Consider the following 922746-nt stretch of genomic DNA (forward strand, 5'->3'; position numbering starts at 1 on the left):
ATAGAAATCCATCAATGTTTCGTCCATTAAATCCTGTGTGAGTCCTATGTATATCATCGTATCTTTTGGATTGGAGTGATTAAGAATTTGTTGAAGTAAAGCGATATCCTTAAATTTTTGATAATGCAAATAGCCAAATGTTTTTCGGAGTGTATGTGTGCCAACATCCGGAATATCAGCCATTTCTGCTGCTTTGTTTAAAACCCTATATGCTTGTACCCTAGTGATTGGACCATTTCCTTTTCGGCTAGGAAATAAATAGTTTTCACTTTTTAGGTTCATCTTCCGAACATACTTCCGGACTTCTTTCCGAAGTTGAGGATTGACAAGGAACCGTTTAATTTTCTCTGTCTTTTGCTCTACAATGACGATATGCGTTCCCTCTAGGATATCTTTTACACGTAACTGTAAAAGATCACCGATTCGAAGTCCAATGTTAATCCCGATAGAGAACATCATATAATCGCGGTAGCTGCAATATTTTAATAGAGATTTTTTCATCTTATCTATGTGATCCAGTCGGCGTATCGGCTGGACATTTTTGATTCTTTGAGAGGTTGCTTGCATGAGTAACTCATTCCCCTTTCCTCTTCTTTCATTGTACGTGAATTGACGAAAAAAAGGCAAGTTTTTTAAATTATAATGCTCTCAAAAACCTTGATTTGACGCGATTTCGAATGTATCAATACAGGTCCTTTGTTACATTCGGAATATTCTTATATTAATAGTAGATAAAGAGTTTAATTCTCCCAATCCCCTTAAATGTATTTTAATAGCGTTTAGAAAGACTTTATAACAATCGCGATGAAATACCCTAACGATTAAAAATGGACACCTTAAAATCAATTTATGGGACCTGTTTTTTATCTTTTATTGTTTTTTTTTATGAAAAATGTAGAAGTTCAAACACTGGTATTTTTTTCAGGATTATAATTTACAATAATACCCTTTCTCTTCACTGTGACATTATACAACTTTCCCCATTTATTTTATTTACGATAATAACATTATGTAAACTATATATTTTTAATATTTATTCTATTACATTTGATAAAGAGCCTTACATATCTCTTCATCAAATGTAAGTTTTATCCAAGTCTCTCAGCGGATATAAAAACTTGCACCGTCAATCATCTCAATTTCCGGGAAAGCTCTTAGTTGATCCATCAATTGGAAAAGTGCACCATCTTTTTGCTTCGCTTCAATCATACAATCTAACTGTGGTAAACTTCCTTTTATTTGTTGTAAAAACTCTATAAACATATCCGGATCAACGTAATCAGCGTGTGCTCTAAATTCTTTTTCGGATCTTGGGCTAGAAATATGCATCTTCGGAGATAGTTTGGAGTAATCCCAAGTTTGGAGTATTCGATTCCAATGATCAATCCATTTTTCAGATGCCGAATGGTGCGCAAGGTAATGGTGGTAATCAAAAACCATGGGAATTCCTAGTTTTTCACACAAGTAGAGAGTTTCCGATAAAGTAAATGTAGTATCATCGTTTTCAAGAATCACCATTTTTTGAATCGACTCAGGTATAAACCCCCAATTATGTATAAACTGCTCTAGCGCCTGTTCATGTTCACCATAACCACCACCGACATGGAGAACACAACGATGCTCAGGGTCCAATCCCATTTTTTTTAATAAAGTATAATGAATTCTTAATGTTTTTAGAGAAGTCTTCAGTATATCGATATTCGAACTATTTAAAATGACGAAATGATCTGGATGAAAATCAATTCTTATAGCTGGCTGATTAGTAAGATAGGTTTTAATTTTTTCAAGTTCTTCTGAAATTGGTTCTAGGTAGTCCCATTCTGGAATTTCTGGGTGATTGACAAGGGGAATAAGTTTAGATGAAAGCCTAAAAAATTGGATATCATGAGCTGCGTTATGGATTAGTAATCGCCAGCAATTATTAAGATTAGAAACTGAAATGCGTTCAAGTTTTCTTATGGCTGCCTCCCTATCCTTAATTTTCGAAAACTGGGAAAAAGTCATGGTTTGGGATGGTGAGCAGTTTGGCACATGAGTACTCATGGCCACATAACCAAGGCGGATTAAAGTCAAATGGATAACCCCCTTATATTTTTAGTTGTTTTTGTCATTATTCCCTTATTTATTTTTAATATGAATAATAAAAAAGAGCCTCATAATTTGAACTGCCCCCCAATTGTTAGACAACATCTAACAATTGGGGGGAGCAGTTTTTTTTGACTAAATATACGATAGACGTAAAAATCACATGCAGCTTTAGAGTACTTGGAAGGGAAAAAAACTATAAATTTATTGCCTTTGTTACCAAAATGCTGGATAAGATAAAGCGTTTGACCTCTTGGAATCGAAAGATTCACCCATTCTTCATTCAGATTAGGGCTGGCATTACCAGATGAAACAATATTCGCATGATTTAAAAATACTAACTTTACACAAAGCATGTCCCACAAAAGAAATTGTATCGATAATGCGGTGATTGAAAACTTCTTTGCCCTATTAAAATTAGAGTTACTCTATCTTCAAGAATTTGAAAGCATGGTGCATTTCAAACAAGAACTAGAAGAAGAATATATCCATTACTACAGTCTCAAACGAATCAAGGTAAAATTAAAAGGCATGAGCCGGGTAGATTACCGGGTTCATGCCTTCAAGGCTGACCTATTAAATAAAGTGTCTACCTTTTTGGGTTCACTTCATTTCAGGCTCTTTTTCATTTATTTACTCGCTTGTAACTATTTAATTTGGAAATTCATGAACTTAAACCTCAGGGGTAGGTGTTGGTTTTGCATATCCACTCTTATATTTTTCATCCACTTTAGTACGGATATCTTTAATTGACATTCCATCCCTTAAATCTAAAATGGATTGAGCTGCTATTTCTAGGCAAACTCCACATCTAGTACCATGATCGTCCCAAACCACTTCACCATTTTTTTTATTTTCATGGATAAAACAATCGTAATTGTTTTTATGGTTAGCTTCTTCGCCACAACCACAGTAACATGGTATATTTTCTAATAGTTCCTGATTTTGAGCAACCGCTAAATAGATGGTTTTCATTTCTTCTGGTTTTCCAGATAGAAATTCAGGTGCTATTTCCTTACTGCTAGTCTCTTCTTGTAGATCTCCTGAAACAGTATGGGCTGAATGGCCTTCATGACTAGTTTCTTTATCCACAACATTTTTTTCTTCATTCGAACAACCGGAAAGTAGTAAAGATGAACAGATACCAATTATGGCCATTAATTTAAAATTCATTTGTACACTCCTTGAATATTATAGTTACTCCCATTTTATGGGGTGGAATGTATTTCTACAAGTTATTTCACAAAAAGTACATTATTAAATGATGTCTTCACGAAAAGATATTTTTAAATTATTCAAGTAATGTAAGAAAGGCATTCATTAAAGGACCCTTCCATATTAATTTATTCTCATTTGTTTCTTCTTTGGTAGTGTCAGTGGAATGGTTATGAGCGAATTTCCGGCTAAAATCCAAAACCAGCTAGAGTTACTTATCCCAAATGACTCAGAGCCATTTTGCTTCCCAATCGATAGTTAAAATTTCAGTGACTTGTACATCCTGACAAGCCTCTACACAACGGATCACAAACCGTACAGTACAGTTCATGGTTATACAGTATCTTGTACATTGCGATAACCTATGCTTCTTTGACATCAGGTGCAACTGTATCAATTACATCCCCATCTTTGATTTCGGTAGAACACGATCTCATAAGCTCTCCATTAACATTCACGAGACATGACATGTATCACATGTTTCAATCGGGTCTAAGTTTGGATGGTAACAAACATTCGGAACTTCAATCGAACTATCTGTTAGCATATGTAAAATTGTTTGATTACCGTTCAGGATGGCCTCAGCCTCATTAATAATTATATGAACTTTCTCTGGCAAAATAATCTCTCCTCACTAAAAAAACGAGAAAATTTATTCTACCCTGGCAAATTTCCCTTAAACTTAATTAATGATGGGAGATTATATTTCAACATTATTAGCTATTTCACTATTCCATTTATTAGTAAATATTTCGATGAAAAGCTAAAAAAACAAATTCGAAGTGAGTGATAACCTATCATTCACTTCGAATCACTATTTTACAAATTACTTCTCAACACATATGAACTTAAAGGGGAAACGGTTATATGACTCCCCTGAATCCTTTCAATTTCTTCAAGACCCGCCCGCTGACCATTCGCTAAAACAGACCAATCTCCATGAAGTGGGAGTGTAATATTTACAGCTTCCCAGTTTGCATTATGAATAACAACAATCGTTGAATGTTCTGTCATTAGAGAAAATGCAATCACATTCGCAGGAGCTTCAAGGAATATTAACTGCTGCTCGATGTCTTCAGCTGTTCTTAACCTGAAAGCGGAAATATTGTTTCGAAGCGAAATTAGCCCTTTTAAATATTCTACTTCATAATCAAACTCCGCTCTTCTTTTCCAATCCAATCGGTTAACCCAGTCAGATGATTGATAGCTATTTTCATCTCCATCCTTTGTTCGCATAAATTCTTGTCCAGCATGGATCATTGGAATTCCCTGTGACAGTAATACCACTGAGGAACCAAGCTTGTGCATCTGCTTACGTTCTTGCTCTGTCGCATCTGGATTGGTAATTACGAGCTTATCCCATAATGTATAATTATCATGGGCTTCGACATAGTTGATGACCTGGGCTGGATTTTGATAGGTTGCTATATGATCATCGTATTTCAATCCACCAGCTATCCCTTTTTTAATGATATCTTCCATCCCTGGTTTGCCATTGATAAAGCCTTTATCATGTTCATTCATCACAAAGCCTTTTAACCCATCCCGGATAGCGTCATTAAAATGTGCTATACCAGGCATTTTATAAGCATTCTTTTGATTGGCTTTCTGATCCTGAGACAATGGGGTATTCATATCCCACCCTTCTCCTAAAACAATAATAGTCGGATCAATTTCAGCAACAGCTTTTTTCACTTCATTCATCGTTTCCACATCATGAATCCCCATTAAATCAAAACGGAAGCCGTCGAGGTTAAACTCTTTCGCCCAATAGATTACAGATTCAACGATAAATTTACGCATCATTTTATGTTCGGACGCTGTGTCGTTTCCTACACCGGTACCATTGGATAGTGTGCCGTCCTCGTTAAAGCGAAAAAAATAGTTGGGTACAAGTTTGTTAAAGCTAGAATCATCCACCGAATATACGTGATTGTAAACTACATCCATAATTACACGTAATCCATTATCATGTAACACTTGGATCATCTGCTTTACCTCACGAATTCTGAGCTTTGGTTGAAAAGGGTCAGTCGAATAAGAACCTTCTGGTGCATTATAATTCTTTGGGTCGTATCCCCAATTATATTGTGGTTCATTTAATTTCAGTTCATTGACAGTAGCAAAATCAAAAATGGGGATAAATTGAACATGAGTCACACCCAAATCCTTAATATGATCGAGACCAGTTTTAACTCCTTCAGGACCTTTGGTACCCATTTCGGTTACTCCTAAAAATTTCCCTTTATTTTGAATTCCACTTTCAGGATGAATCGATAAATCCCTGATATGAATTTCATAGATAATTGCATCCTCTGGGCTATTCAGCGCAGGTTTATCATTTGTCCACTTTTCTGGGTTGGTGTCTGCTAAATCTATTACAACACCTCTATTCCCATTTACAGTCACTGCCCGGACATAGGGATCCACAGCTTCATTCCATACATCGCCCACTTTCACTTTATATGTATAAATCAACCCATCCTGATCACCGGATATTTCAACAGTCCACGTTCCCTTCTCCGAACGCTGCATATCAATTTCTATTCCATCTGTATCATCCCAACGTTTATAAGTAACGAGCTTAGCTTCAGATGAAGTGGGAGCCCATAACCGGAAGGAAGTTTTATCTTTTAAATAGGAATTTCCTAAGTCTTTTCCTTCATAGTAATAAAGATTATCCAGTTCTTCAGGATTTTGAGTATTTGCAATGGGTAGAACATCCGACTTATTATCGAGATCTTTATCATTAGGTGTTTGATTGGTATTTTCCTCTTCAAAATAAGAAAGTGAATCTTTAATAGGTCATTCCTCCAATGAAATTCCTATTTCAAAACAGGAATTTATTTCATATATTTTTATTATTTCCTTTTTATGAAGGGTTGCTATCAAAAATCAGTGTGATATTTTCAATATGATTCCAACGCCCTAGGGTCTCAGGGATATATGTTAATAAACTTGATGTATTCATTTATCAATAATAAGTATTATCACCCGAAATAAGTTCAGGAATAATTGAGAATCTCGATGTCCATTTTTTATAGTTTAGTTTATCTAAGTTGTTCCAAAAATCATAAACCTGTACTACTTTTACATAAAATTCTACTTCTGTGTAGAATATACCTCTCTTTGTCTTTTAAATAGTCATATTGAAATTCTATACCTTAAAAAGTGATAAAAAAAATGCCTCCATAACAGTTTTACGGTCTTGGAGGCATTTCTAGTACTCTTTATGGTGTTTTGATTATTTTAACCTGATTATCTTCAACAACTGCCATGAAGTTTTTCACTTTAGGCTGATCAAAGATATAGTCAGTAATGCCATCTTCTAGCTGTTCCTGAAGAACACGGCGGAGCGGTCTTGCCCCGAATGATGGATGATAACCTAACTCGATCAGTTTTTGTTTTGTTTCATCTGTTACGACCAATGATATGTCTTGAGAAGTAAGTGTTTTGTCAAGATCCTGAATCATAATATCAACAATTTGCAAAAGGTCTTCCTTCTTCAGTGCTGAGAATTCAATGATGCTGTCAAATCGGTTCAGGAATTCCGGTTTGAAGAAACTGCCTAATGATTGTAAGATAGAAGCTTCATCTACGGCTGTACTTGTACCGAATCCCATTACTTTTTGTTTTTCCCCGACTCCAGCATTAGATGTCATGATAATGACGGTATCTTTAAAGGTAACGGTACGTCCCTGGCTATCAGTTAACCGGCCATCTTCTAGAATTTGTAAGAACATGTGCATCACATCTGGATGTGCTTTTTCAATCTCATCCAATAAGATAATACTGTAGGGCTTACGACGAACTTTTTCAGTTAATTGGCCTGCTTCCTCATGTCCTACGTATCCAGGAGGAGAACCAATTAATTTGGAAACACTATGTTTCTCCATGAATTCACTCATATCAAGGCGAATCATGGCTTCTTTATCACCAAATAATTCCAAAGCAAGGGTTTTCGCTAATTCAGTTTTCCCAACTCCTGTCGGACCAACGAATAGGAAAGAACCAGTGGGACGGTTTTTGGACTTCAAACCGGCACGACTCCTTCGGACGGCCTTCGCAACCTTTCTGACTGCTTCTTCCTGCCCAATTACTTTTTTCATAAGCTCATCTTGAAGATGAAGCATTCTTTCCTGCTCATCTTCTTGCAGCTTGCCTACAGGGATTCCAGTTTTTTGTTCGATAATCTTTTGGATATCTTCGACAGTGACGTTTGGTTTAACTGAATTTACTCCAGCTTGCAATGATTTTTCCAGTTTTTCTTCTTCATCCCGAAGTACAGCTGCTTTTTCATAGTCTTCTTCATTTAGGGCCTGCTCTTTTTCCTTATAGATATTTGCAAGACGTTCTTTCATAGCCTCTTCCTGTCCATCTTCAATGGTCAAGTTTAATTTAGAACCTGCCTCGTCCATTAAGTCGATTGCTTTGTCAGGTAGAAAACGGTCTTGAATGTAGCGGTTTGAAAGTTCAACAGCTGCTCTAAGCGCTTCCTCGCTATATGTGACCCCATGATACGCTTCATAACTGTCTTTTAAACCTTGCAAAATAATCAATGCTTCATCTGTTGTAGGCTCATTAACCTGAACGGGTTGAAAGCGGCGTTCAAGTGCTCCGTCTTTTTCAATTTTCCGATATTCAGACAAAGTGGTCGCTCCCACCAGCTGAAGTTCACCTCGTGCAAGTGCGGGTTTTAAGATATTCCCAGCATCCATCGATCCTTCGGCTGAACCAGCACCGACAATTTGGTGAATTTCATCAATGAATAAAATGACATTCTTTCTTTCCTGCAATTCACTGATTAATTGCTTCATTCGTTCTTCGAATTGTCCCCGGATTCCAGTGTTTGTAACAAGTGAAGCGATATCAAGCATATACACCAGCTTATTACGCAATTTAACAGGAACTGCACCTTCAACAATGGCTAGAGCAAGTCCTTCAGCAATCGCTGTTTTACCTACGCCAGGTTCACCTATTAATACTGGATTATTTTTATTACGTCTATTTAGAACTTCAATCACTCTTTTTATTTCTTCATTCCTGCCGATAACCGGATCAATTAGGCCTGCTTTAGCAGCATCTGTCAGATTCTGCCCGTACTCTTCTAATAATCCTCTTCCGCCGCTTTGTTGAGCAGGTTCCGGTTGAGGGATTTTACTATTATTAAAGGGATTGAATAAATTGTGGGATCCATTAAATTGGAAGTTCCCTAAATCTTTTCCTCCCATAGCTGCACCAAGTTTATTTCTCTCTTCTTTATAACAAGTGGAGCACAGCATAACATCATGCTCCTGACCATTCATATTTAGATGTACTTGAATATTAGCTTGGTTTACATGGCATTTTTCACAAAGCATGTAGTACTCCTCCTTAAAGTTTGTTGTTTTTATGAATCAACTTTGACCTTCTTTGACTTTCTGACTTTATTATACATTGACCTTCTTTGACTTTCAATAATTTTGACTGGAAATTCTTTTGGATTGTTTTCTCAAATTTTTTCTATTGATAACAGCCATATCGGTAATCCATAATAGCCCTATTTCTATAGAAATAGGGCTTCATCCAAATTATCTGTATTTCATCTTCAGAAATTGGTTGCAATTTCCTTATAAAGATAATGATAAATATATCGGAGAACAAGTATATTAGTTAATAGTGAAAATAAAAAGTTCAAACAACATTATTTTGATTTTGATTTTGATTTTGATGTAAAACATCAAGATTTATCATCCATTGAGATTATCTTGAGTTTTTGCATCAGAACCGATTTTCTTATAATTTTTTCGCCATTAATCATACTTTTGTTCTCATACTGTATTTATGATTAAAAACCAATACTCTTCAAATAAGCGAAACTCTGGCTAACATCTCGTAGACTACTATCACAATTTCTAGGATCACGCTCTTGCTCTACAGTAATGTACCCATGATAATCGATTTCTTTCAGTAACCTGTTAATGGATTTATAGTCAATGATGCCTTGTCCGATAGGGCACATAACTCCTTTGCCACATGCATCAAAAAAGCGGATACACTCAGTCATTACTTGTTGATATTTATATAGATTAATATCTTTAAAATGTATATAATCCAGTCTATTTGTACAGTCCCTAAGCCACTGTACGGGGTCCATTTTTGAATAATATAGATGTCCTGTGTCAAGGCAAAGTCCTGCAATTTCATGTGGAATATCCTGCATAAGTTTCTTTATTTCATCTTCAAATTCGATATAGCCACCAGCATGAGGATGGACTACCGATCGTACTCCATATTTTGTCCATGCATGCTCTGCCAATATCCGGATATGAGTCATCATATTGTTCCATCCCTCTGGAGATAAGCGTTTTGCATCATCTGGGTGACCAGCTGTGTAATCCCTTTCATCATGTCCCCAATCAATTAGTACAAGATAAGGTGTTGGAAATTGCTGTCCTTCTTCCTGTATCGAAGGAGGAAGTTTGATAATTAGAGAACAAATCTCATCAACTTGGCGCACTAAGTGTTCCAAATTCGATTCTGCTACCAAATTATCAAAAATTGTTCCTGCAATAACTGTGAGATTATTTTTGGAAAGTTCTACTTGTACTCGTTCAATATCCATTGGAATATAACCGTAAGGACCTAACTCTATACCTTTATAACCAGCTTGTGACGCTTCTTGTAATACTCTCTCCCATGATGGAAGGTTTGGGTTTTTTGGATCATCCACTCCCCAGCAACAAGGTGCGCCTGCAATTTTTATACTCAAGTCAAACGCCTCCAATTAAGAATTTTTCCCAATTTTTAATTAAGTAAATAATAAAACATTTATACTCATTTATAGCCAAACCTCAAACTTTGTTATATAGATAAGAAGACCCAGCTAATAAAAGCACAACACATCCGAAAGGAGATGTCTTCTCAAAATTTAGTAGCTTTTATACATAAATTATTTGGTGTTACATAACTATTATGGCTTTATATCTCTACTAAATATTAAACTAGCACTCTCGTTTTTTTCATCGAATCAAATTCTTAGGTGTTTTGTTAATAAATGAAATTCCTAAATAATACATGTATTGTTTCTATATATATTGTATACGCTTACAAAAATCGAGAGTGGTTTACATTTCAATACTGTTATTTAATCACTCTCATCATTATGTCTTTCTGATCATCTTGATTATCATAGGTACGGAAGTAATGTTCCAGCTCCTCAAGTGTGCGCCCTTTGGTTTCCGGTATATATTTCTTCACAAATATGATTCCCCCTATTCCAAGAGCTACAAAGATAAAGAAGGTTGTGGACAAACCAATCGTTCCAAGTAATACTGGGAAAGCCAAACCAATAACTGAGTTCGTGATCCATAGAAAAAACACACTTAAACCCATACCGAGGCCTCTTAACCTTGTTGGAAATATCTCCGCGAGTATTAACCATGTTACTGGCCCAATAAACCCTTGCATGAAAGCGAGAAATACGACTGTCAAAGCAAGTACAACAAATGGAAGTGCTGCTGAATCTTTAAGCGTAAATGAGAATATCGCAATGAACAGAAGTGTCGTTGTAGTTCCGCTCAAACCAATTAGTAACATTGGTCGACGGCCAACCTTGCCGAGGAGCCAGATGCCGAAGAAAACGGCTAAAACTGAAATTGCGCCATTAGCGATGTTCCCGATTAGGGCGACCTCCGTTTGAAAGCCAGCATCTTTGAGGATTTCAGTACCATAGTACATAATCGAATTAATTCCCGTAATTTGTTGCACGACGGCAATACCAATCCCAATAAATAAGATACGGCGGACCCATGGCACAGATAAATCCTTAAAGGTTGCTTTCTTAATATCTGACTCTTCGGCGAAAGCGGCCTCAATTTCGCTGAGTTCCAATTTAGCCTGCTTCTTCTCACGTATCTGTTGAAGAACACGTAAAGCTTCTGCACTTTTCCCTTTTGATACAAGCCAACGAGGGCTCTCCGGTACTTTAAGCATGCCAAAGAATAAGAAAATCGCTGGAAGTGCCGCGATAACCAACATGTATCGCCAGACATGCGAGCTGTCACTCATTGTGTTACCAAGTATGGCGTTGAAGATGAAGGCTAATAATTGGCCAGTAACGATCATCAATTCGTTCTGACTAACCATTCGACCTCTTCTTTCCGCAGATGACATTTCTGCTAAATAGGTTGGAACCGTTACTGACGCACCACCAACAGCAAGCCCTAGAAGGAAACGAAAGGTAACCATAACCGTAATATTTGGAGCAAGAGTACATCCAAGTGCAGCAATAAAGAACAAAACTGCGAGATAAAGAATGGTTTTACGACGACCACCATAATCTGATAGTCGGCCGCCGAATAACGCCCCGATAGCTGCCCCAAAAAGAAGTGAACTCGCAACGAGACCTTGAGTGAATGGGTTGAGATTTAGCTGGTCAGCTTCAGACATATAAGGCAAGGCACCGTTGATGACACCAGTGTCATATCCGAAGAGAAGCCCACCTAATGTGGAGACTACGATAATGGTACGCAAAAACGACTTTTGGTTTACCTGTTTATTCATGTCAATTTCTCCTCAATTCCTTTTAAGAATAGATAAGTAATTTCCCATTTATATATCATTCTTGTCGATATGATAAAAACCCATCACATGATCTTTTAGCTATGGATATGCCACTCTTATCCACATTTCCATCAAATCAGACTGTATCGTAGGTAAGATCATATCGTTAATAAAATAATATGAGACTGAAAATACTGCCATCTGGATAATTTTTGGCTTTTCAATTGGAATACGGTCCTTTATCTCTAGATTGATAGCATCAATTTATTCTAGTCTTTAAGAGTGATTGCGGAACCGTATTCCGCTTTCTTATAAAGTCTGAAACGTTTTTACGACTTAAAATATTCATAATCTGAACGATCATTAAGTCCATCTAATTATTCAAAATTTACCCAAACTGCTCCCTTATCTGCAGACCGCACACAATTTTCAATCCAGCGAACGCCTTCCAGTCCCGCGTCAATATCCGGATATATAAGATTCTTTATAGTTTCCTCGTCACCCTGGTTTTTAGCATCGATAGCGATAGCAAACTTAAGATAAATATTTGCCCAAGAGTCAGATAATCCTTCTACATGTAATGCTCCTAATCGTTCATCAGCATTACAACTATCATCTAAATACGGCATTGCACGAATCAAAGTTTGGATAGGCTCTCCCTGAATTTCATAGGTTAGTTCACCAGGTTTGCTATCCCACCATTCTAAACTGGCCTTAGAGCCTACAATACGAATTCTATGACCATCCATACATCCTGCGTTGATGGAAGATGTCCACATAGTTCCTACAGCTCCATTTTCATAGTGCATAAGTACATGGGCATTGTCTTCCAGCGGAGCACGACTTCCAACAAAGCTCTGACGGTCGCATAACAATTCTTTAATTTTCATATGCGGCATAATTAACTGGGACATATAATAAGTATGAGTGGAAAGATCTCCTAATACAAAACTAGGTCCTGCAATCTTAGGATCAACACGCCATTTTTGTGCAGCACTTGTTTTTTCTTCCTCAGTTGCACTAAAACCGTGGGTATACTGCAAATCTACCACACGTATCTCACCAATTTTACCTTGTTCAATCATTGCACGCATTTGTAGTAACATCTGATTACCAGAGAAACCATAAGTCACGCCAACAATCTTTCCTTTCTCCTCTGCAAGACTCTTAATCTCTCGAACTTCATCAGAGGTAAAAAACAATGGTTTTTCACAAATAACATGCAATTCAGCCTCAAGGGCTGTCTTACAGATTTCATAATGAGTACCATTAGGAGTTGCAATAGATACAACCTCAATACCGTCCTCCCTCTTAGCCTCCTCCACAAACATAGTTTTATAGTCGTTATAGCAACGATCCTCAGAAACACCAATATTGATACCAAAATCCTTTCCTCTGCCGGGATCTATATCAAATGCACCTGCGACTAACTGAAAGGCTGTATTGTCTCTTAGTGCACCGATACGGTGTTTATATCCAACTTGACTAAGCTGACCACCACCCACCATTGACCAGCGTAGTGCTCTTGAAATTTTCTTCTCTCCATTTATCATTGTACAATTCCTCACTTTCAAATAATTTTCTTAAGTTATGTTGTTTACGGACTTTTACTTTTACTAGAAAAGAATGCTTAATAATAAGACGATAATTGTCATTCTCTACAAAAGAAAAAATATAATTATTCAGCCATCCCACATTAACTAAAGTTCTAAGTTAGAACAAAGTCATCAATACCAGCATAATTTATATATTTTAAGTCAAAGAATAGACTACCCTAGCAGAAGCTTTCTCTATACTAAAAGCTAAGGGTTTGTTTTAAAGCATCAATTGAGGTTCTAACTCCTGCTTCTACAGACATAGTAAGATCTTCCATTTCCAGAGAAACTTCTTCATCATATCCCATCATCTTAATCACAGAGAAAAATTCTTTCCACCACTGTAAATCTTGTCCACAGCCTACTGCTACGTAATTCCAAGCTCTATTAGCTACATCAGTAACTTCTTTTGTTTCCATCACACCGTTAATACCTGATAAATGTCTCTCAAGCCGAACATCTTTACCATGAACATGGTGAATAGCTCCTCCTAATTCTCTAGCTGACAAAATTGGATCTGCTCCCATCCATATTAGGTGGCTTGGGTCTAAATTTAGGCCTACAATAGGTCCAACTGCATTACGTAATTTAAATAACGTTTCAGGATTATATACTAATTGGGAGCTGAAATTTTCAAGGGCAATTTTTTCAACATCGCAAGATTCAGCTTTTTCAACTAATTTTCTCCAATAGGGAATTGCTACTTCGTTCCATTGATAGTCTAAAATATCTTTTAGAACTGGAGGCCAACTCACAGTATATGTAATCCAGTTAGGAATCTTGTCTTCAGGACTTCCTGCTGGTAGTCCACTCATCATGATCACTTTTTTTACCCCTAATAATTTTGCTAATTCAAATGTTTTATCTGTAACTTCTCGATGCTCTTTACCTAGTTCCCCTGGGTCTAAAGGATTTCCAGAACAATTTAAAGCACACAGTTTAATATTACGTTTTTCTAACTTATTTAAAAATTCACTTCTTTTAAAATCACTTTCTAATAACTCATCTAATCTCAAATGAGGTGCTGAAGACCATCCTCCAGTGGTCATTTCGATCGTATCAATTCCCATTTCAGCAATAACATCCAACATTTTCTCAATAGGTAAGTGTCCTAAACTATCTGTTACATAAGATAATTTCATGATTGTAGCCTCCTAATAATCCATTTAAAAATAAGTCAGTTAGAATTGTAAAAATAGGACAAAATTAAAAACATCGTTATTCCCTTAAGACTTCTTTTTTTATTGAAAGACTTGTTTCTCAGTGATTAGTTGATTTGTAATTTTAGCCCTTTGTTTTCATCTAAGCCTCCATTTATTGAATACTCTTCATTTGTAAGCGTTTTTATTTTATTGAAAATTCAATAATTAATAACACTTACAATTGTTATTGTAGAACAATGCATCATAATCGTCTTTATATTGTGAGGACTAAATTTTGTCTTATGAAGACATCTTTCTAAGTATCAGTGAATTTTATTTAAAACAAGAAACCCTCTACTTTCAATGCATAGCATGAAGTAAAGGGCAATTGACTAATCTGTATATGTAGTTGTTTTTAATTTTGTGTAGAGAGCTCGGAAACGTCCAGGTGAACAACGTAACGCAGAAGTAAAAACGCGAGTAAAGTAGTGAACAGTTGTAAAACCAGTTTCTTCAGCAATATCTTTGATAGATAAATCAGTTGTTTTGAGTAATATGGCTGCTTTCTGTATTCTCTCGTTTTGAACATAGTCTGAATAACTCACGCCTAATTCCGAACTAAATAATCGTGATAATTGCCGACTGGATATGTGCAAATGAGTAGCTACATTAGTAAGTTTTAAGGGAGTAGATAGATTGTCTTTTATATATAATTTCGCTTGAGTATGGATTATCGAAGACTTTTTATGAACGATCTTGTGATTATTGGGATGTGAGTAAGGAACAAAAGTTTGCAGTAACGAAAGGATAAGGGAGTACGCTAAGTTTGTTAGTATTCCTTCAAAAGAAGTATGTTCAGTCTTTGTCGCTTGGATAAGCAGAGATTTCCAAATTAACGGAGCAATTGTATCTTCTTTTACATCAATAACCACTTCAGAACATTTTTTAGCTTCCTCTATTATCTGCTTCCAATCTTCGCTTGATTCTGATTCTATTAATTCAAACCCAACATATAGAAGAAATAGTCCACTTTCACTTTTTATTTGATGGTGAACGTCTGGCCTGGAAAAAAACATTGTGTTTTCTTTTATCGAATAGGTACAATCTTCATCTATATAGATTCCTCTCCCCTCAACCACATAACACACTTCAAAAAAAGAATGTTTATGCGTTAGGTTATCATAATGTTTAGGCATGACGCCCCAGTAATGAACAAAAAACGCCGCCCCATTTTGTACAATGCGATGAACATGTTCATTCAAAGAGATTTTTCCTGATATCAATATATTTGACAAAAAAACCCTCCTTCTCATAAAGATACAAAACTTTTTTCAATAATAATTAATCAAACTATAATTCAAACATAAAAGTTTGTCTATAAAGAGAAAAGTCATGATTCTGTTCTAGTACGAAGTCATTGACTTTTTAGATTTTGATCATGCTCAACCTTTGGCCTTTACCCTATAAATTTTACAAAGCTTCGCTGCTAATTTCCCCGTAATATTTCCCCCTCTAGTTAGTAGAGAATTTGGGGATGATTTTTTTGCAAATAAGCTCTGTTAAATAATTATGTTGATATTTCATCAAATGAAAAAGGACCATTTTTCGGTCCTTTCGTTTGTTACCATCTTCAAAATCCTGCACCATCATAAGCCTTTCTATCTATGTTTGACAATCACCCAAAAGTATACAGCTAAATATAATATCGTGAAAAATAAGATTAAGATAAGGAGTGATTGTCTTTGTATCGTCAACCATTTTCATCCTATGAACAATGTATGGATTGGTGCGAATCCCATGGAGGATATGGTTATGAATGTGCCGATATATGTCAGCAGCATGCAGGGCCAAGCCCTACTGGTACAATACTTACTCAATGCCAACACACGCACCTATGGCACCTTATGGCTTAAGCCATAAGGTGATGATGTTCAACAAACCAAAAACAAAAGGTCCGCAATAATTAAAGGTCATGACGTTACACGCTTAAAGGATAGGATTGGTGTTTTTAGTGACGATACCAAACAAGAGGAAAAAATCTATGAATCCATTACTATTAAATGAAAAGCTCGATATTACACTGAACGAAAATGAAAAATGGCATCTTTCATTTAAACGTCCAAAACAAACAGAGCTTTACATGATGAAGAAATTCATTAACCGTTACAGAAACGCTCATTACAAAAACCCAGACGAATCACAAACTGAATGCTTTTTGCTGATGAATGACATGCTTGTAGAAAATGGATACAAACCGAAAAAACATGTTTCAACAGTAACAAAATTGTGGGATTTACCATTTGAATCCTATGAATGGCCATATTACGATGAAATGAATTACGGTTGAGGACATTTATGTCTTCGACCTTTTTTTATTTGGATGAAATAAAGACTGCCAGCATAAAAATAGTAAATTAGTATTAAAGCATCAGAATATTTAGTATATTAGGAGGATAAAACATGAAACCAGAAATATTATCAATTGCTATCGAAACATTAGGAGATTTGTTTTTCCGTAAGAATACAAGCACCGATTTCCTAGCCATGAGGACAATGGAGTATTACATCAGCGATTTGGATTTGCTTAGTGATACAACAACTGTAGCTGTGACAATTGAACAACAAGGAGCTTACGCTCTGGTTCCCAAACTACGATTATTCGATAACAAGAGCGCTGATGAAATTGAAGTTACTCTAAGTGGATTGGGATATATGAATGCTGAAATTATTGCGAGTAACATAGCATTTGAAGAGTGGAAAAAAAGGAGGTGAGCATGTGACAAAGTCACGAATCATTTTAACAATTCCAATTTTGCTATATGGAATTTTCATATTTGTTGTCATTCAAAACGATAAGAATATTCCACTTTATTTGCACCTTCTATTGGCAATTTACTTGATGTTGTTTGTACATTATGAAGAAAAAGGCGGAGCTTGAGGAACTACGTATCAAGTACCGCCTGTACGAATATTAGTCATTGGAAAGTAGGAGAAGCCATGGAAAAGCCAAATAGTTTACAAAAAATATATAACCCTAACCGACCGAAGAATAATGAACTTTTTCGAGCGATACAACAGTATCTTCAAATGAAACATCCAGACAAACGAATGACAGCCACAATATATTGTGGCTGTCATTCGTTTGTCTGGAGAGCTGCGTAATGTTGAAAGTCGGATTTTATATAGTTGAAATCCTAAGGTCATTTGAAATGACCTTAGAAAATTACATATGCTACCAATGAAAAATTTTCTAATATTAGCTGGCTACATTTTCACCGTCATGACCATGATATTCGGTTATGGAGTAATGTACTTGAGCGGTGCTTTCTTGGACACAACCCCGCATACGAATCCTAAATCAACTATAAGTTGACCATGGCGCTTCAAAAGTTTGGGAAGGTATGCCAAAAGATGAATATCAAAAAATTAAAATTGCGGAGGAACAAAAATATAACTATGAATGGTATAAACCAATTATAGATGAATATGAATATTAAAAGGACCCCCGCTTAATAAGCGAAGTCCTTTTTTTAAGCATGTAAAACCGTTCCATTTGGTGAAACGAAGTAAATTGAAGGAAGTGATAATATGAGTGCTCAAGATGAATTTAAAAATTTGGATGTTGGCAAATTAAGTAAGCAGGACATACAAATGGCCACTGTTTTAACTTTAGTAAATTTATTGAAAAAAAGGGTATTCTTACAGGTGAAGAGTATACCGAAAAACTCAGAAATATAGTGAACGAAATGAAAATTGAAAAGGATAATGAATAAATGAAAACAGACATCCTTTCGGGGATGTTTTTTTATTTGTTCACTAAACCGCCCTGGTTGATGTGCTTCACTAGATAATGAAAATTGCGTGTAATCGCCGTCTAAGACCCATTCGTCAACAACTTGCATGTGAAGGAATCGGGCGTCCCACAACGGGGCGTCTTTTTTTGTTTTCATTATTGAACTATTAGTTATACCTTAGTGAGTTTCTATTCGTTTTCATAGGAAAGTTCCGTTAATGAATTTCTGTGGCTAGCGAGGATTTTTTCAATCCCTCGGTTTTCTTCATCTCTTGATAGTCGCAAATAAATAGCCACATGCTTTATGTTTTCGTTTGTAATCATTGGTACAACAACACTCCTCGGATTTCATGTGTCAATTATACCTCAGTTGTCCCCGGTTACTTAACTCGTACATTGAGAGAAATCTGAGGATGGATATACGCCAGTTCCCGATTGATGACGGACTGTATCTGCTAAATGTATGTACTTTAAATAATCTCCGTACTTAACAATTTGCGTAAGTGATTCCTCCTCTTTATATGGTGAATATATCAAGGAATAACTTAGAGCTGCCCCACCGTTTTTTACATTTATTTATCCTTTTGAGATATCTTACTTACAATTCTACCTTACTTTTATCACTAATTTACAGGTTGACGGTTATATTTTATATTCTAACGAGGTATATGTTGAAATTAGTAATAAGCATAAATGTTAATATCTTTTCTCTGCAACAAGATTTTTCAAGCTAGGAATAGTAACGGCTATAGAAAATTAATTAGAAATAAATTGAATTCCATTCTTTTAGGAACACTACTATTAAAAACAGGAGGATAATATATATGACACCTCGAAATGTACCGGCAAACAAAGATAATGAAGAGAATGAAAATAAGGTCTCACCATTAGTTAAGGAAAATGAAATAGTTCAACTCAACCGATTGTTAGGTGCCGTCATGAAGTATTTATCCGATGATGAACAAGAAGAAATCGACATTGAATATCTACTAGAAAACACGGAAGGATTACGAGACTGGTGGAATAAATATAGGGAGCTTGATCGAAAAAGGATTGAAGAAGAAATAAAAAAATCTCTAGGTGATCTATCCTTAGAAGAACTTGAAACAATCCGTGAACAAATACGAAATAAAGAAAACTAAGAAAAATCTTTCTGCATATGGATTTCCCCAATTCTGATGCGATTCTTAGTAAAACGCAAAATTCACATTAGCTTATATACTTAGGACCCTTTAGTTTCATCAGACAGTTGAATCGCCCCTAATTTGGGGCAGTATTAATGTTCTTTTATACAAGACTCTAAATTGTGGATTTTTCAGAGGAAGTCTTCATGTTTTTTTATATTTTATAAATCCAATTAATTTTTTTCAAAACACTTTAACTTCTACCATCTTTCATTGATGGTTTCTTCCGAAGATCTAATTGATCAATCACGGAATCTGTTCATACATTCAATGGATTAATTATAGTCTTAGTTGTCAAATGTTCAAACTGCTCTGCTGCCTCAACCATTGATAGTTGGGTCACTGCAAGTATTCTATTTTCATCTTTAATCAAATCGTTTAAGTATTTGTAAATTTCCTGATTATATTTCTCCCTTAATCCATAGCATAAAATCCATTTATTCTTATATAGAATACATAGAAAAAGCCCCGCAATTCGATATTGAATTGATACATTTTGTAGACCCGGCATTGATGCATCGAGTGACATCAGATGATAAATTTAAGGATACATATGCGCAAAAAAGGGTTAAAGAACAAATTGAATGGATTGCCGAATGTAAAGTGGGTGCCATACTATTCTCAAATAGACTTATAGATAATGAAACGAAATCAGTTTAAAAAGATAAAAAAAGACACTAACGCGATAGTTAGTGCTTTTTCTTCAACTTAGACAGTGTATTTTTCTGATTTTACGATACGTTCCGCAATGGATCTTTTTCGTGCTGTTTTATTTATTGGTGAATGTTCGAAAAGGTTTGATAGAATGGCTCTCTGCCTTTCCAAATCTTCTCCAGATTCCATGGTAGTTAATGCTTCTAGAGCCGATGCATGAATTTGTTCAAAAGCTTCATGTACAAATACCTGTGTCATTTCAATCGCATTTAATACTTTGTTTTCTCCGTTTTTGGAAATTGTTTTTTCTGTCCTACCTACTATGCCTTCCATTGCGAAAATTTGAATCAACATATCGGCTAAGTTCGTCATTATTTCCTGCTCTTTTTCAAGTTCCTCTCCATACTTTCCGATTGCCATACCGCCTATAAATAAAAACATTTTTTTAGCTATAGACACTAAATACGATTCTTTAGCTAATGTATTAGTAAACGAACTTTGTGGGATAAAGGTTGCTGCCTCCTTTCTAAATTCTTCCATTCGTTGCACTAATGGAGATGCTTCCTTAGCTGATTTTTTGAATAATGTACTTGGAATGAGCAAACGGTTGATTTCATTCGTCCCTTCAAAAATACGATTGACGCGTGAGTCACGGTACATCCGTTCAATTTTGTATTCCTGGATAAATCCGTATCCTCCATGAATTTGTACACCTTCATCTACAACAAAGTCGAGCACTTCTGAACCAAACACCTTAACTATGGAGCATTCGATGGCATATTCAGCTATGGCCTTTTCTGACTGGCTCGCGATTTCTGGAGAAGAATGATCTATATCCCGCATGGAATCGTCAAACATTCCTGCAATTCTGTATACCATTGTTTCTAGTACATAAATCAGGATATTGATTTCAGCAAGTTTTTTTCCTATCAGTGGATATTTAGCAATTGTAGTGCCAAATTGGGTACGAGCATTCGCATAAGTAGCACTTAATTCAAGCGCTTCTTTTGCATTTCCAAGACAATTGGTGGGAAGCTTATGACGGCCTAAATTCAATATATTAAAGGCAATCAAATGGCCTTTACCGACTTTTCCTAACAAATTCTCGACTGGTATATGCACGTTATCAAAATAAAGCGGGCAGGTGGAAGATGCTTTAAGTCCCATTTTCTTCTCTTCAGGACCAACCGTAAATCCTGGAGTATCTCTTTCCACGATAAACGCACTAAAATGTTTTCCATCTACTTTTGCATAAACGATATAAATATCCGCAAAACCTCCGTTTGTAATAAATACTTTGGATCCATTCAATATGTATTGTTTGCTGTCCCTGCTAAGAACTGCTGTAGTTTTCGCCCCAAGTGCATCAGAACCAGCGGATGGCTCCGTAAGACAGTAAGCACCTACTTTAGTTCCTGTTACGATATCAGGTAAATACTTCTGTCTTTGTTCGAGTGTTCCGAAGTAGACGATTGGAAGAGAACCAATTCCAGTCTGTGTGCCAATCGATAATAGAAATGATGAAGTTTTTGATAATGCTTCTGAAATAAAGGTACTAGAAACCTTATCAAGTTCCAAACCGCCGAATTGCTCGGGAACATCCACCCCCAGTAGACCGATTTCCCCCGCTTTCCCAAGTAATGTTTTAGTAAGCTCATAGTCTAACTTTTCTAGTTTTTCTTCATTAGGAATAATTTCGTTTATGACAAAGTCACGAGTCATCTTAACAAACAATTTCTGTTCTTCTGTTATATCTTCTGGAGTAACGCATGTATCACTTTTTAGGTCTTCCACAATAAAACTGCCGCCGTATATTCCTTTTGTTTTTTGCATTAATATTGCTCCTTCCAAATAAATTAAATTTCAAGAATTATCCATCATTTTTTTATTCCTTTAGGGTTCTTCGTAAAATCTTGCCTACACTGGTTTTCGGAAGCGTTTCACGTATATCCACAACTTTTGGCACTTTGTAGGGCGATAAATATTTTTGGCAATGGATGGTCAATTCATCTTTCGTCAAATATTTGCCTTCCTTCAGCACGATAACCGCTTTAACCGTTTCTCCACGGTAATCATCCTTAATCCCAACTACAACCGCTTCTAAAATCGACGGGTGTTCATAAAGAACTTCCTCCACTTCCCGAGGATAAACATTGTATCCGCTCGCTATTATCAAATCCTTTTTCCGATCTACAATGTAATAAAATCCATCACCGTCCTTCTTGGCTATATCTCCTGTATATAACCAGCCATCCTTTAACGAAGCTTCCGTTTCCTTTGGCATATTCCAATATCCTTTCATAATTTGCGGCCCCCTTATTACCAGCTCTCCTACTACGCCTATGTCGGCTTCATATAATCCTGTAGCAAGGTCAAGGATTTTTGCCTCTGTATATGGTAAAGGTATACCCACGGATCCGTTTTTCCGCTTTATGTAAGAAGGGGTACACAAAACCCCTGGGGCTGCCTCCGATAACCCATATGACTCGGAAATTTCCGCTCCTGTCCTTCGCTCGAATTCATCCATCACTTCACCCGGTAATGGTGATGATCCACTATGGCAAAGTTTAATTGAATTGAGCCCAAACTTTTCAGCCTCCGGATGATTATTAAGGGCTGTATACATAGTAGGAACCCCTGCAAAACGAGTAGGTTTTTCCCATTTAATTGTGTTTAACACCTCTTCTAAATGAAATTTTGGAAGAAGGATTAAACAAGAACCTTGTAATATTCCTAGATTCATGCAAATGGTCATTCCGTACACATGAAATAAGGGAATAACAGTTAGGACCTTTTCCACGCCCGGTATCATTGTCTCCTTCAAGATCATGTTATGCCTTTCAATATTCGCAACTAGATTACGATGAGTAAGCATGACCCCCTTTGAACGGCCTGTCGTGCCACCGGTATATTGGATTACAGCAAGATCTTCTTTCGGATTTAACATAACCGGTTCAAATAGACTGCTTCCTGCTTTAATAATAGATTCATAGCTATGTTTGACTAAATCGCTTGAGGCTGATGGTTTAATGCTAACAGAAATGATATTCTTTATAGTAGTCTCAGCTTGAATTGTCTTAATGATAGGAGTAAGGGAATCCAAGGCGATGATTGTTTCTGCAGCACAATCAGAAACAATATATTGAATCTCCCTTTTCGTAAACATCGGGTTGATTTGAACAACTACTCCCCCAATGGCTAATATCCCAAAATAGGCAACGACATATTGCGGGCAATTGGAAAGAATCAAAGCAATTCTTTCCCCTTTCTTGATGCCCGCTTTCTGTAGGCCAGCAGCAAAAGCATCGACCTGATTTTTCAATTGAGTATAAGTCCATATTTCTCCCTTATAAGATATGGCTTCATTTTTCGACCATTTAGAAACCGATTGTTCAAGCATTTCATATAAAGTAATGTTTGAAATCTCCTCATTTTCTCTCATTATTTCCCCTCCATTTAGTTATTTACATCGAAAAGGTAGCGCTTTCAAATCATGTGAATCAGAAATTATAGCACTCTCTCTTTTCTTTATTACTTAATATGCAATTTCCATACCAGCATCGAAAGTATTATCAAAACTACTAATGGTTTAATACCATGTTCATTTTTGACTATCCACTTTTGACAAGATGATCAATATTGACCATCATCTATCGCTATGCAATAATTTCTATAAAAAGGATGAGGAGGGAATTTTATTTATAAAACTCGGTATTTCGAAACCCAGAATGTTAATGATTTGCTCTCACTGTTATCAAACGTATTAAATACTTCATCTGATGGTCTTTTCGTATGTAATATAGAAGGTTATCCGATTCTCTATAATGAAGCCTTATTAGAAATGACCAATTTGTCTCATTCATTTATAAATTCCTATGTTATTTACGATGCTGTAGAAATGATGGCGGTTCCAAAAACTAGCGCTGCGATTGTCCTTGAAACGAAACAAGCTTGTACGACAATTATTGAATATGAACACGGGAAAAAGTGTATCGTCACAGCCACTCCTTATTTAGATGCAGATAATGAAATATTGTTCGTTGTTTCCAACCTACGGGATATAACAGAAATGAACCGGCTGCAAAAAGAACTGGAAGAAACACAACAAATCAAAGACATGTATCAAAAGAACTTAGAGCGGTTGCGGAATGAAATAGACAATCAACAGCATATTATTTATCAGAGTAAGAACATGATGCAGGTGATGTCGCTTGCAGAAAGGTTTGCTGAGAATGACTTACCGATATTACTGTTAGGAGAATCTGGAGTCGGGAAAGATGTCCTGGCTAATTTCATTCACGAGCAAAGTAAACGAAAAGGTCCATTAATTAAAATTAACTGCGGAGCGATACCTGATCATCTTTTGGAATCAGAATTATTCGGGTATGAGAAAGGTGCTTTCACTGGTGCCAGTCAGGCGAAGAAAGGATTATTTGAAGCTGCACAGGATGGTACCATCTTTTTGGATGAAGTAGGTGATCTCCCCTATTCGCTTCAAGTTAAACTATTAAATGTGGTACAGGATTATAAAATAAGGAGATTGGGTGGAACAGAAATGAAAGAAGTGAATGTCCGTATCATTACTGCCACAAATGCGGATATCGAAGGACTAGTCAAAAAGAAAGCATTCATTTTGGATTTATACTATAGACTGAATGTATTATCTATTCATATACCACCATTAAGGGAAAGAAAAGAGGATATTCCAAGTTTTGTATTTTACTATCTGAGACAATTCTAACAAAAATACCACATAAAAAAGAAAGTGGACAATCAAGTATTACAGCAATTTATGGCATATGGCTGGCCTGGTAATATTCGTGAATTGAAAAACTTGATGGAGCGGCTATATCATTTGAGTGAAGGTACAACGATTACAACTGATTATCTACCTGAAAATTTGCTTAGACACAGATCTCGTTTAGAAAAAAGTGAAGAATGGAGTGAACTCGACCAGCACCGCACATTAAAGGAAGCTGTTACTTCATTTGAACAGGCTTATATTTCACGTGCATTAAGTCGTTCAACTTCATTACAAGAATGTGCAAGTCAATTGGGAATCAGTATATCCTCCCTAGTCCGAAAAAAAGAAGTATTAAATAGTAAAAGCTGCTATATTTTTTTATGGCTAACATAGTGTTTATATAGCGATAATGTTATATTTAGATGAAAATTATTATATTTGGAGAGTGTTTATTATTCTTTATTTAATCGCGATTCTTTTCCCGCCTTTAGCAGTCTTATTAGCAGGCAAACCAATTCAGGCCGTGCTTAATTTGATTCTTACCCTATTTTTCTATGTACCGGGTTTGATTCATGCAATCTTGGTCGTTCATGATAAGAAAGCCGATAAAAGAATGAAGCAGCAGGCCGCCATTATTGCCCAGTCGAAAAGAAATGACTAAGTGTAAAAATAATCATTTTATGACCAACAACCCGAATAACGACGCTTTTTAAAGGCGTATTTATTCGGGTTGATCTGTCTCTAAAATTCACCAGTTGCCAATTTCCTTAAACAAGTTCAGCTATTTGGATCTGTGTGTTCTTCTTTGACCCTTATGATAGCATGCGTCACAAATTTGAAACCGTAAGCTATCCGGCAACTTTTTTCCACATCGCTTGCATTTTTTCTGATAATTAATCATTTCATCTTTTAACTGATCATGAACACCATCACTGATCTCTTCACGGACACGTTCCCAATAAATGGCTTCAGTTCTTCTTCCCATTCGGTATAGAAATAAAAGATGTAGACCTATGGCTTTATAGGAAAGTTCCAATTCCTCTAGATTCCTTGTCTTGATGATTGGATCTGGTAGATTGCTGCTCTCGGCAATGGCTTCGACCGTCTCTAGCCACTGCCGGATAAGTCTAGGTTCTTTAGCTGAAAAGGGTAGATGTAGGAATCCATATAAATCCATTAACGAAAAACGTGCTTCGATTTCAGTATCTCGAATCAACTCGTAAAGCTCGCGTTCTTCTGTGAGGGATGCCTTTTTAGTTCCGTTTGGGGGCTCGAATTTCTCCCACAATTCAAAAAATGTTCCTAGATGCCGATAATACTTCTGAAAACGTTCAAATACTGCAGAAGTAGGAGCTATAGTAAAAGTTTGAACGGGCTCATCTACCTGTTCAAGCAGTTTATTCATTATTTTTATCTCTGCTGTAAAAGCAACCTTTCCGGTGTCGTAAATACCTTTTCTCCCTGCCCGTCCTGCGATTTGTTTAACTTCTTGTGATGTCAGTCTTCTTCTGCGTGTCCCGTCGAATTTTTCATTCTCAAGAAAGACAATGCGACGGATTGGCAAGTTCAATCCCATTCCTATTGCATCTGTGGCAACAACAACAGATGTTTCGCCACGATTAAAAAGCTCAATTTGTCGTTTTCTATTCTCAGGGGGCATGCTCCCATATATCATGCTGACACTATGCCCACTCCCTTGGAGACGGGAGGCAGTTTCTAGAACCTGCCTTCTTGAAAAACAAATAAGCGCATCCCCTTTTTTGGTGTACTTCAATCCAAACTCTCTTGGTTCTATCTCCAAGGGAATGTCCCGTGTGTATTCATGCAGTTCCAAATTTGCTCCATTTAATAAGTTGAGAAGCATCATTTTTATATTCCTGCTCCCAATAATGTGTACTTCGTTAGCATTTGCTTGCGTGATTGCTCGAAACCAAGAAAAGCCACGATCTTTATCTGCAATCATTTGGGCTTCGTCAATGACGATTACCTCATGGTAGTCTTTTTCATGAAACATTTCGACTGTACAAGAGAAATGTTTAGCACCCTCCACTGACTTTTCTTCTTCACCGGTCTTTAATGAGCAAGGCACCCCTTCTGCATTTAGCTTGTCAAAGACTTCTAGTGCTAGAAGTCTTAGCGGGGCAAGATATAAACCACTTTCGGCTGCCTTCATTTTTTTGAGTGCCTGATGTGTCTTCCCAGTATTGGTCTCACCGATATGCAAAACATACCTAACCCTTTTTCCTAATGAAGGAGTATAGGCCTTTCCAAAAATATCTTCAATAATCCTTTCCTCTTCTGCTTGCCTTCTGGCTTGCTCCGCTAATGCTTCAGCTTTTCTTCTTTCCCTGTTCTCCTCATCTTCTTCAAATATTTTCTGGTGCAATGATTCATTAAAAGGAGTCTTCGCAAGTTTCAGTAAATCAGAAAGGTATTCTTCTTGAAGTTCATCAAAACAAGCCTGTGACAAATCAGCCAATTCATCTCGAAGCATTCCTTGAAGGGCTCCCGAAGTCAATTTTTCCCCATATGCTTCCAAAAAATCATGGTGCAGTGTTACAGGTAAATGGTTAATGAACTTTTTGGGGGCGAATCCTAAAATAAACTCTGAAATTAACCTTTCATACCTATAAAAATAATTTTCATATTCGTAATGATTCTTCCCCCAATCAAACAAGGAGTGTATATCACCTGTTAGTTCTTCAAAAAAATCAGTCACCATTAAGTATTCTGTTGATTCAAACAAACCTGCTTCCACCAATTGTTCTTCTAGCATATATGGGGTAACATATTGAAATTTCGGTTTATTTTGCAGATCAGCTACTAATATTTCAGCGATATAATACCTAACATGCAAATATAAAAGAAACGAACTCTCCTCAAAAAAAGTATTAGCTTCGTCTTGAAGCCTTTGACGTACTTTCCACCGCTCATTAGCCAGCCGTTGTTCTTCTTGTCGTTTAAAGAAGTTTTCCCTTGCTTTTTTATATCTCTTTTCCCATTCTTCCTGATTTTCAGAGAAGGTTTTTTTAATCCAGGTTAAAACATCAAAAGGACGATAGCTCTTTAATTCATTGCGGAACAAGCTGTTGATTAGCTTGTGATCTGACCCTTCAGTAACAAAGCCCCTTTCGTTTAAAAATCCCCTTTTTTCTTTTCTAGGCACATCGTTTGAAGCCTTACTCAACCAGACATTAATCCATATCTGCTCTATATAAGACATCCTGTCAGATATGTACGTCGAATAAGAAGGTAATGTCTCTTGATTCTCTAAATAAAAATCCATATCCTGGATGATTTTTTGTTTTGTATTCTCTATTGCAATTGGGTATATATTTTCTAATTTTCCCATAATGATCCCCTTTTGAATTTCCTGTATGTAAGTTGACTCTTTTTCTTATTTATCCTCTCCAAAACAATTTTATAAATTATCTCCACGCATGTTTTATCTGCAAAATTCATAAGGACTTAGTCGTTCGTTAAAGAAACTTACAAACGCAACCTTGCAGATAATATGATAAATCATACCAGGTGTGTTAGGTAAATGGTACTCTTACCATTTCATGTACAGTATAATACATGATAGTTAGATTAGTTACTTATTATAATGGACTTTCATCGAGAAGTGATACAAATCACGTCTTATTGATTTTGCAGAGGAAACGTATGAATGACAATATATTGACTAATGCTTATGTAAAAGGTATATAAGGAAGATTTTAAATGAGGGTAAGGAATTTAATGATTTTTCAATTTATCCGAAATATAATAAGGGTCATGAGTATACTGACAAAACATACTGAACTTAGAAATATAGAGAGTGTTACTTACATAATCGATAACATTATGTGTCCTTATAAATGAATTCAAACTGTCACGGCAATCAATATATTGCTCTTGAGTCTTTCTAGTTGTTTATGAAAAAATCCAGAAAAGCTAAAAAGACTATAGAAAAAGGGGAGCCTGAAAATGATTCAGCATGATATCAATTACTATAAAAATTTCGACTCTATCGCTAAGGAGGTATTAGCATTATTAGCACATACGATAGAGGTCAATACATTCTTCCTTTCTATTCGTACTCCCTTACAAAGTTTTATGATCAAATCTTTTAACCGAAATGCAGAGTTAATATTTGAAGGAGACACCCTTCCTTATAATATGGTTTTTTGCAAATTAGTTGTTGAAAATGATTTGGAACCGCTTGTTATCCCCAACTTAAAGCAACATCCATTGACAAGTGATCATCCTATAACGAAGGTTATTGGAAACGGATGTTTTATGGGCTATCCCCTTACAAATGGGGAGAATATCTTCGGGACACTTTGTGCTTTTGACATTAAACCTTTTGATTTCAAAGAGTATGATGTGATACTCATTAAGTCTTTGGCAACTTTAATCAGTCAATCAATCGTTCTTGAAAATGGGATTATCAGGGACTCATTGACAGGTCTCTATAATCGGAACTTCATTTATAATTATTTCAATTATAATAAGGATAAAATGCACAATGAAATGGCTATACTTTATATTGATTTGGATCATTTTAAATATTTCAATGATTCTTTTGGTCATGATGTTGGAGACTCTGTTATTAAAAGGACGGCTGAATGTCTATTGCAATTTGTACCCGAGGATAGTTATGTGGCACGAATCGGCGGGGATGAATTTATCGTTTTGTTACCTACATCTCAGTGTGAGGATCTCTTAATAAGCACCCAACAAAAGGCTGAATTCATTTTAAAACAATTATCCACCATGCCCATTCACATTAATGGAAATGTTTATTTTGTCTCCGCAAGCATCGGGATAAGTTTTTATCCTGACAACGGTACCGAAATGGAGTCACTATTGAAAAAAGCGGATTGGACAATGTATAAGGCTAAAGAGTCTGGACGAAAGAATATCCGATACTATCAAGAATGATTCCTGCACTTCTAAATAAATACAAAAACCAGTGTTTATTATACACTGGTTTTCCATTATCGTAAAAAGAGCCAACGTTTCGCTTTCAACCTTTGCAGAAGCTTCAGCAAATCAGCATTTTCTTTTTGTATCCGTTTTTCAGATGGTGAAGCGGAGGGGGTCGGGATGTTCACTCTCTCGGGTTTTTTGTTCATATACTGAAAGACCCTTCCTATTCTTTAGTTTTGAATAGTATATGCATATTTCCTCTAAATATCATAAGGGCAGAGGAATTTTCCTCTGCCCTTATTCTTATAGTACGTCTCTTAATCGGCTGAATCGTGCAGTTTTTTCTTTTTGATTCAGGATAATGCGTTCATTCTGTTTCATCACCTTTTTAGTATGAGGGCTTAAGCCTACATCGGGAATCTTGACCTGCGGTTTGATTACAGCAACTGAAATCTCGCTGCCTGCTTTATCATAAATGCTCATTCATCCTTCACCACCTTGCTTTTGTTTTATGACCATATCAAACATCATGATCAATAATGCTATTAATAAACAATCCACTTCTGAAACGAAGCTTTCTGATTTAACATTTAGGATATAGGGTTCCATTAAAATACTTACAGGCTGCAATGCCATTTTTTCTTCATCGTTATAATACGTATCTTCTCTTTCCAATGTAGCACGGATGATACTGCCATTCAAGTTCGGATGCCCATTTAGCACCAATTGCTTGTCCTGTTCCGTTTTAAAAGGGAGAATCTTCACGTTCATTCCCTCTTTAGCGGCATAGGCCTGAAGCAGAATACTCAAGTAAGCTAGGTATTCCTTATTCGTTTGATAATACTCCGGAATTCCCTCTTTTTTCAAAAGGTGAAACATATTTTTTACCTTTTCGCGGTTGTCCGTTAAAAGTTTGTCACTTTCCGCAACAGCTCTTGTGGCATAGGAAAGTTCATTATCGCCGATTTTGGATATATACATACTCAAAAACACAAACATATCCACCAGAACAAACACAATCGCCATAATCAAAAAGTTCTTCCACTCAATGAATATACTTTTCGGATAGAAACTCCAATAAATCAATGCTCCCAAAATAAAAATGACATACCAAGTTTTCCTAATCGCTTCAATCTGCCTACTTACCTTATCTTTAAATTTCCAGGAAAGAACAACATATGCTAATAAAGCTATAAATACAATCCACACAAAGACTCTGAAAAACATTAACACATCGTTTTATCACCCTGCCCCTCATACAGCTGTTACCTTTCTCATCTCTCTCTCTATATATTATTCAGTATATATACATCTTTTCCCTGCATAGGGAGTGTGAAACTTATGTGCCGGTGGAGAGTCTTTCCCTATATAAATAAGACACTAACATATCTCGGTACGATTGACGGTGTGTTAGTCCTGTAATGACAAGTAAAGTAATAACCTCACCATTGTGAGGAAGGAATCCATCCCTCCGGCAGCCATTGAAACTACTAGAAACTACTCGATGTTACTTCAAACGGATACTGGTCTGTATTTTGGATGTACTTATCTGCCATTAACGCATAGAGAAATTCCCATTCCTCCTGATGCAGAACCTGTGATTCCAGCAAGGATAGTAGTAGTTACCTAACCATTTATTAGAGGACGTGTGAAAATACTTGAAATACCATCACGAACGGCTTTTAACTCAGGTAGCGATGTGATTTACTGCACCGAATACTTACATTTAATCTGATCTTAAATTCCGTCTTACCATTTCAATTATTTTCAGAAAATTCATATTTTTATGGTGAAGAACATAGCAAGATAGTATTCATACTGAATTGTTTGTCTCTTTCAATCACGCCGATTACGATATAGCCACTAGCCTTCCATACTGCTTCTCCCAACCTTTCAGTTGTTTTACTTGGAACAGGAACTGAATTTTCCCAATAACAAAGCCAGTTTTTTTCCTTCAGGAGAGCAATTCCCTACTGTTACTCCAAGGCTGAATCCCCTCGGGTAGCTGGGATCAGGAAAAACGACAATGTTAGCCCCTTTTTTCCTGATTCTGGGGTTAATGAAACAGCCTTTCCTGTACTTGCTTCTCGATTCATAATAACAGAAACAGCTTGGACGACAGCTACTTACAAATACGCTTACTATTTATTTTTTTACAGGGTGTCTTTCTAAGAGCTTTTTAAAGCACTGTCCTAGGCATCCTCGATAAAATGGACCGATTCTATTTGGAATCATTGATGAATAATGTAATCACTTTCAAAATCTAATTTAAACTAGAGTTGGTTGGATCCATGGAATATAAATGCATTCACTAATTTACCTACATCCGACTCCCAAGATCGAGCAACGCCCCCGCTACCTTGAATGATGCCGCCCTTGCATTTTGCCAAAAAGCTACTAGGGTGTATTCCTTAAATTAATAATAGATTATTGATATTATTCCATACTTTAGTGTTACCTTCTTGTTACCAGTCTCCAGAACTTCTTTCCCTTACTAGCTGGATGATCGTAATCAGTTGGCTGCTCTTTTAGCTTTTAAGTGATTGAATCTAAAATGAAACCTTTCCGTTTAATGTCCCGTAGTTCCTTACAAATCAATTCTTCTCTATGTCACCCTGTTATTTTTTATATGCCTCCCTCCCATGATTCCATATCCGATCACATTAGCAACATAAATTCATCATAGCTTGATTAAAGATAGTTATATAGTTTCAAAGTTTTCTCATTTTCTAATACATCTCAATCCTATTATTATTTTCAAAAAAACTTTGCACCTCGATTCGAATTGTAATCATGTGTTTTAGAATTAGAACGCACCTAAACGGCCCTTGACCTGGCATTATTCTTGCATGTATTACCAATGAAAAAATTAAAGGAGTGATTTTCTTGTTTAATTTTAACCCTTCTGAAGAACAACAAATCATGATTGAAAAAGCAACTGCATTTATGAACGAGTTCGTTTACCCAAATGAAAAATATATGGTTCCACATCGCGGCCTGCCGGATGATATTTTAAAACCATTACAGGAACGAGTGAAAGAGCTTGGATTATGGGCCGGTCATTTACCAAAAGAAGTTAATGGAATGGGGATGGGCTTCGTTTCCCTCGGTTTACTGTCTGAAGTAATTGGTAGAAGTCCAATTGGTCCATACATTTTCGGCTCTATGGCACCTGATGCTGGAAATGGGGAAATTCTATGGAAGGCAGCCACCCCGAAGCAGAAAGAGAAGTACTTGGTGCCTCTTGCCAACGGTGATATCCGCTCCTGTTTTGCGATGACAGAACCAGAAGTTTCCGGATCGGACCCTACGACACTTCAGGCCCGAGCTGAACTGGAGGGCGATGAATGGGTCATTAATGCCCATAAATGGTTTACAACAGGCGCTATAGGTGCATCGTTTTCCATTGTAATGGCGATGACAGATCCGGAAGCTCCACGTCATCAAAGATTCAGCTTGTTTCTCGTCGATTCTGATAATCCTGGTTTTGAAATCGTTCGTGAAGTACCTATTATCGGCGATCATTATACTGGTGGCCATTGTGAAGTGCGGTATACGAACTGCCGCATTCCTAAAGAAAACCTTCTTGGACAGCGTGGTGAAGGGTTTAGGCTTGCCCAACTAAGGCTTGGACCAGGAAGAATCACCCATGCAATGCGCTGGATTGGCGTTTCGAAACGAAGCTTCGATTTAATGCTTGACTACGCTTCTCGACGTGTGACACGTGGAAAAACACTAACCGAGTTCCAATCGATCCAAAACTTCATTGCTGATTCATCTGCTGATATTGAAGCTGCTCGTCTAATGACGCTCCATGCTGCCTGGAAATTGGACAATGGTGATCAAGCTCGTAAGGAAATCTCAAGAATCAAATATTTTGGAGCAAAAGTGCTGCATGATGTCATCGACCGAGCCATTCAAGTGCATGGCGCTCTCGGAATTACAGGGGATACGCCACTTGAAGGCTTTTACCGTGAAGCACGGACTGCCAGAATCTATGACGGTCCGGATGAAGTCCATCGCAGCGTAGTAGCCAAGCTGGAACTCAAGGAGTTCATGGGGGGGGAATCCAATGTCCAAAAACCAGTCCAAAACACAAGCCAGTCAAATTGATTGGAACGTAATCGAAAACTACATCCGCTCACATATTCCTTTTTTACCGAATGATTCACTGCAGGCTAAAGCTTTCTCTGCAGGTTACTCGAATATTACGTACCAAATCAATATCGGAAAGTGGGAGGGTGTTTTCCGTCGTCAACCATTCGGAGACCTCCCGCCAAATGCACATGACATGAAGCGAGAGTTTACGATTTTGGGCAAGCTTAATCCCGTTTTTCCTTTGGCACCAAAACCGTTTTTATATTGTGATGACCCAGCCATTACGGATAAGCAATTTTATATAATGGAAAAGAAGGTAGGGCTTGTCCTTGATGATTCCCTTCCCCCTGAGTTGGATGGAAATCAAGCATATGCTAAGGCAGTCTCGGAAACGGTTGTCGATACACTTACACGTTTACACAGCATTGATTATCAAGCAGCCGGGCTCAATATGATCGGCAAACCGAATGGATATCTCGAACGTCAAGTCAAAGGCTGGATTAAACGCTACGAACGGTCGAAAACAGATGAATTAGACGGGGTAGGTGAAACCGAGCAGTGGCTGCTCGGCAAGCTTCCCTCCTCGTCACTTTCCAGTATTGTGCATAATGACTTCAAATTGAATAATATGATGTTCTCCTACAATAGCCCTGAAGCCGTGGCTGTTTTTGACTGGGAAATGAGCACAATCGGTGATCCATTAACGGATCTCGCCATCAGCTTGGCTTATTGGACCGAGCCAGGTGAAACCGAAACAGGACTCACCTCCGTTACTAGCAAGCCAGGATTCCTAACACGTAGGGAATTTGCCAACCTTTATGCATTAAAAAGTGGCAACAGTCTCAGTGATATTGACTATTATCTAACCTTTGCCTTCTATAAGATAGCCGTTGTCCTTCAGCAGCTTTATTATCGTTGGAAAAATGGGGATAGTCAGGACAGCCGGTTTGAACATTTACACATTGGAATCAAAAATTTAATGCATCAAGCAAATCGAGCAAAAAACCGTGAATTGTTATAAGTAACAATTGGAAGTGTCTACCCACACCTTGGGTTAAAAATTTAGATAAATGTTTAAAAGTACAAATTCCCACTTAACAGCGACTGGCGGATGTCAGTAAGCTGGATTAGTCTTCTACCTCAACGATTAGCATATGCCCTCGAGCCGATGGTGTCTGGTGCTAGACACCAAGACATTTCATATTATTTACATTTCCATAAAATACAAAAACAGCCCAAGACCAAGACAGAAAAACTTCACGATCATTTCTGTTCCAGATGGTTGTGGAGTTTTTCTTCTATGGGTGGTTTCATAGTATTCAGAGATCTGTTTCCGAATAAATGGATTCAAGTGATATCTTGACCAATTTCCCATGAATTCTGTTGAAGAAATTCCCTTGATCTTCATGTTCGATTCCTTCTGCGATATGACGAAAAGCAATCTAGAAAAATAATATTGCCAACAACATGGTAAAACAGTAAAGGTGAAATCTGTTGGACTTCACCTTTACTGTTCTTCTATAATAATCCGAAAAGAAAAACCATTGACTAGACTAATATTGTGTTTCTATAATCCATACTATTCCCCATCTAAATAATCAATGGCAAGTGCAATAAAATAACGGATAGATTCTATGAACTTATCAATTTCTACATATTCATCCGGCTGGTGAGCAAGTCGTGGGTTTCCGGGACCAATTATAATAGTTGGAATTCGTAAATGCGGCCAATACACTGAAGCGTCAGTATAATAATTAACACCTGAGGGCCTTAGGTCTAAATTAAGGTGATTCTTCCCTGTTTGAACAGCAAGTTTTACAAAGTCATCAAATTCATTTGTGGACACGGAATCCATTCGGTTAATAACCTTTATTTGATATGTTGACTGTAACTTCTCTGAAATCTCTTTGATCATATTCTCAATATCATGTAAAATGCTGTCATTATCCTGTCCAGGGACAGTTCGTATATCTAGAGTCAAATTACACTGATCAGGCACAACATTTGTTTTTACTCCACCTTCAATTGTTCCAATATTAATCGTTGGGTAGCCTAATAGTGGATGTGGAGAGTATTCAAATCCATAGGTATGGAGACGATTCATTAATTCGTTCATCGCTGTAATGGCATTTATCCCTTGGTCAGGCATTGATCCATGGGCCGTTTTTCCGTAGGTGATAATTTCCAGCCACAGACATCCTTTATGAGATGTATACAGTTCGTTTTCACTAGGTTCCGATACAACTAACGCAGTAGCTTTATCTATTTGTCCCTTTTCTACGACTTTTTTTGCACCGTATCCATCAACCTCTTCTCCTGCAGTGCCGACAAACTGCAACTTCCCATTTAATTGAACACCAGCCCGTTCGATACATTCTAAAGCGAGGACCATTGCAGCTACACCGCTTTTCATATCGGTTGCCCCTCGACCAAATACTTTATTATCTATTAATTTTCCGGAAAACGGGTCGTGTTCCCATTCTACTTTACCCGTAGGGACCGTATCAAAATGCCCACTATACACTAAATATCTATCATCTGATTTCACATTCGGGTATGTTACAAATAGATTTGCACGATCGTTACCGAGATCATCCAATTCGACTTGAAGGTTTGATGATTTTAAATAAGATTGAATAACCTCAGCAACCCTTTTTTCATTTCCTTGTGGATTCACGCTGTTCACTTGAATAAGTGATTGTAGAAATCGAACAGATCTTGATTCATCAATAAGTTCAAAAATAGAATGTAAATCAGTCATCCAATCCCACCTTTTTTAGAATGATGCTTCTTTAGGTTTTTTAGCTTGAAATTTTATTCACAAATACCAAAAATCAACTTGTCTCCATGTATATTGGGAGACAAGTGAATAATTGGAACTAGGTTTCTATCACTAATTTTTATTGGATATACTCAATGATTTGAACGATCACATAACCAACTATTTAATATGCCTGCAAGTTTCCCGGTTAATGCCAAGGAAGCATGGCCGGCTTCCACAAGTTGATGGGTTTTATCTTCACTTGAAACCAAATCCATCAATGGAAGGCTTTGTCCTTGAGGTATAAGGTTATCATTTTTTGAGATAACAACTAATAGGTTTGACTTAATTTTACCCAAATCGACTTTATTACCACGAATAGTGAACTCGCCCTTAACGAGTTTATTTTCTTTCATGAGGTCATTACTTATTTGTCGGAAAGCTTCTCCAGTTAAAGGTACATGGCCTTTTGTCCATTGGTTCATACGCCGCCACTTTTCCACAAAACGCTTATCATTAGCACGGGTCAAAAGTGTAACATAAGGACTGTAGTAGATTGGAGAAGTTATGGACCTAAACATTGCTTCAATATAGACAGGAGGAATTAATCCGTAAACATCAATGAAGCGGTCTATATTAAAAGCACCTTCTTTTAGTCCCTCCGCCCATTTCTCAGGCATGGCAGGCACACTATAATCAATTGGTACTGCCGCACATACCAGGTTCTTAATTGGCTCATCCGCAATTGCGGCATACATGGCTGCAAGTGTCCCTCCCAGGCAATACCCGACTACAGACACTTCATCTGCACCCGAATGCCTTAATGCTCGCCCTACACCTTTTTTAATATAGTCAACAACATAATCACCCAAAGTAATGTCTTTATCTTCGTATCCCGCAATCCCCCAGTCTAATAAATACACATCATAGCCACTGTTTACAAGGCCTCCTATTACACTGGTACCAGGTGCAAAATCTAGGATAGTAGGGCGGTTGATTAGCGAGTAAACAATAAAGACAGGAACATCATATTTTTTTTCAACGGTAGGATAATGCCATAAAGTCGCCTTATTTTTTTTCCAAATAGCATGTCTTGGAGTGTGACCTTCACTTAGTTCAGGTCCACTGATGGCATTTGAAAATTCGTTCCAACGCGTCATCTCTTTTTCAAAATCGAAAGAGGGAATTGTATTATTATTTAGAGTTTCAGTAGCCAAATTTATTCCTCCTTATTATCATTTAGATGTAACAGCTAGGTTTTGTTCTTGTTTTGCTTTTGTATCAATGTTTTTGCCCATTAGCTCTTTAAGAATCAGAATCTCCTCTTTTAAGCTATGGATTTCTGCCAATTCACTTTTCACTTCTTGGAGATTTGATTTCAACTGTTTTACCTCTTCTAACTCTTTTTTGGATATCGTTTGCTCTTTTTTTAGCTGTTTTACTAGCTTAATAATGTCACGGGAAACTTCAGTAATGCTTTCCATTTCCTTATTGGAGGAATCAACAGAATCTTGTAATTTCCATAACTGTTCTTCCAGCGAGTCCAATTTTTCTTCCGTTTGGATAGCTAATTTCGCTACGTTAGACAAATCTGCTTTAGTAGGTACGTTCCATTGATTGGCGAAAAACTCCTGGTTCTTTTTAAAAAACTCCAGATAACGTGCTTGGGTATCCGAAGTTAATCTTGAATAGCTTACAAATTCCGGATTATTTGACGATCCTTTGATGAAATCATTTGCTTGTTTTTCCCATTGGTCACTAAATTTTTTAAACATATCATAAGGATCAAATGTTTTTTGATCTACCATTTTCTGAAGAACCCCCTGTATTTTGATTTGATTTAATTGATTCGTTTAATCCCTCCATATATGTATGAAAAGGAAAAAACACATTTTTCATTTGGTTATTCATTATTTTCAAGAAATCACGTTGTTTATTCTGGATAATGGAAGCAGTTTGTTTCATATTGTCCACATACAGATTGCGGTTATTTTGTCTAAATTCAACATGCTCTTTCAATACGGACATAAAGTTGTCAACATGTTCGCCATTTAGCAGATTAGCCCCTGATGTTAACTTTGTTGTATTGTTTTGAACATCATCTAATTGTTTGTTAATTTCCTCATAGGACTTTACTGGGAAAAAATATTGCAGGACAGTCGTTGCGTTGAGAAGTTCCTCTCTAGAGATTTTTTCCCAATGATGCAGCTCTTTAGAAAATTGTTCACTGAGTTCTTTACTATTTTTATGATTCCTTTTAACATTTTCTGCAAATTGGAGAGCAGATTGAAGTAGTACTTCCTCACGAAATTCTGTCCTTTCAACCCAAGCATCTAATTGTTCAAACGCTTGATTCCATAAAAGGTCTAAACTTGAACTTGAAGTGTTTTTTTCGATTTGGTGTATTTTTGCCATTATATTTTCCCTCCACGCTTTACGATCGAAGTCATTATTTATAGGGCTTCGTCAAAAATTCATATATACTTCCCTTACCCACAAATAATCAAAGATAATAAAAATTACTAAGCAACCTTAAATAACCTTCTCTTGGTTTACCGTTGGAATAACTGAATCCGATACCGGCTTTTCTTTAAGTATGATTGCACAAACAACAGACAAGGCCGCTACTGAGGCAAAAAATATAAAAACGTTACCAAAGTCTTGTGAACCATCCGCCCCTACAGTCACTAAATAACCCGCGACAAGAGGAGACACAAACGCACCCAGTTGACCAATACCATTAGATAACCCAGTAGCACTTCCGACTATTTCCTTTGGATAGCGTTTAGGCAAAAAAGCATAAATTGAGCCGAAGTTTAAGTTAACAAAGAAACCGACAAGCAAGAGCAGAGTGAGCAACAGGGTAGGTTTCCCACTGTCTATCGCACCAAGCATCCACAATACAGGAATACTACCTATCCCTCCAATTAAAGCAACAGGTTTCATACGACCAAGAACTTTATCCATCAGCCATCCCCCTAATAACATAGCGAAGAAAGCAATGATATAAGGGGCAGAACCAAAGAAGCCCATTTCCTTAATATTCATCCCATGCTGCGTAACCAAAAAACTAGTTAACCAGGTAGTAGTTCCCCAATAAACGGCCAATTGACAAAAAAGAAGCAAAGTATAGACATAAAAATGAAAGTCTTTTAAGAAAAGCCCGTAGGTTTTTCTTTTCTCTTCCTTCGACATCTTTTCAATTGGAGAATCGTCTTGTCCATCAATATCCTGTTCCTTACTTATTCTCCCTTTAGCAATCATTTCTTTTGGGGTATTCGATACAAAAAACCACAGTAAAAAAATTGCAACCGCACCCGGAATAGCAAGAACATAGAATACCGGTCTCCAATCCCCCCCAAAAAAGTAGAAAGAGATACTAGTGACTATAACTGGCACAATTGCGGGAGCAACTGCCCATGAAGTTGCGAAAAAAGAAGTGGCTCTTCCTTTTTCATTTTGAGGAAACCAGTTGTTTATTGCCCGAATCGCTGGGGCAAAATGATGTCCTTCTCCAAATCCTAAGCCAATACGTAATAATAAAAACTGGGTGAAGTTTTTGACAGCTCCTGTTAAGGCTGTAATGACAGTGAATACCAATATTGCAATGTACATAACCTTTTTAGGACCAATTTTATCAGCAAGATAACCAGCGCTTATTTGAGCAGCAGCATAAGCAAAGAAAAACACGGATGCAAGTTGTCCTACTTCGACTGGGGTTAAGTTTAAATCTTCCTGAATAAATGGAAGGAAGGTTAAGACTGCCATCCTATCAAAATAATTAATAATATAGACCAGCCAAAGAACGACAAGAACGACATAACGGTAGTTCCATGCTTTTTTCACAATTTTATTCAATATGATCGCTTCCTCTACATAGATTATGGTAAATCAATCCGCAATAAATAATTAGAGATGCTTTACTACTAAATAGTGTGAAATTTTAATTAAGCAGAAGATTCTTCAACTCGGCCTTTAAAACTTTGCCTGCCGAATTACGAGGAAATTCTTCTACGAATTGAATTTCTGTTGGGACCTTATATTTGGCTAAATATTCGGAAACAAAATCTTTTATTTCTTGCTTTTCAATGGTTTCATCAGCCTTGGGTATGATAAAGGTTTTTACGACTTCGCCCCAGAGAGGATCTGGAATTCCTACTACAGCGGCTTCTAATACTTTTGGATGATTATATAAAACATTTTCTACTTCAATCGAGAATATTTTTTCCCCACCACGGTTTATCATGTCTTTTTTACGGTCCATAATATATACAAAACCATCCTGGTCTATTTTTGCTAAATCTCCTGAGCGCCAGAACCCATCAATGAATGATGCTTGGTTCGCTACCTCATTGTCCCAATAGCCCTCAACCACCATTGGTCCCTTCATTAATAATTCTCCAACTTCTTCAGGTAAACATGGTTCACCCTTATCATTAACCACTTTTAATACTCCAACAGGAACCGGCAATCCAACCGAAACAATCTTGTTTTGATTATAGGATTGTGGCATTATTGTTGCTGGTGAAGTACTCTCGGTTGCGCCGTAAGCATTATGCAGATAGGCATTCGGAAAATGCCTTTTTAAATTATTAATAGTTTCGGAAGACATAGGTGCACCACCAAAGGCAATACAATTTACATTTGGATACCTATAATTTAGAAAATCTTGGTGAGACATCATCATGACATAGATGGTTGGGACGTTAAATAAAAAGGAAACATTTTCTTCAGCTGTTAAACGAATATATTCTTCCGTCCTATATCTACTCATGATAACGGATGTCCCACCTATTCTAACCATGTGCAATAACTGGCCAATCAAGCCGGTGACGTGAAAGAGAGGAACAGCGATCAATGTCCGTGTTTCTTGATTTAATTTTAGTACCTGTTCATAATTCATTGAGCTGTGAATGGCTCCTAAATGACTACCAATGGCTCCTTTTGGAAGTCCCGTTGTACCTGAAGTATACATAATGAATAACTCATCATCTTCCGAGACATTTATGTTTACAACTGAAGATTTTTGTTCTAGGACTTCAAAAGGAAGATAGTCTTTTCGCCTTGGTGTTCCATTTCCAATCAAGAAATAATTTTGAACATTTATGATTGAATCTTCATCCCTCAAGTTTTCTACTTTAGGTAAAAATTCATCATCCGTAATCAAAATTTTGGTGCCGGAATGTTCTACCATATAAGAAAGTTCTTTTTCTTTTAATCTCGTATTTAATGGCACAACTATGGCGCCAATTTTCGCACAAGCAAACACTAGTAAAGAGAACTCGATACTATTCCCCAATAAAAGGGCCACACGGTCTCCCTTCCCAACAAGCAAAGAGTTTTGTAAATTACCGGCAATATTTTCCACTTTATCGAGCATCTCTTGATATGTGAGTCGAATTCCATTCATGACCAGTGCTTCTTTTTCGGGATATTGTTCAACCGTTTCTTTCAACATAGACATGATATTTTTTGGTCGTTTTCCGAAAACCTTCATTTTACGATTAAAATGCATTTCTTCCACGATGTTCATTTTCATACCTCCTTAACTAGCTATTTATCTTGCAGTCCAGCCCCCATCGACATTCAATATTTGGCCCGTAACATACGCAGATGTATCAGAAGCCAAGAAAACCACTGGCCCTACCAAGTCTGAAATTTCTCCAATTCGTTTGATCATTGCGGAATCTATTATCTTTTGAAGCCTTTCAGGGTCAGAGAGCCAGTCACCAGTCATCGGAGTTTTTATATATCCTGGTCCAATTGCATTAACGGTAATATTATATGCAGCTAATTCTTCCGCCCATACTTTTGTCATTTGGTTAATGCCACCTTTACTTGCAGCATAAGATGTTTGGAATGGCATTCCAACCGTTCCTAAAATAGATGAGATATTGATTATTTTTCCATAGCTTTGTTTGATCATTTGTTTTGCACAAGTTTGACCAACTAGAAAGATTCCTTTTAAATTAACTTCTAAAACTGTATCCCAGTCGCTTTCTTCTATGTCAATTAACGGCTTACGAATATTGAGTCCCGCATTGTTCACTAAAATATCAAGTGAACCAAATCTATCGACAATTTGGCTAACCAAATCTTCCACTTGACACTTCTTAGTAACATCGCAAGAAATGTAGTGTGCATCAATATTTTCTTCCCTTAACTGTAAAACCGCTCGTTCTCCTTCCTCAGTTCCTCGGCTGGAAATGACAACTGTTGCATCATGATGGCCTAAAGCCTGAGCCATTCCAAATCCAATACCTTTACTACCTCCTGTTACTAGTGCAATCTTTCCTGCTAGATTAAATGTAGGCAAATTCATACTCTTTTTCCCCTTCCCCTTTTTGAATGACTGTTCTTTTGTTTCAGCAAAAGAATAATCAAACCGCCCTTTATATATTTTTTTAGACTTACACAAATAATTAGTTAATGCAATTGCCGTGCCAACTTTTATAATTGGATGAAAAAATTAATTCATGGCACCTTTTTTACCCGAAATATGTTTATATAGCAATGAATCGGGGTAGTAAAACTTTATTTATTACAAAAAAAGCCAACGAATATACGTTGACCATAATGGATTATATAAATTTCCCTTGATTACTTTCTTCATCATTTACCGTGTTTACAAACCTAATCTCTTCATTTTCTTTACAAGTGCCGATTGACTGATGCCTAATTCTTTAGCCGTGCTACGTGTTGTTTTATATTCTTGAATTTTCTCTTTTATTATCTTTCGTTCAACATTTTCAATGATTTCTTTTAATGTACTCTTTACATTTTGTTTAAGTTCTAATCCTTGTAACATACTTGGTGGCAAATCCTCCAAGCCTATTTGTTCCAGATCGGCCGTTACAACTAATCTCTCAATCAAGTTTTCCAACTCCCTAATATTACCAGGCCATGGATATTCCTCGAAGAAACGAATGATTTCCGGATGAAAACGCTTATTTAATCGGTTCTTTTTGTTCATTTTATTTAAAAAATAGAAGGCTAGCGGTACGATATCTGCTTTCCTTTCTCGTAATGCTGGTATTTTAATGGGAACAATATTTAATCGATAGTAAAGATCCTTTCTAAACTCGCCATTTTCGACCATTTCCTCCAAATTCCTATGTGTCGCTGAAACGACCCTTACATCTATTTTGAAGCTACTTCTCCCGCCGACACGAGTGATTTCAAATTCTTGTAAAACCCTTAATAATTTAACTTGAAGATCAATTGGCATGTCTCCAATCTCATCTAAAAAAATCGTACCCCCATTTGCTTGTTCAAATAAACCAGGTTTTCCACGACTGTCCGCACCTGTAAATGCGCCCTTTTCATATCCAAAAAGTTCAGATTCAAGAAGGTGCTTTGGTATGGCTGCACAATTCACTTTAATTAAAGGTTGGTTTGCGCGTTCACTTTCTTGGTGTAGGTATTTAACGATGACTTCTTTCCCGACGCCAGACTCACCTAAGATGAGTAAAGTTGAATCAACTTTTGCCAGTTTTTTAGCAAGAAGAAAAACCTTTATAATCTCTTGGCTTTGAGCTACGGATCCGTCAAGGTTCATATGCAGCATTTCCTTTTTTTTAAGTTCCTCGATTTCATTTAAATATTTTTGGGTTAAATTTATGGAATTTTGCAGTTCGGTCTTCATATGGTTTAAATCCGTTATATCCCTTACGTTCGTTACAACGTAAGCAATTTCCCCATTCTTGTCATATACAGGATTTCCAGTAACTAATAGTTCCTTTCCTCTTACAGTCTGAATAATCGTTTTTGGCGCTTTTCCATCTAAAACTTTCATTGTAACGGATTCAGAAACTAGGCCCTCTTTCACCACTGTTTTCATATTTTTACCAAGAAGTTCCTGGCTTTTCACACCAGTAACTCTTGAGTATGCATGATTTACCATCATTCCATTACCATTTTTGTCGGCAACGTATATCCCATCGTAACTTGACTGAAATATGGAAGCTAAGATGTTTTGGATGTCTGTATTGTCAACACTTTCTATCTTGGTGTCCTGAGATATGATGAAGTCACCAATTGTATACATATTTTGCATTTCATTCGCCCCTAAAAAGTGTTTTGTAAGAATAACAGGTAAAGCGTTTTTAAATAAACTTTTTGTTTTAGATAAATAGAATGATGAATTTTCGAATCAAAAAACATAGGTGATTCAAAATGTACTCAATTACATTTATTTATTTAATTCTCCAAATTGTTGGAAATACCTTTCTCTTTTTTCAGAATTTTCACTATACTCTACATAGTTAACGAATTCTTTACAAAACTTCTAATTAGTTGGATGAATTTGAAAATGGCCAAAAAAATAACCCGTACAAGCACTAATGGAAAGTACCTGTTCATGGTTATTTCTCAATGAGATTTTTCATTTTTAATAATTAACGGTCTCGAGCTTACAATCTACTACTTATTTACCCCTGAACCTACCATAACTTTAAAACCGTCTTCCACACGACGTAATAATCTAAGCTGTGCTGTTCTAGCAAGATTAATGTATTCGTTTGAATTAGCTGTACGTTCTTTTCTATGTGTTTGTAAGTTCTCTACATAGGCTTTATTGTTTTCAACAGCCCTCTTTTCAAATCGCTCCATTATATCAAAGGATGATTTTAATGGAGTTAACATAATGTTTTCGAATCGATTCACGACTTCCTGTCCTTCATTAATGAAAGAACGATGTCCCTCTGACAAAACTTCCTCTGCTTTATTACTTTGGAATGAGTTCATAACATCCGCATTTACTTTTTTATTTCCTTCGTAAAAGGATGTGAGTGATTTACGAAGTTCAGCATTGAACTTTGACGTTTCCTCAAGTGTCCTAATGTATACTTCCTCTTGATTTTCAAGGACTTTGCGGGACCGCTCAATAGCACCTTCATACTGATTCCAAACTGTATTAACGATTGATTCAGAAATATAGGCCTTTTCAATTTGTTCATTCTTCTTTTGACTCATTTTTGTTCCTCCCCTTATTCTTGCTAGATTTCTCTATTGAATCCCTCATCTGAAATGAAGGCATATAGAGCTCTAAAAAACTTGAATACATACGGAAAAATTGATCCAACATGGATTGGTAGTTCTCCAAATGGGTTGCATGGGTTCTTAAATAAGCAACACCAGCGTCTGTGATCGAATATTTCCTTTTAGCGGGACCACTGCCTGTGGTATCCCATTCAGAACTCACTAAATTATCTTGTTCCAGTTTTCGCAATAGCCGATATAAGTTCCCTTGATCAAGGGTTTGGAACCCAAAGTTTTGCAGCTTTTGGATAAGCTCGTAGCCATGTAAGGAAAATCCGCTGAGAAGTAACAAAATAAATGGCATAATAAAATTTTTCGAAGGGGCTAATGATTGTTCTTTGTTGTCTTTTGCCATCCAATTTCACCTCGATAATTAATCTATATATGTATTTTACACCTATAAGTAATTACAAGTCAAGCGAGCACATATATATATAGTGTAATTGACTGAAAAATTAATAAAGTAAATCCATTAAGGGGCAAGAATTTAATTTTACAGAAAAAGGAATACATCACTAAATCTCGAATTAGTCAAGTACGGACCAAACTATTTGAGAACGGTGGTGACTCCCAACACGTGTTAGACAAAGAAATGGCATCCAGAACTTATACGACTTAGAACCGAGAACGTTTGTCACGATTAAGATTTTGTCTTGCGTTATAATTCAAAATAGCCATGGTTGGGTGCTCCTAAGAATTGAACTATGCTGATGGTATATGTACGAGTGGAGTGAATGGCGAGCTCATCCACTATTGTACGAAAATTTTATTACTAGCAGCTTGACGTTACATTAAAAGAGAGCATGCGGACATCGATGCAATTACCATGTTTCATTCTTCGTATTTATGGCAATTAAATCAAAACAAGTTAAGGGGGTTTTGATTGTGAAAAAGACAGCTGTCAGTAAAAACGAAATGCCTTATTTACGTGTTGGTTATGGCGAATCTTTAATTCTCATTCATGGACTTGGTGAAATAAAGGAGGGTTGGGGGAAACAGTTTGAATTAGCAGATCAGTATGACCTGATTGTTCCTGATTTAAGAGGACATGGTGATAATCTAAGAATGGACGGAATAACGATTAAAAATTTTGCAAAGGATATTTTGTCCTTACTTGATGAATTAAAAATAGAAAGCGCTCATATTTGTGGAATGTCAATGGGGGGTATTGTAGTACAGGAAATTTATCGGCAAGCACCAGAAAGATGCCTATCCTTAATTTTAGTCAGTACGTTTTATCATGCCCCAGCACAGTTTAGAACAATCTTTTTCCCTGTTCGAAAGGCAAGGGCACTCTTATTGTCTTCCGAGGAGCAAAAATTAATGGCTGCCAAAACTTGTTTATACTCTTGGAAACAGGAGAACATGGAAGCATTCTTCAAGTTTTATAAACCAAACAAAGAAGCTTACGTTAAATCTATGGAGGCATGCCTAGAAATCGATAATCGCTCTTTATTGCCGAAAATTAAAGTTCCTACACTTGTTATTGGCTGTCAATATGATTCAATAACCCCAGTTTGGATACAGATTCTTATGCACGAACAAATCCCTAACTCTGATTTAGTTATTTTCCAAAAATCAGGACATATTGCAAAACTTGAAGTTACGGAAAAATTCAATCACACATTGCGTCACTTTTTAAATGAAAACGGACTGACTGAAAAAGCTGGATAACTTGTCGAAGGAGTACTTTCTTCCCTTTTATCTACCCATTGGAATCAAAGAATATTATTAATTCTAGATCAACACCAATAATTCAGTCTCAGAAACGAAGAAATGATTCCTTTTTCAATGGAAGCATTTCTTCTTTATTTTATTGAACATTGATCACTACATTGATTGTTAATGCTTAGATTTTATTTTCCCACCCAATCCGTTCCTTTGAAACAGTTACAGAAGGAGCACGGAAGTTATTTTACATAATCAAAAACTCATTCGAATTGAGTGAGTTTTTTGCATGATTAGAAATTAAATAGCTGAATATGTGCAAAGGATATCATTCTTTTCACGGCTTTGAGGGGAAATCAAATTATTTGAACAACATCGGGGGACAAAATCATCGGTTCATTAAGAGACAAGTCCTACTTTAACGTTAATTCGTTGACATTTTTGCCTTTATTAAACTTATTAAAATAACCCTAATCATCACTTCATGATTTTAGGGTTATTTCAGCATATCTTTAGGTAAATTGAATGAATTTATAATTCACATCCATTTAGAACAGTGGTGACTCCCAACACGTAATATAAGACAAAGAAGCTTTAGGGTATTCAGGAGTCCTACGCTTTAAGACTGGATATTATTTTGCCTTACATTTCAAAATAGTTATTTTAGATTTGAACTATGCTGGAAGATATATTCTTTGTTCGAGAGGATTGTCGAGCGCCTCCCTACTATCAAAGACTTGATAAAAAGATTAAAACATGACCTTAACTTTCGCTGCGAATGTAACAATCACGTTTCTGATATACATCCTCCGTTACTTCCTATTCCCGTTTAGTCAAGAAATCTCAGAAATAATATGCTGGAAAAAGTGCAGGACTCCATTCCTCTTCATGCTATGAAAAGGGTTTAGTTCTTTTAGATGCCACACATTTTGAGCAAGAGACGACCGTACAACTGCACAACATAAAACTCTTACCGGAAAGAAGGCAAAAGATTATAGAAACAATTATTAAACACTCAATTACAAGTGATTAACCATCCGTAATTATGGAAACTCTATTAAAACAAGTTAAGGAGGTTTTGAATGTGAAAACGATAGCTGTTAGTGAAGACGAAATGCCCTATTTGCGTACTGGCAATGGCGAACCTTTAGTTCTCATTCATGGACTTGGTGAAATAAAGGAAGGATGGGAAAAACAGTTTGAATTAGCAGATCAGTATGACCTGATTGTTCCTGATTTAAGAGGTCATGGCAATAATCCAAGAATGGACGGAATAACGATTAAAAATTTCGCGAAGGATATTTTGTCCTTACTTGATGAATTAAAAATAGAAAGCGCACACATTTGTGGAATGTCAATGGGGGGTATTGTAGTACAGGAAATTTATCGGCAAGCATCAGAGAGATGCCTATCTTTAATTCTAGTCAGTACGTTTTATCATGCTCCAGTTCAATTAAGAACATTGTTTTTCCCTGTTCGAAAGGCACGAGCACTCTTGTTGTCTTCCGAGGAGCAAAAATTAATGGCTGCCAAAACTTGTTTATACTCTTGGAAACAGGAGAATATGGATGAGTTCTACAAGTTTTACAAACCAAACAAAGAAGGTTATGTAAAATCTATGGAAGCATGCCTTGAGGTCGATAATCGCTCTTTGTTGCCAGAAATAAAGGTTCCTACACTTGTTATTGGTTGTCAATATGATTCAATAATCCCAGTTTGGATACAGATCCTTATGCACGAGCTAATCCCTAATTCTAAATTAGTTATTCTTAAGAAATCAGGGCATATTGCAAAGCTTGAAGTAACAGAAAAATTCAATCATACATTGCGTCACTTTTTAAATGAAAACGGACTGACTGAAAAAGCTGGATAAATGGGAAGGAGTTCATCCTTCCCTCTACATTCTTTAATTGTTTCCTTTGGAACTGACAAGTTTGTCACTTTACAAAGAGCAACTTTACCTCTTTTAGTTCATCCTTTAAATTATTGATTTCATTATTCATCATTTCCATACGACTTTCTTTAAGTACAAGACTCATCTCATTCAATACTTCTTTCAAGGAAGTGAAGTTACCTTTTTCATTCCATTTTTTTGATATGTTGTATGTTATGTCATCTAAATGATCTAGTTTAGTTTCATTCATAATATAATGCTTAGCAACATTAACTATCTCTTCTTTACTCATGTAATTCATGAAGTCCAACCAATATTTAATAATGGCTCTTTGGTCCTGGACTTGGTTTAGGTGTGACCCTACTAACTCTTCTACCAGCAATACGAATCGTTCGCAATTTGCCGTCTGTTTAATATGTTTATTCCACTCTTCTTCAAGATTTTTATATTCAATATATGTCTCATTTTCCATACCTGGCATTCTATTCTCCTAATCTACTAACCCCTATGGTGTCCAGATTAAGCGTAATGTAGTATAGGATTTTAGTCAATTAGCAATTTTTGAAATATTTGGTACGATCACATAATAGAATCATATATAATGATTAAAATATTAATTACAGAAAAGAGGTATTTTCATGCCATTCGTAAATCATGACAATGAAAGCCTTTACTATGAGGTTCACGGACAAGGTGATCCTTTATTGTTGATTATGGGGCTCGGCTATAACTCTTTATCCTGGCATAGAACGTTGCCCACTTTAGCTAAGCGCTTTAAAGTAATCGTTTTTGATAATCGTGGTGTTGGTAAGAGCAGTAAGCCTGAACAGCCATATTCTATTGAAATGATGGCTGAGGATGCAAGAGCGGTCCTTGATGCTGTTTCGGTTGACTCAGCACATGTATATGGGATTTCAATGGGTGGAATGATTGCCCAAAGGCTGGCAATCACTTATCCGGAACGTGTTCGTTCTCTTGTTCTAGGTTGTACCACTGCGGGTGGTACTACTCATATTCAACCTGCTCCAGAAATATCTACTTTAATGGTATCTCGAGCCTCCCTTACAGGTTCTCCAAGGGATAATGCCTGGTTAGCGGCACCAATAGTTTATAGTCAAGCTTTTATTGAGAAGCACCCTGAATTAATTCAGGAAGATATCCAAAAGCGAATAGAAATCATTACTCCGCCAAGCGCATATCTGTCTCAACTACAAGCTTGTCTAACTCATGATACATCCAATGAACTTGATAAAATAAACATACCAACATTGATTATACACGGTGATGCAGATAATTTGGTTCCATATGAAAACGGTAAAATGTTAGCTGAACGTATTCAGGGTTCTCAGTTTCACACCGTATCCTGTGCAGGCCACATTTACATAACAGAAGCAGCTGAGGAAGCAAATGACAAAGTTATACAGTTTCTAGCTCATCAATAAAGTCAGCAAAAAGTATCTGTGGGGCGATTGCAACTGCTACAATACTTCCAGATCAAGTATAGGAAATTAGCGGATATCGCAATAAAATTACCTGGCTCACCAAAAGGTCAGTAAGAAGGCGATTATAAACCAATCCATCTAATGGGCTCTCTTGTTGAGCAAGCGCTTTTACTTTTCTACGATGCTGTCATCCTTAGATTTAAAGAGAAAAAGAAATTGGATCCAATAAAATGTATGGACGACATGCCAATCAATGATGAAATAAAAAGTAAGATGTAAAAAACAGCAAGGAATTCTTCTGAATTCCTTGCTGTTTTTTGAATTAAGATAGTTGATTGAAGTTTATTTTAATGGAATTATTTTATTTTAAAACCTAACCCAAACATTTTATATATGGGCTAAAATCAAACATATCCTTCACTCCTTCTGATTATTAATTATATTCAGTTTAGTAATATACAATAAACATGCCAGTTAAGGAATAAGATGTAAGGCTTTTTAGAACATCACAGTAAATAACCTTCCAAATTCTGTGTTATGATAAGTAAACGAAAATATTGATTAAATTTAGGAGGAAAGTATATATGCTGAAAATTATAAAGTTTTTAACTTTCTTTTTTATTTCAGGTACACTTTTTTGTACCTTTATCCTCCTTTAGGGAGACGAGCGACTAAAGAAAAAATAAAAAGTTTCAGCACGAAGGAGAATTTTGTTGATGGGAAGTTCATCAACCAGATTCCTGCAAGTCAGGCGATGAGCCTCAAACATACAGGTTCGATACTACGGGATTATATAAAAGGAAATCCCAATAGGCGGCCCGACAATCCTATTCTGATTGAAACTAAAGAACATATGATAGGTGATTTCAATAAAATCACCTGGTTTGGACATTCTGCCTTCATGTTGGAGATGGATGGAAAAACCTTATTAGTGGATCCAATGTTTGGTAAGGCCCCCACTCCCTTTCCACTGTTTGGAAATAAGCGGTTTAGCAGGGACTTGCCTATAGATTTGGAAAGACTTCCTCCAATCGATGCGGTTCTCCTATCACATGACCACTATGATCATTTAGATTATTACTCTATAAAGAAGTTAAAAGATAAGGTCGGTCAGTTCATTGTTCCACTGGGGGTTGGGGGCCATCTTGAAAGATGGGGCGTTAAAAAAGAAAAGATTCAGGAGCATAATTGGTGGGATGAAGTTAATTACAACGGCCTGCATTTGGTTTGCACGCCTGCGAGACATTTTTCCGGAAGAAGTTTACGCGATGGCAATACAACTCTGTGGTGCTCCTGGGTAATTAACGGAAAACAAGACAAGATATTTTTTAGCGGGGACAGTGGGTATGGTACACATTTTAAAGAAATTGGAGAAAAATTCGGTCCATTTGATCTTACATTAATGGAATGTGGCCAATATGATGAGCGCTGGTCCACCATCCATATGAAGCCTGAAGAAACAGTTCAAGCAAACATCGATGTGCAAGGAAAACTAATGATTCCGATTCATTGGGCAGGGTTCACATTGTCATTTCATGACTGGACAGACCCAATTGAAAGGGTAACTAATGCGGCCAAAGAACATTCCGTTCAGGTTTCTACACCGCAAATAGGCGAACCAGTATTTATTGGAGTAAAAGAGTTCCCTCAAACAATATGGTGGAAATAAAATCAGTCTATCCTAATTTGGGATAGACTGATTTTATTTATTTAACTGTGTTCTTTCTTACTTATAATAAAGATTCATTTTTATAGTATGATCTTTCTTTCCCCCAAAATAATTTGTTCCGATTACACCTAAAATGATAAGGACCGACCCGATTATATCGTAGGTTGTAATCTTTTCATTTAGAATAAGTGCTCCTGCCACTATCGTGACAACGGTAGAAAGGTTTGCAAAGACACTCATTTGTGACGCCTTGATTTTTGATAAAATGCTGTTGGATAGCAACGAAGTGACCAATGAGGCCAATATTCCTAAATACAAAATGGAACTGATGAATTCCATGCTCAACCATGGTGAAAAGAATTCCTGCATTGTTCCTTGGTTGATGTGGGAACTGATAGCGGTAATGTTAAAAATGACGAATCCTATTCCCATCATAAAAAAGGACATTTCACCTGGGGTATAATCTTTGGCTAGTGAACGGGTCATTGTCGTATAACATGCGGTAGCAATACAGGATAGAAGGATTAACACCATTCCGAGCATGTCGGAAAAATTGATTGAGCTCCCTTTCAATACAAAAATAAAAATGACACCCACTACCGATAAGACAATCGAAAGCTTCTGATATAAAGACGTTTTTTCCTTTAAGAAATATCCCGCTATCATCACCGTTATAATCGGGGTAACGGCTGATAAGATTCCAGCATCGGTGGATTGTGAGTATTTAAGTCCGAAGGCTTGAAAGGCAAAGAAAAGAGTTGGAAATACTAATGACAGCGGAACCAGTTTTTTTGCTGACTCCCACGTGTAATTTACTTTGATGACTTTAAAAGCAACTAATAATGATATGATGGCGAAGGAAACGCTGAATCGGAACGCCAATGTATCAAGTGGATTTGATTCAGCAATTGCCATTTTCGTGAATAAGAATGATAGGCCGACAATACTGGCATGAAATATGGCCAACATATATGCAAAAGATTGGGATTTCATAGATGCAGCTCCTCAACTAGACTACTATATATCCATTTTAGGTATAGTACCCCTTGAATCTGAATTGCAACCCAAGTTTAAAGGTAAAAGATACAGGTCCCACGATCCTCCCCTTAAATATTGCAGGTTATATTAAGCTTCAGTAATCTTATTATTCTTAGGAAGGACAAAAATTGTTACGATTAGCGAAGTTTTTACTCTTGGTTATATATCTTTTGGTTTTTATTATATTTGGATGGTTTTAGTATTATATGAATGACTAAAACTAAGATTCCTAAAAAGGCAATAAGAAAAAGCAAATCCGTAGGTAAAGGATTTGCTTCTTCTGTTCTGCTTAAAATATAACTTGAAACAATACCTAAGTACTTAACATTAAATCTCCTTTTAAGTTTAGTATGTAAATTAAATTGGAACTAACTTCATGAAGTTAGTTCCAATTTCGATGTGTGTAATACAATCTGATTTCTTCAAAGCAAATCAGTATATTTAATTTATTTTAGTGTGATACAAATTAAAACCCTTTTAGGGTGAATGGTCGGTTGAAAATATGGTCTGCGGATATTGATAATAAAAGGTATTCAGCAAAAAAAGTTTACTTGGTAACATACCTCTTGTAGTGATACCTTTAATTATATTGAAAAGCTTCGATTTGTCGGAAATACGATTGAATATCTCAAAGAAACCCAATAATGAATTTCCTAGTCTAGATGTAGCATGACTTCATTTTCTTAAATAAAGCTAGAATAGATGGAGATTCTGTAGCTAACTTTCAGTTATTATCACTATTTATTCACAAAATAATAGAAACGACCATTAAGACATTACTAAATAATGATTATTTTCCATTTTCACTTATGATAAAATTTCAAGGAGAAAGTGAGGTTAACATATGTGACCACTATTATATTTCTTTTGGCCGGTCTAGCTGAGATTGGTGGGGGTTATCTTATTTGGCTTTGGTTAAGAGATGGAAAATCCATTTATTTAGGATTTATTGGAGGGATCGTTTTAGTTTTATATGGCATCATTGCAACATTCCAAACGTTTCCAACTTTCGGGCGTGTATATGCTGCATATGGCGGTGTTTTTATTGTGTTATCGGTATTATGGGGATGGGGCATCGATAAGAAAACACCTGATTTATATGATTGGATTGGGGCTGCAATCTGTTTAATTGGGGTGTCTGTCATCATTTGGGCGCCGAGACATTAGAAGTAAAGGGCTTTAAAGCCCTTTACTTACTCAAAGCAGCCGATTGATTAAATATTTTTCGATCGTAAGCGTACGCAATATAAAATCTCATGTCCTCTCGGGATCATTATTTAGTTGTCTTCAGATAACCTTGGAATGAATGTTTTACTAAACCAATTTCTTTTCCTTACTACTAACGGCCATATTGCTGGATTTTTCCTGTATAAACCAAATCGCAACTGCCGCGATAATGCATGGAATGGCAAATGCTAAGAAATTAACCTGCAATGACAATTTCATATCAAGCAAGACCCCGCAGAAAGTAGGAGCGATAATTCCACCTATTCTTCCTACACCTAATGCCCAGCCTACTCCAGTTGAACGGATTTCGTTAGGATAAAACTGTGATACATAAGCGTTCGTTACGATTTGTGTACCAGTTGTAGTTCCTCCCGCAATGGCAATCAACACATAGAGCATGATCATGCTTGGTTTAAAGCTCAGCATCGTAAGTGTTGCAAACCCTATGACTAAGAAGGAAACCAGAACCGCTTTAGATCCAAATCGATCAGCAAGCTTTCCTCCGACAATTGCCCCAAATACGGCGCCGAGGTTAAGTGTCACTAAGAATGTTAAGCTGGATCCTAATTCATATCCTGCCCCTTCCATAATTTTTGGAAGCCATGTACTCAATCCGTACATCACAAACAGGCACATGAAAAAGGCGACCCAGAACATGATTGTACTAACTGCCCGACCATTTTTGAATAATTGTTTCACCGGGAAACCAGTAGAATCATTTTTACTTTTCTCATAAAGAACATAATGATCATTAGCAGTGTATTTCCCGTTTACATCCACTTGATTCAGTATGTCCGCCAATTGGCTTTTTTGGTTTTTTAATATAAAATAATTCAATGATTCTGGTAACATTTTATAGAGAATCGGCATAAAGATCAGTGGAAGAGCACCAAGCCATACCACTGCGCGCCATCCAAAGTTCGGAATCAGATACATCGCACCTAATGATGCAACAACACCACCTAATGCATGTCCACTGAACATAATAGCAACCAGTGTGCTACGAATTTTTTTCGGAGCATATTCAGTAATAATTGCTATTAGATTAGGCATGACTCCCCCCAATCCTAAACCTGCAACAAAACGTTGTATTCCAAAAGAAGTTGGCGTGTCTGCAAACCCTGAAGTAAAAGTAAATATAGAAAAAATGACTGTACAAATTAAGATGACTTTCTTTCTTCCAAATTTATCAGCTATTGGTCCAAAGACTAACGCGCCTATCATCATTCCAAACAAAGCATAGCTGCTAAATAATCCTGCTTCTACAGCAGTGATTTTCCACTCAGTCATCAAAGATGGTAGGATTGTTCCAAGCATGAACATATCATATCCATCACAGATAATGATAAAGATACAACATAATAAAATCTGTAAATGAAAGCGGTTAAATTTTTGTTCATCAATCATTTCAGATACACGGATTGTGCGCATTTCCTTCGCCTCTTTCTTCTTTTCCTTTATTGACGAAAGTCTAAAGGAACATTCTAAGTTTTTTGAAACCAGCTAACCACCAAATTAAAAAATAAAAATAAAGACTTAAATTACACTTATATAGAACTAAGTTCACTATACATTAACTTAACTTTTAGAATATTGTCAATTATCAAAGTTCATTAAGGTTCATAGAATAGGAAAAACTTTTTATGAAAAAAGGCAAAAAAAAGCCCTCTAGTCAAAAGAGGACTTTTTTGAAAATAAAGAATTTAGGCATCTAATGCTTCTTTTCTCTTTCTTTTTTAGATTCTGTTATAAGATCATAACCAAGATAAAGGATAATGACTGCGCCTAACAATTTAATATATAACGGAATATCCGCTACAAAGAAATATATCATTGAGAATAATGTTCCTATTATAGATAACCAAAAAATTAAATGTTTTAGAATTTTTTTCAAAGTAATGACTCCCTCTCAAAAGATGAGATTAATTATTCTAGTTCGCTCCACTTCAAGGAGGAATTTTAATTATCCGTTCTTTCATTTTAACATTTATCCTTTAAATAATGGAGTAAATCATATTGCGAAATATGAACAATTAAGCAACTTTTCATAGAAATTTTATTATTGCTCTAAAACTTATACCACATTATTTATGAGATCATTTATTTTTACAACCTATCATTGACAAATATACATTTTCCACTCCCCTAAAAATAATTACTTTGTCATTTAAGGAATTTATAGATAATGGGGTTTACAATATAGTTTGCATCAGTCATCTATTGAATGTCATTTTTGTAATGATTACACTCTATCCAGACAGCGCCCTTCGTTATTTAGAACATTGTGTCCTTTGAGCAGATCTGCGACGAAACTAATTATAAGAATAAGAAAGAAATTTAATCAGGAGCAACTATACAATCTCTCCTAACATAAAATTAACATGAAAATGGCAGCGTGGATATCTCCTACGCTGCCATTTTCATGTTAATTCTTACAGTATATTCATTTTATTGGAGTCTACCTTTATTTCTTCACTTTGTTTTGGTTGATTATTTTTATAATAAGCCATCTTAACTGGAACAAAGGATAAAGCAATCGCGGCAATAAGACCAGGAATAGCAAAAGCAATAAAATTCAATTGAATTGGTAGCGAGATTGATAATAGGAATCCACCAAGGATGGGTCCGAGCATACCACCAATCCTTCCTATTCCAGATGCAACCCCAAGTGCAGTCGATCTAATATTTGGTGGATAGTACTGGGAAACATAGGCTTGTACAAGATTTTGGGCGCCAATCGTACAGGCCCCTGCAATCGCTACTAATGTGTAAATCATGAAGGAACTTCCACCCATTCCTAACAGTGTCAAACTAATTGCACCTAGCGCATACAACGGTACAAGCATTTTTTTAGAACCATATCTATCACAAAGCTTAGCTATTATAAGAGTACCTACGATAGCTCCACCTTGAAGAACGATTAAGAAACCTAGACTTGAATTCAAAGCATACCCCGCTTCAATCATTAGCTTTGGTAGCCATGTATTCAATCCATATACCATTAGTAGACACATGAAAAAGGCAACCCAGAACATCAAAGTACTTAGAGCGCGGGAATTTTTAAACAATCCGACAATCGGCAGTTTCTCATCTGATTTTTTCACTTCTACAATTTCGTCATGTATGGTGAAATTGCTATCAGGACTGACTTTGGATAATACTCTGATTAATTCCTCTTTTCTGTTAATTCTAATGAGATGTGTGGAGGTTTCTGGTAAATGCTTCATCATGATTGGTAGAAATAGTAAAGGTATGCCGGCAAACCAGAATATGGACTCCCAGCCTAATGAAGGCATAAGTAGGATACCTAGTATCGGGGCAAGCATCCCCCCGAATGAATAGCCGCATAATACAATCGAAACGACCATGCTTCTCATTGTTTTCGGGGCGTAATCCGTCAATAAAGCGATGACGTTCGGCATAATGCCTCCCAGTCCTAACCCCGCTAAAAATCGAAAAGTAGAAAATATAGTAGGTGTACTCGCAAATCCACATAGCAATGTAAATAAACTAAATAAAATCAATGAAATGGCAATGACGTTTTTTCTTCCAATCCGATCCGCTAATGTCCCAAAAAAGATGGCGCCGAACATCATACCGAATAGACCATAGCTTCCCATTGCTCCCGCTTCCACTGAAGTTAGATTCCACTCCTCTGTTAACACTGGTACAACCGTTCCATAAACGACAAGGTCGTACCCATCAAAAAGGATGATAATGAAACACCATGCCAACAAACCCAAATGAAAGCGGTTAAATTTACTGTTACTAATTACCTCTGTCGTGTTAATACTAGCCATAAAAATTTCCCCTCTCTAGGTGACTACCAATAATCCACATGATAGCGCTTACGGAATTGCTAATTAAAAAAGATAACTTTTCACTAACTTTATACAAATAGTGAACCGAGTTATCTTATTATTATTATAATAGGCAATTATCTGATATTTCAATAAAAATTTTCACAAATTAGTCATAAACATCAAAACACCACAGCATAAGCCATCTTGAAATATAATGAATTCATGAGTGTAATGGAGAATTAAGATGATTTCGATTGAAATCGTTTCCAAGTTACCTGTATTAAAAAATTTTTTTCACACTATAATACAACAACAATTTATTATAGTTATGTTATTCAGTAGCTCAACTGGATGAAAAAACAGAAAAAAACCAGTCCCTGATCGGAACTGGTTTCTAATTTTAAAGATAGAGCCGCCATTGCCGTATTCACGTAAGAAAGTTTTAAACCACCACTCCTCAAAGTGGGTGTTTGCAGAAACAATCCTGTTGTCCAAGTCAGTGACGAGGCATAACATTCCTGTTTCGATGTAAAACTCCCTATTACAGCTTAAAGGTTAAAACTTAATTATCATTACGAACAACGCAGCTTGTATAGTTATAATACATAAATTCATTCTCTCTTGCAAGACTAATAATTCCCAAGTAACAAAAAAATTTTTGTATTTCGTAATTAGTTATTGATTGCAATGAGACTCTAATAGTGGGTTCTGTAATCCTTCCATAAAAGACTATCTATGTAAAGACATTAATATTTTCAAAAAAGTATAATATGTTATGTAACAAACATTATAATGAAGAAAGATCTATAGAATTTCATGTGATTTATAAGATATAGGAGGTAGAATCTAAAGGTTTTTAAAGTACTATTTATCCCTTTATATATATAGACTCTTACAATTAATAGTAATTTACATTTGCAAATGCTCGTCAGGGGTCTATAATATTATATATCAGATTTGATAGGAGTGACTAGCTATGCTTTCAAACATTGGTTTTCCTGGTTTAATTCTAATCTTTCTTTTAGCATTAATTGTCTTTGGGCCGAAAAAACTTCCTCAAATCGGACGCGCTGTAGGTACATCGCTTCGAGAGTTTAAGGATGCAACGAAGGGAATAACAGATGAAATTCAAGAGGAATTTAAAGAAGACGTTCAAGCTGCGAAAAAAGAATCGGTAAAATAAAAAAACAATGAAAAAGACGCCTGCACGCAGCAGGCGTCTTTGATGCGTTTGAGGCGGGAACCGTCAGGCCACATCCCGACGTTTAGCTTAAAAAGCATGTTCTTCGACTTACACAAATTAGCTCATCGCTTTATTAATATAACATTTATCCTTTATTATTTCAAGAGAATTATTTAAACTCTTTAAAGAAATTTCATTGTTGTAAGTTGTTAGTGTAAAACCGTTTCTTTTTGTAATTGGTTATAAATTAATAAAAAACCATGTAATTTTATCCTACTAACCCGGGTTGATGTTTTATAATTAAATATTCTACCGAGGAAACTTGTCAAATATAAAATTTAATATCTATATTCTTTTCTGGCAAAAAACAAGCATTAGCCTTCTTGTAAAGATACTACACTCCTTTTTGCACCATCTTTTAGACGACCTCTCTCCTATTTACTTTTAAAATCCAACATATTGTTTATTACTGATTAACTTCAACTCCATTTAAAATAGCTTAATCATTGTTGATCAAGCTTCAATATATACTTGCCTCTTTTATTTCAACCATAACACTGCATATTAGTCTTAAACTACTTTGACTAAATCCACCTTTAATTTAGAGTTAAACAAAAAAACACTCCGTTGAGTGTTTTTTAAAATTATTATTTTTCTTGCTGATTAAGGTTGGAATGTTTTCGAGAATAAACAAAGTAAATCACGATACCGATAGCCATCCAAATTAAGAAGCGTATCCATGTATGGCTACCTAGTTGTAACATAAGGAATACACAAAAAACGATGGCTAAACCTGGCACAAGCGGTACAGCCGGACAATAGAAAGCGCGTTTCATATCTGGTCTTGTTTTACGTAAAACGATTACCGCTACGGAAATCATCGTAAACGCTGTTAACGTTCCGATATTAACCAATTCGGCCAATTCACCAAGCGGTATAAAGGCTCCTAGTAAGGCGGCAATTATACCAAACATCCATGATGCCGCATAAGGAGTATTATATTTCTTATGAAGTTTTGATAAAGATTTAGGCATCAATCCATCACGTGACATCGCAAACATGATACGAGTTTGTCCATATAACATAACCAAGATGACCGTTGTCATTCCAATAAAGGCTCCAAGGTCAATAATTCCTGCAATCCAATTCTGGCCTGCGCTTTGTAGTACTAAAGAAATCGGGTGATCCAGTGCCGTTGCGAACTGTGCATACGGTACCACACCTGTCATAATTAAACTAACAATCATATAAAGTACAACACAAATAATCAATGAACCGATAATTCCTCGTGGTAAATTCTTTCCTGGATCTCTTGTTTCCTCAGCAGCAGATGCTACTGCATCAAAGCCGATAAATGCAAAGAACATTAAAGCGGCTGTAGAAAATACTCCACTGATTCCGAATGGCATGAATGGCTGCCAGTTTTCAGGTTTCACATAGTAAATAGAAGAGACGATAAACAGCAAAACAACGATCACTTTAATAACAACCATAATGTTGTTGATCCTTGTAGTTTGTTTCGTACCTCTAGAAATCAATAAAGTAATAGCCATAACTATTAAAAAGGCTGGCAAGTTCATGTAAGTTGTAACACCCTCAATTGAACCAGGTGCTGCCGTGAGTTTCTCCGGGAAGTTAATCCCGAATCCACCTAAAAACGATTGGAAATAACCAGACCAGCCGGCCGATACGGCACTAACTGCCAATAAGTATTCAAGGATTAAATCCCACCCTATAATCCAGGCAGCAAATTCACCTAGTGTTGCATACGCATAAGTGTAAGTTGAACCAGATACCGGCACGGATGATGCAAATTCAGCATATGAAAGTGCTGCGAATAAACAAGCAAGGCCGGCAATGACGAACGATAACGAAAGCGCCGGACCAGCATTAACTGCTCCAGTTCCCGTTAATACAAAAATACCAGTTCCAATTATTGCTCCAATTCCAAGCATCGTTAAATCCCAAGCACCTAGTTCCCTTTTCAACCCCTTACTGTGGGAACCAGCGTTTTTCAATAAGTCCTCAATAGACTTCTTTCTAAAAATACTCATGTTTTCTCCTCCATAAATTTAAAAAACTATTCAGAAAATAACAAATAAATGAATTCACTTACTTTTTTTATTAGAGAATTTTCGACAAAATCCAACAATTCCTGAATTATCTGACTTTCAAATTATACGTATTAAACCCTTATACGTCAATGGTTTTATTATAGTAGAATTTCTATTTTGAAAATTCGCTGAATATCTCTAGTGATTTTTCGACATAATTCTCAATCGAATGTTTAGGCGCATTTACATATAGAACGTTAAAATAAATATCAAAATTTTATAATCTTACTTTAATGGATTTGACAAATCCTAGCTGGGATACCTACTTACCCTTTTAGATCTTCATTTGATTCTATTTCCCAATATATCCGAATTTTAGATAGAGACTCCAATATATGTTCCCTACTCTTATTATTATGGAATAATACACCATAATTATTCTAGCCATTCAAGAACTAATGGTTTGACGAAATTGATGTACATCTCTATACTTATTAAGTCTTAAAAAGTACGGGAAATATGCTTAATTGGAGATGGTGACTTTCATGGATTTTACGATTACCTATCTGTCTTTTTATTTAATACAGGTTGAAGGAAAAGGCGATCAAGCTGATAAACGATTTAAACATTTTCAAACACTCGATACCCAGGAATACGAAGAAAGTCCTTTAAAGGATTTTTTGGATGGGGAATTGATGAAAATCTCCAAACGAAAAGTAGACCGTCATCCAAAAACTGAACAAATACCCACAAAAATCGGTTCTTTTATTGTTGAAGAAGGCCATGCACTTGATTCCAACCCTAATTACAATGTATTTAACCGTGTCCGCTTTGCCGGTACAAAAGAAGTCTTCCAGCAGGAAAATGAACAATTCGCTCAGTCTTATATAGATACAAGTGCAGTACGTGGCGGAGTCTTCCTAGTCGCATCTGCTAAATTAACGAAATATCTAGATGAACCGTTCGTCTTCTTATTAAAATGTGATTTCGAGCCGAAGGTTGCTTCCATTTCAGATGAACGAACACTAATTCGACACGTTGAAATGGCAATCACCACTAAAAATATGAAATCCATCCAATACCCCTATATGCCCGAAGAAGGAATGGTCGAAGAAGCCGAACTGAAAATCCACCAGGCTTCACATGCTCGGTATTTTGAGGACTTTTTGAAATTCGTTGAATATGGCGAATCGATGCCGGAAATCATGAAAAACCAAGTCATCCACATGGTTCATGAACATGTATCCGCCCAATTCGAAGAAAACAGTGACGAACTGCAGAAATTCGAACAGGACCTGGAAATCTGGGAAACAAGCGATAAACGGGAAATCCAAGAACGTCTTGAAACCCACCAAGTCGTCGAAGCCACAGCCCAGATTGTCGAACATACACCTGAAGCTGAATTACGAATGAAGCTTGGGAGTACATCTATCAAAGGACTTCTAGCCGATTTTGGGGAAAGCATTCATTTAGGGAAGATTAATGGGAAGTATGTATTGATGATAGAAGCCGATTCAATTCAGTTCGATAAAGGCGTTTCGCCGATTGAATTTCATAGACCTGATGATTTGCAAATTTTAGTAGAAAAAATCCTAAATAAAAATTGATGAAAACCCGAGTCACAAGAAAATTTGATGATTTGTGACTCGGAACGTGACTCTAGAGTCACACTATACCTGTGTTGTATCCCGATTATGGCGGTCTTTGTGACTGCCTATTTTTTATTTTTCTTCGATTAAATAATGTTATCTTGTTTGTCTTAGGCCACCACCCAGCACTATGTTTGTATTCAACTCGACTTACTCCAGCTAAACCAACAGCAATCAACGCAATAATAAATTTGACCATATAAAGTTTTGTATATTTAGCGACAATTCCGTTCCACATCCAAACAGCCTCTAACATCATGTTTTTTCGATCCTTTTTTTGTCCCTGTTATCCCTTCATCTGCGTATATGTGGTACAAATCATAGCCTTTTTCCGAACAATATTTTGTGTATAGTACTCACTCTGAGATTGAAACGATAGCTTTTGTTCTTCTTTATCTGTCGATATGCTTGTTTAAATAGCGACTTTCACTAAATCACTCCTACAAATTTGCCTTAAATTTTCAAATTGTACGAAACAGGCATATATTTGTAAACAGTAAATATAGTCAACCCATCACAAGTAAATAGGATATTCAGACAAACAACCACAAAACAATGATTAATTACCCATTAGTTAATATAACACAGGTAAAAAGACCTTATATATCTGATAATTATATAGCTATTTTTATTCATTTTTCAGGATGCGTGTTATAAAAATTGTAAACAAATCCATATTTTTCTTAATTATGTTACCCTGTTCAAGGGCGAGTGATGATAATAGCAGAAAAAATGTTCGGGGGAAATGAAAAAGTTTATATCTTTATTATTAACACTAGTAATGAGTTTAACAGTAGCTATTCCTTTTGGTTCAGCTCAAACTTAAAACGACATCAATGAGGAAGAAAACGGTTATGTTTTTGATGAAAGTTTCACTCAAGATCAAATTGATAAAATAATAGCAAACGTAGAAAGTGAAGAGTTGCAGGAACAGGCCGAAGAAGGGAATCTTTCACAGCCATATATAGACGATAGTGGAACATTTATTAAATTTGATGATGTAAAGGCTCTAGAAGATGGATTGCCGTTGGAACTTGTGCAGAAGACTAAAAGAAGATTATGATAAAGCTAATGCGTATTTAGCAAAACAACAACCCAAATTCTCTATTCAAGCAAAAGCAAACTGTGGGGGAACAAACAAATTTGTAGGTAATATTGTAGCTGGTACAGTATACGTTGATTCTTGTAAAACAAACAAAATTATTGCCATTATTGCTGGAGGAGGCGGAGCAAGCTCTCTTGTTGCATTACTTCCAGGTGGAGCAGCAATAGCTGTTGTTGCAGTTGCAATATACACTATTGGTGGAGCGGTTATTTCTTACAATGCTGCAGATGGCAATGGAATCAAAATCAAGATTTTAAAAAATCCAATCACAGGCAAGGTTTATCCATACTGGGTAAAACCACAAAATAATGAAAATGGTGATTAAAAGTGAAGGTATTAAAATATCTGTTAGTGTTGTTGGCCGTAGTATGCATCACAATGAGTGCTTACACATACTTCAACCCGAATCAAATATCAACTCAGTCTTTATTTTTTATCACACCAGTTATTTTGTTGATATTATTAATGATGTTGGTACTCCAAAGACCAAAAAGTATATAAAACTGCAAAAAGTAATTATCACTCTCCTAGACTTTCTAGGGATTTAATGGTCTTTTTAAAGTCTCTATTAAAGTTCATCATAAAAAAAGCGGTAATACTTGGTCCAGTATTACCGCAAAATGTATAAACAGATAGCTTTTAAAACTAATTTAATCTTGTTACTTGCTTACCTTTACGGTTTTACTCTTACTCTTGTTGCCTGATTTGTCTTGAGCGTAAACCTTTAAGGTTGAACCCTTCTTTTGTGCCTTAATTTTCACCTTAAAGTTTCCTCGACTATCCACGATTCCTTGCCCAATCTTCTTACTTCCATTGTAAATATAAATAGATGCTCCTTTTTCACCTTTACCAGTTACTGTTACTGTCTTACTTGTAATTTTATTAACTGTTGGTACGGATGGAGCTGTTTTGTCTATTACCTTAACTTTTTTACTTCCACTTTTATTACCTGAAGGATCTTTAGCATAAACAACGATGGTTGTACCTGCTTTTTGTTTTGCAATCTTAATCGTATATTGACCATTTTTTGCAGTTGTTTCTCCAATTTTCTTGCTTCCTACCGTCGCATATACCTTTGCATTTGATTCAGCTTTACCAATAATAACAGTAGCATTATCATATACATTATTAACTGTTGGTATCGATGGAGCTGTCTTGTCTATTACCTTAACTGTTTTACTTCCACTCTTATTACCTGAAGTATCTTTAGCATAAACAACGATGGTTGTACCTGCTTTTTGTTTTGCAATCTTAATCGTATATTGACCATTTTTTGCAATTGTTTCTCCAATTTTCTTGCTTCCTACCGTCGCATATACCTTTGCATCTGATTCAGCTTTACCAGTAATAACAGTAGCATTATCATATACAGTATTGACTGTTGGTATGGATGGTGCTGTTACATCTTTTATCACCACAGTACAGCTTGCAGTCTTAATTCCATCCTCAGTGGTTACTGTTATGGTAGCTGTACCTTCTTTTTTTGCGATTATTTTACCTGTGTCATCAATAGTTGCGATATCTGAATGATTACTTTTCCATTTAACCCTTTGATTTGTTGCATTAGAAGGCAAAACACTAGCAGTCAAATTAAATTCTTCTCCAATTTTTAATTCAAGATTCGTTTTGGAAAGAGTAACTCCTGTAACTTTAACTGGTTTTGTCTCTATTCTTAAAAGTGACCCACCGATAACGCCATAAAGCTCATTATTAACCCAGTAATTGTTCAAACCTATTGTATATAGTTTTATTGGTTGACTTCCGTCATTCTTGATAATATAGTAGCCATTACTAAACCTAGCTATGACATCACCATTAGCATTTAGAGATACTATTGATACATCAGATCCTAAATAAGTGATTTGATTAGAAATACCATCTTTCCAAATAAAAATTTGCTTTGTTCCATTTATATAATTGGTATACGCCACATAGCCATTGTTAATGGTATAATCTCTTCCAGGTGAGAAATCATTTGATGATGTAGCAATCGTCTCATCTTTTCCATCAACATTCAAAATTAAGAAATGTGTATTCTCATTATATCGATGTCTTTCATATACAGTTAAGCTTCCATCCGACACTGGATATACATTAAAATAACTTCCATCAGAAGATAGCCTACTTGTATTTCCATTGGAATATTTATAAATATTGTAATTAAATATTGTATCCCCTGACCCATTCCATCCAGAACCTGACCAATAAATCACATCACCATTAGATGTTACATTATTCATCCAATTTCCTGCTTCGTTAGATACAAGTGTGATATTATCACTCTCTAGATTCTTTAAATATAATTCGACTCCAGAAGCAATACCAGGTGTTGAAAAAGGTTTTAAATCACCAGTCCAAATTGCGTAATGACCATTAACCTTTAAAGAACTATTTGAGTTTAATCTCCCTAAATAAGTAAGAGTACCATTTTTATATTCATATAAACTATTGGAGATATAGTATGGATCAACATTTTGTACAACAAGCATCACACCTAAAGGAGTTAAAAAACCATAATCCACTTATCGAATGAGAAAAAACTAATGTTTCGTTTGTTGTGTGTAAATCTTTTATTCTTATATCATTATTTGTTCGATATAATATTTTATTATCCTTATAATCTAATATTTCCCCATCAATTCGATCTTTTGGGCTTAAGAGTGGGCTATTATCAACATAAATTTCCCTAGTTGTAGTAAATGTGCCCCCAGATTCATTTGAAACTACAAAATAAATATAGATTTCTTTTCCATTATATTTACTAATATCAACAGTCTCATCGATTCTATTTACTCTCTCCAGCAATTTCGTCCCATAACCTTCATCATTAGAAGAGACATATACCCCTATTGTAGAGGTTTCACCAGCTAAATCAGAAGCCTCTGCAGTGATCCGTAATTTTCCATTTGCAAAATCAAAAGATTTAGGAGAAATAATATTTAAACCTGGTGGCTGCGTATACTTAAATGTCGTTTGTTTCGCTACAGCATTCCCATAAACATCATAGACAGTGACTTCAAGTGTTTTTATTCCTCTTGATAAACCATTCAAATTTAATGTACCAACCCATCCTGAAAGATGTTCACCATAAGCATTGTTATCATATGTTAGAAGGATTTCCTTCCCCTCAACCTTTGCCTTAACTTCACTTACTTGATAGGTGGAGTTGGGTTTAGAAATAATAACTTTTAATTCATCATTTTTCGTAGAATTTGACGTAGGGGAAATAATGCTAAAAGAAATATTTGGCTTTGTACTTTCTGCCTTAACCACTGGATTTATACTGAATCCTGATATGATGCAAATAAAAACAATTATTACCCATTTAAGCAACCACTTCAAAATTTCGCCCCCTTCTATAATATCAGTTAAATTTTACCATAATAATAGGAGGACTGTATTACATTTTCTAAATACTGAAATTATTCATATTAATATTTGAATATTTATCCTTTTATGACTTAATTTGAACGTTGTACCCTCTTTTATTCCGCTCAAAATCATTTCTAATGTGTCTGCTGCTTTATTCTGACCGCCTAAACCATATTTAGTTAAAAGTATTTCATCTATCACAAATCAAAATTACATTCCAGATGCTTCCTTTTTTGTAATTGACATCAAAACTTTACTTTTTTTACCCCAATTTAATGTTGAGTTTGAAATTTCTATAATATAATTAAACTAATAAAAATAACTCATCATATGGAGGGTACAATCATGGACACAAAGGAAAGACAAGCATTAGAGTTATTGTTATCTCCAGAATTAATCAATAAGCTTGAAAGCTTATCGGCTAAAACAGACATGTCTATCCCTGAATTATTAGAAATATCTGTAGCTTCCCTTATAGAGAAGATGAGCAATACTACCGAACTAAATGTTGGGCTTAATAATAAAGAAATGATATTAAGAAATAAAATCATCATTAATCAGAATAAAGACGTATTAAATATATAAACACAAAAAAGCACTCGACCATTTAAGGTAAAGTGCTTTTACTTTTTACAAAATTTAAACCCAATAATGAATTGATCCAAAAGATCGCCCACTTATCATTATTCTATCAATACCAGGTGGAGTGATTTTGGCTTGATAAGTGTTACTACCTAGAATTTTATAGTCAATTAATCCTTTATCTTGTAGATACTCATACACTAGATGCTCTTGTTTTTCATCATCGTTTTCATAAAGATCCGTATATTTGATACCTGCTACTCTTCCGCCACTTTTTTCGTTATGATCATATAACTCTTAAAGTTCTCTATGTGCTTTCTTTCCATCTACAGTCATTTATACCTTCTTACTCTACCTTTATAATGGATCTATTTCCTCTTGCTTGTGGGTTCATTATTTTCACACTCCTAGGAAACACTTTATTTAATTTTTATATAAATTACACAATTTATATATTTGTACAAATTGTTCCTTCGTACACTGAACGAGGATTTTGTGCTCCTCGCCTTCTTCGTCGATCAAATAAATGTACGCAGTCGAGTTGTCTTTTTTCATTGCTCTGACAGCAACTTCAGCGATTGTACCGACTGAACCCACAAGTGCCGTACTAAGTATAGTACTACCATAACCTTTACCGACGTTTCGATCTCCACTTTGTTCCCACTCAATCTGTGAAAGTGTGAAGTGCTTATGTCCATATGCCGTTGTGACCTTGACTTCGCCTGACTTCCTCCCCTTTATTACAGACATTCTATTAACTAGCCCTTTGCCTTCGACATTATCAGTTAATACGTGACCGCCCTTCAATACGCTGACCCGAGGTCTAAAAACCTGTTTCCAGAATCCCATAATAGTACCGTCCCTTTTCCTTATATTATCTTATATGTTATATGTACGCATCCGCCTACAAATGGGTTCATCTTTCTTCGCAGTTGCCTATTTTTGTACCCAAAAACCTTAGCCTTCGAGGAAAGAATGATTCCGTAATCTGGCCGAAGTTCATCACAAGTGCTCCGATAATAAGTATTCATCTGCACTACTAAGAAAATGACTATTGTAACAATAAAAGAAAATAAAGGAATTAAAGGATGCATCCAGGATTGCTTCGTCTAAAACTTCCGTATAATTTTCGGGAGTTAACGCCAAATTTACACTTGCGAATCGTCGTCGCCAATGATGATTACGCGATTTACTACTGCAAGACCGCTATCAACCGCGGTCAGCGCTATGTTTAAGTCGTCCATGTCGAGGTCTATTTCGTCCTCACTAACGAAAATCTGCAGGTTAGGTAGAAAGATGCCAACACTTCGTCAGAGTGAAGATTACTCGCTTATAATCAATATCCATTTGCTCAATGGTGTTTACTTCTTATTGATGATTTAATAAAGAAAAACCTTTCGTAAATAGGGTTAATAGTGATATTTTATTGTAAAACAAATATAAAAAAAGCCTGAGCATTGTGCCCAGACTCTTGTCCTGAAATTATTTTTGGTATGTTGGTTTTTTAATTGCTATCAAAACCCAAAAAACCATGATTATTGGAATAAAAAATAAATTCAAATTAATTCTTCTATCAACGATAATTGAAAAAATATCGTTAATAATTAAACTAACTAAGCTTAATAAAATGCATATAAGCAAAGAATGTATCAATAATTTCAGCATTATCACTCTCGAAAAGTCAGCTATGTCAAACATTGTGTTTCCCCCTTAGTTTCAGATATTTTACCAGTATCCTAGTGTTTTACACGTTTTTTAACTTTAGGTTTCTTTTACCCCATTTGTGGCAAGCTGCATAAGCTCCTAATTTATACATGTCTTGAACAATTAAAGTAGCACCAGTCACTCCGACAACGGTTCCAAATGCAATTTTTAAAGTTTTTTCCAATGCTGAAGGCGGTGCAGCATGTCTACCTGTAGCTGACGCTGTTAGTTCGTCTATTTGAATAACATCGTCTTGTTTAAGTATTTCCTTATCTAATAATCTTGTTTCACTTTCAATTTCATTTAATTCATCTGAAGAAATTTCAATAAGTGCCTATTGGAGATTATTAATTTCTGTATTCGATACACCATATTCCTTAGCATAATCTACGTTTAACTTAGTTTCATCATTTTCTTTAACAATACCATTTTGTATAACTTCTAATACTGAAAGCATTTTATCCTTTTCAATAGTAGTAGTTAACGTGTCAGCATATGCCGATTGCATTGCTCTATTGTCACTTATTCAGCCCACTTCAATGCATACTCTAACTTCATGTACCTACCTTTAATGCCGAGAAGTTTTTTGTCCAGAATTACAACATAATCTTTTTTCTTCATTATCTCATTTAAAATCATAGCTCCTTATAAACTTCTTTCATTCATATTGTTTCCACTCCATAAATAGCCTTTAAATAAATCCTTAACGAGAAAGATCCAACATTTTTCAGTTGTTTAACTTTATCAAGTGCTTCTGTTAATAAAGGATCAACTGAAATTTCCTAACAAAAAAAGCAGCTATTAAGCTGCTTATCTTTTAATCAAGGTTTATTCGATGTCACATATGTACCAGCTATGAAATCATGGATTGCTCTATGATCTTTTCTTAAACCAACCATAAACGCGCTAACAATAAATCCTATTCCTAATGTGATTCCATAAACTATTCCAGCAACTAAACATCTTAAAAGCATAGTACCTATACCTAATTTTTTACCGTCAACCCTTACTATACGTATACCCATCATTCTTTTGCCTACTGTATATCCATACCAAAATATTGGTACGAACATTGTGTAAAGAAAGACGACAAAGGTTGAAATACTATCATCTTCCCATTGACCAGTGATCAAACCAAAAATTACCGCCAATGGAATGCCTATAATAATGCCATCTAGAACTTCTGCTAAAAATCGTTTCCAAAACCCTACTGAATTGCTCATATATGTTCCTCCTGTTGAATTAGTTACAATTAACTATTTTACCATATTTCAGGTAATTTAACGAGCTTTTAAAGAATTAAATATGGTTAAAATCGCTCTTTTTTTACCAAACATCCGCTTAAGCTTAATAGATTATTTTATCTTTTCTTGAATATATTTTTGAATTAGTATACCCGTACCATATACGACTGAAATCATGCCAAAGTAAAAGAATATTTTAGAAAACCTTGCTTTACTAGTAAACTCTATGTATGAAAAAGTTGTATAAATAAAACCAATAGCAACTATTATTGATAAAATCAAATGCCCTTCACAGGCCTCATCATAGTTTCCTTCCAATACATTAACCCTAACCAACAAACCATGTTTCCTACCCGATTGTTAAATAACAGATAGTAAATTTTATTTTAAACATCTTATAACATTGTTTCTATAAATATTCCAAAATATCTTTATAAGCGATGTATTTGTTTCTTGTATTGGATGAACGCAGCTTTGAATTAGAATTGTATTTATAAAAACCTTATCCATTTAAACGGTATTCTCTCCCTCCTTATAGAAGCCAATACGATTCAGTTCGTTAAAGGGGTTTAAAAAAAACAGGATGATTTGTGACTCGGAAACGTGACTCTAGAGCCACATTAATGTGGTATTATCCATTTTAATTAACATGTGCGAATACCTTGAATGCAATATAGAAGACGTAATTGAATTAGTTCAAACAGAAGAAAACCACCAGTAATTGGACTGGTGGTTTCAAGATTTTATTAAGTGAAATTTTTGTTTTTAATAATGATCTATTTGCGCACCCAGATTATCTAGGTCTTGTGAAATATTTAGAATGATTAAATATCTCCATTCATTTTTAAGTTTACCTAAGTCTACAACTTGATGAACCTCTACTACATCATTTTCATACTCTTTACTAGTCTCGCAAATTTCATATAAACTTTCTACTAATTCAGCATTATCCCAATTCCTTACATCTAACTGTACGAATGTTTGACTTTTCTTTATACTCATTTTCTTCTCTCCAAGTTTTTGAAGTATAACGGATATTGAGTACTCCTACTTGATTTAGTTTTATTAGAATGTCCATTTTCTTTAATGATTCATCTGTAACAACAGATGTAATATTACCGTGAATTTAATGTTTTACAACCTTAGTAGTTGCCTTTGAACTAACATTTCCTGCTTTATCCGTTGCAGTTATTGAAAGGGTAGTTCCCTTTTTCTGTGCTTTTATCTTAACAGAGTAGCTCCCCTTAGACGTTGCTTTCGCTGAACCAAGGGATTTACTACCTACCTTTACGGTCACAGTCGATGATGCTTCAGCTTTCCCTTTTACAACTTTATCATTATCATCTACCTTACTTACCGTAGGCTTACTTGGTGGAACAACATCTAACACTGTGACAGAAGCACTTGAACTCACATTCCCTGAACTATCTTTTGCTGTGACCGTTAATTTAGTTCCCGCTTTTTGCACGGCTATTTTAATAGAGTATGTTCCTTTAGTTGTTGCCTTTGCAGAGCCTAATGCTTTACTTCCATTTTTAACAGTAACCGTAGAATTAGCTTCTGCTTTCCCTGTTACTACTTTGTCATTATTATCTACCTTACTTACGGTAGGTTTACTTGGTGGAACAACGTCTAGAACAGTTACAGCAACACTTGAACTTACATTCCCTGAACTATCTTTAGCTATGATGGTCAATTTAGTTCCCGCTTTTTGCACGGCTATTTTAATAGAGAATGTTCCTTTAGATGTTGCTTTTGCAGAGCCTAACACTTTACTTCCACTTTTAACAGTAACCGTAGAATTAGCTTCTGCTTTCCCTGTTATAACTTTGTCATTATTGTCAACCTTATTAACACTTGGCTTAGATGGCTTAACATTATCTACAAATCCAGTTGAGATAGCATATAAATCCTCTTCTGTATTATTGTCAATGTAGTCATTATCAGTGTCTATAACACCCACATAATATGTGCCAGCTTTAGCTTGATACGCTTGTACTTCAACATCATCCTCATATTCACTACCCAAATATTCCAAATTGCTACTCTCAACAAAATCTTTTTGTACGGCAGTAAATAGAAGATCAATGGAGTATGAGTTAGTTTCTCCTCCTACTAATAAAATTCCACTCTGAGGTACTTTTACTTTATAAAAATCAACATCGTACAAAGGAAGTAGTTGACCGATTGTCGGTTTTTCATATGATGATATATTTGCTGAATTAAAGTCGTCATTATATTCACTTTCAATCAAGTAATCTTCATCAGAATTGCCACTACTCATCCTACCCATTTTATTGAAACTATTTACTGAGTATGATTGTGAACCTTTTAATGCTTGTTCAATTTGGTTAAATGTTTTAGGATCAATAGCACCTTTTTGGAGAGGTTTTTCTACTTGACTTTCTATAGCTTTCCTAGCCAACTCGTTCTTGTTTCCTTCAGCCTTAACAATACCCACGGAAACTGTGGAAGCTAATAACCCTACAGCAACCAATGACAAAATACCTTTATTACGCACATTTTCTCCCCTGAATTCGTTATAATGAACAATTTACTATATTTATCCTAATACATATGTACCTGAATTACCATAAGTTTCTATATATTTTTTTCATAAAAATACATTTCAAATGAGAGTCATTAATCTCTCGACTTTGCTCATTAAGCCACTTCAGCAGTTTTCTATACAAATAGATTGTAGTATGGTTATTCACAATTCTTTGAGCAGCTGTTTTAATGGTCCTTCATTCAAAAGAACCTTTATATGATGAATCCTTCCCTTTGAACTTTACGTATTTGCTACCGTCCCTTACATCTGTGTAAAATTGAGGAAGTTGTTGAGTTTATTGAAACAAAAGAAAACCATCAATCCTAACCGACTGGTGGTTTTTTTGATTAATTCATTTTATGTAAACAAAAAGCTATGTTTTGAAAAAATGCAGCTATTGAAAAATAATAAATCACTTCTCCTAATTATCCTTTTAAGGTAAAATTAACCAATATAAGGAGGTTCATTCATTATGGGTGAATTATTATCATTAGCATTAGATTTTTTATTCGTTGCATCAATGTCATTACATAATAGTACAAAACATACGGATAAACACCTTGATATGTTAAAAGAATACGATTGGTTTACTACTTTGTATTACAACCCCAAATATACTAGGCTTTTTAATCAAAACAAACAAATTCGTGGCTATATAGGACAACGCTTGTCAATTAATAGGATGATTAAGAAAAAGAAAGCAAGTGAAATACTTATTATTACAAGCAAAAAAACAAATCGTGTGATTGTGTATTCATATCTCTTTTCACCAACATTTCTTATGACTTTGACTGTGTTCCTGAGCAACAATTTATCCAAACACAGTCTAGTAATATTATTGTCACTAGCTTTTTTTATTATCTTTTATCTCTGATTTTGTAGTATTAATTTTTTCCTCTATTTTGCTTTAAGTTTAAATTCACATTTATTAACTTTTCTATGAGTAACATGTAAAATTATGAATATAACAAAGTGGTATTTCCATTTAAATTTCTTTACTCTTTAACTTCAACCTCTACAATATCTTCAAATTTTATTTTTATAATATATCCCTTTTCTTTCTCCAACTCTAAATGAATCAAATTAGTTATTGGGTCTAATCTATGTAATAATCCTGTATACTCCCAATCGAAGCCGTCTTCCCAAACAGTAAACTTTACGGGTGAACTAAACTCCATAGCATTGTGTATTTTGTTTTCAAACTCCTCTATTTGGTATTCATCTAATATTGGTTTTACTTGCCGATAATAATCTTTATTTAAATCTTTTAGTAATTTAACGTGCTCAGGCAAAAACATAGCTGATTTCCATTTAATATTTCCGCGATCTTTAAGTGACATAGGAACAACTCCATTCATTCTATAAGTTATATTATAGAACATTTGTTCCGATTTATGATAAAAAAGATACATCCAATGATTGGATGCTTTAACGTTGTTACTAAATTTTTATCCAACCTCTCGCTCCCTTCAACCCTTTGTACGCTTTCATTAATTGGGAGTTATCCTCTAGATAGTCTTCTCCCTTTTCAATTATCATAGCGTGGAATATATCATAATTCCCAGTAAGATATACTTCAGCACCATCAATATACCCTTCGACTTGTAAGAATTCAACAGCATCATTAAGCGCATTAGGTTCAATCCCTAAATCCACATGTTTAAAGGCGTAATTTCCGTTGTCTAATTCCTTTAAAATAGCCAAACGTGGTGTCCATGCTTTGAATAGTTTGGTAACAGGGTACCAATAAACAAAGCTGATAATCCAAGTTCGAATATCTTTTGTCTCCCCATTTCGAAATTAATAAGCCGACCTTTTGGACGACTTTGGATTTGTTTCTTAGTTATTTTTCAAGATACCCACAGTTTCTTCCTATTAAAAGGACTACTAGGGAATTCATTATCAATGATTGTAACTAATATATTTGACAAGGTTCATGTAATCCTACCTATTTAATCACAGATAAAAAATAAAATCTAACTGTGTAACTAAACAATTTTATATATTTTCCCTATTCTTAGGTTTTTCTGTAGTACTATCTGTAAATCGATAAGGCATAGTAACAGTCAACATTAAAACTTTTAGATTTCACCGTTTTCAAGCCTACTAAAATACTCAATTTTACTTATTAGCCCTTTTCCATTACAAGTAAGACAGTCAGTATATATATCATAGGCACCTGTTCCGTCACAGACATGACATTGAAAGTGTGTGTCAGGTATTTCTTTTTGTTTGATTGAAAAAAAATTTACAATAGTTTCTGAAAATTTCATCTCAATAAACTCCTTTTTCACAATCATACAACTAAAAATCAGGAAATTACCTAGGATTCCAAAAATTTACGAAATTCACGTATATTCATTACAAAATTTACATAGATTCCAAAAAACTTTCGATTTTATTAATTAAAAATGAGTGGTAATTTACATAATTTCGTTAACATGAAGTTTCTTTAAGATGCGTAACAACAAAGTGCCAACATTTATGGTTGACTCAACGTATCTTGCTTAACATTTTAGTTTTTTTATGTAAAAACCGACTTCCTGTGCTAGGGATATCTCTTTTCTCACCTAGATAAAATACTAACGATTATCATTTATATTTTTCATTTTCTAAAATAATCACTTTTTCCTCACTTGAGAATTTCCCTATTTGTTTGGTGTTTTCAACCAACCGAAAAATATTATCACAGCATTGTTTGGCACCTATAATTAATAATGGTACACCAATAAAATCAATTTTTAATTGTCTTGATAAAAAACCCCCAATTGACATCACAAGCGGCACAGTTGGTGATGTATTAGAGAATATTATTTTTTCATGAAATTGATGTTTGTTTTGCAGTATTAAGCTTAAGTTTTTTAATGCTGGAACAACAATTTTGGATGATCGCCGTCCTAGAGTATATACCGAGTCTCCATTTTCATCTATCCCATGAAAAATAATTTTCCCTGAATCATCTTTTGTTAATTTATTGAAGTAATTAACATTTAATATTTCTTCTTTAGTTAGTTTTCGTTCTGATTGGATAATTTCTTTTAAATGATAGGCAGCTGCTAGAGCCGTGGTATGTGTCCCACCATAGTCATTATAGATATAAATCATGATATCATCCTTTATATTTTTATCTATGGCTATTATGGTCATTATGGTCATTTATTCTAGTTCCAATTCAGGGGATTATCTTTTAGCTAGTATTACACAGTTGATTCCTTCTGTTCATCGAATCATTTTAAACTTAACTTATAACATGATCAGTTACTGTACCAGTACTACCTATAGGTAACCCTTTGTTTTAACCATTCGGGATGTAGTGATCCCCATGGAATAAAGTGCAGTTTTTCCTTGAGAAAAACTTGTTCAAAGAACGCTTGGTCTATATTCTTCAAGTAAAATCAGTTCCCGAATTTGTAGTAGATACTATAAATACATCCCAATTAACGACACCTTTTACTCCTCTTTTACTTCCTTATATTTTTTAACTTTTAAGATAAAATTAAACATAATTAACATGTTATGATATTATCTGCAAATAATAATGATAAGAATATAAAAAGGGGATTATAAAATGAAAATAGTTTTTAAAAAACTTTTATAACACTTTTGGGATGCCTCATACTCTTAAATATGTCCGGTATTACTACTAGCGCTGCCAACACAGTCCCAACAAAAACGACTACTATAGACCGGGTATTTGAATATTTAGGCCTGAAATATGAAAATGCTATACAAAACTTTGATTATGGTGATAAAAATGAAGTTTTTATTACTCAGAGAGTTAAATCGGCTACAGTGCTTTCACGCTGCATTATAAAAGGTGAAAAATGTGAAGTAGAAGATTATGTAATACTTGGAGACTATGGACACGGAGAGTCTTTAGAAGTGATAAAAGAGAATGGAAAAACTTTATTATGGGTAGGGAATACCGTAAATAGTGGTGATAGCAATAAATGGTCTACTGATATATCACTTATTGAGTATAAAGTTAACCTTGCAAAACCAACGGGCGCAGAAATAGTAAATGTAAAAACGATAACAAATCTAGAAGAAGTCACATCAAAAATAAGTGGTAGTGCCTATAGAAGTGCTGTTGCAATAGCAGATGGAAAAGATCGTATTTGTTTTAGAATTCAAATTGGAACTTCAGCATCTAATACCTACTACGCCGTATATAAACTAAGTGACGTAACAAAGGCATTAAAGGCTTCATCAGATAATAAAATGTCCATAAAAGATCTAAGCTCATTGCAGTTGACAAATTTCACAGGACTCACAAGACCCAATAATTCCTTTCAAGGATTTGATATCACTGGAATAGGTTCTGGTAACAAATTCCTTTATCTGTATGGCGGTGCAGCAGGTGATACACCTACACTCTATAAATATTCTTATACTAACGGTGGTAATGCCGAGCATATCAACACCATAAAAATAACAGGAAGTTATGTTGGCAATCTTGAAGCAGAAGGAATTAAAGTTGAAAATAATCCAAATAATTCAAGTGTAGAGACTGTATTTTTAAGTTTAAATCCCGGATTAGATTCTTCTGGAAACCAAAAACCGATTCGATTATATACTCTGTTTGAATAGATAGAGAAAAAAAGCCCCTCTCGATTTAGAGATGGGCTTCTAACGTGGTGTGATTCTGGGAGCTATACAATAATTCACCCATAAAATTATTGCATATTCATGCACACAATTTTATGTCATGCAAACAACTTAGCAAATGTATTTTCACCAGCGATACCATCTGCTGGTAATCCGTTAGCTTTTTGAAATACTTTTACCGCTGATTTTGTGCCATTTCCAAATATACCATCTACCCCATTTGGATTGTACCCTTCAGAATAAAGTACAGCTTGTAAGATATATGTGATATTCCCATTCGCCCCTTCTCTAATAGTGGGTGAAGCTGCCTTTGTATTAGGACCCCATTTCCCATCGACCTTAAGCTTTGCTCTATATTGTTTATTTAGCTCCCTTTGGAACCCCTTTATCAGCGCCGTCTTAGTGTTAGGTCCATAAAAACCATCCACAACGATTCTTGTATTATACCTACTGTTTAATGTTTTTTGGATTTGTTTTACAATCTGATTACCAGTAGGCACTTTTGATACCAAATTGGGTTTTTTGCCTGCTTGTAATTGTGAATAGGATAATCCACCCGTCATCTCCAAATGAGGATAGTCTTTAAACGAAGCCCAATCTCCACCCCATTTAAAACCCAAATCTTTACCAATAGCAGCTACACGTTTCCACTTTGAATCAACTGTCCATATTGCATTCTTCCCATCATCACTTACTATGATATAATCAATGGCTAGTCCATAGTTGTGATAAGATTGACCTGGCTGAGCATTTGTCACTTTTGGTTTCGATAGATCACTATAATTTTTCCCTTTATAACTATATCCTAGGCGACCTTGACCATATAACTTTGCTTGCTCCTCCATAGAACGGTAGCCCGCACTGATTTGAACAAAAATACCTTCTTTATAGGCGCGTTTAATCATTTCTAATGCTGATTCTTTCACCACTGGATGTATACCACTGCCCATATTCTTTTCGGATCTGGTTAATAACGTTTGTAATTTTGCCGTCATTTTATTCACCTCATATTATTTTTATGTTATTTAATCACAAATGCTTGTACACCTAACTGCTCTTTGCATAAAAAAAAGCCCCCCCTTATTAAGAGGCGACTCGTATTTTGTTACTTATTATTTTTTAAATACCGTACAGTTTGTTCCCACTGTTTATTAAAAGGTAGTATATATCATAAAAAAAGAAGTTATTAACCTAGCCCAAATGTGAAAGCCAAGTTGTTGCAATCAGTTCACAAAAACATATAATAATTTTGCCATCCAATCCTTTCCATCATATAATAGAAGTAATACAGCTGAAGGAGGAATACAATTGAGCGGAGATAGAGATCCAATAGATGTAACTCTGGCTTCTCATTTAAACATGCGACTCACTCGTTTAGCCGAAGAAAGGAATATCCAACTGGAAAGGTTGTTGGATAAGTCTGTCGAATTATTACTTGAATATATGGAAGATAACGAATTAATTAATGACCATGTTAAGTTAAACAATGTTGAAGCAATCAATAAAAATAAAGAGATTATCTTACAAAGCAGACAAATTTTAAAGAAAGAATAGTTCCATGTAAAAAACACTTAGCCAGTAAGGTTTAGTGCTGTTTCTATTATTACACACATCACTTTTATCAAATTTTCACTTTCCATGACATTAAGTCATAATATGACTATTTGGAGCCTGGTAGTTAAAGACTAATCAATATGTTTATTACTTATATTTTAAAAATATCCCCACAGTTCCTCCATACATCCAGCATATAACTCCTGTTCAATCCTTTTCTTGCCCTATATATCATATTATTCCCATTTAGATTTTTAGCATATAAAAGGGCAGTCTCTAGGACTGCCCCCAAAAAATATTACTATTAAACGGTATACACGCACTATCATCAGGCTTCTTATTACGTATTTGCTTCTAGACTGTAAAAAACCTTCTAAAACGGTTGCTTCTTACTTTTAAGTGATTAATAAAAACGATGCCTGTTCTTACATTTACAACGCTTTTTAGGAACCCAAACTGTACTTGGATCATTATTCTCAAAGCATTTTTCTATAAAACAATTCATCCTAACACCCTCCTTAATATTGTATATGCATAGACAAAAAGAAGGTGTGGACAAGTACAGAAAAGCACTCATAAATAATTTGGTTTTAAAGACTTATTGAAACATTCAACCCTTTTTCTTGGTTTTAACTGACTTTCGAATTCTTCTGCATCGTGTTTAGGATTTTTCTTGAACTTGACTTCTATTTCTGAGATTCTTTGGACATGGTATTACATACCCGTACCCTTAACACAATCACTCTTGACTGCAAACTTCTGTACAATATCCTTAATCTTCGTATTATCAAAAGTGACATTCTTGTAGCTGTTTCCATACGCAGTAGCTAATTCCTCGACCCTAATACAAAGAGGCAATTTCACTTTGCCGCTCTCCCTGCCAAAGGCTTGGACCTTCTGAACCAGCTTTTGCGCAAATTCCTTACTGTAAGGGATGAACTTTGTACCACTTGCTACTTTATCAGCGACCTTCGCAGCATCTGCCACACCGCCAATTACAAGGGCTATCATCAGCCCGTTCTGGCGCTGTTCTTCGGTTAGATGGTTTCCAAACATGTCTATACCTGTGACCGCTTCGCCTAGTCCGTTGGCTGCGGTGAGCACGTACAGGCCGTATTCGGTTTTCTGGAGGAGGCTACAGCCTTTTGTCGTTTTATAGACAGCGAGTGCATGATTCCCCGCGTTGAGTCCTTTGGCCGTTTTGTAGATGGCGCTGCCGCCTTTGATGGCCCGGCCCCAGCCGACTACAGGGATAAATCCAGCGGCGGCCATAGCTCCGGCGGCGATTCGTTCGGCTTAGGACAACTTGCGGCCCGTTACTGGTTCGACTCCGGTTGATGCCCTGATTGAATGATAATATCCCGTGAATTCCCATGTAAAGGTATTTATCGTATCCCAGGCCTTTTCATACCATGGGCGGTTTTCGAGTTCTTCCCATTTCGCGTTCGATTTCCTTGGCTTCCGCTTGTTGCTTTTTGAAGGTCTGATAGTCTTTCATCTGACCGGCGACTTCATCCTTCACTTGATAGACGTCACTATTCTTAAAGGCCGATTGGTTAAAAGTCATCGGCGAAACGTTGCCATCCTGTTTCGTGGCATCAAGCAAGGCACGGAAAAGGCCAACAGCCACGTTTTCCTGCCCGACGGAGACATCATATTCCTCCACCAATTGCCGGTCGACATTTTCGACCTTTGTCATGGTGTCATCCAGTCTTTGTCCGGCCAGCGTGATTTTTTCATTAAAGTCTTTTTGGTCGAACATATGAAGAGGAAGGATATCGTCAATGCTGTTCAGGAACCTTTGAAGATCACTCGCTTGTTCATCGACAAGCGACTTCGCTTGATTAATGCCATTCGAAACTTCGCCATCTAAAAAGGGAACCTCGACCACCGTATCTCCGGAAAGGTCCGCTTCTTCCAGACTGGCAGGAATACCTTCCAAAAAACTGATCTGGGTAGTGAATAATTCGATCCAGGCGTCCGCCACATCGATTTGTGCTTCATAGAAGCTTTTGATGGCCGCGGACCCGGCGCCTTGAAACTCGTGATCCAGGCTGACGATACCCTGAAATTCCTTTTTTAGGGCAACGACTTCCTTCTTTAGTTCTTCATATTGCTTGGCACGCGACTTGGTTGCGGCCGTCAATGTCTTGGCTTCATATATTTTCATCGCGGCTGATACCCATTTGAAGACGAATGGGTGATGGCATCGTCCTGTTCTTTCAATAGATCAATGTTCGCCTGGGTATCTTCCACATTTTTTTGAACGATTTTGATATATCGCTCAAATACTTTTTCGAGGTTTGCTTCACGGTCGATCCACTTTGAGGTAAATTCAAGCTTATTTTTCCCAAGCTCGTCGGCCGGCAGATTTCCAAGCGTTACTGTACCAAGAGCAGTCTTTACCTGATTAACTTGCTTTGTTACTGCAGGATGATTCAGTTTGATTGTCGCCATTAAATCAACCGCCTTTTTAAATCTGATATTTTACTTTCCAGTTGCCCAAGTGCCTCCTCACCTTTGTCTAAAAGGTGATCGGCTTCTTGGGCTATATTTCCAGCTATATTCATAAGAGTTTTCTCGGCATTTAGCTTTGTAATCATCGCTTCAATTTTCCATTGATAGTCGTCATAGTCGTCATGGATGATGCTATACATCAAATTATAAGCATCACCACGGGCTTCCTGGAAATCACCTGAGCGGCTTCCTGTCCAACTACTACCCATCTCCGGATTTTTAATATTTCTAATCTCGTTAAGACACATACTTTGTTCTTTTATAATACCGTCTTTCGCATTCACTAAACGTTCAATTTTTTCGTCTAAACTAGCTATTTTACTGGAGATAGCAGAGTGCATGTTACTCAATATGTCTGCATATACCATAAAGACTCACCTCAAAAATAGTATATTTCTATTATAACTGTCATTTTTTTCATATTTTCTATTATAAGGATTAAAGTCTGAGAGTTAAATAGGGAATAATATGCTATTTTGTCTGTAAACAGAGAAAATTGACATAATTATAATTAAGTACAACAAATTCTTTATACCCTGTTTTTTACCAAAATTAAACAACAAAAAAACACTTCATCTACTAAGGAATGGAAAGATGGACCCTCTACTGAAACACAAAATTATCTTAGAATATGATGTCTTAAATTTATTATCAGACATATTGAAAAGCTAGGTAAACTATGAACAAACAAGGAGATATTCATTCAAATAGAACTCATGGTTTCCTAAATTCAGTTAAATTCACCAGAATCATATCTGTTTATCAAATTTTCACGAACAAATTCTCTGCAAGTAGAAGATAAATGTGATCTTTGAGGGTGAATCAAATCTCCAAAAGGCATATTCTGGACAAATTTGATTTCACCTTCAAATTCCCTTTCAGCATCAGCATCAAAACCTACTATTTTCACAAAGTAAGTTTTGTGACCAGTTTTCATAAAATCAATTATTGTTAACATGTGATTATCTTCTTTTTGCATACTTTTTCCTCCACCAGATAAATCAAATAGCCTTTACGTATTGTTAAAAATCTAACTTATAATAATAATCCAATATACCTGTTGTTACTAGAACATAATTAGGCTCGTAATCACTAATTTAGCTCTTTGTTATTTTAAACAACTTATAAATAAAAAAGCCAATCAATACAATCAAGGCTAAAATTGTTACTTTCATTTTCTACTTGATCTTTATCTTTTCTATGTATCGAATGTTGTATAGCCACCGGCTAGACTTCATATATTAACTATACCTTTATTTAGCTGCCATTGCATCCTTGCTTAAGTTTTACGGATAAGGTCTTCTTCTTTTCCGAATTACTCCATTTTCATTCATACCATGCATTTAATTCTTCTTTAAATGTTTCCTAGTTTTGCCCTAAAAAAGATCAACCATTGTGCTGAGCTAAAAATAACTGAAAAACAAAAAACACACTCGATATTAATGAGTGTCTTAGCTTAATCGTTAAACTATTGCATTCATTTCAACTATCCTTCCTTCTCAATCAGACTAGCTATATTTTCTATGACATCTATGTAAAATGATGCAGAATAAACCTAATAACTTATCCCTTCTATATAAAATTATAACCTCGCTATAATTTAGGGATTGGAGGTGTTATTCATGAAAGAATTCATCCAGATATTAGCGGAAATCGTAAACAACATTCATGATTTTATACTATTATTTGTAAGCGACACTCTAAATTCAAATGCAACGGACAAAGATCTACATTTTTGGATAATGGGGATTATAGGAATTATTATATTTTTGTTTGTGTTATTTTTATCTAATTTAATATCCCGGATGCGTTTTGGGATTACCATTCTTTCTTTCCTATATACCTTTACTGTCATGGTTGTCTTAGTATTTGCAATTGAAATACAACAAGCTCTAACTAGTAGAGGAAATATGGAATTTCAAGATGCTGCAGTAGGCCTCTGGGGCTTCATCGTATTTTTCTTAGTTTTTGCTGCAATTTCCTCACTGTATTTATTGATAAAAAAATTCTTCAAACAATCAAAAAAAAGGTAACAAGAGATCACCTTGCTCTTAACATTACTTACGCTAGTTTATCGGAATTTAGCTTTGGAGTTATATAAGAGGTTATAATGAGAACTTTCTCTGTAGCATATCTTAGAATGGAAAAAGGGAGTAGTTACAGAGAAGCTGGCATTATGTGGAGTAATAGATTTTACAATCTTAGAATTTCAGATTTACTTTGATTCATTTTCATTAAATAAATCAATGCTAAACAGATTGAAAGAATCGTCGTCATTTAAACTTTCCTGATTATGTCCAGATATTTCAGAGCTATTTTCCTTACGACGGCGGTTTACTTCTCTTAATTCCGCTTCTAGAAATTCTGCTTGACCGTGTGAAAGCTTAATCGTTATTTCATTATTATTCTCATCTGCCGCTTTCAAAAGAACATAACTGTCAGCTGCATTGCGTAAAGTAACATTGCTAAGTGTTAAGTTCATGTTTTCGAGTTCATATCTTGCCTTCATATCGTAAAAAGAACCTCCATCGGAAAACCATTTAAAATTATATATATTAAATATACTCTACTTCAAGATATCTAAATATACAAATACTTTGTTTACTATTTTCCGATGCAAAAAAAGGTCTTGGACCTGTATATGGAGAATCCCTTTGTATTAACGAGTCTTTCTATAAATGGAGTTATAGTCTACAACTAAAAAAATCACCGCATACCTCTCAAAGTGTGCGATGATTTTTTTGTTCATATTATTCTCCCTTTAGCATTCTCTGTGCCACTTAGGCCAGTTGGCTGGCATAAGATTTGATATCCATCATGGTTGTTGAAATCTCTTCTGTGACGGCTGACTGGTTTTCAGTTTCTGCGTTAATAGAAATAATAGTAGAACTAGAAAGACTGTAAGGGTTTTGTTCCAGAGGAATCGTCATCACCTCAAGTTTTAATACTCCTATATTAAAACAAAAAAGACTGTAGGAAAAAGTGTTTATTTCTAATTGTTAAAACAAAGTTGATTGGAACGGAAGGTGCGAGACTCCTGCGGGAAAAGCGTGTCCAAGGGAGACCCCACAGGCGCAAAGGCGCCGAGGAGGCTCCCTGACCGCCCGCGGAAAGCGAGTTCCCTACGTTCCAATCAACGTTCGAATTTTTACAACCCCTCAAAAAAACTGTAGACAAACTCGATTTTCATCGAGTTTGTCTACAGTCTGAATGGAACCTTTCACTTTAGGAAAGGTTCCATTTTTTACTGCTGGGTTTGGCCCAAAATGGGAATATTTGAAAATCTCATGATTGGTTTGCTTCCCCATAACCATAGTATTCTACTGCATCTTCTAGTAATATGGGCTCTAATAATAGAATCGTAATCCTGCATTTTCAACAGTGATTGGCGTTTATCATTCAATTACATGCTGAAGTCCTATCTTAACTAAGCTTCTCCATTATTCCTTCATTTCCACCAAGTATCGTACACGTTAATGGCTTCATTCCGTTTATGTTCGGTTTTTGTATACCAGCCTTCGATGATTTCGGCCGCTTCCGTTCTTATCTCCTTACCTTCAAGGTAATCATCGATTTCATCATAACTCACTCCTAAAGCCACTTCATCAGGAATCAGAGGTTTGTCATCTTCTAGATCTGCAGTTGGAATTTTCGTATATAGACGCTCAGGTGCTCCGACGAATTTCAGAATTTCTTTTCCTTGCCTTTTATTCAAACGATATAACGGGATGATATCCGCTGCCCCGTCACCATGTTTTGTAAAGAAACCGGTGATTGCTTCCGCTGCATGGTCTGTACCAAGCACGACACCTTTATATAGTCCGGCTAAATCGTATTGCACCTTCATCCGCTCACGTGCTTTGACATTTCCTCTTAAGAAATGGGATAGTTTTTCACCCGTAGCGTCTTCCACAGCCTTTACCGATGCATCCACTGCTTCCTTAATATTAACTGTTACCGTTTGACTTGGCTTAATGAATTTCAAAGCCAATTGTCTGTCATCTTCATCAGCCTGTACACCGTATGGAAGGCTCACAGCAACAAATTTATATTCTTTGCTGTTCGTTTCATGATTCAATTCATTGACAGCAGTTTGTGCAATATAGCCGCCTAGCGTTGAATCTTGACCTCCAGAAATACCCAGTACAAAGCTTTTTAGAAAAGCGTTTTTCTTCATATAATCTTTTAGAAGATCGACACTTTTTCTGAATTCAGCTTCAGGATTAATCTTTGGTTGGACAAGTAATTTTTTTACGATTTCATTTTGTAATGGACGCATTGGCATAGCCCCTCTTTCCTTATAAAATAGACTCGTTATTTCGTAAACATTCTCTCAACATTGGCTTTTACTTCATCTATATTTCTCATTTTATTATCCCAACAGTCCTGGCTTAAGTCGACCGGATATTCTTCAGGATTGAGTGCACGTAAGTACTCTGGCCATAATACTTGAAGATTTTTTTCCGTAAAGGTCTTGATTTCATCAATGGATGGTAATTCATAGATTAAACTTCCGTCCATAAAAATATCCTCATGCAGGTCCACCGCATCGAAATCAGTGACAAATTTACTTAGGAAAGTATGGACAGGATGGAACATTTTTAATTTTTCCTGTTCCTGAGGCTTTTCATATTCCATAGCCAAGTAGTCGCCTTCTGCATGGTGGTTGACTTTATTAATGATTCTGTATACTCGTTTTAGGCCAGGTGTCGTTACCTTTTCAGGGTTAGAAGAAATTTTGATGGTATCTCTCATATTCCCATTTTCGTCCTCAATTGAAACCATCTTATAAACGGCACCTAATGCAGGCTGGTCATAAGCCGTAATTAATTTGGTCCCGATTCCCCAAATATCGATTCTTGCTCCTTGTTGCTTCAGGTTGATAATCGTATATTCATCCAAATCATTTGAAGCGACAATCTTCGCATCATGGAAACCTGCAGCATCTAGCATACGGCGTGCTTCTTTTGAAAGATAAGCCAAATCGCCGCTATCAAGACGGACGCCAATGAAATTAATTTTATCGCCCAGTTCTTTGGCGACACGGATTGCATTCGGGATGCCGGAACGTAGCGTATCATAAGTATCCACCAAAAATACACAATCTTTATGAGAGCTTGCATATTTATGAAATGCCGTATATTCGTCTTTATAGGCCTGAATCATGGAATGAGCATGTGTCCCTGAAACCGGAATACCGAACAGCTTACCTGCACGGACATTGCTTGTAGAGTCAAAGCCTGCAATGTAGGCAGCGCGTGCTCCCCATATTGCGGCATCCATTTCTTGTGCTCGTCTTGAGCCGAATTCAAGTGCAGATTCATCGCCAATTACTTGTTTGATACGCGAAGCCTTTGTCGCAACGAGTGTGTGATAGTTCACAATGTTCAACAGCGCTGTTTCTATGAGTTGCGCTTCACCAAGAGGTGCCTCTACACGTAAAATCGGTTCGTTGCCAAAAACAAGCTCGCCCTCTTTCATGCAACGAATCGTTCCAGTAAAACGGACGTTCTGCAAATAATCCAAAAATTCATCATCGTAATGTAATTCCGATTTTAAATAGTTGATATCACTTTCTGAAAAGCAAAAGTTCTGTAGGTAATGAACAATTTTCTCTAGTCCTGCAAAAATTGCATATCCGCTGTTAAATGGAAGCTTTCTGAAAAAAACCTCGAATACGGCCTTTCGGTTATGTGTTTTGTCTTGCCAATAAGTTTGAGCCATATTGATTTGGTAAAGATCTGTGTGTAGTGCGTAACTGTCGTCGTTGTACTTTTTTTCCATGGATAGTTCCTCCCAAAAGAGAAGCGGCCGCCTCTCTTCTATTCTGTTGCGTGAATAGATATTAAAGAATGGTTGCTCCAAGTGATCCTTTAAAATGTGTAAGTGCCCATTCGTGACCCGCACTATTGAATGAGGCCACTGCATTTTCGTAAACAAAGATATTATAGCCTAAATTGTAAGCTTCAATTGCAGTATGTAATATGCAGATATCGGTACAAACACCGACTAAATATACGTCGGTAATGCCCCGTTCCCTAAGTCTGATATCAAGGTCCGTTCCTGCAAAAGCCGAATAACGTGTTTTATCTATATAATAAACATTCTTTAGATTTTTATTTGTTTCATATTCCTCTTTTAACGTACCATAAAGGTCTCTACCCATTGTACCGCTAATATTATGTAGTGGAAACAATTTCGTTTCAGGATGTAAGCGGTTTCCTTCTTCATGAAGATCAATCGCAAATACCGTGTATTCCCCTTGCTTGATAAATTCCTTAGTTATACCGACCAGTGTATCTTCGATTTCCTGTCCAGGCTTTCCACATGTCAATGCACCGCAGTCTGCCACGAAGTCATATGTATAATCAATATTGATTAAAGCCTTTTTACCCATTTCACTCATTCCTCCTAATAATAAATAGAGTCCATGACAATCTCTGCATTAAATCGGTAAAGTTGTGAAGGCCGAAATGAATTACGTTTAGTTTTCTTCTGTAAGCCCTTTTCATCCAATACTTTCTCCAAGAACGGGAGCTTTGGGGCTTTTGCAAAAAAAAGTGAATCTGCACTGATTTTCGCATCATCCCTAACTGTTAGTAAAACACGTTGGAGTTCTGAAAGTGTAAATTCTTCTGGTAAAAACTTTTGAGCTATCGTTGTTTGCACCATTTCTTTTTTCATTAAATTTATCGCTTCATTAATAATTGTATAATGATCAAAAGCAAGTTCTAATTTTAAAGCTTCCTGTATCGTGAACAATTCCACCTCAGCTGCATCGTCATTCGCTTTTCTTTGATGAAGAAATTCTTCCTGAACAATTGCATAAAAAGCATTAGAGATAATCCACCCTCTCTGATCACGTCCCGGATGGTCATATACACCAAAATGCTTCACATGAAATCCTGTCACACCTGTTTCTTCTTTTAATTCTCGTTTGGCTGCCTCATAGGCTGTCTCGCCAGCATTCACAAAGCCACCGGGTAAAGCCCATTTATCACCTTCAACATTCGGGCTTCCTTCCCTATCTTTTGTAGCACGTTTGATTAATAATAGCTTTAATAACATTTCAGGCGGGGCTTTCTCGGCCGTCTTCTTGGTGGTAATCGTAAAGATCGCAATATCTGCTGTGTATCCATCTGGAGTAATATATTTCTTTTTTTCCTGCTGAACCATGGCAACTCTCACTTTCTTTTACTAAGACTGAAAACGTAGTAATTAGTAAATCATTAATTACTAATTATAGTACTCTTCCTTGATTAATATTGCAACACTTAACTTAGTAAAATTTTCATATTATTAGAAAAATCATTCATCATATTCTTCCGTACTGCAAAATAAACAGCCCGGTCAACATGACCGGGCTGTTTATTATATTTATTATACGGGATATACTCCGTGTTTACGCTCAGTAAATGTCATTTGCTTGCTACTATATGCTTCAAACCGAGCGCTCAATTCATCACGCAGGTCATTTGGCTGGATAATAGCATCAACAATCATCTCTGAGGCTAAGCGGTAAATATCAATATCTTCATTATACTCATTTCGCTTCTGCTCAATGAAAGCAGGTCGTTCTACTGCATCCATTGCACTGATTTTGTTAGCATAGACTGCGTTAACCGCTGCTTCCGCACCCATAACAGCAATCAAAGCAGTTGGTAAGGCGAGAACGCAATCCGGTTCAAAAGCAGGACCTGCCATCGCGTATAATCCGGCACCATAAGCCTTACGAACAACGACAGAAATTTTGGGAACCGTGGCTTCGCTCATTGCAGATATCATTTTCGCACCATGGCGAATAATGCCTGCCTGTTCGACCTTAGTTCCAATCATAAATCCTGGAATATCCGCTAGGAACAAAAGTGGGATATGGAAAGCGTCACATAAATTGATGAACTTGGCGGCCTTATCAGCAGAATCATGGAACAGAACCCCCCCTTTGACACGCGGCTGGTTGGCTATAATTCCAATCGTATGGCCATTTAACCTTGCAAGACCAGTAATCAATTCAGGGGCAAATAATTTTTTGATTTCGCAAAATGAATTACGGTCTATAATCCTGTCGATGAGGTCATACATATTAAATGCAGCATTTTGATTTTTTGGAATCAGCTCTTCCAGCGTTTTTTCAAATTCAGCAGGTAGCTCAGGTTTGGTAGCTTTCGGCTTTTGTTGATAATTTCCTGGAAAATAGCTTAAGTATCGGCGAGCAAAGGCAATGGATTCTTCTTCTGATTTAACGAGTACATCACCACATCCTGAAACGGAACAATGCATTTTCGCTCCACCCATTTCCTCTTCGGTCACTTTTTCGCCAATGACCATTTCGGCCATCCTCGGTGAACCTAAATACATGGATGCATTTCCATCAACCATAACAACAATATCGCAAAAAGCAGGGATATATGCCCCACCTGCTGCGGAAGGACCGAACAATAGACAGATTTGAGGCACTTTTCCAGATAGCTTCACTTGGTTGTAAAAGATCCGGCCTGCCCCACGGCGTCCAGGAAACATTTCGACTTGATCCGTTATGCGGGCACCAGCTGAATCAACTAAATATAGTAGTGGCAATTGTAACTTATCAGCGGTTTCCTGAATGCGGATGATTTTCTCGACAGTCCTCGCTCCCCAAGAACCTGCTTTTACAGTCGAATCATTGGCCATGACACAGACCCTCTGTCCGTTGATTTTGCCGATGCCTGTAACGACACCATCTGCAGGCAGCCCATCACTCGCACAATTTGCGAAGAAGGCGTCCTCGATTTCAACTCCTTCGTCAAATAGAAGCTGTAGCCGATCACGTACGAAAAGCTTCCCTTTTTCAGCATTTTTTTGATGATATTTTTCTAAGCCGCCTTTTTTTATCGTTTCTACCGTTTCTGTAAGTTTATCCGTCGTTACCATCTATGTTCCTCCTTCAATTGAAATCAATTACCCGTAAATACCGGTTTGCGTTTTTCCTTGAATGCTGACAGCCCCTCCAGTCGGTCACGGGTTTGCAGTGTTGTCTGATAGCAGTCCTTCTCGATTTGCAATCCAGTTTTCAAGTCTGTATCTGCCCCTTGATTCATGGCAGCTTTTGCCGCTCTTAGTGCTAAAGGGGCATTGACAGCAATTTCTCCAGCCAGTTTTTTCGCTTCCTCTAGTAGATGTTGAGGCGGGTACATATGGCTGATGATTTGCATGGCATGTGCCGTTTTAGCGTCCAGTCTCCTTGCCGTATAAATCAGTTCTTTCGCTGTCGCCATTCCGACAATCCGCGGCAACCGCTGAGTACCTCCACCGCCTGGAATTATTCCAAGCGCAGTTTCAGTCAGTCCCATCTTTGCCGTTTCAGATGCTATGCGAATGTCACAGGCAAGAGCCAGCTCAAGTCCTCCGCCAAAAGCGGAGCCATTAATTGCAGCAATGACTGGAACTGGAAGATTTTCAACCGCTGTAATCGTGTCACCAATTAGCTTTAATGTCTCCCTGACTTTCTCGTCATTCATCCCTGCTCGTTCCTTTAGATCTGCACCAGCACAAAATGCCTTTTCTCCAGCTCCTGTTATTATGACTGTCCGCAGATTAGACTGTAATTTCAATTCATTTAGTCCTTCGTATAAGCAATGAAGTAGTTCTGTGGATAACGCATTGGCAGCATCCGGCCGATTTAAGGTCACAATGGCAATTCCCTGTTCCTCATGACTAATCTCTACTATCGATGTCATAGTTTCACCTCATGTTTTTTTATTGCGCGTTATAGACAGCCATCTGATGGCTAGGCAATGGTTTTTCCAAGAAGCTTTGCATCATAGACGCTGCACCTATAAGTTTCCCTTGATCGATTCCCGTGTGAATCCCCATATTATGTAGCATATGAATCAGGTCATCCGTAGCTACATTCCCGCTCGCACCTGGTGCATATGGGCATCCCCCTAAACCACCGAGCGCGGAGTCGAAAGTTTTAATCCCATAATCTAGTGATTTGAGGACATTAGCGAGAGCCATGCCTCTTGTATCATGAAAATGGAGAGCAATTCGGTCTATATCGTATCTTTTTACAGCCTGTTCAAGGAATAAGGCTACCTGTCTAGGAGATGCGACACCGATGGTATCTCCTAATGATAGCTCGTTGATTCCGTATTCAAACAGCTGATCACAAACCTTGAAAACCTGTTCGATTGAAACCTCGCCTTCATAAGGACACCCGAATACAGTTGAAACATAGCCTCGAACTGATTTCCTGCTTCTTGCTGCTGAATCGATAACTTCCTTTAATACAGGAAAGGTATCTGAAATCGTTTTATTTATATTCTTTAGATTATGGGTCTCACTTGATGACATGAAAACTGAAATTTCATCAATATCCGCTTCTAGGGCCGACTCCAATCCTCTTTGATTCGGAACAAGAGCCGCATAGGTGATATCTGGATTCCTATTGATACCCTTGGCTACCTCCACAGCATCACTCAATTGAGGAATCCATTTTGGATGTACAAAAGAAGTGGCTTCAATATAGGAAAGACCAGTATCAGAAAGCTGATTGATCCAGTCTATTTTTCTTTGCGTCGGTATAATGACCTTTTCATTTTGAAGCCCATCACGCGGACCCACTTCTTTAATGGTTACTTTTTCAGGCCAATTCATTTTACCCCTCCGTCTCTTTATTCAATGACGGCCAAAACGTCGCCCTCATTTACGAAATCCCCTTCATTAACTTTAAGTTCCTTAACAGTACCCGCTTCCTCAGCAGCAATGGGGATTTCCATTTTCATGGATTCTAAGATTATGATATCCTGTCCATCGGTAACACTTTGACCTTCACCCGCTACGATTTTCCATACGCTTCCTGCCATACTTGCTTTTAATTCTGCCATATCATATTCCTCCAAATAATTTTAGTTTTTAGTAACGGATCGGTTTTCCCTCCCGATCCCCGACAAACAGTTTATACAGTAATTTTTTTAATATATTTATCAATAAAGTCCGTTGTTGTATCGCCTTTAGAAAAAGCTTCATGGACGATTATTTCCTTAAGTAGAGGAAGGTTCGTTTTAATTCCATCTATTTTATAGGTGTTCAATGCTTCTCTTAATCTATCGATGGCTTCATTCCTCGAACCACCGCTTACTACCAATTTGGCGATCATAGGATCGTAAAAATGTGAAACGACCGATGTGTTCTGAACGGCCAGTTCATGACGAATTCCTTCACCTTCAGGAAGTTTCAAACCGCTAATTTTCCCCGGTGCAGGATAAAAGGTTTTGGGATCTTCCGCATAAATGCGCACTTCAATAGAATGCCCCTCCCTTTTCACCTCTTCTTGTGTAAAGTCGAGTTTGTTGCCTGAAGCAATTTTAATTTGCTGTTCAACAAGATCAAGTCCTGTGATTTCCTCAGTGACCGGATGCTCGACCTGAAGGCGTGTATTCATTTCTAGAAAATAGAAGTTTTTATCGGCATCAACTAAGAATTCAAGGGTACCCGCATTACAATACCCGATAGCCTTCACCGCTTTTACAGCGGCTATCCCCATCTGCTTTCTTGTTTCTTCATCAAGAAATGAAGAAGGGGCTTCTTCTACGACCTTCTGGTGGCGCCTTTGAATGGAACATTCTCGTTCCCATAAGTAAACAGCATTTCCAAATCCATCTGCTAATACTTGAATTTCGATATGACGGGGTTTTTCAATCAATTTTTCAATGAACATGTCTCCATTACCGAAAAATAATTGAGCACGTTTTTGATTCCCTTCGAATGCTTTTAACAGTTCATCGGCATTTGCAACTGCCTGCATACCGATACCACCGCCGCCGGCTGACGCTTTCAGCATAACTGGATACCCTATCTTTTCGGCAACTGCCGCTGCTTCAGCGCTATCAATTAATGGCCGTGAGAATCCTGGCACTAATGGAAGCCCTGCTTGCTCCATCTTTTTTCGCGCTTCAACTTTATTGCCCATCTGCTGGATAACTTCAGGTTTGGGTCCAATGAAAATCAATCCAGCATCTTCACATGAGCGAGCGAAATCTGCATTTTCACTTAGAAATCCGTATCCTGGATGGATGGCATCTACACCGGTTTCTTTAGCTATTTCTAAAATCTTCTTGACGTTTAAATAGCTTTCCTGAACTCTGGACCCTCCCAATAAATAGGCCTCATCCGCATATTCTACAAATGGTGCTTCCGAATCTGCCTCGGAATAGACAGCGACCGTACTAATTCCCAAATTCTTGCACGTACGGATTACACGTGATGCAATTTCTCCTCTGTTTGCGATAAGAATTTTTCGAATCATTCGATATCCCCCTTATTTGGTACGTTCCGTTAATAGTTCAAGAGTTTGCTCCCGAAGCTTATACTTTTGAATTTTCCCAGATGCAGTCATTGGATATCCATCAGTAAATTGAATGTATCGAGGAATTTTGTGAAAAGATATTTTCCCTTTGCAATACTCTCTCAATTCTTCCTCCGTCAAGGTTTCTCCTGCTTTCAAAATGACCCATGCCGCTACCTCTTCCCCATACTTCTGATCGGGAACACCAAGGATTTGGACATCGACTATAGCAGGATGCTGATAGAGAAATTCTTCTATCTCGCGCGGGTATATATTTTCCCCACCGCGTATAATCATATCTTTCAGTCGGCCAGTAATCTTGCAATAACCGTTTTCGTCCATCACCGCTAAATCTCCTGTGTGGAGCCAGCCCTCCGAATCAATCGCTTGCTCCGTCGCTTCCGGATTATTATAATACCCCTTCATGACATGGTATCCTCTTGAACAGAGTTCTCCTTGTCTGCCCCGCTTGACTTCTTCTCCGCTATTAGGATCAATGATCTTCACTTCCACATTCGGAAGAGCCTTTCCCACTGAGGATACACGAAGTTCAATTGGATCATCGGTACGGGTCATCGTAATTCCTGGGGACGATTCCGTTTGGCCATAGGTAATCGTGATTTCAGAGATTCCCATCTTATCCACTACGTTTTTCATAACTTCTATCGGACAAGTGGAGCCAGCCATTATTCCAGTCCGTAATGAACGTAAATCATACTGATCGAAGTCATCGAGATTCAATTCAGCAATGAACATAGTCGGCACCCCGTGAAGCCCCGTACATTTTTCAGCTTCCACTGTCTGAAGCACAGTACGTGGATTGAATTCTACGATTGGCACCATTGTGGCTCCAACAGTAACAGAGGCCATTGTACCAAGGGAACAGCCGAAACAATGAAACAGTGGGACGGGGATACAAAGCCGATCATTCTTTGTAAGCTTCATACAAGCTGCAATATTTAGCCCATTGTTGACTAAATTCGAATGTGTCAGCATGACCCCTTTTGGAAATCCAGTCGTCCCTGAAGTGTATTGCATATTAATGACATCCTCAGGAGCAAGGTCCTTCATTCGGATGTCCAGCATCTCCTCCGAAACCGATTCGCTTCCGCTTATGACGTCTTCCCACGAAAACGTACCAGGATAACGCGTTTCACCTAAGATAATGATATTCTTTAATTTTGGTAGTTTTTCAGATTGTAACTTTCCTGGTTTAGCCGTTTTCAATTCAGGAACTATCTCATAAAGCGTATCTATATAAGAATGATCCTTAAATTGTTCCATCAGGATTATCGTCGTTGCATCCGATTGATGAAGCAGATATTCGAGTTCACTTGTGCGGTAATTTGTATTGACCGTAACCAGCACACCGCCCATTTTTGCAGTTGAAAATTGGGAAATCAGCCATTCCGGTTTATTAGACGCCCATATGGCGATATGTTCCCCTTTTTCAATCTCAAGTGACATGAAACCGCGGGCCGCCTTCCGGCAAACTTTTTCAAATTCACTGTACGTATAACGAAGACCTAGTTCGTGATAAACTACCGCTTCATTATTACCGTATTCTTCAGCTGTCTTTTCAAGCAGTTTTCCGATAGTAACATCTAGCAAATCAGACATCAAACTCCTCCCAATAAGTAAAAGTAAGTATGTACGCTTCTTGCTGTATAGAAAAAATCTGCCTTTCACCAAAATGAACAGAAGCATTTTGGTTCATTTGCGTTCTAAAAAGATTAACAGCCCAATTGTCTGGCGATTACGATTCTTTGAATTTCTGATGTCCCTTCCCCAATTTCTAGTAATTTAGCATCTCTTAAATAGCGTTCCACCTCATATTCCCGCATATATCCAGACCCGCCATGGATTTGAATGGCTTGATTGCTCGTTCGGAACGCAGTCTCACTTGCAAAAAGCTTAGCGAACGCCGCTTCTTTCGCAAAAGGTTTTTTATTGTCTTTTAACCACGCTGCCTTATATACCATATTTCTTGCTAATTCAATCTCCATCGCCATATCAGCAAGTTTGAATTGGATTGCTTGAAAATTTGAAATAGATTTACCGAATTGAACTCGCTCTTTTGAAAAAGCTAAAGCCTTATCAAAGGCTGCTTGCGCAATACCGACCGCCAACGCGGCAATTGAAATCCTTCCACCGTCTAAAGTGAATAAAAACTGTTTGAATCCTTTTTCTGAATCCCCCAATAAGTTCTTCTTTGGCACTCGAACATTATCAAGAATGATTTCACATGTATTTGAAGCTCGAACTCCCATTTTTTCATAATTACTATTAATTGTTATTCCCGGTGTATCCGTTGGGACGATGAATGCAGAGATGATGTTCTTGCCTCGACTGTCTTTTCCCGATACAGCCGTTACGGTGACAGTTCTGGAATAACTTGCATTAGTTATCCATGTTTTCTCGCCATTTATCACATATTCATCACCTTCTAATACTGCGGTCGTTCTTGTACCGCCCGCATCAGAGCCCGCATTCGGCTCGGTCAACCCGAAAGCTGCCAATGTTTCACCGGTCGTGATTGGAATAAGGTATTTTTGTTTCTGTTCCTCGGTACCGAAATAATAAATCGGGCTTGCTCCAAGTGAAACAGCTGCTGCATAGCTTAAACCAGTGCCTCCACAGGCCTTGCCAATCTCCTCAACAGCAATAGCATAGGAAATCGTGTCTCCGCCTGAACCACCATACTCTTCAGGGAATGGAATCCCCAGTAGCCCCAGCTTCCCCATTTTTTTGAATACATCCTCTGCAAACATGGACTTTGCATCCAGTTCTATCGCAATTGGTTTTATTTCTTTTTCAGCGAAATCTCTTACCATATCCTTAATCATCTGCTGTTCTTTTGTAAGTGAGAAATCCATTTCTTTATTCCCCTTTCTAATGAGACCGACTAGTTGGTCTGTGAAATGCAAGCGTTTTTATTGTTAATCCACAACCATCTGATTTTTTAGTAAATATGGCTGGGTTATTGCGTCTTTTTTTTGTTTATCTGTTAATAATGCCTGTAATATTAAATCGACGTAAATTTCTCCAATTTCCTCGATTGTTTTTCCCCCGTCCCTTTTGTACCATTTATAGGACCAGTTCACCATGCCTAAAATAGACATTCCGGTGATTTCAACCGGCAGTTCGCTGCGGAATTCACCCTTGTCTATTCCTTCTTGAATTACGGAAAATATGATTTCTTTATACATTTGACGCTTCTTTTTGATTGCTTCTACATAAGGTGGTTTTAAGTATATGCTTTCTTGATAGAAAACTGAGATGTGTGGTTTATAGAGGTCAAAAACTTTAACAAATGATTGAATAATCTTTTGCATTTTTTCTGTTGGGTGGGTACTTGCTGAAATGGCTTCCTGTGCTTTCGTTAAAACATATGAAATAAAGTAATCATGAATGACAAATAAGAGTTCGTCTTTAGAAGAAAAATGGTGATAAAAACCACCTTTGCTTGTTCCGCATTCCTTTACAATTTCGTTAACGGAGACGCCATGAAAACCATGCTGTTCAAAGAGTGTCAGCGATGTTTCGATTATTTTTTCTTTTAACTCCGTAAGACAGCACCTCCTGTTGTATCCGCTTACATTTTATCCAGTAATATTAAGATAAATAGTATGATTATACATAAACTGGATTTATTTAGATTTTACCAAATATTTTATATTTGTCAATTTTTAATTACAAACTAAAAACAGCTCTCATACTTAAGAGCTGTCTCCTATTTTATTCAAGCCAATAATGCCTTGGTGATACATAGCAAACATGATTTTTGAATTCTGGATAAGTTGAGTGGAATTAACTCCTTTGGTGTTTCAAGATCCCACTCCGCCTCAAGCCTTGTGCCTGACTACTCTTTCTTCTTTACCTTGATTGGTTTAACCCGGGCCTTTACAAGTTTCCACCCATCGTTGTAGGTCCATACTGATTTAATTTCCATCAACGGATCACGCTCGTCGGCCCCTTTCACATATTGAACCCCCACAAGGCCCTTTCCTTTTCCAAAAACGGTCTTGAGGTTCAATGACGAGTAGGGATCAACCAAAAGCTCGGTCGGTTCATTCAACTTTCCATCTTGATAAATACCTAATTCTTCATAATCTTGTTTTCTTGAACTGACATCTATCACCACAGGCTTTTGCCCTTCAATAATGATTTCAGCTTTGTAGCCGTCAAGAAATTGAGCCATTACAGGAACAGATGGCGGAACCTCTAATTCCTGAACTTTACCATCTTTGAACGTGAAGGCATAACTATTTAGCAAGCGATCAGTACCTTCAATCAAAACCGTGACTAAAACATCCTGAACCCCATCTTTATTCAAGTCAGCAAGTTTGAGTTCGGGATTATACCCTGCTTTTAGAAGTACGCTAATTGTACGGCGGTTGCTTTCAACATTCAGCTCTATTTTTTTAAGAAACTTGCTTCCTTTCTCATACGGCAATCCTTGAACCTGGATGATATCTATTTTTTGGTCACCTGTGACATCTCTTTTTGTCGAAATATAGGTCCCATCAACTTGAAAATTTTTATCATGTGCTTCAACTGCTTGATAACTTAAAAAGAGTGAGACGACTAAAACCGCATATTTTAGCAAATCTAACTTTTTCATAGTGATAACCTCGCTTTTAGAAGATATACTAATTCGTCATTTGTCGCCGTTTGAATTTTCGACGTTGATCTTTCATAAAGATGGACCAGAAATAATAGAAACCTGGAACTAAAATCGCAAAGCCTACAATATATGTGGCAAACACTGCCCGGAATGACGTCGGGTCGGTAAAACCTGAGAGGATTGTTACATTCGGATAAATGATATATGGCAAATGAGCAATCCCATAAACATAGCTGCCGACCAAATACTGAATGATAATCGCTATGACAGCGAGTCGTGGCATTCCTTTAACCTCCCGTTTAGAAAAATAAGGAAGATATAGAGCCACTCCGCTAATGATAAAAAAGACTAACGAAACGAGTAATAATGAAGAGTTTTTCATCATTCCCTCGTAGAGCCAATTCGCTTCACTTTTTAATGTAATCATTACCATTATAGCCATGACTAACATAAGCGGCCCCGTTATCATCGCGTCCCGCCGGTATATTTTGTATGCTTTCATTTCATCAGCCTGTTTTGAGTAATCAGATAGAAGTAACGATGATAAAAACAGCGTGCTCAAAATTCCGAACCCCATAAAGGCATACTCATTTGGACTTGTGAAAAGTTTGAAAAGATTCAGTTCTTCATTTCCTCGCATTCCTTCAACAAACCCAAGATGGGTGATCGGCAATACACTGATTAATAGCCCGGGAATGATTAATCCTGTTAACCCTGATATATACGTTAATGCTTTTTCATACTTGTCTACACTATGCGAGAAAACTAAGAACGCACTTCTAATACATAGAAGTACTAAAATTAAACTTGCGGGAACAATTAATGCTACCCCAATGGTAAAAACTGCCCCCGGAAACAAACTATAGATGGCAATGACAAGGCCAACTACGAAGGTATTAGTCACTTCCCATGTAGGAGATAAATAGCTGTTTGCTATCTTTGTAGCATTCGTTTCTTCCTTTTTAATGTAAGTCATTGCCCAGAAACCAGCTCCAAAGTCCATCGAGGCCATAATTGCATAAAGAAAAATAAAACCCCACACTAGCGTTATTGCAAGAAGTGCATCACTCATTGGCTTTCCCTCCTTTTATGAATTAGAATCGAACAGCCTCTCATCTTTCTGTTCGGCTATATATATATCATCCATCACAGAATGACGTTTGAAATAATACAAAAGTGTAAACACGACGGATACGCATAAAATGATATATACAATAATGAACATCGTGAATAAAAACCCTAGATTTTCATATGAAGTTACTGAATCCGCAGTGGAAAGCATCCTGTATATCGTCCACGGCTGTCTGCCTGTACAAGCAAAAATCCAACCGCATTCTATCGAAATCACCGATAACGGGCCTGCAGCAACAAACAGCCATAGAACCCATCTGGGATAAGTATCCTTCTTCAACCACTTATTCCAGACTAAAGCGAACAAGGCTAAAGCGATTAAGCCTGAACCAATAATGACCATAGCATTGAATAAGATATGGACATAAAGCGGTGGCCAATACTCTTCTGGAAAATCGTTCAAACCGGTAACGACTGTATCAAAACTATTGCCTGATAAGAAGCTTAATAGCCATGGAAATTCAATCCCATACTTCACTTCCTGAGCTTCCCTGTCGGTATAGCCGAATAAAGTAAGTCCTGCATGGTCCTTTGTTTCAAACAAGCCTTCTGCGGCCGCCAATTTTTCCGGCTGTTCCCTATATAAATGCTGGGTCGTCGCGTGACCGTTAAGTGCCGTCAAAAAAGAGAAGACCAATCCTAATACAATGCTGAGCTTTAATGCTTTTTGGTGAAAATTAAATTCAGTAGTACCAAATTTATTCTTCAACATCTTATAGGCTGCAACTGCTGCTACGACAAAAGCACCTGTCGTATAAGCTGTCAGTGCAGTATGTCCTGCTGTTACTAAGAAACTTGGGTTAAAAAAAGCCGCCCAAGGATCAACATCGACAATTTCCCCATTTTCAAACCGAAACCCAGCCGGTGTCCCCTCAAAAGCATGTACATTAGAAATCAAGACAGCTGATGCCATTGCTCCAAAAGCAACAAAGAATAAACTCACGACACGAGCCCATGGCTTGATTTTTTCAGCAGCATACACGTAGATGGACATGAACAACGCTTCAATCATAAATGCATAAATCTCAATCTGGAACGGAAGCGCCATAACTCGCCCAATCACTTCCATGAATCCAGGCCATAAAAGTGACAGTTGTACACCCGCAATCGTACCAGTCGGAATCCCAACCCCAAGCAACACCCCTAATGTTTTAGTCCATCGTTTCGCCATGACAACATACTGTAAATCTTTTGTCCTTTGATACATCAATTCTGCCGCCAACATCATCATCGGCAACCCGACGCCAATCGTTGCAAATATGATATGTACAGCCATATTCGTCCCGAACATCGCACGGGCCATTTGTATATGATCCATACTGTCTTCCTTTCTAACCTTTGTCTCCTGATAGTATCTCCGCATAAAAGGAAAATATTTAATAAAATTCCACATACTATGTTTTCTGAGTTTTTGTCGGAATTTAGTAGCCTGTTTACCGTCTTTTGAGTATTAGAATATATTTATTCTGTCGAGGTTATTCTTGGGATATATTATTTCCAGTTGATCGCTTCTTAACCTAGCTTAGATTGCATGTACGAACGGCGATTTTATTATAGCTGTGCAAATAATAAATATTTCCTTCTCAATAAAAATACACACATACCCTACAATATAGTAGTCTATGTGTGTATTTGCGGTTGGCATTGACATTTTTAGGAGGAATTTTCACAAACATCAGATTAAAAGCACGGGTACTAGCCTATATATATGTATTTTAAATGTCAGGATCCTAAATACCCTTTGAACCTTCTTATCAATCAATTCCTGTGAATAATAAATCATCCTGTAACTGAATTAACATTTTTTCATTCCTTACATTTTTATTTATTGTCTTTGCACCTCGTAGGTTATAAGTTTAATCTTCTATATGAAAGTTAAGGATAATCTACATTTAAAAACGTAGCCACATCTTTGCTTTTTTGTTTTCTCTGTTTCCGCATACTTGCTCGATCTAATGCCGTTTCATGTAATTTTTTTTCTTCTTCTGTCTCCGGAATAACTTGTGGAACACGTGTTGGACGTTTATGTTCATCAAGTGCAACAAATGTTAATAGAGCAGTCGCTGCAATTCTACGTACACTGCTTTTTAAATCTTCAGCAATAATTTTCACAAATACCTCCATTGAAGATGTACCTGTCCATGCCACATAAGATATAAAACATACTGAATCTGTTGTACGAATGGGATGTAAAAAGTCAACTGAATCTGTTGAAGCAGTTACACATTCTCTTCGGCTATGACGTGCTGCAGAAATCGATGCTACTTGATCTACGTCACTCATTAACCTGCCGCCAAATAATGTATTATGATTGTTCACATCATTTGGGAATATACGACTTGTTCTTATCACCCTTGATTCTCTGCAATATTTTGCTTCTATAAACCCGTCCTCCTAAACATGGGACCTAAAATCACCTATGTAAACTTTTAGTATATGGTTATATTATGATACAATTTTGAGCTTTTTATCCTTTAAACACTATCGGCCTACGTAGCCTAGTGTTCCGAGAATGCGCAGCTTACTTTTTAATATCATTCACCAATTTACTTTATAGGTGTGGCTAGTTTTGAAGTGCTAGCCAGCCCGCTACCCACCTTTCATAATAATCATCTGGAGACTGCAGCAGATTCGCTTGAACAGCTGCTTGTCCGATAATGACACCACCAACTACATCATCCTGCATAACCATTAGAGATTTTAGATTTTCCAGCTTTTGATCCAATTTAATATGCAAGGTTTTGCTTCTCATGGTGAACTCCTTTGGTTAATCGAGTTAAAACTAGTTTCCTCTTTTTCCAGTTTTATATACGAAAGCGTGCAATCATTTAGACCCTAGTTTTAAGGCGTTTACAATAACATCAATTTTCAAGACAACATTCCCCTTCTTCCTTTGAAGGATGCCCATGATACCAAATGTCAGATTGTATTTTAGTTATTGTTTTCTTAAGAAAAAATCTCTTAAAATGAACAACGATAAAAGACACATTCTTAACTCTTAATTTTGAATCGATATATCTTACACAGTTTTCTATCATGCTGAAAATCAATCTTGACTACACCTCAAAACATTCACCCATCCTTTCGTCGATTAATAATCCTTCTTTAGAATAAAATGATTTCCGAATGACACACTTTACGCATAGGGCCTAGTGGCTCTATTCGGCTTTGTGGCAAGTAATGTACCATTTACGAAACAAGTTACAATTATATTCTAATAAGGTTAATATGGGATGTAATTGGAATAATAGGATAATAAGCTTAAGTTTAGAGGTGGAAATGTTGTTTAACCGCAGAAATTCCCAAAAAAACTTAAATCAAAAAGACGATTTTAATAAGGTTTCCGATATACGAAGCCTATTTAATTCCCTTTCGTCATCAAATGATTTTATAAACCATCAAGGCAACTTAAAAGGAATTGGCTATTGGGTATCTTTTTATCGCTCTTTAATTGACGGGCAAGAACTACATGAGAGCGTACTATCTGTAATACCAACTTTAGAAACGATTAGTTTGGAACAAATTAAAGAAAATATCCCCATAGAGAATACTCTAATCACTAGCACTAGGAAGGTAATTGAAGAAAGGATAATGAGAGGCGAAATTGCCATTCGTTTAGATACCAACCTCGATGAGTGTTTGTTGATAAATATTGCCTCCAAACAAGGAAGACAAATTGGTAAACCCGAGCTTGAATTTGGAATCATTAGTCCTCAAGAAGCTTTTGTCGAAGATATTGATATCAATCTGAATCTAGTGAGAAAAAGACTGCCTATCCCAGAGTTACAAGTAAATGAATTAACTGTAGGATCCTTATCTAAAACAAAAGTAGCTGTTATATATATAGAAGGAATTGTTGAACAGGAAAATGTCGATACCGTTATACAACGAATCAATGAAATAGAGTTCGATGACATTTTGGATGGATCCAATCTAGCGCAAATGCTTTATGATGATTCAAATACTCTATTCCCACTTTTCTTACATACGGAAAGACCCGATCGGATTGCAAGTGCTTTGTCTGAAGGTAAGGTAGCCATGGTGATAGATAGGTCTTCTTCTGCACTAATTGCTCCAACCATTTTATTGGAGTATTTTATTACCATGGAAGATTATAATATGCCCTGGGTTCCAGCTTCCGCTTTCCGATTATTAAGAATATTCGCGGTCATTTTTTCTATATTCGCTACACCTCTTTATGTAGCCGTGCTGACCTTTCATTATGAACTGATTCCTAAAGACCTTTTGGAGACGATTGTTGCTTCAAGGAATTTGATACCTTTCCCTCCTTTAATTGAAGCTTTATTCTTAGAGATTTCAATTGAACTGTTAAGGGAAGCCGCTGCCAGGTTACCAACAAAGGTAGGTCAGACATTAGGTATCGTCGGCGGTATTGTTATCGGTCAGGCTGCTGTTGTGGCTGGACTTACCAGTAATATTTTATTAATCATTGTCGCCTTATCGGCACTAGCATCATTTGTAACGCCAATTTATAAAATGGGAAATGCTATTCGATTACTTAGATTCCCCTTTCTACTAGGGGCACAAATCTGGGGTTTGCTTGGGATAACCCTTGCTTCCGTGTTTTTAATGACACATCTTATTAAGTTGACTTCAATGGGACATCCTTACCTAGAACCAATATACCCGTTTCGCATTAAAGATTGGAAAGACAGCTTTGTTCGGCTTCCTTTTAATTTTTTCCAGTCACGACCTGTAAATTTACGAACAGAGAATGTGACAAGACAACCACAAAAGCAAAAAACATCAAAAAAAAGAAAGAATGATTTTAATGAGTGATAAAAAATGAGGGTGCTGTATGAACCAAGCTGGTGTAAATGATAAATATAAAGTATCACCATTCTATGTGTTTTTTTTAGTACATTCCATGCAAACAGGCATAGGTGTGTTGAGTTTCCAAAGAGTTTTAGCGAAGTCGGCGGGGACGGACGGCTGGATCTCCATAATTCTAGCAGGGCTAATTGTTCATATTATGATTTGGATCATCTATAAAATATTCAGTATCGTTCCAGGGGATATCATTTCCGCCAATACACAGGCATTAGGGAAATGGCTTGGGAATTTTTTCAGTCTGTTATTCATCATTTACTTTTTGATTCTTGGGATGACAGTAATAATTAGCTATATAAATGTCGTACATGTTTGGATGTTTGAAGAAGTACCTTCCTGGGCATTTGCTCTAGTGTTTCTAATTCTGATTTATTACATAAATTCTGGGGGGTTCCGAACTGTTACCGGCGTTACCTTTTTAAGCGTATTGTTGACATACTGGCTTCTATTTGACCTCATCTATGCTATGAAATATGCTGAATTTACGAATTTGCTTCCTATTTTTGACCACAGCATTTTAGATATACTTAAAGGAGTAAAAGATAATTCATTAACCATGATTGGATTTGAAATGATTCTGATGTTTTATCCGTTTATCAAAGATGCTAAAACTTCACAAAAATATGCCCATGGAGGTGCCTTAACAACTACGTTACTGACCGTGTTCATTTATTTAGTTTCACTGGTCTTTTATTCACAAAAACAGTTAGTCCTGACTATTTGGCCGACACTGACAATGACTAGCGTTGTCGAGTTGCCCTTTATTCAACGTTTCGAATATATTGAGATCTCTTGGTGGGCCTTAGTTATCATACCCAATATGACCATTTCATTATGGGCTGCCAGCAGGGGATTTAAACGCTTATTTAATGTTCAGCAAAAGTATCCATTATGGGGTATGAGTATTATTATTCTGCTTATCAATATTTTTGTTTTTGATATGGATTCCCTTTATATTTTGAATAAAATTATCAATCCATATGGCCTGTACTTCATTTGTTTATACTTGCCTCTTCTTTTGTTAATCATCTATACAAAGAAATTGAGGAAACGTTTATGAGAAAAGTACTTCCTGTTATCCTAATCTATTCACTTCTTTGCAGCTGTGCACAACAGAAAGTAGTCGACGAAGTGAATATGGCCCAGGCTATTGGCTACGATTTAACAAAGGATGATATGATCGAAGGAATGTTCGTCATCCCCATCTTTCAACAAGAAAAGATGGGGAAATATCAAATCTTAAGTGGAAAATCAACGACAACGAGTGATGTTCAAGCTATTGTATCAAAAAAGGCAAATAAGCCGGTGCTCCTTGGACAGACACGAATCGTTTTTTTTAGTGAGAAAATCGTTCAACAAATTGGAATGACAGAGCTAACCGATTATATCTACCGTGAACCCCAACTTGGGAACAGGGTTATTTTGGCAATTGTCGAAGGAAAGGTTAAAGATGTCATTTATACAAAATCTCCTAATAGCAATGTGAATATTGGCATTTTTTTAGCCGATTTAATTACTCAACAAAAAGAATCTGGTAACGGACCGGATACTAATCTCCATATTTTTTTAAAGGACGCTCTAGCAGATGGCGGAGATGCGTTTCTTCCGTTATTAAAAAAACGTAATAACGATATTATGGTTTCTGGAGTAGCATTGATACACGAAAATAAAATAGTGAGTAAAGTGAAAACCCAAAATATGTTTGTATTTAAGACTTTAGTTCAATCCCATAAACGAGGAATTTATAAATTCAGTTTAAAAGATAAGAAAAAAAGCGAAATTGTGGTAGAGAGTATCCGAAGTGGTTCAAGTTATAATGTTTCAAACTCAGGGAGTGACCCCTCGATCACGATTAAAATCAAAATTGAAGGTCAAGTAAAGGAATCCATGAGAAGTGAAAACCTAACAAATAGAAAAATGATTAAAAAAATTGAAATGGCAATGAAACAGGATTTAACTAGGGAAGCTAACAAACTTATTAATGATTTTCAGAAAAAAAACATTGATCCGATTGGCTTAAAGGAGAAATATCATGCCAAAAATAAAAGAATGACATATGAAGAATGGAAAAAGATTTATCCTAATATGACGATAAAAGTAGAAACTGAAGTTCACATTCTTCAAACTGGCGTTTCGGAATAAGGTCAATTAATAGATGAAGTAAATGGCATCTAATTACAACCTCTTTATTCCTTCAAAGGAGTTGATAAAGGTAATACTTTTATGACCCGATAGGGCTAAATTAATATTTCACAAAAGGTAAAAGAACAGAGTGAAAATTTCACTCTGTTCTAAAAATAGAGATATCACCCTCTGAAAAATGAGGATCTTCATGGAACGAAAAAACCATAGTTCAAATTGACTTTTTTACTTACCCCTTTATTTCTAAAGACGAGCTTACAGTAAAGTCAGCCTCTGTATTGCGTTTCACTTGATCAAGTGTAACGCCGTTCTGCAATTCGATCAATTCCATACCTGCTTCTGAAAATTGAAAAACAGCCAAGTCAGTAATCAGGCAATGGATGACATTCTCTCCCGTCAATGGCAGTGTACAGCTCTTTTTCACTTTTGATTCCCCATGCTTGTTCACATGATCCATAATGACAACGATTCGTTTTGCCCCTTGGACGAGGTCCATCGCCCCACCCATTCCTTTTACCATCTTCCCAGGGATCATCCAGTTAGCTAAATCCCCTTTTTCGGAAACTTCCATTCCACCTAAAATGGCAAGATCGATATGTCCGCCGCGAATCATCGCGAACGACTCAGCACTATCAAAAAAGGAAGCCCCGGCTTTTGCCGTTACTGTTTCCTTTCCTGCATTAATCAGATCCGGATCCACTTCATCTTTATTTGGATAAGGCCCAATTCCAAGTAAGCCATTTTCTGATTGAAGCATGACATTGAGGTCACCAGGAATCATGTTAGCAATCAAGGTCGGCATGCCGATTCCTAAATTCACACACATACCATCTTGGATTTCTTTTACGGCCCGTTCTAATATTTGTTGTCTTGACATTCGAAAACTCCCCCTTTTTATACGTTAGTGGTTGTAAGTTTTTCAATTCGTTTTTGATAATGGTTTCCTACAAAGATTTTTTGTACATAAACCCCAGGAGTATGAATTTCATCTGGATCAAGCTCTCCAATATTAACAAGCTCCTCCACTTCGGCAATCGTGATTTTCCCCGCGGTGGCTACAACTGGGTTAAAGTTTCTTGCCGTTTTTCTATAAATGAGATTACCAAACGGATCTGACTTCCATGCTTTGATAAAGGCGAAGTCCCCGACTAGCCCTTTTTCCATAATGTATGTGCGACCATCAAATTCCTTATGTTCTTTACCTTCAGCCACTTCTGTCCCAACTCCAGTAGCTGTATAAAAAGCAGGAATACCTGCTCCACCCGCTCTTAGACGCTCAGCAAGCGTCCCCTGAGGAACTAGCTCAACCTCCAGTTCTCCATTTAAAAATTGTTGCTCAAACAGTTTATTTTCACCTACATAAGAAGCAATCATTTTTTTGATTTGCCTATTCTCCAACAATAGTCCGAGACCTGCATCATCGACTCCACAATTATTGCTGATAACAGTCAAATCTTTTACTCCTTTATCACGCAATGCATGAATTAGATTTTCTGGAATTCCACTTAATCCAAAACCGCCAACAACAATCGTTGCTCCATCCTCAATTTGTTGAATGGCACTATCCAAAGAAGACAATAATTTTCCCATTTTCTCCATCTCCATTTCTTAGTTTATTCTTTTAAATAAACAGTGATGCTGAAAAAGCAAGGATGAACACTGTAACCGTTTTCAAGATCGTAATAACAAATATGTCTTTATACGATTGCCGATGTGTCAATCCTGTAATCGCAAGTAATGTAATAACGGCACCGTTATGTGGAAGCGTATCCATCCCTCCGGATGCCATGGAAGCAATACGATGAAGCATTTCCGGGCTGAACCCAACAGTTTGTGCCACCTGCAAGTAATGACTTCCCATTACCTCTAATGCAATGGAAAGTCCACCAGAAGCAGATCCGGTAATTCCTGATAGCACATTGACAGCGACTGCTTCCGAAACGAGTGGATTGCTGCTTGCGTTGAACACCCAATTTTGAATCACAGAGAAACCCGGAAGCGTTTTCACAACATTTCCAAAACCAACCTCAGAAGCGGTATTGAAGATTGCTAGCAAAGATCCCATTGCAGCAGCTGTTAAACCACTTGCCAGTTTGACCTTTATGCGCCCAACATTCAGAAGCATCGCTGCTAGGATCCCGATTGTCAGTGCAACAATTAAAGACCAAGAAGAAGTTACGGAGCTTACATCAGCGATATTGAAGGTTTCCTTTAACATCGTGCCATCATACCAGTTCTTTACGGAAATAGCACTGCGACTGAAAGCGAAGTTGAACGCAACTACAAGCACAAGTGGTACGATGGACAGCCAAAAGTTAGGCAGGTTTTGCTGTTCGCCACTTTCGGGTTCATTAGTATGTCCTTCCCCGTAACCTTCACCTTTTGCTAACGCTTGTTTACGACGATGTTCTAACCAGATCATTCCACCTGTGAATACCATGATTGCGCCAATGATTCCGATTAATGGTGCCGCATACGTATCTGTTCCAAAATAATTCGTTGGAATGATGTTTTGAATCTGCGGTGTTCCAGGAAGCGCATCCATCGTATAAGTGAAAGCACCCAGTGCTATGGTTCCTGGCAATAACCGCTTTGGAATATCCGCCTCTTTATAAATCGCTGCAGCAAATGGATAAACTGCAAAGGCTACAACAAACAGTGAAACCCCACCATATGTCAGCGCTGAACAGGCTAGGACTACAGCAAGAATGGCCCGCTTTGAACCTAGTGATTTAACGATGGTCTTGGCAATAGATGCTGCTGCACCACTCATCTCCATTACTTTCCCAAATATAGCACCTAATAGAAATATTGGGAAGAATGATTTTACATAATTTGCTGCATATGTCATATATGTCTCTGTATAGCTCGGTAACAAATGACCACCAGATAAAATGACCGCCAATAATGTAACAAGCGGTGCTATAATAATGACCGGATAACCTCTATAAGCTAAAAAGATTAAAAGTCCAAGAGCCACAACAATGGCTAAAATTTGAATCACCAATACAATTCCCCCTTTTCTCTTCTCCCTATGCCCCCAAATTCACATTTTCAATCGGATTTTACAATTCGAGCCTGCCTTCCCCAAGTCAAGCTGAATGATTATACTACTACTTCCCCCAATTGATAATGCTTTCAACAAACTATGAAACTTTAAAATTGCTCCCTATCCATTTTCCCAATCGTAGCCCTTTGTAAAATGACAGATGGACCATTCAGTAAAATACATATGCAATATTCGTGCCAACATAATTAAAATTTAAAATCACTCATCTATTAAAGCATTTCAAATCATTTTCCTTCCCCTTTTTATTAACTGTAGAAGCTAAAATCCTCTAAAACTGTTCAGGTTTCTTTACACTCTATTTATAACCTCAAAAAAAGTGTAAGCCTTTTCATACACTTTTCAAATTACCTCTCGTTTAATGAACGGATTTCTTAACACATTCATAAAAAATCCAAACAAAGAAAACTCGCCGACTTACACAAGTGTCGTAGGTTCCTAATAAAGACCACTACGAAACATCTATATTAATCCTCTAAAAGAGGTTGTTCAAAAGTATAAAAAAGTACCCGTTGCAAATGCACAGGGTACTTTTCTACAATCATAATTCATAAACCATACTTATTCATCTTCTCATAAAGTGTCGTCCGACTCACTCCGAGCCGCTTTGCCGTTTCGGATTTATTACCTGAAGTCATTTCCAGACAAGAAAATATTGTAGCACGTTCGGTTTCTTCCATTACTTCGGCTAAAGTGCGGATTGGGGCTAGTTCTTTGTGACCCGTTATTTCTTCAGGAAGATGCTTGGAATCTATCATTTCCTCTTCATCAACAATATTCAACGCGCGTTCAATGATATTTTCCAGCTCACGAATATTACCCGGCCACTTATAGAAACGAAGTAGCCGTAAAGCTTGATCACTCATACCCTGTACACGCTTTTTCATAAGGTTTTGGTATTTTTCAACAAAATAATTCACCAGAATTTCAACGTCCTCTAATCGCTTCCTTAAGGACGGAACGTGAATTTGCATGACCTTTAACCGATAATACAAATCAAGCCTGAACTCACCTTTTGAAACCATTTCTTCTAGATTGCGGTTCGTTGCCGCGATTACCCGTACATCAATCTGAACACTGCCCGTAGAACCGACCCGTTCAATTTCTTTTTCTTGTAAAACACGAAGTAATTTCACCTGCATATGCAGTGGTAGCTCACCGATTTCATCAAGAAAAATTGTCCCGCCATCAGCTGCTTCGAACTTACCTGCCTTCCCGCCTTTTTTTGCACCGGTGAAAGAACCCTCTTCATAGCCAAAGAGCTCTGACTCTAGCAATTCTGCTGGGATAGCTGCACAGTTCACTTTAACGAATACACCCATGGCTCGTCTGCTTTCATTATGAATGGAATGGGCAAACAGCTCCTTACCTGTTCCGCTTTCACCCAGTATCAACACATTTGAGTCACTTTTAGCTGCAATTCTGGCTTGTACTTTTACTTCCATAAGAGCAGGACTTTTCCCCATAATATGATCAAACGTATAGGATGCTTTATTTCTCTCGCGAAAATCACCTTTATACTTTTTTAGCTCTATTTCCAATAAGTTTACCCGTTTGGAAAGAGCCGTAAATTGCCCGACATTTTTAAATAATATTTTCCCGACCGCCCCTACGATTTTACCTTGTTTCAGAATCGGGGAACGGGTCGCAATAATGTAATTATCTTTAATTTTTTGTAATTCAGCGACTTCCTGTTTGCCAGTTTTGGCTACTAAATGCATACGGGTATTTTCGATGATTTCCGTTACATGCTTCCCAATTGAGCTTTCCTGATCGACCCCAAGAAAATCAGCATATGCATGGCTCAACATTTGTACATACCCTTCCGTATCGACCATAACCAAACCATCATAGGCAAATTCAATAATATCTTTAAAAAGGATTTCTTCATGATTATCAATATTAAGAAAATCATTTTTATTGTTCGTAAATAACAGGAAATAAAATTGATACTCCTCATCAGCCACTTGAACAATCTCTTTTCTAACAATCACATTATTACCGTTCAAATAAATAGGCGTATTTACAGCTGACAATAGATTTTTTTAATAATCAACGTTGTTTGCTGATCAAATTGATCCTCTGAAAACCCCTCAGATAATACGCGATTGTATAGGACGATTTCTTTTTCGTTTTTCGTTACCAAAATCCCAAAAGGTAATTCTTCCAATATCGCTTTTACTAATTCTAATTGAACCGTTTTATTATCATTGGCCATACCTATTCTCCTTAATCCATCTGATGTTTACCCATTATATCATAGGAAAATAAGACCAAGTCACCTTTACCGTTCAACAATCAGCGCTGTACCCTGCCCGCCACCAATACATAAAGTAGCAAGGCCCGTTTTTGCACCTCTACGCTTCATTTCATACAATAATGTAACTAAAATCCGCGCACCAGAAGCACCTACAGGATGGCCAAGTGCTATCGCACCGCCATTAACATTCACTTTTTCTGGATCCAGTTCAAGGTCCTTCAGCACAGCGAGTGACTGTGCCGCAAAGGCTTCATTCACTTCCATTAAATCAATTTCATCAATTTTCAATCCCGCTTTTGCTAAAGCTTTTTTTGTCGCAGGTACTGGACCGTATCCCATGATTTTTGGATCAAGCGCAGCGTTAGCATATGACTTGATAGATGCTAAAATTTCCAGTCCCAGCTCGTCAGCTTTTTCTTTAGACATCAATACCAGCATCGCACCGCCATCATTGATTCCAGACGCATTTCCGGCCGTAACCGTTCCATTTTCCTTAAAAGCAGGTCGAAGTTTCGTTAGCTGGTCTATCGTTAGCCCATGGCGTGGATGTTCATCTTGGTCAACTAAGACCGTTTTTCCTCTGCGTTTATATTCAACAGGGACGATTTCATCTACAAATCGACCTTCAATTTGGGCCTTTTCAGCTTTCAACTGACTATGTAAAGCAAATTCATCCTGCTTTACACGACTGATTTCCCACTGTGCCGCAATATTCTCGGCGGTTACACCCATATGATACTGATTAAAAACATCCGTTAAGGCATCATAAGTCATTGAATCCACGACCTCGGCATTCCCCATCTTCTGTCCAAAACGGTAATTCGGAAGTAAATACGGGGCATTGCTCATGCTTTCAATACCCCCAGCAAGAATCACATCGGCATCACCAAGTGCTATGAATTGGGCCCCCATAATTACCGTACGGAGCCCCGACCCGCAAAGCTTATTGATGGCCATAGCTGGTGTTGTTTCCGGGACCCCTGCATGAATCGCAACCTGACGTGCCACATTTTGCCCTAACCCGGCCGATAGAATATTCCCAACCAATACCTCATCGATCATGTCAGCCGAAATATTGGCCCGCTTAATTGCTTCTTTAGCTGCTACCACTCCCAGTTCAACCGCTGAAACATTGGCAAGACTACCTCCAAGCGTACCAACTGGTGTTCTTGCTGCTCCTACAATCACTACTTCTCTCATAATACTTCCTCCTTCTCCATTTTTAATTTTCCTAGTTTAATAAAATTACGGTCCCTCTCATTGATTTTCTGAGAAACGGTAGATTCCTCATAAGTGAAAATCCCTTCACCTGACTTCGCCCCAAGCTTCCCCTTTTCCACTAAATCCCGAATAATGATCGGGGCTTGCTTACTTTGGTCCAACTCTGGTGCAACATTATCAAAAACGCGCTGCCATGTATCAAGTCCCCCAAAATCAGCAATCTCGATTGGCCCAGTAAACGCCCAGCGAAATCCAGGTCCCGCTGTAATGGCTGTATCAATATCCTCAGCAGTGGCTACGCCCTCTTTTAAGAGATAAAAGGCTTCCCGCATCAAGGCAGTCTGCAGACGATTGGCAATGAATCCTGCTATTTCTTTTTTTAAAAGAATCGGAGACTTGCCTATTTTACGAATTAAATCAAGTGTAGCCTCGACGACTTCCGGCTTTGTTACATTATGCTGAACAATTTCAACTAAAGGAACCAGATGCCCAGGATTAAAAAAATGCGCGATTATCATCCGGTCCGCAAACGAAGCAGTCTCCATCAATCGAGAAATCGGGAAGGTGGATGTATTTGAAGCAATAATTGCATCCTCTTTCACTATTTGCTCCAATTGTTGATAAAGGTCCAACTTCAATTCAATGACTTCCGGAATAGCCTCAATTATAAAGTCAGCATCCTTGACGGCCTCCTTCAAGTCAACCTTATATGTAATATTAGATAAAGCACCCTGCTTTTCCTGTTCAGTCATAGCACCTTCTTCAATGAGCAGGGATAGATTCTCAGATATTCGATCTTGAGCTTTCGATAGAAACTCTTCTTTAATATCGTTGATAGTGACGAAATACCCGCTAACTGCGAATGACTGAGCGATTCCACTCCCCATTACACCTGAACCGATAATTGCTATATTTTTGATCATCTCGTTTCTCCTTTCTTATCCATGATATTTCCTATATTTTACTCAACTTATATACATGCAATATCCATGCCAACACTAAGAGAAAATAAAAATCTTTTGTTATTTTAAAAATTATGATAGACTCTAAATCAATAACCATCCCCCCATATTTTTATTACCTTCCCTTGATATTTTAAATTTGCTTTCATATGAATATTCCCTATATATCAAACTAAACTTTTTGACAGATTTAGACCGTTACATTTTTTTTGGAGGAATGTAATATGGTTAAAGATAAAGTGGCGATCATTACGGGGTCTGCTAGAGGAATCGGTTTTGAAATTGGAAAGATCTTTGCTGAAAATGGAGCAAAGGTCGTTCTTTCAGACCTTAATCAAATTACAGTTGAAGATGCAGCTCTAGATTTAAGAAACAAAGGCTTGGAAGTCACCGGCTTTAAAGCAGACGTAACAAATGAAGAAGATATTATTCAACTAATCAAACAGACCAAAAGGAAATATGGCCGAATTGATATTTTCATTAATAACGCTGGACTTCAGCATGTTGCTCCGATTGAAGAGTTCCCAACTGAAAAATTCGAACAGATGATCAAAATTATGCTAACCGCTCCATTCATAGCAATTAAAAACGTTTTGCCCATTATGAAAGAACAAGGATTCGGCAGAATCATTAATATCTCTTCCATTAATGGACTGATTGGATTTGCTAATAAAGCAGCGTACAATAGTGCAAAACACGGTGTAATTGGATTGACGAAAGTCGCCGCCCTTGAAAGCGCATCTTCGGGAATAACAGTAAACGCCCTTTGCCCAGGATACGTGGACACACCTCTCGTACGCGGCCAACTGGAAGATCTAGCAAGAACAAGACAAGTGCCACTAGAAAGCGTTTTGGAAGAAGTTATCTATCCGCTCGTCCCACAAAACCGCTTACTCGACGTAAGCGAAATCGCCGACTATGCCATTTTCCTAGCAAGTGACAAAGCCCGAGGCATCACCGGCCAGGCTGTTGTGTTGGATGGTGGTTATACAGCTCAATAAAAAGAAAAGAGCTCCTACCAGAGGATTATAACCCGGATAAAGGACACTTAATAAAGCGCCCTTTATCTGGGTTTTCTTTATCCTACGAAGGAAACAAATAATAAATAAGGTGTTATTTTTTATTGACATTAAAAATGGTAGGTCATATCCAAACAAAAAAAGAAAGAAAAAAAGAGTTAGTAGCCATTAACCACTCACTCCGCAGATTTCAATTTCATAGGTACAAAATAAATTCATACTATTTAATCTTAAAGTTATAATTGAGAGTGCCTAAAAATTTAAGAAATTCTCAAATTCTTTTCAAATTTAAATTGGAATAATTTCTAAAAAAACGTCTTAAAAACCTCTTGGTGCTGACTACATTCATTGCAGATATATTCTATTTCTAATGCATCTTCTCTTACTGTATGAACTGTCTCTTTTTTACAAGTTTCACAAAATCTTTCTTCGCGTATTTCTTCCATTACTAATCACTCTCCATGTTCATATTGTCTTTTTTTACATTATTTTGTGTAGCTATTATATTTTGTGAATAATTAAAGGAAAAATACCATTTTTTCCTGAAGGACCTCCATAATGAAAAAGAAGAAAAGAATTCAGAGACAAAAAAACAACATTATGATGCGATTTCTAGAAACAAGAAGGCTCTGGGTGCCCATATATACGTATCGGCATTTGGTTATAGTAACTTATACCAGAAGCTTTGAATGACTTCAAATGAGTTTTAATATACAATTAATATACATGTATATTAATTGTATATTCGAAGGGAGCACCATGGAAGCAAACCATTATCAGTATATTAAAGAGCAAATTGAATATTATTCATCTAAACCTTTAAGGGAAGCAATATTTTACGTTGTTAAGAATGCAATTATAGAAGGGGTATTTTTACCTGGGGATCGTTTAACGGAAGATGATATCGCCCAACAGTTTAACTATAGCCGTACACCGGTTCGTGAAGCATTGAGAAAATTGGAACAGGAAAACATTCAAGGGTATGGTCAAAAATTACTACCTTACCATTACCCTTGAAAATCACTTTTAAGACTACAATTTAATGCACTACTAGCAAATCATGCGAATAAGGAAGTACTATGCATTGGCTGAACTTTGGCTTTAGGATCAATATAGGCTTTAGCATTATTGACTGCAGTAGGACCTTCACCAAATCCTGTTGTAATTAATTTAACCTTTCCTTCATACGTACAAATATCCCCGGCAGCGTATATGCCTGAAATATTTGTTTCTTGCTTGGAATTAACTATAATTGAATTTTTCTCAAGTTTTAGACCCCATTCTTTAATTGGGCCAAGAGAGGAAATAAAACCATAGTTAACAATTAGGTCATCTATATCAACTAGTTCTTTTTGTTGAGTCTTAGTGTGTTCTAAGACAATTTTAGTGATTTGATCTGCTCCTACCAGCTCTGAAGGAACATATGGTGTTTTGACTTCAACAGACGAATTCATCAATTGGTTTACACTATGTTCATGAGCACGAAATTTATCTCTTCGATGTATCAATGTTACTTTTTCAGCGATAGGCTCAAGCATAAGTGCCCAATCAAGAGCCGAATCTCCACCGCCTAGAATCGCTACTTTTTTTCCTTTGAATCGAGTCATGTCATTCACAAAATAATGTAAATTCTTGTTTTCAAACTGAGTTGCATCTTCTAGTTCTAATTTACGAGGCTGAAAAGCTCCATTCCCTGCAGTAATAATAACTGATTTAGAAATATGAGTATCTAGGTTTGTAGTGATTTTAAATGTCCCATCTTCTTGCTTTTCAATCAGTTTAACCGCTTCGTCAAGACAAATCGTCGGTTCGAATACCTTCATTTGTTCTTTTAAATTCTCTACCAATTCTTGAGCCCGTACTTTTGGAAATCCAGCTATATCATAAATGAATTTTTCAGGGTAAAGAGCGGTGAGTTGTCCTCCCAATTGTGGAAGACTCTCTATGATTTTCACCTTTGCTTGCCTCATTCCACCATAGAAAGCTGTAAATAAACCTACTGGACCGCCACCAATAATTGTAATATCATCAATCTTCTTTTCTTCTATCATCAGTAATCACCTCGAGTTATACCCTATTAGAATCAATCGTTCTTCTTTCTGGTCATGGATCTATAAATCTTGAAGGGCGGACTTGCCATATTTCTAGTGATATTTCTCATTACCTGATAAGTGATAACAAAATACAAGGAGTCAAAAATGTTAAATATCCGGCTTATGCTTTTCAATGTAGCAATAATAAATAATGTCAAACTAGCGACTTTATTTTCCTTACTAAAAAATAACATGATTCTAAGGAATCATATAAACCTGGTACTAGTTGAGACCATTTTAAGATATCTCCAGTTTAAAAGGATTGCCATCAAAAGAAGCTTGGGCTATTTTTATAGATTCGGTTGGACATCCTTCTAAAGCATCTAGCACATTCTCCTCTAATTCATCAGGGATGACCGCTGTTCCTTCATTATTATCTAATGTAACAAATGCAATACCTTCTTCATCGTAATCATAAATTTCAGGAGCTGTAGCTCCACATGCTCCACAAGCAATACAAGTTTCTTTATCAACAATCGTATAATTAGCCATTTCCCCTCGTTTTCTCTCCTTTCTAAGTTCCAGTTTCTACCCAAGGCTCATACAAATCTGGTTGTAGAAATCTGGCTATTTCCTATGCTTTTTCTATTTACTCATTCTTGTTCAGATTTTCTATGTTTCCAAATTAATGCTTCACTAAGTATTGATAATTACTCATTATGTAAGTCCTAAGTGTTCAGACACTTTAATATGAACACATATTTTAGCTGGTAATTGAATGACATTCGTTTACGTATCAAAACGTTCTAGCAATTCAATAATCACTTTATATGTCGATGTCGTGTCCATATATGCATATCGTCCTTTTCCGTTATAAAAGTTACCTGTCTGAATGACCGGATAACCCATTTTTTCCAACATCTTCATTTTCTCATCCATATCTTTTACGACAAACGAGATATGGTGAACTCCTTCCCCATACGTTTCAAGATGATGCTTCCAAGTACTCGGAGAATCGCCCGGCTCAATCAATTCAATTTGAATTAATGGCGTATTGAAAAATATATATCTTGATTTTCCTTCGGTAGGCTTTCCTTTGTAAATCACATTTGTTACCTCAGAGGAACCAGAGTGAATGATCGACGGTTTTTCCATATCTAGTAATCTACAGTAGGCATCCGCAGCCGCATCAAGGTCTTTAACGACAATTGCAAGCTGTTCTACTTTGTTAGTCCCTAAAAGCGGCTGAACGCTATCATCTTCCGGTTTTTCCCACACTGTTTGCCTCGGTTCTGCACTCTCAAGCAGTTCAACTAACGTTTTATGATCATCTAGTGTATCTACATACACGTACCGGCCGTCACTCGAGGTAAATTCACCTGTTTGCAATACTGGATATCCACTTTTCTCCATCACAGGAAGCCTCTTTTGGATAGAGTCAACATCAAAAGCAATATGATGAATTCCTTCACCTACTGTATCCAAAAACTCACGCATTGTTCCTGGATTTTTATCCGGTTCTATGAGTTCGAATTGGACGGTTGGTGTATTAAGAAAAGCCAGTTTAGATTTTGAATCTGTTGGTTCACCTTTAAAAATCACCTTCGAAACAGTACTGTCACCAGTTAGAAATGGTTCAACCTTCTTAATGCCTAACAATTTTGTAAAAGCTACATTAGCAGATTCAATATCTTTTACAACAAATGCAAGCTGATTAATATTTCTATTGCCTAATAGTGATTCAGTCATGTTTATAAACCTTCTTTCTAAAGTCTATTTATTCTAAACATTCATTCAGCCAAGTCCCCTCACTGACAATCCACCATCACTAGAAATGACTTCACCGGTAATCGCGCGCGCTTCGTCAGAAGCTAACAGTACATACGCAGCAACGTGATCTTCTGGCAACTGGGCAAGTTGAAGTGGGTTTCTTTTTTTAATGCTGCTTGCTTTTGTATCATTATCCACGACTTTAACAAATGGGCGCAGAGGTGGAATGACCGATAATGCTGTCAGTGTGCCACCAGGCGCTACAGCATTTACCCGAATATTTGGAGCGAGTTCGAACGCAAGTTGGCGCATTAATCCGATTTGAGCGTGCTTGCTTGCTGTGTACCAAACGCCACCTCCATCAGGATAGAAACTTGCACCAGATACAGTAAAAATAATATTGCCATTAGATTTCTGCAGTTCTTCAAGTGCTGCTTTCGCACCGAAGAAAGAGCCTTTAACGTTAATATTGAGCAGGAAATCATATGCTTCGGAAAGTGCATCGGGAGTTACGTCGGCAAATTTAGCAAATCCATCGAAGACTCCTGCATTAGCGACGAGAACATCTAACTTCCCAAATTGCTTAACAGTGGCCTGTACAGCCTTCTCATTGTCTTCGTATTTACTTACATCTCCTTGGTTAATGAGAATTTCTTCACCAAATTCCTCTTTCATTTTCTTTAGCGTTTCTATAGAGCGGCCGATAATGCTGACTTTTGCCCCTTCTTGTATAAAACGTCGAGTGACAGCTTCTCCTATACCCGAATTACCACCAGTAATCAACACTACTTTATCTTTTAAGGCCATTGCCATTGTAACCAACCTCCTTGTTATCTTTTTTACGATACTTACTGTTATACGAAGATAGCGAGGTTCCTTGTATTTATTGTTGTTTGATCAACAATGAATATCCGTTTGGAAAGTTTCCATTTACCATCTTCGAATATGAATTCATCATTTCGTTCCCCCGAAATCAAATCGTGTTGAATATCAGTGCTACGGCTTCGATAGATAAGTAGATAGCTCTTAACGACCGCCTTTTCACCTTCAACAAAGTCTTTAACACGCACGTTGCTGACAAAACGCCGCGTTCTGGAAGGAGGAATTTCTGCCCATGCATAATCCGTTTTCAAACGATCTACGCGGAGCTTAAGTAATTCAATATCATCATTAAATGTAAACATTTTAGTTGAATAATCCGGACGTTCAACTCCTTCCTTATTGACACGTACAGGCATTTGATAACACAAACTCGAATGCATTAGATCGAACCATTCATCAAATTCAATATCATCAAGTAATTGTGCTTCATCATACAACCACTGTTCAAATTCACATTTAACAAGCATTTCTTCCACTTTCATTTTTCTTCCCCCTCCCGCTTATCATTTCGTCATTAATTCCAACCAGTATTTATAAAAATTCCGTTGACTTGCTTCTGTAAATTTATCATCGTAAGCAACACCTGGTCCGATAAAATCAACAGGTTCGCGATGAAGACCCATTGTATAATTATAAGTTAAATTCTTTAGAAAAGGCATCGGACCCTGGGCGGCTTCAGTAATGTCCGTAAATACTTCCGTGTCATCTTGCTCAAAAATGCCAGATGGGCTAAACGTCAAGATAAACGAATCTCTTGAACGATCTTTCCAATCTTGAGAGGCGTTTTTTTCAACGAGCATCCAAGCGATTACTTCCATCTTATTGTGACCAATTGGCCGCCACATTCTAATTGAAGTGTTAGAGATAAACTGGTCTTTAATTTTTGTATGAGAAATTAAAAATGATAAGTTCGGGAAAACGTTTCCAATCATATTTTTTAAGTTTGATAATACTTCATATTGTTCTTCTGACAAATTACTTTTAAATTCATTTTTCAATTCTTCCGGGAAAGCAAAATCAGGGTTAGGTGTTCCTAAGTTTAGTCCATGTCCGTTTTCCGTATGAATTTGAAAACCACGCTTTGAATACGTTGCATTGGGTACCATGCCTAGTTTTGCAATTGAACCATGTGTGACCATCGTATGATAGGAATCACCAACAAAGTTATCAGAACCTACTTTCCAGTTAGAACTAACAACAAATCGTTGAGGGACCCCGATTACTTCCATTTCTGCCCGTCCTACAAGGATATCTAAATACCATTTAATATCACCTAGAAACTCTTCAAGCGGCTCTACATCTTCATTCCATGTTCCAAATAAAAGACCTTTATAGGATTCAAGCTTCACTTGGTGAAGCCCCATTTGTGAACGATCAAGCGTCCCGCCATAAATATCTTTTTGAAGTGGCACACCCACAAGCTCTCCTGTGTTTTTAAAGTTAAATCCATGATATGGACACGTAAATAAAGTCTTGTTACCTTTGTCAGCCCGACAAAGTTTCATTCCACGATGGGTACACATATTATAAAAAGCACGAATTTCCCCTTCATTATCACGTGTAATAATGAGCGAATATCCTGCGAGATCACGTGTCATGTAGTCTCCTTTGTTCGGGACTTCAGATTCATGACCGACAAAGACCCATGTTTTCAAAAATACTTTTTCATGTTCTATATCGTAAACCGTTTGATTGCCTAGGAGGTAAGCAGGTATTACTCCTTCCTCTGGTTTGACCGTTTCGTTCAAATAGCTAACAACTTGCTGTTTCGACATTTCTTCTATGGATTTATCAGTTTTAAGCATACTTGTAGTCTCCCCTCTATGAACATGACATGACTTAAATCAATTATTACCCAATTTGAACACTCTTCTCTTTGTTTTGCAGAGTAGCCAATACACTTAACGCAGCTAAGTAACTCGTTTTCGGATTGTTTGGCATTGGATCATTTTCTACTTCAAGTTTAAGTTTTCCGAATGAACCTGACGCTTCAATAAGATGAATATTTTTCAATACATATGGATCGGCAATGATTTTCACTTTCGTCTTTTCAGGCCCGAGACCAGCCAAAGACAATACAATAGCAACATTAATATTTCTCGGAAACTGCTTAATTGCTTCTGCAGCAGAACCTTCGAATAATACCGTTTCTTCATCTAATGAAGAACCTGAAGGCAACGCGCTAGGCGGTTTTCTCGTTGTAATACTCACGGATTCAAGTCCATCAACTGCTTTTGCCGATTTAAGTACATCGAGACCTCCGATTGCACCTGACGGGAGGAAAATATTAACGTTATTTTTTTGGCAGAGGCGTTTAATATTGTCTTCATAAGCAGCATCGGCCATTACACCTATGCTGCTTAATAAAAGATTTTTTCCGCTTTTTATCACTTTCAATGCGTACTCTTCAGCAGCTTCAATTGTCGCTGCTTCTATGACTAAATCCACATCTGAATTAAGGAGAGAGTCAACATCACTATACGACTGTGTCCCAAATTCTTCAACTAGTTGAGCTGCTATTTCTTCACGGCGTGCATAAATCGAAACGATTTTCCCTCCTGGAAGAAGTCCGTCTTTATTTATTGCCTGAAGCAGAAATTTCCCGATATTACCGCATCCAATTAGCCCTAGTTTCATGTAATTTCATCCTTCCTCAATCAGCAAACCCATATGAGTCTGCAAAGAATTCAAGTCCACAATGTCTCGTTTCGCGGGAAACACCACTTTCTTTTAAACCAGGAAAATCGAGGGCCAATTCGTTGAAAACGGTATGGTTATTATGGAAAACCGCTCCTGCTTCGAGACGATCGGCCATCGCTATAGCTAATTCTTCATTCACAGTCCAAACAGACGCACGCAAACCAAATTCACTATCATTCGCTAACCTTACCGCTTCATCAACATCAGAGAAAGGCAAAATAGGGATGACTGGTCCAAATTGCTCGACCCGGACCACTTCGCTTTGCTGATCGACTCCTGTAATAATAGAAGGAAGCATATAATAACCTTGATCCCATGTTTCTGGATTAAGTTGTATCCCAGTAGTGACAACTTTTCCACCAGACTTAGCCGTACGTTCGATCAACTCATTCACAAAGTCAAACTGTGCTTTATTATTCAATGGCCCCATTGTTACATCAGGCTGAATGCCATCACCAACCACGACTCGGCCAAACTCTTTGGTTAATTTTTTCACAACTTCGTCAAAGCGTGATTCATGGACATACACTCGTTTAACAGCAGAGCATACTTGGCCTGCAGCTCGTAAAATACCCATTCTCAAACGTTTGATTGCTGCTTCATCCATGTTGGCATCTTCCAAAATAATAGCAGGATCATTACCTCCAAGTTCCATATAAACTTTTTGTAGATTTCCTGCTGATTTCTTCATAATTTCTTTTCCAGTTTCTGTACTGCCGACAAAAGCAACGGTACGCACACGAGAATCAGAGCAAAGTGTGTCTCCGATTGCTTTTCCTGAACCAGACACAATATTAATGACTCCTGGCGGAAAATGTTCAGCTACCACTTTTAAACAAGTCATTATCGTTAACGGACAATTTGTAGCAGGTTTCACAACAACAGTATTGCCTGCTAAAATCGCTGGTATGACTCGTTTAAATGTCAAAATCATCGGAGAGTTCCACGGTGTGATGATTGCCGTGACACCTCTCGCTCTTCTTCTGACTTGTACATTTTGATTTCCTGGGAGCACTTCTGGTTGCCACCAGTTAAGTACCTCTGTTGCACAACCCTTCATGACCTCAACACAACGTAGTAAATCCTTTTTAGCTTCAACAAGCGTTTTTCCATTTTCTCGAACAAAAACTGTGACATTTTCCTCAATTTTTTTTGCCAGTTCCTCTGCCGCTGTATTCATCCGGGTAGCCCGGTCCTTTACATCAGAGCGAGACCAGGTTTCATAAGCCTTCACTGCCACTTCTATCGTTTCATTTACGATTACTTCAGAACAAATTGCCACTTGGCCGACTACTTCTGACGTGTTTGCGGGATTGATTACATCAACTGTTTCTGTTATTTCTTTCCATTCTCCATTAACAAGGTATTTACCTGAAACAACCGGATATGTCGAAATCATTCTCAATCCTCCATTAAAGTTTTTTTGGTTTAAATGCTTCGGCTGCTCCTGGAGGTCCACCAAACGGCTTTGCCATTGGTCCCACAGCTTCCATATCAACAACGATCATTGAAGGCTTACGTCTTTCTTTTGCTTTTTTCAGTTCGCTTACAAATTCATCCCCAGAACCAATCCGTACAGCATCAAAGTGCATGGACTCAGCAAGTTTCACAAAATCTGGACTCAATAAATCAACTGCTACCTGGCGCCCATAGGCAGCTTCTTGAATATTGCGGAGAACACCGTAGCCTGAGTCATCAAATAATACAATGATAACAGGTAAATTTTCTTCAGCTGCAGTAACCATTTCCCCGACATTAACCATAAAACCACCATCTCCAGCCATCAGCACAACTGTTTTATCTTGACAGCCCATTTGGGCGCCAATAGCTGTTGGAAGGCCTTGACCAATTCCGCCACCAGATGCATGAATTGAGGTTCTCGGTTCATAAATTTCAAATAAACGGCTGCCCCAAACGTTTGCCTGAACAGTAACATCTCGAACAATAATGGTATCGTTCGGCAAATTTTCTCTCATGCCATCTACAAATTGCTCATACGGTCCAAGCGTTGCACGCAGTTGTGCGCGCACTTCATTTCTAAGTGAACGGACTTCACTTACATAAGAAGGATCTGCATAAACTGACTTTTCTTCAAGCTTTTGAATGAGGGCCGCTAACATATCTTTCGCATCGCCAACCAAACCTATTGTCGACTTATAGTTACGGTTAATTGCCTGCAAATCTGCATCGATTGCAATATGCTCTTCAGGTACTGGTACTTTCCAGTTGGACGTTTCATTCCCTCTAAAACGAACACCTACGCTGATTAACAAATCCGCATTTTGCAAAAACTCTTTTGTGGACTCATAAGCCGCGAAATGTCCTATGCATTGCTCGTGGTTTTCGGGAATCGAACCTTTTCCTGATTGGCTTGTTATAACTGCTGCACCAAGAAGTTCCGCCAATTTTTGCAGCTCTTGCGAAGCATTAGCACTTATGACACCACCTCCGGCCCAAATCACTGGACGGCGCGCTTCAACCATTTTTTCCACGGCTTGTTCAGGAATAAATGCCGTTGATTGTTTTTCAGATGTTGCAACTTGTATTCCATCGAGAGAAATATCCTCAATAATTGCCGATTGATAGTCAATTGGAATTTCCAATGTAACTGGTCCAGTTGGCGCAGTTAACGCTTCTTGAATCGCCTTTCTTACAACCGCAGCTGATTGTGCCGGATTTCTAAGCCTTACTGCATTTTTACAAGCACCGCTCATCATCGAGAGCTGGTCTTTACATTCATGTATGTATCCTCTACCTGTTCCAAGATATGTTGAAGCGACTTCGCCGGTAAGATGAAGAAGGGGAACACCAGCGGCCCAAGCTTCTACTAATGAACCTGCTGCATTTCCTGCTCCTGTACCTGTACTAGTAATTACTACACCTAGTTTTCCAGTCGCACGTGCATAACCATCGGCCATATTGACTGCACCGCTCTCTCCACGTGAACAGATGAGTTTAATGCTTCCTTCTCTAAGAATCGCATCATAGATAGGCATATTATGAATACTGACAATCCCGAAAGCAGCTTCTACGCCAGCTTGCACTAGCTCTTTTACGATGGAATCAGCGGTCGTAAACTCTATTTCTTCTTGTTTTTTCATATTGTTATCCTACCTTTTTTAAGTAATATTATTAAAGCGCTTTACCGATTGCTCCTGCAGTTTCAATCGTCGATCCAGCTACATAACTAGCTTTATCTGAAGCAAGAAATACAATAACACTAGCGACTTCTTCCGCCTCACCTACACGGCCAAGTGGAATATTCCGTTTTTTCGCAAGATCTCCATAATATTCTTCCGGATCCATATCAGGTGCATTTTTCAATCTTCTGCGCTCCCATTGATCAGTCCGTATCAATCCGAGGCTAACTGAGTTCACCAAAATATTGTCAAAGGCTAGTTCCTGAGATAGCGTTTTGCTTAAATTTAAAAGACCCGCCCGTGCTGCTGCCGTCGCTACCATGTGACGCTCAGGTTCTTTTGCAAGCGTTGCATTAATATTGATAATCCGCCCGCCACCCCGTTTAACTAGATGTGGATGCGCAGCACGAACGGCATATATGATAGCAAAAAACTTTAATTGAATTTGTTCATGCCACTGTTCATCTGTAATATCAAAAAAGTAACCCATCACGCTTTGCCCAGCTGCATTCACCAATATATCGATCCCGCCAAACTTTTCTGCAGTACCATTAATAAATGAATCCACATCCGATTTAGAAGTAACATCACAAGTTGATGCCAAAATATTTTCTTTGTCCCCAAATGACAGCAAGTGACTTTGGGCATTTTCCATACGATCTTTGCTTCTTCCGCAGATAGCTACTTTTGCACCTTCACCTAGAAACATTTCTGCTGTTTTTAATCCAACACCAGACGTGCCTCCCATAATAACAGCAACTTTCCCTTTCAAGCCTAAATCCATCTCGTCACTCCTTTTATAACAGGTTTTTCTTACACGATATAGGGCTAAAAAAGAACAAGATGTTACATCTCAAGTGAATCTATAACGTCCTGCCCGATGACAATGGGAGGTAAAGAATTCCGCGAATTATATCTTTTTCCACTCATCTTTGACCTCATTTCCCTCCAATTAACGAAACATCAACTTTAGAATCTACCCAGCCTAGATCCGGTTCCCCCCCCATTGCTTTACGGGCTTCAGGCTTCGGGGGTCCTGCAATACCCCATTGATCCATTAAGTGAGGTACTCGTTTCCAAACACGTGCTCTCCACTCAGATTCATCTTCAATCGTTTCGAGATAGCATGTATACTCCATAACAAAACCGCCTATATCCTGGAAATAACAGAAGATATTGTCTCCTGGCCCATGACGTCCAGGTCCCCAAAGTTCTGACAGTCCTGCTTTTCGAACGTTACTTATACCACGCATTAGTTCATCGACAGAATCAACCTCATAAGCAATATGATTGACTGAAGCATGTTCATCTTGGTTGAATGCTATGGAGTGGTGTTTCCGGTTGCACCTTAAGAAAGACATTTGGTGCTCGCTCCAATCAGTAACTTTAAAACCAAGTACATTTGTATAAAACTCTACAATCATATCTAAGTTTTTTGTATTCATGACGACATGATTCAATTTCACAGGATCTACATTTTTCTTGTTCCAAATTGACGTTTGAACTTCCACCCATGCTGAAAGCTCAATAACACGGTTTTCAGGATCAATAAATCGAAGTCCATAACCAGCACCAGCTTCATCCAAATACCCGGGTTGTTCGATAATACGCACGCCTTTTGATTGTAATATTTCAGCTGCACGATCCACTGCGTTTTTATCGACCATTCCAAATGAGATGTGGTGCAAACCACGCTTTTCTCCTTTGTAAAGGCTTAAAATATGATGTTCTGGGCCAGCCCCGCGAAAATATACTGTATTCTCTTCTTCTGGAACATCCACTCTATCCAAGCCCCAAACCTTCTCATAAAACTTTGCCTGTTCTTCAAAGTTCGGAGTGATCAAACTAATATGCCGTAAATGAGTAATTCCAAGCATCTTTTTATGCCTCCCATTATATAGATTGCTTTTTTGATAGATTGTCTTGCTCACCTTTAACAATCTAATCGAAAGGGGCGCCTCATTATTTTTCATAATGTAGGTGCCCCTCTTCTTTTAATTGATCAGTCTTTAATGATGGCTTCTCTTTCCTTGGACCGTTGTTTTCGTAATTCTTCAAGCTCGCTACCTTCTGGATATGTTGGCAAATTAGGCTTCACCGCTCCAAGCATAACAAGCATGCGCGCCTCTTCTTTCCCATCATTTCTAATTCCCCGATACACTCCCGGAGGGCTACTTATGCAGTCTCTTGCACTCAATTTAATCTCATGTACTTCGCTGTAGCTGTCTTCTTGAATCAACGCTGTAACTTCTCCCTCAAGAATGAAAAATACTTCTTCTACATCATCGTGGAGATGTAACGGCCCGACACATCCCGGAGGAAGCACCATTGTACTTAGTGTAAAATGTTCCCCTGCAATTACATTTGTATCATTATTCGCTGTGGCACCTCGTCCAATATATCTCATTTGAGCACGTCTATAAGCTGGATCAATTTCCTCTTGGAACTTTAAGACGTTCCAATCGAGTGTACGGTCTTCCAAGCGTGCAACATATTTTTTTTCAAATTCTTTCACCGAAAAAGTTTCATTTGTCATTTTAAAAATCCTCCCTTATTTGTTGTTTCTAAATCTCATATTGTTTCATAAGCAAAACATTGTTTTATCTATGAATTAATTCTAAAATGAAAGCCCTTCATTGTCAAGATAAGTTTTTAGAATATTTGAAACTTTGTTTATAATCAAAACAACCCTTTTTATGAACATATGTTCAAGCGCCTTATTCAACAGGGGGCTGGAACTATAACATTCATAAATTTTTTTAAAACGACAAAAAAGTGCGGATACCCATAAAGACTGGGTACCCACACTTTTGAAAAAGGTTATTCATTTTTCAGATTAAAAATCCAGCTTTTTAGACGTCCTTATGATGAAACATATTTCCTCCACTGTATCCCATATGAGAGGATAGCTGTTGAGAAACTTCCAGTAATTTCGGCAAGGCTATTTTATCGATAAAATCTTCCTGATAAGCAGATTCTGTTGCCACCACATTCAAAGCAGCCAATACTTTTCCAGTCCGGTCAAATATCGGCGCTGCTACAGAACGGATACCAGGGTGAAACTCCCCGCTTGTCATCGAATATCCTTTTTGCCGAATAGTTTCCAACTGCTTCTGGAATTCCCCCGGCGCTGTAAGGGTTTTGTCTGTATAAGGAGTGAGGTTAGTGATTTGGAACATTTGCATTAACATTTCTTTTGGCTGATAGGCCAGCAGTAATTTCCCATTGGCTAATGCGTGTGCTGGTAGTCGCAAACCAATGTTCACATTGACAGCTGATACACCTCTGATTGGGGCACTACCTACATATACCACTTCCTGACCATCCAAGATGGACAAATGACAAGATGCTCCGATTTCATCACGCAGCGTCTCCATATAAGGTTGGACAATTTCCTGGAATTTCAAGCTGTTTAAATAACTAAAACCCAATTCAAGCACTTTTGGCGTTAAATTATAACGTTTTGTATGTTCATCCTGAGACAGGTACCCAATATTTTGTAGTGTAAATAATAAACGATATGGCACCGTTCTGCTTACTCCCAGTTGTTTCGCTATTTCTGAAAGCGATAAACTCGGCTGTGATTCATTAAAAAGCTTAATGATTTCCAATCCTCTTACTAATGAATTGGCACTATACTTCTCTTTCTCTTCGCTTGCCATTCAAGTATTCCTCCCGTTGTAAATTCATTACATTTCGGCGTCGCAAAAAACTATGCAGAGGAGATACCTTCAACTATTTTAATCTTTTCTACACTGAAATAAAAAAAGATAGAGACAATTTAGAAATCTATCTTCATGCAACCATTCATCGATTAAGAAAAAGTAGAAAAATGTAATTCCCGACTTCAACATAGCTTTATCACAGATCACCTGAAATTTAGAAAAGGACATGCAGTAAAATGTCCACCGTTCTCTGCAGTTTTCCTAGAAAATTTTCTTGTTTTATTTATTTCCTTTTTTGTTTTTGTAAGCATTTATTTCTGACCTACCGGTTGTTTCTGTAAAAACTCAGTGACATATTTATTGAACACTCCAGGATCTTCTTGATAGCATAAATGACCTGTATTCGGAACGATGGCAAACTCTGATTTCGGAATCAATTCATGAAAAACCTTTGATTCACTTACCGGTGTGACCTGATCCAGCTCTCCACACATAACAAGTGTCGGAATAGATATAGAAGAAAGTATCTCCATTTGGTTTAAATTTGATAAAGAGTAGGAAACAGACCGGTATCCAGGCGGTCGCACTTGCGACATAATTCGTTCTGCTTCTTTCACTACCTCAACTGGTGCATTTGGCGACACTAACGCTTTCACCCTTTTTTTCGCAATTTCACTAGGCTTTAACGTATCGATAGAGTGTAATCTACTCTGAAGCTTTCTTTTATTTTCTTCCGGACTTACTCCGGCTGCTCCACGTGTCGCATCTGATATAATCAGCGCCTCTACCATTTCTGGAAAACGGTTCGTAAAATCGATTGCAATTGCCGATCCCATTGAATGCCCGAGTAGGTAAACTGAGTGCAGCCCCAGACTCTCCAGGAATTCTTTCAATACATCTGCAAACTGGGAAAATTCTTGAAATTCTTCTTTTGGATCGGAACTTTCACCATACCCAGGTGCGTCCCAAGCAATTACTCTAAATTCTTCCTTCATCTGACTGAGTTGATGTCCCCAAGATTGAGAATTATTTCCCAATCCATGTAGAATAACAAGCGCTTTTCCTTCACCAGATTCCCGATAATGAATCGAGTATTCTTCTAATTGACAAATTGGCATCCTTTTTAACCTCACAATCTTTTCACTTTCACTAATAAATAGATTTTAATGTATATTTTTAATTAAAACATATTTCCGTATATAAAACTAATTGGGGGGTCCAATTTTATTGTCGTAAATGAGGGAAGAACTTCTTATTCCCAAAGTTACAGTTAACTACACAAACTTTACTAAAAATATAAATTTAATACACTGAAGGTAAAATATTGATTTAGTGTATCTAGTAACATTTTCTACTATTTATCTAATCATTTCCAGTAATAAATATTTCATATACAAAACATTATTAATATATAAATTATAGATTTTTCTTAATTTAAATTCAATATGAATAAATCAGAATCTTTCGATTTAAGTTTGAGTAACCTTTTTGGACGCAAAAAAGTCATATACACATTTCTAATTAGTCTCTGTTGTATCACCCAAAGAAATGGACAATACTAGTTTTTTTGTTTGGCAGTATTAATATCAGGGCAAGTAACTTCTTCCATTCAGGATGTTAATTCTTATGTACCTCGATAAATCCCTTAAAATCTTTCTCAGTGATTTCCCTTAAATTGTTATGGTCTTTTTAAGATTTCATCTTTCTTCCTTAACAGAAAGTTTCCCTCTGCATGTTGACTAAGAAAGCACTCTTCCCCTACATCAATAGATGTTTTCTTACCTATATTCTCACGGTTCAAGAATTGCAATCCTTTCAAGTACAAATTAGAAAGACTTATTGTGCCCATGGAAATAAACCGTTTACAAATCACGTGACTTTTTACTTTTTCAAATAAAAAACATCTTTATAAAAATGTTAAAATCACAAAAGTTTATTTATTCAAAAAATATAAAATTATTAAAATATTAAATTGACAATCAATTCTATTTATTTTATCGTTAAGAAAGTAAAACTTTGTTTTCCTAGCAAAACATCACCAGTGCATATTTATCGGTCAGTATTGTGAAGAAAGGCGGGATACAGCTCATTAACGAGAAAATCAAAACTAGTACATATACAAAATTACTTTGATTAGGGCAACCGTAATTCACTTATACTCGATGGTAAGTGTTTTAAGCATGCTTAAAAATCGACAAGGAGATGGTATTATGTTAAATGGGCAAAAAAGATGGTTATATATTGCCGTTCCAATTTTTTTCTTTTGGTTTTTCGGACAAATTGATAAGGTTGGCATTTCCATCATTCAAACAGATCCAGAATTCTTGAATGCACTCGGTATGACAGGCGATGACAAAAATGCAAAGATCGGTCTTCTTTCTTTTGTATTCACCATTGCTTATGGAGTTTCAAATCTTTTTTGGGGCTTCATCATTGACAAATTAGGTGCCCGAAAAACAGCCATCGCCGGTTTATTCGTATGGACACTTACCATGATTGTGTCAGGCCTCGCTAATTCATATGAAATGTTTTTAGTAAGCCGCGTTATTCTTGGTTTTGGCGAAGGGATGATGATTCCTGTATCAGGTAAATTCATTTCTAGCTGGTTTAACAAACGCGAATTAGGACGTGCACAGGCATCATGGCTTACTGGAAACTATTTAGGACCGGCGATTGGAGCCATTGTATTGGTGCTTGTTATTTCCTCTCTCCACTGGCAAGCTGCTTTCTTTATGCTTGCGTCCTTCAACTTTTTTATTAATATCCCGATGTTTATATTTATGACAAGAAATACACCAGAAGAGCACCCGCGAATTAGTAAAGAAGAACTGGCTTTCATCCGTCAATCCGATGATGAAGAAAAGGAAGGAAACTCCTCTGTGAATAAGAGTTTCACTCAGGATTATCGTTTCTGGATTGTCTGGTTTGGCATGCTTGTATGTTCTTTTCTTTTCTTTGGAATTAGTATTTGGCTCCCTACCTATCTTATCGAAGCTAAAGGATTCGAAAAAGAAGGGATGTCAAGCATTACTTCCCTCTCCTGGTTATTTGCTTTAGGATTTGTCCTAGCCTGCGGTTTTCTGGCCGACAAGACGAGGCGTCCAAGTTTGATGGCCTCGATTTTATTTTCAATGACTGCTGTCTTTTTGACAGTAGCAGTTTTCATCCCAAATCCAATTATAGCGGGGATTTGTATGGGACTGGCAATGGGATGCCAAGGCGGTGTGTTCCATCTAAGTAATATGCTCATGGTAAAATACTCAACACCCGAAACAGCAGGCCGGGCAGCTGGTCTGATAGGATTTACAAATATTATGGGTGGCTTTTCAAGCTATATCATGGGTTGGCTTCGTGACTTATCAGGCGGGGACTTCAGTACATCAATTGCGATGCTGATTTTTGCAGCTATTTTAGGTTTAGGTGCTTATATATTCTCAATCAAGAAGGAAGCAGCTGAACTTCATTTAACACCCTTGTCTGCACAAAAAATTCAATTATAAAAAGAGGTCGGAGGCTCCTAGTCTCCGACCTCTTTCATAGATTTTCTAAACCCTGATATATCAAGGATATTATTATCTTGAGCAGGAATATGTGCAATTGCCAATATCCCTATTCTGTTATTTCATGAAGCTGCCCTAGTACTTTGAGTTTTCATACTCTTGTACCTTAGCAGCTTTCATTGTTAGGTTGATAGTACGCTTTAGAAAAGCAAATCAAATTTTTGCACTTCTCTTCAAAGTACAATCCCAGAGTTTGAACCGACATTGCATCTAAACCGCTTGCCAGGCTGCAGTTGGATGATGTTAATATGGCCCAAGAAAAGGAAAAAAAACTCGTTAATATAAGCCGTTTGCTTTCTCTACTTCACCTCGAAAAAGAAAAAAGTAATCGAAATCATCATCTTTTAATAAAGACTGCTTACCCCTACTTAGAGTAACTCTATATCTTCTTAATCCATAATTTTATGGGGAATATTTTTGTATAAAAATGTCGATAGTTAAAATATTCAAAAAATGACAATTCCTTAATTACCCATGTTATATTGTTAATGAAAAAATACTAATCAAGAAATGTAAGGTGAGTGTGTGACAATTGAAGTTTTAATACTCCATTATATTCAGGAAAAACGTCAAAAGCCTAGCCATGCAAATGAATTATTAGATTATATTCAGCAAGAATATGTGAGCGGTAAGTTGTCAATTTTGCAATATAGAAGTCTCTGTCAGGATTTATACTTTCGAGGGGCAAAACAAACTAACTCTGTATGAACCTTTCCACTAAATCAATAATTGAACTAAAGGTTACTTCCACTTCTAATGCTAAGACTTCCAGTCGAGAAACGTTTTCAGTTATTTATAATGCCCTTAACTTATAACATGGATGAATCGAATTCGCAAAGTAGCAATACAAGATCCGAAACTTTCATCAAAAAACCTCCGTGATATGTCCTTGAACTAGACGTTTCACGGAGGTTAGAGGTTAAGTTTTAATAGGCTTTAAATAAATATATCTAATATTAAAACCAGACCAAATGCTACAAAAGAAAGTATGGTTTCCATAACTGTCCATGTTTTGAACGTTTCTTTTACGGTTAATCCAAGATATTCTTTTACTAACCAGAAACCTGCGTCATTAACATGAGAAAACATAAGTGATCCAGCCCCTGTGGCAATAACAAGTAATTCTAAGTTAACACCCGTCATATTGGCAACAACTGGAGAAACAATTCCGGCTGCAGTTGTCAAAGCGACTGTTGCAGATCCAGTGGCAATCCGAATTAATCCCGCCACCAAGAACGCTAAGACAATTGGTGATAATGATATTACTTCAGACATGGAAGCAATTGCAGTCCCTACTCCACTATCAATTAAAATTTGTTTGAATCCGCCACCCGCACCGATAATAAGTATTATGGAGGCTAATGGCAATAAACATTCTTCTGTTAGTTTTTTAATTAACGATTTGTCCATCCCTTGTCGGTATCCTAAGAAATAGTAAGCTGCAAAACAAGAAATTAGTAAGGCTATGACCGGGCTCCCGATAAACAATAAGAATTTTTCAAAGTAACCCGGTAGTGGTAAATAAGGTGCCACTACTGTTAATACCATTAATAATACAGGTAAAAGGATGATAAAGAACGAAACTCCAGTCCCAGGTAAACCACTTGACTTTGTTTCTACTCGGATTAATTCCGGTTCTCCCACAGGAATAACCCGTTTATGAATCCATTTTGCGAATAAAGGACCAGCAATTATAGCTGTTGGGAATGCGATGATTAATGAGTAAAGTAATACGTGTCCCATGTTTGCATTATAAATGCCTATAGCCGTCATGGCTCCCGGATGCGGGGGTACCAAACCATGGACAATCGATAAACCAGCTAATACTGGAATACCAATTAATAAGATGTTCACTTTGGTTGATTTACGAATGGAAATGACTAAAGGTAGCAATATTACTAAACCAACTTCAAAAAATACCGGAATACCGATAATGAACCCAGAGAGAAGCATAGCCCATGGGAGATTCTTCACACCGAATTTATTAATGAAGAAGTCTGCTACCTGCATACCAGCTCCTGAGTCCGACATCATCTTTCCTAAGATGGTACCCAATGCCAAGATACCAATAAGATGACCGAGGACAGCACCGACACCCGTTTCATAAGCACCTACAATCTTGTCCATAGGCAACCCTGAAAAAACTGCTAAAAATAAACTGGCTACAGTTAAGCTTATGAATGCATGCCATTTCCACCATGATACTCCCAAAATAACAATTACGATTGCTATCAGCGTGATTCCTAATAAATATAGATCCATATATTCTCCCCATCCCTAAGAAATCGCTTACAATCAAACCAATACAATAAACAGAATTATTGTATCGGCTCGTTATAGGTCACAATATAGTTCTGTTTAGCCGTATTGTAATACCCTTCACTATATTCCATTACATTACCTTCTCCATCACTAGAAATCCGGATCCTCTTTAGTACTGCTCTGTCTTTTTCCATTTTCAGTGTTTCACAAATGTGATTAGGAGGAATAGCAACGGCAAACTCGTCTCTAAATGTTTCAAGTTTAATGTTTTGATCTTCCAAAAAACCATACAATGAATTTATCTGAATTTCTTTTAAATCTTCTTCGTTTATGTCCAATAAAATATAATGTGTAAAGTAAATATATGGTTCATTGTCCAATAAGTATATTCGCTCAATCTGAATGCAATTTTCTCCAAATAAAGGATAGAGGTCTGACTCTGAAGATAATTCAATCTTTCTTACGCTTAGCACTTTTTTTATAATGTAGTGACCTTCCTCAACTAATAACTCTGTGAAGCGTTTTCCTTTGGAAAGCCTCACAATCGAAGCATTCGCGATTACCTTTGTTCCTTTACCGCTTTTCTTTTCAACATAGCCTTCTTGAACAAGTTCTTTAATTGCGTTGCGTATAGTAATTTTACTCACATTAAATTCTTCTTCTAATTGAGGCTCGGAGGGAATGTTTGTGTTGATAGCATAAACACCATGTAAAATACGATCCTTCAATATTTCTTTTATTTGTAAATACAATGGTCCTTTTTTTCTATTCACATTCATTCCTTATCTCCTACCCTTATCTCTTTATATCTTCCATTTCCCCTGCCATAGCTGACAGTATCTCATTTTCCGTTGACATTGGGGTATCCCCGACAATCGTGCATGCCAACATTCCTGCTGCTGCTGCAAACCGGACAGTTTTCTCAGGTGAAAAGCCTGCCAATTGGCCATGTAAGATCCCGCTGGTATAAGCATCACCTGCACCAATTCTATCATATACAGAAAAAGAGTTGTTTTCAGAAAAGTAAAACGTTTGATCTTTATACATGTACCCGCGTAAAGAATGGGTATTGTCACTATTAATCGAACGATGAGTGCCAGCTATCGAGTGAATATTGAAGGTTTTAGCAACTTTAGGAATTAGCTCTCTAAGCTGTTCTTCTCTTAAGGTACTCACTGCCTCCATCCCTAAAACATAAATGGCATCTTTTTCATTCATCATGACAATATCAGACAACGCAAGCATTTCTTCATAATGAGATTTTGCTTTATTGTAACCACCCTCCCATAAGGAGGGGCGGTAATTACAATCGAAACAAACTATTCCGCCTTTTTCTTTTACTTTTTTAGCAAGCACTTTCATACTTTCACGCACATTATCCGCCATTGCAAGGGTAATCCCACAAAAGTGGATGATATCTGTATTTTCTGCAATCACTTCAATATCATAATCAGACAATGACGCTGTATTAAAGCTGCTTTCCAGACGATTGGAGTAAGTGACACGGCTCGTTCGTTGTCCAAAGCCATTTTCCAAAAAGTACATTCCCAAGTATTTGCCGCCTCTAGTAATGAAATTCCGGCTAATTCCTAAGCGTTGCAAGGAAGAAATCGCTGCATCTCCTAGAGGATTATCAGGTAGTTTTGTAACAAGGTATCCATCATGCCCAAGCTTTGTCATCGCAGAAGCAACGTTAACTCCTGTGCCTGAAAAAGAGTATTGTAAGGTGTTAGCCTGTGTCAGTAATTCATATCCTGGCACCTGCAAACGCATCATTACTTCTCCGAAAGCTACAATCTGTTTACGCATGTCTATCAACCAATTTTTTTGTTATGGCTAATAATTTCCGTACATCCTCCTCATTTGTTTTTCCAGTCTCTTTATTAATAATAGAAGAATAGATATGAGGAATAACTTTAGGCACTTTTGCTTCTAATGCGATTTCTAATATAGTCTCAAAATTATTTAAATCAATACCACCAGTTGGTTCTAAAGCAAACCCTTCTTCACCACAAGCTTTTGCAACCGCACGATACTCTTCTTCATGCTTTAGCCCTTTCATCGGGAAGTATTTCAATGCATTTCCTCCCATATCACGGACTAAGGCAATCGCAGCTTTGATAGGTACAATCGCAAGATCACTAGCTTCAGCACTTACAGGGCCGGTAGAGATATTAACGTAGCCTACTTTACCTGTTGGGGAAACCAGGGAATTTATCCAACTATCTTTCTCTCCTAAATTGGCCCTTGTCGCAGCTACGGCAGGGAAGACTTGATTAATATGACTACCAGGGTAGTATTTAGCAATTTCAGCAACGACGGCTGCCTGCTTATTATCTCCAGCACCTAATCCAATCGAAACAGCTTCATCAATAGCAGCCCCGTATTCCTTCATCGCTGTAACACTAGCCTCTACAGTAGGATAATCTTTCGAAAGTACCCCAACTAATACATGCCCTTCGGCAGCTTCAAAAACTTCTACTGCATTTTCTACACTATTAGCGAGAACATTTAAAGCTACACGATTATTTAGAAAACGTTTGTTTATGTTAGTCATTCTTTGTTTCCTCCTAAGATGGCTTTTAATTGAGCTTCAATGACGAATATATCATCACCTTGCAATGGTCGTGGATCAATATCGAAAAAGCCCTGGCGAACTCCGTAATCACGGGTATAAATAGCAATAACTCCATTTCTCAGCTTATCATTAACTTCCTTCGCAGTTGTATCCGTAATCACAGGATTAATATGAATGCGTGCTCTATAGATTGCTCGTCCAGCTTCATCCTGTACAATCACTACTTTTACACCGTCAATTGATTCAAGTGATGTGAGAACTTGTAAACTAGCTTTTTCTTTTTCACTATTGTCTGTTTTGATAAAATACTCATCCAATGCCTGAAGCAATCCAAATGTTGTTTCCTTACCGACCTTCATACTCCGTCCGATACAGTGTAATTGAACCTTTAACCATTCGATATACTTTTTCTTCCCAGCAACGATACCTGATGTCGGACCCTCAATCGCTTTAGATCCGCTATAAATGGTTAAATCCGAAACCTTTACATATTTTCCCAAATCTTCTTCCGCCGCAGCATCAACGATTAGTGGTACGTTATTCGCTTTGGCCACTTCCCAGGCTTCTTCAACTGAAATCATATTTTTTTGAACAGCATGATGTGATTTTACGAATAAAATGGCCGCTGTATTTTCATTAATGGCATCCGCAATATGCTCTGCCTTCCCTTCATTTGCATACCCTACTTCAACCAATTTTCCTCCACCCAGGTAAATCATGGTTTCTACCGGCGCCCCATACTGAACGTTATGGCCTTTCAGCATTATGACTTCATTCTTTTGAATAGGTTCTTGATGAAGTCTTTCGCTTTTCCTTCTGTTTCCTTCCGTTACAATAGCGGCTACTGAAAGGGCAATTCCGCTTGATGCTGAGTTTACGACAACCGCTGCTTCAGATTGAAGCAATTGCGCAATATGTTGTCCTGCCTTATCAACCAAATCTGAGATTTCAACGTAATTTTGACCGCCAGTTTTCATGGCATCCATTACGGTATCTGTAGGGGCAGAAACACCTAATATGCTCATTCTTCCGCTTGCATTAATAACTCTTTTCAAACCATATTTAGCATTCAATGAATTCTCCATTTATAACCACTCCTTTTACATCAACTCTTTGTTCTGCTACTCGCTTTTCGCCCTCGGAATCCAGTAAAGGGGTCGATTCATTCTCAATTGAGAATAATGTGAGGTTTGCGATATCTCCCACAGAAATCCTTCCCAGCTCTGGTTTCTTTAACCACACTGCTGCATTAATAGTAACCGCATCAATTACCTCTTTTAGCGGATATCCCAAATACAAAAATTTAGAAAGAACATTTGCCATACTAAAAACAGGGCCATTCAATCGATTTCTCCGGTATATATCCGTACTAATTGTATTGAAGTGGATACCACACTTTTTCGCAGTTTCTGCTGTTGGGAAAGAAAAACTTGCAGTTCCGTGACCAACATCTAAATGAACACCCCGTTCAATAGCCTGACTGAACTCAGGTAGAGGCTTTCCTTTATCATCAAATAAATTATTAGCTTTCCCATTTAAGTAATGTGTAATAATGTCTTTTTCCTCAAGTAATTCAAGGACCTCTTTTATATCAGGTGGTCCTGAACCGATATGGACCATAAGAGGTAAATCAGTATCTTCAGAAAATTTTCTAGCAATTTTTAATGGTTCAACACCATTTGTACCAACCACACTTTTACTAATTCTTGCTTTAAGACCTATGATAAAGTCTCTATTTTCGGCAATGGCCTTTTTTAATTTTTCTTCGTTTAGCCAAGATATATCTGATAACTCATCGATTCGCTTCAATCCGATTCGTGAAATATTTAGGAAGGCGAATACATTCGTTTTGGAATTTTTACAACTACTAACCAAGTCTGGTAAGCGGTCTGCTCCAGTACTGCCAGCATCTATAATCGTTGTTACACCTGTTTTATAACCAATCTCGTCAACATCGTCTCCATACGGATCGAATTCGGGAAAGGCATGTACATGCATATCAATCCAGCCGCTGGAAACAAATACTTTGTGTTTGTAGTCCATTACTTTTTCGCCGATTCCAGTTCCGGGCGGAACAATTTCTACAATTTTTCTATTTTCCAATATGATATCTGCAGCATTTCCCTCTACCATTTCTACATTTTGTAGTACGAACCTACCTGTCATTTCACTCATCCTTTTCGGTACGCCCTAAAGATTGTTAAATAGCGATTTTGTATACGTTTACAACTCTTATAAGTAGTTATTTATTTCACTTAACAAAAATAGATTATCACATTTTTCTGGATTAATCAATATAACGTTATAATGTTTAGTTTTATATTTTTTCGGAGGCATTTTCAAGTTCTAATTATGCGTAAGTTGCTGCCTGATAATACTTGAAAAAAATTTTTTCTCTTAAACATAGGTCCCTAGCTATAAGTGGACATTATTAATAATAATTAGGTATAAAGAATAACGAAGGTTTGACAGGGCTTTTTAATGCAGAAGGAAGTTAAATCCCATAAACAGTGAAAACCACATATTTGTTTAAACTGATGGAGCTAAATACAAATTTGTGGTTTAAGCCATTGTTGGACTCCTTAACTTAACCCATTTACTTTGCTGACGTTTTTTCAATTCCTGCCTTATGAAAAACTGAATTTCCCCAACGCAAGAAAAAAATTTCAATGTACCAATTCTATTTATTTCATGGAATGTGAATGAAGTTTCTAAAATGTTAGATTAGGGTGTCTTAACAGGTCTTAAAAGCACTAAAAAAGGATCTTCAATTAGAAGATCCTTTCAGTTTGTAGACAAAAGGGGTCCAGAATGTTTTAATTCTGGACCCCTTTTGAAATTCCCTTTGAATTTTGATCAAGATTAAGAGATTGGGCCTCTACGAGCCCACTTTATTAAGCCATTATTGGACCTTGCCATGTCCAATTGGCAATCTTCTTTAAATTCATGGCAGCGAATGTAAGCATCGCCTGCATCGACAATTTTTTAAGTCCCCTTAAAGTAGTCCAACGCATACCATGCTTTTCTTTTGCATCTGCGAATACACGCTCTATTGTTTCTTTGCGTTTCGCATATATAGGTTTTACATCCTTGTGGTGACGCAGATGATCTGCTTCTTCCATATAATTTTGCCAGATATGGCGTGTCACCACTTTTTGATGGTCTTTGCTTACTGTACACTGTGATAAAAATGAGCATGTCGCACAAGTGTGTTTGGGTGATTTGTACTCGCGATAGCCCTCTTTATTTGTTGTTGAGTACTTTAAAATCTCGCCCGATGGGCAGAGATAACAATTAAAATGTTCATCGTAAACATAGTCATGCTTGCGAAAGAACCCTTCTTTTGTTCGTGGACGTGTATAGGGTAAAGCTGGTGTGATTTCTTTCCCAAAAAGGTAGCTTGTAATGGCTGGTGTTTTGTAAGCTGCATCTGCGGCAACAGCTTCAGGTTTTCCAACTTTCTCAATCACTTGTTCAACAAGAGGCTCTAAGATATGACTATCATGCGTATTTCCTGGTGTTACAATCGTCCCCAGCACAAAACCGTTGCGGTCTGCAGCCGCATGAAATGAATAGGCAAACTGTTTTGTTCGTTCATTTTTTACATAGTAGCCACTCTCAGGGTCAGTTGAACTTTCTTTAATTTCTTTGGTTTCTTCTTTATCAAATTTATCCGGTGGAAAAGGCTTCTTTCCATTGTTTTCACGATCTTGATTTATTTCTTCTTGAAGGCGTCCTTGATATGCTCGTGTTTCCTTACGAACGATTTTCTTTTCGAATTTTCGCTTATTCGCACTGGCTTTCACATGTCATGATAAAGTACCTCACTTCTCAACGTTCGGGAAAAATTATGAGCGTCGCTTTAAAGATACAGACCTGTTTGAACAGATTTTTTATCGTATCTTAATGACAGCCTCAGAAAGAAAGTTAATTAGTGCAGAGCACGTATTCGTTGATTCAAAAACCGTAACCTAAAAACCAACGGTAAGCCATATTCGTTTCAACTTCTTCAATCGTTTTACGCATCGAACGAATACCGAAGGTATATTGAATGAATGTCAATTTAACTAAAATAACTGGATCAATACTTGGGCGGCCTATCTCTGAATACATCTCTTTCACCAAGTCATAAATGAAAGTGAAGTCAATGGCCCCCTCAATTTTATGAACCAAATGGTTCGCTGGCACCAGTTGATCCAAAGTAATCATTTCAAGTTGATCTCGCTGAATAGAATTATGTTTCGAAAGCATCGTCATCACCTCAAGTTTTAATACTCCTATATTAAAACAAAAAAGACTGTAGGAAAAAGTGTTTATTTCTAATTGTTAAAACAAAGTTGATTGGAACGGAAGGTGCGAGACTCCTGCGGGAAAAGCGTGTCCAAGGGAGACCCCACAGGCGCAAAGGCGCCGAGGAGGCTCCCTGACCGCCCGCGGAAAGCGAGTGCCTGGAGTGGAAATCAACGTTCGAATTTTTACAACCCCTCAAAAAAACTGTAGACAAACTCGATTTTCATCGAGTTTGTCTACAGTCTGAAAGGATCTTCAATTAGAAGATCCTTTTAGAACCGCCATATTGCATACAATAATCTTAGTATTTAGAAACAGTTAATAATAACCGTTTATCTGAAAAACAAGTGAGAAAGCCTTTAATTTACCTTCTTCGATCCTTTCCAATGTATTTCTCTCAAACGATATTTTTGCAGTTTTCCAGTTGCTGTTTTTGGTAAAGATTCCACAAATTCTACTAATCTAGGTGCTTTAAAATGAGCCATTTGAGACCGGCAGTAATTAATAACTTCTTCTTCAGTCACATTCGCATTGGAATGCAGCACAATGATTGCCTTAGGAGTTTCTCCCCATTTCTCATCTGGAACGGCAATAACAGCCACTTCTAATACATCTGGATGTTTATACAACACCCCTTCAACCTCTGTAGAAGAAATATTTTCTCCTCCGGAAATGATTAAATCCTTAGCCCTGTCCTGTATTTCAATATATCCATCAGGATAGGTTACTGCCAAATCCCCAGTATAAAACCATCCACCTCTAATTGCTTCGGCAGTCTTTTCCGGATCCTTATAATATCCATCCATCACAACATTGCCGCGGGTAATGATTTCTCCTAATTCCTTCCCATCCCAAGCGACTTCTTCTCCATCTTGATTAACAACTTTTGTTTCCCCGTTAAAAACCAATTCTATTCCTTGTCTTGCCTTAATTGTTGCTTGTTCGTCAAGCGATTTAGATTCAAATTCATCCTTCCACTCGTTATAAAGAATGAAAGGTGAAGTTTCTGTTAATCCATACACATGGATCATATTTAAACCAAGAATATCTTGTGCTTTATGAATAAGAGCCGCAGCTGGAGGAGCACCAGCTGTCGCCATACGTGGACGCATCTTGATATTAGTTTCTTTTGCTTTCGGATCATTCACAAGCATATTGACGACAGTAGGTGCTCCACATAACAATGTAATATTTTGATTTTCAAATAAGTCCAGAATAAGAGGAGGATCAACTTTTCTTAAACATACATGAGTACCACCAGCAGCCGTAACCGCCCAAACACCCCCACCCATTTGCGTGAAACATTGGTAAGGTATGAAGATACACATCATCATGTTTTACTCCAAGATGATACATGAAATTTGCAGCGTTAATATAATTTCCACGATGAGTTAACATAACCCCTTTTGGTTTTGAAGTCGTTCCACTCGTATAATTTAAAGTCAGAAGCTGATTTTCATCGATTACAACCTCTGGCTGTGCTTCAAAATCAAAATCTTTAGCTTGTTGAATAAAGTTCTCATAATCTATACCATTTAAAGATGTTTTATGCCCTGTAACAGATACCATAATGATTTTATCCAAGGCAAGTTTATGAACGATCTTCTCAATCGGAGCAATAAATTCTTCATCGACGACTAACATTTTTGAATCACTGTGACTGATAATATACTCCAGGTCCTCAGCTGAGAGACGGTAATTCAAAGGCACCATTACCGCACCCATTTGACAAATACCATAGAAGCATTCCAACATATAATGAGTGTTTGGCAACATCACTGCAACATGGTCACCTTCTTCTATACCCGCTTTATTTAAAGCCATAGAAAGTTGATCTACTCGCTGCCCAAATTCCTTATATGTAAACTCCTTCTCTTCATCAATGACAGCCACTTTATTCGGATAATATTTCACCGCCCTACGCTTCCAGTCCATTGGGGTTAATGGGGAAAACATCATAAACAACTCCTTTTTTTAACATTTATTTGCCTGAATATTTGTAAAATTCAGTATACTTACCTCTACTAGTTTCGTCAATGTTCTAATTAAGAAATGTCACCCGACAAAACAAAAAAATTATTTCCATAAATAGTTAGCCACTCACTTCAAATCAGTAAGCATTTAAAGAGAATCTTATACTAGTCTTTTCTATTTGAAAGCTTACTAACAAAACGATTTATAAGGGATTATTTTCTCTATTGCTACAATAGGCTTAATAGTAAAAAAATTCTTAGAGGTAACAGATTATGAGTCTGCAAGGAGAAGTTTCAGTTGTTACTAGAAGCAGATGAGAGGTGAAGAAAGTCTAGAGGGTTTTTGTTTTAATTGTTTTTCTACTCGGTGTAAACAATGGATTGATCACCGATTATCCGCTGACATCTCATAGAATAGTTAAAGCAGTGAGATTATTGCGAAATTCACTGCTTTTATAGTGGTTTTTCTTGTACAAAGCTTAAGATGATGATGACATCAAGTTGACTAAGCTTGCATAATATTGTTCAGTTGAGGCTACTAAAAAACCATTCAACTTTCCTCTGACTTTTTTCTATAGGTTGTTCTCTATACGTGACGATACATGTTCGGTTAGTTTTCCCACGATTTGTTTAAGTCGTTGGGTTTCTTCTTCATTTAATACACTATAAAAATCTTGAAAAATATTTGCGAAGCACTTATTGATAGAATGATAGGTTTCTCTACCATTTACGGTGGATTTAATATAAACGACACGTCGATCATCCTCACTGTGAACTCTTTCAATTAGATTCTTCCGTTCAAGCCGGTCAATTAACGCTGTCCCTGCTGCAGGCTTAATTTTCAAATGATTTGAAACATTTTTAACAGCTATGGATTCCTTTAAGACAATTAATTGTAATGCGTGATATTGCACGGAAGTTAAATCGTATTTAACTAATAACGGCTCAATTAATTCCTGTGAGAGACTACTAAGCTCTTTAATCGCAGTATGTAAATTATATAATTCACTCGAATACATATTAGACAATCCTTTCTTATTGACAACTATCTATCTAAAACTATAACATAATTAACGTGTCAAAAAATTAACCATGCGAATTAAATTGGTTATTGATATTTAAAAGAGAAAGAGAGGCTGTTTATGTCAGCAGAACAACGTAAAAAGATAATTATCCTTATGATCAATATGTTTATTGCAATAGGAAGCTTCGGTATTATTATTCCAATCTTACCTGCATACCTGGCTTCCATTAATCAAGGTGGAACTGCTGCTGGGCTAATGATTGCCATTTTCGCAGGTGCCCAACTTATCTTTTCGCCAATTGCCGGAAAATGGACTGATCAATTTGGTCGTAGAAAAATGATTATATATGGATTAATTGGTTTGACAATTTCCATGTTTATTTTTTATGCTGTTAATTCCATTTGGCTACTGTATGCTTCTCGGGTTGTCGGAGGGGTTGGGGCTGCTTTGCTGGTACCAGCAATATTTGCTTATGTTGCTGATATCACCACTTTCGATCAACGGGCTAAAGGCAATAGTTTAGTATCTGCTGCCATGTCCCTAGGGATTGTTGTTGGCCCAGGAATTGGTGGATTTTTAGCTGATTTTGGCTTAAAATTTCCATTTTTGATTTCTGCGCTAGTATCACTCCTCGCAGTAATATTTTCTATTTTTGTTTTAAAGGAAAGCGAAACGAAACAAGCTTCACAAGCTATGGACATGGCAAATAACGAATCGATGGTTCGCAAAATTGCCTTGTCTGTGAAAATGCCCTATTTCATTCCTCTTATCATTACACTTGTGATGAGCTTTGGATTAATGGCATATGAATCTGTTATCGGCCTTTATCTTGACAATCAATTTAATTCAACACCTAAGGACATCGCAACAATGGTTACAGCTACTGGTATCGTCAGCGTAATCGTTCAACTCTTTGTTGTCGACCGGATTGTTCGTCGTTTTGGGGAGGTAAGTGTGCTAATTATCTTTATTAGCGTCGCAGCCATAGGATTCCTTCTTTCACTTTTTGCTTCAAGTTACCTAATTTTCTTTGGAATCTCTCTCATCATCTTCCTTTCTACCTCCATCCTTCGACCAGTCTTAAACACACTGATTTCTAAGATGGCGGGGAATGAGCAGGGATTTGCGATGGGTATGAATAATGCATATATGAGCATTGGAAATGTGCTTGGACCCACTCTTGCCGGAATGATGTATGATGTTCAAATTACCTATCCTTTCATTTTAGGACTCTTACTCTTGATCCTAACTTTAATGATTACAATGGCTTGGCAAAAGAAATCCCTACATGCGAAGGCATTATCGTAGAGCTACGATAAAAGATAATGTATATATTTTTAACAATACCCCGAATAGTAGCAACTATTCGGGGTATTGTTAAATTTATGTATTATTGAAAATAAGGGAAGCTCCTCACCTTTGAAGTCTCTCTTTATTATTCAAAAATATTTCATTTTAAGTTAGATGTTTTAGCGCTTCTCTCTTGCTAAGAGGTTTTAATTGATGATTTAAAACAAATGATTTCACGCTCTCGGGGTTAGTTTTTGCATATTCACGTAACACCCAACCAATTGCCTTTTGAACAAAGAATTCATCGCTATTTGCTCGTCTTATTATGTAACGGAATAGACGTTCTTCATCCGTTCCGCCTTTGTATTGTAGTTGATATAATATCGCTGATCTTTGCAACCAAATATTCTCATCTTCAATCCACAAATCGGAGTATTGAGGAATAAGTTTAGGATAAGTTGAAAACATATAGCCCATGATATGAGGAGAAAGTACATCTACTGTATCCCACCATGACTTACTTACAATCAAATTGACTAACCAAGGCATATCCTCAGGGCAGAGGTTCTTTTTTTCCTTTTCAAGAATATCAAGGGCTGCTTTTTGGTATTCCCTTTCTGGGAGGTCCCAAAGCATAAGAATGATATCTTTACGATTACTTTCCGTTGGCAATCCGTGTTCCTTCAGAAACTGTTTAGTTAATGTTCGACGAATAGGGGATCGAATCCCCAAAAATTCAAATTGGTTCCTCAAATATTTTTTAGACCATTCTGCATATTCCACATCAGTGTGTTTTGAATATACATTAACCAGTTCTTGAATATAAGAATTCATAAATACCTCCATAATTTAATACACTTTGAAAAATGTTCCCCAAAATTGATTTCCCTTCATGTAACTTTATCTTGATATGTAAGGACCACTAGGAAATTAAAACCCTTGGAACTAACACTTACCTAAAGTTCCTGCTTTATCGACAGCAGTAAAAAGCAACCTGTTTATTCCTTTTGGAAAAACAAGGCTGCCTATTATTTTCATCTTCTGATTTCATTTTGATGCAAAAAGAGAAAAAAGAATTCAATGGGACAACAAAGTATTTCAATTAACATATATAGCTTTTTTCCCTTGACTGCTTTCCAACGCTGCATCAATGATCTTAATGACGGATAGCCCCTCTTCCGATGTGACAGGAGCCTTTTTCCCCTCAAATATACTTTCTGCAATTTCTTTATAATATGTTAAATAAGATCCATGTAAAGTTTGTATTGTTTCATGTTTCTCTTTTTCTCCATCAATCGTAACCAACTGACCATAGAATTGAGGATTATCTGCACCCCAAGAGTTATCTATAGGCTTTTTCCCCTCACTTAGCGCAGCCTCTTGTCCATCAAGCCCATATTTAATAAAAGTTCCTTTACTTCCATGTACCTGAAACCGCGGTCCATTAATCGGAACGATTGACCCTGAATGCAATATCACTCGCAGCTTTTCGTACCCTAAAATAACATGAAAATAATCATCCGTTTCTGCATTCTCTCTTTGCGCAAAAACATCTGCCCATACGAATTGTGGCCAACCAAATAAATGTAAGGCTTGATCAATTAGATGTGAGCCCAAATCATATAGCATGCCAGCTCCTGGACCCTGCTTTTCTCTCCACCTATCTCTAACCACTGGTCTGAAGCGATCATAATGGACCTGATATGTATTGATTTCTCCAAGTACACCATCATTCATAAGTTTTTTAATTGTCAAAAAATCATTATCCCATCTTCTGTTATGATAGATACTTAAAAGAAGCTCCTTTTCCTCAGCAATCTGTATGAGCTCCTCTGCCTCCCATGTTTCTACTACCATCGGCTTTTCCAAGATAACATGTTTTCCAGCAAGTAAACTTTGTTTAGCCATTTCATAATGCAAACCGCTTGGTGTCGTAATAACTACTAAATCAATCGCTGCATCTTCTAAAACTTCTTCTAAGCTACTTACTACTGCCACGTGCTTCAAATCCTGCTGCACTTTTTCCTTTTTAGAGCTTACTACTTTCGCTATTTCAAACTGCTCTAAAACACTTAGCAAAGGCGCGTGAAATGTAGCACCTGAAAGGCCGTATCCAACTATACCCACTTTAATTTTTCTCATTTTGCTTCCTCTCACTTTCTTGATCTTCTGAAACAATTAAAGGATAATCATCCACATACGTTCACTCTACTTATTCGGATAGGTTTCTCTCAAAAATTTTACAGATTGGTTAATTAACTCTTTTAAAACATTAAGATCAATATCTGCTACTTTATTTATGTAAACACAACTTTTTCCGGAAGTATGTCTTCCAAAGCCCTTTAATAATTCCTCTCGTTTTGTGTCACCCGTAGCAAAATATAAACTGATTTTTGCTTTTCGAGGTGAAAAACCTACAAGAGGAGCATCACCTTCATGACCAGATTCATATTTATAATGATATGTACCGAATCCAATTATACTCGGTCCCCACATCTTTGCTATAAAACCTGTCGTTTCAGTAAAAATATCTAATAATTGATATGCATCCTCACGCTTTTTGGGGCTGTCGACATTTTCAATAAACTCGATAACACTGCTGTCAGTTTCTTTGGTTTTTGGTTGGTACATTAGAATCTCTCCTATACTAAGGGATTTAATATATATTTTTCAAAGATAACATATGCTTAAAACTCAGATCATTTGATAAGCACAATTGCATTTGTTTTAGCAGGTATATTTATGGTTTCACCAGGCTTACGGGTGCGGTATAACGACGTGGAGGTTATATCTGGTGAAGTTATTGGCAATTGAAGCCATCTTTAGCCGAAAATTACGCAAGAGTATGAGTAAAGAATTCTTTCAAATGATTTTATGTGAGATTATATTATTTAATCTCTTAATTTATTCTCCGAACGTCATCCAATACCCTCCAAACAAATATCCTTAATATATTATAGAACATTGATTTGTTTTATTCTAATTTCTACCCAGTGTTCATTAAAAAAGCCAAAATAAATGTTTTTTGATCAAAGTGTACTCAGGCTTGATAATTCGTTACTAAAACGCTTTCTATAATAATCTAAAACGATCAGGTATGGAACGGGATCTCATTCCTGATCGTTGAGTATAATCCTTGTCTATTAATCTCGCAAGTAAACTAGTTGTTCTTGCAGTTCTAGATGAAAGATGAAGGATTACTCGAACAACTAATAATGGGAGCTCTATTGTCTACGAATCTTTTCAATTTCATCCGCTACGAATTGTACCTGCGTACCCACAACGACTTGAATGCTATGTGGACCAACGATATTGATTCCCGCGACTCCTGTGAATTTAATTTTATTTTGATCAACTGCTCCCATATTCTTCACTTCTACTCTCAAACGGGTTATACAGTTGTCAACAAACATTACGTTAGCGTCTCCACCTAAGCCTTCATAAATCGCAGCAGCCATCCCAAAGAATTTACTTCCTGTTGACTCAGCATGGTTGCTTGCATTTGCCTCTACTCCTCCACCATTAAGTTCTTCATCTGTATCATCCTCCCTCCCTGGAGTCATTAAGTTAAACTTTGCGATCAAGAAGCGGAATAAGATATAGTAAATGACAGCGAAAGCTAACCCTTGTAGAAGGAGCATATAAGGTTCATTTGCCAATGGCAATCTTGAACTTAAAACAAAGTCAACAAAGCCTGCACTAAAACCAAAACCTGCTGTCCATTGAAAAGATGCAGCAATGGCTAACGAAATACCTGTTAATAAAGCATGAACAACAAAAAGAGCGGGTGCTACAAACATGAAGGCAAATTCAAGAGGTTCTGTAACTCCTGTAAAAAATGAAGCAAATCCTGCAGCGAGCATTAATGACGCCACTTGTTTTTTCTTTTTAGATTTTGCTGAATGGTACATAGCAAGTGCCGCGGCAGGCAATCCGAACATCATGACAGGGAAGAATCCGGCTTGATACATGCCTGTAGTTCCTTTTGTTCCAGTTCCTGCCCAGAAATTACCGATATCGTTAAGCCCAATTACATCAAACCAGAACACGGAGTTTAATGCATGATGTAAACCCGTTGGTATCAATAACCGATTGAAGAATCCATAAAGTCCTGCACCTGCAGCACCTAATCCACTTATCGCTTCACCGAAATTAACTAACCAAGAGTAGATGAGCGGCCATACAAAAAATAATATAAGGGAAACGAGTAACATAATAACCGCAGTCAGTATGGGGACCAGCCTTTTACCACTAAAGAAAGCGAGGGCATCCGGCAGCTCGACCTTACTAAACCGATTATACATAGCAGCAGCTATAAGGCCCGAGAGAATTCCGACAAATTGATTTTCTATTTTCTCAAATGCTGGATTTACACTTTCTACATCAATACCTTGCAGCATAGCTACTGATTCTGTGGCAAGCAATGTCGTTACGACTAGATAGGCTACCAGCCCACTCAAAGCGGCTGAACCATCTTTTCCTTTCGACATCCCCAATGCAACCCCGACAGCAAACAAGATAGACATATTGCCAATGATGGAAGAACCAGCTTTAATTAAGAAAGCCGCTATCGGACTTCCCTCTCCCCATCCTGCTGGATCTATCCAATAACCAATCCCCATTAAAATGGCAGCTGCCGGCAATACGGCTACTGGCAACATCAATGAACGGCCAATTTTTTGAAGATATTTTTTCATCCCACTTTCCCCCTGACAGTTATTAATTTAGGATAACCCTATACACCTATTAGACAGCGGTTTCTTCTTTTTTAGAACTTCTTTTCTTTTATAAACTGTCTATTTCTAGGGAATTCTTAACGTTATACCCCTTTAATTAAAAAAAAGAAAAGCCCTTACAGACTTTTCTAAGTTCCTCCGGTTATTTATAAAGTAAATACTGTGCGCGAACCTTTTTAAAAGCATCTTGCTCTGGCTGATATTCTTTCATAATTTCATTCACAGATGAGCCTTCTTTAATCATTGCTCTCACCCAGTCATTACCTATTAATAGACTGAAATTATTGGCTGCGAGAAATTCGAAATCATCTGGATAAAGATCATGAATGGTCTTGATAATGTGCAGTCCAGTTGGTACAGCCCTAAATTCATCACGATCAGTTACATAGATTTCAACTCCATGGCTAAGTTTACCTGCATACTTTGAAAACGAAGGTGTAAAAGAGGCAGCCCTAAATTTCACACCGGGCAAACGTAGTCCATTTAATTTCCCCGCAAGTTCATCGCTGTTGATATAGGGTGCACCGATTAATTCGAATGGCTTAGTCGTCCCTCTGCCTTCCGAGACATTTGTTCCCTCAATTAGCCCTGTAGCTGGATATACAAATGTAGTGGACACTGTTGGCATATTTGGCGATGGCAAGACAAATGGAAGCCCAGTTTCGTCATAATCCATCGAGCGCTTCCAGCCTTTCATTTTAATGACCTTTAAATCTGCACCAATTTTAAACTCTTTATTAAACAATGTAGCGAGTTCGCCGACTGTCATCCCATGTTTAAGCGGAATCGGATACAAACCAACAAATGATGAGAATTCCGGTTCAAGTACTGGTCCATCTACTGATATCCCCCCTTGCGGATTCGGCCTGTCTAACACGATAAACGGGATGTTATTTTCTTTCGCGGCTTCCATTGCATAGGCCATCGTATAAATATAGGTGTAATAACGCGTTCCGACATCTTGGATATCAAAGACAAGAGCCTCTACACCTTCTAACATTTCAGGCGTTGGCTTTTTCGTTTTACCATACAAGCTATAAACGGGCAATCCTGTTTTTTCATCTATATAAAATTCAACGCTTGCCCCTGCCTGCGCATCTCCACGAACCCCATGTTCGGGTCCATATAACGCAGTTAATTCAATATCCGGATCGTCATACAGCAGATCAACGATGCTCGTTAATTTGGAATCGATTCCTGTTGGATTTGTAATCAACCCCACCTTTTTTCCTTTTAGTACATCCTTCTCATCTTTTAAAAGAACTTCAATACCAGGCATGACCTTTTGTTTTTTCTTTTCCTTATCGGCAGTAACACTTTTAGAGGAAACTATACTAAAGGCCAACAGACAAATGGTGAATATAATAAGAATTCTTTTCATTGTGTTTCCCCTCTACTTTTTAATAGGCTTGCCAGATTTAATATCTAATCCATACCCAAATTTATAAAGGCTTTCGGATGGTTTTGTCACGGATGGAATACCCACTGGCAACGTCCCCCTCGGTTTTGATTCTCCAAAGATCGTCGCGATGCCTGCCGGTATATTTGGCTGCCTATACCGCCCATTTGAATATCCTTTAAATCCGTATACAACCATCACGGCTTTTGCTTCTTCAAAATTGGCAACATCATAAGGGTTTCTTACACTCATTAACACAAACCCTTTATCTTTTTTCTGTGCATATTTCATGGCCGCTCTTGGAAAGGCTGTTGCCCACTTGCTTGAATCTTGAATACTGTCATCAATCACTCCATCATTTACGGCCGGATCGTTTTTTACAATATAGGACCCAGTAATGACATAGTCGGCTTCATCAATGAGTCTTGCCACTTCAATAGTGAATGACTTTTCTGAAAAACTCATACCTGTAACTTGGACTTTCTTTATCCTCTTTTGATCAACTAATTCATTGATGCTCCTTGACATAGATTCAATCTGATCGGCAAAAGGAGCAAGAACTAAAATATTTTCATTTTTCTTAGGTTTGAAGGGCAATGTTTTATCTTCATTTTTCAAAAGAGTGATTGCATCTTCCGCAATTTTCCTTTCTTTTTTCAAAGAATTTTTATTACCGACCACTTGAAGAGCCCTTAATATTTTTTTATCAATTGGGGTGTCGGCAGCGACTTTTCCCAGCTTTAGAATCCCTCTTTTCACTTTTAGCTCAAGTATTCTTGTTACAGAACGATTGACTTGATCAAGCGGAATTTCAGTACTTTCCACGGCTTCCTTCACTGCATCGAATACAGAGGTTATATTCTTTTCCATTTGAAGCGAGTTTACTTGTGCAGGCATCAATGCAATATCAACACCCGATTTCAAGGCCAAAACAACAGCATCTTCTTGTCCAAAATTGTCCGCAATGGCTTGCATATTCAATGCATCTGTAACCACTACGCCATCAAATCCCATTTCTTCACGTAAAAGACCAGTAATGACCTTCTGTGACAGTGTTGCCGGGACCATAATTTCTTGTCCGTCTTTTTTACTGATATAAGTAGTATCATCGAATGCAGGAAATTGAACATGTGCTGTCATTATCATATCTACTCCAGCATCGATTGCCTTTTGGAAAGGAACTAACTCGATAGAACGTAAGCGCTCTTTATTATGCGAGACAAGGGGAAGACCATAATGACTATCAACCGCCGTATCTCCATGACCAGGGAAATGCTTAGTCGTTGCTATCATATTCTGACTTTGCAATCCTTTTATGGTTTGAATCCCAAGTTTTGATACAAGATCTGGATCAGAACTGAAGGAACGGACGCCAATAACTGGATTTCCAGGGTTATTATTGACATCACAGCCGGTCCAAAATTTACATTTATACCAAGAGAGGACAATTCCTTGCCGATGATTTCTCCAGACTGATAGGCGTAATTCTTATTTCTAGTTGCACCCAACGACATATTTCCCGGAAGATTCGTTCCTGTTTGAAGGCGAGTTACGATTCCTCCTTCTGATCAATAGTTATAAATAGTGGAAGATCCCTGCTCGCATTCTGTAAACCATCTGTCAGCCGTACCGTTTGCTCGGTATCTACAACATTTTCAGCAAACAAGATCACTCCGCCTAAATGATATTTTTCAATGATGCTTGCAACTTCTGAGTTCATTTCTATAAAACCTGTTGCTTTTCTTTCTCCTTGTTCTTGCCAATTACAAAAATCTGGCATGAGCATTTGACCGACTTTCTCCTCAATGGACATATTTTCTACGGTTGTCTGAACATCCGGCACTGGTTTTTCTTCCGCAAACTCCCTTGCTGATGTAATTCCACCAAGAGTGGATAAAGCCAAGGAAAAAGCTAACCCAGCAGGTGCCCATATCTTTTTATTCATTTTGGCATCCTCCTTTTTACTTTTTAATCTCAAAAGGCTTTCTTAGCAGTAGTAGGTAAAAAGGTTCCCAAGAAGCTTTAATCAATATCTGTCTAAAGAAGTTAGTGAATCCTCATCCATCTTCAATGCTTCTTAAGTGTGTGATGATGTGTACTAAATGTTGTTAGCCGTATGATCGTTTTTTACAAATTTCCACACTCTTATGACAATAAAGGCAGCACCTTGAAATCCAGTAGCCACCTTTATCAATTTCTCATTCACTTTTTTATTTTCCAAGGAAAATCCAGCTCTTTTTCTGGGATCTTAGCTTTCTTAATGACAGAAAATCCTCTTGTTGTATCGTTAGTTGCTAATTAACACTTCGTGGGCCAGGGCTTTTAGTTCGTGAGTGTAATAGAGTGTAAGAACTGAACTGAAGTGAGTGAAATGATCACCTATTTTCTGTGTATTTCTAAATCTATATATATAATTCTTCACATTGTAGGTTTACGGATTGACCAGATTCTAGAAGTGCTAACAAAGGAAGATCTTCCTCTATAACTAGCCCTATCACATTGACTCGATGATTTGCTTCTAAATCTCGCCTGCAAATTTGGACCTCTCCCCGATATCGCCCATATGCATCATTGTCCATCGTAATGGAACCAAGGCAGCGTTCGACAGTATTTTGCGGCTTAATCTGTGTTGTGACACGGGTATGTTGTAGCCGATACACATCCCTTGAAACATCTGGCCGCAAATCGTAAATACCGCTTTGCAAAACGGAAGACTTCACGCGAATAGACAGAATATTCCGATCATTGAAGGCGGATAGGTTCTCAATCAAATCGTTTTCCACACCTTGATCTCCAATATATACTCCATTCACATGCTGAAACAGTTCAACTCCGGCAGCAAAAGGATTCATAAACCTGTGTTTTTCAAGCGTCGGAAGGCCATCATGAAGGGGTCCTCGCTTACTTCCTGAACCCGGGATAAAAGCAACAATAGGTATTCCATACTTCTTGAACATTCTATTTTGATTTTGAAAGAATTCTTCCTCGAGACCCGTTTCACGCCTTGGATAGAAGTTATGCCAGGCTATGAGTCTATCAGGTTTTATTCCGCTCCCAAGTGCGGCCATTAGTTCATCTTCCTTTAACGTACTTGCGTTTAGCGAAAGAGAAAATACCTCAGATAAAGATCTTATCGTTTCATAGTCAAACCCATCATCCAAACGAATTCCCTTAACCCCTAATGACGATAACTCCTCAAAATTGCTAATTCCCAAATGATTAAGCGTGTTTAATGAGACATCTGCATGGATTTCCATTTCATATGACTCTACAAGCTTTAATAGATCAACCATTCTTTGTACGTGATCACCTTTTTCTTCAGGAATATGAAGCGAGGTAAATGCTCGCTTCACACCTAAGTTTGCTGCATGAATGATTTGTGTTTCTGCATCTGGGTCTTGTAGATAAAAAGAGATTCCAATCACTTGAATTCAACCGCCATTTCATCTTTAAATCCAAATAAGTACGTAAAAATAAATCCTGCTGCGTAGGAAATGAATAACCCTGCCAAGAAAAGCACAATTTGGTTTGGATGAACTAAAAAGGTAAGTGGTAATCCAGACACACCGATTGCAGTGGTCGCAATTCCGAAGTGAGCTTGAAATGCGCCTCCTACCCCTGCCCCTAGACATGCGGTTAAGAAAGGACGACCGAGTGGTAATGTCACTCCAAATATAAGAGGTTCGCCGATACCAAGCATTCCTGATGGAAGACCTCCACCTATCGCTCGCTTTAGGCTTGCTTTCTTCGTTTTGAAATAGATGGCAAATGCCGCACCTACTTGGCCAGCTCCACCCATTGCCAAAATGGGAAGCAGAGGATCGTCTCCAATCGCGTTGATCAATTCAAGATGAACAGGTGTTAAACCTTGATGCAGACCAGTTATGACTAGCGGTAGGAATGTTGCTCCAAGCACAAATCCAGCTACAACTCCACCGAAATCTAATATATTTAATAAACCTGTTGTAATCGTATCCGATAAAAATCCTCCTACCGGCATAAATACAATGTAAGTGACTATCCCTGTAATAAGTAAAGAGATGGTTGGAGTCAACATTATATCCAGTGATTGAGGAATGAATTTCCTTACCTGCTTTTCTACCAATGCTATAAAAATCGCAGCAAAAAGGACTCCAATTAACCCTCCACGTCCTGGGAGCAAGTTTTCACCAAACAATGAAATGTCGCCTACTGCCGGGTTGATAACCAAGATACCAGCCAGTGCACCAAGTGCAGGTGATCCCCCGTATTCCTTTGCCGCATTAGTCCCAACTAAAATCCCAAGGTAAGCAAATAATCCAGATCCGATAACAGTTAATATAATGGCTAATTGTGAATCACCCGCAAGCCAGCCCGCTTGAACGACCGCTTTTGTAATCCCTGTAATCAGGCCTGAAGCTACTAATGCAGGAATTAACGGGATAAAGATACTCGCAATTCTACGTAAAAATAGTTTAAAAGGTTTTGCATTTTTCCTATCAATCTCTGATTTGTTCTTGGTAGCAGTTTCTTTTAAATTAAAATCTTCAGATGATGCGAGAAACTTTTCAAATTCAGCGTACACCTTGTTCACTACTCCTGGACCCAGAACGATTTGAATCGTTTCTTCTTCGATGACACCAAGAACGCCTTCCGTTTTTTTAATTTCATCCATGTTTACTTTTGAACGATCGATTGGTGATACCCGCAGCCTGGTCATACAATGTGCAGATCCTACAACATTTGATGCCCCACCTAACTTTTCTAATAATTCTCGTGCTAAATCGGCGTACTTATCCCCCTTGCCCATTCAAAAGCCCCCTTTGTCAAAATCTCCAAATGAATGTTCATTTATAACGATCTGTCATCGATTGGATGGCTGCCCGTGTGTTATCAATATATTGGACAGTCTCTTCGTACTGTTCTGACGCCATTCCTAAAAATAAAATATCAATCATATATAACTGTGCCAATCGGGAAGATGTTGCAGCACTTCTAAACGGAGCTTCATTTGAAAAGGATGTATACAGCGAAGCGTCACACAAAGAAGATACCGTTGTTTGACCAAAATGAGTCAGGCCGATCGTTTTGACTCCTCGATCTTTAGCAAGTTTTAATATATTGACAACTTCAGGTGTTTCTCCTGAGAATGAAATAGCAAAAACGATATCATTTTCATCCGCATTGGCAATCAGAGTTGCAACTAAATGCATGTCAGTAAAGGCAGTTGCCCCTTTGTTGATTCGAAGCAGTTTTTGCTGAGCGTCTGCGGCAACAATATTCGAAGCCCCCACTCCACAAAAGTGAACTGTTTTAGCGTTCAGCAGCAATTTAATTGCATTTTTGAGATTATCGTGATCGATAATTTCAGAAGTGTCACGAATAATCTGAATCGTATTACTGGTTGTTTTTTCAACAATCCTATACAGTGATTCTGAAGGCTCAATATCTCGGTAACCCTGTTCAACAGACTTCATTAAATCCCCAGCAATCCGCATTTTCAAATCTTGAAATCCTTTCAAACCGAGAGATTTGCACAACCTTATCACAGCAGCCCCGCTTGTATGAGCAGAAGTCCTCAACTCCTGTACAGTGCTATTCACTACCTCATGAGGATTCTGTAGGATATATTCTGCTAGTTTTTGTTCTGATTGTGGAAGCTTACTTAGCATCGTCTGTATAATGGATAATCCTCCAGTAACCATTGCTTTCTCTCCTTAATCCACGCGCATCGAGATGGCTTTTCTGACATCTCCATCCGCTTTTTCTAGTAACTCCGTTGATTGATCATAAGTTGTTGAAGTCTTTATCATTACAATCGCTGGTTTAACCTGATTATTCGCCTTTTCGAGCATTTTCATTGCAATATCATATTCAACATTCGTAACAGTTTGTATAATGCTTATTGCACGATCCTTTAGTTTTTGATTGCTTACATTTACATCTACCATCAGATTTTCATACACTTTTCCCATTCTAATCATGGTAGCTGTTGAGATCATATTAAGTACCATTTTATGTGCAGTTGCCGCTTTCATTCTCGTAGACCCTGTTAAAACTTCGGGTCCGACCTCAACTTCAATTCCAATATTAGCGACTTCCGTGATGATGGAGTTTTTATTGCACGATAAAGCCACCGTTTTTGCTCCTACCTTTCTTGCATAATGTAAAGCTCCTTTCACATAAGGAGTACGACCGCTTGCTGCAATGCCGATAACCGTATCATTAGCTGTAAGATCCACGTTTGTTAAATCTCTTTTCCCAAATTCTTCTTTATCCTCTGCTCCTTCAATTGCTCGAACAAATGACTTTTCCCCTCCAGCCATTATTCCCAGCACCTTATCCGGTGATGTGCTGAAAGTCGGTGGACATTCCACTGCATCAAGAACACCAAGTCTACCGCTCGTTCCAGCCCCAATGTAGATGAGTCTTCCTCCTTTCATTAACGATTCATAAGCAAATTCAACCGCCGTTTTAATATCTAATAAAACCTCCTGTACGGCTACTGCCACTTTTAAATCTTCGTTGTTAATAGCAGTAATAATTTCCAGTGTATTTACACTGTCGATGTTCATGGTCCCTTCATTGCGTAATTCAGTCGTTAATGAACGCAGTCGTTCTTCCATAGACAAATAGATCCTCCTATTATCAATTACTTAAATATAATTTCAATTTATAATCAATTATCTTGAAATTATATTTTATATTATATTAAATGGCAGCGCTTTCATTACTAAATAACAAGATTTTTTTGTAAGTTTAGTATCATTTTACTTTTTAATACCTGATTTCAGAAAATCATTCTATTATTTCAAAAGAACGCTTACCACGTCATATTATGGAGTATGTAATACCACAGCCATCAGATGGATTCTTAGAGGATAAACCTGATAGCATAATATCTACTCTTATGAATACTTCGGAATTTTCTTATATTGTAGACGGTGTTATTAGATTATCATCTGCATTTCTTTTAAAAAAAGAATAAAATCATTTACCTTTTCAAATAATAATTAGACAAATAATAAGGGAGGGATTTTTGTGGATGTTAATCGTGTAAAACAGATTCTTTCTTCACCATCTGACATTGAGGTGAGATATAATGGCACTTCAGTTTGGATTGATAATATAAATGAAGATGGAAGAACAGCTACTGTACATCTAAGAGGGCCATTAGAGGAAAGGTCAGAAGTCGGTATTGAAGAGCTTAAAGAAATATAAAGAGTAATAAAACATTATCCACCCATAACATCCCGAGAGAACAAAACAGGAATAGTTGCAGCCATACTTAATGAATTAGTATGGCTGCTTATTAGTGAAATCGAGATGAACATGCTTTGAACTGCCTGTGAATTTCATTTCATATTGGGTTCATTGTTGCTGAGAAGGCTTGTAGTTAAATTGAATTGTTGAGGTAAGTTAGGTAACTGTATTAGTGGTTTCTCTGAAGAATTTGGTCGAAATGTATTTGGTCCTTCACTATTCATTAATATATACACAATTATTAAATTAAAAAAAGCCACTCTCTTTATGAGGAAGGCTTTGTTAATGATAATTGAATTATCGTTACATTTTTTCAACTTTAATCAGACTTTCTACTATCCAATTTAGTGTCCGTTTATCTTTTTCCTCTTCTGTCAGACTTCTTGGGAGTTCTATCCATTGATCTTTTTCAGGGACTAAATGAATCTGCCCCCTTAATGAATTTGGCACTTCCCTGTCCAATAAACGTATCTCTATATCATTATTAATAGTTACATATATATGACCAGTATATTCGATTTCTTCAATTTTCATGTTAAAGTGACCTCGGGTATTAGGACGGCACCATATATGATTTCCTTTAAGTTTTCTCAAAGAGTATTCAAAACCAAAAAGTTGTTCTTCCGATATATAATAATCTTTGATGTAATACAAATTTTCATTATGTTTTTTGTCATTCACATCATACACATCATACGTAAAATGTATATTTGAATCTTTTCTTATCTTAGGATTTTGGTCGGTCCAATTGTTATTTACCATTATTGGTCGTACAAAAGATTCTAGCCTTTCTTTTACTAAATATTCAATATTGCTATGATCAAGCTTACATCCAAAGGTAAATAAAAAATAGTCTTTCAATTACTTCTAGCCCCATTTCAGCAATGAATTATTATTTAATCTAATATTCCCCCTATAATCAGACAAATCATCTTATGTATGGTAATGACAATTTATTGAATTTTCAGATTGATTTTTAAATACATGAAATCTAAAGTAAGGATTCCATTATCACCTAATAATTCAAAAATATGCTCTCCTTGTTTGATACCATTATAGGTGCTGTACTACCTAATGGTCCTACACGTCTAGAATATCCATACTTACCATATCTTTTTTTCCCATAATATCTAGAGTAGACCTTACTTTCTTATAAAAATCTTTTTCAATCGTTACTTAGGAAAGTAAGGATCCGTCATCTACTCTTTTACCAGAGTTGGAAATAACTACACGAAGCTCACATTTTGCTATTGTCGCCTTTATTATTGTTTTTCTATCGTTCAGGCCTTTACTAGAATATTATCATTTCTAGAAAGTACCTGACAGTATGAATCTTACCCTAGTAATGGATACATTGTGGAAGAAACAAAAAAAGAAACGTGTACTGGAATCCTTCATTTGAAGGATTCCAGTACACGTCCAAGAAATACAACAATCTTCTCTATCAGTACATACTGGTAGAATTCTGCCGCACACTAGCTACTTTTTTTATGACTGTTTACTTGATTATCAGGGATATTTTTCGTGACACCAGCACTGGCTTTGTTCACCTTAACGAATGGGAACTACTTTTCCATCTTCAACCGCTCCAACGACAATTGTAGATGCGAATCCTCCATTCTCATCAATTGTTGGGATATCGTAGATTTTCTGTTCAGCAGAAATATTAGTCAGCCCGTCCTGCATATGTTCGCGAATCGCCTTGACGTCATCCACGCTTCCTGCTGATTTCATCGCTTCTACAAAAGCATACATCGCGATGTAATTCAAACCGACTTCGGAGCTTGGATCTTCCTTATAATTTTTTTGATATTTCTCAATAAAAGCTGGCACTGCTTCTTCATCGGAGTTAATCAGAGGTAGGACACCGATTGAGCCTTCCAATGTTTCATATGATCCTGCAATCGGCTTCATTTGATCCAGCTTCGCCTGATCCATAATAATAAAACCGCCTTTAAACCCTAACTCCCGAGCTTGCTTCGCTACTTTTGCCGTCGGTTCAGACGCACCTCCGATAAACAGCACATCAGGATCCTTTTTCAATGCATTTGTAACAATCGTAAAGAAATCTGTTTCTTTAGCAAAATCAATCGAGGAATTATAAACGACTTTACCACCTTGCTTTTTCCAATGAGGGAGAACCGCTTCTGTCCAGTCTTTTCCGTATTGAGAAGAGGTTGGCAAAGCTGCAATTTTTTTGCCGAAATGTTCCATGGCATACGTTGTAAACGGTTCGATATATCCTTCATAATTCGGTGGAATTCGTACGGTTAATGAATTTCCGCTTTCGGTAACTGAAGGCTCACTCGTATAGGCGCCAATGATAAATTTCTCTTGTTCATTAAAAACCTGCAGCGCCAGGACACCGCCGCTATGCGGCGTAAATATAATCGGTGTATCATATTCCTGAATTAAGCGTTTAGCATTCGAACCTGTTTCATTCGGTAAGTATTTATCATCCAAAGAAACGAGATTAAGCGTGTATTTTTCTCCATCTACTTCAAACCCTCCGTCATCATTGATTTCATTGACGGCCATTTCCACACCATTTAACGTTCGTTTCCCATACAATGCTGCAGCCCCGCTTAACGGACCGCTAAAACCGATGTTAACGACATTTCCTCCTTTACCTTTTTTACCACTACTTGATGCGGGGCTGTCTCCCTTGTTACAGCCAACCAATGCAGTTACTACTACCAGCATGAATACAAATAACACTTTCAGTTGTTTCATATAAATAAATCCCCCATTCTTTTTTTCATGCTCCAATATACGCTTTCCGTACTTCACCATTAGCCAATAAATCATCTGCTGTTCCTTGAACGACAATTTCCCCATTTTCAAAAACATAACCTTTATCTGCAATGCTGAGGGCAGCATTCGCATTCTGTTCTGCAAGTAGAACGGTGATTCCTTCCCGGTTTATTTCTTCGATAACCTTAAACATCTGTTCCACAATCAAAGGTGCGAGTCCAACCGAAGGCTCATCAAGCATCAGCAGCTTTGGCTTAGACATTAATGCCCTACCTATGGCAAGCATCTGCTGTTGCCCACCGCTCAGACTTCCTGCATCATTATGATTCTTTTCTTTTAAAATCGGGAATAAATTATATACCTTTTCCAAAGAATGCTTGATTTCCGCCTTTTTCTTTCGATGCACATATGCCCCCATCCTCAAATTTTCCTGGACAGTCATTTGCGGAAACAGTTTACGTCCTTCGGCACACTGAACAATTCCAGCTTGAACATTCTTATCCGGGGCCCGACCGCCTATAGGACTATTTTGAAAATAAATTTCTCCTTGAGACAGCTTACTGATACCACTAATGGAACGAAAAGTCGTACTTTTACCCGCTCCATTCGCCCCCAATAAAACGACAATCTCCCCTTTGGCAACTTCGATATTCACATGTTTGATTGCAGTAAAACTTCCATAACTGACTGCAACATTAGATAACTTTAGCACTAGCACTACCTCCCAAATAGGCTTTAATAACCGCTTCATTACTTCGGATTTCCTTAGGTGTACCCTCGGCAATTTTTTCTCCGTAATTCAAAACCATGATGTGGTCAGCCAAGTTCATAATCATATGCATTTTGTGCTCGATTAAACATATCGTAAGACCGGATTGATTTAACTTCTTGATCAGAACTGTCAGTCCTTCCGTTTCATCCGGGTTGATTCCTGCAGCAGGTTCATCAAGAAAGATAATTTCCGGGTCCGTTGCAAGAGCAAGGGCGATGGCTGTCCGTTTCTTTTCCTCCTGCGAAACACTAGCGACTATTTTGTCAGCCACATCCGTTAATCCAACAATCTCCAGCACCTCCATAGCCTTATCCCGACATGCCGCTTCCTCTCGTTTTAAGCGTTTTGTTCTTAGAATGGCGTCTACCAAATTCGATTTGGTGCGTAGTCTATGCCCAACAATGACATTATCCAATACGGTCGATTTATCAAAAAGACTGGTTGTTTGGAAGGTCCTTGAAATTCCTAGCGCTGCTATTTCATTAGCTGGAAGCTTGGTGATATCAATTCCTTTAAAAATGACGGTTCCAGAGCTTGGACGATGAAAGCCGCTAATCAAGTTGAAAAAAGTGGATTTCCCCGCCCCATTCGGTCCGATAATAGCATTGATTTTTCCTTTTTTAATCAAAAAATCCACATTATTGACTGCTGCTAAGCCGCCAAACCGCTTTGTCAAATTCTTAGTTTCAATAATCATTTTCATCCCTCCCCCACTTTAATAGAAACATCGTTTCTCAAAACAGGCGGCTTCTTATCTTTTCGTTTGATTTTCCAATCAAAGATGGCACCTGCGATTCCACGTGGATAAAAAATGATGATTAATGTAAGCAAAGGTCCGAAGATCAACATTCGGTACTCTTGAAGAAATTGCAGATTTTGCGAAAGTATTACGAGCAGTAACGTTCCCACCAACGGTCCCGAAAGTGTCCCAATTCCACCAACTAAGAGATACATCAATAGGTCGAACATAATGGAGGTGGAGCCGATATCAGGTCCAATAAACCGAATGAATGAAGCATACAGGGCTCCAGCCAAACCTGCGAAAAATGTAGAAAGGACAAAGGCCGTCAGTTTATTCTTCATCGTGGATATACCAATCGTTTGAGCAAGGTCCTCACTATTCCTGATGGCCATATACGTTCTACCTGTTAACGAATGGATAATCCGATACATGACTATGATCACCGCAAGCAGAAACACAAGGACAAGATAATATTGTGAAGTTGCCGTATCGAATGTTATTGGACCGATATTACCTGGAGCAGGGATGCCAATCAATCCTCTAACTCCCTCCGTCAGCCCCTCCCATTTATCAATGACCAGATATATGATATAGCCTACACATAATGTGTATATGGCGAAAAAGTGTTCCTTTGTCCTCAATGCTATTAATCCGATTACAAATCCAATCGCACATGTGATCAAACAGGCCCCCACAAGAGCCAGCCAAAAATTCATTCCAGATTTTACTGTCAGCAGCCCAAGTGAGTATGCACCAATTGCAAAAAATCCAGCATGAGCAAGCGAGAGATAACCAGTATAGCCTGATAACAAATTGATTCCGTAAACAGCAATTGTCCAAATGAATGAGAGTGTTAACATATGAAGATAATAGTCGTTTTGACCGATAATAGGGAATAAAAAAGCTAAGATGATAAGAGCAATAATTCCATTTCGTTTCGTCAAAATCTTCATGCTACCTCTCCCCCTTAGCAAAAAGTCCCGTTGGTTTCACTGTTAGAATTACAACTAAAAGAACGAATGCAATGATGTCTTTATAATCATTTGAAATATAAGTTGCGCCCAGGCTCTCGCTGAAACCAAGGATATAACCGCCGACAATCGCCCCTGGAATACTTCCCATGCCTCCCAGAATGATAATGACGAATGCCTTCAAGATGACGAGATGTCCCATGCCGGGGAAAACGAGGTTAATCGGTGAAGCAAGAGATGAGGCAATGGCGGCTAAGCCACCAGATATCATGAAGGTCAGCATAGCGACTTTGTTGATGTTAATCCCTACAAGTGAAGCTCCTTCACGACTTTGGGACATCGCAATTATCGTTGAACCGGTATACGTTTTCTTGAGGAAAAGATAAAGCAAAATCATCACCACGATAGCCGAAACGATAATCAACAAGCGCTGCAGTGTAAACGTCAACCCCATGATGTTGACGACTTGATCGTAAGGAGAATTCATTGTATGGAAATCGGCGCCCCAGACAAATTGCGCAAAGGCTTCAAGAAAAAGAAGAATCCCGATTGCCGCAATTTTATCGTGCAATGGCGGTGCCTCCCTTAACAAGCGGAACACGAAACGTTCCAATAGAACACCCATCAAACCAACAACGATTACGGATACAAACATAGCAAACCAATAATTAACGCCATATAACGTCATCATTGATAATGTGATGTACCCTCCCAACATATAGAGAGCTCCGTGGGCAAAGTTCGGGATATGCAAAATTCCATATACAAGCGTCAATCCCAGGGCAACTAAACTATAAACGCTTCCAATTGTCAAACCATTAAAAAGCTGCTGGATTAAAATATCCATTTACTTCCTCCTTCTTAATTATTGAATTTTTATCATGCTATTTGGTTATTCCTGCTTCACAATCAAAGGCATGCCTAGAAAACCAGCCATTCAAAAAAGTGAGAGGCATCTATACATTAATCAAACTGACGATTTTTGATTCTGTTAACGGCAACGGAATTCTAATACTGTTTACCCTACGCTCGCCCGATAATGGATTGCGACAAGCAGTTGAAGAAGCCTCCGATAAACCGTAGCCTTCAATGATTTTTATTTTTGTTAGCTTTTCAAACTGATGTAACATCGTAGGAGACAAATGGGCTGAATCACATAAACAGAGCTATAATGTATGCAAAGCATTATGAGTATCACCGAGTTCTTTGATTAAAGAGTTTTACATTTGTGGTAAGCCAGGAAAAATGGTCACTTTGCAAGTCTCGCTCAACTCGATTACCCGTTTAGCCTAAAACACGGGCACGATGACATTCGCTGCACCAAGCATAACAGCCAAGTTCATCGTGATAGTCATCATATACACATGATAAAGCGGAGAAGCCGTCATGATTACTTCCTCACCGAACTGAATCCTCGATTGAAGAAAACTTTGGTTCTGAATCACATTGGCAACTAAATTAAAATGGGTTAGTTCCACACCCATTCTCTGTCCGGAAGTCCCGCCTATATACTAATCACAGCCATATCTACTTTTGGACTTATAGTCGCTTCCCCTACCTCTTTCGGAGGGGCATGGATAAGGTCATCAAGATATTCAAAAGGCAATGTGAGTCTTATTTCTTTATTATCACCACCTACATATATACGAGGTCTTGAAGTAGCTGATAAAACGCCCAACTTGTTAGCGCTTTCATTTCCAGTGACTAAGTATTGCAATTGTACGTCTTCTTGAATCTCTCACATTTCTCTAACCATACATAACGGGTTGATTAGTATAATGATCATTCCTAGTTTAATAGCAGCATAATAGGCGATTAGATAATCGGGTTGATTACCTAGCAAGAAACCAATTTTATTACACTTTTTTGCCCCAGCCTTATAACAAGCAGTTGCAAGACCATCCACATTTCGCATAAGTAATCATTTGTTCTTCATAATAAATGGGCGCCCGGTCCCCAAAACCTCTTTACGGAAAGCATTCTGTATAGTCTGATTTTAGGGATATTCGTAGATTTCATCGTCTGAATATAACCGCTTTCCCATGGTCGATCACCTGGATCAATCAACTATCTCACCTCACACTTTCTACATGGAAATTCCGTAGATTAATTCCTTATTAATATGCAAGTGCTGTGCCATAGTTAAACACAGTTACTGTGGCTATTTCAAAGTCCCAGAAAATTCATTATTGAATCATATAAATGAAAAAAAGGGGTTCTATATAGGATAGTCATCATTCACTTTTGACTGAAAAAATCATTTCTGAATTAAGTTAGTTTCGTGAATGAAGACCTAAAATATTTGTTATTCAACGGGTAGCGATAAATAGTAAGAGGGGATTTCCGATAAACGGAAATCCCCTCTTACTTACCTATCCTTTTCACTGACCTTTAATTGATATTTTTTAAGTTTCCTCACAATTGTCGCCTGACTCGAATCTAGGGCTTCTGCGATTTCATATGTAGTTTGGTAGGTTTGCGCCGCTTTCGTCAATATTTCCTTTTCCGCTCTTTCTACCGCTTCTTTTAAAGTAAGTGTGCCTTTAAGGTTGGAATGATTCTGATTTACCTGCTGATATTCTTCCGGAAGATCGCTAAGTGAAAGTAATTGATTATTTGTTAGGACGACGAGCCTTTCCACTATATTATTCAACTCACGGACATTTCCTGGCCAATCATATTGAAAAAAATATTCTTTCAATCTCGAATCTATTTCTTTCGAGAATTTATATTGTTCGTTGGCTTTTGTTAAAAATAAATCCGTCAATGCTAGAATGTCTTCTCTTCTCTCCCTTAAAGGGGGAATCGTAATTGGTATGACATTCAGCCTGTAATAAAGATCTTCACGGAATTCACCTACTTTAACCATTTCCAATAAGTTGCGGTTCGTGGCTGCGATTATTCGAACATCAATTTTTTTGGGCTTCGTTCCTCCGATTCTTTGAATCTCCCTTTCCTGAAGTGCCCTAAGTAGCTTTACCTGCAATTGTAGAGGAAGCTCCCCCACTTCATCCAAAAATAAAATCCCACTCTCAGCCACTTCAAACATCCCTGGTTTCCCTTTTTGATTAGCTCCGGTAAACGCGCCGCCTTCATATCCAAAGAGTTCGGATTCCAATAAATCCGCCGGAATTGCCCCGCAGTTTATCTTTACGAAGTCTCCTTTTTTAGATCGGATGCTCCGGTTGTAAATATTACGGGCCAGTACATCTTTTCCAACGCCCGTTTCTCCTAAGATCAGTACTGTCGCATCAATATCCGAGATTCTTTCGGCAATCTCATAAATCATTTTCATCTTATCACTGACAAAAACAACCCCATCCTGACTTGTTATCTTTCGAAGTTTTTCAATTTCCTGCTTATATTGATTATTCAATTCATTAACTTTCGTCAATTCATGCATCAGTTCATTTAAATCTGACAAATCACGTATGTTCGTAACGACTTGCTCAATTTCACCTTCTTCATTAAAAACGGGACTTCCTGTAATTAATGTTTCTTTTCCAGCAAAATTATCCTGTACGACTGAAACCGTTCGTCGCAGCTTCACTACCTTATGTGTCACCGAAGTATTCAAAATACCTCGTTTTATTAATTGGTCCACCGATTTGCCGATATAATACTCTTTCGGAATGCCAGTAATCCGTTCAATCGCTGAATTTGTGTAAAGTGTAATGCCATTTTGATCGGTGATATAAATCCCATCATAGGAATTTTCAATAATGGCATCTAGAGCGCGATTCAGTTTTTCCGTTTCATGGGCATCAACCAATAAATTATCCAAAAATTGTGTTTCACTGCCTACATAAAGAATATCGCCATTATCCAATTGTGTCAGAAATATAAATAAATACCGTTTGTCATGCAGGCGTGCAGCTGCCAATCTATTATTATCGAGAAATTGCCACTCTTCAAATTGTTCGGTAAGTAGTTTCTTCCCATTCTGTCCTATCCGATCATTTAGGTAACTGCTCCAATCCCTAATCCGGTATTCAGAATCAACGACTAGAGCAGGAAAGATCCACTCTTTGAGCAAATTAATTTGAGAATCCTGTTTTACATGATTCATTAATAATATTCACCGCCGCAAAAAGAATTCTTTTTTAGTACAATTCTGGATAGATTTCGAATCTCCTTTAATATTGTCGAATTTTAATCCTAAAAAAAGTAGTGATGAAATAAATTTCACCACTACTTTCCTTTAGTAGGTCCTAAAAATAACCTCACCACTGATCGCTTCCTTACCTGATTGGTTGATTGCTGCTACATTGAAATAATACTTATCTTCCTTTTTCTCTTTTAAATCTGCTTGAAGGGTTATAACATCATTCAAGAAAACCATACCTTTGAAACGAATCTTGTATTCTTCAATGTACCCAATTTCATATAGATTACTGAAAATCTTTGCCAGGTTTCCCATCGTCCACATTCCGTGTGCAATAATCCCAGGCAAACCAGCATTTATTGCTTCTTCATCAATCGTATGAATGGGATTAAAATCACCTGATGCCCCTGCATACTTAATGAGATCCAAACGTGTTACAGGTCCAAGCTCTATCGAATGCAACGAGTCGCCAATATGCAGTTCAGTTAATGTAGTCACTTGCTCATCACCATCCTTTTTATCGTTTCATTGATAATGACAAGTTGTTCAGCGGTAAAAACAATTTCTCCATTTGCATCTGTCCCGTAATTTTTCAAGGCTAGGAATCCCATTTCCCCTTGCTTCCCTTTTTTCTCATAGTAGTCCCTCACTTCTGTATAACAGGTAATTTCTTCTCCAACCCTCAGCGGACGGTTATAATGATATTTCTGTTCACCGTGTATCAATCCTTTATTTGGGAGGTCTAAGCCTTCAATCGTTCCAAAATCAAAAACTCTTGGAAAAGTTGGGGGCGCAATATTCGTACCATACCTCGATTGCCTACCTTTTTCTTCATCGATGAAAATCGGATGCGGGTCACCAATCGCTAACGCAAATTTTTTAACGGCTCCCCGTTCAACCAGATTTTTAACCGGTTTAGATTGTTTTCCAATACTTTCATTGAACATATCATCCCGCCTTTACTCTTAATTTTTTGGACCACCCGCAACATATAGAACTTGCCCACTAACGAAAGATGATGCTTCATCAGCGAAAAATGCAACAGCATTAGCGATGTCACTTGGCATACCGCTTCTAGCAACTGGAATACTGTTTGCCCTATCCTGGATAAATTGTTCAAAACTCACTCCCATTCGCCGTGCTGTTTCTTTCGTCATTTCGGTTTCAATAAAACCAGGTGCTACCGAATTAGCCGTTATTCCATATTTACCAAGTTCAATTGCAAGTGTTTTTGTTAACCCCTGCAACCCCGCTTTTGCCGCTGCATAATTAGCCTGACCGCGGTTACCTAGTGCCGAGGTGGAAGATATATTAATAATTCTCCCATATTTGTTTTCAACCATATACTTCTGAGCCGCACGAACCGCATTGAAGGTACCTTTTAAATGCACGTCCATTACTGTCTGCCAATCTGAATCGGTCATTTTAAATAGTAAATTATCTCGAATGACACCTGCATTATTCACGAGAATATCTAGCGAACCGAACGTATCAGCTATTTCTTTTACTGAAGCTTCTACCTCTTCTGAATCCACCACATTGGCGACCCTTGTAAAAATGGTATAGCCTTGATCCCTTAGTTCATTTCCTGTTGAGGTCAAAACTTCCTCATTTATATCTATGATAGCAACCTTTGCTCCTTCACTTGCAAATAGTTCTACGATTGCCCGTCCAATTCCCCTGCTTCCACCAGTAACTAAAGCGGTTTTCCCTGAAAATCTTCCTGTCATAATCTTTTCCTCCTAATCTATTATAAAAATTGTCCTAATTTAACATGTCCTTTAATTAAATTCCGTGAAATAATCATGCGCTGTATTTCATCGGTCCCATCATATATTCTCCAAAGTCTTGCCTCACGGTACCAGCGCTCAATTGGAAGTTCCTTCGTATAACCCATGCCCCCATGTATTTGCAACACGCGATCAACGACACGATTCCCCATATTTGCTCCATAGAGTTTAGCCATAGAAGCTAGATGACGATTGTCTTCTCCATGATCTAGTGTGTAGGCGGCATTTAACACAAGCCACCTTGCAGCTTCTATTTCAACAGCCGAGTCAGCAATCTGCCATTGAATAGCCTGGCGCTCAGCGATTGGTTTACCGAATGTGACGCGTTCTTTTGCATAATCTATAGCCATTTGCAGCAATCTTTCTGAAGAACCGACAGCACGTGCCCCCACGATCCATCTTGCAAAACCAATCCATTCAAGGCCAAGTTTATAACCGCCATGCACTTCTCCTAAAATATTTTCCTCAGGTACCCGAACATTATCGAAAACTAAACCAGCCGGTCCCCATTCTCCCATCGTGTTGATATACTCAGATTTCCAGCCCATGCTCCGATCTACGATGAAACAGGTGACCCCTTCTGTGCCAGTTTCTTGATGAAGTTCTTTATCGGTAACAGCAATGACCATGACGAAATCGGCATCATTTCCACCTGTAATGAATGTTTTTTCTCCATTCAGCACCCACTCATTGCCATCTTTTATCGCAGTCATTTTAATATTTCGAGTATCGGACCCAGCTCCCGGCTCCGTCATCGCAAAACAGGATTTTTTCTCCCCATTAATCGTAGGAATCAGATACTTCTTTTTCTGTTCTTCGTTTCCATAATAAAGAATATTGTCCGCAGAACCGCCAAAGCTGAAAGGTACAAACGTTTTTGATACTTCCATCAAGACTATTGCCATCATCATCTGCCCTAAGTCGGCCCCGCCAAACTCCACCGGCGTATTAATGCCCCAGAACCCCGCTTTTTTTGCTTTTTCCTGTAATTCTATTAATTTCCCTTCAGGTAAACTAGGTTTTCCTGCTATTTCGTTGCGAAGTACTTCATTTTCCAAAGGAATTAATTCATTTTCCACGAACTTGCGTATTGTTTTTTGTACCATTTTTTGTTCATCTGATAAACGTAAATCCATTATAACCCCTCCATTTTCTCATTAAACTATTTTTGATAATTTTTCTTTAATTGTCCTGTAATGATATTTTTCTGGATTTCGGACGTTCCTTCATAAATTCTAGTAATTCGTGCATCCCGATAGAAACGTTCGACTGGATAATCCTTCATGTATCCCATCCCTCCATGAATTTGAACTGCTCTATCGGCGACCCTGTTATATACTTCCGAACCATACAGCTTCAGCATTGCCGCTTCTTTAATAATTTTCTCTTTTTGATCGACCATCCATGCAACCCGGTATGTGAATGAGCGGAGCGCTTCTATTTCCATCGCCATTTCGGCAATCATATGAGATACGGCTTGATGATCGATAATAGGAACATCGAATTGTTCACGTTCAGTAGCATAATGGATTGATAAATCAAGCAGGTATTGGCAGGACCCCAAATTTCGTGCGGCAAGTCCCGCCCGGCCATTTGCAAGGATTTTTAATGCATTGACATATCCTTTCCCAACTTCCCCTAGTACATTTTCCACCGGAACCTCACAATCTTCAAAAACCAGTTCGGCAGAATGTGAGCCCCGAAGTCCCATTTTCCTTTCAATGCTACCAATTTGAAAACCTGGGAACCCCTTCTCTACAATGAATGACGTGATTCCTTTTGCTCCTTTTCCCTTATCCGTTACCGCCATAACAGTAAAAACATCGGCCACATCTGCATTCGTTATATAATGCTTAGTCCCATTAAGAATATACTTATCCCCTCTTTTGACAGCAGTCATTTTTAGATTCGTCGCATGAGATCCGGCAGCAGGCTCAGTTAAAGCGAATGCGCCAATTTTATTTCCGCTTGCCATATCTGGCAGGTACTTTTGCTTTTGCATTTCATTGCCCATTTCTACGATTCCGACCGTCCCTATGCCAGTATGGGCACCAATCAGAGTGGTATATCCATTATGTGTTTTACCGATTTCTTCATATAAGGCACATTTCCCTACCATCCCAATGCCTAGCCCGCCGTACTGTTCTGGGATACTGAGTCCAAATAGCCCGATTTCCTTCGATAATTTGATGATGGATTCTGGAATATGATCATCTTCCTCTATTTGCATTGAATATGGTTCGATTTCTTCTTCAATAAACTGCCGTATATTTTCTTTTAAAAGTAGGATGTCTTCATCTAAGCGAAAGTCCATTTGCATTCCCCTTTTTACCTACGAATTATTTGTTAGCGTTTTCATTCATTACCGGATAAGCAGATTTATATTTTTCTTGAAGCTTTCGTTTTAAAATTTTACCGACCGCAGTTTTGGGAAGTTCACTTTGAAAGGTGATGACTTCCGGTACTTTAAAGGCTGCGAGCTGTTTTCGGCAGTATTCATTCAGTTCCTTTTCAGTTATCCATTCATTTGGCTTAATTACAACGGCTGCATGAACGGTTTCACCACGATATTGATCGGGAACACCGAATACCGCTGCTTCAAGTACCTTTGGATGGCTGTAAAAAACCTCTTCAATTTCAATAGGATAAATATTAAATCCGCCTGCGATAATCATTTCTTTCTTTCGTCCAACGATGTAAAAGAAACCATCTTCATCCATCTTTGCGATGTCACCGGTATATAGCCATCCGTTTTGAATCGCCTGCAACGTTTCTTCTGGCATGCCCCAATACCCTTTCATCACCTGAGGTCCCTTAATGACCAATTCGCCAGGTATATCAACCAAAAGGGACGGCTCACCTGTGATACTGTCAATAATGGCGGCATCTGTATTTGGGATAGGTATCCCAATACTTCCGGGTTTTTGCAGGCCTCTAACTGGATTTCGATGCGTCACTGGTGAAGCCTCAGACAAACCATATCCTTCAGCAATCATTGATCCGCTTACTTCGTTAAAACGTGACAATACATTTAGAGGCAATGGCGACGAACCCGAAGTGCATGTTTTCAAAGAATGCAAATCAAAAGGATGGGACTTGTAATATTGTAATAAAGCAATATACATCGTCGGCACAGCTGGGAAAATAGTCGGTTTGAGCTTATTAATAATATCAACTATCTCAGCCACCTCAAACCTAGGTACTATAATTAAATTACCTCCATTATAAAACGTCAGATTCATAGCAGAGGTCATACCATATACATGAAATAGAGGAGAAACGGCAAGTACCCTTTCCTTCGCCTTTTGAGTATTGATTTGTGAAGTAGCCGCGCTTTGCAAGGTGTTAGCCACGATGTTTCGATGTGTTAGCATCGCACCTTTTGAACGCCCCGTCGTTCCTCCTGTATATTGGAGGACAGCAACATTTTCATCAGGTTCAATTGGTACAGTAAAATCTTCCTCTATTATTTTCATAAGCCTTTTTGTCAGCTCACACCTGCCATTTTCCATAGACACGCTTATTGTCTTTTCAACACGTGTTTCTGGTAATATGGCTTCTACCGTGGGATAAAGTTTATCGAGCACAATGATGTGTCTTGCACCTGAGTCTTTTAGGACATGTATCAATTCGTTCGCCTTATACATTGGATTGATTTGAACAACGATCGCACCATTCAAAAGTGTTCCAAAAAAACTAATCGGATATTGAGGACAATTGGGCAGCATAAGAGCCACACGATCTCCCTTTTTAACCCCATCATCAGCAAGTATCCGGGCACATCTTTTCACTAACTGCCCAAACTCAGAATATGTATACGTTTGATCCATAAACGTAATCGCTGTTTTATCCGGATACAGTCCAACTGATTGGTAAAATAATTCTGTTAGAGATATTTCAGGTATATCAATTTCCATTGGATTTCCGGACGGGATATGCTTGTTCCAAGGTCTATCCATTAGTCCTCCCCTTTCTTCATTCAAAAAATAAAGAAGTCATGCTAATAATATGCAAGGAGTGTGCCAAAAATAAATCGTACTGGTGCATAGATTCTATCAGCATTAGAATTCATAATTGAATTATTTGTTGTTTGGATAAGATTATTAGCTTGCTAGTACAAGGATTTAAAATTGACTCAATAATTCATTTTTGATTTAAGAATATAGCCCGAAAAAATAATAATTGTAGTAGTTGCAAATAATGGGATATTATCAGGAGATTATTTGGTCGATGAACATGATACATAACCGGCACCCTACCGTTTATTTGTTTTGTTTGTTTTTCATCATAATAAACTAAATAAAAGGGATGCTGATTATTGTCAGCATCCCTTTTTATAAAAAAATTGTTTACGACTCTAAAGCAGATTCATCCTCTAAAGATATCTTCCACAATTCTTTCGCTTTTCCACTTACAGTTTCATCAAAAACAAAAGATCCATTCGTGTAACGATCATGATTTTTTAATGAAGCAGCATGGATTGTTTCAATTATGCCCTTTTCAGAAAGAATGAAAAGACTGTCGGTTTTATTGACAGTTTCAAATCCAATGACCCGATGTGGATTCGATTTCAATTCTCTCAAGACCACGACCCCGCGTTTTGCACGGCCAGTTTTTTCAAACTCGGTTAATTTCATTTTCTTGATGGCTCCGCGCTGGGTAACAATCAGAATTGATTCTTTACTATCCTTAGCTAAAACCTTGCCGCCAATAACATAGTCATCTTCTTTTAAATTAATCCCCTTAACTCCTGCTGCACGGACTCCAACGACACTTACTTCTTCTTCATCAAACCATAAACCGTAGCCATTATGAGTGACTAGGAAAAGCTCGGCCTGACCATCTGTATGATGGACATCAACCAATTCATCATCGCCCTTTAAATTGACACCAACTAGCGGTTTCGAATGCCGCTGTGCTTTATAGGAAGCTAGTTCAGTCTTTTTCACCATACCGTTTTTCGTGACGAACACTAAGAATTGCGGCAGGGTAAAGTCTTTGATTGGAATCGCTTTTATGATTTGTTCTTCTCGATCAATAGGAATGATGTTCGCGATATGCTGGCCGGTTTCCTTCCAGCGAATATCAGGAAGCTGATGAACTGGACAATAAAGGTAATTACCTTTGGAAGTAAACAGCAACAGAACGTCTGTTGTATTCATTTCCAGCCGCTGGAGCATTCGATCGGAATCTTTCATTCCAAAATCAAGCCCGCCTGATGCTGAATACGATCGTAAGGACGTCCGTTTGACATATCCTTCTTTCGTCACTGTCACCATCACGTCTTCACTCGCGATTAAGACTTCAAGATTGATTTTGATTTCTTCAATCTCTTTCTCAATTTTAGAGCGGCGTCCGTCATCAAACCCTTTTTTAATGAATCGTAATTCTTTTTTTATTACTTGAAGAAGTACCCTTTCACTGCCTAGGATTTTGGTCAATTCCTCAATTTTGCTGTTCAACTCCGCTGCCTCTTCTTCAAGAGCCGTAATATCTGTGTTTGTTAAGCGGTATAATTGTAAGGATACAATAGCTTCTGCTTGGGCTTCTGTAAAAGAAAATTTAGCGATAAGGTTATCTTTAGCATTACGTTTGTCTTTAGACGCACGGATGACAGCAATAACTTCATCTAAAATTGACAGTGCTTTCATTAAACCATCGACAATATGTGCCCGGTCATGTGCTTTTTGCAATTCATAACGAGAACGGTTTACAATTACTTCTTTACGATGATTGATATACGCATCGAGCATTTTTGGAAGGCTCATTAACGTTGGTCGTTTTTTATAAATCGCGACCATATTAAAATTGTATGCAATTTGAAGATCTGAATTTTTGTATAAATAATGCAGGACACCATTTGCATCTGCTTCTTTTTTCAGTTCAATTACAATACGTAAACCTGTACGATCAGTTTCATCACGTACTTCTGCAATGCCTTCTACTTTCCGATCAAGACGGAATTCATCCATTTTCTTAACAAGGTTCGCTTTATTGACTTCATAAGGGATTTCAGTGATGACGATTTGCTGTTTACCACCACGGATTGTTTCCACTTCAGCCAAGCCACGAATTATGATTTTCCCTTTACCTGTTTCATAGGCTTTACGGATACCTTCAATTCCTTGAATGATACCACCTGTAGGGAAATCCGGACCTTTAATGACCGTCATTAATTCTGCTACTGTTGCTTCTGGATTATCAATTCGCATTATAGCAGCATCAATGACCTCACCTAATTGATGCGGAGGGATTTCCGTTGCATAGCCTGCAGAAATTCCTGTCGAGCCGTTAACAAGTAAATTAGGGAACATCGCAGGTAATACGATAGGTTCTTCTGAGGTATCATCAAAATTCGGGACAAAATCAACAGTTCGTTTTTCAATATCACGTAACATCTCAGATGCAATTGATGAAAGCCTTGCTTCTGTATATCGCATTGCAGCAGGCGGATCTCCATCAATACTACCGTTGTTTCCGTGCATTTGGACCATGACTTTACGCAACTTCCAGTCCTGGCTCATCCGTACCATCGCCTCGTAAACCGAAGAATCTCCATGAGGGTGATAATTACCAATTACATTTCCGACTGTTTTTGCAGATTTTCTAAATCCTTTTTCCTGTGTATTTCCTTCTACATACATCGCATATAATATCCTGCGCTGTACCGGTTTTAACCCATCCCGTGCATCTGGAAGTGCTCGATCCTGAATAATATATTTACTATAACGCCCGAAACGGTCTCCAATAACCTCTTCAAGCGGCAAATCACGAAACGTTTCCTCAAATACCATCGTTATTGACCTCCTCTTCAATCGACATATTTTCATTATCTAAAATATTCGATTCTTCTTCGAGACCAAAAGCGACATTGGTTTCAATCCATTTACGGCGTGGTTCCACTTTGTCTCCCATTAACGTTGTCACACGTCTTTCTGCACGCGCACCGTCATCGATTTTCACGCGTATTAATGTTCTGGTTTCCGGGTTCATTGTCGTATCCCATAATTGATCGGCATTCATCTCACCCAGCCCTTTATAGCGCTGAATCATATAGCCTTTCCCCACCTTGTTTATCGCTCCCTGAAGTTCATCATCACTCCATGCATATTCAATGACTTCTTTCTTCCCGGTCCCTTTACTCACTTTATATAACGGCGGCAAGGCTATGAACACCTTACCTGCCTCAATTAACGGCTTCATATAGCGGTAAAAGAATGTTAGCAGCAGCACTTGGATATGGGCGCCATCCGTATCGGCATCAGTCATGATAATCACTTTATCATAATTAGTGTCCGAGGTATTAAACTCGGCCCCGACGCCTGCACCGATAGCATGGATAATCGTATTGATTTCTTCGTTTTTAAAAATATCCGCTAGTTTCGCCTTTTCTGTATTGATAACTTTACCCCGTAATGGCAGTACCGCTTGAAAACGGCGATCGCGGCCTTGTTTTGCGGATCCTCCTGCAGAGTCCCCTTCCACAAGATACAATTCATTCCGCTCAGGATTTTTAGATTGAGCTGGTGTCAATTTACCAGAAAGGATGGCATCCGACTTTTTCCGTTTCTTCCCACTTCTTGCATCTTCACGCGCTTTACGAGCAGCTTCACGTGCCTGGAATGCTTTAATTGATTTTTTCACCAACAGTGCACTAGTAGTCGGATCTTCTTCAAAAAAGTAAGCCAAGTGCTCCGACACGATTGAATCAACAGCCGAACGGGCTTCGCTTGTTCCAAGCTTGCTCTTGGTTTGTCCTTCAAATTGCAACAGTTCTTCAGGGATACGCACAGAAATAATTGAAGATAAGCCTTCTCGTATATCGGTACCTTCGAGGTTTTTATCTTTTTCCTTAAGCAGCCCCATTTTTCTAGCATAATCATTAAATGCCCGTGTCATAGCCGTTTTTGCGCCAATCTCATGGGTGCCGCCGTCTTTTGTACGAACATTATTTACAAAGCTTAGAATATTTTCTGAATACCCATCATTAAATTGAAAAGCCAGGTCGACTTCTATCCCATTCTGTTCTCCTTCTAAGCTAATAACACTATGAAGGGTTTCCTTTTCTTCATTTAAGTAGGCTACAAAGGCTTCAATTCCGTTTTCATAATGAAAAGTCTCATGCAGGTCATTACGTTCATCCGTCAATTCTATTTTCATGCCTTTTAAAAGAAAGGCTGATTCGCGTAGACGTTCAGAGAGGATATCATAATTAAAAGTCGTAACCGAAAAAATTTTCGGATCTGGCTTGAAATGGATTTTCGTCCCAACTTGGTTGGTCTTTCCAATTTTCTCTAGGGTCGTTTCCGGTTTTCCTCCCTTGAAAAACCGTTGTTCATAAACAAAGCCATCCCTTTTAATCGTCACGACAAGCCATTCAGACAATGCGTTAACGACAGAGGCACCCACACCATGAAGGCCACCGCTCGTTTTATATCCGCCTTGTCCAAATTTACCGCCTGCATGAAGAATCGTCAAAATGACTTCAGGTGTTGGTTTCCCCAATTTATGCATTCCAGTGGGCATCCCACGCCCTTTATCTGTCACACTTATACTGTTATCTTTATGTATTTTCACACTAATCTGGTCTCCATATCCAGCCAAAGCCTCATCTACGGAGTTATCTACAATCTCGTACACTAAATGATGAAGTCCACGTGCATCAGTACTGCCGATATACATACCGGGACGTTTTCTGACCGCTTCAAGTCCTTCCAGTACCTGAATTGCATCATCATTGTACTCGATTGTTTTTACTTTCTTTGCCACAGAAATTCCCCTTTCCTTACTAAACACAATTTCCGGGCCAAATCATACTGCAATGAAATGACTCTCTAGCTCTTACAAAATAATTCATACGTTGATAATCATACAAAAAGTATAATACTTTCACGAACAAAGAACAAGTGTTCTATTTTTTTAGTCCCTTTTATTAGCGTTAGCACCATCCGTTAGAACTTGTTAGTTTTGTAAACGTATCTTAGCTACCGTTCTAATTGTAGCGGTAATTTTTCATTTGGCAAATATACTTTTACTATTTCGCTTAAATTATTCTTTAAAATGATCGATATGCCCCCACGTTCTCCAAATCCAGTCATAGCTAGGCATTATTGGATTTCTTCGGATGAAACTTTCGATACCTTTAATTAAAGAGCGGAAAATCCGCTCTTTCCAATTTACTTCGTAAGGGCGTGTTCAACTTTTATACATCGATCCATGATGACAGTATAACCTTTTTCTTTTAGATAATCATAAGCTTCTTCATTTTCAACCCCAAGCTGCGCCCAAAAAATATCAGCATCGATTTCTGCGAATTCTTTTGCAATCCCCGGGAGGAATTCAGAACGGCGAAAAACATTGACGATATCAACATGTCCTTCAATATCTTTAAGTGCTTTTACGGCCTTAACGCCCAGCACTTCAGATACAGCTGGATTTACCGGGATGATTTCATATCCGCTATCCTGCATTGCTTTTGATACCATATAAGAAGTACGCTCGGGGTTATTTGATAATCCCACAACAGCAATGCGCTTCGATTTTTTTAACATCTGACCCATTTCTTCTCTGCTTGGATTTTCTATCATTTTTATCAATCCCCTTTATAATAAAATGTATTCTTACGCATAAAGTATTCCTCAACATGGATATTTTACAGAGAAAAGCTGACTATTACCATTATTAAGAAAAACAATTATACAAGAAATAACTTGCTTCGAAAAGGTAAGTCTCTCTTAACTTCCTTTATTTTCATACAGACTACCACGGATTGCATCAATTTATACACTATAGGTAACCCGCATATCTTATATTTACGAAAAAACGAATTCATAAACCTCTCCACCCTATATGAACATAAACGTATATCAAATGATGTATGTTCATCAAGGAAAAATCTTTTTTTAGAGGATTTTTTTTTGGACAGCCATACCATTTTGTCACGAAAATGTTACAATAAGAGGAGCTTATCAGGTATTTAAAGGCTGTTTTAGCTGTTCCTCCACGTCCAATATCGATAAAAGGAACATTCAGCCTGTTAACCGAGATAAAATAAGAAGATTTTTCTTTAAAGAAAGGGTCATAGAATGCTTACATTTATCACTTTACTGTCTGCCTACTTGATTGGTTCGATTCCATCCGGTCTAATAATCGGAAAAACCTTTTACAAAATCGATATTCGGGAGCATGGCAGTAAAAATCTAGGCGGGACAAATACCTTCCGGACACTTGGTGTCAAGGCAGGGCTAACCGTAACTATCATGGATATACTTAAAGGGACTCTAGCAACTTTTCTTCCGTTAATGCTAGGCGTGGAAATGAATCTATTGCTAGCCGGAGTTTTTGCAGTAATCGGTCATATGTTCCCTATTTTTGCAAACTTTAGGGGTGGGAAAGCAGTCGCAACATCGGCTGGTGTTATCCTTGCATATGAACCATTATTTTTTCTTATTGTCCTTATCATATTCTTTATATCCTTATACATATCCAAATATGTTTCACTATCTTCCATGATTGCTTGTCTACTAGCTCTCATTTACAGCTTAGTGTTTCATACCGATGATTGGGCTCTTATTATTGTAATTGGCATTTTAACGATTTTCATTTTTTACCGCCACCGTGCGAACATCAAACGAATAATCGATAAAACTGAACCAAAAGTAAAATGGTTGTAAGAGGAGGCCATTGGCTTTTTTAAACAAAAATAAAAGCCCGTCTTTACGGGCTTATTTCTATTCTAAAATTAATTGGCCATATGCTTCAGAATCCTGGCATGTCCTAACACCTTTTCCGAATAATTCCCAATTTTCTAAATCATTATGTTTTTAACAAACTTCATTGTTAATATTAAATATGTTCAGCAGTATTACGTTTCACCTTTTAATCTCCTACCTACTAGCGGAAGCAAAAGACTGACTGATTGATTCATGCAAATTGCCCTCATAAGGATTGAATAATTGAAGCATTGAGGCTACACTAGAACTAACCAAAAATCGTCTTTAGGAGAAGAGCCATGAAACCATTACAAATATCAACTGAAACTGCATTAAAGTTATCCGAATCTCTCAACATGCCATTAGAGCAAATCATGCATATGCCCACGCCCATCTTGCTGAAAAAGCTGGCTGAGGCTGAAGCCAAAGAAAAAACAAAATAGCTGCAGACATTGCAGCTATTTTTGTGTGCGATCATAGATAGGTGAAACAACCTTACCGATTACATCTTGAAAGGCGTTCCACTCTTCCCATTGAACTTGAAATTGAGCAACACCCAATTTCGTCGCATAATAGTATTTTCTTTTAGGACCTTCTAAAGAATCTCGCCAATAACTTATTAGATACTCTTTGCCTTCTAGCCTTTTTAAAGCGGGGTATAGCATACCTTCTTTATAATGCAAATAGCCATCACTTAACTGTTTAAGCTGTTCAATCATTTCATACCCATACATATCCTTTTGAGCTAATAGTGAAAGCAGCACCATCTCCGTACTCCCTTTTAGCAGCTCTGTTTTCCGCAAATCAGCTACCCCCTCTAAATTAGATGATCTATCACTATATCTTCACATTGTATAGTTTCCGAAATATTCTATTGGAACTATAAAAAGCTTGCTTAACTCACTATAATACCAATATTCCAAATATTCATCTGCCAATTTATGTTATATAGCTAAGGACATAATAAATACTTCCGTTGAATTCAAAAAAAAACCGCTCAAAGGCGGATTTTAGTTGGAGAAATACTTTTTTTCATGTTAGGCAATGGCTTCTTTTTAACGGAGAGTAAAAGATTGTTTTCATATGTACAAGCAAATTCGTATGGAGGGTCATCCAGTAAAATATCGCTTAGATAATACTTTATGTTGGGCACAACTTCATCTGCCTCCATAACCCATTGATATGGCTTCCAGGCAAGTTCTCCTTCATCGCAAGCTAGAAGTCCACCCCCGGTATCTTCGGCTCGGTATACATACATTCCTCCCGTTTGATTCCATGTCACAATCCCACGAAAGGTCAGTCCTTTTACCTTCAAACCAGTTTCTTCAATAATTTCTCGTTCCATCGACTCATCGATTGTTTCACCTGGTTCAATTTTCCCGCCTACACCATTCCATTTATGTTTATTTGGCTCTTTTTTGCGAAAAAGCATTAAGACTTCATTTTTGCCAGATTTTTTTCGAGTAATAAAACAAATATTGTATATAATCTCCATAGCGATTTCCTTTCTATAGCGCACAATATTCGCATCTGCTATATAATTACTTTATACTTAAATAGCGAACCTCTGGGAAGGAGAATTTGAATGAAACTAACAATTTCCGAACAAGCTGCTAAGTGGTATAGCGATGAGTTAGAGCTTCAGGAAGGCTCTCATTTGCGCTTTTATGTAAGATATGGAGGACATAGTTCCGTTCAAAGCGGCTTTTCATTAGGTATCATGATAGAAGAACCTGAAGCTGTGGCAGCGGCAACTACATTGAATAAGATTACTTTCTATGTGGAAGAAAAAGATATCTGGTACTTCGATGGTCACGATTTACTTATCACCTTTAATGAAAAACTAACTGAGCCAGAATTTCATTACGAAAAAAGTGCTTGATACATGCAGCAGCGGTGTAGACTGCTGTTGCAAAATTCCCTATTCAATTGACCAGCCTTTCATTAATATCCTCGGCTTTAAGAATTTCCTTTTGCCTAGCCCCCAATAGATCAAAATGAGAATAGCCATCCTTCCGGTGATGAATCCATTCTTTTTTCAGTCCGTATTTTTTGCCCCACTCTGCTAATCGTTCTAAATCATTGCACCCAACTTTTGTCACGGTCTTACAACCAGGAAAGCGATCATCGAGCCAATAATGAGTCAGAAATGCAATTTGTCCCTGATCAATTTGCTGCTTCCAGGCTACTACGTCTACCCGTTTTATCCCAAACGCCATCCTTAATTCACCTCAAATTATGTAATTACATTAGTTAATCCTGTTTTTTATTTTGCTCATAGGCCTCATGCCAATCAGGGAACATACGTTTAATAGATATAGGTCGGAAGTTGTCCTTTTTAACGCAAACATGTGAAGACTGGCCGGTTGCAGACACTTCATTTTCCCCGTTAATGATTTCATATCCATAAATGACACGCAGACCATCATATTTTTCAATCCAAGTTTTTACCTTTACTTTATCACCATAGCGGACAGGTATTTTATATGAAGCCTGGATATCCATAACAGGAGAGAGGATACCAACCGCCTCCATATCAGCATAATAAAACCCTAAATCATTGATTAATTTCGTTCTGCCAAGTTCCATCCATACAAAATAATTAGCATGGTACACTACACCCATTTGATCTGTCTCTGCATATCGAACCTCAATTTCATTTTCAGCAATCAACATCATATTTCCCCACTTTCATTTCTATTGCAATATACATTTTACCATAACTTCCGGCTAACTTTCATGTAAGCGAATCTCCTACTCTCCATTCTTTATCCATTCATCTAAAAACGAAAAATCATAAAAGAAGGGGGAGAAAGAACCTTCTTTCTCCCCCTTTCTATTTATTCTAATTGATTATCGGTTTTATAACCTCTTTCACGAGCTTGTTGTTCATCTTCTACTTCTGACATCATGCCAGCAATACTCTCTTTCCTTCGGTCGTTTTTGGCCCTTATCGCCTCTTTATCCGCTGATGAAGAGAGTGACATTGTTTCATTTGCAGCCTTTATGTTCTCTTCTGTATTCTGAATTGCATCCTGAAGTTTTTCAACATTATCCAATCTGTTGTCTTGATTGTGTTTAAATGAGCCCATTTTCTATCGCCTCAAATCATGTTATTTTTTTGTAAATAGTTTACATAATATTATTACAAGTATTTAATTAAAAGCAGTTTATTCGCCTTTTGTTTGAATAACCTGAGCATGCTTACCAGATTTGTCCTGCATTTGCTTTCCGTTATTTCCTCCTGCCGCTCTCGGCTGTGTACCAAGATGGCTTGGTCTGAAGTGTTTAGAATCTTTTTTAGGATTACCCATTTTTAATCGCCTCCTTACCTTATCATTGTTAAAAAAGCTGAAATTCATGAGTGCCAGTTTTTGAAAAGGCACTATATTTTTTAAACTAAACCGAAAAAGAGCCAGCACTTTGAAGAAAACTTCAATGTACTGGCTCTTTTTTTTTCGAAAGAAAGCCCTTGCAAAGGTTATTCAGCCTTTTGCATATGTTTTTTCTCAAGTCGTTCCTCAAGTCTTTCCATTTGTTTAACGTCCATCAACAATTCTTTTTTATTTTCTTTAATCAATTCTTCAAACGTCCGTTTTCTTTTTTTCATGTTTTTCACCTACTTGTTCATAATATAATGTTCAGCATTACCCAATTAACGTAAAATTATGACTATATGGTGCGAATTCTTTCAATTGTCATAATTATCAGTTATTTATATTTATAAACACCCCTTTATATCACCCTCTATACTTTAACCCATTTTTCATAGGCAGTAACCTTATTTTTAATATTTTTTTGATTTTTCAATTAATTTATGACAAATTTGTTACATATAAGCTAAATCAATAACCACTATATAAAAAAATACGGAACCCCATAAGGATTCCGTCAATTGATGCTATTGATGTTTCGTTCCATATCTTTAAGCTGCATCGCTGAAATAACTTTATTTCTGATAATACCCTTACTGTCGATAAAGTACGTCGTCGGAATACTAAGAATTTTATAACGCTCATTTACCGGGTTTTTTGCACTCTGACTGTCTAAAGGAATGGTAAAAGTGATACCATTATCCTCAACAAATGCTCGTACATCATTTTCCGGATCAATGTTGACAGCTAGAATGACGACATCTTCTCCTGCCTGTTGCGAATATTTCTGCATATCTGGCATTTCCTTTTTACAAGGCGGGCACCACGTAGCCCAGAAGTTCAGCATTACTTTTTTCCCTTTATAGTCCGACAAATTAACCTGCTTGCCATCGAGCGTCTTTAGGGAGAAATCTGGTGCCGCTGCACCAATTTTAAGTCCGCCCAGGGAATCATTTTCAGCATTTTTATCAGGTTTATTATCCATCGCTTGCACGATTGCTATCGTAAACAGTGACAGTAAGACCACCGAGGCAATAATTTTTTTAAGCATACTCGTCCCCCTAGTCCCATTACAATATAATATTTGTTCAATTCCAGAAATAGAACAACTTACTTCCATTTCCACTAACCTCTTCCATCTTATCAATAAATGCATATTCAGAAAAGCGTTATTAATAAAAATCACTATATATTATTCCAGTATTTCATAATCTTGACACAAAAAAAGCGGCAAACCTAGCATGTAGGTTTGCCGCTTCTCAAAAGCTTAAATTAGCCTTTTAATTTATTACGTAATACCATTTGAAGGATACCACCGTGACGGTAGTAGTCGATTTCGATTTCAGAGTCGAAACGAACAAGTACATCAAATTCTTTTACGTTTCCAGCTTCATCAGTAGCTGTAACTGTTACGATATCACGTGGTTTAACTGTTTCGTCGATTTTAACAGCAATCGCTTCTTTACCAGTTAATCCTAGTGTTTCAGCGTTTTCGCCTTCTTTGAATTGAAGAGGAAGAACACCCATTAACGCAAGGTTAGAACGGTGAATACGTTCGAAGCTTTCAGCGATAACTGTTTTGATGCCAAGAAGGTTAGTACCTTTTGCAGCCCAGTCACGAGAGCTTCCCATACCGTAGTCTTTACCAGCAATAACTGCAAGACCTGTTCCATCAGCTTTGTATTTCATACAAGCATCATAGATAGCCATTACATCGCCTGTTGGCCAGTAAGTAGTGTAACCACCTTCTGTACCTGGAGCAACTTGGTTACGGATACGAATGTTAGCGAAAGTTCCACGCATCATTGCTTCATGGTTACCACGACGAGAACCGTAAGAGTTAAAGTCACGTGGTTTCACACCGTTTTCACGAAGGTAGATACCAGCTGGTGTATCTTTACCGATAGCACCTGCAGGAGAAATGTGGTCAGTTGTTACTGAGTCACCGAATTTACCTACTACGCGCAAGCCAGAAAGTGGGTTAACTGAACCTGGTTCTGGTGATAATCCTTCAAAGAATGGAGGATTTTGAATGTATGTTGATTTAGAATCGAAAGCGTAAATTGCTTCGTTGCTTGTTTGGATTTCATTCCAACGTTTGTTATCGTTGAATACTGTTTCGTATTCTTTACGGAATAATTCCGGTGTAACTGTTGCTTTAACAGCAGCGTTAACCTCTTCTTGTGATGGCCAGATATCAGCAAGATACACATCGTTGCCGTCTTTATCTTTACCAAGTGAATCATTGTTAAGATCGAAGTCCACAGTACCTGCAAGTGCATATGCCACAACCAAAGTTGGAGAAGCAAGGTAGTTTGCTTTCACTAGTGGATGAATACGACCTTCGAAGTTACGGTTACCAGAAAGTACTGAAGTTACTAGAAGATCTGCTTCAGCAACTGCTGCTTCGATTTCGTCCGCTAATGGACCTGAGTTACCGATACATGTTGTACATCCGTAACCAACTACGTTGAATCCTAATTGATCAAGGTATGGTTGAAGACCTGCATCACGAAGGTAACCAGTAACAACTTTAGAACCTGGTGCTAATGATGTTTTTACATAATCCGGAACAGTCAAGCCTTTTTCAACTGCTTTTTTAGCAATAAGACCTGCTCCAAGCATTACGTATGGGTTAGAAGTATTTGTACAGCTTGTGATTGCAGCAATTGCGATCGCGCCTGTTTTCATTACCGTTTCTTTACCATCGGCAAATTTAACAGTTACTTCTTTATCTAATTCAGAATTGTCCATGCCGAAACCTTGGTTACCCATAGGTGCATTGATAGCATCATGGAAAGATTGTTTCATTTGAGAAAGTGGAATCAAATCTTGTGGGCGTTTAGGGCCTGAAAGGTTTGGTTCAATTGCTGAAAGGTCGATTTCCACAACATCATTGTAAGCTGGATCTTCGTTTTCAGGAGAGTAGAACAATCCATTTTCTTTGCAGTAAGATTCAACAACTTTAATTTGTTTTTCATCACGGCCTGTTAAGCGCATGTAATCGATGGCTTCTGCATCAACTGGGAAGAAACCAACTGTAGCACCGTATTCAGGAGCCATGTTAGCAATTGTTGCACGGTCAGCAAGTGGAAGGTATCCTACTCCAGGGCCGTAGAACTCAACAAATTTACCAACTACGCCGTGTGCACGAAGAACTTGAGTTACTTTCAATGCAAGGTCAGTAGCTGTTGTTCCTTTAGGAAGTTGACCAGTTAGTTTCACACCAACTACTTTTGGTACTGGGAAGTATGAAGGCTGTCCAAGCATACCTGCTTCTGCTTCGATACCGCCGACACCCCAACCAAGAACACCAATACCGTTGATCATTGTAGTATGTGAATCTGTACCGAATACAGAGTCAGGGAATACTTCAAAGTCGCCGTTTGGAGTTTCAACCGCATGTACTACGTTCGCAAGGTACTCAAGGTTAACTTGGTGAACGATACCAGTTGCTGGTGGAACCGCACGGTAGTTGTTGAATGATTTTTGAGCCCAGCTTAGGAACTGGTAACGCTCTGCATTACGTTCGAATTCAAGATCCATATTGGCATCAAGAGAATCAATTGTACCTGCTTTATCAACTTGTACAGAGTGGTCAATTACAAGGTCAACTGGAATTTCCGGGTTGATTTTATCAGGATCTCCACCAAGTGCAGCGAATGCATTACGTAGAGAAGCTAAATCTACAACAACTGGAACACCAGTGAAATCTTGTAGGATAACACGTGAAGGCTTGAACGGAACATCTATATCTTGTTGCTCGCTTGTTCCCCATTTAGCAAGGTTCGCAACGTGTTCTTTTGTGATTACTCTTCCGTCTACTTGGCGAAGTACTGCTTCAAGTAGGACTTTAATGGAATATGGAAGGCGTGATACTTGGCCGTCCCCTGCTTTTTCAATAGCGTCTAGGCTGTAGTAGTTGTAGCGTTCCCCTTCAATTTCAAAGGATTTACGCGCTTGGTATACGTCATTTTTCGTCATGAATATTACCCCCTATTAAACTGTCAGAACTTATTCTGCACATAAAAGTAAAACCTGGTTCACTGAAACCATGTCTACTATAAATATAAGTAAAAAAGTTAGTTTGTCGAATTTTCTCTCTGTTCTCCCACCCTAACTCTTCCTTCGACTTAATACTAATATAGAATTGAGTATAAGTAAATAACAAGAAAGTTATTGTTTTTGATAAGTTTGACTTATAGAAAAATCTCCTTTATTTATTAAAGTGCTTTTGGGAAGCCTTACTTGCATGTTGTTTTTCTAAAATGTTCTAATTATATACCTGATAAATTATTCCAATAAAACATATTAGTAATGCATACATAATCATTCACCATTATCACACTCTATGAGTGGAGGTGTCGAAATGGCAAAACAAAAGGCTAATCATGTAATACCCGGAATGAACGCTGCAAAAGCACAGGGTAATGGAGCGGGTTACCATGATGAATTAGGAAATGAACCACCGTTAACCGAGATCCAAAGGCAAAATAATAAAAAACGAAAGAAAAACCAATAATTTCCTTATTCTAGCATTAAATAGTAAAGGCTTTTTGAAAATGCAGATGAACTGCATTCTTCAAAAAGCCTATTCTATTCTAAAAACAGGGAAAAAGCGCTTCTACTAGTGCCTTCAGGTATAGAAATCAATAATCGTCTGAATTGACTTCATTTACAATTGCCTGAATATCCTGTTCAAATTGTTTTAATTGTTCTCGCTGATGCTCAGAAGCGGTGACTAAAGCTGATTGTATTTGCTGAAAGGCCTCATTTACTTCCTGCTTCACATGTTTCAATTCTGTTCCGTAATTCGGCGCCGTTTTTTCAATGGCTGAGTACATATCAGTTACTTGTTGATGGCTTTGCTGAGCTTCTTGAAAAGTCCTCCGCTTATCTTGTTTATCCTGCATTAGATTCATCTCCTTAATTAGTATCCATCCATAGCATGTACGAGGTATACAAATATATGTATATGAATAATTTTTCACCGATTGATTATCTTAAGGTGTAGGAGGGATCGCACATGAACAAAAATGATGGTAAAGATATTCGAAAAAATGCACCTAAAGGTAATAACCCAGGTCAACCTGCCCCGCTAAGCGGTTCTCATAAGGTAAAAAATAGACAGCATTCCCGTCAGAAACATAATAGCAGTCACGATATGTAAACGGTTCTGCTTATATATTCGTTCCATAACAAAAGCGGTGCCGCCTTAAAGGGTCGACATCGCTTTTGTTTACATACTTTTTCTAATTCACAGAATGACCAAATGCTGGATTCAAAATAGTCCGGACTAATCTTTTAATATTTTTTGGGTACGCATTAATTACCCAGATATATCTCTGCACTTGAGTATAAGGCTATAATCTTGGGGGATTTCGTTATCCATTTAGGACTTTTTCCAAATGTTTTACTGTTGGTGTCAAGTGTCAAGTTAGCGAAGAAATATGCTTCACGAAGGCGACGTGATGGTGCACTGTCTTTTAAATAACCGGCACTCCCGTTATGCATCATACTTGATTGAACGGCTTTAATTGTTAAGTATTCCGCTTTAAGGCGGATATTAGCACTTGGGTAACACCCAGACCGAGAGGAATTTGGTAAGCTATGAATGCCGGACGAATCTGCTCCACAAATGTATCAGCATCTCCAGATAACACCCAGAATACGATTATTTTCGTTGACACCTGCTATTAATCCGAACCAATGATTATACCAAGGTTTGAAACAGACGCCAGAACACCTTTAAGAATATAGCCGCCTTCTGTAGGTTCTGCGCTTAAGTTCAGCTTTTCAAGCCCTGCTTAATATTTCAACAAGTTAGACTGTCCTGTTGCACCTAACAGTTCCCATTCTCAAAAGATGACACCAATTTACTTTTTATCACTTCATTATTAGTTACAGATATACGTAACTGCAGCAAGGTGGCACCAGATACAAAAAGCTGTAGTCATGCATACTTTAGCTGTTTCCTCTTCTACATGCATCTCATCTAATAAGATTTCCTTTTGCGTCTTATTAATAGAAGAAAGTAAACCAGCTTTCCCTAGCTTTTTTATATAAGAAAGGTACACGGCAAGTGTATAGAGGATTAGTCAGCAGTGATATGAGAGGTTTTAAATAAGTAGGACTAGCATAGGTTGAAAACTAGGAGAAAAAGGATATCTGCTAAATTCGTTTTGTTATGCAGAAACTCTTTTATTTCTTTGGTTCAATGAACCTGAAAAAGGCACACTGATGTCAGACAAAGACGTAGGCTTTTCACGCTTAACAAGGTTTCCATCCCCTACTTGACCACCTAAGCAATAATATCGGAGGTAAATATATGCTAGTTTTATGGGTGATTGATAGCTTGAAATAAACGGATAGCACATCTTTGCCTAACACTCTTTCAGTGTGAATTTTCATTTTACTGACTGCAATAATTTAGCCTAAATAGCGATGATACAACGATTTTGCTTCTGCGATTTCTTTTGTTCCATGAATCAGGGCCCGACCATCTTTAAAAACAACTAATCGATGAGGCCCGATTGTGAATGAAAGTAAATATGGATTTCGAACGATTTTACCACCTTGAGCAAGCAGATTTTTTTCAAGTTGCACTAAATCTCTTTCAAACTTCATTGCTGGGCGAATCTGGACAGACTCCCTCCCGCATAAAACCGCTGTTTTTGTTTGATTTAGATAAGAAAGGTGTGGGTAGGTTCGCTTTGACCCACATGACAAACAGCTGTCTTTTTTTAATTTCTTTACATTTATGGCTGTATGCTCATTTTTCCAAAGGTCAAATGAAACGATTTTATTTCTAAGGGAATCATAATCTTCCACAAGAATTTTTAATGCTTCAGTCAGTTGATAAGCAACAACCGTTTGAACGGCGGGACTAATAATTCCAGCCGTATCACAGGTTAATCCACCAATTGGAACCGTTTCCAGCAAACAATTCAAACATGGAGTTACTTCTGGGACAATTGTGTAACTTATTCCATAGCTCCCCACACACGCTCCGTAAATCCATGGAATTTTGAATTTTTGTGATATATCATTAATCAGCATCCTTGTATCAAAATTATCGGTGGCGTCCAATATTAAATCGACTCTGTCAACGAGTCGCTCCAGTTCCTCCACTGACACATCCAACACATGTGATTTTACAATTACATCTGAATTTAGCGCTTTCAATCGATTCTCCGCCGCCACTGCTTTTGGCATTCTTTTTTCAGCATCTTCCTCACAATAAAGTTGCTGTCTTTGAAGATTACTCCACTCCACATAATCTCTGTCAACAATGGTCAGTTTTCCAATTCCTGCTCGCACAAGTCCTTCAGCACTTCCCGTACCGAGAGCCCCTGCTCCAATCACCAAAACGTGTTTCTTAGAAATTTTCTGTTGCCCTTCGACTCCAATTGGTGAAAAGAGTTCTTGGCGTGAATAACGTTCATTCATCCAATGCTCATTCCTTCAACTGGACTGCTTGCTATAGCGTACTCATTTTTTTCAATTCTCCCTGCTTCATACCCTAAGCGCCCTGATTCAATAGCAAGCTTCATTGCTTTCGCCATTTTGATTGGATCTTTGGCACCCGATACAGCTGTATTAAGCAATACACCATCTGCCCCTAATTCCATGGCAATCGTTGCATCCGATGGTGTTCCAATTCCAGCATCAACAATTACCGGAACATTGGACTGTTCAATAATAAATCGTAAGTTTAGTCGGTTTATAATACCTTGGCCTGATCCAATTGGAGAAGCTCCAGGCATAATCGCATGACATCCTACTTCTTCTAAACGTTTAGCAAGTAACACATCATCAGAAGTATATGGTAACACTATAAAACCTAGCTTTACTAATTCCTCTGCTGCCTTTAGTGTTTCAATCGGATCAGGCAATAGTGTTTTTTGACAACCAATCACTTCTACCTTTATCATGTCACAAAGCCCAGACGCCTTGGCAAGCTGAGCTATTCGGACAGCTTCTTTGGCCGTTTTAGCTCCTGCTGTATTGGGAAGAAGTGTATATTTTTTCAAATCAAGCTTTTCTAAAAAATTTGGTTGGCTAGCTTCAAAAATATTCATTCTCCGAACTGCAAATGTTAATATTTCAGTCTCTGAAATCTCCACTGCTTGCTTCTGAACATCGAAACTTGAATATTTCCCAGTACCTAATAGTAATCTTGAAGAAAATTCATAAGAACCAATTTTTAACATATCATCCGCCTCCTACAAAATGTACAATCTCAACTTTGTCTCCATTTGACAAACGCGTTTCATTCTGATATTCTTTTTCTAAAATTTCATCATTTAATTCCACAATCACGACTTTCTGATGTAAGCTAAAATGCTGCAATAACTCCGCAACAGTTGACTCATTAGCAGGAATTTGTATTTTTTCTCCATTAATAATTAATTCCAATTCATTCACCTCTATTATGAAAAAATTGTATTTATCGAACGATCCACTCGAAAAGCAGACCATTCAGAATTTGCCTTTCTTTCAACTATATCTGCTATAAGTACACCCGTAATAGGAGATAGTAGAATTCCATTCCTAAAGTGACCCGTTGCAATAAAAAGTCCATTGTATGCTGGATGTTCTCCAAAGTAAGGTAGGCCATCTCCTGTTTGAGGACGTATTCCAGCCCATGCTTTTTCCCACTCCGTTTCTTTAAGTGCTGGAAGCAGATGTGTTGCCTTTTCTATTAATGTTGAAATTCCTTCGATACTTACCTTTTGGTCAAAAGTGTGAGCTTTAACCGTCGCACCAACAATGATTCTCCCGCCAACTTTAGGTACAAGATAGCACCCATGTGAAAAAATCGTTTTTTCAAGCAATGGACGATTAGTCAAAACTGAAAAGCACTCGCCTTTTACGGGATATGTATCAAGCTTTACCCCGGCCTTTTCTAGAAGAAAATTGCTCCATGCTCCACTTGCTACTATTACATTTTCACTAAAAAATTCTCCTATATTAGTGACCACACCTCTTACACACGCGTTTTCAATAATCAAATCAGAAACATGTACATATTCCTTTATATCAGCGCCTAGAGCAGCAGCAGATTTAGTAAAAGCGAGCGACAACCTAGAGGCCGAAACTTGTCCATCCTTTGGAATATACATACCACCTCTAATCTCATCAGAAAGAAGAGGCTCCTTTTTTCTTATTTCAGCAGTTGTAAACCATTCCGCCTCAAGCCCGGCTTTTTGCTGGATTTTGATCATGTTCTTCAAATCTGATTCTTGTTCACTAGTAAGTGCTACCTTAAACATTCCTTTGTTAACTAATTCAATATCAATCCCGCTTATGTCTTTTAATTCTTCCGACAGCTCGGGAAACATCCCCCTGCTTTGTCTTGCTAATGTAAAAAGCGGGTTATCAGATTCTAACTCGGATTGCGCTCCTAACATCCCGGCAGCTGCACTAGATGCTTTACTAGCAAGTCTATCTTTCTCTAATAAAAGGACTTTTTTACCTCGTTTAGCTAATTGATAAGCAATAGACCCTCCAATTACACCACCACCTACAATGATCGCATCATATATGGAATTCATCTTATATCTCCTTTCCTAAAGACCTTGCATACTCTTTTGCAGATTGTATTGGATTTTCCGCTTCTAGAACACCTGACATAACCGCGATCCCTTGTGCACCTGAATTTAGTACAAGTTGACTATTAGATGGTGTTATTCCACCTATTGCAATAATAGGTAGTTTGATATTCATCGTGATTTTTTGAAGCTCCTCTACTCCCTTAGGAGCGAGACCTCGTTTTGAGTTTGTTTCGAAAATATGGCCATAAATCGCGTAATTGGCTCCATTATGGAAAGCAGCCTTTGCTTCATCAAAGGAATGAATAGAGCTCCCAACCCTGATTTCTGGAAATGCTTGCTTTACGACTCTGACATCTAAACTATGAAAAGCCAATTGCACACCAAAAACCTTCATAGCCCAAGCTACATCCACTCGGTCATTAATAATGATTTTAGACAACGGAATCTTTTTTTCATGTAATAAGGTCACAGCTTTATAGAGTTGTGACGCACTCATCTGCTTTTCTCTAAGATAAAAGAAATCAACATAATCCTGAATGTTTGAAGCAATCTCAACAAACTTTTCAATTGGCTGTTTCCCAGTAGAAATAATATGCAATTCTTGTGCATTCATACTAAGAACTCCTTAACGATAATAATCAATTCTTCTTTAATCAAATTGATAAATACGGAAATTGGACAGATAGATAAAACCCTGCCAACAACAAGATGACAAAATACAGAATGAACCCATGGTCATTTTTAGAAAACCCAAATTCATAATAGTATGTTCGATTCCTGGTATCTGAAAATCGTTTGGCCTCCATCGCAACCGCAATCCGGTGAGCCCGTCTAATACTTCCGGATAACAACGGAATGGAGTAGGCTTTCATTTTAAAATATACGGATCTTATTCCTTTTTTCCTTTCGACGCCACGTACCCTCATCGCATTCCGTATCGTTTGAAATTCCTCCAACATGATAGGAATAAGCCTTAACGCCGCCATGAAACTATAAGCATATTTAGGTTTAAGCTTAACTTGCTGCATTAAGGAATAAAACAGGTTGACAGGTCTCGTCGTTAACGAAAAAGTTAATCCAAGTACCGCAAAAAGCAAGGCTCGAAAGCCAACCAATAATCCCCTCATGAAACTCTCTTCCGTAATCGAAATGAGTCCCCACTTAAACCAAAGTGTTTCCCCTTGTCCGAATAATATAATTGCAGAAGAAGTAGATAAAAAAATGAAACAAAAAGGAATTGATAGGAGTAAAATACGTTTTATCGGATGACCGGAAAAACACAAAAATAAAAGTAAAACACCCATGGTAACGTTAATCATATAATTTAGGTCTTTAATAAATAACGCCACCATACATAACACAATTAATACAAAAAGCTTAAGGCTTGGATTAATCTTATGGAGCCATGTTTCTGCACTCGAAACATTCACTTACACGACACCCCTTCTATAGTGATAAAACTTCGGTCTCTAAAAACGCTAGTTGCTTGCTAATCTTTTCATCACTAATTACTTTCCCATCCTTAACCGTCCAGATCCTAGTTGCAAAGTTTTTTGAAATATGATCATCATGGGTTACCATAATCACTGTAATACCCCGCTTTCGATATTCCTCGAACCATTCCAGTAAGGCAAAGGTATTTTTCGAATCTTGGCCAAAGGTAGGCTCATCTAAAAGAATGATCTTTTTTTCTTTCACTATTGAAGCCGCTACACTTAATCGCCGCTTTTGACCCATCGATAATTGAAAAGGATGTTTATCGCGATGGGCCGTAAGGTGGAACACTTCAAGCAGTGCATGAACTCTCTCTTCTATTTCTTGAGGAGGCTTTTTGTCAATTCGTAATGAATAAGCGATTTCTTCATATACAGAATTCGCAACGAATTGAAACTCAGGATTTTGAAAGACAAACGTCATGTAATCTGTTAGATTTTTCACCTTTTTAATCGAGGTTCCCATCAAATCATAATAACCATTCGTTTTAATGAACTGCATCAGTGCATGCAAAAGCGTACTCTTGCCCGCTCCATTTTCTCCGCTGATGACAATCCATTCCCCTGAGTGGATCTGCAGCTCTTCAACCATAATTTTTTCTTCCTTTTTTCGGAAACCTCTAAAACCTTGCATTTGCATAATGGGACCGCCATCATTAACTTCCGTTTGTTCACGAATGGGTGCATGGTCATGAATATACTCATCCCAAACACCAGGGAACCAGATTCCATGTTCTTTCATTTTGTTTTTGTATAATGAAAGAATGTTGTCTTTGGGACCATCAGCAATGATTTGACCGTTATCGTTAAAAAGCACTATTCGTTCGATAAATTCTAAAACATGGTCAATTTTATGTTCAACGATAATAACGGTCTTGTCTTTGCCAATTTCCTTTAAAACATCCCAAATTTCTTTTGTTCCAACCGGATCAAGCATAGCGGTTGGTTCATCTAAAAATATCACTTCAGGTTCAAGTGCCAATACTGACGCAATCGCTAAACGCTGTTTCATCCCGCCTGATAATGTATCAATACTTGTATGGATATCATCTAAGTGTAATCCTACCTGCCGGATATGATTGTGAATCCTTTCATTCATTTGCTGCTTAGGAACGGAAAGGTTTTCAAGGACGAAGGCAATTTCTTCATCTGCAAATGGCATACAAAACTGACTATCTGGGTCTTGAAAAACATATCCCCATGAAGAAGGGCTCTCCAGTTCTTTCGCTTTCATCGGGACTTCAATGGAATGTGGGATCAGCCCACTTAACACTTGCAAAAGTGTAGACTTTCCACATCCGGACGGTCCCAACAATAGAACTTTTTCACCTTTATCAAACGAGACGGATAAGTCCTTGAATATCAAGGACTCATCACCGGGAAACTTCAATCTTAACTTTTCAACAAGAGCTATTCGTTCCATACTTATCAACCTCTACTTTTGATCCAGTGCAGCATAATCCTTACTTGATACTGGACGAACTAGATTAGTTACTCCTGTTGCTTCTAATACTTTTACTAGATAGTAAGCAAATACACCAGCAAAGAAAATTGACCCGATAAATCTTGCAATCATAAATAATAGTAAATTCCAAAGAGAGAGGGCACCAATTTCTCCGTATGCAAAATCCATGAGGACCGATCCTACACATGAAGCTATCGCCGCTAATACAGCAACCGACATATTAAACTTTTTATACCTGAACGCCATAAACACCAGTTCCGCGAATACTCCTTGTACAACTCCATATAAGAGTACGGTTAATCCCCACGGTGAACCTAAAAAGAATTCACCGGACGCTGCCGCGATTTCTGCCAACAGAGCCACACCCGGTTTCCTCATAACTAAAAAGGCAACGGGCCCTGCTATAAACCACATTCCATAAATTAATTGATCTACATGTAACCCTAATGGTTTAACGGAATAATATATCGAACCCCAAAGGATATAAACTATTCCAAATGCGACGGCAATCACGATTGTGACTAAAATATCCGTTAATTTCAACCCTTTTCTCATTGTCAATCTCCTTTATACTTCTAATGTTTCCTTATGCACTGGCCAAGTTTCTAAGCGATAAGCCATTTCCCAAAATGAGTATTCATATTGACTGCTAAGGATAAAATGCTCTTTCATTCTTTCTTTGTCTTCTTCCGTTACTTTTTCAGCGATCTCATCAAGTCTCGCGATTTGTTCTTCTACCAACGTACGGAACCATTCTCCTCCGTATGCCGCAATCCACTCTTGATAAATTGGCTCATCAGGTATACACCCTTGCAGTTTTTCACCTATTTCATAGTACAGCCAGTAACACGGTAAGATGGCCGCAATCACATCCCCTAAATGGCCAGAATACGCGGCACGATACATATGGGATGTGTAGGCATAGGCAGTAGGAGCAGGCTTAAAGTTTTTCCTTTCTTCTTCTGTAATACCTAATCTCTCAGAAAAATTTTCATGAAGCTTTAATTCAGCTTCATATGTTCCTTGTGCATGGCTTGCTAGTCGACTAGTTGTATGTAAATCTGTTGCTTTGACTGCACCTAAAGCTTGAACTCTAGCAAAGTGAGATAAATAATATGCATCTTGCATGACATAAAAACGAAAACACTCTACTGGCAATGTGCCATCTCCAATTCCTCTAACAAACGGGTGATTGAAGCTTGCTTCCCAAATATGATCTACTTCTTTACGAATGACCTCTGAAAATTTCATTTTCTATACCTCCAAATTTGTATTTTATTAAGCAATGAAACTGGATAAATAATGATTGGTTACCTATAATCACCTCTTTTGAGCAAATAAAAAACCACTTCCTTTACCGACGTAAAGAAAGTGGTTGTACTTGAAATAATACATAAACGTATTGTTTCATGACCCCACTTCCCTACGCTGGTGTAAACCAGATCAGGTTCTAAGGGTCTTAAAGTTATACTTTAATCTCAGCTTCTGCGGTAAAATTGACTTTTACCTGTAAAGCACCCCTAGTGGTACAAATTGTATATTTAGTTCATTTGCCTTTATATTAACACGTTCAATCTAATTGTCAAACTTATTAAATAAAGTTTTTTTTAGTAATGTATAAAATCCAACGATATGTTAAATAAAAAATCGCCTAACATACTCTTTGGAAATCGAACTTAATCACATAAAAAATATTCTCTATTAACCTTAAGCAAAGTTTATTTTACTATTAATCCTGCTTTCCTAATTATCGTTGGTACTGTTTATGAAGCTGAGCCGCTATGATATTCTTTTGGATTTCGGATGTACCTTCATAAATTCTCGTAATACGTGCATCACGATAAAAACGTTCAATGGGAAATTCAGAAATGTAACCAATCCCTCCATGAATTTGGAGAGCCTTATCAGCTACACGATTATACGTTTCTGAACCAAGTAACTTGACCATAGCCGCATTTTTAATGACGTTCTTTTTTTGATCAACCATCCATGCAACGCGATAGGTCATGGATCGAAGGGCTTCTGTATCTAATGCCATATCTGCCAAGTAATGTTGAATAATTTGTTGTTCGAAGATTGGTTTGTCGAACTGAATTCTCATATGAGCAAAATCAATCGACATCTCAAGTAATTTTTCACACGACCCTAGGTTTCGTGCTGCCATTCCTGCACGTCCATTCGCCAAGATTTTCAGGGCATTCATATACCCTTGCCCCTCTTCACCCAATACATTCTCAACTGGAACTTCACAATCCTCAAAGAAAATTTCAGAAGAATGTGAACCATGAAGGCCCATTTTCCGTTCGATTTTTCCTAGTTGAAATCCTGGGGAGTCTTTTTCGACGATAAAAGATGTGATTCCTTTTGCACCCTTAGAAGGATCTGTAACAGCCATTACTGTAAACACATCTGCGATTGGAGCATTAGTAATGTAATGTTTGCTTCCATTCAGGATATACTTTTCGCCCTTTTTAACCGCTGTTGTTTTCAGATTTGAGGCATGTGAACCTGCGCTTGGTTCAGTTAAAGCAAAAGCGCCAATTCTGTCACCTGATGCCATGTCAGGTAAATATCTGCGTTTTTGTTCTTCATTTCCCATCTCTACAATTCCAACGCCGCCAATTCCCGTATGTCCGCCTATTACTGTTGTATAACCGTTATGTGTTCTTCCCAACTCCTCTAGAATGGCGCATTTCCCAACCATATCAATGCCTAACCCACCATATTCTACAGGAATACTAAGGCCAAACAGTCCCATTTCTTTCGATTTCCCCATAATGATTTCTGGGATTTCATTGCTTTCTTCAATTAACATGGCATGTGGTTCTACTTCGTTATCAATAAATTCTCGGATTCCTTGTTTTAAAATTTTGATATCGTCTGAAAATTCAAAATTCACGGTATTTTCTCCCCCTTCTATTGGTATTAGGTTTAATTCCTTAACCCGATTTCTTTTACATATAGGAGGATACTATTCTCCTAAGCTTCGAAATAATACAAATGGCTATCAAATCAAACAAAATCAACCTATTTGACCCACTGGGTGATTAAAAATCCTAAGAAATATTTTCAGGCTATAGTTTTCCTTTTTGTGATTACCATTTAATCAGTTTCATAAAGTCAAACCATGGTTAAGCCGCCATTGACGGAAAGAGTTTGCCCAGTTACATATCCTGCTTCTTCCGAAACAAAATAGGCCACAGCACCGGCAATATCTTCTGGTTGAGCTAAACGACGGAACGGAATCGCTTTCTCCAAAGCTCCAGCTATTCCTTCATTGTAAGAACCAATTTCTTGAAATAAAGGCGTGTCGGCTGGACCTGGCGCAATACAATTGATGTTAAGCTTATGACGTGCCATTTCTCTTGCTATTGTTTTCGTGAACGCAATGACCCCACCCTTAGCAGCCGAATAGACGGCCTCACCGCTAGATCCGATTCTTGCTGCATCCGACGCAATATTGACTACCTTTCCGTAACCGTTTTCAATCATAAGCGGTAAAATTTCCTTACAAGTATGAACTTGACCCAGTAAATTAATATCGATAATCCTTTTCCAAGTGCTTGGATCACTTTTTAGGAAAGGTTCTACTTTGTCCCATCCTGCATTATTAACCAATACATCAATCTTTTGATAAAGGCTCACTGATTCTTCAACTGCTTTTTTCACACTCTCTAAACTCGTTACATCACAATAGACGGCCTTAGCTTCATAACCCGCTTGCTCAATTAAAGAAACAGTTTCTTCTGCGTTTTTACTATTGATATCGGCCACAACAATGTTCATATTTCGAGAGGCTAATGTTTTAGCAATCTCTCTACCAATTCCGCTTCCTGCTCCAGTGATAAATGCTACTCGGTTATTCATCATAAATCCCTCCATTTTTATCATGAAATTGCTATTGGTTACATTAACTGGTCCTATATTTTGTCTTGTATCTTTTCGTTTATCATTTCCCGAAGACGGAACTTCTGGATTTTCCCGCTAGGAGTACGCGGAAAATCATCCATGATTTCAAGTTGTTCTGGCCAATATTGTTTGGCCAAACCTTTTTCATATAGAAATTTCTTTAATGATTCCATTGTAATCGGGCTCTTCCCTGGTCTTACGCTGATACATGCACATGCTTTTTCCTGAAGCCTAACATCTGGTACAGCAATGACCTGCACGCTTGAAATATCCGGGTGTTCATATAATACGTTTTCTACGTAAGCGACTGGTATATTTTCACCTCCACGAATGATAATGTCTTTGTTTCTTCCAGAAATCCTGATATATCCTTCTTCATCCATAATTGCTCGATCACCGGTAATGAACCATCCGTCCTTATGTTCTGCAATGGTGTCATCAATCCTCTTCAAATACCCGACAAATAGGGCAGGACCCCTAGCAAGTAAATCACCTTCTTCATTTGGAGCGCAGATCTTTCCTTCAAAATTCACTACTTTCAACTCCATTTCCGGAAATGGAACCCCATCGGTATTTGTCAGTTTTTCTGCTGAATCTTCAAGTCTCGTCAAGGTCACTAGGCCATCTTCTGTTTGTCCCCATCCTGACAATATTTTGAACCGTACTTTTTCCGCCGCATCTTTCACCAACTGCCTTGGAATCGGGGCGCCTAAAGCTACAAAGACTCGGAATGAGTTAAGATTGTACGTTTCTATTCCCTCCATTTGAATCATATCTTGCAGAAAGGGAGTCGCACCCGCTGTAAACGTTATCTTCTCCTTCTCAATCCATTCAATAAATTCATTCGGATTCCAAATGTCTTGATAAACACCTGTACCCCCAAAATGAGTTGGTAGCCTCACCCCATAACCAAATCCAGTTTGATGAGCAAATGTTGACGCCATGAATAGGACGTCATCGGATGTTAAATGTAAATGGTCAATCCAGTAATTCGTTGATACACAAAGAGTATTATGTGTATGCATGACTCCCTTTGGACTCCCCGTCGTTCCCGATGTAAAGATAATTTCGGTAACATCATTTGGGTCATGTATGATTTCATCCAAAATGGATGCATCCATCCGCTCTTCCCAAGGTTCCTCAAGCAAAGAAGAGAAAGATTTCATCCCATTCGGCACTTCGTTCCCTATCACATAAATATGTTCTAATGAAGGCCATTTATGGCTTAGCCTCTCAATCATGGCAGGATAATAAAAACCTCGGAAACTATCTGGAACAACGATCATTTTAGACTCTGCCATTTCGACCATATAGCCAATTTCCCGATCACGATAAATCGGAATTAAGGGATTGCTTATGGCGCCTATCCTTGTAACCGCATAATGAAGGATAATGAACTCATTCCAATTAGGCAGTTGAAAAGAGATAACATCTCCTTTTCCCAATCCTATATTCAAAAGGCCTAAAGCGATTCGATCAACCAACTTACCGAGTTCCTTGTAAGTAAAACGGCTTTTTTTATCAATAATCGCTATTTTATCTGGATCCTTCTCTATCGCATCATTTAAATAATCTAAAATCGTTCGATTTGGCCAAATACATTGATATTTTTCCACATATTCTTGACTCAAAATCGTATCCAATTTCACTAGTTTCCATCCCCCCTCATTACCTTCTGAACTTTTTAAAATCTACTGGCCGCTTTTCTAGGAAAGCATTCTTTCCTTCTTCCGATTCTTGCGTGTTGTAAAACATCGCTAGACTGCCCATCGATAGCTGAGAAATCCCTTGGATGTTTGCACTATCAGCATTAAAGGAGTATTTAAGCATTTTAAGCGCTGTCGGGCTCTTCTCGAGAATCTTTTCCGCCCATTCTTCTGCTGCTTGTTGCAGCTGTTCTGCGGGAACGATTTTGTTCACAAGTCCCATTTCTTTTGCTTCTTGTGCAGTGTATTGTTCACACAAATACCAGATTTCCCTTGCTTTCTTTTCACCGACAATTCGGGCTAGATAAGCAGAACCAAATCCGGCATCATAACTTCCTACCTTAGGCCCACTCTGGCCGAATTTTGCCGTTTCAGATGCAATCGTTAAATCACAAACGACATGAAGGACATGCCCACCTCCAATAGCAAATCCATTAACCGCTGCAATAACAGGCTTTGGGATATTGCGGATTGTTTGGTGTAGATTTTCAATTTCCAACCCCATCCCTCCCCCTAAACCTCCAGAATAATCATATCCACCTTCTTCTCCTTTTTCTTTTTGATCTCCACCGACACAAAATGCCTTCTCTCCAGCTCCTGTCAAGATTACCGCGCCAATACGGTTATCGTCCCAAGCATCACGGAAGGTCCAAATTAATTCTTGAACTGTTCTTGCACGAAAAGCATTGTAGACTTTAGGCCGATTCATTGTAATCTTTGCAATCCCATTGGTTTTTTCATATAAAACATCTGTTAATTCCATCGTATTAATCCCTCCATTGTCATAATAGTTTCAGAATAATTTTCCCTTGAATCACGTCAATACGAAGTTCATTCCTCAATCGAACTTTTATTGTGATCCAATTTCGCTGTACATTCACATCAATAATCTCTATCTCTGCTGTAATCGTGTTGTCGATTTGAACTGGATGTATGAACACTAATTCCTTTTGTATAATGACACATGGTCCACCTGGCAACTCTTTACTGATTGCCTCTGTTAGGAGACCTTCGCTTAAAATTCCTGGGACCAGTGAGCGACCTAAATCTTTACTGAAAAATTCCGGGTCATAGACATCATTGAAATCCTGCGTTAACAAACTCCAGCGCTTCACATCATCCTCTGTAAAGGTTCTTTGCACTCTTGCAATTTGACCGATAAAATAGCAATCTACCTTTTCCATACACTACAATCCTCTAGTTTAATATGATCTGAATTCTTTTCCAATAATGTCTTTTGCAATGACCATCATATTGGCTTGAGCAGTTCCATCACCAATTTCTAAACCAATGACGTCACGTAAACGTTGCTCTAGCGGCATTTCCTTCGTATAAGCATAGTGGCCGTTCAACAGTAAACATTCATGAATGGCATCTACACTATATTTTGGACCTAACCATTTTACTGAAGCTGATTCTTTACTATGGTTCAACCCTTGATCACGAAGCCAAAGTCCTCGATAGGCTTGCCACTTCACAAGCTCTAACTGAGTATAGTGAGTCACTATTGGGAATGAAACTCCTTGATACGTTGCCAACGGCTTGTTAAAAGAATGTCTAACTTTCACATGTTCGATGGTCTCATCAATACTTTGTGAGGCAGCCCCAACACATTGCAATCCAATTAAGAGCCGGCTTAGATCAAACCCATTCATCACCTGGGAAAAGCCTTTATTCTGAAGACCGATCATATACTCTTCTGGAACTTCTACATCGTTTAAATAGATAGAACCTCTGCTAATTGGAATATTACCCATGTCTTTGTAACCTTTGCATTCAACTCCTGGAAGATTGGCAGGAACTATAAAAGCGCTAATTCCCCGATTTCCTAATTCAGGTTCTGTTTTTGCAAATATAACAAAGGCATCTCCACATGTAGCTACGCTAATTCCTGACTTTTCTCCATTAAGAACATATACATTCCCTTTATGTACTGCTGTTGTTTTAATCCCGCCTGCATCCGTCCCTGCCGATGGTTCTGTAATAGCGATGCCGACAATTTTTTCCCCGCTCGCAATTTTGGGAAGCCATTCTTTTTTCAATTCCTCTCTAGCGTGATTATTGATAATTTCACCTATTAACGCATTCAACATCACAGCATAGGTTAGATTGAAATCACCTCGTCCTATCTCCTCCGCAGCAATCCCCGTTGTCACACAGTCGGCACCGCTACCGCCATACTCAACTGGAATCCGCAGGCCATTTACGCCTAACTCCCCAAGCTTTTTCCACAAGTGTCTTGGAGTAATCTCTTCTCGATCCCACTTTGTATAGTGAGGAAGCAGTTCCTCCTTCGCAAATTCTTTCAACATTTTACGAAAATAATCTTGTTCTTCTGTAAAGGAAAAATTCAACATATTATTACCTCCTTTGTTATGTTTAACGAAGTTACAAAACAATCTATTCACGGGCTATCTTATGATCTAAGTTAAGTAACTTCATCCTTTGTCAATCTATTATTGCAAGTTGTGTGCCAACTTATTTTTGCTGCATATCAGGCTTCATTTAATATCGTTTTCGCATTTTTAATTTTTTTCGCAATCTTGCAAATCAAATATGCGAAATCAAAAAAAGAACACACTTCTAAAGTGTGTTCAAAGGCTAACTTGATTTATATTTCACTTATCAACTTTATAGTAACGTTATTTCAGCTTGTACTTCGCAATTTTTCTATATAAGCTCGCAATATGAATTTTCAGCTTTTGAGCGGCTAAAGAACGATCTCCATCCGACTCTGTTAACGCACGCTGAATAGCAGATATCTCAGCTTTCCCGACCACCTCATCCAAGCTAATTGAGTAAGAAATTCCCAGTTCCTCTACCTCATCATGCAAAGTTAAATTAGGTGTAAAATATAAAGAGTCCAATGTTAAAGTCCGTCCCTCTACGATATTCATACCTCGTTCGATAATTGCTTTAAATTCACGAACGTTTCCGGGCCAGCTATAATTTGAAAGCCATTCTTGGAGTTTAGGCTCAATTTCTCTAACGTTACACCCTAATTTTTTATTAAAATAATCGATAAAATAATAAGCTAACGGAAGAATATCTTCCGGCCGTTCCCTTAATGAAGGAATTTTCAATTCAAAAACATAAAGACGGTAATATAAATCTTGCCGGAATTTTCCTTCTTGAATAAGGGTTTTTAGATCTCTGTTCGTCGCCGCAATAATACGGATATCGACATTCTTACTCCCTGTTCCACCGAGTCTTTCTACTTCCCTTTCCTGTAAGACACGTAAGAGCTTGCCCTGAGCCTGATAAGGCAGTTCAGAAATCTCGTCTAAAAAAAGGGTACCATTTTGAGCTAATTCTATTTTCCCAGGTTTACCTTCTTTTTTCGCACCGCTAAATGCCCCAGCTTCATAACCAAAGATCTCCGATTCAAATAATTCATCTGGTATTGCAGCACAATTGACCGGAACAAACGGGTGTGATTTTCTTGTACTCAAACCATGAATCGCTTGAGCAAACAGTTCCTTACCTGTTCCAGTTTCTCCGGTAAGCAGCACTGTTGAACTACTGGTAGCAATTCTAGCTGCCAGCTCTTTTATCCGTTCAATCGCTTGGCTTTTTCCAACAATCTCTTCAAAGCCATATCGACTTTGACTTCCAGTTTTTTTCTTAGCTTTATGCCTATCCAAGGAATTGGCATAATATACTAAATCAGCGTATTCAAGCTCTTCTTGTCGGATGATTACATTATAAATGGTAATGCTTTTTTTTCGAATAGTTCTAATAAAACAAGAGTGTCCTGAGATCACACCGGGAAACACATGTTTTTTATCAGGATTTTTTAAAGAATTATTCGTAGAAGTGTGAATGACCTTCGCAATGGACTCCCCTATCAAATCAGTCGGTATTATAGTGAAATGCTCATAAAAATCAGCACTGGCGCCTATAACTTTTCCGTTTTCATCGACTTCAATTGATCCCCAATTTCTTTTAACGTTTTTAACGTTTTCCATTCACATCACCTAACATCTTGATTAGTTAAAACTAATATCACAACTTGTCCTTTAATAACTTCAATTCCTGCTTGATTATAGCAAGTCACCTTTTGTGTCACCCAATCTCTATTTAAATTAATGTCAATAACCTCCAGCTCAGCCGAAATCATATCTCCTATATGTACAGGATGGTAAAACACTAATTCCTTTTGTAGTAAAATACAGGCACTGCCAGGGAGTTTTTCACTTATTACTTGAGTAATAAGCCCTTCTGTTAACAAACCAGGAACAATCGGCTTGCTGTAATTGCTTCTCCACTCCTCTTTATTCACTTGATAAATCGGGCTATAATCTTTTGTTAATTCACTGCATAACCTTACATCTGATTCATTAAAAGTACGCTGAAGACTAGCAATCTGTCCGATAAACAAATCTGTGATTGTTAAGCTCATAACTTCCCTTCTCTCTATTTTGAATATTCTAACTATTTTGCATATAATACTAACTATACATAATATTCAATGCAAATGAAAGGTGTAGCGTGGACAATTACAACACATCAAATATGGAAAGTAACCTTTTAAAAAATAAGAGTGCTCATAAGAAAAGCAGCATCACTTGTTTTTGTGATGCCACCTAATACTCCTTCAAAAGAATGATTTTTGCTCAATCTAACGGATTTTCTCCAAATGCTTCCCATAGCAAAGGAAACTTTTGACGTAACCCCTCTTCATCATCCTCATTCCAATCAAATTCTATTTCTGGTTCGGTATAATCATCTTTCGCCAATTGATGGTATAATTTATCATACCTATCATCATCCAGCCCCGTTTTCTCTTCGTAGGCCATACATGCTGCAGAAAGCAATTCTTCCAGCTGGGGTATTTCTTCTTGCTCTTTCAATAATATAAAATAGGGAAGCAGTGTTTCAGGATTTTGTATAGCCGCTTCATAAGGGTCTTTTCCAAGATATAAAACCCATGCTCTGAAATAGTCAAAGCAATCATCTGAACACCCACCCATGACAATATAGGCAGCTGCCCATAAATTGGATGTGTGCAACTTGTAATAGTATTGTTTAAAAATCGATTCAAACATAATTATATCTTTCACAGGTTTTCTTGACAATTGAGCGACTAACCACTCGACCTGTTCATCAGCATCGTTTCCCTTTTCCTTGCATCTATCCAGTAATCCCCAAAACAAATCTTCTGTCATCGAACTATCTTTTACAACCTGATCTGACAATTGGGTCACCACATACCCTTTTTTAATTTTGGATTGAATCAGTTTCTCTCCTTCGTTTTTACAGATTTCTTCTGATTCAAACTCCTTTGATTTCACCGAACCTATAGTACCTACTTTCCCATATGTCACGGTAAATGTGTTTCCTGCAATATGAATTTTCCAGAACTTATGTGATGTGGCGTCTTTAAAAATGAGTAGTGTTTCCACTAATAAACAGCTCCTAGATTAATATCTTATATCTCAATCTATTAAATTTTTGATAGCAGAGTAACGATTTATCTATATGTACACCTGAGATCTAATAAATATTCTACTCGTTACACTTAATACCAGTATTAATGACAATCCCAATTGTATAAAACGTTAGAGAAATCAAGTTTCTTTAAATCCTCTACCTTGATGAAGAAGTTAGCTACGCCGCAATCTCCCCACATAATCTCATTATCATCGTCTGTATCAATTTGTAGTAATAAGACGTTATAATGCTTATAAGATCTATCTTCCCTTGGATCAGATTGCGTAAAAAAAGCATATCCACCAATCTTATGACCCTCATTAGATAGGTTTTCTTCATACAATTCCAAGAGAGTAATTTCATCTCCATTTTCATCTTCTCCTATTATTTCCTCAAAATCTAATTCACCATAGAATTCATCAAAAGCTCGATCAGAGGTAGAAACGGCTTCAAAATTTACCGAGAAAGATAGACTAACCTCATCTCCAATTGGAAAATGCTCATCTTCAAAAGTGGCCATATATGAGAAATCAGTTGTCACCTCGCCTTCCTTCAAGATATCTTCATGATAGATGACCCGGAAATTCTTTTGGTTGGTTTGATTATTAAAATCAAGCCCCATAACATCATCGTCACCAGAAAGGAAAATTTGCAACATACCTTTTTGTGGCATATCATTTAGTACACGTGGTAAATCTTCAAAATTGATTTGCGCTAATAGTTTCATATAGTTCCCTTTTCCATCGATTGGGTGTTCAAAATTTTTAGGTAAATAAGGATAGCCTGCAAACTTGCTTGCAAACAAAGTCGGCTTGTTCGTTGATGTCGAGATTTTTATAGTCGGTTGCATAGTTGATTCAATGTCTTTCCTGAATTTCTCTAATTCTTTAGGTAAAGACAAATGTGGCCTCATAGTCATCAGATATCTCCTTTTTATAAGCTTTTTATTATTATACAAGGCATAAACATCAAATACTACCAGAAAAGTAAATGATAACCATAATGCTTCTTTTTCCAAACTGTTTTGTTTTTTAAAGCATCAAGAAAATATAATGTTAATTTAAATCATAATTGTCCTATGTGTGTATGACTCCAATGTAAATGAAGAGGTGAGGAAAGTTTCAATTTGGCGTTCCATTCGAAAGTTCTTTCAGTTTTTTGTAGATAAACCTATTAAAAAAGGTGCAGTTTTGTATGATCGATACGAGGTCATAAGTGTTATAGGAACTGGAAGTTACGGCATTGTTTATCTCTGCAACGATTTGAAAACAAATGAGAATAGAGTAGTCAAACAGCTTCGTCCAAGTAAACGCCGTATCAAAAAAGAGATTAAGCTGTTTGAAAATGAAATCTCTATTCTGCGTTTGTTAAACCACAAAAGTATGCCTAAGTTATATGATGAATTTTCAAATAACGGATATTTTTATTATGTAATGAATTACATTGAAGGGGACAATTTGGAAGACCAAATTTTCTTAAATCATAAAACCTTTAAAGAGAAAGAGTCTCTACTTTTACTTGCTCACCTCGCTAGAATTAGTAGCTTATCTTCACAAAAATGGTATGTACCATCAAGATTTACGAATTCCAAATATTTTACTAAAAGACAAAGAGCCTTTTTTAATCGACTTTGGTCTGTCGAAACAGATTGTCTCGGTTGACCCATTTTGTTCATCATCAATAGAATTAGAAATGAAACAGCAGGACTATTATGATTTAGGAGACATACTTTTATATTTACTTTATACGACTTACTCTTCCAACAATAAAAAAGTTCTTCCTTGGACAGAAGAACTTTCTTTAGAAAAAGAAACCGTACATTTACTAAAAAGGTTATTAAGAATTCAAGAACCTTATTCAGATATCAGTGAACTTTCAGCAGATCTTCATGCTGCACTTATATCTAAAGAAAAATAAATTAATTCATGGAGGGGTATTAACTGCTACTCCTCCCTCCTTTTCGTTTATAGCGGTTACTACCACTCATTGGAGACCGTTTATACCCCCTGCTGCTGCTGCTGCTGCTACTGCTACTGCTGCCTCGGCGATAATGGCTATGTCTTCCCTCGCTGCTGCCTTCGGAAAGCTGCTTAATTTTCTTCATTATTTTTTTAAACATATTTTTCACCTCTTTTCTTCTTTTCTAGCGCTTACTGTTTTATTGTTATAGCCTAACATATACTAGAGATAAACCTTACTAATAAGTACTTATTAAAAATCTTCGTTTGTTAAATCTGTTTAACTTCAATAGCTACCTTTTTCAGCGCAATATAACTAAATGTTAGTACGGCCTAAATTAAACGCAAATAAAAGAATAAACTTTTAAAATGAAACTTATTTAAATAAAAAAACTCTGGAGACTTTTCTCATCTCCAGAGTTTTTTTCACTACATGTTTATTTTATTTTACAGCTTCTTTTAATTCCTTACCTGCTTTAAAAGCGGGTACTTTGCTAGCTGCAATTTGTATTTCTTCACCTGTTTGTGGGTTTCTTCCTGTACGAGCTGCACGGTCGCGCACTTCAAATGTTCCAAATCCTACTAATTGGATTTTTTCCTCTTTAGCAAGCGTAGTTGTGATTGTTTCAAACAATGCATCCACTACTTTTTTAGCGTCGTCTTTTGTTAGTTCAGCTTGTGCTGCCACACTACTCACTAGTTCTGTTTTGTTCATATCAAACACCTCATCCTTTTAATTCTATAAATTATGTAGAGAAGCCAACATAACATATCTTGTATATGTCTGTCACTTAATATGACTAAATAAAAGAAAGTTTAACCCTGTAATTAATGGTGAATGTGATTTTCACGAAAGTAAATAATATAAAAACGAAAGAATATTAGTTCATTTGAATCCTTACGATATACAATAAAGCGCAATTCTTTCCATGATACATGGAAAGAATTGCGCTTTATTTTAGATAATAATTCACGATAGCTTGATGGATAAGGTGAGACTACTATTCAACTTTCCATGGTTTCAAACTGCAGCCATTCATAAATAGTATCCATATCTATATTTTCTTCCAAATGTGAAGCTAAGAGGTTATAAGCTTCTTCTCTTCGCTCTAAGTCACTTTGAACATTTTCCTTCACTTCATCTAATCCTTTTGACCTTCGAATTTGATTAACTAGCATTCTTGTAAACAAGCGATTATGGAATATCCCATGAAGATAGGTTCCAATGACTTTGTTGTCTGCAGAAATAGCCCCATCCTCTCTTCCATCCTTCAATAAAAGAAATGGCCTTACTAGTGCAGAGTCCAATGATGTTCTCCCTAAATGGATCTCAAATCCGGTCAGATTCATTTCTCCTTCCATGATCCCTGAAGAAAGAACACCTTCCATTTGGACCGTTTTCTTTTCTGCATTAAAAACGGTTTGTACTGGAAGAAGAGAAAGTCCTATTGCATTTTCTCCGCAGCCCTCGACAGCATCAGGATCGAAAAGATTCGTACCAAGCATTTGAAATCCACCACATATCCCAAATATTAATGTCCCTTTTTCACGCAAATCTTGGATAGCCCTATCCAGTCCTGCTCTTCTCAGCCACTCTAGATCTTCCATCGTGTTTTTTGTACCTGGCAAGATAAGCAGGTCAGGATTCCCTAATTCGTGCACACTGCCTACAAGTCTGACGCCTACACCCGGTTCATCAAAGAAAGGATCCACATCTGTAAAATTGGAGATACGAGGCAATCTTAAAACGGCGACATCGATTGGAAATTCCGCCTTTTTAGGTTTTTTAAACCGCAAGGAAGATAGTGCTAATGAATCTTCCGCTTCAATATTCACGTCTATATAAGGAAGTACACCGAGGACTGGAATCCCTGTTTCTTTTTCCACCCATTCAATGCCGTCATCCAATAACTCACGCATCCCACGAAATTTATTGATGATAATCCCCTTTACACATTCGCGTTCATCCTTATCCAATAAGGCAAGTGTTCCAATAATTGACGCAAAAACTCCACCGCGATCAATGTCAGCTACCAAAATGACCGAGGCATCTGCAAGTTTGGCCATACGCATATTTGCAATATCTCGGTCCTTCAGGTTGATTTCAGCTGGACTTCCTGCTCCTTCAAGAACGATAATGTCATATTCGTCCTGAAGTTTTTCCACCGATTTACGAACGATGGGCATGGCCTCTTGGACAAATTGATATCGATAGCTTTTTGCATCCATATCAAGAAAATGTTTTCCATGCACAATGACTTCTGAAACCATATCCTGCTTCGGTTTTAATAGAATCGGATTCATATCAGTGGTTGCTGTAATACGTGCAGCCTCGGCTTGTACTCCTTGAGCACGGCCGATTTCACCGCCATCCAACGTTACATACGAATTTAAAGCCATATTTTGCGATTTGAATGGTACGACTCGTAATCCTTTATTGGAAAAAACCCGGCACAGTGCCGTACAAATCAAACTTTTCCCTACATCAGAGGACGTCCCTTGTATCATAATGGATCTTGCCTTCATTCGACTCACCCCTTAAAACTCTAATCCTTTGACAGCGCCGATTCCCTCTTCATAGTAATGCTTAGTCGCATCAATATTAGAGACTAAATCCGCCAAATCCATCAGTTCCCGTTTGGCATCTCTGCCAGTAACGACTAGATGCATATGAGCGGGTCGATTACGAATCACATCGATTACTTCTGCTAGTGGCAAGACATCTTCAATCGGGAACTTAGAGATGGCTAACGCATTGTTTAACTCATCCAGAACCAGTAAATCGATGGTTGAATCACAAAGGGCCTGTTTTGCTTTTTCCCAAGCAATCGTTAGTGCCTCCCGATGCTCTTGTGGTGTTTTGGTCCATGTAAAACCAATCCCGAGTTGTTCCATTTCAACCCCTAATTTCTTTAAAGCCAATGCCTCTCCATATGTACGCTCTGGAGATTTTATAAATTGGAGAAATTTAACGTTCATGCCTCTCCCAATCGCCCGTAAAGTAACACCAAGCGAGGCAGTCGTTTTCCCTTTCCCATTTCCGGTATATATAAGAAACAATCCTCTGCGAGCCATCTTATTCGCCTACCTTCATAGCCAAACTGTTTTTTCTATGTATGAAGTTCTTTTAGTAGCAGGAACAGGTTGACCCTTTTTAGGATAGCCTATAAAAATAGTACCGATTACTTTTTTGTTTTCCGGCGAACCGATAAATTCGTGCAGTCGTTCATCTCTGACAAGGCCTACTCCTCTAGTGCGCCATACATAGCCAAGACCTAGTTCTTTTGCTGCAAGCCACATCGAATGGACAGCACAACAAGAGGCAAACACATTGTCCTCGGTTGATTCCGGATCGTCAGGCAAAATATCAGAGGTTACGACAATGATAAGCGGTGTGGTTTTTACAACTTCTAGTGAACTATCAATCAATTTCGGCTTGGTCGGGAAACGCTCATGTAAATATTTTTCTGCCAACTGTTCGTAGCGCTGCTTCGCGTCTCCTTTTATTACATAAAACCCCCAAGGTTCACGTAGTCGGTCATTAGGGGCATATGTAGCTGCTTCTAATAACTGCCTGATTTTTTCATCTTCTACTTCTTGCTCTTCATAGTTCCGAATAGCTCTGCGGTCTTTCAATTCTTGAATGATAGACATTTAGACTCGTTCCCTTCACTCGTAGACTCTGATTCAATCACTTTTTCAAACCATTGGATTTTTTCTCTTAATTGAACGACTTCACCTACCAGAAAGATTGCCGGATTTTGAATTTCCTCTTTCAAAGCAAGCATAGAAATCGTGTTCAAGGTTCCAGTTATCGTCCTTTGTTTATCTGTAGTACCCCATTCAATGACAGCCACTGGTGTTTCTTCGTCCCTACCATGCTCTATCAATTGTTCGCAGATAAATGGCATATTACCAATTCCCATGTAAAAGGCGATGGTATCAATTCCTTGAGCCAATGCCTGCCAATTCAGGTTGTCTTGACCCTTGTAATCACGTCCATGGCCGGTCACAATCGCAAAACTCGACGCATGTTCACGATGGGTAACCGGTATACCGGCATAAGCTGGAGCTGCAATGCCCGCAGTTACTCCTGGGATTATTTCATATTCTATCCCATTAGCCGCCAGGACCTCAGCTTCCTCTCCTCCCCGACCAAAGACAAACGGATCTCCTCCCTTTAGGCGGGTAACATTTTTCCCCTGCAAGGCCTTTTCTACCAAAAGTGAATGAATTTCTTCTTGAATGAGATGATGTCTCCCGGGTGATTTCCCGCAATATACAAGCTCCGCATTTTCTTTTGCATAGGTTAATAGTTTTGGATTGACGAGCCTGTCATAAGCTATGACATCAGCCTTTTGAATACATTCCATTCCATATACCGTAATTAGTTTCGGATCTCCGGGACCCGCACCGACCAGATGTACCTTTCCCGGTTTCATGCTCTTGCCTCCTCTTATTTATCAAAAAAACAACTTTTCATTGTTGATATGTTTCGTGTCCCATCAGTTTTTTTTGTTTTAAGCATGCACCTATCCAATTCTCAACAAGTTTAGGATTGGAAGCAAAATGAAAATGGGTATAACCAGCAACCAGATTACCTATTATGCACCCTTCTTTCTTTGAACCAAATCTTCCTTTCGCCTCGTAGGCATGCGGAAGCACATCATCTGACTCAAATGTGGAATAGTGGAATTCATGACCTTTTGCCTGCTCACAATCTTTTATTAAAAAATTGCTTTCGGTTCCAGTTATTTCACGATATCCCAGTGCCGCAAGCTTTTTCTGCATTTTGATCCTACCTGGAATCAATCCTGCCATCGGATACATTTCTCTAGAAGTTGTTTCAATAGATTTGCTCAAAAACATGAATCCACCACATTCTGCTAGAGTTGGCAAACCCTTTTCAATGGCATTTCTGATGGATTTTATAGCAATTTCATTGCGAGAAAGTTCATCTGCAAATTCTTCTGGAAAACCGCCTCCAAGGTATAAGCCATCCGCATCCACCGGAACTTCATCCCCTTTTAATGGAGAAAAATACTTGATGTTCGCTCCTTTTGCTTCAAGCAACTCAAGGTTTTCCTGATAATAAAAATTAAAGGCCGCATCTTTTGCAACGGCTATGCACACGTCTTTCTTGCTACTAGACTGAAAGATTCCTGAATTCCCACTGGAAATGGTGCTGGTCTTAGCCAAGAGATACAGCTGTTCGATATCAATCGTTTCCATAACTAAATGAGCGAGTTTATCGAAAAATGGTTCAAGTTCACCTCGTTCAATGGCAGGAATTAAGCCTAAATGACGGCTAGGAATATCAATATCTAACTCTCGCTTCATATACCCCATCACTGGAACATCGCATTCCTGCTCGATGGCTGCTTTGACAATTTTGTAATGCCCCTCACTTCCCACTTGATTGGCAATTACTCCAATAATGTTCGGACCCGTAGAAAAAGCTTGAAACCCTTTAACAATCGCCGCTGCGCTACGCGCCATACTCGCACAGTTGACAATTAACAAGACAGGACTTTCAGTAATCATGCTGATTTCAGCTGTTGACCCCGTATTCGATAAAGGATTTTTTCCATCGAAAAAGCCCATGACTCCTTCGATAATCGAGATATCCGCTCCAACGCTTGCTTTGTTAAGTATTTCTCGGACGATATCGTGCTCAAACATCCAGCTGTCAAGATTTCGTGAAGTTCGCCCTGTAACGGCTGTATGATAGGTTGGATCAATATAGTCAGGACCACATTTAAAACCCTGAACGGTATACCCTTTCTTCTGGAGGGCTGCCATAATTCCGATGGTCAATGTCGTTTTTCCGACCCCGCTTCCGGTGCCAGCAATAACTAATCTTCTATCGCTCATAAATATCCCCCCTTCCTTATAAAGGAATAATCCCTACAGAAATAGTGACATTTCCCGATTTTTTCTTAACCAGCTCCAGTTGTTCCGCTCCTGTAAAAATTCTAACAGCTGGCTCACTCACACCATAAGCACCTGTGTATTTATATACTGTGTCTGACGGAGCTTCAATTTTAGCCTGATTAAGTTCTTCCGGTTCAAAATACACAAATTCCCAACCGTGTTTTTGAACGACTTCGAGCAAACCAATTTCATCTTTCTTTATTGAAATTGTACATATTGCTTTAACACTTTTTATTGAAAATGATAATTCCGCTAATGTTTCCACAATTACCTGCTCAATTTCAACGGCTGATGTTCCTCGATTACAGCCGATTCCAAGAACAATGACTTTTGGACGAAATACAATACCATTGTCCAGGATCTTATTTTCAGTCTGCCTAAGCTCCCGATGAGTAACTACTAAGGCTGCTTGAGGCTTTGCTTTAAGGGCGTCATCAATTGACGGATAAACGATTATTTGTTCAGGTAATACTGTTTCATACGTCCACCAGTTCCGTTCACCCGACTCCTGAACGATTGCAACATGCTCTTCATTTACAACGGACGCACTGACTGGCGTTAATTTTTCCGCAGAATCCCAAACCCAGCCAAAGCGCTGGCCAAATAAATCGACAGGAATTGTTTTTTGTACATCTGATGCAGTTGTAATAATTGCATTTGCATCAAGCGCTGCTGCAACTTCCTTGGTAAGTTCATTTGCTCCTCCAAGGTGTCCTGACAAAACACTGATAACATTCTCCCCTTTGTCATCAATGACAACAACTCCTGGGTCCGTTTTTTTATCCTTCAAAATTGGAGCTATCATCCGGACGACGGCACCGAGTGAAATAATTAAAATGATTCCTTTATATTCCTTGAATAAAGCGGGTAACAGCATACGGACACTTCCCGAAAAAAGCTGGATTTGTCTGTGCTCTTCATCCCCTTTTTCAAACTTGCTCATGTAATATAGATCAGAATTTGAAAAAACAGTGTGTAATTTTCTTGCTAGTTCTACACCATGCTTTGTAATCGCTACGATTGCATAAGTATGAGACTGTTTTATGGGGGCTAGTTCCTCTTCTTTTAATTCAATGATCATGGCTTGACACCTTTTCGGAAACCGTGGGTAAAGCTCGCATCATATAGTTTGGAACGGTATTCATCTTTATCATGGATATTAGGGTCTAACGCCCATCCAGCCAAAATCATTGCATGCTTGCGGATTCCATTTTTACGCATATCATCATCTAAATTCACTAAGGTAGTACGAACAATTTTTTGGTCCGGCCATGTTGCCCGTTGAATGACTGCAACAGGCGTATCATCTTTCCACCCCGCTGTTTGGAGTTCTTTGACGATTTTTTTTGTTAAGGTTGCGCTTAAGAAAAGGGCAATCGTACAATGATGACTCGCTAAATCTCGTAATTTTTCGAATTCTGGAACCGGTGTCCGTCCTTCAGCTCTCGTTAAAATAAGTGTCTGAGTTAAATCGGGAATCGTCAGCTCGGCGCCAATTGCTGCTGCTGAAGCAAATACTGAACTAACACCAGGAATCACCTCATAGCCAATATCCTCTTTCTTCAATAGAACAATTTGTTCCATGATTGCACCGTACATAGCAGGATCTCCTGTGTGAATACGGGCTACCATTTTTCCTGCTTTAACACGATCAACCATAACATCAACAATTTCTTCCAAATGCATTCCAGCCGTTTTCAGCACCTCGGCATCAGGTTTTGCCTTTGCAATCAATTCTTCATTTACTAATGAATCCGTATATAAAATAACGTCTGCTGTTTGGAGAATATTCAATCCTTTTACCGTAATCAAATCCGGATCTCCTGGACCAGCACCTACAATATATATTTTCACTTTCTCACCACCATCAAAGTTAAGTATTCTAGTTCAAGTCCTTCCAATTCACTTAAGTTCCAAATTACTTCTTCATCGGAAGTGACTTTGGTTACAACTGAAGCCTTTTCAAGCAAATCTAAATCTTTTAATACAGTTATCATTAAATCGATTACTTTTGCGACTTTAATGAACACTACAGCATCATGATCTTCAATCGCCTTCTTCATCGCTTCATAATCATCTCTTGCAGGAACAATCGCGACATGATCATCGCCATCTGCCAAAGCAATGCCCAATCTTGAAGCTGACCCGTTAAACGAAGAAATGCCTGGTACCGTCTTAATCTCAACTTCAGGATGCAATTCCTGCATCAATTTCATCATATGTATGAACGTACTATATAAAAGCGGATCTCCTTCTGTAACGAAAGCAACATCCTTACCTTCATATAACTTTTGCCAAACCTTCTCAACTGTTTCGTTCCATTCCCGATCCAAAATCGTTTGATCCTTCGTCATCGGAAAAACAAGTCCGAGCATTTCCTTCTCCTCAGGCCGAATGTATACTTCTACGATACGATGGGCGTAGCTTTTGCTACCTTTTCTTTTTTTCGGATACGCAATAACTGGCGATTCCTGAATGACTCGAAACGCTTTTACTGTAATAAGCTCCGGATCTCCAGGACCGACGCCAAGACCATATAATGTACCAAGATTACTCATTCATGTCTTCCTTTCGTTGTGCAGTAATGATATAAACCGGATTCAGCGGAACAAATCTGTTCATTCCTAAAATAGGCTTGCTTCGTGAAATTTGAGCGTGCATGATGGAGGTTTGAAAACCTGCTTCTGCAAATGCCTCGTTCGCACGGTAAAGATTTTCTATCGTAGCTGCATTAAGGACAATCCTTCCGCCTTTTTTCAACCGATTGCAGCAAGTATTGATGAGGTCTACCATCTCTCCGCCTGTCCCACCGATAAAAACGGCATCCGGATCAGGAAACGTTTCTAAGCCTTGCGGTGCTTTTCCATGAATCGCCGTTAAATCGGTACGAAACTTACGTTGGTTTTGTAAACAATTTTCTAAATCCGGCTCATTTTTTTCAATCGCAAAAACTTGACCTTCAGGTGAGAGCTTCGCAGCTTCAATCCCCATTGAGCCCGTACACGTCCCAACATCCCAGACTATGCTGCTTTTCTTAAGTTTTAACGCATGAAGGCTTAATACTCGAATTTCCTTTTTGGTAATGAGACCTTTATCTGGCTTCCGCTGCGAAAATTCTTCATCTTCAATGCCTAAAGACCAGCTCGGTCCTTCAGATATCTTTTTCAAAATGACGACATTTAACGGAGAGAATTTCCGCTCTATCATTTCTTCAAGTTCATACCAGCCTGAATGTTCATTTTCTCCTTGAAGATTCTCCGCCACAAATGCCCGATATTCTGTCATACCAAATGATAGAAGATATTTAGCAAGTTGATTAGGACTATTTTCAACGTCAGTAAGCAATGCAACTTTTGCTTTCCCATCGATCCGTTGGGCCAACCCTTTCATACTTCGACCATGAACACTAACAAGGAAAGCATCTTGCCAGCTTTCACCCATTTTGGCAAAAGCGAGTTGAATTGAACTAAAATATGGGTATACTTCTATATTCATCTTGCTGGAAAGATAGCCGCCAATTCCGTAAAATAGCGGATCACCAGAAGCTAAAACGACCGTCGGACGAGTCTCTTCCTGTAGTCGTTCTACAACTGCTTTCATGCCGCCCTTTATGACAATTTTCTTTCCTTGATAATTCGGGAAGAAGGACAAGACCCTCTCACCGCCGATAAGCACTTCACTTTCTTCAATCCATTGTGCATATTGAGGCAGTAAGCTTTCTTGACCGTTATCTCCTATCCCGATTAATTTAATCGATTGAGTCAATTCCAACAGCCCTTCCTAGTAATTGTCCTTTCAACGAATAAATCGCTGTTTCCATTTCAATGCCGCCCTTCACTTGCTTTAATCCTGAGTGACAGCAGGCTTCACAAAGTTTATTGAAGAATTCTTTGTTATCAATCTCGGCCATCATATCACCGACTTGCGATGCGGTGTTTGCGTTCTTAATTTCAAAAACAAGGTTATCATCTGCTCCGACACTTTGGGCAATTTCAGATAAAAAGCCGAAGTCGACTGGTGCACTTTTTGAATGCACCATCATCACACCTTGTGCAACTTTCGAAAATTTCCCCATCATACCGACAAGAGATACCTTTTTAATTCCCTGTCTTTTGCATTGCTTTAGCGAGAACCCTACAAAGTCACCCATTTCAATAAAGGCTTCTTCAGGTAACCCCTGAAGAAGACCCATTGCATACTTTTCGCTTCGACCACCTGTCGTTAAGACAAGATGATCACAGCCACCAGCTTTAGCAACACTAATCGCCTGAACAATACTTGCCATATACGCGGAACTGGAAAAAGGAACGACGGTGCCCCTTGTTCCCAAAATGGAAATGCCACCGACAATCCCTAACCGGCCGTTTAATGTTTTCTTCGCAATTTCTTCACCTGCTGGTACGGATATAACGACTTTCACACCTCTATTAACCTTAAATTCTTCTAATGTTTGTTGCACGGTTGTTAAAATCATTTTGCGCGGCACAGGATTAATTGCCGCTTCTCCGACAGGAACAGGAAGACCAGCTTTGGTCACGCGACCAACACCAATCCCTCCATCCAAGATGATGCCAGGTGTATCTACCCAGCTGACAGTAGAAATTATATGTGCCAGATGAGTGGCATCTGGATCATCGCCAGCATCTTTAATTGTTTCTGCACTAACTGAATTTTCCGTTATATCATATTTCTCAATTGTAAAAGTAGCATCTCTACCTATAGGCAAAGAAATCGTTGCCTCCTCAAGTGCATCACCAGTGATCAATGCGATCAATGCCGCTTTAGTTACTGCTGTTGAACAGGCTCCGGTCGTATACCCATGCCGCATTTGGGAGGGATCTTTCTTGACTTTCTTTTCCATGATTTAACCTAATCAGCTAAAAGGGAAATCGCATTCAATGCCGCAACCGTGACAGTACTTCCGCCTTTTCGGCCAACATTTGTAATGAATGGCACTTCGGTAATTTTTGCTAGTTCTTCTTTTGATTCCGCGGCAGAAACAAATCCAACAGGCATACCAATAATTAAGTCGGGTTTAGCAATCCCTTCTTTAATAAGACGAATGAGTTCTAATAATGCTGTTGGTGCGTTACCAATGGCATATATCCCGCCTTCATTTTCCTTTACGGCTTTTTGCATCGAAATGATGGCTCTTGTCGTTTTCAATCGTTTTGCTTCAACCATTACATCTGGGTCTGAAATATAGCAATGCACGTCCCCGCCATGTTTTTGAAAACGTTTTTTCCCCGTTCCACTTTCTATCATTTGAACATCGGCAATAACATGTCTTCCTTTGCGGATTGCTTCCACACCAGCTTGAATGGCATTTGGATGGATAATGACACTTCTTCCTAATTCAAAGTCTGCTGATGCATGAATTACACGGCGAACTATCTTCCACTCATCTTCTGAAAAATCATGATTACCCATTTCTTCAGCAATAATTGAAAAACTATAATCATATATTTTATCTGGATCAACCGTTAGGGGTTTAAAATCTGTTTTAAAATCCATCGTACATTCCTCCTATTTTTCGTTTAGTTGTTTTTTCAAATCGGCAATGACCAGATTAAAACTGGAATGAACATTTTTATAATCAACATCAGGACGAGAAATCATAATCGTCTCAATTCCACATTCCAATGCTGCTTCCAATTTCTCATCAACAGATCCAACCTTGCCACTTTCTTTTGTAATCATTAACGTGACACCATATTGATTGTATAGCGCTTTGTTCAATTCTTTTGAAAATGGACCTTGAACAGCGACTATATTTTTTTGCTCAATGCCTAACTGAGCACATTTTTCCATATTATCAATGCGCGGAAGCATTCTCGCTATCACTCTTGTATTCTCCAGACCTACTAACTCTTTAGCAAAAATCGCTAAGGTTTTACTTCCAGTCGTTAGCATAATAACTCCCCGCTTTGTAGCAGCAAGCTTGGCGGCTTCAGCATAATCACGAACCATAATCAATTTCTCATTCTGGAATCGTTGACTTTCACGTTCATAACGAATATAAGGAACATTTGCTTCCTTTGCTGCCTGAAGAGCGTTTTTCGATGCTTCTTCTGCAAATGGGTGACTTGCATCAACTACCGCATGAAATTCTTTTTCGATGATTAAAGATGCCATATCTGTTGCAGTTAATCGTCCAATTTGAGTTGCTATCTTCGCATCTTGCAAACTTTTTGCTGCCGACTCGGTTACTACCGTTGCCAAAACTTGGAATCCAACCCGTTGGATTTCAATCGCTAATTCCCTTGCATCGCTTGTACCCGCTAAGAACAAAATCATTTTGTCGTCCCCACCACTTGCTCATCATGGTCATGGTGGTCATGTCCATGGTCTGTTTCATGACCGTGATCGTGGTCATGGTGGTCATGCCCATGGTCGTGATCGTGGTCATGATGATGATGGTGATGGTGGGCATGGCCATGTTCCTCCACATGTTTACGATAGTTTTCTAGATCACGGGTACCACTTGATCTTCCTTCGCTAGCTTCGATTACACGTTCTTTCAGTATGGTTTGTAATGTTGGATGATAACCAAAGTATTTCGCCAAAACAAATTCATGCTCTGGATATTGGTCTTGATAGCCTGTTAGCATATTCTCCATTCTCTCCATTAACACACCTGTGAAGAGGAAATATGGAAGCATCACTATTTTTTTGGCACCTAACCGAATACAGCGATCAATGCCTTCATCAACAAACGGATCCGTAACACCCATGAAGGCATTTTCGACCCACTTCACATTTAATTTTTCCCACAATAATCGTGAAATTTTATAAATATCACTATTTGCATCAGCATCACTTCCACCTCGACCTATCAGCAATATTGCTGTCTCCGGATGTTCCAAAGATGTATCGAATCCAACTTCCTCAAGGCGATCTGTCAGAATCGTTAATACTTCCTGGTGAACCCCAATCGTTTGTCCATATGTGAATGTAACCGCTGGATACTTATTCCTTCCATCCTCTATTTCAGCTGGAATATGTAATTTTGAATGTCCTGCATGCAACAAAATAATCGGAATGACGATAACTTCAGTGGCTCCTCTTTTTATGCAATTGTCAATGCCTTGGGATATACTTGGCGTGGCAAATTCCAAGAAGCATGTTTCAATTATTAAAGAGTCGTCCATTGTTGGAATCATATTTTTAATAAAATGAATAACTTCTTCGTTTCCAGAAGCTAGTCTGCTTCCATGTCCTACGAATAATACTGCTTTCATTTGTTATCCCCCTCTTGATTAGTCTTCACAAGGCGCAGGCTCTATTTTTATTTTGGGAGCAATGTCTTGATATAAATAGCCCTGTATCTTTTTCGCCCGTTTGAAATATTTAAATAGTCGTTCATTAGGATGAGCATTTTGTTTATATTCGTTGACAATGTTTGTAATTAATTCAACTAGTTGATCCGGTTCAATTCCTTCTGCAACTGGTTGACCAGGATGAGCCGTTCTTCCAACAGGTTTCGCTCCAAGGAATAAATCAAATTTCCCTTTTCGGAAAACGATCCCTATATCATCCATCACTGCACTATAACAAGCCATTCCACACCCATTAAAACCAATGTTCAGTTCCTTAGGCATATCAATCCCACCAAGTACCCTCTGTATTTCATCCGCGTAAGGAATGGATTCCACTTTTTCACCATCACAGAAATCACAGGCTTTTAAAGTCAATACATCCCCAATTGGCGATAATAAAAAGTTTGCTGATTGCAATTTTCCAGTAATAACTTCTGGATCTGTTGTAGGAATCTTTAAAACGATTTTATGATTTGGCGTGTATTCCATCGTTCCCTTTTCTCCAACAACTTCTGCAAGTGTCATCATTTGTTTCGGAGTAAATTGCTTGTTCGCCACACCTGGGCTAACTGCAAGCTCGAATACCGACTCAATTTTTTGCTGAACAATCGGCGTAATTGATTGCTGAACTGTTTGACCCTTAACTCTTGTGAGTGCTTCCATTGCCACTTCAAAAGAAGTGCTCTTTTTTTCTGGTGCTTTTGTAAGCAATCCAACTCCGCCAGTCGACTCGGTGTACGCTTCCTGCATAGAACCTGTTTCTTGATCTAATGCCCAAGGTTCTGCTTCTTTTTGCAAGCGTTGATGCGGCTTCAATGGTTGCTTTTCCGAATTCAATGTATACTTTCTTTGATATCCACGTGGCGTGATGATTTTGTCATCATATAAAAAGGTAGATGAATTTCCAATAATGACGGTTGTTAGCATCCCTATATCGTGATTTAACATGTCTTTCAAATTGGTTATCACAATATCCTGACGATCGCGATAAGCACTTTTTACCAATCCGACAGGTGTTTCGGGCGAGCGGTAACGCAGTAAAATGTTCTGTGTTTCAACAATTTGCCTAGTCCGTCTACCGCTTCGAGGATTATAAAGTGCAATGACAAAGTCAGCCATTGCTGCAGCCTCCACTCTTTTGGCAATCAGATCCCAAGGCGTTAAGTGGTCACTGAGGCTGATGGTACAGGAATCATGCATGACAGGTGCACCAAGTAAAGACGCACATGAATTGATGGCAGAAATACCAGGAACGATTTCAATGGCTACTCCCGTTTCTTCTTTCCAGCCTTTTTCAATCAATACTTCATAAACCAGCCCTGCCATTCCGTATACCCCTGCATCACCACTCGAAATTACAGCCACTTTCTTTCCCAACTCCGCCTGTTTCACTGCTTCTTGTGCACGTGATACTTCTTCAGTCATACCTGTACTTATAATCGTTTGATCTGTAAGAAGGCCCTGTATGAGTTCCACATATGTTTTGTAACCAATGATGAAGTCACTTTCTTGAAGGGCTTCTACAGCACGTTTGGTAATATGTTCAAAATTCCCTGGTCCAAAGCCAACGACAAATAATTTACCGTTTGTACTCATTTAGACATCTCCTTTTACAACTTGTCTTTTGAAATTCCTGTTTGAGCTGGAAAATCTGGATTAGGAGTCATTTCTCCATTAGTAAATTGGTAAATCATCTGTGGAATGAACTTCTCATCATCGAGATTACGGACAATCTCTCGTCCAAAATCAGGTGAATCCACTCGATACCATGTCCCTTGAGGATAAGCAATCACAACGCAGGCATCCTTACACCTTCCGTTACAGCGAGTTCTAGTAGTATGAATTTTTTGATTCAGACCTTGTGAAGTAATTTCATCACGAATTGCTTGCGTTATTTCTTCGCCACCTTTTTTCATGCAACTGCTGCCGTTACAAATCAAAAGATGCGAATTTGTGCCTTTTAAGTTCCAAGTTGTCATCTTCTTCCTCCTAAATCTGAGAAAAGGCAAAATAAAAAACCTTAACTGTTAGAGTTAAGGTTTAAAAAAAACTATATGAAAAGGGAGCCTCCAGCAAGCAAAGTGAAACTCTCAAAATCTCCATAGTCCTTCTACCTTTCCCTCCGAAAAGTATCACACAATTTTAAAAGCAGGTTTCCTGGCTTACGCTTCAATTTACTTTTGTCCCTTCCCAGCTCTAGGCCAGTGGTTATCGACAATTTCATCAGCGTTACAGTAGCGGGGGCTGCATCGGATTCTCACCGATTTCCCTATTATCCCTTGCGTGTTCATACAAGAGCACTTTTAAATTGAAATATTTGGTTTTATAATAATATATTTCTAGTTAACTTTATCTATCATATAACAACTTTTTTAAAATTCAATAGTTTATTCCGACTGTTTTGAAAAGTTTAATGGTGAAAATCCAGCTTCATGCCTATCCTCACTGCGATTTTATCCTTCTCAAAAAAATATGAATAGAGTGTAGATGGAATCATTGCTTTATGGTACAATAAACGAGAATTTTCAAAAAATTACATAAGTTTTATGGTGCTAGATTCCTCGGAATTTAGCTTAATAGGGAAGTCGGTGTAAATCCGGCGCGGTCCCGCCACTGTAAAGGGAAGTCCTAATACGTAATGAATAATCCACTGTCAAACGCGATGGGAAGGATGTATGAGGATGATGATCCAGAGCCAGGAGACCTGCCATGAAGCGTGAAACTGTTTACAACCTACGAGGATGGGTGTGCGGATCAGGCAGCTAAGCTAATATTTGTATTATGCTGCAAACTTACTGTTCATTACGCACTTCTTTCTTTTTGAGAGAAGTGCTTTTTATGTTGCCCGCCACTTCTCTTCTCAGCTTTAATCATTAAAAATAAAAGCGTTGAAAGGAGAAAAAATGAAAAAAGCCAATTGGAAAATACTTTATTTTGTCATTTTACTACTTTTCGTACCAAAGAAAGCAATGGCCATGCATATTATGGAGGGCTTCTTACCGATCGAATGGGCGATATTCTGGTGGGCTGTGACACTTCCATTTTTAATCTTGGGTTACCGTTCTATTAGGTCTAAAGTGAAGGAAAACCCAGAAACAAAAATGATGCTGGGTCTGTCCGGCGCATTCGTTTTTATTTTATCAGCCCTAAAAATCCCTTCCGTTACAGGAAGCTCTTCACACCCTACCGGCGTCGGTTTAGGTTCAATCTTGTTTGGGCCACTGGCCATGAGTGTCGTCGGTTCTATTGTTCTGTTATTTCAAGCTGTATTACTAGCTCATGGAGGACTAACTACGCTAGGAGCCAATGCCTTTTCCATGGCTGTTTGCGGGCCGTTCATTGCTTATTTTGTATTCAAAGGCGCTACTAAATTAGGTTGGTCCTTCTCTCTTGCTGTTTTCTTAGCAGCAGCTTTCGGAGATTTGGGCACCTATGTGATAACTTCTGTACAACTTGCTTTAGCTTTCCCATCGGAGGTAGGTGGATTCATGGCCTCATTCACTAAATTTTCAGGAATCTTTGCCCTTACCCAAATACCTTTAGCAATCAGTGAAGGTTTATTGACAGTCGTTGTCATGAATTTCTTGAAGAAATACAATCTAGGCGAATTGAAATTACTGCGAGTGTTATCTAAGGAGGCTCGTTAGCATGAAAAAAAGTTTATTGTTGCTTTTTCTAGTCGTCATACTTGCTATAATTCCGTTAATCACCCAACAAGGAACAGAATTTGGTGGAGCTGATGGAGTGGCGGAAGAAGCCATCACTAAAATCCAACCAGAATATAAGCCTTGGTTCAACAGTATCTGGGAGCCGCCAGGTGCAGAAACCGAAAGCTTATTGTTTGCTCTCCAAGCCGCGATTGGCGCCGGATTCATAGGATACTTCATCGGCGTTATGCGACAAAAAAATAAACAGTCCGTCCAAGAAAAGGACGAACAGGCAAAACATGTTACTCATAGATAAATACGCCTATTTCAACCGGCTAAAGCATGTACATCCTTTAGAGAAAATGATTTTTGCCCTCTCCCTTTTGTTGTTTTCTTTAGCAGTGAGGGATACGACCGTCTCACTCATCACCTTTACCGTGATGAGTGCTTTTATCATTTTCGGGGCAAAAATTCCAATCTCTTATTATCTAAAATTACTCTTATTACCTGGATTTTTTGTACTATCAGGTACAATTACCATCCTTTTTTCATTCGCAAGTAAATTTACTTCGATACCAAATGTATGGTGGTCCTGGAATTTCGGCAGCTGGCAAATATTTATCAGCGAAGACAGTATAAAAACGGTAATTGGTCTAATCGTTGTTGTATTAAGCAGTATCAGCTGTTTATATTTCCTAACCTTAACTACTCCCATCACAGTTATACTATATGTATTGCGTAAGCTGAAACTGCCTTCATTGCTGATTGATTTAATCGAATTAACTTATCGCTTCATCTTTATTTTTTTAGATACAGCTATGGCCATTCATCAATCACAGTCATCACGGCTTGGATATAGTTCAGTGAGGAAGGGAATTCGATCTCTCGGGTTACTCATATCTTCCCTGTTTTTAGGAGTGTTTCAGCGCTCTGAACAATTAACGATGGCAATGAACGCAAGAGGGTATCAAGAGAATATTTCATTTATCGATGACTCTTACACTTATTCCTCTCGTAATTGGCTGATTACCATTGTAACTCTAGTAAGCTTATTCTTTATTTATAGATATATATAAATTGGGGGCAGTTCGATAATGGAAGAACATATTTTTAATATAGATGGCCTCACCCATCAATTCGCAGATGGGACGTTCGCATTAAAAGATCTTTCTCTTACTATTCAACAAGGTAAAAAAATTGCTTTATTAGGCAATAACGGTGCCGGTAAGTCAACTTTATTCCAACATTTAAACGGTCTATTAAAGCCAACAACAGGATCCATCAAATTTAAGGGAAAGAAATTAAAATATGACAGAAAAACATTATTACTATTACGAAAACAGATTGGAATCGTTTTTCAAGACCCGGATTCACAACTTTTTTCCGCTAATGTTCAACAGGATATATCGTTTGGACCGATGAACTTAGGTTGGGAAAGAGATGTCGTGCGGGAGAAAGTTGAATGGGCGATGGCCCAAACAGAAGTAACAGAATTGAAAGATAAGCCCACCCATTTTTTGAGCTTAGGACAAAAGAAGCGTGTTGCCATAGCTGGTGTGTTAGCCATGGAACCCGAAGTCTGGATTCTAGATGAGCCTACGGCGGGATTGGATTCTTATTTTTCCAAACAGATTATGGCTCTTTTGGATAACATCCATCTCCCTGATAAAACAATCATTTTATCAACCCATGATGTTAACTTAGCCTATCAATGGGCTGACGAAATCATTGTCATGAACGATGGAAAGGTCATATATCAAGGAGATCCTGTCACTATTTTTCATCATGAAGACCTTTTGTATCAAGCACATTTAGAAAAACCATGGATATTTGAAATGTTTCAATCACTTATTCAATCAAAGATATTCACAGAAAAAGACACTGCCCCTAGAACGAAAGAAGAATTACTTCAAAAAATGGAGATTGAAAAGGTTAATTAAGAAGCAACCCTTAGCCTGTTTCATTAGGTCAACAAACTAGGGGATAAAATGGAGATATTCTTCACTATCCAGGTAATATACCTGGATAGTTTTAACCTCAGAGAAATACAAGTAGCTGCAAAGTATCACTCTTGAAAGCTCATGCAATGCCCTGGTATTTCTCCCTAATTATTTTATTGGCTTTCTTCTTCAGCCTCTTCCCCTTTTATCTCTATATTCTTTCCGTCTACATCATCAACTACAGATTGCATTTCACCTTCCGTATAGGTATCCGAAACTTGCTCGTGGGTTTTAGCAAGCCCAGAGGACAATGTATCCTTTCGTTTATAATCACTGACGTCATAAATTCTTCCAGCTATATCTAAAGAATCCTTTTTTGATTCCTTGCTATCCATAGAATTCACTCCTTATTTCGAATTATTTTTATCTTGCCTATTTTATTAAAACATGGAAACTTGGTTTCATTTGTCATCTCATATAGATTGACAACATGAAGTAATAACAATGGTATTTTGCGTAAAAAATAATCCAATATTCAATAAAGATAAAAAAATGATTTATCACTGATTTAACAACCAGAGGGTTCAATCTTATTTGAATGGGAAACATGGAGGTATTACAGTATCCATATATTCCTATCCATTTTTATGAACTCCGTTTAATGTTATTTTTTCAAAAAAGCGCCCAATTGAAGTTGAAGAATGAGGTTAATTTCATCCTCCTTTTTTATTTGAAATTTTCCTTGTTTCTGATCCATTAGCTTATAAGCACTATTACTTTTCCCTTAGGTCCAATAGAAAAAGCGATTACTTGGAATAGGAACCACCTTCATTCTCTGTCAACAATCTTTGCAAAGTCGTCAAGGCTAGTTGAATATTTGATATAGATTCGAGGTAAAAGATAGAGTTCGTCTTTAATGCCCTTCTCAGAAAATGGTTCAGGAGTTGTCGTAAGTCCAAACAAATAATATTTCTTCGTTTCTGCTACGACTTTGTCATTGAAATTCCCGTATGGATACGCAAGTGCATAAACTGGTTTGCCCGTTATTTTTTGAATTTTATCTTTGGACCCTTTCATTTCATATTCATAATTTTTAATTTTCGTCAAGTCAGGATGTGTAGCAGTATGAGACTGAATTGAGATCATACCCGAATCAGCCATCGTTTTCAAATCCGATTTCGATAATCGGTTTGAGCGACCAATAAAGTCAGATATAACAAACATGGTACCAGATGGTTTAAAACGTTCGTTTTTCAATTTTTGAAAGATAGCAAATGCATTCAGGTTGTTTTTGTATCCGTCATCAAAGGTAATGAAAATGGGTTTGTTTACTTTATTAATGTCTTGCCATCGATCAAAAGTTAATAATGTGTAGCCATGGTCTCGTAAATAAATCATTTGTTTCTCGAAATTCTTTGGGGTTACATATAACTCCATAGAACCGTGTCCATTAAACTCGTCAATCGAATGATAAATTAAAATAGGTACTTTTCGTTGAGCAATAACTTGTGATGGAAAAATTAAGATAAGAAGACATAGGAAAAACATTGCTATCTTTTTCATAAAACTCCTCGCTTTGTATCCTTTTTATATCTTTTCAATTTATTGTTCCTCAAAAGCATAGTTCTATTATGATTTCTCTCATATTTCATTCTATCTTCCATTTTGATCAATGGTGACTTTGATATTCCCAAATGAAAAGTAATTCCCTAAAACACTAAGGAATCGGCTTTTTTATAAGTCCTCCTTCACCAATAACCCTGTTTGCTTAATAAGAATTTCTGTTATTCTTCATCATCAATTTCTTCTTCAGAGTTTAGAAAGAAGATATGCAACTTCTAGATGAACTTTTCCTTCCACCACTCACCTCCCCCTTTAGTATGCAAGAACAAAAGGTTGCCGCAGCAACCTCCCTTATTAAAGTAAAGCACCCCTTAGTTGAACAAAACTTTTCGTTTAATTATCAAATAACTCAAAATTAGTAAACGGAATGAACGTTTGTCAATTTTAAAATCGTTATTTTTTTACAGACAAATATATTTATTTTGCTTCACTGTTTTTCTGTTTTTCCTTTAGATAAAAACCATCCACCTAATGCAATAAGCAGCATTACTGACCAAAAGATTGTATTCCAAATAGGTCCTTCAACAAACTCGTGAGGAATAATGTGCAAGGCTGGATGCGCAAGAGTATGCATTAATAACTTAACCCCAACCCAACCAACGAGTAACATTGCTGCAGTTTCAAGACTAGGGCGTTCTGTCAATATCTTAACGAAGTAACCTGCTGCAAACCTAATAACAATTAAACCAGCAATTGCTCCTAATAAAATTACTATAAATTGTGCGCCATCCATCCCCCCAATTTCCCCCATTGGTGTATCTGGCAGGGCAATGACAAGAGCTACCGCTGCTAAAATAGAATCAACAGCGAAGGCGATATCAGCTAATGCAATTTGCACAATAGTCATACGATAGCTTTTCCCTTTTTTCTCTTTTTCTCCGTGGTCCTTTTTTAGTAAATGTTTTAATGAGATAAAAATTAAATAAGCAGCCCCAATTGCTTGAACTTGCCAAACGTGGAAAAGGTACGAAATAATAAAGATTGCACCAATCCTAAATATAAAAGCTAATAGCAACCCAATATTAATCGCTTTTTTTTGCAGTTCTTCTGGTAAATGTTTTGACATAATAGCTAAAACTAAAGCATTATCTGCAGATAATAAACCTTCTAAAAAAATCAAAATAATTAATACCCAGCCATACTCTAATAATAAAGAAAGTTCCATATTATCCCCCTATAAATTATCACTTCATAAGCCAGTATAAGTATGCTACATGAGTTTAATAACGTTTTGTATTATCGGTATTATATTTCACCCAGCCCATATTAAAGAAAGTTTGCCTTTTTCTTATTCCAATATTGTCTCAACGTATCCACTTCCTTATTCAACTCTTCTGCCCCGATAGTGGAATAAGAAAGGACATATGCTTTTTATATGCTGATATCCTCCCACCTATAAACGAATAATTTAAGTTATCATCTGCAATGTTAGTTATCATGCTATCCACTATTTTAGCTCCCATTGCCTCATAGAAGTGGCAAGAACTATTTTTCTCTAACCCTTTAACACTAGCCGAATTGAAGTCTAAACTCTTAAATTCAGGAAGGAGTTTTTTTAATAATTTTTTTCTATCTCTAAACCTTGAAGTTCGTTTAAAATATATATAGAAGTTACGTCCTATGTCAAAATTCAGTTTGACAGGTTAATTCTTATTTCACTAAAGAAGTATTGAGTTGAAGAAGGCGATTTAATTAAAATAACGAAAATGATGTATTAGAGGTGATTAAATTTAACAAAGTTTTTGTCTTAGATGGTGAAAATTTTTCGGACTTTAATGGACTCTGTAACGAGTTTTCGAATGTAGTTCTCTCTGGAAAATACAAGTGGAATGGAAGTCTCGATGCATTTAATGATATTTTATTTGGTGGTTTCGGTGATATAGAAGTTGAAGAAGAATATACAATTTTTTGGAGAAATTCTGTCAAATCTAAAATCGATTTGGGGTACGGAGAAACAATAACCATACTGAATGAGATGTTGAAAAATTGCCATCCAAGTAATGAAGAAAAAGTAATTAAAGAAATAAGGGATGCAAAAATGAACATTGGTTCAACTATATTTAATTGGGTAGAAGAAATTATCCTTGATAGTAAAAATATAACGTTGATTTTGGAGTAATCCTTAATCAAGTAAAGGGTAGCGTTAGTTGAATTAATAAGGGAACTTAATATGTATCAAGAGTTCCCTTTCTTAATGTATACATATCAACATTTAGATTTAACATCGCCTATACAAAAAAAGCTTATAGACTTGTCCCTAAAAAAAGGGACTTTGTCTACAAGCTGAAATGCCTTAATTTATCTTTAACTTTCGATTGCTCTTACTCTCATCCACATTATCGGATGGATCACCCCAACATTCCACATTCTTCAAACCTTTAATATTGTTTACATGGAAAACTGGGTTTTTTCCACTCTTCTTTTGTTTTTGATAATCGGCTAGTGCAGCAAATGCAATTTTTCCAAGTAAGGCTATGGCGATTAAGTTGATAATGGCCATTAACCCCATCAGCAAGTCAGCTAGACCCCATACAAACTTGAGTGAAGCAAGCGAACCGAAAATCACCATCCCTACGACTGCGATACGATATAAGTTTAGCCAAACTTTATTTTCATTAATAAAGCCAATGTTCGACTCTCCATAATAGTAGTTACCAACTATGGAACTAAAGGCGAATAACAGTACGATAATGGCAAGGAAAATGCCAGCCCAAGATCCTAATGCCGTACCAAGTGCATTTTGGGTAAGGACTATACCATCTGTTTCCTTCGATGTATACAGGCCTGAGAACAAAATGATGAAGGCGGTCGAACTACAAATGACAAGCGTATCCACAAATACACCAAGAGACTGAATGAGCCCTTGTTTTACGGGATGACTGACATCTGCTGTCGCACCTGCATTAGGGGCACTACCCATCCCGGCTTCATTAGAAAATAGACCTCTCTTGATTCCTTGCATCATGGCAGCGCCTAGTGCTCCGCCAGCAACTTCCCTTAATCCATCAAAAGCACTTTCAAAGATTAAAACAAAAACACCAGGTAACTCGGTAATATTCATGATAATGATAATCAATGCTACTATCACATATGCTCCTGCCATAATCGGTACGATGACTTCAGATACTTTTGCAATCATTTTAATGCCTCCAAAAATGATGACAGCCGTAACAAGAGCAAGGATGATTGCCGTAACCCACTTATCGATCCCAAACGATTCATTGAACGCACTTGTGATCGTGTTGGCTTGTACAGAGTTGAAAGCAAGCCCAAATGTAAGCGAAATCAATACAGCGAACGTGATACCCATCCAACGGGCATTCAATGCTTTTTCCATATAATAAGCAGGGCCACCTCGGAATGTATCGCCATCCTTGACCTTATAAATTTGTGCAAGTGTACTTTCAATGAAGGCAGAGGCAGACCCGATAAGTGCTATTAACCACATCCAGAAAACGGCTCCTGGACCACCCATTGTGATGGCTATGGCAACACCTGCAAGGTTACCTGTTCCAACCCGTGAAGCAGTACTGATGCAAAAAGCCTGAAACGATGTCACACCTTTTTTATCCGCTGTGGCACCTTCTCCCAAAAGCCTGAACATTTCCCCTACCATTCTGAATTGGACAAACTTCGTACGAACGGAAAAATAAAGACCCAATCCAATCAGCATAATAATCAGTATTTTTGACCACAGTAAATCATTTGTTCCACTAATAAAACTTCCTAACATCTCCATTAAAAACAAACCACCTCTAATTATTAACTTATATATGATAGCAATTGACAACCATTGTTTATTTCCCCATTCTCTCGGTAAGATAAACGATAGAAGTCCATAGTAAAAAAGGGAGATTCAAGAATGAATCCCCAATACAATAATCTATTATATCCTACCATTCAATTTATTTCATTCATAAATTTGAGGAATGAATCGGGAAACTCCCATCGAGAATAAGAATGATATAATATTCTGTATCATTTCTAAATATAAATAATTATTCTCCCACGCTTTCTGATATTTTCAATTGAACCCTTATAAGATCAAAATTGTAAAGTGTTCCATGAATAAAAGCTAAATATATATTTATTAAAATGGACGCATATAAAAAAACACCCTAGATCTAAAGATTCAGGGTGTTTTTCTGTTTAATTCACTTTTTCAAGAAGTATATTTCTTCTCTTCGCTCCCTGAAAATCGCGGAAAACCAATCAAAATGGCTATGACTCCACAAATCCCAATTAATACTGGGTAAAAAGAATAGGGTAAAATACTTACAGGTGAAATTTGTGCTACCCCCGCCGCAACAAGCAGTTGTGCCCCGTATGGAATTAACCCTTGAATACAACAAGCAAAAACGTCAAGCAAACTCGCCGATTTACGGGGATCGATGCCATACTTTTCCGCAATATTTTTGGCTAGCGGACCGGCAATGATAATAGAAATCGTGTTATTTGCCGTAGATAGATTTGTCAAACCGACTAGACCGGCAATGCTGAATTCAGCACCTTTTCTTGATTTGCTATTACGGGTCACGACGTGGAGAAGATAATCGATGCCGCCGTTATGTTTGATGACTGACACCATACCAGCAATTAAAATGGCAAGAAAAGAGATCTCATACATTCCCGCCATTCCATCCCCCATTTTTTGAATGACGCCCATCAGTTGATAACTACCATCCGCTAACCCGATAATTCCGGCAAACACAATACCGATGGAGAGGACAAGGAACACATTGACTCCAGCTAATGCAGTGATCAAAACGCAAATATAAGGTAGAATCTTCACCCAATTATAGGAATGTTGAGAGATAGCTGCTTGTTCACCCATTGTTAAAAAGCCAAGGATGACACATGTGATGATGGCCGCAGGTAAAACAATGAAAAAATTCACTTTAAACTTATCCTTCATTTTCGTTCCCTGCGTTCGAACAGCTGCAATTGTCGTATCTGAAATGAAAGATAGGTTGTCACCAAACATCGCACCACCGATAACGGCGGCCATTGAAAGGGCAAGCGAAATATCGGTTTGTTCACTAATTCCTACACCTATAGGTGCTAGCGCTACGATTGTTCCCATGCTTGTCCCCATAGATAGAGAAATAAAACAAGCGATAATGAAAATACCTACCATTAATAGATTTTGCGGAAAAACCGATAACGCAAGATTCACCGTTGATTCTACCGCACCCATTCCATTCGCCACTTCTGAAAAAGCACCGGCCAAAAGGAAAATGATAACCATTAACATAATATTGGAGTCCCCGGCACCTTTACAAAAGATTTCAACTTTTTGATTGAAAGACTCTTTTCGATTCATTGCCAATGCAGCCGCTGATGCAATCGCAATCGCCACAATCACCGGAAATGAATAAAAATCTCTTGTAATAACCCCGGAACCTATAAATAAAATTAAAAAAACGACAAATGGGACTAAAGCCCAAGGATTCCCTTTATTGTTTGTACTCATGATGAACACCTCTTTTTATTTTTCCCATGACAAATATGTCATAGCCCTTATTCATTGAACTAATTCGGTAAAAAATTCTAGTAAGATCCAACATTTCTTTCATATTATTGTAAGCATGACTCCAAAAGCATAATAGCCAATACGAAGCTAAAGCTAAACCATCGAACGTGAAAAAAGACCTCTTCTATTAAACAATAAGAAGAGGTCTTTTAATCTATAAAAAACACCCTCCTCATCTTTCAGACGTATTCGCCTGCTGGATTTGGCACAGCACTCCTATTAAGTCTGCTGCCGAGACATCTTCGGGCCAGTCCCTCCGTCTCTCTTGATAAGAAGATCCAAATTACGTAATGATATTATCAAATGTTCCGATGTCTACGAGTAAAGAATCAGGCAGGTTAACAAGTGCACTGCATTGTTCGATTGCTAAGTTGTCTTTTTGCAGTCCTAGCTTTTCATCCATTCACTCTAGGAAAGTAACATCGATACCCGCATCGAAAAGCAAATATAAGAGTACAGTATTTTATGTATTTCCGCAAGGTGTAGCCTAAAGTATTTTATAAAGAGGTTTTTTTCAAATGAGTAAAGAGGAACTTATGAATGAAGATAAAGTACTTCACCTTTAATTGAAAAGAGAAAAACAAAAAGAGGTCCTAGGACCTCTCAGCAAATTTGGTGTATTAACTTAGGTGAATTATTTTTAGGTGAGTTCACATCATTCGATACCTCAAAAGCTTCCATCTGTTCAGTATCAAATGATTTTAAGTATTGCTGTAGATATGCAGTATCATTAATTGAAGGATCCAGCCAAGTCTTTTCATCTTCAGGTTTAAGTAAAACTGGCATGCGATCATGAATACTAGTCATTAGCTCATTCGGAGTAGTTGTAATAACTGAGCAGGAATATATCGTGATACCTTCAGGTGATTTCCATGATTCCCAGAGACCAGCCATTCCAAATGGGGCATTACTCTTAAGTTTTATTCGCATGGGTATTTTACGTTCTGGTGTCTTCTTCCACTCATAAAAAGAGTCGGCAAGTATCAAACACCGTTTCTTCTTATACGAATTCTTAAAACTTGTTTTCTCAGCAATGGTCTCCGCTCGGGCATTAATCATCTTGTAGCCCATTTTCTCATCTTTTGCCCAGTAAGGTATGAGTCCCCAACGAAGATATCCAAGTCGATTCATAGATCCGTCATTAATAACGGATAAGACAGAGTGAGAAGGTGCTATGTTGTAGCTGAATTGGTACTCGGCATTAAATGGCGCTTGAATATCAAACCTGTCAATTATTTCTTCAATGTCTGTGAAAAGGGTGAAACGCCCGCACATAATATCGCCTACTGTTTTAAGATTTATTATGATTGTAACAAATGGAGAGTTCAGTAACAAATTAGCGTTCTAAAATCCTAATGTCAGTAAAAGGTTGATTAAATAATTCGCTAGTAATCAATAGTGTGCCAAGGACTTCTCTTTCATCTTCAGCTTTAATAATTTCTGACAGAATTACTGTGCTGCCATTCTTAACTGTAACATTATATTCATTCAAAGTTTCACCCCCTGATATGACTTGATAATTGTTATTATAAACCAAAAACACACTTATAAAAACTAAAGAGCACCGTCATCAATTAACTAAACGCAAGGAGAAAAGCATTGAAAACATACGTTCAATTATGCAATTTTTTTAATCTAGTGATCAAGTGAAGAGTTAATTTCATCTCGTAGGATCACTAGTTATTTACACGAAATTCCCAAGCAGGTTTTCATAGGTAATTCGTTTTTTGACTACTTCATATAGGCTACACTGAAGCCCATAATTTCATTGATTATTACTGAAAAGAATGATTTTTTATTTCAACACAAGTATGGATTACCATGCGTTTGTTTTAATTACTTATATGTATAGAGTGATCGCTATTAATCTATCGCTCTGGATCAGCTTCAAAAATTCACCCTTTTCTTATTAACTCTTAATTTCATTTGAAAATTAAATGTAAAAAATATAATCCTCCGGTAAGACTCTTTTTAAGAACTTCTTTGTTCTTTCTTCTTTTGGTTTCACAAAAATATCTTTAGGTGATCCTTCTTCTACTACGACACCAGCATCCATAAATATTACTCTGTTTGCTACATCCTTTGCAAAAGACATTTCATGCGTGACCACTAACATGGTTGTTCCTTCTTTTGCTATTTGCTTCATTACTGTTAAAACTTCACCGACAAGTTCAGGATCAAGTGCAGAAGTTGGTTCGTCAAATAGAATAATGTCAGGATTTAAAGCTACTGCTCTCGCAATGCCAACCCTTTGTTGCTGACCACCTGATAGTTCAATAGGGTAAGCATTGTATTTTTCTGACAGACCTACTTTATCTAATGCTTTTTTACCAATCTCATTTGCTTCGGCTTTCGCAATCTTCCTTCCAATAACAAGACCTTCTGTCACATTTTCTAATGCCGTTTTATTATTAAACAGATTATAATTTTGAAATACAAAAGCGATCTTTTGCCTAATTCCATGAATCGCCTTTTTTGATGCTGTTTTAAGATTTACATCAATATCCCCAAAAATTGCATGTCCTTGATCTGCTTTTTCAAGAAAGTTAATGCATCGAAGTAATGTTGTCTTTCCTGAACCGCTTGGGCCCAGAATTACTACCACGTCACCCTTTTCTATTTTTAAATCTACACCTTTTAAAATCTCATTTTCTCCAAATGATTTATGGATATTTGTAATTTCTAACATCATGTCCACCTCCTGCTTCATTTCAAATACCTACTGCTCTATACCTACTTAAACGTTTTTCATACAGCTTAAATAAATACTCTACTAAACTACATAAAATCAGGTATACAAGAAAGATATCAATATAAGCCTCAACATAATTGTAGCCTACATTGGCAGCTACCTTGGCTCTTAGAGTAATTTCTTGCAATGACAATGCATATCCGAGAGATGTTGCTTTAATTAGATTGACTGTTGCTGTACAAATATTTGGTAATGCTACAACTAATGTCTGTGGAATAATAATTCTTCTAAATGCTTGGGCATTTGTTAATCCGACTGAATAAGCAGCTTCTAGTTGTCCCTTACTCACTGTGCTTATTGCTGAACGAAACACTTCTATTAGAATAGCTGTCGTATTCAATGAAAAAACAATGAATGCGTACCAAATCGGATTTACATCGTATACATTCATTTCGATGTTATACTTATCAAATATCGAAGCTAGCAATAAGGGTACACTGCTATAAATAATAAAAATTTGAATTATGACAGGAGTTCCTCTTACAAAGGAAACATATATCTGTGCTACACGATTTAAAACTGGAATTTGATTTATTCTTGTTAAAGCAAGCAAAAATCCTAACGGAAGCGCAACAAGTAAAGCTACAATTGTAATGAATAACGCCGTGGGCACCCCTGATAATGCTACAAAAAAGGTTTCCACTAAAAATTTATAATCCAATCCTTCTGACACTCTGTCACCCCCTATGTAGTTGTTATCACTTGTTTTCCTTTACTAAATACCTTCTCTAATTTTAAGAATAGTTGTTCAATAGCAATTGATAATATCCAGTAAATAACAGCTAAAGCAAGATAAATTTCTAATGCATGAGTATTATAATTCCCAGCGATTATAAGCTCTGCTTTCCCCATGATATCTATCAATCCGATTGTATATGCTAGGGCTCCTTCTTTCATCAACTCAAGTAAGCTGTTACCGAAGTTTGGTAAAGCAACTACAAAAGCTTGCGGTAAAATAATTCTCCAGTACGCTTGTGTATTACTTAATCCTACACTTACTGCAGCTTCAAATTGCCCTCTATCTATAGATTCATACGATGTTCTGATAACCTCAGACATGGCAGCTGCAAATTGAAGCGAAAAGGTAATAACAACAAATACCGCTTTGTCAATGTCGTTTAGGTTTACGCCAAAATTATCTGCAATTGCTGGAATCCCATAATAAGTTAGAAATAGGAGAACAATAGATGGTGTACATCTTAATATTGTTGTATACCCATAGGCAATTTTCTTAGCAATTTTACTATTTCCTATTTTCATGGCTGCTAAGATGAAACCTAAGATTGTCCCGAATAGGACCGAAAGACCAGCAACCATTAATGTTACTTTTAGAAAAGGAATTAACATTGGTACTGATTCAACTATGTAATTTACATCAAAGTATTTCTCCATGTTTCACATCCATCTTCTTTTTCCTATTTAAAAGGTTCAATATTCAAAACGTAATCATTCTTCAATATTAGAGGTATATATACAAAAACTTGCCACTCCTTTACTTTTTTGGTTTGAATTGAGGTTACCCACTCAACAACCTAAAATAAGAAAGTGACAAGTATAGCCTCAGTGATTGACTTTTTTAGGCTCTGGTAGATTAGAGTGTTGTTATCTTTTTACAGTTTCCAATACCTCAAACAAATCTCTTCCGTAAAATTCTGTACTTAACTGATTTGTCTTCTTTTCTTCTTTTAACTTTTTGATTGCTTCATCATAAGCGTCTGCAAATTCTTGTTCTTTTTTGTTAAACAATGGCCAAGTTTTGATTACGGCGAATTCATTGTAAACGAGATCATTTTTTAAATTATGATATGGACCATCTTCTGCTACTTGCTTCTTAAAAGCTCCCTCAATTGCTATTCCACCGTCTACACGGCCTTCGTTAACCCATTGAACTACATCAACTGTGAATGCATCTCCGGCTTTTAATTTTACTTTATTGTCCTTATTGGCCTGGTTATATTCATCAACAATTGTATATTGCGCGTTGTTTGCAGCAATTGGTGCTAAAGAAAAACCAGCTGAAGCAAAGTCTTTTAGATTTTTTATCTTTTCATTTTCTTTCTTTAACACAAGTCCTGCACTGCTTAACCCAAGGAATTCTTTAGGAAAGATAAACTTCTCTGTCCTTTCCTGTGTCCAGAAAGCATTTTTAACCCCTGCTTGATATTTACCTTGTTCAATGCCTACTAATAAGTCATCACTTGATGTCCCAATATATTCAAATTCGTATTCTGGAAGTAATTCATCAACCAATTTCATAACTTCTACATCGTAACCAGTTGGATTTCCCTTCTCATCTAACCAAGACATTGGTTTTGACGCTTGGTCATATGCTATTTTTACCTTTTTTACTTCTGTATCGCTACTACCTTCATTTGTATTTGCTTCTTTTCCGGACGATGTACTTGAACCGCATCCTGTTAAAAGGGTTACTAATGCTAAACCGGTGGCTACCACATTGAAAAACTTTTTATTTTTCATAAAAAATCTCCTTCTTTTGTTTATTTGTATAATGCTTATTACATACCTTTAACTATCCTCATATAGTAGATCCACTATGCTGCCCTTTAATACCAACTATTTTGGTAGGTTAAGTATGGTAACTGATAATTTAAATATTAGATTGATAATATTTTAAAGTCAATGTATTTTTTGGAAATCTCTAACTTATAATTTACTGGATATAAATTCCTTGACAACTTAAACCGTCACAATTATCATTTAAACCAATAAGAATAATAGGGATTATTTTGTTAAATTAATAGGTAAACCTTTAAAATAGCAGGAGGGCAAAACGTGATTAACTTATTTATTAAAACAGAGAGTCAAAAAACGTGGTTACAAAAGTTACATGAACTAGAATCAAAATTCAAAAATAATTCTGCTCAAATTGATGAATTAGCAACCTTCCCAACAGAACACATTCAAGATTTAATTAATATGGGATATACAAGTTCAACTCTTCCCAAAGCCTATGGTGGCGGAGGTTTAAAAATATATGACATGATACTCCTTCAAGAAACATTGGCTAGTTTTGATGCAACAACAGCACTTTCCATTGGCTGGAACCTTGGAGTGATAGGCGAACTTTTTGAAAAAAAGAGTTGGACAGATAAGAACATAAACTTTTTTGCTAATGAAGTTCTAAATGGTGCCTTAGTGAATCGTTCAGTTAGTGAAGCACAAACAGGAAGTCCAACCCGGGGAGGCCGTCCTGGAACAAAAGCTGTCAAAAAAGAGAATTCTTGGGTTATTTCAGGACGTAAAACTTTTACAACCATGTCCCCAGTATTAACTTATTTTCTAGTATCTGCATGGATTGAAGAAAAGCAAAAGGTTGGATTTTTTCTCCTACATAAAGATTTAGTAGGACTAACCATAGATGAAACATGGGACGTAATTTCAATGAGGGGAACTGGAAGCCATGATCTGGTTCTTAAAGAGGTAGAAGTAGATGATTCAAAACTTGTCGAACTTCCTGAAATACCAAGTGGCATCCAATTGAATGCATGGATTCTTCATATACCAGCTTGTTACCTTGGTATTGCGCAAGCTGCAAGAGATTACGCTATACAATTTGCTAATAATTATTCGCCAAATAGTCTAAATGGACCTATTAGCCAGCTAGCAAATGTCCAACAACTTCTAGGAGAAATTGATTTGGAATTATTGAAAGCAAGGCATTTCTTATATAGCGTTGCAGAGGCTTATGATGATGAATCACGAAGAGCTCATATCACCAATGAGCTTGGAGCTGCTAAGCATATTGTTACAAACGCAGCAATTACAATTGTCGATAAAGCTATGCGAATAGTCGGTGCAAAAAGCCTTCAACGAAGCAATCCTCTTCAAAGGTACTATAGAGATGTAAGAGCCGGTTTACACAATCCTCCAATGGATGATGTAACAATAAAAAAATTAGCATTATCTGCTATTGAACAGGAGAAATCTAATTTTAGTTATCCTGCACCATCAAAATAATTTTTGGGGTAAAAGAGCCTGTCCCCTTCATAAATAATAGTGTAGCTAAATCAGGTTCTTTAAATTGAATTTCAAACCGGATTAAGCTTAATTCGTCGTATAGTTAATCTTACTTATATTGAATGAGAGGGATTTTATGATCAAGCTACTTCAACCTTCACTTGCGTTATTTCTAGGTCTGCTTTCGCTCGTCGCGGGCTTTATTTTGATTGGGTGCACACTTCCCAAGTGACATCCTTGGCGGCTTTTTCACAGTTGGGTTTTGGCTTTAAAATAATTCCCCTTATGCACATAGCACAAGGGGAATTATTATCATTCAGTTAGGTTTATGACTATCATCACTTTCAAATTCTTCGTTCTCTAAGAGTATTTTCCAACGATAATAGACCTAAAACTTAGAGTAAAAAATTAATTGGTGATAGTACCATCATCATCAGGATCTTCCACATCAATTTTGTCTTTTTCTAACAGTACTACTTTATCTTTTTCGTCCCATTCTACTTTGTATCCCAATGATTTCGCGACTTTTATAATTGGTAAATACGATTTATTATCTGGTTTATATGTTTTTAAATCCGCTGTGCCAATTACACCTAAACCAAGTAGCAATTTATCTGACTGAATATAAGGTTTTCCATTAATGATTTTCATTTGATTGGCTGTATAGGGATATACGGCTCCATTCACTTTCAAGGTAAACGGTCCCTTCTTCTCTTCTCTTATTTCTTTTGGCTTTTTCGATTTATAGGATATCCTATCTACCCCAAGGACTGTACCTTGTCTCGTATTATCGGCTCCTCCATACATTTTCCCATGTTCATAATCAAAAATAACAGCCTGCACATTTCCAATATGCTGCGGTTGTTCTTCATATACATGCCCTTTTGCCATTAACTCCAATCTTGTATTTTGTTCAATTCCTGGTTCCCATCTCACAGTCGGATAACTAGCGGAATAAATACGAGGCATTAAAATGGCTTCTTGAATCGACATATGATGATCAATCACATTCATAATTGTTTCAGACACAGATGAGATAATCGTTGCTCCCCCCGGAGAACCAATGGCCATAAATGGCTGACCGTCTTTTAATACAAAGGTTGGAGACATACTGCTTCTCGGTCTTTTTCCTGGCTCTACCTGGTTAACGCCACCCGGAGTCGCATCAAAATCTGTCATTTCATTATTAAGCATAAATCCATAATCAGGCACCATAATACCTGATCCAAATACTTGTTCAATCGTTGTCGTATAAGAAACCATATTTCCCCACTTATCCATGACAGAGAAGTGAGTCGTTTGTCCAATTGGGGTCTTCTCTTCTTTTACTTTCACCCTAGAAGCAGGTTCTTTGCCTTCATATTTCCATGGATCGCCTTCTTTTACATCAGCGGTTGATCTATTTGCCTTAATAAGTTTTCTTCTTTCTTTTATATAGTCGTCATCTAAAAGTCCTTTTTTAGGTACATCATAGAAATCTTCATCTGCCATATACGCTGCCCGATCAGCAAAAGCCAAATGCGTTGCTTCAGTTAGATAATGAAGATATTCTGGTGAGTTTGCTCCCATCTTTTGTACATCGTAACCTTCCATTAATTTCAGGATTTGTTGGACAGTCAAACTGCCAGAACTTGGTGAAGCTGCCCCTGCCAATTCGAATCCTCTATATTCCGATCTAATCGGTTCTCTTTCTTTCACCACATAATTCTCTAAATCCTCTGTTGTCATTGTTCCTTCGCGTTTTTGCACTTCTTTGGTAAGTGCTTTACCAATTTGGCCACTATAAAATACTTCCGATCCTTGTTTTTTAATTAATTTAAGCGTCTTTGCCAGATCTGGTTGAACGAGGGTATCTCCCTCTTTCAAGGGTTGGTCGTTAGGAACAAACACATTTGCTGCCGCTTGATTATTTTGAAGTTTTTTTACATTTTCATCGATGTATTGAGCAGTGATCCAATTGACTTTAACCCCTTTTTCAGCTTGTTTAATTGCCGGATCTATTACTTGAGATATATCCAACGTTCCATATTTCTCAAGAGCTGTTTCGACACCCTTTAACGTTCCTGGAACTCCTACTGCTTTTCCAGTAGTGTGACGCTTACTAAAAGGGATTGGTTTCCCTTTTCCATCTAAAAAAAGTTCAGGCGTTACATTTTGCGGGGCCATTTCACGACTATCAATCATCGTAATTTTATTTTCCTTTTTACTATAAATCATAATGAAACCACCGCCACCAATTCCAGACATCATTGGTTCCACTACGTTTAACGACAATTGAATGGCAGCTGCAGCATCGACCGCGTTTCCTCCCTGTTTTAATATTTTTATACCAGCCTCAGCAGCTAACGGATGAGCAACGGATACTATTCCTTTTGTTGCCCCCTTTTTCATTGACTTATCTACCCCAGGCACACTTGCAAAAGCCGGTGTAATCATACAAAAGAAACTGAAAGTAACTAAAATAAAACTTTTTATAAATTTCATAAATTAGTCTCCTTTCAAAATGATTATTGTTTCTAAAACAAATGCGATAACTAATGAAACTTTTACTGATCTTCACAAATTCACAAAGGGCTGTTACAGGATTCGACTACAATTCACTATTACCAGACGGAATGTGCGTGATGCACTCTATTCTATATAAAAGCAGTTTGAACTGACTGAAGCACATTCTTTTATTCTCTCTTTTGTCAAAATATGAATTGGAAACTTTACCTCATTAAACCACCCCCTTAAAATCAAAAATTAAAATTTGATTTAGATTTCTTATGCTATAAAAAAAACCATTACCTGCTTTTCTTCAACTCTAGTATTTATTGATACCATTCGATGTCCTTACGATTATAGTCACAAAGAGTACAAACACATACCTTACACCCTCTGCTGCCCATATAATATCGTTGCAGGTATGATTTCTACATATTTTGTTTATGTTCCAATATATTAGAACTGTTATCCTTGTCTCGATTCCTCAAATATTGTAAACCAAGTAATATTACAAACGTAGTTAATCCAATAATGTCCGAAATTGTTTCAGGATAGATTAATAGCAACCCAACCACGATAGCAAGGATTCTTTCTAACCAGTGCATCCCCCTCACCCAGTAACCAATTACACCGGCTCCAATTGCGATCATACCCGTCATTGCTGTAAGAACAACCCATGCAACTTCCATCCAAGTTGTATCAATCATAAGCATTTGCGGAGAAAGTACAAAAATGTATGGAATAATAAATGCGGCTATTGCCAGTTTTGATGACTCTATCCCAGTTTTTATCGGTTCTCCACCAGAAACTCCTGCAGCTGCAAAAGCTGCCAATGCAACTGGTGGTGTTATGTCTGCAATTATGCCAAAGTAGAAAACGAATAAATGTGCCGATAAATCCGGTACACCTAGTAAAATTATTGCAGGCGCCGCAATTGTGGATGTGATTACATAGTTTGCAGTTGTCGGTGATCCCATTCCCAAAACAAGTGCTGCTACCATCGTTAGCATAAGTGTTGGTATTAAATATCCACCAGACAAATCGATTAAACCATTTGCCAGCTTTAGCCCTAATCCCGTTTTCGTCACAATTCCTACAATAATACCAGCTGATGCAGTGGCAGCTGCTACTGCAAGTGCTGTACGAGCTCCATCAACTAATGCATAAATAATATCAATGAATTTCATACGTACATCTTTGTTAATAAAGCCCACTATGACAGAAATGACAATTGAGTACAGTGCAGCATGTGTAACCGTTATATTTGACATGAGTAATAAAACAATGGCGATTATCGGAATTAATAAATAAATCTTACCAAATACTTCTTTCTTACTAGGCATTTCTTCTTTGGTTAACCCACGCAATCCAAGTCTCTTCGCTTCAAAGTGTGTCATTATCCAAATTCCTGAAAAGTAAAGTATGGCTGGAATGGAAGCTGCTTTAGCTATATCCCAATACGTAATCCCGTTACCAATAAACTCAACCATTAAAAATGCAGCAGCCCCCATTATTGGCGGCATTAATTGACCACCTGTTGAAGCAGCTGCCTCTACTGCACCAGCAAATTCCTTTTTATATCCAAGGTTTTTCATCATCGGAATCGTGAATGCTCCTGAAGTAACAACATTAGCTACAGAGCTTCCGCTTATCGTTCCTTGAAGAGCACTTGAAAAAATTGCAACCTTTGCAGGCCCTCCTATTCTTCTACCAGCAATCGCTGTTGAAAGATCATTAAAATATTGACCAACCCCTGTTCGAATAAGGAAAGAACCAAACAATAAAAACAGGAAGATAAATGTAGATGAAATCGCTAATGGCGTGCCTAATATCCCCTCCGTAGAGAAAAACATCGTTTGTACCATACGCTCAAAGGTTAAACCACGATGTGATAAGAACCCAGGCATATATTGTCCAAAAAGTCCATAGAGAACAAATACTATGGCAATAACCATAATGGGAAGACCTACTGCACGCCTAGTAGCCTCAAGTACAAGTAGAATCGCTACTAAACCAACTGCAAAATCCAAAGTGCCTAAACGACCAACATTCATAACGAGATCCTCGAAAAATAATGGCCAATAAGCGCCTACTCCAATACTAAGAACAGCTAAAATAATATCGTACCAGGCAATTTGGAACTTTCCCTTTTGACGTTTCTTGCGGTTTGCGGGGAATAGTAAAAAAATTAAAGAAAGTGCAAAACCTAAATGTATCGTCCTTTGAATTTGTGCTGTAAAAACACCAAAAACAGCCGTATATAATTGAAATAATGAAAAGGCTAAGAGACCGATAAAAGCAATGTAACCCAAAATACCTGTTAATTTCCTTGTTCCCGCTTCAGGATCGTATTTTTCTAATAGTTCCTGTTGTTCTTCTTCCGTTAAATACTTCGCTATTTCGTTATCATCAGCCATTTATATTCACTCCATTCAATTGTTCCCAAAATGAAATTTTTTTTGGAGAAATTCTGATCCATGTGCCTGGCTTAATAAAACTTGAAAATGTGTATGTACACCCCTTATAAATTAACCGATGATTTGCTCTAACTTTCCCTATTCTTAAATCAATATATGCAAATTGGCGATTCATATTTTTTATATAATAAGTGCCGTCTTTCTCTTCAAATACTTCCTCACCTTCTGCATTAGAAGGCATACCAACTGCAAAATCTTTATATGCAAGCTCGGTTAGTTTCATTTTCTTGTCGGATAAGTGATAAGTTTCGAGTACTTCTGATAAGTGAATAGAGTGTGTATACTTTATTTGAACGGTTTTTTCTTTTTTCAACGGTAAATATGCTAGTAATTCCTCTTGATCCTGGTAAGAAAAAGCAATGACTTGTTTATATGGAAAGAAGAATAGAAAAGCGCTAAACAATAGTAGAGGTATACAATAAATCGTAAATTTCTTCACTCTCATAGATACCCCTTTCAAAATTAGGAATCTATTTTCCAGAAAACAAAAGTCGATAGAACACATATAGCGTACTACCGACCATTATAGTGTTTACTGAGTTACACCTTTTTCTTTAAAGTATTTAGCTGCACCAGGATGAAGCTCCATATCCCCTAATCCTTCAAGTGCCGTTTCAGGTGTAATGAACTTACCTTTTGCATGTGTGATTTTGTCTGTATTTTCATAAATAGCTCTTGTCATTTCGTATACTAATTCTTCATCAAGATCCTTTGATACAACTAACATTGCTTTAACAGCCACCGTTTTAATGTCAGATTTTATTTTATAAGTGCCACTAGGAATGGTATCCTCTGCATAGTATGGATATTTGTCAACCAATGCTTGAACTTTGTCGTCTTCCATTGGAATAATGACAATATCATTTTGTACAGATAACGCTTCAACCGCACCAGTTGGTGTGCCTGCAGTTATAAATGCTGCGTCAATATTACCTGCCTGGATTCCGTCAGTTGACTCATCAAAAGATAGATTTTGTGCTTTAATATCTTTGTCTGATAATCCATGAATTTCTAGAATTTGCATGGCATTAATGTATGCTCCTGATCCAGGTGCGCCCACTGATACTTTTTTTCCTTTTAGATCGCTAACTGATTTAATTCCACTTTTAGCTGTCGTTACAAGTTGTACCGTTTCCGGATATAAAGAGCTGATTGCTTGGATATTATCAATTGGTTTTCCTTCAAACATTTCTTTTCCTTCAATTGCATATGCTCCGATATCTGTTTGCGAGAAAGCAATTTCAGCTTCTCCCACTCTCAAGGTTTCCATGTTTTCAGCTGAAGCACCGGATGTTTGGGGTGTTATATTCGCCTTTGTGTTATCAGAAATGATATTTCCAATTTGTCCACCAAGTGGATAATATGTACCGCCAGTTCCGCCAGTCAATAGACTTAAGTTTTGGCTTCCACCGCCGGAGACACCTTCTTTACTGCCACTACATGCTGTCATGATTCCGATAAGCATCAAGATACTAACTAATAGAAAGCCACTGTATAATTTTTTCATTAAAATCCTCCTTTTGCATTTTTATCACCATTTAATAGATGATATTGTTAATATTCTACCGACCACCTTGATTTCCCTGCATTTTCCAGTTAGACCTTAGCACTGAAAAATCTCTAGGAATAAATTATTATTTCTTACAAAATCAGTAAAATACAAGGCGTAAATGGGTCAAAATACTGCAAATAAATAAGAAAATTCAATCATTTGTGAGTGGAAATCCCTAATTATACAGCTCCACCCTTTATTAAAGGATAATATTGACTCTTCTATATTAGAAATATATTATTGTTATAAACTTATAAGTGTTCATTATAAAAATTACCTTTTTGGCAGTGATTCTTGAAATCCAACTGAAGTGAGTGATCATATGAATTTTCTATCTCTACGCTATTTTATAGAGATTTCTAACCATCTTAGTTTCAGTGAGGCATCCAAAACCCTGCATATTTCCCAACCCGGGCTAAGTCAACAAATCTCTTCCCTTGAAAAACAACTAGGTTTTAAACTTTTAAATCGAACAACAAGAAAAATCACATTAACAGAGGAGGGAGAGTACATCTATAAAAAACTCGCTCCTTCCTTCGATGATATTGAGAAAACGATCAATTACATAGTTGAAAACAAGATTATCCCCAAACCTAAAATAGAAATCGCTACCGTACCCTCTGCAGCTAGCATTTATATCCCAAAGCTATTAAAAAAGTTTCTTGGGGAATATCCTGATGTTGAATTTTATCTACATGAAACAACATCATCAAGGGCTGTCAAACTAGTTAATCAACAAAATTATCACATCGGGTTTATCCGAACACCCATTCACAATAACATAATTGCCCATGAAGGATTGAACATGATTGAATTCAAAAGATTTCCATTACAATTAGTGGTTTCAACTGTTCATCCACTAGCTCAAAAGGATTCTATACACTTATACGAAGCAAAGGATGAATCTTTCATTCATTATGATGCGGTTCAAGCACACTCCCTTCAATTTCTATTGGAAAAGGCTTGTTTAACTGCTGGATTTTCTCCGAAAGAATTATGTAAAGGATCGGAATTATTAACTATAGCTAATTTGGTCTCTAATAACCTAGGCGTTGCTCTCATGCCCAAAGATATGATTGGTTTGTTAGGGACAAGTAACGTTAAAGCTTTAGACATCGATAACACTGAATTAACTAGTTCCATTTCAGCGATATGGAAAAACAACGATGATACGTCATTATTAACTAATCAAATTTTGCATACTCTACAAAACGATCCAACGTTTTACGATAGATAAGAGTTTTTTATTTTGATCCAGAATAAACATTAGGTTATTTTTAAAAAAGAGGCCCTACCAAAAGTAAAACCTTTGGTAGAGCCTCTTTTACATAAATTTATATTGATTATTCAATTTCAATTATAATCCAAATAATTTTCCCGCTTTGAACAAATACGTTTCTTGATAATTCCCCCTTTCTTTAAGTACTCCCTTCTATAACCAATATTTATAAGTATATAAAAATTTACTATTTTTATTATTTATCTTACCATGTTAGCATTTTTTTATACGATATTTGAAAGGATGAGAGATTATTGACTAAACAACATTCAAAATTTTCAGTATTCGGACTCGGCCCTATTGGTATAGAAATTCTCCGCAGTGCATACCAAACTAATCCACACTCGATTATTGGTGTTATAGATATTGATCCTGAAAAGATTGGAAATGATATTGGGTTATTAATCAATGAAAAACAAACAGGACTAAATGTAGTATCCAGTATACAAGAAGTAAAAACGAACACAGATCATCCTGTCGCCCTTCATGCAACCGGTTCTAACTTACAACAAGTATGGCCACAAATCAAAGAACTTCTAGATCATGGTTTTTCAGTCGTTTCTACCTGCGAACAGCTTTCTTTCCCCTGGGACCGTTACCCTGAACTTGCCAAGGAAATAGATGATTACGCTAAGGCTATAAGGCTTAGTGTCATTGGGACTGGCATTAATCCAGGATTCATCATGGATACATTGGTCATCTGTTTTTCAACAGTATTAACAACGGTCAATAAAATAATTGTCAACCGTAGGGTAGATGTTTCAAAACGACGCATTCCCTTACAAAAAAAAGTCGGTATCGGTATGCCCAAAGAAGAATTTGAATCCTTAGCTGAACAGAATAAAGTTGGGCATGTTGGGCTTGAAGAATCTGTCAGATTAATCGCTTATGGTCTCAATTGGAACCTTGCAAGTGTAAAAAATACAATTGAACCGACGATTGCTGGAGAAAATATTACCGTTCCACTTACTTCCTTAAAACCAGGAGATGTAAATGGCCTTCATCAAGTATCCAAGGGCAAGACCTCAAATGGAAGGGAAATATGCTTGGATTTGACTATGTCTGTTGGAATTAATCAAGAAGATGAAATTATTATTGAAGGAAACGAAACGCAAAGATTGATCATTCCAAATGGTATTTTTGGAGATACTGCGACCGCTGCAATGGTTATCAATACCGCTAAGCAGATCGATGCCATTCGCAAACCAGGGTTACTTACCATGGCTGACATTGGAGTACCAAGGAATATATATCAATCCGAATTTGCACGTATTTAAATGCAGAAACAGCATCACTGGGGCGAAGTGTAACCTGCTCTAGTGGCTTAAAAAAAATAGACAACACAGAATATGTTCATTTCTTCAATAGTTTATTATATTTCCTTGACGTGTACGAGAATTCTAGATTTGAAAATAGGATGATTCCCGTACACGTTTCGTTTCTTATTCGATGAATACTCCTAATTATTACCAATTATGATTTAGTTCATTTTTTTTGTTCCCTTACAAAAGTAAATATTATTTTAACAGTCTACGTGGACAGATTAAATTATAAAATAAAGTATTGTTTTATTTTTGAGGCATACGCCGTATAAAAAAATCAGCTTCTTCACAAGCAGATATTTATTCAACAAAAATGTTATAGAAGACGGTATCAAAACTATCATAAGTGACTATGATTCTGAAAAAGGTTGGAGAGCTCAATTTATATGCTTAGATGTTTTAACAACTCAATGAGGATAAAAACTGTTAGTAAAATGATAACAAAAACCCCAAAAACCACCTAATCGTAAATGATTAGAGTGGTTACACAAATTATTCCCTTAGTTGAGATGAAGCCTTCACTACCTTCAAGGAACCAAGTGGTAAAAGGTTCTCCTAAGAAATATCAAAGAAAGGTCTGCTCATGATTGTTTCCGTTCGGGAATGGCTTTCCATAGTCCTATCCCTCAACTTTTAGAAATTCCAAGTAAATCTTATGGAAACAAAAATCAGATAGTATAGTACTGAATTGAATTGGGGGACATACAAAGTTTATTAATCTGCTACCTCTTTTTCGGTTTTAGTTTACGAAGTTTGAGAACCTAGTTTCAATGAAATTCGTCTGGCGGCATTCGTTACTTTTTCAATTAATTCCGGCAAGCGATCTTCTTGAAATCTTGCATCAATTCCAGCTACGCTTATACCTGCTACAATTTGATTTTTACCGTTAAGTATTGGTGCACTTACGGATTTTGTATAATCCTCTAATTCAGAGGAAGTAATCGTATAACCTTTCATTCTTGCATCTTCCAAAGCATGACGGAGTATTTTTTTATCTGTTATCGTTCCAATAGCAATTGGTTTTAATTCTATATTTTCGAGATATGCTTCACACTCTTCTTCAGACAAATAGGCGAGTATTATTCGAGAGTCACCTGCGTACAGTGGTGAACGCCTTCCGATTGAAGTATATAAACGAACAGGATGCAACGTATCTACCTTTTCAATATACATGGCTTCGTTAGTATCTCTCACAATTAGATTCACAGCTTCTTCAACATCATCTCGAAGTTCTTTCATAATGGGGTATGCAATTTTTCTTATATCTAAACGCTCCCCTACGAGTTGTCCAAACTGCAAGAATACTAGCCCAAGTGAATAATAACCATCATCATCTCTTGTTAAAAACCCCATTTCTTCTAATGATCCAATCATACGGTGCAGAGAGGTTTTTGGGAGGCCAGAAAGTTCCATCATTTCATTAAAAGTGAGCCTGGAATGATTTATGAAAAGGTTAAGAATCTGCATTGACTTTATAACGGTTTTATTTTGTGATTGCATACATGGCTCCTTTCATGATTTTAGTATTTTTATTAGTGCAGAAGATAGAAATTGGTGTTCACCTATACTATCAATTTATTATAAAACAAAGCACAAAAGTTGTAATTGAATAAGACTGTTTTCGCATAGATTGTTATTTTGCATAAATGCTCTGAGCACATATTCATATTAGCTTCGTAGCGGTTTTCTTCATAACTTTCAACTTTTGTTTGCTTGTAAATTGGAAGCTTTCGCCATGGGTTATAAGCTTAATAGACCCCTTAGAGGATCTTTAATGGGAATATTATCTTAATGCGTAAAGCTATCAGGAATTCCTTGGGAGCTAAATTTACCTGATCGTTACAAAAAAAATTTCTTTACAAAGGTATTTCCAAAAATACTTTTGTCCCTTTCTCCTCAACAGAATGAAGGGAAAGGTTTCCACCGGCAGCTTTGGCTCTCTCTTCCATACTGAATATGCCTACTCCACGGGTAACCTTTTCTAAATCAAATCCCTTTCCTTTATCCTCTATAACCACACGAATTTCGTCATCTATTTCCCGAATCGTCACTGTTGCTTCTTCGGTTTGAGCATATTTACGAATATTCGTTAATGCTTCTTGGATTACACGGTAAATGGTAATTTCTTTGTTTGTATTCAGACGGCAATTTAAATAGCAGTCAAAATGGATCTTGATATGGTGATGCTCTGAAAACCGGACCAAATAAGAGCGAATGGCTGGGAACAAACCAAGATCATCAAGTACTGATGGCCGCAGTTCCCATGATAGGTGTCGGAGTTCTTCGATAATTTCAGTTGCTTCATCTCGCATCTGATCTAAAAGAGGATGACTCATTTCTGTCTGCAGCCTGTTAATCGTGATGAGATGGCTGTATAAGTTTTGTCCGATACCATCGTGAAGCTCTCGAGAAAGGCGTTTCCTTTCATCTTCCTGAACATCAATGATTTTTCCCGTCATTTTCTGAATCTCTTCTTCCGCAATCTTCCTCTTGGTCACTTCATAGCGAATCGCTAAATACTGGTATGGTTTATTGTGCTCATCAAGAAACGGAACTATAGTCGTATCTACCCAATAATAGGTTCCACCCTTGGTCTTATTTTTAATCTCACCTTTCCATACTTTCCCCGATGAAATTGTTCTCCAAAGATCATTGAAAAATTCTCTAGAATGAAATCCCGAGTTAATAATTCGATGATTCTGTCCAATCAGCTCTTCCTTTGAAAACTCCGAAATCCGGAAAAATTGATCATTAACAAATTTGATGGTCCCTCTTTGATCGGTTATAGCTACAATTGATGAAGCATCCAAAGCAAATTGAAAATCGACAAGTTTATTTACGGACTTTTTCAGTTCCTCTACAACTCGTTTATATTCGGTAATTTCCTTCCGAATTGCCAGGTATTTATAAGGGCTCCCTATTTCATTTAAGAAAGGGACAATTGTGGTATCTACCCAATAATAGGTTCCATCCTTTGCTCTGTTCTTAATTTCGCCCCTCCATACACTTCCTGTCGAGATTGTTATCCAAAGATTTTGCATAAATTCCTTTGAATGATAACCTGAATTGATAATTCGATGATCCTTCCCTATAAGTTCTGCTGCTGAATATTGGGATACAGCACAAAATTTCTTGTTTATGGATTGTATCTTGCCTTTTTCATCTGTAAAAGCGACAATCGTTGATTCATCGAGTGCGTACATTAAATCAACCAGCTCATTTATGGGATAGGTTTGCTGTTGATTAAGTCGTGATTGGTCTTTCACTTTATGGAACACGACTAAGTAATAGACCTCTTTTTCAAGCGAAAAGGCATTTACCCTGAAAAAAAGTGAAAAAGTATGTCCATCCCTGTGGATTCCGAACTGGTGGATTATTTCCCCTTCCCCACTGGCCTGAAGATTTGCTCCTGGCATAAGATTCAAAAGCTTTTCTCCTATTAATTCATGATTTAAATAACCAAAATTTTCATATACCTGTTGATTCGCAAATGAGATGACGCCTGATTCATTAACGAGAATTGTCGCTTCGCTGGACCCAAAAGAATTCTCTTTTTCCATTTCCAAATGATTATTCCAGTCCATACATAGTCCTCCTGTTGCCGTTAAATTGAGCTGTTTAATTCCTTTTCCAATCTTTTCGCTGCATCAAGGATCGTATGCTGGTCACTTTCAGAAATAGGCTGTTTTGTTCTATTACCTACTAATAATACACCTTTGAGAACACCTTTAAATTGAATTGGAACTGCGAAAGCGTAGCTGAGATTTTCCGCGAGCATGATAGGATATTCTAGTGCTTTGCCCAGAATATTATTAGGAAAATCTTCAATTCCCATCGGTCTGCCTGTTGATATTACCTTACCTGCTATCCCTTTTCCATATCGAACTGTTATTCTTTTGTATTTATCATTTCTGTTCCCGGCGGCATAATGCCAGCTTACGTCTGGACCGATGCTGTTTTGTAAAGCCAGTCCAACAAAATCACAGTTCAATTCTTCTAATACTTGTTCACACGCTTGTTTAAATGGTTGATCTTTTCTCGATTTATTGCACACGTTAAATTCCATACCCTAATAACCCCTTTTTTAAAGCAAATGCAACAAGTTCAGGTCTTGTTTTCATCTGAAGCTTCTCCATCAGGTTTCCTTTATGGGTTTCAACCGTTTTCACACTTATAACAAGCTGTCCGGCAATTTCTTTATTGGAAAATCCTTTCGCAATCAAGGTCAGGACCTCTTTTTCACGGTCCGAAAGCAGATTGAAAGTATCAGAGGTCCCCTGCTTCACACTGCCTATGTATACTTCCATTAACCTTTTAGTTGCAGATGGATGAAGGTAAGCATTTCCGGTCGAAACAGAGCGAATAGCTACCAATAATTCTTCATGTGGTGCAGTTTTTAAAATACAGCCTGAAGCACCCGCTTGAATAGCTCTGAACAAATATTCTTCATCATCATGCATAGTAAGTATTAATATGGCTACTTCAGGCATTAGTTTTTTCAGTTCTGAAGTTGCTGATAAGCCATCTTTCCCATGAGGCATGCTTAAATCCATGACTACCACATTTGGCTGGAGCTCTAGTGCTTGCTGTATTCCTTCGTTCCCCTCGGAAGCTTCCCCTATCACTTCCATATCAGAATGATTATTTAATAGCATCTTTAAGCCCATTCTTACAACGGCGTGATCATCGCAAAGCAAAATTTTTATCAAAGCTGTTCCCCCTTAGCTTTGTTCGTATATGTATTGTTATAAATGAATTTGAAACAACAACGGGGATTGCTCAATTAGCAAACCCCCTGTTTAGTCCATTTTAATATAATGGAAGAGAAATCTCTATAGAAGTCCCTTTATCTATTTTTGAAAATATGGTACATTCTCCGCCAATCAAATGCATTCTTTCACTCATGGCTGCAAGCCCGCTCGACTTATTCATAGCCGTTTCCACCTCAAACCCTTTTCCTGAATCTTTAATCATAATCAATAACCTACTTTTTTTCCATTTGAATATTATACTTGCCTTCATCGTATCAGCATACCTTGCTATATTCACTAATGCTTCCTGGCAGACTCTGAAAAGTGTAATGCTATCTCTATCAGAGATTTGCGATTCAACACCCAGATTCTCTACCTCAACTTCAATGCCATATGTTGAAGTGTATAATTTTATATAGCTTTTCATAGCAGAAATTAGCCCCAGAGTTGTAAGGGTAGGAGGATGCAATTCTACAGCCAAGAGCCTGATTTCTTGAATTGTCTTTTCCAATAGCTGGCTCATATCACCTGCATAGCTTTTCATGGCAGGCTGTTCGATTGCCTTTTCAATGAGCTGCATACCTGTAAAAAGACTGTAGAGGGACTGTCCCACGCCTTCATGAAGCTCCATTGCAATTCGTTTAATCTCTTCTTCATGAGTTTGAATAATATAAGAACTGATGTTTTTTTTGAGTGGCTGAGTATTCATTCCCACCCTCCTTAATCGTTTGTCGCAAATTATCGGGCAGGCCGACTAATACGAGACGTCCTCCCAAAAGTTACGCTTTCGGTCGAGCGATGTAAAAGCTGATGAAGAGTTTCTGTCCTTAGGGAAAGTTTGCACTAGTACTTCTTGTACGTCGAAAACTCCGCTTCAAAACTGGGATTCAATGATTTACTGCACATTGATTTTTTATGATTTTTTCATTTTATGACTTGAAATGTCACTAAACATCCCGGCATATTGAACAACATCCCCAGCATTATTCTTTATTGCACTAATTGTCAGCCATTGTAGATATTGTTGTCCATCCTTACGGCTATTCAAGATTTCACCTTGCCAGAAACCATTTTTTTCAATAGATTTCCATAAATCCTTATAAACAGTTTGAGGCTGTTTACCTGACTTAAGTATACTAGGATTTTTTCCAATTACTTCATTTTCCTGATAGCCCGTAATACTTGTAAAAGCAGGGTTTACTGAAATGATTTTACCACTGGTATCGGTGATCAAAATGCCTTCTATTGTATGGTCAATAACTTCTTTGGCAAGCTCCATTTTACCTTGGAAATACATCCAGACGACTAAAATCAAACTTGCAAGAGCAACTTCTGACAATGCCATGAACCCGATTGCATAATGGCCTGTGATATTGAATAACAAGGATAGAATTAACGGCGGGAAAAATCCTCCCAAACCGCCCATTGCGGACACAATTCCATTCACAATACCAGCCTGTTTTTGGAAATACATGGGCACTAGCTTAAAAATAACACCATTTCCCATTCCAGCACATAGAGCAATACTTAAACAGCCAAATGTGTACCAGCTAATTGAAGGAGCAAAGGATAGGATCATTGCTGAAATCGTATAAACTCCAAAAACAAACATGAGCAGAATAAGAGAATGGAAGCGGTCGGCAAGCCACCCGCCAATTGGTCTCATAAGAGTAGCAAGGACAATAAAGCCTGCTGTCCTTATACCGGCATCAACTTTATCTAATCCAAAGTTCGCTACAAGAAAGTTTGGCAGGTAAATAGTAAATGCAACAAAAGAACCGAATGTTATAAAGTAAAATAAGCTTAGCAGCCATAGTTTTTCATTTTTGTAGACACCCTTAATTTGTTCTAAAAGCGGTGTTTTAACTCTCAGTTCCCTTTTATCTCCTAATAGGAAGTTACCTGCAATAAAGACTGCCAAAATTACAAGGTAAAGCTGCACGGTTGTAGACCAGCCAAACTTCGTAGCTACAACAGGGGCTGCAAACGCTGATATAGCCGTTCCAAGGTTTCCTGCACCGTAAATTCCGTTTATAAAGCCATGGCGTTCCTTAGGATAATACTTTGGTAAAGAGGTTACTCCTACAGAGAATACGGCTCCCCCAATACCAAGAAAAAGCCCTCCAATCAACAAATCAGCAAGAGAGTCCGCGATACTGATATAATAAACAGGGAATAACAGCAATATAAAGCTAATCAGGAAAATTTTCCTAGCCCCGAACTGATTGGCGTAAAAGCCAAGGGGAATGCGAAGAATAGATCCTAAAATAACAGGAACAGCTGTTACCAGTGCAAGCTGACCATCCTGTATAGCGATATCTTCTTTAATAAAAGGCAGCAGGGAAGAAATTAATACCCACACCATAAATCCTACAACGAGATTTAAGGTTTGTAATGGAAGCTGAATTTTTCTAAACATCCTGACCACTCTCTCTTCTAATTATATATTGTAAACCCGAATTTTCATCAAAAGCTGACCACTCATTTTCATTTTTAGTCACATTGGATATCAATGGGACAGCGAAAAAGTTAATGTCGTCAAAATAAATACGCAGATGTGTTTTGTCAGGACAAAGCTCCACCTTAACAATCGTTATAGAAACGAAAGGAGCTTTATCCTGGCCATGATCATCGAAGATGGCTACTCTTGCTTTTTCCGATACTAATGGTTGTATATCTTCTACATTAATTTGTTCCACAGGTATTGCACCCTCTCTTTGCCATGTAAACATTCATCTGATAACCCTGCAAATATTTCCAGAATGTATCTTTTGCATAATTCTCGATAAATTCCATTGTTTCCTCTTCAGACTCCCATCTGCTCATTCCCTTTACTTCGGCAACTACAATATCAACCCCATCTATTGACTTTTCATCTAAATACCAGTTAAGACGGACATCTTTAAAAAGGTCTGAAAGGAGCTTATCGATTTCAGTAGCAAAATTTCCAGATGCTTCTTTTATAAAACAAAAATCAAGGTATGTTTCACTGTTCATTTGATTCACGCCTTTTCATTTTTCGTTTTTTTATAAGTAAATAACGCTAAGGGAAACACCACAATGTTTAATCCCCCAAATATTAATACATTTACATAATTTTCATAATAATATTGGTGAACCATAAATTGGGTAAATACAATATTCATCATAAAGAAGGCACAAAGCAGCGCGACACCAATAAACTTAAGCCTCATAACGCTTCACCCTTACTGCGTATACCGCGCCATTTTCAACTTTCACCTGAATCTCAGGCAGCGGCCTTCTTGGCGGACCGGCAGTTGGAGCACCTGTTTCAACATCAAATTTTCCATGATGACAAGGACAAATCATCTCTCCTTCTTCCTTCACCCAGAAAACCGGACAGCGAAGATGTGTGCATGCATTTTGGTAAGCTACGTATTTCTTTTCTGACAATCTGATCAAAAGAGCATCATCATGATCACCTGGAAATTTAAACTCTAATGCGTCACCAATTGCAAGTTTGCTTACATCTGTGATTTTTTTGTGAGGATACTCCTTTTCCCCAAGCCCCAGCAATTCTTTAGCCGCTACCGCCCCCCAAGGAAGGGAGGAAATTGCGAATACGCCAGCAGCCCCCACTAATGTTTTCATGAACCCACGTCTGTCAAGCTTTCTTTCATTATTCAGTTCAATATTATGAGTGTAATTATCTTCATTAAAGGGAATTTTATTATTTTTATCTGACGGCACCTTAATCCCTCCTAAAATAGCTTTGTTATCCCCTGTAAAATACCAGGCAAATTTACTTTAACGTTCGTTTCACCTTCAAGATACGGTATGCTAGTCACCCATTTTCCATTATCTAGATTAAATTGTTTTTTCTTATTTTCAATTTCTTCATCTGTTAGCCATTGAAGTGTATTAGACGGGCAAACACTTGCACACATTGGCGGGATACTGTCTTTTGTCCGGTCGATACATAAATCGCATTTGTACATTAAGTTTTGTTCAGTATCAAATTTTGGTATTCCGTATGGACAAGCAATCGTACAGTTTTGGCAGCCGATACATTTTTCAACGAGAGCTGATAATACGGCCCCTGTTTCATGGATTTGGATTGCCTGGGCTGGACAGCTTCTTGCACAGGCTGGATTCACACAATGAAGGCACATAAGAGGCATGGTTTGCCGATTAACCATAGGGTTTACATCGTAAACGTAGTTTCTGTTCCGCTCTTCATGCCCTCCGCATTGTGTACATGCTGCAAGGCATGAACGGCATCCTATACAGTTTTCAAGTTCTAAGTACAGCCTCTTTTCCATTTATTGCACCTTCTTTATTTCTACTTTTTCCAATTGAGCAGCACATGCCTTATATTCCGGCATACGGGAAATCGGATCCAGTGCTGCAATGGTTAATAGATTGATAGATTGCTCGTGACCAAAGTGGTACGGAACAAATACAGTATCTTTACGAATTGCTTCTGTAATTTTCACTTTATAGATTGCCTCACCTCTTCGGGTAAATAGGCGGATTCTTTCTTCATGTTCCATATTGTATATTTTTGCTGTTTCCGGATGTACTTCGACGTATGGCTCCGGACACATATCACGCAGGAACTGGATTCTTCTCGTCTGGTTCCCTGATAAGTAGTGGTAAACGACACGTCCAGTTGTTAAACGAAGCGGATATTTTTCATCTGGCTCTTCAGCAGGGGGGCGGTAAGGAAGCGCACAAATTTTCGCTTTGCCGTCTGCGTGATAGAATTTTTTATCCAGGAACATATGCGGCGTTCCCTTATCATTTTCATCCTTGCAAGGCCAAAATACACCGTCCTGTTTGTCGATTTTATCCCATGTAGCTCCATAATAATCGGCATATCCGCCTTTACTAGCCAGTCTGAATTCATCAGCTATATCTTTTGCTGTTTTCAAATTTGAAAAATATTTTCCTCTTCCGAGACGTTCTGCAAGCTCTACTTGTATTTGCCAATCGGGCTTAGATTCACCGATTGGTTCTTGTGCCTTATTTATCTTAATAATTCTTCCTTCCAGGTTTGTAACTGTCCCTTCATCTTCTGACCACGTTACAGACGGCAGGATCACATCCGCAAACTCTGCTGATTCAGAAAGATAGAAATCCGAACACAACATAAAATCCAGGTTTTTCATCGCGCTTCTGACGAAATTTAAATTCGGCGCGGATACTGCAGGATTAGAACATAGCAGATACAATCCGCGGATCGTTTTTTGTTCCATTAGTTCAAACATTTCATAAGCAGAAACACCCGGCTGAGGCATTTCTTCCGGAGTGATTTTCCATACTTTACAAACTTCTTCTACATGTTTAGGATTTGTAATTTTTCGATATCCTGGCAATAAATCCGCTTTCTGACCATGCTCTCGTCCACCCTGTCCGTTTCCTTGACCTGTGAATGTTGCTACACCAGACTTCGGACGGCCAATCTTACCCGTTACAAGCGCCATGTTTGTATATCCAGATACATTGTCAACACCCTTATGCTGCTGTTCAATTCCACGGGCAAACATGACAACTGCATTCGGTGCTTTTCCATAAATCTCTGCTGCGCGAATGATTTTTTCCGGTGCCACACCTGTAAGCTCACTCGTATATTCCGGTGTAAATTCTTTTACAAGCTCTTTTGTTTCTTCAAATCCGTTTGTATGATTATTAATAAACTCTTTGTCAGCATAACCCTTTTGAATTAATAAATTTAAGATTCCATTAGCAAGGGCAAGATCCGTTCCCGGTTTCAGGTCAAGGTGCACATCTGCTCTTCTCGCAATTGGCGTTTCGCGGGGATCCACCACGATAATGTATCCGCCTCTTTCTTGAACGTTCCAGACTCGGAACATAGAAGTTGGATGACATTCTGCTGTATTACTTCCTGCAATAAATAAGCAATCCGTTTCATGAATATCTGTCCAGGGTAATGTTGAACCTCTATCTACGCCGAAAGAACGAAGGAATCCCCCGGCCGCACTAGACATACAGAAACGGCCATTATAGTCAATGTAGCGCGTTCCAAGAGCCACACGTGCAAATTTCCCTGTTAAATAGCATTTTTCATTTGTCATTGATACGCCGCTGAAAACGGATAATGAATCTTTTCCATATTTATTTTGAAGCTCACTGAACTTTTTCACGATTAAATCATATGCTTCATTCCAACTTGCTTCACGAAAGCCTTCCTTTGTTCCCTTTAATGATGCATCATCACGAATAAGCGGTTTTAAAATACGATCATCATGGTTCGTCTGCTGGTAAGCTGTAACCCCTTTTGGACACATTTTTCCAACCGTTACAGGCCAGTCATAACGTGGTTCAACCCCAATGATTTTATTTGTCGCTCTATTTACCCTTAAATTCATTCCGCACTGCATTCCACAATATGCACAATGCGTTTTGACCAATGTTTCATTCGGGTGTATCACATTCTCTACTTCTTTAAAAAACTTATCCCTTTGCATTCTGGTCTCCCTCCTTAACTTTTAGCTCATGGATAGGGAAACCGGAAAATTGAGCAATCCGGTATTTTCTTCGGCAAGGTAGGCACATTTCAGCGAGATGATGGCCTTCCTTCGTTTGAAATTCGATATCGTTCACGCCGAGAACCTCTACGACATCTTTTGATTGTTCTGTTGAAACAAACTCATCACCACACACTTTGCATCCTTTCATGGATTGTTCCGCATAATGCTCTCTGTAGTTTCTTGCAAATACACTCATTGGGCGGAATGGTATGTGAGCAAGTTTTCCGAACGGAAGATAAATCAATGTAATAATGACTGACCACTGGTGAATCAGGGACATAGCTGGCTGACCTGCACCGTGCAAAGAGATGTTCATAAACGTTAGTGACAAGCCTGTAATGCTAACTAATAACAGCATATATAATGGAAGAAAGTCATACATGAATTTTTGTTCTGCTCTTGCCTGCATATTTTTCAAACGGCGGTATAGAGCCATGCATACTCCGGCGATAACCATCACAGCTGTAATGTTCAGAGCGTTATATGATAAGTTCGCAATGATCCCATTAGCTGGTACTGTTATTACCCGGATCCCCATTGCGATAATGTTGTAGTAGCCATTGTCGTCCATGGTGAAGTACATCCATCCAAATACTAGAGGAAATGTCACGACGCAGGAAAGAATACATCCCCATCCGATTAGAATGTGCTGAGTCCATCGGTAAATTCCCCTATTCCAGATGAAATTGTATGTTGCTAAATGTTCAACTGATGTTTTAGGCGTTGATTTTCTAAATAGAAGTTTGATGCCTTTTTTTATAAAAATCTTTGTTGGCGGCCTTTCTCCCCATGCGATATACCTGTAAAAGAACCCCCCAATAAAAATAATCGTCCCCACCATATAGCCATAAAGGTTTAAATCTACGTGTGTAAACATTCTTGTGCCAAAAAACGATAAGGTTACAAGTCCGCAAACTGCTAGAAACATAGACTTAGCAAAATGTGATGCAAATGCATTATCAATTGATTTTCCTGTTTTTTGATTTGCTGCGACTTTTGCCTGCATTACTATTCCTCCTCATTCAAACAATTACCATACCCTTATTGTAAGAGGTGCCCCGATTTTTCCAAATCGGGGAACTTCCCTATCCTAAGGGGAAAATTCCCCTATCTTTGAAAATAAAAAAACAGCTCTGATGTGCAGAACTGCCTGTACTTTATTTCAAACCTCCTATTTTCCAGTTTTTTATAATTTATATTATATAGGAGGAAATACAGATGGAATTTTTTCTTGATGTTAGGCTGTTTTCGGAGAATAAACAAAAAAAAGAAAGTGCCCTTTTAATAAGAGTACTCTCTTCCTTTTTGCTACTTCTTGATGTGAAATAACTATATAATATGCTGTTTTTTTAGAGCTAATGAAATTGAAACCTTTAATTCATTTAATTGTTGTTCTTTTTGAAGGAAAAGCTGCTCAGCTTCTTTTAAGGATACTCGTGAAAATTGAATAGCTTCCCCTGGTTTGACCTGAGCAATTAATGGTAAATCTGCAGTTATCACTTGAGCTATCTTAGGATACCCTCCCGTTGTTTGGCTATCCGCAAGAAGAATGATAGGGTTTCCATCAGGAGGAACTTGAACAGACCCGTTAATTACTGCTTCAGACAATAGCTCACGTTTTTCTTGTAACTCCAGCAAAGGGCCTGATATTCTATAGCCCATACGATCAGATTGGTTTGAAACTTTAAACAAATTCTCTGTAAAACTAACTTTACTAGAGGCCGTAAAATAATCGTACTGGCTTCCATCTATGAAACGAATAACTGGCATGCGACTTGGCATAAACTCCTTTTCATTGACAAACCACTTTGGAGCGGTAAACGCTTCCTTAAACTTCCGGTTATCTAGAATAGTAGAAGTTTCATTAAAATCCACAACATCATCTACTTTTAATGCTCTTCCATTATAGCCGCCAATTTCCCCTCTTAAATATGTACTTTTACTATTCATAACTGTAGAAATAGCGTATCCTCCCGCTACAGACAAATAAGCCCTACAACCTGATTTACATCCAGCGAATCGAAGAATCGTGCCTTTTTTTACATAAACAGGCTTCCACATTGGAACAGCTTGACTGTCAATAGTAGGTGATAAATTTCCACCTGTTATCGCGATCAAGCAATTTTTTTCTATTTTAAGAGTCGGACCCATTAACGTAATTTCCAGGGCCGCTTCACCTTCTTTATTGCCAACTAACATATTGGCAATTCGTAGGGAATATGCATCCATTGCCCCGCTTACAATCACTCCATGTTGCTGAAATCCTTTTCTTCCAAGATCCTGAATACTAGTTAATAATCCCGGCTTGATTACACGCAGGCTCACTGTAACCCCTCCTTTAGAATAATTTCTTTATACTCTTGATTAGAAATTGGATGGAATTTCACAATGTCTCCTGCTTGTAATAAACTTGGAGGATTTACATTTGGTAAAAATAGTTTGGTTGGCGTTTGTCCAATTAATTGCCACCCTCCAGGTGTTGATATAGGATATACACCCGTTTGCATACCTGCAATTCCAACTGCCCCTGTTGGTATGGTCATTCTTGGAGAAGATCGTCTAGGCGTTGAAATTTTTTCTGATAGTCCACCGAGAAATGGAAAACCTGGTGCAAATCCAATCATATAGGCTAGGTACTCACCGTTTGAATGAATATGGATGACTTCATCAGTAGATAAATTATTATAACGAGCTACATATTCCAAATCCGGGCCATATTCATCCCCATAACATACAGGAATAGAAACTGTTCGATGTGTCAGCTTTTTATCTTCTTTTAACCACTGTAGTTTCCTTTCCAGGATAGAACGAACCACTTCATATGGAGAAATTAATTCATCGTTATTGCTTTGTTTTTGTTTCTTATAGATAACTAGAGGATCATAAAAAACTGTCAAATTTGTAAAAGCCGGCACACATTCTATATATCCAACAAAAGGTTCATCTTCAAGCAAATCCATAAACATTTTAATTTTTTTGTGAATGTCGTATTTAATTTCATTCCCAAATGTAATCACGATTGCAGAATCGCCTAAGGGAGACAGTACGCATGTAGTATTATTCAAAAGCTTTTCCGGCATAGAACTCATCTCTTTCTGTTAGTTATAAAACGCCTAATTTTTCATCACGAATATCCGTTATAAACATATGTCCTGGTGCATGCGTAATCATAATCGCCGGTTTTGTTTCCATTGCGATAGATTGAGGCGTTACTCCACAAGCCCAGAAGACTGGCACTTCTCCTTCACGAATCGTTACTGCATCACCAAAATCAGGCTGCTGTATGTTAGAAACACCAATCGCCCCCGGATCTCCAATATGGATTGGACCACCATGAACAGCAGGAAAACGCGATGTAACTTGAGCCGCTCGCACCACATCTTGCTGAGGAATCGGACGCATGCTTGCTACCATTTTCCCGTGAAATATCCCTGCTTCAATACATGAAATATTCGTTTTATACATCGGTACATTACAGTCCTCTTCAATATGACGAATGGAAATATCATTGTTTAAAAGGGCATGTTCAAATGTAAAGCTGCAACCGATTAAAAATCCAACCATATCATCTTCCCAATAATCTGAAATATCCGTTACTTCTTCCACTAATTCACCATATTTATATATACGATATTTTGGAATATCTGTACGTATATCACCAGACTGAGCAGCAAATTTAGGAATAGGAGAACCAATTTCTGTTACGTCTAGAAGTGGACAAGACTTAGGATTACGCTGACAAAATAATAAAAAATCAAAAGCATGCTCTTTTTTTAAGATGGCTAAGTTTGCTTGTGCATAGCCGTTTGCCATTCCAGCAGTCGGTTTAATCAATTCATTGTTGCGGATCATTGCGCGCAATTCAGCCGGGGTTGCTTGCGAAAGATTAATCATATTATACATCTCCTATAAGTAACTAGCAGTTTTTCACAAACTGCTAGTCGTAATAATTAGATTGAATCTATAGTTATTAAAATAGTGATGGTAGTTGAGAAATTAATGTATATCCACCCATTAACGCCATAACAATTACCACAAATACACCTGATATCGTTAACCATAAAGGATGTTTATAATCACCCACAATATTCTTCTTATATGCCGCAATTAAAAGTGTACCAAGTGCAATTGGTAAAATCAGACCATTAATTGCCCCCACTACAAGTAGTACTTTAACTGGTTGGCCAATTAACAAAAAGCAAATTGTTGAAACGACTATAAAGGCAATAATAATCCAGTTCGCCTTTTTATTTATTTTTTCACTGAATGTTCTGATAAACGAAACAGAAGTATATGCAGCACCAACTACTGATGTGATTGCTGCAGCCCACATAACAACACCAAAGATTTTATAACCAACATTTCCAGCAGCAAGTTGAAAAACGGATGCTGCAGGGTTTTCAGAATCAATTTGCAAGCCTTTAGATACAACACCTAGAACTGCTAAAAATAAAGCAATTCGCATAACTGTTGTTATTAAAATACCCATTACTGAACTCTTTGTGACTTCTGGAAGTGCTCCGACACCTTTCACGCCTGCATCCAATAGACGATGCCCACCAGCAAATGTAATATACCCACCTACAGATCCTCCAACTAAAGTAACAATTGCGATAATATCAATCTTATCGGGTACAAATGTCCTTACTACTGCTTCACCAACTGGAGGGGATGTTGTCCAAGCAACGTACACCATCAAACAGATCATGAACACGCCGGCAATTTGTGTAAAACGGTCCATCGCTTTACCTGCTTCTTTTACAACAAAAATTAATATTGCAATGACGGCACTAATTGCCGCCCCAACAGTTGGGGAAATTCCAGTCATCGCATTTAGACCAAGTCCAGCTCCTGCGATGTTCCCTATATTAAATGCTAGCCCCCCCATAACTATGAGTGCCGCTAGAACATAACCTAGTCCTGGAAGAACCATGTTTGCAATCTCTTGTCCTCGTTTTTCAGATACAGCAATAATGCGCCATACATTTGTTTGTGCAAAAATATCAAGAATAACTGAAATAAGAATAACAAACCCAAAACTTGCTGCAAGACTTTGGGTATATACAGTTGTCTGCATTAAAAAACCTGGTCCTATGGCTGATGTTGCCATAAGAAATGCTGCACCTAGCAATAATGTCCGGTTAGTTTTTGGCTTAGAATGATTTTTTTTCTGGTCAGTTGTTGTATTTTTGATTGGCTCCAATGGAATCTACCCCCTAGATATGATTTTATATAGAAATAGACTTAACTGTAATTTCAGATATTTCTAAGGATTTTTTTACATGACGAGCAAAGGTTAAAGCATGTTCTCCGTCCCCATGAATACAAATTGTATCTGCCTTTAAAGTCACATCAGTTCCTTGCTGTGACAAAACCTTTCCTTCTTTAACCATTCGAATAACTTGTGCAACAGCATCATCATCATTTTCTATCAATGCATACTTTTCCATTCGAGAAGTCAATGAACCATCCTGCTGATAAGTTCGATCCGCGAACACTTCACTAGCAGTTTGTAATCCAATGGTCTGTCCAGCACTTATTAGTTCACTTCCCGACAAGCCAAATAAAATGAGCTCAGGATTAATTTTGTATACAGCTTCAGCAATGGCAAGAGACAACTCTTTATTCTTTGCCGCCATATTGTACAAAGCACCATGTGGTTTAACATGTTGCATACTCCCGCCTTCTGATTGCAAGAAGCCATTTAATGCACCAATTTGATATACAACAATATCATAAGCTTCCTGTGGAGAAATATTAATATTGCGTCGGCCAAAACCTATTAAATCTTGTAATCCAGGGTGGGCACCAATTTTGACATCTTTCTCTAAAGCAAGTTGAACCGTTTTTCTCATCACGGTCGGATCACCAGCATGAAAGCCACAAGCAACATTGACAGATGTTACATAATCCAAAATCTCTTCATCATTCCCAATTCGATATGTGCCAAAACTCTCTCCTAAATCACAATTCAAATCAACTGTATTCATTGAACACTCCTCCTATTTACAGAAATTTCGAAAATTAAAACTTATAAATATGTAGAAAATCTGTATTTCACTTTCATTCAATTTCAAAAATCCCGAAATTCGGAATTAGTGTTTCATATTTCGGAATATTCTTATTCTAGCATGTTTTTTTTATTTCGACAATATAATTTGTTAGCTAACCTAACATATGTTTTTGTATTTTTAATTAACCTTGAATATATTGATATATTCTTCAATTGATACAGAAGATTATTCTATATAGATTAAAGTAAAAAAATAATCTATAAGTGTAATAACAATTAAACAGCAAAAACAAATGCTAAGGCATTTTCCAATAAAAAAAGCCGTTTTTTCCTAAGATAAGGAATCAACGACTTGGATTTTCATTCTATATGTAGGTTCATGTTAAACTTGCGACTTTGTATTTTCATCCCGATAGCAAAATATTTTTTTCAAGTCTTCTCATTTTTAATTAAATCGATTTATAGAAAATACTGAGATATCATTCTCACTCTTACCTGAAATAATTAGGTCACTTAAAATCTCTCCAATAACACTACTGAATTTAAACCCGTGCCCAGAGAAACCTGCTGCAATAGCAATGTGTGGATAATTAGGATGGGTATCCACTATAAAGTTCTCATCAGGGGTCATTGTATAGATGCAGTTTTTCCCATATTTTATTTTTTGACCGGTAGGCATAAATTGTTGTAGGAACTGTACCAAATCTCCCTCATCTTCATCCAATTCACCAAACCCTGCTATAGAATCATCAGGATTAATGTAATTTCCCCCATCATGTCTCCCTAATTTTAAACCACTGTCATTTATACTTGGAAAGCCATAGTATGTACCTACAGATGTATCAAAAGTGAAGGCCGGAAAGTTTTTGTAATTATATAATTCATTTGCTTCAAACCATGCAAATGTTTTTCTGATAGGGGCTAGAGGAACATTTAAGTCTAACATCGCTAAAAGTTTTGGTGACCATGCTCCCGCTGCAACAACTAATGCTTCTGCGTAGAAAGTCTGTTCATCAGTTTTAATCGTGACCCCATTTCTATGAACACATATGTTCCTTACTTGGCTATTCACAATGATGTTAGCACCATGTGACTCGGCAAGTTGTTGATACGCTCGAATACACTCTTCACTTTTTAACACACCCGAAGTCGATTCAAAGCAACCAATATAATCTTCTGGTAGTGAAATACCTGGCCATCTTTTATGGATTTGATTTGAATCTAGGATTTCTAAAGGTAAATTAAATTTATTTGAACTTGCGATTACTTGCTTAATAAATGTGGATTTTTGACTGCCTGCATTCAGTACACCTGTTGGAAGAAATAACTGTTTATCCGTAAGTTTTTCTAAGTCATTCCATAATTTTTGAGATTTAAGTGCCAAAGAAACATACTCTTCCCCTTCACCATAAGCATGTCTTATAATTCTTGTTTCTCCATGATGACTGCCCTTATTATGAGGAGGAACAAAAGAGTCTAATAATAATACCTTTTGTCCATTTTTAGATAGGAAATATCCTGCAGACATTCCCATAGATCCAGCTCCTATTACAATTACATCATAATGCATTTTTTCTTTACTCCTCCTATATTAGGTGATTAAGCATTTTAGATAGTATAGTTGGGAAAAAACTATGCTTTCTGCTATAAGCGTGATGATAATAAATTCCTAACTTGATGAAAGATAAAAAAGGAAGCCGCTTTACTTAGATTGGTTAGAGTAAAACAGCTTCCACTATAGTTTTAGAACTCAATTTCACCAACCGCCATTTCGACTAGTTTGACTATTTCTCCTTCGTGAATTTGCTCATAAACGGTTTCGATATCAGGATAAAAAAATCGATCTTCTTTTACCATTGGGACTTGGTCGCGTATTAAATGGTACACACTTTCCGTAATCGGCGACGGTTTCAAGGGGTGATGAAAATCCATTGCTTGCGTGGCCGTCATAAGCTCAATGGCTAAAATATATTCAAGTTTCTTTGAAATCTGATATGCTTTCTTCGAAGCATAATAGGCAAAACTTATCAGGTCTTCTTGGTTAGCGCATGTTGGGACATTATCTACGGTTGCAGGATGTGAAAGAACTCTAATCTCATTCAATAGTCCCGCAGCTGTATATTGTGGAATCATGTAGCCGCTATTTAACCCTGGATTAACTACTAAGAAATTAGGAAGTTCACTAAGGTGATGGTTTACTAGACGATCAATTCTTCGTTCGGTAATTTTCGCTAAATTCGCTAAGGCAATGCACATCGTATCCGCGTAGATTCCTACGTAGGAACCATCAAAATTTCCACCCATGAGTGCAATTCCATCTTCCTCTTCCGGAAATATAATTGGATTGTCACTTGCAGAGTTCATCTCATTCTCAATAGTAACCGCAGCGTCCTTCAATACTCTCTTTATGGCACCATGAACTTGTGGAATACATCGTATGCTAAGCGCATCTTGTAATCTATGTTCCTTGTATGTATCAATGATTTGGCTGCCCTCAAGTATTCTTGTTACATTTCTGGCTGTCTTAGCCTGTTCCTCATGTTTCTTTACGGTGTGGGAACGAGGATCAAATGCTTTAATTGTACCTTTTAGCACTTCTAAGGACATAGCCCCTGTAATGTCGGCAGTTTTCGCTGCTTGCATGCTATTGTATAAGGCCAAGATAGCCATCGCAGTGACAGAAGTAGTTCCACTTGTAAGTGCCAATCCTTCTTTAGCACCCAACGTAACAGGTGCTAATCCAGCTTTCTCTAACGCTTCTATTCCAGGGATGAGCTCATCTTTATACCATGCCTTCCCCTCTCCAATCACTACTAAGGCCATGTGAGCTTCAGGAGAAAGATATCCCACTGACCCATCACCTGGAACAAACGGAATAATATCGTGATTTAAAAGTGAAGCAATTAGATTTAATACTTTTAATCTGACTCCTGAAAAACCTTGACCTAAATTCACAAGAATCATCAATTGAATGGCTCTCACTACTTCTCTTTCTAGAGGCGGTCCAACAGAAACTGCATGAGAACGAATAATATTTCGTTGAAGAGTTTCTGCATCTTCAGAAGAAATTATCTCTGTCATATTACTGCCAAATCCTGTTGTTACACCATAAATCAATCGATTTTCATCTAAAAACTTGTCTATTAGGCTACGGGATTTATCCACCCTATCACAATATGTTTGAGTAAAGGAAACGATCGCCCCATATCTAGCAACCGCAATCACTTCTTGGATTGAGATAGCACCATCCCCAAGTACAACCTCTTTAATATCTTTAGGGCGTATACAATTTATTGTTGTCATGATTCAAAACTCCTCTCCTTTCGAAAATATATTCAAGATTAAACAAGGAGACGATAGTAACGCTTTTTCTCAATTATTTACTAGAAAATAATCTTATGTTATTTTCTTATTTTCTGTAAAGAGAATATTAGTTCCCTTCGGAGAGTTACCCGCTTCAAGCAAAGGGTCACTTGCTTCATGTAAGGAAAGATTCTTCGTTTCAGGTGCCCAGGCAATCGATACAATCAAACCGATTAGCAGAACTACAGCCATACCAATCATTGAAGTACCCAATCCAAATGAATTTAGACTAATAGGCAGCAGAAATGTTCCAATTGCAGAACCAATCCGACTAATAGCTGTTACCATACCTATTCCAGATCCACGAATCTCAGTTGGAAAAAGCTCTGCTGGGTATACTAATGTAAGGTTTGATGCTGCTGACATGAAAAAAGTAAAGATCAAGAAGGCTATCAACATTAAGAACTGAGAACCATTGTGTAAGAAGCTGAGTGAAAACAATGAAACAGTAAGGATTGTAAAAGCCCCGATGGTAAATCCTCTACGTGAAAATTTCGCAAGCAACCAAAGACCAACAATTGCCCCAACAAGCAAGAATAGATTTAACATTGTATCGGCAAAAAAGTTTTGTTCAAAACCCATTGTACTTAGTATGGACGGTAGAAAGGTGTAGATTGCAAAGTACGGAATAACAAGAGTTAATTTGAATATTCCACCAAAAGCCAAACGCTTACGAAGCTTTTTACTGAAAAGCCCACGAAATCCTAGAGTCTTTTGATTTTCAGCACTAGTAGTCGTTTCTCCCATTTCAACGTTCGATCCAAGGTGTTTCTTTACAATCTGGCGAGCTTCTTCGACACGCCCCATGCTGACAAGCCATCTTGGTGATTCAGGCGTTCCTATCCGTAAGATTAAAACCACAATAGCGGGAATAGCAGCACTAACAAGCATCCAACGCCATGAGTCTGAACCAACCTGTCCCAAGTAATGACCCACAAAGTTTGATGCTACATATCCAAGCGTCCATACTACGTTTATAGACGCGAGGAGCGAGGAGCGATACTTTTTTTGTGAAAACTCGGCGAGTAAAGTCGTACCGACAGCGTAATCTCCTCCAAGTCCAAAACCAATTAGTAACCGTAAAATCAAAAGCTCTTCTGGACTACTAACAAAAAATTGTAAAATAGTAGCAATCGTGATAAGTAAAAAGTTTACGAGAAAGATTTTCTGTCTGCCTATACGATCAGAAAGCCTTCCAAGTACCAAAGCTCCCGCAAAAAGACCGACTAATGCAGAACTTCCGATCAATCCCGTCCACATTGCATTTAGCTCCAATTGAGGACCAAGTACTGTCAGAGCCATCGCGATGATTCCAAGTGAATAACCATCACAGAAGCTTGATCCAAAAGTAAGGCCAGCAATACGAAAATGAAACTTTTTAAATGGTGCATCGTCAATCGTGAATTTTTGTTCGCTCAAAGAATCCCCTCCATTTTTAGATTTTTCAGATATATCAACTTAAAAAAATACTTTACAATGAAATATCAGTTAGGACATATTCCAACAAAATCACTAAATTTTCCGGCCTCCGCAACAACTAATTCAAAATGAATAATCTATATACAAAATGCCAACTCCAGCATGCTGTACTATACATTCATTATTTCACCATTTGTTATCGCTTTGATATATTTTTACCTCCTAGCTATGAACCTAATTTTATTATGAAAATCTCACAAAAATATTATAAATTAATGATTATCTTATTATTTATATTATAATATTATATTTCTATTGTATTTTTATTAAAAAACACAAAACATTTATAAATATAAACACTTATAACGAAAATTTCGCTAGTATTATCTCTTTTGTGCCAAACTAATGTAACTCAAGTATTATAGATTTCATCATTTTGCAAATACTTTCAACTATCCTCAATTTTCTATAAAAGAGTCTTCTACCAAATCACCTATGGAACCGAAACTATCATGATTAAGCTAAACAATAATCATTGAAATAAATGACTTCACTAAGGATTTTACACCCTTGTATTCTCTCGAATTTTGCCCGTGCTTCCTTTTCAGTGTCATACTCAAACATTTTTATACTGTTCTTCGCATGCACAGTGATTATCCACATAAAAATTCCCTCCCCTTAGAAGATTTTATTTTAAACCCCTTATTTTCCTATTTAAATAGAGATTTTCACATTTTATACCCAGCCACGGAAAGACGAAGCTTCAGCCGACTTTTTAATTCCAACCATATAGGCGGCTAAACGCATATCCACTTTATAAACCTGTGCGTTTTGATATATATTTTCAAAAGAATCAATCATTACTTTACGCAGTTTTTCAACAACCTCTTCCTCTGACCAATAATACCCTTGATTATTTTGAACCCATTCGAAGTAAGAAACAGTTACCCCACCGGCACTTGCCAATATATCCGGAACAAGGAGGACTCCTCTTTCATCCAATATTTTGGTTGCTTCGAGGGTTGTTGGCCCATTTGCTGCCTCCACCACAATCGATGCCTTAATACGATGGGCATTTTGTGCTGTAATCTGGTTTGAAATAGCTGCCGGTACAAGAATGTCACATTCTTTTTCAAGTAATTCTTGATTCGTAATAACATTGGTAAATAAGTTCGTTACTGTTCCAAAACTATCACGTCGATCAATCAAATAATCAATATCAAGTCCTTTTGGATCATAAAGAGCACCATTTGCATCAGAAATGCCGATCACCATAGCTCCTGCATTATGCATAAATTTTGCCAGAAAGCTCCCTGCATTCCCAAAGCCTTGAATAATGATGCGTGCACCATGTAAGTCAATGCCTTTTTTCTTTCCCGCTTCTTCAATGCAAATAGTTACGCCACGTGCAGTAGCCGTTTCACGACCTTGTGACCCTCCTAATACAATCGGTTTTCCTGTTATAAATCCAGGAGAATCGAATTCTCGAAGGCGGCTGTACTCATCCATCATCCACGCCATTATTTGAGAATTCGTATACATATCAGGTGCTGGTATATCTTTTGTAGGGCCAACAATTTGGCTAATAGCACGAACATATCCACGACTTAATCTCTCAAGTTCTCCAAACGACATTACCCTTGGGTCGCAAATAATACCACCTTTTCCCCCGCCGTAAGGAAGATCAGTAATGCCGCACTTTAAACTCATCCAAATGGATAATGCTTTTACCTCATTTTCATTTACTTCTGGATGGAAGCGAACGCCTCCTTTCGTAGGTCCTACAGCATCATTATGTTGAGAACGGTAGCCGGTGAAAACTTTAACAGAACCATCGTCCATTTTGACAGGTATACGAACTGTCAGCATTCGAAGAGGCTCTTTTAATAATTCAAATAATTCGTTTGAGTAACCTAGTTTATTCAGCGCCTCTTTGATGACCGTTTGTGTTGAAAGAAATAAATCGAGTGATTCATTTTCCTTTTTCTGTTCCTCGGATAAGCTCTCCGAAGTCTTTATAATTGACATGATATCCACCCCATTATTAGTAATTAAATTTATCCCTCGTTGTCTTTTCTATTGCAGTGGAGGATTAAACCTATTTAGAAAAACAATTTTGAGACGCATCATACAAATAGAACATTTGCTTTATGTCTCGTACTAATCCATGAAGCGGAAATCAAGAGAAAGGATGTGTATAGGATTGTCAAAAAAGAAACCATCCAATGCAACATCCACTTATCTTGGATTAAGAAGCTAATCCAACCTCTCTTATATCAATATTTATTGTTTCTCTTTTAGCATCATCTTACAAAAAAGGAGCAATCGCCGTAACCATTGCTCCTTTTAAGCTGTAAGTTCTTATTTATTGGTCTTAATCTCTTCTTTCTAATTTACTTTCTTTGTTGAAACCCTATTTCCTAGAAAGACTATGTTTTTAACTGACCATATCATTGGTTGATTTAGACGAGTTACTTTGTTTACCTGGTTTCACAAAAACCATGGCTATCATTCCTATTGTTACTGCAATGGATGCTGCAATAAACATTGCATTATATCCATGTTTTGCTACAAGACTTCCTGTTAGGGTCGGTGCAATAATAGTAGCTAGATTCGCAATAAAATGAGTTACTCCCCCAAAAGTTCCTGCTTTATTTGGCTCTGTATCAAGAACAACAATCCAATAGATAGAATTTGGTAAATAATTAAAGGCATTGCCTATACACATTAATGCAAGTACTGCCGCTGCACTCTCAACAGTTGGGATCAACATAAAACAAACAGCTGTACAAAATAAGGAAACTACTGTGAACCAAGATCTAGCAATACGTAAATTCCCTGTTTTTCTACGTAATATATCCGAGATTTTACCACCTAATAATCCAGTGATAATAGCTCCTACCCAGGGAATCATACCAATATATGAAAGAGATGAAAGTGAATAATTAAATTCATCTTGCAGATATTTGGGAGTCCATGTAAGTAATAAAATATTTACATATAAAAAGGCAAAATATCCAATGGCATTCATTACTAACGTAGGGTTTTTAAAAAAATGGTACCACGGTACATTTATTTGTTCGTCTAATTTCGTTTCGCCTTTAATTAATATATCTGCTCTTCGAATTTCTTCTAGTTCGGTTTTCGAGACTCTTGGATGATCTTCAGGTAGGTTTGTAAATACTTTGTTCCAAATTACTACCCAAATAAAACCTAATAAACCGAGAATAACAAATGTTACTTTCCAGTTAGTGAATGTTAGAAGACCTACTACGATGGGTGCAGTAATTAATGCTCCAATTGGCGTCCCAACTAATCCAAGTGCTACAGCAAACCCTTTTTCTTTAGGAGATACCCAGTTTGCCATAGTTCGGTTCATTGTTGATAAGGTAGGTCCTTCAGCGAACCCAAATAAAACACGAAACACCGCAAATCCTGCCAATGCAGAACCTCCAAATAATGCTGCACCTATATGACCTGCGAATATTGTCCCAATTTCAAAAAAAGACCATGTAGTTCCAGCAATGATCCACATAAATTTAGGACCTTTCTTATCTGCTAAAGCACCACCAAATAGCGCTCCGAATATATAACCATATCCAAAATATCCTAAGATTGCTCCCCAACTTACTGGATCTAAATTGAACTCCTTGATGATTTCAGCTTGGGCATATGAAAGTGCACCTCTATCAATATAATTTATGATTGTAATAAGAATAATCATAATAATAATAAAATAACGATATTTATTTCTCAACATGTAGTTCCCCCTTGATGTGTGATAGAGAGCAGCAATACTTACTGATTTTAAACATAGAAACAGTAATCATAAGACCCTTTATCTAGTCTGTATTATGCAACCTGTAATAAATTGCAGCCATGCATACCCTGACTTTGACTGTTTCGGCACCCTTATAGGCTTTGCTCGGATCAAGACAGACGAAATCAATTTGCATGACAATCGGGTGCTGGCCAATATCTAGTAAAATATCAATCAACTCATTAGCTGGCATTCCACCATGGGTAGAAGCATGTACACCCAGCGCAGCTAAAATATCAAGTATATCTCCTGCATTGACAATTCGGAATTCTGTTAGATCCACTTTTTCATCCAAGTTGTAGGCAACAAAGCCTTTTCATATCCGCCGAAATTCCAGCGGATATAAAGAGGCTCCTGATACACTGATTGAGGACCGTGAAATGGGTGCTCCATAAAGGATAAGGTAAGGCGTATCTTCTTCTGGTACATTCCAAGATCATCAGGCTTTTGAAGCCATTCTTTCTCTATATTATTTCACCACTTGTACGCCTTTTTTCCATACGGACTTAACGTGGTTAACTCCAAATAAATATTGCAATTCCTGATAGTTTTCTACATTCCATAAAACAACATCTGCTTGTTTTCCGACTTCCAGCGATCCTACCTTTTCCTGCCTATTGATCGCACAGGCAGCATTGTATGTCGCCGCCGTTAATGCTTCTGCTGGGGTGAGCCGCATCGAGATGCATGCTAGATTCATAACCAGGGGCATAGAAGTCGTCGGTGAGGACCCTGGATTGCAATCCGTCGAAATGGCCACCGCTACACCTTCATCTATCATCCGTCTTCCTGCAGCCGCCTCTTCACGTAAATACAGAGCTGTTGCTGGAAGGAGGCAGGCAATCGTTCCTGATTTGGCCATATCTTGAATGCCCTCTTCTGAAGCTTTCAATAAATGCTCGGCTGAAATAGCTCCTATTTTCGCAGCTAATTCTGCGCCACCATAAGACTCAATTTCATCAGCATGAATTTTAGGAATCAAACCGTAATTTTTTCCCGCCTCTAGAATCCGCTCCGATTGTTCAGGTGTAAAGACGCCTTTTTCACAAAATACATCATTAAACTCTGCCAGCTTTTCTTTTGCTACAATGGGAAGCATTTCATTAATCAAATGATCGACAAAGTCATCTTCACGACCTTTAAACTCCTTCGGCACCGCATGTGCTCCCATAAAAGTTGGAACAAGATCAATAGGGTGCTTTTCCTGAAGCTTTTTCATCACACGCAACTGTTTCAACTCGGTTTCCAGATTCATACCATAACCGCTTTTCCCTTCCACCGTTGTCACACCATGAGCGAGAAACGAATCAAGTCGACGTATGGTTTGTTCCATCAATTCTTCTTCACTTGCTTCCCTTGTCATACGGGTGGTTGCATGGATACCGCCACCCGCATTCATAATGTCCATATATGTTGCACCTTCAAGACGCATTTCAAATTCACTTGCTCGACTCCCGCCATATACAACATGCGTATGGGGATCCACTAGACCCGGTGTTACAAGGTGGCCAGACGCATCGAAAACTTCAGCTTCATGCAATCTATCTGCATAAAGCTCCTCTATTTCTTTAGTCGTACCGACAGCTTGGATCAAGCCATTTTCCATCCACAAGCTGCCATCTTCGATCAATCCAAGGTCAGACATAGCCTCTTTTGAACGAGGACCTTTTTTTTCTGATGCAAGAGTAGCGAGATGTGTGGCATTTTTTATCCAAATTGGTTTTGTCATGACTTATCTTTTCCTTTATCAAGCATTGGGATATTAATGCCCTTTTCACGAGCAGTTTTCTCTGCCAATTCATACCCTGCATCCACATGTCGCACTACACCCATACCCGGGTCTGTTGTCAATACACGTTCAATGCGAGCCCCTGCTTCTTTTGTACCGTCAGCCACAATAACCACACCTGCATGAAGAGAGTAACCCATTCCTACTCCACCGCCGTGATGTACGGATACCCAGGTAGCTCCACCGACTGCGTTCACCATGGCATTTAAAATTGGCCAGTCAGCTACCACATCTGATCCGTCTTTCATAGCTTCAGTTTCACGATTTGGCGAAGCAACAGAGCCTGAATCCAGATGATCACGCCCAATTACTATTGGTGCCTTTAATTCTCCGCTCGCGACCATATCATTTAGAATTTTCCCGAAACGGGCACGCTCGCCATACCCAAGCCAGCAAATCCTAGAAGGGAGGCCTTGGAATTGAATTTTTTCCTGAGCCATTTTAATCCAATTGCATAAATGTTCATTATCTGCAAATTCACGTAAAATCGCCTGATCTGTTTTATATATGTCTTCAGGATCTCCAGACAGTGCTACCCAACGGAAAGGACCTTTTCCTTCACAGAATTGTGGGCGGATATAAGCTGGAACAAATCCAGGGAAGTCAAATGCATTTTCCACCCCTTCATCTTTCGCCACTTGTCTAATGTTATTACCATAGTCAAACGTCACTGCACCTTTTTCCATCATTTCAAGCATTGCTCTTACATGTTTGGCCATAGAAGCTTTAGAGCGTTTTACATACTCTTCTGGATTCGATTTGCGCAATTCAGCTGCTGCTTCAAATGACATACTTGAAGGTGTATAACCGTTTAGTGGGTCGTGTGCAGATGTTTGATCGGTTAACACGTCCGGGATAAAGTTACTAGCAATCATTTCAGGAAGAATGTCAGAAGCATTCCCAATCAGACCAATGGATAAAGCTTTTCCTGCTTGTTTTGCTTCTATAGCTAAACGGATAGCCTCTTCTAATGAATCCGTTTTCACATCCGTGTAACGAGTTTCAATTCTCCGGTCAATTCTTGTTTCATCTACATCAATTCCGATACAGACACCGCCGTTCATTGTTACGGCTAGCGGCTGTGCCCCACCCATACCGCCAAGACCCGCAGTTACTGTGATAGTGCCTCTTAAAGTATTATTGAAATGCTGCTTCGCTAGCTCCGCGAATGTTTCGTAAGTTCCTTGTACAATTCCTTGAGAACCGATATATATCCAGCTGCCAGCTGTCATTTGTCCATACATCATCAACCCTTTTTTATCGAGTTCATGGAATGTTTCCCAATTTGCATAAGCCGGGACAATGTTCGAATTTGCAATAAGTACACGTGGTGCATCGGTATGAGTTTTAAAAATAGCCACCGGTTTTCCAGATTGAACAAGTAAAGTTTCATTGTCTTCCAGTTCTTTCAGTGATTTGACAATTGCATCAAAGCACTCCCAGTTACGAGCAGCTTTTCCAATTCCACCGTATACCACAAGATCTTCTGGGCGTTCAGCTACTTCTGGATCTAAATTATTCATCAACATTCGAAGAACGGCCTCTTGTTGCCACCCTTTTGTATTCAAATCTGTACCTTCATATCGTATAACCTTGTTTTTTGTATTAGCATTCATTTTTTACAGCCTCCTTGATGTGTTATATTTTCATTTTAAACTAAAAATTCAAATAATTTATTATAATTTGATGATATTTTTATGAATTGTTTTCATATTTTTTTATTTGTTTTATATTTTTATAAATAATTTCATTTTTTCATTTGTAGTCCAATAAAAAAACGATTCAGTATTAGCTGAATCGCCTTTTTTCATAATCCAGACCGATAAGCAGATGGTGTACACGCTTCAAGCAGTTTGAATTTTGCATTAAAATATGTTTGATGTGAATAACCCGTTAATTGTGCAATTTCTTCCAATGATAAATCCGATTCCTTTAATAGACGTTTAGCCTCTCTAATTCGAACTTGATGCAGGGTATTGCGAAAAGACTGACCGGATTCGGCTGCAAAACGACGGCTTAGAGTGCTTTTATTAATACGAAGCGCATCAGCGCATGTTGATAAACTCCATTGGGCATCCCAATAGTTAGACTCAATTAACTCCCTTGCTTTTTCCACAAGTGTGCGCGCCCCATTTTGTAATTGCTCATGGTCCTGAAGAAGCAAACGGGTGGTAAACATAAGCAGCTCTTTAACAATTTGATAAATAACTGGTTTATGTACTATTTGCTGAAAAACTTCATGATAGATTGCTTCTAAAGAAGAGTTTTGGAGGTTGTATGATTTCATATGCCTCCTGATTTGTGCAAGAACACTTGTAAGGCGAATGCGAACTATTTCAGGGTCAGGGTATGGTTGCTGAAAAGTCAGAAATTCATGCTCGACCCAATTCCTAATCGCTTTCGTATCTCGTCTTTCAAGCATTTCAATCCATTGCCGTTGTTCCAGAGGAGTGAGAAATGGATCCATCTCTTGAGAGGACATTTGTTGACTTTCTGCTAAAATAATATCATAACCTTCGAAGAAAATTCGCCTCGTCAATTCACGAGTTTGCTGGTATGTAATTTTTAACGAATCATCTGAAGTTGCTACTTTGATTATTATGGCAAGAGGCTCATCCATACGTTCTTTCCAGTGAGCAAGAAACGCTTGATACTCTTCCTTATATACATCGACTTCCTTAGTTTCCTGGACGCATAAAATAAAATCCGATAACGCAAATATTTGATTATTGCCGGTAAAAGAATAACGTTGTAATTCATCATAAACTAAAGGAAGCGTGTTATGTTGAGGTGTCAAAAATGCGACCATCGTTAACCTACTGTTATGTCTCCGCTCTGTCAAAAAGAAATCAGGGTAACCGATGGCCAACGTATTCTCTACTTCCATTGTGTTATTTGAGAGATAACCTTGACCGTTTCTCAATTGATAACGTAATTGTTGAATATGTTTTACTAAGTCTACAGAAGAAAAAGGACGGAATAAAACATCTTCCGCACGAAAACGAAGCGCTCGATATGCAGTTTGAAAGATTCGCTCAGATGAAACCCCTAACCATCGAATACCTCGTTGCTTTAACTTAACACCCAACATCTCACTTTCACTCGTCCATAAATCCATATCCAAAATGACGAATTCTGGTTGTTGATTTTGCATACCCACTTCAAATTCCTCAATTGTTTTCCACAGAATTAATCGAACTCCAGTAAGATGAGACTCCACTATCCACCGGATTCCTTGAGCTTCTATCTCATCTTTTGCCACCAAATGGATTACCACATTATTCCCTCATCTCTTCTTGCATTTACTTTCATCAAGGAAACGTACCTATACATTAAAGTCGCCTTTAAAAGAAAATGAATAATACAATTATTTTCTAAGAAGCTTTCACCTTTCCTTCAATTCTATTCCACACAGAATGTTAAGAACAAGTCTTGTTGAGCAGCTTCATCCATTCGGATTTATTAAAAGTTTTTACAGAAGGAACTAACATTAAGAGCAACCACTGAAGATAACTGCTATCTTACAAAGACTTACCATTAATCTAAATACGAGTCATTGTTCGTTCATGAGTTTCTTATTCTTAGTATATTAACTGTCTTTCCAAGTTTTCAATTCACGCTTTCTAAAAAATGGGTGGGGCAGTAAAAGAGCTTGTTCTTTCTTTACGATACAACTATATTAAAAAATAAAAAGAAACACCAGAGAAAAATCTTACACTTTTCAATGGTGTTTCTTTTTATATCCCTTTTAAGGCACACAATTTAATTTTCATTTAAATCAGTTATAATTGATTAATATTGACTTCAACTTCTTTTACGATGTTTTCATCTGAAGCACTTGTCAATTTTAATGATAATAGGGTGATGACTCCTATTACAAGTAATCCAGATAAGATAAACATACCTTGAGTAAAAGCAACAGTTCCGAGAATCATCGGTCCTACAAAACCGCCTAAAGCCGCAAATGAATTGACTAGGGCTATTCCAACTGGTGCAGTGGATTCAGTGAAGAAAAAGGTCATATATGCAAAGAAACATCCACTGAAACCGTATAACCCGAAAGATGTAATCGTTAACATAAGCACCATCTTAAAGACACTATCAGAAAAGCCGCACCCAATAAAACCGATAACTGCTATCATGAGACAAACGAGCAAGTGTGATTTATGTGCATTGGTCCGATCTGAATTCCAGCCTACAAACATAACGGCAGGTATCCCGACTAACGATGGAATCATCGCTAACCATCCAATTTCTAAATTGGTTGTTGCATTTTCCGATAAAGATTTTATGATGGTTGGCATCCAGAATGACAATCCATAGATAGATGTGTACCCTGCGAAATAGAAAAGTGCCAACTTCCATATTTTCGAATCTTTCAGCATATCAAGCTTTGTGACTTTATTTATTTTCGAGCTTAGTTTTCTTTCCGCACTCAATTCCCCTTCTAACCAATCACTTTCTTCCTTAGATAACCATTTAGCGTTAGTCGGTCTATTAGTTAAATAGAAAACAACAACAATTCCAATAATAATGGCCGGAATGCCCTCAAGGATGAACATCCATCTCCAGCCTGCCATACCAAACCAGGAAATATTGTCAAGAATCCACGTCGACACAGGCGCACCAATCAATCCGCCTATCGGTAAGGCTAAAAGCAAAACCGCTGTTGCCCGTCCTCTTTCGCGGGCCCTGAACCAATAAGTTAAATACAAAATTATACCAGGAAAAAAACCCGCTTCGGCGACACCTAATAAAAAACGGAGAATGTATAAATGCATCGTTGTTTGTGCAAAACCTGTTAATATTACCACGAGTCCCCACGAAATCATTATACGGGCAATCCACATCCGAGCTCCCACTTTATGCATGATCATGTTGCTTGGAACTTCAAAAAAGAAATAGCCTATGAAGAAAATACCAGAAAGCAATCCAAAAACTTCAGCGGATAAGGCTAATTCAGCATTCATTTGTAAAGCAGCATAGCCTAAATTGACCCTGTCCAAGTAAGCAATGATATAAAGGATCAAGATAAATGGAAGAATCCGTTTCATCGTTTTACTGATCGTTCTTTTCTCTATTTCACCACTGGAATGATTCATGATTATTTCCTCCCTTTTCATGCTACTATTTCCCAAAAAATAATCCGTTTACTGCACATCTCTTTTCGTGCTTCCCGACTCTCTGGTTCATTCCTAGGACTATCAATTTATCCTGATACCACCTCCCTCCATTTACATATACTGAATCCAACAATATTATAAATACAATCCATATACTCAGGGCTAAAGAGGAATAAGCCTTTCTAGATGATAGTAACTGATTGTATAGGAATCTTCAGAAAAATCTAACGAACCTTTTCACCAAATTCTTCTACTTTGAAAAACCTCCTATTTAAACTGAATGAACCTCCCCCATACTTATCTTGAATTTTGTAAACGCCTTCTAAATGTGCAAAATGCAATTAAGAAAGCGTTGTGATTATTCATGATCTACGTTAGATTAAATAGACCAACAATCCTTTAACTAGACTGTAGTCTGATATTAAACTATATAGGAATATTCTGTCAATTTACATTTGGAGGTTTTTTATGATTGAACCCAGAAAGAAACAGCTTAGGGGAGAAAAGACTCGTGAAAAAATTTTAAAAATATCTTTAAAGCTATTTAGCGAAAAAGGTTATGATAAAGTTACCGTTGACGAAATCGTGAAAAAAAGCGGCACATCAAAAGGGTCATTTTATCAACACTTTTCAGCGAAATCGGACATCTTTTTAGTGAGATTCACAGAAGTCGATGATTACTATCGCGAAGTCTTCCGTTCGTTCCCAGTCGATATGGACCCTACCGAGAAATTGTTTATTTTCATACGCAAATTGATGCGTTTTCTGGAAGAAGAAATGGGCAAAGATTTAATGAAAGTGATTTACAGTTCCGCTTTAGATTCAAAAGAACATACTTACTTTTTAAATTCAAATCGCTCACTCGTCCAAATTATTCGTTCATTAATTGAAGAGGCGAAAGAACAAAACGACATTGGCACTGACCAATCAGTTAACGAAATTTCACAACTTATCACCCAAAGCCTGATGGGAATCATCTATCATTGGGGATTAAACAACTCAGAACAAAGCTTGGAATCACTATCCATACCGCTAACCGAAACAATCATTAATGGGCTGAAAAGAACAAATACATAAATCAAAAGATTCATTTTCAAAAAATCTGACATTTAATTCAATATTAACCCCAATCTCATTGAATGGTCAGGGTAACTCCATTAATCTATAAAGTTCATACATTTTCATTATTTCACTTGAGTGTCAGACATTTTAAACGAGGAGTCGAAAGCCAGATATTATGAAACGATTTTTCTTTATCATCCTATATGCAATCTTATTTGGATTATCACTGCAGGCTTTTAATTTCAAGCTTGACCACCCTATTGCAGAAGATATCAGCCGGCTGATGCCCGTTAAAATGAAAGCGATAAAGGCAGAAGATAGTGAAGAAGCAATCAAAAAGGTCATTTTAGAAGCCGGAAAAAACGATGATCATATTTCCATTGCCGGAATGCAACATAGCCAAGGAGGACAGACATTATATCCAAATGGTATTCTGCTAGATATGAAACAATATGATAAAATACTTGATTTGGATGTAAAAGAAAAACGCATCACGGTCCAAAGCGGAGCAACCTGGGCTGTTCTCCAGGAATATATCAACCCATATGGACTTGCACTGAAGGTCAGTCAATCTCAAAATATTTTTACCATAGGCGGTTCTTTGAGCGTTAATGTCCACGGCCGCGATATTCGGCATCATGCCTTGATAGAAACTGTGGAGTCTTTTAGATTGCTAAACGCAAAAGGACAAATCCTAACAGTGAGCCGCAAAGAAAATTCGGAGCTCTTCTATTCGGTTATTGGCGGGTATGGTTTGTTTGGTGTAATACTCGACGTGACACTCCAACTTACCGATGACGAACTTTATAAAATTAAAACTAAATCACTCCATTATAATGAATATACGTCGTACTTTAAAAGAGATGTTCTTCAAAACGATGATGTTAAAATGCATCTGGCAAGAATATCGGTTGCTCCTGACTCCTATTTGGATGAAATGTATGTAACGGATTATTATAGGGCAACTGACCAAACACAGCTATCTAACTACAATACTCTCAAACGGGAAACGATCATCGCCGTGCCTAAATTCTTTCTTGGCCTCTCCCGTTATAATGACTGGGGTAAAAAAAGGTTTTGGGAAACTCAAGAAACCTACACGGCCAATATTGATGGTAACTTGATTTCCAGAAATAATGTGATGCGGTCTGACTCTGCTTTTATGGATTACAGCCACCCCTCCAAAACTGAAGTTCTTCAAGAATATTTCGTTCCGATTGATCAATTTGCTGATTATATCGATGATTTAAGAAAAACCTTATCTGATGAAAAAGAGTTTAATTTATTAAATATTACCATTCGTTATGTGGAACATAATGATGAATCACTCATGTCCTATGCCAAGGATGATATGTTCGCTCTTGTAATGCTCATCAATCAAGGTACAGATAACGAAAGTAAGGAAAATACGGGAAGGGTCATCCGTAACATGATTAATGTGACGCTTGACCATAACGGCAGCTACTATTTGCCCTATTATGGGTATCCAACAAAAACACAATTATTTGAAGCGTATCCGCGTACCGATGAATTCTTTCGATTAAAGAAGAAATATGATCCTGATAATCGCTTCATGAATCTTTTCTATAAGGAGTATCATCCATGAATTATAAACGTTTTGTTTTTTACCAAGGCACTGTTGGAATGGCTGCCAGCATGATTTTCCCTTTTTATATTTTACTAATTAAAAATGTAGGCACCAGTTATTCGCAATTCGGATGGGCATATGGAATATTCTCACTGACTGCAGCACTTAGCTATCCTTTAATCGGAAAATTCACTGACAAAGCCGGTGACAAAGCATTTCTCCTTTTCTATTCATGGGGAATGGCACTAATCCTTCTTGCCTTTCCTCTCGCATATGAAATTTGGCATGTCTATCTCCTGCAGATCATAATGGGGCTCCTTGGAGCTGTACAAAAAAACACTGAAAAAACGGTACTTGCAAGATATGTTACGAAGACAACAGCGGGTGAGGAAATTGGAAACTACCATGTCTGGACATCCATAGGTGCTGCAGCTGCGGTGATTGCAACCGGATATTTAGTCGACTTTTTAACGATTGGCAGCATCTTTTACCTTGCATCCTTAATGTTTGCCTGGAGTGGATTTATTATAATGAAGATGGAGAAAAACACTTCACTATATAATGTAGAATAAATAAAAAATATAAGGATTTATTACTGGTTAGCGCTAATAAATCAGTTACCCCTTTTAGTAGAAGAAGCATCTGCATTAACCTCAGCAGATGCTTCTTCTACTATATAAATCATTTGCGGATCAAAAAACAAAAAATGATCTTACAAAGATATATTAAACCTCGCTCCCCTTTTCTCAATTTGGTTTCGTTAAATATACGAATTCTAAAATTACTTTGTTTATAAGTATAAAGATAACGGACCAGAGCTCAAATAATATAAAAAGCTACTTTCTTATCAACATGGTTATTATTTTTTCGTCTGATAAAACTAATGACATCATAATAACACCCATTCCAATCAACTGTTGAATAGACAACGCTTCATGTAAAAAGAAAAAGCCTAAAATCATTCCTATGACTGGCACAATATAATTACTAAATGACGTAAATAACGCGCCTTCTTGCCGAATCAGCCTATTAAATAATGCATAAACAACACCAGCGTGGAAAATGCCTAAAATGACTAAGTAAATAGATTGAGATCTTTCTAAATCCAATTCGAAAGATTGCTCAAACACAAGGGACATTGGGATGAGCATTGCACTGGCAATCAGTAATACATTTCTCATATGAATAACGGAAGATCCCTCGTTTAATTTCTCCAGGATAATCAATGATAATCCAAAACTCATAGCTGCTAATATCAATAGGATATTACCCTGAATGCTGTTGAAAAGATCTTGAAAACCGTGTGTTGGCCAGGAAAGAACGACAATACCGGCAAATCCGAATAGGATACTTGTAATCTCCGGCATTGTGCTTTTTCTTTTGAAAAATGCTATTAAAAAGAGGATAGTAAAAACAGGAACCATTCCAATCAACATCGCTGCGACACTGCTAGGCACCGTTTTCTGGCCTTGTGCAATGAATGCAAATGGCAGTACAACCTCGAAAACCGCAATGATTATATACCATTTATAATAACTCTTATTTACTCTTCGCTCTTCTTTCGATAAAAAAAAGCCAATGAAGAGTAAACAGATACCACCTATACATGCTTTGATGGCTGACAAAGTAATAACCCCAACATCATCTATAACTAATGCAATAAAGAAGAATTGAGATCCCCATATACAGCTAATCAAGAGTAATAAAACATATTTATTCATTCACTTCACTCCCCTTTTTCATCAATGGATCGGCAATAGTCTTATTAATATGCTTTGACCGATTACTACCAAGATAGTTCGTGCCAATTACACCAACAAGAATAATCATCGCACCTACAACGTGATAATAGTAAATGGATTCATGTAAGAAAATCACCCCAGCTATGATCGTAATCAATGTTGCTAAATTACTAAAAACGCTCATTTTAGAGGCAGGTAATATAGATAATGCATAGTTTGATAAAAACCCAGTAAGCAGTGACGATAATGCACCAAGATATACGATTGAAATGAGAAATGAACTACTTGCTAAGGGTAAAAAAAAGCTACTAATTGATTGGTTAATTATATGGTTGATGATGGCCATGCTATTAAAAGCAACAAAACCAAAGAACGTCATCACATAAGTTAACGTAAATAGTGAATATTGCTTTGTTAATGTCCTTGCTACCACATTATAGAAAGCTGCAGCAATTGAGGATAATAAGATCAGTATCGTTCCTTTCAAACTATGAGCCTCAAGTTGCAAGTCGTTCATGACAAAGATAAAGATAACCCCCATCACAGATAAATAAAGAAAAAATTTTTGACCTTTACCAGCATATTCTTTCAAAAATAATGAAGCTGATAATAACGTAAAAATTGGTATGGTCGCTTGGATAATACCCGCTTCTGAAGATGAAGTATAAACGAGACCAAACACTTGAAATGTAAAGAATAAAATTGGATAAAGGAACACCAACGGAAGAATTTTCAAAGTATCCTTTGCACTCATCTTCACTGAAGTCCTCCTATACAACAGCTTTAAAATTATAGCGATCAAAAAAGCCATCGTAAATCGATGTGCTAAAGTATCTAGCGGACTCGCTTCTATTAATGATATTTTTGTAAAGATAAATGAAAATCCAATAATAATGGCATATACTATCGCCGCAAAATAGGCTTTTTTTTGTTCTGACATATGCGTAAATCCTCCTTTTCATCACCCGGCCGGTTGTTAGTATCGTATTAAAAGTTCCACTACGATACAATACAAATAAGAAGCATCTGTAACGGTACAGTTTATAGGAGGTATACATGCTAAAATACGTAGCTTTGTTTAATGAATTTGAATCTCTCATCCAGAATGGACAGCTCAAAGCGGGCTTTAAACTCCCATCTATTCGTCAATTAAGCGATAAACATCAATGTAGTAAAAGTACAGTCTTGAAAGCCCTGCAAGAATTGGAAAAGAGGCATTTAATCTACTCGGTTCCTAAAAGTGGATATTATGTCGTGCAAAAAGAATTTGATGCTAAAAGTGAACCAACTTCGGAAATCGATTTTGTTACCTCCGCTCCTGCTTGGCATCAATTTCCGTATCATGACTTTCAACATTGTATCAACAAAGCCATCGATACCTATCAGCAAGAATTGTTTATCTATGGCACTCCAAAAGGACTACCCTCTTTAATTAAAGTGATACAAAAACAATTAGAGCAATATCAGGTATTCGCAAAAGAAGAACAGATTTTCATTACTTCTGGCGTGCAACAAGCACTTTCCTTATTAACGTTCATCCCCTTTCCAAATGAACGTACTCATATACTTGTGGAACAGCCCAGCTATCATCTATTTGTGGAACAATTGAAAGCGTACAAGATTTCCGTGCTAGGAATTCAAAGAACAGCAGAAGGTATTGATTTAGGGGAATTAGAGAGGATTTTTAGAAGTCAGGATATTAAATTTTTTTATACGATGCCTCGTTTTCATAATCCGTTAGGGACTTCTTACTCTAAAAAGGACAGAGAAGAGATACTAAAACTTGCTGTAAAGTATGGTGTTTATATTGTAGAAGATGATTATTTAGCAGATTTTGAAGAAAATTTGAAGGTAGACCCTATTTTTTCCGAGGATACTCATCACATGGTCATTTATTTAAAAAGTTTTTCTAAAATAATGTTTCCAGGATTACGCATAGGTGTCGCCGTATTGCCTAAATCATTAGTAGACAGCTTCCAACTTTATAAAAGAACAGCCGATATTGATAGTTCAATGATTTCACAAGCAGCCTTGGAAATCTACATAAAAAGCGGCATGTTTGAACGTCATAGAAACAAAGTACGTCTGTCCTATTTAATGCGTGCAAACTTGCTATATGATGCTCTAGAAAAGCACTCTACCCTAGGCTTTTATCGCCCAGCATCCATATGTATGAATTCTCATATCGTGCTACCTCATCGTTTAAATAGTGCTCACCTCATAAAAAACTTACAGAATCAACAAGTACTTGTAGAGACGATAGGTCAAAATTATATAGACGGCTTTCACCAAGAAAAAATATTAAAATTAAATGTGTCCAATACAAATATACAAAAGCTAGACCAAGGAATAGCTCTCATTTTTAAAGAATTGAATAACAAACAGAACTATTACCTATAAACTAACTTAAAATGCAGCTTTACATTTTGAAATATCATTTCAGGATAACATTTACATTTGTGATTCTGAAAAAGCATGTGCAAAATGAGTACAAAGAAAGAGCCAATTTAGTATTGGCTCTCAACAAAGTTTTCCTCCTAGTCCACTTTATTTGTAAAATTTAATACGGTCTTCAAGTGGTTGGAATTCTTTTTCTCCCGCTGGAGCAGTTGGATTACCAAATGGCATTTGCGCAATCAGTTTCCAATTATTTGGTATACTCCATTCTTTTTTCACTTCATCATCAATTAGTGGATTATAATGCTGCAAAGTTGCTCCTAATCCTTCTGCTTCCAGTGCTGTCCAAACAACCAGTTGATGCATACCTGAGGTGTGTTGTGACCAGATTGGGAAGTTATCAGCATATGTTGCAAATTGTTCTTGAAGCGATTTCACAACAGATTCATCTTCCAAGAATAATATTGTTCCGTATCCAGATTTAAAGGAATCCATTTTTTGTTGAGTACCTGTAAAATCTCCCCCTCCAACCGCTTTTCTTAACGTTTCAGTAGTAATATCCCATAATTTATTATGTGCTTCACCAGTTAACACAACAAGACGGGAAGATTGAGAATTAAATGCCGATGGGGTATGTTTTACAGCAAATTCAACAATCTCTTTAATCTTTTCATCTGATACTTTTACCTCATTATTTATTCCATAAATAGAACGTCTTTCTTTAATAGCTGTATAAAAATCTTTAGTCATAACTCATTTCCTCCTGAACTATTTTTAAAATGTATCTTGAATCATTCTTTTCATATTATTTCTACCTGTTTTAGTATTAGGAACAAACCAGCATATAATTCGTTTAAAGATGTAATTCACATCAATTATTCTTTAATGAATTCCTTTGTACTTCTTACTGTATCAATTGGACGAACTAATTTTTCAATTTGTTCACGTTTTGGTTCTAAGAATGGCGGTAAAGATAATTTTTCTCCTAGCGCTTCGTATGGCTCATCTCCCATAAAGCCAGGGCCATCTGTTGCAAATTCGAATAAAATTTGCGGTGCCACTCTTACGTAAAGTGACTCAAAAAAGTGACGGTCTACATAACCAGACGTTTGAAATTGGAAGCTTTCTATTCTTGTAATCCATTCTTCTAAAACAGAACGGTCTTCAACACGGAATGCAGTATGGTGAACAGTACCAAAACCTTGCCGTGCTTGAGGAAGAATTGCATTATGCTCTACAATTACTTGAGCACCATTCCCACCTTCTCCAACTTCAAATAAATGAAATGATCCTTCTTTCCCTATTTCTTTAAATAATAAAACTTTTTCCAACATTTCTTTAAAATAATCAAAGTTGGCAATCCGTATAAAAATGGGGCCTAATCCTGTAATAGCATATTCTAAAGGAATAGGTCCTTTTTGCCATGGTATCCCCGCAGCAACGCCTTCATTGTTTTCATCTGAAATCAATTGATATTGCTGGTCATCAAAATCAACAAATGAAATGATTTTTTTACCAAATTGTTCTTGAATTCCGGTATTTTTAACCTCTAGACGATCAAAACGTTTAACCCAATACTCTAATGCTTTATCATTTGGTACACGGAAAGATGTTTTTGAAATTTCATTAGTGCCATGTACTCCTTTTGGAATACCAGGGAAGTCGAAGAAAGTCATATCTGTACCTGGACCACCAACATCATCTGCAAAAAATAGGTGATATGTTTGAATATCATCTTGGTTTACCGTTTTTTTGACTAAACGCATTCCTAAAATATAAGTGAAAAATTCATAATTCTTTTCTGCACTACTTGTAATGGCTGTTACGTGGTGGATTCCTTTTAATTCATTCATTTATATTCCTCCTACTAAAATCGACAATTTGGCTTATTGGGTACTGCTGCTTTTTGCTGATTCACTCATTCGTAATCGGTTACTACATTTTTCCTTTAAGGTCGATTGTCTATTCAAGTGATATTGTGTTTAGAGTTTTATCTTTAGTCAATTATCTCGAATTAATATATCTTCATTTAAAGATAATTTATCATGGATAACATTCTATGTCAACAAATATGGATTATGATTACAATTATGCAACCTTTGTTAATATGACCTTACTTGAACTCAATCTTTTTACTCGCTGTTACTCATCATAATAAAATCCATTTATTAATAGTTCTCTATCTATTGGCAAAGAAAAACCCGAATAGAAGACTTTTTTAGTGTCGCTGCCATTAGGGGGTCACGAACTTCTTAGATATATAACTTTTCGCTAATATGTAATGCAGCTACTAAAAGTTATTTCTTCCTAATCAATTTTATTTATAAAATTTAACACGATCTTCAAGTGGTTGAAATTCTTTTTCTCCCACTGGAGCTGTTGGATTACCAAATGGCATTTGAGCAATTAGTTTCCAGTTACTTGGGATGTTCCATTCATTTTTCACTTCATCATCAATTAGTGGATTATAATGCTGTAATGTTGCTCCTAATCCTTCTGTTTCCTATGCTGTCCACACAACTAATTGATGCATACCTGAAGCTTGTTGTGACCAAATTGGGAAATTATCAGCATATAAAGCGAATTGTTCTTGAAGAGATTTCACAACCGCCTTATCAATAATACTGTTCCATAACCGGATTTAAAGGAATCCATTTTTTCTTGAGTACCTGTAAAATCTCCTTCTCCAACTGCTTTTCTCAACGTTTCAGTCGTGATGTCCCATAATTTATCATGTGCTTCGCCTGTTAACACAACAAGGCGTGCTGATTGAGAATTGAAAGCTGATGGAGTGTATTTTACTGCAAATTCAACAATGTCCTTTATTTTGTCATCTGAAACTTGTACTTCTTTATTGATTCCATAATAAGAACGTCTTTCTTTAATAGCCGTGTAAAAATCTTTTGTCTTAACGTTTATTCCTCCAGAATTCTTTATAATTACCTCGAATAAATATATCTCTATTTCAAAGTAATTTTAAACATAAAAAAAATAATGTCAAACATTTCATACTGATCTAATTGTATTGCTGATAGGAAAAGGCTGTCGTTTCTTCTGAGAAGTCCTTAGTAATGCCTGCTTATCCGAGGCTGGGCTATAAATGATGAGTGATTGTATATGGGATAAATTGAGAAGTTGCTTAATTTGAATTAATAGGTGGCTAGTTTCATGAAGGTTCAGTTTTTGGGGAACAGGTAATTGGAGATGTCGCTAGTATCGGAAAAATCCGCTTCCAATTACCTTATACTTCACTTGTTTAGAAATACATCATATATTCCCCAATTCATTTGAACTTACATGTTTGCTAAAAAAGCTTAAAAAATGTCAGTAGCATTGGGCGATAAGTTTTGGATATGTTTTAGGTATGTAATAACACTCTTTTCATTTTCATAAGGATATTCATAATTCAAATGTTTTCCAACATACATCGCTGTACTATCAAAAAGATCACACATTGAAAATAATGCTCTCCAAACACCATCATAACTTCCATCTGCATAAGTGGAAAGAAGCTTCTGCCAACTCTTTTCAGTCAAAAAACACTCCAAATATTTGCCGTGTTTACCAACGCTTACTGAAAAGTTCGTTTCAATACCTACCTGCCATTCTAGCATTTGAATGAGCATTAATCTGACATTGTTAAGATGCTCTTGTGCATATAGAATTTCCTTTCTCCATAAACCCTTTGCTACATAAGTTGATACCCACCAAAATTCATTGCAACAATCATCAAAGAATTCGGTAGAAGGTTTTTTAATCCAATAATCTACATCGGTCGGATTAGGAATTGAAGGAAGGCAATTATCCTTGTCCATTAAAATAATCGTAAGTTTATCCTCTTTGCAATAAACATCTTTTTCATCGAAAGGAACTAATAATAGGTCAATACGGTTTCCGTCTGTAAACTGCATTAAATAAGAGAAACGCCCTCCTAATTCTGGTGGAAATAATGACATTTCTTCAGGTTTTTGCATAATGATTCGTTCACCAAAAACATCAATCCATTTATGGTCTCGTATGAAAGATTCCATTTCGGTCACAATATAAACGATATCATAATCCTGAAACACATCTTTTGGAACTTTCGTATTCGTTCGTGAACCATTCATTCCCACAGCACGGACTCGATCATCTTTTTCTGCAATTTTTAATATTAATTCAATCATGTCAGCTTCAGTCCGCATACATTTACCTCCAGTTAATTAAACACGCCTTATGTGTAAGGTATATTTTTCTCAATAAATGGAGGCACCTTCCTGAAAAGCAGTTTCAATAATTTCTTTTATTCTAGCTAAAAATTTACCGCATACTAAACCATCAAGTACCCGATGGTCAATCGACAAACATAAATTCACCATATTCCTTACCGCGATCATATCATCAATGATTACTGGACGTTTGACGATAGACTCAACTTGAAGGATGGCTGCCTGTGGATGGTTAATAATTCCCATCGACTGAATAGATCCGAATGCCCCCGTGTTATTAACCGTAAATGTCCCATTCTGCATATCTTCTGGTTTCAACTTTCCTGTTCGCGCTTTTTGAGCGAGTTCATGAACCTCCCTGGCTAGTCCCTTAATTGATTTTTCGTCCGCATGTTTAATCACTGGAACAAAAAGAGCATTACTCGCAGCTACAGCAATTGATATATTAATATCCTTTTTTTGAATGATTTTATCACCAGCCCACATAGAGTTCATCTCCGGAAATTCGGTTAGAGCTTGTGATACTGCTTTGATGAAAAATGCAAAGTATGTTAAATTATAGCCTTCTTTTTGCTTGAATTCAGCTTTTAATGAATCGCGATTCTTAACAAGGTTTGTTGCATCGACTTCGACCATCATCCAAGCGTGCGGGACTTCATGTTTACTTTTCACCATATTGGCTGCAATTGTTTTTCTGATTCCTGTAATAGGAATCTCTATATCGCCAACTGAATGGACTGATGTCTCAATGGAAGAAAACGATTTTTCAACAGGATCTTGTTTTGAAGCAATAACTGTTGGTGCCAACTCCTGATTTTCTTCAATTTTATTCACTCCTTTTTCAAGAAGTTTCACTAAATCTTTCCGGGTGATTCTTCCGTCTCTTCCCGATCCTTTGACTTTAGTTAAATCAATGCCATTTTCCTGTGAAATTTTTAATACGGCTGGTGAATATCTTGTTTTAAGGTGATTAGTGCTAGTTGTTGTTTCAATCGTTTTCAGGCTTTCGACTAATTGTTGGTCACTGTCTTCCTTCTTTTCACTGACATTTTCCACTTCTATCGCACAAATCACTTCGCCAACTACCATTGTCTCATTTTCTTTTGCAAAAATTTCTATAATCTTTCCGGTAAAAGACGAAGGGATTTCCGCTGTGACTTTATCAGTCATCACTTCCGCAATTGAATCATATTTATTCACATGGTCTCCAGGCCTAACGAGCCACTTGCTGATTGTTCCTTCCGTAACACTTTCCCCTAGCTGAGGCATTTTCATTTGTTGTATTTTCAATTTTCATACCCTCCCTGCCGATAATTTAATAGGCTGCAAGATCCCGTAGAGCTTTTTCTACTTTTTCAGGATTCACCATAAAGGATTTTTCCAATGGTGGAGAATATGGCATGGCTGGAACATCCGGACCGGCGAGTCTCATTATCGGTGCATCCAGATCAAAAAGACAGTTTTCTGCAATAATGGCTGACACTTCACTAATAATGCTTCCTTCTTTATTATCTTCTGTAATTAATAGAACTTTTCCAGTTTTGCATGCTGCTTCAATAATGGCTTCTTGATCTAATGGATAAACGGTTCGTAAATCAAGAATATAAACAGATATCCCATCACTGGCCAATTTTTCAGCTGCCTGAAGCGCAAAATGAACACAAAGGCCGTAAGTAATCACGGTAACGTCCTCACCGTAACGCTTCACATCTGCTTTGCCAATAGGTAATACATAATCATCAGTTGGTACTTCTTCTTTAATTAGGCGATAAGCACGTTTATGTTCAAAGAAAAGAACTGGGTCTTCATCACGAATAGCTGCTTTTAATAACCCTTTCACGTCATATGGCGTGGATGGCATGACAATTTTCAGCCCTGGTTGATTGGCAAAAATGGCTTCTACGGATTGTGAATGATATAACGCCCCATGGACTCCGCCGCCGTATGGAGCTCTAATGACTATTGGACATTGCCAGTCATTATTAGAGCGATAACGTATTTTGGCAGCCTCTGAAATAATTTGGTTGATTGCAGGCATGATAAAATCAGCAAATTGCATTTCTGCAATCGGCCTCATTCCATACATAGCCGCACCAATGCCAACCCCAGCTATAGCCGATTCAGCAAGCGGAGTATCAATAACCCGTTGTTCTCCGAATTGTTCATATAAACCAGTTGTTGCTTTAAAAACCCCGCCTTTTTTCCCTACATCCTCACCTAGTACAAATACACGCGGATCGCGTTCCATTTCTTCGCGTATAGCCATTATCACTGCATCTATATAAGAAATTACAGCCATCTTCTTTCCTCCTTACTTATCTGCATAAACGTATTTCGAGAGCGTTTCTTCATTTGCATATGGAGCTTTTTCTGCATAATCAGTCGCTTCGTTCACAACGTCCATTATCTCGTCATTAATTTGTTTCTCAAGTTGATCATCTAGGACCCCTGTTGCTTTTAAATAGGCACCAAATGTAATAATCGAATCTATTTTTTTTGCTTCTGCCACTTCATCAGGTGAGCGATACATACTGTCATCATCATCGCTTGAGTGGGGTGTTAACCTATATGAAACAGTTTCTATTAAACTTGGCCCATCGCCTCGTCTGCCTCTTTCGGCGGCTTCTTTTACCACCTGGTATACTTCAATCGGATCATTTCCGTCAACCGTTACACCTGGCATTCCATAACCAATGGCCCGATCCGATACTTTTTTACACGCTAACTGTTTTTCAATTGGAACGGAAATGGCATATTGATTATTCTCGCACATCAAGATAACCGGGAGTTTATGAACGCCAGCAAAATTTGCTCCTTCATGGAAGTCACCTTGATTAGATGAACCTTCTCCAAAAGTAACAAATGAAACGATATCTTTCCCTTCCATTTTTGCAGCTAGTGCAATTCCAACCGCATGTGGTACTTGAGTTGTAACAGGCGATGAACCCGTCACGATGCGATTCTTTTTTTGCCCGAAATGGCCAGGCATTTGACGCCCCCCTGAATTCGGATCTTCTGCTTTTGCAAAACTGGATAACATTAGATCTTTAGCGGTCATCCCAAACGCAAGCACTACTCCAAGATCTCGATAATAGGGAAGTACATAATCCTTTTCACGATTTAATGCAAACGCAGCCCCTACTTGAGCGGCTTCTTGTCCTTGACAAGAAACAACAAATGGAATTTTCCCTGATCGGTTTAATAACCACATCCGCTCATCTATACGTCTTGCTAATAACATCACTTTATACATCTCAAGCACTTTTTCATCACTGAGACCTGCCTGTAGATGACGGTTTTCAACCATACGTCATCATCCCTCCTAATAATTAGTACATTTTTCTTTTAAAACCGAATGTTAGTCTTCATACTCGCACCCTTAAATACAAAACGGAACGCTGTAACCTGAAACACAATACTTTCTCTTTAACTGATTTTGCCAAAATTAAATTTGGTTATGTATCCACCAGGGATGAAAAGTTCCTATTATGTAATACATGCTTTCTATTTAACACCATTCTCATTTACGTTATCATCTAGTGTTATTACCTGGTACTAACTTTAGTAATATTATCCTAACACTTTCTATCTCACATTTTCAACTAATTCCACTTTGGTAATCAGATTATTTTCTTGTCTTTTGAATTAAGAGCAAATCAAACAATCCACAAGGCATCGTTAAGAGCACTGCTTTATCACTATTCTTCCTTCCACTCTCATAACGCTTTCTAGGGTAGCAAACGGATTTTAGTCAAAAGAGAACTCTATATACTATAAAAAAATCACTCTACGCAGTTTAATATTGTAAAACAGTAAAGCACCCAAGCTCTATCAAATTCGAAGATTTCCTTATTAATTAATCAATTTTTTTAGTTTGTATTCCAGAACTCAATTATTGAATTAGTTGTCCATATACCTAACCGAATAATCGAGCCGCATAGATAAACCCCTTACCTCCTTTGTTGAATAAGTTTAGTACTTGACTGAAGTTTAAAACTTGTTTTTTAGGTTAGCACTAAGGGCAAGATACACACTGAAATGAGGCAATTGTTTTTTGCTTGACTAAGCGGAAAAATAGATGTAAATTTAAATAATTCATAAAATGAACTGTTCGTTATGGAACAGTTCAAAATAGGAAGAATGGTGAAGTTGAGTGGAGAGTGAAAATCAAGAATTAATGCGTTCAGTACAACTATTACGTTCATTTTCGAACGTGCAGAAAAATATCATGCGATTCGTTCAAAAAACAGCAGTAGAAAATGGATTAACAGTTCCCCAATATTCTATTTTGATGGCCATTATTCTTCACGAGGATATGACTCAAAAAAACGTTGGGGAGAAAACATTTCTTCCAAAAAGCACACTGAGCCAAGCGGTCGATGGTCTCGTTCGAGCTGGCATGCTCCATCGTGAGCATGTGGAGGGCAACCGGCGTGAAATCCAGTTGTCCATCACCGAAAAGGGAAGAAATTTGTTAAAAACGATTCATATGCATGAAGGCAGTATTCACCAAATCTTTCAAACGGTCATTGAATTACTTACTGAAGAACAGTTTGAAGAGTTACTTGAAACGCATCTTCAAATTACAAACTATTTGGAAGCACAAGCAACAGAACAAGGAGAGTGTACAAAATGATAAAAATACTGAAAAATTTATCCGTTTATAAGTGGATTATTTTAGCAGTTTTCGGTCTAGTCTTTGTTCAATCAATGTCGGACCTCTTTTTGCCTACACTAATGGCCGATATTATTGACAAAGGTGTCGTTCCTGGAGACACCTCCTACATTTGGAAAATTGGTGGTTTGATGTTGTTAGTTTCAGCTCTTGGCGCTTGTGCTTCCATTATCGCAAGCTACTATTCGTCAAAAGCAGCAATGGGAATGGGACGCGATGTCCGCCTGAAAGTCTTTAATCATGTTGAAAAATTTTCGTTACAAGAATTTGACGAAGTCGGTACCGCGTCACTAATTACACGGACGACCAATGATATAACACAAGTCCAGCAAGTGGTTATTATGATGCTTCGTATGGTTATCAGTGCACCTATTATGCTAGTCGGCGGAGTGATTATGGCCGTTTCGAAGGATGCCAAATTATCCCTTGTTATTGTCGTCGCAATGCCTGTGTTGATTGGTTCGATCCTGCTTATTCTATATAAAGGTGTGCCTCTTTTTCAAACGGTGCAAAAACGATTAGACCGGTTGAACCTTGTATTACGAGAAAATTTAACTGGGATTCGCGTCATTCGTGCCTTTAATCGTGAAACCCAAGAGAAGGAACGCCTTAAGAAAGCTAATAAAGAATTGACAGATGTCTCGATTAAAGTAAATAAAGTTATGGCCTTTATGATGCCTATAATGATGCTTGTCATGAACTTGACGGTTGTTGGTATCATTTGGTTTGGTGGAGTTCGAATTGATAACGGCGGTATGCAAATTGGGGACTTAATGGCCTTTATCCAATATGTGATGCAAATTATGTTCGCACTTGTTATGGCATCCATGATGTTCGTTATGGTTCCTCGTGCGGCTGTGTCGGCAACTCGGATAAACGAAGTCCTTGACATGAAACCTTCATTCCTAGATGAGGGAACAGATAAGGCAGATCGTGAACACGGTACACTTGAATTTGAACATGTATCGTTCAGTTACCCAGGAGCAGAAGAACCTGCATTATCGGATATTAGTTTTTCTGCAAGACCTGGTGAGATCACCGCAATCATCGGTGGAACAGGTTCAGGAAAATCAACGCTCGTCAATTTGATCCCTCGCTTTTATGATATTTCAAGTGGATCTATTCGCGTTAATGGTGTTGATATTCGTATGGCATCACAAGATGAAATCCGTTCAAAAATTGGCTTTGTGCCACAAAAAGCCATCCTCTTTACGGGTACTATTGCTGACAACATTCGCTTTGGAAAACAAACAGCCACACAGGAGGAAATTGAGCATGCGGCTCGTATTGCGCAAGCAGAAGATTTTATAAGCAAAATGAAAGACGGCTATAATGCAGAAATCGAACAAGGCGGCTCAAACCTATCAGGTGGACAAAAACAACGACTCTCGATTGCAAGAGCACTCATTCGAAAACCAGATATTTATATATTCGATGATAGCTTTTCTGCACTTGATTTCAAGACAGATGCCAACCTTCGTGCAGCCCTGAAAGATGAAACAAAAAATGCGACGGTATTACTTGTTGCACAGCGTGTTAGTACGGTTGTAGACGCTGACCGAATCATCGTGTTAGATGAAGGACACATTGTAGGCATGGGTACACACCAAGAGTTGCTTAGTACAAACGACGTATACCGTGAAATCGCCTTATCACAGCTCTCAGAGGAGGAAATTGCATGAGTAATCAAAAAAAACCTCAAAGCGGCGGGCAAATGGGGCATGGCCCTGGTGGCGGTAACATGATGATGATGGGTCAAAAAGCAAAAGATTTTAAAGGAACACTAAGACGTCTCTTGGCTTATTTAAAACCCCGACGCAACAAATTGATTGCCGTGTTCTTCGCTGCAATCATGAGTACAATTTTTATGATTGTAGGGCCAAAAATCATGGGAACGGCGATTACAGAATTATTCGAAGGAGCTTACGGGAAATTCCAAGGAATACCAGGAGCAACTATTAACTTTGATAAAATTGGACAGATTCTTCTACTACTTGCTGGACTGTATGCCTTAAGCAGTCTTTTCAACTATGTACAACAATACATTATGTCTAGTGTTGCACAAGATACAGTATATGATCTTCGAGAAGATGTTAATAGAAAGCTTGAGAAACTTCCTCTCAAATATTTTGAAGGACGTCCTAACGGAGAAACACTAAGCCGAATGACAAATGACATTGATACAATCGGGAGCACCCTTCAACAAAGCTTAACGCAGTTCATCACATCAATTGTTACAATTTTGGGGATTATCATTATGATGCTTTCGATAAGCCCGTTATTGACATTAATCTCGATTGTCAGCTTACCTTTGTCAATATTTGCAATCCGGCCCATTTTAAAAAGATCCCAAAAACATTTTGCCGATCAACAGCGCACACTCGGACAATTAAATGGGCACATTGAAGAAATGTATACTGGCCATCAAGTCGTTAAAGCATTCGGACATGAAAAAAAGGCAAGCGCCCAGTTTGTTTTGGTTAATGAAGAATTGTATAAAGCGGGAAGTAAAGCACAGTTTATATCTGGTATCATCATGCCTATGATGTTCTTTATCGGAAATTTGAGTTATGTCCTTATCAGCGTTGTCGGCGGGATATTGGTAACGCAACGTTCGATCTCAATTGGTGATATTCAAGCATTTATCACATATTCAAAGCAGTTCACCCAGCCGATCACACAAACAGCTAACATTGCAAACATTATTCAGTCGACGGTTGCTGCAGCTGAGCGTGTCTTTGAGCTACTCGATGAAGAAGAGGAAATGAAAGAAAAAACGACAGCTAGTATAATGAGAGCAAATGGCGATGTAACTTTTGAACATGTAGATTTTGGATACGGTGAAGACTTGTTAATTAAAGATATGAACATTGATGTCTTGTCTGGACAGACGGTCGCAATTGTTGGACCGACTGGTGCTGGAAAAACGACAATGATAAATCTCTTGATGAGATTTTATGAACTCAATGGCGGAAAGATTAAGATTGATGGTCTAGATACACGGAATATGTCTCGGAATGACCTTCGAAAGAACTTTGGGATGGTGCTTCAAGACACCTGGCTCTTTAATGGTACGATTAAAGACAATATCGCTTATGGAAAAAATGGAGCAACAGATGAAGAAATTTTCGCAGCTGCTCGTACGGCACATGCCGATCATTTCATTCGGACACTACCAGATGGTTATGAGACAGTCTTAAACGAAGAAGCCTCGAACATCTCACAAGGTCAAAAGCAGCTTTTGACAATCGCACGAGCTGTCCTTGCAGATCCACCAATCATGATATTGGATGAAGCGACGTCGAGTGTGGACACTAGGACCGAAGTCTTTATCCAAAAGGCGATGAAGCGACTGATGGAAGGACGTACTAGCTTTGTAATTGCCCATCGTCTCTCAACGATTAAGGATGCAGATTTGATTCTTGTTATGGATCAAGGAAAGGTGATTGAGCAAGGAACACATTCAGAACTTTTAGAGGTAAATGGTTTCTATGCAGATCTTTACAATAGTCAGTTTACTGAAAATGTAGCTGGATAATAAGAAAGAGGCTCAATTTCAAATCGAAATTCGAGCCTCTTTCTATTAAATTCATATCCACAACTATATAAAATTTTGAACAACTCCATCAATCCTTACAACACAAAGATTATCCAAATTAATTTCTAGAACGGGTTATGGGTGTTAGAGGTTTTTACTTTATTCACTTTACATTTAAGAAGTACAGATGCAAATTAGCTTATGTTGCCTCAACTAATTCCCCGTTTAGTCATCTATGAAGCAGGGATAATATATAAGCCTATATCAATACCCCCTTTTATTTCCTTTTTTTACGAATTCCCAATCTACCTCAATATTTTTTCTGACCTTTTGAAGAAGATGAAATATTGTTTCTGTTTCTTCCAAAGAAAATCCAGATAATGCAACCTTGTCGGTATACTCTCCTTCTTTCTTTAAAAAGGGATAAACATTTTCGCCCTTATCAGTTGGATATAACTTTTTAATTTTTTTGTTGTTATCATCATTTTTCTTTTCAATAAAACCTTGAATCTCCAGTTTTTTAATTGCACGAGCTGCTGTCGTGCGGTCAACCTTTATCATTTCTGCTACCTTTTCTTGAATGATTCCAGGATTTTCACATATTCGAACAAGATACAAATACTGCCCTTTTGTAAGGTCAAATTCTTTAAATTCTATATTACTTATAGAGTCCAATGCTCTTGCTATCATTCCAATTTCACGAAGTATTTCCATCATTAAAAAAACCCCTAACTTTTTTGTTGTATTTACAACAAAAATAATTTCATTTATACTAATAAAAGGTCATAAAGTTATTATGACTTGTATAATTAAATAAATCTAGAAAAGGGAGGAAGATCATTGGATTCAAAGAGAATAACAGTAGATAGCGATTTAAAAAATGCTTTTCATATCAGAAAAGAAGTATTTGTTGAGGAACAAGGTTTCTCATTAGAAGATGAATTTGATGAATTTGATACACTTAATGGACTATCAGAACATATTTTAGTCTATTATAATGAAAAACCTGTCGGAACTGGAAGGTTAAGAGTTGTTGATGGTTTAGGTAAATTGGAGAGAATTTGTATCTTAGAGCCTTACCGTAAATTTGGTCTTGGAAAAATAATTATTAAAACATTAGAAGAAATCGCAAAAGAAAAGGAAATATCCCAGGTTAAATTACATGGGCAAACACAAGCAGAGGGTTTTTATAAAAAACTCGGCTATCAAACTTCATCAAATGTTTTTATGGAAGATGGTAGTCCACATATTTTAATGATAAAAGAATTAGCTAATGAATAAATGTGTTAAATGTGAGTAACACGAAATTTATCCTCTATGTGTTAGGAATCATACTATTAGCCCTTGGTTGTTCTTTAACCATACAATCAGACCTTGGAACATCACCATTTGATGCCCTTTTGGTCGGCCTTTCTATACAAGTCGGACTAACGGTTGGAAGCTGGGAATTTATAATAGCATTTATCATGATATTTTGTAATTCACTTTTAAAAAGACAAAGACCAGAATTTTTTGGTTTACTAACAGCTTTTATAACAGGTCTTGGAATTGATATATGGCTTTTTTTATTACATAACTTGGTTCAGCCAGAACAAATACTCATTAAACTTGTTTGTTTAGGGGTTGGATTAGTTGTTATAGGACTAGGAACAGCTATCTACTTACATGCAAATTTTGCTCCAATTCCTGTAGACCGTTTGATGTTCATCATTCAAGATTTAACTGGAATGAATATACTGTTTTCAAAAACATTAATTTATCTTGTTTTCTTAGTAATGGCAATCATATTCAATGGACCAATTGGTATCGGAACTCTATTAACCGTTTGTTTAGGAGGGCCAATTCTCAATTATTTCATCCCATTAATTGGTAGTTTATTAAATAACCCTAATCCAACAGCAAATAGAGATAAAGATAAAAACCATTCGATATAGAATGGTTTTTATTTGCAAAGAATTATCCTTTAGTTTGCACAATAATCTTTAGTCCACAAATCTGGCATGAACAAAGATCAAAATGCACTCTTGAACTCCCTCAGTTTAATAATGAAAAAGCTGCCTTAAAGACAACCTAAAACCGCAGAAAAAATAAGTAAATCAGTGATATTCATTCGCCTTAACCTTATACTCACCATCTGTTTTGGTGCTCAAGCAAAATACTATTGAATCCGAAAGTATAGAGTATGTATAACCTTGAATTTATCCACCTAAACCCCATTTTACGTAATGACGCGAGGTTTAGAAACATGAAAAGACCGTTAAGCTTTCTTGAAGAAGTGTTTGCAGCCTTTTTGTCTCTTGTTTTACTGAGATAAAAATCAATCGTGTTTCCTTTGGAATCCACTGCACGATACAGATACATTCATTGACCTTTTACTTGATATACGTTTCATCGACTCTCCAGGAGTCATTTATGGCAGCTGCTTAAGAATATCAATAAAGTAATATAAAATTATAATGATAGTTGAATGCTAATCCTCAAGAAAAACTAAAATAGCTTTAATTAACAGAAGTTGATTCTCAAACTATTTATTTTGAGTATAAAAACTTTTTAATTGCCAATATTCTGTTCTATGTAAACAAAAGGTATTTCGCATAGGAAGTTAGCTTATACAATAATCTTCAACTATAGCGCCCCGATTGTTGAATTACAGTCCAATCTACGATATGGTCCTTCTAATAAAAAGCAAACCCTATCGCTTAGACAGGGTTTACTTTTTACTTTCATTCGTTAATTGCCATCAACCACTTCTTTTAAAAGTTCATAAGAACGTTTTTGTTTGTCAGGATTATAAATATAAGATACAGCCATGATTTCGTCCACGTTATACTTCTCTTGAAAACTCGTTAACTGTTCTCGTATCGAAAGTTTACTTCCTAACAAAGTCACACTGGACATCGATGTAGCCATTTCTTTCTCTGGCTGACTCCAAATGTGATCCATGTTTTCAATTGGAGGACTTAACAGCGTTCGTGAGCCTCGCACAACATTCAAGAAAAATTGCTGCATCGTTGTCGATTCAAATTTGGCCTCTTCATCACTTTCTGCTGCAATCACATTAAGACATACTATCATATATGGAGAGTCCAGATATTCTGATGGCTGGAATTGATTACGATAAATTGCAATGGCTTCATCCATATACCTTGGTGCAAAGTGGGAAGCAAATACATACGGCAAACCTAATTTAGCTGCTAAAACCGCTGAATCCGTTGATGAACCGAGGATATAAATCGGAACTTTCGTGCCAACACCTGGATAAGCTTTTATATAACCTTGAAGCTCTTCGGGCCCAAAATAAGCAAGCAAATCCTTTACATCTTTTGGAAATGTGTAGACTGAATCATTTTGAGAACGTCTCAATGCACTTGCGGTCATCATATCTGTACCAGGAGCCCGGCCAAGACCCAAGTCCAATCGATTAGGATAGATAGTTGCCATAGTTCCAAATTGTTCGGCTACTACCAAAGGAGAATGGTTAGGTAGCATAATTCCGCCAGACCCAACTCGTATGTGTTCTGTATGTTCCAAGATATGTTTAATTAAAATCGAAGTAGCTGAGCTCACTAGTGTTGGCGTATTATGATGCTCTGCAACCCAATATCGTTTATAACCCATTTTCTCAGTGGCTTGCGCCAAATCAACCATTGCATCAATGGCTTCTTTTGCCCCCTGCCCTTTGCGAATAGGGGCCAAATTTAAGACCGATACAGGTATTTGTATATTTGACATTTAAAATTTGTCCTTTCTTGATGAAGTTTCAATTCTATACTAACAATTAAAACCCTAGAAACAAACTTAAATGCTTGGGTGGAAAATCAAATGTATAATAAGCACCTCAGGTTGGTCAATCAAGCCCTTTATAGGAATAACTTGACTGGCGTTTTTATCTGTTCAAAACCATCAGAATCTACATTAACGATTAGAGAACCAAAAATACCCTAAGCCTCTCTACTTTCTTAGAAAGGCTTAGGGTATTTTATCCAGTCGGTAATACTTATTAGTACATTTACAAAATTAGTTGTTCTTTCGGGACATTTTCATAGCAAATGAATACATATCTGATCGGAATAAACCTTTATAATATTCTACTAAATTACCATCAGAATCAAAAATCATTCGTTCTGTAATTAGCAAGCACATAGCTTCTGTTATACCTAAATGTTCAGCATCTTCTTTTGTTGGAAAGCCGCATGTTATAATTTGTTCTGCTTCACAAAAGTTAATATTTAGATCACCTTCGAGTGCATCATACAAAACAGTAGTACTTAAATCAAATTTCGTTAATTTTTGTCCAAGTTCTAAAGAATAGTAATGCAATTCAATTGCGATTGGTAAATCCCCCTGTAACCGTAGCCTCTTAATATGGTATGATTCATCCTCAAACCCATTTGCATCGGCTATATTTTCAGGAGTCAATACACGACCATGATTTAGTAATTTAATCCCCATATTTTTAGTCGTCTCAGTAAAACTAATCATCTTAAGCCATTCTTGAACTGGTTTAAGAGATACAAAGGTCCCTTTACCATGCCTTTTTTCTAATATCCCATCACGAACTAAAATAGATACAGCTTCTCTTACAGTGCTTCTACTAACAGAATACATATCCATGAGTTCTCTTTCACTTGGGATCTTGTCCTTATAATAACCTTGTAAAATTTGGTCTTCTAATATTATTTTTAATTGAACATGTAATGGGATTGGATTGTTAAAGTCTAGCTCCATAAAATTTCCTCCAAACAGAAAAAGACATTGTGATGTTCGTATCAGTGATTATATTGTAAACCAAATTGTAATAATATTCAAATAAATCGGTATCAATTGATTCGACTAGTTTAGAAATAAATGTGAGATGTTCCCTGTCTTGTTTTCTATTAAACTCTCACTTTCGAACAATCAGAAAAGTTTTGTACAGTGATTGCTCTCTAAACGGTTCCAATGATTATTAAAAAAATAATTTACTATGTTCATAATCTTCGCATGAATTAAACGAGTATCCATGGATATAGAAAACCCTGAATAGTGACAACTATTCAGGATACAGTTCAAAGTGGGAGATGTTTACGTTTAAAAAATACCCTTACATCTGGATTATGTTATCTGTATTAAATAATTCCTTAGTGATTTTATAGACAACACTGGAAGGCTCCACCAAAAAATATAAGATCCTCTACCTTTAGACTATAAAATACGAGATTATAGAAAGAAGCAACGAGGTAATGGTCATTGCCAAAAGTGGACGCATGGCTTTTGTACGAAGCGCCTGCAAGCTGACATTTAGTCCGAGACCAATCATGGCCATTGTCAAAATAAATGTAGTAGTTTTAGAAATACCCTCCATTACGATTGGAGAAACTGAGATATATGTTCCAAACACATAACTTCCAATTAAACTCATAATTATAAAACCAACGAGGAACCATGGAAAATCTATTTTTGCATCTTGACCCGTTTTTTCCGATGAACGTTTTTTCATCCAATACATAAAAATGAAGCATAATGGGATGAGTAAAAAGACACGACCTAATTTTGCCAATAGCGCAATAGCTAGCGCATCTTCACCTGCTGGGGCTCCTGCCAATGCAACATGAGCTATTTCATGAAGACTGATTCCAGACCATATACCATAATCCAACGCTGATATTGGAAGGATAGGACGTATTAGGGTATAAATTATGGAAAAAAGTGTCCCCATTAAAGCGATTATCCCTACACCTATGGCCGTATCTTCTTCTTTTGCTTTTACGATAGGAGAAATTGCTGCGATTGCTGCTGCACCGCACACACCCGTTCCTACCGCGAGAAGTAGCGAAATTGAAGGGTCAGCTTTTAACCACTTTGCAATCAGAACCATTACGATTATTGCAAAAGCTACGGTTCCTATGTCACGAACCAATAATGGAAAACCCTGATTAAAAATCACATCAATATTTAATTTCAAACCATATAAAATAATTGCAAAACGGAGAAGTTTTTTAGCGGAAAATTCAATGCCCTTACGGAATTTTTCTGGATAGCCTGCGATTTGGCGATAAATGACCGCAATAATAATTGAGCAAGCAAGCGGTCCAATTCGATCAAATCCTGTAATTTTAGACAGCCCCAAACCTAAAAGTGCGATAAAAAATGTAAAAGCAATACCACCAATCCACAATAGTAAGCTTGATTTCTTTTCTTGTAGAGGTAATTTTGAATTTTGTTGTCCCTCACTTGTTTCCTCTAGGGGCTTATATTTTTCTAATTGCATTCATTCCTTCCCCCTTTCCAGATAAATTAAGACCACTTGTAACCCGGTTTGCTTTAAAAATCATGTATCATCGCTACATTTCTATTGTTTGAAAAAGATCAGTTTCTTCTATAATATAGGGAGGATTTCCTTTAATAAAGTACTCGTATTCTGTTAAAAAAGGTAAAGTAGGTTTTTGATTATCCCATAATTCAGGAACGGCTAAAGTTTGGGAACTATGAGACCTTAAAGCCCGAATCTTTTTTTGCAGAGTTTCTGAGATATTTACTTTAGTCACACTTTTCAGCATGCTCTCTTTTATCCATTTTTCATAATATGTATGCCAAAGGACAAAGTACAGGCTCTGAGCCTTAAAGGCAGAGAAAACAGAATCTGGATAAAAATCTGAATCACCTGATTTTGAAAATGCTAATGTCGCTGCACGACCAATTGCACAATGGTCTGGATGTCCCCCATATTTCTCATTAAACGTTACTATTACTTGAGGTTTAATTTCTCGAATCACTTTTACAATTCGCTCTACTAATAAATCTATATCTTCAAACTCAATTGTTTTATCCCTTAAATTTAAATACCGCATGGTCGTTAATCCCTAATTCTTCGCATGCGTTTTTTAACTCTAGTTCTCGTAATTTCGGCAATGATTCTCTCGTTGTAAGAATGGGATTGCCCATACGCCTGCCCATCTCACCTTTTGTTGCACAAAGTAAGGTTACCTGTACACCAAGTTTAGAAATTTTGGCGATCGTTCCTCCACAAAGAAATGACTCATCATCAGGATGCGCAAGTATTACCAATAACTTTTTTTGAGATACCATAATACCTCCGCTTTTGTATTAGTCTATCAGCGTTTATATAAAAAAAACGGACATGGATGTCAAAACAGTTAGACATATCATGCCCATCTTTAATCGTGACCAATAAAGTTATCTGAAGCTTTTATCTACATTAAGGGTTAACACAATTCATACAAAACAGATTTAACAGTTTCTATGACAAAGTGTAAATCTTCAACAGTTGAGGATAAAGGCGGTGCAATAATTAATACATTCCCGTATCCAGGAACTGTATCTCCGTTTCTGCCAATAATCAGGCCTTTTTTCTTACAAGCCCCAATTACCTTTCCCATTAGCTCTTCAGATACAGGTGTTTTTGATTTTTTATCTTCTACTAGTTCAATTCCATATAAAAATCCAATTCCACGCACTTCTCCAACTTTTTCTAGAGCAGTCAATTCAAAGAGTTCACTTAGTGTTGATTCACTGAGTTCAGATACTCGTTGAACAATATTTTCATTTTCGATAATTTCAATGTTCTTGAGGGCAACTGCGCAAGATGCAGGGTGACCTCCGTAGGTTGACACATGTCTAAAATGATTTAAATTTCCGTTCTCTTTAAATTTTTCATAAATCCTAGAGTTCACAGCTGTTGCTCCTAGTGGAAGATAACCGCTGGTCAATCCCTTTGCCATTGTTACAATATCAGGTTGAACCCCATCAGAGTGCATAAATCCAAACATTTTTCCTGTTCTGCCAAAACCTGAAACCACTTCATCCACAATTAAAAGAACATCATGCATCTTACAAATTTCCGAAACTTTTGTTAAGTACTCTTTTGAAGGGATAAGGACCCCGCCGCCTGATATGAATGGTTCAAGTATAACGCCAGCTACAGTCTCTGATCCTTCAAAGTTAATAACCTGATCAAGATATTCTGCTGCAAGGAGGTCAGAGTTCTCTGCGTTTTCTCCAAATGGGCTTCGATAACTATATGGTGGTGGCACATGCAGAAAACCCGGAACCGCTGGGTCATATTTCACTCTCCGATTCGCCTGAGCTGTTGCACTTAAAGCACCGAAAGTATTACCATGATAGGCTCGATACCTAGAGATGAATTTGTATTTCCCCGGGTTTCCATTTTGAGAATGATATTGACGAGCAATTTTAAAAGCGGTCTCATTCGCTTCAGATCCACTGTTAGTGAAAAAAGTTGTATATGAACCTTTTAAATGTTCACTTATTTTAGAAGATAGTTCAATAGCTGGCTTATGGCTTAAAGTTAATGGGAAGTAAGATAAATTCACCATTTGCTCATACGCTGCTTGAGCAATTTCTTTTCGTCCATGTCCTAAATTCAAGCACCATAATCCAGAAACCCCATCTAAATATTTATCCCCTTTTGTATCGGTAAACCATGAGCCGCTTCCTTCCGTTGCAATCATGGGACTTTCCTTTTCGTTATAACGATGCATCGCATGCCATAAATGATCTTTATCCATTTGAACAAGGCCTTTCGTTTCAGTTTCTAATTTCAATATTAAAACCCCCTTTTTATTTATTGAAATGAATTTTAGTTAAGTTACCTATACCGATCCAACTCAAAATAGAAAACAAGAGTATGAAAATATTGATGTTACGTAGTAAATAGACGCGATAACTCAAAATACATCCATTAAGTATCGCGTCCGTTATAACATTCTTTTTTAGAAATTATTTATCCCAGTTTTTATGATCTAAATGAGCGTACTTTTCTAATAATCTAGTTGGCATTTTTAAAGCGTCTTTTCTAAATGGAGGCGCTAATTGGGTTCCATCCACCTGAATATCAATGACGGTTGGTTTGTTTGATTTTATTGCCGCTTCTATGACAGGTCCTAATTCTTCAGGTTTTTCCACTCTAATTCCAACTGCCCCCATCGAACGAGCAACTTCTGCAAAATCTGGATTTTGGATATCTGCCCCAACAAAACGATTATTATAAAAATCGACTTGGTTCTTTTTCTCTGCACACCATGCATTATTATTAAAGACGCACGCGATGACTGGAATGTTTTCTTCAACTGCTGTACTTACTTCATGTAAGCTCATTCCCCATGCTCCATCTCCAACGATTGCTAAAACAGGTGTATTCGGCTCAGCTAATTTGGCACCAAGTGCAGATGGATAAGCAAAACCGGTGTTTCCGAATGTTAGGGCAGCGATGTGTCTACGGCTCTGGTTAAATTTCAAGTAAGCGTTTGCAGTTGATGATACATTACCAATATCTGTTGAAACAATAGCATTCTCAGGTAACACTTTTGTTAATTCTAAGAGGGCGCGACGCGGGTTAATTGGTGTCCCATCTATCATCGCAAGTTCTACTAGTTCTTCTTCCCATTTTTGTTTTTCATTTGTTACTTCTACCATCCGCGCTTTTTCTTGTTTTAGGCTAGGTTTAATTTCCTTTAACCGTTTCATAATTTCTCGACTAGCTTCACGAGCATCACCGATAATACCAACTTCAACTGGGTGGGTTCTAGCGATTTGCCTTGGATTAATATCTATTTGAATTATTTTTGCCTCTTTAGGGAAATATTCAATGTCATAACATGGTAATGTACCAAATACGGATAATCTTGTACCAACCGCTAAAATAACATCTGCTTTCTTTAGTGTATTCATAGCAGCTTTTGATCCCATATATCCTATTGGGCCAACAGCTAACGGATGATCTGCAGGAAATGCATCATTATGCATATAGGATACAGCTACCGGAGCTGTCAAGTGTTCTGCTATATTTTTAATTTCCTCAATACCATCTGAATCAACTGTCCCTCTACCTGAAATAATAACTGGATACTCAGCCTCAGCTAAAATTTCAGCTGCTCTATCCAAGGATTCAGATGACCCGCATCCTCGTGAATCTACGCGATATTGATGTGGTTGAAGAATTTGATCCTCCACTTCACCATAGAAATAATCACGAGGGATATCAAATAATACAGGTCCTCTTTCAGCATAAGCAATTCGAAATGCTGTCCGTAGACAATCAGCGACTCGACCTGGGTGGGTCACTCTCACCGTTTCTTTTGTGATGGCCTTGAAAATGGAAACCTGATCACATTCCTGAAAACCATCCCATCCAACAGTTGGTGTACCTGCTGAAGGAGATATTACTACCATAGGAGTATGAGCTTGATTGGCCGCTGCTACAGAGGTTACCATATTGGTCATTCCAGGTCCGTTTTGACCGATAACAACCCCAGCAACACCTGAGACACGACAATAAGCATCTTCCATATGAGCAGCACTTTGTTCATGTCGAACTCCAATAAATCGAATGCCTGCTGTTGGCAATAAATCAAGCATATCCATAAAAGCAGAACCTAGAATTCCCGATATATGTTTGACTCCCTCTGCCACTAATGTCTCAACAATAGCTTCACTTGGTGTCATTTTTACTTTCGTTCCTCTTAACATTTTTGTTTCGACCATTGCACATTCTCCTTAACTTTAATGTATTTCTGATAATGACGTTGCAACGTCCGTACCAGTTATAAGATGTATAATACTACCATTCTATTGAACAGTCAATGAATAAATTGAATATTTTGAATTTATTTAAAATTAATATCCTTGCACATACAGATAAGAGTGGTAATATCACATTTTTTTATTAATATATCTGTTTTAGCTCCCGATAAAAGTTTCTTTTTTTCTGTCAATCTGTAATTAATTCTATCAATTATTTCTAATAAATTTCCTATTTCATCAATAACGAAGTCGGCACCTGCATTTAGAAAACGATTTTCAGCATTCTTCATTCGCTTTTTGAGCTCATACGGATCCATTTCGTTGATTTCTTGTTCAGAAAGGCCTATTTCGCTGCCGCCTTTTAATACACCAACAGTCCACATTCCAGCATGAATCCCCTCTTTGATGTCACTGATTGTATCACCAACCTTTACAATCTTACTTAGTGGATATACTTGTAGGTTAATAGCTGTTTGAAAACACATCCAAGGAGCAGGACGTCCTGTAGGCACTTCTGAAGACGCGACAATAGAGTCTGGTTGATAGCCCCACTTTTTTGCCTCTCCTGATACAACATCTATCATTTCACGAGTATAGCCAGTTGTTGAACCGATTTTTATTCCTCGTTGTCTTAAACCGCTAACGAGTTCAATTAAACCAGGTACAGGCTTGGCGTAATTTTGGAGAACCTTGAATAACAAATCCTCAAAGTCCCTATATAGAGCATTTACATCTTTTTCATTTGGTTCTTTCCCAAATGCTGTAACCCATAAATTCGAGATCCTAGTCATTTTCAGGAGTTCCCTTATGTGGTCAATTTTTAATAAGCCCATTGGTTTTCTTGCTTCCTCATGGGTAATATCAATCCCCCTTATACTAAATACTTCTACAAACACTTGGACCGGTGCAAAACAACCATAATCAACCGTTGTGCCAGCCCAATCAAATATAACTGCCTGAACCTTCCCATTCAGTTCATTTGTACTTTCCAAGCTGTTTCCCCCTCCCAATTTATTGATCCCTCACAAAAAGGGGCTTATTCTAAAAAAGCACGTAAAGTCCTCTTAAGACTTTGCGGTAATTGTGGACTGACAATGAAGGAATGTCTCATTTATTAAAGAGTAAAACAATATGATTTACCTGAAACTGAATTCTATTAAGTACTTTTTATAGATAAATATTAAGGAACTCATATAGTCTAGCTAAAAAATGCAGATAATTGAAGAATGTTCATCTGAGGAAATCCATAGAAGCAAACGTAGCAATAAATATTCTGATTTTAATTGGTTAAGTTGAATCGAACTAGCTTCGTAATTGTCATATTACCAATGTCTATTGATCGCGTAGAAGTTTAGATTAATTATATTTAGAATTTCTCAGAATTAGGGGGCCTAGGAACAATATTTAATTCATTCTCCATATACTTCGCTTTTTTTCGTCGAAATAAAAAGAAAGAACCTATAACTATAAAACTGAATAGCATCGTAAAAATAAACTGTGGACGCTGTGAATCTATAAATGCCATTAATATTAAAACGGAAATCATAGAAATGATGGTTGCATAAGTTAAATACGGAAATAACCACATTTTAATCTTGAAAATCTCAGGATTCTCTTTTTCCATTCTTTTCCTCAAACGGAGATGAGAAATCGCAATGGCTAGATAGACAAGAATTCCAATTCCACCAGAAGAATTTACTAAAAAGAAAAATATTTTGTCAGGAGAAATATAACTAAAAATTGTGCTAATAAAGGCAAACAGTGTACTTGCAATTACCGCCAAAACTGGGACCCCATTCTTGCTCACTTTTGAAAACAATTTTGGGGCATCACCCTTTTGTGCAAGAGAAAATAACATCCGAGAGCTCGTATAAAGTCCTGAATTCAAACAGGACAGCAAAGCGGTTAGAACTACGATATTCATAATTAAAGCAGCTGAAGGAATTCCCATCATTTCAAGAACAGCAACAAAAGGACTTTTAAGCAAGGATGCTGAATTCCAAGGTAAAAGTGTCACTAGTATAGCTATTGAGCCGATATAAAAAATAAGTATTCGCCATACCACGCTATTTAACGCACTTCTTACAGACTTTACTGGATCACTAGTCTCTCCAGCTGCAATGGCTGGAATCTCAACTCCAACGAAAGCGTGAAAAACAATCGCTACACCAACAAGAACTGAACTAATCCCGTTAGGAATAAAACCACCAAAGTTCAAAAGATTAGAAGCGCCAGGTGGCTTTATCGTTGGTATTAAACCCAGAATCACCGCTACTCCTAGACATAAGAATAGAATAATACTGACTATTTTAATAATAGAAAACCAATATTCAAATTCGCCAAATGATTTAACAGAAAATATATTTGTTAGTTTTAATAGAATTATTAATGAGAGACTTATTAACCATACTGGAACTGAAGGAAGCCACTCATGTATTATCGCTGCCCCTGCTGTTGCTTCTAGTGCAATTACAATAACCCAAAAAAACCAATATAACCAACCTGTAGTAAAACCGGCCCACTCACCAATCCCTTCTCTTGCATAAACAGCAAAAGATCCTGTATTAGGGTTTACTGTAGCCATTTCTCCGAGCATTCTCATGACTAAAACAACGATTAAGCCTGCTAATACGTATGATAAAATCGCTCCGGGGCCTGTTTGACCAATAATAATACCGCTTCCTACGAATAAACCAGCTCCTATTACACCACTCAAAGATATCATTGTTAAATGTCTTTGTTTAAGACCAGGTTTCAATTCTTCTTGTTGATGTTTCATAACCTCCACCAACTTTCAGTAATTTGGGGAACCACCTATTGATAACGCTTACATCCACTTAAAAAGCCAGGCTACTCTAACACAACTACATAAACTACCTTTCCCTTACATACTCACAAAATAGTGAAAAAAATCATACATAACCATAAAACGGTGCAGATTTACCAATAAATAGACATTTCCGAAACAAACACTAGCGTTATTCTTATGTGTGTAGACACATAAGAATAGGTCTTTTCAGCTTATTGCTTAATATTATTCACGCAACCAAAGAGACGAAGCTCTAGATTTTCTGTTATCCTATTTCCTCCTCCATATAGTTTATTATGACAATCGAAACGGAACTAACATCACTACGTCATGATGTTAGTACCACTTTCTATGTGTATAATACACTCTGACTTTTTTAAAGTCAATTTAAAAATCAGAATATTTGGACAACCGTTCAAGAATCATTATAAGAACATAATTTTAATGTTTACAAAACACCAGACTGACTCCTGATCTCGTAATTCTATTTTTCCGTTTTAGCTGTTTTGTCCAATTGCCCTTCGGTATCTATCAATACTGCCTTCTGATTTCTATTAAGCATTTTCTTTAAAAGTGACGAAAAGATCAGCGTAAACGCAACACCCTTAATGATCGAAGTATAACCATAAACTAGCAGACCCAATAATAGTACGATAAGATTAATTATCCTGATTGTCGCTGCTATATCTATTTTTTTATTTTTGTGATGTAAAATTAAAGCTATAACATCAAACCCCACAGTGGATGCATTTGCTGTTATACATAAATAGTATCCTAGTGCTATCAAAATCGAAGAAATGATAATTACTACAATGATGTTTACATCAATGCTTATATTAAGTGAATAAAATAAGTTAAAAAAAGCATATAACTAAGGGAACTTACTATTGATTTGAAAAAGTATTCTTTCCCTAGAAAAACTAAACATATAATTAATAATAGTCCTGTAACAAAATTAGCAAGCATGGCTATGTTATAGCCAGATAAGGCATTTAATAGTAACGCGGAACTCGTCACACCACCATTAATAATTTCATTTGGTACGATCAAATAAGCATAGGCAAAGGTCATTGAAATATTTCCCACAATAATTTTAATTAAGTCCTTCATTAATTTTGTCACCTTCCTATTACAATTTAAGAAAAAGTCTAAAGATTAGATAGTTAAAGCTTTCTCCTCCTTCGATATAAATATTTATACTTGAACTATATGAACAACATTCATTTGTAAGTTCAAATATTCAAGATTCGTTCAAGTTACATTTAGTCTTTACCGCCACTGCTTTTTGATAAAAGTAGAATGAATTCCTTGCTAGAAGCTCTCTTCCCTCCTTATCACCGTAATATTCATGCAATCTGACAATAATTGTATTAAGCCTCCTATTAAGTTAAAAAGAATCTTATTTAGAAATAGTCCTACTCTCAGAATCCATTATCAAAATAAAATGGGAGACAAAGTAAAAAACCGCGGAATTATCAAGTGGCAGTCAGCAACATTTCTTCCAGAACTATCAGATATGTTCGAGAAAGCATAAGAGTATATTCTTGCAAACCAAACCTATTCTGAGTGAATACTCAAATGAAGAATATTATTGCTAAAATTAAGAATCTTATCTTTTGTATGAAAATTGGATTCCGAGACGTTTCATTCTCCTTATCAGATTTGCATGGTCAATGTCGAGCTTAATGGCAGCTTTTCTAAGGCTTTGTGAAGATTGAAGGGCATTTAAGATCATCTGAGATTCAAATTGAGCCATGGCTTCCTTTAGATTAAGATTATTTGTGGATAATAGATTATTATCTGACGTTTCATCGCGGAAACTTTCTTGGGGAATTTCTAATTTCCAATTATCTCTTATATGTTCTGGCAAGTCTCTAGGGGTTATGAATGGTACTGATGTTGATACTACTAAAAACTCTATAATATTTTTTAATTCACGAACATTACCAGGCCATTGATAGCTTTCCATAATCTTTAAAGATTCAGGCATGATTTGTTTTTTTAATCCGTACTGCTCACAAAGCATTGTAAGGTAAACGTCTATAAGAGGTAAAATGTCGGATTTCCGCTTGTATAACGGTGGAATATTCAAATGAATCACATTAATTCGGTACCACAAGTCTTCTCTGAATTGTTTTTTATTAACAAGATCCCTGAGGTCTTTATTGGTAGAACAAACTAACCGAAACGTAAGAGGAATTAGCTTCGAATCACCTATTCGAGTAATTGCTTGATCTTGAAGAACACGAAGCAATTTAGCTTGCATCAACAATGGTAGTTCACCAATTTCATCTAAGAGTATGGTGCCTGTATTAGCTTTTTCAAAAAGACCAGCCTTCCCTCCTTTTTTGGCCCCTGTAAAGGCTCCTTCAGCATATCCAAATAATTCAGACTCAAATAATTCAGCTGGAATCGCAGCACAATTGACTTTAATAAAGGGGGCATCTTTTTGAGGACTATACTGATGAATATAATTTGCTAACACTTCTTTTCCTGTTCCGGAATCTCCCGTGATGAGTACAGATGTAGGGAAAGCAGCAACCTTTATTACCTTTTCCATTAAAATTTGCATTTCTTGACTTCTAAAAACGATTTGTGAAGTATTAATTCTTTGTTTTGCTTCAATTTCTTTATCAGGTTCAATTATTTTCGCCATTATCCACTCTCCTTTTGTAGTCATTTTATTACCAGGTCGGTGACAATTCAACATCATTATTATATAAGTTGATATATAATATCTAAATATTTCGTGCATTCAAACTTCGGCATAATTCTTGCATCAGTAAATCAATAGTACTGAATCCTAAACTTTTTGAGGCTTGATAAAAAATGAGAAGACATTCATAAAAAAACTAAGAAAAAATTACAAACTCCTTAAACAAAAAAGAAAAAATGACACCTAGAGATTAAATAGAGGTCACTTTCTCAAATGGGTGTTCTTTATAACGATATGTTCGTTTTTTATAGAGATATGCACTCCCTATTTCCAACTGTATGAAATAAGTTTACCTCAGTCAGGCATGTACAAAATACAGCTCACATGAAAGATGCTTACACACTCAAGCGGTAAGTTTTAAGAGATGTCAATTTTGCTAATTGGGATACTAGTCATAAAGCGTTATATATAAGAAGTCAACCCTTTTGGTTGTCCTTCCCCTTCTTAGAATGATAAGAATTATATTGGTATATTGTATTTTTTCTATATTTTCACAATTGGAATCAATTATATGATTATATTTATGTTAGGGAGGGAAAAAGATGGGAAAAACACTATATCAAGACCAAACATTAGTCTTAATTCAAACATGCCAGATTCATGATGAGGTATTAAGTGAACATGGCTTTTACATGATTAAGGTATTGGAAAAACGTATGAATATGAGTGAACAGTAAAAAAAACCGAAATCTATATATATTGAAAAAGTGAGATGATTGGGAGTGGATTAATGGTAGGAAAGAATGTTTTTATTCAAGGATTTGTGCCAAACCACAATCATAGATCCGTTTACTATACATCTGTTGATGCTGGCCATGTTCATCAGTGTTTAGATGTAACTTCTCCTCCTGTTATGAGTAAAGATGATATCCATGTGCATTACACGGAAGGATATGTTGTCTATGAAGATGGCCATACTCACTATTACCAGGCATACTCCGGCCCTGCTTATCCTGTAGGAAATGGAATGCATGTTCATTATTATGATTTTTATACACCAGAAGCCAATGGACATCGCCATCGGGTGGGTGAAGAGCGTTGACCAGCCAGCTCCAGGAAACAAGTAAAGTAATTCAACTGTTCCAAACACCTTTATTTTTTTATTAAGGCTTCTCTGTAATTAATTATCTCTCCCTGGCTTGTAGTAATAAGGATCGCTTTTATGTTCCTTAATTTCATTATTATCTATAAATAACTTTCCATCTTCTAAAAAAGTTGCTAATGTAATATTCTCTATTTTTTCACCCATTTTTTCGAGCTCGTTAATTAGCCAACTTTGGTTTAATTGTAGATATTTTAAATTATGGTAAACAATTTGGCTGTCCAGTATGAGTGGGATAGGAAGATATTCTTTCTTGACACTTAAATTTATATCATTAGGTTGAACTGGTCGGTATTCTGACTTGGGAATAACACTAATACTTCCTGTTTCCTCCATCACTGCAATGGCAATGTTTTGAGTATCGGTATACCCTTTTACTCTTAAATGTGCCAATAATTCATTTATTGGCATACGTACCTTTTTCAACCCCTTTATATCAATATCCCCGTTTTGAATTAATACCGTTGGACTTTCATATAAGACCCATCTTAATTTATTATGTAAGGATATACGTATAAAAATTTTATATAAAATTACTGTAATTCCAGCATAGGTAATAGCCTTTCCCAAATTATTATCCTCTACTGGGGAACTGATGATATTGGTAAGGACAAGGATATACAATAAATCGAAAGTGTGCATTTGAGCTACTGCTTTTTTTCCACTCAACCTTAAAAATAAATATCCTACAACAAAAATCAAGAATGTACGGTAAAATGTTTCCAATTTTGCATCACCTCTTATAAAAATTCTCAACTTCTATCAAACGTACTAACTGAATAAAAGATATCTTTAGTATTAGAAATTTAATTCGTATCTAAACCGGAAATTTTGGATTTGCAAAAGTCAAGAAAATCATTTTAGAAAAACAAGACTTAAATGCTCAATATGTTCAATTAATCTTCTTGAAAAAAGATATAGGTAGCTCCTCATTTCAGTATTACCATGGCATAGGTAGCTTCATATAATATTTCTCTATTTTTACTGAGACACCTTCTTCAACAAAACTGCCCATTTAGCTCCATAAGAAAAAGAGCTGCCGAAGCAACTCCCTTATTGAAGTAAAGCACCCGTTATTTGAAGAAAATTTTCAAGAATCTCTTTGTTTCGTACTGTTTCGGTCAATTGTCTTAATTTTTTTAATGAAATAATAATGTTTGTAGAGGGCGAGCACTACCAACAGGATTTTCACTAAAAGGATGTCCACAAAAAATACAGAAATTATGATGAAGAAATCGGCAACTAAATTGATTCTGATTTTCTCTTTTCGAGTCATACCTTTTTTTTGCAGGAATGCTTCAACGTATTTTTCATATAATGAGGTGCTTTTGAACCAGTTTTCAATCGACTTGGAACTTTTCGCAAAGCAAAAAGCAGCGAATAAGTAAAACGGACCGCCCGGCAGAACAGGTAACACAGTCCCTGCAACACCAATCACAAGTGATATGAATCCAAGAAGCAAAAATAGGATGCTTTTTACTTTTTTAATTGTAATCACCTTTTTATTTATATTCTATTCCCTTATAACGTAAAAGGGAAGTCCAATTGATTCAACATCACTGATTAGTATCTTACCATTTTCTTATTGACTCCCTCAGTTTAATACGATTTTCTCACAAATACTCGCTTAATCGCAGGATTTCATCACCCTTGAATTTAAGTTCACGGTTAAATGGAGTGATTTCAGGACATGAAGATTTCGTGAAGGCATAGTGAAATAAAGGAGTTGCACAAGACTCCACATTTCACCATATAATGTACATTCTCCACGCCGCCCCTGGAGGCTTTCCCTCCCATGTCTCAACGGGTCAATTGCACTATCATTCCTTGACAGAAATTCAACAACGATTAGGACATACAGATATTCAAACAACGATGAACATCTATGCTAATACGACTGACAACATGAAAGAAAAGGCCTCCCAGCAGTTCAGTAAACTGATGGAAGACCTTCACTTTAAAGATATTTACATGTTAGGCAATGATTACATCATGCTGCCCATTCATTAACTATCATGGTCGTATGAACGGTTAAACCTAATGACTAAAACCCGTTTTGGATGTATCGGAAACGGGTTTTACAACAACAATCAAAGGCATTATAAGGCCCTTCAATGATTTAGTTGCAATAATAATGCCAAATTCCTTTCTCCATTTCCTTATTAATTTCCCCTTGTAATTCAAGATAATCTAGATAACCAATAATTTCAGACATAATATTGAAAAACTGCTTTTCATACTTTTCTTTATATCGTAATTGGGCAATTCCACTTGCGGTTGAAATTCCGGATTTAATAATGCTTATGTATTTGTTGGCTTTTTCATCAATCTCTTTTATTCTTTCTTTTAATAAATCAGCAGGATTTTCTATGATCATACCGTGACCTGAAAAAACGAGTTCAACATTCAATGACGAACATTTCTCTAATGACTGCTTTTGTTGGACCAAAGATTTTGTGCGGATTCCATCATAATCTGGTTCAATGAAGGCATTGCTTGGAATATTTTCAATTAATAAATCTCCAGCAAATAGCCACTTACACTCTTTTCCGAAAAGGAAACCTGGTCTGGAGCGTGCCCTGGGATTTCCAAAATATCAAAGCCAAAAAGTTGGTTATTGGTAATTTCTTGGATTTCGCAATGGATTTTTTTATCCTCACCTAGAATAATAGGATTGCGTAAATTAACTACTTGTTTATCCCCGATTTCCCCACATCCCATCTCCTTGTATAGTTTTCTGAAAAACTCTATTCTCATTTTCGTATATTCTTTATCTCTTTTCAGTACAAGTATGGCATAAGGATGAGCGTATACAGGAATGGAATGCGTAGATACAATTCGGTTGACTAAACCAATATGGTCCAGATGATGGTGTGTTAGTAGAATCCTCGTGATATCAGTAAGTGTGAAATCATGATTCTTTAAAGTCTTTTGTAAGGAATTCCAGCAATCATCTGTGTTCAATCCGGTATCAATTAACGTTAAGGAATTCCCATGTTTCACTAAGAAAAAGTTATAACTTTTCAGTTTATTGGAAGCAGGGACAATGATGGGAAATACCTCCATATTATTTTGTTTAAACAACACATTCCCCCCTAATCTGTTATGAAATTAGAATAAGAACAAGATTAGTCCACATCTTTCAAAGATGAGGCGGACTAATTTGTTCTTTAATTAGATACTAGATGTGACTTCTTGCTCTGGAGTTGATGGTACTTCTTTTGAGTCAACTTTAGCTGGTGCTGTTTCTTTGAAGAATAATGAGAATAATAATGCCAGCACACCCGCACCAGTAGCTACCAATAATGGTGTATGAATACCATACATGTCTGCTAAAGCTCCATTCATCATTGGATTTAAGAATCCACCGAAGAATTCACCAATACCGATTGTTAATCCTACTGCAAGACCTGAGTACTGTAATGGAACGGACTCAACAGGAATAACTGACATCGACATACCAATTACACCTGAACCTGCAGCACCGATGAATAAAAGAACCATCATTAATGGAACTGAATCGACGAATACTACTGTCAATGGTACGAGAATTAACAACAAACCAGATACTAAAGAAGCCGATTTACGACCAGTACGCTCTGAAAGCATTGGGATTAAGAAACCGAAAAGTGCATAACCGACACCGAATGCAGCCATTACGAAACTCATTGTCGTATCTGATAAACCTTTTGCTTGGACTAAATATGTTGGTCCGAAAATTTGGAATGCCATAAGTACTGTCATCACTAAGCTGAAAACAATAATGGATAACCAAATATTACGGAGCTTAAGAATATCTTTAACTTTAATTTTTTCAGTCGATTTTGTAGCATGCATAGTATGGTATTTCGCTGGATCTGGATTTTTAACTGCTTTTAAGATGACTAAGCTTAAAATAATCCCTGGAATAATCGTTAAATAGAACGCTATATGCCAGTCAAAATTAGTTGCTAACGCAACGATTGCTACAGGCGCTAAAATGCTACCGAATAATGCGTTACTTGTGTTCATTGTGAAACCTAAGTTAAATCCGCGACGACGCTCCGAAGATTCCATTGCTAAAATCGAATGTGTTTGCGGAATCAGTGGACCTTCTACAATACCCATTAATAGACGTAGTACGAATAACATAGCGAATGATTGTGCTAAACCATGTAATAATGAAATAACTGAGAATGCGAATACTAAAATTGCTAACATTGCTCTCTTATTATTCACTTTATCTGAAATAAATCCACCTAATGGACCAGCAACTGACCAAGTTAACGCAAGAGCTGCTCCAAGCAAGCCTAATTGCGTGTAGTTTAGTCCTAAATCTACAGAGATCATTGGGAATAAGTAGTTAATCGCTAAACGGTCAAAGAATACGAATCCAATTAGAAAGAAAAAGATTACGGTCAATTTGTTCTCATAAGTCCAAAACTTTGGTTTTCCCATTATTAAAACACCCTTCCTTAAAATCACGTATTGTTATAGCTAATAAAATAAATCATAAAATACGGTGATACCGAGTTGATTAGTAAAAATTACAATCATCTGGATTTCAAGGCCTAATGAGGCTGCCTAACCTTCTGTAAAGAAAGCGATGGATATTGATTGCCCATTAATAATCCAGGAAATAGGAAATAATCAATGATGGGTGTTTCTTCAAAAACAAAGTTCGAAATATTACGAATATATTTCACGAGCCATGACCTAGCTTCGTATATCATCCAGTTCCTATCAGTATTTTCAATTTTATTTATAGGTATCATAGTCAAATAGAGTTTATAAAGATAACCATAGTTTTCATTGGGTGTTCGATCACTTGTAAGTGCTTTCAAAAATATTGTAGTTATAGAAATCAATTTATCTATCTATTTTACGTAGTATCAGTATAGATTTACAAAAAGTTCTATTATGGGGTCAATCCAATTAATATCTCTGAAAGATGGTGACTTGAACTATTTCAAATTCAATTGGTATAAATATGTACGGATTTGTGGCGGCAATGGAAGTTTACAATTCACCTTCTACGATATTGTAAAAGGAAAGCGACTATAAGTTAGTAGCATCAGACTGTCAAGAAAACCTCGACAGTCTATTTATTTATCAAAATACTTTAACACCTTAGATCTCTTTATTTAAAAAATCACCTGTACGTTTGTAAACGTCTTTATATTCATCAAGATGCGTGAATTTACCTAAGAAACCGTGAGTTGCACCTTCGTATCTTTTTGTTTCAACATGTACACCAGATTTTTTAAAATTCTCAGCAAATAGTTCCCCTTCATCTCGCATTGGATCATATTCTGCTGTGATGACAAGTGCTGTTGGAAGATTTTCTAAATTTTCTTCTCGGATTGGTGAAACAAGCGGATTATCAGTATCTACATTTCCTAATAAATAGAAGGAATTATGTTCAGCTAATTGATCACTTTCTACAAAATAGCCCTTTCCATTTTCCACTAATGATGGGTAACGAAATTCACTGAAGTCAAGGTCTAGTGATGGATAATACAATACTTGCTTCGTAATGATAAATTCCTGTTTGTCACGGGCCATTAGAGAAACGGCAGCAACTAGGTTTCCACCAGAACTATCCCCTGCAACTGCGAGGTTCTTCCCATCCCATTTTAATTCATCCTTATGTTCTGTTGCCCATTTTGTGACGTTATAGCAACCTTCCCCATGAACATTTTACATATTGAATACAAGTAATCTCTTATTGGCGTTGCATGATTCTTATATTTAAAACCGACCGACCTTTCTAGTTTAAATTAAGTTCAATTATGCTGTTTAAGAGATACCTTTAATGATTTGAGTTAAGCCCTCACTAATTGGTGTAGCTGACCGTCCAAGAAGTTTTTCGAAATCATTGCTTTCTACTTCAAGGGTGCCTTCTCGAACGCCTTTTTGGATATCAATGAGCATAGGAATAAGGAAATCAGGTAAGCCAACACTTTTCATAATATCAGCATAAGTAGCATCATCAACCTGTTGAACAGGTACTTCTTTACCCAATACATTACCAACTGCAGATGCAAGTTCTTCCTGAGTCAATAACTTGCCAGAAAGCTCATAGATTGTATTTTCGTGTCCGTTACCAGATAGTACTGATGCCGCAGCTTCTGCATAATCTTGTTGTAGTGCCCATCCTACTTTGCCATTTCCTGCTGATGTCACCCAAGGAGCTCCTGCTTGAACACCTTGAATACTTGAAATTTCATTCTCCAAATACCAGTTGTTGCGTAAGAAGGAGTATGGAATGCCTGTTTTCAGAATGGATTCTTCTGTTGCCTGATGCGTTGGAGCAAGAAAATTTTTACTTTCCTTTGCATTGGCCAAGCTAGTATAAGCAATAAATTTAACTCCAGCACGCTCTGCCGCAACTACTGCATTTGAATGCTGACGTATCCTTGTTTCATTGTCTCCATCCGCAGAAATAATTAACAAGCGATCAATTCCTGCAAAAGCTGTATCCAATGTTTCTGGACGATCAAAATCTCCTTGACGTACGTCTACTCCGCGAGTTCTTAATTCTTCAGCTTTCTCTGGATTTCGCACACTTACAGCCAGTTGATTAGCTGGTACAGTTTTCAATAAGGTTTCTACAACTTTCGTTCCCAACTTTCCTGTTGCTCCTGTTACTAATATTTTCATTTGGTATTCCTCCAATAATTTTTTATATTCAAATTAAACATCCATTAACCTGTATCTATATCTAATACATGTATTTATAATAGATACATGTAGTTGTCTTGTCAACCAATTTATAAACCTTTTATATTTTCTTCAAATTTTAAGGTATAATACGTTGTAATCAAATTAAATACATGATTAATCTGTGTAATAAACTTTGCGATGAAGTAAAAGGTAGGTGAATGATATGTCCATCAGCAGCCGATTTACCGTTGGTGTTCATATATTAGCTCTTATTGAATTAAATAAAGAGGGAATAAGCTCATCGGAGTTCTTAGCGGGGAGCGTAAACACGAACCCAACCTTGATAAGAAAAATTATGGGTATGTTAAAAAAGGCAGGGTTAATTGAAGTACAACCTGGTATTGCAGGGGCAAAACTAGCCAAGGAACCTTCTTATATAACATTACTTAACGTTTATAAGGCGGTCGATGTTGTGCAGGAAAAAGAATTGTTTAGTGTGCATGAAAATCCGCACCCTGATTGCCTTGTGGGCAGGAACATTCAAGATTCGATCACTCCTGTGTTGTCAGCAGCTCAATTTGCTATGGAAAAGGTACTGGGAAATGTAACCATTGAAGATATTGCTAAGGATATTGTTGAAAAAGAAAAACTTAAAATACAATAATAAATTAATAAAAGACATTCTTGAAAACAGAATGTCTTTTTTTCGTAGTCCAAATCCCTTCTTTAACCTGCCCTGCACCGTTTGTTGCATAACAAAAGGAGCTACTGATTCGCTTGGTAATGAAGTAAAGCACCTGTTAGCATTCCTGTAGATCGTTAAATATCAGGTTTGAAAAAAATAGAGCCCCTCAGTAAGATACGAGTATAGAGTCCAATCTAACTCTAAGTCTTAAGGAGGAAGCCCTACTATGAATTTTAAAATGCAAAACAAACAAAATCAACTAATTGAAAGAATTACGGATCAACATCTAGTTGTTGGTGTGGATATCGCCCAACACGTACACGTGGCCCGTGCTGTAGCATTGTGATCGGGAAACCTTTGTCTTTTGAAAATAACGAAGAGGGTTATACTAGATTACTAAACTGGATCAAGGAACTAAAACACATGAAAAACCTTGACACCACGATAGTCGGAATGGAACCTACCGGTCATCTTTCAAAGTGGCTAGTCAAACAAAACATGGATGTCGTTACGGTCAATCCTCACCATGTCAAAAGAAACAAAGAAAATCGTGATAATACGCAATCCAAAAGTGATAAAAAAGATGCCCTTGTCATCGCTGATATGGTGAAGAATGGCTATTATGCCTTCGTTCGTTCCACTTCAGAATCATTTGAAAAACTTCGTGTCCTTATGGCTAACCGAGATGTGATCGTTAAGCGTCTTGTTAGCTCCATCAACCAAATTAATCGCTGGGTGGATGTTGTCTTTCCCGAGCTCCGGCAAGTGTTTAAAGACGTATCATGTAAAGGGGCAATCGCAACCCTACGCCTCTTTCCTACCCCAGCTGAATTAAGTTCCTTACAGCCTCAAGATATCGTAACCGGGTGGAAATCATGTATGAAGCGACATTCCGGGCATAAAAAAGCCCGTTCCCTGCTTACATTGGCCAAGCGTTCAATTGGTACGAAACAAGCCCTTGATGCATATAAACTTCACTTGGAACAGTTATTAGAGGAATATGATCTCGCTTCATCCCAACTCGAAAGAGTGACGCAAGAAGTCACAAACGTCTTGGAACAGATTCCATTCGTTAAGCAAATACTTGCCATTAAAGGAATCAGCGAAATTTCACTGGCGGGCATCTTAGGAGAAGCTGGAGATCTGAGTGGGTTCGCTCACGGGAATGCGCTCCTTCGTCATGCAGGATTGCATCTCGCTGAGGCAAGCTCTGGGAAGTGGAAAGGCCAAATTGTTCTTTCCAAACGTGGAAGATCACGCCTGCGGCGTTACCTCTTCCTTGCGACCATGAGTCTGGTGATGAATAACCCTGAGTTTAAAGCCTTACACTCGAACAATGTTAAGGTGAAGAAGATTAAGAAAATGAAATCCATCATGAAACTATGTGGAAAACTCGCCCGTGTCCTAGTAGGGATTACTCGTAATGGCTCTGCCTATAAACCGGAAATGGTCTTCCCTCTTGAACAACTAGCTGCGTAAATTTACATTCACATTGTTATTTTACGAAAGTTGGCTTATTCGTAGGATTTCAAAGAAAGCACGAAGTACTGGATGTAATGAACAAAAGGGCAATGACCCGTTCCGTTAGCAAAACCAGCCTCCACCCCTTGGATAGGCATGACGAAGGAATGAAAGGGCATATGATTATGACCCGTTGAGACATGGGAGGGAAAGCCTCCAGGGGCAAATGCGCGCAGTATATGTAATAATATGGGATTTTCGACAGATCCCCTATTTCACTCTGCCCTCATCTTATCAAAACGGTCCTATCTCTTTCGTTCATCTAAAGCAACCTATACCATGTGGTTTGAAATCCTGCGAATAAGCGAGTATTCGTGAGCATTATCTATTAAACTGAGGGAGTTCATTAAGAAAGCTTTATAATTACGGCATCTGTTGTCGCAAACAATAATCTCCCATACAATATGAGTTTTTATACTCGTTATCGAAATGGACAAGCATCTAGCCGCTGCACAAACTTGACCTTAATATCATATAATTTTTTCGTTGCGAGTCACCCCTTGAGCTTCTCTTGAAAGATTATTTTTCGATATAAGCCCTGCTGCCGCAAAGATACCTAAAACTGCACAGACAATTATATACACGAAAGCGGATGCATATAACCCATTAAAAACTTCAATTAAATATCCCATAACCATTGGTGCAAGAAATGCCCCAATCATCCCGCCAAGATTAATCATCCCAAATGTAGACCCAATAACGTTCTTTGAGAAAATTTTATGTGGAAGTCCAAATATGATAGCCACAACTGGTCCATGAAAAAACATACATATAGCTTGATACGTAATAACTAGCGAAACAGACGGTGCGTTGAATAACAAATAAAGAGATACAATCATGATGATAAAGCTTACAATTGCTAGATATTTTTCTTTTCCAATTAATAAAGACTTAATAAGTTGTCCACCAATAATAACACCGATAGCTCCAGCAAGTGCCGGAATTGACGTAAGCATCCCCATAGACATCAAATCAAGACCTCTCACATCTACAAGATAAGGAGGCATCCATGAAATGAGTCCCCATACGACAGTACTTACTCCAAACCACATAATGGCCAACTGCCAGCTTGTCCGGTTCTTTAAAACATCTTTAAACGAAGCTTTTTGAACCATTTCTTCATCAACTGTTTCAACCTGCATATTTTTCGGATTTAAATAATACCAAAGTAAAGCTGCAACGAAAACACCCAATATACCTATGGCAAGAAAGAGGTTTTGCCAACCAATCCACACAAGTAACGGCGTAGCAATTAAAGGAGCAATCACTCCACCAAGTGAATTGGAAGACATCATGATTGTCTGGGCACTAGTTCGCTCTGCTTTAGGAAAGACATCAGCTATTGCTTTGGAGCTTGCTGCAGGATATCCTCCTTCTCCGAGGCCGAACATAAAACGAATCATAATCATAGACATAAGGGACCAGGCCATTCCTGTCAAAACCGTAAATATTGACCAAAACAAAATAGCAATAGCAATTACTTTTCTGGATCCAAATTTATCGGCAAGCCAGCCGCCAGGCAATTGCATTAAAGCATAGCCAGCAAAAAAACTGCTCAGCACAACACCCATAACAGACGGGCTAAGATTAAAATCTTTTGCAATTTCCACAATCCCAACATTCATTGCCATCCTGTCAAGATAAGATAAACACCATCCTAAAAATAGCAGTGCAAGAATCATATGCCTCTTTTTATTATTAATTTGGTTGTTTTGCACAGTGCTGTCCTCCTCCTAAATTTACATATTAACTAAAATCAAACAGAATAATTTTTTCTTAAGTATGTTAATGTGAGCTGTTTAAGTAATCGAAAACGAGTGAAATAAACATTTTTCCAGCTAGAGTAATAGACTGCTCATCAACATCAAATTTCGGGTGATGATGAGAATAGACAGCTTGAATAGCAGGATTCATCCCTCCTACATTAAAAAATGCACCCGGCTTCTCTTTTACATAGTAGGAAAAATCCTCCATCGCCATCTGTAAAGAGGACTCCGAAACATTTTCTTTTCCTACAATCTTTTCACCAATGCGTTTAATGCGAAGTGCTTCTTCCGAATTGTTACACACAGAAGGATAGCCGTATTCATACGTTACTACACACTCGGCACCTGCTCCGCTACAAGTAGCCTCTGCTACTCTTCTAATATACTTTTCACTAAGCTCCCGTGCTTCCTCTGAAAAGGTGCGAACTGTTCCCGATAAAATCACTTGATCAGGAATAATATTATATCTGCTTGCACCATCAAACGAACAGATGGTTATAACGGCAGGATCTGTCGTATTAATACGACTCGCGATTATCTGCTGGACATTCGTGACAATTTGGCTCCCAATGAGGACTGGGTCAACCGCGAGATGCGGTGAAGATCCATGTCCACCTTTTCCTTTTATAACAATTTCAAACTTATCTCCAGCTGCCATCATGTATTCTTCTTTAAAAAGAATCTGACCTACAGGGAGGTTCGACAAAACATGAGCACCGTAGACTACATCTACATTATTAAGACACCCATCCTCAATCATTGCTTTTGCACCGCCAGGAAGAACCTCTTCGGCAAACTGGTGAATAAACATCACATTGCCTTGAAGATGCTCCTTCACTTTGCTTAGCGCATATGCCGCTCCAAGTAGTGAAGCCGTATGAATATCATGCCCGCACGCATGCATGACACCTGGTATTTTTGATTTATAGGGAACAGTCTTTTCATCCTGAATCGGTAATGCATCAAAATCAGCACGGAGCGCAACCGTTTTTCCAGGTTTTGCTCCTTTTAACAAAGCAGTAACTCCTCGTCCCCCCACTCCAGTTTTTACTTCAAGGCCCAAATCTCTTAAATAATTTGCAATGATTGTCGGAGTTCTTTCTTCTTCAAATGACAATTCCGGATACATGTGTAAGTCTCGTCTAATATTAACGAGATCTTCAAATTTATTTTCTAATTCCTTGTAGGCTGTTTTTTCCACTACAGCTTCTCCTCCTTTAAATAGAAAACGCTTTCAAAAGTAAGTTTTTTCACTTTTCATTATTTATTAAATATTATATAATTTCAAACATATCCGTCAATGTGTAATTAAACAATGACAGTACATATCAATTGTTGATATCAACAACGGAGGTAGAAAATATGGAAAGAAAAGAAGCACTTCTTCAACAATTAAGTATTGAAAATCAAAAAGCACAGTATCACGTAATGAATTTAATGGAAAGCTTTCGGGCAATGAACTCGACTCTCGAATTGGATGAAGTACTAAAAAAAATCATGCATTTTGCATTAAATATAGTCGAGACAGCAGAGGCCGGATATATACAAATGTATGATGAGCCTTCGAATAAACTGATTATAAAGACATATGTTGGATTTAATGAGAACATTAGCTTCTTTAAAGTAAATATAGGTGAGTCTATTACAGGGAAAGTTTTCAGAGACAGCTGTATAAGGCTAATTACCACAAGGAAAGAGATTTATGATAGTATGGGCGATTTAAGCAAAGAGAATTTTGACTTTATTGATAAGGCACACCACAATAACCAAAATATTCAGTCTATTTTGTCCGTCCCCGTTTCATTTGGAACAAAACGGATTGGCGTTATGACATTTCATTGCTTTGATATAGAAGATGGTCTCAACGAAACAGATCTCCTTCTCTTACAAAGCTTCGCTTCCCAAGCAGCTATTGCACTTCATAATGCCCAACTTCACACAGAAGTACAGAAAAGCCTAGATGAAGTCACCCATTTATCTCAAAGGCTAAAAGAAACCAATGCGCTGTTAGAAAAGCGAACAGAAATTCACAATCACCTCACTGAGTTATCAGTTCAGAACAAAGGGCTGAAAGCTATTATCATAGAAATGAATAAACTGATGGAAAAGAAACTAGTCTATGCGGATTATTTGGAAGGAAAGTGCTACCCGCAGCAACGTGCACCCTTTACAGAAAATCTCGTTGATTTATTTCGTCTTTCTATTAATAAAACGGAGCCAGCCTATGTATCAATCAATGAAACACCCCAGCCTGTATACTATATTTATCCAATTAGATCTGGATCTGTTTTTTTAGGGTGTTTAATTATTGAAGGAAACACTACCCTATCAGCACTCGATTGCATAATCGTTGAACAAGGAGCCCCTATTCTTTCTCTTGAAATTATGAAACTTAGATCACAGACTGAAATCATGTATAAGAAAACCTATGAAACATATCAACAGTTTCTGAAAATAAAAAATCCTCAGCAGGCTGAGATTGCTGCAAAGGAATTAGGAATTCATAATCATTATTTTCTCCAAACAGCTTTAATTGAATTAGATGGAAACGTCGATCTGCGTTCTCTTGAAAACGATGCACTGCTTCTTCTAACACATCTGAAAGAGAAAATCACTTTAGAAAATAGCCTTCTTTTTAGCTACAATAACAAAATTACCTTTTTTTCTTCTGCCCGAGATGCTGTCGGCGAAACATATATTACAAAAATAATCGAAAGCAGCATAAAATGGTGGAACGAACGGTTTACAGTAGTAGCCAGGGCAGGAATCAGCACAGGACATTACTATCCTGGCCAAGCCGAAGAAAATCATTTAAAAGCAGAGAAAGCCCTTCTTCACTTGAAAAAACAAAAGAAAAAAGGCATTCTTCATTACAGGGATATTGGAATCAGCCGCCTTTTTTTACATCATCCTCCTGAAGAAATCAATTCATTTCTGCGTGAGACGTTTTCCCTATTATGGACAGGTCAGGAGAAAATGGACGAACTTCTGCATACACTTTTCACGTATATACAGAATAATCGTTCCATGACGTCTACTTCTAAAGAACTTCATATCCATGCAAATACTCTCTATCACCGCATTAAAAAAATTGAGGATATTCTTGATATGGACTTTAGCGATCATGAGGATTACCTAACAGTACATCTGGCGGTCTATCTTTATAAAACCTTTTTTGGTTCATTAACAAAGTCGATTTAAGCCTTAAAATCAAATTCGATTACAAGAACTTCCACCTGAACCTTGATAATCATGGCAATAGTCTCAGGTAGCTGAAACACTGTCGCATCTAAAATACGAATAAGATTGAAAGCAGAAATCATGTGTGGTGAGAGCGATTGGGTGGAACAGAGTTTTTGTGTTAGAAGGGAAGTAAAGACTTCTCCAAGGAATGCGACAGCTGCTGGATTAAAGTGTTGATTGAGTCCTTCTTGGCTGAGCCAAACACAAAGGACGATGAGTTCATCTGCTTTATACTTACTAGATCGCTGCACACTTGTTTGGCGATTTCTTGTAGAACCATTGAAGACAGAAAGCGTTGTAATTCTTGTGAGAATAGATGTAATTCTTCAGAAAGCGAGAGGCCCATGAAAAAACGTCATCCTTTTCGAGTATTTTACTGAAAGAATAACGTTTTTTCATTTTGAGGGAAATTCATTTCGTTAGCTTGATGGGCATGTGGCAGTACCCCTTAAAAGAACAAAGAGCGCAATCCCTATTACAGGAAAGCGCCCTATTGCTGAATATTATTTAGAGTAATTATTTTTCAGTTGCTATATTCCCCATTGCAATAGAAATTCTATTCCAAATGTTAATTTGATTAATTATCAGAACAAGGTCAACATACTGTTTCTCGTTATATTGTTCACGCACTCGTTGATAAAGCTCATCTGGAACACGTTTTGTCGGGATTAATGTCACGTGCTCTGCCAATCCTAAAGCTACTTTTTCTGCTTCTGTATAGAATTCACACTCTTGCCAAGCACTAACACAGTATATTCTTTGTTCTGTTTCACCCATTTTTCGTGCATCTGCTGTATGCATATTCAAACAATATGCACAGCCGTTAATTTGAGAAACACGAATTTTAATAAGCTCACGAAGTTTTCGTTCGATTGCCGTCGTTTTCGTGTATTTTCCATATCCATCATAATTTTCATACCATCAGGTGCAATTTCATAGTAAGAAACTCTTTGGCTCATAAAGCAAGACTCCTTTGATTTAGTATAAGACTATAATATCCTTACAAGAATATCCATACCATTTTTATAAAGGAGTTGCTCCGCAATCTGACCCGATTGTTGAATAACATAACTCGTGTTTTTATACAACATGATTGTAAATGTAATAACTTTATATGTAATTAAACATCTTTATTATCACTCTACAAATAAAAAACCTTGATTTTTTTACACTAAGCAGAATAATCAAGGTTTTTACTTCCAAAAAATATCTTAGCCAATAAAATTCGTGTTTCTTTATTTTTTTGTATATCGTAGATATGGAAAAAAAAGTAAGGCTATGACCCATTTTTACACGTATCTCGGCTGAACCCCTATATATCTACCTATCATTCCTTCTTGAACTCCCTCAGTTTAATACGATTTTCTCACAAATACTCGCTTAATCGCAGGATTTCATCACCCTTGAACTTAAGTTCACGGTTATATGCTATCGGGGCAGATTAGTTCATTAAGAATTACCATTCTTGTATTAAAAAATTGGCTTCGATTTGGTAGAGAGCCATTTTTTCTACTATGTCTTGAATATTATTTGGTTAACCCTGGTCTGAAAAATAAAAAGTCTATCCGAAAGTGGATAGACAATGCAGCCCATTTAAAACTATAATACACTTTTTAAAAAGTCAACATTAGCTGTCGTCTGGCCCAGTATTAGCACGCATTCATCAGCTTCTCTTTTTAGAATTTCTCTTCTGTTAAGAATTGTTGATTTAATATAGTTTAATTCTGCTTCACCTTTAGTTAATTTTTTCTCTATGTCACTTTTCAAAGCATACATCTCTTTTTCTAACGAGTACAAATCTGATTTTGGAATACCTTTCTTTGGATCGAACGAAAACCGTTTCTCAATATTTTTTCTCCATTCTACTACAATATTTGTTAATGATGGCCCGAACCCAGGAACCCTTAAAATTGCTTGCTTTGAAACATCTCTTGCTGTTTCAATTCCATATGATTGAAGTACTAATTTTCTACTAGGTCCAATACTATCTATATTGCTTGATTGAATATAAAATCTATCAAGATATTCATTAAGCTGGCGATTTCTCTGATCTTTTTCAAGTTTCTTTAGTTTCATAGCACGTACATTAGGAATTTCAACATATTTTAACTTGTAATCATTCAACTCAGCCATCTTGGAAAAAAACTTATCTGACGAAGTTTCTTTTTTCCAACGTTCTATAAGGGTATTCCATTTATGGTTTAAATTTTCATATCCTTTATAAATTTCATCATACTGTTTAGTTTTTGTTTTCCTTGAACCGATCACAATAGAAGCAATAACTCCACCTAATGGATAAATACCCATCACACCATAAAAAGTTAATAATAATGAAAATATTCCTAGTATTAGTGCTCCAGATAATCTTATGGTTTTTTTTTGTTTTAAATTTTTCCCTATTTTAATTATTTCTTCATCTGGCTCTGGTGAAAATGAATTTAAATCAGGCAAATCTTGTTCATTAGGTGGATTTATGCTACTGATTCTTTTCCAGATTAAATCTAGTTGAAACACACTGTCCTTACCTAATTTTGATTTTATAATTGCCGAAAATAAAATTAGTCCCGTTCTGCTTTCATATTAACACCAAGGGCAATTTTTATGAGTTCTGTTATAGATATGTGCTTGGTTTAATGAACAAGTGATCAATTCTTTGTTTAGCTTTTCTAGTGCAATAATCCATTCAGTTGCCTTTGGCCGATTATCGTTTAAAGAACCTTTTTGTGAGAAAGCCTTCTCAAAAAGCACTGCTAATTCCTTTGAATAAAAGTCCAGCGAAAAGGTAGCAGGTGGTTGCTGCATTTCTCTTTGTTTTGCATTTTTTCCGTATGCAAAACGGTACTGTTCTATTGCTTTTTCAATGGGCATATCACCTGAACCTAAATATCGTCCTGCAAAAGGATGTCTTCCCATAAACAAAAGCTGAAAGATTATAATTGCTAATCCAAAGTTATCATGATTTGCTGTACGTACAATATTGGAAAAAGATTTAGATTGCAATTCTGGAGGTTGATGAGTTGAAACTCCAACTCCACACAAGAGTAAATTTCCTTTACTACTGATTTGAAAACTATCACAGTCGATTAGTTTTACTGTACCATCATTAGAAACTAATATATTACCATGATTAACATCACCAATTACTTGTCCACTATCATGAACTACAGCAAAGGAACGAGCAATATTTGCTGCAGTGTGAATTAGAAAGCGTAAACTTACATTATCAAATTCACTTAACCGATTCTTAGGATTATATAGCTTATGAATTTCTTTACCGTTTGCAGTCGGCATTAACATACCTATGACTTTACCACTTGCATCTTTTACTGTATCAATTGGCCAAGATGTATATTTTAAAAGCCTCTCATTTTTTATTATACTCATTATTGCTATCTTTTTTGAACGTTCATCGTCATTCTTGTATTTCCCTGTCATGTAACAGGAAACGCTGATTGCTCTCTTAAAAGCCTTTTTCGATAAACAATATTAGACAGCTGTACACTAACTTCATAAAGAACAAGCAAAGGGACAATAACCAAAATGTCCGAAATTAAATCCGGGGGCGTAATCAGGATTGATACAATAACCAGGGCAAAATAAGAAATCTTACGTGACTTTTTCAGCCTTGTAGGATTTAATATTCCTAATCTTGTTAGGAACATGACCACAAGCGGCATTTCAAATAAAATACCGAATGGTAAAATCAAGTTAATCATAAACCGAAAATATTTTTCCGCAGTAAACATCATCTCGAACTGCCCAGCGGAAAGTGAAGTCAGAAACCCTAAAACAATAGGAAATAACACAAAATATCCAAAAGAGATTCCTATGATAAATAAGATGAATAACCCAGGGATAAAACGAAATGTAACCTTCCTCTCCTCGGGTTTCAATGCAGGTGCTACAAAGCGCCATACCTGAAATGCAGCTAGCGGAATAGTTGCAGCTATTGCACATACAGCAGCGATAATCATATAGACCCACAGGATCTCACTTGGACCGAGAACTGCAAGTTTTCCTTCTAAATCCTTAATAAGCAGTTCATAAATATCCTGTACGAATATGAAACTCAATATGAAGAAAGCAACAAAACCTATCAGAGTTTTTATAATTCTGCTTCGGAGTTCCTCCATATGCTCAATAACGTGCAAATCCTTGCTTTCCATATTTATTTGCTCCTCCTTTTTTGGTCACTTTGCGTACAAACCAATAGCCCCCCGAGTGGTGGCAAGTATTTCAATAATATAGCTTGAAGAAAAAAACGCGGAAATACTATTTAAGCTCCGTCTAGACTGAATTTCTTTTGAACTTATTGGCAGCAACTATTACAATATTGACATACAAAGAAGCAGACGAGTCTCCCCGCCCGCTATCTCATCATTCCTATTTATCCCTCTTTTTTAACAGCTGTCACTTCAGACTTACTCTCTTTTTCTTCCTCTTTATCTGAATCAGATACTAATCCTTTGGTTGCACCTTTGAATTCTGATAAAGTGCGTCCAAAAGCCCGACCGATTTCCGGCAACTTGGAGGGTCCAAAAATGATTAGAGCAATAACGAGCACGATGACCAACCCAGGAATTCCGATATTTGAAAGCATTCTCAGACCCACTCCTTTTTAGATACTTTTCCATTTTATATATATTAACTATTATTAACCTTCAAGTATCACTCTGGATAACTATTAATTAGTGACTTTCCCCCGCTTGTTCATCCTTTGTTTTTCATGTGCACGATTATGGGCGCGTGTACGATCTTCTTCGACTTCATTAGTTTTTTGGACACCTTCAGCAACTATGGCTGATGATACTTTTCTGAGTCCAGCTTGATCCTTATCAAAAACAAAGGATGCTCTTGTTGAAATATCTGCCCCAGGTTCTGTTACGAATGGAACCACACGGTAATCCGCCCTCCATTGCTCTGGTGTTACCTTGCATCGGACGTACCCACGGTAATCATTGAAGAATTTAATATGTGGATTTTGGCTTAATATTTTGTCAGTATCTGCTCGTTTGTCTGCCCCGTTTCCACCAGATGTGATGGATGTACCGACAAATTCCACACCGAAAGTCTTTGAGTTTGGATCAATGAAATCAGTTTTTAAATTGGAAGCCCAGCTAGCATGTACATCACCGGTCAATACGACCAGATTTTCAATGTTTTTGCTTTTTACTACATCTATCAAACGGTCGCGTGCAGCCGGATAACCATCCCAAGAATCCATACTATATTTTGGAGCAGTAGGTGTTCCATAATTCCGCTGTGCAAAGAATATCTGCTGAGGAAGCACATTCCACTTTGTTTTTGAATTCGAAAGATTCTCAGTTAGCCACTGCTCCTGCTCTGGTCCGAGTAATGAACGCTTCGGATCAAGAGACTCTGGCGTTTGCGGTGAGCTACCATCGCCGTTTGCCTGATCATCACGGTATTGCCGTGAATCAAGTACAAAGAAAGAAGCCAGGTCACCATATGAGAAATTCCGGTATAAACGCATATCAGCCCCCTTTGGCAATGACGATTTACGAAGTGGCATATGCTCGTAGTAAGCCTGATAAGCAGCTGCCCTGCGTTTGATAAATGCCTCCACTGATTGTCCCTTTTCCGGAATTACATTTGCATAGTTGTTTTCAACTTCATGGTCATCCCATGTCACGACCCATGGGAATGCAGCATGCGCTGCTTTTAAATGTATATCAGAACGGTATTGAGCGTATCTGTTTCGATAGTCCTCAAGAGTAATAATCTCCGGACTGTTATGTACACGGACATTACCCGTAGATGAAACATATTCATTTGGACCGTACTCATATATGTAATCTCCAAGGTGAAAGACAAGATCAAGATCTTCTTTTGCCAAATGTTTATAAGCTGTATAATAGCCATGTTCAAATTGTTGGCATGAAACAAAAGCGAATGTCAGACTAGAAACACTGGAACCTAATAACGGAAGTGTTTTCGTTTTCCCTGTCTGGCTTACTTCCCCTCCACTTTTAAAACGGTAAAAATAAACCTTGTCAGGTTTTAATCCGCTTACTTCCACATGGACAGAGTGACCCAGTTCTGGCCTGGCTATTTCCTTGCCATTCTTTACAATTTTTCTAAAATGCTCATCCTTTGCAATTTCCCATTTAACTGAAACAGCTTCATGAGGCATTCCCCCGCCATTCAACGGATCTGGAGCCAACCTTGTCCATAAAACAACACTATCTGAGAGTGGATCACCAGATGATACACCAAGAGTAAATGGATAATCGCTGAATTTTGGGGCAGCATTTACCTCAATCCCTCCCATTGATTGCGCAAGGGCAAGACCCAATGAAAGTCCGGCAAGCTTACTCGCTCCCTGGATAAAATTCCGGCGGTCCATATTTTTGCCTAAGCTTTCTTCGCTCCAATTCTTAATCAATTCATCCATAGCTTTTTCATTCTTCATTGATCTTTCCCCTCCTATATAATTCTTTGAATCTGGTTTTAGTATAGGGGGACTTTTTAAAAGACATATTAAGGAATGTAAATCACTAATTTTTTAATCAGGTATTTAGATACGGGACTTTGGAACCCCATAAACAAAAAAACAATATGACTTAACCATTCATTAATCAATCCCCATAATATTCTAGATAAGTTGACAGTCTTTTTTCCTAATTTTCTTTATAAATCCTTTATTTAATCCTTACAAATAAGTTTCAGTTCGATTAGGTTGCATCTATTAATACTTCATATTATGTGATAATCGTATCTCAAAAACCGAAGGATACTGTCGTCTTTGAAGTTTCATTCCCCTCGATCTGCAAATCATTTTCGCACCCCAAACGACAAAATCTGAGCTTTCTGCTTTTCTTTATTTCGCTTAATGACATTAACTTAAGTCCATGTCCAGAATTGCAGGCTCACATATCATTTTTAGGTCAAATGTACGTGACTTTATTTTCCCCTTCCAGATAAGTGTAGAAGAAAACGTTTCCTGAAAGAGTCTATCAACATATCAAAATCGCAATTAAACTGGATCCAATACAATTCACTCTAAACATGAATCATAAATTTTTTAATAATAATCAAACCAATATCCTCCTCTATACGTTTATTTATAGTAAAGGGAGCAAAATTACAGCTCGATTAAAAAATTTCGAAGGAAGGTGGTTAAGAATCTGCTGCAAATTGACATATATTTAATTCTCCTGCTTATCAATCTGGCTTAAGGCTTAAAGGATCGTATTTTAACATTTATCAAGAAAATAATTTCACGGGGTGAAGAAATGTTGAAAAAAATGAAGTTTATAAGTGTATGGATTATAGCCTTACTAACTGTGGTTATTCTACCAAATGTAATTGGTGCTTCTTCTACTAAAAGTAAAATTCCAGTGTCAGAGACAGGCTTTGGCACCCACATCACCAACAATTCCCTTGCCGTAAGTCCGGATGAGCAAATAGCAGTTGTCTCAGATAGCCGTGAACAATCCGTCCTAGTCTATGATCTTACAAAAGGCAAGCTGCGCAAAAAGATCGACGGCTTTGGTTCACCGAGAAACATCGTGTTTATTGATGGCGGCTCCGAGTTTGTCGTCTCAGACAGCACGCTCGGTACGCTTCGTTTTTACAGCACAAAAAACTTCACCTTGAAAGATGAAGTCGTCGTTGGTCCAGGTGCATTCGGGACTGCTGTCAGCCCTGATGGAAAGATATTGTATGTGAACAATCAAGCACACAATTCTGTCACTGTCGTGGATTTGGAAAAACGAAAACCTATGGCCGTCATTACCGGTTTCGCCCAACCAAGACAAGGCATAAAAGTCTCTCCAGATGGAAAATACATCTTTGTCACGAACTTTCAAGGAGATAAAGTATCCATCGTTGATGCCCCAACACAGAGAATCATTCGTGAAATATCAGGTTTCTCTATGATTCGCGGAATTTCGATCACTGCTGATGGAGGTACATTGTATGCCGCGAACAGCGGACGCAACAGCATTTCCGCAGTTGATACACTTGACGGCAATATAAAGAGTGAAATCAAAGTGGGTCGTGAGCCATATGGTGCTTCTCTTTCGCCTGATAACAAGCTCCTTTTTGCAAGTAATAAAGCTGACAATACGATTGACGTAATCAATGTCGCTGATCACCGCGTAGTTAAAACAATTGACGGTTTCAATGAACCAAGACAAGCAATTGTCTTTAGCCACGACGGGGACCGGGCTTATGTATTAAATCGGGATCTCTCTATTGCACGTGTGAATGTTAAGACCTTCTCCATCATGGATATAATTCAGGATGAGTCAAAAAAGTACAAGCTTAAAAGGCTAAGATCAGACAAAGTAGGGACATATTTAGCAGACCAAGAAGGAATGACCCTTTATTATTTCACAAAAGATGATTCTGGCGTCAGTAATTGCAAAGGTCAATGTAGTGAAATTTGGCCGCCTTTCCATGCAGATAACATTATCTCCGCTAAAGGATTCAACAAAAAAGAATTTAAACCTATCATAAGAGATGACGGACAAAAGCAAACAACTTATAAAGGGCATCCACTTTATTACTTTGTGAAAGATAAGCAGGCCGGTGATATAAATGGACAAGGCGTCAATAATGTCTGGTTTGTTTTAGGCAAAAAGGTTTTTGAGGAATAATTACGTTTAGTTTTGTATAAAAAGTTAGAAATCTCTCATAAAACCGTTCATATTTGAGCAGATGAAAAATAAAAGAAAAATAGTTTTTGTTACACAAAATTGATCCTAAAGTATAATAAATTTCACTTTTTTATTCTAGAATTTGCTTAGCGCATGTTTTCCGCAAAAAACTGCAGACCCCTTATATAAAGACTGAAAAAAAGCTGAACAGTTTATTGCTGAACGTTTTTAATGAAGTACCGTTATACCAAACCGAATAAGCTGTTGTTTTTGAATAAAGATTGTTAATAGTGATTTCCTATTATTGAATAAAATCCCAAAAAATTCAAGCCACCTTCTAATGATAGGTGGCTTTTGTTTTATTCGAATAAGGTACTGGTTTATAATCTTCATAAAATTTTAACTTGATGGTGATAGATTCTGCCGACAAAACACAGATATTATACGCTATCGCGTTTTTCACTTTAGACCCCATTAAAGAATAAATCGGCACTTATATTACTGATAAAAACAACGGAGAACGGAATCCTATATAGATATACCAGTATAAGAGATGGAATGGCTTTACGCCGGAGCTTAAACACTTGATTTTTCAAATATTCCGATACTAACCTAATTTCCCACATCACAAACCTATAATTAACGCATCACAATATTCCCGGATATGGAGGTAGCACAGAAGACAATAACTTTTTAGAAACAGGATGTTTTAATCGTTCAATTTTTTCCAAATCATCTAACCATTCAACAACCTCACCATTGTACATTACCGCTAGACGGTCTGCGATGTAATTGACTGCCTGTAAATCATGGGAAATAAAGAGATATGAAAGTTGAAACTCTTCTTTTAATTGTGCCAAAAGATTTAATATTTGTACTTGAACAAGAACATCTAAAGCACTTACAGCCTCATCAAGAATAATTAACTTTGGCTTTAAGGCAATCGCTCTTGCGATATTGATTCTTTGTAGCTGTCCTCCACTGAACTGATATGGGTATTTACGAATAACTTCCGGGCATAACCCAACGATCTCCAAAAGCTCCTGTACTTTCTTTTTCTCTTGAACAGACGTAAGCCTTTCGTAATTTCTTAACGGCTCAGCAATGATCTCCCCTACCGTTAGTCTTGGGTTAACAGCGCTATAACAATCTTGAAAGACAACTTGCAGATTTCGCCGTAACTCCTTTAATTCTTTTGCTTTTAAACAATAAAGACTCTTCCCCTGGAACCATACCTCTCCCTGATCCGGCTTTTCCAGTCCCAGAATAATTTTGCCCAGGGTACTCTTTCCAGATCCACTTTCTCCAACGAGGCCTAAACATACTCCTTCTTCCATAGTTAGAGAGATGCTCTTAATGGCTTCAACTGATTTACGCTTCCCAAAAACAGGGTTCCCCAACAAGTATGTTTTCTTTATTCCTTTCAACTCAAGCAAGCTCACTCTTCATCCACCTAACTCATTATCTTGATTTTACACATCGTACTATATGGTCTTTTTCATACTCTTTAAATTCAAGATTATAACTAGAACATGTATAATCTGCGTCCTCACATCGTTCTAAAAAAGGGCATGTTTTTTCACTATTTATTAAATTGGGGCGCGAAACGCTGGCACATTTTTCAATCTTTATCTTTCTTCTTGTTAATCCAAGTCTGGATTCTAACAAGACTTTGGTATACGGGTGCATTGGGCGATTTAACAACTTCAACACTGGTGCTTTCTCAACGATATAGCCGCCATACATTACAGCTACTTCGTCAGCTAACTGAGCAATCACCCCTAGATCATGTGATACTAATAAAATGCATGTATTGTATTCTTTCCTTAACTTATCCAACTGTTTCAAAACCTGGAGTTGGTTTGTCGAATCAAGTGCAGTCGTCGGCTCATCAGCAATGATGATAGATGGACTTAAAGACATGGTAATCGCAATCATAACCCGTTGCAGCATCCCGCCGCTTAGCTGAAACGGATATTGCTTCAAGACATTCTCTGGATTAGGCAGGTCCGTTTTTTCTAAATACTCCACAGCCATTTTCCGCGCTTGCTGCTTCGTTATGGGCAAATGAGTTCTAAGTGTTTCAATAAAATGCCGCCCTATCGTCCTCACAGGATTAAAGGCGATCATAGGGTTTTGCATAATCATAGCGATCTCACTCCCCCGTACTTTCCTTAAGTCTTCTGTGGAAACATTTAAAAGATCAATATTTTTAAACTTGATACTCCCTTGTACCACCTTTGCCTTTTCAGGTAAAAGATTTAACAAAGACATGCATGTCATCGTTTTCCCTGATCCACTTTCTCCGACAAGGCCCAACACTTTCCCAGCCTCCAGCTTAAAACTGACATCATGGACAGTTTGAGTCACTCCATACGGTGTCGTTACAATAACATTCAATTTGTCTACAGTTAGAATGGGGTCTTGTCCCATCTTCCATCCTCCCTTCTATTCCTTTTTTAGGTCTAGAGCATCCCTCAAAGCTTCGCCAAACAAGTTAAAAGCAATCACAACGATGAAGATCATCATCCCAGGGTACAGCATCAATGAAGGGGTTTCTCTAAAAAATGGCTTACTATCATTGATCATCATTCCCCACTCTGCATCTGGAGGCTGTATGCCAAGACCTAGAAAAGAGAGACCAGAAATTGCCAAAATAACTCCTCCGATGTCCATAAAGATTAATACAACAACTTGAGAGATGATGGCAGGTAAGATATGTTTGATGATAATGCTACTCCTTGGTGTCCCGCATATTTTGGCTGCTAAGACAAAGTTTTGCTCCTTTACACTAAGTACCATACCTCGAATGACGCGTGCATAAAAAACCCATTGGACAAGCACCATCGCCAAAATCAGATTGTCAAGACTCGGTCCTAAAATTCCGACTAAAGCAAGGGACAGAAGAAAGCTTGGGAATGCCATGAGTATGTCACACATTCTCATGAAGAGATAATCAACCTTCCCCCCTATAAAGCCTGCATAAATACCAAGTGGGATACTAATAATCATCATTAATCCCATGACAAGGAAAGCTGTTCCCAACGAGGTTCGTGTTCCATAGATTAATCGGGACAAAATACATCTCCCTAAATGATCAGTCCCCAATGGAAACTGAGAGGAGGGCCCTTGCAGCTTCTGAACGATATCAATCAAGTTCGGATCATTAGGAGCCAAAAAAGGAGCAAAAAGAGCCAATACTGTCAGGAAGGAAATAATCATGATGCTGATCATCATGAGCTTATGTGTCATCAGCTTTCGTTTCACGTTTTGCACCACTCTTATTTCTCTCCCTCCCAGCGTATACGAGGATCCAGGAAAGAATATGTAAGATCCACAAGAAGATTACAGACCACAAAGATCACGCCCATAAATAATACACACCCCTGAATCATCGGATAATCTTGATTTAATATAGATGTGACAAATAACTGTCCCATGCCGGGCCAAGCAAAAATTGTTTCAACAATAACCGCTCCGCTTAGCATGTTACCGAAGCTCATGCCAAGTCCAGTTACCACAGGTAGTAAGGACTTTTTTAAGACATGCCTGATAACGATTAGTCTTTGACGCAACCCTCTCGCTCTAGCATAAACAACAAATGGCTCATTCAAATTTCCCAGCATGCTAGCCCGAAGCAATCGCATATACGTACCTATATACGCAAAAGCCAATGTCAAGGAAGGAAGCACTAGATGAGCCAAAGTCCCCCTTCCCAATACAGGAAATAAATCTAACTTTACTGATAAAAAATAGATCAAGAGAAAGCCAAGCCAAAAGGTTGGCATAGAGACACTTACAAAGGCTAGTATTCTGCTAAACTGATCAACAAATTTCCCCTTGTAAATAGCAGAAATCATTCCTAAGGGTAAACTAATAAAAACAATAAAGATAAGCGAAGCAATTGTTAATTGAACTGTTGGGAAGAAATGTACCACAATTTCTTCCCATACAGAGTTATTGGACACATAAGACATCCCTAAATCCAATTGCAACACTTTTCCCAGCCACTCAAAATACTGGACATATAAAGGCTTGTTTAATCCAAGCTCAACTCGAAGGGCTGCCACTGTCTCATCCGTAGGAGGTATATGTGACGCCCTTAAGTAAGCTACTGCCGGATCTCCAGGAATTAAGTGAAGCAAGATAAAAGTGATGAGCGAAATTCCTAATAAAATTGGAATTAAACTTGTGAGACGTTTAAAAATAAACCAACTCATGTAGCACTCCTTAAGTTGTTTTTAAGTATCCCCACTTCAATTAACGTCAATTGAAGTTAAAGGGACCTCAGCTTCTTGAGGTAAAAAATCTACTCCACTAATGTTTTTTTGATACACTGCTATATTAGACTGATAAGATATCGGTAAATAAATTGCTTGTTCGTGCAATGTCGTTAATATTTCTGAATACAGTATTTTTCTCTCTTCTTCGTCTGTAGTTAATAATACTTTCTTAATTTTCTGGTCTATTTCTTTTTTTACTGGCAACCCTAATTGAGCGTTATAATCTGGACCACCATTTTCCGTATTTGTCGTCATAGAAGCTAAATAGGAATGTGGATCAAATGGTACAGCCCAAGTAGATGTAAATAATAAATCAAATTGACCTTGAAATGCATTTGTCCAAAAAGTATTAGTTTCTTGACTAGTCAACTTAACATCTATTCCTAGCTTTCTAAAATCACCTTGGGTAAATTCTGCGATTGACTTTTGGATGTTGTCTGTACTATTAAACAGTAATTCCAATTGCAATTCTTTTCCGTCTTTTTCTCTAAATGGTTTCCCCTTCACTTGTTTCCATCCGGCTTCATCCAATAACTGTTTTGCTTTTTCTGCATCATATTCATATGGCTTTATATTAATTTTCGTGTATGGCAAAGTAGGTGGAAACAAAGTATCAGCCTTTTTTTCCATACCATAAAAGATCTTATCAATAACAGCCTGTTTATTAAAAGCATGTTGGAGAGCTAACCGAACTTTAAGGTCTTTAGTCGCTTCTCTGTTTGAATTAAGAAGAAGCGTTCTTGTAGCTGTAGGTTCTGACAATTTGGTTTCATATTGCCCTGAATTCTTCAAAAATTGGAATGAATCTTGGCTTATGACTCCGTTTCCAAAAATAAAGTCGAGTTCTTTTTTCTCAAAAGCTAATACTCTTGACTCACCGTCAGTAATGACTTTAACAACCACCTTATCTACTTTAGGTTTAGTACCCCAATACTGTTCATTCCTTTTAAAAACTGCAAACTCATTTTTCTTATATTCGCTCAATACCCACGGTCCTGTGCCAATCGGAGACTTGAGTCCGTCCTTAAATGTGTTTTGACTGTCCGGAAAAGCAGCTTCTCCTACAAATCTCAACGGTCTGATGTAAGTTAGTTCTTGAAGAGTTGGATAATACGCGTTGTTCAAAATAAGTTTAAATGTATATTCATCTATTATTTCAGTACCTTTGATTTGGTTAATTAATTCCACCCATTCATGTTGTTTGCGATTATCTAAAATGGTATCAAAGTTTTTCTTAACGATTGCAGCATTAAAGAGGGAACCATCGGAAAATTTAACATCTTTCCTCAGATGGAATATATATTCTTTTCCATCTTTCGATATATCCCAGCTCTCTGCAAGCCAAGGCTGAATTTCTCCGCCTTCACCGTAATAAACTAGGGATTCATATACCATAGCCTGGGAAAAAAACTCATTCGGAAAATATGTGTGTGGATTTAAGTCACCTATATCCCCAGGCCATGAAAAAGTAACAACTTTTTGTTTATCTTTATTTGATGTATTTTCTTGATCTATTGTTGTGTTGCTGCAACCAGTAACAAAAATTGTGAAAATTACTAGTAGTCCAACAAAAGAATGGAATAAACTAGACCGTAGTAAAAACATGTTTTCTCACCTTCAATTATGGAATTTTATCTATTTGAAAAATCACGAAATATAAAAAAGCATTTCCAACCAGATTTAACGGTCAGAAATGCTTATAATTTAAGAACAAATTCGTCTTCTAGCACTCTAACACCTCCCTATCTCCCGTAGGTTTAACAGCATTTTTAGAACGGGCAGGTTTTCTGACTTAGGTTCATCATCTCCATGCGTCTTCCCGGATATTATCCAGTGACTTTCTTGCATAGGACTCACCATTACAGCGGCGGGACCGTGCCGGATTTTGCACCGGCTTCCCTTTTAAATATTCGCTTTTAAACGAATATACCCATTCCAATACTATATGAAATTTTCCCTCATCTTCATAGTAAATAATAGAGCTTGTCTATCCTAAAATTATTTTGTCGAAACCATTTGTTACTTCTTAACACTTTATTAGTTTCATCTCTAAGTAATTTTTGATAAACCCAGCTACTAATCCTATCCATCTAGCAATAAACGAAATACAGTTAGTAAAAAGGAGAATAAACAGGTTCTCTTTAAAATTCAACAAATATTAAATTCTCCTAAATTATACAGTTTTACGAATACAACTCTCTCAAAATGGAGATATTCACTATATGAAAATAAAATCAAAAAAAGTTTACCTAATACAAATTATATTCTTTATTGCAAATTTATGCTATATCAAATTAAAGTCCTGATGTTTTTTAACGGCTCGTTATGTATGGAAGTAATAATTTTATATGAATAGTTATCTGTAATTACATATATCGAATGATAGTGAGGAAGATTTGTATTGCTCCCGCCAGAATTTGTTTACTTTTAATAAGTAAATACTTACTATAATATTTAAAATCATCCTAATTTATGTAATAATAAATATACTACAATAAAGGAAAGGTTTTGAGGGGATTTTCGTTGGAAAGTATGGAACTGCTACATAATAAAATAGAGACAATGAGGAAAGAATTAATAAATACAGCCTTGAAACATGGATTCACCTCACCAAAAACATTACATTTGAGCCAAGAACTTGATAAACTCTTGAATATACTTTTGCATGAACAGGAGTCGCTAACTCCAATAGGCCTTCAATAAGATGTAAGGGTGCTTCTCCACTAAGTAAGTATGCTGTGTCTTGTAAGTCAAATTAGTGGAAAACAAGCAACTATAAATATCAACAGAACTATTTAACAGAGACTAAAAAAAGCATTGATACGAGTACCAATGCTTCTCCAAAATATTAATTTTATCTTTAAAGCTTTACCCTTTGCAGTCGAAGTGCATTTATTACAACGGATACAGAACTAAATGCCATGGCAGCACCTGCTAACCAAGGGGCAAGTAGCCCAATAGCCGCAATCGGTATTCCTATTACGTTATAGGCAAAGGCCCAGAACAGGTTTTGTTTAATATTTCGCATGGTTTTTCTACTCATGTGAATAGCATCTGCAATGCTGTTTAAATCCCCACGAATTAAAGTAATATCCGCAGCTTCCATGGCCACGTCTGTCCCCGTCCCGATAGCCATACCAATATCAGCTAGGGCAAGTGCTGGTGCATCATTGATTCCATCTCCAACCATAGCCACTTTCTTTCCAGCTGCTTGAAGTTTTTTCACTTCTTCCGCTTTCCCTTCAGGAAGTACTTCCGCAATGACCTGGTCAATGCCAACTTTGTTTCCTATGGCATGAGCAGTCCTTTGATTATCACCCGTTATCATGATGACCTGAATATCCATCTCTTTTAACCTTTTTATGGCTGTTTGAGAAGTGTCTTTTATGGTATCCGCCACAGCAATAAGACCTGCATATTCACCATCAATGCTAGCCAGCATCGCGGTTTTACCTTGCCCTTCAAGGTCTTCCATGGCCGGTAGTGCATTTGTAATATCCACGTTATTTTGCTTCATTAATTTCCGTGTTCCCACCAGTAACACTTTTTGATCCACTACAGCTTTTACCCCGTAACCTGGAATAGCTTCGAACTCCTGAACCAATCCAAGTGATATTTTTCTTTCTTGAATTCCTTGAACAATTGATTGTGCAAGTGGGTGTTCAGATTGTTTTTCAGCGGCCCCGATAAGAGATAAAAAGTGTTGTTCACCCATTCCATTTTCGATGAGGACATCGGTTAACACTGGTGTACCATTAGTAACAGTTCCCGTTTTGTCTAAAATAACCGTATCAATATGGTGAGTAGTTTCCAGGTGTTCTCCGCCTTTAAATAAAATACCGAACTCTGCGGCACGCCCTGACCCGGCCATGATTGATGTTGGGGTAGCCAAACCTAAAGCACACGGGCAAGCTATTACAAGTACCGCAATCATCGCTTCAAAAGCTGGTGTAAATTCACCAGGATTAACCCAGATCATCCATACGAGAAAAGTTAAAAGGGCGATTCCGACAACAATGGGTACGAAAACACCAGAAATTTGGTCAGCGAGCCTTTGAATTGGAGCTTTAGACCCTTGAGCGTCTTCTACCACCTTGATGATTTGCGAAAGAGCGGTATCTCTTCCGATTTTTGTGGCCTTCATTTTGAGAAAACCATTTTTATTCAGGGTTGAACCAATCACGGTATCTCCCATGCTTTTATCTACTGGTATGCTTTCTCCTGTTAACATGGATTCATCGACGGCAGAGTTCCCTTCGACTACCTCTCCATCCACCGGGATTTTTTCACCTGGCTTCACCAAAACTGTATCTCCAACAATGACTTCTTCTAGAGGTATTTCGCGCTCTTCACCATTCCTCAGCACCAACGCTGTTTTGGCCTGAAGGCCCATCAATTTTTTAATGGCTTCTGATGAACGTCCTTTTGCTTTTGCTTCAAAGAGCTTCCCTAAAAGAATGAGGGTGATAAGGATGGCACTAGTTTCAAAATATAGTTGTGCAGTATGGTGGTGGACTCCAATGGCGATGATCGATTGATAGACACTATAAAAATAGGCAGCGGACGTTCCCATTGCAACTAAAACATCCATATTCGCACTTTTGTTTTTCAAAGCTTTATATGCCCCTACATAGAATTGCTTACCAATGATGAATTGCACAGGCGTTGCGAACGCCATTTGCACCCATGGGTTCATGAGGAAATCCGGCATATAAATAAACGAAGTAAAACTAAAATGACTTACCATCGCCCATAACAACGGGAATGACAAAATTACGGCCAAAATAAATTTTCTCTTTTGTTTTTGAATTTCTTTCTGGCGAAAATCCACCGATTCCTTGTTATCATCCTTGATGATCGCCCCGTAGCCCAACTTTTCAACTCGTTGAATAATATCAATTGGGGAAGCTTCAGAAGGATCATATTCAACGGTCGCGTTTTCAAGTGCCAGGTTTACATTGGCCTTGGATACTCCATCCATCTTATTTAGCCCTTTTTCAATTCGTGTTGCACAGGCCGCGCAGGTCATTCCCGTAATGGTAAACTCTTTTTTCTCTTTTACCACATCATAGCCAAGATCTTGAATTTTCTTTTCAAAGTCCTGGGTGCTTAACTTTTCTGCATCATAAGTAATGACTGATTTTTCAAGGGCCAAATTAACAGTGGCCTCTTCAACACCTTCCATCCTATTTAACCCTTTTTCAATTCGTGTTGCACAAGCCGCGCAGGTCATTCCTGAAATTTGCATACTTGTTTCTTTTATATGGTTGCTCACTTTATCCCCGCCCCTTTATACCACCATGGGGTATAATATATTGTAAAAAAGAAGTGCTTTAAAAGCACCCTTATTCCTTATTCAACATCGTAGCCTTGATCATCAATGGTTTCTTTTATTTTTTCAAGTGATACTTTTTCATTATCAAACGCAACATCTACTTTTCCTGCGTCTAAATGTACTTTTACACTTTCTACACCCGAAAGCTTTCCTACATTCCCTTCAACTGCATTCACACAATGACCACATGACATTCCAGTTACCTTCAATGTTACGTTTTCCACCCTAATCACTTCTCCTTTATTTTTTCATTAATTTTTGTATCGTTACTAGCACTTCGTCAATGACCTCGGTATCCCCATCATTCAGTCGGTCTACCACACAATTTCTTAAATGACCTTCTAATAAAATCTTTGCCACACTATTCATGGCACTTTGTGTCGCAGCTATCTGGGTAATAACATCATCACAATAAGTATCTTTTTCGATAAGACCCTTAATACCTCGAATTTGACCTTCGATACGATTTAAGCGGGTCGTTAAATTCTTTTTCACTACTTCAGAGTGATGACTTTTTCGGCCGTGGGAAGAGGTAATACAGCATTCGTCATTTTCATCTTCAATGAACGAATCTTGCTCATTTATTTTTTTATCCATCTCTCACCCCTCCTTAAAATCATAATACCATACCCCCCTATCCTATGTAAAGAGAGAAGCTTATGTGTCAATATTTCTTTATTCTTTGCTTTTGAAGGATATCTATTCCTTAGAAATCTGTTTAACAAAACCACACACAAAATACCCCATGTGAAGCTAAACAAAGGGTTGAACCAACTGAGTCTTCTAGCGATGCAAATAAAAACACTCATCTCCGGAGAAATGAGTGTTTTTAGGTCCTACCACACTAGGCTGGAATAATCCTGATTAAGTTCAACGGGTTTCTATTTTTCACCTGCAAGTTCGTTGTCTGTTCTAAAATTGTAGTTAACACACCGAAATTAATAGATATATTTGTTTTCAAATAAAGAGTGGTCTTACTACGTACCTTTTAGTTGATTACACGAAAAAGTCATATGTTTTTTAATGATTACCAAACAAATAATCCTACAATCATAGCACTTAACAAGGAAACAGCCATCCCGCTAAGCAACAGCTTCCAAACATTCCGACCGATAATGTTCGATTTCTCATCATTAAGGATGGAATTGAATGTTCCATAAATCATGCCTACTGTACTGAAGTTGGCAAATGACGTCAGATAAGTGACAGCAACAGCTACTGTATGCGGGGGTAGTGTACTGATTTTATCCTTTAAATCGAGCAAGGCAACGAACTCATTCGTGGCAAGCTTGATTCCCATCAATTGAGCGACATACATGGCATCATGTCCAGTTAATCCAAGCAGGAATGCAAATGGACTAAAAATCACAGAGAAGATTTTTTGAATGGTCAGGCCATCCACAAAGAAACCAAATATCCCATTCAAGCTTGCTGTTAACGCCACATAACCGATAACCATTGCCATGATGACGAAAACCATCTTGGCTCCCACTAGCATGCTGTTAGAAATGGTGGAAAAGAAATCTTTACGTTCCTCTTTAGTAGGAACATAAACGACATCTTCTTCTTTACTGACACTGACTGGGTTGAGCATGTTTGCAATCAGCAAGGCATTTAAACAGTTTAAAGGAATGGCGACAAATACATATGTTGCAGGTACCATGGATAAATATGCTCCAATAATGGAACCACTGATACTACTCATACTCATGATTCCAAATGTCAATAAACGCTGATCTTTAATCGCAGCGAGTTGAATCCGGAGAACGGCAAGTGCCTCTGTATTTCCAAGAAACATCATCTGGATGGAAAAGAAGCTTTCAAGTTTTGGCAATCTAGACACTTTTGAAATGAGCCATCCTACTTTATCGATAATCCATGTGAGTATACCGAAATACGATAAAATATCAAAAAACGTTATAATAAAAATAATTGGCATTAAGGCACTGAAAAAGAAATCAACTTGCTCATTTGCCATAACAGACGGAAATACAAAAGAAATCCCTTCATTTGCACATGAAATCAACCAAGTAAAGAAAGATGCAATTTGATTAATGACCCATGCCCCTATTTTAGTCGATAACATAAACCAAGTAATAAGTAACTCTAACACTAACAAGCTAAGAATGGCTTTCCAATTAACATTTCTTTTATTAGGTGAACAAAGGTAAACGATGCCCATCACAACTAAAACACCTAGTATATTCAACAAAAAATACATGCTATCATCCCCTTTGATTTATCTTTTCCAATTTTATTAATATAAAAGCATTATTTAATATAAAAAGCCCTTATTTTTCACACTTTCAGCCACAGGACAGAAAGAATGAAAAATAAGAGCTTTTAAAAACAAAGTATCTTGAGTCAAATAAGAACCTTTTATAAGCAGCAATATCAAACTTACTTAGGGAACGAGTGACTAAATACCTGTTAGGCCTCTTTTATTTCATACTTCCCTGTAGTCCGGCATTTTTATGGCAGCCAGGTAGAAACTATCAGACCATTTACACTGATATTATACAAGGATATTAATTTAACGCGTTTTATAGGAATGAGTAACATTGTAAATTAATTTATTTATAAATACAATACACTTTCTAATAATCCGAATTATTATATTAATATATTTTTTCAGATTATTAACGAAGGAAATTTATTGTTCCACCATCAATTCATCTCCTTTACATTAATGTCTATTACTTATTCTACTCAATAATATTAGTTGTTAATTACTTATAAGGAGCAAAGTCAGCAACAATCAGCTGAAAGTAAATATTACAAATAAAAGGCTAAAACCCTTGATACATCAAGGATTTCAGCCTTTCCAATAAGTAGTCCTGTAGTGGAATTGAATAAATAGAGTTCATTAAAGTAAGTCTAGACTTCATAAAAAGCTACCATTTTTATTATAGCTTTTCTATACATACTCAACGTTATAATCCTCCCGATTCATAGATTGTTGAAATGGCTCTGCGTGACTGATCCTAATGTTTACAGAACTTTGCAAAATCATGCTTTGGTATAAAAAATACCACTTTGACCATTCCAGCGGTAAAAAGTTGCTTCTCTCGTATACCTGTTAACCTTCCTTTTAAACCTGGATACATTCCGTAAATATTCCTACTTTATCTATATTCTCTTACTCAATCGACTTCTAGACTATTATTCCAGAAATAAAAAATTGACTTCCCTGTATAACAAAACTAATATGGATAAGTCAGCTTTATGGAAGGTGGTTTATGATGAACTATCAGGCACTTTTGCAAATGAATACCATTTTTATTAGCATCCTAATTGAATCCCTTCCCTTCATCCTATTGGGAGTCCTTATATCTGGAATAATCCAAATGTTTGTGTCTGAAGAGATGATTGCAAAGATTATACCGAAAAACCCAGTCTTGTCTGTCTTATACGCAATAGGTGCAGGAGTCTTATTTCTTGCATGCGAGTGTGGAATTGTCCCGATTACCCGCCGCTTAATTGCTAAAGGTGTTCCTCTTTCAGCGGCCATTGCCTTTATGCTTTCTGCACCTATTCTTAATCCAATTGTTCTGTTTTCCACTTATATTGCGTTTGGGAATAGTTGGAGTATGGTTTTCTATCGTGGCGGAATTGCATTTTTGGTCGTCATTATTATTGCATTCATCCTATCCTTTCAATTTAAAACTAATCAACTGAAACATGATCATATAGGACATACACATCACCATTCTCATACATTTAAAGACAAAGTAAAAGGAATGTTTAGACACTCGATTGAAGAGTTCTTTTCTGTAGGAAAATATTTAATTATTGGCGCACTTCTGGCAGCTGCCATTCAAACCTTTTTGAAAACATCCCTATTGCTTGAAATTGGTCAAGGAAATCTATCTGGGAATGTAGTAATGATGGCTTTGTCTTATGTCATGTCCTTGTGTTCTCAAGCAGACGCCTTTGTTGCAAGTTCTTTTAGAAGTACCTTTTCGACCTCTTCTCTAGTTGCTTTTCTTGTATTTGGGGCCATGTTCGATATCAAAAATACGATAATGCTTTTAGGTACGTTTAAAACAAAATTTGTTTTATGCTTGATGGCCTATATTTTTATTTCCGTACTTGGCTTAACTTTATTGTTTATTTCTTAAAGAGGGTGTTATATATGGTTCGTTTATTTATATTACTTGGACTTACTTTTTTATTTATGCATTTACACGCCTCAGGGAATATATCGAAATATATTAATATGGAGTACTCTTATGTTTCACAGATTGCTATCTATATACTTGCTATTTTTACGTTAATGGGCTCTTACCTTTATTTAAAAGAAGGAGATCAAGAAGAGTGTGAAGAGTGTCATCGAGGACATGATCACTCTCATGAAAACAAGGTATGGAAAAAAATCCTTACTTACTCGCTATTTTTGATTCCCATTTTCACCGGCCTTTTTCTGCCTGTTGCCACAATGGATTCAAATATCGTAGAAAAAAAAGGATTTCATTTCCCAGTATACGATGACACAGATGAATATAGTCAGCATCAATTTCTGCAGCCTGATACGAGTCTTTATTATGGTAAGGATGACTATTTAACTTTAATGGACCAGTCGCTCCAAAACTTAGTCGAACATAATAGTCTTCATTTAACCGACGAAAACTACCTTACCGATTTAGAAGCCATCTATTACTCTCCTGGAAAGTTCACCGGTAAACAAATTACGTTAACCGGATTTTCCTACAATTCAGAGAATGTAGCCAAAAACCAAGTATTTCTGTTTCGTTTCGGTATCATTCACTGTGTCGCAGATTCTGGGGCATTCGGTATGTTAATCGAATTTCCGGAAGGGATGAATCATAAAAATGATGAGTGGTATTCCGTGACAGGAGAATTAGAAACCATTTATTATCAGCCATTTAAGAAGACCATTCCGATACTCAAAGTATCATCATATAATAAAACCGTTGAACCTAAGGATCCATATGTATATAGACAATATTAGGAGCTTAGCCATTAAAAGGTAAGGATACGATATCCTTACCTTTCTTTGTGGTGAAAACCTATAAAGATACAACAGATTACTCAAATCTTCGCTTTGTAATTTAATATCTCTATCCCTGTGTTTTCCCTTTAGATTTAAATAGCCTTTAAAGAGGATAAAATGAGCTTTCTTTAATCCCGGAGATTTCTTTCGTTCTTATCCAATGCTTTAGTCACTTTTTGAACGAAGTTGTACTTATCAACAATGGTCTATGCTTTAGGAAAAGTTATCCAAAATCTATTTAGTACAAGACAAAAAAGAGCAATCTTAGCAATCTTACGATTACTCTCTCTTTTGTTTATGAGTTTTTATATTCTATTTGCAAACTGAGTTTGTATATAAACCTATTCATTTCATAAAAAGATTGGCTCTCATTACCTCTAATATACGTCTGCTTTGTAAATAATCTTGTTCCCGTTCTTGTTCAACCTTTATACGTTGCTCCAGTTTTTGAGCATATTGTGCATAACCGATCCCATGAGCCCGAAACATAGCTTTTTCCATTGCCAACGTGTACGTTAAATCGAGAAAATTAATGAAGAATCAATCCTTTCTATATTTAATATCGTACACATCCTATCATTGAATGAGAAAACATGCAAAGCTGCTCTGGACCTATATTTACTGATAATCGGGCTTCTAAACGATTGGTCTTCATTCAGTGCATGTAAACGCCATATCCCTCCATCTCCCTTTATTTCCCTTTTACGCAACATATATTTTTACATTCTTTTCTTCATCTTTTAATATAAGTGACTTAACAAAATCTTAAAAGTATGGTCTTCAAAGTGATGATCAAAAATGTATATTTCCTCTATATTTGATATGGATACCGGTTTAAAAAGCTCATTAAGTAAAACGTTCTAACATTATAATACGAACCAACCCTTAGCCTACAAAAGAGAGAAACTGCATCATAAATTGATCAAGATATATTTTAACTGCTTAATAAATGTAAAGAAGGATATGTATAACAATCTTATCACTTTAAATTGACTGAATTTTCATGTTTGTACTAATAGTTAGTGAATGAACAAGAAAAAGAATATATACTTGAAGACAGAGAACTTGTCGAAACCGCTAAAGTTAGAGTGTTCCATATCAGGTTGGATGAACTTGTGGGGAAATCTAGGAGCATTTGTATCACCGTTATTATATGGTTGGTTAGCAGAAAACTTTGGGTGGAATATCACATTAGGAGTAACTATAATCCCTGTGTTTATTGCAGCTATCTTATGGTTGTTTGTGAAACCAGATACTTCATTACTAAACTAAATACAATTAAGAGGAGTGACCAATGTGAATTATCTAGTATTTCAAATGGATTTAGTAGTTGGAAATCCTGAAGTGAATAGGAAAATCATTGAACGCTGGTTAGAAGCTAACTACAGTGATGATTTGGATGTTGTAGTACTTCCTGAAATGTGGTCTACGGGTTATGCGTTAGAAGAATTGAAAGAAATCTGCAAAGAGGATGGTAATCAATCAATTGAATTTTTACAATCACTGGCTAAGAAGTTTAATGTAAACTTGGTGGGTGGCTCGATTGCCGTACTAGAAGGTAAAGATATCTTTAATCGTGCAGTTATTGTAAATCGAATGGGTGAGATTGTTCATACATATGACAAGATGCACCTTGTTCCGATGTTAGATGAACCCAAGTTTTTAACAGGCGGTCATAATCAAGTGGAAGTATTTGAACTTGAAGGGGTGAAAATGGGGATTATTATTTGTTACGATTTACGATTCCCTGAAATTATTCGTGACTTAGCATTACAAGGTATTCAAGTATTACATATCGTAGCAGAATGGCCACTCGCAAGGGAGACACATTGGAATACTTTACTTCGTGCACGCGCAATTGAGAACCAAATGTATGTTGTTGCATCAAATGTAACGGGAACAAAGTTAGGAGTGGAATTCGCAGGTTGCTCACAAATTGTAGATCCATGGGGAGACATTGTTCAAAAATTAGATCAAGAAGTTGGTGAATTAAAAGCAACTTTAAATTTAGAGAAAGTACCGCAAATAAGAAAAGAAGTCCCTATATTCGATTCCAGAGTACCAGAGAAGTATAGAAAGTTATAAAGTAGGAGCTACTTCAGAGTTCAATCTTTGAAGTAGCTTTTTAGGTTTAATAATAGTTCTAAACCACTTGTAACACCTAGAGTTTTATATTCATGGTAGTTCAATAAGCAAAAAATTTACATAAAAAAAACCCTTAGTTACTCTCAGAGGGTTGGTTTGTATCTCTTTTTATTTGAGTTTCTAACCCAATATACATGAAATTAGGATCATATACTTACCTTTTCTCTATCTGTAAGGTTACCTAAACTCCCTTAAAGCCTTTTTTATATTTTCTAATTTCTGGTGATTTAGTTTCAGCATTCCATGCCCTTCTTGAGTCTTTGATTTGCCCAGCGAAACTGTATTATTTAAGAGTTCATTAAATTCTTCTACCTCTGTTAATTTACGGCCAAGTTTTGTTTCAAATTTATTTATCAAAAGCGCAACAGCCCCTGACACATGTGGTACAGCCATGGATGTACCTGATAAGACGGCAAATTGGTTACCAGGAAAGGTTGATACAATTTTCTCCCCTGGGGCCACTAAATCCACTTCACCATTAGAATTACTAAATCTAGATATACGTTCACGCAGGTTAACTGAGCCTACTGCCACAACTTCCTGGTATGCAGCTGGATAACTGTACTCGTTTGTTTCGGCAATACCATCGCCTTCATTACCCGCGGCACACACGACCATTATATTAGATTGAACGGCGTTTATAATCGACGAATGTAAGGCCGGGTCATCATCCGGTCCCCCTAATGACATAGAGATAACCCGTACTTTTTCACCTTTAGGGCCTGTCCAATTGATAGCGTAATTAATAGCTGAAGTAATGCTTTCTGTTGTTCCTTCTCCTGATCCATTTAAAACCTTAAGTACCAGCAACTTCGCTTTAGGTGCTGCACCTACAACTCCAAAACCATTTTCTGCTGCTGCAATGGTTCCGCTGACATGAGTCCCATGTCCGTTATTATCGGCAAAGTTGAAAGGATCACCATAATAATCTTCCGTGAAATTATATCCTCCAATAATTTGACCAATTAAATCAGGGTGATCTGGTTGGCATCCTGAATCGATTACGGCTACTACTATGTTCTCACCCTTAAACCCTTCTCTCCAAATAGAGCGTGCACGAATCATTTTAATACCTCTTGGAACTTCCGAAGTGATTTCTGTTATTCCTTCTACTTGGAAGGGTACTAACTGAACATTTGGCAATTCTAGCCTCTCCCTTCATATTAACCCTAAAACGGGCGGAAGCATCGCCTTTTTTTGTCATGACAAATAAGGGAAACCACACTTAAAACCCGTTTGGGAAAGCTGAATCCAATAACATTGATTTCAGCCTTTCTTTATCCTATGAATGAAGACAAGCTTTTGCTATAAACCTTAGTCTAATTTGATATTTTAGTTTAGTTAATCAAAAACCTATTAGTGAGATGAGGTAGATATATCACCGCTTACAATTACTTAATAAGAATCGGAAAGAAAAAAAAGCTGCCTCCTCGGCAGCTTTTGGTGTTCCATTATAATAACCAACATAGATTTATCTTTATCATGCATTTAAAAATATGGACAAGGTAAAGGTGGAATAATTGATGACTAAACAAACTCTTTTTTAAGAACTATGCTTTTTAAAGCCTTATGATTTACAAAGGTATTTGGATTTGCCAAAGGAATAATAAACTTAGCATCTCTGGATCCCTCTGCCCAAAAAGCTTATGAAACAAGTTGGTATAAATAATTCTGTTGCTATTTTTCGTAAATTTGCTAATAGGTACGTAGGCACGTATTCACTTATTTCTCTTGTTTGTCTTCCCAAGGTTCAAATGAAAATGGAATTCCAACCATTTTAGCAGTCAATTCATCATAGGAAACTAAATCTTTTTTTGACAACTCTTTTAAAGAGCGTTTCCCCATCGCTCTTAAAGCGATTTTCATTTCTTCTATACTTGCTGTAAAGAATTTCTCTGCTGCTTTTACTCCATCTTCTATCTTAAATTGATCCTTGAATTTACCTTGATTCCAAACAACTTGTGTAGGTGGTTCAAAGGGAAGAGCCTTCAATGCTTGATTATGGGAGACAGCAAATAATATAGCAGATCCTACATAAACAGCATCAGCACCGAGGGCAAGTACTTTTAAAAAGTGCCCAGGTACTAATAGCCCTCCTGAGACAATTAAACTAGTTTGTCCCTTCATTTTTCTCTTTTCTAAATGATTAACAGCCCGGACAACTGCATGCAATGTCGGTATTCCCATGTCATCGGATAAAATCGGTGGTGCACCATGTGTGGCTGCTTGGCCGCCGTCAATCGTTATGAAATCAACACCAAGTTCAATTAAATGATCTATATCTTCTTCAATTTTCCCCCCTGCCCCCATTTTTACACCAATGGGAACACCACCAGTTATACTCCGAAGTTCGTTAACAAGTTTTTTAATATCTTTCAATGTTTGATTTTCAAAAAAATGTTCAAAAATGACTCCATCCTCATTTTCTTTAAGCCCCATCACTTCACGAGCCCGACCTGTTAAATTTTTGGGTGAAATTTTCCCACCCATCCCAAATAAGGCTCCTTGTCCGAACTTAATTTCAATCATGTCGGCACGCTTAATAAGATCTTCTTCCTTTGACCATTCTGTTTTTGAAAATTGTAAAATATATTTTCCTGCTTTATCTAATTCTTCAGGTATTACTCCGCCTTCTCCGGAATTAATCGCGGTTCCTACATTTTTTGCTGCTTCCGCCAAAGAAAGCCTCGTTTGTTCACTAAGTGCGATACCATAGGCCATCCCTGTTATCATAAGAGGAATTTTTATTTTCATTGGTTTTTTTGCTTTTGGTCCAATGGTTACCTTGACATCAACGTCTTCTTCACCATCAATAGGAAACGGTGTCGTTTGTGCAGGGATAAAGGTAATTGGATCCAAATGTGGCCATTTTTTTGAAGAGCCAAGCGGGCGATGCAGTACGTCGCCTGTTTCTGCACGCAAGCTATTTTCAAGCATATTTTGAACGCCCATATGCCTTAGGCCTGGCATCAACTCCATAATATTTTCTTGATAGCTGTCGGTTAAAATGATTTTTCCCATCTTCTTAACTATACGTTTCATAATCCAACGCCAACCAACTAGCATTAATAAAAATAGGACAAATATTATTGCAATCATAACAAAAGATAAATAGGATAGAATGTTCGACATATTCACTACTCCACAATCAAATTAATTAAACGGTTCAATATTGTTGTTATTTCCGAAAAAAGGTAAATTGTGTTATAAAGATATCACTCACCGCTTTATAGGGGTAAGTCACGAGCAATTGAAAAATACCTGTAGTTTTAAAAGCTACACCAAATGATTTTCTGAATTTTTTGTCCCCTAAGCTAAGTTAATATAAAGATAAAGGAGATACTTTTCATGAACTTACTAGATGATAACGCTCACCGTCCGTGGCCAATACCTTCAAAAAAATGGATTATGCGACAACCTTGGAGAAATCTCTTGTTTTCCCATTGGCCTATTCCAGCTGAAACACTGAGACCACATATTCCTCCACATTTAGAAATTAACACCTTTGATGGATATGCCTGGTTGGGAGTTATTCTTTTCGTTATGGAGGGAATTTATCCTCGTGGATTGTCATCTGTATCACTAACCCCTAAATTTTCAGAAATCAATGTAAGAACATATGTTCAATGTGATGGTAAACCCGGTATCTTTTTCATGTCTCTTGACGTCGAGGACTGGGCCTCCTATACAATAGCCAAGAAATGGTTTCGTTTGCCCTATTATTCTGCACAAATTTCTTTTGAAAAAAAAGGACAAACCTTTCATTGTCAAAGTATTCGTAAAGGAAAAAAAAATACTCCAATTAGATTTAATGTAAAATACACTCCTTTACCAGAAGTTTTTTTTCCTAAAAAAGGAACTTTAGACCATTGGCTCACAGAGCGATATTGCTTGTATAGTACGGATAATGGAGGCAATATCTATTGCGGAGAAATACACCATTGTCCTTGGCCGTTACAAACAGTAGAGGCAGAGATATGTAGGAATACACTTTTTACTCCCTTTAATTTTGACCTTACTGAAGTCAAACCGATTTTTCATTTCTCTAAAGGTGTTGATACACTTATATGGAATATTAAGAAAACACGGTTCTAGTGTAAAAAGATTTCTTAGTACTATTTATATCTTTCGAATTCGGGGATTAAGAAACTTCAATTAACTTCAATACTCAAGATCCCCTCACATCTAATATTTACGTACCTAGTGAATCACTTTCAGGTAATCCTGTTTCTTAATGAGTACAATGCGGATAATTAATTATTTTTCAAAAAAATTTTGGTTATATCAGACGACAATATCATTGTTGAGTATCCCTTAATGGTCGTTTCGATACTACCTTATAAACCACTTATAAAATAACCCTTAGCGTGTAAGTAATTTAGAAACTCTCCGCAATTTACATAAAAATAATTAAATATTATCTTGCATTACAAGGCATTCATCTTCATAATAATTATATACCTTGTATTGCAAGACATGGAAAGAGGTGACATTCATTTGACCACTACACAGATGATGAAAGGGATATTGGACGGGTGTTTATTGGCAATCATCAAAGATAAAGAAGTATATGGATATGAGTTAGCTGAAAAATTAGAGGGATATGGATTTAATTCATTTAGTGAGGGAACCATTTACCCTTTATTGATGCGTATGCAAAAAGAAGAACTGGTAACATCTACATTAAAAAAATCAACTGCTGGGCCTAAAAGAAAATATTATTCCCTGACCCGAAAAGGAGAACAGGAATTAATAAACTTTATGGAACGATGGGAATATTTGAAGGGCAATGTCAATCGGGTTTTAAACCATGAAGCAAAAAATGATTAGTTTAAATAATCCAAAAAGGGGATGAAGAGTTGAAAAGTACTGCTGTAAATCTATCTTCTAAAAGCAAATCTTTCTTAGAGGATCTTCGAGTTTATTTATTTTCCAGTGGAAAGAATTCAGATGGAATTGAAAGTATTGTGGAAGAATTAGAGGTTCATCTTATGGAAGCAGAGAAAAAAGGGAAGTCAATCGACAACATTATTGGCCAATCACCTAAAGAATACATGGATCAGATATCAAACGAGATGACTACTGATTACCGATCTTGGTTTAAATATATCGTCATTATCATTTTTGGTGCTTTTTCTTTCACAATTATCAATGATTTAATCAAAGGAAACCTTTCCTATTCACTATTGGAATTAATCGGTCATGTATGTATTGCTGCGATTTTCATATTGGGCATCTTTAGTGCGTTTAAGTATGTTTCTGCAAATAATATTTCTAGAGGAATAGAATTTGCAATTTATTATGTACTTGGGATGCTTCCGCTTGGTCTGTATATTGGCTTGTTTTTCTTTAATAGAAATATTGAAACACCTGTGATTCAATTTGGGACTACGTGGACGAATATTACAGCAATTATTACTTTTGTTTTTCTTATTGCAATCTCGTGGTGGGCTAGATCATGGGTCGTCATTATTATTTTAGCACTTTTAACATTACCGGATTATTTGCTAAGTCAATTTGCACTTCATGGTGACTCCCAATTAATAGTAGGTACACTTATTAGTTTTGGAGGCATTGCTGTTTATCTTTTTATTACTAGTAAAATAAGCAAATTTGATTAACAGCAGGTTCAATATTTATATATCTGCTTTGATTTTGGAGTGAAAAATGGCGTATCAATGTACGGTTTCATCGCCTACTTACTCAAGTTTTTTTTGCCCCCTTATTAAAATCATGACAATGTTCACATTTAATTTTGTTTATATGTATAAATAGGATCCAAAAAAAACAGCATTATAACAATTGCAATAAAATCAAAAAAGGTATGAGGTGATTGCCCTCATACCTTTTTCAGACTATAAATTAAAATTGTCTATTTATTTATGCGTCATCCGGTTGAGCACTAGTGTCATCTGAAAACAACTTAATTACTGTTGAATACCTTCTTTAGAGGCAAAAGCACCTCTATATCGTGCAGCAGGGTGACGCTCGCTGAGACGATTTACTCCAAAAAGCTTATGACGAAGTGTAGCTGGTTCACCGTTCTCAGCACGAGCTAAACCACGCTGGCGAAGAACAGGCATTACTTGATCGATAAACTCTTCATAAGACCCTGGAATGGTTGCATTTATTACATTGATTCCATCGACGCCTGCATTGCTCCACAGCTCAAGCTGGTCAGCAATTGTTTCAGGAGTTCCTACGATACGTGTCGTTCTACTACGCATTTGGGCAATGTCTTTAACATTAGGCGTACGTCCTGGTGTGCTTTGCTTTAACCATTCGAATGTGCTTCTTATTCCCTCAGTTTCGATATTTTCAAGCGGTGTATCAAGCCCAACGTTTCCTAGGTCAACCCCCATACCCCCTCCCATATGAGCGATCATCATATCGAAATCAACCTTATTATCTAGTTCAAATTCTTTACGCCGAGCATCTTCTTCGGTCTCCCCAACGACGAAAGACAACCCTTGATAAAAGTGAATATCATTGCCATCCCGACCATTTTGAATAGCTAGACGTCGAGTATCATTGATTAGCTTACGAGCATTTTCAGGATCAGGGGCTACAATAAAGACAGCCTCAGCATTTCGAGCAGCAAAGTCTCGGCCGGCAGGCGATGATCCTGCTTGAAACAACACTGGCGTACGCTGTGGTGATGGTGAAACAAGATGCGGACCTTCGACTTTATAGCGCTCACCAACATGGTTTATTTTATGAACCTTTGCTGGAGCTGCATGAATTCCACTCTCTCGATCTTGTAATAGCGCTCCCTCATCCCATGAACCTTCCCAAAGTTTATACAATACATCTACATATTCATCTGCCCACTTGTATCGCTCATCATGTGGGACAAGTTCATCGTAACCAAAGTTTCGAAAAGCATTTTCCAACGAACTAGTAACCATATTCCAAGCAATACGCCCCTTAGAGATATGATCGAGCGTTGAAACTCGGCGAGCAAAATTAAAGGGAGGTTCCTGCAGTGGAGCTGCAGTAAAAGCTAATCCTAGATGTTTTGTATTCACTGCAAGAGCGGACATTAATACTATTGGGTCATTACTGGGTATTTGCAAACCGGTTTCAACATGAAAATTCCAACCGCCACGGTGGTCACCGTACAAACCGATTACGTCTGCGAAAAAAATGGCATCAAAACCACCCTCCTCAAGCCTCTTAGCCAAAGATACCCAAAGATCTACATCGTTAAAGTTCAACTGATGACCTTCTTCATCACGCCACATTCCGTGAGTGATGTGAGATGCTGTATTCATAACAAAAGCAGAAAATGATAGGGGTTTAGTCATGTTAATTCGTCTCCATTCTATGAAATAAATTCATTTTTATATTTTCAAAACGCCCTTTTTATTTGAAATCTATAATTCTGAGACTTTTTCTCTTTTGTAATCCACTACTATCTAATTATTCAAATTATTTATTCGTTTTTTACAATTTCATTTTTCACAAGCCATAAAAACACGTGTTTGGTTTGCATCAATACAATCTCTCTAGTCATTAATTCGGAATAATGCTTTCTACATAACTACGAACCTTCTTTTCTGTCAGTTCTCCAGAAATGGTTTGAGTAATCTCACCATCTTCATTAATTAAATATGTAACGGGGAGATTATTAACCTTATATTGCTCAATAGCTTCCCCAGTCCGATCAAGTAAAATGGAAAAACTCAATTTTTTTTCTAAGACAAATGGACTGACTATGATTCTAGGTTCTTGCGCATTTACAGCTAGAATTTCAGTTCCCTTATCTTCATATTCTTGATAGACGTTATTCAAATAAGGCATCTCCTTTTCACAAGGTGGACAATAGGTTGCCCAAAAATTAAGTATCACACCTTTTCCACGATAATCCGAAAGTTTTACTTCATTACCCTTTAAATCTTGCAAAGTAAAATCAGGAGCAAGATTACTTTGATCTATAGTTACTGCTTCTTTTTTAATAATTAAATTCGTGTAAATTGTATAACCAAGTCCTAACACTAAAATCGCAGTCACTAAACTTTTTATTAAGAAGTTCACTGGCTTTTTTCCTTTACTCATTAGAATGACCTGGCCCCTCTCAATTACTTACCTGGAAAGATAGCTCCGGCATTTCATGCAAAGTTTTATAGCTAACATGTGCAATCACTTTTTTCTGTCCTTGATCAAAAAACTTTGTTTCTAACAAATACTTTCCATCTCCCTTATTTTTAGGAAAGACTGATCCAATTGATATTCCATTTTCAATAATTTCAAATTGAACCTCAGCCTCTTTGCTAACATTTTCGGTCCCATATTTCACTTCTGCAGTAAAAGCGACAGCTTCATTGATCTTAATTTTTTTAGGATTACTTTCCAATAATACCTTCAACGATTTCGGTTGCTCTAATTGTTGTTTATTACCTGAATCGGAACATCCTATTAACAAAAAAATTGATAGTATAAATATTATCGATTTCACAAAATAGCTCCTTCATCAAAAGTAAATTCTCTTCTATAATCTATTAAAATTAAAATTGCAGAGAGAACCTCATCATCATTCTTTTAACTAAACTTCTTAGTCTTCTTCGTTTCCTCTTCGTATTTTTTCTTTTCTCTTAATTGGCCTCATTTTTCAAGTTTGTCCAAAAAAGAATACGTTTTTTGATTTTTTCAAAAGTAAACATAACCAATAAGATAACGATACTATTAAAAATTAATCCAGCTAAAACATAATCATATTGAGTAAAATCAGTGTAGAACTGGATAAAGTAGCCCATCCCCGATTTAGCTCCAAACATTTCTGCGGTCATTAAAATTAGAAAAGATAAATTAAGTGCTGTTCCTGTACCACTTAATATAAATGGCGAACTTGCTGGAATGATTACTTTTAAAATCAAATCTTTCTGCTGTAACCCGATTGTTTTTGCATTATCCCAAAAATGATTATCAACCAATAACACACCTTGAATCGTGCCTAGAAAAATAGGCCAAAAAGCTGCAAGGAATAGAATGAAAATAGACGCTAATTCAAATGTTGGTAACAAAGCAATAGCATATGGAATAAATAATGTTAAAGGCAGTGGACTAAAAGCATTAAAAAATGGTGTTAAGATTTTCCTTGATTTTGGATGAAGACCAAAGAACAGTCCCCCGCCAATTCCTAGTATTAGAGCTAGCACAAAACTTGGGACTAATAATTTCATAGAACTTACAAATCCTTGAAATAGTTCAATTAATGCTTTAAAGAATGCCATAACAACTATTTCTGGAGATGGGAAGATAATTGGGCTTAACCATCCCGTGAAATTTGTTATATAAAACCATAAGGCGAGTAAAGCAATTGTAATTATCGTTGTATATATATAGATAGAAAAAAACTTTTTCATCATATTCTCCTTATCATTTGAAGTCTAAGTTTTGCTCATTATATCTTTGTAATACTTGTTTATAATATTCATCATTTGGATTCCCTTTAATCAGCTCATCTAATGCTTCTTCATACATAGAAAGATCGAAGTGATTTTCTAGATTAATAGTTTCTACGTCTGAAATATACCCAATATCTTGCATTTTTTTCCACGTGTTAATAACTTCCCTTTTGTTTGGGTCTGCAGAATTGATTAAATGTTTCTCATTAACTATTTCGTTCACTCTTTCTTCAGGTAATTGTTTAAAAGTAGGTTTCGAGGCTTCTAAATTTTTCTTTGGATTTTCTAATTTTACACGTTCTGCCCTTATTAGCCCTTTCATGAATTTCTTATAAGCAACTGCCTTATCACCAGTTATATTGCCTCTTACGGTAACTCGGCAGCAAAGATCATTTGGACTTAGATCATTACTCCAAAAAATAGGGGTTAATCCTAATGCCTCTGTTTTTGTCATATGCCCTGTATTGGAAAGTCCAACATCTACTTTTCCAGAATTAACAGCTTCAAGTACATCTGCCACACTTTTTACTTCTACAAATTCAACATCTTTATGAATATCAATTCCAGCATCATCTAGCGCTGACTTAAAGACAACATCAAGTGTTCCTAAACGAATAGTCGCAATTTTCTTTCCCTTGAAATCTTCTAATGTTTTATATTTACTTGCATTTTCTTTTTTTGTGACAACCGGCTGTCCACCTTCCATATGACCTCCAACAAATTTAAAATCTGCACCTTGAGCAATATAGTTTAAAGGTGTTGCTGTACCAAATGTTAATGCAATATCTATTTTGTCAGCTTGTAAAGCGTCCAATCCCCCACTAGTAAAGGAAACCATTTCTACCTCTAAATTTTCATCCTCAAAAAACCCTTCAGCTCTAGCAATATCTGCTAGAGGAGCTCCATATAATTGACCATATCCAACCTTTAATTTATATGTTTTCTCTTGCGTAGTTGCTTTTTCTTCATTACCATTGCAAGCTACTAACGTTAAAGCAAAGAACATCACAATACCGAATAACCACTTTCGCTTTCTCACGCAACCATCCTCCTAATCATTTTTAATATTATTTATATTCCTTCTCCTGCTGAACGGATTTCATGACCTTGTTCTAATTTTTCAAAGATTCCTTTGTTCATAATGTCTAAAATATAATTTCTTAATTCAATAAACTCTAAACTCTCTATTAACTTTTTACGATTTCTTGGCTTAGGAAAAGGTACATTAATAGTCTCAACAAGACTTCCAGGTGGTCCAGGTGAAAATATCACAATTCGATCCGCTAAAATAATAGCCTCTTCAGCATCATGTGTAACAAATGCGATAGTACGCTGCTGTTCATAATTTACTTGGAGAATCAGATCTTGTAGCTGAATTCTTGTTACTGGATCTAAGGCACCAAAAGGCTCATCCATGAACATTAAATCTGATCCTAAAGATAGCGCCCTCGCAATTGCTGCACGCTGCCTCATCCCACCTGACATTTCTCCTGGATATTTTTTAAACGCATGACCTAACTGGACTAATAGAAGATAACTTTGGGCTAAGTGCTCCAATTCCTGTTTTGTTTTTGATTTTTTTAATTTCTGCTTTAAAGCAAGAATTATATTTTCTTCTGCCGTTAGCCAAGGGAACAAAGAATAATCCTGAAATACAACTGCACTATCTGGTAAGGATTTTGCTATTGAATGTCCGTTGACAAGTATTTCACCCTTCTTTGGTTGAGCTAACCCTGTTAATAAGCGAAGAAGAGTACTTTTTCCAGAACCACTAGGACCCATAAATACGACAAATTCCCCTTCTTTAATCGTTAGATCTATATTTTTTAGAATTTCTACACCGTCATAATCAAAAGCAATTGACTTAGCTTCAATTTTATTTCGTACATTGACTATTTCTTCTTTCACTGTATAAACTCGATCAAGGACTTTTGCCATTATCGCTCCTCCAATTCTTTAGATAATTATTACAAATCAAATGTTGTTCATCTGGCCATTAATAAATGGTTTTATGTTGGTATAAAGCATTCATCCGCCAAACTATTTGCATATTTGGGGAAGAAAATAAACAAAAACCAGAGACGAATTCCGTATTTAGAAACTGTCTCTGGTTATCCAGTAAACAAAATATTAAATTCCAAATTTAGTAGTTGTTAAAAACATCAAGAAATAAATCTATCCATATAGCAGATTTTTCTACTATTAGAATACATATTCTTTCTACCTAATTTTTTAATTTATTTTCCATCCCCCCACAGCTCAAGTGGTAAATTAACTAACTCCCTACCTATTTGTTCGCGGGCCAAATTATTTGAAGGAGCCATCGGGATTCCGCCTCTAGCATCGCGGTAAATTCGTTCAAAAACCCCCTCGATGTAACCAAAACCACCTGCTACGTCCATTGCAACCCGAGCTGCAGAATCTGCTAATTCTGTGGATTGAACTTTAAGTTCTGTTACCTCAGTATTAAGTTGAGTTAAAGGTTGGTTGGTCTCAAGTAACTCATCATAATGTCTAGCTAAATCAAGTTGCCAAGCTCTTAGTCCTGTAATTTGAATTTTAATCTCAGCCAATTTTTGACGAATTACTTGATATTCTGCTAGGCTTTTGTTGAAACCTTTATGAATCGTTTTTGTGACATGTGCTACCGCGGCATCTAGAGCACCTTGCGCCACACCAAGCCATACTGCGCTTAAACCGAGGACAGTACCGGTGCCATTCAATATATCTCCGCTAGCAGCGTTCAATAAATCACGATGGCTTACTTTCACATTTTTAAACGTAAGTGGTCCACTATGATTTCCGCGTACACCTAATGCTTTCCAAGGTTTTGCTCTTATCCCTTCATCATGACCATTCACAATAAAAAAACTATGATCACTCGGGTCGTCACTATTTGCGGTACGGGTTTGAACGACATAAAAGTCCGCTTGTCCTCCACTTGTAGTAAATGACTTCTCAGCATTTAGAATAAAATCTTCACCGTCTCGTTCTGCCTGACTTAAGTTATACCAAACATGCCCCCCAGTAGCTTTTTCACTTACTGAAAAAGTACCGATAGCACCTTCACGAATAGGCAATAACCACCGATCTTTTTGATTATCATTACCAAAAATATTAATTACTTGAGCTGCACCAACATGCATCGCATATACAAGACCTGTAGACGCATCTACCCTGCCAATTTCTTCTGCCACAACGGACAAACCTACATAACCTAGGTTTAAGCCCCCCCATCTCTCAGGAATCGTTACCGAAGTCCAGCCTTCTTTTGCTAGGGCCTGTAAATTCCCTCGTGGAAACATGCCTTCTCTATCAATCATATCTGCATTTGGTTTAATTACTTTTTCAACAATCGGTCTAATCTTTTCTCTAATTTCCTGGATGTACGCTCTTGAATTTATATTTTTTTCTAATCTTGCATTGCTCATTTTTATATCCTCCAACTTTTTGTTTATAGATAGAAAACTCACAATTATAGACTTATCTATATCAAACTCTATATGATAATGAATACAAGGAGAAAACTTTTAGTAGATCGCTTAATGTCCATAGCAACCCATCTACTTAAAAGTAAATTTGCTTCAGCGGAAGCTTAGTACCGTTCACAACGTAATTACCTATAGCACGTGCTTTGTAGACAGTTGGATTATGAGAAGCTATGGTACGGATATTACGCCAGTGACGATCGAGATTCGCTGACTTTCTCGTTGCAGATGCTCCTCCCACTTCAAAAAGTAACGTAGAAGCTTGCAATGCAAGATCGTCCACAATAACCTTAGCCTGAGCCGCCCGAAGTGAAGCATCATGACTTAAATCATAGTCAATCACGCCGTCGACCGCTGAATTCACAGCAATGTCCAGTGCATCTACAGCAGCGAGAACAATCGCTTCGGACGCGAACGCACTACTTGAGAGCTGTCCAACAACCTGTTGTAGTTGCGGGTCTGCAGATGCAGTGTCTGCAGCAGCAAAACTAAATGTTCGAGTTCGTTTATGAACCAAAGCTGATGCGTCTGCCACTACATTACGCAATATGCCTGAAATAACCGCATGGAGATAAAGCTGTAAATATGAATTGAATGGCGTCCTGTCATCACGGATTACAGTCACTTCACCTTTATTGACGAAAACATTGTTTAAATGTGTCGTGCCACTCCCAGTCAATCTTTGTCCGATTCCATCCCAATCGTCTTTTATTATGACACCTTCACGATCAGTTGGGATGATCACGGATACAGGTATTCCATCTAAGGTAGATGCCGTAACAAATACCCAGTCAGCATACATGGTACCTGTACTAAAGTACTTCGTGCCGTTCAATCGGTAACCCTCACCTTCAGGGGACAAAGTTGTTTCAAAGGCCAAATGCCCCACATTTTTCGATGAAAGCTCAGTAAAAGCATTGCCAATGATTGCTCCATCTGCTATTCTTTGTAACCACGTATCACGTTGTTCACTTGCAGGATTTCGAAGTAATTCATCCACATTGGAAAAATGAGAACGAAGGCTATGCGCGATATCTGGATCGGCTTCAGCTAATCGAATGATGACATGGAAAAGTTCACGAATACTAGCACCGCCACCCCCTAGTTCAACCGGTAAACGAAGAGCACCAAGTCGGGTTCGTCGGATTAAATCGATTGCATAATAAGGGCGTGCTTCGCTACCAGAACTCCGACGGTTCTCAGCATCTATTGCAATATCTGTAATCAATTGATCTAATTCAGCAGAGCCAACTTTTACTGGTTCAGTAAAAGTTAGTGAAGTTAAACGATCTTTGTTAACACCTAAATTTAATTGTTTTTGATTAGACATTTTTTAAATAACTCCTTTAATTATATTTTAAATACAATTATTCACATCATATTAGTCGTATTTATTTATAAAAAAATAATTAAATAGTATTAAGCTTGCTCATATTACTGTGTAGTTCCTTTCATGACAAAAGCATCAATAACATGCAGTAGGATGACGTTTATCATTTTGTTTAATCAAATACTTTTTATGTAGTAAATCATTTTGAGCTCTCTTGAAGACCAACTTTTCTATATTGGTTCCCTACGTGGTTTTCTGGTAAACGAGCTTTTTTTCCAAATAGCTTTTCTCTGAAAGTCCCTTCTTCATATTCCATTTTCACTAATCCTCTTCGTTGAAGTTCTGGTATGACAAGTTCAACAAAATCTTTAAAAGTTCCTGGTGTTATCGCATATGCAAGATTAAATCCATCGATATCCGTATCCTCAATCCATTCTTCTAGCGTATCAGCAATTTGCTTTGGTGTTCCGATTGCCACGGGACCCATTCCACCTATACCAGCAAAATTCGCCAACTCACGTACTGTCCATTTTTTATTAGTACTTGCTTTTGTCAAACTTTCGAGCATTGATTTAATTGCATTTGTTTCAATATATTCAATTTCTTGCTCAGGATCATATTCAGAGAAATCAACTCCTGACCACCCACTTAGTAAGGAAAGGGCTCCTTCATAACTTATATATTTCGATAACTCTTCATATTTTGCCCATGCCTCTTCTTCTGTTCGTCCCACAATTGGTGTAAGTAATGCGAAAACTTTCACACTTTTTGGATCTCTTCCTTGCAAATTAGCTTGTGCTCTAACATCTTTAACATATAAAGAAATCGCTTCTTTTCCAGGACCAGAAATAAATGTACATTCTGCATGTTTGCCTGCAAATTGTCGGCCTCTTGCAGATCCACCAGCTTGATACAAAACAGGAGTTCTTTGTGGTGAAGGCTCACACAAATGAATGCCTGGCACATCGAAATATTTACCATGATGGTTGATTTCGTGAACTTTTGTTGGATTGGTATAGATTCGCTTCTCTTTATCTTTCACAACTGCATCGTCTTCCCAGCTACCCTCCCACAATTTATAGCAAACTTCTAAATATTCATCGGCTATATTGTATCTTTCCGCATGTTGAAATTTATTACCGATGTCGATATTTTTCGTTCCACTTTCTAAATAGGAAGTAACAATATTCCAAGCAATTCGCCCGTTAGTTAGATGATCCAATGTAGACATTCTTCTTGCAAACGTATATGGGTGTTCAAACGTTGTCGAGCATGTGATTCCAAATCCTAAATGTTTAGTTTCATTAGCCATTGCTGAAACGAGCAGAATTGGATCATTTACCGGAACTTGTGTTGCTTCACGAACTGTAGTTTTTTTATCTCTACCATACACATCATAAATCCCTATTACATCCGCAATAAACAAACCATCGAACCGTCCTTTCTCCAATGTTTGCGCTAACTCCACCCAATATTCAATCTCATTATAGCGATGTGATTGGTCTTCAGGATGTACCCACAAACCTGGTGATTGATGGCCAACACAATTCATATCAAATGCATTTAATAAGATTCTTTTTTTGTTCATTTTTTTGTCTCCTTTTCTCTTACTTTTTGAAAACTGATAATACAATAAATATTTGATAGTAAAAGGTTTAAAAAAACAAAAAACCAGAGACATCTTCTACAAAATCAGAAATTGTCTCCGGTTGACCGGCAAACCATATATTAACTATTCCTATGTTATTACTATGTTTTATATTAGCGGGCATACTTCACGTTGTCAATACACCTTATGCACTTTTCTTCAACTTTTTGCTGCACATATAAAAGGTAATTTCCCCTAAAATCCAACAATATAAAATTAACAACTATAGACATAACTCCGGACAACCATTGAGCAACATGTAAAGGATACATATCAAATAGAACAACAACAAGTACAAGTCCTAATGAACATCCAATCATATATTCTAATAGTAAAATTAGCGAACAAGCTAAATCATTGGTACAGTACTACCATCAAAGAAAATCCGACTTTCCATCGAAAGGACTAATAAAATCTCATTCATTTGGATTGTTCTCTTTATCTTTTGATACAGTTCTTTATTTTTTTTGCCTTTGTTACCCGACAGCTTCATTTAATATTTTTTATTAGTCCAATGTATCGAACCCGTATCACAATGAGGATGACTATCTAATTGAATTCTTTTGTATTCATTTTCTAACTCTTTTAAAGATAAGTTCAACAGTTGTTCCTTATTCTTATATACATTAAAGACAATCAGTTTATTAATTAATTTTCGCCTTATTTCTTCCATATCTTCGCAAATTTTATACCCCATATGACCTTCTCCTTTTCATCGTTTGTAGAATTGTAAAGGATTTAAAAAACCTTCTTCAAGAATGAGAGGTCCGCATTAAACTAGATTGTGGTAGCACGGAATTCTAAAAAAATCTTTGCTAGAAGTTTCAAAGGCCCTTTTCCTTCACCTCTCTGAATAAGTTTTACAAAGTAAATTCATGTAAACAAACAACTCCTAAGAAAAAATACTCCACTAAATTAATTGAAATTCAAAAGGTAGATATCCCATAATCTTTAAAACTAACTAAAATTAGATGATCTTACCCTGGGTTATTATCGGAATACGTTTAATGCTTCAAACGCTCATCTTTTTTTATCACTAATTTTATTATATTCTTCCTGTAAATCAGATAAAGTCATTTCAAATAAATGAGTGTTATTTTTCTTATAAACCCCTTCTTCAATTAACTTGTTTATCAGGAAAACCTTTTTATTATTTAGAGCATTACGTAATAATTTTCCCAAGATGTAGCCTCCTTTTATAATCAAATCATTTCGTTGAATAGTGGTATGTAGCAAAGAATTATATTGTTAATTTTAGTTGTAAAACGCGTTTTCTTCCTGTTCCACCTCCTTCCATACCGTTGATTTCTATAGCCAAAAGAGGCCCTCTGTCCAAGATACACTTCATCTTGAATAGAGAGCCTCTAGTAATCTAGTCAGCACATTTTATTAGTTTGAATATTTAAGTTTATACTAAATTATATTAAACACATATGTCAAGTATGAATTAAATTATATACTCGACTGAACTTATTAATAAATGACTCCGAGACCCCTCCCCTAAGCAAAACGTGTTTCACGGATACTTTTCAGAGTTATGTAATTTTATCAGGGACATCAGGGGAAAATCTGGCCTTCATAACATAAAACAGTGTCATTTGCTCTGATTTGATAATCCGCAAAAACAATCTTATACTCTTGCCACATATTTGAACACCACCCATAAAGTGCTTTTATACGAAAACACTCAGTAGTGGAGTAAGAGAAGAATTTTTTTTATTTAAAGACCTGTTATAACATACTGTTGATTTTTCACAAAGAAAAAAGGACCATATTAATAAGGTCCCTTGGTAAAACATCTTGATTTAAGCTTGAAGAGCTTTCTGTAATGATTTTTTCATTGCTTCTACAAAGTTCTGACGTGTTTCAACAGATAATTCTAACAAGGAAAGATAGGGATTTAAATCCTCTAATTCAACTAATAAAAGTTCACCTTGTTCATTCCGACAAGCATCAACTCGTTGAATCCCCCAATCAAGATTATTCCATTCAATAAATCGGTTAGCAAAAGTTAAATCTTCTTCAGTAGGCACATAATCTTTTAATTCCCATCTTTGCTCTTTATCTGGTGCATAAAGAGCATACTGAAATTCTTTATCGATAAAATAAAATGAAACCTCATACTCAAAGTTGATAAATGGTTGTACCAATGTGTTTTTTGATTCTGAATCAACTTTATCTCTCAATTCATCTTTCGTGACAAATTCCATACCGATAGAATCTGCACCATCTTTCGGCTTTACAATATACGTTTTTACATTAGGGAGTTTATCTAAAGAATCAAGAGTATCGATAGTTGGAATAACAGGAAATTTAGCATTCGTTAATTCAATTAAATATTCCTTCCCGTTCATATCAGCCTTTCCGTTAAATGAATTGTATGTTTTCAAATAACCAGAAACTACTCTATTTCGGAATGCTTGATACTTATCCTTAAAATTCGCTACTGGACCAGCATTTCGAAATACAATTAAGTCAAAATCTTTTTCAAACGTTTCGGTATCTTCAGGATGACAAATGACCACCTGAAAATCTTCTCTAAGCTTCGAAGTAAGGAACAAATCCTCCTCATAATAATTTCTTCCTTTTGCTTCATAGTATAAATCTGTTACGAATAATAGTGTCTTCATTACCCCTTCACCTCTTTACATTTATTTTCATTGATTTAAAAAGGATTAAAAAACAAAAAATCCCGTCTCATTAAGAGACGAGATTTTAACTCGCGGTACCACTCTTGTTTAATAAAATGCTTCGAAAGCACTTTACTACCCTTACAAACGTACAATCATACGTTGTTCCTTGTAACGGAGGAAACCGATAAAGCTTACTAATACATTCGGCTTTACTTCTCAGAGATGATTTTCGGTTATTATCTGGACACTGGCTTCCAGCAAAACACCAGCTCTCTTTGGAACAGAAACTATAACGTACTCTTTCTCTTCATAGAATTTTAAAAATTAGATTATTTCGAATTATTTTATATTAACCAGCAATTAAAATCAATGGTTATTTGATGAAATTAATTTTCTGCCCCTTTAGCTCGATAAGAAAGGGATCATCAGCAGCGACTTATTAAACTCTTGCACCCGTTTGTTTAAAAAAGAAAGCTGATTTAAGTACTGGCTTTATCCATCCTTATAATACTGATGAATAATAGAAAAGAAACATATCCTTTCTATGGTGGTGATGGAGTTAAGAACCTAGTTTCTTCATTAATATTTACTAACTTGTTTTGCATTCTCCTATTAACAATTGAGTGCTTTAGTTAAATACGGTGCTGATTTTTTCTACTTATTCGACTCTCATCTGAATGATGAGCCATCAACAGCAGCTTTGCATTTAATAAAGAAAGAATTTAGCTGGTAAAAAATAAATATAGTTTTCCTATTAAGTCTCCTTATTTATTCTATGTATAATATCGAATGCTTCTCCACATTAACTCCATATAACACGGTTATAATGATACAAGAGGTGATACCATGAGGAACTATCATATTCTTGTAGTAGAGGATGATCATGAGATTCAGGAATTAATTAAACAATTTTTAATGACACAACACTATACTGTTGAGGTTGCATCAGATGGATTAGAGGGAATGAAACAATATAATAAGCAATCCTTTGATTTAATTCTTTTGGATGTGATGATGCCAAACCTTAACGGATTTGAAGTTGCCAAAATGATTCGAAACCAGTCAAATGTACCAATTATTATGCTAACCGCTTTAGAAGAAGAACAAGATCAAATGAAAGGTTTTGATCTTGGAATCGATGATTATATAACTAAACCTTTTTCTTTTCATGTTTTGATTAGACGAGTCGAAGCAGTACTGAGGAGAAGCTATGATCAAAGTACAGCTAATCATTTAGTTTTTAAAGAAATGCATGTTGATTGTGATGCATATAAAGTATATGTAAATAAGGTTGAAATACCTTTAACAACAAAAGAATTTGAGATGCTGCAACTACTCCTTCAAAATGAGAAAAAAGTACTCACAAGAGAAAGCATCGTAGAAAAAGTTTGGGGATACGAGTACTACGGAGAAACACGAATTATCGATACACATATTAAAAACATACGAAAAAAATTAGAAATACCCTACATTAAAACAGTAAAGGGAATTGGTTACAAAATCGATGAATAAGATATTAAAAATCATGAAGATGAAGAAGATTACCTATAAACTCTTTTTGATTACATCCCTTATTTTGTTAGCCTTTGCAGTCCTGATCTATTTAACTTTATACTTCTTTCTCCCTACATTTTATGAGCAGTATAAAACAGACCAGCTTCAAACAGGAATAGAAGAAATAATTGATAAATCTAAGGATCTTTCTTTTCAAAATGCAATACCACTTTTTGATGAATACGCTCAAAAAAATAATGCAATCATCTACCTTCAAAATAATGAAGGAGCAATAATTTATTCTCCTTTTTTATCTTTTATTCAAGGTAGTGCTCAAGCATTACCAGGTGTAAAATTCGATAATACAAAGCCATTAAGAAATTCAAATAACCTTTCCAATTCATTTGATGTTGCCATGCCAATCCAATTCCAAGATGGTAACTTAACGCTCGTAGTATCCGCAACATTTCAACCTATTAATGAAGCTTCACAGGTCTTGGTACGTTTCCTTCCTTATATCAGTATCATTGTAGTTGTTATTGGTGTCGGAAGTGCTTATTTATATTCGAGGTTTATTACAAGACCACTCATTTATATTAATAGAGGGGCACAAAAGATGGCGAACTTGGATTTTTCCGAAAAAATTGAGGTTCGTTCCAATGATGAATTAGAGGAATTATCCAATAGTTTAAATGATATGTCACTTAATTTACAACAAACTATGCTTGATTTACAGAAAGCGAATCAGCAATTACAAAGCGACATTGAAAAAGAAAGAGAAATAGAAAAAAAACGCAGGGAATTTTTTTCAATTGTAGCTCATGAATTAAAGACTCCTCTCACTGTTATGAAAGGACACTTAGAAGGAATGATGTATAATATCGGTCCCTATAAAGACCGGGACACATATTTACAAAAAAACTTTCAAACCGTTCAGGATATGGAACAACTTGTTCGTGAGATTCTAGGTATATCCAAATTGGAACAACATACCTTTAAACTAAAATTAGAAGAAGTAAATCTCGAGGAATTAATTAATATAATCACAAAAAATCTCGGTTTTTTTGCTTCTCAAAAAAGACATTCAAATAATAAAACAGATTGGTTCTCACCTTTCTGTTTTTACAGATCGTGCTCTTTTAGAAAAAGCCTGTAAAAACATTATTCATAATGGGATTATGTATTCACCGCATGGCGAGAAAGTATATATAAAGCTAACTCAGGATTCAAAACAACACCACATCCAATTTCAAGTCATCAATACGGGTGTAAAAATTAAAGAAGAGGATATACAACATATTTTCAAACCATTTTATCGAATTGAAAAATCAAGAAATCGAAATACTGGGGGAGTGGCTTAGGGTTATATATTGTAAAGCAAATTTTTGAAGCCCTTTTTATCACGTATTCTATGAATAATACTGAACAGGGTGTACAATTTTTAGTTACCATTCCATTATCCATAAAGTAAACAAAAAAGAGTCTGAATCCCATTTCTATAGGATGAAATGAGATTCAGACTTTTATTTAATTTCTATGAATTTACATAATCATAAACACTTATAACTAAATATGAGTGATGTTATGTCTAGTTGAATTAAATTTCCAAATTGTTCATATACTCGAAAAGAAACAAAGTAAATGATTAAATAACCGAAGTACATAGCAAAAAAGATTCTATATTTTAAAATATAGAATCTTTAAGCATGTATTTTTTTACTCATACTCATTCATTGGAGACTGCATTATTTTTACCTTCTGAATATTTCCTAATGCTCTTCTTTCATTTTTGCCTATCTTCTGAACCTTAATAGGGCTTTGCTTCCCCCTTTGTAGAGCCTTCCTCAGACCCTCCTTGATTAGGAGGGGACACGTCTCCCTGATTTGGGGACATGTCTCCCTGATTTGGTCCCATTTCATCTTGATTGGAAGGGAAAAACACCTCTGGATTATCCTGAAATAAATCTTGATAACTATCTTTTTCTTTTTCATTCAATTCTGGATTATCCCCTAAATTCATCAAGTTTGTAAACGAACCAATTAAAAGACCTATTGTTATTAAACCAATGGATGTTGCAATTTTAATCCATACTTTCATCCACATCTTCTCATTCCTTTTTCATGTAGTTGAACATGTTCTCTAATTAAATTTATATTACTTAGTTATATTTCTTTTTTTATCTAACAGTGTTACCGAAACGAGTTGTAACTTCTACTATTTATTTGCCTTACAACTCTTTGATTACTAAATTTCTTTTTTCGAGATACACCGCTTTATCAGATTGTTTAGCCACCTCTTGTGAATGAGTGACGACAATGATACATTTATTTTCTTTATGAGCAAGTTCTTTAAATAACTCGATAATTTCCATGGAAGTTTCTTGATCTAAATTCCCAGTTGGTTCATCAGCAATTAATAAATCTACATTACAAGATAATGCACGAGCAATCGCTACACGCTGTTGCTGACCACCGCTAAGCTGTAATACCTTTCTTTTTGCTTCTCCTTCTGTCAGCCCTACCTTTTCTAATAACTCAAGTGCTTTTGCTTTTTTGTCTTTCACATCGACTCCTGTAATCTCCATCGCAGTGACTACATTTTGAAGAGCAGTCATATACGTAATGAGATTATATGATTGAAAGATAATCGAGACATGTTGGTTTCGATAGGAATCCAAACCTATCTTCCTTATATCTGTTCCTTTATATACTACATTCCCTCTACTTGGGATATCTAATCCACTTGCTAAACTAAGGGTCGTTGTTTTTCCTGATCCCGATGGTCCTAAAATGGTATAAAAGTGTCCGGCTTGAAACGCAAAGTTTACATTATCTAATATAGTGATTTTTTTATTATTGCTTTGATAATGGTAATTCAGATCTTTAAACTGTAAAATAGTGTCCATGTGTATATCCCTCCTTTTAATCTTTTAATAAAATTTCTTTTGGTTTCAATCGAAGAATCGATAATGCTGGAATAATGGTTGATACGATTGCGATTAATAGACCTAATCCACCTACTTTCAGCACATCTTGGGATGTTACACTTACATCAATATTATCAATAGGATCCACTTCTTGACCTTGGTCATCATTCATCCCAAACATAATTGTTTGTTCCCTAGGATTATTTTCTTGCTCTTCAGCGGTAATTTCTTTCTGCAATAAACTGTCTCCCATTTTTTGAGACACTGTCCCACCTGTAAATATAGAGAGGCTAAATGCTAGAACTGCTATACATAATACTTCTACTAAGAGTTGGCCAATTAATTTCCCTTTTTTCTCGCCAATCGACAGTAAGATTCCTAACTCCTTCCGTCGTTCTTTTATGGTCAACATAATGATAAGACCTAAGATAATGGATCCTGTAATTGAAACCAGGTAGATAATCCATTTTGAAGTGGATGCCATGTTCTCAATAGGGCCTATCATTTTTTTATATAAGGCATCATGAGCATCTAGTTTAAAAAGGTCAAAATCAATGTCTGTTTTCTTTCCCTTTGCTTTAAAAGCATCGATATGATTCGGGTCAGTTAAGTAATAAATTGCTTTATCAATTGGCGTGCCCTTCATATCCTTGTTTCCTGAAAATTCTTTTAACGATTCGTACGAAACATATATTTTGTTAGATGGATGAAACAACGGTGGTGCTGTTTCCATTTGGCTAGTTATGTTGGATGTCTCATAAATCCCTATTATTTCTAACTTTATTGTCGATTTCCCATCGTCTTTTTTGATTTTTACCTTATCACCAACTTTAAGTTTGTTATGTTCAGCTAACTGTTTTTCAACCAAGGCTACTTTCTTATCTTTGTCTTCTGCTGTTATTTCACGACCCTTAATGATTTCCTCCGTTCCTTCTGTAAATTCTTTCAATAAATCAGAGCTTCTCACGCCGGTAATTGATAGATTTGGCATTTCTCTATCAGGGTTGCCTCCACCAGCTATGGAACCACTCATCACGTCTTCATTTCCTTCAATATTAATGGGAATATAACCATCTGCTAAACCCTGAGTTTCTTTTAGATAGTTGAAATTTTTCACATAGGGTGATTTAGCTAACTTATCTGCTTCCTCTGAAGAAATTTCTGGAAATTGTACTGGCTCATTAGGATTTTCTTCTCTCTGTTTTTCAATATATTTTGGAAGCTTTTCTTGATTTAATCCTAGCGTTACGTCAACTCCCAATTTTTTTCTAGCGAGATCACTCGCTGTGTCTGTGACATTTTGCATGGCGAATCCTGCTAATACTAAATTAGTAACAACTAAAAAAACAGCAAATAAGATAAGGGATTTTCCCTTTCTTGCTCGTACACTTAAAAGTGCGCGTTTGATAAAATTCATTTTTATTACCTCCTTGATATCTCTAATGTACAGGACTAATCTAGAGTCTATATGGAGATATAGAGGAGTTTATATGGAGAAGTGTGGTGTTTTTACCAAACGATAAAAAAGGTTGTTTAGTTACGAAAAAGAACCGACCATTTCCGTGTTCATAAAACAAACTAATTAATAAATAAAATAAAAAAGCCAATTTTATTAACGTACAGGAGATTGGCTTTTTTGATGGAGGGGCTTAAAGACTTATTGATCTAAATCTAAAGCCACAAACAATAATTCGATAATACCACTAAAAACAAAAAGTAACTTAATGGAATAAAGAAGAAAGGCTTAACCAAAGTACCATCCGGAGGAATGGAGAGATAACGGGTATTAAAAGTATACTTTTTGCTAATAACGTCGGTTTGTATTCTATTCCATAGAGGTAAAGGTATAAAGTCCCCGAGTAATTTCATTGATATTGTTTACTTTCTCTATAAAGTGAAAAGTTCTCCTAACTTGCCATTGTAAATAAGATCTTTACTTTGTTAACCAAGCTAATTACGATACTCAGCCTGTCCGTTTGCCTTCAGTTTTCCGTCACCATGGCACACTTTGATAAAAGCTAACCACCATGTCAGACTTACATGAAAAAGCCAAGGTCAGCGACTATACAAATCGCTGACCTTGGCTTTAATAACTACTATTTAATGTTGTATCTATTCTCTAACTTATTTTAATGCGTAAACTTATCAGTATAAAGTCAAAAAAAGAAAACCATTTTCGAACCTAAATAAAGAGATTGTTTTACTACTTAGTATCCTCTTTTATTACCACTTGGGTCTCCAACGACATTCTGCCCATATCACTTTGGCTTCGCCATACCACATAATTATCCGTTTTTTTATGAAAAAAGTGATGAAGTTAGGCAGAATCTCTGCTAGCTTTCAGCGCTTTTGATTCACTCTTAATAAGCTCTCAAAAAGTGAGTGATTTCATACTAAAAAATCGCAACTATTTTATCAAGTATTCCAGTACTATCAAGAAATACTATGATAATTACTAAAGGAATAATGAACCTCATTATAAAAAACCATATATTAAATGCAGAAGCCCCTAAACGAGAATGCTGTAATAGTTCCTCTCTCAAAGTGCTTTTCTTAATCTTAAGTGGTACGAAAATAGAGATTAAAAACACTCCTAGTGGCATTAATATATTACTAACTAAATAATCAGCTGAATCAAATAAATTTTTCGAGAAGATTAACATATCAGCAAAAACGCTATAGGATAATGCAGAGGGAATTCCTACTGCAAAAATTAAAACACCAATAATAAATGCATATTTTGTTCGCTTCTCCACTTTTCCTTTAATTAGTGATGCGACAATTATTTCTAACATAGAAAAAGCCGAAGTTAATGTGGCAAATAAAAATAATGCTAAAAAACCTAATAAGAAAACTTCTCCAAAAACAATTTGATTAAACACAGCAGGCAGTACAACAAACAACAAACCAGGTCCTTCAGCTGGTTCTAAACCTAGTGAAAATACAGCTGGGAAGATTGCTAATCCTGCTAATAAAGCAATGAATAAATTCATTGTAACGATTGAAATGGCTGGTTGAATTAAGCTTTCTTTTTTTGAAAGATATGAACTATAAGTAACCATTACTGATACGCCGACACTTAAGGAGAAAAACGCTTGACCCATCGCATACAGAATACTTTGAGATGTAATACTCGAGAAATCAGGTGCTAGAAAGAACTTCACACCTTCCATAGCGTTATCGAGTGTTAGTGAGCGAATGATTAGAACAAAAAATAGTAAAAATAAAGCGGGCATCAAAATTTTATTTACTTTTTCAATGCCATTTTGAATCCCCTTTGCTACAACTAAAACGGTAATCGCCAAAAATGCAAATTGAGCTACAATCACCAAGATAGGATTTCCAATCGTCTCGTTAAAGACAGATCCATAATCTGCGCCCTCACTAATTATTCCACCAAATAAACCTTTTGCAAAATAAATAACAATCCAACCACCAATTACACTATAAAAAGACAATAAAAGAAAACAGGTAAATACCCCTAACCTACCAATCCAATGCCAATTACTATTAGGAGCTAAACTGCGATAAGCACTAACTGCTTCCTTTTGTGTACTTCTACCAATAACAAACTCTGCTAATAACAATGGAAAACCTATAAACAAAGAAAATAAAATAAACAGAAGGAAGAATGCGCCTCCTCCGCTTATTCCAGTTACATAAGGAAGCTTCCATATTGCGCCTACTCCTATAGCTGATCCTGCTGCTGATAAAATAAAACCAATCTTCGATGACCATTGCTCTGATGTTTGAATGCTAATCAATCCAATCTATTTTTATTACGTCCTCTACAAAACAAAGTAAAGAACAAAAAAAGCCACGTCTCTATCGTTAACGATAGGGACGTGGCTGTTCACGCGGTACCACCCTAATTGGAAACAATACATGTTTCCCACTTGTTAAAATAACGGTTTAATCCGTTTTATACTACTTTCTCAATGTTGTAGTATAAAAAAGCTCCAAGAATGAAATTCACCTAAGTCTTTGTATCAGTTTGCACCAACCACTGATTCTCTATTAACAGGGAGACCGGCTTAATAATGTTCTTTTCTTCGCTCATTAAATATTTTGAATAATAAACGAAATTATAGTATGATAACATCCGATGGTCAAGCCCTTTTTTCAGAATTTAATATTATTTAACCCCAATTACTCCTCTCAACTCTTTATATACACCACATTACGAGACATTTCCAAAATTCAAATTTATTTTAAAGGTGTACAAACTGTGTACTATGTAGCACTAGTATTTGCTTGAAATTCTCTTTTCCTGGCGTTAACTTTAAAGAAAAAAGAGCAACAGATTGAAGAAGAACAAGTCACATTATTAGAAATAAACCGCTTGATTTTTGGGCAAATAGAAAGAGCATGTTCAATTAAATGATTCTTTTATAAAAAGTTTAAATATTTTCTACCTGTGTCGCTCAAAAATCGCACTTTTGCGATGACCCTTTGACCATTCTATTTTTATTTTTGCTCTGTATAAATTAATCGCTCCTAAAGCTACAGCGATTCCAACAAGATATAATGCTAGCTGATAACTATTCAATATATTTACGACTAAACCGAATAACGAAGGTGCTATAACAATAAATAATTGATTTAATGTCAAAGCTGAACTCACCGTTAAGCCTATATAACGGGGATCCGATTGCTCTGTGACACAAGCAATAAAAATTGAATACCAACCAATTGCTAAAAACCCTAATAGTAAACAGAATAGCAGCATCAATATTTTTATTTCTACATGAATGATTAGTGGCAACATCAATGTAAGAATTACTGTAAAAACCATCACAATAAGCAATAATCTTTCTCTATTATGCTCAAAGAATTGATCACTCATCCATGCGATGACTACCCGCCCAATCATTCCACCTATTAAAACAAGGCTTAAATATTTCCCTGCCTCTGTTAGGGAATAGCTACCTTCTTGATGAACATAACTCATAAAATGTGCAATGATAATCATTTGTAATGACATCATTACAACACCTACAATGTACATCGGATATAATTCTTTATTATTTTTGATAAGATTCATTTTCTCCTTAAAGGACACCGATTTCGATTCTGGAGGACTAGTATTTTCTGGCTCATGATAAAATAATAAAAAGAGTAGACCTCCTATAATTGCTACAACTCCTTGTACAACATGCGCGACTGACAAATTGAAATGATAAAATGTATAGGTTAACATTACAGAGGCTAAAGCCCCTCCTATTGGTATACCGGTCTGTCTTATTCCTAAAGCTAGACCTCTATGTTTGTTGGGAAACCATTTTACGATAGCAGTACTACCACCAGTTTGAGCACTGCCGTACCATATCCCAACCAATAATAATAAAAGCAGCAATACAATATAATTATTAACAAAAACGAGTGTTAATGCTGAGAGCCCTAATAAAATTGTCCCCCATCCAATAATTTGTTTTTCCCCTTTTTTATCCATTAAGTAACCAAACACTAACATTGAAAACATCGGACCAATATTTACAGCTGAAACAATAAAGCCTGTTTGCAATGGTGTTAAGTTCCATTCAATTTGATAGAATGTAGCGATAGGTCCCATGCCATATGTCACAAATGTTGCTGCAGTTTGTGATAGTGTAGCCACTAATACGATTAACCATTTATAATATGTATTCATTAATGCCCCTCCAATATCTTGCTATTACATATGTATTCAATCAGTAAAATTCGGCTATGGATATTTATTATAGAGTGAATAGTCTCGTAATCTATTATTAGCTTGTAGCATCATCTCGACTCCTTATTTATTAAGCTAACTAGAGTTTACTCTCCTTACTGAGAAGCGTAAAATGGAGGAAAATGATAGGATCCATAAATTTTTTTTATAGGGTGTGTGACAAACAAAATGAACATCGAAGAAATTGCATTAAAAATTGAAATATTAAATCGACAAAATTTAAGTAAATCCGCAGAAATCACAAACTATACTCAATCCGCACTTACTGCTAAAGTGAAAAAAATGGAGTCAGAAATTGGAAAACCCGTTTTTAAACGAACACCCCAAGGATTGAAGATTACTAGCGTAGGTACTCAGTATCAAAACTATCTTCAACTTATTACTCAAGAATATGAAGAATTTTTACAATCCATTGGTGCCTATCAGCTTAACTCTAAAGTGAACTTTGGCACATCACATACAACCTTAAAAATCTACGGAGCCCCCCTCGCCAATATGTTGAATACGAAAGACATTCAATTGGATGTAGACTTCGCAGTAGATTCTAGTAATGCCATAAATCAAAAAGTACACAATTCCGAATTGGATTGTGCACTAATTAGCGAACCTATTAAAAAATACCCCGATTTAGCATACGATATTGTTGCCACTGAAACATTTGAGATTATTTCAAGTAATGATCATATAATCAATTTCGATCAGAAAACACCAATTACATTGCTCGTTTTGAGTAAAGGTTGTATGTATACAAGAGCTGTAGTTGATTGGCTTATGGATAATCAACTACAATATAAATTAAAGGAAATAAAATCTATTAGTAGTATTCAAGATTTTTTACAAATCAGTAATACCATTGCTGTATTAAATACTAAGCTTATTGACTTATACAACTATACAAACATTCACTATTACAATTTAAATTTTGACAATGTCCTTAATACCGTTTTCATTTATAAGAAGAACGAAAGTAAGCAGAACAATATTTTACAATTAAAAAATGTACTTGAGGCGATTTGTTAATTTTCTATTAATAATAGAATGTAAAAATTTTAATAGGAATATCGCATAAAAAAATCCAGTTTGAACAAAGAGTTTTCAAACTGGATAGGATGCAATGGAATTCATTCTCTGCTGACTTCCATTGATCATATACTTGATTAAATTCTTCCATAACAGTGAATAATCGACCAATTAAAGTGCAGATTAAATTTCCTATTTTGTTACTGCTCCTGCTTCAACTAGTAATTCTACAAGATGTAGAGCCCTTATACTTTCCTCTAGACCTTCCCTTTTTATACCCAATTTCATTTGTAACAAGCAACCGGGATTTGTCGTTACGATAATAGAGGCTTTAGTATCCTTTGCTTTTTCCATCTTCAAATCTAAAATATCCATGGATACTTCGTAATTAACTAAATTGTAAATTCCTGCTGATCTATTTTATTCTTCACCTGAATCACCATATCAGGGAGGAACTTACCAAAAGAAGCATTGTAACTATAACTATGTCTATCAGATATACTCGTAAAAATTTGGTTAGAAGGAATGATTTCCTTTACTTCATTCAATTTTAAGTCCATTTTAACTGACTCCATCGATTAACCAATATTTGTAGATACAATTTTCTCTTCTAAATATTCTTTTTTTCCTAACTTTTAATCGTTTTACTATTTCTACAAATTTGTTGGTAATTCGGCGGCAACTTCATGATGAACATAGAATAGATTCCTACAGACGCAGGTTTGTAAAACATTATTGACGCCTACTCACTTGCAAAATCCAAATAATTCTTCCCATTTTTGTCCTCTACTATTGAGTCTTAAGCTTTCGTAACTCAAATTTCATCCCTTTCCTTGTAATAATCACGTTTCCAAAGTTCAATATATTCCATCGCATTATGAACATTTTCATTCTTATCTTCTTCCGTTAGCTCCCTAACCACTTTAGCAGGAATTCCTATAGCTAGTGCTCCTTCTGGAATAATCCTGCCTGGGGGTACAACTGCTCCAGCTCCTACTTGTGCTCCCTTTCTAACGGTAGCCCCATCTAGAACTTTCGCTCCAATGCCGATCAAAGCCCCATCCTCAATTTTACAGGCATGTAGGATAGCTCCGTGTCCAACAGTTACCATTTTCCCTATATGTAAAGGGAAATCGGGTGTAACATGACAGATACAACCATCTTGTATATTGCTTCCTTCCCCTATTTCAATGAAATTTTTATCATCTCCCCTTAACACGGCTTGTGGCCAGACGCTCACATCTTTTGCAATCCTAACATCTCCAATAATTTGCGCTGACTCATGTATAAAGGTTTCAGAATTAATGGATGGAACTCTTCCTCTTAAACGATGAATCACCAACACCATCCCCCTATCACTCTCGTAATTAATATTAGGTGTTATATATTTAACTCTTTATAAGATTGATCAGATTTTTCTAATCCTAATTCTTTTAAAATTTCCTCTGTATGCTGCCCTAGCAAAGGAGCTGCATTTCTTATTTGACCAGGATTTTTTGATAATTTGATAGGAATACCTAACGCCTTAATTTTTCCAGCAATAGGGTGTTCTAACTCTTCAACCATTCGCCTGGAAATGGTATGTGAATCAGTTAATGATTCTGGATAAGAATTAATTGGGCCGGCAGGTATCCCTACCTCTTCAAACTTCTCCAGCCAATAACTTCTTGGGCGTTTACTTGTTTTTTCTTCAATTAATTGTATGAAAACCTTTAAATGCTTGATCCGTGAAGGATCATCGACAAATCTTTCGTCATTTAGAAATTCGGGTCTTCCTATGATATGACAAAATACAGGCCAATGATGTGGCGTATCTGCTCCTACAGTGAAATAGCCATCACTCGCTTGAAAGGCTTGATAAGGTGCCGACAATCGGTGTCCGCTCCCAGTAGGCTCTGGTGTTTCACCATTAACCCAATATTGCGTGCTTTCCCAAACAGATAAAGCAAGGCCGGTATCAAATAAAGAAGCATCTATAAATTGACCTTCATTTGATTGAACACGTGCATACAAAGCAGATAATATTCCATAGGCAGCGAACAGTGCAACACCCAAATCTGTGATAGGCAACCCACACTTTACTGGGTTTCCGCCTCTTTCTCCGGTCACACTCATGATTCCCGTCATTCCCTGCGCAATTAAGTCATAGCCCCCGCGAGATGAATAAGGTCCATATTGACCAAAACCGGAAATAGAGCAATAAACTAAACGAGGATTAATCTTGTTTAGGGTGTCATAGTCAACACCCAATCGCTTAACTACACCGGGACGATAATTCTCAACTAGTACGTCTGCTGTTTCAATCAATTTATAAAATATTTTCTTGTCTTCATCATCTTTCAAATTCAGCGTCATGCTGCGCTTATTTCGATTAATTGCCATAAAAGCAGCACTTTCTCCATCGATGTGAGGTGGCCACCTTCTAGTATTCTCACCAGTGGGTGGTTCAATTTTTATTACATCAGCTCCCATATCGGCTAGTAACATACTGCAATAAGGACCTGCCATTACCTGACTGAGATCTACGATACGGATACCATTCAAAGCACTCATCAAATCAATCCCTTCTATCATTTACTAAATATTTATTAATCTATCAACACAGTATCCTCCATCAAACTCATAAATAAAGTTCATTGTTACGAAGAATAGTTACACCGTCTATTTCCACCATAGCGTCTTTAACAACCATATCGTAATGACCTTTTGCCTTAATTACCCCACCAATATAAGCATTTGTACCTAAAGCAACGTGAATGGTGCCAAACACCCCTTCGTCACTTAACATACTATTTTCTAACTCACATTCCGGGTTCATACCAATTCCAAATTCACCTGCATAATAGATGTTCCCATCTTCATCATTTCGTTCAATTAATATTTTTCTAAACAAATCTGCCTCCTTTCCCCCTGTAATGGAAACAGCCTTCCCAGCCTTAAACTCAACAACCACAGGAGTATCTATAAGACCAACTCCTGGTATACTTCCATCTACTACTAGGACCCCTTCTGCAGATCCTTCAACAGGTGCTATACTGGATTCAATGCAGTGCACAGCAGATATATCCTTGGTATTTGCAAAACCTGTTAATGCTCGCCCTTCCCTTCCTTTAATGGATAGTCGTAAATCCGTTCCTTGAGTAGTCGTTACCCTAACTACATCACCCTTGGTTAATAAATTTGCTACTTGTTCCACTTGGGGTCTAAGTGAAATAAAATCAGCTTGTAAGCCTTTACTCAACAAAATGTTTTCATGGGATTCTGGCAAGACTAAAACTCTAGCACCAGCCGCTTGTGCCTCATGACGAGCATTCGTGTGTGCGATGTTATAAGTAGTTGGAGCAATCACAACATCTACTTCTTTCATAGCTGCGGCAACTGGATCGGGTAGAGCATCACCATGCCCCTTTCTTGGTGGCATGGACATCGTAATCGGTTCAGCACCTAAAGAGCAGGTTACATCTGCCAATGTTTTAGCAATACTTTCTGTTTGAAAATCAGTTAAGATCAACACTTTCTCGCCTTCTACAACTCCTGCCAAAACTTTTATCAACGCATAGGCTCCTGGATACATCATAACTTCATTCATAACTTGTGAATCCTCCTCTTGGTCTATAAATCTCTTTATCATCTTCCTTGGAAAATTGGTATTTGTTTATTAAAAAAAGATTCAATGGCATGTTTATGATCTTGCGTATCCTGGCAAGTAATAAAAGCATCTAACTCAAATGCCATGGCTTCTTGCCAATTTACATCCATTGTTTTTTGAATTGTTTCTTTAGCATTCCTGACTGCAATTGGTGCACGTGAGGCAATCATTTTTGCCCAATCTAAAGCTTCATTCATTAATGTATTATGAGGAACAACTTTGCTAGCCAAACCACGTTGAAATGCTTCATTAGCTAATACGGTTCTCCCAGTTAATATGACTTCCTTTGCGTAAGCTTCTCCCATCAACCTTACAAGTCGGGTAGGTCCGACAACTAATCCTACTTTAACTCCTGCTGCACACAGCTTTGCTCGATCGGACATAATTCGAATATCACATGCTAGGATCAGTTCAAATCCCCCACCAAAAGCATATCCATTAACAGCAGCAATCACTGGTTGTGGCATTTCATTAACAACATCATAAATGCGGCAATCTTCTTCGAGAAAGTAGCGTACAGTCTCAGGGGTCAATTCACCTTCTTCATTTAAATCAGCTCCTGCACAGAATGCCCGGTCACCGTCTCCTGTCAAAATAATGACTCGAACATCAGTACGGGACTTTAGATTTTCCATATACGGCACAAATTCTTCACGAAATTCCTTCGTCAAAATATTCATTGGTGGGTTATTTATCGTTATGGTGCAAATCTGGTTTTCAATATTGGGCTTTATCCAATTCATTCGTCCCCTCACCTTTCTAAATTTGCTGATCCACTTCTACCGGCACCTCACTTCGATTAGAGGAATCTTCTAATCGACCGTCAATCCCTTTGCTTCTCTGGAATTTATCCCAAAAAATCACAGCAATTGGACAAAGAATGGAAGTAGTAATAGTAGAAATAGAAATTTGAATTGTAGCTAGATTAGCTATTTGTTGAAATCTTTGTGCCTCGTCTAATGACATAAGTCCTGCTCCTGCAGCAACAGAAGCAGCAGCTGCTATGGCTGCTGGTGTTCCCACTGCATTCCCTGCGGTTGATGCCTCGGCAACGGGACCAATTGTACTTTTCTCACCAAATATACGATAAACGAGGACTCCTGTTAGAGCAGTAAAAATGACGGTTACAAAACCCAAGACAAGACCGCCCCAAACAGCTTCAGCATTAAAGAAACTCATAAAGTTCATTCCTGCTCCTAGACAAAAAGCAAAAAAGGGAACAAGTAACGTTTCACCTGGCTTTAGAAATTCTCTAATGTCCTCATCCAAGTTTCCTAATAACATCCCTAAAGCAATTGGCAACAATACCGCGATGAATGCGATAGCAGGGAAGTTAATTCCTACTATTCCCAATGCCATCATGGTAAAGAATGGACCATCATTTAAGGTCAAAACAGAAATTGCTCCTACATCTGAACGGTTACCATATTGTCCGGTGAGAACGGCATACATTCCTTCATTTCCATTTGTCATTGCAGCAATAATGGCAAGAGTGGATAAGCCAAGCAACCCGTTCATAGGATCAAAAAAGTAACCGAATAGAAGTCCAATTGTTATTCCAGTCAAACACTTACTAGAAGTTAAAAGAATTCCTTTTTTTAAGGCTTTTCCACCCACTCGTAAATTCATCTGACTACCTGCACAGAACAAGAATAAGCCGATAAGTGTCAATGTCCCGTTTTTAAAGAGAGCTTCCGAAAACCCTCCAATTCTCATAAACTCATAAATGCCTTCTTCGACAGGTGTTACTCCTAATGATTTAAGAAACTCCATAACAAGTGGAATATGAAGCTGATCAATCGTATTAAAGAGTGCCCCCAACATGAGTGGAATCACCATAAGCCCCCCCGGTACTTTTTCAATCCTCTGCTTGATCCTCATAACATCACTCCCAAATGGAATTTTCGTAGAAAACGCTTACAATTTCCGAAAGATTATTTCTGTTATGGAAATCGAAAATACATTAGTTTTTTCATAAATCACCCTCACCTTTCATTTTCTCTTTCAACTATTACTAATGCAATTACTGTACCAAGTTGTTAGGAATATCAAAAAAATTAAACAAACCCTTATTCTAGACGAATTTAGCTTTACTTTTCAGAGAATAGTCAGTAGCAGGACCCTTTTCTTTTCGCAAAATGCAAATTAAAAAAGGAGGTTAGCCCTAATAAATCTTAAAAAGGACTAACCTACTACCGATTTCTTCATTAATCGCAAAATGCAAACTACATTTGCATTTTGCGATTAATTTCAAACTTATTGATTTTCCGATATAGAGTCGCAACGTTTATTCCTAAATCCTTCGCAGCCTTCTTCTTTCCATTCAATGTATCACCATGTTTTTTTAAAGATTCGATAATCATTTTTTCTTCCATATCTGCTAAGGTTAACCCTTGGTCTAAAACACTTTGATTAGTTTTGACCCTAACTCTAGTGGGTAAATTTTCTAATGTAATCCAAAAAGATTTTGCCATATTGATAGCGTATTCCACTGTATTTTGTAGCTCTCTAATATTTCCTGGCCAATTATAAGAACATAGACATGCTTCAGCTTCTGGAGTAAAGCCCCTTACTTGCTTTCCTGTAATATTCACATAGTGATTAACAAAATGGTGAAGAAGGACGGCTACATCTCCCACTCGTTCTCTTAATGGAGGAATGTGAAGAGGAATAACATTTAATCGATAAAATAAATCCTCTCTAAACTCTCTATCCTTTACCATTTGCTCTAAGTTTTTATTGGTTGCTGCCAGCACCCTCACATCAATATCTAGAGAAGAATTAGAACCTATCCTTTCAATCCTTCTTTCTTCTAAAACCCGTAAAATTTTAACTTGTAGGTGAAGAGGCATATCACCGATTTCATCCAGAAAAATAGTTCCGCCATTGGCCATCTCAAACTTTCCAGGCTTCCCTTTTTTCCTCGCCCCAGTAAATGCTCCTTCGTTATATCCAAATAATTCACTCTCTAGTAGATGTTCTGGAATTGCAGCACAATTAATCGCCCTAAAGGGTTTGTTTACCCTTTGACTTTCTTGATGCACGGCCCTTGCGAAAAGTTCTTTACCCGTCCCACTTTCCCCCAAAAATATCATGGTGGAGTCAGAGGTTGCTATTTGTTTAGCTATATCTTTCACTTGTAGAATGGCTTTACTTTTCCCTACGATAATGTCAAAGGTTGAATCATCTACCTCTGACGTAATCGAATATGCTAATTTTTGTACATCCTTTAAGTCCTTAAATGAAATAGCAACTCCTATAATACGATCATCATGAACAAGTGGAATAATACTACCGATCACCTGAATCTTTTTATTATGTATTTGAAGTGAAAATTCAATGTCTGAATATCCTTTCGCTGTTGATAAAACTTTCGAAATAGGTAAATCAGGAATGATATCGGATACATTAAGAGTTAGGATTTCATTTCTTTTCATCTGCAGTGTCTTTTCTGCAGAACGATTTAGCTCTAAGATATACCCGTTTTGATCTACTGCGATAATTCCTTCATACATCGATTGTATAGCCACTTGAAGCATTTGAAACATGTGTAAATATTTTCCCAACAACGATTTTGCATTTATTTTACTGCTTATTAAGTCAGCCATTTTCCCAAGGTAATTCGATAAAACAAGGTGCCTTTCTTTAAATTCTGCCTTCTGTTCTTCAGAAAATGCGGTTAAGCTAATCACCCCTACGTTTTTCCCTTCATGTTTCAGAGGAAAGGACACATCTGCTTTTTCAGGGCAGTTTCCATGGAGAATGCAACTTTGACAAACATCATGAAAACCTGGTTCAAAGTTATAAACATGCTTTCCTGTTTTTATCACTTCTTTTATAATATGTCCTCGAACCGGCTCACCCACAACAGCATGATGACCACCTCCTGTAGCAGCAACCACCACTTTATTCTGATCATAAACAATAACTTCCAAATCCAATACAGACTTAATTGCTTCTGCTACCAAATTCACTTCTTCTTGCACTTCAAAAAGGATCGATTTCCCCATCTTCCTCCCCCTATATAGTAAGGCATAGATCCTTAATATTTTTCGTTATATATAATTCTTCTTGTTAAAAGGAATACCTTCTTTTTATAAAATGAGTTTATCAAAAGAAGGTACTATATTGTGCTTTCGAACTCTTATATAAATGGGTGTGAAATGGCCAATTCTCGTTCTTCTGCTATTGCCAATAAAAAATTATAGTGTTCATAATAAACCGTTTCACATTTTTGCTTCAGGAATACGTTAGGACAAAGTAATCTCTTATGCTCTTTTATAAAAAGAGGTCTGGTTCTACAATGTTAAATCATAATCGGATATGTGTAGCAAAAATAACTGAAAGACGAAAAACGATATCTGCATCTATTTGCACTAAGGACTTTTTGAATCGTATTAACTGGATAGGTACGGCCAGATGGTATTATTGCTCGTAGTTGGAAGATTCCCGGCCATTGTTTAGGGTTTATTACATTCTTCTATTTGAAAGGCCATTCAGGGGATGCAAAGAGAATTAATTAATTGCCGAACTAAAGAAGTAAAAAGAAGCTTATAACGAATATTCAGATTGGTTTAATTGCAACGATTCCGCATATCGCTACTTCTAATGCGATGGATTACTAGTTACCTATCACTTATCGTATGGGCAGAAGACGTTTGCATGCAATTCTTTTGCAAGCATATCGTCATCCCTTGAAGTTGTTTAATCAGAAATTTAATTTACTTAGACATGAACTGTGAATGATTAACCGAGACACCTAAATGATATCAAAGTTGTTATTTATAAAACCCGATAAAAAACTGTTTGTCTTGTAAATATTTGAAATAAGTTATTTTACCTGTTTTTTTAGGAGGAAGAATTTGAAGAATGTATTACCGCCTTACTATTGTCAGGTCTGGATGCCTGCAACAGTGCCGAAAAGTGGAAGAAGTTGAATGAGGGCCCTTCAGATTGCCTGTAGTGAAAAATGCCTCCTGAATAATCTAGCCTTTTAAAAAAACAAAAAAATATGAAGAATTACATTTTATATGAATTCTCCACTTTAAAATCAAGCATTCATTCATATCATTCTATTTTACAGCAGGAACTATTTGAGGATTTTCAGTAGTATAATTTTCCTTACCCGAATTTAATGTCATAAAAGCGATAAAGCAAACAACCCCGAAATGAAACCAATAACCAAACAGCTCCTTTAAATGATCCGCCAAAAGCGTCTATAACAAAACCAAGAGTTAAAGGAGCAATAAAGCCAGCTACCTGCATCCCTAGATTGACCAACCCCTACCGCAGAACCCCCTATTGCTTCTGGTAAGCATTTTAGTGGCAAGCTAAAAATAATAGTAGATAATGCCGCTGAAAATATAGGTATAATGGATTGATAATGGAAGGAAAATTAGAATGACGCACTCTTCAAATAATTATAGATGTTGATATTTATAACATTAAGCTCAATTGTTAACGCCTTTTAAAGATGCAATTAAAAGTTAAGAAGTCCTTACCGTTTCTTGACCATATACTGGCTTTCCATCAATAAAAGTAGCCAGAACTGAAATGTCCTTAATTTCTTCCGGATGAATGGCTGTAGGATCAGCCTCGAGAATGGCAAAGTCTGCATGTTTTCCAATTTCGATGCTTCCTGAACACGCTTCATCAAAATTTAGTTTTGCTCCATAAATAGTCATGGACTTTAATGCAGTTTCGACATCAATACGCTGCTCTTGGCCTAAAACATGGCCCTCTCTCGTTATTCGGTTTACTGCTACCCACACAGAAAACAGCGGTGAGATTGGAGTAATTGGACAATCAGAATGCAGGGTAAACAGTAAATTATGAGCTACAGCCTCAGCTAAAGGGCTAATACGCCTTCCCCGCTCTGGCCCCAAGAAAATTTGTTTATGCCTGTCTCCCCAAAAATATACATGATTGATGAAAAAGGATCCTGCTACATCAAGTTCTTTCATCTTCACCACATCTTCAGCGGTGGCGCTTTGGACATGTTCGATTCGATGGCGGTGATCTGCACGTGGGCTCTTGGATAAAGCATATTCGTATGCCTCTAATATCGATCCGATGGCACGATCCCCGTTTCCATGGGTTGTGATTCTAAATCCTCGACTGTGCAGGTCTGAAACTTCTTCGTTAAATGCTTCTTGCGGATGGATGAGTTCTCCATAAACATCTGGATTTTGATAATACGGTTCCCGCAATGCTCCTGTTAAGCCTTGAATGGAGCCATCCTGGAACATTTTGGCGCTATCTAATTTAGCCCGACCTCCAGATCTTTCTTGGAACTCTTTGTCCAGTTGAGCAGGAGAATATCCTCCGAAAGCTTGTCCTTCACGAAGCTGCTGGTGCATAATCATTAATTGTGTACGCATCGGATTAATCCCTTGCTCAGCCGCTTTAAGATGAATCTCTAAATCTTGCAAATCACTAGTGAAGCCTACAGCTGCATCTGTATTCGTTGTAATCCCTTGAGCTAAATAACCTTTTGAAGCCTACCCTAGCATGTCAATCTGTTGTTTTACTGTCATTTGAGGAATCTGTTTATTAATCGGTATCATAGCTGCTGGTTCATAGATTACGCCATTCAGTCTCCCTTTCTCATCCCGCCCGTAATGGCCGCCTTGAGGGTCAGAAACATCATCTGTTAAACCAGATAATTGTAAAGCGAGTGAATTAACTGCGGATATGTGTCCTGAGGTGTGTGTGATGATAACAGGTTTATTTGGCGAAACCTTATCTAAGTCTTCCCGTGTTATATGGCGCTTTTCATACAGAAGCGTATCATCATATCCATATCCCTTGACCCATTCCCTATTGGGAGTTTCTTTTGCTTTTGCACCAATTACCTCCAATATATCTTTTATGGAATGATTAGGCGGTGTGCCGCAATTCACCTGTCTCATTATTTGGCCATACGCCAAAATGTGATTATGTGTATCAATAAATCCTGGTATTAAAGTAGATCCCTTTAAATCAACAACATTTGTACTTGCTGTCACTTCGACGGCACTTTTAGGAGGCTCGCACTCCCTCCAAATACCAACAATTTTGCCATTTGCTACAGCCACAGACCCTGCACGACGATTCTGATTATCTAAAGTCAGTACATTGGCATTTTTAAATAAAAGATCGATTTTAATCATAAAAAATCCCTCTATTCTTTTAATTTAAATATTTCATCATTCCGTTTAGATTCTTTTGCAATGACACTATGGTCTGCAGTTACATAAGCAGTTGCTCTGGCGGGTAGAATTTTTTTCAAGGGAAAATAGTGGTCTTGAACTACCCACCACTTTTCGACCTTACGGCCTGATTGAAGTGGGGGATTCCTAAGAACATTAGCCTATCGGCCAATTTTTAATTAGGCTACTCCCGTAGTTCCTACGGTTAGAAGCCTTATGGCTTCATTCATTAGATTGAGTCCTGCGTTAATATCTCGATCGTGGTGAGTAGAACAAAAAGGACAATCCCATTCACGAAGATTCAGATGTTTAACGTCTTTATTTTGGTAACCGCAGCTAGAACACAATTGGCTAGAAGCAAACGTTTTAGATACGGTCACGATTTGTTTACCATACCATTTTGCTTTGTATTCCAACATTTTTTTGAATTGGTACCAAGATACTTCACTAATAGCTTTAGCTAGTTTGTGATTTTTCATCATATTCGACACTTGCAAGTCTTCCATTCCAATAGCATCGTGGTTTTTGATGATTTCGGTAGAAACTTTATGTAAGTAATCCATTCGGGCATTTGAAATTTTTTCGTGTAGGATAGCCACTTTTCGTTTTTGTTTTTGATAGTTTTTGGCTTCAGCCAATGGTTTATTTTGATTCAAGGCTATTTCTTGTCGCCTTGAAAGAATCCGTTGTGCTTTGGCCAATTTCTTTTCGACCGTCCGGAAGAATTTTGGGTTTTGATAGACCGTACCATCTGAAAGAATAGCAAAGTTCTTCAAACCAACATCTACACCACACGAACGATTCGTTTTAGGAAGTACTTGTACATGGGTTTCGGCTAAAACGGAAATGAAATATTTACCCGAAGGGTTCCGCCTGATTGTGGCATTGATGATTCGCCCTTCGACTTCGCGGCTTTTAGCAAAACGAACTAGACCGAGTTTTGGCAATTTGATTTTGTTTTCAACAATTCCAATATTCCCATTCGTATGTTTAGTCGTATAGGACTGGATAGGATTCTTTTTCGATTTGAAGCGTGGTGACTTGTTTTGCTTTTTATAATATCGCCTATAGGAATCTGCTGAATTTTCCACCGATTTCTGTAAGGCAATACTGTCTACTTCTTTCAGGAAAGAATACTCTTTCTTTAAAGCTGGAAGTTCTTTGATTGTTGCGTATTTATTCAGAAAAGAACCTTTCCATTCATTAGAGGGTAATTGGCCGTTCTGCTTCATTTCTTCACAAATATACCAGTAGGCATCTTTCTCCTTTTGTTTGCCTAAAAAGAAGTTATAGACAAAACGGGAGCAGCCGATCGTTTTATTGATTAGAACTAGTTGTTCTTTAGTTGGATAGATTCGAAATTTATAAGCTTTGTTTACGACCATTGGTTTCACCCCCTTATAGTTATTATCAACCACAGAACGTATGTTTGCCAAAAGATTACTTTGGCTTATCCCAACCGCCATTCATCTCCCCCTTACCGTTGGGTTCTCGCCCTTCACACGCTTGAAGAGGGAGTCTTCTGGCGGGAAATGATAAAACACATCCTTTCTTAAATGAATTGAGAAGTTTTAGACTACCATACATGCGCATTCATTCTTACTAGCATCTTTACCGTCCATCAACATCACGTCGTCCGAACCAGCAAAAAGAACATATTTAAATTAAATCATTTATATTCATAATTTTCAATATTTTCAAAATATATTTTTCGTTTAATTAATTGAACTAAATTCATGATACTTAAGGTTTTGCAAAAAGGAAGAACATGAAAAAAATACACATTAGTCTGTCAACTGGTCCATAGGCCAATTAACGAAAAAACGCCCGGAATCTAGACGTGATGCTAATCTGCCTACTGCGAACATATCTACTAAAAAACCCCACATATTCTCATAGACTCTGCTCAGCTTTCAATAAGTTAATATAAAAATTTTATTCGCGAATAGCTTTTCAATTAATAATAACAATGTGAGCAGATCATTAATCAACTGCAATCGCCCGATGCATGCAACATGAAAAAAGACTCAAATCCTTGTAAGGATTTAAGCCTTTGATAGTTAATGACCTGTGAGGGATTTAAACCCCCAACCTCACCCCTATCAATTTTCCGAACTATCTTTTAAACAGTATTTTTGCAAGAATAGAATACATTAATTCCAATAATTCAAGTACACAATGTTTTTTATGCAAATAGATTCTCTTAATTCCATTGTTTCTAGAAATTCTGTGCAATTTTTTATCATTGAATAATAATTGAGATGAGGGTATGTTTTTTTTGCGAAACACTCCACATATCCAGAGGGTATGTTACAACACACGGAATATCGGTTATGGTTTACAACATCAATCCAGGCGCATTTTGCATAGGCGGTGCATTTATATTTGGTCTAAAAATCAACCTTTACCAAGTACAACCCAGCTGCCTCCGCCATACGACCCGTTTGGATTCTTTCTTTTGACTCTAAAATACTTGGTATATTTTCAGCATCTATTTCACCCAACCCAACTTCTATCAACGTTCCGACAATCTTTCTAACCATATTATAAAGAAATCCATCCCCTCGCACTGTAATTTGGATGAAGCCGGCATTTTCTTCTATATCAATAGAATATATTTCACGAACCATGGATTTTTTCTTAGACTTTGCATTTGAAAAAGCAGTGAAATCATGTTCACCTATAAAATATTGACATGCTCTTTTCATTCTTGTGATATTTAGCTTTTTCTCAACATGCATACTGTACTTTCGCATGAAAGGATTTGTATATTGCTCATTCCAGATCTTATATAAATAGGTTTTATCCTTAGCATTATAACGGGCATGAAAACGTTCAGGTACTAGCATAACCTCTACAATGCTGATATCTTGGGGTAAATATCTATTCAAATAATTCATAATTTCAAATTCAGTCAGATTTTCACCAATCTTAAAATTGGCGATTTGAGCAAGAGCATGTACACCGGCATCTGTTCTGCTGCATCCGATGATTTCAATTTTTTCCCCTACCATTTCCGTTAATACATTTTCTATTTTTCCTTGAATCGTATCATCACTATTACCGAGTCGTTGCCAGCCCTTATAGCGCCCGCCATCATATTGAATTGTCAATTTATAATTGTTCATTTCTTCCTCCTAATTTTATTACTTCACAGTCATCTAAACAGAAAATTTTTGATAAAATACAAGTCCCCATACAACTCCTGCTGTATGAGGGAACATATCAGTTTTTCTTAAAAACACAACAAATTGTTAAGGTGTTATTGGTCTTTGTATTATATTGTAATGTGTTTTTGTACAACCAAAAAATATGTCTCCCAAGTTCCCCGATTCCCACCGTTCGAATTAAAATAAAGATTTCCGACTGAACCTCTATTTTGCTCCTTTTTTATTTCAAAAGACTTTTTTTGAGAGAGGAGAGAAAGAAAAGATAGGAATGGCAAGGGATTGACATAAAAAAAATCCCAAAATCGGAAATGTCTATTTTCACGAAATTAGAGTTAGAATCGGAAACGGTTATTATTGGGTTATACTTTTAAAACTAACTTTGACACACACTCCACATGTGCGAAGTGTATGTGGTGATACATGGAGTGTTTCTTTTTATAAAGCTGTATCCCTTTAATTCCCTATAAATCGGGTTGAACTGACCTTCGTTACTACTTTCACTAGTCTAGAGTGAATGTAATAACAGGATAAAATGCTCCACATTTCCAGGTTTCTTTTGGAAGCACCTTACAAGGACTTTAATAAATGATTTATGAAGATCAAACATATAATCTATGCCATTCCATAATAAATCCTAGCACTCAAAGTGAAAAGTACTTCTGCATAGTGTACCAAAGAGGCTGACGTCATGCAACGAACGAGACATTCAAATATTGTTAGATACCTCTCGAGCCGAATAAATTATCAAAGTGAGTGGCCCTCTTTGTCTATCAACAGAATGTGCATTAAAAAACTATTTTTTGTTTGTTATTCATAAAAGCTATAGAAGCTGGAGAACTTGATGAACGTCTACAAGAAATTGAAAAACATATAATGCTAAAATAGTTGTACTTCAGCTTCTAATCTAACATTTAATGTTTCTTCTTTTTTACGAGACCTTTCTGAATGGTTTATTCGTGAATCACTCAATCCCAAAACACCTGATTTTTTATAAGCAGTACGCCTTCTATAGGCTGCTTTTTTAACCCTGTCAACATCAATGATTTCAATATCAAATCCATACTCCTCAAAAATAAGATGTGGTAGCTTTCCTTTTTCACTTTCAGCGATAAATATTCTTATAAACTCATCTGTATATGTAATTGACTTTGAACTAACAGATTTAACATAAGGGTTATTCGATAAAATATTTATTTCTTTTTCAGTAAAGTGTTTTTCATTTGAAATTCCCCAATTCGATTTTTAACTCTTAATACAAAATAGTACCCTATAGAGTAGTCCTTTTTTCAAAGTGTATACTCTATAGGGTACTTTTTACAATACTGAAATCATTTAATCGCTGCTTAATTAGCAGGTTGTCTTTTATTAAACTGTCCGAAATTTAGGGCGTGGTTCATCATCTAAAGGGTACTATCATATAGCAGAACAACAGGTATAGAAAATAGAGAAAAATAATTAATAATTAGGAAAAAAGGAATCAGTTTGATCCACAGCTGAAAGACCAAAAGAAGAAACCAAAATATGTTTCACTCCTATATCTGTCCAGCTCTTTTCTTTAAACGTCCTGCAAGTGGTACTACAATTATACCGGCTATTACGACCTGCATAACGTTTCCGGGGATGGAGCCGATTGGCTGTATCCAGTTACCGTAAAGGATAACTTCGGCAAAATAGTAGCCCACGATTTTTATAATCAGTGCAACGGCAACTGCCAGTGTGTATACAAGTTCTCTTTTGCCGGGTACCTTTTCGGAGATGAGTCCGGCTAAAAAGCCCATTGCACCTACGATGATGAATGTAAACGGTGCCCATGCTGCCCAAGGAGAGATAAGATCGGAGAAGCACATTCCGATGGCGCCTGCTATGGCTCCTGTTTTTTTGCCGTAAACGAATGCTGCTATAAAAAGAGGAACGTTACCCAGATGGATTAGGCCTCCGTTACCCATTATTGGTAGCTTTATGCTGATAAACATTGTGGCTACAAGGGTAAGTGCGATGAAAAGTGCATTGATGACTAAGGCTCTTGTTTTAGTTATTTCTGTCGGTAAGTATGTTGAATTCATATGATAACCTCTTTCTTTTTTTTAAATATTATCATACTCCTAAACAGATTTGTTGAGTTAATTTAAATATACATCTAGTAAGAAAACAGTTTTGCAGACCCATACTATTTAACACACCCTTACATGGAGGTTTTTAAGTCAGAAAAGTAGGTAAAGTATGGTGTATTAAAATTTAGGGATAAAATGGAGAGGTCAAAAAAAAAGAAAAAGCCCCAACCCTTGAAAAGGATTTGAACTCTGTTTTGAAGATGACCTGTGAGGAACTTGAACCCACGACCCCTTTTAAAAGTCAAGGCTACTATGTAGAAGTAACTAGCCCCTCTGGTGATTTTGGTGGAGATTTAATATTTAAAAAAAGAAAAGAGAAATCTGTGGTACAAGCCAAGCGATATGGGGAAAACAAGAAGGTTGGTATAGATGCGATAAACGAAGTGGTAGGAGCTGCCGGATACTACAATGCAACTAAAAAGATTGTAATTACCAATCGTTATTATACCGTTGCTGCAAAGATACCTGGTAAAAGGAATGGGGTTACTTTACTTGATAGGGATGACCTAGTAAGGATGCTTAATCAATACAACGATGCACAAATTAGATTTTCAAAGCAGAAAGAACCTATTGATATATAAATTAATTTTTTTATTAATGCTGATTGAAAAGAAGTGTTACTTAAATATTAGCTATGAAACGTCTTTTATTTATGCATTAAAACTATTTTTTAAATAACCTTTTAATAAAGTATCTGAATTGATGGCTTTGGTGTGAAGGAGAGGCGGACAAGAAATGCCCTTAATATTATGGAAAGAATTCCATTGTAATATGAAAAAAATTGTAACAACCAAACTTTTGGCGCTTCAATCGATTATGGATTATTTAAGGTGCCAAGAGCAGGATTCTCATACTCTTGACTTGCCCAGGTCTCACTTTACCAAGCACTCTACTACGAGTACACCTTATTCTGCCTAGCTTTCGCTATGAGGACGGTCAACTTCTGGGGAAGTGTATTCCCTTTTAACGGGAGACACTACGAGAGTAAATCGTAGCCAGGGCAGACGGGTTACCCAACGAAAAGCTTTTTCATCATATTACAACAGCATATTTGCCTTTCAAACATACTGAGGAGCGCTTCGCCACATCTATAATTGGGATTAAAATAGTTAAGATGGATTGTTTTATCCATGTTTATCATTTTAAAGTATTTTCATTAAATCCTTTTTCATAGAAGTATCTTATATAACTACCGAAAGAAAATATAATCGTTTTGGCGGTTCGTACATATCCCAATTAAATTTATATGAGTTATTAAAAATAAGTTCAATATCCTTTCCAATCTTGGTATATGCTGTCTTTTACATTCTAGCAGGTTTCACAGCATAGCCTTTGTATGATGGAAAGTCTTCTCCAGCAGTAGAATCTATAACTCCACTAAATAATAACCTCCATCTAGTATTTCTGTGATAGGTGCACTCTATCTTAATTATTAAAAAATGTATTACTTGAAAGTTAATATTCTAGAAAAATATTCCTAAAAGGAAAAGAAAAGGATTATCGAATACGATATAATAAGAATATTAGCAAGATGATAAATCAAGAAGGAGCTCAGATAGACATAGTGTCACTGGGGTCATCTGTTTTCCCATTTACTCTAGGAGGTACATTTTGAAAGAATCTAAATCGAATAAAGGATGGTTAAGTTTGGGGGCAATCGGGTTATTTTTCCTGGGAAAAATGAAATGGTTGTTTGCGCTATTGAAAATAGCAAAAGTAGGTTCTCTGATTTCTATTTTCGTTTCTTTAGGAGCTTATGCCTTGGTTTACGGTTGGAAATTTGCCGTAGCCCTAGTCTATCTAATTTACATCCATGAAATGGGGCATTTACTTGCTGCTAAGAGAAAAGGCATCAAAACATCCAATGCCATTTTCATCCCTTTTGTCGGAGCGTTAATTGCCCTTAAAGAAGAACCCAAGAATGCTAACCAAGAAGCTTATCTTGCCTTCGGAGGTCCTTTATTAGGTACATTAGCATTTATACCAGCCATCCCCCTATTTATGATGACGGAAAATCCATTTTGGCTTTTAGTTATTACACTTGGAGCCATGATTAACCTATTTAATCTAATGCCTGTACATCCTCTTGATGGAGGACGTATAGTGGGAGTCATCTCCACAAAGCTTTGGGTATTAGGGATTATCGGGATGGTTGTATATTTGTTTCTCCATCCAAATCCATTTTTAATTCTTTTCTTATTATTGGGTATTTCTAAGTGGTGGAAAGAATTCCGAAGTGAGATAACTAGAAATCAAAGAGATAGTGTTATTGAATTCAATCAATTTGGTTTAGAGCAGCTAGAGGAATATGCAGGTGCGACAGAAGAAGAAAAAATTCGCCTGTTTAATATTTGGAATGTGGAATTAAATCAACTAAGTCAGAAGCTAAACAAAACGAAGACTTGGCATATCCCACTCCTAGAAGATAATAAGCTAAAAGAAAGACAACTGAACGAGTTAAAAGAAAATATATATAACTCATTAGTTGATGCTGCTAATTCGAATGAATACCAGTACGGACCGACCGATTTTGAAAATATAGGCACGTATGAACGAATAGTAGCAACGTTCTTTAAAGAAGTGCAAGAACAAACTGAAATTAGGGATAAAGAGAAATCCTATTACTCATCGAGTCTCAAAACAAAAGTCATCTGGTTCTCATTATATATTGGGCTTGCCATTTTCTTAATGATAACAAGCTTATATGCAGGTGATTTAATGGAACAATATAAAAATTTATTACCGTAATACATTATGAAAAAGGGACCTCATTTATGAAGGTCCCTTCAGACTGTAGACAAACTCGATGAAAATCGAGTTTGTCTACAGTTTTTTTGAGGGGTTGTAAAAATTCGACGTGATTTCCACTCCAGGCACTCGCTTTCCGCGGGCGGTCAGGGAGCCTCCTCGGCGCCTTTGCGCCTGTGGGGTCTCCCTTGGACACGCATTTCCCGCAGGAGTCTCGCACCTTCCGTTCCAATCAACTTTGTTTTAACAATTAGATATAACCACTTTTGCCTACAGTCCTTTTTGTTTTAATATAGAAGTATTAAAACTTGAGGTGATGACGATGCTTTCGAAACATAATTCTATTCAGCGAGATCAACTTGAAATGATTACTTTGGATCAACTGGTGCCAGCGAACCATTTGGTTCGTAAAATTGAGGGAGCCATTGACTTCACTTTCATTTATGACTTGGTGAAAGATATGTATTCAGAGATAGGGCGCCCAAGTATTGATCCAGTTATTTTAGTTAAATTGACATTCATTCAATATACCTTCGGTATTCGTTCGATGCGTAAAACGATTGAAGAAGTTGAAACGAATATGGCTTACCGTTGGTTTTTAGGTTACGGTTTCCATGATAAAGTACCTCACTTCTCAACGTTCGGGAAAAATTATGAGCGTCGCTTTAAAGATACAGACCTGTTTGAACGGATTTTTTATCGTATCTTAATGACAGCTTCAGAAAGAAAGTTAATAAGTGCAGAGCACGTATTCGTTGATTCAACACATGTGAAAGCCAGTGCGAATAAGCGGAAATTCGAAAAGAAAATCGTTCGTAAGGAAACACGAGCATATCAAGGACGCCTTCAAGAAGAAATAAATCAAGATCGTGAAAACAATGGAAAGAAGCCTTTTCCACCGGATAAATTTGATAAAGAAGAAACCAAAGAAATTAAAGAAAGTACAACTGATCCTGAGAGTGGCTACTATGTAAAAGATGAACGAACAAAACAGTTTGCCTATTCATTTCATGCGGCTGCGGACCGCAACGGTTTTGTGCTGGGGACGATTGTAACACCGGGAAATACGCATGATAGTCATATCTTAGAGCCTCTTGTTGAACAAGTGATTGAGAAAGTTGGAAAACCTGAAGTTGTTGCCGCAGATGCAGCTTACAAAACACCAGCCATTACAAGCTACCTTTTTGGGAAAGAAATCACACCAGCTTTACCCTATACACGTCCACGAACAAAAGAAGGGTTCTTTCGCAAGCATGACTATGTTTACGATGAACATTTTGATTGTTATCTCTGCCCATCGGGCGAGATTTTAAAGTACTCAACAACAAATAAAGAGGGCTATCGCGAGTACAAATCACCCAAACACACTTGTGCGACATGCTCATTTTTATCACAGTGTACAGTAAGCAAAGACCATCAAAAAGTGGTGACACGCCATATCTGGCAAAATTATATGGAAGAAGCAGATCATCTGCGTCATCACAAGGATGTAAAACCTATATATGCGAAACGTAAAGAAACAATAGAGCGTGTATTCGCAGATGCAAAAGAAAAGCATGGTATGCGTTGGACTACTTTAAGGGGACTTAAAAAATTGTCGATGCAGGCGATGCTTACTTTCGCTGCCATGAATTTAAAGAAGATAGCCAATTGGACATGGCAAGGTCCAAGAATGGCTTAATAAAGTGGGCTCGTAGAGGCCCAATCTCTTAATCTTGAGCAAAATTCAAAGGGAATTTCAAAAGGGGTCCGGAATTAAAACATTCCGAACCCCTTTTGTCTACAAACTGAAGGGACCTCATTTATGAAGGTCCCTTCAGACTGTAGACAAACTCGATGAAAATCGAGTTTGTCTACAGTTTTTTTGAGGGGTTGTAAAAATTCGACGTTGATTTCCACTCCAGGCACTCGCTTTCCGCGGGCGGTCAGGGAGCCTCCTCGGCGCCTTTGCGCCTGTGGGGTCTCCCTTGGACACGCATTTCCCGCAGGAGTCTCGCACCTTCCGTTCCAATCAACTTTGTTTTAACAATTAGATATAACCACTTTTGCCTACAGTCCTTTTTGTTTTAATATAGAAGTATTAAAACTTGAGGTGATGACGATGCTTTCGAAACATAATTCTATTCAGCGAGATCAACTTGAAATGATTACTTTGGATCAACTGGTGCCAGCGAACCATTTGGTTCGTAAAATTGAGGGAGCCATTGACTTCACTTTCATTTATGACTTGGTGAAAGATATGTATTCAGAGATAGGGCGCCCAAGTATTGATCCAGTTATTTTAGTTAAATTGACATTCATTCAATATACCTTCGGTATTCGTTCGATGCGTAAAACGATTGAAGAAGTTGAAACGAATATGGCTTACCGTTGGTTTTTAGGTTACGGTTTCCATGATAAAGTACCTCACTTCTCAACGTTCGGGAAAAATTATGAGCGTCGCTTTAAAGATACAGACCTGTTTGAACGGATTTTTTATCGTATCTTAATGACAGCTTCAGAAAGAAAGTTAATAAGTGCAGAGCACGTATTCGTTGATTCAACACATGTGAAAGCCAGTGCGAATAAGCGGAAATTCGAAAAGAAAATCGTTCGTAAGGAAACACGAGCATATCAAGGACGCCTTCAAGAAGAAATAAATCAAGATCGTGAAAACAATGGAAAGAAGCCTTTTCCACCGGATAAATTTGATAAAGAAGAAACCAAAGAAATTAAAGAAAGTACAACTGATCCTGAGAGTGGCTACTATGTAAAAGATGAACGAACAAAACAGTTTGCCTATTCATTTCATGCGGCTGCGGACCGCAACGGTTTTGTGCTGGGGACGATTGTAACACCGGGAAATACGCATGATAGTCATATCTTAGAGCCTCTTGTTGAACAAGTGATTGAGAAAGTTGGAAAACCTGAAGCTGTTGCCGCAGATGCAGCTTACAAAACACCAGCCATTACAAGCTACCTTTTTGGGAAAGAAATCACACCAGCTTTACCCTATACACGTCCACGAACAAAAGAAGGGTTCTTTCGCAAGCATGACTATGTTTACGATGAACATTTTGATTGTTATCTCTGCCCATCGGGCGAGATTTTAAAGTACTCAACAACAAATAAAGAGGGCTATCGCGAGTACAAATCACCCAAACACACTTGTGCGACATGCTCATTTTTATCACAGTGTACAGTAAGCAAAGACCATCAAAAAGTGGTGACACGCCATATCTGGCAAAATTATATGGAAGAAGCAGATCATCTGCGTCATCACAAGGATGTAAAACCTATATATGCGAAACGTAAAGAAACAATAGAGCGTGTATTCGCAGATGCAAAAGAAAAGCATGGTATGCGTTGGACTACTTTAAGGGGACTTAAAAAATTGTCGATGCAGGCGATGCTTACTTTCGCTGCCATGAATTTAAAGAAGATAGCCAATTGGACATGGCAAGGTCCAAGAATGGCTTAATAAAGTGGGCTCGTAGAGGCCCAATCTCTTAATCTTGAGCAAAATTCAAAGGGAATTTCAAAAGGGGTCCGGAATTAAAACATTCCGAACCCCTTTTGTCTACAAACTGAAGGGACCTCATTTATGAAGGTCCCTTTTGTTTGTCCAATTTATCATTGTTTAGGCTCATTAATCAAAATAATTCATCCAGTAGCTTATCACTTCTTTTTTTTGTGTATAATAATCATCCTTGCCATCAAGGTAGAATGCCTCGCCGCACTGTTTTTTTGTTATTTGAATAGTGCTGTATTTAATTTCTGTACCACTTTCTCCTGTAAAACTGCCATTTCCTACAACATGTGTACATTGTTCGTTAATAGAAGTTCTATCCCCGTTTTCGTTTATGTAATAATATTTATTGTTCACAGTACCGTAGTTCATATCTTTTGTTGAAGTAAAATAAACACCATATGGATGGATTTTGGTACCTTCCAACGCCTTTAAATATTCTAATTTCACTCGAATAACTGAATACTCATCTTCTTTTTCTAACATTGGTTTTTTCGGAACATCATAAAAAACTATAATAGAACCCTCGAAACCACTAGGAATAAGGTACAATTCATTTGTTTCTTTTTCTAGGTGCGAACAACCTCCAATCAATAACAAGGACATAATTATAGAAAAATATCTTATCATAGAAATTAACTCTCTTTCTAACAGACTTTTAGACATTTTTTCTTCACTTAATTATATAGTTCTTTTTAACATTATTAAACAAATCCGCCCCAATACTGCAATAAGAAAAAGCTGCCTCAGCAACCTACTTTCTTAAAGTAAAGCACCCGCTAGTTAAACAAAGTTACTTAGTGAGAGCTGTTTAACAGCACACGATTATTACTATAGAGAAACCACGCTTTTTGATTTTATTGAACATACCATTCGGAGAAAAGCCAAAAAGATGGTCTTATTTTTAACCTCCATCGTTAGCTGAATAAGCAAAAAGCTTTACCTACAGTTCCTTGAAAAATTAATTATTACAAATAATTGACCTGTAATACGTTTTACTCCTTCTCTATCCGCCACCAATTAAGTAAATAATACAAAATGAACTATGTCTTTATAAACAAAAAAAGACCCAAATCCCTGTTATATCAAGGATTTAAGCCTTTGTTAGTTGATGACCTGTGAGGGATTCGAACCCACGCCCCCTTCCCTGTCAAGGTAAGGGTCCAATATCCCCAAAAATCTTATGACAAAATCCCCATCCAAATTTTCACAGCCGTTGCCAAAATTAATAAAGCTAGGATGACTTGAAGTATTTTTGTATTCACTTTTTTACCAGCCATCGCTCCTAGTGGAGACGCTATTAAGCTTGCTATAACCATGATCAAGGCAGGATAGAAGTCAACTTGCCCTGTTGAGATTTTCCCTACCGTTGCGCCAATCGATGAAATGAATGTAATCGCTAAGGAAGAGGCGATTGTTACCCTAGTTGGGATTTTCAAGACAACTAGCATAATAGGAACTAATAAGAATCCACCGGCTGCACCGACAATCCCTGAACCCAAACCGACAATTAAGGCTAAAATTGCTGCAAGCCATTTGTTAAAGGTTACTTGATCCAAAGGAACGCCATCTATTCCTTTTTTAGGAATAAACATCATGACAGCTGCTATTAGAGCAAGTAGGCCATATACGATATTTATCCCGTCTTCAGACATGGATTGCGACCCAAAACTCCCAATGACACTACCTATTAGTACACTAACACCCATATAGATGATGAGCGTCTTATTTAAATAGCCACCTTTACGATAAGCCCAGACACCACCTATGGATGCAAATAATACTTGTACTGCACTTATTCCTGAGACTTCATGAGCACTAAAAGCCGCTAAACCGAAAAGTGGTGGTATATACAAAAGCATTGGGTATTTAATGATGGATCCGCCTATACCTAGCATTCCTGAAATGTATGAACCTATAAATCCTATCAAAAAGATGGTTATGATAAAAGTAATATCCATTTTTATTGCCTCCTTGAAAAGAAGGGAACCAATAGGGTTCCCTTATCATTATCAGCCTTTTCTAATCCAAAATTTTAGAACTTCATTTTCTTCTGCAGTTTCTACTAGCTCATGGCCACCAGATTTTGACCAAGCAGCTAAATCTGCTTTAGCGCCTTTATCTGTCACATGTATTTCTAACACTTGACCAGATTGTAAATCATTCATAGCCTTCTTTGTTCTAACGATCGGCATCGGACAAGCAAGTCCCTTAGCATCTAACATTTTATCTGAATTCATCATACATCTCTCCTGTTTTCGTAGTATTTATAATCTTTTCTTAAGTTTATCGAACCGCACAACGATTTGGTCCAATTTCCATTTCGCGCTGTTTTTCCTCATCAGGGGTGATTTTCCCCATATTCGTTTCACGGATTTCTTGATATGCGTTTGGCTGTGGAGGTAAGTTTCCTGTAACCAACTCTCTGAATTCTGTTTCGTCAGCAATGTTCAAACCATGATTTTCTGTAAATAACTCTCCTAATTTCTTTGCAACACTGCCGTCTTCATTTAATTCTTCAATGATCATAAAATGAGATGGCAGTACGATTAACTCGTCTGACAATTCTCTATAGCGAGTATAAAGTGTTTCTCTCAAGTCTCCTACCCAATCCTCAGCTAATCCGGCTAAGTCCGGTCTACCAATGGAATCGATGAATAGAATATCTCCTGAAAGCAAGTATTTTTCATCGACTACAAATGAAGTGGAACCAATCGTGTGGCCCGGGGAGTATAGAGCATGAATATTGATAGCTGTGTGACCGATCGTAACCACCTTACCGCCTTCTAATGGCTGATATTCAAAAGTTACTTCTGTTGCATCTTTTGGTGGTAGCCAGTAAGTTGCATTTGCACTTTCTGCTATTTTTCTTCCACCTGAAATATGGTCAGCATGTAAGTGCGTATCAAATACATGAGTGATCTTCGCTCCAATACTATCGGCAAAATCAACGTAGATATCAGTCATTCTTGTGGAATCAATAACGGCTGCTTCACCATTAGAAATGATCATGTAAGATAAACAACCTTTACCGAGACGTACAAATTGGTAGATTTCTCCGCCATTATTCAAATCCCCAATTTTCACTGGTTCTAAGTGTTCACTCCATGCTTTCATTCCGCCCTTCAAATAAGAAACATCCAGCCCTGCTTCAGATAGCATTTCAGCAACCATAATAGATGAGCCTTCTTTTGCACAGACAACTAAAATTTCTTTATTTGCTGGAATTTTATCGATGATTTCTTCAACGCCATCCAGTAAATCAAAGTAAGGAATATTAAGGAATTCAAAGTTCTCTCCTTCAATTTTCCAATCGTTAAAATCACTTTCATTTCGAACATCCAAAATAAATAATTCAGCTTTATTGATTACTTTCTTTGAAACCTCTTTGGCTGTCATTTCATTTAACGCCATAAAATATACCCCCTATAGTATTTAGCGTTTCAAAATTTTTTACCTGACTTAAAAGGTTAAAGTTACATCCGCATCTTTCGCGAATTCTAAAAATGTAACAGCTCCACCGACTTCGATGCCGTCAATGAAGGCTTCTTTTTCCAAGCCCATAACGTCCATGGTCATTTGACATCCAATAAACTTGACGTCCATTTCTTGTGCCATAGAAAGTAACTCAGGAATAGAAGGTGCATTAGCCCTCGCAAATCCTTCTGCAAAATGTTCCTTACCTTCTGGCATCGGTAGTTGCTGATTCGCTACTTTATGGATTAAATTTAAGCCTTCGAATGTAAAGAAAATAGCTACTTCTTGATCCGTTGCTGCTGCTGCTGTTGCAATGTTAAATACTTTATATGCGTCACACCGTTACTAGCTATTATCGCTACTTTTTTAGACATGATATGCCCCTCCATTTTTAGGATTATATGTTATTCATTCACTGATTTTTGTGTAGGACCATTCCATTGGCTCATGCCCGGTTCAACATTAACCACTTGTTTAAATCCTGCAGCTGTTAGTTTTTGTGCAGCCAGGTCACTTCGGCTACCGGTTCGGCATATGACAAAAATCTCAGACTCTTTATCCAGTTCACTAAAACGTTCTTCTAATTCACCCATTGGAAGGGATTTAGCAGCTGGAATATGATTAAACGCATATTCTGCCGATTCACGTACATCAAGTACTATCGTGTTTTGATTTTCTTCTATTTTTTGTAGAAGTTCTTCATTTGAAATGACTTTTTCATGCTTTTTTACTTCATGCTCTTCACCACTTGCTTTCCGAAGATAATGTTTAAGAACGGTTCCTTCTTCAACTGTACCCAAATATTGATGACCTGTACTTTCTGCCCAAGCTTTCATATCTGCAGTTGACCCTTTATCCGTCGCTTGAACTTCTAGCACTTCTCCTGCTTCCAGGCCGTTCATTACTTTTTTCGTTCTTACTATCGGCATTGGACATGCTAATCCTTTTGCATCTAATACGGAATTTGTTTCAATCATGTTTTTTTCCTCCTTATTTGCTAATACAGATGGGGGTATTTAAGAATTTAAAAATTATTCTATTGGACCGTTCCATTCAAGCATACCGCCTGTCATATTTAGCACTTTATATCCATGATCTTCAAGTAACTTTGCTGCCATTGAACTTCTGCCTCCTGAACGGCAAACCATGATATATTCTTTTGATTTATCCAAATCTTGCATTCGAAATTCCACGAGGCCCAATGGGATATGCGTAGCATTGGGTATTTTCCCAGCCTTTACTTCATCTACTTCCCGAACATCTATAATATTAATTGTCGAGTTTCCTTTTAATAATGCATTCACTTCATTTGGTGAGATTTCTTTCATGATTGAAATACCTCCTTTTAATTGTGCCAAGCACTCATGCCGCCTTTTACGTTGGTAACTTCTTTAAATCCAAGTTTTTTTAATGACTTACTTGCTTTACTGCTTCTCATCCCACTTTGGCAGATGACAAAGACTTCTTCATCTTTTGAAAGTTCTTGTGCTCTTTTATGAAGTTCGAATAAGGGAATATTCTTAAACTCCTTAATATGATTGCCCCTATACTCATTAGGTGTACGGACATCAATAAATTGCTTACTTCCTTTGTTACTTAATTGAGCTTTTAACTCACTCGTATTAATATTCTTAATTCCCTTTGCCGGGACAAAGCGCTGAAATAAAAACCAAGCAATTGCCCCTATTATTATGACATTAAATGCTGTTCCCATTTTAATATCCTCCCCTCCTTACCATGAAATTTACCCTATTTCACATTTTATTACTTAAATGAATAAGTTTACATTACCATCTTCTGCGTCTGCTAGATAAGCTGCCACACCCGCGTATTCTATTCCATCTAATAATTCCTCTTGTTGCAAGCCCAATAAATCCATTGTCATCGTACAAGCTATTAATTTGACCTCTTGTTCTTGAGCCAACTCAATTAAATGAGGCAGTGACATGGCGTTATGTTTTTTCATTACATGTTTAATCATTTTAGGGCCCATTCCAGCAAAGTTCATGTTGGATAACCCCATCTTATCAGAACCTCGAGGCATCATTTTTGCAAACATTTTTTCAAAGAAGCCTTTTTTTAATGTCGATGGCTCATCTTTTCGTAAAGCATTTAATCCCCAGAAAGTATGGAAGATGGTTACTTCATGATCATAAGCCGCTGCACCATTTGCGATAATATAGGCCGCCATGGCCTTATCATAATCACCACTAAATAAAATGATCGTTGTTTTTTTCTTTTCAGTCAATTTGTTTTTCCCCCTTGATTCCTAATTACCCGTATGGGTATATTTTTCATTAAAAAAATATTCTTTTAAATGGATACTTTATTAGTTTAGTTTCAAATACTTTAAAATACCCAGTAGGGTATATGTTATGGTAAAAAGTTTATTTCGTCAACCCTCTTCTTTTGAAATGTTATAAAAGGAACTGGATACACCAGGTTTTTTTGAGAGATCCCTGAATACAGAAGGATAGGCTCCTTAACCACATCCTCCTGTATGTTTTAAACCATACATATAGGTAAACTATCTTGATTAGATTAACAGACACCTCTTATTTAAACGGACCATGATTGATTTGTGTTAATCCTTCATTCACTTCGAATATTTTCCCGTTAACTGTCTCAATACCAAATCCTTTTAATCGAGCAGTGTGCATAGTTAAGTATTTTTGAGCTGATTCTTTTGACTCAAACAGATAAATACCACCAGCCTCCTTTGCCTCGCTATCTTCAGTCCAAATTTTCCAAATCACCCCTTCTTCATCATTGATGCTTTTTGCTAATTCAGTAAATTGTTCAACCATGTCATTACCAAATGGTCCATCCATTTTAAAATCCACTTGTAAAATATAAGCCATTTTTAACACTCCTTTTTAAATAACTAATAAATTCGTTTTGTTTAGATTTTGTGTTAATCGAGGTACAACGACACTACCTTGTACATTTTCCAGAATATCACCTAAATTTACCGTTGATGACAGCTTACTTTACTTCTTTTATCTGCTTTTTATCAATAAATTAACAGCTTCTTTTACAAGATGTTCAGTGCCTTCACCTTTCTCTATGTTTTCCCGAACACATTGTTCTAGATTTGCACTTACAATAACGCCCATAGTCCTATCAATTGCATTTCGTGCAGCAGACAACTGTGTGACGATATCTCTACAGTCTTTTCCCTGCTCCATCATTCCTAGAACTCCTTTAATTTGTCCTTCAATTCGCTTTAACCGATTGATGACGCTTTTATCGTATTCCATATTCTACCCACCCATCTATTTACAAACACAATCACTTATCTCATAACTGGTTACCTTAATTCCTTTTCCAATTAAGAAGCGCAGCCCCAAGTTCACTTCTATTTTATCGGAAGCAATTACATGAATGTTTTCATGTGGGATTTCTTTATTAAAACGTTTCAAATATGCATAAGGGATATTCAAAGCATCTCTATTGATATCATCCTGTTTTTGATTATAAGCCCTTATATCTAATAAAATAGCGCTATGATGTTTACTATTATTCTTTTCGCAAGGAACGTTTTTAACAGGAACATAACGTTTATACAAACTAGGGACCAAAATCACGACAGTTAATAGAAGCAAATAAAAAATCAAATCCACCACCTGTGTTTCAATTTATAACCTCATATTATACCTATGGGGGTATGTTGTCAAGCTAGTTAAACTTACTTCTAAAATGATTGTCTGCGATGTCGATATATCAGTTCCTAAATATTTTTCTATATTTGTGAGTTATATGGGAGAAATTTATACTGGAAACGAATAATATTAGTCCCTACTGAACCTTCCCCTTATACTTTCTTCTATCATTTTTTTCTCATTCTTTTTTGAACCTCCTGATACTCATAATTACTCCCCCTCGAGACAACTTATCAAACGGTTAGAAACTTATTCTTGTCCCAAAATTTTATTCGCACATGGGCAACTGTTTTATCAGGATATGTAAATTTCTGAAGAATCTACAAAAATGATAACATCCCTTAATGCATGTGGACCTCTACTTAAAAACGTTTATTCAAAGCCATACTATTTTTTTTTGACGAGTTTTTCTCCTATTTACAAAGGAATCTAAGCAGGAAACCACTTGAGACGTTAGCGATTGATGCCATATACCTATTGAAACTCGAGATCAAGCTCCCTAAAAGAAAAAAGAATCTGAACTAAAACGCTAACCTAATAAATCTCATTTATATTAGATTATAACAGTCAGGTTATACTAGAATGGTGGTGCTCAGTGATGTTCACTCCCCGAATGAGCATTATTTTAATTTACCTCAATTTTCAACTCTGTTGAGGTATAATCCTCGGAGTGGTTAAGCATGGAAGACCTTTCTTTATAAAGATTTTAATCATTTGGGGTTTTAATTCACAAAGAAAACACATATTTCTAAATGAATAAAGCCGATGATTCCTACCTAGGAATCATCGGCTTTTTACAATTAACCTGAAACTAATAAAAAGGAGAAATTTAATAGAACTATCCCCCCTCTCCTTCTTTGATACTGGATCGCTTACGCTTAGTAAATCATTTATGCAAGGCTTCCCCATCGTTTTATCTTCATTTAACTAAAAAGGGCCTCCTTCCTGGGTTTTTAATTCGCATACAAGCGATATTGGTCACTTAATGTATCTCCATTACCGTAAATATAGGCTTTTGAGCCGGATGTATAGGAAGAATCGTCGTACTTCCATTTGATTCTGAGACCCATGTTCCCGCCTGCTCCATATGTGTTCTCGCCATTCTTTTTAATATATTGTGAAAAACTTGCCCATGTCTTGGGGCCAACAACACCATCCACTTGGAGATGGTTTTCTTTTTGATATTTCTTTACACCCGCTTCGGTTTTCGGCCCAAAAACCCCATCAACGTCAACCACTGCTGAATCAGTATAAAAACCCATTACATTGAGGATATACTGCATATTTCTTACTTCCACCCCAAGAGTGTCCTTCCGCAAAATCGAGTTTTTATCCCAGCTTTGCGGGTGGTGAAATCCTCCAGCAGATGCTGAAGCGGTGGAAAATGATATACCCAGGGCTATTGATAATACTACCAAACCAGTAAGTAATTTCTTCATAGCTCCATCTCCCTCTTTTTTGTTTATTCAATCCACCTTACTAATTCCCCTTAGATTTTATATTCCCCTTCCGACAAATGTCCTGTTTATTTTGAAATTGCTATACAAAAATAGTCACCAGAAGGACCACAGAATAGGATAAGTTGTACGTACAATAGAGACAACCCTTAAAGCTTTAAAAGAAGATCCTAGCTATAAATCATATCCCACTTTGGGATTCCTTTACTATCCGTTCACGACTCATTTTCCTTAGTTTAACGTACACCGTTCATTTACAGGAGAAGTTGAAAAAAATGGAGGTAATTCACACAAGTATGGAGAATATGTGAATAATAGTCGTAATGGAGTGTGAAATATGAAAATAAAAGAGCTATTAGATGAACTATCCGTAACTGGAAATACAATAGCAAAAATCGCACAGGACAAGGTTGGCATTGGAGAGAAACGATTAAAGAATGCGTTACACAATGCAGGATATGAATACAGGAACAAAAATCCGAAAGGCTGGTTTTATGCAAAAGAAGGGAAAGAACCCCTTTATCAGTCAGTGTTTGAGTTCATTGAATCAAAAAATAGTTTTCCTAATGTTAAACAAAGTTCCCCCGACCTGAATGATACTTTACCAAGAAGTTCACAACCTATTACACTCGATGTGAAGAGTGTAAGAAATGAAGGTGAAAAATATATTCACACCGTTTTCACACCTGAAGAAGTTACGATATTAAAGGAACTGATAAAGGCATATGTTCTTGATGATCAGCAAGATAGTCAAAGAGATGATCTTTATCAAAGGGTAGTCACTTTAGAAAAAGGCAACAAAGTAAGAAAAACGATTGTCATAAACGAAGAAGTTGGGACTTTGCTTGATAGGTTCGCAGATCAACAGAAGTTTAATAAATCCGACATAATAGAACTTGCCATATTAGATTTAATTAACAAATACAAATAACTACTTAACAATATCTATTTTATAGCTCCTAGCAAGCCATATACAGCCCTATCATGTAACTGCTTAAATATGCTTTTCTTTGTGTGTTTACTATTTAGAGTTCAGATCATAAATGGCGGCTTTCCTTCCTCATCATTGTTAATGTATTCGTTAATTGTTTGATTTTCTATCTCTCTAGTAGTCAAAGGTTTCAGACAGACTGACTTGAAGAATATCAAGCAAATTCAATTTTATGTGAACTTCTCAGAGTTGATTTTTTCTAATTCTCGAAGTTAACTACCAAATATTAGCTAATTGCACTTACCCTAGCATGTCCATATTTCTTGGCGTATCCCACTTTTACACTTTATTTATGACCCTAATTTATGACACCACACAATACCTTACCATTACTACACTATCAAAACGGGTGGCCTATACTTTTATGTTTTGGGTAAGGTTAGTTCAAAAAAAGAGACTGACTATAAAATGCCAGTCTAATGTGACGTCAGGTGCTTCCTCACGTCTTATTTATATTATGCAAATGTTTGGACAAGCGTTACTCTATCTATTTATTTATGACTAGTTCATTTTTGTTCTTGGTCAAAAACCTCATCCATTATGCTTATATAGTATGTGGAGATAACAACAAAGCATTTCTTCTATACGTTTATCACTTGGTAGATAGATATTGACAAGGTTTTGTTAAATGATATTTAAATAATTCATTAAATAGCAAAGTCCCTCTACTATGTTTACTAAGTCACCAATACTGATATATTATGTTCATTTTTACATAATCAATGGGAATTCACAGAAAAAAACTACTTTATGTTGAAGAAAGTAGATAAAGGGGGATGGTCTAATGAATAAAAATAGACTATTTAAACATCTTTGAATGCTTCTTTCAATAGAGATTCCTAAAGATACTAAAATAAGATTGAAGAATTGGTTAAAGAATTAGAAAAGTGAAGGAAAAATCACTTTAAGAGGATGTATTCAAAGAGAATGCTCGGTTTATTTACATGGAATGATTAAGTATGCACCCGAATAATCGGGTGTTTTTTTATTAAGGAAATCGGACTTCTTTTAACCGCCACCTGTTTCATAAAGAACTTAAAAGTAACAGATTTATTGTCATCCAACAGCATGGAAATCCAAATTCTGATTAACTTTCACTTAGTTCTTTTCTTTTCCCTATTCAACATTTATGTTAGGAAATTAAACACTACTACACTACTCATCATTTGCCTTTGATAAATTTTCTGAAATTATCGTAATCAGTCTTAATGTAATGAAATACCTTTGCGTTGCCGTCATGATCTGGATGAGTTATTTTTAATAACCCTTTATATTCTGCTATCACGTCTTTATTACTCGCCATTTTTGCAAGTCCTAATTTTTCACTATAATCATTTGATTGATTATTGGAGTCGAAATTGTAATTGTCTCTTTTGTTTTCTTTTACTTTTATCAATTCATTACGTAATTCAATATTTTCTTTTAATAAATCCTTTGTTTCAATTTGTAATTTACTTTTCTCATTCTTTAGTATTACAACTTCCTTTTTAAACTTATCTCTTTGCTGGATTAATATTTTTTTTGCAGACTCATGAAGTTCTTCAATTCCTTTTATATGCTTATCTTGTGCTTGTATTTTTAATTTTAATCTGTGAATGATCTCGTCCTTATTTTGATCAATACGATCATTTATTGACACCTTTGAGACTGTATCATTAATTATGTATCCAGTTTCCCTATTCCCGTTTCCCTCGTATTTAATCTTACCTTCACGCATCCAACGTCTAACAGTTTGAATACTAATACTTTCTGTTATTCCTGCATCTTTTAACAGGTCAAATGCTTGATCTGTATCATCAATTATGTATCCAGTTTTTCTATTCTTGTTTCCCCCCTCGTATTTAATTTTACCTTCACGCATCCAACGTCTAACAGTTTGAATGCTAATACTTTCTGTTACTCCTGCATCCTTTAACAGGTCAAATGCTTGATCTGTGTTCACGATGTTCCCCCTTTCACTCTTATTACGCATGTAATGTTATTTATTGAGCGATATTAGACTATTAGAAAAAATGAGTCGTTTTTTGTACCTCGCCGCAACGAAGAAAAAGATATTTTCTAAACAATCAATTATATGATTGAGTTAATTCAATACTTGTATTTTCACGTTTTTAACGCCCCAATTTAAAGCATCCTGCTCATTAGGAATAAAGATATCTACTCTATTTCCTTTTATAGCACTGCCGGTATCCTCTGCCGTTGCGTAGCCATAGCCTTCCACATACACTTTTGATCCAAGTGGGATGACAGATGGGTCAACAGCTACTACTTTTGCATCCGGATTTGCTTTTAAGTCGATTCCAGTAGCTGTAGTGCCGCTACAACCTTGACAATCAGCAGTATATGCAGTTGCTCTTACAGTAATCTCTTTTTCTATGCCTGATTGATTCGTAAATTCACTGTTAGATACTGTTTTTTCTTTTTCTGCTTTTTCAGCTGGTGCTGCTGGCTTTGCTTGCTCAGCTGGTTTCGTTTGCTCAGCTGGTACTGCTGGTTTCGCTTGCTCAATTGGCGCTGCTGGCTGTTCAGGCTTAACGCTCGCTGCCTCATCTTTGTACGTCCCAGGTTTAATAACTAGTTCCTGCTTTGGATGGATTGTATCTGAATTTAAACCGTTCCAAGATTTAAGGTCATTTACTGATACATGATATTTGCCTGCAATTTCCCATAACGTGTCCCCGGACTTGACCTTATAATGCTTTTCTTGAGAAATATGTAATGTTTCTCCTGAATAAATCGTATCTGAAGACAAATGGTTCCAATCCTTAATATCTTCTATTGATACTTTATATGTTTGAGATATCCCCCATAATGTGTCTCCATCTTTCACATTGACATCTTCTGCTTGTACCGGAATAGTGAATGCACCAGATATTGCAGCCGCTGCCGTTAACGATAAGATTGATTTTTTCATATGTTGTTACCTCCTTGTAAGCTAGTAAGTTAGCTAATTTTTTCAATAATAGCATAGTTATTTGCTATACAAAGAACAAACAGATAAAGAATAGATGACAGATATCACAGAAGGATAACGAAAAGGTATCAAATTTTAAAATAACACTAGAATAATTAATCCTATATGTCCGTCGTATCAAATCACGACACGACTGGGCGGAGTTTGGTTGTTTTACTGGTCCGCACCATCCAGATAGACTATCTTCCAGAAAGAAAGTACTTCAAGAAATTGCAAACATTTGTCCAACCCCATTATTGCTTCATATGTAATTTCAAACTGCCCTTATCCAGAAAGCAGATAAAAAAAAGAAGATGATTCAGTTCATCTTCTTTTCTCTATATATTAATCGCTACCGGTCACGAATAAATCTTCTTTAAAATAGGCGAGGACCATGCCAGTTTCCACTTGTTCCCCCTCTAGTACCTCCAATGATTCTATCTCACCGCTGACACCAATATGGATGATTTCCTCACGTCCATCTGCCGTCTTAATATGGAACAATGGTTCCCATTCGTAGAATCCGGAATTTTTGGTTATTAAAACTTTTTCAACTTTACCATGACAAGGACTAAGAATCACATCAACGTACATATATATCACTCCTTCCTTCAATATTGTTCAAAATGAAATTGGGATTGTAAGACTGACTTGAGAAAGTATTGAAATTCAGAAATATCTTCTTGTTCAATGCCAAGCTTCGGAGCCCAGTACTGATCTAAATGAATATCATCAGCACACAGTAGGATCATTCTCCCGCTTTGAAGGGAGGTGACCATTGCTTTACCTAAAAACTGAGCCGAGTAAGCAATAGTCACATCATATCTATAATTTTTTGACAATAAGCAATAATGATGAATAGCCTGGTTTTCTTTATTTTCAGAAATAATATCAAAATTCAACTGATTGCCTCCTTTCTTGTAAAGCCCTAATTAGTTTAGAACCTGACCCACCCTCGGAGCCGGGATGCTTCTGCTATTTTACGAATCCCTTCTATATAAGCAGCAATTTTCATGTTCACGGAAAATTTTTGAGAAGTATGATAGACATTCAAAAAGCTGGCTGTTATCTTTTCTTTTAAACGTGTATCTACAAGTTCTTCTGTCCAGTAATATCCTTGATTGTTTTGGCACCATTCAAAATATGAAACAATCACTCCTCCTGAATTCGCCAAAATATCCGGGACTAGTAATATACCTTTTTCATCGAGAATTTTGATTGTTTCCTTTGTTGTCGGTCCATTTGCTGCTTCAATTAGGATTTCACATTGCAGTCGTTCGACATTATCTTTATTTATCACTCCGCTAATAGCTGCGGGAATTAGCACATCACACTCTTTTTCCAATAATTCTTGATTGGATAATGAATCTTTAAATAAGTTCGTAACGACTCCATACGAATCCCTGTTTTCCAAAAGGTAAGGAATGTCTAAGCCGTTTGGGTCATATAATCCGCCAAGCTCATCCGAAATCCCGACAACCTTAGCTCCCAATTCATGCAAATACATTGCCAAATAACTTCCAACATTCCCGAATCCCTGAATAATTACTCGCATACCCTGAATAGGCATTTTCTTTAAATCACTTACCATTTGAAGAGTATATAATACTCCCTTGGAAGTAGCAGTTTCTCTACCCTTCGATCCTCCTAATGACAATGGCTTACCCGTAATAAAGCCGGGTGAATCAAACTCCCTGATATGATCATATTCATCTAGCATCCAGGCCATTATTTGAGAATTTGTATACATATCCGGTGCAGGAATGTCCTTTGTCGGCCCAACTATTTGACTGACTGCCCTGACATACCCTCTGCTTAATCGTTCTAGCTCAGACAAACTCATCTGTCTGGGATCACAGACAATGCCACCCTTTGCTCCTCCATATGGAAGATCTGTTATTCCGCATTTCAAACTCATCCAACCCGCCAAAGCCTTAACTTCTTCAGGAGTGACATCCGGATGAAACCGAATCCCTCCTTTCGTTGGACCGGTTGCATCATTATGTTGAGCCCGGTACCCTTGAAACATCCTTGTCTCACCGTTATCCATTTGGATAGGAATACAGACTTCTAAAAAGCGCATTGGTGTTTTTAAAAAATCAAAAACCTGATCTGGGTAGTCCAAAACATCAATTGCTTCTTTTAAGATATCCTGGAATTCTTGCAGAGAATTATCCTTTTCGCGTTTTTTAATCCCCTCAGTTTTAACTGCCATTTTAGCACCTCATTTTTTATTCTTATAAATGTATAAAGCAATTTCCGTGCCAGCTTTACCAATGTTGCTGGTTGGTAGTATATCGCCACTTTCCTACATGGATTCACGCTTCATTCATCCAGACCATATGTATACATTCATAAGCAATTCAAATTTGCATAATGTTAAAATATGATGATGAAATAAACAAATAGAAAAAAACGCATCCTTTTTAAAATGCGTTTTTCCTTTCAAACTCTATAACTGAATTTCTTCAACTTGATATTGAGGTGGAGCTGTTCGGAATGCCTTCGTGATAAATAATAGATAACAAAAACCAATTATAAACCAGCCTAACCCCATTATTAGTGAGCTAGTCTCAAGATTAATCCAGAGAATAGCAATTGAAATAGCTCCGATTAAAGGCATAATTAAATAATTGATACATCCTTTAATAGTTCGATGCTTCTTCTCTCTGAAGACAAAATGGCTGATTACTGACAGATTTACAAAAGTAAATGCCATTAATGCACCAAAGTTAATCAGTGATGCGGCAGTCACTAAATCAAAAAACAAAGCCGACAAAGAAATGACTCCAACTATGACAACATTAATAGCTGGTGTTTTCCACTTAGGGTGGATAAATCCAAACCATTTTTCCGGAAACACTTTATCCCGGCCCATAACATATAAAAGACGTGAGACACTGGCGTGTGAAGCTAGTCCTGATGCTAGCGTATTGACGAAAGTTGCACAAAGAAAAATGGATTGGAACAGCTTCCCACCTACATAAAGGGCGATTTCCGGTAAAGCAGCATCTGGTTCCTTAAAACGGGACATGTCCGGGAAAAAGAGCTGAATAAAGAATGAAGAGGTGATGAAAATAATTCCACCCCAAAGGGCTGTTAAAAAGATCGCTTTCGGAATCGTTTTTTTCGGATCTGGTGTTTCTTCTGAAAGTGTTGTTACTGCATCAAACCCCAAAAAGGAAAAACAAAGAATGGTTGCTCCAGTTATTATAGCCGAATAGTCCATTCCTCCATTTATGAAAGGCTGAATTGTAACCACTTCGCCTGTACCTTCTCCATTATGCAAGCCTTTGACAACAAGAATGATGAACACCACCATGATGGCAATCTGAATTAAAACAAAAAGGGTATTAAAGTTAGCAAGTACGTTAACACTCCGGAGATTGAGAATGGTGACAATCCCTACAAACAATACTACCCATATCCATGTTGGAACTTCTGGAAATAATGCTGTGAGATAGATTTTGGTCAACAATGCATTTACCATAGGCAAAAATAGATAATCTAACAACGAAGACCAACCTACCAGGAATCCTAAATGTCGGTTAATTGCCTTTTGCGTATAAGTATAGGCAGAACCAGCTGTCGGGAAAACTTTTACAAGTTTCCCATAGCTTGCGGCTGTAAAAAGCATACCCACCAATGCAACGATATACGCTGTTGGGACGTGCCCCCCCGTAATTCCAGATACAATACCAAATGTATCAAATACGACCATGGGCGTCATATAAGCTAACCCCATCATAACAATTTGCCATAATTTTAGAGTTCTTTTCAGTTTAGCACCATTTTCCACCTATCATTCCTCCTTGTAATCGCTTTCATTTATTAGGATTAACACATCTTTAATAGATTTAAAGACCTCCCCATTTTTCAAATTTTCAAATATTCTAAATGCAAATTCTGTGCCAAATGGTTACCTGTTTCCTTAAATACATGAATTTCGCAATAATAAGCTTTTAAATTATGCAATATTAGACAGCGTATTGGATTTTATTCACGAGAATGAAGTAGTACATCGCCTTCCGATAAGCGATTCAATTTTTCATAGATTATGCGCTCCTTCATAACTCCTGCAAATAATATCTAGTTAGAACATATAGATATCACTTAATAGCGACTTGGCATGATATTTGCATTGTTTCTCTACTATGAAAGAAATAAGAAAATGGAGGAATACAAAAATGAAATATCCGTTATCTCCTGACGTAAAACCAGAGTTTTGTACGACCGGATCATTCATGCGCTTACCTGCTTCAAGAGAAAATGCCAAATTGGCAGTATTAGGTATACCTTTTGATACAGCTGCTTCATTCAGGGTAGGAGCACGGTTTGCCCCACAGGCAATCCGCCAGGCATCTATGACCTTGTTTCCTTACCATCCGATACACAAGGTGTACCCATTTGACGATTGTAATGCCATTGATATTGGGGATATTTCAGTGATTCCCCATAATATACACCGAAGCTATGAGTTAATTGAAAGTGCAATGACAGACTTAATGAAAGAAGGAATCATTCCAATAGGTATTGGCGGGGATCATTCTGTAACATTGGCAAACCTGCGAGCTGCCGCAAAAGTACATGGACCTGTTGCAATGCTCCATTTTGATTCACATACTGATACCTGGGATACCTATTATGAAGAGAAATATTGGCATGGTTCCCCTTTTATCCGTGCATATGAGGAAGGTTTGCTCCAAACGGATAAAGTTTTCCAAATTGGAATTAGAGGGACGCTCAATCATCCAGGAGATATAGATTCCAGCACGGATCTAGGATACAACGTGATAACTACGCCTGAACTGAAGGAAAGAGGAATCGAGGATGTATTGAAAGAAGTCAAGAAGACCATTGGGGATACACCATGTTTCTTGAGCTTTGATATAGATTTTGTGGATCCATCCTGTGCCCCTGGTACAGGCACCCTAGAGGTCGGCGGTCTAAACAGCTTTGAAACCCTAGAGATGATTCGTTCTCTGCAGGGATTTAACTTTATTGGATTCGACCTAGTGGAAGTCCTCCCCCCCTATGATCCAACACAAATCACATCACTATTGGCAGCCACTATCATTCATGACTTTGCTAGTTTAGTAGCCTTAAAGATAAAAGAAGAAGAACTAGAAAAATCAACCCAAAATCATTCATAATATTGTTATTAGAATCTTGTGAGATTAACATAAAGAAGCAGGAACCTTAACTATGTTCCGCTTCTTTTTTATCAGCTAGCGATAAGGCCCTCATTTTCAAAACGAACCAATTCGTGAGCGAGTGTAGGTTAAGTGGGTGATGCATCTCTAGATTGATAAAGATTCAACTGAAATAGAAGCATTTTTAACTAACAAAAATTTTGGACAGGTTTATATGTCAGAAAATCAATCTGCATCTATTTATGGAAGGCGAAGCAATAAAAATTAAAAAAGATAGGAGAAATTAATATGAAAATACCAGTGGAAAATATTGTAGAGTTAACTGTAGAACATCAATTCTTACAGGCATATCCGATAATAAATCAGTTACATACTGATTTGACTTTAGAGGAATATCTAGAATTATTAAATGATATGCGTAAGGATGGTCAACAGTTATTTGCTTTATATCATGATACAAGCATCGTAGCTTTAGCAGGTATTAGCTGGCATGAAGATTTGTATAATGAACGCTATGTATTTGTACAAGATTTGGTTACTGATGTAAATCATCGCCCTAGTGGCCTTGGATATAGGCTGCTCAGTTATATACATAATTGGGCAAAAGAACAGGGTGCTGAATATATTTCATTAGAATCTTGATTTCAACGACTTGATACCCATCAATATATCAAAAAAATTCGGCTATACTATATTGTGTTTTCCGTTTCAAGTACAATTTTCAGGAAGGGCTAGTACCTATTAGGTGTAGCCTTTTTTCATACCTAAAATTCCCTCATATCCTACCTATGATATTTTGAAGTTTTGAATAAGGGTTAGCTTTTAATGAATTTTTATAGTTTTTATAAAAATGAAGTTTACTTAAACACTTTGATTTTGATGAAAAGTTGATTTATCAATGTTTTTCATGAATTTCTTATCAAACTTAGTTTCACTTTATAACAAAAATTACATGTAGATGTAATGGAAAAGAGCCTTAGTTGAAGTATCGCCATAGTATTAATAAAAATTCCATTTACACTAAATAATTATTCTCCCGACTACTTTTTTGACGAGTTTCTTCTTTAATTAAATAGTACTAATTTTAAACTACTTTCGTATTGCTTCATTAAAGGTCGTCTTTTTAACGTCTAACTCCCTAAGATTCCCAAAAATAGAGTAACCGTTTAGGTTACCCTTTCTAAGCTTAATTGCTATTATCTTTATCGGGTCACTCAAAGGAGACCCTTTTTATGGCTGTGTTTCCGGCTCCTAGACTAAAATGTCAAGATAGTAAACATAGTTACCGATTGCTACATCAAAGAGTTCAAATTCTGACATGCTTAAATAAGATTGGCCAAGAATTATCACCCTTTATTTCTTCTTTCCGCTAGGAATATCTGAAAGTAAAATTTCCCCTTCCTCGCTTACCCAATGATGATCTATTATATCACCACTAAATTCCTTCCCTTGCTCAGAATCAATATAATAGTGTTCTGCTTTGCGAAAAGAGCTTCTGGAAATTCCCTCATATTGCTTTTATAAGAGCCCACACTAATAGCTAATTTATGATAATACAGCTCTCCGACGTTTGGCAGCACTGGAGTTAGAAAGGTAGTAGCAGTAAAAATGCATATTTACTATGAAAAGCACACAATTAGAATTATTTTTAAAGATTTAAAGATCATCTAAATCATCTTCATCTATTCTTGGAAGTTCTGGTTCGATACCTTGGAAAATCATTTTCAATTCATTTTCTAATGAATCTAAGTGTTCTGTCATGATTTTCTCTGCATATTCAACATCTTGATCTTTAATTGCTTTAAAGATTGAAAAATGTTGGGCATAAATTGCCTTATCCATTCCACTGTATTGCCCTAATTTTTCTCTTGTGATAGATAAGACCTCTATAAATAAATCGGATGCCGCTTCCATCATTATTGAGAGAACCTTATTTTGACTGGATTTTACTATATAAGAATGAAATTTATGATCTGCAGCTACACTCTTCTGAAAATCATTTTCAATGAATGCCTGTTTCATTTCTTCTAATATTACAGATATGATCGCCAGGTCATTACTTGTTCTCCGGATTGATGCTAATTTTATTGCTTGAACCTCAATGATTTTCCTAGTTTCTAACAAATCAAATATAGTGACACTATCCAAAGCCATTGTATAGGATAGGGTATGATATATTCCTTTCAACTCAGGTTCCTTAATAAAGGTACCACCAGCCTTCACTTCAACCATTCCAAGCATTTCTAATGACTTTAAAGCTTCTCTTATTACTGTCCGGCTAACCTTTAACTGTGTAGACAATTCGCGTTCAGATAGCAATCTATCTCCTGGTGATAACCCACCTTCAAGAATTAAGTGTCTAATTTCCTCCATTATTTTTACGTACGACTTTACTGAAGACTCTTTACTTAGTTTAATTTTCAGTACCCCCTTTTACTCTCTTAATAAAATATATTTCTATAGTTTTTAGCTCATAAGCTAATTCAACTTTTGGTCAGACCAGGTAGTTATTCCCAATTATTATACGGGACTTCTAGTGGTATTTCAAAGTATTTTATATTATTCAAACTATTTCTAGATTTTTTTATGAAATAACTTTTATATTATCTTTGCCTGTTTTCCTTGATCATTTTAATCCTCTGATCAAGTACTCCTGCAGTTAAAAAAACACCAAAAGCACAAATAAGCCTCCAAAGATTTGCTCATTCGTTATTTCCCCTTCCAATAAAAAAGCAGGAAATTGCAGAAAGGGGGGAATTAAATTCAAAAGAAACTACTGACTCTTTTAGTCCGATTTCCCGAACTGATACATTCTGCCTTAGAAATTTCTAGCCCTCCAACAAACGCGAAGGGGCAAAAATGTCCATAGAATAACGGCTATTACCATTAGTAGGGCACCTTTATTATATTTAGTATAAAAAACCCAGACAAGTTTCCCTGTATCAATATAACTAATACTCCTATTATTGAGATGACCAACCCCAAAACTATTGAGATAACTTCTCTTTATGTTAGGATGTGATACTTGTGAGGAATATTAGAGTATGAATCTACCTAATACTGGCCAACTATTTTCGGTCAGGTAATTTTATTTCTGGAACCTATATCTTTTCGTAGATGTCACCAATCTGGACCACTTTCGCACGTTGGTTATTAACATTGGTTTTATTAATAATAATTGCGTTTACCAAAAAGCCTAAGTGGGAGGGTTATAACGTACCCCTTTTAACAGAACTTGAGCATACCACGGTAACGAATGCTGCTTTAGTTAGTCCTTTACAACCAGGATTACCCTTCTTTTAGGGAGTATCTTTCCCAATCAAATTTTTTATATAAAAAGAAGTCATACTAAACTTATAAAATAGCTTTGTATGGCTACTATGTTAAGAAGACTCCTAATTTTTTTGCATAATGATAAAGTGTTATCTATCTTTATAAAAAAAAGAGAAAGCAGACTTCTTTTATAGTCTGCCAATGTAACTTCATTTTTCATTTTTTACTTTCAAAAATTTTTTTTAAGTTACGTTTTCTTTTAATAGTTTGATACATCCTCTTTTTCATCCATTTTGCTCGCTTTATCTTGGCTCGCTTCTTCTAAGCTAAGGTTCTTTGTTTCAGGTGCCATAAAGACGGATACTAGTAATCCGATAACGTTCAATCCTGCTGCTATTAGCATCGTGGGTCCAACTCCAAATGTTGCTAAAGCAATTGGTAAACCGAATGTTCCAACTGAGGCACCGATTCTAGTTACTGTTGTAGCAAATCCAACTGCAGTCCCTCTAATTTCTGTCGGGAATAGTTCATTTGGATAAGCCCATTCAAGAATAGCAGGAGCTCCTGCGAAAAATGCATACATAAAGAACAAACTAACGATGATCCAACTGCTTGCTTCAGGTGCTAACCCCAGACCTAGCAGGGCGATTGTGGTAAAAAAGAATCCCCCGATACAGAGAGATCTCCGTCCAATGCGATCAATAAAGAACATAGAGACCGTACATCCAATTAAAAACATGAATGAAATTAATGCCGATCCAATATGGGACAAATCCCCTTTATTTAAATTAAAGGTTTCTAACAAAGTTGGTGCAAATGTATAAATCGCAAACATCGGGATTAATTGAAAATTCCAGAATAACATGACAAAAATCGTACGTTTTCGATAGGCGGGCGAAAAGAGTTTCATAAGACTTGGTTTTTGAACTGGTCCTGAAGGAATATCTTCTAGTGTCGTGGACTCCCCATAGATATTTTTCATGATTCGTAATGCCTTTTCTTTCTGTCCTTTGCTTAAAAGCCATCTTGGTGATTCAGGAGTATTTAAACGCATTAATATAACAATTATTGTAGGTATAGCACTTGATCCTAACATCCATTTCCAAGCATCTGGTCCTAAGTTTAATAAAAAGTAGCCTGCAAAGTAAGCGACAGTTGCACCCAAATACCAAGATATAGTAAGGAATCCGATCATTTTTCCTCGATATTTTTTAGGTGCAAATTCAGTTAACAACGATGTGGCAATTGGATAATCAGCCCCTATGGCTATACCTAACAACACTCGGATAATAAATAGCTGTTCGACATTTGTTGCAAATATTTGAAGTATGGATAGAACAAGAAATGCTATTAGATCCAAACGATACATACTTTCTCGGCCAACCCTATCCGTTAGATAACCGAATATTATTCCACCAATAAATATTCCAATTAAAGCAGAAGAACCCAGTAGCCCGTTCCATAAACCGTTGATTTCAAATGATTGATTTAATGGGATTAAAGCCATTGCAACGATGCTAAGTATATAACCATCAAGAAAAGGACCACCTGCTGTAAATATTGTTAATTTCATGTGAAATTTCGTTAATGGTGAATCATCAACAATATTACGCGCTTTGGTTGACATTACTATTTCCCCCTTTGATTAAAAGGTTTCTTTTTTTCTTCATAATAATTTGCGCTTCATTTCTTTTTTGTTCCCATTTTTCAAAAATCTGTCTGGATGAAAGGTGGGTAAAATGAATTTTGCAAATAGTCCGAAAATTATAATACTCTCAATAGCTTGTATGATTAAGAAATACATTATGAAGAACTAAGAAGGAAAAGTAATGCTTTACTGGATTAAGGATTTTCGTTATTAAATTGACAAACAAAATCGCATTTTTAACGAAAATCCATAAAATATCACGAATTAATGGTAAAATACTAAACTGAGCCCCCACAAATAATTATTACTAATGATATTGAACCGAAGCAAGCGATTTTCAGGACATCAAATTAAATACGTTGTCTGCCGGTAAATCATTTTTACTAATGTCGTAAAACGTAATAGAACCACGTTGTATTAAATATTTTATTTTTACAAAGTATGTTCAACCTTATTCGAGTATACTTCCATACCTCTTAACGCTAATTCTTTAAAGAATGCAGCGGTTTCAATACATTTTTCCGGAGGATATACACCTTTTCGTTTAACTTGGCCCTTTGCAAGCATTTGAGCCACAATGGATGGAGGTACAGATGTTTTCAATGCTCCAGCAGGAATATTCCATTTCTTTTCACTCCCAACATAAACCTCAACTACAACTTTCTCTTTCCGACCATTTTTTTCACCTGTTACGTCAACACGAGTTACACTATACTGATCTTTATCCACTTTTGGTTGTATAAGTTGATTAGCAACAGTTAGTAACGCTTGCCTTGGAGATACCTCAACCCCACCCATATTAATAGGTTCCTTACTACCAAATCCAAGCTGAACTAAAAACTCCACTTTCTCATGGAACTCCTTTGGAAGAGCAATGCTGAAGGTAGTATTTTTACAACCCTGGTCTTTAAATGAATCATAGAGTGTAACGGGCTCAGGATGAATTGTATATACAGGATTTGCAAGGCCAATCGGTTCCTTAAATTCAACAGGTCTAGAAATAAGTGGATCAATTTTCGTTATTTCACCATCTTTTACAATCACTGGATTCAAAGTATATTCGTCGATAATAGTATCTAGCATATATGGTGTAACTAACGGAGAAGAATATTCTGTAAAATCCTTCATGGCAATTGTAATATCAATATCAGATACTGTATCTAACTGTTCTACCCCTGCTAATGCCATCATATTTGAAATTCCAGGACCACTTCCCATTCCAAGGACGGCTGTGATCCCGTTTGCCTCAAATTCTTCTGTCAATTCTAGTTGTTCTGCAGTTTCTTTTGGCCAAGCACCAAGGTCTACATAATTGACTCCCGCCTTTAATGCTGCCCTGGTTACATTTGGACATAGAAAAGCTGGACCGCTATTGATAATAACATCAAAGTCTTTAATGACATTGGCAGTTTCTTCTTCTTTAAGAACATTAATCTGCTTGGCTGTTAATCGTGGATCTCCGATTTGCTTAGCTCTTTCTTCTGCTTTTTCTATTAAAATGTCAGCAACCATAACCTCTGTAACTTCATCATTTTCTAACAAATCATAAATTGTCCCTAATGCTTGGATTCCCGCTCCACCAATAACTATAATTTTCATCTTAATTCCCCTCTCTTAATAAATTAAATAACAACATTTTGATTGATTCCCTTAAAAAATTGAACTAGATTATTTATTGCTATAATAAAAATTTCTTTTGAAGCCTCGGGTGTATTGAATGCAATATGCGGACTAAGAACTACATTTGATATTGATAGCAGCGGGTTATTTTTCAAAATAGGCTCTTCATCAAAAACATCAATACCAGCGCCTGCAATTCGTGATGAAGAAAGAAATTTAACTAATGAAATTGTATCGATTAATTCTGCTCTTGATGTGTTAATTAGATATGACTCTCGTTTCATCAGTGAAAGTTCCCTTTCGCCTAATAGTTTCCTCGTTTGTTCAGTTAACGGCAGATGAAGTGAAACAAAATCTGATTGTTCTAGAAGCTTTTCTAAGCTAGTAAATGTTACACCTAATTTTAGGGCTCTTTCTTTATTTGGGTTAAAAGTCCAACAAATGACATTCATGCCAAGTACCTTACATAGTTCAGCCATTCTCTGCCCTATTCCACCCAATCCAATCAAACCGATTGTTTTTCCCTTTATCTCCATGATCATCTTGGACTGATCCCAAATCCCACTTGTTACATTTTTGTGGTTCTGGTTAATATTTTTTGCTAGCGAAAACATTAATCCTAATGCATGTTCTGCAACTGAATTATCTGCATATCCAGGGGTATTTGTAACTGTAATACCTCGAGACGCTGCAAATTTCAAATCAATGAAATTAGATGCACCAATCCCGGTAAATGAAATGATTTTCAATTTAGGGCATTTAGCAATAACCTCATTCGGTATTAACCATCCCAGAAGTATCCCATCGGCATCCTTTACCCTGTTAACAAACTCTTCTTGAGTTTCTGGTCTTCCTTCATAAACACGAATTTCGGCAAACTGTTGTAATGGATCGAGAAGTTCATCCGTTAGTAATTTTTTAAATTGCGGATCTGCATCTGGATATACTATTAACACCTTTATCACCCCCTTACCAACTTCTCTACTAATTTGAGAAACTTTTATTAACAGATATGAGTGAAATGACAGTCTTTAAGTACTATGTTTTCAGGCTTTCTTTTTAGATATAGTACAATATCCTTTTCTTCTTTTTTTACATCGTAGGTTAGAAGGGAAACCTGATTAGGTGAAAAAAAGGACTTTCCCGTTTTCAAATCAAATTCCCATCCATGTAATGGACATTTAATTATTTCATTTTCTAACCCATATTTATATTCCTGAGGATTAGAGGTCACCATTGTACCCGTTACTGGTCCGTAAACCATGGATATCCCTTGGTGTGGGCATTCATTTCGAAAAGCGTATATTTTTTCATCTACATTTATGATTGCTATTTCTAACTGGTCTACTTTAATTAGTTTTCTTTCTCCAGGTTTTAGTTGATCAGAAGGAAATAAAACAACACGATTTTGACTTTGTGTATTTTCTACTTCCAAGAATAATTTACCTCCCTTAAAAAAAATTAAAACCTAAATGTTTCCAAAGCATTTTCATAGTATATTTTGCGTTTTAAATCATCTGGGAACCGAAGAAAAACTCTTTTGAGATTGTCTCCATCCCAATGAGGATAATCACTGCAAAATAATAGCATGTCCTCTGCATTTACCATTTGAATCATTTCTAGAAGATGATTTGGCTTAAATGGTTCCTCAATTGGTTGTGTGCCTAAACGAATATTTCTTCTGATGTATTCACTTGGAGGTATTTTCAACCAAGGAACTTCCTGCCTTAGCCCCTTCCAGTTTTTATCTAACCTCCACATTAAATGAGGTAACCAGCTAACACCGTATTCAATAAAAGCAAACTTCAATTTTGGAAACTTCTCGAAAACTCCTTCAAAAACTAAGCTCGGGATCTGCCTCATTGCAATGATTGGCAAAGTAGAATGCCATTCGATGTATGTTGATGCAGGACCAATCGCCTGATCAGGAGAGTATTCTGCCGTATTCTCTGCATCAGGATGAACTACAATAGGAAGTCCGTACTCCTCAGCAATTTCATAAATGGGCCAAAAATGACGCTTACCAAACGGGATGTTAACTACGCGCAAGTTAATTCCGACTATTCCAGGTTTACGACCAATTCTTTCTATTTCTTTAACACTTTGTTGTGGGTCTAAAGGGATTACTTCCATAGTCATTTTGAATCTTTTGTCACTTTTTATCCAACGATCGTAAAGCCAGTCATTCGTTGCTCTTGTGTATTCTGCTGCAAGGTTAACATTATGATAAGCTCCCATAGTTCCATGACCAATATTTAGAATACCGTGTGTCGTGTTATAACGATCAAATAAATCCTCTGTTAAAAATTTAGGGTCCGACCCAGGTATACCTCCACAAGGAGGTATCGCATCAGTCCGAAGTACATGTCCCGGATTTCCATACCTGCCCTTTGGAAATTCAAACCCACCATTATTTTGATTTTTTAACATATCATTCTTAAATTTACCAATATTAAGTTGTTTCTGATATGCTTCATCGAGATATAGAACTAATTCATCAAGTGAAGACAAAAATGGGTGAACATCACAATCAATTAAACTAAAAGAACTCTTTACATCAAAATTGGTACTTTGGTTCTCCTTTGATAATACATCCAATCGTTTCCACCCTCTTCATTGTTAAAGTTATCATATCTTTAATATATCAACTCCTCTCAAGGTGAAAATTCAAAATGAAACCGTTTACATTAATCCATAATTTACACTGCTAAGTTGGTCTGACCATGGAATACCGTAATTATAAACCAGAAAATTACATTAGTCAAAATATTTTAAATATTTTATTAACTAATTTAATTAACATAAAATTTTCCTATGGACTACCCTTTAGTTATTAATATGGGAAAGAATATTTGATACTAAAACGAGAAGTAGCTGGGGCTGCATTGTGAAGATAGGTATTTTTCAAGGAAGGAGAAATCATCTAAAACATGGAGGGAAATTTAACAAGCCAAGAGGGCAATCGAATAGAAGGCATATTAATACAAATGAAACCAATTTGTAACGCAGGCATCCTTTATTACTCTTTTAGAAGGGTGAAAACAGAGCTTTATAATACCTTCAATTTATCTCCATATTTTATAACCAAAACTCATTATTACGAAGTAATGTTTTAAAACAAGGTAATATTTAAATAGGAAACGTTTTATATCCAAATGGTTCCTATTTTCATTGCTATAAATTCCAAATTTTCTTTAAAACTAATAGGTACTAACACTTTATCCCCATATACCTTACTACCTTATGATGTGATAAGCACGGATCTAAACTTAACCCTATTGTTTTATGCATAGCGAGATTTACTCCTAAAAACTTTTAAAAGTCTTCACGTAACCGCATAACTCTTCCTCCTTTTTTATTTTTTATACAAAACAATCTTAATTATTCGTTATTTTAACTATTGAATCAATTCATAGGGACGCGACATAAAACTTTAGAATTTCAGAGTCCATTTTCAAAAATGATTATGACACTAACTGTGTTTGTGTTTGACGTTGTAGTTCTAAATTAATTCGATTAACACCGTTGTTGATTTAAACCCTCCTGATTTGAGAGAACGGTTAACAGGTGTTTAGATTAAATTGGAAAAAATATTGAGTGCAAAAATCTGCTGTGACTCTACATCCATTTTATTTCGCTGCTTTACAACAACATCGTGAGCTTATCTGTGATTGAAGATGAAGTTGATACAGTACATTTTTTGTATAAAAAAAAGTGGAAAGGAGAAGGTAATATTGAAAGTAAAAAGCCAATAGAGAGGACGATAAAAATGAATCAAAAGTGGTTAAGACTATTATCAGTTGTTTTTCTTTCTGCCATGATGTTAATGGGTTGTAATACTACAAATAAGGATAATAATCCAGCTCCTCCTAATAAAGAAGAACCAGTTGAAGATCCTAAGGATGCAACTGACCCAGATAATATCGATGATAATGACGGGGGCACTAATACAGAAGATCCGATTGAAGACCCTAAAGATGCAACTGACCCAGATAATATCGATGATAATGATGGGGGCACTAATACAGAAGATCCGATTGAAGACCCTAAAGATGCAACTGACCCAGATAATAAAGATGAATAATAATTTAAATAAGTAAACAGCAATAAGTATTAATACCGTTTGTTTTCAAAAATGTAAAAACGCTGACCATAGTCAGCGTTTTTCAGTTTGACGTTTATTTAAATTTGTAGAAATAGCCTAAAGAGACATTGATATTCACCTTACTATGTTTGCGCTTCAGTAATTTCTTATACGGCTTGTTTAAAGCATTCTTCATATTGTAGCTGATTCCCAGCAAATTGTTTAATGGGTATTAATAAGTTCCGAGCATTTTGCTAACAATAAAAACATAATAGAGGATAAATTTTTGTTCTCAAACTTCTTTACATGTTAAAAATTAACCTTTGTTCAGCAAAAATCATTCCATCGCAGTCGTTAATTTCCCAAAGATTCGCCCCTTAAATAAGCTGTCTGTGTATACCCTGAAAATTGGGCATGGCAGCAACTTTCTGCAATGCATGGACATATGAAGTAACTTTTGCTTCTTCTCATCCACATTTTACAAAAAGGGCATTAAGATTTAATAGTTGTGATTATAAATGAGGATATAATGATTGTTTGATTCTTATTCTGCCAAAAACGCTCACTTTGTTGACCCCATGTCAGGCAAAAAGCAATGATGAACTTCTAGGGCGGGCAATTTCAATGCTATTAAAAAACACCTTACAATTTTCGTACAATAAATGTATCTCCAAGTAATTCCCAATTCTGAGGGAAAGGATAACCAAGTACCCAATAACTGAGACCCCTTGCCCTGTAACTCTTCACCAGGTCGAATTTGGCTTTAGCACTGCGTGCGTCCTCAAACCAAACTTCATGTGTGCGTCCCTGACTGTCTTTGTATCTATAATAAGGTGATTGGGCTGTCTCGTCATATTTTATTTCTACATTATATTGGGTGGCACGCCTGATGGCTTCCTGCATGTCGAAAGTCTCTGCTTCTTGACCCTCTATATGAGGAACAAGCCAGTCACGTGCATAAATTTGAAAGCCTATAAAGATTTTGTTTGTTGGAATCACTGTAACTGCATAGTCTAGAACCCGCTTGATTTGATTAATGGGAGAGATAGCCTGTGGCGGTCCCTTTCGGTAACCCCATTCATATGTCATCAGCACAACGAAATCGAGCAGCCGTCCGTGAACTGGATAATCATGTGCTTCAACTAATAATCCCTTTTGATTGGCACTAGTTTTTGGGGCAAGGGAGGAGGACACAAAGTAGCCTTCAGGACGCAATCGATCCACTGCTCTTTGGAGGAACCGATTGTAGACATCACGGTCCTCTGATGCTACACTTTCAAAGTCGATATTCAATCCACGGTAACCTTTATTTTTCATCGTATTTATAACATTGGTCAATAATTTTTCCACTAAACTTAAATCAGAAAGTATCGTATGTGCAAGCTTTGTTCCCGCTTCAGTCGCGGAAAAATTCGTTATGCACATCATGGGTACAACTCCAGTTGACTGCGCCGCTTGTATGGTCGGGTTGTCATCAATGACTTCTAAACTCCCATCTTGCCTCATTCTATAACCAAACGGACTTACGTATGTCAAATCGTAGGCTACTTCACGTACCTGCACCGCACCACTTTGCCCATAAACGTTTGTAAAACCATTCACATCAATCGTGGGTTTCGGTTTCTGGGGAATCTTTAATATCTGTCCGGGATAAATACTAAAAGGGTCTGTAATTCGATTAGTCTGCATAATGGATTGAACTGTTGTTCCATAACGTCTTGCTATGTCATAAAGGGTATCTCGTTCCCTTACTGTATGAAAAATGACCGGAATGGTAAGTCTTTGTCCTGGATAGATATTAGAAGGATTTGTGATGCGATTCGTTTGCATGATTTCCTGTAAGGTTGTTCCAAACTGAGTCACGATTTTTTCGAGAGTATCCCCTGGTTGAACTCTGTACTGAAGATAAGGTTCAGGAATCAAAAGTGCTAGGCCAATCACTAACTTTTCGGGATTTTCAAGGCCATTGATCCTAACTATTCGGTTGGTGCTGACACCATATTGCTGGGAAATCTTCCACAAGGAATCCCCCTTATTCACCACATGGATTTTCAAATGCACTGCCCCGCTTTCCTTCATATATTTCATTCATTTTATTCCTTGTAAAGACCTTATATGCTTCATGGTGGTTTCGTTATTCCATAATGCTCAGTTTTTTCGCTCTTCTAGCTTATAATTATTACAACAAATTTCTGGTTATTTAAAGTACATCCAAGAAACCGTGCTACATTTTTTATCCCAGATCATTGCTCCTACAATTCAGTCATTTTAACCATCATTGTATATCTTTTACGAAATGGAGAACATTAACTTTGAAGGGCGAAACGTTCAGGGCTCCCAACACTTCATCTCCCTGACTCTCGTCCTTCATGTTTTTTCTACATTCTATTGTTGGGTTATATGAGGTATCCAATGGTTTCCATCAATTAAAAATACAAAAAAGCCCTTTTTTCATCTACTAAGGGCTTTTTTTGTTCATAAAAGTGTACTTTTTCGAATGAGGTAAAAGTACATTTTCCAAATTTTATGAGCTAACGGTATCTATTACATTTATTACAAAAAGCAAACCGCATGTAAGGTTCAATAGCTATAGCTAGTGTTACTCATCCAAATGGTTACACTACACTATATTTTTCATTGACATTTATAGGTTGATAGTCTTTTATCCTTAACCTTTTATCTGCATAGGCAAGATTTTTCAAACATTCTATTCGAACTTTTTCGTCACATACAAAGTCGTATAAAATTTCATTTTCTAATCTTGAATATATTAATGAGATTTCATCTTCTTTAGTCCATTTTCCCATTCGACTAATTTCTAAGTGTCTTAGCATTTCTTGTTCAAAGTATTCTACCGTACCGAACAAAACAGTCATTATAATTACTCCCCCTTCCTTATCCATGATTCTCCTTTTTTTCTTTCTTAACTTTGTTTTTTTTATCATCTTTTCCCTTATTTTTTTTCTTATCTTTGTTTTTTTTATCATCTTTTCCCTTATTTTTTTTCTTATCTTTGTTTTCTTTATTTTTGTTTTTTATTTCTTTTAAATGTTTTTTATTTTCATGGCTTTTGTTCTCTTCAATTTTTGGTGCTTTGATTCCACTTTGGTTTTCATTATCTTGTTTTCTCTTTTCTTCTTTAGCCTTTACTTTCTTTTCTAATTGTTTTATATAGTTGCCTCCAAGTAATGATAGGTCAAACCCTTTAGTAGGGACCTCATTGCCAGATTTCAATAAAATCTCTTTAAAAATAACAGTAGCAGTTCCACTACTGGACGATGAGAGATAATGGGTTTGATCTGTTTTGTCGTATCCTAACCAAATGGCTCCTACAACTTGCGGAGTATACCCTACAAACCAATGATCCTTCGCTCCATTTTGCGTAGAAAATGGCAGTTGTGTAGTTCCTGTTTTACCGGCAATTTCTCTACCTTCAATCTGAGCCTTTACCCCTGTTCCTTCGTTTACAACACCTTTCAGCATAAAAGTGATTTTTTGGGCAACAGATGGTTCTGTTACTCGACTTTCTTTTTTATTCCACTTTCCGAGTGTTTCGCCACTGGCGTTCTCGATGCGTTGAATAGCATGTGCTTCTACCATAATTCCATCGTTAGGGAAAGCGGAAAAGGCTTGTGCCATTTGCAATGGAGAAGTTCCTTTGTTCATACCCCCTAAAGCTAGACCGGGAATATAGTCTTTTTGTTCCAATGTGACTCCAAAACGTTCCACTGCCTTGCCCCCGTACTCTAGTCCTATCTTTTGCAACAACCAGACAGCTGGTACATTATAGGAATGAACTACAGCATCATACATAGAAACGCTACCGCGAAATTGTTTGTCATAATTCTGAGGTTGATATCCATCAATATTAAGGGGGCTATCTTGTAACATATCAAAGATGTCATAGCCTTGTTCCAACGCAGGGGTGTATACTGACAATGGTTTCATTATTGACCCTGGTTGTCTTTTTAATTGTGTTGCACGATTATACTGGCGGAAGCTGTGCTCTCCTCTTCCTCCAATAAGAGCATTGATTCCTCCTGTCGAAGGGTTAATTAAGATTGCCCCACTTTGAATCAATCGATCTGGCTGACTTTTTGGAAACATATTTTCACTTTTATATACCTCTTCAACAGCATTCTGCATCCTAGGATTTAATTCTGTATAAATCCGGAGACCACCTGAAAGCACTTCGTTTTGTGTGAGATGATACTTATTAATTGCCTCATCAATAATGTTATCTACATAATGAGGATATTTCCCTTTATAGTCTTCTGTTTTCTTTCCTTCTAACACTATCAATTGTTGCATGGCTTTCTCTAAATCACTTTCGCTAATATAGCCTTCATTCTTCATAAGTGACAATACAATATTTCTACGCTGAATTGCCTTGTCGTAATTTTTAAATGGCGACAGGATAGAAGGTGCCTTAATAAGTCCTGCTAGCATTGCGGACTCACTTAATGTTAATTTGTTTACGTCTTTTCCAAAGTATACTTGAGCAGCCCGCTGAATTCCCCAAGCACCTTCCCCAAAATAGATTTGATTTAAATATCGTTCCATAATCTTATCTTTAGAGTATGTCCGTTCAATTTTTTTAGTAAAAATGAGCTCTTTGAACTTTCTTGTATATGTACGTTCCTGGGTAAGAAATACATTTTTAGCTAACTGTTGTGTTATTGTACTTCCCCCCGCTACAATTCCCCCACTAAATAGATTCTTAACCATAGCTCTAGCAATACCTACGTAATTAATACCATGGTGATCGTAAAAACGCTGATCCTCAGTTGAAATGACTGCATTTATCAAATCGCTAGGAATTTGTTTAATACTAACTCCCTCAATATTTGAAGTCGAAATCTTACTTGCAACGCTTCCCGCTTGGTCGTAGATAATTGTCGGTTGTGGTACAGGATTCTCTAATTTACTTACATCAGTGGTCCAAATAAACATATTAAGAATAAGTAAAACGCATATAGTAAATGTTGTAACTATGGCCATTATCTTTAATAGAAGCTTTTTGGAATACCTCTGATTCCATATCTTTCTTAATGCAAATTTTCGTTGTTGTCTCTTATCCATTCTCCCCATGCTATGTAACCGCCCTTAAATAAAATCAATATAAAAGAATAATATAATCGTTCAGGAAAATGGAGTTAAACCCTATCCAAAAGTTAAAAATATAAGTAATAACATTTTAATCAAACGTACATAACGTATAAAAGCAGCCTTAAATATATCCTTACCTTTGTCGTTATTCAGATTTATAAACATAATGTTTTCAATCGTTTTTAGCAACTCTAGTAAAAGGTCTTCTGATTTTTCATCCAAACATTTTGTTACTTTCTCTCATTTCACATCAGTATCGAGGGTAAACAAACACTGAATTCTATCAATAAATGAATCACTTCTTTCTTTTCCTATATCAAATTATTTCAGAATATTTACAAAGACCGTTATTGATAGTCATAATACATTTATTTTTGTATTTTATATAAACCAAATTAAAAACATTATTGCATATACTATTTTCAGATTTCCATACTTAATAAACTTCGAAAGATTTTACTTTTTTATAGGTGTAAAGACATTATATTTTTTTAAATTGTATTTGAGACAATATACAACAGGGGAATTATACATTTTTTCACAGAACATTCTTTGTGTACTATTCCATCTATTAAAGAGAACTTATACAATCAAATAGAACTTAATCTTAACGTTATTATCAAGGTTATGTATTAAGTCAACTCTTAGAATATTTAGTTATGATAAGAGTTTTAGGATGAAAAACATTGACATAAATCCAGTACAACCCATTTTTTAAGATGGTCTGTACTGATTTAAAAGTGTACTTTTACGACCGGGTAAATAACTTCTATCTTGAACAACCCTTATCGAATAATTTCGCACATGCATTTCCTGTGCTCTAATCTGTTTTAAAAGGGTATACCCAAAATAACATTTGGTACATCTACTATTGTCTGTTAAACAAAATATGACTTAGAAAAAGCCGATTTCCTTTAAGGAGTCGACTTTTAACATTTCTTCAACAAAACTTATTGAGCAAAAAACAATGGATCTGTCCACGTCGTAGATCTGCTCGATAAGTAATATACTGTTCACTATTTTTCTTGCATGTTTGATTCTTTCAATTGTGGACTCTACAAATGGCTGCCTAAAATTAAAGATAAAAAAACCCGAATTGGTTTCTATAGGCCTGATTCGAGTTTTTTTTATTTTCACTATATACTTTTAGTTTTAGTTAAAACCTCAAGAGATTTATTTAAGAGAAAGTCTTTGCTTATCGTTCCTATGCTAATAAGTCAACATCATTTGATTGCGCTATTTGATTATTCTTTTTAATAGAAAGTGCTGCGATTATTGAAATTCCAGAACATACAATTAAGAACCAAAACGCTCCGTTAAAAGAACCTGTAAGGCTGATGATAAAGCCCATGACGAGTGGTGATATAAAACCAGCCGCCTGTGCCCCCATATTAATTACACCCATTGCAGAACCGATAACCTTTTTGGACATGATTTTATGCGGCAAAGCAAAAGCAACTGTAAAGGCAAAGCTCTTAAAGATCATACAAAGATTCAAATATACCATTGCTGCCACAATGGAGGTCGAGGTAAACATCAAGTATAGGAATATTCCAGACATCAGCATGCCAAATGCCGCATAATACTTTTCCAAATTATTAAAAAAGCGGTCAAGCAGCCATCCACTAAAAAGCATAGCAACTCCTGTAGAGAGACCCGGGAGTGCTGCATAAAAACCCATGGACAAAAGATCCATTCCCCTAGCTTCCATTAGATAGGATGGAATCCAGGAGGAAAGTCCCCAGTTGACTATTCCGGCAGCAAACCACATGACAGTTATTTTCCACAATCCAGAATTCGCCAACAATTCCTTCAAAGGAACACTATTCTCTTTTAATGTTTTGTTAGAGGCAGTACTTTCTTTTGGTTTAAAATACACCCAGAAAGCAATTGTTAACAAAATTCCTAGCAATCCGATTACATAAAACATGTTTCTCCAGCCCATAAATAAAATCATCGGTGCAGCTACTAACGGAGCAAGCGCCATCCCAAAGTAATTGGATGACATTAAGTAAGCAGAAGCCTTTGGCCTTTCATCCCGGGGATAATAATCCGCAATACCTTTTTGCGAAGCGGAAGGATATCCTCCTTGACCAAGCCCGAAGAGAAATCGTATGACAAGTAACGAGATTAGAGACCAGGCAAAACCAGTAAATACGGTAAAAACCGACCACACAATGATGGACCATATTAACACTTTTCTTGAACCCAGTTTATCTGTCAGCCATCCTCCTGGTATTTGCATGATTGCATAGGATAAGAAGAAGCTACTCAAGATTGCCCCTACTGCAGCAGCATCCAAATTAAATTCTTCTTTAATAGATACAACAGCTACACTCATGACCATCCGATCCAAATAATCAACCAGATAACCAACGAACAGCAAAAATAGTATAAAGTGCTTGTTTTGGGACCTTCCAATGTAACGATTCATCTTATTCCTCCCTTTTCTTTTAATCTTTCATTTTTCAACAGACTAATTAATAGTGAAGTATTTATAAAAAATTACATTTTTCCAACTAAATCTATTTTTGAATGTCGGACTGCTCTAATTACATGCCCATCTCGTGCACCTGTGTATCTCCCATGATGAACGGTTAATTTTCCGTTTATATAAACCATAAGTATGCCTTCAGGCTCTAATAGCGGATCATCAAATGTAGCCCGATCTTTAATTTTTTCGGGATCAAATATAACAATATCTGCCTGATATCCCATTTTTATTAATCCCCTATCCTTCAATCTCATGAGCTGCGCAGGTGCACCTGTCATTCGACGAATTGCTTGTTCAAACGTCAAAGCTCCATCTTCTCTTACGTACTTGCCTAATACTCTCGGAAATGTCCCATATAATCGAGGATGCGGCTTGCCACCAAAAATTCCATCTGATCCTACCATTTGCAGTGGATGACACATACCCAACAGAACATCATCCGCAAAGCCCCAATGAATAACCATGGCTACATTTCCTTTTTCCTCAATCAGAATATCAAATGCGGCATCTTCAGGGGACTGCTGCCTGATTTCTGCAATTTCAATCATATTCTTACCTTCAAAGCATTTATTCGAAGCCGTTTGAACGGATGTAATAATGATATTTTTCCAACCACAATTTAAAACCCAGTTTTCGTACTCTGTGTTAGTTTTAAATTCATTGGATATTCTTTTTCGGACTTCAGGAATACCCAATCGAATCAGCGTCTCTTCCGTTCCTCCTGAGTGCATCCAAGGTGGAAGAATGGCATGAAAAACGGTTGAAGCAGCTGAATATGGATATTGATCAAAGGTAATTTCAATTCCTTCCTGTCTTGCGGCGTCCATCTTGTCTAGTGCTTTCTTAAATTTATCCCGATTTCCCTGGCCTATTATCTTAAAATGGGAAATATGAAGTCTTACATCGGATTGTCTGGAGACATCTATGACTTCATCCAAAGCTGACAAAGAATGAATGCTTTCATTGCGAATATGGACAACGAAACAGCCGTCATATTTGGCGGTACCCTTACATATTTCAATTAATTCTTCCTTATTCGAGAAAATATTTGGGGGATATACCAATCCGGAGGACAACCCTACTGCTCCCATACGCATTCCTTCCTCGACTAACGAACGCATTTTTTTCAATTCTTGTTTAGTAGCGGTTCTATTCTCAAATCCCATGACCAAGGAACGGACAGCTCCATGAGGTACCAGGTAAGCAGCGTTGCCTACCATTTTTGACTTTTCGAGAAATGAAAAATATTCATCAATGCTATTCCATGGCCATTCCCCTATATCGCCATTTAGTCCGCTTAATTGCTTTTGCCATAACGGCTTTGTTTCTTCTGATACAGGAGCGACAGAAATACCATCCTGTCCAAATAATTCTGTAGTCACACCTTGAAGTGCCTTTATTTTATGAACTTCAGGAACGGTGCATAGTAAATCAGAATGGACATGAGGATCAATAAATCCTGGTGAAACCGCCAATCCTTTAGCATCGATAGTTTGTACAGCTTGTTCTCTGCCTAAATTTCCTATAAAAGCAATTTTCCCATCCTTGATTCCAATATCCGTTTTCGTCCATGGGTTTCCTGTTCCATCATAAACTCTTCCATTTTTTATTATCACGTCTAGCATTTTGCCACATCCTTTATAAGTTTAGTTAGACTAATAGATGATTTCTTATAGAATCAAAAGGGTATATAGGTCTGCTTATATTCTTGTAGTCAAAGGTTGATAACTTGACACTGCTTAACCCAGGCGAGTCAACCGTTATAATTTCTTTAGCAATAGGCATGAAGGCTGCTCGGAAATGGTGAGCTGATTTCAAACCAACAATACTTGATTTTTCAACATCTATTCCATGAAGGAGGAATATTTGTTCATCAAATGTCTGTGAATTTACAGAACATACGATGATATCCACTTTTCCGACCGATAATCTTGCACTTCTCCCCAAGTTTACTTTGCTTCCATTCCACATCGGTGAGGATTGAATAAACTTGCCATCAGACAGACTTTTTACATAGGCTAATATTTTTAGAGGTTTCCCGTGTAATGTATCTGTTTTACCTCCTAATTCCACTTGAATCAGGGAACCCACACCTTCTTTATGGGCTATTTCCGCTACTCCTGGATCAAAAATAAATCCAAAGCAACTATTTGGAATGTTTGCTTCAATCATTTCCTTCAATAAAAAGGTGCCATCACCTGGTGTACCTGCACCAGGGTTATCGGAAGCTTCGTTAATGACGATGGGCATTTCATTCCGAGTGGAAGCATATGAAATTGCTTTCTTTGGTGAAAGCAAGATAGGAAAAAATTCATCTTTTTTCTCAAAAATTCTAGCAGCTATATCATCTGAAATTTTCTGTGCTAAAGAGGGTTCATTATTTGTAATGGTAATAACCGAAACACCTGCATGAGGAATATCTGAATATGGAAAGCCGTGAAATACAGTACAATCAAGCACCTCAGGATGACTTTCCCATTCTTGGCACCAGTCATTGATTTCATTAATTGGAGAATAGTAAGAAGTTGTAGTAGGAATAAGTAATGGTAATTTAGTTAAAGCCATTTCTGGGTTGACTTTCCCTTGAATAATACAAGCTGTTACATCAATCGCTTCAATCCCCCTTTCATAGGAATCCGTATGAGGGTAATCTATATTGCCGAGTAGTGCATCTGCTTCTTTAACCATGGTTTCGGTAATATTACCATGCAAATCCAATGCAGCTACGATAGGGATTTCGGAACCCACAACGCTTCTTAATTCCGATAAAATCTCACCTTCAATATCGTCAATTCCTTCAGCTACTCCGGCTCCATGAAGAAACAGACAAATCCCATCAAGTTTGCCAGAATTCATTATGCTAGATATTAATAGATTTTTTGCAATTTGAAATGCTTCCTGTGTTATCGTTCCTGAAGGATTGGCCATGGCTGCGAAGGTCGGCACAATTTCAATCCCAAGCTCTTCTCCCCGGTCAATCATCCCACCCCAATAATCTAGGACACCAGTATGCCTTTCGAGAAGTTCCTTTCCTTGGGTCCATTCCCATATTTTAAATAAGTCGACAGTCGTTCTTACTCGAGAAAACGTATTCGTTTCATGGGCCAACTGACCGATTGCTATCCTCATAAAATAACCCCTTTCTTAAATAGTAAAAAAAACTCTATCTAACAGACTCCATAAAAAATTGAAATTCATAAAGCTGTCGCGGTCTACCGCGGTGTATAGGCTGTTCCTCACCAACAATGACAGCTAAATTAGTATTTTCAAGTGTATTAAGAATTCTCCTTGCGCTCCTAATGGTCAAACCTAGACCGTTAGCAAGATCATTTGCCGTGATGCATTTACTGCCGAAGCACTCACAAAAGGAAAGTAATTTATTGATGGTTGCAATACTGAGTCCAGCTTTTTTTGCTAAGTTCATTAGATGTGGGTCATCACTCCGTAAGGAATATTTCAATCTTCCATCTTTTCCAACAGGCCCATAAACTGTTTCATCCATGTCAACCACAAAGCAACTGGGTTTATTCACTTTTGCCTTCGTAAGTGCTTTACGAGCACTCACTTCTGCTTCGTTTGCAGTATGTCCAAATCCAATTCCGATGGTGGTCTCTATATCAATTTTCATGGCTATCTCATCTAATAACGGAGCTTTTTTATATTTTTGGGTCGTTCTCTCAATTGCACCGCGAGTGGTTATAAATCGCACCTCATCCCGTTCTGACCAATCAAAAATAGCTTGAGCTTCTTCACAAAAATCTATAAGAAGATTTTGTAGTACAGCCTTTTTACGCTGTTCTCCATACTCTGATAATGGCTTATGTAAAGACGAAAGCAAATTATTAAAATGCAGTATTCCAATCGCAATTTGGGTATCGCTTTGGAGCAAGGCCTTCCCTTCTAAAAGAACATTATTCAGGCTGGTTCGAATAGCAGACTTAGTAGGGAGAACCCTGAATACTAGCACCCCTAGCCCTTTTAACGATTCATATACGGATTTAACACAAGTAATGGCTACTTGAGTTTGATTGTTACTCCACAGTTCATAATGAAATTGAACCATTTCCTCAGCTTTTTGATCGGTATTCAGAAAAATCTTTTCTGGATATATCTCTAAATCCTCTAGACACTCTTTTACTTCTCTATTCGGCAATGTATCTATACTAATCCTCAATGGTGCTTTGATTGGGTTAAACTCAGTTTCAGTAATAATTTTAAAAAGAGTACGATACAAAGATGTTCCTGTTGATGGAATAAAAACCATTGGCTTAGTAATGTTTTGGTTTTTAGCTATCTGATAAGGGATAGTGCCTGCAAATAATAAAACATCCGCTTCGTCGGCTCTTTTTTTTATCACATCTAATGTTTCCTGTTCATGATTGTAAGGAGCAGGTAACATGGTAATAGCGGAGTATGATTGGCCGATAGTGACTACTAGTTCTACTAAATCCATAGGGCCGATAACTAATACTTTTGTATTCATTCATCCTCCTGCTTTTTTCAAAATATACTGAATAGTTAGATAGTTAATGTTACTTATAACATTAACTATCTAACTATTAAAAGTAAATGTCTGTTAATGGACCGAAATACGATTTTTTTGAGCAATCAGTTATTTATTTGGTCTTTCTCTATTCGTTCCACTAGAGGATACATATTTTTGTACATTCAGTTCATTAATAGACCTGGGCCCTTATTGATAAATTATCCATATCATACGTTAATCGTGTGATATTGGAGAAAACATTTCTATTTGCCACATCAATGACTGTAACAACCCTATTTCCTCAATCACCACTAACCGGGGATATAGAAGATCCATCGTATATTTTTGGCTATGTTAAAGGAAAGGGTTGATTTATAGGTTCAAATGTAGGTGCTATTTAAAATAATGATAAATGGAATTACTGAAGAGACAAAAGGGAACAAGAATTTTTATAAAGAACACCTCAATGATGAATTTATAATATTATTCCCAATAAAAATAACTTGGAAAAGTATCTCCAAGCTCATTTGTTTTACTGTCTGATTTTTTACTAGGCCACTCGCTAGTCCGATAGAAATCTTATTCAGAATAAAGCCAAGGGATCGGTGGGGGTACCAGCTTCAGGTAAAAGATAAACAAAAGTGAAAAAGAAACAAATTAAAAGACCGAAAATAATAATGAATAAAGAAAGGAATGGCTTAATCTTTTTAATAATCCCATACATACCACATAGGATACTTATAACACCTATAAATAGTTCAAATAGTGCTACTGGATACACAGAATAATGCTCCATAATAATTACTCTAAAGGAATTAAAGATTGTTATTGATAGAACAAATATTATTTGTAAAGCTAGACCCCAATAAGGAATTTTCATTTTCTTCCTCCTAAAATTACATATCTCATATTCACTTTAACATAGATACCCAAAGGGCCCTTTAAACACTTCACAATTCAAATAAATGCATGGGAAACGACCATCCATATCAATCAACGAGTTTATATTTTATCTTTTTTTATATCAACCTTAACCTTTAACTATGCCATATTTTTTCTAAATGAAAAAAGATTTGCCTACAGTTGTTATGTAGGCCGGTGGTGATATAACCTTATAGGGATAGCGTAGCTGCAACTGCATCCACCTTAATACACATCAGATATTAAGGCTTATAATTTCTTTCAGGACCCTTGTTAAATTTAACTGCCCGGTTTGTTGCATACAAAAAAGGTTGCCTCAGCAACCCTCTCAAATAAAGGTAAAGCACTTGTTCGATTAGTCCTATTTTAACTTCGAACTATGACATGAACCTTTATATTATTTACGCGACTTTTTTATTGGGCCATATTTTTGACTTCCATCACAGGCTATCAAGCAAACATCACTCTCATTTGCGGACAGTGCTAGCCGTCCGAACTGCTCTGAAGGTCGGGCTTGGTTCCGATGACGACGGTGGCGTCCAGTTCGTCGAATCTGGCCACTTTCGGTACCAGCCCGTTGCGAGTGAAAATCTCGACGGTCTTCGGCGCCTGTCGCTCGCTAGTCTCGACCAGCAGGTGGCCACCCGGTGCCAGCCAGATTGGGGCCGCGTTCGCCACCCGTCGCTGGACGTCAAGCCCGTCCGCTCCCCCGTCGAGCGCCACCCGTGCCTCGTGTATGCGGGCCTCCGGGGGGAGCAGTCCGATCACCTCGGTGGGTACGTAGGGTGCGTTGGCGACCAAAACGTCGACGCGCCCCCTAAGTGTGGAGGGCAACGACTCGTAGAGGTCACCTTCGTACACGTAACCACCTGCGACAGTGACGTTGCGGCGGGCGCACCGCACCGCCGCCGGGTCGATGTCGGTGGCGTACAACTCGATTCGTTCCAGTGCAGCGGCCACCGCGGCGCCCACCGCGCCCGATCCACAGCACAGGTCAACCACGATGGCTCCTGGTCGGGCGATGTCGGCGGCCTGTCGGACGAGAAATTTTGTGCGTTGACGGGGTACGAAAACTCCAGGGTCCACCGCTATTCGCAGTCCGCAGAACTCCGCCCAGCCAATGACGTGTTCGAGGGGCAAACCGGCGGCTCGGCTGTCAACCATGGCGGCAAGGTCGGCTGGAGTCCGTTCCGCGGAGAGGAGCAACCGGGCCTCATCTTCGGCGAAAACACAACCGGCGGCCCGAAGCCTGCTGACTATGTTTGTACAAGTGATATCTCCATGAAAGCCACCATAATTCACAAATGATCCTGCCTCGGCATGGAGTGTTACTTCATCAACATTTTTTGAAGTTGCAGACTCAGTTGTTAACTTACTTCCATCAACACAATTGACTCTCCCAAAGCTCAAAGTAGCTTTCCTTAAGTCCATAAATCCCCCTCATTCCCATCCTCGTAACTATCCGGTTAGCACAATAAGAAGCAGGCATTGTTATGTTATAACCCCTTTTCTTAAACTTAAGCAATCGTTTCGATTAACTAAAAAAGGCGTACCACTATCGTAGTAACACCTTCCTTTTTGAGCCTTCAAAGTTATATATTCGTCAAAGGGAAAAAAAATCCCTTTTTCCACTAAACCGCCCCGTTAATTGCATAAAAATAGGTTGCCTCAGCCACTCTCTCAGTGAAGTAAAGCACCCATTAGTACATTACTTTTTTTAGTAAAAAACTCATATTCCCCCCATTTTTTCTAGTGTAATCAATTGTATATTGTTCCAATTCTAGCAATATATTAATATTTTTATGATCACTCGAAATATTGATAAGTAATGGTAATGAAAAAAAGCTTTGGCTTCTTCAACTAACCCAATTCAATTTGACCATTAATACTTTTGAGCATTGCAATACTAACTATGCCTCATTTCTTCAGTTTCAATAAGTCGGTGACTCCCTTGGGAATTAAACATCTTTTTGGTCTTACGAGAACCTTATCAACCGATTAAGATTGGCCTTGCATGATTAAATGACTCTTCAAGAGTCTAGTGGCTATTCCTCCATGTTGATTTACATCCATTGACCTTTTACTTTGATATACTTTTCATCCACTCTCCAGGAGTCATTTGTTGTATTAAGATGACGCTGTATTCCTTCACCTAATGTCAATCAATATTGATGACCCAACGCATAAATCGTTGTATGAGCCATCGATAAGCCACGTTCTTCCCCTCATCTCCACTACATTAAGAAAGCTCAAGTTGCACCGCAGGTACCATCTCATTGTTAACAAAGTATATGAGTCAAACTTATTCAAAATTAATACTTCATGATGAAAATCATCTTGAACATTAATAGTCATTAGATTTTGCACCAGGATTGAACTGTCCCTACTTTATTTTTGAGACAATTAATCCAACTACAATAATCGAAAATCCCAATAAAGTTTTCCAAGTAGGCACTTCCTTTAAAAATATGTACCCCATTATCAATGCGATTAAAATTTCTATCCCCTTAGAAGTAACTAAGACATATGTCAGGTTATGTATAGCTTTAAATCCAAACTTTACTCCATAACCTATCAGCATATTAGCAGTTAAAAATAAAGGTAAGACACGAAGATGGAACTTGAGTGTTTCCCAAAAAGCTGAATCAATGTGTTTACTTTGATAAGAAAAAATCAGGTTTATCAGAAATAATCCTAAGAACAAGCACGCTAAACTGTAAATATAATTCATGCACACACTCTCTTTACTAAACTTCTTGTTTTTAGCATTAGTTTATCCTAAAAGGTTTTTCTTATACCATAAATTTTGCATAAGGTAAAAAAAATGGTTCTGTCACAAAAATGAATAATAACTATTGTGAAGATATCTTTTATTTGTAATTAAAAACTTTATTACAAATTAGCCGTATTTCTGTCCGTAAAATAGTAAAAGCAACTAGTATCACTCATACAAGTTGCTTTTTCTAAAGAGACCTCTTATCAAAAAACATTGTGAAAAGATTTAAGACAGCAATCACAACCGCAATACACCATGAGAGGATCTTTTTATTTAGGCTCATTTAAACATTAATTTTGATAGTTAAACAAAAGAAAAAGGAAATTAATTTAGTCCTTTGTATGTCTTCTTGACCTAAACCAGCTAATAGGAAATACTTTTTTTGCAATCAGATTTTCAGAGATTATTTTTTTTTGAAAACTTTTTCAAAAAAATCAGCTCCTAGGTGAAAACAATTGATATCTCTTGCTTCGTATTGAAAACGCTTTTATAGGGATTTAATATATAGCTATAGGGAAGAGATACCCCTTATTAATAGAGAATCAAAATATAGAGAACATTATAGGCTCGTTAAATGAGGGAGGAATTTTTATGAAGAAAGCTTTTGAGAAAGCGCAGCAGTTCGGTAAATCTTTTATGCTCCCGATTGCCGTTTTGCCAGCGGCCGGTTTATTGCTGGGAATTGGCGGTGCTCTTTCTAATCCAAATACAGTTGAGGCCTATCCTTTTTTAGACTTTGCCTGGCTGCAGGCCATTTTCACGATCATGAGTTCTGCAGGAAGCATCGTATTCGGTAACTTGCCGGTCATTTTTGCCGTAGGTGTTGCAGTAGGATTGGCACGTTCGGATAAAGGGACCGCTGCACTGGCAGCCATGATTGGCTATTTCGTCATGAACAGTTCCATAAATGCACTGCTTCAAATAAACGGGGAACTTGCCAAAGAGAATTTGGCAGGTGCCGGACAGGGAATGGCGGTCGGAATCCAAACACTGGAGACTGGTGTGTTTGGCGGTATCGTAGTAGGTATCGTTGCCGCACTTTTGCACAATAAATATAATAAAATTCAGCTTCCGCAAGTGTTAGGATTTTTCGGTGGTTCCCGTTTCATTCCCATCATCGTTTCCTTCGCGTCCATCTTGGTTGGAGCCATGCTTTTTATCGTATGGCCTTATTTCCAACTTTTCATAAACCAATTAGGTGCGCTGGTAACGAGCACAGGTACGATTGGGACTTTCTTTTACGGATTCATATTACGGATGCTCGGGCCGTTAGGGTTGCACCATATTTTCTACCTTCCCTTCTGGCAAACAGCTTTAGGCGGAACGATGGAGATTAAAGGGCAGATTGTCAGCGGGACCCAGAATATCTTCTTTGCGCAATTGGCCGACCCAACTACCGTCAAGTACTATGAGGGTGTTTCCCGGTTCATGTCCGGAAGGTTCATCACGATGATGTTTGGTTTACCCGGCGCGGCATTGGCCATTTATCATTGCGCTAAACCTAAAAATAAGAAAGTCGTGGCCGGCTTGCTTCTTTCAGCTGCCTTAACATCATTCTTAACAGGCATCACCGAACCGCTTGAATTCAGTTTCTTATTTGTCGCCCCGATCCTTTATGTTTTTCATGCCTTGTTTGACGGACTTGCCTTCATGATGGCAGATATATTCAATATAACGATCGGTCAAACCTTTTCTGGAGGATTTATTGATTTTACTTTATTCGGGATACTCCAGGGCATCAGTAAAACAAACTGGATTTATGTACTTCTAGTCGGCATTCCGTGGTTTTTCCTATACTACTTCACTTTTAAATTCTTGATCAGGAAGAAAAATTTGAAAGTGGTCGGCCGTGAAGATGATGAACAGGTCGCAGTTACACAAGTAACGGCATCAGAGAGAACCCAGACCATCGTTAATGGATTAGGCGGACAGGAAAATATCGATATAGTCGATTGCTGCGCAACCCGTCTACGTGTCACTGTAAAGGATGAATTATTGGTAAAAGATGACTTAATTATGCAAACTGGTTCAAAAGGTATCGTGAAAAAAGGAAATGGTATTCAAATAGTATACGGTCCCCAAGTAACGATCATCAAAAATGAAGTGGAAGAATACTTGGGTCATTAAGAACATAGATAACGATAAGGACGTGTTAAACATGCAACAGGTGCTGGATAAAATTCACAAAGGCTTAATTGTATCATGTCAAGCATTGGAGAATGAGCCGCTGCACAGCTCTTTTATTATGGGACGCATGGCCATTGCTGCCAAAGAAGGCGGTGCAACGTGCATTCGCGCAAACTCTGTAGCTGACATAATGGAAATCAAGAAAAATGTGGACCTTCCAGTCATAGGGATCATTAAACAGGTGTATGGACAAAACGATGTCTATATTACTCCCACCATGGTCGAAATTGATGCTTTAATGGAAACTAAAGCGGAAATCATTGCGACGGATGCTACTGCTCGGTTAAGACCGAACGGTAAAACGTTAGAGCAGTTTTATTGTGATATAAGAGCAAAATATCCAGATGTTCTTTTAATGGCTGATGTATCGACCATAGATGAGGCTGTATACGCTGACCATTTAGGATTTGATATTGTAGCACCTACACTCTACGGCTATACAAATGAAACAATGGGACAGAAAATTTATCAGGATGACTACGCTGTGCTCAAAGAGATAATAAAAGCAGTGAAAAATGCAAAAGTTATTGCAGAGGGAAATGTCATAACACCAGAAATTGCTCGTTCTATATTAGATATGAATGTCCATGCAGTGGTAGTAGGTGGCGCTATTACCAGGCCACAGCAAATCACAAAAAGATTTGTAGATGCTATGCAAAAATAGAAACTTTGTAGATGTGCACCGAACATTACAAAAGAATGAAAAAGACTCAGACTATCAGCAGTTTGGGTCTTTTTCTCGATTAATTTTGTTGTAGCTGCAACTTTATTTAAAACTATCGGTTATAGACGTTCTTAATGGTTACATTAAACTATACTAAAGAAAGCATACATTTAAGAAATTCAACCTGAAATGGGTGGTCACATGGAATATCTAGCAGAAAATCTCATATATGGAATCGAGTGCAGTATGAGCAAATTCACAAAAACAGAAGAAGAATTAGCCAAATATATTCTTCAACGCCCTGATGAAGTTAGCCAGTTAACAATAAGTCAAATTGCTAAAAATCTTCACATTTCGCCAGCAACCATTACGCGTTTTTGCCAGAAACTAGCTTTTTCAGGATTTAATGAGTTTAGACATGAGTTAAAAAGGTTCGTTGATCTGCAAAATACACCGATAAGCATGAAAAACATTAAGCAGGTAGATTATTTCGCTAAACTGTACCAAGATCACTTAGGAATCATTGACAACACCTTTCGTATAGCTACTTATGACGATATCCAGAAGGCGGTATCTTTCCTTACTCAGGCAGATAAGATACATGTCTATGGAATAGGAAGTTCGGGTATAGCCGCCCAGGAGTTTAAATCCAAGTTTTTCCGAATTGGTTTACATGTTGAGGCTATTACGGATACTCACCAGGCAATGATGGATGCGGCTTTAAGTAACCAGAATAGTGTTGTCATTGGCATTTCCATTTCCGGAGCAACAAAAGAAGTCATTCGTGCTGTTAAAATTGCAAAGAAACAAGGCTCACTCATATTAGTTTTTACAGGTGATAAAAATTCTGAGCTTTCTCAGCTAGGTGACTTATCATTATTAGTAACCAGTAAAAGTAGCATGCATATGGGACAGAATATTTCTCCCTTACTTCCGCTCTTATTACTTTTTGATTTAATATATACAGAGTTAGTAGCAAAAGATTATAAAAACAGGATAAATATTAGAGAAAAGACTTTACAGGTATTAGCTGATACTGACTAGTTTTCTTGGAACGTTTACGTCCTAATTTATATTAGACATTTGATTGCTCTATAATACTAAGAAACATACTTTCAAAAGGCCGCCAATTGGCGGCCTTCTTATGGCGCTAACGCACCTGTTCGTTGAATTAGATATATTTATTTTTTAAAAAAGTTTTAAATTATATTATCTTCGTAAATAGATATTTTCAGCTTTATGATCTGGTCCTTTTTTTAAAACTAGATTGGCCCTTCCTTTTGTCGGTAGTATATTTTCATGTAAATTTTTCAAATTAATTTCTTCCCAAATTTGAGTCGCTTGTTTAATAGCATTTTCTTTAGACAAGTTAATGTACCGATGAAAATAGGATTCGGGACTTTGAAATGCTGTCTCTTGAAGTAGAAGAAACCTTTCAACATACCACCTTTCTATGTCATGTATCTCTGCATCAACATAAAGTGAAAAATCAAAAAAGTCACTGACAAATACTTGATTTTCTTTGTCAACTTGAAGAACATTAACTCCTTCCACTATTAAAATATCTGGATTACTGATAGTTTGTACTTCATTCGGCAAAATATCGTACGTCAAATGTGAGTAGATTGGAACTTCCACTTTATTTTTTCCAGCCTTTACATCTCCGATAAGATTAATTAATTTTTGTGTATCATAACTTTCAGGAAACCCTTTTCTTTTCATCATTCCTTTTTCTACTAAAATCTCATTTGCGTACAAAAAACCATCTGTTGTGACTAGACCTACATTTCTATGGTTATCCCATCTAGATAATAATGTCTGAAGTAACCTTGCTGTTGTACTCTTTCCTACAGCAACACTTCCTGCAATTCCAATAATATAAGGGGCTTTTTTAGCATTATTTTTTAGAAATGAAGAAGTAGCTGTGTTAAGTTGCTGATAAGCTTCGACATATAAATTAATTAAACGAGTCAAGGGCAAATAAATCTCTTCTACTTCCTGAATAGATATTTCTTCATTTATTCCTTTTAAGTTATCTAATTCTTCTTCAGTTAAAGGAAGAGGAGTATGATTTCGTAAAGATGCCCACTTTTTTCGATTGAATTCAAAATAGGGAGTATAGGAACTCATGATTTTCGTTACCTCACTTTTTAGAGTTACTTTCAGTTTAACAAGGATGGTGGCCAAAAAAACTCAGGAACCATCGATGTTTCTAATCCCTTATTGACATAAAGCCCCTGTGACTTGAGGAAGAAATTGAATAAAAAATTATGCTCCAGTAGGCATAAAATGCATTACTTAAGTTTAATCATTCTTGGTGTTTAATTTTTGAATGATAACCCATTTGTCTCCAAAGCAGTCCTAAGTTTAGGTATAGAAGCTGGTCCCATACCGTGAAATTGCAAAATCTCTTTTTCACTAAATTTTGATAGCTGTTGTAGTGAAGTTACCCCATTGTTTTCCATTGCTCGTCTGGCTGGCGCAGAAAGTAGTGAAAGAAATCCGTTGTCAGGTTTGCGCTCTTGCTCACAAATAGGGCAGGTCGGACAGTCGCTACCCTTATAATATTTGTGTCCTTTGTTGCAAGTCCTTACATTTTTCTTTGAAGTTGTCATTTCTAATGTCTCCTTTTCTCAAGAATTTTTTAGCAGTCTATCTTCTGCCAACTTTTCAATGGATTACTTAAGAAGTAATAACATCATAGGTATATCAAGCTAAGCATTAGCGGCTACGTATTCGCCCCATTCCTGCTGTTATGTAACTAAACTCCCTCAATAAAAAAGGATATAACTGGACATTTGAAGAAAAAGACTCATAGGAAAGCTGCCCCGTTAGCTCCATTAGAATAAGAGCTGCCAAAGCAATTTCCTTAATAAAATAAAGCACCTGTTAGCTTAATAATCCGTTTTATCGTTTATCATTATCTAATTCATCATCAAGAAAAGACTTTTTATCTTCCTTTAAATTCATACTTCTTTTCAAGAAATTGACCAATAATTGAACTATTAATACCTTTCCTTACTGCTGTTTCGATAACTATATATAGAATAAATAACCCAAAAATATAAAAAACATTAGGTATGAGCCTCCACTAAAAATCCCCCAAACTAATAATCAATAATTTCCTTTACTTTACCATAAAATTCAGAATTCCTTTTGGAACTAACCTGCCCCATTCGTAATATAAGGTCAGCCAATTATTAAACTGAACCCTATGTAAAGGACATTATAAAAAAAGGTCATGCCACTTGGAGAAGGTGATTTCTGTATTGAACAGGAGTCACCTTCTTTAAGTTCCATTGATATCTGAAATTGTTATAGTACGTCATATAACTTCTTATTTCCTTTTTAAGTTTTTCTATTGTATTGCAGGGTTTAATTTAGGCTTCATCTTTAAAATGACCAAAGAAGGACTCTAGTGGAGCGTTATCCTAACAGTTCCCTCTTCTCGACATGGATTGCCCAAGTCCTAGTTTTTTTTGAAAAGTGGACTAGTATAGTGTACTCCGTGATCAGAGTGAATAGAGGCCCCTTTTTACTCGTTTATTCTTCGTTAACTTTACTAATGTATCTGTAGTTAAATCTAATGTCATTCGGCTAGACACATTATAGGCAAGTATTTCATTGGTTGAACCATCTTTAATCGTGGATAAATAAGACTCATCATTAGTTAACATAATGGATCCTTTAGGAAATAAAATACGCAAAGCCCTTTTTTCTTCCCCACGGGTTGGGACTTAGAACAAACACCTATACTACCTGTTTTCTATTTTCAATTGGAGCCAGTATTGTATAAAAACCAGAGATATAAAAAAGGTCTCATCATCCATCTCATCAGGGATTAAAGTGATCATATTTGTCATCAATTCGGTTCCGAGTTTAAGACGTTTGTCGGTAAAGCCAAATAATTTCTACTTCTTCTAACTAGGCTAAACTTTTCTTCGATCAAGAAAATGACCATAAAAAAGATCTAGTTCATATGACTAGATTCTCTTTTTAATATCTTCCCTTATTGATTCAATGATAGTATCAGATAAATTTGATGGAAGAGATGAACCATCCTCAAAAACCCATGTATTAATTATTTCAAGATCTGCTTTATTAAAAGTAATGCTATAATCTTTATAATTGTGAGTAAAATCAGCTGTAACCGTTTCTTCACCATCAAACTCGTCATCAATAATCATATTTTTTATTTCATATGGCTTCACGATCTAATCTCCTTTTTATTTTCATTCTTGTATATAGAATTGACCTAATATGATTGTTTATTCACTTTTTTCACCCAGCCTGCCCAAATCAAAAAACGAAGGGCTACTTTCATCGTATCATATATTTGCAAGACCATATTCCTTACATTGTCAACCACTCAACCAGACACACTATTAAGGTGAATGAGAAAAAGGTATTGTCAAAACAAAAATACCCGCTCGTAAAAGTCAGCTTTCGCGAACGGGTCATTAATGATTAACATAAGGGTGTTGTTCTATAAAACGTTGCTCCCATTGAATCTCTATGAATAACAGTTGACACCCTTCTCAGAAGAGTTAAAATCCCCTAAAACTCATGTAAAGTTTATAGAAGAATTGATTATACTACTCATGCAGAATGCTTTCCAGAAGTTTTAGTTTTTTACAGTCGCTAACATCGATTTAATCCGGATCCAAGGACGATCGTTTTCCCATTCTAAAGTTATAGGAACACGAAAGGTCTTTTCTAACAATGATTCTGTTAATGTGTTCTTTTTATCGCCTTTTGCAATAACGTTCCCTGAATTGATTAACAAAGCATGAGTTATTGATGGAACGATTTCTTCGATATGATGTGTAACATATAAAATGGTTGGGCCGTTCGGTGCAGCAGTCATATCTTCAATAGTGGTTAATAGTTCTTCCTTAGAGTAAATGTCCAATCCATTACAAGGCTCATCTAAAATTAATAAACGAGGCGAAGACATTAGAGCCCTTGCAATCATCGCTTTTCTTTTTTCACCTTGAGAAAGAGATTGGATGAATTGGTTGGACAAATGTTTGATTCTAAATTGGTCTAGTAATTTATTTGCTTTTTTTACATCATTCTCTGTAATTTCCTCATATAATCCAATAGAAGCAAATTTACCACTTAAGACTACTTCAAGTGCTGTATCATTCGGCCGTGATTGATATTCCTGTTCTAAGGAGGAACTCACCCAGCCTATGGATTTCCGTAGCTCAGGTATATTCGTTTTTCCAAAAATGTTTCCTAAAACAGAAACTTCGCCACCACTATTGGGCCATTGATATCCCGTAATCATTTTTAAAAGAGATGTTTTACCTGATCCATTTAAACCTAGAAGCGCCCAGTGTTCCCCCGTTTGGACTTCCCATGAAACCCCATTTAATATTTGGTTCCCATTGCGTTTCCAGTTAATATTCTTAAGTGAGATGACATTGTTGCTGGTTTTTGTTTGATTCATCTTTATCCCCCATCTGTCTTATAGACTCTCAGCCATTTCGTTTTTCGTTATCACACAATACGCCGATTTTATATAGAATGCCCTTTTATAATCCCTTTTTTTAACTTCATTTATATCGTTTTAAGCCTATGTAAAAATCCCCTTTCTTAAGGTGTGTGTCAGTTAAACTAAAATTCATTCAACGTTTTTATTTCTTATCTATACTTACACCTCAAGAAAGTTTCTCAGTATGACTCATTTGCATATTAAGAATATTTAAAGTTCGGCTTGCGTTTTTCTAGGAAAGAATGAACACCTTCTCTATAATCCTCTGAAACAAAAGAATCGATTACAAGTTGCGCTGTCTCTTGAGAATCCTCGGTAGCTCCCATTAATATTTCATTAATAATCTTTTTTGTCCCCCGTACTGACAATTGAGCATTTTTACAAATTAGTTTTGCATAATCCAAAGTTTCTTTTTCAATTGAGTCTGAGGAAAATATTCGATCCACTAGCCCAATTCGAAAAGCTTCTTCAGCATCTAATAAACGGCCTGTATATAGAATGTCTTTTGCTTTTGCAGGACCTACAAGGTCGACAACATTCTTAGTTCCAGGCGTATTATAAACTAATCCAAGCTTGGCAGGGGTAATGCCCAATTTTCCATTTTCATCAGAAAATCTAAAATCGCATGCAACTGCTATTTCACACCCCCCTCCCACAGAAAACCCTTGAATCATGGCTATTGTTGGTTTGGAAACATCCATTATCGCTTTTTCTGCAACCAGCGTTGCCCTATTATATTTATCAGCCCCTTCAGCTGTATAACGTAATGTTTTAAATTCGCTTATATCCGCTCCTGCCGAAAACGCACTATGATCTACACCTTTAAAAATAATTACTTTAACCTGTGAATTTTTTTCGCATTCTTCTATTAAATCAGGTATTTTCGTCCACATTTCGTAACTAAGTGCATTCCGTTTTTTGGGTCTGTTGAAATTGATAAAAGCTATATTTCCTTCTATTTGGAGATAAAGTGGCTCATTACTAATACTATTTTTGTTCACTACCTCTAGATTTTCAGCCATCTCTTCTACGTCCCTTCTATTTCTTTTTTAAATATAGTAGATTCTTCGGGTAACCTAACGACACCAATATCACCCTTTTACTGGTCTATTTTTCTCTTTCTCTACAAATAATTCAAAAGTCTCACAATTATTAGTATGGTGAACTTTACATTGATTGGACTTATCTTCAAGTTCTCTTCGTTCAGAAATACTTCAGCCTACTCCTTAATTACACCAATAACAGGTATCGTTGGATCTACATGCTTTTAACCATGTCACCATATTCCTCCATAATCACACTTAAGAATTTCGTTGTATCTTCTTCTCCAGAGCAAAAGGCTTTACCTGTTCCGAAATCATAAGAATGTCAATATCATCATTTTTCTAAAACAGCTCAATACCTCTACCCCCCTCAATCATTTTCATATTAATAGCATTTCGTACTAGAGGACTGCTAAATGTTAATAGTTTAAAACCTTCTAATGTTTCCGTTTCCATCTACAACCCTTTTTTTATTCAATGTCCATTTAATGAAGAATCATTTCAATCCACACTTTTTATATTATTTTAAATATTTTGATAATTTATGACAAAAAAATAAAAGATACATTCCTTTATTTTTTATTTTTTTCAACTGCTTCATAAAACCTTCTTTTACCACTTTCAATATGGTCTTCTAACACTGCTTTTGCAAGATTAATTTTCCCCACTTTTATAGCATTCCAAAGCATTTTATGCTCCTCATACGATTGCTTTACACTTTCAGGAGTTTCTAAAACTATCTTTTGTAAGGTTATCAATGGTGTTCCCAAACGAGAAAAAATATTTTTGAAAACCTCATTCCCTGATAAAGACAAGACTTTATAGTGAAAATCATTATTTAGTTGTGCATAAACTTCCATATTTGCAGTAGCCATATCACTAATTATTTGATCAATTTCATTTACCTGATCCTCTTGTAATGGATATTTAAGGCGGCTTAGTGACATGTTTTCTAGAGATCCTCTGACTTCAAATAAATCACAAAGATCCTGTTTGTTGTATTTTTTTACAAATGAACCCCTTTTGGGAATTCTCTCGATCATCCCTTCATTTTCTAATATATAAAGTGCTTCTCGAACTGGACCTCGACTAGTACCAAAACTATTCGCATATCGCTCTTCAATTACTTTTTCCCCGGATTCCAAAACGTTATTTATAATATCAGTAACGATTTGACTTGCAATAATTTTTGGAAGATGCTTATCGACCTCCATAATAATACACCTCTTTTACAAATAACTTTAAGCGAATGCTCAAAAAGGAGGAAAAAAGCGAATCAATGAAGAGATTCACAATACTAGGGTCAGTTTCCTAGAAATAACTTCGCGATAAGAAAAATCTTTTTTCTTTTTGCAGAACTTTTCCTGACCTTTTTGAACAACCACTTAAGAATGATATAATGTCTTTGAGTATATTATATGTTATCGCTAAATTCCCTTCAACAAATTGTTAACAATTTATACTTATTTTCCAATAATCTAGTATTCGTTTAAGATTAAAACCTTATTATTCAAAAGATTTTATGTTAATCAGTTTTTCTAATCACATTTTTTGTTAACTATTTTATTTATTTTATTAATAGATTAGAAGGGAACTGAATCAAAAGTAGTTTCTTTCAATTCGATATTTGCTAGAATATAAAAATTATCTTTAAAAGGTAATTTTATATAAACTGGAAGTTAAGGGGGATTTTTCTTGAAAGTTTTTGCATTAGTTGGAAAAAGTGGTACTGGAAAGAGCACTTCTGTTCTTCAATATACCCATAAAAAAGGGATTCCTGCCTTTATTGACGATGGTCTTTTAATTGTTAAAGGCCGGAAAATTGCAGGAACTTCTGCAAAATACGAAAAAAATTATATTAAGGCGGTTAAGCGTGCTATATTTCATTACGATGAGCATCAAGAAGAAGTAATAAAAGCTATTCATAGAGCTTCGATTGATAAAATTTTAATAGTAGGTACTTCAATCAAGATGGTTGATTTAATTGCCCAAAAATTAAAATTAGGGAAAATTGACCAATATACTGATGTATCTGATATCCGTTCCAGTAAAGAAATTAAAATGGCACTCTTTGTACGAAAGACAGAAGAAAAACATGTCATACCGATCCCATATATTCAAATCGAACCTAGCATGGTTAAAAGGATAATCTTAAAGGGTAAGAAAATCTTTTCTAATCAAAAAATATATATTGGTGAAACAACAATTATTCAGCCAAACTTTAACAAAGGTACTATCTTCATATCTGAAACTGCCTTAAAAGATATTACAATTTTCAGTTGCAAAAACATAGTCGAGGTGTCAAAAGTTAGCAACATTAGATATAATTTCTCCAATGTCCCTAAACTACAAATACAGGTCGAACTCGTTTCCTCGATTGATCAAAATATTATAAAAATGATCGAAATGATTCAAGAGAAAATCACCTTTATTCTCCTTTCTGTCTTGGAAATTGAGCTAGATTCAATCGATGTTTATATTTCTAGTCTTACTTTAGAAAAAGATTAATAGAAAAGAGGATGAAAATATGAAGTGACTCGTTAACCTCACTCCTTCATTAATCATCCTCTTTCACATTATGGAATTAATAGAACTTTCCCTACACTATTCCTACTCTCAATCCATTTATGTGCTTCTGCTGCCTCGTTTAATTTAAATTTTTTACTTATGACTATTTTTAATTCCTTGTTTTCAATTAATTTCAATACATCTGAAACTGGTTGAGCTAATGCTTCTGGCCGTGCCTTTAACTGGGTTCCTAAACTATATCCTAATACGGAACGGCATGTTTTATGGAGATCGTTGGTTTTGACTACACCTGATTCTCCTAATGAGCTTCCAAAACAGACAATTCTTCCGAAAGGAGCAAGATATTTCATACTTTCTTCAAAAATCTTCCCCCCAATTGAATCGAGAATAACGTCAGCACCTTGTCCATTTGTTAATTCAAGGATTCTTTGCTCCATGCTTTCTGTATTGTAATTAAGCACAGCATCTGCACCTGCACTTTTAGCTGTTGCAATTTTTTCATCATTTCCCACTGTTCCAATGATCATCTTTGCACCTAATACTTTTGCAATTTGTATTGCAGTTGTACCTATTCCACCAGAGGCAGAATGAATAACAATGATTTCTCCCTTTTTTACATTCGCAGATTGTGACAGTAGATTATATGAAGTTACTGAAACAACTGGGCATGCTGCTGCAATATCAAAGCTAACATTATCAGGAATGACATAGGTTAGTTTATCATCAGCCACACAATATTCTGAATAAGAACCGTTGGCTGGAAAGGCAATTACCCGATCCCCCACCTTTACATTTTTCACTGAATTACCTACAGATTCTACTATCCCAGATACATCTAATCCTGGTATAAAAGGCGGGTTGCCTTTTCCATGATACTTACCTAATCTTGCTTTTATATCAGCAAAGTTAACACTCACTGCGGCAACTTGTATTAGAACTTGGTTTGGAGCTATGAGAGGCACAGTTGTTTCTATTACTTCTAATACCTCTGGACCTCCAAATCGATTAACATAAATGGCTTTCATCAGATTATCACTCCCTTTTTTATCTGGGGAGAAGAAAAATATTTTCAACAAGATTATAATTTCCAGCAAGGCGACCTACTGGTTGTAATTCTTCTATATTGACCTTCCCATCACAATATAAATCGTCAATAATATGATATTGAACAAGTCTGCCAATTACGAGATGATCTGATCCAAGTTCGATAATTTTCTCTAATCGACATTCCATTTTTATATCTGCTTCCATTATTAATGGAGATTTTACTATCTTACTTTCCATTGGTGTTACATTTACACTCTTAAACTCATCAACCTCAGGTTGAAAATTACCAGAACTTAAATGCATCTGATTTGCAACATTATTGGACACTACATTGATGACAAAATCTTTTTCACTACGTATATTTGTCAACGTATCCTTTTCTGTTCCATTTCTTTCACCGACACCTGGACCTATTGAAATGCCGAGCATTGGCGGGTTTCGCGAAACAACATTGTAAAAACTGAAAGGTGCTAAATTATATACTCCATTTCTACTAACCGTAGAAACCCATGCAATCGGTCTTGGGACAACTGAACCAATGAGCAATTTATATATTTCCTTAGGTGTTAGCGTCTCCGGGTCTATAAACATCTTTATCCTCCAGGGTTTCCATAATGGATACTTTTTTCATCTATTTTTTTATTAAACTAGCTTTTTCTGGAGCTGTAATATTTAATTCAACAAAGCGTAAAATTTCTTCATCACTATAACCTAACTCTTCTAAAATTTCGGTCGTATGTTCCCCTAATTGTGGTGGCACAGTTTTAACCTCCCCTGGTGTTCTTGAAAATTTAACTGGAATTCCTAACATTTTAATAGGCCCAAGTGTTGGGTGCTCCCTCTCAATTATCATTTCGCGTTCATACATATGTTTATCATTTAGAATGTCTGAAAACTTATTTACTGGACCGCACGGAATTTTCACTGATTCAAATAATGCAATCCACTCATTAATTGTTTTGTTCTGAAATACTTCATTTAAGAGAGGAATAAGTATCTCTCGGTTTTCCACCCTCTTTGGATTTGTTACAAACCTTTGATCTTTTATGGATTGTAAATCCATCACCTCAACAAATCTATCCCATAAACCATCGTTCCCAACAGCAAGTATGAAGTATCCATCAGATGCTTCAAATACTTGATAAGGGACAATATTTGGATGAGCATCTCCCAGTGGTTCTGGATTTTTTCCAGAAGCAAAATAACTGCCTGCTAAATAAGTTTGCCACGAAACGACGGTATCCAGTAAGGATGTGTCTACCCACTGACCTTCGCCAGAATGATTGCGTTCATGCAAAGCTGCTAAAATGCCAAAAGCTGCCCACATTCCAGTACCGACATCCGCCATGGAAAATCCTGCTTTCACTGGTCTTTTCCCGAGTTCTCCTGTTACTGACATTAACCCGCCCATACCTTGGGCTAAAACATCATATCCTGGTTTCTGTGAATATGTACCCGTTTGGCCGAACCCGGAAATTGAAGCTAAAATAACTCCTGGATTATGCTCTTTAAGGACCTCGTAACCTATACCAAGTCTCGTTAAAGTACCTGGACGGAAATTCTCAACTACAACATCAGCATTTTTAACTAACTTTAAAAAAATTTCTTTCCCTGTTTCTTCTTTTAAATTGAGTACCATGCTTTTTTTATTTCGATTAACGCTTAAAAAATAAGCGCTTTCATTTTGTAAAAAAGGGGGACCCCACTCTCTTGTATCGTCACCTTTTGGGGACTCTATTTTGATTACTTCTGCACCTAGGTCAGCAAGTGTCATTGTACAGTATGGACCACTCAAAATACGGGTTAAATCTACTATTTTAATTCCTTTTAGTGGTTGCATATATTATCGTCTCCTTTGAAAGTTTGGTTTTCTTTTTTCTACAAAAGATCGAACACCTTCTGGAAAGTCAATGGGGTCAACGCTGGATTGAATGCCAGTTTCCCATGGAATTGAAATAGTCGGATAATTATAAGCAACTGACCGTTTTACAGCTAAAAGGGAGGCTTGTGACTGCTCCAAGATCCTTTTGCCAAGATTTATAATGAAATGATTAATATCTTCTTCATCATCTAGAAGATAATTGATTAGGCCCAATTGATAACACTCTATTGGATTTAATAAACGACCCGTATAAACTAGATCCATTGTTCTACTTTTTCCGATCATGTCGGCTATTCTTTTCGCAAATGGTTGGTTCAAAGTAATCCCTAGTCTTCCAACTGGAATTCCCATTAGTGTGTGTGGCGTGCCAATTCGTATATCGCATGCTAAGGCCAATTCAAAACCTGCACCTAACGCAGGACCATTTATGGCGCCTATTGTAGGTAATGTTATTTTTTCAAAAGTAGAAATGGCCTCTTCCATTAATCGAAATGCTTCATTTGCCTCAGCAATTGTTAACTCATTAAATTGTTTAATATCGGAGCCAGCAGAGAAATGAGTTTTACTTCCACGCAATATTACGACTTTATTCTTTGGATTTTGAGTTATCATTTTCCCCATCTCTGCTAAATCATTCCACATTCGATTTGTCAGTGCATTTTTTAATTCTGGACGGTGTATGGTCACTATCGCAAACCCGCCGCTTTCTTGTAAGGTAATCTTCCCATTCGTTTCAGTTCGGTTAATCGTAACTTTCATGCTGAATTCACCCCTTTAATAAATTTGAATTTGATGACTTCTTTACTTGCTTTTTTTAAAAAATTATCATGTACCGAAACTAAAATAGTATATTGTCGACAATCGTTTATTGTGAATGATTACATCCTAATATACTTTTAATGTAAATTCAACTAATAATTATTAATTTATATAATTTTCTGACTATTTATTTTCAGGCTTATTACGTGTATTTTCAATTTGTCGATAACATTGGTTGTATTTACTTCTAAAAAGAGTGGCAATCTTCACCCTTTTTCTCATTTCAATTGATTTAGTTTGATGACAATATTTTGCTTTTTAAAAAAAATTTAAAATGAGTAGGATTTTCCCAAAAAGTTTACTTCGATTTTTCTAAAAGTTCTGGTATTGTATACATTAATAAAAGTTCAAAACTCATGTCCAGGTTAAGGAGGACAAATAATGGTTGATAACAACATTTTTGATAATAACTCACTATCTAGGCTGATAGCCGAGAAAATAACTGAAGAAATTATTACTGGGAAACTTAAAGCAGGAGACAAATTAATAGAAGCTAATTATGCTGAAGAATTTGGGACAAGCAGAGCCCCAATAAGAGAAGCTTTTTATTTATTAGCAATCGATGGTTTAGTTGAACGGATCCCAAGAAAAGGTTCCGTTGTAAAGGGCTACTCAGAAAGAGATATTATTGATCTGTTAGAAATAAGAATGATGCTCGAAAGCCTGGCAATAGAGAGGATTGCAGAGCTCGATACACCTGAATCATCTCTAATTCATATGGAACAGCTTGTTAATAAGATGGATCTGGTTGATGGTGACCGTTTGGAATACGCGATGTTGAATCAAAAGTTCCACTTGGGGATTATCGAAATGAGTAAAAGTGATATTATCGCCAATATGTATTCTAGATTAGGACTACCGCTACTATCATTGCAACGACTTTCTTTTGAATGGGTAGAGAATATTAATAAATCACTTAAAGAACACCATATTATTTTAAATCATTTACATAAAAAACAATTTGATGAAGCAAAAAAAGTTTTAATACAGCATAACCAAAATGTCTTTAACCCTAAAGGTAAATCACAACCTAGCATTAAAGGTATTAATAATTAGATTTCCCTTAACAATCCATGCAGAACAAAGGTCAAGTTGATCTTACCAATTCCAATTATTGAAGCCGAAACGGGTGTTTTCAATGAATGTAGTTATTGAACGTGCATGTGGTATGAATGTTGATGAGGACTGTATTAGTGTATGAACTATGACACCAGAAGAAAAGGACGTTGAAAAACAAAATTAGAAAACCATATTCCATAGTTTCCTACCTAAAAACACTTTCCCTTGTTTTTTCAACATGAAAACTTAGCAATTGAAAAAAGTGAAAAAGCCTATCTCTACGAGCAGGCTTATTTGCCTTTCCCAAAATGCGGTTTATTCTTTCAAATACATAGGGTACAAAAACCAACTTCTGGTTTAACAAAACTTCTTGAATTTACACCCTCCTATTTGGATTAAGGGAATTTAATAAAATTGATAAAAAAAACATTGACAGAAAATTCTAATTTCATTAGAATTACAAACATCAGCATAATTTTGTCGACAATCGCCATTAGTTTTTTATACAAAAATGAACTAAGGAAAGGAGGTTAAAGAAATGAAGCTACTCTACAATTGGTTAAACAGAAATTAAACGTGTCTTGTATTATGCAATTACTCTTGATGATATTAATAAATTGTTGACAATTACTCTTCATTTGAAAAACTCAAAAAAATAATTCCCTAATAAGGATATTTATTGGCATTCATAATACTTCTAATTGAAAGCGTTTTCAGATTTGTGAATCAAAGTTTTAAATTTTTAATAGAGTATTTTTCTTATGAGTCTGTTACAGTGCGACCCTACCTCTAAGACGCAAGCAAATGGATTTGTTCAGCACATGGCTCAGGTCACACATGAGCAATTTATTAAACTTAGGGGGACATATTATGAGCATAGAAATCGGAGCTATTATATTACTTTTACTCATGTTTATCATTGGAGCTATTCTTCCAATAAACATCGGTATTATTGGTTTTGTTGCTGCTTTTATCATGGGTGTGTTAGTCAGTGGGCTAAGCGTTGACGAGATCTTTAGTGCATTTCCTGCAGATCTATTCGTCCTACTTGCAGGAGTCACATTCTTATTTGCCATTGTCCAAAAAAATGGAACCATCGACTTAATTAGTAGATGGGGACTCCTTTTGGTTAAAGGTAACACCGGCTTAATTCCATGGATTATGTTCGCCCTGGGTGCTATTTTGACCAGTATCGGTACATCTGCCATTGCTTCTGCTTCTATCTTAAGTCCAATTGCGTTACGAGTTGCCTTTCAATACAAGATTAATCCTCTTATGATGGGCTTAATGCTACTTATAGGGGTGACTGCGGGTGGTTTCTCACCACTTCATCTTTTTGGTGTGATTGTGAACGGTATGATGGATTCACAAAACCTCCCACATTCACCAGGTTTGCTTTTCTTAAACACCTTTATCTTATGTGTATTCGTTGCGATTATAGTATTCATTCTTTTTGGAGGACTTAGGTTTTTTAGGAAAGATTCTGTTCACCTGTATACAGCAGCTACAGTAGAAACAGTAGAAACAATCGATATAAATGTAAATCAAGTAGATAATCCAGAAGATAATTCAGGAAAATCAGAAGGGCGTTTAACTTGGTATAGAGGATTCACACTTCTTGGAATAGCTCTTCTAGTCGTCCTAGCTCTAGGGTACAATGTACACATGGGCTTTGCCGGGTTTGGAGTAGGGTTGGCACTTTTCTTGATGGCTCCAAAAAGGCAAGAAGGCGTCTTACAGAGTATGCCTTGGCCAATTATCCTTATGGTAACAGGGATTGTGACTTATGTAGGAGTACTAGAACAAATCGGTGTTATCGAATATATGACCCAGTTAATAGCTGGCATGAATAATTCTGTAATGGCAGCTCTAACAGCATCTTATATTGGAGGAATTATCTCATCTTTCGCCTCAACAACAGGTTTCTTGGCAGCCATTATTCCACTCGCGATTCCAATTCTTCAGGATCCGACTGTATCATCCATAGGTGTCATATCATCCATCTCTTTTGCATCGAGCATTGTGGATATAAGTCCCTTCTCAACAAATGGTGCCATGTTGCTCGCAAATGCTCAAGGTATGAACCAAAATGAATTTTTTAGAAAACTCTTAATTGCATCCGCATGCTTTGTTGTTATCGGACCTGGACTTGCTTGGCTAATATTTGTCGTGATCGGAACACCATGGGGATAGACACAAGCTCGTCATTATCGTTCGTTATGACGAAGGGAATTGCTTAATTAACCGGTAAGTGATTCCCTAATAAGTAAGATTATTAAATATCTATACCTGGTACTGATTCCGTACAAAAAAGGAATTAGTACCTTTTCTTTTATTTACCGCCCAGTCAATTTACCAATTAACTCATAATCATCTACCTACTATCCTGGATTTCCTATATAGATGAGCTAAGCTGTATCCAAGTTAAGCCTTGACCTTAAAAGTTCTATAATTCCAAATCCCCTCCTGAAACATTAAAGATTCCACCAAAAATGGTATAACTTTTAATCAAGTTCAACTAATATTTAATCTATAATTTCTGCAAATAATTCAACGACCCTATGTTCTTAGTCAATTGTATTTTCTACCCCGCAATTTAAAAAAGTTTGTAATGTAACTCTCTAGAATCAAAAGGATTTACCCTATCATTTCGGACAGAGAGAGAAATTATGAGAATATTTAATCCTAGTTTTTTATTTTCTTTGTGATTTGATAGCTATCTTCACCTAGTAACATAACATCCATTATGACTAAATCTATCTTATGAATGATATCCAGAACTACTCTTCCATCCGTTTTCCAACAAACATAGTACGCTTCGAGTTACAAAATTTTTTGAAGTAAATCGCCAATTATCAAATCGTCTTCTACTATTAAAATGTTATATCCTTTCATCACGTAGGATTTCATTTTTTTCAACTTCTTTATTAATAAATTCCATTGAAAGCTTATATATTTCATCAGGCACGTATAAATAAATGCTGTGTGTACCTCTAATTTTTATGACATCTGCTATTTCTAATTGTTCTGCAAATTCCTCATAATCTTTGTTTTTTTGTTTTGTATATTTTGAGTTTTTATATTGGTCAGCAATTGCATCTAAAAATAAAATAGGTGTTTCTTTTGGTATCGGAAGGTTAACTGATTTTTTACCGTTTTCATAAGCCTGTAAAAGTTCTTGCTTCATATCATCATTAAAAAATTGTTTATAGTATAATGCTTTATAAATTTCTTTTTCCTCTTCAGTTAAAAATGATTGCCGAATCACTTCAGGATTATAAGTAGAAGAAGGAACAAGTCGGTGCAAACCAATTTTCGTTAAAATATTTATTCCTCTTACTGTCAATGAATCAACTAGGTTCATTTTATGTGTTACGTACTGTTGAGGTAAACCAATATCTAAAGCAATAATTCCCTTTATTTCATCTGGGTATCTTTGTGCCCAGTAAATAGCTTCTATCCCTGATAATGAGTGAGGCACTAATATATACGGAGGTTTATTTCCACTTTCTATTAGCGCTTCTCTAGTTTGCTCTAGTATTTTGTCAATATCTCTGTCATCGTTAAAAACGTCACTGTACCCATATCCAGCTCTTTCAATGACAGCTATCTTATTTTCTTTTGAAAAATTGCTATATAGTCCTTTCATGTCATAAACAGGAGCAGCGATCCCGGAGCCAGCCATAAATACAAATGTATCCTCACCACTTCCCTCATTATAGACATTAATTTTTTTATTATTAAACTTAACGACTGTTCCCTCACTTTTAAGGAGTGCTGCTTCCTTACTTAATTGAGAGTTATGGTAAATAAAAACAGATACTGATACGAGCAAGATAAAGGTAATAAATAAAACAAATATTTTCTTTAATACTTCGAATACTTTTTTCATAGACTTCTCCTTTCAAGTTTTACACTCTCCATTAAAGAAAATGATAGATTGATTGTATCGATCAACAAAACTTCGATTCATCAGTCATTTTCCTTTTCTTGGTAGTATCATTTTTTGTTTTAATATAAGAACTTTAAAATTCATTTAAGTTAACCGTACATTCTCTAAAACGGGTCTCGCCATCTATCAGGTTAATACAAGGTCCTTTCCTTAAAACGCCAAAGGGGCTATCTTTCTATATTTGGAAGGGCGGCTTTTTTTATAAATTATCTACTTTAAGATAAAGTGTATCTATTCTCCCATGAAGTACAAAAATTACAAACAACGTCAACCAAACTAATAAGGTGATTGTAAAGGGTTCTCTGGACTTATTCCTTTCTACAACAGAGTTTATATCTATTTTAAAAATCATTTCAATTTCTTTCCATCGATTTACCTAACAATAAATAAATAAGAATGACAGAAATGTCACTTACGTGTTCGACCTATCAGCAACAAAACATAAAAATACGTTCAAAAAATAGTATGTGAAATGTGAAATAAGAAGAACCAGCGTACGCCAGCCCTACTTAACATAATTAGGATTAGAGGCAATCAAAAAAGTCCTTAGATTTAATAGATTCTAAGGACATTTTATGTTTATAAATGTGTACTTTTACGTACAGGATTAATAAAACAATATTTATAATTTTATTTCTTGGGATCATCCTGGTTTTTGGTTCAAGAGATTCTTTATAATCACAATCGACATTGGCTAAAGTTTACGTACAATCCTTCACAATCTCATTCTATTTCCCACCTATAGGTTTCTCTCTAGCAAAATCCCTACTTGTTCTGCCACTGCTTGAGGTGAGACACGAATCTCATTTCTAAAATAAGATTCCTACGTTTTTTTATTGCTTCAAAATTGTGTCATAACCCCAACAAATAATACAGAGCCAAATTAAAATGGATGAGGGCTGTCACAAAAGTCATTTTTTAATCACTTTTATGACAGCCCTATTCATTTTTATAAGCACAATAACTTCATTTACTGAAGGAATTTTAGGAGCCAGTTTATCCATTACTTAGTAACTTTATCAGTGCTTATATTTCCGGCTGCATCAGTTGCCGTTACGTAAATTTGTGTTCCTTCATTCAGGTTCATTACCTAATCTAAACTTATCATTTTCTATCAATTTCTAAACTTTTTTGATATTTACCATTATTATATTTTGTTAAAGAAGGTATACCAGAGATATAACCAATCCCCCCTGTTTTATTAATGCCAATTTGTTCGTCAACAGCTTTAAATAATTCATCTTTGTTAACAGCTGTAATTGACTTACCATCTAGTTCATCACCAGGATGTTGGAAATTACTGAAAATGTATGAGAATCCATTGCGGTCATCAGCAGCAAATAATCCAGTTGCTTCGGCTCCTGCTGGAACAGATAGAATACGATTTAATTCTTTCGTTTCAACATTATATGCCCAAACATAGTTATTTGTGTGAGCACCGCTATCTTCACCAATAAAGAGGGTTCTCATTGCTTCAGAATAACTTAAGTTATCGGGATTAGCTACTTTGTCTACATTTGCAGTGTTTCCATATGCATCAGCATTAGGAAGGTCTTCTCCTACCACCAATCCATACATTGATGGTGCTACATAAGAGCTATGAATAGCCTTTCCTTCGCTATCCTTTTGACCACCTTGTAAATCCAATTGATAGGTTACACCAGCTTTAATTTTTGGTAATTGGATATGGTCTGCTGGGTCTTTTCCTGTTGAATCTTTTTCCATACTCTTACTTTGATCGGAAATAGCAATATATACTTTTTTATCCTTTTCGTTTAGCGCTAAACCTTCCATTTTGTTAAATTCAGTAGTCGCACCAAGCATTGCTGCGTATCGGCGTGTTTCAAGGAAGGCAGCTGCTTTTTCTTTACCAGGTTTAAGTTTTAGATATTCTGTTTTACCATATGAATATTGTTTAATCGCTGTAAAACCTTCTTTTGGTACATCAGAAGTTTCAAAAATATCATTGAATGTAATGCCGCTGTCAATAATTTTTTCCACTTCTTTATCCGTTGTATGTCCTAAATTAATCCATTCTAAGTCTCCTGAACCACCATTTTCAGTACCTGTTTGTTTAAATTTAGCTGCATATAGTGTACCCGCTGATAAATCTTTTGCTTTATCGGCTATATACATAAACATTCCTGTATTACCACCATCATCACCGTAAAATACAGTTTTGTTATCAGGCATTACTTTAGCTAACTCATGAGAGAAACGCCCTGTACTGTAATGTTTCACAACCGATGCTTTCCCCTTCTTATCTACTGTAATTTCAGGAGTGTAGCCATAGAAATAAGGATTAGCCTTTGCTTTATTTCCAAAATAGAATTGAGCAAATGTTTCAACTTGACTTCTTGTTTTTGATGTAGGGTCCGCAAATTGACGAGCATCTGGCTCATACTCTTCTGAACCTAAATGTGTATTCCATGGTGATAAAGAACCATTACATGGAATCCAAAGTCCATTTACTGCCGAAAAATCGATTTTTTCTACTTTTACAGGTTTAAGTTCACCTGTTTTTTTGTCCTGTTCCAACTCAGTTAAAGACATAGATGCTGGGACTAAACCGTATGCTGATTGACCAGCAGCATCAATTGTTTGATATTCATAATGTGTAACCATATAAAGTTTGCCGTCAATTGGCATTAATAAGCTATTTGAATCCGGAGCATCTGAAACAAAATATTTTCCGTCTGTGCTGCTTGGATCCTTAATTGGATTTCCTTTTACATCAATTGGTGTACCTGCAGGAATTTTTTCACCTTTAACGGTTGCTACCTTATCTTCCGATTTAAATAGGTAGTTGTAGGACAACGGAAATGTTTTTACTTTTCCATTGCTATATTTTACATCAACGGTTGCAGTTGTATACGTTTTTACCATTTCATCGATAGTAGCTGGTGCTTTCATTCCATTAAATTTAACAGATTCAATTTTACTATTTTCCTTTGCAGTAGCTGCTGTCGATGATAGTGCTGGAACTGTAATAGCTAAGGCAAGTGCTAAAGTAGCTCCTGTTTTCACAATTTTCTTATTAATCATCTAATGATTCCTCCAAGGAGATTTATATTTTACAATTCAATTAAACCAAAACTATATAAATATAATGTTAATTTTTTATATTAATATTATTAATTCCACAAGGGGGCTGTCCGATAAGTCCCTAAAATAAAGCAAGTGAAGAAAAACAGGTTGTTTTCCCCACTTGCCTTTGAATTTTTATAATCTTTTTCTGAAAGTAGCTGGCGATTGTCATATGGTTTGAAGTCTTTTTTCCTTATATTAATTTACTAACAAAAATAAACAAACTTATAAAAAGTGAAAACTTACTTTTTGGCCACGGTAATCACAAATGGAGTGGATTAACTTTGGCGGCGGTCATCAAATAGATTTTGGTGATATTAGAGACAAAAAAAGAGTAGAATGCTAAGATTAATTTCAGCATTCTACTCTTTTTTGACTGAGTGCTTATTTTTATTTAGATAATAATGAATTCAAAGAATGAAATACTTTTTAACTTTCAACTAGAAACCTCATTTACTTATGGTACGGTTCACTCTAACGTTGAATAGAGTAAATTAAAAAAACAGATAGAGTGCGCGTAAAACAAGCCTCTATCTGTTTTTTCAGTTCCTATTTTCTGGTTACCATCCTACTTTTTCGAAAGGTCATGTTTTTATCCTTGCCATCATTTTATTTATTATAAAAGACTCGAATCGAAAACTAACTTGCTAATAAGGCTGGGAACTCATTCCCGCTAGTTTCTGTTCTATGTTCAATGATGTATTGAAGCATGAACATGATTTCGTTTTTGTCCACTTCCTCTAAATGCTTATTTGGGAGCTCGCTAATACGCGAGTAAATTTTTTCTAAAGATTGATAAGCTTTATCTTCTTTATCTTTTTCAAAAGTTTTAATTGCGTTCTCCAATTGAGCAATAAGCGATGTTTTGATTCCTTTATTTCCCTCTGCTTGTTTCACTAAAGAAATCGCATTTTCGACTGATGCAGGTGTAATGAATACCTCAAGAGCTTTCGGCTCTGAAACATTATGCACTTTATCAATCGCACGATATTGAATAGAGTTTTTACCTTCTTTATTAATAGTTAGCCCCTCATCATAACGTTTCCAAGTGACACCGTTATCTAGACTATACTCAATATGCGAAATCCCGATACCTGCATCTGTTGCTTCCAAGGATACCTTAACTTCATGAAGATACGATCCGTCTCTCAAGTCAGCCTCATGTAATACCACATCCGCCAGTTCAGGTGCCTTGAAGTCTTCCGAGATTCTTCCTTCCGCTACATAATGGATTGGTCCATTAAAGCTTTTCACGAAGTTTACAGTAGCTTGTAAATCTTCAGGTCCTTGAACTGGATCATTGCCATATTGGCGAATTTTATATTTATCAGTCTCATGTTCATACATATAATTGTTGACAGTAAGCGTATAGGTCCCATTCTTATCAATTGGTGTTCCATCAGGAAGATAGATATTCACTACTTTCCTTGTCGCACTATCCCATATATATGAGAATCCACTAATGGAGACGTCTGGCCCATAGGATGAAATCTGAGCATTTAATATAGGTTCTAATGCTGATCCTGGAATGGTGACCGTAACCAATGTGTTATTAAATGGCTGGATATTGAAAAGATTTTCCCAAGTAATTTCGCCTTGGGCTAGAACGTCACGGATTCCTCCACCGTTCATTAAGGCAAAATCAGACTTCATTTCATCATTCATTCCGTCTGCAATCAAGTTTCCAAGAGCATTGTCACCAATGATGCCTTTGATAGGGTATCCGCCAGTCATTGGAGTGGCAGCATAACCCATGACTTCATTCAATTTTGTTCCAACCATTTCTTTATATTTGGCTAGAATGGCACTAACCTCTGGATCAGGAGTTGCACCTTCTTGAATAACATCAACGATTTCTGCATGTTTTTCAACAATGTCGCCTGTAACACGATCAATATTCAAATCAATATCCGCAAAGGATTTTCCATATTCCCAAGCTTGGACAATAAGTTTGTTGTCTACAATCGCATTGAGTTTCACATGGTTATGAGCAGCAATAATGACATCTACCTCGTCATCTACGTTCTTAGATAAACTTGCAATTTGACCAGTGGCCGTTTCACCGCTTTGATTTCCAGGAACGTGAGCTAAAACGACAATTGCCTTAATTCCTTGTGCTTTTAGCTCCTCCGTATATTTATTAACAGCGGCAGCTTCGTCCGTGAAACGAATATCCTGAATACCTGAGGCCATCACCATATTAGGTGTTTCAACCGTAGCTACACCAATAAATCCAATTTTCACACCATCTACTTCTTTAATGGCATAGGGATCTAATATGAGCTTTCCGCTATCTTTGTATTCCACATTTGCAGCAATAACTGGAAAGTCCATCCCGTTATATCCTTGTGTGCCGTTCGGATGGTCACCGCCATTTACCATCCGAAGGAATTCTTGTGTACCTTTATCAAATTCGTGGTTACCTACAGTTCCTACATCAAATCCGATTGCTTCCATGATTTCAACAGTAGGTTCATCTCGAAGTAAAGCTGAAACCGGAGAACTGCCACCAATCATATCTCCAGAATGGATAATTAGCGTGTTATCTGGATTGGTTGCTTTACGGGCTTTTAAATAAGTAGCCAAATAATCAGCACGTCCGTAATTTACATTATTAATTGTTGCTGTTACATCAATCTTACCATGTAAATCATTCACCGAAAGTAATTTAACCGACACGGTATCTTCTGCATGCGCACGAATGGCAAGACTTGAGAAGATGGGTAGAACCAGTAGTGCAATAACTAGTAAATTAATAAATCTTTTACAAAATAGTTTTCTCAAAATTTCATTCCTCCTATTATTCCCCAATAATAATCTGGTTATTTATATAGAAGGTTAATTCCATGTTAATTTCATGTAAATTATCAGAAAATAATCGTTTTTACCTAGTGTCATGACTTTTAAATAATTTCAAAGTCCTGTTTCAGATTTATCTAAGTTACAAAAACTAAAGCAGCTTAACTAGTAGCGGTGTATGGATAAATAATAGAATGATATATTACTACTTGATTGGATTAAATATCACAAATTACTACAAGTAAACATTCATAGTAATATAATAAACCGAGATGTAAACACCTTTGAAACTATATTTAAAACAAGAATATTCGAGGAGTTATTAGGCACAGATCTATTTACTGAAAAAAAAGCCAGCCCTTGGCTAGCTTTCTTTGTTGAAGGTGTCTTCCGACCGTACTAAAAACCTCATTTACTTATGGTACGGTTCATCACTAGTAATCCTAAACTACATCCTTGACAATATGCATAATTGTTAAATAAGAGGAAAAACCATTCTTCAACTCCCTCAGTTTGATGCGAATATCTCTCGAATGCTCACTTATTCGCAGGATTTCATAACCCTTGTAATTAGACTTACGGGTAAATGAAATGAGTTCAGATCAGTTAGGCTTCGTGAAGGCATAGTTAAATAAAGGAGCCAGCTACCACTCCATATTTTACCATATAATACACATCTCCACGCCGCCCCTGGAGGCTTTCCCTCCCATGTCTCAACGGGTCAATTGCCCTCTCATTCCTTCGTCATGCCTATCAAGAAAACGAAACAATTTCAAACACAAAAAAACGTTATTCTTTGAGTAAAATACTCGAAAAGGATGACGTTTTTTCATGGTCCTCTCGCTTTGAATTTAATAAATCATCTTGTTCGTTAGGCCTTCTTCATCTAAAGTAGATAGATATATATGATGTAGAGGTGAAGAGATGACATTTCTTTTATTACGGTATTTTATTTTTTTTCTTGGTTTAATTTTCTTTGGATTAGGGAATGCGATTGCGGTGAATGTTCAATCCTTGGGGCTGCATCCATGGGAGGTTTTAAACGTCGCCCTGTTCCAACGGTTCGGGTTCACGATTGGGACGTGGAGTGTCATATGCGGCTTAGTACTTGTGCTAATCGCCTGCGTCGTTGATAGGAAGTATATTAGCATTGGTACCTTTCTAAATGCCTTGTCAATCGGCCCGATTATGGATTTCTTCTTGCATCTCAACATTCTTCCTCATGAAACGGAGCATTGGTGGTTAAATCTATTCATCTTGTTGATGGGTATCATCATATCCGGCATTGGCGGAGGAATCTATGTGGCTGCGGGAATCGGGGCCGGTCCTCGGGATGGTTTCATGCTTTCCGTTTCGGAAAAAACCGGGTTATCTGTCAGCCGTGCAAGAATCGTTGTCGAGAGCCTCATCTTGATTATCGGCTTCATCCTTGGCGGTCCAGTGTTTATTATGACGTTTGCCTATACCTTTATTCAAAGCCCGATCTTTCAGTTTTCCATGAAGCTGATGAGTTCCTATATCGCTAATCTTGATCGGAAGCAAAAGGGACAATTTAAGACCCCCTTATAATTGGAAGAGATTCTGTTTGTAAATCATAAAGATGCTATAGAAAAACAGACCTTAGTCATGAAATGTATTGTAGGGAGAATAAAAGTGACAGATTTACGCAATAAACCAAATAAATATAAAAAATCCACTCCTTTTTAAAGAGTGGTTTTTTTATATTAATGATTAGTATAATTAACATTTTCTTAGCAAAATATGGTTAAAGAAAACTACATATATTCTAACGAGGTTTATTTTATAATATAAAAAATCTTAATCTTTATTGTTGTTTTTCCGAACAATAGCTCGGGTAACTCCAACTTTTTACATAATTCCACCCTAAGAAATAAATGGGAAAGTATTAGCCAAGTCTGCAAATAAGACTAAACTGGTTTGGTCATCCATATAATCAAACTCGGATATGTGTCCATAACGATATTTGACCTAATCGCATTTTATATGTATAAAGCGACCGATCTAGATCGTAATCAAATTATAATATTTTAGAAAACAGCCTTATTTTATAAATTTGAGTCGGGTATTGTCTGTGATTTTAGTTTTATGTTTACAAACAAAATACTAATCAAGATAAATAAAAGGCCAACTAATAAATTTAGTGTAATTTTTTCATGCAACATAAAAGAACTGCAAAGGATTGCAATAAGCGGGATAAGGAACGTAAATGAACCTACTTTGCTCGCTTCTCCTGAACCTACAAGTGTAAAGAATGCAAGCCACCCAAATGCAATTACAAAGATAGAGATGAATAATAAATTTATAATAAATGGAAATTCCCACTGGATATTTGACCAGCTTTCAACGCTGGAACCTACACTTAATAAAAAAATGCCTCCCATAATAAGTTGTAATGTAACCATCCAAATTGAGTCTACACGATCACCAGTTTTCTTAATAAAAACAGTACCTAATCCCCAGGATAAAGCAGAGCCAAGGGCAAGAATAATTCCAATCGCTGAAACATTGCCTGTAAATCCTCCTGCACTTATTATAGCAACACCTGCGAAGCCAAGAATTAATCCAATAATTTTTAATCCATACATCGATTCCCCTAGCCAAATCCAACAGAAAATCCCAAGTAAAACTGGCTCAATGAACACGATGGCCGAAAATAATCCCGCAGGTGCAAAACCAAGACCTACCGTTTGAAGGCCGTAAAAGAGAATAATGTTTAGAGAAGCAGAAATTAGGTAAAAATGCCATGTTTTTTTAAAGCGAAGTTTTTTATATCTCGGTAGAGCAAAAATTAGTAAAATCAGACCACCCAATATAGTTCTTGTTCCCGCAAATAATATTGGTGGTGTATAATTCAGCGCCATTTTAGACAATGGCCAATTAACGCCCCACACAACTACAAGAAATATAAGCAGTAAAGCTGTATTTGTTCGAGAAATCTGTTTCATAGTTGTGCCTCCTTAACATTCGTACCTAAATCATAATACTACTTTTAATGATTAATTCAAGTTATACAATCAGTTATGTTTTTTAATGATTTTGTACTCAACAGAGAAAATTTTCTAAAGTATTAATGGGACTCTATATTATTAGAGACAACATTTTTACAATTTGGTTTTTGAAACTATGTAGCTAATGAAGTTCGAGAGTTAACTTTTATATTGGAATTTCTTCATAAAGGCTGATATCACAAAGTGATCACCTTCCACACCAAAGTTATTTGTGGTGCAAAGTTTTTCGACATTTATCGAAAAAAAGGGTTCAGTAACATCCCCTCCCACTACATCCCTTCCCTCCTCTCATTCTGTAAAAATAGGAGCATCTCACAAGCTCACTTAAGAGTGTTTTGCATTTTACCCGTAGCACTTATCTATGTGAAAACAGATGCGAAAGTATAAAACCTAACTTTACATAAAGAAAAAAATACTCTGGAGAATATCTCATCCCAGAGTATTTTTTTACGCTATACTACTTTTTTATTTAACCGCCTCTTTTCCTTATCCGGTTTACAAGCAGTAAACTTTGGAAGCAGCAATTTGTATTTCTTCTCCTGTATGTGGGTTTCTAGTTCGAACTGCTCGTCGCACACTTCAAATGTACCAAATCTAATCAAATTAGAGCTTCATAAAAGTAAGGACCTCGAATTCTATTACACTATCTTGGCTTCAGAAAGCTTACCATGCACGTTAGCACTATGAACTTTGTTATGGCCTTGCACCAATTACTGTGGTCCAACCGCTATATACCTTCGCCTTCTATAATGTGTATTCTCTATTCCTTCACAAATTTTAATTTTGGATTTTTCCATTAATAACAACACACTTCCCATTTGTAGGTTGCTTTATCATCCTTCCATCCTTGATGTATACAGTGTAAGTATTATTGACTTTAGCATCTAATCTTGCTAGATCTCCCGTTCTTGCTATGATATTTTTGACAGCTTCCCTCTTCAGATTATCCATAACATTCTTTTTCCATTGTTCCCGTTTGTTATTTTGCTTATTTTCATCAACCATCAGGATCCCATCCTTTTTGTTTGATTTATGTTTTCTTCCTGATATTAGAGTATTATATTTTTATCATCTTGTTACCATTATGCTTTTCCTTATTAATCCGTTTTGAATTTTTTTTTGTACATAACAGGTAACGGTAAAATGAAACAATAAACGAGTAAAGGGGGACATAAGTACATAGAAGGAATAAAGAATGGAACTGGAAAGAGAAGTTCCTCTCCTACTTATAGTCGCTGAAACAGGTGATTTTTGTTTTCTTTTAATGATTCTACTGTGAAATAGTTAGATTTTTGACAAGCTAAAATAAGCATTTGTTCTACCCGATTTTCAAATGCCAAGTTTTTATTTAACTCAAGCCAACGACACCAGTATAAAATTTTAAAAGCGAGTTATGTTGATTTCCCACTCATCCTGTGTTTTTCATCTCTACTTTGATTTAAAACAGCCGCAACGCGAAAAAGATTTAACAATGTTGGTTATAACTCACCCTAGTGATAACAAGAAAAGAACACACATAAAAACAGGATGCAACGGAAAGTTGCACCCTGTCTGAAAAAAGGGGTTTGCTTCATTTCGAATTAGCATAAATTCTCTGCGATAAACACCTCATCTACATTAGAGTAAATACGGGTATCTAACTAGAGTTTTCCATCCAAAGCAACTATCCCCTATATCTTAAAAGTTTCATCAACTTTCAAAGCATAAATGACAATTATTGAATGAGTTTTCTGCTTTTACGTGCAGGCGAACCATCTCCTTGCTCGAAACGATTTTTTAATGAAGCTTCTAGTAGTTAAGTTAAACGTCTTTAACTGACACCTCATTTACTATATGATGTGAATCATACGTAATCACTAGCCCCTTCTTCTTTATTTATAATGACCATCAAGCGGGTAAAATATAATTGGTTTTTTATGGATATCGAGAATTTTTAAAATCAAGTTATATCATGATGTTTCTATAAAATGTACTTTTTAACGTTAATCAATTTTTAAAGAGATAATCAGCGATAACTAAGCAAGGGGTTTCCTCGTAAAAGTGTTTTATGGTATGATAGTACGATTGTTTATCTACCCTGTGACACATTTACATTCATCTAAGAAAAGAGGTATTTATGCACGCTACAGAATTATCCAAGCGACATTGGCTACTCATCTTAACACTTACTTTATTAACATTTGTTCTCGGGACAAGCGAATTTGTTATAATCGGGATTTTAACCGATATTTCCTCGAGTCTCCATATAACAAATGCAAAAGCAGGTACACTCGTTTCTGCGTTTGCGATTACGTTTGCCATTGCCACACCACTTGTGATGTCGACAACAAGCCATTTTCCAAAGCGCAAATGGATGTTGTTTTTGATAGGTTCGTTCATCATCCTGAATGCTTTGTGCGTGATTTCGACGAGCTACATCATGCTCCTTGTACTTCGGATGATGACTGCGATTGTAACAGGAGTTTTAATTTCGCTTGCCATGATTGTTGCAAGTGAAACCATACCAATCGCAAAACGTGGACTTGCTATATCATTCGTTTTCGGTGGTTTTACTCTTGCAAACGTAATTGGAGTACCAATAGGCACTGTCATCGCTGATTGGTACGACTGGAATGCAACCTTCCTGTTAACTACTTTTCTCGGTGGAATTGCGTTTTTGGCATCTTTCTTCATTTTGCCTACTATGCACAGTACATTCCGCAGTTCAATGCGTGAGCAATTTTCTTTGTTAACACACCCACGAATCTTAATGGCTTTTTTCATTCCATCTCTTGGATTTGGAGCAACGTATGCCGTTTATACGTATCTTGTTCCGATCCTGAAAGGAATGGAAGCACCGAGTAGTTCAATCAGTTTGATCTTGTTTGGCTACGGATTTATTTCCATTTTCAGCAACATACTCGCTGGTAAAATTGCCAGCTACAATGCTATCGGACGCCTCCGGTTTGTTTTTCTCGTGCAAGCAATTGTTCTGATCAGTTTATATTGGACGACAGATAATTTTATCTTTGGATTGGTTAATATTAGCTTGATGTCATTAATGGCTATCCTTTTAACAACTTCTACCCAGCTTTATTTGATAGACCTTGCCGTTATTTATCAACCAAAAGCTACAGGACTAGCTGCTTCACTGATGCCAGTAGCAAGTAATGTCGGTATCGCCTTTGGTTCCGCATTAGGCGGAATTGTTTACCATCAGGGAAATTTGATGAGTGTGACATTGGTCGGTGGGCTGGTAGCTATCTTTGCAAGTCTTCTAACTTTCCTAAGTCATCGCTTAGACCAAAAACAAAAGAAACCAGCATAAAAGAGAAGCTACGAACGACTTGGTATGCTTCCAATGGTACCTCCAATAGAACAAAAAACAAAAATCTTTCCATGGCATAATAAACGAGATTATAGTTAATCTTTCAAATAAAATTGAAGAAAGAAGTATCAAGAACGTTGAGTTGTTCTTTGATACTTCTTTTAAAAATAGGACTAGGTGCTTACCTCTAAAAATCAAGCGGACAATTGCAAAAGAACTTATCAAGAACAATGTTTCTGATTAAAGGAAATATTGATCTAAGAATCGATACTTATGGTACGGTTCCACCTAGTTAATCCAAAAAAATCCTATAATTGAGATAGAATCCTAATCATTTTCTATTCTTTATTTCTTCAATTTTGCAGCAGGTTTCGGTTCGAGTGGAAAAAACATTCGCTAGAAACATATAGCACTCCTCATGTGCAGAGTGTATGTGGCATCACAAGGGTGCTGGTGGGTTTATTACATTCTAGAAAACAGACTGTATCAAAACAAAAGTTGCCGGCTGCAAAGGAACTTGAAACTGAATAAAATAAGTACACATGAGTTGATGTGATTCATTTTTTCTCTAACTTTTTGAGAGTTACATCATTTCACTGTCCCCGTCCCATCAACATTCTTTTCCAAAGTTATCAAGCAATGCACGCACTTCATCTGTTGATTTCGTGTTCATCAATTGATTTCTTAATTCACCAGCTCCACGGAATCCTTTGACATAAATTTTGAAAAAGCGATGAAGCCCTGTGATTGAACGTGGCAGTGCCTCCGCATATTGATCTTGAAGATCAAGCTGCAGTCTTAAAAGATCAAGGTATTCTTTACTGCTATGCTCTCTTGGCTCTTTTTCAAAAGCAAAAGGATTTTTAAAAATACCTCGCCCGATCATAACGCCATCAATACCATATTGTTCAGCAAGCTGCAGCCCAGTTTGACGGTCAGGAATGTCTCCATTGATTGTTAGTAGCGTATTTGGTGCGATACGGTCACGTAATTTTTTGATTTCCGGAATTAGCTCCCAATGCGCATCTACTTGGCTCATTTCCTTTCTTGTACGTAAATGAATAGAAAGGTTCGCAATATCCTGTTTTAAAATATGCGTTAGCCACTCCTCCCACTCATTTACATCCTTAAAGCCAAGTCGTGTTTTCACGCTGACAGGCAGTCCGCCCGCTTTTGCTGCTTGAATAAGTTCTGCCGCAACGTCTGGACGCAGAATAAGGCCACTACCTTTCCCTCTCGATGCCACATTCGGTACAGGGCAGCCCATATTAATATCGATGCCTTTAAATCCTAGCTCTGCCATGCCAATACTCATTTGACGGAAATATTCGGGATTATCCCCCCAAATATGTGCCACCATTGGCTGTTCATCTTCTGTAAAAATCAAACGGCCACGCACACTTTTCATGCCCTCTGGATGACAATAGCTATCCGAGTTTGTAAACTCTGTGAAAAATACATCCGGTCGACCGGCTTCACTTACTACGTGACGAAAAACAACATCTGTCACATCTTCCATTGGTGCAAGTACAAAAAATGGTCGTGGTAAATCACGCCAAAAATTATCTATCATTTCAAACTCAAATCCTCTCACTATGGATACAACTTCAAACTCTCGGTCAAAAAATATAAAGCCAAATGTTCCACTTACACTTATATCATGATTAATAACTTATTATCAAACACAAGTACATTTGGACATTTATAATTTGTGAAAAACAATCGGCAATGTTTATTTTAACGAAAATCGGTCCTGAATGGTATTTTTATAAACAAAAAAGCAGATGGTATAGATTTTTTCTATATCATCTGATTTTCTATTATACCAACTCCAACCACGCGACCGCTTCACAATGCGGAGTGTATGTGGCAACACAAGAGATGCTGGTGGGTTTATGTAACCTGATTGGTTGAGTTCAGAAACAAATCAGGTTACTATTTGATCACTTAATTTATTGATTTTCCATTTAAATAAGAGCCACAGTTACTATATTTTCTAAATAGAACTTTCCTATGGGTATTTTTGAAAGGGACATGTGTTCGTTTCTTTATAAATTCTTCTCAAAATACTTTATTTTGGATTATATTTTTTGCATTTCAAGAGATGTATTAGGCAATTTTATTTCTAATTCAAAAGGACGCACTTTTATCTTCTTTACATGACTCGACTGTGGAAACATTCTATCTTATATCGTCCCTTCAGCATTTTAATGTTTGTCGGAGGTAATAGGGAGTGTCTGTTCAACTATTACTCCTACAGAAAAATACTCTCTTGCGATAAACCTAATTTAGCATACCATCACATCTCACAACCCTATTGATTCCCAAACAAAAAGCTAATTTTCACACTTAAATATTGGTCGCACTCTGTTAACATTTTGGTCACAAACTATAGAAAACTGACGGAAATCATAGTTCATCCTAAACCTTACACACACATTGAAAACCTTGATCTAAAGCGATTTTGGACATTTTAGTATGCTATCGGAATTACACTCCCCACGCTGGCAGCGTAGAGGTCTGTAGTTGATTGTTTTCTTGCATTTGTTTATGTAGCTGAAGTAAGTAGAGACAATAAACAAACGGGAAGAAGTCATAGCTATATTAGACCTGGCAAAAAAAAAATTCTTCGATATTACACCCGGTCAACTTTTTATACACTTTCAAATGTCTTCAAAAAGAATGAAAAAAGCCTTCCTCGTAAGGAAAACTCTGTATCTTGGTAAATGGTCAACTCGCTTCGGGTTGCAACTCACAGTTTGCCCTATCCATGTGGGTTGCTCCCTGCGACCCCACTCACCATCCGCGAAATTTGATGGAGTTTAATGACCCTCTCTTCTTTATTCTAAAGCATTTTGCATATTTAGTTTTTCTGACTCAACGTCTCTTATAGTAGACAAGTTTTAATGTCATATCCTTGTTCACGAAGCCATTTCCTATATGGTCCAGGTGTTGTATGCTCTCTTTTTTACTAATATTTTTGGTTTAATAGACTATTCAAAATGAATAAAATTCCCGACGAAGTTTTCACTTTTTGGTTGTCCTGGTGAAGAGGAATGTAATAAAAACCAATTTGAAGAGACTACTTTTTTAGCAAAACAATTGAATGATGGAATGCCTTATCAATTTAAAAATTTCCTTTTGGCTGAAAAAGCAACGGAATTCGAAGTGGAAATCATTTGGACACAAAAGGGGAGCGAAGGCAGGCCGTTAAAAGTAACATTTACATTCACTGCTGAATAACAAGAAAAACAAAATGACCGATTCTTTAAAGCCTCCTATCATAATGCAAATAGGCGGCTTTTCTCATTCTCCATACACAATATGGCTTAGGTCCATAATAGATTTTTTCCACCTCAGAAGGACATTTAAGGATGTCCATTATTAAAAACTCTCTTTTCACACCGTTTATTTAAAACTCAATACATATCTTTACTTTTGTACTTTTCTTTCTTTTAATTGAATGTATGATTTGTTTAAGAATCGTACATTCAAATGGCGGCCAATTGGCAGCCATCTTCTTTATCTGAGTTCACATTATCAGGGTTATTGGTAGTTAATTAGGTTCAATTTCCTCGGCAGTAAAGACAACACTAATTATAAATTCGTTCTGCACAGGAATAGTTGAATTGATCAACAATCCTTCTAAAACATAGGTAAATGTTCCTGATCCAGGGTTATCAAGAGTTGTAAAAGCAGTAGTTAGAGAATCAAAATCCGTATCTTGCACAGATCTGATGATCAGATTAGGTGCAGTTCGTCTAATTCTGTACGCTATCACATTTGCTCGGAGTGGGCTAGAATTTACGCTTGATGCAGAAGTTATTGACTGAATTGATGCCATTAATCTGACGGTATCACCAGGATCATCAATAGTAATGGTTACTGTTGAAAGAACCTCTGGCAACGGATTTAATGAAACCAATGTAGGAAAAGGAGTAGTATTAAGACCTACAACAAACTGGTTTGACAATCCATTTTCTCCCGTCGGTCCTTGAGCTCCTTGAGGTCCTGCAGGTACTTTTACATACACTTCAATGTTTTGCTCTACCTTTTGTTCTTGTTTAGATTCACATTGACATTTTTTGTGCCCGCAATCCTTACATTTTTTATGATTGCATTTACATTGCTTATGTCCGCAATCTGGACATTTTTTATCCTTACCCAAATTAATCCTCCCCCCTTTATTAACTCTGAGATATTATATGAGTCTGGTATTATACTAGATTGGACAACCCCGAAAAACTCTTAAAGAAAAAGTTTGGTTCGCAAAACGTAGATTTTAATCTATGTATAATTGCGCCCTATTTATTTATAAGGGATTTAATGTCGTGGATCTTGGTATGTTGGATATGTCATCTATTTAATTCGAAATAAAAAAAGGAGTGAGTGAAGATATGAAGATGGGAAACGCTGATTTCCTTGAAGTAAATAAGCTGTTAAATCGGGTTGAAAAACAGCATGAAGAGCTTCGTAAAGTAAATGAAGAAGGAGAACCTTATAAACACTTAGCAAAACCAAACAAGTTACCGTCTATACCTCTGATAAAAAGGCTATGAAGTTCTGGAATGAATAAAGAAAGAAATAGCATAAGGAAAAACTGTTATCACCTATGTTGTGGTCCTAGGCAAGGCCTATGGGTTCTTTGTTCACTTTTCAAAAAGTACTTTTACGAACGGTAGCAACAATGCTATACCGCCCATTTCGGAAATTTTATACCTAAAGAGAATTCTAACATAAAAAGTCGATACCACTAACTCTCTTCGTTAATTATCTTTAGGGTGCGATTCTTTAATAAGGGATGGAATTAAGGTTTTAAACCAAAATTATTAGTCTATTATTTTTTAAAAATCCATATAGTAAACTATTTTTCAGGTTGTGTCAGGTACTATTCCTGTCAATCTTTTTTGTTTTAATACGTGTATAATCTGTAGTAACTAATTCAATTGCTAGTACTTTATTTAAAATTTATTCCAAATTTGTTTTTTCGGCGTTAACTTCTCTCCTTAAGGACGAAGAGAATGGCACCATCGTTAGGGTGACATTCTCTTTCTATCGTAACCTTTACTTTTATATTTTAAAGCTATAAATACATATTGTACTTAAAGATACTCATCACTCCCGTATGCCACCCTCTCTTTCTAACCACTTACCATAAGGTGCTATCTCCTTAAAATACCATGGACGGTCTTTATGGTAATGTGTAATCCGCATTTATTCATGACAGCCATAATTGAATGGACTCGATGATAATTTTTTATCCAATATAATTAATCATTGCAACTTCATCACAAGAGTTAAACTTGGGGCAATTCATACAATCAATCCATACTTTTTCAGGCAAAGTATCCTTTGAAATAATTTCAAAATTACATTTTTTAAAAAACTCCGTTTCGTATGTTAATGATATTAATCTGCTAATTTCAAGTCGTGAGGCTTCATTTATAATATGATTAACTAATTTACGACCTATACCTTGACCAGAATGATTTGGAGCAACGACTAATGAACGTACCTCTGCCAGGTCCTGACCTAAAACATGTAATCCGGCAACCCCAAGTATTTTATTATCCTCTTTCATGACATACATACATTGTAAATGTTGATATAGTGATAATTTTGTACGAGGCAAAACTACTCCTTGTTCAGCGTGAATTTGTATTAAATTATAAATATATTTAACATCACTGGTTACTGCATGATAAATATCCATATCTTATCTCCTTTTTAGATTTAGAATGTTTATTATAAAAATACAACAATTTGTATTTTTATGCAACGAAATGTTTTTAATATTTATGTACGCTACGGCGCCTCCCCACGTAACGAGAATACGTGCAATCCATTTAAAATGGTACAATTCGTCTTGTCACTTTTTTAGTCGTTTGTCTTTCTAAACATAGTTGCATTGCTCATGTCGCTCACTCATAAATGCAAATATTTAAAAACAAAAACCTCAATTATTTGTTAATGAGAATAAGCTAAATAACATTCCATTAATTGAGGACTGAAAGCAACTTAAAAGTAACCTTTTACATTAGTAAAGTTTCAAAAGTACTTCCCTTTTAATATAAATTTTTACAGTTTGCGAAACCAAGTTGTATTCATTAAAGAAAACTCTTGATTAACTCAACAGTTTTTTATACAATATTTGTAATACAAATATTCGTTTTTTGTAGTTTAGTTAAAGGTTTTTCTTTATTATAAACAAATTGAAAGCGCTTTCGAATTAATATTTCTAAAAATTAGAATAAAATCTCAATACATCCCATAAATATGTCATACAAATTTAAATTCATAATACAAATTTTTAGCTTTTATCCTTCTCTATTAAGATAAAACATGAAAGGTGATAGATTATTTTGTCCCAAAAAGAAAATGTTTCTCAAATGATCTCTCGTGAATTATTAAACATGATTGAAACAGGGCAGTTCCGTCCAGGTTCTAAGCTACCAACGGAAAAGGAGTTAACGGCTCATTTTTCTGTAAGCAGAGCACCCATACGCGAGGCATTAAGCATGCTGCGTGCTGCTGGTGTCATTAACTCCCGTCAAGGAGGCGGAAGCTATGTGGAAGAAACGACAAGTTCAACATTCATACATCGCATACAAGTAGAAAGAGATGATGTTGAAAATATTAAGTATCTATTTGAGATGCGAAAGATTCTGGAGCCTGAAGCGGCCTATTTAGCTGCCCTAAGACGTACACCAAAATGCCTTGACCAAATGAAGAATATTTTAAAAAGAATGGAAGAAGAATCTATTGAAAAAGGTACTACTGCCATCCATTCTGATATAGAATTTCACAGTTCCATTATTAAGGCTACGCAAAATCCGATTATGATTCAAACGCTAGAAAGCTTATCTACTCTCTATGAAAAAGCGTTAAACATTACTCTTCGTCCAAACGAACAATTAAAACGAAAACGTAAAGCAGTCTACGATGAACATCAAAGCATTCTTCTGGCAATTGAAGCAGAAGAGCCCGAATTGGCTAAACTTCAATGCCAGATTCATCTAAGAAACGCCGAGAAAAAATTAAGTTTATTTTTACAGGATTATACAGTATAGCAAAACAGAAAGGATGATAATGAAATGAAAGTAGTAACCGCCAATCACATTCAGGAAATCGATGCAATTATAAAAACGGGAAAAGTCTATATAGATGAAAGTGACCGCTTTAGCTATTCATTCGATGCTTCATTCGGGACGTATTTGCCGGACCTCGTCATTCAGACAAAAAGTACAGAAGAGCTAGTATCCCTCGTGAAGTTTGCGAATCGGGAGAAAATCCCTCTTTATCCACGGGGCCAGTCTACTAGTTTAAGTGGCGGGCCGCTTCCGGTTAAAGGGGGCATCGTCCTCGATTTATCTGTGATGAATGATATTCTGGAAATTCACGAAGAGGACCTTGTAGCAGTGGTTTCTCCTGGGGTCTTGACATCGAATATACATAAAGCAGCTGAACAAAAAGGATTTATGTATCCACCTGACCCAAGCAGTTCTCACGTCTCGACAATTGGCGGCAATTTAGCTGAAAACTCTGGAGGGCCGAGGGGGCTGAAATACGGCGTAACGAAAGATTATGTTATTGGCCTTGAAGTGATTACACCTGAAGGAGAACTCATAAAAACAGGCGGGAGTACCGTTAAGAATGTGACCGGATACGACTTAACAAAGCTGATTGTCGGATCAGAAGGGACACTCGGCATCATTACGAAAGCAGTGCTCAGACTCATTCCTAAACCGAAGGCTACTGCAACAATAATGGTTATTTTTGATAGTTTAGTAGATGCAGGAAGTGCGATTTCCATAATTCTTTCTGCCGGTATCTTCCCTTCAAAAATGGAATTGATGGATCAGGCATCCATTGTAGCAGTTGAACAGTTTGAGCCACTTGGCTTACCTGTTGATGCGGCCGCACTTATTTTAATTGAAATGGATGGCCATCCACTTGCTTTGCAAGAAGAAGTTGCCCAGGCATCTAAATTATGTCGTGCCGTAGGAGCAAGAGAAGTTAGAATTCCAAAGGACAAAGTCGAAGAAGCGGAACTATGGAGAGCACGAAAGCTCGTATCTCCGGCCATTGTTCGGATTAAGCCAACGAAAATTTCAGAAGACGCCACCGTTCCTCGCAGCAAAATTCCTGAAATGTGTGAAAGACTGCAGAGAATAAGAGACAAGTATGGTGTTCATCTCGTTGTTTTTGGGCATGCAGGTGATGGTAACCTTCATCCTAACATTATTTGTGATAAAACGGATAAAGAAGAAATGAGCCGCGTTGAACTAGCTGTAGCGGATATTTTTATGACGGCCATTGAGCTTGGCGGAACCTTGTCCGGCGAGCATGGCATTGGAATGATGAAAGCTCCCTTTATGGAAATGGAGCTAGGGGCAGCCGGCCTCGATATTATGAAACGGATTAAAGAAGTATGGGATCCAAATAACATTATGAACCCAGGGAAAATTTTCCCTGAACCGGGACAAAAATTGGAGTTGAGCTAACATGGAAACATCACTTAAACAGTTAAGAAAAGAATTTCAATACGACAAAACGAATAACTGCGTCCAATGCGGCTATTGTTTGCCTGTGTGTCCGACTTATACAACATTCGGAAAAGAGACACATTCACCACGTGGTCGGATTAACTTAGTGAAAATGGTCGGTGAAGGAAAAATTACAGACTTATCTGTTCTCGAAGAACCATTCGATTTGTGTTTAGGCTGCAGGGCGTGCGAAACAGCCTGCCCGACAGGTGTAGAATATGGTTCCATTTTAGAAGCCACTCGCGCAGCACTTGTCAAACGCAAAACCTTTTCTATTCCTGTGCGACTACTTCGAAAATCAATGCTGAAAAAGGTTTTCCCAAGTAGGAAGATGATGAACGTCACTGGGCACTCCATTTGGCTGTACAAAAAAAGTGGGCTGCAAAAAGCGACTCGTTCATCAGGTATTATGAAAAAGTTACCTTATAATCTTGGTGCATTCGAAGCAATCATGCCGGAACCGGTTTCACCGGTGGAACGAGGGCGTGCCCTGATAGAAGTGAAAGCAAAATTGAATCCGAAATATATAGTTGCCTTTTTCACCGGTTGTATTATGGATGCGATGTTCCACCACATTAACCAATTATCCATTAAGCTTCTTTCAGAAGCGGGCTGTGATGTTGTCGTTGTACCGAAACAAACATGCTGCGGCGCACTGCACGCCCATTCTGGAGAAATGGATGAAGCACGCAATCTTGCGAAACAAAACATTCTGGCTTTTGAAAAAGTGGAAGCTGATTTTGTTGTCAATAATGCTGGAGGATGCGGCGCCATGTTATATGAATACGGTCATTTACTTTCGGATGACAGCGAATGGGCAGACAGAGCAAGAGCTTTTTCAGCTAAGTCAAAAGATATCAGCCAAATTCTTGTTGAATGCGGATTACCAGAGATAGCAGCCCGAGCTGGCGAGAGAGTTACGTATCAGCGTTCTTGCCATATGACGAACGTTCAAAAGGTAACGCAAGAACCAGTCGAATTATTGAAACAAGTGCCTGGAATACAACTTATTGAAATGGATCAGGCTGATATGTGCTGTGGATCTGCAGGCATTTATAATATTGTAAACTATGATTCATCCATGCAGATTCTTGATGAGAAAATGAAGCACACGAAAGCCACAGAGGCAACTGTTATTATTACAACAAATCCTGGCTGCCTATTACAGATGAAACTTGGTATTGATCGTGAAGGACTCACACAATCAATGCGCGCCCTTCATCTAATTGAATATTTAGCTGAAGCTGCCGGTATCGATTATTAAATCCCTTCATCTATTGGTCTATTGGGTAAGGTGTCTTGCCCAATAGACCAATAGAATCTCAAGTAAATAAAGTGTTATTGTAATTTTTAAACAAAGTTTGATCAAATTAATACAAGAACCTTGATAACTGAACAAATAAAAAGAGCATGTTTTGAAAAAATATTAATCAAAACATGCCCTTATACTATTTAATTGGATTATTCTTTTATTAAAAAGATTGAGAATTTTTGTGTTCATTAATCAACTAACGCACCCGTTAGTTTAAGTGAATTACTTCACAATAATGAACGATTTACAAATGGAGAAAGTAGTTCATTTATTGCAGAAATGCTGCTTTCGTTGTTACTTAAGAAAAGGCTGTCTATACAACAGCCTGACTATTACACCCTAAGTTAGTCTTCTTGTATCTATTTATGGTCCATAAAAAATCATAAATAGCATTAGAAATATGTTTAAAACTAACAATATCTTACCAAAGAGATTTTTTATGGCTAAAACAGAAAATACAATAGAAATTAAGAATGAAAAAATTGCGAGTTTTGGTGGAAAATACACAACGTCTAAAATGCCTATCATAGGAAAATACAAAAATAAAATGCTAACAAATATAAATATCATTGAAAAAAGTAATGCTATCGTGATATAAATATAAGTCCTGAGTTTTTTCAGTTGTTGTTTCTCATAACTATTATCAACCATTTTTCCCTCCTGATATTAAGTTTGTTTAATCCTTAAAAATCAACCTTTTTCGAATACTATTCTCTATCTGAACAATAAATACCTTCTTCCACTATCCTGCCCCGATAGTTAAAGAAAAAGCTGCTTTAAAGACAGCTCTGATCTTCAGCTAACGCACCCGTTAGTTTAGGTACATTTCTTCACAAACTTATATTAGTTCGCAACTAAGATTTAAGAACATAATTGATAAATTCTGTTTTTGCTTTAGTGTACGCTTCACGATCATTGCTATATTTTTTTGCTAAATTTCTTTTAAGAATAGCGTATTCATCAATAAACTGCTGATTAGTCCGTAATAAATCACGAAAAAGTAGCTGATTATCCCACCGTTCTTCTCCCTCAAGTAAAATATGTAAATGTACTACTCGTTTGTCGTTAATTACTTTCACAAAAAATCTTTGCCAAGGTCGATTGTCTATGTTAGGTGGTACATAATGCCAGTCGTGATTAGCTAACAATGAAGATATTTCTTTTATTTTTTGAAATGAATCAATTTTAGCCATTATATCAAAGATTGGTTTAGCTGGTAAATTAGGAATAGATGTACTTCCATAATGTTGAATTTCCGTTATGCCGAAAGTTGAAAGAAGATTAAGAAGAAGTGCTTTTTCCTGATTACCTTTTTCTACCCACTTGGGATTTGGTTCGACAATGTCTATTGTCTCATTAGCCCAAACGGGCCATGTGCTTTCATCATGAATATCTTTCATTTTACTCTCCCTCAAGATTTTAATTTTTTCAGTTTCAGAAAAATCTTTGTACCTGCATTCTTTTACAAACCTGCCTCGATAAAAGAAAAAGCTGCCTTAATGACAGCTCCGATCTTAAGCTAACCCACCCGTTAGTTGCATAAGACAATAAACAAATTGACCCCCAAATTAAAGAGACATTTATAAATGATTCAGTATAGTTATAAAGCATCCATGTTAGTTGTTATTAACCTTTCTTATTAGGTTCTTGTATTTGAAGCAATTCAACAAAAACATTTAACATGTCCTGTATTTGAATTCGATTATCAACAAAATGTTGCAGATTAAATCCATTAAAAAGAGCCATGCTAGCCGTCGCTAAAATTCTAGCATCCAATGGACTTCCGACAATACCTTCGTCCTTCATTTTCTGAAATAAATGTGTAAGGAATGACCTCCATTCCTCCATCTGGAGAATAAGCTTTTCTTTTATCTGAGGTAATTCATTCGAAACCATACATCCTTGGAGAAGCATAGGAGAAGACCCCTTTTCATAAGCCTCATTCACTAAACGCATAGAATATTCTTTAAATGTATTTAGTAAATCACAATCTTTTTGAGTAAGAGCTTCCTTTAAATCCTCAAAATAGAAATCAATACCTTCTTTTATCAACCTCAGTAAGAACTCCTCTTTGGTGGAAAAATGAGCATAGAAAGCACCTTTAGAGTAACCAGCATGTTTTACAATTTGATCAATGCTTGTACTAGAATAGCCTTGCTTAGAAAACAATTCAATTCCTGATCGCATTAATTTGTTGATGGTTTCTTCTGATTGTTTTTGATGATGATTTAACATAAAAAACCCCTTTTTAAAAAACTGAATATTTCATTAATAGTAACACATTACTAATCATATAATAAATTGATTAATACCGACTAGTTGGTATTAAAAAAATAACACGTATAAAGGAGTTGGTTGTTAATGACATTAACTAGTCAGATTAAATATTTCGAACCTTAAAAGAAAAAATGAATTCGACTATATTTAACTGGTGTGTAATTTATAAATAGGGAGTGGTTGAAGTGAAAACGATTTACAGTCTCATGTTTACGGTTGCTGTTACCTTTTTAGCGATGTTCTCCTTTTCTAATTTGCGGCCGGGGAAAGTCAGTACGATTTAATTGATGGGAAACAGGTATCGACAAATGCAAATGATCCCAAAGTCAAACATATTTACTATACAGGGGACGAACAGGGGAATGAAGTTCGTTTAGGGTTTACAACACAGCAAAAAGTAGATGATTATATCAAAAATGAAAAGAAAGTAGAGAAAGAATCGAGTGTATCCAGTAACTTTGAAACTTTGGGATCTGGTATTGGGGGATCTGGTACTTGTTGTACTGATTTTTATACGGATGCAAATAAATGGGGGCCATACATTAAAGTTAGGGTAGGAGATTCTATCCCTAATATCACTTCTTCGTTGGGGAGAACTTGGAATGACGTTATATCCTCAATTAGTACAGCTAATACAGGAAGTACTTACTTGTATCAACATGAGTATGCAAGTGGAGGCTATATTAGGTTTAACAACGCTTACTATTGGGGAAAAACAATAAACTTATCAAACTATAAATTTAGCAATGGTGTTTCGGCAAATAATAATGCATCTTCCGTGTACGTTTTAAAATGACTTTATTGTTGTTTATTTTGATAAAAATGGATATAGGATGAAGAAAAACTATTTTTTCAACACCACACCATTTTAAAACAGTGGTATCTGTGTTTAACAAAAGGATCTTCAATTAGAGGATCCTTTTTCTTTACCTATAAGCGTGATTATGTGAGCTAGCGTTTTTCCGTTAGTTGAAGAAGAAAAATCAATACTTTTACAAACGAATTTTAATTGGTTATTTCTTCTAAGATCTCTTATGAGACTAATTGATTAGGTTCTTCAACGAACTGGCCAGTTCGTTGAAAAAGGTATTCTAAAAAAAATGTAACAGACACAAAGGTGCCTGCTAAGTGAAATAAATATAGATGACGTGAAACGTCATTTGCAAGAGGTATTAGATAACTATCCAAGAACAGGATTAAGCTGTGAAATAGGTGTTCATCCAGAGCTACCGAGATAATTATATCAGGTAGTTTTTTTGAAAGATTTTAGATCAGTCATTAGCTCAACCAGAGCTTGTAATTTGAGTTGAGGGTTAAATTACCAAAAACACCTTCTTCTACGATCGAATCTGTCACAACGATCGAATCGATCGAATCTGTCACAACGATCAAATCGATCGAATCTGTCACAACGATCAAATCGATCGAATCTGTCACAACGATCAAATCGATCACAACGGCGTCTTCTATCACAAAAAAACATTCATATCCCCTCCTTTTAACACTCTTACTATAAAATATGTTGGTATGAAAATAATGAATAGACAAGAGGCCATAAATAGAATACATAATCAAACAAAATAAATTCTGGTGCCAATCGATTTTATTTCCCTATACAAAAACCCCTTGTGCGGCAAGGGGTTTTTGTTTTTAGTACTTCCGTTAAAATACATTATGGGGTCCCGCCAACATTTCGCGGAAAACATAGGGTAATACATTTTTTGGAATGAAAAAGCAGGCTTTTTATACGCTAAGGAAGGATATTTTTCACCATAAACCCTCGTTTTTGGTGAATTTTAAGATGCAGTTCGTAGCGTGGCTGTCACATTGACCGATAATTTGCGTATATTTTAAGTGTTATTTTGCACATCCAACTAAAAAAAAACCAGCTACCTTCACATCAGAAGATTAGCTGGGTTTCTTAATTATTTACATCTAATTATTTATAGAAATATTCGGATCCGCCTAGTAAAAAAGCGACTGCTCATTGTTCAGCAATCGCGCCCGATTACGGAAGATGTAATATAATATCAAAGGTTGTTAAACCCGGCTTGTGTGTAGAGATAATAAAGTTGTTTAATTCAAGTGCCGAATATTAGTGTTCAGCCCCCAATTATAAAGTGAATTTTCCACCATGATAACAATAGTAATTTTCAGCTTTAAGATTTTTAACCTTTGTCAAAGACTGTTTTGCTTTCTCAAGATTTAAACAAAAGTGTGGATTAGCAATGACTAATTCATGATTTTCTTTAACAGCTGAATCACCTGTAATTACACTTTTTAAACTTGGAAAATATAATGAAATATGCCCTGAAGTATGCCCTGGTGTTGCTATTACTCTACAATTGTTATCTAAAATCATATCACCATCATGTAGCTTTTCATCTATTGAAACATGCTTCAAATTCTTTAATTGCTGTATAAACCATTTACCAAATTCCATATCTTCATTTGGCATATTTTCTAGCATTTTTTCGGCTTGAACCAATCTCTCTGCCTTCATTTCACCACTAATGTATTTTGATTCAATTTCACTAGCTATAATGTTAATCCAAGGATACTTTTCTTTGAAATCATATAAGGAACCTATATGATCATCATCATAGTGAGTAATTATTATATTCTTTAAATTTTTTATTTCATATCCATTTTTTAAAATTTCATTTTCGATTAAATTTAAAAAATTAGTATACCCTGTATCGACCAAGGTAAGTTCATTTTCTAATATAATTAAGCTAGGATAAATGTAATTTTTTTGTCCAGTAAATTCAAATTCAATTGGTAATTCTATAATCTTCATTTTTCTTCCTCCATACTGCGCATTAGAATAAGTATAATCCTACACAATTATATCTATAATTCAACATAAATATCTTGTTTGATTTAAAGTGCGTTGTTCAATTAAATGGTGTCACTTTGACCGATAATTTGCGCATATTTTAAGTGTTATTTTGCATTTCCACCTTTAAAAACCCAGCTACCTTCACATGAGAAGATTAGCTGGGTTTCTTAATTATTTACATCGAATCATTTATAGAACTATTCTGATCCGTTTAATAAAAAAGCGATTGCTCATTGTTCAGCAATCGCGCCCGATTGTTGAAGATCTTAATTACAATGTCTTGCTGAACTAACGCCCCAGTTACTTTACCGTGTATAACTTCACAATCTAGATATTGTTGCATTACTGCAATTAAAAAAGAAGTTGCTGTCCACTAAGAAAAAGTCAACAATGATCGTAGCTGAGAAATATTTGTATTTAGATATCATATTCACTTTTAAATTCGAAAATCTCATCAACAGCTTGGTGATACCCACCCGATTTTTGAAAGGATTCCTTAATATTTACAACAGCTTTATGGAAAGATTGGTGGTTTAACACATGCTCTGCGGATTCACGTAGTTGATTTGCTGTTAAGTTTTGCATTTGTAATTTAATACCGGCTCCGATATTGGCAACTTGTTGAGCAATTATAGGCTGATCAGCGCTTTGTGGGATTACAATTAACGGTACCCCGTAATAGAGACCTTCATTGGTACTGTTCATTCCACCATGTGTGATAAATAATTTAGTATATTTCAGCACCTCAATTTGTGGAACATAATTTTTTACAATGAAGTTTTTAGGAATCTCCCCCAAATCAGATATTTGAGCTTTTTCCCCAATAGACATGACAACAGTATGATCAGTGTTCCCAAATGCCTTAAAACAAAGCTTATAGAAATCAATTGCTTGGTTAAAGACAGTACCCAGTGAAATGTAAATTAGGCTTTTTCCCTTGATTGCGGTAAGGTCGAAGGTTTCTTGCGTTGATCGTAAAGAGATGGATGGACCTACAAATTTGTAAGTTTGGTCAAATGTTTCTCCAAAGGGTTGAAACTCCCTAGTTGTATAAACGATTGTAAGTGGTGCAGGGTTACAAAAAACTTCATAAGGAGAACGGATTTCAATATCATATTTTTCTTTAATTTTTGTTGTCAAGTTTTGAAAATCATCATTTATCGTTTTAACAATTTCTGTTGGGATATTTTGTGAAAGATGTTCCAACATTTTATCAAATGATGCTTTTGTCTGCGCAAAAGAAGTACTAGAATTAATTGCCGGAAGTTTTAGTATTTGTGCAAGTAAACGTCCACAACCAAACATGGAATCGTGAATGATATAATCAAATTGTTCCCCTTCGATTTGCTCCAGAACACTAGGTATCATGATATCTGCCGTAAGCAAAAGACCATTGATTCTTTCGAGTAAATAATTTCTTCCACCTGAGATAAAAGCTTTTATAAATTTTTCACCGTCGAATGTTCGTACAGTAGCTCCCGTCTTCTCAATACGTTCTCGAAAAGCTTCTATCGTAAAGTACACTACCTCTTCACCACGCGAAATAAGCTCTTGCACAACTCCAATAGTTGGATTGAGATGTCCTTCTGATCCACCATTAATAAATAAAACACGTGCCATTATAACCACTCCTTAGGTAAAATGTTCTCTAAATTGTGTAAGAGTAAGGGTCACTGCCCCATACAATTGCTCAACTTAAATAATGGAATTAAATTTATCATAGTACAATATTTTAAAATCTCAAACTTTTAATTAACCTTGTAATTTAAAATTTGCATCAACCGAGATCTTTGTGATGCGTGTATTAAATATAAATACATAGGTATTTGTTTGCACGGGATAGTTTAGTAATCGGAATCAAATAAATATGAAAAAGCTATCACCTTAAATGATAGCTTTTTTATATTTATTTATAATGCAAAAAGCGATTTAAACAGGTGCAAAATAACGTCTAAAGTGACAGATAAGGTTGTAACTTTGATTTAAATGGATTTCGAAAACGTTCCTATTGGGTGTACTCTATTGGAACGAATTTTTGAGAGGGATTTTTTCAATAGAAGACTCGATAAGATAAAAGCACTGAACTTAGGTAATTTGGACAAGCATGTATTTTTTCATCCCATATATATAGTAGAAAAAGGAGTGTTGTATATATGGGATGGTATAACAAAAGCTACAATCAGCGTCCTCCACAGCTTCCAATCCCACCCGAACCACCAACCCCAACAGTCTAAGCTGAAATTGGGGTACAGACATCAAAACAGAAACCTGCTTAGCCTGTAATGGGCTGGGCTTTTTTACTTTGGCTGTTTTCGTATAGAATGTTGTTTTTTTTGACCAAAGCAACCGTTAGCTCTATTTTGACTAACCACTTCACCAAATGTCCTTTATTAAGCGAATCATCATTCTTGGTATAAACATTAAGATGTTCCAAGCCACTTCAAATAAGAGCTCAATTAAGCTTTCTTTAAAAAAGCCGTTCTGCCTTTCTTTTTTTCTTTTTTTATTTTTCATCTTTCAACTCCTAATAACTCAATATTTATTTAAATTATAATCCAATTTTCTTTGTTGTAATAAATATATAGTTTGATATAAAACTTCCTCCTTTACTTCATAAATTAATCCACCAGCAAGGTCTCAATCTTTGTTTAACTATTCTGCCCCGTTAGTTGAAGAAGCTATTTCCATCTAAATGTACCGTAAAATGGTATATTAATCTTTTTTATGCCAAACAATCCTTGCGAAAATAGCCTTTACTTTTTACGGTATGGCGGAAACTATCAGAACCTTGTAATTTGATTTTTTATCGTCAGTATTCATTTTTAAATAACCTCTAACAACCATAAAAGTTGGTATTCCCCACATAATTATAAAAGTTACAAGAGAATCAGTATTTATATTCAATAGTTACCTCTCCCATTCAGCATTACCATTTTACCACAAAAATCCATTATCCTTGTTCAACTAACCTGCCCCGATAGCTCCATTAAGAAAAAGCTGCCTTAAAGACAGCTCTGATCTTCAGCTAACGCACCCGTTAGTTTAAGTGAAACTGTTCACAATCATTCGTTACATTAATGGAATGTTACTTTATGACTTAAAGACTAGATAAAATTTTAATAAAAAGAACTTGGAAACCTTCCAAGTTCTTTTTCGTTTGTTGTAGAACTTCAAGAAGAAATTATAGTATCACTCCTGAAAAATCCCCTCTCAGCACTTCCTTCTGATTTTGATTTTTGCACAAAAAGCAGGCAGTAATATGTGTTCTATTAACCTGTTTTTCAAATTGCTCAATTGTTACTTCACAAATTATTGTATCATCAGTAAATACTGGTCTTAAAAACTCAAAATTCATTGTACGAGATAGTACGTTGTTATCGCCTCCTATTTTGGTTGGTAAGGTAGCGGTTAGTAATCCCTGTATTACAAGTCTTCCCTGTTCATCAGGAGTAACATGGTGAGAGCCTTCATCACCTGAGATTTTAGTAAACAATTCAACATCTTCTGCTGTGAAAGTCCGTTTAAATGTAATAATGTCGCCTATTTTTAAAGACAATTTTATTCCCCCTTTATTTTAAATCTATTTATCTCAATTTAAATGTGACATATATTCAAATGCTGTTGTTCCATATACGCTTTTAAAGTGTTTATTTAAATGGGTTAAATCAACAAAACCACATTCAGCTACTGCTGAATAAATATCTCGTTTTTTTCTATTAACTGCTTTGCACGTTCTATCTTGCAGTTAAGAAAGTATTGGTATGGTGAAATTCCAGTATGGGCCTTGAATGATCTGATAAATTTAAATTTTGACAAATTAAGCTCTTTACATATCTCGTCAAGTTTAAGTACATTTTCTAAGTTGGTATGAAACATATCCTTTGCTTTTCTAATTAGAACGTTATCTTTCTTATAGTCTGTAGAAAGATTAGTTTGAATAAGGCTATCTGTGAGGGATAAAAGTAATTCACTGCACAAAGCCTCATCCTTTCCACTCAATATTGCATTAGAAAGATTTAATATTCTTTGTTCAAGTCTATTATCATACACAATAGGGTTTGAAAAACGTACTTTATCCTTTTTCTCAATAACCTCTAAAAGCAATTGCGGCTCAATATATAGCATCACATAATCAAGGCCTGTCTCATCATGTGCCCTTCCGTCATGTGCCTGTTCTGGATTAAAAAGCATAACACCATTTTGATATGATAATTGTAAACTGCCATCCAAGTTATAATGTTGAATACCACGCAATGTTACACCTATTGCATACTCCTTGTGAGAATGCTTTTTATACGTAAAATCAGTCATACTTGCTGACAACGCAGTAATACCTGCCGATTTTTTATAGATAAATTTGTCCATTAAATTCACCTCTTAATTAGCCTACCTACATCCATATCATTATTGCAGCATAAACTAAAAACAATGCCATCATTACATTAACAGTTTTTTTATGCTTCTGTAAAAACTCCTTGAAGATTGCACCGAAAAATACCCATGTTATAAATGCTAAAAATCCAATAACAGTTATAGCAATAACGCTTATTGTAACCGCAGGCTTTGAGACATAGTAGGGCATAACATAGGTAGGAATTACAGTCATTGTAAATACTACCACCTTTGGATTTAAAAACTGCGTAAGGAAGCCTGACATAAACGTACCAGATTGGTTTACAGTTGGTTTTGATGTATCCGTTTTGTAAACTTGATAAGCGAGATACAATATATAAAAGCTTCCGATTATCTGCATAACAATTAAAATTTTGGGTATTATCGTTACAAGTATAGTATTCAACATAGCAGAAATAACAAGTAATAAACCAAAAGAAATAGTTGCTCCATACGTATATTCCATTGCCTTTTTTGTCCCAGAATTATGCACTGTGGATAATATGACGATATTAGTAGGTCCTGGTGTAAAAGTAACAATAAAACAATACATGATAAAAGATGTAATATTCATGAGGAAAACTCCTTTCAAGATATCCTCATATAACTGTACATCTTAAATTTAAATGGCATATAGTATATTATTGCAGGAGTATATAAAGCTTCTATAAAGTTAACTCTACAAATTTAGGTAGGTTCTTCTTCAACTAACCTGCCCCTTTAGTCGCATAACAAAAAGGTTGCTTCAGCAACCTCCCTTATTGAAGTAAAGCACCTGTTAGTTGAACAAATCAGCTTTATTGTTTATATGTTTCGCCCATCCCAAAGCCAAGTACAAGGAGATGCCTAGCCTTGTTTTTAAACTATGTAATATAACATTTAAATCTTTTATTTGATAATTCCATGATAAACAAGATCTTCATATTGGTTTTCCTTCATGACATGATCTCTTAATACACCTTCTTTTTTCATGCCTATTTTCTGTATTACTCTGCCAGAGGCCGAATTTGAGTTAAAATGACGAGCATATACTTTATGATATTGCTTTTCAATAAAGGCAAATTCGAGTATAGCTTCGCCAGCCTCTGTGGCATAACCATTTCCCCAAAATTCTTCTCCAATCCAATAAGCAATTTCACCATTATTAAAATTTTGATTGTTAGATAATGCTATTGCTCCATATAATTTTCCTGTAACCTTATCTGTAATAGCAAATTCATATGACTTATTATTATTAAAATTATCAAGATGATTTTCTATCCAGGATAAAGCATCCTCTATGGAATATGGATATGGTAGATATAAAGTATTCTTATAAATGTTATAATTATTACAAAGTTTAGTAACCTCTGATGCATCTGATGTTTGAAACAGTCTTAACAATAACCTTTTAGTAGTAATTGTTTTACTTTGGCTATCATAAATCAAAATTAATCCCCCCGAATAGGCTTATTTAGACTACACCTCAACAATAATAAATTGATAAATCAACTATTCGCCTTATTAATTTAATAACAATTATTTCAAAAATTAATGTTATTTACAATATTCTTTAAAGTTAAGAAGGATGAGGATTCATATTGGAAAAGGGTGAGGTCCGAAGACCATCACCTCAACATTTGACGGAGAACAACAAAAACATGAATGCTCCTTTTATCTTATGCTTGTCGAATGCTTGACTGTTCGGTTTGAGCTTTAATCCATTCTTCCTGACGGAACTCTTTTTCCCACTTCGAAACCACAATACAAGCGAGAACATGTCCAGGAGTATTACAAGCAGTACGTGCCATATCCAACACACGGTCAATACCTGCTATAATTGCGACGCCTTCTGCAGGAAGCCCTACTGCTGAGGCGGTGGCTAAAAGGACAACCAGCGAACCGGATGGAACAGCAGCAATTCCTTTTGAGGTTGCAACAAGGACCCCCATTACAATCAGCTGTTGGCCAAAATCCATCGGGATGCCATATGCTTGTGCTAAGAAAATAGAGCAAACAGAAAGGTACAATGTCGAACCATCACAATTCAGTGATAGCCCAGAAGGAATAACGAATGAAACAACACGTTTCGAACAGCCGTATGATTCCATTCGATCCATTAACTGAGGCAGAATGGTTTCCGTACTTGTTGTAGAAAAAGCTATAAGGAACAAATCCCATACCATTCGAAACACTTTAAAGTAAGAAATCTTCAAGAACCAAGCAATTACTGGAAACAGACCGAAAATAACAATAGCAAGCCCAAGATATACAACCCCAATTAACTTTGCCATAGGGATTAAAAGGGCGATACCATACTGACCTACAGAGGCTGCCATGAGAGAGAGTACACCTATCGGTGCGGTTACCATGACCATTTGTGTCAGTTTAAACATAATATTTGCAACTGATTCCATAAACTTCATTGCCGGCTCTGACGCTTTGCCAATTGCTCCTGCAGCTGCCCCAAATAAAATAGCAAAGAATATAACAGCTAATAAATCACTTTTTGCCATTGCATCAACAATGTTGCTTGGAATGATGTTAACAAGCATCGTTTTAAAATCGACAACTTTGGAAACGCTTTCATTTAGTTGTGAGATATCTTTCTGTGCAAGATAAGACAAATTAAGCCCTGCACCAGGCTTTAAAATGTTAACAAGTAAAAGACCAATACCTAGAATTAGGGTGGTAATAAATTCAAACCAAATAATTGTTTTAAGTCCTAATGAACCCATTTTTTTCATGTTTCCGTCGCCTGATGATCCAATGACAATAGTAGTGAAAACAATAGGCACAACAATCATTTTAATGAGATGAATAAAAGCGTCACCAATTGGTCTTAAGGATTGGCCAAGACCAGGAAAAAAATGTCCGATAAGTGCTCCAATAAACAATGCAATTAACACTTGAAAAGCAAAAAACTTTTTCATAGGCTGTCCTCCCTGAACGCAAGATTAATAGCATCATCACAGATTATATCAATAAATAGATAATTCCTTTCACTTTTGACTATTTAATGAGAAAGAAGAAATAGCTTTTAAAAATTGTTTCTCCATATTTCATAGATAACCTCCAATGTAAATAAATTTGTAAATATAGAAAATACTGTATCATCTTTTTGTAATTCAGTAAAATAATGAATTTCTATAAAGTTATAAGAATTAATTATTAATCCCGTGTACGAATAATAAATGCACTTCCAACATAGGTTTAGCTTTGAAACAAAGTTTAATCAAATTAATACAAGAAATCTTGATAAATGAACAAATAGAAAGAGCATGTTTTGAAAAAAGAATACTCAAAACATGCCCTTATAATATTTAATTGGATTAATATTTTATAAAAAAGATTGATCATTATTGTGTTCCTTAATGAACTAGCCCACCCGTTAGTTCTATAAGAAAAGCGATTCTTATTAAAGAATCGCGCCCGATTACGGAAGATCGTTCAACAATATTAAAAGATGACTCTCCTTTGACTTAATCTATTTCTCACTTTTGATCGGAAGAGGAAACCACTTTATTTATAAAGATAAACATATAAACTGATGCCTTCTTTTTTAATTTTGTAGTTTTTAAAAGGTGTTCCTCTTAAAAATGTCTCAAAATCTTCTTTTGTGTAAGCGCCTTTTTTCAAGAAAGTTTTAAAAGCAAATTTCACAAAATACTTGTCAAACCCCTTCATTCCTGATTTTCTCACTTCAAGGTCTATATCTTCAGATGTTGCCTCGTAATTCATGTCGATTATTAGAGATGTTCCGCCTTGTTTTAGCACTCTATGCATTTCACATAGTGCCTTTACAGGATCTTTGAAATTCTTAAATGCAGCACTGCATACAATATAATCGAAAAAGTTATCTTCACAAGGGAGGTTTGAAGCATTACCTTCTTTAAAATTAACAGAAACATTTGCTTCTTTTGCATTATTTTTTTCAATTTCTACAAAATCAGGGCTTATCTCGACTCCTGTTACATTAAAACCTTCCTTAGCAAGTTCAATAGACAAATAACCCGGACCTGGTGCGACTTCCAATATATTTGCATTTTTGCTAACATGAGATGCAACTTCAAGCGCATATCTTTGCATTTCAGCCATTCTGCTTTTGCGAGAATTTTTATCATACCATTTTGCTGTTAAGCCATAAATACCAACATCTTTATTTTTTCTCATATTTTTCATCATAAATAAACTTCTCCTTCAAAGTATTATAACAAAAGATGCAATTATAAAAGCATCACTTGATATACTAAATCGTGATGGAATAAGTAATTTATCAATGCGTGCTTTAGCAAAGGAATTAAATATCAAGGCAGCATCCTTATATTGGCACATTAAAGGTAAACAGGATTTATATGATTTGATAGCAGAACACATTAACCAAGAAATAGCATTACCTGAAACTTTAGATGATGCAAAAGAAGCATTAACAACCCTTGCTTTAGAAATTCGTAGAGTTTTATTAAAAACCAGAGATGCGGTAGACATATTTGCATTATCTTTTCCGAGCACGCCAAGCAGAATTAAAGCTATAAAATTTATTTTAGCTACATTAACAAAGTACGGAGTTTCTGATAAAAACTGCATAAGTGCTGCAAATATTATAAATAATTATGTTTTATCATTTGTTGCCGATGAAATTCGCGCAAAACATATTTCTCCAGAAGAAGCTAAACAGTTTGGATTAATTTTTGGGGAACAATATGAAATGAGTCTGGATTTTGAGCAACAATTTTTATATGGTTTACAAGTTATATTGACTGGGCTACTTGTTGATTAAAATAAAATGGCAAATCAAAATTTCCATGAATTTTGATTTGCCATTTTAAAATATCTATCATATAAAATCAGTCTATTTCTTCTCTATTCTATCAACCTGTTCAACAGAGAGATAGCCCTTTCATTCTGTTCAATTATTGTTTGATTTTGATTTCTCATTTTTGTGAAGTCAGATAAAAGCATTAACAACATTGCTAATATAAGGAAATCCATAATTCACCTCTACACTCTACTTTTCTCTAAATTATGCCAGTTCTTATGCAATTAACCTGCCCTGTTAGCTCCATAAGAAAAAGAGCTGCTGATGTGAAATAAAAAAATCCTGCATAAACAGGATATCTTATCAATTCATTCTTCAGAAAGTCGCAACATTTTTATTAACATCGTGACTTTATTTTAAATCCACAACTCAGCCTTAAATTCATTCATACAGCATAGTTACGACACCAGCATATTCTGACAAATTTTCTTTGAAAATATCCAAAGTCTTAACTTCGGTTGTTCGCTGTCCGGAAATCTGAAGAAACTTATCTACCTTTGAAAACATCAAGCCAACAACCGACAAAGCCTTTGTTCTATAGTGCATAGGAATTGTAATAGTAGATTTCAATTGATGCATTACTTGAGTAGCTTCTAGTGCATTAATCGTGAATGTACCTCCTACGGGAATGATGAGAATATCTACTTTTCCAATTTCCTTTACTTGTTCTTCTGATAATAGATGCCCTAAATCTCCACAATGACAGATAGTTAGACCGTCCATTTGGAAACGATATAAAATATTGGGGCCTCTCTTCTCGCCATTTACCTTGTCGTGAAATGTCTTAAATCCACTAATTCTTACATCATCTCGGATGTATTCCTTCGGCTCATTAACAAGCAAGTAATCACCTGTTGCAGCTTGAATTTTACTGTGATCGAAATGATTATGTGTAACGGCAACTATATCTGGTTCAACAATCGGCATACGGTAGCGGATAAAGCGATAATATGGATCAATGAGAATCCTAGTTCCTCCTTCGGATGTCAGTAAAAAAGTAGAATGTCCATACCATTTTATTTCATACTAAAATTCTCCTTACTATGCATTTAATTTAAAATTATTAAAATCAAGCAATTTTTAAGGAACCACTAAGACCGACCGGATTTAGAATTCCAGTATGTAAAGAAGATATCAGCACCTTCTTTTTCTAATTTGCGGCATTTAGAACCAATTCCTTAGCTATGGCTTGCACCTGTAACTATGGCAACCTGTCCTTTTAGCTTAGTAATAGCAAAACACCACCTTACAGAAATTTTTTCCATTCGTTATAATTCCATTATTAATGTAATAGTCCTTCTTCTACTAATCTACCCCTTTAGTTCCATTAGAAAAAGGCTGCCGCAGCAATCCCTATTAATGAAATAACAAACACGTTAGTTTAAGTGATATATTTTACAAACTTCCTCTAATCCATTAAAAAGACGATGCCTTGTTAAGGCATCGAACAGTTATAAAATTTATTCAATACTCTCATAGATTTCAATCAGTGAACCATCAGGATCTCTAAAATGAGCTACTTTAATTCCCCAGCCTTCTTGTGCAGAAGGCTTTGTTATGAATTCAACCTTTTCTTTTAATTCCTTATATTTCTCTTCAACATTATCAACCTTGAAAATTAAAGCAATTTTATCAGTATTATGAGTATAAGAGACGCTCTCAGCACCTATTACTTCAAGCATTTGTTTCCTCTCAAACAGTCCTAAGGTACAACCTCTAAATTTAAATTCAGCATATAAAGAATCTTCATTTCCCCAAGTAACCTCAAACCCTAAAACATTTCTATAAAACGAAAAACATTCTCTATAATTATTTACTAATAATCGTGTGTGTGTCAGCTCCAACTAATTCACTCCAATTCTTTTCTTTACTATGTAGACATATACCTAATTCCCTTTAGTTCCATACAAAAAAGAGCTGCTGATCAGCTCCTTGCATTGAAGTAAAGCACCTGTAAGTTGAAAAAGACTAATTGTAGAGTTGACATAAACTGCGCAACAAGAAATTAAAAGAGCTAGGTATATAATAGCTAACAAACTCGTTTTATCATTAACAATTACAAATCATAAGTACATTACCATCTTTGTCTTGAAAGTTAAAATAAGCAAATTCACCAATACCCTCTATTCTTTAACAATGAATATGTTATTACCTTTAATGAATTTATATGCTTCGTCTATATCTTTTACATAGAAATTAAACAATACATTATTGGATGGTTCGAATCTTAAATCCGGGTACAAATGTATGGTCATCTAAAGTTAATCCAGTTTCACTTGTTACAGGAATATTGTAGACAAGCGATTCTACAGGGTCATTATTCTGAGGGATTCCAAGGAGATTACAATACCATTCAACTGATTTTTTTTTAATCTGTAACATGGATTAAGACATTGTTAACTTTGCGATAAATAGGAGAACTTGTTGATTTCATACTTTTCCACCTTTCTTTGAATCTTACCTAAAGAAATTCAACAAATCCCAAAAAATTCCTTTAAAGTTTTTTCAGAGTTCGAATAAACCATGAATCAAAAAAGTAATTATTCGTGGGGATGCTTCTGTTGGATATAGTGTATAAGTGCAGTGACAACTTGTGGACCGGATTCTACGAGTCTACCTTGTTGCAATGCAGTGAAGTTATCACCGCCTGAAGCTAAATAATTACTAACCGCTACTTCATATTCGTTGTTTGGCTGAATCTCTTGACCCTTCCTGTCTTTCATCGCAACAATGCGGCTGCCAATTGGAGCATTGGAGTCCCAACTATACGTTAAACCAACCGTCTGTAACCTATTTTCATAATCTTTCGTCCACTGCTGTTCTAAAGCAAGTTTTATTTGGTCTCCTGTTAAGATTAACTTACTGACACTATGACCAAAAGGCAAGTCTGTATAAAGGTCTTCTACAGTGATATCCCCTTTTTTTAAATTTTTCCGCATTTCGCCTTGATGGACAAAAGCTATATCTACCCCCATCGCTTCCCGCTCAGATTCTGCAATCATTTTCGCTAATGGGGATTCACCGTTTGCATCTTGATTTCGTGTGATTTCTTCAGGCATTTCTCCTACTATCTGATTAAAATAGCTCCCCAATCTTTTACTATATTTATTAAGAAGAGCAACCGTTTCTTTATCTGGTTTTATATGATCATGTGAAGTGACAATAATCTTTGCTTGTTTTTTAACAATATTTTTAGTAAGTGGGTCAATTTCAAGATTTACTTGAGAAAAAGCTTTCCCATTAGAATAAGCTTGAACGATCAGTTTACCCGCTACAACGGTATTGGCATATTCATGGCTGTGACCGGCAAAAATGACATCGACCTCATCATCGATTTTTGGAGCCATCTCCACTAAAGCTCCACTAGGATTTGCTCCTGTCTGATCTGATTTAGCTGAATCATGTGCCAGTACAACAATAACTCTGATCCCTTTTTCCTTTAAAAGCTTAACGGTTCGGTTAATAGCTGAAACTTCATCCGTAATTTCTACTTCTTTTCGATTTTCAGGGGTCACATACAGGTTGGTCTCTTTTGTGACCACACCGATAAATCCAATATTAATTCCGTCAATTTGTTTAATAACATACGGTGGCAACAAGGGAGTACCCAACTTTCTATCGATGATATTTGCAGAACTGTATGAAGTATTGGCACCTTGAAAATAACCTGTTTCTTTATTAAATCCTCCATAAATAAGGCGTTTCATTTCATTTACGCCTTGGTCTAATTCATGATTTCCAGGTGTCCCAACATCAAAGTGCATGAGGTTTATAAATTCAATCGTGGGTTCGTCTTGAAATTGAGAAGAGATTGGAGGACTTCCTCCTACCATATCACCAGCATGGACAAGTAGTGTATTTGGGTTTTCTTGTATATATTTTTTTAAATAGGCAGCCAGGTATTCAGCACCCCCTGCCATGGTTCCTGAAACCCTTTGATACTTGTTTAGTTGGCCGTGAAAATCATTAACGCCTAACAATTGTACTTGAATGGAGCGGTTCGATGTGGAATGATTCATTGTGGAATGATTGGGTGAGAATGCTGTGATTTCATAAATTACGAAAATGATAAATACCAAGATGAGCAAAGAAGATATGACCTGAAATTTTGACAACTTCCGATCCCTCCCTCTAGATGTAAATTTAGAATAACTCTGGGATTTTAAATCCGTATTAAAGAATCGTAATTTTTTGTTATATTTAATATAATAATTGTTAAATTAACCCAGTACATGCATATCTTTTTAAAATACTCATATGGCTTAACATTTAGAAATATATTAAGATTTTGACTAGCTATATTGGAAATGAAATACAATTCCATTTAGAAAAACTCCAATATTTCTTCCATTAACCCGATAGTGAAAAAAACGTTGCTGCTAATTCAGAAACGCACCCGTTAGCCATCCATAAAGCGCAAAAACCGGCAGTTTTTCCTTTTTACTTTCTGTACCCCTTAAAGCGTTTTGTATGGAGATACATTTTATAAATCAATTTATAATTCCTTCTTTACAACGTAAAAGCACTCATTGTAATTGTATGAGTGCTTTTACGTTGTAGAATATTCATTCAATTATTAAAACAAGTTTACCATTACCTATACCTTTTGCTAGCTGTTCAAAGCCCTGCGCCGCTTGTTGGAGCGGCAAAGTTGTACCAATAATCGGACGAAGCGCACCGCTTATTAGCATGCCTCTTACACCGTGAATACTTTGCTCATATTCATCTTGTGGTGCGTTCCAAAGAGCTGTTGCTAAAATATCACATTCCTTTTGCATTGCAAGACGTGGATTTATTTCAACTGAACCGCGATTTCCAATAATTACAATTTTACCAAATGATGCAATCAGCTTTAAATCTGTTTCTAAATTAATATTTGCTAAAAACTCAATAATTACATCGGGCCCATCGCCATTTGTTAAGGCCAGCACATCTTCAATCGTTGCTTCTGTCACATGATCAATGACAACATCTGCACCAGCTTGCTGAACCATTTTTTTACCTTCTGGCTTACTAGCTGTTCCGATCACTTTAGCACCATGAGATTTCGCCATTTGCACAGCCTGTAATCCAACCCCACCACTGGCTCCATGAATAAGCACGGTTTGACCAGGCTTCAGACAGGCACGTTGAAATAATGCACGATATGCAGTCATTGCCGGTACCCCTAATGCCGCACCTTGTTCAAAAGATACATGGTCTGGTAATAAATGAACCAAAGCTTCATCACATACTATTTTTTGTGCAAAAGTGCCCGTACTATTACTTCGCATTAAGGACGCAATAAATACACGATCACCAACACGAACATTTGTGACTTCTTCTCCAGCCGCCTCCACAATTCCCGCACCATCTAAGCCTGGGGTATAAGGTAATTGAGGTATATAAAACGCATATGTACCTGTTAATGTATAGGCATCACTCGGATTGACACCGGCTGCATATAAACGAACACATACCTCTCCCTTACCTGCTACTACTTCCTCTACGTCTGTATATACTAATTTTTCAGGTCCGCCAAACTGTGTAACTTGAATTGCTTTCATATTATCAACCTCCTGCATTTATTTTATATCGTTAAGTTAGAATTTACAGTTTAATTCAGGATTAAATTCTTGTTCTCACAAATTCTTTACAGTCTATACTTCATCCTTTACACGTTGTTTATCAATAGCCTTTTTGATGAAAAGTTCACTAAGTGATGTCATTTTTGTGAGGTTTTATCTCATCTGTAATCTCAAAAGAATCCATATCAGAGTCATAATAGATAGGTTCCCCTTATTTATTCAACGGTTCTTTGTTTACTTGGCCTATGGCATCCCTCTACTTATATGTCGAGTGAAAATAACAGGTATCCCTTGTTGACGGCATGTATGAACAAGAGTCTTGGCCTTTTGAACAAAAAGGAAATAAAGATAGACCCACGTGTTTTACGAACAAGAAGGCTTTTAATAGCTTCTTTTATTACCGTGGCACAAGTGAAGGAGTTTAAAGATATTACGATAAAAGAAATTACAGATGAAGCAACCGTTAATCGCGCAACGTTTTATGTTCATTTCATTGATAAATACGATTTGCTCGATGCTGTTATATCAAAAAAACAGTAAAAATTATCCAGGATAAGTTAAATTCTCATGATACTTTAAACGAAGCTACAATTATAAAAATATTTCTTGCGGTGACTAACTTTCAGCCTGAGTTAAGTACACAATGCAGAAAGAGTTATGAGTCTATTAGTGCGATAATAGAACAAAAAATTAAAAAGGAATTAGAAACGGTATTTTATGCCCTGCTCTTGAAACGCAATCTTCCAAAGGAGAAGGAAGCATTAAGAATTGGGGCAGTTATGCTGAGTTGGGGTATTTATGGAGCTTCTAATTTTACAGTTATGACCAATTCCCTTTTACTTATAAACCTCAATCCGAATATAAAGATAACACAGATCAAGCTGGCGATATTATGATAGAATTATATCGTAAAAATTACAAAACAGAAGATGGGAATACTTTGACTATTGGAGATTTCGAAATCCCCTTAAAATAATAAAAAAGACACCATATTTAATATGATGCCTTAGGCTGTCGACAAAGTCGACAGCTGTTTTTTGTATAAAGTTTAGCAAACAATATATTGTGTCCTTCTGTAGCTTTGTAAAAAAGTTTGATTAAATTAACTCTATAAACCTTATAAAAGAGCAAATATTAAAAGCCTGTTTTGAAAAAAGATTGATCAAAACACGCTTTTAATATATTCAATTGAATCATTCTTTTATAAAAAAGTTTGATCATTTCTGTGATCCTTATTCCATTAAAGCGCCGATTGCTGAAAATTTATTCTTAATATAGGGATAAAAATTTCTTATTTTGCTGCAGTTGCGAAATTCCCCATTGAAATGGAAAGTCGATTCCAACTATTAATTTGATTGATCAAAATAACAAGATCTACATAGTCTTTTTCATTAAAATGTATACACACTCGATTATAAAGATCATCAGGTACACGCTTAGTTGGAACTAACGTCACATGTTCAGTTAATTCTAATGCCACTTTTTCAGCATCTGTGTAGAAATCGCATTCTCTCCATGCGCTGACGCAGTATAAACGCTGTTCCGTTTCACCCATTTTTCGAGCGTCAGAGGTATGCATATTAAGACAAAAAGCACAGCCATTAATTTGAGAAGCACGGATTTTAATTAGTTCACGTAGTTTACGGTCTATTCCAGTAGATTTAGTATACTTCTCCATTTCCATCATAATGTTAAGTGCTTCAGGTGCTACTTCAAGATAATTAATGCGTTGTTCCATTTCCATTCCTCCTAAAATAAATTGAACTTTTATATTACCCCATAATAGGAACGTATATTATTAAAGGACTTTATTGTCAGTTGACGCCAAGCTTAAAGTATAGTGTTCAAAAGTAGCATCACGAACAAATCCGTTCTTTTCATATAATTTTTTGGCTTTTACATTAGTAGAGGCTGTTTCTAAGGTTAAATACTTGGCATCAGTTTGGTGGCATAATTCAATGGATAATTGTAATAACTGCTGGGCCACACCAGACTGCCTTTCAGTTTCCATTACAAATAAATCATTTAAAATCCATGCCTTCTTCATTGAAATTGATGAATAGGTTGGATAGAGCTGTGCAAATCCTACATATTGCTCCTCTTTTTTTGCCACAAAAATGATCGAGTCTCCAATTAAAAGACGTTCCTCAATAAATTTATGTGCCTCTGTTAAATTCTCTGACTGATCATAAAATTGACGGTATAAATCAAAAAGTTGTGCTACTCCTTCAACGTCAAACTTATTTGCTTTATAAAATTCCATGTTACATTCTCCTTTTCAACGAATTATATATAATACTATTATTCACTTTCATTGTCATTTCGAAAAGGTACAGTTTATAATATTTAAAAATGACAGATGAGGTGCGTAGAATGAAAGAACTTGTATTTAATGTTGATCGAAACAGCACTCTACCTATGTATCAACAAGTTTATCGCTATATTAAAGCCCAAATTATCTCAGGTAAAATTGTAGAGAATTCGAAACTACCATCTGTTAGGCAGCTTGCAGAGATGTTACAAGTGAGCCGTAATACGTCACAGCTGGCTTATGAACAATTACAAGCAGAGGGTTACATTCGCAGTGAATATAAAAAAGGTTATTATGTACAAGCTTCTATTTCGGAACTATTACCTATTTCCGAGATAATACGTCATACCAAAGCATCATCTAAGAGTATTGTAAATCCTACAATTGATTTTCAAGCTGGAGCTGTAGATGGAAACAACTTTCCTCTAGCGAAATGGCGCTCTCTTTCGAATAAAGTCCTAAAAGATAATCTGATTTATCAATATGGAGCGAATCAAGGGGATTTATTATTACGAGAATCTTTAGCAAAGTATTTATTTCAATCAAGAGGGGTGAGAGCAACCAGTGAACAAATTGTTATTGGTAGTAGCACACAGCAACTTTTGATGATTTTATCAATCCTTTTAAAAGAAGAACATAATCAAATCGCTGTAGAAGATCCCGGATATAATGGTGCCAGAGAACTTTTTTTATTACAATCATATTCAGTTGTGCCCATACCTGTTAAAGAGGACGGCATTGACATCACACACTTAGATAAGTGTAATGCTCGGTTAGTTTACGTAACACCATCACATCAGTTTCCACTAGGGATAACTATGCCTATCAACGAAAGATATAATTTAATTGAATGGGCTGAAAAAGTAAATGGGTATATTATCGAAGATGATTATGATAGTGAATTTCGCTATAAACAGCAGCCTATACCTTCATTACAAAGTTTAACAAACAGTGAGCATATCATATACTTGAGTACTTTTTCTAAGGCATTATTGCCTTCCATTCGGCTGAGCTATATGGTGCTACCAAAAGAATTACTAGTTAGATATCATCAAATTGCACCATTACTAGAGCAAACAGCTTCAACACTTCACCAACGTACAATCCATCATTTTATAGAAGAAGGATATTGGTATGCACATTTACGTAAAATGAAAACAATATATAAACGTAAAATGAAGGTGTTATGTGACACCATTCAAATGTACTTTAAAGATACTGTTACAATTATAGGTGGCTCCTCTGGTCTCTATATTGTCATTGAAGTTACAACAAAGCAAAGAGAAGAGTGGCTCGTCAAAGAAGCGCTCAAAAACGGCGTTAAAGTATATCCATGCTCCCCATTTCACGTAGAGAATTTTCCAGGTCACCCCACTATTCAGCTCGGTTTTGCCGGCTTAGAGGATTGTGAAATACGTAAAGGAATTGAAAAGTTAGCAGACGCTTGGTTAAATATAGTGTGAAGAACATATTAATGAGTATTTTATTGAATTATTCATCCTTAAAAACAGCATTTACCAGAAAATTAAAAGACCATCTCTTAAAAATTGATTTTCTAGGAGATGGTCTTTTACGAATATTTTTATCTATCTTTTTTGCAAATGATCAAAGTATTTTATTAATTTTCAATCTTGATTTTAAATCTACACCAGTCTGTATTGTTCAACATACTAAGACCAATTGTAGAACAAAGATCAAACAGCACTCGTGAACCAACCTGCCCCTTTAGTTCCATTAAAATAAGGAGCTGCCGATCAGCACTTGTTAGTTTAACAACATAGTCATTCTTCTCTATCAATTAATTTTTGGTCATGCACCTGTTAATTTAAAACCTAATTTTCTTCTTAGGTAGTTTATTTGGTGTTTCTATTAGCTTTGCAACTTTTTTATCTTTGTTGAACCTTACATTGTTAAGCCAATATACGAAAGCCTCTCCATTAAAACAGACTCCAAAAATTTTTTCGCCTTCCTCATCTTCTCCTGCGACTTCCCAGTATGAATGCTTGTTTTCTCTGTCATATAACCATTTATCAAATTCTCTCTGCAACTGATGTATATTTCTCCCTACTTTTGCAAGACAACTTATATATTCAGTATCCTCTTCGTACATAAATTCGACTTTCACAATCATAAATATTTTTTCCTCTCTTGCTTTTTAAATTTTACTAGACTGCCCAATCTCATATTTATCTTAATATAAATCTCCTGGTATCTTTAAGAAAATCGAATCATCCAAATTATTTAACGATAAAGCAACCATTTCCTTTAACATAGCCAATATTAAAGGCTAGGTTTATGTCATTTTACCATATTACCTTATGGAACTATCCTTCCCCGTTAGCGCCATAAGAAAAAGGCTGCCTCAGCAACCTTCCTTATTGAAGTAAAGCACCCGTTAGTTCTATAAGAAAAGCGAACCTTATTCAAGAATAGCGCCCAATTGTGGAATGCAATCTGATAGAGTTCAAGAATCATACTAATTTCATCTTGCTTTACTTTTTATGACCAATAAATTACGGTTGTTAAAAACCTCCTCCCAACTTCAACGTTCATGTTCCAAAATAAATTGTATCGTCATGTAACTTTTTAAACTTGGAATTGTTTTTCCTGAATATCTTTTTGAACGTTTATTCTTCTCACGATAAAGATGAGGACAATTGCACCCAATAAGCAGGTTGCCCCTCCTGCTCCTATCAAGACGAAAGAAACTCCAAGCCATTTGGCAAGAAGGGATCCCAAAGCAGGTGCAATAAGCATAGAAAAGGTTTGTAATGATGTGGCCGCAGCAGATACTCTGCCCATCATTTGCTTGGGTGTCTCCGATTGCAAGATAAATCCATAAGGGACCGACTCACCGGAGCCCATGAAACCAAGGAAAAATGCGCCAATCACCCAGGCTAATACAGGAAGATTTACAATCTCCATACTACCAAGTCCCATTACAATGATTAATGAACCGCTAAAAAGTAATGCACTTGACATAAAATGAATAGGTTTTCTTTTCCAATGAGTCCAGTTGCCCATTAAAAGTGAGCCTGCCACGCTTCCCAGACCCACAGCACTAATCAGTAACCCAAAATTCCCTTGCGTGAAGCCAAGGTTTTGGGCAATAAATACGAATAGTCCATCGTACAGGAAAATAATAAAAAACGCTACAGAGGATAGGATAACTGAGCTTTTTAATAATGGGGTATATGAAATGTGCTTAATGCCATCTAATAGTTCTTTCCAATAGTGACCATTATTCCTATTTTTCTTTTCAGATTTAATGTCAGAATTCATTTCTTTTTCATCCATGTTGGGAAGAGTTAATAAAATTAATATAGCGATGAAAAAACCTGCAGCTTCAAATAAGAATGGACTTTTTGCTCCAAATAAAGCTATGACGCCTCCTCCAAGTGCAGGACCAATAATTTTCATCGTATTAACGGAAAGCTGGCTAAGTGTTACCGCCTCTGGAAGGTGGTTATCAGGGACCGTAAACCTAATCATACTTTGTCTTGCTGGGTCGTAAATTGCTGCGACTGTTCCCTTCAAAAACACAAATAATAAAAGGATATAAAGGTTAGGAGCAAAAAACAGCCCTCCTACAAACATGATCCTTAAAAATAAACAAATGATCATCATTTGCTTTTTTGGAAGTCGATCTACGAATACACTTGCAAAGGGACCTATGATGACCCAAGGTAGCCCTAATACAATGATCACTGCGGCAATGGCTGTTTCATCTAGCCCCCAATGGTAAGCAACAATAACCTGTAAAGCAATAAAATCGAGCCAATTACCCAGATCAGAAAATAGCTGCGCGCCAAATAATGAACGAAATGGACGGAATTTTAAAGGCTCAAATATTCCAGCTTTCATGAGTTATTTCTCCTTTTCTCCTTGGGTTGCCTCTCTTCGTCTTGCTAGCAGTTTTTCTGTATTCCCATTTGGATCCTGCCCTTTTGGAAGTTGATTATTTCCCAATGCATTTATCGATTCTTCAATCCATTTCAACTCAGCTTCCAGACGTAATTCGGCATAGCGGATGGATAGCATACCCACATTACTGATGTAAGAGCTTCCGTTTGTTGGCCAGGCTTTTACAAATTCAAGTAAATCTTCGGTTGTCTCTTTTCTTTTTAGTAGATGACTGATTAATACTGAGCTCTCCATATCTTCGTGCCAAGTGGACATCTTCATTAATAATTCGTCTCTAATAATTGGGTAGGCAGGAGGGAGTCGAAGCCAGTTTTCAAATTCCTCCCACCCTTTTGGGGTAAGTTCATAAAGTTTCTTTTTACGTCCCTCTTCCTCTTGTTCAATAGGATAAACAAGTCCTTCTTCTTCAAGCTTCTTTAATTTCGGATAAATACTCCCATAACTCATTCCCCAGTATAAGCCGGCAGCTTTATGCTCAAACTCTGCTTTAATATTGTATCCTGTACTGGGCCAAAAGCTTAATATAGCAAGAATAGAACTTTCAATTGACATGTAACAATCCCCTTCCACATATCATAATGATATATCAAACTGATATATCATTATGATATGTCTAATAACAGGTAAAAACAACCATAAAATAAAAAAATTCCATAATTTTCAGAAAGTTATCTTTCAGTGATTCAATTTTTTAAGAGTTGTTGTTTACAATCCGGCCCAATTGTTGAAAAAAGATTAAACAGCACTCTGCAACTATCCTGCCCCGATAGTTGCATAAAAAAAAGCTGCCTTAAAGGACAGCTCCGATCTTCAGCTAACGCACCTGTTAGCTTAATAGCAAACAACCCGCTATTTCTCCCAAAGCTCGACCAGTCGACCTTCAGGATCTTCAATCCAAATAAACTTTCCAAATTCACTAATCTCTTTTTTCTTTGCAAGAGGTACACCAATATGTTCAAGATGCTTAATAGTCTCGTTTAGATTATATACTTGGAAATTTAACATCACTTGTTGTTCTGTTGGAAAATAACTGTCATTCTCGGTAAAGAAAGAAAAGATAGTCTCATTTCCTAATTGGGGTTTTATCACAGTCCCATTCCAATTGTCTATTTCAATCTTCAACACTTCGCTGTACCATTTTTTTACAACTTCAAGATTCTTAGTTCTCCAAAATATTCCTCCGAAACCTTTTATCATCGTATCTAACTCCTATCTCATCAAATTTTTAGCTATCCGATTACATTAGATATTCGAGATTTAAATTAAAGTTCCTTCTTCAACTATACTGCCCCGAAAGTTGCATAAAGAAAAAGCTGCCTTAAAGACAGCTCTGATCTTCAGTTAACGCACCCGTTAGTTTAAGTATATAACTTCACATTTAACAAAAATAATCAACTGCGTCAGTTCGAACCCTGATCTTTCGCCTCTGATAAAGGAGCATAAAAGTATGTATTTCAACTTTTATGTATCTGTACGTACTTCCCCCCATTCTTGTTCCATATAAGGGTTTACTAGCCAATTAAGAGTGTAGTGTCTTTCATATATAACACCTTCATCTAGAGATGATGGAATTTCCAAATTTGGGTTAAGTAATATCACTTTAACTTAATATATAAGAGAGGTCTGATATTGAATAACCTGTCTCTTCTAAAGCATTCTTCGTGTTGTTCATTATCCTCTATCCCACCATCAGGTATAAAGAGCAGTGACTATTTCTCAATTATTTTTTAGAATGATTAGGAGCCTAATGCAAATAATAAACTTCAAAAAACAGTGATTGAAGATGACTACATTAAGATTATTATAGGTCATGTAGAATAATACCTTTTTAATATAAATAGGGATAGCCCAATCACTATCCCTAACATTACTTATGATTTCGTTTAACGAGTTCTTCCACCTAATTGTTGTTCAGCCATTTGCACTAAACGTTTTGTAATTTCTCCACCAACAGATCCGTTTGCACGCGATGTTGTATCAGCGCCAAGTGTAACACCGAATTCACTAGCGATTTCGTATTTCATTTGTTCTAGAGCTTGCTCTGCACCATTAACTACTAATTGATTACTGTTGTTATTTCTAGCCATGTTGTCAGCTCCTATGAATGTAATGTGTTGCTATTTATAGGTTTTGATATTGTTAAGCGTTATATACATAGAATTTAAATTAAATTAAGGAAGTGATTAAAATTTAAAAACTCACCTGTAGCTCTAGAAGGGAAGAGCGGAAAACGTTGTAGCCACCGGGTTGCATGGGTGTGAGTCCCGGAAATTATGAAAGTGCTGGTAAAAAAACAAGTAAAACCACACAAGGAAACAAAGCTTTGAAAACGATGGTTGTAGCGTGTGTACTAGCGACGTCAAGGCAAAATAATCGAATTGCTTCACATCGAAAAAGGATTACCAAACGGCAGGGAAAAATGAAAGGACGAATTGCTTCTGCTCATTTACTATTGACGATTGCTTACAACATCTTAAAAACAGGAGAACCCTCTCATATCTAGGCTCAAATTACCTTGAAGAAAAACAAATTAACGAAGATCGAATTCCTAAAAAAGAAAGGCTATACAATCGCTCCATCTGAACAACAAACTGCATAACCAGTTAATATAACGACATAGCACATTTACGTCCTTCAAAAAATTAAAATATGGTGGGCTTATTTTGTATGGCCTTCCACGAATATGTTTTCATACAAAAAAGGTTGCCTCAGCAACCTCTCATAGTGAAGTAAATCACCCAGTAGTTTAACAACATTAATAAAATAGTATTTTTTATAATTTCGATAACCGTAGAGTGTGTTTTGTAATGACATCAATCAATGCATCCCAATCGTTATAGTGAAGCTCATGCCCTGTACCATTCAATGTGAATAAGTCAGCATCTTTTATTAAGTTAGCAAGCATCTTCCCATGTTCGTATGGAATAATTGGATCTTCAGTACCATGGATGATCAAAGTAGGAACAGTAATTTCTTTCGTTCTCGTTAGGTATGACTCACCTCCTGATATTAGACCATGGTTATTCATGCTAGCTATGTTGTTAGACCTTCTTATTTCTTCGATTGCCAATCGGTGTATACGCTGTTCATCGAATGTATGTCTTGATCCAGAGATTATTCTCCATTTGCCCACGATAAATTCAATAATGGATTGGTCATTGGTCCAGTCTATTGCACCTGCTTGACCAAAAAATTTTGTCACTTTATCCTCCATTGGAGGTAACTCTGGTGCAAAATTTGATGTCGCAATAAGGGTAACTGTCAAAACCCTTTCAGGGTGCCTTAATGCAATCATTTGAGTAAGCATGCCTCCCATTGACATCCCTACTATATGGGCTTGCTCAATACCATAACTATCTAAAACATGAATAGCATCGTCAGCCATATCTTCAAAGGAGTATTCTGGGTTTCCTGGTGGATAAGTAGTTGAACGGCCAACATCACGACTATCATACCGGATGACATATAGGCCCCGGTCTGCTAAGCGTTGACAGAAATCTTCTTCCCACCATACCATAGATGCAGTGGCTCCCATCATCAGTAAAATCGCTGGATCATTTACATTTCCAAAGCTTTCAGTAAAAATAGTAATTCCATTCACTTTGATTGTTTGTTCGCTCATTTAAGGTCCTCTCCTTTAAAAAGAGTTTTACCATGAAAAATATGAGGACATGCTTTCTTTTAGACTAATACTATTTTTTCTACACATATTTTACATAACATTAGTTGCACGAGTTAGTTGAATGAACTTATTATTCTTTGTCCAAATCATCATCTAAGAATGATGACTTTTTAGTTTCTTCGATACCATACTTCGATTCAAGGAGTTGACCAATTTTTGAACGGTTAATACCGTTTTTTACAGCATTTTCAATTACTAAATATAGAATAAATAACGATACAATAAATATAATAATCGATTTGAACATTTTTATTACCTCCATCACAAATAACTAATATACCAATTATATCAAAAGTATTATTCTTCCAGTAAAATAGCCCGTTAACTTCATAAGAAAAAGAGCTGCCGAAGCAACCCTAACTAGTGTTTTAATCAATAAACCATTCTTCATACTCTTCCTGATTTAATGCCTTGATCTTGTTAATCGTTCCCCCAAGCAACTCATGGTCAGATTGGATTTCTGTTTGATACTCTGTATAATCACCATCTCCATCAAACGAATCCACAAGGTAATGTATCGACTCTCCATCTCTATCCCATTTCACACCATATATGTCTTTAAATATTTCTGAGAGCCCCCCTGTCCTTCTTCACCTGAATCCATATCAAATAGGACAATTCTTGCGGAATCAGGATAACCACCGATCAGGGCCATTATATTTTTAGCAGGAGACCAAGCTATTCCATATGGTTGTTCGTATCCAGCATAATCGTATGAATCTGATATATTGCTAGATTCACCTGTTTGCAAATTCACGACGAAAATTCCCACTCTCTCTTGAACCTGACTATCAAAGGCTAAATACCGCTCATCATGGGATAAGTGCAAGCTTTTGAGATGAATCTGTTCAGGCAAATCAATCTCTATTGGTTCACCATTTCCTTCAATAGACAATTTACTGTCAGATTCAAACACCTGATATTCACCAATTTTTGTTTTATGTAAAATCAAATCGTTTACGCTTACCATATTAGGATTCGAATAATATTCCATTTCATTCTGAGAACATCCCGCGATCATGAATATAAAAATTATTAGTGAACACAAGCTACGAATATCTCCCACTCCTCAATAACGGAAATCTCCGTATTTCTAGTTTTTTACTCAAGCCTTCCTAATAGTTTCCAATTATTATCCTTTATATCGGACCTTTTTGGTTTTCTTACGTTCTTCGAAAAGGCTCCTTCACTAACTCCTAATTTAATAAAGTTTTGTTGTGCTTCTCTAAAGGAAATATTGTTTGCGTCGTCTTCATCTGGATATTTATATTGATAGCCATCATCTTCCCAAAAGCAGATTTCACAAATTTCATAGGTGTCTGGTGGTTCTTCATTCAGTGTTTTATAACCGCAGCATGGACATGTAAATTTCATAAAATGTACTCCTTTTAGAAAATCACTATTAGTTCCAATCAATATCCATATAAATTTCGAAAAGTTTTCTTCCCTTAATCGTTCCATTTTCAAAAAGAGCTTTGGAAGTATCAAATTCTTGAGTTAACGAACCCCTAACTCGTGTAAGGTAGTACTCATCTGGATTTTGACTTATCCAGTATTCCTCATTTTTATAGTCAAAACTAAATTCTTCTCCATTTTCTACACGTTTTTGCATTTCATTAAAATTCTCCAAGGTCATTTGTCTCACCTGCCTGTTTAGGTTTTCGTTAAATTATACCTTTTTCCTTATGCAGCTGTCCCCAAAAGCTGAATTAGAAAAGTCAAGTGGCCTAACCTATGCTAGTTTTTGTTACAATAAACTCATGTACGAAAATCTTGTTAGGAGATGAAGATGTACATTTAAATCTCTATTTATTTAATAAAATATTATAATTAATTTAAGAATATGGTTTATTTTGGAGGAAAGGTAGATATGCTGAACATACGAAAAGTAAAAATGGAAGACTTACCTGAACTTGTAGTTATTGAACATCTTTGTTTTTCAAAAGAAGAAGCAGCTACAAAAGAAGCGTTCGAAAAGCGCATTCAATTAATCCCGGATAGTTTTTTTGTAGCGGAGGAGGACGGTGTGCTCGCGGGTTTAATCAATGGACCAGTCATTGACACAGCGTTCATTACAGATGATTTATTTAGTGAGATACAGGTAAACCCAGCGTCTGGTGGTTATCAAACTATTTTAGGGTTAGCGGTGTCCCCGCATTTCCAAAAACGAGGCGTGGCATCCGCGTTACTTGCTCATCTTGAAAAAGAAGCGAGAGCGAACAAACGTGAAACGATTACACTTACTTGTAAAGAGAACTTAATTCGCTTCTATGAAAACTATGGATACCTCAACAGCGGTGTTTCAAGCTCAGAGCATGGAAGAGTAATTTGGTACAACATGAGTAAAAAATTATTATGAACGTTATATATCAGCTCTAAATCAATAAGACAATAAGAAAAGTAGCCAATCCACATCATGGATGGCTACTTTTTTTATTTTTACTGAACAGAGTAATATAAGCGGGCAGGATGGTTAACGCACTGATCAATGAATACAGTGTATCCTTCTTTATGAAGAATCGCACCCGTTAGCTGAACTAGAGTTATATTTTAAGAACTTGTCTATTCTTTTCATTACATTTTCTAAGACTGTAATGGCCTTTGAAGTATTAAATGGTTCAATATCTAAAGAATGATTAGCATTGGGGACTTTTTCAATTTTTATATTTGTTTTATTTTCAATTTCTTGGATTTTTCTAGAAATATAATGAGGGTCTTTTTCGCCTATAACAATAAGGGCTGAATGATTATTACTTAATAATGCTTCAAAAATTGAATCAAACTTTAAAAGTGGTGTAAGCAAAATCATTTTAGAATTCATATTCATATCCATTTTCATAAGTCCGTTGATGATAGGAATTGTACCAATTGATTTTCCTAAAAATACCGTTTCTTGATATCGTTGATTTTTAAACACCTCAGTAATGATGTGATTGACATCATTAACAATGATTTTTGTGATATCTTCCAATGGAAACTTGATTACATCCTGGCCGTATGAATAATGAATATGAACGACATCATACTGATTCTGAAGCATTGTCATTGTCGAATAATAAAATAAAGGCTTCTCATACGTGTAACCTGCTCCAGAAAACATAAAACAAACAACCGGACTTCCGGTTTCAATATGTGTGTATTGAACTTCTTTTTCATTAATAAATGTTGTTCTTTGATTAACCTTCATAATAGTCCCCCTAGTATCATTCATTTTATTAAAATCTTAAATATAAATAAAAGGGATACAATATGAAGTTCTTCTTAAACTCCCTCATTTCTTTAATAAGAAAAAGCGACCTTCCTATATTTGAAGTATCGGAGTATCGCATCTGTTAGTTAAACAATAAACTATAACTGTTTATAAACAAATTCTCTGTACTTTATAAAATGATGTTTTTTATAGAACTCTTTTGCATCATCGTTTTCAAACCAATAATCTAATTCAATTAAATCTATATCGTTCCTTTTCGCTATTTTATATACCTCTTCCATTAACCTCGTTCCATAACCTTTTTTCTTTTGATTCTCAACTATACTAATCTGATGCACATATACAGAATTATAACCATTTTTATAAACATTTTCTGGATAGTTTCTAATCTCTATCCACACGTAACCAAGTGATTCTTCATTATCTTCTAAAAGAAGGAAAACAAAACTGTTGTTGTTGATTAAACTTTTGAATGTATCTTTAATTTCACTATAGTTATATTCCTTGAAATATCTGGGATAAAGCTTTGCATGCAAATTGTGAACATATCGATTTAATTTTGCAATTTTTTCATAATCTGTAGTTTGTCTAATTTGCATAATTTCCCCTACCTAACTATTCCTATTTGTTCCATGCGAACCTTCAATCTCTTAAAAAATCACGTTCGAATCGAAGTGAACAATAGTACGACTTTCTTTTATTCTCCGTTCAATTTTTTGAACTGTTTTGTTTAATTGACTATCTGTATTCTTTAAATCGTACTTTTTATAGAAAAAACTATATAAAGTTAGATCTCTTAACTTTAAAAATAGAGGTATTGTTTCATAATCTTCAGGTGCAAGGTGATTTTCTGTCTCATATCCTTTTATGAATTCCCTCATAAATTCGGTAGCATATCCATCGAGGTCATTTACGCCCTCACGTTCTAAGCTCCACATAAAATAATACAGAGGTATTGCCAAATCGCTTGCAAACCAGTGATTAGAACAGTCATCAAAGTCAAAAACATAAATCTTACCTTCATGATAATGGAAATTGCCGTGATGAATATCAGAATGAATCAATCCAAAGTTATCTTGATGAACTGGAAGAGCATTTAATTTCTTAATAATTAATTCTTGTTGGTGTATCACTTGCTCTGGAACATCAACATGATAGAGTGTTGCATTCAATAATTCTTCTTCATACCAATTCAATCTTTTATATTCTGTTTCAGGCTTGTAACTTTTTGTTTTTTTATGTAGTTGGCCTATTGTTTTCCCCCATTCAAAAAATAAATGTTCGTTAAAATTTTCATCAGTTACTTTCATCCTTGCTCCAGGTGCTTTTTCAAACAGACAACAATAAAAATTTGTCCCATCAAGACCCGTTACAATTTCAACTAAGTTATTTTCTGTTGAAGGAATAACTTTCGGAATGTTACTTCCATTATTTTGTAAATATTCAATCCACTTTAACTCAGCAAGCACTTGCTCTTTTGTACGATGTGATTGGTGTGTCAATCTCAAGATGAATGGTGTTCCATCCCGGTAAACCTCAAATACATAGTTTTCTGCATCCCCAAGTTTTACTGGACTCTCTGCACTCACTTGAAAAAAACGCCCGGCCAATTCCACCATTTCATTTGTAAAAATACTTTCTACCGCCGCTTCCATTATCTTCACTCCTATTAATGATGTTGCTTAAGCAACAAATGACTAATTAGTAAAAAAACGAATTACATATGTTTTATACGATATCAAGGTACCTTTTCCCTTTATTTGTATATCATTCTTTTTTTATAAAGCTTTATGATAACAAGGGTAAATATATGTTTATATGTGTGAAGAGACTAAGAAAGAATTCCTACCATTTTTAAAATCTCGCCCATTTGTTGAAAAAAGGTCAAACAGCACGCTTTAACTATCCTGCACCTTTTGTAGCATAAGAATTGGTTGCCTCAGCAACTCCTCCACTCTTATTTCAAATTCTTTTGTTTTTATAGCTGAATTGTTTGAGTCAATGTCACTTTTTATTATTAATGTTCTTTTGCTTCTATTTTTTCTAAAACTTTATCATTATTTTTAAGAACTTTTTGCCAAAGGTTAAAAACATGGATTGAAAAATAGTTTGAAAAACCCACTACAACAATTTGAATTATAACTGTCACTAAAGTAGACACCTTTTCACATCCTTGATTTTAAACCTGCTCAATTTTTTGTTAATGTTCTGTATTCACGGAATAATTCACTTAAATCAATTTGCATGGTGTTTATAAAAGCTGTCCAGATAAATGGGTCTCCTCTATACTATTATATTATTACATTAGTGTATGTAATATTTAGGAACTTCCCTCCCCATTTAGCTATACAAAAAAAGGACTGCATCAGCAGCCCTTTTGTAAACTCTTGCACTTTTTAAAAGCCAATAAGTAAATAATTTGTATTTGAAAGCATCAAAAAATAGTATAAATCATCGGGAACTTTTCTTAACAACGAAAGTTATATTTATTTAATAATTAATTCGAATAAATTCTTAAAAGGGATCTTATGTCTATTTTGCATTCCTGTGTTCATCGAAATCAATTTGACATTCTTCTAACGGAATTACTTTAGTTTTCTTAATAAATTTATAGCCAAGCCACATCACCAAAAATAATGGGATACCAAGATAGCTAGCAATTACACTCGCCCACTCAATGTGATCTCCGATAAAGGCTTGATAGTTTTGCGCCAATAAAACCGAAAAACAAAGGATAAATGAAAATATCGGTCCGAAAGGAAACCATTTTGAAAGATATGGAAGATCGTCCAGTGAAAAACCTTGAGCAATGTATGCTTTTCTAAACCGGTAATGACTGGCAGCTATACCCAGCCAAAATATAAATCCAGTGACTCCAACTGCATTCATCAGCCAAATATATATTACTCCATCACCGAAAATGGAAGCAAAAAATGCCAACATTCCTACAAGTGAAGTTACAACCAGTCCCCAAATGGGAACGCCGCGTTTGTTGAGCTTCCCAAAAATACGCGGTGCCAGCCCTTCATTTGCCATTGAGTACAACATTCGGCTTGTCACGTAAAGACTCGAATTACCTGCGGATAGTACGGCTGTTAAAATGATAGCATTCATCACGGAAGCAGCAAATGCCAGTCCCACTTTTTCAAACACCATCGTAAACGGACTAACCATGATCGTATGTCCCTGCAAACTGCTATTCGTATAAGGAACTATCAATCCAATTACAAATATCGCTAGGATATAAAATAGGAAAATCCTCCAAAAGATGCTGCGAACTGCACGTGGAACATTTTTTGCCGGATCTTCACTCTCACCGGCTGCAACACCAACTATTTCTGTCCCTTGAAAAGAAAAACCAGCAGCTATGAAAATACCCAATGTTGCTAAAAAACCGCCGGCAAACGGAGCGTCGCCAACTGTGAAGTTTTTAAAACCAATCGCCTCTCCATTCATAATCCCGAATATCATCAATATACCGACAACGATAAAAATGATGATGGTCGCCACTTTAATGAGCGAAAACCAATATTCCCCTTCTCCATACCCTTTAACGGATACGTAATTCAACAAGAATATCAAAACTAAAAACAAAGAACTCCATAACAATGACGGGCTGTGTGGAAACCAAAACTTCATAACCATCGTTGCGGCAGATAGTTCCGCAGCAAGCGTCATCGCCCAAGTGAACCAATAATTCCAACCAAGCGCAAACCCAAGTGCTGGATCAATAAAACGCGTTGCGTAGGTACTGAAAGCTCCGCTTACAGGCATAAATGATGCTAGTTCTCCGAGACTTGTCATAATAAAATAAACCATTATACCAATAACGGCATAAGCGACCAAAGCCCCTCCAGGTCCTGCAGTGTGAATGGCCGGCCCGCTGCCGAGAAAAAGCCCTGTTCCAATCGCACCGCCCAACGAAATCATCGTTAGATGGCGCGCTTTTAGTTTTCTTTGTAAAGTATTTGACGGCTGGTTTTGTTCATTTTTAGCAGGCAGTTGCAATTGCTGATTTTCCAAATTAGATTCCCCTCCAATAATGCAATTTTATCTTGAATCAATAAAGCAAAGGAAATCACTCTATCAATAGGTTTAATTCTTCCGATTTTTCTTTATCACGGCCGTTATTAAAACATATTATTAACTTTTTTTGGAATATAGGGGTCTGTGTAGCATTACGCAACTAGAATAGCTGACATAAAAACCCAGTGAAGGACTACTTTTTGATCTTATTAGCCTAACCTTTATAGAAAAAGCTTCGCATGCATTTTTAAAATTCGGTTACTCCCTCACATACTATTATTTGGTGGGTAAGCTCCTATGAATAAATGAATTCCAATCGATTTGATGTAACCAGCTTGCCGCTGCTTCAATATCTTTTGAAAAGATACGATCATGTGTAATGCTTGGAATAAGCTTTCTTGCTTCCGTATACAACTCTTTTGTAAATGGAGCCATCTTTTCTGTTCCACGGTATTCCACCGCCTGCAAGGCACAAATGAGTTCAATCGCCAAAACGCGACGAACATTTTGAATGATTTGATGGGCGTGTCGGGATCCAATCGTTCCCATGCTTACATGATCTTCTTGGTTCGCTGAAGATGGTATGGAATCCACACTTGCAGGATGTGCGAGTGTTTTATTTTCAGAGACGAGTGAAGCGGCACAATATTGCATGATCATCGCTCCCGACTGCAAGCCAGGTTCCGGACTTAAGAATGGTGGTAAATCATTCAGCTGAGGATTGACGAGTCGCTCAATACGGCGCTCTGAAATATTCGCAAGCTCGGCCACAGCGATTTTCATATAGTCCATCGCAAATGCAATCGGCTGTCCATGGAAGTTGCCTCCTGAAATAACCTTTTCACCATCATCAAAAATAAGCGGATTATCCGTTGCAGCATTCATTTCGATTTCCAATTTTTCTTTTACATAATCGAGAGTTTGCCATGATGCCCCATGCACTTGCGGGATGCAGCGGAGAGAATACGCATCCTGTACCCGTAGTTCCCCTTGCTTGGTGATGAGCTGGCTACCATTGATCATGCGGCGGATCCGTTCCGCGACCTCTGATTGCTGGCGGTAACCGCGAGCTAGATGAACATCCGGATCAAAGGCGTCTTCAATGCCGCGTAACCCTTCTAACGTCATTGAAGCAATCGCCTCAGTTTGATGGGCCAGCTGTTCAGCTTCAATGTAATTGACGAGTCCCATTCCCGTCATGGCCTGCGTTCCGTTAATCAAAGCAAGACCTTCTTTTGCTTTAAGTGTCAGCGGAAGAATGCCTTCTTTCGATAAAGCTATGATGGCCTCCATTCGCTCCCCTTTATAGAACACTTCGCCCTCTCCCATCAATACAAGTGCCAAATGAGAAAGAGGCGCCAAGTCCCCACTCGCCCCTAGAGAGCCTTGCTGAGGGATGACCGGATGGATATGCGCATTCAAAAGCTCAAGCAAACGCTCAATGACAACAGGACGAACGCCGGAAAACCCTTTTAATAGCGCGTTGGCGCGGAGAAGAACCATAGCTCTTGATACCAATTCAGGAAACGGTTCTCCTACTCCGCATGCATGGGAATGAATCAAATTCCACTGCAGCTGCTCTACGTCCCCTGCATCAATCAACACATCGCTGAATTTTCCAAAACCGGTTGTAATACCATAGACTACTTTCTTTTGTTTCACGATATTTTCAACAGCTTCCCTACTTTTTTCCACTTTCTTAACACTATCGGCTGAAGCCGTGACAAACGCATTACCATACAATACTTTTTTCGCCTCTTCAATTGTTAAAGATTGGCCCGTTAACATAATCATTTCCTACACCCCTTATTCCTTTTTTAAAACAAACAAAAAGGAGGCTATATTGACAGACTTATCCAGTCGTCAATACAGCCCCCTACTTCACTAAATAACTATAGGCTTTTAATTATTTAAATGTGGTTAATTCCCAAGCTAACCGGTTCATGTTCAAATCCCCGAACTTGTGCTCCAATCGTTCCATACACGGCGACAGCAATCCATTCCTTCGTCCCCGTTTTTAAACGGCCTGCCTCGAACGATAGCAAACCGAAGTCCCGCCGTCCTCAAAAGACCGCCAAGCTCGACTTGGCCGCGTGTCACTCCATGCAGTGCTTCGATAATCGCATGATACAGAACATGCATATCACGATAAATATCGGGATTGACTAATCCCGCTAATCCGTACATGATGCATGACACCCGATTCTTTTGTCGAATACCATTGTCATGCTGAGAATTCTTTTTAATTTTCTAAATATACTAATAACTAAGTATCATTGTAAGCGGATACATATCATTCGTCAACATATTTTCACTATTTTATTAATAGTAACTGGCTTTTGGGTATAATCTTTAGATAATTCTTTTATAGGTGTCTCTTCTTTTACTATCACTCCTTTTGCTGTTATACTCTTACCACTTTCATCTTGAACTGCTTTTACTTTTAACTCGCCTAGCGGAAGCTGTTCATCCATTGTCCAAAAAAGTCTTTCCTACAAAGGCTTTTCGAAAAAATCAAATTTCCGATTTTCACCCCTTATTTCATATAGCATTATTACATCTTTTATTTTTCAATTACAGTGAATGATGGTGTTTGTTTTGAATTGTTGTTAGGTAATATAATTTTAGAACTAGAATTTGATTTATTACTTTTTTCCTTTGGGCCTTTATGTACTTCTGCTTTCGTAACATTGTAATTCTTTTGCTTCGAAGTACACCCTAACAATAAAACTGAGGATAAAACTAAAACAACAAAATAGTGTATTTTCATTTTATGGCAGTTCGTTGTACCATTCGTGATTGTCGCAAGAAGAGAACGAAAGATGAAATCATCCCTCGGAACAAGGGATTACGAGAGTTCTATGATAAGAAACGTAAAGAAGGAAAGCCCTTTAAATAAGCGACTTTCCAAGATCTAGCATAGTTTAAAAGTATAACTAAATAGCATGAAATATTTTAAGTGTTCATTGAAAAATGTTGACAAACTATTAGCTGGTTTAGCACCATAAGAAAAAGAGCTGTCAAAGCAACTCCCTTATGTATAGTGACAATAAAAATGTTTCATTTACAATAAAGTCATTTAAAATTAAACAAGGAATTGTAAAATATGTCTAGAATATATTAACATAAACTACATAATTCTATAGGTAACTGAAAACCTACATCTTTTTTTATGGTCTTTTTACACTATCTACCTATAGGGGATAATATCCAACTCACCCATTTCTACGTAAAGAAGAAATCATGCATATTTAAGCTGAACATTACTATCGATCAACTGTAACTGATACTGCTGAATTAATTCTATTAATTGCTTACTATATATTCTCTCACCTTCTTCATTTTCTATCGTACTGTACCCAGCTTCTTGTAAAGCCAGAGCCTGCTCCATATATGTGTTGGAAGAAAACAATCCATGCTTTCTGTAACGAGGATTTTCAGATAAGAATAAACCATGATCTTCTACGGATTCATGTACATCCTCATACACCCTGAAATCATCTTTAATGGTCTGATTATAAAACTCATTCGTACTTAAATTCGCTGTTTTCTCGTTCCAATTATAGCTTTTGATTCCAAAAAGATTATGATACTTCGTTGATAATTGTGACCTTCCCCAATTCGATTCCAGTATAGCTTGTGCGATTGTAATAGAAGGCAGGATTTTGTACGCTTTATAATTAGAGATCGCTGCCTCTTCAATACTCTCGATAAAATATCGTTGCATACTATTGTTTTTGTTTTTCTCTGCTATGTCCCCTTCACTAGATAATTGCTTAAGGAACGAACTAATACGCTTTTTTTGCTTTTGATTGTATTTCAAATCCTTGGTCACTTGTTGCATATCCTTTAATATATAGTCATTCTCCCTTTTCCCTATAAAACGAGCTGTAATGCTTTTTATTTCATTTTTAGATACAGAATTAAGACCATATTCAGTATGTACGACCGCGGCTACGTTTCGCCAATCTACTTGTACTTTCCCATGGCTTGTTTCATCGACAATCATTTGAATTTCTTTTATTTTCTCTCTTGGAATAGCAATCTCTTTAACAGACGCGAAGTAAATCAACGCCACCAGTAAGATACTTGCCACAAATGCTACTTTTCCGTTTTCCATCTTGTCTCTCCTTCCCATTTAGCATCATTTATATATTTGTTATTTAATGCTGCATTCTTCTTTCATTCATTATCATAACTTCCTTATGTCACAGCAATATAACAAACAAAAAAAGCATCCCTAAAAAGGTGATGCTTCAAGCTAAATTCAAATGAAACCATATACTAAAACTAATATACGAATCCTCTAGCTTCACTTCATACGACAATTCGTTTTCATCTAAAATAGTAGCCACAATAGATAGGCCTAGTCCAGTTCCTGAGAATGTTTTGTTTCTCGATTCTTCTATCACATAGAAAGAATCCCAAATTTGAGTTAAATGCTCTTGCTGTACACGGGTTGTCTTATTTTTGATTGTACATTTTAGTTCGTTATCTCTATCATTCGTTAGTAATATTTCGAAATAGTCTTCTTCGCCGTACTTGATAGCGTTGCTAATCAAATTATGAAATACTATCTCCATTTGACTCATATCTTCTTCAATACTAAAATTCTCAATTGAATCAAGATTGCTCCTTACATGTAAATGATTGTTCTGCAAAGTAATTTTATATTGGGCTATAACTTTTTGAAGAAGCTCTCTTAAATCAAACTTTGATTTGTTCACTTTCATCGCTTGCACTTTAGACAGTTTTATTAAATAATCGACCATTTCAGAGGTATATGTTACTTGTTCCAGAATGACATCCGTATATGTTCCATCATCTAACCCATCTTTTATCCCAATCGTATAGGCTTGTATTAATGATAACGGTGTTTTTACTTCGTGCGATATACTAGATATCAACGTGTTCAAGCTTTGGTTTTTCTTTACTAGCTCAGAATGGGCATTTTTCAAGCGATTACTCATCTCATTAATGCTATAAGACAATTCCTCAATTTCATCACCTGATTTAATCTCGACTTGTTTAAAATTCAGATTGGAAATGTCCTTCGCTACACTCTTTAATTTCTCTAATGGTGTAATAATTTTTTGAGAGAAATATGCGACCAACAATAAACTAATGATAATGCCTAGTAGAATGGAATATAAATTCAATTGATTTACAATTTGTAAAGCATCCGTATTATGCACAACCACTGTTCCTAGCAAGATCAACTGATTCTCCTGCTCATATAATACTGTTAATAAGCTGGACTTCAGTTTCCCTTGATTGAATAACAGTTTGACCGTATGCCCTTTAGCTACTTTTTGTAAAGTCTCATCTGTAATCCAAAATTTATTCAGTACGATTTTATCCTTAAACAAAGCAAATTGAACATTATCATTGATCTCTTCCGTGCTACCATGATTCTCAACCATAACAATTGTAACGTTATTATTGTTCTCAATGCTTTGTTCTGCTTCTACTAATTCTTCTATACTCAAGTTCTGCACTTCAAAATAAATGGAGGTGAGCCTTTGTTTCATTTTATACAAGTAATAATCAGACGAGAAATAATTATTCAATAAATAAGATATACCGAAGACTAACAACATAATGATGCTTACCATCATTAATAGTTTCTTGCTTATTTTATTCATTTTTATCATAAAAACTATATCCTGTTCCTCTGTGGGTGATAATATGCTCAGCTCCAATTTTGTCACGCAACCTATTGATGTGAGTATCAACCGTCCTTTCTTCGCCGACATAATCCATGCCCCAGACTGACGGTAACAAAACTTCCCTAGACAAAACCTGTCCTTTGTTTTCGTATAAGTATCGCAGTAAATCAAACTCTTTTTTATAAAGAGTCAATTCTTCCCCCTCTCTAAAGACTTTCTGCCTTTGTAAATCTATCTTTAAATTCCTTATTTCGATCAACTTCTCCATACGTAATATTTTCTTGACTCTAAGAATCAAAATACGGGGATCGAATGGTTTTCTGAGATATTCATCCGCTCCAATATCCAAAGCACTGAATTCATCATCGTTGGAAGACCTCGCTGTTAGCATAACAACCTTTGCCAAACTTGTTTTCTTGATTTCTTGACAAACCTCTATGCCGCTTATCTTCGGCATCATCCAATCCAACACCGCAAGATCGACTTTCTCGGAGAAAAAAAGGTCGAGCGCTTCTTCTCCATCATTGGCGGCAAAAACAGTGAATCCCTCTTTCTCAAAATATGTCTTTAAGATGAATGTCATTTGCTTCTCATCATCGGCAATTAAAATGTTCAAGCCGCTTATCTCCTTTCTCCTCACAAATCCACTTTATTTCATTCAAAACAAAAAGGTGAAAACCATTTTATAGGTTTCACCTACTATTTCATTATGATGCCTATTACTTCTTAAGTTCTTGCTTTAATGTATTCCAAATCTGATTAACTACCTGTATGTCTTCTCGGTTCGGTCTTTTACCATTCTCTAATGCCTCCCAGTATTTCCACTTAAGCGGCTGATCACCTAATTCATAATCCATGCCTTCCCACGTATCTTCACGGAAAGCATAGAAAGCCCAATGCCAGCCATACTCATCAAAAATGGAAATTAAGTCTGATAAATATTGATCCGATCCTTTTACCATCCGATTAATGCCGAATTCTTCTGCAATGATGCGATTAGCCGGTATATTATGTTCTTCCGCCCACTTTTCAATAGGTTCTAAAAATTGTTGCAGTGCTTCTTTATTGAACATTTTTTCTGTCTGTTCTTCACCAACTTTTACTTTGCCAGGGTACTCTGGTCATTTCGTAAGGCTCGTACATATGGAAAGCATATAACACTTTATCGTCTTTCATTGGTTTCAAATATTGAAATGCCCAAGGAGTCGAATACAGACCTGAATTTAATATGATTGGCGTTTCAGAATCTACTGTTCGAATAGATTGCACAATCGTTTCATATAACTTATTTAAATCCGCAGCTGTGTTTTCAACTTTGCTGTACCATGCATGATAGTCCTCTGTCCAAAAATCATTAAACCCTGTAGCCGTTTCAGGATGCGGTTCATTGATAAGATTATAACCAATAATAGCTGGATGATCTTTCAACCTACTCGCAAGGTCCCTCCAAAACTGAGCTGATTGTTCATGGTAACTGAAATCCTGCCAGATGCGATCATCATTTTTATAATCGTTAAACTGTCTCCATCGATTGCCCGGTAGACTCAGCCGTCAGCACAACTTTTGACCCACGCTCGTAAGCCGCATCCAAGTCCGCTTTCAACTTAGTAAAATCCTCTTCAACGATACCTTCATATTGATCGGCATTCCCTATTAAAAAATCCTTATTAGGATTAGCATCAGCCTGATCATTAAATAAAAAGTCTCTATCCTTCGCCCATTTATCCGGAGCTAAACGAATGTATTCAATGTTAAATTCTTTAGCTGCTTCATAATTACCCGGTAAAGATGTGGAATTCATAAAATTTGTTCCTTTTCTCTGCTCATCCCAAAAAGCAATTTTTGTAATTCCTTTTACATCTTTTTCATCTTTCTCTTCCCACGCACTGCACCCTGAAACAAATAGAACGAATATACAAATCAAAAACATCACACTTCTATAAATCTTCTTTGATACTTTTATCTTACTTTCATTCCTCATATGATCACCTCACAACATATTGTAGTAAATCTATGTTACAAGAATGTCACAACAAACCTTGAAAAACTTTATTGTCATTTGAGGATAAGTGCACGGATTAAATACACGAAATTTTCAAATAACTTCATTGTTTTTTAAACAACTTTATTGTTCGGGAACAGTATTGAACCAAGGAATTTGGGAGTTAAGTAAATACAATCCTTTATTTTTTGTCTATGTACACCTGCTGTTCTTAACTAGTCTAATAGTTATCCCATAAATTACGAATATACCCTGGTATTGGCCGCTAAATAATTTCGCTTCTTCTTATAACTTCCTGCAGGTTTAACAAAATTTGCTCGAATGTTTAATAAGGGCTAAAGCTACCTTAAATATCCTCCATTATTAATATCAAATGTTGCACCTGTATAATGCTTGGATTTATCGGATAATAAGAAGACAACAGTATCAGCAACATCTTCAGGCATAACAGGTGTATTGATGAGTCCGTGCTTTAAATACTCCTCTTTTCTCCAATCAGGTATAGATCCCATCATTGGAGTGTTAACCATAGTAGGAGCAACAGCATTAACTCGGATATATGGCGAAAAATTCATTGCACAACTTTTAGTTAATCCTAGTATGCCAGCTTTTGATAACCCATAAACCGCATCTGAACTGCCTTCTATGCCTGAAACTGACGACATATTCACGACCACTCCTTTGCGTTGAGTTTGTAACAATTTCTTCCCAAACATTTGCGAGAAATAAATGAATCCCTTTACATTTATATCTAGGACTTTATCAATTTCATCAACTTGATAGTCCACTATATTTTTTGCCAAATAAATTCCTGCATTATTAACTAAACCATTTACGTTGGAATGTTCTGTTTCAACATATTCAAAAAAATTTGCGACCTCTTCATATTTACTTACATCTAACTGATATGTATGTAAAACATTTCGGTCATCCATTGACCGTTTTAAATCATATAGAGATTCTTCATTAATATCACACGCTATTACTGAAGCACCTTCATATAAGCATTGCTTGACAATTTCTTTTCCGATTCCAGAAGCCGCACCTGTTACTATTATTTTTCTATTTTTAAGCACTTACAAAACTCCTTGCATTATTATTTTATTAATAATTTTATCATAAGCGTCCTCATTAACCCTCTTAAACTAATTCTGCCCCTATAGTTCAAGAAGTTCAACCAATTGGGTGCAAATAATCATTTTAGAGAGTCTACCTTATTGGACAAAATCGCTTCACGAACATTAGTTCTGTATAATAATTAAACATATAGGAAAAAAAGGAGGCTTCCAACTTAGGTGAAGTTTTACAATTGATTTATTTCAAACCAAAGACGGAACAGAACTAGTTAAAGGACTTTATCATATCCAAAATGTAAACAATTATCACAGCCGATTAAAAGGTTGGATGCAACGATTAAATGGCGTGGCTACAAAATACCTCGACAATTATTTGAGTTGGTTTCATTTTTTAGATGTTGTTAAACATCGTAGAGATAACGAAACAGTGAGTAAAATGATTGTTGAAAGTTCTTTATTTCCGAGCAGTTTAACCTATAATAGTATAAGAATGTCGTTATTTATCGAAAAAAATAAAAATTTGTTGCTAAATTTGAGGTTTTGAAATGGAAAATTTATTTCACTACATTTATTCTTGTGTTGGTATTTTAGTCGGTCTATATATTTTTATTACACGAAAAGAATCCAGAAAATCACTATTAATGCTTTTGTTGTCCATTATTGCGTTTTATTATAGTGCATACATTTTTTATTTTGTAACTTACCCTTTCAATTTAATTGGCATATCATTAATACTCGTGCTTTGGGTTGTTATTCTTCAACTTGGTAAAAAATTCAATTCAGGAAAAGAGCAAGTATTCTGGTATGTTTGCATATTGTATGTGGCAATATATCATTTTTTACATTATATTTTCGACCCACTTGCTGAAAAAAATATATGGTATGGTGGAATATTTTTCATATATACGAATGTTGGATTAACTTCACTTGCAGTATATTATTTTATCTGGGTCTATAAGAAGAAGTAGTTGAATACGTTACACATTTTAGGAGACCTTCAATTACGAAGGTCTTTGTTTAAAAATAAAAACAACATGACTCATTAACATAGCCTATTTTAAATAAGAGTGAGATCTTCTTTTATGATTGAGTACATATATAAATCATCGAATTTACCACATGTAAATTCATAATGTCTCAGCAAGCCCTCTCTTCTAAAGCCTTGCTTTTCTACTAGTTTTTGTGATGGGAGATTAGCAGGTTCAATTAGAGCCTCAATTCTTTCTAACTGAAAGTGGCGATAACCATACTTAACAACGGCTTCCAATGCTTCACTAGCTATCCCTTTTCCCCAGTAATCTTTGCTTAATTCATATCCAACTTCAGCTCGATAATGTTTGGTAAGCATATTAAGAAAACCACAACTTCCTATTACCTTACCAGAATTTTTTAGTGTAATTCCCCATCTAATTCCTGTACCTTCTTCGTATATAGATTTGTACCACCTAATTTCATCCCATACGTCCTCTACTGTTTGGCAAGGTACTAACCCCATAGGTTTCACAACATCTTTATCGGATAGATATTTAAACATATCTTTAGCATCCTCTATTATTACTTCTCGTAAGATTAATCTTCTTGTTTCAATTATAGGAAATTCTCTTTCCATTGAATTTCCCTCCTCTCAAGTTTTAATAGAGCAAATCGTAAAAAAAACAATGAAACTATTATCTATTCTTTAACTGGTTCAATCATTACTTAATTAAACCATTAATCAACGTTCTTTTACTGCAAGAACACAAAATATTGTTTTAATGCCAACTTGTCTCTTTAGTTCCATAAAAAAGGAGCTGCCAAACAGCTCCTGGTAAGGACGTAAATCACCATTAGTTGAATTAATGAAGTAATCTTCTATTGATAAATACGTACACAATTGTTAATAAAACCAACATAGCAATTATAAGAACCTTTACTTCATAAGGATAGTCAATAAAACTATTGATGACTACTAACAATCCTAAGGGTAGAAAAAAAACTCCACCTATTATTGTGCCTAACAAAGACTTGTTTTTAATCATTTTTTCATTAAATCCAGCTAACAACCATGTTTGTTTTTTCACAGCTACTAAGTACGACACAAGTAAAAAAGCTATACCAATAACCAATAATCCGTAATCCACCCTCAGACCTCCCAAGGACAACTTTATTTCTTATTACTTTTTATACGAATTAAAAAGGGGGAAGTTTCCATTAATTCAGCTTTCCTGCCCGTTTATTTTGCATTAGAAAAAGAGTGATCCTCACAGCTCTTTTATGAACAATTCCGCCGTTTAGTTGAATAAGATTAAAGGGGTGATTTTGTTTTTGTACCTTGATGAAAAAACATTTGCCATCTACCATTTCTATATTTCCAGATTGAACTTCGTAATGTATGTTCCATTTTTATTTCATTATAAATTCGATAGGTAGTTAACACAGTATCCTCAGACAATTGATGTATTTCAAAATTACTTAATGTCATTGTTCCAACGCCAATCCCCTCGTCTCCAATGCAATCCCTTTTATACCATACGTTACCTGAACTTCCGAACTCAAAAAAATCATCTTTCAACAATTTTGAAAGTTCTTCAGAAGATGTACGGATTTCAGGTTTTAACAAATTCTTCTCCAATTGACACAAATGTTCTTTTAACGAAGATTTACTCTCCATTTTCCCAGTCCCCTTTTTAATTTCTGCAGTTGATTCTTTGCTTTTATTTTGTAGAGGTTTTTTTCTATAATAATATGAAATATTCTTAGGAAAATACCTAACTAAACAGCTGCAAACCTCTGTCTACATTGATGTTTAAAAGATTATATTGCGAATGATATTCTGCTATTCATATATCACATCCATTGGGAATTAGATACCAAGCGCAGGAAGCTAATACATCAGTTCTTGTTGGAGAAATTATTACTTCCTTTGCATAAAAAATACCCGATTCCATCACATTAGAATCGGGCATTTTATTAAAGTTAAGGTAAAACTGTGCTGCTCTTTTGACATCTCATACAGCGAAGACACCTTCAATATACGTTAAAAAGTCGCCATAAACTCTTTCGATTTTTCGTTTCCTTGGTTTTAAGTCAAATACGGATCAGCACAATCACGAATACTTAATGAAATTTACCAGTTAATCTAAAACCAATTTCTGCAACAAGAGTTGACAGTAAAAATGTTCCTGTATATACAACTAGTGAAATAACAACTATACGCCATCCTAATTTTTTAAACTCTTTCAAATCTTTCCCGAAAGATAGGCCGGCATACGCCAAAATAGGTGTTGCCAAGGCCATAAAATTAACTTGTTCCGTTACTTTTATGATTGATGCGTTTCCTGGAAAAATCGGCGTTGTAATCAATAATGCTATCATTGAAACCCAAACAACAATTGGTAGTTTAATAGGGATGATTTTTGCGAAAAAGAACCCTAATATCGTAACAGCAACAATGATCATCATACCTGGTAATGCGTCAATAGGTGAAACATTATATCCAACCCAATTTCCCATAATGGCTATTATTCCAATAATAATAAAAGTCAATATTTTATCTTTCATATAAAATCTCCCCTTTATGTCCTATGCTCCAATATTTTTCATTTGATCTTTTTTTGACTTTCGCCCTAAAATAGGTTCAAATTTGTTGTATAAATAGTTTGTAAAAGGAAGAGAAAAGAATACACAAATATACGTTCCTAAAATTGTTGTAATTAAGTTAGCAGCACCAGCAAAAACTGCGATATCCTTTGCGGATTCTGGGAATATAACGGCTAATGCTCCAGACATGGCAGCCATCATACTACCTGAACCTACACCGGCACCCATGGCTAGTGAAATTGGGTGAAACCAACCAGTTTGAGCCAAAAAACTTGCTAACACTGACAGATATAAAGCCCCAAACAAAGTACCACAAACATATACTCCAAGTGCTCCCCGTCCTTCTGGTGAATCAGAGCCATATTTTTCAGCAATAATAGCTAAGTTAGGTTCTCTATCAATTGAAAAAGTAGCACCGACTGCTTCTCTTTTCATTCCAAGAAGTAAAGCAATTGGTAAACCTAATAGGATTGTCCCTGCAAAGTGCCCCACTTCTTGTAATCCTAAAGAAATCCCCGCATCAAATATCTTCGGCAATGATGGCCCCATTAACATTCCCAATTTGGCTACAAAAAGCATGAATGAAATTCCTAAAATATTGGCGGCTACATTCATTTCTTTCATTTTTAAAATTTTTAAAGAAGGTAAACTAATAACCGCTCCGATAATTAATGCATACAACATTGGAAATAATGCAATAGCTCCAATCCCGATGTTAAACGTTTTTACGCCGATAAATTCTGTAACACAGACTAATATCAAAACAAATAAATGAATTTTCCAATTACGCAGAGAATTTTCTTGCACTTTTTTACACTCCTTTTCTACAAATAGTGCTGATTCTAAAAAGGAAAAGCAACACTATTATTGCTTATTATTTTTTAACTTATTGAATTTTTTCAGTAGTATTTAATGCTAGTCCAACGATAAGAGAAATCCCTTGGATCATCGCTTTTTCATCTGGTAAAAATACGTCACTATGTAGCTTCATAGGATCCTCTGGATTCTCTCCTACTCCTAAGAATACAAATGTACCCGGAACTTTTTCTAGATAGAAAGCAAAATCTTCACTTGCCATACTTGGTTTACTCAACCACTGCACTGAGTTTTCTCCAAATAATTCAGTAGCAATAGAAGCAGTATGTTCATTAAATTTTGGATCATTCATTGTAACAGGATACCCCACTGTAAAGTTATAGTTTATTTCAACTTCTAATTTTAGAGCGGAAGCTACTCCCTCGATAATTCGTTGAATACTTTCAGCAACTTCCTTACGAGTGTTCGCATTAAGTGTTCGTACAGTTCCTTTAAAACTAGCTTTTTCAGGAATGATATTATAGCCATCTCCCGCTTCGATTGTTCCGATTGTAATAACAACAGAATCTACTGGATCTGTTTCTCTGCTAACAATTGTTTGTAGAGCTGTTACAACATGAGCAGCGCCCACAATAGCATCTACTCCTTGATGAGGTGCTGCCCCGTGACCTTGTTTACCTTTTAAAATAACATCAAAAGAATCCATACTTGCCATAATCGCACCATTTCTAAAACCGTATATTCCAGTTTCTAACTCAGGCCAAACATGAAAAGCAAAAGCATGGTCAACGGGAGGGTTATTTAATACACCTTCCTCAACCATCATTATTCCACCGCCCTTCATCTCTTCAGCAGGTTGAAAAATGAATTTTATCGTACCCGAAATATTATGCTTATTTTGAGATAAAATATTAGCGGCAGATAGTAACATTGCAGTATGCATATCATGTCCGCAAGCATGCATAACCCCAGGATTTTTAGATTTGTAGCTTACATCTGTTTTCTCCTGAATAGGTAAAGCATCAATATCCGCTCGTAAAGCAAGCACAGGACCCTCTTTCTCTCCACGAAGAATACCAACAATACCTGTCTTAGCTACTCCCGTTGTCACTTCAATTCCAAGCTCTTTTAAATAATTCGCAATAATTTCAGCCGTTTTATGCTCTTCAAATCCAAGCTCAGGATTTTCATGGATCATTCTTCTTAATCTCACAGCTTCTTCAAATATTCCAGATGTTTGCTCTACTATTTCAGCTGGCTTTAATGAATTTGAAAGATTTTTGATACTCATCATCATCATCCCCTAAAGAAAAATATATACAAAATATTCTTACTATAATAATAATATTTTAGTTAGATAAACTTTCATTATTATAAAAAAATGATTTCTCTAAAAAAACCCTATAATTCGATAACTCTTAATAGATATTGCTATACTACCATTTCAAATATTAACTGTAAATATTGAAAATACAATAAATTCATTATTCGCAATAAGTGAGTGTTCAAAAAGGAGAACAAAAAGAGTTAGATGTATGGGAGCGACAATTTTTAGGACCGGATCTTATGGAGTTAATAAGTGAGGAGCGGACTTGAACAAGACAAGGAAAGCTAAAAGAGTTAGCTTTTTTGAGGACGTGTACGACTTTAGAAGAAGGTCATAAAAAGGCTGGTGTAAAAACTACTTCCTAGAAACTTTGAGAGTCAGTTTTCTGACGTTAGCCATCCCTCTTATCTGTAATAAAGTACCATATTGGTTTATTAGTTGGCTAAAACTGAACGATTTTCAAAGTGCATTGCCCAAGTATAAGCATTGGACAATAGTCTTCCAGCGATAACAACTAAAGATAGTGTTAAGAATTAAAACTAGAATTCGAACACACCTCGATCCTCATATCAAAAGAAAAAAACTTTCGTGCTGAAACAAAAGCTATTCTACATGATCAATTTCAACAGCAAGCAGATGCTTAAGCAACCAACGATATCACTGATAAAGTAGATCTAACTTAATTAGCTAACTCCAAATTACAAATGAATAGCACCCTTTGATGTTTAATGCCGGGAAATATCCTCTTTTTTAGCTGTTTTACATACTCCTTGAGTCAATTACGACATCTTCTAAGGATCACTTTTTTCTTAACCTACCCTTTTAGTTCTAAAAAAAGCAAAAATAGAAAGCTAGTTTACATAAACACTCTTAAACGAACAAAATACGAAAAAGCCCTTTTTTCTTCAAATAAGGGCTTTTCCTGTAAAAATGTACCTTTACAAACGACTTTACTATAAAAGGCATGATCTAAAATTGAAAAGAATCCAATCAAACTGTTCACAAACCTATCATCCATCAATCTTTTTTTAATTAAGCGACATCTTTGAACTCTCCCGTTTTGAGTAAATAATTTTTCTTACAATTTACTTGACAGGGATATAAGCGATAAGATAACAAGGGCTTTCAAATCGCCGTGAGTTTATGCTACGGCTCTTGAGTCGATTTTCTGTTTCCGTTTGTTCTTGTTCTTTTTCTTATACCACCACATATAGACACCAGTGAACATCAGTATAGATGGAGTAAGACCACCGATAGCATACAAAATTTTAGTAAATAAGCCACCAAAACTACCGGTATGTAATGGTAGGTGCCATGTTTGATACATAAGCCCACTATTAACACGTGGATCTAGCTTGCCCACTACTTTCCCGCTATACTGATCTAACCATACTTTTACATTTCCATTCCCTGGATCGAATGAACCGCTGAGACGAAATTCCACTGCGCCTTCTGGAGTTCCTCTTTCCACCTTATCAGGCATTCTAACTTGCATAAGTGTTCCCTGAGGTACTGCTTTTTCAGCCCTACTTATCAATTCATCAAGTGGAAGCTTTCCAGTTGGAAGGGCTTTTGAGATAAGCTGCTCTTCTGGAGGCATCACCTTTGCTTTTGCACCAAACCAACCAAAAATCATTTCATCATACACAAAAAGTGCTCCTGTTAACGAAACAACCAATAAAAACGGAATGGAAACTCCACCAATGACTTTATGTAGATCATATTGCCGTACATAAGGGTTAGCATTACGTCTTAAAATAAACCCACGCGCCCATTTTTTAATCCCCGGCCACCATAAATATAATCCTGATAATGTAATAAAAAGGAAAATAATTCCAATCGTACCGATGATTTTCTCACCATTGAAATCTTTTAACAGCAGCTGTTCGTGAAACTCCGCTATTAGATTAAATAATGCTTTATCCCCTAATGTTCCGTTTATGTATCCTGTTCCTGGATCGACAAATATGTTTTTTTGTTCTTCTCCTTCTTTAAGGCGGAATAGGTAAACTCCTCGAGCGTTAGGTTCACTTGGAGTGTATACACGGTCAATTTGACCTTTTGGATGTGATTCTGATACAACCTGCAAGGCTTGCTGGTACGTAACTTTTTTTCCTTCTGTTACCTTATACAAATTAGGATGCAGCATGCTGTTTAGTTCAGGTTCAAAGACAAGCAAACTTCCTGTTAAGCCAATCAGTACTATAAAAACCCCTGCTAGCATACTAAGCCTTAAATGAATTTTTGCGATGATTCTACGTGTTTTCATAGAAATGCCTTCTTTCCAAAAGTAGTATGAAATTATGAATGATAATCAATAATATAAAGAGAATGATTATCATTGTCAATAAAAACTTGTAAAAGTCTACACAACCCTTATTTGATAATCTTTAGAGAACCTAACTATAATAAAGAGAGATGCCCCAAAAGTTATACTTTTGGAACATCCACTTTTAGAAAATGTGTTCAAAAACGTGTAATTTTTCCTAGAAACGTTCGTGGTGGTAAAACCAGCTGTATTCCCCAATGGCTTTCACGAGATCTTCTTCTGTTTGATATGAAGAAAAGTGCGCTGTCTCTGTTTTGAGATGCGAAAAGCAAGATTCGATACAAGCATTATCAAGGCAAATCCGCCTTTTCCTGATTTCACTCTGACTGTACTATACATTAATGTTCAAAAATAAAATTAACTCCTAGCATAATACATGCTAGGAGTTAAAATTTTATTCTTTATTAATAAGCCTTATCATGTGAATATTCAAGTGAGATACCTCTTTTTAAGGCTGATTGTTCAATCAGTCTAATTTCATGATACATAGCATTAGATAAGATTCCTTTTTCTATGTTCTTATTTATTTCATAAAAGAATCCGGCCAATAAATCTAAAGGTAGTCTATCGTAAAGAGAACTTTTTTCTTCCTCCATAAAGCACCTCCTAATTCAACTATACAAAAAATTAGCATCAATTGAAAGCGTTTTCTTTTTTTATAAAAGACAACTACGTTTTAGAAAGGAAACTAAAATGAAAGAATAATCTACCAACATACCAATACGAATTTCAAAAAACAGGTTATACTCTCCATCTGAGTAAAATGCGGGAGGTATAGCCGCTATGTCAGATATATAATGAAGAAGCAGATATGTTTAAAAGCTTGGCGGAACGTGCCATGCAAGAATTAACGGCAATTCCCCTTATTCAGAAACCACCTGCCTAACTTGTAATGGAGGAAGCGCATATAACTCTTTTTTCCTTTTATCGCATTAAAAAATAACTAACCGATGCGATTAATATATTGGGTAGCCCAATCAATAAAATTGTATTAGTTTGTGAAAATCTTTGTCTTCTATCTTCTTTTGATTCAGATTGTAAATTTCTTCACAGCCTATCCCCATCCACGAAAGCTCCAGAAAACAAAGCACTTAATACCAATGAGATTATTGCAACAACCCTAGTAATTTTATTCAATAAAGTGAAATCGTTTAAAATACTGAAATGAGAAGAGCTACCACCACGATACCAATTTCTTCATTAACAATGCCCCCTTATTGTTTTTTACTTTTTATAATCTTCAATTTTTTTCCTTTTAATTACACTTTATAATATTTATAAATTTTAACAATTTATTCAACCTCCACCGTTAACTCATAAGAAAAAGAGCTGCTGAAGCAACTCCCATATTGAAATATAGCCCTCTTTAGTTGAAGACTTACGCTTACGAAGTATTTGGATTCACATGAAATCTCCATTAGAATATAGATACATTTTGAATAAGTGTCCTTTTATTTGTCCCTTCCAATGCTAGTTCTTTAATTAAACTTGTTTGAATATCGTCTGTCCATATCAAAAATAATTGCTTTGTTCAATATATTCTTTACTCATGACAACATAGCTCAAACTATTGTTCTTCCGCTAAAAAAGGATCAATTATCTTTTTTTTATGGGAAGATAACACAATGTTTGTTGAAGGTGTACCATATTGCATTGACGCATCGATAAATTGTTCTAAACTCTCGACAGAATGTGTTGCTATTTTGATAATATAGCTAATTTCTCCTGCTACTCGATAACACTCAAGTACATCCGGATGGTTATGACAAAAGTTCGCTAATGCTTTACATTCCTTTGACTCGAACAATATAATAGCATACATTGGTCGATTCATTTTTTTCAATGCGACATGTGCATGATAACCTTCAATAATTTGCTGCTCTTCTAGCTTGCGAACACGCTCTGTAACTGCTGGAGAAGATAAATGAACGACTTCTGCTAATTCCTTCATAGAAATTTTGGCATTTAATTGCAATTCCCTCACTATTTTTTTATCTACTTGATCCATATTTCCCCTCACCTTTTTTTATTAAATAGAATAAACTAAATTCTTTATTATTTAAATGAAAATAAACTAATATCCTTTTTGAACTTATGTAATATAACTCTGTATGCTCATATAATAAAGACATCGGAGGAGATATAGGATGAAAAAAATATTATTGTTATTAGCTGATGGCTTTGAAGCTGTGGAGGCTAGCGTATTTACAGATGTGCTTGGTTGGAATAAATGGGAAGGGGACGGTTCGACTGAGGTTGTGACAGTCGGTCTTAGGGACAAGTTAACTTGCACATGGAATTTCACCGTCGTACCCGAAAAAACAGTTGATGACATTCAATTAGATGATTTCGATGCACTGGCTATTCCTGGTGGATTTGAAGAGGCCGGCTTTTATGAAGACGCATTCAATGAGTCATTTTTAAACGTTATCCGGCATTTTCACGCTGGACAAAAACCTATTGCTAGCATTTGTGTTGCATCGTTAGCACTTGGTAAAAGTGGCATTCTCATTGATAGAAAAGCTACAACCTACGATCATCCAACGAGCAAAAGAAAAGAGCAGTTAAAGCATTTCTGCACAAACATACAAAATGAGAGAATTGTTCTTGACGACAATATTATTACATCTTCAAATCCAGGTACCGCTTTTGATGTGGCATTTCTATTGCTGGAAATGCTGACGTCTAAAGAAAATGCACATCATGTGAAAGACCTCATGGGATTTACCTAAACAAAAGTACAAAGTAGAAAGAGATTATTTTACCCAAATTCAATTTACTTTATTTTAACCTTATTGATCAAACGGGTGCGTTATTTCCATAGGAAAAAAGATACCAAAGCAACTCCCTTATTGAAGTAAAGCACCCGTTACTTTAAGAAAAAAACTCTTTATTATTACTATGTAATTCTCTCATTATCTATCTCACATTAGCGTTACTGTTTTATTTTTAAAAAAATAAATGAATTGATTATGCTCAATCCTAAAATTATAAGAAACAAGTAGAAGGATGTAGCGTCTCCTGCTAAACTCAATTCATCAGATTAAAAAGGAAAATACCTCCAACCCTTACATAGACAACCCTCCTTAATTATTCTGTGACTTTTTCACTATCCAAATTTTAACACATAATATAAACTCATATTAAACTAACCTGTCACTTTCAGGTGCTTAATCCCACCATTGGCGAAAAAATGATATATTATAGTTTGTTACATCAAGGGTTTAAGACAAGGAGGGATGAGATATCCATAAAAGATGGGTCATATCAACAATTGCAGGATTTATACTTATTTTAGTAAGCGTATTAACCTTCTATTATTTTGACAACCAAAATAAATCGGAAAAACGGAAAAATATAGAAGCTAAGGAAGTCAATATTCCTGAGGTGCAGGAATATGGTGGGACCCATCTCGATAAAGTTGGCGATAAGGTCCATCAAAAAAATTGGGGAACTTTCACTTTACTAGAATCAAAGTCAATAAATGAGTCGTTTGAATTAGCACCTATGGTCATCACAATCAAGGATATCCGCAGGATTCAATTATCTTCCCTCGAAGAAGAGGCAAAAGAAGAGCTCAAGTCCTATACGGGATTAAGTTTTGAAGAAGCTTATTCAATATACTATAAAGAAAATTTAAGCATGGAGGAAATCGATCAACAGGTTGCGTGGTCTAAAACGGATATAGGCGAAGAGGTTTCTTATCTTGAAATAACGTATTCTGTGAAAAATAAAGACTCCAAAGAGCTCCAATTTTTCAGCATGGAAAATGTTACATTTAATAATGAACTTACATATAATGTGCCGTCTAAAAATTTCATCCACTCCGGGGATACTTTAATTGGGACAAAAAAAGTCAGTCGCTCAGATTACCAACCAGGGGAAACAAGAAAAGGCATAATTAGTTTATTAATTGATTCAGAAGAAAACATTGATGAGCTCACTTCCTTTTCATTTACTACAGATGATATAGCAGATGGTGTTTCTCATGAATTATTAGTTAAGGGGACTTCGTTTACGATTTCTCTAAAAGGAAAATAGATTGGTAGAAAAACGATAGAAAACCCTAAATAAGGTTAACCTTTTTTAAATTCCCCTTATTTAGGGTACTTTCTTGATGTTTATATGAATAGTAAGCTCTGAATCACTTATTACAGACCCAAAGTTTTTTAATAACAAGTACGCTTACCTTTCACCTTTAGTTATTGTAGTTTGCTTCTCCATTTCTTCTTCCAATAATATTCGCCGCAATATTTTCCCTACGGTAGATTTCGGCAATTGTTCCCTGAACTCAAATCTACGCGGCACCTTATATCTGGCCAAACGTTTATAGCAGAAATCCATGATTTCCTGCTCCGTTACACACATCCCTTTCTTTAGAACAATAGCCGCTTTGACTGTTTCCCCTCGATATTTATCTGGTACTCCAAAAACACATGCTTCCTCTACGCTCGGGTGCTGATAGATGATATCTTCCACTTCAATTGGGTAAATATTGTAGCCGCTAGCAATTATCATATCCTTCTTTCTGCCTACAATATAGAAATATCCTTCTTCATCCATCCTCGCGATGTCTCCAGTATATAACCAACCGTCCCGCAAAGCCGTTGCAGTTTCCTCAAGATTTTTCCAATAACCCTTCGTCACCTGCGGGCCTTTAATGATCAGTTCACCAACCTGACCAGTTGGCAATTCATGTATCCCTGTTTCGATATCCACAATTTTAGCATCGGTATTAGGATACGGGATTCCAATACTTCCTGGCTTTCTTTGACCTATCACAGGATTCCGATGAGTGGTAGGTGAAGTTTCCGACATACCGAATCCTTCAGATATCGAAATACCCAATTTTTCTTCAAATTGATTAATGACTTCTATCGGGAGAGGAGCTGAACCGCAGCTACAGTATTTAAAGCAACTTAAATCGTCAGCAGTCAAATCTGGATGATTTAGTAAAGCGATATACATAGTCGGAACGCCTGGGAAAATGGTTGGCCGGTGTTTCCGAATTAAATCTACCACCTTGTTTAATTCAAACTTTTCTAAAGTGATATAAGTCGATCCTGCATAAACAGAACTATTCAAACGGCCATTACCAAAAACATGAAATAATGGTGTCAATCCAAGCATACGCTCACCAGGTCTTTTGAGTTGAAGGGCATTTGCCGTAAATGTAAAGTCTTGATGGACATTGGAGATTAAGTTAAAATGTGTGAGCATGACCCCTTTAGACTTCCCTGTTGTTCCTCCAGAATATTGAAGAACAGCTAGATCTTCTTTAGGATTAATATCCATTTCAGGAAGATCCTTATTTCCTGCCGCACTCCAAGAATAAAGGCTGTTTTCCAACATATTATTAGCTGAAATAATCATAAACTCGTCAGTCAAACCGATTTGCTCTAACTTTTTCTTTTGTTTATCATGCCCAATAAACCATGTGGCTTCGGAATCCCGTAAAATATAATCTAATTCATTTGGCTGATACAAGGGATTTACCTGAACAACCACACCACCCAAACGATGAATTGCATAATAGGCGATAATATATTCTAGACAATTTGGTAGCATGAGTGCTATACGATTGTTCTTTTGAAACCCTCTATTGTATAAATCCGCAGCAAAACGATCTGATGCATTCTTCAATTCCAAATAAGTTAGTTCCTTCTCACCATCTATAACTGCTTTATTAGTTGGGTATTGTTGAGCCGAATTTTCTAATAAATCGTATAATGACAATAATGGGATCTCGATTTCTAAAGGAGTCTCTTTCGGATAAAATTCATGCCAAGTTCTAATCAATTCCCTCACTCCTATTACTTTTTCTACAAATAAAAGTAGAACTCTGCAAATTATGTAAGAACCAATCCATTCTTTGGCTCTTCTTTATTAAACCTTTATTAGTGATTCTTGACTATCACTTTAACCTGAATTTCGTTGACAATTGGACAACCCATTTTCATTTATCACGAATTAGTTTAAATACCCCAGTGCCTTTTGCAATAATATTGCCTTTGGAATCTTTAATTTCTCCCTCTGTAAAGGCAATTTTGTACCCTTGTTGAAGGACTTTTGCTTCCGCAAATAATTCTCCTGATGACATACTGGCTAGATAATGGACGGTTAAGCTTGTCGTCACAACTTTAGATTTAGTCACAGTACGAGTCACCATTCCAAGAATAGTATCCAGCATGGTAGCATGAATACCTCCGTGCAGTGTTCCATTTACATTGAGTAAATGTTCTTCGATATTAAGCTTTAAAAGAACATTCCCTTCTTCAAATCGAACGATTTCAAACCCTATATGTGAAAAGAATGAACTACTTTCGAATAGGTTGCGAATATCCTCCACTTTAACAGGCAAAATGTCACTTCTCCTCTCTAGTTCCCTTGCTATTACATCCTTCTAACTTATGTACCGAAAGGAGAAAAAACATAATGAGTTTCTACTCCTTTAATGGACATTCTTTAAATCGTTTCGATCAAAATGGCCATTCCTTGGCCGCCGCCTACACAAAGGGTAGCAATTCCATATCTTTCTTGCCTGCGAATCATTTCATGTATTAATGTTGTCACGATACGGGCACCCGTTGATCCAACTGGATGTCCGAGTGCTATTGCGCCTCCATTAACATTGACCTTGTTTTCATCAAGGCCTAACTCCCGAATCACTGCCAATGCCTGTGAGGCAAACGCTTCATTTAATTCGAAAAGGCCAATTTCTTCTACTTTTTTCCCGGTGCGTTCCAATAGTTTCCCAGCGGCTGGCACCGGACCGATTCCCATCACTTCAGGAGAAACCCCCGCAGTCGCCCAGTCTACAATCTTTGCAATTGGTTTTAATTCTAACCGTGTAGCCTCACTCGCCTTCATTAATACCAATGCCGAAGCTCCGTCATTTCGACCACATGCATTTCCAGCGGTAACCGTTCCATTTTCTTTGAATGCCGGCTTTAAGTTTGCAAGTTTTTCCCTAGTGGTGTCAGGGCGAGGATATTCATCTTTTTCAATTGTAATCGTACTCTTCCTATCAATAACCTGGACAGGAACTATCTCATCCTTAAACTTTCCTTCATCCATCGCTTTAGCCGCTCTTCGTTGGCTTCCAACCGAAAAAGCATCTTGTTCTTCCCTAGAGACCTTGTATCGTATTGCGACATTTTCAGCTGTGATCCCCATTCCTAAGTTTTCTCCGTAAATTTCTTGAGGTTGCTGTCCAGCTTCAGTATTTGAATCTACAAGTTTAGTCCGGTCTCCACCAAAACGAGCACTTCTTAAATAAATTGGTGAACGGCTCATATTTTCCGTGCCGCCTGCAACGACTATATTAGCTTGACCAGACCTTATTTGCTGTGCAGCTGAAGTGATGGCCTGCATTCCTGATGCACATAATCGATTCACTGTAAAAGCGGGTGCAGAATCAGGGATTCCTGAACGAAGTGCTGCCACTCTCGCGACATTGGACGATTCGGTCGTTTGTCTAACCTCTCCCAAGATAACTTCATCGACCTGTTCAGCCTCTATATTTGCCCGTTTGATCGCTTCTTTGATGGCAATACTCGCCAAATGACCCGAACTAATTTCTTTAAACGCACCTCCGTATCGTCCAATTGGTGTTCGGACAGCGCTCACGATTACAATATCTTCTCCCATTTCATTCTCCCCCTTGAAATTTTAATGTGCATATGTACAGGTTTATCTGCCACTACGCATCATCCGTATTTCTCATTGGCTTCAGTAATATACTTTTACCGTTTTAGCAGAACCCCTAACTCCTTACTCTTTAATGCTTAAGTCCATGGTTTCCGAGACAGAAGACGCTTAGTACACTTCCAATATATTCCTAGCGATAATTAAACGTTGAATTTCATTTGTTCCTTCATAAATCTTCGTAATGCGGGCATCCCGATAAAAACGCTCAACTGGATATTCCGCCATATACCCCATACCCCCGTGAATTTGAACAGCCTTATCCGCTACTCGATTAAAAACGTCAGAAGCAAATAGTTTTGCCATTGATGCTTCCTTAATCACCTTTTTCCCTTCATCAATCTTTTGCGCCGCCATCATCGTTAACGCTCTTGCCGCTTCTGTTTCCGTTGCCATGTCTGCAAGCATCCATTGAATTGCCTGGTTGTCTGCAATTGGTTTGCCGAATTGAATACGCTCTTTCGCATATTTAGCAGATAATTCAATTAATTTACCGCATGATCCAACCGCTCTTGCTGCCAGACCGACACGCCCTTCACCTAAGATTTTAAGTGCTGACATATACCCCATTCCAACTTCACCAATTACGTTTTCTTCAGGAATAATACAATCTTCGAAAATAACTTGGGATGTATACGATCCTCTTAATCCCATTTTCTTGTCTTTTTTACCGACAGTTAAGCCAGGAAAATCTCTTTCTATTAAAAATGCAGTAATTCCGCCTTTTGCACCCTTTTCTTTATCGGTTAAGGCAAATACCGTATAGACATCAGCAATCGGCCCATTAGTGATGAAATGCTTCGTTCCGTTCATAACCCAATAATCTCCCTTTTTCACTGCGCTTGTTGCCAAATTTGTTGCATCCGATCCTGCTCCGGGTTCAGATAGAGCAAAGGCGGCAATTTTGTTACCAGCTGCCATTTCAGGCAAATATTTATTTTTCAAATGTTCGGATGCAAGCTTAACTAGACCTGTGCTTCCAATCCCGGTGTGAGCACTAATTAATGAAACAAAACCATTATGTGTTCTTCCTAACTGCTCTAAAACGGTAGCCTTTTCTACCGCATTTAAGCCAATTCCACCGTATTGTTCAGGAATGCTTATCCCGAATAAACCGAGTTCTTTGGATTTTTCAACTAAATGCTGCGGGATGGCATCTTCTTCTTCAATTTGTTGTGCGTAAGGCTCTACTTCCTTTTCAACAAAATTACGAATCATATTCTTCATTTGCACCATTTCTTTATTTAAAGTAATCGTCATAATTCATGCTCCTCCTTAGGTTTGCTCACTTAACTGACTACTAAGATTAAGATCGAAACAATCACATTTTATACGAATTTTTCCTGGATAATGATAAGCAAAAAATCATCAATCACTTTCAATAATCGTAGCAATTCCCTGCCCACCTCCAATGCAAGCTGTAATAAGAGCATATCTTCCGCCAGATCGCTTCAATTCATAGGACGCTTTCGTAATTAGGATTGCACCTGTAGCACCCAGTGGATGTCCGTGAGCGATGGCCCCGCCATTCACATTCACTTTTGCAGGATTCATATCAAGCTCCCGGTTACAAGCAATCACTTGAGCTGCAAAGGCCTCATTAATTTCAATAATGTCCATATCATTTAACGAAAGTCCTGACTTTTCCATTACCTTTCTTATAGCGGGAACAGGTCCGATTCCCATAATGTTTGGATCTACACCTGCAACAGCATGTGCTCTAATTGTTGCTAACGGCTTATTCCCCAATTTTTCTGCTTTCTCCCTCGACATTATGACCAGGGCAGATGCGGCATCATTTAACCCTGAACTATTGCCAGCGGTCACGGATCCACCTTCTAAAAACGCTGGAGATAATTTTGCAAGCTCTTCTTTAGTTATATGCGGTCGTGGATGTTCATCAAATTTGAATTCGCTAGGCTCTCCCGTTCTAACTGGAATGCTCACTGGAACAATTTGCTCATTAAAACGGCCCTCTTCCATTGCTCTGGCCATTTTTTTCTGGCTTTGGAAAGCGAATTCATCTTGTTCTTCTCTGCTGACCTCATATTTTTCAGCTAAGTTTTCAGCGGTTATTCCCATTGGCGGATCACCGATATCTTTTGGAGACAACTGTGATTTTCTGAACTTCGGGGGCATTGAACTATATATTTTTTCTGGACGATCCATCAAGTAAGGCGCCCTGCTCATACTTTCAACTCCACCTGCGATATAAACTTCTCCATCACCAGCCCAGATTGCCTGAGCAGCTAGATTGACAGCATTAATTCCTGATCCGCACTGACGGTCAATAGTCAGGCCCGGCAGCTGAATAGAAAAGCCTGTTTGCAGCGCGGTTAACCTGGCGATGTTTCCACCGCCGCTTAAAACATTCCCCAAAATAACATCATCGACCATTTCAGGATTTACATTCGCTCGTATTAAAGCTTCTTTTATCACCTCAGCACCAAATACGTGGGCGGGAACTGACGCTAGTTCGCCTCCTTGTTTCCCAATTGCTGTTCGTACTGCTGAAACAATGACCGCATCTCTATTCATTTCTCCATCCGCTCCTTTTTCTTTGTAATTCAACCCTTTTCATATCAAGGCTATCAAGAAAATAACCTGTCATTTATTTTCATTAGTATCATTTTATAATCAGCTATTGAGACCAAGCTTATGAGGATTTAAGATTATAGTCTTTCTGTTCATCTTTATTCCCTTTTGATTTAGACGGTTTTACAAATAGGGCAAATAGTATGCCAAAAGCCAAAACAAGTATGGCCATGAACAAAATAGATAAGTTATAGCCTAATATTTTATTTCCTCCAGCTAAACCTATGATATATCCGGTTAAAAGAGGAGCAATAATCCCTGCTATGTTACCTGATGAAGTTAAAATACTTGTCATCAATCCACCGCGTTCACGCATCTCATTTATCATAATCGTTGGGCCTATTGGTAATATGGCATATGTAAGGCCCTTTGCTAAACACATCGCAAGAATCACCCAAATTGGATTTTGAAAAACCATGATTGATGAAAAAAATATTGCACCCAAGATCATTGCACCAGCTACAACGAATACTCTTGATGACCGCCAATTTTGATTTTTCTTAAATAAATAATCAGACAGCATAGAAACACCCATATAAATACAAACGGAAACGACTCCGATTATTGCCACACTCGATCCCATCTGACCGGGTGTCATCTTAACGGCTTCCACTAAATAAATAGGCAGCCACACTGAGAACCAAACAACAAGAATATAGGTTGAAAAGTAAGCGAGGGTAGTAAATAAAGCAGTAGGTGACGCTAGAAGCACCAGAAAATCTTTCACTTTAATTTTCTCTAGTTTTTCTTTCTTTTTCTTCTGTACATTTTCATAAACTTCAACAGGATTTTCCTTTGTTAAAAATTGAAATAGGAAGAACCAAACAAGACTTGCTACACCAAGAGCGGCAAAGGCAACCTTCCATCCGAAAATGGTAATTAAAGAAACGAGGATTGGTGCAACAATCATTGCCCCAACAGTTCCCCCGCCAACCACTACCGAATTAGCAAACCCTTTTAGTTTGGGAGGAAACCACTTATCCGCATGACTGTAAGCAACTGGGCTATACGGCCCTTCAAATGCACCTAGTAAAATTCTGTAGAGAATCAGAAACGGCAACGCTGCAATGGCCAAAACCCCGAATTGCAAAACCGTCCATGTCAGCATGATGAATCCAAGTACTTTTTTTGCCCCAAGCCGATCCGCCCACGCTGCCCCGAAAATACCTGTTACTGGATATAGCCAATAATAACTACTTCCGACAAGTCCCCACTCAGCATAAGAAAGATCAAATTCTTTCATGATAGGTACAGCTGCAAGTCCGATGATTGATTTATCAGCAAAGTTAATAACGGCACCAAAGAATAATAGAATGAGAACAACCCAACGCATTTGAATTCCTCTTTTCTTTTTGTGTGTTCACACACTTCGAATTTAATCTAATAATTGATTCTTTAATTAATACTAAACGAACTACTTTCATCATCTGTTCTCCCAATGACAACGTCTTCTTGCCCCTATCTTTCTGAATGAATACCTTATAAAATGACTTTAAATCGTGGGAGTATACAAAATATGCATGTTGGATCCCGTTCTGCTACTCTTTCAAACTATGCATTCTTCCTTAATCACTTTTCTCCTCCTTTTCAAGTTCTTCTTTAATAAGCAATCTTTTTAAAAGTTTTCCGACTGTGTTCCGCGGCAGTTCTTTTCTAATTTCAAATTCTTTTGGCACCTTGTAGGGGGTCAACTGGGAATAGCAATATCCTTCTATTTCATCAAGATCAATGGAGGCGTTTTCTTTCGGTACAATAAATGCTTTTACTACCTCACCTATTTCTTTATGAGGTATACCCACCACAGCAGCCTCTTTAATAGTCGGATGTTCATATAGCACTCCTTCCACCTCTTGGGGATAAATATTAAACCCGCTAACAATAATCATTTCTTTTTTTCTCCCGACAATGTAGAAATAACCCTCTTCATCCATCACTGCGAGATCACCAGTGTATAGCCAATCATTTTGTAATGCCTTTTTTGTTTCAGATTCATTATTCCAGTAACCCTTCATAATTTGTGGGCCTTTTATAAGCAATTCTCCAACACCTGTGTTTGGCACTTCATTATTATCATCATCAATAATCAAACAGTCTGTGCCTGGAAAGGGAATGCCAATGCTTCCTATTTTCCTTTTCCCAAAGGGTGGATTACGGTGAGTGGATGGAGAAGCTTCTGATAAACCAAAGCCTTCACCAATTTTGGCACCGGTCAGCACCTCAAATCGCTTCATTACCTCAACTGGAAGTGGAGCTGATCCGCAAGAACAATTTCTTAAACAATCCAGTCCATAGTTTTCGATTTCCGGGTGATTGACAAAAGCGTTATACATCTTTGGAACTCCTGGAAAAAAAGTAGGACGATACTTTTTAATGTTATCAAGTACATTTTGGACCTCGAATTTAGGAAATAATAGAATAGAGGCTCCAATATAGATACCTAGATTCATTGCACTTGTCATTGCATAAACATGATATAGAGGTGTCGATGCCAAGACGATTTCTTCACCTGGTATCATTGAATCCCCATACATTTCAAAGCTCTGTACAACGTTGGAGGTCAAGTTATAATGAGTAAGCATAACCCCCTTCATCTTCCCAGTGGTACCACCGGTGTATTGAATAACAGCAGTATCTTCATAGGGATTTATACATTCAGGCTTTTTAATTGCTTCTCCAAATTCAATCATTGAACGAAGAGAATGAGAGTCATTTTGTTCGTCATCTGTATTAATGCAAGCTACAAAGTCATATATCCCTTTCGTTTCTTCAACTGTCTTCGCAGCAGTTTGATCAAACACAATATATTTAGCATTTGAGTCTATTAAAATTTGCAATAGTTCTCTCGGTTTATACATTGGATTCAGCTGTACAACAATAAGCCCAAGCGCCTGAGCAGCGTAATAACTGACAATAAAATAAGGATGATTGGCCATCATCAGACCAATTCGTTCTCCTTTCACGAAACCCAACTCTTTCCATTTCCCTGCAAGTTTGTCTACCTGCAATTTCAGATTTCTATAGTCTATTAAATTGTCTTCAAAAATAATGGCTGTATGATCAGGAAACTTTTTGGCTGTTTTATCAAGTAGTGTATAGACGGATATTTCCGGTAGCTGTAAGAACTTCATTCTTTCTTCATACCATTGCTTCCATGGCTGAGTTACTGTTTTTCGCACCATTTATCCCTCCTCTTAGTAACAAATCTTTTCATATTTTTCCATTTTCGATTTATACTTATTTATTAATGCAACTTGCATGCCAAGACATATATAGGTGTAAACAGCTTGATTTTACGAAATGAGTCAATTCATTAATGAATTTTATTCTCTTAAAAAGCCTTACTTTTAAGGATTCATGTTAAAACCAATAATTCATTTTTGAATTTTTAATAGAGTTAAGAATAATTCTTAATAGATAAGGATGGGATTTTTCGGAGATGGGATTTTCAATCTTCTAGAAAGCATACAATTCTATAGCAGCACTGATTATACCTGTAATTGCTTTTGAATAATGAATGAGGCAATATAGAAGTCTTATTCTGAGGCTGAACCTGAAATTGGTATAGTGATACTTACTCAACTACCGCCGACATTTAGAATAATCACAAAACAAAGCAATGGAACGATTTGTGAATTGAAATCTCTAGAATCAATCGCCAGTATTTGCCCGCCTTTGGCTTTCCAATGCAAATGCATCTTGAGCTTTACGGGAAATATTATACGTTTCTGCTACGTTTTCTGCTGTCCTTCTATTAAAATACATTTTCTGTTTTATATCTTATTTATCCTTGATGCCACACACCTGGTTTTTTTACTTCCACATATTGCTTAAGAATGTACATAAGTGAACCCCAAGTTGTATTAATCATCGCATATGGTCCTTCCATTGACTCCCATCCAGAATGATTAAAGTCTACAATCGTCACTCCGTTTTCATTTACATTCAAATCAAAACGAATTTTTGTACCTTTCCATCCTGGCATATCATGTTGAGCTGTCCATACTACCAACTTACCTGGTTCAAGCTGATCAATGTGCATTGGGAAAATAGCTTTACGATTGTAAAAGCCAAATTCAGCAATGCTTCCTACTTGAGGTCCAGCTTTAGCATCTGTTGTCCACCACCCCTTAAATCCTTCAGTCGTGGTTATGGCTTCGTATACTTTTTCAGCAGGGGCGTTTATCATAATTTGATGTAGCATGTTAATCATCATTTATCCTCTTTTCTTCTTTTAGTTTTATAGTTAGCTCTAAGATTGAGCTTTATATCACTCTTTGATACGAGAATTTATAACGTTAACAATACCTAAATATTAAAAAGCCGAATTCCTCACTGATATCACTGAGAAATCCGGCTTTCGTTTCTTAACAATGGCGCCCTTTTGTACGGGTAAATGAATTCTGCTTTCCATTTAATTAAGTTACTATCATCTTGTCTAACTTAAGCTTTAATTTCGTTTGATAAGTAAGTCATGGGTATGGAAGGTACCAAGATTTTATCGGTTTTTACTTCGTATAACCCAAAGGGAACTAAACGGAGCCCCGGAAGAAAATCACAAGTTAAAAACAATAAAGTATATAAAATGTCATGGAAAGGAAATCCTCGTGCTTGGAGTGCCGATAATAATTTATCATTAAATTCTACTGCCTTATCAAAGGAGGGATCAGTGGTCATCATACCGGTTAGCTGTAAAGGGATTTCAAGAATGATTTCCTCACCATCAACTATTACCACACCACCACCCATTTCATAAACACGTGCAGCAGCTTTAGCCATAGCTTCAGGGTTTCTACCGATGGTAAGCAAGTCAGTAGTTGTATTAAAGGTTGAGGCCATCCCATCCAAATTAATCGCAAACTTTTCTAATATTCCTTTTGTCACCCACTCCCCATTTCTATGGATTAGAGTTGCATACATAAGACCTTCTTGATCTGTTAGATCTACAAATCCATTCTTAGTTGGAAGCTCCAAATCTTTTCGTTGAGTTATTACATTACTTCGAAAAAAAATAACCGGCACTGAGTTGCTTGAAGATGTTTCTGGGTAAATATACAGATCTGGGTTTTCTAAAATCTCTCTTGGAAATGTAAATGGTTTTTCAGATAAATATTTACTCCAATCAATATCAGGCATCTGTATGGTTAATTTACCCTTTTCAGCCACTATTTCTCCGTTTGAGATTACTAAATCCGGACGGAACTGGTCGAGGTCAGGCAACAATAAAATATCAGCTTTTTTTCCTGGAGCTATTCCCCCAATATAATCGTCCTGTTTGAGATATGTAGCTGCATTAATGGTTACCATTTGAATTGCTTCCATAACCGGGACTCCTAGTTCCACCGCTTGCCTTACTAGTCCATCAACAAATCCTTCTTTTTCAATAAAAGATGGATGCGGGCCATCTGTTGTCATTAAGATTCTGCTCGTACTTACATTTCCCTCTGTAATCAGCTTGATTATATTTGACAAATCTGGACGCAGCGAACTATTTCGAAGTACTGTCCACAATCCCAAACGTAAACGGTCCAAAGCCTCTTCCGCTGTTATAGCTTCATGACAGGCACTAATTCCAGAAGCTGCTATCGAATTTAATTTATCATAAGAACACCCGGCATTATGTCCATCAGATACTTTTCCCATCTTTTTCGCTGCATCTATAATATCTAATAAGACTGGGTCCCCATTGTATAATAACGGCCAGCGAGTCACTTCTGCTGTTCCAAGGACATTTTCTAGCGAAAGTAGGTCAATAATATCCTTTTGGTTGAACCATTCTCTTTCCCCTGGGAATATGGCCTGCGAAACTAATCTAATCAACCAAAAAAAGTTCCCTGGCAATTTCTCTAAATCGTCTACAAGTTGTTTAAACCCTAAGGCACCCATGTGTAAATAAAAAAACAAATTATCATTTACAGTCGTCGTGGTTCCCAACGGCAATACCTTTTCTGTAACACTTACCGGATTGTATACAACCCATGGATGTGCATGAGTTTCGATAAATCCTGGAGACACGTACAAACCATTGGCATCAATTACAGTGGTGTCGTCATTTATGGTTACTTCATTTTCCCCGACATATGCAATGCAATCTTTATACAAAGCAATATTTTGCTTTAGGAATTCACCAGAATACACATTAATCACTGTTCCGTCTTTAATTAACATATCAGCGGGGCGTTTCCCTTGCGCCACTTCAATTAATTCATCTCTCAGTGCTCTTGTTTTCACTATTCTTCGCCCCCCATCCATATTTTAAGATTCTTTAGATTCGTTTAAAATAATTCTGCTAATGGAAAACTACGGTTGAATATCAAACACACAATGATACGCTTCTGCGTTGATCCCTTATTCTAGAGCAAACTTGACCAGCTTTTATCAAAGGTTAATCATTACTTTTTTCTGTTTAGGTTTTACACTTTAATAATTAACTTGTTTCAGCCTCTTAATTTAAATCTTTGAATTTTTCCAGTTGTAGTTTTTGGCAACTCATTCACGAATTCAATGACACGGGGATATTTATATGGTGCCAACACCTTTTTGATAAATCCTTTAAATTCAAGTTTCAGTTCTTCCTTCGGTTCGACACCAGCTTTTAATACAATATAGGCTTTTGGTTTAATTAAATTATTTTCGTCATTTACCGCGACAACAGCAGTTTCTAATATATCAGGATGGGATAAGAGAGCGTTTTCAATTTCTATTGGCGATACCCAGATTCCATTCACTTTCATCATGTCATCAATTCTGCCGGCATACCAATAAAAACCATCTTCATCCTTAAAATATTTATCTCCCGTCACAAGCCAATCACCAATAAATTTCTTTTTATTTTCTTCATTAAGATTCCAATACGATGCCGCAATACTTTCACCCTTAATTAAAAGATCTCCTACTTCATTCACTGCTGTTTCCTGACCATCTTCATCCACAATTTTAGCTTCATAACCTGGAACAACCTTTCCCGTGCTCCCTTGCCGAATTTGATTAACTTGATTAGACAGATATATATGAAGAGATTCCGTTGAGCCTATTCCGTCGATAATATCTAAATTAAAAACATTCTTCCATTGTTCTATATAAGAGGCAGGCAACGCCTCTCCAGCAGATACGCAAAGTCTTATCGAAGAGAGATCATAGTTTTTTTTCGGCTTCTCAAGGTAATTGAGCATAGATCCATACAAGGTAGGAACCCCAAAAAAGATGGTAGGACGATACTTTTCAATCGTCTCAAACACTTTCTCTGCAGTTGGTCGGTCCGGCATTAAAACAGTAGTAGCTCCGGCTCCAAGCGGAAAATACATCCCGTTTCCCAAACCATAGGCAAAGAAAAGCTTCGAAGCAGAAAAAGTAATGTCATTTTCAGTGATCTGTAAAATATTTTTGGCGTAATTTTTAAAGGCTTCTTCCATATCTGTTTGAAGATGAATCACACCCTTTGGCTCACCCGTACTGCCTGATGTATAAAGCCAGAACGCTTGATCATTAATATTGCTATAACAGGGAGGCAATTCTTTATCTTTGCCTTTTATTAGATCGCGAAAGGAGTGTTCATCTGCTTCCTTCAAGGGTTGATTTTCCCCGTCAACTAGGATTACATGTTTTAAGAAGAGTAAACGGTTCTTAATAACTTTTAATTCTTCCCAGCGCTCACAAGTTGTAACCAACACTTTTGAACGACTATTATTCAATAGAAACTCATAATCCTTTAACGGTAAAAGTGTGTTGGCAGGAATAGGAATTGCTCCAACTTTAATTGCACCAAAGAAACTAATTATGAATTCTGGAGAGTCATGTAATAATAGTAAAACGCGCTGTTCCATCTCTATGTTTAACTCTTTTAAGGCAGCACCAAATTGGTTAGCAGATGTATCGATTTCTTGGTAGGTGTAAAAACGATCTTCATAATAAATCGCCGCTTTATCACCTCTGCCTACTTCTATATTTTTTTGAAAGAAATTATAAGAAGCATTATACCTCGCGCCCAAACCTCTAATTTTATGCTCGGTTTTTATCACACATATTTCCCTCCAATAACCTTAATAAATTTCCTGCCTTTTTCTAAAATCCTTTATTTTCTGATAAAAATTTTCCCCACCTATTATTCTATTACAGACCAAACATATTTAACTGCTTTTCACCTACATAGGAGACTACACTTTTCGTTTCAGTATATAAATCAAGGGTTTCAAGAGATAGTTCTCTACCAAAGCCTGACTGCTTATAACCTCCAAATGGAGTTCCAGGGAATGCAGAAATCGGGCTGTTAATCATCACAATCCCGGCGTTAATTTTTGCTGCTACCCGATTCGCTTTTGCATGGTTTGTTGTCCAAACTGCAGATGCTAAACCATAAATCGAGTGGTTTGCCATTTCTATTGCTTCTTTTTCATTTGTAAATTTCATGACAACAACAACTGGACCAAATACTTCCTCTTGAGCAATTCTGCTTTCATTTGTGACATCACTAATAACAGTCGGTAAATACCAATAACCGTTTGCAAACTCCTTACCTTCAGGTCTGCTCCCTCCACAAAGAACGGTTCCTCCCTCTTCTACTGCAAGCTTTACATAGTCGTCTATTACTTTTTCATGACTTGAGGATATGACTGCCCCTACATGTGTTCCTTTGTCGAATGGATCACCGACTTTTAGTTGCTTCGTCTTTTCTACGAATCTATTTAAAAATTCCTCGTAAATCGATTCTTCTACAAAAATTCTAGAGCGGGCTTCACATGACTGTCCAGTATTATAAAAGATGCTGTATAAAGATCCATTTACCGCATCTTCTATTTCTGTATCAGCAAAGATGATGCTTGGTGACTTCCCTCCTAATTCTAAAGTAACGCGTTTTAATGTCCCAGATGCTTTAGACATGATATCTTTTCCTGTTTCCGTCTCACCTGTGAAGGCAATTTTATTAATGCCTTCGTGCTCTGTCATGTATGGTCCAATTTCCGAACCACTTCCAGTAATTACGTTCACAACTCCCGCAGGAACTCCCGCTTCTGTACATATTTCAGCAAGCAGGTACGCAGTAATTGGCGTGTAGCTAGCAGGCTTAAGAATCACTGTACAACCCGCAGCGAGTGCTGGAGCTACTTTCCAAGCCGCCATCATTAATGGATAATTCCAAGGTATAATTTGACCGCAGACACCTACAGGCTCTTTCAAGGTATAGTTAAAAAAATTATTCGGCATTGGATTTGTGCGTCCACCTGAAGTTAAAGCAACTCCTGCATAAAACTCGAAATCCTCAATGGCTTGAGTAACTTGACCTCTAGCCGCAGGAATGTTTTTACCTGTGTTCAAAATTTCTGCTTTTACAAGTTCATCATATCTTGCGCGCATGATACTAGCGATTTTATTTAATACCTGTGCTCGTTTACTATGTGAAAAGCGACTCCATTTCCCTGTTTCAAATGCAATTCTTGCTGCAGTCACAGCGGTATCTACATCAGATTTGCTTGCTTTAGCTACCTTTGATAATACTTCACCTGTTGCTGGATTATATGCTTCAAAAAACTCTCCTGATTCACTTTCAACCCATTCCCCATTTATATAAAGTTTGTAATAGTCTTTCAGCATGTAACTTTCCTCCTACTATCTTGTATATATATTGGCGCGGAGATTCAAAAACCAATTCGATTTCATATCTCAGTCACAGCATTCCGTACTGTCAAAGGACTCCATTTCATCTACCCCATAAATCTCACACACTGTCATTTTCATTGATTATCAGGTGGTAAAAGGAAGTTCTTTATTCTCTATTTGTGACAAGTTATATGACTTAATCTTCTGTTTGTAATTTTCATACCGGGCAAATGCCTCAACGTTCCAACCAGAAATAACAAACTTTCTTAACAATGGAGCTGGCCGATATCGTTCTTCCTGTAAATTATTGTATAACCCTTGTAAGACAGAATACACTTCATCAAGCCCAATACGCTCTCCCCACTCTAGCGGCCCATTGGGATAGTTTGTTCCAAGCTTCATCGCTATATCGATATCTTCCTTAGTAGCTATTTTTTGCGTAAAAGCATAAAATGCTTCATTAATAATCATTGAAAGCACCCTTGGAAAAACTAGTCCTACTTGGTCTTCAACAAATTCCGTTTCTAATTCTACATTTTCAAGTTGTTTAGTAACCGCTTCCAAATTGTTCGTTTCCCCAGTTAACGGCAAAGTTAATTCAACTAGATTTTGAGAATCCAAGTCTGAAAAACAAGCAAATCCTACAATTTTCAAATGTCCATTTGTCCAATTAGATACTTCTGTGCAAGTAACAGAAAGTACACTCGTTATAACAATTGAATGTTTATTTAAAACAAATTTTTCAAGTGCCTGAATTGTTTTTTTCTTGTTTTCTAGATTACCATGCTCTGTTTCCCAAATGAAATCAAAAAATTCTGTTTCACAATCGGCTAAGTGATCAGCAGTTTTAATTTTTGTCGAACCTTCAAAAATTTTATGAAGTCTAGCGGCCAATTGATTAGAGCCAACAATGAGCACCTTCTGGAAGCTACTCATATTTGTAAAACCCCTTTCCTGTTTTCCGTCCAAGCCTGTTAGCTAGTATCATTTCTTTTTGTAAATAATGGGGTTTAAATCTACTCTCATTTTGAAAATTATCAAATAATGATTGAGTCGTATTGTAATTAATATCAATACCAATTAAATCTTGTAATTCAAATGGGCCCATTTTAAACCCGCCAGCCTTTTTCATGATTCGGTCAACTTTCTCATGTGTAACTAAACCTTCATCGACAATTCTAAGGGACTCATTATAAAAAGAACGGGCAATTCTATTGACGATAAAGCCTGGTGTATCTTTACATATTACCGGCCTTTTCTTAATTAGGAGGAAAAGGTCTCTAGTTCTATCGATGGTGGTTTGATCAGTTAATTGACTTTTTACAATTTCAATGAGTGGCATTAGAGGTGCTGGATTAAAAAATGAATACCAATCATTCTTTGAGGATGATTTAAATTGGCTGCAAATTCTGTAACTGAAAAAGATGACGTATTGGTTGCTAGAATTGTTTCAGGGTCGGAAACTGCATCTAACTTCTTAAATAATTCTATTTTTAAAGATTTAATCTCCGGTACAGCTTCAATAATTAAGTCTAAACCCGATAAATCAGTGAGTTTTGTACTCACCTTAAGGTTTCGATTTACTGACTCTGCCTGCTCTGGGGTAATTTTACCCTTTACTTTCATTTTTTCGATATTAGTAATAATATTTCTAGAGTTTCTTTCAAGGGTTTCGTCTTCTATATCATATAAAGTAACTGATAATCCACTTTGTAAAAAAGTTTGGGCAATTCCACTTCCCATTGTCCCCGAACCAACTACACCGACTGTTTGGATTCCTTGAGTTTTCTCAGGAGATGCATCAGCAGTTCCACTCCAACGTATACTTTCAAATACAGTTTTACAGTTCTGGCAATAGTACTGCCTAACTAGCTGTGCAGTGCCGAAGGATGAATATAACTCAACATTTTTTCCATCACAAAAAGGACAAGTTGGTTTTTCCTTTTCACTGAGCATTTACAATTTCCTCATCCCTCAAGCTTGGGATCAATGCATTCTTATAAGAATCAGCTAGATTACTATTTTTAAGAAGAACATCACTCTCAACAAGAACAATATTGTTTTCCACTTGCTTCAACCATGTAATGACTTCTTGTTCACAAAGCTTAAAAGCATTAACGAATCGAGCTGGTATAGATCCGCCATCATTTAGCAACTTGAGTGCCCAGCTTTTTGAGTACAAAATATGTTCTTCCTGTTCTTTTACTAATTTATTAAATTGCAGCCCGATATCACTGCTTTTCTGATGACTGGTTAAAGCGGTTATCAATATGTTAAGCGCTGTGTTCATACAGTAGAGTCCTGCAATAAGTGATATCCATTCCTCGATTTTAACTATGCTATCGAATGCTTTTCCTGTTTGTTCCTTCACATCATTTTTGTTACCTTTTCCACCTTTTAAATTCGCTCCCCAGTTATAGAGAAGGCGCGCATGTCCAAGCTCTGATTGCGCCATCGCAATCGCTGCAAGTGTTCCTTCTAAGTCAGGTCCGCTCACACCGACCTCGACAAGACGGTCTCCTAGGATAAATTTGTTATCAGCAATCGTTTCTATTAAAGAAATTAATTCATAATTGACATTTGTGGAATTCACCATATTAAACCACCCTTTTCTTAAAAAATGGTTCTACTTCTCTAATGCAAATCATATTTTCCCTCTTGACTATATACATTTCCACCCATTTTTCTTCGTCGTAAATATATCTTGCATAAACACGCGCCAACTCATCACTGCTGGCCTCGACGGTTCCAATATGCATTAAATCATCACCTCGATTAATTCTGGAAAACACATTATATTCAAACTGTTTAACTGCTTTATTATTCATCTAGAACTAACCCCCCAAGTCTTTAATTTTTGTTTACCTGCTTCACTCATTTGATCGACCGTCCAGGCAGGACTCCAAACCACTTCAATTTCCACTGTATTTATATTCTCTTCTTGAAGCAGTCGATTTTTGATATCGCTTTCAATCCATTGCATACACCCACAGCCTGTTGAAGTATAAGTCATCGTAACAAGCGCCTTATTTTCTTGTTTTTCTACCCCATAAATTAATCCCATATCAACAATGCTTATTGGAAATTCAGGATCAGTAACGTCTTGTAACGCATTGATAAGAATGGGATCTTTATAAAAAACCTTTTCCATCTAGATCGCCTCATTTCGATATTCTTCAAGTTGTTGATATCCTTTTTGAATTCGATTAACAAATTCCTGATTTTGCGGACCTCTCTGCTTAAAGCGCTGGATGACATTATCCCATGTATCTGGCTCATCATATTTCCATCGCTTATTTTCAACATCGAATTTACAAGGAAAGGGAACAAGCAAATCATATTTCCCAGTCTCTTCGTTGTATTGGGCCGGAACATTAAGTCCAAGAGATTCACAAAAAGGAACAGCCGTTGACATCCATTTTTGCCTTAGTTCATCATTTGTTTTTCCTTTCAACTTATAATCAAGCTGGGATGAACGACTTTTTAAGTTATCCGCTACACCAAAGAACTCCAGTGACATTATAAACATCCAATCAATTGCTTCTTGGACCTGCTTAGCCGTTTCCGGTTCTTTCATAGCTGCCTTCATGATAATTTCGCCGTTTCTCAAATGGAATAATTCCTCTTTATCTACTTTGACTAACGCACGTTTCCATGGTCCGTATGATGTATGCTGGTGTGCATCTCCCAACAGGGTGTAACCTGCACGGTCAAACAATCCATTAAACACACCGAGTTCAACCCAATTATTTAATTTAAAATCAAAGGCAAATGGGTTTTTCCACTTATTTGGCGGACGTTTGTATAACAAAGATTGAACATCTTCTCCTAAATCCTTTAATAACCTGTAGGCAATATGCGCATGCCCAATTTCATCCTGCATAACAGCAAGTGCTGTGATTTTGTAATTTAAATTAGGAGCATCTTTGTAAACAGTCAGAAGTGGTGGCACACTTAGTAGCTCTGTATCCCCAACTATCATCAGAGTTTGTTTCAATGCCTTTTTATAATTTTCATCCATATCTTCTAATCTCTCCACCACAAACCCAGATTGGACCTTGCTCATCAAATCATTCGCAGATATTGCCATATCTCCCTCTCCTATCATATTATGTTTTTTGAACTATCGTCTTATATAAGTAATATAATAATTTACTTTATATGGTTAGTCAAGACTTTATCAGATTTTTCAGAAAACAAATAAACGAGATGTACATAAATACATCTCGTTTATTCCTTATAATTTATATTGGAACGTACCATTTGTTGAGATTTTATGAATTCTCTCTGATTCCACTAGATACTCCAGGTGTGCTAATGTTTCCGCAATGGCGAATCGCCACTGATGATCAGTAAGCTTTTTATGATGAAACAGCTTCTCTGTAATCTCAAAAGCTACTTGATTCGTTTCCAAAATGGTTAAAATAGTCGCTAAACGTTCCTTATGATGTACAATGATTTCCTTAGCTCTCTGTGAGAGATTTTCAATAGGTGTTCCATGGGCTGGATAAGCAATGCTTATATCTTGATCAACAAGGCAATGCAAAGTTGAAAAGTAACTAGCTAAGGGATTTTGATCAGAGTTGGGCCAAAGACTAATATTCGGAGTGATTCGATTCAAGACAACATCGCCTATTAACATAATTTTCTGACTTTCATGATAAAAACATAGATGTCCTTCAGCATGTCCACTATATTTATGGACGGCCCATCTTCCATCAGGACTATCTAATTGCGATTCATTGAAATTATTAATTTCGGGAAGTGGATTTACTTTACTTGAAAGAAACAATACGTTCTCTTTAACTTTCGTCAACAATGGCTCTGGAACAGCATGCTTTTGAAATAATTCATATGTTGCCTCAGCCTGCTTCGTGCTGCCGCCAAAAACAGTTTTAATCATCTTAGCTTCTTCTTTGCTCATATAAACATGTGCACCGGTTTTTTGTTGCATCCAACTAATTAATCCTGAATGATCAGGATGAAAATGAGTCAGGATAATCTTTGATATATCTGTTGGATTGATAGACAACTCTTCAAAGACTTCTTCCCAATACTGTTTCGCGTCTGTTGTTGGAAAACCAACATCAATTAATATGATTTCTTCTCTCGTGCGGAATATATAACAATAGACATACTTCATAGGGAACGGTACAGGTATCCCGATACGTGTTAAATAATCTGTTATTTGTTGATGATTTCCTGAAAGCACAGCCATTGTCAGGACCCCCTAAAAACTAGGTCCCGTTTTTCTTGAAAGGCGAGTAATGCTTCTTTTCGATCCCCAGTCCCTATTGTTAACTCATAGGCCTTTGATTCGATGGCAATCCCTGTTCGCAAATCAGTAGCATGCCCTTTATTAATTGCATATTTTGCTTGTTGGAGTGCAATCGAACTTTTTAGCAATATCGGCTCCAAGAATTCAAGTGTATAGGCCTCAAGTGACTCCTGGTCATCAAAGGTTTCGTCAATTAAACCAATATTTTTCGCCTCGATGGCATTAAGCTTTTTACCGCTATAAATAAGTTGCTTGGCTTTCGAAATGCCAATCAGCTTCGGTAAACGCTGTGTTCCGCCTGCACCTGGAATGATAGCCCAGTTTATTTCAGTTAAACCAAGCTGCGCCTCCGATACCGCAAATCTAAAATCACAGACAAGGGCTAATTCCAAGCCACCTCCAAGTGCATATCCATTAATCATCGCTATTGTAGGCTGCGGCAAGTCTTCTATTCTATTAAAAACATCTCGAATTAGACAAACATTTCTACGTGTCTCTTGCTCTGACAATGTTTTTCGCTCTTTCAAATCAGCTCCAGCACAAAAAGCTTTCATACCAGTTCCGGAAAAAACCACCGCTTTTATTGTTAAATCGGTACTTAAGTTCAGAACAATTTCATTCAATTCCTTTAACGACCCATAATCAAGACTATTTAGCTCTTCAGGTCGATTTAATATGACATAAGCGATACTTTCTATTTTTGTAACATAAACTTTTGGCATAAAACCTCTCCTCCTAATTAATCATGATAGATTTCTGAAAAAGGGTTGATTGCTTTCTCACGATTAACATAGCCTGCTTTATCAGGCGGATATTCCATTATCGATTCAAAATATTTCACTGCTTTGACTGAAGTCAGTTGATGGATATTCCAAAACAACTCCCTAGCCTTTATTCCATGCCAATCATCAGGCAGCAAATCTAGCGGAAAACCGGGGTCCAGGAAAAGGAATTTCCGGTATTCATGTACAATCTTGGTTCGTTCATAAAAGCATTGCTCATTGGAAATGGTATCTTCCCAAACAGCCTGCTGCATGTCATGAAGCTTCGATTCATATTGCTGTATAAAGGTTAAATAGTTTTTGTTTATTTCTTTTAAATCCCAACAAGTGCGTAAAATCTCTTCATTAGTATGAGTGATGACTTGGCTCGAACTAAATACAATTAAATAGTCCTTTAAATCATATGTATCCATGAGGGTTAGCACTTGTTTTTCTAATGGATTAGGACTGACCCAAATACTATTAGACATAAGCCCGAAACCAGTCCAACTCAATTCCTTACGTACTTGATTTCGAAGCACACGTTTTTCCTCAGGAATTGAGTAGGTTACCACTCTCCATAAACCATCCCATTGATGATTTCTGATTGTATAAACACGTTTGACACCATCATCCATATTGCGCTTTCCTTTTGGTGTTAATGAATAATAGCTTTTATTGCCTATTTTCCGCCCAATTATTAGATCCTGCTGTACGAGTCGTAAAATGGCACCGCGTACAGATGATTCAGAAATACCAAAATGATTCATCATTTTAATAAGGGTGCCAATCCATACCTCCCCTCCATAAAATTGAACGAAATCACCAAAAAGAGTATACAATAATGACCTTGGTTTCATGTTGATTCTCCTGTTCTCATAAAGCCTTTTCTTCTTAATGTAATCTAAATTAGCTCAATTTTCAAACTTGTTAGAGGATTATCCAATATTAAACTATCATCTAACTTTCAATAATCTTTTAATATCTTCAGGAATTGGCACCGCCTTAAACTTATCGCCCACAATAGAAGTCCAAGCGCGAATTTCATAGCCATGGCCAGTCCTTCTCTCTCCACAAAATACATCATGATGAAAACGAATTGTCTTCGTTTTCATTTCCTCCACATGGGTGTACACTGTCACTTCATCGTCATAGTAAAGGGGATTTTCAAATGTACACTTTGCTTCTAGTAAAGGAATGATAATTTTTTTTTCTTCTTCTAAATATTTAGGACTCATATTTATCGAGCGAAAAAAATTATGACCTCGCTAAATCGAACCATTTATAATAATTGGGATAATAGACGATCCCTGCTCGATCTGTATCACCCCATTGGATTTGAAATTTTGTTTCATTTATGCGTCTTTTTAAATGAGTTTCTTCCATTATATATTTCACCAGCTTCCTTTTAGCATTGGTATTAAAAAAGCAATATCGGCAGAAACCGATATCGCTTTTTCAAAGGGTAAATTTATTATTTACCTTTCCATTGTGGTTCACGCTTTTCAAGGAATGAAGCCAAACCTTCTTTAGCATCCTCAGAACGGAATAACAGATTTTGTATTTCTCCTTCGTAACGAATCGCCGCGTTTAATGGCATTTCTTTACCATTCATAATCGAAAGCTTGATATTAGTGACTGAATAACTTGCTTTACTGGCGACATTTTTTGCATATTCCAATGTTTTTTCACGAATTTCTTCTTGTGGGTAAACGCGGTCAACCAGACGAATTTCCTTAGCTTCCTGAGGTAGAATCGATTCTCCTGTGATATTCAAGTCGATTGCCTTTGAGTGTCCAACCAACCTAGCCATACGTTGCGTACCGCCTGTCCCAGCAAGAACCCCAAGGTTAACTTCTGGTAAACCAATTTTCCCTGCTTTATCACCCATAAAGCGTAGATCACAGCCCATCGCCATTTCCAGACCTCCACCTACTGTATGGCCTTCTAGGCAAGCAATCCAGATTTGCGGTGAACGAGCAATTTTATCAAGTGTTTCATTACAGAACAAGCAGAATTGTGTTTTAAAAACGGGATCAGCAGCTTTAAGGAAATTAATATCTGCCCCCACCGAGAAAAATTTAGGCATATCACTCATTAACACAGCTACCTTCATATCTGGATCAAAACGAATATCATCAATTGCCTCATTTAACTCTTTGTAAAAATCAAGTGTGTAAGCATTCGTCTTGTTAATATGAAGATGTACCTCTGCAACCCCAGTTTCTTTGTTTTTTTGGATTGTAAGCGTTCTCTTAGTTTCAACTGCTGTACTCATTCATCAACACTCCTTAGTTTTAGTATTACGTTTTATTTACTTCCGTTTATATTACATAATATACTATGGAATTTTCAGAATTGCAATTATTTTTGGTAAATTTTTTAAATTAATATATTTATTAAGATTTTTATACTGTTTTTTCAATAATTAAATATCTTAATAGACTGCTTCAGGTTAAACACTAGTACAGCTATTTCAATTGATAATATCTAGGTCTTAAATTCTTTGTGATGGAATATTTGATTAAGATCAAATGGCTAATTAATCAAAAAAATGACCAACTCAAATATGAATTGGTCATTTTTAATAGCTTATATTCTACTTATTGATTCCTATTTAGTGTCCACACACTTTCTTTGCAACCCCTACGAAATATTCTACTCCGTATTGCAAGGCACTTTCGTCAATCTTGAATTTAGGATGATGCAGCGGATACGCTTTTCCTATTTCATCACTGTGAACACCTATAAATTGCATCGAAGCTGGAACAATTTCGGAGTAGGCAGAAAAGTCCTCAGTCCCAAACATTGGATGTTCGACGTTTATCAGGTTATCTTTCCCGCAAATTTCTTCTACAATTTCCCGAGAGATGTCTACTACTGTTTTGTTATTGACCACAGCAGGATAACCTAATAACCAATTGATTTCATAGTTTGCTCCATGTGCATCAGTAATCCCTTTTACAATTTTCTCTAGATATTCTCTAGATTTTACGCGACTATCTCCATCTAGAGATCGAATTGTCCCGCCAAGCTCTGCATATTCTGGTATTACATTTAGAGCACTTCCAGCATGAAATGTAGTAACGGAAATCACGGGTGCTTTAAGTGCAGAAAGTTTTCTAGAGATAATATGTTGAAGATTGGTTGTGATTTCAGCTGCAATGATTAATGGGTCGATTGTTAATTCAGGAGTAGAAGCATGTCCTCCTTGGCCAATTATTTTAATTTCAAAGTCATCAGCAGCCGCACAGAATACCCCATCTCTGATACAAATTGTCCCTTTTCGTTCATAAGGTGAAACATGAAGAGCGAATACATAGTCAACTCCTTCCATGATACCGCTTTTCACTAATTCTGATGCCCCTCCTGGATAGGATTCTTCAGCATGTTGAAAGATAAATCTGATTTCCCCAAAAATCTCCTCCCTTTTTTCAGAAAGAATCTTTGCAGCACCCAATAACATGGCAGCATGTGCATCATGTCCACAGGCATGCATAACTCCTGGATTTTTCGATTTAAAGTCCACATCAGCTTCTTCTTGAATAGGCAATGCATCTATATCTGCACGAAACGCAATGGTATAGTTTTTCTGATCAGCTTTCTTCGATCCTCTTAATACTGCCAATACACTTGTTTCTGTTGGTTTCGTTACTTCTAATCCTGGAAATGTACTTAATAGATTGTAAATATAATCAGATGTATTTTGCTCTTGATAGGAAAGCTCGGGGTTTTCATGTATATGGCGCCTCCATGAGATTACCTGATTCATAATCGCCTTTTCCATTGTCATCATTAATGAAAGACCTCCTTATATATATTTATTTATTATTTCATATTTTCCGTTAAAAAGGACCATATTTAATAGCTTGGGCAATAATTAAAAAGATTATCGATACGGCCATTTGAATTAGGAAAAACGGAAAGATCCATTTCACCCATTTGGTAAAAGGTATCCCTGCTACTGCTAAGCCGGCCAATAGTACTCCGGAAGTAGGAAAAATCATATTAGATAGGCCATCCCCTAATTGGAATGCTAACACAGCGGTTTGTCTTGACATACCGACTAAATCTGCTAACGGTGTCATAATTGGCATGGTGAGTGCAGCTTGTCCACTTCCAGATGGTACAACAAAATTAATGAGCATTTGTAAAATAAACATTCCTAAAGCATTAATTGCAGGGGGCAATTGTTCAACTAATCCAGACGTATAATATAAAATTGAATCCAGTAGACCACCATTCGTGAAAATAACCAAGATTGTTTGTGCGACACCAATTATAAGTGCTCCAGAAACCATGTCACTCGCTCCTGAAATGAAACCATTAGCCATCTTAGAAGGTGACAGCCCTCCAATAAAGCCCATTATGATTGCACACATTAAGAATAACCCGCTAATTTCGCTAATATACCAACCTAATTTAATAACGCCATAAATTAACACAATGAAATTTACCAATAGAAGAAGTAACGCAAGAAGATGTCTTTTACTTAATTTGAAATTCAAATCAATTTCCGTATGCGCACTAGATTTGAATTTACCGAATTCACCCAATGTCGGGTTACGCTTTACCTTCATCGCATGAAAATAAATATATACTACAGTTACGATATAAAAAGCGACGAAAATGGCAACTCGTAATTCCATACCTGAATACATGGGCAATTCAGCAATACTTTGAGCTATGCCCACATTAAAAGGATTTGTTATACCAGAAGTAAAACCCGTTGATAAAGTTCCGAGCACCACAATCGCGAAACCTGTCATTGCATCGAACCCTAACGCTATACTCATAGGCACGACAATTGCAATATACACTAAGGCATCTTCCGCAGAACCGATCAGCGTACCTAATAAAGCAAATATTAATACCATTAACGGAATTAACACTTTTTCTTTGGTTCCTAATCGTGCTGCAACAAATTTTATTAAGGAGTCCAGTGCACCAGTTGCTTGCATTATTCCAAGAGCGCCTCCGAACAAAAATACAAAAAGAATAATGGAAGCTCCTTCAATCATGCCTAAATGTACACTGCTAAACATATCTAGTAGTCCAACTGGTGACGAATCAACAAATTCGAACGAAGTAGGATTCACGATTGTACGACCGTCTTTTTCAACTCGTTCATATTGACCTGCGGGTAAAACATAGGTTAGAACGGTGGCAATGATAATGACGATGAACATTAAGACAAAAGGATTGATTTCTTTTCCTTTCGCTTTTTTTGGTTGTTTGTCTGGTATAGGTTGATGCTCAAGAGAATTGGATGTGATTTGCTGAATAGTTGAATTACTCATATTTGACCCCCAGTTAAAGTTTAAAATAAATCTACTACTTTCTTTTTCCGTCTATCTAATGGAAATGCACTATAGACTTGTGCAATCAGATTGCAAGATTCATTAAATGGTATTAGCATCTGTAAACATATTTTTCAGTAAACACTCAATCATCATCGGGGTCTGAACGAAGGCACTTTCAATATGAAGTCGCTCCGTACGTTGATGTGCATCTTTTCCAAAAGGCCCTACATTAAAAACGGGTGCTTGAAGTTTCATCATGTCTTTAAAGGGAATATTATAGGTTTCTCCCCAAACGGGCGTATTTCGTTCAAAAGCAGACCAACCATCATCATGATTGTTATAATGGACATAACTCAAATCACAAACACCATTAAAATAGTGAATATGATTGATTTCCATAGAAATTTTGTTTGCCATTTTTTTTATTTTTTTAATAGAATCGATGATAAGCGGATCATGTGATGTATTGACTGGAGGATAATAAGGTGGCGCAAACAATATGACAATCGCTGGTGCAAGTTCCTGGCATTGAATCAACAATTTATCGGCAATTCGTAAAGACTTTTCCCGCTCATCCCAATGAAAGTTCTCCTTCACCTCATTCTTTATTTCTTCTACAAGTCTCTTTCCTAACTTCTGCTCTGCATATACTATCAATTTTTCGTAGCGTAATACTTGGATCTCGCCTACTCCATTCAATTGTTCACGTTGGCACAATGTTTTATAGGATGCATTGCATGCTGCGGCTGCTTCTTGTGCAACTTTCTCAAACAGATTCATTATGTCAGAGGCACTTCGCTTCATGACAAAGACATTATAAAGCGCAACGGACCTATAAGGCGTTTGTGTAGAGTATTGTGATTTTAAATCTTTTTGTTGTAATACAATTGGTAACGGGGTAGTTTCACCTAGATCCTTTTCCCTAAAAAGGGCATTCCACTCCATGAGCTGAGTAAGGAAACTTGAAATATAGGGAGCTGTTATTCCTTTAAAAGGTTCACCAACATGAGTTTCTTTTCCATAAAAAAGAGCAGCCGGCATGATTTTACCCATTGTTCCAGAATAAATATACGATTTAGAATCGCCAGGCTTCTGTGAAAAGGAAGGTTCGCCATTTAAAAACAGTTTATAAAAAAGGTCATATTCATCCCGCATCTGGACAAGTCTCGAAACTGCCGCTCTCATTCCTGAAGAATTTACTTCTTCGTCAGGAACGGTAAGGAGGATAAGATTAAGAGGCCATTGTTCGAAAATAGCTTTTTCTATTATTGACATATGAAGGGCAAGCCCCATTTTCATATCCATTGTTCCTCTGCCAAACAAATATTCTCCTGATTCAAGATCATCACATGCTTCATTTGGCAACTCGGCTTTTCGCGTACGAAGTGCCTTCGTGAGTTCTTCCGGGTAAAATGCAAGAGGTTCTAAATCACCATATTCTTCAGTTTGGACCGTATCAAAATGGCTTATCAATACAACGGTATCTTTTACCTTTGGATTTCTGTAAAAGGCTGTGACATAGTTTCTCCCCAGGTCCACTTCATGAAGGGATACGTAATTAGGATTTTGTTGGAAGTATTCAATTTCGTATAATTTATCTCTCAATCTATACGCAAAATTCCGTTCTCCATCTGTGAGTGTCCGGCTGTCCCAACTAACAAGTTCACATAACAGATTTCGAAGTGTTTCTTTTGATCCCCATAATAAATGGCTCATTAAATATCACCTCTTTCAATTTAAATAAAATCTGGAATTTATTTTTTTCAAGGTTTGAAAACTCATCTCTTTAATTTGGATTAAAAACGCAGGGACAAGCAGCTAAGGCCTCCATCTTGTTTTTGAAACTCTGTCATCTCTAATTCAATTGTTTTATAGCCTACCTCTTCAATTTGTCGCTTTGTCTTCTCATATCCTTTCGGTATGATAAGGGAACCATTTACTAAAATGCAGTTAGCGGTGTATTCTTCTTCTTCTGGAACGATAATTTTTTTATATTGATCAAATTCAGGATGATTAATAAATTCGCCTGCAACAATAATAGCGTTGTTACCAAGGTAAGCAATGCCCGTTTTTAAATGGAGAAATTTCTGCAGTGGAACAATCGTTGCTTGATAACCTTCTGATTCTACTATTTCTTTTAGTTGGCGTGCTCCTTCCTCGTTTGTACGTTCAGAAATACCAATATAGAAATGATTTTCAATTTGAAGAATATCCCCTCCATCTAATGTTCCAGGTGTTTTTATGTAGTGGAATTTTTCATAAAAATCCTTTAACACAGATTCTATTTCTACTATTTCTCCATTCCTTGTATCTGCTCCCGGGTTCGTAATAACAGCGAATTCTGGAGTTAAGACCGCTGCATTTTCAACAAATGTTGAATCAGGAAATTCTTCACTTTTCTGCAAACATGTAACGGAGACACCACAGCTTTTCAAAGCCTCTACATAACTTTCATGCTGTTTTAGTAATAACTCATAATCCGGAGTTCCTAAATTGGATGTTGTTAGTCCATTTACATAACTTTGGCTTGGTAATTTTACAATTACATTTTTGTACATTGATAATTCCCCTTCCCCCTCACTCTTTCCTTAAATGTTCTTGACTGATAGATCTTTCTTTTGGATGTTTAATAATTACTCGTTTTATGGGCTTATTCATAGATGAACAATAAATTATTACCTCCTCCTTTTCCGCATAATGGAATTATATTTCTTGAAATGGAAATTTTATTAAATTATAAATTTTAAAATGGTATAATGTCAATATATTAAGAATTATCTGAAATCAACCCCTTGAAGAATGGTGGTATATACATGCAAACAATTGATAGGGCTATGAATGTAGTTAACATGCTGGTATCTAAATCATCAGAAAACGGTTTATCTATTACAGAACTCTCTCAAGAATGTGATCTTCCGATTGGTTCCATTCATCGTGTATTAAAAGCGATGAGTAAGCACGATTTAATTAAGCAGGATGAGCAATCTAAACGATACGGATTAGGAGATATTTGGATGGAATATGGTCTGAAAATGTATGACACTTTGGATTATATTAGTATAATAAGGACAGAATTAGAAAGGCTTATGCATAAAGTAGAGGAAAGCGTATTTCTTTACCGTCCGATGGGATTGGAATCCCTTATTATTGAACGGATTGATAGTGAAAGAAATCCTATTCGAGTCTATGATCAACTTGGTTCACGGATACCCTTTCATGTCGGTGCTGCCAATAAGGTGATGCTTGCCTACATGCCAGAAAAACAGGCAAAAAAAGTTATAGATACCCTTGTACCTGAAAAGGAAAAAATAGAGTTTTTAGAAGTTTTAAAGGATATGAATTCCAAAGGATATGGGATTAGTCACAGTGAAAGAACTGAAGGGACATCTTCCGTCGCTGCCCCAATTTTGAATTTTTTTGGAGAAGTATCAGGTGCCATAAGTATTGGTTTTGTAAGTTTTAATTTGACACCTGAAAGACTCAATATCCTCGTTAAAAATGTGATGGAAACGAGTCAATGCATGTCTGCAAAATTAGGATATAACGGGTCTGAACATACGAAGGCAATGAATCGTTCTTTCTAAATCATGGTATTTTATTTAAAAAAGTAAGTAATCGAGGGGTATAAAGAAAAAATACAAAAAAATTATTTCAGGCTACTTTATCTCTGTTTTCTTGAGACTGAAGTAGTCTAATTTCGTTGGTATGCTTTTTATTTCATTTTACCTGATTTTTTACTTCGCATCTCTCTAAAGTTACCCCTTTTATACTCACACTAAGTTGTCCTCTAACAACAGACCAACAGGATATATTTATAGTTTAAATCGTTTTCAGATTGTGAACTTTATGTCATCACTTTTTATTTTTTTCAATCACCATTCTTCATACTTCAAACATATAATACATACAAAGGAAAAACCGGGGGTATCAACATGCAAGACAATTTACATGGATCGCAAATGAATGAGGTTGAAAAGTTTGATGAATGGGTGAAAAAGTTTTTTCTGGACCCGGAAACAAGTGCGTTGGATCATCAACTATTTTCAATTGATATATACGAAAGTGAAGATGAGTATATGGTGGAAGCGGTTTTAGAAAATCATGATGTTAAAGATATTAAAGTATGCCTAAGTGATAATGAGCTATCGATCATCGTTGACGATACTCATAAACCCTTTCTTGAAAATAAAGCGGATACATTACCCACACAGAGGAAAATCCCCTTCCCCTTTTCAATTTGCTCACGTAGGATTACCGCGGAATTTTCAAATCCGTTATTGGTGATTCGCATCCATAAGTTTTCCCCCGGAAAAACAGCTGACGATATTAATATTGAGTAGTTTTCTTTCTTCATAATAAAAAGAATGGCTAAGGAAGCTGCCTGCTTCCTTAGCCATTCTTTTTTTATCTTGATTAGCCCGCAAAGTAAAATGAAGTTCGACTTCCTTTTTGTGTAGAAATGACTTGAAGCTGGGCATCGATTCGTTCCTTTAATTCTGGAACGTGAGAAATTATGCCAACCAATCTTCCGGTGCTCTGTATATCCATTAATGCTTCAATCGCATGGTCGAGTGATTCAGGGTCAAGCGTACCGAAACCTTCATCAATGAACATGGTCTCAAGTGATATGCCACCTGCATTCTGCTGGACAACATCAGCAAGCCCTAGAGCAAGTGCAAGCGACGCCTTAAAGCTTTCGCCTCCTGAAAGCGTTTTGACATGCCGTTCCTGGCCTGTATATTGATCATATACAGATAACTCAAGACCGCTTTGAATATTCCTTCGCGTTGGGTCCAGTTTTCGTAAAAGCTGATAACGACCGCTAGTCATCTTCAACAATCTTAGATTGGCTTCTTTTAGGATATCATCTAAAAAGGCCGCCAATACATACCGTTCAAAAGTAATACGGAAGGAGTTTTGACCTTTAGAAATCTCGGACAGATGACCAACGATACTGTATCTTTCATCTAGACTTTTCTGCTCTTCCCTTATTAGCTCCAGTTTTCGTTCAATTTCTTCGTTTATTTGCTTGTCAGCCAGTAATTCATTCTGATTTCTGCGCAACAATTCCAATTCACGATCTATGAATTCAAAAGTCTTTTTCAACCCTTCAAGGTCCGGTTTGACCACATCTTTTAATTTCATTTCCAAATCATGAAATAGACTTAGAACGCTTTGCCAACTTTGATTGTATTGCAGAACTTGACTCTCTATATATTCGAGAGCCGATTCTGACTTTTTGGCTGTTGTATATTCTTTATAATTGGCAAATCCTTGTTTGGTCATATCCGTAATCAACTTTTCCCGTTCCTCTGTTAATTCACGATTTAAGGCTTTTATATTTCCAGTTAGTGATTCTTTTTTCGCATTGATGCCCGACTCTTTTTCTTTAACCATTTGAAGATTCTTTTGTGCTTCTTCTAATGCAATTTGTAAACGTTTCTGCGTTTTGACGGCCGCTTGATATGCTGCAGTATATTCTTCCTCAGTCCTGATTCCTTCTGGCATAGAATCAGTTAATCCTTTAAGCTTTGTAGAATTTTCAATATACCTGGTTTTGACTTGATCTTCTACTTCTTCTAAAGATATTCTATTCGCTTTTAGGTGGACTGCTTTCTCTTTTAATTCAAGCAACCTTCTTTCCAATTCACTAAACGCGGCCTTCTTAAGCCTCAATATCCGTAACTTTTCTTGCAGCTCTTTTCCTTTTTGCTCGAACTGATTCAAGTAAGCATCAATTTGATCGAAAGAAAGCTGTGGCAAACCCTGTTGTAAGTCAGCCAATTTTTCTTGAGAGGACTCTATTAGTGCATTGAACTTAGATTCTGCTTGATAATATTCACTTTCAGCTAGACTTTTTTGTTGATCTGCAGACTTCAGATAGTTTTCCTGCTGTTTCAATTCCAGATCCGATGGCATCTCATCATGCATTTTGGCGGGTTTAGGATGACTCACCGATCCGCACACAGGACAATTTTCACCAGTGTGCAACATGGACGCTAGCATCCCTGCCTGACCAGCGCGCCACTTTTCATTAAGAGCCTCTAGTTTTTCCTTTTCCTGAAGCTGAATTTTAAGAAGCTCTTGGAACCGGTTATTCTTTTCATCTAACACCCGCTTTGTGCCCTGTGATTCTGAAAGAACATCTTGAAGCTTTTTCATTTCTGATAACAAATGCTGATTTTTTTCGACTTCTCTTTCCATATCACTATAAAGAAAAGCTGCATTTTCCGCTTCTGATTTTTCAAGACCAACTTTTTCTGCTTCCGCTTCAATTGAACTATGCTCTGATACATTTTTTTCACGAAGCTGCTTACTAGTCTGCCACTCTTTTTCATCTAAAAGAACTTGCGCTTTTAAACTCGCGTATGTCATCACAGCATCTTTTACCTGCTCAAGTTGATGCACATTTCGAACCGCCCGTTCCCTTTCGTCTTCCTTCAATAATTCCTGTTCATAGGAATCTTGTTTCTTAATCCGCTCAGCCATTAACTTCTCTTCCTGCTCACTTAATTTTTGGAGTTCTGTAGTTACATCTTGTACTTGTTTACCAATCCGCAAATAATATTGCTCTTGCTTTTCTAGAGAAGCCGCTTTGTGCGCCATTTTAATTTGTTCTTTTACTTCATCTATTTCAGGTTTTTTCGCTTCAAGGATCTCTTTTTCCTTTCTCAGTCTTTCTTTTTCAGTAAACCTATTTAACAAATCCACCGCTTTTGAAAGCTCTTGGTTAACTTGATCTCGAGCTTCTTGCTTTTCCTGTATTTGCTTGCTAACATACTGACTTCTTTCTGTTGCTGCCGAAATAACAGAATGTAAGAGCGGCAAAATCTGTTGTTCATTTGGCTCTTCTGCCTCCAAATGTTCCTGCAGTCCTTCATGATTACCCGGCTTGATTCCTTTCATTAATTCAATTCGCCGCTGTGCACTTCTTTCACTTTTCTTTTTAAGAATTGAAGCTTCTTCTTTTAATTTTTCTTCTATTCGTTTATAAAGTTCGGTATGAAATAATTTCTGAAGTATCTGTTCTTTATCCTTACTGTCGGATGTTAACAGTTTTCTGAATTCATTCTGAGGAATCATCAGAATTTGCCGAAACTGATTGGCATCAAGTCCAATAAGTAATTTGATTTTCTCTTCAACCTCGCGTACATTGGCACCTAGCAGTTTTTTTCCTTCTGGCAACAGCTCATATAATTCAGCTTTCGCACCAACTGTCGTCGTGCCATCGCCCGATTTCTTCTTTCGTTCCTGTTGTGGTGAACGAGTTACCAAATATGTTTTTCCACGCAGTGTAAATTGTAGCGAGACTTCCGTCAACATATCATCTTCGGCAAATTGACTTCGTAAATCTTGCCCACTTCGATCTTCACCACTTGCTTTTCCATATATCGCAAAGCTAATCCCGTCAAAAATCGTTGTTTTCCCTGCACCCGTCTTTCCAGAAATGACAAACATAGTTCTTTCTCCAAGGGTATTAAAATCAATAGTTTCTCTTCCGGCATATGGGCCGAATGCCTGCATCGTTAAAATATGAGGTCTCATTTTAAAGCCTCCTCTTTCTTCACAGCTTCAATTACCGAAACCATCAAATCTTGCTTTTGAGAATCAAAGTCTCGATCTGTCATCTCTTGGTAAAACGTTTCAAACAAATCCAATTCGGACTTTCGTTCATCCTTTACAGAAGAAAAGGATTTTTTTCTTCTCAGGTCAGCCAAATCCCATTTCCGCTCTAGGTGAAGTACGTTCGGGTAGACCTGACGTAAGCGATTAATCGGATCGATGAGTGATCCCTCATCATTTAGTGTTATTTTTAAATAGTCATCTATTTTTTGTGATTGATAAAAAGCAGGGTCAAGTAACTCTTCCATTGTGCCTGCCAGTTCCCTCATATCAAGCTTAGGCATCAAAGATCGATATCGCATATCGAAACTGCCATCTTCTTTCATCTCGACAATGGATAACGACTTATTTTGCTTTGCCTCAGAAAAAGAGTACTTCAATAGTGAGCCGGAGTAATATACCTTTGGATGGCGTATCGCATCTGGGCTATGTAAATGTCCAAGTGCCGTATAATTGAACGCATCAAATAAATCAGATGAAACACACCCAGAACCGCCTACTGACAAAACACGTTCTGAATCGCTCGTTTTACCACCTAATACAAAGGCATGTCCAACGAAAACATTTGGTTCATTCGGATTGAATGTTTCCGCAATAGTTCCAGTTATTCGTTTCATTGCTTCTTGATGAGAATGAATACTTTCATCTTCAAAAAGATGGCGAACGGTACCAGGTTCTGCATATGGGACACAATAAAAATTCACGCCCTTAATACGGACCGGTTCACATGTTTTTGTCAATTTCCCATGAATGTATAGCTGGCTATGACGATACCATGATGAACCGAATGACAGCCTCTCCGCCGAATCATGATTTCCCGATATCGCAACGATCGGTGTATTCATTTTCACATTAATGGTATAAAGAATTTCATCAAGAAGCTCTACCGCTTCCGTCGGTGGAACAGAACGATCATATAAATCACCGGCAATCACAACAGCATCCGGTTTCTCTTCTTCTACTATTTCAATAAATTGCAGGAGTGCATGTCTTTGATCTTCTGTCATATGTACCCCGTGAACAATTTTCCCTAAATGCCAATCAGCCGTATGGATAAATTTCATAGTTTCACTCCGTCCTCATTTTTACTTACTATTATTATATCAAAAATTGAAAGGATAGCATGGATTGGGTACAAACGTTCTAATTTTTACCATGATTTGAAGCACATCTTTTTTCAAACAAAAAAAAGGCACACTCTAAAGAGTCTACCTTCTCCTAATATCAGCTAAATAAATGTTCATATGGACTCATATTTACTTTTCGTTCAGCTAATTTTTTTTGTAAAAATTTATGATCACGTTTGGGCGTGGCAATGATATAGCCACGAATTACTAAATCTTCTGTAATATCTCCCGCTTTTTCCTTTAACGCCAATTCACCGATTTTACCAGCAATTTTATGTCGTGCAACATCACGAAAAAGTTCTGGTACAGGGCTCACTAAATCTTCAAGTAAATCCTTTTGCTGCTTTGACCATAAGTGCTTTGTTTGGTCCAAATAATATTCTTCCCAATCCATATCGGATTTTCCATCCTCTTTAGGAAACCTTTTTAAGAATTTCCGAAACATGAAAAAGCCACCGATGCTCATCAAAATTATTAATAGGGCTACCCAAAATAGAATAAACCATAAAAACCAGCCTCCAAGCAAAGAACCACCTCATATGTATAGAATAATTGTTACTATGTATTATAGACAGTAACCCATTTCTTTACAAGGCTGGCAATAGAATCATTCTTGTTCGTTTACTTCCAATAAGACCAGTGAAAAATCTCCCACAGCATTTTCTTCATAAAGATTCGTAACCGAAGTAGCATAGTTAAAAATCTCTCCGCGAAATTCCTCGTTTGACTGAGGGATCTTTATATCAAATACCATTTGATATAGAAGTGTTGTTATATCATGATATTCACTATTAGTTACCTCGAAATTAAAACTGACTTTTCTGAATTCTCTACCTTCAGAATCTTTTATAACTTCTGCATGAAAATCAGTAACATGCAGTGATACATCGTCCAAAATGACTTCATCTACCATCTTACTAAACATCTCCTTTATTTGTGATTAAAGTTATGTTATCACCTCAGGCGTCCCACGCCAACGATTCAGCCTTGAAAATATCAAAAAAAATGTGCACAGGAAAACCTGACATGTTTCTTTGAATTAATTTCCTTTTTCTGATCCATTGTACAAAAACAACACCCGACATAATGGCAGGTGTTGTTTTTTGTTATATTTAGTTTAATTAAAACTTACACCATATTACTTTCGCTTAAGTAAGCCGCTTTGACTTTTTTGTATTGGTATAGCATCGCTATTCGCCATGGAACAATCATCGCAAAAGCAAGAAGGAAAAACATTCCACTAAGCACGCCAACTTCAATTGTACTTCCCAGAATAAGCTTTGCAACAAGTCGTATCACCATTAGTCCAACTAAAATGAATATAAATGCTTTAGACCTCAGAATATAAATTTGTTCATTTCGAACTTCGAATTTGGATGTTTTAATTAAGAGGATAGAAAATACCATCCCTGCTACAAGAGCTTCTAGAAATTCGTATCTAGTGACCCTAAACATTGGGAAAAGAAACATCAAAGCACCCGTACTCATAAAGAGTGGGGGTAATATGATTTTTTTTTCATTCACTGGTTTTTTTGTTTCCTTCATTCGAAACATGAAAACACCCATAGCCATCACAATCGCTATACCTGTTGATATATATATCATCATTTTTATCATCCTTTTAGCTAAAATAGGTAAGTACCATGAAAAATTATATCACTTCAATTATTAAACAAAGTATATATTACCTAAATCAGATAAACAAGGAGAGTGTTTTAATCAAGCACCCTATTGATAGCATCTACTACTCGGCATTCGTCAAACGGCTTTACAATAAAGTCCTTTGCCCCTGCCTCAATAGCTTCGAAAACCATTTTTTGTTGTCCCATCGCTGAGCACATTATAACCTTTGCGTAAGGAAAATCTTTCTTAATTTCTTTAACCGCATCTAGCCCGCTCATGATTGGCATTGTTATATCCATTGTAACAAGATCGGGATTTAGTTTACGAAATAATTCTATTGCCTCTTTCCCGTTCTCACCTTCACCAATTACTTCATGTTCTGCTTTTGATAATATATTCGAAAGTGTCATTCTCATAAACTTAGCATCATCAACTACTAATATTCGGGCCATAGCCGTTCCTCCTCATTTCAAACAACAGAAAGCGAAATCTAATCGTATTGAAATGTAATGATAATTTTCAATAATAAGTATAGGATATCTGACTTAAGACCTAAAATCAAATGATTTAATGTGATAATTTAAGTAATTTTACACACAAACAGGTATAAAGAACCACCGACAGAATATCCTATTAAAATATTTTTAAAAATTAACTTATCCATGGACTAAAACCCAGTAAATCCCCCGAATAGTCTAGATAGGACTGCAATAATTTTGGTCATCCAATTAAAAAATAAAATCACGCCCATTAGAATCATTAAATATCCGCCAATTTTCATAATATATTGGCTGTATGTTTTAATCCATTTCAATTTTCCGACAAAGAAGGATAAAATGAAAAATGGTATGGCAAATCCTAATATATAAGCAGTCATATAGCTCATGGCCGCGCCTGGGTTGGTTGCACCTAAAGTGATGACAGCACCCAAAAGAGGACCTGCACACGGCGTCCATCCAGCAGCAAAAGCAAGACCAATCAAAATCGAACCAATATATCCGCTAGGACGGTTTTTAAACTCGAAACGGCTATCTTTCATTAAGGACTTTGGTTGAAAGACCCCCACAATAAATAACCCAAAAATGATAATTAAAATGGCACCAATTTGACGAATTAATTCCTTGTAATTTGAGAAGAAAGAACCTAGATATGTAGTGCTAAACCCTATTGCAATAAAAACCAAAGAAAAACCTAGTAGAAAGAACAAAGTATGCAACATGCTCCTTCTTTGGAGCATGGCGTTCTCTGATTTAATCTCACCAACACTCATACCAGTGATATAAGATAAAAAAGCTGGGTATAGCGGTAAACAGCACGGAGATATAAAACTCAAAAAACCGGCTCCAAAAGCTAAGAAAATATTAATATCATTCAATAACCCTCACTCCTATGTAAGTACCTATAAACATTGTAACAAATAAGATAAAAAAATACATTTTTGGAACTGTGAATATTTCATGACAAACTCAAAACCAAATTACAAAAATTAGGTTAAACTGTTGTTTATTACCATTAAGGTAACTTATTTGAATTCATTAGACCAACCCTATATAATTGTTATATTCATACAAAATTTACAACTAGCTCATAAAAGGATACCTTAAGAATAGTTGGGTACAGGAAGGATATATAAATGGCGAAAAAAAATGAGTTTCTCGAACAGATTGAATTAAAGAGAAATGAGCTTATCAATATTGTCGCTAAAGACGGCTTAAACTCTAAGGTTGCGATAGAATATAGCCAGCAGCTTGATCAATTATTAAATAAGTATAATGAGCTCTTTTATAAAACTGGTATAGACTTTTAATTATCCCATTAATTTCTTACCAGTTTATCTCCTATTAATAATACTTCTTTCATTATATGCTTTTTGCTAGCAGTCATTCTCCCCCTCTTTTATGTGTTCCCCTTCCAATTTCCACTTAGTAAATAATCACTTAAGTAACATTTTCTATAACCATTATCATAAAAAAATAGGCAACCGTCTTTGTAAGCTAAGGCCTATTTTTTGTTTCATTATAAGATATTACATACTTTCATGTTTCTATATCGAAATGGAAGTCAATTCGAGGATTGCCACAACAAGAATAACTGAGGATCCAGCTAAGATAGATGAATCTTCGGGTACAGGAATCATGAAACAATTGTTGTTTTCCCCTAATTTCTCTTTCCAAGAAGTAATTTGCTCATTTTAATAAAAAAAATTGAACTCCATATACTATGTCGTAAATACATGTACAGGAGGGCATTATTTTGAGAACTTTATTTTTGGCTTTTTCAGTTTTCATGCTTTTTTACTTTTACGACTGTAATTACATTCAAGCTACAACCGCTAGTCGGGAAGTTTACGAAAAAACAGGAAATGTTATTTGGGAAGGGAATACCCAGGAGAAAATCGTTGCAATAACCTTTGATGATGGCCCTCATCCTTCATACACCCCTCAAATCCTTGATATACTGGCCAAATATAATGCTAGAGCAACGTTTTTTGTTTCTGGTAATAAAGTGAAAAGTTATCCCGATATTTTAGAGAGAGAAGTAAAAGAAGGTCATGAAATTGCTAATCACACTTATAATCATATTTATGACAAAAATATGAGTGCTGTTTTATTATCCTCTGAATTAGATCAAACAGATAAAGTGATTTGGGAAATTGCCAAATATAAACCTTCTCTATATCGTCCTGTAGGAGGCTATCATAACGATTTAATCATTAATACAGCTGTTAACAAAGGGTTTAAAGTTGTTCTTTGGTCCTGGAGTCAAGACCCACAAGACTGGAAAAGGCCATGCAGCTAATAAAATTTCGAATCATATTATTAAATCCTTACGAGCGAGGTGACATCATTCTCTTGCATGATTGGACCGATCGTCCCCAAACTGTAAAAGCACTAGAAACAACTTTGGATTATTTATATAAAAATGGCTATGAATGTGTAACGGTATCTGACTTGCTATTTCGCTCAAATAATAGCTCACCCGGTTTATTTAGGACTTTCCCTATTGAATAAGATCCTTCCGAATATGTGGAGCAGGTCGATTACCAGAAGATATTGAAAAAGGTCATTTTGATTGCAGTGGATTCATATATGCCATGCTCAGACCGAATGGTATCATGTTGGCGATAGAAATTACAGACACACTCGTAAAACAAGGTAAACGAGTACCAGAAAAGGGCTTACAAGTTGGTGATCTAAATTTTCTTTTATTCTTATAAGAAGTTCTAATCAAACACCTTGGCTTGTGCTAATTAACCGTCTGAATTACTTCGATACTGTTGATAACGCTTTTTGTTTCTCTAGTGCTTTTCATTCTTTTCACATTCCATAAAATACGCTAGGATTCTCTAACGATGTATGCCTATGATGATGCACCCCTGTTCCCCTGGTGAAGATGGTATCGCTTTTAAGAACTAATGATTCAGCAGTTCCTCACAATTCTCATCTAATTCTTAATTTAGACTATATCTTCCTTTTCATGATGTTATTATAGTACCCCTGCTAAAGAAAGATCTAGAATACATTATATTATTGGGAGCATTCAATATTTCCATCAATTTTTCACTAGAACTGAAAATGATTGACAAAGTCTCCCCTCTATCTACTATCTACTATCCTTTATTCTTTTTCATCGTTCCTGAACAATTTTTCCTACAAGCTGTTTCGAGGCTTTGGAACAACTAGTTTATGGTTTTATTTAATAATGACTAGTTAACGAATACAGCAAAAAAAGTGTGATAAAAGATTTTTCTAAATAGCCCCCTTGAGTTTAGTAAATAATATTATCGCGCTAAAATTATGTTTGACAAAAAGATAATAAACTATTATCTTTAATTAAAGATAATTTAATTCGAGATAATGTCCAAAGATTCGTTATTTATTAATGTAAATATTTTTTTCATATATATCTCGAATCAAAGATATCTAAAAATATTTCCAGGAGGAATTAAATATGATTGGAATAGGTTTATTAGTTATACGGGTAATAATTGGTTTATCGTTTGTAGGACACGGTGCACAAAAACTATTTGGCTGGTTTGGAGGTTATGGTTTAAAGGGCACCGGCGGCTGGTTTGATTCAATTGGTATGAAGCCGGGAGTTACAATGGCTCTATTTGCTGGTCTATCAGAGCTTATTGGCGGTGCTTTATTTGCTTTAGGTCTTTTTACACCGCTCGCAGGTATTTTAATTGCCCTTACAATGCTGGTTGCTATCGTTAAAGTTCACGGAGCAAATGGCTACTGGTCAACTCAAAATGGCTATGAATATAATCTTGCCATCCTTGCCGTTGCGATTGGTGTAGCGATTACAGGAGCTGGCCAATACTCACTTGATGCCCTATTATTTTAGCTTCTGTTAAAGTTTTAAGTAAATGTAAAGGTAAGATAACGAGAAAAGTAATTATCAACAAGATACTGTCAACAGAAAAGCCTTACCGATAAAGTGTTTCCTAATAAGTACAGTTATTAGATGGAAAAATAAAAGAGCATCGTATATTCGATGCTCTTTTTAACTAGTTAAATTGTATATAGTTTAAGAGTCATTTTGTTACCGTAAATGGTCACAAAGTATAAGCGAGATTAAAAGAGACCGAAACACTAATGATCTTTTGAAGTAGTAGCTTTCACTTCTTCCCTTTAATATTCGATAATCTAATAAAAACACCAAGACCCGCAAAGAAAAAGCCTAAACATAATAGGCTTCCTGGACTGCCCCATACTATTTCGTGTATCATATTGTTCCTCTTTTCTATATGAATATTTTACCATATTACTATAACATTCACATTAAAATCAAGTCAATATATTCCAATAAAGCACCCTTTAAATTGAAGTTCTTGACAAACTCATTAGGGAGTGCGGGAGAAACAGAGTCTGTATTCACTGATGTATCAGAACAGAAACACAAAGACGGCTACACCTGCACCCATTGTCAATCCACTAATGTCATTCGCTTCGGTAAATATCAGGTAAAAACTACAATCAATACCATTGAACGTCAAAGATACCGCTGCAAAGAGTGCGGTAAAACATTCACAGATATGACGAACACTCCTCTTCAAAGAACTCATATGCCTAGTAAATGGCTTCAGTTCATCGAATGTATGATTGAAGGGTATTCTTCGGAAATCAGCTAAACTCATTGGTGCTCATTATGTGACGCTTTTTTATTGGAGGCATAAAATTCTAACTGCATTGAAACAGATGGATTTTGAACTTTTCGAAGGCATAGTAGAAATGGATGAAACCTATTTCCTCTATTCAGAGAAAGGAAAACGGAATATCCAAGGTCGAAAACCAAGGTTACGCGGTGGTAGTTCGGAGTTTAGAGGAATAAGTAAGGACCAAGTATGCGTTCCAGAGACCGCCAAAAGAGAACGTTTTCCAAAACAATAGGAAAAGGGCGTATTATAAAAAAGAGTTTGGACGAAGCGTTAGGTTCCAAGCTATCAATACAAAATGTTCTATGCACGGATGTTTGGTGGGCGTTATGACTTATGCCAAAGAAAAAGGAATTGAGCATCATCGCTTTAAAGCAAATGGTAGGGAGCGAGTTAAAGGGATTTATCACATCCAGAATGTAAATAGTTATCACAGCCGTTTAAAGAGCTGGATGGAGCGTTTTAATGGTGTAGCGACTAAATATCTAGACCATTATTTGAGCTGGTTCCAATTCTTAGACACCATCAAACATATAAAAGATAACTTTACGATAACCAAAATGGTTTTAGACAGTTGTTCTTTCTCAGTTAACACAACTTATGATAAACTAAGATTATCAGAATTTTCCAAATAACAGAACGTTCATTGTTCCGTTAAAGGGCCAGTTTAATTGAACAAGGAATTGGCATGACACCTTAATTAGTGAGCTATCTACAACACGCCGCAAATGAATTTTGACCAAAGGGATTATCTATTAAAGGGATTAAAGTGGAGGGAATAGAAAATGGATGTAAAGACACTTTTGTTACAACAATGGGCAAGCTGCTTAGATGAAGAAGACTGGTTTCCACCACTTGAAAAAGTGCTAGAGGATATTACTTTTGAACAGGCAATTTGGAAACCGGTTGAGGGGGCAATGAATTCCATTTGGGAATTAGTTTGTCATTTACTTTTCTATAAAAAGAGACTTCTGATGCGATTTCTTGGTGAAACAGCGAATGAACCCCAGGCAGAAGATAATGAATCTACATTTCGATTACCAACTGAGACGTTTCAAAATTGGAAGGAAACAAAACAAGAATACTTTTATGTTCATCGTGAACTTGAAAAAATACTAGCAAAATCAGAACATGAAGATATGTATAGACAGATCCCTGGAGAAAGATCATTAGTGCTTGAACTGAAGAGTTTAGCATTGCACGACGCATATCATATTGGGCAAATTGTATTCCTAAGTAAAATGCAAGGAGCTTGGGCAGGGAAACGCAGTTTTTAAAAAAGCTTCATTAGCTTTACAGTTATTCCATTATAGGGGGCTTTAATGGAATAAGAACGGGAACGTCCAAATCGGACGTTCCCATATTTTATACCTGAAAAACAATACTACTTAACAAAGCCTTTCTTTTAAATGATTGTAATAAGCTTCATTTGTTTCAACTTTCGTTCCTGGTTTGAATGGCTGCATCCCGTCATCTCCTCCTCTTCATTTATTTTGTTTAGTGATTACAAACAGATCATTCATTGATTATGTAATACACTCTATGGCCTTTTTGTATTTAACCATTATTCTTTTTCTCGAACGTGTACTATGTATCACAATCTTTTCAATAAATTCTAGAAAAGTGTCATTCGCTAACTGTACTATTGGACTACCCTCGACTTCCTCGCTTAATGGATCAATAATGTTGCAAACCAATTCGTTTAGATACGACATTACGCTTGTTACCTGAAGCAGAAAAAATAACCAATTGTTATATTGCTTTTTTTGTACATTATATTAACAATTATGATTAAGAGGGTTTGCAAAGATATATATAACAATGAATACCTTTTTCCATTAAAGAAGTTGAACGATTAAGAGTATAGAAATTGTAAGGATATAGGAATTAAGCAGCGAATCCATAATGCATTGAACTTCTAGGCTATGCACTATTCATTCTTTACAATAAGAAAACGGAGTGGGGGAATAACCCGCTCCCTGTTTTTGCTTCTAATTATTTTTATTTATATTATTTATATCCCTGAATGATAGATGGCAGTTTGGTGCATCTTAGCCATTAAACTTACTTATTTTGTAATAAAAAATCAAATCAAATGCTAATTTGACTTCTTATATTTTTCTTCCAAAGCTGCAACTAAATTTGATATTAAATTTCTCTATATTTCTTTATAATTCCTTGTCTCCTTTGACTTTCTTCTCATCACCTGTCTTTTTTAATCCTATAGTTTTCATTATTTTATTCATTCCATCTAATAAGTTATAAAGAACTAAGTGGACTATCACAGATGGCAGTAAAAAGCAGAACCTTCTGAACCAGCTTTTATTTTTTACAAAACGTTTACTTATTTTCATAAAAGAATAAATTTATAATTGATATCCTTTATTATGTTATAAAAATTTAATGAGGTGAATGTTTTATGAGAATGAAAAAAGCATTTATTGGTTTATCGCTCTTATGTATGATTGCTCCTGGTTTTGCTAATTCGGCAGCTGCCTCAAATTCTGTTGCTGAAAAAGATCGAAGTAATATCGTGGCAGATTGGAAATTTTCGAAACAACATGTGAAAAGCGGTTCAATCGATAAAGGCAATTTAATTATTGAAGATGCAAGTAAACAAGGAAATGATTTAGAGTTAGTAACGATTGGAGATCAAGCCTCGCCAGAATTAAACAATATGATTAAATGGTCTGAAGAAGATTATCATAATCAAGAAAAAGTTGATAGCTTGCAATTCGCTAATTACAAAAATGCCCCTTCAGGAAGATATTTCAAAACAATAAAGGAAGCACCTATTAATAAGGAGCAATTTGAAAAAGGATTTACAATCGAGGCTGTAATTAAATTACCATATAATTTTGAAGACCGTTTACATAGCTGGATGGGAATTTTAACAAGACAAGGGCAGGCTGCTGATCTTAATAAAGTGGAAGGCGAGAAAGAAATCCTTACTACATTATCTATATCTAGTGATAAAGAAATTCAATGGACAAGTCATCCCTCTAATCTAAACTATAACGTGGGAAACTGGTCTCGTTCTTTAAATGCTGATGAATGGTATCATTTGGCGGTTGTTAATGACGGTAAAACGACCACTTTAACTGTAAATGGCATTAGTGATTATGGAAAGTCAGAAAAGGTAGTAGGCATTGCAGCTGTAGAAGGTAAAGGCTGGAATATCGGGGCATCTGAGTGGGGAAATGAATTAGATGCACTATTTGCAGGTAACATCCAAGAAATACGAATTGCTAATGAGGCTTTGACTGAAAAAGAATGGCTTGTTCAAGGTGCTCGAGACGATGAACCATTCAAAGGAACAAATGATAGAATTCCATTTCTAACAAACAAAAATAATTATAATTTTCTTTTTGTCCCAGATACGCAAAAATATTCTAGCCAGAATCCAGAGATATTTAATAGCCAAATGAATTGGATTGCAAAAAACACTAAGAAGAACAATATTGTAATGAACACATTTGTTGGAGACATTGTCGATAGTAATTCAAAAGTGCAATGGCAGAATTCCCTCAGAGCCATTTCCTATATAGATAAAAAAGAAATTCCTTATATGATGGCTGCAGGGAATCATGACTATGCTGACGGAGATCCATTCTTAACATATTATGGACCGCAACGTTTTGCTAATAAAAAATACTATAAGGGCTCTTCTGATTCGGGATATGGCTCTTATGCAATTGTTAAAGCAGGAAGCTATGAATACTTAGTCTTAATAGTTGATATGAAAAATCTTCAAAAAGACTTGCAATGGTCAAAAGATGTTTTAAATCAACATAAAGATAAACCGACTATTATCGTTTCTCATGATGTTATTTATCCTGAGGTTGAAAATAATAAAACTGTTGCCGTTGAGTCGTCTAACGGCCGACTGATCTGGGATGAACTTATAAGGGATTACAACCAAGTGTTTATGACGGTGAATGGACATTATTTTGGGATAGCACACCAAGTCAAACAAAACGCAGCGGGGAACGATGTCATTCAAATGCTAGTCAATTATCAAGCAAATTACCGAGGAGGAAATGGCTGGCTGAGACTTGTAGAATTCGATGAAAAGAAAAACAAAATGTTTTTCCGTACTTACTCGCCTTTTGTAGATGAAATGCCAAAGAAAGAAAAAACCTATATCGATTATAAATATTTAACAGATGAAAACAATCTATTTGAATTAGATTTCCATTTTAAAGAGAGATTTAATTTCAATTAATCAAATATGAGGATAACTCATAAGAACTAACTTCCCTAAGTAATCATATAGCCTATATTTATTTCCTGCCGCTATAACAGCCTGAGGAGATTGTTTGTTTTGAGTTATCCTTATTTTTATATTAATTCTAATTTTTTGTCCACACTATACTTTTTGGCACAATTTCAATAATGTATTGGGGATAATTTCTGTATAAAAAATCCATACGCTCATCTGGGTTTCCGCTAAACAAAAAGGCTGTCGAGTATTTACGACAGCCTTTTTGTTTAGCTATATGAATTGGTAACTCGGTATACCACTATGCTTTATTCAACACCTGGAAACCATCCTGGAGAATTGATAATCACTTGCCATAATGGATCTGGAATATCCAGTTGCTGCTGATTATTCTTGTTTATTTTAGTAACAATTTCTGTTTCTCTGCCTTGCTCCACTTTTTGAACCCAGTCAGGATCAATAATGAGTTCACGGGCTAATGCGATTAAAGGAACCCCTGTTTCAAGAGCTTTGATTGCATCATCTGCTGTATAGATGGAACCAACACCTATGACAGGAACTCGATCCCCTACACGATCTTTTATGATTTCTATTCGAGGACGGTTAGCCTCGGCTCCTCGTCTAGCTGTTGACCAGAAATCCATTAATGAAACATGAAGATAATCAAGATCTTTTTTTGCCAGGGCATCTATTAATACCAGTGTATCATCCATAGTGATTCCAGGTGTTTCTGGCTCCTCTGGTGAAAAGCGATATCCTACAATGAACGGCTCTTTGGCATGTTTAGCAACTGCCTTTTTCACTTCATCTACAACTGCTATTGGAAAAGTTAGACGTTTTTCTAGACTTCCACCCCACATGTCTTCTCGACGGTTAGAATGCGGTGAAAAGAATTGCTGAAGTAAGTATCCATTAGCGCCATGAATTTCGACACCATCAAAACCTGCTTCAATAGCACGTCGAGTGGTTTCTCCAAAATCAGTAATAATCGATTTAATTTCTGTTTCAGAAAGTGGACGTGGAACAGGTTTACCATCGCCTTGTGAAGGAATATTACTGGCACTTACAACATCGCCATTTGGTACTAATTCAGGTGGAACCTCGCGGCCGCCATGGAAAATTTGTAAAATTGCTTTTGCCCCTTTCGCTTTAATCGCTGACGCTAAGCGTCGTAAGCTCGGAAGCAAATCATCCCGATCACCGCCAAATTCACCATGAAATCCTTTACCATTTGCCGTGACATAGGTACATGCTGTAATAACCATACCCACGCCGCTTGACCTGCGTTCATAATAGTTAATTTCGGCATCGGTAACTGTACCGTCAGGATTCGAAGAGAAGTTTGTCATTGGTGCCATAACCAATCGATTCTTTAAATGTACCTCTTTTCCTAAATTAAACGATTCAAATAATGGTGTAAATTTAGAATTCATTAGTTGTATTCCTCCATTTTAATTATGTTATCTCACCATGTGACAGGTGTTGGTTAAGATTGGCTATATTTTTTTCTTGTGCAGTGGAATGAACAGATCCAGGTAATATCTTGTATATCAGAATCAAATTATGCATGCTTTGCAATTAATTCTGTTAAAGCTTCTTTAGGCTGATAGCCTACTACCTGATCCACTATTTCTCCATCTTTGAAAAGAATAAGTGCTGGAATACCCATGACTCCATGCTTTCTTGTAGTATCTGCATTTTCATCTACATTAAGCTTAACAATCTTAACTTGATCACTCATTTCAACATCGATATCATTAAGCACTGGCGCAATCATTTTACAAGGTCCACACCAAGGAGCCCAAAAATCAACTAACACTAAACCTTCTTTAATTTCACTAGCAAAAGTTTGATCTGTTACATGCATTATTGACATAATCATTTCCCCCTCTAATATTATCCATTAAAATATCAATCTATATTTTTAATTACTTTATCTATTTACATCCAGATTTCCAATCCTATTTCCTGGGATAAGAAACTCAGATTTTCTAGTATTCATTTTTGGATGTTTTTTAATAGATGCTAATTTTTCGGACAATTCCATAAACCACGCCTCATCTTTTGAAAGTAAGGCCAAATCAATTAATGTTAAAAGATGAGCTTCGTTACTAATTGATAAATCGGGAAGCTTTTCAGTCCATTTACTTGGGATCCAAATCGATTTTCCAACCGCTTTTTCATTGTCACTTTCCACCACATTCACTTTTACAATTTCTCGATTAGAGTTAACTATTTCAACAAAGCCGTGGATAAGTTCTCCTTCTCTGGACCTTCCCTGTACCCAATCCCCATTTTCAAATCGAATTTTATCGGCCATCTCTATAAATACACCCCTTAAATGTTTAGTCACAGTTCAATTTAAAAGCTTTTAACTGTAAAAATAAAATATACAGTAAGCATAAAAGAAAAAACTAAATCAATATCAAGGACATTGTTTAATTTTTTCCAAAAAAGTGCTAAGGGTTATATTCTCTAAATATTTTTCAAAATATAATTCAGCTTCATCGAATATTTGATCCATAACCATCTGGGTATTAGACGATATAACACATTTTTTTTTCGGATCACCTGTACACCAATTTGGTTTCAGGGTTCCATGTGAGACTGCAATATAAATATCAGCCAAACTTATCTCTTGAGGGTTACAGTCAAGAATATAGCCGCCGCCCACACCTTCTTTTGTCTTAACAAATCCATTATTTCGTAAACAACTCATCATTTTACGTATTCTAGCTGAGTTTGTACAAACGTTTTCTGCGATAGACTCACTGCTTGCCATATGATCTGGTAAATATGCTAAATAGACTAAACTATGCACAGCTATTGTAAAATCACTATTCACTTTTTTCGCATCCTCCTCAAGAAGATTACTGTAATTATAATATTTACAGTTAACTATGTCAACTAAAAAACTCACTAATGATTATCTCTATTTTATGTCTAACTTTATATTATCAGGTTTTTATTTAATCAAAATTATTTTTTTGAAACAATAAGAACAACTGTTAGAATGTTTTTTTGTTTCGGGGGCTGGATGAGTAACACCCTTCCATCCTCCGTAACATCAAGTTTTTTTATAGAAAGAAGTTGAATTTATTGAGGAACTCTAATAATATTCGTTCGAAACGAATAAAAGATATTCCCTTTTCCATGCTTGATCTTTCTCCCATTGTACTTGGAGGAAATCCTGCTCAATCTTAAAGAAATACACTTAATCTTGCAAGACATTTCACCGCGGCATGCTGATCCGCGATTACTAGCGATTCCGGCTTCATGTAGGCGAGTTGCAGCCTACAATCCGAACTGAGAATTTAACCTCGCATGAAATCGTAACTCGCCGGTTCACAATATCCGCAACTATTACGAATAACTAATGATGGAATTAGAGAATTTGTCTACTACGTATTTCATTCTTTTCATTGATCATCTCCTTCGAAATCTTCTATGTTATTTTTGAGAATAATGCTTGATGCAACAGACAAACCTACTCTTATTAATTTCGTTTAATCAAAGATTAATATTGCCCTCATGCAAAAAAAATACACCATTAATAAATCATGGTGTATAAGCAAATATCTTCTTTTAATGCTTTACTACAATTATTTACCTACTAGACTAGATTAGTAGCTGGAAGGTTCCTCTGTCCAATCAGAAAAAATCATTTTATAACACCATCTAAAGTCTTCTCATTATTTGCTGATTTATCGATTTTTTCAAGGTGGACCAATTTGTTCCAACATTCGAGAAACTTAGAAAAACAGTATTTCTCATTAATCATTACCGTGATCCTTACATGTAATAAAGAGCCGGGAAGATCGTTTAAAACGATGCGTAATAAATTGGATATATTTCAAAAATCCCAAGTGGCCTAATAGATTGGATAATAAATGGTATAAGAGATACCTGTGAGGACATCTCCTATTTCCATTTTGGTGCCTTGCACCAATTTTACTATTTAAGTGGCTGAAGTCCTTTCAATTCAGGAACGACATTCACTATCTCCCTTCCTGTAACCGCTGCTACAAGGTTCTTCGCCGCTAGCATAGCCATATCATATCGTGTTTGATGAGTAGCTGAACCTATATGCGGCAGTGTTACCACGTTTGGCATGGTTAAGAGCGGATTGTCAGGCGCTACGGGTTCCTGATCAAATACATCCAAACCAGCTGCAAGGATTTCCTTATTTTGCAGTGCTTCGATTAGGGCCTTTTCGTCCACCGTCTGGCCGCGTGATGTATTAATAAAGATTGCAGATTTTTTCATCAGTGCGAATTGCTCCCGTCCTATAAGCTTCTTCGTCTCTGGGGTATAAGGGACCATTAAAAGAACGAAATCTGATTCCCGCAAAAGGTGCTCTAGAGAGGCATAGGTTGCACATACCGTTTCCTCTACTTCTGGTTTTCTTCGCCGGTTATGATACAAAATCTCCATGTTAAAACCGAATTTCCCTCGTCTTGCAATAGATTCTCCAATCCTACCCATACCTATGATGCCCAATGTTTTTCCATGAACATCAACGCCAAAGAAGGGTTCATCGCCTTTACTTCCCCACTTGCCGTCCTTTACAAGCTTGTCCAGTTCTGGAAGGCGGCGGGCTGCTGAGAGCATTAAGGCTAAAGCTAAATCGGCCACGGTTTCATCGAGCACATCCGGTGTATTCGTACCGATTACGTTTCTCTTTTTCATTGCCTCTAGATCATAGTTGTTATAGCCTACTGAGATATTGCTGACAGCCTTTAGGTTTGGTGCATGGTCCAGAAATTCATCATCAATTTTTTCCCCGGTGATGAGCAGTCCGTCAGCATCGGAAATTTGCTTTAACAGCTGGCTTCGGGTAATCGGTTCAGGGCCATTCCATTTTTCACACTGGCAATACTGCGAAATATATGCTTCCACCTCAGCCGGTACTTGTCTTGCTATATACACTTTTGGAATCAATTTATGTCCTCCTTCGTTACACTATTCTTGAATAGGATGTTTTACAATAAACCAATAACAGATTGCGGCGCATCCGGCGATTAAACCGCCAGATATAAAGGCAAGGGAGTAAGATCCAGTTGCATCCACAATCATGCCTGCCACAACGGGGGAAAAGGCTCCACCAAAATAACCGCCAAAATTCTGAATGGCACCTACGGAAGCAACCATAGAAGGAGGGGCAATGTCACCAGCAAGTGCCCACGCACTACCTGTAATGGCAGAAATAAAACAAAGAGCAAGGGTCAGTAATGTTAAGGTAATAGCGAGTCCTTTGACAAGCGGAACTGCACATACAACAATGGCGGCCGAGATGGCACATATACTAATTAAGGCACGCTTTGCTTTAATAGGTGTAGTAATTCCCTTGTCCACCCATTTTTTAGTAAGATATCCTCCGAAAATATTACCAAAGATTCCGCCAAGCCAGGGGATACCAGCATATATACCCATTTCTTTTAGTGAGACATGATGGACATCGAACAAATAAAGGGGCAAGAAGACAAGGAAAATATTCCAGATCCAGATGGTACAGAAGAAGCCCAGAATCATTCCCCATACGCTTCGATATTTAAATAACGAACCCCATTTGATTTTTGATGATTGAATGCCTTGCTCCACTCCACCTCCTTCCGACTTAATGTATTCAAATTCCTCCTTGGAAAGTCTTTGACTTTTTTCAGGATTTTTATAAAAAATCACAAAACCGATTGCGAATATAATGCCGATCACACCAGTTATATAAAACAGTGCTCTCCACCCAAAAGTAACCATAATGAAAACGAGCAGTGGCGGTGCAATGGCTGGGCCCCATTTGGACGAAGAATCCCAAATTCCAGTCGCCAAGCCTCGTTCCTTTTTAGGGAACCAATACGATGTGATCTTAGCCATCGTCGGAAAACAAGGTGCTTCACCTACTCCAAGTAAAATCCGTACAGCAATAAATGAACTCATTTTATGAACAGCTCCCGTTAAAATGGTCGCACCACTCCACCAAATAAGCGCGATTGTATACACCTTTTTGGTACCGAACCGATCGATCAGCCAGCCGGAAGGAAGCTGCATTAATGCATAACTCCAAGAAAAAAAGGTTCCCAATAACCCGATTTCGGTTACGCTTAGTCCGAGTTCTTTCATCATTTCAGGAGCTGCAATGGAGAGGTTAGCCCGATCTAGGTAGTTTATTATTCCTCCGATCAATAACCAGATGACGACGGTCCAGCGAAATTTCCGGCCGATATTTAATGGCTTTTCTTGCTTTGTTTCTATTCTTGCTTCCATACCTTATCCCTCCTTGATATTTAAAACGCCATAATTGGCAGCGCTTCCAAAATAAGAAAAAGCCAGAGCTAATGCTTGGATAATATGTATATACAAGGAGGTTTTTGTTTTATAATATAAAACCCAGTTTTGGAATTGCAGCAAAAAATAAACGAATAATTCTTTTTATTCTGTAAAATATCGTATTATGATGATGGATGATTGTCAATCTTTATTCTTATTTTTAGGATTATATTCCCAGAAAAGATTTTATATCAATGGGGAATTGATTGCCCATTTTTTCTTTAAGTGATAATTGATCATAAACTAACTAAAATCACATAATCCATTTCACCTCTAGATACTTTCTCTACTACCGGTAGGGCATAGCCTGGATAAGAAAAAGGCATGATTAGAGCATATACCGTAAGGGAAACTGTCATGGAAATGTCTGAAATAGGATCCTTCACTCCGCGCAAAAGTCGGAAGGATTCAAAGTTCAAAGAAGATCATCTCTCTCTAATTGTAAAAGAGTGGCCATAGTAAATCCATGGATGTATTATTATTCCTAAATAAGCATTCTTTGCAAAATTAAACTACATGTCTGAACACGTAGCATAGGTGTTCTTTCTATTTCTCAGCCCCGTGGGTTTATTTCAACTTGTAGATGATGCCTATATGCTCAAACAATTCGGAAAGAAAGCATCCAAAAACCTTTTAAACGGTTAGATTATTCTTTCCTGCCTCTTATTAAAACAAAAGATTCACAAAAGAATGGATTGGGTACAATATGAACAGAACTGTTAAGCGTAGTATAAATTGCCCAAAATAATATTTTGAAGCATCAGGAGGAAGTTTATATGATTAATGAAAAAGTGGCTTTGATATTAGAAGATAAAATTAACGTTATTAAAAGTGGTGAAAAATCCATTTATTTAGTAGGCCCTATCAAATTACCCGTTAACTTAGAAGGCGAAACAACCATATTCCAATGGTATTGCTGGTTACGTTGTGAGAATATGGCAGGTCATTTTTGTGATGACGGCTCTTATAATACGGAAAAGATCATTGAAACTTTGGCCTCTTCCAATTTAGCGGAAATGCAGCAATCCAGTGTGTTACTGTATGGAGATTTTCAGCATTCTGCCGATGCCCTTATCCGTATGCATAGCATTTGCCATACTGGCGATATTTTTGGCAGCAAACGGTGTGATTGTGGATTTCAATTAAAGCAGGCTATGAAAATGATTGCGGCTCAAGGAACCGGTGCTTTATTTTATTTAGCGAATCACGAAGGAAGAGGCATCGGCTTATTTAGTAAAGCCATGGCTTATGTTCTGCAAGAAAATGGATTGGATACGGTGGAAGCGAACTTGGAGCTTGGGTTTGTTGATGATGCTCGTAACTATGATGACGCCATTCGAGTGTTAAAAAAACTGCGGTCCAATCCAGTGACTCTTATCACCAACAATCCGAGAAAATTAGCAGCCCTTCAAAAGTCAGGTGCCAATGTTGCAGGGAGAGTTCCGTTATGGGGAGATATCTCCGAGTATAATGAAAAATATTTAGAAACTAAAGTCGTACGTTCAGGTCATTTAAAAGATGTATATCTAAATGAGTGACTGATTTTTATATGAAATTGGCTGTACTAATGAATGGCAAAACCGTTTCAAATCCCCTTGATGTATATGTCATTGTGAATGTTTACCGAATTGTTGGAATCAGAGTCTAGCAATGAAGACCGTACTTAATATTTCACGTGCAAAGATCGATTATGGGATTGGAATCAGTCCCATAAAAATTGTAGCAAATCGTGAAAATTGCAGAGATTCCTTGTCATTATTATCTTTATTAAAAATGGGATTGCCGACCAAATTGTTGAAACTGCAACTGTCCCAAAGACAGCAGCGTTTCTTCTGTTAGCGAGATGTTTTGAAAAACGATTGAGGCATTCATCCCAATCAAGGCTGCAATGATACCAATGGTAATTACAAGGAAACCCGCATACATTCTTGCTTTCTTAGCCTTACCATCATCTTGTGTTGAAGCTATTGCCTGGATAATATTTTTGAGTTGCAAAGATGAAATCGATATTTGCTATAGTCCAAATAAGGAACTAGCTTTCTTCAGTGTGAATGGCAGGGTTGCAGGCGAGACTTCCCCCCTGACTAGAGGTTTAAGACCGTGTTTTTTCATTTTGCGGATTGATGTCTTATAGTAACGCCCAATACCTTGCAGCCTTGCGAATACTCCCTTCCCGCTGAATCATGCTCTCATTTAGCTTTTTCTCCACAGACTTAAATAAGTTTCTTTGGGCATCTCATTTTTTAAGAATTTTGATAGACTGACAACCGTATGTTGTTTTGCTAGGCAACTTGAGTGTAAATACAGTTGATGAAATTTGGATTATTTTAGGATTAACTAATTTTAACTTGAGACTGAAAGCATGAAATGCAACCTGTAACTCCCCCTAAAGTGAAATGGTTACACTTATAGGTTTACTTTCATCAGTTAGTAGACATCCCTTGCATGAGGTTGGCTTAACAATGGTTGCTCCTTCATTAATAATAATTTTCAGTTTCTTAAAAGTTGTATCACTATCTCCATTTACATTGTCTAAAGCCACATGAGACACCCCTGTGTAGGATAAAAAATAAATATTAGTGGTATCACTATCATCGAATTATTCCTTCTTGATCCTTTCGTATTTAATTAAGATTAGGACTGATCAAAACCATTCTTTCCTTGCCCTTTACCATTAACTAAGATAAATGTTTCTCGTACATTCTCTGACCGCAAACCTTTAATCTCCATTGACCTCAGTCCACAGCCTGCTAGTATGGCTTTGTTTCTAGTTTCCAGATAGTTTTTTTATAGAAAGAGGCCTCCATCGTCGCCTCCATTTCTTTAGCAGTGAAACCCTTCAACAATTTCCGTGGTACTTTTGGAGCTTCAACCTTTGTCGCAACGTTTACTTTTATATATTCCTCTCGCTCACACCAACTCAAAAATGACTTAATCATCTTAAACATAGAAACGATACTTTGAGGTTGTAACCTGCTTTTTGTTTCACCCTTATATATGCCTTTAAGTCATGAGTAGTTATACTTTCTAATTCAGTAATAGCTCTTTTACAGGAAATTCTTCAACTGTTTAACTCTTGCTTTTTGTTCTTCAAGATTTTCTCGGTAAACCCTTTCTTGGCATAATCCACGAACAACACAAAAAACCCCTCTCTCTGGTTTAGTTTCAGTCAGAGAAAGAGGTTTCGAATTAGTCTGATAAAAGATAAAGCAAAAACAATAGCCATTTATGATGAAAGTTTCACTCTATAAGGTAGTTTATGATTTGCTTATCTTATAATTGCTATCAATCAATTGATAAACCCTAAAGCTAAAGGTTTACTTTGTTTGTTGTTTATTCATGGCGCTCATCATTTGATTAATTTTCTTTTGGGATGGTTTCATACCCATTTGCATCATCATCATTTTCAACATTTGTTCGTTAATTGGCGGATTTTTCTTTAAGTAATCCATCATGTATTTACGAGCGATGAAAAATCCCAGCACTACTCCAGCAATCAATGCCAGTACGCCAACTAGAATGTAAACCCACATACTATTTCCTCCTTCATGTTGTCTAACATCAGTGTACTAGACCAAAGGTTATTATACAATACCCGCTACTGAAAAGTCCCCCATTTAGACAAATTTTCTTTCTTTTATCGGTTTTAACCAACCATATTTTTCGTGTTCAAAATCAATGGCCAGAAAACTCGCTTCGTATTTGCGAATACATTCAAAGAATGCTGTCTCCGCTTCATAGTCTCCATCAGCTTTAAGGGTAATAGAATCATCATGGATGATTAATACTGCTTTGCTTGATCCACTCGTTTTTTCTAGATAGTATTTTCCATTCTGAGACCAAAAATTCATCTTTTTTTGCAAACGCTGTTCAATGGCTACCTGCAATTGGATAATAGGGACTGTCTTGGTGACAAATTCGATTTGTTTTTGCAAAATACTCTTCAGTCTGCCCCTTGCTTGAATATACTCCAAAAACAAATTGAAAAATAGCTTTTCTCTTCCATAATAATGATGGGCAAATTCATCTTCGATTAAAAAAATTTGATAGGTTCTCATTAGCCAATGCCTCCTAGCATTCCTATTTTGGAAACCAGAACATTTTTATTTTTCGATAACCCGCCATTATTTTCTATATTATAATGGCTACTCCCCTTTAATTGACATATTTAAACGAAAATTATTTATTCTTATTATATATTGACAAACCAACAAGATATGTTGTTTGCTGGAGAAATATTTTTCTTTTTTTGTCGAATAGAAGATTTACCGTAAATAATGGGCACTTTCAACATGCTTTAAGAAGATTCGATAAAAAAACTGACACCAAACTAGTTTGGTGTCAGTTCCGAATTTTATTTAAGCATTTCTTTCACACGAGCAACTACATTTTCTACAGTGAATCCGAACTCTTGCATGATCTTACCACCTGGTGCAGAGGCACCGAAATGATTAATTGCCAAGATTTCGCCTTCATCGCCAGTATAACGATCCCAACCAAACGGTGAAGCCACTTCGATTGCTAGACGTTTCTTAACAGCCGGGTTGATTACACTTTGTTTATATTCTTTAGATTGAGTTTCGAAACGATCCCATGATGGCATGCTGATAACAGAAACTTCAATTCCTTCTGATGCTAATGCTTTCTGTGCTTCAACAGCCAGGTTTACTTCAGAGCCAGTCGCAAGAAGTAATGCATCCGCTTCATCTTTATTAGAAGCAGATATAATGTAAGCCCCTTTTGAAACACCTTCATAAGCAGTTTCAGAAGTGTTTTTTATCGTTGGCAATCCTTGACGTGTTAGAACAAGGGCAGTCGGTTTGTTAGTTGACTCCATCGCCACTTTCCAAGCTGCTGCTGTTTCATTACCATCAGCCGGACGGATTACCCCAAGGTTCGGCATTGCCCGCAATGAAGCTAATTGTTCAATAGGCTCATGTGTCGGTCCGTCTTCCCCTACAGCAATACTGTCATGAGTAAATACATACGTAACAGGAAGACCCATCAATGCTGCCATACGTATAGCCGGGCGTAAATAATCAGAGAATACGAAGAAAGTTCCGCCATACACTTTTAAACCACCATGAAGGGTCATCCCATTCAAAGCTGCTCCCATAGCGAATTCACGAACACCGAACCAAATGTTACGTCCACTATAATTACCCGGTAATAGATCTGTCTCACCTTTAATGGCTGTATTATTAGATCCGGCTAAATCTGCTGAACCACCAATAAAGCTAGGAACCTTTTTGGCAATCGCATTTAGGACTTCTCCACTTGAAGCTCGGGAAGCTAATGTTTTTCCTTCTTCGTAGACCGGAATTTCCTGGTCCCACTCCAGAGGTAATTCACCTTTTATAGCCAGCTCTAATTGTTCAGCTAACTCAGGATGTGCTTCTTTGTAATTTTTAAACAGTTCGTTCCAAGCTTCTTCTTTTTTACTGCCTGCTTCGACGCAAGCTTCATTAAAGTGGGAGTACACTTCTTCAGGAACATAGAAATCCTCTTCAAATGTCCATTTGTATGCTTCCTTAGTCAGTTTCAACTCATCTGCACCAAGCGGCGCACCATGAACAGCAGACTTACCAGAACGGTTTGGTGAACCATAACCGATTACGGTTTTCACTTCTATTAATGTTGGACGTGCATCGTCAGTCTTTGCTTCTTCAATTGCCTTCGCAATTTCCTGAAGATCGTTTCCATCTTCTACGCGCAGATATTGCCAGCCATACGATTTGAAACGGTTAGCTACACTTTCACTAAATGATTGGCTTAAATCGCCGTCAAGTGAAATATCGTTTGAATCATATAAAACAACAAGTCTTCCAAGCTGAAGATGTCCAGCTAATGAAGCGGCTTCTGCAGATACGCCTTCCATTAAATCTCCATCTCCACAAATGCTATATGTATAATGATCAACCACATTATAAGAATCACGGTTGTAACTTTCAGCCAAGTGACGTTCTGCCATCGCCATCCCTACTGCCATTGCAATCCCTTGTCCTAGTGGTCCTGTGGTCGCATCAACTCCAGCTGTATGACCGAACTCCGGATGTCCAGGAGTTTTGCTACCCCATTGGCGGAAATTCTTCAAATCATCGATGGATAAGCCATACCCTGACAAATGAAGAAGGCTGTATAACAGCATAGATCCATGACCAGCAGAAAGAACAAAACGGTCTCTATTAAACCAATCAGGGTTTTTAGGGTTATGATTCATATATTCAGTCCAAAGTTTATACGCCATCGGGGCTGCACCCATTGGCATTCCCGGATGACCAGAATTAGCCTTTTCAATTGCATCAATCGATAATGTACGAATTGTATTGATAGAAAGTGCATCTAATTTATCTAACATATTGTAAAACATCCCTTCCTGTAATGTACCTCTTTATATTATAGTGACCTGCTTAATATCACAACTAAAATCACTAAATCCTTCCCCAATATTTCAATTTTCTAGTAACTAGAGAAGTCCACTATTTAGGTTAAGCTAAAAAGGAGAATACATACATGAATGCATTCTCCTTTTAATTCTAAAGACCATAAGAAGGCCCGCCAATGAAAAGTTCCATCAGATAGCCCCATTCATTAATGTAAGTTTCTTTTTTCCTTTATATTTTTAATTTTTTGAGGTGTGACATCATTTCCTTCCGGATCAACAACTTTCACATGTTCCAGCGTATCGGACATAGAACGTCTGAATGTTTCCAAGTACTCACTTCTCAATTGGGTTTGCTCTTTAGACTCAACTTCTGTTAAGCCTTCTGCCTTAGCCTTTTTAGAAAGTTCATTAATACGGGCTAGTTTTTCTTTTGATAGCATAATTTCGCTCCTTCTAATGTACGGATATTGACATCGTATTAAAAAAAAAGCGAAATTACAAGTTCTATGATTGACTTTCAGGTGTATTCTGTTGATATTCAAGAAAGCGCCTGTGAACTGTAGCTTTGGATACATTATAGCCAAAGCCCCTTAACGTGGCTGCGATTTCTGCAAACGTCAATCCATTTACCCGAAGTTTAACAATTTCTTCAATAGGTATCTCCTTACGGTCTCTTCCAGTAGAATTACTCTGGTTTTGAAGGTTTTTTTGAGGGCGATATCCCTTTTCCACTGCTCGTAACATCCCGCGTTTAATTTTTAAATTATGTAGTTTCCTTTGATATTCTTCTACAATGCCGACTATTTGGATAACCATAGCATCTGAATCCGATAGCTCAAGTTCCCCATCATGGGAAAGTGTATAGATTTTAACGCCTTCTTTAAGAACAACATGAAACAGAGCAATTTTTGCATTTCCTCTGCCTAGTCTCGTTTCGTCTTGAATTAATAGAACTTCAGCCTCTTTAGTTTTAAATAGATCCAGCATGTCAAAAATACCATCACGGTTTAATTCGTAACCGCTTGCTTGCTCTTTTATAATAGATACTACATCCATATCCATTTTCTCAGCCAATTTGACTAATTCATCTTCCTGCCTAGCTAACGATGTTTCCTGCGACTCTTTTTCCGTACTTACTCTACAATAAATTACTGCTTTCATAATACCCTACCTTTACTACTTACTGCTGACTGGCCAAATTCTGAACAAGCTTTTCACTTTTAACAGGAATGACGATGACTTGACCAGGTTTAATTGAATCTGCACTGACTTCGTTGTGCTCTTCTATCCAACCAATGAATTCTTTTTTTGTCAAATCAGCTTCTTCATATTTTTCTGCAATCTCCCATAAGGTATCACCTTCATTTACTTCTATTGAAAGAAAATTATTTTTTTGATTTTTGTCTAATGTGCAGGAGAATAAAATTGAAAAGATAAATACTGATCCCGCTAATAGAATCGTATAAATATAATTTTTGTACAACTTTTTCATAAATATCCCTCCAAGGCGAATGTTCGTTCGTATCTTATACCCAGATTATAGTACGAACGTTTGTTTCAGTCAACAACAAAATTCGAACTTATGTTTGTATAGAAATAGGGACCATGCTATAATAAAGCAAAGAACTTTGGAGAAGAGGTGCACATATGACTAAACTATCAAAACGGCAGCAAGATATTCTTGATTTCATTAAAGAAGAGGTTCGCCAAAAAGGGTATCCACCTTCCGTAAGAGAGATTGGCGAAGCAGTGGGACTTGCATCAAGTTCAACGGTACATGGACATTTATCTCGTTTGGAAAGTAAAGGACTAATCAGACGTGATCCTACTAAGCCGAGGGCCATTGAAATCTTAAACATAGAGGAAGCCAACACTATACCTAAGACTAATGTCGTTAACGTGCCGTTGCTTGGGAAAGTAACAGCAGGCATGCCGATAACCGCCATTGAGAACATAGAAGAATACTTCCCACTTCCCGAAAGTATGGTTCCTCATGATGATCATGTATTCATGCTCGAAATCATGGGAGAAAGTATGATTGAAGCAGGAATTCATGATGGGGATTATGTCATCGTGAAACAACAGAGCAATGCCAATAATGGAGATATCGTAGTAGCCATGACTGAAGATGATGAAGCCACGGTAAAACGATTCTTTAAGGAACCGGATTACATACGGCTTCAGCCTGAAAATTCAAATATGGAACCAATTATTTTAAGAGGTGTCACGATACTTGGAAAAGTAATAGGCCTGTATAGACAAATACACTAAAAGCGCTAACTGCGCTTTTTTTTGTTTGTCTAATTTATGTCCCATATTCCATCAATATGCATATGGAAGACTATGTTTTTGTGAATTTTTTATTTTTTAGTAGAAATCGTTTTTAATAGGAGTATCTACTTTTTCTCTTTAATCTATCAAGCGATCTTTGACTTCATATTTCAGTTAACAGTACCTATGTATTAAAAAGGCAAAATACCTCGTTTCGATCTTTCAGTACGGATGAAAGTGCTTAAGGAAAGTTTTTACTCATAAAACCAAATCTTGCTCCCCACTCATTTTTTTACTGCTCTCCTACTTCTACTGTAGTTAAACGTTTAATAACTGTCCAAAAGGTGTATCGGGCAATCTTTAAATCTTTAAGAGTAAAGACGGTGAAAAAGGATGATTTATGAGATAATTGAACGTTTTGTAGGTGAACTAGCTCAAGTAAACGGGGAAAGGAAAGACTGTCCAGAAACTCACTTCCGAAATATACTCAAGTCGGAGACGTATTGACTTTTGAAGGTATTACTATCGAGGTATCCTAGGAAGAACAATATAAATAAAGAAAAGAAATGGATGGTTTAATGGAAGAACTTTGGGATGACTTACATCAAAAAAAACTTTGAATCCACCATTATGTAATGGATTCAAAGTTTTTTATTTTGAACCGTGAAAAACCCTCAAACCAAGTCAAATCAAGAGCATTTAAACATTCCTCTTAATCGGTCTAAATCTTAAGGTATAAATACTTTATTGATGGTAAAAATTAATTAAATAAACCTTCCTTTACTTTCTCGTGAAAGTGGTGTTATTATTTGGATTTCCCAACCATCCATACAAACTTTTGGGATGCAGTAATAGCCATCCCAACTATCATAATCTTGACTCAAATTTTGAAGATCATGTTTCATATCCCTCCAAAATTCATACCTACAATTGCTATAGTTCTAGGTTTAATCATTTCCATTTTCATTAGCCATCGTCATCACTTTGTAGCAGGCATTTTCATGGGCTGGTTCTATGGTTACGCAAGCATAGGCAATTATGCTGCGCTCAAAACTGCCATTTTGTCATATAGAGATTCTAATCAAAATAAGGATTAAGTAAACAGCGGTTTGCAGCTTTTTCTGCAGATGCAAATATTCTTAAACCTTATTCTCCTTTTGAATTCAAGTTTAAGCTACATAGTTAATTCCTAAAAATACACACATCGAATTGTTTTATTAACAAATTTTCCTAAGTAGAAATCTTTAAATAAAATAAAGAGAGCCTTATTGCTTCTGCATAACGCTCTTCTCCCTGTATCCCCTAAACAAGATGCCCTCTCAATAAAGAGAGGGCTATTTCCTAATTTTTTTAGTCTATTTTTCAATATAGACTGAGCGAATCAAAGTACGAGTTCTTTCAGTACCATCTATATTTTTTTCTTTTACATCAATCGTTATATTATAAACACCTGATTTAGGCACTTCTGGAAAGGCACCCGAAAAATTCTCTGTATCAATTTCTTTTATTGAGCTATTTTTAGCAATTTCATTTCCATCTTCATCAATAAGATGAACAGTAAAGGTGGTGCTAGTTGACTTATATTTATTTTTCATCGGAGTCTTTATTAAGAATTTTGCATCCTTTTGTTTTACTTTCCCGGACATACTTAATGTAATGGGATCCATTTCATTAAATTGTGCTGTTAACAGGAATGCATCTTTTGGTGACTTTGTCTTCATTCGTACCTTCCAGTTTCCAACTTCAAGGCTATTTCTTTTAAATGTTTGGATAGTTGCACCAGAAAAAAAGGATGATTTATTCTCAGTAGAGATTACTTGTAAGGAGGGTAAATATGTTTGATCAGATGGAGAAATTAATTCCACCTCTACATCATCTGAGGCTGTGTATATCGTTACATTACCAGAGGTTGGTTCATTAACATTGAAGGTTTGCTCGATCCAGGCATGTTGTTGCAGCATTCCTCCATGAACTGTTTGAGAAATATCAGTTTTAATAATCTCATCTTGAACTTGTTGTGTTGACTTAGTATTTAAACTTGGAACTCCAGCAATTGAATCACTTCTTAAGTATGGTTCAATTCTTGAAAAGACAGCAGAACCTATGCGTATGTTGTCGTGATCTAAGTTTGGATCAGTAAACAAATGGAAAGCATAAGGTAATTTTGCACTCCATACATTTACTAGACCATCATTTTCTCCATAAGAAGATAAATATTGTCCTCCCATTGATAAAGCGGAAAGAGCTGGACCTCTATTCATTCCTGTAGCGGTGTAATACTTATTTTTTCGAGAGTTTACATGGTTATCTGTGACTGAACGAAATTCTGCCATTTTTCCTACTTGCAAAGAGTATGTTCCATCATCTTTTTGACCAAGCAACGAACCCAGCCAACCCGCATACCAGCTATAAGCTAAATCAGCTAAGTTAGAACCATGATGAGGAGAAGCCAGAGTTATAACCCTTCCAACATAAAGATGTGCTCCATAGTGAACAAGGGCTGCTTGAGTGTCTGGCCCTCCCTTACTATGAGCTATAATATTAACTTTTCTTCCCCCAAAATGGTTACTGATATCAGCAAGTTTTGATGTTAAAAGCCTACCATTAGTATATTGGCTTACTGAACCATTTCCAGCCGCATCATAGAGCTGAACAAAAACAGTTTGGTAACCCGCTTCATATGCTTTTGTATACATATCATTTACACCATGATATTCCGTTTCTCCGTACCAGCTAGTTGAACTCCCATTTTTTCCTTGAACAAATACGATTGGTGGTTTATTTACATCTAGATTAGGTGGGATATCTCCTAGAAACCAATCCCCTGGTGTGAAAGTTTCAGATGGCGGCTTTAATTTCCCTGCCGAGGTAATGTTTGGCTTAACCATAACTAATATTGTTGAAATGAGGACTAGAAAAACGATATATTTAATTAAATTTCTTTTCAATTATTTTCTCCTCCTAGACCTTTTTTTGTATTTTCCGAATATCCAAAACCTCCTTTTCTCATTTTACAAGTCTTTATTAAGTCTATATTTGTGCTTTAGCAATCTATTACCTGTAATCTTTCTAAAAATGAGTGAAAAAAACTAGAGATATTTCAACAATGTAGAGATAAAGTATGACTAGTATATCTATATCTTATTAATAAACATAGGTCCATCTCATTCAAGAGGTACTCTCATAAATAAAATCTCTAAAATCTGTAGCATAGGTGCACTTCGGCCAATTTTTGGTTCAAAAAAAGTTTACAACATTTTTATCGGCATCAGGATGGGAAAACAAAAAGCCAACATTATAAAATGTCGACTCAATCAATACAACACTTAACATTATTCAGCTATAAAGGTAAAGGTCGGCATAGGTTTTATTTCGGTGCTACTTATAGCCGCTTCTAAAAAATTCATTTCCGATTTGATAAGTGTATTTAATCTTACTTTTGTTACATGTTATAGAATTAATCAATACAACCCCACAATAAGAAAGCCAACAATATTTATGCTGACTTTATCATTTTTCATATTAAACTTATCAAAGCTCTAGTTTAATGATAGCTAATTAGCCTCATGTATCATATTACCATCCATATAGCTGAAGATATGAACCCCTTCTTTTTCCAATAATACTGGCAGGTAGTGAGGTATTTTCTCTGGAATTCCAAGGTTTTGAGGGTCGAGTATCCAGTCAATTGACTTCCAATCTAAAATACCTTCTCGCATTTTCTTTGGTGTCTCATATACATGACTGCTATCTAACTCACCTAAAAAAACATGAAGCCCCTCGATTACACCCTCTGCAGTTTCCCATGTTATTGTACCTTGTGAGAAAAAATCTTCTAAGTGTATACCAGTTTCTTCCTCTAATTCACGCAGAGCAGCTTCCTCTGGTGATTCTCCTCTTTCAATTTTCCCTCCCACACCGTTCCAAACCCCCATAATTGGCGCTTTTTCTCTATTAAGCATGAGCAATTTACTCCCTTGCTTAATAAAACAAACTGTATATTTGAACGACCTCATAATCCAACACCTCTAATAGAATATATTACTTTAAATTATTAATTAGATTATTCTTAAATCACTGCATTATCAGCTTACTAACTTTCTTTGTGGCATCATCCCATTATCGAACAAAAAAGCCAACAATAATTAGATTGACCTATACTGATTCTTATTTTGTTCTTCTAGTTAGATCGTATATTTGCCTATTTTCAGAATAAGATTTCTTCATAAAAAAAGCCATTTGTTTTGTATTTTCCCCAAAGTCTTTTTTTCACAACTTCAACTTTTCTTTTGCTTAGGAGTAGTGAATTCCCGATAGTATAGAAGTTTTCTATGATTTGTCGAATTAATTCCCATACAAAGTATAGGGTGACAGCATCTCAAATTCTTCACTTCAAATATAGCACACAACTATTGAACAGAAGCAGATAGGAACAATTAGTAAAGAACCTGCGCTAGAGAATTTAACATTTTTATACTTATTTATGTACTTATTACCTTCTTCGATATTACTTTATTAGGTAAATATCTCCCTGGACAGTTACAATTGCACATCAAAATGTATCCAAAAGATTAAAGTACAATTTCTTAGAGAAAATTATTAAATTGAAATTAGTGTATTATTATCGATATTTGACATGAAATTCAGGATGATTTGTCTTTCTATAAGGAACAAGCCCTATCTCCTACAAAGGAAAGAGAGCTCAAATATTTTTATTAATCTTATTTGCAATTTCTTCGATTGCGCCAATTGCTCCTAGTCTTAGTGTACTAAATAATTCATTTCATAGATTTAATTAAATCCTTTCTTTTCGATAACTCATGTTGCCTTCCAAAAACAAATAGATTGTCTTTCTGGGTTTGATCCAAGATTTCTTTTTTTATCAGCAGTTTTAAATAAAAAACCGTAAACTTCACTAAGGTAACTATCTAGATTTACTTTCAACACAACTTCACCTGTGGATGGATCCATTACAATTGAATCACCCAATAAAATTCCATGGCCATAATAATCAATGCCTGCATGTTCTGGTTGCGCTTTAAAGCTAAGAAAACCTATCTTTAGAGTCTGAGAAATTTTTGGATGTTTGATTTCTTTAGGCACTTAACTCGCCTCCTTTATACTCGTATTTCACACCAACAACAGGTAAATTAATTTCTGTGATAAGCTCTTCTTTTCTTTTGTCAAGTGTTTGTCTACGATTTGAAAACTAAACGAGATACTTTGCGCAAGAGTTATCCTGGCCCTTACCTCTAAAGGGGTACCCCAACATTTCGTGAATTGCTAATTAATATATAGAAAGTTGAAGCTGGTTTCTCTTACACTATGCACTTTTACTGAAATTCTTTGTTGATTCTCGTCCAAAAAAAGAAAAAATCTTCAAATTCCAGTAACGGGTTCGGTTTTGAGGTGCAAAAAAAAAGAAATTTATTCTTCTTTACATAAGACTTGAGGGCTCAACTTATTAGTTTATATCCTTTACTTGCTAAAGGAATTGTTGCTCTGCCTGTTCCACAGGCTAAATCAATTATAGGACGGTTTTTGAAGCCCATTTCAAAAGATATGAAAGGTCTTCAATGTATGGTTCATTTTCATTTTCTGTACAACACTTAGCGTATGTTTTGAGCTTTTAGTTGGTGGGTTCCCTTCACGGAAGGCAAACGGGGATCTATAGGGGAATAAACGAACTAGAAGAATCAGTTTTTTGTTTCCAACATAAAAGACTGTCGAGACATTTTCGACAGTCCGATGGACTATATTTTAGTGGTGAACCTTTATTTGTGAAGGTTACCCTTGGGATTCTACGAACTCTTTTACCATGGGCGGACGGTGGTCTTTCCAAGGTCGAGCCTCTTCGATTTGGCGAGCAAGCTTAAGGAGAGTGGCCTCTTCCCCAAATCGACCAGCAAACTGCATACCGATAGGTAAACCATTATGACTCCAAGCAAGCGGAAGCGAGATAGCTGGTTGTCCGGTGGTGTTAAAAACATTTGTGAATGGAGCGTAAGTAAAGATCTGCTCCGTCCATTGTTCTGCACTTACTCCTGGGGCATTGGCATTAAGTTGACCCAAAAGAAGAGGTGGTTGTCCCGTGGTAGGAGTTAGTAAAACATTATAGTCTTTAAAAAACTCTCCGATTGTTCTTGACACCATATTCATAATATCCAAAGCTTGCAACAATTCGACAGCTGTCATCGATTTTCCATGCTGATAGCAAGCCCAGCTTGTAGCTTCTAAATTCTCCTCGGATGGATTTTTCCCCAGAAACTGGGCCACGTTATCCATCATATTTGCCAGATTACTTGTCCATAGTCGAACTGTTGCCAGCATGTGCTGTTCGTTATTAATGTATGGAGTAGTTTCCACTACTTCATGTCCCAGTTCTTCACAAAGTCTCACAGTCTCATATAAAGCTTTATTACATTCTGGATTAACAGGTACACCGGAAAGTGGTTTGTCTGTCCAAGCAATTCGAAGACGTTGAGGTGGTGTAGAGAGTTCCTTAAGATAAGGAGTGGTAGGGCGTTCAGCCCAAGCATAGCAGCCTAGATCTGGGCCTGATACAGCATCAAGTAGTGCTGCCGTATCTCTCACGGTTCGTGTGAGCGCAAATTCAATACCGAGTCCACAAAGCACCTCTCCCATATCCGGACCAGTTGGTATACGACCTCGTGTAGGTTTTAACCCAATGAGTCCATTGCAAGAGGCAGGAATTCGAATCGATCCACCACCGTCGTTGGCATGAGCAAGAGGTACAATTCCTGCCGCAACAGCTGCTCCCGATCCACCACTGGAACCTCCTGAACTCCTTTCATTATTCCAAGGGTTACGTGAAGGGCCATAGAGAACAGATTCAGTTGTCGCATTAAATGCAAATTCAGGTGTGGCTGTCGTCCCGATGGTTACAAAACCAGCTTTGCGGAAACGTGCCATTAATTCTGTGTCATGAGGGAGTACGAAACCATCAGCTAGTTTACTCCCCATTCGTGAAGGTATGCCAGAGGCATGAAGAGCCATTTCCTTGATGAGAAAGGGAACCCCTTTGAACGGTCCATTTGGTAAAGCTTCCAGGTCACGTTTCGCGTTTTCCCTTTGAATACTAACTACAGCATTCAGCTTGGGATTTATTTCTTCTATAGCATGTAAGGCTGTTTTTATCAGCTCCTCAGGGGTGACTTCCTTACTTTTTACTAACTCTGCTAAACCAACACCATCATACTGAAGATACTCCGAAAACTTCATCAAAAATCCCTCCTGTTTTTTTAAAATATTATATATTTTCAGTATAATTAAGCGAGGTGAACTCGCCAATTACCTAAAAGGACCAAAAAAGGAGGAGAATGTACTACTTTTAGGTGAAATCGGTTGCAAAATTCAATATAATGGAGTTGGAATATTTTGATTTGTGTGGAGGGTATCAAAATGGAAAAGTTGTCTCGTAAAGATTATGAAGATATACATCGTGTCCTTCATGAAACCATGGTATCACCTGACATGTACCGAAGACAGGTTCTTCAAGCTTTATCCCTTACGTTTGGATATGACAAATCTATATTCTGGATATCAGAATCTAATGGACATTTGGTTGACCCAACAAACCATAATATACACGACCATATTATAGATCTTTACTGTAGTCAGTACTACCAAATGGATATTTTATATCCAATGAATATTAAAGAAAAAATGAGATGCAAACAAGTTATTGCCATAAATGATGTTATGAGCACTTTTAAATACGAGAAAAGCTTATACTATCAGTCCTTTATGAAGGAGTACGGATTTTATGACGAATTAGGCGTATATCTAGTCCATCAAGCAAAACTGTTAGGTGCAATCGGCCTTGTTCGATATGAGCACGAAGAGCCATTTAATGCGAAGGATACTTTTAAATTAGAGATATTGGCTAAGTCCATATCATTTTCTTTAGCGAACTTTCTTTTACTAGAAGAAATAGGGGCTCAAAAGAAAACACTAGAAATGCTTTCCAACGCCTCATCCACTGGTCAAATTCTCTTTAATTCCGCCATGACTATCTATCATGCAAACTCTGCGGCTAAGGAAATCTGCTCTATCCATTTTGCATCCCAAGTTATTCGAAACCCTGTTCAGCAATTTTTGCAGGAAGTGATATGGAAAGAAAACTGGAAACTAGGCTTGATCAGCAAGATTCTATTGCCTACCCGGCAAGAAGTTACGATTTATATTATGAAGGCTGACATCTCAAAAGATCATTACGCAGCTTACTTAAGTCTAAGTGATGAAAAAGAAGTACACCATCTAATCGAAGAAAAACTAACCACTAAAGAACGAGATATTCTAGCATACATTACTAAAGGATATACCAATGAGGAAGTATCAAAAGAGCTTTTCATTAGCGTAAATACAGTGAAGCGTCACCTTCAAAATATTTATCGTAAATTAGGGGTAAAAAATCGAACGAGTTTAAGTTATCTAGTTATGATGAGAGACTAGAGGCAATGAACCAGAAGAGTTCGTTGTTGATGAACTCCATCTATATTTAAACTTCGTTACAAGATTCAGGTGGTTTATGAATACTTTCAACAAAGGAAGGTTCTTCTTACCTTAGAATCGTATTTTTTATTATTTCATACTATGTATAAGTGAATGTAAATTAACCGTTAGCGTTCATTTCCTGAAGATAATTAAGTAATTGTGTAATAGTCCAATGTCCAAGTCCCTTTTCTTCAATAAAGAATTAGATGTTTCATGACAATAAAATTATTCCGTTAAAGGGCCAGATTGTTGAATAAGATAGTAGTTTAGTTATATAGATTATAAATACGCATAATGTTAAAATTTTCAGATTATTTAAAAAATAATATTAAGGGGAGGATTATAATGAAACAAAAATTGTTCGTATTTCTTTCATTTTTGGCGTTAACCACAATGTCATTTTCTATTCCCAATGTAGAGGCTGCAAGTTATAACGGGAAGAGTCCAGTTTCTACTGGTTGTCAAAATGATGCCTACACGGCAGTTTCTACGAGTGTGAAGAAGGATAATGGAACCATTGTTGGAACAATTCAGGTAAAATATAGTCCATCCTGTAAGTCTGCTTGGGCGAAAACTACATTTAATTCTGCCTTGCCATCCGGTTATACAGGGAATGCCTTTATTCACCAGTTTAATTCAGATCATTCGATAAAGCTCCGATCATATGATTGTAATAGTTCTGGAGGAAATGGAAAAGTACTTTCCGGACAAAAATCATGTTATACCCCCATGGTTGATGATCCAGTGGGAAATTATGCGAAAGCAGAAGGATATCGATCAACAAGCTCGAACCCTTTTGAAGCTTATGGTATTACTGGATACTATTAATAGGGGTCCTGCCGACAAAACGCGAATACGCTAAGACAATTTTTGGAATAAAAAGCCCTGAACTTTCTACGCTAAGTAGAAGATTCAGGGCTTTGTTTGAAAAGACTTATCTTATTGTTGATCACACTTTTTCTTTAATATCTTTTTCATCATATTGTTTAACAGTTAGCCAAGGTTCAATTAGCATTTTTAAGTCCTGTTGAAATATGGTAGAATCCGCATTAATTTTGTTAATTCGATTACTTGGTTCGATTTATAACAATTGGAATGTGGCCCCTTAATCCTCGAATCGTTTCCGTGCCCCTAATAAAGTTGTATCGTTTTGAAAAAAGATTGATTGAAATATGGGCTATATTTGATGTGAAACGTTGATTTTACAACGTTTATAAATTTTTTAATCAAACTTTTTTATAAAAATTGAGTTGCTGTTTTAAGTTATACAGGTTTGAAAAAAATAGAGCCCCTCAGTAAGATACGAGTATAGAGTCCAATCTAACTCAAAGTCTTAAGGAGGAAGCCCTACTATGAATTTTAAAATACAAAACAAACAAAATCAACTAATTGAAAGAATTACGGATCAACATCTAGTTGTTGGTGTGGATATCGCCCAACACGTACACGTGGCCCGTGCTGTAAACTATCGGGGCATTGTGATCGGGAAACCTTTGTCTTTTGAAAATAACGAAGAGGGTTTTACTAGATTACTAAACTGGATCAAGGAACTAAAACACATGAAAAACCTAGACACCACGATAGTTGGAATGGAACCTACCGGTCATTATTGGATGAACCTTTCAAAGTGGCTAGTCAAACAAAACATTGATGTCGTCACGGTCAATCCTCACCATGTCAAAAGAAACAAAGAAAATCGTGATAATACGCAATCAAAAAGTGATAAAAAAGATGCCCTTGTCATCGCTGATATGGTGAAGAATGGCTATTATGCCTTCGTTCGTTCCACTTCAGAATCATTTGAAAAACTTCGTGTCCTTATGGCTAACCGAGATGTGATCGTTAAGCGTCTTGTTAGCTCCATCAACCAAATTAATCGCTGGGTGGATGTTGTCTTTCCCGAGCTCCAGCAAGTGTTTAAAGACGTATCATGTAAAGGGGCAATCGCAACCCTACGCCTCTTTCCTACCCCAGCTGAATTAAGTTCCTTACAGCCTCAAGATATCGTAACCGGGTGGAAATCATGTATGAAGCGACATTCCGGGCATAAAAAAGCCCGTTCCCTGCTTACATTGGCCAAGCGTTCAATTGGTACGAAACAAGCCCTTGATGCATATAAACTTCACTTGGAACAGTTATTAGAGGAATATGATCTCGCTTCATCCCAACTCGAAAGAGTGACGCAAGAAGTCACAAACGTCTTGGAACAGATTCCATTCGTTAAGCAAATACTTGCCATTAAAGGAATCAGCGTAATTTCACTGGCGGGCATCTTAGGAGAAGCTGGAGATCTGAGTGGGTTCGCTCACGGGAATGCGCTCCTTCGTCATGCAGGATTGCATCTCGCTGAGGCAAGCTCTGGGAAGTGGAAAGGCCAAATTGTTCTTTCCAAACGTGGAAGATCACGCCTGCGGCGTTACCTCTTCCTTGCGACCATGAGTCTGGTGATGAATAACCCTGAGTTTAAAGCCCTACACTCGAACAATGTTAAGGTGAAGAAGATTAAGAAAATGAAATCCATCATGAAACTATGTGGAAAACTCGCCCGTGTCCTAGTAGGGATTGCTCGTAATGGCTCTGCCTATAAACCGGAAATGGTCTTCCCTCTTGAACAACTAGCAGCGTAAATTTACATTCACATTGTTATTTAACGAAAGTTGGCTTATTCGTAGGATTTCAAAGAAAGCACGAAGTACTGGATGTAATGAACAAAAGGGCAATGACCCGTTCCGTTAGCAAAACCAGCCTCCACCCCTTGGATAGGCATGACGAAGGAATGAAAGGGCATATGATTATGACCCGTTGAGACATGGGAGGGAAAGCCTCCAGGGGCAGCGTGGAAAATGCGTGCAGCATATGTAATAATATGGGATTCTCAATAGATCCTCTATTTCAATCTGCCCTCATCTTATCAAAACGGTCCTATCTCTTTCGTTCATCTAAAGCAACCTATACCATGTGGTTTGAAATCCTGCGAATAAGCGAGTATTCGTGAGCATTATCTATTAAACTGAGGGAGTTCATTATGACTTATTGTAGAGTTGACACAAACTGTGCGGTAAAACTTCCTGGGAAGGTTGGTTGAAGAAGAAATGAAGTTATTTAATTAACTAAAAAGAGATTGTGATAGAGGAGACTTTTAATGGATAACTTTAAGCAAGCAATAGTTAATGGTGATTTTGTTAAAGCAAAACACATTGCTTTGAATATAGACGCGGAAAATCTTAAAGAGATTCTTTTTATTGTTGCCTACGATGATGAAAATATCTCACCATATAGTTTTGTGAATTACTTATTACTTGATAAGGAGACCTCAGAATTACATCATTTGGCATCATTTCTACTTAGTATGGCACTAAACAATATAAAGGGGGCATATCAAACAGCTTGTTTTCATGCGAAAAAGGCTGCAGAATTATCTCCTGACGATATTAGTTTTAAGGAATATTTACTGCTTTTTTATGACTTGCCAGAACAGTTATTAAGTAAAGAGGAAGCTAATGAAATAGCTAAAGAGATATTAATGATTGATCCTAATAATGCAACTGTAAAGAGCATCTTTTAAAGATAACAGACTTTTAATGGATCATCTTTAGGATGATATCGCATTACCGCATAGTACGAATAAACTGAGAGACTGTACTACACATATCCATACAGCCCTATTGTGAAAGCAAACGTCATTCACTGTGCGTTTATACTAAGCTTTTTCAACTAAACTACCTCTCTAGTTCCATTATAAAAAGGCTACCACAGCAACCTCCCTTATTGAAGTAAAGAACCCGTTAGTGAAAAAAATTAACAGTATTGTTCTCTGAAAATCATATTGAATCTAGGCTTTAAAGTTATTTCGATAAATTTTTACATATCTGTCCGAATCACCGTGAAACAAACGAATTTTTGAATGCTCCTTTTTTCTTCCACAATTTCAATTTTATTAACAGAAAGTAATTCAATATATGACATACTTTATTTGTTTTCTTTTCCTTAACACTTAAAGTAAATTCGTGATAAAAAGGGGAAAGGATAATCTCATATATTTCTTTTTCATTTTCTAAAACAAAAGTTGATGTGTCGTAATAAAAAGCATCTGTCTCATCTTTCCTCTTAGGAATAGCTCCAAATACAGAAATTAGGTCTAATTCTTCTGGAAAATCCATTATTCTCTCTCCTATTGAGTTATAAAAAATTTTTATAATAAGTAATTCACTTTAATCTTAAGATAATCCTTCTTAAACTAAACTACCCCTTTAGTTCCAAAAAGAAAAAGCTGCCTTAAAGACAGCTCTGATCTTCAGCTAACGCACCCGTTAGTTCAACAACACAAGTATATTTAGCTTATCCATTACGCGTACCTATACGACATTCTTTTCCTTGAATACATTGAAATGTGGACAAGGAAAGTAGGTGTAGATTATTAGGATTTAATGTTAACTGACTTTCTCAATACCCATACGCATGCCGAGGAAACCAAATCCTCAAAGTCCCATGCCGAGCCACGAAGGATATTGCCATGTTGCAATGGATCCTGCATCATTCCCATCCTTCTGTTACCTTGCGGTATATCGGCATTACCGAAGAAGAAACGAATAATGCCTAGAAAACATATTTAGTGTCTTTCACTAAGACTTAAAGCTTGAAATTTAAGATACAAACGAGTTCTTGAACTATTTTTCTAAAAAAACACTTTAGTCAAAGTTGGTAAAATTCTCTTTCCAATCAGTAGTTTGCAGCCGGCTGTAGAAAATTAGAACATTAAAGTGTAATGGATATCCAACTCCATAGAACCAGTACAATATATATCATTATTGGATTGACTTTTACATAAGATTTTTACGGATTTTAGATTAGCGACAATTGCAGTAAACGATGAATTCGGAGCAACATCAATATCCTCATGATCATTGGACAATTTTGTTATGGTAACTTGCATTGCACATGAATTACTAGTGTTTATTATTGTGATGGTTCCCGAAGGATTTTTTATATTGGAATCCGACGAGGCACAAAAATACGTTTGAGTCGTAACGTCATCACATTTTTGGTTAATGGGAACACATCTGTGTATGCAAATAAGCTTTTTCCGGGGACATTTTCTACTCCGTTTTTTCTTTTTGGAGTGACAGATACATTCGCAATCTTTGTTTTTTTTTCGTTTGCACTTCTTTCCCATAAAGCCAGCTCCCCCCATATAACTTTGTATGAGGAATTCAGCCGAATGCACCACAACAAACATCCATTTTTCGGGAAAATAGGCCTTGTACCAGTTAAAAATGTACAGGCTTTACATACTATGAAAAGAGGTGGTGATATTATGTGTGGAAATTCATCAAGTTCTGCCGTGTTTAATTTTTGTAATAATGTGTCCAAGCAAATTGTCAACATTCAACAATGTAATCCCATTTTCCAACCTACTCCGAGCGTTACTCCTCTTACCTACTTTACTAATCCAACGGGGTTAGTAATAAATGGTTCATTTACCGTAGTTAATACCAGTACTTCTTCCGTCTTTAATGTTGACTATACAACGGGAGTCACGACATCAACCATCGTTGTTACACCTGGTCGCTCGGAAACGATCTTCGTTGAAGATTTGAAAACCATTACTATCGAAAGTCTTACAGGAGCAACACCTGAAGCCAACGCAACAGGAAGTTTAGTATTAGATTTGCACTATTGCGTAAAATGCGCTTAGTTAAGACGAATAATCCAATTCACCATTGAGCCTTTGAATTTCTGCTTTATGATTATTCAGGATACGGCGGCGGTTACGAAGGCTGCTGCAAAATAGTATGAAAAAAGCCGACCTTTATTGGTCGGCTTCTTCAGCTAACCTGCCCCGTTAGTTGCATAAAAAAATTAAAGAGCGAAACTACGGAAATAATGAAGTGATAGATGTTGTCATTCTTGTTAATTCTACGTTAGATATCAAAGAAGCTCATGATATTTCACCCCATGTGGAGGAAATAATAGTTAAAGATTACGGAGTGTATCGTGTTCATGTCCATGTAGAGCCAAATTAATAAGTTAACAATTAATATGTTATCTTTCTTCTATTTGCAACTCCCGTGTGCTAGGATTGTTCTTTCATAATAGATCGCTTCAATGGAGTAATGAAAAAAGGCTATTTTCTCAATTTAATGTGAGAAATTAGCCTTTTTAATATTGTAATTTCCTTAACGTTGTAAAACCGCATTTTCCTGACGCTACCCCTTAAAGAAAAAAATAAACCTCTTTTTTAAACGGCACTGAATTAGTACCATAACCCATCCTTCAAAAAATATCTGCAAATACTCTGTTTAAATCTTAATAAACAATTAGTTCCAAAGTGATTATCAATAAGGTTGGAGGTGCGATAGCTAATCTTCCTCCAATCTTTTATTTAACAAAGTCTCGCTGTTTTTAATAAGTCATTCAAACAAGCAAGCTAGTTTACATAAACCACCTTATCAGAAGTAAATCCATTGGAACCCTCCATTCCAATGAATTTTTCTATTTAGGTACTTGTCCAAACTCTTTTCATCCTTTTACATAAACTGGTGATATAACCTCTTCTAACGCAAACATGATTTAAATAAAAAAGTATTATTATCATTTATCCCCTCAAGCGACTGGAGCTACTGAAGACACAGGACCAACCTTTTTAGCAGCCATCATGTTACCGGGGAACTCATCTTAATAGTATTCTTTATCACTAAATAACGCTTGAAACTCCTTATCATCTGCGAAACATCGAAAAACAAATCCATTGAGCAATCTTGTCTTACCCAAACAATTACCTCTATAAATGGAGTGAACTCATCTTTTAATGGTTATTTTCTAACCTTAGGGTTAACTTTAGTTGAATAGTCTTCTGTTAGGTGAGGCTCCTGTATAGAGATACGTTGCATCCCAAAAATGTCGAAAGGCGCCGATGGGTCAACAGGAAAAATCGGATTATGGTTTTTCTTAATGTAGCTGGTAAAACCTATGCTATACAATGCTAAAACTCAACAAGGGGAGAACATTTAAGCATTTTTTTTGTTTTTTATGGGCTCCTTTCTGTGTGAAAGGAGCCTTTATATTTTGGAGGTGAGGAATGCATGGGCACTGACGACCCCAATTCGTTGGAAAAACGCAAGTCGACAACAAGAAAGAGGCAACGAAGGTGTTCATGTCCTCTTGTAACAACTAAGAAGACTCATAACCTTTAATGCCTTGATCTATAACGCGAGGTGTAATGTAATATGATTAAAATGTATTTATACGATCATGAGAACCAAGAGATGACCACTGAGTTTAACCTATCTAACGTGCAAGAGCATTTAAAACATCCTAATAATTTGTTGTGGATCGATATTTACGATGTAAAAACCCCTGAATTATATAAAGTGGCAAAGATTTTTGATTTTCACCCTTTAGCAATTGAGGATTGCCTGCATGACAGTCCTCGGGCTAAGATTGACAACTACGAAGATTACCAGTTCTTCGTTTTACATGCCCTTCGGTATAACGAGGAAGAAGATAAGGAAATTACGACCCTAGAGTTAAACGTATTTGTCGGCCCCAATTACGTAGTGACAATCCATAAAGAAAAATTGAAATGGCTTGGCCAGATGGATGTGATTTGTTCTAAGAACACAAAATACATGGATAAGAGTGCAGATTTTCTTTTGTATGCTCTTGTAGACGGCATAACGGATGAATACTTTCCGATTCTTGACCGCATTAACATCCGTATTGATGAACTAGAAGATGAGATTTACGATGAAGAAATAAGGGGAGTGACAGAAGAATTCCTTGCACTAAAAAGAACAATCATTTTAATTCGACGCGTCATCCTTCCTCAGCGTAGGATCTTCATGACTGTGGACGGAAAGTGGAAGTTTGAAATACGGGAAGAAAATGCGCCGTTTTATGTGGATTTAATTGACCATCTCGAGAGGATAGTGGACTCTACTGAAACGTACAGAGATCTTGTAAACAGTGCTTTGGAGACGTATTATTCCATTATTAACGCAAAATCCTCTGAAAAGTTAAACGTTTTGACCATCATTTCAACCGTAATGTTACCATTAACTTTCGTAACCGGTTTTTTTGGAATGAATGTTCCTTTACCCTATCAAGATTCTCCATTCTCAACGATTATCATTTTAGGGATCTTAGTCATTTTAACCTGGGGCATGTGGAAATACTTTAAAAAAAATCGCCTGTTATAATTATAAAATATTCAAATTAAAGAGGTCTCCAAAAGGTGTAATCTTTTGAGTACCTTCGGATAAAATGGGTACCCATTTCAAAAGAGGTTGGGTACCTTTTATTTAGATGAAAATGTTCCTGCAAACTCATGGAAATCAACACCTAATTTTATTTATTCATAGTTCGTAAAAGTTAATGTTAATTTGCGAACGTTCGCAAACTGTTTTATTACTAAAACGAACACTAAATCTGGCTGTAACGAACACTAAATCTGGCTGTTTTGTAAAGAAATAGCACCGTTCAGAATTGTCTACTTTTACGAACCTACAGCTTTCATAATTAGATAAATAAAGATGAAATAGAAAAAGCTCTAGTGGTAAATCTAGGGCTTTTTATTGATCATCTAGCAAACCCTTGCTACATCAAGGTTGTATAAAATCCTGAATAAAGGATAAAAAACACACAAACGCCAAACTCTTGAACCATATGGGTTTGGCGTTTTTGCTATCTTCTTATAGTTGACTTTATGTTAACTAGTATAGAGCATTCATGTGTTCCTTAGAAACCTTATTCAGCAAAAGGGCCAAATTGCAGAAGATCATTTTCCAATCAGTCTCGTTAAAGCTATCCCAAGAAATCCAACACCCATTCCTATCAGCCATCCGTTGTGGGAACTTCCTAACAAATCTCCCACTCCTCCACCAAGAAACATGCAGCCAACGAATACTAATCCTCCAACGCCCCATTTCTTCCGATCCATAATTCGATCACATCCTTTCAATAAAACATATGCTTTTAGCTAACTAACCTTTCTTGAATACGATATGTTAATTATTTTGCTAGAGGTGGTATAGTTGTTTGGCTTAGGATCAGCAATGGTCAGGGAATTCAAAAGATGGAAATTGACGACTTTGAAGGCATTGTAGGAGGTGAATTTAAATATTGAATTTAAGGGGGATAAGAAATGAAGAATATAACAAAATTTTTCTTCTTTTCGCTATTGATATTACTTTTCTTAAACGGATGTAATTCAAATAATGTAAATGAGGATATATTTCAATTTAAAGATTCTTATGTAGGTGATAACGGTGCAGTAGGAAATATTGTAATGCAATTACCATATAGGGGTACAGTCACATGCCCATCAAGCTAATGAAACGAATTTCCCCCAAAATGAAAAAAGCGTTATTCTTTCAGTAAACTACTCGAAAAGGATGACGTTTTTTCATGGACCTCTCGCTTTCTGAAGAATTACAACGCTTTCTATCTCCAATAGTCCTACAAGATCTCGCCAAACAAGTTGGTTTTGTGCAGCGATCCAGTAAATATCAAGCAGATGAACTCATCGCCATTTGCGTTTGGCTCAGCCAAGAAGTCGCTAGTACTTCGCTTACGGCAACTATGTAGTCGATTACAGGCTTCGACGGGCGTACTCATGAGCCCAGAAGGACTGAATCAACGCTTAATCCAACAGCTGTCGCATTTATTCGAGAAGTCTTTACTTTACTCCTTACACAGAAACTCTGTGCTACAAAATCGCTAACTTCACGTATCATTTCTGTTTTCAAACGTATTCGGATTCTAGATGCGACGGTGTTTCAGCTACCTAATTCCTTCGCCACTGATTATCAAGGCTCTGGAGGGAGTAGTAACACGGCTGGTGTGAAAATCCAACTTGAATACGATCTGCTTAGTGGCCAATTCTTAAATGTGCAGCTAGGGCCAGGAAAAAATAACGACAAAACATATGATGCGGATTGCCTTGAAAGTGTCGAGGCAGGTGATTTATGCCTGCGTGACTTAGGTTATTTTGATTTGCGAGATTTACAAGCGATTCATGAGTTGAGAGCCTATTATATATCTCGTTTGAAATTAAATACATGTATTTATGTGAAAAATCTGGAACCAGAGTATTTCAAAAATGGCACGTTGAAAAAGCAAACAGAATATACTCAGCTCGATATGGTACAGATCATGGAGGAACTGGAACCAGGTGAGACCATTGAAATCCCGGAAGCTTACATTGGCCAGATTCAGAAATTACCGACACGTGTAATCATCCACCGATTAACGAATGATCAAACCGAAACACGACTAAAAAACCAAGCCGTACGTGAGAAAAAGAACAGTATTGTCATGAAGGACAAAAGTAAGCGGCTAATGGGAATCAACGTATACATCACGAACACATCACCGGAAGAAGTGCCAACAGAATATGTACATCCGTTATATTAGTTACGTTGGCAGATTGAAATGTTATTTAAAACATGGAAGTCGTTCTTTGAAATCGACGAGTGTAAAAATATCAAAAAAGAACGCCTAGAATGCCATTTATATGGGCAACTCATCGGTATTCTCCTTTGTTCTTCTACGATGTTTCAAATGCGACAGCTTCTACTTGAAAAGAAAAAGCAAGAGCTGAGTGAATACAAAGCGATTTACATGATTAAAGATTACTTTCCGTTACTGTTTCGAGCAATGAAAGATGACCCAAATGAACTTGTAACGATTCTGCATCGCCTTTATCAGCTACTCAAAAAGAACGGTCGTAAATGTCATCGATATAAGAAGCAGACCGTTTTTGATAATCTAGGGGTTGTGTATGAAAAGACGGTGAAGCCTAGACAAGCTGCCTAGCAAAAAAATCATATTTTAGTAGGCTTCTTTGGCGTGCCTACTTCTCCATCACTCGCTCGTTTTGCGACAATGGGCATTTTATATCTAGTCATTTCCGTTGTTAGCTTGATGGGTATGTGACTGGACCCCTAATAAATCAAAATGGGTTTAACTGTGTAGAAAGTAATTTACTTTTTAAAAAAGGCATCGTTCGCTCAAAAAAATGAGTAAACAACGCCTTTTGATTCACATGGACTTTTCCAATGGCCTCTTACATTTAAGCTGGTAATATGCTTTTTAAACTAGCGATAAGTTGTGGTAAAAGCAGCCAACCAAGGATTCAGTCTCTTGGAAGATTGTCTCATGAAAAATAAGGAATTAGAATGTTGCCGATTTCACGCTTACTTTTTCGGTGTATAGATAGTATTACTATTTCCATCAATAATTAACAATGATTTTCCTGGTATTGTCTCACCCTGAAAATTAAACTCATCTTCCGAAAAATTGGCTACTACACTTAATGCTTCACCAAATTCAGTCATTTGAACTAGCCTATCATCTGATATAATTTTAAAACCCGTCATTTCTTCAGTTATTGCTTTTTTGCTAAAATTTGACCATACCTTAGAATGTCTTACTATTGTTTCTTTATGTTTTTCCCACTCATGTTTATCTATATGATATAAAGGAGGTACATTATAAAGTACTTCATACAACATCCTATTTGATATTTCATCTTCTATTTTTAAGGTTCCCCATCCCCACCAATAAGTCGTGATCACTGAATCGTTGTAAACCAACTTATACAATGGGATTGTGTAGTTTGAATCCAAAAATAACTTCTTGTACTTATTCTTTAAAGGTATTTGTTTTGAAAACAATTCTGGAACTCCACCAGTACTCGAATAGTATCTCCCTACATAGTAGTCACTTTCTTTGTTTTTGCTCATATCCTTATCCATCCAAGAAAATGATGGCGTTTCTATTCCATGTGCAAAAGCAACATTTTTGTTAGCAAAATCATTGCCGCCCTCAGTTCCAACTACCATATTCCATTCTTTTTGCAGATACTCCATTCTCTTAATTCTTGCATGAATATCTTCCTCTTCAGTAGTCACATGTTCTGGCGTATAGTCATCATAGATCTCCCCAGTGCCGTCCGTGTCTAAAAACCATGAATTAAATGCTAAACCAGTATTTAAAATTGAAGTTACTCTTTCTTTTACACTAGGCATTGCAAGCGTCGGATTCAACTTTCTACCTTCACCTTGGAATCCTTCAATCTTATTCCCATCTTTTTTGGTTACAGTTGCATTCTCATAAAGTGAAGTATCTTTAAACTTAGCAGTTTCCCACTTCTCTTTACCTGGTTCATGGATTGAATGATACGAATCATAGGTACCAATTAAATAGCCCATATCTTCGGCTTCTGTTACTAGCTCCGGTTTAATAAATCCTTCCTGCCAGTCATCCAAACCAATCCACATTTTTTCTAGCCCTGAATCCTTCATATCCTTTATCACTTCTACAGTATTTGCATCTGCCCACTGCTCTATTGGGTCAACTGCATTTCCAAGTACGCTTTTTAATAATCTCTTATTTAGGTCAATTAATTCAACAGCATTTATATTGTCTATTCCTTTGTTCAATAATTCCTGTGTTTCTTTATCTGCTTCAGTAAAAATTTCTGGATTATAGAATTCTTTTAGCTGAATTAAAGCACTTAAGCCTTTGACAATTCTATTTTTAGTATATTTGTCTACATAGTCTAAGTTATTTAAATCATTAAAGGCCGATGAAAGTTCTGAACCATCCTCAACTTTAGTATTTAGTAACCTCTGAATCCATAATTTCAGTTTTTCAGGGATAGCGTCTCTCAGTATAGCCCATTCTATATTTTCCTCTGAAATCACAGTTCTATTCCAAAAATAAGCATGTGGGGCACCATAAAGCTTTTCAATATTACTATTTTCTCCCGTCTTTTCGCCCAAGGTTTTGAAGTCCCCTTGTTCAACCAAATAATTTTTATAAGTCTTTGCAACATCTACTGGATCTTTTTTCGTTACATATATTCTAAAACCATATTCCTTCTGTTCGTTAATAGCTGGAAATTCATGATTAAAAGTAAACTCAATATCATTTTTGGTCTTAAAATTAATTTCACTATTATAAGGATTTTTAATTATATAGACTAGTGAATACTCACTTTTTTCAACTGCAAAAAACTGCATAGAGAAAGCCTCAATCACCTTCATTTTTTCTTCACTTAAATATTCTTTCCAAATAGAATCATTGCTTGGAATATACTTCCCTTGATTTAACGGGAGCATATATCCATCACCTTTCACTTTCGGCCACGCGAACATGTTATCTCCATCTTTGTTAGATATTATGGATACATCTACATACTCATCTTTTTTTTCAATTTCAACATCAATTTCCTTTTCTAAATAGCTCCAGGTAATAGTATCTCCACTGTCTTCTAAATTTGAAACCTCCATTTTCTCCAGTGGTTCCGATGCTCTTTCAATAGTTCCATTGGACTCTACCTCAAACGCTAAAGTTTCTGGATCCACACTAAAGTTAAAGTCTAAATTATCTATTTGTGAATGGACCTCTTTGCTAGGTATATTTTTGTCCTTCACACAACCGGTAAGGACACTCGTTGCAATTGTAGCGATTAACATGATTGATAGTATTTTTTTCATGTATTGCACCTCCATAACTAGTGTAATCCCGGTGTGTTACACGAATGTTACAAAAAACACTAATCTATTATTTTTTAATTCAAATCCAAAATCGAAATTATGATGATCCAAGATGGTCTTGATAATCGGTAATCCCAAACCTGTGCCAGAAAGCTCCTTACTTCTTGATTTTTCTAATACATAAAAAGGTCTCCATATACTGTCCAAATCACTTTCTTCCATGTCGCCAACCCCGTTAGCAATTGTCAACTTCACGCCATTAGCCTCTCTAGTTAACGTAATGTCGATTCGCTTATCATTGGAATATTTAATTGCATTCGTAACTAAATTATCGAGAACAACATCTATTCCTTCTTTGTCTGCACTAACAAAATATTCTTCACTCGCATCAAAATGCAAGGAACAATCAATATCATTTTCCTTTAGAATCAACATGTATTTCTCCATAATATCTACCATTCTTTTACCCAAATCAAAATTAGATTTGGTATATGCGCTACTTTCTAATTCTGTCCAAAACAACATCTTTTCAATTAAGACATCCATTTTCTCAATCTGTTCTTCAATTATATCTCTAAATGTTCCGTCATCTAAACCGTCCACTATACCTTGTTCATACACTTTCACTATGGATAGTGGCGTTTTTAACTCATGGGACACATCTGACATTAATTCTTTCAATCGCTTATTTTGACCATTGATTTCATCATGGGCTTTCTCTAATTTTTCACTCATACTATTTATACTTTTTGCAAGATCGCCTACCTCATCATTGGTGTTAATCTCTTCTTTCCTGAATTTCAAATCAGCTATATCCTGAGACAAAACTTTCAAGGATTCTAAAGGTCTTGTAATTTTTTTAGATAGAATGACTACTAAAGAAACAATCAATAGTACTGAAATAGTCATTAGAAATATATTCAATCGATTGATGATTAAAATTGTTTCTTCCATATGTGGTAATGGCAATGCTATGGCAATAATAAAATGATCTATCTTGATAAATTTAGTTAGAACTTTATATTTGCTTACGCCTTGGTCATAGATTTTATTCACACTGTTGTTCTGCAAAGTATGTAACGTACTTTCCGTAATCCAAAATTTGTTTAGCTTTAATTTCTTCCTTTCAAATTCTGATTTTATGTTGTCATTCAGTCGATCCAAATTGCCACCGATTTCTGAATACACTATGGTTACGGCGTGTTCCTCTTCTATGCGTTCCAAGTCGTTCACAAAATTATTTTCAGATACACTACGTATATCGCTCGCTATCTTGTCTAAAATCTTCCTTTGCTCATAGATGTAATATCTGTCTACCAGGAAAATATTTGCTACCATCGAAAATATAAAAGTGCAAATAACAATGGATGACACACCAACTGAAAACTTGCTCCCGATTTTAATCTTCCTTCACCTCCAGACAATAGCCCACACCTCGGTAAGTTTTGATAATATCAGTACCGATTTTAGTTCTTAGTCTCCGGATATGCGTATCGACTGTTCGAAGATCACCATCATAATCCATGCCCCAAACGCTATCAACCAGCCTGTCCCTCGATAAAATAACACCTTTATTTCTACTGAAAAACAGCAACAAATCATATTCAATCTTGGTAAGCTGTAATAATTCTTCGTGCTTGTATGCTTTTTTTTCATGCTCCATTATCCTAATATCTCTTACTTTAATTTCTTCGCTATTATTCATAAGTTTTTTAGCTCTTAATAGTAGTATTTGTGGATCAAATGGCTTCTTAATATATTCATCAGCCCCATTATGTAAGGCCTTTATTTCATCTTCCGTTTGACCTTTCGCTGTTAATATCAGAACTTTAGTCTGGCTATTATCCTTGATATATTTACATACCTCTATACCATCAATTTTCGGCATCATCCAATCCAAAATAGCTAACTCGATCTTGGTCGATTCAAATATATCCAATGCTTCCTGCCCATCATTAGCCGTCAGGACATTGAAGCCTTCCTTTTTGAAATAGGTTGAAAGTATCTTAACCATTTGCGGCTCATCATCTGCGATTAAAACAGCCATTTCTTATTCCTCCTTCGGCATTAAGTTTTACATAGCTAAGTCAAACACTGATAGCTCCGGAGGGTTCCAAAATCTCACAGCTATCTTCGTCGTGCCGATTCCTCTATTTACATACAGATATGTGTCCGTCGCTAACTGATACATCCCTTTTGTGTATATCTTCGCAAAAGGGGGTGTCACCAGAGGACCAAATAACGGGACAACCACTTGCCCGCCATGACTGTGTCCCGCCAAGGCTAAATCGAAACGATCTGCCTCTATTTCGTCTACAAGATCCGGCTCATGCAGCAGTAACAATTTGGCTTCCTGGCTGTTAACACCCGCAAATGATTTTTCAATATCTGGGTGTCCAAGCATCGCATCATCCAACCCTATAATCGTTACTAACTGTCCACCGTCAAGTTCAATGACACTATTCTGATTTTTAAGTAGCTTAAATCCTGATTTTATCATAATGTCTTCATAAAACCTGACCCCGCCACCTCCGTAATCATGGTTTCCCCAAATAGCATATTTGCCATATCTACTATTTAGTTTACCCAATATGCCACTTATTTCTGACCTTCCCTCGAACTCAGATACTACATCTATGAGATCGCCCGTAAAAGCGATGATGTCAGGTTCAAGCTCGTTTATTCTATCGACCAGTTTCTCTAGCTGGTGTAATGAATAATTAGGACCCAAATGCACATCTGAAAACTGAACAACTCTGATAGATTCCCGACTTTCCGATGACAGCTCTACTTCAAATTCCCTTGTCACCAAACGTTTTGGCTCTATTTTACATGCAGAAACAATGATTCCTATTACGACTATGCTTAGGATGAACAAGCATTTGATAACTCTCCAAATTACTCTTTTCAAAGTTACACTACCTCTCTTATGTATGAAGACTAACTACTACCATACATTCTCAGTGTGACAACAATGTTACAAGCAAAAACTGCCACAACCTTAAAGGCTGTGGCAGTTCGATCTTTTAAGTGTTTGTAATCTACGCATCCGCAATCAAAGACGTACATGGTTTCCTCACTTGGAATAGGCTTCTGCTTTTTCACTGTAATCCTTCAAGTGTTTTCACAATTTTCTCCGTATTAGCAGCAAATATATTATTGATGAATAATACTTCTTTTACCTCTTCTTCATTTACTAATTTCGTTAAACTACTATTGTAATATCTAGAATCCACTACATATATTTCGTCATAATGAGGTATTAAAAATGGCACAAATGCATTTCCATAAGACTCTTTTACAACGACTAGTTTTCTCCCTTTATTACTATCATTATTTTGAATTTTAATCATTGGAAAATCTCCATGTAAAAATATAGAGTAAGCATTTACACCATTTGCATAATCGGCATATAACGTTGAAGGTACTGCTGTATCTTCTTTCCCTTTTTCATAACGAAATACCTTGTAATCAACGGGAATCTTGTAATAATCAATAACATCTTTATTCTCTTTTAGTTTAGTATCTTGAGTTTGTGTAAATAATGTACCTAAAAAATCTTTCTTAGAATATTTTTCGTATTCATCTAATGACTTCGCTTTAAATCCTGCTTCTTTCGCGAATTGTTCGTAAGCGTAATATGCACCTAGTGATGTCCAATGATGATCCGTATTAAAATATAAATACTCATTTTTATGTTTTTCTAATGCTTTATACGCATCGACTGTCTTAATTTCACTATTAAGATTGTCATAAATTTTATCAATAACAGGTTTTTGCGGTTTGGACATATGTTGATACTTTTTCGGTAGCGCAAATTCTACACTTGTTGGAACTACCATATTATATACTTCTACTTGCTCTCCTAGAGCTTGTTTCATACTTGAAATAGTATTGGAATATCGCTTTGCAGTTTCTTCATTTCCGTAAAAAATTTCGACTGCTCGATCGCCGAGTGTAATAATGGTGCCGGATTTTTCAGCAGTGGTATTCTCTGAAACTTCTTGTTTATTATCTTCAACAATGCTCCCCTTACTTTCATTTTCTATGTCTTTACAAGCACATCCTGCAACTAGTAGGTTCGCAATTGCTGAAACTATCATATATTTTTTCATTGTTTTTAAATGTCCTTTTGTTTATTTCTCTATATTGTATATTTGTATCTCATCTGTTCCTAATCGTATTCCTTTTGCATTACTATAAAGGGAATTCAACTCAATCAGCTGCTCACGAAATGGAAATACATCATTCACATATACATCTATTTGTTTGGAATAACTTTTATTTAGAAAGTTTTCCGCTGAATAAGTAGGGAAGGGTGTTAATTGACGTCTTTCATTTTCAGAAATGTTATCTGTTGGCAATATAATGAATAATGTAAAGCCCACTATTACAATTCCAACCATAATACCGATATGGATTATCTCGAATTTATTACCGGTTTTCATTCATTACTCTCCTTAAAATCTGAAATAAAGAAATGGATTATAGCTTTCACTAATCAGAACAGCTGTACACAGGATTAGAATCATAATATTCCCAGTAATCAAGCAACCTTTATACATAGCACCTTTGAAAACCTTTTTCCCAATGACTTTGATTAGTGGTGTACATAATAAAATAGCAATCACTATCCAGAAAATATTATTAGTGACAATAATATTTAACTCAGTACTAGCGAAGCTTTGATTAGCAAAACCAAAGAGAACTTTTAAATAAGAGAAAGCATCATTCATGTTAGTAAAGTAGAAGAAGGTCCATCCAATAATTACAACCACTAGTAAATAGCAGTGTGAAACAATTCTCGGCAGTTTTTCTAAAACTCTTCCTATCATTTTTTTCTCTAAGTAAATTAAAACCCCAAAATATAGTCCCCAAACAACAAAGTTCCAGCTAGCGCCATGCCAAATTCCAGTTAGAAACCATACAATCATCAAATTAAAAAATTCATTCTTTCGGTTTCCACCAAGTGGGATATACACATAGTCTCGAAAGAAACTACCTAAAGATATATGCCAACGTCTCCAAAATTCTGTAGCAGATCGTGAAATATATGGATAGTTAAAATTCTCTTTATATTCGAAGCCAAATATTTTTCCTAACCCTATAGCCATATCTGAGTATCCGGAAAAATCAAAGTAGATTTGCAGCGTAAACATCGCAATACCAAACCATGCTTCTGTTACGGTTAAACTTTCCGAAGAACGATCCATAAACATCATGGCATAACTACCGGCTGTATTAGCTAGCAATACTTTTTTTCCTAATCCAATTATAAATCGATTCACACCATCACTAATTTGGCTAATATTTGTAGTTCGATGCTCTATTTGTTTAGCAATATCCGCATATCTAACAATCGGTCCCGCCACTAGCTGTGGAAATAATGACACATACAAAAGGAAAGTCGAAAATTTTCTTTGTGCCTGTACTTTTCCTCGATACACATCCACTGTGTAAGAGATTGTTTGGAAGGTATAAAAAGATATACCAATTGGTAATGCAACATCGGGTATTTGGAACGACGTATTAAAAATAAGATTAATATTTCCATAGATGAAAGCACTATATTTAAATGCTATTAGCAAAGAAAGATTTAATATAATGGAAGAAACAACACCGTATTTAGCCCATTTCGTTCCATGAAATCTTTCAATATACAATCCATGACAATAATCAACACAACTACTAATAAGTAATAGGACAATCCATACTGGCTCACCCCAAGCATAAAAACATAATGATGTTATTAACAAAATGATGTTTCTAAAGCTTCTATTTTTCACTGAGTAATACAGTATTATATTGATTGGTAGAAATAAATAAATGAACAAAAGACTTGAAAAAACCATCGTATCCTCCTTTCATTTACATAGTAACAATCCTCTGTGACAGCAATGTTACAAACAAAAAACTGCCACAACCTAAAAGGCTGTGGCAGTTCGATCTTCTAATGTCCAAATATCAATATCCACTTTTTTTGTCTTCTTCTATGCTTTTTCAAATGCATCGAGATAAATAAATGAAAAAACGCTATGCTTATCATAAGAAGTTTACGAGAAAGGATGGTGTTTTTTATGAATCCTATCAACTCCAGTGAACTGACACTTTTCGCACAAGAATAACAACGCTTTCTATCTCCAATAGTCCTACAAGAAACTGCCAAACAAGTTGATTTTGTGCAACGATCTAGTAAGTATCAAGCAAATGAACTCATCGCCCTTTGCGTTTGGCTCAGCCAAGAAGTCGCTAGTACATCGCTTACGCAACTATGTAGTCGGTTAGAGGCTTCGACGGGTGTACTAATGAGCCAAGTGGGACTCAATCAACGCTTTAATCCAGCAGCTGTCGCATTCCTTCGAGAAGTCTTTACTTCACTCCTAACACAAAAACTTTGTGAGACACAATCGCTATCTTCACACATGATTTCATCTTTCGAACGTATTCGGATTTTAGATGCGACTGTGTTTCAGCTACCTGATTCTTTCCCACTGACTATCAAGGTTCAGGTGGGAGTAGTAATACGGCAGGCGTGAAAATTCAATTGGAATATGATTTACTAAGTGGTCAATTTCTTAATGTGCAACTTGGACCAGGAAAGAATTGATAAAACATACGGTACCATCTGTCTTGAAACCGTAGGGGCTGGCGATTTATGTTTGCGTGATCTTGGTTACTTCGATTTGGGAGACTTACAAGCCATTCATGATAATGAGGCTTACTATATCTCGCGGTTGAAGCTGAATACCCGCATTTATATTAAAAACCCTGAGCCAGAATACTTCAAAAATAGCACGTTAAAAAAGCAAACAGAATACATCCAGCTTGATATGACACAAATGATGTCTGGTCTAACCCCTGGTGACACGATGGAAATACCCGAGGCATACATTGGACAAAATCAGAAGCTTCCAGCACGTGTCATTATCCATCGTTTAACCGACGATCAAACGCAAACACGCCTGAAAAATCAAGCGATACGTGAAAAGAAGAAAGGCATTGTCATGAAAGATAAAAGTAAACGTTTAATGGGCATGAATGTATATATCACGAACACGTCGCTAGAAGAAATACCGACGGACTACGTGCATTCATTGTATTCACTTCGTTGGCAGATTGAAAAACTAGATCAAGAGGTTGCCCCAAGAGTTAGTGTGTATCAAGAAAACATAGAACGACTGGATTCAATACCTGGAATTGCCACTCGAATGGCAGAACAAATTCTAGCTGAAATCGGAACGGACGTTGAAAAACAGTTCGAAAGTGCAGCCAGATTATGATCATGGGCCGCCCTCGTACCAGGACACAATGAAAGTGCAGGAAAAAGGAAATCAACCAGAGGCAAAAAGGGAAATAAATATTTAAAATCTGCTTTAACTGAAGCTGCTCATTCAGTTGGAGCCTCCAAAAACTATCTTGGCGCTCTATACAGACGGACAGCTGCGCGAAAAGGAAGAAAACGAGCTGGAATTGTCGTTGCCCACGCCATGTTAAGAATTTCTTATTATCTTTTAACAAGGAAAGAAATGTATGTAGACTTAGGCGAAGATTATTTTGATAAACAATAGCAAGCTTCCATTGTAAGAAATTCGGTCCGAAGGTTAGAAAACTTAGGATATACCGTAAATATATCAGAAGCATCCTAACCACCGATTAATTCTAGGAGATCTTTATATGGCGCTGCTCTTTTTCAAAAAAATTGAAGCTTGCGTTTTATTTAATATGGTCTTTTTCCTGATTATTAGTGTTTAATTTTCATGGTAGTTGAACAAGCACTTTCTCTTCTTTTACACATTATTGTCGAACTGTTCACTTCCCGATTCTACTATTTTCTATTTACAGTACAGGAAATTCCCAATTATACTTAAATTCTTTTAAGGAGATTATTATAAGAACCTCTGTACCTTGCCCAAATTGTCAAAAAGCAATAACACTTGATGACTTTGAGGATTTTTCATCACCTTTTACCATGAAGTGTCCGTACTGCAAAACCAAATTAAAAGAAACAAAAGTAACCCCATTTCTTTTAATTGGTTTGATCGCAATAATTCCTTTATTTATTTACTTAACAGAAACATTAATAACTTTGCTATCTGGCATAATACCTGTCATTGATAAAATACCTTCCATTATCGTGTTTATTGGTCTGCTATATCCTTTGTATGCCATATACGAGAGAATTAATGGGCTTATTATGTTTAATAAAGGCAATTTACAATTAAAAAAACGACAGTCATAAAAGCGTGGTATTTCACGCTTTTTTTATGAGCTTCCTTATCTACTACGTAGTATGGGTCAAATGCGATATTAAAGAGAAATGTATTTTCATTCCTCTTCTAACACTCCCTCAGTTTAAGTAGCAACCTTCACAATCTCAATATCAGGCCCCCCTTTCTCAGCAGCTCAATTCCTTCACGTTGTCGCATAAGTATAAGATCTTGTTCTAATTGATTGACAGCAGCCATGACAGTAATTAAGAACTGACTGTCTGATAAAATTATTGTGGCTCGAAAGTAGCATTTTTTTTATCATCAAATTCATCTGTGTCTACTCCATGAAGATGTAGCTTTCGAAGGAGGCGCAGGTTATGGTGGAGGAGTTTAGCATGTCTCTCTTTAAGTTCTTCATAATCCTGACGATATACGCTGGAACGTGATTTCTCCTTTTCTAGAGAATTTAAGAGGCGTTCTTTTTGATGTTCATTCTTCTGCAGTTGTTGTTCTAAAAGAACAATCTGATCCTCTAACTTCTTTTGTTCCCGAAGTTGACGATTTGTATCGTGTTTACTTTGCCGTTCTTTTTCACTTTTGCTCCACGTTCTATCCCATAAAGGGCGCAAATGGGATTTATATAAAACCGTACGACTTAGACCAGAAATATCCGCGATTTTCTTTGCACTAATTCTAGTATGATCACCCTCTAAGTCTCTCAAGTACTGAACTGACCATTTGACACGCTCAATACTGTCTTCACGCATCTGCTGCTGCTTTTCTAATAATCCTTCATTAGCCATATTTTCACTCCCATTCAGGTGGTCTAAGCAGGTGGCTTGACCTGCTTTTGAAGTTTCTCTTCCTTGGATTTTTCAATACCCTTTTCACATATGTTGATAATTCTCTCTAAATAACTGGCATTGCGTACCGCATTTTCAAAATGAGCTGCTCGATTTGGATCTTTTGATGTTTGATCTATAACATTCTTCCAATGAGTTTGCTCAGCTTTATAGTCGTCATAATACTCAAGTTTTGGCACAAACCAATCACAAGCATAACACTCAATATGTACAGAAGTTCCCTTCGATTGCATCCCGTTATATCACTGCAAATTCCAACCCCTTTCTTTCCATTTGCTTCCCACGTTAAATAGCGCCTTGAATCTTTTGAGAGCTGTTGTGTCGTTCGCTCGTCGAGATTTAAAATTTTCCCACGGAACGCAACTGGGCTTTCATTTGGATACCTCAGCCCTTCAATTTTTTGGTGAATTTCTTTGTGCTTTTCCACAAGTTGACGGGTGTAATACTTTGTCATTCCTTCATATTTGTCTTTTTATAAGGAACAAGCCCTATCTCCTACAAAGGAAAGAGGGCTCAAATATTTTTATTAATTTTATTTGCAATTTCTTCGAATGCGCCACTGTCCAATTGCTCCTAGTCTTAGTGTACTAAATAATTCATTTCATAGATTGTAATTAAATCCTTTCTTTTCGATAACTCATGTTGCCTTCCAAAAACAAATAGATTGTCTTTCTGGATTTGATCCAAGAGTTCTTTTTTAATCAGCAGTTTTAAATGAAAAACCATAAACTTCACTAAGGTAACTATCTAGGTTTACTTTCAACACAACTTCACCTGTGGATGGATCCATTACAATTGAATCACCCAATAAAATTCCATGGCCATAATAATCAATGCCTGCATGTTCTGGTTGCGCTTTAAAGCTAAGAAAACCTATCTTTAGAGTCTGAGAAATTTTTGGATGTTTGATTTCTTTAGGCACTTAACTCGCCTCCTTTATACTCGTATTTCACACCAACAACAGGTAAATTAATTTCTGTGATAAGCTCGTCCTTGCGATTAAACAATTTGAATACTCCATCGTGTAAGATAATGTCCTCAACAACTTCTCCACCAAATTCTCTACCAATCGAAATGGTATTAACAACGGCTCCTGAAACTACCTCAAATGATTTAATTTCTCTTTCCACTTTATCCACCCTCCCAATTGTTTTCTCAAATCATCATAAGTATGGATTTTTGAGAAAACTCTATTTTTTAGTCTGGTTTTCCAGTGGCACGTTCGGATGATTTTCAATATAATAAAGCCGGCTTCTTCAGTCATTAATCAAAAGATAACATCACTCATATGACTTAATTCCTTTAAAACGACCATCAGCCATATTGTTATACAAGTGTTTTATTTTCCGAACTGTTAGATAGTCCATTCACCCAAAGATGTTTGAAGCAATGTTCTTTTGTATCCTAAAATGTTCGCATTTGTTCCATATAATTGAGTAGTTTTATTACCCCATTCAAAAAGGGTTGCTCAATCACTTGTTGTTAAGCCAGATAGTAAACTTGCCCCTTAACTACACTTAAAGTGTATGTTAGGGTCAAAAAAAATGATATCGTCAATCGAAAAACCAACACACTCTGCAAACAAAAAAGCCTTATCAATACGTAAAGGAATTTTATATTGCTCGTAATCGATATAGGTTCTCTTGGCCATTCCTAGCACTTTTGCCATTTCTTCTTGTGTTAAACCTTTATACTTTCTCGCCTGTTTGATTGTAAATTTTACATTTGTCACATCTTGTCACCTCCTGTCTAAAAAAAGAATATCACACTTGAAGTATAGTTAACAACAAATTGTTGTAAAATTCACACACTTTAAGTTTACTCATATTCACTCATAGTGTATATTCAAGGTAGAGGTGAAGAAATATGCACATTGGAGAACGAATTAAAAAGTTAAGAAAAGAACGAAGAATGACCCAAGAAGATTTAGCAAAAATATTAAAAGTTGCTCCTACAGCAGTATCAGCCTGGGAATCGGGGCGTAACAAACCTTTAATGGATAAATTAAGCCTGATGTCTACTTGCTTTAATATACCGCTTTCCCACCTCATTGAAGGATCACCTACAGTTGAAGATAATCCTTCAATGGAATATTTAAACGAGAAGAACGTCAGATTAATTGGTGTTTACGGCAATATCCCTGCTGGTGAACCGAATTTTGCCCGAGAGTATATAGAAGCATATATGCCGACATTAAATTCTATGCTTGAAACAAACAAAGAATATTTTTATCTTAAGGTAAATGGCAACAGCATGAATAAAGAATTCAGCGACGGTTCACTTATCCTAGTTGAAAAAACAACCTATGTTGAAAGCGGTAAAATTGGTGTGGTCTTAGTAAATGGTCATGATGCTACAGTCAAAAAAGTGAACATTTTCGAAGAAAACATCACACTGATTCCATCCAGCACAGATCCATTTTATGAAGAAAAAACTTATAATATCAACAAAGATCGGGTTCGAATATTAGGAAAAGTAGTTCAAGCAATAAAAATATACGATTGATAATTCCAATCGTGAGCATTTAAAGTTGGGCGAAGGTTCACCCTCTTTTAGATGTTTTGTCATTTAATTTATTTCTCTATCAAGGAAGCCCTGGTCATTTTCATCTATCAACCAGGTCGGACCATTATTAATTTTTGCAGCAATCCCACAAAATCTACCGCACAATAAGAAGAACCCTTTTTTATCGTAGGATTCTAATATTTAACAAGTCAGGTTTTTCATTCTTTAATTTCGGTTATACTATCGTTCACAACCACTTATAAGATTCGTAAAATTAGAGTATTATATTTCGCCTCTGTAGCTCTAGAAGGGAAGAGCGCCGGAAAACATTGTAGCCACCGGGTCGCAAGGTAAGGGTTTCAGAAGCACCGAAAAGCAAATAAGCTGAGGCAGGTGCAATTCCTGCCGGTTAAATCCGTAGGGAAGCGTGTTCTCCCCTATCCTATGCTTACGAAAGGAGTGCGGGTTCGAATCCCGTCAGAGGCTTTCACTTCCTATTGCACAAGTTGGGTTGTTTCCATCTGTTGTAAGGTTCTTCAATGAAGTTACTGCCACTGTTACAGGTGCAGGGAATTTAAGAATTGCAGTTGAAGACTTCTGGACTGACACAGGAGCAGATGCTTCTACACTACCAGCTTCAGCAACAGATAATAGTTACTTTAATGGTTATGTTAATTGTGTACTGCAGATGGATGATCTATTAACCTATACTCCTGGAGGTGCAGGTGTAGGGCAATTAGTAATTACAGTTCCTGCTGGTTCAACTATTGAACAAAATTCATACCCACGAGCGATACAACTGTTATCAATTAATCCATTAAAGACCTCTGAAGAATAAGGGGATAAACCTTCTCTCTCCCAAATTGCATGTATAGTTACCTCTTACATTTGAGTTGTAGAATTGTATCAGCAATATTTCTATTTATCGATACTTTTCTTAATTTATCTATTCGTTAGTTATCGAAAAACAAGCGCATGGATGGGATTATTTTGAGGTGTTTTGCTTGTGTTTCCCTTTTACATTGCAATGTTAACGAGTATTAAATTTTTATAAAAGTGAGTGAATTGGGGTGCTGAAAAAAGGGTGCAATTAAAGGTTGATAGAATTTTTTTCAATTCCTCTTTTACTCGATTTCCCTTTTCCTCGTCCTATCAAAAAGTCCTCACTATTGTCATTTTGAGTTGAAAATAAAATCTTTTCACTCCTATTGTTCCACCACATTCAAATATTTTGTTTATGCCGAGTTTGCCAATTTGTCGAAAATTTGTTGTAATGATGGTTTGAATATAATACCCACTCTGATACAATGAGTGCGTTATTACTATTTGGAGGTTAATTATGATAAAAAAGTTATTTTTATTTACGTTTATATTTTTCCTAGCATTTGTAAACAATGCTTTGGCTCACACTGGTTTAGAAAGCTCATCTCCTCAAAATGGAGCTATCGTTAAAGAGGAATTGCAAGAAATCACATTAACTTTTGAATCAAAGATAGAACAGAACAGTACATTTGAGATTCAAAATTTAAATGGAGATTCAATACCTGTTAAAAATATCTCTATAACAGAGAATAAAATGGTAGGTAGTTTTTCAAATCCTTTAGAGAATGGGAAATATCAAGCGAAATGGAAGATTATCGGAGCAGATGGGCATCCTATTGATGGAGATTTTTCCTTCTCGGTAGATATGCCTGTTACTGAAACTCCTGCAGAAGTACAAAAGGAACCAAAAAAAGAAGATGCGAAACAAGTAGAAGAAAATAAACCAAAAACAGCAAATGAACCAAAAGAAGAAATTGAACAAAACAAATTGCCCTCCTATATAATTCCATCTATCATTGGTGTATTAATTGTGATCGTTGTTGGAAGTTTCATATGGGTATTGAGAAGGAAAAAATAAAATGTTTTTAATAGGAATCATTAGTGAGGCATTGTTATATCTTTGCTTTGCTCTTCTCATCGGTAGCTTTCTCTTATATCTTGTGCCAAGCTCTTATCGACCGGATATAAACGTACCAAAGGGTTATTTAATGATGGCTATAGGGGGTATAGCCATCTTTTCGTTTATCCCCGTTTTACAATTGATTTTATACCTATATGAGGATATTGGATTTGCACAAACTTTTCAGTCTGTTCTTTTTACATTTGAAGTAGGAAAAGCGTGGGTTTTTACTTACATTTTCTCAAATTTATTATTTATTTTAGTGGTTTGGTTTGATTATCGAAAAAGGGCTCTCTATTCTTACATTGGGATTATCTTCACGCTCATATTAATTCTTGCACTTGGTTGGTCAAGTCATGCCAGTTCGTATGATCAGGTGAAGGGCTTTTTAAATCAATCAGCCCATTTTACTGCTGTTAGTGTTTGGACAGGGATACTAATCGTTGTTAGTTGGTTTTCAAAAAATCATTCTAATTGGTTGAATTTCTTAAAATGGTTTACACCTGTTGCTATTGTTTGCTTTGCAAGTACTATTGTGACAGGTCTTATACTAATGACCTTTGTTGTTGAGTTTAAGGATTATCCCAATTCTTGGATGATTCCTTATGGACAAGCCCTATTGTTTAAACATATATTGATTATTCCTTTAATGGTTTACGCATTAATCAATAGTATTCTTATGAAAAGGAAATTAGAGAAAGATATAAACTTTAATCCAAAACCTTGGGCAAGAGTAGAAAGTATCGTAATTCTGCTTATATTTTCAGCAACTGCAGCATTAGGACAACAATCACCACCACACGAAACAACTGTAACAAGTGAAGTGGTTTCTAAATTATTTACGATGTTTTATCAAGGGCAGTTTCAGCCAGAAATGACTGTTCAACTTGTTCTAAACTCAACAAGTATGTCTCTTATTTTGTTAGCCCTTTTATTCTTAGTTTTAACCATTTTTTCATTCACCAAGAAAGCCCCTGCTGTCGTTTCTTTTTTTATGTGTATCCTATTAGTGCTATGCGTTTATTTATCTCTCATATTAGGACTCCAATAAAAATTACTAATAAATTACTCCCCTTGTATTTACTAGTTTCTGATATAAATGCAGGAAGATATGGGGCGTATGGTATATTATGACAACTCTTATAGAAAAACTATTTGCTAACAAAACAAGAGAGATAAAAGATGCTGCTTAGTTTTTTAATACGTAGATTCAAAAGATCGCCAGATAGGCGGTCTTTTTTGCAATCTTCATGTTTAATTTCCATCAGTATGATCGTTTCCCTTTGTCTATCTATACTTCATTTTTAACCCTTAATTTTTGAAAGTCTTAAAAAAACAAAAATTGGGTTGGACAGATATTTACGGATTACAGATTATTCATATATTCTATCGAGGTTTTCTTTGAAATAGATATTATAGGAATATATATCATGCCACTTTAGCAAAAGGTCTTAAAATTGGGAAGCTAGCTAAATCCATACCGCTGCACCTAGGAAGGCATTAACGGTTTAATCTAAATCAGCATCAGGCATAATGATCATGTGGTTCTTTTACCACCAAAAGTAGCGACTCGTTTATTATTTCGGCATCCCTCGTAGAACCCACAAAAGAAATAATTTCTATTTTTAAGAAGACATAGAAAAAAGAATGTGAGGCCCTATTTGTGCTCATGCAGATTTACACAGCCCTTTTATTTTACAGTATCAGAGCAGGCTAATGTTCAACCTGCCTGCATTTTTTTATGTTTTAACCTTCACCTTATTTGCTTTCTATTAACACTTGCCTCTTACTTACATACTATCGGATGAGATTGGTCTTAGCCAGCTCCACAATATCATTACCCTGGCCATTCAGCACAGCTTTAAGCATCCAAAGAGTGAATCCTTGTGCCTGTTCTAATTTGATACTAGGCGGAAGTGACAGCTCCTGGCGGTTTACTACCACGTCAAGTACAACTGGGCCGTTATGTGAAAACGCTCGTTTCACCGCATTCTCAAGATCTGCCGGGTCTTCTACACGAATTCCTTCTATTCCCATCGCCTGGGCAACATCAGCGAAGTTTGGATTCTCAAGACCTGTCCCTGTTTCTAGGTAGCCTGAAGACTTCATCTCGAGTTCTACGAAACCTAGAGCATTGTTGTTAAATACAACTACTTTTACCGGTAATTTATGCTGCCGAAGTGTCAATAAATCACCCATTAACATTGAGAGTCCTCCATCTCCAGACAGTGCCACTACTTGAACTTCCGGTCTCGCAGCCTGGGCTCCAATTGCCTGAGGCAAAGCATTTGCCATCGTTCCGTGATTGAAAGATCCCAGAAGTCGTCTTTTTCCGTTCATTTCCAGGTATCGTGCAGCCCATAAAGTTGGTGTACCTACATCACATGTAAACACTGTGCCCTCACTGGCGAGATTGCTTATTACTTTAGTAAGAAATTGCGGATGAATCGGCATCCTTCCTGGCTTCCCTATTGCAAGCTTATCCAATCCCCTGCGAACATCCCGATAATTTGAAACAAATTTATCTAGATGATGAGTGTCATGTGTTTCACTTAAAAGAGGAAGAAGTGATTCAACTGTATATTTAACGTCTCCACAAAGTCCAAAGGTTAAAGCTGCTCGGCGGCCTAAATGTTCCGCTCGAATATCAACTTGTAAAATAATAGATTTTTTGGGTAAAAATTGCCTATACGGGAAGTCGGTACCAAGCATTAATAATACATCACAATCCATCATGGCATGATATCCAGATGAATATCCAATAAGACCCGTTAGTCCCACCAAATATGGATTATCATACTCAAGATGTTCTTTCCCTCTAAGTGCAATGACCATTGGCGACTTAAGTTTGTCACAAAGCTGCATCAACTGAGCGTGGGCTCCTTCACATCCTGCCCCGCACAATAATGTGATGCGTTTACCACTATTAAGATATTCTGACAGGCGTTTTAACTCTTCATCAGATGGCCGAACAACCGGCTGTGTTATGTGGATTACCTGTTCAGGAACACTTTCATTGTCAGCGAGTAAAGCAACATCTCCAGGAAGAACGAGGACAGAGACACCTTTTCGTGAAATGGAATGTTGTAGAGCCATCGTAACCATGCGGGGCATCTGTTCAGGTTTTGTCACAACCTCACAGAAATGACTGCACTCCTTGAATAAATGCTCAGGATTTGTTTGTTGGAAATAGTCTCCTCCAATTTCATTACTTGGTATATGTGCCGCAATAGCCAACACTGGTATTCGACTTCGATGACAATCGTAAAGTCCATTGATTAGGTGAAGATTCCCCGGGCCACTGCTTCCTGCACAAACTGCGATACTGTTACTTAATAATGCGTCAGAACCCGCAGCGAAGGCTGCAACCTCCTCATGCCTCACCGATATCCAATCAATCTTCCCCGAACGGCGAATGGAATCTAAAACAGCGTTCAGTGAGTCACCCACTATCCCGTAAATCCGTTTTACTCCAGCGTTCAGCAAAGAATCAATCAGTAAATCTGCTATTGTTTGTTTCATCCTTTTCCTTTCCTCCTTAGTAAATATAAAAATCTTGTATTTTATTACCTGCGTCTTAACAAAATAATAATCCTACTATTAATTTCAATTTATTAACATTAAGGTTTCCTTTTTACTGTTTAATATTCTGTTGATGTAAACATCCTTTCACTAAGGCGGAGTTTCGACTTATCATTATTGAAAAAGCTGCCTTAAAGACAGCTCCGATCTTAAGCTAACGCACCTGTTAGTTGAAAAAGTTCGTATCAACTTATTTGTTCTGATTTATACTCAATCTTCTATGCTTGATACATTTTATCTTGAAATTCATAAGAAATTTCAATCGTACCAATGAACATGGCGGGAGTAATTTGACCACCTACAGAAGCCACCTAATGATTATCAACCACATCAAATTTGACGATACTGCCAAAAGCAACATCATTAAACAAATGGTCTGGGGGATTTGAAACTTTTCGATATTAATTACCGTTTTCTTTTCGCCAATTGACACTACAGCTTCATGTTGTGTCAGTTTTGTTTTAATTTTTCAAAATAATCGCTATAGGATTGTCTACTAGAACCTCTTCATAAATCTCACCTATATTGGTTTGGGTTTTTTTAGTACATGGACTTCACTATCTAAAGTCTCTGTGCCATAACCCTTTGTTAATACAATAGTTAAATCCTTCTTCTTATCTTGATTTAAGTTATTGTATAGGATTCATGGGGCATATGAAGGATTGGTTACATTCACCCAATAAGGAAAATATCTTGTTCCCCCATCAATCTTCATCTCGAATTCTCTGTACATGCCATTTTTTCTATCTATGTCATTAGCATATAAAATAACATTGGCTCTTTTAATTTTGAAATAACCTTTTTGGCGTTTCATTCCTTTTCGAATAAAGAATTCTAAGTGATTTTTAATCAAACTTATTTATAAAACGGAATATTCATTCAAAAAGATAAGAATCCATTTTGATCAACCTTTTTTCAAAATGGATTCTTTTATGTGCCGTAGAATATGAGTTTGTTGAACGTTTTTGATTAAACCTCGCTTTGGGTGATGGTCCAATAGGATTCTCATTAGAAGCTAATTTAATAACCCTTTTCAGCCCTAATTTTTTTGAACTTCCCATAATGGTTTACCTGGTGTATACGGCTTAAGTTTATCCAGTGCTTTACGAGACCTTATCTGATTGGTGTTGTACATTGCCTACTCCTTCAAATCGATTTAGTTTTTTACTCATCTACTAAAACAAACTATAAAACGATTTTAAATTTTCCTATAAGAAAAATCCCATGATAAAGAGGTAATTGTGAAACAATTCACTCATTTAGCCAATAAATAATCATTATTTAGCCATTAATGTGATTGGTAGATTAGAATCGAATCTATAATAATAAAAGATTTAATATTTTTATCATCATTCAATTAAACAATTTTTTTACCATCCATTAACTTTTAATTAATAAAAAAGAATCATGAAAACATCATGATCCTCAGTTGATATAAGATGCTTCCGCAAACCTTTTCTGTTCATTTATTGAAAATATACAATTAATACAAGTGTGACAACGACAAATAGTTTGTTTATGTGCTAAAGAGCTGTTTTCATTTTAACCATTCCTGAATAAACTCAATTAGTTTTTTCGATCCTGGTGACATATAACGTAAGGAAGTGGCTGCAATTCCAATGGAGCGATAATAATTACCTTCCAAAGGGATTATTCGAATACTCTCGTGGATTCGATACAGTATCATTTCAGGGAGGATACTGATTCCAAGACCATTTTGCACCATGGAAATGATCGCCTGATCTTCAGCGATTTCATATTTGATTTTTGGTTTGATTTTGTGTTCTTTCAAAATTCTTCGAACATCCTTATCGATGCTTGATTTAGGCATGATAAAAGATTCATCTTTGAGTTGATCTAAGTAAATGATATCCTGCTGATTTAGAGGGTGCGTATCAGGTAAAATACACAATAGTCTATCTTTTTTTAACGGAATCACTTCATATGCCTTTGAAACTGGCAAGGACATAAAACCAAAATCAATGGTTCCATCCGAGATCCATTGATCAATTTCATCGTAATCTCCTTCAAATAGTTTTATTTCAATGTACGGGAAATCTTTATTAAATTGCTTAATAATCATAGGCAACCATTGAATAGACACACTCGGAAGTGTACCGATTCGTACGATACCTGTTTCTAGTCCATTAATTTTAGATACTTCCTGCATCATCAGCTCATTCCATTTTAATATTTCTCGCATATAAAGCAGCATTTTTTCTCCATTGCTGGTTAAATGAATACCTAAACGTCCCCGAGTAATCAACGAAAAACCGAAGTCGGACTCAAGACTTGCGATTGCATGACTTACAGCTGATTGAGTTAATCCAACTACTTCCGCTGCTTTCGATAGACTTCCTGTTTCTACAACGGTTCTAAAGATCTCATATTTGATCAGTGTCATTCATAGTCACTCCAACTATTAATTTTTTTCATATTTTATATTACAATTATTCATTTGATTTATATAAAGAATTGAATTTATAATAACAATTAATCAATTGCTAGTAAATTTATCGGTTTTATAAATTTAGAAAACTAACTTAAACGAAAGCTAGGATTATACTAAAAAATGAAAAATAGAAAGTGAGTGTTTATATTGAGTAAAACGAATCATGTTATCCCACCATATTCCATGGAAGTCATGACAGCTAAATTATTTACAGAAATAGAAATAATCATTGTTTCGAAATATAAAGAAAATGGAAAGGCATTACTGCAACAAGGAATTGATAATTTTGGATATAAAGACGCGGAAGAGATTGCGATAAAAGCAACGACAGAAAGAGAAAATCATACGTTATTTGACTATATTCCTAAAGATCATAACAGTCAAAATAAGTATGGAAATCTTACACCCTTTGCCCTATTTGCAAGATTATTTGCCCAAATTACGAAAGCTATAGTAGATACTTATGGCGATGAAGGAGAAGAAGCTATTCAAGAAGGTATATGGCAATTTGGTGAAAAGCGTGGTCGTGGTATTGCACAAAGAGCCAGAGTGAATGGGGCAGACAACACAATTGATCAATACTTAACAAACTACGATATGGGACGAAGTGATTTGTTTACCATTGAAACGGTGAATAAACCTGAGGAAATCGAGCAAACATTTACAGTATGTCCATTAGGCCAACAATGGGCTGATGACGATATGCATTCTTACGGACTTGTTTATTGTAGGGTGATAGATGATGCAATTGCTCATGGTTTTAACAATAAATTTAACGTCGTACATGATCAATTTGTGTTAAAAGAAGGACAATGTCATTTTCGTTTTCAATTAAAAGATTCAGAGAAAAAAAATGATTAATATCAAGCGATTAAATACCCATTTAGAAGAGTTATCTATCATTGGAAAAACAATGGAAGGTGGCATAAATCGGTTTTCTTATACAAGTGATGAGAGACGAGCAAATGAACGAGTCAAACAATATATGGAATCTGCTGGTTTAACCGTCCATTATGATACAGTGGGCAATCTGATTGGGAGTCAAGAGGCTACGGATGATTTACCCACTATTTTAATAGGTTCACATATTGATACCGTTCCAAATGGCGGAAAGTATGATGGGAGTTTAGGAGTCTTAACCGCCATTGAAGTCATACATTCGTTAAAAGAAAAAGAAATTGAACTGAAACATCCCGTTAAAATTGTTGCCTTTAAGGATGAGGAAGGAACCCGTTTTGGCTTTGGTATGATTGGGAGCCGAGCTGTCGCAGGTACATTGACATCCAATGATTTAAAAAAAGTAGATAATCAAGGGATATCGATTGAACAAGCCATGAGGGATTATGGATTAGAAAAGCAGCATCTCCAAAGTGCGAAAATAGAAAACGTAAAGTGCTATTTAGAAGTACATATCGAACAAGGAAAGATTCTTGAAAATAATGAAGCAGCAGTAGGTAATGTAACTGGTATCGCTGGTCCAGTGTGGCTTCAGTTCAAATTAACAGGACTGTCAGAGCATGCTGGTGCAACACCGATGAATCAAAGACAAGATGCTTTAGTAGGAGCAAGTTTAATTATTGCAGAGGTTGAAAAAATAGCTAAGGAGTCCCCTTCATCTGTAGCTACTGTGGGCAAACTTTCTGTAAAACCAAACGGCGTGAACGTCATTCCTGGTGAGGTGGAATGGACAATTGATATTAGAGATATCGATGAAAAAACCAGAGATCAAGTCGAACAAGAGATTAGAAAATTCGCGAAAAAGATAGCTAATGATCGACAATTACACTTAGAAATCTCTGTATTACAACGTGTTGCACCTGTTCGTTGTGAAGACAACATTCAAGATGTCATAAAGGAAAGTATTCAAGAATTAGGTGAATCCATCGTCTCTTTACCTAGTGGTGCCGGACATGATGCCATGCAGTTTGAAAATCGATTCCCAATTGGTATGATTTTTGTTAGATCGAAAGATGGGATCAGTCATAATCCAAGAGAATTTTCTTCAGAGCAAGATATTGAAAAAGCCGCTAAAGTCTTATATTTAACAATTCTACAATTAGACCAAAACTAAAGAATATATCATTGTAGTATGTTCAGAGCCTGTTTATGATTATACTCTTTCAAAATCTGGCTCTGTTATTTATATAAATCAAGGGTTAAATCATGTTTTTGAAATTAGTTGTTAACCATGAATAATCCCTGATGGGAAAAAAATTTTGTATTTATTCTCACTATACAACTTTGTTTAATATAATTTATAAAGGAGATAATAAAATGAATTTTTCAGGATCTTCGATTGTTTTTGCCGAAATCATCATTTACCTTCTCTTAATGCTTGGAGTGGGTGTGCTCTTTAGTAGAAAAAAATTGGACCACGCTGATTATTTTCTCGGAGGAAATAAGTTACCTGGTTGGGCACTAGCTTTTTCTGAAAGAGCTACAGGTGAATCCGCCTATATGTTCTTAGGGGCAGTAGGTTTTATTTATGTAACAGGTTTGGCAGGAATATGGATCTTATCGGGAATGTTTATAGGCGTCCTCTTTTCTTGGCTCTTTTTAGCCAAAAGATTTATGAATGAAACAAAAAAATATAAAGTGTATACATTAACCGACTATATAGCTGTGAAATTTCCTAATCACACTAATTTGATTCGTTGGTTGTCATCGATCATTATGGTCATATTTTTTACTTGCTACTTAGCAGCTCAATTTTCCGGTGTTGGTAAAACTCTTTATTCTTTTTCTGGACTTAATATTACGGTAGGAACCATTGTAGTTGCCCTCATCATTATTGCCTACTCTTGTATGGGTGGGTTTATGTCAGTTGTATGGACTGATACAATTCAAAGTTTTTTAATGGTTTTAGCGTTTATTATCGTTCCAATTGCAGGATTTTTTGAAATTCAACAAAATGATTTATCGATTTCGTATACCTTAAGTTCAATGGGAAGTGGTGCAGATAGTTGGATCGGAGGATTATCTGGACTAGCCATCGGAGCCATGCTATTTACAAACCTTTCTTGGTTCTTTGGCTGGCTTGGCGGACAGCCGCAATTAAGTTCTCGCTTTATGGCGTTAAAGGATGAAAAAGAACTAAAAACAGGAAAAATTGTTGCGATTATTTGGACATTAATTGTCTACGTCGGTGCCTTTTTATCTGCCATTTTTGCTTCCGTTATCTATAAACAAGGAACGATTGAAGATTCTGAAATGATTTTGCCTCATATGGTATTCGATTTGTTGCCACCATGGGTTGCAGGAATCATCATTGCAGGAATTTTAGCTGCTATCATGTCAACAGCTTCTTCTCAATTACTCGTTATTACAACATCAGTAAGTGAAGATATTGTTCATAAAGCAATGGGTATGACGATAAAGAGTCAAACCTTAGTGAAATTATCTCGTTGCATTGCCATTGTAGCTGGTCTTGTAGGTATTGTTGTTTCGTTAGCATCTGGCTCCATTATTTATAATATGGTCAGTTTTGCTTGGGCAGGAGTCGGCAATACATTTTCTGCCGTCATTTTACTTATATTCTTTTGGAAAAAAACATCTGGTACAGGCGTAGTAGCCACTATTATTACAGGGTTTATCAGTGCCATCCTGTGGACCACTTCTCCTTTAGAAGCCATCGTGACTGCTAAAGCGGCCACTTTCTTTATCTGTCTTATTGTTGGTATTGTAGTGAGTTTATGGTTTCCTGAAAAAGTTTCAAAATCAGCTAAATTAGCTTCTTAATTGTTCCAAATAGGTTGGAAGGATTGACAGTTGCTAGTTCAAATCAGAATTACCTTATATAAACCTTGTAATCCTTGTCTCTCAAGGATTACAGGTTTTTTTGGATTTAAAAGAGTCTGTTGTGGATGTTCAAAGTTGTACCCTAAGTAATAAATTTACTCCATTTTGAAATTATCAAGACCTAATAAAGGAGAGCTAACTGAATGGCAATACAAATAGCAGATAAACTGGCAGCTGTATAGAGATAATAAAGTCTTTTATTTTGCTTTAAGAAACCCAAAGGAGATACTATCTAAAACGTAGTACCTCCTTTTTAAGCTTTAATATGATTCGTTCAGAGTAAATACAATTAATAAAACTAAAATCAAATTCGTTTAATTTCCACTAAAGTGCATTCGTTACTGAATTATAGATTTTCTAATCCCTTAATCTTTTTTGTAAGTTCATTGAATCTTTGATCGAGTTCTATATACTCTGGGCTTTTGGATGATAAAAAGCTCAATTTCCCTAATACTTCTTGTCGTTCTGTTTCAAGCTTTAAGCGCTGTTCTGCAAGTGAATCAACCTTTTCATTTGACTGCTTTAATTTCTTTTGTATACGGTGATTTTCAAAAATCAACTGAACTGAAGTCGTTTTACTCAAGAAATATTGATCGTGTGAAACAACGACCAACGTACCGGTATACTCCGCTAACGTTTTTTCCAATTGTTCTCTCGAAGGCAAATCTAAATGGTTTGTCGGTTCATCTAAAATTAGTACATCTTTTTCTTCCAGTATATATAGCATAAGCTTACACTTCACGCGCTCTCCCATACTCATCTGTTCAATTGGCTCAGACCATTGACTTGCTGTAAATCCTAAATGCTTCATTAAATTCTGAACCTTGCCCCGTTCTTTAAATGTTTCACGTTTAAATAATTGTTCAGGCGTTTTCTCTAGAGGCAAGTCAAATACTTGCTGCGTTAAATAACCAATATTCGCAGATGGGGAAACCCAAATGTCCCCTTCAGCAAACTCATTGCCCATTACGATATTTAAAAATGTCGTTTTCCCACTACCATTCGGGCCAATAAGTGCTACTTTTTCACCGTGTTGAATTGTAAAATTCGTCTGTTCAAATAATATTCGTTCCCCAAAATCCTTTTTTAAGTTTTTCACCTCTAAAAATCTTTTGCCGACCTTCGTATTCGCTTCTAACGAAAATCGAACAAGATAATCTTCCTCAACACGTTCAACCTTTGTCTTCTCAAGTTCCTTCTCAAGACGTTTACGCTTAGATTTGACTTGAGAATCCATTCGTTTCGCTTTTAGGCGGTAATATTCTTTAAATCCTTCTTGCTTAGTCGATTGTGCATGCGCTTTTTGCGACCACGATGTCAGTTCGTTTATTTGATTTTCTACGAGTTCCATTTTTCTTTGTTGTTTTTCGTACTCTCTTTGTTGAGTTAATCTTCTTTGTTCTCGAATCTTTATATAATGTGTATAATTTCCTTTTTGCTCGAATAATTTCGTATTTTCAATCGACCAAATTTTCGTCGCTACAGTATCCAAAAAATATCTGTCATGTGAAACGACAATGATTGTACCCGTATAATTTTCTATTTGATTAACTAACAGCTCCGTACTTTCTATATCTAGATGGTTTGTTGGTTCATCTAATAAGAGTAAATGCGGTGCTAACGCGAAACCTTTTGCAAGACGAATTTTGAGCTTTTCTCCGCCACTTAACACTTCGTAAGGAACATCTGGAATATGCCATTTCGCCATTAGAGTAGCTTCTAATTGTGTAACATGCTCAGATGCGTATGTTTGTTTTTCCTGATCCACTAAAAAGACTTCGGTTTTGCTATTTTCCCATTCAACCTGTCCCTCAGATAGTTTTACATGTCCAAGTAAAATTTGTAATAGCGTGGACTTTCCGCTACCATTACGGCCAACTAGACCAATCACTTCTCCACGACCAATAGTTGCGTTAAGATCTTTAAATATAATACGGTCCATAATTTCTAAATTTATTTGATTTAATTTTACGATTTCTTTCATCGTATCACCCTTTCTTTTTCAAGGGAGAAAAAAATCCTCCCAAATGAATTTGGAAGGATTAGTTGCATTTTTCATAATGAAAATAAGCTATTTAATGAATAGCTTAAAAAATTATATGGAAAATGGGCAGACTAATCCTATTTTTTAATTTGAAAAATTTTCTCAAATGTTTGAAATAAGATTAGAACTTCATCGGCCACCCATCATCCCTTCTAATATGATTTAATATATTATACCCACAAAATCGAATAATGAAAAGAAAAATCTGGTTAAACTATTCCGTTCCTCCACTCAGTATTTCCTCGAACGTTTCAGAATTTTTCTGTTTCATCTATTATTATCAGCTCTTTATTAATCGATTATAAAATTTAATTTTAGTTGAATAAACACTAATACCATGATTCAGTAAGAATTTACTGTATAAAGGTATTAGCGATAAATTGATGATGAATTGCCTCGTAACATCGCTTGAATAACAAAGTTGAAAGTTTGATATACATATTCATTACTTTATTGTTTGGTCACGTTTGTTTTCCGCTGCTAATTACCAATGGATCTTTGAAGGAAAGACCTTGTTTCAAATTAAGTCCCGCTGCTACAATGATGGTAAAAACAGCGCAAGCCATTAAATAAACAAAAGCTGATGTCTCGATATCTTATTAATTCAACACCATCACCAACTGCTTCTTTCATTTGTTCAATGTGTATTTTTGCTATGCTTACTCACATGTTCCGATAACGTGTTTCGCTCCGTTGACAAGATCCATCGCTCCACTCAAGTCCTTTGAAGACCTTGTCTGGGATCATCCAGTTTGCCAAATCACCATTTTCCGCTACTTCCATACCGCTAAAAAAACGAGAGAATATGGCCGCACAGATTGGTGGGCCCCTTGTTTAATCAACAATTTTCACATTCGTATAATCCAAAGCTTCCTTTAATATCTGACTTGAAGCATAGGGAACTTTCCGTGTCTCATTATTTATCATATCTGAAGAGTAAACACTGATACTTACTGTGCCTTCTTGCGTTGTAGCTCGGATTAGGATTGGTTGATTGTACTTGTTTTTAAAGCTAAAATCAGGACCATACCAGCTTACCGTGGCATCGCGGCCTGGTGGAACATAAGGAACATGCCTAGTATGGGAATAGCGGCGAATAATTTGTAACCCTGCATTGTCGATGGCATTATACAGAGTGGATGAAACCTGACAAATCCCTCCACCGACCCCTTCAGAAAACTCTCCTTTGACGATAACGCGAGCGGGCAAATATCCTTTGTTCACTGTTCTCTTACCAACGGCTTGGTTAAAAGAAAACGTCTCTTCTGGAAACACGACATAATTATTAATGGCGTCTGTAGCGAGCGAAATATTATTATAACGATTTTTATTATTCACATTAAAATAGGTTCTATATTCACCAATCTTATTTACACGAATCTGAGCAAGTAGTTCGTTATCAACCTTTGGATGAATGGCAAGTAAGGGAACTTCAACTTTCTGTTCTCTACGTCCGTATAGAAAGGAAAAAAATTGCTCTTTAAATGCTTGATGGTATAACTTGTAACCCACCCGCCCAGGAAGAATATTACCATTCTTGTCGATTGTGGCATTTACAGGCTCTTGATACACATGACGGTCTATTTTTTCGATAAGCTGATTGTATTTATCCACGTCCATCATAGGAACATCTAGAAATGGCATAGAAACATCAGCGCGTTTGACAACAGCAATCGTTTGCCCTTGCTGGGTTACCGATAAGCTGTCAGGAATATACACTTGTTGAACGAATAGTAAAAGGCCGGCAATCCATGTTAATCTCAGTGAAACCACCCCCACATTAATTTAATATGGGTTGGAATTTATCATTTCATGTATTCCTCATTTTACATATCCTATTTTAAGTCTTCATAGAGCGAATCTTGATCAATAAACCAACGATCAGTCAAACTGTCCCTTCGGATCATAAAATGCATAACCTTTTTTTCTTTGCCCTCTCTCTTCTTATAGATAGCTACTTGAACGGGTACATCCACGAGAAATACCCCATTTAGTTGCTCAGGTGGTTGTCTTAAAGGGTCAACCACACCAAAATATGTAATATCTTCAATAAGTTTATTGACACGATTAAGATGACTCGGATTTGATAAGGTCAGTGCTAATAATTTCTGATTTCCTTGATTAATGGAAATGGTAAAAATACGAATAAGTTCATAGGGACTTACCGTTTCTATATAATCGTCAAGCTTACCAGCCGCTTTCAATACCATTAATTTATGAGAAAGATCTTCGTTTTTCAAACGATGCGTTATACTTCCAGAGAAATGAACACAGAAGTGACCTGAAAAACCATTTTGAAGAGCACCAGCGCCATGTGGCATTCCATGCATAGATGCAGCAATCATTTGATTATTGATTAATACAATAATAGCTCTTCTATTCCAACTCCATTTATTATTATAAATTTTCTTCATGATTTGAGTATCTTCCTTGGTTAGTGGCTGTACATCAGCATGATGGCTACCTGCTCTTCGTTGTACTTTAAATGATAAACCAGTTTCAATATCTATAATGGTGAAATTTGTTTTATTAGGAATAATGTTATTTACAATCTCCCAAGGCAACATCTCAATTTTAAAGCTTATAGGTACATCTTCATCTTCCCATTCAATTGCATAAACAGTGTGATTAATCATTAACACAAATAAAAAAGTAACGATAAATACTTGATAAATTTTTTTGTTTTTCATTTGATTTCTCCATTGTGTTTTTTCTTATTATTTCTGGAAACAATGATTTGAATAGCTTTAAATATTTGGAAAAACATCCATAAAGATGTTAAAAATATAATTTAACAATTAGGGTCTAATCACGTTTAGTGAATCAGCTTTAGTCCTAAATGTATTAATAAGATGGAATGAATCGAAAAACTATGAAAACAACACCAATCAAAATAAACGGGTAGCCTATTCCATCACTTACCGGGGAAGACAAGCTGGAAGGATACATTTCGATACTCCTTAATTATCATTTCGATTACTCTTTATACAATTAACATATGTGGCATTGACATATGCTAATTGTATAGATTATTAAATGATCTGAACCGCGTCATTCCACCGAGCTAGCCTTAATTTATTGTCAGCTGATCCTACTTTATCAAGAAGCATACTGTAGAGAGTTGGATATAGTGGCTCCAGGTGAAAATGTTTATAGTACGTATATTGACAATCATTATATATATAAACGGAACTTCTGTGGCGACACCATATGTTGCAGGTGCAACAGAAAAATTGGGAATCCTCATGAATATGGATATGGTGTCCTTGATAATACAAAAGCTTTAAAATTAGTACCTTCTAAAGAGGAAAGTTAAGACACAGACATTTTAACAATTCGCCCCATTTACAATCCCTTTAAAAGGGAAACAGTTCATTAGATTATTTATAATGGTTAAAAATAAATTAAGAGGAGATATCACATGAAAAAAACTTTATTTATTAAAAATATTTTATTAATCTTAATTATTGCTATTATGGGGGCTTGTAGTAATAAAAGTACTAGTAAAGAGGAAAATGTAAATTTGAATGTTCAAATAGATAAATTAACGGATGATGAATTTAAAGAAGTACAGGTGAATTACCTTAAAGACCCTAAAAAAAGGATGACTTTAGAAAATTTTCTCTTACCTTCCAGATAGATGGTTCTAGTAAGAAGAGAGTAAATATACCAGACTTTAAGAAAGTAATTAATACAATTGATAATCAGCAGAGATATTGGTTCGGGAATTCCTCCGAAAAAGAAAGTGATAATTCTGATATATACAAGAGCGAATTTATATTCTATTCTAAGGGGATAACGGAAGATACCATCATAAAAGCTTTTGAAGAAAAAGAGGTCAAGGTTATTTTTTACAAAAAAGATAAAATTATTGATGAAAAACAATATAATATTGGGGATTCTTTAATATTCGAATAGAATAAATCTACTCTGAATAACGTTTGCAACTCTAATTAACATAATTGACCTTATTGGAAGCTACTAAACAATATCATCTGACAGATTGTCTGCTGGAAAATATCGTGCAAAACTAGATGGAACGTTCATGACAGTAAAAAATGGTCATTATTCAGCAATTGCAAATGGTTATAGTTATTTTGAGGTAAAATAAAAACATACTAGGTGGTTTTCTATATTGGAATGGTTGAAACCTTTTGAAGCAAATAATCAGTTTGAAGACAATACAAACAGTCTTTTGGATTTCAAGATCAGGGAATGTATTCCCGAATCAAATATCCAAAAAAAATATTCACTATTAACTCAATTCTTTTTATTGTTGGGTTCTCAAGATGATAAGAGTGTTACTTCGTTATTTGTCGATAATAGAATTGATAATCAAGTAATCGAAGAAATTATTATGCATTTTGACAACACGAAAATTGTATTAGAAAATGAATTACCATCAGAAATAATGTTAAGTAAGCCGAATCAAGAATCTCTCTCTTTGATCAGATTGAATAATTTAAATCCAATAATAAAAAATCTATATGGGACAATTAACAACACACAATATGAATGGAGACCTCAAAAATCATACAAGATATTATCTGAATTTATAGAGAAATACGAAGATATGGAGTTCGACGAGGTGTTAGATTGTTTAAAAAACACATCACAGGGTCCTATAATTTCTCTTGCCTTATCCAGTTGGACTTTTGAAGATTCTTTAAAAGATACTTTTGCGATTAGATATTTCACGCACAAATGTAAGAATGTTTATTTATGGATCGATGATGCTAATATTGTTACTACAATTCAATTAGAATTAAATTAAAATAGGACTGGTTAAAAATTAAAAGAGTAGCAATTGCTACTCTTTTAATTTTGGGCTGTTAGAGACAACATACGAAAAATCCCAGTTACCCCCTTCGGATTATTGTTTCGTGATATAAAGAAACATGAAAAAACTGGTGTTTTTCAAGATCACTGGGGATAATAATCATACTTTTCAGGAATAACATTTTACAAACGAGATACTTCTATAGGTGCTTAATCCTCCACCCCTATTATGTGAACTTCATATGGGACCCTCGGATTATAGCTTTCTTACGACAAAAAAGCCCCAATAGGCTTTACTCTATTGGGACTTCGAGATTGTGAAAATCAAAAATATGTTTAATAAATAAGTTAACATGTGGAGCAACAAAACGATTCTTACATGTAACTAGATACACAGTACGGTTAAAATATGAAGAATCCAAATATTCAAAATGCAATCTAGAATCATTTATACTTTCACAATATCGTTCAGGTAAGATACTGATGCCTAAGTCATTTGAAATTAGTTCACAAATTGTTTCAAAGCGTTCGACGGAAAATTGTACATCTAGAGAAAGATTTTCGGCCTCAAAGGCTTTGAAAATGTTATTCCTCGTTTCAAATCCATCTGAACATATAATAAAAGGGTATGGCTGAATATCCGATAATGAAATATTCGGTATCTTGAACAGTGCATGATTAACATTTGCAATTAAACATAATTTTTCAGAATATAATTTTTGTACATTTAATTCTTGGTGAGTAATTTCTTGATTTGTTAAAACAAGATGATTTTTATAATTTAGTAATGCGTTAATTACATTTTCTTTACTTAATATTTCGTCTAATTGATAATGAGTTATTGATTGATGTTTATTGTAATCTCTAATTACCTGAGATATCCAATGTTTTGTTGATTCAATAATTCCGATAGACAGCTGCTTATTTCCAATTTGTTGTATTTCTGCCGATTCTATTTCAAATTGTTGGAATTTTTTTAATATTTCAATTGCCCTTTGATAGAATAATTCTCCTGAATCTGATAGTCGAACAGAACGAGTAGACCGTTCAAGTAAAGGAAATCCAATATTATGTTCTAATTTTGTAATTGCATTGCTTAACGAGGGTTGAGAAAGGTGCAATTTTTTTGCTGCTTTTGAAAAACTCTTATTTTCTACTACAGAAATGAAATAAGTTAGTTGCCTAATATCCAAAAATGCACCCCACTTATAGTTTTTTTATATTAATATATTGAAAATACGTATTGGATATTATAAATAATAGCAGATATACTCTAATAAATAAATAATTTCTAGGGTGGGATAATAAATGTATGAAGTACCAAATATGGATTTATGGAAAGGCAGAACAGATAGTTTAATAGATAAAGATGAATTTAGAATTCATCAAATAGTTAGTGATCATTCAAGAACATTAACAAATGATTCATGCGGGATAATAGGATTCTCTTGTGATGAAGGCGTGCGCAGGAATAAAGGAAGACTTGGAAGCAAAGAAGCTCCAAATGAAATACGTAAATCCTTATCTTCTTTATCTTGGCACGGCCAATCAACAGATAGTCTAGTTGATTTTGGAAATATCATTTGTGAAAATCAACAGTTAGAAGCAGCTCAAGCTGAATTAGGAAGTCACGTTGAGAAAATATTAACTAAAAATATGTTTCCTGTTATTTTGGGAGGCGGACATGAAACCTTTTATGGACATTATCTAGGAGTAAGGTCGCATGTTGGACCAAATGTTAAAATAGGGATCCTTAACATCGATGCTCATTTTGACTTACGTTCTTATGACCAAATGACTTCTTCTGGAACAATGTTTAAACAAATATTGGACAATGATAGTCAAGCAAGTTATTTACCTATTGGTATTCAACGTTATGGAAACACAAAAAAATTATTTAACACCGCTACCTCACTTAATTGTTCCTGGATTTATGAAGAAGAATTAGTAAATGAGATTTCCAATGAAAATGAAGAGAAAATTCAAAATTTTATAAATCAAAATGATTGTATTATATTAACACTTTGTATGGATGTTATAAACGCTTCTGAAGCACCAGGTGTTAGTGCACCTTCCTCATTTGGTCTCTCTGGAAAAATAGTTAGAGAATTAATTCGCAAAATTACTTCACATAAGAAAACTATTTCATTTGATATCTGTGAAGTAAATCCATCATTAGATTATGATAATCGCACGGTAAAACTAGCTGCTAACCTAATAAATGAAGTATTCATGTGCGTAGACAAGAAATAATAATATGACCATCGAGATCGAGATCAATCTCTGCTAAATATTGGCCTTCAAGTAAAGCGTTCTTAATCGTTCCTATAGTAGGTGCGTTTCTAATTTATGTTTTTGCTATGCCAATTATCAGTATAAATATATTTAAATGATAATTTTTTCATAATTTTTGTTTTTTAAGCTAAACAAACGATTCTAACCTCACTAGAAGTCGATCAATGACTTCCTGTGGGGTTTGATTAATGTAGAGTGACCACATCAACACGGATAGGGTAAAGCTTGCTAATGAAGACAGAGCTAATCACTCGCTCAAAGCCATTCCACAGCCTTTAGATTGCTCATGAAAAATTTAGGCAAGATGTATATTATCGCTTAAACCTGTAACAGTATTACTGCCTCTTTGGTTCCCTCCACAAATTAATCAAGAAATCGGTCACCTTAACCTACATACATTACCTAAAAATTAAAAGGGGCCAGGTGTCCATATCAGCATCTTGCTCTACATATTCGTAAACTTGTTTCGAAACTTAGTCTACTGTTTTAGTAGGGCACTATTCAAATTAAATGCTAGCCTAATAAATAGCTTTCCGTATGTCATTGCGCTTATAGGGGGATTAAACTTAAAAGACTAGATTTGATAATCCTACACAAATTCACCCTCTTATAATTACGTCTCTTCCATCGATAACCCCTTCCATTTTAGGCACATAATAAACAGCTGTGGATGTACATGTTCTCTGTTTCTAGAACCAAAGATGCAAAACGGCTGCTTTTTGAAAAAGTATAGATGTTAGTTGGTCTATCGTGTTCATTGGAACCGCCTTTGGATCACTACTTATACTGACAATAGATAGAATTTTCTTTTACATTTCCCTTAGACCCCGATTAACTTTTGTAACTATTTCTTATCCGGAATAGTTATTTTTATTATGCTTTAGCCGTACTGAGTAATATTACCAAGATGAAAATTATATATTTTTGATAATTTTCAAAGTTAACCTTTTCGATGTTATTGTTTTGAAATGAGGCATTTATACTAGTCCATTTATTATTGCATTTCATAAACTATCAATGACTTATAAAATAAGAATCGGAGGTTTTGAAATGTATAATAGAACATGGGCTAATGCACACAATGGTCAATGTCCACCACAATATTGTCCGCCACAAACTTTTCCTATTCAGCATAGTCCACCTCAAATTTCACCCACAAAACAATTTGTTAAAACCAATGTCACGAACACAGTAATACCTGTTGTTCATCCGACACATACTACAATCGTTAATAGACATGTGAAAAAGTATATACATCATTCTCCAAATAATGTATCTGTAGTGAATGAGTGTTACACTCAAAGGTTTGTTGGTGGAGTGCCACAACCTCCTTGTTGTCCGCGAAGACCATTCAGATATTAACTATATAAACCCCTATTTGGGGTTTTTTATTAGTTTTCTCATTCTTTTCTCACAGTTTTTATTCTCTATTCATCTTCAAATTTAACAACCACTTACACATTTTTATACTCTTTTAACTTTGCAATTCTTTTTACATATGCAAGGATGAAGTCACCCTTTGTGCTCGTAGGAGAGGAACGCTTTCTATAAAGAGATAGGCTTAAACAATGATTTTTTGATTTAACGACGTAACTGATACGTAGTTAAAAAAGATCCTAAACGACATACTCAGTTAGCCCTTAAATAATTTATAGAGGATTTTTTCCGGAGATTTATCGAGTAGTTGGTATATGTATTAGGATTCATGAAAAAATGCACGATAAGTAAAAAAACCGAAATCACATTTTGATTTCGGTTCATCATTTTTATAAACTGTTTAACTATTTATCAAACGATGTTTAAGTCATTGTCTATTATGATTGTACTTGATCTTTTTTTAACTCAACAATCGCTTTTTGATCTATTTTTGTAAAAATTCGTTCCAACTCACTTTTGTCATGCAACAAATGTTCGCGGTTTTCTTTGAGTAGTTCATTAAAAGATTTCCTTTTTCTAGACATTTTTTATTCACCTCTTAAGTGATTGAATTCTTTTTGGAGGACAACAATTGGAAGTTCATATAGTTGTTTATTATATTTTTTAAATATCCCAAATTTCAGAAGTTCTTGTATAAGCTGATCTTTTTTTACTTCTCCTTTTATACTTAATTGCGTATTCATCAAGCGGCCTCCTTTACAAATATGCAGACTTTTGGCATTTCGGGATTCTTAGCACCCGATTCCACGAGAGAAATCGCCATTTTTTCCTCTTGTTTCCCCATATAAGAGCATAAACTGCAAAATCTTCGCATTTCTTTAGTTGATCATATGTAGAGCTTTCTTGATGAATTTTTAATATTTTCTCAAATACATGAAAACCATATTCCTTCATTTTATCGGAAAGAATATTTATTGCGGCACAAGGTTTTGTATGGGTCAAGTCGCCGGCACCAAAAAATGAGACTTTTACTCCTTGAAAATCTACTTGTTCTATTTCTTCATAAAATTCGTTTGCTTCATATGGCAAATCTTCTTTATTCCATGTATATAATCCAATAAAGGCCAAATCAAGATCCTTTAAGGTATCTACTTCTACCGTATCCAATCTTTCCATATATACCTTACAGCCTGCAGCCTTCATTCTATAAACTTTATGATTACAGCCATTTTCTCGGTATTATCTGATAAACTTACGTAGCCAATGAATACCTTCATCTATATCACCAACCTAATTGAGAATCACTTTCAGTATACACTTAATATAAATGAAAATGATTCTCATTGTCAATTATTTATCTCCAAACTAATTCTATGCAGAAAGAACATCAAAACTGAAATTATATTTCTACAACAAAAAAAGGAAGACATAACACTCCATGATCTTCAAGGTTCTTTGCTAAAGTATCATCAATGGACAATAGGTTAACAACGATAACAACTAAAAATATGTCTGGCTTCAACTATCATGGTGCAACACAGACTCAACCACCTCAAGCAATCCTAGTAGATTTTCACTTGAACTTTTCAATAAACCCTCCTTTATTAGTATTAGTTAAATCGCTAGGATATCTCATTAATTTAGTAAATAATTCCATTTGATAAAAATAATGTGATAAAATTATTAGGAGTCCTGGAACAGTTAATTAAAATAGTAGCTAATAATTACTCAGTAAAAAAGATTGGTAAATCAGATATAGGATGTGTTTTTATGATAAATATAAATAAAGATATAGTAGATTTAACAAGTAAGATAGACTTTTCTGGTGTTATTTTAATAAATAATAAAAATAATTGCGTTTATGAGGCTGCCTTTGGTTTTTCTAACAGAGCTGATGAAATAAAAAATAAAATTAGCACTAAGTTTGGAATCGCTTCTGGGTGCAAATTGTTTACAGCGGTAGCGATTTGTCAGTTAGTAGAAAAAGGAGATATTGCTTTCGAAACAAGGCTTAAAGATTGTTTAGACCTTAATTTTCCAAATTTCGATGAAGATATAACGATCCACCACCTTCTAACACATAGTTCAGGGATACCTGATTATTTTGATGAAGCTGTAATGGAGAATTTTGAAGACCTTTGGAAAGATAAACCGATGTACCTACTAACAAGTTTATCTGATTTTTTACCTATGTTTCAAAATAATAAGATGATGTTTACTCCTGGAGAAAGGTTTCATTATAATAATGCTGGCTATATTCTATTAGGACTAATTATTGAGCAACAAACAGGTATAAGTTTTACTAAATATATAGAAACGAATCTTTTTACAAAGTGTGATATGCATGATTCTGGTTATTTCTCTTTAGATAGACTACCTAAAAATACCGCAATTGGTTATATAGATTTAGAGGACGCTGGAACATGGAAAACCAATAATTATGCCGTCCCAATTCAAGGTGGGGCAGATGGAGGAGCATTTATTACGGCTCCTGATATGATGAAGTTTTGGGAAGCTCTACTTAGCTATAAACTTTTAAATGAAGAGACAACCCATCTACTTTTGACCCCTCACATTTGTGAGGAGGACGAAGAATATTATGGATACGGGATTTGGATAAGTAAGAAGGATAATACAATTTGTAAATATCATGTCATGGGTTATGACCCAGGTGTCAGTTTTAACTCTTCTTATTATCCGCAGTCTGGAATTACAACGGTCATACCTTCAAATAAAGATGAGGGGCCATACGATATATCTCAGACAATTGAAACTAACTATATAAAATTTGGATAATAACTCTTATCAATGATAAGCACAGACCACCATCTAAAATTTAAATGGTGGTCTGTTTACTATTAATTTAATTATGAGATGCCTTTCTTCAGCTGATAGATCACCAGTTCTTAAAATTCAATACTAATTTACTATCCAGCTTAGCAAATGCCGACAAAAAAAGAGCCAGTTTTTACTACGTTAAAAGTAAACAGGCTCTTTTTATTTAATGGTTGGAATGTTAAATTAAGAAACTTGATATTTTTAGACTGTAATAGCCTTTTGAAAAACATGACTATCCACATATTGATTAAATTTCACTATTTTCTTATTTTGAAGTTCCTAAACATGTACCAAAATCTGCTTGATATGCTGACGTAGATTCTGTAAAGACTTCAAATTGTAAATTTGACATGTTTTTTTCTTCATATACTTGCTTGTATTAATAAAATTTCACAACATCTTCGAAAGGTAAGAAGGTTTTTTCTCCCGGTTGTTCATTCGGCTCACCAAATGGCATTTGGGCTACTAAACTCCATTTTCCTGGAATATCCCAAGTTTTCTTTACTTCTTCATCAATAATTGGATTATAGTGTTGTAAAGATGCCCCAATACCTTCTGCTGATAAAGACATCCATATTGCATACTGCAACATTGCACTTCCTTGATGGGACCAATATGGAAATTGTTCTTTATATGATGGTGCTTTATCTTGCATTTGCTCTATTGTTTCTTGGTTTTCAAAGAATAGAATTGTACCTACTCCATCACGAAATCCTTGTAATCGTTCTACAGTCGCTCCAAAGTTCTCTTCTGGAACACGAGAACGAAGTGTTTCTTTAACAATATCCCAAAACTTTTCATGCTCGTCATTCATCACTACCACTATACGTCCACTTTGCATATTAAATGAAGATGGTGCATGTATAGCGGTTTTTAATACTTCATTGATTCTTTCTTTCGTAATATTTTCGTTCTTTTTCACCTTTCGAATGGAACGACGATTGATGATTGCGTCTTTTAAATTTGTTTTAGTTACTGACATTTTGATTCCTCCAAATTATGTTTAATTTTAAAATTATATATTCATAGATTTTTTCTAATAGTTTAAACCGTTATTAGCAATTTCCCTTCATATCACATTGCAAGCCATCAAATTCATTTTGTTTATTTTTTTCTGCTTCGTTCTCAATGGCTTGTGCTAACCTTTCTTTGCTAGCTAGTCCTTGAATAACTTCATCACCAATAATAAACGTTGGAACAGCCATAATGTTAGCTTCTTCGTAAGCATGCTTTAGAGCTTCTTGATGCACTTCGCGATACTTACGTGACACTAACGCTTCTCTAAAAGCATCCTCAGGCAGTTCAACTTCACCTGCTAATTTTGTTAATACTTCAATATCTTCAATATTTTGTTCCTCTTGAAAAAATGCCGTAAACACTCTGCTGTGGAACTCATTCCCTTTTCCATGCTCCTTTGCAAACTGACACCCTTCAAAAGCCAAATGTGTATATGGATGTGGAGAAACACGTGGTAAACGCATATCGACTCCGAGCTTTTTCGCAGTAGGAAGAATATAAGAATCCCATGAATTCAATTTTTCAGGCTCTTGCCATGGATCAATTTTGGAATATGGACTCGGACGCAATTCAAATGGCATCCATTCTACTTCTACATCTTTTTCCTTTACGATTTCATCTAAAGGACCTTTTCCTAAAAAACAAAATGGACATATGAAATCAGAATAAGCTTTAATTTTTACAGTCATATTATATTCCTCTCTTTTTATCAATAGTTTCCACTTGTAACTTAATTAGTTACAATAAAGGTAAAAAAATATGCTTTCTCTACAATATAGAATGCAATTGATTAACTACACATTCACTGTGCAGCATTATTTGATTTAGTAGTGATGTAACTACTTGTTCCATTGATTCTTGCGGTTGTTTTATTTATCACCTCTGCTGTAACTATTTTAGTTACAGGTTGAACGGAAGTCAACTATTTTTTAAATAAAATTTAAAAAGCATGAGATGATTATATGCATTTTGATATATATCTACGCTGAATCTAAAGGACTACAGGAAAAACAGGCAAAGAATCTAAAGGCCATCTTCCCTATTCTTTGACTGGCTCTTGTAACTGTAAGTTTTATATCCATTTTACAGAAAAAAAAGTTTGTAAAGAAAGCGTCGCTTTCTCTACAAACTTTTTTATTAAGCTTCCTTACATCTCGATGTGTTCGTTAACGGGTTCTCTCTTTTTCTTTCTCTGTTTTTTCGATTTTTTATAGTGTAGCAATTCGTATATACATGGAATGACGATAAGTGTGAGCAGTGTAGAAACAGCTAGCCCGCCAATGACAACGATGGCTAAGCTTTGTGAAACCAGACTTCCTGTTTCTGCCTTTTTATATAAAAGAGGCAGCATTGCACAAATGGTTGCTACAGCCGTCATAATAATCGGACGGAATCTTGTAGTCGTTGCTTCAATAATTGCATCACGAATAATCATTTTTTGTTCGTTTTGTTTGACTCGATCCAGAAGCACAATCGCGTTTGTCACCACAATTCCAATTAACATAAGCGCACCCAACAGTGCTGTAATATCCACTGGAATTCGACTGATAACCAATCCTAACACTGCTCCAATAGCAGCGAACGGCAATGAAAATAAAATCGCGACCGGTGCTTTAATTGATTTAAATGTTATAACCATGATTAGAAAGACAATGCCTATAGATATTAACATGGTAAGGAACAAATCAGTAAAATCATCTGTTTGCTGAGCGCTAGCTCCTCCAACATATATATCTACATCTTTCGGAATAGCAAGGCCTTTGTTCTCCTTGTCTCCAAAAATCTCAAGATTTATTTTGCTTGCAATATCAGAAAGCTTAGCCGGATCTACGGTTGCAGTTAATTGAAGATACGTTTCTCCATCTTTATGGAACTGGGTAGTTGCACTCTCTTCACTCTTTAAAGAAGCAACTTTTGACACCGGGACTAAACCACCATCTGTCATAATAGGAATATTCTTTAAATCCTTTGGTTTTTTAGGATCTAAGATTGGTTCAAGGACTACAGGTGTCTGCTTATCCTCCAAGGTAATATTGCCGATTGGGGTTCTATTAAGCATGATACCAAGTTGTTGCCCTATTTGTTCTGTGTTGCCTTTAGCCGGATCTACCTTGAATGAATAAATGGTTTTCTTTTCGTCTTGGTTCGTTGTAACATCTTCAATTCCTTTAATATCTTGAATATTTTGTTTGATCTTATTGGCTGTCGATTCCAAATCTTCAACATTACTGCCAATCACATCTATCGTAATGTTCGTCTTTGATGCCCCCATCATAAATGAAGAAGCGGTGGCAGTTAGCTTCGCATCAGGATAGTTTTCTTTTTGCTTTTCGATTTCCCCCAAGATTGTATCTATGTTTGCTTTATCCTTCACTAAGATACCAAAAGTCGCTTCTGTAGGTGATGTGACAGCGCCATATTGAGCCGCTTCGGCAGAGTTTCCTAATTGCATGAACACATTATCCACTTCACTCATATCTTGAATCGTTTCTTCGAGTTCAATCGCTTTTTCTTTTACTTTATCAAAGGGCTGATCATTTGGATAAGTTAACGTCACGGAGACATAGTCAGCTGAAGAATTATCAATTGCTCCTTTTGGCATAGCAAAATATGTACCAATTGAACCGACAAACAACAGCAATGCAACAATCAAGACCATCCATTTATGGTTTAATGACCAAGTAACCAACTTAGTAAAACGCTTAGCTGGTCGATGTTTTGGCAACTTCGCTTTCTTCAGCAATCCTGCACTCATTAACGGAACAACAGTTAATGCTACAATTAAAGAAGCTAGCAAAGAATAAGTGACCGTTAAAGCAAAAGGTAGTAGAAATTCTTGAAGCCCTCCGTTCAATAAAGCTACTGGCAAGAAGACGGCTACAGTAGTAAGTGTTGAAGCTGTTATCGCCACTCCTACTTCTTTTGTTGCATCCATCACCAATTGGATTGAAATCTTCTCTTGTTGCATTTTCCGGAAAATATTTTCAATAACAACAATACTATCGTCCACCAAGCGACCAATCGCTACAGCGACACCGCCTAGCGTCAATATATTTAACGTCACTCCTGACAATGACAGCAAAAATAACGTGAAGCCAAGAGATAATGGTATGGATACGATTGTAATAAATGTAGACCGCACATTTCGTAAAAAGACCATAATCACAATAGTGGCGAATAGTGCACCAAGTAGAACTTCTTTAACCATCGTCTGAACAGAAGTCTCCACCATATCAGCTGTAGATAAATAGATAGTTGATTTCTGGTCAGGATACTTTTCATTAATTTCTTTTGATACTTTTTCAACTTCTTTACTGATTGTGACAGCATTTGATTGGCTGTCCTTAATAATGCTTATATCAATGCTTTCTTTTCCGTTAAAACGACTAATAAGGTTACCATTCTTCGCTTCGTCAACTTTTGCTATCTCTCCTAGCGTGACCTTTGAAGTGACCTTTAGCGCTTTTAATTTTTCAATACTCGTTAAATCACCGATAACCTTAATATTACTTGTCTTCCCATCAATCACCTTCTCGCCAACGGCTAGAGCTGTATTCTGACCGTTAAGGACGCTCATTACATCTTGAATGGAGACTTTCTTTTTAGCCAATTGTTTATTATCCACTTTAACTGAAAGAACAGATTGAGAAACTCCAAATGTCTGTACATCTGAAACTCCTTTAATATCTTTATATAGAGGCTCTAATTCTTTCTTAGCAAAGTCTAGATTTTCAGCTGTTAATCCTTCCTTAAAAGTCACAGCAATAAATGAAATAGGAATCATTGAGGTATTAAGCTGTGTAACAGTAGGCTTTGCAATATTTTGAGGCAATGTTACATTGTCTAAAGCCTCTTGAACATCAAGTTTTGCTTGTTTCATATCAGATCCCGATTCAAAGAATAGATCTACTTTTGAAAATCCATCTCCAGTAGTGGAGTATACTGAACTCTTTCCTTTTACTCCTGTAACAGCCCTTTCTATCGGATCTGTAACTTGCGTTTCCATCGTTTTCGAATCAGTGCCCTGCCCCATTGTGACAATCGTAACCTGTGGATTATCAGCAGATGGTAAAAATTCCATAGGCAGTTTAAAATAACTAACAACTCCTATCAACAAAATAAAAATGGTTACTAATGAAACAGCTGCCTTGTTCTTAAACGACCACTTAGTAAAAAACTCCATGTAAATTTCACCCCAGATTGCATATTTTAGAAAATAATACCATTTTAAATAATACCATATATTACTAATGTAAGTGAGTAAAATTTTTAGTTTTGAAATAAAATTTATTTTAAATTAATGCTCCCTTAATAAACGAACAAAGAAAAGAGCGTGTTTTGAAAAATGATTGTTCAAAACCTCGCTCTTATAATATTTAATCGAATATTCTTTAATAAAAAAGATTGATAATTTTCGTGTTCCTTATTTAATTACGCTACCCGTTAACTGAATAAGAATTGTCTCAAAAACTACTTTTTTCCCAATGTTCTTTAGCTTCGTTCAAATGAATTAATACTTCATTTGCCACCTATCGTATACATCCAATATTCATTATTTTCTTAAATGTATCTAAACCAGTGCCCAATATTATTTATTTATCGCATCAACGAACATACCCCATTGAATTTGCATTAGCTAACTGATGAAAACCAAGTTCTTACCCAATTTGGGCCAACGGTATCAATAGGAGCAGTTATCCGAATACTTTGTCGCGATTCCTTGAAAACTCCCCATCCATGTTTCAAACAGTGGTGAAAGGTATTAACATGCTGTAGGGGGAAAATCCCCATTTTTACAGGGGAACATTAGCATAAATAGCCCTCACAAATGAGAAGAGTTTTTATCATTATTTTATACAAATGAACCCTTACTTTTATTTGAACCATTTTATTTCCATCGCATACATTATCAAAGATAAAAGCCCAATGTGTTTTGGTTATCAGGAGGAAATTATATGAGAAGAAATTTAAAGAAATACGGGCAAACTCTACAATTGGTGGGAGGAAATTTAGTTTATATCTCTAATATGGTACATCCTACTTATATTGATGGAATAATTTCTGATTATGACCAGTACTGTATAGATTTAAAAAATGCGATTAGTGTAGGACAGTGTAGTGTCCAATCTCTAGAGACTATTGTTCCCCCATATATTTTGGATGGGGAACATGGGTTATTAATAAAATCATTCAAGGAAATTTTAGATTGTTTGAATAATTTATTATGGAGAATTGATAATGAAACCCTAACAGAATTGAATGAAGACGATATACAAAATGCAATTTCCAAATTAAAAGACATCGAACAAGAGCTAAATGTGGCAACATTGAGCTTATTTAAAAAATAAAGTAACAGCCAAGAAGGTGAGAAGTTTTGAACCAGTGGAAACCCGAAGAAGATCATATTTTAAATTCCTTACCTACTAATATTGGAGATAAGATTGATTTATTTGGTTCATTGATTGTTAACATAGGAAACATTCTTACTGTTCTTGGGATTGCAGTAGAAGCTCAAGAGGTAGAAGAAATTGAAGAAGTAGAGGGTTTAGAAAACCCCGATTCATCAAGAGCAGGAACAGGTTCAGGAACAAGTTCAAGAAAAGGAAAAGGAAAAGGAAAAGGAAAAGGTTCAGATTCAGATTCAGATTCAGGTTCTGGTTCAGAATCAAATGTAGGCTTTGCATTAGCTTTAATAGGTGCCATTATAATTACAATTGGTGACTTAGTTTCATCAAGTGGTGTCGCGATTGAAATAGAACAATCCGCTATATTAGAAAAAAAAGAAGAACAAGAAGCAAAGGAACAAAGTAGGAAAATGAGGAAAATGGAAAATCAAATCACCTCATTGCAAAAGGATGTGAACTCATTACTCCAAGTTTCCGAATCCCTAAAAAGAGAAGTGATTTTCTTACAAAACGTCATCTATCCTAATTATCACCAATAACAATCATTTTGTGTTCAACAAAACGTGATAATATAAATAGCTATCAGTTTGTAGGAAATTTATAATGAATATTCGACATAATGGGCAGTTCCCTTTGTATATAGCAATTATATTTCGTCCCTAAAAAACCTTTATATATTTAATAAATTATTATACTCCTTTCATAAGGAGTTTTTGCTATTTAGCTCTTTTTCTCTAATGAAAAAATGCTGAATTTCATCAAATACACACGCGAACAAACGTTCTTTTATGAATAAAAAAATCCCATCCCTATATTTTATTCAACTTTTATGAAAGATCTTTAGTTTTCATTTGCAATTGCCTGATTGATATACAAAACGCTATAAAAAAGCATGGGAAATCAACAGTAAATAAGGCAGCTTCAGTGTGAAAAAAGCTGCATCTAAAGATTTATCTAAATTAAGATTCACAAGTGTAGTTGTTTTAAAGACCGGACATTTCATCTTTCACTGGTTGAATAATAATGGCATTAGCAATCTGCAGCATATTTTTTCTCCTCATTGCTATCTGGCGGATAATACCAAGAGCTTCTAGTTTTTTATCATACAAGTTCCAAATACGACTAAATGATCGAGCTCCGATTGAATATAGTCTTTTTTTATAACTATCTATTTGACAGTGATAAGTACATACATGGGTCTTTTTCTTACAGGTTTAAATAATTTTCATACTGAGTTAGCAATTGCAGATAGTTTTCAGTGGGTTTTATATCAGGTTTTTTTTGTTTAACCAAGTAAAGGGCCTCTTCTCGATTTAATCTATATTTTTGCATATAAAATGCAGTAATGATAAAGCCCAATCGTTGTATTCCTAAAGTATCGTGAATTAATATTCGATAGCCCTGGTCAAACAATTGATTAAGCTGTTTGATCAAGTTATCGACCAATTCTAAACTAGGAGTTACCCATATAGTAATAGGAACCCATATCATTATTCTTCTTGAAAAATCAAATGGAGGACGATCAGGTTTCGTACGTAGGTTCACGATGACTGATATATTTCTCTGAACAAAACCCCAATCATCGGAAGAAATTCGTCCTCCAATGTACAATCGTCCTGGTATCATCTCCACAAAACCCATTTACCTGGCCACCTACTCCATATTTTCAACTAATGCATATTATGATGGAATACAATTTAGTATTCTTAAAAAATCACCCTCGACTTTAGAGAACGAGAAGACCTAAGCTTTGTTTACTTAGTAGAGGGAAAGTCTTCTAGTGTAGTTCTTTTAAGTGGTAATTCCCTCCATATTTTGATACCTCCATGAATAATAGTCATGCAAATTCGTATATTTTTATGATCATATTGCCATTGATTTTTTATACGGAATTTAAAAGAATGAAGGAATATATGAATCAAAATATTTATTAAACAAATGGGGGATAAAAGAAGAAAATTTCATTACCATCTCTGGAGATAGACATACGTGGATTGTAGAAAAAATAAAATTAAACCAGAAATAACTTTTATAAGACATCGAAGCGAATAAAACAACTGTAATCTTTAGGTCTTTCATAGAAATGATTAATTACCTCTACGAACACATAGAAGATGATATTGATGTAAGTGAATTTGAATATGAGATATCTGCTAAACGCGCTAAAGAGTTATTGAAAACCTGCTATAAAGGAAAAAGCCGATATTAGATACTTGTAAAAATTCAAATAGAAAAGAAGATTTTTGATCTTTAGAGGATACTCTGAAGTGGAAATTGAAGAGCTTTAAGAATTATTACGGGTTACAAAACATTAACCACCCTTCACAATCCCGAAAAAATAAAAAGGGAATAGTAGCAGCCATACCCAATTAGTATGGCTGCTTATAAATGAAATCGGGATGTATGAGCTGTGAACTGCTTGTGAATCTCATTTCACATTGGATTAATTGTTGCTAAGAAGACTTCTAGTGTACTTGGTTTAATCCATTGACTATTTCGAAATCCCCTTTGAATTTAGAGCTTTTGCAATCTCGATTTTTCCTTAGCCTAGTACTTACAAAGCACCTTGTAATTCTAAGTGGTTCCTAGAAAAATTTGTGAAAACATAGACTAAATCATCCTACATCTTTTTACCTTCCCTTACTTAGGGAGCAGTTTTATTTAGTTATAATTGCACTTGCTTCTAAAAGGTATAAGTATAACTTAAGTTTAAACCTCTCTGGATAGATATATTGCCTCAACCTCTTTTTCAGTAAGATTGAATTTTACAGAAGCTTTTTTAATGGATTCTTCCATGCTTTCAATCTCTCCAAAGGTATTTCTAACAAAATCATAGATCATTAATTGGACCTTTTCTCTTTTAGCCTCTATATTAACTTTATTTGGATGTAAATCTGGTGTAAGTTGTACAGCTCTACCATTAATAGCCTCTATAACTTCACCAACTATTTTCCATCGATATTTCATTGTTAAATGTGCTACTTTTACGTAATAACCTATTTCATCCTTATTTACTACCCAATCACCATTAGGATGTTTTTGTTTTAAAAATTGGGTTACACTAACACCTGTACTTGTTTTGTGATTTTTTAGTGTTTCCAATGTAAAAATTGATAATTGACTACTATCCATTTTATCAACTCCCTTTGTCCTATAAATTCGGCACAAGGAGATAATTTCCTGCAAATGAAAAGCACCCATTATTATGCTTTCGAATTATCATTTTAAAAAGTCTCTCATTTCTCTAGCCATAATTTTAAATTTATTAATTATTCTCTTCTAGACTTGCATCCTTTTAACGTAGGTATAGCCTAGCCCAAACCGACACCAAGTTTGATTATTACTGATTCACGCACCATTAATAATTTATTAAGTTTGGTCGTTCCTCCTCATTTTTTTCAAGATCATTTAATATTACATAAATAAGTTTCAATGTATTCGTGTCATCAACTCCTGTCGCCTACTCAATTTGACAAAAGAGATAATCCCCTTTTATTAAAAAAGGCAAAAACACCCAATGAAATGAGTGCTTTGAACTAAAATGATTACTATTCATTTAGGTATGTTTTGAGTTTCTCTTTATCAGAAACATGAATCCAAGGTAAATCAAGATTATCATCATTAATACCAGGCGTGATAACACGAGTATATAAAAGGTCATAAATACAATCATTAATTAAAAGGGTATCTTCATCTGATATTCTTTCTCTATTGGTTATAGTACCGCCACCTGAATGTTCAGTTACCCCAAATATTAAGCCTTGTTGTTTTAAAGAACTCCTAATCACTTCTCTAATAGCCTCTAGACTAGTTAACGGGAATACATCAAGGTGTTTAACAATCATTCTTAAAATATCCTCTTTAGTTAAAACCAGTTCACTATTTTGTCGCAATTATCCCACCCCCTCTCGTCATATTCTCCAAACGACAGGTTATTTCCTTCTTTATCCATAAAAAGACGACTCTCTCTTCATGAGTGCCGTCCCTTTGCTTATTATAAATTTTCTATGCCTTAATCAAACAACATTTCGACTAAAGGAGATAATTTCCTGCAAGTAAAAAACACCATCGCAAGGATGCTCCTACATTGGTTCAAAGCTTTTCATTTTAAATTCATTTACAGGCCGATTAATCGACTTTCCTAACTTTATATTAAGTTCTTGGTAATCCTTAGTATCATCAGGATCAATATCTTCTCTGACGTTTAGTATCTCGTATCGGTCATATTTCTCGGGAGTAAGACCTCCGTCAACATGAATAAAAAGCCTATATTTAACTCTCAGATTCATTTTTACCATCTCCTTTATCTAACAGTTCGATATTAGGAGATAATTTCCTGCTTATTTCCTCCTGACAGCTCTATCAAATTACTGATCAGCATTATAAATAGCTATATCTCTCGTAAGATCACTAGTCTAATTAGTCGGTATGGATACGAAGAAATACATAATTATTTTAATCCTAGATTGAGAAATAGATGTGAGGAGTTATTAAAATTTTATTTAGGTGATAGAACATGAACATTAATATTGAGGTCAACTTACACGCAAAGGGAAATATTTTTTACAGAGTGGAGTTTTCCAGTCGTCGGTTCACACTACAAGAATGATCCAGATTGTACAGCTGCAATTACCGCCTACGAATGGATTCAGCAGATTCAAAGTGAATACGGATCTAGTTAGGATTTCAGGAAAAAAAGTGTTTTTAACGGAGATAATAATATTACGGAGTTAGTTAAGAAGGTTACACCTATAATTCAGGATGATTTACCTTTTTAAATAAAAATAAGCCCTTCTTAAAAGATAAGGGCTTTAAAATAAGAAGTATCTGTACAATTTCATATAGGCGCTCTCAAAGTTTCTATTAGCCACTAACTTCTTTTTCAATAAGGGTAGTATGAATATGGGGCTGGGTATGGAGCATATCCTGGATATCCATAATCATATCCATAATAGCCATCATATCCATATCCACCACCATAATAGGGCCCTGCAAGCAACGCTCCTGCAGCAAGACCTCCTAGAAAAGGAAATCCAAAACCAAATGGCCTCCCAAATCCAAATGGTCTCCCAAAACCAAATGGTCTCCCAAAACCTCCAAAGTGACCCCCACCACCAAAACCAATTCTTCTTAAATCAATTGCATTTATATCTTCGTTTTTTATTAAATCATACATTTTTAGTAAATCCCCCTCAATTCTTTATTTGATTTAGATTATGTAAAGATAAGGAAGATGTTTAGGTTCATTACCTAGAAATATGTACATTCGTGGAGTTTTTTACTTCTTGTTACGAACTAATATCCCCTCTCGAATATGAGAGGTCCTGTTAGTTTTTAATGAGTAATTATTTTAACCCTTGATTGAGAAATAAATGTGAGGAGTTATTTGAATTTTATTTAGGTGATAGAACATGATCATTAATTGAGGTCAACTTACAGGCAAAGAGAAATAACTTTTTACAGTGTGTTATAGTTTTCCAGTCGTCGGTTCACACTTAAGCAAATATGTTTGAGTGAATGGAGAATCTTTATTAGGTAAATTGTGAAATCGGGGTTTTTTCAATGGCTAGAGGATTCTGGACAGACAAGTTTATCTATGCCTTGTATCACCCTCTAAATTTTTACTTTTAATCTCAATTTCTATTTTTTTAATGCGAATCCATATTTTTATGCTTATCAAAAAAATAAATCAAACTAACAATAATCACCATAATAATTGAATAAAGAACAGCCTTAATAAAAGTGAAGTCTAAAATAAAATAGGAAACCATTAATAAAACAACAAATAATAATATGTGCTTCATCATCTCATCACCTCATTTTTAACAAATTAGTATTTTTAGAAAAACGGTTCCACGATAGTGGACTTCTTATATCAGTTCTTAACCTGCCCCCCAGATTTTTTTAAAGATTTAGTAATTATCCCCACTTTTCCGATCTCATAATTCCCCATAATATTAGAGGTCTCTTTCAAAACTTCTATGCTATTACTATATTAGGGGTAAACCAAAAATTAGCCAAACACTTACTCAAGTAATTCAACATCATCATATGCATCAAAATCAATAAAAACTAACCTTGAATCATTTACACCACCATGATTTAAATCTAGTACTTTGCATAGATGGTGGTAGCTTCATGCCAAAGTCTATTTTATTTAATGCATTCAGGTATATTAAAAAAATCTGAGTTGCCTTCTCTGCCTATCCTTACGTCATACACATACGGTGCCCCTACTTAAAGCTTGAGCAGATATGAAATATATTCAGGAAAGATTAGGTTATGGCAGCCTTGCTATAACTTCTGATGTTAACGCACATATAAGCAAAAAGATAGAAAAGACAAACATGGACAAGTTTGAAAAATACATCAATAGAATAATTGATGTATCAGTTTGTAGACAAAAGGGGTTCGGAATGTTTTAATTCCGGACCCCTTTTGAAATTCCCTTTGAATTTTGCTCAAGATTAAGAGATTGGGCCTCTACGAGCCCACTTTATTAAGCCATTCTTGGACCTTGCCATGTCCAATTGGCTATCTTCTTTAAATTCATGGCAGCGAAAGTAAGCATCGCCTGCATCGACAATTTTTCAAGTCCCCTTAAAGTAGTCCAACGCATACCATGCTTTTCTTTTGCATCTGCGAATACACGCTCTATTGTTTCTTTACGTTTCGCATATATAGGTTTTACATCCTTGTGATGACGCAGATGATCTGCTTCTTCCATATAATTTTGCCAGATATGGCGTGTCACCACTTTTTGATGGTCTTTGCTTACTGTACACTGTGATAAAAATGAGCATGTCGCACAAGTGTGTTTGGGTGATTTGTACTCGCGATAGCCCTCTTTATTTGTTGTTGAGTACTTTAAAATCTCGCCCGATGGGCAGAGATAACAATCAAAATGTTCATCGTAAACATAGTCATGCTTGCGAAAGAACCCTTCTTTTGTTCGTGGACGTGTATAGGGTAAAGCTGGTGTGATTTCTTTCCCAAAAAGGTAGCTTGTAATGGCTGGTGTTTTGTAAGCTGCATCTGCGGCAACAGCTTCAGGTTTTCCAACTTTCTCAATCACTTGTTCAACAAGAGGCTCTAAGATATGACTATCATGCGTATTTCCCGGTGTTACAATCGTCCCCAGCACAAAACCGTTGCGGTCCGCAGCCGCATGAAATGAATAGGCAAACTGTTTTGTTCGTTCATCTTTTACATAGTAGCCACTCTCAGGGTCAGTTGTACTTTCTTTAATTTCTTTGGTTTCTTCTTTATCAAATTTATCCGGTGGAAAAGGCTTCTTTCCATTGTTTTCACGATCTTGATTTATTTCTTCTTGAAGGCGTCCTTGATATGCTCGTGTTTCCTTACGAACGATTTTCTTTTCGAATTTTCGCTTATTCGCACTGGCTTTCACATGTGTTGAATCAACGAATACGTGCTCTGCACTTATTAACTTTCTTTCTGAAGCTGTCATTAAGATACGATAAAAAATCCGTTCAAACAGGTCTGTATCTTTAAAGCGACGCTCATAATTTTTCCCGAACGTTGAGAAGTGAGGTACTTTATCATGGAAACCGTAACCTAAAAACCAACGGTAAGCCATATTCGTTTCAACTTCTTCAATCGTTTTACGCATCGAACGAATACCGAAGGTATATTGAATGAATGTCAATTTAACTAAAATAACTGGATCAATACTTGGGCGCCCTATCTCTGAATACATCTCTTTCACCAAGTCATAAATGAAAGTGAAGTCAATGGCCCCCTCAATTTTACGAACCAAATGGTTCGCTGGCACCAGTTGATCCAAAGTAATCATTTCAAGTTGATCTCGCTGAATAGAATTATGTTTCGAAAGCATCGTCATCACCTCAAGTTTTAATACTTCTATATTAAAACAAAAAGGACTGTAGGCAAAAGTGGTTATATCTAATTGTTAAAACAAAGTTGATTGGAACGGAAGGTGCGAGACTCCTGCGGGAAATGCGTGTCCAAGGGAGACCCCACAGGCGCAAAGGCGCCGAGGAGGCTCCCTGACCGCCCGCGGAAAGCGAGTGCCTGGAGTGGAAATCAACGTCGAATTTTTACAACCCCTCAAAAAAACTGTAGACATCAATAGAATAATTGATGTATTTTTTTTGCTCACGTTGGTGGGCAATCGATGGGCAATTATCTATTTAATATATTTCCGGAAAATCTGCCCACAAAATAAAAAAACCTGACACGAAAGGCGCCAAGGGTTTTAGTTATTAATAAGTTGACATATATTGTTCGCGTTCTCATGGGTGAACTTGTGTGCGGAACATATCTTCGCCTTTCTTACTTTTTCAGAATGATACATATATGCTTATTTAATAAGGTTTTAGATAGATTGTATACAAATTCCCATTAAGTTTTTTCACCTTTTAATTTTTATTATGTGGTCAGATGGTTGTCAATTATATTTCGGTGATCACCTAATGTTTTTTATGGGTTCACCTATAGGTCTTCATGATTTGTTTTTATAAATTCAGCAACCTCCATTTTTGAAGCAAATCACTTAATCCAATAGCAAACATTTTAAATGAAGTAACGTGATTCCCATAAATACGCCAAAAGTAGTCCCATTTTTAATCATAAAACCATTGTTCGAGCTATAAGTACAGGCAACTTGTCCAGTATGTTAATAGAAATATAGTAACTTGAATTAGGAGGTGCTAGTAATTTGAGTGAACAAAAAAAATGTTCAGATTGCAAGCACAGTAAATGCAGATGCAAGCATAAAAAATGTAGAGTTTGTGGGCACAAAAAATGCAAATGCAAAGTCGAGAAAAAAATCAAAGTGAAAGTAAATGTACCTACAGAAATGTCAGTACCAATTGTATGCAATAGCACATGTGGTAATCTGTTATTGACCGAGCAGGTTCCGAGTCTAGAAATTTGGAAAGCGAGAATTGCGATGGACGCTACCGTAACAATCTCTGTATTCAATAGCGCTATGAGCACTGCATCGGTTCAGGTTCTCGTGATTCGAAATGATGGAAGCCCAGTTGAATTCTCCGTTCCTTCTGGCAATACGCTTTCAGCAACAGTAGATGCTGCCGAATCGATTATCGTATTTAGGATAGACACAGGGAGAACTGAGGGGAAATATTTTTTGGAAGTATGCTTTCCTGTTATTTGTGATGACCAACGTAAACATAAAAAAGATAAATAAGACCTCAAGGGGTTCTATTCTATTCTTTATCCTTCCCCTGTATTCCTCATTTTTAAGGGAAATTGCCTTCCACCCTTTCTAGTTCTTATAATGAAATAAAAATAATTCAGCAAATGTTACACTCATGTCAGTTGCAAGATTGCAAAATTTACATTCTATAATACTGAATGGCTAATACAAGCTGTTTAATAGTAAATAGGAGGAAATTCATAATGTGTGGTTCAAATGGAATTAACGGAGGTTGCTGCCCTCCTGCACAGGTGTTTCAAGAAAAAATTTGTGGTAATTTTAACGGACCTTTAGCAGGTGTTGAAATATGGTCTGCTCCAGCAGGCGCTTATTCTTCAGGAACTTTTGAAATTTTCAACTCAGCTTCTAGTACGGCTACAGTAACGGCTACGGGGACATCAACTCCAGCAATAGCTTTAAGTGCTGCTCCAGGAAATACTGACTCACAATCAGTTAATCAACCTACTAGTTTTACTATTACAGCAGGTGCTGGAGATAGTGGGTCATATTGTATCAATTTGTATAAGCGTGTTCTAGCGTAATAAAGATATAAAGGAATACCTTTTTCTAAGTTATTACTCTATATCTTTTAAAACGGACAAGATATATAAGAAATTTCTATAAATCTTTCATACTCTATTACAGGAATGAAGATTAAGTATCGCACAGATAAAACGTATCTGGAAAAAATTTTTCGAAAGGAGAAATATACAATGTGTTTTAGTGACTCTTGTTGTCCTCCTGCTCAGATATCAAGAAAGCATTTGTGGTAATTTTAATGGTCCAACAATTGGAGTAGTAGATGAGACGGTATTTACTGCTCCCGTTGGTGCTTACATTGAAGGGACTTTTGAGATTTTTAATTCTGCTGCAAGCGTTTCAACTGTAACAGGTACAGTCAATTCATCAACAGCTCCTGTTACAACTACGATCGGGCCAGTACCACCAGGAAATACGATTGGTAAAACTGTACAAAATCCGATTTCTTTTGTTATTCAAATGCCCGCAGGAACAAGTGGGACATACAGTCTGACGCTATACAAGTGTATTCTAGCTTAAAACACTTTAAGTGCTGCCCCAGGAAATTCAGACTCATAATCAGTTAATCAACCTACTAAAATTGCTATATCCTCACTAGCAAATGGGTTCTGGTGCAAATATGATTTGTTCGAGTTGATGAAGGAACACAAAAATAAACAATCTTTTCTCAAAACATGCTTTTGTACGTTTATCAAGAGTTATAGCATAAATTTGTTTAACCTATATTTCAAAGAGCTACAGAAGAATCTGCGCCAATGGTCAAGCAGAAAATTCACAACCTTCTTTAACAGAAAAACAGGCTCCTCTCAACTATGAGAAGGACTTTTTTTAATCCTCTACGATCACACCAATAACCTCATCAAACTGAATATATTCAAATGAATTATCTTTCTTTTGAATATGTAACAATTTATTAATTGAGTTTATGTATACACTATGACCCTGTAATTCTCTAGGAAACCTCTTATTATATAATTGAAACTTTATCGGCAAATGGTTTTCCATCGAGTAATGAATTTGATTTTCATATTCTTCTTTTTGATAATCATCAAGAATTGGTTTTTCTTGTCTAAAATAGTCTTCGTTCATTTGCTTTTGAAATGCTTTATGCTCAGGTAAAATTAAGGCTACTTGCCACTTTAGAATTCCTCGGTCACGAATAGACATCTTAAGAGGACCTCCCTTTTTAATCATTACAAACGAGCACACGTTCTTTAGAAAGTAAAAAAATCTCTTCCCCAATTAAGGAAATTGCATTCCATTGAACTTAACATTATTTATGGTTATTTAATTTTATTACTTGGCGTTATTACAGGCCATTGATTGATGGGAATATGAATGTTAAATATAGATGGTACTTACATACAAAAGAAACTAATTTTTTGCAGATTTGGAGGATTCCCCAGTCGCTAATTCGGGATTTAAGAAAGCTCCTGATTGGGCCGCTGCAATTGCAGCCTACGAGTGGATTCAACAGATTCAAAATGAATTTGGTTCTAGTAAAGATTTCAGGATAGATAAAGTGGTTTATAACGGAGACAATGATATTACGGAGTTAATTAAGAAGGGTAGGCCTATAATTGAGGATGATTTGCCTTTTTAAACAGAAATAAGCCTCTCTCTAATGAGAAGGGCCTTAAAATTAGAAGTATCTATACAATTTCATATTCGCTCTCTCATAGTTGCTCTTAGCCACTAACTTCTTTTCTCAATAAGGGTAGTATGAGTATGGGTATGGGTAGGGGTATGGGTAGGGAGCATATCCTGGATATCCATAACCATCATATCCATAGCCACCATAATAGGGTCCTGCAAACAACGCTCCTGCAGCAAGACCTTCTTCAAAAGGAATTCCACCTCCAACTGGAGCTCCACCAGCACTACCTCCAACACCACTACCGTGACCAACGTGACCAACACCACCAAAACCTCCGACATGACCAAAACCTCCGATGTGACCAATACCACCAACACCAACAGCAATTCTTCTTAAATAATTTGCATTTATATCTTCATTTATTATTAAATCATACATTTTTAGTAATTCCCCCCAATTCTTTATTTGATTTAGATTATGTAAAGATAAGGAGGATGTTTAGGTTCATTACCTAGAGATATGTACATTCGTGGAATTCTGCTTCTTGTTTTCCGTAATAGATAGGATGTCTTTATCGATTTCCCACCGTTTACCTATGTCTTCCCCTCTTCTAGGCAGGATGTCGATAAATCGACCAGTTATCCTATTATCCTCAATTTCCACACGGTCCCTAAGTTCACCTCCCCAAGTATTAATACATTCTGTATACTTTCCCGTTTCAATTTCACCTTCCTTCACTTCCTTTACCAATTCGATCATGTTTCTTTTTAAATTTGCCATTTCAAAACATCCCTTCGTTTTTTAAAGATTTGATAAACATTGATGTTGATTTTTGAACAAATAAAAAGAGACCACTTATTGTGGTCTTCTTTAGTTCATCCTGTGGAACTATTTCAACTGTTAGTTCAATAAGGAAAGCATGCCTTATTAAAGAACTGCGCCCTTTAATGGTATAACACCTAAGCTTCTAATAGCGTTTATTGTTAAGATAACTATAAAGGTTTTCATGGATGGTTTGTGTAAAAATTACAGAATTCCACAGAAGTTACTTAACAAATAACACCCAATCTTAGTTTGGTCCATCATTTTTTGTGAACTTTGGCGATTGTTAGTAATAACAATGGTAACAGAAACCCGAATGTCATTGCATAAAAAGGCCAGATGTCTGAAATAAAGTTACTATAATAGACGGTATTGGGTGCCATAATCAATGTAAAGACAATCAAAATCATACCAAATGGAAAAACCAAAGGACGATAATCTTGCAATTTTAACGTTTGTGCCAGACCTAAAACGGTCACATAAAAAAACAAACTAAATCTAATAAAAATTGTGATGAACCATATTATGGCTAGTATTGCTTCCAGCCTCGTCAGGAAATTAGCGATATTGATTTTCTGAGCCAATTTATAGCTTGGATAAATTTCTTTTGCTGTTAAATCGACACCAAGAACAAGAATGGCTAACATTGTTATTATGATCAAAACACTTCCAGCCAACAATTGACCGACAAACAGACTTTTTCTTATTCTGTCTTTTTGACTCACGAACGGGAGGATCATCAGAACCGCAACCGGTTCTATAAAGGGAAAGACAATAAATGGTATAGACCCCCGTATAACTGGTTTCACTCCTCCCTCCCAGACGGGTTGCAGATTTTGAAATTTAATCTCAGGCAATAGAAGAATCATCAATGATGATAAAAGTATTACAACAAAAGGAAACAATATTTCCGCGCTTCGGGCCAAAGGTTCCAAACCGAGACGTGCGGACATGAGGACGATACTCATAAAAAGAAACATGATCACTTGAATTGGAGTTTCAGGCATAATCTGACTTGTCATAAAATCACCAATTTCTCTCAGGTAAGTCGCTGTGGTTATAAAAAAGTAGCTTATAAATAGAAGCGAAATCGCTATTCCCAGCCACTTACCCAAAATTTTTTGGCTGTATTCCACTAATGTTAAATCAGGATAGCATTTCCTTAAAGCGTCATATAAAAAGACAACCAATAACGGTGCTATCGCCACGCTAAAAATACCAGAAACCCAACCATTTTGTTTTGCTTCAGAAGCGACAATGGAGGGAATAACTAAAATAGAATCACCAACCGTATATAATATCACTAATATCGTCAGTTGACGGCTTCCGATTTTACCCTTCTCGAGCATTTTGATAAGTTCCTTTCACGACAAAACGGTAAGTTATATACAAACGGTAAAAAAACAAAGAAGAGCAAAATTTTTTTCCTTTTTTCTAGCTTACTCAGCTCATTTGTGATTTCATAACCATTATTGACAGAAGATGAATATACAAACCCTTTTGAGGACAAGTTATTCAACAACATCATTTAATAGAGCATTAAATTAAATAAAGATATAGCAGGAGTATTCCAGCTCTTTATCCTTCTAGTGTCTCTACTCTCGCTACTATTTCGTTCCACTGTTCTTCCGTCGGGATCCATCAGCACCCTTGTCGCTTTGAGCCTTGCGGACCCGGAACACCTTCTCCTCCGTCCTTTACATTACGGACATAGCTTACAACCTCCCCTGCAATTTCCGCATTTATTGAATATCCGCTGATAGGAGGCGCCTCTTCTCCAAGAGCTTCAACGATTTTTCCATCTTCACCAGTTTCAACAGAAACACCTGCTTGAATGTCTTCTCACGCTTCGACCTTCCACGTTTCTCTTTTCTTAATAGTTACATAGACAGTTTCGCCTTCTTTGATCGCTCTTGTTACTAAAAAGTCAGGTTCTCTTTCTTAAGCTAAACGAATATTAATTTCATTTTCTTTATCTTCGATTGCTAATACTACTAATCTGTTAGCGGGAATATCTTCAACTACAACAGCTTTAAAGTTTGACATTATCCTTCAACTACACCTTGCTCTCCTTCATTTTTTCCTGGATAAGGCTTGCCAAATATCTTTTGGAATAGAGAATCACGGTTGTCTGTTTCACCTTTTTGTCAGCTCCGAACAGGATTTTCCAGCCCCTTGAACATAACGCTCCATAAATTCTCCAGTTATTTCTTCATTATCAAATTCTTCGTTTTCTTCTTTGGTTTTACCGGAAATTTTAGAACATATGAACATTCCTTTTGTAAGCCCACCCACTCTTTAGATCCGTCCTCAAATGTCTTGGTAAACACTGCTGCCACATAAGGCCCAACGCTTTTGCAACTTGGTCGAGAAAACCATCTATAACCTTATTTACCTCGTCCACACTTTGTGATTGACTATTCTTCATTTCCTCGTATTTAAAGCCTTTTTGTTGAGTAACTATAGCCACGGACTTTCCGGAGAAAGCTCTATAAATCTTGTTGATATAATTCTGTAGTTTTTCCTGCCCTTATTCCGTTTTATCACTGACAGCCTCTATATGAACCACACCACGTATCTGATTCTTGCGTTTCTAAAATTCTACGATTCTACTAAATAGTTCCCCATATTCGGCATATAGACCATCAAGCATAGTTGATAGCTTTTTATTACTGTATTCCAGGTCAATAATATCGTTCATTTTGAAGGAACGGTTAAAAGTAAAATTTTTAACGGTCACATCTGTGAAAGTATCCTCAAAAATCGCATATTCGATTCGTGTAAAAGAGTCAGTGCATCAGCAGCCCCCTATTAACCTCTTGCACCTGTTAATTTAGTAAGAAAAAAATAGCTATTTTACCGAAAATGAAACCAATAATAAATATAGATGATTATTACAAATGCAATGATTTAACGGTTAGAAAAAATACAGTGCGATATCTTACTGTTAACTGATGTTATTTTTATTTGTGATTAATTATCAGAGACGCATAAAGGCCGGAAAACTGAATTACTTTATCTCACAGATTTTGTCTGCATAAGTGTGGTCTAGCTTTAAACGCATCAAAATGTTGGATTAGATACATTTGGAATGCTGTTACATATCGTCATAGTTAATTCGAACTGCGCAATATTATCATATAGAAATTGTATATGTGCAATATAAATTTAGCTTTTTCAATGTAGGTGTATTGAAAAGAGGCATTAATACTAGTCCATTTATTATTGCAGTTCATAAACTATCAAAGGTTTATAAAATAATAATTGGAGGTTTTGAAATGTATAATAAATCATGGGGTTCTACAAACTGCGGCCAATGTCCACCACAATATTGTCCGCCACAAACTTTTCCTACTCAGTATGATCCACCTCAAATTTCACCTACAAAGCAATTTGTTAATACGAATGTATCGAACACGGTGATACCTGTTGTTCATCCTTCACATACTACAACCGTGAATAAGCATGTGAACACGTATAAACATTATTTCCCGCATACACAATCTGTGGTGAATGAGTGTTGCACTCAAAACATTATTTGTGGAATGCCACATAATCCTTGTTGTCCGCCGATGCCATTCAGATATTAAATTTAAGCCCCTATTTGGGGCTTTTATTATTAATTTTCTCCTTCTCTCACAGTTTGAATATATCAATTCACCTACTTCGTTACATTCTTTTTCATATTTTATTAATTCAAAAATGAGGAATATGGGCTGCTTATTCATACTGTACGGTAATTTTATCCCTATACTTATGAGGTCCAGTCAATAATGATAAGGGTCTAGTTAATAGTTGTTTGATAAGATTTTGTAAAACTCTTGTCTCTTTGTTAAATATTATCTATAATATTACCTATTGATTTTATTTTTTGAAGATTATTACAAATGAACAAGAGAAAGGTTTTGAAAACTGAAGTGTTATCCCTTAATGAAATGAAAAGCAATATTGATTGCTTGAGAGCCCATTTGATTGAAATTGGAACCTTAAAAGGACTTTCTCATCCCGAAACGATTAAATCTAGTCAAGAGTTAGATAAGTGGTTGTACAAATATCAAAAATCCATATCAAACTGATCCTATATTCCGGAAGTTACTTTTTCTACACTCTTCCTTCACAGTCATTGTCCACTATTCTTCAGCCACTTTAACGCAATCCAAGCATTCTTTTAATCGATTTGGTTCTTTGATTTTCCGATGCTCTCTTTTGGAACAGCATTATCGTTTTGCCACATAATCATTGTTTCCCCGAAAACTCCAATTGGTAGAATCATCGGAGTGAGTTTTCGGTTGCTCACAATATAAATCATATTTGCTTCTAAACTAATTTTCGCTTCCTATGCCACTTGATCCACCCCCTATTTTTCTTTTGCGAAAGTATTTAAATCAATAATTTTTAACATTTGCTTTTCCTCCTAAAACCACTTATTAGCGTCACTGGTTGCATTGATTTCTTTATACTCTGCTAGAACTAACTCATATTTCAAATCATCATAATCCAGTAATTCAATGGACTGTCCGTGATGGGAGTTAGTCACTTCAAGTGCTATCAACTTTCCCAAGACAAAATTCCGTTTCATTTGGTTTTGAGATTGTGCAGCATCATATAGCTGACCCATAAATACTTTTCTGATATTCTTTCAACAACTCATTCATTCTCGGCCTATTATTCTCCTTTAAAAAAAGATCGAGTACTGATTTATCGTCAGTAAAGTTGACCGTGTTTTTTTCGTATACCAGAAATTCAATCAACAAACGGAGTGATGTATGCTTGTTTTTGACGGACTCATGATAAAGCTCTCAAACCGTCATGTCTGCGCTCCAGATTGAGGAACACCCCATATTCTTTGATGAATGCAAGTGATATGGTTCCAATGGGACCATTTCTTTGTTTACCAATAATAATTTCTATAATGTTTTTGCTCTCCAATTGCTGTTTTATTTAAAGGCGTAATGTAATTTTCCGTAGCAACATTATCCCCTCAATTTGGACAATGGGCCTTCTTACGAGGAGCTAGTTTCCCATGGATTTCAATAATTAATATGCAATCATTGCAAATGTACTTCAATTTAGCACCCTCCTTAATTGCCTAATGCATGGCTTATTCGAACTGTGCAGTAATAAAATCAATTAATGGTTTTAAAACCAACTTTATCATGGTAACCTTTTTATAAATATATTTTACATATATAAGGAGGGAATAAAATGTCTCTTAACGTACGCCTTTTTATAACCATAGTTACTGCTCTTTTATTTGTCATTCTTGTGTTCATGAATTTTTTGGGATATTGGAAAGCCAACTCAGCAATACAAATTCTTTTTTTCTTTATTATGGTAGTATCTATTTTCAATGCGGGTACTGAAACCGGTAAAAATCTAAAAAACAGGAGCTGATTGGAAAATTCTAATTGGCTTTTTTACTGCACAGTTTGTGTCTACTCTTCGATTCTTCTTAACTTAGCAATCCAAGGAGAAGAAAAATCTTCTACCTTGAATCTCCTCTGTTCGAATGAAAGATTATGAAGTACTTCAGATTGAGGATTTTGCTGTTTAAGAGGAGAAATAACCTCAAATCCTCTCGCCTCTAAATCCTTGATATCTTGTTCAACGTCATACTTCCTTTGACGACGTATAATAATCGGCTGCATATGCCTGGACATTAATACCCTTCTTCCTGACGTTTCCCTTTCAGCGTCATACTTTGGTCACCTTCTTTTTCTTCTTAGGCTTGTTCAACTACATAAAAAAACAATTAATCTATATACATAAAAATTCACCATAGGAAGGATTCTATAAAAAGGTAGAATATTACACCGAGGTGAATATGAAAACAAAAAAACACGAAGTTCCAAATAAGAACTTTTCAATTCTAATATGGAAAATGGCAATAGGTTCTACTCTGTCCTGGGAATTATCAAAACTATTGGGTTCTGATCATCCTTACTTAGCTCCACTCACGGTCATCCTATGCCTTCAATCAACAATTGACATAACGGTCCAACGATCCATACAACGTGTAATTGGAACCATGATTGGTATTTCCGTAATTGTACTCATTGCAAGACATATGAGTATAAATGGATGGAATTTAGGACTATTAATTCTTTTAGGATGTTATATCACACAGTGGTTAAAATTTAACAAAACAGTAATTCATCAAGTCGCACTCACGATATTATTTGTCTTTGTACTTGAACACCAAACGAAACATTATGCCATAGATAGAATGACAGATACTCTGGTCGGTGTAATTATTGCAGTTTTGATACAGTTTGTTTGGTTCCGTCTAATTTTCAAGAGAAAGCAACAAGCCCGGTAGTAAAGATTTACACAAATGACGTTTCTTTTTATTAGTCATGTATTTTCCTCACTTTTGCTTTTTCAGTATCAAATATGCTTTCTAATTCGGGTAAGGAAAGTTCATATAATTGTCGACCCTCAGGAGTTTTGAAATAATCCATTATCAAAAGTTCAGATTTATAAAAATCCCTTTGCAAAACTATGGATTTATTTAATTGATTAGTGGAAACTTTTTTTCGGGCAATAATCGGGAAGCTGGTAAATCCATTAGAATTAAAATACTGCCCGATAATCACCCGATAAATGCCCGATTAATCTTGAGCTGATTTGAGTTATTATCTGTGTTTCTGTTCTTTTCTTATTCATATACTCCTCCAATAGCCTGTAATGAGTTCCCTGTAGATAGTAATAGGTTTCCAATAATGTTTTCTGAATGGCCTGGGAGGGGATTGAGCTCGATTCCGTGTCCCACGTTAATAAGTCCACCTAACGCTTGTATCCAGTTCCCGGTAATGAATATTTTCTGTGCTGTTTGTTTTTTTAAGTTAATAACCAACCCAGTAATGACGGTAGTATTCCCAATTGACTGAAATTCCTTCCCAATTTTTCGAAGGGCGTCTCCTTGCCCTTCAGCTTGTAAAGCATTACCCCCTGACTGTAAGACGTTCCTCCACAAACTTAGGTCTTCTCGCAAATTAGTTTTTATGAAGTACAGTGGCGAAGCTCCAATCGCAGCAGAAATTGTTCCCACAACTACTATCACAGAACCAAAGATCTCTTTAAATTTCATTATTCATTTCACACCGCCAACCTATTATTAGGTTATAGCCTATGTATATGAAAATTGATGTTTTTATGTCAACAGGCTTTATGTATACGATTCCTCATAACTTACGGCATCATATTCAACGCCCCGCCCCTTTAATCAAAAGAAAAGAAAGATGCCGTCGCGATCATCCCCCTGTTTAATAAAAGCATCCTTTTAACTAGGTTAAGTTTTTTGTGACTTGTTCCGCCAGTAATTATTGTACTGTAAACGAAAAAGATAAGAGGCTCCCTATTACAACCTTCACCTTATGTTCATTTTATGTAATAGGTTTCAGTTGCTTATAGGTACTAATCTGATTCATATTGCATGTCGTTATCCCATATAACATTATAGTAATACCTTATTATTCGCATTATATAAAAATTCTTAGACAATGGGAGGAAGATTCATGGGGAAGTCTGGATTCGTACCTGACAATACAAACATAAAAAAAACAAGTGGAACTCCTAATCTCTTTTTCGACTCGAAGGATAATATCTTCCACGAAAGAGACCCTGAAAATGTTGTATTTACGGTTACTTCGACACAACTTCCTGCAATGGTGCTTTTAGTGACGTTTATCTTACAAAGGGACATATTCGGGAACCTCATTGGCATCCTAACGCTTGGGAGTTAGATGTAGTTATTTCGGGTGAAGCCCAAATCTCAATTGTTGACCCAGATACTAATAAATTGCATACCTATATTGCAAAACCTGGTCAAGTTGTTTTTATTCCCATGGCTTGGTGGCATTGGATTATACCTAAGTCAGAAAAATTGCATATGCACCTGTTCTTTAACAATGACCTATTTGAATCAGCAGAGGGTTCTAACATGTTGCGACTAACACCACCAGAAGTTTTTCAACTTGCATACGGTGTTGATGCTAACAAAATTGCCAGTGCATTAAATCCAATTAAAGAATCAGTCGTAATTGGACCGCTATTCCTATAACTCACCAACCTTTGAACAGGAACACTGGATTTGTCCCTGACAATTCAAACATAAAAAAAACAAGCGGAACACCTAATCTCTTTTTTGACTCAAAGAATAGTATCTTCCACCAAAGAGACCCTGAAAATGTTTTATATGAGATAACCTCGACCCAAATTCCTGCAATGGTGGGTGGTGCTTTTGCAGACCTCTATCTTACAAAGGGACATATTCGGGAACCACATTGGCATCCTAACGCTTGGGAGTTAGATGTTATAGTTTCAGGTGAAGCCCAAATCTCACTTATTGACCCAGATACTAATAAATTGCATACCTATATGGTGAAACCTGGTCAAGTTGTTTTTATTCCGATGGCTTGGTGGCATTGGATTATACCTAAGTCAGAAAAATTGCATCTCCACCTCTTTTTTAACAATGACCAACGTGAAACAGCAGAAGGTTCTGATACGTTACGACTAACACCTCCAGAAGTTTTCCAACTAGCATATGGTGTTGATGCTACAAAAATAGCCGATGTATTAACTCCAATTAAAGAATCGGTCGTAATTGGACCACCTCATCCTATAACTCGCCAAACCTACACACCGAATACAAATCGTGTAAAACCAGAAGAAGTTCCAAAACAAAATCAGAAAAAAGAAGAAATAGCAATCAATATAAATGGTAAAAATTTTAAATTATAAATCATCATCGATTTGGTAAAAACCATGCCTTTTTTCTTCAATTCTGCAGCTAATTTTTTATTAGGTGTTAAAGTGGATGATTTGTATAGAAATTCAAAGCAAACACGGGTCTAGTAAGGATTTCCGGATTGACAAAGTAGTTTAAAACGGAGAAAACGATATTACGGAGTTAGTGAAGAAGGTTAAGCCTATCATTCAGGATGATTTGCCTTTTTAATTGTAACTGGACTGTTTAGCTTAATAAGGAAAATTTATAAAAATGTAGATTGTCATTCTAATCAACCGAAATAATTTTGATTAAGAGGAATGAATTTATGTTAATATATGGATTGATTGCATTTTTAGTGAGAGGAGTGTTTTGAATGACAAAACGATGTACTGGTGAGAGGTAAATTGGATAAGAAAAAATATTTTATTCTTTTACCGCCAGCATTGATTATAGGAATAATTTTAATAATATATCAATATCATCATTCAAAAGAATTTAAACCTTATGTACTTTTAGTACCCTTGGTCTTCTGGCTGTTCTATTATAGTTGGATATATATTGAAAAGAGGAAAATGAAGAAGTTCAAATAATTATTTTGAACTCGCTCGGTTAGGTTAATTTTTCTCACGAATGCCAACGGGGGCAAACCACATTCAGTAATATATCTCTTAAAAGGTAGTAAAAGTTCCTAAATAACGGGGAGTTGAATAAGACTTAAATCCTAAAAAGTCCCCTCTAAATTAAGAGAAGGACTTTTACTTATTTCACACGTAGTTTTTGACCGACATAAATTTTATCGATATTCTTTAAACTATTCCAATTTTTAATTTGGGTTGTGGAACTTCCGTATTTTTTAACTAATGCTGATATGGTGTCGCCACTTTTAACAGTATGTTACTTTTTGGTACTATTTGTTGATATTGATCCAGTGACTTTAAGTTTCAGACCGATATTTATTTTGTCTGGGTCTTTAATTCCATTAAGACTTACTAGGGCTTTTACGGTTGTTTTGTATTTTTTTGCAATCAAGCTAAGTGTGTCGCCTTTTTTTACAGTATAAGTTGTTGTGGATGTACTGGATGTATTGGGCGGGTTAACAGTATTTTCTGTGTCCGTGAAATCCCTATAGGCTACATTTAAATCTACCTTTGTGCTAATACCATTTATTTTACCTGAATCAGAATGTTGCCAAATATCTGCGCTACGTCCCAATGTGCTGTTGTATCGAGCAATCCACAAAGTATACTTCTTCAATCTTGATTCATCTAAAGCATTTTCAAGAAAGGATTTACCTGTATATAACATAGCAGTATGTCCTGCATCTTCAATGGCCTCTAAAAATGCAATAACGGCGTCAGTTAGCGTCTTTTTCTTTGCCTTTTTTTTGTTTTCTTCAAGGTCAAGAACAGCAGGGTAATTTAAACCAATAGAACTGATAGAATCTATAAAATACGCAGCCTCAGCCTTTGCTTCTGCTTCAGTAGCAAACTTAGCATAGTGATAGGCCCCCACTTTTAATCCCGCTGACAAAGCTTTAGGAGCATTTTCTTTAAAGTAGGAAAGCTTAGAATAACTCGTTCCCTCGGTTGCTTTAATAAATACAAACTTCACACCATCTTTTGCGACTTTGTTCCAATTAATTACACCTTGCCAATGTGAAACATCAATTCCTTTTATAGTTGTCATATTAATATCCTCCTCTTTTTTTAAAAGAATAGCCACCCAACGGGCAGCTTATTTTGAAGTTCCTTCTCTTTTTGCTATTAACTCATATAGCCCTGTTCCACCAAGACCAGCGAATGCACCAGCCCATAACCTCAAAACAATATCCATATCTGTGAATGGAAAAGAAACTGAACCTATTCCTAGTCCGATTACCAAGCTTAAGTTAGGTAAAAATATTGTTTGGTATAGTAACGGTTTGCTTAACGACTTGAACCACTGCTGCTACTATTGGTGCTAAAATAGTTTTAAAAATTAATACTTGGTGCATGACTTCGTTTTCTATATTAAACATCTCCTTTTTTTTCGATTTGATCAATGCGTTTATGTGCCTGTTTTGTACTTTCATCTATACGTATAACAGTCTCTGACAATGCAGTCCAACGTTGGTCACTAGCTTTAAAATCAATCCTAATTGAATCAACTGATTGACCAATATTGTCTAATTTTGTTCTTATAATTGCCGATTCTGTAGCATCACTTTTAACATCCTTGTCCCTATTTCTGTTAAATGTAAAGAAATCAATAATAACACTAGCAGTTGATTACACCGATTTCAATTGTCAAAACATGACCTCTTTGAACGCTCTTTTTATGCATAATAAAAAGCCGTTTCAAAATTTAGAGACGACTTGAAATTTGTTGCGATTTAGTTTTTTAGTTACCGCACAGTTTGTTCCTATTGGGGTCCTACCAACAAAACGCGGAAAACATACGCTAAGGGAGTAACATCAGGAAAATACAGATTTACAACGGTGAAATCCAAATATAAAAAGCCTAATTTCTCGCTTTTAACACCGAGAAATTAGGCTTTAGTTACTTCATTAAAGCGCCCGTTAACGGAGTAGCGAAAATGATTCTAATATGAGTATACTTTTAACAAGAAATTCTTTTGTGACTAACATCTTATTAAACTATATGAACCTTTACAAAGAAAGAGTGCATGTCATATTCCTAGCAATGTGCCCTAAACTTGCTTACCTATTTTTCCCCCATCAATTTATACCATTTCTTAAAGATAAACCTCGCTTAATTCAACCCATACCCAGCTATATATAAAAGAAAAAATGTAAATAAATCCTATAACCTTTAATGAAAGAGATGTACTGGCGATTGGTCCTAAAACAGGGAAATGGACAATATATAAAAGAAAACAAATTCCACCCATTAATAATATAGACGTAAAAACTATGATGCCAATTCGTCTTTTTAAAATAAGAAGAGCTATTCCAAGTCCTAAACCTACTATCCCTGTTGTAAACGGGAAAACAAAAGATTCGCCAGGTTGGATCAGAATCAATAAAAGAAACGTTAAAACATAACTTTGAAGCCCAAAGGGAATAGATATAATGGTACAAATCAAGATAGGGAGAGTGGCAAAAGGACTGATTAAATAACCGATCCCTGGGAGAAAGTTTCCGGTTGACTGCAGGATAGCTGCAAGTGCAGAAAAAAGGGCGGCTAATACGAGCTTTTTAGAATAAGAAAACGTTTTAAAATAATGGTGGAGCATGTATGATTCATGTGATAAAATGCTAAACCAATTCATGAGTTCCTCCTTCTCTTCTTACAGCACATAAGCTTTATTACTCCATCCTTTTTTCGGTACATAAGAAACTTCACATAAAACGCATTTATCTATGCAATCGCCATCATTACATCACTTATACCTACTAACATCACTAAAAAAGAAAATCAATCATATTTCGAGTGGTAATTCAGAGTAAACAGCTGTCATTTCAATTAAAGTCCAAGTCCTCTATCCTTCTTAACGCGTCATATAGAACCGGTTTTAGGGATCGTTTTTTTCCAATAGTCCGAATTCCTAAGATTCCAAAATCGACAATTTATAAAGACTTTTCCTTCGGACTAAAATTTGCTTGAACTGGACGAATACAACCATGGGAATTCTCCTCACCTTTTTTATTCACAAGGAAGTCCTAATTTGCCGGTTTTAAGATTGACTCGTACGACTTTAAAGCCAAAGTTCTTTCCGCGTATACAAAGTCCATATCCCTGGTTTGGTCGATAGACATTTCACCGACATGGCCGAATGACTGTTGAGTTGAAAAATCGAATATATTTGATGAACTGTGACGTTCAAAACGAGCCAACGTTTGTCCGGCTATTTTTATCGTTAACTAAAAAATAATACAAATGACTACGAAGAAGCATCATATGCAGCAGGAATGAATTTTGGTCTTGAAGAGGTAGAACTTTTTTTAAACTTTTATCATCCTCAATATTGGATTCAGGTTTTAGTTAAGACGAAATCAATACTATTTAATGAAAGAAGACAACCAAGTAAAAGAAATTGGAACCGTAGATGTTATTTATGAAGGACAACCGACAAAAATACGGATTCAAGCTGAAATTCTTATTGAAGATGTTTAGAAAGAGATTGTTCTATATATGTTTATATTATTAAGTAAATTCCCGAAATTCCCCGGCCCTAATTTGATTCTAATAGAACAGTTCTAATCATATTCTTATAAAAGAAAACAATAAGAAGGAGTGTAAAGTTAGTTGATAAAAGTTAAGGTTAGTTTACGGCCCATTGTAAGTAAAATAAATTTACCCACTGTTTTGAAAACAGCAATACTTCCGGGTGACTCAATTGAAAGATTATTTATTGCAACTCAGGTAGGAGAGATCTTTTACATAGGGGACGGGGTTATAAGGACTTTTTTAGATATTCGCCCCCGAATCATAAAACTTGGTGATTCTGAACTAGGTGTTTCTCGTGGTGGATATGATGAACGAGGACTGCTAGGGCTAGCGTTTCATCCAGAATTTAATTATAACGGTCTGTTTTATCTTCATTATTCAGTAGCTGGAACACAAGGTCCAGGTGCTCTTTCTGAACCTTTTAGGCCTAACCCGTGTGATCCCAGAACTTTAAACCTAAGATGGATAAATAGAGAAAATCAATATGATCATATTGATACAGTTGAAGAATGGATTTTACAATCGAATGGTCAACCTCAAAAACGACGAACATTACTTAACTTAAGAAGACCATTTTTTAATCATAATGGTGTCAATAGCTTAAACTTTTCACCTGAAACCGGAAACCTTGTTTTAACAACCGGAGATGGTGGATCAGGCTATGATCCATTTAATTTAAGTCAGGATGATATGGAAATTTCTGGTAAAATAATTGAAATTGATGTAGTTAAGAATACATTTTTCTATAATCCACCGGTAATCACACGTTTTAATGAACTTCCCGCACCTATTCAAGAAACGCTTACGGTAATTGCCAAAGGGGTTCGCAATATACCAGGCATTTCATTTCAAAAGTTTTATAATCAGTATATCAAATATGTGGGAAATGTCGGACAGGATTTGGTAGAGTCGATTTTTTCATTCGTTCATTATAAACCAATACCGGTTACTCAGCTTATTCAAGCTTCTTTAATGAAATCTAAACCTGACCTAGAAGGAATTATTAACTTTGGCTGGCGAGGGTGGGAAGGTGCTTTTCCTACTTCGTTTATAAGGGGCTGCTCTGCAAATCCAACTTTGGATGAGAAAACAATTGCTTATTACAATGAAGCAATAAATTCTTCAGTGAAGCGTATTCAGCCTATAACTAGTTATTTTCATAAAGATCCCCGACCCGATAAGTTTGGAGGAACTGCACTTACGGGAGTTCAGCCATATATGGGGAATGGAATCCCCAATTTAACGGGAAGCGTTGTGTTTACCGATCTTGCCAAGGATAAAGAATCTCAGCCACCGGTTAGAGGGGTTTTAGCTTATACCAGGGTAGGTACAGATTGTAAACTAAATGATTTTAGTGTTATTGAAACCGATTATAATTTTGGGTCTCAATCAGCTTATTATGTTAATTTGGGAACGAATCTGGATCAAACAAGACTATATTTAGGGGTTTATGGCTCTATGAAAGTGACTGATTTTCACCAAGGTACTGTTTTTGAAATTGTTCCATGATTTATAACTATAAAATTCTACTTAATACCAGATAGATCTCCTTCTTGGATTTAATTGAATAGAAATATAAAACAAACAAGAGAGCAATCATGTTCCTTCGTTTGTTTATTTTTCAGGAAATTTAAAAGCCGAATATTCTAATTTCATCCCCAATATTTGTATTTCTCTTACATTAGAACAGATATTATGTTGCTTGTCCTCTTGAGATTACTCGTCGTCTTTGAAGAAGTTATATTCCGCGACTTCTTAGACAAGGTTCTCCTGTATTTGGAACTTAAGTATAATTCTCCACAATCTTCTCCATAGTTTTCACATAAATATCCAATTTCTAAAAAGAGTTATTCCACAAAATGGCACGATTGTTGAACAAAATTAAAAAAGATATTTAATTCATTAGTTCATGGTTGAACTACCCACCACTTATCGACCTTACGGTCTGATTGAAGTGGGGGATTCCTGAACATTAGCCTATCGGCCAATTTTTAATTAGGCTACTCCCGTAGTTCCTACGGTTAGAAGCCTTATGGCTTCATTCATTAGATTGAGTCCTGCGTTAATATCTCGATCGTGGTGAGTAGAACAAAAAGGACAATCCCATTCACGAAGATTCAGATGTTTAACGTCTTTATTTTGGTAACCGCAGCTAGAACACAATTGACTAGAAGCAAACGTTTTAGATACGGTCACGATTTGTTTACCATACCATTTTGCTTTGTATTCCAACATTTTTTTGAATTGGTACCAAGATACTTCACTAATAGCTTTAGCTAGTTTGTGATTTTTCATCATATTCGACACTTGCAAGTCTTCCATTCCAATAACATCGTGGTTTTTGATGATTTCGGTAGAAACTTTATGTAAGTAATCCATTCGGGCATTTGAAATTTTTTCGTGTAGGATAGCCACTTTTCGTTTTTGTTTTTGATAGTCATTTCCCATCGTCTCCTTTTAATTTAAAATAAAAAGCCACCCAGTGGGCAGCTTATTTTAATCCTTGTTTTTTCGAAACTTCTTCTTATTTCTGAGCTTTCTTGGTTACTAAATACTGATTTTTATATACTCCATACAAAGCAAAACCAAGTGGAACAATCGCTGTTAGAAAGTTCATGCTTATAATCACTGCCTAGTTGTTCCTACTACTTCCGTTAATTCTATATTGAGTATTTGGAAACACTTCAAGTGTTAGTTAATTAGATACTACTAATACTTAAAGAGGGACCCTGCAAAGGATGGCCTTTTTAAATACCTCCTGTTTCCTTTTCGATCAATTCCCGAATCTTGGCGGATTACGGATCGATCTTGCTCTGGCCACACAATAAAATGCTCTTACAGCACGTCAGTCCCGGCCCGCCTCGTAAAACTTCTGCGCCACCATATCCGGCCTTGTACGCGTGTCCGTAAAGTGGTCGCCGTCGCTGACGATCAGGCGGAACTGGCCGAGCCGTATGGACATATGCGGATGCCAGCCGAAGCCCTCTCCTTGTGGCAATGCGTTGTCTTGGTAGAAATAGACATAGCTTTTGGGCGTAGGCAGCGCGTAGAACGCTTTAAGATCTAGCTTCTCGAAAAGCGGCTTAGCCGGTTCCGGAGTGATGCCTGTATACATCCGTTTGGCTTCCTCCAAAGTGGCCGTATTGACGAACAAATCCCGAAACAGCGGAAACGGAAGCATGATCGTATCGTCCTTCGAGCCGGCTCTGAGCTGCTCGAAACCTTGCCTCATTTTGGGCGAGAACTCGTCGGCAACTGATTCGCCGTCTTTCAGTACGAACGCGTCCCAGAAGACAAGGCGTTTTATGCGATCCGGTACCTGTTCTGCAACCTTTTGGATGACAGCTCCGCCGAAGCTGTGCCCGACGAGAACAAAGTTGCGTAGGTCCAGTTTCGTTATAAAATCAACGACGGACTTCGTGATCATCTCATGCGTGACATCTTTGTTTGGATCTTTGCCGTGACCTGCGTATTCCGGCGTATAGACGGCATGCCCTCGACTGCGCAGCACCGCCGCTACGTCGTCCCAGAAGTGAGCGTCAGCCCAAGAACCATGCACAAGTACGAAGGTAAGCCGTTGCTGTGCGGGTAAACGGTATCTTTCATGCGATTCGGGGGCACCATCGCTCCAGAGCCACCATCCTTCAGAATAAGGGGAGTAATAATAGCCGCGGGGCATAGACCTATAATCGGGATAGGGGAATTGATGAATTTCTTGAAGATAAGGAAACATGTACAAGACATCCTTTCAAATCGACATATACTATCAGCTTATGCCCACTGCGTTTGAGAGGTTCCCACACTCGATCCGCCGAAAAAAAGCCGCAAGAGAAAACCATCTATAACCTTGTTTACCTCGTATACACTTTGTGATTGTCTATTCTTCATTTTCTCGTATTTAAAGCCTTTTTGTTGAGGAACAATAGCCATGCACTTTCCGGAGAAAGCTTTATAAATCTTGTTGATATAATTCTGTAGTTTTTCCTGCCCTTTTTCCGTATTATCACTGACAGCCTCTATATCAACAACGCCATGTATCTGGTTCTTGCGTTTCTGAAATTCTATGATTCTACCAAATAGTTCCCCATAATCGGAATACAGACCATCCAACATGGAGATAGCTTTTTATTGCTGTATTCCAGATAAATAACATCACTCATTTGAAATGTACGGGAAAACGTATAGTCTTTAATGGTTACATCTTTGAATGAATCATTTACTAGGGCATATTCGATTCGTGAAAAAGAGTCAGCAAACAATAAATCTTCCGAATCTGCCTGAATGATCAAACACTCGTTGTCATATATCAGCTTGTGAACAACAGTCTGCCAAAATTGGCTGGCTGACATGTTCGGGTTAGGTCTGACATTTAACCAGTAATACATTTCATCCTTCACAAACTTTTTATCATTCTTTACATAAAACTCGGTTTGGCTGATGGGTTCGGCCAATCATATTGATACCTGTTTGAATCGCCAATTGCTGCATGTGAATTTCTTGGAAGTGTCTTCGATTAAATCAAAGACTAACATGAATTCAAGTTCTTTATTTCTGCTTTTCACTAAAATCCCAATTTCTCACCTCCCTTTTTTAAGGCTTTGTTTAACATTAATGTTGATCTTAGTCGCACCATAATACCAGTTATTGGAAGTTGTTACTTCCTACTAACAATTCTAGATATCTGAATACATAAAAAATGATAAATGCAAAAGATATATTTAAAATTTAGGGGGTATACTTTGCGGAAAGTGGAATACATTTTCGGGATCATACTTGGCTTTTATTCTTTGTAATCTATCAAAGTTGGTTCCATAATAAGCCGGTCCAAAGTTTATAATATTCTGATCTGGAGAATTTACGTAGGCCCCTTCAACGAAAGGATTCAACTGCTGGTGTGTTCTTGCAACCAATGCAAGATTCCTTGATGCCTCAGAGTCTTGTGTCCAGGTTGTATTCCACTCCAAATAAAACTTCGGACTGCGCCAAAAAAAAGCAGTCGCCTCAGAAGAGATTCTACTTACAGCGCCACCACAGTTCAGAAAAAAGAAACTGGATTCGGTTCCGGTCGATTCTTCTAGGAAACTGCGCATGATCTTGATTGCTTCATCCGGAAACAGACATGTCGCCCAAGCCGATGAAAATTTATAGTTCCGGTCTGCTCTTCCAGGGATTGGTTCATCTGGTATCAGATGTTCAACAACATTCGGATAGGACAATTCTTGGATAAACACCCTTGTTGGAGTACCTACGCTCGTTAAAGGCTCTAACAAGCTAGTTAGTTTCGTTTTTGAACCCAGGAATAGTCCTGTTGCATGAAGCAACCCATTATTTTTAGAGAAAATATCTAATATAGAACCTAGTCGGTTGTCAACAAAAGGAGCCCATTTTTGCCACGCCTTGAAAACTTTCTCTAGTTGGTTCCATGGCCAAATAATTTCGAATACTGTTGCTTCAGCGGGGGCATGATGTACCTTGAACCTATATTCAGTATTAATTCCGAAATTACCCCCACCTCCACCGCGAGAAGCCCATAAAAGGTCTGAATTGTTGTTTTTGTTTGCCTTTAAGACTGTTCCATTGGCGTCAACCATTTCCAATCCAATGAGATTGTCACTGATAAAGCCAATTGATCGCTGAAGTAGCCCCATCCCTCCACCCAAGGTGATTCCGCCAATTCCAACGGTTGGGCTATCTCCGAATGGGACCATGAAGCCTTCCTGTGCTAATTTCTTTACTAGTGGACCTACATTGATGCCAGTTTGGACGATAGCTACTTCTTTCTCCCTAATTAACTGCACCTTTTTCATATCACTCACATCGATAACAATACCGTCTTTAACTATTGAAAGATTTTTGTCCAATGCATGTCGTCCGCTCCGAACCCGAATCGGCACATTGTTCATTCGTGCCCATTTTATAGCATTTGTAACATCCTTCGTGCTTTGAGCAAAAACAAATACAAGGGGAAAGGTATCAACGTACGGGTTCCAGTTTAGGCGTGCCTGTTCATATCCTGGTTCTCCTTTAAAGATGACTCGTCCTGTCAGTCGTATTTTTAATACCATCAATTCAACCCCTAACCTTAATTTAGTATTCGGGCTAAACTATGAAACAATTCATTTTCCAAATTCCCTATTTTTCTTTCTTCGTTTATAAATTTTAAAAAATGTACCTATACATCATATTTAATGTAAATAATAAAAAATATGCAACCTAGACTGATAATGCTGGGGATATATTAATAGGATTAATAACAATGATCATAGGATATGGAACAGAAATAGTTGGTTGGGTAAGGCTTGTATAAGTTGGAGAAATCTCTAGGAAGGATAATCATAAAAAAGTGGGGTTTTATTCAACCTCTTACTAAACTAAATGGCCCAATTGTTGAATAAAGATCAAACAGCGACTCTTCAACTATTCTGCCCCGTTACACAAGAAAATAAACAACATCGTTTAACAGAGCCTTTTAAAAATCTATATCATCCAAGAAAAAGTCCACGTCATCCACTAAAATTTCATCTGCTTTAAATGATAAACGCCTGGAAACCATCTGTTTTCCTTCTAAATTCGTCTTTTTTCAAATATTCCTTGTTCCCATCCTTTTTAATGTGAACATAGACATTATTGGTATACCAACGCATGAGTGGGTTGTCATCAAAGATGATATTACTCTTAGCGAACAATGTTTCTACCCTCGGCGCTAATAAGGAATGAATGGCTTTAGGATTACGGATAAATTCTAATTCAAATCCCTCTGCTTCTCATGCGGTTCTTACTAAATCCAAACGGAAAGTATCAGCTACAAAGCTGGATTATTAGCAAGTTGCTTAAATTGAGTTAAAACCTTTTTGAATAATCCTTTGGCATATGGGCTCCTTGGTTCGCTGAACATAGGATTCGCCTTTTCCCAAAAGTCGGGATTATCAACCTCGTTAGGGTCATCCAATTTTGTAGATGAAAGGGAATAAAGGTCAACCAGGTCTTTTCCTTCAAGGATGTTCATAGCTCGTTCTTTCATTTTGTCTAGGAATCCTTCACGCACCTGTTAGCTCAATAAGAAAAACGATACCTCTTATTGAAGTATCGCTCTCGTTAGTTTAAGAAGAACATCATTAATCAATCAAATGGTTCTTTTCAATTTTCTTACTTATTTGAATCTGTAATTAATATTAAAATTAGGATTATTAGGCTTATTCCAAGTATAATTGTACCTACCATACTTACTCCCATTCCTGCAAATCCCCTAATTAACTTCAAAACTAACCTGCCCCGAAAAGAAGGTACGCTGACATGAACAAGTAAGCTTCCTGTTTTTTCTCTATTAAACCAATTGAATTAAATGTTTTTTTGCTTCGTAATCAACAAGTTTTTTATCCTGCTTAATTCGTGCAAGATAATCCGGATTGGCGATAAGCGGACGGCCAATCGCGGCAACGTCAATGGTGCCTTTTTTTAGTGCGTCTTCTGCTGTTTCAGCATCAAGCCCGCCTACACCAACTATAACTCCATCCCAGTGGCGACGTACCAATTCATGCATGGTTAGCCCTCTGGCAATCGGTTTGGTAAATTCCATTGTAGAAGGGTGAATCATTTTGCCGCCTGTTTCTTTAAAAGCTTCAATAAACGTTTGAATCGCTGATTCAGGATCTTCCCACATGTAAGATGGCTGGTCAATTTTTAAAGCCGAGAAACGAATAAGGGTACGGTCTACTCCAACCGTATCAATGACTGCTGTTAGCACTTCCTTCATAAATGTCAGGCGTTGTTTTAAATCACCGCCGTACCGATCCGTCCTTTTATTGGAAGTGTCAGAGTTAAACTGGTCGATTAAGTAGCCATGTGCACCATGAATTTCCACGCCGTCAAAGCCGGCTTCCATCGCATTTTTTGCAGCTTGCGCATATTGGCTGACTACTTCTGCAATATCTGTCTCTGTCATTTCCTCAGGAATATCAAAAGGTTTTCCGAATCGTGAAACCTTTCCTTCAGCAGCAAAAGGGGAAGGAGCCTGTGGTGGAAGTCCTCCTGCAATTTCGTGGTGGCTTGCACGGCCGACATGCCAGATTTGCGCAATAATGGTTCCGCCTTCAGCGTGTACAGCTTCGGTAACTTTTTTCCAACCATTAATTTGTTCTTGAGTGTAGAGCCCAGGAACGCCAGGATTACCCTTTGCTCTTGGTGAAATTACAACACCTTCCGTAATGATAAGTCCGATTCCATCTTGAGCTCGCTTTCGGTAATACTCTACGGTTAGGTCATTCACAACACCAGTTTTATCATCAGCAAACGACCGTGTCATAGGAGCCATTGCTGTTCTTGTTTTTAAGTCCCATGCACCAATTGTTACAGGTTCAAAAAGCTTAGTTTTTATTTGATTCATTTGAATTCCTCCTGTTAACCTCTTATTTATTGAGAAAGCTAACTTTTAGTAACCATTATGTGTAAGATTATATGAAAAGTGGTTAATTTTCAAATGATTCACTTCATCACCGGAGCTAATTGGTAAGATATTGTAATTAAGACCAATAAACAATCCATTCAGCTGTTACTAATTGGGATTTTAAAATTTGAGGGTGATGCTCCTAGCGCACATTTTCCATTTCTTTGATTTGGACTGCCTCTCTTTTCAAACAAAAAAGCGACTCAAACGAGTCACTTTGTAAATTCGGTTATGACTTAGGCTAATCTTTAGCACCCAAATTAATGGAAGTTTTGTACGGTCATTGTTTCGATTTAATATGTATAAACATTACTATTCCATATCGAATTCCGCTTAAATCTAGCCAAAAACACCCCTCTGAGTTATCTTCAAGACATAAGGAGTTTAACTCAAAACGTTGCTTTATAAAGCTTTCAGGCCCCTTAAATAATCGAGTTGAACAATAAAGTTTTTATGTCTAACTGTTTAGGCAAAAAAAAAGGTTTATTTGATTCTCAACCCTGTTTAGTATTTATTCTGCATGTCCTGAGTGATGCCAATATTCACTCTAAACCAGACACCACGGCTACACTAACCGGGTCACTTGTTAAACGATCATGTAGTTATGTATGTGCCGCAGTAGTTTCAATAATCAGCAGTAAACAAAGGTAAATAAAAAATATTTTGGGATTTATGAAAAAGGGACGAAAAGGAACATAGATATAAGGGAACACATCTAAAAAATGTATTCCATTTATGCAACTATGATTAGGAGTGAATTATTATGAGCAATCTGGTAACTTTGACGATAGCTTCAGAAGCGTTTCTCTTGCTATCCTTCATTATTATTTTTTTATCAACCAGGAATACGAAAAAGAATGTTCTATTGGTCATCCTGCTCATCATTGGAGGTGCGCCGCTTCTATATTTAGCCATAGATCATGTGAACAGCGAATATGTGGATGCAAATATCGGATTGGGCATTGCTTTTATGTTTACCTGGATATATAGCTTAATAGCTTTTATCATTGCTATCATTCTTTTAGTAAAAAAGAAAAGGAATAATAATATTTCAAAAGAGCAGTAATCATCACATTTTGTCTGGTTTACAGTGAACAAAAAGAAGTGTCGCTCGGCCATATTCCAAGCAACCACGAATAATAAACCATTCAGGTAAAAAGGGAAAAGGTGCAACAGCTAAAAACCATCACGCCTTATTTAGAAGTCTTCTTCAAAACTTCCATACTATTACTTTATCACATGCAAAATGAATCAGTGTCCGTTTATCGTTCGGAAATCCTTCCCTCTAAAATAGAGCCATTAATTCATCCACTTTTATTTGCCTTTCCGATGCAAAATAAGGTTAAAATACCCCTTTGAATTAGTTATAATCCAGATTGTGTATAATTCACATGCCCCGCCTTTTCTTACATTCTTGGATAGTGTAAACATCAGGTGCTGGAGATGGTTTAGCTGGTGTCTTTGAACCTTTCCAATCAAAAACTTCTCTGTAGTTATACTCACAACAAGCTTTCCAACTATAACCTGGCATTTCATTATGGGCTTTATCACACTTCCCTATCCCATTTTTAACAAGTGCAGTGTGAAGTTCTGCAATACTTGCAAGTGTGGCTTCATCTATATCGTCATATCGATAGTCTCCAGCAACACAGATACCAAGCGAAAATTGATTGCTGTTCCCTACATGATAAGTGAGTTTGTCTATATCATTCGCATATACAATCATAGCCCTTTTTCCGTTCGGCGTGTTAATAACATTCTTAGGTTCAATGATGAATGTATATCCTATCCCGGGCCACACCAGCGTGTTTACATGGTAATCCGCGAAACTTGCTGCATCAGATCCGGGCAAATGTTTTTTGTAAGTGAATGGTGATACACGGTGAGTGATTGTTTTCGTACGTTTTGAATACATGCCTTTTGATTTTAATTCCCCTCTCATATCGACTAATTGGGGTAGTTTAGAAAAGTTCATCTTTCATCGTCTCCTTTTTATTTAAATAAAGCTTTGTTAAAGATTAAGTGTCATTTTCCTGATTAGAGCATAAGGTAATATAACCCATTTAAGTTTTTCCTCCTTAACAAACAAACAAGGAGATGTCTTTATGTCAGGTTGTGAATCAAGGTGTGACGACGGCTTTGGATTTGGTGGAGGTTTCGCCTTTATAGTCGTTTTGTTTATACTCTTAATCATTGTTGGAGCTAGCTTTGTTGGTGGAGGCGGCTACGGCGGCGGTTACGGCGGCGGTTACGGCGGCGGTTACGGCGGCGGTTACGGCGGCGGTTACGGCGGCGGTTACGGCGGCGGTTACGGCGGCGGTTACGGCGGCGGTTACGGATATGGCGCATGTTGTTAAAAATAGTATAAAAAAAAGCCGACCCTTATTGGTCGGCCTTTTTTATCTATTCCGCCATAAGAAAATCAGCAACATCCTTTAACAGAGCCTAAAATAAAAAGCCGTTTCAAAATTTAGAGACGACTTGAAATTTGTTGCGATTTAGTTTTTTAGTTACCGCACAGTTTGTTCCTACTGGGGTCCTACCAACAAAACGCGAAAAACATACGCTAAGGGAGTAACATCAGGAAAATACAGATTTACAACGGTAAAGCAATCCAAATATAAAAAGCCTAATTTCTCACTTTTAACACCGAGAAATTAGGCTTTAGTTACTTCATTAAAGCGCCCGATTATGAAATATCTTTTAGTTATCTTATTGAAGATAAGCATCTGTTAGTTGAAGTAATTTACATAAATTCTTCGTTAGTGAAATAAAAAAAAGCCCTCCAATTGGCAGTTAGAACTACACTCATGCACCTTAGAGAATTACAACTCCTGCGTTATTCCAATAATTTAAGATTCCAGTTTTTTTCTCGGACGGATGGGATTGTTTGATTAGGTAATAAAATGGCTTCCAACCACCTGATTTTGGTTCTGATTTCGTTTTCATATTCATCACATGCACAATTTTGTGTTTTAGCGCCAGCGCTCTAATTTTTTAAGAATTTTTTGTATACATTTTATTGAGAAAAAATTTTTCAACCCGATTCATATCTGATTCCTGAAACCTTTTTAAACTGAATGCATAAAATTCATCGAATGTTACATCAGGATGCATCCATTCACCATTTTCGTAACAATAGTGACAGTATTTTTCTGACGGTGTCCCATCCTTTTCATTTCCAAAGTCACTTGACACTTTCATGGGCATTCCACAGCTTTGACACATGTTTGGTTTTGCCATTTTTATTCCTCCGATTTTGTTAAGTTTTGAATTTGTTATCATTCACATTTACGAGTTTAAACTGATTCGCCGATGCACAGCCATCATATTAATTTCATCTAGGAAATCTAGTAAATGGCCCTTATTAGGGATTCCATTTATACGTAATTCATCTAATTATATAGATGATTCATATCAGTTGCAATGGTTGCCAATTGTTTACTCATTCTTGCGACCGCTTCATCGGCACTGAATCAGAAGTGCTGAATAAGTGCCTTTCTGTCAGCCCTAAGTTAAAACAGGCTTACGATATATATCAAGACCTTTTATTACGCATTTGAACACAAAGACGGAAATTAGAGAGTTTTCGAATGTGTTTAGGAACAATAGAGTAAACACTCCACTTGCCTGTACTGTTGTCAAAAATCAATCAACGAAGTTTCTTGTTCTTCTCGGGAATAGCCCATATCGTTGATACCTTCCTTTCCCTCGATCTGCGATATCGTTCGTCTGTGTCCCGCATTATTTTTATCAAAACTGTATATCAACTAACTATTAATCAAAGACTATATAGCACCAAGTAACGTGGCGGTGCTAAATTATGGATATAAGTTGGATATGGAAAACGATGTTAATTGTCATCTTTGGAATATTATTAATACGCATTTCAGGTAGAAGGTCTGTCTCCAAAATGACTACTGAAACAACTGTTATCATGATTTTTATAGGGACCCTTTTAATACACCCTGTTATTGGCGAAAATCTTTGGGTTACTTTTGCGATTGCAACCATTCTCATTGGAACTTTACTACTAATTGAATACATCCAAATGAAATGGGATGTTGCCGAATTTTTTTTAACTGGCAAGTCAAAGATTGTTATCGAGAATGGCTCAATAAATGAAAAAAATTTAATAAAACTTCGACTTTCTGTTGATGCACTTGAAATGCTCCTACGACAAAATGGGATAGAAAATATAAAAGATGTACAATGGGCCACTATCGAACCCAGTGGACAATTAGGATATTTACTCACTAATAATAAGAAATTCGCAACCAAAGAAGATATAGAAAAAATTCAGCATGCACTTACACAACTCTCCACCAAATTAAAAATTAATTCGAAAATGCAATCAGAAAATAAACCTGATGAAACAAGAATAAATCTTTTTTCCAAAATTAAAGAAGGGGACTCATCTTATCCCAAACGTCTTAAATAATCTACCTTTTCCCATCTGCCTTACTAGTAAAATTGAATTAGTCAGGCCCTACTATGTTGTAATGACAGGCACTTAAAGTCTGATTACCACTAACAAGAGAGAGGAAAGAAGCCTATCAAGTGAAAAATTGTTTTACAGTTCGTTGACGATTATAAGATTAAATACAGTGTAATAAGTAATATTTCAAACTGGGAATGTTGGAATATGAACATTTTATACAGACTTTCCATCAAAACAGATAATATTTTTATCTTTCAATCTTTGACACATATATTAAAATGAGCAGAACACCTATTTCTCCCTTAAATATAGGAAACCGATTTTAGAAGTAGCTATTTCGTCCGAGGATAGTTACTTTTTTCGGACTGTAACAATCACAGTTTGTGTCTATTCTTCGATTCTTCTTAACTTAGCAATCCAAGGAGAAGAAAAATCTTCTACCTTGAATCTCCTCTGTTCGAACGAAAGATTATGAAGCACTTCAGATTGAGGATTTTGCTGTTTAAGAGGAGAAATAACCTCAAATCCTCTCGCCTCTAAATCATTGATAGCTTGCTCAGCTTCATACTCCCTTTTACGACGAATGATAACCGGTTGAATTTTCTTTGCCATCAATAACAGTCCTCCTCTACTCTTCCAAATAACCCGACATAACAAAAATGTTTCTGAATGCACGAGTCAACCTATCCTTTTTTCTCTTTACCAGAGACTTTTTCAACCGACGTTTTCCTTTACGAGTCATGTATTTTCCTCGCTTTGGCTTTTTGCTTTTTCAGTATCAAAAATGCTTTCTAATTCGGATAAGGAAAGTTCATATAATTGTCGACCCTCAGGAGTTTTGAAATAATTCATTTTCAAAAGTTCAGATTTAAAATAATCCCTTTGCAACTCTAATTTAATTGATTAGTAGATACAGAACTAATCATATAAAACCTCTTTTCAACAACTGGCGACCAACAGCCGCCCACATATTAGCGATCCCAGCAGTAAATGATTCTTCACCCATTTTTCCAGCTGCTCCGCCAATGTTTTTTTCAATGGCATTCATCAGCATTTCGGAGGATATTTCACCATCGGAAGCCATTTTAAATACCGCTTCTCCGGTCACTCCTGCTTCCTTTGCCAACCACTGATAAACGGGCAATCCCCTGTCAGATAATTGCTGTAATTCCCCGTTGTAAGCCTTATTAGATGTCTGGACTTTATTTAGGATAGATCCCATCTCACCTAACCCTGCCCCGGCTATTGCTGCCGCATCACCAGTTAAGGATAAATACCTTGTTAATTCCGTCCCCTCTTCAACTCCAGCAGCCACAGCATTAGCTGCCGTTGTTGCAGCTTCGTCCAATCCGAATGATGTCCCTTTAACGGATTCGAGGGCTGACTCCATTATTTTTTCTACGCCTTTAGCATCGTGACCCAGCCCCTTTAATTTTGCTTTGGCTGTATCTATTCCGACTAGGCGATTAAACCCTTTAACCAGCGCTATGCTCGCTAGTGCCGATGCCGCCCCTACAGCAGGTAAAGTAAGTTTCTTGGTTAAACTTTTTCCTAAATCCTTTGTTTTGTCTGATATAGATTTCAAACCATTTCCGAAATTAATAAGAGAGTCGCCAGCTTTTGTCCATCCAGAAGAAGCAATTCGTTGTTCTTCTTTCATTTTTTTTAGTTCTTCTTTTACACCACCAACATAGCGTTCTAAGTTGTTTAGAGCAGCAACTTCATTGTTATAGCTTTTGGCTGCTTCATCTGCTTTTTTGGACCCTTCTCCATTCTCTCTGACCATCTTTTCGTACTCAGCCTTGGCTTGTTTCGTGACCTCTTTTTGGACTTCTAGTTTCCTATTCAATCCAGATAAACGTGTTTCGTATTTCCCAATAGAACGATCACCACGGTCAAAAGCTGACATGTTTGCCTTCATTTCACTGTTTACAGTCCTTAACTTATCCTTTACCCCAGTTAGACCACGGTTGAGGGCTGTGGAGTCAAGGTCCAGTCCAATCGAAAGGCCTTCTTTCTTCTCCATCAATCACCCTCCCTTCTCATACCAATAAAAAAATCCCTAACCTCCGAATGCGGTGATTAAGGATTTCTCTTGTTTTGGTTTATTTTCTTCTCTTAATATTTCAAGTAAAAAATGGTAAGGCATACCCAATATTTCGTTGATATCCTTACCATCTTTCATGAGATTAAGGATGAGTTTGTCCATATATTCTTTTTGCTTGGCTGGGGAAAAGTCTTCATCCGTTAACCTTTCTTCGCCAAGAACTTTTTTGTTTCATCATTTTGGTGACCTTGAGCCACAAACATAATTTGTTCTTGTAAGGTTTGGATAGCATCTGGTGCGTGAAGACCATTAAATAAATCTTCTTTTGTGAATTGCTTGTTATAAATCTTGTTTGCTACAAAATCTAACAGTTTATCAATCAATTCTTTTTCAGATGTAGCACTTTTAGCATCTTCGCTTCTATCAATTTCTTGTGTCATATCGATTGCTTCATAAACTACTGAAAAAGGAATGAATACAGGTGTGAGATACTTTACCGTTTCAATTTCACCTTCCTTCACTTCCTTTATCAATTCGATCATGTTTCTTTTTAAATTTGCCATTTCAAAACATCCCTTCGTTTTTTAGATTAGTCTTGGATAAACATTAATGTTTATTTTTGAACAAATAAAAGAGACCACTTATTGTGGTCTTCTTTAGTGCTTCTTCTTCAACTAAACCAGCTAATAGGATATCACCCGTTAGTTGAAGAAGGATTTTTTGTCACGGAAAGGAAAACAAATTTCTAAACAGAATTTACCCTCGACTCTTCCTCCCTCTTCATGTACCACGAAAATAGAAATAACATCTTCTATGGTTGCGGAAAGTGTGTTTCCTTTTGGTATATTTAATACTACAGGACTTCCCTCCATACAAACCACGAAAACTTGAAGAGAACTAATACTCCAGGCACTGTTGAAAACGGAAACGGTGACCATCGTTTTTTCATTCAGCTCTTTTTTCCAAATCTCCAAATCGTGAACATCCTGATCTAAATGTATATTTCCACAAATATCCGTACAGAAGATTTTTTTATCGCAATTTGGTATAGGAAAGCAACTTTTCTCAGGTGACCTGGTCTTCTTTTTTTTCTTTTTTTTCTTTTTTTCACATTTACATTTACATTTACATTTACATTTCTTGTTCTTGTTCTTTTCATTTCCCACAAATGATTCCTCATTTCTGTATACGGACAACTCTATACACTATTACAATTTCAGACATTCGTTTCAAATAACACCCAGTGTTGCTCTCAACAAAAGGGAGTCCTCTATACAAAATGAGAACTCCTTTTTACTTTTAACTAAACTATGCTAATACACGCTTATACAGAGTAATACAGTACGTACCACTTGATCCTGCTGGTATATCAAGGCTGAAAGAAGTCGGATTTCTCACTGCACTTGCAAAGGTATTTCCTGGTGGAACGGGTCCTACACCAACAGAAGGACCGACTGAAGTATTGACTGTACCTGTTACAACTCCTGAGCTGGATGCAGAGTTAAAAATTTCAAAAGTCCCTTCGATATAATCGCCAATTGGAGCATTAAATACCACCTGATCTATTACCCCAATACCTGGATTACTAAAATTACCACAAATTCGTTCTTGAAACGTTTGTGCTGGAGGGCAACAACCGCCCATTCCATTAGAACCACACATAAATCATTCCTCCCATTCTTTGAGGTTGTCCTCTCATTATTTAATGATTTTATTAAAAAAATGTTCAGGATAATGGTGGAATTATAGTAAAATGGGCTCAGTCATTAATTAGAAAGGGCTACTACTTAATTTTTTTCGATAAAACAAATCTTGTTTCTAAAAATATATCCATACTCGACTAACTTGCCCCATTAGTTCAACGAGAAAATCAACAACACCCTTTAACAGAGCCTTAAATCAAGAATATTCTTGCTCTTTATCCTTCTAGTGTCTCTACTCTCACTACTAATTCGTTCCACTGTTCTTCCGTAGGAAATCCATCAGCACCCTTTTCGCCTTTGTCGCCTTTTGAGCCTTGCGGACCCGGAACACCTTCTCCTCCGCCTTTTACATTACGGACATAGTTAACAAATTCCCCTGCATTTGCTGCATTTATTGAATATCCGATGATAGTTGGCGCATCTTCTCCAAGAGCTTCAACGATTTTTCCATCTTCACCAGTCCCAACTGAAACACCTGCTTGAATGTCTGCTCCCGCTTCGACCTTCCACGTTTCTCTATTCTTAATAGTTACATAGACCCCTTCGCCTTCTTTGATCGCTCTTGTTGCTAAAAAGTCAGGGACTTCTCCTTCTTGGGCTAAACGAATATTAATTTCATTTTCTTTTTCTTTGACTGCTAATACTACTAATCTATTAGCGTGGATATCTTCAACTACAACAGCTTTAAAGTTTGTCATTATCCTTCAACACCACCTTGCTCTCCATCATTTGTTCCTGGATAAGGCTTGCCAAATATCTTTTGAAATAAAGAATCACGGTTATCTGTTTCTCCTTTTTTGTCAGCACCGAAAAGAACAGATTTTTCAGAAGAGGCTCCCTCAACATAACGCTCCATAAATTCTCCAGTAACTTCTTCATTATCAAATTCTTTGTTTTCTTCTTTGGTTTTACCGGAAATTTTAGAACGCATGAACATTCCTTTTGTAAGCCCCACCCACTCTTTAGAACCATCCTCAAATGTCTTGGTAAATACCGCTGCCACATAAGGTGGCACATCCTCACCGCCAATAGAAGAAAGACCATCCACTTTTTCTAAACCAAATAAAATATTCTTATCCTGAATCGGTACTTTGTGAAATTGAGTGGATACTGTTACATTTCCACCTGAAATAGCAATTTCAGCTGTACCATTATCCCCATACGCCCTCATCGCTTCTTGCGGCATTTCTACCTCAATATTTTGTAAAAATTTAATCCGGGTAATTTCACCAGCCGTAAATGAATGGTCATCGTCATCTGTTAAAACCGCATAATAAAATTCATTTACACCGGTTGATGCTCTATAGCTTTTTTTCTCTTCTGCCAAATTAATCACTCCTATTTTAAATAATAAAAAAGGACACCTTATAAAGTGTCTAGATCGTCTCTGTATAATTTTCCCCGATACCTTCTGGCGTCCCGGTAGATCCCTGTTTCTTCATCCCATTCATCGGGACCAGTACCTTGATGAAAACCAAAATTCCACATAACTTTTCCGATTTGTTCAGATAATTCTCTTGAATTGGTCCTGTTCTTTGACCACACTTCAATTTGATAAAGACAATCATAAGTTAGCCAGGTATCATCAGCGAAATCTTTAGGAAGAGGTACATCTAATGGATCTATGATGATATTAGGAGCCATTGTCACGCTGCTGGTTTCAGGAAAATCATAAAATTTAATCCTTCCAGAAGCCTTCTCCTTAATATATGGGTCAGCAATCAGCTCATTATAGACCATCCCTAATACATCCATTAAATTCCCTCCCTTATTGATCGTTTAATTGCCTCACGATAAGCCCTTTCAGCGTTTCTCATTGCTCTTGCAATTGAACCCTTCCCTTTTGGGTTTGGGTTTTGTACGGTGCCAAACTCATTTAAATGAATGATTCGATAACGTTCTTTCGGACCACGCCAATAAACTTTAACAGTCCTAACACCAGCTACCCACATCGGCTCTGATATTTTCATTTCTTCAATGGATGCTCCGGTATCTTTAAAGGATGCAAATTGACTTTTTAGTTCCTTTATAAATACTTGGGCACCTCGTTTTAAGGCTTTATCACTTAATTGCTGCGCCTTCATTTTTCCGATACGTCTTTCAAGCTCTGCAACCAGTGCTTTTTCACCTTTGATCTTTACACTCATTCGGTTAGCCTCGCTACGATTGTGATAAACTCCTTATTTTGCAAATCGGGTTGAACGTGTTTGACATTATATCGCTTGTCTCGGTATTCAGGAGCATCGATGGAAAGATAATGCTTATTATTTGGGATATAGTCTGCTTGTGGGTCTCGTATCTTGATTGTGATATCAGATAAGGTCCCGTTAGCCTTAGCAATCTCCAAGTCTTTCAACCAAACATTATCAACCTTGGCCCAAGCACGATAGAGAACCCTTTTTTCGTATTCACCCGGTTCTGGTCCTTCATTTGCTGTATACTCATGAAAAATAACGGGTGTACGTAAATCCCCCGTCTTCACTCTTGGCGGTTTATATTTAAACGGCTGCATCTGATTCACCCTCTTTAAATGCAATCGATAATCCTAAACTATTAATTTGATTAAGGAAATTATCGTTGAAATACTCAAGGGCATCGTTGTAGGCATAACGAGTACGCTCAAACACTAACTCTTTCGCCCTTTCATTTTCGTCGATATCAAACTTCCCGCATTTTTCCTGCAAATCCGCAAGCGAAAAGGACAACAATCTTTTTAAATTGTCGTCCTCGCTTGAATGTGATATATGCATACGCTCTTTAAATTCTTTTAATAGTTCAAGTGTGACCAATTAAATCACCCCTCAAGGCCGCCTTCCAAGTCTAGATCTAAGTCAAAGACTTGCACTGCATAATTATCTTTTGGCTTACCAGTGGCGTATTGTTTCGCGATATAAAGTGTTGCATCTTCCATGGCCATTGTTTGGTCAAATTTCTTTACTTCCATCGCTCCACCGACAGCTGCAACATACTCACCACGAATAAAGAATACAACTTTTCCTTTTGGTACAAACATGGATTCAGTAATGGTTGGATTAAATGGCAAGCTTGTCACGTATATACCTGCAGCATTTTGGACGGTCGCATTAGCTTGGATGCTAAAGTTATCAAAGGGATTGACAATCATTACAACTTTTCCAGCCACATTGCGGACCTTTTCTTCTTCATCTTTCCCAACTGGACGAATAGATAATTTTTCGACAACACCTTTTAATTCATTGATTGTCGCCCTACCTGGTTCAAATGTAAGGATACCGGCAGATGCCTTGTCAGGATATTTTCCGTCCACAACAGATCCCTTCAAATCTTTTAACAATCCAATCGGCATGTCTTTCCCTGTCCCTGCAACATATCCACGCTCAAGACCAACGGACATTGCTTCCGAAATCATAGTCCGAACATAGCGCTCCACCCATACAGGTCCAAGTTTTAGCATGTCGTTTGATAGAGGAATAAAAGCTGTTAACTTAAGTTGGCTGATAGACTCTTTTCTAAACGTTGCATTTAGTTGCCCTTGGATGTCTCCAAATAATGGGCCCCATACTGCAGCACCTTCCGGATCTCCATAAATGAATTCTGTAACCGCACCAAGATTTTGAATACCTAGTTGCTGCAGTAACGGATGCCCTTCAACTAAATCATCAAAAATCCGTTCTTGTATTGTTTTAGGCAGTGTTTCTGTATCTTTAAACCCACCCTCTTCAATCACGACATTGAAAAACTTTGTCTCTTCACTCGTAAGAACATTAGCGCCCCTGGCTTGCATGATGGAACGGTCAAGCATTGATGTATTAACTTGATTCATAATATCTCCCTGTACATCCTGAGCCAACGCTTCCAGCATATTATTTAACGCAACAGACTGTTCTTCAGCATTTCCTTCCTGTGTTGCTTTAGCAAACGCCTGTTTTTTCTCTGCAAAATTATTAAATTTAATTGTCATTATCCATACCTCCTATAAATGTAAAAAGAGACTGCTCAAGTTCTGTTTGGGTGCAACAGGATCAGGAACAATCTCTTTTGGTTTTAATTCATTTTTGATTTCATTTTTAAGTTCAGCAAACATTTGTTTTAATGTGTTTTCGTCGATGCCTGATGCAGAGATAGGTTGCTTTGGTGCAATAGCAGCCGTAATTTTATTGTTAAATGCTTTTGCTTTGTTCTCAAAGATTTCAGACTCGACTTCTTCTGGTTCAGCATCGATGATTTCATCAATTAGCCCATATTTTAATGCTTCTTCAGCAGTAAGATATGTTTCATCATCGAGTAATTTTTTCATCGTATCCGCATCTACCCGATTTGTATATGATTTCAGTACAGCTTGGCTTACCTTTTCAACATCATCAGCAGCCTTTCGAAGTTTTTTAGCGTCCCCAGCTACAAATGTTTGAGCATTGTGGACCATCAGCATGGTATTTGCATGCGCTCGTATTTTATCAGCACCCATACAAATAACGGATGCAGCACTTGCCGCCATGCCTGTTATCGTCACAGTAACAAGTCCTTTATGATCTTTAAGAGTATTACAAATATCAATTCCTAAAAAGGCATCACCACCATAAGAATTAACGGATAAATCAATATCCTCATCTTCTTTAATAGACTTCATTTGATAGTTAAAATCCCAAATACTCGAATTCCAGTTGATAATATCACATTTGATTTTATGCTTCATTTTTCTCACCTCCTTTAAGTGCTTCTGAACTTTCTTGATAGTTTTTGGTGATGAAGTATTTATCCATCATAGGGTCGTCCACCCTTTCCTCACCTAATGCTTCACGCAATTCATTACCGTTAAATGCCCCTGAAGCTCTCAACTTATCAACGGCGGCAGCTACATCAAAAATATTACTGTAAGAAACCCGTTTAGTTTCCATCTTCTTCCCTGCCAAGTATTCCTTTTTATCGATCATCTTGGCATTCAATTCATCTTTGATTTTTTTCAAGAAAGGATCAATGCAAAAAGTCATGTAATTGCGAGTAGGCTTTTCTACATCAGCCATATCACCGTGAAGTAAGGAAACCGGAATACCTAAGGCTTTGGCAACTTGGTTGAGAAAACCGTCAATTACCTTGGCGACTTCATCCACACTTTGAAGCTGAGTAGAGTTCTTCAATTCCTCTAATCTAAATCCTTTTTGTTGTGGAACAATTGCTACTGACTTATAGGTGAAAGCATTGTAGATTTTGTTGATATAATTCTGTAGTTTTTCCTGTGTCTTTTCCGTTTTATCAGTGACTGCCTCTATATCTACGAAGCCGCGAATTTGATTCTTGCGATTCTGAAATTCTATGATCCTACCAAATAGTTCTCCATAATCGGAATATAAGCCATCAAACAAAGTCGATAGCAAAGTCGATAGCTTTTTGTTGCTATATTCCAAATAAATAACATCGTTCATTTGAAATGTTCGAGAAAACGTAAAGTCCTTAATGGTTACATCTTTAAATGAATCATTGACCAAGGCATATTCAACTCGTGTGAAAGAGTCCGCAATCAATAAATCCTCGGTATCCGACTGGATGATCAAACACTCATTGTCATAGATCAGCTTGTGAACAACAGTTTGCCAAAATTGACTGGCTGACATGTTCGGGTTCGGTCTGACATTTAACCGATAATACATTTCATCCTTCACAATCTTTTTATCCTTCTTCACATAAAATTCCGATTGGCTAATGGTACGGCCAATCATATTGATACAGGTTTGGATAGCCAATTGCTTCATGTGAATTTTCTTGGAAGTATCTTGGATTAAATCAAAATCAAACATGAATTCAAGTTCTTTATTTCTACTTTTCATCAGATCTAATATTCCCAATATCTCACCTCCTTTTTAAAAAGGCTTTGTTAATCATTAATGTTGATTTTTGAACAAATAAAAGAGACCACTTATATTATTGTGGTCTACTTTATTGGATCCTATGGAACTAACGCACCCGTTAGTTCAAGAAGGAAAACCAAAATCAATACTTGATTTTGGTTTATCATTTTATAAACGATTAAACTTTATACAAAACGGTGCAACCTTTTTATAAACGGTACGACTTTATTTTATAACTACAGGAGATTTTCTAAAACAAAAAGATTAGCGCGAAGGCTAATCTTTTTGTTTTAGATTGATGGTTTAATAGTCGACTAGTCTGTATTCACCGAACATATTTTCTACCGTTACTTAATCATTTTTTCTATCTTATCAGTGTCAGAATCAAGAATACCATAAACAACTCCTGGCATATTATAAAGATAACTTTCGTTATCAAAAGTATATGAAAGGATAGGTGAAACAGTCATAAAATCAAATTCCTTTTTACCTTTATAAAAGGTATTAATTTTAATGTGTTTTTTATCATGTGGTTGAAATTCGAAAGGTCTATCAAATTGATAGGATAGATTTTTCGTAAGATCAGAAATTCTAGATGGAGAAATAGTCTGGTCTGTCTTGTTTCTAAGATTAATATCTAAACCTAAATACGGATATGCAACAGTATATTGACCTGATGGTTCAAAGTGTTTATTTTGATAAGACATATCATTTTGTACTGTTATACTTCCAATATCATAAGTTTCTGTATTCTCGTTATTAAACTGAATTAAAAGTTGGTCAGCCGTTTCAACATTATTTGTTAATGGTTTTAAAGTAACAAGAATATTAACTAATTTATAGTTTTTATGAACAATTCCAGTATCTACTTGGTAATCGACAATCCTTATATTAGGATTATTTAATTCAATAGATGATACTACGTCCACGAGAGAAGAATCCTTGTCTTTAATATTTTGAACACCAAAAATGTTGAATGACATACCTTCTTTATCTTCAATAATGTAACTTATTAAGTTATTCGCAAACTTAAGTTTTACTTCATCAGTTTGATTACTTTTTTTTCCATATTTATGGTCGGTTTTCGTTAGTATAAAAAAAGCCGAAATCACACATACAGATATTATCAATCCAATAATAATTTTCTTATTTTTTACCATAAACACTCTTCTCTCAAAAATTATTGATATACGACCTGTAAATAAGTGTCTTTACGTGGAGCATAATGATTAGTTTTTTTGTCAGAATACAATATCCCATTAAAATTATATAACAATACTCGAACATACCTCTTATTAAAATCGCTATAGAAAGCTAGTTTACTGAACTTTTTTTTGTCTGCGGGAATAGTTATGGCAACAGAATATGTAGTGGTTACTGAATTTGAAACTCCTAAAGAACTCGAAATACCACCTGCACTTGCACCTGCATCAGATGACACAGTTGAGGTTGCAGAATTACTCTTGGACCATTGGTATGAGCTTGCCTTCGCCCATGAACCTGTTAAATACCTAACGCGTTTTTTTACTTTGGTTGGTCCTTCTAGAGTTTTGACTACTCTATCTACTGCTTTAGTTCATTCTCTCTTTGGGTAAACTAGGTTGTCGATATTCTACAACCATTAAAACGGTATCACTGTGATTTAATTCCCACGTAAAGTGTCTTTTAAAATCAATAATAAATACATCTTCCTCCGTAGCATCATAATCTGTTAAATTCCCCATCCCATAAACTTCATTACCATCAGCTAATAAACAAATACTCCCACTAGTCATTTCTAAGAGTTTTCTTATGGCTCTATGATTTGATAATTTAATAGGAGAAGTGAACTTTAAAATCTGGTTAACTGAAGGATGGTCAATATTTGAAATTATAATTCTCCCGTTACTTTCTCCACCTTCATAGTACTGGGTGGAAATAAGATTGAATATCTCAAACAAGTCAAATTGCCCATGAAATTTAAAAGACAATGATTTCAGAAATCTTTCTCCACCACTTCTAATAAACTCACCATCATTTCGACTTAATACATTAAGTTCTTCTCCTACATCTGGTATTTGCAGAGCCTTAGAACACGTACTTAAGAATTCCGTTATTGTAGACTCAAGCAAAGATCTCATGATTTTATATCTTCCAAATACAGTATGTGTATTAAGGCTAGGAATAGATTTAACAGCTTCCTTGTTTAGTTGTAATATTGTAAAAACCCAATAACCGCGGATATTCACAGGCATAGATACATAAAATGATGTATTTAGATTCTCATATTCTTTATCAAGAATTTTAATCATTGCATTTACTTTTGCCTTTAGTTCAAGCCTATGATGATATTTTTTTTCAGCCCGCTCACCACCTTTTAGCATTAGTCTGTCAGGATCATTATCATAAATTTCATTTGCTATATCATTTACCTCACAAAATAATTCGGGCTCAAACGGAGTATCGATTGTAACTATGTCTACTGGATTTGGATTGTCTATTCCATTATCTTCAGCCCATATCCCTACCACCCATACTTTTGGGTTTAAATCCAATCTTAATTCATTGAAAATTTGTTTAGCTGTGGTATTTATCGAGACTTGAAAGTGTGGTTGAAATCCCCATACATACATCCAATCATCCTTTCTAGGTTTGAATATTTATATCACTAATTATTTTGTTTAAGTACAATTCTAAACAATGTCCATTAACATTAACATAAAATTCAAATTATTTTAAAGTAATCTTCAACAATCTGGCCCTTTAATGGAATAACATGACTCACGTTTTTTAAAAAACTTTATTTTCACTTAACATCTTAAATAACTCAAATGGATGTCATACCGAACTTATATGTCGTTGAAATGTGTGTCTCCAGATAGAAAAAGAACAATTTTGACCATGATTATATGGGCGAAATATAAAATAACCTGTAAGGCACAATTACTAATCAATTTCGACCAACTAATTTTGTACCTATAACAGTTATAAAATCATCTTCCTCAAAGGGTTGCTCAGTTTTTTGCAATAGCATTGGAGAAATAAACAAAGTTACCACCTCAAGAAAATTGTAGCACTAATATTACAATATTCTCTGAGGTAGATGATGTAAATTCAACAAATAATTTCGGTTTTTTGCTAATTTCTCAATGATATATAAAACCAAACACTTTTTTCTTTGTATTTATATCTGGTTTACAGTGAAGAAAAAGAACACAAAAAAAGAGGAAATTACCAATCGATTTTCCCCTGCATTTTGTTGAGTTCATCTTGTTTAATTCCTATGTAAATTAAGGTTTCTCGTTGATCCGTGTGATTCAGGATCTGTTGAAGAGCTACGACATCGTTGAATTTCTTGTAATGATTATACCCGTACGTCTTTCGAAGGGATTGGGCCCCGATTCGTTCCAGTCTGAATTCCTCCGCCAACTGACTCAAAATCACATAGGCCATTCCCCTTGTGATCGGTTTGTTTTTTCCGTTTCGGCTTTTAATCAAATACTCATTCGAGGGTTTGTCTTTCACATAACTGCGGATCGCCCTTTTCAATTCATTCGACATCTTCACTTCTTTATGTTTATCCGTCTTCTTTTCCTTCAGGACAATGTCCCATCCTTGCACATCCCTTACCCGTAATCGAAGAATATCCGAGATACGTAGGCCTGTATGGATTCCGAGCAAAAACATAATGTAATTTCGTTCATTATTCTGTTTCAGGAAGTCTTTCATATCCTGCAGCAGGGCCTTGTCACGAATGGGTTGGACCACGTTCATTCGAAACACCCCCTTTTTTATAGACTTCGATTTTCAAGGCGAAGGCCAGGCGCAACACGGCCTCTCCTTTAATGGCATAATACTTGGTTTTTCCTAGCCCTAATTCAGTCCAAATTAACAGGTCGTAACCGTGTTGATCATGGAGAAGATACTTTTTCACCATGATCAATTTCTCGATATCTTTCAAACTATTCACCGCATCGTGCATTTTCGTTAAACAATCCGATCGGTTTTGCTCAAATTCAATCCGTTCTAGTGCTGCATCTTCCGTGCTGGAATGAAACGCGTTGGTGTTAGAAGGAGGCACCAATGAATAAGAGGGTGTCACTTTTGGCATTTAAAAAATAGGAAGTGTGATTAAGAAATCTCGATATTCTGAAATCGCCTTCTACACTTCTCTTTTGGTCTTTTTTTCATCAACAGCCGGCATATCACTTCTTCTTTTCATGTGTCCTGGCACCTCTTTCTATTCTTTAGGAATTTGACGTTCTAGTTCATCATAAGCATATTGTACATAACGACTTGGCTTTACCGGACTGATGGCGCCCGTGCGTTTGTCCGTCCGATACCGATCCACTTTCCATTTGATTAGGTACTTGATTTTTCTTTCTTTTTTTCTTTTTCCATTTCAATTCCTTCTCTCTTTTTCTAAATAAAAAAGGACATCCATTGAAAACAGGAATTCTAGTTTCCTATCTTTAATGAATGTCCTCCAGTTTTTCCGGCCAGACGTTTATGAACTATACAAACCTCTAAACTCTAAGAACTTTCTTGACTTTATTTTTAAGCATTCATTATTTCCCTATTCCCATCATATTTATGCAATATGTCACATAATTTATTAGTTTTTATTTGTGAGATTTCTCCAAATGTTTGTCGAATCTTTTAATGATGGAAGTGACTATATGAATACTACTCAAAAAATTAATATTGGTCTTTCGCAGTTTACTGAATTTACTCTGAAAGGAGTTTCAGCAAAAACCAACATGGTAAGAAAAATCAAATATCAAAAAGAGTATCATCCAGCCTTCGATTATTGGAAGCAACTTAGAGATCAGATTGTTTCGTATCATAAAAATGATTTAAACAAAAATTGTTTTGAGAACCTAATTCCAAGGATTGATATAAAAAAACAACCGAACTATATATATGCAATCAGACAATATTTAAAATTCCTAAATAAGAAAGAAACGATATGGTTTGATCCTGGAAAGTCTGTCTGGATTGGCGATAAACTTTCAGTTCGCTCTTCTTCTGAATTAGGTCTTTTAATTAACGGTGTTCCACACCTCATTAAACTTTATTTCAAAGGAAAAAATGATAAGGTTGATAAGAGAAACATTAACTCATCACTGATACTGCTAAATACTTCAAGCTATGATAAAACGTTCAATTTCGAGGTTAATCATTCTGTTTTAAATTTGCATAAGAACAAACTTTATATAAAGAATGATTATAATGAAGACATGTTAATTGCTTTAGAATCCGAAGCAAGTCAATTTGTTTATATCTGGAATAAAATTTAATTAACTTCATTTCCTAAATCATTCATGTACTGAGCACAAGATTTACATACCCACTGTTCTTAATTAATTTGTAATTCAGCTTCGTTATCTGAACAAACTACACATTGCTTTTTCTGAATCACTTCTTTATAAGTGGTTCTTTTTTTCAAATTTCAACACCCACTTTCATTTTAGGAGACATAATTAAGATAATTGGAACTATTTTATTTTATTTAAAACACTAATCGATACTGGTTTAAGAAAAGGTGAAGCTTTAGCTCTCCAGGTATTAGATTTAGATTTCACTGATAATAAAATTAAAATCTACAAAACTTTAAATTATGATGTTTTGGATATTGATAAAATGTTCGGACCACCTAAAACCGAAACATCTTATAGAAAAATTTTAATCGACGAAAGCCTTACTGCTCTATTAACGCGTCATGTTATTAAGCAAAAGGAAATAAAACTGAAATTGGCAGAAAGGTATCATAGAGAAACTATTCTTGTTTTCGAACGAGGAAATGGCCTCCCCTATTCAAAATCCACCTTACAGAGGGCTTTTATTCGCATATGTAGAAAAGCAGGAATTACAAAACATATAACCATTCACGGTTTACGACATACTCACGCTGTTTTACTTCTTGAATCTGGAGCAAGTTTAAAAGATGTACAAGAACGACTGGGACATAAATCAATTCAAACAACAGCAGATGTTTATGCTCACGTTTCAAAAGAACTCGAAGAAAAAGGTGTGGTTGGTTATTCAAAATACATGGATTATGCTCAACATAATATGAAATGTGGTCAATCATCCAACTCATAGAAATATCACTAAAATAAAAAAAGCCTTGGCAACTGAGAAACTCAGTAATGCCAAGGCTTTTAAGCTATTAATAAGTAGACATATATTGTTCGCGTTCCCATGGGTGAACTTGTGTGCGGAACATATCCCACTCAATTTCTTTTGCTTCGATGAAGTGTTCAAGCAAGTGATCACCAAGAGCTTCTTTGATGATTTCATTGGATTTTAATGTTTCCAATGCAGCATATAAAGTAGCTGGTAGATCTACGATTCCTACTTCTTCACGTTCTTCTTTATTCATTACATAAATGTTACGGTCAACTGGAGCTGGAGGAGTTAGGTTGTTTTTGATACCGTCAAGACCAGCTTTCAATATTACAGCAAGTGCCAAGTATGGATTGGCTGCTGGATCGACACTACGTACCTCAACACGAGTACTAACACCGCGTGAAGCTGGGATACGAATTAATGGGCTACGGTTTTTAGCAGACCAAGCAACATAACAAGGAGCTTCGTAACCAGGCACTAGACGTTTGTATGAGTTAACAGTTGGGTTTGTTACCGCTGTGAAGCTAGGAGCATGCTTAATGATACCTGCGATAAATTGCTCTGCTGTTTTACTTAGTTCTAATTTTCCTTCTGTATCGTAAAAGGCATTTTGGCTTCCTTTGAATAAAGAAACGTTACAGTGCATACCTGATCCATTAACACCGAACAATGGTTTAGGCATGAATGTTGCGTGTAAACCATGTTTACGAGCAATCGTTTTAACAACCAATTTGAAAGTTTGGATGTTATCACATGCTGAAATTGCATCTGCATATTTAAAGTCAATTTCGTGTTGTCCTGGAGCTACTTCATGGTGGGATGCTTCAATTTCAAATCCCATTTCTTCAAGTTCAAGAACGATATCGCGACGGCAGTTTTCTCCTAGGTCAGTAGGTGCAAGGTCAAAGTATCCGCCTTTATCATTCAATTCTAGAGTTGGCTCTCCAGCTGCATCTAGTTTGAATAAGAAGAATTCTGGTTCAGGTCCAAGATTAAAATCAGTGAAGCCCATTTCTCTTGCTTCAGCAAGGACACGTTTTAAGTTAGTACGAGGGTCTCCATCAAAAGGTGCTCCATCTGTATTATAAATATCACAAATTAGACGAGCAACTTTACCTTTTTCAGAAGTCCAAGGGAAGATAACCCATGTATTTAAATCAGGATATAGGTACATATCAGATTCTTCGATACGTACGAAGCCTTCAATAGAAGATCCGTCAAACATCATTTTGTTATCAAGAGCTTTTTCTAATTGACTAACTGGGATTTCAACGTTTTTAATCGTTCCTAAAATGTCAGTAAACTGTAAACGGATGTACTTAACATTTTCTTCTTTTGCTAAACGAGTGATGTCTTCACGTGTGAACTTTGCCAATTTTAATTCCCCCTAAATAATAATTCATAAATCATATTTTTCATTGGAAAAAACGGGACATATCCCCTTGTCGAAGAGATGTTCGATGCTTACTGCCTTGTAAAAGCTCAGTACGTAGAAGCTTACGAAGCTCCTCGTCACTAAGGTCCTGTCTTATCTTTTCCGCTTGTTCTAAATCTTGAGTCTTAGGTAAGTTCTGTTCCTTTACAGTGAAAATTTTTTTTATGCCGGCCAGATTGACTCCTTGTTCGATTAAATCTTTAATCTCAAGTAGTCGATCAATATCGTTTAAAGAAAAAACCCGACGATTTCCATCTGTTCTCATAGGAGTAATTAGTTGATGCTCTTCGTAGTATCGAATTTGACGCGCAGACAATTCAGTTAGCTGCATCACAATTCCGATGGAAAAAAGAGGCATCGAACGCCGAATGTTGTTGCCACTCATTCTTAGCATCCTCCTTTTTTTATCTGATATAATCATATTACATGTTATTAAACTTGTCAAGATGATGTTACATTTTATGACGTGATATTTTTAGAAAAGCAAAATGATTTGTAACTTATCAAATATTATGACTATTATTTTTTCTGTGAATCCAGTTAAACTGGATTCTGAGACGAAAACTGAAAAAATTCAGCTAGTATTCTTATTACAATTGGATCAGTTTTTTATCCATTAAAGAATTCACAGCAGTCAACACGGCGATTTTAACATGAGCATATGTTAATCCACCTTGAACATAGGCAACATAAGGAGCTCTTGTCGGACCATCTGCTGTCAGTTCAATGCTTGCTCCCTGAATAAAGGTTCCTGCTGCCATGATCACATCGTCTTCATAGCCAGGCATATATGCAGGATATGGTGTCACATGCGAATTGATTGGTGATGCATATTGAATGGCCTGACAAAAGGCAACCATTTTATCCCGGTCATCAAATTGGACAGATTGAATTAAATCGGTGCGTTTCGCATCCCATCTAGGATACGTATTCATACCGATTTTTTCTAAAAAGGCAGCAGTGAACATGGCACCTTTAACGGCTTGTCCAACGACGTGGGGCGCAAGAAAGAATCCTTGATACATTTCCTGCAAACTATAAAGCGAGGCACCAGCTTCCGCACCAATTCCTGGTGATGTTAAACGATAAGAGCAAGCTTCGACCAATTCTTTTTTACCGACAATGTATCCACCTGTCTTTACTATTCCGCCACCTGGGTTTTTAATGAGAGAACCAGCCATTAAATCTGCCCCTACATGACACGGCTCTTGAGTTTCAACAAACTCCCCATAACAATTATCTACGAACACGACGATTTCTGGGTTTATCTCTTTAACGAAAGAAATCATCTCTTTAATTTCATCAATCGTAAAGGAAGGACGTGTAGCATACCCTTTTGAGCGTTGGATTCCGATCATTTTCGTATTCGGTTGAATTGCCTGTTTAACGGCTTCAAAATCAACTGTTCCATATCCCGATAACGGAACAGCCTTATAACTAATTTGAAAATCACGCAAAGATCCGATACCCGAGCCTCGGATACCGACAATCTCTTCCAATGTATCATATGGCTTTCCAGTTATGTACAGCAATTCATCCCCTGGACGTAATATGCCGAACAGAGCAGTTGAAATCGCATGTGTACCCGAAATTATTTGCGAACGCACCAATCCCGCTTCTGCACCAAAGACATCGGCATAAATCAATTCAAGAGTGTCGCGGCCGATATCATCATATCCGTACCCTGTCGTAGGGATGAAATGAGAATCACTCACTCGATGTGCTTGATAACTTTGTAACACACGAAATTGATTTTCTTCAATTCGTTCATCAACTTGTTTATGTAACGGAGAAATCATTGCTTCTACTTCCTGGGCAATGTTTTTTAACACTTCTCCATGTGTTAACTGCTGATACATCTAAATTCCCCTTTATAATGAATATTTCTCTAGCTGGCCGGTTAATGGATGATCAGCTAGACAAAAACCTTTGCATTCATATCTTTCCGATCCTTCATTAAAGGAGAGAGTGCGCAATATGGTTTCATTTTTCAGCTGTGATAATAGTTTACCCTCACTTGAAGGGAGGAAAACATTATACGGGATCATTTCATCAATCACATACTTTTCAATTTCTTCCATGATTTGATTCAGGTCTGAATGATCATAGGCACTTATTAATAATGAAGCATTACTAGATGACCTTACAAAGTCAGTATGAATCCTATCTTTCTTATTATACAACGTTAGCTGTGGAATGGAAGGGACTTCTAAGTCATTTAGCAAATCGTGTACCGTTTTCTCGTGATTAAAGTAATCCGAACTTGAGGAGTCGACAACGTGGAGCAATAAATCAGCTTCCTTCACTTCTTCGAGTGTCGAGCGAAATGCTGCGATTAAAGAAGTCGGCAAATCTTGTATAAAGCCAACAGTATCCGTCAGTAGCACGGTAAATCCGCTAGGAAGAATGGCTTTTCGAGTCATCGGATCAAGTGTAGCAAACAACTGGTTCTCCTCGAAAGAATCTGCCTCAGTTAAACGGTTGAACAGCGTTGATTTACCCGCATTCGTGTATCCGACCAGGGCAATTTGAAAGGTTTTATTTCGTTTCCTTCTGTCGCGATACCGTTCACGATGCTTAACTATCCCGCTTAATTGTTGTTTGATTTCATCAATTTTCCCACGAATGTGGCGGCGGTCGCTTTCTAACTTCGTTTCTCCAGGTCCTCTTGTACCGATTCCGCCTCCAAGCCTGGACATTGCCGTACCCTGCCCCACCAAACGCGGCAATAAATATTGAAGCTGAGCCAGTTCAACCTGCAGCTTCCCTTCTCTTGAGCGCGCTCGCTGAGCAAAAATATCTAAAATAAGCTGTGTCCGATCTATGATCCTTGCTTGCAAATGTTTAGAAAGATTACGAATCTGACTTGGAGATAATTCATCATTAAAGATAAATAGATCCGGCTCCAACTCTTCTTCTAAATTCTGAAGTTCCTCCACTTTTCCTTTACCTATATATGTAGACGGATCAACCCTTTCCCTTTTCTGAGTGATTGTCATTAGCACCTCGCCATTCGCCGTCTTCGCTAACGAAGCCAGCTCATCCAACGAATATTCAAAACGCTCGTCAGCCTCTGTTGTTTGGCATCCTATTAATACAGCCGTTTCCTTCATTGATTCATCCAAATCGGCACCACCTTTATGAAAGATTTCAGTTAATCATAACAAAAAAAATTAAACTTATAAAACTTTCGTAAAAACAAAGATTTTAACCATTTTAAATTATTCGATAACATGCTAAAATCAAATTTGACTTTAACATCAAATTGAAAAGACATAGAGGGAAAAACATATGACATGGGAAGTATTAAGCCTCATAGGTACAATTGCATTTGCCATAAGCGGGACCATTATTGCCATGGAAGAAGAGTATGATATTTTAGGAGTCTATATTTTAGGAATCGTAACCGCTTTTGGTGGAGGAGCAATCCGAAATTTATTGATTGGTGTACCTGTATCAACATTATGGGATCAAAGTTTCTATTTTATCATTGCATTAGTATCTATCACCATCGTTTTTGTTTTTCCTACCATTCTATCAAAGCATTGGGACAGATGGGGGAACTTAAGTGATGCGATTGGTCTTTCTGCCTTTGCTATACAAGGGGCCATGTATGCGGTTGATCTGAATCATCCCATAAGCGCCATTATTGTTTCAGCTGCGTTAACAGGATGCGGCGGCGGGGTAGTCCGTGACGTGCTGGCCGGAAGAAAACCATTAGTCTTTAGAAAAGAAATCTACGCAGTCTGGGCCATCATTGCAGGCTTAGCGTTAGGCAGCGGAGTCTTATCTCAGTCATGGCAGCTATATACGCTCTTTACCGCTATCACTTTATTGCGCGTCCTTTCCTACACATATAATTGGCACCTTCCTAATAAAAAATGGGTACCAAAAACATAAATCTGAAAGCCCGCCATTTTTGGTGGGCTTTCGTATGTCATTCTTTCTCATCATCCTCAAAAATTAAATCCTGGCTGGTTAAAGTGAGTAAATCGACTTTTTCAAACGAATCTTCTATTAATAGCCGCATTGCCTGCGCCCTAATCGACTTTTCAAGAACATTTCGGATATAGCGGCCGTTAGAAAACGATATAGGTCCACGAAACGAACGTAATATGATTAAATGATCTTTTAATTTTCTCTCAGCATCCCTGTTCATAATATATTCACGTTCCTGAAGCATTCGATCAGATATTTCCATCAACTGATCAATCGTATAATCTGGAAAATCTACAACAAGCGGGAACCTGGAATGAAGGCCAGGATTTAGACTGAGAAAATAATCCATTTCTCGTGAGTATCCTGCAAGAATTAAAATGAATTCGTGTTGTCGGTCCTCCATATGTTTCACGAGCGTATCTATGGCTTCTTTGCCAAAGTCCTTTTCGCCTCCTCTCCCCAAGGAATAGGCCTCATCAATAAATAATATCCCGCCAATGGCCTTTTTAATTAAATCACGCGTTTTTTGGGCCGTATGACCAATATATTCTCCGACCAAATCTGCCCTCTCCGCTTCAATTAAATGCCCCTTCGAGAGTACATTCATTTTTTGAAACAACTTTCCAATTAAACGTGCAACAGTGGTCTTCCCTGTTCCAGGATTTCCTTTAAACATCATATGGAGCGCTTGACGACCAGTCTTCAGCCCTCTTGTTTCCCGCTGCTTATTGATGTAGATCCAGGCATATATTTCTTTTATCATCCGTTTCATTTCTTCCATGCCAACTAGCGCTTTTAATTCATCTTCAATTTCCTTTAATGCTACATGCTGGTGGGGAATTTCTTGCACTAATATTTCTTTTTCTTTTATCGGCAGATCCTTTTGTAGCGCTTTTCTATTTTCCGCATTAAACACAATGTTGATTTGCCCGTTATTTTTCATACGGATCGGTTGTTCCAATGCATTCACCTCTCCATCTTGGACACCTGACGCCACAATTTTCATTCGATTTATGATGGCCATATGCCGTAGTAATGAGCACAGCCTTTAAACTAAACCAATCGGGAAATTCCCTTATTACTCTTCATGATTTCCTAAGCTTTTAGAATAATTAGCTAATTCCCTCTTCAAACGGCGACTTAATTAAACAGGATTCTCACCTCTAGAATATAAATACGACAATTTTATCTCCATTTCATCAATTCTTTTTTTGAAAATGTCATTTCCTGCGCTTTCCCGGAAAATAATCCGTCCCTTAATATATATTCAAAACGTGTGCGTAAAATAATCGAATCCTTGAAAAAGATACAAGAGTAGGCTCAAAAAAAAAAAAAAACAGGTCGCTATAAGCGAAGCCTGTCTTTTTGATCCATTTATATGATTATTCCTTCACTTCGTAATCAATTTGGACATTACGTTGTGGAGCGAATGTAGAAATCGCATGTTTATAGACTAATTGCTGCTTGCCCTCTGATTCAAATAAAACAGTAAAATTATCGAACCCTTTAACCTGTCCTCTAATTTGGAAACCGTTTAATAAAAATACCGTCACATACGTACCATCTTTTCGTAATTGATTAAGAAACTGATCTTGAATATTTACTGATTGTTTCATGTATTAGTCCTCCTCTTTTCTCTCTAAATTTATGTATTCGCCTTTATTGAAAAGCTTTCCTGCTATAAACCCAGATATTTCATGTATTTTTTTTGAAAAATCTTCTAGATTGGTCATATCAAACCAAATTACATCCATTTTATTCCGGAACCAAGTCAATTGCCTTTTAGCATATCGGCGAGAATTTTGCTTTAAAGCCTCTATTGCTTCCTCTAATGATGCTCTTTCATCAATAAAATCATAGATCTCTTTATAGCCAATAGCCTGTATTGATTGGCAATCCCTCAAACCTTGATCATAAAATGACTGAACCTCTTGAATCAGCCCTTCTTCTATCATCCCGTCGACGCGCTGATCAATACGCTGGTATAATTTTTCCCGATCCATTGTCAAACCAATGATGCACGTATCATATTTCATTTCTGTCGGCTGTTCATCCAACTGCTCACTCATCGTTTTTCCTGTACAATGAAAAATCTCAAGTGCTCTGATTACCCTTCTTACATTATTAGGATGAATACGTTTTGCACTTTCTGGGTCAACACTCCGTAATTGTTCAAAAACAGGATCGATTCCTAATTCCTTAACTTGTTTTTCCAACATACCCCTGTAACTGGGATCAGATGGCGCTTCTGAAAATTGATAATCATAAATGACCGATTGTATGTATAGACCTGTACCACCGACGATAATAGGGAGTTTTCCTCTGTTTTGGATATCCTCGATACATGCATTAGCACGCTCCTGGAACTCAGCCGCGCTAAATGGTTCATCCGGTTCCTTAATATCAAGCAAATAATGAGGAATTCCCTCTGTTTCTTCTCTCTTGATTTTCGCAGTCCCTATATCCATCCCTTTATAAACCTGCATGGAATCTCCGCTGATAATTTCACCATTAAATTGTTTAGCCAACTCAATGCTCATTTTCGTCTTACCAACAGCAGTCGGTCCGATGATAACGAGAAGTTTTCTTTTTTGTTGTTTCAACATTCTCACTGCCTTATATGATTTTTCCCTATCTTATCATAATCTCGGGGAAAGCAGCCAAACATCTATCCATTATGTCCAAAAGCTATTAGTTTATTCACATCTTCTATCGAAACCACCCTGAATAATATTCACTAAAACAAGGTGATTAATATTTTTTTAAGTGATGCTACTTTTTTCATTAAAAGGTTTATTTAGACGATAAAGGTGCTTTTCTCTCTGGAAAAAAGATGACTACGCACCCTAAAAGGAGTCAAGAAAAATGATTTATGAAGAAACATACCATTATCTATTACGTAATGTATCCTCTACTGAATTCGATACTTGCTTATATTCGCTATTACATATCGACTGGGAGGGTGTTGTTCAGCGTTCTTTACATCAAATGGCTCAAGGAATAGGCACAACAAAAAAATATTTATATCAAACACTTAAAAAACTTTCGAACAATCAACATAAGGTTTTCATTCCCGTTGAAAGTAATGGTGAAAAGAAATATATATTCAAACTTGCTTGACCGGCCATCTTGACTTCAAAGTAAAACAGACCTCTATTGTAAAAAATATAGTTTCTTCTATAGTAGTGTGTTTCGTAATTTACCAATCCATTCGAAAAGGTTACTGATGATGCCCGCTTATCGGATGTCTGTATTTTTCATAAGTAATCTTTCGTAAGGCCAGTCGTATCAAGGCTCCTAGCAACATAGTTATTAAAGGTACTAAAAGAAGGTTCTGAATGAATGGGATACTTAAAATTATTATGAATAAGGGAATGAAACTTGAGAGATTAAATAAGAGACAAGCCATATTATTAACCACCTAAATCTGTATGTAATGCATTCTATAATAAAAAAGAAAAATAGACCGTATCAAACCGGTCTATTTACTTTCCTATCATTATATTCTCTATTACAAAAGGAACTAGCTCATTCTTCCATATACAGGTATCATCATCGTAACGGTGGTTCCTGTCTCATTAGACTTTACGGTAATGTCACCATCATACCTGTTAACTAAGTCTTTTACGATAAACAGGCCTTGTCCTCTAACCTCCCCCTTTTGTGCCTTTTTGGTAGAAAAGCCGCTGACAAAAATATTTTCCCGATCTATAGTAGAAATCATAGGTCCGGTATTGGTAACCTCAAACGTATACTTTTCTTCGTTGGCTTTACAGATTATATTCATTCGGCGTTCTTGCTCAGGTAATTCAGTCGTTGCCTCAATAGCATTGTCGATTACATTCGATAACATTTTAATCAAGTCAATTGTTTTGACCATGTTGAAAGAATTAGGAGAAACATCAAGTGTAATATCGATGTTATAATTCTGGGCTGAGAGCTTTTTCGTCTCTAAAAGTACAGATAAGCCAGGATGATTCACATCCAATTTCATCGATTCAATCGATCGCACTTCTTTTGAGAGACCGGTTAAATAATCTAATGCTTTACCATTTTCACCAAGCTTGAGAAGTCCATGTATAACTTGAATATGATTTGAAAAATCATGTCTTAATGAGCGGACAGAAGCGATAAGTGATTGAAATTCTGATTGATACGTATCCTCAGTATCCCCCACTTCCCGTTTCAATTCTTTTTGATACCATTTTTGAATCATAAAAAAGGTAACTAACAGCATAATAACAAAGCCCCCATTATAAACGAGGATGGCAATACTGCTTTTTAATACCTTTCCGTTAATGGTATTAATATCCTCTGCGCTCACATCAATACCTAAAAAACCAATAATGGCGCCTTCATGATCTTTTATTGGCACCCCCACAGTCAAATATTCGCCATATGCTGGATCCTTCAGTATTCCAGTAATAAAGCTTTTTCCTTCATAGGCTTGTTTGACCTGCTTTTTAGGAACCGTGCACACCCCTCCAATAGGAAATTCCTTTTTAGAATCTTTAGAAAACCCGGTAATCATAGCTCTCGATTCTTTCGGATTATCCACCATCAGAGTATATACATACAAAGCCCCAATTTTTTCCCGTGCATCCTCTAAGTAGGTTTCTATATCCGTATATTCTTGGCTCTTTACTGGGTTATTGAGGAAACGTTTATACGCCTCTATATCCATTGAGTCAGCAATAGACTTAGCAGCTACCAAGTTTTGATTCGCAACAGATTTCTGAACAGAATTTTTAATACTTAAATAAGTAGAAAACATGTTTAGAAGAATAAATAGTATTAATAAAATAATTGTCAAATAAAGAAATGCCCTTAACTTTTTATTTTTCATAGCATTAAATTTACCTCATCTCTAGCAGTTAAAAGTTAACGAACCCATTCTGAGTTTACTATATAAAGGGACAAAGAAATAGAGAAAAATCAAATCACCTCTATAATAGCAGGCTTATAAGACTATATTTAATCAAATAATTACCAGATAATTCACTTCGTTCTTTTGAATTTTTCTCAACTTGCTATGATCCTGAAACTCTTTACATTTCAAACTACTTTAAATCCAATTTTTACAAACTAAAAAAACCATTCCACTTCCTTACATTTTACAAATAAACTAATAAAATCCAACATCTAACTATACGTTCCCCCAACTAAACTATGTTATTAACATTCAAAAAAGCCAATAATATTCTATCGCCTCTTGAAATAAATAATTTTACCCTTTATATGAAAATATTTCAAGATTGAAAAGGTTTTACGAGTACAATACATACCAATTTTCACATTATTTCATTCACCTTTTAGTAACATATTACCTAGCTAAACCAAAAAACAGACTGTTTCACTCTTGCTGGCACTATTGAACTACTTATAGATTTTGAAAAAATCAAATTGAATTTGGCCTGTTCCTTAAGAATGAGGATAGAAACATTTGAAAGGGAACACCAAAGGTTCCCACTCATAGTCGTAGCTCACACCAGAAAAAACCTCTGGATTCAATATCTTAATATCAAACAAGAAGGAATCAGAGAATAAGCGTCTGATTCCTTCTTAATTGGCACCTTATTCTATTTAATCGTACTAATAACTGCCCGCTCATACATTATCTTTGTTACTTGGTAATATAGTAGCTGAAGAAGAAAATAGGTTCCGATAACTATAGCCGAATAGCCGAGCAAATTAGAGCCCAATAAATTACTTAATGCGACGAAAGCAACGATCGCATGAATCATCCCAATTACAAAAGGAACAAAAAATAGAATGCGTATCTCAGCACTTAGGATTTTGCGGATTTCTTTTCCTGTTAACCCCATTCGATGCAGAGCATTAATTTGGATTTTTTTATCTTCCAAATTCGTAAACACACGAAGATACATCATGCTTCCTTGGACGATAAAGAATAATAAACTGACAAACAGGCCGATAAATAGAGTTAACATACTTCCCTGCCTCACTTTCTCATAAATCGGTGCTCTTGTTTGCACTTTATTCTGTTCAGGGTTAATAGCTATTTTTTCGATTTTCTCAGATGCTTCTAATGCATCCTCCCAATCTTTAACTTCGTACCCGCGCACCCTTACCTTTTGTTTTAGAGGCACATTATCAGTAATATCAGTATACAACTTATCATCGACAACCATCAGAGTAGTTGCTAATCCGATTGGGGCTATTACGGTTTGATTCCGCTGCCCTAACATAGTTACCTGTATGATATTTTTTCCATAATGAAGTTCCTTTTGATCACCTCGTTGTACGAATTGAGAATCTAGTGTTGCATAAGGAAAAATAAATAATGCTTCATCTCCCGACAACTCGACAGGGTCTAGCTTTCGAAATGCTGCGACTTTGTTATAGTCTCTTTCCGAGATTAATAATGACTGATTTTCACTAGGTTCTCCTGTACCTATTTGGGGAATCATAGTTGTAACCGGCACACCTGTCACATTGACTTTGTAGGGTACCTTAAATCCATCTTTCTTTAAGGTTTTCTCTACTTCTGAAGGCTCAATAACGGAATAAACAGAAGCATCATTTTCTATCCAGCCGATTGCTTGTGGAATGTTATCCATCCCCTGCTTCTTTAAATCTGCAGTGAACATAAAAAGCGTTCCAGCTGCTGTCAAAATGACAGCAGTAATAATCGAAGTCAAAAAGAATAATCTCGAATAATTCTTAATATCAAAAATAAGGTTAGTTTGAGTAATTAAATTCGTCCCATTATATAAGCTTTTCTTCTTCCTATACAGCCTTCTGCACATAGCAACAATACTTTGGCTGAATAAAAAATAAGTACCAATCAGCACGAAAAATAAAATCGGCAATACTCGTAGTAATGAATTGTTTAGTGTCATAGTAGCTGCCAAATAATAAGAAATACTTAAACAAATTACGGATAATGCAATTAACCACTTGGATACGAATGGCATCTTTTTTGGTTTTTGTTTATCTTTTAGTAAATCGACTACCTCTAAATTTTCGATTTGTAACAAAGATAGGAGTGATAATAACTGAAATAATAAAAAGAAACCAACAATCGTATAAACAAAAGCTTTAGGGACCAAGACAAATGCTAATGGTTCATCGACCGCTAATAAAGACGAAACAATCATTAGGAACAACTTTGAGAATAAAAATCCCAAACCTACCCCAATCGCAATCGATACAAGAGACACAATCGTTTGCTCCATATAAATTAGTCTTCTAAGTTGAGATTTAGACATTCCAAATAGTGTGAGCAAACCAAACTCTTTTTTTCGCGGCTGTATAAAAGCTGTATTAGAATAAGAGATAAAGAAAACGGAAAAAACAATGATTACTATTTCAGCCGCAATAAGCGCAACACGCACAATCTGCCCACCACTAATATTTGCATTGACTATGTCAGGATGAAAGATAAAGGATGCATAGATAAAAAAGATTGAAACGGAAAAGACAATGCTGAAAAAATAGGCAAGATAACGTTGGGTATTTCCTTGGATATTTCTCTTAGCGAGATGTCGAAGGTTCATGATAGCCACCTCCCAGTACACTCAACGTATCTAAAATCCGTTGATAGAAGCTCTGTCTTACCCCTCCATTGTGAACCTCAGAAAAGAACTTACCATCTTTAATAAATAGAATCCGATCACAAAAACTAGCAGCAGTTGGGTCATGGGTGACCATTAGTATGGATGCCCCTTTTTCCTTCTGAAGCGTTGTGAAGGTATCCATCACCTGCTTGGCAGATTTGGAATCTAAATTACCTGTCGGTTCGTCCGCTAAAATAATGGATGGTTCGTGAATCATTGCTCTTGCACATGAGGTTCGTTGCTGTTGACCTCCAGAAATTTCAAAAGTCCGTTTATCTAAAATTCCCTCTATACTAAGAAGATGTGCCAACTGATTTACTCGATCTTCCATTTCTTGCTGTTTATAATGATCTAACGCTAAAGGAAGAAGAATATTTTCACGAACTGTGAGTGTATCAAGAAGGTTAAAATCCTGAAAAACAAAACCAATTTCCCTCCTGCGAAACAAAGCAAGATCACGGTTTTTCAATTCATTAGGGTTTTTTTCATTTAGAATGACTTTCCCAGAAGTAGGCCTATCAATGGTTGCCATTAGGTTCAGCAAAGTTGTTTTTCCGCTCCCGGATGGTCCCATCACCCCAACAAACTCCCCTTTTTGAACATCCATGGTAAAGTTGTCTAACGCTTTATGAAATAAATTTCCTTGCTTTTGAAAATAGGTTTTGGATAGTTGCTCTGTTTTTAATATCGCCATCTATATGACCTCCTCTTTCTAAAGTAAAGTATAAAGAATAAAGCAGGAGGCTCACATCGATGTTTATTACATAACCGCCTAACAACCTTACAATTTTGTCATCTTTCATGTAAGGTATTTGTGTTAAAGAGAAATTGCACTGTAGATCCCTCAGAAACAGTCGATTGAATGCTAACCCTATGTCCAAGCCTGTTAACGATTTCCTTTACTAAGTATAATCCCATTCCCGTCGACTCTTGTTGTGTTCGTCCATTTTCTCCTGTAAAAAATGGATCAAACACTCGTTTTAAGTCATGAGGGGCAATTCCTATGCCTTGATCCGTAATGCAAAGGACAATATCACGACCTTTTTCTGTAATGCTGAACGTAATAGTATCCCCCACTCCCTGCCTTGAATACTTCAATGCATTAAAGACAACTTGACTGATGGAAAAGTGGAGCCACTTACGATCTGAATGCACTTGAAAATTCTCATTCTCAGTTTCAAGCTTGGGATAAATGGTCCGTTGAATGAACTGTTTTTTTTCCTCGTTAATTACTTGCTTGACTAGATTTATTAAATCAATCGGCTCGGCCTTTACATCCTCAGAAAAACGCTGCAGCCTTGCTCCGTGTAAAATAATTTCCAGCCCCCTGCGAAAACGGTCATTTTCCTCTCCAAGCTCTTTAAGAAAACCATTCATCGACTCATCCGAAAATGTCCTTTTCCCTTCTTGAATTAGTAAAGAAATGACTGAAACAGGCGTCTTCATTTGATGAACCCATTGGTGAATCAAAAGCTCATATTGTTCCTTCATTTTTATTTGTTCTTGTAATTGCGTAATAGTAGCCTGGTTCATTTGGTGAAAAAGCTCAATCCATGTTTTTTGTTCCTTTGTCACAGGATTCATAAAGATTTCGACAAATTCAAAAGTCAAACTCGGTTCTTGCTTCATCCTTACTAACTGATTAAGAAAACGGTAATGCCTTATGTAATCAATCGCTAAAAATAGTAACAGCATAAAAATGGAGAGAACAATCATATAGAAGATATTAGATATCGATATCTGATTTCCCGCTTCTAGAATGACTAATACATATGTAAGAATAAGCAAACATCCTAATAGAATGGTATAAAATATAAAATAAAGACGGTCTTTTATAAAGGAAAGTAGATTCACTTATCTTCACCTTGCATTACCTTGAGCCGATACCCTTTTCCTCTGCTGGTTTGTATGGCATGTTTGACGCCAATGTCTTCGAGTTTTCTCCGTACCCTTGTGACATTGACTGTCAAAGTATTATCATCAACAAATGAATCATCATTCCATAAGGCTTCAAGTAAATCTTCACGAGAAACAATGGTGTCGTACTGTCGAATTAAACAATTCAATAAACGAAACTCATTTTGGGTTAATATCGCCTGATTTTGCTGGTATTCAATCATCGCCTTTTCCGTATAAAGGGTTAATCCATCCATTTCTTTTACCTGTTGATGGAGTGATGATGTTCCCGCATACTCGCCATATGCCCGTCGAAGAGCACTCTTTATTTTCGCTAGTACGACTTCCAAATGGAATGGTTTTGTAATATAATCATCACCACCATGTTCAATTGCCATGACTTGGTTCATTTCATCAGTCCTTGCTGAGATAAATAAAATGGGAACTTTTGAAATCGTCCTCATTTGGCGGCACCAATGGAAGCCATCAAAAAAAGGTAGATTAATATCCATTAAAACCAAATCAGGCTTCATCTCTTTAAACTCGACAAAGACATGGTCTAATCTCTTAGCTTCAGAAACTTCATACCCGTATCTTTTTAAATAATTGATTAAAATTGCAGCTATTTTGACATCGTCTTCAACCAAAAAGATTTTATACATCTTTTCCTCCTCTAACGAATAGTTTGCAATACCAAATTTTACACGTTGCGAAATTAATATACCTATTCGAAAATGCATCTCTTGTTTATGTAATAATTTCCCTTCTACTCAGAAATCATATCAATCTGTGCTTTCTTTGTAAATTCACAATAAAAAACCTTGAAAGGTCAGAGCCAATCAAGGGGATTCAAATAAAATTAGATTTCCTCTGGGATCTTCAGTCCCTCAATGAAAGATTTAAAACTTTCTGCAACCTTATATATATTTTCATCCTGGCTTGATGGATCCGAATACCAACCCTGATCCCAGAAATAAACTCCTTTTTCCTCTTCGTTATATATAAGCAAGATTTTACCAGCATACGTGTCATTACCTATGATTATACAATTCTTATGTAAGTCTTTTTTATTCTCCTCATGCCATTTCTGTAAATCAAGCTCTTTTTCCTCAAGATCCAATCCATATAATACATTTAAACAAACGAGGGTGTCTAACGCATCCACATAAAACTTGCAGTTTTGTACAGTAGTGGTACCACCATTATATTCAAGGAGAAATTGTTTATAATCCCCAGGGATTTCAAAACCCACATATTTTTCAAAGTTATTTACTGCATCTTGCGAGCCTTTTCCGTATCCAGTAATATTTACCATTCTATCAACTCCATTTCAATTTTATGTGTAGCAACATACTATTAATATATTACTCTTCACTACATGCTAATCCTGATTCTTCAAGAAATATTCACTTCGAAATTTCAAATTAGGGGCTATTTTTGAGGTTTTTTAACAATATAGGTATCTTACCTATTACCTTTCAGCCAAAATTCAGTCTTTTTGCTAAAATAAATAGCCAAGTTGATTATTCTTTACGATGATAATTCACGGAATAAGTCCTGGCGACCATTAAAGCTTTGACAACGCCCCCTAGCTCTTCTCTCGATGAGACCCTTGAAAAATACTTTTTTTAAATATATTAACATAATTTTACTAATTTTTTCAGTATTTTCTGATATTTTTTTATTACAATTCTATGTCAACTTAAGAACAAACGTTGTTAAAAAAGGATTTCTCCCCGCTTAGAGCGAATATAAATTTTGAAAAAATGTGTAGAAGAAGGTCTTAAAACTAGAACATAAAACAAAAGATTTAGTCTATATAGCTAGAATGAAAGAAGCAAAAACACAGGTATTGGTTTTCAACATTCAAGTTCTGTATCCTATCCAAAATGCCAATAATCACCACACCCCTATTAAAAGGTTGAATGTGACGATTTTATGGCGTGGCGACCCCCATTCTTAAACTCATGCTCCCGATAACTGAATAAACACCTTTGATTCTCAAATATGAAATTAATTAAATATTAGCTAATCTAATATGCATTTATTAAAACTGTTAATTGAATATATACCTTACAATAGCCATAAGAACTATTCCAGCTATTACTGTAACTGATAAACTCTTCGTCCATAAGGCTATAATTAGAGTTGGTACAATAACAGTAAGTACACTCCAATCAATTGATATTAGAGATTCATCTTCAATGATAATGCTGTCAACGACAAGTGCTGTAAGAATGCAAATAGGGATAAATGAAAGCCATTTAGTTATGGGCATTGGAAGAGTAATATTTCTTACAACCAAAAATGGAATAATTCTTGGAATAAGGGTTACAATTGCACATCCCAAAATTACAAGAATAATGGTTAAGTTAAAACTCATTTGTCTCTCATCACCCCGATTGTTGCAACAATAATAGTCGCTAAAATAATAGCTATATGAGAAGGAACAAACATACATAGAAGGAACATTGTTATTACAACATACAGGACTAGAGATATGTAAAGCTTAAGTTTGCCTTCTTTAATGCTTTGTAATTGTAAAACAAGTAATGTCAAAAACATTGCTGTTAAAGCAAAGTCTAATCCTAATATTTCTGGATTAGAAATCCATTTACCAAAGATCGCTCCTAAAACGCAGGATATGATCCAGGATATATAGGCTGTTATGTTTAATCCATTCATCCATTGATCATTAATCTTTTCACCTTTAATAATTTTGTTAATGGCAACACCAAATGATTCATCTGTAACAAGTGCTCCAATACCAATATTTTTCATTAAAGAATATTTAGTAAAGTGAGGAGCTAGGGTCATACTTAATAAAAAATTTCGTAAATTCACAATAAAAGTCGTTAATATAATGACTGAAATTGGACTTCCTGACACTAATAATGCACAAATGATAAACTGAGATGCACCTGCATAAACTAATGTTGATAATAAAGCAATTTCTAAAATACTCAGATTTGAAGATACTCCAACAATTCCTGCTGCAATTCCAATACTGATGTATCCTATTAAGGTTGGAATGCAATCTTTTACCCCTTGATGAAATGTAAGAATGTTTTCGTCCATATCAATTACTTTTAACACTTCATTAATACCTCCTTGTTTGTTATATTGTACATTTGTATGTTATAATAAACAACAATAAGTTTAATGGAGGATTATTTATGGAACCTATTGAAGAGGTTATAGCCAATAATCTTGTCAATTTAAGAAAAAAACGAGGATTGAGTTTAGATAAAGTAGCTAATCTTACGGGAGTTAGCAAAGCGATGTTAGCTCAAATTGAAAAAGGGAAGTCTAGTCCAACCGTCACTACTCTATGGAAAATTGCAAATGGATTGCAAGTATCTTTTTCTGTTTTTATGAAGGAAGCTGTAAAGCCACAAATTGAAAAAATAAACATTAATCAACTACCTCCAGTAATTGATAATAATGGAAATTATCTTGTCTATTCTATCTTTCCATATCATCCAGAAAAAAAATTCGAAATTTTTACAGTAGACTTAAAGCCTGGATATAGTCATATATCAGAAAAGCATCTCGGTGAAGAATATATACTGATAAAAAGTGGTGAACTTACAATTGATATACATGGTAAGGAGTTTGTATTAACTACTAATGAAACAATTAACTTTAGTTCTAGTACTGAACATAGCTATATAAACTCTTCAAAAGAACTAGTTAGTTTTTACATACTTATCTATTATCCTGACGACATTCATTAAAGAAGTTCTAAAATAGCCAACGTATATGATGTCCTTCATAGTTAGTTTCTTATTGAATGAAGCATAAGATATTTAATATTAATTAATTTAAGGTAGATAAAAAAATGCTCACATTTCACTTGAAATGCGGGCATTTTTGGGTTTAGAAGATGCTCATAAAGACTCATTCTTGTTCAATTACTCTTGTTTTCATCTTCAATATAATCCTGACATTAATATAGGAGCTAGCTTTCATGTCGCTTCTTGTATTAAATTATATGCTTTTTTACACCCGAAAGGATAGCTTGGAAACGCACTAAAACCATGAAATTCAACATCGATAGTTCTGGAATTGCTCAGTTTTTATAAGCTCTAAGACAAATAGAAAGACAGTTTAGTATAACAAAAGAGGATTTTTTGATTTTACTAGAGCCCACTTGTGGACATTATTCATATTTGGTTCAACAGGCTTTACTAAATGAAGGGTATGATTTGTTCCAAGTTGAAAATAAATCTGTTGGAGAATTTCGCAAAAATAATTTAGGGATCAATGAAACTCAAATTCAATGGGTGCAAAGGTAGTGTCTTTTAGGGATGGCATAAGCTATTACATCTTCATGCAAGGCGTTACCCTTATTAGACCACAAACGGTATTACAATCCCTATTTAGAACCGTTATGCGATATTGGTATTTAAATATTCAACTTACTCGAAGCAAAAATCAAGTTCAAAAATTATTATAGGTTACTCACGAAAGCATCGACTGAAGAGAAATTATACAAAGCTATATCAAAAGCAGGTGCAACAAATGTTGCGAAGAAGGCTGCAGAAACACTAGTAGAAGTTATGCCCAATACTGTACATCTCGTTGGAAGGCAGCAGTTGATAATAAAGAGTGAAAACTTCGTTCTATTTATTCGTGTTCGTAGATATGAATGAATAGAACGAATTGGAGGAGGATAAATGAAAGCAATTGTGTATACAAAGTACGGTCCACCCGACGTTCTTCAGTTGAAAGAGGTAAAAAAACCTACTCCTAAGGAAAATGAAATACTGGTAAAAGTAAAAGCGACTACCGTAACAGTAGCAGATATTCGGTCAAGGAGTTTTACAGTTCCTCTTTCAGTTTGGCTGCCTGCTCGAATAACACTTGGTTTTAGACGTCCCAAAAAATCTATATTGGGTTTGGAGTTATCTGGGGAAGTTGAGTCAGTAGGTAAAGATGTCACGCAGTTTAAGGAAGGTGACCAGGTTTTTGCAGCTTCCCAAATTGGTTATGGTGCTTATGCCGAGTATAAGTGTCTACCTGAAAATGGACCAGTATCTATTAAACCCAACAATTTATCTTTTGAAGAAGCCGCTGCCATTCCAATTGGGGCACGAACAGCATTGTTTTATCTTAGAAAAGCTAACATTAAGAGTGGTCAAAAGGTTCTTGTCTATGGTGCTTCAGGAAGTGTAGGAAGTTATGCAGTACAGATTGCCAAGTATTTCGGAGCAGATGTTACAGGGGTATGCAGTACCACGAATTTAGAATTGGTAAAATCTCTGGGAGCCGATCAGGTAATTGATTACGCTAGAGAAGATTTTTCGAGTAAGGGCGAGACTTACGATGTTATTTTTGAAGCGGTAGACAAAAGTTCGTTTTCAGGTTGTATGAAATCCCTAAAGAAGGACGGAACCTATATAAACGTCACTGTACCATTACCTGGTGTGCGAATGCTATGGAACAAATTGACAAGCAACAGGAAATTAATTTTGGGTCAAAATTCACCTGAAAATTCCGAAGCTCTAAACTTCCTCAAAGAACTTGTTGAGACGGGGAAGTTAAAAGTGGTCATTGACAGATACTATGCGTTTGAAGAGATAGTTGAAGCTCATAGATATGTCGAGAAAGGACACAAGAAGGGAAATGTCGTCATAACTGTGGAACATAATAGCAAATCCTAATAAATGGAGCACTATTCTATCAATGATTAGGGCAATGGAATCTGTTTATGGGTTAGGAAACCATTGAAACACAAGAGTGAGTTTTCAATTAAGATAACATCAAGCTATCATTAAGCTAACGGGTGCTTTTCTTGAATAAACACCAATCCGAATCCTTTTCCCTTATTCATTATGATGCAAAAAAATCCCTACTTTTTAATCGCAAACAGGGATTTTTTCTTTGTTTAAATATTGCGTTTTTCTCAAAGCACTACACTACATTGAAGAAGAAAATACTTAAACTACTTTAATCGCTTCTTCAATTGTTTCAAATGGAATGATTCATTCACCAACGGTCCACACTTCCTCCAAACTACTTTATTTTTCCTTGGAGGATTTAACACAGTATGTTTAAATCAGCCTTATCCCTACCTCCGTCGAAAACCAAAGATGCTTCTACCCAAGTTTCTTATCCTAGATAGGCTTTAGCATCCACCATGCACCTAACTTCGGTATTTACCTCAAGTGGTCCCTCCTACTTTTAATTTCAGTTGGATTTGAATATACTCACTGAGCTCACTGCTTTAAATTGCCTAGATCCGTTTGAAGAACTTTAACCTCAGAGATTTTTTTGAAAAGTTTTCGTGTTTGAAAGCTTTTATACGCTTTTGACACTCAAGATTAAACCAAAAGCACAAGGAAGTAAGTAATATCCACATTCGAAATTTAATTCCCTAGAAATGAAGCATAAACGATAATCCAAAATAAAAAACAATTTAATGAAGTAAAAATTATACTATCTACCTCATTCCTCTCACTTGCGGATCCAAGATTACCTCAAAATGTATTTTTGATATTTAGAAATGCATTAATAAAATCCCTTTCCTGAATATATCAACGATAAGATAAGAAAAGAAAAAAACTTTATTAAGTAAGGATCTGTGCCTCATTTACTTATCTTTTCGTCTTGAACAACTGGTCAGCAAAAGCCGCAAGAAGTTCATGGTTCCTCTTTGACTTTTTTCTCATATGAACAAAATAATTAGTTTCTAAAAAATCCTGAATAACAACTATAAATTCTAGTAATCCTAATGACATGGAGTACACGTGAAAACGTCCAATTATTATTTGTTTGGTACTAACATTATTTCAAGGAAGTAAAGTGTCTCCTATTTTTGGTGTAAAATGCTGTTACTGAGGAGGAAGAAGTCTATTTAAATCCCCATGGAAATAAGTGTTATACATAGAATACTTCTAATGTTTTCTTGAAATATTAAGATGAATGATAAATCCCAAATACTAACTTAAATTAATAACTTTAAAGTTATATTCATAACATAAAAAATATATTTGAAATTAAGTGTCTAGAGTCGTATGATAAGTAGTGAAGATTTAAATTTAATACAAAGCAAATTAAGTTTAACGTAAAGGGGAAATAGATATGGTAGATGTAGCTTCAAAAACAAAGCCTGAACAAGAATCATTTAATTTCACTGCAAACCAAGAACAACTGGATATTCTGGATCAGCTTTTAAAGCCTGAGGTTCAGGAATCATTGAATACTTTAGTTGAGCAATTGCCAAAATTGACTGAACTAGTAAGTATCTTGACAAAGTCTTATGATTTTGCTCAATCAGTAGCAACTGATGAAGTATTAAAAAAGGATACGGTTAGTGCGATTACAGAAATCGCTGTACCTGTAGTTGATTCAGTGAAAGGGCTTGCAGCTAATGCAATCGAAGCTAAAGATCGTGCAGAAGAAAACAATGATGTAATCGGTCTTTTCGGTTTGTTAAGAATGATGAAAGACCCACAAGCACAAAAGCTTTTCCGTTTCGCGAGTGCTTTTCTTGAAATTTCAGCAGAACGAAATAGTCTAAAAAAATAAATCTTTAAACTTTCAATTAGTAAGGACGGGGGATTAATATGTCAAAACAAATCGTCATTTTAGGTGCAGGCTATGCTGGATTACTATCTGCATTAACTGTTCGTGAATATTTTAATAAAGATGAAGTCCAAGTAACAGTGGTGAACCAATACCCAACACACCAAATCATCACAGAACTTCACCGTCTTGCAGGCGGATCAATTTCTGAACCAGCTGTTTCAATACCTTTAGAGAAACTTTTCAAAGGAAAAGATATCGATCTTGCCATTTCGAAAGTGGAATCTTTCTCAGTAGATAAAAAAGAAGTAAAACTTTCTAATGGTTCTACTTTATCATACGATGCTCTTGTTGTAGCTTTAGGTAGCCAAACAGGATTCTTTGGTATTCCAGGACTTGAAGAAAATAGCATGGTGCTAAAATCTGTAAATGATGCTAACAAAATTTACAAACATATCGAAGATCGTATTCGTGAATATGCACAAACAAAAAATGAAGCAGATGCAACGATTGTAATCGGCGGCGGTGGATTAACTGGCGTTGAGTTAGTTGGTGAAATCGTTGATCATTTCCCTAAAATCGCTAAACAATTTGGCGTAGACTTCAAAGACTTGAAAATCAAGCTTGTAGAAGCTGGTCCAAAAATCCTTCCAGTATTACCTGATTCTTTAATTGAACGTGCAGTGGTAAGCTTAGAAGCACGTGGCGTTGAATTCTTAACAGGTCTGCCTGTAACGGGTGTTAAAGGAAATGAAATTGCTTTGAAAGATGGACAAACTATCATTGCTAATACGCTTGTTTGGACTGGTGGCGTTGCTGCTCTTCCTATCGTTGGTGAATCAGGTCTTGAAGTAGATCGTGGTAAAGCAACTGTTAATGAGTATCTACAATCTAAATCTCATAATGACGTATTTGTTGTAGGAGATAGTGCTGTTGCTTTCCCTCCAGAAGGTGGCCGCCCATACGCACCAACTGCACAAAATGCTTGGCAAATGGGAGAACTTGTTGGTTACAACCTATATGCAGCATTAGAAGGCAAAAAACTAGAAGAATTTTCACCTGTAAACTCAGGAACACTTGCTAGCCTTGGTCGTAAGGATGCTGTTGCTACAGTTGGAGCTAATAACACCCCACTTAAAGGTCTACCAGCTTCATTAATGAAAGAAGCAAGTAATGTTCGTTACCTGTCTCATATTAAGGCAATGTTCAGCCTTGCTTATTAAGTGAAATGTTGAACTAAAGAAATGTAATATTGCACTATGATTGAAAGCTTCCATTTTAAATGATTATTTTTAAATGGAAGCTTGGAAATCGAGTATTCCATGAACTGGAACAAGGGGAACGTGAAGTAAAATAAATGATTGCTTGATCGAGGGTCATACTCACAATAGCTATTCTAGATATTTTTTCTCAGTCCCGTGGTCCAGTTCATATAGATTATTAAGGATTTTTCATTGATACGTCTGCAACTACACCAAAAACTTCAACCCAAGTCTCTTGGCTTTCCTCCCCTACTTCACAAATCCTGAACAGAAGATACCTACATAAAATCCCCCCCATTTAGAGAAATTCCATACATTATCTAAGGATAGAAAGAGACCATTCATCCTTGAGATGAATGGTCCCTTTTTGAAAGTCGATAAAATATAGAAACAATCTTTGCCCCTAAAAGAACCTACTAAATAACTTGGTTGATGCCAAATCTAAGGATAAAACCCTCTGGCAATCTTGCGTTTGTCAAAATCCTGGTCTCCTTTAAGCGATTACTATTATAGGAAGATACTTGCATCAAATCTTCATCCATATAAGCAGGATGAGTCATTATTTCCACACTGCGCCCATCGATTACCCGACCCTTGAGATTATGAAAATAATCTTCAACCACCGTTTCTCCATAAAAATCATCAAGAAAAACATCTGTAACGGTTTGGACACCAGCAAAATGTTTTCCAGCATTACGCACAGGAAGTTGATATTTCTCTGTCAGATTTTTTACAACCGGCAGAAAATTTTCAATCCCGTGTACATGATGATGGCTGTCTAAATGAGACGGATAAAGACCAAATTCTAAAAATCTTTCAATCTGAGCTGACCATTCTCTTTCCAATTCAAGCAAAGAAATGTCGGCTGGTTCACCATATACCACCCCTTGTTTCTTGAAGTGTCCGGAATCGTCAATTAAACTCGGCACATCGCTCAACAAAGGTGTCCCCCATGTCAATACCAAGTGTATACCGACTTTCAACGAGGGCGTCCTCTTTGCGATTTCAATCGCATGCTCCGTTGCTTTTGCATTCATCATGATTGTTGTTGAATTGACAATTCCATATTTGTGGCTATCCAAAATTCCATAATTTACTGATTTAGTTAACCCGAAATCATCTGCATTTACAAGAACTTCAATCATGATAGGTTATCCTGCAATTCCTTTTTTTCAAAAAACTGTGGCAAGAAATCTTTATGCGCCTCAAGCATTTCGTCTAAAATAAGTTTCGCAACCCGGTCACTTGGAACGAGAGGATTAATCGTCATAGCAAGCAATGCAGTATCATAGTTACCTGAGATTGCAGCTTCGATGGACACTCTTTCAAATGACTTGATTTGCTGGATTAGACCACGAATCGCCACTGGAAGCTCTCCTACGTTAATTGGTTTCGGACCATCCTTAGTAATCACACAGCTAATTTCAATAGCCGAACCATACGGAATTCCCTCAATTGCACCATGGTTGATAGTATTTACCGCTTGAATGTCACACTTATCCGAATGCATCGAGCAAATTAAACGCACTGCTGCATCGCTGTAGTAAGCGCCTCCTCGCTCTTCAAGCTGTGGTGGCTTAATAGCCAGCCCCTTGTCTTTGTATAGCTCGAATAATCCTTCTTCAAGCTTTTGAACCACCTCAGCGCGTGTTTCTCCTTTTTCAGCATCCTTCAACTCTTGAGCAAGCACATCTCCTGTTTTGTAATAGTAGTTGTGGTATGGACAAGGGAACAAATTTAAAGCTCTAAGGAATTCTGGCTCCCAGCCCATTGCGTGAATATTCTTCATTGTAACGGCTTTAGCTGGATCTGTTATCAGATTAATGATTTGATCTTTCACACTTTTCCCATCAACGAATACATCGAGGCCGTAAACCATATGGTTCAAACCAGCAAAGTCGATCCGCACTCTTGAGGGCTCCACGTTCATTAAATCGGCTACTCCACGCTCCATACCAATCGGTACATTGCAAAGTCCGATGACTTTGGTAATATTACTGTGACGTAACACAGCTTCCGTTACCATACCAGCAGGGTTTGTGAAGTTAATCAACCATGCATCCGGACAAACTTCCTCCATCTCACGAGCTATATCAAGAATAATAGGAATTGTTCTAAATGCCTTGAAAAGTCCACCTGGTCCGTTCGTCTCCTGTCCAATAACTCCGTGTTTCAGTGGAATCTTTTCATCAAGAGCCCTAGCAGCGAGCTGACCAACACGTAGCTGAGTTGTTACATAGTCAGCTCCTTTAAGCGCTTTCTTTCTGTCTAATGTTAGATGAACATCAATCTTTACACCAGCCTTTTCAACCATCCTTCTTGCCAAGTCCCCAACAATTTCAAGCTTTTCCTTTCCCGCTTCGATATCCACAAGCCAAATCTCGCTTACAGGAAGCTCTTCATGGTATTTAATAAAACCTTCAATCAGTTCCGGCGTATAGCTCGAGCCGCCGCCAATTGTGACAATTTTTAACCCCTTACTCATTCTGCTGTCCCCTCCTTCACAGCATCTGCATTTAAAAACTCTTCACGCAGATCAATCATTTCTATCGCAAGATCCTTTAACGTCATGGCTGTCATTAAATGATCCTGAGCATGCACGAGGAGAATTGGAAGGTCAAATTGGTCTCCGCCTGCTTCTGCATGGATTAATTGAGTTTGAAATTTATGGGCTTGTAATAATTCTGTTTCTGCCTCAGCGATTTTCAATCTAGCAGAATTAAATTCTTTTTTCTTCGCTTCTTGCATGGCTTCCATTGCGAAGCTTCTCGCATTTCCACTATATAAAATCAGTTGAAATGATAATTGGTATAATTCTTCTTTTTCCACTTTTATCACTACTTTCTTAAACGTTTAGCGTTTCTGAATCTTTTGTAAGCTCTGTTTTATTTTTTGTGTCTATCTTCACTTGGGCATAAACGAATGGTAAATAAATCACTGTTGAAATGACTAAATTTATAGCAGCTAATACCGCTCCCGACATATGTCCCCCTGTAGCAAGAAATCCTCCAATAATCGGTGGTGTAACCCAAGGTATCTTAGCGACAATTGGAAAAACCATTCCGCTACTTACTGCTATATAAGAAATAACTGTTGTAATTACTGGACCGAGGACAAATGGTATGAACCACATTGGGTTCAGAACAATAGGCAATCCGAATAGAATGGGTTCGTTAATCTGGAACACCCCTGGTGCCCCTCCAAGTGCAATCATCTGTTTATAACGTTTTCGGCCGGCAATGATCATTGCAATGATCAGACCCAATGTTGCTCCAGATCCACCTAAATAAACAAATGCATCTAGGAAAGAACCTGCCAGTACTCCGTATTGGTCCATATCTTTGACACCTTGTGCGTATAAATCAATATTTTTCACTCCCGAACTTTCAAAAAGCGGTGTTGTAATTCCACCAAGGATATTTGGTCCGTGTAAACCAATCATCCATAATAAATGAACAAGAAATACTAGTAAAATGGCAAATGGCAGTGAATCTACAGCACTTTGTAAGGGGGAGACAATTACTTTACTAAGCCAGTCATTTAATACCTGTCCATCTGTAACTTTACGGAAAAGTAGTCCGAACACACCAGCAAAAAAGATTGTTGCCATACCCGGCACTAACTTTGCAAATGAACGAGCTACTGCTGGTGGTACTCCATCAGGTAATTTAATGACTAAATATTTTACTCTTGAAAGTCTAACAAATATCTCTGTTGCTAAAAGGGCAACGACTATTCCTGTAAATAAGGCTGTTGCATTAAAATAATTTACGCTGACGAATCCCCACGCTCCACCTGTAACATCCTTATCATCGATGGTTAAAGTGACATTGCCGATTTGAGGCAATAATAAGAAAAAACAGGCTGCAGAAACCAACATTGCTTCAAAACCGTCATCCCCGTACGATCTTGCTAGTTTATAAGAAATACCGAACACAGCGAATACCGTCATAAACGCAAAGGTTCCAAACCAAATATCACTGCCAAGCGTATTCCATGCAGGGCCGAAAATGGCCTCCATCATTCTTCCATAAGGCTTGATGACTTGCCCAAGGTTATTAAACAGGACAGCAAACGACCCGATCATTGTAATCGCTATCATTCCAATCAACGTATCACGAATTGCAAGTAAATGACGGTTATTCCCTACCCTTACAGCTCCAGGCATAATATACTTATCAATAAAAGTCATCATATCCTTATTCTCCTTTTATTAAAGTAGTGGCTTGTTTTAGTACTTCTTCACCATTACATAGACCATAGAACATTGGATTGATGGTTGCGACTGGAATTCCTTTTTCTTTTCCTGCTTCCTGTAACTTAGAAAGAAGATATCGAACCTGTGGACCTAATAAAATGACATCAGCCTTATCCATTTCGTTGTTCACTTCTGCAGAACCAACAGCCCATATTTTACAATCTACTCCTTGTTTCTTTGCACTGTCTTCCATCTTGGTAACTAGCAAACTTGTAGACATTCCGGCTGAACAACATAATAAGATATTCATTGAAATTACCCCCTTTTTAATAATTGATTATTCTGTATTTTTACAATAAATGAAATCACACATTTTTTGCTCAACCAATGATTTGTCTTTTTCACATCACTCTCCTTAAAAGATAATTACTAAACTGGGTATTATTGCCTCTGTATTTATATTGTAGTTACAAATATAGAAAATATCAACACAAATTTTTACTTGTTACTACAAATTTATTATTTAATGTTGATTATTGAACTTATCCGAGATAATCTTAATGTATATATTGGAAAGAGTTAAGGAGGAATCACTTTGGAAACCATGAATAAAGAAGCGGCATTGCATTCCATAGTTAAGGAATCAATTATCGATCTAATAAAAAACGGCGAATATCAAACGAATACAAAATTACCAACTGAAGCGGAATTTTGTAAAATATACGGAGTAAGCAGGACAACAGTTCGCACTGCTTTACAGCAATTGACTGTCGAAGGCTATATCTATCGTGTTCAAGGCAAAGGGACTTTCGTTTCGGAAAATAAAGTGAAGCAATTTCTTACAAGCACGGTTGAAAAGTTCTCTGAGCAAGTCACGATGCAAGGGAAAAACCCCTCTACAAAGGTCATAAGCTTAAAGGTTATCGAAGCAAACGCTACCCTAGCCAATCTTTTCAAGCAAAACGTAGGTGATCCTGTCAACAAGCTAGAGCGTGTGCGTTACGTAAACGATGTCCCACTTCAATATGAAATAGCCTATCTCCCTTGGTACAAAACGCCTGGGCTGAATATTGAAGCCTGTGAAAAATCACTCTTTAATGTGCTTGAAACACAGTTTAGTTTAAAAGTAAAAAAAACAGTCGAACACTTGGAATTTTCCCTTGCCGATGACTCCATTTCAGATAAGTTAGAAGTCCCTAATGGTTCACCCTGTTTTTCGTTAGAAACATACACATATGAGAATGATGGATCGGTTATTGAATTCTCTAAGACCCTCTTTAGAGGCGACCGTGCACACTTTGTTATTGAACGAAACTATTAAAATATTTAAACACTAAAAAAAGACTGATACTTGCTTCAATAAGGCAATTCGTTTTTTTATATGTAATTCTCTTAATCTAAGGAATATAATGTTCCCTATATTGTGCCATATGGAAGTTTTCTCATTTTTAATTCATTTAAAAAGGTTAATTCAATATTTTATTTAATCATGGTTTTTCAAATACAAAAACACAGCAATCATTATAAAGATTGCTGTGGCTAATAATATAATCTTTACCAAGATTATTCTACAAAGCTTTAATATAAAAAGGTGTTTATTGCTGAACTCCAATTCATACTTATTTATGATTTCTCAATCCTTCGGAGATGTTTACATTCAATTAATAGACTTGTCAGGATATTATCAAACACCGATTTGTTTAATATCGTTAGTCTTGATATTTTTCAAGCGCTTTATATCCAAGCGAATCAATATAGAGATGATCAAAGCAACCACGAAAAAACCTGTGAAAACGATTAAGCTTTGGGAATAGCTACCTGTTGTTTCTCTAATCCATGAAGCGAACATCGGTCCAACAAGACCTGCTGCTGCCCATGCCGTTAAAATATACCCATGAATAGCACCTAACTGCTTTGTTCCGAACAAATCACCGATATACGCTGGAATCGAAGCAAACCCTCCCCCATAGCAGGTATAAATAATCGCTAATAAAATTTGAAAAACAACTGGATTATCCGTAACTGTCAAGAGTGGGAATGCGATGACTTGTATGGAAAAAAATACGGTATACGTATTCGGGCGACCAATGAAATCTGACACAGATGCCCAACCTATACGTCCAAGGCCATTAAAAGCACCAAGAACCCCAACTAGGGCAGCTGCTGCAACGGCACTCAATCCAATACTTTCCTGAGCAAGTGGAGATGCTGCTGAAATGATAGCAATCCCACAGGTAATATTAATAAACAGCATAAGCCAGAGATAATAAAAACGTTTTGTCTTTACTGCCTCGTTTGCCGTTAGTTGCGAAAGATCCTGCAATGGCTTCACTTTTCCCATTTTAATTTTTTCTTTATACCCATCAGGTAGCCAGTCTTTCTCCGGGGGCTCCAAGTAAAGAGATGAAGCTATCATTATAATAAAGTAAGCGGTTCCAAGAGTAAAAAAGGTATTAGCAATTCCAATAGAACCAATCAAACTTTGAATGATTGGTGAGTTAATCAGTGCCGCAAATCCAAAGCCCATAATGGCTAGACCAGTCGCTAGCCCCCTACGATCTGGAAACCACTTCACTAAAGTCGATACAGGGGCGATATACCCTACGCCAAGTCCGATTCCACCGAAAACTCCATATGCAATATAAAGTAAAGGCAATGATTCCATGTTGATCGCTACACCAGCACCCGAAATACCTAAGCCAAAAAAAACGGCTGAGAGTATGCCAGCTTTTCTAGGACCATACTTTTCAACAAAATGTCCAAGAAATGCCGCGGATAGGCCAAGAAACAAAATTGCAATACTAAATGTTAAGCTAATATCAGTCAAATCCCATCCGAATTCACTTGCAAGTGGTTTCGTAAATACGCTCCAAGCATACACAGAACCAATCGACAGGTGAATCCCAACTGCCGAGGCAGCAATCAGCCACCGATTCTTTGTTTTTCCCATTTCTCCATCATCCCCCTTACAAAATAAACCACAAATGATTTTCTACCAGTGACAAAATCTGCGGTTAACTACCAGCAGGATCACCGCTGTTTACATCCTCATATCAATGAAGTGCACTTTTACTGGTAAAGTAACAGATTTCTGTCCTAGATATAAAATATCACAATTAAGTGAACTTTCTACAAAAATAGTAATAAATAGATAAATTTCACAAGTTTTTTTGGAGTTTGGATAATTAAGGAGAAACTACCTTTCCTTCAATGCAAAATATCCATGTCGATTTGAAACTTTTTTTATGAATAGTTTATTACCTTCCAAAAAGAGTTTTGTTTACTATAACAATTGATATATGACAAATTTCTCATAAGGATTATGCTCAGACAAATCTGGTAACATTACTTCTTCTTTCATTTCAAAAGCGGTTTGATTTTCTAAGAAAAAGATATAATCTTTTGATCCATAAAATAAAACCAATTCGATTTCCCGTGGTTCCTTTTCGAATGAAAGCAATATATTATTAATGATTTTCATGAAAATTTGCACGGAAAACGGATTAAAGAAATAAAAACGATTATCTCGCAAATCAATCTCGTAATTTTCTGCCAAACAACAATGAAATTCTATATTATCTTTGTTTTTATTCGTTTTTTTCATATACCTATATCGGTTTTCAATAGCTTCTATATAGAAAGTTCTATTCATTTCTACTCCAACAACAGAAGCTTGAAATAAGTAATGAATAAAGAAATTCAATCGCCCTTTACCACAACCAAAATCCACAATGCGATCACTACTTTTTAATTGATACTTCTTGAATAATTGTTCTAGTGCGCTATATGGCGTTGGCTCATAACGATGATAATGCAAAGACTTATTAAATTCCTTTTGTTCTCCTACTGTTTTGATGTTTAGCAATTCATCATAATATGTTTCTTTCATTAAGACACACCTGCTTAAATGGAATTGTGATTTTTCATGGTTTATTATATAAAAAAATTAATTTAATCGTAAGCCCTTGTTTATGTCGAGGATTATATTTTTTCATTATTATTTTCATAAGATGCCTTCTAGCTAATGTTAAAAACCCCGAATGATGAAAGTGCTATTCGGGGTAAAGTTTATTATATGAATATCTACTCTATCGTTATTTCGACTGTGCTTTTGCTACAAATTCATTGAAATCGGAGATACTTGGGTTGGCCATATAGTGGCCGCCTTCCACCTGGATCGTCTGTCCTGTAATGAATTTTGACTCATCAGATGCAAGGAATACAACGGTATATCCGATATCATCCGCTTCACCGTGGTATGGCAATGCATTATACTTGGCAAATATATCGAGTACAGCTGGAGGAATATTATCCTTTGCTGCAGGAGTTAAAATAAGGCCTGGTGCCACTCCATTGCAACGAATATGATCTTTACCATATTGTGCAGCGATATAACGAGTCAGGTTCACAACACCTGCTTTTGACGCGCCATAAGCTGATCGTACGGCATCGCCCGCAAACCCAGCCATTGATGCAGTATTGATAATGGAACCTCCACCTGCTTTAATCATGTGTGGAATAGCAAATCTGCTTCCTAATAGTACACTTTTCAAGTTTACATCCATAAGTCGATCCCATTCATCCAAATCTAAATTCACGACATCAAGATCTTTATGTAAGTTAGTTAAGCCAACATTATTAACTAGTACTGTAATAGTTCCGTATTGTTCTATTGTAAAGTCAACAGCAGCCTTAATCGAATCTGCCTGTCCAGCATCTAAAAATACTCCGGTTGCTTCTCCACCTTGTTTTTTAATGCTTTCTGCCGCTTCCTTAGCTCCTGCTTCATTAAAATCAGCTATCACGACTTTTGCGCCTTCTTTAGCCATTAATGTGGATATAGATAATCCAATACCAGATGCTCCACCTGTCACTAACGCTACTTTACCTTGTACTCTCCCCATAATTCTCCACCTGCTTTTCATGAATATAACGTTCTTACTTTTTTTTATTTATGCCCAACATGTCTAGAATACACCTACAATAAACAGATTACAAATAATTATACTCGTTGTTCATTTTTTAATATATAAATAGGTGTAACTTGAAATAATGAAATAAAATTCCTGACTACCTTGATATCATTTCGAATAATTATTCTATATGTTTTCTCTATACTAGACTTTCCAAAACAGCAAAAAACAAGCTGAAGCATCAAAATATGCTTCAGCTTGTTTTTCATTTCTCTTCATCTGCATCCCATATGATCCAATCATGAACCTCAAGAATTTCCAAAAATTTCATTAACCGTGGTAGGGCTGGTTCTGCTTCCTCACCAAAATGTTCGCTCATAGCTTCAGAAATCTGATTAACATTTCTTTGGAATTCCATTTGTTGAATAGCAAATGCTCCAAATTTATCTAGCTTGATTCGGCGAACTGAAGGCTGTTTGAAAAAACGAATCGTTATTCTTTCCACAAAATTGGTCCGTTGAATGATCAAAAAGGTTGCTTCCGAAGAATCATGTTCCAAAGTGACGCGTCTTTCCAAATGAGGAACCATTGTTAACAGATTCCTCTTTTGTGATTTGCGTTTACGAAGCATCTTCTTTTTTCCCTTTGCTAGATATGAACCAGAGCAATCCAGCTAGAGCAAGGAATAGTAAGAATGGAATCAGATTGCTTGCTAATTTCGCAGCAGCTGGAACTTGAACTCCTGCTGCAATCAATATTGCAATAAACACACCAATTAATGATTCTCCTGCTATTAATCCAGATGCAAATAATGTACCTCTATCTACTCGTGCTTTTAGTGCTTCTTTTGTTTTCGCGAAGTATTCAACGAAGAAACGTACAAATCCACCAATCATAATTGGGGCACTAGTATGAACTGGCAAGTAAATACCTACTGCAACAACTAGTGAATTTAGACCGAAAAACTCTAAAGTGATGGCAATGGCCGCACCGATAAAGATAAGGGTCCAAGGTAAGTCTCCTCCAAGAACACCTTCAGCAAGTATTTTCATAAGTGCCGCTTTAGGTGCAGGAAGTTCTGCAGATCCCATTGTATAGGCATTATCCATAAGAACTAGGATAAACCCAATCACTGATGCAGAAGCGACAACACCAATCATCATAGCAACTTGTTGTTTCCATGGCGTTCCACCTACGATATAACCTGTTTTTAAATCTTGAGAAACGTCACCTGAAACAGCAAGTGCTGTACAAATGATTGCAGCCACGGTTAAAGCGGCCACCATTCCCGTTGTACCTGTAAAACCAGTAGCTTTATAAACAATCGCTACAATTAATAGTGTGGCTATAGTCATTCCAGAAACAGGGGAAGAAGAACTTCCGACGATTCCAACAACCCTTGAAGCCACTGTTACGAATAAAAATCCAAAAATCGCAATTGCAATCGCACCGATGATTCCTACATCTGTTATAGGTGTGAAAGCAATGATTAAAATAACAATGATTGTTCCCAACCAAACGTATTTAGCTGGTATGTCTTTTTCAGTACGTATAGAACCAGATTTAAGATGTCCTTTATTAGCTTTTACGCCTTTAAGAGTATCAAAAACTGAACTGAAAAGAATAGGTAATGTTTTAATTAAAGTGATTAATCCACCAGTAGCAACTGCACCAGCTCCAATATAACGGATATAGTTATCCCATATTCCCCATGCGTCCAATTCACCGATTGGTACATCAGAAGGGAAAATAGCTGTTGTATTGGTGCTTCCAAAGAAACTAATTGCTGGTATAAGAACGACCCAGGCTAATAACCCTCCACCTAGCATTTGACCAGCAACACGTGGTCCAATGATATAACCTACTCCCAAAAGAGAAGGAAAGGCATCAAGACCAACTACTGCATTTTTAAAATTCGAAATTCCTGTTTCAACTTCTGTTTTGAAAAGCTTAAATCCATCACCAAGCGCTTTAACAACTCCACCGATTACTAATCCGGCTCCGATTAACTTGGCACTTGTACCACCTTTTTCACCTGACTTCAGTACTTCAGCACATGCCGTACCTTCAGGATAAGGTAATGTTTCATGTTCTCTCACAATTAAAAGTTGACGAAGGGGAACCATCATAAAGACTCCTAGGAATCCCCCCGTTAATACAACGAAAATGATAAATGCTTGACTCACTTCGATATCCCACATGAATAATGCTGGAATAGTAAATACAGCACCGGCACCAATGGCCTCACCTGCTGTGGTCATCGTTTGCACAATATTGTTCTCTAAAATTGAATCCCTACGAAAAATCCCTCTTAAAATAGCCATGGAGATTACCGCTGCGGGTATTGAAGCAGAGACAGTTAATCCAATAAGTAGGCCTAAGTATGCATTTGCTGCCCCAAATACGACGGCAAGAATAATCCCTAGAATTATAGCTGTTACAGTTAATTCTGGTAGAGATTTAGATGCAGATACGTACGGGACGAATTTACTTTCTTTTGAATTGTTCGACAATTTAGCCACTTCCTATGTTAAACTTTTAAAATCATAGGAAACATTATATCACTGTAATTTCATAACACGCAATGGGAAAATTCTGCTTATTTAAAATTAGACTATAGTGAAAATTCAGATAAGCCATTTCATTTCAATATTATAGAAGAATAATGCTCAATTAATACCTTCTATTTTCTAGCGTTAAATACAAAACTAATATGGGTACCCATATCGTCAAACTCTGGCTAATCTCTACAAAAAGAGTCTCAGCTAGGCAATCTAAAACTGAATTGCCGTTTCTTTTTACGATTGATTTTCATTACTTGACATGCAATAAAGTCAATCACTGCTTTGGTTTGTACATCTATTCTTCAATGTCTATCAAAAGTAAGGTATATGCCAACAGGCCTTGATACGAATTAATGTTTTGGATTTTTATAGAGCTGTTTGCCACAGAATAAAATGGAATATATATCTAACTTACAATCGAAATTTATCCTAGCTGGGTCAAGGAACTTCCTAGTTCTCGCACAATAAAATTAAGCATTAATATAACCAATTAAACAAAGTTCAGACGTTTGAAATTATACGCCTGAACTTTTTATATTATTTAAATTAATAGTATTAAATTGAAGTGCTTTTATTTTATAAACACCTTAGGTGAATTAATTATTATATTACTCTTACATCGGATTCCCATTTGCATTTGTTACAAACTGTACAACAATTTATTTTTAACTAGGCATTTGCACATTAAAATGAATATATACATATCCTGCATTAAACTTCGATTTTTAAAAGGAATGATATACTATGGTTTCATATATGGACTACACTTCACCATCAACACAATTCACTTTTGATATAAATAAAAGTCTCCTCGTAAAAAAAGATAATCAAAATTATATAAATGTATTAGGTGTCAAACAATTGAACACACTTGAAAATACGTCTTTACTAGATATTTTCCTGAGCGTCAACAATGTGGTGGAACCGCACTATCACCAAAATGCTGCAGAACTAGTTTACTGTATTTCTGGAGCTGCAACTGTTTCATTACTGAATCCTTTTACAAAACAAATACAGAATTATCCTATTACACCTGGTCAAGTAGCCAACGTTCCACAAGGTTGGTGGCATTATGAAGTGGCGACTGTTGATGACACACATCTACTTGCTATTTTTAATGCACCAACGCCCGAAGTAATTCTTGGTTCGGATATCTTGAAATTGACACCTCCGGATATTATGGCGCATACCTATTGCATGGATGAAAACCATTGGAAAAAAGCAATTGCACCAGTCAAACCAGCAACATTTATTGGTCCACCTCGCTAACTGCAACAGAGCTAGTGAAGGGGTTACACATCAATATCCGCAGCAGTATATAAATCACTATGAAAACCAAATGTATACAACTCCGGCATATAACTATCAAATTCCATCTAATCCTCAGTATTATTTTTACTAAAAGTTTACTCATCTTCTGATAATTTTTTAAAAAATTTGAAAGACAGGTTTAGAAAAATAAATAGGTGTTATTAAATGATTTTTTCATTCAAAAAACAATGGAGAACCCTATATAAAAAGGGTTCTCCATTGCTATTAATTACATGACTCTTTTAAAAAGTCGATTTCATATATTTTCGCTATACTCCACTAAATTATAGAGAGGAATCAATTTTAAATTCTCATATATTATAGAAGAAACTAGTCGGAATATGAAATTTGAAAAAGATAAATCCTAGTATTGAATAATCGTATCCAAGTATGTGCTGGATTTAATAATACTTATTTGCCACATTGGGTGACCACCATAATATGAATGACCACAGAAATGACCACAAGTTTTCTATTCGGAAATGAAAAGTCATGAATACATAGGATTGATAAAATTAAATAAATGAGTAAAAAGTAACTTTATCACTAGTTTTTATATTACGCTTCAAATCTCCTTGAATACATTCAAAAAAATCGCATACTCTGTATCAAAATATACCCTAGCGTGTATTGAGGATTAACAGGATACAGTCTATTATCGGATAACAATATATGGTCTCATCATCTCATAATCCTCGTGCTCCAATATATGACAGTGCCAAACATACAATCCTGTATAGGGACCAAACTTCATGATAATTCGAGTTACTTGTTTAGGATTAGCTCTAACTGTATCCTTCCCTCCTCGTTCTTGTGGTTCGGGTGGCAACGCGGGGCCCGTATAATGGATAATTCTCTCCTTGTTATACTTTTCTACATCGAAATCTCTCCGGTCTAATATTTGAAAATCAATTAAGTGAAGATGAATAGGGTGAGTATCTGTAGTTAAGTTAATTAGATACCATATTTCGGTTGATCCCAATTTTGGATTTTCTGTAATAGGAGCATCCCACGGTTTATTATCTAATAACATGAATTCCCGTCCGTACTGATCCATATTATCATTTAAAGTTAAGTATCTCTCCTTTGAAGCCGACTGTTCAATAATCTTTGGAAAAGGCTCCATATACGACGGAATAACACTGGTATCAATACTTGTAAGAGGAAGAGAGACTCTAAATTCCATCACTATACCTACTGCATTTGCAGGATCCCCATCTGGAAAAGGTGCGGGAGCGTCATTTTTCACGATAATATTCATTTCCTCAAGATTGGTAAAATCAATGATGACATCTGCTCTTTCTGCAGGTGCCAATATGATTTCTTTGACTCCTATCGGATATTCCATTAATCCTCCATCCGTTCCGATTTGATAAATAAGTTGTCCCGAATCAAGCTTGAACCTATAGAAACGGGTGTTAGATGCATTAAGCAGCCTAAATCGATATTTACGTGGTTCCACTTTTAAAAAGGGCCATACTTTGCCATTCACTAGGATTGTATTCCCAAAAAATTCAGGAACTATCGATGTTTCTAATTCCACAACTGGTTTTTCTGGCTTTCTTGGGTAATAAAGAGAACCATCATAATTAAAGGTTTTGTCTTGAATCATAAGTGGGATTTCGTATTGACCAGCTGGTAAATTTAATAACCTTTCCCGTTGCTCTCTTACAAAGTAAAACCCTGCCAATCCAGAATATACATTGAGTCTTGTGATACCAAGTGAATGATCATGATACCAGAGGTTGCAAGCCCGCATGTTATTATCATATTGATATATTTGCTTTCTAAAATATGGACCCACTTGTTTGAATCCTTTTGTAAACCAAGCCTCCGGGTAGCCATCACTTTCCGGTTCAACACTAGCGCCATGAACATGTACTACCGTTCGTACTTCTGGTACATCCAAATGGGCACCATGTACCGTATAGTCTACCGGCAAAAGATGTTTTTCTGGAAGATTGTTGATCCATTTGATAAACACTTTTTCTCCGCTCTCTACTTCAATTGTAGGTCCTGGATAGCTGCCTTCATAGCCCCATACAGTTGTATCATTTAACTCACTATGGAGTGATTGTTTAAATTCTGTCATATTCACTTCATAATAAGTATGAAATTGATCTTTCCATCGAGCTTTTAAAATAGGTGGGATAGGAAGTTCATCTACAAATTTAGAGAGAAGCATATTTCCGCTCCTTTCTGATCATAATTAACTTCTTTCTAAGGTTATAAAAATTACAAGCTTTGTATGACAAATTCAAATTGATTCAATGAGATATTTCTCACAACATATTCAATATACTTTATACAATAGGGGCTTTAGTAAGTTATTTAGTTCTTCATCAAAGAACTAACTTTCTAATAATGCAGTCCAAGGTTGATCACATGCTTTAAAATCTATCCTAATTAAATCACCTGATTGACCAATATTGTCTAACTTTGTTCTAATGATTGCCGATTCTGTAGCATCATTTTTGACATTACTTTTGATATCGTTTTTTCTATTTCGGCTATATGTTAACAATCCTAGGACAGCCCCTGTTTCCGTACATAATAAACCAATAAGAGTGATCAATAACCCAATTGAAACATTCATCTTTTTCACCCCATTTGTATACAAAATAAAAAGAACTATTCGGCTTATGGGTGCTTCTCACCGCCAAAAACTTATTTGTTTCATCATTTTGACGGCCCTGTGCACAAAAATAATTTGTTCTTGCAGGGTTTGGATATCATCTGGGGCATGAAGGCCATTGAATAGTTCTTCTTTTGCTTGTTATAAATCTTGTTTGCTACAAAATCTAACAGTTTATCAATCAATTCTTTTTAAGATGCAGCACTTTTAGCCTCTTCGCTTTTATCAATTTCTTGTGTCATATCGATTGCTTCATAAACTACAGAAAAAGGAATAAATTCAGGTGTGAGATACTTTACCGTTTCAATTTCAGCTTCCTTCACTTCTTTTACCAATTCGATCATGTTTCTTTTTAAATTTGCCATTTCAAAACATCCCTTCGTTATTAGGCTTTGTTAAACATTAATGTTGATTTTTGAACAAATAAAAGGGACCACTTATTGTGGTCTTCATTATTTTATTTAATCCAAAATAGATTCCTGCTGGTTTAATCGGAAAATCTTATAATCCTCCTTTTCCATCGTCACCCTGATTTGATAGTACAAATACTAATCAGTCTGTAGGTTTAAAACAAAAAAATCAAATTTAGGCATAAATTATTAGTTTTTGTTCTTTAAAGTCCTTATCAAAAAAAGGGATAGAAGTCAGATTGTTATGTCCAATCAATACTTAATCCCTTCCCATATATTAATTAAAAAAGGAGATGAGAAAAGTGGGTAGTGATAAAAATAAATATAAAGATAAAGATAAAGATAATAAAGGTACAGATTCCTCAAGCAATTCTAAAAATGAACCTTTAAAGGAAGAAGTATATTCATCATCGGCACACCAAGAGTGTATTGACCGTGCTTATCGTATTCCCATATTTTTAAGTACGACAACTCATTTAAATGATAACCAACGACAGTTTCTAAACCGTCTAATTTTTGAGATTGAGAATGCTTTGCTTTTTCCACGTACATTACCTTTAAGCGAAAGTTATCCCGAAGCCATTTTAACCGATATTCGTCGGTTAGTTTCATCAAGCTATGGAATGTTGGCAGTAAACCTCCGTCGTTTTCAAATTAAGACAGTTGGCGTCAATGAGGGACCCCTTCCACCATCCACTCCGTTCTGGGAAGGATCAGTTTATTCACAAGTAGAACCTTCAATGGCTTTTCAATTTGGTCTACCCTTATTATTAGTAAGGGAAGAAGATACTGACGCAAATAATGGAATTTGGGCAGGAGGAATTGCCCCACTCAACCTATTTATAGTTTGGCATTCTGAAACTCAAACTGTAGATCAATTCTTTAACACTCCTGAATGGAGATCAGCCTTTGCAAATTGGAGTGCACAAGTAAGAAATGCCTTTTATATTCAGACAGAGCCTAAGTTCAAGTACAGTTGTTAGTACACAGAATTAAAAAATTATTTGATTGGAGTACGCTTTTTCAAAGCAAGATATCGTAATAAAAGAGTGATATAGAACAAGTTGAGATGATGTCTTTGTTTAGCGAACGGTGAACTGGCACTTTAGTACCTAATTGAACATTTTTATAAGTCGAAAAATATACATATTTTTATATATTTTCGGCTAATTTTACATACAAAAAAATATTGCCATATACAGCATTTTTTAATTTCCAAATACACTTACCCAAATTGGAAACTTGTTTTGGTCTTCCATCCTTAGCTGCATAGGAACACCACCACATGTATTCCATTGATAAAATGGAAGGATATGGATTTTAACAAAAAGAAAATTTTTGTGCAGCATTCCCTTTATTATATTTCAGGTCAAGGTCTTGTTTTACAAACACCTAAAACACATAACGGAAAAAGGAATAAGAAACAGGCACAACTATTAAAAGTGGGGTTGAAGTTAATAGAGGATCACTTTGTCGTTTCTGCTTTTGGCGGAGAACCAGTCAATCCCAATACGATACTCAAGCAGTTTCTTTATGATAGTAAGCTTGCAGGAATGAAGAGGATTCGATTTCATGATTTACGACATACACATGCAACTATAATGTTGGAGATCGGAGAAAATTCTAAAGTGGTATCAGAAAGATTAGGACATTCAAATGTTTCTATAACCTTAGATAAATATAGTCATGTTACTTAGAATATACAGGACTCTTCAGCAGAGAACTTTTCAAAAGCTCTAGGTAAAAAGAGCATAGACCAATAAATGTGGTCATTTAGTGGTCATTTCACCAAAATAACGCTGGAGATCCCTTGTAAATAAAGGGTTCTCCAGCGTTTATAATTACATAACCCGCTTGAACATCTTCTCCATCTCATAAATCGAATATGAGATGATGATAGGTCTTCCGTGTGGGCAGGTGAATGGGTCTGTTGTTTGTCTTAGTTCATCTAATAGTGCTTGAATTTCGTCATTCCGCAGATGACGGTTTGCCTTTATAGAGGCTTTACAGCTCATCATGATCGCCGCTTCTTCGCGGAGTTTTTTGATGTCGACTTTTTTCATAGATAACAATTGTTCAATCATTTCTTCAAGGATTTCCTGTTCAATACCTTTAGGAAACCACTGAGGGTGTGACCGAACTATATAGGCATTATAGCCGAACTCCTCTAAATAGACGCCTACTTTTTCTAGTTCATGCTGGTATTCATTGATTCGGATACATTGGTCGGTCGAGAACTCAAGTGTGATGGGAACCAGCATATCCTGTAGCTCGTTTTCGACACGTCCGACTTTTTCTTTAAAATATTCGTATTTAATCCGTTCCTGGGCAGCGTGCTGGTCGATGATATACAAGCCTTTTTCGTTTTGGGCGAAAATATACGTACCATGCATTTGCCCTATAGGGTACATGGGCGGGATGCGGCTTGCCGATTCATCGATTTCGATCTCTTCCTCTTGTTCGACTGTATATGTTGTATACCCTTTTGCGGATTCGAAATATGGTCTTCTTTCGTCTTCCGGAATGACCGGGATATACGTGTCTTCCATTTGCTGCTGTTCGTCACTTCTGTAAACTAATTCCTCTATTGGTTCGATATTCACGATTTCTTCAACAGGATCTTGATAGTTCTTCTGTTCCTGATTTTCTCGAATCAAGGTATTCTTCAGGAGTGAGGCTTCTTTCTTTGCTTCTTCAAGGACCCGCTTCCCGCTTTCCACGACATGATCTAAATCTAGCGTAGTTTGCTCACTTTTTACCTGTTCCAGCTTTGGTGAGGGTGTATATCCACTTGGAATTAAAGACAGTTTTTTGAAAGCAGATTTAATTGTTTCCGACACAAGATTGTACAATTCCTGTTCCTTACTAAGCCTTACCTCCATTTTAGATGGATGAACGTTGACATCGACCAAAATTGGATCCATTTCAATATTTAATAAAGCAATCGGGAAACGTCCAATAGGAAGAAGCGTATGATATCCATCCAAGATTGCTTTCACAAGTGCATAGTTTTTAATAAACCTACCGTTTATCATCGTTGATATATAATTCCGTGAGGCACGAGTGACCTCAGGCATAACGATATATCCAGATAGAGTGAAGTCCAAAGAGCTTGCCTGAATCGGAATCATCTTTTTCGCGATATTCATACCGTAGATTGCTGCTAGTACTTGCCGCACATCCCCATTACCATTCGTATGCAGGATACGCTTCTCATTGTGTGATAAACGAATCGAAACATCCGGGTGGGAAAGTGCCAGCCGGTTAGCGACATCCGTAATATTACCGAGTTCGGTATGAATTGTTTTCATATATTTCAACCGGGCAGGTGTATTGTAAAACAAGTCGGAAACCATGATATCCGTACCTTTCCGACTGGAAGAAGCTTCAAGTTCCTTAACGATGCCCCCTTCAAGAAGTATACGTGTTCCTACTCCTTCACCTGTGCAGCTTTTCAGTTCGAAACGGGAAACTGAAGCGATACTCGGCATAGCTTCGCCTCGGAAACCAAGCGTCCGAATCCGGAAAAGGTCATTCTCATCTTTTATTTTACTTGTAGCATGACGTTTAAAAGCTGCCTCAATATCATCAGCTAATATCCCATCTCCATTGTCTACAATTCGGATAGAACCAAGTCCAGCCTCCACTAGTTCGATTTCTATGATGGTACTGTTAGCATCTATGGCATTTTCCACAAGTTCCTTCACGACTGAGGCAGGGCGTTCAACAACTTCGCCAGCAGCGATTTTATTCGATAAAGCCTCGTCAAGCTGTATGATTTTTCCCATTTTCATCGCCTCACTTCAATATTTCATTTTAGTTTCTTTTGCAATTTATAAAGAATATTCATCGCTTCGAGTGGTGTCATTTCCAGGATATCAAGCGATTTAATGTCATCGAGCACCTTTTTTTCCTTAGGAGAAGAACTTATTTTTTCTTTAGGAGCCTCTTCTCTGAAAAAGGATAGCTGTGCCTCATTGACCTCAGCTTTAGGAGCAGTTTCAGTAATTTGTTCTTTTGAAACAACGGCTGGCTGTGCAGGCAATTCCTTTGCTTGGCCATTTTCATTTTCTAGCTGTGCTAAAATATCTGCTGCACGGTCAATTAACTGTTTCGGCAAATCAGCAAGCTTAGCCACATGAATTCCATAACTTTTATCTGCTGGTCCTTCTTTTATTTTATGAAGGAAGACAACATTTCCATTTTGCTCAATTGCACTAACATGGATATTTTTCAATTTAGGTAGCTCCGATGCGAGTACAGTCAATTCGTGATAGTGTGTTGAAAAGAGTGTCTTTGCTCCAATTTCTTCATGAATATATTCTATGATGGCCTGAGCAAGTGCCATACCATCGTAAGTGGAGGTCCCACGTCCAATTTCATCAAATAAAATCAGACTGTTTTCAGTCGCATTAGTGATCGCATTTCTTGCTTCGAGCATCTCGACCATAAACGTACTCTGGCCGGAAATCAGATCATCGGCCGCTCCAATCCTAGTAAACACTTTATCAAAAATAGGTAATTCAGCTGTAGTTGCTGATACAAAACAGCCAATCTGTGCCAGAATAGATGTTAACGCAATCTGACGCATATACGTACTTTTCCCGGACATATTCGGACCTGTAATTAAGAGTAGTTCTCGTTCGCTATCCATAAAACAGTCATTTGGGACATACTCCTGTGATTGAAGCACTTTTTCGACTACAGGATGTCGTCCTTCCTTCAAAACAATTCTTCGATTCTCTGAAAAGACCGGCTTCACATAATGACGCTCTTCGCTAATAGTGGCAAAGCACTGTAGAACGTCTAGCTCACTGACGCCTTTCGCTAGATCTTGTAAACGCGGGATATAGCTTTTTATCTCTTCGCGAAGATTGAGGAATAAGTCATATTCTAAACCGATGCTTTTTTCCTCGGCTTGTAAAATTAACGCTTCTTTTTCTTTTAATTCAGGTGTGATATAACGTTCAGCATTCGTTAAAGTCTGCTTCCGTTCATAGCGCCCCTCTTCAAGCAGATGCAGATTAGCCCGGGTGACTTCAATATAATAACCGAACACACGGTTATAACCGATTTTCAATGACCTAATCCCTGTGCGTTCCCGTTCCTCTCGTTCAAGCTGAGCAATCCAAGTTTTTCCGTTCCTACTGGCATCTCGGTATGTATCCAGCTCAGTGTGGAAACCATCTCGAATAATATTCCCTTCCTTAACGGACAACGGCGGGTTTTCAACAAGCGCAGTTTCGAGCAAATCTGTCACTTCTTCACATGGATCCAATTTATCGGCAAGAACAGAAATATCCTGATTAGAGGCCATTGACTTTACAATTTCACGGATGACAGGCACCTGTTGCAACGAACGTTTCAACTGGATCAAGTCCCGCGCGTTAACATTTCCAAAGGCGACCCGTCCGGCAAGCCGCTCCAAATCGTACACTTCCTTCAGGCGCTCACGGAGGTCTTGACGTTCGAAGTATTGACTTTTCAGTGTTTCAACAAGACTTTGTCTCCGCTCAATTTGTTTTTTATTAATGAGTGGTCTGTCAATCCACTGCTTAAGCATACGTCCACCCATTGCTGTTTTCGTTTCATCAAGAAGCCATAATAATGATCCTTTTTTACCTTTGGAACGGATGGTTTCGGTCAATTCCAAATTTCGTTTGCTATAATAATCAATTTTCATATAGTGTGACGTCTCATATGCAAGAACCGGCTGCAAATGATCAAGACTTCGTTTTTGGGTACGATATAAATAATTCAATAAACGAGAGGTCGTTGTCATCTGCTTTTCGTCCTTTAATAGATGCAGTAAAGGAACGAACGACTCACTATGTTCCAAATTGTCCTCTAATGATAAAGCGGCAGCGCCCCGTTCCTGAAGTTTCTTTTTCCATTCTTCATTAAAATCAGCAGCAATAACAACTTCGCTCGCACCAAGGATGGCAAATTCATTCAGTACCTCATCAAAGTTCTCAATCAAAGTGACCTTATTTTCACCTGTCGATAAATCGTTGTATCCAAAACCAAACTGGTCATTAGAAAAATGAGTGATCGTCGCAATGTAATTGTTTTCTTTTTCACGAAGACCCTTGCTATCCATTTTCGTTCCCGGCGTAATCAGCTGGACAACTTCCCTGCGAACTACCCCTTTGGCTTGCTTAGGATCTTCTGTCTGTTCACAAATCGCCACTTTAAATCCTTTTTCTATCAATATATCAATATAATTAGCCGCCGAATGATACGGAATCCCGCACATTGGAATTCGGTCTTCACTTCCACCTTCTCGGCTCGTTAATGTTATTTCGAGCTCCTGTGACGCATTCAGCGCGTCATCAAAAAACATTTCATAAAAATCGCCTAAACGAAAAATAAAAAGGCATCCTGATACTCTGCCTTAATTTTTAAATATTGTTGAATCATCGGAGTATATCCAGCCATTCCTTCAAAACCTTTCCTAACTAAAATCTATTACTCACATATGTCTTTTATTATAACATATGGGAAAGCAACATTGCCTGTATTCGAAATTGCATGGTAAATCCCTGAACCTGTGAGTAAAGCCGATAAATTCACTAATTCTCTACAGGTATTAACAAGTAAAACTTAACATTTTATCCGTAAACTTATTGGGACTGGTATATCAATATGCCTGCATAAAGCCTGTCCCTCTTCAAATTAAATAAAACCGGATGAAGGGAATGTCATCCGGTAGTGACTTTCTATATTCTATTCGTCTATTCGTCTTCGAATTCATCTAGGAAATCCGGATCTAAATCTTCGAATTCCTCATCATCGAAATCAGAGCCCCAGTCATCCTCACAGCGGCCATCTGGATTTACAGCGACACAAATTTTTGTTTCGCCGACGACTTCTACAAAGAATTCTCTTTCCACATGGACAATGATTTTTTGTCCACATGGGGAGATGCAAGCTTCTAAACAATTAGGCTGTTGGACAGCTTGTGCAACGATTTCATGGTCATCATGACAATCCGGATCACGGTATTTCAGCGAAATCACGTCGGTATATTGTACTTTTTCAGTAACAACTTCCGTCTTTGAATTATGGTTATAGGAATACCAAACGTTGATTTCGTAGCTGCCGTGAATTTCTACCTTTTTGCCGACTTTCTTTGCATCGTATTTATGGTTGATGATCCAACAACCTAGAATGCTAGAAGGATGATGAGCCGGGCAAATGGTGTGTGAGGACTTTGTGAATTTCCGTCCCTTTGCCACCACCGCTTTAGTAATTATCTCTCTATATTGTGACATGCTAGCGAACCCTCCTCATACAGTTTCCATTCATCCTATGCGTGGTAAAAGTCTAGTGTGCGTAGAATTTTTATTGTTTGAAAACTGCTGTATTGTTTTAAACCTAGGTTATTTTATGCGCATGTTTTGGGATATGTGTCACGAATGGGCACTGTATAAGGATTTACGAGTATAAAAAAGCCCTCCTGAAATCAGAAGGGTTTTAGAAAAGTTTATGAACAGCTTCCGCCGCCAGCCTGTACCTGCGAACCTGTTTCACCGCGAAGGATGTCTCCTTCGGTTGATTCAATAATTAAATCCGTCACCTTATTAGAAACTTGTGAGGAGACCATTTGTAAAAGATCATTTACATCAACTTGGGATTGTTTGAATTCTTGGACAATCGGAAGTTCGTCTAATTGTTTTTCAAGTGCATCAATTTTGGCCTGTACTTGGCCGTATGCTTTCTCTTTTCCATAATGTTGGAAGTTAACAGCCTGCTTTTGCAAGCTTTTGATGCTCGCGATCATTTCACGGATTTTTTGGTTTTCGTTGATGTGAGCTTCCGCCCGTTTAAAGAAATCGACTTCTTCTGTGCTGGCAATCATTTCAGCCAACTCTGCCGCTTTTGTTAAAATATCGTCTTTTGTATATTTCGTCATTTTACTCCACCTCAATTGCTGTAGCTTCTTCAACCATATCCCCATTTAATGACCATGTTTTCGTTCCAGTGATTTTCACCTTTACGATTTGGCCAATGGCAGATTTTGGTCCTTTGAAGTTCACAAGCTTATTTTTCGTTGTATAACCTGCTAACACATCCGGATTCTTCTTGCTTTCTCCTTCTACAAGGACTTCTACAATCTGTCCATCATACTCTTTCATTTTTAACGCACACGTTTCATTAACAAGGGCATTCAAGCGTTGCAGGCGTTCTTTTTTTACTTCCATCGGTACATTATCCTGCATTTTCGCGGCTGGTGTTCCCTCGCGTGGTGAATAAATGAAGGTATAAGCAGCGTCGAAACCAACTTCTTGGTATAAAGACATTGTTTCTTCAAAATGCTCTTCCGTTTCATTCGGATAGCCGACAATGATGTCTGTTGTTAAAGATGCAGTTGGGATCGCTTCTTTTATTTTTCTAACTAGCTCTAAATATTGTTCGCGCGTATATTTACGAGCCATAATCTTAAGCGTTTCCGTACTTCCTGATTGAACAGGAAGATGGATGTGGTCTACAAGATTACCACCTTTTGCTAGGACTTCAATCAAGTGATCATCAAAGTCACGTGGATGACTAGTTGTAAAACGAATACGCGGAATATCAATCTTGCGGATTTCATCCATCAAATCACCGAGACGGTATTTAATATCCGTAAAATCTTTACCATATGCATTCACATTTTGACCAAGCAGTGTTATTTCTTTATATCCTTGTGCCGCTAAATGACGAACTTCCTGAATGATATCTTCCGGACGGCGGCTTCTTTCTTTTCCCCTCGTGAAAGGCACGATGCAGTAAGTACAAAATTTATCGCAGCCATACATGATATTGACCCATGCTTTCGTTTTGCCTTTACGCACTTTCGGAAGGTTCTCAATTACATCGCCTTCTTTAGACCAAACCTCAATGACCATTTCCTTTGAAAGATAAGCTTCATTTAGAATTTGGGGTAGACGATGAATGTTGTGAGTTCCGAAAATCATATCAACAAAATGATGTTTCTCAAGGATTCTTTTTACAACTGATTCTTCTTGAGACATACAACCACAAACACCAAGCAATAAATCAGGTCGTTCCAATTTTAATGATTTTAAATGGCCGAGTTCCCCGAACACTTTATTCTCTGCATTTTCCCGAATCGCACAAGTGTTAAGTAAAATGACGTTAGCATCATCTACCGTGTTTGTCGGTTGATAGCCTAGGGCCGTGAAGATACCAGCCATGACTTCTGTATCATGTTCATTCATTTGACAACCGTATGTACGAATGTAGAACTTTTTGCCTTCTCCCATTCCACGGAAATCTTCTGGAATCGCAAAATCATCATGATATTCGACTTCTTCTTTACCTCGTTTTTTCGCATCTTTTAAGGACGGCGGAATATAAACGGCCTGAAAGTACTTACTGTAGTCCTTGTCGGATTTTTTGTCCGCTGGATTTTCAGCGTGTACTTGTTGTGATTCTAATCGTTGTTTCTCGTTCATGTTAATCTCCTTTCAAAATAGTTAGTTTATTTGTTTCCCTAACTATTTCAAGACCTGTCTTGTTCTAAAGATTTTTATACGTATTTTCCTTATAAAATTACCAGTAAATATTAGCTTTTAAGTGTGATATATCCACATTAACATAGTATAAAGCTTTTACCAGCAAGAAACAATCATTCTGTCGTGCCTACTTCATTTGTAAGAAAAATTTCACAAATTCTGTAATTATAAGTTCTAAAAAAGGCTCAATTCACCACATTCCATGTGACGAACTAAGCCTCTTCCTTTTACTTAATTAAAATATTCCTAGTTCCTTTCCGGCTTTTTTTAAAGCATCTACTTCTTCTTTTAATATTCAAAACCCTTCATTTCTCCTCCTTTTAAGTTGGCTAAGGTATTAAGAGTACCTTACCACACTGTCCCTTTATCATCAGTTCAAAACCCTTTTCAAAGTCACTTAGCGAAAAACGATGCGTAATCATCGGTGTGACATCAACTTTCCCACTCCCTAGCAGGCTCGAAACCTGCTGCCAGGTTGAGAACACTTTTCTTCCTGTTATTCCTTGGACAGTAAGACCCTTGAACACTATATCCTCCGTTATATTAAGCGTGACCGGCTGAGCTGGCAGGCTCAAAATTGATATCCTCCCGCCATTTGTAGCCATTTTAAACCCTTGATCGATGGCCGTAGGATTACCGCTCATTTCGCAGACCACATCCACCCCATCCATATCTGTGAGTCTTGCCGTGATTTCCAGAGGATTTTGCTTGATTGAATGAATTGTGTGCGAAGCCCCCATCTTTTTTGCCAGCTGAAGTCGATAATCATTAACATCAAGAGCGATAACTTTATCTGCACCTGCAGCCTTTGCTACAGCCACTGCCATAAGCCCAATTGGTCCGCAACCAATGATCGCCACCGTTTTACCAAGCACTTCACCAGCAAGCACAGAATGGACGGCATTTCCCATCGGTTCTTGGATCGTAGCTATATCAAGTGGCATGTCAATCGGATTTTTCCAAAGATTCTTGGCTGGCAAAGCTACATATTCAGCAAAGCACCCTTGTGTATCGAGACCAATAATATTTGTATTTTTACAAATGTGTAACTGTCCCGTTAAACATTGCCGGCATGTACCGCACACGATATGGGTTTCGGCGGAAACGTAATCACCAACTGAAACATTACTCACCCTCCCCCCTACCTCAATCACTTCTCCGGCAAATTCATGCCCAAATACATATGGTGGATTCACTCTTCCCTGTGACCATTTATCCCAGGTGAAAATGTGAATATCCGTCCCACAGATTGAAGCCATTTTGACTCGAATTAACACCTCATCTTCACGAATATCTGGAATGTCGACAGCTTGCAATTGTGCCCCATATCCTCGGTGATGTTTGACAACTGCTTTCATTTTCCCTTTCAACATATACACTCCCCCTGAAATAGGGCTACATTTTCCTGAATATATTAAAGGTATGAAAAACCGATTAAAAAAATACCAGTATTCCTAATGTACGGGCCATTTTACCTTTATTGACTAATCATAATCTTAGGGCTATCGTACATTTTCACTAATAAGGTCATGATCCCATAGCATCCTGTCCGCTCTTGAATAAGATATCTCGTACAACAAAAATAATTAAAGGAGTGACTTATATGTCATGTTCTGAAAATAATAATCGTGACCACCATCACCATGAAAGGAACGAAGACGATTTCTGTCGTCGAGTGAGACGCTGTGATAGACGCGATCGTGACCGTGACCGCGATCGTGATCGTGACCGCGATTGTGAACGTCACCATCATCATCATCATCATCACGACAATGACCGTTGTTGTTGTAGAAGAAGGAATCGTTGTGGCTTCGGTTTCGGTGGCGGTTTTTGTGGCGGTTTCGGTCGCGGTTTCTTTTAACCGTAACTTCGGCGGATGCCATAACGATTGTTAAGCTACCAGTAAGCGTTCTAGCATGAGGCATAATTACTGGAGCGCTTAATTTTTCACAAAAAAGGTTCACCCCATCTATAGGGGTGAACCTTTTCACTTTTACATAAATTCTGCAACAAGTTTATCAAAATGAGCTTGATCTAGAGTTAGATCAGATTTATTTAACGCTTTTTCTGCATATCCTGGTACTAACTCCTGATAAGAAGGGCGTGAAGAATCTTGATAAATAATCCCTGTCACAAGGCTGTCATGCTTCATTAATGTTTGCATGGCCTGTTCTTTATTTGAAGAATCATATCCTTCAATCGTGTTTAATTTTGTTAAGTTTTGTTTGAACCAATCGTACGTATTAATCTTGTTATATGTTACGCATGGAGAGAAAACATTGATAAAGGAGAACCCTTTATGATTGATCCCTGCTTCAATGATAGCAGTCAAGTCTTTTAAGTCAGTCGAAAAGCTTTGTGCAACAAATGTAGCACCAGCCGATAACGCTAATTCCATTGGTGAGACAGCCTGCTCGATTGATCCTTCAGGAGTGGATTTTGTCTTAAATCCAACAGCTGATCGCGGAGAAGTCTGACCTTTTGTCAAGCCATAAATTTGGTTATCCATTACAATATACGTTATATCGATATTACGACGGATTGCATGAATAGTATGTCCCATCCCGATTGCAAAACCGTCTCCGTCTCCTCCTGAAGCTATTACGGTCAATTCACGGTTGGCCATTTTCACTCCTTGGGCAATCGGCAGAGAGCGGCCATGAATTCCGTGGAAGCCATATGACTTGATGTAACCGGAAATACGTCCTGAACAGCCGATACCAGAAACAACAGCTAAGTTTTCCGGCTCCAATCCTACATTGGCTGCCGCACGCTGCATGGCAGCCTGAACGGAGAAATCTCCACAGCCAGGACACCAGTTAGGTTTAACATCATTACGAAACTCTTTAAACGTTGCCATATTCGAACATCTCCTTGCATTGTGTGTGAATTTCATGCGGGAGGAATGGGTTGCCATCATATTTTAGGATGCTTTTAATTTTATTAACATGTCCGACATTCATCTTGATAATATTAGCCAATTGTCCAGTCGCATTATTTTCGATTACTACTACTTTCTTAGCCGATTGTACTAAAGATAGAACTTCATCGGTTGGGAACGGATGAATCAAACGAATTTGCGCATGATTCACTTTTACCCCATCCGTTTCTAGTCTACCAATTGCTTCATCAATCGTACCACGGGTAGAGTTAAAACCAAGAATTAGTAAATCCGCTTCTTCATGCGGTGTGTTTTTGTATACAGGTGTATGGAATGTGTTAGCTAAATTATTCAGCTTACGCATCCGTTTATCCATCTGCGCTTTTCGATTCACAGCAGTCTCAGAAGGTCTCCCTGTCTCATCATGTTCAACACCAGTAACATGGTGAATTCCATTTTTCATACCAGGAACAACACGAGGTGAAACGCCGTCTTCCGTTACTTTATAACGCTTGAAGTATGATTTGTTTTCTGGTTCTTCAATTTCAAAATCTACCAATTTACCGCGTCTGATCTCTACTTTGCTGTAATCAAGCGGCTGAACCGTTTGTTTACCTAGCGATAGCTGTAAGTCGGATAAAATGATAACCGGACATTGATATTCCTCCGCGAGATTGAACGCTTCTGCCGTATCATAAAATGCTTCTTCAACAGTACTTGGGGCCATGACGATTTTCGGGATTTCACCGTGTGTACCATAAATCATGGCCATTAAATCAGATTGCTCTTGTTTCGTAGGAAGTCCAGTAGAAGGACCGCCACGTTGTGTATCAACAATGACAATAGGCGTCTCGGTAATACCCGCTAAGCCAATTGCCTCCATTTTTAAGGAAAGTCCTGGACCAGCAGAAGCTGTGATAGCACGAACACCACCGTAGTTTGCACCGATTGCCATTGTGGCTGCAGCTATTTCATCTTCTGTCTGAATGACAGTACCGCCCAATTGTGGAAGTTTTTTGATTAGATATTCCATAATTTCAGAGGCAGGAGTAATTGGGTATGCTGCCATGAAGCGACATCCGCCTGCAACAGCTCCTAGAGCGATAGCATCGTTTCCGATCATGAATAAACGTTTCTGTCCGTCTGCTTTTTCTAGCTCCATTGCGCCAAGCTTTTCTCCAAGCAGTACTTCCATGGCTTTGTAGCCAGCAGTAATGGCATCCATATTCTTTTTAACGATTTCTTCGCCTTTACGACCGAAGATTTCATCAACAACATCGTTGAATACGGAAATTTCCATACCAAGTACAGCACATGTCGCACCGATAGCCACCATGTTTTTCATTAATGATGTGCCTAATTCTGCAGCGATTTCCGTAAATGGAACAATATATAATTCTGCCTTTGTATCTTCTGGGCAGACAGGTTTGAATTTTGCATCAGCGATTATGATGCCACCTTCATGTAATTCTTTATAATTGACGTCAATTGTTTCTTGGTCAAAAGCAACTAAGATGTCTAAATCATCAGAGATAGCACGAGTTTCGGTAGTACTTACACGAATTTTGTTATTCGTGTGTCCTCCCTTAATTCGGGATGAGAAATGACGGTAGCCATACAAGTAATAACCTAAGCGATTGAGGGCAATACAGAATATTTCTCCTGTACTTTCAATACCTTCACCTTGTTGTCCGCCAACTTTCCATGAAAGTTGATTGATCATGTCTTACACTCCTTTAGAACGTTCGTATATAAATGCATTTAACCGCACCTCTCGCCAGAACATTAGACTATGTATATAAATCGTTCTATTTAGGAAAGGTGTACTAAACGCTTTCAATTCTATCGGTTAAATCATTAAATTGCAACCTTTTTGCCTCCATTTTTTATATTTTCAGAATATTTATTCATATCTATATAGTCAGAATTAAATTTATCACCTTTTAACGTGGAAAATTCCGAGTGAAATTCTCAAAAAGGAGTCCTTTTACAAACTCAGCAGAATAAAGCCTATTCAGCTCATTGATTAAGTTATGATAATCATTAAAGGATGCTAATTTGTCTACCATATGTTCTATTCCATCGAAGTCAGACCCAAACCCAATTTGTTTTTCCCCGCCCAAACTGCATATATGGTCTATATGGTTCAGGATATCTTTTATTGAAGCCGAATAACCACTGGATAGGAATTGTGGAACAAAGGTTACCCCTATCACGCCATTTTTTTGTAAAAGGGCTTTTATCTGGCTGTCTTTTAAATTCCGCGGATGCGAACATAAATTATTAGCATTCGAATGGGATGCAATTGGAAAATCCGCTCTTTTTAATGTGTCCCAAAAACCAGCTTCAGATAAATGGGATAAATCACACCAAATCGATTGCTCATTTAATAAGGTCACAACCTCTGTTCCAAATCGTGTCAACCCACTTCCTCTTGTTTCTAATGCTCCATCAGCCACAAGGTTGGCATAATTCCATGTTAGCCCTACTGAAGAAACACCAAGATGGAGAAGTGTTTTTAGCTTTAATAAATCATTTCCAATACAATCGCAGCCTTCCAATGTAAGCATAGCACCGATTTCTTTTTCTTTTAGATTATCGATGTCAGTCTTGCTCCGTATAAATTTCATTTCCGGCTCTGATAAAATCTTTTCATGAAAAATATCAACCATCGCTAAGGCTGCCTGAAATCTCATATCTGGGTGGACTTTTTCTGGAATATAAATTGCAAAACATTGGACCTTTCCTCCTGCATCCAATAATCCCCGTTTTGTTATATGTAACTTTTCACTGTCCAAAAAAGAAATATCTGGATCTATAAACATCTTCATTAACGCATCACAATGCGCATCAAAAATCGCCAAAATGATCCTCCTCCCTTGCTTAACTTTCATAGCTAATATGATCTATTATAAAATGGCTAAGGTTTTTCGTCATTGGAATTTTAGTACAAAAAAGAACCTGCTCGCCAGCCGACAAACAGGCACCCACATATGAAATTATCTTGGTTCAATGATTAGCTTAATCGCCGTTCTCTCTTCGCCATCAATAAGTATATCTGTAAAGGCAGGAATACAAATCAAGTCAACTCCACTAGGTGCGACAAACCCTCTTGCGATTGCTACTGCCTTGACGGCTTGATTTAACGCACCTGCACCGATTGCTTGAATTTCGGCTGCTCCTCTTTCTCTGAGCACTCCCGCTAGTGCGCCTGCTACAGAATTAGGATTAGATTTTGCTGAAACCTTTAATATTTCCATTCCTAGTCCTCCTTGTTTTCCCTGCCGATTATAACTTGGCTCAATAGTTATAACACTTTCCACTGCTACTATATTCAGGAAGTAAAACTTGTATGACAAAGAAAACAGGGATTGTCCACCAATCGATTTATTATTGAATAAAAAAATGGACAATCAGTCATTTGACTGTCTGTCCATTCAATTCATGTGTAAAGCGGATGATCTTCATTGATGAGTATTCGGTCTATTTTTTTAGCCATGCCCGTCTTATCATCAATATCTATGAGCACAGCACTTAATAGGGTACGCCCTTCTTTAGGTACTTCGAAACGAACAGGAAGGCTGGTCAAGAAGCGATGGATGACTGCCCCTCTCTCCATGCCGAGAATGCCATCATACGGGCCTGTCATACCTACATCTGATATATAAGCGGTCCCTTCGGGTAAAACCCGGTTATCGGCTGTCTGGACATGTGTGTGTGTACCTACAACGGCTGTCACTTTTCCATCTAAGAACCAACCCATCGCCTGCTTTTCACTTGTAGCCTCACCATGAAAATCGACAAAGATGATCGGTGTCCTTTTTTGAGCCTCCAACACGAGTTCTTCCGCTTTTTTGAACGGACAATCCAAATCAGGCATGAATGTCCTCGCTTGCAAATTTATGACCGCAATTTCCTGCTGGTTCAATTTAATAAATTTTATTCCTTCTCCGGGAGTTCCCTCTGGAAAATTCGCTGGACGGACGAGATATTTCGCTTCATCAATAAAATTGAAAATATCGCGATTATCCCATGTATGGTTCCCCATCGTTACTGCCTGTGCTCCCCACTGTAGAAAACTACGGTAAATCTTTTCCGTAATCCCCCTGCCACCTGCAGCATTTTCCCCATTAATAACCGTGATATGCGGTCTATACTTTTCTTTTAATTTTGGAAGGTATTCTTGGACCATATCACGGCCAGGAGACCCTACAACATCTCCAATAAATAGCAATTTCATAGTAAAACCCTTTCTAAATCCACATTTCTAATGATAAGAATATTCAATGTATGTATTGTAACATAATATGGAATTATAATTTTGTAAAAACACCCCATAATAGCTCTTTATAAGCAAAATGAAAACGAAGTGGTTTTCACCACTTCGTTTTCATTACCAAATATTATTTGGCATATTCTACTGCTCTTGTTTCACGGATAACCGTTACTTTTATATGACCTGGGTAATCGAGCTCTTCTTCAATCCTTTTCCGGATATCACGTGCGAGTCGATGTGCCGAAAGATCATCTATTTGTTCTGGTTTCACTAGAATCCGCACTTCACGTCCGGCTTGAATTGCAAATGATTTTTCCACTCCATCATAGGATTCGGAAATCTCTTCAAGTTTTTCGAGTCTTCTAATGTAATTTTCCAGCGTTTCACTTCTTGCACCTGGTCTTGCAGCTGATAACGCATCAGCGGCTGCCACAAGCACTGAAATAATGGAAGTTGGTTCTGTATCACCATGATGTGAAGCGATGCTGTTGATGACAGTTGGATGCTCTTTATACTTGGTTGCCAATTCCACGCCAATTTCAACGTGACTGCCTTCTACTTCATGATCAATTGCTTTCCCTATATCATGCAATAAACCTGCACGGCGGGCAAGAACTTCATCCTCACCAAGCTCAGCAGCAAGCAACCCTGAAAGCTGGGCCACTTCAATTGAATGCTTCAGCACGTTTTGACCGTAACTGGTACGGAATTTCAAACGACCGAGTATTTTGATGAGATCTGGATGGAGCCCGTGAACACCAACTTCAAATGTTGTTTGTTCACCAATTTCACGAATATGTTCATCTACCTCACGTCTTGCTTTGTCAACCATTTCTTCAATACGTGCAGGGTGAATCCGACCGTCCTGAACTAGTTTTTCAAGAGCCAAGCGTGCCGTTTCCCGTCTGATTGGATCGAATCCAGATAAAATGACAGCTTCAGGAGTATCATCAATAATAAGGTCAATACCTGTTAGCGTTTCTAATGTCCGGATATTTCGGCCTTCACGTCCGATAATCCGGCCTTTCATTTCATCGTTTGGAAGATTTACTACAGAAACGGTGGTTTCTGCGACATGATCAGCCGCACAACGCTGAATGGCAAGAGAAAGAATTTCTTTTGCTTTTTTATCAGCTTCTTCTTTGGCACGGGTATCACTTTCTTTAATCATAAGCGCTACATCGTGAGCAAGCTCGTTTTCCATTCGGTCTATAATGATTGCTTTAGCTTCTTCACGAGTTAAGCCGGAAACACGTTCAAGCTCTGTTTGCTGCTTACGAACCATCTCGTCCACTTTGCTTTCCATCTCTTCAATATGCTGTTGTCTTTGGTTTAGAGAATCCTCTTTTTTCTCCAAAAGGCTTTCACGTTTGTCTAACGTTTCATCCTTCCGGTCAAGATTCTCTTCTCTTTGCAATAACCGATTTTCTTGTTTTTGTAATTCGCTTCTTCTTTCACGAGATTCTCGATCAGAATCAGAGCGAACTTTATGAATTTCATCTTTTGCTTCCAACAAGGCTTCTTTCTTAAGAGCATCCGCTTCACGTTTTGCATCCTCAAGGATTTGTTCTGCAGAGCCCTTTGCCCCTGCTATTTTACTCTCAAATTTTGATTTGTGAATAAAATAACCAACAACTGCACCGACGATTAGGCCAAGCAAAGTGAAGATGATTGTCATGGGTTCCATCGTTTCACCTCCCCTTGCTATGAACTTTTTACATAAAATGTTGAACTGTCGGCAAGTACATTGCACATAAATTCAATATACAGCACTTAATTTTCAAAATTTTAGTTTGAAAAATTGTAAAATATACATATTAATTGTATAGTTGAGAATTTTTATTGTCAAGCGTTTGTCCCTTATGTATCAATGATTATTCAAGTTTTATTAATATCAATCGCTATTCTGTACAACATTATTATGGAAAAAGACTGTAAACCTGTTTTCACGACCGATAAATTCGCTGAAAATTTTGTACTTTTTTCATTTTACTTGACTTCACAAGATATAGAAAAAGACCTAAGCAAACAAGCTTAGGTCTTTTTCTATCATTAATCAAGTAATTCAAAATGTTCCTCTTCTGTCTCTTCTGGTAGTTCATGCTCTCCATCAAGGTTATAATGATCTCTGATTTTCTGTGAAATTTCCAGAGCAATATCCTGATTTTCTTTCAAGAACATTTTCGCATTTTCCCGTCCTTGTCCGACACGCTCTTCATTGTATGAATACCAAGAGCCGCTTTTAAGGACAATATCAAGATCTGCACCCATATCAATGATTTCACCTTCCTGAGAAATCCCTTGACCATACATAATGTCGACTTCTGCTTGACGGAATGGGGGAGCTACCTTATTTTTTACGATTTTAATTTTGGTTTTATTACCGACAATTTCATTACCTTGTTTCAATTGTTCAGCACGACGTACTTCAAGGCGAACAGTTGAATAGAATTTCAATGCACGGCCACCTGGAGTCGTTTCTGGATTCCCGAACATAACCCCGATTTTTTCACGGATTTGGTTAATGAATATAGCAATGGTATTTGATTTATTAATGGCACCAGACAGCTTTCTAAGCGCCTGTGACATCATCCGGGCTTGAAGACCCATATGGGAATCTCCCATTTCACCTTCGATTTCAGCTTTTGGAACAAGAGCCGCTACGGAGTCGATAACAATGATATCTACCGCGCCGCTTCGCACTAACGCCTCAGCAATCTCAAGTGCTTGTTCACCCGTATCAGGCTGAGAAAGCAGTAACTCATCAATATTCACACCAAGTTTTTCTGAATATGCTGGATCTAAAGCATGCTCAGCATCAATGAATGCAGCCGTGCCTCCAGTCTTTTGTACTTCTGCAATTGCATGCAATGCAACAGTCGTTTTACCTGAGCTTTCAGGTCCGTATATCTCAATGACCCGGCCTCTTGGGTATCCGCCTACTCCCAATGCTACGTCCAATGCTAAAGAACCGCTTGAAATCGTTGAGATTCTTCGATCAGACTGTTCTCCAAGTTTCATAATAGAACCTTTACCAAATTGTTTTTCAATTTGTTTTAACGCCATATCTAAAGCCGCTTGACGATCACTCACTCAATTTCCTCCTCTATATTCAAATAATCGGCTGTCCGATTAAAGATGTTCTTACGTAAGCAATTATTTGAGAACAAGGTTTGTATCTTGTCTCAAAACCTATCTTTACTATATACTCTTTTTACTATTTTGCCAAGCAAAAAGTCGAACATTCATTCGTTTTTTTCTATTGGAATATTCTTTACAAAAAAGTATTTCTCCTGAAGAAAATCATCATTTTCATTCAATAACGTCTTTGAAAAAGCATTTTTATAGAATTAACTGTTTTTTCTTTTCCCTTTTTTTACATGAAAGAAACTTCTTAAATCAAACAAAAACAGAGCCTTTAAAAAGCTCTGCTTCGTCTTTTATAAGTCTCTTAATAAATAATGACAGCCGTACTTCACGCTACGAACACGGATTTGCGCCCTGCTTCCAGATAAACTCAATTCTTTAAAGTGAGTGTCTCCATCACGGTAAGAAATTCCAATGAAGACCGTACCTACTGGCTTGCCTTCTTGTTCATCAGGCCCTGCAACACCCGTAAAACTGATACCTACATCCGCATCGAACTTTTCCCGGGCATTAGAAGCCATTTCCATTGCACACTCACCACTGACTACGCCATTTTTCGAGATTGTCGCGTCACTGATGCCCAAAACATTCGACTTCGCATCATTTGTATAACTGACAATACCACCCTTGAACACTTTTCCGGCGCCTGGTATCGTTGTAAGTTGCTCTTGAAACATACCGCCGGTCAAGCTTTCCGCTGCCGCTATTGAAAGCTTTCGGACCGTTAATTCTTTAACAAGTTCTTTTATGAGCGAAGTATTATCACTTCCATAATAAAACTTGCCGACCCTGTTTAAAATTTCTTTTTCCGCTTCTAAAATAAGCTCCTCACATTTTTCTTTAGAAGAGTCTTTAGCGGTAATCCTTAACGTTACTTCCCCTTCAGCAGCCAGTGGAGCGATTGTGGGATTCGTTTGATTGACAAGAAGATCTTCAATCACTGTTTCCAGTTCAGCTTCCCCTATTCCGTAAAACCGAAGAACCTTGGAGTCGATCCGTTCATGCTTTTCAAGTTTATTCATAATCGATTCATAACCATAGCTTAAAAACATTGGTTCCATTTCACTCGGAGGACCAGGAAGCAACATATACGTGATTCCGGATTTCGCCAAGATCATCCCCGGAGCCATGCCATGATCGTTTGCCAAGACCTCGCTGCCTTCTAAGACGAGAGCCTGCTTTTTGTTGTTCTCCGTCATCGTCCGGCCGCGTTTTTCAAAGTACGCTTCAATGGATTGAAGTGCTTCATCATTAAAAACGAGTTTTTTTCCTATATGGCGAGCGATCGTTTCCTTCGTTAAATCATCTTTAGTAGGACCAAGTCCACCGGTAAATACAATCAAGTTTGCCCGGGATTCTGCGATTTCTATGGCTTGTTGTAATCGTCGGTCATTATCTCCGACGACAGTATGGTAAAAAACATTGACACCCATTTCGGCAAACTGTTGTGATAAAAATCTTCCATTTGTGTTATTAATTTGTCCCAAAAGAAGTTCAGAGCCTACTGCAATGATTTCTGCATCCATATTTTCAAACCACCCATTCGTTTACTTAGAATTAACAAATACCTCTTTGTTTTTTATAAAATAATCCAAACCAGACCATATCGTAAAGATTAATGCAATCCATAAAGTGATATTAGCAAACGGCAGCGAAATGAGGGCAAATGGTAGGTTATGCAACAATAATGCTGAAATAGCTACTATTTGTGCCCATGTTTTGATTTTACCAAGCTGGTTCGCTGCAACTACTTCCCCTGTACCAGCTAATACCAATCGTAATCCAGTCACAGCAAATTCACGGCTAATGATAACGATAGCAATCCAAGACTGATCGTACATTAAATCTAGATCAACCAATACAATTAATGCAGCCGAAACCAGAAGTTTATCAGCCAATGGATCTAAAAATTTCCCTAAATCAGTAATCATATTATATTTTCTGGCAAAATGACCATCAATCCAATCCGTAGTAGAAGCGATAATAAAGAGAATAGCTCCCGCTAAATGCGCAACTGGTAATTTGTACTCTCCCCAGGTAAGCGTCCCCCATGAAAAAGGTACGAGCATGATGATTAAAAAAACTGGTATTAAACAGATTCTTGCTACTGTAATCTTATTAGGCAGATTCAAACTTTTAACCTCCAAAATTTACGCCTGCTTTTTGGGCAATGCGTTTTCAATCTAAATAATATGAGGCCTAAGGCCAAGATATTTCCTATGTATAATTTAACTCAAAAGCCAATGTTATATGCCGGGCAAACCATTTTCAACCTTTGAAATATAAAGAGAAAAATAGTCATCTAAAGATGACTATTCGGCTTTCGTAAATTGTATCGTAACCAATTGCGTAGCCATTTCAGTCGGCGAAATGGAATACTCCAGCTTCTCATCATTCACAAAAATTTCAGTTTCATACGCTCTACCTACATTAATGACAGCTTCTTTTTCATTAGTGAAATCAATTTCCTGGCTTTCGTTTTTATTAATTGTGCCCTGGAATAGTAATTTCCCTTCTCCGTTATTAATGCCAACCCACGGTGAGCCTTTAGAAGTCACCTTTAATTTAAAGGTATCTGTATTTTTCAATTCATACGTACTATTTTTACCGCTAGTGCTGACAACGGCAAGTTCCTGCTGTGTCTTTTCATCTACAGTGTCATCTGCATCATCTTTCTTGTCAGATGTATCTTCTTTCTTTTCATCTTGCTTTTTGTCTGCTTTCTCTTGTTCTTTATTATTAAACTCATCACTTTTATTGTATCCCACTTCATTCTGTTTATCGTTCTTTTTATCGTCACTATCAGGCTTACTCATATTACTGGATACTAGCACCCAAATTAAAATAGCAACACCAATAACTAAAACGGCAACCAGGATTTTAGGTAACATTTCGACAACTTTGGAGTCCCCAGCAGGAATCGTTTTCCGGGATTGGACCCTCGAAAGTTGTTCAGGTAGTTCATCACTATAAACTGAAGGCACTTCACTCTTGTACTGTTCAAAAATCTCTTCTGAATCCAGTCCGACCGCTTCACAATATTGCTTAATGAATGCCCGTACATAAAACTTTCCAGGCATCATACTGTAATTGCCCTCTTCAATTCCAATGAGGTAACGCTTTTGAATCTTCGTTAATTCTTGTAAATCTTCTAAGCTAAGCCCTTTGGCTTCCCTAGCTTCCTTTAATCGATTACCTAACTCAGTCAAATAAAACACCTGCCATTTTAAAAGTCAAAGGAACCAAATTCCGACCCTGAAAACTGGTCTTTTTGGTCGACAACTTCATATGTTATTTCTTCATCTGGATTGTTTCGCAATTCAATAATATAATCAAAGTCTTCGAGAGTATACTCCGTATTTTGTACAAAAACGTCAGGATGTTCGATGACTTTGACAGCATCAAGCCTCATGATTTCGCGGATTAGCTGCCAATGACGCTCATTTGCACGGCGAGTTGAAACAATCCCATCTAAAATAAACAAATTATCATTGTTATATTCATCTTCAATAAGCTGACTGCGGATAGTCTGCTTTAAAAGGGTGGATGACACAAATAACCATCTTTTATTAGCACATACACTCGAGGCTACGATAGATTCGGTTTTCCCTACGCGGGGCATGCCTCGAATCCCGATTAACTTATGACCTTCTTGTTTAAATAACTCGGCCAAGAAATCGACAAGCAACCCTAGTTCATCACGTACAAACCTGAACGTGTTTTTTTCATCAGCATCGCGCTGAATATAACGCCCATGCCTGACAGCAAGACGATCACGTAATTTAGGTTCCCTAAGCTTAATGACCTTTATCGTATCCATCGTATGGAGGATTGATTCGAATCTTTCTATATTCCGGCTATCTTCTGCCATTAGAAGTAAACCTCGCCTACCTTCATCGACACCGTTAATAGTGATGATATTGATGGATAGCATACCCAGCAGGGATGAAATATCCCCCAATAAACCTGGACGGTTGACTTGAATTTCATATTCAAAATACCATTCTTTTTTCTCCACGATAACACTCCTTAAGCCTAGAAGCTTTTACCCAACATTCGAGCAAAACTTATCCATCGTAAATTTCAAGGTCTGTAACCATTAATTATTATTGTCTAGCTTCTATAATATAGTATTTCGTGATAAGTTAAAAGGAAAAACCCTATAAAAGTGTTCATTTTTATATTAGAGGATAGATCAGGTAGTTATCTTCAAGCCAAAGGCCCTGTTATTTAAATAACAGGGCCTTTGGCTTGAAAATTTACTTTGTTCCATTGTTTCCAACTAACTTGACCATAACGCTTGCCATGGCATGTTTTTCATCATCGCTTGCAACCGACCAAAGGTCAGCAAGTACTTTCTCTTGATCGTTTTTAGGATCAACCTGCTGAGCAAGGTAATCACCAATTTCGAAAGCTAAGTTGTTAACAGCACCTTCTGACAAACCTTGTTGTTCACCTTGATTTAATCTGTCGCCTAAGAAATTTTTCCATTGATCCCAATTGTCTAGTACAGACATGAATGGTCACCCTTTCCTTCAAAATAGTACATAGATATTTTGTGAAGGAAACGAAAGAATTATACATAGTATTAAAATCAGGTGTACCAGCCACCGTTTACTCCTAAGATTTGCCCGGTTATATAAGAGGCCTTGTCAGACAGTAAATAAAACACGGCCTCGGCTACTTCCTTCGAACTACCCATACGTCCCATAGGAATATCGCCTTTTATGATTTCCAAGTCTTCGGCACTGAAAGACTCAAGCATAGAAGTGGAAATCGCCCCGGGAGCAACTGCATTGACCCTAATTCCATTAAGGGATACCTCTTTGCTTAACGCCTTGATAAAAGCATTTTGACTGCCCTTGACCATTGAATATAGCACTTCACAAGATGCACCCGTCTGTCCCCAAATGGATGTGACGGCCACGATGGCAGCCTGTTCTTGATACATTAATTTCGGAAGTAGTTCCTTTGATAATTGGAAAGGACTCGTTACATGCAACTGAACCATTTCATTAACGATTTGCTCATCCATGTCGGATATGAGTCCATAATAGCTATTGCCACTATTAAGAACGATGGCATGAAGGGCAAAAATATTTTGCGCCAGTTTCTTGTATCCGTCCGCTGCGGCTAAATCTGCTTGAATCGGAATAAGTTCAACCTGATATTGTTTAAGCTCTTCAATCAACTTCAGAATCGCTTCCTCGTTGCTGTTGTAATGTAGATAAAGTGAATAGTTCTCCTCGGCGAGCTTTAAAGCAATTTCCCTGCCGATTCCTCCACTAGCTCCCGTAATAAGGGCAAAACGCTTCCCCACATTTACGCCCCCTTTATATATTATTTTGGAAGTACATGACAGACTGTCATCCGTTCATCGGATATAAATTCCTTGGCGACCTTCCCTATATCTTCAATCGTAAGTTTTTCCAATACCGATACCACATCAAACAAGTTCATATCATTGAAAGCATATCGGGTGAATTGATTCGCAATATATTCCGGTGAATTCAGAGAACGAAGGAAAGAACCGATTTTCTTCTTAATCGTCCTCTGCAGGCTTTCTTCACTCAAGCCGGTTCCAGATTTGGACTTTTGCAGAATTTCCAATAAAGACTCTGTTAGTTCTTCAGGTTTTGTACTATCCCCGCCAATTAATGCAAACCCAAAACCTTGTTCCTGCGTATAGTCATAAGAGAAGCTTTGATCAATCAAACCCTTCTCGTACATTGTTTCGTGCAGAGGAGAACTTTTGCCGAACAACATTTCTAAATAAATATTGGTCGCCAACTCCCTTTTCAATAGTTGTACACCGGATTGATAAACATCGGTAGCCTTGATTCCCACCATCACTTTCGGTGTCTGAACATTCATTTTTAATATTTCCTTATCTTTAGCAACCGTTTCCGGCTCTGCTTCAAATTTACGCTCTACTTCCGGCTGTTCCTGATATTCTTTATTATTTTGATTATCCCGAATCAACTTCATGGTACTTTCAGCATCAACCGGGCCTACAACGAATAACAGCATGTTGCTTGGATGATAAAACGTATTATAACATTCGTAAAGCATGTCTTTCGTAATACCAGCAATAGATTCCACTGTACCGGCAATATCAATTTTCACAGGATGTTGATGATACATGTTTGCAATCGTCCCGAAATATAATCGCCAATCAGAATTATCATCATACATATTAATTTCCTGCCCAATGATTCCTTTTTCCTTCTCTACAGTCTTTTCCGAAAAATATGGGTCCTGAACAAAGTCGATCAACGTCGTTAAATTCCTTTCAAAGTCGGAAGTGCTTGAGAATAGATAAGCTGTCCGGGTAAACGAAGTGAAGGCATTTGCAGATGCTCCCTGCTTTGAGAATTGCTGAAAAACATCACCATCTTCTTTTTCAAAAAGCTTATGTTCTAGAAAATGTGCAATTCCATCAGGCACCTTCGAGAATTCTTTTTGATTCAATGGTTTAAAATGATTGTCGACTGAACCATACTTCGTTGTAAACGTCGCGAAGGATTTATTAAACTCTTTTTTCGGGAGAATATATACTTCAAGGCCATTCTCCAATTTTTCATGGAAAAGCTCTTCTTTCAATTGACTAAATACTATTTTCTCCATTACCCTTGCACCTCCGCTTCTGTTAGGAAATAGATCGTATCAAGCTGAATTTTTTGACCAACGGCGACGATTTCTTCCTTTGTCGTCTGCTCTGTTTTTGCAAACCATTCGTCGAGTGAGATATCATGGCCGGAAACCACATTATGATATAAAATTTCGACCAGACCTCTCGAAACGTCAATGGTTTCAAGAAGTTGATTTTTAATGACCGCTTTTGTCTGTGCCAGTTCTTCTTCAGAAAAATTCCCTTGCTTCATTTCATTCATTTGTTCATTAATAATATCTAGTGCTTGCTTATAGTTGGCATTTTCAATACCTGCCATAACCATTAGAAGGCCTTTATGGCTTTCGAGCCTAGAGGCTGCGTAATAGGCAAGGCTAGCTTTCTCCCGGACATTGATGAAAAGCTTTGAATGTGAAAAGCCACCAAAAATCCCATTGAATAGCTGTAATGCATAATAATCCGAATCACCATACGCGACATAGGTTCGATAACCTATATTCAATTTTCCTTGTTTCACGTCAGAATTCTCAATGATTTCTTTTTCCTTACCTACTTCTTTACCTGTATCCCTCTGCAGCCTTGCCGCCACACGATCTGGAAGGAGGGAGACATATTTGTCAGCTAAGACTTCAACTTCTGCTTCGTCGATATCTCCGATCACATATAAATCAATTTCATCCTCAGTTAATACTTTTTTATAATAGGTAAAAAGGGACTCAGGGGTAATCGTCTCCAAGTCTTGTAGATTCCCGCTCGCTTCTAGAGCATATGGTTCGTTTTTGCACATTTCTTCAACAAGACGTGTAGCAGAATACCGCATTTTATCATCGGAAATTGATTGAATCCGCTGTTTTAATGACCGAATTTCATTAGAGACCGTTTTGTGGTCAAAGGCTTCACCATTTTTCTTTGGATGAAATATCACTTCGGATAACAACATAAAAGCCTTTTCAAGAAGCGGCGTCGGGTCACTTAGAAATTTTTCATTGACGATATCGATTGTAAAGCTTAGGATTTGGTATTCTCCTTTTTTAGCGACATCGACATAAAACCCTGCTCCATAAAGATCATCAAGATAAGATCGAAGCTCGGGTGTTGTAGGATATTTACTTGTATTGCTTTGTAGCACATATGGCAGTAATGCACGATATGTAACGTTCTCTTTTGTCAACGGTGCTTTCATTTTCAGAACGAGAGTATTCGTTTTATATTTATCCGTGCGGACCACGTGAAGCCTGTAGCCGCTTTTTTCCGTAATTGTATCGGAAGCAATAGACATGAATAATCCTCCTCAATATATAATTCAACTTTATTAGCTTATTGTTTGTAGATAGGTAACCTTTTAAACATCTACTTAAAATATACATGCGAAAGGAAAAATCATGCAAGTTACAGCTATTTTTTTTATTTCAACAAGGACTCCACATATTGCTTAAAATCTTTCCTCTCTTTCACAAGGAAAAACCGGTCAGCACATAAAGCGGACCGGTTAATAACTTATCTTTTCCCTTTAATATATGGCTGGCCAGAAGCTTTTGGAGCATCTGCGCGGCCAATGAAGCCTGTTAATGCTATGATTGTTAGTACATAAGGCGCGATTAATAGGTAAACGGATGGGATGTCCTTGAAGAAAGGAAGGCTCGATCCTACAATGCTTAAACTCTGGGCTAATCCAAAGAATAGCGCTGCCCCCATCGCACCGATTGGATGCCATTTACCGAAAATCATAGCGGCAATGGCCATAAATCCTTGACCATTAATTGTCGCATGATTAAATTCATTCGAAAAAATAGTAGCATAAATCGCACCGCCGATTCCGCCAAATGCACCAGATAGCAGAACCGCTGCATAGCGGATTTTCGTAACATTGACACCCATCGTATCAGCAGCCATAGGATGCTCCCCTACTGCACGAATCCTTAAACCAAATGGGGTTTTATAAAGTACATACCATACGACAAAAGATATCAAAATGGCTATATAGACAATATAATAACCATTTGAAAAAAGGATAGGACCTATAAATGGAATATCACTTAATAAAGGAACATCAATCCTTGGGAATGTTTCTGTAATTCGATCTGTTTGGCCTTTGTCATAAATCAGCTTCACTAAAAACATAGTGAGGCCTACAGCCAATAAGTTGATTGCAACCCCACTTACCGTTTGATCAGCTCTAAAAGTTATACACGCCACAGCATGAAGAACTGAGAATAACAATCCAGCAATCATTGCCGCTAAAACAGCCAGCCATGGAGTCCATTGCCCGAAAACATCTGCAAACATTAAGTTAAAAACAATTCCCGTAAAAGCACCAATGACCATTAATCCTTCTAAACCAATGTTTATGACACCTGCTCGTTCAGAAAACACTCCTCCGAGTGAAGTGAATATAAGTGGAGCAGCTAGAGCAATCATAGATGGAATAATAATTTGTAATACTTGGTAAAAATCCACTTATTTCACCCCTTTCTTAAATCGAGCGGCAATCCAACGAATAAAATAACTGGATGCGACGAAGAAAATAATCAATGCTATGACAATATCCACAATTTCACTTGGTATGCCAGTTTCGAGCGGCATATTTAAGGCCCCTGCCTTCAGACCGCCAAATAATAAAGCAGCAAGAACTACTCCAATAGCCGTATTTGCTCCTAGTAAGGCTACTGCAATCCCATCAAAGCCCATACCTGTAAATCCACCTTTGACCGCAGCATAACCGAAGGTTCCTAAGCCTTCCATGGCACCAGCAAGGCCTGCAAATGCACCAGAAATAACCATGGAAAGAATGATGTTTTTATTAACGCTCATCCCTGCATACTCTGATGCGTGCTGATTGAATCCTACCGCTTTCAGTTCAAATCCCGTTTTTGTTCTTTCGAGAATGAACCACATGATGATTACACAAATAATAGCTACGACTATTCCCCAATGCATACGGGAAAAATCCGTAATGCTTTCAAAGAAAGGCGACCGTAGTGATGCTGTATCAGCAATTCTTTCAGTTTTATCAAGCTTGTCTGTCATTACATTCCGAATTAAATAATTCGTTACATATAAAGCTGTATAGTTCAGCATAATAGAAACGATTACTTCGTGTACTCGAAACTTAGCTTTTAAATATCCCGGAATAAATGCCCACAAAGCACCTGCAGCTGCTCCCGCTAAGATCGCTAATGGCAAATGGATAATTCTTGGAAGATCAAAGGCAATCCCTACCCATACTGCGGCCAGCCAACCAACAATTAATTGCCCTTCGACTCCGATATTGAACAGACCAGTACGAAAAGCAAAGGCTACCGCCAAACCAGCGAGGATATAAGGAATAATTGTCCTGACGGATTCTCCTACATAATACGAATCTCCAACAATTCCACCAATCATGGAGCCATACCCTGCAATTGGATCATAGCCACTTACTAACATGATGATAGCCCCAACAATTAAGCCAAGGATAACCGCTATCACTGGACTTGTTAATTTAGAAAAATACTTAGACATTTTGTTTTCCACCTGCTTCCATACGCTTGCTGCCAGCCATAAGAAGACCAAGCTCCTGTTCAGTCGTTTCTTTAGGATTGACAATGGCGACGATTTCTCCTTCATAAATAACGGCAATTTTATCGCTCACATTCATGATTTCATCTAATTCAAATGAAATGAGGAGTACCGCTTTTCCTGCATCACGCTGTTCAATCAGGCGTTTATGAATAAATTCAATCGCCCCAACATCGAGTCCGCGAGTTGGCTGCGCGGCAATCAATAGATCTGGGTTCCTATCAACTTCCCTTCCTATGATTGCCTTTTGCTGATTCCCGCCAGAAAGGGCCCTAGCTGGCGTATATTCACTTGGAGTCCGAACATCGTAACTTTTAATCAATGAACGCGCTTTTTCAAAGATTCTCTTTGAATTTAAAATACCAGCTTTTGAATAGGGCTTTTGATAATATGTTTGCAAGACGATATTTTCTCCAATGCTATAATCGAGAACTAAGCCATGCTTATGCCTGTCTTCTGGAATATGACCCACGCCTGATTCAGTAATTTTGCGCGGCTTTAGATTCCTAATTTCTTTCCCATTTAATTTTATGGACCCTGCTGTCGTCTTCCTTAAGCCTGCTAATGCTTCAATTAATTCCGATTGACCATTGCCATCTACACCGGCAATCCCGACAATCTCCCCTGCACGAACCGTTAATTCCAAGTTCCGGACAGCTGAAACTCCCCGTGAATCCTTGACTTCTAGTCCGCTAACATCAAGAACAACATCAGAGGGGGAGGCTGCCGTTTTTTCCGTTTTAAATAGAACTTCCCGACCAACCATTAAGCTGGCCAATTCGTTAGGATTCGTTTCATTGACATTCACTGTCCCAATCCCCTGCCCCTTGCGGATGACAGTTACCCGATCACAAACCTCCATAATTTCCTTAAGTTTGTGAGTAATCAAAATGATTGATTTCCCCTCTTTGATCAAAGCCTTCATTATAAAAATCAGTTCCTTAATCTCTTGAGGAGTCAACACAGCTGTTGGCTCATCGAAAATCAGTATCTCTGCACCACGGTATAGCGTTTTTAGAATTTCGACACGCTGCTGCATCCCTATTGAAATATCTGCAATTTTTGCATAAGGGTCGACACGAAGCTGATATTGTTCTGATAGTTTCCTAACTTCCTCACTCGCTTCTTTTAAGTCGATTTTACCTCCTTTGGAAGGTTCTTTTCCTAAAATTATATTTTCTGTTACTGTAAAAGGGTCAACAAGCATAAAATGCTGATGCACCATCCCAATCCCTAATTCATTGGCAATGTTCGGACTGGTAATCTTGACTGGCTTGCCATTTACACGGATTTCTCCCTGCTCTGGCTGGTATAGGCCGAATAAAACATTCATCAATGTAGATTTACCCGCACCATTTTCACCTAATAATGCGTGAATCTCCCCTTTTTTCACTTGAAGGGTTACGTTATCATTAGCGACGATGCCTGGGAATTCCTTTCGGATATTGAGCATCTCAATTACATATTCCACGTATTATCAACTCCTAAAATGAGTGTAAATGATTCTTAATTAGAAAATTGCTGTTCCTTACCAATTTGGTTTTTTTGAAAAAACCAAATGAAAAACTACGATTCTATCATAGTTTTTCATTCGATATTTTACAGTCTCCAGGAACTATATGTAGAAAAGAAAGAATAGAGGGCAATTATGCCTCCCTACTCTCTCTAAAATCACAGCTTATAAACCAAGTTTTTTGAATTCTTTATCCGTACCAGGAACTACGAATTCACCTGATTTAATTTTCTCTGTCCATTCTTCAACCGCTTTTAAAGATTCTTCAGTTACGTTATCTTTTGTATCAGAAATGCCTACACCATTTTCTTTGATACCGTATTCGATAACTTCTCCACCTGGGAAGTTTCCTTCTTTGGCTTTCGTAGAAAGGTCTTTAACTGCAACATCAACACGTTTTATCATAGAAGTTAAAGTAACGTTGTCGTCTGTTCCAGGAACTGCTCCTAATTTAGCTTGGTCACTGTCTACACCGATAACATAAATTTCTCTCTTAGGATCTTTTTGTTTTTGCTCGACTGCCTCAGTAAATACACCTTTTCCAGTTCCGCCAGCAGCATGATAAATGATATCAATACCTGAAGAATACATAGATCCTGCAGTAGATTTCCCGATGTCAGCTTTATTGAAATCTCCGGCATATTTAACTTCTACCTTCGCATCCGGATTTACAGATAAAACCCCAGCCTTAAAGCCAATTTCGAATTTCTTGATTAATTCAGATTCAACTCCACCGATAAAACCGACTTTGTTTGTTTTCGTTTGTAGACCGGCAATTACACCAACAAGGAATGATCCTTGCTGTTCTTTAAAATTAATGCTGGCTACATTCTTTTTATCTACAACTGTATCCACAATAGCAAATTGTGAATCTGGACGTTGGTCAGCCACTTCACCAACAGACTCGGCTAAAAGGAAACCGATACCGTAGATAAGTTTGTAATCTTCACGAACAAGCGTATTCAAGTTTTTAGCATAGTCAGCATCCGATTTAGATTGAAGATAGTTGTATCCATCTTTACCTTTTTCCAAATCATTTTCTTTACCGAATTCCTGAATTCCCTTCCAAGCTGATTGGTTGAACGATTCATCATCGACGCCGCCTGTATCGGTAACCATAGCTACTGTGAAGTTATCCTTCTTTTCTTTCCCATTTGAAGATTCTTTATCATCATTCTCTGAATTACCACATGCTCCTAAAAGCGTACCAGCAGCAAGAACAAGTGAAAGAGCTAGACCTAATTTGCGCTTTTTCAATTTTTTACCCCCTAAGATTTATAATTTTTCAGCAGGAATGTTCTGAAAAGTCATTTATGTTTGCGTTTTCACATCTCGGTAAATTTTTTTTACATACGTTTGATCAATTTTTAAGAATCGAAACAAACGCTTGCATTCATCCGTATGTAAGAGTTTTGAACTAAACTCGCTTCCGAAGAACATGAAAACTAAACATATTGGCTTTAAAGTAGTTTACAGAATATAGGATAGGCTGGTCCCAATCATCCAAATGCATCTGCTTCAGAACGAGTAATGCGGCTTCTGACGAACATTTCAGGATAGGAGAAACTTTCTCATGATACCCGATCGGCTCAATTTCTGCTACGGCATGCGTAATTTTCCGATTCGCATCTCTTTCCAATATATCAAAAAGAGACTCATCATTACGGTCAAAATTTTCTGAAAGAATTGATTCAGGAATTTTGTCGACACAGTAGATAACCGGCTCGCCATCTGCTGTTCTTACACGTTCAATACTCACGATGCGTTCAACTGGTGAACAAGAAAACCTGCGGATATCCTCGTCTGTAGGTTCTTGAGCCGTCGAGCTTAAGAAAATCGTACCCGGCTTCATCCCTGCCTCTTCAATCATGTTCGTGACACTTTTTAATTGCTCGATACCAGAAGTAAACCGAGGTTTTGGATTGACAAAAGTTCCAACTCCATGGCGGCGAATGATAATGTTTTCTTCTTCTAAAATCCGCAGCGCTTCTCGAAGTGTCGCCCTACTCACTCCCAGTTTTTTTGCAAGATCAAATTCAGAAGGGAATTTTTCATTTTCCTGATAAACTCCTGCTTCAATATCCTGCTTCAGGTAATCAATGACCTGCAAATATAAATGTCGACTATCTGATTTAATTGACATACAGTTTCCCCCAGCTAGTTTCTTAAGACATCAGACCTCTGATGTTGAATCATTCCTACTAATCGAAAATAATATAACATTTTTTTCGATATAAATAAATAGTGTTTTACTATTTAACATAAAAGAATTTAGGATAAATTACCCTCCCCTGTGCCTTTTACTCTAGTAAAGGCCGTAGAAGTTGTACGATTATTCTCCTAAATCAGATAAAATATTTTTTTTATAAATGCAAAATGAAAATCGGTAGCTTTCTTTTCAAGATACTTTTTTCCTGTATAATAGTATTTATCTTCTTTGAAGGGATGAACACATGATGTTAAACATTACAGAATACAGCGTTGAAAAATTGAATGATCCATTCGGGATTTTATCCGGAGATCGTTTCGAGTATTTCTTGGATATTGAAGTACCGGAAGAAGACGAGCTCTTTTCAGAGAATGGTTTATATATCCGGGTACTATTTGTTGTTGAAGAACAAGTAGGCAAGCTGATTAAATATGATATTTATGAAAAAGGGAACGACGAAGTACTCGATTTTGATTTAGAGGAAGAGGAAGAAGCAATGATTTCTGACTTCTGCCTTAAACATTTAGACGAAGCAATGATCAATTAAAAAACCGGGCGCCTGCCCGGTTTTTTAATTACCTATGATAAATGAGCTTCATCCTGTTCATCTTTAGATAACAATACATTTCGTGGTTTGCTGCCCTCATATGGACCGACAATTCCTCTTGCTTCCATTTCATCAATTAATCTGGCAGCACGGGTATAGCCAATCCGGAAACGACGTTGCAGCATCGAGACAGATGCCGTCTGCATTTCTATAATTAAGGACACAGCATCCCCGTACAAACTATCTTCGACTTCACCGCTAGAAGTCTCTTGTATTTCGTCCGGAATCATTTCTTCATTATACTGAGCTTTCTGTTGCGAAATAACATATGTGACGACTTCCTCGACTTCATGATCGGATAAAAAGGCACCTTGGACCCGAACCGGTTTCGAAGCTCCCGCAGGCAAGAATAGCATGTCACCTCGTCCTAACAGTTTTTCGGCTCCCCCCATATCCAGAATTGTTCTTGAATCTGTCATCGATGATACACTAAAAGCAATCCGGGATGGGATGTTCGCTTTTATGACCCCTGTTATAACATCGACAGACGGCCGCTGAGTGGCAATGATTAAATGGATACCAGCAGCCCGTGCCATTTGAGCAAGGCGTGTGATGGCATCCTCCACATCATTTGAGGCGACCATCATCAAGTCAGCCAATTCATCCACAATAACTACGATATAAGGCAGGAGCGGCTGCTTGGCATCTTCCTCAATATTATACCGATTAATATAATCGTTATAACCTTCAATATTACGCGTACCAGAATGGGAAAATAGCTCATAGCGACGTTCCATTTCACTGACCACTTTTTGCAAAGCCTGAGCAGCTTTTTTGGGATTTGTCACAACTGGGGCCAGTAAATGGGGAATTCCATTATATACATTAAGCTCCACCATTTTAGGATCAATCATCATCATCTTCACTTCATGTGGTTTTGCCCGCATCAAGATACTCGTGATAATACCGTTAATACAAACGGATTTCCCACTGCCTGTCGCTCCCGCTACAAGTAAATGCGGCATTTTATTAAGCTCCGCCTTAACCGCTTCACCCGAAATATTCCGTCCTAAACCGATTTGCAGTTTCGCATCAGGCTTGTCAACTTCTTTCGCCTCTAAAACTTCCCGTAGTGACACCATCGCCACTTCGGAGTTAGGGACTTCTATTCCAATCGCCGATTTACCGGGAATTGGTGCTTCAATACGGATATCTTTCGCTGCAAGAGCCAGGGCCAGATCATCGGAAAGGCTGACAATTTTACTGACCTTGACACCCACATCCGGATGTACTTCATATTTGGTTACAGCTGGGCCTAAATGAACCTGTGTGACCCTTGCTTTAACTCCAAAGCTATGGAAGGTGCGTTCAAGCTTTGCCGCGTTTTCATGGATTAATTGATACTCCCCGCTTTGGTCTGTTTTTTTGGGCTGCAATAATAAAGAGAGCGGCGGTAAAAGATATTCTTTATTTTCTATTTCTGTAAAATTCATAGGCGGAACAGCATCATCCTGCTCCTCTGTACTTTCAACTGAAGGTGTCGCTTTAACCGGAAGTACTTCCGGTTCGTCGCCATAGGCTTTATCAGCAAAGCTTGAAATGATCCGTTCCGTTGCCATTTGCTGTGTTTCATCTTCCGACTGAATGGCCTGAACTGTTTCTTCCACCGATTCTTTTTCACGTTTTTTCTTTTTAACTGGATTTTTTTTCTTTTCTTTTTTGTCATCATTCCATGTTTTCATATCGTCTCTGAAAGCGGACCATTGCTTTATAAAAAAGCCGCCAAGACCCATGAAAAATTTACCAAGAGTTTCTCCTAACGTTTTGCCGGTCAATAACACGCCCCCTACAATGATAAAGAGGAATGAAACTATTTTTGATCCCGCTTCATCAAATAAGAAATAAGAAGCAGCAAATAAAATCGCACCGATCATTCCACCGCCAAGATCCTTGGTACTTGTCTTGCCGGTCACTTCCATCCAGAATAATTCCCATGTATTCGAAATGACGCTCGGCTTCGTAAATGGGCCTCCATCTGCAAGCATATTAAACAGAGTTACATGACTAAGTAACAGCATGCTCGCGACAAGGAAATACATTCCTATTAATTGTCGGTTCAGCAAGTAAGGGACTTCTCTTTTAATCATCAAATAGAATCCGGCTGCAATCGCTCCCAGTAAAAAGAGGATATACCATTCTCCCATAAAGAAGCGGATTAAAAAGACCGTCCCTTTTCCAACTGCCCCAAGCTTTGCAATTGCGATGACTGCCAACCCTATTAAAGTCAAGCCAATTAATTCATATTTCAGCGTAATTTTTAATTTCTCTGTACTTTTCTTTTTCCTGCGTTTCTTCTTTGCCATAACATCACCTGATTCTTCATGAAACTATTCTATCCATCCTATTCAACATCCTGTAGTGATTTCCCTTCACAAAACAAATGTTCGCTCACTAATTATACCAAATAAAAATGACCTTGTCCCTTGATACAGCTAAATTACAACTCATAATGACAATTCTTTCATATAATGAATAAAGCAGCCAAGCGGCTGCCAATTTTTTTCTTAGTATATCATAATTTACCTATATTAGCGTTTTTTCTAGCTTTTCAACTGGTCGAAAACATTGATGACAGCACCCGGCTGAATGTGAACATTCATATAATCTTCAGGGTTTGTGCTCACAATTCGATCGATACGAAACATTCTCCCTCCGTCATGTTCAACCATCACATGAACCCCATTATATATCATTTCAATTAAATTCGCAGTCTTCTCATGATGATGAGGGAAAATGATTTCTTCAGGAACAATGGTGTAGAGTGTCATTGTAGAAGCCCCTCTTCCCCTGCTATTTTTGGCCTTCTCTCATCCATAAAGCTATTTAGTTTTCTCATGGCTTGACCGACTCCACCAACATCATCAATCATCCCAATTTCAACCGCCTCGGCACCAATCACATTCGTGCCAATATCTCGGGTTAGATTTCCTTTAGCGAACATTAGGTCTTTAAAACTTTCTTCCGTGACGTTGGAATGCCTCGTAACAAATTTAATAACTCGTTCTTGCATTTTATCCAAGTACTCAAAGGTTTGCGGCACTCCTATGACAAGACCTGTCAAACGTATAGGATGAATAGTCATAGTCGCTGTTTCAGCTATATAGGAATGGTCACAGGAAACAGCAATCGGAACACCAATAGAATGGCCCCCGCCAAGTACAATCGACACGGACGGCTTGGATAGGGATGCCAACATCTCTGCAATGGCTAGTCCCGCTTCAACGTCTCCTCCTACTGTATTTAAAATAACTAGTAGTCCCTCAATATTAGGATTTTGTTCAATTGCCACAATTTGTGGAATAACATGTTCATATTTGGTCGTTTTATTCTGAGGCGGCAGCTGCATATGTCCTTCAATTTGTCCAATGATCGTCAAACAATGGATTTTTGAGTCCTGTGATAGTTGCGGGACGTTTGTAGTTCCCAGCTGCTGGATTTTTTCAATCAAAGTCGAATTTTTACCTTCCTGCCGGCCTTCATTTTCATTTGGTAATGGTGCATTATCCACTATGCCAACCCCTTTCTCTAAAGCCTATAGCTTTATTATGTCACGAGTCTCAGACTTCATTCTTCAAGATAAAGAGGTTTCACTTAGATAAAAAAAACCTGACAATAATTCGTCAGGTTTTTTTTACTTAATACTCCATGATTATTGGTAAAATCATTGGACGGCGTTTCGTTTTTTCATAGAAGAATTGATTTAAGGCATCACGCATTTCCTGTTTCAGAGTAGACCAATCGAAAGGTTGGCGCGATCCATTTTTCTTCACGATTTCACTTACAATCTCAGTAGCTTCCCCAATCATTTTTTCTGATTCACGTACATATACGAAACCTCGTGAAATGATTTCCGGGCCAGCTGCAATACTTTTATCTTGACGGTTCAATGTGACAACGACGATTAAAATGCCATCCTGTGATAACAAGCGACGATCACGGAGTACGATATTACCCACATCTCCAACACCGCTCCCGTCAATTAAGATATTTCCTGCAGTGACTTTGCCGGAGAGGCCCATTTTGTCACCTTTTAATTCGATGACATCACCTTTTTCAGCAATCACGATATTTTCCCGTTTTATCCCTGCAGCAATTCCTACTTTTTGATGGGCATATAAATGACGGTATTCTCCGTGTACTGGGATAAGGAATTTAGGATTCATCAAGTTAATCATCATTTTCAGTTCTTCTTGACTGCCATGACCCGTTACGTGCACTTTATATTTACTAGCAGATACTACCTCTGCACCTACCCGGTAAAGTAAGTCGACCGTTTTCGATAAAATAAGTTCGCCGCCCTGTAAGGGGGATGCACTTATCAAGACTGTATCTCCCTTTTTAATCGTTACCTGCTTATGAGTTTGTTTCGCCATTTTTTGAAGCGCTGCAATAGGCTCTCCTTGATGCCCAGTCGATAATACAACGATTTCACGATCATTATACTTGTTAATTTCATTGACCGGGATAATCAGCTCTTCCTCGACCTTTAAGTATCCAAGATTTAAGGCTGTTTCATAGACACGTTGCAAGCTTTTACCCACAACAGCCACTTTCCTTCGACTAGCCGCCGCTGCATTGAAGACATGCTGAATTCGATTAATATTTGAAGCAAAGCAAGCAACAATAATTCTTCCAGAAGCTGCATGGAAGGCTTCTGTAATATCCCTTGACACAACTGCTTCAGATGGCGTATAACCAGGTCTTTCCGCGCCTGTGCTATCAGATAGCAAGCAAAGGACACCCTCTTCTCCAATACTTGCCATTTTACCGATTTCTGGTTTATAAAGATCGGTTGCAGCTTGATCAAATTTGAAATCCCCTGTATAGACGATGGCTCCATCACGCGTATGGATTACAATTCCGACAGAATCGGGAATACTATGGTTTGTCCTGAAAAAGGACACGGCTGCTTGAGGGAAACTTAAAAGAGAATCTGAATCGATCTCAGTAAATGTTGCCCTGCCATTAAAGCCGTCTTCCTTTAATTTTGTTTTGATTAAAGCAAGTGTAAGCTTTGTACCGTAAACAGGTACCGGTAAATATTTTAATACATAAGCAAGCGCACCCATATGGTCTTCATGACCATGGGTAATGAAAATACCCTGTACCCGTTCTTTATTATCCATCAAATAAGAAATGTCAGGAATTACCGCATCAATTCCCAACATTTCTTCTTCTGGCAGCATTAATCCTGCATCAAGAAGGTAGAGGTCTTCATTTACCTCAATGACGTACATATTTTTACCAAGTTCCCCTTGTCCTCCAAGAGAAATAACTTTAATTCCATTATTTTTATCTTTACCCAATCGAATATCCTCCTTAAAAAATCGCCGTTCATAATTTCCCAATGATTTCATTATAACCGATGTTCAAAAAACATGACAACACATACCATTTTATAAGGAATTTTTTTACTTTATTTCCTATTTTAAAAATAGTCCTGCATTTATGTAGAAGGCATCCATTCCCTGTACTAAGGGTGAACACATGACTTTTATCCTTTTCTAATCGAAAGATAATTAAAAGTATAAACTTTTATCCTATAACTGGAAAGAAAATCGTCTTTATTTTCCAAACAAATACATCTTTATGTAAAAACAAGCCAATCATAAATCGATCAGCTTGTTCAGAAACTATTTATTTTTTTAATACGGAGGCTAAAGATAGGCGCTCTTGTTCAGTCAATGGCACGATTGGTAGCCTGACTGAACCTACGTCAATTCCAAATAACTGAAGAGCTGTTTTAACTGGGGCAGGGCTAGGCGCTGCAAACAAGCTTTTAATAAGTGGCAACAGCTCCTGATGTAGCCTGGCCGCCTCGACCGTATTCCCGCCGATAAAAGCTTCTATTATTTTTTGTAATTCATTACCGGCAATATGGGAAGCAACTGAAACTACTCCTGCTCCGCCAATCGCTAGTACTGGCAGCGTTAATGCGTCATCCCCGCTGTATAACGCAAAATCATCATCCGTTTCAGCAATGATTTGAGTCATCGCGTTTAAATCCCCGCTCGCTTCTTTTACTGCTACGATATTGGGAATTTTCGAAAGACGGATAATTGTTTCCGGTTCAATATTAACAGAAGCACGACCTGGGATGTTATATACCATTACAGGTAGCGTCGTACTTTCTGCAATTACTTTAAAATGTTGGTAAAGACCTTCTTGATTCGTTTTATTATAATACGGAGCCACAAGCATGATCGCATCTGCACCGTTTTGTTCTGCCTTTTTTGTCAACTCAATAGAAGCATACGTATTGTTGCTTCCCGTACCCATGATGACGGGTACCCGTTTTTCTACAACCTTCGAAACATGACGCAATAAGGCGATTTTTTCCTCCGAAGATAAAGTTGGAGACTCCCCAGTTGTGCCCGAAAGCACAAGTGAATCCGTTCCATTCGTTAATAAGTAATTGACCAATGAAGTCGTTTTTTGAAAATCAACATTTCCCTTGCTATCGAAAGGGGTGACCATTGCCGTTGATACTCTACCAAATATCATCATATAACACCTCTTTAATTAATAAAACTTGTATGCTTATTATGCTTCACTTTCATGCAAATGAAATGCATAATGAAGTGAATTAACAGCTTCTACTAAATCTTCTTCTTTTACTAAAACCCAAATAGTCGTATGGCTGTCAGCAGATTGAAGAATAGCAATTTCTTTCTCAGAAAGCGCTGTGACAATCTTCGCTGCAACACCTGGCACTCCGTTGATGCCTGCACCGACTACAGAAACTTTAGCACAATTCCGCTCAATTACAGGTTCATGACCAAGCTCGGCCAAAATAGAAAGAGCAAGTTCTGTCATCTCCTCCGAAACCGTATAAACAACGCCATTTGGATAAATATTGATAAAGTCAACGGAAATGGAGGCATTGGCCATCGCTTTAAAAACTTCTGCTTGTAAATTATATTGGTCTTTTTTCGCTCGTACTTTAATTTGGGTTATTTTAGAAACGTGAGCTATTCCTGTAACTAGTCTTTCCCGTATGTCACTACCCTGGCTTCCCTTATTTACACCTGTGACAAGTGTTCCTAATCCATCACTGTATGTTGAACGGATCCTGATCGGAACTTTTGCCTGCATGGCAATTTCAACAGCACGGGGATGAATGACCTTGGCACCTTGATAAGCCATGTTGCAAACTTCTGTATAAGAAACGACTGATAATGGACGAGCTTGCTCGGCAATACGTGGATCGGCAGTCATTATTCCTTCCACATCCGTAAAAATATCGACCCTTTCAGCTTGTAAAGCCGCACCTAATGCTGCAGCTGATGTGTCGCTTCCGCCACGGCCAATAGTCGTAATGTCTCCGTTTTTAGCTGCACCCTGGAATCCTGCAACAACGACAACGTCCTTCAATTCCAGTTCTTTCACGAGACGGTCACATTTCATTTCCATTATTTTGGCACTAGAATAGTCGGAATTAGTCAAAAATCCCGCCTGAGCCCCTGTATAAGCCACGGCATTAATACCATGTTCTAACAGCATGTTCGTAAATACGACAGAAGATATCGTTTCTCCTACTGACAAAAGTAAATCCTGTTCTCGTTTTGAAAGGCTGGCTTTCGCTCCATTTACTAGAGATAGTAAGGTATCTGTTGCATAGGGATCGCCTTTTCTTCCCATGGCTGAAACCACAACCACCACTTTGTAGCCTTCTTTGATTGCCTTTTCAATATGCCCTCTGGCAAATGAACGGCTTTCCTCATCACGGACAGATGTTCCTCCGTATTTCTGGACGATAATTTTCATAATCCATACACCCCAAATATAAGCCAGCTTCCCGGTTCGGGAAGCTGACAAAAACTCTCTATCATGTATTGTTCAGTTCTTTAAGAATATATAATTTCTTACTTAACTGTTACCAAACCTAATTTTAAAAGGCTTTCAGCGATTTGAACAGAGTTCCAAGCTGCTCCTTTTAATAGATTATCGGAAACCACCCATAAATGGAAGCCTTTATCTTCATCTAAATCTTTGCGAATCCGTCCAACGAATACATCATTCTTTCCGACAGATGAAGCAGGTGTTGGATAAACTTGTTGTTCCGGCTCATCTTCTAATACAATTCCAGGTGCTGTTTTCATCAAATCTTTGATTTGAGAAGCAGATATGCCTTCTTTTTCAACTTCAATATAAACAGACTCTGAATGACCTGTTACAACAGGAAGCCTTACACATGTTGCGGCTACAGGAAGTTCTTCCATGTGCATAATTTTCTTTGTTTCATTAATCATTTTCATTTCTTCAAAAGTGAATCCATTATCCTGGAATTTATCGATTTGGGGAATGACATTAAAAGCGATTTGATAATGCTTTTCATCTCCTTTTACCGGTAAAATTTTCGGATTGATTTCTTTCTCATCCAGCAAGTCGCGAGCTTGTTCTTTTAATTCGTTTATTGCTGCAACTCCTGCACCAGAAACAGCCTGATAAGTAGAAACAACAACTTTTGATAAGCCATAAGTCTGGCGGATAGGTTCTAATGCCACAACCATTTGGATAGTTGAACAATTCGGGTTGGCAATGATCCCATTATGCTGTTTTAAGTCTTCTTCATTTACTTCCGGTACGACAAGCGGCACATTTTCATCCATACGGAATGCGCTCGTATTGTCTACTACTATTGCTCCGCGTTTCACTGCTTCTGGTGCCAATTCCTTAGACACGCTTCCTCCAGCACTGAATAAAGCGATATCGACACCTTCAAAGCTTTCAGGTTTTGCTTCCTGCACTTCGATTTCTTCGCCCTTAAATGAAAGTTTGATTCCTGCGGAACGAGCCGATGATAAAAAGATGATTTTCTTAATCGGTAGGTCCCGTTGTTCAAGTGTTGAAATCATTTGTTGTCCTACAGCTCCAGTTGCTCCCACAACTGCAATATGCAATCCCTGTGTCTCAGTCATTTGTCAATACTCCTTTTCTATCTCTAAAAGTTAGTTGGTTGTTAGATTTACTTCTTCTTGTTCAGAATATCATTTATTTTATCACATTAACATTCCAAAGGGTCGCACTTTAACAAAATATTCTGCATCTACCGCTACAAAGTTATGCATATATTACAGTTTTTAGGAACTGGGAGCTTACTTAGAGCGCATGATCAGTTTAAATCATCCTTAAACCTTTCGACAATAACTGGTTGAATTTGTTCTCTCTCTATAGCTGCAATGATTGTATCCCGAATCATGCTCATCCTGGCAACCATGGAACTTGGTTTACCAATGGGGTTATCCTGGCCGTAAGGAACAAAATAAATATCTTTTGCGGCCATTAGCCTCATTAAATTGACACCATTTAATCCAAGCGCATCATTTGTTGATATGGCGACCACAACAGGACGGTGATTTCTCATCGTTGCTTTTGCAGCCATAAGTACAGGCGAATCGGTAAGAGCATTAGCCATTTTACTCATTGAATTACCTGTCAAAGGAGCAATTACCATACAGTCGAGCGGTAATTTAGGTCCTAAAGGCTCTGCTTTGACGATTGTATCAACGACACGATTCCCCGTCAATTTTTCGATTCTTTCAACCCAGTCCTCGCCCTTTCCGAAGCGGGTTTCCGTGTTTTGAACTGTCGATGTTACTATTGGTATTACTTCCGCCCCTTCATTTACAATCTTTTCTATTTCCGGAAACACTTCATCGTATGTGCAATGCGACCCTGTTAATCCGAAACCAATCCGTTTTCCTTGGAGACTCATATTTTTTTCCCCTTCCTTTTCATGAACTCACCTTGGATCAAAAGCCCAAGTGCATTCGCTAAGATCTGACCCGCTGTTTTTGGGGCAACTATCCCCGGTAGACTCGGTGCCAAAAGTGCCTTTATTCCCCTTTTTTCAGCATAACGAAAATCCGTCCCCCCCGGTTTTGAAGCAAGGTCGATAATTAATGTATGGACGGGCATGTTTGCAATTACTTTGGCCGTAATAATCGGAAAAGGGATCGTATTAATACATATATCAACATTTTTCATTTCTGCAGCAATATCATTTAAATGAAAGGGGGTTAACGCCATTTCACAAATCCTCGCAATATCTTCGCTTTTTCTTGCTCCAACCTTTACCTTTGCTCCAAGGGCTTGGAATGACCGGGCTACACTCATACCAACCCTACCCAGTCCGAGAACAGATACATTCGAGCCATGGACTGTGAAATCCGTATGCTGAATGGCCATCATGATTGCTCCTTCAACAGTAGGAATCGAATTGTAAATAGCCACATCATCACGTTCAAATAGTAGTACGAGTTTGCGGTCCGCTTTCTTAAATATTCCATCAAGATAATCATTACTAATCCCTGAATAAAAAACGCAATGGGCTGGGGTCTTTTTTATCATTTCTTCGCTCAAAACAACTTCTTCACTGGAAAAAATCGTTTCCACCTTACCATTTGTATCAGTACCTCGGACTGGTAAAATAACCGAATCTAATTCATTAAAATTTATATCCTCCATTTTTTCCTTAACCGCTCCTGTAAAAGCATGGTCGAGCTGTTCAAAACCTACTAATAGTAGCTTTGCATCAAGCTCTGTCAGTTTACGGACAACTTCAAGTTGACGCGCATCTCCACCAATTACAGCGATTTGCATGCCTGTGAGCATTAAAACCGTCACCTTCTTTATATAAAAGATCCTAACATCCCTCGCCTCTTGGTAAATATTCCTCAAGAAGCAATTCGGTTTTTGCTACATTCTCTAGTTACCATGCCATCTTATGTTTTTACTTAAAAAACGGTGATAAGAAAAGCAAAAACGCCTTAGCAAATGCCTGCTAAGGCGTTTATTATATTGATGAATAGTTTCAATAGTAACCATCCATGCTATAAATTCGTTTATCCGTCCATATGCTCGCCATCTTTAATGGGAAGTCCCTCCTGAAAATCGATGATGAGCATATCCGTTCCTATTTTTTTAATATGCTCCCATGGGACGCGAATTTCACTGCCATTTCTTAAGAGTCCGAACCACTTAACTGAAGGAATAATCAACGTGGTAATTTGTCCAGTTTCATCTACTTCCAAATCCGTCTGACCAAGAACACCTAATCTCTCCGCTCTGTTCACATCAACAATTTCTTTACCACTTAATTCACTCAATCTCAATACAAGCTCCCCCTTTTTTCACCTTCTATTCAATCTATATCCGAAAAAGGTGAACTTAGAAGGCATTTATCTAAAAATTGTACTTACCGATAGGTCCTTGTATTTTCAAAAGCTTTTAAAAAAAAAGCCTGCTCTTCTATATAATAAACAGAAGTTCAGGCTTGTGAATTTTTATTTGTCCCAATTTTCCAGCGGGCTCACCAATGACAAGGAATGTTCCTTGAAGATTTGGTTTGCCATTTCATTGACGCTATTCTCTGTCACTTCATCAATCTTGATAATGATATCATCAAGAGAGCGGTGCTCACCCAGCATAAGCTCATTTTTCCCGTTACGGCTCATGCGGCTGTTCGTGCTTTCAAGGCTTAGCATTAAGCTTCCTTTAAGTTGCTCTTTACTATTGCGCAATTCCTTTTCCGTGATACCGTCTTTTTTAAGTGTATCCAGTGTTTCCTGAATGGTTTCATACAAACTATCAAGCTGACTTGTGCCTGTCCCTCCATACACTGTCACCAAACCTGTATCCTGGTAGCTGGAATGGTAAGAGTAGACAGAATATGCAAGACCGCGTTGTTCCCTAACGTCCTGGAATAGACGGCTACTCATGCTTCCACCAAGAATATTATTCAAGGTAATCAAGCTGTATGTTTTGTCATTACCAATTTCTAACCCTTTAAAACCAAGGCAAAGATGGGCTTGCTCAGTTTCTTTTTTACGCGTGATCCTATTTTCATGGAATGCCGGCTTCACCAATTCAAGACGCTCTTCCCCTCCTTGGTACGAGCCAAAGTAGCTTTCGACTTCTTGAATTAATTTTTCATCCACATTTCCTGCAATGGAAACGACGACTTTATCAGGCGTGTACATATCGTGAACATATTTCTTTAATGTCTCACTATTGAATGTTTCAAGTGTACTTTCCGTACCTAGTATTGGATAGCCAAGGGGATGATTTTCGTATACCGCCTTGCTTAAGAGATCATGGACAATATCATCAGGTGTATCTTCATACATTTTAATCTCTTCGTAGACGACATTTTTTTCTTTTTTCAATTCTTCCTCATCAAAAGTGGAGTTGAAGAACATATCAGCAAGGATTTCAAGCGCATAGCTAGCATGGTTATCCATAACTTTTGCATAATAGCATGTGTACTCTTTTGAAGTAAATGCATTCACTTGTCCGCCAATACTGTCAAACGACTCGGCAATTTCACGTGCATTCCTCGTAGTTGTTCCTTTGAAAAACATATGTTCAAGGAAATGGGAAACCCCATTCAATTCTGGTGTTTCATTTCGTGAACCTGTTTTGATCCATACTCCAATTGCTGCTGAACGTACTGTTGGAATATTTTCTAATACAATTCTTACTCCATTTTGACAAGTGTATTTCTTAATCAACTAACATTCCTCCCAATCATTCTATGCTGCTTTCGTAACCATAACGTTATGGATTCAACCGCTCTTCATCTACTGCTTCTGAAACGGTAACAACATCTAAGTCTTTCTTTTCTATATTAATAATTAACGTTTCCAATGATTTCGCGGTAGATTCTGTAGGATGCATTAAAATAAATGCTCCCGGGTGAACCTTAGAAAGCACCCTCTGTTGAAGTACTTCAGGACTTGGTTTTTGCCAGTCAATCGTATCCACACTCCACATAACAGTCTTTAAACCGAGAGAATCCGCGATTTTTACCGTTTCGTCTCGGTAGCTTCCGCTTGGAGGGGCGAACCATTTCATCTTCACACCTGTCACCGCTTCAATGACTTCATTCGTTTTACGAATTTCCTCACGTGTAGCCTGAGCGGAAATATTTTGCATATTCGGATGTGAATAGGAGTGGTTTCCGATTTCGTGTCCTCCACCCTTAATCATCTTCGCCAATTCTGGGTTCTTCTTAGTCCAATTACCTTCAAGGAAAAATGTTGCCTTGACATTATGTTTTTTTAACACAGCCAACATATCCTGTAAGTATTCATTACCCCAGGCCACATTGATTAGAAATGATACCACTGGCTTTTCCGGATGGGCCCGGTAAATCGGAGCCGGGTCGAGATCGTTTAAATGAATCTTTGCTGGAACTTGTTGATATACCAGTTTATCCTTATCGAATCCGCCCTCCTTCTTCATAGCTTTATACGAATCATCAATATTTACCTTTAGGCCATTATATGCAGGAACGGTTTTCCAAACCGAATCTATTCGTGCATCCTGTGGTGCAATCTCATATTTTTTTGTTGATTCTTTTATTTGTAAAAGAAGCTCATCTTCCTGCTTCATTGACGCAACTGAATGATCTGTTAATTGGGTCAAATAAATATGTGTATATGGATTTTGCACTAATAACCATGATATACCTGCAATGGCACTTATCGCAACTATCTGCTTCCATTTATTATTCATTTTTTACGCCCCCTTCATACAAAAATGTATGAAGAAAACGGACAAGGTAGAACATTACATACTTTTATTGCGAATTTCCATATATAACGATGTATCCTTTAAAACAAAAAAGCATGCAGATTCACTAGGAACCGCATGCCGAATTTTTATTTCTATTATGACTGAGAAGGATTAGCTGCCTCTTTTTGTTCTTTAAGGACCGCTTTACGGGAAAGGTTAACCCTTCCTTGCTTATCAATCTCAGTAACTTTAACTAATAGCTCATCGCCAAGTGAAACGACATCTTCCACTTTACCGACTCTTTCTTCAGCCAGTTCAGAAATATGGACCAAACCATCTTTACCATTGAAGATTTCAACGAACGCTCCGAATTTTTCAATACGTTTAACTTTACCTAAGTATAGTTCGCCTACAACGACTTCACGCACGATATCTTCGATAATTTTCTTCGCTTTTTGAATCATTGCTTCATCTGTAGAAGAAATGAATACCGTTCCATCTTGTTCGATGTCAATTTTTACGCCAGTTTCTTCAATGATTTTATTGATATGTTTACCGCTCGGTCCAATGACATCGCGGATTTTGTCTGGATTAATAGACATTGTAACGATTTTCGGAGCATATTTGGATAATTGCTCACGCGGTTGATTGATTGTTGCCATCATTGATTCCAAAATGTGCATCCGGCCATGTTTAGCTTGAAGTAATGCTTCTTCAAGAATTTCTCTTGAAAGACCCTCAATTTTAATATCCATTTGAAGGGCTGTAACACCTTTTGACGTTCCAGCAACTTTAAAGTCCATGTCTCCTAGATGATCTTCCATGCCTTGAATATCTGTTAAGATCGTGTAGTGCTCACCTGTTTTAACAAGACCCATTGCAATACCTGCAACTGGAGCTTTCAACGGAACACCAGCATCCATCATTGCTAGCGTACTTGCACAGATACTTGCTTGCGATGTTGAGCCATTAGATTCAAGAACTTCAGACACAAGTCTAATTGTATAAGGGAAGTCTTTATCATTCGGTATAACCGGTTCTAATGCTCTTTCACCAAGTGCACCATGTCCGATTTCACGACGTCCTGCACCACGAATCGGGCCTGTTTCACCAACACTGAAATGAGGGAAGTTATAATGATGCATGAAACGTTTCGACTCTTCGGTTCCAAGACCGTCCAAAATCTGAACATCGCCAAGGGCACCTAATGTACAGATAGAAAGTGCTTGAGTTTGTCCACGTGTGAACAAACCAGAACCGTGTGTACGAGGCAGAATAGTTACTTCAGATGATAATGGTCTAATCTCATCCGGGTTACGGCCATCTGGACGTACCTTTTCTTCCGTAATTAAACGACGGACTTCTGATTTAACCAATTTATTTAGGATTTCTTTGATTTGTTTTAATTTAGCTTCATCAGTTTCTTCCTCATAATGAGCCAACACGCGATCTTTTACTTCTTTAATAGCATCTTCACGAGCATGTTTTTCCTGAACTTGTACAGCTTTGTTAAGGTCTGATTCACAATGACCTTTTACTTCTGCTTCTAGTTCTGCATCCACTTGGTATAGAGAGATTTGTAGCTTTTCCTTGCCGATTTCTGCAACAATTTTCTCTTGGAATGCAATAACCTTCTTGATTTCGTCATGACCAAACATAATTGCTTCAAGCATAGTTTCTTCTGGTACTTCATTTGCTCCAGCTTCAACCATGTTGATAGCATCTTTCGTACCGGCAACTGTCAAGTTAATGTCGCTTTTTGCAAGTTGGTCAACAGTAGGGTTAATAATGAATTCATTATTAATTCTTCCGACTACAACTCCAGCAATTGGACCTTCAAACGGAATATCGGAAACTGAAAGTGCAAGGGATGAACCAAGCATCGCTGCCATTTCAGAAGAACAATCTTGATCAACACTCATAACCATACTGATAATTTGAACATCGTTCCGGAAGCCATCTGCAAATAGCGGACGGATTGGACGGTCAATTAGTCGGCTTGCTAAAATTGCTCTTTCACTCGGTCTGCCTTCACGTTTGATAAAGCCACCTGGAATTTTACCGACTGCATACAGTCTTTCTTCGTAATTGACTGTCAAAGGGAAGAAGTCGACATTTCTAGGTTCCTTTGAAGCTGTTGCTGTACTTAATACAGCTGTTTCTCCATAACGGACTAAAACTGCTCCGTTCGCTTGTTTGGCCAATTGGCCAATCTCTACCGTTACATTACGGCCGGCCCAGTCAAATGAATACGTATGTTTTTCCTGTCCCATTTATTAAACCCCTCTCTGAATCTTCACTTAGAGGCTTAGTTTACCTAAACCTGTATTGGATTAAATCATTATATGTGAAAGTAACTGAACTCAAGTTAAAACCAAACTATTCCTATTATGCACGAAAAAAACAAGCATTAACAGTAAAATGAATAAAATTTTCATTCATTCAATTATGTATATCCTAATCATTTATAAATAGAAAAAGACCCGGCTCCTGCCGAGTCCCAAGGACGAAGGCTTAGCCTAAAAATAGAACACGTCCAAATCATTTGATTAACATCAAAAAAGCGGGAAATTTCCCGCCTTCCTGAAAAAATTATCTACGTAGACCTAATTTGTTAATTAGTGTACGGTAACGAGTAACGTCTTTGTTACGTAGGTAAGTTAAAAGATTACGACGTTTACCTACCATTTTAAGAAGACCGCGACGTGAATGGTGGTCTTTTTTATGTGTGCGTAAGTGACCGTTCAAGTTGTTGATTTCTTCTGTTAATACTGCGATTTGAACTTCTGGAGATCCAGTGTCAGTATCGTGAGTTCTGAACTCAGCGATAAGTTCGTTTTTGCGTACTTGTGTAATAGCCATGTTATTATTCCTCCTAAAATTCTGTAAAATCACCTATTACCGAGCCAGCGTCGGAGTCTCGACTAGCCAAGCAATGGTTATTTTCATACATACAATAGAATACATGTTTTTCATTAAAATTGCAAGTATTGTCTATTGCTAACCGTTTATACTTTCAGTTTTGAAAAATAAGCTAACGCATTTTGCTTATCAGTTTCAATCTGTGCGACTAACGCTTCAAGTCCAGAAAATTTCTGCTCACTTCTCAACCTAGTATGCCATTCTACCGAAACTTGATTGCCATAAATATCACCCGAGAACTCCAAAGCATGAACCTCTACGGTTGGATATTTCGGCTTTTCTTCATGGAACGTAGGTTTATAACCGACATTACAAACCCCATTATACCATTGGCCGCTTATATTAATTTTGACAGCATATACCCCAGCAGCTGGGAATATATAATCGTCACTTACTTCGATATTAGCAGTGGGGAAACCCAACTTCCTGCCTCGTTTTTCACCATGAACGACATGCCCTTTCGTTAAATAACGGCGGCCTGCCAAATGATAAAAGTCGGAAAAGTTACCGTTACTAAGTGTTTCTCTGATTCTGGTCGAACTTACCTTTTCATCTTCAAGTGTTTGTTTCGCAACAACCGTCTGCGTAAACCTTCCTCGTGCGTATACAGGCAAATCTTCCATCGATCCTTGACCGTAGCGGCCATATGAATAGTCAAAGCCGGCTACAACGTGACGGACATTCAGCCCGACAATATATTCGTCAACGAACTGTTCCGGCAACACCGAAGCAAATTCCTTGCTGAAATGAATGATAAACAGATAATCTATCTTCATCGATTCTATGATATCTATTTTATCTTCGAGTGGTGTAATATAGCGAATATTTTCCGTTTTCCTCCCCAATACTGCGGAAGGATGCGGGTCAAATGTCATGACTGCTGACTTAAGATTCATTTCATCGGCTTTTTGCTTGGCAGTTTGAATAACAATTTGATGCCCTTTATGTATGCCATCAAAAAATCCAAGCGCCATTACAAGCTCCGGAAAATCATCCGAATTAAATTGATGAGGATGCTCTATTGCGATCACTTTCACCTTTCAATCTCCTCTTTCCGACGGCAAAACGGTCTATAATTCTTGTGCCAAAACTTTTACAGGTTTAATTAATCCCTCTTTTGTCGGATGTATTTGATAAATGGCAATAGCCTTATCAGATGGATCAACCATTACAAAAGGCTGACCTTTCTCAAGAACAACATCCTTAGCCTGTTCCAATACCGCACCGTTAAGTACTTTCTTTGCTACTTTATCACTAATCTGAATTTTGGGCAAATGAAATAATCCTCGCTCTAAGGGCAGCAGAAACTCATCTGTTTGTCCGGTTTCCATGAATGCTTCCACCTCAGCGAATGTCAGACAGTCTTCAAGCTTAAAACCAGCTGATTCAATCCGCGTTAGGTCTGACATATGTGCTGGAAATCCCAATTTTCCACCTATCATGACAGCAAGCGTTCTAATATATGTTCCTTTACTGCACTTAACACGAAAACGGAAAGAAATGGTTTCTCCTTTGAATTCAGAACGTTCATCGAGAAGGGTGATTTCGTAAATGGTAACCTCCCGTGTCGGTCGCTCCACTTCGATTCCGGCCCGAGCGTATTCATATAACTTTTTCCCGTTTACCTTAACAGCTGAAAACATCGGCGGAGTCTGTTCAATTTTTCCTGTTAATGATTCTAAAACTTCAAGAATTTGTTCACGCTGAATCACTTGAGTAATCCTTTTTTCAGCTACCTTATCGCCGCTTGCATCTTCCGTTGTCGTTGAAAAACCAAGGGTCACTTCCCCTTCATACGCTTTACCTGCCTCTGTCAAATATTCGGCGACTTTTGTTGCCCTACCGATACAAATCGGTAAAACCCCTGTGACATCAGGATCTAAAGTGCCTGTATGCCCAACCTTTTTTGTTTTTAATATCTTCCTTAATTTAAAAACACAATCATGGGATGTCAATCCCTTTGGTTTCCATAATGGTAGAATACCGTTCACACTTTCACCTCATTTTCTAAAAGTGGAAGCACCTCTGTCAGCTTGCACAAACAATATGAACTTAAATTCGAAAGGTGTCTTTTACTTTTTGCTACGCTTTCCTGTCATTTCAAAAAAAAGAGATCGACCCCAAGAAGTGCAAAGCACTTATTGAGTCGACCTCCTTTTCTGCTTGCTTATTATTCGTCTTTTCCAGCCGGTTTTTCCTCTGAATTGATTTGTGAAATTAACGATTCGATTCGATTTCCGTAATCAACCGATTCATCAAATTCAAAAAACAGTTCCGGGGTTTTGCGAAGACGGATTCTTTGCCCAATTTCTGAACGCATAAATCCTTTTGCCTTTGCAAGGCCTTGAAGAGTTTTTTCCCGTTGTTCCTGATCACCCAACACGGAAATATAAACAGTTGCCTGTTGTAGATCGCCTGTAACGTCAACATCTGTTACTGTTACAAATCCGATTCTTGGATCTTTAATTTTTCGGCCGATAATTTCACTCAGCTCTTTTTTCATTTGTTCGCCAACACGATTTGCACGAAGGCTCATAATATCACCTCGCTAGCCTAAAGCCAGTCTATATCTGTTATTGTTCGCTCTATTTCCGGAAAAGAATCTAGAAATTTAAGGGCATTTTGAAGTTCTCTCTCAGTAGCCTTCCTTGAAGATGAAACGGTTACGATAGAAATCTTTGTTCGTTGCCATAGATCCTGAAAATCCGTTTCTGCTACCGATATATTGAACTTCTGTTTAAGTCGTGTCATAACACGCTGCAAAACGGCTCGTTTTTCTTTCAAAGAATGGGTGTCATAGATGATGCACTCACATTGGACAGAGCCAACGATCATTTACGCTCTATCTCTTCCATTACATAAGCTTCAATTACGTCGCCTTCTTTAAGGTCATTGTAATTTTTAATGGTAATACCGCACTCATAGTTCGTTGCCACTTCTTTTACATCATCTTTAAAACGTTTCAATGCATCAATTTCACCTTCGTAAATGACGACACCTTCACGAATTAAGCGAATGCCGCTATCACGTGTGATTTTTCCTTCTGTAACATAAGAACCAGCGATCGTACCAACTTTAGATACTTTGAAAGTCGTACGAACTTCAGCCTGACCAATAATTTTTTCTTCAAATTCAGGGTCAAGCATCCCTTTCATAGCCGACTCGATCTCTTCGATAGCTTTATAAATGATACGGTGAAGGCGGACATCAACATTTTCTGATTCAGCCGCACGCTTCGCATTCACATCAGGACGGACGTTAAATCCGATGACGATTGCATTAGAAGCCGTAGCAAGGATAATGTCAGACTCTGTAATAGCCCCGACGCCAGTGTGAATAATTTTCACTTTTGCGCCTTCTACTTCTATTTTATTCAGGGAAGCGGCAACTGCTTCAGCAGAACCTTGAACATCCGCTTTTAAGATGATGTTCAATTCTTTAATTTCCCCTTCTTTCATTTGCTCGAACAATGTATCAAGCGTTACACGAGATTTTTCATTACGTTGTGAAGCAAGCTGTCTTTGCGCACGAACTTCCCCAACTTGACGGGCAGTTTTTTCATCTTCAAAGACGATGAAACGGTCCCCAGCCTGTGGAACTTCATTCAAACCTGTGATTTCAACCGGTGTAGAAGGACCTGCATCCTTAACACGACGGCCAAGGTCATTAAGCATTGCACGAACGCGGCCGAATGTATTACCAATAACGATTGGATCTCCGACTTTCAACGTTCCGTTTTGAACAAGCAATGTTGCTACAGAGCCGCGCCCTTTATCCAAACGTGCTTCGATAACCGTTCCGTTTGCTTTACGAGTTGGATTTGCTTTATATTCTTCTACTTCACTAACTAGTAGAATCATTTCCAACAAGCTATCGATTCCTTCGCCATTTTTAGCTGAAATAGGTACGAAAATTGTATCTCCGCCCCATGCTTCAGAAACTAAACCGTGCTCTGTCAATTCTTGCATAACGCGGTCTGGATTAGCGGCTTCTTTATCCATTTTATTAACAGCGACGATAATTGGAACCTCTGCTGCTTTAGCATGGTTAATCGCTTCAACCGTTTGAGGCATAACACCATCATCCGCTGCTACAACTAGGATTGTGATATCTGTAACCTGAGCTCCACGAGCACGCATTGTTGTAAACGCAGCATGTCCTGGTGTATCAAGGAATGTAATTTTTTTGTCGTTAACTTTAACTTGATAAGCACCGATATGCTGAGTGATTCCGCCTGCTTCGCCTTCAGTTACTTTAGTATGACGAATAGAATCAAGCAATGTCGTTTTACCATGGTCAACGTGTCCCATGATCGTTACAACAGCCGGACGTTCGATCAAATCTTCAGAAGCATCTTCAGTCACTAATGACTCAAGGTCAGTTAGATCAACACGAATCTCTTCTTCAGCCAATACACCGTATTCTGTACAGATTAATTCTATAGCATCTTTATCTAATGTTTGGTTAATTGTAGCCATCACACCAAGCATGAAAAGCTTTTTAATGATTTCAGACGGTTCACGGTGAAGTTTTTTACCAAGTTCCATAACAGTCAAAGACTCATAAAACGTAATTTTCTCTGGAAGTTCTCTTTCTTTACGTTTAGTAACAGGAGCCTGTGGTGCTTGTTGTCTTTGTTTATTATTTTTATTTCGGTTATTTCTACCTCTACTAAACTGTCCTGCTGGTTTTTTCGTACCTACAGGTTTAACGGGAGGTTTTTTCTTTAGCTTTTCTTTATTAACTGTACTCTTCTCATCTGCTTCAGCTTCGTATTTTGCAACCGTAGCGTTAGCTTTTGGTTCAGTAGCTGGGCTTTTATCTTCGCTTTTAGGCTTAATTGAATCGTTTAATTTATTTACAGTTGAATCGTCTAATGCTGTCATATGGTTTGTTACCTCTATATTCATTTCTTTAAGTTTAGTTATTACTTCCTTGCTTGAAACGTTCTTTTGTTTTGCATATTCATATACACGCAATTTTGTCATACGTTCACCCCCGTAAAATTTAATCGAGCAGCGTTCGGAGTTTTTGTGCAAAACCTTCATCCAGAACTGCGACGGCAACTCTAGCTTCCTTACCAATCGCATGGCCGAGCATAGACCTGCTTTCGACTCTTTTTAAAGGAACCTGATAAAATGCGCACTTATCAGATATTTTTTTTTCAGTGTTTTTTGAAGCGTCCGCGGATAAAATAACAACTTTGGCATTACCGCTTCTAATCTCTTTAACCACTAATTCTTCACCCGAAATTAGCTTGCGTGCTCGATTGGCCAAACCTAATAGAGACATCCATTGTTGTTGTTGGGTCATGGTGTTAGTATTTCTCCTTATTCACTAATTCAAGCAATTGTTCATAAAGGGAGGAATCGATTTGGGTACTAAGGTGATTAGCCAGCACATTTTTCTTTTTGGCCAGCTCGATAACATCCCGATCAAGAGTCAAATAAGCTCCCCTTCCCGATTTTTTTCCGGTCGGATCAAGGCTGACTTCCCCTTCTTTAGATCGAACGATACGTATGAGTTCTTTCTTCGGCTTCATTTCGCCTGTGGCCACACATTTACGCATCGGGATTTTTTTTCGGCTATTCATCTTTTTTCACCTCTAAATTTACTCGTTATCCTCTTCGAAATCTATATCCTCTTCATTCACATAGCTATCCCTGCTTAAAAGGAATTCCTGTTCTTCAACCGGGTAAATACCCGCTTCACGGGCTTCTGTTTCACTCTTGATATCAATTTTCCAACCAGTAAGTTTGGCAGCTAAGCGAGCATTTTGTCCACGCTTACCAATTGCAAGTGAAAGCTGATAGTCCGGAACGATTACAGTTGTCGCCTTTTCTTCTTCTTTTACGATAACTTCAAGTACTTTTGAAGGGCTTAAAGCATTCGCAACAAAGATAACCGGATTTTCCGACCATTTAACGATATCGATTTTTTCACCTTTTAATTCATTGACGATGGCCTGGACACGTTGTCCCTTTTGGCCTACGCAGGAACCGACCGGATCGACTTCTTCGTTTTCAGAGTGCACGGAGATTTTTGAACGGTCACCTGCTTCACGAGCAACTGACTTAATTTCTACTGTTCCATCAAAAATTTCAGGCACTTCGATTTCGAATAAACGTTTTAAAAGTCCAGGATGTGAACGGGATACAAAAATTTGCGGCCCCTTGGACGTCTTTTCAACTTTTGTGATAAAAACTTTAATACGATCATGAGGTTTATACTGCTCATTAGGCATTTGTTCATTGACTGGAAGCAATGCTTCGATTTTACCTAGACTCACATAGATAAATCGAGAATCCTGACGTTGAACAATCCCTGTCATGATATCCTCTTCGCGATCAATGAATTCAGCATAAATGATGCCGCGCTCTGCTTCACGCACTCTTTGAGTAACAACTTGCTTCGCTGTTTGTGCAGCAATGCGGCCGAAATCTTTTGGCGTTACTTCCATTTCGACAATATCCTCTAGCTGGTAGTTGGGATCAATCGCTCTTGCTTCTTCAACAGAAATTTCCAGACGTGAATCGAATACTTCATCTACAACGTCTTTTCTGGCAAATACACGCATTGTTCCTTTACCAAGATTCAAATCGATACGCACATTTTGCGCTTGGTTAAAGTTACGACGATATGCCGATATAAGAGCAGCCTCAATCGCATCGATTAAAACTTCCCTGGAAATTCCTTTTTCGTTTTCTAAAATATAGAGAGCATCCAATAACTCATTGCCCATGGTGATCCCCCTTACGGATATTTAATTATTGATTTGCTTGACTTAAGAGAAGGTAATCGCCAATCTTGCTTTGGCTACCTTTTCGTATGGAATGACGATTGTTTTCTTTCTTGTCTTGATTTTGATTTCAAGCGTCACTTCGTTCCCATCGAAGCTGGTTAAGATTCCTTCAAATTCTTTTTCATCTAAAATGGGCTCGTATGTTTTTATGTAAACATTTTTACCGATAGCATTAAGGAAATCTTTCTCTTTTTTCAGAGGCCTTTCAGCTCCGGGAGATGAAACTTCGAGAAAATAAATTTGTGGAATTGGATCAACTTCATCAAGCTTTTCACTGAGCTTTTCACTCGCTTTTCCGCAATCTTCAAGATCTACGCCTGTTTCTTTATCAATGTAAACTCGAAGGAACCAGCTTTTACCTTCCTTCACATACTCCACTTCAACTAATTCAAGCTGCAATTCTTCAAGAATTGGTAATGCTAATTCTTCTACAACTTCCGTTACCTTTTTACTCATTTGTTTCCTCCATACGTGCGTTGTATGCGCTTGGTTTCGGATTCAAAATAAATGGTCAATACAACACGAAAGAGTGGGTTTCCCCACTCTTGCCATTGGTTCCTCTTAGTATTTCCAATAAAAATATACCATAATCAAGATATTTATGCAAATATCATGTCTGTTTCTTCCTTTTTATCATCAGCTTCTCTTTTAAAATAAAGATAACTGATTTTGTTCAGGCAGAGACTCTAGACAGCCTTGTTTATCAAGGTATTCAAGAATAGTCTTGGATACTTTCCCTCGCTGTTGTAAATCTTCTTTCGAGAGGAATTCTCCATTCTTACGTGCATTAACGATATTGATGGCCGCATTTGTTCCAAGACCTGGTATTGAATTGAATGGTGGAATCAACGTGTTACCTTCAATTATGAATTGGTCTGCACTAGATTTATACAAATCCACCTTAGCAAAGCTGTATCCGCGCTCACACATTTCTAAGGCAAGTTCAAGAACCGTCAATGTATTCTTTTCCTTAGTAGAAGCATCCAATCCTTTTACATTGATTTCTTCAATCTTAGTTTTGATCGCCTGAGATCCCCGCGTCATCGCATCGATTTCAAAATCATCGGCACGAACTGTGAAATAAGCGGCATAATATAATAAAGGTAAATGCACTTTAAAATAAGCAATCCTGACAGCCATTAATACATAAGCTGCAGCATGGGCTTTCGGGAACATGTATTTAATCTTTTTACATGAATCGATATACCATTCCGGCACCTCATTTTTTCTCATTTCTGCTTCGAATTCCTCGGAGAGCCCTTTCCCTTTACGTACTGATTCCATAATTTTAAACGCCAGAGAAGGATCGAGCCCTTGATAAATCAGATAGACCATAATATCATCCCGACAACCGATAACTTCGCTAAGTGTACATATTCGGTTGTGAATCAGCTCCTGTGCATTACTCAACCATACATCGGTACCATGAGATAATCCGGATATCTGGACAAGCTCGGAAAATGTTGTAGGTTTCGTGTCTTCAAGCATCTGCCTAACAAAACGCGTACCAAATTCGGGAATACCTAGCGTTCCAGTTTTACACATAATTTGATCTTCGGTTACTCCTAATGATTCGGTACTACTGAATATTTTCATTACTTCAGGATCGTCTGTCGGAACCGTTTTTGGATCGATGCCGCTCAAATCCTGAAGCATCCTGATCACAGTCGGATCATCGTGACCAAGAATATCAAGTTTTAAAATATTATCGTGAATTGAATGGAAATCAAAATGAGTCGTTTTCCACTCGGAAGTTCGGTCATCCGCTGGGAACTGAATAGGTGTGAAATCATAAATATCCATGTAATCCGGAACAACGATGATTCCACCTGGATGCTGTCCAGTAGTCCGTTTTACTCCTGTACATCCAGCAACAAGACGGTCAGTCTCAGCTCCCCGCATATGGATATTATTGTCGGTAGAATAACCTTTTACATAGCCATACGCCGTTTTTTCAGCTACCGTACCAATCGTTCCAGCGCGGTAAACATACTCTTCTCCAAACAAGACCTTAGTATAGTTATGGGCCTTCGGCTGATATTCACCGGAGAAGTTCAAGTCAATATCAGGAACCTTATCCCCTTTAAAGCCAAGGAAGGTTTCAAACGGGATATCATGTCCGTCTTTTGTATAAGCAATGCCGCAATCTGGACAGTCTTTATCTGGCAGGTCAAATCCAGAACCCACAGAACCATCATTGAAGAATTCCGATTTTTTACACGTTGGACACACATAATGCGGCGGCAGTGGGTTTACCTCAGTAATTTCAGTCATCGTTGCAACGAACGAAGATCCCACCGACCCCCGTGATCCCACGAGATATCCATCATTCAAAGATTTTTTAACTAGTTTGTGAGAAATCAAATAAATAACGGCAAATCCATGGCCAATGATGCTTTTCAATTCTTTTTCAAGACGAGCTTCTACGATTTCCGGCAGGTTCTCTCCGTATATCTTCTTTGCCATGCCGTAACTCATCTCACGCATCTCTTCTTCTGCGCCTTCAATTTTAGGCGTGTATAACTCATCCTTGATAGGCTTGATTTCATCTATCATATCAGCGATTTTATTCGTGTTAGTTACCACAACTTCTTTGGCTTTCTCAGAACCAAGGAATGAGAAGGCCCTCAGCATATCATCAGTTGTCCGGAAATGTACATCCGGCAGCTTATGACGATTCAGCGGGTTCGCTCCACCTTGTGAATTCACAAGGATTTTACGGTAAATTTTGTCGTTTGGGTCCAAATAATGAACATTCCCTGTGGCAACGACAGGCTTATCCAATTTCTCACCAAGCTTGACGATATTTGTGATGATTGTTTCTAACGATTTATCATCCCTGATATATTCAAGCTCAATCAAATGCTGGTATACTTCCTTCGGATGAATTTCAAGATAATCGTAAAATTCAGCGATATCTATGACTTCCTCAAAACCCTTTTGCATCATCCCTTCAAAAACTTCCCCTTTATCACATCCGGATCCAACGAGAATTCCTTCACGATACTTTTTAAGTTGGGAACGCGGTAACCGAGGTACACGATAATAATAATCAATATGTGATATCGAAATTAATTTAAAAAGGTTTTTTAAACCAGCCTGTGTTTGCGCAATCAGCGTACAATGGGACGGACGGGAACGCTGATAAGCATTTCCTTTACCCATATTGTCATTTAGCTGATCATGATGGGTAATGTCTTTTTCCATCGCATCCTTTAGCATCTTCAACATAAGATAGCCTGTAGCTTCGGCATCATATATGGCCCTATGATGCTGAGTCAAATCGATATCGAACTTTTTACATAATGTATTTAAACGATGGTTTTTAAACTCCGGATATAAAAATCGGGCTAGTTCCAATGTGTCCAGAACTGGATTCGCTGCCTTAGGATATCCCATGTTTTTATAACCTATATTCAAAAAGCCCATATCAAATGTCGCGTTATGAGCAACGAGTATGGCATCTCCTGCCCAATTCCTGAACTTTTCGAGTACTTCCGAGACTTCTGGAGCATTTTCTACAAGATCATCAGTGATTCCCGTCAAATCTATGGTCGTATTGGATAACGGATGATGAGGATTCGCAAATGACTCGAATCGATCAATAATGTCCCCATCACGAATTTTTACTGCAGCAAATTCAATTATCGTATCATAAACGGCAGACAGTCCTGTCGTTTCTACATCAAACACGACATAGGTGGCATCAGCCAATGCAATATGCGCCTCATTATAGACAACCGGCACGCCGTCGTTTACAAGATTCACTTCGACGCCGTAAAGAATTTTAATGTCATTCTTTTTCCCGGCACTATAAGCTTCAGGGAATGATTGGGCACCTGCATGATCCGTGATGGCAACAGCCTTATGCCCCCACTTGGCTGCCTGGGCAATAAGGGCAGAAGTCGGTGTCACCGCATCCATAGAACTCATCGGAGTATGCATATGCAGTTCGACCCGCTTTTCCCCTTCAGGAGCCTTGTCCTGTCGACCCTGTTTAGAGATTTCATTTATATCATTTGCAATCATAACCAAATCCCGTACAAATGTATCATTTTGAATGCTACCTTGAGCACGTACCCACATTCCCTTTTTCACACGGGCAAGAATTGCGGCATCTTCTTTATCACGTGAAAACATTTTGACTAATATTGAGCTGGTATAATCCGTCACTTTGAACGTCAGTAAGCTACGGCCACTGCGAAGCTCTCGGACTTCCGCATCAAATACGAAGCCCTCAATTGCAATTCTCCGCTCTTCATCGATAATCTGTTCAATTCTTCGGAAATCAGCATCTTCTTTAATCGTATAACCAATCTTAACAGGTCCTTCGTAGACGCCATCGTCTCCACCTTTTTCCGATTCTTTCTTCTGCATTTCCACTAGGGCAGCAAGCCCCTTTTCCGCGTCTTCCTTTTGTTTCTCTTCCAAAAACTTCTGATAATCAGGATTCGAAACTGTTTCCTTTACTTCCGCATCAAGAGTCAGTGGAGGGAAACCAAACGTTTGATAGATATTCGAAATGAGTCCAGAGTATTTTCGTTTCAACTGACCGGCCTCAGTATCATTTCGTGCACTTACGATAATTTTATATCCGTTTACTGTAGGCTCTTGCTCATTTAGTAGTGACAATAGAGCTGGAGACATGCCTTGAAGCTCGCCTATGCAGTTTTTCCAATACTCTTTAACTAATTGTTCGGTCACTTGCGGGTTAGCTACATTCAAAGTGAATGAGACCTTCGCAATATGGGCGAAGGTACTTGCTAATTGAGTAGCAAGTCTTGTATGAACACTGCAAGGAATTAACGCAGGTATATTAAAGGCAAAATGCCATGTTTTGGACTCTCTCTCAATTGAGAGCTTATCAATTTCGGCACCAATGAAAAAGTTCACAAAGGCATCCTCAGTCAAGTCCATCTGCTGGAGCAAGAGTTGAAATCTCTCTCTACCGCTATTAGGATTTTGATCCATTTCCTCTCTCCCCTTATCTACTATCTCTTAAGATTTTATTCATTATTATTTCCACTCTAATATCAGTGGTTATTATAACATAACACGTACCTTTCACGAGTATCTAAATGTAGGAAAAGGAAAAGCATCATTCAATTGAATGATGCCTCCCTTCGCTATTTTTCAAAATAATTATCCTAATATTTCGCGAAGTTTTTGAGTTAGTTCAGCTCTTTCAATTTCAAGAACCTCACCAGTTTTACGGATTTTCACTTCGACAATTCCCTCTGAAGCCTTTTTACCGACTGTTACACGGACAGGAAGTCCAATTAAGTCTGAATCAGCAAATTTAACACCGGCACGTTCTTGACGATCATCCATCAGAACTTCCAAGCCTTGTGTTTTAAAATCATTATACAATTCTTCTGAAAGCGCAGACTGCGCTTCATCCTTCATATTAATTGGAATCAAATGAACTTGGTATGGCGCTAAGTTCACTGGCCAAACCAATCCTTTTTCATCGTTGAATTGCTCGGCTACAGCTGCAAGTGTGCGAGATACACCAATTCCGTAACAACCCATGATCATCGGCTGTGATCGTCCATTTTCATCAAGGAAGGTCGCGTTCATCGCTTCGGAATATTTTGTCCCAAGCTTGAATACGTGACCAACCTCAATACCTTTAGCAAATTGAATTTTTCCGTTTCCATCCGGTGATGGGTCACCCTCTTGAATAAAACGAAGATCCAAATAGTTGGCTACATTAAAATCACGGTCTGGATTTACATTCACATAATGGTAGTCTTCATCATTTGCACCACAGATTCCATTGACCATTACTTCGATAGCAACATCCGCAATCACTTCTACGTCAGAAGTGACATTGATTGGTCCTAGAGAACCAATTGCACAGCCTAAAACCTCTTTCGTCTCGATTGGATCTGCCATTTCTACGACTGATGCGTTATAGAAATTCTTCAACTTAATATCATTGACTTCATGATCACCGCGCACCAATACGAGCACATATTTTTCATCCACTTTAAACAACAACGATTTAATCAACTTCGTAGCATCCGTTTTTAAGAATGTTGCTACTTCCTCGATTGATTTTTGCCCAGGTGTATGAATTTTTTCAAGTGCACCCTGTGCTTCTGAACTTTTTTCATAGTTCACACTTACTGGTGCCATTTCAATATTAGCTGCATAATCAGACGTATCTGAATAGGCAATTGTATCTTCCCCTATTTCAGATAGGACCATGAATTCATGTGTATCTTTTCCACCCATAGCTCCTGAATCGGCAATGACCGCACGGAAATCAAGACCGCAGCGGCTAAATACATTTGCATACGCCGCATATAATTTTTTATAAACAGCATCAAGGCTTTCTTGATTAGCATGGAAAGAATAAGCATCTTTCATGATAAATTCACGTCCACGCAACAATCCAAAGCGCGGCCTCTTTTCGTCACGGAATTTCGTTTGAATTTGGTATACTGTTAAAGGAAGACGCTTGTAAGACTTCACTTCATCACGAACTAGGCTTGTAATCACTTCTTCATGTGTGGCACCAAGCGCAAATTCACGGTTGTTGCGGTCCTTCAAACGCATCAACTCTGGACCATATGTATACCAGCGTCCAGATTCCTGCCAGAATTCCGCTTGTTGTAAAGCAGGCATTAATAGCTCAACTGCACCAGCATTATCCATCTCTTCCCGAACAATGGCTTCAACCTTTTGAAGCACCTTTTTCCCAAGCGGCATGAAACTATATACCCCACTGGAATTTTGTCTCATAAATCCTGCACGTAATAAAAGCTGATGACTTTTAATTTCTGCATCTGCAGGTACTTCTCTCAATGTAGGGATTAACGTCATACTTTGTTTCATATCTGCACCTCTTCAATAATTCCTTTAAATTAAACTGCCGCCACGGATAATTACATACCGTAGCTTTTATACGGTCATATAATACAAAAAAAGACTTTCTGAGATATTCAGAAAAGCTGATTTAATATACTCATTCTCGATTATACTTACGATTTACTTAGAAAACAAACTATTTCCCCAAAACGTTTAAAAAACTTAAGAAAATGGTGATTTCCATTCCCATGATTAGAAACAGCCAACAGATAATTCTGCTGGCCTGTTATACCTTATTCGAACATGTTTTATAAGAAGAATCGCTGGATGTCATTCCAAGTAACGACAATCATTAACAACATCAGCAATGCAAACCCGATAAAGTGAACCATTCCTTCTTTTTGGCGGTCAATTGGTTTTCCTCTTAAGAATTCTACCACGAAGAATAGCAGTCTTCCTCCATCCAACGCTGGTAATGGAAGAAGGTTCATAATTCCTAGGTTAATGCTGAGCAGTCCTGCCCATTTCATCAACGTGAATATACCTTGTTTTGCAACTTCTTCTGTGGATTTATAGATTCCTACAGGGCCTGATAGACTGTCGATCGTAAAGCCGCCCGTTACAAGGTCACCAAGAATAATAAAGATCTGTTTTGTCCAAAAATATGTTTCGGTAAAACCGTATTGTATTGCTTTAATCGGTGCTTTTTCAACTGGAGGGTAGACACCGATAATTCCAATTTTCTTGCCATCTCTCTTCACTTCTTGAGGAACAACGGGTACTTCTAATGTTTTCCCGTCCCTATCAACGACAAACTCTATTTCTTGTCCAGGGTTTTTTTGTATGCTTTCCTGAACATCTCCCCAAGATGAGACTTCTGCTCCCTCAATCGATTGAATAACATCCCCAGATTTTAACCCGGCATTTATAGCCGAACCATCTGCAGTCAGTTCACCGAGTTTTGCTTCATCCACAACAACCCCTTGAAACAAACCAATCAACACAAAAATGACAAACGCCAAAACAAAGTTCATCGCTGGCCCAGCTACAATCGTAAGGAAGCGGTGTCCAAGCGACTTTGAGGCAAATTGTCGGTCATAAGGTGCAATCTGATTTTCCACACCATTTTCAACGATTACCGCTTCTTTATGAATGGTAAAGGTTTTTAACGTATCTTCCTCTCCCTCTTCATAACCTGTAAGAATCAGTTTGTGATCAAGGTCGATCACTTCTACTTCAACAAGCCGGATATCAGGATATTTATCTTTATTGTTCAAAATGATTTTTGTAACATACTCTTCATTATCAAAAATTAATCCTACGCGATAACCCGGCTTCAGCTCAATATTTTCAGCATCTTCGCCAGCCATACGCACATACCCACCTAGAGGAAGCAGGCGAATCGTATAAACGGTTTCCTTCTTTTTATACGTGAATACTTTTGGTCCGAAACCGATTGCGAACTCACGGCATAAAATTCCGGCACGCTTTGCAAACACTAAGTGTCCAAGCTCATGGAAAAATACAAGAGCACCGAATATGATAATGAACGCTATAATCGTTTCTAAAGTCTGCATGTTCCGGTCACCTATCTTTCACTAAAGATTCTATATACTGCCTTGTCATTAAATCTACTTCCTGAATGGTTTCTAAATCCGGAAGTGTTATGACAGAATGCTGATTCAGCGCTTTTTCAATCAAAGTCTCAATTTCCAGGAATGATACCTTTCCAGATAAAAATGCAGCTACTGCTGCTTCATTGGCTGCATTCAAAACCGTTGTCATTGTTCCGCCCATTTTACCTGCTTCATAGGCAAATTGCAAACAAGGATATCTGGTGAAATCCATATCGCTAAAATGAAGTTTCCCTGCATCAGCCAAGTTCAGACGTTTACGCCCCACGAGTGGCAGACGGTCTGGATAAGTAAGTGCATATTGAATCGGTACGCGCATATCGGGTGTGCCCAGTTGGGCAATCACACTGGAATCATGAAATTCAACCATGGAATGGATGATACTCTCCTTATGTAGCAATACATCAATTTTATCGTAAGGAAGATCGAATAGCCAGTGGGCTTCAATGACTTCCAACCCCTTATTCATCATCGAAGCGGAGTCTACCGTAATTTTAGCACCCATTGACCAGTTCGGATGGTTTAGGGCCTCTTCCACCGTTACACCTTTCAATTCTTCTCGGGTACGATCCCGGAAGCTTCCGCCTGATGCAGTAATGACTAGACGTTCGATATTCTTTTCCTTTTCACCCTGTAACGCCTGGAAAATCGCTGAGTGCTCACTATCAACAGGGAGTAATCTAACTCCAGCTTTTTTAGCTTCATTTATGACCAAATGACCTGCAGTCACCAGTGTCTCCTTATTGGCGATTGCAATATCCTTTTTAGCCTTTATTGCCTGTAAAGTTGGATAGAGTCCTACGCTTCCGATGACGGCATTGACTAATATTGTAGCTTGATCATAAACAGCAACAGCGGTCAGTCCTTCATCTCCGTACATGAACTCGATATCTTTTTTGCTGAAGAATTCACTTTTTAAAACATGATAATCCTCTTTAGTCTGTACTGAAACAAGTTTCGGTTCAAACTCTTGTATGTAAGTTCTGACCAATTCTATATTTTTCCCGGCTGAAAGCGCCACTATTTTGAATTGATCAGGATGAGCCCTCACTACATCCGCTGTTTGTTGGCCAATCGAACCTGTTGCACCCAAAAGGCTGATATATTTCAAATTGTTCATCTCCTAATTTATATAACACTTGCCTATGCCTTTATTTGTATTATAATACATGCAATAAATGCAAAATCGGTAAAATAAATATCAAACTATCAAGCCTGTCCAAAATTCCTCCATGACCTGGAAGAAGCTTCCCTGAATCCTTTACCCCATAATGACGTTTATAAGCCGATTGAACGAGATCTCCCAATTGGCCGAAAATCGCAATGATTAAAGAAATCAATAACAATTGTAATAATGTATAGTCGAGGGAAGAGAAAACATAAAATAGCACACCCACTATCAACGCGGAGAATATCCCTCCGAAAAATCCCTCCACCGTTTTATTTGGACTGATTTCAGGCCATAACTTTCTTTTACCTAGTGACTTACCGATAAAGTATGCTCCTGAATCGGTTGCCCAAATCGTAAATAATGCAAGCAATATATATATCAGACCCAGACCCAACGAATCACGTGTTTCAAATAGATAGTAGAATCCCATGCCTAGGTATAGGATCGTGATCACTAAAAAGCCTGCGTCATCAAAAGTAAAACGATTTTTTGAAACGACTGTATAAAGAAGTAGCAGTAAAACGCCCATTAAGAAAATTTGGACTTTATCGTAATTAATATTGGCTAAAAAAGCGGTATTTTCATTGGGTAGTAAAAGTACCCACAACAAGATATGTGAAAGAATCGCTTCAAAAGAGACCACACGCATATTTTTCATTTTCATCAGTTCATACAAACCAATGGACGCTAGCAGATATACCAGCAGTAAAAAGGGAATTCCCCCTAAAATAACTATTGGAATGAAGATAGCGGCAGCAACGACCGCCGTAATAATTCGCTGTTTCATTATTCCATTTTCCTCGCCTTCTACATTAAACGCCACCGAATCTTCGTGAACGCTTTTGATACTCCTCAACTGCCTGCAATAAATGCTCTTCACTAAAATCCGGCCATAATACATCTGTAAACCATAGCTCTGTATAAGCCGCCTGCCATAGCATGAAATTACTTAAACGGATTTCACCGCTTGTGCGAATTAGTAAATCTGGATCTGACAAATGCTTAGTCATTAAGTAACTTGTCAGTATTTCCTCCGAAACATTTTCCTTTATTATACCATTCTTAACATCATGAACGATGCTATTCACTGCGGTTACGATTTCTCCGCGGCTTCCGTAGTTTAGAGCAAAGTTTAAAATCATCCCATCATTATTCTTAGTATCTTCCATTGCCCGTTTAACGGCATTTTGAGTATGTGACGGGATGAGAGACAAGTCGCCAATCGTCTCTACTCTTACATTTTCAGAAATAAGCTCAGGTAAAAAGGTCCCGAGAAATTCCTGAGGAAGCTTCATTAAAAAGTCGACTTCACTTTTCGGACGTTTCCAATTTTCAGTGGAGAACGCATAGACGGTTAATGTTTTTACTCCTAATTTATTGGCTACTTTCGTAATTTTACGAACGGTTTTCATTCCTTCATGATGACCGGCCACGCGTGGCAGTGCACGCTTTTTGGCCCAACGGCCGTTTCCATCCATAATAATGGCAATATGTTGAGGAACATCAAACTTCTTAATATGCTGAATCCTATTTGTTACATCGGAAGAAGCATCTTTTTTAACGAAACGCTTCCATAGTGAATACATATGTTAGTCCCCCATTAGGTTGTACTTATCTCTCTACAAAGTTAAAAATATTCGCGCTCTATGTATATCAAGCTTTCTGCGAAAAAGAACAGAATCTTTATTATAATATCAAAAAAAACTTGTTCTCATATTATTATGAAAAAAATTCTTAATTAGAAGTCAGAAGGGGAGAAATTATCACTTCTTTTTTCTAAAAACAGTTTATCATTTGCAATGAAAAATACAAAAAAGGACCACCTCCAACGTTTGCATGCAGCTTACTAACTCAAGGCGTAATCATTATCGGAGAAACCTTATTATAACAGTTTTCTCTTTTTAGCACACCTATATGTTAGAACTAAGACATGACCAGTATGGATTCGGCCCTCTTTATTTTATATTTTAAGAAGAGATTATACTTCCAAAATTTCTTTTTCTTTATCTTTCGTAATCTCATCGATTTTCGTGATATTGCCATCAGTCATCTTTTGGATGTCATCAGCATAGCCGCGTAAATCATCTTCAGTGATTTCACCATTTTTTTCAAGTTTTTTCAAATCGTCATTACCATCGCGACGAACATTACGGACTGCTATTTTCGCTTCTTCCGCTTCTTTCTTGACAACCTTCACAAGCTCTTTTCTACGTTCTTCAGTTAACGCAGGAATGGCAATACGGATGATTGATCCATCATTGGAAGGATTTAAACCTAAGTCAGATTTCAAAATCGCTTTTTCAATCTCACCTAAGACGGTTTTGTCATAAGGTTGAATCACTAAAAGTCTAGCTTCCGGTACAGAAATACCAGCAAGCTGATTAATCGGGGTTGGAGAACCATAATAATCAATAGATATTCTATCTAGCAACGAGGCATTCGCCCTGCCGGCACGGATGCTGGCTAATTCACGTGTGTAAGCTCCAATGGCTTTTTCCATTTTCGTTTTCGCATTTGAAATAACTTGTTTCGGCATCTTTTATTTCCCCCTTACAATTGTTCCAAGCGTTTCGCCTAAAACGGCTCGTTTAATATTACCTTTTTCCATAATCGAGAAGACAATCAATGGTATATCATTGTCCATGCAAAGTGAGGACGCAGTCGAATCCATTACTTCTAATCCCTCTTTAATCACATCAAGATAAGAAAGTTCATCATACTTCACAGCATTTTTGTCTTTAACCGGGTCAGCATTATAAACGCCATCCACATTATTCTTCGCCATCAAGATAACGTCAGCTTCAATTTCAGCTGCACGCAAGGCCGCAGTAGTATCCGTTGAAAAATAAGGATTACCTGTACCAGCTGCAAAAATTACAACTCTCTTTTTCTCAAGATGTCTGATCGCACGGCGTCTAATGTATGGTTCTGCCACTTGTCTCATCTCAATGGAAGTTTGAACGCGTGTTTCAATTCCAAGTTGATCAAGGCTATCTTGTAAAGCCAATGAATTCATGACTGTAGCCAACATACCCATATAATCGGCATTAGCACGATCCATGCCCATTTCACTTCCGATTTTCCCGCGCCAAATGTTTCCGCCACCGACAACTACAGCAACTTCTACATCAAGTTCAGCTACTTCTTTAACTTGTTCAGCAATTGATTTAATTACTGCAGGGTTAATTCCAAATCCTTCGTCACCGGCTAATGCTTCGCCACTGAGTTTTAGTACAACACGTTTATATTTAGCGTTACTCATGAAAACCTCCAACTATGTAATCTTTTCGTTCGTTCATCCTGTTATTCTTGCTACCAAAAGTTCATGACATTTCAAAAAATAGGGAACACTAGAGTGTTCCCTATTCAATCATTTTCTTGCAATTAGTCTTTTTTAACTTGGTTCATTACTTCTTCAGCAAAGTTTTCTTGACGTTTTTCAAGACCTTCGCCTACTTCATAACGAACGAATGATTGGATTTTTCCACCTTTTGATTCTACGAATTGTCCAACTTTTTGATCTGGATTTTTAACGAAAGCTTGTTCGTTCACACAGATTTCTTCGTAGAATTTGTTGATACGTCCTTCAACCATTTTCGCAACGATTTTTTCTGGTTTACCTTCATTAAGAGCTTGTTGTGTAAGAACTTCACGTTCGCGGTCTAGTTCGCTTGCATCCACTTGGTCACGTGAAATATATTTCGGGTTAATAGCAGCGATATGCATTGAAACGCCTTTAGCTGCCTCTGCATCAGTTGTACCCTCAAGAACAGAAAGCACACTGATACGTCCACCCATGTGAAGGTATGCGCCAAATGCGTCATTATCTGTTTTTGTAACAACTTGGAAACGACGTAGAGTTAATTTTTCACCAATTTTAGCAACTGCTGCATTGATATGATCTGCAACTTTTGCTCCATTTTCCATTGTTTGCTCAAGAGCAATTTCAACGCTTTCAGGTTTGTTAGCAAGAAGGAATGCAGCCAATTCTTTAACAAGAGCTTGGAAGCCTTCGTTTTTAGCAACGAAATCTGTTTCTGAGTTCACTTCAAGGATAACTGCTTGGTTTCCTTCAACAACGATAGAAGTTAAACCTTCAGCAGCGATACGGTCTCCTTTATTAGCAGCTTTCGCAATTCCTTTTTCACGTAGGAAATCGATTGCTTTTTCCATATCACCTTCAGTTTGTACTAGCGCCTTTTTACAGTCCATCATGCCGGCACCAGTTTTTTCACGCAATTCTTTAACTAATTGTGCAGTGATTGCCATAATATTTATCCTCCTCAAATTAAATGCAGTTTATTCAGTCTTTACCCATTTCGCCAGATAATACCTGTTTTTATCAATAAAAACAACAAATTATAGCAAAATTCTCAAAAAACCATCAACCGGTCAGTCTTATGGACAAAACCCTGATGTCATATTATCTTCATTCCCTGAAAATCAACCGTAACGTTTTTAAAAAATTCGCACGGGATTTATGTATGCTTATTTAGTGCAAAAAAAAGGGATAAAAGGCATTATCCTCTTATCACCTTTTTTTCTTACTAATTAAGCAACCTTTTTTGCCTATTAAGCAGTTGTTGTTTCAGTTGCTGTTTCTTCGCCTTGTTTAGCTTCTAAGATAGCATCTGCCATTTTACCTGTTAATAATTTAACAGCACGGATTGCATCGTCATTCGCAGGAATAACTACATCGATTTCATCCGGATCACAGTTTGTATCAACGATACCAACAAGTGGAATGTGTAATTTGTGTGCTTCCGCAACAGCAATACGCTCTTTGCGAGGGTCGATAACGAAGATCGCATCTGGAAGAGTCTTCATATCTTTAATACCGCCTAAGAATTTCTCTAAGCGATCCCATTCTTTTTTAAGTTGGATAACTTCTTTTTTAGGAAGTACTTCGAAAGTTCCGTTTGCTTCCATTTTTTCGATATCTTTAAGACGAGTAATACGTTTTTGGATTGTTTCAAAGTTTGTTAAAGTTCCACCTAACCAACGTTGGTTTACATAGTACATACCAGAACGGATAGCTTCTTCTTTAACAGATTCTTGAGCTTGTTTTTTAGTACCAACGAAAAGAACAGTTCCACCGTTAGCAGCTAGTTCTTTAACGAAGTTATAAGCTTCCTCAACCTTTTTAACTGTTTTTTGAAGGTCGATGATGTAGATGCCGTTACGCTCAGTGAAGATATATTTCTTCATTTTCGGGTTCCAGCGACGTGTTTGGTGTCCGAAATGCACACCAGCTTCAAGCAATTGTTTCATAGAAATGACTGACATTTTAGTTCCTCCTAAATGGTTTTGTTTTTCCTCCGCACCGATCATTTTCATACAGAAACTGTCTAAACAGCACCATCTGTTAGAATCACGGGGCGTGTGTATTAACACCATTTCATAATATATCATAATGATACGACACAATCAAGCACAAATTATCTATTCATGCGAAACTTTAATAAAAGTTCAATTTCTGTTTTGCCGCGATTTAATTTTTTTGCGATTTTTTCTATAGAATGGCCTTGATCCGCTAAATATTCTACTTGTTCATTTAATGATAATTCATTTAATCCAACCTGTAACATGCCTGAAAATTCTTTTTCATACTCCTGGTTGGACAGAGAAGGGGCTTCTGAAGAAAGGTCCAATCTATCTTCCGATTTTAAGGGAAATCTATGCTCCTCATTATCTTCTGGCTGTTTTTTATAGGCTTCGGTAGCTTGCTTTTTTGTTCCCATATGCCGCCCTTCTTTGTAATCGAGCAACATTTTTTTCTCTCGCTTGATTTCGTTATCTCTCGTGGAATTCTTCACTACCGCACGTTCTTGTTCTTCATGCCCACGCTTGGGTTTTAATGCAACTGAATTCGTAAAAGTCTTTACCAACGTCTCGTTATCTTCCTTCATTTCCATTAAATAACCAGACAAAAGTTCTTCCAACTCACTTATGATGGCTTTTTGGTCTTTTTCGAGCTTACATAAACGATTTTGACGGAGATATAAAACGACAACGGCGAAAATGGTGAGTATGTTTAAAAGAAACAGTAGAAACATAAAAATTACTAACATGGTGCCTCCTCTTAACCCGAATAGTCAATCCTGATTCCTTTATACGGATGAGAATCTTTTTTCACTGTTGTTGTTTTTTTCTTATTTTCTTTCTGCCTATCTTTTTTAAGAAACTGCCATTTATCGGCATTCCCTTCTTTTTCATAAAAATGAGCGGGAAGCTTTTGTTCTTCACTTACTACAGTCTTTTGTTTCCGTTCTTGATTCTCTCGAACTTGATGGGCAGCATGATCTTGTTGGATTAAATTTTTTTGTTGATTTTGCTCTTGGATTTTCCCTGCATCTTGGGTTCTTGAAAGAGCAATTTGCATCTCGATCGCGTTAAAACTCATGACAACCCACCCCTTTCTATAAAAACGGCATTTACAGTACTCTTTCTGACCTTAACTCAAAATACTGAACAAGGAACTAGCAAGTATTATCGTCATCGTAACCAATTAAGTTGGATGGATGGACTGAAACTGGGCAGTGGATTTTTTTGTTGGCGATTTGAAGAGTATTGCTGGTTTACTCTACAATTGGGATGCAAAACACAACTCAAACTACACTTTCAGGCACCAATATAGAATACTATGTAATTTATATACCTTGTACAGGGTCTATTTTCGAACACATGACGATTTAATCTGGGTGATATTATTTATTATGCACTTAGGGAAGAAATCCTCAACCGTTTCCAGATTCCATCTCTCGGATAGAAAATGGAAAGGAACTCTTTAACAGCATGATATGAAACCCAGCCTCCATGCCCCTTTACCCTCTCTATATTACTGCTTAATTCTTTTTATCCTGCATCGCGTTTCTTAGTTTATATATCGTCTTAGAATGGATCTGAGAAATCCGCGAAGTAGATAGGCTCATTACTTGTCCAATTTCGGTTAAAGTAAGCTCTTCTTTATAAAAAAGTTGTAAAACCAACTGTTCCTTTTCATTAAGTGTTTCTATAACTTGGGCTAATTCCACATACAGTTCTTCCCTTAACAGATGTTCCTCAGGTAGATTTGCTTTTTCATCTTTAATATGAAAGTTTGTGCCTTCTTTATCATCTTGCTCTTGAGGATTCTCATCCATTGATAAAACGTTGGCAAAGAAATTCTCATTTAATGCAGCATATACATCATCTTCCGGAATATTTAATTCAGATGCAATTTCATTTGGCGAGAGATTCCTCATGTATTTCTGCTCTAATTTTTCGATCGCAGACTCAATTTTCTTGGCTTTATCTCTAGCACTTCGCGGGAGCCAATCTTCTTTCCTTAATCCATCTAGTATCGCGCCACGAATTCGAAATGAAGCATATGTGTCAAATTTCAGATCACGTTTTGGATCAAATCGTTCTAGGGCATTGAATAACCCCATCATCCCCAAACTCCTTATATCATCACGGCTCACATTTTTAGGTAGGCTCACTGAAATGCGTTGGACATGATAAGATACAAGTGGGATATATTTCTTAACCAAAATGTCCCCGGCTTGTTGATCTCTGCAGTCAATCCAATTTTTCCAGCATAACTGTTCCTCTCCGATAGTCAGATTAGACATAGGACTTCCTCCTAACATTGTATACATTTTGTAATCAAAACGGCCCTCGAAGGCTCTAGATGCAACAATATTTTGATTGCAAGTGTTCCTGTCATTTCAAGTTGCACTTTTTTCTGACAAGTCGTAATCCCTTATTATATGTTTTTTGTCCCTTTATTCACGGTCCGGATATTTAACATACAATCTTTCGAATTAAATTCTATTGTTCTACCGCTATTCCCACCCACATCTTCAGCAACAACATGGATGTGCAAGTCTGCTAATTCTTTCCGGACGGCTTCCACATTTCTGGGCCCTATTCTCATGAAATCCCCTCCAGAGGCAAATTGAAACATTTGTGCCCCACCAGCCATCTTTGCTTTTAAAAAAATCAATCTTGCCCCTTCTTTTACTAAGCGCTGCACTAATTCCTTTACCGCCGTATCTGCAAATTTGGCAACGTTAATATGTCCCGATTTAGCGAGTGAAGAGTCAGGCAACATGACGTGAGCCAAACCGGCAATCTCTTTTTTTTCATCATAAATCACAACTCCAACACATGATCCTAGACCAGAAGTACGGATCGAATAGGGAGGTTTTACAATATTCATATCTGCTATGCCGACTTTTACAACCTTGACCTGTAATAATTCAGTCATTTGTTGTCACTCCTAAAGAGGAGAAAATGATATCAAAAGATTCAGGATCGGGTAACAGAAAGAAATGTCCGTCTATAGATTCCGCAAATAGCTGATCCTTTTCAAGTACAGTATCTATGACAATGGCCGTGTCACTTACTTGTGACAATTCCAATAATCCATAACTGATTGTTGCTCCTACCATGTCAATACTCAATGACGGAACAGATGGATATAAATTCAATTGGGTGAAATCTGATAAAGCAGTTAGATAGGATCCCGACAATATATTCCCTAATTCCTGAAGGCAAGAAAGCGCCAAATCAGTATATGGAGTGGAATCTATTGAAAAGGTTTCATCTCCTGTCATCTGTTGAATGAAGTATTCAGCCACAGGTAGAGAAAGGATGAAAAACATGCTACCGGAAGCATCGCCTACTATTCGCAAGAAAATGCTAGCAACAACTTGTTCAGCCCCACCAGCCATTTCCATCATTTCATCAAAGGAAACCACTCGGACATTAGGAACATTCATATCAATTTTCCTATTAAGAATTGCCGAAAGTGCAGTGGCTGCGTGCCCTGCGCCAATATTGCCAATTTCCTTCAAGATATCGAGCTGAAGGGGATTAATTTTCTCAATAAACGACATATGATTATCCTTCTATTCTCATATTTTCATTTACTTCAAGACTTAAAGCCTTTTCCAAATTAATTAACACGAGCAGTCGTTTTTCAATTTTAGCCACGCCGCTAATGTATTCTGACGCCGAATGACCAACAACTTCCGGCTGCGGTTCGATACTATCAACTGGAATATCCAATACATCATTGGCAGAGTCTACTATTAACCCCACTTCCATATCATCTAAAATGACCACGATAATCCTTGTAGAGTCGTTGTATTCTAACTCTTCAAGACCAAAACGGACCCGTAAATCAATAATTGGGGTAATTACACCCCTTAGATTTATGACTCCCTTAACAAGCTGAACAGCCTTAGGAACTCTTGTTATATGCAAAAGTTTTTCAATTCCACTAACTTTATCTACTGGAATGGCATATTCTTTATCTTTAATTTGAAATACAATTACTTTCATATCTTGAACGAGATTTGTAGTCGACATCTATTCTCCTCCTCTTAAATTTATGATGATAGCAGAGAGTAGCCTTCACGATGCCTGAATGCGAACAACCACTTAAATCAGAACTCTTCCGCCCATTGCATAACCACGGTTAAACCCTGCTGACCGTCGTTTCCTCTCTATTTCTCTATCGGTCAATGAATCAATGTGTTGCAATCAATGATCAAAGCAACTTGACCATCACCTAATATCGTTGCCCCAGATATCGCAAAAGCAGATGTTAAATAATTACCAAGAGATTTCAAGACGATTTCGAGTTGTCCAATAAATGAATCCACAACTAATCCTGCCAATTTATCACCTTTTCTGACAATAACCACAGAGAGAAATTCCTCTTCTTCCTGATGCACAGGCACTTCAAAAATTTCCTTCAGGAACAGGAGCGGTAGAACTTTCCCCCTGAAGTCAATAACTTGTTGATTATGAGCATTCATGATATCTTCTTTTTTTATAATCGCAGTCTCTATAATAGAAGAAAGTGGAATAGCATATTTTTCCTTTTGGATTTCAACCAGCATTACAGAAATTATCGATAATGTAAGGGGAAGTTGAATAAGGAATATAGATCCTTCGTTCTCTTTTGAATCGATCGTTACAGACCCACCCAATGACTCGATCGTATTTTTAACCACATCCAGCCCTACACCACGTCCTGATACATCTGAAATGGTTTCAGCTGTTGAGAACCCTGAAGCAAAAATTAATTCATAGATTTGCTTATCTGTTAAAGTAGCAGCAGCTTCCTTTGTCAAAATTCCATTGGAAAAGGCCTTGTTTAAGACAAGATCTTTATTTATTCCCGCTCCATCATCGTCAATTTCAATGAAAACATGGTTGCCGCTGTGATACGCTTTTAAAAGGATTTTCCCTTCTTCATTCTTCCCTTTCGCTAGACGTTCTTCAGGTGTTTCAATTCCATGATCCATTGCATTTCTTAATAAATGGACGAGTGGATCACCAATTTCATCTATAACTGTACGATCAAGTTCTGTTTCAGCTCCGATGATTTCCAAATCTACTTTCTTATTCAAATCCCTTGCTAATTGACGAACCATTTTAGGGAAACGATTGAATACAGTTTCTACAGGAACCATCCGCATATTCAACACAATTGTTTGCAAATCGCTGGTTATCCGGGACATTCTTTCAACTGTTTCATGCAGTTCCTGGTTATCCAAATCGCTTGAAATTTGATCGAGTCTACCTCTATCAATTACAAGTTCCTCAAATAAATTCATTAATATATCAAGCCGCTCGATATTTACCCGAATAGTCTTACTTGAGGCCGGCTTAACAGGTGCCTGCTTCTTAGTCTCCTTATTCTCACTTAAAAGCAAGGCGTTCCTTTCTTGGGCCTGGTTATCCACTGCAGCTTTTTTTTCCTCCTTAGCATTGGCAGTGTGTCGTAGATCGTCAAGATTAAGAGCATTTATATCAACTTTTTCCACTTCAGAAATCTTCATGACTTTTTTATGAAGCTCTTCACTCGATTCTTTTGTTACCACCGTAACTGTAAACTTCCGATCAAACTGTTCTTCTTCCAAAAGTTCAACTGGTGGATTGGACTTGATTACTTCACCTGATTTTTCAAGCACCTCATATACCATAAATACCCTCGCTGCTTTTAAAAGACAGTCTTCACGCAAATCTATCGAAATTTCATAACTGTCGAATCCTTGTTCTTTGGACTGCTGCAGGACTGTCAATTCAAATTCATCGTACTCACCACTTGTCACTTCTTCCTTTTCATGAACAGTAGATGCAGCTGCAGTCTCTGCGATAGAAGAGAAAACAGGCGACTCCCCTTTTTCAATCAATTGCAGCTGACGAACAACATTCTTCACATCTCTTTTTCCATCGCCACCTTCAGCAATAGACATGACAATTGCTTCTAAATCATCAACGGCTAAAAATATCACATCAAACAATTCAGGGGTAAGAATAATTTGACTGTTTCGAATCGCATCCAACACATTTTCCATTTTGTGGGTCAAGTTCGCTAAATCCTCATACCCCATGGTGGCCGACATCCCTTTTAAAGTATGAGCGGAACGAAAGATTTCGTTAACAATTGAAAGGTCTTCCGGGTTTTTCTCAAGTACCAACAGCTGTTCACTGCACGTTTGAAGATGTTCTTTACTTTCTTCAATAAATACCTCTAGATACTGATTCATATCCATGCAATCTCCACCTCCACTTGTTAACAATAGCTAATTATTGCGTTAGCTATTGTTTCTACATCCTCTATGCTATCTATCAAATTGGTAGCAATCGCCGCTTTCGGCATTCCAAATACGATTGATGTCTTCTGTGACTCTGCAATCGCTTTTAAAGGACCCGTTTGATTCAACTTAATTATCCCACTTGAACCATCCATCCCCATCCCGGTCATGATGACAGCTATTTTCGCAAAATCAGTAATTTCACTTACTGATTCAAACAGCACATCTACTGAAGGGCGGTGTCCGCTACGCAGTTCGGATTGATCCAAAAGTACTGAAATGCTCATCCCCACTTTTCTCACTTTCAGGTGAAGACCTCCAGGGGCAATATAAGCAACTCCTTTTTGGATCAGTTCCCCATCCTCTGCTTCCTTCACTTGAATCCTACATAATGAATTTAGACGGTCAGCCAAGGATTTTGTAAAACCAGAGGGCATATGCTGGACAACAAGAATAGGTGCATCAATTGTTTCTGGGAGTCCCGTCAATACTGTCTGAAGAGCCCTTGGTCCTCCAGTCGATGTACCAATGACTATAATTTTTTTATTCCAATCGGACCATTTATTTTTATTTTTTTCATTTTCTAATATTTCTCTTGTATCTTTTTTACTATATTTTCCCCAAAACGATGGATTCCCCTCAATATTTATTGCATTTTTTTGTAGTTTGTGAACATTCTCACGGCTGGCTGCCATAACTTTTTCAAACCCGTTCTTTCTTAATTTTGTACAAATCCAGTGAAATGGCACCTAAAGGTTTAGCCACAAAGTCAAAGGCTCTACTGTACATAGAAGCAAAGGTATTTTCCATTCCTTCTTTCATCGTGCTTGAAAACATGATTTCAGCAGTTGGACATTCATCCATAATCCGATTTAATGCTTCTCTTCCATTCATAACCTGCATCTCTACATCTAAGGTGTCGAACTTTCTCAAATACGCAGAATCATCCACAATCAGCACTTTAACTTTATCCATGTAAGGAGACCTACTTTCCAAGAAGATATCTCTTCATATTGCTAAGGAAGTTGCTTTTTTGTAAAGTCAATTCTCCACCAAATGAATGGCTTGTATATCTCGATGCAATATCCATAAGAGCTTTAGATACATTAGCTTCAGAATCAAAAAGGATAAAGGGTATTTGTCTTGAAACAGCTTTGGAAACAGTTCTATCGTCCGGCAGGTAACCAAGTGCTACACTTTCCAGCCCCAAAAATTTCTTAAGTGCATTTTGAAGCCGCATAATCGTTTCTTTGCCTTCCTTATTTGTGAAAACTCTATTACAAACCAGAAAATATGGAATTTCTTTTTTGACGGAATGTATGTATTTCATTGTAGAGTAGGCATCCATTACGGAAGTCGGTTCAGGCGTCGTAATAACGATTAACTCATCAACACATAACAGAAATTTTGCCGAGTCCTGAGTTATACCTGCCCCCATATCAAACAAAATATAATCATAATCCGTCAACAGCAAACTAAATTCTTCATTAAACCGCATAAACTTGTTTTCACCGAGGGAAAAGAGGCTTGTCAGCCCTGTTCCACCCGTAATGATTGAAATACTCTCTGGGCCTGTCGTCATAATATCTATCAAGCTACGACCACTTTCAAAGAAATCAACGATACTGTAAGATGAATGTTCACCAATCAAAATATCTATATTTCCCATCCCGATATCCATATCGAACAACAGGACCTTATTTCCTCGTTTAGATAAAGCGAGGGAAAAGTTCAAAGAAAAGTTAGATTTTCCGACGCCACCTTTACCACTTAAAATGGCAAGAGTTTTAGCCACTGATTGATTTTGGTGGGTTTCCAGTCTTCTTCGTAAGTTCTCAGCTTGATCTTTCATATTTTTTAGCCCCAAAAGCCATTTTCAATAGTTGTAATGATGTAGCTTTTTCAATATCATCTGGTACATTCTGTCCATTTGTAATATAAGCGGCTCCTAGTTTATGAGCGTGTATAAAATTAAATATAGCCCCGAAAGTAGATGTCTCGTCAGCTTTAGTAAAAATGACCTGTTTAATTGGTATGCTAGCAAACTGCCGATAAATATCTTCCATATCCTTTTGCTTCGAAGTCAATGACAAAACTAAATATGTTTCCATCTCATCTGTAAAATCAATAATTTCACTAAGGTCTTTAACATACTGTGGATTGCGAAAATTCCTTCCAGCAGTATCTATAAATACATAGTCATAATGAGAAAACCGTTCCGTTGCTTTTTTAAAATCTTCCAAATTATACGCTACTTCAATCGGAACATTTAAAATCTTTGCATACGTCTTAAGCTGATCTATTGCTGCAATCCTGTATGTATCTGTCGTAATGAAAGCCACTTTTTTACCATACCTAAGCATGGTCTCTGCTGCTACTTTAGCGAGGGTGGTTGTCTTACCAACTCCTGTTGGTCCAACAATATTAATATATTTTTTTTGCAGACCGGGTTTCCCGTTTTGAACCTTCTCCAATATTTCAAATAAGGCTTCTTCTAACCAACCTTGTACTTCTTCGTCAGTGGATTGTTGTTTGAGAGCAAACCATTTTTCAAGTAATTCATCCATGATTTGCGAGCGAAGCTGTACATCCACTTCCTGCTCTGTGAGATAATCATTGATTTTCTGCAGTTTTCCCGGATAGTGTCTATCAGATGTGATTTGTATACTTTTAATCATATCCTTTAAACCTTCTAATTCTTTTAATAGATCCGTACTTTCATTGTTACCTTCCTGTGTAATAGTGCTATTACTCGATATTTCTTGTTTCACAGGCAACTTCTTCATTTTTTGTTTAGTTACCATTTGGTTGGGCTGTGAAACTGGATCGATGGCTGCAATGACTTCGATATTCCGTTTTTTAAATAATCCTAGGAAACCACCAATATAGACAGCTTTTGAACTTAAAATAATCGCATCACTGCCTAATTCTTCTCTTATTCGCTTCATAGCTTCGGCCATTGATGGTGCCATATATTTCTTTACTTTCAATCGATATTCACCACCCCTACACTTTGTACTTCTACATTCGATTCGAGTTCATTGTATGAAAGAATCGGTACATTAGGAAAATAACGTTCTGTTAACTGCCGGGTATACATCCGTACTGCTGGAGAACAAAGTAGGATTGGTTGATGTTCCATTAACGTCAGCTCATCCAATTTGGCCGCAATTGCCTCCAATATGGACTGAGATATATTTGGATCTAGTGATAAAAAGTTTCCATGTTCAGTTTGTTGCACTCCATCTGCAATGGTTTTTTCTACTTTTCCCGATAACGTGATGACTTTTATTCGATTTTCTTCTACGATAAAGGAATTAGTAATCTGCCTGGCTAAATTCTGTCGTACATATTCAGTAAGCAAATCTGTATCCGTCGACAACTTATCATAATCAGCAAGTGTTTCGAAAATGATTGATAAGTTCCTTATAGAAACTTTTTCCTTTAACAATTTTGCCAATACCTTTTGTACATCACCTATCGACAAGGGATTCGGGGTGACCTCTTCTACAAGAATTGGTGATGATTCACCAAGATAATCGATCAATTGTTTCGTTTCCTGCCTGCCCAAAAGCTCATGAGCATTCGCTTTTATGACTTCCGTTAAATGTGTGGATACAACACTTGGAGGATCTACAACTGTATAGCCCATCATCTCTGCATGCTCTTTCATATCATCCGTAATCCATTTAGCTGGTAGACCAAATGATGGTTCTATCGTATCGATTCCTTCTATTGATTCATCTTCTATTCCTGGACTCATTGCCAAAAAGTGATTCAGAAGCAATTCCCCTTTTGCAATTTCATTTCCCTTAATTTTTAGCCGATACTCATTAGGGTTCAACTGGATATTATCTCGTATTCTGACGACTGGAATGACAAGTCCCATTTCAATTGCCAGTTGTCGGCGGATCATGACGACACGGTCTAGTAAGTCTCCCCCTTGATTGGCATCAGCAAGGGGAATTAGTCCATATCCAAACTCGAATTCGATTGGATCGACACTCAAAAGGTTAACGACACTTTCTGGACTTTTCATTTCATCTGTTTCCAACACTTCTTCCATTTCTTGTATTTCACTTTCATTCGGCTGTGGTATCCTAGAAATCGTATACCCTCCTATGACTAATAACGCTGCAATTGGAAACGTAAATATATCTGAAATTGGCGTGAATAAACCTAGCAAAAAAATTGTTGCTGCAGTCAAGTAAAGCATCTTTGGAAATTGAAATAACTGTTCAACAATATCTGATCCAAGATTACCATTCGAGGCTGCCCGGGTTACGACTATTCCTGTTGCTGTTGAAATCAATAAGGCAGGCACTTGACTGACAATTCCATCTCCAACTGATAACATGGAAAAATGAACAGCAGATTCTCCAAAACTCATATCCAATTGCATGACACCAATAATCATTCCAAAAATCAAATTGATGATGACAATGATAATACCGGCGATGGCGTCTCCTTTAACAAACTTACTCGCTCCGTCCATGGATCCATAAAAGTCAGCTTCATTGCTGATTTTTTCTCGTCTGGTACGTGCGTCATTTTCTGAGATCATCCCAGCATTCAAATCTGCATCAATGGCCATCTGTTTCCCAGGCATCGCATCTAGCGTAAATCTTGCTGCCACTTCTGACACCCGTTCAGAACCTTTCGTGATGACGATGAAATTGATGATAACCAAAATGATAAATACAACTAAACCTACAAGCACGTTCCCTCCGACTACAAACGAGCCAAAGGTTTCGACTACACCGCCAGCATCACCATATGTCAAAATGGCACGTGTCGTCGACACATTCAACCCCAGCCTGAATAATGTCAGTAAAAGGAGCAAGGAAGGAAATATTGAAAATTCCAAAGGCTCTTTCATATTCATCGTAGTCAATAGAACCAACAGCGCAAGAGATATATTTAAAAGAAGTAAAATACTTAACAACCATGTTGGTAATGGAATGACCAACATGGCAACAATCATGATGACGCTCGATATGACAACTAAATCTCTTGCTCGCATGTTCTTCTCTCCTAACTAGCGGGTCACATTTTACTTCCTTACAGCTTACCTTTCGTTTTATAAACAAAGGCGAGTATTTCAGCGACTGCCTTAAAAAATTCCTCAGGAATCGCCTGGCCTATTTGCGCTTGATCATATAAGGACCTTGCCAAAGGACGGTTTTCTACCATGATCACATCGTTTTCTTTAGCAATATATTTAATTTTCTGAGCTACAAAATCAACGCCTTTTGCCACTACAAACGGAGCCTCCGCCTTATTTTCATCATATTTTAAAGCAATCGCAAAATGCGTCGGGTTTGTGATGACGACATCAGCATTTGGCACTTCCTGCATCATTCTCTGCGCTGCCATCTGCCTTTGCTTTTGCTTAATCTTTGATTTAATTAACGGGTCACCCTCGGAATTTTTATATTCATCCTTAATATCCTGTTTGGACATCCGGATGTTTTTTTCAAAGTCATATTTTTGATACAAATAGTCTAATAGAGCAATGAACAATAAAGCCACGGCAGCATAATACCCTACCTTTATCGTAATATCTGCCAATGTTGCCATTGCTTCTTCCACAGAAATCTGGGATAAAATCATAATCTCGTCCATACGCTGCCAAAGTACATAAAAGGCAACTAAACCTACAAATGATATTTTAAGAATGGATTTCAATAATTCAACAATGGCCCTCAAGGAAAAAATACGTTTGAACCCTTTAATAGGATCCAATTTTTCAAGTTTAAACTGAATTGACTCAGTAGAAAACATAAGCCCAATTTGCATCACATTAGCCAAAATTCCTGCAATCACCGCTGCTGCAAAAACAGGACCGAGGATAAGTCCCATCTCCTTCAAAACCTCTATCATGGTAATTTGTATATTTTCCTCACTGAATCCTGCAATCGTAAAGTGTTGCAGATATTCTTTCATGAGACCGAGAAGATGATTGTACATATAAGGTCCCATCATCAATAGCACCGAAAACACAGCAATTAAATTCACAGAGGTATTTACATCCTGACTTTTAGCTACCTGTCCTTTTTTCTTCGAATCCTGACGTTTTTTTGGAGTCGCCTTTTCCGTCTTTTCACCAGCGAAAAACTGTAAATCCAGCTGAATCCACCCCATGTTATACTCCTCCGATCAGCTGCATTAACTGACGCATCGTCACAAGTAAGAAATTAAAAAGTTGGGTAACAACCGTCATCATCATTCCCATGACTATCACTATAACCGCTAAACCTGCTATAATTTTCACTGGAATTCCGACAACAAATACATTTAATTGGGGAACTGTCCTTGCCAGAATTCCAAGCGTGACATCCACTAAAAAAATGCTGCCCACTACTGGAATTGACATTTGAAACGCAATCATGAATGTCTTACTAAATGCTTTGGCCAAGTACTCTATTAATGCCTGGTCCCCAAAGGGCACAAATAATTGATCAATCGGGATGAACTGATAGCTATAAAAAATTCCATCCAAAAGCAAATGATGACCGTTTGTACTTAAAAGAAATAATAAGGAAATCGTATATAGATATTGTCCCATTAATGGACTTTGAGCCCCTGTTTGCGGATCGATGACATTGGCAATTGAAAAACCCATTTGAAAGTCAATTAACCCACCTGCAACTTGAACCGCTGATAAAATCATATAGGCAGCAAACCCGATGAAAAGCCCTACAAATGCTTCCTTTATGATTAATAAATAAAATGTGACATCCAAAGCTAGAACCGGCGCTTCAATGGTATAGTACATAATCCAAGCAAGGAAAATCCCAAGTCCGATTCGATGCTGTATCGGTATAGATCGATACGAAAAAATCGGCATTGCCACGAAAAAGGTTGTAACCCTGACCACTATTAATAAAAATGCAGGAAAGTACGGAAATATATCCTCCATTCTCTACCCTACAAATCGATTCAAGTTACCGAATATTTCATTTGCGTATGATAATAGATGACTTAGCATCCATGGAGCGAGTAAAATAAGTGCCAATAAGACAGCCACAATTTTTGGAACGAAGGCCAAGGTCTGTTCCTGAATCTGTGTGGTCGCCTGAAAGATACTTACTAATAGTCCTACAACAAGAGCTATCAACATCAAGGGGCCAGCTATGATCAATACCATATAAATTCCTTTTTCTGCTACATCAATAACAAACTCTGCGCTCATTTTTTCTCACCTGCTTAAAAACTCTGTAATAAAGACTTCACTACTAAATACCAACCATCAACAAGAATGAAGAGGAGGATTTTAAACGGCAAGGAAATCATGACTGGTGGTAACATCATCATCCCCATCGACATCAGGACACTTGCAACGACCATATCAATAACCAGAAATGGAATGAAAATCATAAAACCTATTTGGAAGGCTGTTTTGATTTCACTAATTGCAAAAGCTGGTACAAATGCGGTCAAGGGAATATCCTGTATCGTTTCCGGCTTATCGACCTTGGCATATTCTAGAAATAAGGCCAAGTCCTTCTGCCTTGTATGGGCACTCATAAATTCCTTAAAAGGAATCGCAGTCTGCTCATACGCCTCTTCTAAATCTATTTCTTCATTAAATAGAGGAGTTAATGCTTTTTCGTTCACTTCCTGAAAAGTCGGTGCCATTACAAAAAATGTCATAAAAAGAGCTAGACCAACCAGGACTTGATTCGGCGGCATCTGTTGTGTAGCAAGCGACGTTCTCACAAAACTGAGGACAATAATGATTCTTGTAAAGCATGTCATTAAAATCAAAATGCTTGGAGCAAGCGATAAAACAGTCATCAGGAGAACAAGTTTGACGGAAGTAGAGACATTAGTGGGATCGCTGTTATTAAAAAACTCCATGAACTCATTCATTGTCTCTTCCTTTCCTTTCAAGCTCATTTAACAGCTTCTTCCTACTATCAGACATTTGATCGAGCTGATTTTTGAACTCTGAGGAAAAACTATTAGTTTCGATTTCTCTTTTTTTCAGCCACTTATTTTTCAATTTCGTGGCAAATTCTCCTGGCTGAATCATTTGATCCATTTTTTCGTTGTAATCTTTCATTAACTGCTCATATTCCTCGGGATTATCTATTTCTTTCAAGAGCTGTATGTTTTCGCCAACTCCGACTACTAATATTCTACCGCCCACTTTAACAAGCTGAACCGATCGATTTGCTCCAAGGCTTGTGCCGCCTAAATTCTCTACTGAATTTGCTTTTTGATACGATTTACTTTTTTTATTTATGAACTTTAATATGATATATAAAAGCCCCACCACAAAAATGGTCGCAAAGATCATCCTTAGAAACTCCCAAATAGTTATCCCCACTTGTTCGGGATTTGAAGCTTGTTTGGTAGTTTGGGAGTCTTTTGATTTATCCGTTTTCAAATCATCTGGCTGTTCATAAACATCCTTCACTGTTTTATCAAGATCTTCCGCACTCGCCTGAATGGCCCCTGAGAAGAAAACTGCTATCACAAGTGAGACCTGAAGCCATTTTTTAATAAAAAACAATATGAAGACACCCTCTTACTTCATTAACTTAATGCTTTATTTATGGCTTCCAATACCCTGTCTGCCTGAAATGGTTTCACGATAAAGTCTTTTGCCCCTGCCTGGATTGCATCAATAACCATTGCTTGTTGCCCCATTGCAGAACACATTATGACCTTCGCTTGCGGATTTACCTTTTTAATTTCTTTTAATGCTGTGATTCCATCCATTTCAGGCATAGTAATATCCATCGTTACAAGATCCGGATGCGTTTCTCTATATTTCTCTACTGCCTGAGCACCATCTGCTGCTTCTCCAACAATTTCAAAACCATTTTTAGAAAGGATATCTTTTATCATCATTCTCATAAATGCTGCATCGTCAACAATTAAAATTTTATTTGCCATTTTTTTGTCCTCCAAATTTATCTAAGTTTTTTTAGTCGATCGCTCTGACTCATAATATCCGTAACACGAACTCCAAAGTTTTCATCAATCACAACAACCTCGCCTTTTGCAATTAAGCGGCTGTTTACCAGGATATCCACCGGTTCACCAGCTAATTTATCCAATTCAATTATAGAACCAGATGACAGCTCTAGAATTTCTTTGACAGAGCGCTTTGTTCTCCCAAGCTCTACGGTTACCTGCAATGGGATATCCATCAGCATGCTAAGATTTTTCGTTTCGGACTCTTGAAGCTGATACGGCTGAAAACTGGAAAAACTGGCTGGCTGAACATTTACCGGTTGTCCTGTTGGAACGGATGAAACTCCAAAATGTTGCGGTTCATTCGGTATTTTGTATGTCGGTTTTGTTTGGTAACCACTATGTCCATAATTCTCATTTGTCGGCTGATTCGATACAGGATTTTGGAATGATACCGGCTCTTGAAGAGAATTGCTCTGTGTTGGGTTGGTTTGTATCTGTTCCATTTTATTTTCATCGGCTTCACTTTCACTTGTTCCATTTAATAGTTCACTGACTAACCCTTTTGCAAATTCTAAAGGCAACAGTTGCATAATGTTGGAATCAATTAATGTCCCCACTCTTAAACGGAAAGAAATTTTTGCAAATAAATCCTCATCCGGTATTGCACTTTCACCTTCACCATTTAAAAAGTTCAGTAAATCGATGCTTGGTGGTGAAATATCTACCTTTTTACTGAAAATGGTCGACATTGATGTAGCAGCCGAACCCATCATTTGGTTCATTGCTTCCTGGACCGCACTTAGTTGAATTTCTCCTAGCATCTCTGAAGGATTCAAACCATCACCGCCAAGCATCAAATCGGCAATGATCGCCGCATCACTTTGTTTGATGACAAGCATATTAATGCCTGTAAAACCTTCTGTATATTGCACTTGGATGGCTACATAGGGATGCGGGAATTCTTCCGCAATCTTACCCCTTTCAATTAATGTAACCGCCGGGGTAGTGATATCCACTTTCTGATTCAACAAAGTGGATAAAGCAGTGGCCGAACTCCCGAAAGAGATATTCCCAATTTCACCGAGCGCGTCCAGTTCCATCATTGATAAATAATCTTCTATCGAAAGAAAGTTCACCTCATCTTCTATATCACTTGTACCTTTTAAAAGGGCATCTATCTCGTCTTGTGAAAGCATTTCATCACTTATCATTTTCGTCTCCCCCTTTCAAAATATTAAGAATCTGGATGGCGTGTTTTTTACCTACTTTGCCTGGTTGTCCACTATATTTCGGAATTCCCCCTACTTTAATTGTTAAAGGCTTATCGATAGCATGATTTAAATCGATGACATCACCTACATCAAGCAGAAGGAAATCCTGGATAGCGATATCCGTAGTTCCTAATTCGGAAATAATTGAGAGATCTGCATTCCTAATACGATTTTCCAAAACCTTGATTTCCTCAGGAATTCTTTCTTTTTGAGAATTTTCCATCCAGTAGTGAGCAGACAACTTCGGTATGATTGGTTCTAAAACAACGTGAGGAATACAAATGTTAATCATTCCGCTCGTTTCACCGATTTGCGTATTTAGAGATATGACTACAACTGTGTCATTTGGTGAAACCAATTGTAAAAATTGCGGATTCACCTCAAACTCTGTCATTACCGGTTCGATATCAACAATCGTCCCCCAAGCTTCTTGTAAATTTTCAAAAGCCTTTTCAAATAGATTTGACATGATCTTTGTTTCTATTTCAGTTAAACTGTCGACTTTATTAACGCTGATACCCCGTCCTCCCAAAACTCTATCCATCATGGAATAAGCGATATTCGGATTGACCTCAAGAATGATACGGCCATCCAGAGGCGGTACCTCAAACACATTCAAAATGGTCATCTTAGGTATTGAACGTATAAACTCTTCATATGGAATTTGATCTGCAGATGCTACGGATATTTGAACATATGTCCTCAGCTGAGCAGAGAAATAAGTTGTAAGCAATCTTGCAAAGTTCTCGTGTATCCTAGTCAAACTGCGGATTTGATCCTTTGAAAACCGAAGTGCTCTTTTAAAGTCGTACACCTTCACTCTTTTTTCTACTTCTTCTTTCTTTAAATCATCTGCATCCATTTCACCTGTAGAAATGGCCGATAACAAAGCATCGATTTCATTTTGCGATAATATTTCCCCGGACATTAGCACTCACCTCCAAAGCTTCCCCTTCTTATTTAATGAAGCAAGGATGTTCTTATTGAAGAATCGAGGAGGTTATATAAACCTTTTCAACTTTTCCTTCTTCCATTAATTCATTAATTCTAGTCTTTAACGTATCCTGAAGTTTTTCCTTGCCCTTTTTACCAGTTAACTCTGTCGCTTTCATTTCGGACAGTTCGGCAATAATAATGTTTTTCACCTGAAAACTTCTTTTTTCCAACTCTTCTTTTGCTTTTTTATTTTCTGTTTGGACCATAAATGAGATTTTGATATAATCATTACCCGAAAGATTCGTTGTAATTTCAGGAATTTCAACAGATGATTTGATAATTTCATCTATGGAGGGTTTACCCTCTGCAGATGTGGGGTCAGATAACTTTGTAACAACCACGACCGCTATTACGCCAACAAGAGTAATTGCCACCAGCATAATCAACATAATAGTCAATAGTTTTTTTTTCATAACCTTTCCTCCTCATCATCACGCAATCCCAGAACATTCACGGTACGATAAAATTGTATAATGGCTTGAATTATTTCTTCTTCCTTCTCGAGCACCACGATTTTCTTCCCATTTGTAAACGTAATAGTCGAATCCGGCAACGATTCGACCGTATCTATGTACAATGCATTGATATGAAAGCTTTTGCCATTCAGCCTTGTGACTTTAATAATAATATTTAGGAGCCAGAGCAAATAAGCACCTGGCTCCTCCCTCCCTTAACTTATCGTTTTAAGTTAACCAGCTCTTGTAAAATTTCATCCGACGTCGTGATAATTCTTGAATTCGATTGGAATCCACGTTGCGCGACGATCATTTCCGTAAACTCTTCTGATAAATCGACGTTGGACATTTCCAAAGAACCTGATGCAATTGTTCCGCGTCCTTCACCTGCGACATTGATGTTTGCTGTACCAGAGTTTATTGATTCTTGGAATATATTGCCTCCTGTTTTAGTCAATCCGGATGCATTTGTAAACTTGGCAATAGCCAGTTGACCCAAAGTCACAATTTTCCCATTTGAGTAGATACCGCTAATTTCACCTGATGGCCCAAAATTAAAGCTCTCCAGTTTCCCTTCTTTATTACCATTCGGGTTGACCATAGCTGTAGTTGTTCCTTTATCTTGGGTGAGAGTAGAGAAATCGAAATCTAATTTTATTTTTTTACTATCATCACTGTCATCACCTTTACTAATATCAATTGATAGGTTAACATCGCTTGTCACATCGCATTTACCATCCGTAAAACTAAGAGTAGTTAAAGGCTCTAGTTCAGAGTCCGAAGTTGGATCCTGATCATAAACTCCCCAATTATTCTCACCATTTTTCTTGAAATAAATAGTTGTTGTTTGTTCTTTACCTTTTTCATCAACAACTTTTATTTGCTGGCTGAATACGGAACCCTCAATTGCGTCCGCTGCCAAGTTTTCACTTACGGATACTTTTGTAGTTGTTACAGCAGGTAAAACCGCATTAACGTTTACAGATACATCTCCGATTGTTTTTGATGGTTTTCCGTTTGCATCAACCTTGTAGGCCTGCACTTTCATTCCATTAGAATTTACAAGCGTGCCATTATCATCTAAATAGAAGTTACCAGCACGTGTATAAGATAATACATCTCCTTCTTTGACGACGAAATAACCATCTCCAGATATACCCAAATCAAGATCGCGTCCAGTAGTTTGCAAGCTTGATTGAGTATGAATGGTGTCAATTGTTGCGATAGTTGACCCCAATCCAATCTGCTTAGAATTGGTACCACCTTTATTTGCTGTCGCGGCACTAGCACCAGATATTGTTTGGTTCATCGTATCACTGAATGTTACACGACTTTTTTTGAAACCATAGGTGTTGACATTAGCCACATTATTCCCAATAACATCTAATTTTGTTTGTAAGTTCTTCAATCCGCTTATTCCTGAGTACATTGAACGAAGCATTATAAGCTCCCCTTTCATATCGTGACTGCTTCTGTCATTCCACAGCCTAGGCTTCCTATACTAGGTCCGGCCTATTAATCTAATAGTATGGTACCATTGATATTCGTAAAAATTTGAGACGAGGCTTCCTCTCGATCCACAACAGTAATGACTTTGTTATTTTTAGTGCTGATTACGAGTGCCGCGTTATCGATAATAATAAGAGATTCTGTCACACCCATCTTTTTGGCCTCATTTGCTTTATCGGCTATTTTGTCCCAAGTTTGTTGCTCTATTACTATTTTCCTTTGATCCATCCGCATTTGTGCATGTTTACTAATCGTCAGCTTTTCATTAGTAGATATAGCTTCTTGAAAATGCTGTTGAAATCCTTGTTGGATCATTTGCCTTTGTCTTAAGGGAGTAGTTTTTGTTTGTGGAATCATCTGAGCGGAATTTGCTTGAAAACCGAGTTTATCCATTATTCCGCTCCTTAAGCACTAGCGATTTTGATCAATTGATCTAATGATAGTTTTGTGCCGCTTTGATCATCCACTTCTATCTGCACCTTGCCTTTATTCATGGATACTGATGTAACAACGGCAGAAAGGTCTCCATTTTCTTCATCATTCCATGTGACACGTTTGCCTATTAATTCACTTGCATTAGTCAAACTGTTAGATGTCGTGCTTGATTGTTTCATTGCCGAAATATTTGCTGGTTGAAGTTTTGTGCCATCTTCTAAAATGAAATAAATATTGTCACCTTTATATTGAATCGATTCCACGATACCTACACCTTCTTCTATCGCAAGGTTCTCACCGCTTTCATCCAATATATGCCAAGTTACTTCCTTACCAACGAATGAGTTATAGTTCATTAGACTATTTTGTTGGTTTAACCCAATTAGTTCATCTATTTGGGATCCTATATTCATCATTTGTTCCAAAGAAGAAAAAGTGGCCATTTGGGCTATAAATTCTGTATTGTCCATCGGACTGGAAGGATCTTGGTTTTGCAGCTGGGTAAGCAATAATTTCAGGAAATCATCTTTTCCGAGTGAATCGCCTGTTTTTCTATCTGATTGATAGCTTGATAATAATAGTGACGTATCAATGGTCGTCATTTCTTCACCTACACTTCTAGATTTAGCAGAGCTTCTGCAAAGGAGCCTGTAAATTCACTTTCCGTCTCGTCATTGCTTTCCCTCTTATTCTCTTGTTGTCTATTTTGTTCATCCGCATCTTTCTGGCTGAATTTCTCAGAGTTGAAAGCATTGTAAGCCTGTGATACTTCAATTTTTTCAATTTGGATATTTTGGCCGTTAAAGGCTTGCTTTAACCCGTGAATCTGTTTCTCCAGCATATTTTTTGCTTGCGCCGATGTGGCCAAAATTTTTGCTGTCATCATGCCATCCTTTTGAATCAACTCAATTCTAAGTGACCCTAGGTGTTCGGGATTCAATTTTATTAACAGTTTATTTACACCGTTAGCCCCTGTGAAATTTGCTTTACTCAAGATACTTTCAAACTGTTTAACAAACTCTTCCTGACTGACAGTTTGTCCACCCTTAGCAGCCGTCAAGACGAATTGTTCAAGCTTTGTCATTAGAAATGACATACCCGAACCTTGATAGTTACTACTATCCGCTGTTTTTAAAGTCAGACCGGTACTATTTGTTCCATCTTTACTTTCCTTGTCGCTTCCAGTTAATTGTGAGAATGCGCTTTTCACAGTTTCCAATGTTTTATTTTGCCCTTTTTCCAAAAGAAGAGAAAAATCAAGGTTAGTATTTGTTTTCTGATGCTGATTAGGCAGCCATTTTTCCAGTTTTCCTGATATCTCTTCAAGCAGATTTTTCATTTGCTTATGGATGGTTGCTTCATCTTGTGTCATATCTTTATTCTCTGATAAAAGATCGTGAAGTTTTACCAACTTTAATAGATTCGCTGTCCCCTCTAACGGGAGCTGTTTCCACTCTTCTTCACTCAACGAAGCAACCTGTTTTAGGATTGTATATAGTTCCATGACATTGGCTGATAACAGGCTTTGTGAATCCAACCTCAAGTCTTCCGGTTCTTGATCTAAATTGATTTCCTCTATAGTCGTAAAGAATTCTGTAAGAGTCTCTTCATTATTACCGCTAAGCCTTTTTAGTAACTGGAATAGGAGGGTTCTAACATCCCCTTGATTGTTTACTAAAGGATCTTCAGCAACACTTTCTTCCTCAAGGTCACTTAGACTGTTAAGTTTCAAAATATCTAGTAAATCCTTTAGAGTTGACAACCCCTCATTGGAAAGACGAAAGGATTCAGTATCTAATGGACTGCCTGAATCTACCCCTACGGCGGATTGAAGGACTGAACCAAACCCCAATTTCATCCCCTGGTTTTGCTTTAATTGAACAGTTTGACTTACTGCTGCCAAGGGGAATAAAGAATTAATGGCCAAATTCATATATTATTCACCTCCTTTAAAGATTCCCCTTAAGAACTTTGCTCCGATAGTCTCTTCGTTAACCTGGCAGCATCTGCTGTTGTCATTTGCTCTAATACCTTCGCTAAAGTATCAGCTTTCATACTTGCCAAGATCTTAACAGCATCTTCATCACTCATTTCTGTAATGATAGGAGCTGACTTCTTTGGTGCCATGGTTTCATAAGTGCGTATTATATCTTTGAAAGCCTTTTTACTCCCATCCTGACTTTCTCTAAGCTGTTTCACTTCAGACTGAAGCTGCTGTTTTTCTGCTTCAGCCTTTTCAACGGCCTTGTCTCGTGTATCAATTATTCCTTCCAGCTTCTCTATCTCTTTTTCTTTGTTTTCTATTTCGGTTTCTAACTTCGCCAGTTTTCTTGAAACTTTCTCAGTGTCTTTGGCTGAGTTTTCTTTTACCTCATCCTTTTGAATAAGTTCGGCGAAGGGGATTTTAGCGGACATCTCCTTAGCCTTTTCCACTACATTAACCCCCGCAACTGAGAAAACTACCATGGCTACAGTTACCGCAAAGATTAGAGGGATGAAGATTACAAGAAACCATTGAAATTTGCTTATTTTATTTTCTTTTAATTCATCTAATCCAGTAGATTCAACTTTTTTACGCATTCTATCACCTAACGCCCTTTGCTAAAGAATTGCCGGATAGATATTTCATCCATTTGTTTATTCTCAGCTTCCTTTATGACATCCAGGAATTTAAGAAACTCATTTTCTTTCATTTTCTCGTACTTTTTGACTTCAATATTTCTTTCCAATAATACTTCCTGCAGGACATTCATTTTGTAACGGGCTTCAATGACTTCCTGTTGACAATGGCTTAAGAGCTTTTCCATATTGTCCATAAATAACTGATGATGGCGAATTTCCTGAACGGATAATCCATTTCGGAGCTTTTCCTGCTGGAATTCCAGAAGGTCTTCTTTTTTCTTTAAGAGCTTATACAATTTTTCGGCTACTTTTTCAAAAGTTTTTAGAGCAGCATTATATTTAGAAAGTGCGTCCCTTTTTTCTTTTTCCTTGATGGTTAGGATCTTCTCAAATTTATATTGATAAATCATTGCTAATCACCTTTCTCCATCAATTTTACGAGGTTGATAATACTCTTATCTTTGGGTGCTTTTTCATGAGTGCCTTGCTTTAAAAATGAAATGATTTCCGGATATCGATTAATGGAGTTATCAATTTCCTTTGAAGAACCCTTTTTATAGGCACCTATATTAATCAAATCTTCAGACTCAATATAGGTTGATAAACTTGCCCGTAAGTTTTCTGCTGACTTTTTATGCCTTTCCTCAACAATATTATTCATGACACGACTTATACTCTTTAGAACATTGAGAGCCGGAAACTGTCCTTTATTGGCTAAGTTTCTGTCTAAGATGAAATGACCGTCCAATATTCCCCTGACTGCATCGGCGATTGGTTCATTCATATCATCACCGTCGACAAGAACCGTATAAAAAGCTGTAATGGATCCTAACTGATTTGTGCCTGTTCTTTCTAGTAGTCTTGGAAGGATAGCGAAAACGGATGGCGTATAGCCTTTTGTGGTGGGTGGCTCTCCGACAGCAAGTCCGATTTCCCTTTGGGCCATCGCAACCCTTGTGACGGAGTCCATCATTAACATCACGTTCAATCCTTTGTCACGAAAATATTCTGCAATGGCAGTAGCCGTCAAAGCACCTTTAATTCTCATCAACGCTGGCTGATCAGATGTCGCTACAACAACAATTGATCTTGCTAACCCTTCCGGACCAAGATCTTTCTCAATGAATTCACGGACTTCCCGACCACGTTCACCAACAAGGCCAATCACGTTTAAGTCAGCCGTGGTATTCCGTGCTACCATGCCAAGCAAAGTACTTTTTCCAACACCGCTCCCAGCAAAGATGCCAACACGTTGGCCTTTCCCTACTGTTAATAAACTATCAATCACACGTACACCTACATCAATTGGTTCATCAATCGGAGGCCTTTCCATAGGGCTGGGTGGATCTTGATCCACCGGAACCGTAGCAAGTCCTTTTGGAAGCAGCGAATCGTCGATTGGATGTCCTAAAGGATCGACAACCTTACCTATTAATCCACTGCCTACCTTTATCTCAAGGCTTCGTCCGCTTCCTTCAACAATACATCCTGGTCCAATATCACTTACCGCTGTAAACGGCATTAAAATGACCATTTCATCACGAAAACCGACAACTTCCGCTAATATTTTCTTTTTCTTTTTTTGTATACCTGTATAGATATAACAAACGTCGCCTACAGAGCTTTCAGGGCCTTGGGATTCTATCATTAACCCTACGACACGTTTGACTCGTCCATAGTGTTTAAATGGATCGACTTCATCAACTAAGGGTAAGAGATCCTTCGCTTTCATCTTTACTCACCTTCCAGCAACTCAGTTAGTTTCATTTTAATTTCCTGTAGCTGACTATCAACGCTGGCATCTATTCTTCCATTCTCCGACTCGATGATACAACTACTTTCATTTAGATCATCATCCGGATAAATATACAATTCTGTTTCTTTTGGAAAGATTGAAATCAACTCTTCCTTATGAGTAAGAATCGATTGGTATTGAATCGGATGAATATGCAGCTGCACTTCCCGATAATCCCTCGCTTCTTTAATGGCTTTCTTTACGATGGATAAAAAAGACTCTTCATCATTTTCAAGCTGGCGGCCAATAACTTTCCCCGCCACTTTCATTGCAAGATCCAAAATAACTGATTCAGATGATTCGATATGTTGCTTATAATCTTTTTTAGAGGACTCTACCACTTTCTTTGCAAAAGCGATCTCCCCTGCAACCTCGTTATAGCCCTTTTGGATTCCATCTTCGATTCCCTGCTGATACCCTTCTTTTTGAGCCTGTTCGATATACATTATTTTTTCTTGCTTCTCCCAATGTTCGCGGGCTTGCTGGACTTCATCAGCAACCGCTTTGGCTTTTTGTTTTGCTTCTATTAATAGAGATTCTGCCTCCTGCTTGGCTTGGTTTAGAAATTCATCTGATTGAAAATAATGAACGATTTGCCCTTCATCCTCGCTTTCTGTTTCAAGTGAGTCCAAACAGCGAATTCTTATCGTTATCTTATTGCTTTTCTCCTGATTTGCTTGGTGGGACTTAATAATTCTAGACAATGATATCATCCCCTCCGCCGCGGGCGATTACAATCTCACCCGTTTCTTCAAGGCGGCGAACAACAGCAACAATTCTGGATTGTGCTTCTTCTACATCCCGCAAACGTACAGGACCCATATATTCCATTTCTTCCTGGAACGTTTCGACCATTCGTTTCGACATGTTACGGAAAACGATTTCCTTCACTTCATCGCTTGCCACTTTAAGGGAAAGTTTGAGATCTTCATTTTCAGATTCCCGTACAACACGCTGAATGGCTCTTCCATCAAGAGTCACGATATCTTCAAAGACAAACATCCGTTTCTTGATTTCTTCTGCAAGTTCTGGATCTTGGGTTTCAAGTGCATCTAAGATAGTTCTTTCTGTTGAGCGATCAACTCCGTTCAATACATCAACAACCGCTTCGACTCCGCCAGTCTGGGTATAATCCTGGGTAACAGTTGCAGATAGTTTTCTTTCTAATATCTGCTCTACTTCATTAATGATTTCCGGCGAAGTGCTATCCATTAAAGCGATTCTTCTTGCAATATCGGCCTGCACCTCTTGGGGAAGTTCAGACAAAATATGGCCTGCCTGTGTTGGATCAAGATAAGATAAAATTAAGGCAATCGTCTGCGGATGCTCATTTTGGATAAAATTCAATATCTGTCCAGGATCTGCCTTCCTTGCAAAGTCGAATGGACGAACTTGTAAGGAAGATGTTAAGCGGTTTATGATTGCCGCCGCCTGATCAGTCCCTAACGCCTTTTCAAGAACCTGCTTCGCGTATCCAATCCCACCCTGTGATATGTAATCCTGTGCTAAAGCTATATTATGAAATTCCTCTAAAATTTCTTCTTTGTCCTGCGAATCTACTTTTCTAACTCCCGAAATTTCAAGAGTCAATCTCTCAATTTCCTCTTCAGAAAGATGCTTATATACGGATGCAGAAACATCCGGACCTAAGGAAATAAGGAGGATGGCAGCTTTCTGTTTGCCAGTCAATCCGGCCTTTTTTTTTCTTTCTGTCACTTGCACAGCCTCCTAGTCTAATCTTCTGCTATCCAACTTCTTAATAATTTTGCAAATTCATCCGGCTTTTCTTTTGCCAGTTTCTCAAGTTGTTTTCTTTTTAACGATGCCTCTGTTTCCTTCTCTGTATTTAAATCTGGAACCTCGAATACGACTTCTTCTTCCTCTTCCTCCACGTATTCCTCTTCCATTTCTAATCGCCTTCTTGACCGGAAAAATAAGAATAATAGAATGATAATGACTAATAATAATATTCCACCTACAATGTAAACCCAAATGGGCACTGAAGTTCTCGTTCCATCTTCTGGAATTGTCATTTTTCCGTTAAAAGGTTGAACGGAAATCGCTATCTTCTTATTTAGCTCATCGTCTGTAAGTTCTTCCCCTTCAGCTTTTTTCTCAATTGTCGTACGGATTATTGTGCTAAGGATTCGTGTAATATCATCTACACTCTGCTGAGATAAGGAGTTTGGATCATCTGCCGTAGGAGGCTCGACCATTACCTGGATACCTAAATCCTTTACTTTGTATGGACTTTCCACTATTTCTTTCTTTATTCGGTTCACTTCACTATTTATTGTTTCATCAACTTTTTCATAATCACCGGATCCGTTTGTTCCCTCTTTATAACTAGATCCTAATGAATCAGAGGAGTCCTCACTTTGCGGAATGCCACCAGCCCCAGCTGCATCCCCACTATACGATTCATTGATTCTTTGCGCAGAAATCTCAATTCCTGCCATATTTTCTTCATCCACCGGTTCAACTATATTCTCTTCCCTGTTTTCCTGAGTGAAATCAATGTCTGTTGTGACAGAAACGACAACTTTATCTCTGCCCATTATTGTTCCTAGCATATTTTGTACTTGTCTTTGAATATCGCGTTCAATTTCTTTTTTTATTTCGTTTTGAGTAACAAAAGCAGACGCGAAATTAGAATTTTGATTTTCAAGGTCATAATACTCAAAATCTTGGTTCATAATGACGATATTATCTGTAGGCAGGTTCGGAACACTTTTTGATACAAGATGATAAAGTGAATTAATTTGATTTTCTTCAAATTTATAGCCGGATTTCGTATTCAAAACAATTGATGCTGACGCTTCACCTGCTGTATCACTTACAAAAACCCCTTTATCCGGAAGTGTAATCATCACACTCGCATCTTCAACCCCGTCAATCTTCTTTATTAAATTGGCTAGTTCCGTCTGCATCGAATCCAATTTAATAACATTGAATTCATTTTCGGTCATTCCGATACCAGCGCTCTGACTAAAAAATGAATAGTCGATGCTTCCTGAGTCCGGGATCCCTTCAGCTGCAAGCTCCACTTTAAGTGTATCCAACTTTTCTTCAGGAACTTTAATCGTTTTACCGTTGTCTGAAATTTCGTTCTTAATTCCTTGACTATCTAAATTCTCTTTAATACTTCCCGTTTCTGATGGCGTTAAATTAGAATATAAGGGTACCAGTGTTGTACGGGAGGCAAAAACCGAGACAATCATAATGACGATGATAATCAATGCGGTTGCACTAATCATGAGGACTTTTTGTTTTTTACTGCGACTAGTCCAGAAAGCAGTTATTTTATTTTTCAAATTCACTAGTACATCATTCATTTAAATCCCCCGGTCAGTCTATGAATTTATGAAAGGGGGAATCTTTTTCCCCCTGGCCATTTTTCTTTATATAATGAGGTTTAAAAAATGAATGCTATATACTCATTCTCATCATTTCCTGATAGGCTTCAACCACCTTATTCCGGACCTCTAGTGTAGCCTGCATTGTAACACTGGCTTTTTGTGAAGCAATCATCACTGAATGAAGCTCAACATCTTCACCGTTAACCAGTTTAGTTGTCAGATTGTCTGATGCAACTTGAGTTTCATTAACTTTATTCAACGATTCTTTTAATACGGACGCAAAATTCCGATGTGCTTCGTATGGTGTATTTGTATTACTCTGGTCATTTTTCAATACATTAAATGTATTGCTCCCTGCCGAAAGAGAAATCCCCTCCATATCTCCACTCCCCATTCAAGTTTATTTGCCGATTTCCAATGCTTTCATCATCATTCCCTTTGATGCATTCAAAACTGTCACATTTGCTTCGTATGATCGTGTGACACTCATTAAGTCGACCATCTCCCTAAGCGGATCGACGTTTGGCATTTCCACATATCCATCATCATTGGCATCGGGGTGTTCTGGATTATAATCCAACTCAAAAGGCGTTTCATCTTTTACTATTTCCGTAACCTTTACACCGTTTCCAATCCCGCTGTTTTTCCCAGTGGCTGCGTTTAAAAAGCTTGAAAAACTACCTTCCTTACTTTGTAGCACAACTGCTTTTCTCGAGTATGGTTTCCACTCCTTTGTTTCTGCATCATATTCCGCTCTGGTCGTATCTGCATTCGCCATATTGGAAGAAATCACATCCATCCTTAACCTTTGACTAGTTAGGCTTGAGCCAGTCGTATTTATACTTTGGAAAATCCCCATTACTTACCTCCCCTAATTACAGTTTCCAATGATTTGAATTTACCTGAAAGTCGATCGGATACTGCATTAAAATAAATTTGGTTTGCAGCAAGGTCAGTCATTTCTTTATCAATGTCCACACTATTTCCATTATTGTTGTATTGCACATTCCTCTGCGTCACGATTGAAGAGGATTCACCGCCCTCAGATTTAAAACTTAGGTGTCTTTCATCGGTACGGTATGATTGGATGGAAGATTCTAACTCTGCTTGAAACGACTGTTTTTTGGAGATATCTTTAGCTTTATAATTCGGTGTATCTGAATTCGCAATATTCTGTGAAATAATTTTTTGTTTTGTATTAGAATAATTCAGAGCGTTTTCAAGTGATTGAAAAGTATTTGAAAATAATTCCATATTATCGCTCACCTCTTTCCATTTTAAACAGATAATAACTTAAGAAATAAATTAACCCAACGTATTCATGGTTTAATTCTAAAGAAACATTATAACTATGTCCACAAACATTTTTAAGACTTTAGACCTATTATTGTCGAAAAATGTCACAATTTGCTCAAATTTACTGCTTTTTTTAGTATTATTCCAGTTCAATTATTACGATTTATTACATTTTACATACTTTTTCGACATTTTAGTCAAAATTTATCTCTAGTTCCTTATTTATCATACCGAAAAACGAATCTATATACCTGATACTTTAGAACTAATTTACAATATTTTTTCATAAGTGATTTTATACAACATTGCTTTTTTAGCCTTATTTTATAACGGTTTCTTTAAAATTCTATATTAATATTTTTTTAAAAAAAATGAAAATTTTTAAAGTGAATTTATATTCGACAAATTCAGCATCTTATTTCATAATTAGGACTCTTAAAACCGCTACTAATATCAACAGATATTTTGTAACACTTTGATTAAGAAGGGAGGGAATTCATTACAAGTTATTTTTTACATTATCACTATAGTTATAGTAATATAATTACTCTTATTTTGAAGAATTTCACTATATTTCCAGTGACATCAGAATTATATCTAAATACTCACATTTCAAATTTAAATTCTCAATTCGAATTGCCTTTTTTTCTTGCATAACGCATTTTTCATACCGATTAGCTTTGAAGTTCTTGCTAGCTTGTCGTTCAAATTACACACAAAAAAGGCAGCCCTTTTTTAAGGACTGCCTTTTTCTCTGTTAGTTATTTTTCAGTTTTTCTAGTTCAAGAAGGAATTTATCATTCAATACTTTGATATACGTACCTTTCATACCAAGTGAACGTGATTCGATAACCCCTGCACTTTCTAACTTTCTCAACGCATTTACGATTACCGAACGAGTGATACCAACACGGTCTGCAATTTTCGATGCTACAAGTAGACCTTCATTACCTTTAAGCTCTTCAAAAATATGTTCAATAGCTTCTAATTCGCTATATGATAATGAGGAAATGGCCATTTGAACGACCGCTTTACTACGTGCTTCTTCCTCGATTTCTTCGGATTTTTCACGAAGGATTTCCATACCGACTACCGTTGCACCATATTCAGCTAAGATTAAGTCGTCATCGTGGAATTTCTCTTGTAAACGAGCAAGAACCAATGTTCCTAAACGTTCTCCTCCACCCATAATCGGTACGATCGTTGTTAATCCAGTTGCAAAAAGCTCTTTGTTTTCTACTGGGAAAGCAGTGTACTCACTTTCGATATCCAGGTTAGAAGATGTTTCTGGAATATTAAATAAGTTTTTAGTATACACTTCAGGGAATTGCTTATCTTCTAACATTTTGTACATACGTTCATTCTCGATTTGCTGACTTACTGCTATGCCGAGTAATTTTCCACGTCGACTGACGACGAACACATTTGCTTCGATAACTTCACTTAAGCTTTCTGCCATTTCTTTGAAGTTAACTGCTTTTCCTGCTGCTTTTTGGAGCATTGCATTAATTTTTCTTGTTTTTGCTAATAAGTTCATTTGATTTGTTCCTCCTAAAAATACCATGGTTCACAATAGACTATGAAGTTGTATTTCCGTAATTTTATGTTCATTGCATGGGCAAACATATTGCCATTTGTTTCATTCTTAAAGGATAAACTGGCTTAAATCTTTATTTCGGGCGATCGATCCCAGTTTTTCTTCGACATACTGAGGAGTGATTGTAATCTTCTCCATCGTGATTTCCGGAGCTTCAAACGACAAGTCTTCAAGAAGCCGTTCTAAAATAGTATGAAGTCGTCTTGCACCAATATTGTCTGTGTTCTGGTTTACCTCGAAGGCCACTTCAGCTATCTTACGAACAGCATCGTCAGAAAATTCAATTTCTATACCTTCAGTTTCTAACAAAGCTACATATTGTTTTAACAAAGCATTATCTGGTTCATGAAGAATCCGGACAAAGTCGTCTACAGTTAATTTGTTCAATTCTACACGGATCGGGAACCTTCCCTGTAATTCAGGAATAAGATCGGATGGTTTAGCCATATGGAAGGCTCCGGCCGCAATGAACAGCACATGATCCGTTTTAACCGAACCATATTTAGTCACAACTGTTGAACCCTCAACAATTGGTAGAATATCCCTTTGAACCCCTTCTCTCGACACATCCGCTGATGAACCCCCAGATTGCTTACTGGCGATTTTATCGATTTCATCGATGAAGATAATCCCGTTCTGCTCAGCACCGTACACAGCATCCGAAGTAACTTCATCCATATCAATCAATTTTGCCGCTTCTTCATTCGTTAAAACAATTCTCGCTTCACTGACCTTCAATTTGCGCTTCTTACTTTTCTTTGGCATCAAGCTTCCTAGCGCGTCTTGCATATTCATCCCCATTTGTTCCATTCCCGAACCTTGGAGCATATCAAACATTGAAGCGGCCTGTTCTTCCACTTCAACCGTGATCATTTCATTCTCTAACTCACCTTTAGCCAGTTTATCAGCTACAATGTTTCTTTTTTGCTGCAGATTTAAATCTTCGGAATTTTCATCCGGATCCTGCTCATCTTGATTGTTACTGCCTCCAAAAAAAACTTCAAGTGGATTCTTAAAATTGCTCTGTTTTTTTGTTGATGGCACTAATAATTCTATTAACCGGCGATTCGCATTTTCCTCTGCCCGTTCTTTTACGCTGGCCATCTTTTCTTCCTTCACGAGGCGGACAGATGTCTCTACCAAATCACGCACCATGGATTCTACATCCCGCCCGACATATCCAACTTCGGTAAATTTCGTTGCTTCAACTTTCACAAAAGGAGCACCAACCAATTTAGCCATTCTCCGAGCAATTTCTGTTTTCCCAACGCCGGTCGGTCCAATCATTAATATGTTTTTCGGAACGACTTCATCACGAAGTTGATCCGATAGAAGGGAACGGCGGTATCTATTCCGGAGAGCCACTGCCACTGCCCGTTTTGCCTCCCGCTGTCCCACGATATACTGATCCAGTTTTTCAACGATTTGCCTCGGTGTTAAATTAGCTTTTTTTGACATTATGCGCTCCTCCTTACAACTCTTCCACGATTATATTCGTATTCGTAAACACACAAATTTCCGCTGCAATTTGTAAAGATGATTGGGCGATTTCCTTGGCTGATAAATACTCACTAGAAAAACGCTTTAATGCCCTGCCGGCTGCCAGTGCATAATTTCCTCCTGATCCTATTGCAAGAATCCCGTCATCCGGTTCAATTACTTCTCCGGTACCAGAAACGAGAAGCAGATCATTTTTATCCATGACGATTAACATCGCTTCCAGCTTTCTCAGTACATTGTCACTTCGCCATTGCTTCGCCATTTCGACGGCAGCACGTTGAAGATTGCCATTATACTCTTCCAGCTTAGCTTCGAACATCTCAAATAAAGTGAATGCATCTGCAACCGAACCTGCAAAACCTGCAAGGACATTACCATTAAAGATCTTTCTTACTTTCCTTGCCGTATGCTTCATCACTACTGAATTTCCTAAAGTAACCTGCCCATCACCGGACATGGCACATTCACCTTTATGATGTACTGCAAATATCGTTGTCATAAAGTGTCCCCTTTCAACATTTAAGCTCGCGGATGTGATGCATTGTAGACTTTTTTTAATTGGTCTTTTGTAACATGCGTATACACTTGCGTTGATGAAATTTTTGAATGACCAAGTAATTCCTGTACTGTACGTATGTCCGCCCCATTATTTAATAGGTGTGTAGCAAAGGAATGCCTTAGCATATGGGGGTGAAGACTTCCCTCTGCGGCTGACTTTTTAATCAATTCATTTAAAATATAGCGAACTCCCCTAGCTGTCAGAGGGTCTCCACGAAAATTAACAAATAAATAAGCATGCGCCTTAGCGTCAGACGAAGTCATTTCCATCCTAGCTGTACGTATGTATAAATCTATCGCTTCCTGAGCATACCTTCCAACTGGAACGTAGCGATCTTTCTTCCCTTTTCCATGGACAAGTACTGTACCTAGAGACAAGTCGATATCCTGCAGTTTAACTTCACAGCACTCACTAACCCTAATGCCCGTAGCATACAGTAATTCCAATAGTGCAGTGTTTCTTATTCCTATCGGTGAATCTTTCTTTAAAGAAGAAAATAACTGATTCATTTCTTCCTCATAAAGAAAACGTGGCAACTTTTGATCCTTTTTAGGTAAAGAAGCAAGAGAAAAAGGATTATCCTTCACATCACCTTCACGTAATAAAAATTTATAAAAGCTCCGCAGGCAAGATGTTTTTCTTGCCACAGTTCGCTTAGAAAGTTTTTTCTCATATAAATTCGTTAAAAACAACCGGACATCAAAGTATTCGACAGATGTGACATCGGTAATACCTTGTTCATTCAGGAACAAAAAAAATTCGTGAATATCCCGTTTGTAATTTTCAATGGTGTAATGTGAACTGTTTTTTTCTATTTGTAAATATTCGATGAAGGATGATAATGCCTTATTTTGATTAATCATGGAAACACCTCGCAAAGGCTAATAAATAGTATCATACTTTAAAACAGCAGGCAAATATTTTACAAAGTTTTCACAAAGTTCTGAATTGTGTCTAAAGCGCGTTTAGCATGCATTTCATTCCGATCTTTTTTCGCTTTGATTCTTACTTCAAGGTCTGGAAGCAGGCCAAAGTTGGCATTCATCGGCTGAAAGCTCTTCCCATTAGTAGATGTAATGTACCTTGCCATACTACCCATTGTCGTTTCGGCAGGGAAAATGGCAGGCTCCAACCCTTGGATGATTCTCGCGGCATTGATACCCGCAACTAATCCTGATGCAGCTGATTCTACATATCCCTCGACACCCGTCATCTGACCGGCAAAGAATAAGTCATCACGATTTTTGAACTGGTACGTAGGTTTTAGAACGTTAGGAGAGTTAATGAAAGTGTTGCGGTGCATTACTCCATAACGAACAATTTCAGCATTTTCCAATCCTGGTATAAGCTGCAGTACTTCTTTTTGCGGTCCCCATTTTAAATGTGTCTGAAAACCAACAATGTTGTAAAGAGTACCAGCTGCATCATCCTGTCGCAATTGGACTACAGCAAATGGTCGTTTTCCTGTTTTCGGATCTTCTAAACCAACTGGCTTCAAAGGTCCGAATAACATCGTTTTCTTCCCACGTGATGCCATCACTTCAATTGGCATACACCCTTCGAAAAAGATTTCTTTTTCAAATTCTTTAAGAGGAACAGTTTCAGCAGAAATCAATGCTTCATAGAAACGGTCAAACTCTTCTTCCGTCATCGGACAATTCAAATAGGCTGCTTCCCCTTTATCATAACGGGATTTTAAATAAACCTTATCCATATTGATGCTTTCTTTTTCAAGAATTGGAGCAGCAGCATCATAGAAATATAAGTATTCTTCATCCATAATCTGCTTTAAGCTGTCAGATAGAGACTGACTTGTAAGCGGACCAGTGGCAATGACAGTAGGACCTTCAGGAATTTCTGTCACTTCTTCATTAATGACAGTAACATTTGGATGATTTTTCACCTTTTCTGTAACAAGACTGGCAAATTCATGACGATCGACAGCAAGTGCACCTCCGGCAGGAACAGCACAGGCGTCTGCTGCAGATATGATAACAGAATCCAAAATCCGCATTTCTTCTTTTAAAACACCTACAGCATTTGTTAAGGTATTTGCCCGAAGTGAATTGGAACAAACAAGTTCAGCGAATTTGTCGGTATGATGTGCTGGTGTTTGTTTTACCGGCCGCATTTCGTATAAATCTACTTTAATTCCTCTTTTAGCTAATTGCCACGCCGCTTCACTTCCTGCAAGCCCAGCGCCGATTACACTTACTTTTGCTTCTTTCATTTTTCGAACCTCCATGTATAGATATGATAAGTCAGGATCATTTATCATTAAAATTACTTTTATAAAAGACTTCATTTTTAACGATATGTATGTATTTTACCCATAAAATACTCGTTCCTGCTGACGACAATTATAAAACCTATGCCACCAATCCTGCATTCTTCCTACAACCCAAGTTTCCTATGATGGATAACGGACACAAAGAGGAATTATATCTTTAAGTTAATACACTTGTCCACTGAATTTTACATTACATGAACCAAATAAAAAAGTTTCAGGCTTTATCCAATTTCTTCTTGGAAATAAAATCCTCTTATTATGATGATAGCACACATCCATGAACATAAAGAAACTCGGCAGATGCCGAGTCCACATTTTATTCTGAGTTTCTCAATTGAACCTAGAAATATGGGAGTAATTAGTCCACCTTTTCTAAGCTTGAGGTGTTTCTTTGAAATCACAATCCATACACTGTACCTGCACGCCTTTTTTGAGTTTTTTCTCAACTAGCGTACCTTCACATTTTGGACAACTACGAGGTAGAGGTTTGTCCCATGAAATGAAGTCACATCCTGGATAAGTATCACAACCGTAGAACAGTCGGCGTTTTTTACTTTTTCGCTCAATGATGTTGCCTTCTTTACATTTCGGACATTTCACTCCGATTTCTTTAACGATTGGTTTTGTATTACGGCAATCCGGGAAATTACTGCAAGCCATAAACTTTCCATATCGACCCATTTTAAAGACCATTTCATGTCCGCATTCTACGCAATCTTCCCCTGCAGGCTCATCCTTGATTTCAATTTTCTCCATTTCGACTTCCGCTTTAGCCAAATGAATAGCGAAATCTTTGTAAAACTCATCAATGACCTTAATCCATTCAACGCTTCCTTCTTCGACACTATCAAATTCCTGTTCCATCTTGGCAGTGAATTCTGCATCTAGAATATCCGGAAAGAATTCACGTATCAATTCAAGGACAATTTCACCAAGCTCAGTCGGGATAAATCGCTTATTATCAAGCGTAACATAGCCACGTTTTTGAATCGTATCCAATGTAGGAGCATATGTAGACGGCCGGCCTATGCCTAGTTCCTCTAGTGTTTTGACAAGACGCGCCTCTGTATAGCGTGGCGGTGGCTGTGTGAAATGCTGCTTCGGTTCGACATCTTTTGAAAAGAATTGATCTCCTTTTTTTACATCTGGAAGGGCATTTTCCTTTTCTTCCACTGAGTCATCCGAACCTTCAACATATACCTTCATGAAACCTGGAAATTTAATTTTAGAACCATTTGCCCGGAAAATGACATCACCGTTGTGAAGGTCAATGCTCATTGTATCCATTACAGCCGAAGACATTTGACTTGAAACAAAGCGTTCCCAAATTAATTTATATAAACGGAATTGATCTCTAGATAAAAACTCCTTCACTAAACTTGGTTCACGTAATGTGCTTGTCGGTCTAACCGCTTCATGCGCGTCCTGAGCATTTGTCTGTTTTTTCTCCTTGCGCTGTTCAACCTGAACATAATCATCACCATAACTGTTTTGAATAAAGCTATGGGCTTCCTGCTTGGCAATATCCGAAATCCGGGTCGAATCCGTTCTCATATAAGTGATTAGCCCGACTGTACCTTCTTTTCCGAGCTCAATTCCTTCATAAAGCTGCTGAGCAAGCATCATGGTTTTCTTGGCACGGAAATTTAATTTCCGCGCGGCTTCTTGTTGCAAGGAAGAAGTCGTAAAAGGTGCAGCTGGATTACGCTTTCTTTCCTTTTTCGTCACGGTACCAATGGTGAATTCGCCGCCGCTTAAAGAAGCAAGTACTTTCTTGACATCTTCTTCCGTGTTTAATTCTTTCCGTTCACCACCAAGGCTGAAAAAGGAACCTTCAAACTGTTCATTTCCTTTAACAAAATCTGCCCTGATTGTCCAATACTCTTCCGGTACAAAGTCTTTGATTTCTTTCTCTCGGTCAATAATCATCCGAACAGCAACCGATTGAACTCGTCCTGCACTTAAGCCTTTTTTCACTTTTTTCCACAAAAGCGGGCTGATATTGTATCCGACCAAACGATCCAATATTCTCCTTGCCTGCTGTGCATCAACCAACTTCATATTAATGGGTCTTGGTGATTTAAATGATTCTTTGATCGCTTCCTTCGTAATCTCATTGAATACCACACGGCAATCTGAATTAATGTCGACATCGAGACTGTGAGCTAAATGCCAGGCAATCGCTTCACCTTCTCTGTCGGGGTCAGCTGCGAGATAGATTTTTTTTGCTTTTTTTGCAGCTGTTTTCAATTCTTTTAGAACCGGGCCTTTGCCGCGGATAGTTATATATTTAGGCTCATATTCATTTTCAACATCGACACCCATTTGGCTTTTAGGCAAATCGCGCACATGCCCCATGGAAGCCTTTACTTTATATTTTTTTCCTAAGTAACGTTCAATTGTTTTCGCCTTTGCGGGCGATTCCACAATCACTAAATATTCTGACATCCAATAAATCCTCCTCAAAGAGGTAATATAAATCTTCACTATTATTAATCATTCAAATTTCATTTGTCAACACCTCTTTATTTTTCAAAGCATGCTGATTTATTTAATTTTAGGTATTTTAACAAGAGGTGTCATTTGCAAAACTTATAACAGTTTTACAATATTTTCAACCTTTTTGACTAAAATTTCAACCTATTCATCTAAAAAAGCATCTTTTTTGCTATTTCCCCTTCAATTTTTCCGTATATCTTCTATATTATATTGTTCAAAATTCTTCCTCAATCTGTAACGAACTCAAAACAAGTTTGGCTCCATCTTGAATTAATTGATTGGCCCCTAATGATTCTGGGCTTAATACGTTACCTGGAAGTGCAAATACCTCTCTGCCATGATCAAGAGCTGCCTGTGCAGTTATTAGGGAACCGCTCTTTTCTTTAGCTTCTACCACAAATACTCCCTTGGATAATCCACTAATAATACGATTGCGCAGCGGAAACATCCAAGGTTCCGCCCTCATCGCCGGTGGAGTCTCAGAAAGCAATAACCCTTTATTGCTTATTTCTCTTGCAAGCGGGATATTAGATTTTGGATAAATTTGCAAAAGTCCCCCGCCCAAAACTCCAATCGTATTTCCACCTTTATCCAATGTGACTTTGTGTGCAGCCGCATCGATTCCAGCTGCCACTCCACTGATGATGACAAAGTTTTTCTGCACAAGTGGCGGTAAAATCGTTTTTAAGGCCTCCAGTCCATACCAGGTTGGCTTACGTGTTCCAACGACACCTAGAGTACTCTTCTTCTCTAGAAGCTGTTTATCGCCTTTAAAATAAAGCACCCACGGGGGATCAAATATCTGCTTCAGCAAAAACGGGTAATCTTCATCAAACATAGTTAGACATTTAATTTGGTTAAATTCGTATTGCTTTACCTTTTTAATCGTATTAAGAGAATGTAAATCTTTCAGAAAGAGATTTAATTTATTTGAAGGTATAGGAAGGATTTCAGCCCATTCGGTGTACGTGGTTGTGAAAAGAGAAGAAAGGGATGGATTATAGGCCAGAATTGTTTGGATCGTTTTCCATCCTGCTCCACGGCAATGATGGAGGTGGATTAATTTTTCTTTCCTGTTCAATTAGAAGCACCCCTAATCGGAAATTTTTAAAAGAAGATTAATTGCGGTTGTTAAGATGTGTTTCGGGGAGATTGAAGTGAAATAAAGACCGACCCAAAAAACAGGTCGGCCCATCTTAGATTAGTGTGTTTTGCAAGGTTCATACATGTCTTTTTCTTTAAGGACAGAAATCAAAGTTTCGCCCATAACGGATGGAGTCTCGGCTACTTTAATACCGCATTCATTCATAACGCGGATTTTCTCATCAGCTGTTCCCTTACCGCCTGAAATAATAGCACCAGCATGTCCCATACGTTTACCCGCTGGAGCCGTGCGGCCACCAATAAACCCGACAACTGGCTTCGTCATATTTTCTTTCACCCAGATTGCTGCTTCTTCTTCTGCTGTGCCACCGATTTCCCCAATCATGATCACCGCATGAGTTTCTGGATCTTCATTGAATGCCTTAAGTACATCAATAAAATCAGTTCCGTTAACAGGATCCCCACCGATACCGACAGCGGATGATTGTCCGATGCCTGCTTGTGATAATTGGTGAACGGCTTCATACGTCAAAGTTCCAGAACGAGAAACCACGCCTACATGACCTTTTTTATGGATATACCCTGGCATAATACCAATCTTACACTCTTCCGGACTAATAACACCCGGACAGTTTGGTCCAATTAAACGAGTTTTTTTGCCTTGCATATATCGCTTCACCTTAACCATGTCAAGGACAGGAATGTGCTCCGTGATACAAATTACAAGATCAAGTTCTGCATCAACCGCTTCAAGAATGGCATCCGCTGCAAATGGAGCAGGTACGTAGATAACAGATGCATTTGCTCCGGTTTCAGTGACAGCTTCGGAAACTGTATTAAATACAGGTACCCCTTCCGCTTCTGTTCCACCTTTACCCGGAGTTACTCCACCCACGATCTTCGTGCCGTATTCCAACATCTGTTTTGTATGAAATAATGCTGTTGAGCCAGTGATTCCCTGAACGATCACTTTCGTATCTTTATTAATATAAACGCTCATTATGTTCCCCCCTGCCTATTATCCTACAAGTGATACTATTTTTTGTGCTCCATCTGCCATTGATTCAGCAGCCGTAATATTTAAACCAGACTCTTTCAAAATCTTTTTCCCAAGATCCACATTCGTTCCTTCAAGACGGACAACAAGAGGGACATCCAAGCCTAGCTCTTTTGCAGCAGCTACGACACCTGTCGCGATGATGTCACACTTCATAATTCCTCCGAAGATATTTACAAAGATACCTTTTACTTTTTGATCAGATAGGATGATTTTGAAAGCCTCTTTAACTTTTTCCTCTGTAGCTCCGCCCCCAACGTCAAGGAAGTTAGCCGGGTCTCCCATATAGTGTTTAATGATGTCCATCGTTGCCATTGCAAGCCCCGCACCATTAACCATACAACCGATATTTCCGTCAAGCGATATGTAACTAAGACCGTGTTTGGATGCTTCAATTTCTTTAGCATCTTCTTCATCTAGATCACGGTACTCCGCAATGTCTTTATGGCGGTAAATCGCATTATCATCGAAATTCAATTTTGCATCTAGTGCCATTACATTGCCGTCGCCTGTCACAACTAATGGGTTGATTTCAGCAATTGAACAATCCTTTTCAACGAATGCTGTATATAAGTTGACCATCAGTTTAGACGCCTTATTTATTAGTGAAGCCGGAATGTTGATATTGAAAGCGATTCTTCGTGCCTGGAAGCCAGTTAAACCAACAACCGGATCGATCACTTCCTTGAAAATTTTCTCTGGAGTTTTTTCAGCAACTTCCTCAATTTCCGTTCCGCCTTCTTCAGAAGCCATCAATACCACACTATTTGTTGCACGGTCAAGGACCAGTCCAATATAATATTCCTTCGTAATGTCGCAGCCTTCTTCAATAAGTAAACGCTTAACTTCTTTACCTGAAGGTCCTGTTTGATGGGTCACCAGCGTTTTACCAAGAATCTCTTCTGCATATGTACGCGCTTCGTCAAGATTCTTTGCTACCTTAACTCCGCCGGCTTTCCCGCGGCCGCCCGCATGAATTTGAGCTTTGACGACAACAACATCTGTACCTAACTCCTTCGCTGCTTCTACTGCTTCATCAACAGTAAAGGCAACCCGGCCATTCGGAACAGATACCCCGTATTGTCTCAAAATCTCTTTCCCCTGATACTCATGGATATTCATTTCCCATCCTCCTTATCTACTAAAAACCAACTACCAAAAAACAACATTTATATTTAATGCGTGTTTTCTCTAACATATTACAACAAAATTCTCCTTCGTGCATGATTTTCTTTCGTAATATTTTAAAAAAATTATTACAATATACTTCTAGGTCGGTGTATAAAATGGAAAAAACATAGTCCATTAATATGTTTATTTTTTTAAAATAGTATTTATCCCGGTCCGAAATCTCCATTCTAAAAATAGCCATTCCATTTTTCATTTAGTATAAACACTTTGTTTACAAGCCTTTTTTCATCATTTTTTTCATCTATCTTTTTCTGAAACATTATAGTTATCTTTCTAAAAAATTTTAAATTTTCAGAAAAAGAAAAAGGACAAAGCCGTAGCTTTATCCTTTTTCTGATAGTTTAGTATGTTTTTAATATAATAAAAATTTTTAAGTGCATTTCCTAAAATTCTACATAAACCAACCATAAATTCACATAAATCAACCCAAATAATTTGAATCTTACCGATTCAAGTCCCGGTCAACTTTATAAACAAACGCAAATACCTCTGCAACCGCTTCATACAATTCTTCCGGAATCGTTTGATTAATATCCAATTGCCCCAAAAGGGAGATTAACGACTCATCTTTTTGAACAGGGATATTCAGTTTCATTGCTTTATCTAGAATCTTTTCTGCAGTTTTACCTTTCCCCTTTGCCAAGATGACAGGGGATTTCGAAATCTCCGGGTCATATTTTAAAGCGATCGCTTCTTTTCGTTTTTCATTCGTCATATCCGAATATCCACCCCACTATATGATTCTTTTTCTGAAAAAAGGGCGGATTTAAATTTCGTGTCAGTATTTTTTTTGCTCACTGGATTTTCAAATAAAACTCCGGATAATCTGTAATCCATTTTTTCCAGATTCGCCTTCAACAGTGTAAGATAATTGTCGGCGGCTGCTTCTATTGTTTTACTATACTCATTAATGACCGTCACTTTTATGACACGGTTTTGAACCTGCATGTCAATGAACGTTTCCTTAAGACGTTCTAACTCTAAATAAAACAGGATTCGACAATAATCGGGGTCTATCTTGCCATCTTTTTTTTCCTTCCGCTCCATTGCAACGTTAAGTCCGTTTGAGAAGACCCAAGATTAAGAGGCAATGTAAGGAGTAAGTTCTGCAAGGGGCCCGTTTCCTGCGAAAAAACCTGTTGAGCAGTAATTCGATTCAAAATTTGTTCTGCCAGTTCCTTAACGGATGCCGGATTTTGCTCGTTCAGAAGTTTAAGTAGCAACGGTTTGAGGGTCTCTAAATCCTTTATTAAATCTTCCAAACCATCTCCAGGCATATTAGCAAGAGCATGTTCCAACTGTAGTCCAAGCATCTTCGTCTAAGTTGTTGCGCAACAGAGGCACCATTCGTGAAATCGATTGTTTGAAATTCAGTTTCCAGCACTTGTGTAAGCACTAGTTTCTCAGCATTCGTAACGGAGAGCGCCTCAGGACGTCGCTTAAGCGGTTGAATCAACAGTTCTGTCACTTTCCCCTTCGACTCGGTAACTTTCTCTGTATCCTTATTTAAATGGGCTATTAGATCATTTACCTCTATTTCGGCACCCGCTATTCTATTTCCGACTGATGCTTCTGCAAACGTACGCTCAAGCAAGCGGGAAGCAAGAGCGGACAGTTCTTCTGTAGAAATGGTTTTTTGCTGAATTGATTTCGTATCAGTAGACGTTTCTGCTTCTACATAATCAAGACCGTTCAATAACCGATTTAGACTATATTCGACCTTTTCAACTTTCCCCAACGTTCCATTTTTTGCATCAGATAGCAATTGCAGTCCCTGTTGTAGTTTATCAGTCACTGAGTTCTTAGTAGATCCTGATATTTCCGCCGATTCGACAACTAATTTCTCCAAAAAGCCAGCCTCAGTAATCCCCATTGGAATGAAACCAGTCTTTTGAAGCAGGGAGAATGCCCCGGTTTTCAATTCAGGTGATGCACTGGAATCGATCCAAGTGGTAACAAGTTTCTGTAGACCAGTTTGTTGAAGCTGATCCTGTTTAGCTACATGTAACGAGTCTAATACGCCTTTTAGTTTTACTGATGTTTCCGAATCACTGTCCTTTAATTGTTGCTGCAGGCCACTGAGCAATTTGTGAAAAGGTTCGCCTTTTGCTTGTGCTAACAACGCTACAAATACTTCTTCAACAAAAGGTAATTGCTGAAGGAACATTCTTTTGATGATAGACAGGCCATATTCTTTTGCATCAGCAGTTTTTACCCATTGCAAAGCAGACATAAAAGTATCCTTTGTAATTGGGAGTTGATTTTTCAGTAAATACTCGGCAAGGCTGGCTGCCTCCGGTTCTGGAGATATGCCAAGATGAGAGAGCAATTGTGCAGCCGCTCCTTTTAAACTAGAAAAGTTCACATTCGGAGAATCCAGTACTTTTAACACAACCTTCCCCTCATTTGGCTGCTGTACTTGAAACCAATACATTTCTCCAGCCTGAAGTGGGATATCGAGTGTGGCAATCATTTTTTGATGGCCAATCTGCACTTCCGTTATTTGGTTAGGATAAATCCTATTCACTTTTCCGAAAAGGATTTGTCCGTTTTTCAAACTCGTACTTCCCTTTATTTCAATGGGTGACGACACGGATTGACCGCTTGTTATCGATTGCATCTCTCTCGCCCTCTCTCTTAATCGTTCGTTCGTGCGGCGATTTCCTTTACAGGTGTAAAACTCCTCCTATGCCAAGGTGTAAGCCCGTGATTATCGAGTGCTTCTAAATGTAGTTTAGTCCCGTACCCCATATGCTTTTCAAATCCGTATTCTGGATACGCTTCCCCATATCCCTTCATCATCCTGTCACGTGTCACCTTAGCGATAATAGAGGCAGCAGAGATAGAAATACTTCTTGCATCTCCCTTTATGAGTGAAAGTTGAGGAATCGGCACTTCAAGTTCCATCGCATCAATCAGCAAATGATCCGGGAGTTCTGAAAGATTGTTCACCGCCGCAATCATGGCTTTTTTCGTAGCTTGATATATATTGATTTCATCAATTTCTTCGCTATGTACAATGCCCACCCCGATGGATACAGCTTCCTTTAAGATAGTCTCATAAAATAGTTCCCTCTTTGACTCAGGAATTTTCTTAGAATCATTTAGCCCTGGTAGATAAAAAGATTCAGGTAAAATAACTGCACTAGTCACAACCGGTCCCGCTAGCGGCCCTCTTCCTACTTCATCGATACCGGCAAGAACTGAAAATCCCTGTTTTCGCAACTCCCGTTCAAACTCCGTCATTTTCATAAAATTATTCTTTACCTGTAGCTCTTTTTCATAGGCTCTTTGCCATTTACTTACTAAGTCTGTTACTCCTTTTCGTCCATCCTCCTGGCATTCTTTTAAGAACGAATCTTCTGGCTCGCTTACTGTTTTTAATTTTGAAGAGATTTCTTTTATACTCATGGCAGTTTTCATCATTTATCACCTATCATTTTAATTATCGGCAGTCTTGTTTCATTTCTACAGCTTAAACAAAAATACGGAGCGGAAAAGAGACATCAAAAGGTAAAAAAACCTTTTGACATCTACCTCCAGCTCCGTATCAACCCTATACACAGACATTCCTTTTAAGAATCATGTCTGTGTTCTCTAACCTCAAAAGAAGTTATTCGGGGGTATTTTCTTCTTCTTTTTCTATCGGTAGCTCAAACGTGAGCGGCCCCATCTTTTCAGAACGGATTTCTCGAACGACCAATTCTGCGGTTTTATCATAATCAATAAAGCCCCCAGATGCTAGACAACCTCTGAACTTTCCAACTGCATCAAATAGTTCTAGCGTTTCTTGAGGAATTACATCCAGATTATAACGGGATTTCAAACGATCCGGATATTCTCTTTCCAAAAAGCGAAGGCCGTATAAAGAAACTTCATGCAAGTTTAAAATCGTATCTTTGATTGCTCCTGTTAGCGCTAGTCTTAAGCCAACTTCCTGATCCTCAAATTTAGGCCAGAGGATCCCCGGAGTATCCAGAAGTTCTAATTCCTTTCCTACTTTTATCCATTGCTGTGCTTTCGTAACACCAGGTGTATTCCCTGTTTTTGCAATGTTTTTTTTAGCAAGACGATTGATTAAAGTAGATTTCCCTACGTTCGGAATACCGACAATCATAGCACGAATCGCACGCGGCTTAATTCCTCTTGATTCCATCCGATCATACTTTTCTTTTAAAAGTTTCTTAGAGGCAGCTGTAATCTGGTTTAAGCCATTTCCTGCCTGTGAGTTAATAGCGATTGCCGTTTTACCTTGTGATTTATAATACTCAAGCCACTCATTGGTTTTTACCGGATCAGCCATATCAGCCTTATTCAAAAGGATAACCCTTGGTTTATGCTGTATGATTTCATCGATCATCGGATTTCGTGAAGATGCAGGAATCCGGGCATCCACAAGTTCAAAGATGATATCGATCAGTTTTAATTTTTCTGTTACTTCCCTTCTTGCTTTGGCCATATGGCCAGGGAACCACTGTATTGTCAATGGAATCAACCTTCCTACTATTCCGCCAATCGAAAATCTTCAATCGGCCAATAAACTAATTTAGTTTTACCTAACACCTTATTGTAAGGAACAACACCAACGCCAATATGGCGGCTGTCCTTACTAAAACGGCGATTATCTCCTAAGACAAATAGATGGTCTTCAGGCACGGTTTCTTGTTCTATAACATCGCTTAATGTAAATGGTTCTGTCAAAGCCCCGCCATCAATCAACTGCTTTTTATATTCATCCAAGTATGGCTCTGCATAGGCTTTTCCATTCACGTAAAGCGTATCATCTTTATATTCTATTTTTTCGCCTGGTAACCCAATGACCCGTTTTATATAATCCTTGCCTTCAGGGGCTTCAAAAACAATAATATCGAATCTTTTCGGTTCACTAATTGAATAGGAGATTTTATTTACGAGCATGCGGTCCGTGTCCTTTAATGTCGGCATCATGGAATTGCCGTCCACGACAATCGGAGCCAGGAGGAAATAACGAATCAGCGTGGCTGCTATAACCGCGATTATGACCGCCTTAGTCCATTCCCACAATTCATTTTTCTTTTTCGTCATCCTTACCCACCCTTTTAGAAAGCATATCAACAATTATTTTAACATGTCGCGGACGCTATAGCGAGCAGGATTCTTTATAGTCTTCACCCTGATGAGCGATTATTTTTTCTTCAAGTGCAAAAAAAGGAGCCTGTTAAACAAGCTCCTTTTTTGCATAATACTGTTTGGTTACTCACCATATGTGAATCATGGCAAACCCGCATAGAGATATTCGAAGAATTAACGACGAATTTCTTTAATACGTGCTTTTTTACCACGAAGTTCGCGTAGGTAATAAAGTTTCGCACGACGTACTTTACCGTGACGGATAACTTCTAATTGCGCAATTTTTGGTGTGTGAAGAGGGAAAGCACGTTCCACTCCAACGCCGTAAGAAATCTTACGTACTGTGAAAGTTTCACTAACTCCGCCGCCACGACGTTTGATTACAACGCCTTCAAACAACTGGATACGTTCGCGAGTTCCTTCAATAACCTTTACGTGTACACGTACTGTGTCACCAGGTCTGAATGATGGAAGATCTGTGCGAAGTTGTTCTTTTGTGATATCGTTAATAAGATTTTGCATCGATTTCAACTCCTCCTGGACGCTCTTACAAATACTAATTGTTTGCAGCGGAACATCGTTATAAGACTGAGCATTTTGCCCAAGTCACAAGGTATATCCTATCATACTCTAGATGCTGATGCAATAGACATCAGTCTTCTTTTTGAATCTCTGACAATAATTTTTTTTCAACGTCCGAAAGTTCATAGCTTTCGAGCAAATCCGGTCGTCGATTCCACGTCCTGCGTAATGACTCTTTCATCCGCCATTCATCGATTTTTTTATGATTACCGGATATAAGCGTATCAGGAACTTTCATTCCCCTGAAATCTGCAGGTCTAGTATAATGGGGATGCTCTAACAAACCAGAAGAATATGAATCAAGAATCGGGGAGTCTACATTTCCTAACACGCCCGGAAGCAAGCGAACAACGCTGTCTATAATAACCATAGCACCCAATTCACCACCTGTAAGCACAAAGTCACCTATTGATATTTCATCTGTGACAATATGCTCCCGGATGCGCTCATCATACCCTTCATAATGTCCGCAAATGAAAATAAGATGATCTTCTTTCGCAAACTCTTCAGCTTTTCTCTGCGTGTAACGCTCTCCCTGTGGACATAGCAAGACAACTCGTGGCGTTTGCTCAGCGTGCCCTTTAAGGGCTTCTACGGCGTCAAAGATGGGCTGTGCCTTCAATACCATCCCTGCACCGCCACCATACGGATAATCATCTACTGTCGAATGCTTATTGTCTGCATAATCACGAAAATTGGTCACATTGTAGCTGACAGCCTGTTTTTCTGCGGCCTTTTTTAAAATTGACGAGCCAAATACCCCTTCGAACATTTCTGGAAATAGCGAAAGTACATCGATTTTCATCAGTCTAAAAGCCCTTCCATCGGTGTGATGATAACTTTTTTAGCAGATATATCTACTTCTTTCACAATTTGATCAATATATGGAATTAAAATATCCTTACTGCCAGCTTTCTTAATGACCCAAACATCATTGGCGCCCGGCGTTAGAACCTCAATGATCTCCCCTATTTCTACACCTTCATCTGTAAACACCGAACAGCCGATGATTTCATGGAAGTAGAATTCACCTTCATCCAATTTACCTAGCTGAGCTTCCTTAATTTTCAAGACTCCATTCCGGAAAGCCTCGACCTGACCGACGTTGTAGTAGTTTTCAAACGTCAATAAGTTAAAGTTTTTATGGTTGCGATGCGACCTGATAATAAGTGGCAAAGGCTTTTTCTCTGTTTCTCTAAATAAATACAGCGTATTGCCTACTTTGAAACGCTTTTCCGGAAAGTCTGTTGATGAAATAACACGGACTTCACCTAAAAGACCATGTGTGTTGACAATTTTACCTACATTAAACCAATTTTCCATTCTTTCACCTCTAACGAATTTCCGAGACGATTCCATCTTTAATGACAATAGTCTTCGTTGTCATAAGTTCGTCCCAATCTGCCCCAATTTCTACCTCAATGATACTTTGAACTTCCCGTTCCTTCAGTTCGCTTCCAGTAGGAAGGATTTCCAACTGTTCCATTTGAAATTCAAGCAGTTTGATTTTTTCTTGCCTTTGGTTTATTTCTTTTTCAAAATGAGCACGGAGACTAGCGGGCTGAAGGTTCCTAGTTTTTTCAAGTTTTTTCAGTTCAAAACGAAGCTGTTCACTCTCTTTTTGAAGCTGTAGACGTTTTGATTTGTACTTCTCGAGGAGCTGATTCTTGCTGGATTCCGTTAATACTTGGTTAACGATTACATTTTGGAGAATTTTCATTCCAGCACCTCCTATTATCTATGATTTCTTATTTCATTCAAAAAATATGTATGATAGGGTAATCTTTTTGAAAAATGGGGGTCATTCTCTTAAGTATAACGTAAATCGGTAAAAGATGCGTCTTAAAAAGGCGTAAAGTTTAAACTCCGAGTCGTATTTGAATATGATTAAAGTCGGAATTCAACTTTCTTGAAGTACAAAAAAAGGAGGGGTATTAGCCCTCCTTATTCGGAAATCTCCAAATAGATTTTCTTCTGCTGTGAGGATCCTGCTGCATATACCACAGTCCGAACCGCCTTAGCAACACGCCCTTGTTTACCGATGACCTTGCCCATGTCTTCTTTATGAACGGAGAGGACATAAACAATTCGGTCGGACTCTTCCTTCGAAGTCACGATGACTTCTTCCGGATAATCCACAAGTGCTGAAACAATTGTTTCAATTAAAGCTTTCATCAACTACCGTCGATTACTTGCTGTTTTTTGCAACATGGAATTTTTCCATGATGCCTTGTGTTGAGAATAAGTTACGAACTGTATCAGATGGTTTAGCTCCATCTTGTAACCATTTAAGAGCAAGCTCTTCGTTGATGTCAACTTTAGCTGGTTGAGTCACCGGGTTATAAGTTCCTACAACTTCAATGTAACGTCCGTCACGTGGTGAACGAGAATCTGCAACTACAATACGATAGAAAGGAGATTTTTTAGCTCCCATACGTTTTAAGCGAATTTTTACTGCCATTTTAAATAAGCACCTCCGAATAGTTTCACACAAGATAGTATAATATCAAATGTCTTGTATGTTTGTAAAGGTTTTTTTCTTAACAGGTAAAAAAAGTGTTGAAATACATGGCTTCAGCCTGTATTTACGCCTCGTTTCGACCTAAAATAAACCTTACATGAACGGGAATTTGAATCCCTTTTTCTTCCCTTTTTGCATGTTTGTAACCTGTTTCATCATCTTTTTCATTTCTTCAAATTGCTTTAGTAAACGGTTCACTTCTTGAATAGATCTGCCGCTTCCTTTGGCAATCCGTTTTTTGCGGGATGCATTCATGGTTTCTGGATGTTCCTTTTCCTGCGTTGTCATTGAACGGATGATAGCTTCAACATGACCGATCTGTTTCTCATCGATTTGAAGGTTATCCATCCCTTTCATTTTGTTCGCACCAGGAATCATTTTCAAAATGTCATCAAGCGGTCCCATATTACGCACCTGACCAAGTTGCTCAAGGAAATCATCAAAGGTAAAAGTAGCGGTACGCATCTTTTTCTCTAATTCTTTCGCTTTTTCTTCATCTACATTGGCCTGTGCTTTTTCGATAAGGGTTAATACATCACCCATACCGAGGATTCTTGAAGCCATCCGTTCTGGATGGAATGCTTCAAGTGCATCCAATTTTTCACCCATACCGACGAATTTAATCGGCGTGTTGGTAACTGAACGAATCGAAAGTGCCGCACCACCACGTGTATCCCCATCAAGTTTCGTTAATACGACCCCAGTCAGGCCAAGCTGCTCATTAAAGCTTTGGGCCACATTGACAGCATCCTGCCCGGTCATCGCATCAACAACGAGGAAGATTTCATCCGGTTTGGTCAATTCTTTGATATCTTTCAGTTCGCCCATCAGGTTTTCATCAACATGAAGACGACCTGCGGTATCAATCAACACATAATCATGATGTTCTTCCTTCGCTTTTTCGATCGCCTGTTTGGCAATTTCAACAGGACTGACCTGATCCCCAAGGGAAAAAACAGGCATGCTTAATTGTTTGCCAAGTGTTTCAAGCTGCTTAATCGCCGCCGGACGGTAAATATCAGCCGCAACGAGCAATGGCGTGCGGTTGTATTTTTTTCTAAGAAGATTGGCAAGCTTTCCGGTGGTTGTCGTTTTACCTGCCCCTTGAAGCCCTACCATCATAATGACAGTCGGTGGTTTCGAGGCAACGGCTATCTTGCTCTGTTCGCCGCCCATCAGCTCCGTCAATTCTTCCTTAACTACTTTAATTACCTGTTGACCGGGGGTTAAGCTTTTTAGCACTTCCTGGCCTACCGAACGTTCACTTACACGCTTTACAAATTCCTTCACGACTTTAAAGTTAACGTCCGCTTCAAGTAGGGCCAATCGAACTTCACGCATCATTTCTTTAACGTCTGCTTCGTTGACCTTCCCTTTTCCGCGGATCTTTTGCATCGTGCTCTGCAGTCGGTCGGCCAATCCTTCAAATGCCATATTGCCGCCTCCTAATCCAACTTCTCAAGCGTTGTGATTGCGTCAAGCAGCTTCTCTTTTGAAAAGGATTCCTTTTCTATGAGTTCCTTCATATTCGCAATCCACTGGTTACGCTCTTGAAATTTTTGAAATAACAATAGCTTTGCTTCGTATTCCTCAAGCATTGCTTCTGTTCTTTTTATATTATCATAGACTGCCTGTCTACTCACTTCGTATTCATCGGCAATCTCCCCAAGAGAGTAATCATCCAGATAGTAGAGGGACATATAGCTCTGCTGCTTCTCTGTTAACAACGATTGGTAAAAGTCATACAAATAGTTAATCCGCGTTGTCTTTTCAAGCATCTTAGCAAGCCTCCCTGCTGTTAAGTGAAAACCCTTTACAAGTTTATATTGTATAGCGTTGCCTATTTGATGTCAAGCTAAACTCCTTACCACTTGTTTGGAAAGCATTATTTTTTTCGTTTTCTCGCTTCCAGAAGGCGTTTCATCTGGCTCTCTCGTTCTGATTCGGTTAATTTCTTTTCAGGTTGGTTCTGTTTCCTGCGTTCTGTCACTGGTCTTACAGATTGATTATTAGACTCTGATTTCAGGTTTGCCTTCCCTGTTATACGTGTTTTATGTGTCGCTTCTTGCACAGTTTTCAGTTTCTTGACTGTTTCAGCCGATTTTAATGATCTACTTCCTGTCTTTTTAGGAATTCCTGCAAATAGGTGCATAACTCTATGCAAGCCAAAACGCCGTATTGTAATTTCTACAAATAAAAGTAGGAACGCCGTTAATAGAAGCAAATGGCTAATGCTTTGCTTTTGTCTGGATGTGGTCTGTAAATCACGGAATGCCTGAGCCTCCGTTTTCAACTCCTGGCCACCCGAAACAGCCAACAATTCCTTGATAAGCGACTTGTTTAGACCTTGCTGCAGGTACTCTTCTGAATAGGGCACAGTGAAACCTGTTTGATACAGGTTCGTACCACCCTCATTGTTTTCCTGTTTTACACTGATATAATACATACCAGACTGCTTCGGAATAATAATTTCATATTTCCCGGGAGCGACGAGTTTTGTATTCGCATCAACTATTTGTCCATTTTCCGAAACCACATTTGCAGATAAAGGCAAGTTGTTTTGTGAGGCTGATTCTAGCATAATCACGGTTTCTTCACCACTATTTTCCTGTGTAAGAGTATATGGCTCACTTTCGAATTTAGGAAGCGTGATTGTGACCAATTGATTGAGGAAAGAGCCCCACTTACCCCAAGCAGGCCAATCGCCAGACCATTTGCCACTTAGATCCGAAGTGAAGGCCACCGTTGTCCCCATTCCATATTGCCATTGAGCGAGGACTGGATCTTCTTTTTCACTGACCAACGGCAGGAAAGCACGCTGTTTCGTCGTTGTCGCGATGTATGCATTCATCTTAGGTACTCCATCATTAAACAAGCCATTCCATTCAGGAGTATCCTGTATGGATGGATAAAACGGATTGTCCTCGATATATGTACGGCTTGCCATCACCGTTTCACGTGATAAAATGCTCGGAATTAAGGAGGCATCCGTGACATCGTAAAAACGCCCCGTTCCGAAATCGGCCAAGTCCTCGAGCAAGTTCTTATCGGCATCGCTGCCAATGGACACCGTTGAAAGTGTTATGTTCTTTTCCTTCCCGTCTTCGATTAATGCTTCATAATCGCTAGAAGTATTTGACTGACCGTCCGTCAACAAAATAATATGCTTACGCTGTAACTTTTCATCCATTAACTTGTTATACGCCATCTCAAGAGAACTGTAGATTTCCGTACCACCTCCTGGAGCAAGCGAACGGATTTTCCCCATGGCTTCTTCCTTATCCGTGAGTGGACCGGCTTCGATAATTTCCCAAGGGCGGTCATCAAAGGCAATGAACCCGAAGGTATCTTTCTCACGTAAAAGCTCTACGGACCGGGCCGCGGCTTCTTTTGCTAATGAAAGCTTGTTGCCAACCATACTGCCTGACCTGTCGAGAACAATCATTAATCCGAGCGAAGGCATTTCTTTTTTTCCTTTGATATCCATGTCCACTGGTAGCAGATGCTCAATTGGAGTCTTGAAATACCCTCCAAGTCCGAAACTATTTTCTCCTCCAGTCATCACGAACCCATTGCCGAATTCCTTGACGGATTGTTCGATTAATTTCATCTGATTTTCCGTGACAGAGGTTGCGGAAACATTGTTAAACACAATCGATTGATACTGTAAAAAGCCAGATAATGTAGTCGGCAACTTTTCTGGTACGGTCGTCTCAACAATCAGTCCGCTTCCTTTCAGAATTTTTTCAATCCGACCGGTCCCTTCTGCCTCGACAATCAGAATTTTTGGCGTCCCTTTTACTTTCGTAATCGCCTGTAGCTGATTATTTTCCGTAAAGGTGTCCTTTTCGGCAATGATTTCAGCTTTGTATACCTGTAAACCTGTATCATCTACAGTATGGTTAAATGTGTATAAATTGGACCCTTCCTTTACATCCACGTTTTTTTTGATAATTTCCTGATCGTTCAGTGAAATACGAACGGTCGCTTTTTTTGCTGATTTACTTTCCACTTCTAAAGAGAGCTCCGTTTTTTCTCCTTGATATAAGGAAGGAGGTATCGTTAAATTCCTGAGAGCAATGTCCTCGCCAGCCTCCTCAATTAAAGGGATCACATCGAGTTCGATGTTTTTGTTCTTTAGTAATTTTGCCCCTTCCACGGCATTGCCGGAAGTTTCATTGCCATCCGAAAAAAGCACAATCCTGCCGCTTGAGTGACTCGGAATAAGCGATGAGGCAAACTGAATTCCAGACTCTAAACGGCTTGCATCTTCATCAACTTTGCCACTATATTGAGTAATGGATGAATGTTTTGTCGTCATTGCCTGCTCGGCAACAGCACTGTCACCAAATGCAGCCACCGCAAACGAGTCATCTTTATCCATTTCCTCCGTGCTTTTCTCAATCCAGGCAAGCGTTTTAGCTTCCGAATCTTTGACACTTGCAGAACGATCGACTAAAAAAACGACCGTAGATCCCTTGAGAGGCAGTAATATTTGCGGAACTGTAAGAGCTAAGATGATGAGTAAAAAGATCAAGGACCGCAGTACCCCAACCACCGTCGTTTCCTTTTGCTTAGCCTGATGTCGGGATTTAAGGAGATAAAAATAAATAAGTCCTGCACAGGGAATGAGTAATAGAAAAATCAGAGGATAGGTAAACTCAACGCCCACGACGATACACCTCCCATTCGAACATCAACAGTAGAAGGGCCGCACATGCTAGCCAATACCATAAAAAATTCTGTTTATTATCGGATACCACTTTCATTTCGGTCGATTTTGAATTTATACTGAATGAAGGAGCAGAGATGATTTCTTTTTCACGTTCGTCAAGCAACACGGAAAAATAAAACACCTGATCTCCTGATACTGCTTCGTATGTACCAGGCATACTTGGAGCCTTAAAACCTTCTTTCTGTAAGTCTACGGAATAGAGATTATTTCCAGACTCAGAGAAAATAGCTAGTTTTTGTGTATCCTTCCCAAGGTTCAACCACTTTTCTTCACCAGGCTGGTAGTACCCCAGAAAATTCGTTTGCTGTGTCAGCCATTGAAATGAGTTATATAAAAAGATTGGAAAACCCGGCTGCAACGGCCAATCACTATCAGCAACAGAAAAGTTCAAGGCAATGATTGGTTGGCCTTGATATGTTCCTTTTTGAATGAGTGGAAGGTCGCCGCTTACGAGTACATTTGTCCATTGTTTATTGATAGGAGGGGATGTTGATTCAATATAAATTTTCTCTGTTTGAACATACTCCATCAAGGGATCATCCGTTCCTAACAGCTTTTCTGTTAATTTTTGTTTTCCTTTTTTAGCCTCGTTCACAAATAGCAGCGGATATGAACCAAGTTCTTCTAGTTCCATCCCTTGAGCAATCACAACCCCATCCTTTCTAACTTTTTCTTTATCTTCAAGTTGGATGACGTCAAGCCCTATTGTTTCAAGAGCATTAATGAGAAAAGCATTCACATTTCCGACTGCATAAACCTTTTCATAAATCGCCGATTGAATAGCCGTCATTTCGTTGTCAGCGGAATAATTATCATTCGCATTGATGGAAGCCGTGTAATAAGGCTTTTCTTTGAGTACTGGAATATCGACCGTTTTCTCACTATTGGCTTTAACAGACAGTTTTTTGATAAAAAGAACTTCTTTTCCATTCGTAACTTGGAATTCTAGGGTTTTATCCTTCTTGGTTTGATTTTCAACGACAGCCACTCCGGTAATGCCTTCTTTGCGGTTGGCCGTACCAAATGAAAGTAATGACAGATTGTCATTTTGACTACTAAAATTATGTACATCAATCGGTATATTTTCAGATAGCCCGCTAAGGTCATCTTTCACAACCCTATCAGAAAAAAGATGGATGACCGTTTCTTTTCCGTTGGAAAGTGAGTCCGCTAATTTCAGTGCTTTATCAATATTTTCATGATCATACGTTAACTCTAATGCTGCTGTTTGTTTTTTCAGTACAGCGTGGTTAGTCTCATGATTAGCACGGATGATGGGCTTTTGACCAGCTTCTATGATAGTCACTTCTTGATTATCTACTTCTTTAAGCATCTCCATCAATTCTTGTTTAGCCTTTTCAAAACGGGTAAGTTCCCCATCTTTTGCACTCATTGTAGCGGATGTGTCGATTATAAGGATAAGGTGATCGCCCGGAATTCCTTTTTGAAACCAAAAGGGACGGACTAACGAAAACATGAGGAGAAGAAGCACAAGAATCTGTAGCCAGAATAAAAGGTTATGCTGCAATTTATGAAGCCATGGGGAAGCTTGCCATTCATTCAGGACCTGCTCCCATAATAAATTGGATGAAATCGTTGTCGTTTCATATTGCTTCCGGAAAAAATAGAACAAAATCACGGCAGCGATAAAGATTATTAATAGAAAAAAGAGCGGATTAGAAATATGCATAATATCTTCACCTCAATTCATTAGCCCATGGCGTGGAAAGTCTTGAAATAAAATCGTCTGTATATCAGTTTTAGCACTGATAAGAATGTAATGGCAGCCAAAACTTCGGCATACCCCTTCAAGCTTTTGGTTATGTTTGTTAAGACGAGTCTGATAGTTTCCAATGAGCGAAGGATGGATGCTTACGTTGACTGCTGTATCCATTTCACTGTCGACCAGTTTTAAGTCTCCGTTAAAAGCAGGATTTAGTTCCTCTTTTCCCAACAATTGAATGAACCAGATTTCTTGTTTTGCAGAACGCATTTTCCTCAAGGTCGCCTCCACTTTATCAAGGGGCTCAAGACCGTCGGAAATAATGATTGACAGCTGATGATTCTTCAACATTACCTTGCCCAACTGATCATAAAAATGACCACTTTTCTCGGTATCTTCTAAACCAGCAATCTCCCGAAAAACGCCTTTTCGGTGAACCGCTCCCTTTCGGCGAATCGGATGGGCAGTCTTGGACGCAACTGGAATAAAGGCCAGCCGGTCCTCACCAGCAAGGACGACAAAACTTAACGAAGCTGCAAGCTGGCGTGCCAGCTCCCATTTATCCGGGAGAGCACGCATCGACGAGGTCACATCCAAATATATAGCTACCGACAACTCTTGTTCATCGAGGAACCGTTTAATATAATGCTTTTGTGTTCGTCCATAGACATTCCAATCAATTTGCCTAACGTCATCTCCTGGTTGATAGGCCCGGAAATCGGAAAATTCAAGGGAGGTGCCAAACGCACTCGATTTCCTTGAACCTTTATGCATCCCACGTCTCCGTGTTTTCACAAGTAATCTTTTTTTCTGCAATCTTTCTAAAAAAGCATAAGAACCCATCACACTGAAAGTCCTTTACCTAATTTGTAAGCCGATTCAACGACTTCAGCAATGATGGAATCGGCCAGCACCCCGCTTGCTTCCGCTTCAAAGTTGAGTAAAAGTCGATGCCTTAATACAGGATAAGCCGTTTGCTTTAAGTCTCCAGCAGAAACATGATAGCGTCCTGCAAACAGAGCTCTTGCCTTTGCCATTTTTATTAAGCTTTGCAGTCCACGGGGGCCACTTCCAAATTGCACATACTTTTGGACTACTTCCGGAGATTCCTCTGTATTTGGATGAGTACTGGCAATAATGGAAACCGCATAATCTAGCATTTCATCTGAGACAAGTACCTCTTTTACGAGTTTCTGCAAAAATATGACATCCTCAATTGAAGCTGCTTTTTCAATCCTTATGGTTTCTTTGCCAGTCGTTCTAAGAACAATCTGCTTCAATTCCTCCTTTGATGGGTAACTGACATGAATTTTGCAGATAAACCGGTCCATCTGTGCTTCAGGAAGTGGATATGTCCCCTCCATATCAATCGGATTCTGGGTCGCAAGCACAAAGAACGGCTGTTCAAGCTGTTTCGTTTCTCCCATCACGGTCACAGTTTTCTCACCCATTGCCTCAAGTAGCGAGCTTTGGGTCTTTGGTGTCGCCCGGTTGATTTCATCAGCAAGGACGATATGCGAAAATAGCGGCCCCTCATGGAAAATAAATTGTTGCTTCCCGTCTTCATCAGGCTGTAACAACATCGTTCCCGTAATATCGGATGGCATTAGATCCGGTGTGAATTGAATCCTGGAAAACTCTAAATCCATGCATTCTGATATCGTCCGAACAAGCATCGTTTTTCCGAGTCCCGGTAGCCCTTCAAGTAGCACATGGCCGCCGGCAAAAATACTCCATAAAACTTGCTCGGTCACTTCCTCCTGTCCAACGATGAAACGGGAAATCTCCTGCTTGACCTTATCAATCAGCACTGCTGCTTCATTAAATTGCTGTTCTTTCTCGTTCATTTTCCCACTACCTTTCCGGATCAAGCTTGTTAAAATAATTTTTGACAAGATTATTTAAATCTGACGGCAGTCTGAGCCTCTCAGTACTTTGGCGATAAGAATTCTCATACTGCTGATAGACCTCTTCATAATTTCGAAGATTCCCCTTTAATACAGGGCCATCTGCCTCCTCTTCCTCGCCACTTCCCTCACCAAGCTGGCCGTTATCGGTTTCTGTATTCTGTTTCCCATCAGTCATTTCGGGAATTGTCAGCATTTCCCTCGTTCCTTGACCCTTTCCGCCTTTAGTGCCTCCTTTCCCGCCACCGCCATTACCGCCTTGTCCTGATTGTTGGCCTTGTCCGACGCCTTGTTGCCCTCCTTGACCCCCTTGTTGTCCTTGTCCGCCTTGACCCTGTTGATTTGGAGCCGAGTTACCTGACTGTAAATTAGGCTGCCCGTTTGGAGAAGCTGAAGTTGAGGGCTGACCTAATGGTTGGTTGGCAGCCTTGCTCCCCTGTGCTCCCTTGTTATTAGTAAAGGCTAGTTGAGAAGAAGGCATTCCATTTTGACTCAGTTGATTCTGAAGTTGCGTTCCCGCTTGGTGGACCGCTTGGTTGGCCTCAGCTAGCTGCTTTACAAGCTCAGCTGACTTCATTGCTTCCTCCAACTGTTTGATTAGTGCCTCTAATTCTTCTTCGCTTAATGGATTCTCCTGCTCTGTCAAACTCTCGAGTGCCTGTTTTTGCTCATCAGGAAGCTCATCCCACTTTTCATTCAACTTTTGCAGTTCCTTTTCAACCTTAGACATATCTTTTTGTGCAAGTGCCTTTGCAAGCTCGGAAAATCCTGATTTTTTCGTCTGTTCCTGCCATTCTTCAAGGAGTTTTTGCTTTTCTTTTTGCTTCACCTCTTTTAATTGCAGCTCACTTGATTGTTTAGCGAGGGCCTCAAGCGCCTTTTCGCCATCTTTCTCAAGGGCCATTTTTTTCTTTACCTCTTTCAATGCCTTTTCAACTGCCGGTTCTTTAGAATCGTTCGCTTTTTTTTCAAGCTCTTTTTTCACTTCTTCAACAATCATCACTTCTTTTTCCAACTTCTGTGCTTCTTTCATTTCCTTGTTTGGATAAAAAATGAACAGAAGCACACATACCGCTAAGCACAATGCTGACGTCAACCATTTAGGATAGAACCACCTTTTCTTCCGGCTTAGTACTTTCTCTTGATGGATTTTCATATGACGGATTGCATCTCGAAGTTGCAGCGTTTCAAGTTCACCAGCGTTTCCTAAAAAAGCAAACCCTGTTACGACTCTGTCATCCGGAACAAATTTATTAAACAACAAAGCTGCCATCTTTTTGTCTGGTTTCCGTTTTACGACTCTATATAGAAAAAATGCTAACAGACATATTAAACCTATGAAAAAGTAACGTAAAATAAACGGAATTACCATTATGCGAGCTATAAACAACAGCAAAAATGACCATACAGCCACAGCAAGGAGCAGAAGCTGCCCCTCTTTCAGCAACAACTGTATTAAAAGTTGCTGTTGAATTGGCTTTAGAAGTTTGAGAAACTGACTTTCATCACTTATTTTTTCCTTTTTCATCGTCTAGCCTTCATACCGACCCGAAGTTTCTTTACGCTAAGTAAAACGGCGCCGATTAACAGTAAGGTATAGCAGATCAAATGTGCAGCCCATAGGGGGAAATCAATGCCCGCTAACTTCTGGATTTCCTCGGAGTATGTAGGTTCGATGAAACCGATCATGACAATTGGTGTATTAAGCATAGCCGCTATATAAGGCAGAGGGTTTGTTGTAGGTGTAACAGAATTCCCCTGCAATCCTAAAGCCATGCTGGAGAAAAGCAAAGTCAATAGGGCTGTTCCCCCGACTAAAAACAATGTGACCCCATAAGTGGTTACCATCGCGGCTATTGTTTTACGTACGAGTGTAGAGAAAAGTACGCCTATGCTGCCATACACGATGACAGTAAAAACATTGAACCCTAATACCATTAAAAGTTGTGCGGGTGAAATTCCGCCAAATAAAAACACGATGCTATATAGCGGCAAACTAGCAACCACTAACAATAACAAATAGGAAATGGATGAAATTAACTTTCCAAAAATAATACCCGCGGAGCTTTGCGACGTCGTCAATAGAATATTCAAGGTCTGTCGCTCTCGCTCACTGGAAATGACCCCAGCTGTCAGCCCTGGTGTAATGAAAAGAATCAAAGCTAACTGAACTACCGCTAAAAATATGAACATCGACCGGCTTGAATCAGGATCAATATGCCCCCCTATATTGGATAGCGATTGGATAAAGATCATGCCAATGACGATAGCTCCAATAGCAAGAACATAAAATAAAACACCTAAAAAACTTTTGAAAGAGCGAAACCGCAGTTTAAATTCTTTATTTAAGACAGGATTCATCAGCCAGCTTTTCATGACAGTTCGACCCCTTTCGTAATTTCCATAAATACGTCCTCAAGATCCGTCTCAATTTCAGCAAATGAGACAATGGGCAAATCCTGTAACATGCAAGACTTCAACAGTTTTTGTTGGGCAAATGCATCTCCTTTGAATAAAAACTGAATCGTTTCCCCATCAAGATGGACGCTGATTTGACTAATGTCAGGATTGTCTTCAAAAAAAGCAATGGAACGCTCAACATCCTGATGTACTTTTACGATAAGACTCTTTTCGCCTTGAAGTTTATGCTGAATTTCTGCAACAGTTCCTTGCGCTTTCAATTTCCCTTGATCGATAATGCCAAGTACATCACACATCTCAGCAAGCTCCGGTAAAATATGTGATGAAATCAAAATCGTTTTCCCCATATTCTTTAACTCTTTTAATATCTCACGCATTTCCACCCGAGCACGTGGATCAAGGCCCGACGCCGGTTCATCAAGAATAAGCACCTCCGGGTCATGGATCAGGCTCCGTGCCAAACATAGTCGCTGCTTCATTCCACGCGAAAGCAAGTCAACATAAGACTCACGTTTATCGGATAAATTAACTAGTTCAAGTAACTGAGGAATCAGTTTACTCCGTTCCGACAGGGGAATTCCATAGCTAGCACCATAAAAGTCCAAATACTCCTCAGCTTTCAATTGATCGTACACCCCAAAGAAATCAGGCATATAACCGATTTGGCTGCGCACTTGTTTTGGCTCCTTCGAAATATTGTAGCCATTAATATAGGCGGTACCTGACGTTGGAGCAAGAAGGGTAGCCAAGATGGAAAAGGTCGTTGACTTTCCGGCACCATTTTGTCCGACGAATCCAAACACGGTTCCTTTGTCAATTTGCAGGTCCAGGTGATCCAATGCGGTGAAATTGCCATACTTCTTCGTTAACTGTAAAATCTCTATCATTTCGTCACTTCTCCCTTTACATTGATTTCCGGCACCCTTAAACTTGAATCGTCTTCGCTTTCTTTAATTATCTTAATTTGAATATCTCCTTCTTTTGAAATATAAGAAGAGATCTCTTCTTGTCCTTCAATCGAAATAGACCGTTCTTCAGCAGGTATAGGTTCATATTTTTCAGTTGAAAAGTTATAGAGTTCATATTGAATTTTTTGTTTACTGAACTTAATCGACAATTGCTTCGCTTTAAACGAATGATCTTTCATGATTAAAGGAACTTGACTGATATATTCATATTCACCTATTTCAAACCAATGTTCTCCGATTCCTGCTTCTTCATCATAAGAACCGCGGATGACATCCACCCAGCTTTTGAACATTTCTTTCGACAGGGTTACATCACCAGAAAAAATTGTTTCTGGTTCGAAAGTTTGAAAAATAAGATTATCTATATTCTTTTTTGGCTTTTTCGATACTTTAATATCGACTATTGAATCACTGGTCACCCCAGCAATGACAGGGTCGGTACCGGCATTTACCCCGCTAAAGAAAAAAGTTTCCGTTACATAAAGCAATTGATCTCTTCGGATTTTATCGAGGTCTATTTTTTGTCCTGCGTTCCAGTTATTCATCGGTCCTGATGTCACAGCATAAGGCTCAATCAAGAAGTCTCCCTTCAACTTTTCTTTAACCGTTAACGTTTCCCCTTTTTTTAACTTACCAAGATTAATTCTTTCTTGGCCTGACATGATTAGCAATTCTTTAAAGTCATATGGTGTTTCATTATGAATCGTTCCGGTCAAGGTTTTATTTTCAACTGTCAAATCAGTCTTGAATTGACCAACATTCCCTTTATAAACTTTTCCAAGTAATGACCGAGTTGACCAATATTCAACGTTTGGAAAGATAAGTTCTGTATCTATCGCTTTTTCCTCAAGGATTGGTGACCGTTTAATGTTTCCTCCTAAGCTTTCCTGCGTCATTGGCAAAGCTGTCATCTCATTTTTTGGGAAAGACAGTGCATAATCCCCACCTTTATTGGAGAGGAGGACATCAGATTGAAGTCCGACAAGTTGACCATCCTTAGAATGATAGATTCCGAGTTGATTCAGTTGCGGCTGAGCAAGACGGTCTTTCGCCCCGACAGTAAAAGTCAAGACTGACGTGATGCAGGCAATCAAAGGAATAATCCACCATGCATGCTCTCTTTTGTCGATTTTTTTCAAAACTACATATAAAATAGGTACAATAATTACGATATAAGCACACAGTAGAAATAATAATTGTCCGATCGATAAGGTAGTATCATCAAAATAGCTATTGGGCTCATTCAATTCCCATTGCGCCTGCTCCAAGAAATTTTCCGTTGAAGAAAATGAGTTTATGTCTGCCTGATTTAAAATCTTTTCAAGCCAGGTACCATACCCTTTCCATGAAGCTAGCGGCTGGTCTCCAAGTGAAAAGCCTGTTTGAACAATTACCCCGTTGCCGTACTGTTTTTTCACAACTGCCGGAAATTCACCGCTTTTTGTGAGAATTTCCGCTCCCTTCTCTACATCACCTATAAAGCCAGGTATATAGCTAAAGGAAGGCCTATCCTTTTCCTTTTTGGCAAAAAGGGCAGTTTCAAGCTTAACCTCTTTATCCATTTTCATCGGTAGAAGATCATAAATGGATCCATATTGCTGTGCTCCATTTGGTGATGCTCCAGCAATTAAAATACCCCCGGATTTGATCCAGCCTTTTAACGCTTCTTGCTGCGCTGCATCCAAAGCAGCAATTCCATATTCGTCAATAATCAAATAACTTAACATTTCAAGGCCCATAGAACGACTTGGTAGTTCTTCCTTTGTCAGTTCAATCATCGTGGAGTCTGTTGATGGCAAAACCCTTAATTCAGTCAACCGGTCGTACTTTTGACTTAATACACCAATTATGTCCTGACTTTCATCATAATATTTCGGTGCTAATATCTTTGGACCTGAATAGTCTACTTCTTTACCATTCTGCCAATCTCCCTCATAGAGATAAATCGACTTATTCAATACGTTTCCATTGTAATTATCATCTGTGTAGCCCGGAAGTGAAATCGAATAGGTTTTCGAACTTCCCTTTGGCAACTCTACTTTTAGGGCCTGTGCCCCACCGTACTCATAAGTGGATTGAAATTGAAACATAAGCGTACCGCTAAAGGCCTCTCCCTTATTTTCAATTTGCACTTTCATTGGCATTGCCATTGAACGCTTTATGTATCCATCAAAACCTTGTTCAATCGATATTTTAATCTTCGGGTCAGCTGCTTCTGCCTGTGGCGCCAACATATGTAAAAATATGCTGAAAAGTAATAAACAAGCAGCTATTCCCTGTATTTTTCTGAACAACCTGACTCCCCCTTTTCTTTAATTAAATAGACGACCAAATACTGAAAAAGTATACAGTATTTAGGAAAAAAGTAAAGCGAATTTCAAAAAGTAATGGAGATGCGCAAAAAAATTGACAAAAAAATCCGGAAGAGAAAATCCCTTCCGGACTACCAAAAAATATTAAGTTTCTTCTTTATCAATGATATCAGCAAAGAGGCCGTATACATATTTCTCAGCATCGAATTCCTGAAGATCGTCCATTTTTTCACCAAGCCCGACAAATTTAACGGGAATAGATAGCTCGTTGCGGATTGCCAAGACAATTCCACCTTTCGCTGTGCCATCAAGCTTCGTTAAGACTATTCCAGAAACATTGGTCGCTTCCTTGAACGTCTTCGCTTGAATAAGCGCATTTTGTCCTGTTGTTGCATCAAGAGCAAGTAACACTTCATGTGGTGCACCAGGTATTTCACGTTCAATTACACGTTTCACCTTTTCCAATTCCTTCATTAAATTCACTTTATTTTGCAAACGTCCAGCTGTATCACAAATCAGGATATCCGCCTTACGTGCCTTAGCAGCCTGAATGGCATCGAACATAACCGCGGCAGGATCAGAACCTTCTCCTTGCTTGATTACACTGACACCAACACGTTCTCCCCATACCTCGAGCTGTTCAATCGCTCCGGCACGGAATGTATCACCAGCTGCTAATACAACCGATTTACCTTCTGCCTTAAACTTATGAGCAAGTTTACCAATTGTCGTTGTTTTACCTACCCCATTCACTCCGACAAACAGAATGACAGTTAAACCATCTTCTTGTATGTTCAGGCTTGATGTCTCTTCCTCATCACCTTGATAGATTTCAACAAGTTTTTCGGAAATAACAGATTGCACTTCTCTCGTATCAGAGATATTGCGGAGTTTCACTTCCATTTTTAATTGATCGATTAATTCCATTACCGTATCGAAGCCTACGTCAGCCTGGATAAGGATTTCCTCAAGTTCTTCAAAAAAGTCTTCATCCACTTTCCGGTAACGGGCAACGAGTTCATTAACCCGTCCAGTAAAGGAATTCCTCGTCTTAGTTAAACCTTGCTTAAATTTTTCGCCAATGGATACTTCTACTTCTTTTTCTTCCTGGGTCGTAAATTTTTCTTTTAGCTTCTTGAAAAAACTCATTGTCCCACTTCCTCTAATTCATGAATTTATACTTCTACAAAGTTCTCTGATTCTTCCATGCGGACGGAAACGAGTTTGGAGACACCTGACTCCTGCATCGTAATGCCATAGAGGACATCTGCCTCCTCCATCGTACCTTTACGATGAGTAATCACGATAAACTGTGTTTCCCTACTGAATTTCTTTAAAAATTGGCTGAAACGTACTACGTTCGCCTCATCAAGAGCTGCCTCGACTTCATCAAGGATACAGAAAGGCACTGGTCGAACTTTTAAAATGGAGAATAAAAGTGCAATCGCGGTCAACGCTCGTTCTCCACCGGATAAGAGACTTAAATTCTGCAATTTTTTCCCCGGTGGCTGAGCAATGATATCTACTCCCGTATTAAGTAAATCATCTTGATTTGTCAGCTTCAACTCAGCTCTACCCCCGCCAAACAACGCTTTAAAGACTTGCTCAAACTCTTCACGAATCGCATAGAAGGTATCCGCAAAGCGGCGTTTCATTTCATCATCCATCTCATCGATAACTTGGAATAATGTATCTTTCGCCTGCTGAAGATCTTCCTTTTGGCTAAGAAGGAACTCATAGCGTTCGGCCACACGCGCGTATTCCTCAATAGCCCCTAAATTAACCGTCCCTAATTCCTCGATGGCAAGTTTGATGAGCTTCACCTTCTTTTGAGCTTCTTCTACAGGCATCACCAATGGATACTGTTCTTTAGCCCCTTCAAAGGATAGCGTATATTCCTCGCGTAAATGGTCTAGTCGATTTTCTAATTCCACATCAAGTCGGGTTAGTTTAACCTCTTCATCCTTAATCACTTCAACGATACCCTTATAAAGACGGCTTTCCTCTTTTAAGGATATTTCAAACGCTTCAACCTGCGATTGCATTTCGGCTTTTTCTTGTTTTTTCACAAAAATTTCTTCAATTGCTCTATTTTTATCAAGCAATTTCTGCTGTGCCATATCCTCAAGTGTTTCTTCTCCACTCGAACTGTCAGTCATTTCATTAGTCAAGAGTCCCAAATCATCCTTATTTTCAGCAAGTCTGCTTGTTTCTTTTTCAAGATCAGATTCAAGGCGCTCCATCTTTTCTTTTTGGTTTTGTAGCTGTCCGCGTTTAGAGGCCAATGTAACTCTTAACTCATTTGTTTCTTCAGAAAGGCTCTCTTTTGAGGTTTGTTGAGATTGTTTTTGTTTCGTCATATCAGCAATTAATCGGTCAAGCTCTTCAATTTCAGTTTTACATGAATCCAAGAGCTCTTCCAATTCTTCCAGTCTAGCTGTTTTTTGCTGTTGCTCTTCTAAATACGAATTTTTATCCAAATCATAAAGATGCAGACGATCATTCACATTTCTTTCCTGCAGCTCCACTTCACGAAGTTCACCCTTTAGAGATTGTTCTTGTAAACGAAGGGTTTCACCTGCTTTTCTGGTTTGTTCAAGCGTTTGCTCTTGAACACCAACATCCACTTTAAACTGTTTGACCTGCTTTTCAAGCTGGTTCGTTTTCGATTCCATGGCGGCAAGTTTTTGGTGCAGTTCTTCCAATTCAGTTTTCCTTGAAAGCAGAGAGGTTGTTTTTTGCTTAAGCGCTCCACCTGTCATTGAACCACCTGGATTGACGACATCCCCTTCAAGCGTTACAAAGCGGAAACGGTGCTGCACCATTTTTGCCAGGTCATTAGCACCCTTTAAATCTGTCGTGATAATGACGGTGCCAAGTAGGTTTGCCGCGATTGCTGCATGTCTTTCATCATATTGGATTAATGATGAACCAGTCCCGACAAAAGCAGCATGGTTTTTCAGCATCGATAATTGGTTCGGTGAAATCTCTCTTCCTTTTATGACTGATAAAGGCAAGAAAGTCGCTCGGCCGTACCGATTTTTCTTCAGGAAGGAGATGGCTTCACGTGCATGCTCTTCGCGCTCTACAACCACATGCTGCATCGCTCCACCCAGTGCCGTTTCAATGGCCGTTTCATATTCCTTTGGAACCTTAATTAATTCTGCAACTGCCCCTTCAATGCCTCGAAGGGTTTCTTTCGCTTTTAAAACTTCTTTAACACCTTGAAAAAAGCCTGCATAATCCTCTTCCATTTCTTCAAGCAGCTCTTTGCGTGATTTTGCTTGTTGAAGGAATTGATAGGCCTTATATAGTGTCGTTTCTTGTTTTTGATACGTATCTTTTGCTGCATTTAGTTTATTCTGCTGATTTCGGAAAAAAGAAACATGGTCTTCAAGCTGCTTGGTCACCTTTTCCATCAGCTGTGTATATTCCTTTTTTTTTGCGGTGATATCTGTTCTTTCCTTTAAAAACTTTTCGTTTTCCTGATCAAGCTTGGCATTTTTATGTTCCTGCTGTGTAAGCTGCTGAAGCAGGTATTGCTTTTCATTTTTTGCCGATGCTTGCTTGTTCAACCACTCGATGTAGTCACTCTTTTTCACTTCGATCATGGCTTCGATATCGCTATTGAATAGGCCTAGGCTTTTTTGCTTTTCATGTAAAATTTCTTGTATGCCCTTTACTTCGGAGTTGAGTGCATTTAGAATTTCCGTTTCTCTTTCCTTTTGTGAAGACAAACGCTCAACCGCTGCTTCGCCTTCTACGATCGCTTTTTCAAGCTGTGACTTATTTTGGGCAGCATTTTTTTTTCGTTCTTTCAATACTTCTTTACGGCCTTCAAGCTTTTCAAGCTCTTCACTTGCATTCAACAGTATTTCCTGAAGTCCATTAATTGATGTCTCAAGTGTGGCTAGATTGCCCCGGACATTTTTGAGATGCTCTTCCCGCTCATGAAGCTGGCCACCCATTTGTTGCTCCATCTCATTATGTTTTTCAAGCTCTTGGGACAAGCTTTCCCATTTTGCATAAAGTTCTTCTATTTCAAAAACGGTTAAAGCTACTTCTATTTGTTCAAGCTCCTCTTTCTTCTCCAAATATTCCTTGGCGAGGGAAGATTGAATTTTTAACGGTTCCACTTGGCCCTCTAATTCATGGAGAATATCATGGACCCGGTTTAAGTTATCCTGTGTTTCCGTTAGCTTCGATTCAGCTTTACGTTTTCTTGTTTTATATTTTAAGACGCCGGCTGCTTCTTCAAAGATAACACGTCTTTCTTCTGCCTTACTGCTTAGGATTTCTTCTACTTTCCCTTGGCTAATGATAGAAAATGCTTCGCGACCAAGACCAGAATCCATAAACAATTCAATGATATCTTTCAGTCGGCAACCTTGATTATTAATGAAAAATTCACTTTCACCCGATCGATACACCCGTCTTGTCACACTGACTTCATGAAAGTCAATCGGCAGGGTATTGGTCTCGTTATCAAGGGTCAAGGACACCTCTGCAAAATTTAACGCTTTTCTCGTGTCACTTCCTGAAAAGATGATATCTTCCATTTTTGCACCACGCAGCGATTTTGCAGACTGCTCTCCAAGTACCCATCGGACTGCGTCGGTCACATTACTTTTACCGCTTCCGTTTGGTCCAACCACTGCTGTGACACCAGGTACAAAATCAATCGAAATTTTATCTGCGAAAGATTTAAATCCTACAACGTCCAAGCGTTTGAGGAACATGACCTTTCCTCCTCTACTGTTCAACTATCTTGTTGAGCTTTTTTCTTTTAAAACGATCAATGCGTGCTCGGCAGCATGCTGCTCCGCTTCTTTTTTCGATTTTCCTACTCCAGAACCCAAATCTTCTCCATTCAAAGAGACAGTCGAAACAAATTCACGATTATGGGCCGGCCCTTTTTCATGCAAAATTTTATATTGCAGGACACCGATAGCATCTCTCTGTATGAGCTCTTGAAGCTGGCTCTTATAATCCATCACATGAGAAAAAGCACCCTCGTCTATCTTCGGAAATACAACATTTTTCAAAAACTGCACAACTGGCTCTAATCCTTGATCGAGGTACAAAGCCCCTATATAAGCTTCAAATACATCCGCAAGCATGGCAGGACGTTCTCTTCCGCCTGTCATTTCTTCCCCTTTTCCGAGTAATACATATTCCCCGTAAGAAAGACTATTGGCAAAGGCAACAAGTGATGGCTCACAGACAATGGCTGCCCTTAATTTTGTAAGCTCCCCTTCACTCATCATCGGATATTTTTGATACAAGTATTTAGATATAGTCAGTTCAAGTACAGCGTCTCCTAAGAATTCAAGCCTTTCGTTATCTTCATAAGGCTTACGGCGATGCTCATTCACATAAGATGAATGTGTAAAAGCTTGTTTCAATAAATTTTCATCTTGAAAATAGAAACCTAAACTTTCTTGTAACTGTTTAAATTTATTATCTTTGATTGATGGTTTACGATTATTTCCGTTCCTACGTATCACACAAAACCCTCCACAACGGTTCAAAAAAACATATTTTTCCAATATATAAAAAGAAACTTGGCAGGAATTCCTGTCAAGCCTTCCTATGTACCATCATACAGTATAATCCGCTTAATGAAAACTAGCCGGCCGGCTTACAGCTAGGCAGACGGAGGCTCAGTTGGATGTATACTTATTCCCTTAAAATCGGCCGCTGCTTCAGGCTTCTTTAAGTATAAGAGAAAGCTCCGTTAAAAAACGGAGCTTTTAGTCAAAGGACATTTCATTACATAGTGCTTTTTATGTAATTCACAGCATCACCTACTGTGGCGATTTTTTCAGCATCATCGTCCGAAATTTCCATATCAAACTCGTCTTCAAATTCCATAACTAGTTCGACTACATCTAGGGAATCGGCACCAAGATCTTCTTTGAAAGAAGCTTCAAGTTTCACTTCTGATTCTTCAACGTTCAAACGATCTACAACGATTTTAGTTACTCTTTCTAATACATCTGCCAATGTGTTCACCTCCCCTCAAAACATTATAAATTAATTTTGAAAAAAATCAAGAAAATCTACATAACCATGCCGCCATCAACATGAAGTGTTTGTCCAGTCATATATTTGCTTGCATCTGAAGCCAGGAAAGACGTCACTGCAGCTATGTCTTTAGGGTCACCAAAACGTGCCAGTGGAATTTGATCCAGCATCGCTTTTTGGACATCTTCAGGCAATTCCCCTGTCATATCCGTCGAGATAAAGCCTGGAGCAATCGCATTGACCGTAATCCCTCTTGATGCAAGTTCCTTGGCTGTAGTTTTAGTCAAGCCGATCACACCAGCTTTGGCCGCTACATAATTAGCCTGCCCTGCATTTCCGCTAACGCCGACGATTGATGCCATATTGATGATCCTTCCGCTACGTTGCTTCATCATTTGTCTAGTGACTGCTTTTGTGCAAAGGAACACACCTTTTAAATTCGTATTAATGACTGAATCCCATTCTTCTTCTTTCATCCGCATCAGTAGGTTATCACGTGTGATACCAGCATTATTAACTAGAATATCTACTCGGCCAAACTGTTCGATGACCTCTTTGATCATGCTTGTTACCGATTCACTATTTGCAACATCACATTGAATCGCGAATGCTTTACGGCCCAATGCCTTGATTTCACTTACCACTTCATTGGCTTTCGATTCGCTGCCAGCATAATTGATAGCAACATCTGCTCCCTGTCGAGCAAGTTCTAAAGCAACTTCCCTTCCAATACCACGGGATGCTCCAGTTACAAGTGCTTTTTTACCTTCTAAGATCATGCTTATACCCCCTTCAATGCTTCAACTGTTTTAGTTAGAGTATCTAGATCGGAAACTGAGTAAATGTTAACAGAACGATCAATTTTCTTTATTAATCCGCCTAATACTTTTCCAGGACCTACTTCGATGAACGTATCAACACCTAATTCAAGTAGTTTTTTTACGCAATCTTCCCAAAGTACAGGTGAGTACAGCTGTTCAATTAATTTTTCTTTAATTTCTGCCGGAGCGGTAATAGGGTTTGCCGTTACATTTGAAATCACTGGTATTTCCGCTTGTTGAAAGCTCACTTCATCAAGTACATTCTGTAATTTCTCAGCCGCTGGTTTCATCAATTCTGAATGAAACGGCCCGCTTACTTCAAGTGGAAGTGCCCGCTTTGCTCCATTTTCCTTTGCTTTTGCACTAGCCAGCTTTACGCCTTCTGTAGTCCCTGAAATGACAATTTGCCCCGGACAATTTATATTAGCTAATTGAACAGATTCCCCTGTTACAGTAATTTCAGCAGTTATTTCAGTAAGTGCTTCACGGTCCATTCCTAGAATCGCAGCCATTGAGCCTTGACCATTCGGTACCGCAGCTTCCATGAATTCGCCACGCTTACGGACAGTATAAACGGCATCTTCAAAAGAAATAGCACCTGACGCTACTAATGCAGTATATTCTCCTAAACTATGTCCTGCCGTAAAATCGGGTTTGATGCCTTCTTCTTCTAATGCCCTAACAAAGGCATAACTTGTAGTCAATAATGCGGGTTGCGCATTGTAGGTTACCGTTAATTCTTGTTGTGTTCCATTAAAGATAAGCTCAGAAAGTGGAAAATCAAGTTTTTCATCCGCTGTTCGGAAAATTTGCTGAGCTCGCTCGTTTTCCTGAAATAAGTTCTGACCCATTCCTATTGACTGTGAACCTTGTCCTGGAAAGACAAAAGCAATTTTACCCATCAGTTAATCCCCTACCTCTATAAATTATTGATCTTTTTCTATCGTCTTCGCAATGGTTGGAATGACGTCATGGCTAACCATATCACGTGTCTGGCGAATTGCATTATAGACAGCGTTCGCATCGGAAGATCCATGCGCCTTAATGACAGGTGCCTTCAAACCGAATAAGCCGGCACCACCATACTCCGAGTAATCCATTTTATTTTTAATGCCTTTTAGTTCCGGTTTCACTAGCGCTGCAGCAATCTTACTCTTCAGATTGCTCATCAACGCTGTTTTTACCATTTTAAAGACACTCATAGCCGTACCTTCAAGGGTCTTCAATACCATATTGCCAGTGAAGCCGTCCGTTACGACTACATCTGCAGGTCCGTTAAGGAGATCCCTTGCTTCTACATTACCGATAAAGGAAATTTCTGATGATTGCTGCAGCAATGTAAAAGCATGCTTCGTCAGTTCATTTCCTTTTTTTTCTTCAGTCCCGATATTCAAAAGTCCGACGCGGGGCTTTTCAATAC

General features: G+C 37.0%; 851 protein-coding genes, 1 other RNA gene, 51 pseudogenes, 7 riboswitches and 3 other annotated features (2 of these 913 running past the window's edge). Of the genes and pseudogenes, 181 read left to right on the plus strand and 722 right to left on the minus strand.

What is annotated here, in order from left to right; translation table 11 throughout:
• Window positions 1-567: the 5' portion of a site-specific integrase gene (locus tag JFV29_RS00265; RefSeq protein WP_207196090.1), read on the minus strand. The gene continues 6 nt to the left of window position 1, outside the view; only the first 567 of its 573 coding nucleotides appear in the window; it begins with the start codon at window positions 565-567; its stop codon lies off the left edge, out of view.
• 534 nt (window positions 568-1101) lie between these two features.
• Window positions 1102-2073, minus strand: coding sequence for a UV DNA damage repair endonuclease UvsE (gene uvsE / locus JFV29_RS00270; protein ID WP_201180527.1), 972 nt, complete (start codon window positions 2071-2073; stop codon window positions 1102-1104).
• A 247-nt stretch (window positions 2074-2320) separates the two neighbouring features.
• On the opposite strand from uvsE, the pseudogene JFV29_RS30075 reads away from it, so the two are divergent.
• Window positions 2321-2655 (plus strand): annotated as a pseudogene (locus JFV29_RS30075) (IS3 family transposase); the annotation flags it as partial.
• Between the two features lie 102 nt (window positions 2656-2757).
• Here JFV29_RS30075 and JFV29_RS00280 read toward each other — a convergent pair.
• The 9 genes and pseudogenes from JFV29_RS00280 to JFV29_RS00320 form a co-directional block, all read right to left on the minus strand.
• On the minus strand, window positions 2758-3258 hold the full coding sequence (locus JFV29_RS00280; protein WP_201180532.1) for a PCYCGC motif-containing (lipo)protein: 501 nt from the start codon (window positions 3256-3258) through the stop codon (window positions 2758-2760).
• A gap of 280 nt (window positions 3259-3538) precedes the next feature.
• A pseudogene (locus tag JFV29_RS00285) lies at window positions 3539-3919 on the minus strand (2Fe-2S iron-sulfur cluster-binding protein); the annotation flags it as partial.
• A gap of 200 nt (window positions 3920-4119) precedes the next feature.
• Window positions 4120-6039: pseudogene (pulA, locus tag JFV29_RS00290) on the minus strand (type I pullulanase); the annotation flags it as partial.
• 491 nt (window positions 6040-6530) lie between these two features.
• Window positions 6531-8660 carry an ATP-dependent Clp protease ATP-binding subunit gene (locus JFV29_RS00295; RefSeq protein ID WP_201180534.1) on the minus strand — a complete coding sequence of 710 codons (2130 nt, stop codon included), beginning with the start codon at window positions 8658-8660 and terminating at the stop codon, window positions 6531-6533.
• A 467-nt stretch (window positions 8661-9127) separates the two neighbouring features.
• Complete coding sequence (locus tag JFV29_RS00300; RefSeq protein ID WP_201180536.1) at window positions 9128-10051, minus strand: sugar phosphate isomerase/epimerase family protein; 924 nt, start codon at window positions 10049-10051, stop codon at window positions 9128-9130.
• Between the two features lie 371 nt (window positions 10052-10422).
• Entirely contained in the window at window positions 10423-11844 is a 1422-nt protein-coding gene (locus JFV29_RS00305; protein WP_201180538.1) for a sugar porter family MFS transporter, read from the minus strand.
• A 377-nt stretch (window positions 11845-12221) separates the two neighbouring features.
• Window positions 12222-13397 (minus strand): Gfo/Idh/MocA family protein, encoded by a 1176-nt coding sequence (locus JFV29_RS00310; protein WP_201180540.1) that lies wholly within the window; start codon window positions 13395-13397, stop codon window positions 12222-12224.
• A 242-nt stretch (window positions 13398-13639) separates the two neighbouring features.
• A complete protein-coding gene (locus tag JFV29_RS00315; RefSeq protein WP_201180542.1) occupies window positions 13640-14581 on the minus strand; it encodes a sugar phosphate isomerase/epimerase family protein in 942 nt (313 codons plus the stop codon).
• A gap of 392 nt (window positions 14582-14973) precedes the next feature.
• A complete protein-coding gene (locus JFV29_RS00320) occupies window positions 14974-15876 on the minus strand; it encodes an AraC family transcriptional regulator (RefSeq protein ID WP_242486017.1) in 903 nt (300 codons plus the stop codon).
• Between the two features lie 277 nt (window positions 15877-16153).
• Between JFV29_RS00320 and JFV29_RS00325 the strand changes: the two genes are divergently transcribed.
• From JFV29_RS00325 to JFV29_RS00350, 6 genes are all read left to right on the plus strand, one after another.
• The gene (locus JFV29_RS00325) at window positions 16154-16501 is read left to right on the plus strand and encodes a hypothetical protein (protein ID WP_207205064.1); all 348 of its coding nucleotides are present in this window, start codon (window positions 16154-16156) and stop codon (window positions 16499-16501) included.
• Window positions 16502-16622: 121 nt separating this feature from the next.
• A complete protein-coding gene (locus JFV29_RS00330) occupies window positions 16623-16928 on the plus strand; it encodes a hypothetical protein (protein WP_201180549.1) in 306 nt (101 codons plus the stop codon).
• Window positions 16929-17041: 113 nt separating this feature from the next.
• A complete protein-coding gene (locus tag JFV29_RS00335; RefSeq protein WP_201180551.1) occupies window positions 17042-17353 on the plus strand; it encodes a hypothetical protein in 312 nt (103 codons plus the stop codon).
• Between the two features lie 4 nt (window positions 17354-17357).
• Window positions 17358-17519, plus strand: a complete 162-nt coding sequence (locus JFV29_RS00340; RefSeq protein WP_201180553.1) for a hypothetical protein — start codon at window positions 17358-17360, stop codon at window positions 17517-17519.
• 59 nt (window positions 17520-17578) lie between these two features.
• Complete coding sequence (locus tag JFV29_RS00345; protein WP_201180554.1) at window positions 17579-17743, plus strand: hypothetical protein; 165 nt, start codon at window positions 17579-17581, stop codon at window positions 17741-17743.
• A gap of 426 nt (window positions 17744-18169) precedes the next feature.
• Window positions 18170-18319, plus strand: coding sequence for a hypothetical protein (locus tag JFV29_RS00350; RefSeq protein ID WP_201180555.1), 150 nt, complete (start codon window positions 18170-18172; stop codon window positions 18317-18319).
• Window positions 18320-18563: 244 nt separating this feature from the next.
• On the opposite strand, the gene JFV29_RS30865 is transcribed toward JFV29_RS00350, so the two are convergent.
• Window positions 18564-18698, minus strand: a complete 135-nt coding sequence (locus tag JFV29_RS30865) for a hypothetical protein (RefSeq protein WP_274606893.1) — start codon at window positions 18696-18698, stop codon at window positions 18564-18566.
• Between the two features lie 500 nt (window positions 18699-19198).
• Here JFV29_RS30865 and JFV29_RS00355 point away from each other — a divergent pair, with 500 nt between their 5' ends.
• Entirely contained in the window at window positions 19199-19516 is a 318-nt protein-coding gene (locus JFV29_RS00355; RefSeq protein WP_242485260.1) for a hypothetical protein, read from the plus strand.
• Window positions 19517-19817: 301 nt separating this feature from the next.
• Here JFV29_RS00355 and JFV29_RS31305 read toward each other — a convergent pair whose 3' ends face one another.
• The 3 genes from JFV29_RS31305 to JFV29_RS00370 form a co-directional block, all read right to left on the minus strand.
• On the minus strand, window positions 19818-20087 hold the full coding sequence (locus JFV29_RS31305) for a hypothetical protein (RefSeq protein ID WP_201180557.1): 270 nt from the start codon (window positions 20085-20087) through the stop codon (window positions 19818-19820).
• Window positions 20088-20266: 179 nt separating this feature from the next.
• Window positions 20267-22045 (minus strand): acyl-CoA dehydrogenase family protein, encoded by a 1779-nt coding sequence (locus JFV29_RS00365; RefSeq protein ID WP_201180559.1) that lies wholly within the window; start codon window positions 22043-22045, stop codon window positions 20267-20269.
• Between the two features lie 52 nt (window positions 22046-22097).
• Window positions 22098-23654 (minus strand): long-chain-fatty-acid--CoA ligase, encoded by a 1557-nt coding sequence (locus JFV29_RS00370; RefSeq protein WP_201180561.1) that lies wholly within the window; start codon window positions 23652-23654, stop codon window positions 22098-22100.
• A gap of 297 nt (window positions 23655-23951) precedes the next feature.
• Here JFV29_RS00370 and JFV29_RS30085 point away from each other — a divergent pair, with 297 nt between their 5' ends.
• The 3 genes from JFV29_RS30085 (at window position 23952) to JFV29_RS00380 (ending at window position 25617) form a co-directional block, all read left to right on the plus strand.
• On the plus strand, window positions 23952-24953 hold the full coding sequence (locus tag JFV29_RS30085; protein WP_446728207.1) for a sigma-54 interaction domain-containing protein: 1002 nt from the start codon (window positions 23952-23954) through the stop codon (window positions 24951-24953).
• 24 nt (window positions 24954-24977) lie between these two features.
• Window positions 24978-25349, plus strand: coding sequence for a helix-turn-helix domain-containing protein (locus JFV29_RS30090; protein WP_342366464.1), 372 nt, complete (start codon window positions 24978-24980; stop codon window positions 25347-25349).
• Window positions 25350-25410: 61 nt separating this feature from the next.
• On the plus strand, window positions 25411-25617 hold the full coding sequence (locus JFV29_RS00380; protein ID WP_201183272.1) for a YqaE/Pmp3 family membrane protein: 207 nt from the start codon (window positions 25411-25413) through the stop codon (window positions 25615-25617).
• Between the two features lie 120 nt (window positions 25618-25737).
• On the opposite strand, the gene JFV29_RS00385 is transcribed toward JFV29_RS00380, so the two are convergent.
• On the minus strand, window positions 25738-28308 hold the full coding sequence (locus tag JFV29_RS00385; protein ID WP_201180562.1) for a helicase-related protein: 2571 nt from the start codon (window positions 28306-28308) through the stop codon (window positions 25738-25740).
• A gap of 617 nt (window positions 28309-28925) precedes the next feature.
• Between JFV29_RS00385 and JFV29_RS00390 the strand changes: the two genes are divergently transcribed.
• A complete protein-coding gene (locus JFV29_RS00390; protein WP_201180564.1) occupies window positions 28926-29882 on the plus strand; it encodes a sensor domain-containing diguanylate cyclase in 957 nt (318 codons plus the stop codon).
• 291 nt (window positions 29883-30173) lie between these two features.
• Here the strand turns inward: JFV29_RS00390 and JFV29_RS00395 are convergent, their stop codons facing one another.
• The 4 genes and pseudogenes from JFV29_RS00395 to JFV29_RS31525 all read right to left on the minus strand — a co-directional run.
• A complete protein-coding gene (locus tag JFV29_RS00395) occupies window positions 30174-30353 on the minus strand; it encodes a hypothetical protein (RefSeq protein ID WP_053346023.1) in 180 nt (59 codons plus the stop codon).
• Window positions 30354-31097 carry a type II toxin-antitoxin system SpoIISA family toxin gene (locus JFV29_RS00400; RefSeq protein ID WP_201180566.1) on the minus strand — a complete coding sequence of 248 codons (744 nt, stop codon included), beginning with the start codon at window positions 31095-31097 and terminating at the stop codon, window positions 30354-30356. It lies immediately after the preceding gene.
• 112 nt (window positions 31098-31209) lie between these two features.
• Window positions 31210-31574 (minus strand): annotated as a pseudogene (locus tag JFV29_RS30095) (GntP family permease); the annotation flags it as partial.
• A gap of 89 nt (window positions 31575-31663) precedes the next feature.
• Window positions 31664-31966: pseudogene (locus JFV29_RS31525) on the minus strand (nitrilase); the annotation flags it as partial.
• Window positions 31967-32756: 790 nt separating this feature from the next.
• Between JFV29_RS31525 and JFV29_RS00410 the strand changes: the two are divergent.
• Window positions 32757-33983, plus strand: a complete 1227-nt coding sequence (locus JFV29_RS00410; RefSeq protein WP_201180570.1) for an acyl-CoA dehydrogenase family protein — start codon at window positions 32757-32759, stop codon at window positions 33981-33983.
• Window positions 33943-34989 carry a phosphotransferase family protein gene (locus tag JFV29_RS00415; RefSeq protein WP_201180572.1) on the plus strand — a complete coding sequence of 349 codons (1047 nt, stop codon included), beginning with the start codon at window positions 33943-33945 and terminating at the stop codon, window positions 34987-34989. Before JFV29_RS00410 ends, JFV29_RS00415 begins: the two co-directional genes overlap by 41 nt.
• Window positions 34990-35175: 186 nt before the next feature.
• Here the strand turns inward: JFV29_RS00415 and JFV29_RS00420 are convergent, their stop codons facing one another.
• From JFV29_RS00420 to phaQ, 11 genes are all read right to left on the minus strand, one after another.
• On the minus strand, window positions 35176-35376 hold the full coding sequence (locus JFV29_RS00420) for a hypothetical protein (protein ID WP_201180574.1): 201 nt from the start codon (window positions 35374-35376) through the stop codon (window positions 35176-35178).
• A 171-nt stretch (window positions 35377-35547) separates the two neighbouring features.
• Window positions 35548-36729 carry a M20 family metallopeptidase gene (locus tag JFV29_RS00425; RefSeq protein ID WP_201180576.1) on the minus strand — a complete coding sequence of 394 codons (1182 nt, stop codon included), beginning with the start codon at window positions 36727-36729 and terminating at the stop codon, window positions 35548-35550.
• A 152-nt stretch (window positions 36730-36881) separates the two neighbouring features.
• Window positions 36882-37946 (minus strand): alpha/beta fold hydrolase, encoded by a 1065-nt coding sequence (locus JFV29_RS00430; RefSeq protein ID WP_235569436.1) that lies wholly within the window; start codon window positions 37944-37946, stop codon window positions 36882-36884.
• An 18-nt stretch (window positions 37947-37964) separates the two neighbouring features.
• Window positions 37965-38537, minus strand: a complete 573-nt coding sequence (locus tag JFV29_RS00435; RefSeq protein ID WP_053346018.1) for a polyhydroxyalkanoate biosynthesis repressor PhaR — start codon at window positions 38535-38537, stop codon at window positions 37965-37967.
• The gene (locus JFV29_RS00440) at window positions 38515-39144 is read right to left on the minus strand and encodes a hypothetical protein (RefSeq protein WP_201180578.1); all 630 of its coding nucleotides are present in this window, start codon (window positions 39142-39144) and stop codon (window positions 38515-38517) included. The genes JFV29_RS00435 and JFV29_RS00440 overlap by 23 nt, the downstream gene beginning before the upstream one ends.
• A gap of 117 nt (window positions 39145-39261) precedes the next feature.
• Complete coding sequence (locus tag JFV29_RS00445; protein WP_201180579.1) at window positions 39262-40587, minus strand: MFS transporter; 1326 nt, start codon at window positions 40585-40587, stop codon at window positions 39262-39264.
• Window positions 40588-40672: 85 nt separating this feature from the next.
• Window positions 40673-42262, minus strand: a complete 1590-nt coding sequence (locus JFV29_RS00450; RefSeq protein ID WP_201180580.1) for a class I adenylate-forming enzyme family protein — start codon at window positions 42260-42262, stop codon at window positions 40673-40675.
• A 24-nt stretch (window positions 42263-42286) separates the two neighbouring features.
• Entirely contained in the window at window positions 42287-43051 is a 765-nt protein-coding gene (locus JFV29_RS00455) for an SDR family NAD(P)-dependent oxidoreductase (RefSeq protein ID WP_201180583.1), read from the minus strand.
• A gap of 303 nt (window positions 43052-43354) precedes the next feature.
• Entirely contained in the window at window positions 43355-44785 is a 1431-nt protein-coding gene (locus JFV29_RS00460) for a sigma-54 interaction domain-containing protein (protein WP_116822079.1), read from the minus strand.
• A 365-nt stretch (window positions 44786-45150) separates the two neighbouring features.
• Complete coding sequence (locus tag JFV29_RS00465; protein WP_057213883.1) at window positions 45151-45702, minus strand: hypothetical protein; 552 nt, start codon at window positions 45700-45702, stop codon at window positions 45151-45153.
• A complete protein-coding gene (gene phaQ / locus JFV29_RS00470; protein ID WP_053346010.1) occupies window positions 45683-46123 on the minus strand; it encodes a poly-beta-hydroxybutyrate-responsive repressor in 441 nt (146 codons plus the stop codon). The genes JFV29_RS00465 and phaQ overlap by 20 nt, the downstream gene beginning before the upstream one ends.
• Window positions 46124-46653: 530 nt before the next feature.
• Here phaQ and JFV29_RS00475 point away from each other — a divergent pair.
• Together JFV29_RS00475 and JFV29_RS00480 are read left to right on the plus strand one after the other, a co-directional pair.
• Window positions 46654-47442, plus strand: coding sequence for an alpha/beta fold hydrolase (locus tag JFV29_RS00475; RefSeq protein WP_223305279.1), 789 nt, complete (start codon window positions 46654-46656; stop codon window positions 47440-47442).
• A 1078-nt stretch (window positions 47443-48520) separates the two neighbouring features.
• Window positions 48521-49309 carry an alpha/beta fold hydrolase gene (locus JFV29_RS00480; protein WP_342366466.1) on the plus strand — a complete coding sequence of 263 codons (789 nt, stop codon included), beginning with the start codon at window positions 48521-48523 and terminating at the stop codon, window positions 49307-49309.
• 64 nt (window positions 49310-49373) lie between these two features.
• Here JFV29_RS00480 and JFV29_RS00485 read toward each other — a convergent pair whose 3' ends face one another.
• The gene (locus JFV29_RS00485; protein WP_201180589.1) at window positions 49374-49811 is read right to left on the minus strand and encodes a hypothetical protein; all 438 of its coding nucleotides are present in this window, start codon (window positions 49809-49811) and stop codon (window positions 49374-49376) included.
• A 157-nt stretch (window positions 49812-49968) separates the two neighbouring features.
• Here JFV29_RS00485 and JFV29_RS00490 point away from each other — a divergent pair, with 157 nt between their 5' ends.
• From JFV29_RS00490 to JFV29_RS00500, 3 genes are all read left to right on the plus strand, one after another.
• The gene (locus JFV29_RS00490) at window positions 49969-50772 is read left to right on the plus strand and encodes an alpha/beta fold hydrolase (protein ID WP_242485262.1); all 804 of its coding nucleotides are present in this window, start codon (window positions 49969-49971) and stop codon (window positions 50770-50772) included.
• 141 nt (window positions 50773-50913) lie between these two features.
• Window positions 50914-51051, plus strand: a complete 138-nt coding sequence (locus JFV29_RS00495; RefSeq protein WP_201180591.1) for a hypothetical protein — start codon at window positions 50914-50916, stop codon at window positions 51049-51051.
• A gap of 475 nt (window positions 51052-51526) precedes the next feature.
• Window positions 51527-52441: an MBL fold metallo-hydrolase gene (locus JFV29_RS00500; protein WP_242486772.1), complete on the plus strand. Its 915-nt coding sequence runs from the start codon at window positions 51527-51529 to the stop codon at window positions 52439-52441.
• 57 nt (window positions 52442-52498) lie between these two features.
• On the opposite strand, the gene JFV29_RS00505 is transcribed toward JFV29_RS00500, so the two are convergent.
• Window positions 52499-53434, minus strand: coding sequence for a DMT family transporter (locus JFV29_RS00505; RefSeq protein ID WP_201180593.1), 936 nt, complete (start codon window positions 53432-53434; stop codon window positions 52499-52501).
• An 891-nt stretch (window positions 53435-54325) separates the two neighbouring features.
• On the opposite strand from JFV29_RS00505, the gene JFV29_RS00510 reads away from it, so the two are divergent.
• Complete coding sequence (locus tag JFV29_RS00510; RefSeq protein ID WP_201180595.1) at window positions 54326-54646, plus strand: YnfA family protein; 321 nt, start codon at window positions 54326-54328, stop codon at window positions 54644-54646.
• A gap of 147 nt (window positions 54647-54793) precedes the next feature.
• On the opposite strand, the gene JFV29_RS00515 is transcribed toward JFV29_RS00510, so the two are convergent.
• From JFV29_RS00515 to ssrS, 4 genes are all read right to left on the minus strand, one after another.
• Window positions 54794-56137: an MFS transporter gene (locus JFV29_RS00515; protein ID WP_201180597.1), complete on the minus strand. Its 1344-nt coding sequence runs from the start codon at window positions 56135-56137 to the stop codon at window positions 54794-54796.
• Window positions 56138-56417: 280 nt separating this feature from the next.
• A complete protein-coding gene (locus JFV29_RS00520; protein WP_201180598.1) occupies window positions 56418-56600 on the minus strand; it encodes a hypothetical protein in 183 nt (60 codons plus the stop codon).
• 538 nt (window positions 56601-57138) lie between these two features.
• The gene (locus JFV29_RS00525; RefSeq protein ID WP_201180599.1) at window positions 57139-58506 is read right to left on the minus strand and encodes an MFS transporter; all 1368 of its coding nucleotides are present in this window, start codon (window positions 58504-58506) and stop codon (window positions 57139-57141) included.
• Window positions 58507-58914: 408 nt separating this feature from the next.
• Window positions 58915-59102, minus strand: a non-coding RNA gene (ssrS, locus tag JFV29_RS00530) — 6S RNA.
• Window positions 59103-59485: 383 nt separating this feature from the next.
• Between ssrS and JFV29_RS00535 the strand changes: the two genes are divergently transcribed.
• Window positions 59486-59692, plus strand: coding sequence for a twin-arginine translocase TatA/TatE family subunit (locus tag JFV29_RS00535; protein WP_201180600.1), 207 nt, complete (start codon window positions 59486-59488; stop codon window positions 59690-59692).
• Window positions 59693-60339: 647 nt separating this feature from the next.
• Here the strand turns inward: JFV29_RS00535 and JFV29_RS00540 are convergent.
• Entirely contained in the window at window positions 60340-61746 is a 1407-nt protein-coding gene (locus tag JFV29_RS00540) for an amino acid permease (RefSeq protein WP_201180601.1), read from the minus strand.
• 545 nt (window positions 61747-62291) lie between these two features.
• Here JFV29_RS00540 and JFV29_RS00545 point away from each other — a divergent pair.
• On the plus strand, window positions 62292-63353 hold the full coding sequence (locus tag JFV29_RS00545) for a DUF3900 domain-containing protein (RefSeq protein ID WP_201180602.1): 1062 nt from the start codon (window positions 62292-62294) through the stop codon (window positions 63351-63353).
• Between the two features lie 85 nt (window positions 63354-63438).
• On the opposite strand, the gene JFV29_RS00550 is transcribed toward JFV29_RS00545, so the two are convergent.
• Window positions 63439-63651: a hypothetical protein gene (locus tag JFV29_RS00550; RefSeq protein WP_201253495.1), complete on the minus strand. Its 213-nt coding sequence runs from the start codon at window positions 63649-63651 to the stop codon at window positions 63439-63441.
• Between the two features lie 778 nt (window positions 63652-64429).
• Between JFV29_RS00550 and JFV29_RS00555 the strand changes: the two genes are divergently transcribed.
• Window positions 64430-64825 carry a hypothetical protein gene (locus JFV29_RS00555; protein WP_207205066.1) on the plus strand — a complete coding sequence of 132 codons (396 nt, stop codon included), beginning with the start codon at window positions 64430-64432 and terminating at the stop codon, window positions 64823-64825.
• A 334-nt stretch (window positions 64826-65159) separates the two neighbouring features.
• Here JFV29_RS00555 and JFV29_RS00560 read toward each other — a convergent pair whose 3' ends face one another.
• The 3 genes from JFV29_RS00560 to JFV29_RS00570 all read right to left on the minus strand — a co-directional run bounded on the left by JFV29_RS00560 (window position 65160) and on the right by JFV29_RS00570 (window position 68073).
• Window positions 65160-67022 carry an Ig-like domain-containing protein gene (locus JFV29_RS00560; RefSeq protein ID WP_201180607.1) on the minus strand — a complete coding sequence of 621 codons (1863 nt, stop codon included), beginning with the start codon at window positions 67020-67022 and terminating at the stop codon, window positions 65160-65162.
• The gene (locus JFV29_RS00565; protein ID WP_201180609.1) at window positions 66967-67842 is read right to left on the minus strand and encodes a hypothetical protein; all 876 of its coding nucleotides are present in this window, start codon (window positions 67840-67842) and stop codon (window positions 66967-66969) included. Before JFV29_RS00565 ends, JFV29_RS00560 begins: the two co-directional genes overlap by 56 nt.
• An 84-nt stretch (window positions 67843-67926) precedes the next feature.
• Window positions 67927-68073, minus strand: coding sequence for a hypothetical protein (locus JFV29_RS00570; protein WP_201180611.1), 147 nt, complete (start codon window positions 68071-68073; stop codon window positions 67927-67929).
• A 144-nt stretch (window positions 68074-68217) separates the two neighbouring features.
• Here JFV29_RS00570 and JFV29_RS00575 point away from each other — a divergent pair, with 144 nt between their 5' ends.
• Entirely contained in the window at window positions 68218-68457 is a 240-nt protein-coding gene (locus JFV29_RS00575; protein WP_201180613.1) for a hypothetical protein, read from the plus strand.
• A 420-nt stretch (window positions 68458-68877) separates the two neighbouring features.
• On the opposite strand, the gene JFV29_RS00580 is transcribed toward JFV29_RS00575, so the two are convergent.
• The 7 genes from JFV29_RS00580 to JFV29_RS00610 all read right to left on the minus strand — a co-directional run bounded on the left by JFV29_RS00580 (window position 68878) and on the right by JFV29_RS00610 (window position 73923).
• A complete protein-coding gene (locus JFV29_RS00580; protein WP_201180615.1) occupies window positions 68878-69303 on the minus strand; it encodes a hypothetical protein in 426 nt (141 codons plus the stop codon).
• 895 nt (window positions 69304-70198) lie between these two features.
• On the minus strand, window positions 70199-70342 hold the full coding sequence (locus tag JFV29_RS00585) for a hypothetical protein (RefSeq protein WP_201180617.1): 144 nt from the start codon (window positions 70340-70342) through the stop codon (window positions 70199-70201).
• Window positions 70343-70492: 150 nt separating this feature from the next.
• Window positions 70493-70666 carry a hypothetical protein gene (locus tag JFV29_RS00590; RefSeq protein WP_201180619.1) on the minus strand — a complete coding sequence of 58 codons (174 nt, stop codon included), beginning with the start codon at window positions 70664-70666 and terminating at the stop codon, window positions 70493-70495.
• A 313-nt stretch (window positions 70667-70979) separates the two neighbouring features.
• Entirely contained in the window at window positions 70980-71381 is a 402-nt protein-coding gene (locus tag JFV29_RS00595) for an RDD family protein (RefSeq protein ID WP_201180620.1), read from the minus strand.
• Between the two features lie 132 nt (window positions 71382-71513).
• Window positions 71514-71720, minus strand: a complete 207-nt coding sequence (locus JFV29_RS00600) for a hypothetical protein (protein ID WP_201180621.1) — start codon at window positions 71718-71720, stop codon at window positions 71514-71516.
• 447 nt (window positions 71721-72167) lie between these two features.
• A complete protein-coding gene (locus tag JFV29_RS00605) occupies window positions 72168-72404 on the minus strand; it encodes a hypothetical protein (protein ID WP_201180622.1) in 237 nt (78 codons plus the stop codon).
• A 124-nt stretch (window positions 72405-72528) separates the two neighbouring features.
• Entirely contained in the window at window positions 72529-73923 is a 1395-nt protein-coding gene (locus tag JFV29_RS00610) for an Ig-like domain-containing protein (RefSeq protein WP_201180623.1), read from the minus strand.
• A gap of 502 nt (window positions 73924-74425) precedes the next feature.
• Between JFV29_RS00610 and JFV29_RS00615 the strand changes: the two genes are divergently transcribed.
• Window positions 74426-74827, plus strand: coding sequence for a hypothetical protein (locus tag JFV29_RS00615; RefSeq protein WP_201180624.1), 402 nt, complete (start codon window positions 74426-74428; stop codon window positions 74825-74827).
• Between the two features lie 121 nt (window positions 74828-74948).
• Here JFV29_RS00615 and JFV29_RS00620 read toward each other — a convergent pair whose 3' ends face one another.
• The 4 genes from JFV29_RS00620 to JFV29_RS00635 all read right to left on the minus strand — a co-directional run bounded on the left by JFV29_RS00620 (window position 74949) and on the right by JFV29_RS00635 (window position 77058).
• The gene (locus tag JFV29_RS00620) at window positions 74949-75311 is read right to left on the minus strand and encodes a YolD-like family protein (protein WP_201180625.1); all 363 of its coding nucleotides are present in this window, start codon (window positions 75309-75311) and stop codon (window positions 74949-74951) included.
• 82 nt (window positions 75312-75393) lie between these two features.
• Window positions 75394-75657: a YjcQ family protein gene (locus JFV29_RS00625; protein WP_201180626.1), complete on the minus strand. Its 264-nt coding sequence runs from the start codon at window positions 75655-75657 to the stop codon at window positions 75394-75396.
• A gap of 377 nt (window positions 75658-76034) precedes the next feature.
• Window positions 76035-76226, minus strand: a complete 192-nt coding sequence (locus JFV29_RS00630) for a hypothetical protein (protein WP_053345975.1) — start codon at window positions 76224-76226, stop codon at window positions 76035-76037.
• Between the two features lie 319 nt (window positions 76227-76545).
• A complete protein-coding gene (locus JFV29_RS00635) occupies window positions 76546-77058 on the minus strand; it encodes a DUF3189 family protein (protein ID WP_201180628.1) in 513 nt (170 codons plus the stop codon).
• 522 nt (window positions 77059-77580) lie between these two features.
• On the opposite strand from JFV29_RS00635, the gene JFV29_RS00640 reads away from it, so the two are divergent.
• Window positions 77581-78543 carry a helveticin J family class III bacteriocin gene (locus JFV29_RS00640; RefSeq protein ID WP_201180630.1) on the plus strand — a complete coding sequence of 321 codons (963 nt, stop codon included), beginning with the start codon at window positions 77581-77583 and terminating at the stop codon, window positions 78541-78543.
• Between the two features lie 116 nt (window positions 78544-78659).
• Here JFV29_RS00640 and JFV29_RS30870 read toward each other — a convergent pair whose 3' ends face one another.
• Window positions 78660-79556, minus strand: coding sequence for a peptidoglycan-binding protein (locus JFV29_RS30870; RefSeq protein ID WP_201180633.1), 897 nt, complete (start codon window positions 79554-79556; stop codon window positions 78660-78662).
• A gap of 313 nt (window positions 79557-79869) precedes the next feature.
• On the opposite strand from JFV29_RS30870, the gene JFV29_RS00650 reads away from it, so the two are divergent.
• Window positions 79870-80115 carry a hypothetical protein gene (locus JFV29_RS00650; RefSeq protein ID WP_201180634.1) on the plus strand — a complete coding sequence of 82 codons (246 nt, stop codon included), beginning with the start codon at window positions 79870-79872 and terminating at the stop codon, window positions 80113-80115.
• Window positions 80116-80829: 714 nt separating this feature from the next.
• Here the strand turns inward: JFV29_RS00650 and JFV29_RS00655 are convergent.
• The 6 genes from JFV29_RS00655 to JFV29_RS00680 all read right to left on the minus strand — a co-directional run bounded on the left by JFV29_RS00655 (window position 80830) and on the right by JFV29_RS00680 (window position 83611).
• Entirely contained in the window at window positions 80830-81387 is a 558-nt protein-coding gene (locus tag JFV29_RS00655) for a hypothetical protein (RefSeq protein ID WP_201180636.1), read from the minus strand.
• A gap of 24 nt (window positions 81388-81411) precedes the next feature.
• Window positions 81412-81603 (minus strand): pre-toxin TG domain-containing protein, encoded by a 192-nt coding sequence (locus JFV29_RS31530; protein WP_201183277.1) that lies wholly within the window; start codon window positions 81601-81603, stop codon window positions 81412-81414.
• Window positions 81521-82285 (minus strand): T7SS effector LXG polymorphic toxin, encoded by a 765-nt coding sequence (locus JFV29_RS00665; RefSeq protein WP_201180638.1) that lies wholly within the window; start codon window positions 82283-82285, stop codon window positions 81521-81523. The genes JFV29_RS31530 and JFV29_RS00665 overlap by 83 nt, the downstream gene beginning before the upstream one ends.
• Window positions 82282-82572, minus strand: coding sequence for a YwqI/YxiC family protein (locus JFV29_RS00670; protein WP_201180652.1), 291 nt, complete (start codon window positions 82570-82572; stop codon window positions 82282-82284). Before JFV29_RS00670 ends, JFV29_RS00665 begins: the two co-directional genes overlap by 4 nt.
• Entirely contained in the window at window positions 82572-83000 is a 429-nt protein-coding gene (locus JFV29_RS00675) for a YwqH-like family protein (protein ID WP_201180654.1), read from the minus strand. Before JFV29_RS00675 ends, JFV29_RS00670 begins: the two co-directional genes overlap by 1 nt.
• Before the next feature lie 362 nt (window positions 83001-83362).
• Window positions 83363-83611, minus strand: a complete 249-nt coding sequence (locus tag JFV29_RS00680; RefSeq protein WP_201180656.1) for a hypothetical protein — start codon at window positions 83609-83611, stop codon at window positions 83363-83365.
• A gap of 643 nt (window positions 83612-84254) precedes the next feature.
• Here JFV29_RS00680 and JFV29_RS00685 point away from each other — a divergent pair.
• Window positions 84255-84665: a hypothetical protein gene (locus JFV29_RS00685; protein ID WP_053345965.1), complete on the plus strand. Its 411-nt coding sequence runs from the start codon at window positions 84255-84257 to the stop codon at window positions 84663-84665.
• A 182-nt stretch (window positions 84666-84847) separates the two neighbouring features.
• Here the strand turns inward: JFV29_RS00685 and JFV29_RS00690 are convergent, their stop codons facing one another.
• From JFV29_RS00690 to JFV29_RS00780, 19 genes are all read right to left on the minus strand, one after another.
• Entirely contained in the window at window positions 84848-85141 is a 294-nt protein-coding gene (locus tag JFV29_RS00690; protein ID WP_201180658.1) for a hypothetical protein, read from the minus strand.
• Window positions 85142-85412: 271 nt separating this feature from the next.
• On the minus strand, window positions 85413-85562 hold the full coding sequence (locus JFV29_RS00695; RefSeq protein WP_201180660.1) for a hypothetical protein: 150 nt from the start codon (window positions 85560-85562) through the stop codon (window positions 85413-85415).
• A gap of 518 nt (window positions 85563-86080) precedes the next feature.
• Window positions 86081-86911 carry an ammonia-dependent NAD(+) synthetase gene (gene nadE, locus JFV29_RS00700; protein WP_201180663.1) on the minus strand — a complete coding sequence of 277 codons (831 nt, stop codon included), beginning with the start codon at window positions 86909-86911 and terminating at the stop codon, window positions 86081-86083.
• Between the two features lie 35 nt (window positions 86912-86946).
• On the minus strand, window positions 86947-88416 hold the full coding sequence (locus tag JFV29_RS00705; RefSeq protein ID WP_201180664.1) for a nicotinate phosphoribosyltransferase: 1470 nt from the start codon (window positions 88414-88416) through the stop codon (window positions 86947-86949).
• 61 nt (window positions 88417-88477) lie between these two features.
• The gene (locus JFV29_RS00710; RefSeq protein WP_201180665.1) at window positions 88478-89029 is read right to left on the minus strand and encodes a cysteine hydrolase family protein; all 552 of its coding nucleotides are present in this window, start codon (window positions 89027-89029) and stop codon (window positions 88478-88480) included.
• 14 nt (window positions 89030-89043) lie between these two features.
• Entirely contained in the window at window positions 89044-89808 is a 765-nt protein-coding gene (locus JFV29_RS00715; RefSeq protein WP_201180666.1) for an NUDIX domain-containing protein, read from the minus strand.
• A 204-nt stretch (window positions 89809-90012) separates the two neighbouring features.
• Complete coding sequence (locus JFV29_RS00720) at window positions 90013-91542, minus strand: acyl-CoA carboxylase subunit beta (protein WP_201180667.1); 1530 nt, start codon at window positions 91540-91542, stop codon at window positions 90013-90015.
• A 23-nt stretch (window positions 91543-91565) separates the two neighbouring features.
• Window positions 91566-92348 carry an enoyl-CoA hydratase gene (locus tag JFV29_RS00725; RefSeq protein WP_201180668.1) on the minus strand — a complete coding sequence of 261 codons (783 nt, stop codon included), beginning with the start codon at window positions 92346-92348 and terminating at the stop codon, window positions 91566-91568.
• A 19-nt stretch (window positions 92349-92367) separates the two neighbouring features.
• Window positions 92368-93267: a hydroxymethylglutaryl-CoA lyase gene (locus JFV29_RS00730; protein WP_056519313.1), complete on the minus strand. Its 900-nt coding sequence runs from the start codon at window positions 93265-93267 to the stop codon at window positions 92368-92370.
• A 17-nt stretch (window positions 93268-93284) separates the two neighbouring features.
• On the minus strand, window positions 93285-93497 hold the full coding sequence (locus tag JFV29_RS00735) for an acetyl-CoA carboxylase biotin carboxyl carrier protein subunit (protein WP_053345955.1): 213 nt from the start codon (window positions 93495-93497) through the stop codon (window positions 93285-93287).
• 71 nt (window positions 93498-93568) lie between these two features.
• Complete coding sequence (locus JFV29_RS00740; protein ID WP_201180669.1) at window positions 93569-94918, minus strand: acetyl-CoA carboxylase biotin carboxylase subunit; 1350 nt, start codon at window positions 94916-94918, stop codon at window positions 93569-93571.
• Window positions 94919-94930: 12 nt separating this feature from the next.
• On the minus strand, window positions 94931-96577 hold the full coding sequence (locus JFV29_RS00745; protein WP_242486012.1) for an AMP-binding protein: 1647 nt from the start codon (window positions 96575-96577) through the stop codon (window positions 94931-94933).
• A 113-nt stretch (window positions 96578-96690) separates the two neighbouring features.
• Window positions 96691-97833: an acyl-CoA dehydrogenase family protein gene (locus JFV29_RS00750; RefSeq protein WP_201180671.1), complete on the minus strand. Its 1143-nt coding sequence runs from the start codon at window positions 97831-97833 to the stop codon at window positions 96691-96693.
• 63 nt (window positions 97834-97896) lie between these two features.
• Window positions 97897-98508, minus strand: a complete 612-nt coding sequence (locus JFV29_RS00755; RefSeq protein WP_201183279.1) for a TetR family transcriptional regulator — start codon at window positions 98506-98508, stop codon at window positions 97897-97899.
• 311 nt (window positions 98509-98819) lie between these two features.
• The gene (locus JFV29_RS00760; protein ID WP_201180673.1) at window positions 98820-99581 is read right to left on the minus strand and encodes a hypothetical protein; all 762 of its coding nucleotides are present in this window, start codon (window positions 99579-99581) and stop codon (window positions 98820-98822) included.
• A gap of 28 nt (window positions 99582-99609) precedes the next feature.
• Window positions 99610-100656 (minus strand): cytochrome d ubiquinol oxidase subunit II, encoded by a 1047-nt coding sequence (locus JFV29_RS00765; protein ID WP_201180675.1) that lies wholly within the window; start codon window positions 100654-100656, stop codon window positions 99610-99612.
• 15 nt (window positions 100657-100671) lie between these two features.
• Entirely contained in the window at window positions 100672-102033 is a 1362-nt protein-coding gene (locus tag JFV29_RS00770) for a cytochrome ubiquinol oxidase subunit I (protein ID WP_201180677.1), read from the minus strand.
• A 557-nt stretch (window positions 102034-102590) separates the two neighbouring features.
• On the minus strand, window positions 102591-103097 hold the full coding sequence (locus JFV29_RS00775) for an acyl-CoA thioesterase (protein ID WP_056519293.1): 507 nt from the start codon (window positions 103095-103097) through the stop codon (window positions 102591-102593).
• Window positions 103098-103278: 181 nt separating this feature from the next.
• A complete protein-coding gene (locus JFV29_RS00780; RefSeq protein ID WP_201180679.1) occupies window positions 103279-103467 on the minus strand; it encodes a hypothetical protein in 189 nt (62 codons plus the stop codon).
• 527 nt (window positions 103468-103994) lie between these two features.
• Between JFV29_RS00780 and JFV29_RS00785 the strand changes: the two genes are divergently transcribed.
• The 3 genes from JFV29_RS00785 to JFV29_RS00795 are packed head-to-tail and all read left to right on the plus strand — an operon-like array spanning window position 103995 to window position 107708.
• Window positions 103995-105515, plus strand: a complete 1521-nt coding sequence (locus JFV29_RS00785) for a spore germination protein (protein ID WP_201180681.1) — start codon at window positions 103995-103997, stop codon at window positions 105513-105515.
• A 19-nt stretch (window positions 105516-105534) separates the two neighbouring features.
• Window positions 105535-106626, plus strand: a complete 1092-nt coding sequence (locus tag JFV29_RS00790; RefSeq protein ID WP_201180683.1) for a GerAB/ArcD/ProY family transporter — start codon at window positions 105535-105537, stop codon at window positions 106624-106626.
• Window positions 106623-107708, plus strand: a complete 1086-nt coding sequence (locus JFV29_RS00795; protein WP_201180685.1) for a Ger(x)C family spore germination protein — start codon at window positions 106623-106625, stop codon at window positions 107706-107708. The genes JFV29_RS00790 and JFV29_RS00795 overlap by 4 nt, the downstream gene beginning before the upstream one ends.
• Before the next feature lie 229 nt (window positions 107709-107937).
• On the opposite strand, the gene JFV29_RS00800 is transcribed toward JFV29_RS00795, so the two are convergent.
• The 7 genes from JFV29_RS00800 to JFV29_RS00830 form a co-directional block, all read right to left on the minus strand.
• Entirely contained in the window at window positions 107938-108585 is a 648-nt protein-coding gene (locus JFV29_RS00800) for a 3-oxoacid CoA-transferase subunit B (protein WP_201180687.1), read from the minus strand.
• 17 nt (window positions 108586-108602) lie between these two features.
• On the minus strand, window positions 108603-109298 hold the full coding sequence (locus JFV29_RS00805; protein WP_201180689.1) for a CoA transferase subunit A: 696 nt from the start codon (window positions 109296-109298) through the stop codon (window positions 108603-108605).
• 31 nt (window positions 109299-109329) lie between these two features.
• The gene (locus tag JFV29_RS00810; RefSeq protein WP_201180691.1) at window positions 109330-110715 is read right to left on the minus strand and encodes a GntP family permease; all 1386 of its coding nucleotides are present in this window, start codon (window positions 110713-110715) and stop codon (window positions 109330-109332) included.
• Between the two features lie 608 nt (window positions 110716-111323).
• On the minus strand, window positions 111324-112784 hold the full coding sequence (locus JFV29_RS00815; protein ID WP_242486773.1) for a sigma-54 interaction domain-containing protein: 1461 nt from the start codon (window positions 112782-112784) through the stop codon (window positions 111324-111326).
• A gap of 14 nt (window positions 112785-112798) precedes the next feature.
• Entirely contained in the window at window positions 112799-112993 is a 195-nt protein-coding gene (locus JFV29_RS00820) for a hypothetical protein (protein ID WP_201180692.1), read from the minus strand.
• A 66-nt stretch (window positions 112994-113059) separates the two neighbouring features.
• Window positions 113060-114235 (minus strand): acetyl-CoA C-acetyltransferase, encoded by a 1176-nt coding sequence (locus JFV29_RS00825; protein ID WP_201180694.1) that lies wholly within the window; start codon window positions 114233-114235, stop codon window positions 113060-113062.
• The gene (locus JFV29_RS00830; protein WP_201180696.1) at window positions 114232-115179 is read right to left on the minus strand and encodes a 3-hydroxyacyl-CoA dehydrogenase family protein; all 948 of its coding nucleotides are present in this window, start codon (window positions 115177-115179) and stop codon (window positions 114232-114234) included. The genes JFV29_RS00825 and JFV29_RS00830 overlap by 4 nt, the downstream gene beginning before the upstream one ends.
• A 263-nt stretch (window positions 115180-115442) precedes the next feature.
• Between JFV29_RS00830 and JFV29_RS00835 the strand changes: the two genes are divergently transcribed.
• Both JFV29_RS00835 and JFV29_RS00840 read left to right on the plus strand, forming a co-directional pair.
• The gene (locus JFV29_RS00835; protein WP_056519268.1) at window positions 115443-116219 is read left to right on the plus strand and encodes a 3-hydroxybutyrate dehydrogenase; all 777 of its coding nucleotides are present in this window, start codon (window positions 115443-115445) and stop codon (window positions 116217-116219) included.
• A 777-nt stretch (window positions 116220-116996) separates the two neighbouring features.
• On the plus strand, window positions 116997-117254 hold the full coding sequence (locus JFV29_RS00840; RefSeq protein WP_201180698.1) for a GntR family transcriptional regulator: 258 nt from the start codon (window positions 116997-116999) through the stop codon (window positions 117252-117254).
• Between the two features lie 41 nt (window positions 117255-117295).
• On the opposite strand, the gene JFV29_RS00845 is transcribed toward JFV29_RS00840, so the two are convergent.
• The 14 genes from JFV29_RS00845 to JFV29_RS00910 all read right to left on the minus strand — a co-directional run bounded on the left by JFV29_RS00845 (window position 117296) and on the right by JFV29_RS00910 (window position 131545).
• Window positions 117296-118288 (minus strand): NAD(P)/FAD-dependent oxidoreductase, encoded by a 993-nt coding sequence (locus JFV29_RS00845; protein WP_201180699.1) that lies wholly within the window; start codon window positions 118286-118288, stop codon window positions 117296-117298.
• Between the two features lie 279 nt (window positions 118289-118567).
• On the minus strand, window positions 118568-118822 hold the full coding sequence (locus JFV29_RS00850; RefSeq protein WP_201180701.1) for a ferredoxin: 255 nt from the start codon (window positions 118820-118822) through the stop codon (window positions 118568-118570).
• Window positions 118823-119059: 237 nt separating this feature from the next.
• Complete coding sequence (locus tag JFV29_RS00855; protein WP_201180702.1) at window positions 119060-120019, minus strand: VOC family protein; 960 nt, start codon at window positions 120017-120019, stop codon at window positions 119060-119062.
• Between the two features lie 45 nt (window positions 120020-120064).
• On the minus strand, window positions 120065-120853 hold the full coding sequence (locus JFV29_RS00860) for an SDR family NAD(P)-dependent oxidoreductase (RefSeq protein WP_235569509.1): 789 nt from the start codon (window positions 120851-120853) through the stop codon (window positions 120065-120067).
• Window positions 120854-120894: 41 nt separating this feature from the next.
• The gene (locus tag JFV29_RS00865) at window positions 120895-121404 is read right to left on the minus strand and encodes an aromatic-ring-hydroxylating dioxygenase subunit beta (RefSeq protein WP_201180703.1); all 510 of its coding nucleotides are present in this window, start codon (window positions 121402-121404) and stop codon (window positions 120895-120897) included.
• A gap of 21 nt (window positions 121405-121425) precedes the next feature.
• The gene (locus JFV29_RS00870) at window positions 121426-122727 is read right to left on the minus strand and encodes an aromatic ring-hydroxylating oxygenase subunit alpha (protein ID WP_201180704.1); all 1302 of its coding nucleotides are present in this window, start codon (window positions 122725-122727) and stop codon (window positions 121426-121428) included.
• A 46-nt stretch (window positions 122728-122773) separates the two neighbouring features.
• Window positions 122774-123559: an aspartate dehydrogenase gene (gene nadX / locus JFV29_RS00875; protein WP_201180705.1), complete on the minus strand. Its 786-nt coding sequence runs from the start codon at window positions 123557-123559 to the stop codon at window positions 122774-122776.
• A 16-nt stretch (window positions 123560-123575) separates the two neighbouring features.
• Window positions 123576-125021: an aldehyde dehydrogenase family protein gene (locus JFV29_RS00880; RefSeq protein WP_201180706.1), complete on the minus strand. Its 1446-nt coding sequence runs from the start codon at window positions 125019-125021 to the stop codon at window positions 123576-123578.
• Between the two features lie 13 nt (window positions 125022-125034).
• On the minus strand, window positions 125035-126723 hold the full coding sequence (locus JFV29_RS00885) for a thiamine pyrophosphate-binding protein (RefSeq protein ID WP_201180707.1): 1689 nt from the start codon (window positions 126721-126723) through the stop codon (window positions 125035-125037).
• Window positions 126724-126754: 31 nt separating this feature from the next.
• Window positions 126755-127546, minus strand: a complete 792-nt coding sequence (locus JFV29_RS00890; protein ID WP_201180710.1) for an SDR family oxidoreductase — start codon at window positions 127544-127546, stop codon at window positions 126755-126757.
• Window positions 127547-127700: 154 nt separating this feature from the next.
• Complete coding sequence (locus JFV29_RS00895) at window positions 127701-128639, minus strand: VOC family protein (RefSeq protein WP_201180711.1); 939 nt, start codon at window positions 128637-128639, stop codon at window positions 127701-127703.
• Window positions 128640-128764: 125 nt separating this feature from the next.
• A complete protein-coding gene (locus tag JFV29_RS00900) occupies window positions 128765-129298 on the minus strand; it encodes a cupin domain-containing protein (protein WP_053345923.1) in 534 nt (177 codons plus the stop codon).
• Window positions 129299-129614: 316 nt separating this feature from the next.
• A complete protein-coding gene (locus JFV29_RS00905) occupies window positions 129615-130424 on the minus strand; it encodes an IclR family transcriptional regulator (protein ID WP_201180712.1) in 810 nt (269 codons plus the stop codon).
• Window positions 130425-130738: 314 nt separating this feature from the next.
• Window positions 130739-131545 carry an alpha/beta fold hydrolase gene (locus JFV29_RS00910; protein ID WP_201180717.1) on the minus strand — a complete coding sequence of 269 codons (807 nt, stop codon included), beginning with the start codon at window positions 131543-131545 and terminating at the stop codon, window positions 130739-130741.
• Between the two features lie 1092 nt (window positions 131546-132637).
• Between JFV29_RS00910 and JFV29_RS00915 the strand changes: the two genes are divergently transcribed.
• Together JFV29_RS00915 and yppF are read left to right on the plus strand one after the other, a co-directional pair.
• A complete protein-coding gene (locus JFV29_RS00915) occupies window positions 132638-133927 on the plus strand; it encodes an MFS transporter (protein ID WP_201180721.1) in 1290 nt (429 codons plus the stop codon).
• 585 nt (window positions 133928-134512) lie between these two features.
• Window positions 134513-134695, plus strand: coding sequence for a YppF family protein (yppF, locus tag JFV29_RS30115; RefSeq protein ID WP_201180724.1), 183 nt, complete (start codon window positions 134513-134515; stop codon window positions 134693-134695).
• 228 nt (window positions 134696-134923) lie between these two features.
• Here yppF and JFV29_RS00925 read toward each other — a convergent pair whose 3' ends face one another.
• The 9 genes and pseudogenes from JFV29_RS00925 to JFV29_RS00970 all read right to left on the minus strand — a co-directional run bounded on the left by JFV29_RS00925 (window position 134924) and on the right by JFV29_RS00970 (window position 146109).
• Window positions 134924-136249, minus strand: coding sequence for a GntT/GntP/DsdX family permease (locus tag JFV29_RS00925; RefSeq protein WP_201180725.1), 1326 nt, complete (start codon window positions 136247-136249; stop codon window positions 134924-134926).
• Between the two features lie 56 nt (window positions 136250-136305).
• Entirely contained in the window at window positions 136306-137028 is a 723-nt protein-coding gene (locus JFV29_RS00930; protein ID WP_201180726.1) for a GntR family transcriptional regulator, read from the minus strand.
• Between the two features lie 16 nt (window positions 137029-137044).
• Window positions 137045-138058: a sugar kinase gene (locus JFV29_RS00935; protein WP_201180727.1), complete on the minus strand. Its 1014-nt coding sequence runs from the start codon at window positions 138056-138058 to the stop codon at window positions 137045-137047.
• Complete coding sequence (gene dagF / locus JFV29_RS00940; protein WP_201180728.1) at window positions 138051-138806, minus strand: 2-dehydro-3-deoxy-phosphogluconate aldolase; 756 nt, start codon at window positions 138804-138806, stop codon at window positions 138051-138053. The genes JFV29_RS00935 and dagF overlap by 8 nt, the downstream gene beginning before the upstream one ends.
• Window positions 138803-139912, minus strand: coding sequence for a DgaE family pyridoxal phosphate-dependent ammonia lyase (locus JFV29_RS00945; protein WP_201180729.1), 1110 nt, complete (start codon window positions 139910-139912; stop codon window positions 138803-138805). Before JFV29_RS00945 ends, dagF begins: the two co-directional genes overlap by 4 nt.
• Window positions 139890-140993: an amidohydrolase/deacetylase family metallohydrolase gene (locus tag JFV29_RS00950; RefSeq protein ID WP_201180730.1), complete on the minus strand. Its 1104-nt coding sequence runs from the start codon at window positions 140991-140993 to the stop codon at window positions 139890-139892. Before JFV29_RS00950 ends, JFV29_RS00945 begins: the two co-directional genes overlap by 23 nt.
• A 728-nt stretch (window positions 140994-141721) precedes the next feature.
• A pseudogene (locus JFV29_RS00955) lies at window positions 141722-143078 on the minus strand (IS1182 family transposase).
• Window positions 143079-143476: 398 nt separating this feature from the next.
• Window positions 143477-145073, minus strand: a pseudogene (locus tag JFV29_RS00965) (long-chain-fatty-acid--CoA ligase).
• A 589-nt stretch (window positions 145074-145662) separates the two neighbouring features.
• Window positions 145663-146109 (minus strand): MarR family winged helix-turn-helix transcriptional regulator, encoded by a 447-nt coding sequence (locus JFV29_RS00970; RefSeq protein ID WP_201180732.1) that lies wholly within the window; start codon window positions 146107-146109, stop codon window positions 145663-145665.
• Window positions 146110-146232: 123 nt separating this feature from the next.
• Here JFV29_RS00970 and JFV29_RS00975 point away from each other — a divergent pair, with 123 nt between their 5' ends.
• Window positions 146233-147423: an MFS transporter gene (locus tag JFV29_RS00975; protein WP_201180733.1), complete on the plus strand. Its 1191-nt coding sequence runs from the start codon at window positions 146233-146235 to the stop codon at window positions 147421-147423.
• Window positions 147424-147570: 147 nt separating this feature from the next.
• Here JFV29_RS00975 and JFV29_RS00980 read toward each other — a convergent pair whose 3' ends face one another.
• From JFV29_RS00980 to murQ, 10 genes and pseudogenes are all read right to left on the minus strand, one after another.
• Window positions 147571-148239 carry a DNA alkylation repair protein gene (locus JFV29_RS00980; protein WP_201180734.1) on the minus strand — a complete coding sequence of 223 codons (669 nt, stop codon included), beginning with the start codon at window positions 148237-148239 and terminating at the stop codon, window positions 147571-147573.
• A 264-nt stretch (window positions 148240-148503) separates the two neighbouring features.
• Window positions 148504-149547 carry an oxidoreductase gene (locus JFV29_RS00985; protein WP_056519205.1) on the minus strand — a complete coding sequence of 348 codons (1044 nt, stop codon included), beginning with the start codon at window positions 149545-149547 and terminating at the stop codon, window positions 148504-148506.
• 66 nt (window positions 149548-149613) lie between these two features.
• Window positions 149614-150036: a DUF1801 domain-containing protein gene (locus JFV29_RS00990; RefSeq protein WP_201180735.1), complete on the minus strand. Its 423-nt coding sequence runs from the start codon at window positions 150034-150036 to the stop codon at window positions 149614-149616.
• A 593-nt stretch (window positions 150037-150629) separates the two neighbouring features.
• Window positions 150630-152102: an N-acetylglucosamine-specific PTS transporter subunit IIBC gene (nagE, locus tag JFV29_RS00995; protein WP_201180738.1), complete on the minus strand. Its 1473-nt coding sequence runs from the start codon at window positions 152100-152102 to the stop codon at window positions 150630-150632.
• A 181-nt stretch (window positions 152103-152283) separates the two neighbouring features.
• Complete coding sequence (locus JFV29_RS01000) at window positions 152284-153522, minus strand: exo-beta-N-acetylmuramidase NamZ family protein (protein WP_201180739.1); 1239 nt, start codon at window positions 153520-153522, stop codon at window positions 152284-152286.
• Window positions 153523-153534: 12 nt separating this feature from the next.
• Window positions 153535-155485: pseudogene (locus JFV29_RS01005) on the minus strand (glycoside hydrolase family 3 N-terminal domain-containing protein).
• A gap of 457 nt (window positions 155486-155942) precedes the next feature.
• Window positions 155943-156965: a MupG family TIM beta-alpha barrel fold protein gene (locus tag JFV29_RS31310; protein ID WP_201180740.1), complete on the minus strand. Its 1023-nt coding sequence runs from the start codon at window positions 156963-156965 to the stop codon at window positions 155943-155945.
• A complete protein-coding gene (locus tag JFV29_RS01015) occupies window positions 156962-158329 on the minus strand; it encodes a PTS transporter subunit EIIC (protein ID WP_201180741.1) in 1368 nt (455 codons plus the stop codon). Before JFV29_RS01015 ends, JFV29_RS31310 begins: the two co-directional genes overlap by 4 nt.
• 37 nt (window positions 158330-158366) lie before the next feature.
• Window positions 158367-159224, minus strand: a complete 858-nt coding sequence (locus JFV29_RS01020; protein WP_201180742.1) for a MurR/RpiR family transcriptional regulator — start codon at window positions 159222-159224, stop codon at window positions 158367-158369.
• A gap of 12 nt (window positions 159225-159236) precedes the next feature.
• On the minus strand, window positions 159237-160151 hold the full coding sequence (gene murQ / locus JFV29_RS01025) for an N-acetylmuramic acid 6-phosphate etherase (protein ID WP_397443430.1): 915 nt from the start codon (window positions 160149-160151) through the stop codon (window positions 159237-159239).
• Between the two features lie 409 nt (window positions 160152-160560).
• On the opposite strand from murQ, the gene JFV29_RS01030 reads away from it, so the two are divergent.
• Window positions 160561-160740: an H-type small acid-soluble spore protein gene (locus JFV29_RS01030; protein WP_201180743.1), complete on the plus strand. Its 180-nt coding sequence runs from the start codon at window positions 160561-160563 to the stop codon at window positions 160738-160740.
• Between the two features lie 345 nt (window positions 160741-161085).
• Here JFV29_RS01030 and JFV29_RS01035 read toward each other — a convergent pair whose 3' ends face one another.
• From JFV29_RS01035 to JFV29_RS01130, 20 genes and pseudogenes are all read right to left on the minus strand, one after another.
• A complete protein-coding gene (locus tag JFV29_RS01035; RefSeq protein ID WP_201180744.1) occupies window positions 161086-161643 on the minus strand; it encodes a hypothetical protein in 558 nt (185 codons plus the stop codon).
• 690 nt (window positions 161644-162333) lie between these two features.
• Window positions 162334-163515: an ABC transporter substrate-binding protein gene (locus tag JFV29_RS01040; protein WP_201183281.1), complete on the minus strand. Its 1182-nt coding sequence runs from the start codon at window positions 163513-163515 to the stop codon at window positions 162334-162336.
• Between the two features lie 25 nt (window positions 163516-163540).
• A complete protein-coding gene (locus JFV29_RS01045) occupies window positions 163541-164248 on the minus strand; it encodes an ABC transporter ATP-binding protein (protein ID WP_201180745.1) in 708 nt (235 codons plus the stop codon).
• Window positions 164232-165005 carry an ABC transporter ATP-binding protein gene (locus JFV29_RS01050; RefSeq protein ID WP_201180746.1) on the minus strand — a complete coding sequence of 258 codons (774 nt, stop codon included), beginning with the start codon at window positions 165003-165005 and terminating at the stop codon, window positions 164232-164234. The genes JFV29_RS01045 and JFV29_RS01050 overlap by 17 nt, the downstream gene beginning before the upstream one ends.
• 2 nt (window positions 165006-165007) lie before the next feature.
• A complete protein-coding gene (locus JFV29_RS01055) occupies window positions 165008-166003 on the minus strand; it encodes a branched-chain amino acid ABC transporter permease (RefSeq protein WP_201180747.1) in 996 nt (331 codons plus the stop codon).
• 1 nt (window position 166004) lies between these two features.
• Entirely contained in the window at window positions 166005-166868 is an 864-nt protein-coding gene (locus tag JFV29_RS01060) for a branched-chain amino acid ABC transporter permease (RefSeq protein WP_201180749.1), read from the minus strand.
• A gap of 109 nt (window positions 166869-166977) precedes the next feature.
• A pseudogene (locus tag JFV29_RS01065) lies at window positions 166978-167172 on the minus strand (long-chain fatty acid--CoA ligase); the annotation flags it as partial.
• Between the two features lie 138 nt (window positions 167173-167310).
• The gene (locus JFV29_RS01070) at window positions 167311-167529 is read right to left on the minus strand and encodes an AMP-binding protein (RefSeq protein WP_309559269.1); all 219 of its coding nucleotides are present in this window, start codon (window positions 167527-167529) and stop codon (window positions 167311-167313) included.
• Window positions 167526-167738, minus strand: coding sequence for a hypothetical protein (locus JFV29_RS01075; RefSeq protein WP_201180755.1), 213 nt, complete (start codon window positions 167736-167738; stop codon window positions 167526-167528). Before JFV29_RS01075 ends, JFV29_RS01070 begins: the two co-directional genes overlap by 4 nt.
• Before the next feature lie 21 nt (window positions 167739-167759).
• Window positions 167760-167936 carry a hypothetical protein gene (locus JFV29_RS01080; RefSeq protein ID WP_201180758.1) on the minus strand — a complete coding sequence of 59 codons (177 nt, stop codon included), beginning with the start codon at window positions 167934-167936 and terminating at the stop codon, window positions 167760-167762.
• 453 nt (window positions 167937-168389) lie between these two features.
• A complete protein-coding gene (locus JFV29_RS01085) occupies window positions 168390-170090 on the minus strand; it encodes a sigma-54 interaction domain-containing protein (protein WP_201180766.1) in 1701 nt (566 codons plus the stop codon).
• A gap of 132 nt (window positions 170091-170222) precedes the next feature.
• Window positions 170223-170624 carry a MaoC/PaaZ C-terminal domain-containing protein gene (locus tag JFV29_RS01090; protein WP_056529601.1) on the minus strand — a complete coding sequence of 134 codons (402 nt, stop codon included), beginning with the start codon at window positions 170622-170624 and terminating at the stop codon, window positions 170223-170225.
• Window positions 170621-171073: a MaoC family dehydratase N-terminal domain-containing protein gene (locus tag JFV29_RS01095; RefSeq protein WP_056529604.1), complete on the minus strand. Its 453-nt coding sequence runs from the start codon at window positions 171071-171073 to the stop codon at window positions 170621-170623. The genes JFV29_RS01090 and JFV29_RS01095 overlap by 4 nt, the downstream gene beginning before the upstream one ends.
• 18 nt (window positions 171074-171091) lie before the next feature.
• Window positions 171092-171856: an SDR family oxidoreductase gene (locus JFV29_RS01100; RefSeq protein WP_190269658.1), complete on the minus strand. Its 765-nt coding sequence runs from the start codon at window positions 171854-171856 to the stop codon at window positions 171092-171094.
• Between the two features lie 20 nt (window positions 171857-171876).
• Window positions 171877-173052 carry an acyl-CoA dehydrogenase family protein gene (locus JFV29_RS01105; RefSeq protein ID WP_098174625.1) on the minus strand — a complete coding sequence of 392 codons (1176 nt, stop codon included), beginning with the start codon at window positions 173050-173052 and terminating at the stop codon, window positions 171877-171879.
• 26 nt (window positions 173053-173078) lie between these two features.
• The gene (locus tag JFV29_RS01110) at window positions 173079-174230 is read right to left on the minus strand and encodes an acyl-CoA dehydrogenase family protein (RefSeq protein ID WP_201180770.1); all 1152 of its coding nucleotides are present in this window, start codon (window positions 174228-174230) and stop codon (window positions 173079-173081) included.
• Between the two features lie 25 nt (window positions 174231-174255).
• Window positions 174256-175875, minus strand: a complete 1620-nt coding sequence (locus tag JFV29_RS01115) for a long-chain-fatty-acid--CoA ligase (protein WP_201180772.1) — start codon at window positions 175873-175875, stop codon at window positions 174256-174258.
• A gap of 390 nt (window positions 175876-176265) precedes the next feature.
• Window positions 176266-178710 (minus strand): DNA topoisomerase IV subunit A, encoded by a 2445-nt coding sequence (gene parC, locus JFV29_RS01120; RefSeq protein ID WP_053345887.1) that lies wholly within the window; start codon window positions 178708-178710, stop codon window positions 176266-176268.
• On the minus strand, window positions 178700-180685 hold the full coding sequence (gene parE, locus JFV29_RS01125; RefSeq protein WP_056526451.1) for a DNA topoisomerase IV subunit B: 1986 nt from the start codon (window positions 180683-180685) through the stop codon (window positions 178700-178702). The genes parC and parE overlap by 11 nt, the downstream gene beginning before the upstream one ends.
• Before the next feature lie 407 nt (window positions 180686-181092).
• Window positions 181093-181503, minus strand: coding sequence for a CoA-binding protein (locus JFV29_RS01130; RefSeq protein ID WP_201180773.1), 411 nt, complete (start codon window positions 181501-181503; stop codon window positions 181093-181095).
• A gap of 498 nt (window positions 181504-182001) precedes the next feature.
• Here JFV29_RS01130 and plsY point away from each other — a divergent pair, with 498 nt between their 5' ends.
• Together plsY and JFV29_RS01140 are read left to right on the plus strand one after the other, a co-directional pair.
• A complete protein-coding gene (gene plsY / locus JFV29_RS01135; protein ID WP_201180774.1) occupies window positions 182002-182589 on the plus strand; it encodes a glycerol-3-phosphate 1-O-acyltransferase PlsY in 588 nt (195 codons plus the stop codon).
• Between the two features lie 338 nt (window positions 182590-182927).
• Window positions 182928-183071 carry a YycC family protein gene (locus tag JFV29_RS01140; RefSeq protein WP_082527609.1) on the plus strand — a complete coding sequence of 48 codons (144 nt, stop codon included), beginning with the start codon at window positions 182928-182930 and terminating at the stop codon, window positions 183069-183071.
• Window positions 183072-183086: 15 nt separating this feature from the next.
• On the opposite strand, the gene JFV29_RS01145 is transcribed toward JFV29_RS01140, so the two are convergent.
• Together JFV29_RS01145 and JFV29_RS01150 are read right to left on the minus strand one after the other, a co-directional pair.
• On the minus strand, window positions 183087-183431 hold the full coding sequence (locus tag JFV29_RS01145; RefSeq protein ID WP_242485270.1) for a PadR family transcriptional regulator: 345 nt from the start codon (window positions 183429-183431) through the stop codon (window positions 183087-183089).
• Window positions 183432-183625: 194 nt separating this feature from the next.
• Complete coding sequence (locus JFV29_RS01150) at window positions 183626-184123, minus strand: NUDIX hydrolase (protein ID WP_201180775.1); 498 nt, start codon at window positions 184121-184123, stop codon at window positions 183626-183628.
• A 90-nt stretch (window positions 184124-184213) separates the two neighbouring features.
• On the opposite strand from JFV29_RS01150, the gene JFV29_RS01155 reads away from it, so the two are divergent.
• Window positions 184214-184510 (plus strand): HesB/YadR/YfhF family protein, encoded by a 297-nt coding sequence (locus JFV29_RS01155; protein WP_056526443.1) that lies wholly within the window; start codon window positions 184214-184216, stop codon window positions 184508-184510.
• Between the two features lie 43 nt (window positions 184511-184553).
• Here the strand turns inward: JFV29_RS01155 and JFV29_RS01160 are convergent, their stop codons facing one another.
• The 7 genes from JFV29_RS01160 to acnA form a co-directional block, all read right to left on the minus strand.
• Complete coding sequence (locus tag JFV29_RS01160; RefSeq protein WP_201180776.1) at window positions 184554-184847, minus strand: hypothetical protein; 294 nt, start codon at window positions 184845-184847, stop codon at window positions 184554-184556.
• Window positions 184848-184881: 34 nt separating this feature from the next.
• Entirely contained in the window at window positions 184882-185304 is a 423-nt protein-coding gene (locus tag JFV29_RS01165; protein WP_201180777.1) for an acyl-CoA thioesterase, read from the minus strand.
• Between the two features lie 164 nt (window positions 185305-185468).
• The gene (locus JFV29_RS01170; protein ID WP_201180778.1) at window positions 185469-185720 is read right to left on the minus strand and encodes a small acid-soluble spore protein Tlp; all 252 of its coding nucleotides are present in this window, start codon (window positions 185718-185720) and stop codon (window positions 185469-185471) included.
• Window positions 185721-185798: 78 nt separating this feature from the next.
• A complete protein-coding gene (locus JFV29_RS01175) occupies window positions 185799-185942 on the minus strand; it encodes an acid-soluble spore protein N (RefSeq protein WP_201180780.1) in 144 nt (47 codons plus the stop codon).
• A gap of 167 nt (window positions 185943-186109) precedes the next feature.
• A complete protein-coding gene (locus JFV29_RS01180; protein ID WP_081108788.1) occupies window positions 186110-186238 on the minus strand; it encodes an FbpB family small basic protein in 129 nt (42 codons plus the stop codon).
• A gap of 281 nt (window positions 186239-186519) precedes the next feature.
• Window positions 186520-187122, minus strand: a complete 603-nt coding sequence (locus tag JFV29_RS01185; protein WP_309559057.1) for a peroxiredoxin family protein — start codon at window positions 187120-187122, stop codon at window positions 186520-186522.
• A 152-nt stretch (window positions 187123-187274) separates the two neighbouring features.
• Window positions 187275-189986, minus strand: a complete 2712-nt coding sequence (gene acnA / locus JFV29_RS01190; protein ID WP_053345876.1) for an aconitate hydratase AcnA — start codon at window positions 189984-189986, stop codon at window positions 187275-187277.
• Between the two features lie 385 nt (window positions 189987-190371).
• Between acnA and sspO the strand changes: the two genes are divergently transcribed.
• Window positions 190372-190524 (plus strand): small acid-soluble spore protein O, encoded by a 153-nt coding sequence (gene sspO, locus JFV29_RS01195; RefSeq protein ID WP_201180781.1) that lies wholly within the window; start codon window positions 190372-190374, stop codon window positions 190522-190524.
• 127 nt (window positions 190525-190651) lie between these two features.
• Here sspO and JFV29_RS01200 read toward each other — a convergent pair whose 3' ends face one another.
• Complete coding sequence (locus tag JFV29_RS01200) at window positions 190652-190915, minus strand: hypothetical protein (RefSeq protein WP_116822025.1); 264 nt, start codon at window positions 190913-190915, stop codon at window positions 190652-190654.
• Between the two features lie 113 nt (window positions 190916-191028).
• On the opposite strand from JFV29_RS01200, the gene JFV29_RS01205 reads away from it, so the two are divergent.
• A complete protein-coding gene (locus JFV29_RS01205) occupies window positions 191029-191172 on the plus strand; it encodes a small acid-soluble spore protein P (RefSeq protein WP_083450736.1) in 144 nt (47 codons plus the stop codon).
• A gap of 155 nt (window positions 191173-191327) precedes the next feature.
• Here JFV29_RS01205 and JFV29_RS29965 read toward each other — a convergent pair whose 3' ends face one another.
• The 21 genes from JFV29_RS29965 to JFV29_RS01305 all read right to left on the minus strand — a co-directional run bounded on the left by JFV29_RS29965 (window position 191328) and on the right by JFV29_RS01305 (window position 210484).
• On the minus strand, window positions 191328-191516 hold the full coding sequence (locus JFV29_RS29965) for a hypothetical protein (RefSeq protein ID WP_207205067.1): 189 nt from the start codon (window positions 191514-191516) through the stop codon (window positions 191328-191330).
• Window positions 191517-191542: 26 nt separating this feature from the next.
• On the minus strand, window positions 191543-191692 hold the full coding sequence (locus tag JFV29_RS01210) for a hypothetical protein (protein WP_201180783.1): 150 nt from the start codon (window positions 191690-191692) through the stop codon (window positions 191543-191545).
• Between the two features lie 739 nt (window positions 191693-192431).
• A complete protein-coding gene (locus tag JFV29_RS01215) occupies window positions 192432-193451 on the minus strand; it encodes a thiazole biosynthesis adenylyltransferase ThiF (RefSeq protein ID WP_201180784.1) in 1020 nt (339 codons plus the stop codon).
• Window positions 193448-194215 carry a thiazole synthase gene (locus JFV29_RS01220; protein ID WP_057214788.1) on the minus strand — a complete coding sequence of 256 codons (768 nt, stop codon included), beginning with the start codon at window positions 194213-194215 and terminating at the stop codon, window positions 193448-193450. The genes JFV29_RS01215 and JFV29_RS01220 overlap by 4 nt, the downstream gene beginning before the upstream one ends.
• A 1-nt stretch (window position 194216) precedes the next feature.
• Window positions 194217-194420, minus strand: coding sequence for a sulfur carrier protein ThiS (thiS, locus tag JFV29_RS01225; protein ID WP_201183285.1), 204 nt, complete (start codon window positions 194418-194420; stop codon window positions 194217-194219).
• A 14-nt stretch (window positions 194421-194434) separates the two neighbouring features.
• Window positions 194435-195559, minus strand: coding sequence for a glycine oxidase ThiO (gene thiO / locus JFV29_RS01230; protein ID WP_201180785.1), 1125 nt, complete (start codon window positions 195557-195559; stop codon window positions 194435-194437).
• 1 nt (window position 195560) lies between these two features.
• Entirely contained in the window at window positions 195561-196172 is a 612-nt protein-coding gene (gene tenI, locus JFV29_RS01235; protein WP_201180786.1) for a thiazole tautomerase TenI, read from the minus strand.
• Window positions 196173-196212: 40 nt separating this feature from the next.
• Window positions 196213-196989, minus strand: a complete 777-nt coding sequence (locus JFV29_RS01240) for a CbiQ family ECF transporter T component (protein ID WP_201180787.1) — start codon at window positions 196987-196989, stop codon at window positions 196213-196215.
• Window positions 196990-197005: 16 nt separating this feature from the next.
• On the minus strand, window positions 197006-198475 hold the full coding sequence (locus JFV29_RS01245; protein WP_201180788.1) for an ABC transporter ATP-binding protein: 1470 nt from the start codon (window positions 198473-198475) through the stop codon (window positions 197006-197008).
• A 12-nt stretch (window positions 198476-198487) separates the two neighbouring features.
• Window positions 198488-199072 (minus strand): ECF transporter S component, encoded by a 585-nt coding sequence (locus JFV29_RS01250; protein WP_201180790.1) that lies wholly within the window; start codon window positions 199070-199072, stop codon window positions 198488-198490.
• A gap of 12 nt (window positions 199073-199084) precedes the next feature.
• Window positions 199085-199768 (minus strand): thiaminase II, encoded by a 684-nt coding sequence (tenA, locus tag JFV29_RS01255; RefSeq protein ID WP_053345866.1) that lies wholly within the window; start codon window positions 199766-199768, stop codon window positions 199085-199087.
• Between the two features lie 152 nt (window positions 199769-199920).
• Window positions 199921-200049, minus strand: a riboswitch (TPP riboswitch).
• Between the two features lie 215 nt (window positions 200050-200264).
• Window positions 200265-201416 carry an acyl-CoA dehydrogenase family protein gene (locus tag JFV29_RS01260; RefSeq protein WP_201180792.1) on the minus strand — a complete coding sequence of 384 codons (1152 nt, stop codon included), beginning with the start codon at window positions 201414-201416 and terminating at the stop codon, window positions 200265-200267.
• Between the two features lie 221 nt (window positions 201417-201637).
• Window positions 201638-202384: an SDR family NAD(P)-dependent oxidoreductase gene (locus JFV29_RS01265; RefSeq protein WP_201180794.1), complete on the minus strand. Its 747-nt coding sequence runs from the start codon at window positions 202382-202384 to the stop codon at window positions 201638-201640.
• A 53-nt stretch (window positions 202385-202437) separates the two neighbouring features.
• Window positions 202438-204075 (minus strand): AMP-binding protein, encoded by a 1638-nt coding sequence (locus JFV29_RS01270; protein WP_201180795.1) that lies wholly within the window; start codon window positions 204073-204075, stop codon window positions 202438-202440.
• A 19-nt stretch (window positions 204076-204094) separates the two neighbouring features.
• On the minus strand, window positions 204095-204895 hold the full coding sequence (menB, locus tag JFV29_RS01275) for a 1,4-dihydroxy-2-naphthoyl-CoA synthase (RefSeq protein WP_053345862.1): 801 nt from the start codon (window positions 204893-204895) through the stop codon (window positions 204095-204097).
• Window positions 204896-204914: 19 nt separating this feature from the next.
• Window positions 204915-205316, minus strand: a complete 402-nt coding sequence (locus JFV29_RS01280; protein ID WP_201180797.1) for a MaoC/PaaZ C-terminal domain-containing protein — start codon at window positions 205314-205316, stop codon at window positions 204915-204917.
• A gap of 18 nt (window positions 205317-205334) precedes the next feature.
• Window positions 205335-206489, minus strand: a complete 1155-nt coding sequence (locus JFV29_RS01285) for an acyl-CoA dehydrogenase family protein (protein ID WP_200949460.1) — start codon at window positions 206487-206489, stop codon at window positions 205335-205337.
• Between the two features lie 285 nt (window positions 206490-206774).
• Complete coding sequence (locus JFV29_RS01290; RefSeq protein WP_201180798.1) at window positions 206775-208100, minus strand: sigma-54 interaction domain-containing protein; 1326 nt, start codon at window positions 208098-208100, stop codon at window positions 206775-206777.
• A 5-nt stretch (window positions 208101-208105) separates the two neighbouring features.
• Entirely contained in the window at window positions 208106-208534 is a 429-nt protein-coding gene (locus JFV29_RS01295) for a MaoC/PaaZ C-terminal domain-containing protein (RefSeq protein ID WP_053345859.1), read from the minus strand.
• Window positions 208535-208748: 214 nt separating this feature from the next.
• Window positions 208749-209537, minus strand: coding sequence for a DUF4240 domain-containing protein (locus tag JFV29_RS01300; protein ID WP_098174643.1), 789 nt, complete (start codon window positions 209535-209537; stop codon window positions 208749-208751).
• Between the two features lie 128 nt (window positions 209538-209665).
• The gene (locus JFV29_RS01305) at window positions 209666-210484 is read right to left on the minus strand and encodes a YwqG family protein (RefSeq protein ID WP_201183287.1); all 819 of its coding nucleotides are present in this window, start codon (window positions 210482-210484) and stop codon (window positions 209666-209668) included.
• A gap of 190 nt (window positions 210485-210674) precedes the next feature.
• Here JFV29_RS01305 and JFV29_RS31315 point away from each other — a divergent pair.
• From JFV29_RS31315 to JFV29_RS01315, 3 genes and pseudogenes are all read left to right on the plus strand, one after another.
• Window positions 210675-211040, plus strand: a pseudogene (locus tag JFV29_RS31315) (protein kinase domain-containing protein); the annotation flags it as partial.
• Window positions 211041-211083: 43 nt separating this feature from the next.
• Window positions 211084-211482: a protein kinase domain-containing protein gene (locus JFV29_RS30885; RefSeq protein ID WP_274606894.1), complete on the plus strand. Its 399-nt coding sequence runs from the start codon at window positions 211084-211086 to the stop codon at window positions 211480-211482.
• Window positions 211454-211735, plus strand: coding sequence for a hypothetical protein (locus tag JFV29_RS01315; RefSeq protein ID WP_201180800.1), 282 nt, complete (start codon window positions 211454-211456; stop codon window positions 211733-211735). The genes JFV29_RS30885 and JFV29_RS01315 overlap by 29 nt, the downstream gene beginning before the upstream one ends.
• Before the next feature lie 230 nt (window positions 211736-211965).
• Here JFV29_RS01315 and JFV29_RS01320 read toward each other — a convergent pair whose 3' ends face one another.
• From JFV29_RS01320 to JFV29_RS01395, 16 genes are all read right to left on the minus strand, one after another.
• Window positions 211966-212238 carry an HU family DNA-binding protein gene (locus JFV29_RS01320; RefSeq protein ID WP_061462953.1) on the minus strand — a complete coding sequence of 91 codons (273 nt, stop codon included), beginning with the start codon at window positions 212236-212238 and terminating at the stop codon, window positions 211966-211968.
• Window positions 212239-212528: 290 nt separating this feature from the next.
• The gene (locus JFV29_RS01325) at window positions 212529-214049 is read right to left on the minus strand and encodes a cobyric acid synthase (RefSeq protein WP_201183289.1); all 1521 of its coding nucleotides are present in this window, start codon (window positions 214047-214049) and stop codon (window positions 212529-212531) included.
• A gap of 12 nt (window positions 214050-214061) precedes the next feature.
• Window positions 214062-214598 carry a cob(I)yrinic acid a,c-diamide adenosyltransferase gene (locus tag JFV29_RS01330; protein WP_201180801.1) on the minus strand — a complete coding sequence of 179 codons (537 nt, stop codon included), beginning with the start codon at window positions 214596-214598 and terminating at the stop codon, window positions 214062-214064.
• A 15-nt stretch (window positions 214599-214613) separates the two neighbouring features.
• Complete coding sequence (locus JFV29_RS01335) at window positions 214614-215177, minus strand: nitroreductase family protein (protein ID WP_201180802.1); 564 nt, start codon at window positions 215175-215177, stop codon at window positions 214614-214616.
• Window positions 215156-215965: a uroporphyrinogen-III C-methyltransferase gene (gene cobA, locus JFV29_RS01340; RefSeq protein WP_201180803.1), complete on the minus strand. Its 810-nt coding sequence runs from the start codon at window positions 215963-215965 to the stop codon at window positions 215156-215158. Before cobA ends, JFV29_RS01335 begins: the two co-directional genes overlap by 22 nt.
• A gap of 37 nt (window positions 215966-216002) precedes the next feature.
• A complete protein-coding gene (locus JFV29_RS01345; RefSeq protein WP_201180804.1) occupies window positions 216003-217397 on the minus strand; it encodes a cobyrinate a,c-diamide synthase in 1395 nt (464 codons plus the stop codon).
• A gap of 16 nt (window positions 217398-217413) precedes the next feature.
• Window positions 217414-218538 carry a cobalt-precorrin 5A hydrolase gene (locus tag JFV29_RS01350; RefSeq protein ID WP_201180805.1) on the minus strand — a complete coding sequence of 375 codons (1125 nt, stop codon included), beginning with the start codon at window positions 218536-218538 and terminating at the stop codon, window positions 217414-217416.
• Complete coding sequence (cobM, locus tag JFV29_RS01355) at window positions 218535-219311, minus strand: precorrin-4 C(11)-methyltransferase (protein ID WP_098174651.1); 777 nt, start codon at window positions 219309-219311, stop codon at window positions 218535-218537. The genes JFV29_RS01350 and cobM overlap by 4 nt, the downstream gene beginning before the upstream one ends.
• Window positions 219308-220015: a precorrin-2 C(20)-methyltransferase gene (cobI, locus tag JFV29_RS01360; protein ID WP_201180806.1), complete on the minus strand. Its 708-nt coding sequence runs from the start codon at window positions 220013-220015 to the stop codon at window positions 219308-219310. Before cobI ends, cobM begins: the two co-directional genes overlap by 4 nt.
• Window positions 220008-221222, minus strand: coding sequence for a precorrin-6y C5,15-methyltransferase (decarboxylating) subunit CbiE (cbiE, locus tag JFV29_RS01365; RefSeq protein WP_201180807.1), 1215 nt, complete (start codon window positions 221220-221222; stop codon window positions 220008-220010). The genes cobI and cbiE overlap by 8 nt, the downstream gene beginning before the upstream one ends.
• Window positions 221206-222318 carry a cobalt-precorrin-5B (C(1))-methyltransferase gene (locus JFV29_RS01370; protein WP_056526998.1) on the minus strand — a complete coding sequence of 371 codons (1113 nt, stop codon included), beginning with the start codon at window positions 222316-222318 and terminating at the stop codon, window positions 221206-221208. The genes cbiE and JFV29_RS01370 overlap by 17 nt, the downstream gene beginning before the upstream one ends.
• Window positions 222319-222326: 8 nt before the next feature.
• Entirely contained in the window at window positions 222327-222971 is a 645-nt protein-coding gene (locus JFV29_RS01375) for a precorrin-8X methylmutase (protein ID WP_053345847.1), read from the minus strand.
• A 12-nt stretch (window positions 222972-222983) separates the two neighbouring features.
• A complete protein-coding gene (gene cobK / locus JFV29_RS01380; protein WP_201180809.1) occupies window positions 222984-223754 on the minus strand; it encodes a precorrin-6A reductase in 771 nt (256 codons plus the stop codon).
• Window positions 223751-224698, minus strand: a complete 948-nt coding sequence (locus JFV29_RS01385; RefSeq protein WP_201180810.1) for a sirohydrochlorin chelatase — start codon at window positions 224696-224698, stop codon at window positions 223751-223753. Before JFV29_RS01385 ends, cobK begins: the two co-directional genes overlap by 4 nt.
• A gap of 18 nt (window positions 224699-224716) precedes the next feature.
• The gene (cobJ, locus tag JFV29_RS01390; protein ID WP_201180811.1) at window positions 224717-226372 is read right to left on the minus strand and encodes a precorrin-3B C(17)-methyltransferase; all 1656 of its coding nucleotides are present in this window, start codon (window positions 226370-226372) and stop codon (window positions 224717-224719) included.
• Between the two features lie 14 nt (window positions 226373-226386).
• Entirely contained in the window at window positions 226387-226755 is a 369-nt protein-coding gene (locus JFV29_RS01395) for a (2Fe-2S) ferredoxin domain-containing protein (protein WP_201180812.1), read from the minus strand.
• A 151-nt stretch (window positions 226756-226906) separates the two neighbouring features.
• A riboswitch (cobalamin riboswitch) is annotated at window positions 226907-227096 on the minus strand.
• Window positions 227097-227306: 210 nt separating this feature from the next.
• A riboswitch (cobalamin riboswitch) is annotated at window positions 227307-227502 on the plus strand.
• 177 nt (window positions 227503-227679) lie between these two features.
• Here JFV29_RS01395 and JFV29_RS01400 point away from each other — a divergent pair.
• From JFV29_RS01400 to JFV29_RS01415, 4 genes are read left to right on the plus strand one after another with little or no spacing between them, the layout of a single operon-like run.
• A complete protein-coding gene (locus JFV29_RS01400) occupies window positions 227680-228423 on the plus strand; it encodes an energy-coupling factor ABC transporter permease (protein WP_201180813.1) in 744 nt (247 codons plus the stop codon).
• A gap of 1 nt (window position 228424) precedes the next feature.
• Window positions 228425-228739, plus strand: coding sequence for an energy-coupling factor ABC transporter substrate-binding protein (locus JFV29_RS01405; RefSeq protein WP_201180814.1), 315 nt, complete (start codon window positions 228425-228427; stop codon window positions 228737-228739).
• On the plus strand, window positions 228723-229499 hold the full coding sequence (gene cbiQ / locus JFV29_RS01410; protein WP_098174658.1) for a cobalt ECF transporter T component CbiQ: 777 nt from the start codon (window positions 228723-228725) through the stop codon (window positions 229497-229499). The genes JFV29_RS01405 and cbiQ overlap by 17 nt, the downstream gene beginning before the upstream one ends.
• Window positions 229500-229517: 18 nt before the next feature.
• Window positions 229518-230363 (plus strand): energy-coupling factor ABC transporter ATP-binding protein, encoded by an 846-nt coding sequence (locus tag JFV29_RS01415; RefSeq protein WP_201180815.1) that lies wholly within the window; start codon window positions 229518-229520, stop codon window positions 230361-230363.
• A gap of 173 nt (window positions 230364-230536) precedes the next feature.
• Here JFV29_RS01415 and JFV29_RS01420 read toward each other — a convergent pair whose 3' ends face one another.
• The 3 genes from JFV29_RS01420 to JFV29_RS01430 form a co-directional block, all read right to left on the minus strand.
• The gene (locus tag JFV29_RS01420) at window positions 230537-230758 is read right to left on the minus strand and encodes a YozQ family protein (protein ID WP_053345838.1); all 222 of its coding nucleotides are present in this window, start codon (window positions 230756-230758) and stop codon (window positions 230537-230539) included.
• A gap of 433 nt (window positions 230759-231191) precedes the next feature.
• Window positions 231192-231926 carry a polysaccharide deacetylase family protein gene (locus JFV29_RS01425; protein WP_201180816.1) on the minus strand — a complete coding sequence of 245 codons (735 nt, stop codon included), beginning with the start codon at window positions 231924-231926 and terminating at the stop codon, window positions 231192-231194.
• Between the two features lie 487 nt (window positions 231927-232413).
• Window positions 232414-233151 carry a TerC family protein gene (locus JFV29_RS01430; RefSeq protein WP_201180817.1) on the minus strand — a complete coding sequence of 246 codons (738 nt, stop codon included), beginning with the start codon at window positions 233149-233151 and terminating at the stop codon, window positions 232414-232416.
• A 555-nt stretch (window positions 233152-233706) separates the two neighbouring features.
• On the opposite strand from JFV29_RS01430, the gene JFV29_RS01435 reads away from it, so the two are divergent.
• On the plus strand, window positions 233707-234105 hold the full coding sequence (locus JFV29_RS01435) for a hypothetical protein (RefSeq protein WP_201180819.1): 399 nt from the start codon (window positions 233707-233709) through the stop codon (window positions 234103-234105).
• 174 nt (window positions 234106-234279) lie between these two features.
• On the opposite strand, the gene JFV29_RS01440 is transcribed toward JFV29_RS01435, so the two are convergent.
• The 8 genes from JFV29_RS01440 to JFV29_RS01475 form a co-directional block, all read right to left on the minus strand.
• A complete protein-coding gene (locus JFV29_RS01440) occupies window positions 234280-235725 on the minus strand; it encodes an alanine/glycine:cation symporter family protein (protein WP_201180820.1) in 1446 nt (481 codons plus the stop codon).
• Window positions 235726-236148: 423 nt separating this feature from the next.
• Window positions 236149-237459, minus strand: a complete 1311-nt coding sequence (locus JFV29_RS01445) for a Na+/H+ antiporter NhaC family protein (RefSeq protein WP_201180821.1) — start codon at window positions 237457-237459, stop codon at window positions 236149-236151.
• A gap of 229 nt (window positions 237460-237688) precedes the next feature.
• A riboswitch (SAM riboswitch) is annotated at window positions 237689-237794 on the minus strand.
• 328 nt (window positions 237795-238122) lie between these two features.
• Window positions 238123-238794 (minus strand): SOS response-associated peptidase, encoded by a 672-nt coding sequence (locus JFV29_RS01450; protein ID WP_201180822.1) that lies wholly within the window; start codon window positions 238792-238794, stop codon window positions 238123-238125.
• 61 nt (window positions 238795-238855) lie between these two features.
• Entirely contained in the window at window positions 238856-239011 is a 156-nt protein-coding gene (locus JFV29_RS01455) for a hypothetical protein (RefSeq protein WP_201180823.1), read from the minus strand.
• A 441-nt stretch (window positions 239012-239452) separates the two neighbouring features.
• A complete protein-coding gene (locus JFV29_RS01460; RefSeq protein ID WP_056527041.1) occupies window positions 239453-240208 on the minus strand; it encodes an amino acid ABC transporter ATP-binding protein in 756 nt (251 codons plus the stop codon).
• A 22-nt stretch (window positions 240209-240230) separates the two neighbouring features.
• Entirely contained in the window at window positions 240231-240944 is a 714-nt protein-coding gene (locus tag JFV29_RS01465; RefSeq protein ID WP_342366474.1) for an amino acid ABC transporter permease, read from the minus strand.
• An 11-nt stretch (window positions 240945-240955) separates the two neighbouring features.
• Complete coding sequence (locus tag JFV29_RS01470; RefSeq protein WP_201180824.1) at window positions 240956-241663, minus strand: amino acid ABC transporter permease; 708 nt, start codon at window positions 241661-241663, stop codon at window positions 240956-240958.
• A gap of 210 nt (window positions 241664-241873) precedes the next feature.
• Window positions 241874-242749: a transporter substrate-binding domain-containing protein gene (locus tag JFV29_RS01475; protein WP_201180825.1), complete on the minus strand. Its 876-nt coding sequence runs from the start codon at window positions 242747-242749 to the stop codon at window positions 241874-241876.
• A gap of 318 nt (window positions 242750-243067) precedes the next feature.
• On the opposite strand from JFV29_RS01475, the gene JFV29_RS01480 reads away from it, so the two are divergent.
• Entirely contained in the window at window positions 243068-244249 is a 1182-nt protein-coding gene (locus JFV29_RS01480; RefSeq protein ID WP_309559267.1) for an acyl-CoA dehydrogenase family protein, read from the plus strand.
• 408 nt (window positions 244250-244657) lie between these two features.
• Here JFV29_RS01480 and ggt read toward each other — a convergent pair whose 3' ends face one another.
• From ggt to JFV29_RS01500, 4 genes are all read right to left on the minus strand, one after another.
• Entirely contained in the window at window positions 244658-246733 is a 2076-nt protein-coding gene (gene ggt / locus JFV29_RS01485; protein ID WP_201180829.1) for a gamma-glutamyltransferase, read from the minus strand.
• A gap of 431 nt (window positions 246734-247164) precedes the next feature.
• A complete protein-coding gene (locus tag JFV29_RS01490; RefSeq protein ID WP_201180832.1) occupies window positions 247165-249153 on the minus strand; it encodes a TRAP transporter permease in 1989 nt (662 codons plus the stop codon).
• Window positions 249146-249652, minus strand: coding sequence for a DUF1850 domain-containing protein (locus JFV29_RS01495; protein ID WP_377428031.1), 507 nt, complete (start codon window positions 249650-249652; stop codon window positions 249146-249148). The genes JFV29_RS01490 and JFV29_RS01495 overlap by 8 nt, the downstream gene beginning before the upstream one ends.
• A 93-nt stretch (window positions 249653-249745) precedes the next feature.
• Window positions 249746-250720 (minus strand): TAXI family TRAP transporter solute-binding subunit, encoded by a 975-nt coding sequence (locus JFV29_RS01500; protein WP_201180834.1) that lies wholly within the window; start codon window positions 250718-250720, stop codon window positions 249746-249748.
• A 367-nt stretch (window positions 250721-251087) separates the two neighbouring features.
• On the opposite strand from JFV29_RS01500, the gene JFV29_RS01505 reads away from it, so the two are divergent.
• Window positions 251088-252002, plus strand: coding sequence for a LysR family transcriptional regulator (locus JFV29_RS01505; protein ID WP_201180835.1), 915 nt, complete (start codon window positions 251088-251090; stop codon window positions 252000-252002).
• Between the two features lie 296 nt (window positions 252003-252298).
• Entirely contained in the window at window positions 252299-253321 is a 1023-nt protein-coding gene (locus tag JFV29_RS01510; RefSeq protein WP_201180836.1) for an NAD(P)H-dependent amine dehydrogenase family protein, read from the plus strand.
• A gap of 789 nt (window positions 253322-254110) precedes the next feature.
• On the opposite strand, the gene JFV29_RS01515 is transcribed toward JFV29_RS01510, so the two are convergent.
• The 30 genes from JFV29_RS01515 to JFV29_RS01655 all read right to left on the minus strand — a co-directional run bounded on the left by JFV29_RS01515 (window position 254111) and on the right by JFV29_RS01655 (window position 286138).
• On the minus strand, window positions 254111-254866 hold the full coding sequence (locus tag JFV29_RS01515; RefSeq protein WP_201180837.1) for an IclR family transcriptional regulator: 756 nt from the start codon (window positions 254864-254866) through the stop codon (window positions 254111-254113).
• A 356-nt stretch (window positions 254867-255222) separates the two neighbouring features.
• Complete coding sequence (locus tag JFV29_RS01520; protein ID WP_201180838.1) at window positions 255223-256950, minus strand: sensor histidine kinase; 1728 nt, start codon at window positions 256948-256950, stop codon at window positions 255223-255225.
• A gap of 20 nt (window positions 256951-256970) precedes the next feature.
• Window positions 256971-257432: a GAF domain-containing protein gene (locus JFV29_RS01525; RefSeq protein ID WP_201180839.1), complete on the minus strand. Its 462-nt coding sequence runs from the start codon at window positions 257430-257432 to the stop codon at window positions 256971-256973.
• On the minus strand, window positions 257422-258075 hold the full coding sequence (locus tag JFV29_RS01530) for a response regulator (protein WP_207196336.1): 654 nt from the start codon (window positions 258073-258075) through the stop codon (window positions 257422-257424). The genes JFV29_RS01525 and JFV29_RS01530 overlap by 11 nt, the downstream gene beginning before the upstream one ends.
• A 100-nt stretch (window positions 258076-258175) precedes the next feature.
• The gene (locus JFV29_RS01535; RefSeq protein WP_201180841.1) at window positions 258176-258826 is read right to left on the minus strand and encodes a sensor histidine kinase; all 651 of its coding nucleotides are present in this window, start codon (window positions 258824-258826) and stop codon (window positions 258176-258178) included.
• A 204-nt stretch (window positions 258827-259030) separates the two neighbouring features.
• On the minus strand, window positions 259031-260536 hold the full coding sequence (locus JFV29_RS01540; protein WP_201180843.1) for a nitrate/nitrite transporter: 1506 nt from the start codon (window positions 260534-260536) through the stop codon (window positions 259031-259033).
• Complete coding sequence (locus tag JFV29_RS01545) at window positions 260529-260816, minus strand: hypothetical protein (RefSeq protein ID WP_201180846.1); 288 nt, start codon at window positions 260814-260816, stop codon at window positions 260529-260531. The genes JFV29_RS01540 and JFV29_RS01545 overlap by 8 nt, the downstream gene beginning before the upstream one ends.
• On the minus strand, window positions 260803-261114 hold the full coding sequence (locus JFV29_RS01550; protein ID WP_201180847.1) for a hypothetical protein: 312 nt from the start codon (window positions 261112-261114) through the stop codon (window positions 260803-260805). The genes JFV29_RS01545 and JFV29_RS01550 overlap by 14 nt, the downstream gene beginning before the upstream one ends.
• Window positions 261115-261119: 5 nt before the next feature.
• On the minus strand, window positions 261120-261311 hold the full coding sequence (locus JFV29_RS01555) for a hypothetical protein (protein WP_053345814.1): 192 nt from the start codon (window positions 261309-261311) through the stop codon (window positions 261120-261122).
• Complete coding sequence (locus JFV29_RS01560) at window positions 261301-261828, minus strand: Rieske 2Fe-2S domain-containing protein (RefSeq protein ID WP_201180848.1); 528 nt, start codon at window positions 261826-261828, stop codon at window positions 261301-261303. The genes JFV29_RS01555 and JFV29_RS01560 overlap by 11 nt, the downstream gene beginning before the upstream one ends.
• An 11-nt stretch (window positions 261829-261839) precedes the next feature.
• Window positions 261840-262400 (minus strand): 4Fe-4S dicluster domain-containing protein, encoded by a 561-nt coding sequence (locus JFV29_RS01565; protein WP_201180850.1) that lies wholly within the window; start codon window positions 262398-262400, stop codon window positions 261840-261842.
• A complete protein-coding gene (locus tag JFV29_RS01570) occupies window positions 262401-264569 on the minus strand; it encodes a molybdopterin oxidoreductase family protein (RefSeq protein WP_201180853.1) in 2169 nt (722 codons plus the stop codon).
• Entirely contained in the window at window positions 264556-265638 is a 1083-nt protein-coding gene (locus tag JFV29_RS01575; protein WP_201180856.1) for a hypothetical protein, read from the minus strand. The genes JFV29_RS01570 and JFV29_RS01575 overlap by 14 nt, the downstream gene beginning before the upstream one ends.
• A 323-nt stretch (window positions 265639-265961) precedes the next feature.
• Window positions 265962-266957, minus strand: coding sequence for a 5-oxoprolinase/urea amidolyase family protein (locus JFV29_RS01580; protein ID WP_201180858.1), 996 nt, complete (start codon window positions 266955-266957; stop codon window positions 265962-265964).
• Window positions 266954-267721: a 5-oxoprolinase subunit PxpB gene (pxpB, locus tag JFV29_RS01585; RefSeq protein WP_376111246.1), complete on the minus strand. Its 768-nt coding sequence runs from the start codon at window positions 267719-267721 to the stop codon at window positions 266954-266956. Before pxpB ends, JFV29_RS01580 begins: the two co-directional genes overlap by 4 nt.
• Before the next feature lie 13 nt (window positions 267722-267734).
• Entirely contained in the window at window positions 267735-268526 is a 792-nt protein-coding gene (locus tag JFV29_RS01590; RefSeq protein ID WP_201180861.1) for a putative hydro-lyase, read from the minus strand.
• Between the two features lie 76 nt (window positions 268527-268602).
• On the minus strand, window positions 268603-269742 hold the full coding sequence (locus tag JFV29_RS01595; protein WP_201183296.1) for an NRAMP family divalent metal transporter: 1140 nt from the start codon (window positions 269740-269742) through the stop codon (window positions 268603-268605).
• A gap of 118 nt (window positions 269743-269860) precedes the next feature.
• A complete protein-coding gene (pxpA, locus tag JFV29_RS01600) occupies window positions 269861-270622 on the minus strand; it encodes a 5-oxoprolinase subunit PxpA (RefSeq protein ID WP_201180862.1) in 762 nt (253 codons plus the stop codon).
• A gap of 468 nt (window positions 270623-271090) precedes the next feature.
• Complete coding sequence (gene solA, locus JFV29_RS01605; protein ID WP_201180863.1) at window positions 271091-272215, minus strand: N-methyl-L-tryptophan oxidase; 1125 nt, start codon at window positions 272213-272215, stop codon at window positions 271091-271093.
• Window positions 272216-272388: 173 nt separating this feature from the next.
• Window positions 272389-273948, minus strand: a complete 1560-nt coding sequence (hutH, locus tag JFV29_RS01610) for a histidine ammonia-lyase (RefSeq protein ID WP_207203195.1) — start codon at window positions 273946-273948, stop codon at window positions 272389-272391.
• Between the two features lie 93 nt (window positions 273949-274041).
• A complete protein-coding gene (locus JFV29_RS01615) occupies window positions 274042-275427 on the minus strand; it encodes an MFS transporter (RefSeq protein ID WP_201180864.1) in 1386 nt (461 codons plus the stop codon).
• A gap of 516 nt (window positions 275428-275943) precedes the next feature.
• Window positions 275944-276090 carry a hypothetical protein gene (locus JFV29_RS01620; protein ID WP_162878834.1) on the minus strand — a complete coding sequence of 49 codons (147 nt, stop codon included), beginning with the start codon at window positions 276088-276090 and terminating at the stop codon, window positions 275944-275946.
• A gap of 72 nt (window positions 276091-276162) precedes the next feature.
• Window positions 276163-277455, minus strand: a complete 1293-nt coding sequence (locus JFV29_RS01625; protein WP_201180865.1) for a Glu/Leu/Phe/Val family dehydrogenase — start codon at window positions 277453-277455, stop codon at window positions 276163-276165.
• 409 nt (window positions 277456-277864) lie between these two features.
• Window positions 277865-279187: an MFS transporter gene (locus JFV29_RS01630; protein WP_201180866.1), complete on the minus strand. Its 1323-nt coding sequence runs from the start codon at window positions 279185-279187 to the stop codon at window positions 277865-277867.
• Between the two features lie 82 nt (window positions 279188-279269).
• Window positions 279270-279530: a hypothetical protein gene (locus tag JFV29_RS29970; RefSeq protein WP_207205068.1), complete on the minus strand. Its 261-nt coding sequence runs from the start codon at window positions 279528-279530 to the stop codon at window positions 279270-279272.
• Window positions 279521-279676 carry a hypothetical protein gene (locus tag JFV29_RS29975; protein ID WP_207205069.1) on the minus strand — a complete coding sequence of 52 codons (156 nt, stop codon included), beginning with the start codon at window positions 279674-279676 and terminating at the stop codon, window positions 279521-279523. Before JFV29_RS29975 ends, JFV29_RS29970 begins: the two co-directional genes overlap by 10 nt.
• Window positions 279677-279716: 40 nt before the next feature.
• Window positions 279717-280976 (minus strand): imidazolonepropionase, encoded by a 1260-nt coding sequence (gene hutI, locus JFV29_RS01640; RefSeq protein ID WP_201180868.1) that lies wholly within the window; start codon window positions 280974-280976, stop codon window positions 279717-279719.
• Window positions 280973-282652 (minus strand): urocanate hydratase, encoded by a 1680-nt coding sequence (gene hutU, locus JFV29_RS01645; RefSeq protein WP_201180870.1) that lies wholly within the window; start codon window positions 282650-282652, stop codon window positions 280973-280975. Before hutU ends, hutI begins: the two co-directional genes overlap by 4 nt.
• Before the next feature lie 191 nt (window positions 282653-282843).
• Window positions 282844-284313 carry a helix-turn-helix domain-containing protein gene (locus tag JFV29_RS01650; protein ID WP_201180871.1) on the minus strand — a complete coding sequence of 490 codons (1470 nt, stop codon included), beginning with the start codon at window positions 284311-284313 and terminating at the stop codon, window positions 282844-282846.
• A 505-nt stretch (window positions 284314-284818) separates the two neighbouring features.
• Window positions 284819-286138 (minus strand): MFS transporter, encoded by a 1320-nt coding sequence (locus JFV29_RS01655; RefSeq protein WP_201180872.1) that lies wholly within the window; start codon window positions 286136-286138, stop codon window positions 284819-284821.
• 489 nt (window positions 286139-286627) lie between these two features.
• On the opposite strand from JFV29_RS01655, the gene JFV29_RS01660 reads away from it, so the two are divergent.
• The 3 genes from JFV29_RS01660 to JFV29_RS01670 all read left to right on the plus strand — a co-directional run bounded on the left by JFV29_RS01660 (window position 286628) and on the right by JFV29_RS01670 (window position 289381).
• The gene (locus JFV29_RS01660; protein ID WP_053345796.1) at window positions 286628-287236 is read left to right on the plus strand and encodes a TetR/AcrR family transcriptional regulator; all 609 of its coding nucleotides are present in this window, start codon (window positions 286628-286630) and stop codon (window positions 287234-287236) included.
• 160 nt (window positions 287237-287396) lie between these two features.
• Window positions 287397-288827 (plus strand): FAD-binding oxidoreductase, encoded by a 1431-nt coding sequence (locus JFV29_RS01665; RefSeq protein WP_201180873.1) that lies wholly within the window; start codon window positions 287397-287399, stop codon window positions 288825-288827.
• Complete coding sequence (locus JFV29_RS01670; RefSeq protein WP_201180874.1) at window positions 288824-289381, plus strand: MFS transporter; 558 nt, start codon at window positions 288824-288826, stop codon at window positions 289379-289381. The genes JFV29_RS01665 and JFV29_RS01670 overlap by 4 nt, the downstream gene beginning before the upstream one ends.
• A gap of 264 nt (window positions 289382-289645) precedes the next feature.
• On the opposite strand, the gene JFV29_RS01675 is transcribed toward JFV29_RS01670, so the two are convergent.
• Window positions 289646-290530, minus strand: coding sequence for a DMT family transporter (locus JFV29_RS01675; RefSeq protein WP_201180875.1), 885 nt, complete (start codon window positions 290528-290530; stop codon window positions 289646-289648).
• Window positions 290523-291491, minus strand: coding sequence for a DMT family transporter (locus tag JFV29_RS01680; protein ID WP_201180876.1), 969 nt, complete (start codon window positions 291489-291491; stop codon window positions 290523-290525). Before JFV29_RS01680 ends, JFV29_RS01675 begins: the two co-directional genes overlap by 8 nt.
• Window positions 291492-291607: 116 nt before the next feature.
• Between JFV29_RS01680 and JFV29_RS01685 the strand changes: the two genes are divergently transcribed.
• Complete coding sequence (locus tag JFV29_RS01685) at window positions 291608-292951, plus strand: aminotransferase-like domain-containing protein (protein ID WP_201180877.1); 1344 nt, start codon at window positions 291608-291610, stop codon at window positions 292949-292951.
• Between the two features lie 147 nt (window positions 292952-293098).
• Here the strand turns inward: JFV29_RS01685 and JFV29_RS01690 are convergent, their stop codons facing one another.
• The 7 genes and pseudogenes from JFV29_RS01690 to JFV29_RS01720 all read right to left on the minus strand — a co-directional run bounded on the left by JFV29_RS01690 (window position 293099) and on the right by JFV29_RS01720 (window position 300463).
• Window positions 293099-293698: a nitroreductase family protein gene (locus JFV29_RS01690; protein WP_056520999.1), complete on the minus strand. Its 600-nt coding sequence runs from the start codon at window positions 293696-293698 to the stop codon at window positions 293099-293101.
• Window positions 293699-293823: 125 nt separating this feature from the next.
• Window positions 293824-294801: a ring-cleaving dioxygenase gene (locus JFV29_RS01695; RefSeq protein ID WP_201180879.1), complete on the minus strand. Its 978-nt coding sequence runs from the start codon at window positions 294799-294801 to the stop codon at window positions 293824-293826.
• A 464-nt stretch (window positions 294802-295265) separates the two neighbouring features.
• Window positions 295266-295867: pseudogene (locus tag JFV29_RS01700) on the minus strand (nitroreductase family protein).
• Window positions 295868-296262: 395 nt separating this feature from the next.
• Window positions 296263-297132, minus strand: coding sequence for an aminoglycoside 6-adenylyltransferase (locus JFV29_RS01705; protein WP_201180881.1), 870 nt, complete (start codon window positions 297130-297132; stop codon window positions 296263-296265).
• Window positions 297133-297183: 51 nt separating this feature from the next.
• On the minus strand, window positions 297184-298446 hold the full coding sequence (locus JFV29_RS01710) for a dihydrolipoamide acetyltransferase family protein (protein ID WP_201180883.1): 1263 nt from the start codon (window positions 298444-298446) through the stop codon (window positions 297184-297186).
• Between the two features lie 25 nt (window positions 298447-298471).
• Window positions 298472-299455, minus strand: coding sequence for an alpha-ketoacid dehydrogenase subunit beta (locus JFV29_RS01715; RefSeq protein ID WP_201180885.1), 984 nt, complete (start codon window positions 299453-299455; stop codon window positions 298472-298474).
• A gap of 12 nt (window positions 299456-299467) precedes the next feature.
• Window positions 299468-300463, minus strand: a complete 996-nt coding sequence (locus JFV29_RS01720; RefSeq protein ID WP_201180886.1) for a thiamine pyrophosphate-dependent dehydrogenase E1 component subunit alpha — start codon at window positions 300461-300463, stop codon at window positions 299468-299470.
• Window positions 300464-301333: 870 nt separating this feature from the next.
• On the opposite strand from JFV29_RS01720, the gene JFV29_RS01725 reads away from it, so the two are divergent.
• From JFV29_RS01725 to JFV29_RS01735, 3 genes are read left to right on the plus strand one after another with little or no spacing between them, the layout of a single operon-like run.
• A complete protein-coding gene (locus JFV29_RS01725; RefSeq protein ID WP_207196592.1) occupies window positions 301334-301792 on the plus strand; it encodes a MarR family winged helix-turn-helix transcriptional regulator in 459 nt (152 codons plus the stop codon).
• Entirely contained in the window at window positions 301789-303513 is a 1725-nt protein-coding gene (locus JFV29_RS01730) for an ABC transporter ATP-binding protein (RefSeq protein WP_057215106.1), read from the plus strand. Before JFV29_RS01725 ends, JFV29_RS01730 begins: the two co-directional genes overlap by 4 nt.
• Entirely contained in the window at window positions 303510-305369 is a 1860-nt protein-coding gene (locus JFV29_RS01735; protein ID WP_201180888.1) for an ABC transporter ATP-binding protein, read from the plus strand. Before JFV29_RS01730 ends, JFV29_RS01735 begins: the two co-directional genes overlap by 4 nt.
• A 264-nt stretch (window positions 305370-305633) precedes the next feature.
• Here JFV29_RS01735 and JFV29_RS01740 read toward each other — a convergent pair whose 3' ends face one another.
• Window positions 305634-306086, minus strand: a complete 453-nt coding sequence (locus JFV29_RS01740) for a MarR family winged helix-turn-helix transcriptional regulator (RefSeq protein ID WP_201180889.1) — start codon at window positions 306084-306086, stop codon at window positions 305634-305636.
• 123 nt (window positions 306087-306209) lie between these two features.
• On the opposite strand from JFV29_RS01740, the gene JFV29_RS01745 reads away from it, so the two are divergent.
• On the plus strand, window positions 306210-306650 hold the full coding sequence (locus JFV29_RS01745) for a GNAT family N-acetyltransferase (protein WP_057215098.1): 441 nt from the start codon (window positions 306210-306212) through the stop codon (window positions 306648-306650).
• Between the two features lie 38 nt (window positions 306651-306688).
• On the plus strand, window positions 306689-307303 hold the full coding sequence (locus tag JFV29_RS01750) for a YczE/YyaS/YitT family protein (protein ID WP_342366321.1): 615 nt from the start codon (window positions 306689-306691) through the stop codon (window positions 307301-307303).
• A 326-nt stretch (window positions 307304-307629) separates the two neighbouring features.
• On the opposite strand, the pseudogene JFV29_RS01755 reads toward JFV29_RS01750, so the two are convergent.
• The 13 genes and pseudogenes from JFV29_RS01755 to JFV29_RS01815 all read right to left on the minus strand — a co-directional run.
• A pseudogene (locus tag JFV29_RS01755) lies at window positions 307630-307780 on the minus strand (DDE-type integrase/transposase/recombinase); the annotation flags it as partial.
• Window positions 307781-308099: 319 nt separating this feature from the next.
• Entirely contained in the window at window positions 308100-309101 is a 1002-nt protein-coding gene (locus JFV29_RS01760) for an LLM class flavin-dependent oxidoreductase (protein WP_201180890.1), read from the minus strand.
• A 285-nt stretch (window positions 309102-309386) separates the two neighbouring features.
• Window positions 309387-310097: a GntR family transcriptional regulator gene (locus JFV29_RS01765; protein WP_201180891.1), complete on the minus strand. Its 711-nt coding sequence runs from the start codon at window positions 310095-310097 to the stop codon at window positions 309387-309389.
• Window positions 310098-310548: 451 nt separating this feature from the next.
• Window positions 310549-311619: a YeiH family protein gene (locus JFV29_RS01770; protein ID WP_201180893.1), complete on the minus strand. Its 1071-nt coding sequence runs from the start codon at window positions 311617-311619 to the stop codon at window positions 310549-310551.
• A gap of 73 nt (window positions 311620-311692) precedes the next feature.
• Window positions 311693-312199 (minus strand): PIG-L deacetylase family protein, encoded by a 507-nt coding sequence (locus JFV29_RS01775; RefSeq protein WP_201180894.1) that lies wholly within the window; start codon window positions 312197-312199, stop codon window positions 311693-311695.
• Window positions 312174-312416: a PIG-L family deacetylase gene (locus JFV29_RS01780; RefSeq protein ID WP_207205070.1), complete on the minus strand. Its 243-nt coding sequence runs from the start codon at window positions 312414-312416 to the stop codon at window positions 312174-312176. Before JFV29_RS01780 ends, JFV29_RS01775 begins: the two co-directional genes overlap by 26 nt.
• A 158-nt stretch (window positions 312417-312574) precedes the next feature.
• Window positions 312575-313933 (minus strand): aminotransferase, encoded by a 1359-nt coding sequence (locus JFV29_RS01785; protein WP_201180896.1) that lies wholly within the window; start codon window positions 313931-313933, stop codon window positions 312575-312577.
• Between the two features lie 175 nt (window positions 313934-314108).
• Window positions 314109-315872, minus strand: a complete 1764-nt coding sequence (gene xsc / locus JFV29_RS01790; RefSeq protein WP_201180897.1) for a sulfoacetaldehyde acetyltransferase — start codon at window positions 315870-315872, stop codon at window positions 314109-314111.
• Between the two features lie 122 nt (window positions 315873-315994).
• Entirely contained in the window at window positions 315995-316903 is a 909-nt protein-coding gene (gene phnX, locus JFV29_RS01795; protein ID WP_274606896.1) for a phosphonoacetaldehyde hydrolase, read from the minus strand.
• Between the two features lie 374 nt (window positions 316904-317277).
• Window positions 317278-318690, minus strand: a complete 1413-nt coding sequence (locus JFV29_RS01800) for an amino acid permease (protein WP_201180898.1) — start codon at window positions 318688-318690, stop codon at window positions 317278-317280.
• A 514-nt stretch (window positions 318691-319204) separates the two neighbouring features.
• A complete protein-coding gene (locus JFV29_RS01805) occupies window positions 319205-319507 on the minus strand; it encodes a YitT family protein (RefSeq protein WP_446728208.1) in 303 nt (100 codons plus the stop codon).
• 44 nt (window positions 319508-319551) lie between these two features.
• The gene (locus JFV29_RS01810) at window positions 319552-319830 is read right to left on the minus strand and encodes a YitT family protein (protein WP_201180899.1); all 279 of its coding nucleotides are present in this window, start codon (window positions 319828-319830) and stop codon (window positions 319552-319554) included.
• Window positions 319831-320329: 499 nt separating this feature from the next.
• Complete coding sequence (locus JFV29_RS01815) at window positions 320330-321376, minus strand: sigma-54 interaction domain-containing protein (RefSeq protein ID WP_201180901.1); 1047 nt, start codon at window positions 321374-321376, stop codon at window positions 320330-320332.
• 602 nt (window positions 321377-321978) lie between these two features.
• Here JFV29_RS01815 and JFV29_RS30890 point away from each other — a divergent pair.
• Together JFV29_RS30890 and JFV29_RS01820 are read left to right on the plus strand one after the other, a co-directional pair.
• The gene (locus tag JFV29_RS30890) at window positions 321979-322113 is read left to right on the plus strand and encodes a hypothetical protein (RefSeq protein ID WP_274606897.1); all 135 of its coding nucleotides are present in this window, start codon (window positions 321979-321981) and stop codon (window positions 322111-322113) included.
• A 53-nt stretch (window positions 322114-322166) separates the two neighbouring features.
• Window positions 322167-322503: pseudogene (locus JFV29_RS01820) on the plus strand (YmaF family protein).
• 53 nt (window positions 322504-322556) lie between these two features.
• Here the strand turns inward: JFV29_RS01820 and JFV29_RS01825 are convergent.
• Complete coding sequence (locus JFV29_RS01825; protein ID WP_201180904.1) at window positions 322557-323264, minus strand: DUF421 domain-containing protein; 708 nt, start codon at window positions 323262-323264, stop codon at window positions 322557-322559.
• Window positions 323265-323628: 364 nt separating this feature from the next.
• Entirely contained in the window at window positions 323629-324036 is a 408-nt protein-coding gene (locus JFV29_RS01830; protein WP_223305294.1) for a YbaN family protein, read from the minus strand.
• 329 nt (window positions 324037-324365) lie between these two features.
• Here JFV29_RS01830 and JFV29_RS01835 point away from each other — a divergent pair, with 329 nt between their 5' ends.
• Window positions 324366-324548 (plus strand): hypothetical protein, encoded by a 183-nt coding sequence (locus JFV29_RS01835; protein ID WP_201183306.1) that lies wholly within the window; start codon window positions 324366-324368, stop codon window positions 324546-324548.
• Window positions 324549-324657: 109 nt separating this feature from the next.
• On the opposite strand, the gene JFV29_RS30135 is transcribed toward JFV29_RS01835, so the two are convergent.
• From JFV29_RS30135 to JFV29_RS01855, 5 genes and pseudogenes are all read right to left on the minus strand, one after another.
• Window positions 324658-324987 (minus strand): hypothetical protein, encoded by a 330-nt coding sequence (locus tag JFV29_RS30135; protein WP_242486774.1) that lies wholly within the window; start codon window positions 324985-324987, stop codon window positions 324658-324660.
• 62 nt (window positions 324988-325049) lie between these two features.
• A complete protein-coding gene (locus JFV29_RS30140) occupies window positions 325050-325622 on the minus strand; it encodes an MBL fold metallo-hydrolase (protein ID WP_242486775.1) in 573 nt (190 codons plus the stop codon).
• 90 nt (window positions 325623-325712) lie between these two features.
• Window positions 325713-326975, minus strand: a complete 1263-nt coding sequence (locus JFV29_RS01845) for an MFS transporter (protein ID WP_201180906.1) — start codon at window positions 326973-326975, stop codon at window positions 325713-325715.
• A gap of 672 nt (window positions 326976-327647) precedes the next feature.
• Window positions 327648-328190: pseudogene (locus JFV29_RS01850) on the minus strand (alpha/beta hydrolase); the annotation flags it as partial.
• Window positions 328191-328316: 126 nt separating this feature from the next.
• On the minus strand, window positions 328317-329180 hold the full coding sequence (locus JFV29_RS01855; protein WP_144528162.1) for an SDR family oxidoreductase: 864 nt from the start codon (window positions 329178-329180) through the stop codon (window positions 328317-328319).
• A gap of 226 nt (window positions 329181-329406) precedes the next feature.
• Here JFV29_RS01855 and JFV29_RS01860 point away from each other — a divergent pair, with 226 nt between their 5' ends.
• Together JFV29_RS01860 and JFV29_RS01865 are read left to right on the plus strand one after the other, a co-directional pair.
• Complete coding sequence (locus tag JFV29_RS01860) at window positions 329407-329847, plus strand: Rrf2 family transcriptional regulator (RefSeq protein WP_048686151.1); 441 nt, start codon at window positions 329407-329409, stop codon at window positions 329845-329847.
• Between the two features lie 247 nt (window positions 329848-330094).
• Window positions 330095-331347, plus strand: a pseudogene (locus JFV29_RS01865) (IS110 family transposase).
• Window positions 331348-331859: 512 nt separating this feature from the next.
• On the opposite strand, the gene JFV29_RS01870 reads toward JFV29_RS01865, so the two are convergent.
• Together JFV29_RS01870 and JFV29_RS01875 are read right to left on the minus strand one after the other, a co-directional pair.
• Entirely contained in the window at window positions 331860-333107 is a 1248-nt protein-coding gene (locus JFV29_RS01870; protein ID WP_201180908.1) for an MFS transporter, read from the minus strand.
• Between the two features lie 67 nt (window positions 333108-333174).
• Window positions 333175-334356: an amidohydrolase gene (locus JFV29_RS01875; RefSeq protein WP_201180910.1), complete on the minus strand. Its 1182-nt coding sequence runs from the start codon at window positions 334354-334356 to the stop codon at window positions 333175-333177.
• Between the two features lie 161 nt (window positions 334357-334517).
• Here JFV29_RS01875 and JFV29_RS01880 point away from each other — a divergent pair, with 161 nt between their 5' ends.
• Window positions 334518-336356 (plus strand): helix-turn-helix domain-containing protein, encoded by a 1839-nt coding sequence (locus JFV29_RS01880; RefSeq protein WP_201180912.1) that lies wholly within the window; start codon window positions 334518-334520, stop codon window positions 336354-336356.
• A 24-nt stretch (window positions 336357-336380) separates the two neighbouring features.
• Here the strand turns inward: JFV29_RS01880 and JFV29_RS01885 are convergent.
• From JFV29_RS01885 to JFV29_RS01915, 7 genes and pseudogenes are all read right to left on the minus strand, one after another.
• A pseudogene (locus tag JFV29_RS01885) lies at window positions 336381-336744 on the minus strand (IS4 family transposase); the annotation flags it as partial.
• 170 nt (window positions 336745-336914) lie between these two features.
• Window positions 336915-337357: pseudogene (locus tag JFV29_RS01890) on the minus strand (carboxymuconolactone decarboxylase family protein).
• A gap of 640 nt (window positions 337358-337997) precedes the next feature.
• On the minus strand, window positions 337998-338912 hold the full coding sequence (locus tag JFV29_RS01895) for a hypothetical protein (protein WP_201180913.1): 915 nt from the start codon (window positions 338910-338912) through the stop codon (window positions 337998-338000).
• A 66-nt stretch (window positions 338913-338978) separates the two neighbouring features.
• Window positions 338979-339833 carry a protein kinase domain-containing protein gene (locus JFV29_RS01900; RefSeq protein WP_201180914.1) on the minus strand — a complete coding sequence of 285 codons (855 nt, stop codon included), beginning with the start codon at window positions 339831-339833 and terminating at the stop codon, window positions 338979-338981.
• Window positions 339830-340564, minus strand: a complete 735-nt coding sequence (gene tatC, locus JFV29_RS01905) for a twin-arginine translocase subunit TatC (protein ID WP_201180915.1) — start codon at window positions 340562-340564, stop codon at window positions 339830-339832. Before tatC ends, JFV29_RS01900 begins: the two co-directional genes overlap by 4 nt.
• A 221-nt stretch (window positions 340565-340785) precedes the next feature.
• Window positions 340786-340998, minus strand: coding sequence for a twin-arginine translocase TatA/TatE family subunit (locus JFV29_RS01910; protein ID WP_053345693.1), 213 nt, complete (start codon window positions 340996-340998; stop codon window positions 340786-340788).
• Window positions 340999-341082: 84 nt separating this feature from the next.
• Window positions 341083-342831: an alkaline phosphatase D family protein gene (locus JFV29_RS01915; RefSeq protein ID WP_201180916.1), complete on the minus strand. Its 1749-nt coding sequence runs from the start codon at window positions 342829-342831 to the stop codon at window positions 341083-341085.
• Between the two features lie 823 nt (window positions 342832-343654).
• Here JFV29_RS01915 and JFV29_RS01920 point away from each other — a divergent pair.
• Window positions 343655-345022 carry a beta-propeller fold lactonase family protein gene (locus JFV29_RS01920; protein WP_201180917.1) on the plus strand — a complete coding sequence of 456 codons (1368 nt, stop codon included), beginning with the start codon at window positions 343655-343657 and terminating at the stop codon, window positions 345020-345022.
• Window positions 345023-345669: 647 nt separating this feature from the next.
• Here JFV29_RS01920 and nikE read toward each other — a convergent pair.
• The 5 genes from nikE to nikA are packed head-to-tail and all read right to left on the minus strand — an operon-like array spanning window position 345670 to window position 350910.
• A complete protein-coding gene (gene nikE / locus JFV29_RS01925; protein ID WP_201180919.1) occupies window positions 345670-346464 on the minus strand; it encodes a nickel import ATP-binding protein NikE in 795 nt (264 codons plus the stop codon).
• 19 nt (window positions 346465-346483) lie between these two features.
• Window positions 346484-347455 carry an ABC transporter ATP-binding protein gene (locus JFV29_RS01930; RefSeq protein ID WP_201180921.1) on the minus strand — a complete coding sequence of 324 codons (972 nt, stop codon included), beginning with the start codon at window positions 347453-347455 and terminating at the stop codon, window positions 346484-346486.
• Window positions 347456-347470: 15 nt separating this feature from the next.
• Window positions 347471-348301, minus strand: coding sequence for a nickel ABC transporter permease subunit NikC (nikC, locus tag JFV29_RS01935; RefSeq protein ID WP_201180923.1), 831 nt, complete (start codon window positions 348299-348301; stop codon window positions 347471-347473).
• A 2-nt stretch (window positions 348302-348303) separates the two neighbouring features.
• Window positions 348304-349242: a nickel ABC transporter permease gene (nikB, locus tag JFV29_RS01940; RefSeq protein WP_201180925.1), complete on the minus strand. Its 939-nt coding sequence runs from the start codon at window positions 349240-349242 to the stop codon at window positions 348304-348306.
• A gap of 36 nt (window positions 349243-349278) precedes the next feature.
• The gene (gene nikA, locus JFV29_RS01945; protein WP_201180926.1) at window positions 349279-350910 is read right to left on the minus strand and encodes a nickel ABC transporter substrate-binding protein; all 1632 of its coding nucleotides are present in this window, start codon (window positions 350908-350910) and stop codon (window positions 349279-349281) included.
• Between the two features lie 155 nt (window positions 350911-351065).
• Window positions 351066-351254, minus strand: a riboswitch (cobalamin riboswitch).
• 583 nt (window positions 351255-351837) lie between these two features.
• Here nikA and JFV29_RS01950 point away from each other — a divergent pair.
• Window positions 351838-352008 carry an aspartyl-phosphate phosphatase Spo0E family protein gene (locus JFV29_RS01950; RefSeq protein ID WP_201183307.1) on the plus strand — a complete coding sequence of 57 codons (171 nt, stop codon included), beginning with the start codon at window positions 351838-351840 and terminating at the stop codon, window positions 352006-352008.
• 157 nt (window positions 352009-352165) lie between these two features.
• On the opposite strand, the gene JFV29_RS01955 is transcribed toward JFV29_RS01950, so the two are convergent.
• From JFV29_RS01955 to JFV29_RS01970, 4 genes are all read right to left on the minus strand, one after another.
• Window positions 352166-354553: a heavy metal translocating P-type ATPase gene (locus JFV29_RS01955; protein WP_201183309.1), complete on the minus strand. Its 2388-nt coding sequence runs from the start codon at window positions 354551-354553 to the stop codon at window positions 352166-352168.
• A 104-nt stretch (window positions 354554-354657) separates the two neighbouring features.
• Window positions 354658-354864 carry a copper chaperone CopZ gene (gene copZ / locus JFV29_RS01960; protein WP_053345683.1) on the minus strand — a complete coding sequence of 69 codons (207 nt, stop codon included), beginning with the start codon at window positions 354862-354864 and terminating at the stop codon, window positions 354658-354660.
• 16 nt (window positions 354865-354880) lie between these two features.
• The gene (locus tag JFV29_RS01965) at window positions 354881-355237 is read right to left on the minus strand and encodes a metal-sensitive transcriptional regulator (protein WP_201180927.1); all 357 of its coding nucleotides are present in this window, start codon (window positions 355235-355237) and stop codon (window positions 354881-354883) included.
• A gap of 430 nt (window positions 355238-355667) precedes the next feature.
• The gene (locus JFV29_RS01970; protein WP_053345682.1) at window positions 355668-356861 is read right to left on the minus strand and encodes a nucleoside transporter C-terminal domain-containing protein; all 1194 of its coding nucleotides are present in this window, start codon (window positions 356859-356861) and stop codon (window positions 355668-355670) included.
• A gap of 218 nt (window positions 356862-357079) precedes the next feature.
• A riboswitch (purine riboswitch) is annotated at window positions 357080-357183 on the minus strand.
• 696 nt (window positions 357184-357879) lie between these two features.
• On the opposite strand from JFV29_RS01970, the gene JFV29_RS01975 reads away from it, so the two are divergent.
• On the plus strand, window positions 357880-358761 hold the full coding sequence (locus tag JFV29_RS01975) for a permease (RefSeq protein WP_446728150.1): 882 nt from the start codon (window positions 357880-357882) through the stop codon (window positions 358759-358761).
• Between the two features lie 14 nt (window positions 358762-358775).
• Window positions 358776-359612 (plus strand): TIGR03943 family putative permease subunit, encoded by an 837-nt coding sequence (locus JFV29_RS01980; RefSeq protein ID WP_201180929.1) that lies wholly within the window; start codon window positions 358776-358778, stop codon window positions 359610-359612.
• Between the two features lie 387 nt (window positions 359613-359999).
• Here the strand turns inward: JFV29_RS01980 and JFV29_RS01985 are convergent, their stop codons facing one another.
• A complete protein-coding gene (locus JFV29_RS01985; RefSeq protein ID WP_157444477.1) occupies window positions 360000-360161 on the minus strand; it encodes a hypothetical protein in 162 nt (53 codons plus the stop codon).
• Window positions 360162-360680: 519 nt separating this feature from the next.
• Here JFV29_RS01985 and JFV29_RS01990 point away from each other — a divergent pair.
• Together JFV29_RS01990 and JFV29_RS01995 are read left to right on the plus strand one after the other, a co-directional pair.
• A complete protein-coding gene (locus tag JFV29_RS01990; protein WP_201180930.1) occupies window positions 360681-360926 on the plus strand; it encodes a hypothetical protein in 246 nt (81 codons plus the stop codon).
• A gap of 24 nt (window positions 360927-360950) precedes the next feature.
• A complete protein-coding gene (locus JFV29_RS01995) occupies window positions 360951-361739 on the plus strand; it encodes a nitrilase-related carbon-nitrogen hydrolase (RefSeq protein WP_201180931.1) in 789 nt (262 codons plus the stop codon).
• Between the two features lie 237 nt (window positions 361740-361976).
• On the opposite strand, the gene JFV29_RS02000 is transcribed toward JFV29_RS01995, so the two are convergent.
• The gene (locus JFV29_RS02000) at window positions 361977-362942 is read right to left on the minus strand and encodes a S8 family peptidase (RefSeq protein ID WP_242486776.1); all 966 of its coding nucleotides are present in this window, start codon (window positions 362940-362942) and stop codon (window positions 361977-361979) included.
• Between the two features lie 579 nt (window positions 362943-363521).
• Window positions 363522-364931 (minus strand): FMN-binding glutamate synthase family protein, encoded by a 1410-nt coding sequence (locus tag JFV29_RS02005; RefSeq protein ID WP_201180932.1) that lies wholly within the window; start codon window positions 364929-364931, stop codon window positions 363522-363524.
• A gap of 216 nt (window positions 364932-365147) precedes the next feature.
• Here JFV29_RS02005 and JFV29_RS02010 point away from each other — a divergent pair, with 216 nt between their 5' ends.
• The 3 genes from JFV29_RS02010 (at window position 365148) to JFV29_RS02020 (ending at window position 367420) form a co-directional block, all read left to right on the plus strand.
• Window positions 365148-365894 (plus strand): YqjF family protein, encoded by a 747-nt coding sequence (locus JFV29_RS02010; protein WP_201180933.1) that lies wholly within the window; start codon window positions 365148-365150, stop codon window positions 365892-365894.
• Window positions 365895-366275: 381 nt separating this feature from the next.
• Window positions 366276-366629, plus strand: coding sequence for a PadR family transcriptional regulator (locus tag JFV29_RS02015; protein WP_053348043.1), 354 nt, complete (start codon window positions 366276-366278; stop codon window positions 366627-366629).
• A 29-nt stretch (window positions 366630-366658) separates the two neighbouring features.
• Window positions 366659-367420 (plus strand): HAAS domain-containing protein, encoded by a 762-nt coding sequence (locus JFV29_RS02020; RefSeq protein ID WP_201180934.1) that lies wholly within the window; start codon window positions 366659-366661, stop codon window positions 367418-367420.
• Window positions 367421-367726: 306 nt separating this feature from the next.
• Here JFV29_RS02020 and JFV29_RS02025 read toward each other — a convergent pair whose 3' ends face one another.
• From JFV29_RS02025 to JFV29_RS02080, 12 genes are all read right to left on the minus strand, one after another.
• Window positions 367727-369106, minus strand: coding sequence for an LLM class flavin-dependent oxidoreductase (locus JFV29_RS02025; protein WP_201180935.1), 1380 nt, complete (start codon window positions 369104-369106; stop codon window positions 367727-367729).
• A gap of 208 nt (window positions 369107-369314) precedes the next feature.
• On the minus strand, window positions 369315-369857 hold the full coding sequence (gene resA / locus JFV29_RS02030) for a thiol-disulfide oxidoreductase ResA (RefSeq protein ID WP_201180936.1): 543 nt from the start codon (window positions 369855-369857) through the stop codon (window positions 369315-369317).
• A 19-nt stretch (window positions 369858-369876) separates the two neighbouring features.
• Entirely contained in the window at window positions 369877-370257 is a 381-nt protein-coding gene (locus JFV29_RS02035) for a hypothetical protein (RefSeq protein ID WP_201180937.1), read from the minus strand.
• A 136-nt stretch (window positions 370258-370393) separates the two neighbouring features.
• Entirely contained in the window at window positions 370394-371164 is a 771-nt protein-coding gene (locus JFV29_RS02040) for an ABC transporter permease (protein WP_053345668.1), read from the minus strand.
• Between the two features lie 13 nt (window positions 371165-371177).
• Complete coding sequence (locus JFV29_RS02045) at window positions 371178-372245, minus strand: ABC transporter substrate-binding protein (protein WP_201180939.1); 1068 nt, start codon at window positions 372243-372245, stop codon at window positions 371178-371180.
• Window positions 372246-372277: 32 nt separating this feature from the next.
• Window positions 372278-373114, minus strand: a complete 837-nt coding sequence (locus tag JFV29_RS02050) for an ABC transporter ATP-binding protein (protein WP_342366483.1) — start codon at window positions 373112-373114, stop codon at window positions 372278-372280.
• Between the two features lie 329 nt (window positions 373115-373443).
• A complete protein-coding gene (locus JFV29_RS02055; protein ID WP_201180942.1) occupies window positions 373444-374637 on the minus strand; it encodes an acyl-CoA dehydrogenase family protein in 1194 nt (397 codons plus the stop codon).
• A 136-nt stretch (window positions 374638-374773) separates the two neighbouring features.
• Window positions 374774-376024 (minus strand): acyl-CoA dehydrogenase family protein, encoded by a 1251-nt coding sequence (locus JFV29_RS02060; protein ID WP_201180944.1) that lies wholly within the window; start codon window positions 376022-376024, stop codon window positions 374774-374776.
• 199 nt (window positions 376025-376223) lie between these two features.
• Window positions 376224-377612, minus strand: a complete 1389-nt coding sequence (locus JFV29_RS02065; RefSeq protein ID WP_201180946.1) for an LLM class flavin-dependent oxidoreductase — start codon at window positions 377610-377612, stop codon at window positions 376224-376226.
• 553 nt (window positions 377613-378165) lie between these two features.
• Entirely contained in the window at window positions 378166-378369 is a 204-nt protein-coding gene (locus tag JFV29_RS02070; protein ID WP_053345662.1) for a Fur-regulated basic protein FbpA, read from the minus strand.
• Between the two features lie 323 nt (window positions 378370-378692).
• A complete protein-coding gene (locus tag JFV29_RS02075; protein WP_201180948.1) occupies window positions 378693-378854 on the minus strand; it encodes a Fur-regulated basic protein FbpA in 162 nt (53 codons plus the stop codon).
• Window positions 378855-379477: 623 nt separating this feature from the next.
• Entirely contained in the window at window positions 379478-380302 is an 825-nt protein-coding gene (locus JFV29_RS02080) for a hypothetical protein (RefSeq protein ID WP_201180949.1), read from the minus strand.
• A 70-nt stretch (window positions 380303-380372) separates the two neighbouring features.
• Window positions 380373-380625, minus strand: a binding site (T-box leader).
• A 526-nt stretch (window positions 380626-381151) separates the two neighbouring features.
• Between JFV29_RS02080 and JFV29_RS02085 the strand changes: the two genes are divergently transcribed.
• On the plus strand, window positions 381152-381817 hold the full coding sequence (locus tag JFV29_RS02085) for a response regulator transcription factor (RefSeq protein WP_201180950.1): 666 nt from the start codon (window positions 381152-381154) through the stop codon (window positions 381815-381817).
• Window positions 381810-383270 (plus strand): annotated as a pseudogene (locus tag JFV29_RS02090) (ATP-binding protein). The gene JFV29_RS02085 and the pseudogene JFV29_RS02090 overlap by 8 nt, the downstream one beginning before the upstream one ends.
• A 336-nt stretch (window positions 383271-383606) precedes the next feature.
• Here the strand turns inward: JFV29_RS02090 and JFV29_RS02095 are convergent.
• The 6 genes from JFV29_RS02095 to JFV29_RS02120 all read right to left on the minus strand — a co-directional run bounded on the left by JFV29_RS02095 (window position 383607) and on the right by JFV29_RS02120 (window position 390376).
• Window positions 383607-383897 carry a hypothetical protein gene (locus JFV29_RS02095; RefSeq protein WP_157443867.1) on the minus strand — a complete coding sequence of 97 codons (291 nt, stop codon included), beginning with the start codon at window positions 383895-383897 and terminating at the stop codon, window positions 383607-383609.
• Window positions 383898-384027: 130 nt separating this feature from the next.
• Complete coding sequence (locus tag JFV29_RS02100) at window positions 384028-384705, minus strand: ABC transporter ATP-binding protein (protein ID WP_053345656.1); 678 nt, start codon at window positions 384703-384705, stop codon at window positions 384028-384030.
• A 16-nt stretch (window positions 384706-384721) separates the two neighbouring features.
• Complete coding sequence (locus JFV29_RS02105) at window positions 384722-386143, minus strand: ABC transporter permease (protein WP_201180951.1); 1422 nt, start codon at window positions 386141-386143, stop codon at window positions 384722-384724.
• 254 nt (window positions 386144-386397) lie between these two features.
• Entirely contained in the window at window positions 386398-386595 is a 198-nt protein-coding gene (locus JFV29_RS31535) for a DUF3955 domain-containing protein (RefSeq protein ID WP_377374170.1), read from the minus strand.
• 524 nt (window positions 386596-387119) lie between these two features.
• Entirely contained in the window at window positions 387120-388481 is a 1362-nt protein-coding gene (locus tag JFV29_RS02115) for a sodium-dependent transporter (protein WP_098175146.1), read from the minus strand.
• An 81-nt stretch (window positions 388482-388562) separates the two neighbouring features.
• Window positions 388563-388788 (minus strand) — a binding site (T-box leader).
• Between the two features lie 349 nt (window positions 388789-389137).
• Window positions 389138-390376 (minus strand): MFS transporter, encoded by a 1239-nt coding sequence (locus tag JFV29_RS02120; protein WP_201180952.1) that lies wholly within the window; start codon window positions 390374-390376, stop codon window positions 389138-389140.
• A 228-nt stretch (window positions 390377-390604) separates the two neighbouring features.
• On the opposite strand from JFV29_RS02120, the gene JFV29_RS02125 reads away from it, so the two are divergent.
• Window positions 390605-391456, plus strand: a complete 852-nt coding sequence (locus JFV29_RS02125; RefSeq protein WP_201180953.1) for a LysR family transcriptional regulator — start codon at window positions 390605-390607, stop codon at window positions 391454-391456.
• A 192-nt stretch (window positions 391457-391648) separates the two neighbouring features.
• On the opposite strand, the pseudogene JFV29_RS02130 reads toward JFV29_RS02125, so the two are convergent.
• The 14 genes and pseudogenes from JFV29_RS02130 to JFV29_RS02190 form a co-directional block, all read right to left on the minus strand.
• Window positions 391649-391870, minus strand: a pseudogene (locus tag JFV29_RS02130) (heterodisulfide reductase-related iron-sulfur binding cluster); the annotation flags it as partial.
• On the minus strand, window positions 391849-392031 hold the full coding sequence (locus tag JFV29_RS02135; protein WP_201180956.1) for a hypothetical protein: 183 nt from the start codon (window positions 392029-392031) through the stop codon (window positions 391849-391851). The gene JFV29_RS02135 and the pseudogene JFV29_RS02130, both read right to left, overlap by 22 nt.
• Window positions 392032-392270: 239 nt before the next feature.
• Window positions 392271-392795, minus strand: coding sequence for a gamma carbonic anhydrase family protein (locus JFV29_RS02140; protein ID WP_201249634.1), 525 nt, complete (start codon window positions 392793-392795; stop codon window positions 392271-392273).
• 41 nt (window positions 392796-392836) lie between these two features.
• Window positions 392837-394030 carry a CaiB/BaiF CoA transferase family protein gene (locus JFV29_RS02145; RefSeq protein ID WP_242486131.1) on the minus strand — a complete coding sequence of 398 codons (1194 nt, stop codon included), beginning with the start codon at window positions 394028-394030 and terminating at the stop codon, window positions 392837-392839.
• A gap of 46 nt (window positions 394031-394076) precedes the next feature.
• Window positions 394077-395045, minus strand: a complete 969-nt coding sequence (locus tag JFV29_RS02150; RefSeq protein ID WP_201180960.1) for an aminopeptidase — start codon at window positions 395043-395045, stop codon at window positions 394077-394079.
• Window positions 395046-395083: 38 nt separating this feature from the next.
• Window positions 395084-395848 (minus strand): enoyl-CoA hydratase/isomerase family protein, encoded by a 765-nt coding sequence (locus JFV29_RS02155; RefSeq protein WP_201180962.1) that lies wholly within the window; start codon window positions 395846-395848, stop codon window positions 395084-395086.
• A 16-nt stretch (window positions 395849-395864) separates the two neighbouring features.
• Window positions 395865-396986: a 2-keto-3-deoxygluconate permease gene (locus JFV29_RS02160; RefSeq protein WP_201180964.1), complete on the minus strand. Its 1122-nt coding sequence runs from the start codon at window positions 396984-396986 to the stop codon at window positions 395865-395867.
• Between the two features lie 344 nt (window positions 396987-397330).
• Window positions 397331-399115 carry a sigma-54 interaction domain-containing protein gene (locus JFV29_RS02165; RefSeq protein WP_201180966.1) on the minus strand — a complete coding sequence of 595 codons (1785 nt, stop codon included), beginning with the start codon at window positions 399113-399115 and terminating at the stop codon, window positions 397331-397333.
• A gap of 1111 nt (window positions 399116-400226) precedes the next feature.
• A complete protein-coding gene (locus JFV29_RS02170) occupies window positions 400227-400385 on the minus strand; it encodes a hypothetical protein (RefSeq protein WP_201180968.1) in 159 nt (52 codons plus the stop codon).
• 206 nt (window positions 400386-400591) lie between these two features.
• A pseudogene (locus JFV29_RS02175) lies at window positions 400592-402256 on the minus strand (amidohydrolase).
• A 218-nt stretch (window positions 402257-402474) separates the two neighbouring features.
• Window positions 402475-403680, minus strand: a complete 1206-nt coding sequence (gene tnpB / locus JFV29_RS02180) for an IS200/IS605 family element RNA-guided endonuclease TnpB (RefSeq protein ID WP_201180970.1) — start codon at window positions 403678-403680, stop codon at window positions 402475-402477.
• A gap of 1005 nt (window positions 403681-404685) precedes the next feature.
• Window positions 404686-405423 carry a tRNA pseudouridine(38-40) synthase TruA gene (gene truA / locus JFV29_RS02185; protein WP_201180972.1) on the minus strand — a complete coding sequence of 246 codons (738 nt, stop codon included), beginning with the start codon at window positions 405421-405423 and terminating at the stop codon, window positions 404686-404688.
• 924 nt (window positions 405424-406347) lie between these two features.
• A pseudogene (locus tag JFV29_RS30150) lies at window positions 406348-406692 on the minus strand (HTH domain-containing protein); the annotation flags it as partial.
• A 305-nt stretch (window positions 406693-406997) separates the two neighbouring features.
• Window positions 406998-407528 (minus strand): ECF transporter S component, encoded by a 531-nt coding sequence (locus JFV29_RS02190; RefSeq protein WP_201180974.1) that lies wholly within the window; start codon window positions 407526-407528, stop codon window positions 406998-407000.
• A gap of 248 nt (window positions 407529-407776) precedes the next feature.
• Between JFV29_RS02190 and JFV29_RS02195 the strand changes: the two genes are divergently transcribed.
• From JFV29_RS02195 to JFV29_RS02210, 4 genes are all read left to right on the plus strand, one after another.
• Window positions 407777-408157, plus strand: a complete 381-nt coding sequence (locus JFV29_RS02195) for a restriction endonuclease (RefSeq protein ID WP_201224849.1) — start codon at window positions 407777-407779, stop codon at window positions 408155-408157.
• A gap of 1030 nt (window positions 408158-409187) precedes the next feature.
• Complete coding sequence (locus JFV29_RS02200) at window positions 409188-410324, plus strand: site-2 protease family protein (RefSeq protein ID WP_201180976.1); 1137 nt, start codon at window positions 409188-409190, stop codon at window positions 410322-410324.
• A gap of 322 nt (window positions 410325-410646) precedes the next feature.
• A complete protein-coding gene (locus tag JFV29_RS02205) occupies window positions 410647-412005 on the plus strand; it encodes an IS1182 family transposase (RefSeq protein ID WP_201180977.1) in 1359 nt (452 codons plus the stop codon).
• Window positions 412006-412425: 420 nt separating this feature from the next.
• Complete coding sequence (locus tag JFV29_RS02210; RefSeq protein ID WP_201180978.1) at window positions 412426-413784, plus strand: IS1182 family transposase; 1359 nt, start codon at window positions 412426-412428, stop codon at window positions 413782-413784.
• A gap of 168 nt (window positions 413785-413952) precedes the next feature.
• On the opposite strand, the gene JFV29_RS02215 is transcribed toward JFV29_RS02210, so the two are convergent.
• From JFV29_RS02215 to JFV29_RS02275, 13 genes and pseudogenes are all read right to left on the minus strand, one after another.
• Entirely contained in the window at window positions 413953-414438 is a 486-nt protein-coding gene (locus JFV29_RS02215) for a DUF6843 domain-containing protein (RefSeq protein ID WP_201224851.1), read from the minus strand.
• A 575-nt stretch (window positions 414439-415013) separates the two neighbouring features.
• Window positions 415014-415793, minus strand: coding sequence for a sulfite exporter TauE/SafE family protein (locus JFV29_RS02220; RefSeq protein ID WP_201180980.1), 780 nt, complete (start codon window positions 415791-415793; stop codon window positions 415014-415016).
• Window positions 415794-415844: 51 nt separating this feature from the next.
• On the minus strand, window positions 415845-416072 hold the full coding sequence (locus tag JFV29_RS02225; protein ID WP_053345635.1) for a sulfurtransferase TusA family protein: 228 nt from the start codon (window positions 416070-416072) through the stop codon (window positions 415845-415847).
• Between the two features lie 46 nt (window positions 416073-416118).
• A complete protein-coding gene (locus JFV29_RS02230; RefSeq protein ID WP_201180981.1) occupies window positions 416119-417246 on the minus strand; it encodes an MBL fold metallo-hydrolase in 1128 nt (375 codons plus the stop codon).
• A 48-nt stretch (window positions 417247-417294) separates the two neighbouring features.
• Window positions 417295-417683 (minus strand): annotated as a pseudogene (locus JFV29_RS02235) (DsrE/DsrF/DrsH-like family protein).
• 30 nt (window positions 417684-417713) lie between these two features.
• Window positions 417714-418286 (minus strand): sulfurtransferase TusA family protein, encoded by a 573-nt coding sequence (locus tag JFV29_RS02240; RefSeq protein ID WP_201180982.1) that lies wholly within the window; start codon window positions 418284-418286, stop codon window positions 417714-417716.
• A 54-nt stretch (window positions 418287-418340) separates the two neighbouring features.
• Window positions 418341-418637, minus strand: a complete 297-nt coding sequence (locus JFV29_RS02245; RefSeq protein WP_201180984.1) for a rhodanese-like domain-containing protein — start codon at window positions 418635-418637, stop codon at window positions 418341-418343.
• Window positions 418638-418654: 17 nt separating this feature from the next.
• Window positions 418655-419023 carry a rhodanese-like domain-containing protein gene (locus tag JFV29_RS02250; RefSeq protein ID WP_201180986.1) on the minus strand — a complete coding sequence of 123 codons (369 nt, stop codon included), beginning with the start codon at window positions 419021-419023 and terminating at the stop codon, window positions 418655-418657.
• Between the two features lie 54 nt (window positions 419024-419077).
• The gene (locus JFV29_RS02255) at window positions 419078-419557 is read right to left on the minus strand and encodes a DsrE/DsrF/DrsH-like family protein (RefSeq protein WP_201180988.1); all 480 of its coding nucleotides are present in this window, start codon (window positions 419555-419557) and stop codon (window positions 419078-419080) included.
• Window positions 419558-419864: 307 nt separating this feature from the next.
• Complete coding sequence (locus JFV29_RS02260; RefSeq protein ID WP_056523023.1) at window positions 419865-420170, minus strand: monooxygenase; 306 nt, start codon at window positions 420168-420170, stop codon at window positions 419865-419867.
• Window positions 420171-420308: 138 nt separating this feature from the next.
• Entirely contained in the window at window positions 420309-420569 is a 261-nt protein-coding gene (locus JFV29_RS02265; protein ID WP_053345627.1) for a metal-sensitive transcriptional regulator, read from the minus strand.
• Window positions 420570-420584: 15 nt separating this feature from the next.
• On the minus strand, window positions 420585-420926 hold the full coding sequence (locus tag JFV29_RS02270; protein ID WP_201180990.1) for a sulfurtransferase: 342 nt from the start codon (window positions 420924-420926) through the stop codon (window positions 420585-420587).
• Window positions 420927-421924: 998 nt separating this feature from the next.
• Complete coding sequence (locus tag JFV29_RS02275; RefSeq protein ID WP_201180992.1) at window positions 421925-422410, minus strand: peptidoglycan-binding domain-containing protein; 486 nt, start codon at window positions 422408-422410, stop codon at window positions 421925-421927.
• A gap of 355 nt (window positions 422411-422765) precedes the next feature.
• On the opposite strand from JFV29_RS02275, the gene JFV29_RS02280 reads away from it, so the two are divergent.
• Window positions 422766-423359, plus strand: coding sequence for a hypothetical protein (locus tag JFV29_RS02280; RefSeq protein WP_201180994.1), 594 nt, complete (start codon window positions 422766-422768; stop codon window positions 423357-423359).
• A 1222-nt stretch (window positions 423360-424581) separates the two neighbouring features.
• Here the strand turns inward: JFV29_RS02280 and JFV29_RS02285 are convergent.
• The 6 genes from JFV29_RS02285 to JFV29_RS02310 all read right to left on the minus strand — a co-directional run bounded on the left by JFV29_RS02285 (window position 424582) and on the right by JFV29_RS02310 (window position 430171).
• On the minus strand, window positions 424582-425361 hold the full coding sequence (locus tag JFV29_RS02285; RefSeq protein WP_201180996.1) for a hypothetical protein: 780 nt from the start codon (window positions 425359-425361) through the stop codon (window positions 424582-424584).
• A gap of 141 nt (window positions 425362-425502) precedes the next feature.
• Window positions 425503-426333 carry a 3D domain-containing protein gene (locus tag JFV29_RS02290; RefSeq protein ID WP_201180997.1) on the minus strand — a complete coding sequence of 277 codons (831 nt, stop codon included), beginning with the start codon at window positions 426331-426333 and terminating at the stop codon, window positions 425503-425505.
• Window positions 426334-426717: 384 nt separating this feature from the next.
• A complete protein-coding gene (locus JFV29_RS02295) occupies window positions 426718-426966 on the minus strand; it encodes a hypothetical protein (RefSeq protein WP_201180999.1) in 249 nt (82 codons plus the stop codon).
• A gap of 17 nt (window positions 426967-426983) precedes the next feature.
• On the minus strand, window positions 426984-427274 hold the full coding sequence (locus JFV29_RS02300; RefSeq protein ID WP_053345620.1) for an SAV0927 family protein: 291 nt from the start codon (window positions 427272-427274) through the stop codon (window positions 426984-426986).
• A gap of 35 nt (window positions 427275-427309) precedes the next feature.
• Window positions 427310-428587 (minus strand): Glu/Leu/Phe/Val family dehydrogenase, encoded by a 1278-nt coding sequence (locus JFV29_RS02305; protein ID WP_201181001.1) that lies wholly within the window; start codon window positions 428585-428587, stop codon window positions 427310-427312.
• 237 nt (window positions 428588-428824) lie between these two features.
• Window positions 428825-430171, minus strand: coding sequence for an APC family permease (locus tag JFV29_RS02310; protein WP_057217832.1), 1347 nt, complete (start codon window positions 430169-430171; stop codon window positions 428825-428827).
• 388 nt (window positions 430172-430559) lie between these two features.
• On the opposite strand from JFV29_RS02310, the gene speB reads away from it, so the two are divergent.
• A complete protein-coding gene (speB, locus tag JFV29_RS02315; protein ID WP_056523038.1) occupies window positions 430560-431525 on the plus strand; it encodes an agmatinase in 966 nt (321 codons plus the stop codon).
• 288 nt (window positions 431526-431813) lie between these two features.
• A complete protein-coding gene (locus tag JFV29_RS02320) occupies window positions 431814-432167 on the plus strand; it encodes a GNAT family N-acetyltransferase (protein WP_201181002.1) in 354 nt (117 codons plus the stop codon).
• A gap of 1014 nt (window positions 432168-433181) precedes the next feature.
• Here JFV29_RS02320 and JFV29_RS02325 read toward each other — a convergent pair.
• From JFV29_RS02325 to JFV29_RS02350, 6 genes are all read right to left on the minus strand, one after another.
• Window positions 433182-433898, minus strand: coding sequence for a FadR/GntR family transcriptional regulator (locus tag JFV29_RS02325; RefSeq protein WP_201181003.1), 717 nt, complete (start codon window positions 433896-433898; stop codon window positions 433182-433184).
• 1159 nt (window positions 433899-435057) lie between these two features.
• Window positions 435058-436425 carry an MFS transporter gene (locus JFV29_RS02330; protein WP_201181004.1) on the minus strand — a complete coding sequence of 456 codons (1368 nt, stop codon included), beginning with the start codon at window positions 436423-436425 and terminating at the stop codon, window positions 435058-435060.
• A 453-nt stretch (window positions 436426-436878) separates the two neighbouring features.
• Entirely contained in the window at window positions 436879-438045 is a 1167-nt protein-coding gene (locus JFV29_RS02335) for a saccharopine dehydrogenase family protein (protein ID WP_201181005.1), read from the minus strand.
• A 23-nt stretch (window positions 438046-438068) separates the two neighbouring features.
• Complete coding sequence (locus JFV29_RS02340; protein ID WP_201181006.1) at window positions 438069-439022, minus strand: NAD(P)-dependent oxidoreductase; 954 nt, start codon at window positions 439020-439022, stop codon at window positions 438069-438071.
• A gap of 47 nt (window positions 439023-439069) precedes the next feature.
• A complete protein-coding gene (locus tag JFV29_RS02345) occupies window positions 439070-439501 on the minus strand; it encodes a Rieske (2Fe-2S) protein (protein ID WP_201181008.1) in 432 nt (143 codons plus the stop codon).
• Window positions 439502-439527: 26 nt separating this feature from the next.
• A complete protein-coding gene (locus JFV29_RS02350) occupies window positions 439528-440664 on the minus strand; it encodes an amidohydrolase family protein (RefSeq protein WP_201181010.1) in 1137 nt (378 codons plus the stop codon).
• A 1069-nt stretch (window positions 440665-441733) separates the two neighbouring features.
• Between JFV29_RS02350 and JFV29_RS02355 the strand changes: the two genes are divergently transcribed.
• Window positions 441734-442150: a hypothetical protein gene (locus tag JFV29_RS02355; RefSeq protein ID WP_242485283.1), complete on the plus strand. Its 417-nt coding sequence runs from the start codon at window positions 441734-441736 to the stop codon at window positions 442148-442150.
• A 642-nt stretch (window positions 442151-442792) separates the two neighbouring features.
• Here JFV29_RS02355 and JFV29_RS02360 read toward each other — a convergent pair.
• The 11 genes and pseudogenes from JFV29_RS02360 to JFV29_RS02410 all read right to left on the minus strand — a co-directional run bounded on the left by JFV29_RS02360 (window position 442793) and on the right by JFV29_RS02410 (window position 457891).
• Entirely contained in the window at window positions 442793-444205 is a 1413-nt protein-coding gene (locus JFV29_RS02360) for a LysM peptidoglycan-binding domain-containing protein (protein ID WP_201183317.1), read from the minus strand.
• Window positions 444206-444765: 560 nt separating this feature from the next.
• Window positions 444766-445026, minus strand: a complete 261-nt coding sequence (locus tag JFV29_RS02365) for a hypothetical protein (RefSeq protein WP_201181012.1) — start codon at window positions 445024-445026, stop codon at window positions 444766-444768.
• Window positions 445027-445045: 19 nt separating this feature from the next.
• On the minus strand, window positions 445046-447151 hold the full coding sequence (locus JFV29_RS02370) for a transglycosylase domain-containing protein (protein ID WP_242486777.1): 2106 nt from the start codon (window positions 447149-447151) through the stop codon (window positions 445046-445048).
• Window positions 447152-448463: 1312 nt separating this feature from the next.
• Complete coding sequence (locus JFV29_RS02375; protein WP_201181016.1) at window positions 448464-449693, minus strand: MFS transporter; 1230 nt, start codon at window positions 449691-449693, stop codon at window positions 448464-448466.
• A 71-nt stretch (window positions 449694-449764) separates the two neighbouring features.
• Window positions 449765-451378 (minus strand): N-acyl-D-amino-acid deacylase family protein, encoded by a 1614-nt coding sequence (locus JFV29_RS02380; protein WP_201181017.1) that lies wholly within the window; start codon window positions 451376-451378, stop codon window positions 449765-449767.
• A 25-nt stretch (window positions 451379-451403) separates the two neighbouring features.
• Window positions 451404-452882, minus strand: coding sequence for a M81 family metallopeptidase (locus JFV29_RS02385; RefSeq protein WP_201181018.1), 1479 nt, complete (start codon window positions 452880-452882; stop codon window positions 451404-451406).
• A gap of 34 nt (window positions 452883-452916) precedes the next feature.
• Window positions 452917-454236, minus strand: coding sequence for a transcriptional regulator (locus tag JFV29_RS02390; protein WP_201181019.1), 1320 nt, complete (start codon window positions 454234-454236; stop codon window positions 452917-452919).
• A 586-nt stretch (window positions 454237-454822) separates the two neighbouring features.
• Window positions 454823-455119, minus strand: coding sequence for a hypothetical protein (locus JFV29_RS02395; RefSeq protein ID WP_242486778.1), 297 nt, complete (start codon window positions 455117-455119; stop codon window positions 454823-454825).
• A gap of 524 nt (window positions 455120-455643) precedes the next feature.
• Window positions 455644-456462 carry a putative protein N(5)-glutamine methyltransferase gene (locus JFV29_RS02400; protein ID WP_397329190.1) on the minus strand — a complete coding sequence of 273 codons (819 nt, stop codon included), beginning with the start codon at window positions 456460-456462 and terminating at the stop codon, window positions 455644-455646.
• 764 nt (window positions 456463-457226) lie between these two features.
• A pseudogene (locus JFV29_RS02405) lies at window positions 457227-457437 on the minus strand (IS6 family transposase); the annotation flags it as partial.
• A 106-nt stretch (window positions 457438-457543) separates the two neighbouring features.
• A complete protein-coding gene (locus JFV29_RS02410) occupies window positions 457544-457891 on the minus strand; it encodes a hypothetical protein (RefSeq protein WP_201181021.1) in 348 nt (115 codons plus the stop codon).
• 636 nt (window positions 457892-458527) lie between these two features.
• Between JFV29_RS02410 and JFV29_RS02415 the strand changes: the two genes are divergently transcribed.
• From JFV29_RS02415 to JFV29_RS02425, 3 genes are all read left to right on the plus strand, one after another.
• Window positions 458528-460063 carry a maltose/glucose-specific PTS transporter subunit IIC gene (locus JFV29_RS02415; protein ID WP_201181022.1) on the plus strand — a complete coding sequence of 512 codons (1536 nt, stop codon included), beginning with the start codon at window positions 458528-458530 and terminating at the stop codon, window positions 460061-460063.
• 31 nt (window positions 460064-460094) lie between these two features.
• A complete protein-coding gene (locus JFV29_RS02420) occupies window positions 460095-460787 on the plus strand; it encodes an N-acetylmannosamine-6-phosphate 2-epimerase (protein WP_201181023.1) in 693 nt (230 codons plus the stop codon).
• Between the two features lie 201 nt (window positions 460788-460988).
• A complete protein-coding gene (locus tag JFV29_RS02425) occupies window positions 460989-461831 on the plus strand; it encodes a MurR/RpiR family transcriptional regulator (protein ID WP_201181025.1) in 843 nt (280 codons plus the stop codon).
• Window positions 461832-461996: 165 nt separating this feature from the next.
• On the opposite strand, the gene coaA is transcribed toward JFV29_RS02425, so the two are convergent.
• From coaA to JFV29_RS02460, 7 genes and pseudogenes are all read right to left on the minus strand, one after another.
• A complete protein-coding gene (gene coaA / locus JFV29_RS02430; protein WP_201183319.1) occupies window positions 461997-462917 on the minus strand; it encodes a type I pantothenate kinase in 921 nt (306 codons plus the stop codon).
• A gap of 191 nt (window positions 462918-463108) precedes the next feature.
• Complete coding sequence (locus JFV29_RS02435; RefSeq protein WP_053345612.1) at window positions 463109-463402, minus strand: RNA polymerase alpha subunit C-terminal domain-containing protein; 294 nt, start codon at window positions 463400-463402, stop codon at window positions 463109-463111.
• Window positions 463403-464026: 624 nt separating this feature from the next.
• Window positions 464027-464455: pseudogene (locus JFV29_RS02440) on the minus strand (IS3 family transposase); the annotation flags it as partial.
• A gap of 315 nt (window positions 464456-464770) precedes the next feature.
• On the minus strand, window positions 464771-464998 hold the full coding sequence (locus tag JFV29_RS02445; RefSeq protein ID WP_201181028.1) for a hypothetical protein: 228 nt from the start codon (window positions 464996-464998) through the stop codon (window positions 464771-464773).
• A gap of 413 nt (window positions 464999-465411) precedes the next feature.
• A complete protein-coding gene (locus tag JFV29_RS02450; RefSeq protein WP_201181030.1) occupies window positions 465412-466242 on the minus strand; it encodes an ABC transporter ATP-binding protein in 831 nt (276 codons plus the stop codon).
• Window positions 466243-466487: 245 nt separating this feature from the next.
• Entirely contained in the window at window positions 466488-467309 is an 822-nt protein-coding gene (locus JFV29_RS02455) for an enoyl-CoA hydratase-related protein (RefSeq protein WP_201181031.1), read from the minus strand.
• A 593-nt stretch (window positions 467310-467902) separates the two neighbouring features.
• Window positions 467903-468544 carry a GntR family transcriptional regulator gene (locus JFV29_RS02460; RefSeq protein WP_201181032.1) on the minus strand — a complete coding sequence of 214 codons (642 nt, stop codon included), beginning with the start codon at window positions 468542-468544 and terminating at the stop codon, window positions 467903-467905.
• A gap of 481 nt (window positions 468545-469025) precedes the next feature.
• On the opposite strand from JFV29_RS02460, the gene JFV29_RS02465 reads away from it, so the two are divergent.
• Window positions 469026-469838 carry a hypothetical protein gene (locus tag JFV29_RS02465; RefSeq protein WP_201181033.1) on the plus strand — a complete coding sequence of 271 codons (813 nt, stop codon included), beginning with the start codon at window positions 469026-469028 and terminating at the stop codon, window positions 469836-469838.
• A 68-nt stretch (window positions 469839-469906) separates the two neighbouring features.
• On the opposite strand, the gene JFV29_RS02470 is transcribed toward JFV29_RS02465, so the two are convergent.
• Genes JFV29_RS02470 through JFV29_RS02485 form a run of 4 tightly spaced genes read right to left on the minus strand, consistent with a single transcriptional unit; the run spans window position 469907 to window position 473547 of the window.
• Window positions 469907-470884, minus strand: a complete 978-nt coding sequence (locus tag JFV29_RS02470) for a quinone oxidoreductase family protein (RefSeq protein ID WP_201181034.1) — start codon at window positions 470882-470884, stop codon at window positions 469907-469909.
• Window positions 470885-470903: 19 nt separating this feature from the next.
• Window positions 470904-471497, minus strand: a complete 594-nt coding sequence (locus JFV29_RS02475; protein WP_201181035.1) for a flavin reductase family protein — start codon at window positions 471495-471497, stop codon at window positions 470904-470906.
• 40 nt (window positions 471498-471537) lie between these two features.
• Window positions 471538-472746: a CaiB/BaiF CoA transferase family protein gene (locus tag JFV29_RS02480; RefSeq protein WP_201181036.1), complete on the minus strand. Its 1209-nt coding sequence runs from the start codon at window positions 472744-472746 to the stop codon at window positions 471538-471540.
• A gap of 3 nt (window positions 472747-472749) precedes the next feature.
• The gene (locus JFV29_RS02485; protein ID WP_201181037.1) at window positions 472750-473547 is read right to left on the minus strand and encodes an enoyl-CoA hydratase/isomerase family protein; all 798 of its coding nucleotides are present in this window, start codon (window positions 473545-473547) and stop codon (window positions 472750-472752) included.
• Between the two features lie 441 nt (window positions 473548-473988).
• On the opposite strand from JFV29_RS02485, the gene JFV29_RS02490 reads away from it, so the two are divergent.
• A complete protein-coding gene (locus tag JFV29_RS02490; protein ID WP_201181038.1) occupies window positions 473989-474663 on the plus strand; it encodes a GntR family transcriptional regulator in 675 nt (224 codons plus the stop codon).
• Window positions 474664-475536: 873 nt separating this feature from the next.
• A complete protein-coding gene (locus JFV29_RS02495; RefSeq protein ID WP_201181039.1) occupies window positions 475537-476859 on the plus strand; it encodes an SLC13 family permease in 1323 nt (440 codons plus the stop codon).
• A 421-nt stretch (window positions 476860-477280) separates the two neighbouring features.
• Here the strand turns inward: JFV29_RS02495 and JFV29_RS02500 are convergent.
• The 4 genes and pseudogenes from JFV29_RS02500 to JFV29_RS02515 all read right to left on the minus strand — a co-directional run.
• Window positions 477281-477561: pseudogene (locus tag JFV29_RS02500) on the minus strand (response regulator); the annotation flags it as partial.
• Entirely contained in the window at window positions 477548-478558 is a 1011-nt protein-coding gene (locus JFV29_RS02505) for an alpha/beta fold hydrolase (RefSeq protein ID WP_201181040.1), read from the minus strand. The pseudogene JFV29_RS02500 and the gene JFV29_RS02505, both read right to left, overlap by 14 nt.
• Window positions 478559-479722: 1164 nt before the next feature.
• A complete protein-coding gene (locus tag JFV29_RS02510; protein WP_201181041.1) occupies window positions 479723-481663 on the minus strand; it encodes a PhoX family protein in 1941 nt (646 codons plus the stop codon).
• 681 nt (window positions 481664-482344) lie between these two features.
• The gene (locus tag JFV29_RS02515) at window positions 482345-484489 is read right to left on the minus strand and encodes a bifunctional metallophosphatase/5'-nucleotidase (protein WP_242486127.1); all 2145 of its coding nucleotides are present in this window, start codon (window positions 484487-484489) and stop codon (window positions 482345-482347) included.
• 939 nt (window positions 484490-485428) lie between these two features.
• On the opposite strand from JFV29_RS02515, the gene JFV29_RS02520 reads away from it, so the two are divergent.
• Together JFV29_RS02520 and JFV29_RS29980 are read left to right on the plus strand one after the other, a co-directional pair.
• Window positions 485429-486073 (plus strand): YczE/YyaS/YitT family protein, encoded by a 645-nt coding sequence (locus JFV29_RS02520; protein WP_201181042.1) that lies wholly within the window; start codon window positions 485429-485431, stop codon window positions 486071-486073.
• Window positions 486074-486211: a hypothetical protein gene (locus JFV29_RS29980; protein ID WP_207205071.1), complete on the plus strand. Its 138-nt coding sequence runs from the start codon at window positions 486074-486076 to the stop codon at window positions 486209-486211.
• 359 nt (window positions 486212-486570) lie between these two features.
• Here JFV29_RS29980 and JFV29_RS02525 read toward each other — a convergent pair whose 3' ends face one another.
• Window positions 486571-487470 (minus strand): DMT family transporter, encoded by a 900-nt coding sequence (locus tag JFV29_RS02525; RefSeq protein ID WP_201181043.1) that lies wholly within the window; start codon window positions 487468-487470, stop codon window positions 486571-486573.
• A gap of 840 nt (window positions 487471-488310) precedes the next feature.
• On the minus strand, window positions 488311-488538 hold the full coding sequence (locus tag JFV29_RS02535) for a hypothetical protein (RefSeq protein WP_201183528.1): 228 nt from the start codon (window positions 488536-488538) through the stop codon (window positions 488311-488313).
• Between the two features lie 1111 nt (window positions 488539-489649).
• Between JFV29_RS02535 and JFV29_RS02540 the strand changes: the two genes are divergently transcribed.
• Entirely contained in the window at window positions 489650-490840 is a 1191-nt protein-coding gene (locus JFV29_RS02540; RefSeq protein ID WP_057217850.1) for an MFS transporter, read from the plus strand.
• Window positions 490841-491450: 610 nt separating this feature from the next.
• On the opposite strand, the gene JFV29_RS02545 is transcribed toward JFV29_RS02540, so the two are convergent.
• Complete coding sequence (locus JFV29_RS02545) at window positions 491451-492434, minus strand: tRNA-dihydrouridine synthase (RefSeq protein ID WP_201181044.1); 984 nt, start codon at window positions 492432-492434, stop codon at window positions 491451-491453.
• Window positions 492435-493858: 1424 nt separating this feature from the next.
• Between JFV29_RS02545 and JFV29_RS30155 the strand changes: the two are divergent.
• Window positions 493859-494083 (plus strand): annotated as a pseudogene (locus JFV29_RS30155) (hypothetical protein); the annotation flags it as partial.
• A gap of 313 nt (window positions 494084-494396) precedes the next feature.
• Here JFV29_RS30155 and JFV29_RS02555 read toward each other — a convergent pair.
• Entirely contained in the window at window positions 494397-495008 is a 612-nt protein-coding gene (locus JFV29_RS02555) for a hypothetical protein (RefSeq protein WP_207205073.1), read from the minus strand.
• A 229-nt stretch (window positions 495009-495237) separates the two neighbouring features.
• On the opposite strand from JFV29_RS02555, the gene JFV29_RS02560 reads away from it, so the two are divergent.
• Complete coding sequence (locus JFV29_RS02560) at window positions 495238-495399, plus strand: hypothetical protein (protein WP_201181048.1); 162 nt, start codon at window positions 495238-495240, stop codon at window positions 495397-495399.
• A gap of 698 nt (window positions 495400-496097) precedes the next feature.
• On the opposite strand, the gene JFV29_RS02565 is transcribed toward JFV29_RS02560, so the two are convergent.
• Window positions 496098-496553, minus strand: a complete 456-nt coding sequence (locus JFV29_RS02565; protein ID WP_201181050.1) for an N-acetyltransferase — start codon at window positions 496551-496553, stop codon at window positions 496098-496100.
• A 649-nt stretch (window positions 496554-497202) separates the two neighbouring features.
• Between JFV29_RS02565 and JFV29_RS02570 the strand changes: the two genes are divergently transcribed.
• From JFV29_RS02570 to JFV29_RS02585, 4 genes are all read left to right on the plus strand, one after another.
• Window positions 497203-497910, plus strand: coding sequence for a FadR/GntR family transcriptional regulator (locus tag JFV29_RS02570; protein WP_201181052.1), 708 nt, complete (start codon window positions 497203-497205; stop codon window positions 497908-497910).
• Window positions 497911-497934: 24 nt separating this feature from the next.
• A complete protein-coding gene (locus JFV29_RS02575; protein ID WP_201181054.1) occupies window positions 497935-499344 on the plus strand; it encodes an FAD-binding oxidoreductase in 1410 nt (469 codons plus the stop codon).
• Window position 499345: 1 nt separating this feature from the next.
• Complete coding sequence (locus JFV29_RS02580) at window positions 499346-500650, plus strand: (Fe-S)-binding protein (RefSeq protein ID WP_201181056.1); 1305 nt, start codon at window positions 499346-499348, stop codon at window positions 500648-500650.
• 487 nt (window positions 500651-501137) lie between these two features.
• Window positions 501138-501296 carry a hypothetical protein gene (locus JFV29_RS02585; RefSeq protein WP_157444014.1) on the plus strand — a complete coding sequence of 53 codons (159 nt, stop codon included), beginning with the start codon at window positions 501138-501140 and terminating at the stop codon, window positions 501294-501296.
• A gap of 256 nt (window positions 501297-501552) precedes the next feature.
• Here the strand turns inward: JFV29_RS02585 and JFV29_RS02590 are convergent, their stop codons facing one another.
• From JFV29_RS02590 to JFV29_RS02640, 11 genes and pseudogenes are all read right to left on the minus strand, one after another.
• Window positions 501553-502098 (minus strand): GrpB family protein, encoded by a 546-nt coding sequence (locus tag JFV29_RS02590; protein WP_201181058.1) that lies wholly within the window; start codon window positions 502096-502098, stop codon window positions 501553-501555.
• Window positions 502099-502324: 226 nt separating this feature from the next.
• The gene (locus tag JFV29_RS02595) at window positions 502325-502933 is read right to left on the minus strand and encodes a TetR/AcrR family transcriptional regulator (protein ID WP_201181060.1); all 609 of its coding nucleotides are present in this window, start codon (window positions 502931-502933) and stop codon (window positions 502325-502327) included.
• A 2155-nt stretch (window positions 502934-505088) separates the two neighbouring features.
• Window positions 505089-505775 carry an MBL fold metallo-hydrolase gene (locus tag JFV29_RS02600; RefSeq protein ID WP_201181062.1) on the minus strand — a complete coding sequence of 229 codons (687 nt, stop codon included), beginning with the start codon at window positions 505773-505775 and terminating at the stop codon, window positions 505089-505091.
• Window positions 505776-506234: 459 nt separating this feature from the next.
• Complete coding sequence (locus JFV29_RS02605) at window positions 506235-507437, minus strand: macrolide family glycosyltransferase (protein WP_201181064.1); 1203 nt, start codon at window positions 507435-507437, stop codon at window positions 506235-506237.
• A 753-nt stretch (window positions 507438-508190) separates the two neighbouring features.
• Window positions 508191-508331, minus strand: a complete 141-nt coding sequence (locus JFV29_RS02610; protein ID WP_201181066.1) for a hypothetical protein — start codon at window positions 508329-508331, stop codon at window positions 508191-508193.
• Window positions 508332-508998: 667 nt separating this feature from the next.
• Window positions 508999-509373: an enoyl-CoA hydratase gene (locus JFV29_RS02615; RefSeq protein WP_201181067.1), complete on the minus strand. Its 375-nt coding sequence runs from the start codon at window positions 509371-509373 to the stop codon at window positions 508999-509001.
• Window positions 509374-509406: 33 nt separating this feature from the next.
• Window positions 509407-510182: pseudogene (locus tag JFV29_RS02620) on the minus strand (AraC family transcriptional regulator).
• A gap of 25 nt (window positions 510183-510207) precedes the next feature.
• Window positions 510208-510783, minus strand: coding sequence for a LysE family translocator (locus tag JFV29_RS02625; protein WP_201181068.1), 576 nt, complete (start codon window positions 510781-510783; stop codon window positions 510208-510210).
• A gap of 314 nt (window positions 510784-511097) precedes the next feature.
• Window positions 511098-511637, minus strand: coding sequence for a GNAT family N-acetyltransferase (locus tag JFV29_RS02630; protein ID WP_201181069.1), 540 nt, complete (start codon window positions 511635-511637; stop codon window positions 511098-511100).
• Window positions 511638-511867: 230 nt separating this feature from the next.
• A complete protein-coding gene (locus JFV29_RS02635) occupies window positions 511868-513121 on the minus strand; it encodes a dicarboxylate/amino acid:cation symporter (RefSeq protein ID WP_201181070.1) in 1254 nt (417 codons plus the stop codon).
• Window positions 513122-513710: 589 nt separating this feature from the next.
• Window positions 513711-514373, minus strand: a complete 663-nt coding sequence (locus JFV29_RS02640) for a class I SAM-dependent methyltransferase (protein ID WP_201181071.1) — start codon at window positions 514371-514373, stop codon at window positions 513711-513713.
• A 43-nt stretch (window positions 514374-514416) separates the two neighbouring features.
• Between JFV29_RS02640 and JFV29_RS02645 the strand changes: the two genes are divergently transcribed.
• The gene (locus JFV29_RS02645) at window positions 514417-514968 is read left to right on the plus strand and encodes a TetR/AcrR family transcriptional regulator C-terminal domain-containing protein (RefSeq protein ID WP_342366535.1); all 552 of its coding nucleotides are present in this window, start codon (window positions 514417-514419) and stop codon (window positions 514966-514968) included.
• A 420-nt stretch (window positions 514969-515388) separates the two neighbouring features.
• On the opposite strand, the gene JFV29_RS02650 is transcribed toward JFV29_RS02645, so the two are convergent.
• The 4 genes from JFV29_RS02650 to JFV29_RS02665 form a co-directional block, all read right to left on the minus strand.
• The gene (locus JFV29_RS02650; RefSeq protein WP_201183324.1) at window positions 515389-516027 is read right to left on the minus strand and encodes an MBL fold metallo-hydrolase; all 639 of its coding nucleotides are present in this window, start codon (window positions 516025-516027) and stop codon (window positions 515389-515391) included.
• A 440-nt stretch (window positions 516028-516467) separates the two neighbouring features.
• Window positions 516468-516851 (minus strand): VOC family protein, encoded by a 384-nt coding sequence (locus JFV29_RS02655; RefSeq protein ID WP_201181077.1) that lies wholly within the window; start codon window positions 516849-516851, stop codon window positions 516468-516470.
• Between the two features lie 696 nt (window positions 516852-517547).
• Complete coding sequence (locus tag JFV29_RS02660; RefSeq protein WP_201181079.1) at window positions 517548-519122, minus strand: bifunctional metallophosphatase/5'-nucleotidase; 1575 nt, start codon at window positions 519120-519122, stop codon at window positions 517548-517550.
• A gap of 450 nt (window positions 519123-519572) precedes the next feature.
• Entirely contained in the window at window positions 519573-520553 is a 981-nt protein-coding gene (locus JFV29_RS02665; RefSeq protein ID WP_201181082.1) for an NADPH:quinone reductase, read from the minus strand.
• Between the two features lie 327 nt (window positions 520554-520880).
• Between JFV29_RS02665 and JFV29_RS02670 the strand changes: the two genes are divergently transcribed.
• Window positions 520881-521114 (plus strand): TetR/AcrR family transcriptional regulator, encoded by a 234-nt coding sequence (locus JFV29_RS02670; RefSeq protein ID WP_207205074.1) that lies wholly within the window; start codon window positions 520881-520883, stop codon window positions 521112-521114.
• 71 nt (window positions 521115-521185) lie between these two features.
• Window positions 521186-521470, plus strand: coding sequence for a hypothetical protein (locus JFV29_RS02675; RefSeq protein WP_201181086.1), 285 nt, complete (start codon window positions 521186-521188; stop codon window positions 521468-521470).
• 395 nt (window positions 521471-521865) lie between these two features.
• Here the strand turns inward: JFV29_RS02675 and JFV29_RS02680 are convergent, their stop codons facing one another.
• Both JFV29_RS02680 and JFV29_RS02685 read right to left on the minus strand, forming a co-directional pair.
• Window positions 521866-522312: a carboxymuconolactone decarboxylase family protein gene (locus JFV29_RS02680; RefSeq protein WP_201181088.1), complete on the minus strand. Its 447-nt coding sequence runs from the start codon at window positions 522310-522312 to the stop codon at window positions 521866-521868.
• A 60-nt stretch (window positions 522313-522372) separates the two neighbouring features.
• Window positions 522373-522837 (minus strand): GNAT family N-acetyltransferase, encoded by a 465-nt coding sequence (locus tag JFV29_RS02685; protein WP_201181090.1) that lies wholly within the window; start codon window positions 522835-522837, stop codon window positions 522373-522375.
• Between the two features lie 110 nt (window positions 522838-522947).
• Here JFV29_RS02685 and pdxR point away from each other — a divergent pair, with 110 nt between their 5' ends.
• On the plus strand, window positions 522948-524348 hold the full coding sequence (gene pdxR, locus JFV29_RS02690) for a MocR-like pyridoxine biosynthesis transcription factor PdxR (RefSeq protein ID WP_201181092.1): 1401 nt from the start codon (window positions 522948-522950) through the stop codon (window positions 524346-524348).
• A 155-nt stretch (window positions 524349-524503) separates the two neighbouring features.
• Here the strand turns inward: pdxR and JFV29_RS29985 are convergent, their stop codons facing one another.
• From JFV29_RS29985 to JFV29_RS02720, 7 genes are all read right to left on the minus strand, one after another.
• On the minus strand, window positions 524504-524683 hold the full coding sequence (locus JFV29_RS29985) for a hypothetical protein (RefSeq protein WP_207205075.1): 180 nt from the start codon (window positions 524681-524683) through the stop codon (window positions 524504-524506).
• A gap of 27 nt (window positions 524684-524710) precedes the next feature.
• On the minus strand, window positions 524711-525016 hold the full coding sequence (locus tag JFV29_RS02695) for a hypothetical protein (RefSeq protein ID WP_201181094.1): 306 nt from the start codon (window positions 525014-525016) through the stop codon (window positions 524711-524713).
• Between the two features lie 455 nt (window positions 525017-525471).
• The gene (locus JFV29_RS02700) at window positions 525472-526749 is read right to left on the minus strand and encodes an MFS transporter (protein ID WP_201181095.1); all 1278 of its coding nucleotides are present in this window, start codon (window positions 526747-526749) and stop codon (window positions 525472-525474) included.
• Window positions 526750-526752: 3 nt separating this feature from the next.
• Window positions 526753-527361, minus strand: coding sequence for a PadR family transcriptional regulator (locus JFV29_RS02705; protein ID WP_201181096.1), 609 nt, complete (start codon window positions 527359-527361; stop codon window positions 526753-526755).
• A gap of 297 nt (window positions 527362-527658) precedes the next feature.
• On the minus strand, window positions 527659-528006 hold the full coding sequence (locus JFV29_RS02710; RefSeq protein ID WP_201181097.1) for a VOC family protein: 348 nt from the start codon (window positions 528004-528006) through the stop codon (window positions 527659-527661).
• A 264-nt stretch (window positions 528007-528270) separates the two neighbouring features.
• Window positions 528271-528408 (minus strand): DUF4272 domain-containing protein, encoded by a 138-nt coding sequence (locus tag JFV29_RS02715; RefSeq protein WP_201181098.1) that lies wholly within the window; start codon window positions 528406-528408, stop codon window positions 528271-528273.
• A 284-nt stretch (window positions 528409-528692) separates the two neighbouring features.
• On the minus strand, window positions 528693-528896 hold the full coding sequence (locus tag JFV29_RS02720; RefSeq protein WP_034304517.1) for an alpha/beta-type small acid-soluble spore protein: 204 nt from the start codon (window positions 528894-528896) through the stop codon (window positions 528693-528695).
• A 170-nt stretch (window positions 528897-529066) separates the two neighbouring features.
• Here JFV29_RS02720 and JFV29_RS02725 point away from each other — a divergent pair, with 170 nt between their 5' ends.
• Window positions 529067-529312 (plus strand): hypothetical protein, encoded by a 246-nt coding sequence (locus JFV29_RS02725; protein WP_201181099.1) that lies wholly within the window; start codon window positions 529067-529069, stop codon window positions 529310-529312.
• 270 nt (window positions 529313-529582) lie between these two features.
• Here JFV29_RS02725 and JFV29_RS02730 read toward each other — a convergent pair whose 3' ends face one another.
• The 6 genes from JFV29_RS02730 to JFV29_RS02755 form a co-directional block, all read right to left on the minus strand.
• Complete coding sequence (locus JFV29_RS02730; RefSeq protein WP_201181100.1) at window positions 529583-530431, minus strand: alpha/beta fold hydrolase; 849 nt, start codon at window positions 530429-530431, stop codon at window positions 529583-529585.
• 130 nt (window positions 530432-530561) lie between these two features.
• Window positions 530562-530738 (minus strand): hypothetical protein, encoded by a 177-nt coding sequence (locus JFV29_RS02735; protein ID WP_236694887.1) that lies wholly within the window; start codon window positions 530736-530738, stop codon window positions 530562-530564.
• 121 nt (window positions 530739-530859) lie between these two features.
• The gene (locus JFV29_RS02740) at window positions 530860-531036 is read right to left on the minus strand and encodes a hypothetical protein (RefSeq protein WP_201181101.1); all 177 of its coding nucleotides are present in this window, start codon (window positions 531034-531036) and stop codon (window positions 530860-530862) included.
• Entirely contained in the window at window positions 531033-531461 is a 429-nt protein-coding gene (locus JFV29_RS02745) for a hypothetical protein (protein ID WP_201181104.1), read from the minus strand. The genes JFV29_RS02740 and JFV29_RS02745 overlap by 4 nt, the downstream gene beginning before the upstream one ends.
• A 131-nt stretch (window positions 531462-531592) precedes the next feature.
• Complete coding sequence (locus JFV29_RS02750) at window positions 531593-531865, minus strand: CPCC family cysteine-rich protein (RefSeq protein ID WP_201181106.1); 273 nt, start codon at window positions 531863-531865, stop codon at window positions 531593-531595.
• 28 nt (window positions 531866-531893) lie between these two features.
• Window positions 531894-532103: a hypothetical protein gene (locus tag JFV29_RS02755; protein WP_201181108.1), complete on the minus strand. Its 210-nt coding sequence runs from the start codon at window positions 532101-532103 to the stop codon at window positions 531894-531896.
• A 258-nt stretch (window positions 532104-532361) separates the two neighbouring features.
• Between JFV29_RS02755 and JFV29_RS02760 the strand changes: the two genes are divergently transcribed.
• The gene (locus JFV29_RS02760; protein ID WP_201181110.1) at window positions 532362-532850 is read left to right on the plus strand and encodes a GNAT family N-acetyltransferase; all 489 of its coding nucleotides are present in this window, start codon (window positions 532362-532364) and stop codon (window positions 532848-532850) included.
• Window positions 532851-533000: 150 nt separating this feature from the next.
• Here the strand turns inward: JFV29_RS02760 and JFV29_RS02765 are convergent, their stop codons facing one another.
• From JFV29_RS02765 to JFV29_RS02800, 8 genes and pseudogenes are all read right to left on the minus strand, one after another.
• Window positions 533001-533678 carry an alpha/beta family hydrolase gene (locus tag JFV29_RS02765; protein WP_201181112.1) on the minus strand — a complete coding sequence of 226 codons (678 nt, stop codon included), beginning with the start codon at window positions 533676-533678 and terminating at the stop codon, window positions 533001-533003.
• 161 nt (window positions 533679-533839) lie between these two features.
• Window positions 533840-534301: a GNAT family N-acetyltransferase gene (locus tag JFV29_RS02770; RefSeq protein ID WP_201181114.1), complete on the minus strand. Its 462-nt coding sequence runs from the start codon at window positions 534299-534301 to the stop codon at window positions 533840-533842.
• 51 nt (window positions 534302-534352) lie between these two features.
• Window positions 534353-535357: a phosphotransferase enzyme family protein gene (locus JFV29_RS02775; protein ID WP_201181116.1), complete on the minus strand. Its 1005-nt coding sequence runs from the start codon at window positions 535355-535357 to the stop codon at window positions 534353-534355.
• Between the two features lie 362 nt (window positions 535358-535719).
• Window positions 535720-535863, minus strand: coding sequence for a hypothetical protein (locus tag JFV29_RS02780; RefSeq protein ID WP_201181118.1), 144 nt, complete (start codon window positions 535861-535863; stop codon window positions 535720-535722).
• Window positions 535864-536234: 371 nt separating this feature from the next.
• Complete coding sequence (locus tag JFV29_RS02785) at window positions 536235-537632, minus strand: amino acid permease (RefSeq protein WP_201183326.1); 1398 nt, start codon at window positions 537630-537632, stop codon at window positions 536235-536237.
• 372 nt (window positions 537633-538004) lie between these two features.
• Entirely contained in the window at window positions 538005-539522 is a 1518-nt protein-coding gene (gene hutH / locus JFV29_RS02790; protein ID WP_053345559.1) for a histidine ammonia-lyase, read from the minus strand.
• Window positions 539523-539638: 116 nt separating this feature from the next.
• A pseudogene (locus JFV29_RS02795) lies at window positions 539639-539885 on the minus strand (HutP family protein); the annotation flags it as partial.
• A 143-nt stretch (window positions 539886-540028) separates the two neighbouring features.
• Window positions 540029-540202, minus strand: coding sequence for a hypothetical protein (locus JFV29_RS02800; protein WP_157443890.1), 174 nt, complete (start codon window positions 540200-540202; stop codon window positions 540029-540031).
• Between the two features lie 296 nt (window positions 540203-540498).
• On the opposite strand from JFV29_RS02800, the pseudogene JFV29_RS31540 reads away from it, so the two are divergent.
• A pseudogene (locus JFV29_RS31540) lies at window positions 540499-540624 on the plus strand (IS110 family transposase); the annotation flags it as partial.
• Window positions 540625-540969: 345 nt separating this feature from the next.
• Here the strand turns inward: JFV29_RS31540 and JFV29_RS02805 are convergent.
• From JFV29_RS02805 to JFV29_RS02825, 5 genes and pseudogenes are all read right to left on the minus strand, one after another.
• A complete protein-coding gene (locus JFV29_RS02805; protein ID WP_201181120.1) occupies window positions 540970-541848 on the minus strand; it encodes a glycoside hydrolase family 73 protein in 879 nt (292 codons plus the stop codon).
• A 136-nt stretch (window positions 541849-541984) separates the two neighbouring features.
• A complete protein-coding gene (locus tag JFV29_RS02810; protein ID WP_201181122.1) occupies window positions 541985-543373 on the minus strand; it encodes a sensor histidine kinase in 1389 nt (462 codons plus the stop codon).
• Complete coding sequence (locus tag JFV29_RS02815) at window positions 543366-544013, minus strand: response regulator transcription factor (RefSeq protein ID WP_201181125.1); 648 nt, start codon at window positions 544011-544013, stop codon at window positions 543366-543368. The genes JFV29_RS02810 and JFV29_RS02815 overlap by 8 nt, the downstream gene beginning before the upstream one ends.
• Before the next feature lie 103 nt (window positions 544014-544116).
• Window positions 544117-545378 (minus strand): annotated as a pseudogene (locus JFV29_RS02820) (glycoside hydrolase family 5 protein).
• 362 nt (window positions 545379-545740) lie between these two features.
• Window positions 545741-546475: an SDR family NAD(P)-dependent oxidoreductase gene (locus tag JFV29_RS02825; RefSeq protein ID WP_201181129.1), complete on the minus strand. Its 735-nt coding sequence runs from the start codon at window positions 546473-546475 to the stop codon at window positions 545741-545743.
• 253 nt (window positions 546476-546728) lie between these two features.
• Here JFV29_RS02825 and JFV29_RS02830 point away from each other — a divergent pair.
• Window positions 546729-547019: pseudogene (locus JFV29_RS02830) on the plus strand (hypothetical protein); the annotation flags it as partial.
• A gap of 513 nt (window positions 547020-547532) precedes the next feature.
• Here JFV29_RS02830 and JFV29_RS02835 read toward each other — a convergent pair.
• The 10 genes and pseudogenes from JFV29_RS02835 to JFV29_RS02880 all read right to left on the minus strand — a co-directional run bounded on the left by JFV29_RS02835 (window position 547533) and on the right by JFV29_RS02880 (window position 556534).
• Window positions 547533-548084 carry a GNAT family N-acetyltransferase gene (locus tag JFV29_RS02835; RefSeq protein ID WP_201181130.1) on the minus strand — a complete coding sequence of 184 codons (552 nt, stop codon included), beginning with the start codon at window positions 548082-548084 and terminating at the stop codon, window positions 547533-547535.
• 226 nt (window positions 548085-548310) lie between these two features.
• Entirely contained in the window at window positions 548311-548595 is a 285-nt protein-coding gene (locus JFV29_RS02840; RefSeq protein ID WP_201181131.1) for a DUF3784 domain-containing protein, read from the minus strand.
• Between the two features lie 164 nt (window positions 548596-548759).
• Window positions 548760-549125 carry a nuclear transport factor 2 family protein gene (locus JFV29_RS02845; RefSeq protein WP_201181134.1) on the minus strand — a complete coding sequence of 122 codons (366 nt, stop codon included), beginning with the start codon at window positions 549123-549125 and terminating at the stop codon, window positions 548760-548762.
• A gap of 446 nt (window positions 549126-549571) precedes the next feature.
• The gene (locus JFV29_RS02850; RefSeq protein ID WP_201181137.1) at window positions 549572-550015 is read right to left on the minus strand and encodes a hypothetical protein; all 444 of its coding nucleotides are present in this window, start codon (window positions 550013-550015) and stop codon (window positions 549572-549574) included.
• Between the two features lie 21 nt (window positions 550016-550036).
• Window positions 550037-550861 (minus strand): DUF3100 domain-containing protein, encoded by an 825-nt coding sequence (locus JFV29_RS02855; RefSeq protein ID WP_056523451.1) that lies wholly within the window; start codon window positions 550859-550861, stop codon window positions 550037-550039.
• 79 nt (window positions 550862-550940) lie between these two features.
• Window positions 550941-552161: a M20 metallopeptidase family protein gene (locus JFV29_RS02860; protein ID WP_201181138.1), complete on the minus strand. Its 1221-nt coding sequence runs from the start codon at window positions 552159-552161 to the stop codon at window positions 550941-550943.
• A 1177-nt stretch (window positions 552162-553338) separates the two neighbouring features.
• Window positions 553339-554466, minus strand: coding sequence for a PepSY-associated TM helix domain-containing protein (locus JFV29_RS02865; RefSeq protein WP_201181139.1), 1128 nt, complete (start codon window positions 554464-554466; stop codon window positions 553339-553341).
• Window positions 554467-554930: 464 nt separating this feature from the next.
• Entirely contained in the window at window positions 554931-555122 is a 192-nt protein-coding gene (locus JFV29_RS02870; RefSeq protein WP_056523459.1) for a hypothetical protein, read from the minus strand.
• Between the two features lie 328 nt (window positions 555123-555450).
• A pseudogene (locus JFV29_RS31545) lies at window positions 555451-555663 on the minus strand (DUF5316 domain-containing protein).
• A 430-nt stretch (window positions 555664-556093) separates the two neighbouring features.
• Complete coding sequence (locus tag JFV29_RS02880) at window positions 556094-556534, minus strand: Lrp/AsnC family transcriptional regulator (protein WP_201181140.1); 441 nt, start codon at window positions 556532-556534, stop codon at window positions 556094-556096.
• Window positions 556535-556673: 139 nt separating this feature from the next.
• On the opposite strand from JFV29_RS02880, the gene JFV29_RS02885 reads away from it, so the two are divergent.
• Both JFV29_RS02885 and JFV29_RS02890 read left to right on the plus strand, forming a co-directional pair.
• The gene (locus JFV29_RS02885) at window positions 556674-557258 is read left to right on the plus strand and encodes a DJ-1/PfpI family protein (protein WP_201181141.1); all 585 of its coding nucleotides are present in this window, start codon (window positions 556674-556676) and stop codon (window positions 557256-557258) included.
• 655 nt (window positions 557259-557913) lie between these two features.
• Window positions 557914-558567: a hypothetical protein gene (locus tag JFV29_RS02890; RefSeq protein WP_201181142.1), complete on the plus strand. Its 654-nt coding sequence runs from the start codon at window positions 557914-557916 to the stop codon at window positions 558565-558567.
• Window positions 558568-558711: 144 nt separating this feature from the next.
• Here the strand turns inward: JFV29_RS02890 and JFV29_RS02895 are convergent, their stop codons facing one another.
• The 28 genes and pseudogenes from JFV29_RS02895 to JFV29_RS03025 form a co-directional block, all read right to left on the minus strand.
• Window positions 558712-560334 carry a long-chain-fatty-acid--CoA ligase gene (locus tag JFV29_RS02895; protein ID WP_201181144.1) on the minus strand — a complete coding sequence of 541 codons (1623 nt, stop codon included), beginning with the start codon at window positions 560332-560334 and terminating at the stop codon, window positions 558712-558714.
• A 148-nt stretch (window positions 560335-560482) separates the two neighbouring features.
• Window positions 560483-560887 carry a PaaI family thioesterase gene (locus tag JFV29_RS02900; RefSeq protein WP_098174792.1) on the minus strand — a complete coding sequence of 135 codons (405 nt, stop codon included), beginning with the start codon at window positions 560885-560887 and terminating at the stop codon, window positions 560483-560485.
• Window positions 560888-560991: 104 nt separating this feature from the next.
• Window positions 560992-562176 carry a thiolase family protein gene (locus JFV29_RS02905; protein ID WP_201181147.1) on the minus strand — a complete coding sequence of 395 codons (1185 nt, stop codon included), beginning with the start codon at window positions 562174-562176 and terminating at the stop codon, window positions 560992-560994.
• 168 nt (window positions 562177-562344) lie between these two features.
• A complete protein-coding gene (locus JFV29_RS02910; protein WP_201181149.1) occupies window positions 562345-563493 on the minus strand; it encodes an acyl-CoA dehydrogenase family protein in 1149 nt (382 codons plus the stop codon).
• A gap of 108 nt (window positions 563494-563601) precedes the next feature.
• Window positions 563602-564771 carry a thiolase family protein gene (locus JFV29_RS02915; RefSeq protein ID WP_201181150.1) on the minus strand — a complete coding sequence of 390 codons (1170 nt, stop codon included), beginning with the start codon at window positions 564769-564771 and terminating at the stop codon, window positions 563602-563604.
• Between the two features lie 118 nt (window positions 564772-564889).
• Window positions 564890-566161 carry an MFS transporter gene (locus tag JFV29_RS02920; RefSeq protein WP_201181151.1) on the minus strand — a complete coding sequence of 424 codons (1272 nt, stop codon included), beginning with the start codon at window positions 566159-566161 and terminating at the stop codon, window positions 564890-564892.
• A 232-nt stretch (window positions 566162-566393) separates the two neighbouring features.
• Window positions 566394-568004, minus strand: a complete 1611-nt coding sequence (locus JFV29_RS02925) for a long-chain-fatty-acid--CoA ligase (RefSeq protein ID WP_309558942.1) — start codon at window positions 568002-568004, stop codon at window positions 566394-566396.
• Between the two features lie 472 nt (window positions 568005-568476).
• Window positions 568477-568590: a thiolase family protein gene (locus tag JFV29_RS31550; RefSeq protein ID WP_201181153.1), complete on the minus strand. Its 114-nt coding sequence runs from the start codon at window positions 568588-568590 to the stop codon at window positions 568477-568479.
• 19 nt (window positions 568591-568609) lie between these two features.
• Window positions 568610-569038, minus strand: a complete 429-nt coding sequence (locus tag JFV29_RS02935) for an SRPBCC family protein (RefSeq protein ID WP_201181154.1) — start codon at window positions 569036-569038, stop codon at window positions 568610-568612.
• A gap of 230 nt (window positions 569039-569268) precedes the next feature.
• Window positions 569269-571059, minus strand: coding sequence for an adenine deaminase C-terminal domain-containing protein (locus JFV29_RS02940; RefSeq protein ID WP_201183328.1), 1791 nt, complete (start codon window positions 571057-571059; stop codon window positions 569269-569271).
• Between the two features lie 203 nt (window positions 571060-571262).
• Window positions 571263-572843 (minus strand): benzoate-CoA ligase family protein, encoded by a 1581-nt coding sequence (locus JFV29_RS02945; RefSeq protein WP_201181155.1) that lies wholly within the window; start codon window positions 572841-572843, stop codon window positions 571263-571265.
• A 91-nt stretch (window positions 572844-572934) separates the two neighbouring features.
• Window positions 572935-574413 (minus strand): aldehyde dehydrogenase family protein, encoded by a 1479-nt coding sequence (locus JFV29_RS02950; RefSeq protein WP_201181157.1) that lies wholly within the window; start codon window positions 574411-574413, stop codon window positions 572935-572937.
• A gap of 150 nt (window positions 574414-574563) precedes the next feature.
• On the minus strand, window positions 574564-575355 hold the full coding sequence (locus tag JFV29_RS02955; RefSeq protein WP_201181159.1) for a 3-hydroxyacyl-CoA dehydrogenase family protein: 792 nt from the start codon (window positions 575353-575355) through the stop codon (window positions 574564-574566).
• On the minus strand, window positions 575348-575713 hold the full coding sequence (locus tag JFV29_RS30160) for a 3-hydroxyacyl-CoA dehydrogenase family protein (protein ID WP_446728231.1): 366 nt from the start codon (window positions 575711-575713) through the stop codon (window positions 575348-575350). The genes JFV29_RS02955 and JFV29_RS30160 overlap by 8 nt, the downstream gene beginning before the upstream one ends.
• Window positions 575711-576375 (minus strand): annotated as a pseudogene (locus JFV29_RS30165) (3-hydroxyacyl-CoA dehydrogenase family protein); the annotation flags it as partial. The pseudogene JFV29_RS30165 and the gene JFV29_RS30160, both read right to left, overlap by 3 nt.
• Entirely contained in the window at window positions 576365-577015 is a 651-nt protein-coding gene (locus tag JFV29_RS02965) for a Phenylacetic acid catabolic protein (RefSeq protein WP_201181161.1), read from the minus strand. The pseudogene JFV29_RS30165 and the gene JFV29_RS02965, both read right to left, overlap by 11 nt.
• Window position 577016: 1 nt before the next feature.
• Window positions 577017-577247, minus strand: a complete 231-nt coding sequence (locus tag JFV29_RS02970; RefSeq protein WP_057217666.1) for a hypothetical protein — start codon at window positions 577245-577247, stop codon at window positions 577017-577019.
• Window positions 577244-577570, minus strand: a complete 327-nt coding sequence (locus tag JFV29_RS02975; RefSeq protein WP_201181163.1) for a metal-sulfur cluster assembly factor — start codon at window positions 577568-577570, stop codon at window positions 577244-577246. The genes JFV29_RS02970 and JFV29_RS02975 overlap by 4 nt, the downstream gene beginning before the upstream one ends.
• On the minus strand, window positions 577571-578509 hold the full coding sequence (locus JFV29_RS02980) for a Phenylacetic acid catabolic protein (protein ID WP_116821863.1): 939 nt from the start codon (window positions 578507-578509) through the stop codon (window positions 577571-577573).
• 147 nt (window positions 578510-578656) lie between these two features.
• Window positions 578657-579637 carry an MBL fold metallo-hydrolase gene (locus JFV29_RS02985; protein WP_201181165.1) on the minus strand — a complete coding sequence of 327 codons (981 nt, stop codon included), beginning with the start codon at window positions 579635-579637 and terminating at the stop codon, window positions 578657-578659.
• Between the two features lie 2 nt (window positions 579638-579639).
• A complete protein-coding gene (locus tag JFV29_RS02990) occupies window positions 579640-580419 on the minus strand; it encodes an enoyl-CoA hydratase-related protein (protein WP_201181167.1) in 780 nt (259 codons plus the stop codon).
• 17 nt (window positions 580420-580436) lie between these two features.
• Window positions 580437-581318, minus strand: coding sequence for a PaaX family transcriptional regulator (locus JFV29_RS02995; RefSeq protein ID WP_056523501.1), 882 nt, complete (start codon window positions 581316-581318; stop codon window positions 580437-580439).
• A gap of 96 nt (window positions 581319-581414) precedes the next feature.
• Window positions 581415-581696, minus strand: coding sequence for an acyl-CoA thioesterase (locus JFV29_RS03000; protein WP_446728209.1), 282 nt, complete (start codon window positions 581694-581696; stop codon window positions 581415-581417).
• 236 nt (window positions 581697-581932) lie between these two features.
• On the minus strand, window positions 581933-582736 hold the full coding sequence (locus JFV29_RS03005) for an enoyl-CoA hydratase/isomerase family protein (protein ID WP_056523504.1): 804 nt from the start codon (window positions 582734-582736) through the stop codon (window positions 581933-581935).
• Window positions 582737-583075: 339 nt separating this feature from the next.
• Window positions 583076-584251: an amidohydrolase gene (locus JFV29_RS03010; RefSeq protein WP_446728232.1), complete on the minus strand. Its 1176-nt coding sequence runs from the start codon at window positions 584249-584251 to the stop codon at window positions 583076-583078.
• A 52-nt stretch (window positions 584252-584303) separates the two neighbouring features.
• Window positions 584304-585758 (minus strand): YfcC family protein, encoded by a 1455-nt coding sequence (locus JFV29_RS03015; protein ID WP_201181169.1) that lies wholly within the window; start codon window positions 585756-585758, stop codon window positions 584304-584306.
• A 102-nt stretch (window positions 585759-585860) separates the two neighbouring features.
• Entirely contained in the window at window positions 585861-587477 is a 1617-nt protein-coding gene (locus tag JFV29_RS03020; protein WP_201181171.1) for a M20/M25/M40 family metallo-hydrolase, read from the minus strand.
• Window positions 587478-587557: 80 nt separating this feature from the next.
• Window positions 587558-588319: a dimethylarginine dimethylaminohydrolase family protein gene (locus tag JFV29_RS03025; RefSeq protein ID WP_201181173.1), complete on the minus strand. Its 762-nt coding sequence runs from the start codon at window positions 588317-588319 to the stop codon at window positions 587558-587560.
• A 255-nt stretch (window positions 588320-588574) separates the two neighbouring features.
• Here JFV29_RS03025 and JFV29_RS03030 point away from each other — a divergent pair, with 255 nt between their 5' ends.
• Both JFV29_RS03030 and JFV29_RS03035 read left to right on the plus strand, forming a co-directional pair.
• On the plus strand, window positions 588575-589345 hold the full coding sequence (locus JFV29_RS03030) for an IclR family transcriptional regulator (RefSeq protein ID WP_201181175.1): 771 nt from the start codon (window positions 588575-588577) through the stop codon (window positions 589343-589345).
• A gap of 348 nt (window positions 589346-589693) precedes the next feature.
• A complete protein-coding gene (locus JFV29_RS03035) occupies window positions 589694-590101 on the plus strand; it encodes an Hsp20/alpha crystallin family protein (RefSeq protein WP_201181177.1) in 408 nt (135 codons plus the stop codon).
• Window positions 590102-590174: 73 nt separating this feature from the next.
• On the opposite strand, the gene JFV29_RS03040 is transcribed toward JFV29_RS03035, so the two are convergent.
• The 7 genes from JFV29_RS03040 to JFV29_RS03070 all read right to left on the minus strand — a co-directional run bounded on the left by JFV29_RS03040 (window position 590175) and on the right by JFV29_RS03070 (window position 597509).
• Window positions 590175-593306, minus strand: coding sequence for an AAA family ATPase (locus JFV29_RS03040; protein ID WP_201181179.1), 3132 nt, complete (start codon window positions 593304-593306; stop codon window positions 590175-590177).
• Complete coding sequence (locus tag JFV29_RS03045; protein ID WP_201181181.1) at window positions 593303-594448, minus strand: exonuclease SbcCD subunit D; 1146 nt, start codon at window positions 594446-594448, stop codon at window positions 593303-593305. Before JFV29_RS03045 ends, JFV29_RS03040 begins: the two co-directional genes overlap by 4 nt.
• Window positions 594449-594608: 160 nt before the next feature.
• A complete protein-coding gene (locus JFV29_RS03050; RefSeq protein WP_053345530.1) occupies window positions 594609-595037 on the minus strand; it encodes a DUF2621 domain-containing protein in 429 nt (142 codons plus the stop codon).
• A gap of 81 nt (window positions 595038-595118) precedes the next feature.
• The gene (locus tag JFV29_RS03055; RefSeq protein ID WP_242486782.1) at window positions 595119-595436 is read right to left on the minus strand and encodes a DUF3219 family protein; all 318 of its coding nucleotides are present in this window, start codon (window positions 595434-595436) and stop codon (window positions 595119-595121) included.
• A gap of 203 nt (window positions 595437-595639) precedes the next feature.
• The gene (locus JFV29_RS03060; protein ID WP_223305315.1) at window positions 595640-596119 is read right to left on the minus strand and encodes a CcdC family protein; all 480 of its coding nucleotides are present in this window, start codon (window positions 596117-596119) and stop codon (window positions 595640-595642) included.
• Between the two features lie 107 nt (window positions 596120-596226).
• Entirely contained in the window at window positions 596227-596586 is a 360-nt protein-coding gene (locus JFV29_RS03065) for a response regulator (RefSeq protein ID WP_201181183.1), read from the minus strand.
• 215 nt (window positions 596587-596801) lie between these two features.
• Entirely contained in the window at window positions 596802-597509 is a 708-nt protein-coding gene (locus tag JFV29_RS03070; protein ID WP_053345525.1) for a cytochrome c biogenesis protein CcdA, read from the minus strand.
• 258 nt (window positions 597510-597767) lie between these two features.
• Between JFV29_RS03070 and JFV29_RS03075 the strand changes: the two genes are divergently transcribed.
• The 6 genes and pseudogenes from JFV29_RS03075 (at window position 597768) to JFV29_RS03100 (ending at window position 602572) form a co-directional block, all read left to right on the plus strand.
• On the plus strand, window positions 597768-597941 hold the full coding sequence (locus JFV29_RS03075; RefSeq protein WP_082527497.1) for an aspartyl-phosphate phosphatase Spo0E family protein: 174 nt from the start codon (window positions 597768-597770) through the stop codon (window positions 597939-597941).
• Between the two features lie 479 nt (window positions 597942-598420).
• Window positions 598421-599145: pseudogene (locus JFV29_RS03080) on the plus strand (polysaccharide deacetylase family protein).
• 41 nt (window positions 599146-599186) lie between these two features.
• Window positions 599187-599351, plus strand: a complete 165-nt coding sequence (locus JFV29_RS31555; protein ID WP_446728233.1) for an NlpC/P60 family protein — start codon at window positions 599187-599189, stop codon at window positions 599349-599351.
• A 734-nt stretch (window positions 599352-600085) separates the two neighbouring features.
• Window positions 600086-600484, plus strand: a complete 399-nt coding sequence (locus JFV29_RS03090) for a DoxX family protein (RefSeq protein WP_201181186.1) — start codon at window positions 600086-600088, stop codon at window positions 600482-600484.
• A gap of 403 nt (window positions 600485-600887) precedes the next feature.
• Window positions 600888-601930 (plus strand): annotated as a pseudogene (locus JFV29_RS03095) (IS1595 family transposase).
• Between the two features lie 150 nt (window positions 601931-602080).
• Complete coding sequence (locus JFV29_RS03100; protein ID WP_201181188.1) at window positions 602081-602572, plus strand: DinB family protein; 492 nt, start codon at window positions 602081-602083, stop codon at window positions 602570-602572.
• Between the two features lie 891 nt (window positions 602573-603463).
• On the opposite strand, the gene JFV29_RS03105 is transcribed toward JFV29_RS03100, so the two are convergent.
• Window positions 603464-603649: a hypothetical protein gene (locus tag JFV29_RS03105; RefSeq protein WP_201181190.1), complete on the minus strand. Its 186-nt coding sequence runs from the start codon at window positions 603647-603649 to the stop codon at window positions 603464-603466.
• 71 nt (window positions 603650-603720) lie between these two features.
• Here JFV29_RS03105 and JFV29_RS03110 point away from each other — a divergent pair, with 71 nt between their 5' ends.
• The gene (locus JFV29_RS03110; RefSeq protein WP_242486783.1) at window positions 603721-605520 is read left to right on the plus strand and encodes a LamG-like jellyroll fold domain-containing protein; all 1800 of its coding nucleotides are present in this window, start codon (window positions 603721-603723) and stop codon (window positions 605518-605520) included.
• A gap of 305 nt (window positions 605521-605825) precedes the next feature.
• On the opposite strand, the gene JFV29_RS03115 is transcribed toward JFV29_RS03110, so the two are convergent.
• From JFV29_RS03115 to JFV29_RS29990, 7 genes are all read right to left on the minus strand, one after another.
• Complete coding sequence (locus JFV29_RS03115; protein WP_201181192.1) at window positions 605826-606950, minus strand: NADH-dependent flavin oxidoreductase; 1125 nt, start codon at window positions 606948-606950, stop codon at window positions 605826-605828.
• 128 nt (window positions 606951-607078) lie between these two features.
• Window positions 607079-607393 carry a thioredoxin gene (trxA, locus tag JFV29_RS03120; protein WP_201181194.1) on the minus strand — a complete coding sequence of 105 codons (315 nt, stop codon included), beginning with the start codon at window positions 607391-607393 and terminating at the stop codon, window positions 607079-607081.
• Between the two features lie 57 nt (window positions 607394-607450).
• On the minus strand, window positions 607451-607837 hold the full coding sequence (locus JFV29_RS03125; protein ID WP_053345520.1) for an IDEAL domain-containing protein: 387 nt from the start codon (window positions 607835-607837) through the stop codon (window positions 607451-607453).
• 105 nt (window positions 607838-607942) lie between these two features.
• Window positions 607943-608362 (minus strand): RrF2 family transcriptional regulator, encoded by a 420-nt coding sequence (locus JFV29_RS03130; protein ID WP_056523814.1) that lies wholly within the window; start codon window positions 608360-608362, stop codon window positions 607943-607945.
• Window positions 608363-608748: 386 nt separating this feature from the next.
• Window positions 608749-608875, minus strand: a sequence feature (16S ribosomal RNA rRNA prediction is too short).
• A 596-nt stretch (window positions 608876-609471) separates the two neighbouring features.
• Window positions 609472-610458: a 2-hydroxyacid dehydrogenase gene (locus tag JFV29_RS03135; RefSeq protein WP_201181196.1), complete on the minus strand. Its 987-nt coding sequence runs from the start codon at window positions 610456-610458 to the stop codon at window positions 609472-609474.
• Window positions 610459-610479: 21 nt separating this feature from the next.
• Complete coding sequence (locus JFV29_RS03140) at window positions 610480-611778, minus strand: MFS transporter (RefSeq protein WP_201181198.1); 1299 nt, start codon at window positions 611776-611778, stop codon at window positions 610480-610482.
• A 299-nt stretch (window positions 611779-612077) separates the two neighbouring features.
• On the minus strand, window positions 612078-612260 hold the full coding sequence (locus tag JFV29_RS29990; protein ID WP_207205076.1) for a hypothetical protein: 183 nt from the start codon (window positions 612258-612260) through the stop codon (window positions 612078-612080).
• A gap of 357 nt (window positions 612261-612617) precedes the next feature.
• On the opposite strand from JFV29_RS29990, the gene JFV29_RS03145 reads away from it, so the two are divergent.
• Window positions 612618-613379 carry a GTP cyclohydrolase II gene (locus tag JFV29_RS03145; protein WP_056523817.1) on the plus strand — a complete coding sequence of 254 codons (762 nt, stop codon included), beginning with the start codon at window positions 612618-612620 and terminating at the stop codon, window positions 613377-613379.
• A 229-nt stretch (window positions 613380-613608) separates the two neighbouring features.
• Here JFV29_RS03145 and JFV29_RS03150 read toward each other — a convergent pair whose 3' ends face one another.
• The 9 genes from JFV29_RS03150 to yneA all read right to left on the minus strand — a co-directional run bounded on the left by JFV29_RS03150 (window position 613609) and on the right by yneA (window position 619718).
• Entirely contained in the window at window positions 613609-613836 is a 228-nt protein-coding gene (locus tag JFV29_RS03150) for a hypothetical protein (protein ID WP_201181200.1), read from the minus strand.
• A 391-nt stretch (window positions 613837-614227) separates the two neighbouring features.
• Complete coding sequence (locus tag JFV29_RS03155) at window positions 614228-614383, minus strand: hypothetical protein (RefSeq protein ID WP_201181202.1); 156 nt, start codon at window positions 614381-614383, stop codon at window positions 614228-614230.
• Window positions 614384-614591: 208 nt separating this feature from the next.
• The gene (locus JFV29_RS03160; RefSeq protein ID WP_207205077.1) at window positions 614592-614789 is read right to left on the minus strand and encodes a hypothetical protein; all 198 of its coding nucleotides are present in this window, start codon (window positions 614787-614789) and stop codon (window positions 614592-614594) included.
• A gap of 369 nt (window positions 614790-615158) precedes the next feature.
• On the minus strand, window positions 615159-615374 hold the full coding sequence (locus tag JFV29_RS03165; protein ID WP_034312934.1) for a YneF family protein: 216 nt from the start codon (window positions 615372-615374) through the stop codon (window positions 615159-615161).
• An 84-nt stretch (window positions 615375-615458) separates the two neighbouring features.
• Entirely contained in the window at window positions 615459-615899 is a 441-nt protein-coding gene (gene sirA, locus JFV29_RS03170; RefSeq protein ID WP_053345514.1) for a sporulation inhibitor of replication protein SirA, read from the minus strand.
• A 296-nt stretch (window positions 615900-616195) separates the two neighbouring features.
• Complete coding sequence (gene tkt, locus JFV29_RS03175) at window positions 616196-618199, minus strand: transketolase (protein WP_201181206.1); 2004 nt, start codon at window positions 618197-618199, stop codon at window positions 616196-616198.
• A 233-nt stretch (window positions 618200-618432) separates the two neighbouring features.
• Window positions 618433-618666 carry a DUF896 domain-containing protein gene (locus JFV29_RS03180; protein ID WP_201181208.1) on the minus strand — a complete coding sequence of 78 codons (234 nt, stop codon included), beginning with the start codon at window positions 618664-618666 and terminating at the stop codon, window positions 618433-618435.
• Between the two features lie 64 nt (window positions 618667-618730).
• Entirely contained in the window at window positions 618731-619387 is a 657-nt protein-coding gene (locus JFV29_RS03185) for a YneB family resolvase-like protein (protein ID WP_201181209.1), read from the minus strand.
• A gap of 19 nt (window positions 619388-619406) precedes the next feature.
• Window positions 619407-619718, minus strand: coding sequence for a cell division suppressor protein YneA (gene yneA, locus JFV29_RS03190; protein ID WP_201181210.1), 312 nt, complete (start codon window positions 619716-619718; stop codon window positions 619407-619409).
• Between the two features lie 155 nt (window positions 619719-619873).
• On the opposite strand from yneA, the gene lexA reads away from it, so the two are divergent.
• Both lexA and JFV29_RS03200 read left to right on the plus strand, forming a co-directional pair.
• A complete protein-coding gene (gene lexA, locus JFV29_RS03195) occupies window positions 619874-620497 on the plus strand; it encodes a transcriptional repressor LexA (RefSeq protein ID WP_053345509.1) in 624 nt (207 codons plus the stop codon).
• 809 nt (window positions 620498-621306) lie between these two features.
• Window positions 621307-621594, plus strand: a complete 288-nt coding sequence (locus JFV29_RS03200) for a hypothetical protein (protein ID WP_098174826.1) — start codon at window positions 621307-621309, stop codon at window positions 621592-621594.
• A 258-nt stretch (window positions 621595-621852) separates the two neighbouring features.
• On the opposite strand, the gene JFV29_RS03205 is transcribed toward JFV29_RS03200, so the two are convergent.
• The 4 genes from JFV29_RS03205 to JFV29_RS03220 all read right to left on the minus strand — a co-directional run bounded on the left by JFV29_RS03205 (window position 621853) and on the right by JFV29_RS03220 (window position 627739).
• Window positions 621853-623385: an esterase/lipase family protein gene (locus JFV29_RS03205; RefSeq protein ID WP_446728234.1), complete on the minus strand. Its 1533-nt coding sequence runs from the start codon at window positions 623383-623385 to the stop codon at window positions 621853-621855.
• A gap of 666 nt (window positions 623386-624051) precedes the next feature.
• On the minus strand, window positions 624052-624513 hold the full coding sequence (locus tag JFV29_RS03210) for an NUDIX hydrolase (RefSeq protein WP_201181212.1): 462 nt from the start codon (window positions 624511-624513) through the stop codon (window positions 624052-624054).
• Between the two features lie 802 nt (window positions 624514-625315).
• On the minus strand, window positions 625316-625600 hold the full coding sequence (locus JFV29_RS30170) for a YqaI family protein (RefSeq protein ID WP_342366490.1): 285 nt from the start codon (window positions 625598-625600) through the stop codon (window positions 625316-625318).
• A 684-nt stretch (window positions 625601-626284) separates the two neighbouring features.
• Window positions 626285-627739, minus strand: coding sequence for an amidase (locus JFV29_RS03220; protein WP_201181213.1), 1455 nt, complete (start codon window positions 627737-627739; stop codon window positions 626285-626287).
• 180 nt (window positions 627740-627919) lie between these two features.
• On the opposite strand from JFV29_RS03220, the gene JFV29_RS03225 reads away from it, so the two are divergent.
• The 4 genes from JFV29_RS03225 to JFV29_RS03240 all read left to right on the plus strand — a co-directional run bounded on the left by JFV29_RS03225 (window position 627920) and on the right by JFV29_RS03240 (window position 632579).
• Window positions 627920-628972 carry a LuxR C-terminal-related transcriptional regulator gene (locus JFV29_RS03225; protein ID WP_201181215.1) on the plus strand — a complete coding sequence of 351 codons (1053 nt, stop codon included), beginning with the start codon at window positions 627920-627922 and terminating at the stop codon, window positions 628970-628972.
• Window positions 628973-629359: 387 nt separating this feature from the next.
• Window positions 629360-629842, plus strand: coding sequence for a DUF2690 domain-containing protein (locus tag JFV29_RS03230; RefSeq protein ID WP_201181217.1), 483 nt, complete (start codon window positions 629360-629362; stop codon window positions 629840-629842).
• A gap of 524 nt (window positions 629843-630366) precedes the next feature.
• The gene (locus JFV29_RS03235) at window positions 630367-631641 is read left to right on the plus strand and encodes an IS110 family transposase (protein ID WP_201181219.1); all 1275 of its coding nucleotides are present in this window, start codon (window positions 630367-630369) and stop codon (window positions 631639-631641) included.
• Window positions 631642-632156: 515 nt separating this feature from the next.
• Window positions 632157-632579: a hypothetical protein gene (locus JFV29_RS03240; protein ID WP_201181220.1), complete on the plus strand. Its 423-nt coding sequence runs from the start codon at window positions 632157-632159 to the stop codon at window positions 632577-632579.
• A gap of 313 nt (window positions 632580-632892) precedes the next feature.
• Here JFV29_RS03240 and JFV29_RS03245 read toward each other — a convergent pair whose 3' ends face one another.
• Both JFV29_RS03245 and JFV29_RS31560 read right to left on the minus strand, forming a co-directional pair.
• Entirely contained in the window at window positions 632893-633174 is a 282-nt protein-coding gene (locus tag JFV29_RS03245; protein WP_201181221.1) for a hypothetical protein, read from the minus strand.
• 587 nt (window positions 633175-633761) lie between these two features.
• Entirely contained in the window at window positions 633762-634250 is a 489-nt protein-coding gene (locus JFV29_RS31560; RefSeq protein WP_446728154.1) for an S-Ena type endospore appendage, read from the minus strand.
• Between JFV29_RS31560 and JFV29_RS03250 the strand changes: the two genes are divergently transcribed.
• The 3 genes and pseudogenes from JFV29_RS03250 to corA all read left to right on the plus strand — a co-directional run bounded on the left by JFV29_RS03250 (window position 634233) and on the right by corA (window position 637212).
• Window positions 634233-634709, plus strand: a complete 477-nt coding sequence (locus JFV29_RS03250) for an S-Ena type endospore appendage (protein WP_201224955.1) — start codon at window positions 634233-634235, stop codon at window positions 634707-634709. The two genes, JFV29_RS31560 and JFV29_RS03250, sit on opposite strands and share 18 nt — an antisense overlap.
• A 157-nt stretch (window positions 634710-634866) precedes the next feature.
• Window positions 634867-635037: pseudogene (locus tag JFV29_RS03255) on the plus strand (cation transporter dimerization domain-containing protein); the annotation flags it as partial.
• 822 nt (window positions 635038-635859) lie between these two features.
• A riboswitch (M-box (ykoK) riboswitch) is annotated at window positions 635860-636021 on the plus strand.
• Between the two features lie 219 nt (window positions 636022-636240).
• Window positions 636241-637212, plus strand: coding sequence for a magnesium/cobalt transporter CorA (corA, locus tag JFV29_RS03260; RefSeq protein ID WP_201181223.1), 972 nt, complete (start codon window positions 636241-636243; stop codon window positions 637210-637212).
• A 578-nt stretch (window positions 637213-637790) separates the two neighbouring features.
• Here the strand turns inward: corA and JFV29_RS03265 are convergent.
• Complete coding sequence (locus JFV29_RS03265) at window positions 637791-637952, minus strand: hypothetical protein (RefSeq protein ID WP_200949483.1); 162 nt, start codon at window positions 637950-637952, stop codon at window positions 637791-637793.
• Window positions 637953-638156: 204 nt separating this feature from the next.
• On the opposite strand from JFV29_RS03265, the gene JFV29_RS03270 reads away from it, so the two are divergent.
• Both JFV29_RS03270 and JFV29_RS03275 read left to right on the plus strand, forming a co-directional pair.
• Entirely contained in the window at window positions 638157-638345 is a 189-nt protein-coding gene (locus JFV29_RS03270) for a hypothetical protein (RefSeq protein WP_201181224.1), read from the plus strand.
• Between the two features lie 74 nt (window positions 638346-638419).
• Window positions 638420-639829 (plus strand): annotated as a pseudogene (locus JFV29_RS03275) (IS4 family transposase).
• A 380-nt stretch (window positions 639830-640209) separates the two neighbouring features.
• Here the strand turns inward: JFV29_RS03275 and JFV29_RS03280 are convergent.
• The 8 genes from JFV29_RS03280 to JFV29_RS03310 all read right to left on the minus strand — a co-directional run bounded on the left by JFV29_RS03280 (window position 640210) and on the right by JFV29_RS03310 (window position 648368).
• The gene (locus JFV29_RS03280; RefSeq protein ID WP_201181225.1) at window positions 640210-642516 is read right to left on the minus strand and encodes a glycoside hydrolase; all 2307 of its coding nucleotides are present in this window, start codon (window positions 642514-642516) and stop codon (window positions 640210-640212) included.
• Between the two features lie 36 nt (window positions 642517-642552).
• On the minus strand, window positions 642553-643854 hold the full coding sequence (locus JFV29_RS03285; RefSeq protein ID WP_201181226.1) for a sensor histidine kinase: 1302 nt from the start codon (window positions 643852-643854) through the stop codon (window positions 642553-642555).
• A 61-nt stretch (window positions 643855-643915) separates the two neighbouring features.
• A complete protein-coding gene (locus JFV29_RS03290) occupies window positions 643916-644563 on the minus strand; it encodes a response regulator transcription factor (protein ID WP_201181228.1) in 648 nt (215 codons plus the stop codon).
• Window positions 644564-644590: 27 nt separating this feature from the next.
• Window positions 644591-645427 (minus strand): metallophosphoesterase, encoded by an 837-nt coding sequence (locus JFV29_RS03295; protein WP_201181230.1) that lies wholly within the window; start codon window positions 645425-645427, stop codon window positions 644591-644593.
• Window positions 645428-645456: 29 nt separating this feature from the next.
• Window positions 645457-645621 (minus strand): hypothetical protein, encoded by a 165-nt coding sequence (locus tag JFV29_RS29995; protein WP_201224958.1) that lies wholly within the window; start codon window positions 645619-645621, stop codon window positions 645457-645459.
• Window positions 645618-646631: a DHHW family protein gene (locus tag JFV29_RS03300; RefSeq protein WP_201181232.1), complete on the minus strand. Its 1014-nt coding sequence runs from the start codon at window positions 646629-646631 to the stop codon at window positions 645618-645620. Before JFV29_RS03300 ends, JFV29_RS29995 begins: the two co-directional genes overlap by 4 nt.
• A 21-nt stretch (window positions 646632-646652) precedes the next feature.
• Window positions 646653-646964: a DHHW family protein gene (locus JFV29_RS03305; protein ID WP_201181234.1), complete on the minus strand. Its 312-nt coding sequence runs from the start codon at window positions 646962-646964 to the stop codon at window positions 646653-646655.
• A gap of 12 nt (window positions 646965-646976) precedes the next feature.
• On the minus strand, window positions 646977-648368 hold the full coding sequence (locus JFV29_RS03310; RefSeq protein ID WP_201181236.1) for an MBOAT family O-acyltransferase: 1392 nt from the start codon (window positions 648366-648368) through the stop codon (window positions 646977-646979).
• Window positions 648369-648659: 291 nt separating this feature from the next.
• On the opposite strand from JFV29_RS03310, the pseudogene JFV29_RS03315 reads away from it, so the two are divergent.
• Window positions 648660-649643, plus strand: a pseudogene (locus JFV29_RS03315) (IS4 family transposase); the annotation flags it as partial.
• A gap of 165 nt (window positions 649644-649808) precedes the next feature.
• Window positions 649809-650084 (plus strand): annotated as a pseudogene (locus JFV29_RS30180) (transposase); the annotation flags it as partial.
• Between the two features lie 816 nt (window positions 650085-650900).
• On the opposite strand, the pseudogene JFV29_RS30185 reads toward JFV29_RS30180, so the two are convergent.
• The 6 genes and pseudogenes from JFV29_RS30185 to JFV29_RS03345 all read right to left on the minus strand — a co-directional run.
• Window positions 650901-651002: pseudogene (locus tag JFV29_RS30185) on the minus strand (recombinase family protein); the annotation flags it as partial.
• Between the two features lie 11 nt (window positions 651003-651013).
• Window positions 651014-651529, minus strand: a complete 516-nt coding sequence (locus tag JFV29_RS03325) for a DUF6262 family protein (RefSeq protein ID WP_201181238.1) — start codon at window positions 651527-651529, stop codon at window positions 651014-651016.
• A gap of 23 nt (window positions 651530-651552) precedes the next feature.
• Complete coding sequence (locus tag JFV29_RS03330; RefSeq protein WP_201181240.1) at window positions 651553-651822, minus strand: hypothetical protein; 270 nt, start codon at window positions 651820-651822, stop codon at window positions 651553-651555.
• A 464-nt stretch (window positions 651823-652286) separates the two neighbouring features.
• Complete coding sequence (locus JFV29_RS31325) at window positions 652287-652511, minus strand: YqaI family protein (protein WP_313889159.1); 225 nt, start codon at window positions 652509-652511, stop codon at window positions 652287-652289.
• Window positions 652504-652719 carry a hypothetical protein gene (locus tag JFV29_RS03340; RefSeq protein WP_056523836.1) on the minus strand — a complete coding sequence of 72 codons (216 nt, stop codon included), beginning with the start codon at window positions 652717-652719 and terminating at the stop codon, window positions 652504-652506. Before JFV29_RS03340 ends, JFV29_RS31325 begins: the two co-directional genes overlap by 8 nt.
• Window positions 652720-653096: 377 nt before the next feature.
• On the minus strand, window positions 653097-653321 hold the full coding sequence (locus JFV29_RS03345) for a helix-turn-helix transcriptional regulator (protein ID WP_309558928.1): 225 nt from the start codon (window positions 653319-653321) through the stop codon (window positions 653097-653099).
• A 134-nt stretch (window positions 653322-653455) separates the two neighbouring features.
• Here JFV29_RS03345 and JFV29_RS03350 point away from each other — a divergent pair, with 134 nt between their 5' ends.
• The 4 genes from JFV29_RS03350 to JFV29_RS03365 all read left to right on the plus strand — a co-directional run bounded on the left by JFV29_RS03350 (window position 653456) and on the right by JFV29_RS03365 (window position 657087).
• Entirely contained in the window at window positions 653456-654094 is a 639-nt protein-coding gene (locus tag JFV29_RS03350; protein WP_201181242.1) for a LexA family protein, read from the plus strand.
• Window positions 654095-654605: 511 nt separating this feature from the next.
• Entirely contained in the window at window positions 654606-654932 is a 327-nt protein-coding gene (locus JFV29_RS03355; RefSeq protein WP_207205078.1) for a DUF4183 domain-containing protein, read from the plus strand.
• Between the two features lie 501 nt (window positions 654933-655433).
• The gene (locus JFV29_RS03360; RefSeq protein WP_201181244.1) at window positions 655434-655994 is read left to right on the plus strand and encodes a copper resistance CopC family protein; all 561 of its coding nucleotides are present in this window, start codon (window positions 655434-655436) and stop codon (window positions 655992-655994) included.
• A 1-nt stretch (window position 655995) separates the two neighbouring features.
• Window positions 655996-657087, plus strand: a complete 1092-nt coding sequence (locus JFV29_RS03365) for a CopD family protein (RefSeq protein WP_201181246.1) — start codon at window positions 655996-655998, stop codon at window positions 657085-657087.
• A gap of 746 nt (window positions 657088-657833) precedes the next feature.
• Here the strand turns inward: JFV29_RS03365 and poxB are convergent.
• The 4 genes and pseudogenes from poxB to JFV29_RS03380 all read right to left on the minus strand — a co-directional run bounded on the left by poxB (window position 657834) and on the right by JFV29_RS03380 (window position 662022).
• Complete coding sequence (gene poxB, locus JFV29_RS03370) at window positions 657834-659558, minus strand: ubiquinone-dependent pyruvate dehydrogenase (RefSeq protein ID WP_201181247.1); 1725 nt, start codon at window positions 659556-659558, stop codon at window positions 657834-657836.
• Between the two features lie 703 nt (window positions 659559-660261).
• Window positions 660262-660471: a hypothetical protein gene (locus JFV29_RS03375; RefSeq protein WP_207205079.1), complete on the minus strand. Its 210-nt coding sequence runs from the start codon at window positions 660469-660471 to the stop codon at window positions 660262-660264.
• Between the two features lie 124 nt (window positions 660472-660595).
• Window positions 660596-660753 (minus strand): annotated as a pseudogene (locus JFV29_RS30195) (histidinol-phosphate transaminase); the annotation flags it as partial.
• A gap of 402 nt (window positions 660754-661155) precedes the next feature.
• Window positions 661156-662022, minus strand: a complete 867-nt coding sequence (locus JFV29_RS03380) for a LysR family transcriptional regulator (protein WP_201181249.1) — start codon at window positions 662020-662022, stop codon at window positions 661156-661158.
• A 195-nt stretch (window positions 662023-662217) separates the two neighbouring features.
• Between JFV29_RS03380 and JFV29_RS03385 the strand changes: the two genes are divergently transcribed.
• The 3 genes from JFV29_RS03385 to JFV29_RS03395 all read left to right on the plus strand — a co-directional run bounded on the left by JFV29_RS03385 (window position 662218) and on the right by JFV29_RS03395 (window position 665808).
• Window positions 662218-662931 (plus strand): L-2-amino-thiazoline-4-carboxylic acid hydrolase, encoded by a 714-nt coding sequence (locus JFV29_RS03385; protein WP_242486785.1) that lies wholly within the window; start codon window positions 662218-662220, stop codon window positions 662929-662931.
• Window positions 662924-664141, plus strand: a complete 1218-nt coding sequence (locus tag JFV29_RS03390; RefSeq protein WP_201181250.1) for a Zn-dependent hydrolase — start codon at window positions 662924-662926, stop codon at window positions 664139-664141. Before JFV29_RS03385 ends, JFV29_RS03390 begins: the two co-directional genes overlap by 8 nt.
• Window positions 664142-664344: 203 nt before the next feature.
• The gene (locus tag JFV29_RS03395) at window positions 664345-665808 is read left to right on the plus strand and encodes a sodium/proline symporter (protein ID WP_201181251.1); all 1464 of its coding nucleotides are present in this window, start codon (window positions 664345-664347) and stop codon (window positions 665806-665808) included.
• A 406-nt stretch (window positions 665809-666214) separates the two neighbouring features.
• On the opposite strand, the gene abc-f is transcribed toward JFV29_RS03395, so the two are convergent.
• The 4 genes and pseudogenes from abc-f to JFV29_RS03410 form a co-directional block, all read right to left on the minus strand.
• Window positions 666215-667852, minus strand: coding sequence for a ribosomal protection-like ABC-F family protein (gene abc-f / locus JFV29_RS03400; protein WP_201181252.1), 1638 nt, complete (start codon window positions 667850-667852; stop codon window positions 666215-666217).
• Window positions 667853-668586: 734 nt separating this feature from the next.
• Window positions 668587-668698: pseudogene (locus JFV29_RS30200) on the minus strand (CoA-transferase); the annotation flags it as partial.
• 48 nt (window positions 668699-668746) lie between these two features.
• Complete coding sequence (locus tag JFV29_RS03405; protein ID WP_201183344.1) at window positions 668747-669676, minus strand: VanW family protein; 930 nt, start codon at window positions 669674-669676, stop codon at window positions 668747-668749.
• A gap of 71 nt (window positions 669677-669747) precedes the next feature.
• Complete coding sequence (locus JFV29_RS03410; protein ID WP_201181253.1) at window positions 669748-670602, minus strand: hypothetical protein; 855 nt, start codon at window positions 670600-670602, stop codon at window positions 669748-669750.
• 474 nt (window positions 670603-671076) lie between these two features.
• Between JFV29_RS03410 and JFV29_RS30900 the strand changes: the two genes are divergently transcribed.
• The 3 genes from JFV29_RS30900 to JFV29_RS03420 all read left to right on the plus strand — a co-directional run bounded on the left by JFV29_RS30900 (window position 671077) and on the right by JFV29_RS03420 (window position 672686).
• Window positions 671077-671199, plus strand: a complete 123-nt coding sequence (locus JFV29_RS30900; RefSeq protein WP_274606899.1) for a hypothetical protein — start codon at window positions 671077-671079, stop codon at window positions 671197-671199.
• A 134-nt stretch (window positions 671200-671333) separates the two neighbouring features.
• Entirely contained in the window at window positions 671334-671552 is a 219-nt protein-coding gene (locus JFV29_RS03415) for a hypothetical protein (protein WP_201181255.1), read from the plus strand.
• A 495-nt stretch (window positions 671553-672047) separates the two neighbouring features.
• Entirely contained in the window at window positions 672048-672686 is a 639-nt protein-coding gene (locus JFV29_RS03420) for a hypothetical protein (RefSeq protein WP_201181256.1), read from the plus strand.
• A 298-nt stretch (window positions 672687-672984) separates the two neighbouring features.
• On the opposite strand, the gene JFV29_RS03425 is transcribed toward JFV29_RS03420, so the two are convergent.
• Entirely contained in the window at window positions 672985-673884 is a 900-nt protein-coding gene (locus JFV29_RS03425; RefSeq protein ID WP_201181257.1) for a LysR family transcriptional regulator, read from the minus strand.
• Window positions 673885-673999: 115 nt separating this feature from the next.
• On the opposite strand from JFV29_RS03425, the gene hutG reads away from it, so the two are divergent.
• Together hutG and JFV29_RS03435 are read left to right on the plus strand one after the other, a co-directional pair.
• A complete protein-coding gene (hutG, locus tag JFV29_RS03430; RefSeq protein ID WP_201181258.1) occupies window positions 674000-674944 on the plus strand; it encodes a formimidoylglutamase in 945 nt (314 codons plus the stop codon).
• 1092 nt (window positions 674945-676036) lie between these two features.
• Window positions 676037-676348, plus strand: a complete 312-nt coding sequence (locus tag JFV29_RS03435) for a CotD family spore coat protein (RefSeq protein ID WP_098177553.1) — start codon at window positions 676037-676039, stop codon at window positions 676346-676348.
• 452 nt (window positions 676349-676800) lie between these two features.
• On the opposite strand, the gene JFV29_RS03440 is transcribed toward JFV29_RS03435, so the two are convergent.
• Genes JFV29_RS03440 through JFV29_RS03450 form a run of 3 tightly spaced genes read right to left on the minus strand, consistent with a single transcriptional unit; the run spans window position 676801 to window position 677566 of the window.
• Entirely contained in the window at window positions 676801-676947 is a 147-nt protein-coding gene (locus JFV29_RS03440; protein WP_152952254.1) for an FbpB family small basic protein, read from the minus strand.
• Between the two features lie 3 nt (window positions 676948-676950).
• Window positions 676951-677106, minus strand: coding sequence for a Fur-regulated basic protein FbpA (locus JFV29_RS03445; protein WP_083450699.1), 156 nt, complete (start codon window positions 677104-677106; stop codon window positions 676951-676953).
• A gap of 13 nt (window positions 677107-677119) precedes the next feature.
• Window positions 677120-677566: a flavodoxin domain-containing protein gene (locus JFV29_RS03450; RefSeq protein ID WP_342366493.1), complete on the minus strand. Its 447-nt coding sequence runs from the start codon at window positions 677564-677566 to the stop codon at window positions 677120-677122.
• 567 nt (window positions 677567-678133) lie between these two features.
• Here JFV29_RS03450 and JFV29_RS03455 point away from each other — a divergent pair.
• Window positions 678134-679159, plus strand: coding sequence for a serine hydrolase domain-containing protein (locus JFV29_RS03455; RefSeq protein ID WP_201183346.1), 1026 nt, complete (start codon window positions 678134-678136; stop codon window positions 679157-679159).
• Between the two features lie 421 nt (window positions 679160-679580).
• Here JFV29_RS03455 and JFV29_RS03460 read toward each other — a convergent pair whose 3' ends face one another.
• The 3 genes from JFV29_RS03460 to JFV29_RS03470 form a co-directional block, all read right to left on the minus strand.
• Entirely contained in the window at window positions 679581-680183 is a 603-nt protein-coding gene (locus JFV29_RS03460) for a nitroreductase family protein (protein ID WP_056523889.1), read from the minus strand.
• A 73-nt stretch (window positions 680184-680256) separates the two neighbouring features.
• On the minus strand, window positions 680257-680907 hold the full coding sequence (locus JFV29_RS03465) for a DsbA family oxidoreductase (protein ID WP_053345480.1): 651 nt from the start codon (window positions 680905-680907) through the stop codon (window positions 680257-680259).
• 458 nt (window positions 680908-681365) lie between these two features.
• Window positions 681366-684401 carry an efflux RND transporter permease subunit gene (locus tag JFV29_RS03470; RefSeq protein ID WP_201181260.1) on the minus strand — a complete coding sequence of 1012 codons (3036 nt, stop codon included), beginning with the start codon at window positions 684399-684401 and terminating at the stop codon, window positions 681366-681368.
• A 772-nt stretch (window positions 684402-685173) separates the two neighbouring features.
• Here JFV29_RS03470 and JFV29_RS03475 point away from each other — a divergent pair.
• Complete coding sequence (locus JFV29_RS03475) at window positions 685174-685566, plus strand: hypothetical protein (protein ID WP_201181261.1); 393 nt, start codon at window positions 685174-685176, stop codon at window positions 685564-685566.
• 26 nt (window positions 685567-685592) lie between these two features.
• Window positions 685593-686162 (plus strand): hypothetical protein, encoded by a 570-nt coding sequence (locus JFV29_RS03480; RefSeq protein WP_201181263.1) that lies wholly within the window; start codon window positions 685593-685595, stop codon window positions 686160-686162.
• A 667-nt stretch (window positions 686163-686829) separates the two neighbouring features.
• Here JFV29_RS03480 and JFV29_RS03485 read toward each other — a convergent pair.
• The 6 genes from JFV29_RS03485 to JFV29_RS03510 all read right to left on the minus strand — a co-directional run bounded on the left by JFV29_RS03485 (window position 686830) and on the right by JFV29_RS03510 (window position 693481).
• Window positions 686830-687264, minus strand: a complete 435-nt coding sequence (locus JFV29_RS03485; protein WP_201181267.1) for a protein-tyrosine phosphatase family protein — start codon at window positions 687262-687264, stop codon at window positions 686830-686832.
• 1068 nt (window positions 687265-688332) lie between these two features.
• Window positions 688333-688755, minus strand: a complete 423-nt coding sequence (locus JFV29_RS03490) for a hypothetical protein (protein WP_201181268.1) — start codon at window positions 688753-688755, stop codon at window positions 688333-688335.
• 416 nt (window positions 688756-689171) lie between these two features.
• Window positions 689172-689516 (minus strand): hypothetical protein, encoded by a 345-nt coding sequence (locus tag JFV29_RS03495; protein ID WP_053345474.1) that lies wholly within the window; start codon window positions 689514-689516, stop codon window positions 689172-689174.
• Window positions 689517-689705: 189 nt separating this feature from the next.
• Window positions 689706-689912 carry a hypothetical protein gene (locus JFV29_RS03500; protein ID WP_053345473.1) on the minus strand — a complete coding sequence of 69 codons (207 nt, stop codon included), beginning with the start codon at window positions 689910-689912 and terminating at the stop codon, window positions 689706-689708.
• Window positions 689913-690505: 593 nt separating this feature from the next.
• The gene (locus tag JFV29_RS03505) at window positions 690506-690799 is read right to left on the minus strand and encodes a hypothetical protein (protein ID WP_201181269.1); all 294 of its coding nucleotides are present in this window, start codon (window positions 690797-690799) and stop codon (window positions 690506-690508) included.
• Window positions 690800-692122: 1323 nt separating this feature from the next.
• Complete coding sequence (locus JFV29_RS03510; protein WP_201181270.1) at window positions 692123-693481, minus strand: IS1182 family transposase; 1359 nt, start codon at window positions 693479-693481, stop codon at window positions 692123-692125.
• Window positions 693482-694465: 984 nt separating this feature from the next.
• On the opposite strand from JFV29_RS03510, the gene JFV29_RS03515 reads away from it, so the two are divergent.
• The 3 genes from JFV29_RS03515 to JFV29_RS03525 all read left to right on the plus strand — a co-directional run bounded on the left by JFV29_RS03515 (window position 694466) and on the right by JFV29_RS03525 (window position 695884).
• Window positions 694466-694816, plus strand: a complete 351-nt coding sequence (locus JFV29_RS03515) for an S-Ena type endospore appendage (protein WP_201181272.1) — start codon at window positions 694466-694468, stop codon at window positions 694814-694816.
• Window positions 694817-695028: 212 nt separating this feature from the next.
• The gene (locus JFV29_RS03520; protein WP_201181274.1) at window positions 695029-695367 is read left to right on the plus strand and encodes an S-Ena type endospore appendage; all 339 of its coding nucleotides are present in this window, start codon (window positions 695029-695031) and stop codon (window positions 695365-695367) included.
• A 181-nt stretch (window positions 695368-695548) separates the two neighbouring features.
• Window positions 695549-695884 (plus strand): S-Ena type endospore appendage, encoded by a 336-nt coding sequence (locus tag JFV29_RS03525; protein WP_201181276.1) that lies wholly within the window; start codon window positions 695549-695551, stop codon window positions 695882-695884.
• Window positions 695885-696193: 309 nt separating this feature from the next.
• Here JFV29_RS03525 and JFV29_RS03530 read toward each other — a convergent pair whose 3' ends face one another.
• The gene (locus JFV29_RS03530; protein ID WP_201181278.1) at window positions 696194-696532 is read right to left on the minus strand and encodes a YolD-like family protein; all 339 of its coding nucleotides are present in this window, start codon (window positions 696530-696532) and stop codon (window positions 696194-696196) included.
• Between the two features lie 223 nt (window positions 696533-696755).
• Between JFV29_RS03530 and JFV29_RS03535 the strand changes: the two genes are divergently transcribed.
• The gene (locus JFV29_RS03535; RefSeq protein ID WP_201183530.1) at window positions 696756-696968 is read left to right on the plus strand and encodes a hypothetical protein; all 213 of its coding nucleotides are present in this window, start codon (window positions 696756-696758) and stop codon (window positions 696966-696968) included.
• Window positions 696969-697073: 105 nt separating this feature from the next.
• Here the strand turns inward: JFV29_RS03535 and JFV29_RS03540 are convergent, their stop codons facing one another.
• The 4 genes from JFV29_RS03540 to JFV29_RS03555 form a co-directional block, all read right to left on the minus strand.
• Window positions 697074-697400 carry a hypothetical protein gene (locus tag JFV29_RS03540; RefSeq protein WP_201181280.1) on the minus strand — a complete coding sequence of 109 codons (327 nt, stop codon included), beginning with the start codon at window positions 697398-697400 and terminating at the stop codon, window positions 697074-697076.
• A 69-nt stretch (window positions 697401-697469) separates the two neighbouring features.
• The gene (locus JFV29_RS03545) at window positions 697470-697742 is read right to left on the minus strand and encodes a hypothetical protein (RefSeq protein WP_201181282.1); all 273 of its coding nucleotides are present in this window, start codon (window positions 697740-697742) and stop codon (window positions 697470-697472) included.
• 302 nt (window positions 697743-698044) lie between these two features.
• Entirely contained in the window at window positions 698045-699133 is a 1089-nt protein-coding gene (locus JFV29_RS03550) for a GerAB/ArcD/ProY family transporter (protein ID WP_201181284.1), read from the minus strand.
• A gap of 908 nt (window positions 699134-700041) precedes the next feature.
• Entirely contained in the window at window positions 700042-700254 is a 213-nt protein-coding gene (locus JFV29_RS03555) for a hypothetical protein (RefSeq protein WP_201181286.1), read from the minus strand.
• A gap of 808 nt (window positions 700255-701062) precedes the next feature.
• Between JFV29_RS03555 and JFV29_RS03565 the strand changes: the two genes are divergently transcribed.
• Together JFV29_RS03565 and JFV29_RS03570 are read left to right on the plus strand one after the other, a co-directional pair.
• Window positions 701063-701374 carry a CotD family spore coat protein gene (locus tag JFV29_RS03565; RefSeq protein WP_201181289.1) on the plus strand — a complete coding sequence of 104 codons (312 nt, stop codon included), beginning with the start codon at window positions 701063-701065 and terminating at the stop codon, window positions 701372-701374.
• A gap of 345 nt (window positions 701375-701719) precedes the next feature.
• A complete protein-coding gene (locus tag JFV29_RS03570; protein WP_083450697.1) occupies window positions 701720-701860 on the plus strand; it encodes an aspartyl-phosphate phosphatase Spo0E family protein in 141 nt (46 codons plus the stop codon).
• 92 nt (window positions 701861-701952) lie between these two features.
• Here the strand turns inward: JFV29_RS03570 and JFV29_RS30905 are convergent, their stop codons facing one another.
• From JFV29_RS30905 to JFV29_RS03585, 3 genes and pseudogenes are all read right to left on the minus strand, one after another.
• Window positions 701953-702081 (minus strand): hypothetical protein, encoded by a 129-nt coding sequence (locus JFV29_RS30905; RefSeq protein WP_274606901.1) that lies wholly within the window; start codon window positions 702079-702081, stop codon window positions 701953-701955.
• A gap of 117 nt (window positions 702082-702198) precedes the next feature.
• Window positions 702199-702402 carry a hypothetical protein gene (locus tag JFV29_RS03580; protein ID WP_201181291.1) on the minus strand — a complete coding sequence of 68 codons (204 nt, stop codon included), beginning with the start codon at window positions 702400-702402 and terminating at the stop codon, window positions 702199-702201.
• A gap of 167 nt (window positions 702403-702569) precedes the next feature.
• Window positions 702570-702719 (minus strand): annotated as a pseudogene (locus JFV29_RS03585) (DnaB-like helicase C-terminal domain-containing protein); the annotation flags it as partial.
• A gap of 270 nt (window positions 702720-702989) precedes the next feature.
• Here JFV29_RS03585 and JFV29_RS03590 point away from each other — a divergent pair.
• A complete protein-coding gene (locus tag JFV29_RS03590; RefSeq protein WP_098177535.1) occupies window positions 702990-703178 on the plus strand; it encodes a hypothetical protein in 189 nt (62 codons plus the stop codon).
• Window positions 703179-703219: 41 nt separating this feature from the next.
• On the opposite strand, the gene JFV29_RS03595 is transcribed toward JFV29_RS03590, so the two are convergent.
• On the minus strand, window positions 703220-703444 hold the full coding sequence (locus JFV29_RS03595; RefSeq protein WP_201181292.1) for a hypothetical protein: 225 nt from the start codon (window positions 703442-703444) through the stop codon (window positions 703220-703222).
• A 164-nt stretch (window positions 703445-703608) separates the two neighbouring features.
• Here JFV29_RS03595 and JFV29_RS03600 point away from each other — a divergent pair, with 164 nt between their 5' ends.
• Window positions 703609-704103: an FUSC family protein gene (locus JFV29_RS03600; protein ID WP_201181293.1), complete on the plus strand. Its 495-nt coding sequence runs from the start codon at window positions 703609-703611 to the stop codon at window positions 704101-704103.
• A 31-nt stretch (window positions 704104-704134) separates the two neighbouring features.
• On the opposite strand, the gene JFV29_RS31330 is transcribed toward JFV29_RS03600, so the two are convergent.
• Window positions 704135-704380: a Fur-regulated basic protein FbpA gene (locus JFV29_RS31330; RefSeq protein WP_309558917.1), complete on the minus strand. Its 246-nt coding sequence runs from the start codon at window positions 704378-704380 to the stop codon at window positions 704135-704137.
• A gap of 62 nt (window positions 704381-704442) precedes the next feature.
• Complete coding sequence (locus tag JFV29_RS03610; protein WP_242485295.1) at window positions 704443-704874, minus strand: DUF6944 family repetitive protein; 432 nt, start codon at window positions 704872-704874, stop codon at window positions 704443-704445.
• 427 nt (window positions 704875-705301) lie between these two features.
• Between JFV29_RS03610 and JFV29_RS03615 the strand changes: the two are divergent.
• Window positions 705302-705834: pseudogene (locus JFV29_RS03615) on the plus strand (cupin domain-containing protein); the annotation flags it as partial.
• 23 nt (window positions 705835-705857) lie between these two features.
• Window positions 705858-706529, plus strand: coding sequence for a cupin domain-containing protein (locus JFV29_RS03620; protein WP_201181294.1), 672 nt, complete (start codon window positions 705858-705860; stop codon window positions 706527-706529).
• Between the two features lie 883 nt (window positions 706530-707412).
• Here the strand turns inward: JFV29_RS03620 and JFV29_RS03630 are convergent.
• The 4 genes from JFV29_RS03630 to JFV29_RS03640 all read right to left on the minus strand — a co-directional run bounded on the left by JFV29_RS03630 (window position 707413) and on the right by JFV29_RS03640 (window position 709789).
• A complete protein-coding gene (locus JFV29_RS03630; protein WP_201183350.1) occupies window positions 707413-708204 on the minus strand; it encodes a GH25 family lysozyme in 792 nt (263 codons plus the stop codon).
• Window positions 708205-708252: 48 nt separating this feature from the next.
• Window positions 708253-708399 carry a hypothetical protein gene (locus tag JFV29_RS31335; RefSeq protein WP_309558915.1) on the minus strand — a complete coding sequence of 49 codons (147 nt, stop codon included), beginning with the start codon at window positions 708397-708399 and terminating at the stop codon, window positions 708253-708255.
• A gap of 7 nt (window positions 708400-708406) precedes the next feature.
• Window positions 708407-708589: a hypothetical protein gene (locus tag JFV29_RS31340; RefSeq protein WP_309558913.1), complete on the minus strand. Its 183-nt coding sequence runs from the start codon at window positions 708587-708589 to the stop codon at window positions 708407-708409.
• A gap of 663 nt (window positions 708590-709252) precedes the next feature.
• On the minus strand, window positions 709253-709789 hold the full coding sequence (locus tag JFV29_RS03640) for a hypothetical protein (RefSeq protein ID WP_242486786.1): 537 nt from the start codon (window positions 709787-709789) through the stop codon (window positions 709253-709255).
• Between the two features lie 977 nt (window positions 709790-710766).
• Here JFV29_RS03640 and JFV29_RS03645 point away from each other — a divergent pair.
• Window positions 710767-712197, plus strand: coding sequence for a PQQ-dependent sugar dehydrogenase (locus tag JFV29_RS03645; RefSeq protein ID WP_201181295.1), 1431 nt, complete (start codon window positions 710767-710769; stop codon window positions 712195-712197).
• A 486-nt stretch (window positions 712198-712683) separates the two neighbouring features.
• Here JFV29_RS03645 and JFV29_RS03650 read toward each other — a convergent pair.
• The 8 genes and pseudogenes from JFV29_RS03650 to JFV29_RS03685 all read right to left on the minus strand — a co-directional run.
• Window positions 712684-713118 (minus strand): annotated as a pseudogene (locus JFV29_RS03650) (RNA-guided endonuclease TnpB family protein); the annotation flags it as partial.
• A 94-nt stretch (window positions 713119-713212) separates the two neighbouring features.
• A complete protein-coding gene (locus JFV29_RS03655) occupies window positions 713213-713305 on the minus strand; it encodes a phage holin (protein WP_201181296.1) in 93 nt (30 codons plus the stop codon).
• 228 nt (window positions 713306-713533) lie between these two features.
• A complete protein-coding gene (locus JFV29_RS03660; protein WP_201181298.1) occupies window positions 713534-714421 on the minus strand; it encodes an alpha/beta hydrolase in 888 nt (295 codons plus the stop codon).
• A 38-nt stretch (window positions 714422-714459) separates the two neighbouring features.
• On the minus strand, window positions 714460-714801 hold the full coding sequence (locus tag JFV29_RS03665; RefSeq protein WP_201183532.1) for a hypothetical protein: 342 nt from the start codon (window positions 714799-714801) through the stop codon (window positions 714460-714462).
• Window positions 714750-715139 (minus strand): phage portal protein, encoded by a 390-nt coding sequence (locus JFV29_RS03670; protein ID WP_201181300.1) that lies wholly within the window; start codon window positions 715137-715139, stop codon window positions 714750-714752. Before JFV29_RS03670 ends, JFV29_RS03665 begins: the two co-directional genes overlap by 52 nt.
• A gap of 267 nt (window positions 715140-715406) precedes the next feature.
• Entirely contained in the window at window positions 715407-716753 is a 1347-nt protein-coding gene (locus JFV29_RS03675) for an FAD-binding oxidoreductase (protein ID WP_201181302.1), read from the minus strand.
• 404 nt (window positions 716754-717157) lie between these two features.
• Window positions 717158-717733, minus strand: a pseudogene (locus JFV29_RS03680) (hypothetical protein); the annotation flags it as partial.
• Window positions 717734-718012: 279 nt separating this feature from the next.
• Entirely contained in the window at window positions 718013-719071 is a 1059-nt protein-coding gene (locus tag JFV29_RS03685) for an alkene reductase (protein ID WP_201181304.1), read from the minus strand.
• Window positions 719072-719894: 823 nt separating this feature from the next.
• Here JFV29_RS03685 and JFV29_RS03690 point away from each other — a divergent pair.
• Entirely contained in the window at window positions 719895-720197 is a 303-nt protein-coding gene (locus tag JFV29_RS03690) for a hypothetical protein (RefSeq protein ID WP_201181306.1), read from the plus strand.
• 321 nt (window positions 720198-720518) lie between these two features.
• Here JFV29_RS03690 and JFV29_RS03695 read toward each other — a convergent pair whose 3' ends face one another.
• The gene (locus JFV29_RS03695) at window positions 720519-721106 is read right to left on the minus strand and encodes a peptidoglycan recognition protein family protein (RefSeq protein ID WP_201181308.1); all 588 of its coding nucleotides are present in this window, start codon (window positions 721104-721106) and stop codon (window positions 720519-720521) included.
• 130 nt (window positions 721107-721236) lie between these two features.
• Here JFV29_RS03695 and JFV29_RS31565 point away from each other — a divergent pair.
• A pseudogene (locus JFV29_RS31565) lies at window positions 721237-721350 on the plus strand (YjcZ family sporulation protein); the annotation flags it as partial.
• Window positions 721351-722128: 778 nt separating this feature from the next.
• Here JFV29_RS31565 and JFV29_RS03705 read toward each other — a convergent pair.
• Window positions 722129-722374, minus strand: a complete 246-nt coding sequence (locus JFV29_RS03705; RefSeq protein ID WP_201181313.1) for a zinc ribbon domain-containing protein — start codon at window positions 722372-722374, stop codon at window positions 722129-722131.
• A gap of 670 nt (window positions 722375-723044) precedes the next feature.
• Between JFV29_RS03705 and JFV29_RS03710 the strand changes: the two genes are divergently transcribed.
• The gene (locus JFV29_RS03710) at window positions 723045-723572 is read left to right on the plus strand and encodes a DUF421 domain-containing protein (RefSeq protein WP_242486787.1); all 528 of its coding nucleotides are present in this window, start codon (window positions 723045-723047) and stop codon (window positions 723570-723572) included.
• A gap of 387 nt (window positions 723573-723959) precedes the next feature.
• Here the strand turns inward: JFV29_RS03710 and JFV29_RS03715 are convergent, their stop codons facing one another.
• From JFV29_RS03715 to JFV29_RS03790, 17 genes are all read right to left on the minus strand, one after another.
• Window positions 723960-724184, minus strand: coding sequence for a hypothetical protein (locus tag JFV29_RS03715; RefSeq protein WP_201181317.1), 225 nt, complete (start codon window positions 724182-724184; stop codon window positions 723960-723962).
• A gap of 126 nt (window positions 724185-724310) precedes the next feature.
• On the minus strand, window positions 724311-724460 hold the full coding sequence (gene fbpA, locus JFV29_RS03720) for a Fur-regulated basic protein FbpA (protein WP_207205080.1): 150 nt from the start codon (window positions 724458-724460) through the stop codon (window positions 724311-724313).
• A gap of 34 nt (window positions 724461-724494) precedes the next feature.
• A complete protein-coding gene (locus JFV29_RS03725) occupies window positions 724495-725598 on the minus strand; it encodes a tape measure protein (protein WP_201181319.1) in 1104 nt (367 codons plus the stop codon).
• 36 nt (window positions 725599-725634) lie between these two features.
• Window positions 725635-725781: a phage tail assembly chaperone GT gene (gene gpGT, locus JFV29_RS30000; RefSeq protein WP_207205081.1), complete on the minus strand. Its 147-nt coding sequence runs from the start codon at window positions 725779-725781 to the stop codon at window positions 725635-725637.
• Between the two features lie 38 nt (window positions 725782-725819).
• A complete protein-coding gene (gpG, locus tag JFV29_RS03730; protein ID WP_201181320.1) occupies window positions 725820-726182 on the minus strand; it encodes a phage tail assembly chaperone G in 363 nt (120 codons plus the stop codon).
• Window positions 726183-726320: 138 nt separating this feature from the next.
• On the minus strand, window positions 726321-726785 hold the full coding sequence (locus JFV29_RS03735) for an S-Ena type endospore appendage (RefSeq protein WP_201181321.1): 465 nt from the start codon (window positions 726783-726785) through the stop codon (window positions 726321-726323).
• A gap of 142 nt (window positions 726786-726927) precedes the next feature.
• The gene (locus JFV29_RS03740; protein ID WP_201181322.1) at window positions 726928-727281 is read right to left on the minus strand and encodes an S-Ena type endospore appendage; all 354 of its coding nucleotides are present in this window, start codon (window positions 727279-727281) and stop codon (window positions 726928-726930) included.
• A gap of 256 nt (window positions 727282-727537) precedes the next feature.
• Window positions 727538-728020 (minus strand): head fiber protein, encoded by a 483-nt coding sequence (locus JFV29_RS03745; RefSeq protein WP_201181323.1) that lies wholly within the window; start codon window positions 728018-728020, stop codon window positions 727538-727540.
• Window positions 728020-728649, minus strand: coding sequence for a major tail protein (locus JFV29_RS03750; RefSeq protein WP_201181324.1), 630 nt, complete (start codon window positions 728647-728649; stop codon window positions 728020-728022). Before JFV29_RS03750 ends, JFV29_RS03745 begins: the two co-directional genes overlap by 1 nt.
• Window positions 728650-728687: 38 nt before the next feature.
• The gene (locus tag JFV29_RS03755; RefSeq protein ID WP_201181325.1) at window positions 728688-729077 is read right to left on the minus strand and encodes a hypothetical protein; all 390 of its coding nucleotides are present in this window, start codon (window positions 729075-729077) and stop codon (window positions 728688-728690) included.
• On the minus strand, window positions 729077-729469 hold the full coding sequence (locus tag JFV29_RS03760; RefSeq protein ID WP_201181327.1) for a hypothetical protein: 393 nt from the start codon (window positions 729467-729469) through the stop codon (window positions 729077-729079). Before JFV29_RS03760 ends, JFV29_RS03755 begins: the two co-directional genes overlap by 1 nt.
• Window positions 729466-729834 (minus strand): phage head closure protein, encoded by a 369-nt coding sequence (locus tag JFV29_RS03765; protein ID WP_201181329.1) that lies wholly within the window; start codon window positions 729832-729834, stop codon window positions 729466-729468. Before JFV29_RS03765 ends, JFV29_RS03760 begins: the two co-directional genes overlap by 4 nt.
• Window positions 729821-730072 carry a phage gp6-like head-tail connector protein gene (locus tag JFV29_RS03770; protein ID WP_201183358.1) on the minus strand — a complete coding sequence of 84 codons (252 nt, stop codon included), beginning with the start codon at window positions 730070-730072 and terminating at the stop codon, window positions 729821-729823. Before JFV29_RS03770 ends, JFV29_RS03765 begins: the two co-directional genes overlap by 14 nt.
• Window positions 730073-730116: 44 nt before the next feature.
• Complete coding sequence (locus tag JFV29_RS03775; protein ID WP_201181330.1) at window positions 730117-731262, minus strand: phage major capsid protein; 1146 nt, start codon at window positions 731260-731262, stop codon at window positions 730117-730119.
• 12 nt (window positions 731263-731274) lie between these two features.
• Window positions 731275-731994 (minus strand): head maturation protease, ClpP-related, encoded by a 720-nt coding sequence (locus JFV29_RS03780; RefSeq protein ID WP_201181331.1) that lies wholly within the window; start codon window positions 731992-731994, stop codon window positions 731275-731277.
• Window positions 731984-733141 carry a phage portal protein gene (locus tag JFV29_RS03785; protein WP_342366495.1) on the minus strand — a complete coding sequence of 386 codons (1158 nt, stop codon included), beginning with the start codon at window positions 733139-733141 and terminating at the stop codon, window positions 731984-731986. The genes JFV29_RS03780 and JFV29_RS03785 overlap by 11 nt, the downstream gene beginning before the upstream one ends.
• Window positions 733142-733491: 350 nt before the next feature.
• Window positions 733492-734304 (minus strand): hypothetical protein, encoded by an 813-nt coding sequence (locus JFV29_RS03790; RefSeq protein ID WP_201181332.1) that lies wholly within the window; start codon window positions 734302-734304, stop codon window positions 733492-733494.
• A 174-nt stretch (window positions 734305-734478) separates the two neighbouring features.
• Here JFV29_RS03790 and JFV29_RS03795 point away from each other — a divergent pair, with 174 nt between their 5' ends.
• Window positions 734479-734739 (plus strand): hypothetical protein, encoded by a 261-nt coding sequence (locus tag JFV29_RS03795; protein ID WP_201181333.1) that lies wholly within the window; start codon window positions 734479-734481, stop codon window positions 734737-734739.
• Here the strand turns inward: JFV29_RS03795 and JFV29_RS03800 are convergent.
• The 3 genes from JFV29_RS03800 to JFV29_RS03810 all read right to left on the minus strand — a co-directional run bounded on the left by JFV29_RS03800 (window position 734716) and on the right by JFV29_RS03810 (window position 737234).
• Window positions 734716-735756: a hypothetical protein gene (locus JFV29_RS03800; RefSeq protein ID WP_201181334.1), complete on the minus strand. Its 1041-nt coding sequence runs from the start codon at window positions 735754-735756 to the stop codon at window positions 734716-734718. The genes JFV29_RS03795 and JFV29_RS03800 overlap by 24 nt on opposite strands.
• Window positions 735757-736354: 598 nt before the next feature.
• Window positions 736355-736897, minus strand: a complete 543-nt coding sequence (locus JFV29_RS03805; RefSeq protein WP_201181335.1) for a tyrosine-type recombinase/integrase — start codon at window positions 736895-736897, stop codon at window positions 736355-736357.
• A complete protein-coding gene (locus tag JFV29_RS03810; protein WP_446728210.1) occupies window positions 736872-737234 on the minus strand; it encodes an ArpU family phage packaging/lysis transcriptional regulator in 363 nt (120 codons plus the stop codon). The genes JFV29_RS03805 and JFV29_RS03810 overlap by 26 nt, the downstream gene beginning before the upstream one ends.
• A 568-nt stretch (window positions 737235-737802) precedes the next feature.
• Here JFV29_RS03810 and JFV29_RS03815 point away from each other — a divergent pair.
• Window positions 737803-738423 (plus strand): hypothetical protein, encoded by a 621-nt coding sequence (locus tag JFV29_RS03815; protein WP_201181337.1) that lies wholly within the window; start codon window positions 737803-737805, stop codon window positions 738421-738423.
• A gap of 205 nt (window positions 738424-738628) precedes the next feature.
• Window positions 738629-739228 (plus strand): tyrosine-type recombinase/integrase, encoded by a 600-nt coding sequence (locus tag JFV29_RS03820; RefSeq protein WP_201183362.1) that lies wholly within the window; start codon window positions 738629-738631, stop codon window positions 739226-739228.
• 67 nt (window positions 739229-739295) lie between these two features.
• Here the strand turns inward: JFV29_RS03820 and glnA are convergent, their stop codons facing one another.
• From glnA to hflX, 4 genes are all read right to left on the minus strand, one after another.
• On the minus strand, window positions 739296-740630 hold the full coding sequence (glnA, locus tag JFV29_RS03825) for a type I glutamate--ammonia ligase (protein ID WP_053345435.1): 1335 nt from the start codon (window positions 740628-740630) through the stop codon (window positions 739296-739298).
• Between the two features lie 40 nt (window positions 740631-740670).
• A complete protein-coding gene (locus tag JFV29_RS03830) occupies window positions 740671-741075 on the minus strand; it encodes a MerR family transcriptional regulator (protein ID WP_201181339.1) in 405 nt (134 codons plus the stop codon).
• Window positions 741076-741280: 205 nt separating this feature from the next.
• The gene (locus JFV29_RS03835) at window positions 741281-742549 is read right to left on the minus strand and encodes a methionine gamma-lyase family protein (protein WP_201181341.1); all 1269 of its coding nucleotides are present in this window, start codon (window positions 742547-742549) and stop codon (window positions 741281-741283) included.
• A gap of 12 nt (window positions 742550-742561) precedes the next feature.
• On the minus strand, window positions 742562-743803 hold the full coding sequence (hflX, locus tag JFV29_RS03840; protein WP_201183364.1) for a GTPase HflX: 1242 nt from the start codon (window positions 743801-743803) through the stop codon (window positions 742562-742564).
• Between the two features lie 178 nt (window positions 743804-743981).
• On the opposite strand from hflX, the gene JFV29_RS03845 reads away from it, so the two are divergent.
• Window positions 743982-744590, plus strand: a complete 609-nt coding sequence (locus JFV29_RS03845; protein WP_201181342.1) for a trimeric intracellular cation channel family protein — start codon at window positions 743982-743984, stop codon at window positions 744588-744590.
• Between the two features lie 37 nt (window positions 744591-744627).
• Here JFV29_RS03845 and spoVK read toward each other — a convergent pair whose 3' ends face one another.
• From spoVK to miaA, 3 genes are all read right to left on the minus strand, one after another.
• The gene (spoVK, locus tag JFV29_RS03850; protein ID WP_053348021.1) at window positions 744628-745590 is read right to left on the minus strand and encodes a stage V sporulation protein K; all 963 of its coding nucleotides are present in this window, start codon (window positions 745588-745590) and stop codon (window positions 744628-744630) included.
• 421 nt (window positions 745591-746011) lie between these two features.
• A complete protein-coding gene (gene hfq / locus JFV29_RS03855) occupies window positions 746012-746245 on the minus strand; it encodes an RNA chaperone Hfq (protein ID WP_034313436.1) in 234 nt (77 codons plus the stop codon).
• Between the two features lie 3 nt (window positions 746246-746248).
• The gene (miaA, locus tag JFV29_RS03860; protein WP_201181343.1) at window positions 746249-747235 is read right to left on the minus strand and encodes a tRNA (adenosine(37)-N6)-dimethylallyltransferase MiaA; all 987 of its coding nucleotides are present in this window, start codon (window positions 747233-747235) and stop codon (window positions 746249-746251) included.
• 259 nt (window positions 747236-747494) lie between these two features.
• Between miaA and JFV29_RS03865 the strand changes: the two genes are divergently transcribed.
• Window positions 747495-747749 carry a hypothetical protein gene (locus tag JFV29_RS03865; RefSeq protein WP_201181344.1) on the plus strand — a complete coding sequence of 85 codons (255 nt, stop codon included), beginning with the start codon at window positions 747495-747497 and terminating at the stop codon, window positions 747747-747749.
• Between the two features lie 403 nt (window positions 747750-748152).
• Here the strand turns inward: JFV29_RS03865 and JFV29_RS03870 are convergent, their stop codons facing one another.
• The 8 genes from JFV29_RS03870 to JFV29_RS03905 form a co-directional block, all read right to left on the minus strand.
• Window positions 748153-749475, minus strand: a complete 1323-nt coding sequence (locus JFV29_RS03870) for an ATP-binding protein (protein ID WP_201181345.1) — start codon at window positions 749473-749475, stop codon at window positions 748153-748155.
• A gap of 733 nt (window positions 749476-750208) precedes the next feature.
• Entirely contained in the window at window positions 750209-752149 is a 1941-nt protein-coding gene (locus tag JFV29_RS03875) for an FtsX-like permease family protein (protein WP_201181346.1), read from the minus strand.
• Entirely contained in the window at window positions 752127-752903 is a 777-nt protein-coding gene (locus JFV29_RS03880; RefSeq protein ID WP_053345427.1) for an ABC transporter ATP-binding protein, read from the minus strand. Before JFV29_RS03880 ends, JFV29_RS03875 begins: the two co-directional genes overlap by 23 nt.
• 98 nt (window positions 752904-753001) lie before the next feature.
• The gene (locus JFV29_RS31345) at window positions 753002-754063 is read right to left on the minus strand and encodes an ATP-binding protein (RefSeq protein ID WP_201181347.1); all 1062 of its coding nucleotides are present in this window, start codon (window positions 754061-754063) and stop codon (window positions 753002-753004) included.
• The gene (locus tag JFV29_RS03890) at window positions 754060-754767 is read right to left on the minus strand and encodes a response regulator transcription factor (RefSeq protein ID WP_201181348.1); all 708 of its coding nucleotides are present in this window, start codon (window positions 754765-754767) and stop codon (window positions 754060-754062) included. Before JFV29_RS03890 ends, JFV29_RS31345 begins: the two co-directional genes overlap by 4 nt.
• A 197-nt stretch (window positions 754768-754964) precedes the next feature.
• Window positions 754965-755420 carry an SMI1/KNR4 family protein gene (locus JFV29_RS03895; protein ID WP_201181350.1) on the minus strand — a complete coding sequence of 152 codons (456 nt, stop codon included), beginning with the start codon at window positions 755418-755420 and terminating at the stop codon, window positions 754965-754967.
• A 741-nt stretch (window positions 755421-756161) separates the two neighbouring features.
• Complete coding sequence (locus JFV29_RS03900) at window positions 756162-756488, minus strand: AzlD domain-containing protein (protein WP_201181351.1); 327 nt, start codon at window positions 756486-756488, stop codon at window positions 756162-756164.
• A complete protein-coding gene (locus tag JFV29_RS03905) occupies window positions 756485-757183 on the minus strand; it encodes an AzlC family ABC transporter permease (RefSeq protein WP_201183366.1) in 699 nt (232 codons plus the stop codon). The genes JFV29_RS03900 and JFV29_RS03905 overlap by 4 nt, the downstream gene beginning before the upstream one ends.
• 98 nt (window positions 757184-757281) lie before the next feature.
• Between JFV29_RS03905 and JFV29_RS03910 the strand changes: the two genes are divergently transcribed.
• The 5 genes and pseudogenes from JFV29_RS03910 to JFV29_RS03925 all read left to right on the plus strand — a co-directional run bounded on the left by JFV29_RS03910 (window position 757282) and on the right by JFV29_RS03925 (window position 762858).
• Window positions 757282-757842 (plus strand): helix-turn-helix domain-containing protein, encoded by a 561-nt coding sequence (locus tag JFV29_RS03910; protein ID WP_201181352.1) that lies wholly within the window; start codon window positions 757282-757284, stop codon window positions 757840-757842.
• A gap of 196 nt (window positions 757843-758038) precedes the next feature.
• Window positions 758039-758715 (plus strand): annotated as a pseudogene (locus JFV29_RS31570) (IS110 family transposase); the annotation flags it as partial.
• 69 nt (window positions 758716-758784) lie between these two features.
• Window positions 758785-759771 (plus strand): NAD(P)-dependent alcohol dehydrogenase, encoded by a 987-nt coding sequence (locus JFV29_RS03915; protein WP_201181353.1) that lies wholly within the window; start codon window positions 758785-758787, stop codon window positions 759769-759771.
• Window positions 759772-761191: 1420 nt separating this feature from the next.
• On the plus strand, window positions 761192-761638 hold the full coding sequence (locus JFV29_RS03920) for a DUF1641 domain-containing protein (protein WP_053345419.1): 447 nt from the start codon (window positions 761192-761194) through the stop codon (window positions 761636-761638).
• A gap of 38 nt (window positions 761639-761676) precedes the next feature.
• The gene (locus JFV29_RS03925) at window positions 761677-762858 is read left to right on the plus strand and encodes an NAD(P)/FAD-dependent oxidoreductase (protein WP_201181354.1); all 1182 of its coding nucleotides are present in this window, start codon (window positions 761677-761679) and stop codon (window positions 762856-762858) included.
• A gap of 455 nt (window positions 762859-763313) precedes the next feature.
• Here the strand turns inward: JFV29_RS03925 and chbG are convergent, their stop codons facing one another.
• From chbG to JFV29_RS03950, 5 genes are read right to left on the minus strand one after another with little or no spacing between them, the layout of a single operon-like run.
• On the minus strand, window positions 763314-764042 hold the full coding sequence (gene chbG, locus JFV29_RS03930) for a chitin disaccharide deacetylase (RefSeq protein WP_201181355.1): 729 nt from the start codon (window positions 764040-764042) through the stop codon (window positions 763314-763316).
• Entirely contained in the window at window positions 764039-765382 is a 1344-nt protein-coding gene (locus JFV29_RS03935; protein ID WP_053345416.1) for a 6-phospho-beta-glucosidase, read from the minus strand. Before JFV29_RS03935 ends, chbG begins: the two co-directional genes overlap by 4 nt.
• Window positions 765379-765726 carry a PTS lactose/cellobiose transporter subunit IIA gene (locus tag JFV29_RS03940; protein ID WP_056526942.1) on the minus strand — a complete coding sequence of 116 codons (348 nt, stop codon included), beginning with the start codon at window positions 765724-765726 and terminating at the stop codon, window positions 765379-765381. The genes JFV29_RS03935 and JFV29_RS03940 overlap by 4 nt, the downstream gene beginning before the upstream one ends.
• Before the next feature lie 16 nt (window positions 765727-765742).
• The gene (locus JFV29_RS03945) at window positions 765743-767092 is read right to left on the minus strand and encodes a PTS sugar transporter subunit IIC (protein WP_056526939.1); all 1350 of its coding nucleotides are present in this window, start codon (window positions 767090-767092) and stop codon (window positions 765743-765745) included.
• A gap of 4 nt (window positions 767093-767096) precedes the next feature.
• The gene (locus JFV29_RS03950) at window positions 767097-767405 is read right to left on the minus strand and encodes a PTS sugar transporter subunit IIB (RefSeq protein WP_053348020.1); all 309 of its coding nucleotides are present in this window, start codon (window positions 767403-767405) and stop codon (window positions 767097-767099) included.
• Window positions 767406-767699: 294 nt separating this feature from the next.
• Between JFV29_RS03950 and JFV29_RS03955 the strand changes: the two genes are divergently transcribed.
• Window positions 767700-768416 carry a GntR family transcriptional regulator gene (locus JFV29_RS03955; protein WP_053348019.1) on the plus strand — a complete coding sequence of 239 codons (717 nt, stop codon included), beginning with the start codon at window positions 767700-767702 and terminating at the stop codon, window positions 768414-768416.
• Window positions 768417-768779: 363 nt separating this feature from the next.
• Here the strand turns inward: JFV29_RS03955 and JFV29_RS03960 are convergent, their stop codons facing one another.
• From JFV29_RS03960 to JFV29_RS03980, 5 genes are all read right to left on the minus strand, one after another.
• Window positions 768780-770045: an L-lactate MFS transporter gene (locus JFV29_RS03960; protein WP_201181356.1), complete on the minus strand. Its 1266-nt coding sequence runs from the start codon at window positions 770043-770045 to the stop codon at window positions 768780-768782.
• Window positions 770046-770378: 333 nt separating this feature from the next.
• Window positions 770379-770984, minus strand: coding sequence for a methyltransferase (locus JFV29_RS03965; protein ID WP_201181358.1), 606 nt, complete (start codon window positions 770982-770984; stop codon window positions 770379-770381).
• 205 nt (window positions 770985-771189) lie between these two features.
• Window positions 771190-771999 carry an SDR family NAD(P)-dependent oxidoreductase gene (locus JFV29_RS03970; RefSeq protein WP_098175292.1) on the minus strand — a complete coding sequence of 270 codons (810 nt, stop codon included), beginning with the start codon at window positions 771997-771999 and terminating at the stop codon, window positions 771190-771192.
• Window positions 772000-772273: 274 nt separating this feature from the next.
• Complete coding sequence (locus tag JFV29_RS03975) at window positions 772274-772639, minus strand: PqqD family protein (RefSeq protein WP_053345410.1); 366 nt, start codon at window positions 772637-772639, stop codon at window positions 772274-772276.
• Window positions 772629-774521 carry an OPT family oligopeptide transporter gene (locus JFV29_RS03980; protein ID WP_201181360.1) on the minus strand — a complete coding sequence of 631 codons (1893 nt, stop codon included), beginning with the start codon at window positions 774519-774521 and terminating at the stop codon, window positions 772629-772631. Before JFV29_RS03980 ends, JFV29_RS03975 begins: the two co-directional genes overlap by 11 nt.
• Before the next feature lie 795 nt (window positions 774522-775316).
• On the opposite strand from JFV29_RS03980, the pseudogene JFV29_RS03985 reads away from it, so the two are divergent.
• Window positions 775317-775974 (plus strand): annotated as a pseudogene (locus JFV29_RS03985) (cupin domain-containing protein).
• Window positions 775975-776538: 564 nt separating this feature from the next.
• Here JFV29_RS03985 and JFV29_RS03990 read toward each other — a convergent pair.
• The 3 genes from JFV29_RS03990 to gpG (JFV29_RS04000) form a co-directional block, all read right to left on the minus strand.
• Complete coding sequence (locus JFV29_RS03990; RefSeq protein WP_201181362.1) at window positions 776539-778068, minus strand: multicopper oxidase family protein; 1530 nt, start codon at window positions 778066-778068, stop codon at window positions 776539-776541.
• 165 nt (window positions 778069-778233) lie between these two features.
• Window positions 778234-778503, minus strand: coding sequence for a hypothetical protein (locus JFV29_RS03995; protein WP_207205082.1), 270 nt, complete (start codon window positions 778501-778503; stop codon window positions 778234-778236).
• 206 nt (window positions 778504-778709) lie between these two features.
• Complete coding sequence (gene gpG, locus JFV29_RS04000) at window positions 778710-778883, minus strand: phage tail assembly chaperone G (protein WP_201181366.1); 174 nt, start codon at window positions 778881-778883, stop codon at window positions 778710-778712.
• Window positions 778884-779221: 338 nt separating this feature from the next.
• Between gpG (JFV29_RS04000) and JFV29_RS04005 the strand changes: the two genes are divergently transcribed.
• A complete protein-coding gene (locus JFV29_RS04005) occupies window positions 779222-779911 on the plus strand; it encodes a hypothetical protein (protein WP_446728211.1) in 690 nt (229 codons plus the stop codon).
• A 312-nt stretch (window positions 779912-780223) separates the two neighbouring features.
• Window positions 780224-780625 carry a site-specific integrase gene (locus JFV29_RS04010; RefSeq protein WP_201181368.1) on the plus strand — a complete coding sequence of 134 codons (402 nt, stop codon included), beginning with the start codon at window positions 780224-780226 and terminating at the stop codon, window positions 780623-780625.
• Window positions 780626-780769: 144 nt separating this feature from the next.
• On the opposite strand, the gene mutL is transcribed toward JFV29_RS04010, so the two are convergent.
• From mutL to tdh, 6 genes and pseudogenes are all read right to left on the minus strand, one after another.
• Window positions 780770-782716, minus strand: coding sequence for a DNA mismatch repair endonuclease MutL (gene mutL / locus JFV29_RS04015; protein ID WP_201181369.1), 1947 nt, complete (start codon window positions 782714-782716; stop codon window positions 780770-780772).
• Between the two features lie 23 nt (window positions 782717-782739).
• Window positions 782740-785366: pseudogene (mutS, locus tag JFV29_RS04020) on the minus strand (DNA mismatch repair protein MutS).
• 296 nt (window positions 785367-785662) lie between these two features.
• Window positions 785663-786202 (minus strand): outer spore coat protein CotE, encoded by a 540-nt coding sequence (locus tag JFV29_RS04025; protein WP_056526911.1) that lies wholly within the window; start codon window positions 786200-786202, stop codon window positions 785663-785665.
• A gap of 212 nt (window positions 786203-786414) precedes the next feature.
• Window positions 786415-786843: a RicAFT regulatory complex protein RicA family protein gene (locus JFV29_RS04030; RefSeq protein WP_053345401.1), complete on the minus strand. Its 429-nt coding sequence runs from the start codon at window positions 786841-786843 to the stop codon at window positions 786415-786417.
• A 1-nt stretch (window position 786844) separates the two neighbouring features.
• Window positions 786845-788389, minus strand: coding sequence for a tRNA (N6-isopentenyl adenosine(37)-C2)-methylthiotransferase MiaB (gene miaB, locus JFV29_RS04035; RefSeq protein ID WP_201181371.1), 1545 nt, complete (start codon window positions 788387-788389; stop codon window positions 786845-786847).
• Between the two features lie 389 nt (window positions 788390-788778).
• Window positions 788779-789819 (minus strand): L-threonine 3-dehydrogenase, encoded by a 1041-nt coding sequence (gene tdh, locus JFV29_RS04040; protein WP_201183370.1) that lies wholly within the window; start codon window positions 789817-789819, stop codon window positions 788779-788781.
• 315 nt (window positions 789820-790134) lie between these two features.
• Here tdh and JFV29_RS04045 point away from each other — a divergent pair, with 315 nt between their 5' ends.
• Window positions 790135-790344: a hypothetical protein gene (locus tag JFV29_RS04045; protein ID WP_201181372.1), complete on the plus strand. Its 210-nt coding sequence runs from the start codon at window positions 790135-790137 to the stop codon at window positions 790342-790344.
• A 98-nt stretch (window positions 790345-790442) separates the two neighbouring features.
• Here JFV29_RS04045 and JFV29_RS04050 read toward each other — a convergent pair whose 3' ends face one another.
• The 20 genes from JFV29_RS04050 to JFV29_RS04145 all read right to left on the minus strand — a co-directional run bounded on the left by JFV29_RS04050 (window position 790443) and on the right by JFV29_RS04145 (window position 812598).
• The gene (locus tag JFV29_RS04050; protein ID WP_056526905.1) at window positions 790443-791309 is read right to left on the minus strand and encodes a 2-oxoacid:ferredoxin oxidoreductase subunit beta; all 867 of its coding nucleotides are present in this window, start codon (window positions 791307-791309) and stop codon (window positions 790443-790445) included.
• The gene (locus JFV29_RS04055; protein ID WP_056526902.1) at window positions 791296-793053 is read right to left on the minus strand and encodes a 2-oxoacid:acceptor oxidoreductase subunit alpha; all 1758 of its coding nucleotides are present in this window, start codon (window positions 793051-793053) and stop codon (window positions 791296-791298) included. The genes JFV29_RS04050 and JFV29_RS04055 overlap by 14 nt, the downstream gene beginning before the upstream one ends.
• A gap of 220 nt (window positions 793054-793273) precedes the next feature.
• A complete protein-coding gene (locus JFV29_RS04060; RefSeq protein ID WP_201181373.1) occupies window positions 793274-794224 on the minus strand; it encodes a dipeptidase in 951 nt (316 codons plus the stop codon).
• A gap of 105 nt (window positions 794225-794329) precedes the next feature.
• Window positions 794330-794590 carry a stage V sporulation protein SpoVS gene (gene spoVS / locus JFV29_RS04065; RefSeq protein WP_029281188.1) on the minus strand — a complete coding sequence of 87 codons (261 nt, stop codon included), beginning with the start codon at window positions 794588-794590 and terminating at the stop codon, window positions 794330-794332.
• Window positions 794591-794772: 182 nt separating this feature from the next.
• Entirely contained in the window at window positions 794773-795570 is a 798-nt protein-coding gene (locus JFV29_RS04070) for a TIGR00282 family metallophosphoesterase (RefSeq protein WP_201181374.1), read from the minus strand.
• A 163-nt stretch (window positions 795571-795733) separates the two neighbouring features.
• Window positions 795734-797293, minus strand: coding sequence for a ribonuclease Y (rny, locus tag JFV29_RS04075; protein WP_053345393.1), 1560 nt, complete (start codon window positions 797291-797293; stop codon window positions 795734-795736).
• Between the two features lie 365 nt (window positions 797294-797658).
• Window positions 797659-798699 (minus strand): recombinase RecA, encoded by a 1041-nt coding sequence (gene recA, locus JFV29_RS04080; protein ID WP_053345392.1) that lies wholly within the window; start codon window positions 798697-798699, stop codon window positions 797659-797661.
• A gap of 347 nt (window positions 798700-799046) precedes the next feature.
• Window positions 799047-800279, minus strand: a complete 1233-nt coding sequence (locus JFV29_RS04085) for a competence/damage-inducible protein A (RefSeq protein ID WP_201181375.1) — start codon at window positions 800277-800279, stop codon at window positions 799047-799049.
• Between the two features lie 21 nt (window positions 800280-800300).
• On the minus strand, window positions 800301-800885 hold the full coding sequence (pgsA, locus tag JFV29_RS04090) for a CDP-diacylglycerol--glycerol-3-phosphate 3-phosphatidyltransferase (protein ID WP_053345391.1): 585 nt from the start codon (window positions 800883-800885) through the stop codon (window positions 800301-800303).
• 180 nt (window positions 800886-801065) lie between these two features.
• Window positions 801066-801971: a helix-turn-helix domain-containing protein gene (locus JFV29_RS04095; protein ID WP_309558836.1), complete on the minus strand. Its 906-nt coding sequence runs from the start codon at window positions 801969-801971 to the stop codon at window positions 801066-801068.
• Between the two features lie 8 nt (window positions 801972-801979).
• Window positions 801980-802771 carry a DUF3388 domain-containing protein gene (locus JFV29_RS04100; RefSeq protein ID WP_201181378.1) on the minus strand — a complete coding sequence of 264 codons (792 nt, stop codon included), beginning with the start codon at window positions 802769-802771 and terminating at the stop codon, window positions 801980-801982.
• Window positions 802772-803012: 241 nt separating this feature from the next.
• The gene (locus JFV29_RS04105) at window positions 803013-803270 is read right to left on the minus strand and encodes a DUF3243 domain-containing protein (RefSeq protein ID WP_201181379.1); all 258 of its coding nucleotides are present in this window, start codon (window positions 803268-803270) and stop codon (window positions 803013-803015) included.
• A 77-nt stretch (window positions 803271-803347) separates the two neighbouring features.
• Window positions 803348-804073, minus strand: a complete 726-nt coding sequence (gene ymfI / locus JFV29_RS04110; RefSeq protein WP_201181380.1) for an elongation factor P 5-aminopentanone reductase — start codon at window positions 804071-804073, stop codon at window positions 803348-803350.
• A gap of 20 nt (window positions 804074-804093) precedes the next feature.
• Entirely contained in the window at window positions 804094-805380 is a 1287-nt protein-coding gene (gene yfmH, locus JFV29_RS04115) for an EF-P 5-aminopentanol modification-associated protein YfmH (RefSeq protein WP_201181381.1), read from the minus strand.
• Window positions 805380-806663, minus strand: coding sequence for an EF-P 5-aminopentanol modification-associated protein YfmF (gene yfmF / locus JFV29_RS04120; protein ID WP_201181382.1), 1284 nt, complete (start codon window positions 806661-806663; stop codon window positions 805380-805382). The genes yfmH and yfmF overlap by 1 nt, the downstream gene beginning before the upstream one ends.
• A gap of 218 nt (window positions 806664-806881) precedes the next feature.
• Window positions 806882-807841 carry an ABC transporter permease gene (locus tag JFV29_RS04125; RefSeq protein WP_201181383.1) on the minus strand — a complete coding sequence of 320 codons (960 nt, stop codon included), beginning with the start codon at window positions 807839-807841 and terminating at the stop codon, window positions 806882-806884.
• Complete coding sequence (locus tag JFV29_RS04130; protein WP_056526880.1) at window positions 807842-808885, minus strand: ABC transporter permease; 1044 nt, start codon at window positions 808883-808885, stop codon at window positions 807842-807844.
• Window positions 808878-810413, minus strand: a complete 1536-nt coding sequence (locus tag JFV29_RS04135; RefSeq protein ID WP_201181384.1) for an ABC transporter ATP-binding protein — start codon at window positions 810411-810413, stop codon at window positions 808878-808880. The genes JFV29_RS04130 and JFV29_RS04135 overlap by 8 nt, the downstream gene beginning before the upstream one ends.
• A gap of 207 nt (window positions 810414-810620) precedes the next feature.
• Entirely contained in the window at window positions 810621-811712 is a 1092-nt protein-coding gene (locus JFV29_RS04140) for a BMP family lipoprotein (protein ID WP_053345382.1), read from the minus strand.
• 160 nt (window positions 811713-811872) lie between these two features.
• A complete protein-coding gene (locus JFV29_RS04145) occupies window positions 811873-812598 on the minus strand; it encodes a GntR family transcriptional regulator (RefSeq protein ID WP_201181386.1) in 726 nt (241 codons plus the stop codon).
• A 313-nt stretch (window positions 812599-812911) separates the two neighbouring features.
• Here JFV29_RS04145 and JFV29_RS04150 point away from each other — a divergent pair, with 313 nt between their 5' ends.
• A complete protein-coding gene (locus JFV29_RS04150) occupies window positions 812912-813211 on the plus strand; it encodes a DUF6509 family protein (RefSeq protein WP_201181388.1) in 300 nt (99 codons plus the stop codon).
• A 32-nt stretch (window positions 813212-813243) separates the two neighbouring features.
• Here the strand turns inward: JFV29_RS04150 and JFV29_RS04155 are convergent, their stop codons facing one another.
• From JFV29_RS04155 to plsX, 106 genes and pseudogenes are all read right to left on the minus strand, one after another.
• Window positions 813244-815574: a DNA translocase FtsK gene (locus JFV29_RS04155; protein ID WP_201181390.1), complete on the minus strand. Its 2331-nt coding sequence runs from the start codon at window positions 815572-815574 to the stop codon at window positions 813244-813246.
• A 237-nt stretch (window positions 815575-815811) separates the two neighbouring features.
• A complete protein-coding gene (locus tag JFV29_RS04160; protein ID WP_201181392.1) occupies window positions 815812-816039 on the minus strand; it encodes a YlzJ-like family protein in 228 nt (75 codons plus the stop codon).
• A complete protein-coding gene (locus JFV29_RS04165; protein WP_180319959.1) occupies window positions 816036-816782 on the minus strand; it encodes a ClpP family protease in 747 nt (248 codons plus the stop codon). Before JFV29_RS04165 ends, JFV29_RS04160 begins: the two co-directional genes overlap by 4 nt.
• Before the next feature lie 124 nt (window positions 816783-816906).
• Window positions 816907-818577, minus strand: a complete 1671-nt coding sequence (locus JFV29_RS04170) for a ribonuclease J (protein ID WP_201181394.1) — start codon at window positions 818575-818577, stop codon at window positions 816907-816909.
• Window positions 818578-818908: 331 nt separating this feature from the next.
• A complete protein-coding gene (gene dapA, locus JFV29_RS04175) occupies window positions 818909-819778 on the minus strand; it encodes a 4-hydroxy-tetrahydrodipicolinate synthase (RefSeq protein ID WP_201181396.1) in 870 nt (289 codons plus the stop codon).
• A gap of 36 nt (window positions 819779-819814) precedes the next feature.
• Window positions 819815-821038, minus strand: a complete 1224-nt coding sequence (gene dapG / locus JFV29_RS04180) for an aspartate kinase (protein ID WP_053345375.1) — start codon at window positions 821036-821038, stop codon at window positions 819815-819817.
• Window positions 821039-821136: 98 nt separating this feature from the next.
• The gene (gene asd, locus JFV29_RS04185; protein WP_053345374.1) at window positions 821137-822192 is read right to left on the minus strand and encodes an aspartate-semialdehyde dehydrogenase; all 1056 of its coding nucleotides are present in this window, start codon (window positions 822190-822192) and stop codon (window positions 821137-821139) included.
• Between the two features lie 194 nt (window positions 822193-822386).
• Window positions 822387-822989 carry a dipicolinate synthase subunit B gene (locus JFV29_RS04190; protein WP_053345373.1) on the minus strand — a complete coding sequence of 201 codons (603 nt, stop codon included), beginning with the start codon at window positions 822987-822989 and terminating at the stop codon, window positions 822387-822389.
• Entirely contained in the window at window positions 822986-823888 is a 903-nt protein-coding gene (gene dpaA / locus JFV29_RS04195) for a dipicolinic acid synthetase subunit A (protein ID WP_201181397.1), read from the minus strand. The genes JFV29_RS04190 and dpaA overlap by 4 nt, the downstream gene beginning before the upstream one ends.
• Window positions 823889-824118: 230 nt before the next feature.
• A complete protein-coding gene (locus JFV29_RS04200) occupies window positions 824119-824388 on the minus strand; it encodes a YlmC/YmxH family sporulation protein (RefSeq protein ID WP_053345371.1) in 270 nt (89 codons plus the stop codon).
• A 171-nt stretch (window positions 824389-824559) separates the two neighbouring features.
• Entirely contained in the window at window positions 824560-825786 is a 1227-nt protein-coding gene (locus JFV29_RS04205) for a M16 family metallopeptidase (protein WP_053345370.1), read from the minus strand.
• A 46-nt stretch (window positions 825787-825832) separates the two neighbouring features.
• Complete coding sequence (locus tag JFV29_RS04210) at window positions 825833-826792, minus strand: polysaccharide deacetylase family protein (protein WP_201181398.1); 960 nt, start codon at window positions 826790-826792, stop codon at window positions 825833-825835.
• 155 nt (window positions 826793-826947) lie between these two features.
• Window positions 826948-829065: a polyribonucleotide nucleotidyltransferase gene (gene pnp, locus JFV29_RS04215; protein WP_056526855.1), complete on the minus strand. Its 2118-nt coding sequence runs from the start codon at window positions 829063-829065 to the stop codon at window positions 826948-826950.
• Window positions 829066-829384: 319 nt separating this feature from the next.
• Window positions 829385-829654 carry a 30S ribosomal protein S15 gene (gene rpsO / locus JFV29_RS04220; protein ID WP_053345367.1) on the minus strand — a complete coding sequence of 90 codons (270 nt, stop codon included), beginning with the start codon at window positions 829652-829654 and terminating at the stop codon, window positions 829385-829387.
• 146 nt (window positions 829655-829800) lie between these two features.
• Window positions 829801-830751: a bifunctional riboflavin kinase/FAD synthetase gene (ribF, locus tag JFV29_RS04225; protein WP_201181399.1), complete on the minus strand. Its 951-nt coding sequence runs from the start codon at window positions 830749-830751 to the stop codon at window positions 829801-829803.
• Between the two features lie 33 nt (window positions 830752-830784).
• Window positions 830785-831705 (minus strand): tRNA pseudouridine(55) synthase TruB, encoded by a 921-nt coding sequence (gene truB / locus JFV29_RS04230; RefSeq protein ID WP_201181400.1) that lies wholly within the window; start codon window positions 831703-831705, stop codon window positions 830785-830787.
• Window positions 831706-831884: 179 nt separating this feature from the next.
• A complete protein-coding gene (gene rbfA / locus JFV29_RS04235; protein WP_053345364.1) occupies window positions 831885-832250 on the minus strand; it encodes a 30S ribosome-binding factor RbfA in 366 nt (121 codons plus the stop codon).
• A 17-nt stretch (window positions 832251-832267) separates the two neighbouring features.
• Complete coding sequence (locus JFV29_RS04240; protein ID WP_053345363.1) at window positions 832268-832549, minus strand: DUF503 domain-containing protein; 282 nt, start codon at window positions 832547-832549, stop codon at window positions 832268-832270.
• Window positions 832546-834702, minus strand: a complete 2157-nt coding sequence (gene infB, locus JFV29_RS04245; protein ID WP_201181401.1) for a translation initiation factor IF-2 — start codon at window positions 834700-834702, stop codon at window positions 832546-832548. Before infB ends, JFV29_RS04240 begins: the two co-directional genes overlap by 4 nt.
• Before the next feature lie 19 nt (window positions 834703-834721).
• Window positions 834722-835027 carry a YlxQ family RNA-binding protein gene (locus JFV29_RS04250; protein ID WP_056526846.1) on the minus strand — a complete coding sequence of 102 codons (306 nt, stop codon included), beginning with the start codon at window positions 835025-835027 and terminating at the stop codon, window positions 834722-834724.
• 4 nt (window positions 835028-835031) lie between these two features.
• Window positions 835032-835307: an RNase P modulator RnpM gene (gene rnpM, locus JFV29_RS04255; RefSeq protein WP_053345360.1), complete on the minus strand. Its 276-nt coding sequence runs from the start codon at window positions 835305-835307 to the stop codon at window positions 835032-835034.
• 18 nt (window positions 835308-835325) lie between these two features.
• Window positions 835326-836456: a transcription termination factor NusA gene (nusA, locus tag JFV29_RS04260; RefSeq protein ID WP_053345359.1), complete on the minus strand. Its 1131-nt coding sequence runs from the start codon at window positions 836454-836456 to the stop codon at window positions 835326-835328.
• A 42-nt stretch (window positions 836457-836498) separates the two neighbouring features.
• Window positions 836499-836972, minus strand: coding sequence for a ribosome maturation factor RimP (gene rimP / locus JFV29_RS04265; RefSeq protein ID WP_053345358.1), 474 nt, complete (start codon window positions 836970-836972; stop codon window positions 836499-836501).
• A gap of 192 nt (window positions 836973-837164) precedes the next feature.
• Window positions 837165-841487, minus strand: coding sequence for a PolC-type DNA polymerase III (locus tag JFV29_RS04270; protein ID WP_201181402.1), 4323 nt, complete (start codon window positions 841485-841487; stop codon window positions 837165-837167).
• A 171-nt stretch (window positions 841488-841658) separates the two neighbouring features.
• Window positions 841659-843359: a proline--tRNA ligase gene (locus tag JFV29_RS04275; RefSeq protein ID WP_201181403.1), complete on the minus strand. Its 1701-nt coding sequence runs from the start codon at window positions 843357-843359 to the stop codon at window positions 841659-841661.
• A gap of 281 nt (window positions 843360-843640) precedes the next feature.
• On the minus strand, window positions 843641-844909 hold the full coding sequence (gene rseP, locus JFV29_RS04280; protein WP_201181405.1) for an RIP metalloprotease RseP: 1269 nt from the start codon (window positions 844907-844909) through the stop codon (window positions 843641-843643).
• Between the two features lie 7 nt (window positions 844910-844916).
• Window positions 844917-846077, minus strand: coding sequence for a 1-deoxy-D-xylulose-5-phosphate reductoisomerase (gene dxr, locus JFV29_RS04285; RefSeq protein WP_201181407.1), 1161 nt, complete (start codon window positions 846075-846077; stop codon window positions 844917-844919).
• A 49-nt stretch (window positions 846078-846126) separates the two neighbouring features.
• The gene (locus JFV29_RS04290; protein WP_056527103.1) at window positions 846127-846924 is read right to left on the minus strand and encodes a phosphatidate cytidylyltransferase; all 798 of its coding nucleotides are present in this window, start codon (window positions 846922-846924) and stop codon (window positions 846127-846129) included.
• A 25-nt stretch (window positions 846925-846949) separates the two neighbouring features.
• Window positions 846950-847723: an isoprenyl transferase gene (locus tag JFV29_RS04295; RefSeq protein ID WP_056526832.1), complete on the minus strand. Its 774-nt coding sequence runs from the start codon at window positions 847721-847723 to the stop codon at window positions 846950-846952.
• A 392-nt stretch (window positions 847724-848115) separates the two neighbouring features.
• On the minus strand, window positions 848116-848673 hold the full coding sequence (gene frr, locus JFV29_RS04300) for a ribosome recycling factor (protein WP_201181410.1): 558 nt from the start codon (window positions 848671-848673) through the stop codon (window positions 848116-848118).
• A gap of 3 nt (window positions 848674-848676) precedes the next feature.
• Window positions 848677-849399: a UMP kinase gene (gene pyrH / locus JFV29_RS04305; protein ID WP_053345351.1), complete on the minus strand. Its 723-nt coding sequence runs from the start codon at window positions 849397-849399 to the stop codon at window positions 848677-848679.
• 122 nt (window positions 849400-849521) lie between these two features.
• On the minus strand, window positions 849522-850406 hold the full coding sequence (gene tsf, locus JFV29_RS04310) for a translation elongation factor Ts (RefSeq protein ID WP_056526827.1): 885 nt from the start codon (window positions 850404-850406) through the stop codon (window positions 849522-849524).
• Window positions 850407-850709: 303 nt separating this feature from the next.
• Window positions 850710-851423, minus strand: coding sequence for a 30S ribosomal protein S2 (gene rpsB, locus JFV29_RS04315; RefSeq protein ID WP_056526825.1), 714 nt, complete (start codon window positions 851421-851423; stop codon window positions 850710-850712).
• 152 nt (window positions 851424-851575) lie between these two features.
• A complete protein-coding gene (locus JFV29_RS04320; RefSeq protein WP_207205083.1) occupies window positions 851576-852046 on the minus strand; it encodes a hypothetical protein in 471 nt (156 codons plus the stop codon).
• A gap of 173 nt (window positions 852047-852219) precedes the next feature.
• Complete coding sequence (locus JFV29_RS04325; protein WP_201181413.1) at window positions 852220-852540, minus strand: hypothetical protein; 321 nt, start codon at window positions 852538-852540, stop codon at window positions 852220-852222.
• A 442-nt stretch (window positions 852541-852982) separates the two neighbouring features.
• Window positions 852983-853750 carry a FliA/WhiG family RNA polymerase sigma factor gene (locus tag JFV29_RS04330; RefSeq protein WP_201181414.1) on the minus strand — a complete coding sequence of 256 codons (768 nt, stop codon included), beginning with the start codon at window positions 853748-853750 and terminating at the stop codon, window positions 852983-852985.
• A 134-nt stretch (window positions 853751-853884) separates the two neighbouring features.
• Window positions 853885-854388: a chemotaxis protein CheD gene (locus JFV29_RS04335; protein WP_056526815.1), complete on the minus strand. Its 504-nt coding sequence runs from the start codon at window positions 854386-854388 to the stop codon at window positions 853885-853887.
• Window positions 854381-855019, minus strand: a complete 639-nt coding sequence (locus JFV29_RS04340) for a chemotaxis protein CheC (RefSeq protein WP_201181415.1) — start codon at window positions 855017-855019, stop codon at window positions 854381-854383. The genes JFV29_RS04335 and JFV29_RS04340 overlap by 8 nt, the downstream gene beginning before the upstream one ends.
• Window positions 855020-855023: 4 nt before the next feature.
• The gene (locus JFV29_RS04345) at window positions 855024-855494 is read right to left on the minus strand and encodes a chemotaxis protein CheW (protein WP_201181416.1); all 471 of its coding nucleotides are present in this window, start codon (window positions 855492-855494) and stop codon (window positions 855024-855026) included.
• Between the two features lie 152 nt (window positions 855495-855646).
• Window positions 855647-857692 (minus strand): chemotaxis protein CheA, encoded by a 2046-nt coding sequence (locus JFV29_RS04350; RefSeq protein WP_201181417.1) that lies wholly within the window; start codon window positions 857690-857692, stop codon window positions 855647-855649.
• A gap of 20 nt (window positions 857693-857712) precedes the next feature.
• Window positions 857713-858709 (minus strand): annotated as a pseudogene (gene cheB / locus JFV29_RS04355) (chemotaxis-specific protein-glutamate methyltransferase CheB).
• Window positions 858710-858719: 10 nt separating this feature from the next.
• A complete protein-coding gene (locus tag JFV29_RS04360) occupies window positions 858720-859586 on the minus strand; it encodes a MinD/ParA family protein (RefSeq protein ID WP_201181418.1) in 867 nt (288 codons plus the stop codon).
• The gene (gene flhF / locus JFV29_RS04365) at window positions 859570-860724 is read right to left on the minus strand and encodes a flagellar biosynthesis protein FlhF (RefSeq protein WP_201181419.1); all 1155 of its coding nucleotides are present in this window, start codon (window positions 860722-860724) and stop codon (window positions 859570-859572) included. The genes JFV29_RS04360 and flhF overlap by 17 nt, the downstream gene beginning before the upstream one ends.
• A complete protein-coding gene (gene flhA, locus JFV29_RS04370; RefSeq protein WP_201181420.1) occupies window positions 860721-862757 on the minus strand; it encodes a flagellar biosynthesis protein FlhA in 2037 nt (678 codons plus the stop codon). The genes flhF and flhA overlap by 4 nt, the downstream gene beginning before the upstream one ends.
• Before the next feature lie 38 nt (window positions 862758-862795).
• Window positions 862796-863878, minus strand: a complete 1083-nt coding sequence (gene flhB / locus JFV29_RS04375; protein ID WP_201181422.1) for a flagellar biosynthesis protein FlhB — start codon at window positions 863876-863878, stop codon at window positions 862796-862798.
• A gap of 1 nt (window position 863879) precedes the next feature.
• Complete coding sequence (gene fliR / locus JFV29_RS04380) at window positions 863880-864656, minus strand: flagellar biosynthetic protein FliR (protein ID WP_201181424.1); 777 nt, start codon at window positions 864654-864656, stop codon at window positions 863880-863882.
• A 3-nt stretch (window positions 864657-864659) separates the two neighbouring features.
• Window positions 864660-864929 (minus strand): flagellar biosynthesis protein FliQ, encoded by a 270-nt coding sequence (gene fliQ / locus JFV29_RS04385; RefSeq protein WP_056526792.1) that lies wholly within the window; start codon window positions 864927-864929, stop codon window positions 864660-864662.
• A 14-nt stretch (window positions 864930-864943) separates the two neighbouring features.
• Complete coding sequence (fliP, locus tag JFV29_RS04390) at window positions 864944-865609, minus strand: flagellar type III secretion system pore protein FliP (protein WP_053348014.1); 666 nt, start codon at window positions 865607-865609, stop codon at window positions 864944-864946.
• Window positions 865602-866255 carry a flagellar biosynthetic protein FliO gene (locus JFV29_RS04395; protein ID WP_201181426.1) on the minus strand — a complete coding sequence of 218 codons (654 nt, stop codon included), beginning with the start codon at window positions 866253-866255 and terminating at the stop codon, window positions 865602-865604. The genes fliP and JFV29_RS04395 overlap by 8 nt, the downstream gene beginning before the upstream one ends.
• A gap of 23 nt (window positions 866256-866278) precedes the next feature.
• Window positions 866279-866641, minus strand: coding sequence for a response regulator (locus JFV29_RS04400; RefSeq protein ID WP_053345335.1), 363 nt, complete (start codon window positions 866639-866641; stop codon window positions 866279-866281).
• A gap of 17 nt (window positions 866642-866658) precedes the next feature.
• Window positions 866659-867876 (minus strand): flagellar motor switch phosphatase FliY, encoded by a 1218-nt coding sequence (gene fliY / locus JFV29_RS04405; RefSeq protein ID WP_201181428.1) that lies wholly within the window; start codon window positions 867874-867876, stop codon window positions 866659-866661.
• Window positions 867866-868864, minus strand: a complete 999-nt coding sequence (gene fliM, locus JFV29_RS04410) for a flagellar motor switch protein FliM (protein ID WP_053345333.1) — start codon at window positions 868862-868864, stop codon at window positions 867866-867868. Before fliM ends, fliY begins: the two co-directional genes overlap by 11 nt.
• A 52-nt stretch (window positions 868865-868916) precedes the next feature.
• Window positions 868917-869345: a flagellar basal body-associated protein FliL gene (fliL, locus tag JFV29_RS04415; protein WP_201181430.1), complete on the minus strand. Its 429-nt coding sequence runs from the start codon at window positions 869343-869345 to the stop codon at window positions 868917-868919.
• Complete coding sequence (locus JFV29_RS04420; RefSeq protein ID WP_053348013.1) at window positions 869342-869557, minus strand: flagellar FlbD family protein; 216 nt, start codon at window positions 869555-869557, stop codon at window positions 869342-869344. Before JFV29_RS04420 ends, fliL begins: the two co-directional genes overlap by 4 nt.
• A gap of 50 nt (window positions 869558-869607) precedes the next feature.
• Window positions 869608-870828: a flagellar basal-body rod protein FlgF gene (gene flgF / locus JFV29_RS04425; protein WP_201181432.1), complete on the minus strand. Its 1221-nt coding sequence runs from the start codon at window positions 870826-870828 to the stop codon at window positions 869608-869610.
• Between the two features lie 74 nt (window positions 870829-870902).
• Window positions 870903-871289, minus strand: coding sequence for a TIGR02530 family flagellar biosynthesis protein (locus JFV29_RS04430; protein ID WP_242485300.1), 387 nt, complete (start codon window positions 871287-871289; stop codon window positions 870903-870905).
• Window positions 871290-871300: 11 nt separating this feature from the next.
• Window positions 871301-871933, minus strand: coding sequence for a flagellar hook assembly protein FlgD (gene flgD, locus JFV29_RS04435; RefSeq protein WP_201181434.1), 633 nt, complete (start codon window positions 871931-871933; stop codon window positions 871301-871303).
• A gap of 8 nt (window positions 871934-871941) precedes the next feature.
• Window positions 871942-873264, minus strand: coding sequence for a flagellar hook-length control protein FliK (locus tag JFV29_RS04440; RefSeq protein WP_201181436.1), 1323 nt, complete (start codon window positions 873262-873264; stop codon window positions 871942-871944).
• A 29-nt stretch (window positions 873265-873293) separates the two neighbouring features.
• Complete coding sequence (locus JFV29_RS04445; protein ID WP_201181438.1) at window positions 873294-873911, minus strand: MotE family protein; 618 nt, start codon at window positions 873909-873911, stop codon at window positions 873294-873296.
• An 8-nt stretch (window positions 873912-873919) separates the two neighbouring features.
• The gene (gene fliJ / locus JFV29_RS04450; protein ID WP_201181441.1) at window positions 873920-874363 is read right to left on the minus strand and encodes a flagellar export protein FliJ; all 444 of its coding nucleotides are present in this window, start codon (window positions 874361-874363) and stop codon (window positions 873920-873922) included.
• Between the two features lie 2 nt (window positions 874364-874365).
• Window positions 874366-875685 carry a flagellar protein export ATPase FliI gene (gene fliI, locus JFV29_RS04455; protein WP_201181443.1) on the minus strand — a complete coding sequence of 440 codons (1320 nt, stop codon included), beginning with the start codon at window positions 875683-875685 and terminating at the stop codon, window positions 874366-874368.
• A gap of 2 nt (window positions 875686-875687) precedes the next feature.
• Window positions 875688-876452: a flagellar assembly protein FliH gene (fliH, locus tag JFV29_RS04460; protein WP_201181445.1), complete on the minus strand. Its 765-nt coding sequence runs from the start codon at window positions 876450-876452 to the stop codon at window positions 875688-875690.
• A complete protein-coding gene (gene fliG / locus JFV29_RS04465; protein ID WP_053345323.1) occupies window positions 876445-877464 on the minus strand; it encodes a flagellar motor switch protein FliG in 1020 nt (339 codons plus the stop codon). Before fliG ends, fliH begins: the two co-directional genes overlap by 8 nt.
• Before the next feature lie 17 nt (window positions 877465-877481).
• Entirely contained in the window at window positions 877482-879083 is a 1602-nt protein-coding gene (gene fliF / locus JFV29_RS04470; RefSeq protein ID WP_201181446.1) for a flagellar basal-body MS-ring/collar protein FliF, read from the minus strand.
• 94 nt (window positions 879084-879177) lie between these two features.
• Window positions 879178-879501, minus strand: coding sequence for a flagellar hook-basal body complex protein FliE (fliE, locus tag JFV29_RS04475; protein WP_242486118.1), 324 nt, complete (start codon window positions 879499-879501; stop codon window positions 879178-879180).
• Between the two features lie 6 nt (window positions 879502-879507).
• Window positions 879508-879966, minus strand: a complete 459-nt coding sequence (gene flgC / locus JFV29_RS04480; protein WP_056526749.1) for a flagellar basal body rod protein FlgC — start codon at window positions 879964-879966, stop codon at window positions 879508-879510.
• A complete protein-coding gene (gene flgB, locus JFV29_RS04485; RefSeq protein ID WP_201181449.1) occupies window positions 879966-880361 on the minus strand; it encodes a flagellar basal body rod protein FlgB in 396 nt (131 codons plus the stop codon). The genes flgC and flgB overlap by 1 nt, the downstream gene beginning before the upstream one ends.
• Before the next feature lie 799 nt (window positions 880362-881160).
• Window positions 881161-881940 carry a GTP-sensing pleiotropic transcriptional regulator CodY gene (codY, locus tag JFV29_RS04490; protein ID WP_053345318.1) on the minus strand — a complete coding sequence of 260 codons (780 nt, stop codon included), beginning with the start codon at window positions 881938-881940 and terminating at the stop codon, window positions 881161-881163.
• 108 nt (window positions 881941-882048) lie between these two features.
• Window positions 882049-883458 (minus strand): HslU--HslV peptidase ATPase subunit, encoded by a 1410-nt coding sequence (hslU, locus tag JFV29_RS04495; protein WP_056526744.1) that lies wholly within the window; start codon window positions 883456-883458, stop codon window positions 882049-882051.
• Window positions 883459-883471: 13 nt separating this feature from the next.
• A complete protein-coding gene (gene hslV / locus JFV29_RS04500) occupies window positions 883472-883999 on the minus strand; it encodes an HslVU peptidase proteolytic subunit (protein ID WP_056526739.1) in 528 nt (175 codons plus the stop codon).
• Between the two features lie 20 nt (window positions 884000-884019).
• Window positions 884020-884922, minus strand: a complete 903-nt coding sequence (xerC, locus tag JFV29_RS04505) for a tyrosine recombinase XerC (protein WP_056526734.1) — start codon at window positions 884920-884922, stop codon at window positions 884020-884022.
• Between the two features lie 59 nt (window positions 884923-884981).
• Entirely contained in the window at window positions 884982-886289 is a 1308-nt protein-coding gene (trmFO, locus tag JFV29_RS04510) for an FADH(2)-oxidizing methylenetetrahydrofolate--tRNA-(uracil(54)-C(5))-methyltransferase TrmFO (RefSeq protein WP_056526731.1), read from the minus strand.
• A gap of 432 nt (window positions 886290-886721) precedes the next feature.
• Window positions 886722-888797 (minus strand): type I DNA topoisomerase, encoded by a 2076-nt coding sequence (topA, locus tag JFV29_RS04515; protein WP_053345313.1) that lies wholly within the window; start codon window positions 888795-888797, stop codon window positions 886722-886724.
• A gap of 265 nt (window positions 888798-889062) precedes the next feature.
• Window positions 889063-889929 carry a DNA-processing protein DprA gene (dprA, locus tag JFV29_RS04520; RefSeq protein WP_201181451.1) on the minus strand — a complete coding sequence of 289 codons (867 nt, stop codon included), beginning with the start codon at window positions 889927-889929 and terminating at the stop codon, window positions 889063-889065.
• A gap of 120 nt (window positions 889930-890049) precedes the next feature.
• Window positions 890050-890952, minus strand: a complete 903-nt coding sequence (gene sucD / locus JFV29_RS04525; protein ID WP_053345311.1) for a succinate--CoA ligase subunit alpha — start codon at window positions 890950-890952, stop codon at window positions 890050-890052.
• 18 nt (window positions 890953-890970) lie between these two features.
• Window positions 890971-892131: an ADP-forming succinate--CoA ligase subunit beta gene (gene sucC / locus JFV29_RS04530; RefSeq protein ID WP_053345310.1), complete on the minus strand. Its 1161-nt coding sequence runs from the start codon at window positions 892129-892131 to the stop codon at window positions 890971-890973.
• A gap of 511 nt (window positions 892132-892642) precedes the next feature.
• Window positions 892643-892915 carry an EscU/YscU/HrcU family type III secretion system export apparatus switch protein gene (locus tag JFV29_RS04535; protein WP_201181453.1) on the minus strand — a complete coding sequence of 91 codons (273 nt, stop codon included), beginning with the start codon at window positions 892913-892915 and terminating at the stop codon, window positions 892643-892645.
• A complete protein-coding gene (locus tag JFV29_RS04540; RefSeq protein ID WP_201181455.1) occupies window positions 892912-893247 on the minus strand; it encodes a hypothetical protein in 336 nt (111 codons plus the stop codon). Before JFV29_RS04540 ends, JFV29_RS04535 begins: the two co-directional genes overlap by 4 nt.
• Window positions 893214-893462, minus strand: coding sequence for a hypothetical protein (locus JFV29_RS04545; RefSeq protein WP_207205084.1), 249 nt, complete (start codon window positions 893460-893462; stop codon window positions 893214-893216). The genes JFV29_RS04540 and JFV29_RS04545 overlap by 34 nt, the downstream gene beginning before the upstream one ends.
• Window positions 893450-894820: a hypothetical protein gene (locus tag JFV29_RS04550; protein WP_201181459.1), complete on the minus strand. Its 1371-nt coding sequence runs from the start codon at window positions 894818-894820 to the stop codon at window positions 893450-893452. Before JFV29_RS04550 ends, JFV29_RS04545 begins: the two co-directional genes overlap by 13 nt.
• 17 nt (window positions 894821-894837) lie before the next feature.
• Window positions 894838-895623, minus strand: a complete 786-nt coding sequence (locus JFV29_RS04555) for a ribonuclease HII (RefSeq protein WP_201181460.1) — start codon at window positions 895621-895623, stop codon at window positions 894838-894840.
• Window positions 895624-895813: 190 nt separating this feature from the next.
• Window positions 895814-896686 carry a ribosome biogenesis GTPase YlqF gene (ylqF, locus tag JFV29_RS04560; RefSeq protein ID WP_053345306.1) on the minus strand — a complete coding sequence of 291 codons (873 nt, stop codon included), beginning with the start codon at window positions 896684-896686 and terminating at the stop codon, window positions 895814-895816.
• Window positions 896687-896703: 17 nt separating this feature from the next.
• Window positions 896704-897264, minus strand: coding sequence for a signal peptidase I (gene lepB / locus JFV29_RS04565; RefSeq protein ID WP_053345305.1), 561 nt, complete (start codon window positions 897262-897264; stop codon window positions 896704-896706).
• Between the two features lie 219 nt (window positions 897265-897483).
• On the minus strand, window positions 897484-897831 hold the full coding sequence (gene rplS, locus JFV29_RS04570; RefSeq protein ID WP_053345304.1) for a 50S ribosomal protein L19: 348 nt from the start codon (window positions 897829-897831) through the stop codon (window positions 897484-897486).
• A 130-nt stretch (window positions 897832-897961) separates the two neighbouring features.
• Window positions 897962-898696: a tRNA (guanosine(37)-N1)-methyltransferase TrmD gene (gene trmD, locus JFV29_RS04575; protein WP_053345303.1), complete on the minus strand. Its 735-nt coding sequence runs from the start codon at window positions 898694-898696 to the stop codon at window positions 897962-897964.
• Window positions 898696-899214: a ribosome maturation factor RimM gene (rimM, locus tag JFV29_RS04580; protein WP_053345302.1), complete on the minus strand. Its 519-nt coding sequence runs from the start codon at window positions 899212-899214 to the stop codon at window positions 898696-898698. Before rimM ends, trmD begins: the two co-directional genes overlap by 1 nt.
• Before the next feature lie 10 nt (window positions 899215-899224).
• Window positions 899225-899611, minus strand: a complete 387-nt coding sequence (locus JFV29_RS04585; protein ID WP_053345301.1) for a YlqD family protein — start codon at window positions 899609-899611, stop codon at window positions 899225-899227.
• A 224-nt stretch (window positions 899612-899835) separates the two neighbouring features.
• The gene (locus JFV29_RS04590; RefSeq protein ID WP_053345300.1) at window positions 899836-900066 is read right to left on the minus strand and encodes a KH domain-containing protein; all 231 of its coding nucleotides are present in this window, start codon (window positions 900064-900066) and stop codon (window positions 899836-899838) included.
• A 13-nt stretch (window positions 900067-900079) separates the two neighbouring features.
• Window positions 900080-900352: a 30S ribosomal protein S16 gene (rpsP, locus tag JFV29_RS04595; RefSeq protein ID WP_053345299.1), complete on the minus strand. Its 273-nt coding sequence runs from the start codon at window positions 900350-900352 to the stop codon at window positions 900080-900082.
• Between the two features lie 153 nt (window positions 900353-900505).
• On the minus strand, window positions 900506-901846 hold the full coding sequence (gene ffh, locus JFV29_RS04600) for a signal recognition particle protein (RefSeq protein ID WP_053345298.1): 1341 nt from the start codon (window positions 901844-901846) through the stop codon (window positions 900506-900508).
• 11 nt (window positions 901847-901857) lie between these two features.
• Entirely contained in the window at window positions 901858-902190 is a 333-nt protein-coding gene (locus JFV29_RS04605; RefSeq protein ID WP_056526708.1) for a putative DNA-binding protein, read from the minus strand.
• A gap of 107 nt (window positions 902191-902297) precedes the next feature.
• Window positions 902298-905084: a VWA domain-containing protein gene (locus JFV29_RS04610; protein ID WP_201181461.1), complete on the minus strand. Its 2787-nt coding sequence runs from the start codon at window positions 905082-905084 to the stop codon at window positions 902298-902300.
• Window positions 905074-906837 (minus strand): vWA domain-containing protein, encoded by a 1764-nt coding sequence (locus JFV29_RS04615; protein ID WP_201181462.1) that lies wholly within the window; start codon window positions 906835-906837, stop codon window positions 905074-905076. The genes JFV29_RS04610 and JFV29_RS04615 overlap by 11 nt, the downstream gene beginning before the upstream one ends.
• Window positions 906838-906849: 12 nt before the next feature.
• The gene (locus JFV29_RS04620; protein ID WP_242485303.1) at window positions 906850-907644 is read right to left on the minus strand and encodes a DUF58 domain-containing protein; all 795 of its coding nucleotides are present in this window, start codon (window positions 907642-907644) and stop codon (window positions 906850-906852) included.
• 68 nt (window positions 907645-907712) lie between these two features.
• Window positions 907713-908717, minus strand: coding sequence for an AAA family ATPase (locus tag JFV29_RS04625; protein WP_201181464.1), 1005 nt, complete (start codon window positions 908715-908717; stop codon window positions 907713-907715).
• Between the two features lie 7 nt (window positions 908718-908724).
• A complete protein-coding gene (locus JFV29_RS04630; RefSeq protein WP_201181465.1) occupies window positions 908725-910305 on the minus strand; it encodes a hypothetical protein in 1581 nt (526 codons plus the stop codon).
• Entirely contained in the window at window positions 910302-911153 is an 852-nt protein-coding gene (locus tag JFV29_RS04635) for an ABC transporter permease (protein ID WP_201181466.1), read from the minus strand. Before JFV29_RS04635 ends, JFV29_RS04630 begins: the two co-directional genes overlap by 4 nt.
• Window positions 911150-912085 (minus strand): ABC transporter ATP-binding protein, encoded by a 936-nt coding sequence (locus JFV29_RS04640; RefSeq protein WP_056526687.1) that lies wholly within the window; start codon window positions 912083-912085, stop codon window positions 911150-911152. The genes JFV29_RS04635 and JFV29_RS04640 overlap by 4 nt, the downstream gene beginning before the upstream one ends.
• Window positions 912082-914460, minus strand: a complete 2379-nt coding sequence (locus tag JFV29_RS04645; RefSeq protein WP_201181468.1) for a hypothetical protein — start codon at window positions 914458-914460, stop codon at window positions 912082-912084. The genes JFV29_RS04640 and JFV29_RS04645 overlap by 4 nt, the downstream gene beginning before the upstream one ends.
• Before the next feature lie 162 nt (window positions 914461-914622).
• A complete protein-coding gene (gene ftsY, locus JFV29_RS04650) occupies window positions 914623-915627 on the minus strand; it encodes a signal recognition particle-docking protein FtsY (RefSeq protein WP_056526680.1) in 1005 nt (334 codons plus the stop codon).
• Window positions 915628-915653: 26 nt separating this feature from the next.
• The gene (gene smc, locus JFV29_RS04655; protein ID WP_201181471.1) at window positions 915654-919217 is read right to left on the minus strand and encodes a chromosome segregation protein SMC; all 3564 of its coding nucleotides are present in this window, start codon (window positions 919215-919217) and stop codon (window positions 915654-915656) included.
• 24 nt (window positions 919218-919241) lie between these two features.
• On the minus strand, window positions 919242-919982 hold the full coding sequence (gene rnc, locus JFV29_RS04660) for a ribonuclease III (protein WP_053348012.1): 741 nt from the start codon (window positions 919980-919982) through the stop codon (window positions 919242-919244).
• Window positions 919983-920250: 268 nt separating this feature from the next.
• A complete protein-coding gene (locus JFV29_RS04665; protein WP_053345291.1) occupies window positions 920251-920484 on the minus strand; it encodes an acyl carrier protein in 234 nt (77 codons plus the stop codon).
• Window positions 920485-920540: 56 nt separating this feature from the next.
• Window positions 920541-921284 carry a 3-oxoacyl-[acyl-carrier-protein] reductase gene (gene fabG / locus JFV29_RS04670; protein ID WP_098175375.1) on the minus strand — a complete coding sequence of 248 codons (744 nt, stop codon included), beginning with the start codon at window positions 921282-921284 and terminating at the stop codon, window positions 920541-920543.
• Between the two features lie 2 nt (window positions 921285-921286).
• Complete coding sequence (fabD, locus tag JFV29_RS04675) at window positions 921287-922228, minus strand: ACP S-malonyltransferase (protein ID WP_201181473.1); 942 nt, start codon at window positions 922226-922228, stop codon at window positions 921287-921289.
• A 24-nt stretch (window positions 922229-922252) separates the two neighbouring features.
• On the minus strand, window positions 922253-922746 hold the 3' end of the coding sequence (gene plsX, locus JFV29_RS04680) for a phosphate acyltransferase PlsX (RefSeq protein ID WP_056526668.1). The gene runs 496 nt beyond the window's last position; 494 of the gene's 990 nt are visible here — the last part of the coding sequence; its start codon lies off the right edge, out of view; the stop codon is at window positions 922253-922255.

This window comes from Peribacillus sp. TH16 (genome assembly GCF_016651095.1).
In the GTDB taxonomy this organism is placed as follows: Bacteria; Bacillota; Bacilli; order Bacillales; family DSM-1321; genus Peribacillus; species Peribacillus butanolivorans.

Excerpts from the sequence above, each read along its gene's own strand:
- JFV29_RS00280 (WP_201180532.1), bottom strand. The coding sequence starts at position 3,258 with ATGAATTTTAAATTAATGGCCATAATTGGTATCTGTTCATCTTTACTA.
- JFV29_RS00295 (WP_201180534.1), bottom strand. The coding sequence starts at position 8,660 with ATGCTTTGTGAAAAATGCCATGTAAACCAAGCTAATATTCAAGTACAT.
- JFV29_RS00305 (WP_201180538.1), bottom strand. The coding sequence starts at position 11,844 with ATGAATAAACAGGTAAACCAAAAGTCGTTTTTGCGTACCATTATCGTA.
- JFV29_RS00310 (WP_201180540.1), bottom strand. The coding sequence starts at position 13,397 with ATGATAAATGGAGAGAAGAAAATTTCAAGAGCACTACGCTGGTCAATG.
- JFV29_RS00315 (WP_201180542.1), bottom strand. The coding sequence starts at position 14,581 with ATGAAATTATCTTATGTAACAGATAGTTTAGGACACTTACCTATTGAG.
- JFV29_RS00330 (WP_201180549.1), top strand. The coding sequence starts at position 16,623 with ATGAATCCATTACTATTAAATGAAAAGCTCGATATTACACTGAACGAA.
- JFV29_RS00335 (WP_201180551.1), top strand. The coding sequence starts at position 17,042 with ATGAAACCAGAAATATTATCAATTGCTATCGAAACATTAGGAGATTTG.
- JFV29_RS00345 (WP_201180554.1), top strand. The coding sequence starts at position 17,579 with ATGGAAAAGCCAAATAGTTTACAAAAAATATATAACCCTAACCGACCG.
- JFV29_RS00350 (WP_201180555.1), top strand. The coding sequence starts at position 18,170 with ATGAGTGCTCAAGATGAATTTAAAAATTTGGATGTTGGCAAATTAAGT.
- JFV29_RS30865 (WP_274606893.1), bottom strand. The coding sequence starts at position 18,698 with ATGATTACAAACGAAAACATAAAGCATGTGGCTATTTATTTGCGACTA.
- JFV29_RS00355 (WP_242485260.1), top strand. The coding sequence starts at position 19,199 with ATGACACCTCGAAATGTACCGGCAAACAAAGATAATGAAGAGAATGAA.
- JFV29_RS31305 (WP_201180557.1), bottom strand. The coding sequence starts at position 20,087 with ATGTCACTCGATGCATCAATGCCGGGTCTACAAAATGTATCAATTCAA.
- JFV29_RS00365 (WP_201180559.1), bottom strand. The coding sequence starts at position 22,045 with ATGCAAAAAACAAAAGGAATATACGGCGGCAGTTTTATTGTGGAAGAC.
- JFV29_RS00370 (WP_201180561.1), bottom strand. The coding sequence starts at position 23,654 with ATGAGAGAAAATGAGGAGATTTCAAACATTACTTTATATGAAATGCTT.
- JFV29_RS00385 (WP_201180562.1), bottom strand. The coding sequence starts at position 28,308 with ATGGGAAAATTAGAAAATATATACCCAATTGCAATAGAGAATACAAAA.
- JFV29_RS00390 (WP_201180564.1), top strand. The coding sequence starts at position 28,926 with ATGATTCAGCATGATATCAATTACTATAAAAATTTCGACTCTATCGCT.
- JFV29_RS00395 (WP_053346023.1), bottom strand. The coding sequence starts at position 30,353 with ATGAGCATTTATGATAAAGCAGGCAGCGAGATTTCAGTTGCTGTAATC.
- JFV29_RS00400 (WP_201180566.1), bottom strand. The coding sequence starts at position 31,097 with ATGTTTTTCAGAGTCTTTGTGTGGATTGTATTTATAGCTTTATTAGCA.
- JFV29_RS00415 (WP_201180572.1), top strand. The coding sequence starts at position 33,943 with ATGTCCAAAAACCAGTCCAAAACACAAGCCAGTCAAATTGATTGGAAC.
- JFV29_RS00420 (WP_201180574.1), bottom strand. The coding sequence starts at position 35,376 with ATGAAGATCAAGGGAATTTCTTCAACAGAATTCATGGGAAATTGGTCA.
- JFV29_RS00425 (WP_201180576.1), bottom strand. The coding sequence starts at position 36,729 with ATGACTGATTTACATTCTATTTTTGAACTTATTGATGAATCAAGATCT.
- JFV29_RS00435 (WP_053346018.1), bottom strand. The coding sequence starts at position 38,537 with ATGGTAGATCAAAAAACATTTGATCCTTATGATATGTTTAAAAAATTT.
- JFV29_RS00440 (WP_201180578.1), bottom strand. The coding sequence starts at position 39,144 with ATGGCAAAAATACACCAAATCGAAAAAAACACTTCAAGTTCAAGTTTA.
- JFV29_RS00450 (WP_201180580.1), bottom strand. The coding sequence starts at position 42,262 with ATGAACATCGTGGAAGAAATGCATTTTAATCGTAAAATGAAGGTTTTC.
- JFV29_RS00455 (WP_201180583.1), bottom strand. The coding sequence starts at position 43,051 with ATGAATTTGCCTACATTTAATCTAGCAGGAAAGATTGCACTAGTAACA.
- JFV29_RS00460 (WP_116822079.1), bottom strand. The coding sequence starts at position 44,785 with ATGCAAAATATGTATACAATTGGTGACTTCATCATATCTCAGGACACC.
- JFV29_RS00465 (WP_057213883.1), bottom strand. The coding sequence starts at position 45,702 with ATGAGTCAAAAGAAGAATGAACAAATTGAAAAGGCCTATATTTCTGAA.
- phaQ (WP_053346010.1), bottom strand. The coding sequence starts at position 46,123 with ATGGCAAAAGACAACAAAGAACAATCATTAGCCCCTTCGAAAAATTTT.
- JFV29_RS00485 (WP_201180589.1), bottom strand. The coding sequence starts at position 49,811 with ATGCCAGGTATGGAAAATGAGACATATATTGAATATAAAAATCTTGAA.
- JFV29_RS00490 (WP_242485262.1), top strand. The coding sequence starts at position 49,969 with ATGCCATTCGTAAATCATGACAATGAAAGCCTTTACTATGAGGTTCAC.
- JFV29_RS00495 (WP_201180591.1), top strand. The coding sequence starts at position 50,914 with ATGGGCTCTCTTGTTGAGCAAGCGCTTTTACTTTTCTACGATGCTGTC.
- JFV29_RS00500 (WP_242486772.1), top strand. The coding sequence starts at position 51,527 with ATGAGCCTCAAACATACAGGTTCGATACTACGGGATTATATAAAAGGA.
- JFV29_RS00505 (WP_201180593.1), bottom strand. The coding sequence starts at position 53,434 with ATGAAATCCCAATCTTTTGCATATATGTTGGCCATATTTCATGCCAGT.
- JFV29_RS00515 (WP_201180597.1), bottom strand. The coding sequence starts at position 56,137 with ATGCGCACAATCCGTGTATCTGAAATGATTGATGAACAAAAATTTAAC.
- JFV29_RS00525 (WP_201180599.1), bottom strand. The coding sequence starts at position 58,506 with ATGGCTAGTATTAACACGACAGAGGTAATTAGTAACAGTAAATTTAAC.
- JFV29_RS00535 (WP_201180600.1), top strand. The coding sequence starts at position 59,486 with ATGCTTTCAAACATTGGTTTTCCTGGTTTAATTCTAATCTTTCTTTTA.
- JFV29_RS00540 (WP_201180601.1), bottom strand. The coding sequence starts at position 61,746 with ATGAGTATTTTTAGAAAGAAGTCTATTGAGGACTTATTGAAAAACGCT.
- JFV29_RS00545 (WP_201180602.1), top strand. The coding sequence starts at position 62,292 with ATGGATTTTACGATTACCTATCTGTCTTTTTATTTAATACAGGTTGAA.
- JFV29_RS00550 (WP_201253495.1), bottom strand. The coding sequence starts at position 63,651 with ATGTTAGAGGCTGTTTGGATGTGGAACGGAATTGTCGCTAAATATACA.
- JFV29_RS00575 (WP_201180613.1), top strand. The coding sequence starts at position 68,218 with ATGGACACAAAGGAAAGACAAGCATTAGAGTTATTGTTATCTCCAGAA.
- JFV29_RS00580 (WP_201180615.1), bottom strand. The coding sequence starts at position 69,303 with ATGGGATTCTGGAAACAGGTTTTTAGACCTCGGGTCAGCGTATTGAAG.
- JFV29_RS00590 (WP_201180619.1), bottom strand. The coding sequence starts at position 70,666 with ATGCAATCGGCATATGCTGACACGTTAACTACTACTATTGAAAAGGAT.
- JFV29_RS00595 (WP_201180620.1), bottom strand. The coding sequence starts at position 71,381 with ATGAGCAATTCAGTAGGGTTTTGGAAACGATTTTTAGCAGAAGTTCTA.
- JFV29_RS00605 (WP_201180622.1), bottom strand. The coding sequence starts at position 72,404 with ATGAGTATAAAGAAAAGTCAAACATTCGTACAGTTAGATGTAAGGAAT.
- JFV29_RS00615 (WP_201180624.1), top strand. The coding sequence starts at position 74,426 with ATGGGTGAATTATTATCATTAGCATTAGATTTTTTATTCGTTGCATCA.
- JFV29_RS00620 (WP_201180625.1), bottom strand. The coding sequence starts at position 75,311 with ATGAATGGAGTTGTTCCTATGTCACTTAAAGATCGCGGAAATATTAAA.
- JFV29_RS00630 (WP_053345975.1), bottom strand. The coding sequence starts at position 76,226 with ATGAAATTTTCAGAAACTATTGTAAATTTTTTTTCAATCAAACAAAAA.
- JFV29_RS00635 (WP_201180628.1), bottom strand. The coding sequence starts at position 77,058 with ATGATTTATATCTATAATGACTATGGTGGGACACATACCACGGCTCTA.
- JFV29_RS00640 (WP_201180630.1), top strand. The coding sequence starts at position 77,581 with ATGTCCGGTATTACTACTAGCGCTGCCAACACAGTCCCAACAAAAACG.
- JFV29_RS30870 (WP_201180633.1), bottom strand. The coding sequence starts at position 79,556 with ATGACGGCAAAATTACAAACGTTATTAACCAGATCCGAAAAGAATATG.
- JFV29_RS00655 (WP_201180636.1), bottom strand. The coding sequence starts at position 81,387 with ATGGCCGCCGCTGGATTTATCCCTGTAGTCGGCTGGGGCCGGGCCATC.
- JFV29_RS00665 (WP_201180638.1), bottom strand. The coding sequence starts at position 82,285 with ATGAAAATATATGAAGCCAAGACATTGACGGCCGCAACCAAGTCGCGT.
- JFV29_RS00670 (WP_201180652.1), bottom strand. The coding sequence starts at position 82,572 with ATGGCGACAATCAAACTGAATCATCCTGCAGTAACAAAGCAAGTTAAT.
- JFV29_RS00675 (WP_201180654.1), bottom strand. The coding sequence starts at position 83,000 with ATGGTATATGCAGACATATTGAGTAACATGCACTCTGCTATCTCCAGT.
- JFV29_RS00680 (WP_201180656.1), bottom strand. The coding sequence starts at position 83,611 with ATGCAAAAAGAAGATAATCACATGTTAACAATAATTGATTTTATGAAA.
- JFV29_RS00685 (WP_053345965.1), top strand. The coding sequence starts at position 84,255 with ATGAAAGAATTCATCCAGATATTAGCGGAAATCGTAAACAACATTCAT.
- JFV29_RS00690 (WP_201180658.1), bottom strand. The coding sequence starts at position 85,141 with ATGAAGGCAAGATATGAACTCGAAAACATGAACTTAACACTTAGCAAT.
- JFV29_RS00695 (WP_201180660.1), bottom strand. The coding sequence starts at position 85,562 with ATGACGATTCCTCTGGAACAAAACCCTTACAGTCTTTCTAGTTCTACT.
- nadE (WP_201180663.1), bottom strand. The coding sequence starts at position 86,911 with ATGCGTCCATTACAAAATGAAATCGTAAAAAAATTACTTGTCCAACCA.
- JFV29_RS00705 (WP_201180664.1), bottom strand. The coding sequence starts at position 88,416 with ATGGAAAAAAAGTACAACGACGACAGTTACGCACTACACACAGATCTT.
- JFV29_RS00710 (WP_201180665.1), bottom strand. The coding sequence starts at position 89,029 with ATGGGTAAAAAGGCTTTAATCAATATTGATTATACATATGACTTCGTG.
- JFV29_RS00715 (WP_201180666.1), bottom strand. The coding sequence starts at position 89,808 with ATGGTTCAGCAGGAAAAAAAGAAATATATTACTCCAGATGGATACACA.
- JFV29_RS00720 (WP_201180667.1), bottom strand. The coding sequence starts at position 91,542 with ATGGTAACGACGGATAAACTTACAGAAACGGTAGAAACGATAAAAAAA.
- JFV29_RS00725 (WP_201180668.1), bottom strand. The coding sequence starts at position 92,348 with ATGACATCGATAGTAGAGATTAGTCATGAGGAACAGGGAATTGCCATT.
- JFV29_RS00730 (WP_056519313.1), bottom strand. The coding sequence starts at position 93,267 with ATGAATTGGCCTGAAAAAGTAACCATTAAAGAAGTGGGTCCGCGTGAT.
- JFV29_RS00735 (WP_053345955.1), bottom strand. The coding sequence starts at position 93,497 with ATGGCAGAATTAAAAGCAAGTATGGCAGGAAGCGTATGGAAAATCGTA.
- JFV29_RS00740 (WP_201180669.1), bottom strand. The coding sequence starts at position 94,918 with ATGATTCGAAAAATTCTTATCGCAAACAGAGGAGAAATTGCATCACGT.
- JFV29_RS00745 (WP_242486012.1), bottom strand. The coding sequence starts at position 96,577 with ATGTCTGATTTGCTAGATGTTACTATCGGAAAACTGCTTGAAAAGACA.
- JFV29_RS00750 (WP_201180671.1), bottom strand. The coding sequence starts at position 97,833 with ATGGATTTCTCACTTACAAAAGAACAGCAGATGATTAAGGATATGGTA.
- JFV29_RS00760 (WP_201180673.1), bottom strand. The coding sequence starts at position 99,581 with ATGAAAAAGTTAGATTTGCTAAAATATGCGGTTTTAGTCGTCTCACTC.
- JFV29_RS00765 (WP_201180675.1), bottom strand. The coding sequence starts at position 100,656 with ATGAGTGATGCACTTCTTGCAATAACGCTAGTGTGGGGTTTTATTTTT.
- JFV29_RS00770 (WP_201180677.1), bottom strand. The coding sequence starts at position 102,033 with ATGGATCATATACAAATGGCCCGTGCGATGTTCGGGACGAATATGGCT.
- JFV29_RS00780 (WP_201180679.1), bottom strand. The coding sequence starts at position 103,467 with ATGAGAAGCAAAACCTTGCATATTAAATTGGATCAAAAGCTGGAAAAT.
- JFV29_RS00785 (WP_201180681.1), top strand. The coding sequence starts at position 103,995 with ATGTTGTTTAACCGCAGAAATTCCCAAAAAAACTTAAATCAAAAAGAC.
- JFV29_RS00790 (WP_201180683.1), top strand. The coding sequence starts at position 105,535 with ATGAACCAAGCTGGTGTAAATGATAAATATAAAGTATCACCATTCTAT.
- JFV29_RS00795 (WP_201180685.1), top strand. The coding sequence starts at position 106,623 with ATGAGAAAAGTACTTCCTGTTATCCTAATCTATTCACTTCTTTGCAGC.
- JFV29_RS00800 (WP_201180687.1), bottom strand. The coding sequence starts at position 108,585 with ATGTCAAGACAACAAATATTAGAACGGGCCGTAAAAGAAATCCAAGAT.
- JFV29_RS00805 (WP_201180689.1), bottom strand. The coding sequence starts at position 109,298 with ATGGGAAAATTATTGTCTTCTTTGGATAGTGCCATTCAACAAATTGAG.
- JFV29_RS00820 (WP_201180692.1), bottom strand. The coding sequence starts at position 112,993 with ATGGCCAATGATAATAAAACGGTTCAATTAGAATTAGTAAAAGCGATA.
- JFV29_RS00825 (WP_201180694.1), bottom strand. The coding sequence starts at position 114,235 with ATGAGAGAAGTAGTGATTGTAGGAGCAGCAAGAACACCAGTTGGTACG.
- JFV29_RS00830 (WP_201180696.1), bottom strand. The coding sequence starts at position 115,179 with ATGATCAAAAATATAGCAATTATCGGTTCAGGTGTAATGGGGAGTGGA.
- JFV29_RS00835 (WP_056519268.1), top strand. The coding sequence starts at position 115,443 with ATGGTTAAAGATAAAGTGGCGATCATTACGGGGTCTGCTAGAGGAATC.
- JFV29_RS00840 (WP_201180698.1), top strand. The coding sequence starts at position 116,997 with ATGGAAGCAAACCATTATCAGTATATTAAAGAGCAAATTGAATATTAT.
- JFV29_RS00845 (WP_201180699.1), bottom strand. The coding sequence starts at position 118,288 with ATGATAGAAGAAAAGAAGATTGATGATATTACAATTATTGGTGGCGGT.
- JFV29_RS00850 (WP_201180701.1), bottom strand. The coding sequence starts at position 118,822 with ATGGCTAATTATACGATTGTTGATAAAGAAACTTGTATTGCTTGTGGA.
- JFV29_RS00855 (WP_201180702.1), bottom strand. The coding sequence starts at position 120,019 with ATGACTGAATCACTATTAGGCAATAGAAATATTAATCAGCTTGCATTT.
- JFV29_RS00860 (WP_235569509.1), bottom strand. The coding sequence starts at position 120,853 with ATGGCAATGGCCTTAAAAGATAAAGTAGTGTTGATTACTGGTGGTAAT.
- JFV29_RS00865 (WP_201180703.1), bottom strand. The coding sequence starts at position 121,404 with ATGAAAGTGGAAGAAATGCTTGTTAAATGTGAATTTGAACAGTGGTTG.
- JFV29_RS00870 (WP_201180704.1), bottom strand. The coding sequence starts at position 122,727 with ATGCTTAAAACTGATAAATCCATAGAAGAAATGTCGAAACAGCAAGTT.
- nadX (WP_201180705.1), bottom strand. The coding sequence starts at position 123,559 with ATGAAACTAGGGCTAATTGGATGCGGTAATATCGGGAAATTTCTGCTT.
- JFV29_RS00880 (WP_201180706.1), bottom strand. The coding sequence starts at position 125,021 with ATGATTTCGACATATCCGGTTGTTTCAGGTAAATACCTTGTTAATGGA.
- JFV29_RS00885 (WP_201180707.1), bottom strand. The coding sequence starts at position 126,723 with ATGAAAAAACAAGAAGAAATAGAGTTTACGACCGCTGATTCCATCGTA.
- JFV29_RS00890 (WP_201180710.1), bottom strand. The coding sequence starts at position 127,546 with ATGGATTTAGGCTTGAAAGGGAAAGTTGCTGTTATTATGGGAGGCACG.
- JFV29_RS00895 (WP_201180711.1), bottom strand. The coding sequence starts at position 128,639 with ATGCTTGGAATTACTCATTTACGGCATATTAGTTTGATCACTCCGAAC.
- JFV29_RS00900 (WP_053345923.1), bottom strand. The coding sequence starts at position 129,298 with ATGACAAATGAAACTTTTTCGGTGAAAGAATTTGAAAAAAAATATGTT.
- JFV29_RS00905 (WP_201180712.1), bottom strand. The coding sequence starts at position 130,424 with ATGGCAAGCGAAGAGAAAGAGAAGTATAGTGCCAATTCATTAGTAAGA.
- JFV29_RS00910 (WP_201180717.1), bottom strand. The coding sequence starts at position 131,545 with ATGCCAATTTGTCAATTAGAAGAATACTCGATTCATTATCGGGAATCT.
- JFV29_RS00915 (WP_201180721.1), top strand. The coding sequence starts at position 132,638 with ATGTTAAATGGGCAAAAAAGATGGTTATATATTGCCGTTCCAATTTTT.
- JFV29_RS00925 (WP_201180725.1), bottom strand. The coding sequence starts at position 136,249 with ATGGATCTATATTTATTAGGAATCACGCTGATAGCAATCGTAATTGTT.
- JFV29_RS00930 (WP_201180726.1), bottom strand. The coding sequence starts at position 137,028 with ATGAATGTGAATAGAAAAAAAGGACCATTGTATTTACAAATAAAAGAA.
- JFV29_RS00935 (WP_201180727.1), bottom strand. The coding sequence starts at position 138,058 with ATGCGTAAACAGATTGTAGCTTTCGGAGAAGTAATGATGCGTTTGCAG.
- dagF (WP_201180728.1), bottom strand. The coding sequence starts at position 138,806 with ATGACTAACATAAACAAACGTTTTCTAAATAATCGTGTAGCTTTAAAT.
- JFV29_RS00945 (WP_201180729.1), bottom strand. The coding sequence starts at position 139,912 with ATGGAGAATTCATTGAATGCTAAATATGGTTTGAAAAGAGTTATTAAT.
- JFV29_RS00950 (WP_201180730.1), bottom strand. The coding sequence starts at position 140,993 with ATGACAGGTAGGTTCGTACTACAAAATGTAGAAATGGTAGAGGGAAAT.
- JFV29_RS00970 (WP_201180732.1), bottom strand. The coding sequence starts at position 146,109 with ATGTATTCGAGTGAATTATATAATTTACATACTGCGATTAAAGAGCTT.
- JFV29_RS00975 (WP_201180733.1), top strand. The coding sequence starts at position 146,233 with ATGTCAGCAGAACAACGTAAAAAGATAATTATCCTTATGATCAATATG.
- JFV29_RS00980 (WP_201180734.1), bottom strand. The coding sequence starts at position 148,239 with ATGAATTCTTATATTCAAGAACTGGTTAATGTATATTCAAAACACACT.
- JFV29_RS00985 (WP_056519205.1), bottom strand. The coding sequence starts at position 149,547 with ATGAGAAAAATTAAAGTGGGTATAGTTGGATACGGCCTTTCAGGTGCT.
- JFV29_RS00990 (WP_201180735.1), bottom strand. The coding sequence starts at position 150,036 with ATGTACCAACCAAAAACCAAAGAAACTGACAGCAGTGTTATCGAGTTT.
- nagE (WP_201180738.1), bottom strand. The coding sequence starts at position 152,102 with ATGAAAAAATATCTTCAAAAAATTGGCCGTTCATTGATGTTGCCAGTA.
- JFV29_RS01000 (WP_201180739.1), bottom strand. The coding sequence starts at position 153,522 with ATGAAAAGAATTCTTATTATATTCACCATTTGTCTGTTGGCCTTTAGT.
- JFV29_RS01015 (WP_201180741.1), bottom strand. The coding sequence starts at position 158,329 with ATGGGCAAGGGGGATAAGTACGCCGATTTAGCACGAGAATTATTAGAA.
- JFV29_RS01020 (WP_201180742.1), bottom strand. The coding sequence starts at position 159,224 with ATGGTTACTGGAGGATTATCCATTATACAGACGATGCTAAGTAAGCTT.
- JFV29_RS01040 (WP_201183281.1), bottom strand. The coding sequence starts at position 163,515 with ATGAAACAACTGAAAGTGTTATTTGTATTCATGCTGGTAGTAGTAACT.
- JFV29_RS01050 (WP_201180746.1), bottom strand. The coding sequence starts at position 165,005 with ATGATTATTGAAACTAAGAATTTGACAAAGCGGTTTGGCGGCTTAGCA.
- JFV29_RS01055 (WP_201180747.1), bottom strand. The coding sequence starts at position 166,003 with ATGAAGATTTTGACGAAACGAAATGGAATTATTGCTCTTATCATCTTA.
- JFV29_RS01060 (WP_201180749.1), bottom strand. The coding sequence starts at position 166,868 with ATGGATATTTTAATCCAGCAGCTTTTTAATGGTTTGACAATTGGAAGC.
- JFV29_RS01080 (WP_201180758.1), bottom strand. The coding sequence starts at position 167,936 with ATGCGAAATGTGGATGGTCTTGCAACTGCTTGTTATAAGGCTGGGGCA.
- JFV29_RS01085 (WP_201180766.1), bottom strand. The coding sequence starts at position 170,090 with ATGAATCATGTAAAACAGGATTCTCAAATTAATTTGCTCAAAGAGTGG.
- JFV29_RS01095 (WP_056529604.1), bottom strand. The coding sequence starts at position 171,073 with ATGTTCAATGAAAGTATTGGAAAACAATCTAAACCGGTTAAAAATCTG.
- JFV29_RS01100 (WP_190269658.1), bottom strand. The coding sequence starts at position 171,856 with ATGACAGGAAGATTTTCAGGGAAAACCGCTTTAGTTACTGGTGGAAGC.
- JFV29_RS01105 (WP_098174625.1), bottom strand. The coding sequence starts at position 173,052 with ATGGATTTACGTTTATCAGATGAACAAAAAATGGTACAAAAAACAATA.
- JFV29_RS01110 (WP_201180770.1), bottom strand. The coding sequence starts at position 174,230 with ATGGACTTTCGCTTAGATGAAGACATCCTACTTTTAAAAGAAAATATA.
- JFV29_RS01115 (WP_201180772.1), bottom strand. The coding sequence starts at position 175,875 with ATGGATAGACCTTGGAACAAGCATATCCCGTCCGGAAATCCAATGGAA.
- parC (WP_053345887.1), bottom strand. The coding sequence starts at position 178,710 with ATGGTATTTGAGGAAACGTTTCGTGATTTGCCGCTTGAAGAGGTTATT.
- JFV29_RS01130 (WP_201180773.1), bottom strand. The coding sequence starts at position 181,503 with ATGATAGAAAATCCAAGCAGAGAAGAAATGGGTCAGATGTTAAAAAAA.
- plsY (WP_201180774.1), top strand. The coding sequence starts at position 182,002 with ATGCTTACATTTATCACTTTACTGTCTGCCTACTTGATTGGTTCGATT.
- JFV29_RS01140 (WP_082527609.1), top strand. The coding sequence starts at position 182,928 with ATGAAACCATTACAAATATCAACTGAAACTGCATTAAAGTTATCCGAA.
- JFV29_RS01150 (WP_201180775.1), bottom strand. The coding sequence starts at position 184,123 with ATGGAGATTATATACAATATTTGTTTTATTACTCGAAAAAAATCTGGC.
- JFV29_RS01155 (WP_056526443.1), top strand. The coding sequence starts at position 184,214 with ATGAAACTAACAATTTCCGAACAAGCTGCTAAGTGGTATAGCGATGAG.
- JFV29_RS01160 (WP_201180776.1), bottom strand. The coding sequence starts at position 184,847 with ATGGCGTTTGGGATAAAACGGGTAGACGTAGTAGCCTGGAAGCAGCAA.
- JFV29_RS01165 (WP_201180777.1), bottom strand. The coding sequence starts at position 185,304 with ATGTTGATTGCTGAAAATGAAATTGAGGTTCGATATGCAGAGACAGAT.
- JFV29_RS01170 (WP_201180778.1), bottom strand. The coding sequence starts at position 185,720 with ATGGGCTCATTTAAACACAATCAAGACAACAGATTGGATAATGTTGAA.
- JFV29_RS01175 (WP_201180780.1), bottom strand. The coding sequence starts at position 185,942 with ATGGGTAATCCTAAAAAAGATTCTAAACACTTCAGACCAAGCCATCTT.
- JFV29_RS01180 (WP_081108788.1), bottom strand. The coding sequence starts at position 186,238 with ATGAAAAAAAGAAAACGGACGTTTGAAGAATTGATTAAAGAAAATAAA.
- JFV29_RS01185 (WP_309559057.1), bottom strand. The coding sequence starts at position 187,122 with ATGGAAGTAAGTTGTTCTATTTCTGGAATTGAACAAATATTATATTGT.
- acnA (WP_053345876.1), bottom strand. The coding sequence starts at position 189,986 with ATGACGAAAAATGACGTATACCAAGCGCGTAAATCCTTTGAAATTGAA.
- sspO (WP_201180781.1), top strand. The coding sequence starts at position 190,372 with ATGGCAAAACAAAAGGCTAATCATGTAATACCCGGAATGAACGCTGCA.
- JFV29_RS01200 (WP_116822025.1), bottom strand. The coding sequence starts at position 190,915 with ATGCAGGATAAACAAGATAAGCGGAGGACTTTTCAAGAAGCTCAGCAA.
- JFV29_RS01205 (WP_083450736.1), top strand. The coding sequence starts at position 191,029 with ATGAACAAAAATGATGGTAAAGATATTCGAAAAAATGCACCTAAAGGT.
- JFV29_RS29965 (WP_207205067.1), bottom strand. The coding sequence starts at position 191,516 with ATGCATAACGGGAGTGCCGGTTATTTAAAAGACAGTGCACCATCACGT.
- JFV29_RS01215 (WP_201180784.1), bottom strand. The coding sequence starts at position 193,451 with ATGAATGAACGTTATTCACGCCAAGAACTCTTTTCACCAATTGGAGTC.
- JFV29_RS01220 (WP_057214788.1), bottom strand. The coding sequence starts at position 194,215 with ATGTTAAAAATTGGTTCTTATGAATTTTCTTCAAGATTACTATTAGGT.
- thiO (WP_201180785.1), bottom strand. The coding sequence starts at position 195,559 with ATGAATTCCATATATGATGCGATCATTGTAGGTGGTGGTGTAATTGGA.
- tenI (WP_201180786.1), bottom strand. The coding sequence starts at position 196,172 with ATGAATGCACAAGAATTGCATATTATTTCTACTGGGAAACAGCCAATT.
- JFV29_RS01245 (WP_201180788.1), bottom strand. The coding sequence starts at position 198,475 with ATGGAACGAATAGCTCTTGTTGAAAAGTTAAGATTGAAGTTTCCCGGT.
- JFV29_RS01250 (WP_201180790.1), bottom strand. The coding sequence starts at position 199,072 with ATGAGAAAAGGGTTGAAATTAACGGATATTTTAGTCACAATCGTGATT.
- tenA (WP_053345866.1), bottom strand. The coding sequence starts at position 199,768 with ATGAAATTTTCAGAGGTCATTCGTAAAGAAGTAGATCATATTTGGGAA.
- JFV29_RS01265 (WP_201180794.1), bottom strand. The coding sequence starts at position 202,384 with ATGAATAACCGAGTAGCATTTATCACTGGAGCAGGAAGCGGAATTGGT.
- menB (WP_053345862.1), bottom strand. The coding sequence starts at position 204,895 with ATGGAATTAACAGATGTTTTATATGAAAAAACCAATGGGATTGCAAAG.
- JFV29_RS01280 (WP_201180797.1), bottom strand. The coding sequence starts at position 205,316 with ATGGAAAAGGTAGATTGCTATTTTATCGGTCAAATTGCAAGAGTGCAA.
- JFV29_RS01285 (WP_200949460.1), bottom strand. The coding sequence starts at position 206,489 with ATGTTGAATTTTTCCTTTACAGAAGAACAAGATTATTTTCGTAAAATG.
- JFV29_RS01290 (WP_201180798.1), bottom strand. The coding sequence starts at position 208,100 with ATGGAAAACGTTAAAAACGTTAAAAGAAATTGGGGATCAATTGAAGTC.
- JFV29_RS01295 (WP_053345859.1), bottom strand. The coding sequence starts at position 208,534 with ATGAGCTTAACAATCACAGATTTGTTTATCGGACAGATTGCTAGTCTT.
- JFV29_RS01305 (WP_201183287.1), bottom strand. The coding sequence starts at position 210,484 with ATGACTATGAGGCCACATTTGTCTTTACCTAAAGAATTAGAGAAATTC.
- JFV29_RS01315 (WP_201180800.1), top strand. The coding sequence starts at position 211,454 with ATGCTGCACTTATATCTAAAGAAAAATAAATTAATTCATGGAGGGGTA.
- JFV29_RS01320 (WP_061462953.1), bottom strand. The coding sequence starts at position 212,238 with ATGAACAAAACAGAACTAGTGAGTAGTGTGGCAGCACAAGCTGAACTA.
- JFV29_RS01325 (WP_201183289.1), bottom strand. The coding sequence starts at position 214,049 with ATGAAGGCAAGATCCATTATGATACAAGGGACGTCCTCTGATGTAGGG.
- JFV29_RS01330 (WP_201180801.1), bottom strand. The coding sequence starts at position 214,598 with ATGGCTCGCAGAGGATTGTTTCTTATATATACCGGAAATGGGAAAGGG.
- JFV29_RS01335 (WP_201180802.1), bottom strand. The coding sequence starts at position 215,177 with ATGTCTATCATTCAAGAATTGAAAGACCGCAGAGCTATTCGGAACTAT.
- cobA (WP_201180803.1), bottom strand. The coding sequence starts at position 215,965 with ATGAAACCGGGAAAGGTACATCTGGTCGGTGCGGGTCCCGGAGATCCG.
- JFV29_RS01345 (WP_201180804.1), bottom strand. The coding sequence starts at position 217,397 with ATGAGCGATAGAAGATTAGTTATTGCTGGCACCGGAAGCGGGGTCGGA.
- JFV29_RS01350 (WP_201180805.1), bottom strand. The coding sequence starts at position 218,538 with ATGATCATTGAATTAAAAGAAGAGGAACTAGCCCCCATAAAACAGTCT.
- cobI (WP_201180806.1), bottom strand. The coding sequence starts at position 220,015 with ATGAGTAATCTTGGTACATTATATGGTCTTGGCGTCGGTCCTGGAGAT.
- JFV29_RS01370 (WP_056526998.1), bottom strand. The coding sequence starts at position 222,318 with ATGGAAAAGAAAGTCAAGAAAGATCCCTCCCAAATGCGGCATGGGTAT.
- JFV29_RS01375 (WP_053345847.1), bottom strand. The coding sequence starts at position 222,971 with ATGGATTTTAAAACAGATTTTAAACCCCTAACGGTTGATCCAGATAAA.
- cobK (WP_201180809.1), bottom strand. The coding sequence starts at position 223,754 with ATGATTTTGTTCTTAGCGGGTACAAGCGATGCAAGGGAATTAGCGATT.
- JFV29_RS01385 (WP_201180810.1), bottom strand. The coding sequence starts at position 224,698 with ATGAAAGCAGTATTATTCGTAGGACATGGAAGCAGACTAGCTTCTGGA.
- cobJ (WP_201180811.1), bottom strand. The coding sequence starts at position 226,372 with ATGAGTACAAACGGTAAATTATTTGTCGTTGGCTTTGGACCAGGGAAT.
- JFV29_RS01395 (WP_201180812.1), bottom strand. The coding sequence starts at position 226,755 with ATGACAACTTGGAACTTAAAAGGCACAAATTCGCATCTTTTGATTTGT.
- JFV29_RS01400 (WP_201180813.1), top strand. The coding sequence starts at position 227,680 with ATGAAAAAAGCCAATTGGAAAATACTTTATTTTGTCATTTTACTACTT.
- JFV29_RS01405 (WP_201180814.1), top strand. The coding sequence starts at position 228,425 with ATGAAAAAAAGTTTATTGTTGCTTTTTCTAGTCGTCATACTTGCTATA.
- cbiQ (WP_098174658.1), top strand. The coding sequence starts at position 228,723 with ATGTTACTCATAGATAAATACGCCTATTTCAACCGGCTAAAGCATGTA.
- JFV29_RS01415 (WP_201180815.1), top strand. The coding sequence starts at position 229,518 with ATGGAAGAACATATTTTTAATATAGATGGCCTCACCCATCAATTCGCA.
- JFV29_RS01420 (WP_053345838.1), bottom strand. The coding sequence starts at position 230,758 with ATGGATAGCAAGGAATCAAAAAAGGATTCTTTAGATATAGCTGGAAGA.
- JFV29_RS01425 (WP_201180816.1), bottom strand. The coding sequence starts at position 231,926 with ATGAAAAAGATAGCAATGTTTTTCCTATGTCTTCTTATCTTAATTTTT.
- JFV29_RS01430 (WP_201180817.1), bottom strand. The coding sequence starts at position 233,151 with ATGGAACTTTCTTTATTATTAGAGTATGGCTGGGTATTAATTATTTTG.
- JFV29_RS01440 (WP_201180820.1), bottom strand. The coding sequence starts at position 235,725 with ATGGAGATGTTAGGAAGTTTTATTAGTGGAACAAATGATTTACTGTGG.
- JFV29_RS01445 (WP_201180821.1), bottom strand. The coding sequence starts at position 237,459 with ATGAGTACAAACAATAAAGGGAATCCTTGGGCTTTAGTCCCATTTGTC.
- JFV29_RS01450 (WP_201180822.1), bottom strand. The coding sequence starts at position 238,794 with ATGTGCGGGCGTTTCACCCTTTTCACAGACATTGAAGAAATAATTGAC.
- JFV29_RS01460 (WP_056527041.1), bottom strand. The coding sequence starts at position 240,208 with ATGTTAGAAATTACAAATATCCATAAATCATTTGGAGAAAATGAGATT.
- JFV29_RS01470 (WP_201180824.1), bottom strand. The coding sequence starts at position 241,663 with ATGGAGAAATACTTTGATGTAAATTACATAGTTGAATCAGTACCAATG.
- JFV29_RS01475 (WP_201180825.1), bottom strand. The coding sequence starts at position 242,749 with ATGAAAAATAAAAAGTTTTTCAATGTGGTAGCCACCGGTTTAGCATTA.
- ggt (WP_201180829.1), bottom strand. The coding sequence starts at position 246,733 with ATGAAATTTATAAAAAGTTTTATTTTAGTTACTTTCAGTTTCTTTTGT.
- JFV29_RS01490 (WP_201180832.1), bottom strand. The coding sequence starts at position 249,153 with ATGGCTGATGATAACGAAATAGCGAAGTATTTAACGGAAGAAGAACAA.
- JFV29_RS01500 (WP_201180834.1), bottom strand. The coding sequence starts at position 250,720 with ATGAAAAAATTATACAGTGGCTTTCTATTAGTTAGTATCTTGATGCTT.
- JFV29_RS01505 (WP_201180835.1), top strand. The coding sequence starts at position 251,088 with ATGAATTTTCTATCTCTACGCTATTTTATAGAGATTTCTAACCATCTT.
- JFV29_RS01515 (WP_201180837.1), bottom strand. The coding sequence starts at position 254,866 with ATGCAATCACAAAATAAAACCGTTATAAAGTCAATGCAGATTCTTAAC.
- JFV29_RS01520 (WP_201180838.1), bottom strand. The coding sequence starts at position 256,950 with ATGGACTGGAATAATCATTTGGAAATGGAAAAAGAGAATTCTTTTGGG.
- JFV29_RS01525 (WP_201180839.1), bottom strand. The coding sequence starts at position 257,432 with ATGGAATTTAACGTGTGCAATAAATCGAGAAAAGATCAACCATTTAAA.
- JFV29_RS01535 (WP_201180841.1), bottom strand. The coding sequence starts at position 258,826 with ATGAATACTCAGCCACTCAAAAAAAACATCAGTTCTTATATTATTCAA.
- JFV29_RS01540 (WP_201180843.1), bottom strand. The coding sequence starts at position 260,536 with ATGTTTAGAAAAATTCAGCTTCCATTACAAACCTTAAATCTCGTTGTA.
- JFV29_RS01550 (WP_201180847.1), bottom strand. The coding sequence starts at position 261,114 with ATGAACAGTGAAACATACCTTGATTTTTGTTTTATAAAAGAAGCATCT.
- JFV29_RS01555 (WP_053345814.1), bottom strand. The coding sequence starts at position 261,311 with ATGAGGCTTAAGTTTATTGGTGTCGCGCTGCTTTGTGCCTTCTTTATG.
- JFV29_RS01565 (WP_201180850.1), bottom strand. The coding sequence starts at position 262,400 with ATGGAAAAGAGGCTGTACTTAGAACTTGAAAACTGTATAGGATGCCGT.
- JFV29_RS01570 (WP_201180853.1), bottom strand. The coding sequence starts at position 264,569 with ATGCAAAGGGATAAGTTTTTTAAAGAAGTAGAGAATGTGATACACCCG.
- JFV29_RS01575 (WP_201180856.1), bottom strand. The coding sequence starts at position 265,638 with ATGCAGGCAAAAGTCGCAGCAAATCAAAAAACAGGAAAATCAATTGAT.
- pxpB (WP_376111246.1), bottom strand. The coding sequence starts at position 267,721 with ATGAGTTCTATGCCGGAAAAGCTTTTGAATAATACTACATGCGTACTG.
- JFV29_RS01590 (WP_201180861.1), bottom strand. The coding sequence starts at position 268,526 with ATGATTAATCTTTCGCAAGCAACCCCGGCTGAATTGCGCGCAATGATC.
- JFV29_RS01595 (WP_201183296.1), bottom strand. The coding sequence starts at position 269,742 with ATGGCAACATCAGCCATAGGACCAGGTTTTTTAATGCAGACAACTGTA.
- pxpA (WP_201180862.1), bottom strand. The coding sequence starts at position 270,622 with ATGAATACAGTTGATTTGAATTGTGATTTAGGAGAGAGTTTTGGCACA.
- solA (WP_201180863.1), bottom strand. The coding sequence starts at position 272,215 with ATGCATTATGATGTAATTGTAATAGGAGCTGGATCTATGGGAATGTCT.
- hutH (WP_207203195.1), bottom strand. The coding sequence starts at position 273,948 with ATGACAACAATAAATTGTATACGCCCTAAAGATATTAAAGAGGTTGTA.
- JFV29_RS01620 (WP_162878834.1), bottom strand. The coding sequence starts at position 276,090 with ATGTGGATAATCACTGTGCATGCGAAGAACAGTATAAAAATGTTTGAG.
- JFV29_RS01625 (WP_201180865.1), bottom strand. The coding sequence starts at position 277,455 with ATGTCAATTATAAAGACTTCGGAGAGCTTATCCGAGGAACAGAAAAAG.
- JFV29_RS01630 (WP_201180866.1), bottom strand. The coding sequence starts at position 279,187 with ATGTTGAGAAATAAATATCGTTATTTTATTATTATTATGATTATTCTT.
- JFV29_RS29975 (WP_207205069.1), bottom strand. The coding sequence starts at position 279,676 with ATGTACCAGAAGAAGATACGCCTTACCTTATCCTTTATGGAGCACCCA.
- hutI (WP_201180868.1), bottom strand. The coding sequence starts at position 280,976 with ATGACAAAACCAATTTGGATAAAAAATGCCACACATCTCGCTACTCTT.
- hutU (WP_201180870.1), bottom strand. The coding sequence starts at position 282,652 with ATGAATGCTAATACAAAAAACAAGGTTATACGATATGAAGGTACAGAT.
- JFV29_RS01655 (WP_201180872.1), bottom strand. The coding sequence starts at position 286,138 with ATGAATCATTCCAGTGGTGAAATAGAGAAAAGAACGATCAGTAAAACG.
- JFV29_RS01660 (WP_053345796.1), top strand. The coding sequence starts at position 286,628 with ATGATTGAACCCAGAAAGAAACAGCTTAGGGGAGAAAAGACTCGTGAA.
- JFV29_RS01665 (WP_201180873.1), top strand. The coding sequence starts at position 287,397 with ATGAAACGATTTTTCTTTATCATCCTATATGCAATCTTATTTGGATTA.
- JFV29_RS01670 (WP_201180874.1), top strand. The coding sequence starts at position 288,824 with ATGAATTATAAACGTTTTGTTTTTTACCAAGGCACTGTTGGAATGGCT.
- JFV29_RS01675 (WP_201180875.1), bottom strand. The coding sequence starts at position 290,530 with ATGAATAAATATGTTTTATTACTCTTGATTAGCTGTATATGGGGATCT.
- JFV29_RS01680 (WP_201180876.1), bottom strand. The coding sequence starts at position 291,491 with ATGTCAGAACAAAAAAAAGCCTATTTTGCGGCGATAGTATATGCCATT.
- JFV29_RS01685 (WP_201180877.1), top strand. The coding sequence starts at position 291,608 with ATGCTAAAATACGTAGCTTTGTTTAATGAATTTGAATCTCTCATCCAG.
- JFV29_RS01690 (WP_056520999.1), bottom strand. The coding sequence starts at position 293,698 with ATGACTAAAGATTTTTATACAGCTATTAAAGAAAGACGTTCTATTTAT.
- JFV29_RS01695 (WP_201180879.1), bottom strand. The coding sequence starts at position 294,801 with ATGAATGAATTAAAAGGAATCCACCACGTAACAGCCATTACAAGTAGT.
- JFV29_RS01705 (WP_201180881.1), bottom strand. The coding sequence starts at position 297,132 with ATGCGGACTGAAGCTGACATGATTGAATTAATATTAAAAATTGCAGAA.
- JFV29_RS01715 (WP_201180885.1), bottom strand. The coding sequence starts at position 299,455 with ATGGCTGTAATTTCTTATATAGATGCAGTGATAATGGCTATACGCGAA.
- JFV29_RS01720 (WP_201180886.1), bottom strand. The coding sequence starts at position 300,463 with ATGGTTGAAAACCGTCATCTACAGGCAGGTCTCAGTGATGAAAAAGTG.
- JFV29_RS01725 (WP_207196592.1), top strand. The coding sequence starts at position 301,334 with ATGCGTTCAGTACAACTATTACGTTCATTTTCGAACGTGCAGAAAAAT.
- JFV29_RS01730 (WP_057215106.1), top strand. The coding sequence starts at position 301,789 with ATGATAAAAATACTGAAAAATTTATCCGTTTATAAGTGGATTATTTTA.
- JFV29_RS01735 (WP_201180888.1), top strand. The coding sequence starts at position 303,510 with ATGAGTAATCAAAAAAAACCTCAAAGCGGCGGGCAAATGGGGCATGGC.
- JFV29_RS01740 (WP_201180889.1), bottom strand. The coding sequence starts at position 306,086 with ATGATGGAAATACTTCGTGAAATTGGAATGATAGCAAGAGCATTGGAC.
- JFV29_RS01760 (WP_201180890.1), bottom strand. The coding sequence starts at position 309,101 with ATGTCAAATATACAAATACCTGTATCGGTCTTAAATTTGGCCCCTATT.
- JFV29_RS01765 (WP_201180891.1), bottom strand. The coding sequence starts at position 310,097 with ATGGAGCTAGACTTTAACAATCCAATCCCATTACATGTTCAATTAAAA.
- JFV29_RS01770 (WP_201180893.1), bottom strand. The coding sequence starts at position 311,619 with ATGCAATTAGAAAAATATAAGCCCCTAGAGGAAACAAGTGAGGGACAA.
- JFV29_RS01775 (WP_201180894.1), bottom strand. The coding sequence starts at position 312,199 with ATGCGGTATTTAAATTTAAGGGATAAAACAATTGAGTTTGAAGATATA.
- xsc (WP_201180897.1), bottom strand. The coding sequence starts at position 315,872 with ATGGTCGAAACAAAAATGTTAAGAGGAACGAAAGTAAAAATGACACCA.
- JFV29_RS01800 (WP_201180898.1), bottom strand. The coding sequence starts at position 318,690 with ATGAAACATCAACAAGAAGAATTGAAACCTGGTCTTAAACAAAGACAT.
- JFV29_RS01810 (WP_201180899.1), bottom strand. The coding sequence starts at position 319,830 with ATGAAGGACTTAATTAAAATTATTGTGGGAAATATTTCAATGACCTTT.
- JFV29_RS01815 (WP_201180901.1), bottom strand. The coding sequence starts at position 321,376 with ATGGCGAAAATAATTGAACCTGATAAAGAAATTGAAGCAAAACAAAGA.
- JFV29_RS30890 (WP_274606897.1), top strand. The coding sequence starts at position 321,979 with ATGGGAAAAACACTATATCAAGACCAAACATTAGTCTTAATTCAAACA.
- JFV29_RS01845 (WP_201180906.1), bottom strand. The coding sequence starts at position 326,975 with ATGGGAAAACCAAAGTTTTGGACTTATGAGAACAAATTGACCGTAATC.
- JFV29_RS01855 (WP_144528162.1), bottom strand. The coding sequence starts at position 329,180 with ATGAAAATATTAGTAACAGGAGCAACAGGAAAGTTGGGAACGAAAGTT.
- JFV29_RS01860 (WP_048686151.1), top strand. The coding sequence starts at position 329,407 with ATGTCCATCAGCAGCCGATTTACCGTTGGTGTTCATATATTAGCTCTT.
- JFV29_RS01880 (WP_201180912.1), top strand. The coding sequence starts at position 334,518 with ATGGAAAGAAAAGAAGCACTTCTTCAACAATTAAGTATTGAAAATCAA.
- JFV29_RS01900 (WP_201180914.1), bottom strand. The coding sequence starts at position 339,833 with ATGACAGGGAAATACAAGAATGACGATGAACGTTCAAAAAAGATAGCA.
- tatC (WP_201180915.1), bottom strand. The coding sequence starts at position 340,564 with ATGGAAAGCAAGGATTTGCACGTTATTGAGCATATGGAGGAACTCCGA.
- JFV29_RS01910 (WP_053345693.1), bottom strand. The coding sequence starts at position 340,998 with ATGCTTTCAAATATCGGAATTCCTGGGTTGGTCATCGTGCTCGTTATT.
- JFV29_RS01915 (WP_201180916.1), bottom strand. The coding sequence starts at position 342,831 with ATGAAGAATGAAAAAGCTATGGATGAATTGATTAAGAATTGGAGCGAA.
- JFV29_RS01920 (WP_201180917.1), top strand. The coding sequence starts at position 343,655 with ATGTTGAAAAAAATGAAGTTTATAAGTGTATGGATTATAGCCTTACTA.
- JFV29_RS01930 (WP_201180921.1), bottom strand. The coding sequence starts at position 347,455 with ATGGGACAAGACCCCATTCTAACTGTAGACAAATTGAATGTTATTGTA.
- nikB (WP_201180925.1), bottom strand. The coding sequence starts at position 349,242 with ATGAGTTGGTTTATTTTTAAACGTCTCACAAGTTTAATTCCAATTTTA.
- nikA (WP_201180926.1), bottom strand. The coding sequence starts at position 350,910 with ATGTTTTTACTACGGTCTAGTTTATTCCATTCTTTTGTTGGACTACTA.
- JFV29_RS01950 (WP_201183307.1), top strand. The coding sequence starts at position 351,838 with ATGGAACTGCTACATAATAAAATAGAGACAATGAGGAAAGAATTAATA.
- JFV29_RS01955 (WP_201183309.1), bottom strand. The coding sequence starts at position 354,553 with ATGCAAATTTCAGGAATGACCTGCGCGGCTTGTGCAACACGAATTGAA.
- JFV29_RS01965 (WP_201180927.1), bottom strand. The coding sequence starts at position 355,237 with ATGGATAAAAAAATAAATGAGCAAGATTCGTTCATTGAAGATGAAAAT.
- JFV29_RS01970 (WP_053345682.1), bottom strand. The coding sequence starts at position 356,861 with ATGTATTTTTTGTTGAATATACTAGGTGTTTTAGTTGTGATGGGCATC.
- JFV29_RS01975 (WP_446728150.1), top strand. The coding sequence starts at position 357,880 with ATGATGAACTATCAGGCACTTTTGCAAATGAATACCATTTTTATTAGC.
- JFV29_RS01980 (WP_201180929.1), top strand. The coding sequence starts at position 358,776 with ATGGTTCGTTTATTTATATTACTTGGACTTACTTTTTTATTTATGCAT.
- JFV29_RS01990 (WP_201180930.1), top strand. The coding sequence starts at position 360,681 with ATGAACAAGAAAAAGAATATATACTTGAAGACAGAGAACTTGTCGAAA.
- JFV29_RS02005 (WP_201180932.1), bottom strand. The coding sequence starts at position 364,931 with ATGTCGAACATTCTATCCTATTTATCTTTTGTTATGATTGCAATAATA.
- JFV29_RS02010 (WP_201180933.1), top strand. The coding sequence starts at position 365,148 with ATGAACTTACTAGATGATAACGCTCACCGTCCGTGGCCAATACCTTCA.
- JFV29_RS02015 (WP_053348043.1), top strand. The coding sequence starts at position 366,276 with ATGGAAAGAGGTGACATTCATTTGACCACTACACAGATGATGAAAGGG.
- JFV29_RS02025 (WP_201180935.1), bottom strand. The coding sequence starts at position 369,106 with ATGACTAAACCCCTATCATTTTCTGCTTTTGTTATGAATACAGCATCT.
- resA (WP_201180936.1), bottom strand. The coding sequence starts at position 369,857 with ATGAGTAAAGGAAAAAAGCCAGTGAACTTCTTAATAAAAAGTTTAGTG.
- JFV29_RS02040 (WP_053345668.1), bottom strand. The coding sequence starts at position 371,164 with ATGAAAAAGTTTTTTTCTATCTATATATATACAACGATAATTACAATT.
- JFV29_RS02055 (WP_201180942.1), bottom strand. The coding sequence starts at position 374,637 with ATGAGCAATGCAAGATTAGAAAAAAATATAAATTCAAGAGCGTACATC.
- JFV29_RS02060 (WP_201180944.1), bottom strand. The coding sequence starts at position 376,024 with ATGTCTAATCAAAAACAATTAAATTTAGGTGTTAACAAAGATCGTTTA.
- JFV29_RS02065 (WP_201180946.1), bottom strand. The coding sequence starts at position 377,612 with ATGAACAAAAAAAGAATCTTATTAAATGCATTTGATATGAATTGTGTT.
- JFV29_RS02070 (WP_053345662.1), bottom strand. The coding sequence starts at position 378,369 with ATGGGGTATAAAATTTGCGAAGATATGGAAGAAATAAGGCGAAAATTA.
- JFV29_RS02080 (WP_201180949.1), bottom strand. The coding sequence starts at position 380,302 with ATGAAGACACTATTATTCGTAACAGATTTATACTATGAAGCAAAAGGA.
- JFV29_RS02085 (WP_201180950.1), top strand. The coding sequence starts at position 381,152 with ATGAGGAACTATCATATTCTTGTAGTAGAGGATGATCATGAGATTCAG.
- JFV29_RS02095 (WP_157443867.1), bottom strand. The coding sequence starts at position 383,897 with ATGAAAGTATGGATTAAAATTGCAACATCCATTGGTTTAATAACAATA.
- JFV29_RS02100 (WP_053345656.1), bottom strand. The coding sequence starts at position 384,705 with ATGGACACTATTTTACAGTTTAAAGATCTGAATTACCATTATCAAAGC.
- JFV29_RS02105 (WP_201180951.1), bottom strand. The coding sequence starts at position 386,143 with ATGAATTTTATCAAACGCGCACTTTTAAGTGTACGAGCAAGAAAGGGA.
- JFV29_RS31535 (WP_377374170.1), bottom strand. The coding sequence starts at position 386,595 with ATGAAATTACTCGGGGACTTTATACCTTTACCTCTATGGAATAGAATA.
- JFV29_RS02120 (WP_201180952.1), bottom strand. The coding sequence starts at position 390,376 with ATGAATACATATTATAAATGGTTAATCGTATTAGTGGCTACACTATCA.
- JFV29_RS02125 (WP_201180953.1), top strand. The coding sequence starts at position 390,605 with ATGAACATCGAAGAAATTGCATTAAAAATTGAAATATTAAATCGACAA.
- JFV29_RS02135 (WP_201180956.1), bottom strand. The coding sequence starts at position 392,031 with ATGGAGTCAGTTAAAATGGACTTAAAATTGAATGAAGTAAAGGAAATC.
- JFV29_RS02145 (WP_242486131.1), bottom strand. The coding sequence starts at position 394,030 with ATGATAGAAGGGATTGATTTGATGAGTGCTTTGAATGGTATCCGTATC.
- JFV29_RS02150 (WP_201180960.1), bottom strand. The coding sequence starts at position 395,045 with ATGAATGAAGTTATGATGTATCCAGGAGCCTATGCGTTGATAAAAGTT.
- JFV29_RS02155 (WP_201180962.1), bottom strand. The coding sequence starts at position 395,848 with ATGAATTGGATAAAGCCCAATATTGAAAACCAGATTTGCACCATAACG.
- JFV29_RS02160 (WP_201180964.1), bottom strand. The coding sequence starts at position 396,986 with ATGAGGATCAAGCAGAGGATTGAAAAAGTACCGGGGGGGCTTATGGTG.
- JFV29_RS02165 (WP_201180966.1), bottom strand. The coding sequence starts at position 399,115 with ATGGGGAAATCGATCCTTTTTGAAGTGCAAGAAGAAGTGAATTTGGTA.
- tnpB (WP_201180970.1), bottom strand. The coding sequence starts at position 403,680 with ATGGTCGTAAACAAAGCTTATAAATTTCGAATCTATCCAACTAAAGAA.
- truA (WP_201180972.1), bottom strand. The coding sequence starts at position 405,423 with ATGAACAATTATAAATTGACAATTCAATATGATGGCGGGCGCTATAAG.
- JFV29_RS02190 (WP_201180974.1), bottom strand. The coding sequence starts at position 407,528 with ATGAATTCAACATACTTACCGACAGAAATAACTAAAACAAGAGCCTTA.
- JFV29_RS02195 (WP_201224849.1), top strand. The coding sequence starts at position 407,777 with ATGACCTGTGAGGAACTTGAACCCACGACCCCTTTTAAAAGTCAAGGC.
- JFV29_RS02205 (WP_201180977.1), top strand. The coding sequence starts at position 410,647 with ATGCTTTCGAAACATAATTCTATTCAGCGAGATCAACTTGAAATGATT.
- JFV29_RS02210 (WP_201180978.1), top strand. The coding sequence starts at position 412,426 with ATGCTTTCGAAACATAATTCTATTCAGCGAGATCAACTTGAAATGATT.
- JFV29_RS02215 (WP_201224851.1), bottom strand. The coding sequence starts at position 414,438 with ATGTCCTTGTTATTGATTGGAGGTTGTTCGCACCTAGAAAAAGAAACA.
- JFV29_RS02220 (WP_201180980.1), bottom strand. The coding sequence starts at position 415,793 with ATGGATATTACTTTTATCATAACCATCTTTTTGATAGGATTTATAGGT.
- JFV29_RS02225 (WP_053345635.1), bottom strand. The coding sequence starts at position 416,072 with ATGAATTCAGATAAAATGTTAGATGCTAAGGGACTTGCTTGTCCGATG.
- JFV29_RS02230 (WP_201180981.1), bottom strand. The coding sequence starts at position 417,246 with ATGGCGTTAAATGAAATGACAGCCAAAGAGGTTTCAAAGAAAGTAATC.
- JFV29_RS02240 (WP_201180982.1), bottom strand. The coding sequence starts at position 418,286 with ATGATTGAAACAAATTCCGTATTAGATGCAAAAGGATTAGCATGTCCA.
- JFV29_RS02245 (WP_201180984.1), bottom strand. The coding sequence starts at position 418,637 with ATGAAAGAAATCTCACCAAATGAAGTGAATGCATTATTAAAAGGAAAC.
- JFV29_RS02250 (WP_201180986.1), bottom strand. The coding sequence starts at position 419,023 with ATGGGAACAGCATTTAATGTCATAATAATAGGGGCAATTGCTTGGTTT.
- JFV29_RS02260 (WP_056523023.1), bottom strand. The coding sequence starts at position 420,170 with ATGGCTTATATTTTACAAGTGGATTTTAAAATGGATGGACCATTTGGT.
- JFV29_RS02265 (WP_053345627.1), bottom strand. The coding sequence starts at position 420,569 with ATGGAATACGATAAAAGCGTCATCAATCGGTTAAAGCGAATTGAAGGA.
- JFV29_RS02275 (WP_201180992.1), bottom strand. The coding sequence starts at position 422,410 with ATGAAGAAATTACTTACTGGTTTGGTAGTATTATCAATAGCCCTGGGT.
- JFV29_RS02280 (WP_201180994.1), top strand. The coding sequence starts at position 422,766 with ATGAAAATAAAAGAGCTATTAGATGAACTATCCGTAACTGGAAATACA.
- JFV29_RS02290 (WP_201180997.1), bottom strand. The coding sequence starts at position 426,333 with ATGAAAAAATCAATCTTATCGTTAACGGCAGCGGCTGCAATATCTGGT.
- JFV29_RS02295 (WP_201180999.1), bottom strand. The coding sequence starts at position 426,966 with ATGTACGTTGATGTGATTCTTAGTCCTTGTCATGGTAAAGTTGAAAAA.
- JFV29_RS02305 (WP_201181001.1), bottom strand. The coding sequence starts at position 428,587 with ATGGCAGTTAAAACTGAGGGGATTAAAAAACGCGAAAAGGATAATTCT.
- speB (WP_056523038.1), top strand. The coding sequence starts at position 430,560 with ATGAAATATCCGTTATCTCCTGACGTAAAACCAGAGTTTTGTACGACC.
- JFV29_RS02320 (WP_201181002.1), top strand. The coding sequence starts at position 431,814 with ATGAAAATACCAGTGGAAAATATTGTAGAGTTAACTGTAGAACATCAA.
- JFV29_RS02325 (WP_201181003.1), bottom strand. The coding sequence starts at position 433,898 with ATGGAGGAAATTAGACACTTAATTCTTGAAGGTGGGTTATCACCAGGA.
- JFV29_RS02330 (WP_201181004.1), bottom strand. The coding sequence starts at position 436,425 with ATGTCAACCAAAGCGCGTAATATTGTTGATGATTCACCATTAACGAAA.
- JFV29_RS02335 (WP_201181005.1), bottom strand. The coding sequence starts at position 438,045 with ATGAAAATTATAGTTATTGGTGGAGCGGGAATCCAAGCATTAGGGACA.
- JFV29_RS02365 (WP_201181012.1), bottom strand. The coding sequence starts at position 445,026 with ATGACTGTTTTGTTCGGTACGGTAGAATACTTTGAACAAGAAATGCTA.
- JFV29_RS02370 (WP_242486777.1), bottom strand. The coding sequence starts at position 447,151 with ATGGCCATAGTTACAACATTTACTATATGCGTTTTACTTATTCTTAAT.
- JFV29_RS02375 (WP_201181016.1), bottom strand. The coding sequence starts at position 449,693 with ATGAATCGTTACATTGGAAGGTCCCAAAACAAGCACTTTATACTATTT.
- JFV29_RS02380 (WP_201181017.1), bottom strand. The coding sequence starts at position 451,378 with ATGCTAGACGTGATAATAAAAAATGGAAGAGTTTATGATGGAACAGGA.
- JFV29_RS02385 (WP_201181018.1), bottom strand. The coding sequence starts at position 452,882 with ATGAGGATAGCAATCGGTCAGTTGGCCCATGAAACGAATACGTTTTCT.
- JFV29_RS02390 (WP_201181019.1), bottom strand. The coding sequence starts at position 454,236 with ATGAATACAAAAGTATTAGTTATCGGCCCTATGGATTTAGTAGAACTA.
- JFV29_RS02395 (WP_242486778.1), bottom strand. The coding sequence starts at position 455,119 with ATGAAAATTCCTTATTGGGGTCTAGCTTTACAAATAATATTTGTTCTA.
- JFV29_RS02410 (WP_201181021.1), bottom strand. The coding sequence starts at position 457,891 with ATGAATTATATTTACAGTTTAGCGTGCTTGTTCTTAGGATTATTTCTG.
- JFV29_RS02415 (WP_201181022.1), top strand. The coding sequence starts at position 458,528 with ATGAAGAAAGCTTTTGAGAAAGCGCAGCAGTTCGGTAAATCTTTTATG.
- JFV29_RS02420 (WP_201181023.1), top strand. The coding sequence starts at position 460,095 with ATGCAACAGGTGCTGGATAAAATTCACAAAGGCTTAATTGTATCATGT.
- JFV29_RS02425 (WP_201181025.1), top strand. The coding sequence starts at position 460,989 with ATGGAATATCTAGCAGAAAATCTCATATATGGAATCGAGTGCAGTATG.
- coaA (WP_201183319.1), bottom strand. The coding sequence starts at position 462,917 with ATGAGTTCCTATACTCCCTATTTTGAATTCAATCGAAAAAAGTGGGCA.
- JFV29_RS02435 (WP_053345612.1), bottom strand. The coding sequence starts at position 463,402 with ATGACAACTTCAAAGAAAAATGTAAGGACTTGCAACAAAGGACACAAA.
- JFV29_RS02450 (WP_201181030.1), bottom strand. The coding sequence starts at position 466,242 with ATGAATCAAACAAAAACCAGCAACAATGTCATCTCACTTAAGAATATT.
- JFV29_RS02455 (WP_201181031.1), bottom strand. The coding sequence starts at position 467,309 with ATGGCTGAAAATCTAGAGGTAGTGAACAAAAATAGTATTAGTAATGAG.
- JFV29_RS02460 (WP_201181032.1), bottom strand. The coding sequence starts at position 468,544 with ATGGAGGTCGATAAGCATCTTCCAAAAATTATTGCAAGTCAAATCGTT.
- JFV29_RS02470 (WP_201181034.1), bottom strand. The coding sequence starts at position 470,884 with ATGAAAGCCATTTATGTTAATCGATTTGGAGGTCCAGAGGTATTAGAA.
- JFV29_RS02475 (WP_201181035.1), bottom strand. The coding sequence starts at position 471,497 with ATGTTTATAGACCCGGAGACGCTAACACCTAAGGAAATATATAAATTG.
- JFV29_RS02480 (WP_201181036.1), bottom strand. The coding sequence starts at position 472,746 with ATGCAACCACTAAAAGGAATTAAAATAGTAGATTTAACCCGTATTTTG.
- JFV29_RS02485 (WP_201181037.1), bottom strand. The coding sequence starts at position 473,547 with ATGAAAGTTACGATTAACCGAACTGAAACGAATGGGAAGATTACCTTA.
- JFV29_RS02490 (WP_201181038.1), top strand. The coding sequence starts at position 473,989 with ATGGTTGATAACAACATTTTTGATAATAACTCACTATCTAGGCTGATA.
- JFV29_RS02495 (WP_201181039.1), top strand. The coding sequence starts at position 475,537 with ATGAGCATAGAAATCGGAGCTATTATATTACTTTTACTCATGTTTATC.
- JFV29_RS02505 (WP_201181040.1), bottom strand. The coding sequence starts at position 478,558 with ATGAAAAAAGTATTCGAAGTATTAAAGAAAATATTTGTTTTATTTATT.
- JFV29_RS02510 (WP_201181041.1), bottom strand. The coding sequence starts at position 481,663 with ATGATTAATAAGAAAATTGTGAAAACAGGAGCTACTTTAGCACTTGCC.
- JFV29_RS02520 (WP_201181042.1), top strand. The coding sequence starts at position 485,429 with ATGACATTTCTTTTATTACGGTATTTTATTTTTTTTCTTGGTTTAATT.
- JFV29_RS02525 (WP_201181043.1), bottom strand. The coding sequence starts at position 487,470 with ATGAAACAGATTTCTCGAACAAATACAGCTTTACTGCTTATATTTCTT.
- JFV29_RS02535 (WP_201183528.1), bottom strand. The coding sequence starts at position 488,538 with ATGGTTGATGAAAATAAGCAAAATAACAAACGGGAACAATGGAAAAAG.
- JFV29_RS02540 (WP_057217850.1), top strand. The coding sequence starts at position 489,650 with ATGCACGCTACAGAATTATCCAAGCGACATTGGCTACTCATCTTAACA.
- JFV29_RS02560 (WP_201181048.1), top strand. The coding sequence starts at position 495,238 with ATGAAGATGGGAAACGCTGATTTCCTTGAAGTAAATAAGCTGTTAAAT.
- JFV29_RS02565 (WP_201181050.1), bottom strand. The coding sequence starts at position 496,553 with ATGGATATTTATCATGCAGTAACCAGTGATGTTAAATATATTTATAAT.
- JFV29_RS02575 (WP_201181054.1), top strand. The coding sequence starts at position 497,935 with ATGAAAGTAGTAACCGCCAATCACATTCAGGAAATCGATGCAATTATA.
- JFV29_RS02580 (WP_201181056.1), top strand. The coding sequence starts at position 499,346 with ATGGAAACATCACTTAAACAGTTAAGAAAAGAATTTCAATACGACAAA.
- JFV29_RS02585 (WP_157444014.1), top strand. The coding sequence starts at position 501,138 with ATGGCTAAAACAGAAAATACAATAGAAATTAAGAATGAAAAAATTGCG.
- JFV29_RS02590 (WP_201181058.1), bottom strand. The coding sequence starts at position 502,098 with ATGAAAGATATTCATGATGAAAGCACATGGCCCGTTTGGGCTAATGAG.
- JFV29_RS02595 (WP_201181060.1), bottom strand. The coding sequence starts at position 502,933 with ATGTTAAATCATCATCAAAAACAATCAGAAGAAACCATCAACAAATTA.
- JFV29_RS02600 (WP_201181062.1), bottom strand. The coding sequence starts at position 505,775 with ATGAAGATTATAGAATTACCAATTGAATTTGAATTTACTGGACAAAAA.
- JFV29_RS02605 (WP_201181064.1), bottom strand. The coding sequence starts at position 507,437 with ATGGCACGTGTTTTATTTATTAATGGTGGATCAGAAGGACATCTCAAT.
- JFV29_RS02610 (WP_201181066.1), bottom strand. The coding sequence starts at position 508,331 with ATGAAAAATAAAAAAAGAAAAAAAGAAAGGCAGAACGGCTTTTTTAAA.
- JFV29_RS02625 (WP_201181068.1), bottom strand. The coding sequence starts at position 510,783 with ATGAATATTACATCTTTTATCATGTATTGTTTTATTGTTACTTTTACA.
- JFV29_RS02635 (WP_201181070.1), bottom strand. The coding sequence starts at position 513,121 with ATGAAAAAGTTTTTTGCTTTTCAAGTGTTAATTGCATTGTTTATTGGA.
- JFV29_RS02640 (WP_201181071.1), bottom strand. The coding sequence starts at position 514,373 with ATGATGAAAAATATGAGAAAAAATAAAGATGTTGGTATTTATGGCTTA.
- JFV29_RS02665 (WP_201181082.1), bottom strand. The coding sequence starts at position 520,553 with ATGAAAGCAATTCAAGTTACACAGTTTGGCGGACCTGAAAAATTAGTA.
- JFV29_RS02670 (WP_207205074.1), top strand. The coding sequence starts at position 520,881 with ATGAACAAGAGTCTTGGCCTTTTGAACAAAAAGGAAATAAAGATAGAC.
- JFV29_RS02680 (WP_201181088.1), bottom strand. The coding sequence starts at position 522,312 with ATGGAACAACGCATTAATTATCTTGAAGTAGCACCTGAAGCACTTAAC.
- JFV29_RS02685 (WP_201181090.1), bottom strand. The coding sequence starts at position 522,837 with ATGGAATTTTATAAAGCAAATAAGTTTGACGTTGAAGGAGTAGCACAA.
- pdxR (WP_201181092.1), top strand. The coding sequence starts at position 522,948 with ATGAAAGAACTTGTATTTAATGTTGATCGAAACAGCACTCTACCTATG.
- JFV29_RS02695 (WP_201181094.1), bottom strand. The coding sequence starts at position 525,016 with ATGATTGTGAAAGTCGAATTTATGTACGAAGAGGATACTGAATATATA.
- JFV29_RS02700 (WP_201181095.1), bottom strand. The coding sequence starts at position 526,749 with ATGAAAGCTGGAATATTTGAGCCTTTAAAATTCCGTCCATTTCGTTCA.
- JFV29_RS02705 (WP_201181096.1), bottom strand. The coding sequence starts at position 527,361 with ATGTCAATTGAAAGTTCTATTCTTGCTATATTAAGCTTTTGGCCCAGT.
- JFV29_RS02710 (WP_201181097.1), bottom strand. The coding sequence starts at position 528,006 with ATGATAAAAGGTTTCGGAGGAATATTTTGGAGAACTAAGAATCTTGAA.
- JFV29_RS02720 (WP_034304517.1), bottom strand. The coding sequence starts at position 528,896 with ATGGCTAGAAATAACAACAGTAATCAATTAGTAGTTAATGGTGCAGAG.
- JFV29_RS02730 (WP_201181100.1), bottom strand. The coding sequence starts at position 530,431 with ATGAGCGAACAAACAATCAAAGTGAATGGAATTACTATTTTTACTGAA.
- JFV29_RS02735 (WP_236694887.1), bottom strand. The coding sequence starts at position 530,738 with ATGTTCAAATCGATTATTATATTTATTGTATCGTTATTTATTCTATAT.
- JFV29_RS02745 (WP_201181104.1), bottom strand. The coding sequence starts at position 531,461 with ATGGTAAGCGTAAACGATTTGATTTTACATAAAACAAAAATTGGTGAA.
- JFV29_RS02750 (WP_201181106.1), bottom strand. The coding sequence starts at position 531,865 with ATGAAATTTACATGTCCATGCTGCGGTTATAAAACACTGAATGAAGAA.
- JFV29_RS02755 (WP_201181108.1), bottom strand. The coding sequence starts at position 532,103 with ATGCAAAAACGTGTAGAAAATGGAGAAGAATTTAGTTTTGACTATAAA.
- JFV29_RS02760 (WP_201181110.1), top strand. The coding sequence starts at position 532,362 with ATGCTGAACATACGAAAAGTAAAAATGGAAGACTTACCTGAACTTGTA.
- JFV29_RS02765 (WP_201181112.1), bottom strand. The coding sequence starts at position 533,678 with ATGAAGGTTAATCAAAGAACAACATTTATTAATGAAAAAGAAGTTCAA.
- JFV29_RS02770 (WP_201181114.1), bottom strand. The coding sequence starts at position 534,301 with ATGCAAATTAGACAAACTACAGATTATGAAAAAATTGCAAAATTAAAT.
- JFV29_RS02775 (WP_201181116.1), bottom strand. The coding sequence starts at position 535,357 with ATGGAAGCGGCGGTAGAAAGTATTTTTACAAATGAAATGGTGGAATTG.
- JFV29_RS02785 (WP_201183326.1), bottom strand. The coding sequence starts at position 537,632 with ATGATTTCGTTGGGCGGTGCGATTGGAACAGGGCTTTTTCTCGGCAGC.
- hutH (WP_053345559.1), bottom strand. The coding sequence starts at position 539,522 with ATGATTATGTTAACGGGCCAATCTTTAACAATTGAAGAGGCGAAAAAA.
- JFV29_RS02800 (WP_157443890.1), bottom strand. The coding sequence starts at position 540,202 with ATGGATGAACAGCTTCCGCTAGGCGAGTTAAAAGTAAAAGCAGTTCAA.
- JFV29_RS02805 (WP_201181120.1), bottom strand. The coding sequence starts at position 541,848 with ATGGAAAACGGAAAAGTAGCATTTGTGGCAAGTATCTTACTGGTGGCG.
- JFV29_RS02810 (WP_201181122.1), bottom strand. The coding sequence starts at position 543,373 with ATGAATAAAATAAGCAAGAAACTATTAATGATGGTAAGCATCATTATG.
- JFV29_RS02835 (WP_201181130.1), bottom strand. The coding sequence starts at position 548,084 with ATGGAAAGAGAATTTCCTATAATTGAAACAAGAAGATTAATCTTACGA.
- JFV29_RS02845 (WP_201181134.1), bottom strand. The coding sequence starts at position 549,125 with ATGGAGAGTAAATCTTCGTTAAAAGAACATTTGTGTCAATTGGAGAAG.
- JFV29_RS02850 (WP_201181137.1), bottom strand. The coding sequence starts at position 550,015 with ATGAAAGATAAAATATTGACTTTTATTATTATTGGAATAATAGCCATT.
- JFV29_RS02860 (WP_201181138.1), bottom strand. The coding sequence starts at position 552,161 with ATGAGTATCAAAAATCTTTCAAATTCATTAAAGCCAGCTGAAATAGTA.
- JFV29_RS02865 (WP_201181139.1), bottom strand. The coding sequence starts at position 554,466 with ATGAAAACACGTAGAATCATCGCAAAAATTCATTTAAGGCTTAGTATG.
- JFV29_RS02870 (WP_056523459.1), bottom strand. The coding sequence starts at position 555,122 with ATGGAGGAAGAAAAAAGTTCTCTTTACGATAGACTACCTTTAGATTTA.
- JFV29_RS02880 (WP_201181140.1), bottom strand. The coding sequence starts at position 556,534 with ATGGATCAAGTAGATAAAAAAATAGTGAGGGAATTGCAATTAAATGCC.
- JFV29_RS02885 (WP_201181141.1), top strand. The coding sequence starts at position 556,674 with ATGAAAAAAATATTATTGTTATTAGCTGATGGCTTTGAAGCTGTGGAG.
- JFV29_RS02905 (WP_201181147.1), bottom strand. The coding sequence starts at position 562,176 with ATGGGAGAAGATATTGTAATCGTGAGCGCTGTCCGAACACCAATTGGA.
- JFV29_RS02910 (WP_201181149.1), bottom strand. The coding sequence starts at position 563,493 with ATGACGATTACTTTAAATAAAGAAATGGTGCAAATGAAGAATATGATT.
- JFV29_RS02915 (WP_201181150.1), bottom strand. The coding sequence starts at position 564,771 with ATGAATAGAGATGCGGTCATTGTTTCAGCAGTACGAACAGCAATTGGG.
- JFV29_RS02920 (WP_201181151.1), bottom strand. The coding sequence starts at position 566,161 with ATGCGTTGGGTTGTTCTCATTCTATTATTCTTTGGTGCCGTTATTAAC.
- JFV29_RS31550 (WP_201181153.1), bottom strand. The coding sequence starts at position 568,590 with ATGTATTTTAATAGAAGGACAGCAGAAAACGTAGCAGAAACGTATAAT.
- JFV29_RS02935 (WP_201181154.1), bottom strand. The coding sequence starts at position 569,038 with ATGATTAACATGCTACATCAAATTATGATAAACGCCCCTGCTGAAAAA.
- JFV29_RS02950 (WP_201181157.1), bottom strand. The coding sequence starts at position 574,413 with ATGCTGAAAGACTATTACAAACTTTATATAAATGGGGAATGGGTTGAA.
- JFV29_RS02955 (WP_201181159.1), bottom strand. The coding sequence starts at position 575,355 with ATGAGTAGCTTCCAGAAGGTGCTCATTGTTGGCTCTAATCAATTGGCC.
- JFV29_RS02965 (WP_201181161.1), bottom strand. The coding sequence starts at position 577,015 with ATGGTGAATTCCACAAATGTCAATTATGAATTAATTTCTTTAATAGAA.
- JFV29_RS02970 (WP_057217666.1), bottom strand. The coding sequence starts at position 577,247 with ATGAATAATAAAGCAGTTAAACAGTTTGAATATAATGTGTTTTCCAGA.
- JFV29_RS02975 (WP_201181163.1), bottom strand. The coding sequence starts at position 577,570 with ATGGAAAAGGTTTTTTATAAAGATCCCATTCTTATCAATGCGTTACAA.
- JFV29_RS02980 (WP_116821863.1), bottom strand. The coding sequence starts at position 578,509 with ATGGCAATATCTGCGAATGATTTGATGAGCAAGGTCCAATCTGGGTTT.
- JFV29_RS02985 (WP_201181165.1), bottom strand. The coding sequence starts at position 579,637 with ATGGCTGTGCTTTCAGGAAATCATCAACAAATAACAGATTATTTAACA.
- JFV29_RS02990 (WP_201181167.1), bottom strand. The coding sequence starts at position 580,419 with ATGCCAAAAGTTTATGTTACAAAAATAGAAAGTATCGCTTATGTCATA.
- JFV29_RS02995 (WP_056523501.1), bottom strand. The coding sequence starts at position 581,318 with ATGAAACCAAGGTCATTATTGTATACTCTTTTTGGTGATTTCGTTCAA.
- JFV29_RS03000 (WP_446728209.1), bottom strand. The coding sequence starts at position 581,696 with ATGAGTCCTAAATATTTAGAAGAAGAAAAAAAAATTATCATTCCTTTA.
- JFV29_RS03005 (WP_056523504.1), bottom strand. The coding sequence starts at position 582,736 with ATGAGTACAGCAGTTGAAACTAAGAGAACGCTTACAATCCAAAAAAAC.
- JFV29_RS03010 (WP_446728232.1), bottom strand. The coding sequence starts at position 584,251 with ATGACAATGGAAAAGGCGATTATGAATCAGGTAATCTCATGGAGGCGC.
- JFV29_RS03015 (WP_201181169.1), bottom strand. The coding sequence starts at position 585,758 with ATGAGTAATTCAACTATTCAGCAAATCACATCCAATTCTCTTGAGCAT.
- JFV29_RS03020 (WP_201181171.1), bottom strand. The coding sequence starts at position 587,477 with ATGAGCCATTTATTATGGGGATCAAAAGAAACACTTCGAAATCTGTTA.
- JFV29_RS03025 (WP_201181173.1), bottom strand. The coding sequence starts at position 588,319 with ATGTACAAAAATGTAATTGTAAAATTACCAAGCCAAAGTTATGTAAAT.
- JFV29_RS03030 (WP_201181175.1), top strand. The coding sequence starts at position 588,575 with ATGCAAACAATTGATAGGGCTATGAATGTAGTTAACATGCTGGTATCT.
- JFV29_RS03035 (WP_201181177.1), top strand. The coding sequence starts at position 589,694 with ATGCAAGACAATTTACATGGATCGCAAATGAATGAGGTTGAAAAGTTT.
- JFV29_RS03040 (WP_201181179.1), bottom strand. The coding sequence starts at position 593,306 with ATGAGACCTCATATTTTAACGATGCAGGCATTCGGCCCATATGCCGGA.
- JFV29_RS03045 (WP_201181181.1), bottom strand. The coding sequence starts at position 594,448 with ATGAAATTTATCCATACGGCTGATTGGCATTTAGGGAAAATTGTTCAC.
- JFV29_RS03055 (WP_242486782.1), bottom strand. The coding sequence starts at position 595,436 with ATGTTTAGTAAGATGGTAGATGAAGTCATTTTGGACGATGTATCACTG.
- JFV29_RS03060 (WP_223305315.1), bottom strand. The coding sequence starts at position 596,119 with ATGATGATATATATATCAACAGGTATAGCGATTGTGATGGCTATGGGT.
- JFV29_RS03065 (WP_201181183.1), bottom strand. The coding sequence starts at position 596,586 with ATGGCCCGAATATTAGTAGTTGATGATGCTAAGTTTATGAGAATGACA.
- JFV29_RS03075 (WP_082527497.1), top strand. The coding sequence starts at position 597,768 with ATGGCGAAAAAAAATGAGTTTCTCGAACAGATTGAATTAAAGAGAAAT.
- JFV29_RS03090 (WP_201181186.1), top strand. The coding sequence starts at position 600,086 with ATGATTGGAATAGGTTTATTAGTTATACGGGTAATAATTGGTTTATCG.
- JFV29_RS03100 (WP_201181188.1), top strand. The coding sequence starts at position 602,081 with ATGGATGTAAAGACACTTTTGTTACAACAATGGGCAAGCTGCTTAGAT.
- JFV29_RS03105 (WP_201181190.1), bottom strand. The coding sequence starts at position 603,649 with ATGAAAATAAGTAAACGTTTTGTAAAAAATAAAAGCTGGTTCAGAAGG.
- JFV29_RS03110 (WP_242486783.1), top strand. The coding sequence starts at position 603,721 with ATGAAAAAAGCATTTATTGGTTTATCGCTCTTATGTATGATTGCTCCT.
- JFV29_RS03115 (WP_201181192.1), bottom strand. The coding sequence starts at position 606,950 with ATGAATTCTAAATTTACACCATTATTTGAATCGTTTAATTTAGGAAAA.
- trxA (WP_201181194.1), bottom strand. The coding sequence starts at position 607,393 with ATGTCAATAATGCATGTAACAGATCAAACTTTTGCTAGTGAAATTAAA.
- JFV29_RS03125 (WP_053345520.1), bottom strand. The coding sequence starts at position 607,837 with ATGGCCGATAAAATTCGATTTGAAAATGGGGATTGGGTACAGGGAAGG.
- JFV29_RS03140 (WP_201181198.1), bottom strand. The coding sequence starts at position 611,778 with ATGGAAGCAAGAATAGAAACAAAGCAAGAAAAGCCATTAAATATCGGC.
- JFV29_RS03145 (WP_056523817.1), top strand. The coding sequence starts at position 612,618 with ATGATTAATGAAAAAGTGGCTTTGATATTAGAAGATAAAATTAACGTT.
- JFV29_RS03160 (WP_207205077.1), bottom strand. The coding sequence starts at position 614,789 with ATGTTTAAGATGATTAAGTCATTTTTGAGTTGGTGTGAGCGAGAGGAA.
- JFV29_RS03165 (WP_034312934.1), bottom strand. The coding sequence starts at position 615,374 with ATGTGGGTTTACATTCTAGTTGGCGTACTGGCATTGATTGCTGGAGTA.
- sirA (WP_053345514.1), bottom strand. The coding sequence starts at position 615,899 with ATGAGAACCTATCAAATTTTTTTAATCGAAGATGAATTTGCCCATCAT.
- tkt (WP_201181206.1), bottom strand. The coding sequence starts at position 618,199 with ATGTTAGATAAATTAGATGCACTTTCTATCAATACAATTCGTACATTA.
- JFV29_RS03180 (WP_201181208.1), bottom strand. The coding sequence starts at position 618,666 with ATGCTATCAAAAGAAAAACTAGCCCGTATTAATGAACTTTCTAAAAAG.
- JFV29_RS03185 (WP_201181209.1), bottom strand. The coding sequence starts at position 619,387 with ATGAAAGCAGTAATTTATTGTAGAGTAAGTACGGAAAAAGAGTCGCAG.
- yneA (WP_201181210.1), bottom strand. The coding sequence starts at position 619,718 with ATGAAAAAGTTGTACAAAAATTATATTTATACGATTCTATTAGCGGGA.
- lexA (WP_053345509.1), top strand. The coding sequence starts at position 619,874 with ATGACTAAACTATCAAAACGGCAGCAAGATATTCTTGATTTCATTAAA.
- JFV29_RS03205 (WP_446728234.1), bottom strand. The coding sequence starts at position 623,385 with ATGGTTAAGCCAAACATTACCTCGGCAGGGAAATTAAAGCCGCCATCT.
- JFV29_RS03210 (WP_201181212.1), bottom strand. The coding sequence starts at position 624,513 with ATGAGGTCGTTCAAATATACAGTTTGTTTTATTAAGCAAGGGAGTAAA.
- JFV29_RS03220 (WP_201181213.1), bottom strand. The coding sequence starts at position 627,739 with ATGAAGTTTTCGGAGTATCTTCAGTATGATGGTGTTGGTTTAGCAGAG.
- JFV29_RS03225 (WP_201181215.1), top strand. The coding sequence starts at position 627,920 with ATGGAAAAGTTGTCTCGTAAAGATTATGAAGATATACATCGTGTCCTT.
- JFV29_RS03230 (WP_201181217.1), top strand. The coding sequence starts at position 629,360 with ATGAAACAAAAATTGTTCGTATTTCTTTCATTTTTGGCGTTAACCACA.
- JFV29_RS03235 (WP_201181219.1), top strand. The coding sequence starts at position 630,367 with ATGAATTTTAAAATACAAAACAAACAAAATCAACTAATTGAAAGAATT.
- JFV29_RS03240 (WP_201181220.1), top strand. The coding sequence starts at position 632,157 with ATGGATAACTTTAAGCAAGCAATAGTTAATGGTGATTTTGTTAAAGCA.
- JFV29_RS03245 (WP_201181221.1), bottom strand. The coding sequence starts at position 633,174 with ATGGATTTTCCAGAAGAATTAGACCTAATTTCTGTATTTGGAGCTATT.
- JFV29_RS03250 (WP_201224955.1), top strand. The coding sequence starts at position 634,233 with ATGCACCACAACAAACATCCATTTTTCGGGAAAATAGGCCTTGTACCA.
- JFV29_RS31560 (WP_446728154.1), bottom strand. The coding sequence starts at position 634,250 with ATGTTTGTTGTGGTGCATTCGGCTGAATTCCTCATACAAAGTTATATG.
- corA (WP_201181223.1), top strand. The coding sequence starts at position 636,241 with ATGATTAAAATGTATTTATACGATCATGAGAACCAAGAGATGACCACT.
- JFV29_RS03265 (WP_200949483.1), bottom strand. The coding sequence starts at position 637,952 with ATGGATCGGAAGAAATGGGGCGTTGGAGGATTAGTATTCGTTGGCTGC.
- JFV29_RS03270 (WP_201181224.1), top strand. The coding sequence starts at position 638,157 with ATGAAGAATATAACAAAATTTTTCTTCTTTTCGCTATTGATATTACTT.
- JFV29_RS03280 (WP_201181225.1), bottom strand. The coding sequence starts at position 642,516 with ATGAAAAAAATACTATCAATCATGTTAATCGCTACAATTGCAACGAGT.
- JFV29_RS03285 (WP_201181226.1), bottom strand. The coding sequence starts at position 643,854 with ATGGTAGCAAATATTTTCCTGGTAGACAGATATTACATCTATGAGCAA.
- JFV29_RS03290 (WP_201181228.1), bottom strand. The coding sequence starts at position 644,563 with ATGGCTGTTTTAATCGCAGATGATGAGCCGCAAATGGTTAAGATACTT.
- JFV29_RS03300 (WP_201181232.1), bottom strand. The coding sequence starts at position 646,631 with ATGAAAAAATATATGATAGTTTCAGCAATTGCGAACCTACTAGTTGCA.
- JFV29_RS03305 (WP_201181234.1), bottom strand. The coding sequence starts at position 646,964 with ATGAAAACCGGTAATAAATTCGAGATAATCCATATCGGTATTATGGTT.
- JFV29_RS03310 (WP_201181236.1), bottom strand. The coding sequence starts at position 648,368 with ATGGTTTTTTCAAGTCTTTTGTTCATTTATTTATTTCTACCAATCAAT.
- JFV29_RS03325 (WP_201181238.1), bottom strand. The coding sequence starts at position 651,529 with ATGGCTAATGAAGGATTATTAGAAAAGCAGCAGCAGATGCGTGAAGAC.
- JFV29_RS03330 (WP_201181240.1), bottom strand. The coding sequence starts at position 651,822 with ATGCAATCGAAGGGAACTTCTGTACATATTGAGTGTTATGCTTGTGAT.
- JFV29_RS03350 (WP_201181242.1), top strand. The coding sequence starts at position 653,456 with ATGCACATTGGAGAACGAATTAAAAAGTTAAGAAAAGAACGAAGAATG.
- JFV29_RS03360 (WP_201181244.1), top strand. The coding sequence starts at position 655,434 with ATGATAAAAAAGTTATTTTTATTTACGTTTATATTTTTCCTAGCATTT.
- JFV29_RS03365 (WP_201181246.1), top strand. The coding sequence starts at position 655,996 with ATGTTTTTAATAGGAATCATTAGTGAGGCATTGTTATATCTTTGCTTT.
- poxB (WP_201181247.1), bottom strand. The coding sequence starts at position 659,558 with ATGAAACAAACAATAGCAGATTTACTGATTGATTCTTTGCTGAACGCT.
- JFV29_RS03380 (WP_201181249.1), bottom strand. The coding sequence starts at position 662,022 with ATGACACTGATCAAATATGAGATCTTTAGAACCGTTGTAGAAACAGGA.
- JFV29_RS03390 (WP_201181250.1), top strand. The coding sequence starts at position 662,924 with ATGATTAATATCAAGCGATTAAATACCCATTTAGAAGAGTTATCTATC.
- JFV29_RS03395 (WP_201181251.1), top strand. The coding sequence starts at position 664,345 with ATGAATTTTTCAGGATCTTCGATTGTTTTTGCCGAAATCATCATTTAC.
- abc-f (WP_201181252.1), bottom strand. The coding sequence starts at position 667,852 with ATGAAAGAAATCGTAAAATTAAATCAAATAAATTTAGAAATTATGGAC.
- JFV29_RS03410 (WP_201181253.1), bottom strand. The coding sequence starts at position 670,602 with ATGAAAAACAAAAAAATTTATCAAGTATTTATCGTTACTTTTTTATTT.
- JFV29_RS03415 (WP_201181255.1), top strand. The coding sequence starts at position 671,334 with ATGAAAAAAACTTTATTTATTAAAAATATTTTATTAATCTTAATTATT.
- hutG (WP_201181258.1), top strand. The coding sequence starts at position 674,000 with ATGTATGAAGTACCAAATATGGATTTATGGAAAGGCAGAACAGATAGT.
- JFV29_RS03435 (WP_098177553.1), top strand. The coding sequence starts at position 676,037 with ATGTATAATAGAACATGGGCTAATGCACACAATGGTCAATGTCCACCA.
- JFV29_RS03440 (WP_152952254.1), bottom strand. The coding sequence starts at position 676,947 with ATGTCTAGAAAAAGGAAATCTTTTAATGAACTACTCAAAGAAAACCGC.
- JFV29_RS03445 (WP_083450699.1), bottom strand. The coding sequence starts at position 677,106 with ATGAATACGCAATTAAGTATAAAAGGAGAAGTAAAAAAAGATCAGCTT.
- JFV29_RS03450 (WP_342366493.1), bottom strand. The coding sequence starts at position 677,566 with ATGAAGGCTGCAGGCTGTAAGGTATATATGGAAAGATTGGATACGGTA.
- JFV29_RS03455 (WP_201183346.1), top strand. The coding sequence starts at position 678,134 with ATGATAAATATAAATAAAGATATAGTAGATTTAACAAGTAAGATAGAC.
- JFV29_RS03460 (WP_056523889.1), bottom strand. The coding sequence starts at position 680,183 with ATGTCAGTAACTAAAACAAATTTAAAAGACGCAATCATCAATCGTCGT.
- JFV29_RS03465 (WP_053345480.1), bottom strand. The coding sequence starts at position 680,907 with ATGACTGTAAAAATTAAAGCTTATTCTGATTTCATATGTCCATTTTGT.
- JFV29_RS03470 (WP_201181260.1), bottom strand. The coding sequence starts at position 684,401 with ATGGAGTTTTTTACTAAGTGGTCGTTTAAGAACAAGGCAGCTGTTTCA.
- JFV29_RS03475 (WP_201181261.1), top strand. The coding sequence starts at position 685,174 with ATGAGAAGAAATTTAAAGAAATACGGGCAAACTCTACAATTGGTGGGA.
- JFV29_RS03485 (WP_201181267.1), bottom strand. The coding sequence starts at position 687,264 with ATGGGTTTTGTGGAGATGATACCAGGACGATTGTACATTGGAGGACGA.
- JFV29_RS03490 (WP_201181268.1), bottom strand. The coding sequence starts at position 688,755 with ATGGATAGTAGTCAATTATCAATTTTTACATTGGAAACACTAAAAAAT.
- JFV29_RS03500 (WP_053345473.1), bottom strand. The coding sequence starts at position 689,912 with ATGAATCTGAGAGTTAAATATAGGCTTTTTATTCATGTTGACGGAGGT.
- JFV29_RS03505 (WP_201181269.1), bottom strand. The coding sequence starts at position 690,799 with ATGTATGATTTAATAAAAAACGAAGATATAAATGCAATTGATTTAAGA.
- JFV29_RS03510 (WP_201181270.1), bottom strand. The coding sequence starts at position 693,481 with ATGCTTTCGAAACATAATTCTATTCAGCGAGATCAACTTGAAATGATT.
- JFV29_RS03515 (WP_201181272.1), top strand. The coding sequence starts at position 694,466 with ATGTCAGTACCAATTGTATGCAATAGCACATGTGGTAATCTGTTATTG.
- JFV29_RS03520 (WP_201181274.1), top strand. The coding sequence starts at position 695,029 with ATGTGTGGTTCAAATGGAATTAACGGAGGTTGCTGCCCTCCTGCACAG.
- JFV29_RS03530 (WP_201181278.1), bottom strand. The coding sequence starts at position 696,532 with ATGTCTATTCGTGACCGAGGAATTCTAAAGTGGCAAGTAGCCTTAATT.
- JFV29_RS03540 (WP_201181280.1), bottom strand. The coding sequence starts at position 697,400 with ATGTATGATTTAATAATAAATGAAGATATAAATGCAAATTATTTAAGA.
- JFV29_RS03545 (WP_201181282.1), bottom strand. The coding sequence starts at position 697,742 with ATGGCAAATTTAAAAAGAAACATGATCGAATTGGTAAAGGAAGTGAAG.
- JFV29_RS03550 (WP_201181284.1), bottom strand. The coding sequence starts at position 699,133 with ATGCTCGAGAAGGGTAAAATCGGAAGCCGTCAACTGACGATATTAGTG.
- JFV29_RS03565 (WP_201181289.1), top strand. The coding sequence starts at position 701,063 with ATGTATAATAAATCATGGGGTTCTACAAACTGCGGCCAATGTCCACCA.
- JFV29_RS03570 (WP_083450697.1), top strand. The coding sequence starts at position 701,720 with ATGAAAAGCAATATTGATTGCTTGAGAGCCCATTTGATTGAAATTGGA.
- JFV29_RS03580 (WP_201181291.1), bottom strand. The coding sequence starts at position 702,402 with ATGGGTCAGCTATATGATGCTGCACAATCTCAAAACCAAATGAAACGG.
- JFV29_RS03590 (WP_098177535.1), top strand. The coding sequence starts at position 702,990 with ATGTCTCTTAACGTACGCCTTTTTATAACCATAGTTACTGCTCTTTTA.
- JFV29_RS03595 (WP_201181292.1), bottom strand. The coding sequence starts at position 703,444 with ATGTCCAGGCATATGCAGCCGATTATTATACGTCGTCAAAGGAAGTAT.
- JFV29_RS03600 (WP_201181293.1), top strand. The coding sequence starts at position 703,609 with ATGAAAACAAAAAAACACGAAGTTCCAAATAAGAACTTTTCAATTCTA.
- JFV29_RS03610 (WP_242485295.1), bottom strand. The coding sequence starts at position 704,874 with ATGAAATTTAAAGAGATCTTTGGTTCTGTGATAGTAGTTGTGGGAACA.
- JFV29_RS03630 (WP_201183350.1), bottom strand. The coding sequence starts at position 708,204 with ATGACAACTATAAAAGGAATTGATGTTTCACATTGGCAAGGTGTAATT.
- JFV29_RS31340 (WP_309558913.1), bottom strand. The coding sequence starts at position 708,589 with ATGAAAGTACAAAACAGGCACATAAACGCATTGATCAAATCGAAAAAA.
- JFV29_RS03640 (WP_242486786.1), bottom strand. The coding sequence starts at position 709,789 with ATGAATTGGTTTAGCATTTTATCACATGAATCATACATGCTCCACCAT.
- JFV29_RS03655 (WP_201181296.1), bottom strand. The coding sequence starts at position 713,305 with ATGAACTTTCTAACAGCGATTGTTCCACTTGGTTTTGCTTTGTATGGA.
- JFV29_RS03660 (WP_201181298.1), bottom strand. The coding sequence starts at position 714,421 with ATGTTTCCTTATCTTCAAGAAATTCATCAATTCCCCTATCCCGATTAT.
- JFV29_RS03665 (WP_201183532.1), bottom strand. The coding sequence starts at position 714,801 with ATGTTGGATGGTCTGTATTCCGATTATGGGGAACTATTTGGTAGAATC.
- JFV29_RS03675 (WP_201181302.1), bottom strand. The coding sequence starts at position 716,753 with ATGGTATTAAAAATACGACTGACAGGACGAGTCATCTTTAAAGGAGAA.
- JFV29_RS03685 (WP_201181304.1), bottom strand. The coding sequence starts at position 719,071 with ATGAATCAAATAAAAACTAAGCTTTTTGAACCTGTAACAATTGGTGCA.
- JFV29_RS03690 (WP_201181306.1), top strand. The coding sequence starts at position 719,895 with ATGAGCAATCTGGTAACTTTGACGATAGCTTCAGAAGCGTTTCTCTTG.
- JFV29_RS03695 (WP_201181308.1), bottom strand. The coding sequence starts at position 721,106 with ATGAACTTTTCTAAACTACCCCAATTAGTCGATATGAGAGGGGAATTA.
- JFV29_RS03705 (WP_201181313.1), bottom strand. The coding sequence starts at position 722,374 with ATGGCAAAACCAAACATGTGTCAAAGCTGTGGAATGCCCATGAAAGTG.
- JFV29_RS03710 (WP_242486787.1), top strand. The coding sequence starts at position 723,045 with ATGACTACTGAAACAACTGTTATCATGATTTTTATAGGGACCCTTTTA.
- JFV29_RS03715 (WP_201181317.1), bottom strand. The coding sequence starts at position 724,184 with ATGGCAAAGAAAATTCAACCGGTTATCATTCGTCGTAAAAGGGAGTAT.
- JFV29_RS03725 (WP_201181319.1), bottom strand. The coding sequence starts at position 725,598 with ATGGAGAAGAAAGAAGGCCTTTCGATTGGACTGGACCTTGACTCCACA.
- gpGT (WP_207205081.1), bottom strand. The coding sequence starts at position 725,781 with ATGGACAAACTCATCCTTAATCTCATGAAAGATGGTAAGGATATCAAC.
- gpG (WP_201181320.1), bottom strand. The coding sequence starts at position 726,182 with ATGGCAAATTTAAAAAGAAACATGATCGAATTGATAAAGGAAGTGAAG.
- JFV29_RS03740 (WP_201181322.1), bottom strand. The coding sequence starts at position 727,281 with ATGTGTGGTTCTAATGGAATGGGCGGTTGTTGCCCTCCAGCACAAACG.
- JFV29_RS03745 (WP_201181323.1), bottom strand. The coding sequence starts at position 728,020 with ATGACAAACTTTAAAGCTGTTGTAGTTGAAGATATCCACGCTAATAGA.
- JFV29_RS03755 (WP_201181325.1), bottom strand. The coding sequence starts at position 729,077 with ATGGATGTATTAGGGATGGTCTATAATGAGCTGATTGCTGACCCATAT.
- JFV29_RS03760 (WP_201181327.1), bottom strand. The coding sequence starts at position 729,469 with ATGAGTGTAAAGATCAAAGGTGAAAAAGCACTGGTTGCAGAGCTTGAA.
- JFV29_RS03765 (WP_201181329.1), bottom strand. The coding sequence starts at position 729,834 with ATGCAGCCGTTTAAATATAAACCGCCAAGAGTGAAGACGGGGGATTTA.
- JFV29_RS03770 (WP_201183358.1), bottom strand. The coding sequence starts at position 730,072 with ATGCATATATCACATTCAAGCGAGGACGACAATTTAAAAAGATTGTTG.
- JFV29_RS03775 (WP_201181330.1), bottom strand. The coding sequence starts at position 731,262 with ATGACAATTAAATTTAATAATTTTGCAGAGAAAAAACAGGCGTTTGCT.
- JFV29_RS03780 (WP_201181331.1), bottom strand. The coding sequence starts at position 731,994 with ATGAAGCATAAAATCAAATGTGATATTATCAACTGGAATTCGAGTATT.
- JFV29_RS03790 (WP_201181332.1), bottom strand. The coding sequence starts at position 734,304 with ATGGTAAAAAATAAGAAAATTATTATTGGATTGATAATATCTGTATGT.
- JFV29_RS03800 (WP_201181334.1), bottom strand. The coding sequence starts at position 735,756 with ATGTATGTATGGGGATTTCAACCACACTTTCAAGTCTCGATAAATACC.
- JFV29_RS03805 (WP_201181335.1), bottom strand. The coding sequence starts at position 736,897 with ATGAACGTGGTCCAACCCATTCGTGACAAGGCCCTGCTGCAGGATATG.
- JFV29_RS03810 (WP_446728210.1), bottom strand. The coding sequence starts at position 737,234 with ATGCCAAAAGTGACACCCTCTTATTCATTGGTGCCTCCTTCTAACACC.
- JFV29_RS03815 (WP_201181337.1), top strand. The coding sequence starts at position 737,803 with ATGAATACTACTCAAAAAATTAATATTGGTCTTTCGCAGTTTACTGAA.
- JFV29_RS03830 (WP_201181339.1), bottom strand. The coding sequence starts at position 741,075 with ATGAGTGGCAACAACATTCGGCGTTCGATGCCTCTTTTTTCCATCGGA.
- JFV29_RS03835 (WP_201181341.1), bottom strand. The coding sequence starts at position 742,549 with ATGTATCAGCAGTTAACACATGGAGAAGTGTTAAAAAACATTGCCCAG.
- hflX (WP_201183364.1), bottom strand. The coding sequence starts at position 743,803 with ATGAAGGAAACGGCTGTATTAATAGGATGCCAAACAACAGAGGCTGAC.
- JFV29_RS03845 (WP_201181342.1), top strand. The coding sequence starts at position 743,982 with ATGACATGGGAAGTATTAAGCCTCATAGGTACAATTGCATTTGCCATA.
- hfq (WP_034313436.1), bottom strand. The coding sequence starts at position 746,245 with ATGAAACAATCAGTAAATATTCAAGATCAGTTTCTTAATCAATTACGA.
- miaA (WP_201181343.1), bottom strand. The coding sequence starts at position 747,235 with ATGTTGAAACAACAAAAAAGAAAACTTCTCGTTATCATCGGACCGACT.
- JFV29_RS03865 (WP_201181344.1), top strand. The coding sequence starts at position 747,495 with ATGATTTATGAAGAAACATACCATTATCTATTACGTAATGTATCCTCT.
- JFV29_RS03870 (WP_201181345.1), bottom strand. The coding sequence starts at position 749,475 with ATGAAAAATAAAAAGTTAAGGGCATTTCTTTATTTGACAATTATTTTA.
- JFV29_RS03875 (WP_201181346.1), bottom strand. The coding sequence starts at position 752,149 with ATGAACCTTCGACATCTCGCTAAGAGAAATATCCAAGGAAATACCCAA.
- JFV29_RS03880 (WP_053345427.1), bottom strand. The coding sequence starts at position 752,903 with ATGGCGATATTAAAAACAGAGCAACTATCCAAAACCTATTTTCAAAAG.
- JFV29_RS03890 (WP_201181348.1), bottom strand. The coding sequence starts at position 754,767 with ATGTATAAAATCTTTTTGGTTGAAGACGATGTCAAAATAGCTGCAATT.
- JFV29_RS03895 (WP_201181350.1), bottom strand. The coding sequence starts at position 755,420 with ATGGTAAATATTACTGGATACGGAAAAGGCTCGCAAGATGCAGTAAAT.
- JFV29_RS03900 (WP_201181351.1), bottom strand. The coding sequence starts at position 756,488 with ATGAGTTTTAACTTAACCATTATTCTTGTAATTTTGGGATGTGCAATT.
- JFV29_RS03905 (WP_201183366.1), bottom strand. The coding sequence starts at position 757,183 with ATGGACGAAAACATTCTTACATTTCATCAAGGGGTAAAAGATTGCATT.
- JFV29_RS03910 (WP_201181352.1), top strand. The coding sequence starts at position 757,282 with ATGGAACCTATTGAAGAGGTTATAGCCAATAATCTTGTCAATTTAAGA.
- JFV29_RS03915 (WP_201181353.1), top strand. The coding sequence starts at position 758,785 with ATGAAAGCAATTGTGTATACAAAGTACGGTCCACCCGACGTTCTTCAG.
- JFV29_RS03920 (WP_053345419.1), top strand. The coding sequence starts at position 761,192 with ATGGTAGATGTAGCTTCAAAAACAAAGCCTGAACAAGAATCATTTAAT.
- JFV29_RS03925 (WP_201181354.1), top strand. The coding sequence starts at position 761,677 with ATGTCAAAACAAATCGTCATTTTAGGTGCAGGCTATGCTGGATTACTA.
- chbG (WP_201181355.1), bottom strand. The coding sequence starts at position 764,042 with ATGATTGAAGTTCTTGTAAATGCAGATGATTTCGGGTTAACTAAATCA.
- JFV29_RS03935 (WP_053345416.1), bottom strand. The coding sequence starts at position 765,382 with ATGAGTAAGGGGTTAAAAATTGTCACAATTGGCGGCGGCTCGAGCTAT.
- JFV29_RS03945 (WP_056526939.1), bottom strand. The coding sequence starts at position 767,092 with ATGATGACTTTTATTGATAAGTATATTATGCCTGGAGCTGTAAGGGTA.
- JFV29_RS03950 (WP_053348020.1), bottom strand. The coding sequence starts at position 767,405 with ATGAATATCTTATTATGTTGTTCAGCCGGAATGTCTACAAGTTTGCTA.
- JFV29_RS03955 (WP_053348019.1), top strand. The coding sequence starts at position 767,700 with ATGAATAAAGAAGCGGCATTGCATTCCATAGTTAAGGAATCAATTATC.
- JFV29_RS03960 (WP_201181356.1), bottom strand. The coding sequence starts at position 770,045 with ATGGGAAAAACAAAGAATCGGTGGCTGATTGCTGCCTCGGCAGTTGGG.
- JFV29_RS03965 (WP_201181358.1), bottom strand. The coding sequence starts at position 770,984 with ATGAAAGAAACATATTATGATGAATTGCTAAACATCAAAACAGTAGGA.
- JFV29_RS03970 (WP_098175292.1), bottom strand. The coding sequence starts at position 771,999 with ATGGGGAGAGTACAAGGTAAAGTAGCGTTAGTGACAGGTGGAGCATCT.
- JFV29_RS03975 (WP_053345410.1), bottom strand. The coding sequence starts at position 772,639 with ATGCTTCGTAAACGCAAATCACAAAAGAGGAATCTGTTAACAATGGTT.
- JFV29_RS03990 (WP_201181362.1), bottom strand. The coding sequence starts at position 778,068 with ATGCTTCTCTCTAAATTTGTAGATGAACTTCCTATCCCACCTATTTTA.
- gpG (WP_201181366.1), bottom strand. The coding sequence starts at position 778,883 with ATGGCAAATTTAAAAAGAAACATGATCGAATTGGTAAAAGAAGTGAAG.
- JFV29_RS04005 (WP_446728211.1), top strand. The coding sequence starts at position 779,222 with ATGAGAAAAGTGGGTAGTGATAAAAATAAATATAAAGATAAAGATAAA.
- mutL (WP_201181369.1), bottom strand. The coding sequence starts at position 782,716 with ATGGGAAAAATCATACAGCTTGACGAGGCTTTATCGAATAAAATCGCT.
- JFV29_RS04025 (WP_056526911.1), bottom strand. The coding sequence starts at position 786,202 with ATGTCACAATATAGAGAGATAATTACTAAAGCGGTGGTGGCAAAGGGA.
- JFV29_RS04030 (WP_053345401.1), bottom strand. The coding sequence starts at position 786,843 with ATGACGAAATATACAAAAGACGATATTTTAACAAAAGCGGCAGAGTTG.
- miaB (WP_201181371.1), bottom strand. The coding sequence starts at position 788,389 with ATGAACGAGAAACAACGATTAGAATCACAACAAGTACACGCTGAAAAT.
- JFV29_RS04050 (WP_056526905.1), bottom strand. The coding sequence starts at position 791,309 with ATGGCAACGTTTAAAGAGTTTCGTAATGATGTTAAACCTAACTGGTGT.
- JFV29_RS04055 (WP_056526902.1), bottom strand. The coding sequence starts at position 793,053 with ATGATCAATCAACTTTCATGGAAAGTTGGCGGACAACAAGGTGAAGGT.
- JFV29_RS04060 (WP_201181373.1), bottom strand. The coding sequence starts at position 794,224 with ATGAAAGTTAAGCAAGGGAGGAGGATCATTTTGGCGATTTTTGATGCG.
- spoVS (WP_029281188.1), bottom strand. The coding sequence starts at position 794,590 with ATGGAAATATTAAAGGTTTCAGCAAAATCTAATCCTAATTCTGTAGCA.
- JFV29_RS04070 (WP_201181374.1), bottom strand. The coding sequence starts at position 795,570 with ATGAAATTGCTATTTATTGGAGATGTTGTAGGGTCTCCTGGCCGTGAT.
- rny (WP_053345393.1), bottom strand. The coding sequence starts at position 797,293 with ATGGAACCCATGACAATCATCTTCACTTTGCTTGGCCTAATCGTCGGT.
- JFV29_RS04085 (WP_201181375.1), bottom strand. The coding sequence starts at position 800,279 with ATGGATGCAGAAATCATTGCAGTAGGCTCTGAACTTCTTTTGGGACAA.
- JFV29_RS04105 (WP_201181379.1), bottom strand. The coding sequence starts at position 803,270 with ATGTCTGTACTAGACAATTGGGATCAATGGAAAAATTTCTTAGGCGAC.
- yfmH (WP_201181381.1), bottom strand. The coding sequence starts at position 805,380 with ATGGAGAAAATAGTATTTAGTCAATTGAAAGAAGAGCTTTTCCATGAA.
- yfmF (WP_201181382.1), bottom strand. The coding sequence starts at position 806,663 with ATGTCTATTGCTTCCGATACAATTACGGAAAAAAGCGGCTACAGGCTT.
- JFV29_RS04130 (WP_056526880.1), bottom strand. The coding sequence starts at position 808,885 with ATGTCTAAGTATTTTTCTAAATTAACAAGTCCAGTGATAGCGGTTATC.
- JFV29_RS04145 (WP_201181386.1), bottom strand. The coding sequence starts at position 812,598 with ATGTCAATTAAATCAGATAGTCGACATTTATATTTGCAGGTCATTGAT.
- JFV29_RS04150 (WP_201181388.1), top strand. The coding sequence starts at position 812,912 with ATGTTAAACATTACAGAATACAGCGTTGAAAAATTGAATGATCCATTC.
- JFV29_RS04155 (WP_201181390.1), bottom strand. The coding sequence starts at position 815,574 with ATGGCAAAGAAGAAACGCAGGAAAAAGAAAAGTACAGAGAAATTAAAA.
- JFV29_RS04160 (WP_201181392.1), bottom strand. The coding sequence starts at position 816,039 with ATGACACTCTACACCATTGTTCCTGAAGAAATCATTTTCCCTCATCAT.
- dapA (WP_201181396.1), bottom strand. The coding sequence starts at position 819,778 with ATGATGATATTTGGTAGAGTATCAACGGCAATGGTCACCCCTTTCGAT.
- dapG (WP_053345375.1), bottom strand. The coding sequence starts at position 821,038 with ATGAAAATTATCGTCCAGAAATACGGAGGAACATCTGTCCGTGATGAG.
- asd (WP_053345374.1), bottom strand. The coding sequence starts at position 822,192 with ATGACTGAGACACAGGGATTGCATATTGCAGTTGTGGGAGCAACTGGA.
- JFV29_RS04190 (WP_053345373.1), bottom strand. The coding sequence starts at position 822,989 with ATGAGTCTCCAAGGAAAACGGATTGGTTTCGGATTAACAGGGTCGCAT.
- dpaA (WP_201181397.1), bottom strand. The coding sequence starts at position 823,888 with ATGCTCACAGGCATGCAAATCGCTGTAATTGGTGGAGATGCGCGTCAA.
- JFV29_RS04210 (WP_201181398.1), bottom strand. The coding sequence starts at position 826,792 with ATGAATAATAAATGGAAGCAGATAGTTGCGATAAGTGCCATTGCAGGT.
- pnp (WP_056526855.1), bottom strand. The coding sequence starts at position 829,065 with ATGGGACAGGAAAAACATACGTATTCATTTGACTGGGCCGGCCGTAAT.
- rpsO (WP_053345367.1), bottom strand. The coding sequence starts at position 829,654 with ATGGCTATTACACAAGTACGCAAAAACGAACTTATCGCTGAGTTCAGA.
- rbfA (WP_053345364.1), bottom strand. The coding sequence starts at position 832,250 with ATGAGCCTTCGTGCAAATCGTGTTGGCGAACAAATGAAAAAAGAGCTG.
- JFV29_RS04240 (WP_053345363.1), bottom strand. The coding sequence starts at position 832,549 with ATGATCGTTGGCTCTGTCCAATGTGAGTGCATCATCTATGACACCCAT.
- infB (WP_201181401.1), bottom strand. The coding sequence starts at position 834,702 with ATGACAAAATTGCGTGTATATGAATATGCAAAACAAAAGAACGTTTCA.
- JFV29_RS04250 (WP_056526846.1), bottom strand. The coding sequence starts at position 835,027 with ATGACCCAACAACAACAATGGATGTCTCTATTAGGTTTGGCCAATCGA.
- rnpM (WP_053345360.1), bottom strand. The coding sequence starts at position 835,307 with ATGAATAGCCGAAAAAAAATCCCGATGCGTAAATGTGTGGCCACAGGC.
- nusA (WP_053345359.1), bottom strand. The coding sequence starts at position 836,456 with ATGGGCAATGAGTTATTGGATGCTCTCTATATTTTAGAAAACGAAAAA.
- rimP (WP_053345358.1), bottom strand. The coding sequence starts at position 836,972 with ATGAGTAAAAAGGTAACGGAAGTTGTAGAAGAATTAGCATTACCAATT.
- JFV29_RS04270 (WP_201181402.1), bottom strand. The coding sequence starts at position 841,487 with ATGGATCAAAATCCTAATAGCGGTAGAGAGAGATTTCAACTCTTGCTC.
- JFV29_RS04275 (WP_201181403.1), bottom strand. The coding sequence starts at position 843,359 with ATGAAACAAAGTATGACGTTAATCCCTACATTGAGAGAAGTACCTGCA.
- rseP (WP_201181405.1), bottom strand. The coding sequence starts at position 844,909 with ATGCAGACTTTAGAAACGATTATAGCGTTCATTATCATATTCGGTGCT.
- JFV29_RS04290 (WP_056527103.1), bottom strand. The coding sequence starts at position 846,924 with ATGAAACAGCGAATTATTACGGCGGTCGTTGCTGCCGCTATCTTCATT.
- JFV29_RS04295 (WP_056526832.1), bottom strand. The coding sequence starts at position 847,723 with ATGTATTCACTATGGAAGCGTTTCGTTAAAAAAGATGCTTCTTCCGAT.
- frr (WP_201181410.1), bottom strand. The coding sequence starts at position 848,673 with ATGCCGAAACAAGTTATTTCAAATGCGAAAACGAAAATGGAAAAAGCC.
- pyrH (WP_053345351.1), bottom strand. The coding sequence starts at position 849,399 with ATGAGTAACGCTAAATATAAACGTGTTGTACTAAAACTCAGTGGCGAA.
- tsf (WP_056526827.1), bottom strand. The coding sequence starts at position 850,406 with ATGGCAATCACTGCACAATTAGTTAAAGAATTGCGTGAAAAAACTGGT.
- rpsB (WP_056526825.1), bottom strand. The coding sequence starts at position 851,423 with ATGTCAGTCATTTCTATGAAACAATTGCTTGAAGCTGGTGTGCATTTC.
- JFV29_RS04320 (WP_207205083.1), bottom strand. The coding sequence starts at position 852,046 with ATGAAGGAAGATAACGAGACGTTGGTAAAGACTTTTACGAATTCAGTT.
- JFV29_RS04325 (WP_201181413.1), bottom strand. The coding sequence starts at position 852,540 with ATGAGTTTTAACGCGATCGAGATGCAAATTGCTCTTTCAAGAACCCAA.
- JFV29_RS04330 (WP_201181414.1), bottom strand. The coding sequence starts at position 853,750 with ATGTCTAATCTGACTATCGGAGAGGAACAGTTATGCTGGAAAAATTGG.
- JFV29_RS04335 (WP_056526815.1), bottom strand. The coding sequence starts at position 854,388 with ATGACTGAATTATTACAGGTCAAGGTTGTAAAAGTCGGCATAGCAGAT.
- JFV29_RS04340 (WP_201181415.1), bottom strand. The coding sequence starts at position 855,019 with ATGTCGTTTATTGAGAAAATTAATCCCCTTCAGCTCGATATCTTGAAG.
- JFV29_RS04345 (WP_201181416.1), bottom strand. The coding sequence starts at position 855,494 with ATGTCGACTACAAATCTCGTTCAAGATATGAAAGTAATTGTATTTCAA.
- JFV29_RS04350 (WP_201181417.1), bottom strand. The coding sequence starts at position 857,692 with ATGGATATGAATCAGTATCTAGAGGTATTTATTGAAGAAAGTAAAGAA.
- JFV29_RS04360 (WP_201181418.1), bottom strand. The coding sequence starts at position 859,586 with ATGAAAGATCAAGCTGAGAACTTACGAAGAAGACTGGAAACCCACCAA.
- flhA (WP_201181420.1), bottom strand. The coding sequence starts at position 862,757 with ATGCGAGCAAGAGATTTAGTTGTCATATCGAGCGTCATCATGATTGTT.
- flhB (WP_201181422.1), bottom strand. The coding sequence starts at position 863,878 with ATGGGGTGGATTCAGCTGGATTTACAGTTTTTCGCTGGTGAAAAGACG.
- fliR (WP_201181424.1), bottom strand. The coding sequence starts at position 864,656 with ATGGAGGATATATTTCCGTACTTTCCTGCATTTTTATTAATAGTGGTC.
- fliQ (WP_056526792.1), bottom strand. The coding sequence starts at position 864,929 with ATGAGCGCAGAGTTTGTTATTGATGTAGCAGAAAAAGGAATTTATATG.
- fliP (WP_053348014.1), bottom strand. The coding sequence starts at position 865,609 with ATGAATGAGTTCATGGAGTTTTTTAATAACAGCGATCCCACTAATGTC.
- JFV29_RS04400 (WP_053345335.1), bottom strand. The coding sequence starts at position 866,641 with ATGGCAAATAAAATTTTAATTGTTGACGATGCAGCATTTATGAGAATG.
- fliY (WP_201181428.1), bottom strand. The coding sequence starts at position 867,876 with ATGATAAGTGATGAAATGCTTTCACAAGACGAGATAGATGCCCTTTTA.
- fliM (WP_053345333.1), bottom strand. The coding sequence starts at position 868,864 with ATGTCCGGGGAAATATTATCGCAAAATGAAATCGATGCTTTGTTATCG.
- fliL (WP_201181430.1), bottom strand. The coding sequence starts at position 869,345 with ATGAAAAAAAAACTATTGACTATTATGTTGATTATGCTGGTGGCAATT.
- flgF (WP_201181432.1), bottom strand. The coding sequence starts at position 870,828 with ATGCTTCGTTCAATGTACTCAGGAATAAGCGGATTGAAGAACTTACAA.
- JFV29_RS04430 (WP_242485300.1), bottom strand. The coding sequence starts at position 871,289 with ATGGATAAACTCGGTTTTCAAGCAAATTCCGCTCAGATGATTCCACAA.
- flgD (WP_201181434.1), bottom strand. The coding sequence starts at position 871,933 with ATGACGACCATTGATACGTCACTATTATTATCAAGCTATCAATCAGAT.
- JFV29_RS04440 (WP_201181436.1), bottom strand. The coding sequence starts at position 873,264 with ATGAATTTGGCCATTAATTCTTTATTCCCCTTGGCAGCAGTAAGTCAA.
- JFV29_RS04445 (WP_201181438.1), bottom strand. The coding sequence starts at position 873,911 with ATGCGTAAAAAAGTTGAATCTACTGGATTAGATGAATTAAAAGAAAAT.
- fliJ (WP_201181441.1), bottom strand. The coding sequence starts at position 874,363 with ATGATTTATCAATATAAATTTGAGAAGATCCTAACCATCAAGGAAAAA.
- fliI (WP_201181443.1), bottom strand. The coding sequence starts at position 875,685 with ATGAAAGCGAAGGATCTCTTACCCTTAGTTGATGAAGTCGATCCATTT.
- fliF (WP_201181446.1), bottom strand. The coding sequence starts at position 879,083 with ATGAATGATGTACTAGTGAATTTGAAAAATAAAATAACTGCTTTCTGG.
- fliE (WP_242486118.1), bottom strand. The coding sequence starts at position 879,501 with ATGGGGAGTGGAGATATGGAGGGGATTTCTCTTTCGGCAGGGAGCAAT.
- flgC (WP_056526749.1), bottom strand. The coding sequence starts at position 879,966 with ATGGGGATTTTCCAAAGTATAAATACGACTGGCTCAAGCCTAACTAGT.
- flgB (WP_201181449.1), bottom strand. The coding sequence starts at position 880,361 with ATGGAATTATTTTCAAATACTTTTCAATCACTTGAAAACGCTCTGAAT.
- codY (WP_053345318.1), bottom strand. The coding sequence starts at position 881,940 with ATGAACTTATTAGCAAAAACAAGAAAAATTAATGCAATGCTCCAAAAA.
- hslU (WP_056526744.1), bottom strand. The coding sequence starts at position 883,458 with ATGTCAAAAAAAGCTAATTTAACACCGAGGCAAATCGTTGAAAAACTG.
- hslV (WP_056526739.1), bottom strand. The coding sequence starts at position 883,999 with ATGACAACGATATTTGCAGTACATCATAAAGGTGAATGTGCCATGTCC.
- xerC (WP_056526734.1), bottom strand. The coding sequence starts at position 884,922 with ATGATTAATCAAAATAAGGCATTATCATCCTTCATCGAATATTTACAA.
- trmFO (WP_056526731.1), bottom strand. The coding sequence starts at position 886,289 with ATGAAAGAAGCAAAAGTAAGTGTAATCGGCGCTGGGCTTGCAGGAAGT.
- topA (WP_053345313.1), bottom strand. The coding sequence starts at position 888,797 with ATGTCAGAATATTTAGTGATTGTGGAATCGCCCGCAAAGGCGAAAACA.
- sucD (WP_053345311.1), bottom strand. The coding sequence starts at position 890,952 with ATGAGCGTTTATATTAATAAAGATACGAAAGTGATCGTTCAGGGAATC.
- sucC (WP_053345310.1), bottom strand. The coding sequence starts at position 892,131 with ATGAATATCCATGAGTATCAGGGGAAAGAGATTTTGAGACAATACGGG.
- JFV29_RS04535 (WP_201181453.1), bottom strand. The coding sequence starts at position 892,915 with ATGACGAATGAAAAACGAAAAGAAGCGATCGCTTTAAAATATGACCCG.
- JFV29_RS04540 (WP_201181455.1), bottom strand. The coding sequence starts at position 893,247 with ATGGAGCGGAAGGAAAAAAAAGATGGCAAGATAGACCCCGATTATTGT.
- JFV29_RS04550 (WP_201181459.1), bottom strand. The coding sequence starts at position 894,820 with ATGCAATCGATAACAAGCGGTCAATCCGTGTCGTCACCCATTGAAATA.
- JFV29_RS04555 (WP_201181460.1), bottom strand. The coding sequence starts at position 895,623 with ATGAAAACTGCCATGAGTATAAAAGAAATCTCTTCAAAATTAAAAACA.
- lepB (WP_053345305.1), bottom strand. The coding sequence starts at position 897,264 with ATGACGAAAAAGAAAAATGAATTGTGGGAATGGACTAAGGCGGTCATA.
- rplS (WP_053345304.1), bottom strand. The coding sequence starts at position 897,831 with ATGCAAAATCTTATTAACGATATCACAAAAGAACAACTTCGCACAGAT.
- trmD (WP_053345303.1), bottom strand. The coding sequence starts at position 898,696 with ATGAAAATCGATGTACTTTCGCTATTTCCAGAAATGTTCGAAGGGGTA.
- rimM (WP_053345302.1), bottom strand. The coding sequence starts at position 899,214 with ATGGAAAATTGGTTTAATGTAGGTAAAATTGTCAACACACATGGTCTT.
- JFV29_RS04585 (WP_053345301.1), bottom strand. The coding sequence starts at position 899,611 with ATGAAAATTCTCCAAAATGTAATCGTTAACCAAGTATTAACGGAATCC.
- JFV29_RS04590 (WP_053345300.1), bottom strand. The coding sequence starts at position 900,066 with ATGAAAGCTTTAATTGAAACAATTGTTTCAGCACTTGTGGATTATCCG.
- rpsP (WP_053345299.1), bottom strand. The coding sequence starts at position 900,352 with ATGGCAGTAAAAATTCGCTTAAAACGTATGGGAGCTAAAAAATCTCCT.
- ffh (WP_053345298.1), bottom strand. The coding sequence starts at position 901,846 with ATGGCATTTGAAGGATTGGCCGACCGACTGCAGAGCACGATGCAAAAG.
- JFV29_RS04605 (WP_056526708.1), bottom strand. The coding sequence starts at position 902,190 with ATGCTTGAAAAGACAACGCGGATTAACTATTTGTATGACTTTTACCAA.
- JFV29_RS04615 (WP_201181462.1), bottom strand. The coding sequence starts at position 906,837 with ATGCATATTTCTAATCCGCTCTTTTTTCTATTAATAATCTTTATCGCT.
- JFV29_RS04620 (WP_242485303.1), bottom strand. The coding sequence starts at position 907,644 with ATGCATAAAGGTTCAAGGAAATCGAGTGCGTTTGGCACCTCCCTTGAA.
- JFV29_RS04625 (WP_201181464.1), bottom strand. The coding sequence starts at position 908,717 with ATGAACGAGAAAGAACAGCAATTTAATGAAGCAGCAGTGCTGATTGAT.
- JFV29_RS04630 (WP_201181465.1), bottom strand. The coding sequence starts at position 910,305 with ATGAAAAAGGAAAAAATAAGTGATGAAAGTCAGTTTCTCAAACTTCTA.
- JFV29_RS04635 (WP_201181466.1), bottom strand. The coding sequence starts at position 911,153 with ATGAAAAGCTGGCTGATGAATCCTGTCTTAAATAAAGAATTTAAACTG.
- JFV29_RS04640 (WP_056526687.1), bottom strand. The coding sequence starts at position 912,085 with ATGATAGAGATTTTACAGTTAACGAAGAAGTATGGCAATTTCACCGCA.
- ftsY (WP_056526680.1), bottom strand. The coding sequence starts at position 915,627 with ATGAGTTTTTTCAAGAAGCTAAAAGAAAAATTTACGACCCAGGAAGAA.
- smc (WP_201181471.1), bottom strand. The coding sequence starts at position 919,217 with ATGTTCCTCAAACGCTTGGACGTTGTAGGATTTAAATCTTTCGCAGAT.
- fabG (WP_098175375.1), bottom strand. The coding sequence starts at position 921,284 with ATGATCTTAGAAGGTAAAAAAGCACTTGTAACTGGAGCATCCCGTGGT.
- fabD (WP_201181473.1), bottom strand. The coding sequence starts at position 922,228 with ATGGGTAAAATTGCTTTTGTCTTTCCAGGACAAGGTTCACAGTCAATA.